The organism is Desulfonauticus autotrophicus, from assembly GCF_055381725.1.
This window is the reverse complement of sequence record NZ_AP042395.1, coordinates 1245381-2158539: the sequence shown is the minus strand read 5'-3', so window position 1 is coordinate 2158539 and position 913159 is coordinate 1245381. Positions and strand designations below refer to the sequence as shown.

929 protein-coding genes, 21 tRNA genes, 1 other RNA gene, 73 pseudogenes, 2 CRISPR repeat arrays and 2 riboswitches (2 of these 1028 only partly in view) are annotated in these 913159 nt (G+C 39.4%); of the genes and pseudogenes, 515 read left to right on the top strand and 509 right to left on the bottom strand.

Features of this window, described 5'->3' with window-relative positions; all coding sequences use genetic code 11:
* The 8 genes in view from cobM to flgB are tightly spaced (at most 14 nt apart) and all read right to left on the bottom strand, a layout consistent with a single transcriptional unit that may run on beyond the window.
* A protein-coding gene (gene cobM, locus ACZ42F_RS12245) for a precorrin-4 C(11)-methyltransferase (RefSeq protein ID WP_029968035.1) crosses the window boundary here: on the bottom strand, positions 1–545 show its 5' portion. It extends 202 nt beyond the left edge of the window; 545 of the gene's 747 nt are visible here — the first part of the coding sequence; it begins with the start codon at positions 543–545; its stop codon lies beyond the left edge, outside the window.
* Between the two features lie 3 nt (positions 546–548).
* Positions 549–1856, bottom strand: a complete 1308-nt coding sequence (locus tag ACZ42F_RS12240; protein WP_464279197.1) for a FliI/YscN family ATPase — start codon at positions 1854–1856, stop codon at positions 549–551.
* On the bottom strand, positions 1856–2551 hold the full coding sequence (locus tag ACZ42F_RS12235) for a FliH/SctL family protein (protein WP_464279196.1): 696 nt from the start codon (positions 2549–2551) through the stop codon (positions 1856–1858). Before ACZ42F_RS12235 ends, ACZ42F_RS12240 begins: the two co-directional genes overlap by 1 nt.
* The gene (fliG, locus tag ACZ42F_RS12230) at positions 2544–3545 is read right to left on the bottom strand and encodes a flagellar motor switch protein FliG (RefSeq protein WP_464279195.1); all 1002 of its coding nucleotides are present in this window, start codon (positions 3543–3545) and stop codon (positions 2544–2546) included. The genes ACZ42F_RS12235 and fliG overlap by 8 nt, the downstream gene beginning before the upstream one ends.
* Entirely contained in the window at positions 3535–5148 is a 1614-nt protein-coding gene (gene fliF, locus ACZ42F_RS12225) for a flagellar basal-body MS-ring/collar protein FliF (RefSeq protein ID WP_464279194.1), read from the bottom strand. The genes fliG and fliF overlap by 11 nt, the downstream gene beginning before the upstream one ends.
* Positions 5149–5162: 14 nt before the next feature.
* The gene (gene fliE / locus ACZ42F_RS12220) at positions 5163–5471 is read right to left on the bottom strand and encodes a flagellar hook-basal body complex protein FliE (protein WP_464279193.1); all 309 of its coding nucleotides are present in this window, start codon (positions 5469–5471) and stop codon (positions 5163–5165) included.
* A gap of 11 nt (positions 5472–5482) precedes the next feature.
* Entirely contained in the window at positions 5483–5920 is a 438-nt protein-coding gene (gene flgC / locus ACZ42F_RS12215) for a flagellar basal body rod protein FlgC (protein ID WP_464279192.1), read from the bottom strand.
* Positions 5920–6330 (bottom strand): flagellar basal body rod protein FlgB, encoded by a 411-nt coding sequence (gene flgB / locus ACZ42F_RS12210; protein WP_464279191.1) that lies wholly within the window; start codon positions 6328–6330, stop codon positions 5920–5922. Before flgB ends, flgC begins: the two co-directional genes overlap by 1 nt.
* 198 nt (positions 6331–6528) lie before the next feature.
* Between flgB and ACZ42F_RS12205 the strand changes: the two genes are divergently transcribed.
* The 3 genes and pseudogenes from ACZ42F_RS12205 (at position 6529) to hflX (ending at position 9425) form a co-directional block, all read left to right on the top strand.
* The gene (locus ACZ42F_RS12205; protein WP_464279190.1) at positions 6529–7086 is read left to right on the top strand and encodes a tetratricopeptide repeat protein; all 558 of its coding nucleotides are present in this window, start codon (positions 6529–6531) and stop codon (positions 7084–7086) included.
* 111 nt (positions 7087–7197) lie between these two features.
* A complete protein-coding gene (locus ACZ42F_RS12200; protein WP_464279189.1) occupies positions 7198–7791 on the top strand; it encodes an IMP cyclohydrolase in 594 nt (197 codons plus the stop codon).
* A 201-nt stretch (positions 7792–7992) separates the two neighbouring features.
* Positions 7993–9425, top strand: a pseudogene (gene hflX / locus ACZ42F_RS12195) (GTPase HflX).
* 2 nt (positions 9426–9427) lie between these two features.
* Here the strand turns inward: hflX and plsY are convergent.
* From plsY to ACZ42F_RS12115, 16 genes are all read right to left on the bottom strand, one after another.
* Positions 9428–10015, bottom strand: a complete 588-nt coding sequence (plsY, locus tag ACZ42F_RS12190; RefSeq protein WP_029965333.1) for a glycerol-3-phosphate 1-O-acyltransferase PlsY — start codon at positions 10013–10015, stop codon at positions 9428–9430.
* Positions 10016–10242: 227 nt separating this feature from the next.
* A complete protein-coding gene (gene glnA / locus ACZ42F_RS12185) occupies positions 10243–11589 on the bottom strand; it encodes a type I glutamate--ammonia ligase (protein WP_464279188.1) in 1347 nt (448 codons plus the stop codon).
* Between the two features lie 255 nt (positions 11590–11844).
* Entirely contained in the window at positions 11845–12606 is a 762-nt protein-coding gene (trpA, locus tag ACZ42F_RS12180) for a tryptophan synthase subunit alpha (protein ID WP_029965336.1), read from the bottom strand.
* Positions 12607–12617: 11 nt separating this feature from the next.
* On the bottom strand, positions 12618–13793 hold the full coding sequence (gene trpB, locus ACZ42F_RS12175) for a tryptophan synthase subunit beta (RefSeq protein WP_029965337.1): 1176 nt from the start codon (positions 13791–13793) through the stop codon (positions 12618–12620).
* On the bottom strand, positions 13787–14410 hold the full coding sequence (locus ACZ42F_RS12170; RefSeq protein WP_029965338.1) for a phosphoribosylanthranilate isomerase: 624 nt from the start codon (positions 14408–14410) through the stop codon (positions 13787–13789). The genes trpB and ACZ42F_RS12170 overlap by 7 nt, the downstream gene beginning before the upstream one ends.
* Entirely contained in the window at positions 14400–15182 is a 783-nt protein-coding gene (locus ACZ42F_RS12165; RefSeq protein ID WP_029965339.1) for an indole-3-glycerol-phosphate synthase, read from the bottom strand. The genes ACZ42F_RS12170 and ACZ42F_RS12165 overlap by 11 nt, the downstream gene beginning before the upstream one ends.
* On the bottom strand, positions 15176–16177 hold the full coding sequence (gene trpD, locus ACZ42F_RS12160) for an anthranilate phosphoribosyltransferase (protein ID WP_029965340.1): 1002 nt from the start codon (positions 16175–16177) through the stop codon (positions 15176–15178). The genes ACZ42F_RS12165 and trpD overlap by 7 nt, the downstream gene beginning before the upstream one ends.
* Before the next feature lie 22 nt (positions 16178–16199).
* Positions 16200–16760: an anthranilate synthase component II gene (locus ACZ42F_RS12155; protein WP_464279187.1), complete on the bottom strand. Its 561-nt coding sequence runs from the start codon at positions 16758–16760 to the stop codon at positions 16200–16202.
* Positions 16735–17592 (bottom strand): anthranilate synthase component I family protein, encoded by an 858-nt coding sequence (locus ACZ42F_RS12150; protein ID WP_464279186.1) that lies wholly within the window; start codon positions 17590–17592, stop codon positions 16735–16737. Before ACZ42F_RS12150 ends, ACZ42F_RS12155 begins: the two co-directional genes overlap by 26 nt.
* A 5-nt stretch (positions 17593–17597) precedes the next feature.
* Positions 17598–18143, bottom strand: coding sequence for a hypothetical protein (locus ACZ42F_RS12145; protein WP_464279185.1), 546 nt, complete (start codon positions 18141–18143; stop codon positions 17598–17600).
* A gap of 90 nt (positions 18144–18233) precedes the next feature.
* Positions 18234–19004 (bottom strand): prephenate dehydrogenase/arogenate dehydrogenase family protein, encoded by a 771-nt coding sequence (locus ACZ42F_RS12140; protein WP_029965344.1) that lies wholly within the window; start codon positions 19002–19004, stop codon positions 18234–18236.
* Positions 19005–19661, bottom strand: coding sequence for a 3-phosphoshikimate 1-carboxyvinyltransferase (locus ACZ42F_RS12135; RefSeq protein WP_464279184.1), 657 nt, complete (start codon positions 19659–19661; stop codon positions 19005–19007).
* The gene (locus tag ACZ42F_RS12130) at positions 19643–20323 is read right to left on the bottom strand and encodes a 3-phosphoshikimate 1-carboxyvinyltransferase (RefSeq protein WP_464279183.1); all 681 of its coding nucleotides are present in this window, start codon (positions 20321–20323) and stop codon (positions 19643–19645) included. The genes ACZ42F_RS12135 and ACZ42F_RS12130 overlap by 19 nt, the downstream gene beginning before the upstream one ends.
* Entirely contained in the window at positions 20313–21398 is a 1086-nt protein-coding gene (pheA, locus tag ACZ42F_RS12125) for a prephenate dehydratase (RefSeq protein WP_464279182.1), read from the bottom strand. The genes ACZ42F_RS12130 and pheA overlap by 11 nt, the downstream gene beginning before the upstream one ends.
* Positions 21399–21403: 5 nt before the next feature.
* The gene (locus ACZ42F_RS12120) at positions 21404–22378 is read right to left on the bottom strand and encodes a 3-dehydroquinate synthase II (RefSeq protein ID WP_464279181.1); all 975 of its coding nucleotides are present in this window, start codon (positions 22376–22378) and stop codon (positions 21404–21406) included.
* Positions 22371–23198: a 2-amino-3,7-dideoxy-D-threo-hept-6-ulosonate synthase gene (locus ACZ42F_RS12115; protein WP_464279180.1), complete on the bottom strand. Its 828-nt coding sequence runs from the start codon at positions 23196–23198 to the stop codon at positions 22371–22373. Before ACZ42F_RS12115 ends, ACZ42F_RS12120 begins: the two co-directional genes overlap by 8 nt.
* Positions 23199–23602: 404 nt before the next feature.
* Here ACZ42F_RS12115 and ACZ42F_RS12110 point away from each other — a divergent pair, with 404 nt between their 5' ends.
* The 5 genes from ACZ42F_RS12110 to ACZ42F_RS12090 all read left to right on the top strand — a co-directional run bounded on the left by ACZ42F_RS12110 (position 23603) and on the right by ACZ42F_RS12090 (position 28608).
* Positions 23603–24058, top strand: coding sequence for a hypothetical protein (locus ACZ42F_RS12110; protein WP_029965351.1), 456 nt, complete (start codon positions 23603–23605; stop codon positions 24056–24058).
* 69 nt (positions 24059–24127) lie between these two features.
* Entirely contained in the window at positions 24128–24580 is a 453-nt protein-coding gene (locus tag ACZ42F_RS12105) for a phosphate-starvation-inducible PsiE family protein (RefSeq protein ID WP_464279179.1), read from the top strand.
* Positions 24581–24762: 182 nt separating this feature from the next.
* Complete coding sequence (locus ACZ42F_RS12100) at positions 24763–25371, top strand: transporter substrate-binding domain-containing protein (RefSeq protein ID WP_464279178.1); 609 nt, start codon at positions 24763–24765, stop codon at positions 25369–25371.
* Positions 25372–25397: 26 nt separating this feature from the next.
* Positions 25398–27875, top strand: coding sequence for a hybrid sensor histidine kinase/response regulator (locus ACZ42F_RS12095; RefSeq protein WP_464279177.1), 2478 nt, complete (start codon positions 25398–25400; stop codon positions 27873–27875).
* 145 nt (positions 27876–28020) lie between these two features.
* Positions 28021–28608 (top strand): tetratricopeptide repeat protein, encoded by a 588-nt coding sequence (locus tag ACZ42F_RS12090; RefSeq protein ID WP_464279176.1) that lies wholly within the window; start codon positions 28021–28023, stop codon positions 28606–28608.
* Positions 28609–28663: 55 nt separating this feature from the next.
* Here the strand turns inward: ACZ42F_RS12090 and tsaA (ACZ42F_RS12085) are convergent, their stop codons facing one another.
* The 7 genes and pseudogenes from tsaA (ACZ42F_RS12085) to rfbC all read right to left on the bottom strand — a co-directional run bounded on the left by tsaA (ACZ42F_RS12085) (position 28664) and on the right by rfbC (position 36505).
* Positions 28664–29647, bottom strand: coding sequence for a tRNA (N6-threonylcarbamoyladenosine(37)-N6)-methyltransferase TrmO (gene tsaA, locus ACZ42F_RS12085; protein WP_029965357.1), 984 nt, complete (start codon positions 29645–29647; stop codon positions 28664–28666).
* Between the two features lie 133 nt (positions 29648–29780).
* Positions 29781–31007, bottom strand: a complete 1227-nt coding sequence (qrcD, locus tag ACZ42F_RS12080; protein ID WP_464279175.1) for a menaquinone reductase integral membrane subunit QrcD — start codon at positions 31005–31007, stop codon at positions 29781–29783.
* A 3-nt stretch (positions 31008–31010) separates the two neighbouring features.
* Complete coding sequence (gene qrcC, locus ACZ42F_RS12075) at positions 31011–31778, bottom strand: menaquinone reductase iron-sulfur cluster-binding subunit QrcC (RefSeq protein ID WP_029965359.1); 768 nt, start codon at positions 31776–31778, stop codon at positions 31011–31013.
* 21 nt (positions 31779–31799) lie between these two features.
* Positions 31800–33803 (bottom strand): menaquinone reductase molybdopterin-binding-like subunit QrcB, encoded by a 2004-nt coding sequence (gene qrcB / locus ACZ42F_RS12070; protein WP_464280267.1) that lies wholly within the window; start codon positions 33801–33803, stop codon positions 31800–31802.
* 39 nt (positions 33804–33842) lie between these two features.
* Positions 33843–34388, bottom strand: coding sequence for a menaquinone reductase multiheme cytochrome c subunit QrcA (gene qrcA / locus ACZ42F_RS12065; protein ID WP_464279174.1), 546 nt, complete (start codon positions 34386–34388; stop codon positions 33843–33845).
* A 150-nt stretch (positions 34389–34538) separates the two neighbouring features.
* Positions 34539–35944 (bottom strand): annotated as a pseudogene (locus ACZ42F_RS12060) (mannose-1-phosphate guanylyltransferase/mannose-6-phosphate isomerase).
* 3 nt (positions 35945–35947) lie between these two features.
* A complete protein-coding gene (rfbC, locus tag ACZ42F_RS12055; RefSeq protein ID WP_464279173.1) occupies positions 35948–36505 on the bottom strand; it encodes a dTDP-4-dehydrorhamnose 3,5-epimerase in 558 nt (185 codons plus the stop codon).
* A gap of 19 nt (positions 36506–36524) precedes the next feature.
* Here rfbC and bioF point away from each other — a divergent pair, with 19 nt between their 5' ends.
* Genes bioF through ACZ42F_RS12035 form a run of 4 tightly spaced genes read left to right on the top strand, consistent with a single transcriptional unit; the run spans position 36525 to position 39022 of the window.
* On the top strand, positions 36525–37697 hold the full coding sequence (gene bioF, locus ACZ42F_RS12050) for an 8-amino-7-oxononanoate synthase (RefSeq protein ID WP_464279172.1): 1173 nt from the start codon (positions 36525–36527) through the stop codon (positions 37695–37697).
* Complete coding sequence (locus ACZ42F_RS12045; protein WP_464279171.1) at positions 37691–38314, top strand: hypothetical protein; 624 nt, start codon at positions 37691–37693, stop codon at positions 38312–38314. Before bioF ends, ACZ42F_RS12045 begins: the two co-directional genes overlap by 7 nt.
* On the top strand, positions 38277–38705 hold the full coding sequence (locus ACZ42F_RS12040) for a methyltransferase domain-containing protein (RefSeq protein WP_464279170.1): 429 nt from the start codon (positions 38277–38279) through the stop codon (positions 38703–38705). The genes ACZ42F_RS12045 and ACZ42F_RS12040 overlap by 38 nt, the downstream gene beginning before the upstream one ends.
* On the top strand, positions 38690–39022 hold the full coding sequence (locus ACZ42F_RS12035) for a hypothetical protein (protein ID WP_464279169.1): 333 nt from the start codon (positions 38690–38692) through the stop codon (positions 39020–39022). Before ACZ42F_RS12040 ends, ACZ42F_RS12035 begins: the two co-directional genes overlap by 16 nt.
* Here the strand turns inward: ACZ42F_RS12035 and ACZ42F_RS12030 are convergent.
* The 9 genes and pseudogenes from ACZ42F_RS12030 to ACZ42F_RS11990 form a co-directional block, all read right to left on the bottom strand.
* Entirely contained in the window at positions 39019–39930 is a 912-nt protein-coding gene (locus tag ACZ42F_RS12030) for a dihydroorotate dehydrogenase (RefSeq protein ID WP_029968610.1), read from the bottom strand. The genes ACZ42F_RS12035 and ACZ42F_RS12030 overlap by 4 nt on opposite strands.
* Positions 39930–40694: an iron-sulfur cluster-binding protein gene (locus ACZ42F_RS12025; RefSeq protein ID WP_029968611.1), complete on the bottom strand. Its 765-nt coding sequence runs from the start codon at positions 40692–40694 to the stop codon at positions 39930–39932. The genes ACZ42F_RS12030 and ACZ42F_RS12025 overlap by 1 nt, the downstream gene beginning before the upstream one ends.
* Positions 40691–41593 (bottom strand): DNA repair protein RecN, encoded by a 903-nt coding sequence (locus tag ACZ42F_RS12020; protein WP_464279168.1) that lies wholly within the window; start codon positions 41591–41593, stop codon positions 40691–40693. The genes ACZ42F_RS12025 and ACZ42F_RS12020 overlap by 4 nt, the downstream gene beginning before the upstream one ends.
* Before the next feature lie 53 nt (positions 41594–41646).
* Positions 41647–42273 carry an AAA family ATPase gene (locus ACZ42F_RS12015; RefSeq protein WP_464279167.1) on the bottom strand — a complete coding sequence of 209 codons (627 nt, stop codon included), beginning with the start codon at positions 42271–42273 and terminating at the stop codon, positions 41647–41649.
* A gap of 48 nt (positions 42274–42321) precedes the next feature.
* Positions 42322–43881: a glycosyltransferase family protein gene (locus tag ACZ42F_RS12010; protein WP_464279166.1), complete on the bottom strand. Its 1560-nt coding sequence runs from the start codon at positions 43879–43881 to the stop codon at positions 42322–42324.
* A 4-nt stretch (positions 43882–43885) separates the two neighbouring features.
* Positions 43886–44694 (bottom strand): annotated as a pseudogene (locus tag ACZ42F_RS12005) (ABC transporter permease); the annotation flags it as partial.
* Between the two features lie 3 nt (positions 44695–44697).
* Positions 44698–45669, bottom strand: a complete 972-nt coding sequence (locus ACZ42F_RS12000) for an ABC transporter permease (protein WP_029968627.1) — start codon at positions 45667–45669, stop codon at positions 44698–44700.
* Complete coding sequence (gene lgt, locus ACZ42F_RS11995) at positions 45662–46498, bottom strand: prolipoprotein diacylglyceryl transferase (protein ID WP_464279165.1); 837 nt, start codon at positions 46496–46498, stop codon at positions 45662–45664. Before lgt (ACZ42F_RS11995) ends, ACZ42F_RS12000 begins: the two co-directional genes overlap by 8 nt.
* On the bottom strand, positions 46499–47494 hold the full coding sequence (locus ACZ42F_RS11990) for an NAD(P)H-dependent glycerol-3-phosphate dehydrogenase (RefSeq protein ID WP_029968631.1): 996 nt from the start codon (positions 47492–47494) through the stop codon (positions 46499–46501).
* Between the two features lie 286 nt (positions 47495–47780).
* Here ACZ42F_RS11990 and ACZ42F_RS11985 point away from each other — a divergent pair, with 286 nt between their 5' ends.
* From ACZ42F_RS11985 to ACZ42F_RS11965, 5 genes are all read left to right on the top strand, one after another.
* Positions 47781–48989 (top strand): flagellar assembly protein T N-terminal domain-containing protein, encoded by a 1209-nt coding sequence (locus tag ACZ42F_RS11985; protein WP_464279164.1) that lies wholly within the window; start codon positions 47781–47783, stop codon positions 48987–48989.
* 19 nt (positions 48990–49008) lie between these two features.
* The gene (locus ACZ42F_RS11980) at positions 49009–49452 is read left to right on the top strand and encodes a hypothetical protein (RefSeq protein WP_464279163.1); all 444 of its coding nucleotides are present in this window, start codon (positions 49009–49011) and stop codon (positions 49450–49452) included.
* An 11-nt stretch (positions 49453–49463) separates the two neighbouring features.
* The gene (locus tag ACZ42F_RS11975) at positions 49464–50111 is read left to right on the top strand and encodes a DUF6340 family protein (protein WP_464279162.1); all 648 of its coding nucleotides are present in this window, start codon (positions 49464–49466) and stop codon (positions 50109–50111) included.
* 131 nt (positions 50112–50242) lie between these two features.
* Positions 50243–50743, top strand: coding sequence for a hypothetical protein (locus ACZ42F_RS11970; RefSeq protein ID WP_464279161.1), 501 nt, complete (start codon positions 50243–50245; stop codon positions 50741–50743).
* A 40-nt stretch (positions 50744–50783) separates the two neighbouring features.
* Positions 50784–51278 (top strand): hypothetical protein, encoded by a 495-nt coding sequence (locus tag ACZ42F_RS11965; RefSeq protein WP_464279160.1) that lies wholly within the window; start codon positions 50784–50786, stop codon positions 51276–51278.
* A 16-nt stretch (positions 51279–51294) separates the two neighbouring features.
* Here ACZ42F_RS11965 and ACZ42F_RS11960 read toward each other — a convergent pair whose 3' ends face one another.
* From ACZ42F_RS11960 to ACZ42F_RS11895, 14 genes and pseudogenes are all read right to left on the bottom strand, one after another.
* A complete protein-coding gene (locus ACZ42F_RS11960) occupies positions 51295–52050 on the bottom strand; it encodes a hypothetical protein (RefSeq protein WP_464279159.1) in 756 nt (251 codons plus the stop codon).
* Between the two features lie 95 nt (positions 52051–52145).
* Positions 52146–52889, bottom strand: coding sequence for a hypothetical protein (locus ACZ42F_RS11955; RefSeq protein ID WP_464279158.1), 744 nt, complete (start codon positions 52887–52889; stop codon positions 52146–52148).
* A gap of 161 nt (positions 52890–53050) precedes the next feature.
* Complete coding sequence (locus ACZ42F_RS11950) at positions 53051–54901, bottom strand: DUF6055 domain-containing protein (RefSeq protein WP_464279157.1); 1851 nt, start codon at positions 54899–54901, stop codon at positions 53051–53053.
* Positions 54871–55278, bottom strand: coding sequence for a hypothetical protein (locus tag ACZ42F_RS11945; RefSeq protein WP_464279156.1), 408 nt, complete (start codon positions 55276–55278; stop codon positions 54871–54873). The genes ACZ42F_RS11950 and ACZ42F_RS11945 overlap by 31 nt, the downstream gene beginning before the upstream one ends.
* Before the next feature lie 185 nt (positions 55279–55463).
* Entirely contained in the window at positions 55464–55976 is a 513-nt protein-coding gene (locus tag ACZ42F_RS11940; RefSeq protein WP_464279155.1) for a hypothetical protein, read from the bottom strand.
* Between the two features lie 11 nt (positions 55977–55987).
* Positions 55988–56377, bottom strand: coding sequence for a ribonuclease H-like domain-containing protein (locus tag ACZ42F_RS11935; RefSeq protein WP_464280266.1), 390 nt, complete (start codon positions 56375–56377; stop codon positions 55988–55990).
* A gap of 17 nt (positions 56378–56394) precedes the next feature.
* The gene (locus tag ACZ42F_RS11930) at positions 56395–57225 is read right to left on the bottom strand and encodes a Zn-binding domain-containing protein (RefSeq protein ID WP_464279154.1); all 831 of its coding nucleotides are present in this window, start codon (positions 57223–57225) and stop codon (positions 56395–56397) included.
* The gene (locus ACZ42F_RS11925; RefSeq protein ID WP_464279153.1) at positions 57213–58172 is read right to left on the bottom strand and encodes a helicase-related protein; all 960 of its coding nucleotides are present in this window, start codon (positions 58170–58172) and stop codon (positions 57213–57215) included. The genes ACZ42F_RS11930 and ACZ42F_RS11925 overlap by 13 nt, the downstream gene beginning before the upstream one ends.
* Positions 58173–58189: 17 nt before the next feature.
* On the bottom strand, positions 58190–58645 hold the full coding sequence (locus ACZ42F_RS11920; protein WP_464279152.1) for a DEAD/DEAH box helicase: 456 nt from the start codon (positions 58643–58645) through the stop codon (positions 58190–58192).
* Positions 58627–58836: a hypothetical protein gene (locus ACZ42F_RS11915; RefSeq protein WP_464279151.1), complete on the bottom strand. Its 210-nt coding sequence runs from the start codon at positions 58834–58836 to the stop codon at positions 58627–58629. Before ACZ42F_RS11915 ends, ACZ42F_RS11920 begins: the two co-directional genes overlap by 19 nt.
* A 27-nt stretch (positions 58837–58863) precedes the next feature.
* Positions 58864–60233 (bottom strand): annotated as a pseudogene (locus ACZ42F_RS11910) (sigma-54-dependent transcriptional regulator).
* Positions 60234–60272: 39 nt separating this feature from the next.
* Positions 60273–61673, bottom strand: a complete 1401-nt coding sequence (locus ACZ42F_RS11905; RefSeq protein WP_464279150.1) for a sensor histidine kinase — start codon at positions 61671–61673, stop codon at positions 60273–60275.
* Between the two features lie 11 nt (positions 61674–61684).
* Positions 61685–62977 carry a glucose-6-phosphate isomerase gene (locus ACZ42F_RS11900; protein WP_464279149.1) on the bottom strand — a complete coding sequence of 431 codons (1293 nt, stop codon included), beginning with the start codon at positions 62975–62977 and terminating at the stop codon, positions 61685–61687.
* Between the two features lie 10 nt (positions 62978–62987).
* The gene (locus ACZ42F_RS11895) at positions 62988–64163 is read right to left on the bottom strand and encodes a pyridoxal phosphate-dependent aminotransferase (protein ID WP_464279148.1); all 1176 of its coding nucleotides are present in this window, start codon (positions 64161–64163) and stop codon (positions 62988–62990) included.
* Between the two features lie 116 nt (positions 64164–64279).
* On the opposite strand from ACZ42F_RS11895, the gene ACZ42F_RS11890 reads away from it, so the two are divergent.
* Positions 64280–64693, top strand: a complete 414-nt coding sequence (locus ACZ42F_RS11890) for a 4Fe-4S binding protein (protein ID WP_464279147.1) — start codon at positions 64280–64282, stop codon at positions 64691–64693.
* Positions 64683–66430: pseudogene (locus tag ACZ42F_RS11885) on the top strand (aldehyde ferredoxin oxidoreductase N-terminal domain-containing protein). Before ACZ42F_RS11890 ends, ACZ42F_RS11885 begins: the two are co-directional and overlap by 11 nt.
* Before the next feature lie 143 nt (positions 66431–66573).
* Here ACZ42F_RS11885 and ACZ42F_RS11880 read toward each other — a convergent pair.
* From ACZ42F_RS11880 to ACZ42F_RS11730, 31 genes and pseudogenes are all read right to left on the bottom strand, one after another.
* Entirely contained in the window at positions 66574–66945 is a 372-nt protein-coding gene (locus tag ACZ42F_RS11880) for a four helix bundle protein (RefSeq protein ID WP_464279146.1), read from the bottom strand.
* Positions 66946–67314: 369 nt separating this feature from the next.
* Positions 67315–68079 carry a glycosyltransferase family 2 protein gene (locus tag ACZ42F_RS11875; protein ID WP_464279145.1) on the bottom strand — a complete coding sequence of 255 codons (765 nt, stop codon included), beginning with the start codon at positions 68077–68079 and terminating at the stop codon, positions 67315–67317.
* A complete protein-coding gene (locus ACZ42F_RS11870; protein WP_464279144.1) occupies positions 68076–69209 on the bottom strand; it encodes a hypothetical protein in 1134 nt (377 codons plus the stop codon). The genes ACZ42F_RS11875 and ACZ42F_RS11870 overlap by 4 nt, the downstream gene beginning before the upstream one ends.
* 91 nt (positions 69210–69300) lie before the next feature.
* Positions 69301–70200 (bottom strand): glycosyltransferase family 2 protein, encoded by a 900-nt coding sequence (locus ACZ42F_RS11865; protein ID WP_464279143.1) that lies wholly within the window; start codon positions 70198–70200, stop codon positions 69301–69303.
* Between the two features lie 21 nt (positions 70201–70221).
* Entirely contained in the window at positions 70222–70470 is a 249-nt protein-coding gene (locus ACZ42F_RS11860) for an LbetaH domain-containing protein (protein ID WP_464280265.1), read from the bottom strand.
* 38 nt (positions 70471–70508) lie between these two features.
* Positions 70509–70874: an LbetaH domain-containing protein gene (locus ACZ42F_RS11855; protein ID WP_464279142.1), complete on the bottom strand. Its 366-nt coding sequence runs from the start codon at positions 70872–70874 to the stop codon at positions 70509–70511.
* A gap of 1 nt (position 70875) precedes the next feature.
* Positions 70876–71202, bottom strand: coding sequence for a hypothetical protein (locus ACZ42F_RS11850; protein ID WP_464279141.1), 327 nt, complete (start codon positions 71200–71202; stop codon positions 70876–70878).
* A gap of 5 nt (positions 71203–71207) precedes the next feature.
* The gene (locus ACZ42F_RS11845) at positions 71208–71705 is read right to left on the bottom strand and encodes a hypothetical protein (RefSeq protein WP_464279140.1); all 498 of its coding nucleotides are present in this window, start codon (positions 71703–71705) and stop codon (positions 71208–71210) included.
* A gap of 20 nt (positions 71706–71725) precedes the next feature.
* Complete coding sequence (locus ACZ42F_RS11840; RefSeq protein ID WP_464279139.1) at positions 71726–72076, bottom strand: hypothetical protein; 351 nt, start codon at positions 72074–72076, stop codon at positions 71726–71728.
* Between the two features lie 145 nt (positions 72077–72221).
* Positions 72222–73478, bottom strand: coding sequence for a lipopolysaccharide biosynthesis protein (locus ACZ42F_RS11835; protein WP_464279138.1), 1257 nt, complete (start codon positions 73476–73478; stop codon positions 72222–72224).
* Positions 73471–74142 (bottom strand): SGNH/GDSL hydrolase family protein, encoded by a 672-nt coding sequence (locus ACZ42F_RS11830; protein WP_464279137.1) that lies wholly within the window; start codon positions 74140–74142, stop codon positions 73471–73473. The genes ACZ42F_RS11835 and ACZ42F_RS11830 overlap by 8 nt, the downstream gene beginning before the upstream one ends.
* 265 nt (positions 74143–74407) lie before the next feature.
* Positions 74408–75439, bottom strand: coding sequence for a nucleotidyltransferase family protein (locus ACZ42F_RS11825; RefSeq protein ID WP_464279136.1), 1032 nt, complete (start codon positions 75437–75439; stop codon positions 74408–74410).
* The gene (locus tag ACZ42F_RS11820; protein ID WP_464279135.1) at positions 75436–76419 is read right to left on the bottom strand and encodes an N-acetylneuraminate synthase family protein; all 984 of its coding nucleotides are present in this window, start codon (positions 76417–76419) and stop codon (positions 75436–75438) included. Before ACZ42F_RS11820 ends, ACZ42F_RS11825 begins: the two co-directional genes overlap by 4 nt.
* Before the next feature lies 1 nt (position 76420).
* Complete coding sequence (locus tag ACZ42F_RS11815) at positions 76421–77233, bottom strand: cytidylyltransferase domain-containing protein (protein WP_464279134.1); 813 nt, start codon at positions 77231–77233, stop codon at positions 76421–76423.
* A 48-nt stretch (positions 77234–77281) separates the two neighbouring features.
* On the bottom strand, positions 77282–78340 hold the full coding sequence (locus ACZ42F_RS11810) for an N-acetylneuraminate synthase family protein (RefSeq protein ID WP_464279133.1): 1059 nt from the start codon (positions 78338–78340) through the stop codon (positions 77282–77284).
* A 15-nt stretch (positions 78341–78355) separates the two neighbouring features.
* Complete coding sequence (locus ACZ42F_RS11805; protein ID WP_464279132.1) at positions 78356–79021, bottom strand: glycosyltransferase family 2 protein; 666 nt, start codon at positions 79019–79021, stop codon at positions 78356–78358.
* Positions 79018–79167, bottom strand: coding sequence for a hypothetical protein (locus tag ACZ42F_RS11800; RefSeq protein ID WP_464279131.1), 150 nt, complete (start codon positions 79165–79167; stop codon positions 79018–79020). Before ACZ42F_RS11800 ends, ACZ42F_RS11805 begins: the two co-directional genes overlap by 4 nt.
* A 1-nt stretch (position 79168) precedes the next feature.
* On the bottom strand, positions 79169–79348 hold the full coding sequence (locus tag ACZ42F_RS11795; RefSeq protein WP_464279130.1) for a hypothetical protein: 180 nt from the start codon (positions 79346–79348) through the stop codon (positions 79169–79171).
* Positions 79341–80354, bottom strand: coding sequence for an N-acetylneuraminate synthase (gene neuB, locus ACZ42F_RS11790; protein ID WP_464279129.1), 1014 nt, complete (start codon positions 80352–80354; stop codon positions 79341–79343). Before neuB ends, ACZ42F_RS11795 begins: the two co-directional genes overlap by 8 nt.
* On the bottom strand, positions 80351–80935 hold the full coding sequence (locus tag ACZ42F_RS11785; protein ID WP_464279128.1) for an acetyltransferase: 585 nt from the start codon (positions 80933–80935) through the stop codon (positions 80351–80353). Before ACZ42F_RS11785 ends, neuB begins: the two co-directional genes overlap by 4 nt.
* On the bottom strand, positions 80932–82083 hold the full coding sequence (locus ACZ42F_RS11780; protein WP_464279127.1) for a LegC family aminotransferase: 1152 nt from the start codon (positions 82081–82083) through the stop codon (positions 80932–80934). The genes ACZ42F_RS11785 and ACZ42F_RS11780 overlap by 4 nt, the downstream gene beginning before the upstream one ends.
* Complete coding sequence (locus tag ACZ42F_RS11775; RefSeq protein ID WP_464279126.1) at positions 82080–83078, bottom strand: NAD-dependent 4,6-dehydratase LegB; 999 nt, start codon at positions 83076–83078, stop codon at positions 82080–82082. The genes ACZ42F_RS11780 and ACZ42F_RS11775 overlap by 4 nt, the downstream gene beginning before the upstream one ends.
* Before the next feature lie 146 nt (positions 83079–83224).
* On the bottom strand, positions 83225–83632 hold the full coding sequence (locus ACZ42F_RS11770; RefSeq protein ID WP_464279125.1) for a four helix bundle protein: 408 nt from the start codon (positions 83630–83632) through the stop codon (positions 83225–83227).
* A gap of 43 nt (positions 83633–83675) precedes the next feature.
* The gene (locus ACZ42F_RS11765) at positions 83676–84923 is read right to left on the bottom strand and encodes a GDP-L-fucose synthase family protein (RefSeq protein ID WP_464279124.1); all 1248 of its coding nucleotides are present in this window, start codon (positions 84921–84923) and stop codon (positions 83676–83678) included.
* Entirely contained in the window at positions 84910–85389 is a 480-nt protein-coding gene (locus ACZ42F_RS11760) for a four helix bundle protein (RefSeq protein WP_464279123.1), read from the bottom strand. Before ACZ42F_RS11760 ends, ACZ42F_RS11765 begins: the two co-directional genes overlap by 14 nt.
* A 92-nt stretch (positions 85390–85481) precedes the next feature.
* Complete coding sequence (gene gmd, locus ACZ42F_RS11755) at positions 85482–86666, bottom strand: GDP-mannose 4,6-dehydratase (protein WP_464279122.1); 1185 nt, start codon at positions 86664–86666, stop codon at positions 85482–85484.
* Between the two features lie 125 nt (positions 86667–86791).
* Complete coding sequence (locus ACZ42F_RS11750) at positions 86792–87244, bottom strand: four helix bundle protein (RefSeq protein WP_464279121.1); 453 nt, start codon at positions 87242–87244, stop codon at positions 86792–86794.
* Complete coding sequence (locus ACZ42F_RS11745; RefSeq protein WP_464279120.1) at positions 87237–87626, bottom strand: MarR family EPS-associated transcriptional regulator; 390 nt, start codon at positions 87624–87626, stop codon at positions 87237–87239. The genes ACZ42F_RS11750 and ACZ42F_RS11745 overlap by 8 nt, the downstream gene beginning before the upstream one ends.
* Before the next feature lie 182 nt (positions 87627–87808).
* On the bottom strand, positions 87809–88405 hold the full coding sequence (locus ACZ42F_RS11740) for a PD-(D/E)XK nuclease domain-containing protein (RefSeq protein WP_464280264.1): 597 nt from the start codon (positions 88403–88405) through the stop codon (positions 87809–87811).
* A gap of 408 nt (positions 88406–88813) precedes the next feature.
* Positions 88814–89355 (bottom strand): annotated as a pseudogene (locus ACZ42F_RS11735) (AAA family ATPase); the annotation flags it as partial.
* Positions 89356–89405: 50 nt separating this feature from the next.
* Positions 89406–89633 (bottom strand): ComEA family DNA-binding protein, encoded by a 228-nt coding sequence (locus ACZ42F_RS11730; protein ID WP_464279119.1) that lies wholly within the window; start codon positions 89631–89633, stop codon positions 89406–89408.
* 390 nt (positions 89634–90023) lie between these two features.
* Between ACZ42F_RS11730 and ACZ42F_RS11725 the strand changes: the two genes are divergently transcribed.
* The 4 genes from ACZ42F_RS11725 to ACZ42F_RS11710 all read left to right on the top strand — a co-directional run bounded on the left by ACZ42F_RS11725 (position 90024) and on the right by ACZ42F_RS11710 (position 91396).
* The gene (locus ACZ42F_RS11725) at positions 90024–90284 is read left to right on the top strand and encodes a type II toxin-antitoxin system Phd/YefM family antitoxin (protein ID WP_029968824.1); all 261 of its coding nucleotides are present in this window, start codon (positions 90024–90026) and stop codon (positions 90282–90284) included.
* The gene (locus ACZ42F_RS11720; protein ID WP_464279118.1) at positions 90281–90472 is read left to right on the top strand and encodes a PIN domain-containing protein; all 192 of its coding nucleotides are present in this window, start codon (positions 90281–90283) and stop codon (positions 90470–90472) included. The genes ACZ42F_RS11725 and ACZ42F_RS11720 overlap by 4 nt, the downstream gene beginning before the upstream one ends.
* On the top strand, positions 90457–90717 hold the full coding sequence (locus ACZ42F_RS11715) for a PIN domain-containing protein (RefSeq protein ID WP_464279117.1): 261 nt from the start codon (positions 90457–90459) through the stop codon (positions 90715–90717). The genes ACZ42F_RS11720 and ACZ42F_RS11715 overlap by 16 nt, the downstream gene beginning before the upstream one ends.
* Positions 90718–90970: 253 nt before the next feature.
* Entirely contained in the window at positions 90971–91396 is a 426-nt protein-coding gene (locus ACZ42F_RS11710; protein ID WP_464279116.1) for a cereblon family protein, read from the top strand.
* Between the two features lie 9 nt (positions 91397–91405).
* Here the strand turns inward: ACZ42F_RS11710 and ACZ42F_RS11705 are convergent, their stop codons facing one another.
* From ACZ42F_RS11705 to hysB, 11 genes are all read right to left on the bottom strand, one after another.
* The gene (locus tag ACZ42F_RS11705; RefSeq protein ID WP_029968818.1) at positions 91406–92737 is read right to left on the bottom strand and encodes a TRAP transporter large permease subunit; all 1332 of its coding nucleotides are present in this window, start codon (positions 92735–92737) and stop codon (positions 91406–91408) included.
* Positions 92731–93216 carry a TRAP transporter small permease subunit gene (locus tag ACZ42F_RS11700; protein WP_464279115.1) on the bottom strand — a complete coding sequence of 162 codons (486 nt, stop codon included), beginning with the start codon at positions 93214–93216 and terminating at the stop codon, positions 92731–92733. Before ACZ42F_RS11700 ends, ACZ42F_RS11705 begins: the two co-directional genes overlap by 7 nt.
* A 35-nt stretch (positions 93217–93251) precedes the next feature.
* Positions 93252–94229 carry a TRAP transporter substrate-binding protein gene (locus tag ACZ42F_RS11695; RefSeq protein WP_029968814.1) on the bottom strand — a complete coding sequence of 326 codons (978 nt, stop codon included), beginning with the start codon at positions 94227–94229 and terminating at the stop codon, positions 93252–93254.
* 27 nt (positions 94230–94256) lie between these two features.
* Positions 94257–95825, bottom strand: coding sequence for a hydantoinase B/oxoprolinase family protein (locus tag ACZ42F_RS11690; RefSeq protein ID WP_029968804.1), 1569 nt, complete (start codon positions 95823–95825; stop codon positions 94257–94259).
* A gap of 8 nt (positions 95826–95833) precedes the next feature.
* Positions 95834–97804, bottom strand: a complete 1971-nt coding sequence (locus ACZ42F_RS11685; RefSeq protein WP_464279114.1) for a hydantoinase/oxoprolinase family protein — start codon at positions 97802–97804, stop codon at positions 95834–95836.
* Between the two features lie 10 nt (positions 97805–97814).
* On the bottom strand, positions 97815–98705 hold the full coding sequence (locus ACZ42F_RS11680; RefSeq protein WP_029968800.1) for a GntR family transcriptional regulator: 891 nt from the start codon (positions 98703–98705) through the stop codon (positions 97815–97817).
* 354 nt (positions 98706–99059) lie between these two features.
* On the bottom strand, positions 99060–100430 hold the full coding sequence (locus ACZ42F_RS11675) for a DUF711 family protein (RefSeq protein WP_464279113.1): 1371 nt from the start codon (positions 100428–100430) through the stop codon (positions 99060–99062).
* Between the two features lie 10 nt (positions 100431–100440).
* Positions 100441–100989: a glycine cleavage system transcriptional repressor gene (locus ACZ42F_RS11670; RefSeq protein ID WP_029968796.1), complete on the bottom strand. Its 549-nt coding sequence runs from the start codon at positions 100987–100989 to the stop codon at positions 100441–100443.
* A 15-nt stretch (positions 100990–101004) separates the two neighbouring features.
* Positions 101005–101475: a NiFeSe hydrogenase maturation protease gene (hysD, locus tag ACZ42F_RS11665; protein ID WP_464279112.1), complete on the bottom strand. Its 471-nt coding sequence runs from the start codon at positions 101473–101475 to the stop codon at positions 101005–101007.
* 90 nt (positions 101476–101565) lie between these two features.
* Positions 101566–103044, bottom strand: coding sequence for a NiFeSe hydrogenase large subunit HysA (hysA, locus tag ACZ42F_RS11660; protein WP_464280263.1), 1479 nt, complete (start codon positions 103042–103044; stop codon positions 101566–101568).
* A 56-nt stretch (positions 103045–103100) separates the two neighbouring features.
* Positions 103101–104018, bottom strand: a complete 918-nt coding sequence (hysB, locus tag ACZ42F_RS11655) for a NiFeSe hydrogenase small subunit (RefSeq protein WP_029968790.1) — start codon at positions 104016–104018, stop codon at positions 103101–103103.
* 225 nt (positions 104019–104243) lie between these two features.
* On the opposite strand from hysB, the gene ACZ42F_RS11650 reads away from it, so the two are divergent.
* Positions 104244–105536, top strand: a complete 1293-nt coding sequence (locus ACZ42F_RS11650) for a M23 family metallopeptidase (protein ID WP_029968783.1) — start codon at positions 104244–104246, stop codon at positions 105534–105536.
* Between the two features lie 207 nt (positions 105537–105743).
* On the opposite strand, the gene ACZ42F_RS11645 is transcribed toward ACZ42F_RS11650, so the two are convergent.
* Positions 105744–108464 (bottom strand): insulinase family protein, encoded by a 2721-nt coding sequence (locus ACZ42F_RS11645; RefSeq protein WP_464279111.1) that lies wholly within the window; start codon positions 108462–108464, stop codon positions 105744–105746.
* Positions 108465–108578: 114 nt separating this feature from the next.
* Here ACZ42F_RS11645 and galE point away from each other — a divergent pair, with 114 nt between their 5' ends.
* Together galE and ACZ42F_RS11635 are read left to right on the top strand one after the other, a co-directional pair.
* On the top strand, positions 108579–109403 hold the full coding sequence (gene galE, locus ACZ42F_RS11640) for a UDP-glucose 4-epimerase GalE (protein WP_464279110.1): 825 nt from the start codon (positions 108579–108581) through the stop codon (positions 109401–109403).
* A gap of 216 nt (positions 109404–109619) precedes the next feature.
* A tRNA-Ala gene (locus ACZ42F_RS11635) sits at positions 109620–109695 on the top strand.
* 120 nt (positions 109696–109815) lie between these two features.
* Here the strand turns inward: ACZ42F_RS11635 and ACZ42F_RS11630 are convergent.
* Genes ACZ42F_RS11630 through ACZ42F_RS11620 form a run of 3 tightly spaced genes read right to left on the bottom strand, consistent with a single transcriptional unit; the run spans position 109816 to position 112324 of the window.
* On the bottom strand, positions 109816–111843 hold the full coding sequence (locus ACZ42F_RS11630; protein ID WP_464279109.1) for a methyl-accepting chemotaxis protein: 2028 nt from the start codon (positions 111841–111843) through the stop codon (positions 109816–109818).
* 32 nt (positions 111844–111875) lie between these two features.
* Positions 111876–112148, bottom strand: a complete 273-nt coding sequence (locus ACZ42F_RS11625; RefSeq protein ID WP_464280262.1) for a multiheme c-type cytochrome — start codon at positions 112146–112148, stop codon at positions 111876–111878.
* Positions 112073–112324: a multiheme c-type cytochrome gene (locus ACZ42F_RS11620; RefSeq protein WP_464279108.1), complete on the bottom strand. Its 252-nt coding sequence runs from the start codon at positions 112322–112324 to the stop codon at positions 112073–112075. The genes ACZ42F_RS11625 and ACZ42F_RS11620 overlap by 76 nt, the downstream gene beginning before the upstream one ends.
* A 224-nt stretch (positions 112325–112548) precedes the next feature.
* Between ACZ42F_RS11620 and ACZ42F_RS11615 the strand changes: the two genes are divergently transcribed.
* The 17 genes and pseudogenes from ACZ42F_RS11615 to ACZ42F_RS11535 all read left to right on the top strand — a co-directional run bounded on the left by ACZ42F_RS11615 (position 112549) and on the right by ACZ42F_RS11535 (position 128015).
* On the top strand, positions 112549–113655 hold the full coding sequence (locus tag ACZ42F_RS11615; protein WP_464279107.1) for an inositol-3-phosphate synthase: 1107 nt from the start codon (positions 112549–112551) through the stop codon (positions 113653–113655).
* A gap of 166 nt (positions 113656–113821) precedes the next feature.
* The gene (gene rpsB, locus ACZ42F_RS11610) at positions 113822–114577 is read left to right on the top strand and encodes a 30S ribosomal protein S2 (protein ID WP_464279106.1); all 756 of its coding nucleotides are present in this window, start codon (positions 113822–113824) and stop codon (positions 114575–114577) included.
* 1 nt (position 114578) lies between these two features.
* Positions 114579–115178: a translation elongation factor Ts gene (gene tsf, locus ACZ42F_RS11605; RefSeq protein WP_464279105.1), complete on the top strand. Its 600-nt coding sequence runs from the start codon at positions 114579–114581 to the stop codon at positions 115176–115178.
* A 61-nt stretch (positions 115179–115239) separates the two neighbouring features.
* Positions 115240–115950 carry a UMP kinase gene (pyrH, locus tag ACZ42F_RS11600; protein ID WP_464279104.1) on the top strand — a complete coding sequence of 237 codons (711 nt, stop codon included), beginning with the start codon at positions 115240–115242 and terminating at the stop codon, positions 115948–115950.
* Positions 115951–115952: 2 nt separating this feature from the next.
* The gene (gene frr, locus ACZ42F_RS11595; protein WP_464279103.1) at positions 115953–116507 is read left to right on the top strand and encodes a ribosome recycling factor; all 555 of its coding nucleotides are present in this window, start codon (positions 115953–115955) and stop codon (positions 116505–116507) included.
* A 12-nt stretch (positions 116508–116519) separates the two neighbouring features.
* The gene (locus ACZ42F_RS11590) at positions 116520–117224 is read left to right on the top strand and encodes an isoprenyl transferase (RefSeq protein WP_464279102.1); all 705 of its coding nucleotides are present in this window, start codon (positions 116520–116522) and stop codon (positions 117222–117224) included.
* A pseudogene (locus tag ACZ42F_RS11585) lies at positions 117218–118017 on the top strand (phosphatidate cytidylyltransferase). Before ACZ42F_RS11590 ends, ACZ42F_RS11585 begins: the two are co-directional and overlap by 7 nt.
* Positions 118018–118022: 5 nt before the next feature.
* A complete protein-coding gene (gene dxr, locus ACZ42F_RS11580; protein WP_464279101.1) occupies positions 118023–119225 on the top strand; it encodes a 1-deoxy-D-xylulose-5-phosphate reductoisomerase in 1203 nt (400 codons plus the stop codon).
* On the top strand, positions 119219–120286 hold the full coding sequence (gene rseP, locus ACZ42F_RS11575; protein ID WP_464279100.1) for an RIP metalloprotease RseP: 1068 nt from the start codon (positions 119219–119221) through the stop codon (positions 120284–120286). The genes dxr and rseP overlap by 7 nt, the downstream gene beginning before the upstream one ends.
* On the top strand, positions 120261–121013 hold the full coding sequence (gene tsaB / locus ACZ42F_RS11570; RefSeq protein ID WP_464279099.1) for a tRNA (adenosine(37)-N6)-threonylcarbamoyltransferase complex dimerization subunit type 1 TsaB: 753 nt from the start codon (positions 120261–120263) through the stop codon (positions 121011–121013). Before rseP ends, tsaB begins: the two co-directional genes overlap by 26 nt.
* Positions 121014–121017: 4 nt before the next feature.
* Positions 121018–121515, top strand: coding sequence for a metal-dependent transcriptional regulator (locus tag ACZ42F_RS11565; protein WP_029968749.1), 498 nt, complete (start codon positions 121018–121020; stop codon positions 121513–121515).
* 99 nt (positions 121516–121614) lie between these two features.
* The gene (locus ACZ42F_RS11560) at positions 121615–122541 is read left to right on the top strand and encodes a flagellin N-terminal helical domain-containing protein (protein ID WP_464279098.1); all 927 of its coding nucleotides are present in this window, start codon (positions 121615–121617) and stop codon (positions 122539–122541) included.
* A 112-nt stretch (positions 122542–122653) separates the two neighbouring features.
* Positions 122654–124348: a flagellar filament capping protein FliD gene (gene fliD / locus ACZ42F_RS11555; RefSeq protein ID WP_464279097.1), complete on the top strand. Its 1695-nt coding sequence runs from the start codon at positions 122654–122656 to the stop codon at positions 124346–124348.
* 15 nt (positions 124349–124363) lie between these two features.
* Positions 124364–124728 (top strand): annotated as a pseudogene (gene fliS, locus ACZ42F_RS11550) (flagellar export chaperone FliS).
* 85 nt (positions 124729–124813) lie between these two features.
* The gene (locus ACZ42F_RS11545; RefSeq protein ID WP_464279096.1) at positions 124814–125332 is read left to right on the top strand and encodes a hypothetical protein; all 519 of its coding nucleotides are present in this window, start codon (positions 124814–124816) and stop codon (positions 125330–125332) included.
* A 56-nt stretch (positions 125333–125388) separates the two neighbouring features.
* A complete protein-coding gene (locus ACZ42F_RS11540; protein WP_464279095.1) occupies positions 125389–126993 on the top strand; it encodes an FmdE family protein in 1605 nt (534 codons plus the stop codon).
* A 152-nt stretch (positions 126994–127145) separates the two neighbouring features.
* Positions 127146–128015: a universal stress protein gene (locus ACZ42F_RS11535; RefSeq protein WP_464279094.1), complete on the top strand. Its 870-nt coding sequence runs from the start codon at positions 127146–127148 to the stop codon at positions 128013–128015.
* A gap of 1 nt (position 128016) precedes the next feature.
* On the opposite strand, the gene ACZ42F_RS11530 is transcribed toward ACZ42F_RS11535, so the two are convergent.
* From ACZ42F_RS11530 to ACZ42F_RS11510, 5 genes and pseudogenes are all read right to left on the bottom strand, one after another.
* Positions 128017–128607 (bottom strand): ElyC/SanA/YdcF family protein, encoded by a 591-nt coding sequence (locus ACZ42F_RS11530; RefSeq protein WP_464279093.1) that lies wholly within the window; start codon positions 128605–128607, stop codon positions 128017–128019.
* A gap of 182 nt (positions 128608–128789) precedes the next feature.
* Positions 128790–129851: a chorismate synthase gene (gene aroC / locus ACZ42F_RS11525; protein ID WP_464279092.1), complete on the bottom strand. Its 1062-nt coding sequence runs from the start codon at positions 129849–129851 to the stop codon at positions 128790–128792.
* Positions 129848–130380: pseudogene (gene aroL / locus ACZ42F_RS11520) on the bottom strand (shikimate kinase AroL). Before aroL ends, aroC begins: the two are co-directional and overlap by 4 nt.
* Before the next feature lie 31 nt (positions 130381–130411).
* Positions 130412–130963: a TrmH family RNA methyltransferase gene (locus ACZ42F_RS11515; RefSeq protein ID WP_464279091.1), complete on the bottom strand. Its 552-nt coding sequence runs from the start codon at positions 130961–130963 to the stop codon at positions 130412–130414.
* Between the two features lie 19 nt (positions 130964–130982).
* Entirely contained in the window at positions 130983–131741 is a 759-nt protein-coding gene (locus tag ACZ42F_RS11510; protein WP_464279090.1) for a TlyA family RNA methyltransferase, read from the bottom strand.
* Positions 131742–131827: 86 nt separating this feature from the next.
* Between ACZ42F_RS11510 and dut the strand changes: the two genes are divergently transcribed.
* The 6 genes from dut to ACZ42F_RS11480 are packed head-to-tail and all read left to right on the top strand — an operon-like array spanning position 131828 to position 136789.
* Positions 131828–132286, top strand: a complete 459-nt coding sequence (dut, locus tag ACZ42F_RS11505) for a dUTP diphosphatase (RefSeq protein WP_464279089.1) — start codon at positions 131828–131830, stop codon at positions 132284–132286.
* Positions 132287–132304: 18 nt separating this feature from the next.
* Positions 132305–133234 carry an AEC family transporter gene (locus ACZ42F_RS11500; RefSeq protein WP_464279088.1) on the top strand — a complete coding sequence of 310 codons (930 nt, stop codon included), beginning with the start codon at positions 132305–132307 and terminating at the stop codon, positions 133232–133234.
* Positions 133235–133243: 9 nt separating this feature from the next.
* Entirely contained in the window at positions 133244–134437 is a 1194-nt protein-coding gene (locus tag ACZ42F_RS11495; protein ID WP_464279087.1) for an acetylornithine/succinylornithine family transaminase, read from the top strand.
* Positions 134437–134892, top strand: a complete 456-nt coding sequence (locus ACZ42F_RS11490) for an FAD-dependent oxidoreductase (RefSeq protein WP_464279086.1) — start codon at positions 134437–134439, stop codon at positions 134890–134892. Before ACZ42F_RS11495 ends, ACZ42F_RS11490 begins: the two co-directional genes overlap by 1 nt.
* A gap of 11 nt (positions 134893–134903) precedes the next feature.
* Positions 134904–136034: a glycerol-3-phosphate dehydrogenase/oxidase gene (locus ACZ42F_RS11485; protein WP_464280261.1), complete on the top strand. Its 1131-nt coding sequence runs from the start codon at positions 134904–134906 to the stop codon at positions 136032–136034.
* Positions 136035–136051: 17 nt separating this feature from the next.
* A complete protein-coding gene (locus ACZ42F_RS11480) occupies positions 136052–136789 on the top strand; it encodes a glycerophosphodiester phosphodiesterase (RefSeq protein WP_464279085.1) in 738 nt (245 codons plus the stop codon).
* Here ACZ42F_RS11480 and ACZ42F_RS11475 read toward each other — a convergent pair.
* The 4 genes and pseudogenes from ACZ42F_RS11475 to ACZ42F_RS11460 form a co-directional block, all read right to left on the bottom strand.
* A pseudogene (locus tag ACZ42F_RS11475) lies at positions 136790–137644 on the bottom strand (ABC transporter permease).
* A pseudogene (locus ACZ42F_RS11470) lies at positions 137641–138494 on the bottom strand (ABC transporter permease). The pseudogenes ACZ42F_RS11475 and ACZ42F_RS11470 overlap by 4 nt, the downstream one beginning before the upstream one ends.
* 12 nt (positions 138495–138506) lie before the next feature.
* Entirely contained in the window at positions 138507–139577 is a 1071-nt protein-coding gene (locus ACZ42F_RS11465; RefSeq protein ID WP_029967397.1) for an ABC transporter ATP-binding protein, read from the bottom strand.
* 50 nt (positions 139578–139627) lie between these two features.
* Positions 139628–140689 carry an extracellular solute-binding protein gene (locus ACZ42F_RS11460; protein WP_464279084.1) on the bottom strand — a complete coding sequence of 354 codons (1062 nt, stop codon included), beginning with the start codon at positions 140687–140689 and terminating at the stop codon, positions 139628–139630.
* A gap of 208 nt (positions 140690–140897) precedes the next feature.
* Here ACZ42F_RS11460 and ACZ42F_RS11455 point away from each other — a divergent pair, with 208 nt between their 5' ends.
* Genes ACZ42F_RS11455 through ACZ42F_RS11440 form a run of 4 tightly spaced genes read left to right on the top strand, consistent with a single transcriptional unit; the run spans position 140898 to position 143580 of the window.
* The gene (locus tag ACZ42F_RS11455) at positions 140898–141638 is read left to right on the top strand and encodes a DUF4198 domain-containing protein (protein WP_464279083.1); all 741 of its coding nucleotides are present in this window, start codon (positions 140898–140900) and stop codon (positions 141636–141638) included.
* 32 nt (positions 141639–141670) lie between these two features.
* Positions 141671–142087, top strand: coding sequence for a hypothetical protein (locus ACZ42F_RS11450; protein WP_464279082.1), 417 nt, complete (start codon positions 141671–141673; stop codon positions 142085–142087).
* Positions 142088–142138: 51 nt separating this feature from the next.
* Positions 142139–143128 (top strand): ATP-binding cassette domain-containing protein, encoded by a 990-nt coding sequence (locus ACZ42F_RS11445; RefSeq protein WP_464279081.1) that lies wholly within the window; start codon positions 142139–142141, stop codon positions 143126–143128.
* Entirely contained in the window at positions 143104–143580 is a 477-nt protein-coding gene (locus ACZ42F_RS11440; protein WP_464279080.1) for an ATP-binding cassette domain-containing protein, read from the top strand. Before ACZ42F_RS11445 ends, ACZ42F_RS11440 begins: the two co-directional genes overlap by 25 nt.
* Here ACZ42F_RS11440 and ACZ42F_RS11435 read toward each other — a convergent pair.
* The 8 genes and pseudogenes from ACZ42F_RS11435 to ACZ42F_RS11400 all read right to left on the bottom strand — a co-directional run bounded on the left by ACZ42F_RS11435 (position 143577) and on the right by ACZ42F_RS11400 (position 150609).
* Positions 143577–143873: a MerR family transcriptional regulator gene (locus tag ACZ42F_RS11435; protein WP_029967372.1), complete on the bottom strand. Its 297-nt coding sequence runs from the start codon at positions 143871–143873 to the stop codon at positions 143577–143579. The genes ACZ42F_RS11440 and ACZ42F_RS11435 overlap by 4 nt on opposite strands.
* Positions 143874–143939: 66 nt before the next feature.
* Positions 143940–146339, bottom strand: a complete 2400-nt coding sequence (gene pheT / locus ACZ42F_RS11430) for a phenylalanine--tRNA ligase subunit beta (protein ID WP_464279079.1) — start codon at positions 146337–146339, stop codon at positions 143940–143942.
* 27 nt (positions 146340–146366) lie between these two features.
* Positions 146367–147413, bottom strand: a complete 1047-nt coding sequence (pheS, locus tag ACZ42F_RS11425) for a phenylalanine--tRNA ligase subunit alpha (protein ID WP_029967368.1) — start codon at positions 147411–147413, stop codon at positions 146367–146369.
* A 3-nt stretch (positions 147414–147416) separates the two neighbouring features.
* Positions 147417–147767: a 50S ribosomal protein L20 gene (rplT, locus tag ACZ42F_RS11420; protein WP_029967354.1), complete on the bottom strand. Its 351-nt coding sequence runs from the start codon at positions 147765–147767 to the stop codon at positions 147417–147419.
* A 24-nt stretch (positions 147768–147791) separates the two neighbouring features.
* Complete coding sequence (gene rpmI, locus ACZ42F_RS11415; RefSeq protein WP_029967352.1) at positions 147792–147989, bottom strand: 50S ribosomal protein L35; 198 nt, start codon at positions 147987–147989, stop codon at positions 147792–147794.
* A 33-nt stretch (positions 147990–148022) separates the two neighbouring features.
* A complete protein-coding gene (gene infC, locus ACZ42F_RS11410) occupies positions 148023–148553 on the bottom strand; it encodes a translation initiation factor IF-3 (protein WP_029967345.1) in 531 nt (176 codons plus the stop codon).
* Positions 148537–150476: pseudogene (gene thrS, locus ACZ42F_RS11405) on the bottom strand (threonine--tRNA ligase). The gene infC and the pseudogene thrS overlap by 17 nt, the downstream one beginning before the upstream one ends.
* Positions 150477–150534: 58 nt before the next feature.
* Positions 150535–150609: transfer RNA gene (locus ACZ42F_RS11400), tRNA-Val, on the bottom strand.
* Between the two features lie 81 nt (positions 150610–150690).
* Here ACZ42F_RS11400 and ACZ42F_RS11395 point away from each other — a divergent pair.
* A complete protein-coding gene (locus ACZ42F_RS11395) occupies positions 150691–151416 on the top strand; it encodes a Rossmann-like domain-containing protein (protein ID WP_464279078.1) in 726 nt (241 codons plus the stop codon).
* Between the two features lie 16 nt (positions 151417–151432).
* The gene (locus tag ACZ42F_RS11390; RefSeq protein WP_464279077.1) at positions 151433–151825 is read left to right on the top strand and encodes a secondary thiamine-phosphate synthase enzyme YjbQ; all 393 of its coding nucleotides are present in this window, start codon (positions 151433–151435) and stop codon (positions 151823–151825) included.
* Between the two features lie 46 nt (positions 151826–151871).
* On the opposite strand, the gene ACZ42F_RS11385 is transcribed toward ACZ42F_RS11390, so the two are convergent.
* Together ACZ42F_RS11385 and ACZ42F_RS11380 are read right to left on the bottom strand one after the other, a co-directional pair.
* Positions 151872–152636, bottom strand: a complete 765-nt coding sequence (locus ACZ42F_RS11385; protein WP_029967337.1) for an ABC transporter ATP-binding protein — start codon at positions 152634–152636, stop codon at positions 151872–151874.
* On the bottom strand, positions 152629–153573 hold the full coding sequence (locus ACZ42F_RS11380; RefSeq protein WP_464279076.1) for an ABC transporter ATP-binding protein: 945 nt from the start codon (positions 153571–153573) through the stop codon (positions 152629–152631). Before ACZ42F_RS11380 ends, ACZ42F_RS11385 begins: the two co-directional genes overlap by 8 nt.
* Positions 153574–153630: 57 nt before the next feature.
* Between ACZ42F_RS11380 and trmFO the strand changes: the two genes are divergently transcribed.
* The 3 genes from trmFO (at position 153631) to ACZ42F_RS11365 (ending at position 157348) form a co-directional block, all read left to right on the top strand.
* A complete protein-coding gene (trmFO, locus tag ACZ42F_RS11375) occupies positions 153631–154863 on the top strand; it encodes a methylenetetrahydrofolate--tRNA-(uracil(54)-C(5))-methyltransferase (FADH(2)-oxidizing) TrmFO (RefSeq protein ID WP_464279075.1) in 1233 nt (410 codons plus the stop codon).
* A gap of 206 nt (positions 154864–155069) precedes the next feature.
* Positions 155070–155618 carry a LemA family protein gene (locus ACZ42F_RS11370; RefSeq protein WP_464279074.1) on the top strand — a complete coding sequence of 183 codons (549 nt, stop codon included), beginning with the start codon at positions 155070–155072 and terminating at the stop codon, positions 155616–155618.
* Between the two features lie 23 nt (positions 155619–155641).
* A complete protein-coding gene (locus ACZ42F_RS11365) occupies positions 155642–157348 on the top strand; it encodes a DUF2207 domain-containing protein (protein ID WP_464279073.1) in 1707 nt (568 codons plus the stop codon).
* A 2-nt stretch (positions 157349–157350) separates the two neighbouring features.
* Here ACZ42F_RS11365 and fliQ read toward each other — a convergent pair whose 3' ends face one another.
* The 16 genes and pseudogenes from fliQ to ACZ42F_RS11285 form a co-directional block, all read right to left on the bottom strand.
* Entirely contained in the window at positions 157351–157620 is a 270-nt protein-coding gene (fliQ, locus tag ACZ42F_RS11360) for a flagellar biosynthesis protein FliQ (RefSeq protein ID WP_029967322.1), read from the bottom strand.
* Positions 157621–157639: 19 nt separating this feature from the next.
* A complete protein-coding gene (fliP, locus tag ACZ42F_RS11355) occupies positions 157640–158380 on the bottom strand; it encodes a flagellar type III secretion system pore protein FliP (RefSeq protein ID WP_464280260.1) in 741 nt (246 codons plus the stop codon).
* Positions 158381–158443: 63 nt separating this feature from the next.
* A pseudogene (fliO, locus tag ACZ42F_RS11350) lies at positions 158444–158653 on the bottom strand (flagellar biosynthetic protein FliO); the annotation flags it as partial.
* Positions 158654–158702: 49 nt separating this feature from the next.
* Positions 158703–159272, bottom strand: coding sequence for a flagellar motor switch protein FliN (fliN, locus tag ACZ42F_RS11345; RefSeq protein WP_464279072.1), 570 nt, complete (start codon positions 159270–159272; stop codon positions 158703–158705).
* Positions 159273–159287: 15 nt separating this feature from the next.
* On the bottom strand, positions 159288–160265 hold the full coding sequence (fliM, locus tag ACZ42F_RS11340; protein ID WP_464279071.1) for a flagellar motor switch protein FliM: 978 nt from the start codon (positions 160263–160265) through the stop codon (positions 159288–159290).
* A gap of 1 nt (position 160266) precedes the next feature.
* Positions 160267–160518, bottom strand: a complete 252-nt coding sequence (locus ACZ42F_RS11335) for a flagellar basal body-associated FliL family protein (protein WP_464279070.1) — start codon at positions 160516–160518, stop codon at positions 160267–160269.
* Positions 160519–160526: 8 nt separating this feature from the next.
* Positions 160527–160802: a hypothetical protein gene (locus ACZ42F_RS11330; protein ID WP_464279069.1), complete on the bottom strand. Its 276-nt coding sequence runs from the start codon at positions 160800–160802 to the stop codon at positions 160527–160529.
* Between the two features lie 47 nt (positions 160803–160849).
* On the bottom strand, positions 160850–161197 hold the full coding sequence (locus tag ACZ42F_RS11325) for an OmpA/MotB family protein (protein WP_464279068.1): 348 nt from the start codon (positions 161195–161197) through the stop codon (positions 160850–160852).
* A gap of 8 nt (positions 161198–161205) precedes the next feature.
* Positions 161206–161535, bottom strand: a complete 330-nt coding sequence (locus ACZ42F_RS11320; protein WP_464279067.1) for a flagellar motor protein MotB — start codon at positions 161533–161535, stop codon at positions 161206–161208.
* A gap of 1 nt (position 161536) precedes the next feature.
* Positions 161537–162118, bottom strand: a complete 582-nt coding sequence (locus ACZ42F_RS11315) for an OmpA/MotB family protein (protein ID WP_464280259.1) — start codon at positions 162116–162118, stop codon at positions 161537–161539.
* 84 nt (positions 162119–162202) lie between these two features.
* A pseudogene (locus tag ACZ42F_RS11310) lies at positions 162203–162331 on the bottom strand (flagellar motor protein MotB); the annotation flags it as partial.
* Between the two features lie 28 nt (positions 162332–162359).
* A complete protein-coding gene (locus ACZ42F_RS11305) occupies positions 162360–163121 on the bottom strand; it encodes a motility protein A (RefSeq protein WP_464279066.1) in 762 nt (253 codons plus the stop codon).
* A 70-nt stretch (positions 163122–163191) separates the two neighbouring features.
* Positions 163192–163884: a YggS family pyridoxal phosphate-dependent enzyme gene (locus tag ACZ42F_RS11300; protein ID WP_464279065.1), complete on the bottom strand. Its 693-nt coding sequence runs from the start codon at positions 163882–163884 to the stop codon at positions 163192–163194.
* Positions 163877–164799, bottom strand: a pseudogene (era, locus tag ACZ42F_RS11295) (GTPase Era). The gene ACZ42F_RS11300 and the pseudogene era overlap by 8 nt, the downstream one beginning before the upstream one ends.
* 12 nt (positions 164800–164811) lie before the next feature.
* Positions 164812–167289: a TIGR03960 family B12-binding radical SAM protein gene (locus ACZ42F_RS11290; RefSeq protein ID WP_464279064.1), complete on the bottom strand. Its 2478-nt coding sequence runs from the start codon at positions 167287–167289 to the stop codon at positions 164812–164814.
* 77 nt (positions 167290–167366) lie between these two features.
* A complete protein-coding gene (locus ACZ42F_RS11285) occupies positions 167367–167717 on the bottom strand; it encodes a hypothetical protein (RefSeq protein WP_029967290.1) in 351 nt (116 codons plus the stop codon).
* A gap of 165 nt (positions 167718–167882) precedes the next feature.
* Between ACZ42F_RS11285 and ACZ42F_RS11280 the strand changes: the two are divergent.
* From ACZ42F_RS11280 to ACZ42F_RS11270, 3 genes and pseudogenes are all read left to right on the top strand, one after another.
* Positions 167883–168383, top strand: a pseudogene (locus tag ACZ42F_RS11280) (CvpA family protein); the annotation flags it as partial.
* A complete protein-coding gene (locus ACZ42F_RS11275; RefSeq protein WP_464279063.1) occupies positions 168376–168771 on the top strand; it encodes a MazG nucleotide pyrophosphohydrolase domain-containing protein in 396 nt (131 codons plus the stop codon). The pseudogene ACZ42F_RS11280 and the gene ACZ42F_RS11275, both read left to right, overlap by 8 nt.
* 65 nt (positions 168772–168836) lie before the next feature.
* Positions 168837–169169: a MazG nucleotide pyrophosphohydrolase domain-containing protein gene (locus ACZ42F_RS11270; protein WP_464279062.1), complete on the top strand. Its 333-nt coding sequence runs from the start codon at positions 168837–168839 to the stop codon at positions 169167–169169.
* Here the strand turns inward: ACZ42F_RS11270 and cmk are convergent.
* The 18 genes and pseudogenes from cmk to ACZ42F_RS11180 form a co-directional block, all read right to left on the bottom strand.
* Complete coding sequence (cmk, locus tag ACZ42F_RS11265) at positions 169152–169799, bottom strand: (d)CMP kinase (RefSeq protein WP_464279061.1); 648 nt, start codon at positions 169797–169799, stop codon at positions 169152–169154. The genes ACZ42F_RS11270 and cmk overlap by 18 nt on opposite strands.
* A 13-nt stretch (positions 169800–169812) precedes the next feature.
* Entirely contained in the window at positions 169813–170904 is a 1092-nt protein-coding gene (gene hisC, locus ACZ42F_RS11260; protein WP_464279060.1) for a histidinol-phosphate transaminase, read from the bottom strand.
* A 78-nt stretch (positions 170905–170982) separates the two neighbouring features.
* Positions 170983–173079 carry a type IV pilus secretin PilQ gene (locus tag ACZ42F_RS11255; protein ID WP_464279059.1) on the bottom strand — a complete coding sequence of 699 codons (2097 nt, stop codon included), beginning with the start codon at positions 173077–173079 and terminating at the stop codon, positions 170983–170985.
* Positions 173079–173339 (bottom strand): annotated as a pseudogene (locus ACZ42F_RS11250) (pilus assembly protein PilP); the annotation flags it as partial. The gene ACZ42F_RS11255 and the pseudogene ACZ42F_RS11250, both read right to left, overlap by 1 nt.
* Positions 173340–173350: 11 nt before the next feature.
* A complete protein-coding gene (locus tag ACZ42F_RS11245; RefSeq protein WP_464279058.1) occupies positions 173351–173599 on the bottom strand; it encodes a hypothetical protein in 249 nt (82 codons plus the stop codon).
* Positions 173600–173601: 2 nt separating this feature from the next.
* A complete protein-coding gene (locus tag ACZ42F_RS11240) occupies positions 173602–174246 on the bottom strand; it encodes a type IV pilus inner membrane component PilO (RefSeq protein ID WP_464279057.1) in 645 nt (214 codons plus the stop codon).
* Positions 174247–174253: 7 nt separating this feature from the next.
* Positions 174254–174721: a PilN domain-containing protein gene (locus ACZ42F_RS11235; RefSeq protein WP_464279056.1), complete on the bottom strand. Its 468-nt coding sequence runs from the start codon at positions 174719–174721 to the stop codon at positions 174254–174256.
* 77 nt (positions 174722–174798) lie between these two features.
* Positions 174799–175845, bottom strand: coding sequence for a type IV pilus assembly protein PilM (pilM, locus tag ACZ42F_RS11230; RefSeq protein ID WP_464279055.1), 1047 nt, complete (start codon positions 175843–175845; stop codon positions 174799–174801).
* A 19-nt stretch (positions 175846–175864) separates the two neighbouring features.
* Positions 175865–176302 (bottom strand): universal stress protein, encoded by a 438-nt coding sequence (locus ACZ42F_RS11225; RefSeq protein WP_029967269.1) that lies wholly within the window; start codon positions 176300–176302, stop codon positions 175865–175867.
* Positions 176303–176383: 81 nt separating this feature from the next.
* A complete protein-coding gene (gene fusA / locus ACZ42F_RS11220) occupies positions 176384–178432 on the bottom strand; it encodes an elongation factor G (protein WP_029967260.1) in 2049 nt (682 codons plus the stop codon).
* Positions 178433–179212, bottom strand: a complete 780-nt coding sequence (locus ACZ42F_RS11215) for a hypothetical protein (RefSeq protein ID WP_029967258.1) — start codon at positions 179210–179212, stop codon at positions 178433–178435. It lies immediately after the preceding gene.
* A 66-nt stretch (positions 179213–179278) separates the two neighbouring features.
* Entirely contained in the window at positions 179279–180004 is a 726-nt protein-coding gene (locus tag ACZ42F_RS11210) for an outer membrane protein assembly factor BamD (RefSeq protein ID WP_029967255.1), read from the bottom strand.
* The gene (trxB, locus tag ACZ42F_RS11205; RefSeq protein ID WP_464279054.1) at positions 179997–180923 is read right to left on the bottom strand and encodes a thioredoxin-disulfide reductase; all 927 of its coding nucleotides are present in this window, start codon (positions 180921–180923) and stop codon (positions 179997–179999) included. The genes ACZ42F_RS11210 and trxB overlap by 8 nt, the downstream gene beginning before the upstream one ends.
* Position 180924: 1 nt before the next feature.
* The gene (gene trxA, locus ACZ42F_RS11200) at positions 180925–181245 is read right to left on the bottom strand and encodes a thioredoxin (protein ID WP_464279053.1); all 321 of its coding nucleotides are present in this window, start codon (positions 181243–181245) and stop codon (positions 180925–180927) included.
* Positions 181246–181317: 72 nt separating this feature from the next.
* Positions 181318–182538 carry an HD-GYP domain-containing protein gene (locus ACZ42F_RS11195; protein WP_464279052.1) on the bottom strand — a complete coding sequence of 407 codons (1221 nt, stop codon included), beginning with the start codon at positions 182536–182538 and terminating at the stop codon, positions 181318–181320.
* A gap of 6 nt (positions 182539–182544) precedes the next feature.
* The gene (gene tsaD / locus ACZ42F_RS11190; RefSeq protein WP_464279051.1) at positions 182545–183600 is read right to left on the bottom strand and encodes a tRNA (adenosine(37)-N6)-threonylcarbamoyltransferase complex transferase subunit TsaD; all 1056 of its coding nucleotides are present in this window, start codon (positions 183598–183600) and stop codon (positions 182545–182547) included.
* A gap of 3 nt (positions 183601–183603) precedes the next feature.
* Positions 183604–184602 carry a class 1 fructose-bisphosphatase gene (gene fbp / locus ACZ42F_RS11185; protein WP_029965455.1) on the bottom strand — a complete coding sequence of 333 codons (999 nt, stop codon included), beginning with the start codon at positions 184600–184602 and terminating at the stop codon, positions 183604–183606.
* Positions 184603–185343: a hypothetical protein gene (locus ACZ42F_RS11180; protein WP_464279050.1), complete on the bottom strand. Its 741-nt coding sequence runs from the start codon at positions 185341–185343 to the stop codon at positions 184603–184605.
* 498 nt (positions 185344–185841) lie between these two features.
* On the opposite strand from ACZ42F_RS11180, the gene ACZ42F_RS11175 reads away from it, so the two are divergent.
* The gene (locus tag ACZ42F_RS11175; protein WP_029965450.1) at positions 185842–186072 is read left to right on the top strand and encodes a hypothetical protein; all 231 of its coding nucleotides are present in this window, start codon (positions 185842–185844) and stop codon (positions 186070–186072) included.
* Here the strand turns inward: ACZ42F_RS11175 and ACZ42F_RS11170 are convergent.
* Genes ACZ42F_RS11170 through ACZ42F_RS11110 form a run of 13 tightly spaced genes read right to left on the bottom strand, consistent with a single transcriptional unit; the run spans position 186069 to position 194307 of the window.
* On the bottom strand, positions 186069–186905 hold the full coding sequence (locus ACZ42F_RS11170; protein WP_464279049.1) for a tetratricopeptide repeat protein: 837 nt from the start codon (positions 186903–186905) through the stop codon (positions 186069–186071). The genes ACZ42F_RS11175 and ACZ42F_RS11170 overlap by 4 nt on opposite strands.
* Positions 186906–186917: 12 nt before the next feature.
* Complete coding sequence (locus ACZ42F_RS11165) at positions 186918–187190, bottom strand: FtsB family cell division protein (RefSeq protein ID WP_464279048.1); 273 nt, start codon at positions 187188–187190, stop codon at positions 186918–186920.
* Positions 187187–187447: a hypothetical protein gene (locus ACZ42F_RS11160; RefSeq protein WP_464279047.1), complete on the bottom strand. Its 261-nt coding sequence runs from the start codon at positions 187445–187447 to the stop codon at positions 187187–187189. Before ACZ42F_RS11160 ends, ACZ42F_RS11165 begins: the two co-directional genes overlap by 4 nt.
* Positions 187422–188036, bottom strand: coding sequence for a zinc-ribbon domain-containing protein (locus ACZ42F_RS11155; RefSeq protein ID WP_464279046.1), 615 nt, complete (start codon positions 188034–188036; stop codon positions 187422–187424). The genes ACZ42F_RS11160 and ACZ42F_RS11155 overlap by 26 nt, the downstream gene beginning before the upstream one ends.
* On the bottom strand, positions 188026–189213 hold the full coding sequence (locus tag ACZ42F_RS11150; protein ID WP_464279045.1) for a type IV pilus twitching motility protein PilT: 1188 nt from the start codon (positions 189211–189213) through the stop codon (positions 188026–188028). Before ACZ42F_RS11150 ends, ACZ42F_RS11155 begins: the two co-directional genes overlap by 11 nt.
* Before the next feature lie 4 nt (positions 189214–189217).
* Positions 189218–190300 (bottom strand): type IV pilus twitching motility protein PilT, encoded by a 1083-nt coding sequence (locus tag ACZ42F_RS11145; protein WP_464279044.1) that lies wholly within the window; start codon positions 190298–190300, stop codon positions 189218–189220.
* A 7-nt stretch (positions 190301–190307) separates the two neighbouring features.
* Complete coding sequence (pgsA, locus tag ACZ42F_RS11140; protein WP_464279043.1) at positions 190308–190847, bottom strand: CDP-diacylglycerol--glycerol-3-phosphate 3-phosphatidyltransferase; 540 nt, start codon at positions 190845–190847, stop codon at positions 190308–190310.
* 2 nt (positions 190848–190849) lie between these two features.
* Positions 190850–191404, bottom strand: coding sequence for a transglycosylase SLT domain-containing protein (locus ACZ42F_RS11135; RefSeq protein WP_029965441.1), 555 nt, complete (start codon positions 191402–191404; stop codon positions 190850–190852).
* On the bottom strand, positions 191394–191981 hold the full coding sequence (mobA, locus tag ACZ42F_RS11130) for a molybdenum cofactor guanylyltransferase (protein WP_464279042.1): 588 nt from the start codon (positions 191979–191981) through the stop codon (positions 191394–191396). The genes ACZ42F_RS11135 and mobA overlap by 11 nt, the downstream gene beginning before the upstream one ends.
* On the bottom strand, positions 191974–192663 hold the full coding sequence (locus tag ACZ42F_RS11125) for a formate dehydrogenase accessory sulfurtransferase FdhD (protein WP_464279041.1): 690 nt from the start codon (positions 192661–192663) through the stop codon (positions 191974–191976). The genes mobA and ACZ42F_RS11125 overlap by 8 nt, the downstream gene beginning before the upstream one ends.
* On the bottom strand, positions 192663–193502 hold the full coding sequence (locus ACZ42F_RS11120) for a formate dehydrogenase accessory protein FdhE (RefSeq protein ID WP_029965438.1): 840 nt from the start codon (positions 193500–193502) through the stop codon (positions 192663–192665). Before ACZ42F_RS11120 ends, ACZ42F_RS11125 begins: the two co-directional genes overlap by 1 nt.
* Positions 193503–193524: 22 nt before the next feature.
* Positions 193525–194037, bottom strand: a complete 513-nt coding sequence (locus tag ACZ42F_RS11115; protein WP_464279040.1) for a prepilin peptidase — start codon at positions 194035–194037, stop codon at positions 193525–193527.
* A gap of 51 nt (positions 194038–194088) precedes the next feature.
* Complete coding sequence (locus tag ACZ42F_RS11110; protein WP_464280258.1) at positions 194089–194307, bottom strand: prepilin peptidase; 219 nt, start codon at positions 194305–194307, stop codon at positions 194089–194091.
* 113 nt (positions 194308–194420) lie between these two features.
* On the opposite strand from ACZ42F_RS11110, the gene ACZ42F_RS11105 reads away from it, so the two are divergent.
* Positions 194421–195707, top strand: coding sequence for a phenylacetate--CoA ligase family protein (locus ACZ42F_RS11105; protein WP_464279039.1), 1287 nt, complete (start codon positions 194421–194423; stop codon positions 195705–195707).
* Here the strand turns inward: ACZ42F_RS11105 and ACZ42F_RS11100 are convergent.
* The 10 genes from ACZ42F_RS11100 to cas6 (ACZ42F_RS11055) all read right to left on the bottom strand — a co-directional run bounded on the left by ACZ42F_RS11100 (position 195704) and on the right by cas6 (ACZ42F_RS11055) (position 209036).
* Positions 195704–196768 (bottom strand): AI-2E family transporter, encoded by a 1065-nt coding sequence (locus ACZ42F_RS11100; protein WP_464279038.1) that lies wholly within the window; start codon positions 196766–196768, stop codon positions 195704–195706. The two genes, ACZ42F_RS11105 and ACZ42F_RS11100, sit on opposite strands and share 4 nt — an antisense overlap.
* A gap of 256 nt (positions 196769–197024) precedes the next feature.
* Positions 197025–200509: a CRISPR direct-repeat array (repeat unit 30 nt; unit sequence GTTTCAATTCCTCATAGGTAATGTAATAAC).
* Between the two features lie 130 nt (positions 200510–200639).
* Positions 200640–200906 carry a CRISPR-associated endonuclease Cas2 gene (cas2, locus tag ACZ42F_RS11095; protein ID WP_029687671.1) on the bottom strand — a complete coding sequence of 89 codons (267 nt, stop codon included), beginning with the start codon at positions 200904–200906 and terminating at the stop codon, positions 200640–200642.
* A gap of 1 nt (position 200907) precedes the next feature.
* Positions 200908–201903: a type I-B CRISPR-associated endonuclease Cas1b gene (cas1b, locus tag ACZ42F_RS11090; RefSeq protein ID WP_464279037.1), complete on the bottom strand. Its 996-nt coding sequence runs from the start codon at positions 201901–201903 to the stop codon at positions 200908–200910.
* Positions 201904–201907: 4 nt separating this feature from the next.
* Positions 201908–202414 (bottom strand): CRISPR-associated protein Cas4, encoded by a 507-nt coding sequence (gene cas4, locus ACZ42F_RS11085; protein WP_029687673.1) that lies wholly within the window; start codon positions 202412–202414, stop codon positions 201908–201910.
* Entirely contained in the window at positions 202411–202770 is a 360-nt protein-coding gene (locus ACZ42F_RS11080; RefSeq protein ID WP_464279036.1) for a hypothetical protein, read from the bottom strand. The genes cas4 and ACZ42F_RS11080 overlap by 4 nt, the downstream gene beginning before the upstream one ends.
* 167 nt (positions 202771–202937) lie before the next feature.
* Positions 202938–204206, bottom strand: coding sequence for a CRISPR-associated helicase Cas3' (cas3, locus tag ACZ42F_RS11075; protein ID WP_464279035.1), 1269 nt, complete (start codon positions 204204–204206; stop codon positions 202938–202940).
* Positions 204207–204703: 497 nt separating this feature from the next.
* A complete protein-coding gene (gene cas5b / locus ACZ42F_RS11070) occupies positions 204704–205423 on the bottom strand; it encodes a type I-B CRISPR-associated protein Cas5b (RefSeq protein ID WP_464279034.1) in 720 nt (239 codons plus the stop codon).
* A 16-nt stretch (positions 205424–205439) separates the two neighbouring features.
* Positions 205440–206339, bottom strand: a complete 900-nt coding sequence (cas7b, locus tag ACZ42F_RS11065; RefSeq protein WP_464279033.1) for a type I-B CRISPR-associated protein Cas7/Csh2 — start codon at positions 206337–206339, stop codon at positions 205440–205442.
* Between the two features lie 11 nt (positions 206340–206350).
* Positions 206351–208168, bottom strand: coding sequence for a TIGR02556 family CRISPR-associated protein (locus tag ACZ42F_RS11060; protein WP_464279032.1), 1818 nt, complete (start codon positions 208166–208168; stop codon positions 206351–206353).
* A gap of 139 nt (positions 208169–208307) precedes the next feature.
* Positions 208308–209036, bottom strand: coding sequence for a CRISPR-associated endoribonuclease Cas6 (cas6, locus tag ACZ42F_RS11055; protein ID WP_464279031.1), 729 nt, complete (start codon positions 209034–209036; stop codon positions 208308–208310).
* Positions 209037–209256: 220 nt separating this feature from the next.
* Here cas6 (ACZ42F_RS11055) and ACZ42F_RS11050 point away from each other — a divergent pair, with 220 nt between their 5' ends.
* Positions 209257–210300, top strand: coding sequence for a hypothetical protein (locus ACZ42F_RS11050; protein ID WP_464279030.1), 1044 nt, complete (start codon positions 209257–209259; stop codon positions 210298–210300).
* Here ACZ42F_RS11050 and ACZ42F_RS11045 read toward each other — a convergent pair.
* From ACZ42F_RS11045 to ACZ42F_RS11025, 5 genes are read right to left on the bottom strand one after another with little or no spacing between them, the layout of a single operon-like run.
* Entirely contained in the window at positions 210239–210535 is a 297-nt protein-coding gene (locus ACZ42F_RS11045) for a ferredoxin family protein (RefSeq protein ID WP_029967849.1), read from the bottom strand. The genes ACZ42F_RS11050 and ACZ42F_RS11045 overlap by 62 nt on opposite strands.
* A gap of 1 nt (position 210536) precedes the next feature.
* Entirely contained in the window at positions 210537–211382 is an 846-nt protein-coding gene (locus ACZ42F_RS11040) for a hypothetical protein (RefSeq protein WP_464279029.1), read from the bottom strand.
* Between the two features lie 30 nt (positions 211383–211412).
* Positions 211413–211850 (bottom strand): FAD-dependent oxidoreductase, encoded by a 438-nt coding sequence (locus tag ACZ42F_RS11035; RefSeq protein ID WP_464279028.1) that lies wholly within the window; start codon positions 211848–211850, stop codon positions 211413–211415.
* Entirely contained in the window at positions 211851–212837 is a 987-nt protein-coding gene (locus ACZ42F_RS11030) for an electron transfer flavoprotein subunit alpha/FixB family protein (protein WP_464279027.1), read from the bottom strand.
* Positions 212834–213652 carry an electron transfer flavoprotein subunit beta/FixA family protein gene (locus tag ACZ42F_RS11025; RefSeq protein WP_464279026.1) on the bottom strand — a complete coding sequence of 273 codons (819 nt, stop codon included), beginning with the start codon at positions 213650–213652 and terminating at the stop codon, positions 212834–212836. Before ACZ42F_RS11025 ends, ACZ42F_RS11030 begins: the two co-directional genes overlap by 4 nt.
* Positions 213653–213850: 198 nt before the next feature.
* Between ACZ42F_RS11025 and ilvD the strand changes: the two genes are divergently transcribed.
* Together ilvD and ACZ42F_RS11015 are read left to right on the top strand one after the other, a co-directional pair.
* Complete coding sequence (gene ilvD, locus ACZ42F_RS11020) at positions 213851–215512, top strand: dihydroxy-acid dehydratase (protein WP_464279025.1); 1662 nt, start codon at positions 213851–213853, stop codon at positions 215510–215512.
* A gap of 6 nt (positions 215513–215518) precedes the next feature.
* Complete coding sequence (locus tag ACZ42F_RS11015) at positions 215519–216202, top strand: class I SAM-dependent methyltransferase (RefSeq protein WP_464279024.1); 684 nt, start codon at positions 215519–215521, stop codon at positions 216200–216202.
* Positions 216203–216259: 57 nt separating this feature from the next.
* Here ACZ42F_RS11015 and ACZ42F_RS11010 read toward each other — a convergent pair whose 3' ends face one another.
* The 5 genes from ACZ42F_RS11010 to ACZ42F_RS10990 are packed head-to-tail and all read right to left on the bottom strand — an operon-like array spanning position 216260 to position 220434.
* Positions 216260–217240, bottom strand: coding sequence for a TIGR00341 family protein (locus ACZ42F_RS11010; RefSeq protein ID WP_464279023.1), 981 nt, complete (start codon positions 217238–217240; stop codon positions 216260–216262).
* Positions 217241–217251: 11 nt separating this feature from the next.
* Positions 217252–218481 (bottom strand): molybdopterin molybdotransferase MoeA, encoded by a 1230-nt coding sequence (locus ACZ42F_RS11005; protein ID WP_464279022.1) that lies wholly within the window; start codon positions 218479–218481, stop codon positions 217252–217254.
* Positions 218482–219234: a class I fructose-bisphosphate aldolase gene (locus tag ACZ42F_RS11000; RefSeq protein ID WP_464279021.1), complete on the bottom strand. Its 753-nt coding sequence runs from the start codon at positions 219232–219234 to the stop codon at positions 218482–218484.
* Between the two features lie 10 nt (positions 219235–219244).
* Positions 219245–219577, bottom strand: coding sequence for a hypothetical protein (locus tag ACZ42F_RS10995; RefSeq protein ID WP_464279020.1), 333 nt, complete (start codon positions 219575–219577; stop codon positions 219245–219247).
* Positions 219568–220434: an NOL1/NOP2/SUN domain family protein gene (locus tag ACZ42F_RS10990; protein ID WP_464279019.1), complete on the bottom strand. Its 867-nt coding sequence runs from the start codon at positions 220432–220434 to the stop codon at positions 219568–219570. Before ACZ42F_RS10990 ends, ACZ42F_RS10995 begins: the two co-directional genes overlap by 10 nt.
* 89 nt (positions 220435–220523) lie before the next feature.
* On the opposite strand from ACZ42F_RS10990, the gene ACZ42F_RS10985 reads away from it, so the two are divergent.
* Positions 220524–222125, top strand: a complete 1602-nt coding sequence (locus ACZ42F_RS10985; RefSeq protein ID WP_464279018.1) for an FG-GAP-like repeat-containing protein — start codon at positions 220524–220526, stop codon at positions 222123–222125.
* A gap of 30 nt (positions 222126–222155) precedes the next feature.
* Positions 222156–223022: an RluA family pseudouridine synthase gene (locus ACZ42F_RS10980; RefSeq protein ID WP_464279017.1), complete on the top strand. Its 867-nt coding sequence runs from the start codon at positions 222156–222158 to the stop codon at positions 223020–223022.
* Here ACZ42F_RS10980 and ACZ42F_RS10975 read toward each other — a convergent pair.
* The 13 genes from ACZ42F_RS10975 to ACZ42F_RS10915 all read right to left on the bottom strand — a co-directional run bounded on the left by ACZ42F_RS10975 (position 223014) and on the right by ACZ42F_RS10915 (position 232275).
* Positions 223014–223871, bottom strand: a complete 858-nt coding sequence (locus ACZ42F_RS10975) for a sugar phosphate isomerase/epimerase family protein (protein ID WP_464279016.1) — start codon at positions 223869–223871, stop codon at positions 223014–223016. The two genes, ACZ42F_RS10980 and ACZ42F_RS10975, sit on opposite strands and share 9 nt — an antisense overlap.
* Complete coding sequence (locus ACZ42F_RS10970) at positions 223858–225483, bottom strand: M99 family carboxypeptidase catalytic domain-containing protein (protein ID WP_464279015.1); 1626 nt, start codon at positions 225481–225483, stop codon at positions 223858–223860. Before ACZ42F_RS10970 ends, ACZ42F_RS10975 begins: the two co-directional genes overlap by 14 nt.
* Positions 225449–226150 carry a hypothetical protein gene (locus ACZ42F_RS10965; RefSeq protein ID WP_464279014.1) on the bottom strand — a complete coding sequence of 234 codons (702 nt, stop codon included), beginning with the start codon at positions 226148–226150 and terminating at the stop codon, positions 225449–225451. The genes ACZ42F_RS10970 and ACZ42F_RS10965 overlap by 35 nt, the downstream gene beginning before the upstream one ends.
* Positions 226147–226770, bottom strand: coding sequence for a L,D-transpeptidase Cds6 family protein (locus ACZ42F_RS10960; RefSeq protein WP_464280257.1), 624 nt, complete (start codon positions 226768–226770; stop codon positions 226147–226149). Before ACZ42F_RS10960 ends, ACZ42F_RS10965 begins: the two co-directional genes overlap by 4 nt.
* Positions 226698–227291: a L,D-transpeptidase family protein gene (locus tag ACZ42F_RS10955; RefSeq protein WP_464279013.1), complete on the bottom strand. Its 594-nt coding sequence runs from the start codon at positions 227289–227291 to the stop codon at positions 226698–226700. Before ACZ42F_RS10955 ends, ACZ42F_RS10960 begins: the two co-directional genes overlap by 73 nt.
* Before the next feature lie 71 nt (positions 227292–227362).
* Positions 227363–227764: a hypothetical protein gene (locus ACZ42F_RS10950; protein WP_464279012.1), complete on the bottom strand. Its 402-nt coding sequence runs from the start codon at positions 227762–227764 to the stop codon at positions 227363–227365.
* Positions 227765–227953: 189 nt separating this feature from the next.
* On the bottom strand, positions 227954–228520 hold the full coding sequence (pyrE, locus tag ACZ42F_RS10945; protein WP_464279011.1) for an orotate phosphoribosyltransferase: 567 nt from the start codon (positions 228518–228520) through the stop codon (positions 227954–227956).
* A 2-nt stretch (positions 228521–228522) separates the two neighbouring features.
* On the bottom strand, positions 228523–229818 hold the full coding sequence (gene purB / locus ACZ42F_RS10940; RefSeq protein ID WP_464279010.1) for an adenylosuccinate lyase: 1296 nt from the start codon (positions 229816–229818) through the stop codon (positions 228523–228525).
* Positions 229819–229900: 82 nt separating this feature from the next.
* Positions 229901–230179: an FmdB family zinc ribbon protein gene (locus ACZ42F_RS10935; protein ID WP_464279009.1), complete on the bottom strand. Its 279-nt coding sequence runs from the start codon at positions 230177–230179 to the stop codon at positions 229901–229903.
* Between the two features lie 65 nt (positions 230180–230244).
* Positions 230245–230367 (bottom strand): hypothetical protein, encoded by a 123-nt coding sequence (locus ACZ42F_RS10930; RefSeq protein ID WP_464279008.1) that lies wholly within the window; start codon positions 230365–230367, stop codon positions 230245–230247.
* Between the two features lie 158 nt (positions 230368–230525).
* On the bottom strand, positions 230526–230849 hold the full coding sequence (locus ACZ42F_RS10925) for a hypothetical protein (RefSeq protein ID WP_464279007.1): 324 nt from the start codon (positions 230847–230849) through the stop codon (positions 230526–230528).
* Between the two features lie 95 nt (positions 230850–230944).
* Positions 230945–232126 (bottom strand): sodium:solute symporter family protein, encoded by a 1182-nt coding sequence (locus tag ACZ42F_RS10920; RefSeq protein ID WP_464279006.1) that lies wholly within the window; start codon positions 232124–232126, stop codon positions 230945–230947.
* On the bottom strand, positions 232126–232275 hold the full coding sequence (locus tag ACZ42F_RS10915) for a symporter small accessory protein (protein WP_464279005.1): 150 nt from the start codon (positions 232273–232275) through the stop codon (positions 232126–232128). The genes ACZ42F_RS10920 and ACZ42F_RS10915 overlap by 1 nt, the downstream gene beginning before the upstream one ends.
* A 384-nt stretch (positions 232276–232659) precedes the next feature.
* Between ACZ42F_RS10915 and ACZ42F_RS10910 the strand changes: the two genes are divergently transcribed.
* The 6 genes from ACZ42F_RS10910 (at position 232660) to ACZ42F_RS10885 (ending at position 238886) form a co-directional block, all read left to right on the top strand.
* Positions 232660–232735: transfer RNA gene (locus ACZ42F_RS10910), tRNA-Phe, on the top strand.
* Positions 232736–233402: 667 nt separating this feature from the next.
* A complete protein-coding gene (locus tag ACZ42F_RS10905) occupies positions 233403–235130 on the top strand; it encodes a methyltransferase domain-containing protein (protein WP_464279004.1) in 1728 nt (575 codons plus the stop codon).
* 294 nt (positions 235131–235424) lie between these two features.
* Positions 235425–236078 (top strand): TVP38/TMEM64 family protein, encoded by a 654-nt coding sequence (locus ACZ42F_RS10900; RefSeq protein ID WP_464279003.1) that lies wholly within the window; start codon positions 235425–235427, stop codon positions 236076–236078.
* A gap of 2 nt (positions 236079–236080) precedes the next feature.
* Positions 236081–237610 (top strand): mercuric reductase, encoded by a 1530-nt coding sequence (locus tag ACZ42F_RS10895; RefSeq protein ID WP_464279002.1) that lies wholly within the window; start codon positions 236081–236083, stop codon positions 237608–237610.
* Positions 237607–238524 carry a TIGR04282 family arsenosugar biosynthesis glycosyltransferase gene (locus ACZ42F_RS10890; protein ID WP_464279001.1) on the top strand — a complete coding sequence of 306 codons (918 nt, stop codon included), beginning with the start codon at positions 237607–237609 and terminating at the stop codon, positions 238522–238524. Before ACZ42F_RS10895 ends, ACZ42F_RS10890 begins: the two co-directional genes overlap by 4 nt.
* A gap of 134 nt (positions 238525–238658) precedes the next feature.
* Positions 238659–238886, top strand: coding sequence for a hypothetical protein (locus ACZ42F_RS10885; RefSeq protein ID WP_464279000.1), 228 nt, complete (start codon positions 238659–238661; stop codon positions 238884–238886).
* Between the two features lie 97 nt (positions 238887–238983).
* On the opposite strand, the pseudogene ACZ42F_RS10880 reads toward ACZ42F_RS10885, so the two are convergent.
* The 5 genes and pseudogenes from ACZ42F_RS10880 to ACZ42F_RS10860 all read right to left on the bottom strand — a co-directional run bounded on the left by ACZ42F_RS10880 (position 238984) and on the right by ACZ42F_RS10860 (position 246857).
* Positions 238984–241031 (bottom strand): annotated as a pseudogene (locus tag ACZ42F_RS10880) (ribonucleoside triphosphate reductase).
* The gene (locus ACZ42F_RS10875) at positions 241016–241684 is read right to left on the bottom strand and encodes an anaerobic ribonucleoside-triphosphate reductase activating protein (protein ID WP_464278999.1); all 669 of its coding nucleotides are present in this window, start codon (positions 241682–241684) and stop codon (positions 241016–241018) included. Before ACZ42F_RS10875 ends, ACZ42F_RS10880 begins: the two are co-directional and overlap by 16 nt.
* Before the next feature lie 28 nt (positions 241685–241712).
* Positions 241713–241900, bottom strand: a riboswitch (cobalamin riboswitch).
* Between the two features lie 97 nt (positions 241901–241997).
* Positions 241998–242675, bottom strand: coding sequence for a phosphoribosylglycinamide formyltransferase (gene purN / locus ACZ42F_RS10870; RefSeq protein WP_464278998.1), 678 nt, complete (start codon positions 242673–242675; stop codon positions 241998–242000).
* Positions 242676–244197, bottom strand: a pseudogene (cobA, locus tag ACZ42F_RS10865) (uroporphyrinogen-III C-methyltransferase).
* Between the two features lie 44 nt (positions 244198–244241).
* Positions 244242–246857 (bottom strand): valine--tRNA ligase, encoded by a 2616-nt coding sequence (locus ACZ42F_RS10860; RefSeq protein WP_464278997.1) that lies wholly within the window; start codon positions 246855–246857, stop codon positions 244242–244244.
* Between the two features lie 150 nt (positions 246858–247007).
* Between ACZ42F_RS10860 and ACZ42F_RS10855 the strand changes: the two genes are divergently transcribed.
* Both ACZ42F_RS10855 and ACZ42F_RS10850 read left to right on the top strand, forming a co-directional pair.
* Positions 247008–247775, top strand: a complete 768-nt coding sequence (locus ACZ42F_RS10855) for a BPL-N domain-containing protein (protein WP_464278996.1) — start codon at positions 247008–247010, stop codon at positions 247773–247775.
* Positions 247776–247848: 73 nt separating this feature from the next.
* The gene (locus ACZ42F_RS10850; RefSeq protein ID WP_464278995.1) at positions 247849–248211 is read left to right on the top strand and encodes a hypothetical protein; all 363 of its coding nucleotides are present in this window, start codon (positions 247849–247851) and stop codon (positions 248209–248211) included.
* On the opposite strand, the gene ACZ42F_RS10845 is transcribed toward ACZ42F_RS10850, so the two are convergent.
* From ACZ42F_RS10845 to ACZ42F_RS10740, 22 genes and pseudogenes are all read right to left on the bottom strand, one after another.
* Positions 248182–248574, bottom strand: coding sequence for a DUF3568 family protein (locus tag ACZ42F_RS10845; protein ID WP_464278994.1), 393 nt, complete (start codon positions 248572–248574; stop codon positions 248182–248184). The two genes, ACZ42F_RS10850 and ACZ42F_RS10845, sit on opposite strands and share 30 nt — an antisense overlap.
* Complete coding sequence (locus tag ACZ42F_RS10840) at positions 248571–249356, bottom strand: HD domain-containing protein (protein ID WP_464278993.1); 786 nt, start codon at positions 249354–249356, stop codon at positions 248571–248573. The genes ACZ42F_RS10845 and ACZ42F_RS10840 overlap by 4 nt, the downstream gene beginning before the upstream one ends.
* Before the next feature lie 186 nt (positions 249357–249542).
* Positions 249543–249743, bottom strand: a complete 201-nt coding sequence (locus tag ACZ42F_RS10835; RefSeq protein ID WP_464278992.1) for a hypothetical protein — start codon at positions 249741–249743, stop codon at positions 249543–249545.
* A 15-nt stretch (positions 249744–249758) separates the two neighbouring features.
* Complete coding sequence (locus ACZ42F_RS10830; RefSeq protein WP_464278991.1) at positions 249759–250409, bottom strand: thermonuclease family protein; 651 nt, start codon at positions 250407–250409, stop codon at positions 249759–249761.
* Positions 250399–252150, bottom strand: a complete 1752-nt coding sequence (gene rpoD, locus ACZ42F_RS10825) for an RNA polymerase sigma factor RpoD (RefSeq protein WP_029966576.1) — start codon at positions 252148–252150, stop codon at positions 250399–250401. The genes ACZ42F_RS10830 and rpoD overlap by 11 nt, the downstream gene beginning before the upstream one ends.
* Before the next feature lie 26 nt (positions 252151–252176).
* On the bottom strand, positions 252177–253490 hold the full coding sequence (locus ACZ42F_RS10820; RefSeq protein ID WP_464280256.1) for a DNA primase: 1314 nt from the start codon (positions 253488–253490) through the stop codon (positions 252177–252179).
* Complete coding sequence (locus ACZ42F_RS10815; RefSeq protein WP_464278990.1) at positions 253451–253852, bottom strand: CHC2 zinc finger domain-containing protein; 402 nt, start codon at positions 253850–253852, stop codon at positions 253451–253453. Before ACZ42F_RS10815 ends, ACZ42F_RS10820 begins: the two co-directional genes overlap by 40 nt.
* Position 253853: 1 nt before the next feature.
* On the bottom strand, positions 253854–255353 hold the full coding sequence (locus ACZ42F_RS10810; protein ID WP_464278989.1) for an endonuclease MutS2: 1500 nt from the start codon (positions 255351–255353) through the stop codon (positions 253854–253856).
* Entirely contained in the window at positions 255299–255646 is a 348-nt protein-coding gene (locus tag ACZ42F_RS10805; protein ID WP_464278988.1) for a hypothetical protein, read from the bottom strand. The genes ACZ42F_RS10810 and ACZ42F_RS10805 overlap by 55 nt, the downstream gene beginning before the upstream one ends.
* 142 nt (positions 255647–255788) lie before the next feature.
* Positions 255789–256139 carry a hypothetical protein gene (locus tag ACZ42F_RS10800; RefSeq protein ID WP_464278987.1) on the bottom strand — a complete coding sequence of 117 codons (351 nt, stop codon included), beginning with the start codon at positions 256137–256139 and terminating at the stop codon, positions 255789–255791.
* A gap of 12 nt (positions 256140–256151) precedes the next feature.
* Positions 256152–256598, bottom strand: coding sequence for a GatB/YqeY domain-containing protein (locus ACZ42F_RS10795; RefSeq protein WP_464278986.1), 447 nt, complete (start codon positions 256596–256598; stop codon positions 256152–256154).
* A pseudogene (gene rpsU, locus ACZ42F_RS10790) lies at positions 256598–256795 on the bottom strand (30S ribosomal protein S21). The gene ACZ42F_RS10795 and the pseudogene rpsU overlap by 1 nt, the downstream one beginning before the upstream one ends.
* A gap of 107 nt (positions 256796–256902) precedes the next feature.
* Complete coding sequence (locus tag ACZ42F_RS10785; RefSeq protein WP_464278985.1) at positions 256903–257085, bottom strand: hypothetical protein; 183 nt, start codon at positions 257083–257085, stop codon at positions 256903–256905.
* A 21-nt stretch (positions 257086–257106) separates the two neighbouring features.
* Positions 257107–257379 carry an HU family DNA-binding protein gene (locus tag ACZ42F_RS10780; protein WP_029966564.1) on the bottom strand — a complete coding sequence of 91 codons (273 nt, stop codon included), beginning with the start codon at positions 257377–257379 and terminating at the stop codon, positions 257107–257109.
* A 151-nt stretch (positions 257380–257530) separates the two neighbouring features.
* Positions 257531–257692 carry a hypothetical protein gene (locus ACZ42F_RS10775; RefSeq protein WP_464278984.1) on the bottom strand — a complete coding sequence of 54 codons (162 nt, stop codon included), beginning with the start codon at positions 257690–257692 and terminating at the stop codon, positions 257531–257533.
* A gap of 2 nt (positions 257693–257694) precedes the next feature.
* On the bottom strand, positions 257695–258309 hold the full coding sequence (rsmA, locus tag ACZ42F_RS10770; protein ID WP_464278983.1) for a 16S rRNA (adenine(1518)-N(6)/adenine(1519)-N(6))-dimethyltransferase RsmA: 615 nt from the start codon (positions 258307–258309) through the stop codon (positions 257695–257697).
* Positions 258296–258778 carry a DUF2062 domain-containing protein gene (locus ACZ42F_RS10765; protein WP_464278982.1) on the bottom strand — a complete coding sequence of 161 codons (483 nt, stop codon included), beginning with the start codon at positions 258776–258778 and terminating at the stop codon, positions 258296–258298. The genes rsmA and ACZ42F_RS10765 overlap by 14 nt, the downstream gene beginning before the upstream one ends.
* Before the next feature lie 64 nt (positions 258779–258842).
* Positions 258843–259418 (bottom strand): peroxiredoxin, encoded by a 576-nt coding sequence (locus tag ACZ42F_RS10760; RefSeq protein WP_464278981.1) that lies wholly within the window; start codon positions 259416–259418, stop codon positions 258843–258845.
* Entirely contained in the window at positions 259390–259908 is a 519-nt protein-coding gene (locus ACZ42F_RS10755) for a TlpA family protein disulfide reductase (protein WP_464278980.1), read from the bottom strand. The genes ACZ42F_RS10760 and ACZ42F_RS10755 overlap by 29 nt, the downstream gene beginning before the upstream one ends.
* Entirely contained in the window at positions 259898–260416 is a 519-nt protein-coding gene (locus ACZ42F_RS10750) for a ferritin family protein (protein ID WP_464278979.1), read from the bottom strand. The genes ACZ42F_RS10755 and ACZ42F_RS10750 overlap by 11 nt, the downstream gene beginning before the upstream one ends.
* 20 nt (positions 260417–260436) lie before the next feature.
* Positions 260437–260940 (bottom strand): thiol peroxidase, encoded by a 504-nt coding sequence (gene tpx / locus ACZ42F_RS10745; protein WP_464278978.1) that lies wholly within the window; start codon positions 260938–260940, stop codon positions 260437–260439.
* Between the two features lie 126 nt (positions 260941–261066).
* Positions 261067–261153: transfer RNA gene (locus tag ACZ42F_RS10740), tRNA-Leu, on the bottom strand.
* Between the two features lie 175 nt (positions 261154–261328).
* Here ACZ42F_RS10740 and ACZ42F_RS10735 point away from each other — a divergent pair.
* From ACZ42F_RS10735 to ACZ42F_RS10700, 8 genes are all read left to right on the top strand, one after another.
* Positions 261329–261658, top strand: coding sequence for an Hpt domain-containing protein (locus ACZ42F_RS10735; protein WP_029966527.1), 330 nt, complete (start codon positions 261329–261331; stop codon positions 261656–261658).
* Between the two features lie 6 nt (positions 261659–261664).
* Positions 261665–263491, top strand: a complete 1827-nt coding sequence (locus ACZ42F_RS10730; RefSeq protein ID WP_464278977.1) for a PAS domain-containing protein — start codon at positions 261665–261667, stop codon at positions 263489–263491.
* Between the two features lie 50 nt (positions 263492–263541).
* Positions 263542–264549 (top strand): hybrid sensor histidine kinase/response regulator, encoded by a 1008-nt coding sequence (locus ACZ42F_RS10725; protein ID WP_464278976.1) that lies wholly within the window; start codon positions 263542–263544, stop codon positions 264547–264549.
* Positions 264550–264614: 65 nt separating this feature from the next.
* Entirely contained in the window at positions 264615–264833 is a 219-nt protein-coding gene (gene infA / locus ACZ42F_RS10720) for a translation initiation factor IF-1 (protein ID WP_029966523.1), read from the top strand.
* Positions 264834–265364 carry a PHP domain-containing protein gene (locus ACZ42F_RS10715; RefSeq protein ID WP_464278975.1) on the top strand — a complete coding sequence of 177 codons (531 nt, stop codon included), beginning with the start codon at positions 264834–264836 and terminating at the stop codon, positions 265362–265364.
* On the top strand, positions 265319–265687 hold the full coding sequence (locus ACZ42F_RS10710) for a PHP domain-containing protein (protein ID WP_464278974.1): 369 nt from the start codon (positions 265319–265321) through the stop codon (positions 265685–265687). The genes ACZ42F_RS10715 and ACZ42F_RS10710 overlap by 46 nt, the downstream gene beginning before the upstream one ends.
* Positions 265687–266427, top strand: a complete 741-nt coding sequence (locus ACZ42F_RS10705; RefSeq protein ID WP_464278973.1) for a peptidase U32 family protein — start codon at positions 265687–265689, stop codon at positions 266425–266427. Before ACZ42F_RS10710 ends, ACZ42F_RS10705 begins: the two co-directional genes overlap by 1 nt.
* On the top strand, positions 266415–266882 hold the full coding sequence (locus tag ACZ42F_RS10700) for a U32 family peptidase (RefSeq protein WP_464280255.1): 468 nt from the start codon (positions 266415–266417) through the stop codon (positions 266880–266882). Before ACZ42F_RS10705 ends, ACZ42F_RS10700 begins: the two co-directional genes overlap by 13 nt.
* On the opposite strand, the gene larC is transcribed toward ACZ42F_RS10700, so the two are convergent.
* The 3 genes from larC to ACZ42F_RS10685 are packed head-to-tail and all read right to left on the bottom strand — an operon-like array spanning position 266850 to position 269032.
* Positions 266850–268034, bottom strand: a complete 1185-nt coding sequence (larC, locus tag ACZ42F_RS10695) for a nickel pincer cofactor biosynthesis protein LarC (protein ID WP_464278972.1) — start codon at positions 268032–268034, stop codon at positions 266850–266852. The two genes, ACZ42F_RS10700 and larC, sit on opposite strands and share 33 nt — an antisense overlap.
* Positions 268035–268079: 45 nt before the next feature.
* Positions 268080–268397 carry a putative nucleotidyltransferase substrate binding domain-containing protein gene (locus ACZ42F_RS10690; protein WP_464278971.1) on the bottom strand — a complete coding sequence of 106 codons (318 nt, stop codon included), beginning with the start codon at positions 268395–268397 and terminating at the stop codon, positions 268080–268082.
* Positions 268295–269032 carry a DUF294 nucleotidyltransferase-like domain-containing protein gene (locus ACZ42F_RS10685; RefSeq protein ID WP_464278970.1) on the bottom strand — a complete coding sequence of 246 codons (738 nt, stop codon included), beginning with the start codon at positions 269030–269032 and terminating at the stop codon, positions 268295–268297. Before ACZ42F_RS10685 ends, ACZ42F_RS10690 begins: the two co-directional genes overlap by 103 nt.
* 184 nt (positions 269033–269216) lie before the next feature.
* Between ACZ42F_RS10685 and ACZ42F_RS10680 the strand changes: the two genes are divergently transcribed.
* The 18 genes and pseudogenes from ACZ42F_RS10680 to ACZ42F_RS10595 all read left to right on the top strand — a co-directional run bounded on the left by ACZ42F_RS10680 (position 269217) and on the right by ACZ42F_RS10595 (position 282465).
* The gene (locus ACZ42F_RS10680; RefSeq protein ID WP_029966507.1) at positions 269217–269483 is read left to right on the top strand and encodes a hypothetical protein; all 267 of its coding nucleotides are present in this window, start codon (positions 269217–269219) and stop codon (positions 269481–269483) included.
* Positions 269483–271056, top strand: a pseudogene (locus tag ACZ42F_RS10675) (sodium/solute symporter). Before ACZ42F_RS10680 ends, ACZ42F_RS10675 begins: the two are co-directional and overlap by 1 nt.
* A 77-nt stretch (positions 271057–271133) precedes the next feature.
* Complete coding sequence (locus ACZ42F_RS10670) at positions 271134–271799, top strand: CBS and ACT domain-containing protein (RefSeq protein ID WP_029966503.1); 666 nt, start codon at positions 271134–271136, stop codon at positions 271797–271799.
* 44 nt (positions 271800–271843) lie between these two features.
* A complete protein-coding gene (locus ACZ42F_RS10665) occupies positions 271844–272479 on the top strand; it encodes a sugar phosphate isomerase/epimerase family protein (protein ID WP_464278969.1) in 636 nt (211 codons plus the stop codon).
* A gap of 149 nt (positions 272480–272628) precedes the next feature.
* Positions 272629–272889 carry a glutaredoxin family protein gene (locus ACZ42F_RS10660; protein WP_464278968.1) on the top strand — a complete coding sequence of 87 codons (261 nt, stop codon included), beginning with the start codon at positions 272629–272631 and terminating at the stop codon, positions 272887–272889.
* A 1-nt stretch (position 272890) separates the two neighbouring features.
* Complete coding sequence (locus ACZ42F_RS10655) at positions 272891–273238, top strand: ferredoxin-thioredoxin reductase catalytic domain-containing protein (RefSeq protein ID WP_464278967.1); 348 nt, start codon at positions 272891–272893, stop codon at positions 273236–273238.
* Between the two features lie 14 nt (positions 273239–273252).
* The gene (locus ACZ42F_RS10650) at positions 273253–273477 is read left to right on the top strand and encodes a NifU family protein (RefSeq protein WP_029966495.1); all 225 of its coding nucleotides are present in this window, start codon (positions 273253–273255) and stop codon (positions 273475–273477) included.
* 81 nt (positions 273478–273558) lie between these two features.
* Positions 273559–274950 (top strand): glutamate--tRNA ligase, encoded by a 1392-nt coding sequence (gene gltX, locus ACZ42F_RS10645; RefSeq protein WP_464278966.1) that lies wholly within the window; start codon positions 273559–273561, stop codon positions 274948–274950.
* A gap of 216 nt (positions 274951–275166) precedes the next feature.
* Positions 275167–275574, top strand: coding sequence for a hypothetical protein (locus tag ACZ42F_RS10640; RefSeq protein ID WP_464278965.1), 408 nt, complete (start codon positions 275167–275169; stop codon positions 275572–275574).
* Positions 275565–276617, top strand: a complete 1053-nt coding sequence (locus ACZ42F_RS10635) for a two-component system sensor histidine kinase NtrB (RefSeq protein ID WP_464278964.1) — start codon at positions 275565–275567, stop codon at positions 276615–276617. Before ACZ42F_RS10640 ends, ACZ42F_RS10635 begins: the two co-directional genes overlap by 10 nt.
* Positions 276610–277961 (top strand): annotated as a pseudogene (locus ACZ42F_RS10630) (sigma-54-dependent transcriptional regulator). The gene ACZ42F_RS10635 and the pseudogene ACZ42F_RS10630 overlap by 8 nt, the downstream one beginning before the upstream one ends.
* A pseudogene (gene queA / locus ACZ42F_RS10625) lies at positions 277939–279053 on the top strand (tRNA preQ1(34) S-adenosylmethionine ribosyltransferase-isomerase QueA). The pseudogenes ACZ42F_RS10630 and queA overlap by 23 nt, the downstream one beginning before the upstream one ends.
* Positions 279054–279064: 11 nt before the next feature.
* Positions 279065–279304, top strand: a complete 240-nt coding sequence (locus tag ACZ42F_RS10620) for a 4Fe-4S dicluster domain-containing protein (RefSeq protein WP_464278963.1) — start codon at positions 279065–279067, stop codon at positions 279302–279304.
* A pseudogene (locus ACZ42F_RS10615) lies at positions 279297–280350 on the top strand (3-methyl-2-oxobutanoate dehydrogenase subunit VorB). The gene ACZ42F_RS10620 and the pseudogene ACZ42F_RS10615 overlap by 8 nt, the downstream one beginning before the upstream one ends.
* 1 nt (position 280351) lies before the next feature.
* Positions 280352–281101: a thiamine pyrophosphate-dependent enzyme gene (locus tag ACZ42F_RS10610; RefSeq protein ID WP_464278962.1), complete on the top strand. Its 750-nt coding sequence runs from the start codon at positions 280352–280354 to the stop codon at positions 281099–281101.
* Between the two features lie 3 nt (positions 281102–281104).
* Positions 281105–281665, top strand: a complete 561-nt coding sequence (locus ACZ42F_RS10605; RefSeq protein ID WP_029966175.1) for a 2-oxoacid:acceptor oxidoreductase family protein — start codon at positions 281105–281107, stop codon at positions 281663–281665.
* The gene (locus ACZ42F_RS10600) at positions 281666–282187 is read left to right on the top strand and encodes a shikimate dehydrogenase family protein (RefSeq protein ID WP_464278961.1); all 522 of its coding nucleotides are present in this window, start codon (positions 281666–281668) and stop codon (positions 282185–282187) included. It begins immediately after the preceding gene.
* On the top strand, positions 282166–282465 hold the full coding sequence (locus ACZ42F_RS10595; RefSeq protein ID WP_464278960.1) for a hypothetical protein: 300 nt from the start codon (positions 282166–282168) through the stop codon (positions 282463–282465). Before ACZ42F_RS10600 ends, ACZ42F_RS10595 begins: the two co-directional genes overlap by 22 nt.
* Here the strand turns inward: ACZ42F_RS10595 and ACZ42F_RS10590 are convergent.
* Positions 282462–282950 carry a LysM peptidoglycan-binding domain-containing protein gene (locus tag ACZ42F_RS10590; RefSeq protein ID WP_464278959.1) on the bottom strand — a complete coding sequence of 163 codons (489 nt, stop codon included), beginning with the start codon at positions 282948–282950 and terminating at the stop codon, positions 282462–282464. The genes ACZ42F_RS10595 and ACZ42F_RS10590 overlap by 4 nt on opposite strands.
* A 41-nt stretch (positions 282951–282991) precedes the next feature.
* Positions 282992–284083: a lytic transglycosylase domain-containing protein gene (locus ACZ42F_RS10585; RefSeq protein ID WP_464278958.1), complete on the bottom strand. Its 1092-nt coding sequence runs from the start codon at positions 284081–284083 to the stop codon at positions 282992–282994.
* 207 nt (positions 284084–284290) lie between these two features.
* On the opposite strand from ACZ42F_RS10585, the pseudogene ACZ42F_RS10580 reads away from it, so the two are divergent.
* Positions 284291–284338: pseudogene (locus ACZ42F_RS10580) on the top strand (hypothetical protein); the annotation flags it as partial.
* A gap of 45 nt (positions 284339–284383) precedes the next feature.
* On the top strand, positions 284384–284905 hold the full coding sequence (locus tag ACZ42F_RS10575) for a 23S rRNA (guanosine(2251)-2'-O)-methyltransferase RlmB (protein ID WP_464278957.1): 522 nt from the start codon (positions 284384–284386) through the stop codon (positions 284903–284905).
* On the opposite strand, the gene ACZ42F_RS10570 is transcribed toward ACZ42F_RS10575, so the two are convergent.
* Positions 284902–285303: an HD family phosphohydrolase gene (locus ACZ42F_RS10570; RefSeq protein WP_464278956.1), complete on the bottom strand. Its 402-nt coding sequence runs from the start codon at positions 285301–285303 to the stop codon at positions 284902–284904. The genes ACZ42F_RS10575 and ACZ42F_RS10570 overlap by 4 nt on opposite strands.
* Positions 285304–285514: 211 nt before the next feature.
* Here ACZ42F_RS10570 and ACZ42F_RS10565 point away from each other — a divergent pair, with 211 nt between their 5' ends.
* Positions 285515–285979, top strand: coding sequence for a hypothetical protein (locus tag ACZ42F_RS10565; protein ID WP_464278955.1), 465 nt, complete (start codon positions 285515–285517; stop codon positions 285977–285979).
* Positions 285937–286380 (top strand): hypothetical protein, encoded by a 444-nt coding sequence (locus ACZ42F_RS10560; protein WP_464278954.1) that lies wholly within the window; start codon positions 285937–285939, stop codon positions 286378–286380. Before ACZ42F_RS10565 ends, ACZ42F_RS10560 begins: the two co-directional genes overlap by 43 nt.
* A gap of 1 nt (position 286381) precedes the next feature.
* Here ACZ42F_RS10560 and ACZ42F_RS10555 read toward each other — a convergent pair whose 3' ends face one another.
* Together ACZ42F_RS10555 and ACZ42F_RS10550 are read right to left on the bottom strand one after the other, a co-directional pair.
* Positions 286382–286987: an MvaI/BcnI family restriction endonuclease gene (locus ACZ42F_RS10555; protein ID WP_464278953.1), complete on the bottom strand. Its 606-nt coding sequence runs from the start codon at positions 286985–286987 to the stop codon at positions 286382–286384.
* 13 nt (positions 286988–287000) lie between these two features.
* The gene (locus ACZ42F_RS10550; protein WP_464278952.1) at positions 287001–287858 is read right to left on the bottom strand and encodes a DNA-methyltransferase; all 858 of its coding nucleotides are present in this window, start codon (positions 287856–287858) and stop codon (positions 287001–287003) included.
* A gap of 221 nt (positions 287859–288079) precedes the next feature.
* Between ACZ42F_RS10550 and ACZ42F_RS10545 the strand changes: the two genes are divergently transcribed.
* The 10 genes from ACZ42F_RS10545 to ACZ42F_RS10500 all read left to right on the top strand — a co-directional run bounded on the left by ACZ42F_RS10545 (position 288080) and on the right by ACZ42F_RS10500 (position 300743).
* Positions 288080–289477 carry an MATE family efflux transporter gene (locus ACZ42F_RS10545; protein ID WP_464278951.1) on the top strand — a complete coding sequence of 466 codons (1398 nt, stop codon included), beginning with the start codon at positions 288080–288082 and terminating at the stop codon, positions 289475–289477.
* Between the two features lie 9 nt (positions 289478–289486).
* A complete protein-coding gene (locus ACZ42F_RS10540) occupies positions 289487–291325 on the top strand; it encodes a UbiD family decarboxylase (protein WP_464278950.1) in 1839 nt (612 codons plus the stop codon).
* A gap of 12 nt (positions 291326–291337) precedes the next feature.
* Complete coding sequence (gene cobT / locus ACZ42F_RS10535) at positions 291338–292405, top strand: nicotinate-nucleotide--dimethylbenzimidazole phosphoribosyltransferase (protein ID WP_464278949.1); 1068 nt, start codon at positions 291338–291340, stop codon at positions 292403–292405.
* Positions 292402–292647 carry a 2-thiouracil desulfurase family protein gene (locus ACZ42F_RS10530; RefSeq protein WP_464278948.1) on the top strand — a complete coding sequence of 82 codons (246 nt, stop codon included), beginning with the start codon at positions 292402–292404 and terminating at the stop codon, positions 292645–292647. The genes cobT and ACZ42F_RS10530 overlap by 4 nt, the downstream gene beginning before the upstream one ends.
* Entirely contained in the window at positions 292604–292909 is a 306-nt protein-coding gene (locus ACZ42F_RS10525; RefSeq protein WP_464278947.1) for a 2-thiouracil desulfurase family protein, read from the top strand. Before ACZ42F_RS10530 ends, ACZ42F_RS10525 begins: the two co-directional genes overlap by 44 nt.
* Positions 292910–293221: 312 nt before the next feature.
* The gene (locus ACZ42F_RS10520; RefSeq protein WP_464278946.1) at positions 293222–296740 is read left to right on the top strand and encodes a carboxypeptidase-like regulatory domain-containing protein; all 3519 of its coding nucleotides are present in this window, start codon (positions 293222–293224) and stop codon (positions 296738–296740) included.
* Complete coding sequence (locus tag ACZ42F_RS10515) at positions 296725–297582, top strand: hypothetical protein (protein WP_464278945.1); 858 nt, start codon at positions 296725–296727, stop codon at positions 297580–297582. Before ACZ42F_RS10520 ends, ACZ42F_RS10515 begins: the two co-directional genes overlap by 16 nt.
* A 20-nt stretch (positions 297583–297602) precedes the next feature.
* The gene (locus ACZ42F_RS10510) at positions 297603–298361 is read left to right on the top strand and encodes a GAS domain-containing protein (protein WP_464278944.1); all 759 of its coding nucleotides are present in this window, start codon (positions 297603–297605) and stop codon (positions 298359–298361) included.
* Between the two features lie 829 nt (positions 298362–299190).
* Positions 299191–299439, top strand: a complete 249-nt coding sequence (locus ACZ42F_RS10505; protein ID WP_464278943.1) for an AAA family ATPase — start codon at positions 299191–299193, stop codon at positions 299437–299439.
* Positions 299415–300743 carry an AAA family ATPase gene (locus tag ACZ42F_RS10500; RefSeq protein WP_464278942.1) on the top strand — a complete coding sequence of 443 codons (1329 nt, stop codon included), beginning with the start codon at positions 299415–299417 and terminating at the stop codon, positions 300741–300743. Before ACZ42F_RS10505 ends, ACZ42F_RS10500 begins: the two co-directional genes overlap by 25 nt.
* Before the next feature lie 131 nt (positions 300744–300874).
* Here ACZ42F_RS10500 and ACZ42F_RS10495 read toward each other — a convergent pair whose 3' ends face one another.
* From ACZ42F_RS10495 to ACZ42F_RS10430, 14 genes and pseudogenes are all read right to left on the bottom strand, one after another.
* Complete coding sequence (locus ACZ42F_RS10495; RefSeq protein WP_464278941.1) at positions 300875–301213, bottom strand: cupin domain-containing protein; 339 nt, start codon at positions 301211–301213, stop codon at positions 300875–300877.
* Between the two features lie 11 nt (positions 301214–301224).
* Positions 301225–303135, bottom strand: a complete 1911-nt coding sequence (gene metG / locus ACZ42F_RS10490; protein ID WP_464278940.1) for a methionine--tRNA ligase — start codon at positions 303133–303135, stop codon at positions 301225–301227.
* Positions 303136–303154: 19 nt separating this feature from the next.
* Positions 303155–303967: a PSP1 domain-containing protein gene (locus tag ACZ42F_RS10485; protein ID WP_464278939.1), complete on the bottom strand. Its 813-nt coding sequence runs from the start codon at positions 303965–303967 to the stop codon at positions 303155–303157.
* Positions 303967–305342 (bottom strand): annotated as a pseudogene (gltA, locus tag ACZ42F_RS10480) (NADPH-dependent glutamate synthase). Before gltA ends, ACZ42F_RS10485 begins: the two are co-directional and overlap by 1 nt.
* A 36-nt stretch (positions 305343–305378) precedes the next feature.
* Positions 305379–306211 (bottom strand): annotated as a pseudogene (locus ACZ42F_RS10475) (sulfide/dihydroorotate dehydrogenase-like FAD/NAD-binding protein); the annotation flags it as partial.
* Positions 306212–306230: 19 nt separating this feature from the next.
* Positions 306231–308870, bottom strand: coding sequence for an alanine--tRNA ligase (gene alaS / locus ACZ42F_RS10470; protein ID WP_464278938.1), 2640 nt, complete (start codon positions 308868–308870; stop codon positions 306231–306233).
* A gap of 18 nt (positions 308871–308888) precedes the next feature.
* The gene (gene recA, locus ACZ42F_RS10465) at positions 308889–309947 is read right to left on the bottom strand and encodes a recombinase RecA (RefSeq protein ID WP_464278937.1); all 1059 of its coding nucleotides are present in this window, start codon (positions 309945–309947) and stop codon (positions 308889–308891) included.
* Position 309948: 1 nt separating this feature from the next.
* Positions 309949–310728, bottom strand: coding sequence for a GTP cyclohydrolase FolE2 (gene folE2 / locus ACZ42F_RS10460; RefSeq protein ID WP_029967587.1), 780 nt, complete (start codon positions 310726–310728; stop codon positions 309949–309951).
* Positions 310728–311147 (bottom strand): nickel-responsive transcriptional regulator NikR, encoded by a 420-nt coding sequence (gene nikR, locus ACZ42F_RS10455; RefSeq protein ID WP_029967588.1) that lies wholly within the window; start codon positions 311145–311147, stop codon positions 310728–310730. Before nikR ends, folE2 begins: the two co-directional genes overlap by 1 nt.
* A gap of 2 nt (positions 311148–311149) precedes the next feature.
* Complete coding sequence (locus ACZ42F_RS10450) at positions 311150–311797, bottom strand: class I SAM-dependent methyltransferase (RefSeq protein ID WP_035260241.1); 648 nt, start codon at positions 311795–311797, stop codon at positions 311150–311152.
* 2 nt (positions 311798–311799) lie between these two features.
* Positions 311800–313278 carry an ABC transporter ATP-binding protein gene (locus ACZ42F_RS10445; RefSeq protein ID WP_464278936.1) on the bottom strand — a complete coding sequence of 493 codons (1479 nt, stop codon included), beginning with the start codon at positions 313276–313278 and terminating at the stop codon, positions 311800–311802.
* A gap of 2 nt (positions 313279–313280) precedes the next feature.
* A complete protein-coding gene (gene gpt / locus ACZ42F_RS10440; RefSeq protein ID WP_029967594.1) occupies positions 313281–313754 on the bottom strand; it encodes a xanthine phosphoribosyltransferase in 474 nt (157 codons plus the stop codon).
* 14 nt (positions 313755–313768) lie between these two features.
* Positions 313769–314692, bottom strand: coding sequence for an ABC transporter permease (locus tag ACZ42F_RS10435; protein WP_029967596.1), 924 nt, complete (start codon positions 314690–314692; stop codon positions 313769–313771).
* Between the two features lie 2 nt (positions 314693–314694).
* Positions 314695–315753 (bottom strand): ABC transporter permease, encoded by a 1059-nt coding sequence (locus ACZ42F_RS10430; protein WP_029967598.1) that lies wholly within the window; start codon positions 315751–315753, stop codon positions 314695–314697.
* 203 nt (positions 315754–315956) lie between these two features.
* Here ACZ42F_RS10430 and ACZ42F_RS10425 point away from each other — a divergent pair, with 203 nt between their 5' ends.
* Complete coding sequence (locus ACZ42F_RS10425) at positions 315957–316469, top strand: hypothetical protein (RefSeq protein ID WP_464278935.1); 513 nt, start codon at positions 315957–315959, stop codon at positions 316467–316469.
* A 5-nt stretch (positions 316470–316474) separates the two neighbouring features.
* On the opposite strand, the gene ACZ42F_RS10420 is transcribed toward ACZ42F_RS10425, so the two are convergent.
* The gene (locus tag ACZ42F_RS10420) at positions 316475–316966 is read right to left on the bottom strand and encodes a hypothetical protein (RefSeq protein WP_029967603.1); all 492 of its coding nucleotides are present in this window, start codon (positions 316964–316966) and stop codon (positions 316475–316477) included.
* A gap of 238 nt (positions 316967–317204) precedes the next feature.
* On the opposite strand from ACZ42F_RS10420, the pseudogene ACZ42F_RS10415 reads away from it, so the two are divergent.
* From ACZ42F_RS10415 to ACZ42F_RS10400, 4 genes and pseudogenes are all read left to right on the top strand, one after another.
* Positions 317205–317623: pseudogene (locus ACZ42F_RS10415) on the top strand (Ros/MucR family transcriptional regulator).
* Between the two features lie 74 nt (positions 317624–317697).
* Positions 317698–319936, top strand: a pseudogene (gene topA / locus ACZ42F_RS10410) (type I DNA topoisomerase).
* 23 nt (positions 319937–319959) lie between these two features.
* Positions 319960–320793: a DMT family transporter gene (locus ACZ42F_RS10405; protein WP_464278934.1), complete on the top strand. Its 834-nt coding sequence runs from the start codon at positions 319960–319962 to the stop codon at positions 320791–320793.
* Between the two features lie 3 nt (positions 320794–320796).
* On the top strand, positions 320797–321624 hold the full coding sequence (locus ACZ42F_RS10400; RefSeq protein WP_464278933.1) for a hypothetical protein: 828 nt from the start codon (positions 320797–320799) through the stop codon (positions 321622–321624).
* A gap of 49 nt (positions 321625–321673) precedes the next feature.
* On the opposite strand, the gene ACZ42F_RS10395 is transcribed toward ACZ42F_RS10400, so the two are convergent.
* Positions 321674–322549, bottom strand: a complete 876-nt coding sequence (locus ACZ42F_RS10395; protein WP_464278932.1) for a DUF2156 domain-containing protein — start codon at positions 322547–322549, stop codon at positions 321674–321676.
* 58 nt (positions 322550–322607) lie between these two features.
* Here ACZ42F_RS10395 and ACZ42F_RS10390 point away from each other — a divergent pair, with 58 nt between their 5' ends.
* Genes ACZ42F_RS10390 through ACZ42F_RS10380 form a run of 3 tightly spaced genes read left to right on the top strand, consistent with a single transcriptional unit; the run spans position 322608 to position 324950 of the window.
* Positions 322608–323474: a YitT family protein gene (locus tag ACZ42F_RS10390; protein ID WP_464278931.1), complete on the top strand. Its 867-nt coding sequence runs from the start codon at positions 322608–322610 to the stop codon at positions 323472–323474.
* 1 nt (position 323475) lies between these two features.
* Positions 323476–324243: an SAM hydrolase/SAM-dependent halogenase family protein gene (locus ACZ42F_RS10385; protein ID WP_464278930.1), complete on the top strand. Its 768-nt coding sequence runs from the start codon at positions 323476–323478 to the stop codon at positions 324241–324243.
* Positions 324231–324950: an adenosylcobinamide-GDP ribazoletransferase gene (locus ACZ42F_RS10380; RefSeq protein ID WP_464278929.1), complete on the top strand. Its 720-nt coding sequence runs from the start codon at positions 324231–324233 to the stop codon at positions 324948–324950. The genes ACZ42F_RS10385 and ACZ42F_RS10380 overlap by 13 nt, the downstream gene beginning before the upstream one ends.
* On the opposite strand, the pseudogene ACZ42F_RS10375 reads toward ACZ42F_RS10380, so the two are convergent.
* A pseudogene (locus ACZ42F_RS10375) lies at positions 324919–326843 on the bottom strand (molybdopterin biosynthesis protein). The gene ACZ42F_RS10380 and the pseudogene ACZ42F_RS10375 overlap by 32 nt on opposite strands.
* A gap of 51 nt (positions 326844–326894) precedes the next feature.
* On the opposite strand from ACZ42F_RS10375, the gene ACZ42F_RS10370 reads away from it, so the two are divergent.
* From ACZ42F_RS10370 to ACZ42F_RS10350, 5 genes are all read left to right on the top strand, one after another.
* Positions 326895–327224, top strand: a complete 330-nt coding sequence (locus tag ACZ42F_RS10370; protein WP_464278928.1) for a hypothetical protein — start codon at positions 326895–326897, stop codon at positions 327222–327224.
* Positions 327225–327260: 36 nt separating this feature from the next.
* Positions 327261–327536: a hypothetical protein gene (locus tag ACZ42F_RS10365; protein ID WP_464278927.1), complete on the top strand. Its 276-nt coding sequence runs from the start codon at positions 327261–327263 to the stop codon at positions 327534–327536.
* A gap of 29 nt (positions 327537–327565) precedes the next feature.
* The gene (locus ACZ42F_RS10360; RefSeq protein WP_464278926.1) at positions 327566–327898 is read left to right on the top strand and encodes a MotE family protein; all 333 of its coding nucleotides are present in this window, start codon (positions 327566–327568) and stop codon (positions 327896–327898) included.
* Between the two features lie 80 nt (positions 327899–327978).
* A complete protein-coding gene (truA, locus tag ACZ42F_RS10355; RefSeq protein WP_029967628.1) occupies positions 327979–328716 on the top strand; it encodes a tRNA pseudouridine(38-40) synthase TruA in 738 nt (245 codons plus the stop codon).
* On the top strand, positions 328662–330503 hold the full coding sequence (locus tag ACZ42F_RS10350; protein ID WP_464278925.1) for a hypothetical protein: 1842 nt from the start codon (positions 328662–328664) through the stop codon (positions 330501–330503). Before truA ends, ACZ42F_RS10350 begins: the two co-directional genes overlap by 55 nt.
* 251 nt (positions 330504–330754) lie before the next feature.
* A CRISPR array of direct repeats spans positions 330755–331488; the repeat unit is 36 nt; unit sequence GTCAGAATTGTTCCTTGATGAAAAAAGGATTGCGAC.
* A gap of 147 nt (positions 331489–331635) precedes the next feature.
* Here ACZ42F_RS10350 and ACZ42F_RS10345 read toward each other — a convergent pair.
* The 10 genes from ACZ42F_RS10345 to alaC form a co-directional block, all read right to left on the bottom strand.
* Positions 331636–331711, bottom strand: a tRNA-His gene (locus ACZ42F_RS10345).
* Positions 331712–331757: 46 nt separating this feature from the next.
* Complete coding sequence (gene rfaE2, locus ACZ42F_RS10340) at positions 331758–332237, bottom strand: D-glycero-beta-D-manno-heptose 1-phosphate adenylyltransferase (protein ID WP_029967635.1); 480 nt, start codon at positions 332235–332237, stop codon at positions 331758–331760.
* The gene (locus ACZ42F_RS10335; RefSeq protein WP_464278924.1) at positions 332204–332818 is read right to left on the bottom strand and encodes a phosphatase PAP2 family protein; all 615 of its coding nucleotides are present in this window, start codon (positions 332816–332818) and stop codon (positions 332204–332206) included. Before ACZ42F_RS10335 ends, rfaE2 begins: the two co-directional genes overlap by 34 nt.
* 38 nt (positions 332819–332856) lie before the next feature.
* Positions 332857–333399, bottom strand: coding sequence for a hypothetical protein (locus ACZ42F_RS10330; RefSeq protein WP_464278923.1), 543 nt, complete (start codon positions 333397–333399; stop codon positions 332857–332859).
* 38 nt (positions 333400–333437) lie between these two features.
* Positions 333438–334388 carry an ArnT family glycosyltransferase gene (locus ACZ42F_RS10325; protein WP_464278922.1) on the bottom strand — a complete coding sequence of 317 codons (951 nt, stop codon included), beginning with the start codon at positions 334386–334388 and terminating at the stop codon, positions 333438–333440.
* A complete protein-coding gene (locus tag ACZ42F_RS10320; protein ID WP_029967642.1) occupies positions 334361–335152 on the bottom strand; it encodes an amidohydrolase family protein in 792 nt (263 codons plus the stop codon). The genes ACZ42F_RS10325 and ACZ42F_RS10320 overlap by 28 nt, the downstream gene beginning before the upstream one ends.
* Positions 335146–335571 (bottom strand): acyl-CoA thioesterase, encoded by a 426-nt coding sequence (locus ACZ42F_RS10315; protein ID WP_464278921.1) that lies wholly within the window; start codon positions 335569–335571, stop codon positions 335146–335148. The genes ACZ42F_RS10320 and ACZ42F_RS10315 overlap by 7 nt, the downstream gene beginning before the upstream one ends.
* Positions 335564–336742: a cofactor-independent phosphoglycerate mutase gene (locus tag ACZ42F_RS10310; protein WP_464278920.1), complete on the bottom strand. Its 1179-nt coding sequence runs from the start codon at positions 336740–336742 to the stop codon at positions 335564–335566. Before ACZ42F_RS10310 ends, ACZ42F_RS10315 begins: the two co-directional genes overlap by 8 nt.
* 18 nt (positions 336743–336760) lie before the next feature.
* On the bottom strand, positions 336761–338047 hold the full coding sequence (locus ACZ42F_RS10305; RefSeq protein ID WP_464278919.1) for a homoserine dehydrogenase: 1287 nt from the start codon (positions 338045–338047) through the stop codon (positions 336761–336763).
* 3 nt (positions 338048–338050) lie between these two features.
* Positions 338051–339223 carry an alanine transaminase gene (gene alaC, locus ACZ42F_RS10300; protein ID WP_464278918.1) on the bottom strand — a complete coding sequence of 391 codons (1173 nt, stop codon included), beginning with the start codon at positions 339221–339223 and terminating at the stop codon, positions 338051–338053.
* Between the two features lie 189 nt (positions 339224–339412).
* Between alaC and ACZ42F_RS10295 the strand changes: the two genes are divergently transcribed.
* Genes ACZ42F_RS10295 through ACZ42F_RS10285 form a run of 3 tightly spaced genes read left to right on the top strand, consistent with a single transcriptional unit; the run spans position 339413 to position 341504 of the window.
* The gene (locus tag ACZ42F_RS10295; protein ID WP_464278917.1) at positions 339413–340420 is read left to right on the top strand and encodes an NAD-dependent epimerase; all 1008 of its coding nucleotides are present in this window, start codon (positions 339413–339415) and stop codon (positions 340418–340420) included.
* Positions 340421–340434: 14 nt separating this feature from the next.
* Complete coding sequence (locus ACZ42F_RS10290) at positions 340435–340722, top strand: GAK system XXXCH domain-containing protein (protein WP_464278916.1); 288 nt, start codon at positions 340435–340437, stop codon at positions 340720–340722.
* Between the two features lie 17 nt (positions 340723–340739).
* Positions 340740–341504, top strand: a complete 765-nt coding sequence (locus ACZ42F_RS10285) for a ParA family protein (protein WP_464278915.1) — start codon at positions 340740–340742, stop codon at positions 341502–341504.
* A gap of 1 nt (position 341505) precedes the next feature.
* On the opposite strand, the gene ACZ42F_RS10280 is transcribed toward ACZ42F_RS10285, so the two are convergent.
* Complete coding sequence (locus ACZ42F_RS10280; RefSeq protein WP_464278914.1) at positions 341506–341946, bottom strand: hypothetical protein; 441 nt, start codon at positions 341944–341946, stop codon at positions 341506–341508.
* Between the two features lie 46 nt (positions 341947–341992).
* Between ACZ42F_RS10280 and ACZ42F_RS10275 the strand changes: the two genes are divergently transcribed.
* Positions 341993–342844 carry a ParB/RepB/Spo0J family partition protein gene (locus tag ACZ42F_RS10275; RefSeq protein ID WP_464278913.1) on the top strand — a complete coding sequence of 284 codons (852 nt, stop codon included), beginning with the start codon at positions 341993–341995 and terminating at the stop codon, positions 342842–342844.
* A gap of 11 nt (positions 342845–342855) precedes the next feature.
* Positions 342856–343845 (top strand): D-glycero-beta-D-manno-heptose-7-phosphate kinase, encoded by a 990-nt coding sequence (gene rfaE1, locus ACZ42F_RS10270; protein WP_464278912.1) that lies wholly within the window; start codon positions 342856–342858, stop codon positions 343843–343845.
* 30 nt (positions 343846–343875) lie between these two features.
* On the opposite strand, the gene ACZ42F_RS10265 is transcribed toward rfaE1, so the two are convergent.
* Together ACZ42F_RS10265 and ACZ42F_RS10260 are read right to left on the bottom strand one after the other, a co-directional pair.
* On the bottom strand, positions 343876–344385 hold the full coding sequence (locus tag ACZ42F_RS10265) for a type I restriction enzyme HsdR N-terminal domain-containing protein (RefSeq protein ID WP_464278911.1): 510 nt from the start codon (positions 344383–344385) through the stop codon (positions 343876–343878).
* A gap of 3 nt (positions 344386–344388) precedes the next feature.
* Complete coding sequence (locus tag ACZ42F_RS10260) at positions 344389–344613, bottom strand: FeoA family protein (RefSeq protein ID WP_464278910.1); 225 nt, start codon at positions 344611–344613, stop codon at positions 344389–344391.
* A gap of 143 nt (positions 344614–344756) precedes the next feature.
* Between ACZ42F_RS10260 and carB the strand changes: the two are divergent.
* The 10 genes and pseudogenes from carB to ACZ42F_RS10210 all read left to right on the top strand — a co-directional run bounded on the left by carB (position 344757) and on the right by ACZ42F_RS10210 (position 355119).
* Positions 344757–347977: pseudogene (gene carB / locus ACZ42F_RS10255) on the top strand (carbamoyl-phosphate synthase large subunit).
* A gap of 1 nt (position 347978) precedes the next feature.
* Entirely contained in the window at positions 347979–349361 is a 1383-nt protein-coding gene (gene purF / locus ACZ42F_RS10250) for an amidophosphoribosyltransferase (RefSeq protein ID WP_464278909.1), read from the top strand.
* 1 nt (position 349362) lies between these two features.
* Positions 349363–349590, top strand: coding sequence for a hypothetical protein (locus ACZ42F_RS10245; protein ID WP_464278908.1), 228 nt, complete (start codon positions 349363–349365; stop codon positions 349588–349590).
* A 23-nt stretch (positions 349591–349613) separates the two neighbouring features.
* On the top strand, positions 349614–350336 hold the full coding sequence (locus ACZ42F_RS10240) for a KpsF/GutQ family sugar-phosphate isomerase (protein ID WP_464278907.1): 723 nt from the start codon (positions 349614–349616) through the stop codon (positions 350334–350336).
* Entirely contained in the window at positions 350337–350831 is a 495-nt protein-coding gene (locus ACZ42F_RS10235; RefSeq protein WP_029967677.1) for a YkgJ family cysteine cluster protein, read from the top strand.
* Between the two features lie 4 nt (positions 350832–350835).
* On the top strand, positions 350836–352152 hold the full coding sequence (locus ACZ42F_RS10230; RefSeq protein WP_464278906.1) for a transglycosylase domain-containing protein: 1317 nt from the start codon (positions 350836–350838) through the stop codon (positions 352150–352152).
* Between the two features lie 17 nt (positions 352153–352169).
* The gene (locus ACZ42F_RS10225; protein WP_464278905.1) at positions 352170–353168 is read left to right on the top strand and encodes a penicillin-binding transpeptidase domain-containing protein; all 999 of its coding nucleotides are present in this window, start codon (positions 352170–352172) and stop codon (positions 353166–353168) included.
* Between the two features lies 1 nt (position 353169).
* Positions 353170–353553, top strand: coding sequence for a nucleoside recognition domain-containing protein (locus ACZ42F_RS10220; RefSeq protein WP_464278904.1), 384 nt, complete (start codon positions 353170–353172; stop codon positions 353551–353553).
* A 224-nt stretch (positions 353554–353777) separates the two neighbouring features.
* Positions 353778–354113 carry a hypothetical protein gene (locus tag ACZ42F_RS10215; RefSeq protein ID WP_464278903.1) on the top strand — a complete coding sequence of 112 codons (336 nt, stop codon included), beginning with the start codon at positions 353778–353780 and terminating at the stop codon, positions 354111–354113.
* 16 nt (positions 354114–354129) lie between these two features.
* Entirely contained in the window at positions 354130–355119 is a 990-nt protein-coding gene (locus ACZ42F_RS10210) for a YchF/TatD family DNA exonuclease (RefSeq protein ID WP_464278902.1), read from the top strand.
* Here the strand turns inward: ACZ42F_RS10210 and ACZ42F_RS10205 are convergent.
* The 5 genes from ACZ42F_RS10205 to ACZ42F_RS10185 form a co-directional block, all read right to left on the bottom strand.
* Complete coding sequence (locus tag ACZ42F_RS10205; RefSeq protein WP_464278901.1) at positions 355109–355510, bottom strand: hypothetical protein; 402 nt, start codon at positions 355508–355510, stop codon at positions 355109–355111. The two genes, ACZ42F_RS10210 and ACZ42F_RS10205, sit on opposite strands and share 11 nt — an antisense overlap.
* A gap of 3 nt (positions 355511–355513) precedes the next feature.
* Entirely contained in the window at positions 355514–355741 is a 228-nt protein-coding gene (locus ACZ42F_RS10200; protein WP_029967696.1) for a DUF4911 domain-containing protein, read from the bottom strand.
* Positions 355738–356790 (bottom strand): M24 family metallopeptidase, encoded by a 1053-nt coding sequence (locus ACZ42F_RS10195; protein WP_464278900.1) that lies wholly within the window; start codon positions 356788–356790, stop codon positions 355738–355740. Before ACZ42F_RS10195 ends, ACZ42F_RS10200 begins: the two co-directional genes overlap by 4 nt.
* A gap of 337 nt (positions 356791–357127) precedes the next feature.
* Positions 357128–357634 carry an adenine nucleotide alpha-hydrolase family protein gene (locus ACZ42F_RS10190; protein WP_464278899.1) on the bottom strand — a complete coding sequence of 169 codons (507 nt, stop codon included), beginning with the start codon at positions 357632–357634 and terminating at the stop codon, positions 357128–357130.
* Complete coding sequence (locus ACZ42F_RS10185; RefSeq protein ID WP_464278898.1) at positions 357574–358737, bottom strand: homocysteine biosynthesis protein; 1164 nt, start codon at positions 358735–358737, stop codon at positions 357574–357576. Before ACZ42F_RS10185 ends, ACZ42F_RS10190 begins: the two co-directional genes overlap by 61 nt.
* 300 nt (positions 358738–359037) lie before the next feature.
* On the opposite strand from ACZ42F_RS10185, the gene dnaN reads away from it, so the two are divergent.
* From dnaN to gyrA, 3 genes are read left to right on the top strand one after another with little or no spacing between them, the layout of a single operon-like run.
* Positions 359038–360180, top strand: a complete 1143-nt coding sequence (gene dnaN, locus ACZ42F_RS10180) for a DNA polymerase III subunit beta (protein ID WP_029967704.1) — start codon at positions 359038–359040, stop codon at positions 360178–360180.
* 9 nt (positions 360181–360189) lie between these two features.
* Positions 360190–362562, top strand: a complete 2373-nt coding sequence (gene gyrB / locus ACZ42F_RS10175; protein WP_029967706.1) for a DNA topoisomerase (ATP-hydrolyzing) subunit B — start codon at positions 360190–360192, stop codon at positions 362560–362562.
* A gap of 9 nt (positions 362563–362571) precedes the next feature.
* Positions 362572–364992, top strand: coding sequence for a DNA gyrase subunit A (gene gyrA / locus ACZ42F_RS10170; protein ID WP_464278897.1), 2421 nt, complete (start codon positions 362572–362574; stop codon positions 364990–364992).
* A gap of 2 nt (positions 364993–364994) precedes the next feature.
* On the opposite strand, the gene ACZ42F_RS10165 is transcribed toward gyrA, so the two are convergent.
* Positions 364995–365771 carry a hypothetical protein gene (locus ACZ42F_RS10165; protein WP_029967708.1) on the bottom strand — a complete coding sequence of 259 codons (777 nt, stop codon included), beginning with the start codon at positions 365769–365771 and terminating at the stop codon, positions 364995–364997.
* Positions 365772–367055, bottom strand: a complete 1284-nt coding sequence (locus ACZ42F_RS10160) for an adenylosuccinate synthase (protein WP_464278896.1) — start codon at positions 367053–367055, stop codon at positions 365772–365774.
* 238 nt (positions 367056–367293) lie between these two features.
* On the opposite strand from ACZ42F_RS10160, the gene ffh reads away from it, so the two are divergent.
* From ffh to ACZ42F_RS10090, 14 genes and pseudogenes are all read left to right on the top strand, one after another.
* Positions 367294–368691, top strand: coding sequence for a signal recognition particle protein (gene ffh, locus ACZ42F_RS10155; protein ID WP_029967717.1), 1398 nt, complete (start codon positions 367294–367296; stop codon positions 368689–368691).
* Positions 368692–368779: 88 nt separating this feature from the next.
* On the top strand, positions 368780–369019 hold the full coding sequence (gene rpsP / locus ACZ42F_RS10150; RefSeq protein WP_029967720.1) for a 30S ribosomal protein S16: 240 nt from the start codon (positions 368780–368782) through the stop codon (positions 369017–369019).
* Between the two features lie 64 nt (positions 369020–369083).
* On the top strand, positions 369084–369317 hold the full coding sequence (locus ACZ42F_RS10145; RefSeq protein ID WP_029967722.1) for a KH domain-containing protein: 234 nt from the start codon (positions 369084–369086) through the stop codon (positions 369315–369317).
* Position 369318: 1 nt separating this feature from the next.
* Positions 369319–369852 (top strand): ribosome maturation factor RimM, encoded by a 534-nt coding sequence (rimM, locus tag ACZ42F_RS10140; protein ID WP_464278895.1) that lies wholly within the window; start codon positions 369319–369321, stop codon positions 369850–369852.
* On the top strand, positions 369845–371128 hold the full coding sequence (gene trmD / locus ACZ42F_RS10135; protein ID WP_464278894.1) for a tRNA (guanosine(37)-N1)-methyltransferase TrmD: 1284 nt from the start codon (positions 369845–369847) through the stop codon (positions 371126–371128). The genes rimM and trmD overlap by 8 nt, the downstream gene beginning before the upstream one ends.
* Before the next feature lie 11 nt (positions 371129–371139).
* The gene (gene rplS, locus ACZ42F_RS10130) at positions 371140–371490 is read left to right on the top strand and encodes a 50S ribosomal protein L19 (protein ID WP_464278893.1); all 351 of its coding nucleotides are present in this window, start codon (positions 371140–371142) and stop codon (positions 371488–371490) included.
* Positions 371481–372112: pseudogene (locus ACZ42F_RS10125) on the top strand (ribonuclease HII). Before rplS ends, ACZ42F_RS10125 begins: the two are co-directional and overlap by 10 nt.
* On the top strand, positions 372094–372492 hold the full coding sequence (locus ACZ42F_RS10120) for a YraN family protein (protein WP_464278892.1): 399 nt from the start codon (positions 372094–372096) through the stop codon (positions 372490–372492). The pseudogene ACZ42F_RS10125 and the gene ACZ42F_RS10120 overlap by 19 nt, the downstream one beginning before the upstream one ends.
* Positions 372422–373267, top strand: coding sequence for a 16S rRNA (cytidine(1402)-2'-O)-methyltransferase (rsmI, locus tag ACZ42F_RS10115; RefSeq protein ID WP_464278891.1), 846 nt, complete (start codon positions 372422–372424; stop codon positions 373265–373267). The genes ACZ42F_RS10120 and rsmI overlap by 71 nt, the downstream gene beginning before the upstream one ends.
* On the top strand, positions 373260–373994 hold the full coding sequence (locus ACZ42F_RS10110) for a PTS system mannose/fructose/sorbose family transporter subunit IID (RefSeq protein WP_464278890.1): 735 nt from the start codon (positions 373260–373262) through the stop codon (positions 373992–373994). Before rsmI ends, ACZ42F_RS10110 begins: the two co-directional genes overlap by 8 nt.
* A gap of 19 nt (positions 373995–374013) precedes the next feature.
* Positions 374014–374286, top strand: coding sequence for an HPr family phosphocarrier protein (locus ACZ42F_RS10105; RefSeq protein WP_464278889.1), 273 nt, complete (start codon positions 374014–374016; stop codon positions 374284–374286).
* Positions 374286–376060, top strand: a pseudogene (gene ptsP, locus ACZ42F_RS10100) (phosphoenolpyruvate--protein phosphotransferase). Before ACZ42F_RS10105 ends, ptsP begins: the two are co-directional and overlap by 1 nt.
* On the top strand, positions 376057–376521 hold the full coding sequence (smpB, locus tag ACZ42F_RS10095) for an SsrA-binding protein SmpB (RefSeq protein ID WP_464278888.1): 465 nt from the start codon (positions 376057–376059) through the stop codon (positions 376519–376521). Before ptsP ends, smpB begins: the two are co-directional and overlap by 4 nt.
* 76 nt (positions 376522–376597) lie before the next feature.
* Complete coding sequence (locus ACZ42F_RS10090; RefSeq protein ID WP_464278887.1) at positions 376598–377875, top strand: FAD-binding oxidoreductase; 1278 nt, start codon at positions 376598–376600, stop codon at positions 377873–377875.
* 63 nt (positions 377876–377938) lie between these two features.
* Here the strand turns inward: ACZ42F_RS10090 and ACZ42F_RS10085 are convergent, their stop codons facing one another.
* Complete coding sequence (locus tag ACZ42F_RS10085; protein WP_464278886.1) at positions 377939–378214, bottom strand: YciI family protein; 276 nt, start codon at positions 378212–378214, stop codon at positions 377939–377941.
* Positions 378215–378345: 131 nt separating this feature from the next.
* Between ACZ42F_RS10085 and ACZ42F_RS10080 the strand changes: the two genes are divergently transcribed.
* Positions 378346–379296 carry a 4Fe-4S dicluster domain-containing protein gene (locus ACZ42F_RS10080; RefSeq protein WP_029967755.1) on the top strand — a complete coding sequence of 317 codons (951 nt, stop codon included), beginning with the start codon at positions 378346–378348 and terminating at the stop codon, positions 379294–379296.
* Positions 379289–379726 carry an iron-sulfur cluster-binding protein gene (locus tag ACZ42F_RS10075; protein WP_464278885.1) on the top strand — a complete coding sequence of 146 codons (438 nt, stop codon included), beginning with the start codon at positions 379289–379291 and terminating at the stop codon, positions 379724–379726. Before ACZ42F_RS10080 ends, ACZ42F_RS10075 begins: the two co-directional genes overlap by 8 nt.
* On the opposite strand, the gene ACZ42F_RS10070 is transcribed toward ACZ42F_RS10075, so the two are convergent.
* Entirely contained in the window at positions 379715–381178 is a 1464-nt protein-coding gene (locus tag ACZ42F_RS10070; protein WP_464278884.1) for a glycosyltransferase family protein, read from the bottom strand. The two genes, ACZ42F_RS10075 and ACZ42F_RS10070, sit on opposite strands and share 12 nt — an antisense overlap.
* A 42-nt stretch (positions 381179–381220) precedes the next feature.
* Between ACZ42F_RS10070 and ACZ42F_RS10065 the strand changes: the two genes are divergently transcribed.
* The 8 genes and pseudogenes from ACZ42F_RS10065 to ACZ42F_RS10030 all read left to right on the top strand — a co-directional run bounded on the left by ACZ42F_RS10065 (position 381221) and on the right by ACZ42F_RS10030 (position 386687).
* On the top strand, positions 381221–381808 hold the full coding sequence (locus ACZ42F_RS10065; protein ID WP_464278883.1) for an RlmE family RNA methyltransferase: 588 nt from the start codon (positions 381221–381223) through the stop codon (positions 381806–381808).
* 16 nt (positions 381809–381824) lie between these two features.
* Positions 381825–382570 (top strand): annotated as a pseudogene (locus ACZ42F_RS10060) (YebC/PmpR family DNA-binding transcriptional regulator).
* Positions 382570–383061, top strand: coding sequence for a crossover junction endodeoxyribonuclease RuvC (gene ruvC / locus ACZ42F_RS10055; protein WP_029967766.1), 492 nt, complete (start codon positions 382570–382572; stop codon positions 383059–383061). Before ACZ42F_RS10060 ends, ruvC begins: the two are co-directional and overlap by 1 nt.
* Positions 383058–383657: a Holliday junction branch migration protein RuvA gene (ruvA, locus tag ACZ42F_RS10050; protein ID WP_029967768.1), complete on the top strand. Its 600-nt coding sequence runs from the start codon at positions 383058–383060 to the stop codon at positions 383655–383657. The genes ruvC and ruvA overlap by 4 nt, the downstream gene beginning before the upstream one ends.
* Positions 383654–384634, top strand: coding sequence for a Holliday junction branch migration DNA helicase RuvB (gene ruvB, locus ACZ42F_RS10045; protein ID WP_464278882.1), 981 nt, complete (start codon positions 383654–383656; stop codon positions 384632–384634). The genes ruvA and ruvB overlap by 4 nt, the downstream gene beginning before the upstream one ends.
* Before the next feature lie 2 nt (positions 384635–384636).
* Entirely contained in the window at positions 384637–385377 is a 741-nt protein-coding gene (gene thyX / locus ACZ42F_RS10040; protein ID WP_464278881.1) for an FAD-dependent thymidylate synthase, read from the top strand.
* An 84-nt stretch (positions 385378–385461) separates the two neighbouring features.
* Positions 385462–385863, top strand: a complete 402-nt coding sequence (locus ACZ42F_RS10035; RefSeq protein WP_464278880.1) for a hypothetical protein — start codon at positions 385462–385464, stop codon at positions 385861–385863.
* 56 nt (positions 385864–385919) lie between these two features.
* The gene (locus tag ACZ42F_RS10030) at positions 385920–386687 is read left to right on the top strand and encodes a hypothetical protein (RefSeq protein WP_464278879.1); all 768 of its coding nucleotides are present in this window, start codon (positions 385920–385922) and stop codon (positions 386685–386687) included.
* A 28-nt stretch (positions 386688–386715) separates the two neighbouring features.
* Here ACZ42F_RS10030 and hemC read toward each other — a convergent pair whose 3' ends face one another.
* From hemC to ACZ42F_RS10015, 3 genes and pseudogenes are all read right to left on the bottom strand, one after another.
* Positions 386716–387645, bottom strand: coding sequence for a hydroxymethylbilane synthase (gene hemC, locus ACZ42F_RS10025; protein ID WP_464278878.1), 930 nt, complete (start codon positions 387643–387645; stop codon positions 386716–386718).
* 11 nt (positions 387646–387656) lie between these two features.
* Complete coding sequence (locus ACZ42F_RS10020; RefSeq protein WP_464278877.1) at positions 387657–387908, bottom strand: FmdB family zinc ribbon protein; 252 nt, start codon at positions 387906–387908, stop codon at positions 387657–387659.
* A pseudogene (locus ACZ42F_RS10015) lies at positions 387909–388534 on the bottom strand (D-sedoheptulose 7-phosphate isomerase). It abuts the gene before it with no gap.
* A gap of 330 nt (positions 388535–388864) precedes the next feature.
* Between ACZ42F_RS10015 and ACZ42F_RS10010 the strand changes: the two are divergent.
* The 12 genes from ACZ42F_RS10010 to ACZ42F_RS09955 all read left to right on the top strand — a co-directional run bounded on the left by ACZ42F_RS10010 (position 388865) and on the right by ACZ42F_RS09955 (position 401106).
* On the top strand, positions 388865–389977 hold the full coding sequence (locus ACZ42F_RS10010) for an ABC transporter substrate-binding protein (RefSeq protein WP_464280254.1): 1113 nt from the start codon (positions 388865–388867) through the stop codon (positions 389975–389977).
* 84 nt (positions 389978–390061) lie between these two features.
* Positions 390062–390988: a branched-chain amino acid ABC transporter permease gene (locus ACZ42F_RS10005; RefSeq protein WP_464278876.1), complete on the top strand. Its 927-nt coding sequence runs from the start codon at positions 390062–390064 to the stop codon at positions 390986–390988.
* Between the two features lie 20 nt (positions 390989–391008).
* Positions 391009–392022: a branched-chain amino acid ABC transporter permease gene (locus ACZ42F_RS10000; protein WP_464278875.1), complete on the top strand. Its 1014-nt coding sequence runs from the start codon at positions 391009–391011 to the stop codon at positions 392020–392022.
* Between the two features lie 11 nt (positions 392023–392033).
* Positions 392034–392801, top strand: coding sequence for an ABC transporter ATP-binding protein (locus ACZ42F_RS09995; protein ID WP_029967795.1), 768 nt, complete (start codon positions 392034–392036; stop codon positions 392799–392801).
* A complete protein-coding gene (locus tag ACZ42F_RS09990; protein ID WP_029967797.1) occupies positions 392801–393529 on the top strand; it encodes an ABC transporter ATP-binding protein in 729 nt (242 codons plus the stop codon). Before ACZ42F_RS09995 ends, ACZ42F_RS09990 begins: the two co-directional genes overlap by 1 nt.
* Positions 393530–394054: a homoserine kinase gene (gene thrB, locus ACZ42F_RS09985; RefSeq protein WP_035260262.1), complete on the top strand. Its 525-nt coding sequence runs from the start codon at positions 393530–393532 to the stop codon at positions 394052–394054.
* Positions 394042–394641, top strand: coding sequence for a hypothetical protein (locus ACZ42F_RS09980; protein WP_029967803.1), 600 nt, complete (start codon positions 394042–394044; stop codon positions 394639–394641). Before thrB ends, ACZ42F_RS09980 begins: the two co-directional genes overlap by 13 nt.
* A gap of 89 nt (positions 394642–394730) precedes the next feature.
* On the top strand, positions 394731–395198 hold the full coding sequence (locus tag ACZ42F_RS09975; protein ID WP_464278874.1) for a hypothetical protein: 468 nt from the start codon (positions 394731–394733) through the stop codon (positions 395196–395198).
* The gene (locus ACZ42F_RS09970; protein WP_464278873.1) at positions 395183–395854 is read left to right on the top strand and encodes an efflux RND transporter periplasmic adaptor subunit; all 672 of its coding nucleotides are present in this window, start codon (positions 395183–395185) and stop codon (positions 395852–395854) included. The genes ACZ42F_RS09975 and ACZ42F_RS09970 overlap by 16 nt, the downstream gene beginning before the upstream one ends.
* Positions 395841–396635 (top strand): efflux RND transporter permease subunit, encoded by a 795-nt coding sequence (locus ACZ42F_RS09965; RefSeq protein ID WP_464278872.1) that lies wholly within the window; start codon positions 395841–395843, stop codon positions 396633–396635. Before ACZ42F_RS09970 ends, ACZ42F_RS09965 begins: the two co-directional genes overlap by 14 nt.
* On the top strand, positions 396617–399010 hold the full coding sequence (locus tag ACZ42F_RS09960) for an efflux RND transporter permease subunit (RefSeq protein ID WP_464280253.1): 2394 nt from the start codon (positions 396617–396619) through the stop codon (positions 399008–399010). The genes ACZ42F_RS09965 and ACZ42F_RS09960 overlap by 19 nt, the downstream gene beginning before the upstream one ends.
* A gap of 41 nt (positions 399011–399051) precedes the next feature.
* Positions 399052–401106: a putative bifunctional diguanylate cyclase/phosphodiesterase gene (locus ACZ42F_RS09955; RefSeq protein WP_464278871.1), complete on the top strand. Its 2055-nt coding sequence runs from the start codon at positions 399052–399054 to the stop codon at positions 401104–401106.
* A 4-nt stretch (positions 401107–401110) separates the two neighbouring features.
* On the opposite strand, the gene ACZ42F_RS09950 is transcribed toward ACZ42F_RS09955, so the two are convergent.
* Both ACZ42F_RS09950 and ACZ42F_RS09945 read right to left on the bottom strand, forming a co-directional pair.
* On the bottom strand, positions 401111–403057 hold the full coding sequence (locus ACZ42F_RS09950) for a methyl-accepting chemotaxis protein (protein ID WP_464278870.1): 1947 nt from the start codon (positions 403055–403057) through the stop codon (positions 401111–401113).
* Between the two features lie 277 nt (positions 403058–403334).
* Positions 403335–405413 (bottom strand): molybdopterin-dependent oxidoreductase, encoded by a 2079-nt coding sequence (locus tag ACZ42F_RS09945; RefSeq protein WP_029968636.1) that lies wholly within the window; start codon positions 405411–405413, stop codon positions 403335–403337.
* 288 nt (positions 405414–405701) lie between these two features.
* On the opposite strand from ACZ42F_RS09945, the gene ACZ42F_RS09940 reads away from it, so the two are divergent.
* The 18 genes and pseudogenes from ACZ42F_RS09940 (at position 405702) to ACZ42F_RS09855 (ending at position 421032) form a co-directional block, all read left to right on the top strand.
* On the top strand, positions 405702–406082 hold the full coding sequence (locus ACZ42F_RS09940; protein WP_464278869.1) for an NADH-quinone oxidoreductase subunit A: 381 nt from the start codon (positions 405702–405704) through the stop codon (positions 406080–406082).
* Positions 406083–406105: 23 nt separating this feature from the next.
* Positions 406106–406594: an NADH-quinone oxidoreductase subunit B gene (locus ACZ42F_RS09935; RefSeq protein ID WP_464280252.1), complete on the top strand. Its 489-nt coding sequence runs from the start codon at positions 406106–406108 to the stop codon at positions 406592–406594.
* Between the two features lie 87 nt (positions 406595–406681).
* Positions 406682–407107: an NADH-quinone oxidoreductase subunit C gene (locus ACZ42F_RS09930; RefSeq protein WP_464278868.1), complete on the top strand. Its 426-nt coding sequence runs from the start codon at positions 406682–406684 to the stop codon at positions 407105–407107.
* A gap of 3 nt (positions 407108–407110) precedes the next feature.
* Positions 407111–408274 carry an NADH-quinone oxidoreductase subunit D gene (locus ACZ42F_RS09925; protein ID WP_029969748.1) on the top strand — a complete coding sequence of 388 codons (1164 nt, stop codon included), beginning with the start codon at positions 407111–407113 and terminating at the stop codon, positions 408272–408274.
* Positions 408271–409248 (top strand): NADH-quinone oxidoreductase subunit NuoH, encoded by a 978-nt coding sequence (nuoH, locus tag ACZ42F_RS09920; protein WP_464278867.1) that lies wholly within the window; start codon positions 408271–408273, stop codon positions 409246–409248. The genes ACZ42F_RS09925 and nuoH overlap by 4 nt, the downstream gene beginning before the upstream one ends.
* On the top strand, positions 409248–409814 hold the full coding sequence (locus ACZ42F_RS09915) for a 4Fe-4S binding protein (RefSeq protein ID WP_464278866.1): 567 nt from the start codon (positions 409248–409250) through the stop codon (positions 409812–409814). The genes nuoH and ACZ42F_RS09915 overlap by 1 nt, the downstream gene beginning before the upstream one ends.
* A pseudogene (locus tag ACZ42F_RS09910) lies at positions 409802–410316 on the top strand (NADH-quinone oxidoreductase subunit J family protein). The gene ACZ42F_RS09915 and the pseudogene ACZ42F_RS09910 overlap by 13 nt, the downstream one beginning before the upstream one ends.
* Position 410317: 1 nt before the next feature.
* Entirely contained in the window at positions 410318–410626 is a 309-nt protein-coding gene (gene nuoK / locus ACZ42F_RS09905; protein ID WP_464278865.1) for an NADH-quinone oxidoreductase subunit NuoK, read from the top strand.
* 2 nt (positions 410627–410628) lie between these two features.
* A complete protein-coding gene (locus ACZ42F_RS09900; RefSeq protein WP_464278864.1) occupies positions 410629–412122 on the top strand; it encodes a monovalent cation/H+ antiporter subunit D family protein in 1494 nt (497 codons plus the stop codon).
* Positions 412110–412364, top strand: coding sequence for a hypothetical protein (locus ACZ42F_RS09895; RefSeq protein ID WP_029969755.1), 255 nt, complete (start codon positions 412110–412112; stop codon positions 412362–412364). The genes ACZ42F_RS09900 and ACZ42F_RS09895 overlap by 13 nt, the downstream gene beginning before the upstream one ends.
* A complete protein-coding gene (locus ACZ42F_RS09890) occupies positions 412354–414120 on the top strand; it encodes a Na(+)/H(+) antiporter subunit D (protein ID WP_464278863.1) in 1767 nt (588 codons plus the stop codon). The genes ACZ42F_RS09895 and ACZ42F_RS09890 overlap by 11 nt, the downstream gene beginning before the upstream one ends.
* Positions 414121–414131: 11 nt before the next feature.
* Positions 414132–415625 (top strand): complex I subunit 4 family protein, encoded by a 1494-nt coding sequence (locus tag ACZ42F_RS09885; RefSeq protein WP_464278862.1) that lies wholly within the window; start codon positions 414132–414134, stop codon positions 415623–415625.
* 17 nt (positions 415626–415642) lie between these two features.
* A complete protein-coding gene (locus tag ACZ42F_RS09880) occupies positions 415643–417046 on the top strand; it encodes an NADH-quinone oxidoreductase subunit N (RefSeq protein WP_464278861.1) in 1404 nt (467 codons plus the stop codon).
* Between the two features lie 14 nt (positions 417047–417060).
* A complete protein-coding gene (locus tag ACZ42F_RS09875) occupies positions 417061–417567 on the top strand; it encodes a 4Fe-4S dicluster domain-containing protein (RefSeq protein WP_464278860.1) in 507 nt (168 codons plus the stop codon).
* 25 nt (positions 417568–417592) lie between these two features.
* A pseudogene (locus ACZ42F_RS09870) lies at positions 417593–418749 on the top strand (sulfite exporter TauE/SafE family protein).
* Positions 418750–418883: 134 nt separating this feature from the next.
* Complete coding sequence (locus tag ACZ42F_RS09865; RefSeq protein ID WP_464278859.1) at positions 418884–419702, top strand: ABC transporter substrate-binding protein; 819 nt, start codon at positions 418884–418886, stop codon at positions 419700–419702.
* Positions 419703–419707: 5 nt separating this feature from the next.
* A complete protein-coding gene (locus ACZ42F_RS09860) occupies positions 419708–420637 on the top strand; it encodes an ABC transporter permease (RefSeq protein WP_464278858.1) in 930 nt (309 codons plus the stop codon).
* A complete protein-coding gene (locus ACZ42F_RS09855) occupies positions 420574–421032 on the top strand; it encodes an ATP-binding cassette domain-containing protein (protein WP_464280251.1) in 459 nt (152 codons plus the stop codon). The genes ACZ42F_RS09860 and ACZ42F_RS09855 overlap by 64 nt, the downstream gene beginning before the upstream one ends.
* Before the next feature lie 63 nt (positions 421033–421095).
* Here the strand turns inward: ACZ42F_RS09855 and ACZ42F_RS09850 are convergent, their stop codons facing one another.
* The 3 genes and pseudogenes from ACZ42F_RS09850 to ACZ42F_RS09840 form a co-directional block, all read right to left on the bottom strand.
* Entirely contained in the window at positions 421096–421230 is a 135-nt protein-coding gene (locus tag ACZ42F_RS09850) for a hypothetical protein (RefSeq protein ID WP_464278857.1), read from the bottom strand.
* A gap of 11 nt (positions 421231–421241) precedes the next feature.
* Positions 421242–422383 (bottom strand): annotated as a pseudogene (serS, locus tag ACZ42F_RS09845) (serine--tRNA ligase).
* 120 nt (positions 422384–422503) lie between these two features.
* Positions 422504–424660 (bottom strand): methyl-accepting chemotaxis protein, encoded by a 2157-nt coding sequence (locus tag ACZ42F_RS09840; protein WP_464278856.1) that lies wholly within the window; start codon positions 424658–424660, stop codon positions 422504–422506.
* Between the two features lie 210 nt (positions 424661–424870).
* Here ACZ42F_RS09840 and ahbB point away from each other — a divergent pair, with 210 nt between their 5' ends.
* From ahbB to ACZ42F_RS09810, 6 genes are all read left to right on the top strand, one after another.
* On the top strand, positions 424871–425350 hold the full coding sequence (ahbB, locus tag ACZ42F_RS09835) for a siroheme decarboxylase subunit beta (protein WP_035260466.1): 480 nt from the start codon (positions 424871–424873) through the stop codon (positions 425348–425350).
* A gap of 9 nt (positions 425351–425359) precedes the next feature.
* On the top strand, positions 425360–426601 hold the full coding sequence (hemL, locus tag ACZ42F_RS09830; protein ID WP_464278855.1) for a glutamate-1-semialdehyde 2,1-aminomutase: 1242 nt from the start codon (positions 425360–425362) through the stop codon (positions 426599–426601).
* A 123-nt stretch (positions 426602–426724) separates the two neighbouring features.
* Positions 426725–427126, top strand: coding sequence for a cytochrome c3 family protein (locus ACZ42F_RS09825; RefSeq protein WP_464278854.1), 402 nt, complete (start codon positions 426725–426727; stop codon positions 427124–427126).
* Between the two features lie 62 nt (positions 427127–427188).
* Positions 427189–428421: a hypothetical protein gene (locus ACZ42F_RS09820; RefSeq protein ID WP_464278853.1), complete on the top strand. Its 1233-nt coding sequence runs from the start codon at positions 427189–427191 to the stop codon at positions 428419–428421.
* 188 nt (positions 428422–428609) lie between these two features.
* Positions 428610–428792 carry a hypothetical protein gene (locus tag ACZ42F_RS09815; RefSeq protein WP_464278852.1) on the top strand — a complete coding sequence of 61 codons (183 nt, stop codon included), beginning with the start codon at positions 428610–428612 and terminating at the stop codon, positions 428790–428792.
* Positions 428755–429468: a ubiquinone/menaquinone biosynthesis methyltransferase gene (locus ACZ42F_RS09810; protein WP_464278851.1), complete on the top strand. Its 714-nt coding sequence runs from the start codon at positions 428755–428757 to the stop codon at positions 429466–429468. Before ACZ42F_RS09815 ends, ACZ42F_RS09810 begins: the two co-directional genes overlap by 38 nt.
* On the opposite strand, the gene ACZ42F_RS09805 is transcribed toward ACZ42F_RS09810, so the two are convergent.
* Entirely contained in the window at positions 429454–429651 is a 198-nt protein-coding gene (locus ACZ42F_RS09805; protein ID WP_464278850.1) for a DUF2065 domain-containing protein, read from the bottom strand. The genes ACZ42F_RS09810 and ACZ42F_RS09805 overlap by 15 nt on opposite strands.
* Before the next feature lie 50 nt (positions 429652–429701).
* Between ACZ42F_RS09805 and ACZ42F_RS09800 the strand changes: the two genes are divergently transcribed.
* From ACZ42F_RS09800 to ACZ42F_RS09770, 7 genes are read left to right on the top strand one after another with little or no spacing between them, the layout of a single operon-like run.
* The gene (locus tag ACZ42F_RS09800) at positions 429702–431015 is read left to right on the top strand and encodes a nucleotide sugar dehydrogenase (RefSeq protein ID WP_464278849.1); all 1314 of its coding nucleotides are present in this window, start codon (positions 429702–429704) and stop codon (positions 431013–431015) included.
* Positions 431016–431639 (top strand): futalosine hydrolase, encoded by a 624-nt coding sequence (mqnB, locus tag ACZ42F_RS09795; RefSeq protein ID WP_464278848.1) that lies wholly within the window; start codon positions 431016–431018, stop codon positions 431637–431639.
* Positions 431640–431688: 49 nt separating this feature from the next.
* Positions 431689–432468 carry a 1,4-dihydroxy-6-naphthoate synthase gene (locus ACZ42F_RS09790; RefSeq protein ID WP_029968557.1) on the top strand — a complete coding sequence of 260 codons (780 nt, stop codon included), beginning with the start codon at positions 431689–431691 and terminating at the stop codon, positions 432466–432468.
* Complete coding sequence (locus ACZ42F_RS09785; RefSeq protein ID WP_029968554.1) at positions 432461–433426, top strand: polyprenyl synthetase family protein; 966 nt, start codon at positions 432461–432463, stop codon at positions 433424–433426. The genes ACZ42F_RS09790 and ACZ42F_RS09785 overlap by 8 nt, the downstream gene beginning before the upstream one ends.
* 1 nt (position 433427) lies before the next feature.
* Positions 433428–435896 (top strand): sensor domain-containing diguanylate cyclase, encoded by a 2469-nt coding sequence (locus ACZ42F_RS09780; RefSeq protein ID WP_464278847.1) that lies wholly within the window; start codon positions 433428–433430, stop codon positions 435894–435896.
* Between the two features lie 25 nt (positions 435897–435921).
* A complete protein-coding gene (locus ACZ42F_RS09775) occupies positions 435922–438897 on the top strand; it encodes a phosphoribosylformylglycinamidine synthase subunit PurS (RefSeq protein WP_464278846.1) in 2976 nt (991 codons plus the stop codon).
* Positions 438898–440073: a putative DNA modification/repair radical SAM protein gene (locus ACZ42F_RS09770; protein ID WP_464278845.1), complete on the top strand. Its 1176-nt coding sequence runs from the start codon at positions 438898–438900 to the stop codon at positions 440071–440073.
* On the opposite strand, the gene bioB is transcribed toward ACZ42F_RS09770, so the two are convergent.
* From bioB to ACZ42F_RS09745, 5 genes are all read right to left on the bottom strand, one after another.
* Positions 440065–441045, bottom strand: coding sequence for a biotin synthase BioB (bioB, locus tag ACZ42F_RS09765; RefSeq protein ID WP_464278844.1), 981 nt, complete (start codon positions 441043–441045; stop codon positions 440065–440067). The two genes, ACZ42F_RS09770 and bioB, sit on opposite strands and share 9 nt — an antisense overlap.
* The gene (gene bioD, locus ACZ42F_RS09760) at positions 441032–441658 is read right to left on the bottom strand and encodes a dethiobiotin synthase (protein ID WP_464278843.1); all 627 of its coding nucleotides are present in this window, start codon (positions 441656–441658) and stop codon (positions 441032–441034) included. Before bioD ends, bioB begins: the two co-directional genes overlap by 14 nt.
* Positions 441648–442919, bottom strand: a complete 1272-nt coding sequence (bioA, locus tag ACZ42F_RS09755; protein WP_464278842.1) for an adenosylmethionine--8-amino-7-oxononanoate transaminase — start codon at positions 442917–442919, stop codon at positions 441648–441650. Before bioA ends, bioD begins: the two co-directional genes overlap by 11 nt.
* A gap of 24 nt (positions 442920–442943) precedes the next feature.
* Positions 442944–443033, bottom strand: a tRNA-Ser gene (locus tag ACZ42F_RS09750).
* A gap of 58 nt (positions 443034–443091) precedes the next feature.
* A tRNA-Ser gene (locus ACZ42F_RS09745) sits at positions 443092–443186 on the bottom strand.
* Positions 443187–443351: 165 nt separating this feature from the next.
* On the opposite strand from ACZ42F_RS09745, the gene lepB reads away from it, so the two are divergent.
* The 11 genes and pseudogenes from lepB (at position 443352) to folD (ending at position 453524) form a co-directional block, all read left to right on the top strand.
* Positions 443352–443951 carry a signal peptidase I gene (gene lepB, locus ACZ42F_RS09740; RefSeq protein WP_464278841.1) on the top strand — a complete coding sequence of 200 codons (600 nt, stop codon included), beginning with the start codon at positions 443352–443354 and terminating at the stop codon, positions 443949–443951.
* Between the two features lie 4 nt (positions 443952–443955).
* On the top strand, positions 443956–445488 hold the full coding sequence (locus ACZ42F_RS09735) for a YifB family Mg chelatase-like AAA ATPase (RefSeq protein ID WP_464278840.1): 1533 nt from the start codon (positions 443956–443958) through the stop codon (positions 445486–445488).
* 75 nt (positions 445489–445563) lie between these two features.
* Positions 445564–445779 carry a hypothetical protein gene (locus tag ACZ42F_RS09730; RefSeq protein WP_464278839.1) on the top strand — a complete coding sequence of 72 codons (216 nt, stop codon included), beginning with the start codon at positions 445564–445566 and terminating at the stop codon, positions 445777–445779.
* Between the two features lie 38 nt (positions 445780–445817).
* On the top strand, positions 445818–446486 hold the full coding sequence (locus ACZ42F_RS09725) for a transglycosylase SLT domain-containing protein (RefSeq protein WP_464278838.1): 669 nt from the start codon (positions 445818–445820) through the stop codon (positions 446484–446486).
* Positions 446455–446973, top strand: coding sequence for a transglycosylase SLT domain-containing protein (locus ACZ42F_RS09720; protein WP_464280250.1), 519 nt, complete (start codon positions 446455–446457; stop codon positions 446971–446973). The genes ACZ42F_RS09725 and ACZ42F_RS09720 overlap by 32 nt, the downstream gene beginning before the upstream one ends.
* 310 nt (positions 446974–447283) lie before the next feature.
* Positions 447284–448551: pseudogene (locus ACZ42F_RS09715) on the top strand (IMP cyclohydrolase).
* 59 nt (positions 448552–448610) lie between these two features.
* Positions 448611–449951, top strand: a complete 1341-nt coding sequence (locus ACZ42F_RS09710; RefSeq protein ID WP_464278837.1) for an RNB domain-containing ribonuclease — start codon at positions 448611–448613, stop codon at positions 449949–449951.
* Positions 449952–449962: 11 nt separating this feature from the next.
* Entirely contained in the window at positions 449963–450601 is a 639-nt protein-coding gene (locus tag ACZ42F_RS09705; protein ID WP_464278836.1) for an RNB domain-containing ribonuclease, read from the top strand.
* Entirely contained in the window at positions 450567–451367 is an 801-nt protein-coding gene (locus ACZ42F_RS09700; protein WP_464278835.1) for a type III pantothenate kinase, read from the top strand. Before ACZ42F_RS09705 ends, ACZ42F_RS09700 begins: the two co-directional genes overlap by 35 nt.
* Positions 451368–451371: 4 nt before the next feature.
* Positions 451372–452673 (top strand): phosphopyruvate hydratase, encoded by a 1302-nt coding sequence (eno, locus tag ACZ42F_RS09695; protein ID WP_464278834.1) that lies wholly within the window; start codon positions 451372–451374, stop codon positions 452671–452673.
* Positions 452673–453524: a bifunctional methylenetetrahydrofolate dehydrogenase/methenyltetrahydrofolate cyclohydrolase FolD gene (gene folD, locus ACZ42F_RS09690; RefSeq protein ID WP_464278833.1), complete on the top strand. Its 852-nt coding sequence runs from the start codon at positions 452673–452675 to the stop codon at positions 453522–453524. The genes eno and folD overlap by 1 nt, the downstream gene beginning before the upstream one ends.
* On the opposite strand, the gene ACZ42F_RS09685 is transcribed toward folD, so the two are convergent.
* From ACZ42F_RS09685 to ACZ42F_RS09655, 7 genes are all read right to left on the bottom strand, one after another.
* Positions 453510–454514 (bottom strand): L-serine ammonia-lyase, encoded by a 1005-nt coding sequence (locus ACZ42F_RS09685; RefSeq protein ID WP_464280249.1) that lies wholly within the window; start codon positions 454512–454514, stop codon positions 453510–453512. The two genes, folD and ACZ42F_RS09685, sit on opposite strands and share 15 nt — an antisense overlap.
* Positions 454515–454546: 32 nt before the next feature.
* Complete coding sequence (locus tag ACZ42F_RS09680; RefSeq protein ID WP_464278832.1) at positions 454547–454870, bottom strand: serine dehydratase beta chain; 324 nt, start codon at positions 454868–454870, stop codon at positions 454547–454549.
* Positions 454871–454872: 2 nt separating this feature from the next.
* Entirely contained in the window at positions 454873–455550 is a 678-nt protein-coding gene (amrB, locus tag ACZ42F_RS09675) for an AmmeMemoRadiSam system protein B (RefSeq protein ID WP_464278831.1), read from the bottom strand.
* 128 nt (positions 455551–455678) lie between these two features.
* Positions 455679–455960 carry a hypothetical protein gene (locus ACZ42F_RS09670; protein ID WP_464278830.1) on the bottom strand — a complete coding sequence of 94 codons (282 nt, stop codon included), beginning with the start codon at positions 455958–455960 and terminating at the stop codon, positions 455679–455681.
* A 14-nt stretch (positions 455961–455974) separates the two neighbouring features.
* Positions 455975–457831 carry a tetratricopeptide repeat protein gene (locus tag ACZ42F_RS09665; protein WP_464278829.1) on the bottom strand — a complete coding sequence of 619 codons (1857 nt, stop codon included), beginning with the start codon at positions 457829–457831 and terminating at the stop codon, positions 455975–455977.
* 230 nt (positions 457832–458061) lie between these two features.
* Positions 458062–458559, bottom strand: coding sequence for a hypothetical protein (locus ACZ42F_RS09660; RefSeq protein WP_464278828.1), 498 nt, complete (start codon positions 458557–458559; stop codon positions 458062–458064).
* Between the two features lie 53 nt (positions 458560–458612).
* Entirely contained in the window at positions 458613–459608 is a 996-nt protein-coding gene (locus tag ACZ42F_RS09655; protein WP_464278827.1) for a sigma-54 interaction domain-containing protein, read from the bottom strand.
* A 71-nt stretch (positions 459609–459679) separates the two neighbouring features.
* Here ACZ42F_RS09655 and sfsA point away from each other — a divergent pair, with 71 nt between their 5' ends.
* Positions 459680–460384 carry a DNA/RNA nuclease SfsA gene (gene sfsA, locus ACZ42F_RS09650; protein ID WP_029966478.1) on the top strand — a complete coding sequence of 235 codons (705 nt, stop codon included), beginning with the start codon at positions 459680–459682 and terminating at the stop codon, positions 460382–460384.
* Here the strand turns inward: sfsA and ACZ42F_RS09645 are convergent.
* From ACZ42F_RS09645 to lysS, 10 genes and pseudogenes are all read right to left on the bottom strand, one after another.
* The gene (locus ACZ42F_RS09645; RefSeq protein WP_464278826.1) at positions 460367–461191 is read right to left on the bottom strand and encodes an LpxI family protein; all 825 of its coding nucleotides are present in this window, start codon (positions 461189–461191) and stop codon (positions 460367–460369) included. The two genes, sfsA and ACZ42F_RS09645, sit on opposite strands and share 18 nt — an antisense overlap.
* On the bottom strand, positions 461188–461982 hold the full coding sequence (gene lpxA / locus ACZ42F_RS09640) for an acyl-ACP--UDP-N-acetylglucosamine O-acyltransferase (RefSeq protein WP_464278825.1): 795 nt from the start codon (positions 461980–461982) through the stop codon (positions 461188–461190). The genes ACZ42F_RS09645 and lpxA overlap by 4 nt, the downstream gene beginning before the upstream one ends.
* A pseudogene (gene fabZ, locus ACZ42F_RS09635) lies at positions 461982–462445 on the bottom strand (3-hydroxyacyl-ACP dehydratase FabZ). Before fabZ ends, lpxA begins: the two are co-directional and overlap by 1 nt.
* Before the next feature lie 33 nt (positions 462446–462478).
* Positions 462479–463471: a UDP-3-O-(3-hydroxymyristoyl)glucosamine N-acyltransferase gene (gene lpxD / locus ACZ42F_RS09630; RefSeq protein ID WP_464278824.1), complete on the bottom strand. Its 993-nt coding sequence runs from the start codon at positions 463469–463471 to the stop codon at positions 462479–462481.
* On the bottom strand, positions 463458–464006 hold the full coding sequence (locus ACZ42F_RS09625; protein ID WP_464278823.1) for an OmpH/Skp family outer membrane protein: 549 nt from the start codon (positions 464004–464006) through the stop codon (positions 463458–463460). The genes lpxD and ACZ42F_RS09625 overlap by 14 nt, the downstream gene beginning before the upstream one ends.
* 22 nt (positions 464007–464028) lie before the next feature.
* A complete protein-coding gene (gene bamA / locus ACZ42F_RS09620; RefSeq protein WP_464278822.1) occupies positions 464029–465531 on the bottom strand; it encodes an outer membrane protein assembly factor BamA in 1503 nt (500 codons plus the stop codon).
* Positions 465521–466696 (bottom strand): POTRA domain-containing protein, encoded by a 1176-nt coding sequence (locus ACZ42F_RS09615; RefSeq protein ID WP_464278821.1) that lies wholly within the window; start codon positions 466694–466696, stop codon positions 465521–465523. The genes bamA and ACZ42F_RS09615 overlap by 11 nt, the downstream gene beginning before the upstream one ends.
* The gene (locus tag ACZ42F_RS09610; protein ID WP_464278820.1) at positions 466680–467363 is read right to left on the bottom strand and encodes an ABC transporter ATP-binding protein; all 684 of its coding nucleotides are present in this window, start codon (positions 467361–467363) and stop codon (positions 466680–466682) included. The genes ACZ42F_RS09615 and ACZ42F_RS09610 overlap by 17 nt, the downstream gene beginning before the upstream one ends.
* Positions 467364–467366: 3 nt before the next feature.
* Positions 467367–468596: a lipoprotein-releasing ABC transporter permease subunit gene (locus tag ACZ42F_RS09605; protein WP_464278819.1), complete on the bottom strand. Its 1230-nt coding sequence runs from the start codon at positions 468594–468596 to the stop codon at positions 467367–467369.
* A complete protein-coding gene (lysS, locus tag ACZ42F_RS09600; RefSeq protein ID WP_029966451.1) occupies positions 468596–470110 on the bottom strand; it encodes a lysine--tRNA ligase in 1515 nt (504 codons plus the stop codon). Before lysS ends, ACZ42F_RS09605 begins: the two co-directional genes overlap by 1 nt.
* Positions 470111–470257: 147 nt before the next feature.
* Between lysS and ACZ42F_RS09595 the strand changes: the two genes are divergently transcribed.
* The 3 genes from ACZ42F_RS09595 to ACZ42F_RS09585 are packed head-to-tail and all read left to right on the top strand — an operon-like array spanning position 470258 to position 472842.
* Complete coding sequence (locus ACZ42F_RS09595; protein ID WP_464278818.1) at positions 470258–470689, top strand: response regulator; 432 nt, start codon at positions 470258–470260, stop codon at positions 470687–470689.
* A gap of 5 nt (positions 470690–470694) precedes the next feature.
* Entirely contained in the window at positions 470695–471636 is a 942-nt protein-coding gene (locus tag ACZ42F_RS09590; protein WP_464278817.1) for a sigma-54 interaction domain-containing protein, read from the top strand.
* A gap of 18 nt (positions 471637–471654) precedes the next feature.
* A complete protein-coding gene (locus ACZ42F_RS09585) occupies positions 471655–472842 on the top strand; it encodes a pyridoxal phosphate-dependent aminotransferase (protein WP_464278816.1) in 1188 nt (395 codons plus the stop codon).
* Between the two features lie 9 nt (positions 472843–472851).
* Here ACZ42F_RS09585 and ACZ42F_RS09580 read toward each other — a convergent pair whose 3' ends face one another.
* From ACZ42F_RS09580 to ACZ42F_RS09550, 7 genes and pseudogenes are all read right to left on the bottom strand, one after another.
* Positions 472852–473457, bottom strand: coding sequence for a LysE family translocator (locus ACZ42F_RS09580; protein ID WP_464278815.1), 606 nt, complete (start codon positions 473455–473457; stop codon positions 472852–472854).
* Position 473458: 1 nt separating this feature from the next.
* A pseudogene (locus ACZ42F_RS09575) lies at positions 473459–476511 on the bottom strand (efflux RND transporter permease subunit).
* A 54-nt stretch (positions 476512–476565) separates the two neighbouring features.
* A complete protein-coding gene (locus ACZ42F_RS09570) occupies positions 476566–477066 on the bottom strand; it encodes an efflux RND transporter periplasmic adaptor subunit (protein WP_464278814.1) in 501 nt (166 codons plus the stop codon).
* Positions 476994–477656, bottom strand: a complete 663-nt coding sequence (locus tag ACZ42F_RS09565) for an efflux RND transporter periplasmic adaptor subunit (protein ID WP_464278813.1) — start codon at positions 477654–477656, stop codon at positions 476994–476996. Before ACZ42F_RS09565 ends, ACZ42F_RS09570 begins: the two co-directional genes overlap by 73 nt.
* Positions 477657–477668: 12 nt before the next feature.
* Positions 477669–479045, bottom strand: a complete 1377-nt coding sequence (locus tag ACZ42F_RS09560) for an efflux transporter outer membrane subunit (RefSeq protein WP_464278812.1) — start codon at positions 479043–479045, stop codon at positions 477669–477671.
* Positions 479042–479176 carry a hypothetical protein gene (locus ACZ42F_RS09555; protein ID WP_464278811.1) on the bottom strand — a complete coding sequence of 45 codons (135 nt, stop codon included), beginning with the start codon at positions 479174–479176 and terminating at the stop codon, positions 479042–479044. The genes ACZ42F_RS09560 and ACZ42F_RS09555 overlap by 4 nt, the downstream gene beginning before the upstream one ends.
* A gap of 11 nt (positions 479177–479187) precedes the next feature.
* Positions 479188–479661, bottom strand: a complete 474-nt coding sequence (locus ACZ42F_RS09550) for a TetR/AcrR family transcriptional regulator (RefSeq protein ID WP_464278810.1) — start codon at positions 479659–479661, stop codon at positions 479188–479190.
* Positions 479662–479799: 138 nt separating this feature from the next.
* On the opposite strand from ACZ42F_RS09550, the gene ybgF (ACZ42F_RS09545) reads away from it, so the two are divergent.
* The 7 genes from ybgF (ACZ42F_RS09545) to ACZ42F_RS09515 all read left to right on the top strand — a co-directional run bounded on the left by ybgF (ACZ42F_RS09545) (position 479800) and on the right by ACZ42F_RS09515 (position 484718).
* Entirely contained in the window at positions 479800–480546 is a 747-nt protein-coding gene (ybgF, locus tag ACZ42F_RS09545; RefSeq protein ID WP_464278809.1) for a tol-pal system protein YbgF, read from the top strand.
* A 4-nt stretch (positions 480547–480550) separates the two neighbouring features.
* Positions 480551–481648, top strand: coding sequence for a DNA-processing protein DprA (gene dprA, locus ACZ42F_RS09540; protein ID WP_464278808.1), 1098 nt, complete (start codon positions 480551–480553; stop codon positions 481646–481648).
* Between the two features lie 69 nt (positions 481649–481717).
* Positions 481718–482062 (top strand): hypothetical protein, encoded by a 345-nt coding sequence (locus ACZ42F_RS09535; protein WP_464278807.1) that lies wholly within the window; start codon positions 481718–481720, stop codon positions 482060–482062.
* Positions 482062–482901 (top strand): HDOD domain-containing protein, encoded by an 840-nt coding sequence (locus ACZ42F_RS09530; protein WP_464278806.1) that lies wholly within the window; start codon positions 482062–482064, stop codon positions 482899–482901. The genes ACZ42F_RS09535 and ACZ42F_RS09530 overlap by 1 nt, the downstream gene beginning before the upstream one ends.
* Before the next feature lie 152 nt (positions 482902–483053).
* Positions 483054–483833 carry a diguanylate cyclase domain-containing protein gene (locus ACZ42F_RS09525; RefSeq protein ID WP_464278805.1) on the top strand — a complete coding sequence of 260 codons (780 nt, stop codon included), beginning with the start codon at positions 483054–483056 and terminating at the stop codon, positions 483831–483833.
* Entirely contained in the window at positions 483802–484083 is a 282-nt protein-coding gene (locus tag ACZ42F_RS09520) for a site-specific integrase (RefSeq protein WP_464278804.1), read from the top strand. The genes ACZ42F_RS09525 and ACZ42F_RS09520 overlap by 32 nt, the downstream gene beginning before the upstream one ends.
* Before the next feature lie 29 nt (positions 484084–484112).
* Entirely contained in the window at positions 484113–484718 is a 606-nt protein-coding gene (locus ACZ42F_RS09515) for a tyrosine-type recombinase/integrase (protein WP_464278803.1), read from the top strand.
* A 20-nt stretch (positions 484719–484738) separates the two neighbouring features.
* Here ACZ42F_RS09515 and ACZ42F_RS09510 read toward each other — a convergent pair whose 3' ends face one another.
* From ACZ42F_RS09510 to ACZ42F_RS09490, 5 genes are all read right to left on the bottom strand, one after another.
* Positions 484739–485056 carry a S1 RNA-binding domain-containing protein gene (locus ACZ42F_RS09510; protein WP_464278802.1) on the bottom strand — a complete coding sequence of 106 codons (318 nt, stop codon included), beginning with the start codon at positions 485054–485056 and terminating at the stop codon, positions 484739–484741.
* A gap of 50 nt (positions 485057–485106) precedes the next feature.
* On the bottom strand, positions 485107–486846 hold the full coding sequence (locus ACZ42F_RS09505) for a ribonuclease R family protein (protein ID WP_464278801.1): 1740 nt from the start codon (positions 486844–486846) through the stop codon (positions 485107–485109).
* A gap of 13 nt (positions 486847–486859) precedes the next feature.
* Positions 486860–487873: a tetraacyldisaccharide 4'-kinase gene (gene lpxK / locus ACZ42F_RS09500; protein ID WP_464278800.1), complete on the bottom strand. Its 1014-nt coding sequence runs from the start codon at positions 487871–487873 to the stop codon at positions 486860–486862.
* 32 nt (positions 487874–487905) lie between these two features.
* The gene (locus ACZ42F_RS09495) at positions 487906–488613 is read right to left on the bottom strand and encodes a Bax inhibitor-1/YccA family protein (RefSeq protein WP_464278799.1); all 708 of its coding nucleotides are present in this window, start codon (positions 488611–488613) and stop codon (positions 487906–487908) included.
* Between the two features lie 77 nt (positions 488614–488690).
* A complete protein-coding gene (locus tag ACZ42F_RS09490) occupies positions 488691–489860 on the bottom strand; it encodes an ABC transporter substrate-binding protein (protein ID WP_464278798.1) in 1170 nt (389 codons plus the stop codon).
* 180 nt (positions 489861–490040) lie between these two features.
* Here ACZ42F_RS09490 and ACZ42F_RS09485 point away from each other — a divergent pair, with 180 nt between their 5' ends.
* The 14 genes and pseudogenes from ACZ42F_RS09485 (at position 490041) to ACZ42F_RS09420 (ending at position 503478) form a co-directional block, all read left to right on the top strand.
* Complete coding sequence (locus ACZ42F_RS09485) at positions 490041–490337, top strand: hypothetical protein (RefSeq protein WP_464278797.1); 297 nt, start codon at positions 490041–490043, stop codon at positions 490335–490337.
* Positions 490271–491707 carry a bifunctional metallophosphatase/5'-nucleotidase gene (locus ACZ42F_RS09480; RefSeq protein WP_464280248.1) on the top strand — a complete coding sequence of 479 codons (1437 nt, stop codon included), beginning with the start codon at positions 490271–490273 and terminating at the stop codon, positions 491705–491707. Before ACZ42F_RS09485 ends, ACZ42F_RS09480 begins: the two co-directional genes overlap by 67 nt.
* 169 nt (positions 491708–491876) lie before the next feature.
* Positions 491877–491953 (top strand) — tRNA-Arg (locus ACZ42F_RS09475).
* 117 nt (positions 491954–492070) lie between these two features.
* Positions 492071–492800 (top strand): annotated as a pseudogene (locus ACZ42F_RS09470) (amino acid ABC transporter ATP-binding protein).
* Between the two features lie 47 nt (positions 492801–492847).
* Positions 492848–493675, top strand: coding sequence for an ABC transporter substrate-binding protein (locus ACZ42F_RS09465; RefSeq protein ID WP_464278796.1), 828 nt, complete (start codon positions 492848–492850; stop codon positions 493673–493675).
* A gap of 77 nt (positions 493676–493752) precedes the next feature.
* Positions 493753–495531, top strand: coding sequence for an amino acid ABC transporter permease (locus ACZ42F_RS09460; protein ID WP_464278795.1), 1779 nt, complete (start codon positions 493753–493755; stop codon positions 495529–495531).
* On the top strand, positions 495531–496301 hold the full coding sequence (gene larB, locus ACZ42F_RS09455; RefSeq protein WP_464278794.1) for a nickel pincer cofactor biosynthesis protein LarB: 771 nt from the start codon (positions 495531–495533) through the stop codon (positions 496299–496301). Before ACZ42F_RS09460 ends, larB begins: the two co-directional genes overlap by 1 nt.
* Complete coding sequence (locus ACZ42F_RS09450; protein WP_029966393.1) at positions 496288–497391, top strand: glycosyltransferase; 1104 nt, start codon at positions 496288–496290, stop codon at positions 497389–497391. Before larB ends, ACZ42F_RS09450 begins: the two co-directional genes overlap by 14 nt.
* Positions 497382–498428, top strand: coding sequence for a glycosyltransferase (locus ACZ42F_RS09445; RefSeq protein ID WP_464278793.1), 1047 nt, complete (start codon positions 497382–497384; stop codon positions 498426–498428). Before ACZ42F_RS09450 ends, ACZ42F_RS09445 begins: the two co-directional genes overlap by 10 nt.
* 14 nt (positions 498429–498442) lie before the next feature.
* Positions 498443–499663, top strand: coding sequence for an O-antigen ligase family protein (locus tag ACZ42F_RS09440; RefSeq protein ID WP_029970188.1), 1221 nt, complete (start codon positions 498443–498445; stop codon positions 499661–499663).
* A complete protein-coding gene (locus ACZ42F_RS09435) occupies positions 499653–500720 on the top strand; it encodes a glycosyltransferase family 4 protein (protein WP_464280247.1) in 1068 nt (355 codons plus the stop codon). Before ACZ42F_RS09440 ends, ACZ42F_RS09435 begins: the two co-directional genes overlap by 11 nt.
* Positions 500713–501105: a polysaccharide deacetylase family protein gene (locus ACZ42F_RS09430; protein ID WP_464278792.1), complete on the top strand. Its 393-nt coding sequence runs from the start codon at positions 500713–500715 to the stop codon at positions 501103–501105. The genes ACZ42F_RS09435 and ACZ42F_RS09430 overlap by 8 nt, the downstream gene beginning before the upstream one ends.
* Complete coding sequence (locus ACZ42F_RS09425; protein ID WP_464278791.1) at positions 501102–501725, top strand: polysaccharide deacetylase family protein; 624 nt, start codon at positions 501102–501104, stop codon at positions 501723–501725. The genes ACZ42F_RS09430 and ACZ42F_RS09425 overlap by 4 nt, the downstream gene beginning before the upstream one ends.
* A pseudogene (locus ACZ42F_RS09420) lies at positions 501722–503478 on the top strand (ABC transporter ATP-binding protein). The gene ACZ42F_RS09425 and the pseudogene ACZ42F_RS09420 overlap by 4 nt, the downstream one beginning before the upstream one ends.
* A gap of 4 nt (positions 503479–503482) precedes the next feature.
* On the opposite strand, the gene ACZ42F_RS09415 reads toward ACZ42F_RS09420, so the two are convergent.
* Together ACZ42F_RS09415 and ACZ42F_RS09410 are read right to left on the bottom strand one after the other, a co-directional pair.
* Positions 503483–505291 (bottom strand): chloride channel protein, encoded by a 1809-nt coding sequence (locus tag ACZ42F_RS09415; protein ID WP_464278790.1) that lies wholly within the window; start codon positions 505289–505291, stop codon positions 503483–503485.
* Positions 505285–506232, bottom strand: a complete 948-nt coding sequence (locus ACZ42F_RS09410) for a bifunctional riboflavin kinase/FAD synthetase (protein WP_029969781.1) — start codon at positions 506230–506232, stop codon at positions 505285–505287. Before ACZ42F_RS09410 ends, ACZ42F_RS09415 begins: the two co-directional genes overlap by 7 nt.
* 133 nt (positions 506233–506365) lie before the next feature.
* Between ACZ42F_RS09410 and ACZ42F_RS09405 the strand changes: the two genes are divergently transcribed.
* The 4 genes from ACZ42F_RS09405 to ACZ42F_RS09390 all read left to right on the top strand — a co-directional run bounded on the left by ACZ42F_RS09405 (position 506366) and on the right by ACZ42F_RS09390 (position 508393).
* A tRNA-Leu gene (locus ACZ42F_RS09405) sits at positions 506366–506452 on the top strand.
* A 59-nt stretch (positions 506453–506511) separates the two neighbouring features.
* Complete coding sequence (locus ACZ42F_RS09400) at positions 506512–507612, top strand: glycosyltransferase (protein WP_464278789.1); 1101 nt, start codon at positions 506512–506514, stop codon at positions 507610–507612.
* Complete coding sequence (locus tag ACZ42F_RS09395; protein ID WP_464278788.1) at positions 507600–508061, top strand: DciA family protein; 462 nt, start codon at positions 507600–507602, stop codon at positions 508059–508061. The genes ACZ42F_RS09400 and ACZ42F_RS09395 overlap by 13 nt, the downstream gene beginning before the upstream one ends.
* Positions 508058–508393: a hypothetical protein gene (locus ACZ42F_RS09390; RefSeq protein ID WP_029968223.1), complete on the top strand. Its 336-nt coding sequence runs from the start codon at positions 508058–508060 to the stop codon at positions 508391–508393. The genes ACZ42F_RS09395 and ACZ42F_RS09390 overlap by 4 nt, the downstream gene beginning before the upstream one ends.
* Before the next feature lie 36 nt (positions 508394–508429).
* Here ACZ42F_RS09390 and ACZ42F_RS09385 read toward each other — a convergent pair whose 3' ends face one another.
* The gene (locus tag ACZ42F_RS09385; protein WP_029968226.1) at positions 508430–509665 is read right to left on the bottom strand and encodes an HDOD domain-containing protein; all 1236 of its coding nucleotides are present in this window, start codon (positions 509663–509665) and stop codon (positions 508430–508432) included.
* A gap of 168 nt (positions 509666–509833) precedes the next feature.
* Between ACZ42F_RS09385 and ACZ42F_RS09380 the strand changes: the two genes are divergently transcribed.
* The 4 genes from ACZ42F_RS09380 to ACZ42F_RS09365 all read left to right on the top strand — a co-directional run bounded on the left by ACZ42F_RS09380 (position 509834) and on the right by ACZ42F_RS09365 (position 511939).
* Complete coding sequence (locus ACZ42F_RS09380; RefSeq protein WP_464278787.1) at positions 509834–510244, top strand: hypothetical protein; 411 nt, start codon at positions 509834–509836, stop codon at positions 510242–510244.
* A complete protein-coding gene (locus tag ACZ42F_RS09375) occupies positions 510237–510434 on the top strand; it encodes a hypothetical protein (protein ID WP_464278786.1) in 198 nt (65 codons plus the stop codon). The genes ACZ42F_RS09380 and ACZ42F_RS09375 overlap by 8 nt, the downstream gene beginning before the upstream one ends.
* A 6-nt stretch (positions 510435–510440) precedes the next feature.
* Positions 510441–511238 carry a hypothetical protein gene (locus ACZ42F_RS09370; RefSeq protein WP_464278785.1) on the top strand — a complete coding sequence of 266 codons (798 nt, stop codon included), beginning with the start codon at positions 510441–510443 and terminating at the stop codon, positions 511236–511238.
* Positions 511239–511411: 173 nt separating this feature from the next.
* On the top strand, positions 511412–511939 hold the full coding sequence (locus ACZ42F_RS09365) for a Spy/CpxP family protein refolding chaperone (protein WP_464278784.1): 528 nt from the start codon (positions 511412–511414) through the stop codon (positions 511937–511939).
* Positions 511940–512082: 143 nt separating this feature from the next.
* On the opposite strand, the gene ACZ42F_RS09360 is transcribed toward ACZ42F_RS09365, so the two are convergent.
* A complete protein-coding gene (locus tag ACZ42F_RS09360) occupies positions 512083–512835 on the bottom strand; it encodes an MBL fold metallo-hydrolase (RefSeq protein WP_029968234.1) in 753 nt (250 codons plus the stop codon).
* Between the two features lie 106 nt (positions 512836–512941).
* Between ACZ42F_RS09360 and argJ the strand changes: the two genes are divergently transcribed.
* The 13 genes from argJ (at position 512942) to ACZ42F_RS09295 (ending at position 527749) form a co-directional block, all read left to right on the top strand.
* Positions 512942–514120 carry a bifunctional glutamate N-acetyltransferase/amino-acid acetyltransferase ArgJ gene (argJ, locus tag ACZ42F_RS09355; protein ID WP_464278783.1) on the top strand — a complete coding sequence of 393 codons (1179 nt, stop codon included), beginning with the start codon at positions 512942–512944 and terminating at the stop codon, positions 514118–514120.
* A gap of 17 nt (positions 514121–514137) precedes the next feature.
* Entirely contained in the window at positions 514138–514728 is a 591-nt protein-coding gene (locus ACZ42F_RS09350) for an HD domain-containing protein (protein ID WP_464278782.1), read from the top strand.
* Between the two features lie 105 nt (positions 514729–514833).
* Complete coding sequence (locus ACZ42F_RS09345; RefSeq protein WP_464278781.1) at positions 514834–515289, top strand: hypothetical protein; 456 nt, start codon at positions 514834–514836, stop codon at positions 515287–515289.
* A 3-nt stretch (positions 515290–515292) separates the two neighbouring features.
* Positions 515293–517488 carry a CHASE2 domain-containing protein gene (locus tag ACZ42F_RS09340; protein WP_464278780.1) on the top strand — a complete coding sequence of 732 codons (2196 nt, stop codon included), beginning with the start codon at positions 515293–515295 and terminating at the stop codon, positions 517486–517488.
* 56 nt (positions 517489–517544) lie between these two features.
* On the top strand, positions 517545–518315 hold the full coding sequence (locus ACZ42F_RS09335; RefSeq protein ID WP_464278779.1) for an MlaE family ABC transporter permease: 771 nt from the start codon (positions 517545–517547) through the stop codon (positions 518313–518315).
* A 2-nt stretch (positions 518316–518317) separates the two neighbouring features.
* Positions 518318–519073 carry an ABC transporter ATP-binding protein gene (locus ACZ42F_RS09330; RefSeq protein ID WP_464278778.1) on the top strand — a complete coding sequence of 252 codons (756 nt, stop codon included), beginning with the start codon at positions 518318–518320 and terminating at the stop codon, positions 519071–519073.
* 12 nt (positions 519074–519085) lie between these two features.
* Positions 519086–520597 (top strand): MlaD family protein, encoded by a 1512-nt coding sequence (locus tag ACZ42F_RS09325; RefSeq protein WP_464278777.1) that lies wholly within the window; start codon positions 519086–519088, stop codon positions 520595–520597.
* 69 nt (positions 520598–520666) lie between these two features.
* The gene (locus tag ACZ42F_RS09320) at positions 520667–520990 is read left to right on the top strand and encodes an alkaline phosphatase family protein (protein WP_464278776.1); all 324 of its coding nucleotides are present in this window, start codon (positions 520667–520669) and stop codon (positions 520988–520990) included.
* Positions 520945–521934, top strand: coding sequence for an alkaline phosphatase family protein (locus ACZ42F_RS09315; protein WP_464280246.1), 990 nt, complete (start codon positions 520945–520947; stop codon positions 521932–521934). The genes ACZ42F_RS09320 and ACZ42F_RS09315 overlap by 46 nt, the downstream gene beginning before the upstream one ends.
* Positions 521931–523898: an ATP-dependent helicase gene (locus ACZ42F_RS09310; protein WP_464278775.1), complete on the top strand. Its 1968-nt coding sequence runs from the start codon at positions 521931–521933 to the stop codon at positions 523896–523898. The genes ACZ42F_RS09315 and ACZ42F_RS09310 overlap by 4 nt, the downstream gene beginning before the upstream one ends.
* A gap of 194 nt (positions 523899–524092) precedes the next feature.
* Positions 524093–524950, top strand: coding sequence for a thiamine-phosphate kinase (thiL, locus tag ACZ42F_RS09305; RefSeq protein ID WP_464280245.1), 858 nt, complete (start codon positions 524093–524095; stop codon positions 524948–524950).
* A gap of 87 nt (positions 524951–525037) precedes the next feature.
* On the top strand, positions 525038–526837 hold the full coding sequence (gene lepA / locus ACZ42F_RS09300) for a translation elongation factor 4 (protein WP_464278774.1): 1800 nt from the start codon (positions 525038–525040) through the stop codon (positions 526835–526837).
* A gap of 21 nt (positions 526838–526858) precedes the next feature.
* The gene (locus ACZ42F_RS09295; RefSeq protein WP_029969670.1) at positions 526859–527749 is read left to right on the top strand and encodes a hypothetical protein; all 891 of its coding nucleotides are present in this window, start codon (positions 526859–526861) and stop codon (positions 527747–527749) included.
* Here the strand turns inward: ACZ42F_RS09295 and ACZ42F_RS09290 are convergent.
* Both ACZ42F_RS09290 and ACZ42F_RS09285 read right to left on the bottom strand, forming a co-directional pair.
* Positions 527730–528418 (bottom strand): annotated as a pseudogene (locus ACZ42F_RS09290) (FecCD family ABC transporter permease). The gene ACZ42F_RS09295 and the pseudogene ACZ42F_RS09290 sit on opposite strands and share 20 nt — an antisense overlap.
* Complete coding sequence (locus ACZ42F_RS09285) at positions 528331–528711, bottom strand: iron chelate uptake ABC transporter family permease subunit (protein ID WP_464278773.1); 381 nt, start codon at positions 528709–528711, stop codon at positions 528331–528333. The pseudogene ACZ42F_RS09290 and the gene ACZ42F_RS09285 overlap by 88 nt, the downstream one beginning before the upstream one ends.
* On the opposite strand from ACZ42F_RS09285, the gene ACZ42F_RS09280 reads away from it, so the two are divergent.
* From ACZ42F_RS09280 to ACZ42F_RS09260, 5 genes and pseudogenes are all read left to right on the top strand, one after another.
* Positions 528710–529390 carry a nucleotide-binding protein gene (locus tag ACZ42F_RS09280; protein ID WP_464278772.1) on the top strand — a complete coding sequence of 227 codons (681 nt, stop codon included), beginning with the start codon at positions 528710–528712 and terminating at the stop codon, positions 529388–529390. The genes ACZ42F_RS09285 and ACZ42F_RS09280 overlap by 2 nt on opposite strands.
* A gap of 136 nt (positions 529391–529526) precedes the next feature.
* Positions 529527–530060 (top strand): annotated as a pseudogene (locus ACZ42F_RS09275) (hypothetical protein); the annotation flags it as partial.
* Positions 530061–530225 carry a hypothetical protein gene (locus tag ACZ42F_RS09270; protein WP_464278771.1) on the top strand — a complete coding sequence of 55 codons (165 nt, stop codon included), beginning with the start codon at positions 530061–530063 and terminating at the stop codon, positions 530223–530225.
* On the top strand, positions 530161–531015 hold the full coding sequence (locus ACZ42F_RS09265; RefSeq protein WP_464278770.1) for a precorrin-8X methylmutase: 855 nt from the start codon (positions 530161–530163) through the stop codon (positions 531013–531015). Before ACZ42F_RS09270 ends, ACZ42F_RS09265 begins: the two co-directional genes overlap by 65 nt.
* 10 nt (positions 531016–531025) lie before the next feature.
* Positions 531026–531532 (top strand): tetratricopeptide repeat protein, encoded by a 507-nt coding sequence (locus ACZ42F_RS09260; RefSeq protein ID WP_029969663.1) that lies wholly within the window; start codon positions 531026–531028, stop codon positions 531530–531532.
* Between the two features lie 101 nt (positions 531533–531633).
* Here ACZ42F_RS09260 and secA read toward each other — a convergent pair whose 3' ends face one another.
* Both secA and ACZ42F_RS09250 read right to left on the bottom strand, forming a co-directional pair.
* Positions 531634–534144: a preprotein translocase subunit SecA gene (gene secA, locus ACZ42F_RS09255; RefSeq protein ID WP_464278769.1), complete on the bottom strand. Its 2511-nt coding sequence runs from the start codon at positions 534142–534144 to the stop codon at positions 531634–531636.
* On the bottom strand, positions 534137–535165 hold the full coding sequence (locus ACZ42F_RS09250; protein WP_464278768.1) for a (Fe-S)-binding protein: 1029 nt from the start codon (positions 535163–535165) through the stop codon (positions 534137–534139). The genes secA and ACZ42F_RS09250 overlap by 8 nt, the downstream gene beginning before the upstream one ends.
* Before the next feature lie 53 nt (positions 535166–535218).
* Here ACZ42F_RS09250 and panC point away from each other — a divergent pair, with 53 nt between their 5' ends.
* Genes panC through metK form a run of 4 tightly spaced genes read left to right on the top strand, consistent with a single transcriptional unit; the run spans position 535219 to position 538262 of the window.
* On the top strand, positions 535219–536079 hold the full coding sequence (gene panC, locus ACZ42F_RS09245; protein WP_464278767.1) for a pantoate--beta-alanine ligase: 861 nt from the start codon (positions 535219–535221) through the stop codon (positions 536077–536079).
* Positions 536072–536422, top strand: coding sequence for an aspartate 1-decarboxylase (gene panD / locus ACZ42F_RS09240; protein ID WP_464278766.1), 351 nt, complete (start codon positions 536072–536074; stop codon positions 536420–536422). The genes panC and panD overlap by 8 nt, the downstream gene beginning before the upstream one ends.
* Positions 536423–537079: a DUF502 domain-containing protein gene (locus ACZ42F_RS09235; RefSeq protein WP_464278765.1), complete on the top strand. Its 657-nt coding sequence runs from the start codon at positions 536423–536425 to the stop codon at positions 537077–537079.
* Positions 537080–537089: 10 nt separating this feature from the next.
* A complete protein-coding gene (gene metK, locus ACZ42F_RS09230) occupies positions 537090–538262 on the top strand; it encodes a methionine adenosyltransferase (RefSeq protein ID WP_464278764.1) in 1173 nt (390 codons plus the stop codon).
* 61 nt (positions 538263–538323) lie between these two features.
* On the opposite strand, the gene ahcY is transcribed toward metK, so the two are convergent.
* Positions 538324–539745: an adenosylhomocysteinase gene (gene ahcY, locus ACZ42F_RS09225; protein WP_464278763.1), complete on the bottom strand. Its 1422-nt coding sequence runs from the start codon at positions 539743–539745 to the stop codon at positions 538324–538326.
* A gap of 180 nt (positions 539746–539925) precedes the next feature.
* Between ahcY and ACZ42F_RS09220 the strand changes: the two genes are divergently transcribed.
* From ACZ42F_RS09220 to cobJ, 10 genes and pseudogenes are all read left to right on the top strand, one after another.
* Positions 539926–540261 (top strand): zinc-ribbon domain-containing protein, encoded by a 336-nt coding sequence (locus tag ACZ42F_RS09220; RefSeq protein WP_464278762.1) that lies wholly within the window; start codon positions 539926–539928, stop codon positions 540259–540261.
* The gene (locus tag ACZ42F_RS09215; protein ID WP_464278761.1) at positions 540206–540898 is read left to right on the top strand and encodes a YIP1 family protein; all 693 of its coding nucleotides are present in this window, start codon (positions 540206–540208) and stop codon (positions 540896–540898) included. Before ACZ42F_RS09220 ends, ACZ42F_RS09215 begins: the two co-directional genes overlap by 56 nt.
* A 13-nt stretch (positions 540899–540911) precedes the next feature.
* Positions 540912–541247 carry a hypothetical protein gene (locus ACZ42F_RS09210; RefSeq protein ID WP_029970150.1) on the top strand — a complete coding sequence of 112 codons (336 nt, stop codon included), beginning with the start codon at positions 540912–540914 and terminating at the stop codon, positions 541245–541247.
* Positions 541248–541261: 14 nt separating this feature from the next.
* Complete coding sequence (gene ahbC / locus ACZ42F_RS09205) at positions 541262–542446, top strand: 12,18-didecarboxysiroheme deacetylase (RefSeq protein WP_029970152.1); 1185 nt, start codon at positions 541262–541264, stop codon at positions 542444–542446.
* Positions 542447–542631: riboswitch (cobalamin riboswitch) on the top strand.
* 167 nt (positions 542632–542798) lie between these two features.
* The gene (locus ACZ42F_RS09200) at positions 542799–543572 is read left to right on the top strand and encodes a sirohydrochlorin cobaltochelatase (protein ID WP_464278760.1); all 774 of its coding nucleotides are present in this window, start codon (positions 542799–542801) and stop codon (positions 543570–543572) included.
* Positions 543569–544234 carry a precorrin-2 C(20)-methyltransferase gene (gene cobI, locus ACZ42F_RS09195; protein ID WP_464278759.1) on the top strand — a complete coding sequence of 222 codons (666 nt, stop codon included), beginning with the start codon at positions 543569–543571 and terminating at the stop codon, positions 544232–544234. Before ACZ42F_RS09200 ends, cobI begins: the two co-directional genes overlap by 4 nt.
* A 60-nt stretch (positions 544235–544294) precedes the next feature.
* On the top strand, positions 544295–545302 hold the full coding sequence (gene cbiD, locus ACZ42F_RS09190; RefSeq protein ID WP_464278758.1) for a cobalt-precorrin-5B (C(1))-methyltransferase CbiD: 1008 nt from the start codon (positions 544295–544297) through the stop codon (positions 545300–545302).
* Positions 545295–545906 (top strand): SAM-dependent methyltransferase, encoded by a 612-nt coding sequence (locus ACZ42F_RS09185; protein WP_464278757.1) that lies wholly within the window; start codon positions 545295–545297, stop codon positions 545904–545906. Before cbiD ends, ACZ42F_RS09185 begins: the two co-directional genes overlap by 8 nt.
* Positions 545897–546672, top strand: a pseudogene (locus ACZ42F_RS09180) (cobalt-precorrin 5A hydrolase). The gene ACZ42F_RS09185 and the pseudogene ACZ42F_RS09180 overlap by 10 nt, the downstream one beginning before the upstream one ends.
* The gene (gene cobJ, locus ACZ42F_RS09175) at positions 546618–547385 is read left to right on the top strand and encodes a precorrin-3B C(17)-methyltransferase (RefSeq protein ID WP_464278756.1); all 768 of its coding nucleotides are present in this window, start codon (positions 546618–546620) and stop codon (positions 547383–547385) included. Before ACZ42F_RS09180 ends, cobJ begins: the two are co-directional and overlap by 55 nt.
* Here the strand turns inward: cobJ and ACZ42F_RS09170 are convergent.
* From ACZ42F_RS09170 to hemB, 7 genes and pseudogenes are all read right to left on the bottom strand, one after another.
* Positions 547382–548503 (bottom strand): class I SAM-dependent RNA methyltransferase, encoded by a 1122-nt coding sequence (locus ACZ42F_RS09170; protein WP_464278755.1) that lies wholly within the window; start codon positions 548501–548503, stop codon positions 547382–547384. The two genes, cobJ and ACZ42F_RS09170, sit on opposite strands and share 4 nt — an antisense overlap.
* Positions 548504–548507: 4 nt before the next feature.
* Positions 548508–549041, bottom strand: a complete 534-nt coding sequence (locus tag ACZ42F_RS09165) for a Smr/MutS family protein (protein WP_464278754.1) — start codon at positions 549039–549041, stop codon at positions 548508–548510.
* Between the two features lie 115 nt (positions 549042–549156).
* Positions 549157–549813 (bottom strand): LOG family protein, encoded by a 657-nt coding sequence (locus ACZ42F_RS09160; protein WP_464278753.1) that lies wholly within the window; start codon positions 549811–549813, stop codon positions 549157–549159.
* 72 nt (positions 549814–549885) lie between these two features.
* Positions 549886–550464: a GGDEF domain-containing protein gene (locus ACZ42F_RS09155; protein ID WP_464278752.1), complete on the bottom strand. Its 579-nt coding sequence runs from the start codon at positions 550462–550464 to the stop codon at positions 549886–549888.
* Positions 550465–550557: 93 nt separating this feature from the next.
* Positions 550558–550671 (bottom strand): annotated as a pseudogene (locus tag ACZ42F_RS09150) (c-type heme family protein); the annotation flags it as partial.
* Positions 550641–551102: a hypothetical protein gene (locus tag ACZ42F_RS09145; protein ID WP_464278751.1), complete on the bottom strand. Its 462-nt coding sequence runs from the start codon at positions 551100–551102 to the stop codon at positions 550641–550643. The pseudogene ACZ42F_RS09150 and the gene ACZ42F_RS09145, both read right to left, overlap by 31 nt.
* Positions 551093–552061 (bottom strand): porphobilinogen synthase, encoded by a 969-nt coding sequence (gene hemB / locus ACZ42F_RS09140; protein WP_464278750.1) that lies wholly within the window; start codon positions 552059–552061, stop codon positions 551093–551095. The genes ACZ42F_RS09145 and hemB overlap by 10 nt, the downstream gene beginning before the upstream one ends.
* A 179-nt stretch (positions 552062–552240) precedes the next feature.
* Here hemB and ACZ42F_RS09135 point away from each other — a divergent pair, with 179 nt between their 5' ends.
* The 9 genes and pseudogenes from ACZ42F_RS09135 (at position 552241) to ACZ42F_RS09095 (ending at position 560306) form a co-directional block, all read left to right on the top strand.
* The gene (locus ACZ42F_RS09135; RefSeq protein ID WP_464278749.1) at positions 552241–552411 is read left to right on the top strand and encodes a hypothetical protein; all 171 of its coding nucleotides are present in this window, start codon (positions 552241–552243) and stop codon (positions 552409–552411) included.
* Positions 552399–552542, top strand: coding sequence for an SHOCT domain-containing protein (locus tag ACZ42F_RS09130; protein WP_464280244.1), 144 nt, complete (start codon positions 552399–552401; stop codon positions 552540–552542). Before ACZ42F_RS09135 ends, ACZ42F_RS09130 begins: the two co-directional genes overlap by 13 nt.
* 115 nt (positions 552543–552657) lie before the next feature.
* Complete coding sequence (locus ACZ42F_RS09125; RefSeq protein WP_464278748.1) at positions 552658–553176, top strand: Spy/CpxP family protein refolding chaperone; 519 nt, start codon at positions 552658–552660, stop codon at positions 553174–553176.
* 274 nt (positions 553177–553450) lie between these two features.
* A tRNA-Leu gene (locus tag ACZ42F_RS09120) sits at positions 553451–553534 on the top strand.
* A 26-nt stretch (positions 553535–553560) separates the two neighbouring features.
* Entirely contained in the window at positions 553561–554898 is a 1338-nt protein-coding gene (gene tig / locus ACZ42F_RS09115) for a trigger factor (RefSeq protein ID WP_029968468.1), read from the top strand.
* A gap of 134 nt (positions 554899–555032) precedes the next feature.
* Positions 555033–555628 (top strand): annotated as a pseudogene (gene clpP, locus ACZ42F_RS09110) (ATP-dependent Clp endopeptidase proteolytic subunit ClpP).
* Between the two features lie 8 nt (positions 555629–555636).
* Positions 555637–556887, top strand: coding sequence for an ATP-dependent Clp protease ATP-binding subunit ClpX (gene clpX / locus ACZ42F_RS09105; protein WP_464278747.1), 1251 nt, complete (start codon positions 555637–555639; stop codon positions 556885–556887).
* A gap of 30 nt (positions 556888–556917) precedes the next feature.
* Positions 556918–559355 (top strand): annotated as a pseudogene (gene lon / locus ACZ42F_RS09100) (endopeptidase La).
* A 102-nt stretch (positions 559356–559457) separates the two neighbouring features.
* Entirely contained in the window at positions 559458–560306 is an 849-nt protein-coding gene (locus tag ACZ42F_RS09095; protein WP_464278746.1) for an AsmA family protein, read from the top strand.
* 34 nt (positions 560307–560340) lie between these two features.
* Here ACZ42F_RS09095 and ACZ42F_RS09090 read toward each other — a convergent pair whose 3' ends face one another.
* From ACZ42F_RS09090 to groES, 8 genes are all read right to left on the bottom strand, one after another.
* On the bottom strand, positions 560341–560817 hold the full coding sequence (locus ACZ42F_RS09090) for a MarR family winged helix-turn-helix transcriptional regulator (RefSeq protein ID WP_464278745.1): 477 nt from the start codon (positions 560815–560817) through the stop codon (positions 560341–560343).
* Positions 560818–561023: 206 nt separating this feature from the next.
* Positions 561024–561098, bottom strand: a tRNA-Thr gene (locus ACZ42F_RS09085).
* A 227-nt stretch (positions 561099–561325) separates the two neighbouring features.
* Positions 561326–562807 carry an amino acid permease gene (locus ACZ42F_RS09080; protein WP_464278744.1) on the bottom strand — a complete coding sequence of 494 codons (1482 nt, stop codon included), beginning with the start codon at positions 562805–562807 and terminating at the stop codon, positions 561326–561328.
* A 33-nt stretch (positions 562808–562840) separates the two neighbouring features.
* Entirely contained in the window at positions 562841–564256 is a 1416-nt protein-coding gene (locus tag ACZ42F_RS09075) for a glutamate decarboxylase (RefSeq protein WP_464278743.1), read from the bottom strand.
* Positions 564257–564406: 150 nt separating this feature from the next.
* Positions 564407–565825: an aspartate ammonia-lyase gene (locus tag ACZ42F_RS09070; RefSeq protein ID WP_464278742.1), complete on the bottom strand. Its 1419-nt coding sequence runs from the start codon at positions 565823–565825 to the stop codon at positions 564407–564409.
* A 12-nt stretch (positions 565826–565837) separates the two neighbouring features.
* Positions 565838–568378, bottom strand: coding sequence for a cobyric acid synthase (locus ACZ42F_RS09065; protein ID WP_464278741.1), 2541 nt, complete (start codon positions 568376–568378; stop codon positions 565838–565840).
* A gap of 116 nt (positions 568379–568494) precedes the next feature.
* A complete protein-coding gene (gene groL / locus ACZ42F_RS09060) occupies positions 568495–570126 on the bottom strand; it encodes a chaperonin GroEL (protein ID WP_464278740.1) in 1632 nt (543 codons plus the stop codon).
* 31 nt (positions 570127–570157) lie between these two features.
* Positions 570158–570445 carry a co-chaperone GroES gene (gene groES / locus ACZ42F_RS09055; protein WP_029969802.1) on the bottom strand — a complete coding sequence of 96 codons (288 nt, stop codon included), beginning with the start codon at positions 570443–570445 and terminating at the stop codon, positions 570158–570160.
* Between the two features lie 428 nt (positions 570446–570873).
* Between groES and ACZ42F_RS09050 the strand changes: the two genes are divergently transcribed.
* Both ACZ42F_RS09050 and ACZ42F_RS09045 read left to right on the top strand, forming a co-directional pair.
* A tRNA-Lys gene (locus tag ACZ42F_RS09050) sits at positions 570874–570949 on the top strand.
* Between the two features lie 7 nt (positions 570950–570956).
* Positions 570957–571032, top strand: a tRNA-Glu gene (locus ACZ42F_RS09045).
* 99 nt (positions 571033–571131) lie between these two features.
* Here the strand turns inward: ACZ42F_RS09045 and ACZ42F_RS09040 are convergent.
* From ACZ42F_RS09040 to ileS, 8 genes and pseudogenes are all read right to left on the bottom strand, one after another.
* Complete coding sequence (locus ACZ42F_RS09040; protein ID WP_464278739.1) at positions 571132–571848, bottom strand: protein phosphatase CheZ; 717 nt, start codon at positions 571846–571848, stop codon at positions 571132–571134.
* A gap of 10 nt (positions 571849–571858) precedes the next feature.
* The gene (locus ACZ42F_RS09035) at positions 571859–572572 is read right to left on the bottom strand and encodes a sensor histidine kinase (RefSeq protein ID WP_464278738.1); all 714 of its coding nucleotides are present in this window, start codon (positions 572570–572572) and stop codon (positions 571859–571861) included.
* Entirely contained in the window at positions 572556–573083 is a 528-nt protein-coding gene (locus ACZ42F_RS09030) for a PilZ domain-containing protein (RefSeq protein ID WP_464278737.1), read from the bottom strand. Before ACZ42F_RS09030 ends, ACZ42F_RS09035 begins: the two co-directional genes overlap by 17 nt.
* A 3-nt stretch (positions 573084–573086) precedes the next feature.
* Entirely contained in the window at positions 573087–573539 is a 453-nt protein-coding gene (locus ACZ42F_RS09025; protein ID WP_464278736.1) for an NIL domain-containing protein, read from the bottom strand.
* A 4-nt stretch (positions 573540–573543) separates the two neighbouring features.
* Complete coding sequence (ybgF, locus tag ACZ42F_RS09020) at positions 573544–574356, bottom strand: tol-pal system protein YbgF (RefSeq protein ID WP_464278735.1); 813 nt, start codon at positions 574354–574356, stop codon at positions 573544–573546.
* Positions 574357–574386: 30 nt separating this feature from the next.
* Positions 574387–574602, bottom strand: coding sequence for a PLD nuclease N-terminal domain-containing protein (locus tag ACZ42F_RS09015; protein WP_029969520.1), 216 nt, complete (start codon positions 574600–574602; stop codon positions 574387–574389).
* Between the two features lie 5 nt (positions 574603–574607).
* Positions 574608–575825, bottom strand: a complete 1218-nt coding sequence (lgt, locus tag ACZ42F_RS09010; protein WP_464278734.1) for a prolipoprotein diacylglyceryl transferase — start codon at positions 575823–575825, stop codon at positions 574608–574610.
* Between the two features lie 4 nt (positions 575826–575829).
* Positions 575830–578639, bottom strand: a pseudogene (gene ileS, locus ACZ42F_RS09005) (isoleucine--tRNA ligase).
* A 113-nt stretch (positions 578640–578752) separates the two neighbouring features.
* Between ileS and ACZ42F_RS09000 the strand changes: the two are divergent.
* The 11 genes from ACZ42F_RS09000 to ACZ42F_RS08950 all read left to right on the top strand — a co-directional run bounded on the left by ACZ42F_RS09000 (position 578753) and on the right by ACZ42F_RS08950 (position 592296).
* Positions 578753–578944, top strand: a complete 192-nt coding sequence (locus ACZ42F_RS09000) for a hypothetical protein (protein ID WP_464278733.1) — start codon at positions 578753–578755, stop codon at positions 578942–578944.
* Positions 578917–579756 carry a YihY/virulence factor BrkB family protein gene (locus ACZ42F_RS08995; RefSeq protein ID WP_464278732.1) on the top strand — a complete coding sequence of 280 codons (840 nt, stop codon included), beginning with the start codon at positions 578917–578919 and terminating at the stop codon, positions 579754–579756. The genes ACZ42F_RS09000 and ACZ42F_RS08995 overlap by 28 nt, the downstream gene beginning before the upstream one ends.
* The gene (locus tag ACZ42F_RS08990; protein ID WP_464280302.1) at positions 579693–580010 is read left to right on the top strand and encodes a hypothetical protein; all 318 of its coding nucleotides are present in this window, start codon (positions 579693–579695) and stop codon (positions 580008–580010) included. The genes ACZ42F_RS08995 and ACZ42F_RS08990 overlap by 64 nt, the downstream gene beginning before the upstream one ends.
* Positions 580011–580565: 555 nt before the next feature.
* Positions 580566–582986 carry a type I restriction-modification system subunit M gene (locus ACZ42F_RS08985; RefSeq protein ID WP_464278731.1) on the top strand — a complete coding sequence of 807 codons (2421 nt, stop codon included), beginning with the start codon at positions 580566–580568 and terminating at the stop codon, positions 582984–582986.
* 13 nt (positions 582987–582999) lie between these two features.
* The gene (locus tag ACZ42F_RS08980) at positions 583000–584739 is read left to right on the top strand and encodes a GmrSD restriction endonuclease domain-containing protein (RefSeq protein ID WP_464278730.1); all 1740 of its coding nucleotides are present in this window, start codon (positions 583000–583002) and stop codon (positions 584737–584739) included.
* A gap of 13 nt (positions 584740–584752) precedes the next feature.
* Complete coding sequence (locus tag ACZ42F_RS08975) at positions 584753–585973, top strand: restriction endonuclease subunit S (RefSeq protein ID WP_464278729.1); 1221 nt, start codon at positions 584753–584755, stop codon at positions 585971–585973.
* A 1-nt stretch (position 585974) separates the two neighbouring features.
* Entirely contained in the window at positions 585975–586391 is a 417-nt protein-coding gene (locus ACZ42F_RS08970) for an AAA family ATPase (RefSeq protein ID WP_464280243.1), read from the top strand.
* A gap of 32 nt (positions 586392–586423) precedes the next feature.
* Positions 586424–588352 (top strand): AAA family ATPase, encoded by a 1929-nt coding sequence (locus ACZ42F_RS08965; protein ID WP_464278728.1) that lies wholly within the window; start codon positions 586424–586426, stop codon positions 588350–588352.
* A 13-nt stretch (positions 588353–588365) separates the two neighbouring features.
* The gene (locus ACZ42F_RS08960) at positions 588366–590585 is read left to right on the top strand and encodes a type I restriction endonuclease subunit R (protein WP_464278727.1); all 2220 of its coding nucleotides are present in this window, start codon (positions 588366–588368) and stop codon (positions 590583–590585) included.
* Entirely contained in the window at positions 590566–591588 is a 1023-nt protein-coding gene (locus ACZ42F_RS08955; RefSeq protein WP_464278726.1) for a hypothetical protein, read from the top strand. The genes ACZ42F_RS08960 and ACZ42F_RS08955 overlap by 20 nt, the downstream gene beginning before the upstream one ends.
* A 6-nt stretch (positions 591589–591594) precedes the next feature.
* Complete coding sequence (locus tag ACZ42F_RS08950) at positions 591595–592296, top strand: M48 family metallopeptidase (protein WP_464278725.1); 702 nt, start codon at positions 591595–591597, stop codon at positions 592294–592296.
* 178 nt (positions 592297–592474) lie between these two features.
* Here ACZ42F_RS08950 and ACZ42F_RS08945 read toward each other — a convergent pair.
* Positions 592475–592550, bottom strand: a tRNA-Ala gene (locus ACZ42F_RS08945).
* Between the two features lie 261 nt (positions 592551–592811).
* Between ACZ42F_RS08945 and ACZ42F_RS08940 the strand changes: the two genes are divergently transcribed.
* Positions 592812–594152 carry a DUF4388 domain-containing protein gene (locus tag ACZ42F_RS08940; RefSeq protein ID WP_464278724.1) on the top strand — a complete coding sequence of 447 codons (1341 nt, stop codon included), beginning with the start codon at positions 592812–592814 and terminating at the stop codon, positions 594150–594152.
* An 8-nt stretch (positions 594153–594160) separates the two neighbouring features.
* On the top strand, positions 594161–594454 hold the full coding sequence (locus ACZ42F_RS08935) for a hypothetical protein (RefSeq protein ID WP_464278723.1): 294 nt from the start codon (positions 594161–594163) through the stop codon (positions 594452–594454).
* Here ACZ42F_RS08935 and ACZ42F_RS08930 read toward each other — a convergent pair.
* The 14 genes from ACZ42F_RS08930 to ACZ42F_RS08865 all read right to left on the bottom strand — a co-directional run bounded on the left by ACZ42F_RS08930 (position 594447) and on the right by ACZ42F_RS08865 (position 604151).
* A complete protein-coding gene (locus ACZ42F_RS08930; protein ID WP_464278722.1) occupies positions 594447–595043 on the bottom strand; it encodes a hypothetical protein in 597 nt (198 codons plus the stop codon). The genes ACZ42F_RS08935 and ACZ42F_RS08930 overlap by 8 nt on opposite strands.
* A gap of 31 nt (positions 595044–595074) precedes the next feature.
* A complete protein-coding gene (locus ACZ42F_RS08925; protein WP_464278721.1) occupies positions 595075–595815 on the bottom strand; it encodes a slipin family protein in 741 nt (246 codons plus the stop codon).
* Entirely contained in the window at positions 595812–597107 is a 1296-nt protein-coding gene (locus tag ACZ42F_RS08920) for an NfeD family protein (protein ID WP_464278720.1), read from the bottom strand. Before ACZ42F_RS08920 ends, ACZ42F_RS08925 begins: the two co-directional genes overlap by 4 nt.
* Positions 597088–597699: a hypothetical protein gene (locus ACZ42F_RS08915; protein ID WP_464278719.1), complete on the bottom strand. Its 612-nt coding sequence runs from the start codon at positions 597697–597699 to the stop codon at positions 597088–597090. Before ACZ42F_RS08915 ends, ACZ42F_RS08920 begins: the two co-directional genes overlap by 20 nt.
* Positions 597675–598265 carry a phosphopantothenoylcysteine decarboxylase domain-containing protein gene (locus tag ACZ42F_RS08910; RefSeq protein WP_464278718.1) on the bottom strand — a complete coding sequence of 197 codons (591 nt, stop codon included), beginning with the start codon at positions 598263–598265 and terminating at the stop codon, positions 597675–597677. The genes ACZ42F_RS08915 and ACZ42F_RS08910 overlap by 25 nt, the downstream gene beginning before the upstream one ends.
* On the bottom strand, positions 598220–598873 hold the full coding sequence (locus tag ACZ42F_RS08905) for a flavoprotein (protein ID WP_464278717.1): 654 nt from the start codon (positions 598871–598873) through the stop codon (positions 598220–598222). The genes ACZ42F_RS08910 and ACZ42F_RS08905 overlap by 46 nt, the downstream gene beginning before the upstream one ends.
* Positions 598874–598876: 3 nt before the next feature.
* A complete protein-coding gene (locus ACZ42F_RS08900; protein ID WP_464278716.1) occupies positions 598877–599362 on the bottom strand; it encodes a hypothetical protein in 486 nt (161 codons plus the stop codon).
* Between the two features lie 10 nt (positions 599363–599372).
* A complete protein-coding gene (locus ACZ42F_RS08895) occupies positions 599373–599888 on the bottom strand; it encodes a cyclic nucleotide-binding domain-containing protein (RefSeq protein WP_464278715.1) in 516 nt (171 codons plus the stop codon).
* Positions 599881–600153, bottom strand: coding sequence for a hypothetical protein (locus ACZ42F_RS08890; protein WP_464278714.1), 273 nt, complete (start codon positions 600151–600153; stop codon positions 599881–599883). Before ACZ42F_RS08890 ends, ACZ42F_RS08895 begins: the two co-directional genes overlap by 8 nt.
* A 5-nt stretch (positions 600154–600158) precedes the next feature.
* Positions 600159–600971: a potassium channel family protein gene (locus ACZ42F_RS08885; protein WP_464278713.1), complete on the bottom strand. Its 813-nt coding sequence runs from the start codon at positions 600969–600971 to the stop codon at positions 600159–600161.
* Positions 600961–602775, bottom strand: a complete 1815-nt coding sequence (locus ACZ42F_RS08880; RefSeq protein ID WP_464278712.1) for a triose-phosphate isomerase — start codon at positions 602773–602775, stop codon at positions 600961–600963. The genes ACZ42F_RS08885 and ACZ42F_RS08880 overlap by 11 nt, the downstream gene beginning before the upstream one ends.
* A 79-nt stretch (positions 602776–602854) precedes the next feature.
* Positions 602855–603346, bottom strand: a complete 492-nt coding sequence (locus ACZ42F_RS08875; RefSeq protein ID WP_029967483.1) for a LysM peptidoglycan-binding domain-containing protein — start codon at positions 603344–603346, stop codon at positions 602855–602857.
* A 32-nt stretch (positions 603347–603378) separates the two neighbouring features.
* Positions 603379–603870, bottom strand: coding sequence for a hypothetical protein (locus tag ACZ42F_RS08870; RefSeq protein WP_464278711.1), 492 nt, complete (start codon positions 603868–603870; stop codon positions 603379–603381).
* A gap of 44 nt (positions 603871–603914) precedes the next feature.
* On the bottom strand, positions 603915–604151 hold the full coding sequence (locus tag ACZ42F_RS08865) for a hypothetical protein (RefSeq protein ID WP_464278710.1): 237 nt from the start codon (positions 604149–604151) through the stop codon (positions 603915–603917).
* Positions 604152–604207: 56 nt separating this feature from the next.
* Between ACZ42F_RS08865 and ACZ42F_RS08860 the strand changes: the two genes are divergently transcribed.
* Positions 604208–605113, top strand: a complete 906-nt coding sequence (locus ACZ42F_RS08860; RefSeq protein ID WP_464278709.1) for a cation diffusion facilitator family transporter — start codon at positions 604208–604210, stop codon at positions 605111–605113.
* Positions 605114–605254: 141 nt separating this feature from the next.
* Complete coding sequence (gene rfbA, locus ACZ42F_RS08855) at positions 605255–606124, top strand: glucose-1-phosphate thymidylyltransferase RfbA (RefSeq protein ID WP_029967489.1); 870 nt, start codon at positions 605255–605257, stop codon at positions 606122–606124.
* Here rfbA and ACZ42F_RS08850 read toward each other — a convergent pair.
* Together ACZ42F_RS08850 and ACZ42F_RS08845 are read right to left on the bottom strand one after the other, a co-directional pair.
* The gene (locus tag ACZ42F_RS08850; RefSeq protein WP_029967491.1) at positions 606094–607884 is read right to left on the bottom strand and encodes a chloride channel protein; all 1791 of its coding nucleotides are present in this window, start codon (positions 607882–607884) and stop codon (positions 606094–606096) included. The genes rfbA and ACZ42F_RS08850 overlap by 31 nt on opposite strands.
* A gap of 9 nt (positions 607885–607893) precedes the next feature.
* Complete coding sequence (locus ACZ42F_RS08845; protein ID WP_464278708.1) at positions 607894–608616, bottom strand: molybdopterin-guanine dinucleotide biosynthesis protein MobB; 723 nt, start codon at positions 608614–608616, stop codon at positions 607894–607896.
* Between the two features lie 103 nt (positions 608617–608719).
* Here ACZ42F_RS08845 and hisS point away from each other — a divergent pair, with 103 nt between their 5' ends.
* From hisS to ACZ42F_RS08800, 9 genes and pseudogenes are all read left to right on the top strand, one after another.
* Complete coding sequence (hisS, locus tag ACZ42F_RS08840) at positions 608720–609976, top strand: histidine--tRNA ligase (protein ID WP_464278707.1); 1257 nt, start codon at positions 608720–608722, stop codon at positions 609974–609976.
* 15 nt (positions 609977–609991) lie between these two features.
* The gene (gene aspS / locus ACZ42F_RS08835; protein WP_464278706.1) at positions 609992–611791 is read left to right on the top strand and encodes an aspartate--tRNA ligase; all 1800 of its coding nucleotides are present in this window, start codon (positions 609992–609994) and stop codon (positions 611789–611791) included.
* Between the two features lie 3 nt (positions 611792–611794).
* Positions 611795–612303: pseudogene (gene def / locus ACZ42F_RS08830) on the top strand (peptide deformylase).
* On the top strand, positions 612279–613244 hold the full coding sequence (fmt, locus tag ACZ42F_RS08825; RefSeq protein WP_464278705.1) for a methionyl-tRNA formyltransferase: 966 nt from the start codon (positions 612279–612281) through the stop codon (positions 613242–613244). The pseudogene def and the gene fmt overlap by 25 nt, the downstream one beginning before the upstream one ends.
* Entirely contained in the window at positions 613231–614019 is a 789-nt protein-coding gene (locus tag ACZ42F_RS08820) for a DUF116 domain-containing protein (RefSeq protein WP_464278704.1), read from the top strand. Before fmt ends, ACZ42F_RS08820 begins: the two co-directional genes overlap by 14 nt.
* 135 nt (positions 614020–614154) lie before the next feature.
* Positions 614155–615660: an IS21 family transposase gene (gene istA / locus ACZ42F_RS08815; protein WP_464280195.1), complete on the top strand. Its 1506-nt coding sequence runs from the start codon at positions 614155–614157 to the stop codon at positions 615658–615660.
* Positions 615647–616387: an IS21-like element helper ATPase IstB gene (gene istB, locus ACZ42F_RS08810; protein ID WP_464278703.1), complete on the top strand. Its 741-nt coding sequence runs from the start codon at positions 615647–615649 to the stop codon at positions 616385–616387. The genes istA and istB overlap by 14 nt, the downstream gene beginning before the upstream one ends.
* A 71-nt stretch (positions 616388–616458) precedes the next feature.
* Positions 616459–617706, top strand: coding sequence for a transcription antitermination factor NusB (locus ACZ42F_RS08805; protein WP_464278702.1), 1248 nt, complete (start codon positions 616459–616461; stop codon positions 617704–617706).
* Between the two features lie 46 nt (positions 617707–617752).
* A complete protein-coding gene (locus ACZ42F_RS08800; RefSeq protein WP_464278701.1) occupies positions 617753–618616 on the top strand; it encodes a hypothetical protein in 864 nt (287 codons plus the stop codon).
* Between the two features lie 2 nt (positions 618617–618618).
* Here the strand turns inward: ACZ42F_RS08800 and ACZ42F_RS08795 are convergent, their stop codons facing one another.
* The 9 genes from ACZ42F_RS08795 to wrbA form a co-directional block, all read right to left on the bottom strand.
* Complete coding sequence (locus ACZ42F_RS08795) at positions 618619–619056, bottom strand: PD-(D/E)XK nuclease family protein (RefSeq protein ID WP_464280242.1); 438 nt, start codon at positions 619054–619056, stop codon at positions 618619–618621.
* Between the two features lie 20 nt (positions 619057–619076).
* Positions 619077–619502, bottom strand: a complete 426-nt coding sequence (locus ACZ42F_RS08790) for a PD-(D/E)XK nuclease family protein (RefSeq protein WP_464278700.1) — start codon at positions 619500–619502, stop codon at positions 619077–619079.
* Between the two features lie 128 nt (positions 619503–619630).
* Entirely contained in the window at positions 619631–620020 is a 390-nt protein-coding gene (locus ACZ42F_RS08785; RefSeq protein WP_464278699.1) for a hypothetical protein, read from the bottom strand.
* Positions 619957–621360, bottom strand: coding sequence for a hypothetical protein (locus tag ACZ42F_RS08780; RefSeq protein WP_464278698.1), 1404 nt, complete (start codon positions 621358–621360; stop codon positions 619957–619959). Before ACZ42F_RS08780 ends, ACZ42F_RS08785 begins: the two co-directional genes overlap by 64 nt.
* Complete coding sequence (locus tag ACZ42F_RS08775) at positions 621357–621887, bottom strand: PD-(D/E)XK nuclease family protein (protein ID WP_464278697.1); 531 nt, start codon at positions 621885–621887, stop codon at positions 621357–621359. The genes ACZ42F_RS08780 and ACZ42F_RS08775 overlap by 4 nt, the downstream gene beginning before the upstream one ends.
* The gene (locus ACZ42F_RS08770) at positions 621881–622210 is read right to left on the bottom strand and encodes a 3'-5' exonuclease (protein ID WP_464278696.1); all 330 of its coding nucleotides are present in this window, start codon (positions 622208–622210) and stop codon (positions 621881–621883) included. The genes ACZ42F_RS08775 and ACZ42F_RS08770 overlap by 7 nt, the downstream gene beginning before the upstream one ends.
* Positions 622195–623589 carry a UvrD-helicase domain-containing protein gene (locus tag ACZ42F_RS08765; RefSeq protein ID WP_464280241.1) on the bottom strand — a complete coding sequence of 465 codons (1395 nt, stop codon included), beginning with the start codon at positions 623587–623589 and terminating at the stop codon, positions 622195–622197. The genes ACZ42F_RS08770 and ACZ42F_RS08765 overlap by 16 nt, the downstream gene beginning before the upstream one ends.
* A gap of 56 nt (positions 623590–623645) precedes the next feature.
* Positions 623646–624263, bottom strand: coding sequence for a UvrD-helicase domain-containing protein (locus ACZ42F_RS08760; RefSeq protein WP_464278695.1), 618 nt, complete (start codon positions 624261–624263; stop codon positions 623646–623648).
* Entirely contained in the window at positions 624263–624874 is a 612-nt protein-coding gene (gene wrbA, locus ACZ42F_RS08755; RefSeq protein ID WP_464278694.1) for an NAD(P)H:quinone oxidoreductase, read from the bottom strand. Before wrbA ends, ACZ42F_RS08760 begins: the two co-directional genes overlap by 1 nt.
* A gap of 198 nt (positions 624875–625072) precedes the next feature.
* Between wrbA and ACZ42F_RS08750 the strand changes: the two genes are divergently transcribed.
* From ACZ42F_RS08750 to ACZ42F_RS08725, 6 genes and pseudogenes are all read left to right on the top strand, one after another.
* Positions 625073–625561 (top strand): Lrp/AsnC family transcriptional regulator, encoded by a 489-nt coding sequence (locus tag ACZ42F_RS08750; RefSeq protein WP_464278693.1) that lies wholly within the window; start codon positions 625073–625075, stop codon positions 625559–625561.
* Positions 625562–625577: 16 nt separating this feature from the next.
* Positions 625578–628595, top strand: coding sequence for an L-glutamate gamma-semialdehyde dehydrogenase (gene pruA / locus ACZ42F_RS08745; protein WP_464278692.1), 3018 nt, complete (start codon positions 625578–625580; stop codon positions 628593–628595).
* Positions 628596–628672: 77 nt separating this feature from the next.
* On the top strand, positions 628673–629341 hold the full coding sequence (locus tag ACZ42F_RS08740) for a TetR/AcrR family transcriptional regulator (protein ID WP_464278691.1): 669 nt from the start codon (positions 628673–628675) through the stop codon (positions 629339–629341).
* The gene (locus tag ACZ42F_RS08735) at positions 629334–629558 is read left to right on the top strand and encodes a hypothetical protein (RefSeq protein WP_464278690.1); all 225 of its coding nucleotides are present in this window, start codon (positions 629334–629336) and stop codon (positions 629556–629558) included. The genes ACZ42F_RS08740 and ACZ42F_RS08735 overlap by 8 nt, the downstream gene beginning before the upstream one ends.
* Positions 629559–629598: 40 nt before the next feature.
* Positions 629599–630432: an efflux RND transporter periplasmic adaptor subunit gene (locus ACZ42F_RS08730; RefSeq protein ID WP_464280240.1), complete on the top strand. Its 834-nt coding sequence runs from the start codon at positions 629599–629601 to the stop codon at positions 630430–630432.
* A 3-nt stretch (positions 630433–630435) separates the two neighbouring features.
* Positions 630436–633539: pseudogene (locus tag ACZ42F_RS08725) on the top strand (efflux RND transporter permease subunit).
* Here the strand turns inward: ACZ42F_RS08725 and ACZ42F_RS08720 are convergent.
* Positions 633520–634083: a tetratricopeptide repeat protein gene (locus tag ACZ42F_RS08720; RefSeq protein ID WP_464278689.1), complete on the bottom strand. Its 564-nt coding sequence runs from the start codon at positions 634081–634083 to the stop codon at positions 633520–633522. The pseudogene ACZ42F_RS08725 and the gene ACZ42F_RS08720 sit on opposite strands and share 20 nt — an antisense overlap.
* Positions 634084–634239: 156 nt before the next feature.
* Positions 634240–636246, bottom strand: a complete 2007-nt coding sequence (locus ACZ42F_RS08715; RefSeq protein ID WP_464278688.1) for a methyl-accepting chemotaxis protein — start codon at positions 636244–636246, stop codon at positions 634240–634242.
* Positions 636247–636412: 166 nt separating this feature from the next.
* Here ACZ42F_RS08715 and ACZ42F_RS08710 point away from each other — a divergent pair, with 166 nt between their 5' ends.
* Positions 636413–636655, top strand: a complete 243-nt coding sequence (locus ACZ42F_RS08710) for a hypothetical protein (protein WP_464278687.1) — start codon at positions 636413–636415, stop codon at positions 636653–636655.
* 194 nt (positions 636656–636849) lie between these two features.
* Complete coding sequence (locus tag ACZ42F_RS08705) at positions 636850–637407, top strand: thioredoxin domain-containing protein (RefSeq protein WP_464278686.1); 558 nt, start codon at positions 636850–636852, stop codon at positions 637405–637407.
* 89 nt (positions 637408–637496) lie between these two features.
* Here the strand turns inward: ACZ42F_RS08705 and ACZ42F_RS08700 are convergent, their stop codons facing one another.
* The 19 genes from ACZ42F_RS08700 to ACZ42F_RS08610 all read right to left on the bottom strand — a co-directional run bounded on the left by ACZ42F_RS08700 (position 637497) and on the right by ACZ42F_RS08610 (position 653337).
* On the bottom strand, positions 637497–638288 hold the full coding sequence (locus ACZ42F_RS08700; protein WP_464278685.1) for a hypothetical protein: 792 nt from the start codon (positions 638286–638288) through the stop codon (positions 637497–637499).
* A gap of 1 nt (position 638289) precedes the next feature.
* Positions 638290–638655, bottom strand: a complete 366-nt coding sequence (locus tag ACZ42F_RS08695) for a hypothetical protein (RefSeq protein WP_464278684.1) — start codon at positions 638653–638655, stop codon at positions 638290–638292.
* The gene (locus ACZ42F_RS08690) at positions 638639–639430 is read right to left on the bottom strand and encodes an RAMP superfamily CRISPR-associated protein (protein ID WP_464278683.1); all 792 of its coding nucleotides are present in this window, start codon (positions 639428–639430) and stop codon (positions 638639–638641) included. Before ACZ42F_RS08690 ends, ACZ42F_RS08695 begins: the two co-directional genes overlap by 17 nt.
* A 34-nt stretch (positions 639431–639464) precedes the next feature.
* Positions 639465–639716, bottom strand: a complete 252-nt coding sequence (locus tag ACZ42F_RS08685; protein ID WP_464278682.1) for an RAMP superfamily CRISPR-associated protein — start codon at positions 639714–639716, stop codon at positions 639465–639467.
* A gap of 2 nt (positions 639717–639718) precedes the next feature.
* Positions 639719–639916 (bottom strand): hypothetical protein, encoded by a 198-nt coding sequence (locus tag ACZ42F_RS08680; RefSeq protein ID WP_464278681.1) that lies wholly within the window; start codon positions 639914–639916, stop codon positions 639719–639721.
* Between the two features lie 65 nt (positions 639917–639981).
* Positions 639982–642651, bottom strand: a complete 2670-nt coding sequence (locus ACZ42F_RS08675; protein WP_464280239.1) for a CRISPR-associated protein Csx11 — start codon at positions 642649–642651, stop codon at positions 639982–639984.
* A complete protein-coding gene (locus tag ACZ42F_RS08670) occupies positions 642615–643016 on the bottom strand; it encodes a hypothetical protein (protein WP_464278680.1) in 402 nt (133 codons plus the stop codon). Before ACZ42F_RS08670 ends, ACZ42F_RS08675 begins: the two co-directional genes overlap by 37 nt.
* Positions 643009–644196 carry an RAMP superfamily CRISPR-associated protein gene (locus ACZ42F_RS08665; RefSeq protein ID WP_464278679.1) on the bottom strand — a complete coding sequence of 396 codons (1188 nt, stop codon included), beginning with the start codon at positions 644194–644196 and terminating at the stop codon, positions 643009–643011. The genes ACZ42F_RS08670 and ACZ42F_RS08665 overlap by 8 nt, the downstream gene beginning before the upstream one ends.
* 57 nt (positions 644197–644253) lie before the next feature.
* The gene (gene cmr1, locus ACZ42F_RS08660; RefSeq protein ID WP_464278678.1) at positions 644254–645384 is read right to left on the bottom strand and encodes a type III-B CRISPR module RAMP protein Cmr1; all 1131 of its coding nucleotides are present in this window, start codon (positions 645382–645384) and stop codon (positions 644254–644256) included.
* Positions 645385–645395: 11 nt separating this feature from the next.
* On the bottom strand, positions 645396–646148 hold the full coding sequence (gene cas6, locus ACZ42F_RS08655; protein WP_464278677.1) for a CRISPR-associated endoribonuclease Cas6: 753 nt from the start codon (positions 646146–646148) through the stop codon (positions 645396–645398).
* 285 nt (positions 646149–646433) lie between these two features.
* A complete protein-coding gene (locus tag ACZ42F_RS08650; RefSeq protein ID WP_464280238.1) occupies positions 646434–647324 on the bottom strand; it encodes a peptidylprolyl isomerase in 891 nt (296 codons plus the stop codon).
* A complete protein-coding gene (locus ACZ42F_RS08645; RefSeq protein WP_464278676.1) occupies positions 647318–647734 on the bottom strand; it encodes a hypothetical protein in 417 nt (138 codons plus the stop codon). The genes ACZ42F_RS08650 and ACZ42F_RS08645 overlap by 7 nt, the downstream gene beginning before the upstream one ends.
* Positions 647735–647790: 56 nt before the next feature.
* Positions 647791–648204 carry a SurA N-terminal domain-containing protein gene (locus ACZ42F_RS08640; RefSeq protein ID WP_464278675.1) on the bottom strand — a complete coding sequence of 138 codons (414 nt, stop codon included), beginning with the start codon at positions 648202–648204 and terminating at the stop codon, positions 647791–647793.
* 15 nt (positions 648205–648219) lie between these two features.
* Entirely contained in the window at positions 648220–650139 is a 1920-nt protein-coding gene (locus tag ACZ42F_RS08635; RefSeq protein ID WP_464278674.1) for an aconitate hydratase, read from the bottom strand.
* Entirely contained in the window at positions 650129–651520 is a 1392-nt protein-coding gene (locus tag ACZ42F_RS08630; RefSeq protein ID WP_464278673.1) for a PAS domain-containing protein, read from the bottom strand. The genes ACZ42F_RS08635 and ACZ42F_RS08630 overlap by 11 nt, the downstream gene beginning before the upstream one ends.
* 9 nt (positions 651521–651529) lie before the next feature.
* Complete coding sequence (locus ACZ42F_RS08625) at positions 651530–651784, bottom strand: hypothetical protein (protein ID WP_029966764.1); 255 nt, start codon at positions 651782–651784, stop codon at positions 651530–651532.
* The gene (locus ACZ42F_RS08620) at positions 651744–652067 is read right to left on the bottom strand and encodes a hypothetical protein (RefSeq protein WP_464278672.1); all 324 of its coding nucleotides are present in this window, start codon (positions 652065–652067) and stop codon (positions 651744–651746) included. Before ACZ42F_RS08620 ends, ACZ42F_RS08625 begins: the two co-directional genes overlap by 41 nt.
* Before the next feature lie 11 nt (positions 652068–652078).
* On the bottom strand, positions 652079–653026 hold the full coding sequence (locus ACZ42F_RS08615; protein WP_464280237.1) for a 3-phosphoshikimate 1-carboxyvinyltransferase: 948 nt from the start codon (positions 653024–653026) through the stop codon (positions 652079–652081).
* A gap of 77 nt (positions 653027–653103) precedes the next feature.
* Positions 653104–653337 (bottom strand): hypothetical protein, encoded by a 234-nt coding sequence (locus ACZ42F_RS08610; RefSeq protein ID WP_464278671.1) that lies wholly within the window; start codon positions 653335–653337, stop codon positions 653104–653106.
* A gap of 96 nt (positions 653338–653433) precedes the next feature.
* Here ACZ42F_RS08610 and ACZ42F_RS08605 point away from each other — a divergent pair, with 96 nt between their 5' ends.
* Positions 653434–653940 (top strand): hypothetical protein, encoded by a 507-nt coding sequence (locus ACZ42F_RS08605; protein WP_464278670.1) that lies wholly within the window; start codon positions 653434–653436, stop codon positions 653938–653940.
* 92 nt (positions 653941–654032) lie between these two features.
* On the opposite strand, the gene ACZ42F_RS08600 is transcribed toward ACZ42F_RS08605, so the two are convergent.
* Genes ACZ42F_RS08600 through ACZ42F_RS08590 form a run of 3 tightly spaced genes read right to left on the bottom strand, consistent with a single transcriptional unit; the run spans position 654033 to position 655934 of the window.
* Positions 654033–655004, bottom strand: coding sequence for an SPL family radical SAM protein (locus tag ACZ42F_RS08600; RefSeq protein ID WP_464278669.1), 972 nt, complete (start codon positions 655002–655004; stop codon positions 654033–654035).
* Positions 654997–655557, bottom strand: coding sequence for a hypothetical protein (locus ACZ42F_RS08595; protein WP_464278668.1), 561 nt, complete (start codon positions 655555–655557; stop codon positions 654997–654999). Before ACZ42F_RS08595 ends, ACZ42F_RS08600 begins: the two co-directional genes overlap by 8 nt.
* 2 nt (positions 655558–655559) lie before the next feature.
* Positions 655560–655934, bottom strand: coding sequence for a ParB N-terminal domain-containing protein (locus ACZ42F_RS08590; RefSeq protein ID WP_464278667.1), 375 nt, complete (start codon positions 655932–655934; stop codon positions 655560–655562).
* A gap of 158 nt (positions 655935–656092) precedes the next feature.
* Between ACZ42F_RS08590 and fusA (ACZ42F_RS08585) the strand changes: the two genes are divergently transcribed.
* Together fusA (ACZ42F_RS08585) and ACZ42F_RS08580 are read left to right on the top strand one after the other, a co-directional pair.
* On the top strand, positions 656093–658153 hold the full coding sequence (gene fusA / locus ACZ42F_RS08585) for an elongation factor G (protein ID WP_029966775.1): 2061 nt from the start codon (positions 656093–656095) through the stop codon (positions 658151–658153).
* 161 nt (positions 658154–658314) lie between these two features.
* On the top strand, positions 658315–659961 hold the full coding sequence (locus tag ACZ42F_RS08580; protein ID WP_464278666.1) for a ribonuclease J: 1647 nt from the start codon (positions 658315–658317) through the stop codon (positions 659959–659961).
* Here the strand turns inward: ACZ42F_RS08580 and ACZ42F_RS08575 are convergent, their stop codons facing one another.
* The 9 genes and pseudogenes from ACZ42F_RS08575 to ACZ42F_RS08535 all read right to left on the bottom strand — a co-directional run bounded on the left by ACZ42F_RS08575 (position 659962) and on the right by ACZ42F_RS08535 (position 667058).
* On the bottom strand, positions 659962–660411 hold the full coding sequence (locus ACZ42F_RS08575; protein ID WP_464278665.1) for a single-stranded DNA-binding protein: 450 nt from the start codon (positions 660409–660411) through the stop codon (positions 659962–659964).
* Positions 660412–660485: 74 nt separating this feature from the next.
* Complete coding sequence (locus tag ACZ42F_RS08570) at positions 660486–660830, bottom strand: hypothetical protein (RefSeq protein WP_029966783.1); 345 nt, start codon at positions 660828–660830, stop codon at positions 660486–660488.
* 1 nt (position 660831) lies between these two features.
* Entirely contained in the window at positions 660832–661482 is a 651-nt protein-coding gene (locus ACZ42F_RS08565; protein WP_464278664.1) for a biotin attachment protein, read from the bottom strand.
* A 15-nt stretch (positions 661483–661497) separates the two neighbouring features.
* A pseudogene (locus ACZ42F_RS08560) lies at positions 661498–663737 on the bottom strand (carboxyl transferase domain-containing protein).
* A 34-nt stretch (positions 663738–663771) separates the two neighbouring features.
* The gene (locus ACZ42F_RS08555; RefSeq protein ID WP_464278663.1) at positions 663772–665178 is read right to left on the bottom strand and encodes an ATP-binding protein; all 1407 of its coding nucleotides are present in this window, start codon (positions 665176–665178) and stop codon (positions 663772–663774) included.
* Positions 665165–665569: a PilZ domain-containing protein gene (locus tag ACZ42F_RS08550; RefSeq protein WP_029966793.1), complete on the bottom strand. Its 405-nt coding sequence runs from the start codon at positions 665567–665569 to the stop codon at positions 665165–665167. The genes ACZ42F_RS08555 and ACZ42F_RS08550 overlap by 14 nt, the downstream gene beginning before the upstream one ends.
* Before the next feature lie 13 nt (positions 665570–665582).
* The gene (locus ACZ42F_RS08545) at positions 665583–665981 is read right to left on the bottom strand and encodes an OmpA/MotB family protein (protein ID WP_464278662.1); all 399 of its coding nucleotides are present in this window, start codon (positions 665979–665981) and stop codon (positions 665583–665585) included.
* A 5-nt stretch (positions 665982–665986) separates the two neighbouring features.
* Positions 665987–666313 carry a flagellar motor protein MotB gene (locus tag ACZ42F_RS08540; protein WP_464278661.1) on the bottom strand — a complete coding sequence of 109 codons (327 nt, stop codon included), beginning with the start codon at positions 666311–666313 and terminating at the stop codon, positions 665987–665989.
* Positions 666300–667058, bottom strand: coding sequence for a motility protein A (locus ACZ42F_RS08535; RefSeq protein WP_029966800.1), 759 nt, complete (start codon positions 667056–667058; stop codon positions 666300–666302). The genes ACZ42F_RS08540 and ACZ42F_RS08535 overlap by 14 nt, the downstream gene beginning before the upstream one ends.
* 79 nt (positions 667059–667137) lie before the next feature.
* On the opposite strand from ACZ42F_RS08535, the gene ACZ42F_RS08530 reads away from it, so the two are divergent.
* From ACZ42F_RS08530 to ACZ42F_RS08460, 15 genes are all read left to right on the top strand, one after another.
* Positions 667138–667956, top strand: a complete 819-nt coding sequence (locus tag ACZ42F_RS08530; RefSeq protein WP_464278660.1) for a purine-nucleoside phosphorylase — start codon at positions 667138–667140, stop codon at positions 667954–667956.
* A gap of 13 nt (positions 667957–667969) precedes the next feature.
* Positions 667970–669580, top strand: coding sequence for a response regulator (locus tag ACZ42F_RS08525; RefSeq protein WP_029966809.1), 1611 nt, complete (start codon positions 667970–667972; stop codon positions 669578–669580).
* On the top strand, positions 669577–670071 hold the full coding sequence (locus tag ACZ42F_RS08520) for a nitrilase-related carbon-nitrogen hydrolase (protein WP_464278659.1): 495 nt from the start codon (positions 669577–669579) through the stop codon (positions 670069–670071). The genes ACZ42F_RS08525 and ACZ42F_RS08520 overlap by 4 nt, the downstream gene beginning before the upstream one ends.
* Before the next feature lie 5 nt (positions 670072–670076).
* Positions 670077–670901: an NAD(+) synthase gene (nadE, locus tag ACZ42F_RS08515; RefSeq protein WP_464278658.1), complete on the top strand. Its 825-nt coding sequence runs from the start codon at positions 670077–670079 to the stop codon at positions 670899–670901.
* Positions 670901–671194 (top strand): hypothetical protein, encoded by a 294-nt coding sequence (locus ACZ42F_RS08510; protein WP_464280236.1) that lies wholly within the window; start codon positions 670901–670903, stop codon positions 671192–671194. Before nadE ends, ACZ42F_RS08510 begins: the two co-directional genes overlap by 1 nt.
* A 54-nt stretch (positions 671195–671248) precedes the next feature.
* Positions 671249–671324: transfer RNA gene (locus ACZ42F_RS08505), tRNA-Asn, on the top strand.
* Positions 671325–671702: 378 nt separating this feature from the next.
* A complete protein-coding gene (brxF, locus tag ACZ42F_RS08500) occupies positions 671703–672188 on the top strand; it encodes a BREX-3 system P-loop-containing protein BrxF (RefSeq protein ID WP_464278657.1) in 486 nt (161 codons plus the stop codon).
* Positions 672189–672224: 36 nt separating this feature from the next.
* Positions 672225–673898, top strand: a complete 1674-nt coding sequence (locus tag ACZ42F_RS08495) for a DUF6079 family protein (RefSeq protein ID WP_464278656.1) — start codon at positions 672225–672227, stop codon at positions 673896–673898.
* On the top strand, positions 673895–676873 hold the full coding sequence (locus ACZ42F_RS08490) for a type I restriction endonuclease subunit R (protein WP_464278655.1): 2979 nt from the start codon (positions 673895–673897) through the stop codon (positions 676871–676873). Before ACZ42F_RS08495 ends, ACZ42F_RS08490 begins: the two co-directional genes overlap by 4 nt.
* The gene (locus ACZ42F_RS08485) at positions 676866–678146 is read left to right on the top strand and encodes a restriction endonuclease subunit S (protein WP_464278654.1); all 1281 of its coding nucleotides are present in this window, start codon (positions 676866–676868) and stop codon (positions 678144–678146) included. Before ACZ42F_RS08490 ends, ACZ42F_RS08485 begins: the two co-directional genes overlap by 8 nt.
* Positions 678147–678149: 3 nt before the next feature.
* A complete protein-coding gene (locus tag ACZ42F_RS08480) occupies positions 678150–679280 on the top strand; it encodes an AAA family ATPase (protein WP_464278653.1) in 1131 nt (376 codons plus the stop codon).
* Positions 679277–680908, top strand: coding sequence for a type I restriction-modification system subunit M (locus tag ACZ42F_RS08475; RefSeq protein ID WP_464278652.1), 1632 nt, complete (start codon positions 679277–679279; stop codon positions 680906–680908). The genes ACZ42F_RS08480 and ACZ42F_RS08475 overlap by 4 nt, the downstream gene beginning before the upstream one ends.
* Positions 680905–682710, top strand: a complete 1806-nt coding sequence (gene pglZ / locus ACZ42F_RS08470) for a BREX-3 system phosphatase PglZ (protein WP_464278651.1) — start codon at positions 680905–680907, stop codon at positions 682708–682710. The genes ACZ42F_RS08475 and pglZ overlap by 4 nt, the downstream gene beginning before the upstream one ends.
* A 162-nt stretch (positions 682711–682872) precedes the next feature.
* Entirely contained in the window at positions 682873–683589 is a 717-nt protein-coding gene (locus tag ACZ42F_RS08465) for a hypothetical protein (RefSeq protein ID WP_464278650.1), read from the top strand.
* A gap of 358 nt (positions 683590–683947) precedes the next feature.
* Entirely contained in the window at positions 683948–684502 is a 555-nt protein-coding gene (locus tag ACZ42F_RS08460) for a hypothetical protein (RefSeq protein WP_464278649.1), read from the top strand.
* A gap of 68 nt (positions 684503–684570) precedes the next feature.
* Here the strand turns inward: ACZ42F_RS08460 and ACZ42F_RS08455 are convergent.
* Positions 684571–684647, bottom strand: a tRNA-Pro gene (locus tag ACZ42F_RS08455).
* 148 nt (positions 684648–684795) lie between these two features.
* Between ACZ42F_RS08455 and ACZ42F_RS08450 the strand changes: the two genes are divergently transcribed.
* The 12 genes and pseudogenes from ACZ42F_RS08450 to cydB all read left to right on the top strand — a co-directional run bounded on the left by ACZ42F_RS08450 (position 684796) and on the right by cydB (position 691675).
* Complete coding sequence (locus tag ACZ42F_RS08450; RefSeq protein ID WP_029966835.1) at positions 684796–684966, top strand: HTH domain-containing protein; 171 nt, start codon at positions 684796–684798, stop codon at positions 684964–684966.
* A 13-nt stretch (positions 684967–684979) separates the two neighbouring features.
* Positions 684980–685324, top strand: coding sequence for a DVU0772 family protein (locus tag ACZ42F_RS08445; RefSeq protein ID WP_464278648.1), 345 nt, complete (start codon positions 684980–684982; stop codon positions 685322–685324).
* Positions 685325–685336: 12 nt separating this feature from the next.
* Positions 685337–685741 carry a Fur family transcriptional regulator gene (locus ACZ42F_RS08440; RefSeq protein WP_464278647.1) on the top strand — a complete coding sequence of 135 codons (405 nt, stop codon included), beginning with the start codon at positions 685337–685339 and terminating at the stop codon, positions 685739–685741.
* 31 nt (positions 685742–685772) lie between these two features.
* Positions 685773–686348, top strand: a complete 576-nt coding sequence (gene rbr / locus ACZ42F_RS08435) for a rubrerythrin (protein WP_029966843.1) — start codon at positions 685773–685775, stop codon at positions 686346–686348.
* Positions 686349–686385: 37 nt separating this feature from the next.
* Entirely contained in the window at positions 686386–686766 is a 381-nt protein-coding gene (locus tag ACZ42F_RS08430) for a desulfoferrodoxin (RefSeq protein WP_029966846.1), read from the top strand.
* 14 nt (positions 686767–686780) lie between these two features.
* On the top strand, positions 686781–686990 hold the full coding sequence (locus ACZ42F_RS08425; RefSeq protein ID WP_029966849.1) for a rubredoxin: 210 nt from the start codon (positions 686781–686783) through the stop codon (positions 686988–686990).
* Positions 686991–687030: 40 nt separating this feature from the next.
* Complete coding sequence (locus tag ACZ42F_RS08420) at positions 687031–687168, top strand: rubredoxin (protein ID WP_464278646.1); 138 nt, start codon at positions 687031–687033, stop codon at positions 687166–687168.
* Between the two features lie 17 nt (positions 687169–687185).
* Entirely contained in the window at positions 687186–687344 is a 159-nt protein-coding gene (gene rd, locus ACZ42F_RS08415; RefSeq protein WP_464278645.1) for a rubredoxin, read from the top strand.
* 74 nt (positions 687345–687418) lie between these two features.
* A complete protein-coding gene (locus ACZ42F_RS08410; RefSeq protein WP_464278644.1) occupies positions 687419–688615 on the top strand; it encodes an FprA family A-type flavoprotein in 1197 nt (398 codons plus the stop codon).
* Positions 688616–688639: 24 nt separating this feature from the next.
* The gene (locus tag ACZ42F_RS08405; protein WP_464278643.1) at positions 688640–689305 is read left to right on the top strand and encodes a DVU0298 family protein; all 666 of its coding nucleotides are present in this window, start codon (positions 688640–688642) and stop codon (positions 689303–689305) included.
* Between the two features lie 22 nt (positions 689306–689327).
* Positions 689328–690635 carry a cytochrome ubiquinol oxidase subunit I gene (locus tag ACZ42F_RS08400; protein ID WP_464278642.1) on the top strand — a complete coding sequence of 436 codons (1308 nt, stop codon included), beginning with the start codon at positions 689328–689330 and terminating at the stop codon, positions 690633–690635.
* 15 nt (positions 690636–690650) lie between these two features.
* Positions 690651–691675, top strand: a pseudogene (gene cydB, locus ACZ42F_RS08395) (cytochrome d ubiquinol oxidase subunit II).
* Between the two features lie 58 nt (positions 691676–691733).
* Here the strand turns inward: cydB and ACZ42F_RS08390 are convergent.
* Both ACZ42F_RS08390 and ACZ42F_RS08385 read right to left on the bottom strand, forming a co-directional pair.
* A complete protein-coding gene (locus ACZ42F_RS08390) occupies positions 691734–693083 on the bottom strand; it encodes a sodium-dependent transporter (RefSeq protein ID WP_464278641.1) in 1350 nt (449 codons plus the stop codon).
* A 109-nt stretch (positions 693084–693192) separates the two neighbouring features.
* The gene (locus tag ACZ42F_RS08385; protein ID WP_464278640.1) at positions 693193–693546 is read right to left on the bottom strand and encodes a hypothetical protein; all 354 of its coding nucleotides are present in this window, start codon (positions 693544–693546) and stop codon (positions 693193–693195) included.
* Positions 693547–694079: 533 nt separating this feature from the next.
* Between ACZ42F_RS08385 and yedE the strand changes: the two genes are divergently transcribed.
* From yedE to ACZ42F_RS08360, 5 genes are read left to right on the top strand one after another with little or no spacing between them, the layout of a single operon-like run.
* Complete coding sequence (yedE, locus tag ACZ42F_RS08380; RefSeq protein ID WP_464278639.1) at positions 694080–695171, top strand: YedE family putative selenium transporter; 1092 nt, start codon at positions 694080–694082, stop codon at positions 695169–695171.
* A gap of 12 nt (positions 695172–695183) precedes the next feature.
* On the top strand, positions 695184–695384 hold the full coding sequence (locus tag ACZ42F_RS08375; protein ID WP_464278638.1) for a sulfurtransferase TusA family protein: 201 nt from the start codon (positions 695184–695186) through the stop codon (positions 695382–695384).
* Entirely contained in the window at positions 695381–695935 is a 555-nt protein-coding gene (locus ACZ42F_RS08370) for a putative Se/S carrier protein (protein ID WP_464278637.1), read from the top strand. The genes ACZ42F_RS08375 and ACZ42F_RS08370 overlap by 4 nt, the downstream gene beginning before the upstream one ends.
* Entirely contained in the window at positions 695923–696780 is an 858-nt protein-coding gene (locus ACZ42F_RS08365; RefSeq protein ID WP_464278636.1) for an NAD(P)H-hydrate dehydratase, read from the top strand. Before ACZ42F_RS08370 ends, ACZ42F_RS08365 begins: the two co-directional genes overlap by 13 nt.
* The gene (locus ACZ42F_RS08360; protein ID WP_464278635.1) at positions 696773–696988 is read left to right on the top strand and encodes a hypothetical protein; all 216 of its coding nucleotides are present in this window, start codon (positions 696773–696775) and stop codon (positions 696986–696988) included. Before ACZ42F_RS08365 ends, ACZ42F_RS08360 begins: the two co-directional genes overlap by 8 nt.
* On the opposite strand, the gene ACZ42F_RS08355 is transcribed toward ACZ42F_RS08360, so the two are convergent.
* Genes ACZ42F_RS08355 through ACZ42F_RS08340 form a run of 4 tightly spaced genes read right to left on the bottom strand, consistent with a single transcriptional unit; the run spans position 696985 to position 700844 of the window.
* Positions 696985–698148 carry a pyridoxal phosphate-dependent aminotransferase gene (locus ACZ42F_RS08355; RefSeq protein ID WP_464278634.1) on the bottom strand — a complete coding sequence of 388 codons (1164 nt, stop codon included), beginning with the start codon at positions 698146–698148 and terminating at the stop codon, positions 696985–696987. The two genes, ACZ42F_RS08360 and ACZ42F_RS08355, sit on opposite strands and share 4 nt — an antisense overlap.
* Before the next feature lie 36 nt (positions 698149–698184).
* Positions 698185–699927: an aldehyde ferredoxin oxidoreductase family protein gene (locus ACZ42F_RS08350; protein WP_464278633.1), complete on the bottom strand. Its 1743-nt coding sequence runs from the start codon at positions 699925–699927 to the stop codon at positions 698185–698187.
* A gap of 24 nt (positions 699928–699951) precedes the next feature.
* A complete protein-coding gene (locus ACZ42F_RS08345; protein WP_464278632.1) occupies positions 699952–700596 on the bottom strand; it encodes an ADP-ribosylglycohydrolase family protein in 645 nt (214 codons plus the stop codon).
* Entirely contained in the window at positions 700491–700844 is a 354-nt protein-coding gene (locus ACZ42F_RS08340) for an ADP-ribosylglycohydrolase family protein (protein WP_464278631.1), read from the bottom strand. Before ACZ42F_RS08340 ends, ACZ42F_RS08345 begins: the two co-directional genes overlap by 106 nt.
* Before the next feature lie 68 nt (positions 700845–700912).
* On the opposite strand from ACZ42F_RS08340, the pseudogene lipB reads away from it, so the two are divergent.
* A pseudogene (lipB, locus tag ACZ42F_RS08335) lies at positions 700913–701529 on the top strand (lipoyl(octanoyl) transferase LipB).
* Positions 701504–702361, top strand: a complete 858-nt coding sequence (gene lipA / locus ACZ42F_RS08330; RefSeq protein WP_464278630.1) for a lipoyl synthase — start codon at positions 701504–701506, stop codon at positions 702359–702361. Before lipB ends, lipA begins: the two are co-directional and overlap by 26 nt.
* 29 nt (positions 702362–702390) lie before the next feature.
* On the opposite strand, the gene ACZ42F_RS08325 is transcribed toward lipA, so the two are convergent.
* Both ACZ42F_RS08325 and ACZ42F_RS08320 read right to left on the bottom strand, forming a co-directional pair.
* On the bottom strand, positions 702391–703782 hold the full coding sequence (locus ACZ42F_RS08325; RefSeq protein ID WP_464278629.1) for a multiheme c-type cytochrome: 1392 nt from the start codon (positions 703780–703782) through the stop codon (positions 702391–702393).
* Between the two features lie 29 nt (positions 703783–703811).
* Complete coding sequence (locus ACZ42F_RS08320) at positions 703812–704348, bottom strand: cytochrome c3 family protein (protein WP_464278628.1); 537 nt, start codon at positions 704346–704348, stop codon at positions 703812–703814.
* Between the two features lie 193 nt (positions 704349–704541).
* Here ACZ42F_RS08320 and ACZ42F_RS08315 point away from each other — a divergent pair, with 193 nt between their 5' ends.
* From ACZ42F_RS08315 to ACZ42F_RS08300, 4 genes are all read left to right on the top strand, one after another.
* A complete protein-coding gene (locus ACZ42F_RS08315) occupies positions 704542–705168 on the top strand; it encodes a 4Fe-4S binding protein (RefSeq protein ID WP_464278627.1) in 627 nt (208 codons plus the stop codon).
* 66 nt (positions 705169–705234) lie between these two features.
* Positions 705235–705768 (top strand): hypothetical protein, encoded by a 534-nt coding sequence (locus ACZ42F_RS08310; protein WP_464278626.1) that lies wholly within the window; start codon positions 705235–705237, stop codon positions 705766–705768.
* Positions 705714–706418, top strand: coding sequence for a 4Fe-4S binding protein (locus ACZ42F_RS08305; protein ID WP_464278625.1), 705 nt, complete (start codon positions 705714–705716; stop codon positions 706416–706418). The genes ACZ42F_RS08310 and ACZ42F_RS08305 overlap by 55 nt, the downstream gene beginning before the upstream one ends.
* 19 nt (positions 706419–706437) lie before the next feature.
* Positions 706438–706635 carry a ferredoxin gene (locus tag ACZ42F_RS08300; RefSeq protein WP_464278624.1) on the top strand — a complete coding sequence of 66 codons (198 nt, stop codon included), beginning with the start codon at positions 706438–706440 and terminating at the stop codon, positions 706633–706635.
* Between the two features lie 135 nt (positions 706636–706770).
* On the opposite strand, the gene ACZ42F_RS08295 is transcribed toward ACZ42F_RS08300, so the two are convergent.
* The 11 genes and pseudogenes from ACZ42F_RS08295 to ACZ42F_RS08245 form a co-directional block, all read right to left on the bottom strand.
* A complete protein-coding gene (locus ACZ42F_RS08295) occupies positions 706771–708216 on the bottom strand; it encodes an outer membrane homotrimeric porin (protein ID WP_464278623.1) in 1446 nt (481 codons plus the stop codon).
* A gap of 209 nt (positions 708217–708425) precedes the next feature.
* A complete protein-coding gene (locus ACZ42F_RS08290; protein ID WP_464280235.1) occupies positions 708426–709193 on the bottom strand; it encodes a glycosyltransferase family 9 protein in 768 nt (255 codons plus the stop codon).
* A 23-nt stretch (positions 709194–709216) separates the two neighbouring features.
* Positions 709217–709426 carry a glycosyltransferase family 9 protein gene (locus ACZ42F_RS08285; protein WP_464278622.1) on the bottom strand — a complete coding sequence of 70 codons (210 nt, stop codon included), beginning with the start codon at positions 709424–709426 and terminating at the stop codon, positions 709217–709219.
* A 96-nt stretch (positions 709427–709522) separates the two neighbouring features.
* A complete protein-coding gene (gene dapB / locus ACZ42F_RS08280; protein ID WP_464278621.1) occupies positions 709523–710305 on the bottom strand; it encodes a 4-hydroxy-tetrahydrodipicolinate reductase in 783 nt (260 codons plus the stop codon).
* A 20-nt stretch (positions 710306–710325) separates the two neighbouring features.
* Positions 710326–712334 (bottom strand): annotated as a pseudogene (gene ligA / locus ACZ42F_RS08275) (NAD-dependent DNA ligase LigA).
* The gene (locus tag ACZ42F_RS08270; RefSeq protein WP_464278620.1) at positions 712335–713366 is read right to left on the bottom strand and encodes a potassium channel family protein; all 1032 of its coding nucleotides are present in this window, start codon (positions 713364–713366) and stop codon (positions 712335–712337) included. It abuts the pseudogene before it with no gap.
* A gap of 15 nt (positions 713367–713381) precedes the next feature.
* The gene (locus ACZ42F_RS08265; RefSeq protein WP_464278619.1) at positions 713382–714638 is read right to left on the bottom strand and encodes a glutamate-5-semialdehyde dehydrogenase; all 1257 of its coding nucleotides are present in this window, start codon (positions 714636–714638) and stop codon (positions 713382–713384) included.
* 26 nt (positions 714639–714664) lie between these two features.
* Positions 714665–715009, bottom strand: a complete 345-nt coding sequence (locus ACZ42F_RS08260) for a DsrE family protein (RefSeq protein ID WP_464278618.1) — start codon at positions 715007–715009, stop codon at positions 714665–714667.
* 61 nt (positions 715010–715070) lie between these two features.
* On the bottom strand, positions 715071–715634 hold the full coding sequence (locus ACZ42F_RS08255; protein ID WP_464278617.1) for an MFS transporter: 564 nt from the start codon (positions 715632–715634) through the stop codon (positions 715071–715073).
* Between the two features lie 74 nt (positions 715635–715708).
* Complete coding sequence (locus ACZ42F_RS08250) at positions 715709–716215, bottom strand: MFS transporter (protein ID WP_464278616.1); 507 nt, start codon at positions 716213–716215, stop codon at positions 715709–715711.
* 16 nt (positions 716216–716231) lie between these two features.
* Entirely contained in the window at positions 716232–716681 is a 450-nt protein-coding gene (locus tag ACZ42F_RS08245) for a DMT family transporter (RefSeq protein WP_464278615.1), read from the bottom strand.
* Positions 716682–716759: 78 nt separating this feature from the next.
* Between ACZ42F_RS08245 and ACZ42F_RS08240 the strand changes: the two genes are divergently transcribed.
* Positions 716760–717746, top strand: coding sequence for a thioredoxin domain-containing protein (locus ACZ42F_RS08240; RefSeq protein WP_464278614.1), 987 nt, complete (start codon positions 716760–716762; stop codon positions 717744–717746).
* A gap of 427 nt (positions 717747–718173) precedes the next feature.
* Positions 718174–718542, top strand: a complete 369-nt coding sequence (locus tag ACZ42F_RS08235) for a hypothetical protein (RefSeq protein ID WP_464278613.1) — start codon at positions 718174–718176, stop codon at positions 718540–718542.
* Here ACZ42F_RS08235 and ACZ42F_RS08230 read toward each other — a convergent pair.
* Positions 718476–719396 (bottom strand): DMT family transporter, encoded by a 921-nt coding sequence (locus tag ACZ42F_RS08230; RefSeq protein WP_464278612.1) that lies wholly within the window; start codon positions 719394–719396, stop codon positions 718476–718478. The genes ACZ42F_RS08235 and ACZ42F_RS08230 overlap by 67 nt on opposite strands.
* Before the next feature lie 199 nt (positions 719397–719595).
* Here ACZ42F_RS08230 and ACZ42F_RS08225 point away from each other — a divergent pair.
* Positions 719596–719673 (top strand) — tRNA-Arg (locus ACZ42F_RS08225).
* Positions 719674–720100: 427 nt separating this feature from the next.
* Here ACZ42F_RS08225 and ACZ42F_RS08220 read toward each other — a convergent pair.
* The 3 genes from ACZ42F_RS08220 to ACZ42F_RS08210 all read right to left on the bottom strand — a co-directional run bounded on the left by ACZ42F_RS08220 (position 720101) and on the right by ACZ42F_RS08210 (position 721026).
* The gene (locus ACZ42F_RS08220; protein WP_464278611.1) at positions 720101–720313 is read right to left on the bottom strand and encodes a hypothetical protein; all 213 of its coding nucleotides are present in this window, start codon (positions 720311–720313) and stop codon (positions 720101–720103) included.
* 168 nt (positions 720314–720481) lie between these two features.
* On the bottom strand, positions 720482–720664 hold the full coding sequence (locus tag ACZ42F_RS08215; RefSeq protein ID WP_464278610.1) for a hypothetical protein: 183 nt from the start codon (positions 720662–720664) through the stop codon (positions 720482–720484).
* 8 nt (positions 720665–720672) lie between these two features.
* Entirely contained in the window at positions 720673–721026 is a 354-nt protein-coding gene (locus tag ACZ42F_RS08210; RefSeq protein WP_464278609.1) for a Panacea domain-containing protein, read from the bottom strand.
* Positions 721027–721411: 385 nt separating this feature from the next.
* Here ACZ42F_RS08210 and ACZ42F_RS08205 point away from each other — a divergent pair.
* The 14 genes and pseudogenes from ACZ42F_RS08205 (at position 721412) to ACZ42F_RS08140 (ending at position 734169) form a co-directional block, all read left to right on the top strand.
* Positions 721412–722687, top strand: a pseudogene (locus ACZ42F_RS08205) (double-cubane-cluster-containing anaerobic reductase).
* Positions 722688–722694: 7 nt separating this feature from the next.
* Positions 722695–723441 carry an acyl-CoA dehydratase activase gene (locus tag ACZ42F_RS08200; RefSeq protein ID WP_464280234.1) on the top strand — a complete coding sequence of 249 codons (747 nt, stop codon included), beginning with the start codon at positions 722695–722697 and terminating at the stop codon, positions 723439–723441.
* Positions 723442–723523: 82 nt separating this feature from the next.
* Entirely contained in the window at positions 723524–724156 is a 633-nt protein-coding gene (lolA, locus tag ACZ42F_RS08195) for an outer membrane lipoprotein periplasmic chaperone LolA (protein WP_464278608.1), read from the top strand.
* 11 nt (positions 724157–724167) lie between these two features.
* The gene (locus tag ACZ42F_RS08190; RefSeq protein ID WP_464278607.1) at positions 724168–724341 is read left to right on the top strand and encodes a hypothetical protein; all 174 of its coding nucleotides are present in this window, start codon (positions 724168–724170) and stop codon (positions 724339–724341) included.
* Between the two features lie 416 nt (positions 724342–724757).
* Positions 724758–726098 carry a hypothetical protein gene (locus ACZ42F_RS08185; protein ID WP_464278606.1) on the top strand — a complete coding sequence of 447 codons (1341 nt, stop codon included), beginning with the start codon at positions 724758–724760 and terminating at the stop codon, positions 726096–726098.
* A 16-nt stretch (positions 726099–726114) separates the two neighbouring features.
* A complete protein-coding gene (locus ACZ42F_RS08180; protein WP_464278605.1) occupies positions 726115–726720 on the top strand; it encodes a MotA/TolQ/ExbB proton channel family protein in 606 nt (201 codons plus the stop codon).
* Between the two features lies 1 nt (position 726721).
* Positions 726722–727123, top strand: a complete 402-nt coding sequence (locus ACZ42F_RS08175) for an ExbD/TolR family protein (RefSeq protein WP_464278604.1) — start codon at positions 726722–726724, stop codon at positions 727121–727123.
* Positions 727124–727128: 5 nt separating this feature from the next.
* Positions 727129–727833, top strand: a complete 705-nt coding sequence (locus tag ACZ42F_RS08170; RefSeq protein ID WP_464278603.1) for an energy transducer TonB — start codon at positions 727129–727131, stop codon at positions 727831–727833.
* A gap of 16 nt (positions 727834–727849) precedes the next feature.
* Positions 727850–730078, top strand: a complete 2229-nt coding sequence (locus tag ACZ42F_RS08165; protein ID WP_464278602.1) for a TonB-dependent receptor — start codon at positions 727850–727852, stop codon at positions 730076–730078.
* 25 nt (positions 730079–730103) lie between these two features.
* On the top strand, positions 730104–730883 hold the full coding sequence (locus tag ACZ42F_RS08160) for an ATP-binding protein (protein WP_464278601.1): 780 nt from the start codon (positions 730104–730106) through the stop codon (positions 730881–730883).
* Positions 730873–731265 (top strand): tRNA (N6-threonylcarbamoyladenosine(37)-N6)-methyltransferase TrmO, encoded by a 393-nt coding sequence (gene tsaA / locus ACZ42F_RS08155; RefSeq protein ID WP_464278600.1) that lies wholly within the window; start codon positions 730873–730875, stop codon positions 731263–731265. Before ACZ42F_RS08160 ends, tsaA (ACZ42F_RS08155) begins: the two co-directional genes overlap by 11 nt.
* Before the next feature lie 8 nt (positions 731266–731273).
* Positions 731274–732347 carry an iron ABC transporter substrate-binding protein gene (locus ACZ42F_RS08150; RefSeq protein ID WP_464278599.1) on the top strand — a complete coding sequence of 358 codons (1074 nt, stop codon included), beginning with the start codon at positions 731274–731276 and terminating at the stop codon, positions 732345–732347.
* Entirely contained in the window at positions 732331–733413 is a 1083-nt protein-coding gene (locus ACZ42F_RS08145; protein ID WP_464278598.1) for a FecCD family ABC transporter permease, read from the top strand. Before ACZ42F_RS08150 ends, ACZ42F_RS08145 begins: the two co-directional genes overlap by 17 nt.
* Positions 733414–734169, top strand: coding sequence for an ABC transporter ATP-binding protein (locus tag ACZ42F_RS08140; protein WP_464278597.1), 756 nt, complete (start codon positions 733414–733416; stop codon positions 734167–734169).
* 122 nt (positions 734170–734291) lie between these two features.
* On the opposite strand, the gene ACZ42F_RS08135 is transcribed toward ACZ42F_RS08140, so the two are convergent.
* The 4 genes from ACZ42F_RS08135 to ACZ42F_RS08120 are packed head-to-tail and all read right to left on the bottom strand — an operon-like array spanning position 734292 to position 736161.
* Positions 734292–734714: a pseudouridine synthase gene (locus ACZ42F_RS08135; protein ID WP_464278596.1), complete on the bottom strand. Its 423-nt coding sequence runs from the start codon at positions 734712–734714 to the stop codon at positions 734292–734294.
* Positions 734715–734755: 41 nt separating this feature from the next.
* Positions 734756–735013 (bottom strand): S4 domain-containing protein, encoded by a 258-nt coding sequence (locus ACZ42F_RS08130; protein ID WP_464278595.1) that lies wholly within the window; start codon positions 735011–735013, stop codon positions 734756–734758.
* Entirely contained in the window at positions 735000–735716 is a 717-nt protein-coding gene (locus tag ACZ42F_RS08125) for a DnaJ domain-containing protein (RefSeq protein WP_464278594.1), read from the bottom strand. The genes ACZ42F_RS08130 and ACZ42F_RS08125 overlap by 14 nt, the downstream gene beginning before the upstream one ends.
* Positions 735706–736161 carry a YkgJ family cysteine cluster protein gene (locus ACZ42F_RS08120; RefSeq protein ID WP_029965501.1) on the bottom strand — a complete coding sequence of 152 codons (456 nt, stop codon included), beginning with the start codon at positions 736159–736161 and terminating at the stop codon, positions 735706–735708. The genes ACZ42F_RS08125 and ACZ42F_RS08120 overlap by 11 nt, the downstream gene beginning before the upstream one ends.
* 91 nt (positions 736162–736252) lie before the next feature.
* Here ACZ42F_RS08120 and mqnC point away from each other — a divergent pair, with 91 nt between their 5' ends.
* The 3 genes from mqnC to ACZ42F_RS08105 are packed head-to-tail and all read left to right on the top strand — an operon-like array spanning position 736253 to position 739876.
* Complete coding sequence (gene mqnC / locus ACZ42F_RS08115; protein WP_464278593.1) at positions 736253–737278, top strand: cyclic dehypoxanthinyl futalosine synthase; 1026 nt, start codon at positions 736253–736255, stop codon at positions 737276–737278.
* 10 nt (positions 737279–737288) lie between these two features.
* Positions 737289–738491, top strand: a complete 1203-nt coding sequence (locus ACZ42F_RS08110) for a M24 family metallopeptidase (RefSeq protein WP_464278592.1) — start codon at positions 737289–737291, stop codon at positions 738489–738491.
* A gap of 29 nt (positions 738492–738520) precedes the next feature.
* Positions 738521–739876: a TrpB-like pyridoxal phosphate-dependent enzyme gene (locus tag ACZ42F_RS08105; protein WP_464278591.1), complete on the top strand. Its 1356-nt coding sequence runs from the start codon at positions 738521–738523 to the stop codon at positions 739874–739876.
* 67 nt (positions 739877–739943) lie between these two features.
* Here ACZ42F_RS08105 and ACZ42F_RS08100 read toward each other — a convergent pair whose 3' ends face one another.
* Together ACZ42F_RS08100 and ACZ42F_RS08095 are read right to left on the bottom strand one after the other, a co-directional pair.
* Positions 739944–740867, bottom strand: coding sequence for a manganese-dependent inorganic pyrophosphatase (locus ACZ42F_RS08100; RefSeq protein WP_464278590.1), 924 nt, complete (start codon positions 740865–740867; stop codon positions 739944–739946).
* A gap of 234 nt (positions 740868–741101) precedes the next feature.
* Positions 741102–742115: a tRNA dihydrouridine synthase gene (locus ACZ42F_RS08095; protein ID WP_464278589.1), complete on the bottom strand. Its 1014-nt coding sequence runs from the start codon at positions 742113–742115 to the stop codon at positions 741102–741104.
* A gap of 44 nt (positions 742116–742159) precedes the next feature.
* Between ACZ42F_RS08095 and ACZ42F_RS08090 the strand changes: the two genes are divergently transcribed.
* Genes ACZ42F_RS08090 through ACZ42F_RS08080 form a run of 3 tightly spaced genes read left to right on the top strand, consistent with a single transcriptional unit; the run spans position 742160 to position 746109 of the window.
* Positions 742160–743758 (top strand): flagellar hook-length control protein FliK, encoded by a 1599-nt coding sequence (locus tag ACZ42F_RS08090; RefSeq protein WP_464278588.1) that lies wholly within the window; start codon positions 742160–742162, stop codon positions 743756–743758.
* Positions 743759–743770: 12 nt separating this feature from the next.
* Complete coding sequence (locus ACZ42F_RS08085; protein WP_464278587.1) at positions 743771–744454, top strand: flagellar hook assembly protein FlgD; 684 nt, start codon at positions 743771–743773, stop codon at positions 744452–744454.
* Between the two features lie 26 nt (positions 744455–744480).
* Entirely contained in the window at positions 744481–746109 is a 1629-nt protein-coding gene (locus ACZ42F_RS08080; RefSeq protein ID WP_464278586.1) for a flagellar hook protein FlgE, read from the top strand.
* Positions 746110–746167: 58 nt separating this feature from the next.
* Here the strand turns inward: ACZ42F_RS08080 and ACZ42F_RS08075 are convergent, their stop codons facing one another.
* Complete coding sequence (locus tag ACZ42F_RS08075) at positions 746168–746494, bottom strand: flagellar protein FlaG (RefSeq protein WP_029965515.1); 327 nt, start codon at positions 746492–746494, stop codon at positions 746168–746170.
* 115 nt (positions 746495–746609) lie between these two features.
* On the opposite strand from ACZ42F_RS08075, the gene ACZ42F_RS08070 reads away from it, so the two are divergent.
* The gene (locus ACZ42F_RS08070) at positions 746610–747536 is read left to right on the top strand and encodes a flagellin N-terminal helical domain-containing protein (protein ID WP_464278585.1); all 927 of its coding nucleotides are present in this window, start codon (positions 746610–746612) and stop codon (positions 747534–747536) included.
* 103 nt (positions 747537–747639) lie between these two features.
* Here ACZ42F_RS08070 and rnc read toward each other — a convergent pair whose 3' ends face one another.
* Positions 747640–748368 (bottom strand): ribonuclease III, encoded by a 729-nt coding sequence (gene rnc, locus ACZ42F_RS08065; protein ID WP_464278584.1) that lies wholly within the window; start codon positions 748366–748368, stop codon positions 747640–747642.
* A gap of 176 nt (positions 748369–748544) precedes the next feature.
* Between rnc and ACZ42F_RS08060 the strand changes: the two genes are divergently transcribed.
* Entirely contained in the window at positions 748545–749606 is a 1062-nt protein-coding gene (locus ACZ42F_RS08060; protein ID WP_464278583.1) for a phosphotransacetylase family protein, read from the top strand.
* A gap of 46 nt (positions 749607–749652) precedes the next feature.
* On the opposite strand, the gene rnhA is transcribed toward ACZ42F_RS08060, so the two are convergent.
* The 8 genes and pseudogenes from rnhA to ACZ42F_RS08020 all read right to left on the bottom strand — a co-directional run bounded on the left by rnhA (position 749653) and on the right by ACZ42F_RS08020 (position 755123).
* Positions 749653–750114 carry a ribonuclease HI gene (rnhA, locus tag ACZ42F_RS08055; protein ID WP_464278582.1) on the bottom strand — a complete coding sequence of 154 codons (462 nt, stop codon included), beginning with the start codon at positions 750112–750114 and terminating at the stop codon, positions 749653–749655.
* Entirely contained in the window at positions 750107–750265 is a 159-nt protein-coding gene (locus tag ACZ42F_RS08050) for a hypothetical protein (protein ID WP_464278581.1), read from the bottom strand. The genes rnhA and ACZ42F_RS08050 overlap by 8 nt, the downstream gene beginning before the upstream one ends.
* Before the next feature lie 97 nt (positions 750266–750362).
* Positions 750363–750578 carry a hypothetical protein gene (locus tag ACZ42F_RS08045; RefSeq protein ID WP_464278580.1) on the bottom strand — a complete coding sequence of 72 codons (216 nt, stop codon included), beginning with the start codon at positions 750576–750578 and terminating at the stop codon, positions 750363–750365.
* Positions 750579–750580: 2 nt separating this feature from the next.
* Positions 750581–750820: an FtsX-like permease family protein gene (locus ACZ42F_RS08040; RefSeq protein ID WP_464280233.1), complete on the bottom strand. Its 240-nt coding sequence runs from the start codon at positions 750818–750820 to the stop codon at positions 750581–750583.
* 35 nt (positions 750821–750855) lie between these two features.
* The gene (locus tag ACZ42F_RS08035; protein ID WP_464278579.1) at positions 750856–751812 is read right to left on the bottom strand and encodes an ABC transporter permease; all 957 of its coding nucleotides are present in this window, start codon (positions 751810–751812) and stop codon (positions 750856–750858) included.
* Positions 751813–751838: 26 nt separating this feature from the next.
* Positions 751839–752519: an ABC transporter ATP-binding protein gene (locus ACZ42F_RS08030; RefSeq protein ID WP_029969893.1), complete on the bottom strand. Its 681-nt coding sequence runs from the start codon at positions 752517–752519 to the stop codon at positions 751839–751841.
* A 9-nt stretch (positions 752520–752528) separates the two neighbouring features.
* Positions 752529–753749: an HlyD family secretion protein gene (locus tag ACZ42F_RS08025; protein WP_464278578.1), complete on the bottom strand. Its 1221-nt coding sequence runs from the start codon at positions 753747–753749 to the stop codon at positions 752529–752531.
* A 4-nt stretch (positions 753750–753753) separates the two neighbouring features.
* A pseudogene (locus tag ACZ42F_RS08020) lies at positions 753754–755123 on the bottom strand (phosphomannomutase/phosphoglucomutase).
* A 105-nt stretch (positions 755124–755228) separates the two neighbouring features.
* Here ACZ42F_RS08020 and ACZ42F_RS08015 point away from each other — a divergent pair.
* The 7 genes from ACZ42F_RS08015 to ACZ42F_RS07985 all read left to right on the top strand — a co-directional run bounded on the left by ACZ42F_RS08015 (position 755229) and on the right by ACZ42F_RS07985 (position 759500).
* Positions 755229–756323, top strand: coding sequence for a GAK system CofD-like protein (locus ACZ42F_RS08015; RefSeq protein WP_464278577.1), 1095 nt, complete (start codon positions 755229–755231; stop codon positions 756321–756323).
* 84 nt (positions 756324–756407) lie between these two features.
* Positions 756408–757460 (top strand): FtsH protease activity modulator HflK, encoded by a 1053-nt coding sequence (hflK, locus tag ACZ42F_RS08010; RefSeq protein ID WP_464278576.1) that lies wholly within the window; start codon positions 756408–756410, stop codon positions 757458–757460.
* 4 nt (positions 757461–757464) lie between these two features.
* Entirely contained in the window at positions 757465–758319 is an 855-nt protein-coding gene (gene hflC, locus ACZ42F_RS08005; protein ID WP_464278575.1) for a protease modulator HflC, read from the top strand.
* An 82-nt stretch (positions 758320–758401) separates the two neighbouring features.
* Positions 758402–758809, top strand: a complete 408-nt coding sequence (gene queF, locus ACZ42F_RS08000) for a preQ(1) synthase (protein WP_029969873.1) — start codon at positions 758402–758404, stop codon at positions 758807–758809.
* Positions 758810–758940: 131 nt separating this feature from the next.
* Positions 758941–759014: transfer RNA gene (locus tag ACZ42F_RS07995), tRNA-Gln, on the top strand.
* Positions 759015–759020: 6 nt separating this feature from the next.
* A tRNA-Glu gene (locus ACZ42F_RS07990) sits at positions 759021–759098 on the top strand.
* 267 nt (positions 759099–759365) lie between these two features.
* Positions 759366–759500: a hypothetical protein gene (locus tag ACZ42F_RS07985; protein WP_464278574.1), complete on the top strand. Its 135-nt coding sequence runs from the start codon at positions 759366–759368 to the stop codon at positions 759498–759500.
* 123 nt (positions 759501–759623) lie between these two features.
* On the opposite strand, the gene lpxC is transcribed toward ACZ42F_RS07985, so the two are convergent.
* The 11 genes and pseudogenes from lpxC to ACZ42F_RS07930 form a co-directional block, all read right to left on the bottom strand.
* On the bottom strand, positions 759624–760550 hold the full coding sequence (gene lpxC, locus ACZ42F_RS07980) for a UDP-3-O-acyl-N-acetylglucosamine deacetylase (protein WP_464278573.1): 927 nt from the start codon (positions 760548–760550) through the stop codon (positions 759624–759626).
* Between the two features lie 135 nt (positions 760551–760685).
* The gene (gene prmC, locus ACZ42F_RS07975) at positions 760686–761534 is read right to left on the bottom strand and encodes a peptide chain release factor N(5)-glutamine methyltransferase (RefSeq protein ID WP_464278572.1); all 849 of its coding nucleotides are present in this window, start codon (positions 761532–761534) and stop codon (positions 760686–760688) included.
* A 1-nt stretch (position 761535) separates the two neighbouring features.
* Positions 761536–762599, bottom strand: a pseudogene (gene prfA, locus ACZ42F_RS07970) (peptide chain release factor 1).
* A pseudogene (locus ACZ42F_RS07965) lies at positions 762589–763463 on the bottom strand (DUF1385 domain-containing protein). Before ACZ42F_RS07965 ends, prfA begins: the two co-directional pseudogenes overlap by 11 nt.
* A gap of 48 nt (positions 763464–763511) precedes the next feature.
* Entirely contained in the window at positions 763512–763736 is a 225-nt protein-coding gene (gene rpmE / locus ACZ42F_RS07960; RefSeq protein WP_029968360.1) for a 50S ribosomal protein L31, read from the bottom strand.
* Between the two features lie 160 nt (positions 763737–763896).
* Positions 763897–764553, bottom strand: a complete 657-nt coding sequence (locus tag ACZ42F_RS07955) for a redox-sensing transcriptional repressor Rex (RefSeq protein WP_464280232.1) — start codon at positions 764551–764553, stop codon at positions 763897–763899.
* Positions 764554–764645: 92 nt separating this feature from the next.
* Positions 764646–764969: an ATP synthase F0 subunit C gene (gene atpE, locus ACZ42F_RS07950; protein WP_029968356.1), complete on the bottom strand. Its 324-nt coding sequence runs from the start codon at positions 764967–764969 to the stop codon at positions 764646–764648.
* 56 nt (positions 764970–765025) lie between these two features.
* On the bottom strand, positions 765026–765730 hold the full coding sequence (atpB, locus tag ACZ42F_RS07945; RefSeq protein ID WP_029968354.1) for a F0F1 ATP synthase subunit A: 705 nt from the start codon (positions 765728–765730) through the stop codon (positions 765026–765028).
* Positions 765731–765733: 3 nt separating this feature from the next.
* Positions 765734–765985, bottom strand: coding sequence for an ATP synthase subunit I (locus ACZ42F_RS07940; protein ID WP_464278571.1), 252 nt, complete (start codon positions 765983–765985; stop codon positions 765734–765736).
* Positions 765946–766149 (bottom strand): hypothetical protein, encoded by a 204-nt coding sequence (locus ACZ42F_RS07935; protein ID WP_464278570.1) that lies wholly within the window; start codon positions 766147–766149, stop codon positions 765946–765948. The genes ACZ42F_RS07940 and ACZ42F_RS07935 overlap by 40 nt, the downstream gene beginning before the upstream one ends.
* Complete coding sequence (locus ACZ42F_RS07930; RefSeq protein ID WP_029968342.1) at positions 766133–766381, bottom strand: AtpZ/AtpI family protein; 249 nt, start codon at positions 766379–766381, stop codon at positions 766133–766135. Before ACZ42F_RS07930 ends, ACZ42F_RS07935 begins: the two co-directional genes overlap by 17 nt.
* Before the next feature lie 248 nt (positions 766382–766629).
* Here ACZ42F_RS07930 and ACZ42F_RS07925 point away from each other — a divergent pair, with 248 nt between their 5' ends.
* Together ACZ42F_RS07925 and ACZ42F_RS07920 are read left to right on the top strand one after the other, a co-directional pair.
* Complete coding sequence (locus ACZ42F_RS07925) at positions 766630–768249, top strand: AAA family ATPase (RefSeq protein ID WP_464278569.1); 1620 nt, start codon at positions 766630–766632, stop codon at positions 768247–768249.
* A 53-nt stretch (positions 768250–768302) separates the two neighbouring features.
* Positions 768303–769064, top strand: a complete 762-nt coding sequence (locus ACZ42F_RS07920; protein ID WP_464278568.1) for a S16 family serine protease — start codon at positions 768303–768305, stop codon at positions 769062–769064.
* Between the two features lies 1 nt (position 769065).
* Here ACZ42F_RS07920 and ACZ42F_RS07915 read toward each other — a convergent pair whose 3' ends face one another.
* The 5 genes and pseudogenes from ACZ42F_RS07915 to mnmL all read right to left on the bottom strand — a co-directional run bounded on the left by ACZ42F_RS07915 (position 769066) and on the right by mnmL (position 774716).
* Positions 769066–770358 carry a TolC family protein gene (locus ACZ42F_RS07915; RefSeq protein ID WP_464278567.1) on the bottom strand — a complete coding sequence of 431 codons (1293 nt, stop codon included), beginning with the start codon at positions 770356–770358 and terminating at the stop codon, positions 769066–769068.
* 14 nt (positions 770359–770372) lie between these two features.
* A pseudogene (locus ACZ42F_RS07910) lies at positions 770373–771850 on the bottom strand (DHA2 family efflux MFS transporter permease subunit).
* 69 nt (positions 771851–771919) lie between these two features.
* Positions 771920–773143 carry a hypothetical protein gene (locus tag ACZ42F_RS07905; RefSeq protein ID WP_464278566.1) on the bottom strand — a complete coding sequence of 408 codons (1224 nt, stop codon included), beginning with the start codon at positions 773141–773143 and terminating at the stop codon, positions 771920–771922.
* A complete protein-coding gene (locus ACZ42F_RS07900) occupies positions 773136–773732 on the bottom strand; it encodes a TetR/AcrR family transcriptional regulator (protein WP_464278565.1) in 597 nt (198 codons plus the stop codon). The genes ACZ42F_RS07905 and ACZ42F_RS07900 overlap by 8 nt, the downstream gene beginning before the upstream one ends.
* Positions 773733–773780: 48 nt before the next feature.
* Positions 773781–774716 (bottom strand): tRNA modification radical SAM protein MnmL/YtqA, encoded by a 936-nt coding sequence (gene mnmL, locus ACZ42F_RS07895; RefSeq protein ID WP_464280231.1) that lies wholly within the window; start codon positions 774714–774716, stop codon positions 773781–773783.
* Between the two features lie 68 nt (positions 774717–774784).
* Here mnmL and ACZ42F_RS07890 point away from each other — a divergent pair, with 68 nt between their 5' ends.
* The 24 genes and pseudogenes from ACZ42F_RS07890 (at position 774785) to ACZ42F_RS07775 (ending at position 794616) form a co-directional block, all read left to right on the top strand.
* Complete coding sequence (locus tag ACZ42F_RS07890; protein WP_464278564.1) at positions 774785–775825, top strand: rod shape-determining protein; 1041 nt, start codon at positions 774785–774787, stop codon at positions 775823–775825.
* A gap of 54 nt (positions 775826–775879) precedes the next feature.
* The gene (mreC, locus tag ACZ42F_RS07885; RefSeq protein WP_464278563.1) at positions 775880–776635 is read left to right on the top strand and encodes a rod shape-determining protein MreC; all 756 of its coding nucleotides are present in this window, start codon (positions 775880–775882) and stop codon (positions 776633–776635) included.
* A 423-nt stretch (positions 776636–777058) separates the two neighbouring features.
* Positions 777059–777721, top strand: coding sequence for a hypothetical protein (locus tag ACZ42F_RS07880; protein ID WP_464278562.1), 663 nt, complete (start codon positions 777059–777061; stop codon positions 777719–777721).
* A gap of 58 nt (positions 777722–777779) precedes the next feature.
* Positions 777780–778553: a penicillin-binding transpeptidase domain-containing protein gene (locus tag ACZ42F_RS07875; protein ID WP_464278561.1), complete on the top strand. Its 774-nt coding sequence runs from the start codon at positions 777780–777782 to the stop codon at positions 778551–778553.
* Complete coding sequence (locus ACZ42F_RS07870; protein WP_464278560.1) at positions 778550–778852, top strand: penicillin-binding transpeptidase domain-containing protein; 303 nt, start codon at positions 778550–778552, stop codon at positions 778850–778852. Before ACZ42F_RS07875 ends, ACZ42F_RS07870 begins: the two co-directional genes overlap by 4 nt.
* Positions 778842–779950: pseudogene (gene rodA, locus ACZ42F_RS07865) on the top strand (rod shape-determining protein RodA). Before ACZ42F_RS07870 ends, rodA begins: the two are co-directional and overlap by 11 nt.
* A gap of 10 nt (positions 779951–779960) precedes the next feature.
* Positions 779961–780317, top strand: coding sequence for a bactofilin family protein (locus ACZ42F_RS07860; RefSeq protein WP_464278559.1), 357 nt, complete (start codon positions 779961–779963; stop codon positions 780315–780317).
* A gap of 141 nt (positions 780318–780458) precedes the next feature.
* Positions 780459–780881 carry an ATP synthase F0 subunit B gene (locus ACZ42F_RS07855; protein WP_464278558.1) on the top strand — a complete coding sequence of 141 codons (423 nt, stop codon included), beginning with the start codon at positions 780459–780461 and terminating at the stop codon, positions 780879–780881.
* A 65-nt stretch (positions 780882–780946) separates the two neighbouring features.
* Positions 780947–781480, top strand: a complete 534-nt coding sequence (gene atpF / locus ACZ42F_RS07850) for a F0F1 ATP synthase subunit B (protein ID WP_464280230.1) — start codon at positions 780947–780949, stop codon at positions 781478–781480.
* On the top strand, positions 781477–782028 hold the full coding sequence (atpH, locus tag ACZ42F_RS07845; RefSeq protein WP_464278557.1) for an ATP synthase F1 subunit delta: 552 nt from the start codon (positions 781477–781479) through the stop codon (positions 782026–782028). The genes atpF and atpH overlap by 4 nt, the downstream gene beginning before the upstream one ends.
* 5 nt (positions 782029–782033) lie before the next feature.
* Positions 782034–783542 (top strand): F0F1 ATP synthase subunit alpha, encoded by a 1509-nt coding sequence (gene atpA, locus ACZ42F_RS07840; protein ID WP_464280229.1) that lies wholly within the window; start codon positions 782034–782036, stop codon positions 783540–783542.
* Between the two features lie 14 nt (positions 783543–783556).
* A complete protein-coding gene (locus ACZ42F_RS07835; protein WP_464278556.1) occupies positions 783557–784426 on the top strand; it encodes a F0F1 ATP synthase subunit gamma in 870 nt (289 codons plus the stop codon).
* A gap of 20 nt (positions 784427–784446) precedes the next feature.
* A complete protein-coding gene (atpD, locus tag ACZ42F_RS07830) occupies positions 784447–785853 on the top strand; it encodes a F0F1 ATP synthase subunit beta (RefSeq protein WP_464278555.1) in 1407 nt (468 codons plus the stop codon).
* Positions 785854–785867: 14 nt separating this feature from the next.
* Complete coding sequence (locus ACZ42F_RS07825; protein ID WP_464278554.1) at positions 785868–786296, top strand: F0F1 ATP synthase subunit epsilon; 429 nt, start codon at positions 785868–785870, stop codon at positions 786294–786296.
* An 85-nt stretch (positions 786297–786381) separates the two neighbouring features.
* Positions 786382–787467 carry an NTP transferase domain-containing protein gene (locus tag ACZ42F_RS07820; protein WP_464278553.1) on the top strand — a complete coding sequence of 362 codons (1086 nt, stop codon included), beginning with the start codon at positions 786382–786384 and terminating at the stop codon, positions 787465–787467.
* 32 nt (positions 787468–787499) lie between these two features.
* The gene (locus ACZ42F_RS07815) at positions 787500–787733 is read left to right on the top strand and encodes a DapH/DapD/GlmU-related protein (protein ID WP_464278552.1); all 234 of its coding nucleotides are present in this window, start codon (positions 787500–787502) and stop codon (positions 787731–787733) included.
* Between the two features lie 185 nt (positions 787734–787918).
* Positions 787919–788182, top strand: a complete 264-nt coding sequence (locus tag ACZ42F_RS07810) for a cell division protein ZapA (protein WP_464278551.1) — start codon at positions 787919–787921, stop codon at positions 788180–788182.
* Positions 788182–788367: non-coding RNA, 6S RNA (ssrS, locus tag ACZ42F_RS07805), on the top strand. Before ACZ42F_RS07810 ends, ssrS begins: the two co-directional genes overlap by 1 nt.
* Positions 788368–788465: 98 nt before the next feature.
* Positions 788466–790023 (top strand): annotated as a pseudogene (rny, locus tag ACZ42F_RS07800) (ribonuclease Y).
* 28 nt (positions 790024–790051) lie between these two features.
* A pseudogene (locus tag ACZ42F_RS07795) lies at positions 790052–790806 on the top strand (TIGR00282 family metallophosphoesterase).
* Complete coding sequence (gene tyrS / locus ACZ42F_RS07790) at positions 790793–791974, top strand: tyrosine--tRNA ligase (protein WP_464278550.1); 1182 nt, start codon at positions 790793–790795, stop codon at positions 791972–791974. Before ACZ42F_RS07795 ends, tyrS begins: the two are co-directional and overlap by 14 nt.
* Before the next feature lie 36 nt (positions 791975–792010).
* The gene (locus ACZ42F_RS07785) at positions 792011–792898 is read left to right on the top strand and encodes a UbiA-like polyprenyltransferase (RefSeq protein ID WP_464278549.1); all 888 of its coding nucleotides are present in this window, start codon (positions 792011–792013) and stop codon (positions 792896–792898) included.
* 2 nt (positions 792899–792900) lie between these two features.
* The gene (gene thrC / locus ACZ42F_RS07780) at positions 792901–794340 is read left to right on the top strand and encodes a threonine synthase (RefSeq protein WP_464278548.1); all 1440 of its coding nucleotides are present in this window, start codon (positions 792901–792903) and stop codon (positions 794338–794340) included.
* A gap of 3 nt (positions 794341–794343) precedes the next feature.
* A complete protein-coding gene (locus tag ACZ42F_RS07775; protein ID WP_464278547.1) occupies positions 794344–794616 on the top strand; it encodes a hypothetical protein in 273 nt (90 codons plus the stop codon).
* Between the two features lie 5 nt (positions 794617–794621).
* Here ACZ42F_RS07775 and ACZ42F_RS07770 read toward each other — a convergent pair whose 3' ends face one another.
* The 7 genes from ACZ42F_RS07770 to ACZ42F_RS07740 all read right to left on the bottom strand — a co-directional run bounded on the left by ACZ42F_RS07770 (position 794622) and on the right by ACZ42F_RS07740 (position 799618).
* Positions 794622–795380, bottom strand: coding sequence for a GGDEF domain-containing protein (locus ACZ42F_RS07770; protein ID WP_464278546.1), 759 nt, complete (start codon positions 795378–795380; stop codon positions 794622–794624).
* 11 nt (positions 795381–795391) lie between these two features.
* A complete protein-coding gene (locus ACZ42F_RS07765) occupies positions 795392–795706 on the bottom strand; it encodes a hypothetical protein (protein ID WP_464278545.1) in 315 nt (104 codons plus the stop codon).
* Positions 795699–796517, bottom strand: a complete 819-nt coding sequence (gene mutM, locus ACZ42F_RS07760) for a bifunctional DNA-formamidopyrimidine glycosylase/DNA-(apurinic or apyrimidinic site) lyase (RefSeq protein ID WP_464278544.1) — start codon at positions 796515–796517, stop codon at positions 795699–795701. Before mutM ends, ACZ42F_RS07765 begins: the two co-directional genes overlap by 8 nt.
* Entirely contained in the window at positions 796517–797593 is a 1077-nt protein-coding gene (locus ACZ42F_RS07755) for a ChaN family lipoprotein (protein WP_464278543.1), read from the bottom strand. Before ACZ42F_RS07755 ends, mutM begins: the two co-directional genes overlap by 1 nt.
* A complete protein-coding gene (locus ACZ42F_RS07750) occupies positions 797584–798849 on the bottom strand; it encodes a phenylacetate--CoA ligase family protein (protein ID WP_464278542.1) in 1266 nt (421 codons plus the stop codon). The genes ACZ42F_RS07755 and ACZ42F_RS07750 overlap by 10 nt, the downstream gene beginning before the upstream one ends.
* A 111-nt stretch (positions 798850–798960) precedes the next feature.
* Entirely contained in the window at positions 798961–799359 is a 399-nt protein-coding gene (locus tag ACZ42F_RS07745) for a hypothetical protein (RefSeq protein WP_464280228.1), read from the bottom strand.
* Positions 799283–799618, bottom strand: coding sequence for a hypothetical protein (locus tag ACZ42F_RS07740; RefSeq protein ID WP_464280227.1), 336 nt, complete (start codon positions 799616–799618; stop codon positions 799283–799285). The genes ACZ42F_RS07745 and ACZ42F_RS07740 overlap by 77 nt, the downstream gene beginning before the upstream one ends.
* A 190-nt stretch (positions 799619–799808) precedes the next feature.
* On the opposite strand from ACZ42F_RS07740, the gene ACZ42F_RS07735 reads away from it, so the two are divergent.
* The 8 genes from ACZ42F_RS07735 to ACZ42F_RS07700 all read left to right on the top strand — a co-directional run bounded on the left by ACZ42F_RS07735 (position 799809) and on the right by ACZ42F_RS07700 (position 804377).
* Entirely contained in the window at positions 799809–800567 is a 759-nt protein-coding gene (locus tag ACZ42F_RS07735) for a radical SAM protein (RefSeq protein ID WP_464278541.1), read from the top strand.
* A gap of 53 nt (positions 800568–800620) precedes the next feature.
* On the top strand, positions 800621–800770 hold the full coding sequence (locus ACZ42F_RS07730) for a hypothetical protein (RefSeq protein ID WP_464278540.1): 150 nt from the start codon (positions 800621–800623) through the stop codon (positions 800768–800770).
* On the top strand, positions 800748–802193 hold the full coding sequence (locus ACZ42F_RS07725; protein WP_464278539.1) for an Rne/Rng family ribonuclease: 1446 nt from the start codon (positions 800748–800750) through the stop codon (positions 802191–802193). The genes ACZ42F_RS07730 and ACZ42F_RS07725 overlap by 23 nt, the downstream gene beginning before the upstream one ends.
* Positions 802194–802736 (top strand): epoxyqueuosine reductase QueH, encoded by a 543-nt coding sequence (locus ACZ42F_RS07720; RefSeq protein ID WP_464278538.1) that lies wholly within the window; start codon positions 802194–802196, stop codon positions 802734–802736.
* 91 nt (positions 802737–802827) lie between these two features.
* On the top strand, positions 802828–803250 hold the full coding sequence (locus ACZ42F_RS07715) for a radical SAM protein (protein WP_464278537.1): 423 nt from the start codon (positions 802828–802830) through the stop codon (positions 803248–803250).
* Positions 803219–803899, top strand: coding sequence for a coproporphyrinogen-III oxidase family protein (locus tag ACZ42F_RS07710; RefSeq protein WP_464278536.1), 681 nt, complete (start codon positions 803219–803221; stop codon positions 803897–803899). The genes ACZ42F_RS07715 and ACZ42F_RS07710 overlap by 32 nt, the downstream gene beginning before the upstream one ends.
* Positions 803875–804102 (top strand): DUF2905 domain-containing protein, encoded by a 228-nt coding sequence (locus ACZ42F_RS07705; RefSeq protein ID WP_464278535.1) that lies wholly within the window; start codon positions 803875–803877, stop codon positions 804100–804102. The genes ACZ42F_RS07710 and ACZ42F_RS07705 overlap by 25 nt, the downstream gene beginning before the upstream one ends.
* A gap of 101 nt (positions 804103–804203) precedes the next feature.
* Positions 804204–804377, top strand: coding sequence for a hypothetical protein (locus tag ACZ42F_RS07700; protein ID WP_464278534.1), 174 nt, complete (start codon positions 804204–804206; stop codon positions 804375–804377).
* Here ACZ42F_RS07700 and ACZ42F_RS07695 read toward each other — a convergent pair.
* Entirely contained in the window at positions 804374–805273 is a 900-nt protein-coding gene (locus ACZ42F_RS07695) for an ABC transporter substrate-binding protein (protein WP_464278533.1), read from the bottom strand. The genes ACZ42F_RS07700 and ACZ42F_RS07695 overlap by 4 nt on opposite strands.
* Complete coding sequence (locus ACZ42F_RS07690) at positions 805206–805988, bottom strand: ABC transporter ATP-binding protein (RefSeq protein WP_464278532.1); 783 nt, start codon at positions 805986–805988, stop codon at positions 805206–805208. Before ACZ42F_RS07690 ends, ACZ42F_RS07695 begins: the two co-directional genes overlap by 68 nt.
* Before the next feature lie 495 nt (positions 805989–806483).
* Here ACZ42F_RS07690 and ACZ42F_RS07685 point away from each other — a divergent pair, with 495 nt between their 5' ends.
* From ACZ42F_RS07685 to ACZ42F_RS07635, 11 genes and pseudogenes are all read left to right on the top strand, one after another.
* The gene (locus tag ACZ42F_RS07685; protein WP_464278531.1) at positions 806484–807161 is read left to right on the top strand and encodes an ATP-binding protein; all 678 of its coding nucleotides are present in this window, start codon (positions 806484–806486) and stop codon (positions 807159–807161) included.
* Positions 807162–807259: 98 nt separating this feature from the next.
* Entirely contained in the window at positions 807260–807463 is a 204-nt protein-coding gene (locus tag ACZ42F_RS07680) for a transposase (protein ID WP_464278530.1), read from the top strand.
* Between the two features lie 52 nt (positions 807464–807515).
* Positions 807516–807821: a hypothetical protein gene (locus ACZ42F_RS07675; RefSeq protein WP_464278529.1), complete on the top strand. Its 306-nt coding sequence runs from the start codon at positions 807516–807518 to the stop codon at positions 807819–807821.
* Positions 807818–808756, top strand: a complete 939-nt coding sequence (locus ACZ42F_RS07670; protein WP_464280226.1) for an IS3 family transposase — start codon at positions 807818–807820, stop codon at positions 808754–808756. The genes ACZ42F_RS07675 and ACZ42F_RS07670 overlap by 4 nt, the downstream gene beginning before the upstream one ends.
* Before the next feature lie 40 nt (positions 808757–808796).
* Positions 808797–808961 (top strand): YpsA SLOG family protein, encoded by a 165-nt coding sequence (locus tag ACZ42F_RS07665; protein WP_464280225.1) that lies wholly within the window; start codon positions 808797–808799, stop codon positions 808959–808961.
* A 53-nt stretch (positions 808962–809014) separates the two neighbouring features.
* Positions 809015–809788 (top strand): hypothetical protein, encoded by a 774-nt coding sequence (locus ACZ42F_RS07660; RefSeq protein WP_464278528.1) that lies wholly within the window; start codon positions 809015–809017, stop codon positions 809786–809788.
* Positions 809789–810634: 846 nt separating this feature from the next.
* On the top strand, positions 810635–812692 hold the full coding sequence (locus ACZ42F_RS07655) for a DNA methyltransferase (protein ID WP_464278527.1): 2058 nt from the start codon (positions 810635–810637) through the stop codon (positions 812690–812692).
* Positions 812685–815315, top strand: a complete 2631-nt coding sequence (locus ACZ42F_RS07650; protein WP_464278526.1) for a DEAD/DEAH box helicase family protein — start codon at positions 812685–812687, stop codon at positions 815313–815315. Before ACZ42F_RS07655 ends, ACZ42F_RS07650 begins: the two co-directional genes overlap by 8 nt.
* Before the next feature lie 211 nt (positions 815316–815526).
* A pseudogene (locus ACZ42F_RS07645) lies at positions 815527–815814 on the top strand (ATP-binding protein); the annotation flags it as partial.
* Positions 815800–816162 (top strand): magnesium chelatase subunit ChlI family protein, encoded by a 363-nt coding sequence (locus ACZ42F_RS07640; protein ID WP_464280224.1) that lies wholly within the window; start codon positions 815800–815802, stop codon positions 816160–816162. The pseudogene ACZ42F_RS07645 and the gene ACZ42F_RS07640, both read left to right, overlap by 15 nt.
* Positions 816163–816383: 221 nt before the next feature.
* A complete protein-coding gene (locus tag ACZ42F_RS07635; protein WP_464278525.1) occupies positions 816384–816977 on the top strand; it encodes an IS256 family transposase in 594 nt (197 codons plus the stop codon).
* Between the two features lie 50 nt (positions 816978–817027).
* Here the strand turns inward: ACZ42F_RS07635 and ACZ42F_RS07630 are convergent.
* From ACZ42F_RS07630 to ACZ42F_RS07620, 3 genes and pseudogenes are all read right to left on the bottom strand, one after another.
* Positions 817028–817432 (bottom strand): annotated as a pseudogene (locus ACZ42F_RS07630) (ATP-binding protein); the annotation flags it as partial.
* Positions 817401–817712, bottom strand: a pseudogene (locus tag ACZ42F_RS07625) (ATP-binding protein). The pseudogenes ACZ42F_RS07630 and ACZ42F_RS07625, both read right to left, overlap by 32 nt.
* A gap of 78 nt (positions 817713–817790) precedes the next feature.
* The gene (locus ACZ42F_RS07620; RefSeq protein ID WP_464278524.1) at positions 817791–818003 is read right to left on the bottom strand and encodes a hypothetical protein; all 213 of its coding nucleotides are present in this window, start codon (positions 818001–818003) and stop codon (positions 817791–817793) included.
* 669 nt (positions 818004–818672) lie between these two features.
* On the opposite strand from ACZ42F_RS07620, the pseudogene ACZ42F_RS07615 reads away from it, so the two are divergent.
* Together ACZ42F_RS07615 and ACZ42F_RS07610 are read left to right on the top strand one after the other, a co-directional pair.
* Positions 818673–819896, top strand: a pseudogene (locus tag ACZ42F_RS07615) (OmpP1/FadL family transporter).
* Between the two features lie 79 nt (positions 819897–819975).
* Positions 819976–821042, top strand: a pseudogene (locus ACZ42F_RS07610) (DUF362 domain-containing protein).
* A gap of 60 nt (positions 821043–821102) precedes the next feature.
* Here the strand turns inward: ACZ42F_RS07610 and ACZ42F_RS07605 are convergent.
* The 4 genes from ACZ42F_RS07605 to potA form a co-directional block, all read right to left on the bottom strand.
* The gene (locus ACZ42F_RS07605) at positions 821103–822128 is read right to left on the bottom strand and encodes an extracellular solute-binding protein (protein ID WP_464278523.1); all 1026 of its coding nucleotides are present in this window, start codon (positions 822126–822128) and stop codon (positions 821103–821105) included.
* Positions 822125–822748 carry an ABC transporter permease subunit gene (locus tag ACZ42F_RS07600; RefSeq protein WP_464278522.1) on the bottom strand — a complete coding sequence of 208 codons (624 nt, stop codon included), beginning with the start codon at positions 822746–822748 and terminating at the stop codon, positions 822125–822127. The genes ACZ42F_RS07605 and ACZ42F_RS07600 overlap by 4 nt, the downstream gene beginning before the upstream one ends.
* A 160-nt stretch (positions 822749–822908) precedes the next feature.
* A complete protein-coding gene (locus ACZ42F_RS07595) occupies positions 822909–823706 on the bottom strand; it encodes an ABC transporter permease subunit (protein ID WP_464278521.1) in 798 nt (265 codons plus the stop codon).
* Positions 823707–823736: 30 nt separating this feature from the next.
* On the bottom strand, positions 823737–824831 hold the full coding sequence (potA, locus tag ACZ42F_RS07590; RefSeq protein ID WP_464278520.1) for a spermidine/putrescine ABC transporter ATP-binding protein PotA: 1095 nt from the start codon (positions 824829–824831) through the stop codon (positions 823737–823739).
* A 358-nt stretch (positions 824832–825189) separates the two neighbouring features.
* Here potA and ACZ42F_RS07585 point away from each other — a divergent pair, with 358 nt between their 5' ends.
* From ACZ42F_RS07585 to ACZ42F_RS07575, 3 genes are read left to right on the top strand one after another with little or no spacing between them, the layout of a single operon-like run.
* Positions 825190–826194 carry a TRAP transporter substrate-binding protein gene (locus ACZ42F_RS07585; RefSeq protein ID WP_464278519.1) on the top strand — a complete coding sequence of 335 codons (1005 nt, stop codon included), beginning with the start codon at positions 825190–825192 and terminating at the stop codon, positions 826192–826194.
* Positions 826195–826671, top strand: a complete 477-nt coding sequence (locus ACZ42F_RS07580; RefSeq protein WP_464278518.1) for a TRAP transporter small permease — start codon at positions 826195–826197, stop codon at positions 826669–826671.
* Positions 826668–827978 carry a TRAP transporter large permease gene (locus tag ACZ42F_RS07575; protein WP_464278517.1) on the top strand — a complete coding sequence of 437 codons (1311 nt, stop codon included), beginning with the start codon at positions 826668–826670 and terminating at the stop codon, positions 827976–827978. The genes ACZ42F_RS07580 and ACZ42F_RS07575 overlap by 4 nt, the downstream gene beginning before the upstream one ends.
* Here the strand turns inward: ACZ42F_RS07575 and ACZ42F_RS07570 are convergent.
* Positions 827961–828188: a hypothetical protein gene (locus tag ACZ42F_RS07570; protein ID WP_464278516.1), complete on the bottom strand. Its 228-nt coding sequence runs from the start codon at positions 828186–828188 to the stop codon at positions 827961–827963. The two genes, ACZ42F_RS07575 and ACZ42F_RS07570, sit on opposite strands and share 18 nt — an antisense overlap.
* Positions 828189–828276: 88 nt before the next feature.
* Between ACZ42F_RS07570 and purM the strand changes: the two genes are divergently transcribed.
* A complete protein-coding gene (purM, locus tag ACZ42F_RS07565; RefSeq protein WP_464278515.1) occupies positions 828277–829326 on the top strand; it encodes a phosphoribosylformylglycinamidine cyclo-ligase in 1050 nt (349 codons plus the stop codon).
* On the opposite strand, the pseudogene ACZ42F_RS07560 reads toward purM, so the two are convergent.
* The 3 genes and pseudogenes from ACZ42F_RS07560 to rplM all read right to left on the bottom strand — a co-directional run bounded on the left by ACZ42F_RS07560 (position 829323) and on the right by rplM (position 831571).
* Positions 829323–830575: pseudogene (locus ACZ42F_RS07560) on the bottom strand (radical SAM family protein). The gene purM and the pseudogene ACZ42F_RS07560 overlap by 4 nt on opposite strands.
* Before the next feature lie 159 nt (positions 830576–830734).
* Positions 830735–831127: a 30S ribosomal protein S9 gene (gene rpsI / locus ACZ42F_RS07555; RefSeq protein WP_464278514.1), complete on the bottom strand. Its 393-nt coding sequence runs from the start codon at positions 831125–831127 to the stop codon at positions 830735–830737.
* A 15-nt stretch (positions 831128–831142) separates the two neighbouring features.
* Entirely contained in the window at positions 831143–831571 is a 429-nt protein-coding gene (gene rplM, locus ACZ42F_RS07550) for a 50S ribosomal protein L13 (protein WP_029969074.1), read from the bottom strand.
* Between the two features lie 172 nt (positions 831572–831743).
* Here rplM and ACZ42F_RS07545 point away from each other — a divergent pair, with 172 nt between their 5' ends.
* The 14 genes from ACZ42F_RS07545 (at position 831744) to ACZ42F_RS07480 (ending at position 848079) form a co-directional block, all read left to right on the top strand.
* Complete coding sequence (locus tag ACZ42F_RS07545; RefSeq protein WP_464278513.1) at positions 831744–832436, top strand: Lon-like protease helical domain-containing protein; 693 nt, start codon at positions 831744–831746, stop codon at positions 832434–832436.
* Between the two features lie 128 nt (positions 832437–832564).
* Positions 832565–832687, top strand: coding sequence for a hypothetical protein (locus ACZ42F_RS07540; protein WP_464278512.1), 123 nt, complete (start codon positions 832565–832567; stop codon positions 832685–832687).
* 5 nt (positions 832688–832692) lie between these two features.
* Positions 832693–834192 carry a Lon protease family protein gene (locus tag ACZ42F_RS07535; protein ID WP_464278511.1) on the top strand — a complete coding sequence of 500 codons (1500 nt, stop codon included), beginning with the start codon at positions 832693–832695 and terminating at the stop codon, positions 834190–834192.
* Positions 834176–834961 (top strand): universal stress protein, encoded by a 786-nt coding sequence (locus ACZ42F_RS07530; RefSeq protein ID WP_464278510.1) that lies wholly within the window; start codon positions 834176–834178, stop codon positions 834959–834961. Before ACZ42F_RS07535 ends, ACZ42F_RS07530 begins: the two co-directional genes overlap by 17 nt.
* 2 nt (positions 834962–834963) lie before the next feature.
* On the top strand, positions 834964–836202 hold the full coding sequence (locus tag ACZ42F_RS07525; RefSeq protein ID WP_464278509.1) for an HD domain-containing protein: 1239 nt from the start codon (positions 834964–834966) through the stop codon (positions 836200–836202).
* Between the two features lie 23 nt (positions 836203–836225).
* The gene (locus tag ACZ42F_RS07520) at positions 836226–836723 is read left to right on the top strand and encodes a hypothetical protein (protein ID WP_464278508.1); all 498 of its coding nucleotides are present in this window, start codon (positions 836226–836228) and stop codon (positions 836721–836723) included.
* Positions 836724–836725: 2 nt separating this feature from the next.
* Positions 836726–837946 (top strand): hypothetical protein, encoded by a 1221-nt coding sequence (locus ACZ42F_RS07515; RefSeq protein ID WP_464278507.1) that lies wholly within the window; start codon positions 836726–836728, stop codon positions 837944–837946.
* 263 nt (positions 837947–838209) lie between these two features.
* On the top strand, positions 838210–838851 hold the full coding sequence (locus ACZ42F_RS07510; protein WP_464278506.1) for a hypothetical protein: 642 nt from the start codon (positions 838210–838212) through the stop codon (positions 838849–838851).
* On the top strand, positions 838848–839693 hold the full coding sequence (gene pelF, locus ACZ42F_RS07505) for a GT4 family glycosyltransferase PelF (RefSeq protein ID WP_464278505.1): 846 nt from the start codon (positions 838848–838850) through the stop codon (positions 839691–839693). The genes ACZ42F_RS07510 and pelF (ACZ42F_RS07505) overlap by 4 nt, the downstream gene beginning before the upstream one ends.
* Before the next feature lie 20 nt (positions 839694–839713).
* Complete coding sequence (gene pelF, locus ACZ42F_RS07500) at positions 839714–840352, top strand: GT4 family glycosyltransferase PelF (RefSeq protein WP_464278504.1); 639 nt, start codon at positions 839714–839716, stop codon at positions 840350–840352.
* Positions 840340–841713, top strand: coding sequence for an exopolysaccharide Pel transporter PelG (pelG, locus tag ACZ42F_RS07495; RefSeq protein ID WP_464278503.1), 1374 nt, complete (start codon positions 840340–840342; stop codon positions 841711–841713). The genes pelF (ACZ42F_RS07500) and pelG overlap by 13 nt, the downstream gene beginning before the upstream one ends.
* Positions 841714–841771: 58 nt before the next feature.
* On the top strand, positions 841772–844426 hold the full coding sequence (locus ACZ42F_RS07490; RefSeq protein WP_464278502.1) for an endo alpha-1,4 polygalactosaminidase: 2655 nt from the start codon (positions 841772–841774) through the stop codon (positions 844424–844426).
* Positions 844371–845321 (top strand): tetratricopeptide repeat protein, encoded by a 951-nt coding sequence (locus ACZ42F_RS07485; protein WP_464278501.1) that lies wholly within the window; start codon positions 844371–844373, stop codon positions 845319–845321. Before ACZ42F_RS07490 ends, ACZ42F_RS07485 begins: the two co-directional genes overlap by 56 nt.
* Positions 845322–845328: 7 nt before the next feature.
* On the top strand, positions 845329–848079 hold the full coding sequence (locus ACZ42F_RS07480; protein ID WP_464278500.1) for a tetratricopeptide repeat protein: 2751 nt from the start codon (positions 845329–845331) through the stop codon (positions 848077–848079).
* A gap of 59 nt (positions 848080–848138) precedes the next feature.
* On the opposite strand, the gene ACZ42F_RS07475 is transcribed toward ACZ42F_RS07480, so the two are convergent.
* Together ACZ42F_RS07475 and lpxB are read right to left on the bottom strand one after the other, a co-directional pair.
* Positions 848139–848215 (bottom strand) — tRNA-Met (locus ACZ42F_RS07475).
* Positions 848216–848399: 184 nt separating this feature from the next.
* Positions 848400–849515, bottom strand: a complete 1116-nt coding sequence (gene lpxB / locus ACZ42F_RS07470; RefSeq protein WP_464278499.1) for a lipid-A-disaccharide synthase — start codon at positions 849513–849515, stop codon at positions 848400–848402.
* Positions 849516–849595: 80 nt separating this feature from the next.
* Here lpxB and ACZ42F_RS07465 point away from each other — a divergent pair, with 80 nt between their 5' ends.
* Positions 849596–850564, top strand: a complete 969-nt coding sequence (locus tag ACZ42F_RS07465; protein WP_464278498.1) for a DctP family TRAP transporter solute-binding subunit — start codon at positions 849596–849598, stop codon at positions 850562–850564.
* A gap of 11 nt (positions 850565–850575) precedes the next feature.
* On the opposite strand, the gene mnmE is transcribed toward ACZ42F_RS07465, so the two are convergent.
* The 11 genes from mnmE to ACZ42F_RS07410 form a co-directional block, all read right to left on the bottom strand.
* Positions 850576–851943 (bottom strand): tRNA uridine-5-carboxymethylaminomethyl(34) synthesis GTPase MnmE, encoded by a 1368-nt coding sequence (mnmE, locus tag ACZ42F_RS07460; protein ID WP_464278497.1) that lies wholly within the window; start codon positions 851941–851943, stop codon positions 850576–850578.
* 105 nt (positions 851944–852048) lie between these two features.
* Positions 852049–852732 carry an RNA-binding cell elongation regulator Jag/EloR gene (jag, locus tag ACZ42F_RS07455; RefSeq protein WP_464278496.1) on the bottom strand — a complete coding sequence of 228 codons (684 nt, stop codon included), beginning with the start codon at positions 852730–852732 and terminating at the stop codon, positions 852049–852051.
* A gap of 35 nt (positions 852733–852767) precedes the next feature.
* A complete protein-coding gene (yidC, locus tag ACZ42F_RS07450; RefSeq protein WP_464278495.1) occupies positions 852768–854447 on the bottom strand; it encodes a membrane protein insertase YidC in 1680 nt (559 codons plus the stop codon).
* On the bottom strand, positions 854440–854688 hold the full coding sequence (yidD, locus tag ACZ42F_RS07445) for a membrane protein insertion efficiency factor YidD (protein WP_029968169.1): 249 nt from the start codon (positions 854686–854688) through the stop codon (positions 854440–854442). The genes yidC and yidD overlap by 8 nt, the downstream gene beginning before the upstream one ends.
* On the bottom strand, positions 854685–855050 hold the full coding sequence (gene rnpA / locus ACZ42F_RS07440; RefSeq protein WP_035260363.1) for a ribonuclease P protein component: 366 nt from the start codon (positions 855048–855050) through the stop codon (positions 854685–854687). The genes yidD and rnpA overlap by 4 nt, the downstream gene beginning before the upstream one ends.
* Complete coding sequence (rpmH, locus tag ACZ42F_RS07435) at positions 855038–855172, bottom strand: 50S ribosomal protein L34 (protein ID WP_029968164.1); 135 nt, start codon at positions 855170–855172, stop codon at positions 855038–855040. The genes rnpA and rpmH overlap by 13 nt, the downstream gene beginning before the upstream one ends.
* Positions 855173–855246: 74 nt before the next feature.
* The gene (locus tag ACZ42F_RS07430) at positions 855247–855582 is read right to left on the bottom strand and encodes a hypothetical protein (protein ID WP_464278494.1); all 336 of its coding nucleotides are present in this window, start codon (positions 855580–855582) and stop codon (positions 855247–855249) included.
* Positions 855583–855584: 2 nt separating this feature from the next.
* Entirely contained in the window at positions 855585–856898 is a 1314-nt protein-coding gene (hemA, locus tag ACZ42F_RS07425) for a glutamyl-tRNA reductase (protein ID WP_464278493.1), read from the bottom strand.
* Positions 856899–856900: 2 nt separating this feature from the next.
* The gene (ccsA, locus tag ACZ42F_RS07420) at positions 856901–857350 is read right to left on the bottom strand and encodes a cytochrome c biogenesis protein CcsA (protein ID WP_464280223.1); all 450 of its coding nucleotides are present in this window, start codon (positions 857348–857350) and stop codon (positions 856901–856903) included.
* Entirely contained in the window at positions 857251–857724 is a 474-nt protein-coding gene (locus tag ACZ42F_RS07415; RefSeq protein ID WP_464278492.1) for a hypothetical protein, read from the bottom strand. The genes ccsA and ACZ42F_RS07415 overlap by 100 nt, the downstream gene beginning before the upstream one ends.
* A complete protein-coding gene (locus ACZ42F_RS07410) occupies positions 857708–858370 on the bottom strand; it encodes an NAD(P)-dependent oxidoreductase (RefSeq protein WP_029968156.1) in 663 nt (220 codons plus the stop codon). The genes ACZ42F_RS07415 and ACZ42F_RS07410 overlap by 17 nt, the downstream gene beginning before the upstream one ends.
* Before the next feature lie 66 nt (positions 858371–858436).
* Between ACZ42F_RS07410 and ACZ42F_RS07405 the strand changes: the two genes are divergently transcribed.
* The 4 genes from ACZ42F_RS07405 to ACZ42F_RS07390 are packed head-to-tail and all read left to right on the top strand — an operon-like array spanning position 858437 to position 861331.
* Positions 858437–859630, top strand: a complete 1194-nt coding sequence (locus tag ACZ42F_RS07405; protein ID WP_464278491.1) for a glycosyltransferase family 9 protein — start codon at positions 858437–858439, stop codon at positions 859628–859630.
* An 11-nt stretch (positions 859631–859641) separates the two neighbouring features.
* Complete coding sequence (locus tag ACZ42F_RS07400) at positions 859642–860271, top strand: radical SAM protein (protein WP_464278490.1); 630 nt, start codon at positions 859642–859644, stop codon at positions 860269–860271.
* A complete protein-coding gene (locus ACZ42F_RS07395; protein WP_464278489.1) occupies positions 860232–860633 on the top strand; it encodes a GTP 3',8-cyclase MoaA family protein in 402 nt (133 codons plus the stop codon). The genes ACZ42F_RS07400 and ACZ42F_RS07395 overlap by 40 nt, the downstream gene beginning before the upstream one ends.
* 5 nt (positions 860634–860638) lie before the next feature.
* The gene (locus tag ACZ42F_RS07390; protein ID WP_464278488.1) at positions 860639–861331 is read left to right on the top strand and encodes a septal ring lytic transglycosylase RlpA family protein; all 693 of its coding nucleotides are present in this window, start codon (positions 860639–860641) and stop codon (positions 861329–861331) included.
* Here ACZ42F_RS07390 and ACZ42F_RS07385 read toward each other — a convergent pair.
* Positions 861321–861608 (bottom strand): HU family DNA-binding protein, encoded by a 288-nt coding sequence (locus ACZ42F_RS07385; protein ID WP_029968147.1) that lies wholly within the window; start codon positions 861606–861608, stop codon positions 861321–861323. The genes ACZ42F_RS07390 and ACZ42F_RS07385 overlap by 11 nt on opposite strands.
* A 13-nt stretch (positions 861609–861621) precedes the next feature.
* Positions 861622–862032, bottom strand: a complete 411-nt coding sequence (locus ACZ42F_RS07380; protein WP_464278487.1) for an HIT family protein — start codon at positions 862030–862032, stop codon at positions 861622–861624.
* Between the two features lie 152 nt (positions 862033–862184).
* Between ACZ42F_RS07380 and ACZ42F_RS07375 the strand changes: the two genes are divergently transcribed.
* On the top strand, positions 862185–863162 hold the full coding sequence (locus ACZ42F_RS07375; protein ID WP_464280222.1) for a radical SAM protein: 978 nt from the start codon (positions 862185–862187) through the stop codon (positions 863160–863162).
* Here ACZ42F_RS07375 and ACZ42F_RS07370 read toward each other — a convergent pair.
* Positions 863159–863308: a hypothetical protein gene (locus ACZ42F_RS07370; RefSeq protein WP_464278486.1), complete on the bottom strand. Its 150-nt coding sequence runs from the start codon at positions 863306–863308 to the stop codon at positions 863159–863161. The genes ACZ42F_RS07375 and ACZ42F_RS07370 overlap by 4 nt on opposite strands.
* 262 nt (positions 863309–863570) lie before the next feature.
* Between ACZ42F_RS07370 and ACZ42F_RS07365 the strand changes: the two genes are divergently transcribed.
* Positions 863571–863726 carry a hypothetical protein gene (locus ACZ42F_RS07365; protein WP_464278485.1) on the top strand — a complete coding sequence of 52 codons (156 nt, stop codon included), beginning with the start codon at positions 863571–863573 and terminating at the stop codon, positions 863724–863726.
* On the opposite strand, the gene mqnE is transcribed toward ACZ42F_RS07365, so the two are convergent.
* The 4 genes and pseudogenes from mqnE to rimO form a co-directional block, all read right to left on the bottom strand.
* Complete coding sequence (gene mqnE / locus ACZ42F_RS07360) at positions 863723–864766, bottom strand: aminofutalosine synthase MqnE (RefSeq protein WP_464278484.1); 1044 nt, start codon at positions 864764–864766, stop codon at positions 863723–863725. The two genes, ACZ42F_RS07365 and mqnE, sit on opposite strands and share 4 nt — an antisense overlap.
* The gene (gene sppA, locus ACZ42F_RS07355) at positions 864759–865652 is read right to left on the bottom strand and encodes a signal peptide peptidase SppA (RefSeq protein WP_464278483.1); all 894 of its coding nucleotides are present in this window, start codon (positions 865650–865652) and stop codon (positions 864759–864761) included. The genes mqnE and sppA overlap by 8 nt, the downstream gene beginning before the upstream one ends.
* A pseudogene (locus tag ACZ42F_RS07350) lies at positions 865636–867363 on the bottom strand (30S ribosomal protein S1). Before ACZ42F_RS07350 ends, sppA begins: the two are co-directional and overlap by 17 nt.
* A 116-nt stretch (positions 867364–867479) precedes the next feature.
* Positions 867480–868784, bottom strand: a complete 1305-nt coding sequence (gene rimO / locus ACZ42F_RS07345) for a 30S ribosomal protein S12 methylthiotransferase RimO (protein ID WP_464278482.1) — start codon at positions 868782–868784, stop codon at positions 867480–867482.
* A gap of 80 nt (positions 868785–868864) precedes the next feature.
* On the opposite strand from rimO, the gene ACZ42F_RS07340 reads away from it, so the two are divergent.
* The 6 genes from ACZ42F_RS07340 to ACZ42F_RS07315 are packed head-to-tail and all read left to right on the top strand — an operon-like array spanning position 868865 to position 873454.
* Positions 868865–869785, top strand: a complete 921-nt coding sequence (locus ACZ42F_RS07340) for an aspartate carbamoyltransferase catalytic subunit (RefSeq protein WP_464278481.1) — start codon at positions 868865–868867, stop codon at positions 869783–869785.
* A gap of 13 nt (positions 869786–869798) precedes the next feature.
* Positions 869799–871070 (top strand): dihydroorotase, encoded by a 1272-nt coding sequence (locus ACZ42F_RS07335; RefSeq protein WP_464278480.1) that lies wholly within the window; start codon positions 869799–869801, stop codon positions 871068–871070.
* Entirely contained in the window at positions 871071–872426 is a 1356-nt protein-coding gene (locus ACZ42F_RS07330) for a sigma-54-dependent transcriptional regulator (RefSeq protein WP_464278479.1), read from the top strand.
* Positions 872423–872632 (top strand): metallophosphoesterase family protein, encoded by a 210-nt coding sequence (locus tag ACZ42F_RS07325; protein WP_464278478.1) that lies wholly within the window; start codon positions 872423–872425, stop codon positions 872630–872632. Before ACZ42F_RS07330 ends, ACZ42F_RS07325 begins: the two co-directional genes overlap by 4 nt.
* A 44-nt stretch (positions 872633–872676) precedes the next feature.
* Positions 872677–872886: a metallophosphoesterase family protein gene (locus ACZ42F_RS07320; RefSeq protein ID WP_464278477.1), complete on the top strand. Its 210-nt coding sequence runs from the start codon at positions 872677–872679 to the stop codon at positions 872884–872886.
* Between the two features lie 22 nt (positions 872887–872908).
* Positions 872909–873454 carry a hypothetical protein gene (locus ACZ42F_RS07315; RefSeq protein ID WP_464278476.1) on the top strand — a complete coding sequence of 182 codons (546 nt, stop codon included), beginning with the start codon at positions 872909–872911 and terminating at the stop codon, positions 873452–873454.
* A 17-nt stretch (positions 873455–873471) separates the two neighbouring features.
* Here the strand turns inward: ACZ42F_RS07315 and ACZ42F_RS07310 are convergent.
* From ACZ42F_RS07310 to ACZ42F_RS07300, 3 genes are all read right to left on the bottom strand, one after another.
* Positions 873472–873548 (bottom strand) — tRNA-Pro (locus ACZ42F_RS07310).
* Between the two features lie 51 nt (positions 873549–873599).
* Positions 873600–874367 carry an inositol monophosphatase family protein gene (locus ACZ42F_RS07305; RefSeq protein WP_464278475.1) on the bottom strand — a complete coding sequence of 256 codons (768 nt, stop codon included), beginning with the start codon at positions 874365–874367 and terminating at the stop codon, positions 873600–873602.
* A 12-nt stretch (positions 874368–874379) separates the two neighbouring features.
* Complete coding sequence (locus tag ACZ42F_RS07300; RefSeq protein WP_464278474.1) at positions 874380–875561, bottom strand: class I SAM-dependent rRNA methyltransferase; 1182 nt, start codon at positions 875559–875561, stop codon at positions 874380–874382.
* 64 nt (positions 875562–875625) lie between these two features.
* On the opposite strand from ACZ42F_RS07300, the gene ACZ42F_RS07295 reads away from it, so the two are divergent.
* Together ACZ42F_RS07295 and ACZ42F_RS07290 are read left to right on the top strand one after the other, a co-directional pair.
* Positions 875626–876090: a hypothetical protein gene (locus tag ACZ42F_RS07295; protein WP_464278473.1), complete on the top strand. Its 465-nt coding sequence runs from the start codon at positions 875626–875628 to the stop codon at positions 876088–876090.
* Between the two features lie 224 nt (positions 876091–876314).
* Positions 876315–877514, top strand: coding sequence for a diguanylate cyclase domain-containing protein (locus ACZ42F_RS07290; protein WP_464278472.1), 1200 nt, complete (start codon positions 876315–876317; stop codon positions 877512–877514).
* Between the two features lie 49 nt (positions 877515–877563).
* Here ACZ42F_RS07290 and ACZ42F_RS07285 read toward each other — a convergent pair whose 3' ends face one another.
* Together ACZ42F_RS07285 and sat (ACZ42F_RS07280) are read right to left on the bottom strand one after the other, a co-directional pair.
* Positions 877564–877914, bottom strand: a complete 351-nt coding sequence (locus ACZ42F_RS07285) for a DUF6955 family protein (RefSeq protein ID WP_029968110.1) — start codon at positions 877912–877914, stop codon at positions 877564–877566.
* Positions 877915–877937: 23 nt separating this feature from the next.
* Entirely contained in the window at positions 877938–879296 is a 1359-nt protein-coding gene (gene sat / locus ACZ42F_RS07280; RefSeq protein WP_029968108.1) for a sulfate adenylyltransferase, read from the bottom strand.
* A 631-nt stretch (positions 879297–879927) separates the two neighbouring features.
* Between sat (ACZ42F_RS07280) and sat (ACZ42F_RS07275) the strand changes: the two genes are divergently transcribed.
* The 28 genes and pseudogenes from sat (ACZ42F_RS07275) (at position 879928) to ACZ42F_RS07140 (ending at position 908462) form a co-directional block, all read left to right on the top strand.
* Entirely contained in the window at positions 879928–881217 is a 1290-nt protein-coding gene (sat, locus tag ACZ42F_RS07275) for a sulfate adenylyltransferase (protein WP_464278471.1), read from the top strand.
* Between the two features lie 210 nt (positions 881218–881427).
* The gene (gene aprB, locus ACZ42F_RS07270) at positions 881428–881922 is read left to right on the top strand and encodes an adenylyl-sulfate reductase subunit beta (RefSeq protein ID WP_464278470.1); all 495 of its coding nucleotides are present in this window, start codon (positions 881428–881430) and stop codon (positions 881920–881922) included.
* A gap of 50 nt (positions 881923–881972) precedes the next feature.
* Complete coding sequence (gene aprA / locus ACZ42F_RS07265) at positions 881973–883997, top strand: adenylyl-sulfate reductase subunit alpha (protein WP_464278469.1); 2025 nt, start codon at positions 881973–881975, stop codon at positions 883995–883997.
* Positions 883998–884164: 167 nt separating this feature from the next.
* Positions 884165–885405, top strand: a pseudogene (locus tag ACZ42F_RS07260) (NAD(P)-binding protein).
* Positions 885406–885408: 3 nt separating this feature from the next.
* Positions 885409–887697, top strand: coding sequence for an FAD-dependent oxidoreductase (locus tag ACZ42F_RS07255; RefSeq protein WP_029968098.1), 2289 nt, complete (start codon positions 885409–885411; stop codon positions 887695–887697).
* Positions 887698–887706: 9 nt separating this feature from the next.
* Positions 887707–888852 carry a quinone-interacting membrane-bound oxidoreductase complex subunit QmoC gene (gene qmoC / locus ACZ42F_RS07250; protein WP_464278468.1) on the top strand — a complete coding sequence of 382 codons (1146 nt, stop codon included), beginning with the start codon at positions 887707–887709 and terminating at the stop codon, positions 888850–888852.
* A 200-nt stretch (positions 888853–889052) separates the two neighbouring features.
* Positions 889053–890174 (top strand): branched-chain amino acid ABC transporter substrate-binding protein, encoded by a 1122-nt coding sequence (locus tag ACZ42F_RS07245; RefSeq protein WP_029968092.1) that lies wholly within the window; start codon positions 889053–889055, stop codon positions 890172–890174.
* Between the two features lie 74 nt (positions 890175–890248).
* Entirely contained in the window at positions 890249–891154 is a 906-nt protein-coding gene (locus tag ACZ42F_RS07240) for a branched-chain amino acid ABC transporter permease (protein WP_029968089.1), read from the top strand.
* A gap of 10 nt (positions 891155–891164) precedes the next feature.
* Entirely contained in the window at positions 891165–892121 is a 957-nt protein-coding gene (locus ACZ42F_RS07235) for a branched-chain amino acid ABC transporter permease (protein ID WP_464278467.1), read from the top strand.
* Positions 892118–892882 carry an ABC transporter ATP-binding protein gene (locus tag ACZ42F_RS07230; protein WP_029968084.1) on the top strand — a complete coding sequence of 255 codons (765 nt, stop codon included), beginning with the start codon at positions 892118–892120 and terminating at the stop codon, positions 892880–892882. The genes ACZ42F_RS07235 and ACZ42F_RS07230 overlap by 4 nt, the downstream gene beginning before the upstream one ends.
* Before the next feature lie 3 nt (positions 892883–892885).
* Entirely contained in the window at positions 892886–893590 is a 705-nt protein-coding gene (locus ACZ42F_RS07225) for an ABC transporter ATP-binding protein (protein ID WP_029968071.1), read from the top strand.
* 103 nt (positions 893591–893693) lie between these two features.
* Positions 893694–894389, top strand: a complete 696-nt coding sequence (locus tag ACZ42F_RS07220) for a DUF1614 domain-containing protein (RefSeq protein WP_035260354.1) — start codon at positions 893694–893696, stop codon at positions 894387–894389.
* A 12-nt stretch (positions 894390–894401) separates the two neighbouring features.
* Positions 894402–894674, top strand: coding sequence for a hypothetical protein (locus tag ACZ42F_RS07215; protein ID WP_464278466.1), 273 nt, complete (start codon positions 894402–894404; stop codon positions 894672–894674).
* Entirely contained in the window at positions 894667–895140 is a 474-nt protein-coding gene (locus tag ACZ42F_RS07210) for a MogA/MoaB family molybdenum cofactor biosynthesis protein (RefSeq protein WP_464278465.1), read from the top strand. The genes ACZ42F_RS07215 and ACZ42F_RS07210 overlap by 8 nt, the downstream gene beginning before the upstream one ends.
* A gap of 18 nt (positions 895141–895158) precedes the next feature.
* On the top strand, positions 895159–896538 hold the full coding sequence (locus tag ACZ42F_RS07205; RefSeq protein WP_464280221.1) for a histidine kinase dimerization/phospho-acceptor domain-containing protein: 1380 nt from the start codon (positions 895159–895161) through the stop codon (positions 896536–896538).
* Positions 896522–896734, top strand: a complete 213-nt coding sequence (locus ACZ42F_RS07200) for an ATP-binding protein (RefSeq protein ID WP_464278464.1) — start codon at positions 896522–896524, stop codon at positions 896732–896734. Before ACZ42F_RS07205 ends, ACZ42F_RS07200 begins: the two co-directional genes overlap by 17 nt.
* The gene (locus ACZ42F_RS07195) at positions 896727–897455 is read left to right on the top strand and encodes an endonuclease Q family protein (RefSeq protein WP_464278463.1); all 729 of its coding nucleotides are present in this window, start codon (positions 896727–896729) and stop codon (positions 897453–897455) included. Before ACZ42F_RS07200 ends, ACZ42F_RS07195 begins: the two co-directional genes overlap by 8 nt.
* Positions 897456–897580: 125 nt before the next feature.
* On the top strand, positions 897581–898717 hold the full coding sequence (locus ACZ42F_RS07190; protein ID WP_464278462.1) for a UvrD-helicase domain-containing protein: 1137 nt from the start codon (positions 897581–897583) through the stop codon (positions 898715–898717).
* A gap of 47 nt (positions 898718–898764) precedes the next feature.
* A complete protein-coding gene (locus ACZ42F_RS07185) occupies positions 898765–899769 on the top strand; it encodes a 3'-5' exonuclease (RefSeq protein WP_464278461.1) in 1005 nt (334 codons plus the stop codon).
* 3 nt (positions 899770–899772) lie between these two features.
* Entirely contained in the window at positions 899773–900498 is a 726-nt protein-coding gene (gene cbiR, locus ACZ42F_RS07180; RefSeq protein WP_464278460.1) for a cobamide remodeling phosphodiesterase CbiR, read from the top strand.
* Positions 900491–901003 carry a bifunctional adenosylcobinamide kinase/adenosylcobinamide-phosphate guanylyltransferase gene (locus tag ACZ42F_RS07175; RefSeq protein ID WP_029965831.1) on the top strand — a complete coding sequence of 171 codons (513 nt, stop codon included), beginning with the start codon at positions 900491–900493 and terminating at the stop codon, positions 901001–901003. Before cbiR ends, ACZ42F_RS07175 begins: the two co-directional genes overlap by 8 nt.
* A complete protein-coding gene (locus tag ACZ42F_RS07170) occupies positions 900990–902012 on the top strand; it encodes a DHH family phosphoesterase (protein ID WP_029965833.1) in 1023 nt (340 codons plus the stop codon). Before ACZ42F_RS07175 ends, ACZ42F_RS07170 begins: the two co-directional genes overlap by 14 nt.
* Positions 902005–902862: a 5'-3' exonuclease gene (locus ACZ42F_RS07165; RefSeq protein WP_464278459.1), complete on the top strand. Its 858-nt coding sequence runs from the start codon at positions 902005–902007 to the stop codon at positions 902860–902862. The genes ACZ42F_RS07170 and ACZ42F_RS07165 overlap by 8 nt, the downstream gene beginning before the upstream one ends.
* A gap of 236 nt (positions 902863–903098) precedes the next feature.
* A complete protein-coding gene (locus ACZ42F_RS07160; RefSeq protein WP_464278458.1) occupies positions 903099–904583 on the top strand; it encodes a DNA polymerase in 1485 nt (494 codons plus the stop codon).
* 21 nt (positions 904584–904604) lie between these two features.
* Positions 904605–905762, top strand: a complete 1158-nt coding sequence (locus ACZ42F_RS07155; RefSeq protein ID WP_464278457.1) for a pyridoxal-phosphate-dependent aminotransferase family protein — start codon at positions 904605–904607, stop codon at positions 905760–905762.
* Complete coding sequence (locus ACZ42F_RS07150) at positions 905756–906169, top strand: DUF1844 domain-containing protein (protein ID WP_464278456.1); 414 nt, start codon at positions 905756–905758, stop codon at positions 906167–906169. Before ACZ42F_RS07155 ends, ACZ42F_RS07150 begins: the two co-directional genes overlap by 7 nt.
* A gap of 19 nt (positions 906170–906188) precedes the next feature.
* Complete coding sequence (gene argC / locus ACZ42F_RS07145; protein ID WP_464278455.1) at positions 906189–907223, top strand: N-acetyl-gamma-glutamyl-phosphate reductase; 1035 nt, start codon at positions 906189–906191, stop codon at positions 907221–907223.
* 15 nt (positions 907224–907238) lie between these two features.
* Complete coding sequence (locus ACZ42F_RS07140; RefSeq protein ID WP_464278454.1) at positions 907239–908462, top strand: EAL and HDOD domain-containing protein; 1224 nt, start codon at positions 907239–907241, stop codon at positions 908460–908462.
* 142 nt (positions 908463–908604) lie between these two features.
* Here the strand turns inward: ACZ42F_RS07140 and ACZ42F_RS07135 are convergent.
* Positions 908605–911810 (bottom strand): annotated as a pseudogene (locus ACZ42F_RS07135) (DEAD/DEAH box helicase).
* A gap of 130 nt (positions 911811–911940) precedes the next feature.
* On the opposite strand from ACZ42F_RS07135, the gene ACZ42F_RS07130 reads away from it, so the two are divergent.
* Positions 911941–913159 carry the 5' portion of a peptide-binding protein gene (locus ACZ42F_RS07130; RefSeq protein WP_464278453.1) on the top strand. It continues 371 nt past the right edge of the window, so the window shows 1219 of its 1590 coding nt (coding positions 1–1219); it begins with the start codon at positions 911941–911943; its stop codon lies off the right edge, out of view.

Genomic DNA, 913159 nt, shown 5'->3' with positions numbered 1-913159 from the left:
TAGCCTGCTTGTAAAAGTTTTTTCTGTATTTCTGTTGCCTTAGTTGCAGATAGATAAATAGCCAGAGAGCTTTTACTTTGAGCCAGGCGCTCCAGATCTTGCTCCTCAGGGACCTTAGTTTTGCCAGAAACTCTGGTCAAAATGAGGGTTTGATTGGCTTCTGGAGAGGTAAAGGACACCTTTGCTCTGGCTGCCAGGGCAAAGGCTGCACTTATGCCAGGCACAATCTCATAGGGAATATTTTTTTCCGCCAAAATCCGGGTTTGTTCCCGGATGGTCCCATAAAGGCTGGGGTCTCCTGTGTGCACTCGCACCACCCTTTTGCCTTCTTTATAACCTCTTTCCAGCAAAGCAATTATTTGCTCCAGGGTTAAAGGGGCACTATTGACTATCTCTTTGGCCTTACTCTCTTCAAACAAGCTAGCTGGCACCAAAGAGCCCGCATAGACTATAAGCTCAGCTTCATCTATAAGTTTTTTAGCCTTAAGGGTAATAAGTTCGGGGTCTCCAGGCCCAGCGCCCACAAAATAAATAGGATAAGACATATGTTAAGCAACCATCATCTGCTGTAGTTGCAGAAAGCTTGCCTCAAGAGGGGAGTGCTCGTCAACATTCTGACGCAAATAATTGTTCATGGGGTCAATCAACTTTAGGGCCAAATCAATTTCAGCATTACTGCCTTTGGCATAGGCGCCTATATTTATCATATCTTCCACTCGTTTATAAGTGGCCAGCAAGGACAAAAACCTCTGCCCTGCCTTTAAGACTTCTTTGGGCGTGACATCGCTTCTAAGCCTGCTAATACTCTTTAAAACATCAATGGCTGGATAATGTCCCTGGTCTGCCAGCTCTCTGGTAAGCACAATATGCCCATCCAAAATGGAGCGTACAGCATCAGCCACAGGCTCATTAAAATCATCTCCTTCTACTAAAACTGTATAAATACCTGTAATAGTTCCTTTATTGGAAGTACCTGCCCTTTCCAACAGTCTGGGCAAATGGGCAAAAACCGTAGGAGTATAACCTCTGGTAGTAGGTGGCTCACCTGCTGCCAAACCCACTTCTCTGGCTGCCATGGCAAAACGAGTCACTGAATCCATCATCAAAAGCACATCCAGCCCCTGGTCTCGAAAATATTCAGCCACACTGGTAGCAGCATAAGCAGCCCGCATTCTAAGAAGAGGACTCTGGTCAGAAGTGGCCACAATCAAAACCGAGCGTTTCAGTCCTTCTTCTCCCAGGTCCTTTTCAATGAACTCCCTTACTTCTCTTCCCCGTTCACCCACCAGGGCAATAACATTTACATCTGCCTTGGTATATCTGGCCATCATGCCCATAAGAGTGCTTTTGCCCACTCCAGAACCAGCCATAATACCAACTCTCTGGCCTTTTCCTAAAGTCAGCAACCCATTAATAGCCCTAATACCCACATCTAGCGGTTCAGAGATACGTGGCCTTTCCAGGGGAGAAGGGGGATTGTTGTAAAGAGGATAAAAGGAAGAAAGGCTTATTTCCGGCCCTTCGTCCAAAAAATTGCCAAAGCTATCAATAACCCGGCCCAAAAGCTTTTTTCCCACAGGGATAAGCGGTGGATGGGCAGAGTTTTTAATCAAACTTCCAGGGGCAATGCCCCGCATATCTCCATAGGGCATAAATAAAACCCTGTTATCCTTAAAGCCAATTACTTCTGCTGGCAAAGAAGTACTCTTGTCTTCCGAAAGAATCTGACAGGTAGAGCCCAGAGCAGCCTTAATACCCTGGCCTTCTACCACCAGACCAATAACTTTACTCACCCGACCATACACTGTGGCCAGATCCATTTTATCAATAAATTCCAAACAGGAAGAGATGCGCATTATTTCAACTCAATTTTGGCTAAAATTTCTTCAACTTGTTTTAATCTGGAAGAAAGCCTGTTTTCCACCAGGCCATTACCATTTTCCACAATTACAGCACAGTCTTCTAAAGAAGCGTCTTCTTTGACCTGACAGACATTTAAGCTAGGATATTCTTTTTTTATACTCTCAAGTATTTCCAGGACCAACTCTTTGTTCTGGGGATTTATTTTAACCACCACTTCCTTTTTATTTTGAATGTAATCCACAGCTTCCTTTAAAAAATTTTCCAAAATTTTATTCTTTTCTTCACTTAAAACCACATAGGTTATCTTTTGAACGGCTTTGCGCAAAAGTAAAAGCAAATCTTCCTTATATTCCGCATAAATCTTTTGTTTTTCCTGCTCTAGAGAATCAAAAAAGGTTATCCACTTTTGAGCCAAGTCCTGTTTTAATTTGTCCAGCTCAGCCCGGGCCTGTTTTTGCCCTTCAAGATATCCTTCTTGAAAGGCCTTTTCCTTTATAGCCTTAGCTTCTCTTAAGGCCTGGTTTAAAATCTCCTTGGCCTTTTCCTTGGCCTTTTTTTTTGCTCCAGCTAAAACTCTCCTTTCTACTTCTTCAGGTGGAATATAGGTGGGTTTATACTCTACTTCTTCCACACTTTTGGTTTCCAACCCCACAATTACTTTGCCAAAACCAAGTTCTTTTCTAGACAAGGACATCTCCACCACCCTTACCGCCAATTACGATTCTGCCTTCAGCTTCCAGCCTTCTAACCACCTTTACAATATTTTGCTGAGCTGCCTCTACTTCTGAAAGCTTAACTGGCCCCATAATTTCCAAATCTTCTCTAATCATATTGGCTGCACGTTCAGATAAGTTAGAGAAAAACTTTTCCTTAAGCTCTTCAGACGCAGTCTTAAGGGCCAAGGTAAGGTCTTCATTACTAATTTCTTTAAGTACTTCTCTAACTGCCCTATCATCGAGTTGTAAAATATCTTCAAAAACAAACATAAGTTGTCTGATTTCTTCAGCCAATTGAGCAGATTCCTCTTCAATTTCACTCATTACTTCTTCTTCAATGCTTCTTTCTACAGCATTTAAGATCTCAGCCACAGCCTGGACGCCACCCACTTTCTTACCTTCCTTAGCTCCAATAGCTATAAGCTGACTCTGTAAAACCTTATCCACTTCTAAAAGCATATCCTCTGGTACAGACTCCAACTTAGCCAACCGCATTAATACCTCTGGCCTAACTCCAGGGGGAAGCTGAGCAATAAGGTCTGCTCCGTGTTCTGGAGGTAAATGACCAATAATCAAAGCCAGGGTTTGAGGATGCTCATTCCTTAAAATCTGAGCCAGAATCTTGGGGCTTACATTGGTAAGCTCTCTAAAGGGAATCTGGTCGGAATCCAGTTCTAAAGAATCGATTACATACTTGGCTGTTTCTTCATCCACTTTGCTCATCAGTTTCTTTACCACATCTACTCCGCCCAAAAGCATTTCCTTGCTTACAGTAAGGGCCTCATTAAACTCTTTTAATACCTCTTCAGCTGTTTCCTTGGGCACACTTTCCATTTCCACCATGGCTTTGGAAATCTTGGCTATTTCTCGCCTATCCAGGCGCTTGAATACCTCAGTAGTAAATTCTTCCCCTAGAGCTAAAAGCAATATAGCTGTTTTTTGGACTCCGCTAAGCTTATCGGCCAACCTGACTACCCTCCTCTTTTAACCACTTTCTAACCACTTTAAAGGCCCTGTCAAAGTCATCAGCAACCAGTTGTTTGGCCAAAGCAGCCTGGTCTTCTATGCGTTTTTGAACTTCCAGAGCCTCTCTTTCTTCAGGAGAAAGGTCTTCCAAGGCCAGAGCAGGTTTCTCTTCTGGAAGCTCTCCCACTTCTTCTATCTCTTCTTCTGTCACCTTGGGCTTTAAGATGGCCATAACTATTGGTCTAACCACCAGGAGAATAAAGAGCAAGACAATTAAAGTATTTAACAAGGGCTTACCAATAATGCGGAAATAGTTCAGGAATTTCTCCAGAAAAGAAGGACCCTTAGCTATTTCTGGAGCACCAAAGGAAAGATTACTGACTTCAATTTGATCTCCTCTAGCCCGATCATACCCAATGGCATTTTCCACTAAAGCCCGAATGCGATCCAGGGTAGCTGCAGGTAAAGGCTGGTAAACAAAATTACCCTGATCATCTTTTATATATTGACCATCTACCACCACAGCCACACTCAGTTTCTTTACCTCGCCCACAGGAGCAATGATCTGTTGTTCTTCTTTGTTGATTTCAAAATTGGTCAAAGAACTGGTTCTAGAAGTTTCCTGGGTAGTTCCTGTACCTGCTGTACCTGCTGCATTATAGGCAGGCTCAGGAGATCCAGCTTGAAAATTGGTAGTGCCTCGACTATTTTCTTCAGTTTTTTGCTCACTTCTGACCACGGCACTGTCAGGGTCGTAAATTTCCTTGTGAATGGTTTTGCGGCTAAAGTCTAATTCAGCACTTACCTTGGCAATAACCTTGTTTCTTCCTCCCACGATAGGAGCTAAGAGTTCTTCTATCCGCTTTTCCAGATTGCGTTGAAAATTTAACTGATATTCCAGTTGAGTGGAAGTAAGGCCTTCTATAATTTCTTCCTTGGGCTCATACAAAATCTTACCTCTGGTATCAGCAATAGTTACTCTTTCTGCTTCCATCCCGGGTACGCCAGTAACAATCAAATTGACAATACTTCTTATTTGTTCCTGAGAAAGGCTTGCACCTGGTTTTAATTTCAAGACCACAGACGCAGAAGGTGGCTCACTTTCTTCAATAAACAGACTCTTCTGCGGCATAACCAGGTGAACTCTGGCGCTATCTACCTCTGAAAATTCAGCAATGGTCCTGGCCAATTCACCTTGTAAGGCCCTTTGATAGTTTATTTTCTGGACAAAATCAGTTTGGCCCAATTTGTTACTGTCAAACAGTTCAAAACCCAATCCCTGACCATGTAAAACTCCCTGTCCGGCAATAGCCAGTCTTAAATTATAGACCTTATCCTCTGGAACCAAAATAGTGGTTCCATTGTCTTTTAGCTTATAACTTACCTTTTGTTTCTCTAAAATACTTACAACTCTTGCAGCATCTTCAGGATAAAGATTGGAGTACAAAACCTTATAGGTAGTACTTTGCACCAGCCAGATTAAAACAACTCCAACTACTATTAAGGAAAAAATCATCCCCCCGTACAGTATTTTCTGGGCTGTGGTGCTTTTATCCCACAAATTGCGGATCTGCTCTATACTCTTTTCAATAAAAGAAGGCATTCTTTTCTCCTAAATTAGAAAGTAAGGTGCATAATTTCTTTATAAGCTTCCAGCACTTTATTGCGTACAGCAGTAGTCATCTGCATCGCAATACCTGCTTTTTGTAAAGTTATCATAAGTTCGTGCACATTTTGTTTTTCTCCAGCAGCAAAGGCTTTTATCATGGATTCCTTCTCTTCCTGCAAATCATTAACCTTTTTTAGAGAATCTTTTAAAGTAGCTGTAAAGGAATCTCCCTCTGAAGAGGTTTTTTTAGATTTTTCTTCAAATAATTCCTGTGTTTGCAAGTAGGCTTTTAGCCCTAAAGGATTTATTTTGGACATAGCTTACCCCTCTAACGGCCTATCTCCAGGGCCTTGTTATACATGCTTTTCACTGTAGTAATCACAGAAACATTGGCCTCATAGGTTCTAAGAGTCGTCATTAAATTGGCCATTTCCTCTACCACATTAATATCTGGATAATAGACATAGCCATTTTCATCAGCATCTGGATGTCCGGGCTCATAGACCCGTTTTAAAGGGCGGTTGTCATTGACTACAGCTCTAACTTGAACTCCTTCTACTTCTCTATCTAAAGCAGAAGCCATTACTTGGGCAAAGGGAGTATCCACGGGCTTAGTCTCAAAAAGTACTGTCTTGCGCCTATAAGGGCCACCTTCTGGAGTTCTGGTAGTCTTCACATTGGCCAGATTCATGGAAATGACATTTAAATGAGTGCGCTCAGCACTGAGGCCAGAGGCACCTATTTCTAAAGCAGTCAGTAAATCCATTACTTAGATCCCTCCGTAATTACACTTTTCATTCCTTCAAAGCCCTTTTTCATTACCTGGGCCAGGGTATCATAAATCATGGCATTTTTAGCCATTAAAGCCATTTCCTTATCTAAATCTACGCTATCTTCTCCCTGAACCACTCTTGGCTCCAGACTCTTTAGTAAGGTAGGGCTAACCTTGTTGGGGTCAAAGGCAACGGGCAAGTGCTTGGGATTGGTCCGGGTTATACTCTTGTTCTCTTCAGCCTTGAGCATGGCTTGCAATTCCTCTTCAAACTCCACCTTTTTGGCTTTATAACCAGGCGTATTTATATTGGCCAAATTGGAAGCGACAATATTCTGACGAACCAGGTGTAAATCCATGGCCTTTTCCACCCAGTTAAAATGACTTGAAAAAAGGCTTTTCATAACCCACCTCACACTTTTTTGCACTATTTATTGCAACTTGCGTTCCAGCTATTCCCAGGCACCAAGTTACTTAGCTTCTCTTCTTTCAATCCCAAAAAACTTCTTCCCAGATAGACTGCAAAAACCAACCCTTTCATTAGATTCCTGGCATAAATGATGCATTTTATTAATCCGAGAAACCTTTTTCGGAGGAGAACCATGAGTAATTTAGATTATGAAATCAACAAAGAACTGGGAGAATGTTATTTGTTTATGGGCGAGTTGGATAAGGCCGAAGAATACTATGAAAAGGCCTGTTCTTCCAATGGAACACATGCTGATCCCTATTTGGGTCTGGCTACTATTTATGTCCAGAAGGGAGAGCTAGACAAAGCTAAAGAATTTTATCAAAAGGCCTTGGAAGCTGAAAAGGACAATGACAAACCCTATGCTGGTTTGGGGCTGTTAGAAGTAGAAGCCAACAACCAGGAAAAGGCCTTTGAACTTTTTCAACAGGCCCTCAAGTTAAACCCAGAAAACCTCATTGCCCTTTATGGCTTGGTACAGGCGGCCTATACTTTAAATAGGGTTAAAGAAAGTATTGCCTATCTGGAAAATTACTTAAAGTTGGACCCAAATAAGATTGAAATTAGGTATACTCTGGCGGGTTGTTTTTACTCCCTGGGAGAAAAAGAAAAGGCCCAAAAAGAACTGGAGACCATTTTAAGTCAGGACCCAGGAAATAAAAACGCTCAGGAACTGCTGGCCAAACTATAAGGTAAAACTTTTTTGTTTCTCCTCCCCTTAGGAATTTTCTGCCCTTTTGGGGCAGAAAATTCTTGCTTGGGCGGCCTTTTTTTGGCAGTTTTCAAGAAAAAAGGGGGAGAAATGGAAGTTTTACCTATTAAAAGAGCTATCCTAAGTGTTACGGATAAAAGCAATCTAGCTGAATTGGCCCGTTTTTTACAGGCTCAAGGCGTAGAAATTGTCTCCACAGGAGGCACCAAAAGAGTTCTAGAAGAAGCAGGGATAAAGGTAACTTCTGTCAGTGAAATTACCAGATTCCCTGAAATCTTAAACGGCAGAGTAAAAACTCTCCATCCCCATATTCATGCTGGGGTACTGGGAGACAAGGATAATCCTGAGCATGTAAAGACCCTACAGGAGCTTGCTCTGGATTTTTTTGACCTCATTTGCGTAAATCTTTATAATTTTGCCCAGGCCGTGGAAAACTCCCTTGATTTAAAGGCAGCCATAGAGCAAATAGACATTGGCGGTCCTACTTTACTTCGAGCAGGAGTCAAAAACTTTCATTCTGTCTGTGTACTTCCCCATCCTAAGTTCTATCCAGAATTTCAAAAAGAATGGGAAACCCACCAGGGTATCAGCCTTGAATTCAGGCTCAAAATGGCCGCCTATACCTTTGAAATGACCTCTAAGTACGACGCCATGATAGCCTCTTACTTACAAAAACATCTTTAAGGAGAACCGGTCATAGCCAGAGTTAGAGGAAATTTAAGCGGACTTAAAAGCAGCGAGGTCAAAGAACTCTCCCGTCTATATTCCAGGCGCTTTCCAGAAGATAAACCCTTTCGCAAAGAACAGGCCAGGGAACTGGCCTATTTAAGTCAAAAAATCAACAGACAGATTGGCCTGATTATCAACCGCAAAGGCAGCGTAGAAATGGTTATTGTAGGGGATAACAGGGGTATCCTTATCCCCTTTTTAGAAAAAGTAAGACATAATCAAAGCCGTTTAAGTGGTCTTAGGCTTCTGCATACCCACCTAAAAGAACAGGAACTGGACCAGGAAGATCTCATGGACATGATCTTTTTGCGTCTAGATAGTATAGAGGTCCTCACAGTAAGCGAAGAAGGTTATCCTAAATCCTATGCCTATGCCCACATATTACCTGCCAATAAGCAGGAACAAATGTATAGCATAAGTTCTCTTCTTCCCTGGGATCAGGCAGACTTCAATCCCAAAGAAGTAATAAAAAGCCTGGAAGAAGAGTTGGAACGAACCAGTGCCAAAACTTCAGAAGTACTAGAGGAAAACCGAGCTCTCCTTATTAGCGTAGACTCTGCGCCCAAAAAAGAACAGGAGGCTACCTTAGAAGAATTAAAGGCCCTGGCCCAAACTGCAGGGCTAGAAGTAAGAGGCTTTTTTATCCAGCAAGTAAAAAAGGTTAATCCTGCTCATATCTTAAGTAAAAATAAATTAGCAGAGCTGGAAGTACTTGCCCTGCAAAAGGAGCAAGTATCCTGGTCTTTGCCTCAGAACTTTCGCCATCTCAACTCCGCAACCTAACCAACATTACAGAGCGCAAAGTCATTGATAGAACCCAACTCATTCTAGACATCTTTGCTCAACACGCCCAAAGTAGAGCCGGGAAATTACAGGTGGAAATGGCGCAACTAAAATACACTTTACCCAGGCTAATTAAACAAAATAGAGCCTTAAGCAGGCTCACTGGCGGCATAGGTGGAAGAGGTCCTGGTGAGACCAAACTGGAACTGGATCGCCGTAAAATCAGAACTCGTCTCAATAAAATAGAAGAAGAATTAAATCAGATAAAAAAACAACGCAAAACTGCCCGCTCTTTAAGAGAAAAAAGCGAAATCCCCATTGTAGCCCTTATTGGTTATACCAATGTGGGCAAATCTACCCTTTTAAACACCTTAACCAAAAGCCAGGTATTGGCTCAAAATAAGCTCTTTGCCACTTTAGACCCTACCAGCAAGAAGATGCGCTATCCTCAGGACAGAGAAATCGTCTTCACCGATACAGTGGGATTTATCAAAAACCTGCCCCAAGAACTAAAAGAAGCCTTTTCTGCCACCTTAGAAGAACTCTATCCTGCCCATTTGCTCTTGCATGTGGCAGATGCCAGTCATCCCCATCTGGCCAAGCAAATTCAAGCAGTGGAAAATATTTTAAAAGATCTAGAGCTCCAGGATAAACCGAAAATCCTAATTCTCAATAAGTGGGATAAACTAGAAGAAGAAAGCAAAAACTTCCTGGCCAACCAATATCCTCAAGCAGTAAAAATCTCTGCTTTGCACAAGGAAGGACTGGAAGAACTGATGCAAATAATCTTTAGAAAACTTTTCTAAGCTTAAACCTTCTTACGCCAACTCTTTTCTGTGCCCGCAATAAGCCTTTCTATGTTTTCCCTGTGCTTAAAAATAACCAGCATGGCCACGACAATGGTCAAAGGAACATAGGCTATCTTAGGACTAAACACCAATAAAAGAGGCACAGTGGTTACAAAAATAATAGACCCAACTGAAACATAACCACTAATCCAAATAACCAGGGCAAAAAGAAGTAAAGCAAAGCAGGTAAAAAGAGGAAATAAAGCCAGGTACACCCCTAAAGTAGTGGCAACTCCCTTACCACCCTTGCCATAAAGATAGACAGAGTACATATGCCCCACAATACTAGCCAATCCAGTTAAGGATAAAAACCAGGGTGAATTGGAAAGATAATAGCCTGCAAAAACAGGCAAAAAACCCTTTAATAAATCCAGAGCCAAAACCAAAAGCCCATACTTTAGCCCACACAAACGAGCAATATTGGTAGCTCCAGTATTTTTACTCCCAGCCTTTCTGGGGTCTAAACGACAAAAAACTTGAGCCACCAGCAGTCCAAAGGGAAAAGCTCCCACCAAATAGGCCAATATCCACCACACCACATATAACATAACTCGCCTCAAACTTAACTTATTGATTTAATTAATTTTAAAATTATTGCTCTTTTAATTTATTTTTTTCTAACTAGATAAGACATTTCGAGTCAATACTTTTTTAGATTAAAAAGAAAAAAAGGCTTTGGCAACTAAAAAGATTAGAAAGAAAATCAAGATGTTAAACAAAAAAAGGGCTAACTTAAAAAAGTTAGCCCTGTAAGAATGTTTGTTTTTTTAGTTGTTTAAAGCAAGGGCAAGTACTTTTTCAATTCATACTCAGTAATCTGAATGCGATAATTATCCCATTCAGCCTTTTTATTGGCAATGAATTGGTTAAAGATATGCTCACCCAGGGCATCCTTGACCACTTCACTCTTTTCCATGGCTTCAATGGCTTCATTTAAACTACCAGGCAAACTGGTAATTCCGTGTTTTTCGCGCTCAGCCACATTCATTTCAAAGATATCTTCTTCTACTGGAGCAGGTAGTTCATATTTTTCTTCAATACCCTTAAGACCAGCAGCCAGCATGACGGCAAAAGCCAGGTAAGGATTACAGGCTGGGTCTGGAGAACGAAGTTCTATGCGGGTAGCAGCTTCTTTTCCAGGCTTATACATGGGTACTCTGACCAAAGCAGACCTATTCCTTCTAGCCCAGGCCACATACACAGGAGCTTCATACCCGGGAACCAAACGCTTATAAGAATTTACCCACTGATTACAAATAGCGGTAATCTCTGGAGCATGTTTCAATATGCCAGCGATATAAGATTTACATTCTTCACTTAAGTGATATTGGTCTTTGGGATCATAAAAAGCGTTTTTACCATTTTTAAACAAAGACTGATGGACATGCATTCCACTACCATTTTGCCCAAAAAGGGGTTTAGGCATGAAAGTGGCATAACAACCATGTCTCCTAGCCACTTCTTTCACTATAACTCTATAAGTGACAGAAACATCTGCCATCTTTAAAGCTTCTTGATAACGCAAATCAATCTCATGCTGACTGGGAGCAACTTCATGATGGCTATACTCCACCTGAATGCCCATTTTATTCAAAGCAAAAATAATTTCCCTACGAATATCATTGCCTAAATCCAAAGGAGGAGCATCAAAGTAGCCACCTCTATCTAAAAGAGTAGGCTCTTCAGAACTACCAAACAAAAAGAACTCCAACTCAGGGCCCACATAAAAGGTATATCCCTTTTCTGCTGCCCTTTCCAACATTCTTCTCAGCACATAGCGGCTATCTCCAGCATAGGGAGTCCCATCTGGATTTTTGATATCGCAAAACATTCTGGCTACAGGCCTTTCTGTGGGCCTCCAGGCTACAAACTGAAAAGTGGTAGGGTCAGGAAAGGCTACCATGTCGCTTTCATGAATGCGACAAAACCCTTGAATAGAAGAGCCATCAAACCCCATACCCTCTTCAAAGGCAGCTTCCAGTTCACTGGGAGTAATTTGAAAACTCTTTAAAGTACCCAAAACATCTACAAACCAAAATTGCACAAAACTAACATCATAATCTTTAACTGCTTTTAAGACATCATCTGCATTTTTGCAGTTAAATCTGGGAAGTTCAGCCATACCTTTCTCCTCTTATTTTCAAAATTTATCTTTATCTAAGCAGAGAGCATGCCAAAAAATAAAAACCATAATATTTCAATATGTTAAAACAACAAGCACGTTTTCTAACTTTTATTTAGTTTGTTTTTTTACATTTTTGCAAAATTCTATCCAAACCTCTAAAAATATTTTTTACATTTTTGCAAAACAATTTCACCTATTCTTACTCAAAAAGGTCCTTTTCTCCCTCAGCCCTCTCTTAGAGCGCCCTTTTTCTTAAAGGGCAATTTTCCATTTTTGTAAAAAACCTTCTACTGTTCCCTGATTCTGCAAATAACGAATAAGGGAACTACCAAAGACCACTCCGTCTAAATATTGTTTTATGGGGTCTAGTTGTTCTGGAGAAGAAAGGCCAAACCCCAAGACCAGAGGGCAGTTAAAAACCTCTCGGGCCAGTTTTAGTTGTTGGCTTAAGACCTCTTCCACCTTTAATTCACTGCCAGTAAGCCCCAAAATTGAAACCATGTAAACAAAGGGTGGGTTCAGTTGGCTATAGGCTTGCATTCTTTCCCTGGAAGTATTGAGACCAATTAACGGAATATAGCTCACTTTAGAGTCTTGAGGAAAATAGTTTAAGTATTCTTCCAGGGGCAAGTCTGGAATAATTAGGCCAGAGATATCACATTGAAGGCATTTTTGCAGCAACTTTTCCAGTCCATATTGATAAAAGGGGTTAAAATATCCCATTAAAACCTTTTGCGACTCTAAAGGAGTAGCAGCTAAAACTTCAAAGATGTAATCCAGGTTTACGCCCTGGTCCAGGGCCTTTAAGGAAGCTTCTTCCACCACTGGTCCATCTGCCACAGGGTCAGAAAAGGGAACGCCAATTTCAATGATATCTGCCCCTTCCTGGGCCAGAAGTTGTAATTGCTTTCCAAAACTCTCACGAGACGGAATACCTGCAGTTAAAAAGGGAATTAAGGCCAAACGCCTCTCTGCTTTAGCCAGGCTAAATACTTGCTGTAATTTTTCCTTCATCTTGCATCTCCTTATCTTTGAACAAAATCAGAGCCAAATACAATGTCCAAATCCTTATCTCCTCTGCCTGAAAGGTTTACTACCACCTGAGTTTCTGCAGGCAGCTTCCCTTTTAGTTTTAAAGCATAGGCAAGGGCATGAGAGCTTTCCAGAGCAGGGATAATACCCTCTTTAGCGCTTAAAAGATAAAAGGCCTCTAAGGCTTCTTTATCGTACACCACCTCATATTTGGCTCTACCAATACTTTGAAAATAGGTGTGTTCAGGGCCAACACCCGGGTAATCCAGCCCAGGGGCAATGGAATGCGAAGGTAAAATCTGTCCTTCCCCGGTTTGCAAAAGATAGGTTCTGGTGCCATGTAAAACTCCAGGATTGCCTTTATTTAAGGTGGCAGAATGATAGTCTCCTTCCTTTCCACTTCCGCCAGCTTCCACTCCAATTAACTCCACCTCTTTATCTTCAAAAAAGGGGAAAAAGATACCCATGGCATTGGAGCCTCCTCCCACGCAGGCAACAATTTTATCCGGCAATTTGCCTGTCTGTTCCAGCATCTGAGTCTTTGTCTCCTGGCCAATAATGGATTGAAACTCCCTGACCAGATAGGGAAAGGGATGCGGGCCTACCACAGAGCCAATACAATAATGGGTATCCCTTTGATGGCTTATCCAGTAGCGCAAAGCAGCATTAATGGCGTCCTTTAAGGTCTGGGTGCCACTTTCTACTGCCACCACTTTAGCTCCCAGAAGTTCCATGCGTTTTACATTGAGAGCCTGCCTTTTTACATCCAGAGCGCCCATAAAGACCAGACACTCCAGCCCCAGCATGGCTGCTGCTGTAGCTGTGGCCACTCCATGCTGGCCAGCTCCAGTCTCAGCTATGATTTTGCTTTTCCCCATATACTTGGTCAAAAGGGCCTGGCCTAAAGTATTGTTGATTTTGTGAGCGCCTGTATGGGTCAAATCTTCTCTTTTTAACCACAGTTTAAATCCCAGGTCCTTAGAAAGGTTGGGACAATAATAAAGAGGAGTTGGCCTGCCCACATAATTGGCAAACAAATGGTTTAACTCCCTTTTAAAATCAGTATCAGATAAAAACCTTTCCATAGCTGCTTCCAGTTCTTGCAGAGGAGGAATCAAAAGCTCGGGCACAAATTGCCCGCCAAAATCTCCAAAATAACCCTTTAACATGCTAACTCCTTTATGGTTTGTAAAACTAGTTTTACCTTTGTTAAATCCTTTCTTCCAGGTGCTATTTCTACTCCTGAGTTTAAATCCACACCCATAGGTTTATACTTAAGGACCTGCTCTATGTTGTGCGGCCCAATCCCGCCAGCCAAGATTATGGGATAATCAGCCAGAAATTGCTCCCAAACACCCTGTTTAATCACTCTTCCATGTCCACCTCCAAATCCACCAGCATCAAAGAGAAAATACTCCACCCAAGGGGCAAAAAGTTTTAAATCCCTTTCCAGGTCCTTTGCCCGGGTATACTTTTCTGGCCACATAACCTTAATCAACTTCAAAAAATGTAGCTCCTTGCAAAACTTAAGGTCCTGGGCTCCATGTAGCTGCACATAATCCAACCTGGCGATTTCACTAATGTTTACAATTTCTTCTACCCTATTATTCACAAACACGCCCACTCTTTTGCCTTGGGAACAAAAAGGCATCACTTGAGCTGCTTCCTGGGGAGCAAGGTATCTGGGACTCTGGGGATAAAAGATAAATCCCAGCAAATCCACCCCCATCTCTGCCAGGGCCTCTACTTCTTCTGCTTGGCGCAAGCCACAGACCTTAACCAGCATTCTGCCCTCCCAAAAGGGTTTCCAGGGCTTTTTGGGGACTGGCTTCAGCCATCAGGTGTGTCCCCACCAAAAAGGCATCATAGCCAAGAGAGCTAAACTCTTCCAGTTGCTCAAAAGCCTGTAAGCCACTGGCAGCAATCCAGACTTCACCCTTTTCCTTTTGCGGAATAAACCTTTTAAAGGTAGTTAAGTCTATCTTTAAGGAATCCAAATCCCTGCTATTTACCTGCAGGATGAAGGGATTTAGCTTTTTGGCCAACTCCAGGTCCTCAAAGGAAAAGACTTCCACTACTGGTTCCAGGCCAACTTCCAGCGCCAGTTCGTACATATCTTTTAATCGGGCAAAGTCTTCAAAAAATCTAACAATAAGCAACACTGCCCTGGCAGGCGTACTTAAGGTCTCCTTTATCTGGAGAGGGTGATAGAGAAAGTCCTTGCGCAAAACAGGTAAGCCCACTGGATAAACCCGTGAAATAAAATCCAGTTCCCCTGCAAAAAATTCCCTTTCCGTTAAAATGGATAGTGCTGTAGCGCCTGCTTGCTTGTATTGCCAAGCTACTTCCTCTGGGCTCAGGTGCTTATTGATAACTCCTTTAGAAGGAGAAGAGCGCTTATATTCAGCAATAACCTTATACCTGGGACTCTTTTCCCTCAGGGCCTTAAGCAAAGATGGTTTTGGGCCTTGAAACGGAGCAGGAAAAGTTCCTGTTTTTTCCTTTAAGGCCAGAAGCTCCACTTCTTTTTCTTTTACTTTTTTAAAACGCTCTAACATAACTGTTCCTCAGGAATAAGTCTTTGTAGCCCCTTATCCACCACTTCTCTGGCATAGGCAAAGGCCTTTTTTAAATCCTTTCCTTCCACTTCCAGCAGATAAAACATCACGCCCAGGTTTAAGGCCACCATACTCTTTAGAGCCTTACTCCCTTCCCCTCTAAGCACCTGTTTTTGCTTGCTTAAGGCTTCTTCTTTGCTGGCACAGACCAGTTCTTGCGCAGGTAGGGGCTCAAAACCGTATTCAGCCGGGTCTAAAACTTGCTTACTTACCTTGCCCTCTTCTACCCAGTAAACTTGATTGGGCCCACAGGGAGTAAGTTCATCAAAGCCCATTGCTCCATGGACCACACATCCCCTGACCAAATTTTTTCTGGCCAGGACCTTGGCCACCAATTCCATAAACCCCTCTTGAGGCACGCCTACAATCTGATGGGTAGGATTGGCAGGATTTAAAAGTGGCCCCATGATATTAAACAGAGTCCTTATCCCCAGTTGCTGACGAACAGGGGCAATATGGGCAAAGGCTGGATGAAAATAGGGAGCAAATAAAAAGACAAAGTTTCTGGCTTCCAGTTCTTTGACCACTTCGTTTTCATCTTTAACCAGAGGGAAACCCAATGCCTCCACCACATCTGCGCTGCCGCAGGAACTGGAAATGGCTTTATTGCCGTGTTTCACCACTTTAATTCCCTGGTCAGCCAGGAAAAAGGCCACTGCAGTGGAGCAATTAAAACTATTTTTTCCATCTCCACCTGTACCGCAGGTATCCACTAAAACCCCTGTTAATCCCTGTATTTGCCTGGCCTTGCTTAAGGCTACTTCCACTGCCCCCTGGACTTCTTCCTCTTTTTCCCCTTTACTTCTAAGCCCCATTAAAAGCGCTCCAGCCTGTACTGGAGTCAGCTCTCCTGCAAACAACTTGCTGAAAACTTCTTTGCTTTCTTCATAAGTTAAGTCCTGTCTTTGAGCGATTTTTTCCAAATATGCTTTCATGCTTACACCTCCCCTTTTATCCTTAAAATTTTAAAAAATTGGCTATAAGCTTAGGTCCTTCCGGGCTTAAAATGGACTCTGGATGAAACTGGACTCCCACCCAGGGCCTATCTGTATAGCGCAAGCCCATGACTTCTTTGTTTTCAGTCCAGGCAGTTACTTCCAGAAGCTCGCTCTCTTCTGGATAAACCAGAAGAGAATGATATCTACATACCTGGGTGGGATTGTTTAAACCCTCAAAAAGAGGTTCCTGTTCTTTAAAATAAACCCAGGAAGTTTTGCCGTGCATTACCTGGTCGGCCACATCCACTCTGGCTCCAGCCAGAAAACCTAAAATCTGATGGCCCAAACACACGCCCAGAACAGGGGTGGTTTTGGGTACGAGTTTTAGCACTTCCAGACAAAATCCCGCTCTTTGCGGATTACTTGGTCCAGGAGAAATAATGATCTTTTTGGCCTGTTTGACCAGGGCAAAGAGCTCAGGCCAATCATTGCGTACAACCAGAGGGTCCAAACCCAGTTTTTGTACAACCTGAACCAGGTTGAAAGTAAAGGAGTCATAATTGTCTATGAGCAAAATCATCTGTATCCCCCTTTTGTTCCAGGGCTTTTAAAATTGCCCTGGCCTTATTTTGACACTCCTGCCATTCCTTTTCTGGCACAGAATCAAAGACAATCCCTGCACCAGCCTGGCCATAGACCTTTCCCTGTTCAAACCAGAGAGTACGAATGGTAATACCCGTATCCAGGTTGACACTGTCCTTGTCCAAACCAAGCCAACCCACTGCTCCGGCGTAAATGCCCCTGGGAAAGGGTTCAAACTGACTTATTATTTCCATAGCCCTGATTTTGGGAGCACCTGAAACCGTGCCTGCAGGGAAAGTGGCTCCCAACACATCCAGAGCATCCAGGCCTGATTTTAACTGGGACCTAAGATAGGAAGTAAGATGCATAACATGGGAAAAATACTCTACCTGCATAAACTTACGCACTTCCACACTTCCTGGCGTAGCAATGCGCCCCAGGTCATTACGGCCCAGGTCCACCAACATCACATGTTCAGCCCGCTCTTTCTCATCTGCCAACAAATCTTCTGCTAGGGCCTTATCCTCTTCTTCGCTTTTCCCTCTAGGCCTTGTGCCAGCAATGGGCCTGAGTTCCAGTTCTCCCTGCTCACACTTTACCATCAATTCAGGGGAAGAACCCACCAGAGTTTCCTCTTCAAAGTGCATGTAAAAGGTATAGGGAGAAGGATTTATAAGTCGTAAATGTCTGTACACAGTAAAAGGGTCTCCCCGAAAACTGGCTTGAAAACGCGTGGAAAGCACAACCTGAATAGCTTCACCCTGTCGAATCATTTCCTTAATGGAGCGCACACTTTGTTCAAACTCCTCCCTGGGAAAGAGAAACTCCACCTCTCCTACCTGTATCTCTTTTTCTCTTCCAGGCGTTTGGGTCTGGGCAAAGATTCATGCCCTTCCAGAGTCAAAAATACACAGCGATGATAAAGGTGTTCAAACAAGAGCACCTTGGCTGGCAAGACCAGACGGGTTTTGGCTTCTTCTGGAGACAGGACTTTAGCCAGCTTGGGCTCCAGAAGACCAGCCAATCCATAACCAAAATACCCCACTAAAGACCTGGTCAAAGCTGGGTACCTGGTTTTGGTCAAAGGCTCTATTTCCAGGGAATTTAAGACCTTTCTCAGGCCTTCTATAAACTCAAGTCCATCAAATTCCTTTAAAGCATCCAGCCTGGCATCTCTGCTCTCCACCTTTAACTTGCCCTGCACACAACTAAGCTCCAGGATAAAGTCCCAGGCCAGAATGCTGTATTTACCCAGCCTGCCGTCCACTTCAGCACTTTCCAGAAGAATTCCTGGTTTGCGGCCAATGATATCCAGATAAAGAGAGACAGGCGTCTGGGTATCAGCAGATAGAATCTCGGCCTTTTGTTTTAGTTTAATCATACCTCCTCCGTGTTTTTTATTTACCAAATTAAAAAGCCGTGCCCTTGAGGGAAGGACACGGCTTTTTAATGCACCTTTACCTCTGCCTTTTTACGGCCCTTCCCCCTTATTTTTCTCTTGCCACCACCACCAGCTTCTCTGGGCTAAGACTTCCAATTCTCCAGCTGCTGCCAGGTTCAAGTAGTTTTTAAAAGTTCTGACCACAGTAGAAGAATAGGGATTTTGCTCAAAAAGGGTCGTAAAAAGCTCAAAATCTTCCTGTAACATTTTGGCTGCTGCTTCTTGCCTTCTTTTAAAAGAAGGGGTCATAAATTTATCCAGGGACAGGTTTTGCTCCAAACTGGCAAAATAGGTCAGGGTGGAAATAAAATTTAGCCCCTGAATATAGGCCATGGCTAAATCATGCTCCCTGGGTGTGGTAAAAAAGGTCTCAAAACCCAATTGCTGAAAAAATTTAGCTACCCTGGACACACTTTCCTGCTCCCTTGCTTCTGCACAAAGGGCAATTTTACTAAAACCTGCCTTTAGGTCTGGCCCAAAAAGGGGATGGGTCCCCACAACAGGACCAGCATAAGCCTTGTGCATCTTTTGTAAGGGAATGACTTTTACCGAGCAAATATCAGCTAAGATAGTAGGTGGTTGCAAACAGGGAGCCAGCGCCTCTAACACCTCGTCTAGGGCCTTTATGGGTACGCAAAGCAAGACCAAAAAGGCCTCCTTTACCTCTCTGGCCAGAAGCTTTTTCTCCAAAGGCAAGTCAAATTCCTTTACAGGATAAAACCTTTGAGCCCGCTGGGTAAAAAGCTTACCCATCTTGCCCCTGGCTCCTAAAATAACTACTTTTTTCCTTTCCTTTTCCATCTATAACACCTGGGCCAATACCTGAAAAAAATCCGGAAAGCTCTTGGCCACACATTTAGGGTTATCAAACCTGGCCTTTAACCCCCTTAAACTATACAAACTAAGGCTCATGGCCACCCTGTGGTCATTATAAGTACAAAACTCCACTTCCTTTCCTGCAAGCTCTAACTCCTGCGGAAAAATCTCCAGACCATCTTCTTTTAAATCCACCCTACAGCCTACTTTGGCGATTTCTGTAGCCATGGCCAAAAGCCTATCACTTTCCTTAAGGCGCAGATGAGCCACATTGCTAATTTTAGAAGGAGTGGTGGCCAAGGAAGCCAGAACCGCCACTGTGGGAACCAGGTCCGGACAAAGCCCCAAATCTACCTCTATCCCTTTAAGTCTGGAAGGAAAAACCAGAAAACCATCTTCTTTCGCTTCCACCTTTGCTCCCATTCTTTTTAAAACCTCTAAAATAAACTTATCCCCCTGCAAACTGTCAGCCTTTAAATTTCTGACCCAGACAGGTTTTTGACCCACAGCTCCAAAGGAAAGCAAATAGGAAGCATTGCTAAAATCACCTTCTACCGTAAAGAAAGCAGGTTGTAAGTCTTGAGGGAAAATGGTGACTCTAATTTCTCCAGGACGAATTTCTTTTACTTCTCGAAAATCCACCTCTGTAAATGTTCCCTCTTTTTCAACTCCACTTTAAATTTGCCGCCAAAATGTTTTAATACCTCCAGAGTAAGCCCCACATAAGGCCAGGAAAGGGCCTTTTTACCGCTCACTTCAAGGGTCAGGGGAAAGTCAGCCAGAAGAGCGCCCAAAATAAGCCCTGAAAAGTATTGGCTGCTTTGCTCCAAAGAAACTTCCAGCCTGGGAGATTTAAACCCCTTGCTTTTTAAAATAAAAGGAGGGCATTTGGGCTTTTCCAGATAGACAAACTCTATTCCCTGGGACTGCACAGCCTCTTCCAGGCCATCCATAGGCCTATCCTGCATCCTTCCCTGAGGAAGAAAAAGGAACTCTCCCCTGGCTCCACAAAGAAGGCCAGCTAGCAATCTAAAAGTAGTGCCAGACTCTCCACCCATAAGTTTTACCAAAGAGGAAAAGTGAAAATCCCTACCCTTGCCCTTTACCCTTAAAACACCAGAATTTTCTTCAATCTCCACGCCCAGGGCCTGCAAGCACTCCCTGGTCCTGAGGATATCTTCGCTTACCAGGACCTTATCCAGCTGGGAAATCCCCTTAGCCAAAGAAGCCAGGAGTAAGGCCCGATGGGAAAGGGATTTGGAAGAAGGGGCCTGCAAAACTATGGGTTCTTGCTTAGCTGCCAAGATACTCTCCTTTGGGATAACTTCCCAATACTTTTAACAGATGACAATTATTTTTTAAGTTAGTGAGCAATTCCTTGTATTCTTCCCGGGTAAGGTCACATTCCACATCAGCAAAAAATACATATTGCCACTTTTCCCCGCGCAAGGGACGCGATTCCAATTTCTTCAGGTTAATTTTGGCTCTGGCAAAAATCTCCAGCACGGTAAACAAACTACCTGGCTTATCTGGCAGGGTAAAAACAATGGAAGTCTTTTCCTTGCCTTTTATTTCAGCTGGTTGATTGGCTATAATCAAAAATCTGGTCCAGTTGTCGCTCAAATCCTCAATATGACTGGCTAAAATATTTAAATGTAATAACTCAGCCAGTTTTTTATGCCCAATAGCCGCACTTTCCTCTTCCTGGGTTACCCTTTTGGCTGCCTGGGCAGTGCTTCTTTCAGGAATAATCTCAGCCAGCGGCAAATGGCTATTTAACCAGCCATCACACTGCTCCAGGGCCTGGGGATGAGAGTAAACCCTTTTTATCTGTTTTAGACTTTGAGACTTGCTCAATAAAAAGTGGCTAATGCGAAAGTAAATCTCAGCCTGAATATATACCTCATAGCGCATGAAGTAATCCAGACTCTGCCCCACACTGCCCTGCAAAGAATTTTCCAGAGGGATAATCCCCAGATCTGCCTCTTTGAACACCACGCCCTTAAATACAGCTTCAATATTCTTTTGGGGCCTGAAATCAGCACTCTGTCCCAGATATTCCATCCCAGCTAAATGGGAAAAAGTACCCTCTGGCCCTAAAAAATAGACCTTTTGAGGGCTTTGTAACCTTCTGGAAGAAGAAAGAATCTCCCTATAAATCGCCCTTAAGTGCTCGGTGGGCAAAGGACCGGTATTTTTTTCTTCCAGATTTTTTAAGACTTCTCTTTCCCTAAAGGGCTTAAAGACCAAGTCCTTGTCCTGGGCTTTTATTTTACCCACTTCCAGGCTAAGTTCAGCCCTCTGGTTTAAGAGCTTTAAAAGCTCTAAATCCAGCTTGTTTATTTCTGTTCTAATTTCTTTTAATCTATCTAAGTTCATAATTATTATTTTTCTATAATCTCTTCTTTAATTCTCATGCCAAAGTGCCTGCCTGCCTCATCCACATGACAAAGGACCTTATCTCCTTCTTTTAGCTGCACTACACTCACAGGCTTGCCCTTTGCATCCACCAAACGAATGGTTTCTGCATTTTGGATAATCACACTTCCCTGTAGCCCATCCACTTCTGCTTCTAAAAGCAAGAGAGGTCTAATTTCTGTTTTTACCCTGCCCACAACAGCAATTTCGGTTTCACCCTGATTGTTGACAATCAAGACCTCTTTTCCAGGCTCCAGTTCTTCCAGATAACAGGTTTTATCCTGGGGCAAAAAGGTATAGGAATGCACTCCCCCTGCATTTACCCTAAAGGGCCTGGGAGCCACATAAGGATTGGCTTCTGTTTCTGCATGGATTAAAAAGGTAAACTTGGAAGAATTTCCCACCAGCATTCCCTGTCCAGTGGAAAGCAAAAATACAGTGTCCACACACACCCTGTGTCCTAACCCAATGTTTTTGATGTTTTTTATGGTAGCTGGCTGCAATTCCACCTTTCCCTGTTTTAGTTTGCTCACCTTTACTATTTCCTTTAAGTCTTTGGCTCCCCTGGAAGTAACCACCAAAAAACCAACTCCCACTTCTAAAATGCCCAGAGCTGTTTTGGCCTTTTCCAAGGAAGATACTTCCATGCCCACTTCTTGGGTCCGGGCCAGGATGTTTTCCACAGGAATAATTTCTGTGTCTTCAGGTAAAACCACTAGTTTACCCAGGGAACACTTTTTAATTACTTCATCTTCATCCTGCTTGCTTTTAATGGGAATAAGTAAAAGGTCTTCCTCTTTTAGTACTTGAATGCGCCCCAGAGCCAGGACCTGACTTTCTTCGCCTCCCCTGACGATAATTCCATCCACTCCTGACTCCAGGGCAAGAGTTACTAGCTCCTTATTAAATGGTATGGCTTTAAAATATATTTTTTTAGACATTTTCTTCCTCTTGTTCCTTTAAACCCTGTTCCAGCATTTCCATGGCTTCTTCTAAACTACCCTCTTCGTGAACAATATAAGACAGTGCCTTGACCAGCAGGGTTGGATTCTGGTGCTGAAACACATTTCTGCCCACACTAAGCCCTGCTCCACCTGCGGCTATGGAGTCATAAACCATCTTTAAGATGTCAAAATCATTATCCATTTTTTCGCCACCAGCAATTACTACTGGAATACAACAAGCTTCCACCACCCGTTCAAAGGTTTCAGGACTACCAGTATAGGGCACCTTGACCACATCTGCCCCCAACTCTTCTCCCAGCCGCGCACAATGGGTTACCACCTGAGGGTCATAACCATTTTGAATTTTGGGACCGCGAGCGTAAACCATGGCTAAAACAGGCATACCCCATTCATTGGCTCTGGAAGTTACTTCTCCCAGGTCTTTTAACATTCTAGCCTCGGTTTCATCTCCCACATTGACATGTACAAACACTCCATCAGCACCCAGGCGAATGGCATCTTCCACTGTACCAACCAATGTTTTGGCATTGGGAAAAGGAGAAAGTGCAGTACTAGCAGATAGGTGGACAATAAGACCTACATCTTTTCCATGGCCACGGTGGGAACAACGAGGTAGACCCTTATGCATCAACACTGCATTGGCTCCACCCTCAGCTACCTTGTTTACTGTATCTCTTAAATCTACCAATCCAAAAATGGGACCAACAGTTACTCCATGGTCCAGAGGAACAATAATGGTCCTGCCCGTGTTGCGATTAAAAATTCTTTCCAATCTTACAGCCTTGCCCAAATGCATCTTCGCCTCCTCTTTTTACAGGGCCCAAGGCTTTTTTTGGCGGCCTTTTAGGATAAAAAAAAGGGCCGCCGGCTTTTGCCTGCGGCCCTTTGGGTTTTTACTTTTTACTTTGGCCTAAACCACACCCTCCAGACCACAGGCCTCCCTAAAATAAAAATACCAAAAAAAGTAAAAATTAAAGTAGGAATTGCTGTGGTTGGAGAATGTTCTATTCATGGGAATAGGTCTTTAAGCAAACTCAAAAAAAGTGTCAAGCTTTTTTTGAGTTAAACTAAAAATTTACTTTTCTCCTGCTTTACCTTTTTCTTGCAAAAAAAAGTAAAACTTATACTCTTGCCAAGTACAAAACTTTTACTTAACTTTAACCAGATTAATTCAATTTCATTTTTCAGGAGGCAACAATTATGAGTGCAGCTAAAATAAGTAAAATTCCTTCTGCTGAAAAAAATACTCAGGAAGAACATCAACAATTTGCCCAGGAAATCCTGGCCAAAACCCAAAAAGACATGGGTAAGGTAGGACTTGTCATTTCCATTCTGGCTGTAATCCTCTCTGCTGTTTTATTTTTTGGGCTTAACCAGAATGTCAAAGGTCTAAGCGAGGAAGTAAGCAAGTTAGGCCAACTCAGCACAGAACTAAAAGTTCTTAGCTCTCAGGTGGGTTCTTTGGAAAGTAAGGTTGCAGCCCTGGAAAACCTTCCTCAGAAAACCAAAAACCTGATTATTGCCAATACCCTGCAAGACATGGCCCAAAAAACCAAATACCTGAGCTCCCAGGTACAAACTGAAGAACAGGCAACCAAGCTCTTGCAAGCTCAGGAACTTTTAAAACAGGTCCAGGTAGAAATAGGCTCCAACTAATATCCTTGACTAACCAACCCCCTCCTTTAATTAAAAGATAGAATCTTTTTAGTTAAAGGAGGGGTAGAAATGTCCTTTAGACTCAACCTTTCCAAAAAATTTTTCCAAGCAGGCTCTGACTTTTTACACTTAATAATAGGAATTCTCCTCATTATCTTAGGTGGTTTTTTTGTTTTACATCTTTTTTACAACCTAAAATCTTTGCTGCTAGAAAAAGATTTTGCTGTTACTGTAGGAATTATCTTAAACAAGGTCTTCTTTGCCCTGATGATTTTAGAAGTAGCTCATACTGTGGTGGTTTCCTACCAGGAACACATTATCAGGCCAGAACCTTTTTTAATCATAGGACTTATCGCTAGTGTAAGAAGAGTATTAGTGCTGACTTTAAACCTGGTAGAAAAGATTCCTTCTCAAGAAGAATTTTATAGAGCCATGCTAGAAACAGGCGTTTTAGCTTTGCTTATCTTAATTCTCATCATAGGGCTTGTACTTTTACAAAAAAATCAAAAGCCGCAAGGATAAAACCTATTTCACCTCCTGATAATTCTTAATGTACAATTGATTAACCTTCTAAATAAAAATTTTATGTTTACATCAAAAATTTTAATTAAGATTTAATCCCATTTATGTTTTTTTTAATCTTGACTTAGAAGATAATATCACATTAAACTTATAAAATAAAGAATAACACCAATCAACCTAAAATGTCCAAAAAATCATCTTTACCTATTCTGGGCTATCTCCTGATTATACTTTTGGCCCTTCCTTCCCTGGTAAAAGCCAAAGTAGAAAAGGTAGTTGTGCTGGGTGGAACTTCCTATGCGCCCTTTATTTTTCTTGATGCCAAGCAACAACCTCAAGGTATTTTCGTGGACTTCTGGAAACTCTGGTCTCAAAAAACAAAGGTCAAGGTTGAATTTAAGCTTACAACTTTCAAGCAGGCCCTTGAGCTGGTTCAAAAAGAAGAGAACCATGTCTTAAGCGGTTTTTTCTATAGCCAGGAAAGAGAAAAGTATTTTGATTTCTCTGTACCTTACCTTAAAATAGATACCACCATTTTTTTTCACAAAAACATCCTGGGCTTAAAAGACCTATCTTCTTTAGCTGGCTTTGATATAGGGGTAATCAAAGGAGATTTTGCTGAAGAATATTTAAAAAACCATTTTCCCTCTTATAATTTAGAACCCTTTCCCACTGTAAAAGAACTGTTTAGAGCTGTTTTTGAACATAAAATTAAAGTTTTTATTTTAGACAAACCAACAGGCTTATTCTTCTTGTCCCAGAAAAAGAAGGAGAAGAGTTTCGCTATTTAACCAAGCCCATCTACACTCAAAAGGTAGTGGCTGGAGTAAAAAAGGGAAACCCAGAGTTATTAAACCTAATTAATTCTGGTTTTAGCCAGATAACAGACAAAGAAAGCAAGGAAATCTTAAAACAGTGGAGCGGAGAATATGTGCTAAATAAAAAAAAGATATACCAGTTTATCCTGGCTTTAACTGTTATTATTGTTTTATTTTTACTCTGGAACTTCCTTTTACGCTTCCAGGTCAAAAAAAGGACCAGAGAATTGGCCAGGTTAAGCAGTCAGTTTGAAACCACCTTGCTCTCTTTAGGGGACGCAATGATTGCCACTGACCTTAAGGGCAACATTACCCTAATGAACCCTGTAGCAGAAAGCCTAACTGGCTGGAGCTTAGAAGAAGCTAAGGGCCAAAAACTTACTGAGGTCTTTAAGATTGTAAATGCACTTACCCGCAAGCCTGCCTTAAATCCCGTAGAAAAGGTTTTAAGCACTGGGAAAGTCTGCGGACTAGCCAATCACACCAAGCTAATCTCTAAAACTGGTCAAGAGTACCATATAGAAGATTCAGCAGCTCCCATTATAGACCAGCAGGGAAACCCATTGGGAGTAGTACTTATCTTTAGGGACATAAGTAAGGAATATGAACTAAAAGAAGAACTTCTTTCCCAACAAATATTATTAGAAAAGGCAGCCAGTCTGGCTAAACTAATTGTTCTGGAAATAGACTTAAAAACTGAAAAGGTTAGGGCCAATCAAAATGCTTACTCTTTGTTAGAGCTAGACAGAAAAGAAGAGCTTACTCTAGAGTATCTTTTAACTCTCCTTACAGAACAGGATAAAAAATTATTCAGAGAAAAAATTAATAAGCTTGCTCCAGAAGACTCCTCAACCTTTGAGTTAAAATTAAATATAAACAAACTAAATAAAGTAGTTCTAAGTTTTATAGAGTACCAAAAAGAAAAGAAAAAACTTATGGTCGTAGCTCAGGATATCACCGAAATAACAGAGTTAAAAGAAAAGATATTGCAAAGTGAAGAAAAATATAAGGCAGTTTTTGAACAAGCTCCCATAGGAATAATGGTTTACGATAAGGATAGCACAATAAAAGAATGTAATGATTTTTTAGCTAACATCATAGGCACAACCAAAGAAAACTTGCTTGGCTTTAACCTAATAGGAAGAGTTATTAACATTAAACTGAAAAAAGCCATAAAAGACTCCCTGGAAAAGGGGATTGGCTTTTTTGAAGGAAGTTATACTTCCATTTTAGGGAATAAAACAGCTATTGTTCGAGCCACTTTTAAGGCTTTAAAAAGGGATGGAGAGATAATAGGTGGTATTGGGCTGGTAGAAGACATTACAGAAATAGAACGACACAAAGAGGCTCTATTTAAAAAGGAAAAGCTGGAGAGCATCGGCACTCTGGCTGGAGGGATTGCCCATGATTTTAATAATCTTTTAACTGCAATTTTTGGCCAGATTACCCTGGCTCAAAAAAAACTGGCCCCCTCCCATCCCAGTTTTAAAAACTTAGAAAAAACTCAAGCTACCATTGAAAGGGCCCAAAAAATCGCCGGTCAATTACTCTCTCTAACCAAAGGCTGGGAGCCCATAAAAGAAACTGTAGACCTAAAAACTATCCTTCCTTTAATTGCTGAATTAGACTTAAGTGGTAGCAAGGTAAAAGCCATTTATTACTTCCCAGAAGAAAATTACCTGGTAGAAGGAGATAAAGTTCAACTGGAACAGGCCTTTTCCAATATTATTTTAAACGCAAAAGAAGCAATGCCTGGGGGAGGGACCTTAACCATCAGCTTAAACCACAAATCAATAAAAGAAAGCTCTGAGACACTCCCTTCGCTTCCACAAGGTGATTACATCTACCTGGAGATAAAAGATACAGGAATAGGGATAGACAGGGAAGTTTTAAATAAAATATTTGATCCTTACTTTTCCACTAAAAAGACAGGAAGTGGTTTAGGCCTGGCCATAGTCCATTCTATTATAGAAAAACACAAGGGTTTTATTTTTGTGGAATCAGAAAAGGGAAAAGGAACTACCTTTAAAATCTATTTACCCGCCTCTTCTGAGAAAAAATTAGCCTCTCAAAGAGCAAAAAAAACTCAAGAACACACCCTTAAAAAGGCCAGAATCCTCTTTTTAGATGATGAAGAGGTATTGCAAGAGACCTTTAAGGAACTGCTGGAATCCTATGGTTATGAAGTAGAAACAGCCAGTACAGGGGAAGAGGCTTTAGAAAAGTATAAAAAGTCCCTGGAAGAAAATAAACCTTTTCATGTAACCATCATGGACCTTACCATTCCTGGAGGAATGGGCGGAAAAGAAGTTATTCCCCACATTTTAGCCCTAAACCCTGAAGCCCTTTGCATTATTTCCAGTGGCTATAGTCATGACCCTGTACTTGCCAACTACCAGGACTATGGCTTTAAAGCAGCCTTGCAAAAGCCCTTTGAGATTGAAAAGTTATTGGAACTGCTGGACAAACTACTCTAAAAAATAAAAAACTCTATCTCCATCTCCAAAAGACCTTGAAAAAATTTAACCTACTACTTCCAACCATTTAATAAAAAAATAATATCTATTGACAAAGCTCTATCTTGTCTTTAGCGTGACTAAAAATAGTTAAAGGAGAAAAGCGATGGAACACTTGGTAAGTATTTTTTTCTTTAGTATTTTTTGTTTATTTGGTTGTGTGTCTATATCTACAGCCCAGGAAAACCCTTCTAATCCTAGAGCAGAATGGGATAGTTTAATGCAAGAAAGCCTAAAAGCTGCGAAAGGGGGAGATTATTTTGCAGCCATTGCCTTAACTGAGCTTGCCTTACAAAAAGCAGAGCAGGCTTTTGGCCCAGAAGATGCTACAGTAGCCAGTAGCTTGAATAATTTGGCCTATTTTCACAAAACCTTAAAAGAATATGTCCAAGCTGAAGAGTATTATAAACGCTGTCTGGATATTAGAAAAAAGTTATATGGCCTGGAACATCCAGCAGTAGCTACGAGCATCAATAATTTAGCTTCTCTTTATTATGTAAAAGGAGATTATGCTGCTGCTGAACCTCTCTTTAAAGAAGCCTTGGAAGTTTGGAAACAAACTCTAGGCCCCAATCATCCAAATGTAGCTATCTGTCTGGAAAATCTGGCTATGCTTTATCAGGCAACCAATAGACAGGAAGAAGCCCAAAAATTAGAAGCACAAGCTCAAGCAATTCGAGCTCAAAACCAGTAAACATCTTAAAAAAAGGATATCCCTTATTTTGAGTTTAAGGGATATCCTTTTATTTCTATCTTTTATATTCCCAGAAAAGTTTAGCTAAAGATTCTATTTCTTCGCTTACAGCCAGAGCTTCCTGGAGGTTTTCAGCCCAAACCACCAACCCATGCTTTTGTAAGCAAATTATAGAATATTTCTCTCCTGCCCTAGCTACTACCCTGGCTAAGTCCAGGCTCCCGGGCTTGAAGGGAGGAAGATAGGCAATTTTGTTTTTAAACAAGTCCATCTCAAAAAAAGGCAGTTCCAACAAATCATATCCCTTTAACAGGAGCAAGTTTAAATAAGGGGGGTGCGTATGCAAAATAGCCCTGGCCTTAGGTTGCTTTTTATATAAAAATAAATGCATTTTGCTCTCAGAAGAAGGATTTCCCTGATTTAAAAGTCTATTCTCCCTTAAATCAAACACGGAAAAATCCTTGAAAGTCAAATTACCTTTAAAGGTTTTGGAGTTGGTGATTAAGACCTTAGAAGTATCTAATACACTTATATTTCCATTATACCCACTAAAAAGTCCTTTTTCCCAGCCTAATTGGCCAATTTTTATTACTTCTTTTACCTTTTTAAAGTCAAAAAATATGGAAAAGCCTTTTTCATCTACCTCAGGTAAATAAGGTTTTATATCAATAATTGGAGTTTTATCTATGGCTTCTAAGGGATGAACCACTAAACCATCCTGAAGTACTTCTTTTATATCCACTAAATGCAGACCTATGGGATTGGGTCTGGCTGGAGACCTGGTGGCAAAAACACCATGCAGGGCCAGTTGCCTGTCTCCTCCTGGATGTACCTCCAGCACCTCCCTGGAAGCCAGATGCAGCCAGGTAAAGATATAAACCTTTTGCCCTCTGCTTAATCTGGAAAGTCCCTGTAAATACCTGGAGTATATTTTTATTTTAACCGGGGGTAAGGATTTATCTCCTTGTTTGGGCACTTCTTCTCTTTTCTTAAAAGGGGAAAGTACTTCTCCAATGGGAACTAAAGAATAATCCTTCATTTTTCCTAATCCTTTTCCTTAAGGTTAAGCCATACTTTCAAAAAAACTTTAAAGTAGCAAGTGGTTAATAAAAAATAAAAGGGCTACCCTGCGGGATAGCCCTTTTATTTTAAACTATTTTTTCTTTAAAAGCTTAATTCAATTCTTTTTCCTGTGGAAATACGGGCAAGTAACGATAGGATAGGCTAAGGACCAAAGCTCCGTAAGCTAAAATCTCAATGGTAGTAGCCCATTCTGCCCAGTTGGGTGTATAGGAATACCACTTATCAAAGGGCATTACAGGAAAAGCAAGGGTTTGAACTGTAAAGACGAAACGATTAATCACAATACCAATACAATCCAGAATAGCAGCAGTGTAGAGTAAGAAAGGAATGTTTCTAAACTTAGGCACTACCAGTAAAATAGCTGGAATTACTCCACAAAGGCCAAGTTCTGCCCACAACAGCCATTTCCCATAGACATCATTAAACATCTGGTCAAAGGTAAGACCCATTTTGGGTAGAGTATCAGTAGCCCAATACCAGGTGTCTAAGAACTTAAAGAAAAGATAGAAGCAAAGTAAGGAACCAGCAATTTTACCCATTAAGGCCTTGGTTTCATAGGAAACCAGCTTACGGCCAGTAATCTTTTCCATCAAGGTAGCAATAAGCATGGTAAAGGCAGGACCAGAAGCAATAGCAGAAGCTACAAATAAGAAGAAGGTCCAGGGCCAGATAAAGAAACCTTCTCTATAGGCAAAGGGGCGACCAAAAAGCACACCATACATACCACCCAAGGAACCCTGGTGGAAAGTGGACAAAAAAGTACCAATACCAGCAAAAAGAGGCATGTACACATGAAAGTTATGAGCCAAATTGTGGATGAAACGATTTTGATTGAGCTTTCTGTTTTCCAGAATAATAGGAATATATTCAATAATTAAAACCATACAATAGCAAGTAATACAAAAGATAACTTCAGTGAGCATGGAATGGACATTGGGGTGCCAATAACCAAACCAGGCTCTAAGAGGTTGGCCAATATCCAGGGTCAAAATGAGCATGGCTCCAGAGTAGCAAATAAAGCCCACAATTACAGCCAGGTTGATGATATTTTTTAACTCTTCAATGCCCACAATGTATTTGAGGAAACCAGAAAAGAAAGCTCCAGCTCCCAAAGCAATAACAGCCAAATCAAAGGTAATCCACAACCCAAATCCAAAATAGTTGTCTAAATTGGTCTCCACCAATCCATTGGCAAAAATCCTATAGGTAGCGTAAAGTCCCCAGGCAAAAACCACACCAATAATGGCCAGCCAAACGGCAAATTTGCCAAAGGAGCAACGCTCCACTCCTTCAGGTAACCATTCTCTATCTATCATGGCTTACTCTCCCTTTGTCTTTTCATGTGGCAAATAGTTGTCACCCTGTCTACGGACCCACTCCCGTTCACTATAATAGTAAACCTGTGGGTCAGTACCCAAACGCTCTAACAATCTAAAAGCATATTTGCTCTTAGCCAGTTTTGCCACCTGGTGTTCTGGATTGTTCAAATTCCCAAAAACAATTGCACCTGTGGGACAAATTTCTGCACAGGCTGGGATATAGGCATCTTCTGGCAGATCCAGAGGATCTTCTCCATCATAACGAGCCTTTTCCTTTGCAGCCATAAAACGATGATGGCAAAAAGTACACTTTTCCACCACACCTCTGGGTCTCACTGAAGTGGAAATGTTTAAGGTCTTTTCCATACCTGCAGGCCATTTGGGGTCATACCAGTTGAAATACCTGGAATGATAAGGACAAGCAGCCATACAGTACCTACAACCTATACACCTAGGATAAATCTGGCTAACAATTCCACCTTCTTCATCCTTAGTGGTAGCAATTACAGGACACACTGTAGAGCAAGAAGGTTTACCACACTGCATACAGGGCCTGGGAAGATAAGCAATATCATGCTCTGGAAAAGGTTTACCATTGCTAAGTTCATAAACCAACATCCAGGTCAAGGTCATGCGTTTATCTGACCCATCTACCATTGGCGCAATGTTGTTTTCTGCCTGACAGGCTACCATACAGGCCCCGCATCCAGTGCACTTGTCTATATTGATAACCATTCCCCATTTTACTTTAAATTCTATGGCTTCCATAATTCACCCCTCTCTCCAAATTTACGCCCTAACAACTTTTACCTGGGACCTGTTCCACACCTTAAGACCACTGCCTTTTTCTTCCTTCACACTTAACACTTTAAACAGGTTATCGCCCTTGCCCTTGACAAACTCGTCCCAGGCCTGGTGCCCAAAACCAAGAGGTGCAGCTATAACATCATTCATCACTGTTTCCGTAATATTTACTCTGGCTACACACTCTCCACCAGCACCTTGTAATTTTACCTTGCCATTTTGTTTTAATTTCAACTTCTTGGCAGTATTTTTATTTACCTGGATATAAAAATCCTTCTTTTGTAATTCAAATTCTTTCACTACCACCACTTCAAAAGGAGTAAGGGCTTGTTTGGTATTACCCAGGTAATTTCTAGCTACAGGAGCTAAAAAGACACCTTCTCCTTCTGTTTCTAGGCCTGTGGCTAAAATTTCTACAGGTAAGCTCAAGCTGTTTTGAGCCAGCCACTTATCAGAAGTATAAGCTCCAGCACTTACACTTTCTAAATCAGTGCCCAAACTTTCTGCTTTGGCCTGCAAAACTTCTTCAAAAGAAGCAAAGCCCAGATCAACTCCCAGCTTATTGGCCACTTCCAGAATAAAATCAGGAGTAGATTTGGTGGAGAATATGGGCTCAATCACAGGAGCAGCAACACTGTAAATCTCCTGACCTACTCCAAAGGGTGTGTACGCATCATCAAAACGCTCCAGGAAATGAGGAGCAGGCAAGATAAGGTCACAGGCCATAGCTGTTTCATCCAGGAAAGTACTAAAACTTACCTTAAAAGGAATCTTTTCCAAAACAGTCTTCACCTGCTCTGGCTGAGGCAAAGCATAAAGAGGATTGGCTTCATAAACCAACAAGCCATCCACAGCCTTACCCTGTTCCACTTCATCCAAGAACTTGAGAAAACTCTTTTGATTTAGCTCACTACGCCAGGGTGCACTTGTAATGACCTTGTTTTCAGGGAGAGCAACCAGGCCACCTTTTTGATTAAGAGTACCTAAAAGCAAGTTCACCAAGATACCACTGGCCCATTCAAAAGCACCACTTCCCTGGCCAAAATCAGAACCAACCAGCACACAAGGAGCACTGGCCTTAACCAAATCCTGAGCCAGTTTTTGAATCTGAGCAGCACTAACTCCAGTCTTGGCTTCCACCACACTGGGTGTATATTTACTCAAGATATAGTCTCTAACCAGACCAAAGTTCTTAAGGGAAGCACTCTTACCCATCTTTAAAAGATAATAACAAATACCCAGAGCCAGGACACCTTCCTGACCAGGATATACTGGCATCCATTTATCCACAGTAGCTGCAGTACCTGTCTGTACTGGACCAGCATAGACAAATTTACCCTTTCTAGAGGCAAAAGCCTTCTGATTGCGAACTACAGGACCCCAACTGGAAAGGATATCTGCCCCTAAAATCAAGACATAATCAGAATTTTCCAGGTCAAATCCCAATTGCCCTTTACCTTCCATAAGTGACCAGGCCCGCTGACTTACCTGGGCATCGCTGGGCATAAAGTAAAAATCATCACTGCCTAAAAGTTTTAAAAATCCAGCTAAAACCTCACTGGCAGAGCCATTTTCATCTCCACTAAGAGCAGCAATCTTTTTACCTTTAAGGTTATCAGCAACTATCTGGGCAGCTTCTTCCCAGGAAATAGCTTCAAAACGACCATTGTTTTTCTTTAAAGGTCCTTTTACTCTGGCAGGTCTATATAAAAGCTGTACTGCAGAAGAACCTAAAGGACAAACACCACCCTGACTTAAAGGATGATTTTTATTACCCTGGGCAGTTACCGGGCGTTTACCCACCTTGTGTACAGAAAGCCCACATCCCCCAGGACATAATTTACATAAAGAAGGAGCCTCACTTCTAGCTCCATATTGGAGTTTGGGTATCCATGGCCAGTTTTGAGACCAAATGGATACATCGTCTGCCAGTTTCCAGGGCACTGGTGTAAATAAAGTGCCCACAGCACCACCGACTAAAAAGGTAATGAATCCTCTTCAATCAAGTCCCATTTTTCCACCCCTCATTTATTTATGACAAACATAGCAGGCATTACTGGCCCCATTTTGGGCATGACACCTCTCACACTGCCACATCTTCATGGTTTGTTTACTGTAACCAGAAATTTTGTTCTCATAATAGACAGGAGGAGTATCACTATTACCTACATCAGGATGACAGGTAGTACAGTCAAAGTCCTGATGCGCAATGTGGGAGAAAAACACATTGTCTGGCTGTTTCTGATAGATAAGCCAAGGCACTTCACGATCCTCGTTCACATACTCTTCCACAAACTTTGCTTCCGCAGGATCCTCTCCCATCACCTCAGCGTGACACTCAGCACACTCCTCTGTAGTGGGAATACCAGCAAAGGAACCATCTTCCCGAAAAGTATGACACTCATCACAGGCCATTCCCTGATCTTCCACATGCACCTTGTGACTAAAGCGAATAGGCTGAGCCTTTTCACTATAGAGCAGTTTCGGGAAAAGCCCCCATCCTACGATTAGTGCTCCCACAAAACCAATGAGAAAAGGAAGCACCACACAACTTTTACCTTTTGCCACTTTCATACCCTCCCTAGCACTATTTTTGAAAAACCTAAACCACCTAACTGCCAAAATCTAACCTAAATTTGGCTCACCTTATTGAAGAGAGCCAAAGAGTGTCAAGAGAGTTAAAGAAAAAATTCACATGGTTTTTTATTGAATTTTCTAAGAAATTCAAGCTAAATTTGGGCTATTTTTCTTTTTCCGTCCATACATGTCCTCAAAACGCACAATGTCATCTTCTTCCAGGTAAGGCCCGGACTGAATTTCTATAATTTCTACAGGCACTTTCCCAGGGTTGGCCAATCTATGTTTTACAGCCTTGGGGATATCCACAGACTGATTTTCTGTTAAAAGCAGGGTCTTTTCTCCAACGACCACTTCAGCCGTACCTTTAATCACCACCCAGTGCTCACTTCGATGGTGGTGCATCTGCAAACTGAGTTTGGCTCCTGGATTTACCACAATCCTTTTAATTTTATAAAATTCCCCTTCCTCCAAAATTGTATAACTTCCCCAGGGCCTCTTGACCGTAAGATGGGCTTCCACCAGATGTTTATCTTTGCTTTTCAAAGCATTTACCACATCTTTTACTCTTTGCACCTGACTTAAGGGCACAATCAAAGTGGCGTCTCTGGTTTGCACCACCACCATGTCTTTCACTCCCACTGCTGCCAGCTTACTGCCATAGGAAAAAAGCAAACTGTTGGCACAATCTAAAGCCAGCACATCGCCTTTAACCACACAACCGTCCTGGTTCTTTTCTCCCAATCTGAACAAGGCTTCCCAGCTTCCCAGGTCATCCCAGGAAAACTGGCTGGCACCACAGCCACCTCCTGAGCCTTTTCCATAATTCCATAATCTAGGGATAAGTCCGGCAATTTGGGATAAAGACTCAGCAAGCTCTCCTTTTGTTCCCAGAACTTCCACAGTTCTGGCTGCTGTCTTTTCACCTCAGCCAGGACCTTTTGCTGGGGCAGGACAAAAATCCCGCTATTCCAGTAAAAATCATCTCTATTTACAAATTCCCTGGCTCGTTCCAGATTTGGCTTTTCCACAAACCTCTTTACTCTAAATCCCCCTTCCAAATTCTCTCCCACCTGAATATAGCCATAGCCAGTTTCTGGTTTGTAGGGTTTTATCCCAAAGGTAACTAAAAAACCTTCTCTGGCCAGATTATAGGCCTGCAACAAATCTGCCTGCCAGGCAGTTTCGTCTTCAATTTGATGGTCAGAAGGGAAAACTGCTGCAATCATCTGCTTTTGCTGAAAATACTCAAACCCGGCCAGAACAGCAGGTAAAGTGTTTCTACCTACTGGTTCAGCCAAAACCTGAATACTTTCTTTACTAATCTTTTTTATCTGGCTTTTTACCTCAAAAACATGCTCTTCATTGGTAATGACCAGGACATTCTGGGGAAGGAAAAAATTTAATACCCTCTTTACTGTTTGCTGAAGTAAACTCTCCTCTCCATTTAAGGAAAGCAGTTGCTTGGGCATAAGAGACCTGGAAAGGGGCCAGAGTCTGCTACCTGAACCTCCTGCTAAAATAAAGGCATAAAAGTCTTTTTTCTTTTGCATAGTCTACTCCTCAAAAACAAAAGGACTCTCAAAGTCTTTAAACAAAGGTAAATTTTTATCCTTATCTGAAACAATTACCTCTTCTCTAGGCCAGTCTATCTTCAAGTCTGGGTCTAGGTAGTAAAGACCTCGTTCATGCTCTGGTGAATAAAACTCATCTACCTTATACATAAAGTCTGTATGGTCTTCTAGCACCAGGTAACCATGGGCAAATCCCCTGGGAATAAGCAGCTGCTCGCCTGAACCTGCCTTTAATTCAAAAGAAAAGTACTTACCAAAAGTAGGAGAGCCTTTACGCAAGTCCACAGCCACATCCAAAACCCTGCCCCTGCTCACCCAGACCAGCTTGGCCTGGGCTCTGGGAGGAACCTGAAAGTGAAGCCCGCGTAAAACACCCCTTTGCCTGGAATAGGCATGATTGTCCTGGACAAAATTATAGTCTAACTTTAAGCTAGCAAAACGATTCTGGTTGTAGGTTTCCATAAAAAAACCGCGCTTATCCTCAAATACTTTTAATTTAAGAATAAACAAGCCCGGAAAAGGGGTTTCAATTAACTGCATGTATCACTCCTAAAAAATTATGACTAAAAATTGGTTAAACTATTTCCAAGACATACTAGAAAAGCAAAAAAAAGCCAACCTCTTTAGAGAGCTAAAGGACTTTAAGCAGGGACAGGACTTATACCTGCACATACAAAATAAAAAACTTCTCAATCTGGCTTCCAACAATTACCTGGGCCTGCACAAACACCCCCTTTTAAAGCAAAAAAGCCAGGAATTACTGGACACTTACGGCACCACTGCTGGAGCTTCTCCTCTGGTAAGTGGAAGATTTCAGGAAGTTTTAGAACTGGAAAACACTCTGGCCAGATTCAAAAAAACAGAAAAAAGCCTTATCTTTACCTCTGGTTATACTGCCAATCTAGGCATTTTAAGCAGTTTAGCCGATTCCAGGACCATTGTTTTTAGCGACAAACTAAATCACGCCAGCATTGTTGATGGCATACTCCTTTCTAGAGCTAAATTGGTGCGCTATAGACATCTGGATATGGAGCATCTTGCCTGGTCCCTGGAAAAATACAAAGACCACCCGCGTAAAATCATTGTAAGCGATAGTATTTTTAGTATGGATGGAGACATAGCTCCTTTAAACACTCTGGTTCAGTTAAAAAAAGAGTATGCTGCCCTGCTTATGTTAGACGAAGCCCATGCTACAGGCATTTTTGGCAGGGGAAGGGGGCTGGCTCACCACCTAAAATTAGAGCAAGAAGTGGATATTCACATGGGTACCTTTAGCAAGGCTCTGGCTTCTCTGGGAGGGTATGTTTGTGCCTCTAAGCCCATTATCTCCTTTTTAATCAACAAAGCCAGGTCCTTTATCTACTCTACTTTTTTGCCTCCAGCAGTAATTGGCGCCAATCTGGCAGTACTAAACCTTTTGGAACAAAATCCCGGGCTGGGAGAAAGGTTACTTAGTCTAGCCCATAACTTAAGAAGATTTTTGCAAGAACTTGGTTTTGATACAGGTAATTCTTCCACCCAGATTATTCCTGTTATCCTCAAAGACCCGGAAAAAACCCTGAGGGCCCAAAAATTCTTGGAAGAAAAAAATATTTTTGTCCCGGCCATAAGGCCTCCCACTGTGCCAGAAAACACCTCCCGGTTGAGGATTAGTTTGCGTTTAGACTTGCAGGACAGGGAAATGGAGCAAATCCAGGAAGCCTTTAAGGAATTAAAAAAAGTACTATGTTAACTTTTATCTCTGGTTGGGCTGGTTGGCCCAATCTCTATCCTTTAATCAGCCAGAAGGGAAACTTTGTAGTGCCTTTTGAAGACCTCTGGCCCCGGGATTTTCCTCAATTCTTCCAACAGAACCAGTTCCACCTCCTGGTTGCCTGGTCCACAGGGGCACATCTATGTTTAAAATACTTAAAAGCAATCAAGAGTGAGTACCTTTTTTTAATTGCACCCTTTAAAGACTTTAGCCAACATATCTCTCCTCTCTGGCTCCAAAAAACAAAGCAAAACCTTCTCCAAAACCCCTCTTTTACCCTGCACAAGTTTTATAAGCGCATTGGAGTGGATTTAAACTTTTCACCCACCCCCACCCAGGTAGAGAACTTAGCAGAAGGGCTTAATTTTTTATTAACCTCCAGACTAACAGAGCTTTCTAAACCCCAGAACATAAAGCACCTATATTTACTCTATGGTCAAAGGGACAAACTCATTTCAGCAGAGGAAATAACCAGGCTAGCTGCTGAACTTGAACTAGGCCAGGGAAAGGTGATTTTGCTTGACCAGGGACACTTTTTACCGCAAGAACAACTCCTCCATGTACTTGAAGAAAAAACAAATTGCTGCTGCTTTTAACCGCCAGGCCCATAAGTACCCCCAGGAGGTTAAAATTCAGGCCCAGGTGGCCCAAAAGTGCCTTGAGGTTGTACCTCCAGGAAACTATCCCCTGGTCTTAGAAATAGGGGCAGGGGGAGGGATTTTAACCTGCCTTATACCTCAAAAAATTAAGTATTCTCAGCTTGTTGTTTTAGACTTAGCAAAAGAGATGCTAAAACTCTGCCCTCTGGGTATAAAACTCCTGGCAGATGGAGAGCATTTGCCCTTTAAAAGGGCTTCCTTTGACCTGGTACTTAGTGCTTCTACTTTTCAGTGGTATGAAGAGGGACCAAGGGCCTTGCTCAACACCCTGGGGTTGTTGAAAAAGGAGGATTTTTTTCCTTTGCCTTTTTTGTGCAAGGGACTTTAAAAGAAATAGCCAAAGCCAGCCAGGAAAGCGGTTTTGGCTCTGTTTATCCCTTGCCCGCAAGCAAACCTTTTTTAGACCTTCTTACTCAGGCAAAGATAAAATTTTCTGCCCAGGAAGAAGAAAGCAAAATCTATTTTCCAGGTGTAAAGGATATTCTCTATCACTTAAAAAACACAGGCACTTCTTACACCCCAGACAAAAAGGCGGTCTCTCCTTCTCGTTTAAAAAAGTTTTTTCACTTTTATGCTAAGCACTTTCAGGCAGAAAAGGGATTTTTTCTAACCTACAAGACCCTTTATCTGTGGGGCAAAATCTAAACTTCCAGCTTACCTATCCATTCCTGAAAAGATTTAATCCCCAATTTCTTCATTTTTAAGGGCAATTCTTCCACCAATCTAAACAGAGTATCTGGCCGCATAAAATTGGCCGTACCCACCTGCACAGCACTTGCTCCTACCAGCATAAACTCCAGGACATCCTCTACCTTGCTTATACCTCCAATCCCCACTACAGGAACGGAAACCACCCGGCAAACTTCATAGACCATCTTTAAGGCCACAGGTTTAATCGCCGGGCCCGAAAGCCCGCCAAAGACATTTTTTAAACAGGGTTTACGGCGATAGATATCCACCGCCATACCTCCCAGGGTGTTGATTAGAGAAATCACATCTGCTCCAGCTTCTTCCACAGCCAAAGCAATTTCTTTAATGTCAGTAACATTGGGGCTTAATTTTACCATTACTGGCTTGCTAACGACCTTTTTTACTGCCCGGGTAAGCTCTGCTGCCAGTAAAGGATTCTGGCCAAACAAAACCCCACCTTTTTTTACATTGGGGCAAGAAATGTTTAACTCTAAAGCAGCCACCTTTTCTGCTTTATCTAAAATCCTGGCCAATTCCACAAACTCTTCCCCACTCTGGGCATACATATTGACAATTACTGGGGTTTCTTCAGGGAGCAAAGGTAGCTTTTCTTCCAGAAACTTTTCCACGCCTATATTCTGCAAACCTATGGCATTGAGCATGCCACAGGGAGTCTCCACAATCCTAGGTGGGGGATTGCCTTCCCTGGGTTTAAGGGAAATGCCTTTTACTATAATCCCTCCCAAGGTTTTCAAGTCTCCATAAGGAGCAAACTCCAGGCCATAACCAAAGGTTCCTGAGGCAGAAATAAGGGGATTTTTCAGGTTTAAACTACTTAAGTTTACTCTTAAATCAACGCTCATTACAACTCCAACTCCTCTGCTTTAAATACCGGACCCTTTGTACAGGTCTGAACCAACCCCTGCCTGGTCTTAGCCACACAGCCAAGACAGGCTCCCACACCACAAGCCATTCTATTTTCTAAAGAAAGATATCCTTGGGCTTTACTCTCCATTAAATATTTATGCACTACCTTTAAAAAGGGATGTGGCCCACAGGCAAAAATTTTACCCTTGCCAGCATACTGCCAGATACTCTCCCTTAGCTCTTCTTCAAATAAAAGCAGTTCTTCTTCACTTTCCTGCCTCGAGGCCCTTTTTTCTACCTTATCTGAAATATCCTGCCAGGGATAAACCTCCAGGGGAAGCCTATGGCCAAAGAGAAGTTTCAACCTTTCTGGGTGAGGATGCTGTTTACAAAGGGCAATAAAAGGAGCAATGCCCATTCCTCCACAAAGAAGTAAGGCCCTATCAGCCACAGGAAATCCCTGTCCCAGGGGACCCCAGCAGGTGACCTTGTCTCCTGGTCGCAAGGCCAGAAGCAAATTGGTCCCTTTTCCCACTACCTGAAAAAATATCTGCAAATACTCAGAGTTAAGGTCGCAAATGGAAAAAGGCCTGGGCCATAAGGGGTCATATCCCCACAACTTGGGCCTGAGCATTACAAACTGCCCTGGCGTAAAGGGCAAATTTAAGGGCTCTAAAAATAAATGGGCTACTGGAGAGCCCGGGATTGGTCTAACTTCCAACACCTCTAATTCTTTACACAACAAACCTTCTTGAATCATCTTTTCCTCTTTTGCCATAAATTTAAGGCCAGCAACTCGCCTTCTTTACCACCTCCAGCCATTCGAGCTAATTCCTTTTTTATCTCCTCTTCCTGTTTAAGTAGCTGACAACCAATCCTGGTTGTATTTTCCTCTATCTTTTTCTCCACTTTAAAGTGCCTATCTGCCAGAACAGCCAACTGAGGCCAGTGTGTAATTAAGATAATTTGCTGGGTGCTGGCTAATAATTTTATCTTTTCTCCTACTTTAACTAAAGTAAGGCCACCAATTCCCGTATCCACTTCATCAAAAATAAGTGTACCCTTCTCGCCTCCCTGTAAAATCATTATCACCAGTAAAAGTCTGGAAAGTTCTCCACCAGAGGCAATTTGATTTAAAGGTCTGGGTTCTTGCCCGGGGTTGGGTTGCCAGAGCAATTTCAACCTTACCTCTTCCAGCTCGCCAAACCAAAAATAAGAGTCCCGGGCAAAATACAAACTAAGTTCAGCAGAAAACCCTAATTCCTTGAGTTCTTTTTCTAAAATGGCTTTTATTTCCCGGGATTTGTTCAACCTGAGTTCATTAATCTGAGTAAGTACTCTGGCAAGTTCTTGCTTGACCTCTTCCTCTCTAAGCTCCAGTTCTTTTAAAAGCAACTTACTCTCATCTAAAAAAGACAGGTTTTTCTCTATCTCGCTTTTTAAAGCTAAAATATCCTGTAAAGAGCCTTTAAACTTACGCTTTAAAGAAGCCAGCTCATACAGTCTGGCCTCTATCTTATCTATCTCACTTAAGGGCACCAATTCCAGTTTTCTTAATTTTAATTCCAGTTCTTCCAGAAAATAAAAAAAATCCTGGGCCTTTTCCAGGTCAGGAGCAAATTCATCCAGATTAGATAGCTCCCCTAAAGCCTCAAGCACTGCCTTAAATTCTTTATATAAATTGCCTTCTCCCAGTAAAGAGAGTAAAAATTCTACCTTTTCCTGGATGTTTTTTCTTTTTTAATTTGTTCTATTCTGGCCAAAAGTTCCTCTTCTTCTCCAGGCAAAGGATTTACCTTTTCTATTTCCTCTTTTTGATACTCTAAGTAGTCTTTTTTTTGCTCCAGTTCTTTTATTTTATTTAAAATAGTTTCCTTTTCCTCTTTTATTGCTTCTAATTTTTTGAGCAACCTTTCCTTTTTAGCCAGAATCTCTTCACCTAAAAAGGAATCTACCAGAGTTGTGGCAAAGCCAGGTTTTAAAAGTTTTTGTTGGGCATGTTGCGTAGCTGAAAGTAAAAATTTTTTACTAAGTTCTTCTATTTTAACACTGGAAACCAGTTGGTCATTTATATAAAAACGGCTTCTTTTGGGTAAGTATTCCCGGCGTAAAATATATTCCTCTTCTTCCAGGACAAACACACCTTCTAACCAGGCCTTTTCAGCCCCCAAACGCACCTCTTTGTGCTGCCAATTGCCTCCCAAAAGACCGCTTATGGCATTTACCACCAGGGACTTGCCCGCCCCTGTCTCACCCGTAAAAACATTTAAGCCAGAATGAAACTCCAACTCCAGGTCTTCAATGAGAGCAAAGTTTTTTATCCTCAACAACTCAAGCATATCTTCCTCCTGGGACCAATCTGGCAATACCCCTTTTACCTTTTACTCTCAACCAAAACTCTTGCTCCTTTTCTGTTCCCTGGCCTTTTGCCAGGCCAAAAGAAACTCTTCCCTGGCCTCCTGGATTCTAAAATTTTTCAAGTTGGTCTCAGCCAAATCCAATCCCAGGCGCCAGTCCTCTGGATGCAGCAAACTTAACTGGCTTTCCAGCTGCAGCAACTTATCTTCTACTCCCTTTTGTTCTCTTAAAAGAGTTTTTAATAATTTTAAAGCCTCTTCATCTGCAGGATTGTTTAAAAGCAAAAGATACAAACACTCTGCTGCAGAACGAGGAAGGTGTTTATTGGGGTCAAATAAAAAACCAATTCTAAATTTTTGTTTTCTTCTAATGAGCTCTTTAGCCCAAAATAAAATCATGTCTCTAATCTTTTTAGGAATATCCTTATACAAAGAATTGCTTTTTACATATCTAACTATAAACTTTCTAGCCAGTTCACGATTTTTCCAGAACAAGGCAGCAAAAGAGGCACAAAGATTTAGTTCCCAATTCTCCTCATATAAGCCTTTTTTAAGTAAATAATACAATATTTCTTCCAGCTTGTTTCTATACTGCAAATTTAGTTCTAAAAGGCAGCAATATATTTGCGCATTTTTATAACCTGCCAGCAAGATATTTTCTAAATCTTTGTCTTCTTCAGGAAAGTTATTGTTCTCTTTTAAAAGGAAAAAACTAGCTATCACCCTTGACTTTTCTTCTACTGCTAAAGTTTTCTTCACTTCCAAATTTTGAGTAAGAGCAAGTAGTTTTTGCACCCTGGCTGGAGCCAGGTGGTTTGCCCTTAACTTTTCCCACCCTCTTCTAGCAATTAGGCTGGCTTCCTGCGGGTGATTTAAAAAATAATGTAATTTTTCTTTTAATTCTAACCCATCTCTATATTCTACATATTCTTTTTCAGGTTCAAAAAACTCTCTTAAATCTTCCTTTAAACCTGGTGAAAACAACAAGCATCCACAGGAAAGGGCTTCAAAGGTTCTAAAATTTATCTCTCCAGCTATGGCTTCATTAACCACTATTTTAGTCTGCTGGTAAAAATTTAGCATTTGTGTAAAGGGAAGTTCCTGATGCACAAAATGAGAACTAAATTCTTTTTTTAAAAAATCCACCAAGACCTTACGCAGGGTACGATACTCATTTACTCTTCCTGCAAAACCAATACTATGTTTTCTACTTTCCCAGGCATTCCAGTTAAGAGGTAAGCCATACCACATCAAACAATCACTGCTAATATTTTCTTTCTTAAAAAGGGATACAAAGGAAGGCTGGGTAGTTAATAAGAGGTCAAAATTTTTGCCGTAAATTTTATGCCAAAAAAAGTTTAAATGGGTATCAATGGACCAAAAAACTTTTTTACAATAAAATTCACTAAGTCCAAACAATAGGGTTCTGGGGCCTAAATTTTCCTGTTGAAAAATTAAATCAGGATTAAACTCTTTAACGTCTCTTATTTTGCTCAAATCCACAATGCCACCAGACAAATCTAAGTTCTTTACCTGGCAAGTATCCGGGAAATAGGGCGCAAGAGTGGAATTGATAGTTAGAATTCTCATTTATTTTCTTTTTTCTAGGGTCTAAAATATCTCTCAGGGCCTCACCCAAAAGATTATACCCAAGGACAGTAAGTAAAATCATAAGTCCGGGGAAAATAGAAAGCCAGGGCGCAATTTCCAAAACTCCCTTTCCTTCCATAAGCATATTGCCCCAGCTGGGTATAGGGGGTTGAACTCCAATTCCCAAAAAACTCAGACCTGCTTCCACTAAAATAGCTGAGGCCACGCCCAGGGTAGCAGATACTAAAATAGGGGCAATGCCGTTGGGGAAAATATGGACGAATAAAATTCGGAGCAAGGAAGCTCCATTTAAATAAGCAGCCAGGACAAACTCCCTTTTCCTTAAACTAAGGGTTTCTGCCCGCATGAGTCTGGCCACTCCCATCCAGGAAGTAAGGCCTATGACCACCATAATATTGAACAGACTGGGTTCTAAAAAGGCAATCACCGCTAAAATAAGAAAAAAGAAGGAAAACAAAGCATTATATCCACAAAGCGCATAATTATTTCATCTACCCATCCGCCCAAATAACCAGCTAAAAGTCCCAAAACAACGCCAATACCCACAGAAATACCCACAGCCACAAAACCCACCCACAAGGACACCCTGGCCCCATAAACCAGGCGAGAAAACACATCCCTGCCCAGAGCATCTGTACCCAGAAGGTGCTCCCAGGACGGCGGTTGCAATAACTGGTCTACATTGATTTGAAAAGGGTCATAGGGGGCTAAGTAAGGCGCAAACAGGGCCAGAGCCGTGGAAAACAAAACCAGAATAAGCCCCAGAAAAAGAAAAATTTTGGTCCTTTTCATCTCTTACCTTCTAGTCCGCGGGTCTACCAACATATAACCGATATCAGCCAGCAAATTTCCCAGTAAGGTAAGCAAAGCACCCAAAACCAGGTTTCCCAAAATAAGAGGATAGTCCCTGGCCATTACTGCCTGATAAAAAAGCTGTCCCAAACCAGGCAGGGCAAAAATGGATTCAATAATTACACTTCCTCCAATAAGCCCAGGGATAGAAAGGCCCAAAAGGGTTACCACGGGTAAAAGGGCATTTTTTAAACCGTGTTTAAAAACCACCTGCCAGTAGGAAAGCCCCTTAGCCCTGGCCAGTAAAATAAAATCCTGCCCCAAAATCTCCAGCAAACTGGCTCGCATATACCTGGATAGACCAGCCAGACCAGTAAAAACAAAGATAAACACCGGCAAGGCCAGGTGCCTGGCCAGATCTAAAAGTTTAGCACTAAAGCTCATCTGTTCAAAGTTAAGAGAGGTAAGGCCAGAAATGGGGAAAATGGGCCAATAAATTCCCAACCACAACATCAAAAGCAACGCCAGCCAAAAGCCAGGAATGGAAAATCCCAGGAAGACAAATACCGTCATACTCTTATCAAACCAGCTATCAGGATAAACAGCTGAAAAAATCCCTATGGGTAGAGCCAAAAGAAAAATCAAAAAAAGGGAAATGGAGTTTAGAGCCAGGGTTACAGGCAACCTTTCCTTTATCTTTTCCCAGACTGGACGATGATCTCCACTTAAAGAATTGCCAAAATCCAGGCGTACAATCCTTTTAAGCCAGTTAAGATACTGTACTCCTAAAGGCTTATCCAGGCCATAAAGCTTGGTTAGTCTTTCTTTGGCCAGAGAATCTGCCTTAGGGTTTAAAGTGGTCTGTAAATCTGTAGGTGAGCCAGGAGTCAGGTGTATTACCCAAAAACTTATCACTGTAATACCCAAAAAAGTCAAAATTAGGGAAAGTAATTTGCCAACAATTCTCTTAAACATTTTTCCTGCGTAAAAGATAAATACTTAAACCCAGCCCCATTCCCACCATACCCAGACAAAAAACCTGACCTAAAGAAAAAGGTCCCCAGACCAAACCCAGTTGAGGATCTGGCTCTCTAAAAAACTCAATAACAAACCTTACCCCTCCATACCCCAAAAGATAAAAACCAAGCAGTGTACCTGCAGGAAAAGGTTTCTTTCTAAGCCACCAGAGAAGAAGAAACAAAAAAACACCTTCTCCCAGGGCTTCGTACAGTTGCGAAGGGTGGCGCAACACCAGGGGATCTGCAGGAAAATACATGCCCCACTTTACACTTGTAGGACGACCATAAAGCTCGCCATTGAAAAAATTGCCCAGGCGCCCAAAAGTATATCCCAGGGGCACAGCCGGGACAAAAAGATCACTTAGTTTTAAAAAAGAAACCCTTTTCTTTTTACAAAAAAATAAAGTAACCAGGATAAGACCTAGTAATCCACCATGATAAGACATCCCGGAAATGCCGGTATAAATAAAGTGTCCCTTTTCCCAAACAAAGGGTAAAAAAATCTGGGCTGGATGCTTGCTAAAGTAAGGAAAATCATAAAAAAGCACATAGCCCAGTCGACCACCCAGAATAGCGCCCAAAATGGCCCAGGTAAAAAAATCATCCACCAGATTAAGAGGCAAATCCACTTCCTTTTTTTGCAAACGCCAGCGCACCAAAAAATAAATCAGGGAAAAGGCAACTACATACATCAAGCTATAATAACGCAGGGGAAAGTTGCCAATCCGAAATATTTCAGGCCTGACCAAAGAAGGCAGATGTTGCCAGAAGTTCCAGAAACCCATCTATTCTTCCTTTAATTCCCGTTGCATCAACTTAGATACTGCTTCCCTGGGATCCTTTCCTTCATATAAGATGGCATACACCTGAGAGGTAATGGGCAAATCCACGCCAATTTTCTGGGCCAGCTTATACACTGCTTCTGTGGTTTTTACCCCTTCTGCCACCATGCGCATGGAATCAATAATCTCCTTTAACTTTTCTCCCTTTCCCAAACGCAAGCCCACCTGACGATTGCGGCTTAAATCCCCAGTACAGGTTAAGACCAGATCCCCCATACCAGAAAGCCCCATAAAAGTCCTTTCCCTGGCTCCCAGCGCTACTCCCAACCTGCTCATCTCAGCTAATCCTCTGGTAATCAGGGCAGCTCTAGCATCATGACCAAAACCAAGGCCATCAGCAATCCCCGCAGCCAAGGCCATCACATTTTTTAAAGCTCCTCCCAATTCCACTCCCAAGTAATCAGAATTATAATAGACCCTAAAATAGTTATTGGAAAAAATGCGTTGAATTCTTTTGCCTATCTGCTCATTAGCGCAACCCAAGCTAACTGCAGTGGGTAGTTTTAAACTTACTTCTTTGGCAAAAGAAGGACCTGACAAAATGGCATATACAGGCTTTTTTTCAGCCAGGCTTTCTTCAATCACTTTAGATAAAGGGCTTAAACTGGCAATTTCTATTCCCTTACTGGCGCAAATAATTGTGGGAGACATGGGAAAAAGGTCTTTTACCTGGGTTAAAGTCTGCCTGATAAACTGTGTAGGTACCACTACCAGGTAATAATCTTTATATCTGACCACTTCTTTTAAATCACTACTCACCTTTAAATTATCATTAAGCCTTATTCCTGGTAAATACCAGCTATTTTCCCTTTTCTCTTTTATCTCGTCTACCAGATCTGGCTCCCGTACCCAGAGTTCAACTTCCAGATCTTGTTTTTCAGCTAACATATTGGCTAAAGTAGTACCCCAACTACCTCCACCCAATACACCTATCTTGATTTTCACCCTAAAGACCTCCTTTTAGGCTCTTAAACTATAAGAGAAAAATTTACCCAAAATATCTGAAAGTGCCAAGCTTTTCTTGCTGTCTTTTAGAATTTACTACTTTTTGCAAAAACCAACTCAGCTTCTAAAATTTAAAGTAAGGACTTTAAAAACCTGATTTAATACTCTACTACCTAAAAGAAAAAAGAAGAGGGTAAAATTTAAAAATAAAATCAATTGCCAAAAAGGTATTTTTTAGCTAAAAAAAATAAACTAAAAATTATAAAAAGGAGAAAGGGTTATGAGGAGAAGATTTTTTATCTTTTTATCACTTATTAGTCTAGGATTATTACTTTTTATCCCCAACTCAAGTAGTGCAGCCAAAGAAGTAATTACCACTGGCATGGCCCCGCTATTAGGCAATCAAGCTCAAGCCAGGAATCAAGCCTTAAGTCAGGCCCTGCGCAATGCTGTAGAGCAAGGAGTGGGTACGCTTATTGATTCCAATACCATGGTGCAAAACTATCAATTAATCTCCGATAAAATCTATTCCCAGGCCTCTGGTTATGTAACCAACTATCAAATCCTTTCTGAAGGCTTAAGCCCTGATGGGCAAATGTATAATGTAACCATTAAAGCCAGCGTTTCTACCGAAAGTATAAAAAACGACCTCAGGGCTATTGGAATCTTAAAACAACAAGTGGGTAATCCTAGATTCATGGCTATTTATCTACCTCAAACCAAATCCAGTGCCTATAGACATTCCAGGGCAGTAGTAGCAGCTGAGCAGGCTATCAACGGAGTCTTTGCCCGCAAAGGATTTGTGGTCTTAGACCGCATGTTTGTAGATAATGTTTATAATGAAATAGAACAAGCTGGACGCATTGATATAGACATGGACGACCTTTCTGCTCTGGCCCTCAAGTATAGAGCAGACTTGCTCTTGGTCTATGATGTACATGTGGGAGTAAAGCAAGGTGGACAGAGTAAGTATTTTGGTGGCGTAATGGTAGAAATAGATTTAAGAGCAGTAGCTCCAGCAACTGCTGATCTTATTGCCCAAAAACATGGAGATGTTTATGTACGAACAGCAAAAATGGCTGGCAACTATTATGAAGACATGATGGCAGCCCAAGCAGCAGATAAGGTAGGAAAGGCTGTTGCTGAAGCCCTGGTGGGCGATGTTTTAGCCTATTTTGAACGCCAGGTACACGGTGGAGCTCGTTTTGATATCTGGTTTAGAAACTTTAGTGAAGGAGAGACCTATACCATTTATGACATTTTACAAAATATCCCAGGGGTTAAAGATATCAATGTACGTCAACAATCCCCGGGTAATTTCCAGGTAGATGTCAATTATCAAGGCAAAAAATTCGATTTCCAGCGCCAACTCTACCAAACTATGCAACAAAGAGGCATTGCCTTTGAAACTCAACAGGCCAAAGGTAATCGTTTCCTCTTCTTTAAAGCAGGGACCAACAATCCTTTTGGAGAAGTAAACTTACAATAACCTAAAAAGGGGTTTTAAAATGCAAAAAGGATTAACCATACTTTTGGGCTTACTTTTAAGTACTCTTGTCTTTTCCTGTGCACCTAAGATGAAACTCACGGCCATAAAACCAGCTGAAGTCAGTATGCCCGGAGTAAGGACACTGGCCATATTGCCTTTTAGAGGGCAATATGGAGATCTGGTAAGGGATGAATTTTATTCCAAATTAGATGATGTTAAACACTTTACCCTGCAAGACCTTCGTTACAATGAAGCTCTGGATAAAATTCAGTGGGAACAAATGGACGACCCCAGATTTATGCCTGAATTTGCAGGAATTAAGGCAGATGCAGCCATTGCCGGGCAGGTGATTCATCAAATTAAAGATATAAGAGGAGCAGACCAGGTCAAAATGCAGGAAGGAACAGGCCAGTATCGCAAGGTAAAAAGAAAAATATCTTTACGGGTAAAAATGAATGGGTAGAAGAAGAGATTATGCGTACAGTCTTAAAACCTGTCCCTTACATTGTACGCACTGCCTCTCTTACTGCTTCCATTAAGGTGTTTGACTTAAAAACCAGAAAAATCCTGGCCACCAAACAGGTTACCGAAAGCTTCAAACAAAAATACGGGGGCAAAGAAGGAAATGACTCCTTAAGCTGCCTCTTTGGAGCCAAAACCATCGAAGACCTACCCACGCCAGAGGAAACTCTAAGCAGCCTAGCTGAAAAGGTTGCTACACGCCTGGTAGCCAAAATTGCTCCCACCAAATACACCATGGAAATAGCCCTGGATACAGGCGGCTCCAGTTATGTAAGTAAGGGAGTTAAACTGGCCAAAAAAGGAGACTGGGAAGGAGCCATGGAAATGTGGCAAATGGCCCTAGAAAAAGATCCTTACTCCGGGCCTGCCCTCTATAATATGGGAGTAGCTTATGAAGCCAGAGGGGATCTAAACAGCCTTATTCAAGCCAGGAACTATTATTTAAAGGCCATTAAGGCCAATTCCAAGGACATGTATATAGAAGCCAAGGTAAGGATAAACAAAAAGATAAGAGACATGCAAAAACTAGAACAACAACAAAGACTTCTAAACCAAACTCCGGAAAGAAAGTCTACTTCTGGAGAAGTTCAGGTCTATTAAAATTACCTGCTTATACTTACAAGGGCGCTTTTAAAAAAGCGCCCTTACTCAATCTGAGCTAAAAGGATATCTAAAGTTTATTTAGCTATCTAAAAATTAAAAAATTCTTGATTAGAGGAAGGACTATAAGCATGGGAAGAGCGGTTTATTTTTATGCAATAGATAAAGAACTTAACGCCTTGTTACAATTTACACAGGATACAGGGTTGTTAGCTCTTCCCCCCTTTGTCCCCACTGATGAATATGACCTGGGAGACCTGAAAGCTGTACCTCCTGTACAGTTTAAAGATGCAGAGGGAGGTACTATATATTTAGTTCCAAAAGATATTCCTGTAGTAGAGGTGTTTTATAAACCTACGATTGACCCTTCTGAATCATATATATTGCCTCATGTATCACCCGTTATAGAGTTTGGACTATCCACTCACGAAGAAAATACAGTATATCAAAATCGTATATATATCTGTGCTCCCTTACATGAATTATACTCAAAACCTGTTTATAATGCATATAATAGAATTGCTAGATACATAAAAAAGTGGCCTAAAGCAGGGAAGGCATACATTGCACCTGAAACTTACAAACTTGCCCGCAATAAAGAGATCGAAATATCTGGCATCTCTCTGGAATAAATTTTTCTATTATTTCTTTTATTAAAAGAGGTATCTACATATGCAATGGTTGAATTATTTTGCAATAGGTCAAGACTACGAAGATTTACTACAATTTGTACAGGATATTGACTTGTTGGCGATACCAAAAGTTCTTACTACTGAAGACTATAACCGAGGCAAACAGGAAGCTGTACCACCTGTAAAATTTCAACTAAAACCAGGAGAAGAAGTGTTTTATTTGATTCCCAAAAGTGTTCCTCTAACTGAAGTTCTTTACACTCCTATGAAATACAAGCCTGCTTTATCCTATTTATTACCTCATCAATCACCGGTTATAGAACTTGGCAAATGTCAATGTAATGGTAAAAAAGTATACAGCAGTGAAATATCTATTCTTTTACCTGAAAATGAACACTATTCAAACGCTATTTATAAGGCATTTAATAAAATTCATGAATATGTACAAAAATGGCCGAAAGCAGAATATACATACATTGGACCAGAAACCTATAAACTTGTTCAGAATAAAGAAATTGAAATAATTAGGATTTAAAAATGATTATCAATCGTTAGCCTCTTTTCATTAAATAAATTCCATAAACAATAAAAAAAATTGTCAAAGCTATTAAAATATATGGATTTACATATATTAGACTCTCCAGTTGCTTTTTAGGAACAGCAATCCTGGGGTTATCTTCTAAATACAATATTTCCATTTCATCTCCTTTATTAAAAGAATCATATACAGACTCAACAACTGATATTGTTGTCATCTCCAAAAAACCCATACTAGGAATAGAACTTAGCATCACCATTACAGAAACCATCCCGTTATCTTTATCTATACTCTTGACAGTAGCATCAACTGTTTTACCATCTTTATTATAAAGAGACTTCAAAGCATCAATCATGATATAAAAATTGTCTTCAAAATCTTTTGAAGAAATAATCGTTTCATAAGGATCAGCTGGCAAGTAAATAATTTTAATTAAATCTCCTTTTTTTATTCCTGAAATTGTCTTCTGGCTTGCTTTAAAAGATGCTTCTACAAATTTAAAATTAGTCTTTTTCTCCTTTTTACCTTTAAAAAATCCAATATCAAAATAATAATCAGTTTTCCTTATAAAGGAATATCTTGGACTCTTTGCAATAGTCCAAATACCCCATGGCTTTGATTGATGGCTTATATATTTTCTAAGTATTCGGGCCTTACTGGCAATCCCCTTTTTCTTAAACTCATCTATCCTATAGGACTGCCAGGCCAGTCCACCAGACAAAATAGCAAAAATTATTAAAATAACTCCTGCTAGTTCTCCCCCTTTCATTTTGCACAATCTCAACTTACATATTGTTAAAGTTATAAAAGACCAAAGTACCTAATCCCCTTACTCTTACCAACCGCACTTAAACACTTAAGGATTTAAAAGCCCATAATACCACAATCCACATTTATATAAACTTGATTTTCTTTAATTTCTGGGCTTTTACTAACTGTAACCAGGCAAGAAGTTTCTCCCTTAAAATAACCATAAGTATTTTTAAAGACATTCCTCTCATCAGCCTTAAAACCATTTTCCAGCATATAGGTTTTCACTTTATCTACAAACCTATCTTCTACAATGGCAAACGTGTTATACCCTGTTATCCTGGTTTCACTTTCTTTTGTATTCCAGGCAAAACTAGTTATTTTAAGATTTTCAAAGGAAAGGCCAGTTTTTTGAGGCAAAGCAAGCATAAACTGCCGCAGTTCTTTAAATTTGAGTCCATAATACCCTCTTACAAACTTAGCTTCTTTTCCCTGATAATAAAAACAAAGTTTTTCACCCAAAACTTCTCCTTTTACAAAGGCAAGCTTTTCTTTTCTTAAGGTAATATTTTTATATATCTCCTTTTTACCTCCTAAAGGAGAAAGTATTAAATCTTTACCTTCAAGCCTGCATTCTGCTATCTGATAAAAATCCCCATCTAAATAAGACCTAAAGACACATCCTCCATCTTCTCCAAGATCAAAAGATATGGCATCTGCCTCATAACCAGATTCCTTTATCCAGTCACCCAATACTTCATCCAGGTGGATACTATTTTGCTGAGAAGCAGCCTGAACATCTAAAATTAAGCCTCCAAGCAAGAACCATAAAAAAAATACCCTGAGAAAAAGCTTCATAAATATATACCTCATTATTCTATTTTTTATATCTATGCCTTTTAGTTTTTTCTCATTTTTTTAGCAAAATAAGCTTTATATTTATCTTATCTTATTTATTTTTATTTTTCAATATTTTTAACCTCCTTTTTTATCAAAACTTAGAAGATAAAATTGAAAAATCAATCATCTTTCTTTAACTTAAGCACCCCATTGATTTTCAAAGAAGCACCTCTCCATCTGCCCTGCTTATTAATAACAATAACCTTTTTATCTTTTTTTACAACATCTTCTATTTCAACAGGGCCAACACTTTTCGTCATCTTTTCTGTTTCCTTATTATCTCCTAAAATAGTAGTTAAAGTATAGGGCATTTCATTTAAATAAAGATTTATTTTGTACTTTAGTTCATCCTTGCCTGGCACTTTCATGCCTAAAGATTTAGCCTGGTTAAAACCCTGCGTAGTTAATTGTTGTAAACTTTCCAGCTGATTTTGTAGTTTTTTAAACTCCTCTTCCATTCCTGCAGGTACATTTTCAGGCATTTTATCCATATCCTGAGCCTGTTCTTCTTGCCCTGCCTCTACCCTTAAAGTAATAGTTGATTTTGTTTCTTTGCTCTCCAGACTATCTCCTTCCCATCTATCCACAACATACCCACTTAGCTGAGTACTACCTTTTAAAGCTACGCCTACCACACTTTGTCCACCTTCAGATTCACCCTGCAAACTATAGGAAAATCCGCCTGTAGGAACTAGTTTGTTTAAAGATTTTGTTTTTTCCTTCTTCTTTGGATCCGTAAACAACACGCTTAAATTAATCTTTTCCTTTTGCTGAGCATTTAACCACATACTGGCCACAGGATGTTTCCACTGCCCATCCCCTTCCTTGGTCAAGGTTATATCCAAATCCAATTTAGCCTCACAGCCATAGGGATAGAGTCCATATAAAACATCTACAGCTACAAATGACCTATCAAAAGAGGGATTAGCAAAAATAAAAACAATTTCCTCTAAGTCTTCCTCTTTTAAGTCAAAACAATAACTCTTTTCAGACACTCCCTGCAAATCTTCCACCACTTCTTCTTTATCTTTTATCTTGACAATAGACCATAATAACATATTATAATATTCAATATGTATTGGAAATCTAAAATATATAGATCTTCCTTTATCTTTATCTAAAATCAAAAATCTTACTATAGTTATACCTAAGGGATTTATATGTTTGAGGTCAACTATATCTATGCCTAGTGCAGTATAGGTATCCATTATCTCTGGTACAACAGAGAGATATTTACCAGGTTTATTTCCATCACGAAATTCTTGTACTGGTAATTGATTGTATAACCAAAGGGAGTATTTTTTAAAGGCCTTTTCAAATCCAACCTGTCCCCCTAAATTTGCCAGCCAAGTTTCTTCTAAGGATTTGTGTTCACAGTCCTGCCAAATTTTACCAATAATCTGAGCTCCATAATTTTGTTGTAAAAATAAAGGCCAAACATAGGCGCCATATTCCAAATGACCATTTTTAAATTTCAACCCTTTTTCCAGGTGATTAAAGTACCAAGGCAAGTAATGATGCTCAATGTCATAATCAGGATAAATATAATCTTCACACCAGGTAGCAGTGGATTCTTTCCACCAACTACCAATATTTATATTGATATTATATTGTAAGGCATGAAACAATTCATGAACTACTGAATTTTGAGTCTCTTTTTTATTTTGCCCTTTGTTAATAATGAGTTTGGCATAAGTCTTTTTATTGCTAACCGGTCCAGGCACAGCCATTCCCATGCAGTTTAAAGGTTCCAGGTAGATATCCAGCTTACCGTCATTGCCAACAGCCCCATTATCACTTTTAACTTCTCTACCCATTAAAGCCACTTCTTTTTCCCAGGCCCTATCTTCATTAAAAGTATCCAGGATCCAGCTGACCTGCTGCCTCTCTCCTTCGTCATTTCTATCATACCAGATACGCACCTTACCATTAGCTGTATCTAAAAAGGACAGGTTCTGCGCATAAGCCAACCTTGGTCCCAACCAGCTACCTTTTTTCTGCTGCTGGCGAAAATACCTGGGGTCCTGGGAATCCACGAAAAAGGCTCTAATTTTTCCTTTGTTTCTTTAGAAAGGGAATCCCAGTTTCTTCTGACCTCTACCATAATGGAAGAGCCTGAAGGTATAATCACCTCAGAACGATATTCAGCAGGAAGCCTTTCCTGGTCAAACAGCGCATAGACCTGATAAACGAGCCCTGTTTCTTTATCCAGCTTGCCCTTAGCCACATCCTCTTGAATAAGGCTAACCGAAGAAACCCTGGCTTTTTTAGGCCCAGCACTTTCCTCTGCACATCCACCAATAAAAATTAAAAAACATATGCCCAGGATATAATAGAATTTTTTCATCTTCGCCTCCCAAGATAAAAAATAATAAAAACTTTAAAGCTTATTAAAGTGCTACTAAAAACCACTAAAAAGTCAAATGGAAGAAAAAGATTTCCACTCGGAAATGAAAGAAAGGTAATTAGGAAGAGAAATGTAAGACCAAAAGAAAAGGGTATGTAGCAAAAACCACATACCCTTTTTAAACTCTACTCTTTTGCTATCCAGTTACTTATTTTATTTTTTTCCTCTTTCCACCTCTCACTAAAACGCAGCTCCAAAAATTCTTTATAAAGTTCCCAAAAAAAGCCCAAACACTTTTCTATTAAATACATCTTTTCCAAAAACCTTCCCTCATCTCCTTCCCCTTCTTCCAGGCGCATCTCTATCTTGGGGGTTTTTAGTTGAGAGAAGGAAAAGTCCTCTCCCTTCACCTGCATCTGCCAGGTAAAGCTATCCTGTTCAAACCTGAGTTTGGCCTGGGTTACCTTTTTACCCCTTTTAAGCCCCTGTTTGGCTTCAGCCAGTTCAGACATTTCTCCTGAACAAATGGTTTTCTCCAGACTTTCTCCTTCTCCTCCTTCCACCACCACCTTGCCACTAAAATAAAGGGCAAAGCTTTCTCCTTCCAGGGTAAACAGTCCGGATTGTTCTTCGCTTTTAAACCACAGCCAGGTCAAAAATTCTTCACCCAAAGATTTTGCTATATTTGCTTTGTCCATGCAAACTCCTTTTATTCCCAGTAAACAGAAAATCTTACTACTTGTTTGGCCTTATTCTGAAAATATAAATACCCCTTTTCGCGCCCAAAAAGATAAAGCTCCCTGGTCAAATAGACATCCTGCTCACAGTATTTTTTAATTTTGTCCACTTCTCCCTGTTTCCACCACTCCAGGGCCAAAAGACCATGGGCACTTTTCTTGGCACCCAGGGTATGCCTGGCCAGATTATCCAAACTAATTCTATAACCTAAAACCTTTTTCACTTCCTGTAAAATATCCAAGGTAGGCAACTTAGACCAGGGCTTGTCCAGAACACCTCTTAAGACCTGATAGTCAAAGGCAAACACATTAAAACCTATTACCAGTTCCACCTGAGTGAGCAAACGCCAGAAATCACCTATCTCTTCCTGTTCAAAACTTATAAATTCATCCCGGGCTGAAAATAAGCCACCAGCACACTTACTCCCATTTTACTTGCCCTGGACCAACCTCCCACTTCCTGGGCTGAGCGTCTGGTCTCTACATCAAAGACCACAAAATTTTGCACTCTCTTGACTTTTTTTAAATGGTTCCGGGGTTTCTTTGCTTTTTGTTGTACTATATTGAACTCGCCTTTAAGGTCAGCTAAATGTTCCAAAATCTTAAGCGTAGCTTGCTTATCTAGAGGCCTATTGCCTGAACCACACTTGGGAGATTGGATACACAAGGGGCATCCCCGAGAGCAATCACAACTGGCAAGAAGGTGTAAAGCCTTTTTAGTCAGAAAAGAAAACTCAGCAAAGGCCTGCTCTGTAAGTCCAGCCCCTCCTGGATGGGCATCATAAACAAATACTGCAGGACTCTGCAAACCAGGCTCATAGACCAGAGAAATCCCCCCAAAGTCATTGCGATCACTTAAGACCAAAAGGGGCAAAAGGCCTATTAATAAATGCTCTAAGCCGTGAATGCCTCCCATAAAGTGTAGTTTTTGGGCTTCAATCTGTTCTTTTAGGGTAGAAGGAATGGTCAACCAAAAACCTTCTGTAGAAAAGATTAAGGGCGGCAGGTCCAGTTCTACCCTTCCCATAAGTGCAGAATTATAATTTAAACGCTTTTCATACCCTATTACTTCTTCCCTTATTCTTAACTTGCCCCAGAAAAGAGAAAACTCCCCTAGTTTTTTTTGTTTTTCTACTTCCAAAATGGAAATTTCTTTGTGGGTTAAGGCCCGAGTATAGTAAGAAACTTCCTGGGCTTTTAAAAAAACCATCTTTTTTCTTCATCTATCTTCAATACCAGATAGGATTTACCCAGATGCACATACACTGCTCCAGGATGAGCTTCTTTGTAAACTCTATAACCATCTATATCACCAAGCCAATTATTGTTTTGGTCAAAAAGATTATAGTTGGAACTGGTACCACGCAAACTAACTTTTCTGGCCACCCTTTTTTCACTGCTAATAAAACTATCTTCCCTGGTCTTAAGCACTCTGCCTTCTTGCCAGAGTTCATTTAAAACAGACTGAATAAACTCAGGCTGAGAAGCATATTCTTTGGAAGTCAATTCCCTTTCTTCCACCAGGCAGGGTAATTGCTGTTTTAAGACATAAGGATTAAAAGGATTTATTCTAATCTTTTCAGAAGTGCCATAGATAAGCTCTGTGGGATTTAAAAGAAAGTATTCATCCAGGGCATCTTCCAGACCAATAAAAAGCACCAGGCTGGGCTGTCCCTTTCTGCCAATTCTACCTATACGCTGCCAGGTAGACATAATGGAGCCAGGATATCCTAAAATTACGCACACATCCAGGTGCCCAATATCCACTCCCAGTTCCAGGGCACTGGTGGCCACCACTGTACTTATTTCTCCCTGAAAAAGCTTTTGTTCAATTTTCCTGCGTTGCTCTGGTCTATAGCCAGCGCGATAGGGCAAAATCTTTCTATTTCCCTTGCCCCATTTAAAAAGCAACTCGGTCATTCTCCTGGATTTGGTAAAGACAATAGTTCGCAAGTTTAATGCTTCTAACTGCTGGAGCAGGTAAAGCACCAATTTGGAAGCAGACCAAAAAGGTTTTAAAAAAACAAACCTTATCTCTCCTCTTTTTGCTCCACTCTGGTCAATTACTCTAGGTTTGATTTCAGCCAGGCTAAAAACCAGTTCTTCTGGATTGGCTATAGTGGCAGAGGAAAACACAAACTGAAGCCTGGTATCCAAAAAGGAACAAATCCGTTTTAACCTCCGAAAACCCAGGCTAAATGCGAGCCAAAAATTCCTCTATAGGTATGAACCTCGTCCACAACCACAAATTTCAACTTTTTTAAAAAATCCACCCAGAGCTCAAAGTGAGGCAAGATTCCCAGGTGCAACATATCTGGATTGGTAACCAGAATATGCGGCGGATTACTTCTAATCCTGCTCCGTTTCCAGGCAGAGGTATCTCCGTCATAAAGTTCTACCTGCAACTGTAAACCCAATTCTTTCTTCCAGCTTTGCCAGACTCTCACCTGATCCTGAGCCAGGGCTTTTAAGGGAAAAATATAAAGTGCTCTTTGCTCTGGATTTTGCAGCCACTTTTGGAGCACAGGCAAGTTATATACCAGGGACTTGCCACTGGCAGTGGGAGTGGCCAAACAGATGTGCTCGCCCTTTAAAAGACCTTCTATCCCTTTTACCTGATGAGAATACAACTTAAGCTTTTGTTTTCTAAAAAGGACTTAAGTACAGGCAGCAGTTCCTCTGGATAAGGGAGATAATCAGGTGCTTGTCCAGGCAAAGTGTGCTCATAAACCACCTGCCAGCCCAATTCCTCTTTTTTTAATTTATCTACCAAAAGGTCTAAGGAATTTGGAGTAAAAAGGGATAATTGTTTAAAAGACAAGATTAAAGGACCCTAAAAACAAATTGATTAAAAGCTAATTTTATACTTTTTAATTTTATATTGGAGCAAGCTTTTGGAAATACCCAAAAGCTCTGCTGCCTTTACCTGGACAAAATTGGCCTTGACCAAGGCTCGCTTCACCAGAGCAGCTTCTATCTTTTCCAGGGTTTCAGCCAAATTGCCCTGCAAGGGCAGTAAATCCACTGCACTTTTTAATTGGCTGTCCTCATCTCTTACTTCTGCAGGCAAATCTTCCACACCTATGACTTCACTGGAAGAAAGCACCAGGCATCTTTCCACCACATTTTCCAATTGCCTTACATTGCCTGGCCAATCATAAAGGGTAAGGTATTCCAGGGCCTGGGAAGAAAACTTACGCTCTGGCAAATTGTTTTCCCGACATATTTTAGAAGCAAAATAAGCAACCAATAAAGGAATGTCCTCTTTTCTCTCTCGCAAAGGAGGCAGGTGAATCTGCACTACATTTAGGCGATAGTACAAGTCCTCTCTAAAACGGCCTTCCTCTACTTCTTTTTTTAAATCCTTATTGGTAGCAGCCACCAGACGAATATCCACTGGAATGGTTTTACTACCACCTACTCTTTCGATACTTTTTTCCTGCAATACCCGTAATAGTTTTACCTGTGTCTCTAGAGAAAGCTCACCTATTTCATCCAGAAACAAAGTGCCTTTGTGGGCCAGTTCAAACTTACCCTTTTTGGTAGCAATAGCGCCAGTAAAAGAACCCTTTTCATGGCCAAAAAGTTCACTCTCCAATACCCCTGGATTTAAGGCTGTACAATTTACAGCAATAAAAGGTTCCTTTTTCTGGGAGAAGCATAGTGCAGGGCTCTGGCAATGAGTTCTTTTCCTGTTCCAGATTCTCCAGTAATAAGCACCGTGGATTTACTGGGAGCAACTTTATCTAAAATGCTTAAAATATCCTGGATTTTCTTGCTCTTGCCTACAATATGCTCTCGGGCGTACTGTTTGACCAAACTTTCCTTGAGTAAAACATTTTCCCGTTCCATGCGGGCAAAGTTCAAAGCTCGTTTTACTGCCAGAAGTAATTCTTCGTTGGAAAAGGGCTTGGTCAAATAGTCAAAGGCTCCACAACGAATAGCAGCAACAGCGCCGTCAATAGAGCCAAAAGCGGTCATAATAATCACTGGCACATGGGGTAAATCCCGTCTGATCTTTTCTAAAATCTCCTGCCCACTTATTTTGGGCATCTTCATATCAGTAATAACCACATCCACCTCAGACTCTTCCAGAAAAGAAAGGGCCAGCTCTGGGTCACTTAAGGTAGTAACCTCAAAACTTTCCTCCCTTAAAAGGGTTTCCAGCAACAAAAGATAGTTTTTTTCATCATCTATAACCAAAATATGCCCAGACATATTTATCTGTCCTCCCACTTAGCTTCCCATCTATCAAACTTAAAACTTAAGAATAATCCTTCCTCCCTGGGAATGATTGTCCAAAAGCATACTGGCCCGATGCCCTTCTAAAATATTTTTGACAATAGCCAGACCTAAACCCGTACCACTATCTTTGGTAGTAAAAAAGGGTTCCAAATACTTTTCCAGCAAAGCAGGCTCAAACCCCGGGCCAGAGTCCAAAATCTCTATGGTTTTTTCTGAGGCTAAAAACTTTACCTTTATCCACCCTTTTTCTTCTACAGCCTGAAAGGAATTTAAAATCAGGTTATAAAAGGCACGATAGAGCAGGTGTTTATCCCCTTCTATATATATGGACTCTCCTTCCAGTTCCAGAGTTACTTTTTTCTTTTCCAGCTCTCCCTGTAAAAACCCTTTTATCTCTTCAAAAATTTGCTTTAAATCCACAAGTTCTTGCCTGGGCTCTACAGGCCTGGCATAATCCAGAAAATCATTGACTGTTTTACCCAGTCTTTTGGCTTCCTCATAAACTGCTTTAATCAGCTTGGACTCAGCCTTGTCTTCTTTGCTAAAACGCTGATACAAAAACTCACTGGTACTTTGAATAATCCCCAAAGGATTCCTTATTTCATGGGCAATGCCTGAAACCATTCTCCCCATACTCACCAGCTTTTCAGTCCTATGCAACTCGGTTTCCAATTTTTCCTTTTCCTTAAGCCTTTCCAAAAGCAAACTTTCGGCCCGTTTGATAATCAAACGCAACAAAACATAAAGTACTAAAAAAGAAGAAAAGAACACCGCAATAATCAACCACTGAAAGTAAACTATGGTTTCAAAGTCTTTACTTATGTCCTGTTTAAATTCCAGTATCCCCATAATGGGTTCTTTTTTCAGACCAAAGGTGCGCTCAGCCTTCAAAGGATAAATAGTCCTAAGCACCACTGTCCTGGGCTCAAAGTCCAGTTTAAACATGGCCCTGAGGTTAGAAATTTTTTTCTCCAGAATAAAAAAGTGCTCCCTTTTTTCTACTGCCCTTTCTACTTCCAGGTTGGAAAGCAATTTTTCTCCTAAAAATTTTTTATTGCTGGCATAGGAAACTTCACCTGAATTGTTAAAAATTTTCACTTCCAGGACATGAAAACTATGGATGGTGCTTTTAACCACCTGGTCCAGGCGTTCGTACTGGTCTTTGTTTTTCAATTCCACCCGGCCAAAACCAATAATAGTGGGCAAAGTAAAACGCTGAAAAATTTGATGGTTTAAATTTTCAGCCAGAAGTAAGGCAAAGTCACTATTTTTCTTTAACAACACTTCTCTAGCATAATTGGACATAAATACGGAAAGTAAAAGCGCAGTGCTTAAAATGAGTAAAAAGGAACTCAGGGAGACAAATTTGGCAAATTGAAAAGGGTGAGCAGGGTCAGGTCTAAAAATACGCACTTAAAATTCCTCTAACTTATTATCTTTTTGCAAAAAAATAGCCAGTTCCTTTTTTCTTCTTCCAGGCCAGGTGCCCCCAGTTTGGCTTTGGCCAGGCGTTTTCCCAGCTCCACAGCAGGTTGGTCCAGAGGATTAAGGTCTAAAAGCCAGCCAGTAAATAAGGTAGTTAATTCCAAAAGTAAGATGAGTTTTCCAGCTTCAAGCTCAGTCCTGCAATCTAACTCTATTTCTACCAGAGGCATTTTCCTGGCCAGGGCCATCTCTGTGCCCAGGGCTTCAGCCTGAAAAATGTCTCCAAAGCTCTTTTGCTCTAAAAAAGAGAATTCTTGAGGCAAAGCAAAGGAAAAATAGGGGTCTGGAGGCAATTCTCTGGTTTTCAAAAAAATACAGCCTTTATTTTTGGGACCATCTAAAAACATCTGCAGCAAAGAATGCTGGTCTGTCACCCCAACACTGGGAATGGGCATACTGCCTTTGCCAGCTTTACCCAAACTTTCTGCCCACAGTTGGGCAAACCAATCTCCCCAGCAGTCCCAAAAGGGAATGTAATTAAAGTAAATAAGTTCAGTTAACCCTTGAGTCCAGAGTTCATGAGCCCAGAAGGCCAGTTTAAAGGCTGGATGGTCTTTTAAATTTTCCCCAGGCACCAGGCTCTTTGCTCCCAGAAGTAAAGACTTCCAATCTATACCTAAAAAATAGGCAGGCAAAAGCCCCACTGCTGAGAGCACTGAATATCTGCCTCCCATCCTGGGAGGCACTTCCAGGCTTAAAAAGCCCTCTTTTTCTACCTCTGCCCGCAAAAAGCCCTGCCTGGGGTCAGTAATAATAACCAGATGCTCTTTATAGTTCTTCACCTGCTGGGCCAACCACTTCTTTACCCAGAAATATTGAGACAGGGTTTCTATAGTGGTCCCGGACTTGCTTATGACCACAACTACAGTTTCCTCAGGAGAAAGTCTGTCTAAATACCCTTTAATGAGCTCTGGATGAATATTATCCAGAATATAAAGGGATTTTCCCTGGTGCAGAGGAAAATCCTGCTCTGGGTAAAAGGCCCTTTGCAAGGCCTTTGCCCCTAGGGCAGAGCCACCAATCCCCAGGACCAGCATGTTTTTATACTTTTCTATTCTGGGCCCAACCCTGGCCAAGTCTTTTTCCAGCTTTTCCACATGTTCAAAGTTGAGAAACCCCAGATTACTAAACTCTTCTTTTAGCCTGTGCGCTAAAAAGGAAGCCTTGTCTTCCCTTTTGGCGCTCCCTTCCACCTGCTTTTTATAAGCCAGGTCCCAGCGAATAAAGGCCATATCCTCTCCTTTAGGTTAGTTTGGTTAAGGCCTGTTTGATTCTATTTAAAGCTTCCCTTAGTACTTCTTGTTGCACAGCATAAGAGATGCGCAAACAGGAGTCATCCCCAAAGGCTATGCCTGGCACCAGGGCCACTTCAGCTTCTTCCAAAAGATAGGCACACAAGTCTGTAGAATTTTTTATCTCTCCTTTAAAAAAATCCTTTACCTGAGGGAAAAGATAAAAGGCCCCTTCAGGTCTGGGGCACTTTAGTCCCAGTTCAGTCAAAAAATTCCAGGCCAGATCTCGCCGTTCTTGTAAAGACTGCCTTTCCCTTTCCAGAAAGGAAAAATCACCCTGCAAGGCAGCCAAAGCCCCAGCCTGGGCAATAGAGCAGATATTGGAACAACTCTGACCCTGCAATTTGGTCATGGCCTGGATAAGCTTTTCTGCCCCCAGCACAAAACCTATGCGCAGGCCAGGAATGGCAAAGCTCTTGGACAAGGCATTTACTATGGCCACAGATTCTTTATGCTCTTGCCAGAAGGAAGCTAAAGAAGCTGGCTTAAAGGGAGCATAGACCAGCTGGTCATAAACCTCGTCAGAAATCACTATCAGCCCCTTACTTATAGCCCAGGAAGCCAGTTCTTCCAATTCTTCCTGGGTATAGGTAATGCCCGTGGGATTGGAAGGTGAATTGAGAATGAGCATCTTACTCCTGGGGCTAACCTGCTTTTCCAGCTCTTCTATTTTTAACTTAAAATTATCTTCTACCCTGGTGGGAACTACTCTGGCTATTCCACCACTTAGCTGAATCATGGGCGGATAACTCACCCAGTAAGGCGCGGGCAACAAAACTTCATCACCAGGGTTTAAAAGCACCTGAAAAAGATTGTACAAACACTGCTTGCCACCATTACTAAACATTATTTCTGTGGCCTTAGCTTCCACTCCGTAAAAGTGCTGAAAGTACCTGGCTCCAGCTTGCCTGAGTTCTAAAGTGCCTGGCACAGGCAAATAGCGAAAATAACCCTGCTCTACAGCCTGAAGCATGGCTTCTTTTACTTCTTTAGGCGGAGTAAAGTCAGGTTCACCCACAGCCAGGCTAATAATCTTTTTCCCTTTACTTCTTAGTTCTTGAGCCTTGGCATTAATGGCCAAAGTGGCTGAAGGGGGGATATTTACAATTCTCTCAGCTAAGTTCATCTTTACACCTCTTTTACTGGACTGTTTGAGCTTTTCTCATTAATAGAAGTTTAACGCAAGGTAAACTCCCTGGAAACCCAAATATTATTTTTAATTTCTACCCAAAGGAATAGTCGATGAAAAAACTTAAAGCCATAGATATGAAAAAGTGCATAGGTTGTTATTCCTGTTCCCTGGCCTGTGCTAGGGAAGTGCATAAAAGTTTGTCCTGGAAAAGAAGTGGCATCCAAATTCGCTCTTCCGGAGGCATTTCCACAGGTTTTGAAGCTATTTATTGCCTGGCTTGCGATCCTCCACCCTGTGCAGAAGTTTGTCCCACTCAAGCCCTTACTCCCAGAAAAGGAGGAGGGATATTATTTAAGGAAAAGCAGTGTATTGCCTGTGCAGAGTGTGCCAAAGCCTGTCCAGTGGATGCAATATATTTTGACCTGGAGCTTAGAAAGCCCATTTTTTGTCTACACTGTGGCCGATGTGTAAGTTTTTGTCCGCATAACTGTATTGATCTGGTAGAGGTGGAAAATGTTCGCTAAAATCTTAATTATAGATCTCACTTCCCAAAAGGCTAGTATCGAGCAGATAGATTTAAAAGAAGGCTTATTGGGCGGCTCAGGTTTGGCTGCCTATCTATATTTAAAATACGGTCTTTTCGAAGAACCAGCCTTTCATCCAGACCAGCCCCTTATTTTTACCATTGGCCCTTTAACTGGCGCCTTTCCCATGATGAGCAAGGTGGTATTGGGCTTTAAATCCCCCTATCATGAACAATATGCAGAAAGCCACGCTGGGGGCAGACTGGCTTTGGCCTTAAGGTTTGCTGGCTACCTGGGATTGGTGGTAAAGGGCAAGGCTAAAGGATTGACCACCCTGGAAATAAGCGATCAGGAAGTAAACTTTCATTCTACCCCCTTTCTCAAGGAAGAAGATGTCTTTAGCACTGGGAAACTCTTAAGAAGAGTTTCCACCATCCCCAGTGGCAAACGCTCCATCTTGCGCATTGGTCCTGCTGGAGAAAACCTGGTGCCCACTGCCTGTATCAATGTGGATACCTATCGCCACTTTGGGCGACTGGGTGCAGGCGCTGTTATGGGTAGCAAAAACCTAAAGGGTATTATTGTTGGAGGAAATAGTGCCTTTGATTTAAAGAAAATGGCTTCCTCTCAATATCCCAAACTCTACCAACAAATCCACGAAATAGTTACCACCACCAAGGCAGTAAACAAGTATCATGACCTGGGCACTCCTCAAAACCTAATTCCTTTAAACGAACTTAAGTGTTTACCCTGGAACAACCTGCAAAAAACTTCTGATCCAGATATAACCAACATCTCTGGGGAACATTTTGCCAAACACCTGCTATTAAGGCAGGTGGCTTGCGCAGGCTGTCCTGTGGGTTGCATTCACATTGGTCTGCTTAGAGAGCAGTTTGGAGAAGAGCACGAATTTCTCTACCATCAGGTGGCCTATGATTATGAACCCATCTTTGCCCTGGGCAGCATGCTGGGCATCAAAAGCGCTTCTGCTGTGCTCAAGCTTTTGGAAGAAGTGGAAAAAATGGGCCTGGACGCCATTTCCTCAGGGGTAATTTTAGCTTACATAACTGAAGGATTAGAGAAAAAGTCTTTACTCAGGAACAAGTCCTTCTGGAATTGAAATTTTCTGAGCCTGCAAACTACCTTCAGGCAATCAGATATCTGGCCATGCCACCCAATAAATTCTGGCAGGATGCAGGCAAGGGTTTAAACTGGATGATAAAACACCATGGTGGAGAAGGTTTTGCCTGCGTTTTAGGCCAGGAAATGGCTGGCTATGCTACAGGAGAAAACTATTTTGTGGCTCAAGCCCTGGGCTTTAGACATTCTCATCTGGATTTGGGCGCCTATAGTTTTGACCAGGAAAAAGAGGCCAAAAATCTGGATAAGGCCTTAGATTTCTTTGCCAGAGAGGAAAACTACCGAGTAATTCTAACCTCTTGTGTGGGCTGCCTCTTTGCCCGCAAGGCCTATACCCTGGAAACCCTGGTTGCTTGCCTGGAAAGTGTAAGCTTTACTACTTCTTTAGAGGCGCTAAAAACTTTAGGAAAAAAAATTCAGAGCCTGCGCTGGCAATTACGCTTTAAAACCGGCTTTGACCCTGAAAAAATCAACATTCCCAAACGCTACTTACAGGTGGTTACCTACAAAGGCCCCATTGACCCCAATTATTTGGAGCAGCTAAAAAAAGCCTATGCCCGGCAAATTAAAGAACTGGCTCAAGGTTTTTCCTTTTAGTAGAATTGGTTGAGTGGAGGAGTAGTTGAGTTGTTGAGTGGAATAGTAGAATAGTGGTTAATGTTTAATAATTAATTCTTAGTATTTCTTCTGCCCACTTATCTACTCAACTACTCATCTACTCAACCACTTTCTCAACTCATCTATTCTCCATTTCTCCTCTTAGTTAAATACTTGATGTAGCCATTTAATTTTTTGATTAAAAATATTAGTTCCGCCTCAAAGCTTTGAAATGTGTCTTCAGTGATATACTTACAATCTAAACACACAGTTAAATGATCTAATAATTCAAATAACGAACCTCTTGCCTGCCTGCAAAACTGAATATTTTCTTGAAAGTGATACCTACCATGCCCTTCTGCTATATTTGCTGTCACAGACCTCGATGCCCTTATCATTTGATCTACCAACTTATATTTTTCATCTGGAGGCAACTCCGTACACAACTCTTTAATTTTATTTCTTAAATCCCTGGCTAATTGCCATACCTCTAAGTTCCTAAAATCAGACTTCATTCATCACTCCAGTGTTAGATGAGTGGATGAGTGGCATATTGATTGAGTGGAATATTAGAAGAATGGTTAATTTCTAAAATTAATCCTTTGTATTCCTTCTGTCCACTTATCTACTCAACTACTCATCTACTCAACCAATAAACCATTCATCCATTTCTCTACTCAACCAAAAAGAATATTATTCTCGTGTCCCATTTTTTTCAATAAAACAAGCAACCAATGAAATAAAAAACTTGCAGATAAAAATTTATTCTCTTAGGAGTATTTATTATAATAGTTTCTAAAATTTAGAGCTATTCTAATCATACTTCTGCATAATACTAAAGAAAAAAATTTTGAAACGGAATTTTTTAGTGTTTTTATATAAAATTATAAATAATTTCTATTTCTTCTAAAAAATTGTAACACTTTCGATAACGGTTTTAATGAAAACATAAGTGGATTAATGTATAACCCATTTATTTTCCAAGCTTTATAGCTTTCAATATTTGCTTTTAAAATACTTGTTATACTTCTATTGCTTACCCCACCTACCCTCATTCTCACAAATGTTTTAGGGATATAAACAGATTTTAGCTTATGTCGCTCCAAAAAACGAAGCATCAGCTCATAGTCAGCTGCTATTTTAAAATCAAGATTAAAAACTCCGTATTTATCATAACATTCTCTTTTGACAAAAAATGTAGGATGAGGTGGATGCCAACCTTTTTGAAATAAACCTTCTTTATAAGGTCTTGATTTCCAGTATCTCATTACTTTATTAACATCATCTGCATCTACATATTCAAGATCCCCATAAAGACAATCTATATCTTTAGTAGCAAATTCATTAGCTACAATTTCTAAAATATCATTTGAAGCATAAAAATCATCACTGTTAAGTATTCCTACTACATCTCCAGCTGCTAAACTTATACCTTTATTCATCGCATCATAAAGCCCGTTGTCTTTTTCACTAATAAACTTATTTATTTCATCTCCATAACTTTTAATTATCTCAACAGTACCATCAGTACTTCCACCATCTATTACGATATATTCAACATTTTGATAAGTTTGATTTAAGACTGATTCAATTGCACCTTTTATAGTCTGAGCATTATTATAAACTACCGTAATAATAGAAACCTTCATTTTTTTGTTTTTCCACATATAATTTTTTTATTTAATATATTAATGTATAATATAGATAACATAACTAAAATAGGAAATGCATTTCTTGACACAAAAATATACTCAGATACTATATTGGAAACAAGATACAAAATTACGAATAATAAAAAAAATAAAGCATCTTTTTGGTTTATAGAGTTTAGAATTACTTTTACAACTATAAGATAATAAAAAATAAAAATGGAAACAATAAAAAGAAGCCCTCCATATGCCATTAAAATTGAAAAGATACCATCATACCAAACTAACGAGCTACAAAAACCGCTACCCAATAGTAACCCAGAGTATTCTGCATCATTTATTGCTATCATTAATTTTCTAATTCTTCCTAAAGAGCTTTGATCTTCTGCTAATTTAAAATTAAAAGCTCTTATTATTAAGTTCTCATAATTATTTAAGAATAAATTGATGTATGGTTTCAGTAATATTAATAAGAATAAAAAAACAAGTAAAGAAAGCATAACGTAGATAGCTTTGTTTTTTCGAATTGATAACTTATTTTTTATAAAAAACAATTCTACAATACTGTATATCACATAAAACAAACTAGCCAATCCAACTAAAACCAGTCCAGTCCTACTTCCAGTTAATATTAATCCGATAAAACCATTTATTATAATTAAACAAGACAAAACAATATTGTGCCTAAAATATTTCCTGAAATAAAATACATACACTACAAAAAAGTAACCAAGATAAGAAGAATATAAATGTGCATCAGAATATGTATAATTATTAGACAAAGGGAAAGAAGGCCTTAAACTGCCACTGATAAACCCCGAACTCAAAAGTGATAGATAAATATATGGCCAGCTACTTAAAAATATATACGCAACCAGCAGTAATAAGTTAATAATATAAATTTGCTTGTTAGTTTTAACAATAGATACGACTATCCAAGGAACAATAAATATAAATAAATACTTATAAACAAATCCTAAACGTATTAATTCTAATGATTTATTTTCAAGTACTTTAATTATATTGGAAATAGAGAAAAGAACTATCGCCAATAAAAATACAGTTAATAAATTCTTATCAATCTTTGGATTTGTAACAATAAAGGAAAAAAATAATATAATAAAAAACAAATCTAAAACCCTAAAAAATAGTACAAGCGTATAATTTATGGGAAACACAACCAAACATAAACATAGCATTATAAACAATAATCTATTTATACTAATTTTTATTAAGTGCATCTATCTTCCACTTTAAGATTGTAAGATATTTTGCTGTTCTAGGAAACTTCTTTATTAAAATTATTTTTATCATTGCAAATATTGTGATATTTGATTTAAAAATTTCAAAAATAGATAGTTTATCTTTACTCATCAGCTCATTATAAGTTTTTACCATAGTAAAAATATCTTTATCAAAGCCTTCAATTATTCTAAATTCACTTTTCAAAACATCTATTAACTTTAAGAGCCTTTTTGCTCTGAAAATTACTCTGTCTGAATTGTAATTAATTATTCCCCCAAAAGTTTGATTTTCATGCTGTCTATAAAGATATACTGGTTTATCAATAGCATATATTTTCCGAGCATATTTTTTGATAATTAAAGAAATCCAAACATCTTCAAATGGCAAGTTTTCTGGCATTGGAAATATCTTATCAGCAATTTCACGACGAAATGACCAAGAAGCTTTTGGTAAACTTAAAAGATTAGATAATACAAACTCAAAATTTTTAGAAATAAATAAAGGATTAACATTGTAAACTGCTCTAACCTTCAATTTATTATCTGTAATATAAGCAGGGTGGCAGTGAGCATCATACTTTTTTAATTTATCATAATAGCTAAAAAAATCTCTTAATAAAACATCATCAGAGTCAATACATTTAATAATATCACCAGAACATAAACTATAAGCATAGTTGGTTCCAGTCACTTTACCTTTAGAAATATTTTTAACAACTTTAATCCTCTTATCCTGTTTTGCATACTTATTCGCTATTTCAAAAGTATTATCTGTAGAAAAATCATCTACAATAATAAGTTCCCATTGAACTCTATTCTCTTCTTGAAGTTCCTTTATTGCATCTTCAATATAATTTTCTACATTGTATGCCATCATTATAAAGCTTATCATTTTTATTTATCCCCGATATTTTTCCAGAAGTTGTTCTTCTTTCAAATTAAATAAATCTTTATTTACAATAATTTTGTCAATATTCCAATTCCACCAACCAAGATTTTCTAGTATATTTATAGTTTCTTCTTTAAATCTTTTTTTTATAATTTTTGCTGGATTTCCTCCTACAACAGAATATCTAGGAATATTTTGTGTAACAACACTTCCAGCTCCAATAATAGAACCACGTCCTATAGTCACGCCAGATAAAATAACACTGTTAGAACCTATCCAAACATCATCTTCTATTATTATATCTCCTTTTGAAAAATATCTTTTTCAACTGATTCCTTAAAAATATTTTGGTTAATATAGTAAGAAGTTATTCTATCATATCTATGATAATATTCTTGAATTATTACATTTGAAGCTATAGAACAAAAATTTCCTATTTTTATTTTGTTGATATGTGCTGAAATTCTCGTTCCTGGACCATTTATTGAAGTAAATTTACCAATTTCAACGTTTTTTGAAATAAGAACATCTCCTAAAAATTTACATCCATATCCACAATTTTTAATAGTTCGAAACGAAATTAAATATTTATTAGATATTGTCAAACTTTTATTAATTGAATAAAATGTGACCAATGCATAATTTAATATTTTTTTAATCATTTTACTCTCCAAAAAAATATTTACTATCAATCGAGTTCAAGACCGGCATATTTTTTAAATCAATTTTTTTATTATAATCTACTTTATAAACATATTTATTTTCAATTAAAAAATCCATATATTCTATTCCATATAAATCCAATAATATTACTTTACATTTAAAAAATAAAGCCTCATATATCGCTGTAGAGTATACACCCACTACAAATTCTGAAACAGCTAGTTCTTCTGCAAGCAAATTAATGTTACTTATTTTCAAGTTTGTTAGCCCAGAAGCCTTAATTTTTTCTAAATAAATATTCTTATTTGATATTTCAGCTGGATGCAATCTAACTACAACTTCATATTCTGAATATTCTTTTGCAACCTCAATAGCTTTTGAGAATATTTTTCGCTCAATGTCCACTGAGAAATGAAAGTAATTTTTTTCTTTTTAGGAAGATTAAAAAACTGTTTTGATTTAATATTAAAATCTTTATATCCAATATAACCAACTTTAGTACTATCAAGCGGAATTGGAGTGCTGTCATACCAAAATTTTCCAAATAACAACATTTTATTTGGAAAATAGGGCACTTTGTAATTACCAGGAAAGCTATATCCCATATGGTACTTACTCATTGTTCCATGCTGAAATTCTATAACTTCAATGTTTAAATCATTAGCAACTTTTATTAAACTTTCCTTTCCATAGGAACAAACTAAATAAATTTTTTTTACATTTTTATCTTTTAAAAGATTAAAATATTTCAAATATTCAAGGTTAAATTTTTTTAAATATTCTTTTGTTAATTCAAATAAATTAATTTCAATGCCCATTTCTTTAAGCAACTTATTCTTTATTTTCGATATTAACTCTCTTTCTTTTTCTTAATTAGTTTGCCTTTATATAGAATTCTTTTAAATACATCATAGTAAAAATGATCACCATATTTTCTTATAGAATCAGACTTTTCATAATGAAATCCATTAAAACCTAAATCTATTACCTCAAAATTCATATTATCATTCTTTAGGCTATCTACAAAATATTTTGTATAAGGATCATAATATTTTCCATCAATATTTTTTATCTTTCTAGGATTTTCAAATACTATAATATCAACTTTTTTATTTTTATCTGGAAAGTAAAGTGTATTTTTTATTATTCGAAGCACTCTACCAATTTTATTAAATAATACCGCTTTTTTATTATTATTCAATGGTGAAGTCAAATTTAGTTTATTTAATATTAACGAATATAATTCAAATCGAACTAATTTCCAAAAATAAATCCCTTGTATCTTTTTTCAAAAAGATTTAGTTCATTTTCAATTTGAAAGAATTTTTCGGCGATTTCTGATACTTTCAAGTTTCCCAAATCCTCCAAGGCATTTTATAAACCTTGCTTGCTAAAATCCATGTGGCTAAAAATGTAACTATAAAAGAAATTAAAGTAGCTTGCGCAGCTCCTACTGCACCATTAATATTTACAAAAGTATATAGTAAAATAACATGCAAAATCGATGTAGCAAATGTAATATATGCTAATATATGTGTTTTTTTAGTATAAAGAATATAACCTCCTACTATTAGATACATTCCTTGAAAAGCAAAAGCTATACAAAAATAAAATACATATTCTATAGAATGTAAAAAATTTTTTCCCAAAATATATGGGACTATTAAATTTAAAATATAAGCAAATACAACTGAAACAAGAAAAATTCCCACAAAATATGCATATGAAAACATCACTATTTTCTTTTTATCTTCACTACTTGGGCTACTAGATAAAATCTTAAAAATATAAGGACTCCAAGCTTTGTTAAAAGCTGTAACTATTACACTTATTATCATCCCCATTTGATAACCTGTAGCATATACTCCTGTAGCTGCAGCACCTAACAATGAAATAAGAATAATTCTATCCACACCTGTTTTTAACCATCCCGCTAGTTGATGTGGTATTAAAGGAATACCAAAATTAAGAGCCTCTTTTATATATTTTTTATTCGGATGAAATATCAAATAACCTCTTTTGATAATAAATATAAAACTAATCACCGCAAAAAATATAATTCCTATTCCCCTAGCTATTACTTGACCTTCCCAATTCATACCTAAATATACTATTAAAATTATTGATAAAATTGTTATTAGAAAAGTCTGAGATATTTGATATATAGTATATTGCTTTGGTTTTTGTTCTGCCATCCACAACAAAAGATTAACAGTAGTTAAAAATTGAGCAAAAGCTAAAACAATTGCTAAAAAAATCCACTTAATTTCTATAGATAGTTTTTCTAAAATTATAGATTTAAATAAATATACACAAATAAATACAATTAATGTAGATATACTTAATATAATAAGACAATTCCCAATAAAAATTTTTAAATCCTTTTTAGACATTTTAAAAAAGTTTACATTTATAGCTCCATGTATGCTCAAACCTGTAAATACTGCAAAGATACTTATTAAAACATTAAAAACAGATACTTTTCCATAATCTTCTGGAGTCAAATATCTAGTAAGAATTGGTAACATAAAAAAAGGTATTGATTTATTTAATATATCTCCTATAACATAAATAAAAGTGCTTTTAAATATTCTATTAACCATATTTTTTTATAATTTTAAGTAAATTCTCAGCTAAAATTTTTGAACCTTCCTTATTTAAATGAATACCATCTTTTAATAATATTTTTTCAGGATCATAGTTATACATATCAATATAACTGACATTATTAAATTTTTCACATACTTTTTTTAAAACCTCATTATAGCAATTAATGTTTTTCTCAAATCCATATGATATTTTTTTGTTTCTTTTATTTGTATTAGCTATACCAATAACTATTGCTTTTTTTCCTAATTTATGAATTTCTTCTAACATATAATGATAATTTTTCTCAAAATCTCTGATACTCACATAGACTTTAGGAAATATTTTAGTAAAAAAATATCTATAACGGCTCATTAAAGCAACTATAGGGAAAAGTTTATTAACTTTACTAAAAAACGCTCTCTCTTTTCTATAAAATAATCTTGGCGCACAATCCACAATTCCCAAATGAATGATTATTATGTCTGGGTCAAATAATATAACATCATTATAAAAATTTTCTACTTGCAATCTTGTATCATTCGCTCTAATACTTCTATTAAATAAAACATATCTATCTTTTAAAAATTCATTTATTAAATACGGATATGTATCTTCAACCAATATTTCTTCTCTAGGAAGACTTAAACTATCACCTAAAATAACTATTTTTTTCAGCATATTACTCTACCTGCTTATTTCATAACTTATATATTTTTGAAACAAACAATTGCGAGGATATTTCAAGTATTTTAAAGATTGAATCGATTTCATAATATTCCTTTGATATAGATTTGTTTTATACTAAAGCCTATAAATACTGTAAAAACACTTGTTAAATAATTTTTTGAGTTCAAACTTCTTATAAAAATTAATAACATAAAAAATGGTATCAACTTATTTAATATGGCTCCAAAAATATAAAAAAAAATTTTTAAAGAAAGACCTATTCAATAACATTCTCCATTTTTTCTACAATCTCTTTATAATCTAAAGGAGTCCCCATATCTATCCAATAATCTGTTATCTCAAAACTCTTTGTAAGTTTATTCTTACTTTTTAAAACATCAAATAAGCTTGGTAAATCAAAGAATTCATTTTTAGGTATATAGTATAAAACTTCAGGATTGAATACATATATCCCGGTATTTATAAAAAATTCTTTTATTGGCTTTTCTTTAATAGATTTTATATTGTTTTCATCATCTATTTCTATAACACCATATGGAATTTGATATTTATACTTTCTTATACACATGGTAGCTATTGCCTTTTGTTCTTCATGATAGGACAATAACTTTTCATAATCTAACGACGCTAAAACATCACCATAAATAACAAAAAAAGGTTCATCCAATTCTATATCAATCAAACTTAAAGCCCCACCAGTTCCAAGTCGTTTTTTTTCTTCAATATATTTTATTTTTACTCCAAACTTACTTCCATCACCAAAATAATTTTTAACAACTTCAGCTTTATAATTCACACTTATCATAAACTTTGTAAATCCATAAGAAGTAAACATATCTATAATATGCTCTAACATAGGTTTAGAACCAACTTTTAACATAGGCTTTGGGGTATTTTTTGTAAGTTCTCCCAATCTTGTTCCTAATCCTCCAGCCATTATCACTACCCAGTTAGGTTTAATATTAAATTCTTCATCATCTAAAACAATCACATCCTTTAAAACCATATTATCATCAACAATAGGCATATGCTTTCTTCTAAGCTCTCTGAGTTTTAAAATGACTTTTTTTCGGCTTTCTCCTTCTTTCATAACTATAGGATTAGTATTTATAATTTCAGATAATTCTGTTTTATTATTTAAAATAGCTCTTCTAACATCTCCGTCAGTAAGAATCCCTACAAGTTGACCATTTTCATTAACAACAGCCAAAAAACCATTGCCATTACTATCAAGTAGTTTAATAGCTTCTCTAAAAGTAGAATTTTCAGATAACACTAAGTGTTTCATAAAAAATCTCCTTTAACAAAGCCCTTATCTTTTTCTATATTTTTACTAACTTTTCTACCTATAATTTCATCCACTGATTTAAAAACATCATTATGATTTATCATTTTAAATGCTATCATATCGAGTGTTACAATTTCTCCAGCTTTTATATTTCTCTTAGCAACTGGCACTTTCTGCCGATTCCTATATGTTAATTCTTTATAGTTCATACTAAATATCTCTTTCTGGTCTATGTTCATAATTGTTTCTAAATAATCGAGTCTTTTTTTTATAATTTTTATTTTATCACAAGAAACAGCTGATTCAAAATCTACCCTTTTTATCCCTTCATTTAATGTTATATGTTTTTCAAAAAATCTTGCCCCTAAAATATAGGCATATTCATTACTCAAAATACACATTTCACTTTTATAAGAAGAATGATCAGCATATCCTATTAAACAATCAGGATACATTTTTTTTAGTTCTCTAATTCTTTCTAATTTTATATCTTTTAAGTCTGATGGATATGACTGAAAACCAACCATTAGAACAATTTCTCTATCACTGTATCTTTTTACGATATCATCTATTTCTCCAAGAGTTCTACCACCAATACCAAAAATTAAAGGTGATTTTATTTTTTCTAATTTATTTAATAATTTTATGTCGTTAAATAAAACAGAATGAAGCTCAACATATTTAACATCAAATTCTTTGATTAAATCAAAAGCCTTAATATCTAATGGCATAAAAATAATATCTAATCCATTTTTTAAGGTATAAGAAAAAATTTCTTTCCAATCATTAAAAGAAAAAATCCATTTTTTCACTTCATTATAAGCGCTATGATAAGGAGACATAAACTCATCTAAATCTATCAATACTTGAAATTTCACTCCCATTACACCAGACTTTTTTGCTTCATCTATTAGCTTAAAAAGATATTTTTTATCTCCTTCATGATGAAAAGCAGTTTCAACAAAAAAATAATACGACATACTATTTTCCTATAGTAAAATGTATAGAATTATTTATTCTATTTTGCATATCATTCTGAAATTCTTCAAATGTTATCTTTTTACCATAAGGCATTTTTATATTTTGCGAGAATTCTATTTTTGAGTTTTTCAAATTATATTTATCTACTATATTTATAACATCTTTCAATTTTATCTTTAAAGGATCTTCTTTATAATATTCAAAAATGCTTCTAGTTCTTTCTAAATCTTCTTTTGTATCAACTGTCAAAGTATAGTTTGAAGATTTTTTTATTTCCCCTACATTAATCACTCCACATTTATAATATTCTGGATTAAACATATAAAGAAGTAAATATTCACTAACTGATGGATCAATTGAATTATAGCATTTTTTAAGGGCATTTAATGTCATGATTTCAGCGGTTGCCCCAACAGGTACATCTATTATTCTAGTATAGTCTAATTCATTAATATTATGAATTTCTATTTGCTCATCAAGATATTCATATGCTGTTAGAACGTTATCACCTGTAATTCTAATTACATTTTCTGCTTTTTCAAGTTCGCCAACTGCTATTAGCCTCTCTATAACAGCATCAGGAGCCCCCCTATAGATTTTAACTCTATTTTTAAATGCTACATCTTCTAAAATATCATCTATCATTTCATACGATGTGCAAATATATATATCATCTATATTTTTTACTTGTTTCACTCTTTGAATTATAAAATCAAGCATAGAATATTTGTCAACAATATTTCTTAAAACCTTCAATGGTAATCTCGTAGATACACATCTCGCTATTATACATGCAATTGTCTTTTTATTCATAACTCAATTTCTCCTTTTAACAAAAACCAATTTAGATTTTATCTTTATTTAAATAATATCATCTTTAGTTAAAATATGGTCATATTTTAAATCCTTATTAACTTTTCTACCTATTACAAATTTTGCCATTTCGGGGGGTAATCCCCTTGCTGGTCTTTTAAAATCAATATCTTCTTCTTTAATAATTTCACCTTTTTTCATATCTCTTGTAACTACAATACTTCTTCTAAATTCAATCCTTCTTTCTAAATCTTCTTCTGCAGTAACCCTATAACTTCCTAAAGCTTTTTGGATTCTTTTACTACCTTTTACAATTATTTCCATGTCATACGGTGTAGCCGATACTTTATGATCCCAACCTGGTAAATTTTTATCTAATGTAAAATGTTTCTCTATTACACAAGATCCAAAAGCTACACTCGCAAGAGGAATTTCATATCCTAATGTATGATCAGAAAAACCTACAGGATAAGGATAAATAGTTTGAAGAGTTTTTATACTACTTAAATTTACTTCTTCACCTTTTGGAGGATATTTAGAAATACAGTGTAATATAACTATCTGTTTATTTCCTTCTTCTTCTATTGTTCTGATTGCTTTATCTATTTCATATAATTCACTAAGCCCAGTTGATAAAACAATAGGTTTATTTTTTTTAGCAATATATTCTAAAAATGGATAATTATTTAAATCCATTGAAGCTACTTTAATAAAAGAAACATTTAATTCATCAACTAAAAAATCTACTTCTCTTTTGCTAAAAGGTGTACAAGCAAAATCAACACCAACTTCTTCGCAAAATTTTTTAATTTGCAATAATTCTTCTTCTGAAATGGAATATTTTTCCACTATTTCTTCTAACGTAGTATCATTTCTGTTTCTATAATCATCTGCTAAAAAATAATTTTCTTTATATTTCTCTCTTGAAAAAATAGTATCCTTACTCCAACTTTGAAATTTTACACAATCAGCACCCGCTTTTTTTGCTTCAATTATTAATTTTTTAGCAAGTTCCATATCTCCATTATGATTTGAACCAAGCTCAGCTATTATATAGGGCTCACAAAAGTTATATACTTCTTTCTTATATGTTAATTTTACTTTCATATTTTCCTCCTTTAATTATTTTTCCCACCAAAATAAAAACTTTCCGTCGTTTTTTAAACCTAAAGTGTTATTTTCATACTGTCTATAATAAGTAATTATTTCATTTGTAAATAAAGCACTATATTTTTTTAGCAGTTTTTTAAAAAAATACCAATCTACTGCTACTATATTTTTAGGAAATTTAACTTTATTATCTAAAATATGAAGATTAATAGCAGTGTTAGAAAGACCAAAAATATTTTTATCCTCTATAAATTTATAATCAATTAATGTTTTATTTTTTATTCTTTGTGAAAAATATTTATCCACAACTATACCATCTTTATTAAATAGTGTTAAATCATTTACAATAATATTATATTTTTTAAGCACTTCAATAGATTTTTCAACTCTATTTTTTGAAAAATAGTCATCACTATCACCAAAGATAAGTATATCATAATTATTTTTCTTGCACCAATTTATTCCAAATTCTCTATTTTTTGCAAAAGTATTAGAATATTTAATTTCAATTATATTTAAAGCTTTATATTTTTTTTTGATTGTTTTAAAATCATCATAATTATCATTTACAACAACTAAATCAAAATTTTTATATGTCTGATTTTCTAGTGAATTAAAAAAATCTTCTAAAAATTCTTCTTTCATTGGAAAAACAGTAGTTAAAAAAGCTATTTTCATTTAACAATACTCTCTACTTTAATAAAACTATTTTCTTTTATTTTTATATATTCTTTACTTACTGCATTTGAACCATAAAAAATATAATTTCCTATTTCAACTCCCCCATTTACAATAGCCCCTGTTGAAATATGACAAAAATCCACTCTATTTCAATCCATCTTTTTCTATTTCTCTGTATGTTAAACCAAATTCTGGAGATAAATGCATACCCGATGCTATTATTTGAAGTTCAAACTCTTTATCTTCTCTTATTTTTTCCATTAATGGTTTTAAAAGCCCATATTCGGCTCTTGTCCCAGTAAAAACACATATTTTTTTATTCACAGTAAACCTCTATCATTTCATCTTTTTTGAATTCTTTAGGAGCTCTTAAGCCTAATATCTCTTTCCATCTCATAGGGGATATACCTTTTCTTCCTGTCCTTTTAACTGCTAAATTTTCCTCTGAAAGGATCTCTCCCTTTTTTATATCTCTTTTTGCAACGATATATTTCCTTGCTATATCTCTGTTTTTTAACTCACTTTTTGATGGTTTTTTTATTCCGTCTCCTAATGCTTTTTCAACGTTTCTAATTGCTTGAATCATAGCTTTTAACTCGTGGGGTTCTAAACTGGCTTTATGGTCAGGTCCGGGCATATTTCTATCAAGAGTAAAATGTTTTTCTATAACAGAAGCTCCAAGGGCTACTGCTGCAATTGGAACCTCTATCCCCGATGTGTGGTCAGAATAGCCTATTTTTACTTTAAATGCTTCTTTTATGGTAATCATAGCCAGCAGGTTTACATCTTCGTAAGGGGTGGGGTACTCTGTGTTGCAATGTAGTACAGTGATATTTTCTCTTGAAGTCCCAGATTGAATCAATATATCCAATGCATCTTCTATCTCTCCAAGGTCTGCCATTCCGGTAGATAGAATAACTTTTTTCTTTAGTTTCCCTATTTTTTCTAAATAAGGAAGATTTGTTATCTCTCCACTTGGTATTTTAAATATTTCCATACAAATACTTTCTAAAAACTCAATACTTTCAAAATCAAAAGGAGTTGACAGGAAAGTGATCCCGACTTTATCGCAGTAATCTTTTAATACCTTAAAATCATGAAAAGAAATCTCCAATTTTTTTACCATGTCAAGCTGAGATTCATCTGCAGATGTTGTTTGTTTTTGATATTCAGCTTTTTGAGCAAATTTACTTATTACATTTTCAGCCTTAAAAGTTTGAAACTTAACAGCATCCGCTCCACATTCCTTTGCCACTTCTACCATCTTTTTTGCAATTTCTAAACTTCCGTTATGATTAACTCCTGCCTCTGCTATGATAAATGTTTTCATTTTACTAAAGACCCCGCTTTTATAAAAGAATTGGATGGTATCTCTATATATTGTTTTGTCACCGCATTGCTACCTACAAATGTGAAATCGCCAACCTTTACGCCTCCATTAACTATTGCACCGGTCGAGATATGGCAAAAGTCTCCAACAACTGCATCATGTTCAATTAAAGCCATAGAGTTTACAATACAATTTCTACCTATCACAGCTCCTGCGTTTAATATCGCACCGTGCATTATTATTGTTCCTTCTCCAATTTTTGCATGTTTTGATACATAAGATTTCGGCGAGATAATAGTAGGAATAGTAAAGCCATTTACCTTCAATAAGTTATATATGTTTTTTCTTTTCTCAGCACTATATATGTGTCCTATAGTAATAAAGGCATAGTCAACTTCCTTTTTTAAATCTTTTATATCTTCATCTGTTCCAATCACTTTATAACCTAACACTTCACTTCCCACTTTCTCTTTAACATCTATAATTCCTATTATTTCATAATCCCCTGACAACTCTATCACATCTATTACGGCTTCACAGTGTCCTCCACCACCTACCAATATGATTTTTTTGTTTTTCATATATATATAACTCCACTGGGTATGTTTACTAATCTATCTTCTAAATACTCCGCTACTTTTGATTCAAATGTATAACAATCCTTATACATTGGCAGTTTATTCATCAAAACCCAGCACGGTCTCGTCATAACTCCGTTATTGTTTGTATACTCTAAAAATTCATCTCTCTCTAATCTGTTATCTAATAATATAGCATTTAACCAATAGTTTGAAAAAGCCTTTTCAGGTTCTAAAACAAACTTTACTCCTACACTTTCAAAAAATCCATTATAGTTAATGGCTAAATCTCTTTTTGTTTTAATAAATTTTTCCAAATTTTCAAGCTGACCTAAAAGCAAAGCTGCATTAATATTTGGCATCCTGTAGTTGTATCCTATGCTATCGTGGTAGTATTCCCATCTGTGAGGAATTTTTGCAGTGGTGGTGATGTGCTTTGCTTTTTTTACCAGTTCTTCGTCATTTGTAAGTATAGCTCCTCCTCCGCCGGAAGTTATAATCTTATTTCCGTTAAAGCTTAATATTCCTAAAAGTCCAAAAGTCCCTGTATGTTTTCCTTTATAACAACTTCCAATTGATTCTGCAGCGTCTTCTACTACAGGTAAGTTGTACTCTTTAGCCAATTTTACAATTTCATCTATCCTACATGGATGACCAAAAGTATGCATAGGCACTATTGCAGAAATTTGTCTTCCGGTAATTTTGTTAATCAACTTCCCGTTTTCAAGCTTACAATTGTTCTCAACAAATCTTTTTAAGCTCTCCAAACTCATTCCAAGAGTATCTTCATTGACATTTACAAAAACAGGTTTTGCACTGCAGTAAGATATGGCATTACAAGTTGCCACAAAGGTTAAAGGTTGTGTGATAACCTCTGTTTCAGACTTAACACCTGCCAGTAGTAAAGCTACATGTAATGCAGATGTTCCGTTTACCGTCATCACACAGTATTTGGCACCTGTAAAATCTGCCAGCTTCTCTTCAACTACATCAACAAACCTTCCTACACTGGATACAAAAGTAGAGTCTATACAATCTAAAACATACTTCTTTTCATTGCCTATAAACACAGGCTCGTGTAAAGGAACAGTATCCCTTTTATAGAGGTTTTTAACAAAATCAATAAAATCTTTGTACCAAGCTTTTATCATATATTATACACCCAATGTTTGTAATGTCTTAAATTTTCAGGATTTTTAAACCACTCTATAGTTATATCCAAACCTTCCTCTAAAGAAGTTTGAGGAACCCACCCTGTTAAACTTTTCAGTTTCTCGTTAGAACCTAATAACCTTTCTACTTCACTGTTTTCCGGTCTAATTCTCTTCTCATCTGTTATTATTTTTGCATCAGGATTAATCTTGTTTATAATTAGTTTTGCCAAATCACCAATGGATATATCTTTACCCGTTGCTATATTTATTTCCTGTCCTACAGTATCTTCAGACTTAGCTATTCTTACAAACCCTTCAACGGTATCTTTTACAAAAACTAAATCTCTTGTGGGGTGTAAAGACCCTAATTTAATTTCTTTTTCTCCTGATAGAAGCTGAGTTATGATTGTCGGAATTACTGCCCTTGCGGACTGTCTTGGTCCGTATGTGTTAAAAGGTCTAACTATAACAACAGGCAGGTCAAAGCTTCTGTAAAAACTCTCCGCTATATAATCAGCTCCTATTTTTGAAGCTGAGTAAGGAGACTGTCCTTGTTTTGGATGGTTTTCTTCTATAGGTACATACTTGGCAGTGCCGTAAACTTCGGAAGTTGAAGTTACCAAAACCCTTTCGACTTGAAAATCTCTTGCAGCCTGTAATATGTTTAATGTTCCTTTTATGTTCGTATCTACATAGCTGTCCGGAGAGTGATAACTAAAGGGTATGCTTATCAACGCTGCAAGGTGGAAAATAACATCTACACCTTTAACAGCAGTTCTAACTCCGTTTGGATCTCTTACGTCTCCTGTAAAAATCTCTATTTTATTTAATTTTTCTTTTGGTAATGTTTCAAGCCAACCCCAATGATTAAAAGAGTTATAAAACACAAAAGCTCTAACTTCACAACCTTCCTCTAAAAGCCTTTCAACTAAATGACTACCTATAAATCCACAAGAACCGGTAACAAGTACTTTCTTATTCTTTAGATTCATATACTATCACTCCAAGTATTTTATTAACTCTACAAACTCTAAGTATTTATGTGACATAGTACCTTTGGCAAAGTAGCGGCGAAAACCTTCATGATTCAATAAATTTTGGATTTTAGATTTTGGATTTTGAATTATTGATGTGAATATCATTTTATTGAACTACTCACTGTTTTTACAATTTTTGTTAGAATGTTTATTATAGAATTAATTTCCTCAAAAAGTTTATCTGCTTTTTGATAGTCATCTAAATAATTCGATGCTTTCAATAAGTTAAGCCAATATAGGGTTTCTCTTGATTCCTTGCTTGCAATTGATAGTTTAGATAAAAAATCTTTGCGAGATTGAGACGCTTGTGCTTCTTCAATATTTGCACCAATACTCGTACCACTTCTTAATAGTTGTTTAGATAATACATATTCATTTTTACTACTTAAATATTTATAACAATCAATGATAAGTAATGCAAAAGCGAAAGATTTTTCTTTAACTAAATTTTCATTTTTAGTATTTTGCATCTTATAACCTACACCCAAAATCCAACATCCAACATTCAAAATTCAATTTTATTCACCATCAACTTTATTCAACATCCAGCATTCAAAATTCAACATTTCCAAAGTACCACTCATACACCATTCTTAACCCATCTTTTAGTTCGATAGTATGTTGCCACCCTAAACTATTTAACTTACTTACATCAGTAAGTTTTTTCATCGTTCCATCCGGTTTTTCTGTATTGAAATAAAATTCTCCTTTAAAACCAACAATATCTTTGATTAAATAGGCAAGTTCTTTGATAGAAATATCTTTGCCGGTACCGATGTTAATATGGGTGTTGCGGATTTCAGGGGTCGTGAGGATTGGAGAGGTTATAGGGGTTGTAGAGGTTTTAGAGGTCGTAGATGTTATATGGTGGAAGTCAATGTTTTCCATGATAAAAACGCAGGCATCGGCCATGTCGTCAACATGGAGGAATTCGCGCATCGGTTTGCCGGTGCCCCAGATTTCAATAGAAGTTGGGGTGTTAGATGTTTTAGAGGTAATAGAAGTTTTAGAGGTCGTAAAGGTTATAGAGGATTTAAGGGTTGTAGAAGTTGTTTTAATGCCGTACTTATCTATAATTTTTAATATTTCTTCCTTTGTTGCGCTTCCATCAATACCTTCAATAGGATTTTTGTTTAAGTCTTTTCTTATAGCTTCCCAGTTATCTTCTTCCAGACATTTTCCCAGATGCATTTTTCTTATTAATGCCGGTAAAACATGTGATTTTTCTAAATCAAAATTATCATTGGGACCATATAAATTGGTTGGCATTACTGAGATAAAATTTGTACCATACTGCAGATTAAAACTCTCACACATCTTTATACCGGCTATTTTGGCAATGGCATAAGGCTCATTGGTATATTCCAAAGGACCAGTTAATAGATATTCCTCTTTTATAGGTTGTGGACAATTTTTAGGATAAATACAAGTGCTCCCCAAGAACAGTAGTTTTTTAACACCATATTTATAGGCGTTATAAATTACATTATTTTGTATCTGAAGGTTTTCATAAATAAAATCTGCTCGATATATATTATTTGCGAGTATTCCACCCACCTTTGCTGCGGCTAGGAAGATGTATTCTGGGTTATGTGTTTCGAAAAATTGAGATACTGCATTACTGTCCAGGAGGTTGAGGGGGAGAAAGGTTGTAGAGGGTGTAGGGGTTGTAGATGTGGGTTTTCTAGAGTTGTAGGTGCCTATTATGTTATTGTACCCTTTTTCAATGAGTTTTCTTACGATCGCTGAACCTACAAGGCCTGAAGCACCAAAAACTACTATTTTGCTATTTTGATTCATTGGGAAATTCCTTTATTTTAGGGTTAGTAGAGGTTGTAGAGGGTGTATGGGTTTTAGAGGTTGTAGAAGTATTAAGAGTAGTAGAGGTTTTAAGGGTTGTAGGGGTTGTAGAGGTTTTGTTTAGTGATTTCATAAAATTATTTAAAAGATAGCCAATTCTAGCTAATTTTTCTTCTAATGATTTATAGTCTTGTAGATTGATAAAGCCTAAATCCTTAGACAAATAGAGCAAATATTTTAATTCTTCCAGTGAACCCCTAGAAATATACAAGAATCTCACAAAATCTTTGTTTGAACTTTTTGAATGGCCCTCTACGATATTCGCTGGAATTGATACCGCTGCTCTTTTTATTTGCGAACACAATCCAAATGTCTCATCCTTTGGAAACCTTTTCATCAGATTATAGATTTCAATTACCAGTTTATGGCATTCTTGCCACACAACCAACTCTTTCCAATTTCTCATTCTTATCTTCCTACCCCACCTTCACTAACCCTTACTAACCTCTACTAACCTTTACTACCTCTACTCACCTCTACTAACCTTTACTCACCCCTCTAAACCCCACAACTCCTCACCACTTCAAACCCACACTCTTTCAACACCAACTCCCTGTAACTTTTCTCCAAATCATACTTGAGCATATCATCTATCAAATCATCAAGAGTCTTTTCTGGTTTCCAGCCAAGCTTTTCCCTAGCTTTTGTTGCATCTCCAAGGAGTATGTCAACCTCCGCAGGCCTGAAATATCTTGGGTCAACTTCAACAATTGGCTTGCCAATTAAATTTTTAATTTTTAATGTTAAATGTTGAATTATTTCTTCAGTAGCTCCTATTTCTTTCAATTCATCATTCAATATTTCTAATTCAACATTTGCTAAAATTCCCTTTTCATCAACCCCTGTACCTTTAAACTCTATCTTACAACCCAATTTTTCGCAACATTTCCTTACAAATTCCCTTATTTCAGTGGTCTTACCAGTTGCAAGGACAAAATCATCTGGTTCAGGTTGTTGAAGTATGAGATACATCCCTTTTATAAAATCTTTCGCATGCCCCCAGTCCCTTTTGGCATTCAAGTTACCAAGATAGATCTTTTTATCAAGACCAAGAAATATTCTGGATAAGCCACGGGTTATTTTTCTGGTAACAAAGGTCTCGCCCCTTACAGGTGATTCGTGATTAAACAAGATGCCATTACAGGCAAACATATTGTAAGATTCTCTATAATTTATTGTTATCCAGTAAGCATACATCTTGGCGACCCCATAAGGGCTACGGGGATAAAAAGGAGTCTTTTCTGTCTGAGGCATCTCCTGCACCTTTCCAAAAAGCTCTGAAGTAGAAGCCTGATATATTTTCACTTTTTCTGTAAAACCAAGCAGTCTAACAGCTTCAAGCACCCTCAAGGTACCCAGGGCATTTACCTGAGCAGTATACTCAGGTTGCTCAAAACTAACGTACACATGGGATTGAGCTGCTAAATTGTAAATCTCATCAGGCTTAACCTTCTGGATGATTGCTGTAATGTTTAAACTGTCTGTAAGATCACCATAATGGAGGTAAAAGTTGGTTTTTTCTTCATGAGGGTCTTGGTATAAATGATTTATCCTTTCTGTATTAAAAAGAGAACTTCTCCTTTTAATCCCATGTACTTCATAACCTTTTTCTAAAAGATACTCGGCAAGATACGAACCATCCTGCCCTGTGATTCCAGTAATTAAAGCTATTTTTTTAGACACTATATGACTCCTTGGCATGTAAATAGTGAAGAGTGATTAGTGAAAAGTGAACAGGGAAAAATCATTTTTTTGACCTCATATATTTCCTCAAACTCCCTTTTAAGCATCTCAGTTAGCATGGTTACTTAGGTTTTAGAGGTTGTAGAAGTTCTAGAGGTTTTAGACGTTGTAAAGGTTGTAGAGGTTTTAGACGTTGTAGAGGTGGTAGAGGTTGTAGAGGAGCTAGAGGTTATGGATTTTATTAGTTGGTTGAGGAGGTAGCTTATTTCAGTGAGTTTGTCTTCAAGTTCACTGTACTTTTCTTTGCTTATATAGCCTAAATCTCTCGCAAGCAAAAGGAAGTATCTTAATTCCTCCAGAAAGCCTCTGGAACTGTATAAATACCTGGAGAATTCTTTTTTACTTTTCTTAGAATGCCCTTCTACAATATTGGCAGGCACAGAACAGGCTACTCTTTTAAGTTGATCAACTAAAGAATATACCTCTGTCCTTGGAAAATCCTTTATCAATTTGTAAATATCTAATACCTTATCATGACTTTTTTGCCAAACCACCAAATCTTTCCAACTATTACCCATTTACAACCTCTACAACCTTTACAACCTCAAAACCCTCTCCCCCTTCCCCCATTTCCCTCTCCAATTCCTCAATCTCCCTTTTTAGCCTCTCATACTCATCAAGCTTTATTTGCAAAAATCTTTTAGTAATTTTGTATTTTTCCCTTATTCCTTTAGGTGTTAAGAGATAACGATATGCCCATTTGTTTGGACTTTTTTTAAAGCGCTCAAATTTTATTATCCCCTTTTCTGCAAGCGCCTTTAGAAGATAGTTTATCTTGCCCAGACTATATCCCAGCCTCCTGGCTAAGTCTCGCTGAGAGACATTACTATCCTTCTCTATTTCCTTGATAATTTTATAAATTTCTTCAAGATTTGCTAAAAAGGCCATAACCTTTTCCAATCATATTTTTTTGTTCAACAGATGAACTTACTTTCTAAACTTCTTAAAAAATGTCAAGTAGATTTTGAAGAAGGGAAGGTGAGTATAATTGGTTTTAAAACAAGTTTCTAGCTAACTTTCATACTCCCAAATTCATACAACCAACTTCCACCCTGCCACATTTATAGGGTTGAAACGCTCGCTTAAGCCTTTAAACACTCTAACATCTCCCATTCAAAATTTACAATATTCTTTTCCTCAGAGCTAAATTCTATACCCACCAGGTAAATTTCTTTAGATTTATTTAAATACTTCTGCGCATAATCTCTTTCTTTTATCTGTTTTAAGGCTTCTCCTTTCTTACCATCAACCTTAAATTCCACTATATAAATCTTATCTCCTGCAAATAAGGTCAAATCTATACGGCCTTTATTGGTCACATCTTCACCAATAACCCTAAAACCCAGCGAGGAAACATAGGTAAATATTATACTCGCATAAAAACCTTTATACAAATTTAAATCGTTTTTGGTATAATTTGTATATGGTATTGAGGAAAATAGAGAGACAAGAGATTTTTTAAAATCTTCAAGTTTTCCATAATAAAGAGATTTTACCAATGATTCTTTAATCTTAGTATCACTATTGTAAAGATAACGAATTATGTAGTCGCTTAAAGATATCTGAACTTCCAGATTGGGTATCCGAAGTTTGTATTCTATAGATTGCAAAAGCTCATTATGTATAACTTCATCTATGGTCAAATAACCTGATTGATAGAGTAAAACTTCTAAATCCATATACTCTATGTCAAAGCTTGATAGTATTTTGTCATCCACTTGCAAATTACTCAAACTGGGTAAAAAATATTTTTTCTCTTTGATAAGTTTGATCAAAAAGGATGGAGTTCCTGTCTCAAACCAGTAGTTTCTAAACAAAAAATTATTACTGATAAACTGCAATATATCAAAGGGATTATAAACATTATCCTTTAAAAAATTATAACCATTATACCACCGTTTCACCTTTTCCATGTCCACATTTTCTAAGTAGGGCTTAAAAATTGTCTCTAAATCATGCTGGGTATAGCCACAGATATTTCCAAATCTTGGATTTAGGGATATGTCAGTTAGCATATTTAAGCCACTAAAAATTGATGCCCTGGAAAACTTGCTAACCCCTGTTAAAAAGGCAAATCTGATATATGCATCGTTATCTTTGATAATAGAGTAAAGCCCACTTAAAAATTCTCTATTTATCCTGGCCTGCTCCATATCTTCTATAACATCCAGTATGGGTTTATCATACTCATCGATTAAGATTACAACCTTTTGATTGTATTTCTTATAAGCCCTGTGAATCAAATCTCTAAAACAACTACCTGGATCTTTTAGGTTATCACAGCTTACTTCCAGTTGTTCCTGGTTGGTTTTAAATATATCCAGAGCTACTTGTTTTAAACTATCCAGGCTTTGAAAATTACCTGCCCAGCTTATTTTAATTACAGGGTATTTTTCTTCCCACATCCATTTGTCATAGATATATAACCCCTCAAAAAGCCTTTTATTCCCTTCAAAAAGCTCCTTTAAGGTATCCAGAAAAGAGATTTTCCAAACCTGCGGGGACGGGAAAGAAAAACGTAAGTATAATTATTAACTAACTCATAAGCCTCTTTTGTTTTATCCACATAAACATAATCTTCTTCCCGAATTTTTCTAAAGGTTTGTATTCCTATGGGTAGTTTTTTCATGTTAATCCTCTACATTTATTTTTATTTCTCAGGCAGGAGGGAAATAGCTTCTATTTACAATCCTTACCCACACAAATATCTGCCCTAATCTTTTCCAAAATCTTAGGTCCTATCCCCTTTACCTTTAATAAGTCTTCTACTGAGCTAAATTTACCCTGACTTTCCCTATAACTGACAATATTTTTTGCCTTAACTGTTCCTATATGTGGTAAAGATGCTAACTCTTCTTGCCTAGCTGTATTTATATTTACCTTAGCCAAAACCAAAGAAGTAAACATGAAGAAAAATATTACTATACCTAAATAATATCCTCTTCATAATTTGATCCCCTTTAACCCATCCCTCCTGCCTGAGAAAATTAGGCAAAAAATAGAAAATTTTAATCTCTTTGACAAGTTTTTAAAAAAATGGCTTAAATCTAAATTTTACCCATTTTAACTCATTATTAATAAATTACATAGTCCATCAGTATCCGCTTATCACCTTTTCTATCTCATAAAAAACAGAAAGTCTTAATAAAATTCTTCACCTGGTCCCTATTCCTTCTATTCAGGTTGACTCCATAACGATAGATAAACTTTGAAGCTAGCCTGAATAAAAACAAATCTAATTGACTTTTTTTTTATTCGCCTTACAATCTAGACAGACTAGATGAAAAGGGGGTTTTTATGGGTAATCAAACTTGGCAACTACAAGAAGCAAAAAATAAGTTTAGCCAACTAGTAGAAAAAGCAAGAAAATTTGGTCCTCAAGTCGTTACTAAACATGGGAAAGAGGCTGTTGTTATTTTGTCCTTTGAAGATTACAAAAAAATGGTTCACCCTGAGAATAATTTAATTGATTTTTTACAAAATTCACCTTTGTCTAAAGCTAAAATAGATTTTTCCTCTTTACGTCAAAAAGATAAACCACGAGATATAACCCTATGAAATATCTTATTGATACTTGTGTACTTGGAGAGGTTATCAAGCCTAAACCAAATGTTAAGGTTTTAAACTGGTTAAAAAAGCAAAAAGAAAGTCAACTTTACATTAGTGTTCTTACTTTAGGAGAAATAGCTAAAGGAATTGAAAAGTTAAAAAATGAAAAAGAAAAAAGGAATTGCATCTCTGGTTAGTAGACGATCTTAGAGAACGCTTTAATGGTAGAATTTTACCCATAAATGAACAGGTTGCTATGGCCTGGGGGCAAATTCAGGGCAGGGCTGAACTTCGGGGCAAATCAATGCCAGCGATTGATGAGCTTATTGCAGCTACAGCACTGGTTTTTAATATGGTTGTAGTTACACGAAACATCTCTGATATGGAAGAAAGTGGTGTGGTTTTACTAAACCCATGGGACATTAAAACAAAGAAAGGTTAACAAACAGGGCAACTACCCCCTATCCCGCTTCACTCCCTAGAACAGGTCCTGGGTCTTTAGGCAACAATCAGTAAATAGCCAAAAAATAAATAAATTTACTTCGCCTTACTCCTCTATCCTTTCTAAAAATGGACACATAAGATAATATATCTTTACCCTTTGTCCTTATAGAATCCAGTCAAGCATATAAAAACCACCCAAACTTATAAAAAACCTATTGACCCCAATTATTTGTCCCAACTAAAAAAGGCTTATGTTAAAAAGCTCAAAAAACTGGTTCAAACCTTTTCCTCCTAAATGGTGGTGTAAGACTCAAAGAGAAACCAAGTGGCTGGTTGAGCAAGAAGAGAGTTTAGAAGAAAAGCCCCAACCTCAAAAGGGAATCTTTTGTGCCAGGTGCCTGGCTTATATTTGCTCTGCTCAGGATAAAATAGAAGTACAGGGCAAGCACTTGCACCACTTTTTCAATCCCCAGGGCCTGGTCTTTGAAATCGGTTGCTTTGCCAAGGCCCCTGGTTGCCAGGGAGTTGGGCCTTTTACCCAGGAGTTTTCCTGGTTTTACCCCTATTTCTGGCAAGTTTGCCTATGCAAACACTGCACCTCTCACCTGGGCTGGATTTATTCCTATCAGGAAGACATCTTTTACGGCCTTATTCTCGGTAGACTCCTGGAAAAATAGTTTTATACTCTACATCTTTGAGGGCAAATAAAAAACAATCTCTGGAAACAAGACCAAAACTACTACCATTAAAAGCATAATACAAAAGAAAGGAAAAGTAGCTCGCAAAATTCTGCTTATGTCTTCTTTGGCTATTCCCTGAATCACAAAAAGGCTAAAGCCAACTGGAGGAGTAATTTGAGACAACTCCACCATAATCACCAAAAAGATACCAAACCACAGGGGTTTAAAACCAGCAGCTACAATAATGGGCAAAACAATGGGCAAGGTCATCACCACAATGGATATACCATCCAAAAGCATCCCCAAAAACAGATACATAAGCCCCACAACCAGAATCAAAACATAAGGCGAAAGCTTAAGTCCCACAATATACTCACTAAGGGCCCTGGCTATGCCCGTAAAACCCACTACCTGGGATAAAAAGGCAGCCCCACAAATAATAAAAGCAATCATGCAGGTAGTCATTACTGAATTGGTCAGGGTTTCCCAGAAAATTTTTAAACTCATATTTTTAAAGGCAAAGGCCAGGACATAAGCACCCACCACGCCAATGGCAGCAGCCTCTGTTGGGGTAGTAAAGCCTAGATAAATCCCCCCAAGCACGACCAAAATTAAAGCCAGCACAGGAAACAATTCCTTGATACTCTTTATCTTTTGAGCCCAGGAATAACTTTCACTATCCTGAGCAGGCACAATGTCTGGATTTAATAAGGCCCTAAAAATAATATAAAAGGAGTAAAGACCAGCCAGAATAAGCCCAGGAATTACTCCAGCCATAAAAAGTTTGCCAATGGAAGTATCAGAAAGCACTCCATAAATAATCATAATCAAACTGGGAGGAATTAAAAAGCCCAGAGTCCCAGCTCCAGCCAGAGACCCTAAGGCCAGGTCCCGGTCATACCCTCTTTTAGAAAGCTCATCCAAGGTAATCTGTCCCACAGTGGCTGTAGTTGCTGCGCTAGAGCCTGAAACTGCTGCAAACAAAGAACAGGCCACCACATTTATATGTAATAATTTACCTGGAATTTTAGAAAACCAGGGTAAAAGCCCGTTTAACAACTTGGTAGAAATGGCCGTCCGATACAAAATCTCTCCCATAAGGATAAAAAGGGGCAAAGCTGTAAGTGACCAGGAATTCATGCTATTCCATACGGAGTTGGCTAAAAGATTTCCTATTTTACTCCAGATAGAAATAGTGGGAGGAAGATTTAATTTATAAAGCAAAAGGCCACAAATACCTGTAGTAAGTAAGGAAAAACCTATCCACAACCCGGATAAAAGGAATAAAAACATTATTCCAAACATTACCAGGGAAAGAATTAAGGGATCGCTTATAATTTTCTAATCCTCCTTATTATCAAGGTTAACATCTGAAGACTTAACAATAAAAATCCTATAGGCACACTAAGCTCTGGAATCCAGAGACTGGTTTCAGCAATAGAATCAGCTCGCATATCTAAAAGATAGGTTTCTTTAACCATAAGATAAGAATAATAAAGAGAAAAAACACTGACTAAAAAAGCAATAAGTAAGGAAAACAAATCCAGGCACAATTTATAAAATTTATTTTTTATTCTCGAAGTGATAAGAGTAATTTTTATGTGTTTTTCCTGTCCCAACGTATAGGCAAGACCTAAAAATACACAGGCCACCATAAAGTAAGCACTATATTCATCAGCTATTAAGGTGGATTTTTTAAAAAAGGTTCTAAGAAAAATTTCTAAAGAAATTAAACCTACAATCAAAAGCATAAACAAACAAGCCAAATAACTACCTGCTTTACTTATCTTTTCTATAATATTTAAAATTTTCTTCATAATTTAAAAAAGAGGGGGAAATCCTCCCCCTGGTTTTATTTAGCGTATTTTGTTATAATTTCTTTTACCTTACCTGGCATTTCCTTTAGAAAATCTTCTACAATCTTGCTGGCAGCCTTTTGCATGGCTGCTTCCACTTCTGGACTGGCAGTATATACTTGCATTCCTTTAGCTTGAATTATTTTTAAAGCTTCTTCTGTTCTTTGTTGAGAATTTTGCCATTGCTTTTCTTCCATTTCTTTAGCTGCCTTTAAAATAGCCTCCTGTTGTTTAGGGGTTAAGGCCTTCCAGTAGTCCAGGTTCATGGTCAGCATATTTAAAGGAAAGGCATAGTTAATATCCATAAAGTAATTTAACACTTCCCAGAAACTACCATTTTTGCTGGACTCAGCACTGGTAAGCACAGAATCAATTACCCCGGTCCTGAGAGAAGAATAGACCTCTCCCCAGGGCATGGACACAGGGCTAGCTCCCAATTCTCTTAAAAATTGAGCGCCATTTTTATCATAGGTCCTGGTTTTAAGGCCTTTAAAGTCTTCCACTGAATTAATCCTGTTTTTGGTTACCAATCCACTGGGTGGCCAGGGGGCTGCATATAAAAACTTTTGATTCCACTTTAAAGCTGCCTTTTCATAATAGGGTTTCAGTTCTTCATAGAGACTTCTAGCTTCCACATAATTTTTTACCAGACGAGGCAAAGAGCTAACTCCAAAAACACTCTCACTGCCTGCAACCACTCCCATTAAAATATCACTTAAAGGCACCTGACCGTCTTTTACTGCCTTAAGTAATTCTGGCCCCTTAAAGCCCAGGCTGCCCCCTGGATGTACCGTGATAAGCACGCTGCCTTCAGAATACTTTTCTACTAACCTGGCAAATTCCATAGCCCCTTGAGTGTGAAAACTGGTTGGCCCATAAATGGCATTACAATCCAGCTTCATCACTTCAGCCCAGGCACTCAAGCTAAAGACCATAACCAAAGCCAAAATACCCACAATTCTGTGCATCTTCATCCTCTCCTCCTCTTTTTTAATTATTAATTATAATTTTCCATATCCTCCACCACCCGGAGTCTCAATGCGAAGGATACAGCCTTTTTCTAAAATACAATTAAACTTAGCTGGCATTTTTTCTGCTTTTCCCTCTCTTATAACCATATTCTGGCCAGGTTTACCTGGCTCTCCGCCGGCAAGTCCATAAGGACCTCTTTTCCTCCTTTCAGAAAGCACACTCACTTCTGCCCTAGAAAGCAACTTTATCTCCCGCACAATTCCATCTCCGCCCTTAAACTTACCCTCTCCCCCAGAATTTTTACGAATAGAATACTCTGTCACCAAAAAGGGATAGCTAAATTCCAGGGCTTCTATGGGCGTATTTAAGGTATTGGTCATGTGAGAATGAACTGCACTTTCTCCATATTGTCTGCTGGAAGCTCCCATACCGCCACCTATGGTTTCATAATAGGCAAAGGGCAGGCCTGTACGCTCATCTATGCCTCCAATGGACACATTGTTCATGGTGCCCTGGCTGGCTGCAGGAATCTTTTCAGGCAAGACCTTAGCTAAGGCGCCCAGAAGCACATCTACTATCCTCTGGGAGGTTTCCACATTTCCTCCTGCCACTGCAGATGGAAAAATGGCATCTACCACACTTCCCTTTTGCGTAAGGACCTTTAAAGGCCTAAGCAATCCAGCATTGGTAGGGATGTCATCTTCAATAAGAGACCTAAAAACATATAAAACCGCAGACAAGGTTATGGAATAAACAGCATTTACACTTCCCTTTACCTGTTTATCACTTTCACTAAAATCAACTATGGCTTCATCACCCTTTATTTTTAATTTTACCTTTATTTTTATATCTTCTCTATCTATACCATCATCATCCAGATAATCTTCAAAAACATATTCACCATCATCAATGTTTTTAATTATATCTCGTAAAATCTTCTCTGAATAATCTAAAAGTCCATTACAATATTTTTTAACCACTTCTATTCCATATTTAGCTACAACTTCTTTGATTCTCTTCACTCCAATCAAATTGGCCATAATTTGAGCTGAAAAATCTCCTTCCCTCTCTATAGGAGTCCTGACATTATTTAAAATAAACTTAAGCAGTTTTTGATCTACCTTTCCTCCTTCCACAATCTTTAGAGGTGGAATAATAACTCCTTCCTGATAAATAGAGGTGGAAAGGGGCATGGAGCCAGAGGACATCCCCCCCACATCAGCATGGTGAGCCCTGTTGGCCACATAAAAGTCAGGAACTTTGCTTTCTGGGGTTAAAAAAACAGGAGCCAGAATGGTAATATCAGGTAAGTGCGTACCACCCTTAAAGGGATCATTTAAAATAACCATGTCTCCTTCAGCAAATTGCTCACTCTCCATAGCACTTTTTACACTAAGAGGCATGGAGCCCAAATGCACCGGAATATGAGCAGCTTGGGCTATCATTTCGCCCTGGGCATTGAAGATAGCACAGGAAAAGTCTCTACGCTCCTTTATATTGGGGCTAAAGGCGGTTCTATTTAAAGTAACCCCCATTTCTTCTGCAATAGAAACAAATCTATTTTTAAAAACCTCTAACAATATGGGATTTAGCTGCATCTTACACCTCATTTAACCAAAATTAGCAAATTTTCATATTCATCCACTTCTACTTCACAATCTGGAGGGACGACAATAGTAGAAGAGTATTCTACAATAATTGCTGGTCCCAACAACTTATTGCCAGGTAACAATTTATCTCGCTCATAGACATAAGTAGATACAGGCAGGCCGTTAAAAATTACTTCCTGTTTAGCATAAATGGCCCTGGCATCCACAGAGGTTCCTACCTTTTCCTTTTGCTTAAACTCTGGTTTGGGCAACTTTCCCCTGCCCCTTAACCTTACATTCACCACTTCTATAAGTTTATCTGGGCTGGCATAACCATAGTTTTTTTCATGTAATCTATGAAATTCCTCTACAAATCCTTCTTTAAAAGGTACCATTATTTCATAGGATTGTCCCTTATAGCGCATGTCCACATAACGCTCCAAAAAGATGTCTTCTCTAGCTATTCCCTCTTCTAAAAGATCAATAACAGCCCTTTCTTCCAGTTCCTGAAAATAGGGTTCAAAATCCTTTAAGGCAAAACTTTCCTGGCAAAACATAATGGTTTGAGAATAGTCCTTAAGCACATCAGCTAACAGCATGCCTACAGCAGATAAAATGCCTGGATGCTTGGGAACCAGCACCCTGGGAATATTCAAGAGTTTAGCCAGAAAAACTGCGTGCATTCCTCCGCCACCACCAAAGGAAAAGAGAGTAAACTCTGAAGGATTGTAACCCCTTTCCACAGAAATAACCCGAATAGCTCTTTCCATATTGGCATTGGCCACGCTTAAAATACCTTCTGCCAGTTCTACAGGAGTTAAGCCACACTCTTTGGCCATAGCTTCAAAAAAAGGTGTCAGGCGCTTCCTGGCCAGAGTCATATTGCCGCCTAAAAACTTCTCTGGAATGAGCCTGCCCAAAAACAAATTGGCATCTGTCACGGTAATCCTTTCTCCCTTGCCATAACAAATGGGGCCAGGGTCTGCTCCAGCACTCTCTGGTCCAACGCGCAAAGAACCACCCACATCTAAGTGGGCAATAGAGCCACCACCTGCTCCTACCGTATGAATATCAATCATGGGTGTCTTTAAAGGAAGGCCTGTTATTTCAGCTTCCATGGTCAAGGGCAATTTACCATCAATCAAACAGACATCAGTGGAAGTCCCTCCCATGTCAAAGGTAATCAACCTCTCAAAACCAGCCAGCCTTCCCAGTTCATAGGCCCCTACAGCCCCACCTGCAGGTCCAGACAATATGGTACGCACTGATTCTCTTCGCGCAGTTCCAGCAGAGATACTTCCGCCATTGGATTGCATAATCCTGAGCTTGGACTCGCCCAGATTTTCTTCAATAAAACTAAGATACCTGGACATCTTGGGAGACACATAGGCATTGATTACAGTGGTAGATAAGCGCTCGTATTCTCTAAATTCAGACAATACCTCTGAAGAAAGGGAGTAAAAAAAGCCTGATTTTTCTAATTTCTCGCCTAAAATCCTTTCATGCAAATTATTTTTAAAAGAAAATAAAAGACAAACTGCCACAGACTCCACATCTGTTTGCTGTAAAGTCTCAATTACTTCCTCCACTTCTGCTTCATCCAGTTCTTCCAAAATACTTCCAGTAAAATCAATCCTGCCTTTTATACCCAGTCTATTGTCTCTTACTACCAAAGGAGGTTCTTTTTTATATTGCAAGTTATATAAGGACTTTCTATTTTGCCTGCCAATTTCAATAATATCTTCAAATCCACGATTGGTAATAAGAGCAGTGGTAGCTCCCTTTCTTTCTAAAAGGGCATTGGTAGCCACTGTAGAGCCATGGGTAATATTTACCCTCTTTTTACCGGCAATAACTTCAATTCCATCTAAAACAGCTTGAGCAGGGTTAGCAGGAGTAGAAAGGGTTTTATACACTTTCCATTCCTTTCCCTCTCTATAAATAAAATCAGTAAAGGTACCACCTGTATCCACACCAATAATAATCATCTATCCTCCTCTAAACCATCTTTTTCAAAAGGCTTAACCCTTCTTGATCATAAAACCTGGAATAAAGATATAGGTTTTGCATATGAATAAAAACATGCTTAAACTTATTAAAAATCACTTTAGGGCAACAAATTAAGTCTGCCTTTAAACAATTTTTACTTTCTAAAATTTCTTCTAGGGAAATAAAGGTTAAATTCTTATAACTTTGTGCCAATTCTTTATATCTGGATTTAAGCCTTAATTTTCTTTGCTCAGAAAAACAAATAATAACTATCCTTGCATCTCTGGAAAACAAACTAAAATCCAGTATTTCTTCTATTCTGGGAGTAACTTTTAAGGGAAAAGAGTCAATATTTTGCTTTTGCAATTGAGGAAGGCAATAATAAGTGGTAATTATTAAGCTCTTATCTTTATCCTGGTGCTTCAAAAAATTTAAAGCGTCTTTTAATAAAAGGGCCTTTACCTTTTTACCCAGATGTTCCTCTAATTCCATCTTGCCCAACCAGAGTTCATCACTATTTCTATCCACAAACAAAATAGCCTTTTCCTGCGCACTCCTCTTGTCTCTAAGCAAACTCACAACAGAGGCTAAAATTTCTTCATCTAAAAACCCTTGCAAATTGTATTTATTCCACAAAGCTTCCACTTCTTCTTTTAACTGCTGAAACCCGGCAAACTTCCTTTCATAAATCTCTGGCAAAACCTTACTGCCCACTCTTTTCTTGGTTTTAATATAACCCTCTTCTTTTAGCTCCTGTAAGACCTTTTTGGCCGTGTTTAAATTTACCTGAAAATTGGCAGCCACTTCCTCTGCCAGCAGCAAATACTCTTCCCCACTTAAAATGCGGTCCAGGAGTAAAAATTTGAGCAAATAGGTTTTATAAAAAACTTTTTCCAACATTTTAATTAGACTAAACCAAATTTTGCTAAAAAGTCAATCAAATATTCTTTTTTACAAAAATGCTAACAAAATTATTTAAAAAATACATTTTTTATTTAAAAAGAATAATCCAATATTCTTTTAACACAAAAAAACACACAATATAGTTCTAACCAGTTGAAATAATATATTATTTAGATAGAGAAAAATAGAGGATTATGGTAGCAGATAAAAACTTAAAAAGGTTTTCAACTTACAGGAAGTTTCCAAGTTTATTAAACCAGGTTCTAAAAAAAATTACTCCCAGCTCAAGTAAAGATTTCAGCCTCTATTTTAGGATAGTTCTCAAAAATAGCTTAAAAGCAGTCAGGTTAACTAGTTGGTCAAGCTCTGAATAGGAGCAGGGATTAAACCGCCTTTTAGGATAAAGTCCTTACTGCCCTGATCCAGCACTTCAATAATAGTGGCTTCCCCTAGCAAACCTCCAAAATAGGCCTTTTCTCCAGCCTTTTTACCTGGCACAGGGATTATTCTGGTGGCAGTGGTTTTACGATTGATAACCCCAATGGCAAGTTCGTCAGCTATGATGGCGGCCAGGGTTTCCACTGAGGTATCTCCAGGAATGGCCACCATATCCAGCCCCACAGAGCATACTGCAGTCATGGCCTCCAGCTTGGCTAAAGAAAGATAACCTCTGGTTACTGCCTGATTGATGTTTAAGTCTTCACTCACAGGAATAAAGGCCCCACTTAATCCCCCAACATAAGAGCTGGCAAAGGAACCGCCTTTTTTTACTGCGTCATTTAACATGGCCAGAAGGGCTGTACTTCCGGGCATGCCTATGGATTTTAAACCCAGGGATTGAAAAATTTCCCCTACACTATCTCCCACATTGGGAGTGGGAGCCAAAGACAAATCCAAGATACCAAACTTTACGCCCAACTCTTTGGCCACTTCCCTGCCTATAAGTTCACCCACCCGGGTAACCTTAAAGGCAGTCTTTTTAATAACCTCAGCTAAAAAGCCCAAGTCAGCTTGGGGATTGGCTTCTAAAGCCCTGTCTATGGCCTTTTTCACCACTCCAGGACCGCTTACGCCTACATTGATTACTGCTTCAGGCTCTCCTATTCCCAGGTAAGCTCCAGCCATAAAAGGAACATCCTGGGGAATATTGGCAAAAACACACATCTTGGCACAGGCAAGCCCATCTTTATCTTTACTTTTCTCAGCAGCTTCTTTGATAATCCGGGCCAAAAGATATACCCCGTCCATGTTAATGCCAGCCTTAGAAGAAGCAGCATTCACTGAAGCACACACTCTTTCTGTACTGCTCAAGGCCTCAGGAATAGCCTCAATTAAGGCCTTGTCTCCTTGAGTCATACCCTTTTCAATTAAGGCCGAAAATCCACCAATAAAATCTATATCCACTTCCCTGGCAATTTTATCCAGGGTCTTGGCAATCTTTACCATCTCTTGGGTCTTAAAACCTGCTCCAGCTACAGCCACAGGACTTATGGCTATACGCTTATTCACCACTGGTACTCCATATTTATCTCCAATTTTATCACATACCTGTACCAGTCTGGCAGCATAACCCACAATTTTTCTGGTTAGTTTCTCCTGAAAAGAAAGCAAGCTATCGCTGCTGCAATCAAAAATGGATATACCCAAAGTAATGGTACGCACATCTAAGTGTTCATTTTTGACCATTTCAAAGGTGGAAAGGACTTCTTTTTCAGAAAACATAAAAACCCCTTTATATCCTGTGGATATTTTCAAAAATATTTTTATGTTGCATGGTGATTTCTAAATTTAACTCTTCGCCAATAATCTGCAAAGATTTCTTTAAAACAGATAAATCCACATTCTCAGGCACCTCTACTTCATAAAACATTACTATTTTATCTGGATAAAGAGGACTTTTATAACTGGCTTTTATATTAAAAATGTTGCAATTATAATCGGCTATAATTTTGCTAATGGCTGCAATTTGTCCTACCTTATCTTCTCCAATAGCAGTAATTACAAAAGGCTCTGTTTTTTCTTCAGTCCAGGAAAAATCAGAAGCTAAAATTTTTAATTTTACGGTTAAATCCTTAGCCTCTAGTTCCTTTTTTATTGTTTCACACAACTCTTCCCACTTATCTGTAAAAGAAAAAATAAAAATAGCTGCAAATTCACTTTGCAGTATGGTTTGAGTTAGTTCTTCGATATTACAATTTAATTTAGCTAAAAGGCCACTTACTGTAGCCACAATACCTGGCTTGTCCTGGCCCAATACAGATAGTACTGCCTTTTGTTTCACCTAAGCTCTCCTTCTTTATCCCTTTAACGCACTTAAAATCTTCTCTATTTCCTTTCGCACCACTTCTAAAAACTTGGGGAAAACAGCTTGTATTTCTTCACTTAACCCCAGGTGCCATTCCAGCTTATAGGGCTCCACGCCCAAGATGGTCAACTCTGGATTTTTACCCAGCATTTCCACCATTTTTAAGGAATCCAAAAGGTCGATATCGTGTAAAGATATGGCCTGGTCTTTATTTTCAAGCAAATCTTCCTTGCACAGGCGATAAATGGTGCCTGGTTCTTGTCCACCTTTGACACAATCCAGAACCAGGATATGGGCATAGTTTTCAAAAAGATAGAATAAATCCTGGGTAAAGGTGCCTCCATCTAAAAAGTCCACCTCTGAAGGCCACTTTTCCTTTTGCAACTCCTGCACAGCAAAAACGCCAATTCCCTCATCTTTAAGTAAAATATTGCCAATTCCCAAAACCAAAAGTTTTTTCATTGTAACACCTATCTTCTCAGGCTTAAAAATAAAGAAGGGCCGAGTATATCGGCCCTTCTGCTAATGGTCAAATTAAAAGACACCAACTGGCTAGTCTACTTTTACCACATGCTTTTCGCCAGTCTCTGCGTGCACAACGTGCACGGCGCAACCCAGTCACGGGTCAAAGGCGCGAATCAAGCGCCCAACATTTACTGGATTTTTGGGATCAGGCACAGGTACGCCAATTAAAGCCTGCTCAATGGGGCCTCTTTGTCCCATGTCATCACGAGGAGAAGCATTCCAGATGGTCGCAGCCACTACTTGATAATTGTCAATAACAGAATCTTTAATCTTGATGTAGTGGAGCAAGCTACCACGAGGAGCTTCGGTAAGGCCCATGCCTTCGCCTTCTTCTGGTACATCTACCTTTACATAGGTTTCAGCCCCAGGCTTTACTTCCATCAGCCACTTTTCCACAGCCATAGCCACTCGATAAGCCTCTTCAGCCCTGGCAATGTGGCGGCCTAAAATGGAGAAGGCCTTATCGCCCAGGTCTCTCATTCTCTTAAAGCCAGCCTTTTGAGCTACTGGGCTAAGTTCTGGGTTGGTAATCCACATTCTGGCCAGAGGACCAGCTTCATGGGGCTTATCATTATAGCGAGGAGCTTTAACAAAGGAATAAGCACCTTCTTTGCCAGGTTTGGGATTGGTTCTACCCTCACTTGGATGCAAGCCAGTATCAGCATCATGGAACCAGGAATAGCGAACATATTCTTTAATCTTTGCAGGATCTAAAGGATAGTCCTTACCATCAGTAAAGACGCCTGGCTTGAGCAAGAATTCAGTTTCTTCGTCGTTTAAGGGGAATACACCATAGGAAATACAGTTCTTCCAGCCAGAGCCAGTTTCCAAAAGATCTGGATATACACTACCAAGGGCATAAACCAAAGGTAGATATTCATTTTCAATAAATTCTTTAACTTTCTTAAATCTCCATAAAAAGCCCACAATCTTATCAGCACTGGGTATTTCTGTAGTACCACCTACTACCATACCCTGAACGTGAGGCATCTTTCCGCCAAAAAGAGCTACCATTTCATGGCAGATGCGTCTAATTTCCAAAGCTTTTAAATACTGATCTACTCCCACAGCATTGGTCTTAGCATCTACTCTAATATCTGGATTCTGATAACGAGGAATAAAGGGAGCTACATCTGGACCCTTTACATAATCCAAAGCAGCTAAATGATAAAAGTGTAAAATATGAGATTGAAGATAGTTAGCTCCAAAAATTAAGTTTCTAACAATACGTCCATTGGTAGTCAGTTTTACATTAAAAGCATCATCTAAAGCTCTAACAGAGGCAGTAGCATGGGCAGTAGGACACACACCACAAATTCTCTGTACTAATTGAGAAGCATCTCTAGGATCTCTTCCCTTTAAAATATTTTCAAAACCACGAAACATGCCGCCAGAACAATGGGCATCTACTACCTTTCCGTCCTTAACCTCTACCTCTACCTTTAAGTGCCCTTCAATCCTGGTTACAGGATCGACAGCTACTTTTATCTTTTTCCCAGGGGCCATAGCTGCTGCTGGCCCTTGTTTTGGTTTACATCCTGCCATAATTTACCTCCCTGTCCTTACATGGCTTCATAAAATGGAGACATATCATCTGGAAAACCAGGCTCTACACAGCCAATACATACTGCATTTTCTACACACCAGTTCACGCCATTATTCCATTTTCTCTTCCAACAATCTGCATTGGCTACAGGACCTTTACAGCCCAACTCATACCTACAGCCCTGTTTTTGAGTAAATACAGGAGACATGGTACCGCTTTCATAATAACCACGATAAGGACAATTTTCATGAATATTAAGGCCATAAAAGAGTTTGGGACGACCATTGTCGTCTAACTCTGGAACTCCATAAAGAAGCACATGCGCAATTGTACCTACCATCCAATCTGGATGGGGAGGACAACCAGGCACATTGACCACAGGAGTGGCAATGCCTTCTTCCTCAAAAATAGCCTTTACCGAGCTGGCCTCAGTAAGGTTGCCTTCTGCACCAGGAATACCTGCATTATAGCAAGCACAGGCTCCCAGGGCCACAGTTGCTGCAGCTTTTTTACCCAACTGGGTAACAAGCTCTAGCATGGTCAATTCCTTACCTTCCATCTCACCCACAATACAGTACATGCCATTGGCAGCCTTGGGGATAGCACCTTCTACAGCCAGGAAAAATTTACCCTTGTACTGCTCAGCAATCTCAAACATGTGCTCCAAAGCAAGCTCGCCCTCAGAAGCCATGACTGTTGGATGATATTCCAGGCTGATAATCTTTAACAACACTTCCTTGATACTGGGATGAACAGTGTTGAGCAAAGAAACAGAACATCCTGTACAACCCTGACCCTGGATCCAAATTACTGGAGTATTTTTAGCTGCTCCTTCCATGGCCTTTAACAGACCAGGATGAAACAACTGAGAAATTCCAAGGCCAGCCATTGTACCAGCACAGAGCTTGACAAAATCACGTCTTTTTAAACTCATACCCTCCTCCTCTGGTTTTTGGCTGACAACTACCCAACCATTTAAAATTTACATTATTTTCTTTTACTTTAATCAAAAATTTGAATAAGTAGCAACAAAAATTTTTTAGACGAATAAAACTATTTTAATCGTTTTACTTTTTATTACTTTTAAGAAAAAAGATGTTCACCTTAAAGGTTGTCAAAAAATTATCTCTTGCTTACTATTTTAAAAAAAGGAGTTCCTATGAAAAAACTTAAAAAACCTCTGCTTATTCTAATTACTATTCTGTCCCTGGGAGTGATAGGATTTTGCTACCTTACTTTTTTTGAAGGCGAAGTACCCCAGATAACCCTTTCTCCCAAGACCACTATGGTGAAAGCTGGGGAAGGGTTTAAGGTAGAAATAAAAGACCAAAAACAGGGTTTAAAAGAAGTGGAAATTTTTCTTTTCCAGCAAAACAACAAGCTGCCCTTACTAAAAAAGCAATTAAACCGGGAAAAAGAATTTTCCTGGCACTTTAATCTACCTCCCAAGTTAAAGGCAGGAGAGTTTACCTTGCACATTCTGGTTAGAGACTATTCCCTGCGCAACCTGGGTAAAGGCAATCTGGCTTCCTTTAAACAAACTTTCACCTATGACCCCAATCCACCGCTTATCTCTTTACTTTCCAGGACTCACTATCTCAATCAAGGGGGAAGTGGATTAATTGTCTTTAAACTAAATGAACCCGTACAAAAAACAGGGGTTCAAATAGGAAACTACTTTTTCCCTGCCTATCAATTTAAAGATAACTATTATTGCCTTTTTGCCTGGCCCTATGACCTAAATACAGACACAGTTCCCGAGCTAATTGCCCAGGACCTTGCCGGTAATATAGCCCAAACAGGCTTTTACTACCATGTAAATGCCAGGAGATTTCCTAAAGATAAAATAAACTTGCCTCTATCTTTTTTAAAAAGAAAAATGCCCTATTTTCAAAAATACTTTCCTCAAGAAACCGACCCCTTACAACTTTTTCTTAAGGTCAACCAAAGCTTACGCCAAGAAAACAGAGTAGAACTAAGAAAAATTGGACAACAGACTTTAACTACTCCAATGCTTGAGGGTTCTTTTCTCCGTCTTCCCAATGCAGCCAGAAGGGCCTCTTTTGCGGAAGAAAGGACCTACTATTTTGAAGGAAAACAAGTAGATAAACAGACCCATCTGGGTTTAGACCTGGCTTCTATTGCCAGGGCCAAGGTACCAGCTGCCAATAAGGGAGTGGTAGTTTTTGCCCAGGAACTGGGTATTTACGGCCAGGTGGTGATTTTGGACCATGGACTGGGCCTACAAACTCTCTATGCCCACTTAAGTGAAATCAAGGTCAAGCCAGGAGAAAAGGTGCAAAAAGGTCAAATAATAGGACGTACTGGCGATACAGGACTAGCTGGCGGAGATCACCTGCACTTTGCAGTACTTATCTCTGGAGTGCCTGTAAATCCTGTGGAGTGGTTTGATGCCAACTGGTTAAAAAACAACATCTATGACCGGCTTTAAGCCTAACAGCCCTCCTGAGAAAGGATAAACTCCAGGAGGGCTATTTTTTTTACAACAACTGGCTTAAATCCTGTATAAGAGCCTGCTCTTTAAGTGCCTTTAGACTTTCTTCCTTACCCAATCCCACTACTTCTTTTTGTTTTATATTTTTTAATTGCCGGGCCCACTTCTGAAGAGTTTCAAGGTTGGTTGCTAATACTTCTTTTTTTAGAAGTTGCCTTTTTCTTCATTTAGTCCTTTCAAGTTATACAACATGGATTCAAAACCCTTGGCATCAGGAAGTTTGTGTTTCTCCAGCTCTCCAATGGCAGCCACGACCAGCTTTTCCAGCTCTTCTGCAGGCAAAAGAAACTGCTTGTCCTGTAAAAGGCTTTCATAAACTTGCAGGGTCCTTAGGTCGTTGGGATCCCTATAGGACACGAAATAAAGGGTTCCGGAAAACACATCTGCCAGGGCAAAGGCTCCATAAGCTCCACCTTCCACTCTAATCTTGTTCCAGAGGTAATTGGCTCGCAAAAACTTGCTAAAAACCAGAAAATCCCCGCCCAGGTAGTCCTCTTCCAGTTTTACGCCCAAACCCAAATAATTTACCTCTGCCGGGACTATAAAGCCTTCGCTTCTGGTTTCTCCCAAAAGCTCTTTAAAATCTCCTCTACCTTTCCCTTCTAAAACTGGAAAAGAAGAGACAAAGTCTTCCACCCTGGAAACTAGGTTTTCCCTATTTCTGGGTAAAGTAATATTTACGACCAATCTAGAGCCAGTTAGGATTTTTTTAGCTAACGACTCATATCTCGCCAATAAGGCGTCTTTATTCTTTTTCAACTGTCCAGTAATATCTTTTAAAGCTTTAAAGTACTCTATCCCTTCCAGCAAATCTTCTAATTTTCCTTTTAAAGAAAACTTACTTTTAAGCCTTTTTAAGACAAATAAATGGCCAGCAGGAATAATCCTTCTTTCCAAAGAAGATTTTTCTTCCAGTAAAATTTCCTCCAGTCTTTTCGGGCTCACAAAATTAAACTGGGTAAAAATCTCTTCTAGCAAATCAAGTAAGTGCTCCAGTTTAGAAGTAAGGACCTTGGAACGGAAAAATAAATAAGCCAGTGGATTTTTAGTGGACAATTCTTCTTCCACCACAATCTCAGGGTGAATTCCTCCTGTATGCGTGTAAAGTTCATTATTTAAGTCCACATAATCCCTTTTCCTGGTACCCATTTCCAGCAAGAGGCGACCCAAAGTAGGAACAAGTAAGAGCTCTTCTTGACTGAGCCCCTGCAGGTTAAACCCCAAATCTAAATAGACAATCTCCTCTCTACCCAAGGGGTGGACAAAAAAGGGAATACCCTGCCTATCTCTTCTCTTTACCTCTATGGATTCGATTTCCTCGGATAAGTCCTCTTTTTTTAACCTGGGAATTTTAGCCAAATCTTCCGGGCTGTCTGCCCGCTGCTGAAAAGCTAAAAGTTCCTGAGTAGTTTTAACTATTTCCGTTAACTTATCCTTAGAAAAACTTTCCTTTAATTGCCTTAGGTTAGCCCTGGTTTCCTGTTCCTTTTGCTCTAGTAAACCCTTTTGAGGCTTTAAAACCACTTTGGTGCGATGTTCATTTTGTAAGAAGTATCTGGCAATTAAACTTTCCCAAAAATTGCCCTCCAATTTCTTCCTCAAGCTAGAAAACACTGGGTCCAGATCCAGTATTTTCTCAAAATCCTCACTGTAAAGCCAGATGCTTAAAGTCCTCAACATCAAGGAAAGCCCCTGGGGATAGCTTCCTGTGTTGTTTTCCCTTAAACTAAATTCTACACTATTAAAGGCAGCTTCCTTAAGTTTTTTATCAATACCTGTAGCCAGCTCTTCTAGGGTACTGGAGATAATTGCTTCTGCTTTGGGAATATCTTGCAATTTGATTCCCTTTAAGCCCAGGGAAAAATACATTTGCCTGAGCTCTGTTTCCAGACCTATACCAGCCAGTCCCTCTCCCAAACCGGATTCAATAAGTTTTTTACGAAGGGGAGAACTGGGAAGGCCAATTAGCATCTCTTCCAGGATTCTAAAGGCCAGATTGGTTTCCACATCTTTGGTTTCTGCAAGCAACCAGTTTAAAGTAAAAGAACCCTTTTCTTCCTCAGAGCTAACTCCATAGGGCACAACTATTTCTTGCAACATTTTTTTAGGCTTTTGTCCGGGAACAGAAGCCAGGACCTGTTGCCAGGAAAATTGCTCCAGGTAGTTTTCCAGAAGCCTGAGCCTTTCTGCTTCCGGGTCATCACCATAAAAATAAATCCAGGCATTGGAAGGATGATAGTATTGTTTATGAAAGGCCAGGAAATCCTCATAGGTGAGCTTTACAATTTCCTCTGGCTTTCCCCCTGCATCAAAACAATAAGGGGTATCAGGAAATAAACTTTGCTGGGAATATTCAGCTAAAAGATTGTCAGGTGAGGAATAAGCTCCTTTCATTTCATTATAAACCACCCCTTTAATTTTTAACTCCTCTTCTAAAGAGCTTAATTCATAATGCCAGCCCTCTTGAGCAAAGGTAAAAGGGTGTAACAAGGGGAAAAATACTGCATCCAGGTAAACATCTACCAGGTTGTAAAAGTCCCTTAAATTGGTACTGGCCACAGGATAACAGGTTTTATCTGGATAGGTCATGGCATTCAAAAAGGTCTGCAAAGAGCTTTTAAGTAGCTCCACAAAAGGCTCTTTTACTGGATACTTTTTAGAACCACAAAGCACAGAATGTTCTAAAATATGGGGAAGTCCTGTATTATTATTAGGAGGGGTTTTAAAACTAATTCCAAAGACTTTATTGGGATCATCAATTTGAATAGATAAAACCCTGGCCTTGGTCTTTTGGTGTAAAAAGTAGTTAATTCTACAATCTTTTTCTTTTAACTCAAAACTCTTTATTAAAGTAAATTTATCCATTTGCTCTCCTCTTCTTTCTTTTTATTTAAACCAGGCAATTAACTACTCAAGAAAATTTGGACTTTCAAATATTTTTCCCTTATAAAAAATCAACTTAAAGCTCTGGGAGTAAAGATGAAAGGAAAAATCCTGGTCACAGGAGGAGCTGGTTATATTGGCTCCCATACTGTACTCACTCTTTTGGAATCAGGCTATGAAGTGGTGGTATACGACAATCTTTCCACTGGCAAGAAAGAGGCAGTCCTGCCACCAGCCAAACTGGTAGCGGGAGACTTAGAGGACCAACTAAAACTGGAAGCCCTTTTTAAAAAAGAAAAATTTACAGGCATTATTCACTTTGCAGCCAGCATTGTGGTGCCTGAATCTGTAGAAAACCCTTTAAAATACTATTTGAACAACACCGTAAACACCACCAGGCTCATCCACACAGCCTTAAAATTTGAAGTAAGCAACTTTATCTTTTCATCCACTGCTGCAGTATACGGCTTACCTGAGCAAATACCTGTACCAGAAACAACTCCTGTAAATCCCATCAATCCCTATGGTCGCAGCAAGGTCATGAGTGAGTGGGTAATTGAAGACACGGCCTTTGCCCATAAGCAGTTTAAATACATTATCCTGCGCTACTTTAATGTTGCTGGAGCAGACCCTCAGGGTAAACTGGGGCAATGTACACCCAGGGCCACTCACTTAATCAAAGTGGCCTGTCAAACTGCCCTGGGCCTAAGAGATAAACTGGAAATTTACGGTACAGACTATCCCACGCCTGATGGCACTGGAGTTAGGGATTATATCCATGTAATGGACCTGGCCAAAGTACATGTCCTGGCCTTAGAACACCTGCAAACCACCAGGCAAGCTGGCATTTATAATTGTGGCTATGGTCATGGCTATAGCGTAAGGGAAATAGTCAGATACGGTAAAAAAAGTAAGCGGTAAAAATTTTAAAGTAGTAGAAAGTGCCAGAAGGCCAGGAGACCCTGCCATCTTAGTAGCTGACCCCACTAAAATCAAAACCAACATGCACTGGCAACCTGAGTGGGATGATATTGAAGAGATAGTTAGAACTGCCTATCTCTGGGAGAAAAAATTAAACAATCTTTAAATTGAGACTTGACTAGGAGCAGCACTTTCTATAAATAGAGATTTCCTCGTGGGGCTGTAGCTCAGTTGGGAGAGCACTTGAATGGCATTCAAGGGGTCAGGGGTTCAAGTCCCCTCAGCTCCACCAAAAAAGAAAAAAGGGATTATGAAATTCATAATCCCTTTTTTATTTTTTTCTCCAAACACTCAAAACAAAAAAAGCCCTGTAAAAACAGGGCTTTTTTTGTTAGTTTTCCCTTTTAACCATTTAGTTTTTTAACCTGTCCATAATTTGCTTTAACTCCATGGCCAGTTTAGCCAGCTCTGTAATGGCTTGATTACTTTGAGCCATGGTGTCAGCAATCTCTCTGGAGAATTTATTAATTTCTTCCATGGAATGAGAAATCTGCTCAGAAGCTGCTGATTGCTCTTCTGAGGCTGTGGCAATATTGCGTACCTGATCTGAAGTAGTTTCTACAATCTCAACAATACTTTCCAGGGCCTGTCCAGATTCCTGGGCCTTCTTGGTACTATCTTCCACTGCTTGAACTGTGCCCAGGGTTTCTTCCAGGTTAACCTTAGCACTCTTTTGAATCTCCTCTACAAACTGGGCCACTTCCTTGGTAGCAGACATGGTTTTTTCTGCCAGTTTTCTCACCTCATCTGCAACCACGGCAAAGCCTCTTCCTGCATCTCCAGCCCTGGCTGCTTCAATGGCAGCATTTAAAGCCAGCAAATTGGTCTGATCTGCAATGTCTTCAATAGTGGTGATAATTTTGCCAATGCCTTCAGCTTGTTTACCCATCTTTTGCATGGAATCCATCAAGACCTTGGCCTTCTCCTTTACTCCTTCAATTAAGGCAATAACCTCTTTTACTACCTCCTGCCCCAAAACAGCCTTATTCTTGGCTTCATCAGCCAGATTGGCAGCATTGGAAGCATTTTTAGCCACTTCCAGGACTGAGGCATTCATCTGCTCCATGGCCGTAGCTGCTTCTGAAACCATGCGCTGCTGCTTACCAGTACCCTCAGTTACTTCTTCTATTTGAGCAGCAAGTTCATCTGAGGCTGAAGAAAGCTGCTGTGCTACTTCCAGAGCATCCTTGGCTGCCTTAGCAATATTCTGGTTTTGTTTTTCTATTTCTTGTTGTTGTAATTTCAGGGCAGTTAAATCCGTAACCATAACAAAAGCACCTATTACTTTTCCATCCAAATCCTTAAGAGGTGCTGCATCCAGCCGCAGGAAATAGTGCCTGCCCTCCCTGTTGGTAAGTTCCCTTTCCAGGTTGGTAATGGCTTGACCTGTTCTAAGCACTTCGCCAGTTAGAGTTTTTTGGTTTTTATTGTTATAGAAAAATTCAGCCACATCCTGGCCTAAAAAATCCTCTGGTTTCCCTTTTAGCCCCAATAAATCCAGCATTTCCTGATTAACAAAGACCACTTTTTGCTCAGTGTCACTTACCAGTAAAGGAGAGGTAATACCAGTTAAAATTCCCCTGGAAAACCCAAGTTCCCTTTTTAAAACCCCAACCATTTGTCCCAGGTTATTGGCCAGATCTCCCAATTCATCCTTTCGGGCAAGGTTAAAGGACAGGCTATAATCACCCTTAGCAATTTTCTTACTATCCGCAGCTATCTCTTCTATGGGTTTTAAGACATTGGAGCGTAAAAAGAGGTTGATGCCTGCCACCAAAACCACCAGCGCTCCCAGGCAAATCAAGGCAATTACTCCTGTCTGTTGTTTTATATTCTTTAAGACAGGAGTAACATCTTGAAAAATTACCAAACTACCTAAAACTTTTTGACTTCTTCCATGGCAGTGATAGCAATTAGGCCCATTAAAAATGGGCTTTAAACTTACAAAGTAAAAATTTTTCTCCAGGTTTAATAAACTTTTTTCGGTTATCTTCTCCCCCACAAAAGTGGCTTTTAAGTCTTTTGCAATCTTTTTTCCCCACTTGCTTTCCAGAAGGGACTGGCCTTCCTCTTCTGCTAAAGTGGAGTAAGTAGCTATGCCCCTAAAATCAGTCAAAAATACCACCAGATCTTTATGTGTTTCTGCTATACTGGCAAATTCAGCCCTGGTTCCTTCATCATCACCAATTTGCATAAGGCGATAAATTGCTGTTTCTAAAGTCTGGGATAGTTTGGAGACATCTCCCTGTAAAAGGTTTAAAACAACCTTACGCTCCAAAAAGTTCATTATACCTAAAAGCAAACTAAAAACTACTACAGCAATGAGAGTTACCAACAGTCCAGTCTTCAAGCGAAGACTGGAGCTAATCCTTTCCCACATAATAGGTAAACTCCTTTTTGGTGTTTATTGGGTTAGTGCACTCCACCATAAAGCAAGGGCTTAAAGTTAAAGGCTTGTACTCTTTCATTGGTATGACAGGAGGTACAATTTTCTATAGACAAACTACCCTTGCCCTTAATCAATTCTGGGTCACCTCCAGCCTCTATATGCTCCTGCCCCGGGCCATGACAGGTTTCACAACCCACATCACTAAACTGAGGCGTTTTTTCTATGGAAACAAAACCACCCTTACCATAGCCTGTGGTATGGCAGGAAAAACACTCTTTTTTTCTTCTTCCTTTAATTTGGGAAACATCTTGGCTATATGCTCATAGCTTTTGGCTTTTTTCGAAAATTTGACAAAATTATTATATTCTGTCTCATGACACTCCTGACAGGCTTTAGACCCCACAAACCCCTGGGCAAAAACCAACAAAGGAAAACCCAGGACCAACACCCCTAACAAAATAATTTTTTTCATATATGCCCTCCTCAAAATCAACTTGCTTTTTTATTTTCTCTTAAAAGCATTAAAAATACAAACAAGTCAACCAGTTATTTTTGTTCCTTACTTGTAGAAACCCTTTCGGTTAAATTTAAGTTTTCTTTAATCTCTATATTCCCCTGTTATCCCTTGAAAAAAATTTTTCAAGCACTATGGATAAAAATAAATAGTTTTATCCAAAACAAAAGGAGGTTAGACTTATGGAGAAGATAAGGATTGCCATTGTGGGTTTAGGAAACTGTGCTAGCTCTCTTATCCAGGGTATTTATTATTATAGGGATAAAACTCCAGAATCAGCCATTGGGCTTATGCACTGGGAAATAGGAGGGTACAAACCTTCAGACATAGAAGTGGTTGCAGCCTTTGACATAGATAAACGTAAAGTGGGCAAAGACGTCAATGAGGCTATCTTTGCTCTGCCCAACTGCACCACTGTGTTTTGCCCCAACCTTCCCCCAAGTGGAGTAAAGGTAAGCATGGGCAAAGTGCTGGATGGCTTTTCCGAGCATATGCGAGAGTATGAAGAAAAATACACCTTTGTTTTAAGTGAAGAACCAGAACCAGGTGAAGAAGAGGTAATAGCCATACTTAAAAAGAGTAAGGCCGAAATGCTGTTAAATTACTTGCCAGTAGGCTCAGAAGAAGCCACTCGTTTTTACGCCAGGTGTGCCTTAAAAGCAGGTATAGGCTTTATCAATAACATGCCTGTTTTCATTGCTAGCGACCCCACCTGGGCCAACCAATTTGCCCAAGCAGGCCTACCTATCATTGGTGATGACATCAAAGCCCAGCTGGGTGCCACCATTACCCATCGTACTTTAACTGATCTTTTTCGCAAAAGAGGGGTGAAACTGGAAAGGACCTATCAACTAAATACTGGCGGCAATACTGACTTTTTAAACATGCTCAACAGACACCGCCTTAAATCCAAGAAAATATCCAAAACCGAGGCTGTTCAAGCTGTGGCTGGCATCAGGTTAGACCCAGAAAACATTCACATTGGTCCCAGTGATTACGTGCCCTGGCAAAAGGACAATAAAGTTTGTTTCCTGCGCATGGAAGGTAAACTTTTTGGCGATGTGCCCATGAACCTGGAGTTAAGGCTTTCCGTAGAAGACTCCCCCAATTCTGCAGGCTGTGCCATTGATGCCATAAGGCTCTTAAAACTGGCTCTACAAAGGGGCATAAAGGGGCCACTTTATGGACCCAGTGCCTATCTGATGAAACATCCTCCCAAGCAGTTTACAGATGAAGAGGCCTTTAATTTAGTAGAAAAGTTTATAGCTTCAGGTTTTAACGAAGTATAAGTCTTAAATAAGGATTTTTTAGCTCAGATAAAAACTTGCAAGTTTTTTAGTTTTTGCTTAGGGAAAATCGTTTCTAACACACACGTTTCCCAAAAACTCTTGGGTGCTCCCTCTTTAAGGAGAGAGTTTTTGGAAACGGAGGAATTAACCCAAGGAGGTATTTTTTATGGCTTATGTTACTATGAAACAACTTTTAGAAACCGGTGTACACTTTGGACACCAGACAAAACGCTGGAACCCCAAAATGAAACCCTACATTTTTAGGGCTAGAAAGGGAATCCACATCATTGATCTACAACAAACAGTAAAAATGTTTCAAATTGCCCACGACTTCATTGTAGATCAAGTAGCTCAAGGCAAGAAGGTCCTTTTTGTTGGCACCAAAAGACAGGCCAAGGAAATCATTAAAGAAGAAGCTGAGCGCTGCCAGATGCCTTATGTAATCCATCGCTGGCTGGGTGGTACTTTGACCAACTTTCAAACCATCAAAAAGAGTATTGCCAGGTTAAAAGAACTGGAACAAATGTTTGAAGATGGAAGTATCAATCGCTTTCCTAAAAAGGAGATCATCAAAAAACAAAAGGACCTGGAAAAACTAGAAAAAAACCTGGGCGGAATTAAAAACATGGAAGATATCCCAGGAGTAGCCTTTATTATTGACCCCAAAAATGAAGAAATCGCTGTAAAGGAATGCATTAAATTGGGCATTCCCACTGTAGCAATTGTGGACACCAATTGTGATCCTGATGTGGTGGACTATGTTATCCCAGGCAATGATGATGCCATTCGAGCCATAAAGCTTTTTGTTGCCAGCATTGCTGATGCCTGCTTACAAGGCTTGGCTAAAAGTGAAGAAAGAGAATCCTTAGAAGAGCAAGAAGAACAAACTAGCCCAGAAGAAACTGAGAAGGAGGAAGAATAAAATGGCAATCAGTGCACAACAGGTAAAAGAACTTAGAGAAAAGACTGGCGCAGGCATGATGGATTGTAAAAAGGCTTTGGAAGCCAGTGGTGGAGATACAGAAAAGGCCATGGCCTGGTTAAGAGAAAAAGGTTTAGCCAAAGCTCAAAAAAGAGCTGGAAAAACTACTGCTGAAGGCTGGATTGGCTCTTATATCCACTCCAATGGTAAAATCGGGGTTATGGTAGAGATTAAGTGCGAAACAGATTTTGTAGCCAAAAGTGAACGCTTTCAAGAACTGGCTAAAGATATCGCCATGCAGATTGCAGCTACCAATCCCTTGTGTCTCACACCCGAAGAGATTCCACAGGATATCCTGGCCAAAGAAAAAGAAATCTACCTCAATCAAGCCAAAGAAGAAGGAAAACCAGAGCATATTGCTGAAAAGATAGTGGAAGGACGTCTAAAAAAATACTATAAAGAAGTATGTCTTTTAGAGCAGCCTTTTATCAAGGATGATTCCAAAACCATTGCTGACCTTATCAATGAAACAGTAGCTGTATTGGGTGAAAATATTCAAATAGGACGCTTTGTGCGTTTGGCTTTGGGAGAAGAAAAATAAAAAAAGTTAAAAGGGCCTTGAACAGGCCCTTTTTTTTAACTTAAATTTTTGAGGACCAGAAATGAAGTTTAAACGTATTCTGCTCAAATTAAGCGGAGAAGCTCTGGCTGGCCCAGAAAACTTTGGAATAGATCCCCTTACTATTACTGAAATCTGTAAGGAAATAGCAGAAGTAGCTAAAACTGGCGTAGAAATAGCCCTGGTAATAGGCGGAGGTAATATTTTTAGGGGAGTTTCTGCCTCTTCTAAAGGTATGGACAGGGCGTCTGCCGATTATATGGGCATGCTAGCCACAGTCATGAATGCCCTGGCAGTACAAGATGCCCTGGAAAAACAGGGGGTACAGACCCGAGTTATGACCGCCATTACCATGCGAGAAGTGGCCGAGCCCTATATTCGACGCAGGGCAATTCGCCACCTGGAAAAAGGTAGAATAGTTATCTGTGCGGCTGGAACAGGCAACCCTTACTTTACCACAGATACTGCTGCGGCCCTAAGGGCTATGGAGCTTAAAGCTGAAGCTATTTTAAAAGCTACCAAGGTAGATGGGGTATATGACAAAGACCCTGTGCAATACCCTGATGCTACAAAATTCTCCTCTTTAAGCTATATAGAGGTCTTACAACGCAGATTAAAAGTAATGGATTCCACAGCCATTTCCATGTGCATGGACAACAATTTGCCCATTGTGGTTTTTAATTTATTTGAAAAGGGCAACATTTTTAAAGTTTGTTCAGGAGAGATAGTAGGCACTATTGTGCAAGGAGGTTAAAAATGGAAAAGGTGTTTAAAGACGGCAAAGCAAAAATGCAAAAGGCTATCAAGGCCTTGGAACAAGAACTAGCCAAATTAAGAACAGGTAGAGCTTCCACCGGATTAGTAGAAGACCTGAAGGTAGATTATTATGGTACGCCCACTCCTTTAAATCAACTGGCCTCTATCTCCATTCCAGACAGCCGAACCATTGCCATTCAACCCTGGGATAGAAGTGCTTTTTCTGAGATAGAAAAGGCTATTTTAAAATCTGATTTGGGTCTTACTCCTGTAAATGACGGCAAGATTATTCGCATCAATCTACCTCCCCTTACTGAAGAAAGGCGTAAGGACCTGGTTAAATTAGCCAAAAAATACGGAGAAGAAAGCAAAATTGCTATTCGTAATATCAGACGTGAGCTTAATGAGACTCTCAAAAAAATGAAAAATAATAAAGAAATTACAGAAGACGATCTGCACAAGGGGCAAGAAGAAGTTCAAAAGCTCACCGATCAGTATATAGAAAAAATAGATAAAATAGTTTCTGCCAAAGAAACTGAAATTATGGAGATTTAAATACTAGCCAATATGCCATCCCTGAAGATTCCCACTCACCTGGCCATTATCATGGATGGTAATGGCAGGTGGGCTCAAAAAAAAGGCCTAAGTAGAACAGAAGGACATAAAGAGGGGGTAAAAAGGGTTAGAGAAATTATCTCTTCTACCTGTAAAAGGGGCATTCCTTATCTAACTCTCTATACCTTTTCCAAAGAGAACTGGAAAAGGCCCAAAAAAGAAGTCAAAACTCTTTTTACTCTTCTTACTGAACACTTACAAAAAGAAGAACCATCCTTACTAGAACAGGGAATACGGCTCAATGTGCTGGGAGAAATAGAGGGGCTTCCTCTGGTTACCAGAACTATAATTAAAAAAGTGATGAAAGCTACCCGCAATTGTCAAAAAATGATCCTCAACCTGGCGCTCAATTATTCAGGTAGGGATGAAATCATTCAGGCTGTAAAAAAAATCCTGGCCCAAAATATCTCTCCTGAAGAACTGACTCCTGAACTATTTTCTACCTATCTCTACACTCAGGGACAGCCTGATCCTGACCTCATTATTAGAACCAGTGGAGAAAAACGCCTTTCCAACTTTCTAATTTTTCAAAGTGCCTATGCTGAATTTTACTTTACTCCTGTACTCTGGCCAGATTTTGATACTGTAGAGTTGGACAAGGCTTTAGCTGACTTTAGCCAAAGAAAAAGGCGTTTTGGAGGACTTAATTCGTGCTAGCTTCTCATAAACAGCGTATCTTAACCGCTCTAGTTATCTTGCCCTTTTTGGCTCTGGTTTTATGGCAAAAGGGTATTTTTATCTCCTTAAGCATTTTACTGGTTTCTTTTTTGGCTCTCAATGAATTTTACTCTTTTTTCTGGCCTGGGAAAAAAAACTTTTCTTTAAGAATAACAGGAAATATCCTGGGCGCAGCCCTGATTTTAACCCCACTTTCTGTACTGGGAAATAATTTTGCCCTTCTTACTCTTTTATGTTTCTGGCTTTTGGCCCTTATTTTCCTCTTTGATTTTGGCTTTAAAGAAAGTTTGCAATTTCAAGACATAGCCTTAGTTTTCCTTTCTCTAATCTACATCCCTTTGGCTTTAAAACTTTTTGAAAACTTTTCCCGAACCGAAATACTCCTGGTACTTTTCTCTGCCTTTGCTTCTGACACAGGAGCCTATTATACTGGTTTACTCTGGGGAAAAAGAAAATCTGGCCCAAAGTAAGCCCTAAAAAAACCTGGATAGGAAGTATGGGCGGGCTAATATCCTGTATTTTGGTAAACCTCAGCTTTGGCCTTTTCCTGGAAAAACAAAACTTACCCTTTTATCTAGCTCTTGGTATTGCCCTAAACCTGGCTGCTCAATTGGGAGACTTTTTTGAATCCGCCCTTAAAAGAAAGTTAAACATAAAGGATTCTGGGACCTTACTGCCTGGACATGGAGGCATTCTGGACCGTATAGATTCACTTCTTTTTATCTTGCCCCTTTACTATCTTTTTAAGTATCTTAAACCATTTTTGGGTTAAAAAAAATGGAATATATCTCTTCCCTAGCCTTAAAAAATCCTGATTTTCCACGAAAACTGGTCATCCTGGGCTCCACTGGCTCCATTGGCCAAAGCACCCTTAAGGTGATTGCCAAGCATCAGGAAAAATTTTCTCTCCTGGCCCTGGCTGGAGCAAGAAATATTGAGCTTTTACTGGAACAGGCCCTTTGTTATCGCCCTAAATATCTGGGAGTACTGACTAAAGAGCTAGCTCAAAAGCTAAAAAAACTACTACCCAGTGATTATCATCCCCAAATCCTCTGGGGAGAGCAGGGTTATTTAGATCTGGCCCAATTAGAAGAAGCTGATTTTGTGCTTTCTGCTCTAGTGGGTGCAGCAGGTCTGGGGCCAACCTTAAAGGCTGTGGAAAAGGGAAAATCTGTCCTTATTGCCAATAAAGAATCTCTGGTCTTGGCAGGAGAACTTATTAGAAAACTGGCTAAAAAACAAAAAAGCGTAATCCTGCCCCTAGACTCAGAACATAACGCTATTTTTCAAGCAACCCAACCCCACTTTGAACAGGTCAAAAAAATTATTCTCACTGCTTCTGGAGGACCTTTCTGGAATTCCAGGTTAGATTTTAAACAAATTACTCCTAAACAGGCCCTCAAGCATCCCAACTGGTCCATGGGAGCAAAAATTTCCATAGACTCAGCTACCTTAATGAATAAAGGCTTAGAGGTTATCGAAGCCCATCACCTTTTTGGCTTGGAGTTATCTTCCATTGAAGTGGTCATTCATCCTCAAAGTCTCATTCACTCCTTAGTACTTTTTCAAGATGGCTCCCACCTGGCCCAACTGGGATTTCCTGACATGCAAATTCCCATTTCTTATGCTCTGGGCTATCCAAGGCGTCTGGAACTAACAGAGCAATGCAATCTGGATCTTACAAAATTTTCTCCCCTTACCTTTTACCCACCTGACTTAGAAAAATTTCCCTGCTTAAGATTAGCCCAGGAAGCCCTGCAAGCCGGTCAAAGCCACTGTGTGGTCTTGAATGCAGCCAATGAAATAGCTGTAGAACTTTTCCTAAAAGAAAAGATAAACTTTCAACACATTCCTCTTTTAATCGAAGAACTCTTGGCAAAACATCAATCTATGCCTATATCTTCTTTTGAAACCATCCTGAACCTGGATCAAGAAACCAGAATAAAAACTCTGGAAAGGGCAAAGGAACTAAAATGTTAAATAGCACACTGGCAGTAATTTTAGTCCTGGGACTGCTTATTTTTTTCCATGAGCTGGGACATTTTTTAATAGCTAGGCTCTTTAAAATAGGCGTAAGTATCTTTTCCCTTGGTTTTGGTCCTAAACTCTTAAGTTTTCAAAAGGGAAAAACCCAGTACAGGCTCTCAGCCATTCCTCTGGGCGGATATGTAAAACTGGTAGGAGAAAGTAAGGACCAGGCCATAGAGCCTCCTTTTGCTGCAGAGGAAAGTTTTGCCCTCCGACCTGCCTATCAAAAAATGCTGGTAGTTGTTGCTGGCCCACTTTTTAATCTCCTTCTGGCCTGGTTTATTTTCTGGGGTTTGTTTTTTGCTCAAGGAAAGGTCTACTTACTTCCCCAAATAGGCGAAGTGGTTCCCAATACTCCAGCTCAAGCAGCCGGCCTGCAAGCAGGAGACCTTATTTTAGAGGTAAATGGTCAAAAAATAGAGACCTGGAGCGAGTTGGTAGAAGCAGTGCAGGAAAGTGATACTGCTCAACTCACCTTAAAAGTTCAAAGAAACCAACAAATTCTAACCCTGCAGGCTAAAACCAAAGCCAAAACCCTAAAAAATATCTTTGGTGAAACCGTTGTTAAACCACAACTGGGCATTATTGCTGCTGATAACTTTTTTACGCAAAAACTATCCTTTTTTGCAGCAGCCCAGGAAGGACTCGTGCATACGGGAAGAATTATCAAACTAACCTGGTTGGGCATTGTAAAATTAATAGAGCGCATCTTACCTTTAGAAACCATAGGCGGTCCTCTGACCATTGCCAAATTGGTAAGTGATCAGGCGAAGCAGGGATGGGTAAATTTGCTCAATTTAACTGCCCTGCTTAGTATCAACCTGGGGCTCTTAAATCTTTTGCCCATACCCATTCTGGATGGAGGACACATCCTTTTTTACTCGCTAGAAATGATTATGCGCAGACCCTTAAGTGAGCGGATTCAACAAATAAGTCTCAAAATAGGGTTGGCCCTTTTACTCTTACTCATGGGAATAGCTATTTACAATGACCTCATGCGCATCTTCAAATAAGGTACTTATTTTAAACGGAGTAGAAGACTATCTTCAGATAATCCTGGGGGCAGGAGAAGAGGTTCTCTGGCACTGGCAGATAAAGCCAGTAAAGGGAAGTATGCCTGTACTTGCTCCTCACCTGGACTATCTCCTCAAAACCTTCCACCTTTCCTTATCTGACCTAAAGGCCATCTATGTTTTTACTGGTCCAGGTTCTTTTACTGGCCTAAGGCTTGTCTTTGCCCATGCCTATGGGCTTGCTCTAGCTGGCAATGTGCCCTTGCTAGGACTAAACTATTTTTTAAGTCTGGCTAGAAGCGTTCCTTTAAAACAAGTAAAGTGGGTTATCACTCACTCCAGACACCAAGAAGTTTATGCCCAACCCTTTGATAGCAATAATAATCCCCTTCTTGAACCTTCCACCTATACTCTGGAAGAGTTGAAGAATGCCCTCAAAAACTACCCTCAAGCCTTGCTTCTGGGTAGTGGTGTACGCAGAAATCCAGAAATAGCCACCTGGAAGGTACAAATCTTACCCCCTCAATATGACCTTCCCTGTGCTCAGGAAGTAGTAAAGTTAACTCAAGAACAAGATACCAGCCCTTTTAAAAAATTCCCCTTACCTCTTTACCTGCGCAAGTCCAATGCAGAAGAAAACTTAAACTCCATAGCGCAAAAACGGGGAATAGATTTTGAAGAAGCAAAAAAAATACTTGGCAAACCCTTAAAAGTTAGTCTAGACTAAACACATGTCTAAAAAACTAACTCCCAGTTTAGAAGATTATCTGGAGACCATTTTTCATCTGGAAAGCGCCAACCAACAGGCCAAAGCCAAAGATATTGCCAGTAGTTTAGGAGTAAAACGGGCTTCTGTAACCGGAGCCTTAAAAATTCTAGCTGAAAAAGGTCTTATCAATTACCAGCCTTACAGCAAAATCACCTTAACCCCAGAAGGCTTTAGACAGGCCAGCCGCATTGTCCATAGACACAAGGTAATTGCTGATTTTCTGGAAAACTTTCTGGGGCTGGATAAGGAAAAGGCTGAAGAAAATGCCTGTCGCCTGGAACACCACATAGACGACCTTACCTTAGAAAAGCTCATCCACTTTATAGAATTTATCCAGAACTGTCCTCGCACAGGTGAAACCTGGCTCAAAGCCCTAAAAAAACACTGCTCCAAGGTGGGAAATTGTCCTGCCTGTACTCCCTGTGTGGAAAAGGCCCTGGAGCAACTGCAAAAAAAATAGGGTTATTTTCTTTTTTAACTAAAGTTTTCTTCTTCCCGGTCGATAAGATAGACAAAGAAAAAGGGCAGGGAAGCCCAAAAAACTTCAAGGAGGAAGACTATGTCTTTGGTCGTTAATCACAACTTAATGGCAATGAATGCTGCCAGAAACCTCTCTACTGCTTACGGTAAGTTAGGGGTTTCTACCAGAAGGCTTTCTTCTGGGCTTAGAGTAAGTACTGCTGCGGATGACGCTGCTGGTCTGGCGATTCGTGAGCTTATGCGAGCAGATATTGCTGCCTTGAACCAGGGTATTCGTAATGCCAATGATGCCATCTCCCTTATCCAGACTGCTGATGGTGCCCTGCAGGTAATAGATGAAAAGCTCATTCGTATGAAAGAGCTGGCAGAGCAGGCAGCCACCGGTACCTATACTTCTGACCAGCGCTTGATTATTGACTCTGAGTATCAGGCCATGGCTTCAGAAATTACCCGAATTGCCAATGCCACAGACTTTAATGGCATTTATCTCTTAAATGGAAACCTCTCTGCAGGAACTTCCCATCTTGACCAATCTGCTTGGTACAATGACCACAATGGTGCTGGCTTAACTCCCACAGGTCCTTTAAAGGTACACTTTGGTACAGGTAATGATTCTGCAGAAGACTATTACTACATTGCCATTCAAACCGCCACAGCCTCTGCCTTTGGCCTGGGTAATAGTGCTGCTAGTACTGCTGCTGGTTATACCATCTCCACTCAAAGTGCTGCCCAAAATGCCCTTACTGCTATTCAAGACGCCATTGTTTCCAAGGATAGAATCAGGGCCTCTTTAGGTGCTTTACAAAACAGATTGCAAAACACCATTACCAACTTACAGATTCAGGCGGAGAACCTCCAGGCTGCAGAATCTCGTATCTCTGACGTGGACGTGGCCACAGAAATGACCGAATTCGTAAGACAACAGATTCTCACTCAATCTGCAGTAGCCATGCTGGCTCAGGCCAACAGCTTACCCAGAATGGCCTTGCAATTGATTTCTGGTTAATGTTTAAGTGCTTTCTTAGACTAAAAAAGGGTAGGCTCAGCCTACCCTTTTTTTAACTCAGGCATTCTTTTTGCATATTTTCCAGGCAAAAGGACTTTTTTGCCGGGGAAAAATGGTTGCAGAAACTGATTATCTCACTTCAGGACAAATCCACTTTACAGGTCTTGGCTCAGGCACAGATTTTGACACCATGATTAACAAGCTGGTGGAATTAGAAAGCCAGCACATTACTCGTTTACAAACCTGGAAACAATCCTGGCAGGATAAAATAACTGCCTTTCAAGAACTAAATATTGCCATGCTCAACCTGGAAAGCACCTTAAAGGGCATGGATTCCTTGCAAGAATTTTTTATCAAAACCACTGATACCACAGATAGTACTGTTTTAACTGCCAGTGCTTCCAGTTCAGCGCAGGTGGGCACTCACTCCATTGAAATCAACCAGCTGGCCCAAAATCATGTCCTGGTCAGTAAAAACTCCTTTGCCTCTGAAGATACTATCATCAATAATACCGGCGGAGACGAAACCTTAACTTATACTTACAATGGAGAAAATGTAACCCTTACCATTCCTGATGGGACAAGTCTTTCTACCCTGGTTAACCTGATTAACAACGACCCCAATAATCCGGGTATCAGGGCTTCTATTCTCAAAAAATCAGATAATACCTACCATCTACAGCTAAAAGGCCTGGATCTGGGCAGTAATTATAGCATCACTATTAGTAGTGGTCCCAGTAGTTTTGATTCAGATGCCTCTTCTAGCATAGACAACAGTGATTTTTTTGAAACTCAAAGTGCCCAAAACTCCCAGATTAAGGTAGATGGTTTTCCCAGTGATGGCACCTGGATTGAACGCAGTTCCAATACCCTGGATGATGTGATCACAGGGCTTACTCTGAACTTAAAAGATACAGGAACTGTTCAACTTACTGTAAGTAATGATACTTCGGCCATAAAAGAACAAATCGTTACCTTTGTGGACCAGGTAAATAGTATCTTAAGCATTATTCGGGAGCAAACCAAGGTAGATAATTCCACCGGAGAAGGCTCCCTACTTACTGGAAACTATGGCCTGCAAATCATTCAGCAAAAAATAAAAGATATCCTCTCCTCTAAAGGTATAGGTTTTGACCGCAATAGTGATACCTACACAGTACTTGCCAGCATAGGCATAACCACAGATGCCAATGAATCCTCTCCCACTCTGGGACAACTACTTCTAGATGAAAGCAAGTTGGATGAAGCCTTAAGCAATGACCCGCAAGCAGTAGCTGAAATTTTTAGTGCTGATTATGTACCTACTAGCTCCAGTTCTGATTTTCGCTATTATTCCCATATCTCTGGCATAACCCAGGGAGGAGTTTATACTGTCTCCTATACGGTGAGTGGAGGAGTGATTACTTCTGCTACCATAGACGGCAAAACAGCTAGTATTTCCAATAATATTCTCACCGCTACCGAAGGAGATGCCAAGGGTCTAGCCATTCAGGTGGACAATCTTACAGATGGCACCTATAGCGGAACCCTGCGCTTAAAATACGGTAAAATTTTGGAATTAAGGGACAGCCTAGATGAACTAACAGACTCTGATACAGGCCCCCTGAATGTGCTGGAAGACAATTATAATGAAATCATTGAAGATATAGACGAAAAAATTGCCTGGGAACAAAAACGAATTGAGCGCTATGAAAGCGACCTGCGAGATAGATTTGCCCGTTTAGAAGAATTACTGGGCTACTACAATCAACTGGATACTCAACTATCTTCCCAAATCAAATCCTTAGGTAGTGGAAGTAGTTCTTAAGGAGGAACACCCAAAATGCAACTAGCTCAAAACTATCTTAAAGTTCAGGTAAATACCACTTCCCAAGAAGAACTGGTGGTGCTAATCTTTGAAGCTGCAATCAAATACCTGGAACAAGCCAAGGAAAAAATAAAAGAAAAGGATTATGCCCAGAAGGGAATTTTAATCTCCAAGGCCTTGGATTGTATAGCTGAGCTAGATTCCAGTTTAAATATGGAAAAGGGGGAGAAATAGCCAAAAACCTTCACGCCCTTTATTTTTACTGTCAAAGTAAACTCCTTATGGCCAACCTAAAGCTAGACTGCCAGGTCATTGATGAGGTCATTGGTATTTTGCGCAAAATAGGCTCTGCCTTTGCAGAAATTACCCAATCTAGCTAATTCTTTTCTTGTGTTTTTTTTCTCTTACTTGCCTTTTTAAAGCCAACAGCCTATCTAGGTTTTATATCTTTTTAGCTGGTAACTTATGTCCTACTTATTACAATTTTATCTCTTAATTGACCCCTTGCTTATTTTCTTCTTTAGAATTCCTAAAATCCCCATTCTGGGCTTTTACCTGGGCAATGGGGTGCTAAGCCTTATCTGTGTACTTCTAGGCGAAATAACCATGGTCTTAATTTATCGCTACAATAAATCCTATTTTGACCAATTAAACCAGGAAATGCTCCAAAACCACACCCTATCCATCAAGGCAATTCTATTTAAAAGTAAAGAGCACTACAAAGCTGCCAACACCCTGGCCAACGAAGCCTTTGGAAAAACCTTTTTTGCCAGCTTAGCCCTTTTTGCTTCTTCTCTCTGGCCTATTCCCTTTGCTTTGGGCTGGCTTAGTTTTCGTTTTAATGAAGTAACCTTTCCCCTTTGGCCCACTTCTTTTGAATTGGGATATGTGGGAGTATTTATTCCCATCTATATTTTAATCCGAATGCTCTTGGGAAAAGTGAAAAAAAGATTTCCTGGTTGCAAATTGGAGACAGCAGCCTAGAGGAAGAGGAAATTCTCTCCTGGCAAGACTTACATAAAAAAAGTGAGGAAAAATAAATGCGTTTGGGCGAATACTCTTTTCAAGAATTTATTGAAGTCGTCAGAAAGTTTCATGGTAGTCCTGCTCCAGGCATACTTTTAGGTGGAGTTATGTTGGAAGTGGGTAAGAAACTTCTTCCTCCCAAAACCATTTTTGACGTTATCTGTGAAACCCCCAAGTGTCTCCCTGATGCTGTGCAACTCCTTACTTTATGTACCATTGGTAATGGCTGGTTAAAGATTTTTAACTTAGGCCGCTATGCCCTTACCCTCTATGACAAATATGAAGGTACAGGAGTCAGAGTATATGTAGATAGCGAGAAATTAGACCAGGCACCTGCCTTAAGGGATTGGTTTTTAAAACTGGTTCCCAAAAAAGAACAATCCTTGAGCCAGATTCTGGAAGAAATAAGGGAAAAAGGAGAAAACATTCTATCCACTACCGAGGTAAAGGTTAATTTAAATCTGGTCAGCAAAAGTAAGCGCTCTCAAATAGGTATTTGTCCCTTATGTAAAGAAGCCTATCCTCTAAAGGACGGCTCCATTTGCCGTGCCTGTCAGGGAGAAAGTCCTTATCTGGATACAGAAATTAGTACTCCTCAGTTAAAAACCATTCCAGCCCATAAGGCCCTGGGCAAACCCTTAACTCACGACCTTACCCAAATAATCCCGGGCCAAAGCAAAGGAGCAGTCTTTAAAAAAGGAGATATTCTCAGTGCTGGCAATCTCTGTCGACTCCAGCAAATGGGCAAGGAACATCTCTACGAACCCTTAGATGATAATCAAAATTTTATCCATGAAAACGAAGTAGCAGAAGCCTTTGCCCAAAAAATGGCTGGACCTGGAGTAAGTTATGACCTTCCTCCCAAAGAGGGAAAAATAAACTTTAAAGCCAGTAGGGATGGACTCTTTGTAGTAGATAGGGAGAGACTTGTTTCCTTTAACCTGGTGCCAGAAGTAATGTGTTCCTGCAGGCAAAACTACTCCCTGGTCAAAAAAGATGGGCTCCTGGCTGGCACCAGAGCTATTCCTCTTTATCTGGCAAAAAAGTATTTTCTCCAGGCCTTAAGTTTTTTGGATACTCCTCTTTTTAAGGTACTGCCTCTACCAGAAAAAAAAGTAGGGCTTCTCATTACTGGCAATGAGGTCTTTTATGGACACATAGAAGATAAATTTGAACCCATTATTACCAATAAGGTTGAAACCCTGGGAAGCAAGGTCATAGCCACTGTAAAAAGCCCGGACAATACTAAAGAAATAAAAGACGCTGTTCACTTGCTCCTGGAGAAAGGGGCAGACCTTGTCATTACCACAGCGGGGCTTTCTGTAGACCCGGATGATGTCACCCGCAAAGGGCTAATAGAAGCTGGGTTAAAAAATTACCTCTATGGAGCACCCATTTTGCCAGGAGCCATGACCCTTATAGGGGAAATAGGCCAGGCAAAAGTGCTGGGCGTGCCAGCTTGTGCCCTTTATTTCCAGAGGACCAGCTTAGACCTTATTTTACCCAGACTTATTGCTGGAGTTAACATTCAACGCAAAGACCTGGCTGAAATGGCTGAAGGCGGACTTTGCCTTAATTGCAAGCAATGCACTTTTCCCAAGTGTTATTTTGGTAAATAGCCCTCCTAATCCTTCTCCAATAACCCAAATCTCCTAACCCACCTGGTTTCTTAAGAAGAGGTGGGTTTCCTTTTATTTTTTTCTTTAACTTGACTTAAAAACTACTCTTTTTTAGTTTTAAAACCAGAATAACCAATAAAGGGAGATCCTACATGGAACTGAGTAAAAAATTCCTGGTTACGGTAAGTGAAGATTATTCCAAACTTTATGGAGTAAAATTTTTAGCCAGTTTTTTAACCAACCTCAAAAACATCTTCATTGACCTTATCTACATCGCTCCCAACCCCAAAAAAAATCACCCCCAAAACGGTAGTGAAGCTCTCATTACACATAATTTAAAAGAAAGTTATCAGAAAAAAGGCCAAGAGGCTTTAAATACAGCTCTAGACTACCTCGTTAACCACAATTTTAAAAAAGAACATATAAAAACTATCTTTAAGTATCAAAGTTATTCTACAGCAGAAGATTTAATTTATGAAGCCCATAAGGGGTTATATGATGCGTTAGTCTTAGGCAATAGAGGCCTTTCCTTTTTAGAAGAAAAAATATTTGGAAGTGTAACCAAAAACATTTTAAAGGCTAAAATAGATTTTCCAGTCTGGGTCTGTAGAGAGCCTCAAATCAAAAATAGAGATGTAGTTATTTGTGTAGATGGAAGTAGAGAAAGTTATTGTGTAGCTGACCATGTGGGATTTGTTCTAAATGACCAGCCAGAGCACAAGATATACCTTCTCCATATCTTAGATAAAGATAGTAAAGATCCCTATCAACTATTTAAAAAAGCAGAAGAAGAGATTACTGGCAATGGCTTTCCTCGTACCCACATTGAAAGCAAAATACTCCAAGGAAAAGATGTGTGTTCCCTTATTTTAAATTTTGCAAAAGAGAAAAAAGCTGGGGTGGTAGCTTTAGGTAAAAGCGATTCGGAAGAAAAAATTTTTAGTTTATTCTTCAAAAGTAATTCAGTCTCTTCCGAAATATTCAAACGCTTTGAACATATGGCCTTGTGGATGTGTAAATAAACTAAATATATCCCTTCAAGTCAGACCAAAGGAGGCCCAAAAGCTCGTAAAAAAGCCTCTCGCTTTTTTGCACTCCCTTATAAGAGGGAAAATACTCCCAGAGGGTATAATTGGAAGTTTTTCTCGTTAGGTAAGGACTGGGCGAGGGAATGGGATTAAGGCCTTCTTTTTGAAAAAGTAAAAGAGCTCTTTGCATATGGGTAGCTGAAGTAACCAGGACAAAATTTTTACCCTTTAATAAGCGCTTCAAATTTAAAACTTCTTCTCTCGTATCTAAAGAAGTTTCTTCCACTAAAATATCTGTAGCAGGCACTCCTAACAACACAGCCACTTCTTTCATTACCTGGGCATTGCTCTTTTGGTCCTTTATTTTACCCCCAGAATAAATCAATTTAGCCCCTGGGAACATCTTTTTCAATCTAATGCTTTCAATAACCCTAGGTAAAGTCAAGGGCTGGAGCTCAGAATTGGGAGGCAAAAATTCATTACTATCATGCCCTCCGCCTAAAACCACAATATAGCTAATGGGTTCTTTAGGGATTTCATTTAAAGGTAAATAGCGATGTTCAAAGGGATAAAGTACCTGATCCATAAAAGGTTCAGAAGAAACTAAAAATAAAAAAACTGCACCAAAAACTACAAACCCAATCCCATAGTTTCTTTTTTCTTATTTTTATAGCAGATATAGACACCTAAAAGTATAAATTCCAGGGCCAAAGGCAAAGGGAAAAGCAGACGCGAAATTATTTTTTTTAAATAAAAGGCAACCAAAATTTACTCCCTTTTTATTTTGCTTTGTTGTAAAAGGACAAAATCCGCCAGCACCAACAAAACCATTGCCTCCAATACTGGAACTATCCTGGGAATAGCTGAAATATCATGCCTTCCACCAATACGAATCTCTACCTCTTCTCCCTGCTGATTGATGGTTTTCTGGGGTTTGGCAATAGACGGAATGGGTTTTACCGCTGCTCTTAAAACCAAAGGTTGGCCAGAAGAGATTCCTCCCAAAATACCTCCGGCCTGGTTGCTTAAAAAGCCTTCTTTACTCAAAGGGTCATTATTTTCACTGCCCAAAAGCCTGGCTGCTTCAAATCCACTTCCTATTTCCACTCCTTTTACAGCTCCAACTCCCATGAGGGCATAGGCCAATCTGGCATCCAGCTTGTCAAAAACAGGCTCTCCCAAACCTGCAGGCACATTTTCCACCACTATTTCCACTATTCCACCCAGCGTATCTCCGGCCTTACGCACCTCTTTTATCCTTTGCTCCCACAGGGAAATAACTTCCGTTTCAGGGGCAAAAAAAGGCCTGCTTTTAGATCCCCTTATATCTTCTCTTTGAGCTCTAATTCCTCCTAACTCCAGAGTATAGCTAAAAATTTCTATCCCTAAAGTTTTTAAAAAGGTCCTGGCAATAGCTCCTCCTACTACCCTGGAAACAGTTTCTCTACCTGAAGCCCTGCCACCACCTCGATAGTCTCGAATCCCGTATTTCCGGGCATAGGTAAAATCAGCATGCCCTGGTCTATAGATATCCTTTAGGAAACCATAATCTTTTGAACGCATATCTTCATTGGCAATATAAAAACCAATGGCAGTACCAGTGGTTTTACCCTCAAAAACCCCGGAAAGCAGTTTAACCTTATCCCCTTCTTTCCTCTTGGTAGCCGCTATACCCTGCCCAGGACGACGCAAGTCCAAATCCCTTTGAATTATTTCTTCACTAAGTTCTATTCCTGGAGGGCAACCTTCTACTACACCGCCCAGGCCCGGGCCATGAGATTCTCCAAAAGTAGTTAACCTAAAAATTCTGCCAAAGGTATCTCCACTCATTTTCTGACCTTATTTAAAATCTCATTTACAATTAGTTCTAAATTTTTATTTCCATCTATAATTTCAGTAGCACAGTCAAGATAAAATTTTTCCCTTTCCTGCAAAACTGTTTCTATTTCCTTTTCTAAAGACAGGTTGGTTAAAGGAGGCCTGTTGGTTAAGGCCTTTTTATGGCCAAGCCTCTTTAATACTTCTTTAACACTTACCTCTAAATAAAATACCCATTTTTTCTGTTTTAAAAAAGCTCTATTTTCCTTTTTTAAAATAATTCCACCACCAGTAGCTATTACAGTATTAGTCAAATTACCAGTTAAGTAAAGCACTTCTGTTTCCAGAAGACGAAAATAGTCCCAGCCCTTTTCTTCTACCAGTTGAGTAATATTTTTCCCCTCTTTTCAACGATGAGCTCATCAGTATCCAGAAAAGCAAACTCTAAATTTTGAGCCAACAATTTACCCACCGTGGTTTTTCCACTTCCCCTGGGGCCTATTAGATAAATGTTTTCCTCTGCTTTTATTTTTGCGCCCATTTTAGCTCCCACTCAGCAAGTTCTTCAGGAGTTAAAGAAGGGCTTGCATACAAGCCTTTTTTTCTCTTTGCCTGAAGGCTTCATACAAGATAATGGCTGCAGCTACAGAAACATTAAAACTTTGCACCATGCCCACCATGGGGATATAAAGCTCATGGGGCACAAGTTTAATTAAGGCTTCTTCCACGCCCCTGTGTTCATTACCCAAAATAACTGCCGTAGGTTTACTAAAATCCCAATCCTGCACCCTAAGAGCTGTAGAAGAAAAACCAGTTCTAACCAAGGTAAATCCCTGACTTTGTAAAGATTCAACCATGTCTCTGGCCTCTTTGTGCCGAATACACTCCACCCATTTTTTGGCTGAAGCAGAAGACTTTTTACCCAGTACAGGAAAGGCTTCTTTTGAATAGTAAAGATGTACCCAGCCCACGCCAAAGGCATCACAACTTCTCAAAATAGCCGAAACATTGTGAGGGTCATGAATATTGTTCAGGATTAAAGTAAGTTCCTTTTGTCTTTTGCTTAAAACCTGCCTGATTTTCTCCCTTCTTTTCTCTGTAAGAGTCTCCACTGGTCTAAACAAGGCTAACTCTCCTCCTTAATTATTCTCCATTTTTTAAAGCATAGAGAAGATATTCCTGGTTCCCTTTAGGGCCTTTGATTTTAGAAGGGACCGTACCTCTAACTTCCAGTCCCAGTTCTTCTACCTTAAGACATATCTCTGTAAGCACTTGCTGTTGCTTGTCCCAGGAAGTCACCACTCCCTTTTTAGTTTCGCCTTTGCCTACTTCAAACTGGGGCTTAATCAGAGCAACTACTTCTCCTTTGGCCTTTAAAAACTTCAATGCTGCAGGAAGGACCAGCTTTAAACTGATAAAGGAACAATCTATGGTCAAAAAATCTACCTTTTCAGGCAAAAGTTCTGGCTCGGCATAACGAATGTTTATCTTTTCCAGATTAATCACCCTGGGATCCTGGCGCAATTTATAATCCAGTTGTCCTTCCCCCACATCCAGGGCATAGACCTTTTGGGCTCCGTGTTGTAAAAGACAATCTGTAAATCCTCCAGTAGAAGCTCCCACATCCAGGCACACCTTATCCTTTAACTGTAACTTAAAGTGCTCAATGGCAGTTAAAAGTTTATAGCCCCCTCGACTCACAAAGCGCTCTTTTTCTTTGAGTTTAAATTCTGTTTCTTCTAAATAGGCACTGCCAGGCTTTTCCACCAAATACCAGTGTCCCTCTCTTTGAAAGAAAACCTGGCCAGCCATAATAAGCCTTTTGGCCTTTTCTCTAGAATCCACCAGTTTTTTTCGCACCAAAAGAATATCTGCCCGCTCTTTTCTTTTTTTGCTAGCCAACCCCTTCCTCCAATTTACATCTTGCTTTCCCCAGGCGTTAGTTCTATTATTCTTTTTACCTCAAACCAAAGGAGTAGTAAGTAAAAGTGAATGAGCTTCCTGTAAAAGTCAAATTTTTATCCCCTCTTTGTACCCCTCAAAACTTAACCTATGCTACAGAACACTCCGCCGGGCTAGACCTTAGGGCCTGTATCTCAGAAAAAGAACTGTGGATAGCTCCTGGGAAAAAGAAAAAAATTCCCACTGGCATTGCCATAGAAATAACTCAAAAGAATATAGCTGGCTTTATCTTCTCCCGTAGTGGTCTAGGGACCAAAGAAGGACTGGTGGTAACCCAGGGAGTGGGCGTGGTGGACCCAGATTATAGAGGGGAAATCTTTGTCTCTCTTTACAACTTAAGCTCTACTCCCCAAAAAATAGAACAAGGTCAGCGCATAGCCCAGCTTATTTTCCTGCCTTTTTTTAGAGCCAAGCTTATTCCTGCTGATACCCTGGCTGAAACTAAAAGAGGGGCAGGAGGTTTTGGACATACTGGCAAACAATAACTACCCCCCACTAACACTATGGATTCCTTTTTAGCCATTTTAAATACAGTTTTACCTGTGTTTTTACTGATTTTTCTGGGTTATGGATTAAAAAAAGTGGGTTTAATCTCTGAAACTTTTTTGCAAGAAGGCAACAAAGTTATCTACTATGTTTTCTTACCCCTGCTTATCTTTTATAAAATAGCTCTAGCTGACTTTAAAACCAGCTTTAATCCCTATCTGGTTTTAGCCTCTTATCTGGCCTTAATCCTTTGTTTTCTAGCTTTTATGCATATACCTAACAAATCCCCGGCCCTAAAGGGTACTTTTGTTATGTCTTCTCTACGGGGGAATTTGGCGTACATTGGACTTTCTGTAATCTATCAAGCCTACGGAGATAAAGGGCTCCTGATTGGCAGTGTTTTAATGGGATTTCTGGCTCCTCTGCTCAATTTAATCTCTGTGCTAGCCTTTGCCTTTCGCAAAGACATTCAGGTCTCTATTAAACATATTATAGTCAAAGAAATCTTACTCAATCCTCTTATTTTAGCTTCTTTTTTGGGTATTGCCTTTAGTTTGTGGGAAATAAAACTTCCTATTCTTATTGACAGGACCATAGCTCTTTCCTCTGGACTTACTTTACCTCTGGCTTTAATCTCCATAGGTGGCACTTTTACCTTTGAAAAGATAAAGGGAAATTTAAAAATACTTGTGCTCTCTACTGGCTGTAAGCTTTTCTTCTTACCTTTGTTAACCTATCTTTGCCTTTTACTTTTTCCTATAGAACCTCTAGAAAAGGCTGTGGCCCTAATTTTAGCTGCCACTCCCACTGCCATTGCCACCTATGTAATGGCTCAGGAGTTAAAAGGAGATTTACACCTGGCCAGAAGTCTGGTTATGCTAACGACACTTCTCTCTATTTTTAGTTTCACTTTATATCTTTTTTTACTGCAAAAATATCTTTTCTAGGAGAGAAATATGAAGAGTTTACAAGAATTTCAACAAAAGGAAAAAGAGTTGTTAATGCCCACCTATGCCAGATATCCCCTGGCCATTGAGCGGGGAGATGGATATTTTCTCTATGATTTTGAAGGAAAAAGGTACTATGACTTTTTGGCAGGAATTGCTGTTTGTATTCTGGGACACAATCATCCAGCCATAAATCAAACCCTAGCCAGACAGAGCCAAAAACTTATCCATGTAAGCAATCTCTTTTTTCAGGAAGAGCAGCTAAAATTAGCTGAAAAATTACAAAAATACTCAGGCCAAAGAAAAATCTTCTTTTGTAATTCAGGTGCAGAAGCCAACGAAGGTGCCATAAAACTGGTTCGGCGTTATTTTCAAAGAATAAAAAAAGAAGAACGCTACGAAATTATCACCTTTAGCAACTCCTTTCATGGCAGGACTCTGGCCACCCTTACGGCTACAGGGCAAGATAAAGTAAAAGATGGTTTTGCCCCTTTACCTGCAGGCTTTAAAACCATTCCCTTCAACGAAGTACAGGCCCTAGAAGAGCACTGCACTTCTAAGACTGCTGCTATCATGCTGGAGGTGATTCAAGGAGAAGGAGGAGTTAATCCCTTAAGTCCTGAATTTGCCTTGCAAATTAAAGAAATTTGTAAACAAAAAGACTTATTACTGATTATAGACGAAGTACAAACAGGCATAGGCAGGACAGGCAAGTTCTGGGCTCATGAACATTTTGCTCTGGAGCCAGACATTATTACCACGGCCAAGGGCTTAGGAGGAGGGCTGCCCATAGGCGCAGTTCTGGCCAAAGAGGAAGTAGCTCAGGCCTTTACTCCTGGCTCCCATGGAACCACCTTTGGTGGAAATGCCCTGGCTTGTGCTGTAAGTACTACGGTTTTAGAAGTATTAGAAAGGGAAAACTTAGTGGAAAATACCCAAAAATTGGGAGATTATTTTTACATCAAAGGGGAAAGCTTACTTCAAAAATATCCTCAAAAAATAAAAAATATCAAGGGAAAGGGCCTGATGCTTGGCATTGAATTGCAAGAAGAAGGAAAAAAAATCTGGCAGTCCCTTTTAAACAAAGGCTTTATAACCAACCTTACTCAAGATAAAATTCTACGCCTTTTGCCTCCCTTAACCATAGACCAAAAGGCAGTGGATGCATTTTTCTTGGCTTTGGAAGAAAGTTTTAAGGAATAATGGAAACTCGTTTAAAAGAAAATACTTTTGACCTGGTGGTCATTGGAGGAGGAGCCACTGGTTGTGGCCTGGCCCTGGATGCTGCCACTCGTGGTCTTAAAACCCTGTTGCTGGAAAAAGAAGACTTTGCTTCAGGCACCAGCAGTAAAAGCAGCAAACTCTTACACGGTGGGGTCAGATATTTAGAGCAGGCCATAAGACATCGGGACAAAGGCCAGTATCAGTTAGTAAAGGAAGCCTTAAAAGAGCGCTTTTTACTCTTACAAAATGCCCCTCATCTCTGTCACTCTTTAACCTTTATTGTCCCCCTTTATAGATGGAAAGACCTACCTTACCTCTTTACCGGGCTTTGCCTCTATGATTTTATTGCCAAGGATAAATCCCTGGGTAGAACCAAACTTATTTCAGCCCACACCACCTACCAAATTTTTCCTTTCTTAAAAGAAAAAAACTAAAAGCAGGTCTAATCTACTATGACGGCCAGTTTAATGACTTTAGGCTGGCTATCTCTCTGGTAAAAAGTGCCAATAAATATGGGGCTACTCTCTTAAATTACGCTGAAGTGCAAGATTTCATCCTGCACCAGGGGAAAATTAAAGGAGTAGTATTTGTAGATAAGTTAACTGGAAAAACCCTGGAAGTAAAAGCCAAGGTAGTTATCAACGCTACAGGACCCTGGCTGGATAAAATAAGGAAACTGGCTAATCCCGGGGCTGAAGACCTCTTAATTCACTCCAAAGGCTCTCACCTAGTTTTTAAACTACCGGTAAAAGACCCCTATGCCCTTTTAATTCCCAGAACAAAAGATAATCGGGTCATTTTTCTTTTACCCTGGTTTAATCAACATTACCTTCTGGGCACCACAGATATTCAATCTTCTTTAGAAGACCCCTTAAAACCAAGTAAGAAAGAAATAGATTATCTCTTACAATATTTTCACCTCTACTTTGACTACCCCCTGGAAGTGAAACACCTTACCTCTTCCTGGGCAGGCCTAAGACCCCTTTTAAAAAACAATTCCAGTAAGGACACTGCTTCTTTGAGTAGAGAGCACTACATTGAAATCATGGAGAATAATTTAGTAAGTATTGCAGGTGGTAAGTGGACGACCTTTCGCAAAATGGCCCAGGAAACCTTAGACCTGGCCTTAAGCAAATTTAATCTAACTGCTAAAAAATGCCTTACTTCTCAAATCAAACTCTTTGGCAGTGAGACCTTTGACCAAGCCTTTAAACAAAACTTTCTGGCTCAAAAAGAACTAGCCCCTGACATCTTAAACCACTTACTAAATACCTATGGAGATAGAGCCTATAAAGTCCTGGAGTTAGCTAAAAACCTAAACCTTACAGAAAGAATCCTAGAGGGTTTTCCCTATATCCTGGCTGAAGTGGTTTATTGTTTAGAAGAAGAATATGTATTTAATTTTCTGGATTTTTTGGCCAGAAGAATTGATTTGGCAGAAATAAATGTGGAAAAAAGTATTCTGGCTATAGAAAAAATCCAGGATATATTTTGTACAAAACTCAATTGGGATAGAAAAACCCTGGAAGAAAATAAAAAACAGGCCATAACCCAATTAAAAAATTTTACTTTTTAAAGAAAGGAAACACGCAAATGAAAATAATCGCCCACAGAGGAGCTTCCTTTTATGCCCCGGAAAACACCTGGGCTGCTTTTAACCTGGCGATAACTCAACAGGTAGACGGAATAGAAATGGATGTACACCTAACTAAAGATAAAAAAATAGTAGTCATACATGACCTTAACACTGATAGAACTGGTAGTGAAAGCCACATTATAGAAGATAGCTCTTATGAAGTGTTAAAAGACATAGATGTTGGTAGCTGGTATGGAACAGAATTTAATACGGAAAAAATACCTCTTTTAGAAGAGGTTTTAAACAAAATACCTCAAAACCTAGAGCTTTACATAGAAATAAAAAGTGATTTAAAGATAATTGACCCTCTTTTAGAGCTAATCCACAAATACCCAGAACAAAAAAATAGATTGGTTTTATTTAGCTTTAACTTAGAAGTGGTTAGTACCCTAAAAAAATATCTTCCAGACCATACCCTCTTGTGGATAGTTGAATATGGCTATAACCATGCCTTAAGTAAAAATATGTACCAAGAGACCATTACCAAGGTGGAAAAGGCGCATTTAGATGGTCTTTCTACTCTGGCAGACTTACGACACTGTCAAAACTTGGCTCCAGAAATAATAAAAAGGCAGTGGATTTTTAATGTCTGGACAGTGGACAATCCTGCCCTGGCCCGAAAATTAAAGGAACTGGGAGTGACTTCTCTTTCCACCAACAGGCCAGATTGGATTATAAAGGCCTTAAAAAGTTAACTACTCCTTTTTATGACTAAAATAAAGATTTATTAAGGCCAGGGTAGAGGTAAAGACAATCATCAAAAAGGAAATGGCGTTAATAACTGGCGTACTTCCATCTCTTACCTGCAAGTAAAGATTTATGGGCAAGGTAGGTTCAGAGCCTACCAGAAAAAGGGTAGTATTGAAGTTTTCAAAACTCATTAAAAAGGCCACTGCTCCAGAACCAATAAGAGAAGGTTTTAAATATCTTAAGGTAATGTGCCATATTACCTGCCAGCGGTTAGCTCCCAAATTTAAAGCAGCCTCTTCCAGAGTTCAATCAAATTTTTTCAACCTGGCTGACACCACCAGCACCACAAAGGTGGTAATAAAAGAAAACTGACCCAGCACCACCAGCCAGAAACCAGGGGCCAAAAGGGACACATCCCAACCCAAATGATTCTCCAAAAACACACCCAGGCCATTGCTGGCCAATAAAATGGAAATACCCAAAATAACCCCGGGAATTACCAGAGGAGCAAGGGTCAACATATACAGGGCTTGCTTGAATCTAAAATTCTCCTGTTCAAAAAGAAAAGCTCCCATGGTGCCTACGACTAAGGAGAAAAAACTTACGACCAGAGCAGTCTTGATACTTACCCAAATACTTCTAAGGTTATTGCTGTCATAAAAAATACCCACTCTATCTGGGCCCTTGGCCAAAAACCAATCCAGAGAAAACCCCTTCCAGGGCAAACTGGGAAAGTCAGAATTATTAAAGGCGAGTACACAGGTAATTAGAAGTGGAGCAAAGAGAAAAATATAAAAAAGCACAATGTATAGTTTAAACAAAAAGGAATAGCTTTTACTGTGGGGAAGAGTTCTAATCATTGCACTACCTTGGTCAAATTTTGTCTAGTTAATTTCAGGCCTATCCAGATAATCAAGCTGGATAAAGCTAAAAGCAAAAAGCCAAAAGCTGCACCCTGATTCCAGTTAAAACTGGCAATAAACTGGGTATAAATCTGTTCAGTAAACCAAAGAGAGCTTTTACCCCCAATCAGATTGGGAGTAAGATAATTGCCCAAAGTAAGCATAAAAACCACTATAGCGCCAGAAGTAAGGCCTGGCTTGGAATGAGGTAAAATAATTTTGGTCAGAATGGTCCAGGAAGAAGCCCCTAAATCATAGGCAGCTTCAATTAAACTATCATCTAAACTCTCCAGAACTGAAAGCAAAGGCACCACCAGAAAGAGCATGGAGGTGTAAACCAGGACCATGACCATGGAAATGTCGTTATACAACATTTCCACAGGCTTAGAAATTAGTCCCAGTTGTAACAAAAAGTGGTTTATAACCCCACTTTCCCGCAGTAAAATCATCCAGCCATAGACCCGAACCAACTCACTTACCCAAAAGGGCATGAGTAATAATACAGCTAAAAAGCCACTAAAGCGAGGATTGGCCACCTTGGTAATAAAAAAAGCCACAGGAAAGGCAATAATAGCGGTTATACAGGTAACCAGGATAGAATAAATGGCTGTGCGCACAAAAGTCAGCCAATAAATGGGCTCAGAAAAAAATTCTTATAATTGGCAAGACTCCAGGAAGTATTACCCACCCAATCCTCAGTGCGCAAGGACATTAAAAACAGCTCAATATGAGGAACCACAATGAGCAAAAATAACCACAAAAACACTGGAATAAAAAATACATAAAAGCCAAGTTTTTTCCCTGCCACCTGGGATTCTCCTTAAGAAAAGGCTAGGCTGTCCTCATAAAACCAGCCAATGTTTAAGTCATCTCCGGGCTTAAGATGAGCAAACTTTTTATTTTGGGGCAAGGCAACCATTATTTCTGGTCCTGCAGGTAAAAGGCAGAGCAATTTAGAATTGGCTCCATCAAAAAGGATATCCTTTATCTTTACCTTTAACCTGTTAACCTTGCTCAAATTTTCCTCAGGCTCCAACAAAAAGCTTTCTGGTCGAATAAATACACTTATTTTTTTACCCAAGCGATAGGAGCCAGCCCTTACCCAGAACTCATGACCATAGGCAGAAACCAGAACCATTTCCCCTTCTTTTTTAAGCATCTCTCCTTCTAAGGCGTTGTTGTCTCCTACAAACTTAGCTACAAAGGCAGTCTTGGGGCTGCGGTACAAATTTTGAGGAGTATCTATTTGTTCAAATCTGCCCTTATTCATTACGGCCACAAAATCAGACATAACCAGAGCTTCTGACTGGTCATGGGTAATGTAGACAAAAGTAGTGCCCACTTCTGCCTGAAGCTTCTTTAATTCTACTTTCATCTGCTCTCTTAGCTTCAAATCCAAAGCGCCCAGGGGCTCATCTAAAAGTAATACCGAAGGTTCTAAAACCAGAGCTCTGGCAATGGCTACCCTTTGTTTTTGTCCTCCGGAAAGTTCATTGATTTTTTTCTTCTCAAAACCAGACAATCCCACCCTGGCTAAAATATCTTTTACTTTGGCTTCAATAACCTTTTTCTCTACCTTTCTTCTCTTCAGTCCAAAGGCTATATTTTCAAACACATTCATCATGGGAAAAAGAGCTAAATTCTGAAAAACCAGATTCACGGGCCTTTGATTGGGCGGAATGCCATTAACCAGCTTCTGCCTGATGTAAATCTGGCCCTCTGTAGGTTCTAAAAATCCAGCAATCATTCTCAGCAAAGTTGTTTTACCACATCCAGAAGGGCCTAAAATGGAAAAAAAATTCCCAGAAACCACCTCAAAGGAAACTTCATCTACAGCCTTAAATGTCCCAAAAACCTTGCTTACCTTTTCTACTTTAAGATCAACTACCATAAGAACCTCAATAAAGGCCCTGCCCTAAAAACAGGGCCTTTAAATTATTTTTAACGAGCAGCTTTTACTTTATCTAGGATTTTGGCCTCAATGGCCTCAATCTGAGCTGGCACAGGGGGATACCATTTAATGTTGTCAATGTCAGCAGAAGAAAAGGAGCGTGTCAAATTGTTTTTAATTTCAGGCAGTAAGAACTTTTCTGCCCCTTTGGAAGCAGTAAAATACCCTTCCTTGTTGGTAAAATAAGCAGCATTTTCTGGCTCTAACATAAAGTTAATCCACTTATAGGCAGCGTCTACATTCTTGGCCTTGGCAGGCAGGGCAAAGGTATCTATCCAGCCCAGGGCCCCACTTTTGGGAGCGACAAAATCAATATCAGGATTTTCCTTATGCAACTTCCAGCCACCACCATCCCAGCCCATGGCCACAAAAACTTCCTTGGAACGCAAGAGCTCCAGCAAGGCATCTCCATTGGTCCAGTAGTTCTTCACCAGGGATTTGCTGGCAATAAGCTTTTCTCCAATTTTTTCCATCATCTTAGCATATTCTTGAGGATTGGAGTAAAGTTCAAAGGGATTATAACCCAAAGCAAAGGCCAAACCAATAAGGGTAGGTCTTTTCAAACGATAACTAATTCTACCTTTGTATTTGGGATTTAACAGGTCTGTATAGTCACTGGCTTCTGGAGCGAACTTCTTATTGACAATAAGTCCAGAAGTCCCCCAGCAAAAGGGCACTGCATAGGATTTTCCCTGGACCAAAGTATTCTTTTTTACTGCTTCTAACATGGAAGGAATGATGTTTTCTGTCTTTATTTTGGAGTAGTCCAAGGGTTGATAAATGTGATATTTGGCCTGAACAGAGGCAATCCTATCCTGGCTGGGCTGAATTAAATCAAACCCACCTCCTCTGGTTGCCCTTAATTTGGCAATCATCTCCTCATTGTTGGAATAGGTGACTTCCACCTTAATTCCTGTCTGTTTTTCAAACTTTTCCACCAGTTCCTTGGGAGCATACCCCTTCCAGGTTAATAACTTTAAAGTGGACTGGGCCCATCCCAAAGACACACTTAAAAGCAATATGCTTATTACACCCACCAACACCTTTTTCATAGCTAACCTCCTAAAATATTTAGACCTACCTGAAAAAGACTAAAAAATATTTAGCATCAGGTCAAGCTAAGGTTCAAAAAATTTACCCTTCATTACCACCAGGTAACATTTTCTTTACCTTTTAGTAATACTATTTTTTAAATTTTATGTTGACATAAAAAAATAAAAACAATAACACAAAACGCAAATATTTTCTCAGGAGGTAAAAATGAAAAGATTCTTTTTAACCATTTTTTTTCTTTTGTGGGGCATAAGTAATGCCCTGGCCCATGAATTTATCCTCAAGCCCTATTATTTTTCCCTGTCCCTGGGACAGGTTAATCCTTTTCAGGTGATTTCTGCCCATACTTTTATGCTCAGTGAAGAAACAGAGCCTGTGGATAAGGTAAAAATCACCCTCTTAACCCCTTCTCAGCAAAAACAAAATTTAAGCTTAAAGCCTAATGAGCAACTCCTTACCCTAGACGGCAGTTTTGAGCCTCAGGCAGAAGGGACTTACATCCTTTTAGGCCATCGCGAGGGAATGATCTGGACCAAAACCACTTCTGGCTGGAAGCAACAAAGTAAAAAGGGCTTAACTGGAGTTCTTAGCAGTGGAAAATATGAAAAGCTGGCCAAAGCCATTATAAATGTGGGCCAGGTTTCTCCCCAAGACAGCTTCTTTAAGCACAAAACCGGACAAATTCTGGAAATAACACCCCTAATAAATCCCTATTTTTTAAAAGCAGGAGACCTTTTACCTGTGCAAATAACTTATAAAGGGAAGCCCTTTTCCCTGGAAGTGCGAGCCACTTATGACCGTTTTTCTCTCCAGGAAGGCACCTATGCCTATCTCACCCAAAGCAATGAACAAGGTATAGCCTACATCAAGATTACTGCCCCTGGCATCTGGATGGTAAGGGTGGAAAAGAAGAGCAGGTTTCTTCCCCTGATTATGACAAGCATGTAATAAGGTCTGTATTGACCTTTGAGGTGCGCTAGATGGTTTTCTGGATTTTTTGGTTTTTGCTTGGCCTGCCTTCTTCCTCTCTGGCTCACGGGCTTGATTGCAATCTCTATACCCAGGAACTACCTTACTTTGAGGTCTATTTTTTACCTCAAGAAAGCGCCTCTTTTGCTGAAGTAAAGGTTATTGACCCTACAACCAGAGACATACTTCTTAGGGGGCAAACCGATTTTCAGGGTCGGTTTGCCCTTCCTCCCTTTACTCAAAGGGTAAAGGTGGAAATAAAGGCAGGCATGGGGCATAAAAAAATCTTTTACCTGGAACCTCATTCTTTAAAAAAGCCAAAAACTTTAAACAACACCCCTTCTCTTTTCCTGAAAATAATCCTGGGCCTATCTTTGCTCTTAAATGGCTACCTCCTAGCCCGCATAAACACCTCCCGCAAGGCTTAAAGGCCAGCTTTAAGCCTTGCCTTTTAATCCCTTCTCCTTTACCTTTTGAATATGAAAATTGAGATCAAAAAAGCTAATATCTACCGCCAGGATAAGCTATTACTTAAAGACATCTCTCTTACCATCTCTTCAGGAAAACACTTCTTTATCCTGGGTCCCAATGGAAGTGGAAAAAGCTCTCTTTTAGACTTCTTACTGGGCTATCTATCTCCAAAACCTGAAGAGATTAAAACCAGAATTTATTACCTAAACAATACTTATTCCCACTCACCCTTAACCCTAAGGCCTTATGTCAGCTATCTCAAACCTGAAGATGTGGATTTTTACTGGGAGCAGGAATTAAACTTTAAAGTACAGGAAATTTTAGCTTCTGGACTCAAGGGAGAAATTTTTCCCACCCTATCCTTTGCCAGCTTGCCTGAAGAATTAAAACAACTAACCAGCTTCCTTGGCTTAACCCCTTTCCTGGAAAGAGATTTTTTTAGTTTATCCACAGGAGAAGCTAGAAAGGTACTTTTGGCCCGCACCTTTTTTAGCAAACCCCAATTTCTCTTTTTAGATGAACTATTTTTAAATCTGGACCCAAAAGCCAGCCAGGACCTTATCCAGTTATTAAGCAAGTATCTGCAAACCCATAAAGCCGCTCTGGTTTTAACCTCTCATCAAAAAATAGATTTTCCCTTCCCTGTTAATTACTTATGCATAAAAGACCAAACCCTGGTTCCCTGTACCAACCCTAAAACTACCCTGCCTAAAAACAAATTTTCTTCTCAACTTCCTTCCAGTCCCACTCTGCTCTCGCTAAAAAAATGTCTGGTAAAAAGAGAGCATAAAACCCTTTTGGAAGTAGAAGAACTAAACATAAAAGAAGGTGCTAAGCTTGCTATCTTAGGCCCTAATGGAAGTGGAAAAACCACCTTTTTTAAACTGGTTAAAGGAGAAATCTATCCCTTAAAAGGTGGAGAGCTTATTTTTAAAGGACAAAACTTACCTCCCAGAAATATTCGGGAAAAAACTTGGGCTTTTTCTCTCCAGAAATAAAAAACTATTTTGACCAGGATTTAAAAGCCTGGCAAATCATTGCCACAGGTCTTTACGCCAGCTACCATCCCTTTAAACCTTTGCAAGCACAGGACAAGCAAAAGACCTTAGACCTGATGAAAAAATTTTCCTGCTTGGATTTGGCTAAAATAAAGTTTAAGCACCTGTCTTTTGGCCAAAAGAATAAAATTCTGCTTTTAAGAAGCATTATTTTAAATCCCCCAATATTGCTTTTAGATGAGCCTTTTATTGGCCTAGATGAAGTTCAAAGAGAACTTTTTATCTCCTATTTAAAACTCAAGCCAGAACTTACTTTACTTATTAGTGCGCACGAAACTAATTTGCTGGAAGAATTATGCCTGGAAGGAATAGTTTTAGAGAAAAACCAATTGGTTTTTCAGGGGACTTTTCAAGAAGCAAAAAGGTTTTATCTTCAGAGGATAAAAATTTAGTCCAGCAATTTTAAAATATCTTTTAACTCCTTTCTAATATCTTCTACTTTTTCTAACCAGCGGTTATGCTCCTGTAAGCGAAGCTTTGCTCCTTCAATGGTCAACTTTTCTTCATAAAGGAGATACTTGATGCGTTTTAAAAGTTTTAAGTGTTCTTCAGTATAAAGACGCTGGCCCTTACTGGAACGCTCAGGAGTAAGCTGGGGAAACTCCTTTTCCCAGAAACGCAGGACATAAGGCTCTAATTCCAACTCTCTGGCCACTTCACCTATTTTATAATATCTACTTTTCATTGCTTTGAAAAAACAAAGGCGAACCCCAAAAAGGTTCGCCCTCAAAAAACAGAAATTTATTTTTGTCTAGGGAAAACGTACATCTAACTTATCCAGTAAGGTTTTACCAATCTTATCGTGAATTTTATTTACTTCTTTATCTTTGAGACTCTTGTCCTTGGAACGATAAAATAACCTTAAGGTAACATTCTTTTCTGCTTTACCTTGAGGATAAAAAATATCTATTACCCGCACTTCTTCCAGCAAAGCCACTTTAAGCTCAGAAATTACCTCTAAAACTTCAACTAACTTTAAACTCAAAGGACAAACTAGAGTAATGTCCCTGGTAGTACCAGGAAACTTGGGTAATTCTTGAAAGCTGTATCTTTTTTGTTGATAACAAGCAAAAATCTTTTCCAAATTTAAATCTGCATACCATAGTTCTTGATTGGCCTCAAACCTATCAGCTATTTCCTCTTCTACCAATCCCAGAAAACCAATCTCTTCTCCTTGCTGGAAGACTTTTACCCAGGGTTTAAGATAAAAATCCTTATTTTCCACAAGACGAAATTCTAAATCCTGACAACCAAAGACCTGGGCCAAATGCTCTACCAACCCCTTTAAATCCAGATAATCAACCTTCTTGTCTGCGGAATAAGGCCAAAAATTTCCCTCTCTACTGCCTGTAAGTAAAAGGGCCAGCCTGTGCTCTTCTCGACACAGGGTCTCTTGCTCTTTATCCAAAAAAAAGGTTTTGGCCACTTCAAAAAGGCGTAAGTCCCTATTTTCTCGTCCAAAGTTCACTCGAACAGTATTTAAAATTCCAGCCAGCAGGTTAGTGCGCAGGACATTTTGTTCTTCGCTTAAGGGATTTAAAATATAAACCCTTTGCTCTTTGTCTTCTTTCTGCAACAAATCCAGGGTCTCTTCTGCCACAAAACTATAGTTAATGGCTTCGTTTAAGCCCACGCCTTTAGCCCAGTGCTTTATTTTACTCAAAAACTGAAACCAATCTTCTTTTTCTACCTTTAAACTCTTACTTACCTTGGGCAAGGTAGCAGGAATTCTATCCAGACCATAAATGCGTCCCACCTCTTCTATAAGGTCCACTTCCCTTTCCAGATCCTGGCGATAACTGGGAGGAGTTACCAGCCACTTTTCAGCTCCAGGTTGCAATCCACAGCCCAAACTCTCTAAAGTCTTAGAGCAAAATTCCTCAGAAATTTCTATGCCCAGCAGTTCACTTACCTTTCCAGGCCTAAAGGTAATTAATCTCTCTTTATAGGGTTTAGTCTCTTTTCTGGCTACGCCTCTTAATACCCTGGCCTGAGTAAGTTGTTGCAACAGATGAGTGGCCCTTTCCAGGGCAAAGGGAGATAAAAGCTGGTCAATACCGCGTTCAAAACGATAGGAGGATTCACTACTTAACCCCAGTCTGCGTGCGGTTTTTCTAATGGTAACAGGGTTAAAAACAGCGCATTCCAATAAAACCTCTGTAGAGTTTTCATTGATTTCACTGTTTTCTCCTCCCATGACTCCAGCCAGGGCCACAGGTTTTTCTGCATCCCAGATAAGCAAATCCGAACGCAAAAGTTTTCTCTTTTTGCCATCTAAGGTAGTAAAATCCTGGCCTTCTCTGGCCAGGTCCACCTGGATTTTCTTCCCGGCTAAAAGTTTGCGGTCAAAGGAGTGTAAAGGTTGACCCAATTCCAACATCACATAGTTGGTTACATCTACGATATTATTAATGGGTCTGATACCTGAAGCAAGTAAACGAAATCTAAGCCAGGCAGGGCTTTCCTTTAAAGTACAATCTGTTAACAATCTGGCCTGATAAAGATAACAATCCTCTGGGGCCTTGATTTCTATTTCATAGTCTATCTCTTCTGTACTTTCTTTCACCTCCACGCAAGGAAGTTGCAAGGGCAAAGAATAAAGCACTGCCACTTCTCTGGCCAATCCCAGCACGCTCAAACAATCTGCCCTATTGGGAGTAATTCCAATGTCCAGAACATACCTATCCAGCCCCAAGGCATCTATCAGATTATCTCCCACTTTGAGATTAGAAAATTCTTGATTTAAAACCCAAATCCCAGAGCTATCCTCACCCAGTTCCAATTCCTGGGCCGAACAAATCATGCCCACAGAAAGCTCACCTCTTAGCTTGGCCTTTTTGATAGTCAGCCCAGAAGGTAAGGTAGTTCCAATCAATGCTACAGGAACCAGCTGGTCTTGGGCCACATTGGGAGCACCACAAACTATAGGCAAGACTTCTGTACCCACATCCACCTTACACAAAGACAGGTGGTCACTTTTGGGATGAGGCTTACACTCCACTACCTTACCCACCACTACTGTTTCCAGGTAAGCAAAAGGAGAGGCTATTTCTTCCACTTCCAGACCAACCATGGTTAAACGATGGGCCAGGTCTTCTACATCTCCAGCAAAGGGAACAAAATCTTTTAACCAATTTAGACTAAGCAACATAAGAAAAACCTCAAAAAAAGCGGGAGTTTATACAAACTGCTTTAAAAAGCGAAGGTTATTGTCAAAGAAAATGCGTAAATCACCAATAGAATACTTGAGCATAGCAATCCTTTCTACGCCCAGACCAAAGGCAAAACCAGAGTATTCTTCTGGGTCATAATTGACCATCTTAAACACAGCCGGGTCTATCATGCCACAACCCAAAATCTCCACCCAGCCTGTTTCCTTACACACGCGGCAGGTCTTACCAGCTACCTTTCCTTTTCCTCCACACATTACACAACTAATATCCACCTCTGCACTGGGTTCTGTAAAGGGGAAAAAACTGGGACGAAAACGTACTCTGGTCTCACTACCAAATACTCTATGTAAAAACAGGGTTAAAGTCCCCCTTAGGTCAGCCATGGTAACCTTTTTATCTACCAAAAAACCTTCTATTTGATGGAACATGGGACTATGGGTCAAATCAGAGTCCCGCCTGTAAACCTTGCCTGGAGCAATGGCTGCCACAGGAGGCTTTTTGGCCAACATGGTCCTTACTTGTAAAGGAGAAGTATGGGTACGCAAAAGGGTTTTATCCGTGATATATAAACTGTCTTGCATATCCCTGGCAGGGTGCTCAGGGGGGATGTTTAAGGCCTCAAAATTGTAAAAATCTGTCTCCACCTCAGGCCCTAAAACCACTTCAAAGCCCAAAGAAGTAAAAATAGCAGAAACTTCTTCAATCACCAAGGTAATGGGATGTAAAGTGCCTACAGGTGGAATACGGCCTGGCAAGGTGGGGTCAAAGTCGCGTAACCGCTCTTCTTTTTCCTTTTGTTCAAAAAACCTTTTTTTTGCTTCCCACAGACTACTTAACTTTTCTTTTATTTCATTGGCTTTGCGTCCAGCTTCAGGCCTTTCTTCTGGAGCAAGTTTAGGCAGTCCCTTCATTACCTCAGCCAGTCTTCCTTTACGGCTAAGATAACGAATCCGGACCTCTTCTAACTGAGAAATAGACGAGGCCTTATCCAGGTCTTTTTCCAGTTCCTGAATAAGGCCATCTAGTTCAGCCAAAAAAGTTGTGAGAGACATGGCTTACAAACTGGCTTTAGCAAGTTCAGCTAAACGGGCAAAGGCTGCCTTCTCATACACAGCCATATCTGCCAGAGACTTGCGATTGATAACCACCCCAGCCTTATTTAGCCCACTCATAAAACGGCTATAGGAAAGGCCATACTCTCTGGCAGCAGCATTAATTCGAATAATCCAAAGTTTACGAAATTCTCTTTTGCGCTGTTTTCTGTCTCTATAAGCATAGCAAAGAGACCTTTCTACCTGCTCTCTAGCAATACGATAGAGTTTTCCCCTAGAGCCAGTATAGCCCTTGGCCATCTTCAAATATTTTTTATGCCTGCGATGGCGAGTTTTTCCAGATTTTACACGCATCTTATATCTCCTCCCTAAAATAAATTAAGCATAAGGTAATAATTTCTTTACCTGACGAATATTGGCAGAATCTACCAAAGCAGCTTGACCCAATCTTCTTTTTCTCTTGGCATTCTTTTTGGTCAAGATATGTCTTAAATTTTGTCTTCTTCTTTTAAATTTTCCACTGCCAGTTTTAGTAAATCTTTTAGCGGCGGCTCTGTTGGTCTTCATTTTGGGCATACAATCATCCTCCTTCAAAACTAAACACAAAGTTTATTTCTTTTTACCCTTAGCAAGTGGAGCTAAAAGCATAGTCATGGTGCGACCTTCAAACTTAGGTGTTTGCTCTATTTTAGCTACTTCCTCCACTTCTTTGGCAATTCGCTCTAAAACTTCTAAACCTTTCTCCTTATGAGCCAGTTCTCTACCTCTAAAAAAGACGGTCACCTTACACCTATCACCACCATCCAAAAACCGCTTTATGTGGCGAAGCTTGGTTTGCAAGTCATTTTCATCGGTTTTGGGACGAACTTTTATCTCCTTTATCTGAACCTTAACTTGCTTTTTTTTGGCCTCTTGCTGTTTCTTCTGCTGTTCATAGAGATACTTGCCATAATCCATCACCTTACAAACCGGTGGATTGGCATTGGGGGCTACTTCCACTAAATCCAACCCCACTTCTCTAGCATAACTCAAGGCTTCGTCTAAAGAAACAATCCCTGCTTGCTCACCATTTTCCTTAATTAAGCGTACTTCCCGGGCCCTAATCTGATTATTCTTGCGGGCATTAGTAGAGGTACCTATAGCTCATTCCTCCCTGTTTAAATGGTTCATCCATATCTTGATAAATAATATCCACTATCTCTTCTAGGCTCTTTAAGCCCATGTTTTTACCACCTCTTAAACGCACATTTAAGCCGCCAGCTTCTACTTCCTTTTCTCCAGCAACCAGCACATAGGGTATCTTTTCCAGTTGGGCTTCTCTTACTTTATAACCCAATTTTTCATTACGCAAATCTTTTTCTACCCTTAAACCTGCCTGGCGCAAAACCTTATAACAATTTTCCACATATTCATTCTGAGCATCAGTAATGGTTAAAATCCTGGCCTGTACAGGAGCCAGCCAGGTAGGAAAAGCGCCCGCATAATGTTCAATCAACACTCCCAAAAAGCGCTCTATAGCGCCTAAAATAACTCTATGTAACATTACAGGTCGATGTTTTTCGCCATCTTCCCCAATGTAAGTCAGGTCAAAACGCTCTGGCAAAGTAAAATCGCATTGAATAGTAGAGCACTGCCACTTTCTGCCCAAAGCATCTTTGAGTTTTACATCTATCTTTGGCCCGTAAAAAGCCCCTTCTCCAGGGCAAATATCATATTTCAGCCCCAAACTTTCCAGAGCTTGAGTCAAAGCTGTTGTAGCCCTGTCCCAATCTTCATCTGAACCAATGGATTTTTCTGGTCTGGTGCTTATCTCCAATTCGTACTCAAAACCAAAAAGTTTCATTACATCCCGGACAAAGTTAAGCACCCCCACAATTTCTTCCTGCAATTGATCTGGACGGCACAAGATATGGGCATCATCCTGGGTAAACTGCCTTACCCGTAAAAGCCCATGCAATACACCAGACTTTTCATGCCGATTCACAGTACCCAGTTCAAAAAAGCGTAAAGGTAAATCCCTATAACTACGGAGCTTGGACTTGTATATAAGCATATGCGAAAGGCAGTTCATGGGCTTTAAACCATAAACCTGCCCATCTATTTCTGTAAAATACATGTTTTCTCGATAGTTATCATAATGGCCAGAACGCTTCCAAAGCTCCTGCCTTAAGAGTCTGGGCCCCCTAACCACCTCATAACCACGCCGCAAATGTTCTTTTATTTCAAAGTCTTCTAAAATAGCTCGAAGTAAAGCCCCTTTGGGATGAAAAATGGGCATTCCAGGACCAGCTTCTTCAGAAAAGCTAAACAAATCCAGTTGTGCCCCTAGTTTGCGGTGGTCTCTTTTTTTGGCTTCCTCTAACTGAGCCAGATATTTTTTCAGATCCTTTTCACTGGCAAAGGCAGTGCCATAAATCCTCTGGAGCATGGGCTTGTTTTCATCGCCCCGCCAATAAGCTCCAGCCACTGAAGTAAGCTTAAAGGCCTTTAAGTAACCAGTAGAAGGAAGATGAGGACCACGACACAAATCCACAAAATCCCCATGTCTATAAATGGAGACTGTTTCCTCCCCAAGCTCGTCTATAATTTCCAGTTTATAGGTTTCATTTAATTTTAAAAAAAGTTTTTTAGCTTCTTCCTTGGACAACTCTTCACGCACAAAGGGATGATTAGCAGCCACACTTCTGGCCATTTCCTGCTCAATCTTTTCCAGGTCTTCAGGCGTAAAAGGACGCTCATAGTCAAAATCATAGTAAAAACCGTTTTCAATGTCAGGACCAATTGTAACCTTAGCTGAAGGAAAAAGCTTTTTCACTGCTTCAGCCATAATATGAGCAGCACTGTGGCGCAAAACCTTTAAACCCAAAGCATCATCTATAAAAACAGGAGTAAGTTTTTTACACTCTTCAGGAATCTCCCTGGAAAGGTCAAAAAGCTTATCTTCACATTTAAATGCCACTATTTTTTTAGCTTTTTCTTGGAAAAATAAGCCAGCAAAGAGCCCAAAAGGGCTCCCTCTTCTACTTCTATTTTATCTTGTAACCCTTCTATTTCTAATAACATTTCTCTACCTAAAGAAACAGTTTAGGGAGGCTCAAAAGGCCTCCCTTTTTAACTAAAATGGTAGGCGCGAGGAGATTTGAACTCCTGACCCCTTGCGCGTCAAGCAAGTGCTCTCCCCCTGAGCTACGCGCCTAAAAAGTAAAAGGGATACCTACAAACCTTGCCAAAACTTGTCAAGTAGACTATTTGCCAGGAAAAAGCAAAGGTTTTTTCCATGATTACTCAGGAAAACATCCTTCAATCCTTAATTAAAGCAGGTCAAGAAAAAGCCCAAAACATCTATATCCAGGAAGTAGTAGTGGGCAAGAGTCTGGTGGCCATAAAGAACTCTTTAGGCCAGGCAGGACTGGCTGCTTCCTTTCCGGGCTCTACCCCTCCTAACCTTGTTTCTACTCCTCTTATAGATATTTTACCCTGGCTAGAAAAGCAAAACACTCTAAAGGCCAGCCTGGCCCTGGCAGCCTTAAACAGTCTTCTTTTTCCTGAAAATTATCTAACTCAAAAAGCTCAAGAAATTTTACTCCAACAGGGGCAAAATAAGAACCTGGCAGTTATTGGACATTTTCCCTTTGTGGAAAAATTCCGCCCCTATTTTAAAAACCTTTGGGTATTAGAACTACATCCCAGACCTGGAGACTTGCCTGCTAATAAGGCCAAAGAAATATTACCCCGGGCAGAGATTGTGGCTCTTACAGCAACTACTCTCTTAAATGGAACTTTAGCCTCTCTTTTAAACCTTATTCCAGCTAACAGCCTTAAACTTATGCTGGGGCCAAGTACGCCCTTAAGCAACTACTTATTTACTCTTAATTTTCACTACCTGGGAGGAGCCAGGGTCCTGGATTTTGAACTGGTTCGACAGGGGATTTTAAAGGGAGCTTGTTTTAAGCAATTAACAGGAGTAACTTCTATTTTAATTTCTAAAGAAAATAGTCATTAACCCAGGAGGTTAAACAATGTGGACTCTGGAAGTAAAAACATCTACCAGAGAAGAGTTAAAAGACATCACTTCTCAGGTGCAAAGCCTGGTAAGACAAGAACAACTACAAGAAGGAGTACTTCTCCTCTATAGTCCTCATACCACCTGTGGAATTACCATTAATGAAGGAGCTGACCCAGCTGTAGCCAGGGATATTATTCAATCTTTAAAAAAACTAATTCCCCTTCATTGGGATTATGCCCACCTGGAAGGCAATTCAGATGCCCACCTCAAAACCAGCCTCATAGGGCCTTCACAACTGATTATTCTGGAGCAGGGACAGATTAAATTAGGAACCTGGCAGCGTATTTTTTTAGCTGAATTTGATGGACCCAGAAATAGAAAGGTGTGGATAAAATTGTTAAAATAAAAACCAGAAGGCTCTGCTCTGGGCAAGGCAATGCTTATTTAGGGGCTTATCCCAGGCTGGCTTCCAGTAAACTCTGGGTATAAGCATGAGTTGGATTAGCCAGAATTTCTTTGGTTTTACCCTGCTCTACTATTTCCCCCTTCCACATAACCAGCATTTCTGAACACAAATAACGCACCACAGCCAAGTCATGAGAAATAAAAATATAATTTCTTTTCTGTTCCAGGTGTATTTTTTTCAGCAAGGTCAAAATCTGAGCCTGTACTGAAACATCCAAAGCAGAAACAGGCTCATCTAAAATCACAAGTTTGGGCTCCAGTAAAAAGGCCCTGGCCAGAGCAATGCGCTGCCTTTGTCCACCACTGAATTGATGGGGATAACGATTTAAAATTTCAGGCGAAAGATTAAAGGCCTGCAACCAAAAAACTATCTTTTCCAGGCGCTGTGAAGCAGACAGAGAAGTGTTAAGCTTTAAAGGCTCTTCTAGAATGCTTTTTATTTTTTGTTTAGGGTTTAAAGAGGCATAGGGGTCCTGAAATACCATCTGAATATGTTTAGGGTTGGGCTTACGAGGATAGGAAAGAGGTTGACCTTCCCAAAATAGTTGACCTTGAGTTGGAGCTTCCAGGCCAGCAATTATCTTGACCAGAGTACTTTTCCCACTGCCAGACTCACCTACAATACCCAAACTTACTCCTGGCTTTAAATTAAAACTTAAGCCCTTTAAAACTTCTATTTCTTTACCCTTAAGCCCCACTCTGACCTTATAGGTTTTATGTATATTTTTGACCTCTAATACATACTCATTCATACAACCAGCACCTTACTTCCTGGTCAGCAAGTTTAAAAACAGGAGGTTCCTTTTGGATACAAATGTCTTTTTTCTCAGGACACCTGGGATGAAAGGCACAACCAGAGGGAATAGCTTTTAAGTCTGGCACCTGTCCCAAAATAGGCTTTAATTCTTTATCTGAGGTTAAAGAAGGAATGGAGTCAAGCAACCCCCGAGTATAAGGATGTCTGGGGCTAGAAAGCAGGCCAGGTGTACTCCCCACTTCTACCAGTTGCCCCAGATACATCACGCCTATACGCTCACAGCAACGCGCCACCAATTTAAGGTCATGCGAAATAAGCAATAGAGAACTTTTTTCCTTTTGTCTTAGCCGTTCTAAAAGGTCCAGAATTTGAATTTTAAGGCTGGCATCCAGGGCAGTAGTGGGTTCATCAGCAATGACCAACTGAGGGCTACAAAGCAAAGCCTGTAAAATTAATACCCTCTGTCTCTGACCACCACTTAGCTGGTGGGGATAACTGTGAAAAACAGTTTCTGGTTCAGAAAACCCCACCTCCTGTAAGCCCAGTAAACACTTTTCTGTGGCCTCTTTTTTACTTAATTTATAGTGATAAAGTAGACCTTCCCTAACTTGATAACCTACCTTTAAAACAGGATTTAAAGCAGAAAGGGGGTCCTGCAAAATGATGGAAATTTCCCTGCCTCTAATCTTGCTCCAAACTTTTTCCCTCAGGCCAAGCAAACTTTTACCTTTAAAATAAACTTCTCCTTTAATGACCTTAGAAAAAGGTGGATTTAAGCCCAAAAGGGAAAGGGCAAATAAACTCTTGCCACAACCAGACTCTCCTACTAAGCCAAAACTTTCTTCTTGAGCTAAAGAAAGGCTAATACCTCTTAACACAGGTAAATAAGGGGAGAAAAGCAACTCTAAATCTTTGACTTTCAATAAAGACATTCTTAGAACCTAAACTTAAAGAGAAAATTTCCCTTAGGTTAAAGAAAAGGAGGAAAATTGCAAGCTAAGAAAAAAATCCTGGTGGTAGGCGGAGGCCTGGCTGGTTGTGAAGCAAGTTATCAACTTTTGCGCTTAGGCCTGGAAGTGTTACTAATAGACATGAAACCGCAAAAATTTTCTCCTGCCCACAAAGAACCTTCCCTAGCTGAACTGGTTTGCTCCAACTCTCTACGCTCAGAAGAGCTAACTACTGGAGTGGGTTTATTGAAAGCTGAGATGAGGGCTCTAGGCAGCCTTATTCTAGAAGCTGCAGATGCAAACAGAGTCCCTGCAGGCAAAGCCCTGGCCGTGGATAGAAAGCAATTTTCCCGGTATATAACCAACAAATTACATAGCTTTCCTGGCTTTAAACAGGAGTGCTACGAATTAACTTCTTTACAGGAAAGTTTTTTAAGTAACTTTGACAAAATTATTTTAGCACCTGGCCCCTTAGTAAGTGAACCCTTAGCCAGGTCTTTACAGGAAATTTGCACTCAAAACCTTTATTTCTACGATGCCATTGCTCCCATTATAAGTGCAGATTCCATTGATTTTTCCAAAGTATTCTGGGGGTCTCGCTATAAACCAGAAGATAAGGATTACCTCAATATTCCCCTTACTGAAGAAAAATACTTTGCCTTTATAAAAGAATTGCGGGCAGCAGAAAAAGTCAAGCTCCACCCTTTTGAGAAAGAAATTCATTTTGAAGGCTGTTTGCCCATAGAAGAAATGGCCCAAAGAGGGGATATGACCTTGGCCTTTGGACCACTAAAACCAGTGGGGCTCATTGACCCTCGCACCGGCAAACAACCCTTTGCAGTAATTCAGCTGCGCGCAGAAAATAAAGAAAAAACCGCCTTTAACCTGGTAGGTTTTCAAACCAAACTCACCTATCCAGAACAAAAAAGGATTTTTCGCCTCCTTCCTGGACTGGAAAAGGCAGAATTCCTGCGTTTGGGAAGCATTCACCGCAACACCTTTGTCAACAGCCCTGAAGTCTTAAATCCAGACCTATCTCTGAAAAAACTTGCGCACATCTTTTTAGCCGGCCAGATTACTGGAGTAGAAGGATATGTGGAATCTGCTGCCTGTGGTTTGCTGGTAGGACTTATTGTAGGCAGCCAAGTATTGGAGCAAGACTTTATCTATCCTCCTCAAGAAACTGCTCTGGGTGCTTTATGGAGACACACCCAAAAAAAAGAAAAAACTTCCAGCCTTCCAATATCCACTTTGGACTCTTTCCGGCTTTAAAACAAAAGATAAGAAAAAAGAGCGCAAACAAGCCTATGCCAAAAGAGCCCAAGAACACTTTGAATCCTGGTTAAAAATAATACACAATATCCTTTCTATCTAACCTTACATTCCTCTTCCAAGCTTTAGAAAATAAAAAATTATCTTGCCCTCTTCCCTTTTTAGAGCTACTAAAAACTGTAAAAAAGTGAAAGGGGAGGGAAAATATGGTGCTTTACATTATATTAGCCATAATTGTTCTCATCATTATTGGTTTTATTTTCTATTACAACAAGTTTATCCGCTTGAAAAATCAAGCAGAAGAAAGTTTTAGCGGAATAGATGTGCAACTGAAAAGAAGGCATGACCTTATCCCCAATTTAGTAGAAATTGTAAAAGGCTATGCCAAACACGAAAAAGAGACCCTGGAAAAGGTGATTCAGGCCAGGAATATGGCCATCAACGCTCAAAGTGTAGAAGATAAAGCTCAGGCAGAAAACATGCTTACTGGAGCCTTAAAAACCATCTTTGCCTTAAGCGAAAGTTATCCCAACCTAAAGGCCAATACCAACTTCTTAGACCTCCAACAAACTCTAAGTGAAATTGAAGACAATATTCAACTGGCCAGGCGCTATTATAATGCTGTAACCAGAGATTACAATGTCCTTTGTGAATCCTTTCCTTCTGTACTTATTGCCAATATTTTTGGGTTTCAAAAGAGAGCTTTCTTTGAAATAGAAGAAGCAGAAAAAGAAAATGTAAAAATAAGTTTTTAAACCATAAAAACCTGGAGATAAAAATGAAGAAGATAATTTTCTTTTTATTTCTAATCATCTATTCCAACAATTTACTTGCTGCTAATTTTTACATAAAAAATTATGATGTTGACATAAAAGTCAACCCAAATTCTGTGTTAGAGATAAAAGAAAACTTACTTGTTCATTTTTACCAACCAAGGCACGGAATAAAGAGATTCATACCCTATAAGTACCGGGTAGAAACAAAAACAGAAAATATGAAAAACCTCTTTATTTATGGCAATAAATACAAAGCATACATATTCGATATAGAGACTCCAGGGGTAAAAAATAAAATCTATAAAAAAGGAGCTTACCTAAATATCAGAATGGGAGACCCAGATAAATATGTAAATGGAGATGTAAATTACACCATAAAATATAAGGTTTATGGAACCATTGCTTTTTTTCAAGACTATGCTGAATTTTATTATAATGTAATCGGCACTAAATGGGACACTAAAATAGATAAAGCTACTTTTAGCATACATCTTCCCCAGAACTATCTACCTGCTCAGGACAAATACTATGTGGTCAGAGGAAAGTTTGGCAGTACAGAAAAAGTTCCTCTGGTAAGGGCTGATGCTGGAATTTTATATGGAGAAACCAGCAGGCCTCTTAATCCCTTTGAAGGCATAACTGTAGCTATCTGGTTTCCCAAAGACTTTTTAAGCCAGGGTTCTCTGGGACTAAACTTAAAATTATTTTTCTTAAACAACTACTCCTACTTTATTCCCTTTCTGGTCTTTGCTTTCTGGTATCTTCTGTGGCTAAAGTTCGGCAAGGACAAAAAAATAGTTAAAATGGTTCACTTTAAACCACCTGCTGGACTTACTCCTGCTGAAGTGGGATATCTCATTGATGATAAAGGAGATAACAGGGATTTAATTTCTCTAATCTTTTACTGGGCAAGCCAGGGACTTATTGACATAGAAGAAGTGGAAGGAAAAACCTTACTGGACCCCAAAAGAGACTATATATTGTATAAAAATAAAGATTTACCAGAAACTGCTAAGGACTTTGAAAAAACTATTTTTTACGACCTTTTTCCAGGTTCCAGCAATGTGGTTAAAACAAGCTCTCTCAAAAATAATTTCTATAAAACCATACTCAAAGCTTCCAAGGAATTGACGTCAAAACTTATCCAAAATGATGCCTATGAAAGGAAATCTATCTTACTTTCTTCTTTGGCTAAAATCAGTGCCTTTATTCTCTTATTTGCAGGAATAATTCTAGCCTTTACTCAGGAAGACATAGTCATTTTCATCTCCCTTTTCTTTTCTGCAATTATAACTTTCTTTTTTGGTAAATATCTGCCTAAAAAAACTGCTTCAGGGACCAAACAATACGAACAGATTGTGGGCTTTAAAGAATTTATAGAAAGGGCAGAAAAACCCAAGCTGGAATTGCTGTTAAAGGAAGACCCCAATTACTTTGACAAAATTCTTCCCTATGCTTTAGCTCTGGGCATAACTAAAAAGGTGGCTGAAAAGTTTAAAGACCTAGTTACCAGGCCGCCTGAATGGTTTAGGGGTCATTATACTGGATACTATACCCCCATACTTTTAGCCGAAAAAATGGATGATTCTTTTAAAACCATCTCCCGAGACCTTACTTCAGCTCCCCAGACCTCCAGTGGAAGCAGCTTTAGCGGTGGTGGCTCCAGTGTAGGCGGTGGCTTTGGAGGAGGTGGGGGTAGCGACTGGTAACCCTAGCGAATATAATTGGGTAAATTTAACAGAAGTTCACGGGTAAAAGTTATCATTTTGTCCATTATCCAGGGAAAGCTGATTAACAGCACTAAAAAAATAGAAATTATCTTGGGAATAATGGAAAGAGTCATTTCCTGAAGCTGGGTAGCTGCCTGGATAATGGAAATAAATACGCCCACTACAAGACCTACTCCCAGCATGGGTAAGGAAATGAGCAAAGTAAGCTCTATAGCCTGTCTGGCAAAGCCAATTACAAATTCTGGAGTCATTGTTCTTATCCTTATTTAGCTAATAAAAACTATTAACCAAAGAACCCACCAATAAGTTCCACCCATCCACCATCACAAAAAGCAAAATCTTAAAGGGTAAAGAAATCATAATGGGAGGAAGCATCATCATACCCATGGAAAGCAAAATACTGGCCACAACCATATCCAGGATTAAAAAGGGAATATAAATCAAAAAGCCTATCTGAAAACCAGTTTTTAACTCACTTATCAAGTAAGCAGGTAATAAAAGCAAAGTGGGTACATCTTCTTTGCTTTTAGGTCTTTCCAGGCCACTTATGGCAAAAAATACAGATAAATCCTTTTCTCTAGTGTGTTTGAATAAAAACTTGCGCAAAGGCTGTTCAGCCCTGCTCAAGGCTTCTTTATAACCAATTTCCTCACGCAGGTAAGGTTGTAAGGCTTGATCGTTTATTTGCTTGCCCACTGGAGCCATAATGGCTGCTGTCATAAAAATAGCCAGGGCAATTAGGACCTGGTTGGGAGGCATCTGTTGAGTGCCCAGGGCGTGACGTAAAAAGGAAAAGACTACAATAATTCGGGTAAAAGAAGTTACTGTCAAAACAATGGCAGGGGCCAAAGAAAGAACCGTTAATAAAAATAATATCTCCAGGAGAACTGAGACCTTCTCTGGGCTGGCTTCTCCTCCAGAGAGTTGTAAAGAAAGGGAAGGTAAAATAGGGTCTTGGGCAAAAGCTATGGAACTACTGGTTAAAATTAGACTAACTAGTAGAAGAATGATGCTTTTTTCTTCTTCCAGAAGTTGTTGAAAATTTTGTTCACGGTCCGCTTCTACCTCACTTAATAGATTTACTTGAGTCTCGGTCACTCCTAGTAAAAGCTTCTTATTCAAAAAGCGGACCACCAAAAGGGATTTTTTCGGACCCAATCCCATTTGAGAAAGTATTTCCAATTCTTTCGTATTGCGGCGAGATAATCCCTTATAGCCAAACTTCTTAAGTAAATAAAATCCTAAAAAAATAAGTGCTAAAAGAAAAAATAAAGCCCCTGCCATTTTAAGGCCTATTAAACCCAGACTCATGGAAGGGGCAGCTAAGGTTGCATTAGCCAAGTTGTTTTATCCTTTCAATGGGGCTGATAATATCAGTCAAACGTACCCCAAATTTTTCATTAATGACCACAGCTTCACCTCTAGCCACCAACTTGCCATTGACCAGTATTTCTAAAGGCTCTCCTGCCAGTTTATTGAGTTCAATGACCGACCCCTGACCCAACTGAAGCAATTCATTAATCAAAAGCTGCGTACTTCCCAGCTGAGCAGTCACCGTAAGCGGAATGTCTAAAATAAATTCCAAATCCCTTTTATGCCCACTAGGAGCCTGCTTGGCCTCTTCTGTCAAATCTTTGAATTCTGCTTTTTTGCTTTGAGCTGCTAAGGTCTTTTGTTCCTTTTCCTTCTCCACCTTTTCGCCTTCTTCATTGGCCAGAGCCTGAGCCCACTCCTCAGCCAGGGCTTCTTCGTCAGGAGCTGGAGCACTTTCCGTTGCTTTACTTTCGGTAGCAGTTTCACCAGCAGCTGCAGTTTCTTCTGCAGATTCATCTAAGATATCATCTGCCCCTTCTTCTAGCGCTTTAGCCCACTCTTCTGCTAATTTTTCTTGATCATCAGTCATATTTTCACCTCTTTGTTAAAAGTGGGGTTCTTCCTCTTTTATAACTTTAAAGGCCTTACTACCTTTAACAAAACCAGGTAATCCATGAAATTTAAGCACACCCTGTACAAAAGCAGGTAATAAATCCTCTTCATCTGTATTTAAAAGCAAAATATCTCCCACTTCTAAATCCAAAAGTTGTCTTCCTGTAATGGTTGTTTTGCCCAGTTCTACCTTAAATTCCACAGGTACTTCCAGCAACCTTTCTTTAAACCTGGAAATCCAGGCATGATCCACTTCCAAACGCTCAGACTGATAGGCTGCATAGAGCTTGGAACGAATTGGCTCAATGGTGGCATAAGGCAAACAAACGATTAAAGAGCCAATGGCGTTATCCAGTTCTACTTCAAAACTTATCACCACCACCACATCACTGGGGGGAACAATAGCAGCAAACTGAGGGTTTATCTCTGAACGTACATATTCAATTTTTACTTCGTGTACAGGCTGCCAGGAGGCTTCCATATTTTGTAGTAAAATTTTAACCACTTTTTTTATAATACTCTGCTCAATGGGCGTAAAATCTCGTCCTTCTACTTTGGGCTGCGAACCGGTCCCGCCAAAAAAAGTCTCCACCAGGGCAAAGACCAACCTTGTATCCACAACTAAAATGGCATTTCCTCTTAAGGGATCTATTTTAAAAATATTTATACTGGTAGGCACTGGCAAAGAGCGCATAAAATCTCCAAACTTGCTCATGTCTATGGAGACCGGGTTTACATCCACCCTCTTGCGCATAGCATTGGCCAGGGAATTGCTCACCAGACGGGCAAAACGATCGTTAATAATCTCCAAAACAGGCATTCGTCCCCTAATAATCCTATCTTGATTAGACAGGTCAAAGGGAACTACTCCAGAATCGTCATCAGCAATATCTGTCTCTGCCTCTATTTCCCCGCCTGTAAGCCCACGCAATAAGGCATCAACTTCATCCTGGCTTAAGACTTTATTCATCTTATTGAACCACCATTTCTGTAAAATAAACCCTTATTACCTTGTCCTGACCCAAAATCTGGGTAAGCCTGGACATTATTTCATTTTTTAAAGCCAATTTTTCTTCTATACTATCAATATCATTAAAACTTTTGCTGGATAAAAGCAAGATAATAGCGTCTTTTATTTGCGGAAGTTTTTTATCCACCTCTTCTACCACCTTTTGATTTTTCACTTCCACATCCAAACTCAGCTTTAAATACCTTCTTCCCAAAGGATCTGCTAAATTGACAATAAACGCAGGTAAAGAATAGATTTCCGTTGGACCACCTTCCTCTTGCACTTCCTCTTTTGTATCCTTTTTTCTCCTTCTTTACCTGCTTCTGGTTTTGCTTCTTCTGTAGCTGGCTTAGGCGCTAAAAAATATTTGTAGGCAAAAAAACCACCACCTCCCAATAAACCTAAGGCTAAGACAATAATTATAATTAACTTTAACTTTCCACCTTTTTTAGATTCTTCCTGAGATTGCTCTTCTTTCTTATCTTTCTTTTTAGCCATTTCTAACCTCTACAAGTAGGTATAATTATTGAGTTTAAAAAGTATTTCTACCCTTCTATTCCTGGCCCTTCCCTCTCTTGTCTTGTTGTCGGCCAGAGGGAAATTGGGGCCATAAGCAGATACAGATAATCTATCTTCCCTGATTTTTTCTCTCTAAAAAAGGCCAGCACACTCAGGGCCCTTTCTGCAGAAAGTTCATAATTGTCCACCCTTATGCCACCGCTGGAATCTGTGTATCCAGCTATGTTTACAGGTGCAGGCCAAATCATGGCTAACTCTACAATTTGCTCCAAAATCCTTTTAGCCTCTGGTTTTAAAATAGCACTACCTGGAGCGAACAAAATACCATCATGCAAAACCAGGGCCACTCCTTCTGGCCTTTGTAAAATTTCCAAATTTTTTTCTAAAGTACTTCTATTAATTTCTTTAGGAAGCACCATATCGGGAAAGAGTAAATCCAAAATCCTTTTCTCTTTTCTAAAATCTCCCATGGCTTTTGCAAAATCTTTTCCAGGACTTTAAACCTATCTTCAATCTTCCCTGTAGAGCGAACATCTAAAAAACCAACATCTTCAGTAAAAACAGAAACCACCTGCCTTACAATACTTTTATCCATGCTGGACATGGATAAAAGTAAAACAAAAAAAGTAAGTAATAAGGTGACCAAATCAGAAAAGGTTACCAGCCAATTAGCCTGGACCTCTCCACCACCTCTTTTTTTGCGTCTGGCCATATTATCTCGTATTATTTAAGTCAAAAATAAAATCTTTATAAATGAATTTATCTTTTTCTACTGGCTTTCTTACTTTAAACTGAGCTATTTCTTCTACTGCCCAGGAAGAAACCCGTTTATCTAACACAATTTCAACCCTTCTATTTTTTTCCCTCCCCTGAGCCCTGGTCTCAGGATAACGAGGACGAAAACGCCCAAAGGCCTCTACCCTGATATTTTCTGGATTTAGCCCCTGCTCTAGCAAATAACGATATACGCTAAGTAATCTTCCCAAAGATAGTTTCCAGGAAAGGTCCAATCCACTATTTTCCTGCAATTTCAAAAATTCCGGACCAAACTCATCCCGCAAGGTAGAGGTATGGCTACGCAAGGCCAAAGGATAGTCCACCTTTTTTAAAATAGGTATTAATTTACTTAATAACTCCTTTCCTTGAGCGGTCAACTGGGTCTTGCCTGGTTCAAAAAGCACTGCTGAATTTATCTCCACAATCTGAATAAAACGATTGGCTATAAAGTTTAAATCCTTATCCTTTTCATCCCAGAGCAAAGGTTTAAGAGCTGCCAAATCTACCACATCTTCCATGGGTCCAGGCTCACCTACCTTCCCCCCTTTGTCTCCAGACAAAACATCCACCCCTTTAGTTCCTATGCCAAAAGAACCAATAATAGAGCCTAAAACTACTTTTATTTTCCTTTCATCTGTCAAAGAAGCCATGGAGAGCAAGAGCACAAAAAAGGTCAGCAACAAAGTCATCATGTCTGAAAAGGTTACCAACCACGCAGGCACTCCTTCTCCTGAACTTTGTTTTTTTCCTTTTTAGCCATTATTCTGACTGCTTACGCAACTTAGGCGGTAAGAAACTATTTAGTTTATCTTCTATTATTCTGGGGTTTTCTCCCTTAGAAATGGAAAGTATCCCCTCTAAAATCATTTCCTTAATTAAGCGCTCTTCCTTACTTCTGGTTTTTAACTTTCCAGCCATGGGATTAAACACCAGGTTGGAAAGAACAGCTCCATAAAAGGTGGTAATCAAAGCTACAGCCATGGAAGGACCAATGGTACTAGGATCATTCATGGTTTGAAGCATCTGAACCAAGCCAATAACAGTACCAATCATACCCATGGCCGGAGCAAAGGCGCCCATAATGCCCAGAATCTCTGCTCCTACTTCATGTCGCTCTTCCATATAGGAAATCTCTGTTTCCAAAATTTCCTGAATGGTTTGAGGTTCCAAACCATCTACAGTTAACTGTAATCCCTTTTGTAAAAAAGGGTCTTTTATTTCTTTTACCAGTGGCTCTAAAGCTAGAATTCCTTCTCTTCTGGCTCTATTGGCATAGTCTATAAAACGCTCTATCACCTGGGTAGGATTTTCTCCTTTGGCAAAAAAGGTATTTTTAATTACTCCAATAACACCCAGCACATGCCCCAAAGGATAGTTTACTAAAGTAGCCCCCAGAGTTCCGCCAAAGACGATAAGCATGGAAGGGACATTGACAAAGACCATGGGGCTTCCACCAGTCACAATTGCCCCAGCCACCAGGCCAAAGGAAAGGACTATTCCAACTATCGTTGCCAGATCCATAAACTACCTCTTAACTACTACTATTGCTTAAATCTTTTCGTCTTTCTCATCCATTATCTTTAGTTAACCTCTAAATTCTAGGGCCAAAAATACGGGTTCCAATTCTCACCAGGGTAGCACCTTCACTAATGGCCTCCTTAAAATCCTGGGTCATTCCCATAGATAAATGCGGTAAACTCAAAGCAAAACGCTTTTCTATTGCTTCTTTTAACTCCCTTAACCTGGCAAAAAGCGGTCTTACCTTTTCTCCACACCAACAAGGAGGCAAAGTCATAAGACCTTGTAATTTAAGTTGTTTGAGCTTTAAAACCTCTTCCACCAAACTAAAAAGCCCTTCTTCTTCCACCCCTGCCTTTTGCTCTTCCTTTCCCAAGTTAACCTGAATCAAAATCTCCTGGACAACCCCTTTCTTCTTGGCTTGTTTATCCAGTTCTCTAGCCAATTTCACTCTATCCACACTGTGAATTAAAGAAAATTTTCCTGCCACATATTTGGCCTTGTTGGTCTGTAAAGCCCCAATAAAATGCCAGTTTAAAGACAGGTTTTTTAATTCTTCTTGCTTGGCCAAGACCTCCTGGACATAATTCTCTCCAAAGTCTTTCTGTCCCAATTGAGCTAAAAACTCTATATCCTTGCTACTGTGCTTCTTAGAAACAGCAACCAGCTTTACTTCTTCTGGATTCCTCCTGGCCTGCACGCAAGCCTCTTTTAACTCTTCTAAAACCTGCTCATAATTTTCTTTTAACTGCTCTGCTCTAGACAACTTGGCCTCCCAATCCCAAGGAAAGTAAAAAACCCGTATTTTCTGTCCATTTGGGTTTAACTTTAACCCACAAATCCAAAAACACTTTTTCCCCAATAATTCTTCCAGTTCCAACCGAGCCTTAGTGCCTACTTCCTTTAACCTACTTCCCCTTTTTCCAATCACAATAGGCTTATGGGATTCTCTGGCCACATAAATAACTGCCCTGATGGTAACCAGATTTTCCTCTTCCAGCCAATCTTCCACCTGTACAGCCAGATAATAAGGTAATTCTTTATCCAGAAGATAAAAAAGCTTCTCCCGGACCAATTCAGCAGCCAGAAAACGTAAAGGTACAGTAGAGACCTGGTCCTCTGGATAAAGTGGTGGTCCATAGGGAAGTTCTCTGGCCACTTTATCCAAAACTTGGGCAACTCCATCTCCATTTAAGGCAGAGATATAAAAAATATCTTTTTCTGGAAAAAACTTTAAGATTTCTTCAGTTAAAGGCAACAAGGTATTCTTATTTTTTATTTTATCCACTTTATTGATTAAGATAAAAACAGGCTTTTCCACCTTACTTAGACGCTCTACTATTAAGCTTACCTCTTTGGCAATTAAATGAGGTTTACGAACATATAAATCTCCATCCAGTACCAAACAAACAACATCTGAAGATTCCAGGCCTGCAAAAGCAGATTTAATTAAAAAATCATTCATTTTACCCTTTTGCTTATGTATTCCTGGAGTATCTAAAAATACAATTTGCAAATTATCTCTGGTTAAAATACCTGTAATTTGGTTTCTAGTGGTTTGGGGTTTAGGGCTAACTATAGCAATTTTTTCTCCTAATATTTGATTTAAAAGCGTGGACTTACCCGCATTGGGTGGACCTATCAGTGCTACTACTCCTGAACGAAAGTCTTCTAACTGCATCTATTTCTCCTTTTAGTTCATATACTGTTTTATTTTTATAACTCTTATCTCTTCTAAATTGGGACGAAATATTTCCTTAATAGCTACAAGGGGATTTATATAGTTAATATCCCAGTTAAAACTTATCAAAATATCTCCTTTTTCTAAGTGTTTCATTTGCATTATGGCCTTTAAATCTAAATTGTGCACTTTTCTTTTGCCTTGCTTGGCAAAAAACCAGTTTTTTTGCTTGTTAAAAAAATCCATTTTAGCCACATAACAGTGTGCTTTAGCCAGAGGATAAGACAATTTAAAATCTTCTCTCCTACTTAGCACTATTTTATCCTTTAAATCAATACGCTCCCAATGAAAAATTCTCAGGCCCTGAGGTAAAAAGGAATTTATCAAGGCAAAACTCTTTTCTTTAACTTCCTGAGCCATAAAAATCTGAAAAATTTCCTCTTCACTCTCCAGCCCCACAGGTAAAGCCCGTCCAAAAGAAATTAAAGGTACAGGGTGAAACCCCTGGGAAAAGGCCAGAGGCAGTTTGGCCCTTCGCAAAGCCCTTTCCATTATCTTTTGTAATTCCAATTGACTTAAATAAGCTGAAAATCCTTTTTTCTTAAACCAGATTCTCCATTGTTCTTTTTTGACTAAAGCCTGCTCCCAATTGGGTTCAATAAAAGAAAACTCCCTGCCCTTCTTTTTATTTAGTTTAGGCACTATTTCCTTACTCTTAAAATCACATACCCCACAGTTGCTACATTTGCCAGAACGACAGTCTTCTGTGGTTTTGGCTTGCAGAGATTTTTTAAGTTCTTTTAGTAAAAACTCCTTTGTCACTCCACAACTTAAATGCTCCCAGGGCAAAGTCTCTGTTAGCTCTCTTTCCCTTAAATATTCTTCCCACTCAATTCCCTCCTGGGCAAAAACCTGCAACCAGGTATCAAAATGCAAAAAATCATCCCAGTTGGAAAGTATTTCTCCCTTTTGATAGGCCTTTACCAGAATAGGAGCCAATTCTCTGCCTGCACGAGAAAAGACACCTTCCAACAAGCTCATCTCTGGATTATGCCACTTAAGGGTAAGTCTTTTATTCTGCTTAAAAAGCTTGCGCAAAAGAGCAATACGCTCCTGCAATTCGCCAAGATTAAGCTGTCTGGACCACTGAAAGGGAGTATGGGCCTTGGGCACAAAAAGAGAAACAGAGGCAGTCAATCTGACCTTTTTATCTGCCTGGGCCAAAATTTTAGTACACAGATGATAAATACCCTCCACATCTTCTTTAGTCTCTGTGGGTAAACCCAACATAAAATAGAGTTTTATCTGTTTCCAGCCCAGGGCAAAAATCTTCTGGGTATATTCCAGAATCTCCTCTTCTTTAATATTTTTATTGATTACATCTCGCAACCGCTGAGTACCAGCCTCTGGAGCCAAAGTAATACCTGTTTTTCTAAGTTTACTTAAAAATAAGATTAACTCTTCAGAAACAGAGCCTACCCTTAAGGAAGGAAGAGATATGGCTACCCTTTCTTGAAAAAGCTTATTTATCACCTGGCAAAAAAGTTCTTCCAGAAGAGTAAAATCCCCAGTACTTAAAGAAAGAAAAGATAATTCCTCATAACCCGTATGAGCCAGGGCTTCTTTAAGATAAGAATTTATTTTTTCTAAACTCCTTTCTCGTACTGGCCTATAAATAAACCCTGCATGACAAAAACGACAACCTCGACTACATCCTCTTGCCACCTCTACTGTCAGGCGATCGTGAACAACCTTGCCATAGGGTAATAAATCTTCAGGTTGAAGGGATACCTGGTTGAAATCAGGATAGGTAAACTTTTTAACTTCTTTATAGTCTGAATAAAGAGGCTGGATAAAATATCCCTTCTTACTTTTATTTATCTCAAAAAAACCGGGAATATATATCCCTGGTTTACTTTTTAAAGACAATAATAATTCTCTTTTGGACCAGCCTTTTTCCTTGGCCTGCAAAAAATCATCTAAAAAATCCAGAAAAAGCCCTTCTCCATCTCCTAAAAACATGAGGTCAAAAAAAGGGGCCACAGGCTCAGCATTAAAGGTTACTCCACCTCCAGCCACTACCAAAGGAAAGTCTTCTCCTCTTTGCTCAGACCAAAAGGGTATTTTACCTAAGTCTAAAATATAAAGACAGGTGGTATAGGCCAGTTCATTGGTAAGGCTAAATCCCAATATGTCTAACCTGGATAAAGGAGTATCACTTTCCAGAGTGGCTAAGGGCTCCTTTTTCTCCCTTAAAATTTGCGCTACTTCCCAAGAAGGTGCATAAACCCTTTCTGCATAATAATCTTTTTGCTGATTAACTAAATTATAAAGTATGCGCTGCCCATAGTAGGACATGCCCACTTCATACAAATCCGGAAAAGCCAGGCCTAAATGGACTTTTACTTTAGTCAAATCCTTATGGATTGAATTAACTTCATTACCCAAATAATGGCTGGGTTTATTAAAAAGAGGTAGATATTGTTTCATTTAGCTCCTCATAAAATAGAAAAGGCAGACCTAGGCCTGCCTTAAATTTAAACCCCAAGAATTTAGCTCCACAATAATTATTTCTTCAAAAGGTCAGAAAAGTCAGTAACTTTCCCTCCAGGCCCAGCTAGCCCTGCCAGATTTTTAAGATCTGCAGGTGAAGACAGGGTCAAATTACTTGAAGCCTCTAAGTATTTTGTCTTTAACTCCTCAGGGACATTTTTGTATTCATATAAAATATGCTTGGCATCTATTTCGCCTTCCAATTCAGTATCAAAGGGATAACCAAAAGGGAGCAATACCATCTGCACCCCACCTTGAGTGGGAACCATCTGTAAGGTGGCTGGATCTGCTAACTTTCCATCTTTCCACTTGGCAAGTACCATATCTCCATTGATTAACTTTACCAGTTTTACCTCATAAGCCATATTATTCTCCTTCTCTCGCAATCTTTTAAAATAATTTATTGAAGTTAATTAGAGATTGGGGTAGTGTCAAGCTGTTCCCAGAACAGAAAAAAATTAGACTCCTAACAGGGAGGAAAAAATGAACTTTTTAGATATCTTTTTTTTAGTTGTAATTTCCTTTTTTTCCTCAGAGGAATTTATAGAGGGCTAGTTCAGGAAGTTTCTTCCTTGGTAGCTCTATTTTTGGGTTTTTTTCTGGCCAATAGATACTGGCAAAAGGTTTTACCTCTAATGGAAGAAATCATTCCCAGTGAAACCTGGGCCAAAATATGTAGTTATTTAGCTGTGCTCATTGGGGTAATGTTTATTATCTTTATCATTTCCACCATTTTAAAGCACCTTTTAAAAATGGCCTTTCTGGGCTGGCTGGATCGCATTGGAGGAGCAGCCATAGGCTTACTTAAGGCGCTCGTGCTTTGTTCTATCTTTTTAATGATTTTAACCTCTTTTTTACCTGCCAGATCAGAGGCATTACAGACCTCAAAACTTGCCCCTTATGTCCATAGAAGCAGTTTATTCCTGGCCAAACTTTTACCCAAAGAATTAAAAGATAGATTTGAGGAAAACAAAAAGACTTTAGAAAGAAAATGGAAGCAAAAATTATTACCAGGAATAGAAAATGAGTAAAAACAGTCTCAACAAGCTCCAGGAAGTAATTGCCACCCTTTTAGGTCCCAATGGCTGTCCCTGGGACAAAAAACAAACCCCTCAAAGTTTGTGCGATTACTTGATAGAAGAATGCTTTGAATTAGTGGAGGCCATAACATCTAAGGACATAGAAAATATTAAAGAAGAACTGGGAGATGTATTTTTTCTTTTATTTTTTCTTATCCATCTTTTTCAAGACCAATTTACTTTAGAGGAAGTTTTTGATTATACTGCAGCCAAGATGATTGGACGACATCCCCATGTTTTTGGAAATAAAAGTATCCAAAATATAGATGAACTTCTTTCTATGTGGGAAAAAATAAAAAAAGAGGAACAAAGAAAAAACAAAAAAAATCCTCTTCTCTAGATTCTATTCCCTCTGCACTTCCACCACTTTTAAGGGCTTATCGAATAAATTCTAAGGCTGCGAGATTGGGATTTACCTGGCCCAATGAAGAAGAGTTGGAGAAAAAACTACAGGAAGAATGGGCGGAGTGGTTAGAAGCTAAAAAAACAGGTAAATTAGAAAAAATGGAAGAAGAACTAGGAGACTATCTCTTTTGCCTTACTGAATATGCCAGGCGTAACCAGATAAAACCCAATACAGCCTTGAATCTGGCCAACCAAAAATTTTTAACCCGCTTTAAACTAATGGAAGAGCTAGCAGAAAAAGGAATTTATCCCTGGAGGACCTATCCCTGCAACAACTGGAAGCTTTGTGGCAAGAAGCCAAAGAACTACAACAAGCTACTTGATATAACTTAATATTTTAAAAAAAACCTCTTCCAAATTTAATTTCGTAGTATCAATAATAATAGCATCTGCAGCTGGATTTAAAGGAGCAATGGGTCTATTGCGGTCCTGTTCGTCTCTTTGCTTAATTTGTTCTAAAATAAGAGTTAAGTCTGCTTCTTTGCCCAACATTTTCAACTGTTTATATCTTCTCTTGGCCCTCTCCTCACAATCGGCATCCAGAAAAAACTTATAATCAGCCTGAGGAAAAACCACTGTACCCATATCCCTGCCTTCTGCTACTAGAGAAGTATTTTCAGCCAGCCGTTGCTGTTCAGCCTTTAAGAAATCCCGTACTACTTTTAACTTACCCAGAGAAGAAGCTAAAAAACCTACCTCTTCTGTTCTAATCTCCTCTCCCAGTTTTTTTTGATTTAAATAAAGAAAGTAGTCCTTTCCTTCTAAAACCAGTTGAAACTGAAAGTTATTTAAAATCGGCTTTAGTTCTTCCTCAGATAAATTAAGCTTGTCCTGGCCCAGGTAATAGGCAAGGCCTCTAAACATAGCGCCGCTGTCCAAGTAGGCTATCTGTAATTTTTCAGCCAGTTTTTTGGCCAAAGTGGTTTTACCCACGCCAGCAGGACCGTCTAAAGTAATTAACACTCTTCCCCACTCCTTACAAAATCTGCTCTAGCGCTTCAATAAACAGTTTATTCTCCTCTTCTGTGCCCACACTTACCCGCAAATACTTATCAAGACCATAGCTTTTTAAAGGCCTAATAATTATACCCTGTTTAAGTAAAGCCTGAAATACTTCCAGGGCATCCTTGGGAGGTCTAAAGAGGATAAAATTGGCCTGAGAAGGGAACACCTGGCATCCCAATGCCTGTAATTTTGTACTTAAAAATTCTCTTCCCTCTATTACTACCCTTCTTGTTTCTCTGTAAAAAAAACTATCCTTTAAAACAGCTAGACCTGCTTTTTCAGCCAAAATATTTACGCTAAAGGGAAGCCTTATACGCCAATAATAATCTGCCAGGTCTTTATGTAAAACAGCATATCCCAGCCTCAGTCCAGCAAGGCCAAAAAGTTTGGAAAAGGTGCGCAAAAAAATCACCTGTGGATATTTAGACCATTCAGTTAAAAAATTATAGTCTTCCTGGGGAGAGGCAAAATCAATATAAGCCTCATCCAAAACCACAAATACCCCTTCTGGTAAACGAGCCAAAAATTCCTGTAACTGCGCTTTAGCAAGGGCATAACCAGAAGGATTATCTGGATTGGTGATAAAGATAAGCCTGGTCTGTTTATCTATTTTTTTTAGCAACCCTTCCAGGTCAAAAGAAAAATCATCCTTAAGAGGAACCTGTTCTAAATTTGCTCCCAAAAGTTTGGCCTGAGTCTTATAAATGCTAAAACAGGGTTTAAAGGCCAGGACCTTATGCTTGGCAGGATCTATTAAGAGACGAAAAAGTAAATCAATAATTTCATCAGAACCGTTCCCCAGGATAATATTTTCTGCTGGTACTTTTAAAAAATCAGCCAGGGCCTGACGTAAAGACTCATTTCCGCCCCTAGGATAGCGAAAAACATAATTTCTATATTTATGCAAAACCTCTGCTACTACAGGAGAAACTCCCAGAGGATTTTCATTACTAGCCAGTTTTATTACTCTACCCAAGTTATACTTTTTTTTGATTTCTTCAATACTAAGACCAGGTTCATAGGCCTTAAACTCCAGTAAGTGTGGTAAGATAAATTGCTTCAACTTTTCTCCCCCTTAAAAAACTAAAGCTCCCTTCTTAAAAAGGGAGCTTTAGTTTAGCTTCTTGTTAAAGGCAAGTTTCTACTTATTCAAGATCTTGGGACGAATAAAAATCAAAAGCTCTTGTTTAGAAACATTTTTATAATCATTTTTAAACAACCACCCCAAAAGAGGTATCCTGTGTAAGCCAGGAACCCTGGTCTGGGATTTATTATCTGTAAGTTTTCTCACTCCTCCAATTACAATGGTCTCGCCATCTTCTACAATCAATTTGGTCTTGGCAGTCTTGGTTTCTATATCGTCTCCTTTGGGAGAGTCATCAGAAATATCCAGGTCTAAAATAACCTTATTGTCTGGAGTAATTTGAGGAGTAACCGTAAGTTTTAATAAAGCATCTTTATACTCTATAGTTGTCCCCCCACTTTCTGATTCTGCAGGAACAGCTATTTTGGTTCCCTGAGTTATTTCAGCCTGCTGGTTATTTAAAGTTACAATCCTGGGAGAAGAAATGGTCTTGGCCAGGTTCTGAGATTCTGCCAGTTTAAGCTCTGCATCCAGGGTAAAGAGATCCTTTCCAGCCACCTTGGCCACCTGACCGGCAAGGGAAAAGTCCAGTGGTCCACTGGAGGGAAAGTTTATGCCACTGGCTCCATATTCTTTATAATATTGGTCTCCTTTTCCATAATATTCTCCTGGATTTTGGAAGCTCCACTTTAAGCCAAAAGCTCGCTGGAAATCGTCTGTAGCATAAACAATTCTGGCTTCAATCAATACCTGTTTTTCTGGCCTATCTAACTTTTCAATTACTGATTTTATTTCTTCAATCCTGCTTCTAATATCTTCTACAATAAGCTGATTGGTCCTGCTATCAGCAGTAAGTTTACCTCTATCCGAAAGGAAAGATTTTACCTTTGGCTCCAGCTCTGCAGCTGTAGTATAGTTTATTTGAATATATTCTCTTTCCAAAGGTTCGAGTTTTTTCATGCTCTCTTTGGCTCTCTGGGCTTCTTCTCTTGCCTTTTGAATGGCTTCTCTTTCAGCTCTTAACTTTTCCTGGGTGGCTACCCGCATAATATTGCCCCTGATCACCACCCCTAAATTCTTCTGGAGTAAAACCAGATCCAGGGCCTGATCCCAGGGTATGTTGTAAAGCCTTAAAGAAATTTTTCCTGTTACTCCATCGTCAATAATCAGGTTATAATTTTCCACTGAAGCTAACAAACGTAAAACATTTTCCACATCTGCATCTTGCAAATCAATGGAAATAAGCTTGCCCGTATATGTTTTCTTCATTCCAGGCAGTAAGGTATTTAATTCTGGTAAATCTGCCTGTTGCTGCTGCTTAAAATCCTGTTCCAATTTGGCCTGTTCTTCTGCACTTGGCTTTTGTTTGAAATCATCAGAGGTCAAAAAGACCAAGGCTGTCTTCCCTTCAATCATATCCAAGTTAAAGGGAACTTTTTCCTCTGTTAATAAGACCATTTCCACCTGGTTTTGTTTATTCTGAAAAAATGCACTGCGAATAGGCGTATTAAACTTTTCTAAACGAAAAATCTTTTCATAATTTTTAACCAGCTTGGCCTTATTGATGGTTAAATAGATTTTATTCTCTTTACTTTTTTTAGGAACAATATCCAAAATACCTTTAGAATCAAAAAGAACTATTAAATTTCCTTTTTTATTTTTTAAAAAAGATACCTGCTTAATTTTTTGAATAGTCTTATCTTTTTCAACCAGTTTTTGTATTTCTTTGGAAGGGATAAAAGCAACTTCTAAAGTATTATCTTTACCTCTACTAAGTAAAAATTGACAGGGCTTATTTAGTTTAACTTCTAACTTATTTGCGGTAGGCCCCAAAGCTGGAAAATATTTTAAAGAAGAAACTACTCCTTTAGGTAAGGGTAAAGTTTCCTTGGAATAGGCAGGAAAAAATTCCAGGCTAAAACTTAAATCCTCCATAAAGGGGTTTACTGTAATCCCTTCTGGCAATACTAGCCTTAAAAGAGTCCTATCCCCCTGCTTTACTAAACTAATCGCTTTAAGCTCTTCCTTGGGCTGTAAATTTTCTTTCTGCTCAAGAAGGGTTGTCTCCTGAGTGGGAGTTACCACTTCTTTTTGCTTAGGTGCACAGGAAAACAAAAAAATCAAACTACTAATAAAAATAAATACTCTACTCATTATTCTTCTCCCTTTTTGGGGTGAAGTTTTAAAGCTACTTTTTTCTTTTCCACTTCTCCAAAAATGTTTGCCACTTCTTCCTCCACTATAATTGTATCTGGAGTAATTTTTACTACCTTACCTTCATTTCTACCCACTACCATACCTTTTTCTAAAAGAAAGCCCTTGCCATCTGGAAGCTCTACCATGGCCCTAGCCTGATTGGGATTTTCAGGCTCCCACAATATACCTATAACCTTTAGCTGAGTTACATCCACTCTTTCTAAAGGGCTTAAGGTGCCTTTTTTCTTTTTTTAGCAGTTAAGCGCTCATTTACCTTATTAATAAAAGGGACAAAAGGGTCCACCTTTCCCCGTGCTTCATAACGGTAAGCCGGAGGCTTTATCCATTCTGGAATATTACTCAGTGCTTCTATAAATTTTTCGCTCTCTTCTTTAACCGAGGAAGCATTCTCTGCCTGAGCGAAGCTAGGCAAAAACATTATACAGATTCCGATCAAAAGCAACTTTATCTCTTTCACTTTTATTTCCTTCTTTTCTTCTTAGCCTCGTTCTTTGCTTGCTCTGCTTGTGCTTTTATTTCAGCTTCAGTCAAAGCCCTATAGACCTCTAAAGTACAATCTACAGAAAGCCTACTCACCTGACCTTGAGGTCCTTGAGGAGAAAATTTTACAGAGCGCAAGCTCACCAACCTATTTAAACGACTAAGTTCATCTAGGTAGCTTACAATATTATGAAAACTACCTAACACCCTGATATTAACCAACCTAGCAGCATAAAAATCATACTTGGTTTCACTTAAAGGTCTAAAATAAGCAAATTCTATTCCCTTTTCCAGTCCCATCTTCTCAAAAGAAGCCAGAACCTTCTCTAAAGCCTTGGCATCTTCTGGCAGTAAGTTTTTAGCTATAAAAAATTGTTTTTCATAAAAACTAAGATCTTTCTTTACCTTATTTAAATTAGCCGCTATCACTCTAAATCTGGTAATATCTCTATCCAATTGTACCAAATTAGCCTCTATCCTGTCTTTTGTATCCAGAAGAGGAACAAGAAAAAAATAAGCCCACCCCCCTAGCATCAAAAGCAAAATTCCACTATAAACCAACCAGCGCTTCCACAAGGGAAACTTAAAAAACATTTTAACCTGTTCTTCTAATTTATTAGCCATAATACTTCTAAGCTTCTCCTGCTCTAAGGTTACAGGTAAATTCTACCAGTTCATAGTTACCTATTTTAGTCTTACTTGTGACCACTATATCTACCATCTTAATATAAGGAGATTTTTTCAATTGTTCAATATAAAAAGACAAAACCTGGTTATCTAAAGCCACACCTATTATAGTAATAGAACCAGACGCGTCCAAATTTAAATCTTTATACCAAATTTTATCTTCTGGCAGAGAAGATATTAAAGCATCTATAAATAAAACTGGTAAAATTTGTCGTTGTCTTATCTTCTTTATAACCTCTAGTTTCTTTTGAATGTCTTCTACATCTTTTTTCAAATTATTAACCTTGGCAATCAAACTTTGCAGGGATCTTTTCTCTTTTGTTTTTTGTTCTTCTACTGTTTTTAAATAATCTATCTTCACTCCCACCCACCAATTAACAGCAACACATCCTCCCAGTAAAACAATTAACAAAAAAATAAAAATCCAAAAATCACCTTTTATAGGTAATTTTTTCTTTTTTCTAAGACATTTAAATTTATTCTTAACACTTAAAACACCCCTCTTAAGGCTAAACCTGTTGCCACTACCATCTGTCTTTTTATTTCATCTAAATATTTTAAATCAAAGTTTTTAACACTCTTTTCCATTTTTCTCCAGGGATCTAAATAATCTACAGTTAAAGAAAATTCTTTAGCTAAACTCTCCTCCAGGGCCAGGATATAAGAACTTCCTCCTGATAAAAACACTTTTTTCACTTCTTGAGCCTTAGGGTAAGTAGTGGCGTAAAAATTAATAACCTTACGCACTTCTCCTATCCACATGCCTATTTCCTCATAGATCAATTTAGTTACTAAAGTTTTTTGACTAGGCTCAAGATTAGTAGCCCCCTGTAGTTTTACCTGTTCAGCATCCTCTAAACTCAAACCAAGCCCTTCTGCAATACGCAAAGTAAGGTTAGCTCCACCAAAAGGCATCTCTCTAAAAATACTTAGCTCTCCTTCAGAAAAAACAGCAAAAATACTTTGTTTTTCTCCAATATCAAAGAGGAAAGAACTTTTATCCATCTCTTCTGGATAATTAAATTCAAAAACATTAGCCAGAGCAAAGGCATCTAAGTCAATTACATCTATTTTTATTTGAGCCCTTTTAAATAACTCATTTAAGTTTTCTACCAGCTGTTTTTTACAAGCTACCAAATAAACTTCAAAGCCCTTTTCCTGCTTTTTGCTTTTCATTATTTGATAGTCCAGCACCACATCGTTAATATCAAAGGGAATATACTGCTTGGCTTCTTTAAAAACTACCTTTTCCAGTTCATCCTCATCTTTGGCCTTAAAGACTACCCTTTTAACAATTACAGACTGTCCACTAAAAGAAGTATTTACCACCTCTTTCTTTTTTATACCCAAGCTCTTAAAAAAGGCTTCCAAATGCTTGACAAATTCATCTGGACCTCTTTGCTCTTCAGAAAAGAGACCTCTACCCACTCTATCTAAAACAACCTTTTTCCCTTTCTTCTTTAAGCCAACCAGCTTAACCCATCTAGCTCCCAGGTCCAGACCAAAAGAAGTATTTTTCTTACTACTAATAAACACCTCTAAAAAGCTCCTTTGCTTAAGGACGAACAGTAAGCACTGGCATTTTTGCTCCTTTTACCACCTTTTCAGCCACAGAGCCAAACAAAATCCTATCTATCCCCTTACGCCCATGTGTACCCATTACTATCAAATCTACCTCTTCTTTTTCAGCTACTTCTAAAATCTCTTCTGCTGCATAACCAGTTTTTACTATGCCTTGAGCGGAAACAGATTCAAAATTTTCCTGAATAAAAACTTCCATGGTTTTTTCCGCACCTGAAACTATTTCTCCCACAAAAGTTTCAATAGAGGCAGGAGGGACATGAAACCCTACATATTGGGAAAGAGAAGGAGCTACATACAAAACAACAACTTCTCCTTCCAGGGCCCTGGCTAAGGTAGCTGCATAATCTGCTACCTTTTTACTCATATCTGAAAAATCCACTGCACATAAAATCTTTTTTATACTGGCCATAACATTTCCTCCTTTTATTAAGAGCTTCAATAAATTATAAAAAAAAAATGACAACTAATTTTTTAAATAATTTATTAAAAATTAAAACTCCAGCACATCAAAAGAATGAAATTTCATAAGCATATTAGCCCGTCCTTGGGTAGCAGAACGCAAATCTGTAGAAAAACCAAACATTTTCTTTAAAGGAGCCAAGGCCTGTACTATCTTTTGTCCTCCTCTTTCCAAAATATTTTCCACTTTTCCGCCTTTACTGCCAATAAGTCCCACACATTCTCCTACAAAATCCTCTGGCGTATATACTTCCAGAGACATAATAGGCTCTAAAAGCTGAGGATTAGCATTTTTCAAAGCTTCCTTTAAGGCTTTTACTGCAGCCATTCTATAACCTATATCAGTAGCTCCTTCTTTTTGTTTAAGTTCAATCACTCGCACCAAAATATCCTGAACAGGATAGCCCTTTAAAATGCCCGATTGCAGACCATCTTCTAAACCCTGGTACACACTTTCCACTATATTTTGAGACCAGGCTTGAGTATCCACTTCCAGACGAATTTCTTTGCCACTACCTCTGGGCTTTGGTTCTACTTCCAAAACTACTCCACCGTAATGGAAATCATCTCCCAGTTCTTTAGCAAATTCTCCTTCTCCTCTGGCTTTATTTTTAATGGTTTCTTGGTAAACCACCTGAGGATTGCCAGATCTAAATTCCACCTTATACTCTCTTTTAAGTCTATCCATTACCACTTCTAAATGGAGCTCTCCCATGCCAGAAAGAATAATTTGCTGAGTATCTTCATCTCTTTCCAAAAGTAAGGTAGGGTCTTCCTGTAAAATTTTATCCAGAGCTTCCAATAACTTTTCTTCTTCTGCATTATTCTTAGGCTCCAAGGCCACTGCAATAACCGGCTTATATTCGCTAATTTTTTCCAAAATAAGAGGGGCTTCCCTATTGGCGAGGGTATCTCCTGTTTTAGAAAGCTTCAGTCCTGCTAAAGCAACAATTTCTCCAGCCCGTGCTTCCTCCACCTTTTCCTTATGATTGGCGTGCAAGCGAAAAATCCTGGCTACCCGTTCTTCTTTTTCCTGGGTAACATTAAAAACTATCTCTCCTGCTTTAATCTTCCCGGAATAAATCCTGGCTAAAACCAACTTTCTTCCGGTTTCCATGGATACTTTAAAGACCAAAGCAGACAGTGGGGCCTTAGAAGAAATGGGAAAGGAAACTTTTTTCTTAGTTTGAGGCTCTATACCTTCTATTTGAGGCACATCCAAAGGAGAAGGAAAATAATCAATTACCCCATCCAATAAAGGTTGGACACCTATATTCTTTAAAGCAGAACCCGCATATACCGGAACTATTTTCCCCTGTAAAACCAGTTCTCTTAGTTTTTGTTTGATAAGTTCTGGTTGCAATTCCTGTGCTTCCAGATACCTTTCCATTACCTCATCATCTAAATCAGCTATCCTTTCTATTAGCTCAGTCTTATAGTTATCTACTTCTGCCTGTTCTTCTGGTGTCAGGTCTAAATATTCATAGCTCCTTCCCTGGTCTTCTGCACTGAAAACAATCTTTTTTTCTCTTAAAATATCAAAAACTCCCTTAAAATCATCTCCTTCTCCCCAGGGCGCCTGTAAAACAACTGGATTGGCCTTTAATTTTTTTCTAATCTCCCAAAGTACACTTTTAAAATCTGCTCCCAATCTATCCATTTTATTGATAAAGGCTATTTTAGGAATCTTGTATTTTTCTGACTGGTGCCAAACAGTTTCACTTTGAGGTTCTACCCCTCCCACTGCACAAAAAACAGCAATTGCTCCATCTAAGACCCTTAAAGCCCTTTCTACTTCAATAGTAAAATCCACATGCCCTGGAGTATCAATCAGGTTTACCTGTTTATCTCTCCAATTAAAGGTAGTACAAGCAGAAACAATTGTAATACCTCTTTCCTGTTCCTGAGGAAGATAGTCCATCGTAGCAGTGCCTTCGTGCACTTCTCCCATGCGATGAATTTTTTGAGAATAAAAAAGGATTCGTTCACTTAAAGTAGTTTTTCCCGCATCAATATGAGCTATAATACCAATATTTCTAATCTGCTCCAGATATTTATCTGCGCCTTTAGCTACTCCCATCTAAGACCTCCTGCTTATAAAGACATACTTTTCAAACGCCCAGGTCCAATTAAAATCCGGCCAAATCCAGCTAGTTTCTTCTCCAGGAGCAAGAGTAAGCTTGGCAAAGGATGTTTTTTGAGATCCTATTTCCAGAAAAAAGTCCCTTTCTCTTTCTTCTAAAGGCTTTACAGGTGCATCTTCTTTACCCCAGGAAGCATAAAAGGTGGTATGAGGATTAGCCCAGAGCAAATTCTCTAAATTTATTTTTTCCTGTTCCTCCCAAATAACACCCCTGGTAAGAGGAGTTTGCCAAAACACAGATTTCAGCCACCTGGAATTAAATCCAAAATAAAAAACTGGTCTTTGTTGACAATTTAAAAACTCAATCACTCTCTTTTTTTTGCCCCAGGCCAGATAATATCCCCCAGCCAGCTCCAGCCCCACAAATATCTCTGCTTTTATTTTGGTTTTGGAACCCAACAAAACCACTCCTATTTTTTCCACTCCAGCTAAAAGCAAAGGAATAAATAAGGCCAAGATTTGATTAACAGCAAAAAAACCTTCCTCCACCAAAAAAATCACTTCTTTTTTGGGAGAAAAACCTTCTTCCAGTTCAAAAAGGGAGTAGTTTTTTTTACAAACGCTTAGCTTAAGCTCTTTTAAATATTGATAGTACTCGGTAAGTTCATAGATTTGTTTTTTAAAAAAAGCCCTTTTTTTATCTCCAACCCTTTCATAAGCCTGAGATAGATATTTTTCTTCAACTGCATAAGTATCAAAAAAAGCATTCCAGTCCATTTCCTAGCCTCGCCCCAAAGATACAAAAAAAGCGGCTAAAAGCCGCTTTTTGTTTACCTATTTTTTTTACAACCAGTCAAAAAACCTTTTCCAGGACCCTTCTTCCTTTTCTTTGGCCTCCTTAGCCTTTGCTTCTTGCCAGCGCAAATAGGCCAAGTCCCTTCGTTGACTTGCATAAGCCACAACTTCTGGCAAATCAGCATATTCCTTTTCCACATATTTATATCTAAGCCAGGCCGCTTTAAACTGCTCTGTACGCCAGTAAAAATCCGCTACATATAACTCATGCTCAGCCATTAAAAACCTACATTTGCGCAAATACTTCTTGGCTTCTTGAGCATATTTGTTTTCTGGATAGGTCTCTATAAGCCGCTGAAAAAAGGAGTAAGCTTCAGCAATATTCGTATAGGGTTTATCCGCAGATTCAAATTGCTTGAGATTGGACAGGCCAATTTTTAAAAGCACATAAGGAACTGCCTCATGTCTGGGGTGAAGGGCTTCAAATTCCTTATAAACCTCACTGGCTGCTTTATATTCCCCCACCAGGAAATAGGCATCTCCCAAACTCACTTCTGCCTCAGGCGTATAGGGAGAGAAAGGATATCTATCTTTTAATTTGGTAAAATACTCAATGGCCCGGTCATAATCCTTTTCTTGCAAGGCATCATATCCAGCTTGTGCCAATTCCTGGGCAGTATCCTCTGGAGGAGTTAAAAAAAAGTAATCCACTACTCCACAACCACTTATTAAAAAAAAGAGGAGAGTTACGATTAATAGCTTTACCCTAGTCATCTAACTGCTCCAGATAATTGGCCACATTAAATCCAGCACAAGCTCCATCTCCTACAGCAGTGGACACCTGCCGACAATTTTTCGCTCTAATATCACCTGCAGCATATATGCCTTTTATATTGGTCTGCATCTCACTATCTGTAAGCACAAAGCCTCTCTCATCTTTTTTAACTTCTGGAGGTAAAAACTCGCTATTGGGCTCCACTCCAATAAAAATAAAGGCTCCACTCACTTCCAGCTCACTGGTGTTTCCATTTTTTACATTCTTTAAAACAACCTTTTCCAGACTCTCCTGTCCTTTGAACTCTTCCACCACGCTATCCCAGATTACTTCTATCTTTGGATTAGCCAGCACCTTTTCCTGATAGATTTTAGTGCCTCTAAATTTATCTCGCCTGTGAATGAGATAAATCTTTTTTACTATCTTAGAAAGATACAAAGATTCTTCTAAAGCAGTATCTCCACCTCCAATACAGGCTACCACTTGATCGCGAAAAAAATTACCATCACAAATGGCACAGTAGGAAATACCCTTGCCAGCCAATTCCTGCTCTCCTGGGACCCCCAGTTTCCTCCATCTGGCCCCACTGGCCACTACCAGAGCCTTTACCTGCACTGTGGATTCTTCTAAATGTAGAGTATGGTATTTATCTCCCACTTCTATCTTTTTTACCTCCCCAAAGTGCTTATGTAATCCTTCATATTTTTCCACTTGCGCAGCAAAGGCGTCTGCCAGTTCAAAGCCTGTGATGCCTTCGGGAAAACCAGGATAATTCTCTATCTTTTCTGTTAGTAAAACCTGCCCTCCAGGGCTTAGCTTTTCTACCAAAAGCACCTTGCGTCTAGCTCTCAAAAGATAAAGGGCGGCCGTCAGCCCTGCTGGACCGCCCCCAATCACTGCTACCTCAAACTTATCCATGTTATAAAGCCTTTTCTGCTAACATTTGTTTTAAGCTGGATTTGGATACTGCACCAGTAATTTGCTCTATAACCTGACCACCCTTAAACAAAATCAAGGTAGGAATGGCTCTAATACTATACTTACTGGGAGTGGTGGGATTTTCATCCACATTCATTTTAACAATCTTCACCTGTCCAGCATACTCCTGAGCCAATTCTTCAATAATTGGAGAAATAGCTCTACAAGGCCCACACCAGGGAGCCCAAAAATCCACCAATACAGGCTGGTCACAATTTAAAACTTCAGCCTCAAAATTACTGTCAGTAACTTGGTTTGCCATATTTCTCTCCTTTTGTTTATTCTTCTAAGTTTCTAGTTTAAAGTAAAAAGATAGTGGTCTTAGTTCTTAGTGTCAAGAACCTATCTCATTTATCTCTTCCCACAACTTATCCACCAAGGTTTCTTGCAAATTAAATACATACTTTTCATCTTGATATAAGTCTTTTATTTTCCAGCACTCAACCCACTTATCTTCTAAAATTTCTACTAAAAAGGGATCAAAGTGTTTGCCCTTTTCCTCACGCAAAATCAAGCGCACCTTTTCTTCAGAATAGGGAGGTTTGTATACCCTGGCTGAAGAAAGGGCGTCAAAGACATCCACCAGGCCAGCTATGCGTCCTAATAGGGGGATTTCTTCGCCTTTAAGCCCTTTGGGATAGCCTGTGCCATCATAACGCTCATGATGGGTCAAAGCCACTACCTTGGCATTGCGCAAAAGAGAGGACTTGGCCTTGTGCAAGATACACCCGCCAATGATGGTGTGTTTTTCCATTATTTTTCTTTCTTGAGGAGTTAAGGGGCCTGGCTTGAGTAAAATGGCATCAGGTACGCCCAGCTTTCCCACATCGTGCATGGCCACTGCCCAAAAAACCATTTCCAGTTCTTCCTGCCCAAACCCCAGCTCTCTGGCTAAAAGTTTGGCCAATTCTCCCACCCTTCTAATATGGGCAGAAGTCTCTTTGTCTCTATATTCAGCAGCCACTCCCAATCTAAACAGGGAATCCAGATGAGCTTCCTTTAATTCAGCATACAGTCTGGCATTTTCAATAGCCACAGCAGCCTGGGAGGCAAAATAGTTTAAAGGCAGTAAAAATTCTGACTTAAAAGGAACAACCTTTTCTCCTTCCCTGGCATTAATCAACTGTAAAACACCCACCACTTCTTCCTGAGGATTTAATAAGGGCAGGGTTAAAACAGATTGAGAGTGATAGTTATTCACCCGGTCCCACTTGGAAAATAAAGAAAGGTCATACTTATGGGCTTCTTTATAAACATCAGCTAAAATTAAAGGTTGTTTACTTAAAGCAACAAACCCTGCAATACTCTTTTGGTCCAAAGGAAAACTAAAACTCTGAAATAGTTCCTGAACTTTCTTCTTGCCCAACCTTTTACTCAAGGTATCATTTTGACTGCAGACAAAAACAAGCTCTTTATTTTTAACTAAATAAATGGACCCTGCATCAGCTGAAGTTAAAGACCTGGCCTTGGTTAAAATAAGGTCCAAAAGCTTTTCCCATTCAACAGTACGGCTTAAAGCTATGCCTATGTCTAAAACTTCTTCTAATAAACTCATATCCTTTTAATTGATTTTATAATCCCTGGGAACTGTCCTTCCTCTGGGAATGGCATCTACTTCCAGGCCATGCGTATACCCAGCTTGAAGCAGTTTTTCTCCCAAATAGGCAACCATAATACCGTTATCCGTGCATAACTCCTTGTTAGGCACCCAAAATTTAAGATTCTTTTGTTCTAAAAAAAGACCAAATTCTTTTCTCAAAATACTATTGGCAGCTACTCCTCCAGCCAGAATAAGCCCCTTTACAGGATGACTCTTTAAAGCTCTACTTACTTTAATCTTCAGGGCTTCCACTAAAGAATAGGTCAGGGAGGCACACATATCTTTTAACTCTTGCGAAACTACATCCAATTTTAAATCTTCTTTTAAACCAGGGAAAACTAAGTGTTTATTTTTTTGTAAGTAATTGGCAACTGCAGTTTTAATCCCACTAAAGCTAAAATCTAGATTGGTGTTATCAATATAGGGTCTGGGAAATAACTCCTTATCTACTTTCCCTTCTCTGGCCAGCTTATCTAAAAAAACCCCACCTGGATAGGGAAGGTTAAGCATTTTAGCCACCTTATCAAAAGCTTCTCCCAGAGCATCATCTAAGGTCCTACCCAGCAAAATAAACTCCTGCCAGGATTTAATTAAATAAAGATGGGTATGTCCTCCAGAAACCAATAACCCCAAACAGGGATACTCTACTTCCTGTTGCATTTCTGCAGCCAACAAATGGGCCTGTAAGTGATCCACGCCCACCAAAGGCACATGTAAACCTAAACTTAATCCCTTGGCAAACCCCAGTCCAATTAAAAGGCTAGCCAAAAGCCCCGGACCTCTGGTAACAGCAATGCCTTCCAAATCTTGCAAAGTACAACCTGCTCTTTGCAAAAGTGTTTCCAGCAAAGAAGGTAGTACTTCCAGATGGGCTCTAGAGGCAATCTCTGGCACCACTCCACCAAAAAGAGAATGCCAATCCACCTGCGAGACCATAACATGAGCCACGAGCTCACCCTTATTGACCAGGGCCAGGCCTGTCTCATCACAAGAGGTTTCAATTCCAAGAGTAAGCACTACTTAAGCTCCATAAATTTCCAAAACCTTTTGTACTTCTGTTTTCGAACCAATAAACAGGGGAACTCTTTGGTGTAAATCCTCAGGTTGAATCTCCAGAATAGGCCTTTCTCCATCTACAGCCATGCCCCCTGCCTGCTCCACTAAAAAGGCCATGGGATTGGCTTCATAAAGCAGCCGCAACTTGCCTGTAGGTTTTTTGGGATCCCTTAAATCTTTGGGATACATAAAAATACCACCATAAAGCAAGGTCCGATGAAAATCAGCAACCAGAGAGCCAATATAACGCAAACTATAAGTGGGTTTGCCAGGCTCAGGGGTTTTAAAGTAGGAAATTATCTCTTTGGTCTTATCATCCCAGTAAGACCAATAACCTTCGTTTACAGAATAAATCTTACCCTTTTCTGGAATCTTAATATCTGGATGGGAAAGCAAAAATTCTCCCACACTGGGATCAAAGGTAAAGCCATGTACTCCCTGCCCTGTACTATATACCAGCATGGTGGAAGAACCATACAAGAAATAGCCTGCTGCAACCTGTTCTGAGCCTTTTTGCAACACTTCGCTCAAGATCACAGGGTCACTACCATTTTTACGGCGATAAATGGAAAAAATAGTGCCAATACTCACATTGGCTGCAATATTGGAAGAACCATCCAGGGGATCAAAAACCAGAAAATAATTTCCTCGTCCAAATTGTTCTGGAATTTCTATAAGGTCTGCATTCTCCTCTGAAGCCATGGCATAGAGTAAACCAGAGCGTTGCAAGCGATGGATAAGAACCCTATTGGCAAAATCATCTAGCTTTTGGACCTGTTCTCCCTGAACATTTATTTCGCCAGTTTCTCCCAATACATCCATAAGCCCGGCCTTATTCACAGCCCTGGCAATAATCTTAGCAGCCAAAATCAACTCATTTAAAAGATGGGTAAAGTTACCTGTAGCTAAAGGATTTTCCTTTTGATGCAAAAGTAAATGCTCTATTACTGTGAGCTGCCTCATTTACTCACCTCCTTTACACAAAAAAGCATAGGTAAACCAAGTTTGTCCCAGTTTTCTACTCAATCCTAACACCTTTTTCCCATCTAAAGCAAGCTCTCCAAAAGGAGTAAAAACTTTTTTGGGTGCGGGAATCTCTTGAGCTATCCCTCTATAAACTAGTTTAAAATCAAAATATAAATTTACTCTTTCTTTAAATTCCTGCGGGATCAAACTTCTGGGGTCAAAGTGAACCAATAAAAGCAATTTAACCTTTTTGTCTGTATAAATAGGTTTAAATAAAGCTATTTCTGGGCCTAAAATAGTATCCTGTAAAGTAGCAGAAAGACCTTTTAGTTTTTTTAAATCTTTTGCCAGATAAGAAAAGTTTACCTGTTTTAAATTTTCCTTGGGATAAGTAAAAAATACTTCGCCCTTTTCATCCCTTACCTCTATTTTATTTAACCAGTTGAAACGCAAAAAAATCTGTTTAGCCCAGGCTTCTGTAGGAAAAGTGTCTTGCACAGAAAATTCTTGTAAAAATTCCTGCAACCTGGCATCAGAGCGTTCCAAAAAAGCAGCAAATTCCAGTTCACTGGTTTCACCTTCTACAGGCTTGTTAATATCTACCCTAGTGGTAGGAAGTACATACTCCTTATACAAGCTGGTTGTAGTTCTCCAACCTTTTTTAGCCCAGGAACATCCTAACAAAATAACCAGGCCTAAACTAATGAGAAAAAACCTACTCTTTTTAATTTTTAACAATCTCTCCTCCTTAAAATCTAGTTGCACTCAATATAAAAAAGGTTTATGTATTTTTTATGGAACTATTTCTTTTCCTCATTCTTCTTCTCTTTATAGCCATTGTAGATAGTCTGTTAATCGCTTATATCAACAGTAAATTCAACAAAAATTTTGCCCTCCTCCACAAGGAAAAGAGGAAATAGAAAATAACTACAAGCTCTTAAGACAAGAAATCCTGAACCTTCAACAACAATTAAAAGAACAAGAAACACTCCTTCAAGAAAAAAAACTAGCCCACGAAAAACAACTTCAACAACAAGAAGAAATAGAAAAAAATATCACTGATCCTGTCACCTATATTCGGCAAAAAAAACTGGTTCCTGAAACCGAAATTAAAAGAGCAGAAGAATATGTGCGCAAAACAGCAACCAATCTCTCCATCCTGGATGCCCTCTTACTCCTGGGTATCCTGGATGAAGAAAAACTTGCTTTTATCAAAAAACATATAGGAAGGGAAGAGTGAACTCTCTGGTCTATCTACTGATTTTACTTGGAGCTATTTCCTTCTGGTTGGTAGGCTATATATATGTAAAAAAACAAAACCAACTTTTAGCCTATGAAAATGAAATAGCTATTTTACGGGCAAAAACCAAACACAAACTGGAAGCTTTAGAAAAACAAAAACAAGAAATTTTAAAACAAATAGAGAATATCCAGCAAGAAATAGCTAAACTGGAAAAGCCAGACTAAGCTTTACTGCCCCTTTCTTCTAAAGAGGTGGCTAACTCTTCCAATAAGTTCACAATATCTTCTTCTCCACCTTCTTCTTCAGGTGCTTCTTCTGCTTCTAGCTCTTCTGTCTTTTCCAGGGAGGGTGTAGAAGGTGGTTCTATCTCTTTTTCTTCCTCTACTTCTCTGGTTTCCTCAGATAAAACAGGCTCTTCTTCAGGGCTAAAGACTTCTTCTATAGAAGTTGAGGTTTGCTCTTGTAAGGATTTAATCTTTTCTATCTTCTCTCTAAAAGCACTCTTTTCTTCTTCACTCTTAGCTTCATTCAATAATTTAGTATAAACATCCAGGGCCTTATCATATTCGCCCTGGGACAAAAGTACTTCTCCCAGAGAAGAAGTTAAAATCTCTTGATCAAAATCTAAATTACTTACTTCTTCTTCATAACAGGCTTTGCCCTCTTCTAGCAAAAATTCTAGACCCTTTTCCAGAATCTCACCTAAAGTTAAATCCTTTTTCTGTAATCCCAGAAAAATTAAACTGCTCCCCACTTTGATTAAACTGCTATCCTTACTCTTAAGAAAATCCCAGAAGAATCCACACTTCTCTAAATGCTCCCAAATACGACCAACCACTTCCCTTGCCCTATCTTCCTGCCCTAAATTTTTATAGGTAGAGCTAAGTAAACTCAAAGTTTCCAGAGAATCTGGAAAATATTGCAATCCCTTTTCCAAAACATCTCTGGCCTGTTCAAAGCTTCCCTCTTGTAAGTAAAGCTTAGCCAGGGTCAAATAAATCCTAGAACCTGGATCCAGACGCAAAGCTTCTTCCAAAATTTTCTTTTCTTCTCCCATATCTAACCCCTTTTAGTCCTTTAATAAATAAAGGACTTCCCCTGGTTTCACATAATTTAAGCCCTTTCTTATCACCAGTTCCAAATATTCTTTATCTTCTCTTAACCTCTTTATGTCTCTAGAAAGTAAAATGTTTTCTTGCTCTAACTTTTTTTCTTTAACCTCAAGTTGGTTGAATTCTTTTTTTAAGTTAGTATATAAAAATAAATTTTTCTCCGAAAATAAAATTTGATATATAAGCACAAGATTAATAAGTAGGGCAAAAAAAAGCAGACTTTTTTTCATTGCTGGCCCTTATTTATCTTAAAATCTACCAGATCCTTTATCTCAGTAAGAAACCTCGAGGTTATCTTTTCTATTTTATTCAAATCCTCTACAGAAAACTCAAGGCGATCTAAGTTTTCTAATACATTACTAATATATTTAAATTCTTTATTCATTTTCATATCATATTCATCATTTATATAATGCAAAGAGTTCTCAAACTCTAAGATTGTCTCCAGACAATTTTTTAATTTATACTTGAGTTCTGGTTTCATCATTTTGTTTCCAACAAGAAAGGTATATTGCAAAATCATTCAAACATTTTTCCAGTTTTAAAAAAAACTCTCCACTCTCTTTATTTAAATAAAAATTAACACTCTTTTCAAAGGATATTTTTTGGTCAAAATCTCGCCCTCTTTGCCCAATTAAAATAATATTAGTATTTCTTCTTCTCAGTTGTGGCCAGGTATTGATTTCTGCTAAAAGCTTATCTGCGTCTTCTCCCTCTTCTAGAAAAATAAGATCGTAGTTATTGATTAAAAGTCTTCCTCTACATTCTGGATAATCCTTTACTTCTCTTAAAAAATATTCCTTTTCCTGTAAAAAATCCCCTAACTCTGTAATCAGTTTCACGTCCTTAATAAAAAGCAAGGCTGAAGCTTTGCCCACAGGGATATTTTCTGGTTCAAACTCCAGGCAAGTCTTACTTTCCAGCAAACTATCCTCTTCTGGCCTTTCTTCCTCTTTTCTATTGACAATAATCTTTTCTCCACACCTGGGACATTTAACCGCAAATTTAGTAAGTCCTTTAACCTTTTCTTCAGGCAGTTGAAAATCTTGCTTGCAAGCAGAGCACTTAATTTTCATCCTTCACCTCAAAAGTCTGCTCTTTTTCATAATCCAGATCCAGTTCCAGGCCATCTATATCTGAAAGTTTCTCCCCTCGCTTGGCCTTAATCTTATCCAGCATCATTTTTAACCTGGACCTATCCGAACAAAACTGCATGGCCACTTCTTCAGTAATTAAATTTTGTTCATAATAAGAAGCCAAGCACTGGTCAAAGGTAAACATGCCGTAAGCTTCACTTTCAGCAATAATGTCGTAAAAGGTTCTATCCTCTCTTTCTCCATGCAAGATAAGCTCTCTTATCCGCAAATTCTTACGCATAACTTCAAAGGCAACAATTCTTCCTCTACCCACTTTGGGCATTATTCTCTGAGAAATAACATACTTAAGGCTTTCTGCCAGTCTTCCCCGGATTAAATTTTCTTCCTCTAAACTAAAAAGTCCTGTGATACGGTGAATGGTCTGGCCAGCATCACTGGTATGTAAAGTGCCCAGAACCAGATGTCCTGTTTCTGCAGCTTCCAAAGCTGTAGTTACAGTTTCTTTGTCCCTAATTTCACCCACTAAAATGATATGAGGAGCCTGACGCAAAGCAGACCTCAGTCCTTCTGCAAAACTTTTAAAGTCCTGCCCCAGCTCTCGCTGGTTAATAACACTCTTTAAATGGGGATGAAAAAACTCTATGGGATCTTCCAGAGTAATAATATGCCTGGCATAATTTCTATTAATTTCATTGATTACAGCTGCTAAAGAAGTGGACTTACCTGTGCCTGTGCCACCAGTAACCAGAATAAGTCCAAAACGCTCTCGAGCCAGGTCATAAAATACCTTAGGTAGTTTAAGCTCTTCAATGGTGGGAATACCCGGCGCAAGCTTACGCATAACCACTGCCAAAGAGCCCTTTTGATAAAACACATTGACCCTGAAGCGAATCCTATTGGGAAGTACGTAGGAAAAGTCACAAGCACCAGTTGTTTGCAGCACTGGGTAATGATGATAACTGGAACCTATCATGGCCATGGCCATGGCCTCTATTTGAAAGGGAGTAAGTTTATCCACCTCGGCAATGTTTACATCTTTGACTTCTCCAAAGACAGCAGCCTTTATGGGCACAAAGGGAGTAAGAATGATATCGGATAAATCTGGCTCCTGCTCCACCACTTTTAATAAAAGATAATCTAAATAAGCTTTAAGCATTTATTTAAACCTCAGTAAAATCCACTTCATCTTCACTTAAATATTCCCTGAACTTACTTTTATGCACAGCCTTATTAAAAGCATCTTGAGGCGAAATAATTCCCTGTTTTAAAAGCTCTAGAATTGCCTCATCCAAACTCATCATGCCATACTTTTTACCAGTTTCAATTACAGAATTGATTTGATAAATCTTATTTTCCCTAATCAAGTTTCTCACTGCAGGAGTGGCAATCAAAATTTCCAAAGCAGCCACTCGTCCTGGCCTATCCAAACGCTTAAACAAGGTCTGAGAAATAATTGCCCGCAAACTTTCAGACAAGCTGGAACGGATCTGGGCCTGGGTATCTCCTGGAAATACTTCAATAATACGGTCAATGGTTTTGGGAGCAGAAATGGTGTGTAAAGTAGCCAACACCAGATGACCTGTTTCTGCTGCTTCCAGGGCCAAAGCAATGGTTTCCAGGTCTCGCATTTCACCCACCAGAATAATATCTGGGTCTTCTCTCAACGCTCCCCTTAGAGCTGCACTAAAGGACTGAGTGTCTCTACCTACTTCACGCTGGTTTATAAGGCAATTCACAGGCTTGTGCACAAATTCAATGGGATCTTCAATGGTCAAGATGTGATCCTTACGCATTCTATTGGCATAATCCACCATGGCCGCCAGGGTAGTAGACTTACCACTTCCTGTAGGACCTGTAACCAGGATAATGCCCTTGGGCAGCATAACCAGACGCTTTAAAATTTGAGGTAATCCCAAATCATCAATGGTTTTAATCTTACTGGGAATTTCTCTAAAAACTGCTCCAATACCTTTTAAGTGCATAAAATAGTTGGCCCTGTACCTGGCTAAACCAGGCACCTCATAGGCAAAATCCACATCACCACTTTCTTCGAACTTTTTGATCTTATGTTCAGGAGTTATTTCGTAAAGGAGTTTCTTAAGTTCAGCAGTTTCTAAGACTTTATACTTAATTCTCTGCAACTCTCCATGTAAACGTACAATAGGCTGGGATCCAGAAGTTAAATGCAAGTCAGATGCACCTAAATCATGCATCATTTTAAAAAAGGCATCTATTTGAGCCATACTGTCCTCACTTTAAAACACTTTTATAAAACTTATAAACATAATTAGCCCCAGAAAACAAGGTCAAAAACAAGGCTATGTAAATAAGCACCTTTCCCAGCCAATTGGGGTCAAACCCAAACCAGGGATAATGCAAAATCAAAAGACAAAGAGCTATAATCTGCACAATGGTTTTTAACTTCCCATACTTATCCGCAGCAATAACAATACCTTTATCCACAGCTATCGCCCTTAAACCAGTAACCATAACTTCCCTTTCTATAATGAGAATGGAAATCCAGGCCTCTAACCAATGTAAATAACTAAGCATAATTAAAGCTGCCAAAACCAATAATTTATCAGCTAAAGGGTCTAAAAACTTACCCATATTGGTTACCAGATTATAACGCCTGGCAATAAAGCCATCTAAAAGGTCTGATAGAGCGGCTAAAATAAAAATTAACATAGCCACAAAACAAGAAACCCTATTGGGAAAATAAAGCAACACTACCACCAAGGGAACACAGGCGATGCGAAAAAAGGTTATTTTATTGGCCCAGTTAAACATTTTTACTTTTTAAACTCCTCATAATAAGCTAAGACTTTCCGCACATAGTTAATGGTCTCTTTAAAGGGTGGAATACCCCCATATCTTTTGACATTTCCAGGACCAGCATTATAGGCAGCCAGAGCCAGACGAACATCTTGAAATTGGTCCAGAAGAGAACGTAAATAGCGAATGCCAGCTTCTAAATTAGAAGCCGGGTCAAAAGGAACATCCAAGTTTAACTCCTTTTGAGTAATAGGAGTAATCTGCATCAATCCCTGTGCACCTTTGGCTGAAACAGCTTCTGGTTCATAATTTGACTCCACCTTAACCACAGCTCGTATCAAATCTGCATCTACCCCATAGTTTTTGCTATACACTTCAATCAACTTATCTACCTTTTTTACATCATAGTTTCTGGTTCTAAAAATCAAAAAGGGCTTATATTGATTGGTGGTGGGAAGGTCTGTAAAGTGATACACTCCCTTTTCATCTACAAAATAGTAGATGGTATCGGCCCTTACCTCTAGGCTAACCAGGAGCAAAATACCCAACAAAAAACAACAGCTACTTTTCATTTTTTTGAAGTTTTTTTAAATCTTCTGGATAGTTTAAGTTAAAAAAATAATCCCTCCACTCCTCTTTTACTTCTATATGTTCCCTTACTCTTTGAGGAATGGCCAAACTCAACTTGAATATCTTCTCTTTAATTGCCCTTTGGATATACTCTAAAGCTTCATATTCGTAAATAGAAATTAAGGCTTCTATATATCCTGTATCTGGATAATAAAAAGTGGTCATTACCTTATCTGGATCTATTTTTTTTCTTCTTTGTAAAAGAACTTGTAAACAGGATAAATGTAAAAAAGGTAAATCACAGGAAACCACCAGCAAGCTCTTTTGCAAATTTTTCAAACCTGTATAAATCCCTCCCATTGGGCCAATATCCTTTATTTCATCTGCCAGCCACCTATCTTCTAAGCCATACTCCACAGGGTTTCTACCCAGAATATACACTGGTAATCCCAGTTGTTGCAATAAATTATAGGTCCTGACCAAAAGAGGCTCGCCTTCATATTCAACCCAGGTCTTGTCCCTTCCCAGTCTGGAACTTTTTCCGCCTGCTAAAATAGCTCCGACCACTTCCCTAGGCATAAACTATCCTCTGCAACTCATCACTAAAGACCGTAAACCTTTCTTCCCGGGCAAAACCTACCAGAGTAATGCGCTTTTCCCGGGCTAATTTTACGCTCGCTGTGGTCACTGCAGATTTAGAAACCAGGACTTTAAATCCTGCTTTAACTAGTTTTTGTAATAAAGAAAAGGTAATCCTGGCAGACCCAAAAAACACTCCCTGTCCAAGGTCAATTCCTTGTGTTAAAGCCAGTCCCACCAATCTGTCCACGCAATTGTGCCTTCCAATGTCCTCTACTTCTAATATAAAGCCCTGTTTCTCAGGACTCCAAAAGGCCATGCGGTGAAAACATCCTGTCAGATTCCATTTGCTTTCCTTTTCCCTAAACTCTTTACTTAGATTTAACAACAATTCTGGCTCTAACTTAAAAGCAAATTCTTTGGATACCAATGTCTTTTTCTTTTCCACTTCTATAAAATAATCAAATCCTTCTTTCTTTACAATAAAAGGAAACTCTTCAGAATCTAAAAACTCCAATTTTACATGCCCCAGAACCAAACTTTCCAAATCAAAAGGCGAGGCCAGCAGTTTTTTTGTCTTGCCCTTTAAATGAATTACCAATTCTATTTCTTGAGCCAGAATATCTTCAAAGTCCAGCCACTTTCCCTGGGTATATTTTCTTCCTTTAACCTGAGCTAACACTAAAACCCCCAGAAGCTCAAACTAGGCCTTAAATATCCCTCTTTCTGAGCCAAAAAATCCAGAGGTAAAGAAGCCAAGTCATCTAAAGCAGGCAAAACCACTTCATCTCTTTCCCGAAAATCTATGGTCTTAATATATTTTTTACACTCAGGACAAATATCCACTCTATACCCAGGCAGTTCTTCTACTGAAAAATATTTATGCTCTTCTTTTTGCTCCTGCCCGCAAAAAGCACAGGTAAGACGAGCAACTGGATACTTAAAGAGACAAAAGGAGCAAAAATTATAACGCTTCCCACCCTTTTCCAGTACACTCAAAAAAGGCACGCTCCCACAAATGGGACAATGACCAAAGCCATATTCTTCCTGGGGTAAAGCAAGTCCCACACTTTGCCCAATGACTACAGCAAAAGGCGTAAGGCTACTCTGGACTAAAAAATTAAGCAGTCTTGGAGAATCTTTTAATTTTTCACCATACAAACGAAAGTAACTATCATCTCCTTCTAAAAACTTGTGTACGCTTTTTTGCCAAAAACTATCTTCAGCCAAGTCCTGCAAAAGTATCTGACTGTTTTCAGCTAAGACTTCTTCTCTGGCAGCCAGTTCCAGAAGCTCATCCCTTAATTGACTTACCTTTTCCCAGGGAAAAGGAAAATCCTGACGCAAAAGTAAGGGCTTGCCTTTTTGGTAGTTCTCTAGCTCCAAAGGCAAAGACAATTCTATCTTTTCCTGCTCGTATTTCTTCTGGGTTAAAAAGACCTTTTCAATAAATTCTAAAAGCTCTTTTGGAAAAAAACCAGACTGGGCAATCTTTTTAATCTTGGCCTTAACCTTTTCCATTAATTCACTCCTTAAAGTTTAACTAATAAGATAATCCCATAAGCCATCTATAAATATCCCACCACTTATCTCCAGTAAAAACATAAAGCACTGTGGCTAAACTCAAAAAAGGGCCATAGGGAATAGCACTTTCTCCTTTGCTCACCTTGCCCTTTAACCAGAAAAAAACACTTCCCATAAGGGCCAAAAGAGCAGAGACAAAAATCATAGGCAACAACCCCTTAATCCCTGTAAGGGCTCCTAACATTAGCATGAGCTTTACATCTCCTCCTCCCAGTCCATCTATACCCTTAGCCCATTTATAACCCTTTTGTATAACTAAAAAAAGTAAAAATCCAGCCCCAGCGCCTAAAAAGGCAGATTTTACTCCTGGCTGAGGCAACCAGAAGGAAAACAACAAGGCCAAGAACGCACCTGGTAAGGTTAAAATATCTGGCAAAAGAAAGCTTAATAAATCAATAAAACTGGCCACAATAAGTAGGCCAAATAAAATCAAATAAAGAAAAAGGCCAGGCTCCAGCCATACTTCCACCATAAGCCCAGGGCAATAATCCCGGAAATCAACTCCACCAGGGGGTAAAGCAGACTAATTTTTTTTTTGACAATGAGAACACTTACCCCTAAGCAAAATAAAGCTCAAAAGAGGTATATTTTCCCACCACTTTAGCTTATGCCCACAACTAGGGCAATGCGAGGGGGGCCACAAAATAGACTCTTCTTTGAGATATCTCAAGATACAGACATTATAAAAACTACCTAAACAAAGACCTAACAAAAATACAAACCCATGGAACCAGTATGCCATCATTTTTACCTTCCCATATTTTTAAACTTGCCAACTTGACTGGGATAAAATAAACAAGCCAGTGATTACATAAAAAAACATCCCTTTGACAACTAAAAATTGGAGCCAAGGAAATGAAATACCGTTTTTTTCCTACTCTTTCAGAAGAAGAGTTAAGAGAAGTCCAGTTACAAGGTTTAAAATGGACAGTAAACCACGCCTATAGTGGAAGCAAACAATACAAACAAAAACTAAAGGCTGCAGGCATAGAACCCCAGGCCATCTCTTCCCTGGAAGACTTACAGCACCTTCCCTTTACCACAGTGGAAGATTTAAGGGAAGGCTATCCCTTACCTCTTTTATCTGTCCCAGAAGAAGAAGTGGTAAGGATTCATGCCTCTTCTGGTACCACAGGCAAACGCAAAGTCCTGGCTTATACCCAAAAGGATATTGATATTTTTAAACTAATGCTTGCCCGTTGTTTTGAACTGGCCGGGCTTACCCCTTTAGACAGAGTGCAGATTGCTGTAGGCTATGGGCTCTGGACTGCAGGTGCTGGCTTTCAACTGGGCTGTGAATATTTTGGAGCCATGGCCATCCCCATAGGGCCTGGCAATTTAGATATGCAATTACAATTACTCACTGATTTTCAATCCACCTGTCTTTGCTCCACTGCCTCTATGGCCTTGCTCATGGCTGAGCAAGTAAAGAAAAATAACCTGCTGGACAAAATCAATCTCAAAAAAGCCATCTTTGGGGCTGAACCCCATACGCCTAAAATGCGCAAATATATTGAAGAAACCCTAAATTTAGAAGATACCTTTGATATCCCAGGCATGACTGAAATGTACGGTCCAGGCACAGGCCTGGAATGTAAAGCCCATGAAGGTATCCATTATTGGGCAGACCTGTTTATCATAGAAATCTTAGACCCCAGCACCTTAAAACCTGTAGCTCCAGGTGAAGTGGGAGAAATGGTAGTAACTAGCTTGTGTAAAGAAGCGGTTCCTCTTATCCGCTATCGCACAAGAGACCTGACTCGCTTTATTCCTGGTAAGTGTAGCTGTGGGCTCAACTTTCCCCGTCATGACCGCATCCTGGGCCGTTCTGATGATATGTTTATCTTTAGAGGGGTAAATATTTATCCTGGCCAGATTGCCAATATACTGGAAGAATTTCCAGAATTAAGCTCTGAATATCAAATCAAACTCTATCGCCAACAGGGGTTAGACTTTATGGAAATAAGTGTGGAGCAAAAAGAAAACACCTCTATAAGTGAAAATTTACCCCCGCGTATTGAACAAAAAATTAAGGAAAAAATTCTGGTCAGTGCCAAGGTAAAAATAGTTCCTCCTCTGGCCCTTCCTCGTTCCTTTGGCAAAACCAAACGTTTACTAGACGAGAGAAATGGAGAAAGCTAAGACCTGCACCGCAAATACTCCTGAAATTCCTCTTCATAGAGATGAAACATAACCAAAGCAAAACTGAAAATTAAAGGACCATAAATGAGTCCTAAAAAACCAAAACTACTTACTCCTCCCAACAAGGCCAAAAAAAGGAAAAAGGGAGATAAACTATCCCCTCTACCAATAAGATAGGGGCGTAAAAAATTATCAATACTTCCCACTAAAATAATAGACCACAGGGCCAAAAAAAGAGCTGCTCCACTTTTACCTATTAGCAAGAGATACCCTACTGCTGGCAACCAGACCAGAGCTGTACCCACTACAGGAATGAGCGAAGTTAAACCCAATAAACTTCCCCAAAATACTCCTGGGATGCCCACCAGGGCCAAACCTATTCCTCCTACCACTCCTTGAGCAAAGGCAGTAAGCAAGTTTCCCAAAATGATTTTTTTGGCCACCACACTCAAATAACCTTTAATTTTCTCTTCCTGGGCCTCAGGCAAAGGAGAAATTCTTTTTAACTTCTCCCACAATACATCCAGGTCTCGCACAAAATAAAAAAGAATAAAAAAGAACAAAAAACTATTGGTTATAAAAGAAAAAAAATTGCTAAGCAAACCACCACCTTCCTGTACTACAAAAAGACTTATTTTCTTAATAGCAGTCTCAATATATTCTTTTAAATCAATAGATTTTAAAATTCCTATATCCAGGTTATATTTATGTAACAACTGCTGAAGATAGACAGAAAAACTGCTAAAAGACAAAATATCCTTTTGATTCAAAAAATGGCTTACTTTATCCACCACTTGAATTCCCTGACTTATCAATACAGACAAAAAGTAAAGGCCTGGTAAAAAGATAACCAGGAAAAATAAAAGTAAAACTAAAAAGGAAGCTAAATTTTTTCTCCCCTTAAAATAGTCAAAAAACTTTAAATATAAGGGATGTAAAATTAAAGAAAAGGTAATAGCCAGGATAATAACTGCCCAAAAAGGCCGCAAAAGCCAAAGTACCAATACCAAAGATACAACCAATAAAAACAACTGAAAAGGCCGATAAAAATTTTCAGCCATAACAATTCCTCTTTTTTAGTTAGGAGGTAAATAAAGATTAAAAGCAGTCAACCCCTCTCCAACAAAACCCTTTTTAAGATTATTAAAGCCTTTTTAGCAAGCCTATTTTCTCTAATCTCTTATGATTTTAAAAAGTCAAAATACTAAAGAAGTTTTGGTTAAATACTATCTGAATTTTCTAATCACCCAAAAAAAGTTGCTTAGCTCTAAAAAATAAAAGTCTTACTGTTTATTCAGAAACAATCTTTTCAACTACATTTCAATTCCTCATAGGTAATGTAATAACATTTTAGTTCCAAAAGTAAATGTAAATATTGTAGAGTTTCAATTCCTCATAGGTAATGTAATAACTTGAATGGGTTTATGGTAGTGGCTTTCCTAAGTCGTGTTTCAATTCCTCATAGGTAATGTAATAACTATCTAAGTTATGATTTCTATAGTATAGTAGAAAAAGTTTCAATTCCTCATAGGTAATGTAATAACTATGTTTGGGAAAGAGAAAGCAACAGGGACTTACCAGTTTCAATTCCTCATAGGTAATGTAATAACTGGCATTGAATATGTAGCTGCTTCTGATTCTCAATCTTGTTTCAATTCCTCATAGGTAATGTAATAACCTGGCAACTAATGCCCCAGATAACCAAGAAGACTGGAAGTTTCAATTCCTCATAGGTAATGTAATAACCTAGATATCCCTGGTATATATACTATTATAATTTATAGGTTTCAATTCCTCATAGGTAATGTAATAACCGCCAGGACAAGAAACCTATCAGACCCTAAAAGCTGTGTTTCAATTCCTCATAGGTAATGTAATAACCCGTCCACCTTCTCTATTGCCCTCTTCACTGCTAACATCGTTTCAATTCCTCATAGGTAATGTAATAACAAGGGGATATTAAAAAATGAGAACTCCAACACTATAGTTTCAATTCCTCATAGGTAATGTAATAACAATATAATCATTAACATTTTGGAAAAAACCAGAACTAGTTTCAATTCCTCATAGGTAATGTAATAACTAGTATATTAAATCACTTTTTTCCACATAAAGCTGAGTTTCAATTCCTCATAGGTAATGTAATAACCTATAATGGTATTTAACAGTTATAAGTCGTCTTATAAGTTTCAATTCCTCATAGGTAATGTAATAACAAGAATATAGTATTAGATATAAAGTCAAAAGCTGTGTTTCAATTCCTCATAGGTAATGTAATAACTGTCTGGTTGGGCTAATAATAAAGAAGATAAAACATAGTTTCAATTCCTCATAGGTAATGTAATAACCATTTTAACCCCTCGTTGAAGTAGAGGGGGTTAGAGAGTTTCAATTCCTCATAGGTAATGTAATAACCTCTATCTGCAAATTGTTGTTAAGGCTCCATTCTATGTTTCAATTCCTCATAGGTAATGTAATAACTCTTGCGTCTGCGCCTAAAAACACCTTAATATTTTTCGTTTCAATTCCTCATAGGTAATGTAATAACCAAATTTGATGTTAAGTTTCTTAGCAAGTTAGGTATGTTTCAATTCCTCATAGGTAATGTAATAACCTAAATTGGATGAGATGGTTTTAGAAGATGTAGCTACGTTTCAATTCCTCATAGGTAATGTAATAACTGTACTAATAGAAACAAACGGAGCGGGTGAATATCGGTTTCAATTCCTCATAGGTAATGTAATAACTTGTTTGAAAGTATTAATACAAAACAATTCTCAAATGTTTCAATTCCTCATAGGTAATGTAATAACGGCTGCTTCAGTAAATGAAAGTAGCCCTTTTGTTTATGTTTCAATTCCTCATAGGTAATGTAATAACAGAAACTGGGGAGCTTGTTATTAACGAGCCAGCGGGGTTTCAATTCCTCATAGGTAATGTAATAACGAATTAGGGGAAGCTCTGGAAAAAGCAAGGGAAAGAAGTTTCAATTCCTCATAGGTAATGTAATAACTGTACTAACAGAAACTAACGGAGCGGGTGAATATCGGTTTCAATTCCTCATAGGTAATGTAATAACACAGGCTGGTGCAAAGGTTTTACACATCAACAATGAGTTTCAATTCCTCATAGGTAATGTAATAACTTTATTCCAAATATTCTAATTTGAAGAAGTGGCATAAGTTTCAATTCCTCATAGGTAATGTAATAACTTTAAAGTCAGATGGTTTATATGCTACGGGTTATAAGTTTCAATTCCTCATAGGTAATGTAATAACAATATGCAAACAATAAATATATAAAGGAGGTTATTAGTTTCAATTCCTCATAGGTAATGTAATAACATAGATACTATTAGTTTTATCAATATCTGGTATTGAGTTTCAATTCCTCATAGGTAATGTAATAACTGCTACAGAAAGTGATACTGGGTTTGTAGAGGTTGAGTTTCAATTCCTCATAGGTAATGTAATAACTTGTCAGTTGAATAAATTCTTGCTCATCTTCTTCTGGTTTCAATTCCTCATAGGTAATGTAATAACTTTCTATCCAAAGACAATCATCTATCAAGGCGGCTATGTTTCAATTCCTCATAGGTAATGTAATAACGTTTACTATCATATATCATTACCTCCTTTTTTATTCAGGTTTCAATTCCTCATAGGTAATGTAATAACCAAACCCAGTTTGAGCGAAATTCGGGCGATTACCTGTTTCAATTCCTCATAGGTAATGTAATAACCTGCTTTTAGAGATGGCAGAACCCAGACTCTCAACTGTTTCAATTCCTCATAGGTAATGTAATAACCAAGGTTGAGGTTGCAGAGTGGGCAAGGGCAGAGATGTTTCAATTCCTCATAGGTAATGTAATAACGTAGTATGTTTAATGGTTTTGTCGGCAGCGTAATCGGGTTTCAATTCCTCATAGGTAATGTAATAACCCAGGAAAAAACTACATCCTCTCCCACAACCTTACTGGTTTCAATTCCTCATAGGTAATGTAATAACATTGATCCAATGGTTGGTGCAAATTGATCCAATGGTGTTTCAATTCCTCATAGGTAATGTAATAACTTTTGTAGTATTCTCTGTAGTATTCTCTGGTATTGGTGTTTCAATTCCTCATAGGTAATGTAATAACTCAGTCAAATAGACACAAAGAGCATTATTACTTTAGTTTCAATTCCTCATAGGTAATGTAATAACCTGGGCCTTTCGGCCTACTACAGCCTCTCCTTCTTTGTTTCAATTCCTCATAGGTAATGTAATAACCGGACTTACCCATTCTCTGCAAATCTCTCTCAGAGAGGTTTCAATTCCTCATAGGTAATGTAATAACGAATTGGTATAGCTAAAGATTTTATTCATGTTGATTGGTTTCAATTCCTCATAGGTAATGTAATAACGAAATTAACTTTTCCGCCACCACCCTAATAATAGGGTTTCAATTCCTCATAGGTAATGTAATAACGTTATCAGGCGACTTGTGGATGGGTTGGGGTATAATGTTTCAATTCCTCATAGGTAATGTAATAACGGCACCTTTTAGAAAACCAACAGGCGCACATTTTCTGGTTTCAATTCCTCATAGGTAATGTAATAACTTGGAGATACAATCCTTTCTATCCAGGAAAACACTCGTTTCAATTCCTCATAGGTAATGTAATAACAAAGAGGTAGGGGTAGGAAAACAAAGAAATAAAAAAGTTTCAATTCCTCATAGGTAATGTAATAACTAAATGGTGCAAGGAAAATAATTACGAAATTGTCATGTTTCAATTCCTCATAGGTAATGTAATAACCAACGAAATATTTAAAAAAAATTTTTTTATTTTTCAAGAAAATCTTTTTTTTGCCTCCTTTAAGAACTAAATATTACATTTTTTCTGTCATACCAAGCACTTTTTCTCACCATCTCAACCCGACAGAATTTCACAAAAACTGCGTATCTTCCTTTTTATCATTCCCTAGCACTTCCCGATGACTATAAAGTAAACTTCTAAAAGAATAAATTATCACTGAGTCACCCTCTTCTTCTACCAAGACCTCTTTAATCTCACTTTTCAACTTTTCCAACCTAGCCCTCGTAATCTCTCCTTCAAAAACAGAATTTTGGACCCATTCCAGGTACCTTCTGCATAATTTTAGCATCCTTCCACATCTTTTTTGGTTAACATCATAATATAAAATGACAAACATTTTACCATTCCATCACAAAAGGTTTATAATCTTCATCACCAATAAGATATTTTTCCAATTTATACAGCTCAAGCCTTATAAGTCTTCTATAGCTAACTTTTTTATTTATTTTTCTATAAGTTATAGTTCTGGACAAAAATTCTTCCATTTTTTCTAAAATTTTCTTCTTTCCTTTATCTGACAATATCAATCTCCCAACACTTTTATCAAAATCCTTTTTGGATATCACTCCATGTTTTATAAGAGAAATCAAAAGCCTATCCCCAATAACTACTTTAAATATTTCAGCAATATCTAAGTTAAGAGTGAATCTTCTAAAATTAGTCGCATGTAAAAAACCAATTCTGGGATCAAGATGGGTTTGATATATCTCACTTAAGACATAAGTATACATTAAACTATTTATAAAGCTAATAAGAGCATTTAAATGATCTTTTGGTGGTCTACGAGTTCTTTTTTCAAAATAAAAATCTTTATTATTAAGTATTTTATTAAAACTATTATAATAAACACCTTTTGCTTTACCTTCAAAACTCATAAGTTCATCAATATTTACGCACTTTTCTATATTTAATAAAACATCTTCCAACATTTCGATTTCGCTGTCCAGATCGTATTCTCTCCTTCTATAATACTTAAGTATTTTTAAGCTATTTTTAATTGCACCTTCTACAAACCTTTTTGCCAAATACAAACGCATATCAAAATTATCATACGCTCTAGCTTGGTTTAAAATCATAAAGCCAGAATTATAATGCTCCCGAGGATAAAAACTTCCAGAATAGTATCCATAATAGTTAAAATAATGAAGAATTATTTCTTTTTGAGTCAAAAAATTTAAAAGCTTTGTATTAAAAGAAACTTCTCCAAATACAAAAATCTCCTTTGTATTTTCTACAGGTATAAACCTCTTTTTTCCTTCTTCTGTCTCAAAAAAGAGAGTATTGTCCTTTCTTTTAAGATGTCCACTTGTAAATATATAAAGAGTTTCTAGCATGCTATTAACTCCAACAAAATTCAAAATGGGCACAATTTTTACATCTCTTAACCTCTATATCTACTTTAGGAGGTACTTCTTGCGATAAAACTCTTTCCATTTCCATTAAAACATCTATAATTTTGTCCTCATCTTCTTCTGTCACTAGAACTTCCTTACTAATTTTTTCCTTAGGAATTTTTATTAAGCCTATAGCCTTAATGCCCTTTTTAATCTTTATTAAAAAAAGATAATATTTTAGCTGGAAAATACCACTTTTTAAGGTTTTTGAAGACTTTTTTATTTCTGCAATATAAAATAAATCTTTTCCTTTAACTACCATATCAAGAATTGCTTCTAAATCAGCTAAATAAATACGCTTCCTTTGCCTTTTAAAAGTTGCTTCGTCAATTAACCTTCCTATCTCCAAAAATTCATTATATTGATCTGCACTTAACTGCCTACTCATAAGCCATGACTGCCTTTTACATATATTAAAGGCATTAAAAAGAGATGGAGAATAATATCTCATATAAAATTACTTAGCTCTTTCTTAAGCCCAGTTTCATAATCATATATATCTTGAACAAAATCTCTTTCTACTATTTTAAAATTTCCAATTTCTTCAAACGAAGTATAGTTTATTGTATTAATCGAATATCTTACAGACAATACATATTGATAAAATTTAGATTTTATTTTTAGAAATTCTGCCTTTCTATCAAACTTGTCACTTATTGAAAAAATACTTTTAAAATATTTTAACAAATTGGAGGCTTCATTATTAATTTCAAAAAACATCAAGAAGGAAGGGATCTCATCAATTAATTTAAACTTATTTTGAATTTCTTTATAATCCAAATTTTTTATACTTTCTAATATCTTCAAGCTATCATCTTGAGAACTATTTTGCTTAATTTTCTCGTAATATTCATTTATTATTATAAGCAGTTCGGATTCCTTAAAATAACTTCTGCTTAAAAAAAGATTTTCTGTTTCTGTGAGACTTAAACCTTCATAAATATAGTTATGGTCGAATTTGCCTTTTTCATTTTTTATTTTAAATAAGACAACCCTACCTTTTTTTTATTGTTACTCCTATTACATCTACCAGCTGATTGAACAATAGAATCTAATGGAGCAAAATCCCTATAAACAATATCTAAATCTATATCTACCCCTGCCTCAACTAACTGTGTTGAAACTACTATTTTATTACTTGGGTTGTTTTTTATTTCTTTAATGCGTTCTTTTCTTTTAATAGGCAAAATATTTGTAGATAAATAAACCAAGTCTTTACCACAAAATTCTTTTTTGAGTTTATCATAAAAAATAAGGCTTGAATTTATTGTGTTAAAAACAAAAAGAAAACTCTTATCAGCATTTTGTTTAATATCCTTTTTGGCAATTTCATATAAACAATCTAAACTAAATCTGGCAATTGCGTTATTTTCTTTTAACACATTCAGTTTATACCTTGAAAATAGTGAGAAGTATTCATTCCTTCTATCTTTTGATATAAGAGGTAATGTCTCTTCCTCTTGAAAGATTAGTGGCATTGTAGCTGTTAAAAATATTACTCTACAGTTGAACATATCGATTAAGTTTTTAAAGATCTCTTTTGTTAGATTCCAATACTTATAAGGGATAGTTTGAACCTCATCTAAAATAATCACTGAATTTGCGATATTATGAAATTTTCGTAGTTGAGAATTTTTATTAGAGATTAGGGTATAAAATAGTTGCCAAAAGGTAGTTAAAATTAATGGTTTATCCCAATTTTCCACTAAAACTTGAGCCTTATCCTTTTCTATATAATCCTCATTATATTTTATTTTAATTTCTGCTAAATGATGGTGAACAATAAGAAAATCCTCAACATTGGTATTGTTTATTTTAAATATATCTTTAATTACATCCTCAGTTTGATCCACTATGGAAGTAAAAGGTAAAGCATAAATTACTCTTTTTAAAGATTTTTCTTTTTCCAATAATTTAAAAGCTAAATTCAATGCTGCTAAAGTTTTACCTGAACCAGTTGGTACATTTAGAGAATAGATTTTACCACTTCTATAAACTTTATTTATTGAGCGAATACTCTCTTCATATATAGTATTTCTGATTCTATTTAATGAGGACAAGCAATTATCATTATTAAATTTATTTTTTTTATAGTTATCAACATAACCAGCTATATCCTTAGGTAATTGTGAATATTTTAATTTTCCAAAAATAACTTCTGTTTTATCTGAATAAGTCAATATAGAAAAAATAAAATTAAGCAAAAAATAATTTTCAATTTTACTATCAATTTCAATCCACAAAATTTCTTCAAATTCATCCCAAAGGTCTTTAAAACTTAAACTTTTAAGCTCTGGGAATTCATTTAATTTAAGAGTTAAAAACTGCTTTTGAAGAATGTCTTTTTTCTTGTTGTAAGCATTTCATTAAAGTTTTCTAAATCACCGTGATGTTTTCTCACTACTACAAAGGCTAAAGCACTCAAAAATTCATTACCTGTTTTGACCTTTACAATATGGGAAGTAATAAGTGCTGATATTAAAGAATGGTTAATTAAGTCTTGCTTATGTTCACATTGCCTTTTTTCAATGGATGCCTTTAAATAATCCTGAAAAAAATTGTTGCCTTGCCAATATCATGATAAAAAAGAACTGTCTCAAGTGTGTTGCGGATTTCATCATGAGGACAAAAAAATTTTAACCCTTTTTTATTATCAAAAACATCAAGTCCTATATTTTTAACATTTGTAAGATGATCAACGAGTCTCGTTTCAGGATGAGACAGTAGCATAAATTAAGCCCTATATCATAATAATATTTTCATTTAACTCTAAGATATGTATATATTTTTTAACCTTTGCAGTTATAGTTCTAGCTGTAGCTTCTATTATAAAATCTTTAGACTCCATTAGTTCTCTGTTTTTATTTAGCTCTGTTGGCATATGAATTTTTAAAAATTTAGTTCCAGGCTGAATAAAATCAATTTCAATTGCATCCTCAAGAGGTAAAATTGAGTTAATTTCAATGAATTCATTTCCAACTTCCTCCTTTATATCAAACGAACCAATAAATTTAAAATTTGCAATACATTCTGATATACCTAATACAGGAGTATAAGCTGTCTTATGCTCTTTAACTAAAGTCTTAAACCTTTTTAATTCAATAATATTATCAGACAATACATAAATTCTAAAATAGGGATCCTTCAAAAATTCCATATTAATTTGTGTTCTACAGGATTTACCCTTAGGCATTCTTGCAAACATTTTAACTTCTTTTGTATTGATAAAATTTTGTGGAATATGAAATTTTGTTACGGGACTTCTTAAAGAAACAGCAAAAAACCACTTATTTTTCTTAAATTTTTCTAAATACGACTCCTTGTCATATCCTAAAATGGCCCCAATAATACCATATAGTGAAGTTTTAGGAGGAACAGGAAAAGTAATAGGAGAACTTGTTGTATAGGGCACTCGAAAGTGCCCAAAATCACCCCATAAATCAAAAACAATTAGTTCCATTTTCTGAACCTCGTTATTAGAAGTTTAATTTTTGCCAATCTCCTGGAATAGTTTGATTTAAATTTAAATTTTCATCTATTTTATACTCTATTTTTTTTATTCTATTTTTATTATTTTCAAAAATATTTATTAGCTCTTCTATGTCAAGTTTAAAATCTTTTACGCTTCTTATCTTAAATTCATTCTCATAGCATGTAAGTTTAATTTTTTTATCCAAATCACCTATAAAGAAACCAACATCGTTATAAGTTACTTTTAATAAAAATCTCGGCATCTGACCAAATTTTGAGCGGCTAATGAGATTCTTTGTACCATTCCACATGGCATCTAATAGTTCATTTACATCGTTTTCAGTTAATTTTGTATGCTTTGCAGCTGTTTCATTAATAATACCATGAAATACGATAAAAGAGTAAGGCAATATATACTCTTCTCTAAACGTTGATTGTTTAGCACCAGCCTTTGAAGCAAAAGCACCAGTTCCTTTAATATGTTTTAATTCTACTTTATTCAACGAACGTCCCATCTTAAACTGGACAGGTCCAGTATAGGTAATAGAGTCTTTATCGAGCGGAATGACTCCTCCAAATAATCTAATATCTATACATTCTTTTAAAACCATATCTGCATTATTGTTATAATCTTTTGCCCTTGTTTTACCATCTTGTATACCTTTTTGGGGATCTCCATATATAAAAATTTCTCTTACAAAAATATCCTTACCATTTTGTCCATTATATCCTTTATATTCATAAAGATAATCTCTAATAGTTCTTTTCAATCTCACATCTGTAACAATATTGATTTTTGTTTCTTCGTCAATTCTTGGTTTGTTTTCATCCATGGGATCACCATTGGGATTAGCATCTGTAACATCATAACAAAATAAAAGTTCACTTCTTTTTTCAATATACATAATACCCCCCTTTAATTTTTATTCTCATTTTCTACTTTAAAATAATCAGCTAAAATTAAACCCAATGTAAAATAATAACTCAATTCATCAACTGAGTAGTTGCTAAAGTCTGATTTTAGCAAATATTCTCCTATTGCTTTTTCCAACTCTACATAATAATTCTTTTCATATTCCTCAAGTTTATTAACCATTTCCGGCAACAATCTCTTAGCCACTTTTTCATCAATTTTAAGCCCATTTAACCTACTTTTAAAAGGAGTTGCCTTTCTTTCTTGATACTGAATATTTAGTAATTTCTTGGCGAGCACACCTTCTAAAAAAAGCGCCCTTTTAGTTTCATCATCCAATAAAGGATGTTCTTGAAAAAAATCCTCAAAATCATTACCATAATTTTTCATATTGCCTCTTCTCCTTTCTAAAATTTTTATTTGCTCTAAATAAAGCAAGATTTTATACGACTGTAACACCAATGGATCAATCCAATTATCATTTAAAAATTCTATACTTATTTTATCCATAAATCTTTCTAAAAGAAATTGAATATAAATTTTTTTATTTATAAAAATATTATTTAAAATAGACAAAAAGTATTTATCAAATTTACCATCTGTTTTATTATTAGGGAAAAATTTTCTAATAAAATTAAAAGAAAAATCAAATGTTATTATATCTTTTCCAGTTTTTAATTCCTTGAATATTTCGTATTTTCTCTCTTTTTTATCAACTTTATCCTTTGCTTCAATGAGAAATTTAAGTCTTGAGGGAGCAATTTCTTGTAAAAATAACAATATCTTAAATGCCTTATTTGACTTTTCAAAAAAAATAAAATTAAAATTTACATTATTATTTTCCTTTGCAAGGTCTCTGATTATTGCTTCTTCAACACGTTCGATTAAACTGGCTTTACCCTCTTCTAATGAAAAACTTTTATATTTTTCAAGCTTAGTTAAAATCTTTTTACTTAAATCCTCATCACTTAAAACTAATTGTGGAATAATGTAATAATTAAATCCACAAAATTTAAAAACCAAATTTTTATCTGCATATGTTTTGGCTCTTTCTAAAATTTTTGCACAATCTGGACAAACAGGATAATTCCTCCATGCCAAACCTTGATTAAAACCACCAGCTACATAGCTCTCTTTATCTACAGTATAAAAATTATATGTGTTTACGAAGCCCCACACCTCATCTGCTATTCTTCTACAAACATAACAATATTTGTCATTTGATTTACTTTCTATATTATATTTTTTATAAAAACTACTGTATGCAGAATTTTCATTATTTTGAAATGGTTTTCTAAAAACTTCCATATCTCCTACATAATAATCTTTATCATCTTTTTTGAAAATAAAAGTAACAATTGATGGTTCTTTCAATTGATTATTTGATTTTAATAAATCCCTATTTCTAGCAAACTCTATTAATTCATTTTCTATATCTTCTATATTATCATCTATCATTTTCTGCATCTTATTTAAAAAGTCTTTATCTTCATCAGATAAATCCCTTTTATTTTTTTCTAAAAATTTAGAGAAAACAGGCTTAACCTTAATATTAAGAGTCTTATGTATATCTGTTATCTTTGATGTTGGAGTTTTATCTACTCCTCTTGAAGAGCCTGTTTTGTAAAAATACTTCATTTTTTTGGATGAATCTAATTCTTCATATCCTATTCCACAATATCTAATATCATCCAAATTTGTAATATCAATTATAATCTTAAATACCTGTTTATACTTACTTCCTACATTTTCTATAAACTCTTCCAAAAAATCTACTTTGGGTAAAATTTTACCTATCTCATATAAAGCTTCTATCATCATTCAAGCTCCTATTTTGGACATCAATTTTATAGATTTATTTTTTATCCCTCATTTTCTTTTTTTATAATTATATCCAATTATATATCATCTCTTTCATGCATAAGCTTTAAATCCCGTAGTTTAATTGTCTATCAAAACTTTAACATTCCCACTCACTCCAAATCCCAAACCCCATGGAATTACGCTCTCCAAGTCCCACATCATAGGCAAATTTCAAAAATTCTGGTTCACCTGAAATTTCAAATATTCCCTGCCAGCCTTCGATTACTGCCCCCTTTTCTCTGGTTCCGTACCAGGTGGCAGTCCTTTTGATTTGAATTGGCTCAATTTTTAATTCATAGGGACAATCTTCCTCTTTATAGGCAACCCATTTTTTTTGCAGATTCCTGTTAATTGCCTGAGAAAATTTCTCTCCTGGATCGCAAAGTTTATACTTTCCATCATCTCCAGTAGAGCGCATGGCTATGGGGTTCATGGATTTGATTTTAATGAGGGAGGAAAATTTTTTGGCAGGTAAAATAGCAATAGAATTCAAAAAGACCCTATTGTTACCCAAAAAAAGCTCTTCTCCGGTCACAAAATTCCTGGCTACCTGCTCTAAAATCCAATCTACAGGAGAAGAAAGATAAAAACTCACCTTTGCAGGAAAAGAAAAAACATTGAGTTTCTTATCCAGTCTCCCCTTTTCCAGGATAGAAGAAAAGGTAAAAAGCTTAAATTTCCTTTTCTCATACTGAAATCCTTTATTATGTAACCAAGAAGCATAAGGAGCGTCTAAAAGATTATAGATAAGCCCCTGCAAAGTTCTTAAAAATCCTTTTTTAAGCTTAATAGAGCTATTAGAAACCAGTTCTACCTTAAGTCGCATATTATAAATCCTCTTTATACTTTATAAATTTAAAAAACAGTCTTTTTTATAACATAAAAAAATAAAAAATGTCAATATATAAAAAAATCACAGAAATATACATTCTTCTTCTTAAAACTTATAAATAGTAAAAAATATTACTTTTTACTTTCAGAATATTACCCCTTGTCAAGGAAAAACAAGAATCATAAAATATAGATACACCAAAAGGAAAACTCCTATGAGCAATTGCTTACTAAAGCCTTCTCTAGCTATTTTACTTAACTCTCTGGATCATCTACTGGCAGCCTCTTTGGCTGGGAGCAAGGCGGTAATCATTGACACCAACAATATCTCCTTACAGGAAACAAATGGTCTGATTTTAAGTGCTAAAAAACTAGGGCTGGAATATTTTATATTTGGAGAAAAGGTAGAATGTTCTTCTGAAAAAGAAAAAATAATATTTGAAGAAAAGAGGATAAAAGACAACTCTTTTCTACCTCAAAATATTTTTTTATCTTCTCTAGATAACTTAAGTCTTTTAAACGAAGACTATATACAAAAAATATTTTTACCTGCTTATTTAAATTTAGACCGGTTAAAAGAAATCTGTACAAGATTTCCCCAAAAAGAATTTGCTTACCTGGTACATGGAAGGCTATGTGCTTTTTTCTCTACCTCAAACTCTAAATTTCCTTGTGGACAAGACAATCCTAAGTGCGCAGATTTTGGCCTAAGATTTTTAATCAAAAAATTAGCTAAAATCCCCAATTTAACTTGGGGCCTAATCAATAGCTTAGGCCAATCTTTTACTTCCACTTACTACTTATATAAAGCCTATGAAAGTTTTTTAACTACCAAAGAAAAGATGGGATTAAAAATATTAGATAAGGCCAGGATAAGGCCAAGCACTTCTTTTTTCTTTTTACCTCAGGCCAGTAAAAAGCTTTTTTTACCCTTAGAAGAACGCTTGTATTTTTTAGGAGTGTTACGCGGAAAAAAATATAAATTTTTACGACCCAGAAAAGAACTTTACCCTGGAGAAAAAGTGCTAATTATAACTCCTGAGCAAAAAGAACTCTTTTTTACTGTGCCCAAGTCCATTCCAGTCAAGGGACAATTAAACCTGTCTCTTCAAGGAATTCCTTCCCACAGCAAGGTCTATCTTTGGGAAGAAGAGGACGCTGAACTCAAAAAGGCCCTTTTAAAACTCAAACAAAAACTTAACCAAACTTATAAGCCAGGCCAAAGCCACCCCGAGGATATTTCCAGGCAATGTTTTTAAAGGGGCAAGCTACCCGGCACGAGCCACACTCCAGACAAGACTGATAACTTATCTGAATCTGCCCCTGTTTATCCAAAGAATAAACTCCTGCAGGACAAAAATCCAGACAGGGATGGTTATGACACTCCTGGCAAAGTTCAGGCTCTTTTATCTTTAGATGAGAGTTTTCCTCGTCCACATAAAACTTCACACTAAAAATCTTTTCTTCTATATCTACCCAAGGTAATTTTTTCATTTTACCCCCTTAAAGCCCAAAAGAGCTTGCTTAAATCCTTTACTACGCCCAGAACTCCTCTATTTTTCTTAATTACATCTTTTATTTCCCTAAAAACCTCTTCCTTTTCTTTGTGGTCAGCATGGAAGTAAATACTTGCCATCTGGTTTAAAAGATAGGGATAGTGAAAAAGGTGCTCTTGAGTTAAAAGCAGTTTTTTTAGTTTTCTTATCTTGCGTAAATCCTTTAAAATAAAACTTTCTTCCAATTTTTCCCTATAAAGTGCCAGAAACTCCTCTGAATAATTGTCTTTTTCCCTGGCCAAAGCGCCCACTTCCCCAGCCAGTAAGCCAGAGTAAATGGCCAGGTTGGTGCCTTCTCTAGAAAAGGGGTTAACCAGGCCAGCACTATCTCCCACCAAAAGTACTCCAGGCCCATAGACCTGGGGCATGTTATCCACACTCCATTCAGGGATTAAGTGTGCTCCATACTCTAGGGTTGTTTCTCCTTGTAAGTATTTTTTTAATCTGGGATGATTCTTTAAATTGGCCAGTAATTCATAGGGTTTTAAATTTTGGGTTTGCAATACCTTTAAAAACACTCCCACCCCCAGAGAAAGGGTGTTGGAGTTGGTATATAAAAAACCATTTCCAGGTAAACCACAGGTGGCTTCACCCAAAATCTCCACAGCCAGACCATCTTCTGCAGAAAGCAAGCCAAAACGGCTTTCCAGACTTCCCTTGGGCAAAGAAAGGACTTCCTTTACAGCCAAAACCACATCTTCTGGCTCAAAATCCCTGGCCAACCCCAGTTTCTGGGCCAGAAGGTTGTTTACACCTTCAGCAATAATCACCAGAGGTGCAAACACCTTTTCTGGTTGGGAGGAGTTTTCCTCTGGTCAATCCGTAACTACGCCCTGAACCTGTCCCTTTTTGTTGTGCAAGAAGTCCACAACAGTAGTCTTGGCAATAACCAGAACGCCCTCTTCTTCTGCCTTTGCAGCCAGCCAGGGGTCAAATTTGGCTCTAAAGGCAGTAAAGCCTCTGGGAGCCTGGGCACTGCCATAGGTAATCTTGATAATATCTTCTTCAGCTAACAGCCAGAATCCTTCTTCTGTTACCCACCTTTCCTTAGGAATATCTTTTAGTTCCAGGTCTGGAAAAAGATTGAGCAGGCTTTTGGTATAAGCGACTCCGCCAAAAAGATTCTTGGCCCCACAAAACCTGCCTCGCTCCAGCAAAATCACCCTCATCTTTTTTCTGGCCAGAGTAATAGCTGCAGCAATTCCTCCAGGCCCTCCGCCTATGACAATGGCATCATATTTAAGAGTACTCATTTAAGACTCCTTGAGTTCTTTTATCCTTTTCAAAAGGGAAGGTAATATCTGGTACAGGTCCCCAACCAAGCCCAAATCCGCAATACTAAAAATTTGTGCCAAGGGGTCTTGGTTGACGGCAATGATGTAATCTGACTCCTGCATTCCCACTCGATGCTGGACTGCTCCAGAAATCCCAAATCCTAAATAAACCTTGGGCCTTACTGTTTTTCCGGTCTGGCCTATTTGATGCTCATAACCGATAAATCCTGCATCCACTGCTGCCCTAGAAGCTCCAACTTCTCCGCCCAAAAGTTTGGCCAGTTCAAAAAGTAATTCAAAATCCTTTTTCTCAGCTATACCCTTTCCACCAGCTACAATTACTTCTGCGTATTCCAGATTCACCCCTTTTTCTTTGGGTATAAATTCCAGTCGCTTTACGGGTATATCTTCTTCTTTTAACTCAATGTTTTCTTGAATCACTTCTCCCTGCGGGGTAGCTACCTTTTGAGGCAAGGGAAACACTCTGGGCCGTACTGTAGACATCTGGGGTTTGTGTTCAGGCCAGGAAATAGTGGCCATAATATTGCCCCCAAAAGCTGGCCTGGTGGCCAGAAGGTGTCCCTTTTCATCCATGGCCAGCTCTGTAGCATCAGCAGTAAGACCTGTTTCCAAAGAGGTAGCTACAGCACTGCCCAAATCCCTACCCAGGGTAGTAGCGCCCAGTAAAATAATATCAGGAGTATATTTTTTAGCCAGTTGCACAATGGCTTCTCTAAAGGGTAAATTGCGGTAATAGGCAAAAACAGGGGCATCGAGCACATACACTCTGGTTGCTCCGTATTCTAAAGCCTCCTGAGCCACAGAATCTATTTTATATCCCACTACTACTGCTCCCAATTCGTCTTCTGGGCCAGCCAGTTCCCTGGCTTTACCCAAAAGCTCCCAGGAAACAGGATGGGCTTTACCTTCCTTACTCTCTACAATTACCCAGATTTTCTTGCTCATAATATTCCCAACTCCCTTAGCTTTTCCACAATTAAATCCACGGCCTTTTCTACTCCAATTTCTTCCACCTTGTATTTTTCTCCACTTTGCCTGAGCTCTGGAGTAAAGACCTTGTGCACTCTGGTGGGAGAACCCTTTAGTCCCAGTTTACCGGGTTCATAGGCTACAGGCTCACTGGCACTAAACACCAAAGGTTCATGGGTTTTGGCCCGAATCAAATTTACCAGAGGGGCAAAGTTTTCTCTGGCTATTTCCTTTTCACAGGTGAGAACCAGGGGAAACCTGGCTTCCACCACTTCTATGCCTTCTTCCAGCTTTCTCTCCAAAACACAGGTCTTACTCTCCAGGGAAACAGAGCGAATCTGCTGAACATAGGTAACCAGGGGCAAATGCAAACGCGTAGCCACACCTGGCCCTACTTGCGCAGTATCTCCATCAATGGCCTGTTTGCCAAAAAACAAAAAGTCAAAGGGTGTTTCCCTGGCTAAATATTCAATGGCCCTGGCCAGAGTATAGCTGGTAGCCAGGGTATCTGCGCCAGCAAACTTGCGGTCAGAAAGGAGGACTGTTCTATCAGCACCCTGCTCCACAGCTTCCTGCAATAAAGTTTTAGCTCCCGGAGGACCCATACTCACAACTGTAACTCTTCCTCCATATTCCTTTTTTAAGGCAATGGCCGCTTCTAAAGCGTGCAGGTCATAAGGATTGATAATAGAAGGAACCCCTTCCCGAATAAGCGTACCTGTTTCTGGATTGATGCGAATATTGGTGGTATCTGGTACCATTTTTATACAAACTAGACATTCTAATCCCATTTTTCCCTCCAAAACAAAGAAAACCCTTTCCTAGAGAAAATCTTTTTCCAGGTAAACCCCTTTTGTCTTACCCTTCTCTCACCATTCTACTAGGAATTCCTTGAGTTAAGTCAAATTTCCCCTATCCTTTTAAAGGTTGTAAGTTTGTCTAAAAATCATTACCTTAGAGGAGAAAAAATAAAAAAGGGGATGCGTACAATGAGAAGTAAAAAAATCACTCAAGGCCTGGAAAAGGCGCCTCATCGTTCTTTGTTGCACGCTCTTGGTCTGACCAAAGAAGAGCTAAAAAAACCACTAATTGGCGTAGTCAATGCAGCCAATGAAATAATTCCTGGCCATATTCACCTGGACAAAATTGCCCAGGCAATAAAAACCGGGATTCAAATGGCTGGAGGAGTAGCCATAGAGTTTCCAGTAATTGGCGTATGTGATGGCATTGCCATGAACCACGAAGGTATGCATTATAGCTTGCCCAGCAGAGAACTCATTGCTGATTCCATAGAAATAATGGCCACTGCCCATCCCTTTGACGGCCTGGTATTTATTCCCAATTGCGACAAAATCATCCCGGGAATGCTTATGGCCATGCTTCGTCTAAACCTGCCCAGCCTGATTATTAGCGGTGGCCCCATGCTTGCTGGCAAGTTTAAAGGGAAAACCGTGGATTTAATTTCTGTATTTGAGGGCGTGGGTAAGGTAAAAGCAGGAGAAATGAGCGAAGAAGAGCTAAGCTTGCTCGAAGAAAAGGCCTGTCCTGGCTGCGGTTCTTGCTCTGGCATGTTTACTGCCAATTCCATGAATTGCCTGAGTGAAGCCATTGGCCTGGCCCTGCCTGGTAATGGTACTATTCCAGCTGTAAGTAGTGAACGTATTCACCTGGCCAAAAGGGCAGGATTTACTGTTCTAGAACTGGTAAAAAAAGATTTAAGGCCCAAAGATATTTTACAAAAAGAAAACATTTACAACGGTATTGCAGTGGATATGGCCCTTGGTTGCTCCACCAATACGGTACTTCACCTGCCAGCTATTTTTAAGGAAGCAGGACTGGACATTGATTTAAGCATTTTTGATGAAGTAAGCAAAAAAACTCCCAATCTCTGCCGCTTATCCCCTGCAGGCAAACACCACCTAGAAGACTTACACCTGGCAGGTGGGGTTTATGCGGTATTAAAAGAACTGGCCCAAAAAGACCTGGTCCATCTAGAAGCCAATACTGTCCTGGATATTCCCTTAAAAGAACTCTTAAAGCATGTTCAAAACTCCAATCCAGAGGTAATCAGGCCCATAGACAACCCTTACTCACCAGAAGGAGGCATTGCCATTCTCTACGGCAACCTGGCTCCAGAGGGCGCAGTGGTCAAACAATCTGCTGTGGCCAAGGAAATGATGCAGCGCAAGGGCAAAGCCAGAGTGTTTAATAGCGAAGAAGAAGCCACTCAGGCTATTTTAAATAGAAGTATCCACAAAGGGGATGTGGTGGTCATCAGGTACGAAGGCCCTAAAGGCGGACCTGGCATGCGGGAAATGTTAACTCCCACTTCAGCCATTGCTGGACTGGGCCTGGATAAAGACGTGGCCTTACTTACAGATGGTAGATTTAGTGGAGGAACCAGGGGAGCAGCCATTGGGCATATCTCGCCAGAAGCCTATGAAGGTGGTCCCATTGGTTTGGTAGAAGAAGGGGATGAAATCTTAATTGACATTCCCAAGCGCAAATTAGAACTCCTGGTTTCTGCAGAAGAATTGCAAAGAAGAAAACAAAACTTTAAACCTCTGGACAAACCCATAACTTCTCCTTTCTTGCGAAGATACAGAAAACTGGCCAGTTCAGCCAGCCAGGGGGCTGTATTTAGAGATTAGATAGGTATGTGGAGTAAAAAAAGAGTAAACAACTATCTTGCCTGGATAGAAAGCCCAGAAGGGCGTTTTGCCTTAAGGCAGGAAAAAAAACTCTTAAATTACCTCATTTCTCCCTGGCCCAGACGCAAACAAACCCTGGTGGATTTGGGCTGCGGGCCAGGGACCTTTTTAAACTTTTTCTGGAAAGCAGGTTTTGAAGTCCATGGAGTGGATAAATCCCAGAACATGTTAAAGCAGGCCAGAGAACGTACCAGAAACAAAATACCTTTAACCCTGGCTGATTTAGAGCACCTGCCCTTTGAAGATAATGAATTTGACTTTGGGGCCCTAATTTTGGTTTTAGAATTTACTCAAAATCCAGAAAAGGTATTGCAGGAGGCCTGTCGAATAGTAAAAAAGGGGCTTATCTTAGCCTCTTTAAACAAGTATTCCCTTTATTACTTACAAAAAGGTTTTCCCTGGCCCAGAAGCCCTAAAAATGCCTTGCGCCAGGCCAGATGGTATAGTTGGCTGGAAATAAAAAAAATGTGTAAACACAATTTGCCAGTAGCTGAACTTACTGCTAAATCCACTTTACCCGGGACTACCTGTCTCTGGAAAAATCGGAAATACCTAAGGCCGCTGCACTATACTTTTTTACCACCCTGGCTGGGAAGTTTTATTGGCCTGCGTATAGATTTTTCAAGATGAGTGCTGGTTGCCATCCCCTTCTGGTGACAGAAAAAAGCCCCTGCCCACCCTGTTAAATTACCACTTTCCCAGCCACCAAATTAAAATCAACAGGGATACCAGCCAGATAGAAAAAGCCAGATAGGTAGATTTTTTGGCCTTATTTTCCTCCCACCAGGTTCTGGGTTTTAACCCCTGTAAAAAGAAGGTACTTATGGCTGCTAGATTTATACAGTCCATATTGATTAAAAAAAGCAAAAGAGCCTTGCCAGCTTCCCTAAAAAGCCCCTGCCCCAGCAAAAGACCAGCTACTACCAGAGGAGGAAGTAAGGCCACTGCCACCATGACCCCTACCACTACGCTGGGGATCTCTGAACTAAAGGCCAAAGTGCCTGCAATACCAGCACTAAGCCCCAGTAAAACATCCACAGAACTTACCTGTAATCTGGAAACCAGGGCAGGAGTAAAGGGCACCTCCAGAAAATAGCCCAAAACCAGGGACAATCCTAAAGTCAAAAACAAACCCAGAAGCAAGGTAATTCCTGACTTTTTTATCAACTTCAGGTCGCCAAGCACAGAGCCCAAAGCCAGTCCCATATTGGGGCCTAAAAAAGGGGCAATGACCATGGCTCCAATAATCACTGCAACTTCATTTCTAAAAATACCCACTACAGCCACTAAAGTAGCCAAAATTACCATCAATACATAAACCAGATTTAACCTGCTGGCCTTAAACACATCTATATAAAGCTCATCTCGACTCAAGCGCCCCAGTACCCTCTGCCAAAAGCCCTTTTCCTTCTTATCTTCTCCTAAAGCAGGCAACCTGGCTTCTACTGGCAAGACCCAAACTCGAAACTGTTCGTACATGGCAAAGTGAGAGGATAAAAGGTCCAAAACCTCTTCTACCTTTTCTCCCTTTACCACTATGCTTATGAGCCCAAAACTCTCATTGGTCTTGAGGGTATAAAGGTAAAAGATATCCTCAGGCCAAAGCACTTCTTTGGCTTTGCTCAGGGCTTCTAAAGGCAAGGAGACTTGCACCAGCCGTAAAGCCACTTACAACACCCTTAAAAAAGCCATACTTCTACTTCCTGGCCGCTTAACAATCCTTCCAGGTTGTCTGCTATTGGCACCAGACCTTGAGCCAAAAGCAGGGTTTTTATCAATCCAGACTTGCCCAAAACAGGAGTTACTGTATTGGTCTCTGGATCAAACTTCACTCGAACAAAATCAAACCTGCCCTGTTTAGAGGCAATATTGCGGGTAAGTCTGGCTCTGGTTTTATAAGGCCAGGGATTGGCAAAAGCCCCTTCTTCTCCTGCCACAAAGCGCAAAAAGGGAAGGCCTAAAACCATTAAAACCACCTGGGCAGAAGTAACCTGACCGGGTAATCCCAGTACAAACTTGTCCTGCCACCTAACCATTAAGGTGGGTTTACCTGGGCTTAAGGCCAGACCATGAAAAAGGATTTCACTACCAGGAAAGTCTTTTAAGACCTCCAAAGTCAAATCCCTGGTACCTACAGAACTACCACCAGAAAGTAAGAGCACATCTACCTCTGCCAGGGCCTGTTTAATCGCCTCTTTTAACTTTTCTTTATCGTCTGGCACAAAGTTATAGGTCCTGGCGAAAAATCCATACTTGGTTAAAAGGGCCTTAAGGGTATAGGTGTTTACATCCCTTACCTGTCCAGGTTCAGGTTTTTTACTCACTTCCACCAGTTCATCTCCAGTAGAAAGGATGCCTATTGAAGGCATAGAAAAGACCTTGACCCTGGCATAGCCCAGGGTAGCCAGGGCCCCTATCTGTCTAAAGTCCAGAGGAGTCCCACTTTTAAAAACAACTTCTCCCTGTTTAAAATCCTCTCCAGCTAAAAGGACATTTTCACCAGGAAAAACCGCCTTTCTCACTTCTACCAGTTCTGCGCTTAGCCTTTCACTGTGCTCTACCATGAGCACACTATCTGCACCTGAAGGTAAAATCCCTCCAGTCACAATACTGGCACACTCGCCACTGCTAAGGGAAAAGTCCGCTGGTTTGTCGATTAAAATCTCTCCCTTAAAATGCAAATAAGCAGGATTGGTTTCACTGGCGCCAAAGGTATCTTCTGCCCTTAAAGCATACCCATCCATGCTAGAACGAGCAGCCAAGGGCCAATCTTCCCGGGCTATTATTTCCTGCGCCAGGATTCTATTGGAAGCCTTGGCAAGCTCAACTTCCTCTACCTTTCTTTTTATCTTTTGTTTTTGTAAAAGCTCATAACTTTCCTTTAAACTTAAGACCTTAAAAAACTCCATTTATTTTACTCCCAGAAGTTTGGCCAGTTTATTTAGCGCTTCCAGGGGATTTTTGTGCTGAAAAACATTTCTGCCCACACTGAGCCCAGCTATACCTGTATCTAAAGCCTCTTTGACCATGTTCAAAAATTCAGCAAAGGACCTTTTCTTGAGTCCACCAGCTATAAGTACTGGCACTGGAGAAGCTTCTACAGCCTTTTTAAAGCTTTCCTTATGCCCGGAATAGGGTACTTTAATCAAATCTGCCCCCAATTCTGCTCCCAAACGAATACAATGGGCAACCAAAGAAGGGTCATATTCATTGATTATCTGCCCACCTCTGGCATAAACCATGGCCAGTACCGGAATACCCAGTTGATGGGCTTCATCTACCACCATGCCTAAGTCCTGTAGCATTTTATCTTCTAAATCATTGCCAATGTTTACATGCACAGAAACAGCATCTGCACCCAGACGCAGGGCCTCAGCCACAGAGCAAACCAGGGTCTTATTATAAGGGGGAAGGCCGTGCTTACTGCCAGCAGAAAGGTGGACTATCAACTTTAAATCCAAAGGCAAATATTCTCCCCACTCTTTGGCAATCCCCTTATGCACAATCACGCCGCTAAGGCCGCTTTGCTCCAGTTGGGGGAAAAATAAATCCAAGCGCTCCAGCCCAGGCAAAGGACCTTCACTTACCCCGTGGTCCAGGGGTAAAAACATCACCTTGCCTTTACTCAACAACTGTTTTCTTTTGCGAAAAACTCCCAGCATAGTTTCTCCTCTAACCTTGCCAAATAAGTCTATTGTTGTGTATTTTTAACCAGCCCAAAGGAAGGTCTTTATAAAAAAAGGGCAAATAACCCTTTCCCTTATATTTAAATTCTTCTCCCTGCAACAGACGCTTAAGCTTATCCACTTCTGTAAACACTATCCTCTCCCCCTGCCAGGCACTAAAGGCTCGAAAACGCGGGAAAGGAATAAAATTATTCTTTTTTACCTTTCCCACTTTAAATCCCTTAAACTGCAAATGCTTCAACCAGGGCAAAGCCAGGTGAGGTACAAAGTAAAGGTTTTCTCCAAACAAAAAACACTTACCCCTAGCTTCTATTTCCACTTCAGACAGGGCAAAAGCAGAGTAGTTCTGTTTTTCTGAACCTGGAAAAATTTCTTCTTTTCACCTTTTTTCTGAAGAAGGGCAAGGAAAAAACCCTGTTGTTCTCCTGGCAACATTTCAATAGCCAGAGTCCCGGGATAACCCCCTTCTTTTAAACCTGCAAAAGTAAAATCCAGTTCAGGAGTTTTTACTTCCAAATCCAGGTTTTCCACGGCAAAGGCCACCTGTTCTTCATTTTCCTGCACATTGGTAGTACAGGTAGAATAAAGCAAATAACCACCAGGTAAAAGAAGCTCTGCTGCCCTGGCTAAAAGTTTTTTTTGCAAGTTTATTAAGGAAGTAACTCTATCTTCTTTCCAAATCTTTTTTACTTTAGGATTCTTTTCTTCTGTGCCCCAACCACTACAGGGCACATCTAAAAGAAGGTACTGAAACTGTAGTTTTATAGGAAACTTTTCTCCAGCATAGGCAGAAGTTATTACATTTAAATGATTACAACGCCCCAAGTTTTGGCTAAGGGTAAACAACCTACTCTTATTGGGTTCATTGGCCACGACCAGACCTTCTGAACCCACTAAAAGTGCCAGCAAGCCTGTTTTACTTCCTGGGCTGGCGCAAAGGTCCAAAACCCTTGCTCCCCGGGGAGGATTTAAAACCAAAGGAGGCAAAAAAGAAGCCTTGTCCTGCAAATAGATAAGGCCAAAAAAATTGGCCAAAGAACTACCCAGGGCAAAGGGTTCTTTTACTGCTCCAAAAACAGGAAAAGTAAACCCTTCCTGGATTTTAAAGCCTTCTGCTTCTAACAACTCCAGAGTGTAAGTGGCATACTTAGAAGAAGTTAAACGAAAATAGCGCAAAAGTTAGACCTCTTTTCTAAAAAATAAAAAGTTTACTTATGAACTTAAAAAGCTTATGTCAAAAGGCAACTACGCTCAAAGGGGGCTTTATGTTGAAAAAAATTTTCCTTTTGCTTTTACTTTTCTTTTCTCTTACTTCTGGAGCTTACGCTCAAGAAGAAAAGAGTTTCTTGGTCTTACCCTTTGAAATTGCAGGCCCTAAAGAATATCAATATCTAGCTAAAGGCGCTAAAACCATGCTCACCACCAGGCTTACCTGGCCTGGTCATTTTGTGGCTAAAGAAACAGATAACTCCTATCCCTTTCCCCAAAACCAGGCTGAAGCTTTAAAAATTTTAGCCCAAGAAGAGGTAAACTATCTCATTTTAGGCAGCATCACCATTCTGGGAGATAAGTGTAGCCTGGATGTAAAAGCCATAAGTAAGGATAAATCCTTTCCTCAAAGTGTGCAGACTTCTCTGGACAACCTTATTCCCAGTCTGGAAAAGGTGGCCCAAAAAATCAACCAGGAAGTCTTTGCCCGCAAAGAGCAGGTAAAAACTGAAGAACAGACTAAAGTCCCTGTAAACAGCGACTTCATCTATAATGAAACCAGTTCAGAAACCTCCTTTTACCTCAACCCCAATTTTAAACACCTGGGAGGGCTTAAGCAACTCCATCGCTGGCGCAGTCAAAGTCTTAACTTTGTAGCCAGGGGCATGGTAGCCGGGGATGTGGATAATGATGGCCAGGTGGAAATTGTCTTAATGGAAAAAAACAAAGTGCATATTTTCCATAAAAAAGACACCTATCTAGTACCTCTTGCTACCTATGAAGCTCCCCTTAGTTTTGAACTGCTAAACATCAACCTGGCTGACCTCAATCGGGATGGCTATGCTGAAATCATCATTTCAGCCACCCAGGACAAATTTGTCCGCTCCTTTATGCTCAACTTTAAAGATAAAAAATTGCAAATAGTAAAAGAACGCATTCCCTACTTACTCAATATTGTCCGCATGCCTCCTGCTTACCAGCCTACTCTGGTTGGACAAAAATTTGGTCTGGTCCGTTTATTTGAACCAGACAGTGTGTACGAACTGGTACAAATGCAGGGAGAATTTCAAGCAGCCAGAAAGGTCAAACTGCCGCCCTTTGCTGACGTCTTTAACTTTACCTATCTACCTCAGGGAAGTGACTACAAACTTATTGTCAACCATGACGACCATCTTTATACCTATTCTTCCACCAATGCCCTTCAGGCCAAAACAGAGGAAATCTACGCTGCCACCAGTATTGGCTTTTCCTACTATGAGACCAGTCCAGGCCTGGGTAAACCCAAGGCTTCTGATGTAGAGCCCTACAGGTATTTTATTTCAGGAAGATTGGTTCCTACCAATCTGGATGGAGATGACAAGTTTGAGCTTATTGTCAGCCGTCCCATTTCTGTTTCAGCCCAATTTTTCTCCAATTATCGCACCTTTCCTCAAGGAGAAATTCACTGTTTATTCTGGGATGGCATTGGCTTAAATCTACTTTGGAAAACTCGAGTAATTAAGGGCACCATTGTGGATTATGGCCTTTATGACTTAGATAACAATGGACAACCCGAGCTAGTGGTCTGTATCAACACCTATCCCGGAGCAACAGGTCTGAGTCAAATTAAGACCATTATCTTAAGTTATCCTTTGCAAACTAGCTCTACCCAAAAATAAAAGGGGGAAATCTTCCCCCTTTTGAGTCTTATGACCGTCAAAAAAGAGGTACAAACTCTCATTGTTCCTCCTGCCTGTGCCCAGCAAAAACTAATCTCTTTTCTCAAACAAAAAACCAAAGGTGAAATTCCCTATTCAGCTTTGATGCGCCTTATCCGCCGTGGAGAAGTACGTGTAAATAAGAGGAGAAGTAAACCCTTTTATCGCTTACAAGCAGGCGATGAAGTACGCATACCTCCCTATTATGCCAGTCAAAAGGAAACTGCTCCTCCCTTTTCTTTGCATATAGTTTTTGAGGATAAAAACTTATTAGTTCTGGAAAAACCAGCAGGATTGGCCCTACACAAAGGAAGTAAAACGCCCTGCTCCCTCCAGGAGATGCTCTTAAACCACTTTGCAGATAAAGACTTTGTCCCTACTCCTGTTCACCGACTGGATAAAGAGACTTCTGGCCTTCTCTTATTGGCCAAAAACTTTGCTACCCTTACTTCTCTGCAGAAAAACTGGTCCCAGGTAGAAAAGAGATATCTGGCCTGGGTAAAAGGAGAAATAAAAAAAGAAACAATCCTTGAAGATTATCTATTAAAAACTCCCCATAAAATAGTTTTCTCCCCGCAGGGGAAAAAAGCCATCTCCAGGGTAAAACCCCTTTTGTTCTTGAAATCAAAGCAGATTACTTTGCTGGAGATAAAAATTTTAACTGGCAGGACCAGACAAATAAGAGCTCAACTGGGATTAAGAAATCACCCCCTCTTAGGGGACAAAAAATTTAAGGAGTTTACTACCCCTTTTCTGGCTCTCCACGCCTACTACTTAAAACTACCTTCCAAGGCCTTATACTCTTATCCTTCCTGGCCCAAACCCTACTGGCAAGAAAGGTTTAAAAAGTTAATCTAAACTGGTTTCAGCCATATAACGCTTAAAGTTAGTCTCCTTAACCCCCAAATAGCTAAACCAGCGTCTATGCTGATCAATAAAATGCAAGGAAGCAAAAAAGTCTTCCTGAGTGTGCGGCTCTAAGGTAAAACTAGGCTTTAACTCCAGAAGCTCCAGACCAGCAAAAAGTTCACTAAAGGGAATTTCTCCTTCCCCCAAGCCTAAGTGTTTATCCTCTAGACCATCATTGTCATGAAGATGTAAATGCCTGAGGTAGGGGGCAAGATTTTGTAACCACTGGCTAAGGTTTTCCTTTTCCTTGCCCTTTCCAAAGGAAAACCAGTGCCCTACATCCAGACAAAAACCCAGGTTATCTACGGAAATATATTCCCAAAAATCCCGTAAAGGCTCTATTTCTTCTTCCCAGACATTTTCCAGAAACAGGGGAAACTCTCCCCCAATATGCCTGCTTATCTCCTCCCAGGTCTCTACAGAATTTTCCAGCCACTCTTTATAAAAATCATCATAATTTACAGAAAAATAACCCACATGGGCTATGGCATGTACAGGCTGATAATAAAAAGCCACTTCCACAGCTTTTTTTAACCTTTCCCTGCTGGCCTTTAAAATCATGGGGTCCATACTTCCAGGCCGTAAATCCAAAAAGGGAAAGTGCACAGCTACTTTTAAATCTTCAGCCTGAAAGCATTGAGCCACTTCCTTGTGCCAGTTAATGGGAAATTCATCTAAACTCAAAAAATCTAAACCCAGCTCAGGCTGAACTCGCTTTTTTAAAAAATAAGAAAGGTAGTTTTTCTGGTCATAAATATAACGGACAGGGAGATTAACAAAAAAATTAAGGAGAGACATAAATATCCTCTTCTCTTACTATTTGGAAGGTATAGTTATCCCGAAAACACAAATGATGTTTTCCAGCATCTAAAGACAAAACATCTCCACTATAGTAAGGAAGAGGATATTTATCAAGAATTAAAATAACATCTTTTTCTGGATTAGTTTTCAATATATACTTTCCTGAAGGAATTTTTTTATCTAACTTATAAATAGTATTGTTATCTGTATTTAACAAAAAAACTTCTTTTAACTTTCTCTTCTCTACCTTCACTGTCCACTCTACACTATTTTGTGTTTTATTCTCTCGTACAATTTGAAATTTCCAACCATCACGATTTTCTTCTAAATATCTTGGGATAAAAGCTCCTTTTGTTAAATAAACATTTTCATCCACATCCTGTCCTTCATTTTTGCGCACATTTAAACCAACATATCCTTTAATGTTAATAATTTCTTCTTTATTAGGCCATAAACCATACACAATAAAACTTTGTCCTTCTTTAGCTAAAATGTTTTCTCCAGGTAGAGCAAAATGAATTTTTCCATCTAGAGCGTAAACTAAAATGTTGGATTGAATAGAATCTATCTTAGGTGCAGAAAGAAAAAATTCTTTTACCCTATTACCGTCAAGGACTAAGGATACTTTTCTACTTTCTCCTGGGAAAACAATAATTTCCTGACCTCTAAAATCATATTCCACTCCTTCTACAATTAACCCGCTCTTAGCTAGCCCATGATAATCCCAATCTATCTGGAAAGAATAAATACTTTTTTTATCTACTTTTTGTATATCTACCCCCAAATCATACCAATTTTCCACCAACGAAGAGACATTTATGCCACTTAGATCTATCTCCACATCCATTTCTTTAGCCAACTTTTTTACCACTAATAACATGTGTTCTATTTTCCAAGTAAGATCTCTAATATTTTTACTTACCTCTACAGCAAAAGCCGGTTTTTGATATTTTTTTAAGACATTATAAGTTAAAGACTTCTTTTGTTCTGGATAAAGAGTATTGCTGGAAAAGGTGTTCATATTAAAAAGAGAAAAGGCATAGTCTGGGGGATGTAATTGATTGTTTACTGTGCTTAAAACATTTTCAGCCAGACTAGCCAGGTATAAACGCTGATAGGTAGAAGTATCTATAATAATCGATTGCCCATATCTTCTGGGATTTCTTTCTATATTGATATAAGTAGGAGAATAAAAACCGCTTCCTTCGTGTAAGTGAATAAGACCATCACTTATGCTGGATAGATAGGAAATAGCTTTAGCCAGGGTATCTTCATAATACTGATGATAATCCTTATCAAATCTTCTATTCAAATCTACATTAATCTGCCTTTTGTACAAGAGTAAAGAGGGCCAATTGGCTCTGGGAACAATAATTAAATTACCTTTTTTTACCTTAGCCAGAGTAAGAATTTGTGCACAAACTACCCCACTGGGCTCATCTCCCTGGATACCACCCTGAACCATCACTGTTGGACCAGGCAGTTCTCCTTGTAAATAATAAACATCTAAAGGGAAAAAAGTAGGACTAAAGTAAGTTTTTGTTAAAGCCCAAAGACAATCAGAAGTCCAAAGACTAAATAAGAATACTATCCAAAAGATATGTCTCACAGAATACTACTTTTTGATTATTGTCTTTTACTGTTAACCTGAAAGCAAAGAGTTCCTCTTCCTTTAAGTAGTTAGGTAAAGGAAAACTGACTTCAACTCTTTTAAAACGAATAATCACGAATTTTAAGTCTTCGTCTCGAATGGAAAGAGGATAAACTTCTCCACTTCTGGTAATGGCATCAATAAACACTTCTCCCCTAGACTCTTTCTCTGCTTCTAGATTGTTTAATTCAAAAATAAGAACATATCTGTCTTTTCTTTTTAAACATTGAACATTATCTATTTTTACTATATTTAAGTCAACAATTTTAAATACACTCTTTAAGTCTATAGACTTCTTTTCTTTATTTTCAGATATTCCAGCTATTATTTCTTGTAAATAGTTTTCATCATATTTATCTAATATTTTTTTTACGTTATTCAATCTTTTTAGTTCAAATTGAGATTGGCTTAAACTAAAAGTACATTCTTCCAAGGCTTTTAAATTCTTTTTATTTTTTTCTGATATATTTAACAAAAAATAAGGAGAAATAAAAAAATATAGAAACACAATAACTAAAACAGTAACTACACTATTTATATGCCACTTTTTTACTCTAAATGTGGTAATAGACTTGTCATCTCTAAGGACTATAATATTGTAAGATATATTTTTCTTTAATTTCATTTAATCTTTTTCCAATCTTCTTGCCAAATCTTAAACTCTAATCCAGAAGGAACTAAAATTATTTTTTTTACTCCTCTATCTTTATAACCTTTAAGACTCTCATATTCTTGAATTCCAGAAACCTTAAACCCCCTGGGATGCAAAGTTACTTCTAGATTCCCCAGATAAACTCTTTTCGGAGCATCACTTTGCCAAAGTGTTTGCTTATGCTCATATATTTTTTTACGTCCTATTAAGTTTCCTTGTTTAGCTTGAGGATTGTAAAAAGCAATATAACTCTCAAGATCTCCCTTCTGCCAACTTTGCACCCATCGAACAAGCCAGTTCAATATTTCTCCTCGCCTGGTTTGCAAATATTCTTCTTCAAGTTCTTTAGAAGGCAGACTTCTCCATTCTTCCCCTGAAATTTTCCACTCCTGTCCTTGTTTTTGCCAATAAAGTCTTTTTATACCTGTTGAAGTCAGATTGGGAGAACGGAAATATTGCTTAAAATAGGTAACCTTGTAATCAGGCCCAGAAACCACTTTGATATCTCGTAAATATACATCTATCCAGGGATAGGCCTCAAATAGTCTCTCTTTTTGGCGCTGAAAAGATTTAAAAGACTTTTTGCCTTCAATATAAGCAACTGAAGAATAAAAGGAAAAAAGTCTTTACTTTTCAATCTCCAATTTTTAGCCCAGGCTTCTATTTTTTTTACCAAAGTTTGAGCTTCCTGGTCTTTTTCTGGGCCAGGAGCCCAGGAAAAGTTTTTAGTAATAATTACTGGGGTCTGAGCAAAAACTATATGTTTTTCTACTAAAGGAATATCCTTTAAATTAACCGCTACACAACCCTGGGTATTGAAAGCCTGAATTTCCTGTCCCCTACCATGAATCCAGATTCCATGCCCTGTTTTCCCCTTTAAACAATCAATAGGGTTAGGATAATTTAAAGTAAAGGCTACCCCTCCATAAAGAAAATAATCCAAATTTTGAGTCAGTTTACTTTCTAAAAAATATACGCCTTCTGGAGTCTTTTTATCCCCTTCTCTAAGTTTATCGCCTCTAACTTGTCCTGTAGTACAAGGTAAATGCCAGACCTCTTGAAGAGGACTTTGATTGGAAAAGAGAAAAAGGTTCTGAGTATCCTTATTGACCACAAAAAAAAGAGAGGGAAGGAACTTATTGCCTTTTAGAGAGGGAGACCAGCTAGCCTCAGCCATAAGAGGTGCTAAGGCCAGAAAAAAAAGATTAGGCTACCAAGTAAATAGAGCTTGTCCTTGTGGGCCTGCCAGGACCAATTGTTCAAAATGCTCTTCCTTTTCTCAAATTTAACTTCATAAAGATTTTGCCAGGGCTCACTTAAAGGATAAAAAATCTCTATTTTTGCTCTTGGCCATTCTAGGGGCCTAATCTCCAGAGGATAAGTTTTTACTCCCTTTTGTACTAAAAACAAACTCCACAAAGAAGAAGGTAATTTCAACCTGTCCACATCCTCAAGAGAAGAGGAAAGACCCACAACAAAAGAAAAAAAATCTCTATTTTCTGCCAGCAAGCGCTCGGTAAAAGCTTCTTTTCGGCTGAAGACAGCAAATAAGTCTTGCCCCAAAATTCTGAGAAACCTTCCAGCCATTCTGCACTCTTATAAAGGACCATTACCTGGGTACTACCATCTAACCCCAGATAAAATACCTTTTCTTTGGTCCACTTTTTACTCAACTGATAATAATTACTCTCTTCCTTGGGCCACAGAACCTGAGGGATTTTCTCCTTACTACACCCGCCCAAGAACAAAAGAAAAACCAGACAAAAACTAATTTTTCTAAGCATTGACCAATTCCAAAAGTTTACTTCGGGTAAAAATAGCTGTTAAGCTATAACCTGCCTGGGACAAGGCTTCCTGTCCACCTTCTTCCCTATCCAAAACACAAAAGATGTGTTTTACTTTAAGACCTGCCTCCTGGACCCGCTTGCAGGCAGTAAGCACAGAGCCACCTGTAGTTACCACATCTTCCAGAAGGGCCACTTCATCCCCGACTTGAAAGTTAGCCAGCCCTTCTAAGTATTGATTGGTGCCATGCCCTTTGGCTTTTTTGCGCACAATAAACGCTGGCAGGGGCCAGTTTTCCACATAAGACAGTACACTGACTCCACTTACCAAGGGATCTGCTCCCAGGGTCATGCCACCTACACCTTTTATTTGAGGACAATGCTCTTTTAACAGGTGTAAAAAAATCTTGCTAATCAAGTAGCCACCTTCAGGGTGCAGGGCAGTCTGTTTACAATCAAAATAATAATCGCTTTCTTTGCCAGATGTCAAAACAAACTTGCCTTCTTTATAGGATTTTTCATAAAGTAATTTGGCCAAAGCTATCTTTAATTCTTCCACCTTTATCCCTCAAATACTCGCTTAAAAATTAAATCCACGTGCCTGGCATAATACTGAGGATCAAAGAGTTTATCCAGTTCTTTTTCCCCTAAAATCTCTACTATCTTCTTGCTGCTGCGCACCTTATCCTCAAAAGGCACCTTTTCTTCCCAGCAAGCAAGCGCCTCTTTTTGTACCAGTTCATAGGCTTCCTGCCTTTTTAACCCCTTATCTATCAAAGCCAAAAGCACTCGCTGGGAATAAAAAAGGCCAAAGGAGGCCATTAAATTCCTGGCAATATTTTCCTCGTTTATCCTTAAATTGCTAAGTACACCTTTTAACCTGCCCAGCATATAGTGAATAAGAATGGTGGAATCAGGCATAATCACCCGCTCCACAGAAGAATGACTGATATCCCGCTCATGCCAGAGAGCCATGTTTTCCATGGAAGCCAGGGAATTGGTCCGAACCAATCTGGCCAGGCCACTTAAATTTTCTGCTGAAATGGGATTTTTCTTGTGAGGCATGGCTGAAGAGCCCTTCTGGCCTTTACTAAAACCTTCTTCTACCTCCAGCACTTCAGTCCTCTGCAGATGCCTAAGCTCCACACATAGCCGCTCAATACCTCCAGCCATAAGCGCCAAGGTGGTGAAATAATGAGCATAGCGGTCTCGCTGAATTATCTGGGTGGAAATGGGGTCCACCTTTAATCCCAAAAGCTCACAGGTAATGGCCTCTACCTCCGGGGTCAGGTGGGCATAGGTACCTACAGCTCCAGAAATCTTGCCCACGCGAATATTTTCTAAAGCATCCAGCCATCTTTTTTGATGCCTTTTAAACTCTGCATAAAATCCAGCAAATTTTAACCCAAAGGTGGTGGGCTCGGCATGCACCCCATGGGTTCTACCCATGGCCAAAAGATTTTTATACTTAAAAGATAGTTCCTTTAAAACCTCTAAAAGCTCTTCTAAGGCCTGGGCAATAAGTTTTCCAGCGCGGTAAAGGAGCAAGCTATTGGCTGTATCCACAATATCCGAAGAGGTACAACCCAGATGAATAAACCTAGAAGCAGGTCCTACCTTTTCTTCTACAGCAGTTAAAAAGGCTATCACATCATGCTTGGTCTTTTCTTCAATTTCCAAAATTCTCTCTAAATCAAAGTCTGCCTTTTTTCTTATCTCCTCCATCTCCTGCGCAGGAATCACTCCCAGTCTGTGCCAGGCCTCGCAAACAGCTATTTCCACTTCCAGCCAGGTTCTAAATTTATTTTCTAACGTCCAGATTTTTCCCATTTCTGGACGAGTATACCGATCTATCATTGCTGCTTTTCTCCCCTTTCTCCAGATTTAACCAATTGAAAAAATAAAAAAGGCAGCTAAAACTAGCTGCCTATTAAACGCCTCATCCCTTGTTGCTGCCACCAGATGAAGTACTACATCCACTACTCGTGCTAGAGGCACTACTGGTGGAAGAAGTAGAAGAGCTATTGCCATTGGAAGATCCCCTGCTATAGTCAGTTACATACCAGCCAGACCCCTTTAAAATAAAAGAAGTATTGGAGATAAGCCGCTTACTTACTCCATTACACACAGGACAGCTAAGTTCTTTTTCTTCATAATTACTCTGCCACTCTTCAAAAACTTGCCCGCACTGTTGACATTGATACTCATAAATAGGCATGTTCGCACCTCCAGCAATAATCTTGCAGCAACAAATAAAACTGGAATCAGAACTGTCAAGTTAGATTATTTTTTACCTTTTTTGGCAGCCTCAATGGCTTCTTTAATTCTCTGCTTTAATCTCTTTTCCCTTCTTTTTCTTCTCCTATCCAGTTCCTTTCTACGCTCAATTTTTTTATGTCTAGCCATAAATTCCTCCTTTCGATTTCCCTCAAAGTTCAAACTATTATTTATAACTCAAAACAGCACTCTTGTCCAGCGGTGAACCTAAAGGAATTCTGGCTAGATACAACTCCATCCTGACCTGATTCATCTAGAAAATATGATAAGTATTTAAAACTCAGTTTTTAAAAATACTTAAAGGCCAATTGCGTCCTCTCTAAGTCACTTTTAGAAAACAAACTAAAAACTATGGCTAAAATAAGGGATACAGGCAGAGCCACCACATTGGGATCTACCCATTGCAAAAGCCAGAGCCAGGAGCCCTTAGGAGCAAGGGAAACCAAAGTGTCTTGGCCAGTTAAAAATTTGCATAGCCCAATGGCTTGAGCTTCCTTTAGGTGAATAAACAAAAGCCAGAACATGGAACTACAAAAACCTCCCACCAAAGATACTTTGGCTGCCACAGGAGTCATTTTTTTCCAGTAAAGACCAAGAAAGTAAATGGGCAAAAAAGAAGCTGCACAAAGCCCAAAAAAGAAGGCGGTTGCCCTGGCAATGATTGAGCCCGGGAGTATCCAGGCCCAAACAAGGGCCGCAAATACAGTTATAAAAACCCCCAGTTGACTACTTTTAAAGGTAAAAGTGCCTTTTTTCTCCAGCTATCTATACAGTCCCGCCCCAGGGAAGTTCCCCCCACATGATATTGGGAAGAAAGAGTGGACATGGCCGCAGCAAACATGGCAATCAGGAAAAGCCCAGAAAACCAGGAAGGCATAACCTTTTCAACATAAAGAGGAATTATTTTATCCATATTGCCTTTAGCCATCACAATGGAGATTTTGCCAAACTCTTTAAAAAATACTGCATTGGAAAGGGCTCCTACGGTAAAAGCTACTCCAGTCATAAGCAGGATAAAAATACCTCCCACCAGAACAGCTCGATTGAGTTCCCGATCAGAGGGGACAGTCATATAGCGTAAAGCCAGCTGGGGTTGAGCCAGAACTCCAATACCTACTCCATAGATAATGGTGGTATAAATAACCAGCCAGAGAGGGCTTCCCACCTTTGCCCCTTGGGTCCAGCCCAGCAAGCCTCCGGCCTTTAATTTTGCAGGAACCAAATGGGCCATATCTGTTAGGGTTTGATGAGCAGTTATAATCCCACCCAGTTTAGAGTAGGTAAAGACAATTAAAAAGAGCATCATTGCCGCCATAATACATCCCTGAAAGGCATCCGTATACATAACGGCCTTTAAGCCACCAGTGACTACATATCCTGCCACCAAAAGGGTAACTATGAGTAACCACGCTTCATAACTTATTCCCAATGCAGCAAAAGAAACCTCTAACATCCTACAAATACCAATTAAAACCGCAGCAGCATAAAGAGGAATAAAAAGAAAAATAATCAATCCTGAAAAGTTTTGAATAAACCTGGAGCCATACCTTTTTCCTAGAAATTCCGGAAAGGTATGGGCATCCAAGGCCAGCCCCATCAATCGGGTTCTTTTACCAAAAAAGACCATGGCCACAAAAATACCCACAAAAATATTTAAAAAAGTAAGCCAGAGCAAAGGAAAGCCAAAAAGAGCAGCTGCTCCGCCAAAACCAATAATAGCAGAAGTAGAAATAAAAGTAGCTCCGTAAGAAAGGGCCATGATAAAGGCATTCATTTCTCTGCCAGCCAAGAGATAGTCCTGGCTACTTTTGGTCTGCTTATAACCTCTATACCCTAAAAACAGTACTACGCCCAGATAGCCCAAAATTGCTAAGATTTTGTAAGTCATTACTTCTCCTCCTTGGAAACCAGAATGGTCTGCTCAACAGTTTTTCCCTTATCATTCCAGTGCAAGATTCCATATCCCACACAAAAGGCGGACGCAGCCAAACAAAGTAAATAAGCTAGAGCCATCTCTACACTTCCCATACCCAACATAAAAAACACCTCCCCTTTTATTTAAAAAGTCAAAAAAAAAGGCCGCTAGGTTTTTCCTGCGGCCTTTTTTACCCTCACGCTTCTTTTGGGGTAAACCTATCCCCCTTTTCTGGCCGCAGGCTTTAAGCGACCAAAAAAGAAAAATATAAAACTAAAAAAGAAGAAAAATAGGTTTTTAAACATAATGCACTATTACCCCAAAATTTAAGCTCAACTAAAAACCCAAAACTCCAGAACCTTCCAGCTTAATTCGTTAAAAGGACAAAAAACAAAGATTAGAGGCTTGAAACTTTCTTTGAAAAAATAAAAAAATAAAAAAACCAAAACCCTTAAAAAAAACTTGCCAAAAGAAAAAAAGTTCTATAGGAAGTATTCCTCGCTGGTGCCGAGGTAGCTCAGTCGGTAGAGCAGGGGACTGAAAATCCCCGTGTCGGCAGTTCGATTCTGTCCCTCGGCACCATTTTTTTTAACCTCAAAGGATTGCAAACTCTAGTTGCAATCCTTTTTTTATTTAAAACTTTCTCCTAAATAACACCCATAAAAAATAGGCTATAACCCCAAAAGATCTCTTAAGTTATCGCTAAAATTACAAACAAGTCTCACCTGGTAACTACTTAAGATTATTAGTATATTCACATCAATCACAGAACCGTTAACTGTTTTTGCTAAAAACAAACCCCATTCTGACAATCAGACATCATTCTAACTATATAATTATAAAAAATATCTTTAAAAACCTTAGCTCTTCCAGAAAACAAAAAAATATCCATAAATAAGATATGGAATGTTTCTATTTTTTTGTCAAAACCTGTTGACAACTACATAATATTTTTACATTTATTTCGCAAACAAAGGAAAATTCAAATCAAAAGAAACCCTTGAATTTAGCCAAGGTTAAGCATTCTATGATAACATCTATAGCTAAATTTTATAGCTAGAATTAAAATTTAACTTTTTTACCTTATAAATATGTTTCTATTTTTCTTTATCTTAGCTCCAACTATTGCTGTAAAAATATATTTTTTCTTTACTTATTTTGTTCTGGCAAAAGGATACTTTCTATAAGTAAATTGTAAAATTTAAATAAAAAACTAAATAACTCCATAACCTCATGTCAGGGAGAAAACATGAAAAAACTTTCAAAATCTGTTAATTCTGTAAAAGAGTATAACTGGAACTTTACTAAAAGTGGTGAAATTAAAGCATATATAAAGCCAGCTAAATTAAAAGAGCTCTGGTTTCATACCGGTACAATTTGTAATCTTAAGTGTCCTTTTTGTTTTGAAGGCTCATCTCCCAGAAACAATCGAATAGAACAATTAGCCCTTGCTGATATTAAACCCTTTGTGCAGGAAGCAATAGAGCTTAATGTAGAAAAGTTTGCTTTCACTGGTGGAGAGCCCTTTGTTAATCAAGAGTTTGGGGCAATACTTGATTATGCGCTGGAGTTCAGGGATTGCTTGGTTTTAACCAATGCTACAGAGCCTCTACTTAACAATTTAGACCAGATAAAATCCCTTGCCCGTAAGCCCAACCAGCTTAGTTTTAGAGTAAGTCTTGATTCCTATGAAGAATCCCTTCATGATAAGAATAGAGGTAAAGGTAAATTTAAGCTTTCAACCTGGTTAATAAAAAAACTACATGAAATGGGCTTTAAAGTATCTGTTGCCTGTCAGGCCCACTTAAACAAAACTTCCAAGTCAATAAGTGAAAATTTCCGTGAACTTTTTAAGCAAATAGGCCTGCCTGAGCAAACAGAAGTTGTAACTTTTGTGGATTTAAAGCGTCCCCATGCGAACCTTAAGGTACCGGAAATAACCAAAAATCAATTTTACTCTACTAAAACCAGAGAAGAAATAGAAAACTTAATGTGTAGCTACAGTAAAATGATTTTAAAAAAGAAGGGAAAAGTAAGTGTATATGCTTGCACTCTGGTGGATGATGACGAGGAGTATGCTTTGGGAAGTTCACTTCAGGAAGCAATGCAGGCAAAAGTAGCTCTTAAGCACCATAGATGTTTTATCTGTTATTCTGATGGTATTTCTTGTAGCGAAATTATCAATAAGTCAGGCAAAATAAAAAATAAAAAAAGTATCCTTATTCAAAAAGAATCTGTTGATAGAGATGATATAAAAAAATATTATGGTAAAGTTTTAAAAACCAAAAGGGATTTAAAAACATCTGCCTGCTGCTCTACTGAAGATGTTCCAGATTATGTAAAAAGTATACTTCTGGAGATTGAAGAAGAGATTCTAGATAAATTTTATGGTTGCGGCTCTCCTATTCCTCTAGCTGTGGAAGGATGTACAGCGATAGACCTTGGTTGTGGAACAGGAAGAGATGCCTATATTTTATCAAAGCTTGTAGGTGAGTCAGGTAAAGTACTTGGCATTGATATGACAGAAGAACAACTTGAGATAGCTCAAAAATACATAGGCATAATGACCAAAAAATTTGGTTTTAGAAAACCTAATATTGAATTTAAAAAAGGTTATATTGAAGAACTTGATAAGCTGGGGATAAAAGACAACTCTGTAGATGTAATAATATCCAATTGCGTGGTAAACCTCTCTTTTGACAAATTAAGGCTCTTAAAGGAAATTTTTAGAGTGTTAAAGCCAGGTGGAGAGCTTTATTTTTCTGATGTATTTGCCTCCAGAAGAATCCCTGTAGAATTAAAAAACAATTCTGTACTTATAAGTGAATGTATTGCAGGAGCTTTTTATATTGAAGATTTTAGAAGAGAAGTTACAAAACTTGGATATCCTGATCTCAGGATTGTCTCTTCCAGAGAGATAGAAATAACCAATCCAGAAATAAAGCAAAAAATTGGAAGGATAAAACTCTACTCCTAAACTCTAAGGGTATTTAAACTCAATGACCTGGAAGATAGATGTGAAGATTACGGACAAATCGCCATTTATCTTGGCACCATACCCCAGGAGCCCCACTTCTTTAAACTAGATGCCAATCATCTCTTTGAAAAAGGCAAACCAGTGCCTGTTTGTGGCAATACAGCATCAATATTATCTCAGACAAGATATGTAAAACATTTTAAAGTGATTGGAGACCGTTCGCATCATTATGGATTATTTGACTGTGCTAAAAAACAAGATAGTGACAACTTTAAAAGTACTTGTGGATGTTAAATGAAAAGATATATTAAACCCCTTTTAGCTATTTTAATTATCTTATCCCTTGTATTTGCTGGTAAAGCACTTGGACTTGGGAACAGACTGGGAGAGTTTAGAGAATGGGTTGCCTCCAAAGGAGCCCTGGGCCCCATTATTTTTATGGGAGTTTATGCTATAGCAACTGTAATGGCAATACCAGGTTCAGCATTAACAATAATGGCTGGAGCTATTTTTGGCTCAGTTGTAGGTGTAATAACAGTTATATTTGGAGCAACCATTGGAGCTTCCTTATGTTTTTTAATTTCAAGATATCTTGCCAGAGACTTTATTGCATCGCTTTTGGAAAAGAACGGAAAGTTTAAAAAGCTAGACGATATGACCGAGAAGAATGGTGCCATAATAGTTGCCATTACAAGACTTGTACCCCTCTTCCCTTTTAACCTGCTCAATTATGGTTTTGGACTCACCAAAGTTCCTTTTATGACTTATGTATTATGGTCTTTTATCTGCATGTTGCCAGGAACAATACTTTATGTGGTTGGAACTGATGCTGTTACTACCTCTATCCAGGAAGGCAAGGTACCCTGGGTGCTCATACTTATTGTTTTGTTAATATTTATAATTCTATTTTTTGTAGTTAAAAGAGCAAGAAAAAAGATTAAGGAATAATTATGTCTAGATTAAGTTTATCTCCAAAGGATATTTATAACCAAAAACTTCTAAGCAATGTGCATCCAGAAGATTGGCTTAACCCTGAACCTGAGCCAATTTACAACCTTGTTGTCATTGGTGCAGGTACAGCTGGTCTAATAAGTGCCATTATCACTGCTTCCCTTGGAGGAAAGGTTGCTCTTATTGAAAAGGACCTGATGGGTGGAGACTGTCTTAATGTGGGCTGCGTACCCTCCAAGAGCATTATTAAGTCTTCCAGAATAGCCCACACATTAAAAAATGCCTGGCTGTATGGTTTTGAAAGCCAGCAGGTGACCAAGTCCGCTTTTCCTAAAGTGATGGAAAGGATGAGAAGGATAAGAGCTAATCTCAGCCATAATGATTCTGTAAAAAGGTATTCTCAACTGGGGGTGGATGTGTTTTTAGGAGAAGGGCGCTTTGTTGGGGATAATGCAGTCCAAGTGGATGAAAAAGTCTTAAAATTCAAAAAAGCTGTCCTTGCCACTGGAGCAAGGGCTGTTGTACCTGATATCCCTGGATTAAAAGAAAGTGGTTATTTAACAAACGAAACTATCTTTAACCTAGAAAAGCTTCCTGAACATATTCTTGTCATTGGTAGCGGTCCTATTGGATGTGAGCTTTCCCAAGCTCTTAGCAGGTTGGGCGCCAGAGTAACAATGGTAAAAAAATACTCAAGGGTTTTACCAAGAGAAGATATCGAAGCAGCAGAACTAGTAGAAGGTGTCTTAAAAAATGATGGTATTGAAATGTTAAGTGAGTCAAAAGTGGTTGAAGTAAAAAAATTAAAAAATGGTAAAAAAATGGTCTCTGTCCAAAAGATTAAAAACAAGGAGAGAATAAACATAGAAACTGATGAAATCTTGGTAGCTACCGGAAGAGCCCCCAATGTAGAAGGGCTGAATCTAGATGTAGTAGGGGTAGAATATGATTTAAGAAAGGGAATAAAGGTTAATGACTTTCTTCAAACCACCAATAAAAACATCTATGCTGCAGGTGATTGTTGTTTGAAGTGGAAGTTTACCCATGCAGCAGAAGCAACAGCTCAGATTGTGGTTCAAAATGCCCTTTTTAAGGGAAGAAAACGCTTGAGTTCTCTTGTCATACCCTGGTGTACTTATACTGACCCTGAAGTGGCACATGTGGGAATGTATGAAGAAGAGGCCAAAAGCAAAGGTTTGGCTGTGGAATATTTTAAATTTGACCTGCATGAAAATGATCGTGCACAAACTGAAAGTGAAACCCTTGGCTTTGTAAAAGTAATGGTTAAAAAAGGAACAGACAAAATCCTGGGAGCAACTATCGTAGCAGCACACGCAGGTGAAATGATAAATGAACTTACTATCGCTATGACCTATAACCTGGGGCTTAGGAAACTTGCAAAGGTAATACATCCCTACCCAACTCAAAGTGAAGCCATAAAGCGGGTGGCAAGTCTTTACCAGAAAAGCAGACTCACCCCGCTGGTAGCAAAGATTTTAAAGTGGTGGCTTAAGTTTCAAAGAAGATGAGCTTCTCTGCTAAAAACCACAAAAACCTTATTATAATTTTTACTCGCTATCCTGTTCCTGGAAAAACAAAAACACGCCTAATTACCCAGCTAGGCCCTGCAGGTGCAGCCAATCTACAAAGAGTGATGACTTCCTTTGTAGTTTCTCAGGTAAAAAAAACAAACCTACCTTTTAAAATCAAGTACACTGGCGGGACAAAAAGGGAAATGCAGGAGTGGCTGGGAGAAGATATTGTATATTCTAAACAGGGTAAGGGAGACCTGGGTGAAAAAATAAAACAGGCCTTTGCCGAAGGTTTTAAAGAAGGATTTACAAACATTGTCTTAATAGGAAGTGATTGTCCCAACTTGCGAGCCAAATTGCTTAAAAAAGCCTTTAAACTGCTTGCTAAATACAACTGTGTAATTGGGCCTGCTAAAGACGGTGGTTATTATTTGCTTGGATTAAACCAACTTATTCCGGAACTATTTGAAAACATAGACTGGGGAACCGGAAAAGTACTAAAACAAACCCTAGCTAAAGTTAAAAACTACAAACTTCTGCAAACTTTAAGCGATGTAGATAAATTTGAAGATATACCTAAAAAAATCTCTGTAATTATCCCCACCTTAAATGAAGAAAAAAATATTGCCTGCCTTTTAAATCAGCTAAAAGATGGATTTAATGTGGAACCTGTTATTGTAGATGGAGGGAGCAAAGACAATACTCTAAGCATTGTAAGGCAAATGGAGTGTAAAGTTGTTGTTAGCCCCTCTGGCAGAGCCAAGCAGATGAATAAAGGAGCAGCAATAGCAAGTGGCGATATACTCTTTTTTGCCCATGCTGATTCTATCTTACCTGACAACTGGGATATCTGCATTCGGGAAACTATAGAAAAAAACAACCCCTGCTTGGTTTTTTTAAGTTTAAAATAGCCGAAAACATTAAAGGAAAAGCACTTATTGAATTTGGCACAAATATCAGAGCCAACCTGCTAAAAAAGCCATATGGCGATCAGGGTTTTTTCCTTAAAAGAGATGATTTTTTTAAACTGGGATGCTTTCCTGAGGTGCCAATCCTGGAAGACTTACTTTTTGTAAAAAAAGCTAAAAGCAGAGGTAAAATAGCCTGTGCAGATGAATATCTCTTAACATCAGGCAGAAGGTGGAAAAAATATGGAGTATGGAAAACCACCTACTTAAATCAATGCGTACTTTTAGCAGCTTTCTTAGGCTATGACCTTAAACAAATAAGAAAGGCTTACCTATCAGGCAAAAATCCTCTTTTTAACCTGTAGGATAAGCTAATAAATTTTTTATAAGCACAACACAAAAAATTTATACTCCAGCCCAGCCTCTCTTAATCAAATAATCAAAAGTTATCAGCTTTTATCTCTAGCTTACAAGTTCAAATTGTTTACGCAAAGTATATTCTGCCTGTTTTCCCTTATTCCACAGTTGAACAGGCCTATAATATCCCACCACTCTGGTATAAACTTCTGCCTCCTGTCCACATTTTGGACAGGTAAAATGCTCCCCTTCCAGATATCCATCCTGCTTGCATACAGAAAAGGTAGGAGTAATGGATAGATAAGGCAATTTAGTGTTGGAAAGGGATTTAACAATAAACTTTCTTAAACTTTCTTTATCGTAAACAGCCTCGCCCAAATAAACATGAAAAACAGTGCCACCTGTATAAAGAGGTTGTAATTTATCCTGATGCTCTAAAGCTCTAAAAATATCAGTAGTATAGTCAACTGGCAAATTGGTAGAGTTGGTATAATAAGGAACACCATTACCAGAAGTATAAATATTGGCATAAAGAGACTTATCTATTTTAGCCAATCTAAAACTAGTGCCTTCAGCAGGAGTAGCCTCCAGGTTATATAGATTTCCAGTTTCTTCTTGGAATTTTCTGGTAAGTTCTTGCAGATGTTTTAATACTCTTTGCATCAGATTTACGCCTTCTTCGGTTTCAATACCTTTGCCTAAAAGATTCATGCAGGCCTCGTGACCTCCCACCAGCCCAATGGTACTAAAGTGATTTTTATATCCCACCTTTAGATAACGCTTGGTAAAGGGAAACATGCCCTTTTCTAAGTTGTCTGCAATAAGTTTGCGTTTAAATTCCAAAGAATCCTTGGCCAATTCAGCATACTCGCTAATCAAATGCAAAAAGTCTTCTTCATTCTGGGCAAGATAAGCCAGTTTAGGCAAGTTCAGGGTCACAACCCCAATGGAGCCAGTCAAATCTCCTGCCCCAAAAAGCCCACCTGTTCTTTTGCGGAGTTCTCTTAAGTCCATCTGTAAGCGACAACACATGGAGCGCACATCCTCTGGTTTTAGGTCTGAGTTAATAAAATTCTGAAAATAAGGCGCCCCATATTTTCCAGTAAGTTTTAAAATCAATTCCCCCACTTCACTTTCCCAGGGAAAATCTCTGGTCACATTATAAGTGGGAATGGGAAAACTAAAAATTCTGCCGTGATAGTCTCCCTCCAGCATCACCTCTAAAAAGGCCCTGTTTATCCATTCCATTTCCTTTTCAAACTCAGCATAGGTCTTGTCCTGCAACTTGCCACCTATAATTACTGGTTCGCTGGCAATATGAGCAGGTGGAACCAGGTCAAAGGTCAAATTGGTAAAAGGAGATTGTCCTCCCCATCTGGAAGTGGTGTTTAAATTAAACACAAATTTTTGAATGGCCTGCTTTACTTCCTCATAGCTAAGTCCATCATAGGCAACAAAGGGAGCCAGATAGGTATCCACATTGTTAAAGGCCTGAGCCCCTGCCCACTCATTTTGCAAGGTACCCAAAAAATTAACCATTTGTCCCAGAGCAGAATCAAAGTGTCTGGCAGGGCCTGCTGAACACCTGCCTTCCAGGTTAAATCCTTCCAGGAGCAAGTCCCTTAAACTCCAACCAGCACAATAACCTGCCAAGCCAAAGGAAAGGTCATGAATATGAAAATAACCCAGGTTATGGGCTTCTCGAATTTCTTCAGGATATTTTTCCAGAGCGTATCTGGCCTGTACAGAGCCAGAAAGGTGCAGCATCAATCCCTGAAAAGAGTGAGACAGGTTGGCGTTTTCATTCACTCTCCAGTCTTTTTTTCCAGATATTCATCTATGACCTGACACACATCCAGAAAACTCTTTTTTTGTTCCCTTATTTCTCTTCGTTTCTCTCGATATAAAATATATTTTTTAGCTACTTCATAGAGCCTGTTTTCCATTAAAACCAATTCCACCATATCCTGAACCTGTTCCTGGTCCACCACGGAAAATTCCTTGAGCTTGGCTTCTACCTTTAAGGCCAATCTTTTGGCCAAAAGAGGGTCTTTAATCTGATTGGCCTTTAAAGCTTTTAAAATGGCCTGGGCAATTCTATCTACAGACCAGGTTTCCAGTCTTCCGTCTCTTTTTTTTATCTGCTCTGGCATAATTTATTCCTCCCTTTGGGGTTTATGTACTCTTGTAAATGCAGGGTAAAATTTGGGGGTAAATATTCTCTGGTTAGTTCAATATCTTTCTCTGTTAACAAAGGCACCTTGGTTAAACGAAAATAAAATTTATGTGAATATTTTTGAGCTAACGCAAAGATAGAAGTAAAATTAGCTTCTACTTCTTCTACGCTTACCTTTTTACCTGTCAGGGCTGAATACTTTTCAAAAGGACCTTTTACATCTATGGCCAGTAAATCCACCAAGTCTAAAGCCAAAAGCTTCTCCAAAACCTGAGGTTTAAAACCATTGCTATCCACCTTTACCAGATACCCCAGGTTTTTTAACTCCCTACAAAGCTCTTCCAAATAAGGCAACAAAGTCACTTCCCCACCGGTTAAAACCACTCCCTCCAGCCACTTTTGGTCTTTTTTAAGTTTACTTACGACCTCTTCCCAGGCTAAAGCAGGTAAAAGGTGGCCTTCCTGGGCCAGTTGCCAGTTATGACAGGTAGGACAAGCAAAATTACAGCCAGAAAAAAATAAAACTGCACTGATTTTTCCAGGCCAATCAATTAAGCTAAAAGGCAAAAACCCCTTTAGCTCTGCCAGGTCACTCATGTTCAACCTTATAGTTTCAATATGTTTAACCAAGCTTTTCTCTAAATCCTCGTTTAGAGAAAAGTAAGACCATCTCCAGGCAGGTCTTCCGGCTCACCCCACAAGCTTGGCCTTCCCATCTCTACCTGTAGAGACAGTGGCTGGTAAACAAGCTTGCCTTTAGAGGGGCTCACGGCGGCGGGACCGCTCCTGATTTGCACAGGATTCCCTATTAAGCCTAAATTAGGCACCTGGAGCACCCGAGATTGGCTTTTCATAACTCAAATAAAAAAAATTACGCAAATAAAAAGTTGTCAACAAACCAGAGGGTTAAAGAAAAAATTTTTTTCTAAATTATATCAAAAGATTAAAAAAAATCTTTTTCTAGCCCCGGAGATACCAGGCCTGGTTCCTCTATCGGTCCCAGAAAGGGTTTCATTTCCTTTTCTAACAAGACCTTGCGGCCTTGAATTTTCAATTTGCCCTCAGCCAGCCAGCTAAGGGCCTGGGGATAAATGCGATGCTCCCAGCGCAAGATTCTAGCTCCCAGGCTATCTCCATCGTCTTCAGGCAAGGCAGGAACCACAGCCTGAATAATAATGGGTCCATTATCCATCTTTTCATCTACAAAATGCACCGTACAGCCCGAAAGTTTTACGCCATAATCTGCAGCCTGTGCCTGGGCATGAAGCCCTGGAAAACTGGGAAGTAAGGCAGGATGAATATTTAAAATCCTGTGCGGAAAAGTAGAAACAAAAAGGGGAGAAAGGATGCGCATAAATCCAGCCAAAACCACCACCTCTGCACCCACTCCCCTAATAATCTTTATTAGTTCCTGTTCAAACCTTTCTCTACTTGGGTATTGCTGGTGCTCTACCACTTCGGTTTTTAAGTTATGTTTTTTAGCTCTTTCCAGACCATAGGCCTCAGGATTATTGGAAATAACCACCTTTATCCTGGCCTTTAACTTTTCTTCTTCTATTTTATCAATAATGGACTGAAGGTTGGAGCCACTGCCAGAAATAAGTACAGCCAGGGAAAGCATTTACTTTTCTCCTCTAAAAAAGGTCAAAATTGCTTCTAACAAACCATCAATGGTATACTCTTTAGCTTCTACCTGGGGAGTAAAACCAAACTTTTTTAAGGTATTGGAAGTAATGGGACCAATGGAAGCGAAATTTAGCTTTGCTAATTCTTCTCTGGATACCTCATCTCCTATTAAATGAAAAAAGTTTTCCACTGTAGAAGAACTGGTAAAAGTAACCAGGTCCATTTCTCCCTCTTTTATCCAGCTTAAAAGCTCTTCTTTTTTCCCTGTCCCAGCCTGGTTTCATATACAGGCAAAATATCCACCCGGGCTCCAGCCTTATTTAACTCTTCAGGCAACACTTCTCTGGCCTTTTTAGCTCTGGGGATTAAAACCCTTTTGCCCTTAATTCCCAGCTTTAAAAGACCAGCAACCACCTCTTCAGCCACATATTTGGGAGGTACAAAATCAGGATAAATACCTACTTTTTGGAGTTCCTGGGCAGTGGCTGGACCAATAGCTGCCACCAAAAGTCCACCCAGGCTGCGGGCATCCATATTGGCTTTTCTAAGTTCTTGCCAGAAATACTTCACTCCATTTACAGAAGTAAAAATAAGCCAGTCATAAAACTCTAAATTGGCCAAAGCTTGGTGCAACAGACTATAATCAGAGAGGGGAACCACCTCAATGGTTGGGCATTCCAGCACACACGCCCCTAAAGCAGCTAGCTTTTGCTTAAATCCACTAGCCTGCTGCCTGGCTCGCGTAACCACAACCTTTTTACCCAACAGAGGTCTTTTCTCAAACCAATCCAGAGTATTTTTTAAAGTCACCACCTCTCCAACCACAATCAAAGAAGGAGCTTTAAACCCCTTTTCCTTGGCCTCTTGAGCCACTTTTTCCAGAGTGGAAACCAAACTACGCTGTTTGCAGGTAGTACCCCAGTGGACCAGGGCGACAGGCATATCTTTAGACATCCCGGCCTGTTGTAGATTGCTGGCTATCGAAGGTAGATTTTTTACGCCCATAAAAAAGACCAGGGTACTTTTACTTTCCACCAGGGCCTTCCAGTTGATTGCACTTTCGGGCTTTTTGGGATCTTCATGCCCGGTAATAAAAGAAACCGAAGAGGCAAAGCGCCTGTGAGTAAGAGGAATTCCAGCATAGGCAGGTGCAGCCACGGCTGAAGTTACGCCAGGCACCACTTCAAATTCAATGCCTGCTTCCACCAGTTCTTCTGCTTCTTCTCCACCCCGGCCAAATACATAAGGGTCTCCTCCCTTTAACCTGGCTACAACCTTACCTTCTCTGGCTTTTTCTACCAAAAGCTCATTTATCTTTTCCTGGGGTAAAGTGTAATCTCCCCCTTTTTACCCACATAAATAATTTCTGCCTGAGGACAAAAATTTAAAAACTCCTCATTGGCCAGATAGTCATAAACCACCACCTGAGCCTGCTCTAAAATCTCCTTGCCCCTTAAGGTGAGCAAACCAGGGTCCCCGGGACCTGCACCAATTAAATATACCTTTCCTTTACTCATACCCCATCCTTAGACAATACTTTTAAGCCTGTTATAAAGCTTTTCTATCTTTTCCCTTTTTCCTTATACTCAGCTTGTTTTGTTTTTTCCTTTTCCACCACTTGTTGTGGGGCTTTATTTAAAAAACCAGGATTGTTTAATTTCTTCTCTATTATGGTCAGTTCCTTATCAATCTTGGCAAACTCTTTTTCCAGGCGAGAAAGCTCAGCTTCAATATCCACCAACCCCTTTACTGGGACAAAAAATTCATACCCTTTAGCCACAAATCCTGCACACCCCTCAGGCTCTTTTAAGTCGCTCTCCACCTGCATATCTTCCAGTCTGGCCAAAAAGGTAATGAGCTCTCTATGAACTTCTAAAAATTCTCTGTCTTTGGGTTCAGCAACTCTGCCCAGCAATTTTACCTTTGTACCCAGGGAAATACCCAGTTCTGCCTTAATATTTCTCACTCCAGAAATAACTTCCTGCAAAAACTGCATTTCTTCTACTACCTTAGGCTTTATACATTCAGGCCTAAAGGGAGGATAGGGCAATTTTGAAAGGTTCTCTTCTTTTACTCCAGGCAAATAGGTCCAGACCTCTTGGGTTACAAAGGGAATAATGGGATGCAGTAAAACAAGAGTTTCTCCCAGGACCTGGCGCAAACAGGTTTTGGCCATTAGTTTAGCTTCCTTATCCTCTCCATACAGTACTGGTTTTATAAGTTCCAAATACCAGTCACAAAATTCATGCCAGACAAATTGATACAATACCTGGGCTGCTTCGTTAAAATTATAGCTTTCAATGGCAGATTTTACTTTTTCCTTAACCTCTTCTAAACGATGTAAAATCCATTCATGCACTAATCCCTTTACATTTTCCAACTCACATTCAAAACAATTTTCATCTAAATTCATTAGAGCAAATCTAGAAGCATTCCAGATTTTATTGATAAAGTGTTTATAGCCTTCAATACGCTCTTCGCTGAGTTTTATATCTCTGCCCATGGCAGCAAAGGCAGTGAGAGTAAACCTCAAGGCATCTGTTCCATACTTATCAATCATAATCAGAGGATCAATTACATTGCCCTTGGACTTGCTCATCTTTTGTCCCTGGGCATCTCGAACCAAAGCATGAATATAAACATCCTTAAAGGGCACATCCTGCATAAAATGCAGGCCCATCATCATCATACGCGCTACCCAGAAAAACAAAATATCAAACCCGGTAACCAGCACAGAAGTGGGATAAAACACTTCCAGTTCTTTGGTCTTATCTGGCCAGCCCAGGGTAGAAAAGGGCCAGAGGGCAGAAGAAAACCAGGTGTCCAAAACATCTTCTTCTTGCTTTAAGTTAGCACTTCCACACCCAGGGCACTGAGTTAAATCCTCACGGGAAACACTTAATTCCCCACACTCCTCACAGGTCCAGGCAGGAATGCGATGTCCCCACCAGATTTGTCTGGAAATACACCAGTCCCGAATATTGTCTAACCATTCAAAATAGGTTTTGGTCCAGTGTTCAGGGAAAATTTTGGTCTCACCTTGAGCCACAGCCTCTCTTGCTCTTTTGGCCAGGTCCTTTACCTTCACAAACCACTGCTTGGAAACATAAGGTTCAATCACAGTATGGCAACGATAACAGTGTCCCACACTGTGCCTATGTTTTTCTTGCTCTAGCAAATACCCCTGCTCAGCCAAACGCTCCAGGATTTTTTTCCTGCACTCAAACCTATCTAAACCAGCAAACTCTCCAGCTTCTGAAGTCATCTTGCCCCAGTCATCAATCACCTTTACCAAAGGCAAATTGTGTTTACGTCCCAGTTCAAAGTCATTCACATCATGGGCAGGAGTTACCTTTAAGCAGCCAGTACCAAACTCCCTGTCCACATATTCGTCTGCAATAATTGGAATTTTTCTACCCACCAAAGGCAAAATCACCTTTTTGCCTATCAGGTGTTTATAGCGCTCGTCTTCTGGATGTACAGCCACAGCTGTATCTCCCAGCATTGTTTCAGGTCTGGTAGTAGCAACCACTACTTCTCCAGAACCATCCTCCAGAGGGTAGCGTAAATGATAAAGACCGCCATCAATATCTTCATGCTCCACTTCCAGATCAGCTAGAGCTGTATGGCATCTGGGACACCAGTTAATAATGTAATCCCCTTGATAAATAAGCCCTTCTTCATAAAGGCGGACAAAAACTTCTCGCACTGCTCTGGACAGACCTTCATCCATGGTAAAGCGAAGCCTGGTCCAATCTACAGAAGCACCTAATTTTTTTACCTGGTTTAAAATTTTATTGCCATATTCTTCTTTCCACTGCCAAACTCTTTCTACAAACTTTTCTCTGCCCAGGTCATCTCTGGTTTTGCCCTCTTGAGCCAGTTGCCTTTCTACCACATTCTGGGTGGCAATACCTGCATGGTCAGTACCAGGTACCCACAAAACATCGTAGCCCAATTGGCGATGAAAACGGCATAAAATGTCCTGCAAGGTGATATTAAGGGCATGCCCCATATGTAAGGTCCCTGTAACATTAGGGGGAGGAATCACTATAGAATAAGGTCTTTTGACCTTTTCCACTTCTGGAGTGAAGGTTTTATTTTCTTCCCAATAACTAATCCACTTGTCCTCTATGTCCTTGGGTTCATAACCTTTTGCCAATTCTTTTACTGCCATCTACCCTCTCCTAAGTGAAGTTTCTGCTTTGCCAAATTGCTTCTTTGGTTATTGTGCCTTGCCTAAAAAATCAAGTTATTAACCAATAAAAAACTTATCAGTCCAGGCTTAATGCTTGCTTTTTTAACAGTCCTCTTTAAAGTAAGTCCTATGCAACCTTATATTGGGCTCTTCTGGGATGAATCTCACCTCTGGGGAATCTTAGTCTATCACTTTTTAAAACATTCCCGGGCAAAGTTTGTCCCTATTACAGCTAAAGAAATTGCTGCGGGCAAGCTAAACGACCTAAAACCTCAATGGCTCATTGTGCCTGGAGGCTGGGCCAGTTTAAAATTTAAAAAATTGGGAAGTGAGGGACAACAGGAAATAAAAAGCTTTTTGACCAAGGGTGGGAACTATCTTGGTTTTTGTGGCGGAGCAGGCCTGGCTTCAAGCTCTCCCAACTCCCTGGGCCTTTGCCCGCTTAAACGCAAAGAATTTAAACAAAGGCTGCCCAACTTTAGTGGAGATATCTGGTGCAAGGTCTTCAGTCTGGACAGGGAATTGCTTTTTCCAGTTTGGTGGCCTTCCCAGTTTGAGTGGGAATCCCATCATCCCCATCTGGAAGTGTTAGCTACCTATCAAAGGCCAGGTACAGACTTCTGGGTAAGTGATTTAAAGTTAGAAGATTTAAATCCAGGGGAGCTAAAAAAATGGGAAAACCTCTATGCCATAAACCTGGACCCTCTTCTTTTAACTCAGGAACCCTGTATCATTAGAGGCGATTTTGGAAAGGGAAAATATATTTTGAGCTACCCCCATTTAGAAACTCCCAACTCACCTCAGGCCAATACCTATCTTCAACAGCTTTTAGCCCTATCTCCTGCTTTTATACCGGATTTGAACTTTTCTCTTCTACCCCTAAAAACACCTTCTTAGGTCATTGGAAAAAACAACTTTTAGACCTGATTGCCCTGGGAGAAGCCCATTTTCTACTTTTTAAGAGACGAAAATGGTTACTGGCCTGGAGAAGAGGAATTCCAGGTTCTTTTTCAACTTCTTACTGGCCCTAATGTCCTTTTTAGAAGATGTGCCTGAAAACTTTTTGACCGATGAACAAAAGCAAAAAATAGAAGCTTTAAGCCAAAAGTTCCTACACTTAAGTACCAGGTTTATTCTTAAAGAACGCTACCTTTTGAGCAAAACGCCCTCCACCCCCATAGCCAGTTCCAACTCTGAACAACAAAAACTCAAAAAATATCTTTTTGGCTCCTTTCCTGGCTACGGAGGTATTTATGGAGAACTAATCAACCTGCTGGATGAACTGGCTTTAGCCAAAGCCCGTCTAGAGACGAGCCAAAATCTTCTTCAATAGTTCTCTGGACCTGGCCTCATCACCTAAAAGGCCAACCCTTATATAAATCTTAGAAGTATGTCTGCTAATTCCTTCTATTTCTATCCAGATTTTTGTATCATCCAGAAAACTAGATTCTATATTAGCTTTATTAAGCTCAAGTTGGTCTTTATAAATAGGCAGCCCCATTCCCTTTAAGGCACTTAAACTTGCCTTATGTACTTTAGTATAATAAGCATTTACAGTATGAACAATCCTTCCTTTGTAATAAATAGCACCACCAGCACCACCAGCGCCTCCTACAAGCAACCAGAAACACCCACTAAGACCAAAAGTTAAAACCAGGAGAAACAATAGCTTTACTTTTAAAAAATTATTTTTCATCTTCCCACCCTCTCTAGAATAAATTGTTTAACCCTGCTGGTTACCTCTTTTACCTCAGGCAAGGGAGGTAAAAGGGTATTTAGCCGATTGAAATAGTCCCTTTCCTCAAATAAACTAAAGGTAGTGGGGAAATTGAAATCATAAACCCAGGAAAGCAAAAGCAACTTAAAGTCATTAACATACTGCATAGAGTTATAATTAACCAATTCCTGTCGGTACAGAGGAGCCAGGACCTGAGCACTTATCTTATCTGGTTCATCCAAAAGATTTAAAGTGACCACTTCATTTTTTTTACCATTACTTAAGTAGGAAAGAAGTACTTCAAAAATATCCAGTTTATCAGCGTCTCTTAAAGCAAAAACAATCTTTTTTACTTCTGCTGGAACTCTAGCAGGTACACTTAATTTATTATGCAAAATTACACTTACCAGTATCTTAGATTTTATATTTTTATCCAAACCAGAAAGCACACCCTCTTTTTTTAAAACCTTTACTCCCAACCTGCCATGATCCTCAGAGATATTGTCCTTAAAAGTTTTATATACCTTATATTGTTCAAATCTTCCAAGGTCATGGAAAAGTCCTGCCAGACTTAAAGCAAAACCATCTTCTCGAGAAAATTTTTCCTTTAAAGCAATCTTACAGGCATACTCATAGACCCGTAAGGAATGTTTTTGTTTTAAAAGAATGTTTTCCTGTTCTTTCTGATTTAAAGAATAAAATCTCTTAGTGTACTTTTTAAACCACTTTAAAAAAGGCTTTATTTCCTGTTCCAAAACCATTTTCGCTTCCCAGGCTTAGAATACCTGCTCGCATCCTCTTTAAAAATACCTTTCGGGCCAAAGAGAAAACGCAGATAAAGAACAATAACCCCCAAGATAAGTCCTACAAAGGCAAATTTGCTTACGCTAAACCAAAAACCTGCCTCATAACCAGGACCAAAGGGCCAATATCGCCAGAAGGGCAATTTAGCGCTGAAAATAGGAAAAAAACTCTGGATGGACCAGAAGCTCAAAGCCATCTTCAACCTCATTTACAGCAATAACCATCTCTGGATTTAAACCCACATCCAAAGCCACTTCCTGGATTCTATACACTTCTTGCTCTAAATCCTGATTGTTTTCCTGAAACTTACTTACTAAAATCCAATCTGTTAAATTTTCACTCATAAATATCTCCTTCTTTTAATCAACTAAAGGCCAGGGAGTACACCCTCTAGCAGGGGCATAGCCCTTATAAAAGGCCTCGTAAAGAGAAAAAAATAAGCGTTTGTGCCTGGAAGAAATCAACTGGCCATTGGGACAGCTAAGCTGATGAAATCTCCTACTATAACTATTTCCCAGATAAGAACGCCTGGCTAAAGGCAACTCCAGTAATTTGGCCCAAAAGCCTTTTCTTAACCTCATCGCCTCTTGCTGCGCTTTTAACAACCGGGGATAAAACACTCCCTTGTGCTCAAAATAAAAGGCAAAGCCCTGAGCCAGCATTTCCCTGTTTATCCAATTTCCATCAGCAGTGTAAACCTGTGCAATTATGCGTCCAAACCTATCTTTTTCCACTTCTTCTAACTTTAATTTTTTACCCTTAACCAGTTTAAACAAAAAATATTTCGCTTCTCTGGCAAAGTACTGGTCTTTGCCTTTTCCATGTCCCAGTTCAGGGGCATCAATACTTTTTAAACGCAACTTCAAACCATTGCTTAAAAAAAGCGTATCCCCATCAATAGCAAACCTGGGGAACACCCAAATTGTCTGGGCAAAACTAAAACAAGGAAAAAATAAAATAAGGGCTAGGCCCAAAAAAAGACCTGCCCCTTTTTGCCTGTTAACTTTCATAATAGGATTTCAAACAACTGCTACGCATGGGATGCCTTAACTTACGCAAGGCTTTCGCCTCTATCTGTCTAATTCTCTCCCTGGTTACATTAAAAAGTTTACCCACTTCTTCTAAAGTGTGATCAGACTTTTCACCTATACCAAAGCGCTTGCGTAAGACCTGCTCCTCTCTGGGAGTAAGGTCAGATAGCAACTTATCAATAAGTTCAGACAATTTGGTGTGTACCACCTCTTCTGCTGGAGCTACAGCCTTTTTATCTTCTATAAAATCGCCCAAACTGCTATCTTCCTCATCTCCAATGGGGGTTTCCAAAGAAATGGGTTCCTTGGCAATACGCAGAACCTTTTTCACCTTCTCCACTGGATAATCCATTCTTTCTGCAATTTCCTCTGGAGTAGGTTCACGCCCCAATTCCTGCACAAGGTAACGAGAAGTCCTGACCAATTTGTTAATGGTCTCTATCATATGCACAGGAATACGAATGGTCCTTGCCTGGTCAGCAATAGCCCTGGTTATAGCCTGCCTAATCCACCAGGTGGCATAAGTGGAAAACTTATACCCCCTCTGATATTCAAACTTATCCACAGCCTTCATCAAACCAATATTACCTTCTTGAATTAAATCCAGAAACTGCAGTCCTCTATTGGTATATTTCTTGGCAATACTTACTACCAAACGCAGATTTGCCCTAATCAACTCCTGTTTAGCCCTTAAAGCATCTTTATAACCCTTTTCTATTCTCCACAAAACTTCTTCTAAATCGTATACATCGTGTTTACATTTTTCTTCCAATCTTTCTAAAATTTCTTTTTTAGCATAAATCATTTCTTTAAAAGAAAACAATTCCTCTACTGTCATATTAAGTTCATCTGCAGCTACTACTGGATTTATTTCTCTCTTTTCCAACTTTTCAAATAGGCTAAAAACCTCTTCCTGTGTTTTACCTAAAGAGATTATATAAGCACTTATATCTCGCATACAGTTATGCATCTGCCTTACATAATCTCTAACCATTTCTATCAATCTATCTACCAATGTTTTTTCCAGTTTTATACTACATAGCCTATCCACAACTTCTTTCTTATAATCTATAATTCTTTGCTGAATGGCAAAAACTCTCTTTTCTAAAGTAGCAGTGTCATCCAACCTATCGTAAATAGTTTTTTTCTTTTTATAAATTTGCTTAATTTCATCTAAATACTTAATTACCCTTTGCCTTTGATTCATTTCTTCTTCTGCAGGGTCGTCCTCTTCAATTGTCTTAACCACATCTTTTAATTTTACCTTTTCTTTCTTTAAATCTTCACCTACTTTTATAAGTTCTTCTACTACTACGGGAATTTCTACTAAAGCATATAAAACTTCCAGTTCGCCAGCTTCTATCTGTTTGGCTATAGCTACTTCCCCTTCTCTATCCAAAAGGGCAGCAGCTCCCATTTCTTTTAAATACATACGAACAGGGTCTTTTCCACCTCCAACATCTTCTTCTAAATCTTCTTCTGTAACGCTTTCTACTATATCAGAGGTGTCCTCTGGAACTACACAAATGGGTCTTCCAGCCTTTTCATCCACAATAGTAATGTCCAGCTGGTCAAAAATAGAAATAATTTCTTCTACTTGCTCGGGACTATTGACATCTTTGGGAAGAGCTTTATTTAACTCTTCAAAAGTTAAAAAGCCTTTTTTCTTGCCTTCAGCAATAAGAGCTTTAATTTGTTGGACGTCCTTTAAAGATTTCATACTCCCCCCTTCCGCTATTTAAATTTTCAAACCTCTTGCTCAGCAAATTCTTTTTGTAAAAGGCCCAAAATTCTTTTGGTTTCAGCTAAATCTCCCCTTCTTTGAGCTCTAGCTAAAGCCAAAAACAAATTTTGCTTGCGCAATTTTTTATCCTTATTCAGCATTTTCTGGCGTAACTCTTTTAATAGTTCTTTTTTTTTATCCTGGAAAAAATCTTCTCTTAACTTACTCTGAAAGTAAAAGTTACTCTCCTCAGGGGTAAATTCCCTTACATCTGAATCCTGTATTAACTTTTGCCAAAACACCCTGGCTTCTTTACTCTGAAAAAAATGCTCCACCCCCTCTTCAGCCAATTCCCTGGCTTCCTTGGGGAAAATAACTCCTATCAACAGGACTTCTTTGTCCCAGGGGGTAAAGTGTTCTTTTTCCTTTTTCTCGGCAATTTCTAACTTATTGTCTATAATATCTAAACTTGCTCGTAATTCTTTTTCGCTTATCTTAAGACCTGTAGCTATGGCTGAAAGATAAAACCCCTTTAATTTGAAATCTCTTACTTTTTTTAGAAAATCTTTAATCCAGCTAGCTTGCTCTCTGGGAGATTTATTTTCTCTAACCATTTTTAAACAATAGGCAAGACCTTCCTGACCTTGAGAGAGAACTTCTTGCAGATGCTCTGGACCATATTTTTTTAAAAAGCTATCCGGATCTTCTCCTTCTGGCAGCAGAGCCACTGCACAATTTATTCCTTCAGCCAGCAACATTTCAGCACTGCGCCAAGCAGCTTTTTTCCCTGCAGCATCTCCATCCAGAAGCAAAATCACCTTTGAAGCCAATTGGGCAAGCTTTAAGACCTGCTCCCTGGTCAAGCTGGTCCCTAAAATAGCACAACTGTTTTTAAATCCAGCCTGCACCAAAGCCAAAACATCCAGATAACCTTCACTCAAAATAGCTTCTTTTTCTTTAAGAATATGGGACCTGGCTTCATAAAGGCCGTATAAATGCTCACCTTTTTTGTAGATAAGACTTTCATTGCTATTTAAATACTTGGGGTCTCCCTCCCCTAAAACCCTTCCTCCAAAGGCAATGGTTCTCCCCTGTAAATCCCTTATGGGGAACATCAACCTATCTCGAAAACGGTCATAAACCTGGCCTTTATCATTTTTGACCAAAAGTCCACTCTGGACAGCCAGGTTAATATCTATGCCCTTGCTTTGAAAATATTTTTCCAAACCATGCCAGTCAGCAGGACTATATCCCAAAAGAAAAGTTTTCTGCACCAGCTCTGATACCTGTCTAGAAGCTAAATATTTTCTGGCCTTAACTCCATTTGAAGATTGCAGTTGCTTTTTAAAAAAATCTGTAGCCAGCTCATAAAGTTCGAAAAAGTTTTTCTGGAACTACTTTTTCCCTTACCAAGATAAAATTTAATCCCTGCTTCTTCAGCCAGGTCTTTTAAAGCTTCTTTAAACTCCAAACCATTTATTCTCTGATAAAAGGAAATAACATCACCAGCAGCCTGACAGCCAAAACAATAAAAAAAACCCTTCTCTGGATTTACATTAAAGGAAGGTTTGGTTTCCTGATGAAAGGGGCAAGGAGCTACATATCGCCCCCCTACCTGACGCAATTCTACATAACGACCTACAATTTGAACAATATCCAGACGTTCTTTAATTTCTGTTACTAATTCTTCTAAATCCATATTAGTTTTTGAGTTTGACAATGGTTGCTCCTTCTCCGCCTGCTTCTAAAGGAGCAAAAGAAAACTCTTTGACCACAGAATGATTACGCAAATGTTGATGAACAGCTTGTTTAAGAACTCCGGTTCCCTTGCCATGGACTATTTCTAATTCTTGAACTCCTTTTAAAAGAGCACCATCTATGTATCTATCTACTTCCATTAAGGCTTCTTCCACTGTAAGGCCGCGTACATCCAGTTTTAAAGGCAACCTGCTGGAGGCAGACACTTTGACTTTAATGGATTGGTCTTTTTGCTCTTTTTTTGTTAATGGCGCCAAATTAGAAAAATCACTCCACAAACTAATTCCGCCCAAATCCACCTTACACTGCTGTTTTTTTTCATCTATTTCCAAAATTTTAGCTTCCTTATTCCAGGGTAAATACAAACATTGAGTATCTTTTTTCGGTACAAAAGCTTCTCTGCTCTTCTGTATTTTATTCGGCTCTTTTACCTTATCTCTTAACTTGCTCAATTTTTCTAAGGCCAACTTGCGAGACAGTTTTTCTTTTTTCCACTGGGTTAAAATAGTAGTTTTGGCCTCTTGAATTTCTTTTTCCAGGGAATGTTTTTCTTCTTTTAATCGCTTTAAGGCCTTTTTCAGTTTGCTAACAATCTTTTCTCTTTTTTGCTTAAACTTTTCCAGCTCCTGCTCTTTCATCCATACCAGCTTATTAAGCCTCTCCAGCAAGGCTTCCTGTTGCTTACCCTCTCCTCCTAAAAGTTTACTGGCCTTGTTCAGTACTTCTGGCAACAGTCCAATGTTTTTAGCCACCTCCAGAGCATAACTGGCTCCCACCTGGTCATAGGTAAGCTGGTAAAGGGGCTTTTTGGTCTGAGGGTCAAAAAGGACAGAAGCCACCCTCAACTCAGGTGAACTTACAGCATACAACTTCACTCCAGGGAAATGGGTAGCACAAAGCAACCAGCTACCTTTTTCCAGAGCATATTCCATAACGGCCTGAGCCAAGGCAGCCCCCTGGGCCGGGTCAGTGCCAGCACCAAATTCATCTAAAATGAGCAAGGAAGAAGAGTCCAAGACCGGCAAACATTCTTTTAAAAAACTAACCTGGGCAGTAAAAGTACTAAGGCTTTCCTCCAGGCTTTGTTCATCTCCAATTATAGTCCAGATATGGGCAAAATAGGGGAGCTTACTTTCTTTAGCACAAGGGACAGGTAAGCCACAGCTAACCATAAGGGCAATGAGCCCCAGGGTTTTTAAACAAACGGTTTTCCCTCCTGCATTGCCCCCGGTTATTATCAAACCCTTTTGTCCTGGCTCCAGAACTATATCTACAGGTACAACCTTTTGCTTTAAAAGCACCAGAAGTGGATGCCTGGCCTCTTTTAACTCTAATTTTTCCTCACTTGTTAAGTTAAGAGGATTTGCCTGTAGTTTTATCCCCACTTTTATCTTGGCCAAAAATACATCCACCAGCACCAGAAAGTTATAACAGGCATGCAAGGCTTCTTTTCCTGTCTTGCCAGCTGGCTCAAATACTCTAAGACCTTTCTCTGCTCTTCTTTTTCTGTAATTTTTAACTGCTGCAGATGATTATTTAGCTCCACCAAAAAGTAAGGTTCAAAATAACAGGTTTCTCCACTTTGAGAATAGTCATGGACAATACCCTGCAACTTACCTTTAAAGTTAGTTTTTAAGGCCAAAACATATCTATCAGCAGCCAGAGTCAAATACTCATCCTGCAGGTAGTGACTGATTTTTTCATCCTGGAGAAACCTTTCTACCTTTTCCTGCACCTGGCGTGAATGCTTCTAATTTCCTGGCGCACCGCATAAAGACCAGGAGAACTCTCATCCCGCAGTTCACCTTCCTTAGATAGACAACGAAAAATAGCCTGTTTTAGTTTAAGAGGTTCTTCTATGCTCTCCCAATACTGGGTTAAAAGAGAAAGGGAGAGGGATTTCCCTTTTCTAACCAGCTAAAAACCTTGTCTTGCTCTACAAAAAAACTTTGCAACCCCCAGAGGTCTTCCAGACTAAAAATAAAAATTTCTTTCTCTAAAGAAGAGAAAAGAGGAGATAAATCTGGAAAAAAATTCAAATTAAGGGGCTGATGAACAAAAAGCTCCCAAAATTCCCGAAGCAAATTCTGACTTTCATTGATATCTTGCAGGGAAGAATAGGGTTTTAAATTACTAAAAAAAGACTTCCCTCCCTCTGAAGAGGTTCCTTGCTGAAAAAACTGGAGCACCTTTTCTAGCTCCAGGGCTTTTAAGGTTTTGGGGTGCATAGTATATGGATTTTAAGAAGAAAGTTTTTCTCGAACCAATTGACTTAGTTGCTTACCATCCACCTGGCCAGGATACTTTTGCATTAGATAAGACATTACCTTGCCCATATCCTTAAGACCAGCAGGCTTTAACTCCTTAAGGGCATTTTCTATCGCCTCTTCCATTTCTTGGGCAGACATCTTTTGAGGCAAATAAGACTTTAAAATCTCCAGTTCTTGTTCTTCTTTTAAGGCTAAATCTTCTCGACCACCCTGCCTAAATTGAGTGGCAGCATCTTCTCTTTGCTTGGCCTCTTTACTTAAAACCTTTAGAATTTCTTCCTCAGTCAGAGGACGCTTTAATTCTACTTGTTTGTTTTTTAAGGCTGTCTTGACCATACGCAAGACAGCCACTTTTAATTCTTCTTTAGCCTTTAAGGCCTGCAAAAAGTCTTTTTCCAGTTGAGTAACTAAAGACATTACATGGACCTTAATTTGCGCAATTTTTTCATCAAGCGCTTCTTTGCTGCAGCTTCTTTTTCTGCGCTGCACGCCAGGCTTTTCGTAGTGTTGCCTTTTTTCAACTCAGAAAGAATCCCAGCTTTTTCCACCTGTTTCTTAAACTTACGCAAGGCAAACTCAAAATTCTCTTCTCCGCTTAAAAAAACTCCTGGCAAAAAAATCACCCCCTTTATCTAAAAAAATCGTTCTCTTTTAATGCTGAAAAAGAAAAAGGCAAGGAAAAAGACTCCCCTTTTCCCTTGCCTAAAAATAACCAATTCTTTTAATGAGCCTTACTTCTTTTCTCTTTCAAAGTATCGGCAATGGATTTAAAAACTACAACTGCTACCCCTGTGCCAATAACAGCTAAAACTCCATAAAGCACGCCAAAGAAAATGGCATGGTCTGGAGACCACCAGGGAAGGTCTTGGGGCAACATGCTTTGAATGGTCTCACCATGTAACATCGTTTTCTGACCTCCTAAAAACTACTTAACAGCATCTTTAAGCATCTTGCCAGCGCGGAACTTTACCACCTTACAGGCAGGAATTTGAATTTCTTCTCCTGTACGAGGGTTGCGACCTGTTCTAGCTGCTCTTTCGCCTACCTCAAAAGTACCAAAACCGGTCAAGGTCAATTTCCCCTCTTTGACCAAAGCCTCTTCCACAGAAGCCAAAAAAGCATTTAAAGCCTTTTCAGCAGCAGCCTTTGTTAAACCTGATTTCTCTGCAATCATGGCAATAAGATCGCCTTTAGTCATTATCAGTTCCTCCTTTTAAAACTTTTAGACCAAAAAATATCCCTACCCCTTTGATTATGCCTTTTTAAACAACTACAAAGCTAGCCAAAACAAAATTTTTAAGGTTTAGTCAAGATAAATTTAGGTTTTTGGCTAAAAAGTTATCTTTTTTCTAAAAAAATTTTAGTGCCAACCTAAAAAAATCCTCTTTACTTAAGTCTTCTGGTCTAACTCTGGGGTCCAGGTTTAATTCTTCTAGTTCTTTTTCCACTTTATATCCCAGATAATTACGCAGGATTCTTTGTAATTGCTTTCTTCTCTGCTGAAAAACCACTTTTAAACACTTTTGTAAAGATTTTTTTCCCTTGTATCTATTTCAACTTTTCGAGGATAAAAAATTAAAACCGAAGAGTAGACCTTGGGAGGAGGGAAAAAAACTCCAGGAGGTACAGAAAAAAGAATTTTAGGTTTACTAAAAAACTGTAACCAAACACTTAACAAACCATATTGCTTGTTGCCTGGCTTAGCTACAATCCTTTCTGCCACTTCCTTTTGCACCATAAATACAGCTAGTTCATAACTAAAAAGTTCACTAAAAATATTCCACAGCAGCGGAGAAGCCACATTGTAGGGAAGGTTCCCTACTAGTTTTAATTTTTCAAATCTATTTAAACGTTTCCAGTCAAAAACCAGGCCATCTGCACAGATTAAGCTTAAAAGTGGTAATTTCTGCCTGAGTGCTAAGCAAAGCTCCCAGTCCTTTTCCAGAGCAAAAAAATATCTATAGGGACTTTCTTCTAAAAGAAAAGTAAGTGCCCCCCTGCCCGGGCCTATTTCTAAAACAGTATCTTCTGGCTCTAGATTGAGGGCCTTTACGATTTTTGCACAAATATTTTTATCTTTTAAAAAGTGTTGTCCTAAACTCTTTTTAGGAAAATTAGGGGTTAACAAGATTATATTTCTTCTCCAATCTCTTTTGGTTATACTTTTTTAAAACCTTTACAAAGATAAAATAAGTTAAAATAGCCGCAGGTAGTCCCAAAATAGCACCACCTAAACACATCATTCCAAAGACATCCCAGCCAGCCTTTAATATCTCTTTCATCTCAAAGGAAGTTAAACTATAGGCGACTTCTCCTGGCCAGAAAAACTTCCCTACCAGATAAAAAAGATAATACAAAAAAGGGATATTTAAAGGATTGGAGACCCAAGTACCCAAAGCTGCACCCAGTTTATTGCCTTTAACCAAAAAGGCCAGACTTACTGCAGTCACTATTTGAAAAGGCACTATGGGTAAAAATCCCACAAAAACACCCACAGCTAAACCCAGGGCCACTTTATGGGGATGCGCTCTAATTCTTAAAATCCTCAAATACCAATAGCGGACATACCTCTTCAACCTATAAAAAAGCGTACTCACCTCTTCCTCTGTTATTTGGAATAGAGAGGAATTAAGAAGATTTTCCAGGCAGGTCAAACAAAAATTAGGGTAAAGAATCCAGGGCCTGTTCAATAACTTCCAGGGACGGGCGTCTGTTGATATCTTCTACATAAATCCAGCGAATAATCCCCTGTTTATCAATTAAAAACAAAGCCCTTTCTGCCACTCCATCGCCTCTAAGCACTCCATAAGTAGAAGCCACTTGACCGTGGGGCCAAAAGTCAGAAAGCACAGGGAACCATACTCCACCCATCTCCTTTACCCAGGCATAAAGGGTAGGTACATTATCCACACTAATACCCAGAATAACAGTATTGTGCTGGTCAAAAATAAACTTAGTCAGATTATACCCTGGCCACTGATCCGAACACACTGGCGTCCAGGCAGCAGGCACAAAGGAAAGCAATACATTCTTCTTACCCCGAAAATAAGAAAGGCGCACCTTTTTCCCTGAGATAGAAGGAAGTTCAAAATCAGGAGCCAGCTCTCCCACTTTGACCTTAAGCACACTATCACGCGGTTTTAGTTTACCCACCTGATAGATATTTAAGGCCTGGCTTAAGGAAAAGGCAGAGAAAAAAATCACCACACTAAGAAAAATTGTTTTTAATTTGAACATACAATTTCTTCCAATCCTGTAATTCTCCTGCATGCATATAAACAACCCGGAACCCCTTATCTGTTTTCTTTAACACAAAAAAATAGGGAGTACCTAAATTGCCAAAAAGCTCTAAAAAACGGTTTTGCTCATCCCAAAAAAGGGGAAATTCAATTTTAAAGGAGTTTCTAAAGACCTCTACTTCTCTTTTGGTATTCCCAATACCCAGGCCCAGCAAGGTCACTTTAGAAGCAGGAAAATCTGCTCTTAGTTTGGCATAGAGTTTATTGACCACAGGAGCATCTTTCTGGCAGTGGGGACAATACATATTAAAAATCTGCACTACCACCACTTTGCTTTCAATCTCATCCAGGCTTTTAAACTGGTAAGCAGGGTCAAGCCCGTTTTCTAAAGAAAGGTTAGGGAAAATCTCCCCCCTTTCCCAGGCATAACTATTGACTGGAAGCAACCCCAAAAGTAGCAAAACTAAAGCAAAAAACTTACGCGCCATCAAGACTAAAACCTCCTTTACCCATAGCCCATCCTTCTGGGTCTTCATAGTAATAACTTAAATCAGAAAGCAAAATATAATGCATTTTTTCTTCCTGGACCATTTTAGTTAAAAACTCTTTTACCACTGCACTTTGGGCTTCCTGTAATTTCTGGGAATAAAAATCCACCAAATTCAATTCAAATTCTATCCCCATATCCAGAGCTTCTAACTTCTGGGTACATACGCTTTTTTTATCTTTATACTTTTTTACCAGGTTCTGAAAAACCTCATTGGGAGTTGGCTCAAAGGGACATTCCCTGCAAACCACTTCCACCTCTATCCCTTTCTCCAGTTTGGCCACTATTTCCTTAATCCTCTTTATATGCTTTAGCTCTTCATCCCTAAGTAAGGTAAAAACTTCTCTGGTATAGGGGTCATTACATTTTTCTAACATGCTGGCATAAAAATTATATCCCCTTTCTTCCATTTCCAGGGCTTTACAAAACCACTTTTGTAACTCTTGCATCTTTTACTCCTGCAAAACTTTTAAGTTAACTTAGAGATAACTTCCAAAACTTCCTCATAATCTGGCTCCTGGGCTACTTCTGGAACCAGCTGGCTATAAACCAGATTCCTCTGGCCATCCAAAACAAAGATAGCCCTGGCCAACAAACGCAAATCCGCAATTAACACCCCTAAGGCCTTACCAAAGGAAGCATAGCGATAATCTGAATAGGTATGCACCTTTTGTCCTTCTAATTGACCACACCAGCGCTTTTGAGCAAAGGGTAAGTCCATGCTAACAATGGCAATCTCTACCTTGGAACTGAGCTTGCTGGCCTCAGCATTAAAGCGCCTTGCTTCTAAATCACAAACAGGTGTATCCAGAGAAGGAACACTGACCAAAACCAGAATTTCAAACCCAAAATCCTCCAGCTTAACTTCCTTAAGGTCATTGTCCACCACTACAAAGGAAGAAACCTTTGTACCCACAGAAGGAAAAGTGCCTTCCAGTTCAAAGGGAGCTCCCTGTAAAGTTACTTTAGTCATTATATCCTCTCCTTTTGCTATTTTTAAAACTATATAAGCCAAAACCATCCTCTCAGTAAAGAGGAGAAACAAAAAAAAGAAAAAACAAAAAAGCCCTTAAGGTGAAATCCTTAAGGGCTTTTTTCCTGGTGCCGGGGGCGAGACTCGAACTCGCACGGACCGAAGTCCACTGGATTTTGAGTCCAGCGCGTCTACCAATTTCACCACCCCGGCGAAGAGTTTCTTTTCTATCCAAAGCCTAAAAAAAGTCAAGTTCATTTTTTGCCCCTACTAAAATAGGTACCCCCTTTTCTCTAAACCTTTTCCCTTTTACAGAGCAAACCATTTGACAAAAAAACTATTTTTTTTAGAATGGATTTAAACTGGAAAAATTCTCAGGGAGAAACAAATGGATTTAAAAGAAATCAAAGCAAAACTGGAAAAAGAATTAAAATTAAAAAAAGAAATCATAGAAGATCTCCTGGAAAAATATAAAGAAAACACAGAAAAAGAGCTAAAGGAAATCAAGCAAAAAATAAAAGAAGCAGACCTTTCCCAGGCTAAAAAATTATTACATAAACTAAAAGGCACTTCCTTTAACCTGCGCTTAAATGACCTGGGTGAAATGGCAGCTAATTTGTACAAAAAAATAGAAAGTTTAGACCCTGAAGAGATAGATAAAAAACTTTTGGAACTGGAAGAAAAATTTAAAAAACTTTTTCAAAAGGCAAAAGATTAAATCTTAATGACTGAGAGTAAAGTTTTAATTGAAAATTTGCTGCAAAAATTATCTGAAGTAAAGACTTTTGCAGATTTAACGCAATTAACCACTTCTTTTTTCCTGGAGTTACTGCAGGCCAAAGCCGGAGCTTTTTTCCTTTACCAGCCCCACATCAAGTCACTCCAGGCCATTTACCATATGGGATTTGATTCCCCTCCTCCTCAACACCTCCATTTTTTACCCTTCAGGGGGTCTTTAAGTGGAAAAGCTCTGGCCCAAAAGCAAATAGCCTTGCACAAGATAAAAGAAACTACAGATAGTTTATTTGCTCCAGCCCTGGATTTTTTGCGTCAGGAACGCATTACCTTTGCTCTCTACCTCCCTCTTTATTTTTATGACAAACCCTTAGCTACCATTAACCTCTATTTTTTAAAAAAACCCCAAACAATAAATTTTAAGCTCTTAAATAACATAAGTCAGATTACGAGCCTGGCCCTAGGCAGCCTGAAAGAACTGGAACGCAAACAAAGAGAATTAAAAGCTCAAAATCTTAGTTTAAAAAAATTAAGGCAGAAAAACTTTTTACTTAACTTTGTCCTGGCTAAAAATAGTCTTTTTACCTGCATATACTTTACCAAACAAAAAACATTTTTCCCCGAGCAAAACTGGATTGAACATTTTAGCTCTCTTGCCAGTTTTTCTCTGGAGCAATTTTTTAATTCCATCCACAAAGCAGAGCAAGAAGAAGTAAAAAAACAAGTACTTTCCTTTTTAGCTTCAGAAAAAACAGAATTAACCATTGAATATAGGGTTAAGGTAAAAAAGTACTGGTATTGGGTCCAGGAATCCTGGTTAAAAGAAAGCAGGGAAAAGATTATCCTGTTAAGAAAGGATACAACCAAAGAAAAACACTATACAATTACCGCCCAGCTCCTTTCCAGTATTATTACCCAGTTTAAACCAGAAGTATCCCTAGAAGACTATTTATACAGGATATACGAAGAAATAAATAGGCACTTGAAGAGCAAAAACTTCTTTGTAGCTCTAGTTGATGAAAACAAAGATAGACTCATATTTCCTGTTTTTATTGATGAAAAAGATAAAATCTATGAAATAAAAGACATCAGCAATCCTCAAACCCAAAGTATGACTCTAGCTGTTATTAGGCGTCAAAAACCCCTTTTTTTAAAAGAAGAGCATAAAAAAATCCTCCAGGAAAAAGGTATCCTGGGTTGGGTGGGAACTTCTTCCAAAATATGGATAGGAGTCCCTCTGATAGTACAAAATAAAGCCATTGGTGCTCTGGTAATCCAGGACTATGAAGACCCTGAGTATTTTACAGTCAAAGAGTTAAAAATTTTAAAGTCTATTTCTCACTATGTAGCCCTGATTATAGAGCATAAAAAGAATTTAGAACATATTCACCACACGCAAAAAAAATTAGATGCAGCCATTAGTGGGGGCAAAGTAGGGCTCTGGGAAAGGAACCTTAGCACCGGCAAACTCACCATAAACCAAGAGTATGCCCAGATGTTGGGCTACACCAAAGAAGAATTGGAGCAATTAAAAGACCCCTTTTGGGACCTGCTCCACCCAGAAGAAACTTCTAAAATAATAGCAAATGATAGCAAACTCCTTAAAGGAGAAACTTCCTTTTCAGAGACAGAAGTGCGTTTAAAGGCCAAGGATGGGACCTGGCGCTGGATTTTATCCCGGGCTGTTTTAGGGGAGGTAAGTGAAGATAATAGACCTCTAACCCTTGTAGGTACACACATAGATATTCATAAACTAAAAGAAGCGGAAAAAAAGAACAAGAATTACAACAAAAGCTTTTTCAAAAACAAAAGCTAGAGTCCCTGGCTACTCTGAGTACAGGCATTGCCCATGATTTTAACAACCTTTTGCAGATACTTAGCAACAACCTCAAAAAACTAAGCAAGGAACTACCCAAGTACCATAAAAACCTTGATTATCTCTTACAAACCTGTTTGCGAGGTCAAAACCTCGTTAAACAAATCTTTAACTTTCTGGCAGAAGAAAAGGAAAAATTTATTCTTTTCAACTTAAGCCAGCAAATTGAAAAGTCTTTAGATATGTTTCAGGAGCTTATTCCCAGAGAGATTACCCTGCAAAGAGAGATTGAACCAGACCTTTACCTGCTAGGAGACCCTTCCCTTATAGAGCACGCCCTGTTTAACCTTCTTAAAAACAGCAAAGAAGTATTAAGTTCTAATGGACTTATTAAAGTAAAATTATCTGCCCAGGAGGATAAAGTTTTACTCCAGGTAGAGGACAATGGGCCAGGGATACCTCCAGAAATTCAAAATAAAATCTTTGACCCCTTTTTTACCACCAAAGCCATTGGCCAGGGCTCAGGCCTGGGGCTTGCCTCGGTCTACGGCATTGTTAAAAAACATGGGGGAAACATCTCCCTTCACTCTAGGCCAGGAGAGGGCACTACCTTTATTTTGAGCTTTCAACTAGCCTCTGGCCTACAGGAACCAGCTAATTTTAAACAAAGCTGGAACCAGCCTGCCTTTACCCGCCAACCACTTATTTTAGTAGTAGAAGATGAATCCATGATTTTGGAAGTGACCAGAGATTTCTTAGAAGAACATAATTTTAAAGTGCTCACCGCCCAAAATGGCAAGGAAGCTGTGGAAATGGTTTCTAAACACCCTCATCTGGATTTAGTACTTCTGGATATGGGCTTGCCTGGACTCAGGGGAGAGGAAGTAGTAGAGAAAATTAAAAATTTAAATTTTCAAGGCAAGATATTGCCCACCTCTGGCTATCTAAACCACCCCTTTGCCCAGAATCCTCAGCAATATGGCCTGGCTGGATTTATGGGCAAACCTTATGACTTAGACCAGCTTTTGCAAAACATCTATCAGGTTTTACAAACCTAGCCCAGCTTGACACCTTTTCTAACCTTACCTAACATCAATAAAATTAACCAGAAGGAGGAAGTTATATGGCCAAAGAAGAAGCAATTGAAATGGAAGGAGTAGTAGAAGAAGCCCTACCCAACGCCATGTTTCGCGTAAAGCTGGACAATGGACACGTGGTCTTAAGCCACATCTCAGGGAAAATGCGTAAATACTATATTCGTATTTTACCTGGAGACAGGGTAAAGGTAGAACTATCTCCCTATGATTTAACCAGGGGTAGAATCACCTATAGGTTTAAATAAATGTCTGAAATTGACCTACACACTCACTCCACAGCCTCTGATGGCACTTACCAGCCCAGAGAGCTTGTACACTTAGCCCAGACCACAGGACTTAGAGCCATAGCCCTAACTGACCACGATACAGTAAGTGGCCTGGCTGAGGCTTTAGAGGCAGGAAAAGAGCATCACCTGGAAGTTATTCCCGGATGCGAGTTAAGCGTCCAGTTTAAGGGAGTAACCCATATCCTGGGCTTATATCTAAATCCCCAGGCAGAAATTTTACAAAGGGAACTGCATTATCTGCGCCAAAAAAGACACCAACGAAATAAACTCATTGTGGAAAAGCTAAACTCCCTGGGCCTGGACATTACTTATGCTGAAGTACAAGCCAAGGCCAAGGGAAGTGTGGGCAGGCCTCATTTAGCCCAGGTATTGATAGAAAAAAAGTGGTTAACTCTGTGCAGGAAGCCTTTGATTCCTACCTGGGACCCAAGGGCAAGGCCTTTGTGCCCAAAGAAAAATTCACTCCTCAAAAAGCCATTGAAATCTTAAAAAAGGAAGGGGCTAGCGTCATTCTAGCTCATCCCTTTTCCCTAAATTTAGACCTGGAGGAATTAGCCAGGGAATTAAAAAAATTAAAAGAATGGGGTTTAGACGGTTTAGAAGTTTTTTATACAGAACATTCTCCCAGCTTAACCCAGGAATATCTCAGTCTGGCTAAAAAGCTAGACCTGATACCCACTGGTGGGTCAGACTTTCATGGACAGGTAAAACCAGATATTTTCCTGGGTGTAGGCAAGAACAACTTGCACCTACCCTATTCCCTTTTAGCCAATCTCAAAGAACAACGCTCAAAACAAGGACTCCCCTGCTAATGTTTAGACCAGAGCTTCTCTGCCCTGCTGGAGATGAAGAAAAGTTTTTCACAGCCCTAACCTATGGAGCTGATGCCCTTTACCTGGGAGGAGAAGAATTAAGTCTAAGGGCCAAAACCAAAGGCTTTTCTCTTCAGAACCTTTCCTCTTTTATCCAGATTGCCCATAACCAGCAGGTAAAGGTCTATTTTTGCCTGAACATCCTGGCCCAAGAAAAGCACCTGCCGCAAGTACAAGCTTACCTGGAACAATTAAAAGCCACAGAAGTAGATGGCCTAATCATTGCTGACCCGGGCGTAATTAGTTTGGCCCAGAAAATAGCTCCACACATTCCCATCCATTTAAGCACCCAGGCCAATACTTCCAACAGTGCAAGCATCCTCTTCTGGCAATCCCAAGGGGTAAAAAGGGTCAACCTGGCTCGAGAATTAGACCATAGACAAATAGCCCAAATCAAAGCCCAAGTGGGAGAAAGGGTAGAATTAGAAGTTTTTGTCCACGGAGCCATGTGCATGGCTATTTCTGGACGCTGTTTTTTAAGCAGTTATCTCAATCAGCGCTCTGCCAATCTGGGACTGTGCACCCATCCCTGTCGTTTTGAATATAAGCTAATAGAAAAGACCCGGGGACAAGAACTTTTTGAAGTACAGGAAGAAGAATTTAGCAAAATTTTGGCCAGTGAAGATTTGGGACTAATAAAATATCTGAACTGGTTTAGAAAAAGAAAATCCATTCCTTAAAAATAGAAGGCCGCAATAAAACCACTTCTTATCTGGCAAGAACTGTAGATGCCTACAAAACAGCCCTCTTGGATTTAGAGAAAAAGCAATTTTCTTTGCCCCGTTATTATAGCTACCTGGAGCCAAGTTTAACCAGGCCCTTAAGTACGGGTTTTTTTCTCTCTCAAAGAAAAATCTTACTTCACCCTTTGGCCCAAAAAAAAGCCATCCTGGGCCAGGTGGCTGAATCTATAGATTCCAATACTTACACCCTAAAGGTAAAATCCCGCTGGGATACCACTAAAAAGGTAAACTTACTCTTGCCCCGCCTAAAAAAAATCACCCTTGAACCTAAGGATTATGCCCTGGAAAAAGAAAATGGCGAAAGGGTTAGCCTGGCTCATCCTGGCTTAACCTATGTATTTAAAACCGACTCTCCCTACCTAGCTCCCCATCTTTTGCTGGAAGAAGTATAAGCCCACTTCTTCTTCTAAGAGTTTTTTGGCTTCTAAAAAGGAACACCCCTCTTGCCTTGCCACTGCTTTAATGTCTTCTGCCTCTATTCTCCATTGCTTTTTATCTGGCAGTTGAAAACACTTTAGCCTTACTTCTCCATAAGAGGTGCTTACCTTCTCTATCCATCTTTTTACCACCACTCTCCTTTCTAAGCGAATTCTAACCCCCAGGGTAAAGGTGGTTTTAAAAAAAAGGGATTGGATAGGAGCCAGTTTGTCTGGAGGGCAAAGCACCTGCAACAAGCCTCCTGGCCTGTTTTTTTTCATTAGACCTGGCAAAAAGAGTACATCCAAAGCACCTGCTTGAAGAAAAGTATTAAAAACCTCCCCCAGTTCCTCGCCTGAAAGGTGGTCCACATTGCTTTCCAGAAGGTAAACCTCCTCCTCTTCTAAAGCCATTTCTTCTTCCAACAAAAAACACCTCAGGCCATTAAAACCCTTATCCCAGGTGCCAAAGCCAACTCCCTGGGACAGCAAAGTCCCTTGCGGGGCTTTAGAAAATCCATCTACCACCCAATCCAGTAAAAGAGCGCCTGTAGGGGTTATGGCTTCAAACTCCAAGAACCTTCCAGAAAAAGGCTTCCCCTGCAAAAGCGCAAGGGTGGCAGGAGCAGGCAAAGGTACTTTACCATGGCTTATCTCCACTTCTCCCTGCAACCAGGGTAAAGGACTGGCCATAACCTTATCTACTCCCAGCTTTTCTATTCCGCCCAAAGCCAGCACCAAATCCACCAGGATGTCTTCTCCGCCAAGCTCGTGGAAATGCACCTCTTCTGGTTTTTGGGAGTGAATTTTAGCTTCTATTCTGGCCAGTTTAAAAAGAGCCTCTTTTACTGTGGTAAAGAGCTCAGGAGAAAGCTCTAAGGAAGAAAGTAAGTCCAGCAAGTCCCTTAGTTTTCTATTTTTGTGGGTTTTCGCCAATCTAATTTCTAACTTTTTACCCAGAACTCCTTCTCGACTAAAATTTTTAAACTCTATTTTTACCTTTAATTTCTGCTCTAAAGAGCTTACAAGGTCAGAAAAATCCACCTGCATATCTGCTAAAGCAGATACCAGCATATCTCCGCTAATGCCCCAGCTAAGGTCCAGAAAAAGTACTCTTTTACAGGCCATAATTTGCACTCAGACTAACCAGATCCACAAACTTCTGCAGATAGTTTAACCTTTTTTCAACAACTTCTTTTCTTCTTTGGGCAGTAAGTGAGGGTTTAAAAAATTGATTTCTCCCTTTTGTTCTAGTGCCTGTCTTAAACGCTTGGCCTGGGCCCATTCCCAGAGGTTTTGCAACTCCTTTCCCATCTTTTCTTCCACATGCCCTTTTTGAATTAAAAAGGAAAGCCTCTCTAAAGTATGGGCCTTTACAAAGCCATATTTCAGGCTAAGTAATCTCGTAGCATTGATGAGGTGGGCCAAAATACTTTTTTTAAGGTTAATTCCCCGTTCTTCACCTTTTTTTCCAGAATAAAATTTCCCCAAAAACTCAAAGGGACACGGAATTGTAAAATTTCTTCTACCAATAACCTCCAGATAACCGGGTGTTTCCGAATAGTTTCTAAAACTTCTGTACGCAACTGAAAAATCTTTTCTTTTTCTCCATATAAAGGTTTAAAATCCAAAATAAGTCCTGACTGCCAGGGTCCCCTTTCCTTAGGGTTTTCTAACCAAAATAAAATTTTCCTTTTCCACTCCTCAAGGGTGCCTCTCCACTTTTCTTCAGAAATCATCACCTTGCCAGGACAAAGAGGTAAACCTGCACCATCTAAAGTCAGAACTATCCTCTGACAAACCTCCTCTAACTGGGCCTCATCCAGTTTTTCTTTTGGTAAAACCAGGCCATTATCCTGATCTGAACCCAGGACTTGCTCTCCTCGTCCTCCTGAACCAAATTCTAAAAACACACATTTCTTCAACCAGGGAAACCTTCTGGCAAAATAATTACAGACCTCTATAGCCAGGGCCTCGTTAAACCTGGAAATAGCCAGACTTACCTCTCTAGCACTTTTGCCCTCTTCTAATAACTTTATCACCATGGACTGACGCCAGGCTCTAATTTTTTTGAGTCGTCCACTTTCTAAAAGAAGGGCTAAATCTTTACGCTCGGTTAAAACCATCGCTTCTTTCCCTGGCTAAACGGATTTTTTTTTACCTTAAAAGGAGCATATTCACTCCTAACGGTCAAGGAGTATTTCCCATTCCATTCACCGAAAGAATATAGACTTTTTTATTGATTATTATAATTTAAATGCATCTTTAATGTTTTAAGTCTTGTTTCACTCAAGACAAAGGAGGTTTACCATGTCTAATGTCCAAAAAATAAGAAAAAAACAGCTCAACTTTGCTCTTAAATTTGGCATTCCTTACTTTCTCTTTATAATTGTAATGTATCTAGCTGTATATATTGGCAAAGAAACTATTATCAAGATAAAAATATTTTCTTTGCCCCTACATTACTTCCTGGTAGCTATTTTTATTTACCCTCTTACCTGGTTAGTTTTTGGCTTTTATGTAAAAAAAGCCAATGAAATGGAAGATAATCTGGAAAAAATAGAAGGAGAAGAATAATGGAATTAGGGTATCAGGTTCCCATTACAGCCTTAGTTTTAATTGGCCTTATGCTGGCCTTTACTGTGATTACCACCTGGATGTTTCGCATCCAAAAAACTTCTGCTGATTATTATCTGGCAGGCAGAAAGGTAAATAGTTTTATCAATGCTTCAGCCATTTCCAGTGATTATTTAAGCGCTGCCTCCTTTTTGGGAGTAGCAGGCATAGCTTTTTTAAAAGGCTTTGATGGCATCATTTATGCCTTTGGTTTTTTTGTGGGTTATATTGCTCTGCTCTTATTTTTAGCCTCTCCTTTAAGAAAATTTGGAAAATATACTGTGCCTGATTTTGTTTCTGAGCGCTTTCACTCCAAAACAGCCAGAGTTTTAGGCGTAATTGGAGTACTTTTTGTCTCCCTCTTTTATATGGCTCCTCAGATGCTTGGCGCTGGCAAGGTAATGGGCTTGCTCTTAAATATGGAATATAAAACAGCTATTGTGGTGATTGCCATCATCATTACCTTATACGTCTCCATCGGCGGAATGAAAGGTACCACCATAAATCAGTTGGTTCAGTTCTGGATTCTTTTTGGTGCTATGTTTTTACTTGCCTTTATTCCCTTTGTACTCAAAGGCTATACCTATACGGATATTATCAACTTTTTACACTCCTTAAACCAGCCAGAGCCCTTAAAAGACACCACCTTTGTAGGCGCCAGTTATACTGCACCTGGCTTTTGGCTCACCAATCTCAAGGATACCTTTTCCCTGCTCCTGGCCCTTATGTTTGGTACAGCAGGTCTTCCCCATATCCTGGTACGCTTTTATACAGCCCCAGATGGCAAGGCTGCCAGGCGTACAGTTATTTATGTACTTATGTTAATAGGCCTTTTTTACATCTTATCTCCTTATGTAGGGCATGTGGTCCGCTATGTGTACATGCAGGCAGAGTCCTTAAACTTACCCAAGTACCTTACCTACTGGCTGGCTCAAAACGGTAAAAACTTAGCTGTACCAGTAGCTGGTTCTTACTTTGGCGGGCAAATACTTTTAGGTATTGTGGTGGCAGGCGCTTTTGCAGCTATTTTATCCACAGTAGCTGGTCTGATTATTGCCTGTGCAGGTGCCATTGGCCACGATTTGGTGGTAAACATATTTAACCCCAATATGCCCGAAAAAACAGAGTGCGCATTGCCAGGCTTTCTTCCTTAATCATAGGTCTTCTGGGAATTCCTTTGGGATTTATTGCTGAAAACCTGCAAATTGCTGTTCTGGTGGGTCTGGCCTTTGCCATTGCAGCTTCTACCTTTTTCCCTGTTCTGGTTATGGGGGTATGGTGGCCCAAAATGACCAAAAATGGAGCTATTGCTGGCCTTTTGACCGGTATTATTGGTTCTTTTATCATGATTTTGGGCAAATCTTACCTGCCTTCTATCTTACAATTTAAAAACCCAGGTGGCTTTGTTATGCTTTTGACCTTTTTAAACATCATTCTCTTTTCCAAGCTGGAATTGGCCCAAAAAGGTGAAAAGGCCCTGCCTCCTGATGTGGAAGAAATAATGGGAGTATTACACGGCCCAGAGAAAAATTAAAAAGGGTTGCCTTAAGCATGGATAATGGTTAGACTTTTCTGTATAAAAAATTAAGTTAAACCAGAAGGAGGAAACTAATGTTAATCAAAGACTGGATGACCAAAGAAGTAATCACTGTTACTCCAGATACTTCCATGCTTAAGGCTTCTAAAATATTAAAAGAGCACAATATTCGCAGGCTCCCGGTTATTGACGAACAGGGAAAATTAATAGGCATCGTTACTGATAGAGACATTAAAGACGCCTCTCCATCCAAGGCCACAACTCTGGATGTTCACGAACTTTATTATCTGCTTTCAGAAATAAAAGTAAAAGATATTATGACCCCCAATCCCATTACCATCAATGTAAATGATACCGTAGAAAAGGCAGCCATAACCATGCTCAAGAAAAAAATTGAAGGCATGCCTGTAGTAGATGAGGACGAAAAGGTAGTGGGTATCATTACAGACACAGATGTTTTCAAAGTCCTTATTGACATTACTGGTGTATATCTGGGTGGCATCCAAATGGGATTTACCCTGGAAAATAAACCCGGCACCCTCAAAGCCATTTTAGAAGTTTTAAAACAACACAATGCTAGAATTACAAGTATTTTAAGTTCTTATGAAAAACCAGTTCCTGGGAAAAGACAGGTATTTATTCGCATTCAAGATATGGAAAAATCTGAAGAAAACAAACTTAAAGAAGAACTGGAAAAGAATTTTGAACTCCTTTACTGGATAAGAGATCACGTAGCTTAAACCAACCAAGGGAAAGCCCAGGGCTTTCCCTTGAAAAAGTTAATATGGATTTTCTTCCCCTTCTTTCCACAGGCTCTCTTTTTCACTTACCCTTAGAACAGATAGCTTCTATAGGACAAAAAGCTGGATTTAGGGGCCTGGAACTTATCTTAAATACTCCAGAACTAACCCAGGACCTGGAAAGGTTAAAAAAAGTAAATTCCCTTCTTCCCATTCGAAGTATCCATGCTCCCTTTCGCAATTGGAGTCTTTGGGGTGGTTATTTAAAGGCCCTGGAAAAGACCATAACTCTGGGACAAAAGCTAGAAAGTGTCCAAAACATTACCCTTCATCCTCCCTTACTACGCCTGGGACACCTGGGACATTTCTGGTGGTTTACTAAAAGCAAAAATTTACCTCAGGATTTAAACTCCTCTCTTCCCCTTTCCCTGGAAAACCTGCCCACCATGGAAAAAGACCCCTTAAATCATAAAGGCTTTTCTACCTATTTAAAGTTATGCGCAGAAAAAAAACTTTTTCTCACCCTGGATGTCTGTCATTTGGGAGTAAGTAAGGAAAATATTTTAAAGGCCTTAAAAGTAGTCTTTGCAGAATGTTTTACTGCTCTAAAAAATATCCACTTTTCTGATGCCAGGGGACTAAAGGAACACCTTTTCCTGGCCAGGGAGACTTGCCTCTAAGCCAATTTATAACTAAACTAAAGCAATACAATTATAAAGGTTTACTTACTCTGGAAGTAGGCCCTGCCTGTTTGCCAAAACAGGAAGAAGAGATTATAGCAAAATTAAAATCTTTTTTAAACCAACTTTAAACCTCAAAAGGAGTTCTTATGCCGAACAAAGATATTGTTCTTTTTGCTTTAAGCACCTGTATACACTGCAAAAACACTAAAAAATTCCTGGACCAAAAAAAAGTTGATTATGATTGCATCTATGTGGACCTGCTGGAAGGAGAGGAAAGGGGAAAGGCCATTGAGGAAATCAAAAAATACAATCCAGACCTATCTTTTCCCACTTTGGTAGTTTTATCCAATGGCAAAGTAGTGGTGGGGTTTCAAGAAGATAAAATTAAAGAAGTTTTGGGATGCTAAAATGCAGGTTAAAGACCTATATGCTTTTTTAAAGCAAACTCAAGAAAAGCAAGGTTACTATTTTAATCCTGACCAGGAGATGGTAGAACAACTTCTGGAAAGTCTTTTAACCAACAAAAAACGCTATGGTTACATGGCCTGTCCCTGCCGTCTGGCTTCTGGCAACTACGAGCTGGATAAGGACATTCTCTGTCCCTGTGTTTACCGGGAGGCAGATGTCAGGGAATATGGAAGTTGCTTTTGTGGACTTTATGTTTCTAAAGAAGTAGTTGAAGGCAAAAAACAACTGGAAGTGGTGCCAGAAAGAAGACCTGCTTCCAAGGTATTAGCAGCATTAAATAAAAATTAACCCAAGGAGGCTTTATGTTAAAAAACAAGGTCCAAGAAGTATTGGATAAAATTCGTCCCAATCTCCAGGCTGATGGAGGGGACGTGGAACTGGTAGAGGTTACAGATGACGGTATTGTCAAGGTGCGTTTAACTGGCGCCTGTCATGGCTGTCCCATGTCTCAACTAACCCTTAAAAATGGTATTGAAAGGCTTTTACTCAAAGAAATCCCTGCCCTTAAAGGTGTAGAGGCTGTTTAGTTTACTTTTTGTACAAAGTCTTTTAAGCGGGCTTTACAGCCCGCTTTTTTGTTTTTCAAATGCCAACACAGGAGGAAGTAAATGACAGTGGTTACTCGTTTTGCTCCCAGCCCAACCGGGTATTTACATATTGGAGGCGCAAGGACAGCGCTTTTTAGTTATCTTTGGGCCCGCAAAAACCAGGGAAAATTTATCCTGCGCATAGAAGATACAGACCAGGAACGCTCCACCCCAGAAATGACCCAGGCTATTCTGGAGGCCATGGAATGGTTGGGGTTAGAATATGAGGAACTCTATTTTCAAAGTAAACGCCAGGAAATCCATCAGGAATACATAGATAAACTGGTGGCTGAAGGTAAGGCCTACTGGTGTGAATGTTCACCCGAAGAAGTGGAACAGATGCGCCAGGAAGCCATGGCCAAGGGATTAAAGCCCAAATACAACGGCAGATGCAGAGAAAAAAACTTAGGCCCTGGTCCTGGTAGAGTGGTACGCCTGAAAGCTCCTCTGGAAGGAGAAACTTCTTTTGTGGACCTGGTTAAAGGTAAAATCAGCGTTCAAAACCAGGAACTGGACGATTTAATCTTACGCCGCTCTGATGGTACACCCACTTATAACCTGGCAGTAGTAGTGGATGACCTTACCATGGGTATCACCCATGTCATTAGAGGTGATGACCACGTAAACAATACCCATCGCCAGATTTTAATCTACAAGGCCTTAAATGCACCTATTCCCCAGTTTGCCCATGTGCCTATGATTCTGGGACCAGACAAGAAAAAATTATCCAAACGCCACGGCGCTCTTTCTGTCATGGTGTACAAGGAAATGGGGTTCTTACCCGAAGCCCTGCTAAATTACCTGGCCAGATTGGGTTGGTCTTATAAAGACCAGGAAATCTTTTCCAAAGCAGAACTTATAGAAAAGTTTAGCTTAGAAAACTTGAGCAAATCTCCCAGTGTCTTTGACACTGAAAAGCTTCTCTGGTTAAACAGCCACTATATCAAAGAAAGCTCCAGGCAAAGACTGGCTCAACTTCTACTGGAGTTTTTGCAACCAGAAGGCTTTAATCCTTCTCTTGCGTATCTGGAAAAGATAGTGCCCCTGTATCAACCACGAGCCAAAACCCTAAAAGAAATGGCTGAACAAATGCACTTCTTTTTAAAAGAGGCTAAAGAGCTTGACTATGACGCAAAGGCAGTGGAAAAGTTCCTAACCCCTGAAGTTATCCCTCACTTGCAAAAGATAAGGGAAAAAATTGCAACTCTCACAAATTTTGAGCAAAAAGCCTTGGAAAATATCTTTGCAGCTTATCTGGAGGAAAACCAGTTAAAATTCAAAGTCATAGCCCAGCCTTTAAGGGTGGCCCTTACTGGCCAAACTGTAAGTCCAGGTTTATTTGAAACCATGGAAGTTCTGGGCAAGGAAGAAGTCTTAAATCGTTTACAAAGGGCCTTGGAACTGGCTACCTAAAGACATGGATATTCTCTTACAGCAAAAACGCAAAAACCAGCTTATTTTAATGGTTTTGCTCTTTATTCTTTTGGGATTTCTCCTACTTCTCCTTACCTGGAGAAATCTCACTTTGCAGAAAAAAGCTATCTATCAGCATTTAAAGCTGGCCTCCAGTTCCATCAGCAGGGGTATTGAAGCCTCTCTTTTCGAGGCATGATGTTTATGGGGGGAAGGATGATGGGAGAGCAAATGATGAGACATCATCCACCCCTTCCCTTTTTACGACCCAGGGCCAAAGAAATTCTGGAAGACTTGGTAAAAGAAGGTGATGTATTGGCCATTATTCTGGCGGACAATCAGGGACACATCCTGCCTATTTTCAGGGACAACAAGCTACAAACTCCTTTAAAACAAATCCTTCAGGGGCCTTTTCAGGAAGCAGAGTTTAAAATCCTTTCCTTTAACCAGCACTATCTGGCAGTTTTTAGTCAACAGACCCGTATTCCAGTAAGCTCTTTTTTCCAGAACAAACCCATGACTTTTCTGCTCCTCCACCTAAAAATTACCTTCTTTTGGTTCTGGATGCTACTCATCATCTGGTCCTCTATCAAAAATTCCAGAAAACCCTCTTTATGCAAATAGGTTTTTTGATTTTACTGGCCATTTTTCTTATCACCATTACCACAGCTTATCTTAGAAGGCAGGAAAAGAGTGAGCGCCTGGCCAGTCTGGAAACCTTTCACTCCAAATTACTGGACAATCTGCCAGATGGTTTACTTACCATTGACCAGAAGGGAATCATTAACGCTGCTAACCCTGCCCTAAGTAAAATCCTGGATTCTCCTCTAAAGGAAATTATTGGCCAGCCTTTAGCCCGCTTTTTTGACCCTGAGTTTCCCAGCCAACAGTGGAAAGAACTGGAACTAGGCACAAAAAAATTAGAAATCCTCAAGGTGCCTTTAAGTGGAGAAGAGCTTTTTCTCTTAAGGGACCGAACTGAAATAAAAAAAATGGAAGAAGAGCTTATTCAAAACCAGAACCTGGCCACCATTGGCCGTTTTGCCACAGGCATGGCCCATGAAATCAGAAACCCTTTAAACGCCCTCAAAGGTTTTGCCCAATTTTTTGCCCAAAAATTTGCCCAGGAAGAGCCTGCCAAAACCTATGCTAAGACCATGGTTCAAGAAGCAGACCGTTTGAATCGAGTCATAACCGACCTCCTTACCTTTGCCAAACCGCAAAAAATAGAAAAAAGAGTATTTTCGCTAAAACCCTTTCTGGAAGAAATCTTGCGCTTGCTTCAGTTTGACTTGCAAAACAAAAACTTAAACTTTAAACTAGACTTAAAAGTAGAAACTATTAAGGCAGACCAGGACTCCTTAAAACAGGCCTTAATCAACCTGCTTTTAAATAGCATCCAGGCCTCTAAACCAGAAGGAATCATTGAAATAGCAGCAGAAAGGGTAAGGGAACAGATTTGTTTAAAAATAAAAGACTATGGCCAGGGAATGACTAAAGAAGAATTAAAAGAGGCCTTTACGCCCTTTTTTACCACTAAGGAGCAAGGTACGGGCCTGGGTCTAGCCATTGTGCAACAAATAATCACCAGACATGAAGGCCAAATTAAAATTAATTCTTTGCCTGGAAAAGGAACAGAAGTAATTATTTATCTGCCCTATGAATAAAGAAGCTTTTATAGAAACAACTCCCTGCCTTTTAGTGGTGGATGACGAAGCTTCCCAGCGCCTTCTCATTAAGGCTGTTATGGAAGAAGAAGGCTGGCTGGTCAAAGAAGCCAGTAATGGACTAGAAGCACTAAATATCCTGGACCAGGAAAATGTGCAGGTAATTTTAGCTGACCTCAAAATGCCCAAGATGGATGGCTTGGAACTCCTGCACAAAGTACAAAGCATAGACTCTCACCTGCCTGTAATTTTGCTTACAGCCTTTGGCACAGTGGATTTGGCTGTAGAAGCCATGAAAAAGGTGCCTTTGACTTTCTCACCAAGCCCACAGACATTGAGGAATTAAAGAGTACTTTAAATAAAGCTTATACCTATTTTCTGGCCAGTTCTGAAAAATACGCCTCTGGCTTTCACCAGCAACTGGAAATCATTGGCCAAAGCAAAATCATGCAACAACTTATCCAGCTGGTAAGGCAGGTAGCGCCGTCAGAGGCCAATATCTTGATTACAGGAGAGTCTGGCACAGGTAAGGAACTGGTAGCCAATGCCCTGCACAAATTGAGTTTGCGAGCCAAAGAACCGCTCATCAAAGTAAACTGCGCCAGCTTGCCAGACAACCTTCTGGAATCTGAACTCTTTGGCTATGTAAAAGGAGCCTTTACTGGCGCCTACAAGGATAAACCCGGACGCTTTTTACTTGCCCACAAGGGAACCCTCTTTTTAGATGAAATTGGAGAAATGCCCCTCAATCTCCAGTCCAAGCTGTTAAGGGCCTTACAGGAAAAGACCATTGAGCCCCTGGGTGCTATTCACTCTGTACCTGTAGATGTGCGTTTTATTTGCGCCACCAACAAAGACCTCAAGCAAGAGGTGGAAAAGGGAAACTTTAGAGAAGACCTTTATTTTCGCATCAATGTTATTGAAATTCACTTGCCTCCCTTGCGGGAAAGAAAAGAGGACATTCCCCTGCTGGTCAATCACTTTTTAAAAAAGCTGGGGGACAAAAATCGCAAAAAAATCCACAAGGTCTCGCCAGAGTTTCTGGAGCAGCTCACCTATTATGACTGGCCAGGCAATGTGCGGGAACTGGAAAACATCCTGGAGCGCGCCATTATCCTCTGCCCTTCAGATACCCTGGAGGTCAACCAGTTGCCACCTCACCTTTTACCTCAAAAAAACTCCAGAGCCATCCAGGAAAACCTGGAAGAAGCAGAAAAAAAGGCCATTATTGAAGCCCTTAAAGCCAACAATGGCCATCGAGAAAAAACTGCCCAAGCCCTGGGCATTAGTCGTAGAACCCTGCAATACAAGCTTAAAAAATATGGACTTACCAAAAAAAGATAACCTGCCTGACCTCTTCAACCTGGATACCTATGATTTTTCCCTGCCCTCAGAACTCATTGCCTCCCTTCCGCCCAAAAACAGGGGCACTTCCAGGCTGCTGGTACTGGATAAAAAAAGCGGAGACATCACTCTGGCCAGTTTTAAGGAATTAGCCCGTTTTTTACCACCCAAGAGTTTGCTGGTAGCCAACAACACCAAGGTCTTACCTGCAAGGATTTGGGGAAGGAAAAACAGCAAAACCATCTGGGAGGCAAAGTAGAATTTTTACTCCTAACACCCTTTCCTCTCCTGAAAATCCAGGATACCCGTGAGAATTTTAAAGAGTGTATAGCAGAAGGACTGCTAAGGGCCTCCAAAAGACCCAAGCCTGGCCAGGAAGTGGTCTTTACTCCTGACTTCTCCCTGGAGGTCCTGGAAACAGGAGATTTTGGGCAGGCAAAGGTAAAATTGATTTTTCAGGGAGATTTAAAGGAAAAGTTTTTACAACTAGGCCATATTCCCCTTCCACCTTACATCAAAAGAGCAGACACGGATTTAGACCGGGAAAGATACCAGACCATTTATGCAGCAGAAGAAAAGATAGGCGCAGTAGCTGCACCTACTGCTGGCTTACATTTTAGCCCTGAACTGCAAGCAAAATTAACCCAACTGGGCTTTGATTTTGCTTATATCACCTTATATGTGGGCTATGGGACCTTTTCGCCCATTCGCACCCAGGACATTCGCCAGCACCAGATGCATGGGGAATATTTTGAAATTCCAGAACAAACTGCCAGGAAAATTCAGGAAGCCAAAAAAAACCAGCGTCCTGTAATAGCCATTGGCACCACTACAGTAAGGACTCTGGAAGGGGCCTACCAAAAACATCAAAAGATTAGGGCCTTAAAAGATGTAACTGACATCTACATCTTTCCCGGGTATGAATTTAAAGTGGTAGATCATCTTATTACCAACTTTCACCTGCCAAAATCTTCTTTAATTATAATGGTTTCTGCTTTTGCTGGACTTGAAAACATAAAAAGGGCATATAAGCTAGCTATAGAGGAAAAGTTTAGATTTTTCTCTTATGGAGATGCCATGCTTATCATTTAAGAGGAGGCGACATGTCAAAAGTGGTTTTTTTGGAAGAATTATGCAAAGGTTGTCTGTTATGCACTCAGGTGTGCTCTAAAAAAATCATCACCCAATCCTCACGCTTTAACAAGCAGGGATACAAGGTGGTGGAAATAAAACCAGAAGACCTGGAAAAGTGCATAGCCTGTGGCTTCTGCAGTCTGGTTTGCCCGGATTCAGCCATTGTGGTTTATAAAAGTGTAGAGGAAAAGGAGCCAGAAAATGTCTAAAAAAAGACTCTTTGTAAAAGGCAATGAAGCCATAGCCCTGGGGGCCTTGGCTGCAGGATGTAAGTGTTATTTTGGCTATCCCATAACCCCTCAAAATGACATTCCTGAATTTATGTCCAGAGAATTACCCAAAAAGGGGGAGCCTTTGTCCAGGCTGAAAGTGAAGTTGCTGCTGCCAATATGCTCCTGGGAGCAGTTAGTGCTGGAATTAGAGCCATGACTTCCTCTTCCAGCCCTGGAATTTCCCTCAAACAAGAAGCCATTTCTTATATGGCAGGAAGTGAACTTCCTGGTGTTATTGTCAATATGAATAGAGGTGGTCCTGGCCTGGGAGATATTGGCCCTTCTCAAGGAGATTACTTTCAAGCTACCAAAGGCGGAGGCCATGGAGATTATAGACTGCTTGTCTTAGGTCCTGGCACTGTGCAAGAAGCCTATGATTTGACCATAAAAGCCTTTGACCTGGCCTTTAAGTATAAAAACCCCGTAATGATTTTAGGCGATGCCATTTTAGGGCAGATGAAAGAGCCCATTACTCCCTGGGAACCAGAAGTTCCTGAAAAAGAAGCAAAGGAATGGTGCCTGGAAGGAGCAAAGGGAAGACCGCCCAGGGTCATCAAATCCCTGTATCTTGAAGATGGAGCTTTGGCCAAGCACAACCTGAAGCTGGCCCAAAAATATGCTGAGATGAAAAAGAAATCCTCTTTGAAGAATTTCTAACCCAAGATGCCAGCCTCATTGTGGTGGCTTACGGCTCTATTGGTAGAATCGTCAAAAGCACCATCAGGACTTTGAGAAAACAAGGGCATAAAGTAGGACTATTTAGGCCCATAACCCTCTATCCTTTCCCCAGTGAAGCCCTACAGGTTCTGGCCAAAGAGGGCAAAAAGTTCCTGACCATTGAGCACAATCTGGGACAAATGGTAGAGGATGTACAATTGGCTGTTTGCCCTTATGCCCAGACAGATTTTCACGGGCATTTGCCTGGCAATTTGCCCACTCCCAATGATTTTGAAGAACCCATAATCAAGGCCCTGGAGAAGTAAAATGACTGAAAAAATAATGTTTCCCAAACCCCAAGTACTGGCTAATAGGCCCACCCATTACTGTCCAGGCTGTCATCATGGCCTGGCCCACAAACTGGTGGCTCAGGTATTAGAAGAACTTAAGCTTCCAGAAAAAACCATTTGTGTTGGCTCTATTGGCTGCTCTGTTTTTATTTACAACTATTTACTTTTAGACACCATAGAAGCTCCGCATGGACGGGCTCCTGCTGTAGCCACAGGAGTAAAACGAGCTAGACCAGATAAGTTTGTATTCACCTACCAGGGAGACGGAGACCTGGCTGCCATTGGTCTGGCTGAAATAATGCACTGTGCCAATAGGGGAGAAAGGGTTAGTGTAGTTTTTGTCAACAACACCATCTACGGCATGACAGGTGGACAAATGGCTCCTACCACTCTGGTAGGCCAGAAAACCACCACCTGCCCTGGTGGAAGATGCAAAGATAGGGAAGGCGAACCTTTTAAAATGGCTGAAATTATTGGTTCTTTGGGAGGCACTGCCTATGCTGCCAGAACCGCTCTAAATGACATCAAAAACATTCAAAAAACTAAAAAAGCCATTAAGCTGGCCTTTAGAGCCCAGTTAGAAGACAAGGGCTTTGGTTTTGTGGAAATCCTTTCCAGTTGCCCTACCAACTGGAAAATGACTCCCTTACAGGCCAACGAACGCATTGCCAAGGAAATGATTCCCTACTTTCCTTTGGGCGAATTTAAAAACACCCTGGGAGAATAAACAATGAGCAAATATCAAGATGTAATTATAGCTGGCTTTGGTGGACAAGGAGTAATGCTTATTGGAAACTTGCTGGCCTATGCAGGTATGGAAGCAGGATTAAATGTGACCTATATCCCTGTCTATGGTCCTGAAATGCGCGGAGGTACTGCCAACTGCACTGTAGTTATTTCAGAAGAAGAGATTGGCTCTCCCATCATCTTTAACCCCAAAAGTCTAATTATCATGAACCGTCCTTCTCTGGACAAGTTTCAACCCAGATTAGAGGACAAGGGCACCCTTATTTTGAACTCTTCCCTGGTAGATGTGGATTTGGTAGATAAAAAAAGAATAAAGGCCTTTGCTGTTCCAGCCAATGAAATAGCTGACTCCTTGGGCAATACCCGCATGGCCAACATGGTAGCCCTGGGGGCTTACATTGAAGCCACCCAAATTATTCCCTTAAAGGTAGTGCAGGAGGCCTTGCCTCAAGTAATTTCCAGCCACTACCAGCACCTTATACCTGCCAACAGCCAGGCTCTGGAAGCAGGTGCCAATTATGTTCAGGAAAAAGGTAGTTTGTAAATGGAACTCTATGGCGTCATAGGTTCCCCCATCAAGCATTCTCTAAGCCCAGTTTTGCACAACTGGGCTTTTCACTATCTTGGCTATAGAGAAAAGACCTATTGTTCTTGGGAAGTAAAAAAAGAAGAGTTAAAGACCTTTCTAAGCCACCTGGATTTATACCAGATTAAAGGTCTTAGTGTGACCATACCTTTAAAGGAAGCTGTGCTCAACCATGTGCAGGCACAAAGCGAGAGGGTAAAAGAAATAAAGGCAGCCAATACCCTCTTTAAAACTTCCAGGGGCTGGAAAGCTGAAAACACAGATGTTTACGGCTTTTTAAAACCTCTAAAAGACCTAAATTTAGATCTTTCTTCTGCCCTGATCTTAGGCGCAGGCGGGGCTAGCAGGGCAGTGGTTTATGGATTAAAACTGTTAGGGCTAAAAGAAATTTACCTTAGCAACCGCACCTATAGTAAAGCTAAAAAACTAGCCCAGGAGTTTGACCTCATTAGTCTTAGGTGGGAAGAGAGAAAAAGGTAGAGGCTGAACTTATTGTCAACACTACCAGCCTGGGCTTAAAGGGAGATAAGGAAGGTTTAACGCCCTGGGATTATCCCTTTAAAAACACAAAGATAGCCTATGACCTTATCTACACTCCTTTACAAACCAGATTTTTGACCCAGGCCAAAAAAGCAGGTCTAATCACCCTTTCTGGCTTAAACATGTTTGTCTATCAAGGCCTGGAGCAATTTAGGCTTTTTACCGGGCAGGAGTTTCCCGTAGCCAAAGCCATGCTCTTGCTGCGCCAATACCTTTAGGGCACATAAATTTTCAAGGTATCTCCAGGACGCAAGATACTGTCCGAACTCAAATTGTTCCAGAGGGCAATTTGCTTCCAGCTCACTCCAAAGCGTTTGGCAATGGTCCAGAGGTTGTCTCCTCTGCGTACCTGATAGCGCACCAGTTGCCCTTGATGAAACTTTTTCACTTCTTCCCTAGCCAGCCTGGTCTGTTGGCCGCCCAAATCCGGTATATACAGTTTTTGGCCTATAGAAAGCCTGGAAGAAGTAAGGCCATTGGCTATTTTCAAGGTTTTTACACTTACTTTAAATTGTCTAGAGATACTCCACAGTGTATCTCCTGCTTTTACCTCGTAATTAGCACGCTTTTGGGCACTTGTTCGCACTGAAGCAAGCACATTTTCTTCTGACTCTCTATCCCCACGAGGTATGATGAGAAGGGTATTGGGATGCAGTAAATTATTTTTTAAATCATTTATCTTTTTTAAAACAGCAATAGGCACTCCATACCTTCTGGAAATAGTCCATAAAGAATCCCCAGACCTTACCTTATAGCGAATAAATCCAGCATAACTCTTCTTTTCTTTTCCAAAAATTGCCTTGCCAGTTCTACTTTTTCCTGGGGCAAATAAACAGTAATCTCCCCATCTGGAGGACTAACCATTCTGCGCACAAAGGGATTGTGCTCCCTAAATCTGTTCCAGTTCCAGCCCAGAGCTTGAGCAAAAGCCAATAAATCAGTGCTGGGCGGAATGCTTAATTTGGCTTGGGTTGGGGTTTCTTCCCAGTTTAAAGGCTCAAAGCCCAATTCTTCCAGATGGCGAACAATTTTTAAAATAGCTAAAAACTTGGGGACATAATGTCTGGTCTCCAGACGCAAATACCTTCTATTTTTTCTGCTCTTACAAATATCAAAAAAATTATCTTCTTTGCTCTTTTTAAGGGCTTGCCTGATCTTTCCTGGGCCAGCATTATAGGCAGCCAGAGCTAAATACCAGTCTCCAAATTCAGCATAAAGCTCTTTTAACATCTCAGCTGCTGCATAGGTAGATTTATAGGGATCCCTTCGCTCATCTATCCACCAATCCACCCTTAGGCCATATTTTTTGGCCGTATAGGGCATAAACTGCCACAAACCTGCAGCTCCAGCCCGGGAATAAGCCCAGGGATTAAAACCACTTTCTGCAAAGGGCAAAAAAATCAAATCTTCAGGTAGCCCCTGCTCCTTAAATACCTTGCGAATAAAAGGCAGATAGGCCTGAGCCCTTTCTAGCCAGCGTACAAAAATTTTTCTTTTAGAATGAGTATAGTACTTAAAGTAAAGTTTTAATTCCTTGGTTTCATAAAGGTCCAGTTCAAAATTAAGGGTATCTTCTTTGGCCAGGACATCCTCTTCTTGAGGAAGCAAGTTGGCATCCTTGTCCTCAGGATTGGCAACAACTTCTTCCTCTAAATTTTCCTGAGGTTGCTCCTTTTGCTCTGCAAGTAAAGAATCTGTTTCCGGGGGACAAATTTCTTCTTTAGTGGTGGCATTCTCCAGTGCCTTATTTTCTAAGTACTTAACTTCTTTTGGCTTATTGAATTGAGCACAGGCAGAAAAAGAAAAAATCAAAAACAATAAAAAAAGATATCGCATTACAACTCCTTGTTTTCCCTTCAAGCTCTCTATCTGCTAGTAAAAACAAAAACACTTGGCAAGCAAGTCTTTAATAGCTAGATGCTAGTTTACAGGAGGCCATATGAAAATAATTGCTGGCAAAAAACCCCTTTTAGAACTTTTGGAAACCAATCCCGAACAAATAGAGCGTATCTTTTTAAGTAAGAGCCGGAAAAATTTAGAAAAATCTTAACTCTTTGTCGTCAACACAAAGTAAAATATAAATTTTTACCGGAAAAAGAATTAAATCAACTCTTTGCCGGCAATCATCAGGGGTGTGTGGCCAGATTGCTTATAACCAATACCCTTGGCCTGGAAGAGCTACTGGCTACATCAGCTAAACTTCCGCTCATTTTAGCCCTGGATTGTGTCCAGGACCCTCAAAATATCGGCAGTCTCATTCGCACCCTGGTGAGTTTAGGTGGACAGGGACTTATTTTGCCCCAGGACAGAACAGCCTATCTGGGAGAAGGCGTAGTCAAAAGCTCAGCTGGAGCAATTTATAAACTGCGTGTAAGTAGAGTGGTCAATTTAGGGCGAGCCTTACTGGAAGCCCAAAAACAAGGTTATTTTCTTTACGCCAGCTTACCCAGGGAAGGAGACAATCCCTTTACTACCAGACTCCAGTTTCCCGCCATACTGGTGCTGGGGAATGAAGATAAGGGAATTCGCCCTGGAATCTTAAAAAAATGCCCTTATCACCTTACTTTGCCCATGCCTGGTGAATTTGAGTCCCTAAATGTAGCCCAGGCAGGTGGCATTTTAATGGCTGAATTTTTACGCCAATATATGTTTGGCTAAAATCCCAAATCCCTGGCAATTTTTTGCATGCCCGCAATAGCCAGAGACAAAAATTCACTTAACTCCAGGTTGAGTTTGCTACATTCTCCAATCGTCTCCCTATTTACAGAAGCAGCAAAAGACTTGTCCTTCATTTTTTTGCGCAAGCTTTTGGGCTTCATGCCTTCCAGTTTGTTGGGACGAACATAGGCTGCAGCCATAATCAAGCCAGTAACCGTCTCCCCACAGCGCAAGGCAAAATCCAGCTTGCTTGTGGGTTCAACCCCGGTCATTTCTCCATTATGGGCTTTTATGGCCTGAATACTTTCGGCTGGCAACTTGTCTTTTAAAATCTCTGCACTCTTAAGGCCATGCTTTTGAGGGTTGTCCTTGGTGCTTTCATAGTCCAGGTCGTGCAAAAGCCCGGTAATCCCCCAGAGTTCTTCATCTTCCTGAAAAACCTGGCCAACTCCCTTAAGACTCCTTCTGTAGCCAGACTGTGTTTTAGCAAACTTTCTTCCTGAATATATTGCTGAAGTAAGGCAAGGGCTTCGTCTCTACTTAGCATCCGGTTTTCTCCTTTACAATTTTTTTGACTCTTTTAGCCCTAAAAGCTTACAAAGGGCAAGTATGGACAGGGAAGATAACTGGCAGGAACTTTTTCCTTGGCAAGATACCCGCAAGGACCAGGAAAAACTGTTGGTTCTGGAAGCCTTAGGGTTTAACTGGCAGATAAAAACCACTACCCAGGGTTTAAGTGTATTTATAGCAAAAGAGCAATTTCCCCTGGCCCAAAGGGAACTACTGGAGTATGAGCAAGAATGTCAAAGAAAAGCTTCTTTAGCCCAACACTCTTACTTTCTTTCTTCTCCTTCAACTTCACTTATCTGGAGCAATATAGCCCTGCTTGGCCTGCTTTTAATCTCCTTTACCCTTCAACAACATCTCCCCTCTTTTACTGCTCTGGGCATGTTAGATGGCGAAAAGGTCTTTAAAGGTGAAGGATATAGGCTCTTTTCCTCCCTTTTCTGCACAAAGACCCTGCCCATCTTTTGGGCAATATCTTTTTTAGTTTTTACCCCCTCTATCTGTTAAGCCAGTATTATGGAACAGGGTTTACCTGGCTAATAATTTTAGGCTTAGGCACACTTGCCAATGGCCTTAATCTTTTCTTTTTGGGTTCTCCCCATAAAAGCTTGGGCTTTTCCACAGCCAGTTTTGTAAGTTTGGGCTTACTTTTTGCCACCTTAAGGGGAAATAAACAGGCTATCCCTGGCCTGGCCCTGGGCCTTGGCCTGGGCTTTTGGGCCCTTTTTTCTGGAGGGAAAAATACCGACCTGGGCGCCCACTTTTGGGGACTGATGGTAGGACTTCTGGCAGGCCAGTTTTCTGGCCTATTGCAGAAAATTGGAAAAGGAAAACAGGTCCAGCTACTTTCCTGGCTGGGGATACTTTTGTTGTTTTGTGGTTGTTATTTGGTATATTTAAAAAAATAAATTAAAGCTTAATAAATAAACTTAAAAAACTTTTGCGAGCATAAAATGCCCTGGTTTTAGAACCATGGCCTCTCCCTTTGGTTCGAGGCTGAATATATTTTCCCATCTTACCCGTCAAAGCCTCAACACCTTTTTCTCTAATAGTATTTCTAACCAAATCATAATCTTCTTTTACTTCCTGATATAATTTTCCCTGGAGAGTAAACTCCACTACTGAATGAATATAGCTGGGTTCATCTACGCTCTTGCCTACGGTTCTAGCCACAACCACAATCTTTTTTAACTTGTTTAACAAATGACTATCCTCAAATTCTTTTTGTAATACATTTACTGGATCAATCATAGTTATAGCCATTGTTTCTTTAAAGATAAGATTTCCATCTTTTTTGTATTTAAGAGGGATAGATTTTAGTTCCCAAGAGCCAAAATTAGGAGACCTGGAAGAGTTAAGAGGCAACTCTAAGTATCGTTCCAGCACATGCCCGGCCCAACCTTTATTTACCTTTCCTTGCTCACTATACACTCGAACTCCCAATTCCTCAGCTAAGGAATGTAATTCCTTACCAATTAATTTTTTTAATTTTTCAATTGCTTCTTGTCGTTCCATCTTTTATCCAAATTTAAGGAAGTAAGGCATATCCTGGCTCTTCTTCTTTTACTTGAAAACTCCCTAAAAGGTTTTTCTGTCTTCTTAAAAAAAGAATGTCTTTTAGTCTGGGTATAGCTAAGCCTTCTAAATACTCTTTTTCAGAATCAATACCTACGAACTTGCGTTTATATTTTAAAGCAACAACCCCTGTAGTTCCACTGCCACAAAAAGGATCTAAAACAATATCTCCTTCTTTACTGGCAGCTAAAATTATTCTTTTCAGTAAGCTTTCTGGTTTTTGTGTGGGATGTTTGCCATATTTTTTTTCTCCATTCTTAACTGTACCTATAGCCCAGACACTGCGCATTTGCTTACCAGGCTTTTTAATAAAGTCTTCATCCCAGTTTCCATGCTTCATCAGTTCATAATTAAAGGTATGCTTTGCTTGCTTGTTTTTTTTAGCCCAGATCAAAGTTTCATGACTGGCAGTAAACATTCTGCATGATAAATTGGGAGAAGCATTGGGTTTAAACCAGCAAATATCATTAATCACATGCCATCCTTGCCGTTGTAAAGCAAAACCACAAGCATAGATAGAATGATAAGTACCAGAAATCCAAAGACTTCCATTGGGTTTTAAAATTCTTTTACAAGCTTCTATCCATTTAAAGTGAAATAAAAAATCCTTTCCTACTCCATTGCTTTTATCCCACTTGCCTTTATTTACAGAAACTCGTTTTCCAGCATGGCAGGTAAACCCATCATTGGATAAATTGTAAGGAGGATCTGCAAAAATCAAATCAATACTTTCTGCAGGAAGCTGCTTCAAAATTTCAAGAGCATCTCCCAGGTACAGACGAACTCCCATTTCACTAAAATAAGCCTTCATCGGTTCACTTGTCCTTAAAATTAGCTTTTTAATTCTTTAAAGCATAACTTAGCCTCTATCCCTTTTCAAGGTTAAAAAAATCTCAAAAATTTAAGTTAAATTATTTTTTTTACCTAACCTAATTTGCTATATTTTCTTACAATTTCGCTTCCTTTTATTCCCTTGCTAAAATCCACAAAAGAAGGCAAATTCTCTCTTTTAGACAGCTTAGGAGAAATCTTGTGTTTTTCAAAATAAAACCCAATAATTGGCCTCTTTCCCTCAAGGAAATCTGGACCATTACCTGGCCTCAGATCCTTACCATGTTTTTTCACTTTCTCATTGGTTTTACTGATGTGTTTGTAGCAGGCCGCCTGGGTAAGAATGTCCAGGCCTGTATGGGAGTAATCTCTCAAGCCATGTTCTTTTTTCTGGTAGTGGCCATGGCTGTGGGCAATGGTTCAGTAGCTGCCATCAGTCAATCCCTGGGCTCCAAATTGCCCTTGCGGGCTCAGCGCTATATGGGGCTATCCCTTCAACTTGGCTTTATTTTTGGCTTAATTATCCTGGTTGGCGGATTATTGGGCCTGGATATCTTTTTAAAACTACTCCAGATACCAGAAGAAATTTATCCCATTGCCAGGTACTTACTGAAAATCTCCTTATATCTCCTTCCTGCCTATTACCTTTTAGTCATCACCAATGCCTTTTTTCGTGCTCAGAAAAAAGTCCTCTACCCTCTCTACTCTACCGCTTTAGTAGCTGGAATAAACATTCTTGGTGATTTTGGATTAGGGCTTGGTTTATGGGGACTGCCCAAACTAGATTATAAAGGATTGGCCTGGGCTACTTTTGGCTCTATCTTTCTGGGGTTTGTGGTCAACTTAATTTTTCTGCTCTCTCAAAACATCTTCTCTCTCAAAAACCTTCCTCCCTGGCGCTGGATCAAAAAAGGACTTCCCTATCTTTTTAAAGTGGCCTGGCCAGCAGGCACCTTGCAAATAGTCTGGCATTCTGCTTACATGGTGCTCTATGCCATTGTAGCTTCTCTGCCTGTAAACAGTGTGGAGGCCTTGGCTGGAATGAGTGCAGGAATCCGCATAGAATCCTTTCTCTTTTTGCCAGGTTTTGCCTTTAATTTTACAGCCTCCATTTTGGTCGGGCACTTGCTGGGAGCAGGAGATTTACCTGGAGCTAAAAAAGCTGGTTATCAAATCATGGGACTGGGTTTGCTCATAGTAGGCTTGTTAGCTGGCCTGGTCCTTTTCTTTATCGAACCTGTAGCTGGATTTATCGCGCCCGAACCCCTGGTGAGACAAGAAGCTATCAACTATCTCTACTTTAATGTGGCAGCTATTCCCTTTTTGTTGCCAGCCATGATTTTAGGTGGAGCGCTTACAGGCGCAGGAGCTACCCTTTACCAGATGATAGTTATGGGCAGTTCAGCCTGGCTGGTAAGAATCCCTCTAGCTTATATCCTCGGCCATGTGGTATTTAAAGAAGCTACAGGAATATGGCTGGCCATGTTTATTTCCATGGTTTTCCAGGCCCTTTTGATGTTATTTTTCTATCACTTTAAAAACTGGTCTAAATTTGCCTTGCGCAATAAAAAAATAGCCCCAAGCCCAAATTATAGTTAAGAGGTAAAAATGGGAATCAAAAACACCCGGGAACTGGTACACTTACTGGAAAGTAAAGGAGAGCTGGTCAGAGTAAAAGAAGAAGTGGATGCCCAGCTGGAAATAGCTGCCATACAAAGAAGAGTATTTCAAAGGCAGGGGCCAGCCCTTCTCTTTGAAAGGGTAAAAAATTGTGCCTATCCCTTATTAGGAAACATTTTTGGAAGTAAAAAAAGGTTAAAGCTTATCTTTGCTGATACTCTGGCCCAGGTGGAAAGTCTGTTTAAACTCAAAATTGACCCTCTGGAAATCTTTAAAAAACCTCATTACTGGTGGACCTTGCCTCGAGCCCTGAAAAACACCTGGCCCAAAATGGTAAAAAAAGGGCCTATTCTAAAACACAAAATAAGAATAAGTGCTTTACCCAGGTTAAAATCCTGGCCCAGGGATGGTGGAGCTTACATTACCTTACCCCAGGTCTATACTGAAAGCCCCTTTAAACCTGGTCTTAAAAACTCCAACTTGGGTATGTACAGGGTTCAGTTAGATGGCAATGAATACCTTCTGGACCAGGAAGTGGGCCTGCACTATCAAATTCACCGGGGTATTGGCGTCCATCACCAGCAAGCCCTGCATCTGGGACAAAAACTACCAGTAAACATCTTTGTGGGCGGACCACCAGCCATGACCCTGGCCGCTATTATGCCCTTGCCTGAGGGCATTGCTGAAATCTTTTTTGCTGGAGTGCTGGGAGGCCAGAGGATTAAATTGGTCAAGACCCCGGAACACCCCTTGCCCCTTTTAGCAGAAGCAGATTTTTGTATTTGTGGTTATATAGACGGAGTAAAACCAGAAGGCCCCTTTGGCGATCACTTAGGCTATTATAGCCTCAAACACCCGTTCCCGGTGTTAAAAGTAACCGGGGTCTATGCCCGTCCCCAGCCCATCTGGCCCTTTACCACAGTAGGCAGACCACCCCAGGAAGACACCCTTTTTGGAGAGTTTATCCACGAACTCACCAAGGACCTGGTGCCCACAGTCTTTACTGGCGTAAAACAAATTCATGCAGTGGATGCTGCTGGCGTACATCCCCTTCTTCTGGCAGTTGGTAGAGAAAGCTATGTGCCCTTTAGTACAGAGCGCATCCCACAGGAAATCCTCACTCAAGCCTTCTCCCTTCTGGGACAAACCCAGACCTCACTAAGCAAGTATCTCTTTATCCAGGCTGAAGAAAAGGGAGAAGCCCTGGATGTCTATAATATCCCCAATTACTTTCAAACCTTTTTAGAACGCCTAGACTTAAGGCGTGACCTACACTTTATCACCAGAACCACCATGGATACTTTAGATTATACTGGCATTAGCTTAAATCAGGGTTCCAAACTGATTTTAGCAGCCTGTGCGCCTAAAAAGAGAGAACTGGGCCAAGCAGAAGAAGCGCAATTTAAACTGCCAGAGCCCTTTGGCAAGCTTACCTTTTTTGCTCCTGGCATTCTCATTCTCCAGGGACCTGGCCACACCCTGCCCAGGGATGAACAAGACCCTGTGCTTAGAGAACTGGCTAATTACTTATTTACTCAAAAAAACATAGAAAAGTTTCCCCTGCTGGTGGTGGTGAATGATGCCTTATTTACAGCTAAAAACTGGGAAAACTTTCTCTGGGTTACCTTTACCCGCTCTGATCCAGCCACAGACATCTATGGCGTGGGAGAATTTACCCACTGCAAGCACTTTGGGGCTCAAAAAGCCATTATTATTGATAGCCGCTTAAAGGGCTATCATGCCCCACCTCTGGAAGAAGACCCGGCAGTCCTGAAACGCATTCAAAAATTGGGAGAAAAAGGCAAATCCCTATATAAAATTTTATAAAAAGGAGTAGGCATGGAAAAGGAGTTTTTACAACTTATACAACAAATCAAGCCAGTGGATTTGTCTCTGGAAGAAAAGGCCTATGCTCATCTGGATAATCTTACCAAGCCTCCCCGCAGCCTGGGAAGATTGGAAGAAATAGCAGCCAGGCTCTTTGCCCTTTCTAAAGGCAAGGTAGAGCCCTATCCTGCCCGTATTTACACCTGTGCAGCAGATCACGGCGTGGTGGAAGAAGGAGTTAGCCCTTACCCGCAAGAAGTGACCAGACAAATGGTGCTCAATTTTTTAAATAATGGTGCAGGAATAAATGTGCTGTGCGCCACTTCAGGAGTAGAACTAAAGGTGGTAGATGTAGGGGTCAAAGGAGATACCTTTCCTGAGCATCCTGACCTCATTCAAAAAAAGATAAAACCTGGCACCAACAACCTGGTAAAAACCAGGGCCATGACTAAAGAAGAATGCTTGCAGGCCCTTTTCCTGGGACTGGAACTGGCCCGCAAGGCCAAAGAGGAAGGCATTAAAAGCCTGGGTACCGGAGAAATGGGCATAGGCAATACTACACCTTCTACTGCTCTTTATTGCGCCTTTTTGAATTTAGATCCCTACGAGTGCACAGGTAAAGGAGCAGGTCTTGATGAACAAAAAGTTAAACAAAAAGCCAGGCTTATTGCCCAGGCCTTAGAAAGACATAAAAGGGAGGTAAATTCTCAAGACCCCCTGGAAATTTTATCCAGCCTGGGCGGACTGGAAATTGCCTGCCTGACAGGACTGATTTTGGGTGGAGCGCTGGAAGAAATGGCTGTAGTCATTGATGGCTTTATCTCCACTGCAGCCTTTGTAGCTGCCTATAATCTCAATCCTCTGGTAAAAGACTATTGCTTTTTCTCCCACTGTTCAGCAGAAAATTATCACCAGGCCTTATTAAAAAACCTAAAGGCCCGTCCCCTGCTTGATTTAGGCCTTCGCCTGGGAGAAGGAACAGGCGCAGCCCTGGCCTTTTTCCTGCTCAAAGCTGCAGCCAATATTTTCAATAACATGGCAACCTTTGAACAGGCAGGAGTTTCCAAAGAAATAAAATGAACCAGTTCACTTTAGGGGTAAGTGCCTGTCTTTTGGGCCACAATGTACGCTATGACGGCAAAAACAAGTTAAACTGGTGGCTTTATACAGAGGGAAGAAAAATGTTCAACCTGCTTCCCATCTGTCCGGAAAAAGAATGTGGGCTTCCTGTTCCCAGGGAGCCCATGCACCTGGAAGAAAAAGGGGGAAATATATCTTTTGGGCAATCAGACCCAAAAAGACTTTACCCCTTTAATACATAAGTGGGCAGTGAAAAAAATTGAAGAATTAAAAACAATCCAGCTTTGTGGTTATGTCTTTAAAAGCAAATCCCCCAGTTGTGGCTTAAATTTAAGCCTGGACTCTCAAGGCAAAATACAAGGCCTCTGGGCCTATATTTTTAGCCAAAACTTTCCCTTTATCCCCATTTTGGAAGAAAAGGACTTATCCAATCCCAAGCTAAGGGAAAATTTTTTACATCAGGTCTTTAGGTTGCAAGAAAAGCTGAAAAAAAGTAGTTATTAAATTTGAAATTGGGTTCCTATTTTAGTTCATTTTAATTACCCTTAAAGGTATAGTAAAATATTTAATAGTTCACTTGCGATAGAATTAAACTTAACCCCACTAGCTAATTTATAATATACTTTCCTATCCTCCCATAGTTTTTATAAATAAACCCCACAAACACCCAAAAACCTTCTTTGTCTCTGAATAAACATTCCTGACTATCCTTTGCTCATACTCTACCAAAAATTCATAAAATTCAATCAATTCACTTTCCTTGAAAGAATTTTACTTATATTGACAAAAAGTCCATTACTGGGTTAACCTAATCCTATGAAACTGAAACAAGCTTTAACACTCCTTTTTATCTTTGTTTTGTTTACCCCTGCTTTTGCTGGCAACCAAGATAACACCTTTCTTTTACTTCCTTCCCTTTCAGAGATATCAAAGCTATACGGTGTGGAATTTCAGGATAAAAAAAATCAATTCTTTCCAAACTATAAAAACCAATTAATGGGGGATGGAAGCGTCGAATCTGCAAGATATTACAAGTCAGTAGATAGTGACAGCTTTATTTATATACAAATTGGCTATTACACTAATGTAGGCAATATTTGGGAAAATAATAAGCAAAATACATTAGAAATTGCCAAAAAAAACAAACAAAAAACCTATCCACTAAATATTGGAGAGGATAGCATCTATAGAGAAGGAGGGTTGGCGTCCTATTCTTTTAAATATAAAAACTATATTGCTAGAATAATTTCTACCAACAATTTTGATGGAAAACTAGTACTAAACTATCTATTTAAAAACATAGAAAAAAACGAAAAAGGATTGTTGAATAAAAAAGAGTTAACCTTAACTAAACTTTATATTCTAACGTGCTTTGATAAAAATTATTTTTCTAAAGATTCAAAACAATATAATACAGATATAAAAATTCAACTTTTTGACAAAACAAGTGAAATATATAACAAAAATTTAAATATACCATTAAAGATACTTGATACTGAGTTAAACCATGTAAATACCCAATTGTCCATCCCTTTAGATAAAAAATTAACATCTCTTTTACAAAATATTTCTCCCAAAAGTCTTCTTGTCATATCCATCAAAGGACATAAACCTTTGTTTAAAGTTATTAACAAAGACTCATTTGATATAAATTTTGAAGACATTCAATTAAAAGATAATCTTAAATGTGCAAGCATCTTTAAAGAACCTGAATACTGTCCAAAAAATGGAAATGTGCCAGATAATATTCTTTATAACATAACAAACAATGAATACTACTATTTATCAGGCGAAATTAGATATAATGACAACATCATACTAGTGAGCTATAACAAGCAAAACCAGCTTGCAAGTGTTAAATTGATTCAGAAAAAAAGCCCTTCAGATAGCTACAAAATCTTTTTAGACGATAAAGGGAATTTAGTTTTCATGAAGATGACAAATGTAAACCCTGAAAATGCACTTTATAAAATAGAAAACAACCAATTAGTATCTATTCCAGTTTTAGATTTTATAAAAAACAATAAAAACTACTCTATTTTTGACATTTATATATTTAACAATGAAATAATAAAAGATGGCATATGGCAGGTACCATACTATAGAGATTATAAGCCAATACATGTAAACAATAGAATTTTTAGATACAATCGAGTTTTTTCAGCAAACATAAAACAAAAAATTGCATGTATAAATAAACAAAAATTTTTCAAATTGAAAAAAGCAGGGAAAATTAATACTGCTAGCAACTTTCTTTATTACAGCGACTATAAAAGAGAAAGATCCAAATCCTTAAAATATCAAGAGAAATACGAAATAAAAATCTTAGACTTTTTGGGTAGAACTGAAAAAAAATTAACCACAAAAAAATTTTCAAAATATCTAGATGAAATACTCGAAAATATCCCTGAAAACTGTAAAGCATATGAAACTATAATCGATTTTAATTTTAATGATTATTTAAACGATGTCCCTATTGCCAGCAAAGAAGATGTTGTAAAGGCCTTTGCAGAACAATGGGTAGGGAATTTTAGCAATTTACCATCTTACAAAGCATCAATTGATGATGTAGATGGTGCTTTACTATTTGGAACTGGCTTTGGAATTCCATTATACCCTACAGGTAGAAACGAGGCACTTTTAAATAAAGCTATAGGTCCTTATTCGGAACTACGATTTTGTGATAAGGGAAAAATTATTAAAAAAGAGGTTATTAATACAGGATGGACTCAATTTAAAAAAACTAAAGAAAAAGATTTTAATATCTCAATTACAAAAGAAGGCTATAAATCAATCAATAGGATATTAACCGTACCTATAGACAATAAAAACATTCTAAATTTTTCAGGGACTATCTCTGATGAGCAAGGCAACCCCTTAAAAGGAGCAACTGTTCTAATTGAAGACAAAAGCACAAAGACTGATGAAAAAGGATTATATAAATTAACTTTTAACTTAAATAATAATGGTGTTGAAGATAATATTGAACTTGATTTCAGTTTAAAAGAAGCAATTGGCAAATTGCAAGTAGAATTAATTAATCAAGAAAATATTTATCCTGATGGTAAAAGTTACCAGATAAAAATAAAAGCATCTGATAGGGGAGAGCCTTTTAAAAACAAAAAGATTGAGATAGCTAAGATTGATAAATTTTACTTGAAAAGCGGAAAACTATTTAAACCTAAAGGGCTTGAGGATGGATTTTATATCAATAAAACTTATTCGACTGATGACAAAGGTATACTATCAGCAAGCATCAATATACCTAAGTTAAAAGATAAGTTTTTAAGAGATGAAGCAGACATAGTTTTCCCTTTACATGCAAATTTAATTGTCTGTGAAAAAAGAGAAAGTATTTGTAAGGATGTAAAAATAACCATTGATAATCCTGCTCCAAAAATTAAAGCCCGTATTCCTTCGGGCCTTGAGGCTGGAGTCTGGCAAACAAAACCGTCTGTTGTATCTATAAAGGATCCCAATGATACAAAATTAAAAATTACTATAGCAGCTAAAGGAAGATTAAAGGAAGCAGGAAATTCTACATTCTACAGTAATAGATTAATAAAGACAATAGAAACGGGTGAATTTAAATTCTTTTATGAACCCAGTACGATAGAAGGACTCGACTTAACGCAGGAACTTCCCAATGAACTTCAAGCTTATCTTGATACTAATATAAAAGTATTATCAGGTTTTATTGGAGTTTTTGGTGATTTTGCTGCTAGTGGTGGGCTGGGGACTATTGCTGCTAAAAAAGTATTACCCTTGGAAAATAAGGTATTTTTTAAAAACTATAAAAACTTAGAAAAATTATACAAAGCAGGAAGCAAGGGCTTAGGCTTACCAGACATTCAACTTTCCACTGAAGGTACCGCAAGTTCGCTAAAAGAGGCAAACTACGATACGGCTGTAAATATTATGGATTGGAGCATTGGTACAGTTGATTTTATAGGAGGCACTCTCAATGAGACTAAAGTAGGTGAGTTAATCTCTGGTAAAAATTTTACTGTTAATAAGTTAGAAGCTTTAAGCAAACCTCTAACTGACAAGTTAAAAAATTCAAGCGCACAACTAATAAAAAAATTCAAGCTAGACAAAATATCAAAATTTATAAGTGGAAATGATACTCTAAAAGGCGGTCTAAGCCTGGAGGTGTTAAAGGCTGTGTATGCCAATGCCAAAACCACCTATGATATTTTCAACCAATACAAAAGTATTGCTTATGCATACCAAGATATAGACTTTTTACCTATTATCATAAAAGTAGAAGACGAACTGGGATATTATGACCTTCAAATCATTGAAATTGGTGTAAAGTTGTGGAAGAAAAATTGATGAAGTTAAAATTATTATATACTTTTTTAGCAATATTATTATTTTTAATTAATAACACTACTATTTGTTTTTCTGAAGATTATACAAAACCAAAAGAGATTATTAAAAGATATTTTACTGCGTGTGAAGAAAAAAATATAAATATAATAAAAGAGATTTTGAGTAAGTCAAACCAAGAAAAATACAACAAGCTACTTAGACTTCATCAACTCATTTTTGAGAGTATAGATGTACATTACAAGGACATAGAAATAAAAGAAATTAAAAACAATAAAAGTTACATTTTTGCAACTGTAAGTGTACATTCCGAGATAAAAAGTAAAGACAACCAGGAACAATTTGAAAAGAAAGGGGATTATGTATTTATTTTAACCAATATGGAATCTCCAAAAATTGTCCAGATCACAAATTATGTAAATTACAATTTAATGTTAAAAAACTTGCTCTATTTAAAAGTTTTAAACGATCTAGTCTCAAAAGATATAATCCCAGAAGAGGATAAAAATGAGTCTAAAGATAATGAAAATTTATCCTTAACAAATAATTTAGAGCTATACATTTTAAAAAATGAGAAGATAGTAAATGAAGTTAACCATCTAGATATAAATATTAATTTTTTAATTAAAAATAAAAATAAAGATAATTTTATTGGCTATTTAATAGTTACAAACATATCTAACCATGACGAGCTAAGAAAAATTCCACTATTCTTAGAAGGATTAAAGGAAAAGAAAGTCAAGATAAGATCTGAGATAAATCCATTTCAACCTGGTAAATACACAGCTAAAATTATAGACCACAAAAATAATCAAATCAAAGAAATTAACTTTAATATAAAATAAATATATTAAAGGAGCTTTTTATGAGAAATCTATTTGTAATACTTATTATCTTTTGTTTGGGTTGCTCCCAAAACATGCAAATCCTAAAAAAAGAAAATAAAAGATTACAAAATGAGCTTACTCAAGCGACTCATAAAAACCAAGAGCTGCACAAAAAACTGGACCAATGCCAAAAATTAAATGAAATATTATCAAAAGAGAAGGAGTTTGGTTCTCAAGAACTCTCAAGCCTTAGGGTAAAGTTTAGAATCTTTTTAAGAGAACTATTAGTAAAGATAGATACTCTTTCAAATGAAAAAGCCCTTATGGATTATGCAGGAGGAGAATTAATTAAAAGGAGTAAGGTCTACTCTAAAAGTTCCACTGTAATTTATTTGGGAAAAAATTTTAAAAATGGTGATGAAATCAGAGGAATTGCTGGATACTTTGCTGGACCAACAGTATTTAAGATAAAAATATTTAGAAAAATGGAAGATGATTCTTACCTTTGCGTAGGAGAGTCAAAAGAACTAACTGCAAAAGAAGGGCCAAACTATTTAATGCTTGAAAATAAAATAGTTTTAGATGACAATGACATAATTGGTATTACATTTTTAGAAAAAGCTAATTTTTATTATGACCAAAAAGATGGTGGTTTTTATACCAAAGACAATATAATTAACATAGGAGAAAAAATTAAATTAGAAAAATCAACCTATTCCATTTCTTTGAGATTTCTGGGATACTTTGATGAGTTGCCAAATAACAACGAACCAAAAGATAAAAAGCCAGTCTCTTAGGATAATCAGAAACTAGGATAATACAAAGGTAAGAATCCACTAAGTCAAAAAAGATGTCGCCTAGGCTAGTTTAAGATAAGGGTGTGTTAATCTTCTTATCTTGTTCCCATTCCTCTCTAGGGAAAAGGGTAAAATTCAACCTAGGCGAGAGGAGAATTTTTAGAGTTTTTATGATTTATCCTGATAATGTAAAAAAGTGTACTCAAACAGATTTTTTGCACCATCAAATATTATTGCTGATATTTAATCCCATATATTATAGTTATAACATGGAAAGATCAAAACTCAGAAAAGATACCATATGCACAAAAAATTTACAGCAAAAAAAACTTAACCTTCTTTTTCAAAGTACCTCAACGAATAAAATAGAGTTAGCTTAATTTTGTAAAAAACTGAAAAAAGATCCTTAAAAGCTAGTAAAAAGCAGCTTTAGATAAAGATATATTAAAAGAAGAGCGTAAAAAGGTTTTTAAATTAACAAATGTGGATTTGTTTAGATATAGATGTAGATATTTCACAGATGCTAGGGTATTGGGAAGTAGATCTTTTGTTAAAAGTATATTTAAGAAGTAAAACCTTATAAAAGCTAAAAAAGATAGAATTTATCCCTGTAATCAAAGCTTGTGGAGTCTATTCCAGGAAGAGATTGACGGGATGAGCTGTTGAGGATTAGTTGAGTAGTTAAGTAGATGAGTAGTTGAGTGGTTGATTAGATAAGTGGATTGAATGCAAGGAGTAACCAGGAAGAATTAAGCACTATTCTACTATTCCACTCAACAACTTATCCACTCATCCAATATGCTACTCAACCAAATTCAGGAGCAAGAAGATGAAAAAACTACCCATAGGAATACAGACCTTTAGTGAGATTATAGAGGGCAATTATGTATATGTAGATAAGACCTTTGAAGCCTATGAGCTTGCAATAAACTATAAGTATGTTTTTCTTTCCCGTCCCCGCAGGTTTGGAAAATCTCTTTTTCTGGATACCTTAAAGGAGCTTTTTGAAGGGAATAAAAGGCTTTTTGAGGGTTATATATCTATGACAAATGGATGTGGGAAGAAAAATACCCTGTAATTAAAATAAGCTGGACAGGGGATTTAAGTACCCTGCAAAAAGTTGAAGAAAGAGCAATAGATATTTTTAAAAAAAATCAGAAAAGACTTGGTATTGAATGTGAAAATATAGGTAATCCATCTTCATGCTTTAATGATCTTATACAAAAAACCTATGAAAAATACAATCAAAAGGTTGTAATCTTAATCGATGAGTATGATAAACCCATACTGGATGTTATAGAAGATATGGAGCAGGCCAGGATAAATAGAGAATTTTTAAGTGGGCTTTACTCTATTATCAAAGATAACGATGCATATATCAGATTTGCCTTTTTAACAGGGGTTAGCAAGTTTTCCAGGGCATCAATTTTTAGTGGCTTAAATATGCTAACTGACATATCCCTAAATCCAAGATTTGGAAATATCTGCGGCTATACCCAGCATGATTTAGAGACAATTTTTAAGCCCTACTTAGAAAAGGTGGATATGGAAAAGGTGAAACGGTGGTATAATGGCTATAATTTTTTAAAGGATAATGTTTATAATCCCTTTGATATATTGCAGTTTATAGCCAATGATTATATATTTGATAATTATTGGTTTGAGACAGGTACTCCGTCCTTTTTGATTAAATTAATAAAAGAAAAAAACTACTTTTTACCGAATCTTACTAACCTCACAGTGGATAAGAAAATACTATCAAGTTTTGACATAGAGTATATGGATTTAGAGGTGTTACTCTATCAATCAGGTTATTTGACCATAGATAAAGTTATACACAATGACCTTTTGCAATCTATAGAATACAAACTTCGAATACCCAATCTGGAAGTTCAGATATCTTTAAGTGACTACATAATTCGTTATCTTTATAATAGCGATACTAAAATTAAAGAATCACTGATAAAATCTCTTTATTATGGAAAGCTTGAAGATTTTAAAAAAACTCTTGTCTCTCTATTTTCCTCAATACCATATACAAATTATACCAAAAATGATTTAAATTTGTATGAGTGTTTTTATGCAAGCGTAGTATATACTTACCTTTCATCGCTGGGGATAGACCTTATTGGTGAAGATATAACAAATAAAGGCAGAATAGATTTGACCTTATTTGTAGGGGATAAAATTTACATTCTGGAATTTAAGGTTGATGGTAAGAAAGGAGAAGCCTTAAAACAGATAAAAGAAAGAGATTATGCACAGAAGTATTTAAATAAATCTAAAGAAATTTACCTGGTGGGTATAGAATTTAGCTCTGAGGAAAAGAATGTTGTAAATTTTGAATGGGAGATGTTAGGGATGAAAGGAGCAATTCTATAAAAAAGTTGCTTGATGGAAAGCTTTTGGCGGCATCTTTACTGGCAAGTTTCAAAAGATAAAACTTAATTTACACCTGGGAATACTATATCGCCTTAAAGCGTTACTCCTTCCCAGGTGTATTGCTCTTAAAGCTACTTGCTTTTTAACATGGTAAGCAACATTTTAAAGGCACTTACGGCCTTTACAGCATGGGGAATGTTAGCTGGCATTAAAATGATTTCTCCAGCTTTTACCAGGTGTTTTTCTCCAGCAATGGTAATCTCAGCTTCGCCATCTAAAACCTGCACCAGAGCATCAAAAGGCGCAGAGTGCTCACTTAAAGCCTGTTCTTTATCAAAGGCAAAAATGGTTACTGTGCCTGCCTGGTTTTGAATCAGGGTTCTACTCACAATAGCCTGAGGGTTATAATTAACCAAAGAGGCCAGAGCACTTACCTTACCTGGTTCTAAAAAGGGTTTGGGACCTTGCATAACTATACTCCCTAACTTATTTTTGTGCCTTCTTTAACTTCCTTAGACACTGTTAAGAGGGCAAAACTTTGCCCATCATTGGCAGCCAAAACCATACCTTCAGAAAGTTGACCAAAAATCTTCCTGGGCTTCAGGTTGCTGACCACAATCACTTCTTTTCCCATTAGCTCTGCAGGAGAAAAATAAGGAGCAATACCCGCAATAATCTGCCTGGGTTTATCTTCACCCAAGTCCACTTCCAGCTTTAAAAGTTTATCTGACTTTTCCACCCTGGTGGCGCTTAAAATTTTGCCCACTCTTAAATCCAGTTTTTTAAAGTCTTCAAAAGAAACATACTCCTTTTTCTCCTTAAGTGAAGCAGAAGAAGCAGCTTCTTTATTTTGCTCCAGCTTAATTTCCTGCCTGGGGAAAAGATTGGATTTTTTGGCTACCTTTAACCCTGCTTCCAGTTTACCCCATTCTTTACTTTCAGCCAGCAAATCCACCTTTTGCACCTCAAAGTCCACCCCCAGCTGCTTTAGCATCTCCACGCTAACCGAAGGCATAACTGGCCACAAATGCAGGGCAATTTTTCTAAGACCCTCCAAAAGCAGGTAAATTACTGTGGCCAAACGCTCTTCTTGTTTTTCTTTGGCCAATTGCCAGGGAGCAGTCTGGTCAATATACTTGTTTAAATAACGCACAAACTCCCACAAACTCTCCAGGGCCCTGGCAAATTGAAAACGGGCAAAAAGATTTTGAAAATTGGCTATGCTTTCCAGTCCAATCCCAATCACAGCCTCATCTTCTGCCTCCAGTTTACCTGCTGAAGGTACCTTACCGGCAAAATACTTGTTGGTCATGGTCAAAACACGACTAAAAAGATTGCCCAGGTCATTGGCCAGGTCAGAATTTAAGCGATTGACAAAGGCCTCTTCTGAAAAATTGGCATCCAGGCCAAAATGCATCTCTCGCAACAAAAAGTACCTGAAGGGAGCCAATCCGTACTTGTCCTTTAATTCCAGGGGTTTTATCACATTGCCCAAACTTTTGGACATCTTGGTTTCATCGACCGTCCAGTAGCCATGGACTCTAAGCCCTTTGTACAAAGGAAGCCCGGCAGCCATAAGCATGGTAGGCCAGAAAATAGCATGGGGTTTTAAAATATCTTTGGCCACAATGTGATAACTATTGGGCCAGAATTTTTTAAAATTTTCCCCCTCAGGCCAGCCCAGGGCAGAGATATAATTGATAAGGGCATCAAACCAGACATAAGTGACAAAGTTAGAATCAAAGGGAAGCTCTATTCCCCAGGTAAGCCGGCTTTTGGGCCTGGAAATGCAAAGGTCTCCCAGGTCCTCTTTTAAAAGGCCCAGCACTTCGTTGCGATAACGCTCTGGCCAGATAAAGTCAGGATGCTCTTCAATGTATTGCCTTAAGGGCTCTAAGTATTTGCTCATTCTAAAAAAGTAATTCTTCTCGTGCAAATAGGTAGGTTCAGTTTTATGATCAGGGCAAAGACCATCTACCAGTTCTTTTTCTGTATAAAAACGCTCACAACCAAAACAGTAAAAACCACCATATTCTCCAAAATAAATATCTCCTGCATCATAAACCTTTTGCAAAAAAGCCTGTACTACTTTTTTATGCTCTGCACTGGTTGTGCGAATAAAATAGGAATTTTCAACTTCCAGGCCAGGCCAGGTATTTTTAAAGATATTACTGATTGTATCTACATATTCTTGAGGGGTTTTACCATGCTTTTCTGCAGCCTGAACAATTTTATCCCCATGTTCATCAGTACCGGTAAGGAAAAAGGTTTCATAGCCATTTAAGCGATAAAAACGATTAATGGCATCAGCAATAATGGTCGTATAGGCATGACCTAAATGAGGCTCAGCATTGACATAATAAATGGGAGTAGTGACAAAAAAAGTATTCACTATTTCTCTCCTTCAGCTTTTAATTTTCTTCTTCCATAACTATGGATTTCCATTCACTTAAAGGAATCTCCTCTTCCTGCCCTTCTTCATTGAGTACAGTAATGGTCTGTCTAAAAATATTGGCCCGCACCACCCGTAACAAACCCTTTTGGGTCTGATAGCGCTTGCCTATTTTGGGCAATTGTTCCTGAAATTCCAGATAGTGATTCTCTTCATAGGCCAGGCAGCAAAGCAGTCTTCCACACACTCCAGAAATTTTGGCAGGATTGAGAAAAAGGTTCTGATCCTTGGCCATTTTAATGGTCACAGGCTCAAACTTGCGCAAAAATCTGCGGCAACAACAAATCTGGCCACAATTACCAATCCCCCCAATCATCTGGGTCTCATGCCGCACACCTATCTGTCTGAGCTCAATCCTGGTGCGATAGACTTTGACCAAGTCCTTGACCAGTTCTCTAAAGTCTACCCTGGTAGGGGCGGTAAAGTAAAAAATTATCTTGGAGCGATCAAAATAGACTTCCACATCCACCAGTTTCATGGGAAGCTCACGCGCTTCTATCCTCTCTTTGCAAAACTTATAGGCTTCCTGGGCTAATTTTTTATTACTTAATTCTTGCTCCAGGTCTTCCTGGGTAGCCAGTCTAAGTACTGGCTTTAAATCTTCTGCACTAAAATCTTGAGGAAGCTTATCTTTTAAAAGCACCACTGTGCCCAGCCCAGGCCCTTCCTGGGTCTCAACCACTACTCTATCTCCAGGTTGAACCTCTACTTCTGCACAGGAAAAGTAATATACAGGCCCATAATCTTTAAACTTAATCCCAGCAATCTTCATTAACCCAAAAGCCTCCTTGCCACTTCCTTAGCAGCTTTTTACCCGCTCCCATAGCCAGAACCACAGTAGCTGCACCTGTTACAATATCACCTCCAGCAAACACATTGGGAATAGAAGTTTCGCCAGTCTCAGGGTCAGCTTCTATGTAACCCCATTTATTGAGTTTCAAAGAAGGAGTAGCTTCCAGGAGCAAAGGATTGGACCTGGTTCCTACGGCTATAATAGCCAAATCAGTCTTTATCTCAGCAATAGCTCCTTCAATGGGTACTGGCCGTCTGCGTCCACTTTCATCTGGCTCTCCCAGTTCCATCTTTTGTACTTTAAGGGTTTTTAAGCGTCCTTCGGCATCTCCCACAAATTCTAAGGGAGAAGAAAGGATTTCCAGGTTTACGCCTTCTTCCACTGCATGCTCCAGTTCTTCTCTGCGCGCAGGCATCTCTGCCTTGGTCCTTCTGTACACAATGGAGACCTTTCTGGCTCCCAATCTTAAAGCAGTTCTGGCTGCATCCATGGCCACATTGCCCCCGCCAATGACCACTACTTCCTTTCCTTGAGGCAGGGGAGTGTCATACTTGGGGAAAAGATAAGCGCGCATTAAGTTGACCCTGGTCAAATATTCATTGGCAGAATAAACACCGATTAAATTTTCGCCTGGAATACCCAAAAATCTGGGAAGACCAGCTCCAACCCCAATAAAAATAGCCTTATACCCCTGCTCAAATAACTCCTCCAGAGAAAGGGTACTGCCAATTACATAATTACACTTTATCTCTACTCCCTGGGCCTTCAGGGCTTCTAGTTCTGTATGCACAATTTTTTTAGGCAACCTGAATTCAGGAATACCATAGACCAGAACTCCTCCTGGTTCGTGCAGGGCTTCAAAAATAGTTACCTTTATCCCCCTGGCAGCCAAAAAACCTGCAAAGGTCAAACTGCTGGGGCCAGAGCCAATAGCTGCTACCTTTAAGTCCTCCCTAACCATAGGGCAGGTACTTTCCCCGCTTAAAGCATCACAGGGATGTTTGGCATAATAGGAGTCTGCCACAAAGCGCTCTAACCTGCCAATGGCTATGGGCTCACCTGTGGGATTGAGTTTACACTTGCCTTCACACTGGTGCTCCTGCGGGCAAACTCGCCCACACACCGCAGGTAAACTGTTGGTTTCCTGAATCTTTTTATAGGCCTTTTCAATGTCTCCTTCAGCCACAAACTTAATAAAGCCCTTACAATCCACTTCCACAGGGCAACCCTGCTGACAGGTAGGCTTTTTACACTGCAAACATCTTTTAGCCTCTTGAACTGCCTCTTCCCAAGAATATCCCAGAGCCACTTCAGAAAAGTTTTGAATCCTCTCTTTAGGATCCTGCTCGGGCATGGGAGTCCTGGGTTTTATTTTACTTTTTTCCTTTTTTCCATGGCACTCACAAAATTGTTTATAAGAAAGTTGTTCTTGCTCTATATAAGACCTCAGCCTGCGCATAAGTTCAGCAAAATCTACTTCATGGGCATCAAACTCTGGTCCTTCCACACAGGCAAAACGCACCTTACCGCCCACACTTACTCTACAGGCTCCACACATGCCAATGCCATCCACCATAATGGAATTCAAACTCACCGTGGTTTTAACCTGATATTTTCTGGTTAATTCAGCTACAGCCCGCATCATCGGCACAGGTCCAACAGCAACTACTTCCTTTACCTCTGGTTCGGCCTGGAGATAGTTTTCCAGTACTTCTGTGACCAGTCCCTTGTGCCCATAAGAACCATCATCCGTAGCCACTAAAACCCTGGTGCTAAACCTGGAAAGTTCTTCTTCAAACAAAAGCAAATCCTTACTTCTAGCTCCAATTACTGAAATCACTTCGTTGCCTGCTTCAGCATGGCCCTTGGCAATATGGTGCATGGCTGCAATGCCTGTACCTCCACCTACGCAAACCACTTTACCTTTTTCTCAATGCAGGTGGGTTTACCTAAAGGTCCACACACATCCAAAATTTCATCCCCCACCTCAAAGGTCTCCAGAAGGGCAGTGGTTTTGCCCACCACCAGATAAACAATTACAATCTCTCCCTTCTGCGGATACTTATCCGCAATGGTCAAAGGAATTCTTTCTCCCTCTGGAGTTAAACGGAGGATGACAAAGTTTCCAGGCCTGGCTTTTCTGGCAATATCTGGAGCCTTAATAGTCAACTCACTTACCCTGCCTGGAATAAGTTTTCGCTTGGCTACAATCTTAAAACCCATTCGCCTCTCCCTATTGTTCTTAGCCTTGAGCCACAATTTCCTTTAACCTGGCAAAGGCCTTGTCTATATTTTCCCCTTGAGAACCGCCAGCCTGGGCTAAATCAGGTCTTCCGCCTCCACCTCCGCCAACTTCTCTGGCTACCTCTTTAATCAATTTCGGGGCAGTAAACTTTTCATGCAGGTCCTTGGAAACAGACAATAGCAAAAGTGCCTTACCCTGATTGTTGCTGGCCAGCAAAATAATGCCTGATTCCAGTTTGGACCTTAAGTTGTCCATTACCTTGCGGATAGCCTCTATATCTTCCACCTCCAGCCTGGCTGTAAGCACCTTAATTCCTGCAATTTCCTCTATGTTTTCTAACAGGTTTGCTCCCTGCCTGGCAGCAAGTTTTTCGGTGAGTCGTTTATTTTCCCTGACCAGTTGTTTATTTTCTTGAACCAGGCTCTTCACCTTATCCACGACCTGCCTGGCTCCCACTTCTAAGCTACTTTGCACTTCCTTAAGAGTATCCCTTACTTCCTGAACATATTTGTAAGCTTCAAACCCAGTTAAAGCTTCTATCCTTCTTACGCCAGCTGCCACACCCTCTTCACTGGCAATGACAAACAACCCTGCCTGGCTGGTATTTTTGAGATGAGTACCTCCGCAAAGCTCCGCAGAAAATCCAGGCACCTTGACCACTCTCACCTTATCTTCATACTTCTCACCAAAAAGGGCCATTGCTCCCTGTTGCACTGCCTCTTCATAATCCATAACTTCTGTTTCCACTTCCACTCCAGAAAGAATAACCCTGTTTACCTCTGCTTCAATCTTTTTTAATTCTTCCTCGCTTACAGGCTTTATGTGAGTAAAGTCAAAGCGTAGCCTTTTGGGCTCTACCAGAGAGCCAGCCTGTTTTACATGCTCACCCAATACCTTACGCAAAGCTGCGTGTAAAAGATGGGTGGCCGTATGGTTTCTGGCAGTAGCAATGCGATCGCCTTCATCTACCTGCAGTAAAACCGTTTCCTTTTCTTGCAGATTTCCTTCCTGGACTTTCACCTGGTGCAGAATCAGGCTTTTACTCACCTTTAAGGTGTTTACCACCTCTGCTTTACCCTTTGGCCCCACAATCCGGCCTCTATCTCCTACCTGGCCACCGCTCTCACCATAAAAGGGAGTCTTATCCGTGACTATATAACCTGCTTCACCCCTATTTAAAGCAGAAACTATCTCGCCTTTTTCATTTAAGAGATAGGTAATAACTCCTTCTCCCTTTAAAAATTCATAGCCAATAAACTCACTCTTGGCCTCTTGCTTTACCAAAGAGGCAAACTGGGAAGTTAAGTCCTTTTCTCCGCTGCCTTTCCAGGCTTCCTTGGCCCGTTGCTTTTGCTCCTGCATGTACTTTTCAAAACCTGCTTCATCTAAGTCCAAACCTTCCTTTTCAGTGATATCTCTAATGATATCCAGAGGAAAACCATAGGTATCATATAATTTAAAAGCCAAGTCTCCAGGAAATACCTTTTTTTGAGCCTTTTTTAAATTTTCCATTTCTTCTGCTAAAATACCAAGTCCCTTATCCAGAGTCTGAGAAAACCTTTCCTCTTCTTTTAAAACCACATCCCGGGCAAAAGATTCGCTTTTTAAAAGCTCAGGATAGGCCTCTTGCATCTCTTCTGTCACCTTGGCCAGGGATTCAAAAAGAAAAGGCTCCTTAAACCCTAAAAGGCGTCCAAAACGATAGGCCCTGCGAATTAAACGGCGCAATACATAGCCCCGTCCTTCATTGGCAGGCAAAATTCCATCAGCAATCATAAAGGAAATGGCTCGCAAATGGTCGGCAATAACTCTAAGGGCTGTATCTATATCTTCATCTTCTTTGTATTTTACTTTGGCTTTGTCACACAGATAGCCAATAATACCCTGGAATAAATCTGAATCAAAATTGGAATGAACTCCCTGGCAAACTGCAGAAATTCTCTCCAGACCCATGCCCGTATCAATGCTGGGCTTGGGCAAGGGCGTTAGCTTGCCTGCTTCATCGCGGTTAAATTGCATGAAAACCAGATTCCAGATTTCCAGATAGCGGTCACAATCACAAACCCCAATACCACAATTGGGGCCACAGGCCATTTCTTCTCCCTGGTCAAACAAAATCTCTGAGCAAGGACCACAAGGACCGGTATCACCCATAGCCCAGAAATTATCTTTTTCTCCCAGGCGAAAGATCCTTTCCCTGGGCACGCCAGCTACCTCTTGCCACAAACTAGCAGCTTCATCATCGTCCTTATACACAGTGATATACAATCTATTGGGGTCTAGCTTAAGCTCCTGGGTCAAAAACTCCCAGGCAAACTGGATAGCCTCTTTTTTAAAATAGTCGCCAAAGGAAAAATTGCCTAACATTTCAAAGAAAGTATGGTGCCTGGCTGTCCTGCCCACATTTTCCAGGTCATTGTGCTTACCACCTACCCGCAGGCACTTCTGCGCAGTGGTAGCTCTGATATAAGCACGCTTTTCCTGCCCTAAAAAGACCTGCTTGAATTGCACCATGCCAGCATTGGTAAAAAGCAAGCTCGGATCGTCTTTGGGTACTAAAGGAGAACTGGGAACAATGGTGTGACCCTGTTTTTGAAAGTATTCCAAAAATCTCTTGCGAATTTCTTTGGCCTTCATGGTCGATTTTCACTCCCTTTACTTGTTTTCCTGGTTAACTTCTGAAGAACTCTCTTCTTCCTTTTTCTTTCCCAAACCCAACTTCTCCAGAACTTCTTCTTCTATACGCCTGGCCAGTTCAGGATTTTCCAAAAGAAGCTGGCGTACATTTTCCTTGCCCTGTCCCAAACGTTCAGTTCCAAAGGCATACCAGGCTCCACTCTTGTCAATAACTCCCAGATTTACGCCCAAATCCAAAAGTTCACCTTCTCTGGAAATTCCTCGACCATAGAGGATATCAAACTCAGCTTCCTTAAAAGGCGGGGCTACCTTATTTTTAACGACTTTTACCCTTACTCTATTGCCATAAACTTCATCTTTATCCTTTAAGGTCTGAATTTTGCGAATATCCAGACGAATGGAGGAATAAAACTTAAGGGCATTACCTCCTGTAGTGGTTTCAGGGTTGCCATAGCCCATAACCCCTATCTTCATTCTAATCTGGTTGATAAAAATAATAGCAGTACGGGATTTATGAATGGTACCTGTGAGTTTACGCATGGCATGGGACATAAGCCTGGCCTGGCTTCCCACCTGGGTTTCTCCCATTTTTCCTTCCAACTCAGCCTGGGGAATAAGGGCTGCTACCGAATCCACAACTACTACATCCACTCCTCCAGAACGCACCAAGAGGTCGGCAATTTCCAAAGCCTGCTCACCATAATCAGGTTGAGAAATAAGAAGTTCATCGGTTTTAACGCCCAATTTTTTTGCATAATCCACATCCAGGGCATGCTCGGCATCAATAAAGGCTGCTACTCCACCCTGTTTTTGAGCCTCAGCAATTACATGTAAAGCCAGTGTAGTTTTTCCAGAAGATTCCGGGCCAAAAATCTCCGTCACTCTACCCTTGGGAATCCCCCCTACTCCTAAAGCTAAATCCAGGGAAATAGAGCCTGAAGGGATAGCTGGAACCTTTAAATGGGCATGGTCAGAAAGTTTCATCACTGCCCCTTGCCCAAATTTGCGTTCAATAGTGGTTAAAGCTGTTTCCAAAGCTTCTTTTTTGGCTTCTTCTGGAGATAGTTTCTTACTCATTTTAAAACTCCTTATTCTTAGGACCTATAATGGCATAGGCACTATGATTGTGTATGGATTCAAAACTTTCTACTTCTACTTTATACCAAAGAATTTTATCCAGTTTGTCCAATTCCCTGGCTACCTTACGCACCACATCTTCCACAAACATGGGATTGTCAAAGGCCTTTTCCGTGACTTCCTTTTCATCTTCCCTTTTTAACAAGGGATAAACAGGAGAAGAACCTGCTTTCTGGGCAATAAAAATCAAGTCTTCCAGCCATAAAAATTCTTTAATCCCGGCAGAGATTTTAATCACTGCCCTTTGACTGTGGGCACCTTTTTCCGAAATAGCCAAAGAACAGGGACATACAGTAAAAACAGGGACTTCCACTCCTAAGGTGAAAGTAAGCCTATCGTCAATAAGGCTTCCTTCCACTTGGGCCAAAAAGTCCAAAAGAAAATCCTGACCACTTTGCGGTGCCTTCTGGCTGAGAAAATAGGGAAAGGTAAAAAGCACATGAGCGTCTTTAGCTAGTAATTTTCCCTTTAAATCCCAAAGCAACTGCTTTAAACTATCATAATGCAGTGTTCCCTGCCACTGAGAAAGCACCTCTAAAAACCTGCTCATGTGCGTGCCCTTAAATTCTTTGGGCAAGTCCACACTGATATCTACCTGGGCAGTGGTATGCTGAATTCCCTTGTTCTTATCCTGCACAGTAAGAGGCAACCTTAAATTTTTCACCCCTACTTTATCTATCCGCAAGGGAATCTTAGCTGGTGTATTCTGCACATCCAACATTAAAGTAAGTCCTCTCCTGTAGTGGTCATGGACAAGTTACCATGCTTTACGCCCTTGGTGGAAATGAGCTTTTCAGCTGTTTCCTTTATCTTGAGTCCATTTCCACGCAAAATCAAGACTTCCAGGCAATTGTGATGATCTAAATGAATATGCAGGGAAGTAACAATAACATCCAGGGCACCGTGTTGAATCTCTGTAAGCCGTTGAGATAGGTCGCTTTGATGATGGTCATAAACCAGGCTTAAAATGCCAATAATCTCCCTTTCTGGATCTTCCCACTCCTTTTGCACCAAAGCATTGCGAATCAGGTCTCTAATGGCTTCAGACCTGGTCTGATAACTCTTTTCGTCGCAAAGATCGTCAAATTTTTTTAATAAGTCTGAATCCAAAGATACGCCAAAACGAATAGTTTTTCCCATAATTAGCCTCCTTGCTTACGCAATTCCCAAATACTTATTAAAGGAGATTGGAGAGAAAGTTTTACTTTTTTCTCTACTAAAGGCAAAACCTGCCAGCCTTTTTCCTTCAAAAATTCTACCCCTTCTTTGGACACTTCTCTATTGGGATTACTGAGCCATATAAAACCTGCATCTTTTAAATAGGTCTGGAAAAAATTGTGCAACACTTCAAAAAAAATCTTTTCGTAAAGCACATCACTGGCCAATAAAAAGTCAAAACTCTTTTCCTTTAAAGCTGGCTTCCGCCAGTCCATCTGCAACCATAAGGGGCTTTCCACCCCATTTATCCGGGCATTTTTTCGGGCAAAACTTAAAGCTTCATAAGTATAGTCAAAAGCAAACATTTTAGCACCCACAGACTTAGCAATCAAACTTACCAGGCCCAGGCCACAGCCAACCTCCAACCCTCTTTTTGCCTTTATTTTATCAGCATGACTGAAAATATATTCACCCAGCAACTTGGCTGCAGGCCATACTTCCACCCAATAGGGAATCTTATCTTCTTCTAGGACATCCATCTCTGCCCACAGGGTTTCTAAGTCCCCTGGCCTTTGAATTTGCCACTTTTGCCCACCTATTTCTAAAGAAAGGGTCTCCATCTGGGCTGCCATTACTACTTACCGCCAGCCATAAAAAAGCCTATTTGAGCTACCTTTTCCCCATCTCTGCTGGAAAAGGTCGTCACAATTTCTCCAGCAAAAATAACTGCAATTCTATCAGCTAAACTCAAAGCTTCCCCCAGGTCTCCACTTATAAGCAAAATTCCCGCCTTCTCTCTGGCTTTTAGCAACAACTTCCACACTTCCTGCATAGCCCCAATATCCAGACCCTGAGTGGGTTGCTCTGCAATAATCAATTTGGGTTCTCGCCTGAATTCTCTGGCCAGCACCAGTTTTTGCAAATTTCCACCACTAAGTTGCCTGGCCTTTAAGTGGGTACCAGGAGTTTTGATTTTAAATTCTTCTATTTTGCTCCACAAATCTCTTTCTGCACCTTTGTAGTCCACCAAAGGGCCTTTTTGAAAGTGATGCCTCAAGGTTAAAAGAAAATTCTCGGTCAACACCAACTCCGGGCAGGTAGCCATGCCCAGTCTATCTTCAGGAATGTAAGCCAGGTAATCTCTGGACTTGGGAGAATCAAAAAAAAGCCTGGCTTCTTCTCCAAAAAGCCATACCTTTCCTTGATATCTTCTCTTTAAACCAGTGATAATTTCCACCAGTTCCTGCTGACCATTGCCAGCTACGCCTACTAAGGCTAAAATTTCTCCTCGCCTTAAACTCAAATTTATATTTTTTAGTTTTTCTCCCCAAACATTCTCTAACTTTAAAACTTCCTCTTTAGGCTCTATTTCTCTAGGCTTCAAATCCAAAAGCACTTCTCTGCCCACCATTTTCAAGGCCAACTCTTTCGGCGAGGCAATGTCCCTGGTGGCCACTCTATCCACAATCTGTCCTTTGCGTAAAATAGCCACTTCATCTGATATTTCCAGGACTTCTTCTAATTTATGGCTGATAAAAATAACCGCCCGACCTTCCCTGGCCATTTTTCTAAGGCCAGCAAAAAGCTTTTCTGTTTCCTGGGGAGTAAGTACAGAAGTGGGTTCATCTAAAATGAGGATTTTACTATCCTGGTAGAGTAATTTTAAAATCTCCACCCGTTGTTTTTCTCCCATGGAAAGGTCTTTTACCCTGGCGTCCACATCCAGGGTAAAATCATACTGGGCAATCAGGTCCTTAATCTTTTCCTTTATTTTATTTTTTCGAACCCAAAAACCTTCCTCCTGACCCAGGGCGATATTTTCCCAGACCTGCATTTCTTCAATGAGCATAAAGTGCTGATACACCATACCAATGCCCAGGGCCAAAGAATCCTTTTCTGAAGTCAAAAAAACGCGTTGGCCTTGATAGTAAATTTCTCCTTCATCAGGCAAACTCTTGCCGGCTAAAATGGACATTAAAGTACTTTTGCCTGCACCATTTTCACCTAAAAGGGCTAAAATCTGGCCCGGGTAAATATCCAGATTGATTTTATCATTGGCCCTAACCGAGCCATAGCTTTTACTTATGTTGCGCAAACTAACCAGAGGATTCATTTTCATCTCTGATGCACAAGAGGTTGGACGAACTGATACTCTGCATCCCAGGGAAACAAAATCCAGGTATCCTGGCTTACTTCTGTAATGTAGGTATCTACCACTGGCCGACCTGAAGGCTTGGCATACACAGTGGCAAAATGGGCCCTGGGTAACATGTCTCTTACTATCTGGGCAGTTTTGCCCGTATCTACCAAATCATCTATAATTAGCCAGTTTTCGCCTTGAGCCTGCACTTCTTTTAAAATTTTGGTTTCCCCCTGAGTTTGCCAGTCATAACTGGCCACACATACGGTATCCACAATTCTAATCTCCAATTCTCTGGCAATGATTGCTGCTGGCACCAGGCCACCTCTGGCAATGGCAATAATGCGCTCAAAAGGGCCTATTTCCAGCAAGCGCCAGGCCAGGGCTTTGGAATCTCGATGTAATTGTTCCCAGGAAATGGGATAGGTTTTTGTATACCGACTCTTCATTGAGTAAACTCCTCTTAATCCTTGGGTTCAATATTCAAGCCCAGATGAGCAGGTGCATCCAGGCCCTTTTTCTTAAAACAGGCCAGAAGAAGCACACCTATGGTCAAAAGATAGGGTAGCATGAGTAATAAAGAGGAAGAAATATTGCTTCCCAGGGCTTGAATGCGCAATTGCAGGGCCATTACTCCTCCAAAAAGATAAGCCCCCCAGATAGCTCTAAAGGGACGCCAAAAGGCAAAAATAACCAGGGCTACAGCTATCCATCCCCTGCCGGCAGTAAGCCCATTGGTCCAAACATGGGTATAGGCCAGAGAAAGGTAACTCCCAGCAACTCCCACCAAAAAAGCTCCACTTAGCAGGGCTACCCATTGATAAAAAAAGACCTTTATTCCCCTTGCCCTGGCAGCATAAGGATTTTCACCCACTGCCTTTAAGCGCAAACCAAACCTTGTTTTTTCAAATAAAAGATAGAGTACTGGAGCTAAAAGCAAAGAAAAATAAACCAATACATCCTGTTTAAAAAACACTTCTCCTAAAAAGGGTATGTCCTTAAGTAACGGCAGGTCCAGTTTATCAAAACCCACTGTTTTTATTCCCACATAAGGAGTCCCCAAAAAATTGGCTAATCCCAATCCCAGTACTGTTATGGCCAAACCAGAAACCACCTGGTTGCCTCTAAAAATCAGACACACAACCCCATGCAAAAAGGCCAAGAAACAGGCTCCCAGGCCACCTAACACAAAGCCTGCCCAGGGATTATGGGTAAGATAAGTGCCCAAAAAGGCCATAAAGGCCCCCATGGCCATCATGCCTTCTACACCCAAGTTTAAAATCCCCCCCTTCTCTGTAATAATCTCCCCTAAGGTGGCCAAAAGAATGGGAGTGCCAGCTTGAATAGTTGCACTTAAAAGTAAACCTAAAACTTCTATAGAAAACACTGCTATTCCTTAAACTTTAGTTTATAGGTTTTAAAAAAGGAAAAGATTAAAACAGCAATAAGTAATAAGCCCTGTATAACCAAACTAAAAGCAGCAGGCACTTGCATCTCCAGTTGTAAATTTTCCACTCCCACCCTAAATCCAGCTAAGAGCAAAGAAAAAAGGCCTATTTGCCAGGGAGATAGCTCTGCCAACCAGGCAATAATAATAGCTGTATAACCATAACCTACCACTATGCTGGTTTGTAAACGATTCACATTGGATACTTCTACAAAACCTGCCAATCCAGCCAGAAAGCCACTCAAAAACATACTCAAAAGTACTAATCTGGCAGGACTTATTCGGGAATAAAGAGCAGTCCTGGGGCTTTCTCCACACACCTTTAACTCAAAGCCCAAACGGGTAAAGTTTAAAAACACATAAAAAACAATACCTATTATAACCGCTAAAATTAAAGCCAGACTAACTCTAGTGCCTGGAATAGCGCCTAAAAGGGCTTGCTCCGGGAAAAGAGGGCTCATGGGAAAACCAAAACTAAGAGGGTCTTTTAAAGGTCCATACACCAGGTATTCCAGGAAATAGATGGCTACATAATTTAACATCAGAGTAATAATAATCTCATTGGCCTTGTACCTGACCTTAAAATAGGCAGGCAAAAGGGCATATAAACCTCCCAACCCACCTGCAGCCAAAATCATAAGAGTTATTAAGACCCAGGAATTCTCACTAATTCCACTTAAAGCCACCAAAGTAGCCCCAATGGCTCCCCACACATATTGACCTTCTGCCCCAATATTCCACACCTTTAACTTAAAGGCCAAGGCCACACCCAAAGAACAAAAATACAGGGGAATAGCCTTAATAAGCATATCCTCCAGGGCAAAGGAAGAACCAAACCCACCCTCTAGAAAAACCAGCAATCCTTTTCCAGGCGACTTGCCCTGCCCCCAAAGCAAAAACATGCTCAAACCTACAGCCAGCAAACAGGCTAAAAAAATGCCCAGTAGCTGCATTCCTGCAGAAAGGTCTTTTTCTCGCTTAACTATTCGTAATTTTGGCATACTTTTAAGAATAATGTGTATCTAAAAAGATGTATAAAAAAGTAAAAGTTTATATCTACTCCCAATCGCCAGGATTAGCAACCTTTTTATCCCTTAATCCCCAGGAACTTAAGCATACTTCTTCTACTTGCCAAAAGCTATGGCTTTACTTTTTCTTGGCTTTAGATAAACTAACTTTAAATTCTAACTTGAGGATAAGAAAAATGTCTTTTCTAAAAAAAGTTATTTATTTTTTAATTATTTTTCTTATAGGTTGCAGCCATTTAAGTGTACGCCACCTAGAAAAAAGCCCCTTATTAACCCAGCAAAAAACCTCCCTGGAGATGCGCTATCTAAAATTTAGCTACACTCCTCTTTGTACTATTCAAGGGTATAGAGTAAAGGGAAGAGCTTTTTTTAAACAAGAAAGCATCCCTGGTTGGGCTAAGTACATTCAAGAGTTGTGGTTGGCCATTTACTTAAGTGATGCCAAGGGAAAAGTACTGGCCAAGCAGCTAAAGGTCTATCTCCCTCAAAAATTAGAAGATAGTGGAGTTCCCTTTGAGTTTAGCCTTACTCCAGAAGAAATCCCCAGCAAGCGCCCCCTTTTTATCACCTTTGGCTACAGCTTCAAGCTAACTCCTGCTGCCAATTACAAACCTGGCTTTAAATCCAGCCCCCTAACTGAAGATAAAGATTTAATCTTTTACGCCAGTCAGGGAGCCCTTAATTATTAGTAAGATTAATTTATCTCTTTAGAGGAAGGGGTTTTTAACTTTTTCATCTGCAAAGAATAAAGTATCTTTTGGGCTTGTTCGCTTTCCTGCCATTTATGAAAGTTGGCAACCCACACTTCAAAAGGCAAGACCTCTTCTTCCAACTTTTCTTCAAAAAGATTTAACCAAACATTAAAAAGCTGTATTTTCTTTAAAAAGGAAGAGCTATCCAAAATAGGGGCAACAATATCCCTTTTACTTTCTGGCTTTTCAAAATGTTCCTGCAAAAACTCCACAATAACCCGGCGAGAAAGTTCTGGACTTAGGTATTGGCCATTTAAACGCAAGGCCAATTCTGCCAGCTCTCCATAACTTTCCTTAAGGTCATCCAGGAATTTTTCTTCAAAATTAAAGGTCAACTTTTTGCCTTCCTCTTCCACAAAGTAAAAACGCAACCAGTATTCAAATTGAAAAACCCTAAAAACCATCTCCTCGGTAAGCTGTTTTTTTTCTTGCATCTTTTTCTCCTTTTTGAAATTTTAAGAACATTTTAGGAACATAAATTGTAACTTATTTTTCTATAACCTATAAAAATTATTTAATTTTACCTAAAAAATATCTAACACATCTTTTGCTAAATTTTAGTCTCATTAAATAAGAGAACATTTTTTCAATCTAGTATTGACAAACTTATATAAATTAATAATACTTCAACATATTCGACCGTTAAACTTATATCATAAAAGGAGGTAGCAAATGGAAGAATATTTAAAACAAGCATTGGAAATTGTTAAAGCCCAAGCTTCTGTCAGAACCATGACTGAGGAAGAAATCACCTCTATGGTTCAGTCCATTGCTGAAGGGATCAAAAAAGCCAGCGAAGGTGTAAGCTGTGAAACAGAACAAGAACCAGCCGTTGATCCCAAAAAGGCTATTAGAGAAAAGAGCATCATTTGTCTAGAGTGCGGAAAAACCTTTAAGGTTTTGACCAAAAAGCACCTGGCTTCCCATGGCTTGACCCCTCAAGAATACAAGGCCAAATGGGGCTACAAGAAAAATACTTCTCTGGTTTGCAAGTCCTTAGCTAGAGAAAGAAGAAAAAAATGGAATCCATGAAGCTCTGGGAAAAGAGAAAAAGAACTAAAAAAGCTTACTTTTCCATTGCAAAAGTTTAAAGGGGAGTCTTTAAAGACTTCCCTTTATTTTTTCTTGCCAAGTTAAATTCTAGTAGCTATAGCCCCAAGACATTATGGCCAAAAACTTAATTATTGTAGAATCTCCTGCTAAAATAAAAACCATTCAAAAATTTTTGGGCAAAGATTACAAGCTAGAAGCCTCTCTAGGGCATGTCCGAGACCTTCCCAGCAAGGAACTGGGAGTAAAGGAAGAGCAGGGCTTTGAGCCTACCTATATTATCATCCCTGGAAAGGAAAAGGTTGTAAATAAACTCAAAAAAGCAGCTAAAAAATCAGAAAAGGTTTACCTTGCTCCTGACCCAGATAGAGAAGGTGAGGCCATTGCCTGGCACATTGCAGAACTCATTAAAGACAGCAAGGCTGAAATTCATCGTATCCAGTTTAACGAGATAACCAGGCGGGCTGTACTGGAAGCTCTGGAGCATCCAAGGGATTTAGATGAAAACCTTTTTCATTCTCAACAGGCCAGAAGAATTTTAGACCGCATTGTGGGTTATAAAATCTCTCCCTTACTCTGGAAAAAGGTGCAACGAGGCCTGTCTGCAGGTAGAGTCCAATCTGTAGCTCTAAGGCTTTTAGTGGAAAAGGAAAAAGAGCGTTTTGATTTTACTCCAGAAGAATACTGGGTCTTTAAGGCCTTATTAAAGGCAGAGCAAGATAGTTTGCTGGCTGAACTAAGTAAAATCAACAACAAAAAGGCCAAAATAAGAAATGAACAGGAAGCTAAAGAGTTAGAGCAGTATCTAAAAGAGCAATCCTTTATTTTAGATAAAATAGAACAAAAAGAACAAAAAAGAAATCCCAGACCACCTTTTATTACTTCCACCCTGCAACAAGAAGCCAATATTCGTTTCAACTTTTCTGCCTCAAGGACCATGAGCCTTGCCCAGAGACTTTATGAAGGTATGGAATTGGGAGACAGGGGCAGTACAGCTCTCATTACTTATATGCGTACCGATTCTGTACGCATTGCTCCAGAAGCCCAAAAAGCTGCCCGGGCCTGGATAAAAGAAAACTTGGGTCCAGAATATTGCCCCCAAAGGGCCAGAAGCTATAAAACCAAAAGTTCTGCTCAGGATGCCCATGAAGCTATTCGGCCTGTAGACCCAACTCTCACTCCAGAAATGGTTAAAGCTTATTTACCTGCAGACCACTTCAAACTTTACAAGCTCATCTGGGAAAGGTTTATCGCCTCTCAAATGACTGCAGCAACTATCCTGGCTACCATCTTTTATATCAAAGCAGGCAAAACTCTCTGGCAAGTAAAAGGCGAACAAATCGCTTTTCCTGGTTTTTTAAAAATTTATTCTCCTCAAAAGGTAAAAGAAACCTTTTTGCCAGCACTTAAAGAAAAGACCACCTTAGCTTTAGAAGATTTGAAGATTGAACAAAAATTTACTCAACCTCCAGCCAGGTACACAGAAGCCACCCTGGTAAAAAAAATGGAAGAATTGGGTATTGGCCGTCCTTCTACCTATGCTACCATTATTTCCACTTTACTTCAGCGAAAATACGCCCTTTTACAGGAAAAACAGCTCGTTCCTACTGAACTGGGGCTCTCTGTATGTGAACTTTTAATCAAACACTTCCCCAAACTTCTGGAAGTAACCTTTACGGCTAAAATGGAAGAAGAGCTGGATAAAATAGCCCTGGGAGAAAAAAGTGGCAAGAAGTTTTACAGGAGTTTGCCCGGGAATTTTATCCCACTTTGGAAACCGCTTCCAGGGAAATGAAATCTCTTAAAAAAGGAGAAACCACGGATTTAACCTGTCCTGAATGTGGAGCTAAGTTGCTTATCAGGTTTGGCCGTAATGGTTCTTTCTTAGCCTGTTCCAATTATCCTGCGTGTAAATATACCACCAACTTTACCCGCAATGCCGATGGAGAAATAGTAATTGAGGAGCCAGAACCTGCTGAAGTAAAGGTCCTGGGGAAATGCCCTCAGTGCGGAAGCGATATAGTGGAAAAAGAAGTCGGGCAGGAGCAAGATTCATAGCCTGCTCCAATTATCCCAAGTGTAAATATACGGCCAGTTTTTCTACTAAAGTTCCCTGCCCTCAAAAAGGCTGCTCAGGTGAACTAGTAGAAAGAAGCTCACACAGAGGCAAAATTTTCTATTCTTGTTCCAATTATCCTGAGTGTAAATATGCAGTCTGGAATTATCCTGTGGCCAAAGAATGCCCCAAATGTAGCTCTAAAATTTTAGTGCAAAAGGAAAGCAAAGCCAGGGGAAAATACCTGGCCTGCCCGGAAAAAGGCTGTCGTTATTGGGAACAAGTAGAAGAGGAATAAAACCTCTTTTTCCGCTTTAAATTATGCCTGCCTGGTTTATCTACGCCCTTGTTTCTCTCTTTTTTACTGGTAGCCAGCGTTTTATCTATAAAGTCATAGCGCACAAGGGCCTTTCTTCTTCTAAAGCCACCTTCTTTTTTATGGCTACAGTAACCTCTCTCAGCTTTTTTTACTTCCTCTGGCAAGGTACATTACTCAATCTACCATGGATAATCCTTTTTTCTTTATTCAATAGTGCTACTTTTGTAACTGCCACCATTGCCCATATAAAAGCCTTAAAATACTATTCTGCCAACTTTACCTATCCTTTAATTCGTTTAAATATTTTGCTGGTAGTGCTTTTTTCTGTTATTTTTCTGCAAGAAAGTCTAACGCCTTTTCAAACAGCTGGCATTATTTTGGCCATCCTGGCCTTTTTTACCCTTACCTTTTCCAGGGATAATAAAAACCTATCTCATTTTTATCTCATTTTGATCGCCCTCATTTGTGGAGCATTATCTTCCATATCCTGCAAGCTGGCAGCCCAAAAGGTAAATATCCCTGCTTTTATGTTTTTTTCTTATACCCTTTCCACTTTAAGCAGCTATCTTTTCAGCCAGAAAAAAAGTGAAGCCAGTAAGAACCTAAAACAGGAGTTCTTTTGGGGAGTGGTCATGGGGCTTATCAATTTTGTCTCCTTTAACCTCTACCTCTTAGCCTTAAAAAAGGGGCCCCTTTCCATTGTAGCCACTTTAAATGGCCTGCACTTTGTGGTTCCCATCTTCCTCTCCATACTCTTTTTTAAAGAACAATTGAACAAAAGAAAAATCTGGGGTATTGGACTGACCATTATTTCCATAATTTTACTCCGTATATAAAAAATGCTGTTAAAAGAATATGAAAAGTTAGTAAGCTCTCCCCAAAAAGCTGAAAAATTCTTACTCAAGCACTGCTGGCCCAATTACCAGCGCTTTTGTCCCCAATGCCACTTTAGAAAAGTGCAAAAACTAAATTCAAAACGCAAGTGTAAGCGCTGTGGTTTTGTCTTTACTGACTTTAGCCAGCGCTATCTTGACTGTGTACGCCTATCTCCTGACAATTGGTTAAGGCTAGTCAAACTCTTTGAAATAGAGGCAAGCCCAGATAATATCGCCTTACAACTGGACATAAGCTACAATACAGCAAGAAAGGCTCTCACTATAATTCGCTTAGCTATTTTAGCCAATTCTTTAGATGGCCCGTTGCTATTATCCCTTTTTCAATTAAACGACCTTATCTCCTCTCAAAAAACTCCTCAATTAAATCAAGTACCTATCTTGGGAATAATAGAAGAAGCAGGGCATATTTTTGTTGATTTTCTGCCAGAATTTGGAGTGGATAGTTTTATTCACCTCAAGCAAAATTTTTGTCTGCCTTCTAAAAAAATAGGGCAAATAATCTATACCTCTCCAGTAAAGCAATATTTAAGCCTTCTTATTTATGATCAGGGAATAAGTAAAAGATTTAACCTTTCACACCAAGGAGAAAATTTAACTCTGGATGGGAATAAAAGCTTCTGGCCTTTTGTCAAAAAAAGACTGCAAAATTTTAAAACTACCAGTAGTCTAAACTTTTTACTTTATTTTAAAGAATTGGAATTTCGATATAATTATCGTCAGAAAGATTTTTTTATTACTCTGGTAAAATATTTAACTACCTTTAAAAAATAAAAAAGCTTCATTTTCTAAATTCAGACTTATTCGTGGGAAGAAAAAAACTTTACTCTATAAAAATTCTATATTTTTTAAGATAGTCACAGGGGTTATAAGATTCCTTGGCCTTACGCAGGCCTAAATCTCCCAGGTCCTGCTCTCTATTCACATATTTAAAATGAAAGGCTGAGTTTTTTAAAAAAAGATGATTAATTGCCTGATAAACTCCCTTAAAATTGGGGCATCCTTTTTCAAAATGAATAACCAGGGTTTCTTCATCCAGAGGCTCAGCCACAGTATAGGCAATCATTTTACCTTCCACCCAGAGCGCCCCCCCAAAAATATTTTTTAACCTTGCCCAATTACTAAGGACTCTAAAAATAGCCTTGTTTTCTGCTTCTAGGGGCATAGAATCTGCACACTCCTTCCACAAACACCATTCGGCCTGAAGGGTAAGGGCAGCCTCTATATCTCCTGTTTCCAATTCTCTATATACAAAATCGTATTTTTTTAAAAATTGATTGAGCAAATTCTTTTTTTTGTGAAAACGATTTCCCTTAAGCTCAATAAGCTCTTCTACCAGGTAAAGATAATCCCAGTGTTCACGTGCAGGCTTTATTGTTAAATTAGGAATTGTTTTCTGCCACTTATGAACCAGTACCTCAGGCATCCTTACCCATTCTGTGCCTGGTTTTAACAGGTCTAGCTTTTTTAAAAGGCTTGCCCAATCCTGCTCATAATCTCCCACTGGCGGCCAGAAAACTTCCCTGGGCCTGGTCTGTTTAATCCAGTACAGGCCTTCTGCAAAGGCCATTTTTAGCCCGTATTCTTCAGCCCAACCATAAAGGTTGATAAAGCTTAAATCAGAAATTTTTTGGGGAATTTTTTTTAAATTAGCCAAATATTCTTCTTGACCAAAAAGGTCTATGGTTTCAAAATCCACTTTTGCTTACTCCTTAAAAAGCAATCTAATCTTAAAACTTTAGTGAGAACAAAATAAAATGACAAGAAAACTTTTTGCCTTTACCTATACACCCTGGTGGAACCTGCTTTTACTCACCCTTTCGGCCTTTTTGGTAGCTCTTAGTTTAAAGGCCATTGCCATTCCTCACAACCTGGTATCTGGTGGCATTTCGGGACTATCCCTTATCCTTCATTATCTTTCTGGTAACAAACTAAAAATGTCCTATCTCTTCTTTGTATTAAACATCCCCATATTTGTTCTCGGCTATATTTATGTAAGTAAACGCTTTTTTGCCTATAGTTTGTATGGAATGATTATGACTACCATTTTTCTCTACTTTATTAACTTAACCCTTCCCATCAAAGATCCTCTCTTGTCTACTATTGCCTATGGTTCTATTTTAGGTGCAGGTCTGGGCTTTTCTTACCGTAGTCTTGGCTCCATTGGAGGCACGGATATAATTGCCATAATCCTTTATAACAAGTTTAACCTGCGTATTGGACAGACCAATTTTTTCCTCAATTTATTCATTTTTTTGCTGGCTTTAAAATTTCTTTCTCTAGACCTTACTCTTTATTCTTTAGTAGGAGTAGGTATAGCTTCTTATGTCAGCGAATACTTCTTGGGGCTTTTTAACCAAAGAAGATTGGTCCTCATTATTACGGAAAAACCTGATGAGATAGTGGAAAACATCAGCAAAGTACTCCATAGAGGAGCAACTTTTCTTTTTGGGCAAGGTAGTTATACCAAAAAAGATAAAAAAATAGTTCTTACTGTGGTAGATAGTATGCAATTAAAAAGACTGGAGGAAATAATTTTTAATATTGACTCTTCAGCTTTTGTTATTGAAGAAAAAACTTTAAATGTTTTAGGTAAAGGATTTTCTTCTAGAAAAGTTTACTAAAATGTTTATTGCCTTGCTTACAGATTTTGGCTTAAAAGACCCTTATGTAGCTCAGGTCAAAGCCACCCTTTTAAAACAGGCACCTCAAATCCCTATTCTAGATTTAACCCATCAAATCTCTTCCTTTAATGTCTTGGAAGGAAGTTTTGTCCTTTTTACCAGTTATAAACACTTTCCCCCTTCCACCCTTTTTGTAGGCATTGTAGACCCAGGGGTAGGTAGCAAGCGAGAAATTGTCCTGGCCAAAAACCAGGATTACTCTTTTCTCGTACCCAACAACGGGTTGCTTAGCTTTTTTGTCCAGCATAAGCTTTTACAACAAGCTTATTTTTTAGAAAAAAAATTCCCGGCTTCCTCTACCTTTCACGGCAGGGATATCTTTGCCAGGGTAGCTGCCCATCTGGCCCAGCAACCAATAGACCCAACCTGGTGGAAAGAAGTACCTCTTAAAGAACTCAAAACCTTTGCCCTGCCCAGGCCAGTGCTTACCCCTTCTCAAGTCAAAGCTACTATTTACTATCAAGACCAATTTGGAAATCTCCTTTTAAACCTGGAAAATAAGCACTATGCTTTCCCTTTGGGGCAAAAGGGGGTGTTAGAAAATTTTCCCTTACGGGTAGTTAAAACCTATGCAGAGCTAAAAGCAGGAGAAGTGGGTCTGCTCCAGGGAAGTCAAGGCTTTTGGGAGCTTTGTTTAAACCAAGACAATCTAGCTCAAAAATTAAATACCTATCCAGGTAAGGAAATAAGCTGGCAATGGAACACCTAAAGCGCTTTCGCCTTACTCTTTCCTTCTTAACCCTTTTGGACAAAGGTGTAGTGGCCACAGAAAAAGACATTGCAGCCAGCTGGGCTTATTTTTTCCCTGTAGCCCTTATTCTGGGAACTTTGGCCAGCGTTCCCTATTTTTTGCCTTTGCCTAAAAATTTACAGGCCCTTTTTAGCCTGGTTTTGCTGGTTTTTTTAACCAGGGCACTGCACTGGGACGGTTTTGGGGACATCCTGGATGGAGTGGGCAGTAATGCCCAGAAGGAAAAGTTTTTTTTGGTGTTAAAGGACAGCAGGGTAGGTATTTTTGCCTGTCTGGGGCTCATTTTAGGTCTTTTAAGTGAATATGTACTCTTGCAAGAGGTATCCTCTCCCGGGGAAATAATAGCCCTGGTGCTTTTTAGCCGTTTAAACCTAACGCCCTTTGCCTACTTTAGTAAAAAGTTGGCTCGCTCTGTTGGCATGGGTAGAATCTTTTTGCAAGGTGCCAATTTTCAAAATCTACTCCTTAACCTAAGTCTATCTTTCTTAAGCGTCTTATTTTTGACCAGCCTTAAAACCTATTTTTGGGCCATATTTATCCACCTCTTACCCAGTCTATACCTGTACAAGCTGGGTCAAAAACACCAGGGGTTAAATGGAGACTTTTTAGGTGCCCACATCATTTGGGGAGAGCTTAGTTTTTTGCTTGCATTACTTGACCGCTAGACCTCAGGTCATATCCTCCCAGTTCTTGAGCCCGGGTTTTAAACTCTTCTCTCTGTAATAAAGCAAGTAATTTTTGAACCCGCTTATCCTTCAATAAGTCCTTTTTTAACAACAGGTCATAGCGTTCTTCCACCAGAGGAATAAAGTCCAGATTCAAAGCCCTGGCTGCAGCCAAAATCCCTAAACCACAATCAGCAGTACCAGTTAGGACATTTACCGCCACTGCCATATGCGTATATTCTTCGCGGTTATACCCCTGAATTTCAGCAGGGGAGATGCCTAACTTTTGCAGGTGATAGTCCAGTAAAATCCTGGTGCCTGCTCCCTTTTGCCGATTGATAAAGACAATATCCTTGCGTCTTAAATCTTCCAGCCCTTGAATCTTTTTGGGGTTTCCCTTGGGAAGGATAAGTCCTTGCTGCCGATAGGCCAAGTTGACCAAAACAACCTCTTCTTCTCCCAAAAGTTTCTGCACAAAAGGGAAGTTGTAATCCCCGCTTTCCGGGTCAAAAAGATGGGTTCCAGCAAGATGGGCATAGCCCTTAGCAATGGCCTTTAACCCGCCAAGGCTTCCCACATGTCCTGAAAATAAATATACTGGTTCCCTTTCTTTTCTAAGTAAATCCTTTAATACATCCAGCAAGTTATCATGACTGCCAATAACCAGCAGAGAATTTTCCACTTCTCTTCTGGGCCTTAAAAGAGAGACCTTGACCCTTTCCCCTTCTTGCCGGCCCTCACTATTTTCCGCAATGGTCAACAAGCCTGTGGCCCTGGAAAGAGAAGTAATCATGCCTGCTCCTCGGGGCAGGGGAATGGCTACATACTTATCCTGGACCTTACCCACACCCACTCGCACAAACTCTCGAATACCCAGCTTAGAAGGTAAAGAGCGGCTCAAAATAGCTTCTACTTCCTCTTCCCTGGGCAAAGGTTCTTCTTTTAACCAGTAAACCAGAGGTTTTAACAGATATTCAAAACAAATTACCGCACTTACAGGATAACCTGGTGCTCCGACCAAAAGCTTTCCCTGCTTACTGATTCCCAGAAGAGAAGGTTTGCCAGGCATGGCCTTTATGCCGTGCACCAGCACCTCACCCACGCTTTCCATTACCTGCCTGGTAAAGTCCTTACTCCCAGCTGAAGAACCTGCACCCATGACCACAATATGGGCCCAGTTTAGGGCCTCTTCTACAGCCTGAGTTAAAAGCGCAAAGTCATCCTTCACAGGCGCAAAACGCCTTACTTCCACTCCCCAGGACCTGGCCAGGCCAGCTAAGACCTGAGAATTACTTTCCACCACTTCTCCAGGTTTGGGCTCTGGCCTTAAGGTAAAATCCAAAACTTCATCACCTGTGGGAATAATGGCCAAGCGCAATCTTTCCTCCACTTCCACCTCAAAGATGCCAGCACTTAAAAGCACTCCCACATCATAGGCGCTTAAAAGGTGCCTGGCAGGAAAAGGAGCTCCTTGGCCACAATATCTTCTCCAATCCTTCGCACATGCTGCCAGGGAAAGGCTGGCTTTTCAATGCTCACCTGGCCATCTTCCAGCTCCACCACTTCCTCAATCATGATTACTGCGTCAAAACCCTGGGGCAAAGGATTTCCTGTGTTTACATAAACAAAATCTTTCTCTGGTGTTAACAATAAGGGCTGGCCCTCTCTGGCCAGAAAAGTATCCCTGGCTCGCACAGCAATGCCATCCATGGCAGCAGCATGGAAAGTAGGGGAGGAGTATCTGGCATACAGGGGAGCAACCAGGCGCATACCTATGGCCTGCTCGCTGGGAACTATTTTTGAGCCCAAAAAAGACTTTTTATCTATCTTTTGTTGAACCTTTGCGATTGCTTCTTCAATACTTACTGTTTTTAAGTAAATATTTCTGGCCATAAATTCTCCTTTGCTAAAAATAGGCACATTTTTTGGATAGGTTATCTGCAAATGCCCAAGTTTAAATTTTCCCTAGAAAAAATTCTAGAGCTAAAAAAACAAAAACTGGAACAAGCCCAGATAGAGCTTAGCAAGGCTCAAAAAGCCTATCAAGAAGAAGTAGCCAGAGAACAAAAAATAAGAGAAGCTATTTTGCTAAGCAAAAAACAACTTTTTGCCTCTGGTCAAATCCAGGGTAAGGAAATTTTCCTTACCCAGCAACACCTAAAAGGACTTGAAGCAGAGTTAAAAATCTGTTTACAAAGACAGCACATTTTAAGCCAGGAAATCACTCTCTGGCGGCAAGAGGTATTAAAACGCAACAAGGAAAAAAGGTTTTAGAAAACTTAAAACAAAAACAATGGGAAAAGTTTATCCATGAACAAAAACAAAAAGAACAAAAAGAACTGGACGAAGTGGCAACTCTGTCTTTCCAGCATAAAGTGGAAAACTCTTTTTAACCTGCTTATTTTATTTAGTTTTCTCAAGATAGCCTTGACCTTGAGTTATCTACTCTATCCAGAATGGGAAAAAAGTGTTACTTCTTCTACTTTAAATCAACTTCCCTTAAATCCAGCCATAGCCACTGCCCAGGAAAAAAAGCTCAACCAACCCCTGAAAAGACTTCACCTCAAAACTTTTCTGAAGAATTAAGCAAGCTCAAAGCCAAAGAACAAGAACTAATGCAAAAGGAAGCCTCGCTAAAGGAATTAGAAAAAAGAATAGATAGCAAACTGGCAGAGTTAAAAAAGATGGAAGCCAATATAAACCAGATGTTAGAAGAAGCCAATGTCTTAAAAAATAAGAAAATAAAACACCTGGTAGATGTCTATGCCAACATGAAACCTCAACAGGCAGCCCAGGTTTTGGAAACTTTAGATGAGGACCTGGCTGTCAAAATTCTGGCAGGAATGAATGGCCGCAAGGCTGGGGAAATCCTTTCTTACATTAAAACCAAAAAGGCCGCTACCTTATCAGAAAAGCTAACCAAACTCCAAACTCCCTTTGGCCAATAAAAAGCAGGGTGGACAAGTCAAGGGGAAAATACTATCTGGCTAGCCGTCTTTTTTAAAAATCTTACTTTCAAACACCTAAAATGCGTCTAAAACTAACGCTTGCTTACCTGGGTAGTCGTTATGGCGGCTGGCAGCTTCAGAAAAATGTCTCCACTATTCAAGGAGAAGTGGAAAAAGCTGTTAGCACTATTTGCCAGCAACCCATAAGGGTGCACGGTGCTTCGCGCACAGATGCAGGGGTGCACGCCCTGGGACAGGTGGCTCACTTTGACCCGCCTCAAGACAAAATAGCCATACCCTGGCAAAGAGCCTTAAATGGCCTTTTACCCAAAGACATTTCCGTAGTAAAAGTGGAAGAGGTGAGTTCTGATTTTCATTCCCGCTTTTCAGCTAAAAACAAAACCTATTCCTATAGTTTCTGGTTAGAGCCAGAATATGTCTTGCCGCAGCGTTATCCCTTTGTCTGGGAGTGTGGTCCTCTGGATTTGCCAAGGGTAGAAGAGGGGATATCCCTTTTGCAAGGAGAGCACGACTTTGCCAGCTTTATGAATACAGGTACCCCAGTAAAAAGTACCATTCGCAACCTTTACTGGCTAAAACTAGAGCCAGGGCCTTATCCTCAGGAGATAATTCTAAGGGTAAAGGGAGATGGCTTTCTCAAACAAATGGTGCGCAATATTGCAGGCCTGGTCTGGCTTTTGGGTAAAGCTAAAGTGGATAAGGACTTTGTCCGAAAACTTCTTAAAACCCCTAAAAGGGAAATGTGGCCACCTACAGCCCCAGCCAAAGGACTTACTCTGGAAAAGATAGAATACTAAAAATGACCTTTTCTTTCTGGCAGAAAATTTTCTCCACGCCTTTAAATGAAAGGCTAACCACTTTTTTTAACCTGAAAAAGTGGAGTACAGCCAAAACTCAGAAAGAATCCCAGTTTAGTCTAAAATTAAAAACCTATCTTGTTGCTCTTAAAAAGGACCTGGACGACTTTGACTTGCCCCATTCCTTTATTACTTCGCAAAAAATTGTCCTCAACCCCAATCCCCACTACCTGAAAGCCCAGCTGGAAGCAGAGGATAAGCCCTACTTTCGTCTCTTAAGCAGGGCTTATGCCCCTGACGAAGTATTAAACATAGAGCCTAAAACCTATAAGTTTACTCTTGAGCTAGGAGACCAGAGCCAGGACCTGGAAGTAGAAGTTAAAAAGGGCGATACAGCAAGCTCTTTATTTAGCAGGCTAAAGGAAGTTATTAACAATTCCAAACTAAACCTCCAGGCTGAAATCATAAACCAAAAAACAAGCCGGGAAAAAGCACCCACTCCCAATACAGGCACTTTTCTAGCCCTTTCCACTCCTTATGAATTTAGTACCACTCCTATTAGGGTAAAAGAAACTTCGGGATTTCTTTTTAAGCAATTGAACTTTCAAGAGCCTATCTTCAGGCAAACTCCTCTTACCCAGAGTTATTCCCTTACCACTCCCCAGGTTTTTGCTCCAGCTAGTTTCAACACCACTGCTTTTGACCCCAGGGCCAATTTAAACTGGGACCTGGGACATTATGACTTTACCTTTACTCTAGGAGAGGATTCTTATCCAGTATATCTGGCAGTTGTAGACCAGGATGCTCTGGATAAACTTAACCTTTTAAGCAGTGATTCCTCTTCTTTGGTTCAGGAAACCAGCAACTGGCAAGATATAGTCCAAAACTTGGGCTTTTCTCCAGGTGATATAGATAGTAACACTAGCTGGAAAACTTTAAAAAGTGCGCTCAAGGACTATCTAATTTTCACCCCCCAAACAACTTACGCTCAACTTTTTAATAAACTGGGAGCAAAACTGGAGGTTTTAAGTCAGCAAAAACTAAAGTTTCAAGTAAAAAAGCAAAAAGGCTTTTACCTCCTGGATAAAATCTATCCCTTTGACTACCAATACCTGCACCTAAAAATAAACAACCCTAAATTCCAGGAGCGTTTTTATTTTACCGATGGCACCAGTTCGCCTCTAGAAAAGCTTGGACTAAAAGGCACGGCCACTCCAGGAGTGGATAGTGAATTCAAAATAAGTGGCACTTCCTTTTGCTTACCTTCTAACCTGGCTTCCTTTAAAGAGGGTAAAATTGGCCTGGAGTTGTTACAAGAACAAAGTGGTAATGTATTTTTTGAAGTAGTTGCTGATTATAATCCTCTTCTCAACAACCTGCAAAAGGTAGTACAAAGCTACAATCAACTCCTAGATTTTTTGGAGCAAAATAGCCTGGTTATCAACCCCGGTTTAAAGGAAAAGCTAACTTCTCCCTTGAAAGAAGCAAAGGATTTAAAAGTAAAAACAGGCCTGGATGTAAATTTGGAAGGAAGGTTAGAGCTACAGGAGGAAACCTTTCAACAACAACTCCTGTTTAATGCAGAAGACTTAAAAACCTATCTTTTTCAACAACCAGGAATTTTTAGCCAGCTCCAAAAAAACAGTGAAGAAATTTTAACAAACCTGGATAGCTTTTTAGCCCTCAGAACTTCCCCCAACTTTTTTATCTCAGGCTCTTTGCTGGAAAAAAAGAACTTATTGTTTCTCTTTTTAAAAACAAAGTTTAAAAAGTTGCCAAAAGCTTAATCTTTGGCTAAAAAATAACAAATTTTGCTTTTTGGACAAAAGAGAAGGGGTTAAAAAAGTTTGCGCCAACCCTTTTCAAGACTAAAAAAGGGCTTAATACCCTTGAGGTCGGCGCAAGAGATAAGGACTTGAAATAATTTAATTAATTTTAAAAAGTTTCCTGAAAACAACTCCAATAAGTATTTTTTACCAGGAGGTTGGCGCAACCTGGGGCATAATATATTGAAATACTTAAAAATAAAAGAGACAGAGTCAGAATTGTTCCTTGATGAAAAAAGGATTGCGACCCCCTACATATACCACCTAAGTTGGGACTTAGGGCTTCAGGGTCAGAATTGTTCCTTGATGAAAAAAGGATTGCGACTTGATGTCATATTTTGGATAAATTCAGGAAGGATTTCACACAAGTCAGAATTGTTCCTTGATGAAAAAAGGATTGCGACAATGTTGTAATCCCTTTCTGAGTAGTTACCGTTCACTATATCGTCAGAATTGTTCCTTGATGAAAAAAGGATTGCGACACTCTTCCCATTTCTTTTAAATTCTTTTTCATTTTTTACCTGTCAGAATTGTTCCTTGATGAAAAAAGGATTGCGACCTAAAATTAAACCCATACCATACTCTTCATAAGCCAAAGTCAGAATTGTTCCTTGATGAAAAAAGGATTGCGACACATCAAACACTCCGTTTAAATTTGATAATTCCTTTTTATTTGTCAGAATTGTTCCTTGATGAAAAAAGGATTGCGACAGTTTAAAAATCTCCAATTGATTTTTACAGTCATCTTTACTCCTGTCAGAATTGTTCCTTGATGAAAAAAGGATTGCGACCTCCTTTTTTTAATTACCTAGTTACCTAGCCAAGTTAGGAGCAGTCAGAATTGTTCCTTGATGAAAAAAGGATTGCGACATCTCCCCTTCCGGGTACAAGTTTTTTTTTTTTGACTTCTGTCAGAATTGTTCCTTGATGAAAAAAGGATTGTAAGAAGTTAAGCAGTAAAGTCTAAATCATACACAAAAGAAGCGAGAATAGAGCCAAATTGAATTTGGTCAAAAGGTGAGAACTGCAAGGCTGGTAAATTTTAAAGAGAAAAAACAAAAAAGCGGATCCAAGGGATCCGCTTTTTTCATTTTGGGGTGAGTGACAGGACTTGAACCTGCGACCACCTGGGCCACAACCAGGGGCTCTACCACCTGAGCTACACTCACCACCAGGAAAGAAATTTATTATTCAACTTGCTTCCCAAGGTCAAGTTTATTTTTTCTCCTTTTCCAGAGTCAAAATTTTTTCAATAAGAAAAGTAGTGGAATAACCGGGTAAAAATTCCAGGCTAAGTACCTGGCCACCTTTTTTTAAAACAATATCTGCGCCCACAATCTTTTCCACAGGCCAATCACCACCTTTAACCAGGAAATCAGGTTCTATAGCCTGAATAAGTTCATAGGGCGTATCTTCTTCAAAAATAATCACATAATCCACTGCCTTTAAGTTGCTCAAAACAAAGGCCCTGTCTTGCTCCCCATTGACTGGCCGCTTGGCTCCCTTTAACCTTCTCACAGAAGCATCTGAATTCAGCCCCACCACCAGAATATCTCCCAGTTCTTTGGCCCTATTTAAGTAGTCCACATGACCTGGATGTAAGATATCAAAACAACCATTGGTAAAAACAATACGCTTGCCCTGAAACTTTTCTTTTAACTTTAAAAACTCTTCTTTTGAAACCACTTTTCCCATTTAAGCACCTCAAGATAAGGGAGTAAAACCAGAAATAACAGATAAAACATACTTCCCCAAAGATATCCAGCCAATACATCCAGGGGATAGTGCTTGGCCAAATACACCCTGGAAAATCCAACAGCTAAGGGTAAAAGATAAAATAAAAATCTCAAAAATCTTTTTTTAAAAATAACTCCCAAAGCCAAGCCCAGAAGCAAGGAATTGGCTGCATGAGCAGAAGGGTAGGAGTGTCCTTTTTTTTTGTCAGGAATAAAATTAAGAGGCCTTTTTTGCCACTTACCATCTTCAAAAAAATTAGCTCCAGCCAGAGCATTTAAAGGCCTAACCCGACCAATGGCTTTTTTGGGGAAATTAAGAGAGTAATCACAAAGTCCAAGTAAAATAACCAGCAAACCCAGGCCAACCAGCCTGGACCAATTTTTTTTGTATATCACCACCCCAAAAAGTATTCCCACTAAAAAAGCCCCTAAAAGCTTACTGGAAAATAAGGGCATTAAAAAATCTAACACTTCATTGCGCAGGCCCTGGTTGACCCACCAAAAAAACTTTAAGTCCCACCAAGGTGTTTTAAAAAACATAGTTATATTACTTCCAGTAAAAACTTCTTACCTCTAAACTAAAAGGTATGCTTTTCTGGCTTAGGCCAGTAACCATTATAATTATAGGCAAAAAACAAGGTAAAAGTTATGCCCCGTTTATCTTTATTCCTGGTCTCCAGCCAAAAAGGGCCTTCCACTCTGGAAAACATCCTCAACAACTTCTCTGGTATGCGCTTTTCCTTGTCCTTGCTCACAAAAATAGCATCCCATCCTTTTTTATCCTCAGGAGGTCCAAAAATATCATACTGGTTTAACTTGCGGCCCAAATTAACACAATAGGCGCGTTTTTGTGCTGGACCATAAAAGGAAAGCTCTGCTGTAACTCCATAGGTATCACTGAGCAAAAAGACCTTTTCAGGCTCTGAAAACCGCTCCTGTTGCCAGACTTTTAATTTATCTCCCAACTCCTGATACCCTCGCATGCGCTGCAACAGGTCCAGCTTGGGTGGAAGGTGTAAAAAAGGCAGGCTATGAAAAATTACAAAAATAAACCCACTAAGTACCAATAAAATTACTTTTGACCTCTTGGAAATACTTTTAAAAACTAAGGCAATAAACACTATACCTGCAATATAACTTAAGGCAGGCCAGTTGGGCTCTATTTTGGTGTGAAAACTAAGTAGAAAAAAAGCAAAAAGATTGGATAGGTAAAAACAAACAAAAAATTCTTTTCCCAGGCAGTTAAAAAAGCATATTTTTTTTGTCCCAACTTTAGCCCTCCCCAAAAAAAGAAAATAAACCACCAGGGGGTAAGAACTCCCAGCTGACTTCCCAGAAACTCAGGGACCTTGCTTAATCTAAAAAAATCCTTGGCCTTGTTGCCAGCAAGACTTCCACGGTATAAAACATGCTTTAGACCTACCCAGTTGTGGTCTAAATTCCACTTTAAAATAGGCAAAATCCCTATACAGGCAAATAAAAGTAATACCAGAATAATTTCTTTGAATAATTTTTTCTTCTCTTTAAAAGTTAAAAACAAAGTCAAGGGTAAAAAAATAAGCATGGTATACTTAGCTAAAATGCCCAAAGCAAAAAAAATACCCATTAAGAAAAGATATTTTTTTTCTTCTGTAGAAAAATAAAAATATAAGGAAAAGAGGCAAATTAAATAACACAATACCAAAAGATTGTCTGTGGTCATTAAAATCCCACTTACTAAAAAAAGAGGAGAACTATTTACAATAATTAAAGTCCAGAGAGGTATTAAACTATTTTTGTATCCCTTTAAAATACAGATTTTTCTTAGTCCCCAAAAAAATAAAAGTTGAAAAATACAAACATTAAAAAGCGCACCAAAGCGAACTCCCAGCTCTGTAGGGCCAAAAAACCTGGTCCAGAACCAAATCCAGTAGGCAATCAATGGGCCCTTGGAATAGTAGGAAAAGTCTAAAGAACGGCTCCAATCCCAATACTGAGCTTCATCGGTATAGAGGTTTAATTCCCCACTTAAAACAATAAAAAGCCTAAGCAAGGTACCCAAAAGAATAAGGCCCAGGGCCCAATAATCTTGCCTGGTTAAGTTCAAACCAGCAGGTTTTCTAACATCCACTTACTGTTTTCCTCCAGTTTTTGCCAAAACTTCTCTCCCAAAAGAGGATGCTCTAAAATCCTCTGCCTTTCCTGTCCAGGTAAAAAAAGGGGATAGTCAGAGCCAAAAAGTATTTTTTCCTGCGGGTGTTTTTGAAGAATTTCTCTTAAAAGCTCTGGAGCAATAAAAGGCAAGGTGCTGGAAATATCCAGAAAAACTTCTTTGCCTACCAAATGCTCCAATACCTCTGGCCAGTGTAAATAGCCTCCCAGGTGGGCAGCAATAACTTTTAACCCGGGAAAGTCTTTTAAAACCTTAGCCAGCTTATAAGGAGAAGAGGGATTTTTTTCTGGGGGCAAATTATCTCCCACATGTACCAACAACCAGAAATCTTCACCTATTTCTTCTAATAGGGGATAAAGTTTTGGAGAAGATAAATCAAAACCCTGAAAATCTGGATGAAGTTTTATACCCCTGATTTTGTGTTTTTTGAGTCTTCTAAGTTCTCTGGGCCAGTTAGGATAATCTGGATGCAAGGAACCAAAGGGAATAAACTCTGGCTCTTCTTTTAAAGAAATAGCCCAGTTATTGGCAGGTATAACCTGATGCTCTCCTGTAGCAGCACAGAGCACCACTGCTTTGCTAAAACCAGCCTCCTTTAAGTGTTTTTTTAAATCCTCTTTCAAGCCAGTGCCCTGAGCAGGGATACCATAGTGCTCTTCTAAAAAAACAATTACCTTTTCTGCAATTTTGGGATGGAAAGCATGGCAATGAACATCTAACATTGGTTAAAGATTTTCTCCTTTAACCAGGAGGGTAGGCCAGTGGGTTTAGCCTCCTTATTCACACAAGCATGCTCAGTAAAACCTGTAGCCAGCAAGTTTTCCCGTTTTCCATCCCATACTTCATACACAAAAACTAAAGATGCCCGTTTAAATCGGCTAATCCCGGCTCGAATCAAAAGCAAATCATCAAACCTGGCAGGTCGCAAATATTTGCAACCAGCTTCCCTTACTGGCAAAAAAAATCCCTGCTCTTCTATCTCCACATAACTTAAGCCCAATTTATGCAAAAAGGCATTTCTGGCCCGCTCAAAAAAGTGAAGGTAATTGGCATAGTAAACCACGCCCATGCCATCGGTTTCTCCATAACTGACTCTATGCTCCAGCCAGACCTCTGGTTTGGGAAACTCTTGCTTATGCATTTACCTGCTCCAGAAAAAAAGATAAAAGTTCTGGCCCGGCAATCAGCCTACTCCTGTCTGCACTATGCTCTGAAAAATAGCTCACTCCTGCCCACTCCTTTTTAGAAGAATAAATCAAAAAAGGCACAGGGTCATCTACATGAGTCCTTTTAACCAGGGGAGTTAGATGGTCGCACAAAATTAATAAAGCAAAATCTTCCTTTAAACTCGCAAGCAACTTGCCTAAAACCAACTCATCAAAACGCTCTATGGCTAAAATTTTATCTTTTAAACTGCCACTGTGCGCAGCTTCATCAGGGCCTTCTAAGTGTAAAAAAATAAAATCACCCTGGTCTAAAAAGTTAAGAGCTGCCTCCACCTTACCCTGATAGTTGGTATCCACCAGGCCAGTAGCCCCTTCTACTTCCAGTACTTCCAGCCCAGCAGCTCTGCCCAAGCCTTTAATTAAATCTACAGCAGAAATAACTGCCCCTTTTAAGCCAGATTTTTCAAAAAAATTGGGCAAACTAAGAGCAGGCCCCTGTCCCCAGGGCCAAAGTCCATTGGCTTTGGGCCAATAGGGATTGTTTTTTAAAAGCTTATGGGCTTCTTCTAAAAATTCAAAAAGCAGGGGATAAGCAGCAAAACTCTCATAATCTGCTTCAATCTCCTGGTCCAAAATATCATGAGGGGGCCTAATGTTTAGCTGGGCAGAAGACTTTTCTACTCCTTCCTGCTCTACCAAAAGATGCCGATATTGTACGCCAGGATAAATCAACAAGCTGGTCTTTAGGTTTTGTTTAATAAAATCTATAAGTTTTAACGCTATTTCTTGGGGTGGGTGGCCAGCTGCATAATCCAGCATTCTGCCTTGAGGGGAAAACTCACTAAGGCTAACTAAATTAAGCCGCCAGATAAGGTCCTTGTCTGCAGTCTCAAGACCAGAGGCTCTGGCTTCTATTGGGCCTCTGCCCGTATGGTATCTAGTCGGGTCATAGCCCAAAATAGCCATATTAGCCACATCAGACCCGGGTGGAAATCCCGGGGGAATGGTCCTGGCTAAACCGGTTAAGCTTTTGGAAGCCAGCTTGTCCAAATAAGGCGTGTTGGCTGCTTCTAAAGGAGTTTTTCCTTGCAATTCCTGAAGCGGCCAATCTCCCATGCCATCAGCAACCAATACCAGATATTTCATTGTCTATCCTTTTTTCTTTTAAGGTAAAATAGGGTAGTGCACAGTGGGATTGACGATAAAGTCAAATTTATCAATTTCTTTTATGGCCTTTTTTACATCTTTAAGCCTTGCTCTGTGGGTCAAAAAGACCACAGGCACAGCTCTCTCTGAAGGGGAAGCCTTTTGAATGGCCTGGGCAATACTGATGTTGTATTCACCCAAAACTCCAGCCAGAGCAGCTAAAACTCCGGGTTTATCCAATACAGAAAAACGAAAATAATGCTCACTGACCACAGATAAGGGTTCTAAAATTTTTGCAGGCTCAAAAGGCGATTCAATAAAACCAGTATTATTGACCTGCTTATTGTTCTTCACCAGAGAAATAATATCTGCCAACACTGCACTACCTGTGGGTAAATCTCCTGCACCCTGTCCATAAAGCATAATAGGGCCTACGGCATTCCCATTTAAAAGAATGGCATTATAAGGCCCATCCACTTTGGCCAGAATGTGGTTTTTAGGCAAAAGGGCCGGAAACACACCTGCCTGTAAATAACCTGACTTTTCTTTTACTTGGGCAATGAGTTTAAAGACATACCCCAGTTCCTGGGCAAAGGAAATGTCTTTTAAACTAAGGTCTGTTATGCCTTCTACCCGTAATTTTTCAAAGGGATATACAACCCCGTGGGCCAAAAAAATTAAAATTGCCAGTTTATGCGCAGCATCTATTCCTTCTATATCCAGGGTAGGATCAGCTTCAGCATAGCCACGCTTTTGCGCTTCAGCCAGGGCAGTGGAAAAGTCCCATTCCTTTTGACTCATCTGGGTCAAGATGTAATTGGCTGTGCCATTTAAAATCCCAGTAATAGAAGTAATTCTATTGCCAGCCAAACTCTCCTTTAAAGTTTCCACAATGGGAATTCCGCCACCCACACTGGCCTCAAAATAAAGCCCAACTCCCTTTTCCTCAGCCAAAGACAAAAGCTCTTTTCCCCTGGTAGCCAAAAGGGCTTTATTGGCTGTGACCACAGAAATTCCCTTTTCTAAGGCCTTTTTAATCAATTCATAGGCTAAACTGGTTCCTCCAATAAGCTCTACCAAAATATCAGGATTACCTTCCAGCAATTCAGCAGGGTTGGTGGTAAAAGTAGTGGTGGGGTGGGGCACAAAGGGCCTTGGTTTGCTTATATCCCTGACCAAAACCTTTTCTATAATTAAAACTGCACCTGTGCGTTTTTTAATCCATTCCTCGTTTTCCCTTATAATTTTGGCCAACCCTGTACCTACAGTGCCAAAACCAGCTAAAGCGATTCTAACTTTTTTCACCCCTTATCCTCCCAGGACCTTTTTAATCCCTCTTATAGCCTGATTAATACGGTGCCTGTTTTCCACCAGAGCAAAACGCACGTGATCATCACCATAAGAACCAAATCCCAGTCCAGGAGCTACAGCCACTTTAGCCTCTTTTAACAAGAGCTTGGAAAACTCCACTGACCCCATGGAACGAAACTCTTCAGGAATCTTGGCCCAAACAAACATAGTGGCCTTAGGCTTGGGTACTTCCCAGCCAATACGGTTTAATCCGTCCACCAGGGCATCTCGCCTTTCTTTATAGATATTATTGATTTCACATACACACTTTTGGGGACCATTTAAGGCGATAATGGAAGCAATCTGAATGGGTTGAAAAATACCATAATCCAGATAACTCTTAATCCTGGTCAGTGCATGTACCATCTGGGGATTGCCCACACAAAACCCCACTCGCCAACCAGCCATGGAATAACTTTTGGACATGGAAAAGAATTCCACGCCCACGTCCTTGGCCCCTTTGGCCTGTAAAAAGCTGGGTGCCTTGTACTCATCAAAACAAAGATCCGCATAGGCCAGGTCGTGAATCACATACATTTTATGCTCTTTGGCAAAATCTACAATTTTTTGAAAAAAATCCACATCTACAACAGCAGTAGTGGGATTATGAGGATAACAAATAATTAAGAGTTTGGGTTGAGGCCAGGTTTGCCTAGTAGCAGTAAGTAAATCAGCAAAAAAATCCCTATCCAGATCAATAGGGATTCTTCTTACATCAGCTCCGGCAATAATGGCAGAATAGGGATGGATAGGGTAGGTGGGATCTGGAGCAAAAACCACTTCTCCTGGGCTAAGCATGGCCAGGGCCAGATGAGCAAGCCCTTCCTTTGCACCCATGGTAACCACTGCCTCACTTTCTGGATCCAGCTCCACCTCATAACGCCTTTTATACCAGTCACAAATGGCCTTACGTAAATTGGGAATTCCCCGTGAAGCAGAATAGCGGTGATTTATGCCTTTTTGAGCTGCTTCAACCAGTTTATCTACTATATGCTTAGGAGTGGGGATATCAGGATTGCCCATCCCCAAATCCACAATATCCTCTCCTTGTCTGCGCATCTGCATTTTCAGTTCATTCACCACAGCAAAAACATAAGGGGGTAACCTATGCATTCTTGGAAATTGTTCCATCTTGTCCTCCAAAATTAAAAAAATGTTCTATAGAATTTACAGAAGTTACCTAAACAATGTCAAATTATTTGAATAAATTATTTTAGACAAAAGGCTTATTTTTTTCTTTAAACTACTTTATTGCTAAAAAGAAAAATTTTCCTTAACTAAATAAAGCCTTGAGCAAAAGATATATAAAAAGGAGAAAGCATGAAGGTTTTGATTACAGGGGTAGCTGGCTTTATCGGTTATCATCTAGCGCAACGCTTTTTAAAAGAAGGATTTTCAGTAATTGGATTGGACAACTTAAACGACTATTACTCTGTGCAACTAAAAAAAGACCGCCTGGCTCAAATTAAGTCAGACAACTTTAAATTCTACCAGGTAGACCTGGCAGATGATCAGGCTTTAACTGAACTTTTTAAAGCTGAAAAACCAGATTACGTCATCAACATGGCTGCCCAGGCAGGAGTCCGCTATAGCTTAATCAATCCCAAAGCTTATGTGGACAGCAATATTGTGGGCTTTGTAAATCTACTGGAGTGCTGCCGCCATTTTCAGGTCAAACATCTTATTTTTGCTTCTTCCAGTTCAGTCTATGGACTCAACACCAAAATGCCCTTTTCCATTCACCATAATGTGGACCACCCCATAAGCCTTTACGCAGCATCTAAAAAAGCCAATGAACTCATGGCTCACACTTATGCCTACCTTTACAATCTTCCCTGCACAGGGCTGCGCTTTTTTACTGTATATGGTCCCTGGGGAAGACCAGATATGGCCCTTTTTCTCTTTACCGAAGCCATCTTAAAAGATGAGCCCATCAAAGTATTTAACCACGGTCAAATGGAAAGGGATTTCACCTACATAGACGACATTGTAGAAGGAGTATTTAGGCTTACCAATCACCTGCCCAAACCCAATCCCCACTGGAATGGCGACAATCCAGACCCAGGCACAAGCCCAGCTCCTTATAAAGTGTATAACATTGGCAACAACAACCCGGTAAAACTTTTGGACTTTATTAAAGCCATAGAAAAGGCCCTGGGCAAAGAAGCAAAAAAAGAATTCCTCCCCCTTCAACCAGGAGACGTGCCCAAGACCTATGCGGACATTGACGACCTGGTTCAAGATGTGGGATTTTCTCCTTCCACCCCCATTGAAACTGGAATTACCCACTTTATTGACTGGTACAAAAAATACTACAAACTAAACTAAAAGGAGTCTTTTCGATGGATTTAAAAGAATATAAGAAAAAATTGTCTCAAGCTTTTTTTGAACTAAAAAAGAGCACTAGACAAGGAGAACTACCCCCCTTGCCAAAGGTGGAAAATTTCTATAACCTTGCTCAAAAACTTACCCACTTTGCCAGTGAAGACTGGTTAGAAGAAGCAGAGGATTTTGTCATCTTGGCCAAACAATTAAAACAAGCAGTACAAAAGGGAAATCCTAGAGAAACCTTAATGTTGATTAATTCCCTGTCTGAAGCTAGGAGTTACTGTCATAAAACTTTTAAATAAATGTTCCACGTGAAACAATGAGTAAAAAAATCGCCATTGCCAATCAAAAGGGTGGAGTAGGAAAAACAACAACTGCAATCAACCTGGCAGCATCCTTGGCTGTAATGGAAAGAAAGGTTCTGGTAGTGGATTGCGATCCTCAAGCCAATGCTAGCAGTGGTTTGGGGATCGAACCCAATGAAAACCCAAATAACCTTTATACCCTTTGTAGCGAACAAATAAGCCTGGAAGAGGCCGTTTTACCTACAGATTTTCCTTTTCTTTCTCTCTTAGCAGGACATCCTAACCTGGTAGGGTTAGAAATAGAACTGTTGGATTTTGAGAAAAGAGAGTATTACTTAAGCAATCTATTAAAACCCTTAGAAGAAGAGTTTGAATACATCTTCTTTGATTGCCCTCCTTCTCTGGGATTGCTTACCTTAAACGCCCTGGCTGGAAGTGAGTATCTTATTATCCCCATTCAATGTGAATATTTTGCCCTGGAGGGCATTGCCCACCTTTTACGCACCTATGAGAAAGTAAAAAAAGGTATCAATCCACGCTTAGAAATTCTAGGGGTTTTGAGAACCATGTATGACAAAAGGATTAATCTTTCTCAGCAAGTTAGCGAGGAATTGGAAAAATTTTTTGGCCCCAAAGTTTTTCAAACTATAATTCCCAGAAATGTGCGCCTCTCAGAGGCTCCCAGTCATGGGAAACCAGCCTTAGCTTATGATATTCGTTCACTAGGAAGTATTGCTTATTTAAATTTGGCAAAAGAGGTAGAAAAGAGGCTAGTTTAAACTAACCTCTTTTAACAAATGGTTTTACTTCATAAGTAATGTGATCTTTAAAGTGTCTTTTAAGTACTCTAGCTTTGCAGTGCAGACATTGAAAGGCCACCAAGCCGCCTAAATTAGCTGCTTTTAAAATAAACTTGCGCGGCGAATCCACCGTCCAATCTTCTGTTTCCTGCCCACAGTGCTTACACAAAACTTTTTTTTCTACTGGATAACGAAAATCCCAAAAAGCCAAAAATTTTTCCCAATCCTCCATGGGCTCTAAAACTTCTTCCACTTCAAAAGTATTTTCCTGTAAACTTTTTTCACCCTTTAACTGAAGAAGAGCTTCTTCTAATATAGGGTTGATCTTGGAGCCAATTTCCTGCCAAAGCCTGGCCGAGAGAAAAACTCCCACTAAATTACCTGTTTCATCGTAAAAACCTTGAATATCTTTTTTAATCATATTATCAGCCTCCAAAGATAGATTTTATTTAATAAAGGATAAACCAATGAACAAAAAAAGAGGTCTTGGTAAAGGATTGGATGCCCTTTTAGGAGATTGGCAAGAACAAAGCAAGGGAATAGATATAACCTTCCTGGACATCAGTTTAATCACAGCCAATCCCAATCAACCCAGAGAAAATTTTGATCCTGAATCCCTTAAAAACCTGGCTCAATCTATCAAGAGCGAAGGGGTTCTGCAACCTATTCTCGTTCGCCCCAAAGATAATCACTATCAAATAGTAGCTGGAGAAAGACGCTGGCGAGCGGCTAAATTGGCTGGTTTAGAAAAAATACCTGCCATTATCAGGGAGATATCAGACCAGGAAACCCTTTTTCTGGCTCTTATAGAAAACATCCACCGAGAAGATTTAAATGCTTTAGAACAAGCCAAGGCTCTAAAGGCCTTAAAGGAAGAGTTTAATTTATCTCAGGAGGAACTGGCTCAAAAGGTAAATTTAAGCAGAAGCCAGGTGGCCAATTTACTAAGACTTTTAAATTTACCTCCAGAGGTCCAACAACTCATTGAAGATGGCAGCTTAAGTGGCGGCCATGGAAAAGCCCTGGCCAGTCTTAAAGACCCTCAAGAGATAATAAAGTTAGCCAGGGAAATAATCGAAAATAATTTAAGTGTGCGCGAAGTAGAACAAAAAACGCAAAAAGCCAAAAAAGCAAAATCAACATCTTTAACAGTAGATAAACATTTAAGTAAAATAATGGAAGAATGTTTACGCAACAAACTACACTTAAAGAGTAAAGTAAAAGGCAATAAGGAAAAAGGGAAAATCATTTTAGAATACAACAACCAAGAAGAATTTTCCTCTCTTTTAAAATTCTTAAATATCTCTTTGGACATTTAAAAGGAAATATTATGGTTAAAATTAAAACTCTGTTAGGCTATTTAAATAAATTACAAAATTGTTCCTTGCCTATCATAGGCGATATAATGTTAGATCAATATAGCTTTGGAGAAGTAGAAAGGATTTCTCCAGAAGCACCTGTTCCTGTAGTGCACATAAAAGAGGATAAATATCTTTTAGGAGGGGCAGGGAATGTTGCACGCAACTTAAAACACCTGGGAGCCAATCCCATTCTTTTTAGTGTGATAGGTAAAGATAAAGCTGGAGAGAAAATTAAAGAAATTTTAGCTGCAGAAAAAATAGAGGCTTATTTGGTAGAAAGTGATAAGCGTCCCACAACTATAAAAACCAGAATTATGGCTCAAAACCAGCAAATGTTGCGTATTGATAGAGAGGAAAGCCACCACTTAGATACAACAGAGAGAAAAAAATTACTGGATTTTTTAGATAAAAAAATAAATTCCAACTACTTACTGCTCTCAGACTATGGAAAAGGATGTATTTGTCCTTCTCTTTTAAAAAAACTTACAAATTTTTCCTTAATTGTAGACCCAAAAGAAAAAAACTATCCTTTTTATCGAGATTTTTACCTTTTAACTCCCAATAAAAAAGAAGCTGAGCAAGCAACAGGTCTACGCATAGAAGACGAAAAAAGTCTTATTCAAACCGGGCTAAAGCTTAAGGAAAAATTTCGCTTAAAAAACCTGGTAATTACTTTAGGTCCTAAAGGTATGGCTGTTTTTCCTGAAAGTGGAGAAATTTTTCTTCTTCCCACTTTTGCTCAAAAGGTCTTTGATGTGACTGGAGCTGGAGATACAGTAATTGCCACTATTACCCTGGGGCTTGCCAGTGGTTTAGACCTTTTGACAGCAGCCCTGATTGCCAATTTTGCTGCCGGCATAGTAGTAGCAGAAATAGGCACAGCCACAGCCAGCAAGGAAAAGCTGGCTCAACACATAGAAAAATTAGGAGAGATTAATTTTACTCAGATTTATCCTTAAGCTGACAAGCCCTGGAACAACAGCTATCACTTAAGGCAAAATAGGCATGAGCCACACAGCTTTCTTTTCTCTTTGTACTGCTTCCAGGTTGGGAAGAGGAGCTTTTTGAACCAGAACCTTTAATTCTTCATAAGTGGGAATGGCAAAATATCCCTTCTCCAAAACCTTTTTATCTTTGGCCTGCACCAGATAGGCTTCTTTGGTGTCTGTAACCAAAACCAGGGGAATAGGCGGAGTAAACAGCCTGGCTGCAGCTACATATTGCCTGACAAAAGAGGCAACTTCTCCTGCACAAAAGGCAAGTAAAAGCATGGGCTGATTTTCTTCATTAAAAACTACAAAATCCAGAACTATATCATAGGAGCAGTCTTTTAACTGGATTTTTAATTTGACTTTGGGTTTAATCTGTTTTTTCGGATAACCTTTTTCCTCTACTAAAATTTTGGCCAAAGACTGTCGCAAATCTTCGTAGGTGGTTAATTCTATTTCTTTACCTGTTAAATAATCAGTAATTACTTGATTTAAGCTTATTTCATGCATTTTTTAATCCGTGGGTATACCTAAAATTTTATCTGCCACTCCCTGGCCCAAGACCAAAACTGAGTCTTTGACTTTTACTTGCAGAGGGCAGTTTTGATTAATTTCCAATTTAACTCCAGGAAAAATACCTAGGGCACACATTCTTCCCCGTAGTTTACAGCCACCACAAAAGGAAACAACTTTTACTTTGCTGCCAATGGGAAATTGAGATAGGGGTTTGGGACTCATTGTACCTTCTTTTAAAAAATTTGGACTAACTAATTTTCATTTAAAGTTAGAGATTGACCCTGTCAAGTTATCTCACTATGAAAACCAAGGTTATGGAACTCTTTTATCCTGTAAAAACTTAAAAAGTCAAATTAGGGGAGACGATGCCAAAAAGGACAGACTTAAAAAAAATCCTGGTCATTGGTTCAGGGCCTATTGTTATTGGGCAGGCCTGTGAATTTGATTATTCTGGGACTCAAGCCATCAAAGCCTTAAAAGAAGAAGGCTATGAAGTGGTTTTAATAAACTCCAATCCCGCTACCATTATGACTGACCCAGCATTAGCAGATGCCACTTACATAGAGCCCATTGTTCCAGAAATAATAGCCAAGATAATTGCCCAAGAAAAACCTGATGCCCTATTACCCACCTTAGGAGGGCAAACAGCTTTAAATGTATCTGTGGCTTTAGCTGAAGAAGGTATTTTAGAAAAATACAATGTAGAGCTAATCGGTGCTTCACTTGAGGCCATTAAAAAAGCAGAAAGTAGAGAAGAATTTAAGGCGGCTATGGCCAAAATTGGTCTAAAAGTTCCCAAAAGTGGTATTGCCCGCTCTTTAGAAGATGTCATCAGACTGGCCGAAGAAATTCCCTTTCCCATTATTGTTAGACCTGCTTTTACTCTAGGTGGTACAGGAGGAGGCATTGCCTACAATCTAGAAGAATTAAAACACATAGCATCGCAGGGCCTTAAGGCCAGCCTTAAACAAGAGGTAATGCTGGAAGAATCTGTATTGCACTGGAAAGAATTTGAATTGGAAGTAATGCGAGATAAAAAGGACAACTGTGTAATCATTTGTTCCATAGAAAACCTTGATCCCATGGGAGTACACACAGGAGATTCCATTACCGTAGCTCCGGCGCAAACCTTAAGCGATAAAGAATACCAAAAAATGCGTGATGCTGCCTTTGCCATCATGCGGGAAATAGGAGTGGAAACAGGGGGCTCCAATGTTCAATTTGCCATCAACCCTCAAAATGGGGAGATGGTAGTTATTGAAATGAACCCCAGAGTTTCCAGGTCTTCTGCTCTTGCTTCCAAAGCCACAGGCTTTCCCATAGCCAAAATAGCAGCCAAATTAGCCGTAGGCTATACTCTGGATGAAATTCCCAATGACATTACCAAGGAAACTGTGGCCTCCTTTGAACCTACCATTGACTACTGTGTAGTCAAAATCCCTCGTTTTACCTTTGAAAAATTCCCTGGTTCCAAAGACGAACTCAATACAGCTATGAAAAGTGTGGGTGAGACCATGGCCATTGGCCGTACTTTTAAAGAGGCCTTGCAAAAAGGTTTTCGCTCCCTGGAAATAGGATTGGCTGGATTTGAAGACATAGAAACACCTCCAGACATAGAAGAATTAAAAAGCCTCATTCGTAATCCCAACTCCAAACGCCTGCTCTATTTAAAGCAGGCTCTAAAAGTCATTTCTCAAGAGGAAATCTATCAACTTACAGGCATTGATCCCTGGTTTTTAGATCAAATTCAAGAACTTATTGACCTGGAAGAAAAATTAAAAACTCTTTCCTGGGAAGAGTTTAAAGCCAACAAAGAGCTTTTTCAGCAAGCCAAGGCTTTTGGATTTTCGGATAAGCAACTGGGAAAAATTTTCAACTTGCCAGAAAAAGAAGTACGCCTTGCCCGTCAAAAACAAGAACTCAAACCAACCTATTATCTAGTAGACACCTGTGCAGCAGAGTTTGAAGCCTATACCCCCTATTTTTATTCCACTTATGAGCCAGGAAAAGAGGTTGCACCTCTAAAGGAAAAAAAGTGGTCATTTTAGGTGGTGGGCCCAATCGCATTGGACAGGGTATAGAATTTGACTATTGTTGCGTACATGCTGCCTTTGCCCTGCAGGAAATGGGTGTTAAAGCCATTATGGTTAATTCCAATCCAGAAACAGTAAGTACAGACTACGATACTTCTGATAGGCTCTACTTTGAACCTTTAACCTTTGAAGATGTTTTAAATATTATTGAGTTTGAACAACCAGATGGGGTGATTGTCCAGTTTGGTGGCCAGACTCCCTTAAATCTAGCTCTTTCTCTTTTAGAAGCAGGCGTACCTATCTTGGGAACTTCTCCTTTAAGTATAGACCAGGCAGAAGACAGAGAATTATTTAAACAACTCTTAAACAAACTCAAGCTAAAACAACCAGCCAATGCCACAGCCTTTTCCAAGGAAGAAGCTTTAAAAATAGCTGAAAAAATAGGTTATCCAGTGGTGGTGCGGCCATCCTATGTTTTAGGCGGAAGGGCTATGGAAATCGTTTATGACAGTGAAGATCTGGAAAATTATTTTCAGCAGGCCATCTGGGCCTCGCCTGATCATCCCATTTTAATAGATAAATTTTTGGAAAATGCCATTGAAATAGACGTGGACGCCTTAAGTGATGGAGAGGATACCTACATAGGTGGCATAATGGAACACATTGAAGAAGCAGGCGTACATTCTGGAGATTCTGCTTGTGTTTTACCTCCTCACACCCTATCTCCTGAGCTCATTGCTGAAATAGAAAGGCAAACCAAACTTCTAAGCCAGGAATTAAAAGTAGTGGGATTGATGAATATCCAGTTTGCTGTAAAGGATAAGGAAGTCTTTATTCTGGAGGTAAACCCCAGAGCTTCCAGAACTGTACCTTTTGTAAGTAAGGCAACAGGTATCCCCCTAGCCAAGTTAGCCACAAAAGTTATGTGGGGGAAAAAATTAAAAGACCTGCTTCCCCAAAGACCGGGTAAACCCAACTATTTTGCAGTCAAAGAAGCAGTATTGCCTTTTAACCGCTTTCCAGGAGTGGATGTGATTTTAGGTCCTGAAATGCGCTCTACAGGGGAAGTAATGGGCATAGATGCCAATGTAGGTCTGGCTTATCTCAAAAGTCAGTTGGCAGCTGGTCAAAATCTACCTTTAAAGGGCAATGTCTTTATTTCTGTCAATGATAGAGATAAACCTTTGGCCATATTACCTGCCAGAATTTTTCAGGAACTGGGCTTTAAAATAATTGCCACCAGAGGAACAGGAAGATTTTTGCAAGAAGCAGGAATACCTGTAGAAATTGTCAACAAAGTTTATGAAGGTAGGCCCAATGCCATTGATTACATAAAAAATGGTCAAATAGACCTACTTATAAACACCTCTTCTGGCAAAAAAACCGTACAGGATTCTTCTTCCCTGAGACAAACAGCTCTGCTTTATGGCATACCTTATACTACTACTATTTCTGCAGCCAAGGCTATGGCCCTGGCCATAAAAGAAAGGTTAAATGCTGATTTGCAAATTAAAAGCTTACAAGAATATTACAAACAAAGAGGAATAAACTAAAATGAAAAAAGAAGCTTGTGGACTTTTTGCCATTTATGGTCATCCAGAAGCCGCCAGAATGACCTATTTTGGCCTTTATGCCTTGCAACATCGAGGGCAGGAAAGCGCAGGTATAGTCAGCTTTGATGGACAAAAAATGTTTGAACACAAAGGTATGGGCCTGGTTCCAGACGTTTTTAAAGAAGAAAATTTGCGACAATTACCTGGGGATATTGCTCTGGGACATGTACGTTATTCCACCACTGGCTCTTCGCAAATTTGTAATGCCCAGCCTTTTATGGTTCATTTTAAAGACTTAAATATTGCCATTGGCCACAATGGTAATCTCATCAATACCTGGGAGCTGAGACAAGAACTGGAAAATGAAGGAGTCATTTTCCAGACTACCATGGACAGTGAAGTTATTGTCCATCTTTTAGCCAAGTACTTAAATGGGAGCACCATAGAAGAAGCCCTGATCAAGACCCTGGCCAAAATTCAAGGGGCTTATAGTTTAATTATCCTCATAAATAATAAACTAATTGGTTTAAGGGATCCTTTAGGCTTTCGTCCCCTTTCCATTGGTAAAGTGGGCTCTTCCTATGTTTTGGCCTCAGAAACCTGCGCCTTTGACCTCCTGGAAGCAGAATACCTGCGCTGTGTAAAACCAGGGGAAATGGTTATTATTGAAGAAGACCGCTTAAATAGTATCTTTTTTGCTGAACCTCAAAAACAATCTTCCTGTATTTTTGAACTCATTTATTTTGCCCGACCAGATTCCATTGTCTTTGAAGAAGAAGTCTATCTGGCCAGAAAAAAAATGGGAACTATTCTGGCCCAGGAAGCTCCCATTGAAGCAGACTTTGTAATGCCCTTTCCAGATTCTGGAGTTTATGCAGCCATTGGTTATGCCCAGGCCTCAGGCTTACCCTTTGAAATGGCCATGATTCGTAATCACTATGTGGGCAGGACCTTTATCCAGCCCTCTCAAGATATGCGTGACTTTGGAGTGCGAGTAAAGCTAAATCCTGTGGCTAAAATGATAAAAAACAAGCGCATCATAATCATTGAAGACTCCATCGTTAGGGGCACTACTATTAGAACCAGGGTAAAAAAACTACGAGAACTGGGAGCTAGAGAAATTCACATGCGGGTAAGCTGTCCACCCATCCGCTATCCTTGTTTCTTTGGTATTGACTTTTCTTCCAAAGGAGAACTAATTGCCAGCAAGCAAAGCGTAAATGATATAGCTAGATTTATTGGCCTGGATAGCTTGCACTATTTAAGCCTGGAAGGCCTAAAGAAATCTGTTTCCTGGAAAAATAACTTCTGTCTGGCCTGTTTTAATGAAGAATATCCCTTAAAACCCAGTGAAAAGTGCGGAAAATTTTGTGTAGAGTGGTAAAATGAATAAATGGCTGCAATTAGCACAAGAAGTCTTTGAGATTGAAATACAAGGTTTGGAGCAGGTCAAAAAGGACCTGGATCACAACTTTGACCTGGCCATAGAAATCTTAGCCAAGTGCAAAGGGAGAGTAGTTATTACAGGTATTGGTAAATCAGGTTTGGTGGGTAGAAAAATAGCTGCTACTTTAAGCAGTACTGGTACTCCTGCCTTTTTCTTCATCCAGTAGAAGGAGCCCATGGCGATCTGGGAATGCTCCAAAAAGAAGATGTTGTTTTGGCCATTTCCAACAGTGGAGAAACAGACGAACTCAATGCCATCATTCCCTCTCTTCGCCAATTGGGCCTAAGAATTATTAGCCTCACCTCCAATCCTAATTCCACCTTGGGCAAATTAAGCGACCTGGTGCTTAAAGTAAAAGTGCCAAGGGAGGCCTGCCCCTTAAACCTCGCTCCCACTGCAAGTACCACTGCAACTTTGGTCCTGGGTGATGCTTTAGCCGTTTGTTTAATCAAAAAAAAGGAATTCAAAGAAGAAGATTTTAAACTCTATCACCCTGGAGGCTTTCTGGGGAAAAGACTTTCAGAACCCATCCGTTCCCTTATGCACAGCAACATACCTCTAGTTTTTAACACAGAAAGCCTAAAAAAAGCCTTAGAAGTAATGAATAAAACCAACTTAGGAATAGTAATTATAAGGGATGAGAAAAATATTCTACAGGGTGTATTTACTGATGGAGATTTAAGAAGACTAGCTTGTAAAGAAAATATAGATTATAATAAATCTATTTCAGAAGTAATGACCAAAAATCCAAAATATATTCAAGAAAGCGAAAAATCTGCAAAAGCTCTGGACTTAATGGAAGAAAAACAAATAACAGTTTTACCAGTAGTAAATAATGATAAGGAAAAAAAATTAGTAGGTATAATTCACCTTCACGACCTTTTAGGTAAAGGTAAATTAAAATTTAGTTAAATGGAAGAATATATTTGTAAAAAATGTTCACAACTATATCCAACCTGCTGCACTTTGAACGATGAACAAAATATTATTTTTCCTTTAAGTAATTTAGAAATAGAACAAATTAAAAAGGAAACTAAAGAGGAGTTCTTTTTTTTAGAAAAAGTAACTACTGAATTTTTAAATAATTTAAAAAAAATTTTTCCTGAGGATAAAAAAATTTTTTCTTTTTTTAAAGAAAAAAAATCATATTTTAGATTAAATATAGTAAATAAAAAATGTATTTTTTTAACTTCAAAAGGATGCTCTTTAAAAGTAAAAAATCGCCCTTTCTTTTGCAGGATATACCCCTTTTGGGTTATAAACAGAAAAATTGTATTTTTTAAGGATAATAATTGTTTCGCTCAGAAGAAAAGCAACCAAGTTAAAGAACTATTAAAAATATTTGATTATGAACCAGAATATATTTTTCAGCTATATGGAAACTATAAAAATAATTTAATTGGATAAAAAAATGAAAAAAATAAAAATATTAATTATAATTCTAGTCATACTCATTTTGATGGGATTGGGAGGTTTAGTAGGAATTTACTTTTGGGCTCAAAGAGATTTACCCAATTTTAAAAAAATAACAGACTATAATCCACCCCTGGTTACAACTGTATATACTAAAAATGGAAATATTCTTGGTTATTTTTATAAAGAAAAAAGATTTTTAGTATCTTTAAAAGAAATATCTCCCTGGGTTATAAAATCCTTTCTAGCAGCTGAAGATTCTAATTTTTATGAACATGAAGGAATAGATTTGCTGGGAATTATTAGAGCAGCAATAAAAAACCTACAGGCAGGAACCATAGTCCAGGGAGGAAGTACTATAACTCAACAAATAATAAAATCCCTGCTTCTAACTCCAGAAAGGAGTTATAAAAGAAAATTAAAAGAAATAATTTTAGCTTATAGATTGGAAAAATATTTAAATAAAAATGAGATTCTTACTATTTACTTAAACCAAATCTATTTAGGGCATGGAGCTTATGGCATTGAAGCAGCTGCCAGAACCTATTTTGGTAAACACGCCAAAGAGCTCAACCTGGCAGAAGCAGCCCTTATTGCAGGTTTACCCAAGGCACCCTCTAAATATAATCCTTATAATAACTTTGAAGCAGCTAAAAAAAGGCAACACTATGTTCTGGGAAGACTTCTGGAATTAAAGTGGATTTCACCTCAAGAATATAAGGAAGCCTTAAATTATCCTCTTATTCTCAAGTCTTCTGGAAATCCTTCCTGGCAACAGGGGGCCTATTACCTAGAAGAAGTTAGAAGGTGGCTCATAAATAAGTTTGGAGAAGATAAAGTTTATAAGGGTGGATTGGTAGTTCAAACCTGTGCAGATTTAGAACATTTAAATGCAGCAGAAAATTCCCTGAAAAAAGGTCTAATTGCCTCTACCAAAAGAAGAGGATTTAGAGGTCCTCTTAAAACTCTAACTCCTCTGGAATACGAAAATTTTCTTCAAACTCAAGTCTTACAGCCAGAATTGTTCCTTCCCAATAGTTCAGAATGGATTGAGGTTTTAGTAACCAAAGTGGAGCCTCAAGGAGCCTGGGTTAGATTTGGAAAGTATAAAGGTTTTATCCCTGTAAAATACATGTCCTGGGCCAGGACTCCAGATCCCAAAAAGGCACCTGAAGATGTACCCAAAGTCAAAGACGCCACTCAGGTATTAAAACCTGGAGACGTGGTTTTAGCCAGTTTTAAAGGTAAAGAAAAAGATTACTGGCTACTTGCTTTAGAACAAGAACCAGAAGTAGAAGGGGCCCTTTTTCTGTAGATCCCAGAAGCGGGGAAGTGCTGGCTTTGGTAGGAGGATATAGTTTTAATCGTTCTCAATTTAATCGAGCCACTCAAGCCAAAAGACAACCTGGTTCAGCCTTTAAGCCTATTGTTTACTCTGTTGCTATGGACAATGGCTTTACTCCTGCTTCCATTGTCTTAGATGCACCAATCGTTTATGAAGATACTAACACCAACTCTACCTGGAAACCAGAAAACTTTGAAGGAATCTTTTATGGACCCACTTTACTTAGAACTGCCCTGGTTAAGTCCAGAAATCTAGTCACTATTAGAATAGCCCAAAAATTAGGAGTCAAAAAGATTATTGAAAGAGCCAAGGCCCTGGGAATAGAAGAAAACTTTCCTCAAGACCTATCCATTAGTTTGGGTTCTGTTCCTGTTACTCTAAGAGAACTTTGTAGAGCTTATACTGCCTTTGCCAGACTTGGAACCTATATAGACCCCTATTTGGTAAAAGAAGTTAAAACTTCTTGGGGAGAAGTTTTATATGAACATCAACCCCTTATAAAAGAAGCTTTAAGTCCAGATACCGCTTATATTATCACCTACTTACTGCAAGAGGTGGTAAAAAGCGGCACAGGTTTTCGGGCAAAGGTCTTGAAAAGACCTGTTGCTGGTAAAACAGGAACCACCAATAATGAACAAGATGCCTGGTTTATAGGTTTTTCTCCCTATTTACTTACAGGGGTTTATGTTGGATTTGACCAATTAAGGCCCATGGGAAAATACGAGACTGGTTCTAGAGCTGCTTCTCCCATTTGGGTAAATTATCGTTTAGCTGTTGAAAATAACTATCCAGTTCAAGATTTTCCCAAACCAAGCAATATTGTAATGTTAAAAATAGATGGAAAAACAGGGAAGTTGGCTGGACCCAAAAGTGATCCTGTTTATATCCTTCCTTTTAAAAAGGGAACCGAACCAAAAGAAATCAGCTCTACTAATACACCCAGTGAAAGCACTTCAAAGGAAAACATCTTAAAAAATATATTTTAATATGTTAAAATTTATAAAAAAAATACTTAAAGACAGTATACTTACCTGGTACGAATTGATAAAAATAATGATTCCTGTAATTATTGTAGTAAAGATAGTAGTTTCGCTGGATTTAATAAAGTATATAGCTCAAGCATTAAAACCTATAATGAGTTTGGTAGGTTTACCAGGAAGTATGGGTATAGTTTGGGCAACCTGTATAATAAACAATATATATGCTGGTTTAGTCATCCTGCCTTCCCTTACTGAAACTCAAAGCTTGACTGTAGCCCAAATAACAATCCTGGCCACAATGATTTTAATAGCTCATTCTTTTCCTGTGGAATTAAAAATAGTTCAAAAATCAGGACCTAAACTTTTTTTCAATTTTTGTGTCGTTTTTTAGGAGCCTTAGTTTTGGGGATAATTTTAAATCAAATATACACAAAATTTAATCTTTTGAATTATAAGGGAGAATTCTTATTAAATCTCTCTCATGAACCAGCTGATTTATCAAACTGGTTAATTTATCAAATTAAAAATTTAATTTACATTTATTTTATAATTCTCTTTCTAATTTTAACTATTAAGATTCTGGAAAAAACAAAAATAATTTCCTTATTAAATAAATTGTTAGAACCAATTATAAAAATTTTAGACTTAGGAACCAAGGCAATACCTTTAACTATTATTGGTTTAACTATGGGTATATCTTATGGAGGAGCTTTGCTCATTCAGGAAAGTAAAAAGGGTATTATTCCCAAAGAAGATATTTTTAAATCCTTAACTCTTATGGGACTATCCCATAGTATAATAGAAGATACTTTACTTATGCTTTTAATTGGAGCTCATGTTTCTGGAATTCTTGTAGCAAGATTTTTATTTTCCTTTTTAGTTGTAGCTATTCTGGCTAAAAGTTTAAAGTATCTTTCTTTTAATTTTAAACAAAAATATTTATATATATAAAAAATAGGAGGCTTAAATGTCTTTAGATAAAGAACTTCTGGAAATTTTAGCCTGCCCAAAATGTAAAGGTGATTTAACTTTAACTCAAGAAGAAGATGGACTTATTTGTGCTAAATGTAAAAAAGTCTATCCAATCAAAGAAGAAATACCTGTTTTACTTATAGAAGAAGCATTGGATTTAGAGAGCTATTTAAATGGGAAAAAGAAGAAGAAAACTAAAATTTATCCAGAAATTTTAAGTTTACCCAGAGTAGGAATAGATACTCATGCTCACTTAAGTATGAGCAAACTTGAAGAATTGCCTTCTATAATTGAGCGGGCCTTATTTTGTGGAATAAGCAAAATAGGAAATGTATTTTTATCCTCTACAGAATATTATCAATATAGAGATTTTTTTTCTAACTATCCTATTTTTTTTATTTTAGGTATTCATCCCCATGATGCCTCTAAAGTAAATAATCAAGAGATAGAAAATATTAAAAAAATTATTTTAGAAGATAGAAATGTAAAAGCCTTAGGTGAAGTAGGTCTGGATTATTACTATAATTTTTCTTCACCACAAGAACAAAAAAAAATTCTAGAAGTACAATTAAGTATAGCCAAAGATTTAGATATACCTGTGGTTATTCACTCTAGAGATGCTAAAGAAGATACCTTTTCCATTTTAAAAAATTTTAACCTTTCCAGAGTGTTATTTCATTGTTTTAGTTATGGAAAAGAAGAAGCAAAAAAAGTTTTAGAACAAGGGTGGTTACTTTCTTATTCAGGTGCTTTAACTTTTACCAAAAATATAAGCTTACAGGAAGTAGCTAAATATGTTCCTTTAGAAAGTGTTGTTTTAGAAACAGATAGCCCTTATCTCACTCCCATGCCTTATAGAGGAAAAACCAACCAGCCAGCTTATATGCTCTTTACTGCCTATGCCTTAAGTAAAATAATTAAGAAAGATGTTCTAAGCGTATGGGAACAAACAGCTAAAAATTCTAGACTTTTTTTTAATTTATAAAAATTAATTGTTTAATATCTTTAGATTTTATTTTTAAATTTCCCCAACCAGTACGACCAAAAAAAACTATATCTTTTTTCATTGTAAAGTCAGAAACCTCACCATTAGTAAACTTTATTTTTATTTTTAGTTTTTTATCTTGATTAAAAAATAAAATTTTTTCTATTTTCTTAAAATCAATGCTAACTTCTGTTTTTCCAATTTCTGCTGGTAAATAAGTCAATCCATTTACAGAAAAATTATCTGCTATTATTTCATTTTCTTCAGTATCTATAATTTTAACTTTAAAAAATCTATCTGGAGAAGGTATTCTTGTAACTACATTATCAGTTGTTCCCATAGCGTATAAAAATAGAGATAATAAAAAAATTAATAAGTATTTATAACGCATAACTCACTCCTCTTTTAAGTATAAAATTTTAAGTTCAATTTCTTTTTGTATAGCTTCTAAAACTTTTAAAACTTTATTTTTATATTCTTTAGAAAAGTTAAGTTCAATAACTGCCTTATATTTATCTATAACTGTTAAATAAGCCAAATTATCCCAGGCTTCAATCAAAAATTTAAAATAAGCAATATCTCTCCTGGGTAAGAGCAGGTAAGCTCTAGAAGAAAAACTCATATTATTTCTACGCCTTCTTTTGTAACCAGGACCATATATTCCCAGCGAACTCCACCCCACTCAGGATAATATAAACCCGGCTCAACTGTAACCACCATATTTTCTTCAAACTTATTCTCATTTGCAGGACTCAAACTAGGTATTTCATGGGTATCCAGGCCTATTCCGTGCCCTAAGGCATGGGTAAAATATTCACCTACCCCTTTAGCTTGAAAATACTCTTTTACTAACCAATAAGCATCTTTTATTATTTTTCCTGCTTGAATAAAATTAATAGCTTTTTCCTGAGCTCTTTTCACCAGCTCTAAAGTGGTTAAAAAATATTCTGGAGGATTTTCTCCAAACCAAAAGGTCCTGGTTTGATCTGAACAATAATCTAAATACCTACAACCTATATCTATTAGGACCACAGTTTCTTTTTTTAATTTCTTTTCTGAAGGCCTGGCATGAGGTAAGGCAGAATTTTTACCAAAAGCCACAATAGGTTCAAAAGAAGTTCCTTGAGCTCCTTTTTCCCTAAAAAACTTTTCAATAAACCAGGCTAACTCTATTTCTGTGATTCCTTCTTTTAGATAAGAAGGAATTATTTCAAAAACTTCATAAACCAATTTATTTGCTTTTCTTATTTTTTCTATTTCTTCTTTATTTTTAATTTTTCTGATATTTTCAATTATTCCTTTAAAAGAAAAAAGATTTAAATCTTTTAAATTCTCCCAAAAAATATAAGGAAAAAAATCATATTCAAAACCAATATTGTTTAAATTTAATTCTTTAATTTTTTGCTTAATAAAATAAAATTTATTTTCTTTATAAATAAAAATATCATCAGCATAATGTTTTTTAGCTTCTTCTAAATATCTAGAATCTGTAAATAAAAATACCTTATCTCTAGTAATCAACAAAAAACCGGCACTTTCATTATATTGAACATCTTTTAATTCAAATCCAGATAAATAATATCTATTACTAGGATTTAAAACTAAAAAAGCATCGATATTATTTTTAGAAATAAACTCTTTAACTTTTAAACACCTTTCTTTAAAAATCATAATTTTATACCTCTTAATTTATCCCAATATCCACTTATCTGAGAAGAAAATATAAAATTTACATTTTTAAATTTAAAAAATTCTTCCATCTTTACTTTTAAAAAAAAATAAAATTTAATAACTTTGTTATATTCAGTAAAAGATATTTGTACTACAATTTTATCTACTAAAAACCTTATCCTAAAATCAAATATTTTTAAAATTAAAAATATATTTTCTATTTTTCTAATTTTATCAATTAAATAAAAATAAATAAAATAATTATAATCAAACCTAGTAAAAAGACAAGATCTAGACTTTAAATTTAAAAAAGATAACCCATACTTACGACAAATATCTATAATATCTTTTTTTCAATACCGCAATCAAGATAAGGACTTATAACTTCTAATTCTTTTATAGCTTTTATACCAGGCCTATATCCTTTCAAATCTGTACAATTTGTACCTTCAATCAATAAAGAAAACTCTTTTTTTATTTTATTAAAAATATTTTTTTTACAAAAATAACATCTATCTTTCTTATTAAGTCTTATACTATCTTCACTCAAAGAATTTATATATATAAGTTTATTCTTAATATTATTATTTTTACACCATTTTTTAATAAAAAAATATTCTTCTTCTGTAAATCCAAAATTAAAAAAAGTAATTGTTTCAAAATTAAGATTTAGACTTAAACATAAATAAACTAAAAGACCACTATCAACTCCTCCTGAAAAACATACAGTAATTTTACCTTTTTTATTTAAATCTTTTAAATAATTTTTCAGTCTATTTTCTTTTAATAAGATGGAATCTGTTCTTGAGATTCGGTTAATAAAAACTCTCCTTTTTCTATCCACTCTTTCAATTTATTAGCTATTTCTAAGGACAAAGAATAACTAGTAAGAGGAACAGTAGGAATTTTTTTACCCTCTAACTCTATTTCTCCAGCAAGGAGTTCAGCATAGTTAACATACTTTAAAGCCTTGGCCTTTCCTTGACCATAATCTTCACCGTAATCTATTACTGGCATTAAAATATCTTCTGCCCTTACTCCAGTAAACCAGGCCATTTCTTCATCTAAAATGGGAATGGGAATTCCTACTCCCACACTTAAGGAACAACCATAACCAATCAAGCTCACTCCCCTGAGATAACGAGCCTGCATTTGCTTTAAGTCTCCTTTTAACATCAAGGTGGCAGCTGGCACTAAAGGAAGACCCCTTTCATTTCGAGGAGGAGAAGGATTATGCTGAGTTCCATAGCCAATAACATAGCCTATACCTCCTCCCAGGAAAATTTTCGTACCTGTTCCTATTGTGCGTAAATAAGGATCATTGAAAAGAGGGCTCAAAGGACCAGAAGTGGCAAAATTGGCATTTCCCAAGTTAGGCCTTAATGGCCCCATGTAGGTATATTTAATTTTGGAACTTAGATTAACTGCACAGTTATAATTCTGGTAACAATTCCTTGGATTTAACAGAATGGCATTTCTAAGTTCTCCTAAGGTTATATCCTTTTCTAAAAATTTACGAGGATAGCAGTCTGTACCATAAGCCAGGGCTCGAAGATGAACAGATTTTCCTCGAACCAAGTCTTCAATAACATGTCCTCCTCCATACTTAAATTGTCCAGGAAAAACTTTATTTAAAGGATCGTCCTCAGCTGGTTCTGTAGCTCCTAAATAAGCATCTACAGCTGCCAATCCAGCGTAAGCTGGAACTCCATTTAACCAAACCTTTGAGGCTTTAATTAAAGGAGGATATTGACCAAAATTAAAAAGAAGACCAGAGGAACACATGGGAGAAAAGGTACCTGTAGTTACTACATCCACTTCTCTGGCCGCCTTTTCTTTCCCCACTTTTTGGACTAACTCAGCCATTTCTAAGGCATTTAAAACAACTGCCTTTCCCTTTTTAATTTTTTCATTTATCTCATTTAAGCTCTTTTTAAATGTTCCCATTTTAACCCTCTTTTTTATTAAAAAAATCAACGAGTTATACCCTGAGAAAGATTTGCCTTAAACTAAAAATTGAGTTATTATAGCTTATCTTAGTCCAGGGTCTAAGCTTAGTCAACAAAGGACTAAGGAACAAGATATCCCGTTTAAAGGATACTTAAGAACAAAAAAAAACGTCCAAATTAAATGTTCTTAAAAAAGAACATTTAGGAAAAATGATTTTTTATAACTTTTTCAGTAATATTAAACAGTTATAAGATTTAATAACATATGTACACTTTTAATAACTAAAAGGAGAAAAAAATGAATATTATTTTTAAGAAAGAAGAAGTTTTAAGTGGTGTACAAAAAATAGCTTCTATTTTACCTCAAAAAACCGGAGCTGCTTTTCTTAGAACTATCTGGATTAAAAGTAAGGAAAACCAGGTTCAGTTTTTAGCTACAGATTCCAATATAGAAATAACCTGTACTTATCCCTGCGAAACCAGAGAAGAAGGATTAATTGGAGTACAAGGAAAAATCTTTTCTGATTTATTAAAAAAATTAAATCCAGGAAATATTACTTTAAGTTTGCAAGGACAAAAGGTACTTATAACTCAAGGACAAAATAAATATTCTATTCCTGTTGTAGAATCATCCTGGTTTCAAGAATTTTATAAATTTCCAGAGGAAAATAAAAAAATATGGTCAGGAGATATTATAAAAGAAGCTATAGATAAAGTTTATTTCTGTATATCTGACGATGAATCTTTAGAAAGTATGACATGTATGAGTATAAAAAAAGGAAAAGAAGTTGGAGACATAGAATTTTGTGGGTTAAATGGACCTAAAATGGCTCTTTTTAAACTAATAAACGAAGATATATATAATATATTACCCGATGAAGGTATTTTAATTAATAAAAAAATTGTCAATGAATTGAAAAAGATACTTAATGAAGAAGATATAGAGATTAATATAAATGAAGGAAGGCTATTTATTAGAACTATAGATAAACAAGAAATGTATACTTTTCCTTTGAGTTCTTATAATTTTCCAAATTATCACGACTTTTTAGATAAATATAAAAACTCAATGAATTCATCTTTAACTATAAATAAACAAGATTTAATTTATTCTTTAGATAGATTAATACTTTTTAATACTAATACAAAATCGACAATATTTAAATTATCTCCCAGTAATATAACTTTAAGTGCTTATGGTTCTGATATTGGTGAAGCCCAGGAAATTTTAAGTTGTGAATTTAGTGGAGATTTAGATTCCATAGTTTTAATGACTAAAGATATAATAGAAATTTTAGATCATTTTATTTCCGAAAATATAACTTTTAGATTTTCAGGAAAATTAGAGCCTTTCAAAATAGAAGGAGAAGAAGATCCAAATTATGTCATTTTTGCTATGCCAGTAGAAATAGAAGAAGAAACATATTATACAGAGGAGTAATTTTATAATATGAGTAATAACTATACAGCTGAAAGTATAAAAGTTTTAGAAGGTCTAAGTGCTGTACGGAAAAGACCTGCCATGTATATTGGCAGTACTGACTATAGAGGTTTGCATCACTTAGTTTATGAAGTAGTAGATAATAGTATAGATGAATCTATGGCAGGTTTTTGTGATACTATTAAAGTAAAAATTAATTTAGATAACAGTATAACAGTTATAGATAATGGTAGAGGTATTCCTACTGATATTCATCCCAAGGAAAAAAGACCTGCCGTTGAAGTTGTTATGACTGTATTACATGCTGGTGGAAAATTTGATAATTCTGTCTATAAAGTATCTGGAGGTCTTCATGGAGTTGGAGTTTCTGTTGTAAATGCCTTATCTGAATTTTTAGAAGTTACTATTAGAAGAAATGGTAAAAAGTATTTTCAAAGATATGAAAAAGGGATTCCTGTAACTTCTTTACAGGAAATTGGAACTACGGAAAAAACAGGAACTACTATTAAATTCAGACCTGATGAAGAAATATTTGAAAATATTACTTTTGATTACTCCATTTTAGCCAAAAGATTTGAAGAATTAGCTTATTTAAATAGTGGTATTTTAATAGAACTAAGTGATGAAAGAACTGGTAATAGTGATAAGTTTAAATTCGAAGGTGGTATAAAATCTTTTGTCGAAAAATTAAATAGTGGAAGTAATGGATTACATCCTATTTTTTATTTAAATAAAGATATTGATAAAATTCAAATAGAGTTTGCTTTTCAATATACAAATAATTATTCTGAAAAAATAATTTCTTTTGCTAATAATATAAGAACAATAGAAGGTGGTACTCATTTAGTAGGTTTTAGAACAGCTTTAACCAGAGCTATAAATAATTATATAAATAATAACGAATTACCTAAAAAATTAAAAGTTAAGATTTCTGGAGATGATGTTAAAGAAGGTTTAACAGCTATTATTAGTGTTAAACTTCCAAATCCTCAGTTTGAAGGACAAACTAAAACAAAATTAGGTAATAGCGAAGTTCAAGGTGTAGTTGCTAGTGTTGTGTATGAAGCAATTAGTACTTTTTTAGTAGAAAATCCTAAAGAAGCTAAAAATATAATAGAAAAAATCGTAGATTCAGCCAGAGCTAGAGAAGCAGCCAAAAAGGCCAGAGAACTGGTGAGAAGAAAAAGTGCTCTTTCTGATAATTCTCTTCCAGGTAAATTGGCAGATTGTCAGAGTAAATCACCAGAAGAAAGTGAAATTTTTATTGTTGAGGGTGATTCTGCTGGTGGTTCAGCTAAACAAGGGAGAAATCCTAAATTTCAGGCCATTTTACCTTTGAGAGGAAAAATTTTAAATGTAGAAAAAACTAGATTGGATAAGATGTTGGAAAATAAAGAAATTCGTGCCTTAATTACAGCTTTAGGTTTGAATGTGGAAGAAGGAAGTGTAGATAAAATTCGCTATCATAAAATAATTATCATGACTGATGCTGATGTTGATGGGGCTCATATTAGAACTCTTTTACTTACTTTTTTTTATAGAAAATTTAAAGAAGTTATAGATAAAGGGTATTTATATATAGCCCAACCTCCTTTATATAGAATTTCTGAAAGAAAAGAAGAATATTATTTTGTTGATGATAATGAATTAAATAGATTTTTAATTAATAGAATTTTAGATAAAATTAGTATCATTTCACTAAATAATAGTAAAGAAAATGTTGTTGAGGATAAAAAGAATTTTATAGATAATTTGAATAGGCTTAAGTTTAATTTAGATGAAATTAAAAGAATAGGTTTTGATTATAATCTTATTTTTGGTCTGTTAAAATATAAAGAGAAGATAACTATAGAAAATTTTGATTCCATTTATGAAAGTTTAAAAGAATATTTATATGATTTAGGATATAATTTAAACCAAGAATTAATAGAATATGAGGATGAAGATTTGAAAAGATATATATATATAGATAGTAATGATGTTAATATAAAATTTGGTGTAGAGTTTTTTAATTCTAGATTATATAAAAAATCTTATGAAATATTAGATTACTTTAAAAGTATATCTCCAGAATTAGAGTTTAAGGTTATTTTTAATGATCAAGAAATAGAATCTGGAGACCTGATTTTTATTTTTGATAAAATACATGAATTTTCTAGAAAAGGTATTAATATTCAGCGCTATAAAGGTTTGGGTGAAATGAATCCAGAACAACTTTGGGATACAACTATGAATCCTGAAAAAAGAAATTTATATCAGGTAAGAGTAGAAGATGCTGAAGAAGCAGATGAGTTGTTTTTTAATTTAATGGGTGAAAAGGTAGAACCAAGAAAAGAATTTATTCAGAAAAATGCTTTATTAGTTAAAGAATTAGATATTTAGGAGAATTTTATGTTGAACTATATTAATATAGAAGATGAATTAAAGAAATCTTATTTAGAATATTCTTTAAGTGTTATTGTAGGTAGAGCTCTTCCTGATGTTAGAGATGGTTTGAAACCAGTGCATAGACGTATTTTATACGCTATGCACGAACTTGGTAATACCTATAATAAACCTTTTAAAAAATCAGCTAGAATAGTTGGTGATGTAATAGGTAAATATCATCCTCATGGTGATTCTGCTGTATATGATGCCTTGGTGAGAATGGCTCAAGATTTTAATATGAGAGAGCCTTTAATAGAAGGTCAAGGTAACTTTGGCTCCATTGATGGTGATTCTGCTGCTGCAATGCGTTATACGGAAGTCAGGCTTTCTAAAATAGCTTCAGAATTTTTAGCAGACATAGAAAAAAATACAGTTAATTTTCGCCCAAACTATGACAATTCTTTAGTTGAACCAGAAGTACTTCCAACTAAAGTTCCCAATTTAATTATAAATGGATCTTCTGGTATTGCAGTTGGAATGGCTACTAATATTCCTCCACATAATTTAAAAGAAGTAATAGATTCTTTATTGTTTTTAATAGATAATCCAGGATGTTCTATATCTGATTTAATGAAATATATTAAAGGTCCTGACTTTCCAACTGGCGCTATTATTTATGGAAAAGAAGGTCTTAAATCTGCTTATGAAACAGGAAGAGGAAGTATAAAAATACGCTCTAAAATAGAAGTAGAAGAAAATAAAAATCATAAAAGTATTGTAATTAAAGAAATTCCCTATGGAGTTAACAAGTCTAATCTGGTAGAAAAAATCGCCCAGTTAATAAATGAAAATAAAATTGAAGGTATCTCTGATTTAAGAGATGAATCTGATAGAAATGGTATTAGAATTGTTATAGAATTAAAAAAAGGAGTTTATGAAGATATAGTTATAAATAAATTATATAAGTTTTCTGGTTTAGAGCAGTCCTATGGAATTAATTTAATGGCTGTAGTTAATGGTAAACCTCAACTTCTTAATATAAAAGAAATTTTAGAGTATTTTTTAGAACATAGAAGAATAGTTATTATAAGAAGAACTAAGTTTGATTTAGAAAAAGCAGAAGCAAGGGCACATATTTTAGAAGGATTAAAAATTGCTTTAGATAATATTGATGAAATTATTGATATTATAAAGAAATCTAAAACTCCAGCTGAAGCTAAAGAAAAATTGATGATTAGATATAATTTTTCTGAAATTCAAGCTCAAGCTATTTTAGATATGAAATTACAACGTCTTACTAACCTAGAAAAACAAAAATTAATAGATGAATATAATGAGATAATTAAAAAAATAGAATATTTAAAAAGTATTTTAAATAATAAAGATGTGTTAAAAGGAGTTATAAAAGAAGAATTAGAGGAAATAAAAGAAAAATATTCTTCAGAAAGAAAGAGTGTTATTTTACCATATGATCCAGATAGTATAAATATAGAAGATATTATTCCGGATACAGAAGTTGTGGTTACTTTAACTAGAAATGGATATATCAAAAGAACACCTTTAAGTGTTTATAATCAACAAAGAAGAGGTGGTAAGGGAATAGTAGGGGCAAATGTATCAAATAATGATTTTGTTATTGATCTTGTTACTACTTCTAACCACCAAGATTTATATTTGTTTTCTAATAAAGGTAAATGTTATAAGTTAAAAGTTTACGATATACCTGAAGCCAGTAGAATAGCAAAAGGTATCCATATAAAAAATTTAATTCCTTTAGAAGAAGGAGAATTTATTAGCAAACTAGCCTTTAAGAGAAATTTGGATAATAATCATTATTTCTTTTTTGTTACTAAAAAAGGATTAGTTAAAAAGACTAATACTTCTTTATTTAAAAATATAAGACAAAATGGAATTATTGCTATTAACTTAAGAGATGATGATGAACTTATAGATGTAAAGATAATTCATAATGATTCTGAAGTTATGTTAGTTACTAAAAATGGATATTGTATTCGTTTTAATACCAATGAAGTTAGAGCCATAGGTAGAAATGCCATGGGAGTAAAGGGAATAGCTTTAAGACTTAATGATATTGTAGTCTCAGCAGTAGAAATTAATGGAGATAATAGATATGAGTTATTAACTATTTCTGATAATGGATATGGTAAAAGAACTTCTCTAGATATGTATAGAATTCAGTCCAGAGGCGGAAAAGGTATTAAGAATATGAAAGTAAATTCTAAAACTGGGAATGTATGTGGGTCTATTTTAGTTAATGAAGAAGATGAAATTATTTTATTGAATTCTAACAATAAAATTATAAGAATAGGAGTTAAAGATATAAGAGTAGCTGGAAGAGATACCATGGGAGTAAAACTGGCTAACCTGGAAGGAGAAGAAAAATTAATTTGCTTTGATAGAGTTATTAAAGAAGAAAATCTATAAAATTATAGTTTTTTAGATATTAAAAAAATTTTTACCAACATCCATTCTAATACTAATTGAGGATTACAATTATAAGCAAGACATTCTTGAGCTTTATTTAAAATATTGGTTAACTTAAAAAACTGATTTTCATCTAGGGAATGAAAAATACTCTCTTTATTTAAAAAAGCATTGATTAATTCTTGTTGGAAATAGTTAATTAAATTTCTGATATCTTTTTTGCTGTAATTAAACTTCTTTTTTAGGCTTAAAATAGTGTGTCCTTGATGAATACATTTTTTTATTTCTTCTAGAGGAATATTTAAATTTAATTCTCTTCTAAAAAAGGATATATTTAAAATAAAACTTCTGGAAACAATAGTTTGTAAAGTACTTTCTCTTTGGGGAAGTAAAAAGAAGAATATATTTTGAGGTGGAGTTTCTTCTAAAACTTTTAGAAGTGAATTTAAACAGTTTATATTTAAATCTTGAGCTTCTTCAAAACAAATTAAACGATAATTTAATTTTGGTTTATTAGCCAGTTTTGATTTTAGTTCTTTAATATTTTCTATACGGACTTCCTGGCTTGAAAAAATAAAAGTATCTATACCTTCTTTTTTATCAATATTTAAACAGAAATTACAATTATTACAACCACCTTGAGGGCAGTTTAATTTTTTAGCTATTAATTTAAAAAATTCTAATCTAGATTCTTCCAAACCTCCTTCTATTATAAAGCTAGAAGGAGGTTTGTTTTTTAATTTATCTAAATAAATCAGTAGTTCATTTTTTAATTGCATTTAGTCAAGCCAAATGGTTTGTTCTCTTGCAGGACCAACAGAAATAATTTTTATAGGTACTCCTAAAATATTTTCTATTGTTTTAAGGTAATTTTTAGTATTTTCAGGTAAGTCTTTATAGTTGGTTATATTGGAGATATCTTCTTTCCAGCCTGGCAAAGTTTGATAAATGGGAGTTACTTCAGCTAGACCATTTTCTTCTTGAGGAGGATAATAGATAGTTTCACCTTTGTACTTGTAGGAAGTACAGATTTTTATTTCTTCCAGCCCACCTAATACATCCAGTTTGGTGATAGCTAATTCTGTAGGTCCGTTTAACCTTAGGGATTCGCGCAAGATGACCATATCCAGCCAGCCACATCTTCTTTTTCTGCCAGTGGTTGCACCAAATTCAGCTCCTTTTTGTTGAAGAAAATCTCCACAAGGACCTTCATCTTCTGTTGGAAAAGGACCACTTCCAACTCTGGTGGTATAAGCTTTGACAATGGCCACAATCCTCTTCAAACTTCTAGCAGAAGTGCCACTTCCTGTAGCTGCATTTGCTGCAACTGTGTTGGAGGAAGTGACAAAGGGGTAGGTGCCATGATCAATGTCTAAATGAGTACCCTGGGCCCCTTCAAAGAGGACAACTTTTTTCTTTTTTTGAGCTTCTTCTATTTCAGAGCTTACATCTGCAAGATAGTTTACTAATCTTTGGGCAAAAGGCTTTATTTCTTGAAAAACTTCTTCTGCTGAAAGGCCTGGATGATTATAAAGATGTTTGAAAAGAATATTTTTTTCCACCAGGGCTTTTTTTATTTTTTCTTTTAAGAGGTTTAAATTTTGAAAATCTCCAGCTCTAATACCTACTCTAGCCATTTTATCTTCATAGCAAGGACCAATACCCCTACCAGTAGTTCCTATTTTATCTTTGCCAGATTTAAATTGCTCCCTTAATCCATCCAGAAGCTTATGGTAAGGCATTATAATATGGGTTTTTTTACTTATTTTAAGCCGCTTAGGAGTAATAAAAATATTTTCTTTGGCCAAAGCATCTATTTCAGTACAGAGCACTTGAGGGTCTAAAACAACTCCATTGCCAATGAGACACACTTTTTCTTGATGTAAAACTCCAGAAGGAATAAGATGAAAAATAAAAGTTTTATTATTCACTACCAAGGTGTGGCCTGCGTTATTACCACCTTGAAAGCGAACAATTAAATCAGCCTTTTCCGTGAGAATATCAACTATTTTTCCCTTTCCTTCATCTCCCCACTGGGAGCCAATAACCACGATGTTTTCCATTTTTTCCTCCGCAATCCAAAAGCTTACCCAATGGCTTTAAAACTAATAGTAAAGTTAAGTCAATCCTGGAAAATAAGAAGTTTTTCCTAGAGGTGAATTGGGGATTAATTTTTGCTTTTTAAAGAAAAAGAAAACCTAAAGATTAAAGGTTGTTAAAAAGAGGCAAAATTTTTCTTGACTCTTTTCTACCCTTGAAGATAACGAAGTCTATTTTACTCCTCTTTAGGATAGTAACACTATGTTTGATAATTTATCAGAACGCTTAGACGGTATTTTTAGAAAAATTAAGGGTAGAGGACGCCTGGATGAAAGTAGTATTGAAGAGGGCTTAAGAGAAGTTCGCTTAGCCCTTTTAGAAGCAGATGTTAACTATAAAGTAGTTAGAGATTTTACTGCAAAAGTAAAAGAAAAGGCTTTAGGAAAGGAAGTTTTAAAAAGCCTTACTCCTGGCCAGCAGGTAGTCAAAATAGTTCATGAAGAACTAATAGAGCTTTTAGGGGGGAGCAATGTTGGCTTAAATTTAACTGGACTTCCCCCTCACATTATCATGCTAGTTGGTTTACAGGGGTCAGGTAAAACCACTTCTGCAGCCAAGCTAGCTTTATTTTTACGTCGCCAGAAATTTTCTCCCTATCTGGTGCCAGCAGATGTTTATCGTCCAGCAGCTATTGAGCAGTTACATAAGTTAGCTCAAGAAATTAACATGCCTGTTTTTCCTTCCAGGGCAGAGATGTCACCTGTGGATATTTGTTTACAGGCTGTAGAAGATGCTAAGAGCAAGAATTGCGATGTCTTGATTTTGGATACAGCGGGGCGTTTGCACATAGATGAAGTTTTGATGAATGAGCTAGTAGAGATTAAAAAAGCTTGCTCTCCCAAGGAAATTTTGTTTGTTGCTGATGCAATGACTGGTCAGGATGCAGTGAATGTAGCCAGTCGTTTTAATGAATTGTTGGATATAACTGGCGTAATTTTGACTAAGATGGAAGGTGACGCCAGAGGTGGTGCAGCTCTTTCTATTAAATCTGTTACTGGTAAACCTATTAAATTTATTGGTGTAGGTGAAAAGTTAAAGGATCTGGAAATATTTCATCCAGATAGGGTTGCTTCTCGTATTTTGGGCATGGGCGATATCTTAACGCTCATTGAAAAGGCCCAATCTAGTATAGATGAAAAAGAAGCTACTAAATTAGAAGAAAAAATAAAAACTGCCAAGTTTGATCTGGAAGATTTTAGAACGCAGATGCGTCGTATAAGAAAGCTGGGTTCTATTGAAGGACTGCTCAAATTGATTCCAGGTATGGGCAAACTCAGGGATCAGTTAAAAAATGTAAAAATTCCAGAAAAAGAAATGGTGAAGATAGAAGCCATTATAAATTCCATGACCCAGGAAGAGAGGCGTAATCCCAAAATAATTAATGCCAGCAGAAAAGAGAGGATTGCTAAAGGTAGTGGTACTACAGTTCAGGATGTAAATGCCCTGTTGAAGAATTTTGAGCAGATGCGCAAAATGATGCAGCAAATGATGGGTCAGATGGGTGGTGGTAGACGTTTGGGTAATAAAACAGAGCGTAAAGTGGATAGAAAAAAGTTAAAGGCTAAGCGTAAAAAGTTAAAGAAAAAGAAGAAAAAATAAAAGTTGACTTTTTTCGCTAGACAAACTTATTTTTTAATTTTAAATTTTAATTAATTTTAGGCAAAAATCTTATGGGGGTTAAAAAGATATGGCATTGAGATTGCGATTGACCAGAATGGGATCTAAAAAGAGACCTTTTTATCGGGTAGTAGCTGTAAACAGTGAAAACAAAAGGGACGGCAGAGCTTTGGAGATTATTGGTTATTATAATCCCATGACTGAGCCACCTGAAATTAAAATTGATCCTGAAAAGTTAAAAAAGTGGATGGAAAGAGGGGCAAAACCCACAGATACTGTCCGTTCACTTTTAAAAAAAGCAGGCTTGTAGTGGATGGGCCTGAAGTTGGTTTAAGGCCGAAGATTAAGAACTGAAGTTTAAAGTGGAGGTGCTTATGTTGAAGGATTTGATTGAGTACATTGCCAAATCTTTGGTAGACAATCCAGATGCAGTAAAGGTTTCTGAGATTGAGGGTGAGCAAACCTCAGTAATTGAGTTAAAAGTAGCCAAAGAAGACTTGGGTAAAGTCATTGGTAAACAGGGTCGCACTGCTCGTGCTATGCGCACTATTTTAAGTGCTGCTTCCACTAAAGCCAAGAAAAGAGCAGTTTTAGAGATTATAGAGTAACATGGCAAAAGACCTGGTCCTTTGTGGTAAGGTCGCCAAACCACACGGACTAAAAGGGGAGTTGAGTATAGACTTATTTGCTCACTCCCCCTTTTTTTTGGACAATTTTGAGGTTGTTTATCTTAAACCTCCTTTAAAAGAAAAATATTATAGATTTAAAATAATTAGCTGGCGGCCTCATCAGAAAAGAGTATTGTTGCTGGTGGAAAATATAGAAGATCGGACTAGAGCAGAAGAGTTTAGAGGGTCAGAAGTTTATTTTGCAGCCAGAGATTTTCCACCCAAAGAAGAAGGAGAGTTTTATCTTTTTGAGTTAAGGGGCTGGCAGGTATATTTAAGTCCGGGTGAATTTTTAGGGACCATAAACGATATTCAGCTTATTGGTGAAAATGAGATTTGGGAGATTAAAACGCCTCAAGGCAAGGAAATACTGTTCCCAGCCCAAGAAGAATTTATTGTTCAGATGCTTGCTGAGGAGAAAAAAGCAGTTATTGACCCTCCAGAAGGACTTTTAGATATCTATTTAAATGAGTAGCATACATTTTTACTTAATCACTTTGTTCCCAGAATATTTTAGCTCAGCCTTAGCTTGTGGCCAGTTAAAGAAAGCCCAAGAAAAAGGTTTGTTACACTTTACTTTTATAAATCCTAGAGACTATGCCTTGGATAAGCATAAAAGCGTAGATGATAAGCCTTATGGTGGCGGAGCTGGCATGGTTATGCTGGTAGAGACCCTGGATAAAGCCTTACAAACTGTCCCAAGTGGAGCAAAAAAGATTTTACTTTCTCCTCAAGGCAAGCTTTTTAACCAAAAAAACGCTTTTAACTTGAGTAAACAAAGGGAAATAGTTTTGGTTTGTGGTCGTTATGAGGGGATAGATAATCGCTTAGTAAAGCTTCATTCTCTAGAAACTCTTTCTATAGGAGATTATGTTTTAAATGGAGGAGAGGTGGCAGCCCTGGCTGTAATTGAGGCTGTTTCCAGGTTACTTCCAGGGTTTATGAGTAAGGAAGCCTCTTTTCAGGAGGAAAGTTTTAATAATTTTCTTTTAGAATATCCGCATTACACCAGGCCAGAGGAATATAAGGGCCTAAAAGTCCCAGAAGTACTTTTATCTGGCCATCATCAAAAAATAGCTAAATGGAGAAGGGAAAAATCTCTGGAAATAACGCTAAAAAACAGGCCAGAACTTCTTTTCCAATCTTCCCTTAATTCAGAGGATAGAGCTTTTTTACAGGAAATAAATGAACCTTGTTTAGGAAAAAATCTTTATTTGACCTTGCTTCATCATCCGGTTTTAGATAAATTTAAAAAAGTAAGCACAACTTCTTTGACAAATTTAGACATTCACGATATTGGACGCATCTTACGGACTTACGGGTTGGGGGGATATTACCTGGTAACCCCCTTAAAAGACCAGCAGGAGCTGGCAAAAAGATTACTTGCTCATTGGACAACAGGGCCCAGTAGTAAACTCAATAAAGATAGAGCCAGGGCCCTTTCTGGAGTGAGGGTTGCTTCTTCTCTTCAAGAGGTAGTGAAAAAGATTCAAGCCAAAACAGGCAAGAGGCCAGTTTTGGTGGCTACCAGTGCTAGAGAAGGAGATACTCCTCTAGTGAAAATGAGAGAGTTATTGAGAGAAAGTCCGGTTTTACTCATTTTGGGTACAGGACACGGTCTGACCCCAGAGGTTTTGCAAGAGTCAGACTATATTTTGCAACCAATAGGTTTTGGTAGAAAATATAATCATCTTTCAGTTCGATCAGCTACCGCCATTATGGTAGATCGGATTTTAGGAGAATTTTTCTAAGGAGTAGAGTTATGAACATATTGGAAAAGATTGAAAGAGAACAAATGCGCATGGATCTGCCTAAGTTTAAGGCAGGAGACACTGTAAAGGTTCATGTAAGAATTATTGAAGGTGAAAAAGAAAGAATTCAGGTATTTGAGGGCACAGTAATTCGAGTGAAGAGAGGTACAACCAATAGTACTTTTGTAGTAAGAAAGGTTAGTGGTGGGGTTGGCGTAGAAAGAGTTTTTCCCATGCATTCTCCCTTTATTGAAAGAATTGAAGTAATTAGTGAAGGTAAGGTTCGTCAGGGTAGAATTTATTACTTGCGTAAGCTTAAAGGTAAAGCTGCTCGCATCAAGAATAAAGAGAATTGGAATTAGATGTTTTTTTAAGAACAGTTCAAAGCCAATATTCTGTTACCGAAATTGCAGGTGTAGATGAAGCTGGCAGAGGGTGTTTGGCAGGGCCAGTAGTTGCTGCGGCAGTTATTTTACCTGAAAGCTTTCATTGTCCTGATTTAACAGATTCTAAACAGTTGTCTCCTAAAAAGAGAGAAGTTATGGCTGAGAAAATAAAAGCCCAAGCTCTTGCTTGGGCTTTTGGTTTTCTTGGCCCAGGGAAATAGAAAAGATAAATATTTTGCAAGCTTCCCTTAAGGCCATGCGCAGGGCTGTGTTGGCTTTAAAGAAAACACCCAAGCTGGTGTTAATTGATGGCAATAAAACCATCCCCAATTTTCCCTTTTCCCAGCAAGCTATTGTTAAAGGAGATAGTCTAATCCCTCAAATTTCTGCAGCTTCCATTTTGGCCAAAACCATTAGAGATAAGGTGATGTGTGTGCTGGCCAGGCGTTATCCAGGTTATGGCTTGGAAAAACATAAAGGATATGCTACTAAAGAGCATTTAGAAAGTTTGACTAAATTGGGCCCTACTCCTTTACATAGGCTTACTTTTAGAGGAGTAAGTCAAAAGCAGGGTAGAAAATGGTTGCCAGGCATTTAGAACTGGGTAAGCAGGGAGAAAAATTAGCTGAAAAGTATCTTAAAAGCCAGGGGTATAAAATCTTAGAAAAAAACTTTTCCTTTGCCTACGGAGAGATTGACCTTATCTGCGAGTATAAAGACATCCTGGTGTTTGTAGAGGTAAGGGTTAGGCAAAATAAACAGGTTTCTCCTCAAGAAACTTTGACTAAAAAAAAGCTGGCAGCCCTATATAAAACTGCTGAAAAATATCTAACCTTGCACAATTTGTGGCATAGAGAGTGCCGTTTTGATTTTGTAGGTATTATTTATGAAGATAAGCAATGGAAACTTGAACACACCAAAGACTTTATATCCTGGACGCCTGTTTGTAATAGCCACTCCTCTTGGCAACCTTGGTGATATTTCTTTTAGGGCAGTAGAAACCCTGAAAAAAGTGGACTTGATCCTGGCTGAAGATACCCGTTCAGCTAAAAAACTTTTAAGCGCTTTAAATATTCCTTTTCCCCGCATTGTTAGTTTTTTTGAGCACAATGAAGAAGATAAATTAGGGCAAATAGAAAGCTATTTGCAGGAAGGAAAAGAAATAGCCTTACTTTCAGAAGCAGGTACTCCTCTTCTGGCTGACCCAGGTTTTCAACTGGTGAGAACCTTGCGACAAAAAGGGGCGACAATTATTCCCATACCTGGACCTAGCGCAATTACAGCTGCACTTATGGCCGCAGGTATTGCTCCTCTACCCTTTACTTTTTTAGGGTTTTTACCCAGAAAAACCGGAGAAATAGAGGCTGTTTTTAGAGAGTTTAAACAGCTAAAAAGTACCCTGGTTTTTTTTGAACGAAAAAATAGGGTAGCCAAAACCTTGAATTTGGCCCTAAAAGTTTTAGGTAAAAGAGAGGTCTGTCTGGCTAGAGAGATTAGTAAGATACATGAGGAATTTATCTATGGAATCCTGGGAGAGATAGATTTAGATAAAATAACCTTAAAAGGAGAGTTTACAATTTTAATAGGACCTCCTCTTGAAGATAAGGTAGATAAAAAAAACCTTAATTGGAAGGAAGTCTTAGAAAAATATAGAGAAAAAGATTTAAAACCAAAACAACTAGCTCAAAAAATAGCTAAAGAAACAGGATTAAGCCCTAAAGAAGTATATACTTTTTTAATAAAAAATGAATAACTCTGCTTTTACCTTTTTAAAATGCTTTTGGAGAAGCTTTTTTATTGGAGCCAGTTTTAACACCCGTGGCTTACAGAACATAGGTTTAATCTATGCTTTAGATCCTGGTTTAAAAGAAATTTATCCTAAAAAAGAGGATTTGCAAAAAGCTAGAAAAAGATATGTCAAATTACATAATTGCCATCCCTTTTGGACACCTCTTTTAGTAGGGATTTTTTTATTTTTAGAACAAAAATTAGCTCAAAATATTATTGAAAAATCTTTTTATAATAAAGTAAGACCTACAGTGGTTTATACTTTATCTGCTTTAGGAGATTCTTTTTTTGGTGGAAGCTTGTTGCCTTTTTGGTCTCTTTTAACTGTTCTTTTTTTGGTGCTACACTGGTATAAAGCAGCTTTTTTTTTGGGATTAATTTTATTTATAGGTTTACAAATTTTTAAATTTTATACATTTTTTTTAGGCTTAAAGTATGGTTTTAGTGCTCTTTCTATATTAAAGAAATGGGATTTAATAAATTTAGGACAGTACTTAAAAATAATAAATAGTGGTCTTATACTGGTTTTACTTGTTTTTATTTGGCCTTTTAACTTAAATTTTTGGACAACTTACTTTGTAATATTTTTGTTATTTATTTCTGTTCTTATTTTTAAAAAATACCTTTGGTTTAGAGAGATTGTTATATTTATGATTTATATGTGTTTATTAGCTTTTTATTATTTCAAATAAATTGAGGAGATGTTCAGGAATGGAGGAAACTAGAGAAGTAGTGATTTTAAATTCTTTAGGTTTACATGCAAGACCTGCAGCAAAGCTTTCTCAAGAAGCTTTAAAATTTAAGTCTGAGATTACAATTAATTATAAAGGAACAGAAATAAACGCTAAAAGTATTTTAGATATTTTGACTTTGGCCGTGTCAAAAGGAGAGGTTTTACTTTTAAAGGCCAGGGGTGAAGATGCCAGGGAAGCTTTGGACCATTTAGAAAATTTATTTAGAGATAGATTTGGAGAGGAAAAATAATGGCTAGGAAGGTTATTGGAGGTATTCCTGTTTCCAGTGGAATTGCTATAGGTAAGGCTTTTTTTCTGAACCGCAGGCGGGGGCTTGTGCGTCCCAGGCTGGTTCTTTCCTCTTCTGAATTAAAAGACGAGCTTAAGCGTTTGGAACTAGCAATTTCCAGTGTAGCTCAGGAAATGGAAGAGGTGAGGAAAAAGATTCCGGCTGATTTAAAAGAGCATGAAGCTATTTTAAATTCGCATTTGATGATTTTAAAAGATGAAAAGTTATTTGGTCAGGCCAAAAGGTTTATTCAAGAGCAACAGATAAATGCTGAATGGGCCATAGAAAAGGCTGTTTTTGAACTGGAGAAGATTTTTAATGCCCTGGACAACGAATATATTCGCCAGCGTTTGCAGGATATTAACCTGGTTGCAGATAAAGTGGTTTCTGTGCTTTTAGGTACGCAAAAGACTCTCCCCAAGATTTCCCAGAGGGTTATTTTGCTGGCGCACGATTTGGCGCCTACAGATACAGTTCTTTTAGAAGTGGACAAGATTATGGCCTTTGCCACTACCATGGGGGGCAAAACTTCCCATGCAGGCATTATGGCCAGGTCCTTACAGATTCCAGCCGTAGTGGGTGTGGAAGGATTGGAAGAAAGTATCCAAGATGGCGATTTGATTATTTTAGATGGCTTTGAAGGCAAAATTTTAATCGAGCCTTCAGAGGAAGAGCTGACGCGCTATACAGACTTGCGCTATCAGTTTGAGGCCTATCAATCCCTGATTATGCGTTACTGTCACCTGCCTGCAGAGACCATAGATGGTTATCAGGTAAAGGTTTTTGCTAACATAGAGTTGTTTGAAGAAGTGACTTCTGTAATTGATAAGGGGGGGAAGGAATAGGTCTTTATCGTACAGAATATAGCTTTTTAAATCGCAATCAACTTCCAGATGAAGACCAGCTTTTTGAAGAATATCGGGATTTGGCCTCTATTATGTATCCCTGCCAGGTGGTCATTCGCACTTTAGATATAGGGTCAGATAAAGTAGATCATCTTTTTGGCCAGATTGAAGAAGCCAATCCTGCTCTGGGACTTAGGGGAATTCGTTTTTGTCAAAAATATAAAAATATTTTTCGCACTCAGTTAAGGGCTATTTTGCGGGCAGGAATTGTGGGCAACATTTCCATCATGTTTCCCATGATTTCGGGTTTGCACGAGTTAAGGGAGGTAAAAAAATTTTACCTGCAGATTCAAGAAGAGTTAAAAAAGGAAGGTTTAGATTTTAATCCCAATATTCCAGTGGGTATTATGATAGAGGTGCCAGGAGCAGTATTAATTGCTGATTTATTGGCCAAAGAAGTGGATTTTTTTAGTATTGGTACCAATGACCTTATTCAATATTCTCTGGGTATCGATAGAACCAACAAACATGTATCCTATCTCTATCAACCCTTACATCCAGCCATTTTGCGCTGCATTAAGCATGTGGTGGATGCTGGACATAGGGCTGGAATAGAAGTGAGTTTGTGTGGGGAAATGGCAGCAGATCCCTTTTGTGTTCCCATTTTAATGGGAATGGAAGTGGACAGTATTAGCCTTACACCCCAGGCCATTCCAGGCATTAAAAGGATTATCAGGCAGGCGAGCATGCAGGAATGTAAAAAACTTTTAAGAGAAGTTTTAGCCTCAGACGATGTTTCTAAAAGCAATCATATTGTAAGGAAAATGATTTTTAGTCGATTTCCAGAGGAACTTACTTTTTTTACTTCTTTAGTGGATGAGGAAAAATGAGCAGAAAAACAGGTGTAAAAGTAATTGGAGTAAATAAAAAGGCACGCAGGGAATATGAAATTTTGGATACTTTTGAAGCTGGTCTGGTCTTGACTGGTTCAGAAGTGAAGTCTTTGCGGCAGGGAAGAGTCAGTTTTAAAGATGGTTATGTGCGTTTTCACAAGGAAGAGGTCTTTTTAGTAGGTGTACATATAGCACCTTATGAAAATGCAGGCTATGCCCAGCACGATCCAGAACGAGAGAGAAAGCTCTTACTCCATAAAAGAGAAATTAAATCCCTTATGGGAAAAGTGGAGCAAAAGGGATATACTGTAATACCCCTTAAAATTTACTTTAAACAGGGCAAGGCCAAGGTAGAAATAGGCTTGGCCAGGGGTAAAAAGCTTTATGACCTTAGAGAAGAGTTGAAGAAAAAAACCATTGCCAGAGAGATGGCTCGAGAAATGGCCAAGTATAAATAATGCTCAGTAAGAGACAAAAAAAATACTTAAAATCCCTTTTTCAAAAGGAGAAATTTTTTTTACTGCTCCTCAGATTTTGCCCTATGGAGAAGACAGTAGTGGGCTTAAGGCAGAGCCCTGGGCTGTAGCTTTGCCCAGATCTAAAGAAGAGATTGTGGCCTTATTGAGCTTTGCCCAGGAAGAGCGGATTCCCATTATCCCCAGAGGAAGAGGAACAGGTCGGGCCGGGGCTTGTGTGCCTGTAGGTGGGGGGATTGTTTTGTCCCTTTTGGGGCTAAACAGGATTATAGAGATTAGAGAAAAAGACTTTGTGGTGGTAGTGGAACCTGGAGTGATTACAGGGGAGTTGCAAAGGAAGTTAAGCCAAAGAAAGCTTTTTTATCCCCCATATTCAGCTTCTGCTGACTTTTCCACCATAGGTGGGAATGTGGCTACTAATGCAGGTGGAATGCAGGCCTTAAAATATGGAGTTACTGGAGATTATGTCTTGGGCCTGGAGGCTGTTTTACCTGGTGGCAAGGTGCTTTCTTTGCCCAGTTTTTGCCATAAAAATGTGGTGGGGCTAAACTTAAGCAAGCTTTTTGTGGGCTCAGAGGGTACCTTGGGTGTGGTGAATAAAATTTTTTTAAAGGTCTTGCCCTTGCCCAGGGCCTCACTTTCTTTTTTAGCTGGTTTTTCCTCTTTAAGTCAATTGACCCGTAGTTTTTCCCTGCTTTTTCAAGAAGGTATCTTGCCTGCAGCCCTGGAAATCATTGATAAAAGCTCTTTAGAGGCTGTAAGCAAGGTCTATACTCTTCCCTGGCAAAAAGAGGTAGAAGGCGTACTTTTGGGTAAGTTGCTAGGGGAAGAGGAAGCTCTTGGCAAGGAAGCCAGGTTGATAAAAGATATTTTTCAGGCAGATTATTTTGCTCTAGCCAGGGGGCAAGAGGAAGCAGAATTGTGGAAGATTAGAAAAAATATAAGCCCTGCTGCCTTTAGGTTGAGACCTAAAAAACTCAGCGAAGATTTTACTGTGCCCAGAGGGAAGATAGGAGAATTTTTAAGTTTACTAAGGGAGCAAGAGCAAAAATATTCTTTGCCCATTTTGGCCTTTGGCCATGTGGGAGATGGCAATATTCACACCAACATCATGTATGAACCTGGAAAAGAAGAAGGCAAAGCCCGAGAAGTTTACTATCTGCTCCTGGAAAAAACTCTGGAACTAGGAGGAACCCTTTCGGGTGAGCACGGTTTGGGAATAAGTAAGCGTAAGTTTATTAGCAAGCAAATAGACGCAGAAACGCTGACAATAATGCAGGAAGTAAAAAAGGTCTTTGACCCCTTTAATATTCTAAATCCAGGAAAGGCTTTTTAGTTTAAGGTAGTCAAAAAATTTTTTACAAATAGTAAAAGATAGTTAAATAGGTAGCTTACTTTTTTAAATAATTTTTTTTACCTTTAAAAACTCTGTGCTTGCAAAAAGTCCTGCCTGTACATAGGGGTCCTGAGTTACCAGGTCTTTGATTTTTTGGAGGTCCTCAGAAGCAAAGATAATAAGGCTTCCGCACATCTTACCTTCTTCATCTAGCAGGGGACCTGCAAAGTGGATAATACCGGTATTTTTGACCTTTTCAATGTGCTTTAGATGGTTTTCTCGGTTGGCAAGCCTTAATTCTAAACTGTTGGGTTTATCCTTGGCTAAAAAGACAATCATCTCCTTTCCCCACTTCTTTTTGCAACCTCATTAACCTTGATTTGCAAGCAGAACAAGATTTTTGTTGCTTGAAGTGTTGACCTCTGTTTATTTTGGTTTATATTATAAACTAAATTGAGAAGGAGGGGATTATGCTTTCCAGGAGAAAGTTTTTACAGGGTATGGTGGCTGGTAGTGCCTTGTCTCTGCTTCCCAAAGGAGCAAAGGCTGTCAGGGATGAGGAGGAACTGGCTACTTTATTGGACCTTAGCAAGTGTATTGGTTGTGGAGCCTGCGTGGAGGCCTGCAAAGAGACCAATGCCCACAAATTTCCCAAACCCCAAAAACCTTTTCCCAGGATGTATCCTTCCAGGGTGAAGGTGGCTGACTGGTCAGACAAGCAGGATGTGGATGATAGGCTAACTCCCTATAATTGGCTTTTTATTCAGACTGCTTATGTGACCTGGCAGGGTAAGGAGTATGAAATCAATATTCCCAGGCGGTGCTTGCACTGTCAAAATCCTCCTTGTGCCAATCTTTGTCCCTGGGGGGCCTGTTTAAAGCAAAAAAATGGCATTGTGCGCATCAATTCAGAAATTTGTCTGGGCGGCTCTAAGTGTAAAAGTGTTTGTCCCTGGCATATTCCAGAAAGGCAAACAGGCGTGGGCTTATATTTAAAACTCCTGCCCTCTTATGCTGGTAATGGGGTTATGTATAAGTGTGATCGCTGTTATGATCGCCTGGAAAAGGGTTTATTGCCTGCCTGTATAGAAGCCTGTCCGGAAGGGGTGCAGACCATTGGGCCTCGCAAGGAAATTATTGCCAAAGCGCATCAACTGGCAAAAGAAATGTCAGGCTATATTTATGGGGAAAAGGAAAACGGAGGCACCAATACTATTTATGTTTCTCCTGTTCCCTTTGAGGTTTTAAATAAAGCCATAGAAACTGCTCCAGGCAGGCCTCATTTAAAACCTGTCCCCAATTCCATGGCCCTGGAAGAAAATCTGGGTTGGGCAGTGCTTACTGCACCTCTAGCAGGCCTGGCTGCAGGGGCCTTAAAGGTAGTTAGCAAACTTAAAAAGGGGGAAGAAAAAAATGAGTAAAAAGGAAAAATGGTTTTTAGGACTACTTAGTTTTGCCCTTTTATTTACTGGTTTTGCTCAAATGCCCATTTTTAAACGCTACTATCTGGCAGATATCCCTGGTTTTGCCTGGACTGCTGATTATTACTTAAATCATCGTTTACACTACTTGCTAGCCTTTATTTTACTTTTTTATCTTTTTTATAAAGTGGTAACTTTTTTTAGCTCTTTTCAATTAAAAAATTTAACTTTTTTAGGCTGTTTAAAAGTTTTTCTCTGGGGTGGTATTGTGCTTACTGGCATGCTTAGAGTGCTTAAAAACTTCCCGCAAGTTGTTTTTGACTATAAAACAGTTATGTATGTGGATTGGATACACCTGGGTTTGCCCTTTTTGTTGTTTATCTTTTTTATTCTGGGAAAGGTGGCAGGAATATCCTATTTAAGAAAATAGCTCTACTAAATTTAAAATATGGGCAGCTCTATGTTTATAGGTATGTTTTTGTAATATCTCCTGTTTGCAAAAGTTTTTTATATCATTTTTAAGTCTGGAGTCCTTTTCCAGTATATTTATTTTTTTATCCAGTTCCGAAGGAGTGTTAAAGGAAAAGTGGTCAATGATTTCCTGGGGAAAAATTTTTAAACCAGGAGTGTAATCTGTAAGTAAAAAGGAGTCGCTTAACCAGACATCAAAGTGTCTTTGATTTAAAGAAAAGGGAAGCAAAAAGTTAGTCAAGTTTAGGACAAAAGAAGCGCTTTTGTAGACATTTTTTAACTGGGTATAGTAATCTACTGGTGGTAAAAGGGGAATATCTACATATTTTTTCCAGTTGGAATCGCCCACTATTTTTAACTCTTGTTTTTGCCCAATATGCTGGAGCATGGATTGGCGATAGAGAAGGTTTAGGTGATGAATTTGATAATTGAGATACCTGGCCTGACTTAAGGTAATCTCCCTTTTTTGACTTAACCAGCTTAAATCCGGACGCTTTTTTTTAGCTAGCTCCTCTTTCCCAGCTTTAATTATTTCCTGGTCCAGGCTCAGGCCTGCAAAGTATTGGTGATAGCCGGGAAAAGTACTTCTGGAGATAAAAAGGAGTTGAGATTGGTATTCCTTTAAAGGAGTGCTATGGGCAAATATCTGAGGACAAGAGGCTAGAGGTAAAAAAAAGAGGTTTTCAAGGCCTTTTTTTTGGAGCCAGGGCAGAAAAAAGGGGTCTGTGAGTAAGAAATAAAGGTTTTTAAAAAAATGCCCTCTAAATTTGCTAAGCACATTAAAGGGGTTATCCAGTAGCCAGCACAAAAGAGGGATTTTTCGCTCCTGCAGTAAAAATTGTATTTTCCCCCAACTATCAAGCCCCCAGGCGTTTAGCGAAAGGGCCAGTTTGGGTCGTTCTTGGGTTAATAAAGCGAGGAGGTTTGGTTCATTTTCCTCTTCTACAAGTCTTACCTTTAAACCCACTTCTTGAAAGGCCCAGGTTAACTCCAGGGTAAGCAGCCCCTTTTTAGAGGCCAATAGCCAGATACTATCTTGGCTCCTGGGAAGAGAGGGGAAGTGAAGGGTTTTTATTCTGGCTAAAATTGGGCCAAAAAAGGAAGGAAAGTACTTTATTTCTGGCAAATAAATAAAGATATTGGCTAATTCTAAAAAATCTGGAGTTAAGTGACCTGGGGTAATATACTGAATTTTATCCCCAGTACTTGGGAGTTGTAGGGAAGGATGTTCAAGGACGAAGATTTTGGCAAAGGAGAAGTGTTTTTGAATTTTTTCTGCATTGGGTCCCAGACCTAAAAAAAGGGGAATCTGGCCTTTTTTTATTTCCTTAAAGTATCTAACCCCCTGGGGCAGAGTCTTTTCTTGACCTAGCTCGCATTTTATCTTTACACTTTTGGGGCTTAAGGGCATAATTTATCTTTTAGACTTAAAGTAAAGGAATTGTAAAGACAGGTGAAAACTTATCAAGATTATTACTTTAAAAAGGCCAAAAAGGAAAAATATCCAGCCCGTTCTGTGTATAAACTACAAGAAATAGATAAAAAGTTTAGGCTTTTTAAAAAAGGGCAAAAGGTTCTGGATTTGGGTGCCTGCCCTGGTTCGTGGACTCTCTGGGCCAGTCAAAAGGTGGGAGAAAAGGGATTGGTGGTGGCTGTGGACTTGAATCCTCTAAGCATAGAACTTCCCGGGTGGGTTCAGGTCTTTACTTGTGATGCAACCTCTCCTAGTGAAGAATTACAGGAGACTCTGGAAAAGGAAGGGCCTTTTGATTTGGTAATTAGCGATATGGCTCCCAAGACCACAGGGATTAAATTTGCTGACCAGGCCAGGTCTTATGAACTGGCTTTAACTGCTCTGGAAGTGGCCTTAAATTGGCTTAAAAAAGGTGGTTGTTTTATTGTAAAGATTTTTGCTGGTCCAGATGTTCCTGAGTTTTTAAAGGAAACCAGAAAACACTTTAAAAGTGTAAAGCAGGTAAAGCCCAAAAGTTCTCGAGCAGAGAGCAAGGAGTTTTTTGTAGTGGGGTTAGAAAAAAAGTAAATTAGGAGGAAAATATATGGCAGGTCATAGTAAATGGCACAATATTCAACATCGTAAAAGCCGTCAGGATGCAAAAAAGAGCAAGGTTTTTACCAAGGTAACAAAGGAAATTGTTCTGGCAGCCAAGGCAGGAGGAGGGAATCCTGAGACCAATCCCAGGTTAAGAACTGCAATAGAGGCTGCAAGAGCAGTAAACTTGCCCAAGGATAAAATTGAAGCTGCTATTAAAAAGGGAACCGGTGAACTAGGTGGAGAGAACATAGAAGAAGTGATTTATGAAGGTTATGGTCCAGGTGGAGTGGCTATTTTGATTGAAGCAGCTACAGATAATCGTAATCGTACTGTAGCAGAGTTAAGACACATTCTCTCTAAAAATGGTGGCTCTATGGGAGAGTCTGGTTGTGTAGCCTGGATGTTTGAGAAAAAGGAATTTTTTCCTTTGATAAGTCCAAGTATTCAGAAGAGGAGCTTCTGGAAGTGGGGTTGGAAGCAGGAATAGAAGATGTGAGTGATGATGGAGAAGTGTGGCAGGTAAAATGTGACCCCAAGGACTTTGCCCAGGTAAAGAGCTATTTTGATGAAAATAAGGTGGTGTATGAGGAAGCTCAAATCACCATGCTCCCTCAAAATACAGTAAATGTGGATGTGGAAACCGGAGAAAAGCTCTTAAAACTTTATGATGCCCTTGATGACCATGACGATGTACAAAATGTGTACGCCAACTTTGAGCTTCCTGATGAATTGTTAGAAAAGCTGGGTTAATGTTGGTTTTGGGATTGGATCCAGGTTCAAGATGTACAGGTGTGGGGCTGGTGGCTGAAGAAAGCGGAGTATTGCGCTTGGTATTGGCCAGAGCCCTTTATTTGCCCCAGGGAAAAGAACTGGATGAAAAATTGGGATTTCTTTTTGAAGAGTTAATTAAGATTATAGATACCTATCAGCCTGGAGAAGCTGCCATAGAGGATGTGTTTTTTGCGGCCAATGCCAGGTCTGCCTTGCGTTTGGGCCAGGCCAGGGGAGCAGCCATTACTGCTTGTGCCTGGAAAAATTTAAAGGTGTTTTCCTATGAGCCAACCAGGGTAAAGAATTCCATTGTGGGCGTGGGTAGAGCCAGTAAAGAGCAGGTAGCCTTTATGGTTAAACAGATGTTAAATAGTAAAGCCTCTTGGCCTCTGGATGTGAGCGATGCTTTGGCTGTGGCTATTACGCATCTTAATGCCAGGCGGTTAAACACTTTTTTAGAAAAGACATGATAGCCTATCTTAAGGGAAAAATTTTTTTAACCACCCTGGAAAGTGTTATTATTGAGACTGCTGGTGGAGTAGGCTATGAAGTCTTTTGTCTAAAAAGAAGTCTGGCTTCTTTGGAAAAGGGACAGGAGGTAGAGATCTTTGTCTATACCCTGGTGCGAGAAGATGCTCTAGATCTTTACGGCTTTTTGTCCTGGGAAGAGAGAAAAACCTTTGCCCTTTTACTCTCTATTCCCAAAGTTGGACCCAAGTTAGCTCTGGCTATCCTGGATGTATTTACTCCCCAGGATCTGGCTGATGTGGTAGTAAAAGAGGATGTAAGTTTACTGGCCACAGTTCCAGGAATTGGCCCCAAAAGTGCCAAAAAAATATTTCTGGATTTAAAGGATAAGCTTAAATTGGGAGAAGAGGATATTTCCTTAAGTAGTTCAGAAGATGCTTCTACCTTGGTAAGCGATACTTTAGAAGCTTTAAAAGGGCTTGGTTATCGCAAGGAAGAGGTTTTACCTTTGATTAAGGAGTTGATTGCCCAGGAAAAAGAATGGGATGTTTCCTTGCTCATTCGAGAAGTTCTTAAACACAAGGCCAAACAACAATGAAACCCTTAGAAGACAATATTCGTCCGCAGTCCTTAGATGAGTTTATTGGCCAGGAAGATGTGCGCAATAATTTAAAGGTCTATATCCAGGCGGCTAAAGAAAGAGGGCAGCACTTAGACCATACCTTGCTTTATGGTAATCCTGGATTGGGTAAAACCACTTTGGCCTATATTATGGCCAAGGAATTGGGAGTAAACATTGTCTCCACTTCCGGGCCGGTTTTGGAGCGAAGTGGAGATTTGGCTGCTATTTTAACCAATTTAAGGCAAAACGATATTTTGTTTATCGATGAAATCCATCGCCTTCACCCTGCAGTGGAAGAGGTGCTTTATCCCAGCATGGAGGATTTTAAACTGGACTTGATTATTGGCCAGGGGCCTGGAGCCAGGACTGTGAAAATAGATCTGGAGCCTTTTACCCTGGTGGGGGCCACGACCAGGCTTGGGCTTTTAACCTCTCCTTTAAGAGACAGGTTTGGAGTTATTTGTCGCCTTAGTTTTTATTCTCCAGAGGAACTGGCTAAAATAGTTCTAAGGGCAGCCAGGATTTTGGGCGTGCAGATAAAAGAAGAAGCTGCTCTGGAGATAGGTCGGCGCTCTAGAGGTACTCCCAGGATTGCCAACAGGCTACTTAGAAGGGTTAGGGATTTTGCCCATGTATTGGGAGAAGAAGTAATTGGCCTGGAGTCAACCCAAAAGGCTCTAAATTCCATGGATGTGGATGAAATGGGCCTGGATATTATGGATTGCAAAATTTTAGAGTGTATTATTTTAAAGTATGGAGGTGGCCCGGTAGGCGTGAAAACCATTGCAGCTGCTGTCTCAGAAGAAGTGAAAACCATTGAAGAAATCTATGAACCTTTTTTAATTCAGTGTGGTTTTATCAAGCGTACTCCAAGAGGCAGGGTAGCCACTGCTCTGGCCTATAGACACCTGGGCCTGGGTGCCAAGTTAAACCTACCTTTAGATGAGGAATAATTATGCCAGCTAAAAAAATGCAGGTAAAACTTTTGGCCAGTACCCCCAATGCAATTACTTTGATTTATGCTGCCTTCAGGCAGTGTTATGCTCCGGGTTATGTGGGGGATGATTTTGAGAAATGGCTTCGGGGAGAAGTTCCTCTGGAAAAACAGGCCAGATTTATTGAAAATATCCTGGCTTCTGGGCATGAAAGTCCCATTGAACACGTTTCTTTTACCTTTGCTGTGGAAGGGGTTTCTAGAGCACTTACCCATCAACTGGTTCGCCATCGCATAGCTTCCTATTCCCAGCAGAGTCAGCGTTATGTGGATGCCAGGGATTTTGACTATATTTTACCCCCAGCTATTGCCAAAATAGAAAAGGCAAAAGCGCTTTTTGAGTCCTTTATGCACCAGGCAGCACAGACCTATGCCCAATTGCAGACCATCTTGGAAGAAGCTGGCCAGGGTAAAAAGGCCAATGAAGATGCGCGTTTTGTTTTGCCCAATGCCTGTGAATCCAAAGTGGTCTTTACTATGAATTGCAGAAGTTTACTTAATTTTTTTGAACTTAGATGTTGTGAGCGTGCTCAATGGGAAATTAGAAAAATGGCCTGGAAAATGCTCAAAATCTTAAGAAAAGAACTTCCTGTTATCTTTAATTTAGCTGGGCCCAAATGCGAAAGATTGGGATATTGCCCGGAGGGAGAAAAATTTACCTGTGGCAAATATCCTTTAGCTAAAGACGTTATCCATTCTTAGCTGTAACTTATCTGTAAACTCCAAGTAAAATCACCTTCACAAAAGAAGTTTACCCCTCTGACAAGTATAAATAAGGAGGGGTAAATGTTTAAATGGATTATAACAATCCTACTTGTTTTATCTTCTATTGCTTGTGAAACCAAGCAATACGTCTGGAATAAAGAAATAGGTATTCAAAATTTAGGTGCAATTAGTAGAGCTCTGGAAACAAAAAATGGACATTTTATATTGGTAGGGAAAGTCTTTTCTGGTGATAAAGATTCTGGTTTGGCTATACGTTTGGATAGGCAAGGCAATGAGGTATGGAAAAAGATTTTTACAGAAGATAATGACTTTATTTTTAAAGATGTAGTAGAATTAAAAGATGGTAGTCTGGTGCTTTTAGGGTTAGCACAAAATTCTAAAAAAGCAATAAAGTTGTTAAAAATAGATGCTTATGGAAACCTGGTCTGGAAAAAAACATTAAAGTTTCCTTTTCCGCAATAGGAGAGAGAATTGTTTCCTTAGAGGATGCTTTAGTCATAGCTGGAGCCAGAGAAGATGTGAATGGTCAGGAGCAAGGGCTGGTAATAGGGCTGGACTTTCAGGGAGAGAAAAAGTGGCTTAAAAGCTGGAAAGGAAAGGGAAATGGCCATTTTTATGCCCTGGGAGCAGGGGAAGACGGCCTGGTGGTCGCTGGGCGTTCTCAGGATGAGAGGCTTAAGAGCAGGGCCTGGGCTATGAAGCTTTCTTGGTCAGGAGAAAAGGAGTGGGAACACTTTTTGGTTTTAAGTGCTTTGCAAAATGTTTTTGACCTTACCCTAACTAGAGACGGCTCTATTGCTTTTGCTGGAGTAGTGAGCAGTGAAGATACAGGAAGTGAAGATTTATTGATTTATAAACTGGATAATAAGGGAAGACTACAGTGGAAAAGGCAGTTTGGTGGGGTAAAGAGTGAAAAGATCCTTTCTTTAGCCCAAAATAAAGAGGGGGTGTTTTATTTAGGTGGGTATACCTGGAATTACAGGCATGATGGGTATGACTTTTGGCTTTTAACTTTGAATGAAGAGGGCAATTTTATGTGGGACAAAACCTTTGGTAGCAAAGGTTTTGAAGGTATTAGTACCCTTTTATTACCCCAAAGAGGAGGCCTTTTACTGGCTGGTTTTAGGGAAGGAGGTGATTTGTTTACAACTTCTCTTTGGGTTGCCAGGTTAAACCAGAGAGGAGAAGCTTTAGTGGAAAAGAAACCTTCTTATTTTTCCTATGTAGGTAATTATTTTTATACTTCTTTATGGATGTTAAGCCAGCCTTTTCGGAAGTGGCTATAGGGATTGGACCCTCTTGTTAAAAAGAGGGTCAACTTTGTTGATAGATTTCTTCTAAGATTTCTTTTCCACCTTTGTTTAGAATAATTTCTGCTAACTCTGTTCCCAGTTGTTCAGCTGCCTGGTATTTTCCTCTTACTTCAGCCTTAATTAGTGTTTTGCCCTGTAAATCTCCCACCAGGCCTCTCACTACTAACTGGTTGTCTTCAAATTTGGCATATCCACCTATGGGTACCTGGCAACCGCCTTCCAGGCCTCTTAAAAAGGCCCTTTCTGCTAATACTTCATATCTAGTGGGCAGGTGGTCTAAAAAGCTTAAAAATTCTTCCAGGTCCTTTCTTTCTTCCAGGTACTCTATGCCCAAAGCGCCTTGAGCTACAGCAGGGTAAAATTCTGGAGGAGTTAGTTCAAAGTGGTATCTGGCTCCCATTTCTAATCTAGCTAAACCTGCACCTGCTACCACTATGGCTGCAAATTGGCCTTCTTTTAACTTTCTTATCCTGGTATCCAGGTTGCCCCTTAAGGACTCTATTTTTAAATCAGGACGCAGATAGAGAAGCTGGGCTTGCCTGCGCAAACTGGATGTCCCTACTTTAGCCCCCTTGGGCAGGGAAAGCAGGTCTGGGTAGGTTTCAGAAAGTAAAACATCTATATTTACTTCCCGTTTGGGAATAATACCTACTTTTAATCCTTCGGGTAAGAAGGTAGGGACATCTTTCATGGAATGGACTGCAAGGTCTGTTTCCCTCTGGAGTAAACTTTCTTCTATTTCTTTGACAAAAAGTCCTTTTCCTCCCACCTTAGCTAAAGGTACATCCAGGATTTTATCGCCCGTGGTTTTTATTTTTACCAGCTCTACTTCCAGCCCTGGATAGCGTTGCTGAAGGCAGGAGGCAATATAATTGGCTTGCCAGAGCGCTAACTTACTGCCTCTGGTAGCAATGCGTATTTTTTTGAACATAAGATTATCCTTTATCCGCAACTAGAACAGTTTCCACCACTACAACCAGCACAACCAGAGCTACTAAATCCGCTACTTCTGGAACTGGCAGAGCTATTGCTGGAATTGAGTACAATGGGGCCACCAGTCTTAAACCTACAAGCAGACATGAGTTTGCTTACTTCCTTTGCCCCACACTTGGGACACTTTACCTCTTCATCCTTTAAAACCAGTTCTTCAAACTCTTCTTTGCATTTGTCACATACAAACTCATAAATGGGCATTTAATAAACCTCCTTATAGTCCAGGTATTTTTCTAAAGATTCTCCATCTTCAAAGAGAAAATAGTCAATTAGGTCGCAAAGTACATGTCCTATGGTGATGTGTACTTCTTGAATAAGGGGAGTATTGGTGCTGGGTACGGCAAAAAGGTAATCACAGTGATCTGCCATTAAGTTCCCTTTTTCCCCGGTAAAACCTATGGTGAGAATATTTTTTCCCTGGCTACAGCCAGGGCAGTTAAGATGTTGGCACTTTTTCCAGAAGTGGAAAAGGCCAGTAAAATATCTCCTGGCGTGCCCAGGGCCTTTATTTGTTTTACAAAAATGTCAGAAAAACAATAATCATTGCCAATGGCAGTTAAAATAGATGTATCAGTGGTCAGGGCTATAGCTGGTAAGGGGGGGCGCTCCAGTTTATAGCGGTTAACAAATTCTGCCGCTAAATGCTGGGAATCAGCTGCACTTCCTCCATTGCCACAAAGGAGAATTTTTGATCCCTTGGTCAGGGCAGCCGCAATGACTTTGGCTACTTCCAGCAGGATATTTTTATTTTCTTGCCAGAATTTTTCTCTGACTTTGGCCCCTTCCAAAAAATGTTTTTCTCCTCTTTTTAGGGCCTCACTATCCATAAGCTAAATTTCTCCCTCGGTGTAAAAAAACGACCTTTTATCTATTTTTTAACTTTTTAACCTAAAAAAAATCTTTACTCTTTTCCTGCTTTTAGGTTAGTAATACTGGCACTAGATTAACAATTTTGTTCAATTAGGTTTGTTGATAAAAAAATAAAAGCCAAAAGTAAATAGCAATTTCTTTATCTTTAATGCTTTTATTGGGATTGGCAAGCATTTTGCCAGAATAGTTTTGGGGGAGGCTTTAAGTTAAACTTTATTAAATAAAGGAGGTCTAGGGTGAGGAAGTTTTTAGCAGGTTTGTTAACTTTTCTTTTTCTCTTTAGTACGATGGTGGCCTTTGCTGCAGACACCATTAAAATTGGGTTTAATATTCCTTTGACCGGAGATATTCCCAAGGTAGGGGAAGCTTCCAAGTTTGCAGCTGAAATGCTCAAAGAGGATATTAACTCTAAGGGTGGGCTGGAAGTAGGTGGTAAAAAGTACATGTTGGAATTTATTTACGAAGACAATGAGTCCAAGGCAGAGTCTGCGGTTAGTGCTGCTTTAAAGCTTATTGAAAGGGATCAGGTCCTGGCCATTATTGGACCTAACTCCAGTAAGCAGGCTGTTCCTGCTGGGCAGGTGTGTAATGACAACCGTACTCCCATGATTTCTCCCTGGTCCACCAACCCTGACACCACCAAGGATCGTCCCTGGGTTTTCAGGGCTGCCTTTTTAGATCCTTTCCAGGGCCCTGTAGCAGTGAACTTTGCTTCCAAGACCTTTAAAGCCAAAAAGGCTGCTGTTCTTTTTGCCTTGGATAATGACTATTCCAAAGGCTTGGCTGAAATTTTTAAGTCCGAGTGGGAAAAGAAGCACGGTCCTGGCACTGTAGTGGCCTTTGAAACCTATGCCAGCAAGGACCAGGATTTTAGCGCTCAGCTAACCAAGATTATTGCTGCTAAGCCAGACTTTATTTTCTTGCCAGACAACTACAATGAGGTAGCCTTGATTGTAAAACAGGCTCACGATCTTGGCTGGAATGGTCCTTTTATGGGCTCTGATGCCTGGGGTTCTGCTGAACTCATGAATCTTTGTGGAAATGACTGTGTTGGGCATTATTTCTCCACTCACTACGCTGCTGCTGGTGCCACTGGTGCTACCAAGGAATTTATTGACCGTTATACTGCCAAATACGGCTATGTGCCCGATGATGTAGCTGCCCTTACCTGGGATGCTACCCGTTTGGTCTTGCAAGCTATCCAGGATGCTGGTAAGATTACTGGAAATGTGCGCAAAGACAGAAAAGCTATTCGTGATGCCTTGGCCAACATTAAGGAATTTAAGGGTATTACTGGTACTATGAAGTTTGATGAACAGGGCGATCCCATTAAGTGTGCTGTAGTAGTTAGAATTAGTGAAAAAGGCGAATTTCTTTTTACTGAATCCGTTTGTCCTTAAAAAATAGTAGGTAGAAATAAAAAAGAAGCGCGCCTTTTGGGTGCGCTTCTTTTTTATCTAAAAATAAGAAAAGAGGTAAGTTAAGTGCTAGAAAGTGTAATTCAAAACATCTTAAATGCCCTGCAGTGGGGAAGTTATTATTCTCTCATTGCTCTTGGTTATTGTCTGGTTTACGGAGTTTTGCTGTTAATTAACTTTGCCCACGGCGATATTTTTATGGTGGGCGCTTATATTGCCTTTTTTGTCTCTACCTTGCTTTTAGGTCATTATGGTTTTTTGCCTTTTGCTTTGCCTAAAGGCTTGGTACTAGCTTTAACTATTCCTTTGACCATGTTTTTAACTTCTTGTGTGGGTGTTTTTATTGAGCGAGTTGCCTATAGGCCACTTAGACGAAAGGGAGCCAATCGTCTTTATGTGGTAATCACTGCTTTAATGGCAGGTTTGATTCTGGAAAATGGGAATTTGGCCCTTTTGGGTGCAAGTAGAAAAAAATTTCCAGAACTTTTAGATAAGACCATTTACACTTTTGGAAACATTGCCTTTACCAATGTAAAAATCATTGTTATTTTAGCTGCTTTTCTGGTTTTTTGGCTTTTACATTTTATTGTTACCAAGACCAAAATAGGCATGGCCATGCGCGCCATTTCTTATGATAGATTTGCGGTGCCCTTAATGGGTATTCCTGTAGATACTATTATTGTATTTACCTTTGTTCTTGGTTCTTCCATGGCTGCTATTGCGGGTATTTTGTTTGCCATGTCCTATCCTATTTTAGACCCCTATATGGGCGCAATGGTGGGCTGGAAGGCCTTTATTGCTGCGGTTGTAGGTGGAATTGGAGATATAAGAGGCGCTTTTGTAGGTGGATTTATTTTAGGTTTTGTAGAAATTTTAGTAGTTGCCTTTTTCCCCTCTACCTTTAGAGACCTTATAGCTTTTACCATTTTGCTTATTATTTTGAGTATTAAGCCAACAGGTATTTTTGGCGTGGCCAAGACTACAAAAATTTAAGAAGGGGTTGGATTTTAATTATGCGTAGATTTACTGTTCCTCTTTTGGTTTTGCTTTTGTTTGGTGTTTTAATTGGGCTGGCTTATTATGATAAGCTGGACCTTTATGTACAGTCAGTTTTAATGTTTATGGGGATTAATATTATTTTTGGCAGTAGTTTAAATATTGTTAACGGCTATATGGGGGAATTTTCCTGCGGGCATGCTGGATTTATGGCAGTAGGTGCCTATGTCTCTTCTGTTTTGAGTGTGCTTTTCTTTGCCCAGGATAAGGTTTTTGGCGCTCCTCTTTTACCTCCAGAATATGCTATTTATGGTTTTCCCATTATCGTTATAATTGCTTTTATTGCTGCAGCCCTAACTGGTTTGCTGGTGGCTTTACCTTCTTTTAAAACCAGGGGGGACTATTTGGCCATTATTACCATTGCAGCTAACTATATTATTATTACTACTATTATAAATCTTGATTTTATTGGTGGGCCCAGAGGATTTATGGGCATGAAGAGTGTTATTTTTGCCATGGAAGATGTGGCCTTCTTGCCCTGGATGTTAATCTGGGTTTATATTTTTACCATTTTAAGTATCTGGGCCATTTATAGGTTTGTAAGCTCCACCTATGGCAAAGGGATTATAGCCATTCATCAGGACGAAGTGGCTGCAGAAATTATGAGTGTAAATACCAATAAGATGAAGCTTATTGCCTTTATGTTTTCCTCTGGTTTGGCTGGAGTTGCAGGAGCCTTATTTGCCCATGTGCTTGGTTATGTTAATCCCAACTCTTTTAATATTTTAAAATCTACAGAAGGTTTAGTAATGGTTTATTTGGGAGGTATGGGTTCTTTAAGTGGATCGGTACTGGCAGCTATTTTGTTTACCTTTCTTTTAGAACTGCTTAGACCTCTCCAGATTATCAAATGGGTGGTTATTCCTTTATTATTGATTATTTTAATGCAGTTTAGGCCAGAAGGTATTATGGGTAATCGTGAACTTTCTGATATTTTCCCCAGACTTAGAAAATTTTATCAATTCAAATAGGTGGAAAAGATATGGCATTACTGGAAATAAAGAACCTTACTCAATATTTTGGTGGCCTTTGTGCCTTAACTGAATTCAATATGACCATAGAAGAAGGAGATTTGGTTGGACTTATTGGGCCCAATGGTGCAGGTAAAACCACAGTATTTAACCTGGTGAGTGGGTTTTATCAGCCTACCCGGGGAGAGATTATTTTCAATGGTAAAAATATTGCTGGATTAAAACCGCATCAGGTTACAGCCCTGGGTATAGCCAGGACCTTTCAGAATATAAGGCTTTGGCATGAGATGAGTGTTTTGGACAATATCATGATTGCCCAGCACTATAACCTTGGCTATAGCTTGAAAGATTTGTTTTTGCGTACCAGACGCTATCAGGAAAATGAAAAGCGTATTCGCGACGAAGCTTATAAGTTTTTGGAAATTATGAATTTAAAAGAATACGCTTTGGAAAAGCCCAAAAACTTACCCTATGGTATGCAAAGAAAGGTAGAAATTGCCAGAGCTCTTTCTGTAAAACCCAAGCTATTGCTTTTAGATGAGCCTGCTGCAGGCTTAAACTCGGCAGATGTAAAAGAACTTATTGAACTCATAAGCTGGATTCACAAAGAATTTAAACTGACTATCTGGATGATTGAACACCAGATGACTGTGGTGATGAGCCTTTGTTCCTGGTTAAAGGTTATAGACTTTGGAGCTACCATTGCTGAAGGTACTCCTGAGGAAATTCAAAATAATCCAGAAGTAATTAAAGCTTACTTGGGGGATGGGAAAATATAATGTTATTAGAAATTAAGAATTTAAGAGTAAAATATGGCAACATTGAAGCCCTGCATGGGATTTCTTTTGGAGTAAAAAAGGGAGAGATTGTCACGTTGATTGGAGCCAATGGTGCAGGTAAGACCACTACCTTGCATACCATTACCAGAGTGCCTCCGCCAGAAGGCCCCAGGGTGGTAGAAGGAGATATTTTATACAAAGGTCAAAGCATGTTAAAGGTAGAGCCCCACGATGTGGTGCAGAAGCTAAAAATAGCCCTGGCTCCAGAAGGAAGGCATATTTTTGGCAACCTTACAGTAGAGGAAAATCTCAAGTTAGCCACCTATGCCAGAAAGGATGTGGAGCGCATACCCAAGGATTATGAGCTGGTTTATCGCTTGTTTCCCAGGCTTTACGAAAGAAGAAAGCAAAGAAGTGAATCTTTAAGTGGTGGTGAACAACAGATGCTGGCTGTAGGGAGGGCATTGATGACAGGGGCTAATTTTTTACTCCTGGATGAACCTTCCATGGGATTGGCTCCTTTGCTTATGTATGAAATGTTCAGGGCCCTAAAGGAACTCAATCAAAAGGAAGGGATTACTATCTTGCTTATTGAACAAAACGCCAAATTGGCTCTGGAGTTTGCCCACCGGGGATATGTGCTGGATACAGGCGAGATTGTTCTGGCTGGAGACTCCAAAGAACTTATGAACAATCCTGAGGTGAAAAAGGCTTACCTGGGAGGCTAGTTGCCAATTAAAAGGACCTTTTTTTTACAACAGGGAAAGAGTATTATTTTGATTGGAATGCCAGGCTCAGGCAAGACCACCTTGGGCAGGGCGCTGGCCAAAAAACTTTCCTGGGCCCATGTGGATACAGACTTTATTTTACAGGCCTGGTGGGGAATAGACTTAGAAACTTTGCGCAATAAACTGGGATTAAAAAATTTTTTACAGGCAGAAGAAGAAACCATTTTGAGCTTAAAATTAAATCGGTGCGTGATTTCTACGGGCGGAAGTGTAATTTATTCTCCTAAGGCCATGGAATATTTAAAGCGTTTGGGGCATATTGTTTATTTACAGGCCAGCCTGAAGACCCTAAAGGAGCGCATTGCCCTGGCTCCCTTAAGAGGACTTGCCTTAAAACCAGGTCAAACCCTGGAGGATTTGTATAAAGAGCGCACTCCCCTCTATGAACAATATGCTCAGTTTAGGGTGCATACAGAAAAGAGCTTAACTACTTGTTTAGATGAGATTTTAGCATGGTTAAATTAAAAAGAACTCCCAAGACCAGGATATTTTTGCAGCTAGCCAATCTTTATAAGCGCATGGAAGAAAGTTATGAAGAGCACGCCCGGGCTCTGGGCTTGAGTTGTGCAGGTTGTGAAGATAATTGCTGTACAAGTTATTTTCATCACCATACCTATATTGAATGGGCCTACTTTTGGGAAGGATTTAAGCGTTTACCTTCAGAGCAGCAAGAAGCCATTGAGCAAAGGGGCAAGGAGTATGTAGAGCACCTAAAACAATCTTTGCTTGCAGGTCAAAAGCCCAGTTTGATGTGCCCGGTAAATGAGAAAGGGCTTTGTGTTTTGTATTCTCACCGCTTGATGATTTGCAGGCTGCACGGCGTTCCCAATTTTTTTCTGCAACCTGGAGGAGGGATTAAAGAATTTCCTGGCTGTTTTAAAAGTCAAAAACTTGTGCAAAGCCAAAAACAGGTAAAGCTTTTGGACCGTACTCCCTTTTACCAAGAACTGGCAGAGCTGGAGCTAGCCTTTTTAGGCAGCAAGCGCAATAAAGTCCCCAGGGTAAAACTAACTTTAGCTGAAATGATTGTCCTGGGCCCTCCCCAAGTGTGATTTCATTTACTTTCTCTTTTTATTCTCTTCTTGTTTTTAAAATCTTTTTTTCTTGCCAATAACAACTTTTTGGTTTTAAAATAAGGATTATGAAAAAAATAATTCTTATTTTGGGGCTGTTACTTTTTCTTTGGGGTTGTGGTGAAGAATCTTCCCTGCCTTTGAAGCCAAAGCTGGTTCAAGGCAAGGTTTTTACCCTTGAGCAAAGTAAGGTTCTCTGGGGCCAGAGTTATCCTGGCCAGATAGAAGCCAGGGAAAAGGTGTTTTTAAAGGCCCTTTCAGCCGGGAAGATAAGTGGATTTGCAAAAGAAGAAGGGGAATGGATTGAGAAAGGAGAGTTAATAGTAGAGATAGACACTACTTTTTTACAAAAGGAATTAAAATTACTGGCAGCAGAGATTAGGAGCTTAAAAGAAGAGTATAATATTGCTTTAAGCAAGTTTAAACAAGCTGAAAGGGATTATAATAGGTATGTAACTCTTTTCCAGAAAAAAGTTATTAGTAAACAGGAACTGGAAAAAGAGAGCTGGAAAAAGAGGTTTTGGAAAAGAGTTTAGATTCTATTCAGGCCAAGCTGGATGGTCTTTTAGCCAAAAGGGAATCTTTGGAGCATCAACTAACCTACAGTCAATTGAAGTCTCCTGTATCTGGTTATTTATTTAAAAAGCTGGTGGATAGAGGAAGCATTGTCAGTGTGGGGCAAGACCTGGCAGAGATTTATGAAAAGGAGAAACTTTGCTTTTTTACCCAGATAGAAAGTAAGTTTTTTGAGAAAATAAAAAAGAGTGATAGATTCCTGGTTTATTTTCCTGCTCTTACTAAAAGTCTTTTTTTACCGGTCTGGGAAAAGGTACCCTATTCTTCCTTTGCCAGCCAGACCTTTACTTTGCGCTTAAAGGTAAAGGAAAATCTCCTACCTGGCACTTATGGAGAGATGTTTTTACCTCTGGGAGAGAAGAAGGCACTTTTGCTTCCCTTAAAGGTGATAGGTAAGAGAGGCGGCCTAAATTATGTTTATGTGCTGGATGAGAAAAATATTTTACACTACCGCCTGCTTGCCCTTGGCGATACTTATGGGCAGCAAGGAGAGAATTTTTTAGCCAGTGCTGAAGGAGAGTGGGTAGAAGTGCTTTCCGGGCTTGAGGCTGGAGAAAGGGTCTTCTTAGAAACAGAGAAAGCAGAAGAAGGGGCTTTGGTAGATGTCCAAAGCTGAGCATGATTTTTTAAGCAAGATTACTTCCTTTTTTGTTGATTCCAAACTGGTCCCTTTAGTTATTATTTTTTGTCTTTTTTTAGGTCTTTTTGCCCTTTTTAACACTCCTAGTGAAGAAGAGCCTCAAATTGTGGTTCCCATGATAGATATCTTTGTCTCCATGCCCAAGGCCTCACCTGAAGAGATAGAGACCAGGGTTGTGTATCCTATGGAGCGACTGCTCTGGGAAATCCCTGGAGTGGAATATGTTTATTCCCAGGCAATGGAAGGAAGTGCCTTGACCACGGTTCGCTTTTATGTGGGAGAAGATGAGGAAAAGAGTCTTATTCGCACCTATGCCAAACTATATCATCACCTGGACTGGATTCCCCCTGGCTGTTCCATGCCCCTTTTAAAGCCCAAGTCTATCGATGATGTGCCCATTGTGAGCCTGACTCTCTGGAGTTCAAAATACACTCCAGCCGAGTTAAGACAGTTTGCCCTTTCTTTAGAAGAAGAGATAAGAAGTATTTTTGGGGTATCAGAAGTAGAGATAAAGGGCGGGAAAAAACTACAGGTTAAGATTTTACTCAATCCTCATAAGCTGGCGCTATTTGGCCTGGATTTGGAAGATGTAGCTCAAAGGCTGGCTGCCTTAAATCAAGGAGGCAAAGTAGGAGAGTTTACCCAGGATAATTATACCTTTACCGTAAAAGTAGATGGCCTTTTTAATAATATGCTGGAGTTAAAACAGCTTTTACTTTTTCTAAAAAGGATAAGCCTATTTATCTGGGGGATGTAGCCAGGGTAGTTTTAGAAGGCGAAGAAAATAAAAACTATCATTTTTTTGTACCTGGCTTAGCCAGTAAACACAAAGAACTACGCGGTCAGCTTTTTCCAGCTGTTACTATTGCTATAGCCAAAAGAAAGGGTTTTAATGCCACCTCTTTGGCCAAAGCAATTATACAAAGAGTAGAACTGGTAAAAGGTAAAGCCTATCCTCAGGATTTAAATATATCTGTTACGCGTAACTATGGCCAGACCGCCAAAGAAAAGTCAGATGAACTGCTGGAGCATCTTTTTATTGCAACCTTTGCCGTGGCCTTGCTAATAGTGTTCTTTTTGGGAGTAAGGGCTAGTTTTATTGTAATGATTGCCGTGCCTGTTACTCTGGCCATAACTTTATTTATCTACTATTTTATGGGCTATACCCTAAATAGGGTTACGCTTTTTGCCCTTATTTTTTGTATAGGTATTTTGGTAGATGACCCCATTGTGGATGTGGAAAATATTGTCAGACATATTCATTTACCAGAAAATAAAAATAAGCCTTTTCGAGATATTATTGTTGAAGCAGTCAATGAAGTCCGAAGCCCTTTGGTCTTGGCTACTTTTACCGTAATTGTAGCTCTTATGCCCATGGCCTTTGTGCGGGGGCTTATGGGCCCTTATATGCGGCCTATGCCCATTGGGGCTTCTTTGGCCATGTTTTTTTCCATGGTGGTGGCCTTTATAATTACCCCCTGGAGTGCCTATCATCTTTTAAAAGTTTCCAAAGCACAAAAACACGAGCACAAAGAGGATGTTTTTACCAGGATTTATCGGCAGATAATGGGGTACTTGTTGAGCCGTAAATTACACTTATATTCCTTTTTAGGGTTGGTGGTTCTTTTATTCCTGTTAAGTGTGTCTTTAATTTACTTTAAAAAAGTTTATATAAAAATGCTGCCCTTTGACAATAAAAGTGAGTTTCAGTTGATTTTTGACTATAAGGAAGGGACTTCTTTAGAAGAAAATTTTGCTTTGACTTCTAAAATAGCCAATCAATTGAAAACTATTCCAGAAATAGAAAACTATCAGCTTTATATTGGGACCAGTGCTCCCTATAACTTTAATGGTCTTATCAGGCATTATTACTTGCGAGCAGGGAGTAATGTGGCTGATGTTCAGGTGAATTTACTGGATAAACACAAACGAGACAGGCAAAGTCACCAAATAGCCAAGGAAGTGCGGAAGTTGATTGCTTCTCTGGTAGACAAAGACAAGGTAAGGACAAAAGTAGCGGAAATTCCACCAGGACCTCCAGTATTACAGACTCTGGTCCTGGAAGTATATGGTCCGAACTATAAAGGCCAGATAGACCTGGCCAGGCAGTTATTAACTATATTTGATTCTACTTCTGGTATTGTGGATAGTGATTGGTACATGACAGAGGAACAAAAAGAAGAAGTCTTTAAAGTGAATAAACTAAAAGCAAACTCTTTAGGCATAGGTGTAGATAGGATTTATGCCCTTTTAAGTACTAGCTTACAGGGAAAGGTGCTTGGGCTTTTTCATCAACCAGAGTTTAGAGAAGATGTCCCTTTGTTTTTACATCTGGATAGATTCAGGCGCTCTTCTTTAAGTGATTTATTGGCCTTAAAGGTAAGAGGTGCCAGGGAACTTGTAGAATTGGGAGAAGTGGTAAAGGTAGAGCAAAGGGAAGTACCTTATCCCATTTATCATAAAAATTTACTGCCCGTGGTTTATGTTACGGGAGATGTGACTGAGCCAGAAGAGAGTCCTGTGTATGGGATGCTTAAGATAAACCAAAAGCTAAAAGAGAACTTTCCCAGGTTAAAAGTGTTATACACCAGTTTGCCTTCTGACAAAGAAAAGAACACAGTAAAGTGGGATGGAGAGTGGCAAATTACCTATGAAGTTTTTAGGGACCTGGGCCTGGCTTTTGCCGTGGCTATACTTTTAATCTATCTTCTGGTGGTGGGCTGGTTTAAGTCCTATCTTACTCCTTTGACCATTATGGCTCCTATCCCTCTTTCTTTAATTGGAATTATTCCTGCCCATTACTTGTTTCAGGCCTTTTTTACAGCGACTTCTATGATTGGTTTTATTGCTGGAGCCGGGATTGTGGTCAGAAATTCCATTATTTTAGTGGATTTTATAGAATTGAGACTGGCTGAAGGCGATGATTTAAAAAGTGCAGTGATTGAAGCTGGTGCAGTTCGCTTTAGGCCCATGCTCTTAACAGCCCTTTCTGTGATTGTGGGCTCAGCAGTTATTCTCAAAGACCCTATCTTCCAGGGACTGGCCATTTCCCTTATGGCTGGAGAAGTGGCTGCCACCCTGTTTTCCCGCCTGGTAGTGCCAGTGCTTTACTTTCGGAGCAAGCTAAGATAAATACTGAATAGCTAGGAGTTATAAAAGGAGGATATTTGATTGTGCTAAGCAGTTTAAATATATTTAAAAATTTTATTTCTGGTGTAGAAGAAAGCTTGCAAGTGGGTATTTGGATGTTAGATACTTCTTCTAAGCAGGTTTTTCTTTCAGAAAAAATAAAAGCAATGTTTAATATTGAATCTTTAGATGATATTTTAAACATCAAATATTTTCTTGAAATTTTTCCAGAAGAAGAAAAAACTTTTCTTTGTAAAAAAATAGAAGATATATTAGAAGTAAAAAAAACTGATTTTGTCTATGATAGAATTTTTTATATAGGAGATAATTGCTTTAAGCATACTTTAGGTCATTTTAAAGATGAAAAAAAATCAATACTTGTTGGTATAGTTAAAGAATGTTCCTTTTTAGAAGGTATTGACTATAAAAATGTTTTGCTTGAGTTTATATTTAAACATAGTATTGAAGGTATAGTTATTACTGACGATAAAGCTAATATAATAAATGTAAATCCTGCATTTACTGAAATTACTGGTTATACTAGAGAAGAGGTTTTAGGGAAAAATCCCAATATACTTAAGTCAGATAAACATACTCAGGATTTTTATAGGCAAATGTGGGATGATTTATTGACTAAGGGTAGTTGGGAAGGAGAAATTTGGAATAGAAGGAAAAATGGAGAAGTTTATCCGGAGTTTTTGAGTATTAAAGCAGTAAAAGATGCTAAAAATAAAACTATAAACTATATCTCTATGTTTATAGATCTTAGTGAACAAAAAAAGATAGAAGATAAATTTAAATATTTTCGTTTTTTTGACCCATTAACAGGTCTTATGAATAGAGAATTGTTTTTAAATAAAATAAAAGAAAATTTGGTAAATTGGAAAGATAAGTTTTGTTTAATTATAATTGATTTAGATAATTTTAAAGACATAAACGAAGTATTTTCTTATAGCGCTGGAGATGTAATTTTAAAAGAAATTAGTGATAAGTTAGTTTCTTTAGTTGGTCAAAAAAATGCTGCTCGCATAGGAGAGGATAGTTTTGCTGTAATTTACAGTTTTAAAGATAGTTTTCAAATAGAAAGTATAATCTTTGAGATAAAAGATACTTTGAGTAAGATAAGTATTAAAAATACAATTTTGAATTTGAGTTGTTGTTTGGGAGTAAGTGTTTACCCAGAAGATTCTCAGGACCCAGAAGAATTGTTGCGCTTTGCTGAAACTGCTTTAAACAGGGCAAGAAGAGAAGGATATGGTAAATATCGTTATTTTAATAAAGAAATGTATGAAAGAGCGAAAATAAAGATAGATAAAATAGCTACTTTGAAAGAAGGTATCAGACAAAAGGAGTTTATTCCTTTTTATCAACCAAAAATTGATTTAAAGAGTAAAAGAATAGTTGGTTTTGAAGCCCTGGCTAGATGGCAAAAAACAGAGGGAAGGGTAATTACTCCTGCCGAATTTATTCCCTTGGCTGAGCAAGAGGGGTTTATCCTTCCTTTGACCTTTTTGCTTTTGGAACGCATTGCTCAGGATTTGAGAGTTATTTATCATAATTATCCAGAAAAAAAGATTTCTTGTGCGGTTAATCTGTCTTTGGCCTGCTTTGAAGAAGGAATGGATTGGATTCTTTATTTTAAGGAATTGGCTACAAAATATAGCCTTCCTTTAACTGCCTTTCAGGTGGAAATAACAGAAAGTATATTAATGCAAAAAGAAAGGCTTATGGTAGATATTTTAAATAATTTAGCTGAAAATAAAATATTAGTTTGCCTGGATGACTTTGGTAAAGGTTATTCTTCTTTATATTACTTAAAAAATTTACCAATTCATCTAGTTAAAATAGATAGGTCTTTTATTGTAGATTTGAAGTCAGGGACTAAAGAAGAACAGTTAGTAAAAGCTATTATTGAAATGAGTAAGGTATTAGGTATAAAAGTGTGTGCAGAGGGAGTTGAGCAGGGAGAGCAACTGTTTTTACTCCAAGCTTTAGGTTGCGATATTGTGCAGGGATACTATTTTAGTCCTCCTCTGGACTTTAAAAAAATTTTAAATCTATTGGCTAGCCTGGATTTTAATCTCCCAGCTAGCCAATAACCTTTTATTTACTGGAATTTTCTTCTTTTTCTAAGTTTTCAATAACTTTTTTCAAATCCAGAATGCTTTGTTCCAATTCTTTAAGGGCAGCAATGGATAACTGCATTAGTTGATTAGTCTCTTCTCCTACTGCATTTACATCTAGAGTTTTTCTGCTGATTTCCTCTGTAGTGGCAGATTGCTCCTCAGTGGCAGTAGCAATGGCCCTGATGCTGTCAGCAGTTTTTTCTGTTAGTTCAACTATGGTCTCTAAGGATTTGCCTGTACGCTCTACTATTTCCTGGCTTTGGGCAATAATGTGGGCTACAGAGTTTACCTTTTGAATATTTTCTTGAGTGCTGTTTTGGATGGTTTCAATGGCCTCGCCCACCTCTTTGGTTGCAGACATGGTCTTTTCAGCCAGTTTTCTTACTTCATCTGCAACTACGGCAAAACCTCTACCTGCATCACCTGCCCTGGCAGCTTCTATGGCTGCGTTTAAGGCCAGTAAATTGGTTTGATCTGCAATGTCTTCTATTACATTGATTACTTTGCCAATTTCCTGAGCTTGCGAGCCCAGGTGATTGATATCTTTTTGCATATTTTTGGCTTCTTGTTGTACTTCCTCCATAAAGGAAGTGGCTTTTTTAGCCAGGCTAAAGCTTTCAGAAGCCTGGTTTTGACTTTCTTCTGCCAGATTTGCAGCCTGAGAAGAGTTTTTAGCTATTTCCAGAACTGTTGCATTCATTTCTTCCATGGCAGTAGCTATTTCCTGGAGCATGTTTTTTTGCTGTTTTGTGTTCTGTAAGGTCTTTTCACTATTGGCTTTTAAAGCCTGGGCATTTTTTTCAATAACTCTATTTACTTCTTTTACCTTTTGGGCTGCCTCCATTCTACCTTCTTGAGCAGCCTTTTGGGCTTGCAAATTGGCTTTCTTAGCTTCTTCCAGGGCTTGTTGAGCTTTTAAGGTGGCTTGCTCTGCTTCTTTGGTCTTTTCCAGGGTTTCCTGGATTTTATTTTTTAGATTTTGAACCATTAAAGCAAAACTAGCAGCAAGCTCTCCTATTTCATCTTCACTTTGAAAGTCTATTTTTGTATCTAAATCTCCTGTACTTATTTTTTTAGAAGTTAAAGTTAACTTACTTAAAGGTTTAAGGACAGATTTATTTACTACAAAAATTCCTAAGAGCAAAAAGAGAATGAGAATTAAAAATACACCACCTAAAAGAATGTACTCTAAATGTTTGACTTGTGTAATCTGGTCTTTAGCATCAACAATGTAAGTCATAACGCCGATGGTTTTGCCACTAAAATCTTTTATGGGAAAAGTTGCTATGCTGTAGTTTTCTTTTAAGGTTAGAAATAGTTTTTCTGTACCTTGTTCCAGCCAGGAAGGAATAATCATCTGGTTTAATTCGCTGTTGGGCGCATAGACTTGAACAAAATTTCCTTTAAGAGGATATTTTTTTGGGTCCTGTAGTTTTGTGGCTATGGGCAGGTGCTCCTGGAGCATATAGACTGCTAAGTACTCTTTTTGATTTTTTATAGCTGCTTTTAGTACTGAGTTGAAATTAACCAGGGTTTCTACAGAGCCTAAGTAATGGTTTTCATCCAGGATAGGGACAACCCCGCGCAGGGAAAAGCCACCTCTTCCAATCTCTATGCCTAAAACCTTTTCCTGGGTTTTAGATGTAGTCATTACTGTTTGGCGAAAAGAGGAAATATCATCGGAAATATCTACCCACCTATCTCCTTTCCTGGCATTTTTTTGGCGCCACAAGCGAACCAGGCTTCTACCATTGGGAAGATGAAAGTGAAGTTGTAATTTTTCTCCCAGGATACTTTCATATCCAGCTAGAATGTCTTTTAGGGAATTTCTTAAAAGTTCCCGGGCTTCCTGGGCTTTGGGGTCAGACTCATTATCTATATTCCCACTTAAAGCCAGTTCATAGGCTTTTTTTACTTCTGGCAATTTAACAAAAAGGGAGGATATTTTAATTGCTTCCTGGGAGGCCAGGGTGAAGTAGCTTTCTACTTCTTTAGCTTTGTTGCTGGCAATTTGTCTTAAAAAGCTGGAGGTAAGGCTTGTTAGCTGAAAGTGGAAGAAAAAATAAATAAAAATAGCTAAGAGGATACTACCAAGAGTAAGGGGAAAAAATTTTTCCTTTTAATTTTAATTGGAAGTACATTTGGTTCCTCCCAGGATAGTAAAAAAAGAGAGGGGAAGCTTCCCCTCTCTTTTAAGTTTTTTAGAGTTTCTTTATCTGGACAAAGTGTTCTTGCAGAGCAATGGCTCCTCCTGCAGGATCCCAGATGTCTAATCCACCTGTCATCAATTTGTGGTCAGCTACGCCTCTGTTTCTGGCTTTGGTTTCAGGAGGAGTGGCAGAGTCAAACCCATGGACCATAAAGATGGCTTCAGGATGAATAAAAGGAGTTACAAAGGCCCTGGTTTTTCCTTTATAGCCATTGGCTCCAGACACTTCTATTAAATCACCATCCTGAATACCCATTTTGTCAGCCACTTCTTTATTTATCCAGACCACATTTTCTGGCATTTGCTCCACTAAAAGGGCATTGTTGATGGTATGTCCCTGGGTATGAACTGGGCTTCGGCCTATGGTAAGCCTAAACCAGCCTTCTTCTGGGCTGGGCTTGGATTCATAGGGCTTTAGGGAAGGAATGCCTGCTTCTTCCCATTTGGGATTGATGATTTCAATTTTTCCCGAAGGGGTTTTAAAGGTAAGGTTATCTCGGTCTATATAAAGGGGTTTATCTGTGAGCATGACCATGCCATTTTGATTAAAGTCCTCTATCTTAACTCCTGTACCTTCCAACTGGAAGTTCCAGATTTCTTCAATGGAATTAAAGCTCAGTTGTTCAATACCTAAGGCCTTGGCTAGTCCAGCAATAATTTCCCACTCGGCCTTGGTGTTGTAGCGAGGCTCTACAACCCTCTGGCGTCGAATAAAGTGGGGTTTAACTCCCTTTTTGGTGGCCAGGATGCTTTCCCTTTCCAGGTAAGGGGAAAGGGGAAGGACCACATCTGCAAACCAGGCTGTTTCTGACCAGGAAAAGGTAATGGAGACAATGAGTTCTAGTTTGTCTAAAATTTGCTTCAGGCGTTCTGGGTCAGGAAAAGCCATTAAGGGGTCGTGACGGAAACAAAGATAGGCTTTTAAGGGATAGGGGTCTTCCTCTTCAATGGCCTTAAAGGCAAGGTGTAAAAGTCCTGGACCTGCATCAAAGTGTTTGTACTTCCAGCCCACTCCATCAGCTCGCTTTTCTTCTGGTTTGGGGAAAAGGGCTGCCAGGGAGTTTAGTCCCTTACGGCCACAGTCTTTGGGAGTCATGGCCCAGGCCAGACCACCTTTTGCGCCAATGGAGCCTAAAAGGGCATTGATGATATAAATGGTTCTGGAAACATAAAAGGAATCCTTATAACGGGCATTGTTCCAGCCAGGATGCCAGATGACTGAAGGACTGGCTGCTGCTAGTTCTTGGACAAACTCCTTAATGGCCTGGGCAGAAATGCCTGTTTCCTGCTCTGCCCATTCAGGAGAGTACGGCTCTACAAAGGACCGTAATTCTTGAAGTCCATTAAAATATTTATTTACAAATTTTTTATCATAGTATTCTTTAGCCAGGATTTCGTGAATGACTGCCAGGTTAAAGGCATAGTCTGTACCTGGCCTGATTAAAAAGAAATTGTCTGCCTTGCCTGCAGTAATGGTTGCCCTCACATCTATAACTGTAAGCTTGCAGCCTTTTTCCAGGGCATCCATAAGGCCCACACATTCACTTACATTTATGGCTTCAAAGATGTTTCTGGTTTGCAAAATAACATGCTTGGCATTCTTAAAGTCATAAACCACGCCTTTTCGGCCAAAACCAAAGAGAGATAAGGCAGCATGCTGAACATTTCTGGCACAGGTGGCATCGTGATTACAATAATTAGGAGTCCCCAGGGCTTTAACAAAGGCTTTATTTAAGTCAGCAAAGGGTCCGCCTCGATCTGACCAGAGGATACTTCTGGCTCCATATTGGGCTGTGATGTCTTTTAGCTTTTCTGCCACATAACTAAAAGCCTCGTCCCAGGAGGCCTTGCGCCATTTTCCTTCGCCTCGCTTACCTTCTCTAATCAGAGGATATTGGGGCCTTTCAGCATCTTCAATCAAGGCCTTGCCTGCTGCTCCTCTGGCGCATAAACCTCCTCGCACCCCACTTTGGCGATTACCCTGGATAAACTTAATCTCTCCGTCCTCCACATCTACTTCTATGGGACAACGAGAAGTACACATCCCGCAAATAGAATATTTTTTTTCCATAAACCTGACCTCCTGGTTTTTTCACTTTTTAACTCTTTTTACTTAGCTTATTTAAAGGGTTGTGACAAGCCAAAATACATTTGTGAGAGAAATAACTTTTTATCTATTTATTTTATAAATGTTTTTATTATTAATCGAGAGATTTTGTCTTTGAAAAGCTATTTCTATTGTGAAAGAAAGCACTTACCGAAAATAATCTTGACAAGTTTTTGCGCTTTGTGTTTAGGCTGAAAAAACTAGAAAATGTTTTAATGGGCTTTTTAGGTAGTTAAAAAAGGAGTTAAAATAATGATTTTTTCCTGGCTACATGTGGCAATTATTCTGTTTTTAGGGGCTGGTGTTCTTTTTGCTGGAGTACCTCTTTTGGCTTCCTTGCTTTTGGCGCCCAAGTGTAAAGATGAAGAATTGTTATTACCTTATGAGTGCGGACTCAGGCCCTATGGCACATCCTGGGTTCGTTTTGGAATTAACTATTATTTTTATGCCCTTCTCTTTTTAGCCTTTGATGTAGATGTGCTCTACCTTTATCCTGTGGCTGTGTATTACCCTTTTAGTGAGGGATTTTTGCCTCTTATCGAAATTTTTCTCTTTGTCTTTATTTTGGGGTTAGCTGTTATTTATTTCTTTAAGAAAGGAGTATTTTCGTGGCCAAGACGCATCAAGGTTTAGAGTGGAAAAAGAAGCTGGGGGAAATGGAGCCTCCGCTTATAAACTTATCTCTTACCCAAAAATATCTGGACATTTGCCGCTCCATGTCGCTCTGGCCCATGACCTTTGGGCTGGCTTGTTGTGCCATTGAAATGATGGCTGTGGGCATGGCCAGATTTGATATAGCCAGGTTTGGGGCTGAAGTGTTCAGGCCTTCTCCCAGGCAATCAGATGTGATGATTGTGGCTGGTACAGTGAGTAAAAAAATGGCTCCCATGGTGGTGAGGCTTTATGAACAAATGCCTGCACCCAAGTGGGTCATTGCCATGGGAAATTGTGCCATTTCAGGCGGTCCTTTTTATTTTGAGGGGCAATATGGAATCGTAGAAGGAGTAAATAAGCTTATTCCTGTAGACATATATGTACCGGGTTGTCCTCCCAGGCCAGAGGGTTTGCTGGAAGGGCTTTTTAAGTTGCAGGAAAAGATAACTGGAAAGAGATGGTGGCCCAAGGTGGAGGAGATAAATGAGTAAGCAAGCAGATAGTTCCATATGCGCCTATGCCTATTGTTCGCACGAACAAACAGGTTATGAAAAACATTTTTCATTACTCCAGCCAGTTTGTTGCAACATGTGCAGAAATTAGATGAACTGGGTTATTTTTTGGAAGATATTACCTGTATGCAGGTTAAAGAAGGTTTTTTGCTCACCTATCACTTTAATAGATGGGAAAAGCCTGGTCGTCTGGCCTTACGGGTTTTAGTTGTAGAAGAAGATAAGACCATTGACTCCATTTCGTCCATTTATCCTGGAGCCTTGTGGCATGAAAGGGAGTGTTATGATTTTTTTGGGATTGTATTTAAAAATCATCCCAGTTTAATCCCCTTGCTTTTACCTCCAGAAATGGAAGAAAGGCCTCTTTTAAAGTCTTCTGAGAAGTTAAGGGATTTGTATGAGCTTTTGCCTGGGTGTGAACAGGTATTACACGCTCCCAGAGATGAGGAGTTTGGACAATTTATTAAAGAATGCAGCCAAAAGGGAAAATAGCTTATGTTTGATTTAGAATTAGGTCTGGATTTAAGTGGGGATTTTTATACCCGTCATTTTCAGCCCACTCCTTCTGAAGACACCCTGATTTTAAATATGGGGCCTCAACATCCCTCTACCCATGGAGTTTTGAGGGTGATTCTGGAAATAGATGGTGAATACATCCTGCGAGCAGAGCCAGTGCTGGGTTATATTCACCGCATGCAAGAAAAGATGGGCGAGGTTAAGCGTTATGAGCAATACCTTCCCAATATGGGAAGAGTGGATTACCTGCATGCGCTTGCCTGGAACTGGGCTTATGTGGGCGCAGTGGAAAGGCTTATGGGCCTGGAAGTGCCCAAGAGGGCTGAATATATCAGGGTTATTACCTGTGAGCTCAACCGAATCAATTCCCACTTGCTGTGGTGGGGGGCCTATCTTTTGGATTTGGGTGCTTTTACTCCCATTATGTATGCCTTTCAGGATAGAGAAATTGTTATGGATATTTTACAAAGGGTAAGTGGTTCCAGGCTTACCTATTGTTATTATCGCTTTGGAGGAGTCAGTCAGGATATAGACGATATTTTTATAGAAAAAACAAAGGAGTTTTGTGCCTACCTTAAACCCAGGTTAAAGATGTATAAGGACCTGGTTACAGACAACATTATTTTACGCAAGCGGGTGGAAGATATTGGTATTATAGAAGAAGAGACCCTGCGTAAATATGGCGCTACAGGCCCGGTTTTAAGAGGCTCGGGCATTAAGTATGATGTGCGTCGCAAAGAGCCCTATTCTGTTTATTCTGAACTGGACTTTGAAATACCCACTGCTTCTTCCAAAGATGCCTTGGGGCGCTATCTGGTGCGAATGCAAGAAATAGAAGAAAGTTTGAAAATCATTGAGCAGGCCCTGGAAAAGATACCTCCAGGTCCACATATCTCTCCCCAGGCTCCCAGAAGGCCCAAGCCTCCCAGGGGAGAAGTTTACTTTGCTGTGGAAGGAGCCAGAGGAGAGATAGGAGTAAATCTGGTAAGTGATGGCTCTGCCTATCCTTATCGGGTGAAGTTGCGCTCTCCCAGTTTCTCTAACCTCAGTATGTTTCCAGAAATAGCCAAAGGTACTTTGTTGGCAGATGCTGTTTCTATTTTGGGTAGTTTGGATTTAGTAATACCGGAGATAGATAGATGATAGATTTAAGCACAATTCCTAGCCCCCTGGTACAAATAGTTATAGGTTTAATAGGTGTATTGGCCTTTGTGGGTTTAAATGGCCTGGTATGCGTATACCTGGAAAGAAAGGTTGCTGGACACATTCAGAGAAGACCTGGTCCCTTTGAAGTTGGTCCCCATGGAATTTTGCAGCCTTTAGCTGATGCTGTAAAGCTGGTAGCCAAGCAGATGATTACTCCCAAGGGTGCAGACCCTATTTTATACTGGGCTGCCCCGCTTATTTCCTTTGCTCCGGCCATTGCCTGTTTTTTGCCCTTGCCCTTTGGGCCTAAACTCCAGAATGTTTCCATTAATGTGGGTCTTATTTTAATTCTGGCTTTTAGTAGTTTAAATGTGCTGGCTTTGTGTTTGGCTGGCTGGAGTTCGCAAAATAAGTGGTCTTTGCTGGGCGCAGCCAGAGACATTGCCCAGTCTGTGGCCTATGAAATCCCTCTGCTTTTATCCTTATTGCCTATTATATTACTTACAGGCTCTCTTAATTTAGCAGAAATTACGCAAACTCAGGGTCCCTGGCCCTGGCAATGGCTGGTGGTCAAGCAACCCCTGGCTTTTATTATCTTTTTTGTCTGTGTGTTTGCTGAAACCAACCGGGCTCCCTTTGACCTGCCAGAGGCAGAAAGCGAACTTACTGCTGGCTTTCATACGGAATATTCAGGTATGGGGTTTGGTTTGTTCTTTTTAGCTGAATATTCTTATATGGTCGTAGGGTGTGCCCTGGCTTCTATTCTTTTTTTGGGTGGTTATCAGGGACCAGTAGCTTCTGGCTGGTGGTGGTTTTTGCTCAAAGTTTATGCTTTGTTATTGGTTATGATGTGGGTTCGCTGGACCTATCCCAGGGTGCGTTTTGATCAGCTTTTAAATTTGGCCTGGAAGTGGTTTATCCCCCTTAGTTTGCTAAACATATTAATTACAGCTTTGGTGGTGAAATTATAATGATAGGAAGCAAATTAAAAGAGACTTTTGATGGGGTAGTAAGTCTTTTAATAGGGCTCAAAATAACCTTTAAAAATTTTCTAAAGCCCAATCTAACTGTTCACTATCCACGCAAGACAGTTAAACCAGAAGAATTAACAGGATATAGAGGGCATATAGAACTGGTGCCCAAACCAGAAAATCCCTTTGTGCCCAGGTGTATAGGTTGTGGGTTGTGTAGGGATATTTGTCCTTCTGGCTGTATTGAGGTGCGCAGTAAAAGAATAGCAGAAGAAAAAGAAATTCACACTCCTCACTTTGGTTTGCAGGATACCCCTTTGGATTTGACCCGTAAGGTAGCTCCACCTCAAAAGACAAAGATAGAAATTGTTTCCTTTGAGTTAAATTACAATTATTGCAGCTTGTGTGGACTTTGCGTGCAAAATTGTCCAGCAGGCTCGCTTAGATTTTCCAAAGACATTTATCTGGCCAGTTTTAGTTCCAGAGACTTTGAGTTTGATTTATTAAAAAGATTGGAAAAACAGGCTCAAGCCCGATTAAAAGAGGAAGAAGAATGGACAAAATAGGTTTAGGAGTGTTCTTGGCCCATGTTTTAATTATTGTGGCAGGAGGCCTTGTAACGGTTTTTGCCAGGAGTCTGGTCAGGGCCTTAACCGGACTTATTGCTACTTTATTTGGCGTGGCTGGCCTTTATTTTTTAATGGCAGCCCCTTTTATAGGGGTTATGCAGGTGCTTATTTATGTGGGCGCAGTAAGTATCCTCATCTTTTTTGCCATTGCTTTTACCAAAAGCTCTCATCTGGGCGAAGAAGCCAGGCCTAGAAAACAAAGCCAGTGGTTTTTTCTGCTCAGTGTCCCTGGCCTGGTAATTTTTAGCCTGGGCTATCTGTTAATAAAATTTATCCCCCAAGGTTTTCTCCAACCTCAGGAGACCCAGGTAAAGGATTTGGGCGGTTTTTCCTGGGACCTTATATGTTACCTTTTGAACTGATTTCTTTGGTCCTCCTGGTAGCAATGATGGGTGCGGTGATTTTGGGTTTTGAGAAAAAAATCAAGAGAGAGGATTAGGATGAACTATTTGCTTTACTATCACCTTGTGGCCCTTTTCCTCATGGTTGTGGGGCTGGCTGGCATTATCTGGCGAAGGACTTTAATTGGGCTTTTAATCTGCGTGGAATTACTTTTAAATGGGTCTGGGCTGGCTATTATGGCCTCAGCCAAGCTAACCCCAGCTTCGGACTTTTTAGGCCAGGCAGGTACCCTTCTGGTTATGGGCTTGGCTGCTGCTGAAGCCACTATTTTGTTAGCCTTGATTTTGGTGGTGTTTAAGCGTTTTGGTAAAGTAGAAGTGGATAAAATCAACATCTTGAGAGGATAGGCATGAATAGTATAGACTCTGCTGCTTTACTCTGGCCTTTGGGAATCACCTTTCTTGCCCCTTTTGTGCTCTGGTTGGCCAGAAAAAATATTAACCTGAGAGAAGGAGTTTCCTTTGCTGCTGCCGGGCTTACCTTCTTAAGTCTTTTGCCTCTGGGGGTGGGAGTTTTAAAGGGTAATATTTACACTTACACCCTTTTTGAACTCTTGCCTGGAATTAAGGTGAGTTTTTATGCTGATGGCCTGAGCATGATTTTTGCCCTTATCTCTTCTTTTCTCTGGTTTTTTGCTACCAGCTACAACATTGGCTACATGCGCTCTTTAGGCGAGCATGCCCAGACTAGATACTATTTTTGCTTTGCCTTAGCTATTTTTGGCGCTCAGGGCGTGGCTCTAAGTGGTAATGTTTTTACCCTATATCTTTTTTACGAAATTATAACCATTTTTACCTATCCTCTGGTTGCCCATCATCAGGATGAAGAGGCTTATAGTGGGGCCAGAAAGTATATCGTCTATTTAATGGGAACTTCCAAGCTGTTTTTACTGCCAGCCATGATTTTAACCTATGTGCTGGCAGGCACTCTGGACTTTCGTTTGGGCGATATTGGGCCGGGGATTTTCCCTGCAGATGTGGATTCCTTCTGGATAACAGTGACCTATTTTCTCTATATTTTTGGCCTGGCCAAGGCAGCTATTATGCCCCTACACAATTGGTTGCCTTCAGCCATGGTTGCTCCCACTCCAGTTTCGGCCCTTTTACACGCAGTGGCTGTAGTTAAGGCTGGAGTATTCTCCATAAGCAGAATTATCCTTTCTGTTTTTGGTTTGGAAACCATGCAACACTTTAATCTGGGTATTCCTACAGCCTATCTGGCTGCCTTTACCATTGTGGTGGCTTCTTTGATTGCTTTGACCAAAGACGACCTTAAAGCCAGGCTTGCCTATTCCACGGTGAGCCAGCTTTCTTATATTGTTTTGGGAGTAGCCATGCTTACTCCCATGGCTGTTACTGGTGGTATTGCTCATATTGCCCACCATGCCTTTAGTAAAATTACTCTCTTTTTTGGGGCTGGAGCCATTTATGTAGCTACCCATTTGAAAAAAATCAGCCTCATGAATGGTCTGGCCAGAAAAATGCCCATTACTTATACGGCTTTTGGCCTTGCTTCTTTGAGTATGATTGGAGTGCCACCGGTGTGTGGCTTTGTGAGTAAGTGGTATCTGGTAAATGGGGCTGTGGAAATCAACAGGGTGATTTTACTGGTAGCACTTTTGGCCAGTACTATTTTAAATGCAGCCTATTTTGGTCCCATTGTCTATCAGGGTTTTTTTGGCAAACCCCATCCAGAGGTAAATTTGGAGGAGTTTAAAGAAGCTCCTTTGACCATGGTAATTCCCTTGAGTTTAACAGCCATCATTTCAGTGCTTTTAGGTCTGTACCCTGAACCCTTTTTGAATTTTATCAAATCCCTGGGAGGTGTTAGGTGGCCCTTTTAAGTAAATGGCTAAGCAAAGCCAGAGAAAACTATCTGCAGTGGAAAAAAGCCTTTTTTCTCTTTTTAGCCCTGTTGGTCTTGGTAAATATTTTCTTAAGGCCCCATCATCCCCATTTTTCCTGGGAGAAATTACCTGGTTTCTGGGCTTGCTTTGGGTTGGTGGGAACTTTTCTTTTGGTAAAGTTGGCCAAGGGTTGTGCCCATACTTTTTTAGGAAAGGACGAGGACTTCTATGAGCGTTAATTTTATTCATCCAGCCTTTATTTTTATTGGTTTTGCAGGTGTGTTGCTTTTTTGGAAACATAAAAGTTTTAAGTATTTGCTAATTCTTCCCGGGCTTTTGGCCATCTTAAGCGTAATACTGCTTAAACCCGGGGTTTATGGGAAACTGAACTACCTGGGTTTTGAGCTTACCCTGGGTAGAGTGGATACTCTGGCCATAGTTTTTGCCCATGTTTTTGCCATTCAATCCCTTATTGGGTTTATCTATGCCTGGCATGTCCAGGAACGCTCCCAGCACATTGCTGCTGCTCTGTATGTGGCTGGAGCCTTTGGAGCTACCTTTGCTGGAGATTATTTTACCCTGTTTATTTTTTGGGAGCTTATGGCTGTGGCCTCTACCTTTCTCATCTGGCTAAACAGAAAAAATTCCAAAGCACCAGGTGCAGGTTTTCGTTACTTTATTTTTCATACCCTGGGAGGTCTTTTCCTGTTGGGAGGACTTTTGTTGCGCTATAAGATGGTGGGAAACTTTGATTTTGTGCCCATTTCTCCCAGTGAAGCCACTATTTATGATTATCTCATTTTGCTTGGTTTTGCCGTAAACGCAGCAGTGGTTCCTTTACATGCCTGGCTGCCTGATGCCTATCCAGAAGCCACTATTACTGGTGCTGTTTTTATGAGTGCCTTTACTACTAAAACCGCAGTTTATGTCCTGGCCAGGGGCTTTGCCGGGTTTGAAGTCCTGGCCATAGCTGGCACCATTATGGCTATTTATGGTGTTTTTTATGCAACCATTGAAAATAATGCCCGTAGAATTCTGGCCTACCACATTGTCTCCCAGGTGGGGTACATGGTGGCAGGTATTGGCATTGGCACGGCCATGACTCTAAATGGCGCAGCTGCGCACGCCTATGCCCATATTCTCTATAAGGGACTGCTTTTTATGGGGGCTGGGTCTTTGCTCTATGCTACAGGCACAGCCAAACTTACTGAATTAGGAGGTCTGGTCAGCAAACTTCCCTGGGTCTTTGTCTTTTATATGGTAGGAGCTGTTTCCATTTCAGGCTTTCCCCTGTTTTCAGGTTTTGTAAGTAAAACCATGGTAATTGCTGGAGCAGCTGAGGCCCATAGAACCTATTTGGCCCTGGGCTTAGAACTGGCTGCAGTGGGTACTTTCCTTTCCGTGGGTATAAAGCTTCCCTACTTTGCCTTTTATGGGCCTAAAAAATACACAGGCAAGATAACTCCTTTGCCCAAGAATATGTATGTGGCCATGTTTTTAGCCAGTTTTTTGTGCTTTTTTATTGGTGTATATCCCCATTTTCTCTATCATCTCTTGCCCTATGAAGTGGAATATGTCCCGTATACTCCCTGGCATTTAGAGCAAACTTTGCTCCTTCTGTCTTTTACTGGCCTAGGTTTTTATCTCTTGCGGAAAAAACTTGCTCCAGAAGCCAAACTTAACCTGGATTTTGATTATTTTTATCGTTTAATTGGCAGAGGTTTTTTGGCACTCTGTCGTACTCCCATTGAAAAGATAGATAATTGGTGGTCAGAGGTTTACCGCCGTTTGGGGTTAAGAGGCCTTATGGGCTTTGCCAAAGGCACAGCCCTTTTTGACTGGGAAGAAATAGACAGAGTGATTGATGGGTTTGCCTTTTCCTTTGTGCGTTTAGGAAATAATATTTCCAGAATACAAAAGGGTGATTTAAGGATTTATCTGGCTTTTAGTATAAGTGTAATGCTTATTATCTGGGCTTTAATTTATATCTTTTAGTGGAGTTGAATATGACAAATACGTGGCCTGTTTTGAGTCTGCTTATCTTTTTCCCTTTGATGGGTACGCTTATTCTTCTCTTTTGTAAGAAGGACAAACTGGTAAGAGTTTTAACTCTTATATTTAGTTTTATTGAGTTAATCATAGCTTTGCCCTTACTTAAATTTAAATTGGGCTCTGCTGCTTTTCAATTTGAAGAGTTTAGCCCCTGGATAGAAGCCTTTAAAATTAACTATCACCTGGGAGTTGATGGTTTAAGTTATTTAATGGTTCTTTTAACTGTATTACTTTTGCCTTTATGTGTGTTGTGTTCCTGGACCTATATTCAAAAAAGAGTAAAGGAATTTCACATTTGTCTTTTACTCATGACTTCAGCCTGTATTGGGGTTTTTGTGGCCTTGGACTTGGTGCTCTTTTATATTTTCTGGGAAGCCATGCTTATTCCCATGTTTTTACTCATTGCCATCTGGGGTGGTCCAAGGAAAAAATATGCTTCCATTAAGTTTTTTATTTATACCCTGGCTGGAAGTACTTTGCTCCTGGTTGCCCTTATTGCCCTGTATTTAAAGGGCGGAAGTTTTTCTTTACCCAGGTTGCTAGCTTTGGATTTTCCCTTTAAGTTTCAATACTGGGTCTTTTTGGCCATGGCTTTGGCTTTTGCCATTAAGGTTCCCATGTTTCCCTTCCATACCTGGCTTCCAGCAGCCCACGTAGAAGCTCCCACTGCAGGCTCTGTGCTGTTGGCCTCTGTGCTCTTAAAAATGGGCACCTATGGTTTTATTCGTTTTTGCCTGGGATTGACTCCTGCAGCCAGTGTTTATTTTGCTCCCTTGATGATAGGGCTTTCTTTGGCCTCCATTATTTATGGCGGACTGGTGGCTTTGGGACAAAAGGATATGAAGCGGCTTATTGCCTATTCTTCTGTAGCCCATATGGGATTTGTTACTTTGGGTATCTTTATGTTTAACCTGCGGGGCCTAGAAGGCGCTATTATGCAGATGTTAAATCACGGTATTACCACCGGGGCTTTGTTTATGTTGGTTGGAGCCATTTATGAGCGCAGCCATAGTAGAGAAATCGCAGATAACCTGGGATTGGGTAAGTACTTGCCAGCTTATATGTTCTTTTTTGGCCTGTTTTCTCTTTCTTCTCTGGCCTTTCCAGGGACCAACAGTTTTGTGGGTGAGGCTTTGGTCTTAATTGGCACGTTTTCTAAAAACAAAGTGATAGGTCTGATAGCCATACCTGGAGCGCTTTTGGCTGCAGCTTATATGCTTAGGTTGCTTCAAAAACTGGCCTGGGGAGAGCCAAGCAAGGGTAAGAACTTTAAAGATTTGAACCTAAGAGAATGGGCTTATTTGGTGCCTTTGGCTATTTTGGTGCTTTATCTGGGATTGGCTCCCAGGCTGGCTTTAAAGACCATGGATGCTTCTATAAACAAGACCTTGGTAAAGATAGAAAAGGTAGTGCAAAAAGAAAAAAATATAGATTTGGTTTTAAAATAAATTAAAGGAGAAGGGCCTTGTTGGAAAAAGTTATATTATTTGGTCCAGAAATCTATTTGCTTTTTATTATCTTTATTTTGTTTGTTCAGAGTTTAGCTAAAAGCACAAAAGTAAACTGGCTTCCCTATGCCACTTTTCTAGGGATATTTATTTCCATCTTTTCCTTTAAATTTAATGGGGTTCTTTTTTTAGGAACTTATAAAATAGATTTTTTAAGTCAGTTTTTTAAATTTCTGACTTATCTAGGATTGACCCTTTGCGTTTTAAATTCTTTAAAAAATAAAACCCTGTCTCAGGAAATAAGGGCGGAGTATTATCTTTTTATGGGATTGAGCTCTCTGGGATTGCTCTTTTTAAGCAGTGCAGTGGAAATTTTTACCATTTATATTGCCCTGGAGCTTACTTCTTATAGCCTTTATGTTCTGGTACCTTTACGCAATCAGGATCCAAGGGCAGTAGAAGGTGCGGTTAAGTATATGTTTTATGGTGCCCTGGCTACAGCCCTGGGGCTTTATGGGGTTTCCTACATTTTAGCGAGCAAACATACTACCTATTTGGCTATTTTGCTGCAGGAGTCCTGGAAGTGGTCTGAAGCTGGCCTGGCCATTTTAGGGTTAGGAATGTTTTTGCTCAGTTTTTTATACAAGCTTTCCCTTTTTCCCTTTCATTTCTGGAGTCCTGACCTTTATGAAGGCAGTAGTAATGAAACAGCTACCTTTGCTGCTACCATGCCTAAGCTTGGAGCCATGGTGGTTTTGATTAGATTGGCAGCTTTAAGTCCTGATTTTAACTTAAAATTGGCCTTGGGTATAATGGCAGCCTTGTCCATGACCTTTGGTAATCTTTTGGCCCTGGTGCAAAGAGATGTAAAAAGATTGCTGGGCTATTCTACTATTGCTCATGCAGGCTTTATTATTTTGGGTTTGGTAGCAGGCACCAAGCTGGGCCTGGGCGCAGCTGCCTTTTATAGTTTTGCCTATCTGGTAATGAACCTGGCTGCTTTCTGGGTGATTACTTTGCTCAGCCAGAAGGGAGAAAATATTACTCTGGAGGATTTAAAAGGGCTTGCTCAAAGGGAGCCCTTTTTGGCCTTTGTGCTGGCAGCAGCAAGTTTTGGTCTGGCTGGTATTCCTCCCACTGTTGGCTTTTCAGGCAAATTTTTCCTGTTGACTTCTGCCTGGGGGCATGGTTTTAATTGGTTGGTAATAATTGCTGCTTTAAACACTGCTCTGGCTATTTTTTACTATCTCAATCTGGTAAGACTTGCTTATACCAAGGAGCCAGAGGAAAATAGGCTTGACATTTCTTTAAATTCTAGGTTGGTAGCCTGTCTTTTGGGAATAGCTATAGTTTTTTTTGGGCTTATTCCGCAAAATCTATTGAGTTTTTTGATAAAAGCGGTTAACCAATTAACACCTTAAAAGGGGTATAGATTATGAGTAAGTATTTTATTCACTTAAATCAGAAGAGGTGCATTAGCTGTAAGGCCTGCGAGGTCCATTGCAAGGTCAAGAACAAGGTTCCACCAGGGGCAAAGCTGGGGCAACTGGTAAGCTTGGGTCCAGTGGAAAAACAGGGCAAACCCAGTTATGTTTCCATGTTTTTACCCTGCTTTCACTGTGAAAATCCCTGGTGTGTTTCTGCCTGTCCCACTGGTGCCATGACCAGAAGGGAAGATGGAATTGTTTATGTGGAGAGAAGTCTTTGTGTGGGTTGTAAGGCCTGTGTTTTGGCTTGTCCCTGGAAAGTGCCTCAATGGGATGAGCTAAATGGCCAGGTAATTAAGTGCAATCTTTGTAAAGATAGGATAGATCAGGGTCTGGATCCTGCTTGCGTGTCTGCCTGCACCACCAGGGCCCTTACTTTTGTAAGGCCTAATCTGGCCTCCAGGTTTACCAGGCAACAGTTTGCTCAAAAGGTACTTTTACAAGGGAAGTTGTAAATTTATTTATAAATAGGAGGTTGTTATGCTAAGGAAGAGAGTAGTTTTGTTGTCTTTGCTGGCTTTGGGCCTCTTGGTGTTAGCCAGTAATCCAGTATGGGCAGATAGGCTGGCTGATGCTATTGCTAAGGCCCCTCAGGGAAGTGGAGCTGGGATGATTGATCCCAATGCTCCCAAGGGATATCTGGGAATCCCAGGTGCACCTCAGATTAACTTGATTGTTGGTTTCTTCTGGGCCATTTGGGTAGGCTGGATTTTTTCCACAGTAGGAGCCTTTGGTGGAATTATGGCTGGTGTAGGCCATATCACTGTGTATGGATTAGGTAACTATGCTTCTACCTTTAAGAAAACTTCTCCTGCCTTAAATAAGGTGCTTACAGACTCTATTCGTGTGTCTAACCAGTGGTTGGTAGGTACCAGTGCTGCTATTTCTTCCTTTAACTACTGGAAGATGGGTAGATTGGTTTTACCTTTGGGCTTGGCTCTGGCTATTGGTTCCATTAGTGGTAGTTATTTGGTACCTGTAATCACTGCTGGTAAAATTTCTTTAAAGCAGTATATTGGTTATTTTGGTTTGTTTGTACTTTTCCTGGGTTGTTATCTTTTTTATGAAACCACTCCCACTGGGCAAGAGAAAAGAAGAAAGCTAAAGAAGCTGCCAAGGCTTTCCAGGAAACAGTAAAAAAACAAAAAGAAGGCGCCAAAGTTGACGAAAGTGAGCTGGGCGTAAAGGTAAAATCTTTCTCCTTAACCAGAGTAGTTTTTACCTTCTATGGCGTTGAGTTTTCCTTTAATCCCATTATTCCTGTAATTGGTGGTTTCTTTATCGCTGCCATTGCTTCTTTCTTGGGTGTTGGCGGTGGTTTCCTCCTGGTACCTTTCTTAACCAGTGTGGCTGGCCTTCCCATGTATCTGGTTGCAGGTACTTCTGCTCTGGCTGTATTAATTGGTATGGTTACCAGTATCTTTTCTTACATGGTAGTAAAAGGCACTCCCATCTTCTGGCCTTTGATTGGTGTGGAGCTTTTGGGTATTGTAGTAGGTTCTGTGATTGGACCCAGAACTTCCAAGTATATCCCTGATATCTGGTTAAAGAGACTTTTTGTAGTCTTGGCTTTTTACGTAGGTATCAGGTATACCACCAAGGGATTTTTGGGCTACAGTATTTTGCCTCCTTTTTAATCCAGAAGAAGAAAATACTTTTAAAAAAGAGCCTGGTTTTTCAGGCTCTTTTTTTTGAGATTTTATTATGTCAATATTGACACAAATAAGAGGTAAAGATAATATTTGTCCCCATTAATTTGGAGGTAGAAAAAATGGGTCAAGTATTTTTTTGGTTGTGGGGATTTTTCTTTTTATTTTTTTCTTCCAATCTTTTGGCGCAGGAATTACTTTTAGCCACTACCACTTCTACAGACAATACAGGTTTATTGGACTATCTGGCTTCAGATTTAAAAAAAGATACAGGTATTGAATTGAAGTGGATAGCTACAGGTACAGGTAAGGCCTTAAAGCTGGGAGAAAGTTGTGATGTAGATGTGTTGCTGGTACATGCTAAGGAGGCAGAGCTTAAGTTTATTCAAAAGGGCTATGGAGTGAAGCGTATTCCTGTAATGTACAATGATTTTGTGCTGGTAGGCCCTAAAAATGACCCTGCCCGGGTCAAGGGTAGTTCCATTGAACAGGCCCTTGCCAGGATAGAGAAGCAAAGGGCTTTATTTTTTAGTCGGGGAGATAATTCTGGCACCCATAAAAAGGAGCTTTTTTTATGGAAAAAGATAAGTTCTTTTAAGCCTGAAAGTAACTGGTATAGAGAGACTGGGCAGGGGATGCTGGCTACTTTGCGGATTGCAGGCGAGCTGGGCGGGTATACCCTTACTGACAGGGGAACCTATATAAAGTATAGTGACAATTATAAAAATCATCCTCCTTTAGAGATTTTAGTAGAAGGAGATAAGGAGCTTTTCAATCAGTACAGTGTAATTGCCGTAAATCCTCAAGTTTGTCCCCAGGCCAGGTTTAAATTGGCCCAAAAGTTTATTGCCTGGCTTACTTCTAAACCTGTACAAAAAAAGATTGCCAGTTTCAGGTTATTGGGTAAACAGCTTTTTATTCCCAATGCCAGGGCCAACTAAACTTTATGGATTATTTACTGGAAGGGCTAAAAAAAGCTTTTTATCTACTTTATTCATTGGATGCAGAGACCTATTCTGCCATCTGGACTTCTTTTAAGGTCTCTACTGGCTCTATTCTGGCCAGTTTGCTTTTAGGCTTGCCTTTGGGATTTGGACTGGGCTATTACTCCTTTCCTGGCCAAAGAGTATGTAAGGTGTTGGTAGAGACCTTACTCTCCTTTCCCACTGTGGTGATTGGACTTCTGGTCTATGCCTTTTTATCCAGACAAGGTCCTTTGGGGGAGTGGGGGCTTTTATTTTCTACTTCAGCTATAATTATCGGCCAAACCCTTTTAGGCCTGCCCATAGTGATAGCCTTTACAGCCACAGGCATTGAAAACCTGGACAAAAGGCTTAAGTCTACCTTGCTCACTTTGGGCGCCAATCCCAGACAGGTGCTTTTGACCACTTTGTGGGAGGCCAGATTTAGTCTGCTTACTGCAGCAGCCATGGCCTATGGCCGTATTATTTCTGAAGTAGGCATTTCCATGTTGGTGGGCGGCAATATCAAGTGGTATACTCGCACCATTACCACAGCCATTGCCCTGGAAACCAACAAGGGCAAATTTGAAATGGGGATTGCTCTGGGGTTGGTTTTGCTGGTTATTGCCTTGTTGGTTAACCTGGTGTTAGCCTTTTTCGAAGAAGGGCCCATGAATTATAGTTATTATCTAAAAAATATCCTTTTTGCCTATAATAAGAAGAAAGTCTTGCAGATAAGGGAGTTGTTTTTACCCAAAGAGACAAGCCTGGGCATTTTTGGTCCCAATGGAAGTGGCAAGAGTACTTTTTTAAAGCTACTTGCCTTTTTACTCTTCCCTAACAGGGAGAAATTTTCTTTTTTGGAGAACGGGCCAGGGATGTTTGTTCCCTGCGCAAAGAGGTTACTTTGCTAGAGCAAACTCCCTATCTTTTAAAACGGAGCGTGTTTGAAAACATTGCCTATCCTCTTCAGGTGCGAAAGGAAAAAAATATAGAAGCCAGGGTCCTGGAAGCAATGGAACTGGTTGCCTTGGAGCCCAAAAAGTTTGGGCAGCGCAAATGGTTTGAACTCTCAGGAGGAGAAGCTCAACGGGTTGCTTTGGCCAGCAGGATTGTCTGTAAGCCCAGAGTCTTACTTTTAGATGAACCCACCAGTAATCTGGATGGAGAAAATACTTTCCTTATTAGAAGGGCCTTAACTTCTTTGCAAGAAAAGGAAAAGATGACTATTGTGGTGGTCAGCCATGATTGGGATTGGTTGAGCGCTTTTAGTTCGCAAATTTATAAATTTCCCCTGGAAATAAAATAAAAAGAAAGGGGTTCCTGGACTTAGCAAAACCCAGGGACCCCTTTTAAGTTTTGAGTCAACTTTCTAGAAGAAATTTTTGGAAGGTGTGATTTTTTCCAGACCTCCCAGATAGGGCCTTAGTACCCTGGGTATAACTACACTGCCATCTGCCTGCTGGTAGTTTTCCAGGATGGCCACCAGAGTCCTGCCTACAGCCAAACCTGAGCCGTTTAAGATGTGAGGATATTTGAATTTTTCTCCCCTTTGTCCTTAAAACGGATATTGGCCCTTCTGGCTTGAAAGTCCTCACAATTGGAACAGGAAGATATTTCCCGATACTTGTTTTGACCGGGCAGCCAGACTTCCAGGTCATAGGTTTTGGCTGCAGAAAAGCCCAAATCTCCTGTACACAACACCACAATGCGATAGGGAAGTTCTAGAAGCTGGAGCACCTTTTCTGCCTGTTGTACCAATTGTTCCAGTTCAGCATAAGAGTTTTCTGGTCGCACAAAACGAATTAGCTCCACTTTGTCAAATTGGTGTTGTCTAATAATGCCTTTGGTGTCCTTACCATAGGAGCCTGCTTCTGAGCGAAAGCAAGGGGTATAGGCGGTGTAGTTTAAGGGAAGGTTTTCTCCAGGGATGACTTCTTCACGGTGTAGATTGATAACAGGCACTTCAGCTGTGGGAATCAGGTAATAGTTTAAATTTTCCAGTTTAAAGAGGTCTTCAGCAAACTTGGGTAATTGGCCTGTAGCCTGCATGGAGTGGTTGTTGACAATAAAAGGTGGCAGGACTTCTATGTAGCCGTGTTCTTGGGTGTGCAAGTCCAGCATAAAGTTGATAAGGGCCCTTTCCAGTTTGGCAGCCCAATCCCACATGACCACAAAGCGGCTACCAGTGAGCTTGGCTGCTCTGGGAAAGTCTAAACCATTTAAAAAGGCTCCTATTTCCCAGTGCTCTTTGGGCTCAAAGTCAAATTGAGGAATTTCTCCCCAGGTCTTAACTACTTTGTTGTCTGCTTCGTCCTTGCCTTCAGGCACGCTGGGATGGGGAATGTTGGGGATTTGCAGTAAGAGGCCGTGAACCTGCTCATCTATTTCTTTTAAGGAAGTGTCCAGTTCTTTGATGCGAGAGGAAAGTTGACCTAGCTCAGCAATAAGCTCGCTGGCATCTTCTTTTTTCGTTTTTTTTCTGCCACCTTACTGGAAGCTTGATTGCGTTTTTCCTTAAGGGCTTCTACTTCTTGAATGATTTCTCGTCTTTTGTTGTCTAAGTCTATAAATGCTTCTAAATGGAAATCTGTGTTTCTTTTGCGTAAACTCTCTTTTACCAATTCAAGATTTTGACGGATAAATTTTAAGTCTAACATGGGCGCCCCTTTTTTAACTTTTTAAGATACATAAATTAACAAAGAGAAGAAATTATCTTTTCACTTTTTAAGCTGGATTTCAAGGTTTTAGTAAGGGAAGGGAAAATTTCCCTTCCCTTTTTAATTTTTGGAATCTTCTTGCATTTTCTGGATTAAACCCTGGAGGTTCTGGGCCAACTTAGCCAGTTCCAGCAAGGCCCTGGAAGACTCCTGCATGGCCTTAGTGGCTTCAGTTGTGATTTGACTTACTTCAGCTATATTGCGGTTGATTTCTTCACTGGTAGCAGATTGTTCTTCTGTTGCTGTGGCAATGGTTTGGATTTGATGGGCAACATTTAAAGAAAGCTGAACTATTTCTTCCAGAACCTTTCCCGAAGTAGTTGCCAGTTTTGTGGCTTCACTTATGGAATGAGTAAGCACATCCACGCTTTGTACGGTTTCCCTGGCCTTTTCCTGGATACCTGTAATTACCTCGCCCACTTCTTTGGTGGCTAACATGGTCTTTTCCGCCAGTTTTCTTACTTCATCTGCAACTACGGCAAAACCTCTACCCGCATCTCCTGCCCTGGCTGCTTCAATGGCAGCGTTTAAGGCCAGTAAATTGGTCTGGTCAGCTATGTCTTCAATAACATTAATGATTTTATCAATTTCTTGTATTTTAGAGCTCAAAAGACCCAGGTTTTCTTTAGACTCTTTGGCCTGCTTGTTTTGGACTTCAGTAATGCTTTCCACTACCTGTTTTACGATTTGCGCTCCTTCCTTAGCCTTTTCTTGAGAGTCCTCTGCATCTTTAGCCACGCCAGAAGTATTTCTAGCCACTTCTAAAACAGAGGCGTTCATTTCTTCCATGGCAGTGGCGGTTTCTGCTACCAAGTTTTTGCTCATTTCTGCGCCCTTTAGAGTCTGCTCTATTTGGGAAGAAAGTTCTTCTGAAGCTGTGCTTAAGCTATTGACCACTTCTTTTATTTGGTTGGCAGCTTCTAACATGCCTTCTTTTTTGGCTTTTTCAGCTGCCTCCCTGGCTGCCTGGGCTTCTTTTAAGGCTGAAGCAGCCTTTTCTTTTTCTTGCTCTGCTTCTTTAGTTTTGTGCTCTGCTTCCTTTATTTTATCTTTTAAGGCCTCTAACATTTGAGTTAAAGATTGCACCAAAAGGCCAATCTCATCCTTTTGGTCTAAGCTAATGGTTGCCTGGAGATTGCCCTTAGCTACTTCCTGGGCAAACCCCACACTCTTTTTTAGAGGAGAAAGGATTAATTTACCCAAAAGTGCGCCTAATACTAGGGCTAAAATGATACCCAAAAGGATTCCACCTAAAATAAGCATAAATACTTTTTTAGTGGTTGTTTGAGCTTCTTTTACCTCTAAATTGGCTTCCTTTAGCACCAGTTTTACCAGGTTGTTTAGGTGGTAAAAGGTTTTTTCCATTTTGGGTTTTATTTCCTTTTCTCTGAAGACAAGCATTTGATTATAGGTATCTTTTATCTCTTTACTAAAGGCAATGAGTTGCTGGAGATGGAGAAAAAGCTGTTCACTTTGAGGGTAGAGTTGGTTGCGAAAGGTGGAGATGGCCTTTTTTAAGTCTCCCTGAATAAACGCTGCTTTTACTTTGGCTAAAGACTGGTGAAAGTGTCTATGAGCATTTTTTACGGCAAGTAAAATTTTCTTTAGGTCTGGGTTAGAAGTCTTAAGCTGAGTTTCTAGCCAGGAGGTAAAAGGACAGTCTTGCAGGGTTAGTCCTTCACTAAATTTACGGTAGGTTAAAAGCATTCTCTGGGTTTTATTGAGAAGTAGATAGTGATAGCCCTGATAGCTTTCTATTTTTGCCCAGTACTCTAGAGGGTTTTTGATTTTACTTGCTTCTACTTTTTGGGCGAGAGCAAAGAATCTGTCATCTACACTTTTCCACTCTTTTAAAGCAGCTAAAAATTTTTCCCATTCTTCTTTTTCTTGAGTATTTTGAATAAGTTTTGCATAAACTTCTTTGGAGGCAGAGTAGTTTGTTCTAATTGTTTTAAGCTGTTCAAAAAGTTGCTCCCTTTCTTTATCTTTCAGATTAGGGTTTAAAAAGGAGGCAACTATTTCTTTAAAATTGGTAAATTCCACTTTAATTTTCAGTAAGTGTTCGACCTTTTGTAATTCTAAGGTACCTAGGGTTTCAATTTGCCCGCTTAAATCCCTTGAACCTTTTATACCAACCAGACCTACTAACAAAACAACCAGACTTACTCCCAGAAAACTTAAAAGAAGTTTTAGCTTGAGTGGCAGGTTTTTAAGCATTCTCTCCTCCCCTTTTTTAAACTAGTTGTTAAAAATTAAAAAAAATATTTTTTAAAGGCAATTATTTTAATTTTTTTAAGATAAGATAACCAGGTTGTTATTTTGTTTGCAGTTAGGTTTAAATTTCTTTGTTTTTGCTTTAAGCATTCCAGCTTGCCTCTTGGGCAGGTCTTGTTTATGAGAGAGAGAAATTGAGAAGGGAGGTTTGTTTTGCGCTATTCCTTGGATTTTTCTAATGAAGAGTTAGCTATTTTAAAGGAAGTTCAGGGAGATATTCCTTTAAGTCCCACTCCTTTTCAGGAGATAGCTAGAAAAGTAGGGGTAAAAGAGGAAGTAGTTCTTAATTTGCTAAAAAAGTTAAAGGAAAAAGGATATATTCGCAGGTTTGGAGCAACCTTAAGGCACCAACAGGCAGGTTATGACCAGAATGCCATGGTGGCCTGGAAGGTACCTGGGGAGCGCGTGGAAGAAGTGGGGAAGATATTTGCCTCCAGAAAGGAGATTACCCATTGTTATGAGCGCATTACCTATCCTTCCTGGCCTTATAACCTCTATACCATGATTCACGCTACCTCAGAAGAAGAGTGTAAGCAGGTCATTGCAGAGCTTTCCAAACTAACTGGTATAAAGGATTTTGAGGTCTTAGAAAGCATAAAGGAGCTAAAAAAAATATCTATGGAGTATTTTTAGGGGGAACCAATGCAAAAGTCCAAAGAGCTATTTGAAAAGGCAAAAAAGTTTATTCCTGGAGGAGTAAACAGTCCTGTGCGGGCCTGTCTTAGCGTCCAGACAGACCCTTTGTTTATTGAGAGAGGAGAAGGACCTTATCTGTATTCTGCGGAAGGAGAAAGGTTTATTGACTATGTGCTTTCCTGGGGCCCCTTGATTTTGGGGCACTCTCATCCCAGAGTAAAAGAAGCCCTGCTTGCTACCCTGGAAAAGGGAACCAGCTTTGGAGCACCCTGTGAACTGGAAATAGAACTGGCTGAACTGGTAGTGGAAGCCTTGCCTGGGGTGGAAATGGTGAGAATGGTCAATTCAGGTACAGAGGCTACCATGAGTGCCCTGAGACTGGCTAGGGGTTATACCAAGCGCAATAAGGTGGTTAAATTTATTGGCTGTTATCATGGTCATGCAGATAGTTTTTTGGCCAGTGCTGGCTCTGGAGTGGCCACCCTTTCCATTCCAGGGACTCCTGGAGTGCCAGAGGAGACAGTAGCCCATACCCTTCTGGCCAACTACAACGACTTAGACCAGGTAGAGGATTTATTTAAAAAGCATGGCCAGGACATTGCTGCGGTAATTGTGGAGCCTGTTGCTGGCAATATGGGAGTGGTTTTGCCCAGAGCAGGCTTTTTAGAAGGACTGAGGGAAATTACTCTAAAATACGGCAGCTTGCTTATTTTTGACGAGGTGATAACTGGTTTTAGGGTAAGCTATAGTGGAGCGCAGGGTTATTTTAATATTGACCCGGATCTTACCTGTTTGGGTAAAATTATTGGTGGAGGCCTGCCTGTAGGGGCTTATGGTGGGAAGAAAGAGATTATGCAACACATTGCTCCAGAAGGACCTGTGTATCAGGCAGGTACTCTTTCTGGCAATCCCCTGGCTATGAGTGCGGGCATTGCCACTTTAAAGGAGCTTAAAAATAAAGATTATAATGAACTTGCCCAAAATACAGAAAAGCTGGCCTTGGGATTGCAAGAGATTTTGCAGAGAAAAGGCGTGCCAGTGCGTTTAAACCTTATTGGCTCCATGTTTACCCTCTTTTTTACAGACCAGGAGGTGGTGGATTTTGCTGGAGCAAAGCAAAGCAATCAGGAGCTTTTTGTCTCCTTTTATCAACAGATGCGCACTCAAGGTATATACCTGGCTCCTTCTGCCTTTGAAGCCAGCTTTAACTCCTTTAGTCATACGGAGAAAGAGTGGGAAAAACTTTAGAGGCAGCTAATAAACTAGAATTTTAAAAAGATTACTTGACATTGGATTTTCTCCTAACCTAAATAGAAAGGAGAATTTGTTCTTTTTGGGACAAACTACTTTTTAAAGAAGGAGGTGATTTTTATGAAGAGGTCTTGGTTAGTTGGGGTATTGGCTGCCTTGGTAGCTGGCTTGTTTCTCATCCCCAATCTTTGGGCAGTAGATGCTCCTAAAGGAGATATTATGTTGAAGGCTCCTGCTGGAGTAAAGGCCAAGAAAGCTCCTGTAAAGTTTTCTCACGCTGAACATGCTGCCTTTGATTGCACTAAGTGTCACCATGAATGGGATGGTAAGGCTGCTATCAAAAAATGTACTGATGCTGGTTGTCATGATATTTTTAAGGCTAAAGGAAAAGATAAGAAGAGTATCAAGTATTATTACAATGCTTACCATGATATGTGTATGAAAGGCTGCCATAAAGATTTAAAGAAGGCTGGTAAAGAGACTGGTCCTACTGCTTGTAATGGTTGCCATCCTAAGAAATAGTTAAACTGTGGGGAGGGGGAAGCAAAAAAAGCTTCCCCTTTTTAATTTTTGGGAGGCCCTAGATGGCTGAAAAAGAAAAAAGTTTAGAAGAAGAAATTATAGAACTTACAGACATTGTAGAAGAGCCCATTGCTGAGGAAATTTCTTTTCCCAAAGAAGAAGCGGTGAAAGAAGAAGATTTTGATTCTGACTTAGATGACCTTTTTACCTCTGCAGAAGAGAAAGAAGAGGTAGAAGAAGGTGGCAAAGAAAACGAGGATGAGCTGGATTTTGACGACCTTTTTGATTCAGAAATAGAAGTAGAAGCAAAAGAAGAACCCCAGCCAGAAAGCGAACAGGATTTGCCAGAAGAATCAGAAGAAGAGGAAATCAAGAGCTTTTTGCCAGAGGATGAACCTCTTTTGGAAGAGCCAGAAGAAACTTCAACAGAAGAAATAAGTCCAGAAGAAGTAGATGCCCAGTTGGATTTAGGTTCTATGGCCGAACAGGAAGAAGAGGAGAAAGAAGAAGAACTGGCTTTAGAAATCCCAGAGGAAGCAGAAGGGACTGAAGAAGCACCTTTAGAGCAAGAAGAGTTGGAGCCAGTTAGGGAAAGTGAGGCAGTAGAAGAAACTTTAGCTGAGGACTTAACTTCCCTCTCTTTAGAAGAAACAGAGGTGGATACAGAGGTAAGAGAGGAAGAAGAGATAGTACCAGAAATAGAACCAGAAGAAGAGCTTTCTTTAGAAGAAGGAGTGGCACCAGCAGAGTCTACTCCTGAAGTTAGCTGGAATGAAGAAGAGATTAAGGCTTTGGTAGAGCAAAAGGTTCAGGAAGCTGTAGGCAAGGAGGTTGCCGAGCTTACGCAAAAAGTAAGTGAACTGGTTGGGCTTCTGGATGCCAAGTTAGAGCCCATTAATAGCGAGCTTGCAGAAGTAAAAAATAAGCTGGATTTACTGGAAGAAAACAAATCCCTGGAAGAGGATAAAAAAATATCTGAGTTTGACCCAGAAGAATTGAAAGCTGAAATAGCAGCAAAAGTAGAGCAGACAGAAAAGAAGGTTTTGAGCTTAGAAGAAACCTTTAAGAATTTTAGTGCTGAACTGGTAGAAGCCCTGGAAAAGGACTTAAATACTGCTTTAAAACAAGCAGAATCACAGGATACCTCTGATTTTATTACCAGAGAAGACTTAAAGAATTTAGCCAAACAAATGCGCCTGGAACTGGAAGAATTTGTAAGCAAGCAGGTTCCTTTAGAAGCAGCCAGGGTCATTCGCGAAGAGATTGCCAATCTTTTAGCTAAAAGAAAAAAATAGCCCCTCTTTCTGGAGAAAGAAGGGGCTATTTTCCTCTCGACTATTTTCCTAAAAGCAGTTATTTTTAAGGCTTAAAAGAGGAGGGTTTCAAGGATTCTTCTCTTTTGCCGCCCGGCAAGATTAAGCTTTTAGCTTGGTCAAGGCCACTTCCCCCCTTCCGGGCGGATTTTAATTTTTGAGGTAACTATATGGAAAAATTGGAAAAACAAGCCTTGCAAGTAACCAAGGAAATAGTGGTCAAGTTTATTGAAGTGGGCAGAATTTCTCCTGCCAACTTTCCAGAGTATTTTTCCACCATTTACAAGCATGTATTAGAAACCATCACTACTTCCAGTGGACAAACATCTTCAGAACAAGACTCCAGTAGATAGGCTTTTTGCCAGTATTGCCACTAACTATGACTTTTTAAATCATTTTTTAAGTCTGGGTGTGGATTTTTATTGGCGAAGGCGTTTGGTGCAGAGCATTGATCCTTTTCCCGGGATGCGGGTTTTAGACCTTGCCTGCGGTACCTATGATGTGGGGTTGGCCCTTGTAAATAAAGAGGCCCGGATAAGAGTTATGGGGGTGGATTATACCTTTCAGATGCTTGTGGCAGGCAAAAAAAAGCTGTCTAAGGTGGGGAGAAAAATTTGTCCTTTGCAGGGAGATGGCAGGTTTTTACCCTTTAAGGACAATTCCTTTGATGTGGTGAGTATTGCCTTTGGTATTCGCAATATCAATCCCAGAGAAAGGGCTTATAAAGAAATTTTACGGGTTTTAAAGCCAGGAGGAAGATTTTTTATCCTGGAATTTGGCAGTGGGCGGCAAAGAATCTGGAAAGGACTTTACAATTTTTATTTAACTAAAATTTTACCGCTTATAGGTGGTTTTTTTTCTCAAGACAGGCCTGCTTATGAGTATTTGGCCAGGACAGTAAAGGAATTTCCCCTGGCCAGTGATTTGGCCAGGGAATTAAAATTGGCTGGTTTTGGAAAAATAGACTATTTTCCTCTAACTTCAGGGATAGTTTATATTCATAAGGGAGAAAAATTAGCCTCTGGTTAAATATACAATAAGAAGCCCAATTAAAATGGAAATAAGCCCCATTTTGCGTAAACTCTGGGGTGGCTGCTTGGCTAAAAAAGAGAGATAAGAGGGCATTTTTTCCGCCCACAAAAAATAGGGCAGGCCTTCAAAGACAAAGGCCAGTCCCAAAGCAGAAAAGAATAATTCCCAGTTGATTTGCATAGGAGTTATGCCTTTAATCAGAGTTGAAAAAAAAGTCCAGGAGTAAAGAAATGTTGGAGTTTAAAAATTTAATAGCCCAAAAAGAAGCAATAGCAGTCATTGGCCTAGGCTATGTGGGCTTGCCCCTGGCCATTGCTCTGGCCAGGCATTTTAAAGTCATTGGCTTTGATATCAATAAATTCAGAGTAGAAGAGCTAAGTCAGGGTAAAGATAGTACCCAGGAAGTGGAAGAGCAAGAGTTAAAAAAGAGTAGAGCTTTTTTTAGTGCTAACCCCAAAGACTTAGAAAAGGCCAGACTTTTTATTGTAGCTGTGCCCACTCCCATTGATAAAGAGCACATTCCAGACTTAAGGCCCATTTTAGGGGCAAGCAAGCTGGTGGGAGAACATCTTCCTCAAGGGAGTGTGGTGGTGTATGAGTCCACGGTTTATCCCGGGCTTACTGAAGAAAAGTGTGTGCCTGTGCTGGAAAAATATTCTGGGCTTAAGTGTGGACAGGATTTTTGGGTAGGCTATTCTCCAGAGCGTATCAATCCAGGGGATAAGGAACATACCCTGGAGACCATTGTCAAAGTGGTGGCCGGGCAGACTCCAGAGATAACAGAGCTTTTGGCTCAAGTATATGGTCAGGTAGTAAAAGCAGGCATTCATAAGGCCTCTTCCATTAAAGTGGCTGAGGCAGCCAAGGTAATTGAAAATACCCAGCGTGACCTGAACATTGCCTTGATGAACGAATTGGCACTTATTTTTGACCGCATGGAGATTGATACTCTGGAGGTATTAGAAGCAGCAGGCACCAAGTGGAACTTTTTGCCCTTTAGACCTGGCCTGGTAGGTGGGCACTGTATTGGCGTAGACCCTTATTATCTTACCTTTAAGGCAGAGTCTCTGGGCTATCATCCCCAGGTGATTTTAGCTGGAAGAAGGATAAATGACTTTATGGGCAAGTTTGTGGCTGAAAAGATGGTCAAACTTCTGGTGCGCAAACAGTGTCTTTTGGGTAGGGGTAAGATTGGCATTTTAGGACTTACCTTTAAGGAAAATGTGCCTGATTTGAGAAACACTAAGGTGGTGGATATTATAAGGGAGCTGGAGGACTTTGGCCTGGAAGTGGTGGTACACGACCCCCTGGCCTGTCCAGAGGAAGCAGAGCAGGAATATGGTTTAAAACTTTGTTCTTTAGATGGTTTAACCAATCTGGACGGCCTTATTTTAGCTGTAAATCATAGAGAATACCAAAAGCTAAAACCAGAAGATCTGGTGGCAAAATTTAAAGACCCTGCTAAAGGTGTGTTGATAGATGTGAAGGGCAGATTTGATTATTCTGCTTTTAAGAGCTATGGCCTTACTTACTGGAGATTGTAAGTGAATTTACTTTTAGTCTTTGCTACTTTAAAAGAAGCAGAAAGTTTTTTTGGGACTTCTTTAGCTGCCAAGCAGGGAGAAGTTTTTACCTTGCAACAAAAGCACTTGACAGTAGAGGTATTGGTTACTGGAATTACAATTCTAAACAGTGCTCTTTTTTTAAGTAAACTTTTGAGTAAAAAAACTTATGACCTGATTCTTAATCTGGGGATTGCTGGAGTTTTTGCCTCCAGTGGTTATAATCTGGGAGAAACAGTGCTTTGTAAACGCGAGGTTTGGCCGGAATTGGGCGTGGAAGTAAAAGGAAAGGTAAAGAGAAGTTTACTGAAATTTCCCCTGTGGGCAGAGGAAAATATAGAGCAGGAAATTTTCCTGGAAGTGGATAAGGGACTAAAGGTTTTGGGTAAAGATTTAGCTTATCCCAGGGTAAGTAGCCTTACTGTTTCCACAGTAACAGGTTCTAGAGAAAGGGCTGATTTTTTAGCTCAAGAGTATAGAGTAGAAATAGAAAACATGGAAGGCTTTGCCCTGGCTTATACTGCTCTTATTTATGGCATTCCTTTTTTGGAAGTGCGAACTTTATCTAACATAGTTGGCAGTAGAGAAAAAAAGACTGGGACTTAAAGGGTGCTTTTAGGTCTTTGCATCAGCTTTATAAGGAGATTTTTGAAGAGTGGAAAAATTAAATATAGCCATTTCTCCCTGCCCCAATGATACTTTTATCTTTGGACCCTGGATTTTGGGCCTGGTCCCAGATATCAAAAATAGAAGTTCCCGTTTTATCTTTGAAGATATTGAGGATTTGAATAACCTGGCTGGGCAAGGCGAAGTGGATGTGGTAAAGGTTTCAGCTGTGCAGGGCCTTAAACTTAAAGATAAGTATGAGATTTTAGAAACAGGAGGAGCCTTTGGGCTTACTCATGGCCCCAAACTGGTTTCCCTGCCCGGGATAAAAAGGGAAGAAATTAGAAAAATAGCCATACCTGGTCTTTTGACCACAGCCTATCACTTACTTAGAAGTGCCTGGCCCAGGGAGTTTATTCCAATGCCCATGCTTTTTAGCGATATTCCCCTGGCCCTGCAGTTAAAAATAGTTGACGCTGGCCTACTTATTCACGAAACTGCCCTCATTTATGCTCAAAAGGGCTTTGAGTTGGTTCTGGATTTGGGCAGGTGGTGGAAAGAGCAAAGCAAAGGACTGCCCTTGCCTTTGGGCGTGATTCTGGCCAAACCTGAGCTTGCCCGGGTGGTTGCTGAGAAGATTAAAGAAAGCCTTGACAGGGCCAAGGAGAGTAAAGAAGAAATTATACCTTTTATAAAGACCTTTGCCCAGGAAATGGAAGAAAAGACTCTGGAGGAGCATATCCAGGCCTATGTGAATGAATTGTCCTGGGATATGGGCAAAAAGGGGCAAGATGCCTTAAATTATTTGAGGAAACTGGTAGATGCTTGAGAAGTTAAAAGACTATCTGGCCCGGGAAATCCCCCTGATTAATGCTGTACTGGCAAAAGAGATTGCCTCACTTCCTCCTTCTATTTTAGAAGTGGCTCAACATGTCTTAAATGCTGGGGGGAAAAGGCTTAGGCCCTTTTTGGTGCTTTTGATGGCCAGGGCCTTGGGGTATGCTAAAGAAGATGTCTATCCCCTGGCCTGCGCTTTAGAGATTTTCCACTCGGCCACCTTGATTCACGATGATGTTTTGGATGAAGCAGAATTGAGACGAGGACAGACTGCCAGTCACATTCAATTTGGCAATAAAAGGGCAATTTTGGCTGGAGATGGGCTTTTGGCTTTGGGCAACTTGATTGTAGCCAGATACAATAATCCCTTGCTAACTCAGGTGGTTTCAGAGGCCATTTTAGCTACAGCCTATGGAGAAATAGAAGAAATTGCCTTTAGTAAAAACAAGATCGATAAAGAAACCTATTTTAGAATTATCAGCGGAAAAACTGCCTATTTAATTCAGGCTGCCTGTGAGTGTGGAGCTATTTTAAGTGGCTCTGAGGATTTGGTCCTGGCAGCTAAAAGCTATGGTTTTAATTTAGGGGTAGCTTTTCAACTCATAGACGATGTGCTGGACTATACCCAATCCCATGAGATTATGGGAAAGCCTCAGCTGGGAGATTTGAGAGAAGGCAAAATTACTTTGCCCTTGATTTACTATGTAGAGACCCTGTCGTTAGCAGAACAGGAGGAGTTTTGGGAAAAGTTTTTTAGTTTTAGTTTTGAAGAAGAGGAACTGGAAGAAATCCTTTTGACCATAAAAGAGAAAGAAATCTCTGAACGGGTAAAAACAGAGGCCAAAGCTTATTTGGATAAGGCCAGAAAAAGTTTGGAAGCTTTTCCAGAAAGTAAAGAAAAAGAAATTTTAAATTCCATCTTAACTTATATTGTGGAGAGAGAAAAATAAAATGCCCAGAATACCTGCTAAACTAAAAGTTTCTCTTAAAGAAGCCATGTCTGTTACCTTTCCTCCAGCCATGTCTTCTTTGTTACAGGAAGCAACTTCAGCCAATCCTGATTTTAATAACCTGGCAAAGATTATTGCTACAGATCCAGGGCTTACAGTTACTATTTTGAGTTTGATAAATTCTCCCTATTATAGCCTCCAGGAAAAGGTTACGGACTTAAAAAGAGCTGCTGTAATTTTAGGCACCAAAGAAATCTTAAAGATTGCCCTTTCTGTTACCTTTCACAAAAATTTAAGCCTTAAATTTCAGACCTGCGAGGTACTTAAGTTTCGCACCTGGAGACAAACAGTCTGGGGCGCTGTGGCTGGAGAGGTGTTGGCTCAAAAACTAAGCCCCAAAGAAGCAGATAAGGTCTATACCGCAGGGCTACTTAAGGATTTGAGTTTATTTCTTATTTGTTGCGTAGAAGATGAGGAAGTAGAAGACTTTACCCGTATTTGCTATGATGGAGACAATCTCATTTCTTTGAAAAAGGACCAGTTGCGTAGGGAAGTTGAGCTCTGGGGAATAGAGCATCCCCAGATTACTCAGGCCTTGCTTAAATCCTGGAATTTTCCTTTAAATGGAGTTTTTGGGGCTATAAAGTACCATCACGCAGTAGACAGAATAGAAGAGTTTGAAGCAGCTATCCAGTGCCTTATTTTGGGTACCCTGTGGGCAGAGGCAGAGTTTGAGGATAAAGATAGTTCTATTCTCTTTAAGTTAAAAGCTATTTTAAAAAACATTGCCCAGATTGAAGAGGAGGAATTTAATAACTTACGCTCTACAATTAAAAACAATGTCAACTCCATTTGTGAGACTTTAAGTATTAAAGAAGACAAGGAAAAGATTTGTTTTTATACCCTTCCTTTGGAAAAGATTCAAAACTTTAGCCATCTTTTACAAGAAGTAGATACTGCCAGTGATTTGCAAGAAATAGCCCAAATACTGGGCAGGCATTTTTACTGGCTGTGGAATATTCGGGATTTTAGAATTACCTTGCGCTCGCCAATTACAGGAGAGGAAACTTTTTTTGAGTTTAAAGCAGGAAAATTAACTAGAACTGATGAACCTGCTTCTCCTTCTAAAGAATGTTCCAAGTCCTGTTCTTTTACCCTTGAGGTAAAAGGAGAAAAATTTGGATGTATTTGTTTTGAAAAGCTGGAAGCCAGTTTACACCAGGAAGTTGCGCTGTATGTTTCTTTGTTTAGGCAGAGATTTGAAAACTTTTTTTATCGTCACCTGGAGACTTCAGGCAAGGCCCTGGTTCTGGACTTACTTCCTGTGGGTATTATTCGTTTAAACAAACTGGGCAAGGTGTTGCAGTTGAATGCCTTTGCCAAACAAGCTTTAAAGGTAAAAAGTGAATTACGAGGCCTTAGTTTTAAAAATATTTTGTCCAACATAATTGGCCTGGATTTGGGGACAGAGTGGGATAATTTTCTGACCAGAAAGGTGAACAGCTTTTCCAGGCTTTACTGTCCTTTAGGCCCAGAGGCAGAAGTGGCAAAGTCTCCCTGTTTTAACTTTTCTGCTTCCTGGATTACCCTGGAAGGTGTGGAGCAAATTTTGGTTATTGTGCAGGATATTCAGGAAATAGCCTCTTTAGAAAGTGAAATTGTTTATCAAAAAAACTTTTTAAGCGTGTTGGTTTCTTCCATGCAGGATGTGGTGCTTACTGTGGATAAGGAAGGCCAAATCCTCTTTACTTCTCCTTCCTTAGACCATCTTAAGGGGAAAAACTTTTTTGATGTATCCACTCCTTCCTCAGCCCTTAGCTTTATCTGGGGGCCAAGAATTCTGGAAGAAAGCGTTCCCTTTGAGATTAAACTGGCCTTAAACGGAGAGACTTTATCTTTAGAGATAGTGATTTCTCCCATTAGAGAGTCTGCCACTTATCTTCTGGTGGGGAGAAACCTTACTCTGATTAAAAGATTGGAACAAAAGATTCGGGAACAGGCTGTTTTTGATCATCTTTCCAGGGTCTATAATAGACATCAACTGGCTGTATTTTTAGAACGAGAGGTTCAAAGGGCAAAAAGACAGGGTAAAAAAGTAGGAGTTATCTTTTTTGATCTGGATAAGTTTAAAAATTATAATGACCTCTATGGGCACCAGCAAGGAGACGAGGCTATTCGCAGATTTGGAAGAATTTTGATTCGCAATTCCAGGCAAGGAGTAGATTTTCCCTGTCGTTATGGTGGAGATGAGTTTGTGCTTTTGGCCTCAGAAGTGGAAGAAAAGACTCTGGAGGTTATAGCCAGAAGAGTTAGAAGTGACTTTGACAAGGAATTTAAGGGAGAGCTTTCCTTAAGCATTGGCCTTGCCCTGTTAAAAGAGGGTGAAACAGGAGAACAAATGGTTTCCCGAGCAGATGAAGCCGCTTACAAGGCCAAAGCTCAGGGAGGCAACAAGATAGTTTGGGGATAGGAAAAGGAAAGAGGAGTTTTTAAGTATGCTAGCACGCTTGGAAGTGGCTTTAAGGCCAGAAGTAAGAGATGTAAGAGGAGAAAAGATTGCTCGTAAAATAAAAGAGCATTTAAATTTAGATGTGGAAGAAGTAAGGATAATTAAAGGCTATACCATTGATGGTTTGGAAGCCAAGGAACTGGATGTGGTTTTAAAGGAACATTTCCTTTCAGACCCGGTATTACATAAAGTTGCTTTTGAGCCTTTGGCTCAGGATTTTGATTGGATTATTGAAGTTGGTTTTAGGCCTGGAGTCACAGACAACGAAGGAAAAACTGCCAGTTATACCCTGGAGAGGATTTTTAAAAAGACCATTCAGGTCTATACCAGTGAACAATTTTTACTCAAAGGTAATCTGGATAAATCCCAGGTAGAGCACATTGCAAAAGACCTTTTAGCCAATGAACTTATTCAACGCTTTAGTTATAGAAGTTTTGCCCAGTGGAAGAATGCCCCGGGCTTTCCCCTGGTCGCTCCCAAAGTTACAGGCCAGGCTTCTACAGAAGTGGAAATTATTCCCTTAGCTCCTTTAAGTGCACAGGAATTGGTGCAGTTGAGTAAAGACAGAGTGCTGGCGCTTAGTTTGCAAGAAATGGAGGTTATTAGGGATTACTTTAACCTTCCAGCAGTAAAAGAAGCCAGAGCCAGACTGGGATTAGCTCCTCATCCCACAGATGCAGAGCTGGAATGTTTGGCCCAGACCTGGTCTGAGCACTGTAAACACAAAATTTTTAATGCCAGAATTACCTATGAAGATAGGGAAAAGCAAAAAACTGAGGTAATTGATAGCCTTTTTAAAACCTATATTGCAGGTAGCACGCAAAAAATCCGTGAGTTAAAGGGAGAAAAAGACTATTGCCTTTCTGTATTTAAAGATAATGCTGGAGTAATTAAATTTGACCGGGACCTGGATGTATGCATCAAAGTGGAGACCCACAATAGCCCTTCAGCCTTAGACCCCTATGGTGGGGCTTTGACCGGCATTGTGGGGGTAAACAGAGACCCCATGGGCACAGGCCTGGGAGCCAATTTGTTGTGTAATACAGATGTGTTTTGTTTTGCCTCTCCCTTTTTTAAGGGCGAACTTCCTCCCAGACTTCTCCATCCCAGGCGGGTGATGGAAGGAGTGCGGGAAGGAGTGGAGCACGGTGGCAATAAATCTGGTATTCCCACTGTAAATGGCGGCATTGTTTTTGAGGAAAGATACCTGGGCAAACCTCTGGTATTTTGTGGAACTGTAGGTACTATCCCGCATGAGATTAAGGGCAGGAAAGGATATAAAAAGAAGGCCCAGGTGGGAGATTATATTGTGATGACCGGAGGAAGAATTGGCAAAGATGGTATTCATGGCGCTACCTTTTCCTCTGAAGAACTACACGAAGGCTCTCCAGCCACAGCAGTCCAGATTGGAGACCCCATTACCCAGCGTAAAATGTATGATTTTATCATGCGAGCCAGGGATTTGGGCTTGTATAATGCCATTACAGACAATGGGGCAGGTGGTTTATCTTCTTCTGTGGGGGAAATGGCTGAAGATACTGGCGGCTGTGATTTGGACTTGAGCAAAGCCCCTCTAAAGTACGATGGCCTTAAGCCCTGGGAGATTTTGCTTTCTGAAGCCCAGGAAAGAATGACCCTGGCTGTGCCTGAAGAGCACCTGGAGGAGTTTTTACAACTGGCCCGGGAAATGGATGTAGAAGCCAGTGTGCTGGGCAGGTTTGTGGATAGTGGAAAGTTTTTGGTTCGCTATGGAGAAAAGATTGTTGCCTATCTGGACATGCACTTTTTACACCACGGCCTTCCTCAAATGGAGCTCAAGGCTGTGTGGGAAAAGCCCAAGTTCCCTGAGATTAGCCAGGATAAGATCAGGGTGGGCAGACAGGATGAGTTTTTAAAGCAGATGCTTGGGCGTTTAAACATTTGCTCCCGCGAATATGTTATCAGGCAGTATGATCATGAAGTGCAGGGGGGAAGTGTAATTAAGCCCCTGGTAGGAGTTTTGAGTGATGGTCCTGCAGATGCAGCTGTGCTTAGACCTGTTTTAGACAAAGATAGAGGCCTGGTGGTGAGCAATGGGATTTGTCCCAAGTTTAGTGATTATGACACTTACTGGATGATGGCCAATGCCATTGATGAAGCCATTCGCAATTGTGTGGCTGTGGGTGGAGACCCCAATTATCTGGCTGGAGTGGATAACTTTTGCTGGTGCGATCCTGTCCAGTCAGAAAAGACTCCAGACGGTCATTACAAACTGGCTCAACTGGTAAGGGCCAACAGGGCTCTGGCTCACTTTTGCCAGGCCTTTCAGGTCCCCTGTATTTCAGGCAAGGATTCCATGAAAAATGACTATACAGGTGGGGGACAAAAGATTTCCATTCCACCCACCGTGCTTTTTTCCTTGATTAGTGTAATAGAAGACATTTCCTGGTGTCAGACCTCTGATTTTAAGTTGCCAGAAGAAGAGATTTATCTTTTGGGACTTACGCGTAGAGAGCTGGCTGGTAGTGAATTTTTAGCTGAACTGGGTTTAAAAGGCGGAGATGTACCCCAGGTGGATGTGCTTTTAGCCCGAAAACGCTATCTTACTTTACATGAGGCCTTTAAACAAAGACTTATTACTGCCTGCCACGACCTTTCTGATGGAGGGCTGGGAGTAGCTTTGGCTGAAATGGCCATTGGAGGTAGATTGGGAGCCAGAGTGGACCTGGCCCAGGTTCCCTGTTGTCCTGGGGACTTGACCCTGGAAGAAGTGCTTTACAGTGAAAGTGCCAGTAGACTTCTGGTTACAGTGAGAAAGGAAAACAGGGATAGGTTCAGGGCCCTGTTTCAGGGGCAGGTAATAGCTTATCTGGGCGAAACCACTGCCCTTCCTGAACTTGTGTTTCACTATAAGGGAGAAAAGCTTTTTAGTTGCTCGGTAGAAGAGTTAACCAGGGCCTGGAAAGCCACTTTAGACTGGTAAATGGAGCTAGAAGAGAAACTCAAGCTTTTAAGCACTAGCGTTCATCTGGACCAGGTTTGTGGGCTTAGTTCTCTTCACCAGCGTTTACAAAATTTAACTCCGCAAAAGGGGCCAATTTACCACAGTCTAGCTGGTGGGCAAAGGGTTCCTTTGTTAAAGATTCTTTTATCCAACAGGTGTGAGTTTAATTGTAGCTATTGCGCCAATAAAAAGGACTTTGATTTTCCCAGGACCAGCCTGGAGCCAGATGAACTGGCTAAACTCACGGTAGAATTATTTCAGAAAAAAATTATTCAGGGCTTGTTTTTAAGCTCAGCAGTGGATAGGTCGCCCAACTATACCATGGAGCGTATGCTCTGGGTGGCCAGGAAGCTGCGTTTGTACTATAAATTTCCTGGTTATATCCATCTCAAAATTATTCCTGGAAGCGATAGGGATTTACTCAGAGAAGCTTTGAAATATGCCAGTAGAGTGAGCATAAATTTGGAGTTCCCCACCCAGAGAAGTTTAGAACTCTTTGCTCCCAATAAAAAACCAGAGTATTTGCTTAAACCCCTGCAAGGCCTGTCCAGATTGTTGCAAACCCAAAGGAAGGTTGCCACCAAAGGGCTTAGTACTCAATTTATAGTGGGAGCAAGTAAGGAAAGCGATAGTACCTTGCTAAAGGTTGCCAGCACCCTCTACCAGCAATATGGCTTAAAAAGGGTTTACTATTCTGCCTTTGTTCCAGTCTTGACTCCGCATAATTTTGAGCTGCCAGCCAGAAAAACTCTCCTGCGGGAACACAGGCTTTACCAGGCAGACTGGCTTATTCGCTGTTATGGCTTTAGCTGGGAAGAGCTTTTTAGTTCTTCTCCTAATCTGGATTTTCACTTGGACCCCAAAACCAGCTGGGCCCTTAATCACTTAGAACTTTTCCCGGTGGAGATAAACAGAGCTAGCTTTAAAGAACTTTTAAGAATTCCTGGCATCGGGCAAAAAGGAGCCAGGCAGATTATTAACCTTAGAAAGCAGGGAAACCTTGGCTGGGAAGAGGTGGAAAAAATAGCTATCAATCTGAGTAAGGCCAAGTATTTTATCACAGTAAAGGGAAGATACTTTTGCTCTCATTTTGAACCTGGTAGGATAAAGAGATTTTTGAGAAAAGAAAGGGTAAACTTTCTACCTTTAAACTGATTGCCTGCGCACAGATAAACCCAAGGTCTTTAAAAATTCCAGGTCTTCCTGGACACTAAAACCGCTTTGAGTAAGATAATTTCCGGTCATAATAGCACTGGCTCCAGCCAGGAAAATAAGGGGATGTAAAGAGCTCAGGTGTTGTTTTCGACCTCCACAGATAATAATTTCCTTATCAGGCAGGATAAAACGGAAAGTAGCAATGATTTTCAGGCAATACAGAGGAGTTAAATAGGAGTTCTTTTCCAGAGGGGTTCCTGGAATGGGAATGAGGAAGTTTAAAGGGACAGCATCCACATCCAGTTCTTTTAAGGTATAAGCTAGTTCTATAATGTCCTGGAAACTTTCGCCCAGGCCAAAAACTCCTCCACTGCATACACTTAAGCCAGCTTTTTTGGCTTCTTTTATGGTGTTGATGCGTTCGGCATAGCTATGGGTGGTGCAAATTCGGGGAAAGTAGGATTTACTGGTCTCCAGATTGTGATGATAACGGCTAAGGCCTGCCCTTTTTAGCTCTTCTAGTTCCCTGGCTGATAAGATGCCCAGAGAAGCACAAAGGCCTATTTGGGATTTGAGGCTGGCAAATACTTCTTTTACCTGCATTATTTCCCTGGAGGTTAAGGCCTTGCCAGAAGTCACCAGGGCGTAGCGATTTACTCCCTTTTGGGCCATGTCTTGTCCCAACTCATAGAGCTCTTCTTTGGGCTTTAGCGGATAGACCGGGATATGGGTTTGATAGTATTTGGATTGGGCACAAAAGGCACAGTTTTCTGAGCAGCGTCCGGATTTGGCATTGGCAATGGTGCAAAGGTGGATTTGCTGGGAATAGAGCTGGCGTAAAAAATTACTGCCTGTGAGCAAAGAAAGGATTTCTGGCCCTTTAAGGGAAGACAGGGTTTCCAAATCCTTGGAGCTTAACTTATTTTGTAAGGCCTTTTCAGCCAAGTGCAGGCTATCCTTAGGAGAAAACACCTTTTAAATCCTGAAAATAGGTTTGATAAAGGTTAAAATAGTCGATTTTTGTATCCTCTAGCCAGGGGATTTGAGCAATAACTTTTACCTTTCCATAATATTCAATGGCTTCTTTATTTTCTGGATGTAAGGGCCCGTTTAAAACCACTCCAGCTATTTTTAACTTTCTACTTCTTAATACCTCTAAACTTAAAAGGGTGTGATTGATGGTGCCCAGGGTGCTTCTGGCCACTAAAATTAAAGGAAGATTAAATTTTTGCATCAGGTCCAGCATGAACTGGTTTTGGTTTAAGGGAACCAGAATCCCCCCAGCTCCTTCCACCAGCAAAGGCCTTTGTTCAGGCAGGGGGATTTTTTCCAGGTCTATAAAGTCCTTTTCCAGTCTGGCTGCCAGATGGGGGGAAAGGGGTTCTTTAAAGAGATAGGTCTCAGGTAAAAAATGTTTTTCCTTTAAACCAGTTTGTTCTTTTATCCACTGAGAATCAATGAGGTCTTTGCTCCCAGTTTGAATGGGCTTAAAATAATAACCCCTTAGTCCAGCCACTAAAATGGCACTAATAAAGGTTTTGCCCACATTGGTGTCTGTCCCGGTTATGAAAAAACTAGTCTGCATAGTCTTGCTCCAGGAGCACTTCCTTAATGGCAGTAGTGAGCTGGTTTAACTCTGAAGAAGAGATAATATAAGGAGGCATGATGTAAATGAGGTTGAGAAAGGGACGAATCCATACACCCTTAGCTACAAATTTTTTCTGGATTTTGGCTATATTTACCCTTTTACTTACTTCTACCACTCCAATGGCGCCAAGAACCCGTACATCTTTGACTCCTTCTATTTGTCTACAGGGAAGGAGTTCTCTGAATAGTTGCTCTTCTATGTTTTTTACCTTTTCCTGCCAGTTAGAGGTAAGGAGTAATTCCAGGCTGGCCAGGGCCACTCTGCAGGCCAGAGGATTGCCCATATAGGTTGGGCCATGCATAAACACATAGGGAGGAGCAGAAGAAATTGTCCGGGCTATTTCAGAAGTACATAAGGTGGCAGCTAAAGTTAGGTAGCCTCCAGTTAAGGCCTTGCCTACACAGAGGATATCTGGTTTTACCCGGGCGTGCTCCAGAGCAAAGAGTTTACCTGTGCGTCCAAAACCTGTGGCTATTTCGTCTAAAATCAGCAAAACGCCTTCCTTTTGGCAGAGCTTGGCCACCTTTTGTAAAAATACAGGGGAATAGATGCGCATGCCCCCAGCACCCTGGACAATGGGCTCTAAAATTACTGCAGCCAGGTCTTTTAGGTGCTGGTAAAAAAGCTCTTTAAAACACTCAAAATCCTGAGGATTAAAGTCTTGAAAGCCATTTTGGGGAGGTGGGCAAAAGATATTTTGGGGCAGAAAAGAAGAAAATAAGGAATGCATTCCAGTATAAGGGTCGCAGACACTCATGGCCCCAAAGGTATCTCCATGATAACCCTTTAACAGGGTAAGAAATTTTGAACGCTGCTCTCCTTTGGCCTGCCAGTATTGTAAGGCCATTTTTAAAGCAACTTCCACACTTATTGAACCAGAATCTGCAAAAAAGACCCATTGCAGGTTGTCTGGAGTAATTTCCATAAGTTTTTGGGCTAACTTCACTGCTGGTTTGTGGGTAAGCCCTCCAAACATTACATGGGCCATGTCCTTTAGCTGTTCCTGGATGGCCTGGTTGAGCTGGGGATGGTTGTAGCCATGGATTGCTGCCCACCAGGAAGACATGCCATTTATGAGCTTTTCTCCACTTTCCAACTCTATAATAACTCCCTGGGCCCTTTTTACCGGGTAAACAGGCAAGGGATTAAGGGCTGAAGTGTAGGGATGCCAGATATGGGCTTGATCAAATTGAAGCAAGGACTGAATGTTCATGGTTTTTAGTGGCGGAGGGAGAGAGATTCGAACTCCCGGACCCCGTCAAGGGTCTGCGGTTTTCAAGACCGCCGCCTTCGACCACTCGGCCATCCCTCCTTAAAGATTAAAAGTATAAATAAACGGGGCAAAAAGCAAGAGTAAAGAAGGGAAAATATGGCGGAGAGGGAGGGATTTGAACCCTCGGTAGAGGTTTTAGCCCCTACACTCGCTTAGCAGGCGAGCGCCTTCAGCCAACTCGGCCACCTCTCCAGAAGAGGTTAAACTTTTAAATCAAACCTACAGCCTAGTCAATGAAAAAAGTTGCTAATTTCTCCAGATTGGTTTTGGCAATAGGAGTTTACTTGGGAATTAGCTTCTTGCTTATTTTGGGAAATTGGGGCAAAATTAAATTTTATTTAGTCAAAGGAGTTCTGAATGAACGAGAAATGGTTAAGTACTATAAGAGAATATGCAGAAGCTTTGCTTGTTGCTTTAATCCTTGCTTTTTTTATTCGTTCTTTTGTGGTTCAGGCTTTTAAAATACCTTCTGGCTCCATGTTGGACACCCTGCAGATAGGAGACCATTTGTTGGTAAATAAGTTTATTTATGGCATAAGAGTCCCTTTTACTGATTATTTTTTAGTAAAATTTTCTGACCCTAAATTTCAAGATGTGATTGTGTTTAAGTATCCTAAAGAACCTTCCAAGGATTTTATTAAAAGAGTTATTGGGCTTCCTGGAGATACCATAGAGATAATCAATAAGGAAGTTTATCGAAACGGTCAAAAGCTTGTGGAACCTTATGTAAAACATGTGGACCCTCAAATTATACCCAGGAGGGATAATGTTGGTCCCATAAAAGTACCAGAGGGAAAGTACTTTGTTATGGGAGATAATAGAGACGAATCCTATGATTCTAGATTTTGGGGATTTGTGGATAGAGACCAGATTTTAGGAAAGGCCTGGATTATTTACTGGTCCTGGCAGGGCTTTTCTAATATTCGCTGGAACAGGATAGGCCATTTGATACATTAACACAATGTTTGCTAAAGTCTTTAGTGGTGGTTTATTAGGTATAGATGGCTTTTTAGTAGAAGTAGAGATAGATTTAACCCGCTCTGGCCTGCCTGCCTTTAGTCTGGTAGGTCTGGCAGAAGGGGCGGTACGGGAAAGTAAAGAAAGAATCTTTTCTGCCTTAAAGAATAATGGTTTTAAACTCCCGCCTGCAAGAATTACTATCAACTTAGCTCCAGCCAATCAAAGAAAAGAGGGAAGCCTTTTTGATTTGCCTTTGAGTATTGGTTTATTGGTAGCTGCTGGATTGCTTCCCAAAAGTTCCTTTTTAGAACACACCCTTTTGGCTGGCGAGCTTTCTTTAAATGGAGAATTGCGTCCCATTGCCGGAGCTTTGCCTTTAGCACTTTTAGCTAAAAACAAAGGCTTAAAATATGTTGTTCTTCCCAGGGATAATGGGCCAGAAGCAGCTGTGGTTAAAGGGGTAGAGGTCTTTGCCCTGGAAAATCTGGCTCAAGTGGTGAGTTTGCTGGAAGGCAAAGAACTGACACCTTTTCAGGTGGATGTGGATAGCCTTTTTCAGGAGCAGACCAGTTTTTTAGAAGACTTTTCAGAAGTAAAGGGCCAAGAACATGTAAAAAGGGCCATTGAAATAGCTGCTGCCGGAGGCCACAACTTGCTTTTAGTAGGTCCTCCAGGCAGTGGTAAGACCATGCTGGCCAAAAGAATTCCAACCATTTTACCCCCTTTGACCTTTAGTGAAGCCCTGGAGGTGACTAAAATTTATAGTGTAAGTGGCCAGCTTCCTCCTCAGGTTTCTTTACTTATCCAGCGTCCCTTTCGGGCTCCTCACCATACCATTTCAGATGCAGGGCTTATTGGTGGCGGGCATTATCCTCGGCCTGGAGAGGTCTCTCTAGCCCATAGGGGCGTGCTGTTTTTAGACGAACTGCCAGAATTTAAAAAACATGTTCTAGAGGTGCTAAGACAGCCCTTGGAAGATGGCGAGGTTACCATTGCCAGGGCCAGCATGTCCCTGAGATATCCAGCCAGCTTTATGCTGGTAGCCGCCATGAATCCCTGTCCTTGTGGATACCTGGGGGATGAAAAACACCATTGTTCCTGTACTCCCTTGCAAATCCAGCGTTATCGTTCCAGACTCTCTGGTCCCTTGCTGGACCGTATTGACTTGCAGGTAGAGGTTCCAGCTGTGGAATATAAAAAACTCAGGCAGGAACAAAGTGAGTTTTCCTCTAAGAAAATGTTAAAACGGGTCCTTACAGCCAGGAAAATACAACAGAAGCGCTACCAGGAAGCTTCTTTACCCTTTTTGACCAACAGTGAACTAAATGGACGCTGGTTAAATAAGTTTTGTCCTTTAGGAGAAAGGGAACACGCCTTTTTAGAACAGGCAGTGAAAAATCTAGGACTTTCTGCCAGGGCCTTTACGAGAATTTTGCGCCTGGGTAGAACCATTGCTGACCTGGAAGGTAAAGAAAATTTAGATGTGCCCATCCTGGCCGAAGCCATTAGCTATCGTTTTTTAGACCGCACCTAGTTTTTTGTTTGACATTATCCTTATTCCCTTTTTACAACTTCAGTAATTTTAAAATATAGGCTTTTTTATTGTGATATGGAAAAGAAGTTTAAAATTGCAATATTCTTACTTCTAGTTTTAGAGCTAATTTTTCTTTTAGGCCATATTTATTATCAAAATTATTACTGGAAAGGTAGAAAACTAAGAGTAGCAGAAAGCAAGGAAAGCCCTTTATGTTTTTTTTCTCCTTATGGGCAGGGCATAGACTATTCCCTGGCTTCTCTTTTGGCTAAAGAAAAAAACTTTCTCTGATTTGGAAAAGGGTTAATACCTTTGAACAGGCTTTTAACTTGCTTGAGAAAAGAGAAGTAGATTTGGTAGTGGGAGTGCCTACCCTTTTAGTTGAAAATAAAAGTAATTTTAAAAAGGGAAAGGAATATGTAAAAAACAATTTTTTATTTGTACATAACAAAAAAAGATATCCTTTAAGGCGCTTTGATGAGCTTTGTAAGAGTAAAGTTATAGTTCCCAAAAATTCTATCTTTGTTTCTAAAATAACAGACTATGATAAGATAATTTTTTGTTCCATAAATTACGAAATCATAGATTCCCAGGAGTTAGATGCCTTTAGGGTTTTAGAGGCTAACAAGGCCAGGTTTATGCTCACAGATAAAATTAAGTTTAATGCCTTAAATCCTTATTTTCTGGATTTACGCCCTACTTATGAGTTTAAGCAAAAATTTGCTCACCTTTGGCTCTGGAGTACTCACTATGCCAGCTTAAGCCAGCTTATTGCTGAGTTTTGGGAAGGAGAAGAAGTAAAGCAGAAGATTAAGGACATACAGGAACTATACCTGGGATTTTTTCCAGAGGATATTGATTTTTATCAGTTAAATCATTTGCAAGAGTCGGTTTTAAGGTTTTTACCGCGCTATGAAAAAGATATTATAGCTGCCTGTAAAAAGTATGATCTAGACCCTCTTTTTTCTGGCCCAGATTTACCAGGAATCTCATTTTAATCCACGGGCTCGAAGCAGGACAGGAGTAAGAGGTTTACTTCAACTGAGTTTGGATACTGCTTCTCTGTTGGGTGTAGAAAATCGTTTAAATCCTACGCAAAGCATCTGGGGTGGAGCCAAGTACATGGCCTTTTTAGAGGAAAGGGTGGCTAAAAAAGGAGTGAAAGGCTGGGATAAGTGGTTCTTTGTGCTGGCTGCTTACAACCAGGGCTTAGGCCACCTTTACGATGCCATGGATTTAGCTGTGAAGCAAAACAAAAACCCTTATAAGTGGTCCTCTTTAAAGGAAGTCTATCCCCTTTTAAGTTATAAAAAGTTTTATAAAAACACCAAACATGGGTATTGCCGGGGTTATGAAGCTGTGGACTATGTGCAGAGCGTAAGGTATTATTATTATATTTTAAATTTATTTACCTTTCTGGGGAGCAGGGAAGGCGATTACCTTAGACGCTTTGTTTCCCTGCGTCCTCTTGTTTGGCCGAGATAGTTCTTCTTTTGAATTCCCCTTTTTTAGCTGGAGATTAAAGAACTGGTTTTTCCACTTTAAACTCTGGATAAAAGAAAAGACCAGAAAATCTCGCTCCCACTGGTTGGTAGGCTGAAAGTTTTGGACCAGGTTGAAGTATTTTTCCCATAGAGAAGTAAGAGATGCTTCGTCTATTTCCAGTAATTTTTCCGCCAGGTTTTGCAGTAGTTTTTCCATTTTTGTCTGCCTTTTTTGATTTGCCCCTTTTTAGAGCCTGTGCTAAAAGTGTAAAAGTTTGCTTGATTATGTCAAGAAAAGGAGAGGTTTGGAGATGAATATTAAGGAAATGTACAAAAAGATAGTAGAAGACCCCTTTCCTGAGGACTTAACCCTTACTTTAGGGGGACAAAAATTAATTTTTAGAAAAAGGGTCTGGGAGATTGAAGGAGAAAAAAAGGTCTGCGCTATGGAGAAAATCCAGACCAACCTGCTGCCCTCTATGAACTGGTAGAAGGCTCGCTTACTTTGGGTGGGATTAGCTTTAGAGGTCCAGGCAAAGGCCTGGTAGCCTCTCTTACTGAAGCCAATATGCTGCAGGCAGGTAAACATCCTGGAAAAATCAATCTCACAGATGTGGATAATGGCATCAATATCTTGCAATATTTGTATCAAAAACCAGCTGCTGTAATTTTAAAGCACAACAATCCTTCAGGAGCGGCCTGGGGGCAGGACCTGTTAGATGCCTTAAACAAGGCCTATTTTGCCGATAGGATTGCTGCCTTTGGCGGAGCAGTGGTGGTCAATAGGCCCATTGATAAGATGTGTGCTGAATTTTTAACCCAGTTTTACTTTGAAGTGGTAGCTGCCCCTGGTTATGAAACAGGAGCCCTGGAGATTTTAAAGCAAAAGAAAAACTTGCGTATCTTGGAGATACCTGGCCTGGCTAGATTGGAAGAACTAGTGGGAGAGCCCTTTTTGGACTTAAAGTCTTTAGTAGATGGAGGAATAGTTGCTCAGTTTTCCTTTAGGAATAGAATCCTTTCTGCTGAAGATTTTTTGCCTGCTCAGGCGGAGAAAGATGGCCAGGTGGTTTCTGCCAGAAAACCTACTCCCAAGGAAATGGAGGACTTGCTTTTTGCCTGGGCTGTAGAAGCAGGAGTAACTTCCAATTCTGTGCTTTTTGCCAGAGATGGACAGACTGTGGCCATTGGTACGGGTGAACAAGATAGAGTGGGTTGTGTAGAGCTTACCATACACAAAGCCTATACCAAGTATGCGGACAATCTGGTGTTTGCTGAGAAAAAAATGTCTTTATATGAGCTTAAATTAAAGGCCAAGGAAGACAGAGAATTAGCTGCTTACCTGGAAGAGGTCTGGCAAAGGACTCAGGAAGCCAAAGGTGGCTTAAAAGGCTCTGTTATGGTATCAGATGGTTTCTTTCCCTTTAGAGATGGAGTGGATGTGGCCATAGAGCAGGGAGTGACAGCTATTGCTCAACCTGGTGGTTCCATTCGGGACTTTGAGGTGATTCAGGCTGTAAACCAGGCCACTCCTCAGGTTGCTATGGTCTTTACTGCCCAGCGTTCTTTTAAACACTAGAATTATGGCAGATAAGCACGTGGAAATAGAACCAGGGAGTGTGGTGGAGTTTTTAGAAGGTGGGAAAACTCTACTCTCCCTGGTTTTGGAAAAAAAGAAAACGCCTTAAAGTCCTTTCCTGGACCGGAAAAGAATATAAACTTTCTGTAAATAGAGTTTTGCCCTGGGTAGGTCCTAAAATCTTACTTTCTGCCCAGCAGGATGAACTCCTCTCTTCTCTAAAAAAAATTGAAGAAAAACGCACCCAAATTGCCAATGATATTGTCCTGGAAAAGCTCTGGGAATTAATCCGGGAAGAAGTAAAGGAAGCAGAGGTCTTCTGGCTGGCTGAGCTTTGTTTTACTGAGCCAGAGATTGACCAGGTGGCTGCTCTGGGTAGACTTTTATTGGCAAACAAAATCCTTTTTAAGTATAAACCTCCTCTTTTTTTAGTTCATAGTGCAGAAGAAGTAAAACGCCTAAGGGAAGAGCAATACAAAAAGGCCCTTCTGGCCAAGGTCCTGGAAGAGGGGCAAAGGGTTTTAAAGGAAGCTGCCAAAGGCCCTGGACGGGTAAAATGGTCTGAATTGAACCCAGAGGTGGCAGACACTTTACGGGAAGTGTTTTTTTCTGTGTTGGGCAAAAAAGGTGAGGCAAAAAAGGAGAAGTTTTTTAAACAACTGACTCAAGGCCTGGGAGACGATGAGTTTTTGGCCTTTACTCTGGCCAGGAATTTGGGTCTTATTCCTCCTCATTTTAATTATTTGCTCCTACAGGCAGATTACGAGCCAGGTCGCTCCTGGGAAGAAACCTATAGCCAGGAGATTACTCGCTTAAAAAAACTACCTCTTTCCTGGCAAAAGCCTCTTTTAAAGCCTTTTGTCAGTATTGATTCTGCTTCCACCCAGGATATTGATGATGCCTTTTGGTTGCAAAGAGAAGGAGATAACTTTCGTTTAAGGGTAGCTATTGCCTGCCCTGCGCTTTTTTGGCCCTTTGGTTCAGAACTGGATTTAAAGGTTAGAGAGCGTTTTTCCAGTTTGTACCTGCCTGAGGAGACCTATTTTTTACTGCCCCATGAACTGGCTACTTCTACTTATAGTTTGCTAGCTGGCAAGCAGAGTCCTGCTCTGGTTTTTGATTTTTTACTGAATAAACAAGCAGAGGTAGAAGAGTTTTCCCTTTACCTTTCCCTGGTGGAAGTGGAGCAAAATTTAACTTACCTCCAGGCAGATGAGTTTATCCAGGAGAAAAAGGAATTTTGGCCTCAGCTTTATGCTCTGGCCAAGCAGTTAAGAGCCCAGCGCATAGAGGCTGGAGCCATTGTGGTGGAGCAGGCAGAGCCAGAGATTGTTTTAAGGCAAGAAAAGGAAGAGATTCAAGTTGAATTACTGGAAAAGTCACTTCCTTTTCTCAGGTAGTAGTGGCAGAGATGATGATTCTTTGTAATCACTACATTGCCAGGTGGGCTAAGGAGAAAGAGCTACCTCTTTTTTATCGTACTCAAAATATTAACTTTTCCAAAGACCTGGCCGGGATATGGACCAGGCCAGAAGATATTTATCAGGTGGTAAAGGGTATGGCCCCTTCTATTTTAGATATTGAGCCTGAACAGCATGCCTGTCTGGGTGTTTCCTGCTATGCTCCCATTACTTCTCCTTTAAGAAGGTATATAGACTTATTGAACCAGGGTCAGGTGGTGAAGGTTTTGCAAGGAGAAAAGCCCTTGTTTAGCAAAGATAATTTGCAGGGGATGTTGCCTTACCTTTCTGCCAGGCAGACCTTAGTGGGGCAGGTACAGCGGTTTAGACCCAGATATTGGAAGTTGCTTTATTTTCAACAAAGGCATAAACTGACTCAGTTTGAAGGGGTTTTAGTCGAAAAAGGTAGTCCTCTAGCTGTATTTAGCTTACCTAAAGAGCAAATTCTGGTGCGAGTCCCTACCAAACTTCTGGAAGAAAAGACCAGGGTGGGCGATACATGTTTGCTTACCTTTGGCAGGGTAGATCCTCTTAGAAATGAACTAAGGGTTGTACATGTCAGCAAAAAAGAAACAGGTTCTTTTGATTGATGTGGGTAATACCAACATCAAGTTTGGTTTGGGTGACCAAAAAAAGGTGGTCCAGGCCTTTGTATTGCCTACAAACCTGGAGGAAACAGCAGATTCTCTGGGCTTAAAGATTCAGGGACTCATTTCCAGCTTTGTTCAAAAAGCAGAAATAGAAGCCTGGGTGGTTTCTTCAGTGGTTCCTTTGTTGGACGGAATTTTAGAACAGGCCTGTTATACCTATGGCAGGTGCCCCCTTTATTTTGTGCCCCAGGATTTGGTTTTAGATATTGAAAATCGTTATGAACGGCCTCAGGAAGTGGGGGCGGATAGACTGGTAGGTGCGTTTGCAGCCAGGACCCTTTTCCCGGGCCCCAGGTCCTTGGTAGTGATTGATTTTGGGACTGCCACCACCTTTGATTGTATAGAAGAAAGGGCCTACTTGGGAGGGCTTATTTGCCCTGGCATTTATTCTTCTCTTAAGGCCTTGAGCTTGAATACAGCCAAGTTACCACAAATTTCTTTAGATACCAATGTGGAGCAGTTACGCATTGGCCAGAGTACCAGGCAGAGTTTAAAGCAGGGTATGCTTTTTGGTTTTGCGGCCATGGTAGATGGCTTACTGGCTAGACTGGAGACAATTTTAAAACCACCTTTAAAAGTGGTAGCTACGGGAGGATTGGCTTCCTGTTTAGCTACTTTGACTGAGAAAATAGATCTGGTTTATCCAGAGCTTATTTTAGAGGGATTAAGGCTTGCTTATTTAACCCATAAGCCAAAAAAGGAGTAAAGCGATGAGTATTATTACTGATGTTTGGGCCAGAGAAATTTTGGACTCTAGGGGAAATCCTACCTTAGAGGTGGAAATAGTCTTAGAATCAGGTGCCTTTGGTCGGGCTGCAGTGCCTTCAGGCGCTTCTACTGGTTCTAAAGAGGCCTTGGAACTTAGAGACAAGGATGAGAAGAGATTTTTGGGCAAGGGAGTAAGTAAGGCTGTAAATAATGTCTTAGAAAAAATTTCTGAACACATTATTGGCCTGGATGCCTTAAGGCAGGTGGAATTAGACGAACTTTTAATTGAACTGGATGGTACAGAAAATAAGTCCAACCTGGGAGCCAATGCTATTTTAGGGGTTTCTCTGGCTACAGCTAGGGCTGCTAGTAACTTCCTGGGACTTCCTCTGTATCAATACATTGGAGGCGTAAATGCCAAGATTTTGCCTGTGCCTTTAATGAATATCATCAATGGTGGCGTACATGCTCCCAACAACCTGGATATCCAGGAATTTATGATTTTGCCCATAGGGGCGTATAGTTTTAGAGATGCCTTACGGATGGGGGCAGAAGTATTTCATACTTTAAAAAAGATTTTGGCCAAGGATGGACATAGTACTGCTGTAGGTGATGAAGGTGGTTTTGCTCCCAACTTAAAGAGCAACCAGCAGGCCTTTGATTATATTCTCAAAGCTATTGAAGAAGCTGGCTATCAACCTGGTCCAGAAATCGCCCTGGCCATTGATGCTGCTGCCACTGAATTTTTTAAAGAAGGAAAATACCATTTAGCCGGGGAAAATAAGGTTTTTACTGCCCAGGAGCTTGTAGGCTACTATGAAGAACTGGTGAGCAAATACCCCATTGTTTCCATAGAAGATGGTCTGGCAGAAGATGATTGGGAAGGCTGGAAGATTTTAACGGATAGACTGCAGTTTTCCTGCCAGCTGGTGGGTGATGATATCTTTGTAACCAATCCCTATCTTTTGGCCCAGGGTTTAAGAGAAGGCATAGCCAACTCCATTTTAATTAAACTCAATCAGATTGGCACTCTTACCGAGACCTTAGATACCATTGAAATGGCCAAAGAAGCTGGCTTTAGCACTGTCATTTCCCATCGCTCTGGAGAGACTGAGGATAGTTTTATTGCTGATTTGGCTGTGGCTGTTAATGCCGGACAAATTAAGACTGGCTCTGTAAGTAGAAGTGATAGGCTGGCCAAGTACAACCAGCTTTTGCGCATTGAAGAAGAACTGGAAGATCAGGCTATTTACTATGGTCCAGCTTTGCGTATGCAATGGTTTGAAGAAGAGGGTGAGGAATAATGCTTTTACTGGATGGAAAAAAAACAGCTGCTGAAATAAGGGCTAAATTAAAGGCTGAAGTGGAGCAAAATATGGCCCAGGGGAAAAGAGCCCCTGGGCTGGCTGTTATTCTGGTGGGAGAAGACCCTGCTTCCAAGGTCTATGTTCGCAATAAAGAAAAGGCCTGCAGTGAAGCGGGTATTGTTTCCAAAAGCTTTCGCCTGCCTGCTGATACTTCGCAGACAGAGCTGAAAAATTTAATCCTGGATTTAAACCAGGACAGGGAAGTGGATGGTATTTTATTGCAATTGCCTTTGCCCAAACACTTAAACAGTCAGGAACTCCTGGAGCTTATTTCTCCGGCCAAGGATGTGGATGGCTTTCATCCAGAAAATGTGGGCAGGCTGACTCTGGGGTTGCCTGGCTTTCGTTCTTGTACTCCTGCAGGAATTATGACCTTGCTTAAACACTATGGGCTGGAGGTAAGTGGCAAAAAGGCAGTGGTCGTGGGCAGGAGCAATATTGTGGGTAAGCCCCTGGCCCTGCTTTTACTCCAGGAAAATGCCACAGTGACTATCTGTCATTCCAGAACCCAGGATTTAAGCGCAGAAGTAAGGGAAGCGGATTTTGTGTTTGCTGCTGTGGGCAGGCCCAAATTTATCACTGCTGAGATGGTCAAAGAAGGGGCAATAGTGGTAGATGTGGGCATTAACCGCACCGAAGAAGGTCTGGTGGGAGATTGTGATTTTGAAGGCCTAAAGGATAAGGTTGAGGCCATAACTCCTGTCCCTGGCGGAGTTGGACCCATGACCATTGCCCAGTTACTTTTAAATACCTTTGCAGCTTATAAAAAGAATTTAGCACTGGGCTAGGGTGGTAGCCAGCCCGCCCAGTGCGGTTTCTCTGTATTTTAAAGGCAAATCCCTGCCTGTCTCAGCCATTACTTTAATAATCTGGTCCAGGCTTACCTTTTGCGACTTGGGGTCTCCACTGGAAGCCAGGATATAAGCATTAAAGGCTTTTACTGCGCCCATGGCATTTCTCTCAATACAGGGTATTTGCACTAGACCGCCCACAGGGTCACAGGTCATTCCCAGATGGTGCTCCAGGGCTATTTCTGCTGCATTTTCTATTACCTGAATGGAATAGCCATTGACATGGGCAATCATGGCTGCTGCCATGGCTGAGGCACTGCCAATTTCCCCCATACAACCCACTTCTGCTCCAGAAATACTGGCATTTTGCTTGATGAGATAGCCAATTCCAGCTGCCACCAGGAGTCCTTCCAGCAAACTCTGGATATCAAAGTGAAAGTGATGCCTTAAGATATACAATACTCCAGGGATAACTCCAGCAGAACCAGAAGTGGGAGCTGTAACCACCAGGTGTCCGGCTGCGTTTTCCTCGGCAGCAGCCAGGGAGTAGGCGTTTAAAAACATTAAAAACCTGTCTGGAGTTTCAGCCAAAAAGGAAGCCCTTTCATATATCTTGGGGGCCTTTCTTTTAAGTTTAATGGAACCAGGCAGCTCTCCTTTGGTCTTTAAGCCCCTTTTTACAGCCATTTCCATGACATTAAGGACCTTGCGCAAATAAAAAAATACCTTTTCCCTGGTCTTACCCGTTAAACTCATCTCATTTTCCAGAATAATTTCAGCAAAGGAATGAGAAGTTTCTTGAATAATTTTTTTTAGCTCAGCCATAGAGGTAAAAGAATAGGGTAGAGTCTTTTCTTCCACTTTTTTACCTGGCCAGAGGATAAAACCTCCACCTATGGAATAGTAGGTTTGGCTGAATAATACTTTCTGCTCTGCATCCAGGAGATTAAAAACCAGGGTATTGGGATGGGGAAACTGATGCTCTATGGGACCAAACTTTATGTCTTCCAGCTTAAAGTTTATTTTTTTATCCTTGATGAATAATTCATATTCTTTTTTTCTTCAAAAAGGGGGTTAAATACTTCTGGTGTACATTTATCTGGAGTGTAATTTAAAAGTCCAGCCAATATGGCCTTTAAAGTACCATGTCCCTTTCCAGTAGCACTTAAGGAGCCATAGAGAATGACTTCTATCCTTTTAGTTTTATCCAGAAGAGTTGATTCTAAGTTGTTTATTTGTTCTAGAAAGTGTAAAGCTGCTCGCATGGGGCCAATGGTATGAGAACTCGAAGGCCCAGGCCCTATTTTGAAAAATTCTTCTAAACTGATTTGTATGTATTTCATATTTACTCCAGAATAATTCCTGCATAACCTACTACTTGTTCAAAATCACCACTCGTTTCTGCAGAAGTTGTGTATTTTATTAAACTGCCTGTCTTCACTCCCCACTCTTTAGCTAAAAAAAGACCTAAAACCATGGGCAAGATCCCACACATACTTATATCGTATTGTTGGACTACTTTTACCAGGCCTATGGGGTCAAATTCTAAAATTTTATCAATGGCTTTTTTATCTCTGGCCAAAGCCTCCTGGTGGGAAATGTAATGACTCATATCAGAGCTTACCACAATAGACACTTTTTCTTTAGGAAGGATTTGAGCCAGTTCTAGAGCGGTTTTTTGTAATTTGCTGATATCATATTCTGCTACGCAAAGGGGTAAGATTTTGTACTCTGGGTTAAGCACATAGAGGAAAGGCAAAATTACTTCCAGAGAATGTTCAAAGAGATGGGCAGCAAAATCTCCATAACATAAGTTACTTTCTATGATTGGCGCAGCAAGGTCTTCTGCTACCTGTAAAAAACCGCCAGGAAAAAGCCATTTTCCTTCTGGCCAGAGACTTAGTTTTGCCCCTCTGCCCGTATGATTGGGACCGAGAAGAAGCAAGATGGGGTTGAGGTTGGCAGAGCCCAAGGTCTCTCCAGCTACTTTTCCTGAAAAGATGTAACCAGCATGGGGGACCATGCTAAGCAGGGTAGGAGCAGTTCTTTTTTGACCCAGAGCTAGGTAATTTTTGACTTCTGAAAAAGTTTTTCTGGATTTTGGGGATAAAATTGTCCTGCTACAACAGGTTGGCGGTTCATGGCTAACTCCTATGGTTTGGGGGCAAAAAAGTTGGCCTTTTCTTTTAATTGGGCGATACTTAAGTCCCTTTTGGCTAGCTGAGCATAAAGGGAGTTTGCTTTTTTGGCAATAAGCTCTTTTAATGTGTCCTGCCAGGCCTTTTCATTGCCGTTTAATTTGTAGAGGTCAGCTAGTTGATATTGAAAGGAAGGCCATAAGGGGTCTTGTTCTGGGATGTATTTTTTTAACTCCAGGGCCCAACTTAAGGCTTCTAAGGTTCGGCCAGTGATACTGGTGGCCTTGATTAGCATTTTGAGGCAATCTATTATTTTTTCTTTATCTTGTTTTTTTTCTTGCAGAAAAGAGAAAGGGCCTCTTGGGCAAAAATATAGACATTTTCCCATTGTTTTTCTTCTACATAGTGAGAAGCCAGAAAATAAAGAGCATAAGCCCTTTTGTTTACAGGAAGCTTAATGTCTGCTGCTAGCTTACGCCACAAGGGAATACTTTTGCTAACTTGCTTTTTCTTTTGATAAGCCAAAGCCAGGGCATAATCCACATTTTGTTTTTGGGTGTTGCTTAAGGGCCATTTGTTTGCCTTTTCCCCTAGGTTTACCACCCTGTCCCAGTCTTCCAGTTTTAAATAAAGAGTAAGAGCTAAAGCCAAGGCGTTTTGTACTTCTTGTTTTTGGGGATCTTGAGTAAGCATGGGTTTTATAATGTCTAGGGCCTTGGGTATATTGTTGGTTTGAATGTAAGCTGAGGCCAACAAAAGTTGGGTAGCAGGAGAAAGGTGGGATATAACCTGGTTTAGGAATGGATATTTGTTTAGGCTTTCTAATATCTTAGCAGGGCTATCGCCTTCGGTATATTTGTTTAAAATGGCTTCCAGGGCTTCTTTACTTACTTCTAAGGCTTTATCCTGAAGTTCAGAGTTGGGTTTTTGAAAAAAGTCCTTAAGTACTTGCAGGCTTTTTTCCGGGCGCTTGTTAAAAAGCTCCCACATGGCCAGTTTGATTTGGGCTAGGCTGGCCAAGGGACTTTGGGGATATTTCTGGATTATGGAAGTATAGATTTGCTGTGGTCTAAGGTTAAAGGGGCGATTGAAAACAGTAAACATATCTTTTAGTTTTGGCTGGTCATAAATGCCTTCTTCTGCCAGGCGCATGGCAGCAATAAGTCCACCTTCTTTTTCCGGGAAAAGCCTTACTGCTTCTTCGTAGAGCTTTTTGGCAGCTTGTTTTTGGTTTTCCAGTAAAAATATATCACCAATTCTAGCCAGAGCTATATCTGCTCCTTCCCCTTGAGGAAGCAGGTTGTAATAGAGCAGATATCGTTTTTTGGCCTCTTCCAGCAGCTTGTTTTTATAGTAAAGGTAGGCTGCCTGTAGAAGCACATCTGGACGCTTTAGGTAATAGCGAGGCCAACGCTGCTCCAGGTATTTAATAATGTCTAAACTCTGTTTATAGTACTCCAGGTTGTTTAAACTTTTGGCTAAGAGAATGGCTGCATCTTCTGCTATTTTGTGGTCTGGAAATTTGGTGATTAAAAATTGCAGTTCATCAGCAGCTTTTTGATACTGTTTTTGTTTAAAATAAAATTCTCCCCAGTAGTAGTAGATGAGAGGAATATTGGGGTCATAGGGATATTTTTCTTTTAAGAGGTTAAAGTATCCTCTGGCTTCAGGGATATTTCCTAATTTTAGATGAATATAGCCAAGATTGAGTAAGGCAGAGGGTACGCGTAAAGACTTGGGATTATAATTTATGGCCCGTTCATAGGCTGCAATAAGGTCTGCAAAACCTTCAGGTAGCTTGGATTTATATTTGTCAAAAAGAACATCTGCATAGAGATAGTATATTTCTTCTTTTAGCTTTTCGGGTAGCTTGGGATTTTTAATCATATTACCTAAACTTTCCAGAGCCACATCCAGTTCGCCATTTACTATGGCTGCTTTAGTGGTAATCAAAAGCCCTTCAAAATCAGGTGCTTGTTCAGTAGCATTGACTGCAGAAGGCTCGGTTTGGGCGGTTTGAGGAGTGGCTGCTGGGGTTGGTGTTGGGGCTGAAGGTGTTTGAATAGTCTCTGAAGCGCTGGAAGCGGGTTGTTCTTTTTCACTGCTGGAAGCATTGTTATCTTCTGAAGTAGGCAGATTAGTAGTAGAGGAGACTTGTTTTTCCATTTCTGTTGAAGGTCGAATTATTACAGCTTGTTCTATGGGAACCTTTTTTATAGGGGCTTTGAGTTTATAAAGGGGTTGCTGGTTAGCAGGAGAGAGAGGTTTCTTAGCAGGAGCAGAGGGTTTAGTTTCCTGGACAGGTTCAGGCTTTTTTTCTGGAATAGAAATAGGTTGTTGCTCTTCCTTAGGGGCTGTTGGTTTGGTTGAAGGAGTCTGGTCAGAGGCCCCGGGAGTTATTTTTTTTCCACTGCCGGAGGTGTTTTTTTCTTTTCTGGTCTGGACTGGCTAGAAGTGCTGGAAGAGGTAGTTTTTTTAGGTTGAGGAGAAGTTTTTTTTGGGAGAGGTGTCCATTTTTTGCCCAGAGGGTCGTAGAAAATATCCAGGTAGAGTCTATTTTCATTTTTTTTCCAAAAAGAGATAAAGCCAAAGGCAGAAGTTTTGGTTTTTATTAAAATATTTTGTTTTTGAGGTAATAACTCCTTGACCAGGCGGGAAAAGGAAAGGTCCACAGGAGCAGGGGGAGGTTCTTTTTGTAAATAGGCTGCAGGCAGGATGATGCTTATTTCCTGGGTGCCTGTGCGGGTGACTTTTATTTTTGATAAGGGATTTTTAAATTGAAAAACTAAACGCTCGTTTTGAGGCTGTTTTTGCCAGAAAAATACCACTCCCCAGGAAGGAGTAGTAAGAAAAATAAGTAAAATACTTAGAAGAAAAATTATTTTTTTGTTCATATATCCTTAATATTCTTCCAGCTATCTGGAAAAATATGCAAAATTTGGGCTAATTATAATTCTTTCTTTTTAATTTTTTCAATTAAAGTGGTCCTTTTTATGCCTAAGATATTGGCAGCTTTATTTTTTACTCCCTTACTTTCTTCCAGAGCTTCTGTTATGAGTTTGTTTTCAATGGTTTCCAAAAAGGTTTTTAAATCCATTTTTAGCTGGAGCATATCCTGAAGGGAAGGAAAGGTGAAGGCCTCAGGTTTTTTGGGTTTAGGTTGATTTAGTCCCTGTTCTTTTAGAATTTTTTCAGGCAAATCTTCTATTTCTACGCGTTCATTTTCACAGAGAATAGAGATGCGCTCCATAAAGTTTTCCAGTTCCCGCACATTGCCTGGCCAGGAATAATTGAGGAGTAGTTCTTTTACTTCAGGAGAAAAGCTAAGAGGTGGACGATTTTTTAGGGTGCAAAACTTTTCTAAAAAGAAGTTGGCTAAAAGTAGAATATCTTCTCCTCTTTCCCTTAGGGGGGGAAGTTCTATGGGGATTACATTTAGGCGGTAAAATAAATCTTCTCGAAAGTTTCCCTTTTTTACTTCTTCTTCTAGATTGCGGTTGGTGGCTGCCACTATGCGCACATCTACTTTTTTGGTCTGGGTACCGCCTACCCTTTCAAATTCTTTTTCCTGAATTACGCGCAGGATTTTTACCTGCAGGCTCAGGTCTAACTCTCCAATTTCATCCAAAAAAATGGTGCCTCCATTGGCCAGTTCAAAGCGGCCAGGACGAGACCTGATGGCGTGGGTAAAGGCACCTTTTTCGTGGCCAAAGAGTTCTGATTCCAGGAGTTCTTTAGGGATAGCTCCACAATTGACAGGCACAAAGGGTCCTTTGTGGCGGGGGCTATTTTTGTGCAGCGCCCTAACCAGGAGTTCTTTACCTGTGCCTGATTCTCCAGTAACCAGGACAGTGGTGTCTGTAGGAGCTACTTTTTCCAGGATTTTAAAGAGTTGGGTTAGGGCTGGACTTTTTCCTAAAATGCCACAAGGGTCAAAGCTCATAGGTTCTCCTTAGATTAGCTTAGGGTGTAAAGTGTCAAATAGATGACTTAAAGTCAATATACAAGGAAAAAATGTTAGCTGTTTTTCCCCTTAAGTTTTCTTTACAAAAAGGAATTTTTTTGGCCCGCGAAAAGCGCTTTCGGGTAAAAGTGCGGGCTCAAGGTAAAGAGTTCTGGATTTATACCAATAATACAGGCTCCATGAGGGGCTTACTTGAGCCAGGTAGAACTATTTGGTTTAGTAAAAGTGCAAATAAAAAGAGAAAACTTCCCTATACCCTGGAGTTAATAGAGGTAAATGGGGTACTGGTGAGTGTTAATACTGCTTTACCCAATCAAATGTTGCAATTTCTCTGGGAGAAAAGTTTAATACCCTTCTGGAGAAACACGCATTTTCAAGCAGAAAAAAGTATTGGACAAAGTAGGCTGGATGGTTTTCTTCTGGGACAGGAAAAGAAGATATGGGTGGAAGCCAAAAATGTTACTCTAGTTGAAAATAACATCGCTTATTTTCCTGATGCCAAAACCAAAAGAGGAGTAAAGCATTTGCAGGATTTAATTGCTTTAGGCCAAAAGGGTGATTTGGCCTGTGCCCTTTATGTAGTGCCCAGGGAAGATGCCAGAGGTTTTTTGCCTGCTGATTTTATTGACCCTGACTATGCGTATTGGTTTTGGCAGGCAGTAAAAAAGGGCGTAAAGGTGTTTTGTCTGCGTCTTAAGGTGAGGCCTCAAGAGTTTATTTTGGATAGATTTATCCCTTTACTTAAGCGTGGTTAGATAGTCCTTACCCACTCCAACAATGGTAATATTGTGTTGATTGGCCAGGTCTATAGTTTCTTGCAGGTCAAAAAAAAGGCTGTTTTTAGACTCAAAAAAGAGGGCAGAAGCCCTGGCTTTGAGCATGGTTTTTAGGGTTTCCAGGCCTATGGCAGGCAAGTCGATTCTCCTGTCCTGTCCTGGCTTAAAGGCCTTTAAAACCACACAACCAGGACCTGTTAGCTCTCCAGCCCTTTTTATAGTGGCATTGGTTCCTTCAATGCCTTCTACAGCAATGACCATCTTTTCCTTTACCACCAGGCATTGGCCAATATCCAGCTCTCCCAATTTTTTTAAAATAGGCCAGCCAAAGTAAAAGTTCTCCACTTCTTCTGGACTTGGGCTGCGCAGGGTAAGGATTCCTTCTGGACCTAAAAGATGGGGGACAAACTTTTCTGCACTTACCACTGGTAAATTTTCACTTTCAAATTCAGCAATTAAGGCTTTGAATAAAGAGGCATCATTGCGGTTTTTCAGCTTGAAGAGAAGCTTGGCAGCCCTAAAGTCAGGTCTTATATCCAGGGCCTTGGGTTTGTTGATGGGGCCAGCAAAAACTATTTCCTGGGCCTTATGTTTTTTAAAAAAGTTTATAACCTTGTTCAGTTGCCCCAGTTTAACCCATAGAAAGCTATCTACTTCTTGTTCTAAAAGGGCATTGGTATGTTCTTTAAAACCTACCCCTACTACTTTGTAGTGTTTTTTTTTGGCCTCCTTAGCTATGAGAAAGGGAAATTTACCTCCCCCAGCAATAAGTCCTAAGATATTCATTTGTCTTGGGCAAAGGAGATAATACCGCGCTTACTGTTTTGGATAAACTTTAGAAAATTTTGCACTACAGCAAAGTTCCCCAGTTCTTCTTCTATTTTCTTCAGGGCTTCTTCTTGCCTAAGATTAGAAGTCCAGAGAATTAAAGAGGCTTTTTTTAGGGCCTGAATGTCTTCTTTGGCAAAACCTTTTCTGCGTAAACCCACGAGATTGGGACCATAGGCCTTGGCCCTTTCTCCTGCTACCAGCATATAGGGAGGAACGTCTTGAGCTACTCCAGTTTTCCCACCAATAAAGGCGTAGTCTCCAATGTGCACAAACTGGTGCACTGCAGAAAGGCCACCTATGGTAGCATGATTGCCCACTTTAACGTGGCCAGCCAGGGTAGCACAATTGGCCAGAATTACAGAATCTCCAATTTCGCAGTCATGGGCTACGTGGGTATAGGCCATAAGCAGACAGTTGTTGCCAATTTTGGTAACTCCACCACCTTCTTCTGTGCCACGGTGTAAGGTAGTAAATTCCCTAATCCTGTTATTATTTCCAATAATAAGCCAGCTCTCTTCCCCTTTAAATTTAAGGTCTTGAGGAATTTCTCCCACAAAGGCATAGGAGAATAGGTGATTGTTCTGACCTATTTTAGTGAAGTTTTTTATCTGGGCAAAACTGTCTATTTGGCAATTGTCCCCAATTTCCACCTTGTCTTCAACAATAGCATAAGGGCCTATGCAGACATTTTCTCCCAGTTCAGCCTTGGGGCTGACTATGGCTGTGGGATGGATTTGTCTAGACACTATCTATCCTCCCTGGGAACAATGGCTGCAGAAAGAATTCCCTGAGCTGCAACCTCTTGCTTTAAGAGGGCCTGGGCCCTCATTTTCCAGAGATTGAGCTTATGCTTTTCATAGTGTACTTCCAGGGTTAGAGTATCTCCTGGAAAGACAGACTTGCGAAAGCGCACCTTTTCCATGCCTGTAAACAGAAAAATTTTATCTTCTACTTCTTCCGGGATGCTTTTCATAACCAGGATTCCGCCAGCCTGGGCCAGGGATTCCAGAATTAATACTCCAGGCATTACAGGATAAGAAGGAAAGTGCCCCTGAAAAAAGGCTCGTTGATGGAGACGCATTTGATGGCCTTGATGTACTTAAAGGGTTCATATTCCAGCACTCTATCTACCAGCAAAAAGGGGTAGCGATGGGGTAAAAGCTCTAAGATATCTTTACTTACAATTTCGCCCGGGACTTTTTCTAGCATGGCCTTATTCTCCTAATTTTTCTTCCAGTTCTTTTAGCTTTTTTCCAGTTCTTTTATTTTTCTTTGCATTTGAGGTAGCCTGGGTAAAATAGTGGCTGTTTTTAAAAAAGTGAGATGAGGCATGGCTGGAATGCCTCCCACATCTGTGTTAGGAGGCAAAGATTTACCTACTCCAGATTTGGCAGCCACTCTACAGCCATCTCCAAGGGTCAAGTGGCCGGCAACTCCCACCTGCCCCGCTAAAATTACCTGCTTGCCCAGGGTGGTGCTGCCAGCAATTCCCACCTGAGCTACCAAGATGGAGTTTTCTCCTATTTTTACATTATGCCCAATCTGGACCAGATTGTCTATTTTAGTGCCTTTGCCTATTTTGGTTTCTCCTAAGGCTGCCCTGTCTATGCTGGTGTTGGCTCCTATTTCCACCTCGTCTTCGATAACCACTTTGCCCACTTGAGGAAATTTTTCCAATCCATAACTGGCCTGGGCAAAGCCAAAACCATCACTGCCAATTACTACCCCAGCGTGTAAGATAACCCTGTTGCCAATCTGGCTTTGAGCCAGGATGGAGACATTGGGGTAAAGCACACAGTCTTCACCAATGCTTACCTCTTCACCAATATAACAACCTGAAAATATGGTAGTGTTTTTACCTATTTTTGCCTTTTTACCTATGTACACAAAAGGATAAATGGTAGCTGTAGGGTCAACCTGGGCTTGGGGATGGATGTAGGCAAGTTCACTTTGTCCTTGAAAACTGCCCTGAGCTTTAGCAAAAAGCTGAACTGTCCTGGCAAAATCCAGATAGGGATTGTTACTAATCAGACACCTTGGAACCTTGTCTGCAAATTCTTTAGCTAAAATCACTGCTCCTGCCTTGGTTTGGCTAAGCAGAGGAGCATATTTGGGGTTGGCCAAAAAGGATATTTCATCCTCTTTGGCCTCTTCCAAGGTGTTTACTCCCTTAATTTCTAAATCTTCACCCTTGAGGGTGATTCCCAATTTTTGAGCTAGCTCAGAAAGAAGCATTATTTTTTACCCTTTTTGGCTTCTTTTTCCAGGCCTTGTTTAGTTCAGCCATGATTTCATTGGTAATATCTACCTTTTCAGTGGCAAATAAAAGTCCGCTGGCTCGCATATCCCAGATAGCAGTATAGCCGTGCTTTTTAGCATAATCTTTGATAACTTTGGCCAGTAATTGAATGATGGGTTTGCTTAATTTTTGCTCTTCCAGTTTGAGTTTTCTCTGATAGGCTTGAACTGTATCTTGATAGTCTCTGACTTTTTTACGAAATTCCAATTCCTTATCCTGTTTGGCTTCTTGACTTAAAACCAGGGATTGTTTTTGCAATTCTTCTCTTAGGGTTTGCAGTTCTTTTTTTTGTTTTTCTATGTCTTCCTGCATTCCCTTGGTACTTTCTTTTAACTGTTTTAGCGCTTGTTGGCCGGGTTCAGATTGACTTAAGACCTTTTGCATGTCCACTACGCCGATTTTGGTCTCAGCCAGAGCTAAGGAAGTGATAAATAAAGTGAGTAATACACTTAAACCTAAGATTTTTTTCATTGAAGACTCCTTTTTTTGATTTTTAATAAAACTGTCCAACACTAAATTCTAATTTCTTGGGGCGCTCTCCGTCAAGTTCGTCCAGGGCATAACCAAACTCCAGACGCAAGGGCCCCAAAGGAGAATACCAGCGGATACCTGTACCCACACTTTTATAGAGGTCTGTATCCATGCTTTCACTTTCATCCCAGGTATTGCCTGCATCAAAGAAAACAAGCCCCAGGATGCCCATTTCCTTGTAAAGGGGAAAGAGGTATTCCACATTGGTGAAGAACTCCTTATTACCACCTTTATAATCTCCATTGTCATACTTGGGAGCGATTTCCCGTCCAGGATATCCACGCACTGAATCAATTCCGCCTAAATAAAAGCGTTCAAAGGTAGGAATTTCTTCCTCGCCATTTTTGGTTACATAGCCTAAACGGAAATGCCAGTGAAAAATGTGTTCCCACCAGAGGGGTTTGTAGTAGCTAAAGTCATAAATGGTTTTGATAAAGTTATCATCTCCACCAATAACTCCTCCTGAGTACTCCAGAGAGAGGGTGTTTTTGGTGCCCCTGGTAGGATTTAAAAGCCTATCCGTAGTATCCCGGCTAATGGAAGCATAAAGAGTACTGGCCCAGTTATCTCCTTCCATGTCTTTGATGTCTTCATCTGCATCTTCGTCCACATTGGAGATGGTGTATTGTTCTAAACGATAGCTCCAGCTCAAGGCAGTGTATTCTCCTAAAGGATAGGCAAAGTTTAGTTTGCCACCAGTACTGGTTTTGTCAAAATCAAAATATTCTTCTGAGCTTCTATAGGCTGAAAAGCCTACCCCTAATTTGCTATCGTTATATCTTGGATTCCAGAAATAACCGGTATAACTGGTGCGTCGACCGCTAAAGGTGCCAGTAAGTCCAATAGCATAACCTTTTCCAAAGAGGTTACGCTTTTGGATTCTGGCAGTAAAAAAGACCTTATCCAAAGAAGAATAGCCTGCTCCAGCAGAAATCATGCCGGTTGGCTTTTCCTTTACCTTGACCACCAAATCCATTTCTGAAGGTGTGGAAGCAGGTACGGTTTGAATGTCTACGGTTTCAAAGTAATCTAGCTTGTTTAAGCGCACATTGGAGCGTTTTAATTTCTGGCCACTAAAGAGGTCTCCATCTACCAAACGCATTTCCCTACGAATTACATTGTCCCTGGTATAGGTGTTCCCTTCTATAAGTAGTCGCCTGATATAGACCTTTTCTCCCTTTTTAGGAATGTAGCTTACATCCACCACCTTTTCTTTAGGATTGGGATTTAGGTCTACATCACACTCAGCATAGGCATAGCCATAGTTGGTGTAAAAGTCTGCCAGCTTTTGGCTATCATCTCTAAGTACTGAACGGTCAAAGTATTCTTTGTCCCTGGCCAAGTCATCCATTTTTATCAGGCCATATAAGGTGTCCAGTGGGAAAAGTCCTTCTTCTTCAATGCTTACCTTCCCTACCCGGTAGCGTTCACCTTCATGTACTTTAAAAATAATGTCAGATGCCATCCTCTTTAAATTTTACTTCAGGTTTGCCCACTTTGACCTCAATAAATCCTCTATTGCCATAGTAAGCCTCAATAAAGGCAGCATCCCTTTCCAGATATTCTTCCTTTAAAATACCTGTTCCTGTGAGCCAGGAAAAGATTCCCCGCTCCTGCAAGGCCAGTTCGTCTTTGATGTCATCAGGGTCTAACTGTTTAGCGCCTTCAATGGTAATCTTTTTTATGTAGAGTTTTTTACCTTCATCAATGACAAAAACAAGTCTTGCTGCTTTTTGGCCATCACCTTCCAGTTTATAGCTTACTTTGGCCTGGTAAAATCCCTTTTTACGATAGAGTTCTCTAATTTTATCCAGATCTTCAGAAACGATTTTTAAGTTTAAAATGGAACCTTTTTTACTGGAGATAGCTTCCAGAATGTCATCTGCATCAATTTCCTTGGCTCCTTCCACACTAATGGCTTGAATAAGAGGCTTTTCCTTGACTTCGATAATGAGTTTTTTCCCTTCAGGCACATCTGCAAGCCCAAAACGAATATCCTGAAAATAACCCAGGTCGTAGAGGTTTTTTAAATCTTCGTTTATGGTTTTGGGATCAAAGATATCTCCCTTTTTGGTTTTTAAACGCAGTAAAATGGTTTCCTTATCTAAGATTTTGTTGCCTTTTACTTCTATTTCAGCGATTTGTTCCTTTTTTAAGACTTCTAGTTTTATTTTTGCCACCAATTCATCTACTGCAGGCAAAAGGTTAATTAAACCCTTTTTGACTACAAAAAGGGCTTTGGCTGGCTTTAGGCCATAGGCTTCCACCAATCTGGTATCCAGGCTTATACTCTCACCCACCTGGCTAAAACTTCCATAAAGCCCCAGGTTGGCATCCAAAAGCAAAGAGAGGTTTTTTACTGTGCTTAAGTCCAGATACTCCACCTGTTCTTCTTCCAGGATCTTTTGCACCTTGTCTAATTCCACGGTCTGAAATCCCTGGGCTTCAAGGCGCTCTTTGAGAAGTTTGGGCAGACTTTCCTTAAGGTAGCTCACATCTTCAGGCCCGTTAATTTCAAAGGGGAAGACAGCTATGGTAATTTTCCCCAGGTCTTGAGCTGGACTTAAGCCGGGAAGGAGAAAGAGAAAAAATAAAAGGTAGATGCCTATGGAACTAAATTTTAAGCGCATGTAATTCTCCTGCGTGTAATTCATAGTGTTTATTCATCAGCCTGGCCAATTCCAGGTTGTGGGTGACCACCACGAGAGTGGTCTTTAATTTCTGGTTTAACTCTACCAGTAAATTGCCCACTAATTGTCCATTTTTTTCATCTAAATTGCCGGTGGGTTCGTCTGCCAGAATTACCTCTGGGTTGAGGGAAATAGCCCTGGCAATGGCCACTCGCTGTCTTTCTCCGCCAGAAAGGGTGGTTACTGACTGACTAGAAAGATTTTCAACTCCTACAAGAGAAAGGGCCTCTTTTGCAAGAGAAAAACTTTCTCTTTTGCTCAACCCCTGAATTATGCCAGGTAAGGCCACATTTTCCAGCACAGAAAACTCAGGCAAAAGGTGATGAAATTGAAAAACAAAACCTAGCGAGCGGTTGCGAAAAAAAGCCTTTTCCTCAATGGAAAATTTGAACAATTCCTTGTCCTTAAAAAAAATCTCTCCCCAGGAAGGCTCATCCAGGGTGCCCAGGATATGCAATAAAGTGGATTTGCCTGAGCCAGAAGTTCCCAAGATGGCCAGAGAATCGCCTGGAAAAATTTCCAGACAGATATTTTTGAGAATGGTGATTTTTTCTTTTCCGGGGTAAACTTCTTTTCCTAAGTTTTTTAACTTATAAAGTGGTTGCATAAACTACTCGTAGCGTAGAGCATTAGCTGGGTTTAGTTTAGCTGCCTGTTTCGCCGGGTACAAGGTAGCTAGAAAACAGAGCAATATGGCCATAACACCTATTAAGACCAAATCCAGAGGTCGATGCAAAATGGGTAGATGATCCAAATAATAAACATCTGCTGGCAGTTTAATGAACTGATACTTTTTGAGAAGAAAACTAATCCCCAGCCCCAGGGTATAACCCAGAGCAGTACCAATACAGCCAATAATGGTTCCCTGGAGCATAAATATTTTACGAATCCTTTGAGGCGTAGCACCCATGGAAATCATGACTGCAATGTCCCTGGTCTTTTCCATTACCAGCATAATCAGGGTTGTGATAATACTAAAGGAACCCACTAACACGATCATGAGTAAAATTACGCCCATGGCAGTTTTTTCCAGTTTAAGCGCAGAAAAAAGGTTTTGATTCATTTCTATCCAGTTGCGAGTGTAATAGGGAAAGTTGCCAATGGCCTTTAGAATCTGTTGGGCAATTTCAGGGGCCCTGTACACTTCAAAGACGCGTATTTCTAGAGCAGTAACGCCTTGTTGTTTAAATCCCAGGAGTTTACCTGCTTGAGAAAGGGAAACATAGCCCAAAGAGGAGTCGTACTCATAGACTCCGGTTTTAAAGATGCCCACTACCTCAAAGGTCTTTATCTTGGGTGAAAAGCCTGCACTGCTTTTTTCTCCACTGGGAGCCAGGATATTTACCTTGCTACCCAGGGTGAGGTTTAGTCTATCAGCCAATTCCTTACCCAGGATTATAGCGGGAAAGGGATTTTCCTGTTTGAGATTACTGCTTTTTCCCAGGATAAGAATTTTGTTTAGCTCAAATACTGAATCAGCCCCCAGAGGGTCGATGCCTCGTAGGACCAATCCCTTTACTCCTCCAGGCCCACTGGCCATTACTTCACTGTAAATAAAGGGAGCAACTGCCTTTACTCCTTTTATCTGGCTGATTTTTTCTTCCAGCTGATGGTAGTCGGTAATCAGGCCATTGTAGCTGCCCACTAGGACGTGGGCGTTAATCCCCAGGATTTTTTCCTGCAGGTTTTGGCTAAAACCATTCATTACCCCCAGGACAATGATAAGAGCAGCTACGCCTAAGGCCACTCCTAAAATAGAGATAAAGGTAATAACCGAGATAAAAGTTTGCTTCTGTCTGGCTAAAAGATATTTTTGGGCAACAAAAAGTTCAAATTTCATTAGCTAGAAGGAGTTTCTGGCCTTAAGAGCGGAAATAGAATTACCTCTCTAATAGAAGGAGAATTGGTTAGGAGCATGACCAGACGGTCAATACCAATTCCTTCTCCTCCTGCTGGAGGCATTCCATATTCTAAAGCCCGAATGTAATCTTCATCCATAAAATGGGCTTCTTCATCTCCTGCTTCTTTTTCTTTGACCTGTTCTAAAAAGCGCTCTTTTTGATCAAAGGGATCATTTAGTTCAGAAAAGGCATTGGCCATTTCTCTACCAGCAATAAAAAGCTCAAACCTATCAGTAATTGTAGGATCTTGTTCATTGCGTCTGGAAAGGGGAGATATGTCTGTGGGATAGTGGTAAATAAAATGAGGCTGGATGAGTTTGGGCTCTACTAAAAGGTCAAAAAGCTTGGCCTGCACTTTGCCCAGCTTTTCCCCTTCGATTACCTTTTCTCCCAATTTTTTGACCAGCTCTTTGGCTGTTTCATAATTTTGATATTCTTCTGGCTTTAAATTGCCTATTTTTTCCAGAGATTCATAAAAAGAAAGTTTGTTCCAGGGTGGAGTAAGGTCTATTTCATGCTCTCCATAAGGTATTTTCATGGAGCCGCAGACTTCCAGGGCCAGTTTGGAAAAGAGTTCTTCAGTGAGTTCCATAAGCATTTTAAAATCTGCATAGGCCATGTAGAACTCCAGCATGGTAAATTCTGGATTGTGCTGGGTGGAAATACCTTCATTTCTAAAATTGCGGTTTATCTCATAAACCCGTTCAAAGCCACCTACCAAAAGTCTCTTCAGGTAGAGCTCTGGAGCAATACGCAAGTATAACTGCATGTCCAGGGCATTGTGGTGAGTGATAAAGGGCTTGGCTGTAGCTCCACCTGGAATGGGCTGCATCATGGGAGTTTCTACTTCTAAAAAACCCCTTTGGTCTAAGAAATTGCGAATAAAACGCACAATTTGAGAGCGTTTAATAAAAATTTCTCTGGACCTGGGATTGACAATAAGGTCCACATAGCGCTGACGATAGCGTAGCTCCACATCCTTTAGGCCGTGGTATTTTTCGGGCAAAGGGCGTAAGGACTTGGTGACCAATTCTATTTGGTCTGCTTTGATGGTAAGTTCGCCTGTTTTGGTTTTAAACAGAGTACCCTTAACCCCTACAATATCCCCAATGTCAAACTTTTTAAAAACTTGATTATAAAATTCTTTGCCTAAAAGGTCCCTTTGGGCATAGACTTGAATTTTGCCAGAGTGGTCCTGAATATGAAAAAAGGTAACTCGCCCAAAGGAGCGCAGGGCCATAATCCTACCAGCCACTACAAAGGATTTATCTAGATTTTCCAGCTCTTCAGCTGGAAGGTCTTTATATTTTTCTACAATGGGTTTTATGTCATCCTGTTTGCGAAAGGTATTGGGATAGATGGCAATGCCATCTTGTTGAAATTTTAAAGCTTTTTCCTTACGCTGGCGAATAAGGCGATTTTCATCCTGTTGAGTTTGACTTTCCTTGTTCAATGTTCTGACCTCGTGTGAAAAATTAAAACAATTTAGTTATTTTAAATCGCTGCGGGCGTCAAGGAAAAGGAAGAGTGGGGGGAGGGAGTTTAAAATTCTCTTTATTTTCGTATTGAAAAGAATTGGCTAAAAGTTTAGAAGCTAAGTATGGCTAAAAGAAAAGTACTTTTTATTTGCAAGCCAGAGCTTATCACTCCTTTCTATGCTTTTTTCCAGGAGCAGGAAATAGAAGTGCTTTTGGCAGAAAATTTTTCAGGTGCCATTAAAAGCTTGCAAAGTGCAGAAGTAGAATTGATCTTTGTGCAGACTGGTTTACCTGGCTTTAGAGTAGAAGGCTTTTTGGCCTGGCTGGAGGAGAAGGGACACCAGGTTCCGGTTTACATCTTAAGCAAGCAAGGCAATAGTCTGGAAGCCAAGAAATTTTTAGAAGCAGGGGCCAAAGACTACTGGCTTTTGCCCTTAACTGAAGAAAAATTGGGCCTTCTTTTGTCCTTTCCCCAGGAAAAAAGAGTGTACTTGCAGAACAGGAAAAGATTTCGTTTTCCAATAAAGAAATTCTGGGTAATCACCCAAAAATAAAAACCTTGCTGGAGTTGGCTAAAAGAGTGGCCAGGTCCAAGGCTTCGGTCTTGATTAGTGGAGAATCTGGCACAGGCAAGGAACTATTGGCCAGGTTTATTCATCAGCACAGCGGGCGCAAAGGCCCTTTTGTGGCCATTAACTGTGCAGCTTTACCAGAACATTTACTGGAGAGCGAACTTTTTGGCCATGAAAAAGGAGCTTTTACTGGGGCCATTGCCAGAAAATTGGGTAAGTTTGAACTGGCTAATGGAGGCACCATTCTTTTGGATGAAGTAACAGAGATGGACTTTAATTTACAGGCCAAGTTGTTGAGGGTACTGCAGGAGGAAGAATTTGATAGGGTTGGCGGTACAGAAAGCGTAAAAGTGGATGTAAGGGTGATAGCTACCACCAACCGGAACATTGAAGAGTGGATTAAGGAAAACAAGTTTAGAGAAGACTTATATTACCGTTTAAATGTAATTCCCTTAAAAATTCCTCCCTTAAGAGAAAGGGGAGAAGATATTTTGCTTTTAGCCAGTGCCTTTGTGCAAAAATTTTGCCTGGAGTATAAATTGGGCCCCAAGTTCTTTTCTGAAGAAGCCAAAAAGTGGCTTTTAAATTATAATTGGCCTGGCAATGTGCGAGAGCTTCAAAATTTGATGGAAAGGGCAGTTCTTATTGCCCAGGAAAATAAAATTACTTCCAAACACTTTCTTGTGGAAAATAGCCTGGAAGACTTTGTCCAGGAACAGGTAAAGGAAAAAACAGAAGAGCAAAGAGAAGACACTCTTTTAACTCAAGAGGTGTTGCCTTTGGCTGAAATGGAGCAAAAAATGATTTTGCGCAGCCTAAAACTTACAGGAGGTAACCGCTCTCAGGCCTCTCAGCTTTTAGGCATTTCTGTTAGAACTTTGCGGAACAAGTTAAATGAATATAAAAAACAGGGGATAAAAATTCCTTAAAGTGAAAGGAGAAAGTAAATGTACTTAAATAAACAGATAACAGGTTATCTGGAGAGAGCTTCCTGGATTCGCAAGATGTTTGAAAAGGGTAGAGAGCTCAAGCAAAAATATGGCCAGGACAGGGTCTATGATTTTAGCCTGGGTAATCCTGACCTACCTCCACCTCCAGGAGTTATAACTGCCCTGGAAGAAGTAAAAGAAAGGGCCAAGCAGCCCTTAGGGCTTGGTTATATGCCCAATGCTGGTTTCCCGGAGTTAAGGGAACGCTTGGCTGCTTTTTTAAGTAAAGAACAGGGAGTAAAATTTCAGGCTGAAGATGTGGTTATTACCTGCGGAGCTGCAGGGGGAATCAATGCCCTTTTGCGTGCCCTTTTAGAGCCAGGGGAAGAAGTGGTTACCTTTGCCCCTTATTTTGTGGAATATGGTTTTTATGCTGAAAACCATCAAGGTAAGCTAAGGGTAGTAAAAACCTTAGAGCCTGACTTTGCCCTGGATATGGAAGGCCTGGCCAGGGCTATTAGCAAGCAAACCAGGGTAGTGCTTATCAATTCTCCCAACAATCCCAGCGGGCAAATAATTAGTGAAGAAGAATTAGGCAAGATAAGTGATGTTTTGACTGCAAAGAGTAAAAAAATAGGTCATCCCATTTTCCTGGTAGCAGATGAACCCTACAGGTTCTTAACCTATGAAGGGGCTTTGGTCCCTTCTATTTTTAAATTTTATCCCTATTCAGTGGTAGTAAGTTCCTTTTCCAAAAGCTTGGGGTTAGCTGGCGAAAGAATCGGCTATGTGGCTGTAAACCCTCAACTGGAAAATAAAGAGGAACTGGTAAATGGCTTGATTTTGACCAACAGAATTTTGGGTTTTGTCAATGCACCAGTAATTGGACAATATTTACTTATGGCTGCTTTAGGAGAAGAAGTGGATAAAGAAATTTATTATAAGAGAAGAAGATTGATGGGTGAGATTTTAGAAGAAGCAGGCCTTAACTTTACCTGGCCCAGGGGTGGATTTTATTTTTTCCCTCAAGCTCCAGACAGAGAAGAGGGCAAGTTTATAGATAGTTTGCTGGCAGAAAGGGTGCTGGCTGTACCTGGCACTGGCTTTGGCTATCCTGGGTATGTGCGTTTTGCCTTTTGTGTACCAGAGGAAGTAATTAGTAGAGCCAGGGAGCCTATTTTAAGGGCAGTAGAAAAGCTTTCTTAAGTTTACAGGTTAAAAAAAGGCTTGGAGGTCTGCTACCTGCAGTGCGGTTAGAGCCAGTAAAAGAGCAAGGGTTAAATTAACCACTCTTTTTACTGGCTTTTTATTTAAGTGTTGATTTAAAATAGAGCCAGCTAAAGTCCAGGTGGAAATGGCCAAAAAACAGATGGTGGTGAGTAAAATATAGGTAGCCAGAAAGTAAACTGGTTCTTTAGGCATGTCTTTTAAAATAGTAGAATAGATGGCCAGACAATATAAGATGGCTTTAGGATTAAAAAATTGGAGATAAATACCCTTTTTAAAATCAAAGAGAATTTTATTTTCTGTTTTTAGTTCATAATTTGCCTTTAAGGTCTGAACACTTAAATATAAAATATAAATAGCCCCAAGTATTCCCAGGTAACTTTTGAAGCTTCCTAAAAAAGTTAAAAGCAGGGTAGAAAATAAAGAAGAAAGGATTAGGAGTAATAAAACCCCAAGAACGATGCCCAGAAGATAGGGTAAAGTCTTCTTATATCCGTAATTTATACCCATGATGCTACTGCTTATATTGTTAGGGCCCGGGGTAAAGGAAGTTATAAGGGCAAAGCTAAGCAAGGTGGAAAAGGTTTCAAGCATTTTATTTAGTAAATAAATTTTTTAAATCTTGAGCAATTAAAAACAAGCAGGGAATAAGGAGCAGGGTAATAAAAGTGGCAATTAGAATTCCAAAGCCCAGGCTTATGGCCATGGGGATTAAAAACTGGGCTTGTAAGCTTTTTTCTAAAATCATGGGCATAAGTCCAGCAAAGGTGGTAAGGGAGGTGAGAGTTACTGCTCGAAAGCGCTTTTGTCCAGCCAGATAAACTGCTTCAAAAGGCTTGTTTCCCTGTTGTTTTAGAAAGTTGGCTGCATCCACCAGTACCAGGGCATCATTTACAGCCACTCCTGCCAAGCCCACTATGCCAAACATACTTAAGATGCTTAAGTTAAAGCCTAAAAGCAAGTGCCCTAAAATAGCTCCTAGAATACTGAAGGGAATAGCAATCATGATGATTAGGGGCTGGCCGTAGGATTTTAAGGGAATGGCCAGAAGCACATAAATGAGCATAAGGGCCAGGATAAAACTTTTAAAAATATCCTGCATGGATTCCTTTTGTTCTTTTCCTTCGCCAGCCCAGGACCAGGATAGGTCTGGATATTGGGTTTTTAATTCTGGCAAAAGGGTCTTGGCCAGGGTGTTTCTTAATTCATTGGCATTGTTTTTGGTTTCATCCACATCAGCAAAAACTGTGACCACCCGTCGGTTATTTACCCTTTTAATCTGGGAATAACTTTCAGCTAGTTTAAAGTCAGCCACAAAGCTTAAGGGAACGAATTTGCCCTGAGGGCTTTTTATCCACATTTGAGTAAGGGTTTGGGCAGAGAGTCTTTTTTCTCCGGATAGATAACCCTTACTTTAACTTCATCTTTATCCCTTTGAAAGTTTAAGGCTTCTGCTCCATAAAAAGCTGCTCGTACTTCTCTGGCGATGTAATTGCTACTAAGTCCTAACTCCAGGCCTAGGGGCTTTAATTTTAGCTGGAGTTCTTTTTTGCCCGGAATAAAGGAGTCTCCCACATCAAATACACCAGGTATTTCTTTTAATTTGGCCTGAAACAGGTTGGATATTTTAACTAAGGTGTTGTAATCTGGATGGGATAAATCCAAGGACAAGGGATAACCAAAGGAAAAAAGGTCGCTGGAAAAGTTCAGAGTCTCTACTCCTGGTATTTCTCCCACCTGTTCTCGCCATTTGTTAGCTAAAAAGGCAGAGCTTATTTTGCGGTATTCATTGCCCAAAAGTTCTACAAAGATTTGGGCCACATTACCTCCTGATTGGCCGCTTAAAACATTGGGTCCATGTACTTCCAGCTGGGTACCTAGAAGGGTTAGACTGTATTTTAAAAGAGGAGGGCTATCTGCTGGGCGGTTTTGTTCTGCCTTAGCTATTACAGTTAAGAGGTCTTTTTCTATTTTTTTTACAATCTTTTCTGTATAGCTTAAAGGCGTGCCTGGAGGCAAAGTGAGATTACAGGTAAGAAAATCAGACTCCACTTTGGGGAAAAAGGTAAACTTGATGAGTCCGCCCTTGACCACTCCTACGGCTAAAAGGAGCAGTAAGATGCAAAAACTAAAAAAGATATAACGGTAGTTAAGACAAAATTTTAGGGTTTTGGCATAGGGACCGGTTATAATTTTATTTAATAGTCTGGGTATAAACTGGGGTTCAGTTAGTTTTTGTTTATCCAGACTTCCCTTTAAGTGACAGGGAAGTATAAAAAGTGCTTCCACTAAGGATACAAAAAGAACAGTATTGACCACTATGGGAATGTTGCGCATGAATTTGCCCATCTGTCCACTACCCAGAAGCAAAGGAGAAAAGGCAGCAAGGGTGGTTAAAATAGAAAAGATAACAGGCCGGCCAACTTCATAGGCACCTTCTACACTGGCCTTAAAGGGTGATAGCCCTTGCTGGTGTTTGGTGTAAATATTTTCTCCAATTACAATAGCATCGTCTACCACAATACCCAGGACCATAATAAAGGCAAAAAGAGAAATCATGTTGATGGAAATGTCTGTAAAGGGCAAAAACAAAAAGGCTCCTGCAAAGGAAATGGGTATGCCCAAACTTACCCACAGGGCCAGGCGAAAGTTTAAAAACAGGCTTAAAGTTATAACCACCAGGATAAGACCAAAGGCCATGTTTTTTAACAAAAGCTTGATTCTATCTTTTAGGAGTTTGGAAGTGTCATCATAAACAGCCAGGTGTAAGTTGGGAGGGAGATATTTTTGGGTTTGAGCCACATATTCTTTTACTTCTTTAGCCACAGTTAGGGCATTTTGTTCACCTATACGATAAACCTGAATAAGGACAGCAGGCAGCCCCTGAAAGCGTACCTTTAAGTCCTCATCTTCAAAGGTATCTTGTACCTGCCCCAAATCCTTAACCCTTAGAATACTTCCATCTGGCTGGGTAATAAGGGGGATTTGCTCAAAGTCCTCTTTGGTATAACGCTTGCCCTTAAAGCGTAGTAAAATTTCACCTGCAGGGTCTTTAATCCTGCCCAAAGGCAGGTCCTGGCTATAGGATTTAATCTTTTCAGCTACTTCAGTTAAACTCAAGTTGTATTTACGTAAGGTCTGTTCACTTATCTGGATGTGGATTTCATTGTCCCTTATTCCAGAAAGGCTCACTAAGCTTACGTCAGGTAAGCTGGTTAGGTCGTCCTTTATCTTTTGAGCCTGTTTTTTTAGATAGGTTTCAGGTAGTTGACCATAGAGGGCCAGGTTTAGAACCTGATTTTTACGGGTAATTTTTTCTACAATGGGGTCTTCAGCCTCTTCAGGCAAGGTGTCCAATCTATCTACTTCTGATTTTATATCGTCGTAAAGGGTGCTTAAGTCGTAGTCTTTCAGTGCTTCCACCACGATAGTGCCCAAACCTTCGCTGGCGGTAGAGTCTATTTCTTTTACTCCACTAAGGCCAGAGACAGCCTCTTCAATGGGTTTGATGATACTTTCTTCTATTTCCTCTGGGGTAGCACCACTATAGACTACACTTATGGTAACCTTATCTAAAGTGACTTCTGGAAATATTTCCACCTTAAATCCCAGGCCAATAATAATGCCTCCTAGAAGCAAAAAGGCCATAAGCAAATTGGTAGCCACATGATTTTGAGTAAACCAGGCAATTATACTGCGCATTTACTTCACCCTAACCTTTAGTCCTGAACTAACCTCACCTAAGGGAGTGGTCACAACTTCTGTCCCTGACTTGAGGCCTTCTACCAGGAGAAAGTCTTCTTCCTGTTCCCAGACTTTAACTGGACGCATTTCTATGGTCTGCTCTGGTGTTAATATCCAGACTGTATTTAAATCGTGCACACTGGAAACAGGGATTTTAGCCAGACCTTTCTTAAGTTTTCCTAAAAGGGTGACTTGAACAAACTCCCCTGGCTTTAATAGGGGAGAATTTACCTGCAGGTAAATGTCTATAAGACGGGTAGATTCTTCAATTTGTGGCCCGGGTCGCCACCTGGTAGAAGTAAAGGTTTTATCCAGACTGGGTACATAAATCTGGGCCCTGCTTTGAGCGCTGAGGTAGGAGATTTTTTGAGGCTCCAGGGGCACTTTTACTTCCAGAGAGTCCAGAGCATAGTAGGTTGCCAGGCTGGTTCCAGCATTGATGTAGGTTCCCAGGCCCACTTTTTTTCCAACACCACCAGGTCATAGGGAGCAAAAAGCTCAGTGCGTTTTAGGTTTAACTCTGCTTGCTTTAGCTTAGTCAAAGCAATTTCTTTGTTGGCCAGAGCCTGTTTTAATTCTGGCTCTTTGGCAATAAGGGGTGGTACCTGGGCTTCAGGGCCATGTTCTAATTTATAGGCTTCTATGGCTTGCCTGGCCTGGGCTTGAATCAAAATAAGATTGCTTTCTGCTTGAATTAAGTTGTTCTGGGCTTGGGCAAGGGCCAGTTGATAATCTTTGGGGTCTATTTTGAGGAGCAATTCCCCTTTTTTTACAGTGCTTCCTGGTTTTAGTTTGGGAGAAATATAGAGGACTTTGCCACTTACCTGAGGGGTTAAGCTACCTATTTCCCGGGCTTCAATCACGCCCTGGGCTCTAATTTTTAATTGAGAAGAAAAGGTAGTTATCTTTAGTGTTTCTACCAGGGGCACATTTAAATTCTTGGAAGTGGAAGATAGATTTGTTTTTTTACTGTTCAGAAGTTTAAAAATAAATATACCTATAGCCAGAATACAAAAAACAATAACTCCTCTAAGTAGTATTTTTTTCATAGGAACCTCTTTTTACCAGTCTCCACCTAAGGCTTTTACCAGGTTTATTTGATTAAGCAAAAGGTTTAGCTTGTTTTCCTCCATCTCTAACTTGGTTTGGAGATAGTTTTCTTCTCTTTCTTTTAACTCCAATAAAGATAGCTGGCCATATTCATACTTTATCTTAGCTAATTCTAGAGATTTTTTTTGATTTTTTAGGTATTGCTCAAGATTCTGGCGCTGCTCCAAAAGGATTTTTCTCCAGTTTAATACTTCTTCTACTTCTTTAAAGGCAGTGAGCAAGGTGTTGGCATATTCTATTTCTTCTTTTCTGAAGTTAAGAATGGCGATTTCTTCAGCCTTTTTTAATTTTCCTGCCTGAAAAATGGGCTGGACCAGTCCCAGAGCCAGATTCCAGAGAGAACTTTCTGGTGTGAAAAGGTTTTTTAACTCTGTACTGCTATAACCAAAAGTGGCTGTAAGGGTTATTTGAGGGAACCTGGCCTTTCTGGCTATTTGGGCTTTTGCCTCAAGCTCTGCCAATTTTTCTTCCTGGGCCAGGATATCTGGTCTTCTTTTTAAAAGAGAAGAGGGTAAACCAGGATTTACCTGGAGCACATCTAAAGAAAAGTGAGACCAGGGAGAAGTAAAAATATCTTCCCGGGGATATTGGGCCAGAAGCAAGGAAAGGGCATAGATTTTACTTTTAAGGGTGTTTTCTAAAGCAAGAAGTTCATTTTTCCTCTGCTCTACCAGATTTTCAAAGTTAAGCAGGGTAGAAAGTTCACTTATACCCTGAGAATAGTTTAATTGCGCAAGCTGGTATTTGGTTTGAGCTAGCTTTAAAAGTTTTGTTAAAAGTTCTTTTTTATACTTTAAAAAGGCAATATTTAAATATAAACTAGCTCCTTCAGTGAGCAAACTTTGTCTTAGGGCAATTTGTTCGTATTTACCCTGCAAAAAGGTATGCCAGGCAGACTGTCTTTGCTGGCTTAATTTTTGGAATAAATCCAGTTCATAGGAAGCGTAAAGACTTAGAGAATAGGTGTTGCCAAGGGAATATTTTTTATCTCCTGTAAGGGAAGAGATGTATTTTCCTTCTCGTATTACACTTCCCTTTAAATCTATTTGAGGATATAAAGTGGAAAGTTCCTGTTCGTATTGTTTTTTTAAAATTTGGAGGGCAAGGCTGCTTTTTTGTAAGTCCAGACTAGAAGTTTTAATTTGCTCCAGGATATTTTCCAGGTGTTTGTCTTTAAACCTGGTCCACCACCTTCCACTATCACTTTCTTCAGGATTAGCACTTTCTAAATAGGTGGAAGGTATTTTTATATAATTTTTGCGTTCCAACTTTAAATTGGGGCTACAGCCCAGAAGTAAACACAAAAACAAAGCAAAAAATTTTTTCATTTAGTTATTCCTTGAAGTCCCTGGGCTAAGAGAAAGCTTATCTTTTCGCCTATAAAGGGAATTGGCTCTGTTTTTATTTCGGGCAGAATGTGAGGCAAGCTCTTGCTGACCAGATTAAAATGAACTGCCACGCCTATTATGCTCAAGGCATAAACCTTTTTTCTTCCTCAGAGAACCGAGAAGGAAAAATTGTCTCTAAGTAGTTGCTTAAGAGATTTAGCATGGGGTGAATGGCTTCTTTTAACACCATGTCCAGAGCTTCACTGGACTCTCTGAATTCTCTTTGAATTAAAGCATGGTGATATTTTTTAATGTCTTCACAAATGGGACCGGTTAAAAAACTGGTCATCACTTCCTGGACAAAGGTCTGGATATCTAAAGGTTTTTTGGCTTCCAGATTTTTTTGCAGGTATTGTCGCTGAAGATAAGCCCTTTTTAGCCAGAGTTCTTTAAATACAGCCAGGTACAAGCCCTTTTTGCTTCCAAAATAATAGTTAACTGCACTTACATTGACCTGGGCCTTTTGGGTGATTTCCCTTACACTTACGGCCTTAAAGCCTTTTTCACCAAAAAGTTTTTCAGCTACTTCTAAAATTTTTTCTCTGTTGGACTGCATGAAATGCGGGTATAAAACAAACGTTTGTTTGTCAAGATGCTATTTTTCTACTTTTTTAGTATGCTTGAAAAAAATCTTTTTTTTCTTAAGGGAAAATGAATCTAGATTTAGTTAAACCCTTAAGCTGGAGAGAGTGCAATGAAGAAAGAATTTATTTGGTTGCTGGTACTTTTGGGAATGCTTGGAGGATGTAGTAGTTATAGACAAGACCCCAAGGTAATGTCTCAGTCCCTGGAATGGCGTCTGGAAAATCTGGAAAGCAGTTCTTTGGCTTATGGAGAAGAGCTAAGGAAAAATCAAAGGGAATTAACTGCAATTAAAGAGGAATTAAAAAATCTGCAAAGTTCTTTGCAGGCCTTAGAACAAAAAGTTACTGCTTTATCTCAAGCAGAGGCAAAAACAGAAGCAAAGGGTACAGAAGAAAAGATGCAAATTGAATTAATTCCTGGCCCTGGACCAGAAGAAGAACTGGAAGTTAAGCTTGGGGCGATGCAATCTCAAAAAGACTCTTGGACGGATAAAAAGTTGTATGAAAAGGGTTTAAAACTGGTATTAGAGGGCCAATATAAGTCTGGTCGTAAGTTTTTAAAGCAACTGCAGGAAGAATATCCCCAGAGTAAGTTACTGCCCAATGCCCTTTATTGGATTGGAGAAAGCTACTATGGAGAAGAGCTTTATGCTCAAGCCATTCTGGCCTTTAAGCAGGTAGTAAATTCCTTTCCTAAGAGTGAGAAGGCCAGTCATGCTTTACTTAAAATTGCCTATGCCTATCTGGAATTGGGAGATAAGGATAATGCCAGGTTTTATTTAAAGGTTTTACTGGAGGATTATCCCAAAAGTGATGTAGCTGCAAAAGCAAGAATGAAACTTAAGAGCTTGAGTTAAAAAATTGACCAGAGAAAAGGAACTATTTGCCTTTTTAGTTTTAAGAGAGATAAAAGGAGTTGGCCCTGCCAGGATAAAAAGAATAGTTTTAGACTATAAAAGCCCTTATCTTTTTTTAGAAGAAGCACGAAAAGATGTAAAACTGCTTTCAAAATTGGGAATCAACTCTTTAGAATTAGATGGTTGCTGGCAAAAGGCCACTTCTCTGGTTGAAGAAATTTTAAAAAAGAATGTCTCTTACCTGCTTTTTACTGATGATAATTACCCTTCCCTGTTAAGAGAAATAAGTACACCTCCTCCTCTTTTATTTTATAAGGGCAGGTTGTCTTTATTACAAAAAACCAAGGTAGCCCTGGTGGGAGCCAGGAGATGTACAGCCTATGGTTTAAAAATGGCTGAAGAACTGGCTAGCACTTTAAGTGCAGCAGGGATTTGCGTGGTTTCTGGCTTGGCTGTGGGGATTGATGCCAGGGCTCATTCTTTTGCCCTTAGAGGAGAAGGCAAAAGTATAGGGGTCCTGGGTTGTGGCCTAGATGTGGTTTATCCCAGGCAAAACAAAACTCTTTTTGAACAAATGCAAGAACAAGGTTTATTGTTGAGCGAATTTTTACCTTCTACAGAGCCTGAGCCGCAAAATTTTCCCCTTCGCAATAGGATTATTAGCGGGCTTTCCCTGGGAGTAGTGGTAGTGGAAGCAGCTAAAAAGAGTGGTTCTTTAATTACGGCTCAGTTTGCCCTGGAGCAAAATAGAGAGGTGTTTGCTGTGCCTGGTACCTGTAAAATGAATTCCTTTGCTGGGTGTAATGCTTTGATTCAACAAGGGGCTTATCTTATACAAGAGCCAGAAGATGTACTGGAAATGCTTGGTTTGGAGACAAAAGGTTCTTTTTCTGAACCCAAAACAACCTCTGGGGACTTTTCGGATTTAAGTGTAGAGGAAAAACAGATTCTAACTCTTTTACAGGAAAACCAGGAGATGCATTTAGAAGATATTCAACAGGCCCTGCCCTTTTCATCTGCACTGTTAAATAGTATGCTTTTGCAACTGGAAGTAAAAGGACTTATAACCAGAAAGCCAGGTCTCTTTTACTCTTTAATCTAAGAAAAGACTTGATTTTATTTGCAAGAAGAGGAAAGTAAAAATAGCAGTTATTGGTAAGAGGAGAAGTGCATGCAAAAAATTCCCATCAATCTGGCCAAGCCTGGCATGGTCCTGGAAAAACCAGCTACCAGCGAGACCGGGCAGGTGCTTTTGGCAGCAGGGGTTAGCCTTACGGAAAATCACATTCGCATCCTGGCTAACAAGGGGATAAAGTCCATTGTGGTAAAGGGAAATCCCCTGGACCTGGAGGGGCTGGCTTCTGCTCCTTCTTTTGAGAAGCGGATTAAAAGAATGGATTATCTTTTTCGTCATCAGGATGACCCTTTTATGTTAAAATTAAAGAATTTTTTGCAAGAATACTTTCAGCACAAAGCCCTGGCAGAGATGCAGACTCCAGAAGAAGGGAGTGAGTAATGGAAGATTTGCAATTGGAAACCAAGAAAAAGGTTTTAGCAGTCAAGGACTTGCCCACTTTACCCAAGGTATTGGAAGAAGTAAGCAAACTGGTAGAAGACCCCAATTCTTCAACAGAAAAAATTGCCAAAGCTATCTCCAGGGACCAGGTTTTATCAGCCAAGGTCTTAAAAATGGTCAATTCTCCCATTTACGGTTTTCCCAGAAGGATATCTACCATTCAACATGCCCTGGTACTTTTGGGTTTTAATGTGATTAAAGGGCTTATAATTAGCACTTCTGTATTTGATATTATGACCAAGTCCATGGTGGGACTTTGGGAACATAGTTTGGGCTGTGCTTTAGCTGCTTCGGTTATTGCCAAAAAGGTAGGTTTTAAGGACCCTGAGGAGTATGCAGTGGCCGGGCTTTTGCACGACCTGGGCAAGGTAATTGCCCTGGTTCAATTGCCAGAGCTAAAAGAAGAAGTGGATGCAGTGGTAAAAAAAGAAGACCTAAGCTATTATGAGGCAGAACGAAAAGTAATGGGCTTTGCTCACGACAGGATAAATGCCTGGCTGGCAGATTACTGGAATCTTCCTTTGCGTTTGCGAGAGGCCTTGGCCTGGCATCACAAAGTAAAGAGCGCTCAACACCATCCCGATATGGCCGCAGTGGTCCACCTGGCTGATTTTATTACCAGAGCCTTTGAAGTGGGTTTTGCTGGAGATGACCAGGTAAGTTTTGTCTATCCAGAGAGTTTAAAAATACTTAAACTTTCTTTAAATGACCTGGAAGATATTCTGGATAATTTGGGAGAACAGTTTTTAGAACTTTCCCATTTCACTCCTGACGAATAAAATATGAATAAACAACAGGATTTTTTTCTTATTTCCAACTCTGTTGAATTGTTTAAAACTTTGAAAAATCCTTTCCTGCAGCCAATTGGACTGTTTTTGAGCGTGGTAGCGGAGCTATAGAATTTTTATTTAACAATCCTCCTCAACTACTTTTGCTTGATAAGGATTTAAAAGATGTTGACCCCTTGCATTTGGTTTCTCTTTTTAAGAGTGAAAATGTTTATCGCCAGGTACCAGTGGTTTTAATTTTAGATAAAGAAGACCTGCCCAGTATAGACTTTACCCATCTAGAAATAGATGACTTTATTTTAAAGCCCATAAAAGAAGATATTGCCAGAGTGCGTTTAACTCTTATTTTAAGTAGGGCAGCCAGAAGCCTGGATGCCAATCCTTTGACCAAGCTGCCAGGTAATACCTCCATTATTCAAAAGATACAGAGTTTATTAGACCAGCAAAAAGAATTTGCCCTGGCTTATGTGGACCTGGATCACTTCAAGTCCTTTAATGACAAATATGGCTTTTCTAGAGGTGATGAAGTTTTGATGATGACAGCTAGAATTATTGTCAACACCATAAGGGCTATTGGTGGTCCTGAGAGTTTTGTGGGACATGTGGGCGGAGATGATTTTATTTTTATTGTGCCTACTGATAAGGCAGAAAAGGCCTGTGAATTGATTGTAGAAAGCTTTGACAGTATTGTTCCTAATTTTTACGACCCTGAAGATAGAGAGCAGGGTAAAATTGTTTCCACAGATAGGCAGGGAAAAGTAAGAGAATTTCCCTTAATGGCAATTTCCATTGCTGTGGTTTTTAACTATGGTCAGTTAAAACACTATGGTGAAGCTGCACAAATTGCCATGAACTTAAAGAAAGTTGCCAAGAAAAATCCCAAAAGTAATTATGTCCTGGATAGAAGAAAACCTTCCTCATAATTTACAAGTTTTTATTGCTTATTTAGAAGTAGAAAAAGGCTATTCTTTAGCTACTCTTAGAGCGTATGCCACTGATTTAAAAGAGTTTGAACTTTTTTTAAATAAGGTAAAAAAAAGTTTAGACTCTCCTGAAAAGATTGTAAAACCAGATGTCCTTAGCTTTATTCAGGAGCTTTATGCTAAAAACTTAAGTAAAAGTTCTTTAGCCAGAAAGCTTTCTTCTCTAAGGTCTTTTTTCGCTTTCTTTTAAAGCGTAAAAAAATAGAGATCAATCCTTTGTTGGGCATAAAAAATCCTAAGCAAGAAAAGAAGATTCCCAGAGTATTAAATGTGGACCAGGTAATAAACTTACTGGAAGTGGAACTGGAACCTTCCCCTAAAAACCTAAGGGATATTGCCCTGGCAGAACTCATTTATGGGTCAGGACTTAGAATAAGTGAAGCCCTGGGGTTAAACCTGGAGGATGTAGATTTGGGGCAAAGAGTGGTAATTGTTCTGGGAAAGGGGCAAAAGGAACGCATGGTACCTTTAAGTAAAAAGGCTGCGCAAAGGTTGTTAAATTATCTTCGGCAAAGAGAAGCCTTTAATCCCAGTTTGCGGGAGCAGGCCTTTTTTTTAGGAATACGGGGAAAACGCTTAAATCGTCGCCAAGCCAATCGTATTTTGTTGCGCCTGGCTAAAGAAGCCAGACTTAATTTTAATTTGAGCCCTCATACGCTAAGACATACCTTTGCCACCCATTTACTGCAAGCAGGTGCTGATTTGCGTACAGTACAGGAGCTTTTGGGCCATAGCAGGATTTCTACCACCCAACGCTATACCCACCTTAACTTAGAAACCATAATGCAAATCTACGACCAGGCTCATCCCAGAGCCAAAGAATAGGTTGGAAGTAGAAGAGTTTTTTAATCTTCTTCTTTTAAGGCAAAATCCACCTGTAATCTATCTAAATCAGCCCTTTCTAAGACAACTCTTACTTTTTGACCCAGCACAAAGCGTTTTCCTGTGCGCTCGCCTCTTATTTCCTGTCTATCTGGCAAAAAGGAGTAATAATCATCACTAAGGCTGGAGAAGCGCACTAGGCCTTCGGCCATAATTTCTTCCAATTCTACCCAAAAACCAAAGTCGCTTAAAGAGGAGACAATGCCAGTAAACTCCTGTCCTATCCTCTTTTCTAGAGCTAAAATAGAGGCCCTTTTGAGCATCTCTCTTTCTGCTTCCATGGCCTTGCGTTCTTGTAAACTTAGGTGCTCTCCCAGTTTCTGGAGTTTTTTTAGCTTCTTTTTCGGGGAAAATCTCCCACCAATACCTTTTTTAAGGCCCTGTGTACCACCAGGTCTGCGTAGCGTCTAATGGGAGAGGTAAAGTGACAATAGGAAAGAGAAGCCAGGCCAAAGTGGCCTTCATTTACAGGGCTGTATTTGGCCTGCATCATGGACCTTAAAAGTAAGCGATTGACCAAAAAGGCGAGTTCAGTGTGCTCTGCTTTTTTTAAGAGGTCCTGCAGGTCTTTAGGAGAGGTTTTTTCAGGAAGTTTTTCTGCTAAAGTGGTTGTTTTTAGAAGTTTAAATAAAGAGGCTAACTTTTCAGGGTCAGGGGCAGGATGGACACGATATAAAAAGGGCATTTCCTTTGTTTCTAAAAATTCAGCCACTGCTTCATTGGCAGCAATCATAAATTCTTCTATTACCTGATGGGAAAAATACCTAAGCCTTGGCCTTACTTCCAGAAGGCCTTCTTGCAGATTAAAATGAATTTCTGGTTCTGGTAAGTCAAAGTCAATACTGCCCCTTTGCTGGCGAAGTTTTTTTAACTGGGAGGCAAGTTCATAAGCTAATTCCAGCATGGGAAGAACAGGCTCCACTTCTTTTTTAGCCTGAGTATCTCCTTTTTCCAGGGCCTGGTGTACCTGGGTGTAAGTTAGCCTAAATTTGCTTTCAATTACTCCAGGATAGAATTTGGCCTTTTGTTTTTGTCCCTGCTTATTAAAGTCCATTTCTGCAACCATGACCAACCTGGGGACATGGGGGTTTAAGCTGCAAAGACCATTGGATAGGGCCGGGGGGAACATGGGCTCTACTGAGAGGGGGAAATAATAGGAGTTGCCTCTTTCCAGGGCTTCTTTGTCCAAAGCAAAGCCAAAGTCCACATAGTGGGAGACATCAGCAATAGCCACAAAAAGTTTATAGCCCTGGGCTGTCTTTTGCACACAGATGGCATCGTCAAAATCCCTGGCCTTGGCCCCATCAATGGTAACAAAAGGCAGGGAACGCAAATCCGTACGCTGGTCAAAGTCTTTTTCTTTGGGGTGGGCAGGCAATTCTGTTACTTCCTTGAGAACTTGAGCAGGAAAGTCTGTAGGTATGAGATGGTTTATTTTGACCATTTTTTCCTGCACACTCAGGTCTTTTTCTGGACCTAAAACATCTTCCAGGGTAGCAGACCAGAGAGAAGGCTCTAGAGGGGCTTCTGGTTTTAAAGTAAGTAGGGAGCCTGGTTGTAACTTTTCTGGACTTTCTATGACCAGGGAAAAGTGAAGCCTTAAATCCGTAGGTTGAGTTAAATACACCTGAGAGCCAATTTTTTGCTTTACCTTGGCTACGATTTTTTCCCTTTTCTTTTTTAGAACTCTGACGATACGCCCTTCTGGGCTTTTACCTGTTTTAAAGGGTAAGATAGCTACCAGGACTTCGTCTTCATGCCAGGCGTCTTCAAAGTTGTTGGGGTGTACAAAGATATCCTTGCGCCTTTTATCTTCTGGAATGACAAAACCTATGCCTGAACCCTGAATTTCTAATACTCCCTTTACCAGGGGCAATTTTTCCACCAGGCACAGGGCTTTTCCTGTTTTGAGGATTTTCCCCTGCTCTTCCAGTTCCTTAAGAATTCTTTTGACCGCTTTTTTGAGGTGTTTTTTCTTGCCTAAAAGAGTGTAGATTTCTTTAGGAGTTAAAGGTTTTTGTTTTTTACGAAAAATTCTAAGTATTTCCTGTTTATTTATTTTTTGTTTCATAATCTTCCTTATCTTATTTAATTTGTAAAATATTTTTTACTTTTTGCAGCAGTAAATCTTCCTCTTCTTTTGAAGAGAAGACAATGTGGCTTTTAATAACCCAAATGTCTTGCGTATTTAAAATGCCTACCAGTTTATCCTTTTCTTTTTCTGTACACACCAGATTTAACTTTTTTTCTCTTATAATCCTTAAAATCTTTTTTCTATCGTGAGGTTTAAAGAAGTAGTGGTCAGGGTAAGAGAGATGTAGGTCTGGGGGATTTAAGCCAAAGTTGAGAAGACTTTTAACTATTTTTTGAGGATTGGCAAGGGTGGTTATAAGCAAATAATTTTTTAGTTTTTTAGTTTGTTCTTTATTTTGAACATGTTCCAGATATGTTATCTTATAGTCAAAAAAAAGAAGAGGTTTAGAAAATTTTTTTAGTTTCTTAGTGGCCAGTTTTTGTAGAAGGGACAGATTGTTACCCTGCAGGTTTACCAGAAAAATATCTGCTCGGGTTAATCCCTTTTCCCCTTCCCGCCAATAGCCGCTGGGAAGAGGGCGATTCCAGTTGTAAAAGTCCCTAGGTGCCAGAAGAACCAGGTCCAAATCCTTAAAGATTTTGGTTTGCTGAAAACCGTCGTCCAATAAAAAAGAGGTGGGAGTGTAGTTTTGCAGGGCAAATTGCGCTGCTCGTACCCGGTTGGGGTCAATTATGACCTGTAATCCCTGTTTAGCTAGTAAGAGGGGTTCATCTCCAGCTGTATTAGGACTATCTGTGGGGCTGACGGCAAAAGGATAGGTGGGAGGGTTGGCTTTATAACCTCGAGTTAAAACAAAGGGTATTTGTCCCCAGGAGTGTATCTTTTGAGCTAGATAAAGAGTAAAAGGGGTTTTGCCGGTTCCACCTACAGATATGTTGCCTATGGAAATGGTGGGCAAGCCCAGAGATACTTTTTGGCGGCTGTAAAATTTATTGCGCAGATTAACCAAACCAGCATAGGTAAGACCCAGGGGGTAAAGAAGGGAAGAAATAATTGGATTCATTGTTGGGAAAAAGGGGGAAGGTCCCCCCTTTTTTATTCTCTGGATTGACCAAAAAATCTAAGTAACATCAAGAAGAGGTTAATAAAATCCAGGTATAGGGTAAGGGCACCCAGGATGGTCCCCCTTCTAATTGCTAGGGCATCATCATAGGGGGCGCTTTCTCCCATTAGCTTTAGTTTTTGGGAGTCATAAGCAGTAAGTCCCACAAAAACAATTACGCCAATCCCACTGATAACAAACTGAAAGGCGGAACTCTTCAAAAAGATATTTACTATGGAAGCAATGATAATACCAATGAGGCCCATGAAGAGAAAACTACCCAGGGAAGTAAGGTCTTTTTTGGTGGTAAGTCCATAGATGGACATGGCCGCAAACATTCCAGCACAGATTAAGAAGGTAGAAGCAATAGAAGAGGTAGTGTAGACGAGAAATATGGCCGAAAGAGTAAGGCCATTTAGTCCAGAATAGAGCAAAAAGAGAAATGTGGCTGTGGAGCCAGAGAGTTTGCTTATCCCTGCGCTAAGCCCTACAACTAAAAGTAGTTCACCAATTAAGAGCCCCCACATTACCAGGGGATTGCCGAAAATAATTTGCAGTAAGGTAGGACTAGTAGCCGTGAAATAAGCTATGATACCTGTAAGGCCTAAGCCTAGAGCCATCCACTGATAAACTCCCCGCATAAAGGCGTTGAGCACTTCTACGCGGGCTTTCGTGGGTGAATAAGATTGCCAATTGGACATGTTTTCCTCCTGAATACATTCTAATATTTATGGTTTAAGCGCATCTTGGCCAAATGGCAACCTTTTTTAAATTAAATTTATTCTTCCGGGCAAACAGATTCAGAGAAGACAAACTCTCCTTTTTCATTGATTTTTACTACTACCGCACATTTTATGGGGTCACCTTGATAGTTAAAGCTCATTTTTCCAGTAACACCGTTAAATTGTTGGATTTTAGATAAGGCAAAACGAAGGATAGCTCTTTTTTTGGTTATGGAGTCAGCCTGGTTAAATAAATCTCCGCTGTTTTTTAGGGCTTGGAAGATGAGGTTAATAGAATCATAAGTAAGGGCTGCTGGGTCGTCAGGCAAATAATTATATTTTCTCTGGAATTGTTGAACAAAGTTTTGGGTTAATCCTTTTGCTCCTAAAGCAGTATAGTGGGTAGAGAAAAAATGTCCTACACAATCTCGTCCACAGAGTTTAAATAGATCCGCAGAGCCCCAAGAATCTGTACCCATGATAGGTCCTTCCCAGCCCAGTGTGTGCAGGGTCTTCATGATATTGGCGGTTTGATAGTAATGGCAGGGAAGAAAAATCAAATCTGGTTTATCTTTAAGAATTTTTTTAACTAAAGGAGTAAAATCGTTATTGCCAGTGAGAAAACCTTCAAAACCCACTACTGTTCCTGTACCATATTTATGCTCCCATTTTAATTTAAAAAGCTCAGCCAGATCCTTAGAATAATCGTCATCTTTTACAAAAATTACAGCTACTTTTTGGGGTTTAAAAAGTTTTTCACTAAATTTTATGGCCACATCGCTTTGAAAGGGGTCTAAAAAAGCAGCTCTAAATACCCAGGGTCTATTGAGGGTGGTTTTGGGGTTAGTGGACCAGGGAGATATCATGGGGGTTTGTAGTTTGTTGGCAATTGCCCCTGCAGGTACGGCCTGCCTACTGGCCATGGGGCCAACTATGGCCAGAGCCTTGTCTGTTTCTACTAGTTTTTGGGTTACTGATTGGGCTTTTTTAGGATCAAAGTCATTGTCTTCGTAGATAAACTTTAGAATATAGCTCTTGCTTCCAATGGTAAGCCCACCCTGTAGGTTGATTCTTTCTTTAATCATTTCAGCAGCGTCTCTGGCTGAGATGCCTGTTTGTTTATTTTCTCCACTCATGGGAAGGTTGAAACCAATTGTTAACACATCCTGAGCTAATACTGGGCTATTTAAAGTAAGGATTAAGAGAAAAGAGATTACCATTTTCATAAGAATAGCTTGCATATATTTTACCCCTCCAGTACAGATTTCTTTAAAAAGAGTGGGCTTAGTGAATTATTTTTTTCTTGTCTATAAAATTTTTTCGATAACACTTGGCTAAATTAAGGCCAGATAGGCAAGGAGAGGATTTATGAGAAAAAAAGATGGCTGTTGGTAGTTTGTATTTTTTTGCTGAGTGCTATTGTTGTTTCTTGTGTAAAAAAGCAAGAGATTATAAACAGTAAAGATCTTTCAGAAAGTTTTGTTCTTAGAATTATACATGTAAACGACACTCATTCTCACTTAAACCCTTTGGCTTTAACCATAAATAAGCAGAAAAAAGGTAATAGCAAAATTTTGGTGGGTGGATATGCCTATATTGCTGATTATGTCCAAAAAGAAAAAAACAAGATAAAAATATTCTTTTTTTACATGCAGGAGATGCAGTTCAGGGTACTCTTTATTATACCTTTTTTCAAGGAATAGCAGATATTACCAGTCTAAATCTTTTAAGTTTAGATGCTATGGTTCTTGGAAATCATGAGTTTGATAAGGGGCCTGAAGTCCTTTGGCAGAAATTTGTTTCCAGGGCCAATTTTCCTATTCTCTGTGCTAATATTTATTTTAAAAAACCAAATAAGTTACAAAGTAAGATTAAAAAGTATATTATTATGCAAATAGGAAGGGAAAAGGTGGCTATCTTAGGATTAACTACTCCAGACACTCAAAACATATCTAGTCCTGGTAATAACATAGGCTTTAAAGATGTAAAAAAAGTTGCTTCTGATTTTGTTCAGCTTTTTAAAAAGATGGGTATAAATAAAGTAATAGTCTTAAGTCATCTTGGATATAAACAGGATATAAAACTAGCCCGGGAAGTAGAGGATATTGACATTATTGTAGGAGGACATTCTCATACACCTTTAGGAAAATTAGAGGAGTTAGGACTTCCTTCTGAAGGACCTTATCCTACTCTTGTATATAACCATAATAAACCTGTCCTAGTGGTTACTGCCTGGAAGTGGGGGTATGTACTAGGTGATCTTAAGGTGGCTTTTGATAGACAAGGTGTAATTTTAGAAAATAGCTGGCAAAAGGACTCTAGAATTATATTTTTGCTTGGTTCGAAAACAGGAATACAGGGCTTAACAGCAAGGCAAAAGGCTTTCTTTGTATCTTCTCAAAAGAATAAGAAAGTAGAACAAAACATACTGGATTACTCCAAAGAAGTAGAAAAACTCAAAAAGAAAGTAGTAGGAAAAGTCCTTAAAAGTTTGAGTAATATTCGTATACCTCGAAAAGATAAAAGAAATGACTTAGCTCCTTTGGTAGCTAAGTCTATGTATTTAAAAACTAAATATCTGGGGGTAGATCTTGCTTTGCAAAATGCTGGTGGAGTAAGGACTTCCCTAGCTAAAGGGTCCATTACCGTGGCTGATATTTACGAAGTCTTGCCCTTTGGTAACAGCCTGGTTTTGTTTGAACTATCTGGAAAGGAGTTGAAGACTGCTTTAGAAAAAGCAGTGGATAGAGCTTTGCAGGGTAGGACTGGCCCTTTTCCCTATCTGTATGGAGCTAAGTTCAAGTTTAGAAGGGCTAATCCCTTGGGAAGGCGAATAGTGGATTTGGTCATATATCGCAATAATAGATGGGAACCTCTAAAGTTAGAAGAAAAGTATCTATTGGTAACCAATAGCTTTGTTGCCAGGGGAGGTGATTTTTATTTAGATTTTAAGAAGATAAAAGCTAAGGAAGATCTTGGCTTTATTGATGCAGAGGTTTTTTTGGAATTTGTGCAAGAAAGAAAATTGCTTAGAGGAGTAGAGGAAGAATTTTATCCTCTGGAGGAACTCTAGAGAAAATCTTTTTATTGCTCTTGGATAAAAAAAAGGTTAGATAAAAAATTTTAAAAGAATATGGGAGGGTGCTATGGGTCCTGGATTTATTTTGTTGGTAGCTTTGATTGCTCTTGCCTTAATTATCACTGGTTTAAAGCTTGATTCTGGTAAATAACTTTTTTATTTCCCGCCCTTAGCTCAGCTGGATAGAGCGTCGGACTTCGAATCCGCAGGTCGGGGGTTCGAATCCCTCAGGGCGGGCCATTTTACCTTTAAAACAGTCTTTATAAATTATTTAAAGAGTTGTTTCCCTTCTTGCTAAGGGGAAAGCTCTTTGGTAAGGATTTTTGCGTCAATTCGTTTAAGGAGAGGGTGTTAGCGTTGATAAAGATAGAGCATGTAAACAAGTGGTTTGGCGAACATCATGTGCTTAAGGATATCAATTTAGAAATAAAAAAAGGGTGAGGTTGTAGTTATTTGCGGGCCTAGTGGGTCGGGCAAGAGTACCCTTATTCGCTGTATTAACAGGCTAGAGCCCATTCAAAAGGGTAAAATTTTAGTAGATGGAGTGGATGTAAATTCTCCCAAGACCAACCTTACAGCCTTGCGCGCAGAAATAGGTTTTGTTTTTCAGCAATTTAATCTTTATCCCCACATGACCGTTTTGGAAAATATTACCTTGGCCCCCATTTTGGTGCGTAAAATGGATGTGCGGGAAGCTGAAGATTTAGCTATGGAGCTTTTGGCCAAAGTAAATATTCCTGACAAGGCCAATGTCTATCCCCCTCAGCTTTCTGGAGGACAACAGCAAAGAGTAGCTATTGCCAGGGGCCTGGCCATGCGGCCTAAGATTATGCTTTTTGATGAGCCCACTTCAGCCCTGGACCCGGAAATGATTAATGAAGTTTTGGATGTTATGAAGGGGTTGGCCAGAGAGGGAATGACCATGGTGGTGGTTACTCATGAGATGGGGTTTGCCAAGGAAGTGGCAGATAGAGTCATTTTTATGGATGATGGCAGGCTGATAGAAGAAAATACTCCTGATGCCTTTTTTAATAATCCCAAGAGTGAACGGACCAAGTTGTTTTTGAGTAAAATCTTGAGTCATTAAGAGGTTTTTAGGGTATAACTTTAAAAATACAAAAGGGAGGGGTTTTTATGTTTAAACTAAGAACTGTGTTTTTGGGAATGATTGCGGTTTTGGTGCTGGTCAGTTTGGCCTATGCTGGCCCTACTTATGAAAGGGTAATGAAGACCAAAGTGATTCGGGCTGGAATCATGACCGATTCCATTCCAGGGGCCTTTTATAATGAAAAGGGCGAGTGGGTTGGCTTTGATGTGGATATTGCTGAAGAAATTGCCAGAAGACTTGGCTGCAAGCTGGAAAGAGTGGCTGTAAATAACAAAACCAGAATTGCTTTTGTCCAGCAAGGCAGAATTGACATGTCCGTAGCCAATATGACCCATAAAAGAGAAAGGGATAAGTCCATAGACTTTTCCATTACTTACTTTTTTGATGGGCAGAAAATTTTGGCCAAAAAAGGTCGCTATAAAAAATGGGAAGACTTTATTGGTAAAAAGATTGCTACCCAGCAGGGAACTACTTCTGAAATTAATGTAAAAAATCTGTTAAAGAAATTAGGTGACCCCAATTATGAAAAGAATGTTATCTCTTTTCAAAAAGAGTCAGAGTGTTTCCAAGCCTTAAAAATGGATAGAGTTGCTGGCTGGACTACTGACTCCACTATTTTGCTTGGTTATGCAGCTAAAGAACCTGGTAAGTATGAACTGGTAGGTGATTTTTTTAGCGATGAGCCTTATGGCATTGGCTTGCCTGAAAATGATTCTGACTGGAGAGATGCTGTTAATTTTGCTCTTCAAGATATGTGGAAAGATGGCACTTATATGAAGATTTACAACAAATGGTATGGCCCAGATACTCCTTACTACTTTCCTCTTACTCGTACTATTGAAATGTGGCCCTAAAAAAATAAGTAGTTAAAAAGGCCCGGGGTGTGCCCTGGGCCTTTTTTTATCAAAAAACTCTTTAATGGATGTAGAGAATGTGGCGCTATATTTTAGAAAGAAACTGGTTGCAAAATGTGCTCTTACTTAGCATTTTAGTGAGCCTGGTTTATTACTGGGGATTTGTTTTTGATTTTGGCTATAAGTTTGATTGGTCTGTGCTTTATACAGTTAATGAAACTTATGGCGAAAATTTAGGGTATTACTTAATCAGAGGTTTAAAGCTAACAGTTGAAATTTCTCTTATTAGTTCTGGTTTAGCTTTACTTCTGGGTATTATTTTTGGCTTGGGTAGGCTATCCTCTTTTAAACCTTACTATTATTTTTCCACTGTCTATGTAGAGTTTTTTCGCAATACTCCTTTGTTAGTTCAGCTTTTTTTCTGGTATTTTGCTTTGCCTCAAGCCTTGCCTGAAGCCTGGAGAGAATTTTTATTTTCCCAAAACTATGAATTTATTAGTGCAACCCTGGGGCTTTCCATCTATACAGGTTCTTTTATGGCTGAGGTTATTCGGGCTGGTATCCAATCTATTCCCAAGGGATTGTTAGAAGCAGCTTATTCTTCGGGCCTTTCTTATTTTCAGGTATTACGCAAAATTATTTTACCCCTTGCTTTTCGCTCTATTATTCCACCCCTGGGTAGTGAATTTTTAAATAACATGAAAAATTCATCTCTGGCCATGGTGGTGGGGGTCCCTGAACTTTGCTGGCAATCTCAACAAATAGAATCACTTACCTTTAGAGGCTTTGAAGCTACTACAGCTGCTACTTTTATTTATTTATCTTTATCCCTTTCTATTGCAGGAATTTTAAACTTGGTAAATGCCAAACTGCAATTGGTCCCAAAGGAAGATAAAAACTGGACACATATCTTGGCAGATATAGTCTTTTCTCCTTTTAGTTTTATTTTAGAGCTATTTTCCTGGGTGGGAAAATTATTCCAGAGAAAAGAAAATAAACTGGAACTAACTGGACTAAGCCTGTTTACACATAGATTGTTAGTAGCTTTAAATAAAATTATAGTTTTAGTTTTAAAGGTGTCTTTTGTCTCCGCTTTGATTTTTCTTATATATAAAGCTTTGTCAGGGATAATTAACTTAAACTGGAAAGTGGTGGTGGATAATTTTCGTTATCTTTTGATTTGGCGCTTTCCTTCCAAAGAGCCTGGAGATTTCTTTTGGGGTCTAGGGGGCCTGGCCTTTTCTGTTATTATGTCTGTTATTGCCATTAGTGTAAGTTTTTTTATCGGTCTTGTAGTTGGTTTGGGCAGGACCAGTAAATATAGATTGTTTAGAATACCTTCTCTTTTGTATATTGAATTGATTAGAGGCAATCCTTTAATTATGGTTATTTTTTGGGTTTACTTTTTTGTACCCATCTTTACTAAAACTTATATTAATGTTTTCTGGAGTGCTACTATTGCTCTTACTATTTTTACCGGCGCTTACCTGGCTGAGATAGTAAGAGGAGGCATTCAAAATATTCCCAAAGGACAATTTGAAGCTGCCTATAGTACTGGACTTACTTACTTCCAAACCATGCGTAAAATTATTTTGCCCCAGGCCTTAAAACAGATGATTCCTGCTATAGTAGGGCAATTCATTGCTATTTTTAAGGATACTTCTCTGGCTTATGTTATTGGTGTTTTAGAACTTACTTTTGTAGCTCAAAGCTTGAACAACAGGCTTATGATTTATCCTTTTGAGATTTATACAACAGTAGCCATGCTTTATTTTATCTGCTGTTATTCCATGAGTATTTTTGCCAATAAACTGGAGAAGAAACTGGAAACAGATACTTTTAGGCTTACTATGTAATGAGTGATATTTTAGATAAGTTAAATGTCTTTTTAGAAAAAGAAAACATATCCAAAGAAGATTTTTTTAGAGAGCTTAGCAAACTTAGCTTAAAGAGACTTAATGCTGATCTTTGCTTGGATGAATCCAGAAAGTTTAGAACCGGCATTGAAGAGGTAGTTTTTGCCAAAGGCAAGTCTGTAGAGCAGCTAAAAGTTATTGTAGAAAATTTTTATAAAGAGAACAGGTCTTTTTTAATTACCAAATTAGATAATTATAAATATGAAAATTTAAATTTATCTTCTCAGTTACATTTTTATTCCTCAGAAGCAGAGCTTTTAGTTGCTAATAAAAAATTGGACCCCACACTTTCTCCAGAAGGAGATATACTGGTTGTTTGTGCTGGCTCTTCTGATGTAAAGGTGGGATTGGAGGCCTATTATACCGGATTGTTTTTTGATTATAGGGTTGGTTTTATTGCTGATGTGGGGATAGCTGGCCTGCATAGATTGGAAGCGTATTTCTCTTTTTTAGAACAATCCAGGGTAATTATAGCCGTTGCTGGCATGGAGGGCGCCCTTCCTTCCGTTTTAGCTGGACTTTTATCTCAACCTATCATAGGAGTGCCTACTTCTGTGGGCTATGGTACCCATTTTCAGGGAGTTACGGCCTTACTGGCCATGTTAAACTCCTGTGCACCTGGCCTGGGCGTGGTGAATATTGATAATGGCTTTGGGGCCATGGTGCTGGCAGGCAAGATTTTAAATTTATTGCAAAATGTTAAAGAATAAACCTGTAGTTTTTAGAGTTACCAATAACTTGAACATAGGAGGGGTACAAAGAAGACTTCGTTCCTTGCTGCCTTTGCTTACTAAAGATTTTGAAGTTCATGTAGTAACTTATAAGGATAAAGGAATATTTTTTTCTGAGTTAGAAGAATTGGGCGTTAAAACCCATTTTCTTCCTTTAAAAGGAAAATGGGACCCTGTAGGTATATATAAGTTAAGCTCTTTATTTAAAAAATATGGGGCCGATATTGTCCATACTCATTCTCTGGGAGGAAATATTTCTGGGATTTTAGCTGCAAGTTTAGCTGGAGTAAAGGTAAAGATAGCTAATGTGCACTTGGCTAAATTGCACTGGTATGCTTCTTCATGGATACATAAAAAAAAACAGGCTCTAGAAGAAAACATTATACATCTTTTATTTACAGATAAAATTCTTTTTGTATCTAAAGAAGCACTTGATTTTTATCTAAAAAATAGCTTTGGTCTAAAAAATAAAATATTAATACTTCATAATGGACTTGAAGTGGATTTGAATAATGTTAATAGAGGATTAAGGGAGAAAATAGTAACCAATAATCAACAGAAAATTATTGGCTTTGTAGGTAGGATTGCTAAGGGCAAGGGGCTGGATTTTTTTATAGATTCAGCTTTAAAGGTATTGGAGCAAGATAAAAATTTTCTGTTTTTGATAGTTGGAGGGGGTAATATTGAATATTGGCAGTCAAAAATCCCTTCTTTTGCTAAAGAGCACTTTGTTTTTACTGGTGAAGTAAAGGATGTAAACAAATACTATTCTGTTTTTGATTTGTTATTTTTTACTTCTGAGCCAGGTATAGAAGGAATGCCAGGAGTGGTGCTGGAAGCTGGGTTTTGGGGGCTTCCTATTTTGGCCAGATATAGCAAGTGTATTGAAGAAATTAAAGAATATTATCCTAGAATTAGGTTTATAGATTCAAATTGTTCTATTTTAGAAAATATACAAAAAGCTCTGAGTTTACCAGCAGCTAATACAGAGAAACTAGAGCAGGAGTTTTCTTTAGAGGCAATGTATAAAAGAACTAAAGAGCTTTATTTAAGTTTGTTATGCGCATAGCTTTTGTCAATTCCACTCATAAATGGGGAGGAGTAAAAACCTGGACTCTAGAACTTGCTCAGGGCTTAAAGAAATATACAGATATGGAAAGTGTCATTTTGGCCAGAAAAGGTCCTTTTTTGGATAGGGCTAAAGAAATGGGACTAGAAGCTTATGCAGTTAATTTTGGACCAGACTATAATCCCTTAGCAATAAGCTGGTTTATTAATTTTTTTAAAAAAAGAAATATTTCCAGAGTAATAGTAAATGTGGGCAAAGATATGCGCACTGCAGGGATTGCTGCCAGGATTTTGAATATACCTGTTATTCATAGGGTTGGACTTCCTGGCGATATGAAAAATAAATTAGATGTTAGACTGATGCATAAGTGGATTAAACCCAGGATATTGGTTCCTTGTGAATATATAAAAAGAGGATTGCTACAAAATTTACCCTTTTTAAAGCCAGAAGAAATAACAGTTATCATGACTGGCAAGGAAGTCAGACCTTCTCCGCCTGATAAAGTAAACACTCCTTTGCAGTTTGTTTCAACCAGTCAGTTAAATCCAGATAAAGGGCATAAAGATGTTTTACAGGCCTTTGCAGAACTAAAAAGAGAAGGGTATAATTTCCATTATCATGTGGTGGGAACAGGCAGGTGCGAGCAAGAGCTAAAAGAATTGGCCAGGAAACTGGATTTAGAAGATAGAGTTACCTGGTATGGATTTCAAAAGGATGTAAGAAAAATTTTGCGTAAGGCAGATGTTTTTATTTTAGCTTCCTATAGTGAAGGTTTGCCCAATAGTTTGCTTGAAGCCATGGCTGAGGGACTTGTTTGTGTGGCTAGAGATGTGGGTGGAGTACGGGAGGTTTGGCCTAGAGAATGGGAAGGTTTATTGTTATCTCAGGCTTCTGAGTTTGACTTGAGTATGTTAATAAAAAAATGCTTAATGATAGATAAAAATAAACTTTGTAAGATAAAATTTTGTTTTTGGGAAAATGCTTATAAGATAAATCTAGGGAAAAAGGTTTTAGAGTATAAAAGTTTTATTCAATGATTAGGAGATTATAGATGGATATAGGTCTACTTAAAGAAAAGAAAGAAGAGTTTTTTTATCTTTTAATGAAATTCTTTTTTATTTTTTATATATTATTTTTTCCTTTAGGTATAGCATTTAGAGAAATAGGTTCTGTTGGTTCAGCCGTTTGTCTGATTTTTTACTACATTCTTGGAGGTTATTCTTTTAGTAATTTAAAAAAATTTAGTCTAAAGTGGGTTTATTTTCTGTTTTTAATTTATATTGTAGTTAATTCTACCTTTATAAGTATAGAAAGACATGAATCATGGGTAGCTATATCTCATAATGTATATAAGGGGTTTTTATTAATTTTGGTAGGGACTGAATTTGTTAGGTCTTTAAAGGACTTACAAATTCTTGTTTTAGTTTTTTCTATTATGGGTTTTTATGAAGGCTTGGATGGAGTTTATCAAGCAATATTTGGTTATGATATTGTCCACAATACCAAAATATGGGGGAATAGATTAACAGGCTCTCTATCTACCCCTAGAGTTGGTAATCTTATGTCTTTGATTATTCCTATTATGTTCGCCTTAATTTTATCTTTAAAAGAAAAAATTAAAAATTTTAAATTACGTATAGTAATTTCTATGATTATGCTTTCTCCTGCTATATTTTTATTATATGGTTCTAAAACCAGAAGTGGTTGGTTTGGTTTTTTAGTTGCTTGTATGTTCATACTTTTGTTTTTTTATGGGTTTAGCTGGAAAAAAATTTTAGTTTTAGGTTGTGTAATTGGTTCTTTATTAATGTGGGGACCTTCAAGAATTAATATTAAGACTTTGGCTGAAGATCCTCGTTTTGAACTTTGGAATACAGCTCTAACTATATTTAAACACTATCCTGTGTTTGGTTCTGGTTTTAATACTTATCCTAATGCCTATAATAAACTTGGAATTATCCATAAAAAAAATTCTAATCACATTCCTCATCCTCATAATATTTATTTTCAACTATTAGCTGAGGGTGGAATAGTCGGTTTTTTGCTGGGCAACTTTTTTTTATTTGGGACTTTTTGGTGGTGCTTAGGGAAAATAAAATATATTTATAAAAAGAGCATGTATTTTCTTCCAGTTTTCTTTTTAGCTTCATATGCTGGGTATTTAATGACGGCCTTTAGCGCACATAATTATTTTCGTAGTTGGTGGCTTGGTATGGCAATGAGCATTATGGGAATAACTATAGGTTCTTGTTGTAGTCTGTATAAAAAATGAAAATTATCTTTTTTCCTCATCTTCTACTAGTAGTGGTGGGACTAGACAAGCTCTATATACTTTAGAGTTTTTGTCTAAGTTAGGACATGAAGGAGTGTTTATTGTCCCTTCTGGTTCAACTATTATAAATAAGAGTACTAAAATCAGGTGGGTTCAATTACCTGAAAACAAGAAAAAGTGGAAAAAATTCTTTTTTAACTTTTTAAGAGATTTTAAACCAGATGTAATTCATGCCTATCATAATAAGGCTGTAAAAAAAATAGCGTGGTGGAGTCTGTTTTTTAAAAATAAGGTTAAACCTGTTGTGCTTACACATAGAGGAGTAGTTTTTAGACCTTCTAATCCTCTTCCTTACTGGTCTCCTGGTATAGATTGTATTACTGCCAACTCTTATGCTTGTGCACAAAAACTTCATCAATTAGGAGTACCAAAAAGAAAATTAAAAGTTATTTATAATTGTTTGCCTTTGAATCGTATTCAAGCGCAACATACCCCAGAAGAAATATTGAATGAATTAGGGATAAAACAAGACAAGATTGTTATAGGTTCTATTGCTGGGGATTCAGCAGTAAAAGGAGTTTCTATTTTATTGGAAGCAGTATTTATCTTAAGGGATTTGCCTATAGAAGTTTTAATTTTAGGTGCTACTCAAAAATGGAGAAAAAGGTGTAGAGAATTAAGAATAGATAACATTGTTCATTTATTAGGACATAAAGAAAATATCGCAGACTATCTTCAGATAATGGATATTTTTTGTATTCCATCTTTAAGTGAAAGTATGCCCAATACACTCTTGGAAGCTATTTTTGCAGGTTTGCCTATAGTTTCCTCAAAAGTAGGAGGAATTCCTGAAGTTTTAGAGGGAAGAGGTTTTTTGTTTAAGCCAGGAGATTTCAAGCAACTGGCCTTGTATTTAGAGCAGTTAATAACTTCGGAGAGCTTGAGAGAGGAGATTAAAAGTAAAATAATCCCTTTACAAAAATTATTTTTGCCAGAAGTGAAGACTCAAAAACTTTTAAATATATATAAAGAGTTATTACAAAAAAATAATGGTTAGTTTCTTTAAAACAATTCCCATTCTCTGTTATCATGATGTAGGTACCCCAGGTGGTCATCCTCTTGCTATCTTTGAAAGCCATCTAAGGTTTTTAAAAGAGAAAGGATATAAGACTATAAGCGTACGTAAGCTTTATAGAATAGTAAAAGGTAAAGAATATATAGATGATAAGTATGTTGTTCTTACCTTTGATGATTGTCATTTAAGTAATTGGAAGTTTGCAGTTCCTCTGTTGCAAAAGTATGGTTTTAGAGCAGTTTTTTTTGCAGTAAGTGATTTCATTGTTGAAGGAAGAGTTCGGCATCCTAAAGAAATTACGGACTTAAAAAAGCTCTCCACTTCCTTTCGTTTGGCCTTAGAAAAAAAGATTATTCTCAATTTATGACCCTTCAGGAATTAAGGGCCCTGATTGAAGATTTTGGTCATGAGGTTTATAGTCATTCTAAAAGACACCAGGGATGTTTTAAGAATTTGGAATTTAAAGGCGTGTTAAAGGATAAAAGTCATTGGTCAGTTTGGGGTATTTATGAAAAACCTCAAGACAATTATCCCTTTTTTGATATTGGGAGTGCTTATGCTTATGATGGATTTTGGCCGGTTAAAGAAGGTCGAGATAAAATAGAGTTTAGACGCAGGACCGAACAAGAGCGGTATGAATTTTGTTGTAAGGATTTTCAGGAATCCTTGGCCAGAATAAAGGAAATAAATAAGCAGGATGAGCAGTTTTTTTGTTGGCCCTGGGGACATTTTGACCAGATAAGTCTTAAGGCTTTAAAAACTGCTGGCTATAAGGGAGCCTTTACTTTAGAGAGATTTAGAAATGGTTATGGAACTAACCCCTATTATTTTCATCGCTTAGGAGTGGGGCGAAAAAAAGATTTAAATTGGTTTAAAACAAGGTTGACTATACAAAGTAATCTTTTGAGCTCCATGATATTTTTTAAGTTTTTTCGCAAGAAAAAGGAAGATAAAAAAACTACAACTTATACTTGGGAACTAAAATGAAATTAACCTCAGAAATAAAAGATGTTCATAGTTTAAAACTTTTTAAAAGATGCCTTAGTTACTTTTGGCCCTATAAGTTTAGGATTTTTATTTCCCTGATTTCCATGGCGATTGTAGCTGCTTGTTCTGCTGCTGCAGCTTTTTTGGTAAAACCAGCCTTAGACGATATCTTTATCAACAAAGATAAACAGGCCCTTATTTTTATTCCCATTGCCTTGGTTGTTGTTTTTATTATAAAGGGGATTTTTAGATTTTTGCAAAACTATGAGATGAATTACTGTGGACTGAAAGTTTTAGAAACCTTACGCAATGAACTACACTCTAAAATAGTTAGATTGCCAATATATTTTTTTGATGAGAACCAAACAGGAATGCTCATGTCCAGGATTTTAAGTGATGTTACTTTAATTAGAGCCAGCCTTCCCAGTTTGGTTATGCTTATACGTCAGGTTCTTACCATGTTGGGTCTTTTGTTTGTGGTTTTTTATAGAGACCCTTATCTGGCTACTTTTGCTGTTTTAGTTTTACCTGTAGCTGTGTACCCTTTTATTTATTTTGGCAAAAAGTTGCGAAAGCTGGGTAGAAAAAATCAAAGTAAAATATCAGATATATCTTCTTTTTTGCAAGAAATATTTAGTGGAATAAAGGTTGTAAAGGCCTTTTCTACAGAAGAAAAGGAAGATAAAAACTTTCAAAAGGAAAATTCTAGGTTAGTTAATATTGCTATTAAAGAAATTAAATATAATGAGCTTTCTTCTCCAGTAATGGAGTTTATTGGGGCTGTAGGCGCAGGCCTTGTGGTCTGGTATGGAGGAAGCCAGGTAGTTGCTGGTGAATCTACTCCAGGCACCTTTTTTCCTTTATGACTGCTCTGGTTATGCTTTACGACCCTTTAAAAAAGCTTACTAGTGCCAACCTGACTATTCAAAAGGCCTTAGCTGGTGCAGAAAGGGTTTTTCAAATTTTAGATTCTCCAGAACTGGCCATAGAAAGAGCAGGAGAAAAGGAATTAAAACCTCCTTTTAAGGAATTGGTATTTAAGGATGTAACCTTTACTTATCCAGGCTCAGAAAAACCAGCCTTACAGAATATTAATTTAACCATAAAAAATGGTGAAAAGGTAGCTATTGTAGGTCCCAGTGGAGCAGGAAAAAGTACTTTGGTAAATTTGATTCCCAGGTTTTACATTCAACAAAAAGGAACCATTTTTTTAAATGGTTTACCTTTAGAAGAATATTCTTTGACTAGCCTGAGATTATTTATGGGTATAGTTTCTCAGGATAATTTTTTGTTTAACACTACGATTAGGGAGAATATTCGTTACGGTTTAACTGAAGCCAGTGAAGAAGAAGTGATTGCTGCAGCCAAAGCTGCTTATGCTCATGACTTTATTATGAAACTACCTCAGCAATATGATACTGTGATTGGAGAAAGGGGAGTAAAACTTTCTGGAGGGCAGAAGCAGAGAATTACCATTGCCAGAGCGATTTTAAAGAATCCTCCTCTCTTAATTTTAGATGAAGCCACCAGTGCCTTAGATACAGAATCAGAGAGAATAGTCCAAAAAGCTCTGGATAATTTAATGGCCAAAAGGACCAGTATTGTTATTGCCCACAGGTTATCTACTGTCTTGAGTTCTGATAAAATTGTAGTTTTAAATCAGGGAGAAATTGTGGCGATAGGAAAGCATGAAGAGTTGTTAAATAATTGTGAACTTTATCGTAAAATATATGAAATGCAGTTTAGAGAATAATTTTTTAGTGCTCTTTTTTGTGCAGGGCCTTAAATACGTCTTCTCTGGCTAGAAGCCCTACAATATGGGTGGGATCCTGGGGAGACAATACAGGTAGTTGTCCAAAATCGCTTTCCAAAAATTTAATCAGGGCAGTGTATAAATTGTCTTCAGTGGTTACTGTATAGGGCTTTCTGGCTACATCTTTAGCTACCAACAGGTCTTTTAACACATCTTCAAACAATACCCTTCTCAAATCCTGGACAGAGACTATGCCAGTTATAACTTGATCTTTTCCCCTTACTGGAAAATAAAAATCATTACTGTGGGCTACAACATCCAGCATAGCAGGAAAAGAAGTAAATTCCTCAAAAGTACTGACCCTTTTAGGTTGATAGTAATCCTTTACCTGTAAGTTTTCCAGGACATTGATGGCAGCTTCGTCAAAATGGGCAGGGGATTCAAATTTATTGTGCACCTGGTTTTCATAAAGGGAAATGTTGCGGTTTAATACCAGGCAGATGGCAGAAGAAAGCATTAAAGGAGCTAGCAAGCCATATCCTTTAGAAAATTCACAAACCATGACAAGAGGGCCAATAGGGGCATTGGCAATCCCGGCAAAAAAAGAGGCCATACCAACCAAGACAAAAGCTCCAGGCTGGGTAATGATTTGAGGGAAAAATATTTGCCCCATATAGCCTATGATGCCTCCAGACATGCCACCTACAAAAAGGGCAGGAGCAAACATGCCTCCACTCATGCCAGAACCCAGGGTAATAGAAGTGGCAATGGTTTTGCCTATAAGAATAAAGAGCATGGTTAAAAGAGAAAGCTTGCCCCAGATGGCCATTTCCAGCCAGCCATAGCCTCCGCTTAAAAGTTGAGGGAAAAGCATGCCCAAGATTCCCATCAACAGTCCTCCAGCAGCTAGAGTAAAAGGCATGCCTATTTTTTCTTTTAAGGGCCAGAAAAATTTATATTTAATAAAGTAAAAAGTTTTTACATAAAACTGGCCAGTAAAGGCACAAAATAGGGCCAGCGCAATATAAAAAACTAGTTCCCTAGGGTCTGAAAATCTAAAATCTGGGATATTAAAAATGGGGTCTGAGCCAAAGACAAGGGTAAAGATAGTATAGGCTACCACTGAGGAGGTAACAGCCGGTAAGATGGCTTCGGCCTCAAAGTCTTCCCGGTAAATTACTTCCACAGCAGTTAGGGCGCCTCCTAAAGGAGCCCTGAAAATAGCGCCTAACCCCCCAGCTGCACCTGTAAGTAAAAGTAGTCTCCGTTCTTGGGGGGATAGCTTTAACTTTTGAGCCAGAAAGGAGCCTATTCCAGCACCAATGAGAGAAATAGGACCTTCTCGTCCAGCACTACCGCCAGCACCTATAGTGAGAATAGAAGTACCACCTCTGACCAGGGCAGCCAAAAGGCCGATTATCCCGTCTTGTTGGTGAAAGGCCTTGATCATGCTATCTGTGCCGTCTGTGCCTCCTTCCAGGCTTTTAGGGGCAAAGCGAAGCAACAATAAACCAGTAATTAAACCTGCCAGGGTGGTGAATAGAGGAATAAGCCAGGGTTTACTGGCAGTAAGAGAGGCGTGAGAGTGAAAAATTTCTTCTCCACTAGGGGCAGGCAGACTTAACCCCGCAAGGGTGTGTAATAGTAAAAATTTAGCCCCTTCCACTCCGAAAAAAAACAAGACAGCTGCTACTCCTGAGAGAATGCCTGTAAGTACCCCCAACATTAACCAGCGTGCATTGGTAATAATGTGGTAGATTTTTAAACTTTCTTGCCAGAGTTGTTTTAAGGATTTTAAAATTACTTTTAGCATATTATTGCAGCTTCAGGTAAATTTAGAATTTCCTTGGCCAGTAAAGCATCCTTCTGGATTTGAGCAGTTAATTCTTCTAGAGAATTGAATTTTTTTTCATCTCTGAGTCGTTGTACAAAATGCACTTTTATTTTTTTGCCGTAAATATTTTCTTTAAAGTCAAAGATGTGTACTTCCACAGAAAGGTAGTCATTGCCAAAGGTAGGGTTATAGCCAATATTGGCTACTCCAGCTTTGATTAAATCCAGCACTTCCACCCAGACTGCATAGACTCCTGTTTTGGGGAAAAGTTCGTCTTTTAACTGAATATTGGCGGTGGGAAATCCCAGCAGTTTCCCTCCCCTTTTTTTACCTTCGATTACTTTACCTCTAACTTGATAAAACCTGCCTAAAAGAGGACGAGCCTGCCAGACCAGCCCTGCTTTTACTAAATCTCTTATCCTTGTGGAGCTAACAATGGCTCCATCATACATCACTGGAGGCAATTGCTCCACGCGAAATCCCCATTTTTCCCCTAATTTTTTTAACAATTGAAAATTACCCTTACGGCCTTTACCAAAGGCATAGTCATAACCCACCAGGAGCTCTCTGGTTTTTAACCCCTGTACTAAATAGGTATACACAAATTCTTCAGGTTCTAACCTGGCTATCTCTTTATTAAAGGGAAGGCAAAACAAATAATCTATATCTAGCTTGGAGATTAGCTCTATTTTTTGTTCAGTAAGGGTAATAAAGGGAGGAGTTTTACTATCCACCAAAACCCTTAAGGGATGAGGGTCAAAGGTCACTACCACACTGGGTATGCCCAGAGTTTTAGCCTTTGTTTTGGTTTTTTTGATTAGTTGTTGATGCCCAATATGTACACCGTCAAAATTGCCTATGGTTACACAGGAGGCAGAGAGTTGTTGGCTGAGTTCTTCCAGGCTTCTGCTAATTTTCATTTAACTATCCTCACAAAAAGAAGAGTCTAATAAAAAAAAACAAGACAGGCAACTTTTGGCTGGCGAAGAAAAAATAAGCTTATTTTGCTTCTTGCCAAGAGTTGAGTTTATCTATATAATCAAAAATCCACGTGCCGAAGTGGTGGAATTGGTAGACACGCTAGGTTCAGGGTCTAGTGGGCATCCGCCCGTGGGGGTTCGAGTCCCCCCTTCGGCACCAAATCCAATCCAAGATGAACTATAGTTTTATTCCCACCTTAACTTCTTTTGAGACAACTAATGGAAAAAATTAAAGTAGCTTTTGTAATTGGTGGACTACCCTTTGGAGGGGTGGAAAACTGGCTTTTTGATTTAGTAAGTAAACTTCAAACAGATGCAGAAATAGAGCCTGTGGTAATTAATATCTCTGGCACAGGAGAAAAGGTAAAGGACTTTATTGCTGCTAACCTGCCTTTAATTAACCTAAATCAGGGGAAAAAAGGTTTAAATACTTATCGTTTAGATACCGTTTTAAAATTAAGAAAGGTATTGCGACAAATTAAACCAGATATTGTGCATACCTTGCATTTTTCTGGGGATTATTTTGGTAGATTGGCCAGTTTAAACTTAAGCACAAGAGTTATTACACATTTACACAACATAAAAAGAGAACAAAAAACACACAGAAGGCTGGCTAATAAGCTCTTATCTTTTGGTACAGACGCTTATATAGGAAATTCTAAGGCTGTAATGTCAATAATAAAAAAAGACCACAATTTTGCTCGCAGCGAGTGTTTTTTACTCTACAACTCCATTAAGTTTGAAAGGTTAGATGTAAAGCCTATTTTGAGAGGTAAATATAATTTAGAAGACAAAAAAATTGTCATGGGGATTGGCAGGTTTGTAGAGCAGAAAAATTTCAATTTGCTTATTAGCTCCATGCAAAAAGTGGTGCAAAATATTTCTGACGCTGTGTTAGTTCTGGTGGGTGATGGAGTGGAGAGAAACAATCTTTTTAGACTTACTAAAGAACTTGGTTTAGAAGATAAGGTTTTATTTGTTGGATATCAGCAAAATGTGGGTTCTTTTTTAAAAGACGCAGACTTGTTGGTTGTCCCCTCAGCTTATGAGGGATTTGGGAATGTAGTTTTGGAAGCGCTTTATTGCGGCGTTCCTGCTATTGTTTCTCCTTATGTGCCTTCGGTAGAAGTGGTACCTGGAGGAACTTTGGTTGTAGAAAATGATAGGGATAAACTCGCCAGAGCCATTGAAAAGATTTTGTCAGATAAAAGGCTGGCTTTAAATATGGTTAACAAGGGTAAAAAAGAAATAGAAAAGGTGAGCTTTGAAAACCATGTGCAAGAGTTAAAGCAGATATATGCCAAGTTATGTACAAATTAGCAGACCTGATTAAAGAAAACTTTGAGAAAATAGGGAAAGAACAGGTATTATTTGTATCTCTCTGGAAACAATGGGAACAAGTTCTGGGGGAGCCTTTAGCAGCATATATTTTTCCTTTAGGTCGAAAGGGAAAGGTTTTAATGGTTGGAGCTAAGGATAGTCTTTTTTTGCAGGAAGCGCATTTTTTAAGCCTGGAAATTTTAAATAAAGTAAATAATTTTTTAGGGCAGCAGGCCTTTGACAAAGTACAGGTGAAGTTGTTAAGGAATGAAACCCCACTGAATAGAATAACAGTCCCTGCGCCGAAAAGCTATCAAATAACTAAGCCAAGAGGTGAACTGGGAAAAGTCGGTGAAAAATTGAAAAAATATCCACCCCTTTATTCCTGTTATTTGGCTTATGTGAAGTATTTTCAGGAAATTGAGGCGCAAAAGGAGGAAGAAAAGTGAGTGAAGAGATTAAAATTGAATTAAAAAAACCCCTGGAGAAAATGACTGCTAAAGAGCTCAGGCAGCTGGTTATTGAGCAAATTCCCCAGATTACTGGGGCTTCTGGAATGACCAAGGAAGAGCTTTTGGCCAACATTAAAGAGGTGTTGGGAATTACAGAAGAGGAAGGCAAGTCCAATGCCATGTATAAGTCTAAGATTAGAGAATTAAAACAGAAAATTAGAGAATTAAAAGCTGCCAAATTAGAGGCCAAAAGCAATAAAGAAAGAGAGATTATCCGCAAGAAAATTCATCGCCTAAAAAGACAAACCAGAAGGCTTGCCTCTGCTTAAAAATAGAAAAGCCCTCTTCAAGAAGAGGGCTTTTTATTAGTGCAAAAATATCCTGGTTATCTCTTCTATTTCTGTGCTTGCTCTGTTGACCAGAGATTTTAATTCATCTTTACTGATATTGATAAAATTAAAGATAGATTGATTTAGCTGGGGTAAGACCACTGAACCTTTTTCAGCTACATGCAGGCCTATAGCCATAAAATCGGCCAGGTGGATAAGGCCTTCTTCCAGTTTTTTATAAGGCCCGGGATAATGATGTAGTTTTATGGCTTCTCCTAGGGTTTTGGGAAGCTTCCAGGCCTGAATTAAAGATGCTCCTACCAGGGCATGGTCAAAACCAATTACCTCTCTTTCTGCATCTACTAAAGGTACAAGATTGGAATAAGAGTAGATTAGCGCTTCAGTGGCTAATCTGGGTAGTTGTCTAAAGAGAACCAGTCTTCCAATATCGTGAAGTAAGCCTGCTACAAAGAACTTTTCAGGTTCCAGGTTACTGCGTTGGGCTAAAAGTTTGGCAATTACTCCCACACTAATGGAGTGCAACCAGAAGGAGCGCACATCAATGAGTTTTTCTGGAATGTCTTTAAAGACACTCATGGCAGAAATGCCTAAAGCCAGAGTGGAGAGTTCATCTGCGCCTACGATAGCTACTGCCCTGGAGATGGTTTCTACCTTCTGGCTTAAGCCGTAAAAAGGACTGTTTACCAGGCGTAAAAGCTTGGCTGACAAACTGGGGTCTTTGCTAACCACATTGGCAATGTAGTCTGCGGAGCTTTTGGGAGAGTTAATGGCTTCTACAATTTTAAAGTAAATATCAGGAAAGGAAATAAGCTCCACTTCCTTTTGAACCAGGGTTTTAAAATCCCCTTCACCTTTAAAAAAGAGGTCTTCGTAGGAACCGTCATCCACAGGGATAAAGGTATCTTCATCTGGGATTTTCCAGCCCTGATTTAGTTTTTTAGCCAGTCTGGTAAGGGCTAGGTAATACATGGCCTTAACAAAGGGCTTGGAAAAGTCGTTACAGGCATAAAAGGGGGAAAGGTAGTTTTCCAGTTTGGATAAATCTTCCTGGCTAATTTTTATTTTGGTGGAAGAATTACTACTGCTACTTCCACTTATGGCTACTCTGGAGATACCCCAGGATTTTAAGTATTCTATATGTTTTGCTTCTAAAGTTAAGCCCTTGGGCAGGATAAGTCTGCCGTTAACTGTCTTTATATCACTAGCCAGAATCATCCCTGGCTTTAATTCTTCAATTCCTACCACACCCATGCAAAGGCCTCCTTAGCGTCTAAGTACTCATCTTGGAAAGTAGTTTTACTTTAAGCCAATTTACCCGAGCAGGTCAATAAATAATCTCTTTTTAAAGATATTCTGTTTTACTTTTTAGGTGCCTTGGACTATACATTATTCTAGCTCTAAAGATAGAAGGAGTTTTCAATGGGGATTTTGAGCGCCAGCGTGAGTTTAAGTATTTATAAGGTTAAAGAAAAAGTGGAGGATAGTCTTTTTAAAAATGTCCTGGACCGTCTTCGTCAGTTTTCCTTTCAAGAGATTGAAAATTTATCTGTAGAAAGAGGGTTTGGCTGGGTTTCCAGTGAGGATTGGTTAGATAGCCATTTTGCCTCTTCTCCTTTTAAGGGCAATTACCTGGTTTTTAGTTTGCGTTTGGACACACGTAGAGTTTCTCCTGCAGTGTTGAAAAAACATTATACCCTGGCTCTGCAGGAGTTATTGAGTCAGAAGAAAAAGAAGGAAAAAATTTTATTAGCAAAGAAGAAAAAAAGAATTAAAGGAAAATATCAAACTAAAACTGCTTTCCAAAACCTTACCTGTTCCTGCTGTGTTTGATGTTTCTTGGGATATGTTGAAAAATCTGGTTTATTTTTCTTCTACCAGAGAAAAGGTAAAAGAACTATTTGTGGATTTATTTGTAAGAACTTTTGAGATACATTTAATACCCTGTGACCCTTTAAATATGGCTTTAGAAAAGCTGCCAGAAGAAGTTATGTCCAATTATTCTCCCAGTATTTTGGTTTAATTAATTATGGCTGAAATTAAAGATAAGGTTAAAAATCTGTTTTTAGTAAAGAAGGAAAACCTTTCTGGCAAAAAACCAAGCAAAGATTTTGATTTGGTGGAAATGCCTCTGGAAGGTGTTGTGGTTTATTGGCTTTCTTTAAGCAAGCTTTTTAAAAAAAGAGGTTTTTTAGAACAGGAGATAAAATCAACCACTGAACCCTACATAAATTATTTACTTAGACTTTTAAGTTCCAATTTATCTCCCAATACCTGTATTGAGCTGGCTAAAATCAAAGGCGAAACCATTTTAGAAGATTTGCAAAAAAAATTGGTCTTAATGTCCATTTCTGTTTTAGGAATGAGTATCAAAGAAAATCCTCAAAAAGTAATGATTCGCTTCATTTCTAAATTTCCCATTTCCTCTATTTATGAACAAAAGATTTTAAGTAGTGCAAGAGAAGTGGTAGATAACCTAGAAAAACCAGATTTTCCTAAAGAAAAATTTTTAAACATAGACCATAGATTTTTACCAGAAAAGCTTATGTTAAACCTTATGGTCTATAATTTTTTAGAAAGAAGAGTAGAGCATACTAAGTTAATGGATTATCTACAATATGTTCGCTCTTTTTATTTTGCTGAAGGAGTTTCTCTCATTGTAGATGGTTTTGACTATGACTTTGTAAAACACCGTTTAAACTTACAAAAACGCGAAATTATCTATCACACCAGAGCTAAAATGGAAGTATCTGGTCGTCTGGTTGCAGGACTTAAAACTGGTCTTAGCTACCAGGACCTTTCCTTGATTGCCCAGGCCTATTTATAAACCCTGCACTTGCTTTTTTCCTTTTTGCACCTATATTGTTTATTAAGTGCAAGTCCTTGCACAAAAAAAGAAAAAGTATTTTTTCTTTTCACTAATGGTTTGAAATTAAAGATTTTTTATTTTGGCATAGGCTTTGAAAAGACCTGGACAAAGTCAAAACAGGAGGAGTAAAAATGAAAAAGTTAGTATTTGCCAGTTTGTTGATTTTAGCCTTAGTGGGTGCAGCCTTTGCCTTTGGTGGACACGGTAGAGGTTATGGCATGGGATATGGAATGGGCCCGGGCATGGGTTATGGCTACGGTATGGGACCGGGTATGGGAGGCCCTGGCATGGGCTATGGTTATGGAATGGGGCCTGATATGGGATATGACTATAACATGGGACCAGGCATGGGTTACGGCTATGGCATGGGGCCAGGTATGGGCTATGGTTTTAAGCAAAAATTTGGACAGGGGAAATTTTGGTTTGGAGCTTTTGGCAACTTGACTCCAGAGCAACAAAAGGAGTTTTGGGAATTAAGAGATGCTCACTGGGCCAAGATTTATCCGTTAAAGCAAAAAGCCTGGAGTCTCAGGGCAGAATTAAATGCTGAGCTAAATAGAAGCAATCCTGATAGCAAAAGAGTAGAAGATTTAAATAACCAGCTAGCCCGGGTGCAAAATGAAATTTTAAAGGAGACTCTGGATTTTAGAAAAAGCTAAGGGAAAGCTTTGGTGATACCTTTCCCAATGGTTTTTACAATGGCTATCCAGCCATTGGTTACTAATAAAGCCACCCTTCTATATAAGACCTCTAAATAAACCCCTCCCCGTAAAAAGGAGTTCCTTAGCTGGAACTCCTTTTTTTATAACCAGCAAATAGTTCCTGGTGCAGGTAAAAGTACTTTTATTCCCTGGTTATTTTGGAGGATTTGAAACAAAGTCTGAGAATCTTTTCTGGTGTCTCTATTTAAGTGCACCAGAGCTAATTCTTTAGCCTGGCATGTTTTAGCTAAATGAAGAGCGCTTGTAATGGAACTATGGCCAGGTACTTCCTGGGTTGCCTTATAAGTTTCCAGAATAAGCAAATCTACTTCTTTTAAATGGTTTAAAAGATTTGAATCAGGTTGGCCATCGCCAGAATAATAAAGGGTTTTACCTTGAGAAGAAATTTTTACGCCCAGAGAAGGTATGGCATGGATGGAAGTTAAGGGAAGAAGAGTAAAGTTTTTAAAGTTTATTTCTTGCTCTGAACAAGTTTCTGTAAAAACTATAGAAAAGGGAAGTTTGTCCTTAATTTTAGGGTAAGCAAGTTCTAATGCCTGCAGGGTTTTTTCCTTTATTCCTGCTGGACCAAAGATGTGCAATTCTTTGGTGCGTTGTTCTTCGTAAAAGCGAAGTAAAAGCAGGCTGGTCCCCAAAAAATGGTCTCCATGCAAATGAGAAATATAAAGACCATCTAAGTCCAGAGGATGGGGGGCATATTTCCAGTAGTTAGTAGCAGCAGTAAAACCGCAATCTAAGAGTAAGGATTCTTGTTGCTTATTAAAAACCAGGATAGAGGTGTTGGTTAAGTTTTCATCAAAGGCCTCTCCCACTCCACAAAACAATACAAACATAAGTTTCCTCCTAGGTTTCTTTTCCAGGCTATAAAAAGTCATTTGCAATTAAGTTGCGCTTGGTTTACTTTTAGGTAAAGTTTGTAATTAATACAAGGGGTAAGGTATGAATTATCCAGAAGGTTTTTTATTTTCAGCAGTTGAAGCTAATCTTCGCTATAAAAATAGAAGAGATTTGGCTTTGCTTTATATCCCTAAGGGGGCAATAGTCAGGGGTGTCTTTACTACCAACAAATTTCAGGCTGCCCCGGTTTTGGTGTGCAAAGAAAATCTGGCTAAACAAAAATATATTAAAGCCATCATGATTAATGCCGGGCAGGCCAATGCCTGTACAGGAGAAAAAGGCCTTAACCAGTGCTGGCAGACTTTAAAGTTTCTGGCTCAAGAGTTAAAACTCTCTCCCCGGGAAATTTTACCAGTTTCCACAGGAGTAATTGGCGAGCTCTTTGACCTTAGCAAGTGGGAAGCCGGTGTGAAAATACTTACTGAACATTTAGGGAAAAGTGATTTATTGGATGTGGCAAAGGCCATTATGACCACCGATAAATATCCCAAAATTGTGCAGACCAGGTTGGATTTGTCTGCAGGTACTACCTATCTCTGGGGTATTGCCAAAGGAGCAGGCATGATTGCTCCCAATATGGCTACTATGCTGGGATTTGTACTCTGTGATCTGGATGTGGACCCCCTATGGTGGCAGGAAGTGATAAAAAAGGCTGTAGATAAAAGTTTTAACCGTATTTGCGTGGATGGTGATACCTCTACCAATGATACTGTCTTGGGAATTTGTTCCAGGCAGAAGAAGTGGGCTTTGCAAGAGGCAGATTTAAGAAAAATTAAGCAAGCTGTGGAAGAGATTTGTTATCGTTTGGCTTATCTTATTGTCCAAGATGGAGAAGGTGCTACCAAGGTGGTGCATTTAAAGGTAAAAGGGGCCAAAAGTTTAAAACAGGCAGAAAGGGTAGCAAGGACCATAGCTACTTCTCCTCTGGTAAAAACTGCCTTTTTTGGCCAGGACCCCAACTGGGGGCGCATTGTAGCAGCTATTGGTCGAAGTGGAGAGGAAATAGAGCCGCAAAAGGTAAAGGTAAGTTTTGCCGATATAGAGGTGTTTGCCCAAAATGAGACTCAATTAAAAGATGTGGATGCTTTACTTGGACCATATTTGCAAAAGCAGGAAATAGAAGTGAGTGTAGATTTAGGGCTGGGTACAAGGGAGTATTGGCTGTTATTTTCTGACCTCAGTATAGATTATGTTCGTTTAAATAGTAATTATCGAAGTTAGTTATAAAGGTGTTAAGGATGAAAGATAAATATAAAGCAATGGTGGATTTTTTGTTCGAGGTGGGGATGTTAAAAAAAACTCCCCGTACAGGGTATCAATTTTTAGGTACTGGTAAAGAAAATGTAGCAGAGCATTCCTTTCGTACAGCTATTATTGCCTTTGTTTTAGCCAAAAATAGTGGTAAAGATGCCTATAAGGCAGCTTTAATGGCTCTTTTTCATGATTTACACGAAGCCAGATGTGGAGATTTTAACTATGTATATAGGATTTATAACAAGAGCGATGAACGACAGGCTTTAAAAGACAGCTTGCAAGATACAGGCATTGAAGAAGAGGTGTTAGATTTTTATCAGGAACTGGAAGAAGTAAAAAGCGTAGAAGCAGCTTTAGTGCAAGATGCAGATCAACTGGATTTGATTTTGAATTTAAAGGAGCAACTGGATCTGGGAAATAAATACGCTGCTAAATGGCTAGATTGTGCCTTAAAAAGGCTTAGGACTGAAGAAGGGAAAAAATTAGCGCAAAAAATTCTTCAAACAGATCATACGGACTGGTGGTTTAAAACTCCTGATCCTAGCTGGTGGACAAAGAAAAATGGGCAGGACTAGTTTAACACTTTCTTTATTATCTTCTAAAATTTTTTTGTACAGTGGGGCCATTGTCTTTTCTCTGGGGGTACATTTGTTTCTTATTTACAGTACTTTTTTGTTGTTTTGGCGTCCGGTATTGTCCTTACCAGATTTTTTTCTTCTTCTAAAAAAACTCTGGAAGTAGAGTTATATAACTATCGCGTGCATGGAGAAATATTAAAAAAAATATCTTATTTAGAAGACTTAGCAGTAGTTGGTAAGCCTGAAGAAGGGGTGGAGGATAAACTCAGATTGTCTCTGGATAATCCAGAACAAAGAAAAGTTTTGAGAGCTATAAAAGATATTTTTTTAAGTTTTTGGCAAAGGGAAGAAATTGGTGAACTGGGTCGAAGTGTGGTGGTGTTTGAGGTAAGCAAGGGAAGAATTCAGGATTTTTTTATTCAAGAATGGGAAGGAACAGATTTGTTTCTGGAGAAACTTTTATTTTTTTTAAAAAAGCTACATTCTTTGCAAATCGCTTACACTGGAGAAAAGCCTCTCTGGTTTGAGTGTGAGTTTAGTGTGGAGCCAGCAGGTTAGTTTATGCGCTATCAAAATAGATATTTTTTCCTTTTAAGCTTAAGCACGCTTTTATTTTCCTTGTTTCTTTATTTTTATCTTCCCTCTTTTCTCCAGATTTTAGAACTAAAAAGTGTGGATTGGCGCTTTCACTGGCGAGGAAACACCCTTCCCTCTCAAAAAGTAGTAATTGTAGCCATTGATGAAGAAAGTTTGGAAAAGGTGGGACGCTGGCCCTGGTCTCGCACTAAAATGGCCCAGCTGGTAAAGAAAATAGATGCTGCTTCTCCTTTGGCTGTAGGCTATGACATTGGCTTTTTTGAGCCAGAAGTTAATGTAGCCCAAAAGGAAGTGCTTACTCTCTTTGAATTTTTAAAGCAAAAGCATAAGCTGGATAAAGAAAGTCAGCAATTTTTAGAGCAACGGCTTTTGGCCAACTATCCTGATTATTGGTTAGCCAGGGCCTTGTTAGAAACCAATTCCACCCAGGTGCTTGGTTATTACCTTAATTTTGAACCCAGTAAGCAAAAACAAAAATTACCTTTAAATACAGCCAAATACACAGGGGTCAAACTTCTACAACCTGAAAGTGTTTTTCAACCTTTACAGGCAAGTAAGGTGCGCTCCAATCTGGAATTGTTGCTCAAAGCTGCAGGTAAGCAAGGGTATTTTAATGTAGTTCCAGATGAGGATGGCTCTTATCGAAGATATCCTTTGGTTCTGGAGTTTAGGGAAAACTACCTGCAACCTCTGGCTTTAAGTTTGTTTAACCATGCTAATAAAAGTAGTTTTGTAGTTGTGGGCAAAGCTGGTATATTAGGGGTAGAAGTGGGTAAGGTGTTTGTGCCCACAGATGAGAGAGGTTTTTTATTTTTAAATTATAGAGGAAAGGCTCAAACCATCTTACACTTGCCTGCCTGGAAAATACTGGCAGGAGAAATAGACCCTTCTTTACTTCAGGGTAAGTATGTTTTGGTGGGGGTTACTGCTCCTGGGGTTTATGATTTGCGGGTGACTCCCTTTGGAGTGGCCTATCCTGGCTTAGAGATTCAAGCCACTGCTTTAGATAACTTGTTACAAAAAGACTATCTTCTGCGTCCAGGTTTTGCTCCTCTTTTTGACCTGGTTGCTATTATTTTGCTGTGGTTGGGTGTTTCCCTGGCTTTATTCTATTTAACACCTTTTTTTAGTTTAATGGTTTCTTTGATTTTAGGCCTAAGTTTTATTGGCTTAAATTTTTATTTTTTTACTCATAAGTTATACTTGCTTAATCTTGGTTCGCCTCTTTTGACTTTAGTGATAAGTTATGTTGTCCTTCTCTCCTATAGAATTTTATTTGCAGACAAACAGAAAAAGAATTTACGCAAGGCCTTTTCCAAATATCTTGATGCCAAATTAGTAGAAGAAATAGTTAAAGAACCGGACAAATTAAAGCTGGGAGGAGAAAAAAGGGAATTAACTGTGCTTTTTTCTGATATAAGAGGCTTTACCACCCTTTCGGAAAAACTCGCTCCAGAAGAACTGGTTTCTTTACTTAATAAGTATTTAACTGAGATGACTCAAATTATTTTACAGGAAAAAGGGCTTCTGGATAAATATATTGGGGATGCAATTATGGTTATTTTTGGCACTCCTATCTATTATCCAGAACATGCTCTATGTGCCTGTAAAAGTGCTTTGTCCATGCTCTTAAAATTAGAAGAGTTGAATACTAACTGGAAGAAAACTAAAGGCCTGGAACTAAACATTGGCATTGGTATAAATACTGGAGAAATGGTAGCAGGTAATATGGGGTCGATAGAAAGGTTTGATTATACTGTAATGGGAGATAATGTAAATTTGGCTTCTCGTTTAGAGGGCTTAAATAAATATTATGGGACCAATATTTTGGTTTCAGAATTTACCTATGAGCAGGTAAAAGAACATTTTTCTTTTAGACTTATAGACAAGGTAAGGGTAAAGGGTAAGGAAAAACCGGTAAAGTTATATGAACTTTTGCCAGAGAAAAAGGCCACTATTTTCCAAAGTTATAAAGAGGAATATGAAGAGTTTTTGAGTTATTATTTTGCTGGAGAGTTTGAAGCTGCTTCTGAAAAATTACTGCTTTTGGAAGGTAAAACCAGGGATAAACTCTGGGAATTGTATAAAGAAAGGTTAAAGGTTCTTAGACAGAGTCGGCCAGAAAACTGGGATGGCGTATATACCTTTGCTGTAAAATAATTGTCAAAGTAAGGTTTTTTTTTTAATCAAGGAAAAACACTTGTGGTTGGATAGAGATGTTTAAGCTTTTTGCCTGGTTGGGAAACATATGTTTAAGCTTACTCCAGGAAATGGGTAAGCTCTTGCTTTTATTTTTGGAAGCAATAATCTGGCTTTTCCGCCCTCCTTTTCGTTTTCGGCTTTTTGTAAAACAATTGGAGTTTGTGGGAGTCAATTCCTTATTTGTGGTGCTTTTGACTGGTCTTTTTACAGGAATGGTTCTGGCTTTACAAACCTACTATGCCTTTCGCTTGTTTTCTGCGGAAAGCTTGGTGGGAGCTACAGTTGCCCTTTCCATGACCAGAGAGCTAGGACCAGTTATTACAGCCCTTATGGTTACAGGTAGGGCTGGCTCAGCTATTGCTGCTGAGATTGGTACCATGAGAGTAACCGAGCAGATAGATGCTCTTACAGTTATGGCCATAAGCCCGGTTCAATATCTGGTAGTGCCCAGGATTCTGGCTGGAGTTATTATGTTGCCTTTGCTTACAATACTTAGTGATTTTGTGGGCATTGTGGGTGGGTATCTGGTAGGTGTGAAGATTTTGGGCATTAATAGTGGTTTGTTTATCAATAAAATTTATGAGTATGTGGATGTAGATGACCTCTATAATGGTTTAATTAAAGCGGCTTTTTTTGGTTTAATTTTGACCTTAGTGGGTTGTTATAAGGGATTTTACACCCGAGGTGGAGCTGAAGGAGTGGGCAAGTCCACCACTCAATCAGTGGTTCTGGCTTCGGTTTTAATTTTAATGTTTGATTATGTTTTAACTGCGTTGATGTTTTAGCCATGGAACATATTATTTCCTTAAGAGATGTTTATAAGAGCTTTGGCAGCCAGCAGGTTTTAAAGGGCCTTAATTTAGATTTACCTAAAGATAAGGTAAATGTAATCATAGGTAAAAGTGGCGGTGGTAAAAGTGTTTTATTAAAGCACATCATTGGACTTTTAAAGCCAGATAAAGGCCAGGTATTGGTTGCTGGAGAAGATATTGTCCCGCTTTCAGAAAGGGAACTGGCTAACATAAGAAGAAAATTTGGCATGCTTTTTCAGGAAGGAGCACTTTTTGACTCCCTTACCGTAGAAGAAAATGTAGCCTTTCCTTTAAGAGAGCACACTAAAAAGTCCTGGGCAGAAATTAAAGAGATTGTAGAACAAAAACTGGCCCAGGTGGGGTTAAAGGGAATGGGCTATAAAATGCCTGCAGAACTTTCCGGAGGTATGCGCAAAAGGGTGGGATTGGCCAGGGCTCTGGCCTTAGATCCAGAGATAGTGCTTTTTGATGAGCCCACTTCTGGCCTGGATCCTGTGATGTCTGCTGCTATTAATCACCTTATTGTCAGGACTAAAGAGGAATTTGGAGCTACCTGTATTGTTATTAGTCATGATATCAAGGCAACCATGGAGACTGCAGACCATATTTTTATGCTTTATGAAGGAAAAATTATTGCTTCAGGCACTCCAGAGGAAATACAAGCTTGTGAGGACCCGGTAGTTAGACAGTTTATTTTAGGACGGGCTGATGGCCCTATTAAGGTAATTTAGAGGGGATTAGCAATGGGAAGGTATTCTCTAGAGGTAAAAGTGGGGATTTTTGTTTTTATCTCTTTATTGGTCTTGGCTTACATGACCACGCAGGTAACCAGAGGAAAGTTTGTTTCTGGAGATATGTATCCTCTAGTGGTTTATTTTGATAATGTAACTGGATTGAAAAAAAATGCTCCAGTGGAAATTGCAGGAATTGAAGTGGGATTGGTAAAAGATATTGGCCTGGAAAATGGTCGGGCCAGGGTGGTATTGGCTTTACGCCCGGATGTTAAGGTGCATGCTGATGCTGTGGCCAAGATTCGCACCCGAGGGGTTCTGGGGGATAAATTTGTAGAAATCACCAGTGGTAGTGCTTCTTATCCTCTGTTAAAGGAAAAGGAGGTTATTGCCCGTTCTGACTCTGGCGCAGATTTGGGTGAGCTCATGCAAAAAGTGGGCAGTATTGCAGATGACATTGGTAGAATCACCAGAAGTGTTTCCAATGTCCTGGGTGGACCAGAAGGTGAGCAAGATTTAAGGCTATGGATTACCAATTTAAAGGAAATGTCCATTGAGCTGAATAAAATGGTTCAAAGTAATTTGCAAAGTGTAAATAAAATTGTGGCCAATTTAAGGGAATTTTCTGAGGATATAAAGGATATTAGCGGCGGCAATAAAAAAGAAATTAACCGCATAGTGCGTAACTTTGATGTGGCTATTTTAGAACTAAAGGAATCCATGCTGAAAATGAATGAACTGCTGGAAAAAGCCAATAATGGCCAGGGCCCTCTGGCCAAGCTGGTTTCAGACAAAGAAATGGGAGAAGGTTTAAAGCAAACAATTAGTTCCTTAAAAACAGTGGCTAAAAATATAGAAGAGGGTAAGGGTACCCTGGGGAAGTTGATAAATGAGGATACTACAGCCAAAAATCTGGATAAGACTTTAGAGGGCTTGAATAAATACCTGAGCAAGCAAGACAAATTTAAAACCAGTATAGACGTACATTCAGAATATCTTACAGACACTGGAGATACCAAATCTTATGTTACTTTGCAGATTAAGCCCAGTGTGGATAAATTTTATTCTCTATCCATTATAGACGACCCCAAAGGTGAGACCAAAGAAACTAGCACCTACCGTCGCTATCGTACGGATAAGGGAGCCTGGCATACTTATGAAGAAGAGGAAAAAGAGACCAAAGAAGATGGCCTTAAGTTTTCCTTACAAATAGGCAAGCGTTTTCATGACTTTGTGGTTAGAGGCGGTATTATTGAGTCTTCTGGTGGGGTCGGCCTGGATTATTATTTGTGGGACGATAGGGTAAAATTGTTTTTTGAGGCCTTTGACTTTGATGACGAAGACCCTGCTCATCTAAAGGCTGGGGGCAATATTTACTTGCTTCGCAATGTTTATCTTACTGCAGGTATGGATGACTTTGCCGATAGTGAGGACAGGTCCTTTTTTGTAGGTGGTGGGCTTTTCTTTACAGATGAGGATATTAAATATATCCTGGGCTCTACTCCCTTGCCTAAGGGGCAATAAAAATTAATTTTAATAGGAGTTAAGAAAAGGCAGGCTAAAACCTGCCTTTTCTTTTTTAAAGGGGATAGAATGGGGAAAAAACTGGTAGTAATTGGCCTGGATGGACTTTCTTTTTCTTTGGCCAGGTATCTGGTAGCAGAAGGTATCTGGAGTAATGTGGGCAAATATTTGGACTTAGAGCAGGGAACTTCCTTTTCTTCAGAAATACCCTATCTTTCACCTGTCAACTGGACTTCTTTTTTTACTGGTAAGGGGCCAGAAGAACACGGTGTCTTTGGTTTTACAGAATTTAATAAGGAGAAAGGAGAGCTCTTTTTTCTGATTTTACGCATGTTCAATCGCCAACTATCTTTGAGGTACTGGGGCAAAAGGGATATTTTCTTAAGGTATTAAACCTGCCGCATACCTATCCTGCCCGCCCCTTACGAGGACAACTGGTAGCTGGTTTTTTGGCTTTAGACTTACAAAAGGCTGTATTTCCACCCATGCTCTATCCTTTGCTGAAGCAAAGGGGCTATGTTTTAGAGGGTGAGACCATTAAGGCCCTTCAGGACCCAGCCCTAATTTTCCCAGAGATAGAAAAGAGTTTACTGGCCAGGCAAAGGGCCTTTGAACTACTCTGGGCTGATTTAAGCTGGGATTTGTTTATTGTGGTAATCACAGAATTGGACCGCTTGTTTCATTTTTGTTATCCTTATTTGTTCTCCTCCCATCCCTTGCAGGAAAGGATGTTGCTTTTTTTAAAAAAAGTGGATGCTTTCCTGGGGTTAATTCTGGAACGCTATTTTGCCCTTGCTGGTAAGGACAAAAGGCTTATGCTGGTAGCTGACCATGGTTTTACAGAGTTAAAAGTGGAGGTGGATTTAAATGCCTTTTTGGCCCAGCAGGGATTTTTGACCTGGGCCAGGCAAGCCAGAAATGAATGGGATGTGCAAAGCATAGCCAAGGACTCTAAGGCCCTGGCCCTGGATAGTGGACGGATTTATCTGTACCCTTTTTCTAAGGTTAAGGATTTTTCTTTGGGGTTAAAGTTAAAGGAAGTTTTGCTGCAACTGGAGTATAAAGGCGAGAAGGTTTTGCCAACCATTTTTTTAAAAGAAGAGCTTTATCCCCGGGCTAATTTTGAGCATACGCCGGATTTGGTTTGTATTCCTGCTTCTGGGTTTGAGCTAAAAGGAAAATTTGACCGTAGAGAAATTTTCGGTCATTTTGGCCGCAGAGGAGCGCACAGGGAAGAGGATGTATTTTTTTGGGACTCCTGGGGATTTAAACCCCGTAGAACCAGAGATGTGGGACAAGAAATTTTACATTATTTTGAGGGAAGTATTTTAGTATGAAAATAGATTATGCGAAAGAGTTAAATGAAGCCCAGCTAGAGGCTGTTTATAATCTAGAAGGGCCTTTGTTGGTCATTGCTGGAGCCGGGAGTGGTAAAACCAGAACCATTGTATACAGGCTGGCTTACCTGGTGGAGCAGGGTATCTGGCCAGAAAATATTTTACTGCTTACCTTTACCCGCAAAGCCGCGGCTGAAATGCTTAGAAGAGTGGAAGAGCTTTTAGGCAGAGATGTGGCTGGAGTGGGGGGCGGTACTTTTCATAGTTTTGCCTATGCAATGTTGCGCAAATTTGCTTCTGCTGTGGGTTTAAATCAGGGTTTTACGGTTATTGATACCAGTGATGCCAAGGATATTATTGGCCAGGCTAGAGCCAGCTTGCATCTGGATAAAGACAAGGGGTTTCCCAATAAAAATACCATTTATGACCTTATTTCCAGGTCTAGAAACAAGGAATTGGCCTTAGAGGATTTTTTATCTGCCAACAGTTATCATTTATTAAAGTTTTTACCAGAACTGGAGCGCATTTTTAACTATTATCAAAATTTTAAAAAAGAGCATTTTTTACTGGACTATGATGACCTCTTATTTACCTTTGAAAGTTTGTTGCAGGAAAAAGCAGAGATTAGAGAGTTTATGCAACAGATGTTTAAATATGTCATGGTAGATGAATACCAGGATACCAATTTGGTCCAGGGAAGGATTATTAAGCTTTTAGTGGGAGAACAGGGCAATGTGATGGCTGTAGGAGATGATGCCCAGTCCATTTATGGTTTTCGAGGGGCTACAGTGGAAAACATTTTAAATTTCCCCAAGCTTTTTCCAGGGACCAAAATCATCAAGCTGGAACAAAACTATCGCTCTACGCAACCCATTTTGGAATTGACCAATCATATTTTAAAGCAGGCCAGAGAAAAATATCCCAAGAAGTTATTTTCTCATAAAAAGAGCAGTGTAAAACCAGAAATTATCTATACCACCAGTGACTTGAGCCAGGCCCAGGTGGTGGTGCGCAAAATAGAAGAACTGGCCAGGACCTATCCTTATTCAGAAATAGCGGTGTTATTCAGGGCAGGTTATCAATCCTTTGCCCTGGAGATGGAATTGGTGAAGTTGGGGATAAGTTTTTACAAATATGGGGGTCAGAAGTTTTCTGAAGCTGCCCATATAAAGGATTTAGTTGCTTTTTTGCGTTTGGTAGCCAATCCTTGTGATATTTTGGCCTGGACCAGGGCCCTGGGAAACTTAAAAGGTGTTGGCCCTAAAACCTGTCAGCGTCTATATCAGGCTTTTATGGAAGGTAATCAGGAAATAAGTAAATCCCTGTGCGCCCAGAAGCCAGAATTAAAGGAAGTCCTGGAAAAGCTAGAAAACTTGCGTTTTAAGTCTCTTAGCCCGTTAAGTGTGTTAGAGGAGATAATGACCATTTATGGTCCCATTATGGAAGAGAAATTTGTGGATGATTTACCCAAGAGAATGGCCGGCGTGGAGCAGTTAATGCAAATTGCTTCTACCTATGACAACTTGGATGTCTTTTTGGCAGATTTGAGCCTGGAGCCTTCCTTAAGGGAAGAAAAAAGTAAGGATAGATTGGTCCTATCCACCATTCACTCGGCCAAGGGCCTGGAGTGGTCAGCCGTACTTATCCTGGACCTGGTGGAAGAGCGCTTTCCTTCGAAACTGGCCATGCAAGACCCCAAAGAAATCGAGGAAGAAAGGCGTCTTTTGTATGTGGGGTGTACCAGGGCCAGGGAATATTTGGGGTTGTTTGTGCCAGCTACGGTTTACAATCGTTATCAAAACAGTTTTGACCCAGCCAGCCCCAGTCCTTTTATTCGGGAGATAATACCTTCTCTGGTAAAAAGTTATAAAGAAACCTATTTTGGAGAGATTGTGCCTTTAGAAGAAGAAAAAAGAAGAGCCAAAGCCCAGGCCAGAAAAAAACAATTTTACTGCTACAGGTAATTATTGTGAGCATAAAATCTTTGGCACAGGCAAGGTTATTGCGCACATTCCTCCCAATAAGTACAAGGTTAATTTCCCCCAATTTGGTTTAAAACTGGTACTGGAAGATTATCTTACCTTTAAGTGATGTTTGGAGAAGATTTTTTTCTAACTTTGCTGGATAATTATTTTGTCCAGGAAAAAAAGGGCTTTTGGTGGCCAGAGGAGATGATTGCGCCCTAATTGAAGGTAAGTCCTTTGCCTTAAGTAGCGACCTCTTTTTAGAAAAGGTACATTTTGATTTAAGGTATTTTTCCCTGGAAGACGTAGGCTATAAGGCTTTGGCCGTAAATCTGAGTGATTTAGCTGCTGCTGGGAGCTGGCCAGAATATTTTTGCCTGCAACTAATCTGGCCCAGGAAGTTTAGTTTAGAGCAAAGTGAAGAATTATTTAAGGGCATGTCCCAATTGGCAAGTCAATTTAAACTGACTTTGATTGGGGGAGACTTGAGCCAGGGAGATACTCTGGGGCTGGCCATTACCATCTTAGGTAGTGTGCCCTATAGATTTTTGCCCCGTAAACAGGCTAAAGAAGGAGATCTGGTTTTTTTGGTGGGAGAAATTGGCCTTTCCAGGGTTGGTTTTTTAGCTTTGCAAGCAGGAATTTCCGGTTATCCCCGCAGTAAACAGGCCCATTTACGCCCCAGGCCCCTGGTTAAAGAAGGTCTGATTTTAGCCCAAAAAAATGTTAAGTCTCTCTTAGATGTATCTGATGGTGTGGCCAGGGATATTTTTAGATTGTTGCCAGAAGGTCTGGGCCTTAATCTCTTTTCAGACCTTCGTTTACCTGCGGAAGTTGTTTCCTTTGCTACAGCCAGGAATTTATCTCCCCTACACTTAGCCCTGGAGGGAGGGGAGGATTATGCCCTTTTAGGCGTGGTGGAAGCTAGCCAGGTAGAAGAGTTGCTTGCAGATTTGCCTTACGTGCAAATTTTAGGAGAGGTAAGCAAAGGTGCTGGTATTTATTATCAGGGTAAAAAACTGGAGCTTAAAGGCTTTGATCATTTTAGTTAGCCCCTTTTGGGAGGTAGTCTAGAATTAGACTTTAGAGTTTTTTTTGTTTAAAAGGCCTTCACTTCGCGTAAGGGAGAAATATTTTTTATGGATATAAAAAAAATAAGAAACTTTAGTATTATAGCCCATATAGACCATGGCAAGTCCACTTTAGCCGATAGGATTCTGGAGATTACAGGGCTTATTGGAGATAGAGAGAAAAAAGACCAGTATCTGGATAAAATGGACCTGGAAAGGGAGCGCGGGATTACCATTAAGGCCCAAACCGTGCGCATTCCTTATAGGGCCAAGGATGGGCAGGAGTATATTTTAAACCTCATTGACACCCCTGGACATGTGGACTTTTCCTATGAAGTTTCCAGAAGTCTTGCTGCTTGTGATGGCGCGCTTTTAGTGGTGGATGCCACTCAGGGAGTAGAGGCCCAGACTTTAGCCAATGTCTATCTGGCCTTAGACCATGACCTGGAAGTCTTACCTGTACTGAACAAAATCGATCTGCCCAGTGCAGAGCCAGAACGGGTTATTGCTGAGATAGAAGAAGGTATTGGCCTGGATGTGGAAAACATTTCTATGGTCAGTGCCAAGACAGGAGAGGGAGTCCCTGAACTTTTGGAAAAAATTGTGCAGTTTATTCCCCCACCCAAAGGAGACAGAGATGCTCCTCTTAAGGCTTTAATCTTTGACTCCTGGTATGACCCTTATGTGGGTGTGGTGGTTTTATTTCGCGTAATAGATGGAACCATTTCCCTGGGAGAAGAGATTTTAATGTACTCTACAGGGAAAACTTACGAGGTGATTCGCCTGGGTGTATTTTCCCCCGAAGCTGTATCTATAGACCAACTAGGCCCAGGTGAAGTGGGTTTTCTCTGTGCCAATATTAAAGAGTTAAAGGATGCAAGGGTTGGTGATACCATTACCCATCCCAAAAGGCCTACTCAGTCACCTTTTCCTGGGTTTAAAAAAATAAAACCCATGGTATTTTGTGGTCTTTATCCTGTAGACCCTGGAGATTACGAAGATTTGAAGTTTGCTCTGGAAAAGTTGCAGCTTAATGATTCTTCTCTGTTTTTTGAAGCAGAAACTTCCCAGGCCTTAGGCTTTGGTTTTCGTTGTGGTTTTCTAGGCCTTTTACACATGGAGATAGTGCAGGAAAGACTGGAAAGAGAATTTAAGGTTAACTTGATAGCTACTGCTCCTTCAGTGGTTTATAAGGTGGTGAAGGTGAGTGGAGAAATAGTTAATGTAGATAATCCAGCCAAATTGCCTCCTCCAGTAGAGATTGCGGCCATTAAAGAACCTTATGTGCGAATGGAAATATATGTGCCCAATGAGTTTGTGGGCAATGTTTTTAAGCTCTGCGAAGAAAAAAGGGGTATTCAAAAGGATTTGCGCTACTTAACGCCCTCGCGGGTGATTGTTACCTATGAACTTCCTTTTGCAGAGATAGTGTATGACTTTTTTGACCGCTTAAAGTCTGTTACCCGTGGTTTTGCTTCTTTGGATTATGAGGTAATAGATTTTAGGGAGTCTGATCTGGTGAAACTGGATATTTTGATTAATGGCTCGCCAGTGGATGCCATGGCTACTATCGTGCACAGGGATAAAGCCTATTACAAAGGTAGGGCCCTGGCTCTGAAATTAAAAAAGGTTATTCCCAGGCAGCTTTTTGAAGTGGTTATTCAGGCAGCTATTGGCAATAAAATTATTGCCCGGGAAAGGATTGCTCCTTTGCGTAAAAACGTTACAGCCAAGTGTTATGGCGGCGATATTACCAGAAAGCGTAAACTTCTGGAAAAACAAAAAGAAGGCAAAAAGAGAATGAAAAAAATGGGTAATGTGGAAGTGCCACAGGAAGCCTTTTTGTCCGTGCTTAAGGCGGATGAATAAGTTCAAAAAGAGGAGTGTGAGATGGACATAGAAAAAATAAAATTTTTAACTGCTCTTACTCTGGTAGTTTGTTTTCTTTTACTCCCTCTTGGTAGTTTGGGTTTAAGTTTTTTTTATGAATTGGGTTCTAAACTCAAAAAAAAGGTGCTTTTGGATAAACTGGCCCAACAAATTGCCAGGCAGGGTTTAATCTTTGGGTTGGGTGTAGGGATAAGTTTGGCCATCCTTTCTTTTTGGCCTGGATTTGGCGTAAAAGTAAATATGGATTTTCTAAGTTCTCCTCTGTGGACACAGGGACTTATTTTTTTAGGCGCTAGCTTACTTTTAACTATTTCTTACTTTGCTCTCTGGAAGTCCTTAAAAAACATTAAAGTATTACATTTATTGCTGGGGATAGGCGCTATAGTTTTCTACAAGCTCTTTTTATTTAACTTCTTTAGAGTTAGCTATAATTTGCTCTTGGTAAGTAATACCAATTATCCTCCTCTAAATTCCATATTTTATCCTGTTGTAGGACAGCTTTTCATCTTAAGTTTTCTGTTTTCCACTAGTATGGCTTTTATTTTTCTGATTCTGAGAAGAAAAATAGACGACTTTGGGCGGGATTATTACCGTTATGCCTTACATGTGTTAAGTAAAAGCGGTATTCTGGTCCTTGTTTTAAGTATAATCCCCTGCTTGGTAGTATTTTACCTTTTACAAGAAAGGTTTGTGTTTGCTCCGCTTATCCAGCCTGGAGCGGTAATTATTTTAGCCATGCTTTTTCATTTTTTTGTTTTCTACTGGTTGCTTAAACAAAATCAACCCTTGCGCTATAAGGGGCTGATTTCCCTTTTACCTTTGGGGAGCATGGTTTTACTCTTTTTTAGGCTTGTTTCCTATTTTGAGCTTTTTAAAATGGCTGGGCACTAGTTTTTTTCTTTTTTAACAAGAGCAAACAAAAAAAGGGGCCACCCAAAAGAGCGGTCAGGGCCCCTACAGGTATTTCTTCTCCTCCTGTTAAAAGAAGACGGGCTAAGATATCTGCTCCCAAACTTAAGCTCCCTCCTAAAAGGCCACTTAGAGGTAGCAGAGTGGAAGAAGTATAAAATCCCTGCAATCTTAGAAGGTGGGGGCCAACTAGGCCGATAAAGCCAATTACTCCAGCTACACTTACACTGGCTCCTGTTAAAATGCTGGCAGCTAGAAAAAGAAGAGGCGGTAAAAGTGAGGGTTGAGCCCCAGGGTGTGGGCTTCCAGGTCGCCCAGGGAAAGAAGGCTTAATTGTTTTAGATTAAAAAACAAAAAAAGGTGTCCTAAAAGGAAAAAAGGCAGAAAAATTTTTACTTCTAGCCAGGAACGATTGGCAAAGCTTCCTAAAATCCAAAACACAATGGAGCCCACTTTTTCTTCATCCAAAGATTTTAAAATGGAGATAAGGGCAGAGAAAAAGGTGGTGAGGATAATGCCTGCCAGGATTAGGGTTTCCTTTTGAAAAAAGTGTTTATGCCAGTTTAAATAAAGGACCAAAAGCAGGGTGATAAAAGCCCCTGCAAGGCTGAAAAGAGGAAGGGAATAAAGGCCAAAGGGGAAAAATCCCAAAAAAGGGCCAGGCTGGCCCAGAAGGCAGCCCCAGAAGAAATGCCCAGAGTAAAGGGTTCGGCCAGGGGATTGTTTAAAATATTTTGTAGAGTAGCCCCGCTGGTAGCTAAGGAAAAGCCAACCAGATAGGCTAAAAGGGTCCTGGGTACTCTTATTTGCCAGAAAATGGTTGACTCTACTCCTGCTTTTAAGTGGTAGATATCTAGATTTACAGGGCCTGCTAAAAGAGATAAGTAAGCCAGGATAAGGCTTATACTGAGAAGTAAAAGGGCAAAAACACAGGTTCTTAGCATGCAAAGAAACTCTCTTATTTTAGCTGCCTGGTCAAGTGGTTGTGGTAAGACCTCTTTGAGCCTGGCCTTTATAGCCAGCTTAAGGAAAAAAGGTATTCAAGTTTATCCCTTTAAGATTGGCCCGGATTTTTTGGACCCTTTATACCTGGGGAAAGTAGCTAATACTTCCTGTTATAATCTGGATTTGTTTTTTAGTCCCCTGGAACATGTGCAGGATTTGCTCAAAAAAGACGGTTTTAATTTGATTGAAAGTGTAATGGGGTTTTATGATGGAGACAAGCAGGGTCAAAATTCCACTGCTCATCTGGCCTTTTCCCTGGATATACCTGTTTTTTTAATAGTAGAGCCTTTAAAAGCAGCTAATAGCCTGGCTGCAGTTGTTTATGGCTTTTGCCAGCTTAGACAAGAAGGCAAATTAATAAAAGGAATTATTTTAAATAAATATACTTCCTTACGCCAGGTAGAGCTTTTAGAAGCCAGCTTAGAGCAATATAACTTGCCTCCTTTAGTAGGCGCTTTTCCCAAGGGCAGTTTGCCAGAACTAAAGTCAAGGTATTTAGGACTTTATAATCAGGTGGATTTAAGTGGTGCAGATAGACAAAGGCTAGAAGAGGCTGGAGAAAAGTATTTTTTTTGGGAAAGGATATCTAAGGTATGTGCTTTTAAAAGGAGAAAGTAGATTCTGCCAGGATTAAGCCAGGGAAAAGGCAGGTAAAAAAGGTAAAACTGGGCGTAATTTTAGATGAAGCCTTTAATTTTTACTATCAAGCCCAGTTAGAAGCCCTGAAACAAAGGGGGGTGGAACTGGTTTTTTTTCCAGCCTTACTACTAAAACCCTTCCTTCCAATTTAAAGGGCCTTTATATTGGGGGAGGCTATCCTGAACTTTACGCTTCCCTGTTAAGTGCCAATAAAAGCTTACTTGAAGATATCCGGAAATTTGGCCTGGAGGGTGGAAAAATCTATGCTGAATGTGGAGGTTTGATTTTTTTGACTCAAGGAATAGAAGGCCAGGATAAATTTTATCCTCTGGTAGGATTATTAAATACAAGGGTAAAGCTTTTACCTAAAAAGGCTTATTTAGGTTATGTAAAGGTAAAGATAAATAGGGATTGTGGCTGGTTTAGAAGGGACACTTTGCTTAAAGGACATGAATTTCACTATTCCACTTTATTAGATAAAAATGTTTTAGGCGTAGAAAATGTATATGAAGTGGTAGATAGTCTGGATAATCCTCTTGAAAGCAAGGGGTTTTATTTTAAAAATATCTTAGCCAGCTATATTCACTTATATTTTGCCCATCAAGAAGAGGTATTAGATAATTTTTATTCTTTTTTAAAGGAAAGTTAAATGAAAGGTATAATTGTTATTAATCATGGCAGTAGAAATGAAGATGCCAGACAGGATTTTTTAAATAAGGTAGAAAAGTTAAAACAAAGGGCCAGAGGTTATGTTTTGGCTGGAGCCTTTTTCTCTGGGCAAACCCAGTGTAGAAGAGGTAATGCAAGGTTTTAAAGAGCAGGGAATAACTAAAGTTGGCTGGTATCCCTATTTTTTAAATTCAGGCAATCATGTACGTCTGGACTTGCCTGCTTTAAAGGATAGGTTAACTCAAGACCTGGCAATGGAAATAGAGATTTTGCCCGGGCTTTATGCTGAACCTCTACTGGAAGAACTGGTTTTTGAAAGCATTGCTTCTTTTCTGGAGAGCAAATATCCCGGTTTGCCTGAGGAAATAGAAGCTAGTAGCCTGGATTTTATTGAGCAGAGCTTAAAGATTAATTTTTTCTCTAGGGAAGAAAGGGAAGTGGTTAAAAGGGTGATTCACGCTACTTGTGATTTTTCCTTTGCCCAAACTATGCGCTTTCATCCCCAGGCTATAAGCACAGGCATTTCTTTGCTCAAACAAGGGGCGAAAATTTTTTGTGATGTCAATATGGTTAGAGCTGGGCTTACTTCCTTTAACTCCTTTTGTTTGATTAAGGACAAAGAGACCTTAGAATTGTCCAAAAGGGAAAAGATAACCAGGGCAGCAGCAGCTTTTAGGTTGTTGCAAGAAGAGATTGCTGGTTCTATTGTAGTTATTGGCAATGCACCTACTGCCCTGGAAGAAGTACTTGCTTTAGCCAGGGTAAAACATATAAGGCCTGGATTGGTGGTGGGAGTGCCAGTGGGATTTGTAGGGGCAGCTTTGGCCAAAAGGCGTTTGAGTGAAAGTGATTTGGTGTACATTACCAATTGGGGACCAAGGGGTGGTAGCCCGGTAGCTGCTGCTATTTTAAATGCCTTAAAGAAACTGGTTTAAGGGTGAGAAAATGAGTAAAAAGGTTTCCAGAAGAGGTTTTTTAAGGGGGATGTTAAACCCTTTTAGGCGGGATGAAGAAGAAGGTTTTAGTGGACTTAGCCCTTTGTTAGTCAGAGGGGATAAGGCTCTGGAACAGGGTGATTTTAAGCTGGCTATAGAATGTTATGAGAAGTTTTTGGAAGAGGAGCCAGATAGTCTGGAAGTGTTGAAAAAATGTGGGTATGCCTATTTTAAGGCTGGAGAGTTTGAACAGAGCAGAAAATATTTTAATAAAGTTATGGAAGTAAGGCCCAAGGAAAATTTTTGTTTGCTTTATTTAGGGCTTGGCTGGGCCAAACAGGGAAATTTGGAACAGGCTGTTAGCTATTGGAAGTCCTATTTTAATATCCAAAAGCCCCTGGTGCAAAGAACCATTAACTCTGTGGTAGCCCTTTTTGAAGCCAAAGAGGACCAGGACCCTCTCAAGGTAGCTAAAGAAGTGGAAGAAGCTATTTTAGAGCAGAAAAAAACAAAGTAAGGTTTTTTAAAGAGTCCAGTTATTTTAGTTAATCTTCCAGAAAAAGCCAGCTTTTGCTGGCTTTTCTTTTTTTAACTTTTAAAAAGAATTTACTAATATTTTTACTTGTTTGCTCCACAGCATTTTTTGTATTTTTTGCCACTTCCACAGGGACACGGGGCATTGCGACCAATTTTAGGAGCTTTTCTTTTGACTGGGCTGGGCTTGGCTGTATCTGTTTCTCCTCCAATGAGGTTTAAATCCTGCTCTTCTTTGTGCTTAAATTCCTCTTCTTTTACCTGTTGGGGCTCTATGCGCAGGTGGCATAAGGCTTTGAGGGTGTTTTCCTTGATATTAAAGAGCATATCCTGAAAAAGTTCAAAGCCTTCTCGTTTGTATTCTTGCTTGGGGTCCTTTTGGCCATAACCACGCAGTCCAATTCCTTCTTTTAGGTGATCCATGTTGAGCAGGTGCTCTTTCCAGTTGCGGTCCAGACTTTCCAGAAGGAAAAAGCGTAAGATTTCCTGGTAATAGTCTCCTGCCTGTCCTTTTAACTCCTCTAAAATTTGCAATATACCTTTTTTAGCTTCTTCATAAGTAGGCAGGGTCTTTAGCTCCAGTACTCTTTTAAGGTTAAAGATTTCCTTTAACTTAGCCAGGACTAACTTTTCTGTTTCAGGATCTACTTTTTTGTTTTCTGAACAAGGGGCATAGACTTCTTCCAGGAGGTCATCTACAAATTCCTGGATAATAGGCTCCAGGTCCTCAGCCAGCATGAGTTCCTTTCTCTGGGCATAGATGACCAGGCGCTGCTGGTTCATGACATCGTCGTATTCCAGCAGGGTTTTTCTGATTTCAAAGTTGTGGGCTTCTACTCTTTTCTGGGCGTTTTCTATGGCTCTGCTTACCAGTTTGTTTTCTATGGGCTGGTCGTCTTCCATGCCCAGTTTGTCCATAAGACCAGAAATGCGGTCAGAACCAAAAAGGCGCATCAAGTCATCTTCTAAGGACAGGAAAAATCTGGAAGAACCAGGGTCGCCCTGGCGTCCACTTCTTCCCCTTAACTGATTATCGATTCTTCTACTTTCATGCCTTTCTGTGCCAATGATGTGCAGGCCGCCCAGTTCCTTTACTCCAGGTCCAAGCACAATGTCTGTTCCTCTTCCCGCCATATTGGTGGCAATAGTCACTCTGCCCTTTTCACCAGCCTTGGCTATGATTTCTGCTTCTTTTTCGTGGTATTTGGCGTTTAGTACCTCGTGGGGAATTTTCTCTTTTTTGAGCAGGCGCGAAAGTAGTTCGGACTTTTCAATGGAAGTGGTACCCACTAAAATGGGCCTGCCTATTTTGTGCAGTTCTTTTATTTCTTTAACTATGGCCCTATATTTAGCTTCCTGGGTACGATAAATTACATCTGGATAATCAATACGAATCATGGGCTTGTGCGTGGGAATAACTACTACATCCAGGTCGTAAATCTGTTTGAATTCCACGGCTTCTGTGTCAGCAGTACCGGTCATGCCTGCCAGCTTATTATAAAGGCGGAAATAATTTTGAAAGGTAATACTGGCTAAGGTCTGGTTTTCTGCTTCTACTTTTACTCCTTCTTTGGCTTCCAGGGCCTGGTGCAAGCCATCGCTATATCGTCTGCCCGGCATAAGTCTGCCTGTAAATTCATCTACAATAATAACCTGCCCATCTTTAACAATATAATCCACATCGCGTTTAAAGAGGTAGTGGGCCTTTAGGGCCTGTAAGACATGGTGCTGTAGGTTGATGTGCTTGGGGTCAAAGAGGTTGTCCACTTTTAAAATTTCTTCCAGGCGTTTTATTCCTTCTTCTGTAAGAGTAACGGTTTTTAACTTTTCATCCACTTCAAAGTGGGTGTCTTTTTTTAGTAAGGGTACAATTTTATCTATTTTGGAATAAAGATAGGTGGACTCATCAGAAGGTCCAGAAATAATAAGAGGAGTCCTGGCTTCATCTATTAAAATGGAGTCCACTTCGTCCACTATGGCGTAGTTTAATTCTCTTTGTACCAGCTGGTGAGGATAAAATTTCATGTTGTCTCGAAGATAATCAAAGCCAAATTCGTTATTGGTGCCATAGGTAATATCTGCCTTATAGGCAGCTTTGCGCTCTTCATCATCAAGGCCGTGGACAATCACCCCCACGGAAAGCCCCAGGAATTTATAGATGTTGCCCATCCATTCCGCGTCTCTTTTGGCCAGGTAGTCGTTTACAGTAACCACATGTACACCTTTGCCTGACAGGGCGTTTAAAACCACAGGCAGGGTGGCGACCAGGGTTTTACCTTCACCTGTTTTCATTTCTGCGATTTTGCCTTGATGAAGGGCAATACCACCGATTAATTGCACATCAAAGTGGCGCATATTTAAGGTACGTTTGCCTGCTTCCCTTACCAGGGCAAAAACCTCTGGAAGTAATTCGTCTAAGGGCTTGCCCTTGGCCACTTGTTCTTTATATTCAGCTATTTTGGCTCGCATTTGGTCATCTGTAAGTTTGCTTACAGAATTTTCCAGATTGTTTATTTGGTCTACCAGGGGAGAGATTTTCTTGAGATAACGGTCGTTTTTGGTACCAATTATTTTTTTTACTAAAAAATTAAGCATTGTTCTCCTCTATAAATTGTATTGCTTCTAGCCAGTGAGCTATTTTATTTCTTGGACTAGAAAGTCTTAACTGGATAAGACATCCAAGGCAATTAGTAAAGATGGGAAGTTTTTCCTGGATTTGACTCCAGAAATGTTGAGTTACCTTGGTGGTAAGCTCTTGTTTTTTTAATCTAAGACTTCCTCCCAGGCCACAACAAAAATCTATAGTCTCTTTGCTGGTAAGATGTTTAGCAAAAAAATCATGGGCAGTATGACAGGAGTGATGAGCTATAAAATCAAAGGAATTTTCTGCCTTAAAATAGGTTAAAAATTTATCTGCCAGGAACAAGTTTTTTTCAGGAATAAGATAATTGCTTAAACCGTGATAACAAGAAGTACAAAAGGTAATTACTAGAGGTTGTCCCTTTGCTTCCCAGAGGGATAGGTTGTGCTCTTTGGCCTTGCTGGCCTTTTGCGGAAAACCAGTTAAGAGGTAAGGTAGTCCACAACACTCCCACTTTAAGTCTTCTAAAACCCTTAATCCCAGTAGTCCTAGCATTTTTTCTAATTTTGACCTTAAATGGGGGAAATAGGGCCCTAAACAACCAGAAAATATCACCACCTCAGTGGACCAGTTTAACTTTTGGGTGCAGGAAAGGTATAATTGTTCAGGAAAAGGCGTAAATATATTTTTCTTGGAAGTAAGTGAGAGTAGAGAAGGGGTGATTCTTTTTAGAGGCTCCCTGGGCAACTGGTCTAAAATCCAGGCATATAAGTGCTCACTAACAAATTTATTTTTGGCTTTGAGTTTAGCCAGTTCTTGAGCAAAGTTTAAACCCTGCGTGCATACTTTAGCGCAGCGTTCACAACCCAGACAGTAGCTGGCTAGTTTTTCCAGGATTTTGGGCTTGATTTGAGGGGCCTTGGAGAGTAAAAACCATTTCCCTCGCGGCCCCAAGTCTTCCCTTAGGGTGCTTAAAAATAAAGGGCAAACACTTAGGCATTTACCACAGGATATACACCTATTTTCTGCAGTCATTTTTCTAGACAAGTAATAGTTTTTTTTTTAACCTTTTTAGTTTAGAGATAGCTATGGAACAGATTTCTGTAATTTCCCAAATTCAAGCAAGGGTACAAAAGGCCCGGCAGGAAGGAAAGGTCATTTCCCTGGTGCCTACCATGGGGTATTTCCACGAAGGGCACCTAAGCCTTATGCGCTATGCCCGCAAGCATTCTGATTTGGTCCTTGTTTCGCTTTTTGTCAACCCAACCCAGTTTGGCCCAGGAGAAGACTTTGAAGCCTATCCCAGGGATTTGGAAAGGGATAAAAAACTTGCCCAGGAGCAGGGCGTAGATATCCTTTTTACTCCCAGTAAGGATGAGATGTATCTTCCCAATCATTTGACTTATGTACGAGTGGACAAGCTGGATAAGTTTTTGTGCGGCAGGAGTAGACCTACCCATTTTCAGGGAGTATGTACAGTAGTTTTAAAGTTATTTAATATCTGCCAGCCAGATTTTGCAGTTTTTGGGCAAAAGGATTGGCAGCAGCTTATAATTATAAAGAAAATGGTTGAAGACTTAAATGTGGGCGTAAAAGTAGTAGGCCATCCCATTGTAAGAGAGCCAGATGGCCTGGCCATGAGTTCTAGAAATGTTTACCTTTCTAAAGAGGAGAGAAAACAAGCAGCCAAGATCTATCAGGGACTTCTTCTGGCCAAGAAGCTGGTAGAGCAGGGAGAAGTAGAAACTAGCAGGATAAAAGAAAGGGTGCAAAATTTTTATCAAGAGCAGATCCCTTTGGGAAAGTTAGATTACCTGGAGATTGTGCATCCCTTTGAACTTACATCCCTTGAGAGAATAGAAGACAAGGCCCTTATGGCTGTAGCCATGCAGGTGGGCAAGGCCAGATTGATAGATAATCTTTTGTTGCGAGGAAGTTTAGATGTTTAGAGAGTTTTTATTGGCAAAAATTCACAGGGCTACTGTTACTGAAGCCAGACTGGATTATGAGGGTAGTATTTCCATTTGTCCAGAGCTCTTAAAGGCCAGTGGTATTTTGCCTTTTGAAAAGGTTGAGGTCTATAATTTAAATAATGGAGAGAGGTTTGCCACCTATGCTATTCTGGGCAAAAAAGGTGAGATTGCTTTAAATGGCGCTGCTGCTCACAAGGGAAAGCCAGGAGATAAGGTGATAATTGCCGCTTATACCCATTTAACCCCTGCAGAGATAAATTCTCATAAACCTAAGATTGTGCTGGTGGGTAAAGAGAATAAGATTAAGAGAGTAAAATAAGTGTCAGCAGAAAGGCCTACTCTTTTTAAGCGCTTTAGGTCTTTTATCAAGGCCAACTTAATTGCCGGACTACTTTTTCTTACCCCTCTGGCAGCGACTTTTTATTTTTTAAAGTTTACTATTACCTGGATTGATAGAATTTTACTCCTTATTCCCCCAGCCTATAGGCCAGAGAACTTTTTACCTTTCCCAGTGCCTGGTTTAGGGATTTTTGTTTTATTTTTTATTTTACTCTTTACAGGCGTTCTGGTTAGAAATTATCTGGGAAGTAAACTGGTTGCGCTCTGGGAATATATTATTTCCAAAATTCCCTTGGTAAATAAGTTTTATATTTCTGTAAAACAACTTATTGAGACCATTTTAAATGGAGGAAGTAAGGACTTTAAAAGAGTGGTTTTGGTTGAATTTCCCAAGGATGGAGTGTATTCTTTAGGTTATGTAACGGGAGTTGCTGTTGGTGAAATCCAGCAGAAAACCAAAAAAAAGGTGTTAAACATTTATGTTCCCACCACTCCCAACCCCACTTCAGGCTATTACCTGGTGGTGCCAGAAGAAGAGGTCATTCCTCTGGAGATGAGTGTAGAAGATTCTTTTAAGTTGCTTATTTCAGGTGGGATCATAAATCCTGATGAAACCCCTAAAAAAAACAAGAAGTAAGGAGGAAACAATGCTTTTAACTTCAGAAAAATATTATTTTGCCTCAGAATCTGTTACTGAAGGGCATCCAGATAAAGTTGCAGACCAGATTTCTGATGCTATTTTAGATGCAATTATTGGCCAGGACCCCAATGCTAGAGTGGCCTGTGAAACTCTGGTTACCACTGGTTTGGCCTTTATTGCTGGTGAAATTTCCACCACTGCTTATGCGGACTTTCCAGAGATTGTCAGAGAAACTGTGAAGAACATTGGCTATACAGATGCTGCTATGGGCTTTGATTATGCTACCTGTGCAGTTATTTCTTCCATTGACAAGCAATCTCCAGACATTGCCATGGGTGTAAATCGGAAAAATCCAGAAGAGCAGGGAGCTGGAGATCAGGGAATGATGTTTGGCTTTGCTGTAGAAGAGACTCCCACGCTTATGCCTGCTCCCATTTATTGGGCTCATAAGTTGTCTAGAAGGCTTTCCTATGTGCGTAAAAATAATATTTTAGACTTTTTACGCCCAGATGGAAAAACAGAAGTGAGCATTGAGTACATAAAAGGGGTCCCCACCCGTATTGATAGTGTAGTGGTGGCTGCCCAGCACAATGAAAATGTGTCTTATGAAGATCTGGTAGAAGCCATTAAAGAGGAAGTTATTTTTAAGACCTTGCCTGAAGACATGGTGGATAGAAAGCAGATTAAAATCTATATCAATACCACCGGTCGTTTTGTCGTGGGTGGTCCTCAAGGAGACTGTGGGCTTACAGGTCGAAAAATTATTCAGGATACCTATGGTGGCATGGGCCATCACGGAGGAGGTGCCTTTTCTGGTAAAGATCCTTCCAAGGTGGACCGCTCTGCTGCTTATATGGCCAGGTATATTGCCAAAAATATTGTGGCTGCAGGATTGGCCAAGAAGTGTGAAGTGCAAATTGCCTACGCCATTGGCGTGGCTGAGCCTGTTTCTGTATTTGTCACCACTGGAGGCACAGGAGTGGTGCCAGATGAAACCTTGCAAAAGGCAGTAATGGAAGTCTTTGACCTCAGACCTTTTGCCATTATCAAAAGGCTTAACTTGCTTCGTCCCATTTATAAGAAAACCGCATGTTATGGCCACTTTGGAAGAGAAGATGTGGATTTTACCTGGGAAAAGACTGATGCAGTAGAAGATTTAAAGACTGCCTGTAAGATTTAAGCTTATTAAAAAGAATAAATAAAAAAAGAGCCACTCTTAAGAGTGGCTCTTTTTTTAGGTTTTAATATCTATAATGCTCTGGCTTATAAGGACCTTCAATGGGTACGCCTAAGTACTCAGCTTGTTTGGGAGTTAATTTTTCCAGTCTAACGCCTAGTCTGTCTAAATGTAATCTGGCTACTTCTTCATCCAGTTTTTTAGGTAAGACCATAACTTTGGGCTCATATTGGTTTTTGGCCAGTTCTATTTGAGCCAGTACCTGGTTGGTAAAACTGGCGCTCATTACAAAACTGGGATGGCCTGTAGCACAACCTAGATTGACCAATCTTCCTTCTGCCAGAACAATAATGGACTTACCAGATTCCAAAATCCACTTGTCCACCTGGGGCTTTATGTTGATTCTTTTACATTTGGGATTGTTTTCCAGATAGCTCATTTCTATTTCTGAATCAAAATGTCCAATATTACAGACTATGGCTTCATTTTTCATCCTTTCCATATGTTCGCCTCGAATGACATCACAGCAACCAGTAGCAGTGACAAAGATATCTCCCAGGGGAGCCACTTCTTCCATGGTTTTTACTTCATAACCCTCCATGGCAGCTTGCAGGGCACAGATGGGGTCAATTTCCGTGATAATCACTCTAGCTCCCATACCTCTCAGGGCCTGGGCACAGCCCTTGCCCACATCTCCATAGCCACAGACCACAGCTACTTTACCTGCAATCATTACATCTGTAGCTCTTTTGATTCCATCGATTAAAGATTCCCTGCAACCATACAGGTTATCAAACTTGGATTTGGTCACAGAGTCATTAACATTGATAGCTGGGAAAAGCAGCTCTCCAGTTTTTTCTAACTGATACAAGCGATGAACTCCTGTGGTGGTTTCTTCAGAAACTCCCCTGATGTTTTTAGCAATGCGTGTCCATTTTTCTGGGTCTTTTTTTAAGCTGTGTTTTAATCTTTCTACCAGAACCTGCATGTCCTTGTGCTCAAAGGTTTGTTCCAGAAAGGAAGGATCTTTTTCTGCTTTTACTCCCAGATGGATAAATAGAGTGGCATCCCCTCCGTCATCTACAATAAGGTCAGGACCAGAGCCATCAGGCCAGGTCAGGGCTTGTTCTGTACACCACCAGTATTCTTCAATGGTTTCCCCTTTCCAGGCAAAGACCTTGGCCAGGCCAGCTTTAACCACTGCAGCTGCAGCCTGGTCCTGGGTGGAAAAGATATTACAGGAAGCCCAGCGGATATCTGCGCCTAGTTTGTGAAGGGTCTGGATAAGCATGGCAGTTTGAATGGTCATGTGCAAACTGCCCATGATTTTTAAGCCCTTTAAGGGCTTTTCTTCCCCATACTTTTCTTGCAAAGCCATAAGACCTGGCATTTCATTTTCAGACAGGGCCATTTCCTTTAACCCCAAATCAGCCAGGGACATATCTTTAACTTTGTATTCAAGTTCTGGTTGTAATTCTAAAAACATATATTCCTCCTCTAACAATCTATAAAAAGAGGTTTAACCTCAAAGGATGGGTTTTAGCAAGTTTTTAAGCTTATAAAAAAATTGCCCTTTTCTCTTTTTTTAGTTTACTTGATAATTAATTACTAAATGATTAAGAAAATAGACTAGGAAAAACACAATATAAATAAGGGAGTAAAAACAATGAAAATAAGTTGCCCTAATTGTGGTTTTAGCCGGGATGTGCCTGAGGAAAAAATACCTCCCAAGGCAACCCGGGCTACCTGCCCTAAGTGTGCCCATAAATTTGAATTTAGAAAAGCAGAGCCTGCCCCATCTTTTATTCCTAGTTTTAGTCAGGAAGAAGAAGTAAAAAGGGAGCCAGAAATAACACCTACACCTGTAGAAAAAGAGACCACTCAGGAGGTTTTAGCAGAATCTTCTCTGGAGGAAAAGAGAAAAGGAAAAGCCCCAGGCAGAAGGTTTGTGGGAAAAGTTAGAAGGTCTAAAACCAGAAGAAGACCCTCAAGTCTTATCTGAAGAAAAGGTTGAAAAAGAGCAAAAAACCGACCCAAAAGAAGAGATCCCCTGGGAGCATCTGGAAAATTATGGTTTTTTCCCTGGGTTTTTTTTGACCTTAAAGAAAACTTTGTTTTCTCCTGGAAAGTTCTTTAGTCAAATGGAGTTTAATGGCTTTGGTAAGCCCTTAGTTTATTATCTTTTGCTAGCTGAAGTCCAGGCAATTTTTACTTTTTTGTGGGAAATGCTGGGCATATTCCCGCACTTACAACAGGAAAACGCTCAGCTAGGTGGGCTTGTGGGCCTTTCAGCCATGGGTTTTGGCTCTTTACTAATACTTATTTTTTATCCCTTGCTCTTGACAGGAGCTCTTTTTTTGGCAGCCGGGCTTAATCATCTTTTTTTGAGTATTTTTCGGGCCGGGAATAAAGGTTTTGAAGGTACTTTTAGAGCCATAAGTTATGCCAGTTCACCTTTGATTCTGGGCATTATTCCTGGGATTGGCCAGTTTGTAGGTGCCCTTTGGTCCATGGTGTTGAGTATAATAGCTTATAAAAAGGTACATGAGACCACTTATACCCGGGTAATTTTGGCTTTACTCCTGACTCCTTTTATTTTAGGGCTAAGTCTCTTTTTGGTGTTTAAGTTCTTGGTCTAGAGAGTGTTAAATTATGTTTAAAAAATTAAAGGCTTTTTGGCGACAGATTAAACTTCAGCAAAGGTTGAAAGCAGAATTAAAGCCAGCCTATTTTCATAAAACTACAGAAGAAATATTGTATCTGACCAGATTGGCAGAGCAAATTTTACCTCCTGATGAAAAGTTTAAATCCAGAATTGTAAAAATTCGCCTGGAGATGTTAAAGCTTAAAAAGTTAATTGCTGAAGATGAATTTGATAAATTGCCTTTAAAAACCAGACAAGAATTGAGAAAAAGCTTAGAGCTTTCTAAGCACCAATTGGAAGAAAGCCTTGGTTTTGTAAAACCACCTACAAAAATTATTCAATAGAAAAGGAGGTTGTTATGATAGGTATTTCCAAGCTTTATTGTGATAATATTGAGCCTTCAGATGCCTTGCGTTATGGCAGGCATTCTAAAAAATTACCTTCCCATTTGCTCCAATTTTCCAAAGACAAAAAACCGGTAGTAGTCTGGAATATGACCAAAAGGTGTAACTTGCGTTGCGTGCATTGTTATGCCCAGGCAGTAAGTGAAGAAGGAGTAGATGAAATTTCTACCACCAGGGCCAAAGAGATTATTGATGATCTGGCCAGTTATGGCGCTCCTGTACTGTTATTTAGTGGTGGAGAGCCCTTGGTGCGAAAGGATTTGGTAGAGCTTGCCCATTATGCTGTATCCAAGGGCATGCGTGCAGTTATTTCCACCAATGGCACTCTTATTACCAGGGAAAAGGCCAAGGAGTTAAAAGAGGTAGGGCTTTCTTATGTGGGGATTTCCCTGGATGGGGGAGAAGAGGTGCACGACCGCTTTCGCAAAGTACCTGGCTCCTTTCAAAAGGCCATGGAAGGCGTAGAAAACTGTCAAAAAGAAGGTTTAAAGGTAGGATTGCGTTTTACCATCAATAAGAGAAATGTAGAGGAAGTTCCCAAGATATTTAAGATTTTAGAGGAAAGGGAAATTCCCCGGGTATGTTTTTATCATTTAGTCTATTCTGGTCGAGGCTCAGAGTTGATTAAAGAGGATTTGGATCATGCTGAGACCAGGAAAGTGGTAGATTTGATTATGGACTTGACCCAGGAACTATTTGCCAGGGGCAAGAAAAAAGAAGTTTTGACTGTAGATAATCACGCTGATGGCCCTTATGTTTACTTAAGGTTGTTAAAAGAAAATCCCGCCAGGGCAGCAGAGGTGTACGAGCTTTTGCAGTTTAACGAAGGCAATAATTCTGGAAGAGGAATAGGTTGTATTTCCTGGGATGGAAGCGTTCACGCAGATCAGTTCTGGCGTAATCACACCTTTGGCAATGTCCTGGAAAGGCCTTTTTCTGAAATCTGGGAAGATCCCAGGATTGAACTGTTGCAAAAGTTAAAAAACAAAAAGGCTTATGTAAAAGGTAGATGTGCTAAGTGTAAGTATTTAAACATCTGTGCAGGTAATTTCAGGGCTAGAGCTGAAGCCTATTATGGCGATATCTGGGCTCCAGACCCTGCCTGCTATCTCACAGATGAGGAAATAGGCTTAAAATAAGGTTCTTTAACTTTTTCTGGTGCCTAACTCAGGCTTAATAGGGAATCCTGTGCAAATCAGGAGCGGTCCCGCCGCCGTGAGCCCTAAGAAAACCTAAACTTCCTGGTGTGCCACTGCCTAAAAAGGTGGGAAGGCCGAAGTTTAGGGGGGTGAGCCGGAAGACCTGCCAGAAAAGTCTGGACCGTTTGGGTAACGGGGGCTTTACCCAAACGCGTGTCTTTTTTTGGCTAGCCCCAAAAAATTGAAGGGGGTTTGTTATGTCCTATTCTTTCTCCTTTATTTTCAGCCTTTTTTTCTTTTTTTTAGTCTTTTTTCTGGCCAGACCCTGGCTCAAACCGCAAAGCAGGGGATTTTGTTGGTAACTTTTGGTTCTTCTTATCAGCAAGCGGAAAAGGCTTATGAGCTTATTGACCAGAAGGTTAAAAAAGCCTTTCCCAGAACGCCTGTTTACTGGGCTTATACTTCTAAAAAAATAAGAAACAAACTGGCTAAAGAAGGGAAGCAGATTGATTCTCCTCCCCTGGCTTTGGCCAAAATGTTGGAGCAGGGGTTTAGTGAAGTGGTAGTGCAGTCTTTGCATGTAATTCCTGGAGAAGAATTTGACTATCTTAAGCAGGTAGTAAATAGTTTTGCCCATTTACCCAAGGGGTTTAAAAAGATTAGCCTGGGTAAACCCCTTCTTTATTCCAGTAAGGATGTGAAAGAAGTGGTAAAAAAACTTTATCCTGTTTTACCAAAGTTAAATAAAGAAGAAGCCTTTTTATTTATGGGGCATGGTACTGAACATCCTGCAGATGTATATTATGCAGGCCTTAATTACTGGTTGCAAAATAAAGATAAGAGGTTGTTTTTAGCTACTGTAGAAGGTAGCATAGAGCTAGAAGATATTTTACCTGACTTGCGCAAGAACAAAATTAAAAGAATTTATTTAATGCCTTTTATGAGTGTGGCTGGAGACCATGCCCACAATGATTTAGCTGGAAAAGAAGAAGACTCCTGGGCAAGCACACTAACTAAACTTGGCTTTGAGTGTGTACCCTATTTAAAAGGCTTGGGAGAAATAGAAAGTGTAGTAGATATCTGGGTCAAGCATCTGCAACAAGCTTATAAGGAATTGGATAATTGAAATCTTTTCAGGTAAAAAAAGGACATTTTTATGCCCTGGGAGTAGGTCCAGGAAGTGCGGACTTACTTACCTTGCGAGCAGTAAAGGTTTTACAGGAGGCAGAGGTTATTTTTTGCCCTGCCTCTTTAAAAAAACAAGAAAGCTTGGCCCTAAAGATAATTTCTCCCTATGTGCAGGAGCAGCAAATCAGAGTGGTCTCTTATCCTATGCAGAAAAATTCCAGCCAGACCTGGGCCCACTGGCAAAAAATAGCCACAGAGATTGTGAAGTTGTGTGAGCAAGACAAAGTGGTAGCCCAGGTTACCCTGGGAGACCCTCTTTTTTATAGCACCAGTTGTTATTTGTTGAGCTTATTACAACCTCTTTTAAAGAAAAAGATTCATGTAGTTCCAGGCATTACAGCCTTTCAGGCAGCTTCAGCCAGGTTTAATCTGCCCCTTAGTTTGCAGGAAGACAGCTTTCTTTTACTGCCTGGAAGTGATGTAAAAAGGCTGGAAAAGGCCTTAACCTGCTGTGAGACGCTGGTTATTTACAAGGCTGGAAAAAACTTAAAGTCTATTTTAGACTTACTGGAAAAAAAGGATTGCTGGCTGACACCTATCTGGTTGCTTATGTGGAGCAGGAAGAAGAATATCTTGTTCACCAGCCAAGCCCGGATATAAAACTTCCCGGTTATCTGGTAACCATTATTGTCAAACTCGGGCATAAACCCTGGACTGAAAGTGAGAACAGGACTTAGTACAGGCACCTATGCTGCAGCCCTGGCCAAGGCCAGCGTGTGTTTGCTTTTGGGTAAGGCTAAAAGACTCAAAAGCATCTGGGTCTTGTTGCCAGATAAAAGATGGGTAAGAGTGGTGCTTACCAAAGCAAGACTTCTCTCTAGCCATAAGGCTGTGGCCTGGGCCAAAAAGGATGCTGGTGATGACCCTGATGTCACCCATAAAATGACTTTAGGTTGTTTGGCTTTGCTTCGAGAAGACAAGCAAATTGTGTTTAAAAGAGGCAAAGGGATTGGAGTGATAACCAGGCCAGGTTTACCTTTACCCATAGGAGAAGTGGCCATAAATCCCAGTGTAAGAAGGTTGATTGCAAAAAACCTGCACAACCTTTCTACTGCAGGAGTGGAGCTTACTTTTATGGCGCCTTTGGGAGAAAGGATAGCTTTAAAAACCTTTAATCCCCGCCTGGGTATTAAAGGAGGAATTTCCCTTTTAGGTACCACGGGCAGAGTAAGGCCCTTTTCTAAAGAAGCTATTAGAAAAACTATTGAACTTCATTTAAATTCCTTACTTGCCCAAAAAATAAATCCTCTGGTTTTGGTGGCTGGCAATTTGGGGAAAAAAGCAGCTTTAAAACTTGAATTTTCTGCAGAGCATATCGTAGAAGTAGGTAATGACTGGCAGACAGCCTTTTCCTTTTTAGAGGAAAAAGAGGTAAAAGACTTGGTTATTCTAAGCCATCCAGGAAAACTCTTGAAATTTTTAAGTAAAGAATTTTACACCCACAGCAAATACTCTTCTTCTGCCTTAAAAGCTCTTGCCAGTTATGGCTTTAATCCAGATAGTTTTAACACTGTAGAGGATTTTTTTCTGACTTTAGATAATCCGGATATTATTCATAAAATGTTAAAGGATGTAAAAAAGTCAATTCTGGATAATTTTAATCTCATGGTTAATAGCTTAAGGGTTTACTTTATAAATTACAAGAGTGAAATTATCGCTTATGCCTAAGCTTAGTATTATTGGCTGTGGTCCAGGAAATCCTTCTTATTTATTGCCTGTAGCCAGAGAAAAGGCCCTGGAGCAGGATTTGCTTGTTGGCAAAAAGATGTTTTTGGATTTTTTCCCTGAATTTAAAGGAATAAAAAGAGAACTTTCCTCATCTTTACAGAAAGAAATAGGCTTTTTAAAGCAGGAAATACACAAAGTAAAGGTGGGATTACTGGTAAGTGGCTCTCCCTTGCAGTTTAGTTTGGCCAGGCTGGTCTTAAAAGAAGTTGGCCGTAAAAATTGTGTAATTATTCCAGGTATAAGTGTGGTTGAAGTGGCTTTAGCCAGACTGGGGCTGGATAGAGAAAAATTGTTTGTAAGCAGTTTTCACGGCCGAAGGCCTTTGTTGAAGCCAGAGGACCTTTTATCCTTTGAGCACTGGGTATTTTTTCTGGATAGGGATTTGAGCTGGCTTAAAGAACAGGAATTTTTATTTTCCCTGGGTAAGTTTTTTTATCTAGAAAACTTAACCTTGCCTGAAGAAAGGGTGTTAGCCTTAAAGAGCAGTGAAAATTTACCTCAAGTTAAGGGCCCAGCCCTTGTGGTAGGAAGTAAATGGCTATAGCTTATATTACCTTTTCCAGGGAAGGATACTCTTTGGCCGAGAGGTTAAAGGAAGAACTGGGGGGAAGTATCTATTTTCATGAAAGTATAGGCGCTAAAGAAGGTATCTCTTTTCCTAAAGTAGGAGAAGTTATCCCAGAGATTTGGAGGGTTTATTCCAGGATAGTTTTTTTAGGGGCTAGTGGGATTGCAGTGCGAAGTATTGCCCCTTTACTCGTTCATAAAACTGTGGACCCTGCAGTGGTAGTGGCAGATATTGGAGGCAGGTTTGTTTTTAGTTTGCTTTCCGGACACGAAGGTGGAGCCAACCTGCTGGCTTATGCAGTGGCCAATGTTTTAGGTGCCCTTCCTGTTATCACCACTGCTTCAGAAGCTCGTAAGGATATTGTGGTCGGCCTGGGCTGTAGAAAAGGGGTGAGTCTAGAAGACTTAAAAGAGGCCTTACTTAGGGCTTTGGCCAAGGTAGAGGTGGATATTACTAGAGTAAGGCACATTGCTACCCTAGAAGTAAAAAAAGGAGAGCCAGGCTTATTAGCCCTTTCCCGGGAGCTAAAGATTCCCTTACTTTTTTTGAAAAGGAAAGGATACTGACCTCTCCCTATGTTTTGCCAGGTTCTTCCTTTGTCTTAAAGAAGGTGGGTGTACCTGCTGTGGCTGAACCAGCCTGCCTTTTAGCCAGTCATCAGCCCAAACTTATTTTAAGGAGAATGGTATGGAAAAATACCACCATTGCCCTGGCTCAGGAGCAATTTTTGTCCTGGGAATAGGGCCTGGGGATAAAAAATATAGAACGCTTTATGCTGAAGAAATTTTGAGTAAATGTCAGGCTCTGGTGGGTTATCACAAGTATCTGGAGCTGGTAAGAGACCATTTTGAGCACAAACAAATCTTTTCTTCAGGCATGGGCCAGGAGATTTTAAGGGTGGAAAAGGCCCTGGAATTGGCAGAAGAAGGCTTAATTGTGGGAGTTGTGTCCTCAGGTGACCCTGGCATTTATGGAATGGCTGGCCTGGTTTTAGAATTAATGCAGAAAAGAGAAAAGTTTTTGCCTGTGGAAATCATTCCCGGAGTAAGTGCCGGGCAATATCTGGCAGCTAAAGTGGGTGCTCCTCTTATGCTGGACTTTGCCTGTGTGAGTTTAAGTGATTTGCTTATTGCCTGGGAAAAGATAGAAGGCAGGCTTTTGGCCCTGGCCCAGTCTGACCTGGTTACGGTGCTTTATAATCCCAGGAGTAAAAAAAGGACCTGGCAGCTAAAAAGAGCTAAAGAAATTTTTTTACGCTTTCGTCCTCCCCATACCTGGGTGGCGATAGGAAAAAATCTTAGCCTGGATAGGGAAAAGTTTATTTTAACCACTTTAAAGGATTTGAATTTAGAAGTGGTGGACATGCGTACCACTTTGATTATTGGTAATGACACCACCCAAAAGCTAGGTGATTTTTTGGTCAGTTTACGGGGATATGCCCGGAAAATGACTTAAGTTTTTTCCAGAACTAAAATTACCTCTAAATGATAGGTTTGGGGAAACATGTCCAAAAATTCCAGATAAGTAAGGTTAAAACCCTGTTTCCAGAAAGGTTTTAAGTCCCTTAAAGTATTTACTATATCGCAAGAAATCCAGACTATTTTTTTTAATCCAGAGAGATGGGCAATATTGTGCAGGTTGGGAGCTCCACTTCGGGGCGGGTCAATGATAACTGCCTCTGGTTTAAACCTGCTTACTGGTTCCAGGTCTTTATTTAGATTGGCCCGGGCTAGCGTTAGTTTTAACTGGTTAAACTGAGCAGTATATTTGGCTAACTCCAGGCTTTTGGGGTTTTCCTCCACCAGGAGCACTTTTTTCCCCAGATAGGCCAAAGCCAAGGCAAAGTTGCCCATTCCTCCGTAAAGGTCAGCTATCCTTTCTTCCTCTTTTAAAAGCGTACACGCCCGTTCTATGAGCAGGTTGTTGAGCCTAAAATTGGCCTGAAAGAAGGTATTGGCAGAGAGAAAATAGGTTAGGGGCAAGTTTTTTAAGGGAAAGCTTAAAAGTTCCTCATCTCCTTCTATACTGGTTTTTCCCTGCGGTGAACTGGCCACTACATAGGAACCCTTAGATTTGTTTTGGACCAGATTTTTAAGGTTGTGGCCCAGGGTTTTATCCAAAAGCAGGCAATCCTGAATGGGAAAGGTTTTATGGGAATTTAACTGATAGTAGCAGGGCTTTCCTTTGTGGACAAAGACCTCTCCTCTGTAGCGATATCTCCAGTTTTTGGGAGAAGGAGTGATTAAAAAATCTATTTTTTGTTTTAAGCCTCTTTGTAAGGCGTCTTCTAAGATTTGCTTTTTAAAAATCAGTCCATCCTGGGCGCGTACATGCCCAAAAGTACAACCGCCACAAACTGGAGAATGGGGACAGGGATGTTTTCTACGCCAGGGGGAAAATAGGACTTTTTGGCAGGTGGCTAAACAAAAATCCTTTTTTTCTTTATAGATTTCAACGAGTACTTGTTCCTGGGGGAAGCAGGGCGGAGAAATAAGGATAATTTTTTCTTCTTTGGTTTTAGCTAAGGCTTTACCCCGCCAAACAAGCTTTTCTACAGTTACTTCCAAGGGCATTTACTTAAGAGGGGTAAAGATAACGATCCCAAATAATTTTACCTCTACTTTTTTTGTACTTTCTAAGCAAAACATAAATCGCTCCTGCTCCCCCATGACATGGTAGAGCTGAACAGAAGGCTAAAACTATCCGTTTAAGTGGCTCTCTGGTAAGCCAGGATTGTACTTCTCTTTTGAGCACCCCCAGGCCCAAAGGAGAGTTAATTCCTCTGCCGGTAATAATTAATAAACAGCGTTTGTTTTGTAAATAGTTGTCTCGCACAAATTCTAAAAAGGTTATCTTGGCATCATCTACTGTAAAGCCATGTAAATCCAGAGTGGCCTCTATACTAAACTCGCCTCTTTTTAACTTGTTTAGAACCTTTTGATTAACCCCTTTAACAGAACCTTGCAAATATTCATCAGTATATTCCACCAGAAATTCAAAATTACCTGTAAAAAACTGTTCCCATTCTTTGGGCTCTTGTACTTTGACCTTACTTTTTTTGGGTAAGGTTATTTCTGGTCCTTTTTGTTTTAAAGGCTCTACATCAGCCATGGCCTGCCAAAAAAGCTCTAAGTCCTCCTCCTTTTTGGGCGCAGGCTTTATTTTAGGTTTTTCCCTTTTTCAGGAAACTTTTCCTTGGGAAGTTTCTTAAAGGGGTTGTGCATGGCTAGATAATTACCAGTCTTTTGATGATGTTTAAGACTTCTTCTGCCTCATCTACCACAAAAAAGATATCAAAATCCTGCTCCTTAATAAATTTTTTGGGCAAGAGCTTGTTTTTAAACCAGTCCAGTAAGGGAGACCAAAAATCTTTGCCCACCAAAATGATGGGAAAGGGTTTTATTCTTCTGGTTTGAGTAAGGACCAGGGCTTCGCTCAGTTCATCCAGGGTGCCAAAGCCACCAGGCATGACTACATAAGCCATGGCATACTTGATAAACATTACCTTGCGGACAAAAAAGTAGCGAAAATCACAACGCAGGGTGGTGTATTCATTGGGCTTTTGTTCAAAGGGTAAATGGATGTGCAAACCTACAGACTTTCCCCCGCCTTCTAAAGCCCCTTTATTTCCGGCTTCCATTAGACCAGGCCCACCTCCAGTGATGACTCCATATCCAGCTTCAGCCAATTGTTTGGCTATCTGATAAGTAAGCTGGTATTCTTTTTCTTCTGGACTTACTCTGGCTGAGCCAAAAATGGAGACAGCAGGGCCTAAGTCATTCAGGTTTTCAAAACCATCCACAAATTCAGCCATTATTCTGAATAAACGCCAGGCATCTTTATGCGACAGGTCATCAATTAAATATTGTTTGGATAATCCCATTTTCCCTCCCTAAAATTTATATTGCCAGCAATTGTTTGGTATGAGCAGAATTTAGTCAAGAAAAAAGTGGGCTTAAAGATATTCTACTCTATTTCTACCTTTATTTTTGGCCTGGTAGAGGGCCTGGTCTGCCTGCTCGATGAACTTTTCTGGAGAAGTGCCTTTATAGGTGGTTACTCCCAGGCTAATAGTTATTCTTTCCCAGGGTGATTTTTCATGTTCAATGGTTAGACTTTCTATTCTTTGCCGAATTTTTTCAGCCAGATATTGAGCTCCTTCTAAGCTTACATGGGGTAGTAAAACAATAAATTCTTCTCCTCCAAAGCGACAGAGCAGGTCTTCTTTTCTTTTTAGTTCTTTTAAAATATGGCTGGCTACAGTCTTAAGTATTACATCTCCCTGCAGGTGACCATAGGTATCATTGTATTTTTTAAAAAAGTCAATGTCTATTAGAATTAAGCTAAGAGGATAATGATGCCTTTTACTTCGGTTTATTTCTTCTAAAATGCGCTGATTAAAATATCTTCTATTCCATATTCCAGTCAGAGCATCTGTATAGGCCTGGTTTTCTATTTTAGTATAAGAATCCTTTAACTCTTGCCCTAAAAAACAGATAAAAAAACAACCAGAAAGCAGGATAAGAATGTGCATTCCTAGGGTAGGATAAATGGAGAGGCGTTGGAAGGGAAAGTTAATAAGCAGAGCTCCCAGGGTTTCTCCCACCTGGTGCTGGTGTTCACTGTCCAGCTTATTATGACAGGTTAAACACTCTTTTTCAGCTTTTAAGGGGTAAAGATAGTAAAAAAAGTCCTGCTTTTCTTTTTTTTCTAGAAAAAGAGGGGATTCTTTGTTTTTAATAAAGAATTTACCCAGGCTTTTTCTTTGCCCTTGGGTAAATTATCTGGATTTAGAGGATGAGTTCCTAGCATTTTGAATTTAACTTTTTCTTGTTTATAACTTAACTCAGATAGTTGTTTGACCATGTAGGAAGGATTTACTTTAGTTAAGAATTTGTTTTGGGTCTGAATGTCTCTATCAGGGGTTTTAAGGTAAGGGTTAGGAGGAGTATTTGGGCTTGCTTCAACATATACTCCTCCCTTTTGGGCATTCCACTTGCGCATAAGCAGAACCAATTTGGCCGTGGTTTCGCCAATTTCTTTGGCTCTTTGTATATTTTGTTTAGGGATAGAGGTAATCTCCACATAGGAATAAGAGCCAAAGCCAACTATCCAGACTAAAAGAAAGAAGGGTATAAATACTTTGGGATTAAACTCTGGTTTTAAATCCATTTTAAAACTTGTTCTGTAAAATAGGATAAAATAAGTTCTGCTCCTGCCCGTTTTATAGCGATTAGGCTTTCCAGTACTACGCTTTTTTCATCTAACCAGCCCTTTTGAACAGCTGCTTTGATTTGAGCATATTCTCCACTTACCTGGTAGGCTGCCAGGGGATAGGCAAAGTTGTCTTTTAAGAGGCGAAGGATATCCAGGTATGGTAAAGCAGGCTTTACCATAAGGATATCTGCTCCTTCTTTGATATCTGCCTTAGCTTCCCGCAAGGCCTCTAAAGAATTCCTGGGGTCCATTTGATAGGATTTTCTGTCTCCAAACTGGGGAGCGCTTTCAGCTGCTTCTCGAAAAGGACCATAAAAGGAAGAGGCGTATTTGACCGCATAGGACATAATAGGCGTTTCTACAAATCCCTTTTTATCAAGGGCCTTTCTAATGGCCTTTACCCTGCCGTCCATCATATCCGAAGGGGCTACAATGTCTGCTCCAGCTTGAGCATGGGAAAGGGCTGTTTTGGCCAGAAGCTCTAAAGTGGAGTCGTTTTGCACATATTTGTCTTTAATAATCCCGCAATGCCCATGTGAAGTATACTCACAGAGACAAACATCTGTGATGATTATTAGTTCTGGATAGGCTTCTTTTAGGGTCTTGACGCTTTTTTGGATGATTCCATCTGGATTATAGGCCTCGCTGGCAACTTCATCCTTGTGAGCAGGAATCCCAAAGAGAATAAGACTCTTAAGTCCTGCTTCTACTGCTTGTCCCACTTTTTCCTTGAGTTTTGGTAAAGAGAGTTGATATTGTCCAGGCATGGAACTTATTTCCTGGCAAAAGGAACTGTCTTCTGTTTCCACCACAAAATAAGGTTGCACCAGGTCTTCAGGGTGTAGTCTGGTTTCAGCTATTATTTCCCTGAGAGCAGTAGTTCTTCTAAGTCTTCTTCCTCTAAAAAAGCCCATAATACACTCCTAGATTGAATTGTTTTTAAGTTAAGAAAAGCTATCTTTTTCCCTTTTCCATGGCAGAAAATTAAATAAAGGACAACTCCCTTTTCCTTTCTCTTTTTTATAACTTGTTTTTATTTTTATTGATTTTTTTTGAAGGAATTTTATATGAGAAAATAAAAAGGAGGCTTCAAATGGCTGGATTTGGTTATGGTTATCATCCCTATGGGATGGGGTTTGGCATGGGCTGGGGTATGCTAATTTTTCTCATCCTGGTGATTGGGCTTATATGGGTCTTAATTAGGCAGAGTGCTGGGAGGCCAGGGGAGTATCCTGGTAAAGAAAAACTCCTCTGGAAATTTTAAAAGAAAGATACGCTCGAGGTGAAATAGATAAGCAGGAATTTGAAGAAAAAAGAAAGATTTGTTGTCTTAAAAGTGGTTGCACTTTTTGCACCTTTAGAGAGAAAATAAGTGCGATAATTTGCACTTTTTAATTCTGGAAATAAAAGCATACTTCGTGTAACCATCTAAAATGAATAGTTTTTTATCTTTGGCATGTTAACTGTATAACTGAGAACGACATCTGAAATTTAAAAAAGGAGGCTTTTTATGAAAAGGTGGTTTAGTTTAGGAGCACTGGTTTTAACTTTGGCTTTAGTAGCTTCTGCTTTTGCCTTTAGGGGGCCAGGATATTATGGCTATGGCATGGGGCCTGGTATGATGTACGGCTATGAGCAAGATGGAGATGAAGTTGGACCAGGGTATTATGGTATGGGGCCGGGTATGATGTTTGGCGGTTATGGTAGAGGTCACTGCCCTGGACCTGGTATGATGTTTGGTGGTTACGGTATGGGGCCTGGCATGATGTACGGTGGATTTAATTATAGCCCAGAACAACAACAAAAGTTCTTTGAGTTGAGACAGAAGTTTCATAACCAGGTTTATCCCTTAAACCAGGAACTCTGGAGTGTTCAAACAGAGCTTAATGCAGAATTGTTTAAGAACAATCCTGATGTTAAGAAAATTGAAAAGCTGAATAAGAAAATTGCTGAACTTAGAGCTGAACTGTTGAAAAAGCAGATAGAGTTTAGAAAAGAGTTGCAAAAAGAGCTTACTACAAATAAGTGAAGTGAAAATTGAAAAAGCTCAGAGAGGTTTAAGCCCTCTGAGCTTTTATTTTCCTTTTGGAAAATAAATAGCAAGAGGAAGCAGGCAACTTCCCTGGCTATTTAAGTTTTTAATTCTCCTTTGAAGTCAAATAAATTTCTTTTTTGTCCCCAACTAGTTAATTTCTGTTAAAGTCTCTTATTTAACTCAAGCCAGAACAACTAAAAATCAAGAAAAAGCCCAATCTTTAGTTGACAACCAGCTTGGGTGCAGATTAAATGAAATTTTCTCTTTTGCGAGAGTGGCGGAATTGGTAGACGCACTGGACTTAGGATCCAGCGGCTTGTCCGTGGGGGTTCGAGTCCCCCCTCTCGCACCAGTCATTTTAAGGAGGTTTTTTAAGTTATGGAATATCAAGTGGAAGAAGTCTCTGCTGTTAAGAGAAAGGTAAAGGTTCAGGTACCTGCGGAAGAAGTAAATGCAGCCTTGGGGGCAACTATTGCCCTTTATCGCAGAGATGTGGATTTAAAAGGATTTAGAAAAGGTAAAGTGCCTGCTTCGGTTATAGAGAGCAGATTTAAAAAGCAGATTTATAATGAAGCTCAGACAGACCTTATTAATTTACATATAAATGAAATTTTAAATGAGTTAAAAATTGCTCCTCTTTCTCGCATTGATGTGGATGCTGGAGAGTTTAAAAAGGGAGAAGACTTTAGCTATTCTTTTAGCTTTGAAGTTGCTCCTCAGTTTGAACTGCCAGAATATAAGGGGCTTAAGGTAGAAGAAGAGGAAGTGGTTGTAGAGGAAGAAGAGGTTGAAGCTGTAATCAAGAGACTGCAGGAGAGAATGGCTGAATTTGTGGTTATTGATGAAGATAGAGAGCCCAAGCCTGGAGAGGCAGTGGTGGTTGATTTTAAGGCCTTTGATGGGGATAAGCCTTTAGAAGGGATTGCAGCTACCAATTTTCAATTGGTGTTAGGAGAAGGTCAGGCTTTAGAAGACTTTGAAAAGATTATCTATGGCCTTAAGTCCGGACAAACCGGCGAAGGTGAAGTTGCCTTGCCTGAAGATTTTATTAACAAAGATTTGGCCGGTAAGACTATTAAAATGCAGGTAACCTTACACGCTGTTAAGGAAAAGAAATTGCCTGCTTTAGATGATGGTTTTGCCCGAAAGGCTGGAAACTTCAAAAACTTAGAAGAATTAAAGGACTCCATTAGAAAGTCCTATACTGCCACCCGCAAGGAACTAAATAAGAGTGTGGCTCAGAAAAAACTTTTGGATGACCTTAAGGAAAAGGTGGAATTTGAATTGCCTCCTTCTTTGGTGGAGTTTCATTTAGAACAAAAAATTAGAAAATACATAGATAGGCTGGAAAGACAGGGTAAAAGCCTGGAATCCACAGGCAAGACCCTGGAGGATTTAAAAGAGGAATATAGGGCTGAAGCTGAGGATATTGCCAAGTCTGAGATTTTGTTGTTGGCTATTGCCCAGCAGGAGAACCTCACAGTAGATCAAAGCGAAATGGAAGCAGAAATTCAAAAAATAGCCACCTATTCTGGCCAGACCTTTGATGCAGTGTGGGAGTTTTATGAGAAAAATAACCTGATGATTGCGCTTAAGGATAAGATTTTAGCTGACAAGGCCATGGAGCTTATCTATTCAGAGGCAGAAGTGACCTTGGTACCTCCCAAGGCAAAAGAAGAAGACAGCCCTCAGGATAAACAAGAAGAAGAAAAATAAGCGTGGGAAAAGGGGGCTTTAAGCCCCCTTTTTGCTTTTTGTCCTTCCCTTTCTGCGTGAAAACAGGGTCTAGTCAAACCTGTAAAAAAAGATTATCTTTTTACCTAGAAATTTAAAAATAAAAGGAGTTTTCTATGTCTTATACCATTCCCATGGTTATTGAAACTACAGGCAGGGGTGAACGAGCCTATGATATTTTTCTCGACTTTTAAAGGACAGAATTATTTTACTGGGTACTCCTATTGACGATAGAGTGGCCAATCTCATCTGTGCCCAGCTTTTGTTTTTGGAATCAGAAAATCCAGAAAAAGAGATTAATTTTTATATTAATTCTCCTGGCGGTTCAGTGACTGCTGGTCTGGCCATTTATGATACCATGCAGTATATTTCTGCTCCTGTGGCTACGGTTTGCATTGGTCAGGCTGCCAGTATGGCCGCTATTTTGTTGGCTGCAGGAGAAAAGGGAATGCGTTATGCCCTTCCCCACAGCAGGATTCTTATTTATCAGCCCATGGGTGGATTTCAGGGACAGGCTACGGACATTGACATTCAAGCCAGAGAAATTATTCGTTTGAAGAGTATTTTAAATGAAATTTTGGCCAAACATACTGGAGCTGATATCAAGAAAGTGGAAAAAGATACCGATAGAGATTTTTATATGGGAGCAGAAGAAGCAGTGGAATATGGCCTTATTGATAAGGTCCTGGTTTCCAGAGAAGACATTAAATAGAGGTTTTTATGAACAAGACAAAGGATTATTTAAAAGGGATTAAGTGTTCATTTTGTGGGAAGAATCAGGAGGAAGTAGAAAGGCTTATTGCTGGCCCTGATGTATATATTTGTAATGAGTGTGTTGCCCTGTGTGGAGAGATTATCTCGCAGGAGGAAAGTAAGGTTGCTTTTGATGAGCATGAGCTCTTATCTCCAGAAGAGATTAAAAAAGCCCTGGATGGTTATGTTATTGGCCAGGAGCAAGCCAAGAAAATTCTCTCTGTAGCTGTTTATAATCACTATAAGCGAATTCGGTATGCAGATCAGAAACTGGAAGGAGAGGAAGTAGAGCTAGATAAGTCCAATATTTTGCTTATCGGTCCCACTGGTTCTGGAAAAACCCTTTTGGCCAAAACTCTGGCCAGAATTTTAAAGGTGCCCTTTGCCATTGCTGATGCGACCACTTTAACAGAAGCAGGATATGTGGGCGAGGATGTGGAAAATATTCTGGTCCAGCTGGTGCAAAATGCTGATTATGATGTTGCTGCTGCTTCTAAGGGAATAGTATACATCGATGAAATAGATAAGATTGGTCGGAAAGGTGACAACCCCTCTATTACCAGAGATGTTTCTGGAGAAGGAGTACAACAGGCTTTGCTCAAAATTATTGAAGGTACTGTGGCCAATATTCCACCTAAAGGTGGGCGCAAACACCCTCAACAGGAGTTTATTCGCATAGATACCTCCAATATTTTGTTTATTATGGGAGGTGCTTTTATTGGCCTGGAAAAGATTGTGCAGCAAAGAATTGCTGGTACGGCCCTGGGATTTGGAGCCAGGATTTCGAGAAGGGACTACACTACTGATGAACTCCTAACCCAGGTTTCTCCTGAGGACTTAATTCGTTTTGGGCTTATTCCTGAGTTTGTAGGCAGGATTCCAGTGATTACAGCCTTACAGGAGCTTACAGAAGAAGATCTGGTGCGTATCCTGGTAGAGCCCAAGAATGCCCTGGTAAAGCAATATCAAAAACTTTTTGAATTAGATGGAGTAAAATTGCGTTTTACCACCAATGCCTTAAAGGCTATAGCCCAGAAGGCCTATGCCAATAAAACCGGGGCCAGAGGGCTAAGAAGTGTTTTGGAGCGTTTGATGCTGGATGTAATGTACAAACTACCTTCTCTTAAAGATGTTAAAGAGTGTGTGGTCAATAAGGCCGTGGTAGAGAACGGTTTAGAGCCGATTATAATTTATGACGAAGAAACTAAAAGTGCTTAAAAGCTACTTTTAGTTACGAGGTGATTTTGTATGGAAGAAAAAAAATTGCTTTACTTTGCTCCAGAAGAGGAGATTTTACCTGTAATGACCTTGCGGGAAGTGGTAATGTTCCCCAAGGCCATAGTTCCTCTTTTTGTGGGCAGAGAAAAGTCCATGAAAGCTATAGATGCAGCTTTGGCTGATTTTGATAAAAGGATTTTTTTGGTCACGCAAAAAGACCCTGAAATAGAAGACCCTGACAAAGATGATTTGTATGAAGTGGGTTGTGTTAGCCGCATTTTACAGGTCTTTAAGTTGCCTGATGGTACCAACAAGGTGCTCTTTGAAGGTATTTATAGGGCACGCTTAGATAAGGCTACTTTGCTTCAGGGAGATTATTTTCGAGCAAGAGTGACCAGCTATCCAGATAGTGATTATGACAAAAGTGAAGCAGAAGCTCTGATTCGTTTGGTGCAGGAATCTTTAGAAGAGTTTGCTCAATTAAATCCCAAGATGGCCAAAGAGTCCTTGCTCAGTCTATCTTCTTTAAAGGACCCTGCCTTTTTAGCTGATGGGATTTTACCTCACCTGAATGTGAAGTTTCCTGAAAAACAAGAAGTCCTGGAATTGGCCAATCCCCTGCAGAGACTGGAAAAGGTCTATGGCTACCTTCAGGGTGAGATAGAGATTTATTCTTTAGAGCAGAGAATCAAAAATAGAGTCAAAAAGCAGATGGAAAAGAATCAGAGGGAATACTATCTCTCTGAACAACTTAAGGCCATTCACAAGGAAATGGGCAGGGATGTGGACCCCAAGGCAGAATTGGATAAGCTGGAAGAAAAAATTGAAGCCAAAAATATGCCTGAAGAAGCCAAGAAAAGGGCTCTGGAAGAGCTAAAGAAATTAAAAATTACTCCCACCAATTCTGCAGAATATACCGTAAGTTATAATTATATTGACTGGATTTTGGCTTTGCCCTGGAATGAGCTTAAAGATACAGATATTGACCTGGAAGACGCAGCCAGAATTCTGGATGAAGACCATTATGGCCTGGAAAAACCCAAAGAAAGGATTTTAGAATACCTGGCAGTGCAAAAGTTGGCAGGTAAAGTAAAGGGTCCCATATTGTGTCTGGTAGGACCTCCTGGGGTAGGTAAGACTTCCCTGGCCAAGTCTGTAGCCAGAGCTATGCAAAGAGAATTTGTACGCCTTTCCTTAGGTGGAGTTCGGGATGAAGCTGAAATAAGAGGGCATAGGCGTACTTATGTGGGAGCTTTGCCTGGAAAAATTATTCAGAGCTTAAAAAAGGTTCAATACAATAATCCAGTTTTTTGTTTGGATGAAGTGGACAAGATGAGTGCTGACTTTAGAGGCGACCCTGCTGCAGCCCTGTTGGAAGTTTTGGACCCTGAGCAAAATTATGCCTTTAATGACCACTACTTAGACCTGGATTATGATTTGTCTAATATCTTTTTTATCACTACTGCCAATAGTTTACATACCATTCCCTTGCCTTTGCAGGATAGAATGGAAATTATTAAACTACCCGGGTACCTGGAAACAGAGAAAAGAAGATTGCCCGTTATTTTCTTTTGCCCAAGCAATTAAAGGCTACTGGCCTGGAAGAGTCCAGGTTGCGCATCTCTGACGGAGCTATAGAAGAGATTATCCGTCATTATACCAGAGAGGCTGGAGTTAGAAATCTGGAGAGGGAGATTGCTTCTATTTGCCGCAAGGTAGCCAAAAAGCTGGTCAGTGAAAAAGAGACCAGGGAAATTACTATCTCTAAAAATAATCTTGGTAGCTACCTGGGAGTTCCCAAGGTAAAAAGAAGCGATAGGGAAGAACAACCTCTGGTAGGAGTTACGGTGGGACTGGCCTGGACTGAATTGGGTGGAGAAATCTTATTGGTAGAAGCTACCATTATGCCTGGAAGTGGAAAATTAGAGATTACAGGTAAGCTGGGTGAAGTGATGCAGGAAAGTGCCAGAGCAGCTTTAAGTTATGTGCGTTCTCGTTCGGAGGTCTTTGGTTTGAAGCCTGATTTTTACAAGGAAATAGATGTCCATATCCATGTCCCAGAAGCTGCAACCCCTAAAGATGGTCCTTCTGCTGGTATTACTTTGACTACCAGTTTGATTTCTGCACTCTTGAATCTGCCTGTGCGAAATGATCTGGCCATGACCGGAGAGATTACTTTAAGAGGTAGGGTTTTACCCATTGGAGGATTAAGGGAAAAGTTACTGGCAGCCAAGAGGTCAGAAATAAAAGAAGTGCTTATTCCCTGGGATAATCAGAAGGATTTGGAAGAAGTTCCTCAAGAGGTTTTAAAGGGGTTGGAGATTACTCCTGTAAAACATATGGATGAAGTTTTACCCCTGGCTTTAGTGGGAGCTGACAAAGAAAGTCTATTTTGTGGAACTAACAACTGTCTTTCTCTTACTCAAAAACTCCTAAAGGAAGAATTCCGTTCCTCCACTCAACAATAGTTTAAAAAAATAGATTTATTAAAGTAGCCAGGCTTTTTAAAAAAGTCTGGCTTTTTTTTGGTTTTTATTTTAAGTCTACAGAACAAAAAAGGAGGAAGGGGTATGAAAAAGATACTTATTTTATTGGGTTCTGTAGTTTTCTTGTTTATTATTATTTTATTGCTGGCCTATTTTAACTTAAACACTATAGTAGAGCAGGGCATAAAACAGGTAGGTCCTGAAGTAACCAAAACCAGTGTTGACCTGGATAAAGCCAAAATATCTTTGTTTTCAGGCCAGGGAAAACTTTATAATTTTGTCATTGGCAATCCTAAAGGCTTTAGCAGTCCCTATCTTTTTAAGGTAAAAGAATTTGAGTTGGACTTAGAGCCACTTTCTCTACTTAAGGATTTGATAGTTATAGAAAAGATTTATATTGATAGCCCCAGTTTTACTTATGAACTAAAAGGGAAGCAGGACAACTTAAAAACTTTTATTAACAATATGGAGAAAGGAAAGGAAAAGGAAGTAAAGGAAGAAGTAAAAGAAGAAACCAAAGAAAAAAGTGTAGAATCAAAGTCTGAAAAGAGTATTTTAATTAAGGAACTGGTGATTAAAAAGGCTAATGTGGATGTGGTGTTGGCTGATTTTGGACAACAAAAGAGTCAGGTGCTCATAGATGAGATTCGTTTAACTAACCTGGGTGGTAAAGGGAAAAGCGCTAAAGATGTAATGGCTAGAATTAGTGAAGAAATAATTAATAAGGTTATTCCTGGTATAGGCCCTGCAGTAAAGCAATTAACAGAGAAATTAAATAAAGTGGGGGAACAGGTAAAAGAAAATTTAGAAGCGTTAAAGAAGGGCAATTTAAATCAGGAAAAGGTAGAGCAACAGGTAAAAGATTTTAAGAAGGATTTTAAACCTGAAGAATTAGAAGGTCAGTTTAAAAACTTTTTGCCTGGTCAAAAATAATAGAATGGTTTTGAGGTAGAAGAGAAGGTCAAAGTTAAGCCTGGCCTTCTCTTAATTCTTTTCTTACCTTATCCATTATTTCCTGGAGATTCTGCAGAGAAACAAGAAGCTGTTGGCGTGCCTGGGGTGAGATTTGTAAGAGAATTTTTTTGTGGAGTTCGTGTCGAAAGTGTAAGATTTTCTCGATTTGTTCTTTTCCCCTCTTGGTTACAAAACATTTCTTTAACCTGGCATCCTTGGGGTCAGAGGTATAGGAGACCAGGTCTTTATTGATTAAGCCCTGCACCAGACGAGTAACTCTACCTTTGCTAATATCTAAAGTCTTGGTAAGTTTTTTTAAAGGAACAGGTTCTAAACTGGCAATGGCCAGCAAACACTGGGCCTCTGCATAAGGTAGCTCAAAACGTCCGGCCTCATAATCCTGGCGTTTTTGACAGCAGGTAGAAATCTTTTGCAACAAATCTTGAAATTTTTGGGTCTGAACTTCCAAATCTTCTTGTTCTTTGTTCATAAAAATCTTTTGGACTTTTTTTTAACTAAAGTCAAGATAAGTTTGTTCTATTTAAACTTTTAAACGAGCTTTTAGATGGAAAAGAGAAATTGATAAGGATTGAGTTCCTCAGGCTTCACTTTGAACCATAGGGATTTGCCTGATAATTTAGTGGCGTATGGGGGTAGGATTTAAAAATTATATAATTAGGTAAGCCTTATTTTTACTGGAGCCGGGAATGGGATTTGAACCCACGGCCTGCTGATTACGAATCAGCTGCTCTACCACTGAGCTATCCCGGCATTTGCTTAATTTTTAGGAAGTTAAGGAAAAATTGCAAGGAAAAAATATTCTTAAGAAATTAAAAATAAACACATTTTGCACCCAGAATACACTTCACCTTAACCTTTTTAGGGAGCAACCATTTTGGGGGAATAATAAAAAACTCATAGAAAAGATTTGTTTTGTTCTATCTGGCAGTTGTCCCAGGTGTCCTGGGATAATTGGGGGCGTCTTAAAAGGCCCCCTTTTAATAGTCTTTAGAGTGGTTGAGTTTACTTTTTTTCCATTCAGGTTTGCGTTTGGCATGGATAAGTAAGGGAATGCTGCTAAAGAAGATAGTGCTAAGGATGACCAAGAAAGTATAAAAGAGAGGAGAGCCTACAGGAAGTTGGCTGGGTGGGAAAAAAGCCACCACAAAGCTGAAAAGCATGGCTACAAAGCCTGTGCCCGCAATAAGCCACAGCCCCAGTTTTCCGCCAGGCAGTTTAAAGGGCCTGGGAAGGTGAGGTTGAGTGTAGCGCAGCTTAATTACACTGGCATACATGAGCATGTACATGATTAGATAGAGGGAAATGGTCATAGCAGAAATGAGGAAGAATCCTACTTCCACATGTTTCATAAAAAAGTACAGGCTAGAAATAATGGTAACAATGATGCCCTGAATGATAAGTATGGGGACAGGCATCTCTTTTTTATTGGTTTTTTGTAAGATAGGCGGCAGTTCTCCTGCTTCTGCTGTGGCTAGCAGGCCTCTGCTGGGGCTAGCTATCCAGGCAAACACACCTCCCATTACTCCAAAAGCCACAAAGAGAGATAAAAGTTTTAGCAGCCAATCCAGGTGCCAGATATCTTTGATTATTGCTTCAAAGGTGAGGAAAATAGCTTTGGTCAGGTCAATCTTTTCATAGGGTAAAATGGCAGCAATAGGTATGGAGCCCAGAATGTATAAGAATAGAGAAACAAGGGCTCCCAGGGCAATGGCTAAGGGGAATTGTTTGCCCGGGTTTTCCATATCCAGGACATGTACTCCCTGTACTTCTATACCTGCAAAGAGGAGTAAAATTCCTCCTAAAAAGGCAATGGTGCCAAAACCATGGATTTCTGGCCAGAATCTGGGATGTCCAGCGTGTTCTAAGGCCGGGTCGCTAATTTGTTCCCAGCCCAGAGGATGTCCTGTGCTTATCCAGTAGAGAAAAAGAACAAAGAGAATAATTCCTGGAATTACAGTGCCCAGGATAAACCCCCAGTTGGAGAGCTTGGCAAAGCTTTCTACTCCGCCAAAGGCTACCAGAGTGGCCAGCCAATAGACCAGGATACAGAAGAGTCCGATATAGTAGTGATTGCCAGCTAAATCAGGCCGTCCCAGAGCATAGGCTACAGCTACTGCACCAAAGGTAAGGGTTACTGGATACCAGACCACATTTTGTATCCATTGCAACCAGATGGCCAGAAATCCCCAGCGATTGCCAAAGGCTTCTCCAATCCAAACAAAAACTCCTCCCTGGCGTTTGGCAAAAAGTCCACCCAATTCAGCTGAAACCAGGGCTGCTGGAATAAGAAAAAACAGGGTTGCAAATCCCAAATAAATGAACATGGTCATTTCCTCTTTGGCAGTCATGGCCATGCCGCGAATACTGGTCACCACACCTGCTGCGGTCATCAGCCCAAGAGCAATCACTCCTAAGGATTTTTCTTTTTTCTGGTTTGGAGAAGGTTTAGAAGAACTCACTTTTATCCTCCTATGGGGTTAAACTTATTTTTTTCATTTACCAGGCCAGGCATGGTGGTTAAAACTTGCTCCTTCTTCTGCTTGTACGGGTGTGCTAACAGGATGTTTTTGCAGATAGTCTAAAGAGCGTCTAAAGTCTTCTAAAAGCATTTCTGCCAGGTCCAGAGAAAAGCCATGCCTTACCACTATGCGCATGATAGCTATATCTGTGGCCTTGGGAGGAAGGGTATAGGCAGGTACCTGCCAGCCTCTGGTGCGCAGGCGGTCAGAAAGTTCAAATAAAGTATAGCCAGGATTTTCCCCTTCTTTTATGCGCCAGGAGACAACTGGAATACCTCTGGAGCTATCTCCATCAAAGATTAGGTCAAAGGGACCAAGTTTGGCGATTTCTTTAGCCAGATACTGGGCTACCTGGTAACAATTTTGTTGAATGCATCTATAGCCTTCTCGGCCCAACCTTAGGAAGTTGTAGTATTGGGCGATTATCTGGCCTGCTGGCCTGGAGAAGTTTAAAGCAAAGGTGGGCATTTTCCCGCCCAGATAGTTTACCCAAAAAATTAGTTCTTCAGGTAAGTCACTGGCGTCATGCCAGATTATCCAGCCCACACCTAACGGGGCAAGCCCATACTTATGGCCAGAGGCATTGATGGAGCGAACGCGGGGAATGCGAAAATCCCAGAGTAAGTCTGGCTCTACAAAGGGAGCTAAAAATCCTCCTGAAGCAGCATCCACATGGATGGGGATGTTTAGACCTGTATCCTTTTCCAGTTTATCCAGGGCCCTGGCTATTTCCAGGACAGGTTCATATTGACCGGTAAAGGTCAGTCCAAAGGTGCAGACCACTCCAATGGTATTTTCATCCACCCTTTTTAACACCTCTTCTGGATTCATGCAGAATCTGTCCTTTTCCATGGGAATTTCTCTTAATTCCACGTCAAAATAGCGGGCAAACTTATGCCAGCAGACCTGAACTGGACCAGTGATTAGGTTGGGCTTATCTGCTGGCTTGTTGGCCTTTTCTCTGGCCTTGCGCCATTTCCATTTTAAGGCCAGACCTCCCAGCATAGCTGCTTCGCTGGAGCCGGTAGTAGAGCATCCCAGGGTTTTAGCGGCCTGGGGGGAATTCCAGAGGTCTGCCAGCATATGCACACATCTCTTTTCCCTTTCAGCAGTGGAAGGGTACTCATCTTTGTCAATCATGTTTTTATCTATAGCCAGGTCCATTAGCTGGTGAACTTCATCTTCTACCCAGGTTTGACAAAAGGTGGCTAAGTTTTGTCTGGCATTGCCGTCCAAAATTAATTCATCCCGCACCAGACTATAGGCTACATCTGGCCTTAGTTGCTTTTGAGGAAAACGATACTTGGGTACAGAAAGATTTACTTCTGTACAGCCATAGATATCTGCAGTTAATTCCTCTAGGATATCTTTTTTGAAATGAATAGGCATAGGCTCTGCTCCTTTAAAGAGTATCTTGTAGTTGTTAAAAATATTACTTTAAAGGCTACTCTTTTCCCCAAGGTTTGGCAAAGTTTTTTTGTTTTTTTGAGCAGGAGAGTTATAGGGAAGGTATAGGAAAGTTTTTATACTGTTATATTTTTAATACTTTTTACCTTTTAAATTTAAAGGCCTGGGACAGGTCATTTGTTGGGGGTCTAAAAGGTCTTCCAGTTCTTTTTCTGTAAGTAAGCCCTTTTCCAAAACCAGTTCATAAATGGGTTTGTTTTTTTGTTGAGCTTCTTTGGCAATCTGGGCTGCCAGTTCATAGCCCAGGCAGGGCACCAGGGCTGTAGCTAATCCGCTGGATTTTTTAACCATTTCCAGACAATGTTCTTTATTGGCAGTGATACCCTGGATACACTTTTCTCTAAAGATAATGCTACCTTTTTTGAGCATTTCCATGGATTGAAAAAGGTTAAAAGACATAATGGGCTCAAAGACATTTAGCTCCAGTTGTCCAGCTTCAGCTGCAATGGTAATGGTCAGGTCATTGCCAATGACCTGGTAGCAAATCTGGTTCATCATTTCAGGAATAACAGGATTTACTTTGCCCGGCATAATGGAAGAGCCAGGCTGGACTGGAGGAAGGTTGATTTCCCTAAAACCAGCAAAAGGACCAGAAGAAAGTAATCTTAAATCGTTGCATATTTTGGATATTTTTACAGCAATGCGTTTTAGAATCCCAGAAAGTTGGACCAGGGCGCCAGTATCACTGGTTGCTTCAATCAGGTTGGGAGAGAGTTTTAGGGGAAGTCCTGTAAGTTCCCTTAATTTTTCTACCACCTTGGGTGCGTATTCTGGAAGGGTGTTTATGCCTGTGCCAATGGCTGTTCCACCTAGGTTTATTTCCTGCAGTAAAGTTAGGGCCTCTTGTAAGCGCTCAATATCTTCTCCAATGGTAATGCCATAGGCAGTGAATTCCTGGCCCAAAGTAATGGGCACAGCATCCTGGAGCTGAGTTCTACCCATTTTTAAGATGTCTTTGAATTCTTCTCCCTTGGCTAAGAAACTTTCCTTTAGTTCCTCAAGGGACTGGGCCAGTTCTTGGCCATACCAGATGGCAGCAAGTCTTATGGCCGTGGGATAGACATCATTGGTGGATTGGGAGAGGTTTACATGGTTGTTGGGATGTAAGTACTTGTATTCTCCTTTGTTTTTCCCAAGTATTTCCAGGCCAATATTGGCAATTACTTCGTTCATATTCATATTGATGGAAGTGCCAGCTCCACCCTGAATTACATCCACCAGAAACTGGTCATTAAACTTGCCAGTTCTGATTTGCTGGCAGGCAACAACAATTGCGTGCATGAGTTCTTCAGAAAGCAATCCCAGTTCAAAGTTAACCAGAGCTGCAGCTTCCTTGATAAAAGCCAAGGCGTCTAGGAGGCGATAATAGTGGCTTATGGGAATGCCAGTGACCTGAAAATTTTCCAGAGCCCTTACTGTTTGTACTCCATAATAGGCACTGGCAGGTACTTTCCTTGAACCCAAGCTATCCTTTTCTTCTCTAAATTTCATGGCACTCTCCTTTTAGTAGCCAAGGTGTTTTAAGATATAGTCCAGGTTCATGTTTTTTTCTACTAAATCAGCTAGTTTATCCAGCTTCCAGTTCAAATCAAAAGAGGGCCTATTGTTTAAAGGACCAAGGCCCTTGGCCTTTCTTAACCTGTTTAACCAAAAATGTCTAAATCCATCATTGTCAAAAAGGCCATGGAGATAAGTCCCCCAGATGTTAAGAGAAAGGTGTTTATATCCCAGTATTTTTTGCTTGCTATCCTGGAAGAGCGGGATGAGTTTTTTTACTGGAGTGGTCTGACCATGATGGATTTCATACCCCTGGACGGTTAAAGGCTGGGGCAAATAGGTGGCCTTGCTTTGGGTTAGTTCCTTTTGAAGAGACAGAGAACTTTTTAAAGGCAAAAGGCCCAGTCCCTTAATACTTCCTTTTCCTTCTAAAAAATATCTATCTTCTATTTCCAGGCCCAGCATCTGATAGCCACCACAAATACCAACTATCTCCATTTGTGTTTGAAATTCTAGGATTTTGGTCGCAAAGCCTTTGGTTTTTAAGTAGTTAAGGTCTGTAAAGACATTTTTGCTACCAGGAAGGATAAGAGCGTCTAATTCCTTTATCTCTTCAGGAGTTCTAATGATGAGCAGTTGGACATCTGGTTCTTCTTTTAAGGGGGTAAAATCTGTAAAATTGGAAATATGAGGCAAATCCAGGATACCTATGCGCAGTTCTTTGGATCCAGAAGCATTGCTTTGGGCTTTAAAACTTACGGAATCCTCTTCTGGTAAGTTAAAGTCAAAGTAGGGAATTATGCCCAGAGTGGGTTTACGGGTGATTTGGTGGAGAGTGGCCAGTCCAGGTTGGAGCAAACTTTTATCTCCTCTAAACTTATTAATGACAAACCCTAAGATGGTTTTTTGCTCTTCAGGGGAAAGTAAACTATAGGTGCCCACAAAAGAGGCAAAAATACCGCCCAAGTTTATGTCTCCCACTAAAAGTACAGGTGCGCTGGCATAAAGGGCCATTTTCATGTTCACAATGTCGTGTTCTTTTAAATTGATTTCTACCGGGCTACCTGCTCCTTCTATGAGAACAAGGTCGTAGTCTTTTTGCAATTGCTGAAAACACTCTTTTACTACTTCAAAAGCCTTAGGCTTGTAGGCAATGTATTCTTCTACAGAAAAGTTGCCCAGGGGCTTTCCACGCACAATAACCTGCGCGCCTGTTTCAGAGGAAGGCTTTAATAAGATGGGGTTCATTATAGCCTTGGGCTCTAAAAAACAGGCCTGGGCTTGCAGTACCTGGGCCCTGCCCATTTCCAGACCCTCCTGGGTAACAAAGGAATTTAAGGCCATGTTTTGAGCTTTAAAGGGTGCAACCCTTATGCCTCTGCGGGCCAAAAGGCGTCCTAGAGCAGCTACCAGCAAAGACTTTCCTGCATTGGAGGCTGTGCCCTGGACCATTAAGGCTCTGGCCTTGTTTGTGCTTGGAGAAAAAGACCGGGATTTTTTAAAAAAATGCCTGGCCAGGTCTAAAAATCTCTGTTGTTCCTTTAAAGGTCTAATGGCTATTCTTAAAAAGTCAGGCCCAAGACCCGGAAAATTATCTCCTTTTCTTACCAATACCCTGTTTTGAAAAAGGTATTGTCTAAATTCCTGGGCCCTGGGAGTGGATAGAAGCAGGAAGTTGGCAGGAGTGCTATGGATTTGCCAGGAAAACTCCTGGAGTTGGGATAAAAAAGTAGTTTTTAATTCCTCAAGGGTTTTTCTGGTTTTTTCTATCCACAGTGGATGTTTAAAATAGGCTAGGGCTAATTCTTGGGCCAAGGTACTAACTGACCAGGTGGGAAGATTTTGCTGGAGCGCAGAAATGAATTCAGTGCTACTTAGGGCAAAACCAATTCTTATCCCTGGGGTACTTAAAATCTTGGTCAGGGAATAAAGAAAAAGAAGGTTGGGAGCAATAAAGGGTAGGTATTTATGTTTTGACTCCAGAAAATCCCAAAAGGCCATATCCACGATAAAAAAACTTTTGGGAAACTTGTGGACGAGTTCTTTTAGCTTGACCTGAGAAAGCAAGCTCCCCGTGGGATTGTTGGGGTGAGCCAGGAAGACCAGGTGGGGTTTTTGGGCCAAAACCTTTTCTATTTCTGCCCAGGGGTAGGTAAAGTTATTGGCAGGAGAAAGGAAAATTTCCTTTAGGTTTAACTTATGTCTGGTTGCCCAGAGTTTGTATTCCAGATAACTGGGTTGCAGGATAAGTGCATCTTTAAGGTCAATTAAAGGGCCTAGAAAGGGAAATAGTTCAGAAGAGCCATTTAAGGGAAAAATATTTTCTGGTTTTACCCCGTAATATTTAGCAGCTTGCTCTCTTAACAGAGTATAGTTGGGGTCAGGATAGGCCAGACTGGAAGACAAGGTCTGGAGCAAGACTTGGTTTAACCAGGGAGGAGGGCCTAAGGGGTTTAAACTGGCTGAGAAGTCCAGGATGTTTTCTGGAGAAGTGTTTAGCTTTTGGGCAGCTTCCCAGATATTGCCGCCATGTTCTAAATCTTGCATCAAGTCTCCCTTCTTAACTTTGATTTCTTTGTAAGGGTATTGGCTTTTTTTCGCAATAAAAAAGGGCCGCCCTGAAAGACGGCCCTTTGCTTTTTTTAGAAGGAAAGAAAAGTGGATTAGTACATTCCACCCATGCCACCACCAGGCATTGAAGGAGTATCTTTCTTTTCTTCTGGTTTTTCAGCAATAGCAGCTTCAGTGGTAAGTAGGAGAGAAGCTACAGAAGCTGCGTTTTGTAAGGCAATACGAGTAACTTTTTTGGGATCAATTACTCCAGCCTTGTACAGGTCTTCGTATTCACCAGTAGCAGCATTGAAGCCTTCGCCATCTTTCATGGATTTTACTTTTTCAATAACTACAGCGCCTTCATAACCAGCGTTTTTACAGATCTGGAACAAAGGAGCCTGGGCAGCTTTGCGTACTACTTCAATACCAGCAGCTTCATCATCATCAGCTGGTTTTACATTGTCCAGAGCCTTTAAGCAGCGGATAAGAGCAACGCCACCGCCAGGAACAATGCCTTCTTCTACAGCAGCCCTAGTAGCATTGAGAGCGTCTTCTACTCTGGCTTTCTTTTCTTTCATTTCAGTTTCAGTGGCAGCACCTACATGGATAACAGCCACGCCACCAACGATTTTAGCCAGACGTTCCTGTAATTTTTCTCTATCATAATCAGAGGTGCTTTCTTCAATTTCAGCTCTGATTTGTTTGATTCTGGCCTTGATATCTTCAGGCTTGCCAGCACCATCTACAATAGTGGTGTTTTCCTTATCTACAATGATTCTCTTAGCTCTACCCAAGTCATCCAGAGTAGCATTTTCTAATTTTACACCCAGTTCCTCAGAAATTACCTGGCCACCAGTTAAGATGGCAATATCTTGGAGCATGGCTTTACGGCGTTCACCAAAACCAGGAGCCTTAACAGCAGCTACTTGCAAGGTGCCTCTTAACTTGTTCACTACCAAAGTGGCCAAAGCTTCACCTTCAATGTCCTCAGCAATGATGAGTAAAGGTCTGCCTACCTTGGCCACCTGTTCTAAAACAGGCAAAAGGTCTTTCATGGAAGAGATTTTCTTGTCGTGAATGAGGATATAAGCGTCTTCCAATTCGCAAACCATCTTTTCAGGGTCAGTTACAAAGTAAGGGGAGAGATAACCACGGTCGAACTGCATACCTTCTACTACATCAAGGGTAGTTTCCAGGCCTTTGGCTTCTTCTACAGTGATAACGCCTTCCTTACCTACCTTGCTCATGGCTTCAGCAATAATGTTTCCAATGGTAGGATCGTTGTTAGCAGAAATGGTTCCTACCTGGGCAATTTCCTTTTGGTCTCTGGTAGGTTTGGCAATTTTTTCCAATTCCTTGACAATGGCTTCTACTGCCTTGTCAATGCCACGCTTGATGGCCATGGGGTTACGGCCAGCAGCAACCAATTTTAAACCTTCATTAAAAATAGCCTGGGCCAAAACAGTAGCAGTGGTAGTACCATCACCAGCAATATCAGAAGTCTTGCTGGCAACTTCCTTTACCATCTGAGCGCCCATGTTTTCAAACTTGTCTTCCAATTCAATTTCTTTGGCTACAGTAACACCGTCTTTGGTAATAGTTGGAGAACCAAAAGACTTTTCAATTACTACGTTTCTACCCTTGGGTCCAAGGGTTACCTTTACAGCCTCAGCCAGGATATCCACACCTTTTTTTAGCTTGCTTCTAGCATTAACATCAAATTTTATAACTTTAGCTCCCATATTGCTTCCTCCTTAATTGTTTGTTTTTTTATTACTCAATGATAGCCAAAATGTCGTCTTCTCTCATTACCAAGTGCTCTACGCCTTCAATTTTTACTTCTGTGCCGGCGTATTTGTTGAAAAGCACTTTGTCTCCAACTTTTACAGACATGGGAATGGTCTTCCCATCATCAGTGGTTTTACCTGGGCCTACAGCCACCACTTCACCCTTAATGGGCTTTTCTTTGGCAGTGTCAGGAATGATAATTCCACCTTTGGTAACCTCTTCTTCTTCCAAACGTTTCACCAGTACTCTGTCTTGCAATGGCTTTAAGTTCATGAATCTACCTCCTTAAGAGTTTTTATTATTGGCTTTTTATAGACAAAACCTGTAACGGTGGCTCATATAAGCACGCTATTAGCACTCGTCAAGAGTGAGTGCTAATATTTTTTGAAAAAAAATTTTATTTCAATAAATACTTGAATTAATTTGTATTTTTTAATTAAAGTTGATTGAGTTAAAAGTATAGGTCCAGAGTTTTTTTAGGATAATTAAAATACCTTTTATCTAAAGGAGTTGAATGAGGAGGTAATTGGATAGATTAAAATCTTGTTGGTGGAATTTATGTGAATATAACTTGTTTAACTATTTGTAAAAACAATAAAAAAAGTCCTTTGTTAAGCTTAACTCTTTTTATTTTTGTTAAGTTTTTTAGAAAAAAGTTGACAGTTGATGGGAGAATGAGTAGAGGTATCTTCTCTTCGGTTGGGCCGTTAACTCAGTAGGTAGAGTATCTGCCTTTTAAGCAGAGAGTCGCAGGTTCGAGTCCTGCACGGCCCACCATTTTTTTGTCCCCATCGTCTAGTGGCCTAGGACGCCGGCCTCTCACGCCGGTAACAGGGGTTCAAATCCCCTTGGGGACGCCAACCCTTAAGAAATAAAAATATAAGCCCCTACTTTCTGGTAGGGGCTTTTTGGTTTTTTCCAATTATTTTTTATGACCTTTTGTAGTTCTCTGGATGTTATTAGAGCCCCAATTCTTGGAGTAAGGCATCCACATCTTCCTGCTTTACCTTTTCTTGAGGTCCTTTTAGTTTAGACATTTTGACCTGGGCTTCTTGTTTAATGCTCTGAAAGTCTTTTTCCGGGTGTTCTTCTTTGGTTTTAATGCTTAAGCCAGAACTGAGATAGAGATTTACTACCTTTTCTTCAATGGTTCTTAGAGTATCTACGATTTTTTTGATGCGTTGGCCGGTTAAATCCTGAAAGCTTAAAGAGGTCATGATGGCTAGGAGGTCTTGATTTAAGCTTTTTTGCCAGGCCAGAAGGGTAAAGCCTTCTTCAGGAGTAAGAGAATTTTGTTTTTTTAGTTTTTTGCAAATTTCTTCAATTTGAGGCATTTGATCTAAATGTTTTTCAACCACAGTCATAATATCCAGGGTGGCCTTTTCTGTGGTGCGCAAAATGGCATCTAGTTGGTCCGAAGTTTCATTAAAAAGGTGTTCTGCTTCCTTTTGAGACAGGCCATTGGAAGATTTTTTGGTGGCTTCAATATTTTCGTAGATATTTTTTAAACCACTGCGTAGTTCTTCACTTAAATTTTTATAAAATTCACTTTCCAGAAGGGTTTTGGTCAAAGCCTGACTTATTTCCTTTTCCAGAGTTTGGGCAATGGTTTCTTTAATAGAACCTTCCAGTTTACTACTTAAATCCGCTAAAACTTTTTTATACAGTTCTTCCATGACTTCCACCTTAGACTTGAGGTATAAATAGGGTCAAAGTAGTTGTATTTTCTTGAGAAAGAATTTCTGCTTTACCTTGAAATAGAGACAACAGTTTTTGTACAAGGGTTAAACCCAGGCCCAGATGATTTTTCTTAGAAGTTATAAAGGGTTCAAAGGCGTTTTCTACCTCTAATAGGGTAGGAGTAGTTAAAATTATCTTTAAAAAAGGCGTTTCTTTTTCAATAGTTAAGAAAAATTGGACCTGCTTGGGCTCTTTTTCCAGTTCTTCCAGGGCGTTTAACAAGGCTTGTTCCAGGGAAAAGTTTAAAAGTAAAGGAATGGTGGTAAAATTAAGGACTTTGTTTTCAACCTTTAGTTCCACATTGTGTTTAAAGAGAAGGTTATTTTGCCAGTAAGCTTCCAACCAGTTGAGAAAAGAATTTAAGTCCAGGGGCTGTTTTTCTAAGCTATTAAAGTTTTCTCGATACTGAATGATTTGGACCAGTTCATTTATCTTTTTTTCTGGTAGTTGTAATTGCTGGAGGTGTTTTTTGAGATCTTTTGCAGAAGTAGTTGTATCTAGTTTTTGCAAGACCAGGGAGGTCTGCATTTTGAGCAAGTGCAGGGGAGTGTTTAAATTGTGCAAATATCCTGGAAACATCTGCCCTGCCAGGGCCTGTGCATATAAATTTAGCCAGGGAAGAAGTTCTTCTAGAGAAGATGGTTCAAAGTTTTTTGCCACGTAGAAGCTCTCTTTGTTCTTTAAAAACAAACTGAACAATTTGCTCTCGATCTGAATCGCGCAAAAAAAGATATTTCAGGGCATAGAGATATTTTTGATTTTGTTCACCTTCCAGACGCAAGATTTCTCCTACCAGGCCAATGAGAAGGGGCGGTAAGGTGGATAGAGAAAGGGCTACTTCAATGGGGGTGCCTGGTTCTAATTTTTCTTGGCTTAAAAATTTTAGGCCTGCTCCACTTATTTCTACAACCTCCCCTTTATAGGGAAAGTCCTGGGAAAGGCTATTTTGGTTGAGCAGAGAAAGGATTACATCCAGTTTGTTGTTGAGGTTGCTTAGAAATTCCAGGAGTTCTTTGGGTAAATAGGGAGAATTCAGATTTTCTAAAGAGATATCTTTAAAATCACATCCCAGACAACCCAAAAACAAAGGACGGGCGTCCTTTTCTGTGAACCTAAAAAACATTTTTAACCTGGTAGGTACTCTGGAAAAGGTTCTATTTTCTGAAGACATAACTCATCCTATAGATTTATTCTCCATTGGTGTCAATTTGCACCTGCATGGCATTGACTGGACATACCCTGGTACAGCGGCCACAGGCTGTACACTTATTGGAGTCAAACTTAATGAGCCTGGATTCTTTTCCAGGTACAGAGCCTGAGGTAAACACAGACTTAAACATATCCCACAGTGCATACAGGAATCTTCATCCCGGGTAATGTTTTGAGAAACTTCCTGGATGGTGATTCCCTGCTCCATTAAGTAGGAAAGGCCCTTTTGAAAGTCTTCCTCTGGACCGCTGAGCTCAATAATCATATGCCCTTCTTCTTTAGGGGTAATTCTGGCCTTTAGGATATTGAAAGTAAGGTCAAACTTTCTGGCCAGGGTGCACATCATGGGTTTTCTAGAAACATTTTTGCTAAAGTGTAAGCTAATTATTTTGCTGGGATACTTTTTGGAGCCAGGCATTTTTTTACTCCTTTTCCAGTTCAGCCAAAAAGGCCTTGGCCCTTTCAGCTTCTGTGGTTTTGGGGAATTTTTGAATAAGTTCTTTTAAAAGTAAAGTAGCTGCTTTTTCTCTTTTTATTTGAGCAAAGGAAATGGCTTCTTTTAAGTAGGCTGCTGCGGTTTTATTGGACTTGGGATATTTGTCTATTACCTCTTGATAAGCCAGAATGGCCCTTTTGTAGTCTTCTTTTTGATATAAACACTCTCCTTTCCAGAAAAGGGCATTGGAAACCAGCTTATGTTTGGGGTATTCCTGGACAAATTGTTCCCAAAGGGTTTGAGCCAGGTCGTATTTTCTCTGGTAAAAGGCATTAAGGGCCTGTTGATAGAGCTCTTCTGGAGAAGAGGTCTTGAGTAGGGCTGGAGTTTGGGCTTTTGAGGAGGAAGAGGTGGGTTTTTCTAGATTTAAGCCCAGATTGCTTTCCAAAGCAGCTACCAGGCCTTCTAGTTTGGCCACTTTGTTTTGCAGTTCTTGGGTTTGCTCCAGGAGGTTTTGAGAGGACTCCTTATCTTTGTCCAAAGAGTATTTTATCTCGTCTATTTCCCCACTTAAGGAAGCTAGACTTTTACGCAAGCTTTCAATTTCTGCCCACAGATTGGCCTGGGCACTGCGCACTGGTGTGGCGCTTTGCTCTATTTTTTGCTGCAAGGTGGCAGTGATTTCTTGTAGTTTAGTTTGCAGGTTTACAACTTCTTGCTTTAATTGCTGGTTTTCCTGCTGCTGGGTGTATAACGCCAGACGCAAACTATCCAGGTCTTTTTGACTGGCACAAGCCAAAAGAAAAAGAGATTTAGGACAAGTAAAAATTTACCAAACTTTTTTAGCTCTTTTCCTTCCCCAAAACACATACACAAGTCCTCCTAAGACTGGAATAAACACACTTCCTGCCAGCCAGGCCATCTTTTCCTGGGGTGTTTTAAAATCTGAGCGAAAAATATGCCAAATAGACCAGAGATTGGGTAAAATGGGAATGAGTAGAAGTGGAAGTACGTAAAAAAGCTTATCTGCAGGTATGCCAAACATTTAGTTTACTCCTTTTTTCTAAGTAATAGGAATAACCCAAGAAAGAAAACAAGCAAAGCAATTACCTGGGTTGCACTTAAAAAAAGAATTTCTCCTCTATAATCTCCACGCAAAAATTCAATTCCAAAACGAAAAATAGCATAAAGAATCAACAAAAGGGCAAAAATTTGACCGTCCTTTTTAAACCATTTTTTGCTCAGCAAAAGCAGGCCAAAGGTGATAAACCCGGCTAGAGAGTGATAGATTTGAGTGGGGTGAAGGGGGACAAAAAGGGGAGCCAGAGAGTCTGGGTTGGTAAAGGTGATGCTCCAGGGTACATGGGTTGGTTTGCCATAACAACATCCAGCAAAAAAACAGCCCCAGCGCCCAATGGCCTGGCCCAGAGCAATGCCTGGAGCCAAAGCATCTGCCCAGGGTAAAAGGGGTTGTTTATAGCGTTTAAAAAAGAAGTAGGAGCTAAGGGTTGCGCCCAGAGCTCCACCCAAAAAGACCAGACCACCCTTCCAGAACATCAGGATTTCCACAGGATGTTTTAAAAAATAGTTAAAGTTTAAAAGCACAAAAAAGAGCCTTGCTCCCAGTAAAGCGCCTATGAGGGCATAAAACCCCAGCTCAGAGGTAAGCTTGGGGTTTAACCCCCTTTTTTTAGCTTCCAGGCTGGTAAAGGCCAGAGCCATTAAAATAGCTGCAGCAATAAAAAAACCATAAGTATAGATAGTAAAAGGTCCAAGCTTAATTAAAACGGGATGCACTTTTTTCCTTTTGTAAAAAGAAATAATTAAACTCATGGTTCCGCAAAAAATAGCAATATCTGCCACATTAAAGGCTGGCCAATGATATTGTTTGATATAAAAATCCAGGAAATCTATTACCTTACCTATTCTGATGCGGTCTATCAGATTGCCCAGTGCTCCACCCAGAATAAGCCCTAAACCTGTAAAAAGATAATAGTCCTGTCTTTCCACAGTTTTTAGTAGGTGAAATATAAGCACTATAGCCAGCGCAGAAGCTCCAATAAAAAAATAGGTCTGCCAGGAAATATCTGCCCGATTGAGAAAACCAAAGGCAGCACCTTTATTCAGGATATGCACCAGGTTAAAGAATCCAGGGATAATCACCTTTTCTTCCCAGAGAGGAATGGTTTTACTAATCCAGACTTTGGTTATCTGGTCCAGAAGTAAAACTATTCCGGCTAGACTAAAGGCTAGTTTGTATTTGTTCATAAGTTTATGCTCCTTGCAGTTCTTTTAATACCCGGGCACAGCGAGGACAGACCTTTTCAAAGGAGTCATGGGTGCCTGTCTGGGGATGATATATCCAGCAACGTTCGCACTTTTCCCCTTCAGCCTGACTTACTTCAATTTTCAGATTTTCAATTTCTTCACTAATAAATACTTCTTTTGAGGGTTCTTCGGTTTTTAATTCCACCTGAGACACAATAAAAACTTCTCTTAACAATTCCTCTTTTCCCTTAAGTTCAGCCAGTTGTTCTGGAAGGTAAAGGGTTATCTTGCACTCCAGGGAGTGCCCTACAATGCCTTCTTTGCGCTTGGGCTCTATGGCTTTGGTAACTTCTTCTCGCAGGCTATAAACCAATTCCCAGAATTCTTTTTCTTCTGCCAAAAAGTCTAGTTCAGGTTCACTAAAATTGTAGCCAAATACAGTATCTACTTGAGGTTTCAGGGGTTCTGGAAGGTGCTGAAAAATCTCCTCTGCAGTAAAACTTAAAATGGGAGCAATGTTTTTCAGAAGTAAAAAGAGAATGGAATAAAGGACGCTTTGGGCAGAGCGTCTTTCTGGACTGGTTGGATGGCTTACATACAAGCGGTCTTTTAAAATGTCCAAATAAAAGGCAGAAAGCTCGGTTACGCAGAGTTTATGCAAGGTATGGAATACCTTGTGAAATTCAAAGTTTTCATAGGCCCTTTGCATTTTTTTATGCGCCTGTAAGGTGAGGTATAAACCATAACGATCCAGGGGCAAAAGCTTGTCTGCAGGCAAAAGGTCTTTTTGAGGGTCAAAGTCTTTTAGATTACCCAGGATAAAGCGACAGGTGTTGCGGATACGGCGATAGGCATCCACCAGACGGGTTAAAATTTCCTTGGAGATGCGTAAATCTTCTTGATAATTTACAGAGGAAACCCACAGGCGTAAAATTTCTGCTCCGTATTGGTCTATGATTTCCTGGGGAGCAACCACATTGCCAATGGACTTGGACATTTTTCTGCCTTCACCATCTACTACATAACCATGGGTGAGTACTGCCTTGTAAGGTGGCAGGTCTCTGGTGCCTATGCTGGCCAGAAGAGAAGAGTGAAACCAGCCTCTATGCTGGTCTGAACCTTCTAAATAGAGGTCAGCTGGAAAATCACACTCTGGCCTTTTTTCTACCACAGCAGCAAAACTGGTCCCAGAGTCAAACCACACATCCAGGATGTCGTCTTCTTTTCAAATTCACTACCACCACAGTGAGGACAGGTAAGACCTGCAGGCACAATTTCCTCTAGAGAAGCTTCAAACCAATAATCTGCTCCCCTGGGATGGGTTTCAAAGCGATTTACAATTTCTTTGGCCCACTTAGCATCATACCAGGCCTCCTGACATTTTTTACAGACCAGGGCAATAATGGGTACACCCCAGGCCCTTTGCCTGGAGATACACCAATCTGGTCTTTGCTCTACCATGTTGTAAATCCTATCCCTTCCCCAGGCAGGTATCCATTTTACCTGCTTGTCTATGGCTTCCAGGGCTTTTTGCCTGAGGTTGTTGGCTTCCATGGAAATAAACCACTGGGTAGTGGCTCTAAAAATCACTGGTTTTTTACAGCGCCAGCAATGAGGATAGGAGTGCGAAATTTTGCTTTCAGCCAGCAAGTGACCAACTTCTTTAAGTTTTTCAATAACTTTAGGGTTGGCTGCAAATACATTGAGGCCTGCAAAAAATTCTACGGATTCTAAAAATTCTCCTTTGTCGTTTAAGGGAGACAAAATTTCCAGATTATAACGCAAGCCTGTTTCATAGTCTTCCTGTCCGTGTCCAGGAGCAGTGTGCACGCAACCTGTACCTGTTTCTAAGGTGACATAATCAGCCAGGACCAGAGGAGAAGGACGGTGGTAAAAGGGGTGAGTGGCCTTAAGCCCTTCTAGTTCTTCTCCTTTTACTTGCAGGAGTATTTCCGGGTTTTCCCAGCCAAAGATTTCACTGCAAGTGGCCAGAAGATAGTGGGCCAGGAGATAGTTTTCTTCTTTGACGCGTACAAATACATAGTCAAATTCAGGGTGCACAGCTACAGCCATGTTGTCAGGCAAGGTCCAGGGAGTGGTGGTCCAGATGATGACGTAGGTGTTTCCTTGTAGTTGAGGAAATTTTTCTTTTACCTTGGGGTCAGTTAAGGGAAAACGGACATAAATAGAAGGAGAAGTATGGTCTTTGTACTCTACTTCTGCTTCTGCCAGGGCTGTTTTACAGGAAATACACCAGTGAATGGGTTTTTTAGCTCGTTTTACTGCCCCCCGCTCCATGAAGTTGGCCAGCTCTCTGGCTGTGGCAGCTTCATACTCTGGGCTCATGGTCAGATAAGGTTTGTCCCAAAGTCCAAGCACTCCCAGGCGTTTAAACTCTGAACGCTGAATGTCTAAAAATTTCAGCGCATACTGGCGGCACTGTTCTCTTATTTCAGTAAGGGGCAGGCTTTTTTTGTCCAGACCCAGGTTTTGTTCTACTTTTAGTTCTATGGGTAAACCATGACAGTCCCAACCAGGTACAAACTCTGCCTGGTAGCCACTTAGGTTTTTATATTTGACCACAATATCCTTAAGTATTTTGTTCATAGCTGTTCCCAGGTGGATGTGGCCATTGGCATAAGGTGGACCATCGTGTAAGGTATAGCGGGGACAATCTTTATTTTTGGCAATCATTTTTTGATAGGCATCTATTTTTTTCCAGAATTCCAGAATTTTGGGTTCATTTTTGGTGAGATTGGCACGCATGGGAAAGGAAGTTTTAGGGAGATTAAGGGTATCTTTATAGTCGCTCATTGTTTATCAGGCCTCCTTAAGTTTTTTGCTTGACGGAATTAAGGTTATGTAGTCTTAAATAGAGTAAAACACAAGTCAAGTAAAAGCCCTCTGGGCAGTAAAAAGAGGTAAGGATGGACTTACTCAAAACCATTGAAGTTTTTTTGTGGGAAAAGAAAGAAAAAGAAGGGTTAAAAGGCCGCTTTTTCCATTACTTACGGGTTTTGTTTTTGGCTGGAGAGGGTTTTCTCCAAGATAGAGGAAACCTTTTTGCTGCTGCCCTGACCTTTTTTCCCTTTTGTCCTTGGTTCCCATTTTGGCCTTAGCCTTTGCTGTGGCCAAAGGTTTTGGCCTGGATAAGTTTTTGGAAAAACAACTTTTGAGTAATCTGGCAGAACAAGGAGAAGCCCTTTCCAAAGCCATTGAATTTGCGCACAACTTACTCCAGAAAACCAGAGGAGAAGTGGTTGCTGGTATTGGGGTGATTTTTCTTTTCTGGACTGTAATTAAGGTCTTTTCCCAGATAGAGACTGCTTTTAATGAAATTTGGGGAGTAGAAAGGGGAAGAAGCTGGACCAGAAAGTTTACAGATTATTTGTCTCTTTTTATTTTAGTTCCTTTTTTATTTATAACCGCCAATAGTCTTGCCCTTTATTTGGCCAAAAAACTTTCTCTCTGGACTTTGGGATTACCTTTTTTTATTTCCTGGATTTCTATTCTTTTTTTAAAACTTGTTCCCCTTTTTTTATTTACCTGCCTTTTTGCTCTTCTTTATATTGTCATTCCCTCCACAGAAGTAAAATTAAAACCAGCCTTTGTTGCTGGCTTTATTATCGCTATATTGTATTTGATTTTGCAAAAGATGATTGTGGTAGCCCAGGTGAATTTGGCCAGATTTAATGCCATCTATGGTAGTTTTGCTGCCTTTCCCCTTTTTGTCTTCTGGTTAAATTGGAGTTGGAGCCTGGTATTGCTGGGAGCAGAAATGGCCTTTGTCCTACAAAATTTTTCCCTGTTAAAAAAGAGAGACCATACCCTTTCCCTAAAGGATTTAAAATACCTTTCCTTGTATTGTTGGGCCAAGTTGGGCAAGCACTTTCTGGAAAAGGAGGAGGAGTTAGCGTTCAGGAATTATTAGCAGACTTACCTGTTGGGGTGGAAACCTGTAGAAAAATAGAAAAGCACCTGGTTGGAGCTGGACTGGTTAAAATTCTTTGGGAAGAAGAGAAAATGCTTTTACCTGCTTTTTCTCCTCATAGCTTAACCGTGGAACAATTCTGGGAGCTCTGGGAGGAAGAAGGCAAAGAAGCCACTTCCTTAGAAGTAAAAAAATGGGAGGAAAAGGTAAAACAAAAGGGAAGTCAATGTCTGGTAGTGGATTTGTTGAAGTAGTCTTGGTGGAGGCGAGGGATAAGGAACTATATTTTTATCTTTAGCACTTTGCTTTTAAATAAGTTTTTTAGAATCATTTTTTAGCTCACCACCATATAAAATCACTTTTAATTCTTGATGTAAATTGTTTTAATAGGTTTATTCCTTGTAAAGTCGTATTCTATTGTATAGACCTTAGGGTAAAATATAGCTGTACACTTTTCAGTTAAACTTAGACAAAAACAAAACTAACAAGTTTTGTTAAATTAAATAACTTAGAATACTAGTTAAGTTAAAATTTTTGTTGTTGATTTGCCTGGAGCATTGTATTATTTTCCCTAGAAGACAAAGGATGAAGAGATATCTTGGTTTCTAAGCATGATTTTTTTGGATAGTGATAAAATATTATATGTAGCTTAAGGGTGAGTATTTAAGATTTGAAGTAGTTTTTTCAAATTCTTAACTTTGATTGCCTTTGTTTTGACTTTTCTTGAACTTTGTATATGCTGTAAACATAATATAAACAGCTAAAAAATATATGTTAAAATAAAGCTAACAGAATAAAGGAGAAAATTTATGGCAGTGAAGAAAACCCAGTTATATAGCCATCTGTGGGAAGCAGCTAATGCCCTTCGTGGTGGAATGGATGCAAGCCAATACAAGGATTATGTTTTGACCATATTGTTTATTAAGTATGTTACTGATAGATATAAGGGTGATCCCTATGCTGAATTCCTGGTACCAGAAGGTGGTAGTTTTGACGACCTTATTGAGGCAAAAGGAAAGTCCGATATTGGTGAAAGGATAAATAAAGTGCTGGCAAAACTTGCCGAAGAAAACGAACTCAAGGGTGTTATTGACCGAATAGATTTTGACGATAGTAGCAAGTTAGGCACAGGGAAAGAGAAAGTAGATCGACTTACCAGTCTTGTGGCAATCTTTGAAAATCCAGATCTTAATTTCAAGAGTAATAGAGCCGAAGGCGATGATATACTGGGTGATGTGTACGAGTATTTCATGAAGAAGTTTGCCACCGAAGCAGGAAAGAGCAAGGGACAGTTTTATACGCCTGCCGAGGTTTCGAGAATAATGGCAAAAATAATTGGTGTGGATAAAGTCAGCTCTCCAGATCAAACAGCATATGACCCAACTTGTGGCTCTGGATCTCTCCTTCTGAAAGTAGCCGACGAAGCAAAGAGCGAAACAGGTATAGATATATCCCTTTATGGCCAGGAAATAGACATAGATGTGGCAAACCTGGCAAGAATGAATATGATTATGCACGGGCGGCCCGATGCTGTTATTGAGCAGGGAAACACCCTGGTTGATCCTAAATTTAAAAATGATGATTCGCTTAAAACCTTTGATTTTGCAGTTGCTAATCCTCCTTTTTCACAAAAAAACTGGATGAATGGTGTAAAGGTTGAAAACGATCCATACCACCGTTTTGACGATGGCATACCTCCAGCCAAAAATGGTGATTATGCATTTCTGCTTCATTTAATTAAATCACTAAAACCCAAAGGCAAAGGTGCTATTATCCTGCCCCATGGAGTGCTATTTAGAGGCGGAGCCGAGGCTGTAATCAGGCGTAATTTAGTACAAAAAGGATATATAAAGGGAATTATCGGACTACCTCCGAACCTGTTTTATGGCACAGGCATACCTGCTATTATAATGGTTATTGACAAAGAAAACGCCTCTGCCAGAAAAGGCATTTTTATGATTGATGCCTCAAAAGGATTCAGAAAAGACGGAGCCAAAAACCGTCTGAGAGAAAGGGATATTCACAAAATAGTTACTACATTTCATAATTTTGATGAAATTCCTGGCTACTCCCGAATGGTTAGCATGGAAGAGATTAAAAATAATGACTACAACCTAAATATTCCAAGATACATTGATAGCACAGAAGAGGAAGATATTCAGGACATTTATGCTCATCTGCATGATGGCATACCACGCCGAGACATTGATAAGATGGAAGCATGGGCTGTGTTCCCACAGCTTAAAGAAGCACTCTTTGACCTAAACAGTAGTGGATATTATGAGATGAAAATCCGGCCTGATCAGCTGCAGGACTTTATTGAGAAAAGCCCCGAAGTCCAGCACTTTATAAACCAGGCGATGCACCTATTTGACCAGTGGAAGCATAGTAACCTCGAATTTATGAAGTCCATTGATGAAAACACCAATCCAAGGCATTTTATAAGAAAGATATCAGAGAGCTTGCTGGATACTTACAGAACAATGGAGATAGTAGACGAATACGCCATATATCAGATTCTTATGGACTACTGGGATGAGGAGATGAAAGACGATGTGTATATGCTCATAGAAGAAGGATGGGTGGCAAAAACGTATAGAATTATAGAGGAAAACAAAAAAGGTAAAGAAGTAGACAAAGGATGGGCATGCGACCTGCTGCCCAAGGAGATTGTTATTAAGGAATATTTTGACCAGGAAAAGGAAAAAATAGAACAGCTTGAGACACAACTGGAAGAGATACAGCAAAAAATGGAAGGGATGAAAGAAGAATATGGCAGTGAAGAGGGAATACTGGAAGAAGTGAAAAACCAAAGCGGCAATATTACCAAAAAGGAATTGCTGGCAAAAATCAAAGAACTAAAAACAAATGAGGATGAGTTCAAAGATGAGCTTACTGTCTTACTTGATTACCAAAAACTTATGGATCAAGAAGCAAAAATTAAAAAGCAAATAAAAACACTGGAGAAAGAACTGGATGAAAAGCTGCTGCAAAAATACTCTCAGCTGAACGAAGAAGATGTAAAACGTCTTGTAGTAGAGAAAAAATGGCTTGCCAGCCTGGAACAAGGCATACGCGACGAGCTGGATAACATAATTCTGGAGGTAACCAACAGAGTAAAAGAGCTTGCCGAAAGGTACGACGAGCCGCTTCCTGAGATAGAGCGGCAAGTGCAAGAATATGAACAAAAAGTTAAACAGCATCTAAAAATAATGGGGTTTGAAATTTAAAAGGGATAGAATTATGAAAAATACAAACTTAACATTTACTAATAAAACTTATCCATTACAAAATTTGATTAATGACATTGATACAGGCAATATTGCTTTGCCTGATTTGCAAAGACCATTTGTTTGGGATACTACCAAAGCGAGAGATCTGATCGATTCTCTTTATAAAGGATTGCCTGTTGGTGTTATTATCCTGTGGGAGATATTAGAAGCAAATAATTTTAAAAAAATAAATCAAGAGAATAAAAGAGACCCACGTTTTCTTGTGATTGACGGACAGCAACGTTTAACTTCTTTATATTCAATAATTAAAAACAAAGAAATTATTTCTAAAAATATTCATAAATTCAAAATTAAAATTGCATTTAATCCGATAGAAGAGAAATTTGAAGTATATAACGCTGCTATAGAAAAAAGCAAGGAGTGGATTCCTGATATTAGTGTACTTTTTGAAAATGGTTCAAGTTTTGAAATAATAAACGATTATCTAACCAAAATTGAAAACCTATCTATTGATATTGGTAAAAATATAATTGCTCAAAGAATTGAAAAAGTCAGGAATATATTAAATTTCCCTTTTCAGGTTATTGAACTTTCTACAGATTTGGATCCTGAAGAAGTTTCTGAGATATTTGTTCGTATAAATAGCAAAGGTCAAACTTTGAGTCAATCAGACTTTATACTCACACTTATGTCTGTGTATTGGCCAGAAGGTCGTGAACAGCTGGAAAATTTTTTCAAAGAATCTCACAAACCTCCGAAACATAATCAACCTTCTTCTTATAATATTATAGGGATTAAACCAACTCCTGAACAACTTATACGTGCAATTGTTGGATACTCTTTTGATCGTGGACGTTTGAAATATGCTTATTTAATATTAAAAGGTCGTGATTTAGAAAATCGTCAAATCTCTACAGAATTAAGAGACAAAAATTTTGAGCAATTTAAAAAAGGTCAAGATAAAGCTTTAAATTTAACTAATTGGCATGATTACATTAAAATTATTTACAGTGCTGGTTTTATTGAAGAATTTTTAATTAGTTCAAAGGTTGCATTTTTCATTACTTATGCTATCTATTTAAAATTATTAGATTCAAAACATAATCTTTCTACAAAAGAAATTGAATCTTTAATAAGAAAATGGTTTGTTTTTTCAACTATAACTCAAAGATATACAGGCTCTCCAGAGTCAACTATAGAAGAAGATTTCAATAAAATTAAAGATATAGGAGTTATAGAATTTATCCAGAATAATATAAAAACATATCTTTCAGAAGATTTTTGGAACACAATTCTGCCAGAACAATTAGAAAGTTCATCTACTCGCAACTTTGCTTATTTAGTGTATTTAGCTGCTTTGGTACGGAACGATTGCAATGTTTTATTTTCCGATGTTAAGCTAAGAGACTATTTGAAACCGCAATTCAAAAGTCCCAAAAAAGCCTTAGAATTACATCATATTTATCCCAAAAATTATTTAGCAAAAGTGCATGGTTTAAAAAGAAAAGAATATAATCAGGTAGCCAACTTTGTTTATATTGAATACAAAGATAATATAAAGATAAGTGATAAAAAACCAGAGGATTATTGGCCTGTTTTTGTAAAAGGTCTTAGTGAGACAGAAATAAATCAAATCTATAAAACTTATGACTTGCCAGATGAGTTTCCAAATATGGAGTACTTTGATTTTCTGCGAGAAAGGCGAAAACTAATGGCTCAGAAGATAAAAGAATATTTTTATAATCTCTAAAAGAGGAAACAAAATGCAGGAACAGAAAATTCCACAGGGCTACAAAAAAACAGAAATTGGCATAATCCCCCAGGATTGGGAAGTTTATGATTTAAAGCGAATTTCTACTTTAAAAGCCAGAATAGGGTGGCAGGGTTTAAAAAAGTCTGAATATCTAACCAAAGGGGATTATTATTTGATAACTGGTACTGATTTCGAAAATGGGCAAATAATATGGGACAATGTAGTTTTTGTGAGTAAAAAACGATATGAACAAGATAAAAATATACAAATAAAAAAAGAAGATATTTTGATTACTAAAGATGGTTCCATTGGTAAAATTGCTTATGTATGTGAGACCCCACCTAAACCATCAACACTGAATAGCGGAATCTTTGTTGTGAGACCTAAAAATTACGTTTATATACCGTTATTTGGTTTTTATTTATTTCACTCAAAATATTTTAAACGATTTCTTGAAAAACTTTCAGCAGGCTCTACAATTTCTCATTTATATCAAAAAGATTTTGTGAATTTTATTTTCCCTCTCCCACCCCTCTCAGAGCAGCGGGCCATTGCACGGGTTCTGTCGGATGTGGACAGGCTGATTGAGAGCCTGGACAAGCTTATAGAAAAGAAGAAAATGATGAAAAAAGGCGCTATGCAAGAGCTGCTTACCGGCAAGAGGCGACTGCCAGGGTTTACCGGAGAGTGGGTGAAGAAAAAGCTGGGGGAGATAGCAGAAATAAAGAAAGGTGATTTGATAACAGAAAAAACTGCTAAAAAAGGTAATATTCCTGTAATAGGGGGTGGAATTGAACCAACTTACTACCATAACAGATCAAACCGAGGCCCTAATACAATAACTATAAGTGCATCTGGAGCAAATGCTGGTTATGTAAACTTCTATCCTTATCCTATTTTTGCATCTGATTGTTCTACTATTGAAGAAAATAATAATTATGATGTAAAATTTCTTTATCATTTCCTTAAATTAAAACAAAATGATATTATTAAACTCCAAACTGGTGGTGCACAACCACATGTATATCCGGAACAATTAAAAAATTTAATGATATATTTTCCCCCTACCCTCGAAGAGCAACAAGCCATTGCGCAAATCCTCTCCGACATGGATGCAGAAATTGAAGCACTGGAAAAGAAAAAAGAAAAGTATGAAATGATTAAAAAGGGCCTTATGGAGCAGCTCCTAACCGGAAAAATCAGGCTTAAAAACAACATAAAAGGTTGGTAATATAGCAAGAATAAAGAAGATTAACATCCAAAATTTTGGTATATTTAAAAATTTTAGTTGGGATAACCATGTAACAGATAAAAATGGTAATGTTTTAACTTTACAAGATATAAATATTATATATGGTAGAAATTATTCAGGAAAGACTACTTTATCAAGGATTATTCAAATTTTAGAATACAAAGAGTTACCAGATAGTATTTATAATCCAGAATTTGAATTAATAACTTTAGAAGAAGATGAAATAACAAATTCAAATTTTAGTAGTTTTCAGACTCCTGTCAGGGTGTTTAATGAAGACTTTGTCAGGAAACACCTCGGCTTTATTGTTGATCCTGATAAAGACATAGAACCCTTTGCAGTTTTAGGAGAAAATGTGAAGTTACAGGAAGAGATAAATGATTTAGAAAAAAGCTAGGTGCCCGAGAACCTGAACCAACAGGGTTATATATGGAGTTAATTGAAAAAGAAAAAATCAAAAAAGATAAGGAAAGTGCTTATAATAAAGCTAAAGAAGAGCTGGAAGACCAATTAAAAAAAAAGGCTACCGATAGAACTATTGGAATTAAGTATCATGCCGATAAATTTGGTGATCTAAACTATAATATATCAAAATTAAAGAATGATATCGAATATGTGTTATCAAATAAAGATTCTATTATTTCAGAAGAGGAAAAACAAAAATTAGAGGATTTAATTTATCAAAAACCTAAAGAAAAACTTAATTCATTATCTGCCGTTGATATAGACTTTGAACATTTAAAGAATAAGACAAACGAGTTAGTAGAGATGCAAGTAGTTAAAACTGAAAAAATTGAACAGCTAGTAAAAGATGCAGTATTAAATAAGTGGGTCCAAGAGGGTAAAAAACTACACGAAGAAAAACGGTTGAAATTATGTGCATTTTGTGGAAATCCCATATCAGATGATCGTTGGAATGAATTAGAAAGACATTTTGATGAAGAATCTAAAAAGCTGGAAAAAGAAATTGATAATACAATAAATGAAATAGAGAAATCTATAGAAAAAGTTAAAAAAGGTTTTATTGTTGATAAAGACTTGTTTTACTCAAAATTTCATGAAGATGTAGAGAACTTAAATGATGAGTATAAAGCAGTTTCAGCTAATATTATAAAAGAACTGGAGAAATTAAAAGTCCAATTAAAAGAAAGGAAACTTGATATTATTAATGAAAAAAAATTTCAAGATGTTGCAGATTATACAGACAAATTAAAAGAAGTGTTTATCAAGTTCGAAGAATTGGTGAAAAGAGTAAATAATTTTACAGAAAATCTTGAAGAGAAACAGAGAGAAGCTAAAGAAAAATTGAGGCATAAAGAAGTTTTTGATTATATCAATACAATAAATTATGAAGAAAAAAAATCTAAAATTGAACAATTAGAAAATGAATCTGAAAAGGCTAAAATAGAATATGAAAAGGTAGAAAGACAAATAAATAATACACTTGCAGAAATTAAAAACAAAAAAAGGCAGTTAAAAAATGAAGGGTTAGCTGCTAAAAAAATAAATGAATATCTACATAATCATTTTGGACATCATTACTTATCTCTTCAACCAATAGAAACTTCAGACGAATTTACTGAGGACAAGCAGATTAAATTTAAAGTATTCAGGGGAGATTCAATTGCTTATAACCTTAGCGAAGGAGAGAAAACTCTTGTCGCCTTTTGCTATTTTATGGCAAAATTAGATGATATAGAAACATCTGATGCTAAACCAATAATATGGATTGACGATCCTATATCCAGCCTGGACCAAAATCATGTTTATTTTATTTTTTCTTTAATACAAGCTGGTATAGTTAATAAGCAAAGATTTGAACAATTATTTATTACTACACATAATTTGCAGTTTTTAAAATATTTGAAGAGATTGAATGGAAAAAATGAGAATAATAAAAATTATAATAAATTATATTTATTTATTGAAAGGATGAACAATCATTCAATAATTAGCCAAATGCCTAAATATCTACAAGAGTATTTTACTGAATTTAACTATTTGTTTCATCAAATATACATATGCGCAACTCAGAATATTGATGATTCTAATTATCATGCTTTTTATAATTTTGGTAATAATGCTAGAAAATTCTTAGAAATTTATTTGTTCTATAAATATCCAGATTATTCAGATGATGATGAAAAGAAGAAAAAATTTTTTGGTGAAGAAATCTATACTAGTTTAATCAATAGATTAAACAATGAATATTCTCATTTAAAAGGAGTTTTAGAAAGAGGAGAGCAGCCAGTTGAAGCAATTACAGAAATCCAAAAGGTGGCTCAATTAATTTTAGATACAATAAAAAGCAAAGATGTAGATCAATATGTAGCATTACTAAATTCCATTAATTCATAAAAGAGGTATTACAATGAGTATACCTATAAATCAACCCGAAAGAAATACCCAGAACCGTATTATAAAATTTTTTCAGGAGAAGCTCGGCTATGAGTATCTGGGCAACTGGGAGACCAGAGAGGGAAACTCAAACATAGAAGAGGAGTATCTCGCAGACTTTCTACTGGCACAGGGGTATAGCCACGAGGTTATAAAAAAAGCAATAGAAAAACTAAAAAAAGTAACTGAGAATCAACAAAAATCCCTTTACGATAAAAACAAAGAATTTTACGAATTGCTTAGATATGGACACGACGTTAAGCCCTCAGTTTCGGACAAATCGGTCCATGTAAACTTTGTGGACTGGAACACTCCAGAGAACAACCACTTTGCCATTGCCGAGGAAGTAACAGTCGCAGGCAAACACACCAAGCGTCCCGACATTGTCATCTACCTCAATGGCATAGCTGTTGGAGTTTTGGAGCTAAAACGATCCAGCGTGAGCATTAGCGAGGGCATACGTCAGAACCTTGATAATCAGAAGAAAGAATTTATACAGGACTTTTTTACTACAATTCAGATAATAATGGCAGGCAACGACTCACAGGGTTTAAAATATGGAACTATCGAAACTCCAGAGCGTTATTATTTGGAATGGAAAGAGGAAAATCCCGAGTATGATCATAATCAAAAAACCACGATTCCACGATCGTTGCCAAGAGACCGCTGCGAAGTTTCCAACAATATACTTGAATGCGACCTTTATCGTCTTTTGAACAAAGAGAGATTACTTGAAATTATTCACGACTTTGTAATCTTTGACTCTGGAATTAAAAAGCTACCACGCCACAACCAATACTTTGCTGTAAAAGCTGCACAAAAAAGCATAAAGAAAAGAGAAGGCGGTATCATATGGCACACTCAGGGAAGCGGCAAATCCCTAATCATGGTATGGCTGGCTAAATGGATAAAGGAAAATATTACTGATAGCCGCGTGCTGATTGTTACCGATAGAATAGAACTGGATGAACAAATTGAAAGAGTATTCAAAGGCGTGGGAGAAGAGATTTACAGAACAAAATCTGCAAGAAAACTGATAGAGGAACTGGGACGCAAAGATCAAAACCTGATGTGTTCGCTTGTACACAAATTCGGGCGAGCCGAACCTACTGACGATGATTACAACGAGTATATAAATGAACTGGAATCAGTACTTCCTCCGAGTTTTGAACCCAAGGGAAACATATTTGTTTTTGTTGACGAATGCCACCGCACTCAATCAGGCAAGCTTCACCGGGCGATGAAAAACATTCTTCCTGGGGCTGTATTTATCGGCTTTACAGGAACTCCTTTGCTAAAGAAGGACAAACCCACTACCCTTGAAGTGTTTGGCAAATACATACATACCTACAAATTTGACGAAGGCGTTGAAGACGGTATTATTCTGGATTTGAGGTACGAAGCTCGGGACGTTGACATAAAACTTGGATCTGAGGATAAAATAGGTAAATGGTTTGAGGTCAAAACCAAAGGTCTATCCGACATTGCAAAGGCACAGCTAAAAAAGCGCTGGGGCACGTTAAAGAAGCTATACAGCTCACAGAGCAGAATGGAAAAAATAGTAGCAGATATAATCTTTGACTTTGAAACCAAGCCAAGGCTGGCTACCGGCAGGGGCAATGCCATGCTTGTAGCAGGCAGTATTTACGAAGCATGCAAATATTACGAGCTTTTCCGCTCAAAGGGGTTTGATAAGGTCGCAATAATAACATCATACCGTCCCAACATAGCAAGTATTAAAGGAGAAGAAACAGGCGAAGAAGGAGAAAAAGAGAATATAACAAAATACAAAGTATACAGAAAGATGATTGCCGATTTCTTTAATATATCCGAAGACGAAGCAGTAAAAGATTACTGGATTGATAAGTTTGAGAAAGAAATTAAGAAAAAGTTTATAGAAGAACCAGGGCAAATGAAGCTACTTATTGTGGTTGATAGACTTCTGACAGGTTTTGATGCACCAAGTGCTACTTATCTGTATATTGACAAAAAAATGAGAGACCACGGTCTGTTTCAGGCTATTTGCCGTGTAAATCGTTTGGATGATAAAGACAAAGACGACGATCTTACCAAAGAATACGGTTATATTATTGATTATCAAGACCTATTCAATAGCCTGGAAAGTGCTATTAAGGATTACACATCTGGAGCATTCGCAGAATTTGACCAGGTAGATGTCAGATGGTTTGCTTAAAGATAGGATTATGGAGGCAAAGAAAAAACTTGATGAAGCACTCGAAAAAATTGAACTCTTAACAGAAGGTGTCCCTTTTCCAAAAAGCATAAATGAATATGGTGAATATTTCATTGGTGATAACTCTGAAGAAAAACAACAGTTACGAGTTGAATTTTACAAAAGTGTATCCTCATTAGTTAGAGCGTATACCAATATAGCCAATGAACTAGATGAGGCTGGCTATTCCGAAAAAGAGCAGGAAGAAATAAAGGAAAAAGTGAAAAAATACACCGCTATAAGAGATAGTTTGAAACTAATGAGTGGTGATTATGTAGATTTTAAATTGTTTGATCCTGCCATGAGATATCTTATAGATTCCTATATTCAGGCAGAAGAGAGCAGAGTTTTGGCTTCCTTTGAAGATAGGTCATTACTGGAACTTATTGCTTTAGATGGGATTAAAAATACTATAGAAAATCTACCAAAAGAAATAGGTAGAAATAAAGAAGCGATCGCTGAAACAATAGAAAATAACATAAGAAAATTACTCATAGATAAAAGAGAAGTAAACCCAGCCTATTATGATAACATGTCTAAGATTTTAAAGATACTCATAGAACAACGTAAAAAAGAGGTAATAAACTATGAAGAGTATTTAAGACAGATAGAGAAGCTTACCAAACAATTGATAAATATGGAAGATAACGCTGAGCAATATCCTTCTAGTATAAGATCTAGTATGGCAAAGAGAGCAATATATGATAACTTAAAAGGTATAATATTTAGTATAGAAGAAGTTACTAATAAAATTGATGAAGCTATCAGAATGGTTAAGAAAGATGACTGGAGAGGTAATAAGATTAAAGAAAGGCAAATAAAGTATACAATAGCAAAAGTGTTGAATGAACTATCTCCTTTGGGAGTTAAAGAAAAATCAGAAAAATATGGTTATGATGATAGAGAAAGTGAATCTCTTGTGGATAAGATTTTTAAGATTGTAAAAAAACAAGAAGAGTATTAGAAAGCTATGATTACTAATAAGGTTTTAAGAGTAAAAGACATTGATGTGATAGTTTATAAAAAAAACATTAAGAATTATCATTTAAATGTTCTGCCTCCAGATGGAAAAGTAAGAGTATCTGTACCTCAAAATGTCTCAGATGAAGCAGTTCGTTTATTAGTAATTAAAAAATATCAATGGATAAAAAAACATAGGGAATCATTCAAGAATCAAGAACGCCAAACACTAAGAAAATATGTGTCTGGTGAAAGTCATTATTTTAAGGGGAAGAGGTATATTTTGCGGTTAGAATCAGCAAATAGACCGAAAGTCGAGATAAAAAATAAAAAATACATTTATTTTTATGTTCCGAAGGATTACACACGCGAACAAAGAGAGAAATATTACGAAAAATGGTTAAGGCGGGAGCTCAAAAAAGAATTGAACCTATTGGTTCCAAAGTGGGAAAATATAATAGGTATGAAAGCAACTGAAGTCAAGATAAAAAAAATGAAAACCAAATGGGGTAGCTGCAATCCTTTAGCTAAAAGAATTTGGATAAATTTAGAACTTATAAAAAAGCCACAAAAACATCTGGAATATGTAATACTTCACGAACTGGTGCACTTTCTAGAAAGCAAACACAACAAAAGATTTAAAGAAATAATGACTAGGTATATGCCTAATTGGGAAATTTTTAGGCGACAGTTAAACGAGTTTATTTTATAGTGGTATAATCTGAATCTTATGTTGTTAGGGGGGCCTGAAGAATTAGCTATACTATGTCAGGAAGTATGGTCAAAATATCAATCAAATCAGTTTTAAACTCTTAGGGATAAGGGAAGAACACCACTCTAAACATCATCCACCAGTCCATAGAATGACTTCAGAGAAAAGGTTTTTTTTCTGGTGGAGGCGAGGGGACTTGAACCCCCGACTTCAGACTTGCGATGCCTGCGCTCTCCCAGCTGAGCTACGCCCCCATAAGAATTTTTTAAAGCAAAAAAATAGCTTTGGCAATGTGCAGGTTGTATCTGGATAAAGTTAAAATAGTTTTTCTTTTTCTAGTCTTTTCTCTTTATTAGGTTAAGTGTAAATTTGTTTATACTCTCACCTCTCCGAGAAGGAGAGGATTTATTGCTGTAACAACGCTCAAGGAATTTAACCTTTGTGCTAAAAACAATTTAAGAAGATATATTTTCTAATATCTTGCCTTTTATTTTTTTAGAGGGTAAAAGAAAGGTATGAAAGAGCAATTAGAAGTTTTAACTAAAGAAAAATTTCCTGAGAATGACTTTTTTAATCACTTAGAAAGGGGAATGGATTTTTATTGGGAGCAAAACTACGAGCGAGCCCTGGAAGAGTGGATAGCTGCTTCTAGAAAACACTATGATGAGCCAGTTCCTTTAAAAAATTCAAAGACCATATTTTTTGGCAGCAAAATAGATATTCTCCCTGTGGTTTATTTCTTTTATACCATTTCTTCCAACCTTCTTACTGGAATGGCAGTGATTAAGGACAAAGAACATTCCTGCAGGCTCTTTTTCAAAAAAGGATATGTGGTTTTTGCCAATAGTTCTAAAACAGAGAGTAGATTGGGTAATTTTTTACTTAAACAAAAGGATATTTCTCTTCAACAACTGGAAAACATCGTACTCAAAGCCAAAGAAGAAAATAAAAGGCTTGGAACTTTTTTGGTAGAGAAAAGAATAATTTCCAGGGAGACTTTAAAAGACATTCTCAGTTTACAGGTTCAAGAAATAGTAAGTGAGGTCTTGAACTGGCAAAAAGGGAGCTATTTTTTTACTGACTGGGAAATAGGGAAAAGTGAAATACGCCATGACCCCTTAGACCTTTTGGTCCTTGCTGCCAGGCGTAAGCTTACCTTTAGTAAATTTAAAGAGCTCATTCCAGATAACAAGGTTATTTTTAAATTTTCTCCTTATATTGAAGAAGAAAGGTTAAATATACTTGGCAAATTAAACGCCAATGAAAGATTTATCTTTTCTCTTATTGATGGAAAAAGAAATATTGAACAGATTATAAACTTTAGTGGTGGAGATGAAACTTCTGTTATCAATATTTTGTACTACTTTTTAGAACAGGGTTGGATTAGAAGGACAAAGGAAGTAGTAGAGTATCAGGATGAAGAGTTTGCAGGCTTGTCCAAGTCTTTGGAGTCTTTGATTTTTATTTTTGATATTATTTATCAGGGCTTATTTAAGCAAGTTGGTACCAAGATAACTGATTTACTGGAAAATAGTTTGAAAAAAATGCCAGTAGAATATCAAAAAATTATTCAAGCTTCTCTGGTTAAGGATAAAATAGAACTTCCTAGGTTTTTAAAAAGCTTTATTCAATATTTTCCTGATGAAGAAGACAGGTATGTTTTTGTAGATATTTTTCAGGAAGTTTATCTTTATTTTTTAGAAGAAGGAGAACGCTTTCTGGGTAATTGGCTGGTTAAAGGTATAGTTGAAGACATAGCTAAAACCAAAACAGATATAGAAAAATTTTATCTTCAAACAGAGACTAAGGAAAAGTTGTTAAGGGTTTTGGATGTAATAGTAAAAAGATTCTGCTAGGAGGTAATATGGTTCAAGTATCAGATATAACTCAAATTGTAATGTTAATTGCTCTGGCCCTGACGATTTACCTGGTAATGATAATAGTTTTTTTATATGCCAGAAAAAAGTATAAGGGCGGTATTATAGAAAGTGTTATTAATTTGATTATTGCTACTATTGGTTTTCTTTTTGTTTCTGATTTGGCTTTGTTTTTGGCTACCAGTTATAACTTTTTGCTCAGTTATACCATTCATGTAGTTTTTAAGATAATAGCCATGACCTGTTTGGCTGTAGGTGGGTTAAAGTTTTTTGTTAAGTAAGCTCATAGACATTGAAGAAAGCCTTTTTTTCCTGACTTTCCTTTACGATTTTTAAGTCATTGTTTACTATGTTGATGTGATTTGTAGATGGGTCAGGAAGCAAAGAAAAGATATGTTTTATTTGGCCCTGGTTTAAGATGACCAATTCTTGCCTTGCACTATCCTGGTAGTTTACTTCAATATATCCACTAAAATTTTTGTTTTTGAGTTTGGATAAAAGCATTCCCAGGTGGCTAAATTCTGAAGATAGATGCTGGTAGATGGTATTACAGGGGATAGAGAAGATAGTGCTTAAGATGCTAATTATTTTATAGGGAAAAGCGTCAACCCAGAGCAATCCTTCTTCTTTTTGGGCCAGTTCCAGAAGGGTTTGCACTGCTTTAGAGCCACTTAGTCTTTTCCCCTCATTTTCTAAAACTCCGCCAACAATGTCTCCTTCCAGAATAAAAAAATATCCTTCTTTTTGAGGAAAATTTAAATATATAGTTCCACTAAAATCTTCTCTTTTTAAGGAGAGGATTAACCTCTCCATGAAGATAAAAAAAGTTTTTAACTTTCTATAAACAGGTTTACCTTTTAATTTTAACATAGATTAAAACTATTAAAAATAGATTTTAGAGTCAATTTTTATCTTTTAATAAAGTCAAAAAATCTAAAGGTATGGGAAAGACAGTAGTTGTTCTACCTTCTGCAGCCATTTCACGCATGGTTTGTAAATAGCGCAATTGTAAGGCCTGGGGTTGAGAGCCTATTATCTTGGCTGCTTCAGCCAGTTTTTGGGCAGCTTGGAATTCTCCTTCAGCATTTATAATCTTGGCCCTTCTTTCCCTTTCTGCTTCAGCCTGCTTGGCCATGGCTCTTTGCATTTCTTGAGGTAGGTCGATATATTTCAGCTCCACACTGGTTACTTTTATGCCCCAGGCATCAGTATGTTCGTCTAAAATACCTTGAATTATAGAATTGATTTTATCTCTATGAGCCAGAAGTTCATCCAGCTCCACTGAACCACAAACACTGCGCAAAGTGGTCTGGGCTAGCTGAGAAGTGGCAAAGTTAAAGTTTTCCACCTCTAAGATTACCTTTTTAGGATCCACTACTCTATAATAAACTACGGCATTTACTTTAATGGAAACATTATCTTTTGTAATCACATCCTGGTGGGGTACGTCCAGAGTCACTATTCGCAAATCCACTTTTACCAGCTTATCGATAACAGGAATAACGATTATCAAGCCAGGCCCTTTAGGTTCGAGCACTCTACCCAGGCGGAAAATTACTCCGCGTTCATATTCATTTAACACTCTAAGGGACGCAAAAAGAAAAAAGATAATAAGTAACAGGGGAAAACTTAAGGAGATCATTTTTCGTCCTCCTTTAGGGGAGTTATGTTTAAGGTTAATCCTTTATGGCCTACAACTTTTACTTTTTGTCCTTTTTGCAGGGGCTCAGTACTCTGGGCCTGCCAGATTTCTCCTCTTACTTTAATTTGCCCTTGTCCCTTTTGCCAGGAGATAACCTCTCCTTCGCTATGTAAGGGAATGGGGTTATGTGGCTTTTTTAGTAAAGAACGGGTGAGCAAAAACACCAGTAAGACCAGAAAAAAGGATAAGGTTAAAAAGCCTGGCAGAAAACTTTTTATACTCCAGATAAAAAAGGAGTTGGTGGGCTCGTAAAAAAAGTAAGAACCTAAAAAGAGAGCAATAAGCCCGGCTACACTCAGTAAACCATAGCTAGTAATTTTAAGCTCCAGGATAAAAAAGACAATTCCTAGAAGGATAAGTAAAATGCCTGCTAAGTTGATGGGTAAAAGCGAAAGGGCATAAAGCCCTAAAACCAAAGCCAAACTACCCACTACTCCAGGAAAAATTGTCCCTGGGTGGGAAAGTTCAAAAAATAAGCCCAGAAGGCCTCCTAAAAAGAGAAGGTAGGCTATTTGCGGGTGAAGAATATAGCTTAAAAAACTTAAAAGAGGAGAAGGACGGTAGGGGATAAGGTTGTAGTTGTTGGAAATGTTTATTTCTTGTCCTTTTAAGCGTGGTTTTCTTTGTTTTATTTGTTCCAAAAGGTCTTCTACAGAAACGGCCAGAAAATCTACCACCTTATTTAAAACTGCTTCTCCAGCTTCAATACTTGTAGCCTCAGTGATAAAGCTTTTGTAAAACTCAAAATTGCGTTTATTCTTTAGACAAAGAGACTTTAAAAGGCTTAAGGCGTCTTCTTCGACCTTTTTTTGTAAGATGGAGTTTTGTTTTTCTGATTGAAGAAAAATAGGAGTAGCTGAGCCCAGGGTGGTGTTGGGAGCCATTGCTGCCATATCTGCACTGGCTACCAAAAACACTCCCGCAGAAGCAGCATGGGCACCTTGAGGGTAGACATAGACTACTAGAGGTAAGGGGTAATTGAGTATTTGCTGGACCAGGTTGCGGGTGGAAGAGAGAAGACCGCCTGGAGTATCTAAGGTAATTACAACCAGAGCTGCCTTTTCCTGAGAAGCCTTTTTAAGCCCTTGTTCTAAAATCTGTTCCAGGACAGGGGTAACAGGCCCCTTTAGAGGCAAAAGAAAAATATTTTGGGCCAGGCTCAAGGAGGTGAAAGTTAGATAAAAAAGAAGGGATAGAATAAAAAGGAAGATTTTAAATTTGACGCGGGACATAACGCTTGAGAGCCTCCCAGACGATTTTTTTTAGTTCTCTATTATCAGGTAGCAAATCATTAAAGTCTGGTAAAGCTATAAGGAGACTTTTTTTATATTCAAAAATCTGGTTATAGGCAAAGTCCTCTTGAGGTAATAAACACTTAAAACACTCTTGGCCAAAGCAAAAAATATAAGTAGGCTGGATTTTTTTTAGGCCAAATTCAAAGAGTTCCAGATTGCAGACATATTTTTCCTGAAGAGGATAAAAGAGGGGCCAAAAAGTTATTTGTTTAGACGGCCAGTTTAGTTGGTCGTGAGCAGCGTCAAATATTTTTTTCACCAGTATTTTGCGAGGATTATTGGTTTTTGTCTGTAGGTCTAGAAGGTAGTCTTTATAAATCCAGAGGCTATAACTGAGATATCTTTTAGCTAAAAGTTTTTGTTTTAATTCTGGAGGAAAAGAAGATAAAATTTGGAGGGGGGTGAGAGCAGTATTTTTTTTAACAGCAAGGGAGTTAGTTGTTTTAGGTTTTAAAAACCACTTTAAACCAAGGCAATTTAAAATCCTGGTTTTTAAAGAGTCTTCTAGGTGGAAAGGAGAATATCCCATAAGCGCCAAGCTATTTCGGTTTTGGGTAGAAGGGGCCAATGCTCTTCTCTGCCCTTTTTATCCAGGAGAATGATTTCATTTTTGTCTTCCCCAAAGGGAGAGTGTTTTCCCACTTTGTTGGCCAGAATAAGGTCTAAATTCTTGTTTATCAGCTTGGATTTTGCTTTCGCCAAGACATCCTGGCTTTCCAAAGCAAAGCCTGCCAGTTTTTGAGTGGAAGTTTTTTTCTGACCTACAGTAGCTAAGATGTCTGGATTGGTTTCAAACTCCAGGACAAGTTTTTTTTGTTGTTCCTTTTTTAGCTTGGTCTCTCCCAGATAAGGGGGGCGAAAATCGCACACAGCTGCACTAAAAATACCCATGTCCATCTGGGGCCAGAGGTCCAGGACTTTTTCAGCCATTTGTTTTGCTGTGGTGATAGGTAGAAGAGTAAACTCTGGCAGTAAATCCAGGTCTATATTTATGGGGCCGTGAACCAGATAGACTTCTGCTCCTCTTAGCCAGGCAGCTAAAGCAATGGCTAGGCCTGTTTTTCCAGAAGAAGGATTGGACCAGAAACGAACCAAATCAAAGTATTCTCTCGTAGGTCCTGCTGTGACCAGTACTTTTTTCCTTTAAGGTCCTGAGGAGTTAAACTTTTAAGAAGATGATAATAAATAGTTTCTTCCCTGGCCAGGCGTCCCTTTCCCCTGTCTTTACAGGCTACTTCCCCTTCTTCTGGTTCAATAAGGATAAAATTATGTTTCTTTAACTTGGTTAAGTTTGCCTGGGTTAAGGGATTGGACCACATTTGGGGATTCATGGCTGGTGCCAATAGAACCCTCTGGGAAAAGGCCAGCACCTGGGTGGTTAGCAAGTTGTCCGCTAAGCCCTGGGCTATTTTATTTAAGGTGTTGGCTGTACAGGGACAGATTAAAAAAGCATTACTGTGCTGGGGATAGAGATGGGGAAAATCCTGCCTGAAATGGTCCTGTTCAGTAAATACAGGCTCTGCTCCCAGGGCCTTGAAGTTTAGGGCAGGTATAAACTTTTCTCCAGCCCGGGTTAAGGTTACGCCTACTTGCAGGTTGGATTTTAGCAGTAGGCGTAGTAAATTTAAACTCTTATAGGCTGCAATACTGCCTGTAACGCCAAGATGTACCTTTTGTCCGTAGTAATGCTCAAATACAAACACCAATTACTCCGCTTTAGGTCCTAAAGTGTTGGGTGTGCTTTCAGAGATAATGCGAGGAGTTACCCAGACTTGCATTTCTGTGGTAAAGGAACCGTCTTGAATGTGAATGATGCAATCTTTGTTGGGTTTTTCAAATACTAAAATGTATTGGCCATACTTAAAATAGGAACGAAGGGTCCAGTTTTCTTGAGGCATGGTGTTTACATAAAAGTCAAAAAGAGAAACCGCATCCACTCTACCTTCAAAGCTAACTACTCCAGCTTTAATAGCCGCAGATTCAAAGAGAATGGACTTTTTAGGAACGAGTTTCATATCAGTGGGTACTGGAATGTCATCAAAGTCATAATAGGAATGTAAAGAATCCTGGGTGTTGGTGGTTACAGGTTGAGGTGCGCTGGGAGCAACTTCTGGCTCTTTTTGCTTGCTGGCACAGCCACTAAGAATAAAAAAAGCAAGCAAAATTCCCAAGAGTAGATTTTTTTTGTTCATAAGACCTCCCTTATTTAGTAGTTTTTTGTTGGAGTAATAACGCTAACGCTGTTGTCAACTTGGTAATATTTTTATTGGCCAGACGCAACTTTTGGCTGATACTTTGACTTATTTTAAGTAAAATTTTGAAAGCCAGAAGAGGGTCTTCTTGAGCAAGCTTTAAAAAATCTTGTTGAGTAATTTTTAGTAATGTACATTGGGTTAAGGCAATTACATTGGCAGAGCGTCTGTCTGCGTCTATTAAGGCCATTTCTCCTAGCAGGGGATAGTCTTTCCCTTCCAAAATAGCCAGAGTTTTTTTGTTTTCTGTAAGAAAGGTTAATTTAGAAGCCACTTCTTCTGCCAGCATTTGTTTTACTATTTTGACCTTTCCTTGCACTAAAATAAAAAAATCCTGTCCTACACTTCCTTCTTTGAGGATGAAAGTAAATTCTTCTACTTCCACAACTTCTACTATATTTTGCAACTTTTCCAGTTGTTTTTCTTGCAAGTCAGCAAAAAGGGGAATGTTTTTTAGGTTAAGCATTTTTTAAGTAAATTAAGGCATCAAAATTTTTTAAAACAGTATCCCTGGGTGGCAATAAACACACTTCTGGCTCCAGGGAGTCAAATCTGTCTTCCAGGCCCGAAGCATTAAATAATTCTTGAATAAATTTATCCAGAGAGGAGTTTTCATCTAAAATATCTTTCAGAGAAATAGAAGCTTTTTCTTTGCATAGAGCAACAGGTATGACCTGCGGATTGTGAGTACAAAGTTCTTCCCAGGTGAATTCCTTTTCTTCAGAGGTCAAGGGCCTTAATTGAAGCAGATTGGGAGAAGCAGAAAGCAGTTTTTGAAAAAGGAAAAGATAAAAGGCGAGAAACTGGCCTGTCCCAAAAGTAAACTGGTAGCTTCAGAGCGCACTATTACCTGATCAGCTCCAGCTTTGAGTAAGTGTGGCTTGTTTTTGCTCTCTTTTATTTCTACAAAAATGGGTACTTGAGGTGCCAATTCTCTGGCTGTAAGTAAGGTGTAAAGCACCTCCTGGTCAGGGTCTTTTTCTTCTTCTGGCAGTAAGATAATAATGGTTTTTGCTTCCTGAAGGTTGGCTTGTTTTAAAAAATTTTCTCTTTTAGCCAGGCCATTTAGATAGTAAATTTCTTTTTCGGTTTCTGTTTTTATTTGTTCAAAGTGTTCTTCTTCCAGAGGTGCTACAATTAAAGTAGGTAAGGAGCTTTTTTTGATGATATTTATTCCCTGTTCGTTCCAGTTTAAAATAGCTAGATGGTTAACTAATTTCACTTTGGCTAATCCCTTACGTTTTTGTATTCTTTTTTCTATTAAAAAGGAAGCCAGATTTCCTGTCAAGATAGAAACAAAACCAATGCCAGTAAGCATTACTACAATTCCCAGTATTTTACCAGCCAGAGTACTGGGGACAATATCGCCATAACCAACAGTAGTGACAGTAACTACACTCCACCAAAGGGCGAGAAAAAAGTCTTTTTTTGCTCGAAGGCCAGGTTCCAGCCAGTAAAATAGGCTGGAACTGGCCCCAAAAAGCAAGATAAAAATAATTCCCAGTTTAAACCAGGTCTTTTGGAGCAGTTTAACCCAGTTAGTCTTCATCCAATTCTTCTTGCATTTTTAAAAGTTCTTCAAATCTAATGTCGGCTCCTAAAATTGCCTTAATTTCATCTTTTTCGTCAAAGATGGGTATGGATACGGTTAAGCAAAGTTTCCCTGTAAACATGGAACGATAAAAATCAGTAATGTGTAACTTGCCACTTTGCATAGGCACAATAAACCACTCTCTATTGGATAGGTCAGTACCTATAGGCATTTGTTCGTAGTTTTTCAGGTACTTGGGGTCACTAACCTTAAAGGTAAGGAGTTTACCTTTGTTGTCTGTAAGATAAATGTACTGAATAAAAGGATATTCATCTAAAAAGTGGCTTAAAAGAGGTTCTACCAGTTGTACATCTAGAGAAGAGATATCCTTTTCTTGGGACAGGTTAGTAATGATTTTGGCAGAGATATTGTGAGCCAGAATTTTAAGATGGTCAAATTGGGAGGGAAAGAGTTCGGGCATAAAACGTTTAACCAATTTTTCCATTTCTTCATGGGAAAAATTGGTAGTCCTTCCCTTTTCATAGGCTTGCATAATCTTGTTGTATATTTTTTGCACTGCAGGGTGCCTTTTGTCCACCTGTTTGTCTGGAGGTAGGTCCAGGTTGTGGTTTATCCAGTAGGCGACCCCGGCCTTTCCAGCCTTGTCTGTGATGATAATGGGAATGGGTCTATCTAAAAGCAGGTTGGTGTCAAAAATATTGTAGATTTCTTCGTTTTTCATCAAACCATCAATGTGGATGCCAGCACTGGTGGCATTAAAATCCCGACCAGCAAAGGGATAATTGGGAGGAATGTTCATTCCCAGTTCCTTTTGGAAGTATCTGGCTATTTCTGTGATTGTGGGTAGCAAGGCTGCATCGTCATTACCAGTGAGTGAAATATATTCAATGGCTAGGGCTTCTATCGGAGTATTGCCTGTCCTTTCCCCAAATCCGAAAAGGGAACCATTTACAGCAGCACAACCATAAAGCCAGGCTGTAACTCCATTGATAAAGCCTTTGTGAAAGTCATTGTGGCCATGCCACTCCAGCCACTGGCTGGGAACGCCTGCTTCATCAGTAAAGGTTCTGATTAATTTGGGTACAGCTCTAGGTAAAGCTGCTCCCGGATAGGGTACTCCCATACCCAGAGTATCACAGAGCCTGATTTTTACCGGCAGGCCACTTTCTTCTGCCAGGCGCATAAGTTTCTGGGCAAAGGGAATGCAAAAGCCATAGATGTCTGCTCTGGTGATGTCCTCAAAGTGGCAGCGGGGGACGATATTTAGTTCCAGGGCCTTTTCCACTATTTTTAGATAGTCTTCCAGGGCTTGCTTGCGGTCTTTTTTTAACTTTAAATAAATGTGATAATCAGAAACAGAAGTGAGCATTCCTGTTTCTCTGATTTTCATCTGTTTTACCAGTTTCAGGTCTTCTTCCTTGGCCCTAATCCAGGCAGTTATTTCTGGATAGCGATATCCTCGTTCCCGGCAAAGCTCTACAGCCTTTCGGTCCTTTTCAGAATAAAGGAAAAATTCACATTGTCGAATTAGCCCTGAATAACCACCCAGTTTATGTAAGAGGTCGTAGATTTTAAGAATCTGATCGGGAGCATAGGGAGGTCTTGCCTGTTGTCCATCCCTAAAGGTAGTATCTGTGATAAAGAAATCCTCTGGTGGCCTGGGGATTACAAAAGAGTCATCAAAATAGGTCCTACTGACTTTGCGATAAGGAAATATTTCTCTAAAAAGATTGGGTTCCTTTTCGTTGTGCAACTGGTAATCGCGTTTCACAGGATTACTGTGTATAAGTTTGCTTTTCATCTTCCCTCCCTTTTATTCTAAAATAAAAAACCCCAACCAAAATGGCTGGGGTTTTAGCTCTGTTCCTTTTAGTCTAACTTTAGAAGCTCCACCCCAGCTCCTGTCTTAGCTTTGCTGGGATATTGGCTGTTTGAGGTGGCAAATAGGGTCTGGGAGCCCCAGCCATTTTTCTGCTTTCTTTTAGTTCATCTAAAGAAAAGTCTCTGGGGATAGCAAAAACCTGATTGGGGTAAATTAAATCAGGATTTTTGATTTGGTCTCTATTGGCTTTGTAAATCAAAGGCCACATAAAAGGATCGTTATAAATATCTTTGTACTCAGCAATCCACCACAGACATTCACCTTTTACCACTTTGTGAGAGGTAGGTAATTTGGCATAGTTTTGTTCATAGAGCTCCATGGGAGAAGGAGCAACTACTTCTTCTGTTACCTTTTCTTCTACTACCTCAGATTGAGTGGTCTGGGTTTGCTCTTGTTTAGGAGCAACTGGTTCACTCTTCACCTCTTTTTTGGCACATCCAAAGGCCAAAAGGCTTAGGCCCAAGGCAGCCAAAATCAATAATTTTTTCATTTCTTGCCTCCTTTTTTATACTAAAAAACTGGTTACGACTTTAATCTTCGAAGCTCTATAGCAACATTTTTTGCTTCTTGCAACCCAACTTTGTGCTGAGGAGAAATTTTTAATCCTTCTTCCACAGCCTTTTGGGCTTCTTCCAACCATCCACCCTTGCGTAAACTTTTGGCAGCCAGAAAATACATTTGAGCAATATCTGGCTGATAAATTGCTTCCAGGAGTTTATGGTGAGAGGGTTTAAAGACTTTTTTCACCAGTTCACTCTGGGCAAAGAAGAAACGGGCCAGGAGTTCATTGTCCCGATGATGAGGCAAATAAAGCAGAAAAAGGTTGCGTAAGTGAAATTGGAGAAATTTAATTCTTTTTATCTCTCTTTCTATGGATTCTGAAGTCTGTTTCAACACTTGATAAAGTTCTTTTACTGTGAGCTTAATTTGAGGGGGAAGTTCTTTTTGGGCCTGAATTTCTTCAAACCAGGGGCGGTAACGGTTTTGTTGATAGGCATCTTCTTTTAGCTTCATGGATTCGTGGAAAATATAGCCTAAACTCCAGTCAATAAGTTGCGCTAAAAGAGGCGCTTTTTTTCATTTTTGGAGAGGATGTGAACCATGTCTTTGAGTCTCCATAAAGGCCCTTTGCTCATTTCCTCTCCCACCAGTTCTTGAAAAAAGAGAAAATGGACCCGCTTTTCTTGTTCAAAAAAGTTAAACTCTTTTTCCAGTTCACAACTAATGAGACAAAAGTCCCTTAAGATATCCCGTACAAATTCTGGAATTTTTTTGTTTATCCACTTCTTTGACATGCAAAAAAAATAGCATTAGTTCCAAGAAAGTGTAAAGCTTTTTTAGGGGTTTAGTTTTGCCTAAAAAAATTATTTTAATTTCCATTTTAGCTTCCCTTATAACTATTGGTTTAAAACTAGGTGCTGCTTATGTAAGTAATTCTGTAGGCATATTCTCAGATGCTTTGGAGTCTTTTATTAACCTCATTGCCAGTTGTGTGGCCTATATGGCCTTGAGTTTGGCTGAAAGGCCAGCAGATAAGAAACACACCTATGGTTATAATAAGGTAGAATACTTTGCCAGTGGCTTGGAAGGCGGACTTATTTTAGTGGCCTCTGGGGGTATTTTTTATGCCGCCTTTAAGAGGTTTTTGCATCCCCAGGAACTCAACTCTCTGGATTGGGGAGTGTTTTTGGTCCTGCTTAGTGCTGTGGTAAATGCAATAGTGGCCTGGATTCTGTTAAGAGGGGCCAGGCGCTATAACTCTATTGTCTTAGAAGCAGATGCCAAGCACTTACTTACAGACGTGATTACTACCCTGGGAGTGTCTTTGGGAGTGGGCATTGTTTATTTTTGGCCTCAGTTAAAGGTCGTGGACCCTTTGCTAGCCCTTCTGGTAGCCCTGCAAATTTTGCGTACTGGTTATGAACTTACTCAAAAATCCTTTTGGGGACTTTTAGATAGGGCCTTACCTCAAGAAGAACAGGAGCAAATTGAAAAGATAGTGAAAAATCATTCTGTTGAACTTACCTTACACAACTTGAGAACCCGCAAATCAGGGAAAAAAAGGTTTATTGACTTTCACTTACTTCTGGATGGAAAAACCAGTGTGCAACAGGCCCATGATATCTGTTGTGAACTGGAAGAAGAGATTCGCAAGGCGTTTCCTGAAAGTGAAACTACCATTCATGTAGAGCCCATAGAGGATAAAAGGTCCTGGAAGGACGACTTCCTCAGGCAAGCAGAGAAAAATAAAAAATAAAAATAAGGCCGGGCAGAAGGCCAGGGGTAGTTGTCTTTGGTATATATTGTGCAAAGTTACATTTAGGTAGAAGATTGTTAGCTGGAAAGGCAGTTCTAATTAAATCCAGCTTAACTTACTAAGAAAAAGGGAGTGTTAATTATGAAAGGAATAGTTTTGGCTGGTGGCTCAGGGACCAGGCTTTATCCTTTGACTTTGAGTGTGAGCAAGCAGTTGTTGCCAGTATATGACAAGCCCATGATTTATTACCCGCTATCCATTCTTTTTCTGGCTGGCATTCGGGAAATTTTAATTATTTCCACTCCTCAAGATTTGCCCAGGTTTGAACAGCTTCTGGGCGATGGGCAGATGTTGGGCGTTAAATTTAGCTATGTGGTACAACCTAGGCCAGAAGGGCTGGCTCAGGCCTTTATTCTGGGCGAAGAATTTATTGGTGAAGATAGTGTTTGTCTGGTCCTGGGGGATAATATTCTCTATGGAGAAGGACTGTCCAAGGTCCTGGCTGAATGCGTAAACCTTTCTAAAGGGGGGATTATTTTTGGTTATCCAGTTAAAAATCCCAGTCGCTATGGAGTGGTGAACTTTGATAAAAAGGGGAGGGTGCTGGGAATAGAGGAAAAGCCCAAACAACCCAAATCCAAATACGCAGTCCCAGGAATTTATTTTTACGACAACCAGGTCGTAGAAATAGCCAAACAGATTAAGCCTTCCTGGCGGGGAGAGCTGGAAATCACTGATGTAAATAATGCCTATTTGTCCAAAGGCCAATTGGTGGTCAAACTTTTGGGCAGAGGTTATGCCTGGCTGGATGCAGGCACGCATGCTTCCCTGCACCAGGCCAGCAGCTTTATTCAGGCTATTCAGGAAAGACAGGGTTTTAAAATAGGTTGTTTAGAAGAAATTGCCTATCGCAAGGGTTTTATTGATAAAGAAAAATTACTTTTTTGGGCAGAAAAGTACGCCAAAAATGAATATGGAGATTATTTGCGTGCTGTGGCTGAAGAAGAATAGGAGGAGTTGTTTTTCAGGGCATTTATCTTTTGATTGTAGAAGAGGATTAAGCTTTTTCTGGAAAGCATTCCTACAAGATATAAGCCAGGTTCATCTTTTACAACAGGTATTTCTTCTATGTTTTTTTGTCCAAATTTTTTAAATACTGAGGCTAAATCTTCTTCAAGGTGAGTATAGATAAAATTTTTAAGCGCTAAATCGTCCATTACAATTAAATCATTTATATTTTGGTCATAGAGAAAGGGCCTAATATCTCTTAAGTCTATTATTCCTTTTAAGGTGTTGTTTTCTACCAGGCAGAAATAGTTTCTTTTAGTTTTACAGATAAGGGTTTTAAACTTTTGCAAGGTCATTCTGGGTGAAACTATGATTGGTTTTTTAAATTCATTTATGAGTTCCTTTACCTTGTATTCTTGCATTATATCCAGGAATAATTCTCCCTTATGAGCTGGAGAGCTAAATTTATTGGCTACTTGCCTGGAGTAGATGGTCCATTTGTGCATTAAGATATAAGTAAGAGAGCAGACTAAAAGACTGGGAATAAGTAGCTCATAAGAGCCAGTGAGTTCGCTGATAAAAATAATGGTGGCAATGGGAGTGTTGGATACTCCAGCAAAAAAGCCCGCCATACTCACAATAACAAAGGCAGAGGGGCTAAGGTTTAAAGTGGGAAAGGCAAAGTGTAAAAAATTGCCCACCAGCCCGCCTATGGCTCCGCCAATGACAATGGAAGGACCAAAGACTCCGCCACTTCCCCCAGAGCTGATGGTAAAAGAGGTGGTAAAAATTTTCCCCAGCCCAAGGGTTAGAAGGGTAAGCAGGGTTAATTCGTTGTTGATAGCTTGCTGTAAGTAACCATAGCCAAAACCTAGAGTGTGAGGCCAGAAAAAACCTATAATACCAGTTAAAAGTCCTCCCAGAGCGGGTTTAAAGTAGTTGGGGATATTTAGTTTTTTAAAGTAGTTATGTACAGCGTGAAAGGTGGAAACATAGAAAATGCCCACTCCTGCCAGAACAACAGCCAGGAACAAAAAAGGTAGCAACTGGGTTGCCCTGGTGATTTGGATAGAAGGAGCAGTAAAAAGGCCCTGAAAACCATATACGCTGGCAAAAATGGAAAAGGCCACTAAAGAAGCTATGCTGGCAGGTAAGATGGCCTCTGCTTCCAGGTCAGATTCCTTGTAGAGCACTTCAGCTGCAAAAAGGGCTCCTGCCAGAGGCGCTTTAAAGATACTGCCAATGCCTGCTCCCAGGCCAGCCAGGATAAGTACTCTTCTTTCATCTGGGCTCAGACCCAACTTTTCAGCCAAAAAGGCGCCAAAGCCCGCTCCAATCTGGGCAATGGGGCCTTCTCTTCCGCCTGAACCGCCAGTAGTCAGAGTTAAGAGAGAAGCCAGCATTTTTAAAGGAGGTACTCTTTTGCGCATATAACCATTTTGAAAGTGATAGCTTTCAATAACCGCATCTGTACCGTGTCCTTCAGCTTCTGGACAAAAGAAATAGAGCAGGAGTCCACACAACAGGCCGCCTAAGGTGGGCAAGATAAGAAATAAGTAGGGACGCAGGGGCGCAGAGGAAGTGGTAAGGCTTTGGCCTTCTCCTCCAGGTAGGGGTGGAAAATAACCGGCTAAAAAGTGAAAGAAAAATTCTACTCCCCGGGTGGATAGGAACTGGAAAAGAATGGACATACATCCGGCAGCAATGCCTACCAGGATGTAAAGCAGCATCCACCTGCTTATTTTTTTGAACCAGGAAGCCAAGTTTGCTCCTTACTTGATTTTTAGTTTTAAACTAACTTCTCCAGGCACAAAGCCTTTTAGTTCAGAGAGCATGGCCAGCAGTGTTTTTTCAATTAACTTGCAGACAAAGGGATTGGTGCTTAAGGGGTGCCCATTTACTTTTATTTCCAGGCGGTCTTGCTTTAGAGCCTTACACACACTTATATTGGCTTTACCCTGGACAATTAACTTACCTGCTTCCAGGCACCCTTTTAATCCACAGGCTTCACAATCAAGACCAGGCAAAATAAATCCCTTTTCTTCTATTAAAGTAACAATTTCTTCTGGTTTGGCAATATGTTTTAAGGGGGAATTAAAGGGTTTGGGACTATAGTAGGCAAGGCTTAAGCCATTATCCAACTTTTGTAGGTCTTCTTCTTTTTGGGGTAAGATAATTCTGGGTAGCCAGGTCAGGTGTTTACCCCCTTCTACTAAAAGGATATGGCTGCTGAGTAAGGGAAGTAAATCAGGCAGGTATTTTTTTTCTGGCCAACTGATAAAACTTTCTTTTTCATTTAGCCCTATACTGATACATTTTTGCTTTAAAAACTTTCCTGTATCTGTGTTGGCCAGATTAAAGGTGTGATGGGAAAACTTGGCCACTCCTACTTTTTTGCCTTTTTTTTGAAACAGTTCTATTACTTGAGAAATTAAAGTAGTTTTGCCTGATTTTTTATAACCTACAAAAGCTATGCCTTTTAAATTGCCCTCCATGAAAAAATCCTCCTTAAACTTTTGACAAGCTAGGCCTCTTTGCACTAACAGAACTAAATTCTGGCTTGGAAAAATATTTCTAAATTAGGGTAGTATAAAGAAAATGGCAAGAATAAATAAGATCAAAGGTTTTGCAGATTTATTTCCTCCAGAGAGTAATCTTTATGTATTTATGGAGGAGAGGGCAAGAAAGGTTTTTCCTCTTTATGGTTATGAGGAAATCAGGATTCCTGTTCTGGAAAAGACAGAGCTTTTTGCTCGTTCCATTGGTGGAGAAACCGATATTGTGCAAAAGGAGATGTATACCTTTGCTGATCGCAAGGGCAGAAGTTTGACCTTACGGCCTGAAGCTACGGCTGGTGTGGTCAGGGCCTTTATTGAAAGTGGAATGGCTTCTAGAGAAGGCGTGTATAAGTTTTTTACCTTTGGCCCTATGTTTCGCTATGAGCGGCCGCAAAAGGGAAGGATGCGCCAATTCCATCAGATTGATGTGGAGATGTTTGGGCCAGAACATCCCCAGGCTGATGGAGAGTTGATTTTAATGCTTTTTAATTATTTACAGGAACTGGGGCTTAATTCCCTGACCTTTTATGTAAATTCTTTGGGTTGCAAGGAATGCAGACCTCAATTCCAGGAAAAGTTAGTGGCTTTTTTAACTCAAGTGCCAGAGGAAAACCTGTGTGCAGATTGTCAGCGTAGGCGCACTACCAACCCCTTGCGAGTTCTGGATTGCAAGGTGGAAAAGTGTCGGGAAGTGGTTAGAGAGGCTCCCAAAATCACGGATTGCCTTTGTGAGGAATGTAAAAAACACTTTGAGCAAGTAATAACTATTCTCAACCAATCCCAAATTCCCTGGGAGCACAATCCCTTTTTGGTTAGAGGGCTGGACTATTATCAGCGTACCACCTTTGAGGTGGTTTCCTTTGATGCCAATATTGGTGCACAAAGTGCCATTGCTGGAGGTGGTCGCTATGATGGGTTGGTGCGCAATCTGGGTGGACCAGATGTGCCAGGCCTTGGTTTTGCCTGTGGTATGGAGAGGATTGCTTTACTCCTGGAAGGCCAAAAACAAAACTCTTTGGACTTTTTTGTAGCTATTATTGCGGAGCAGGCCCTTAATGCCGGAATAGAGTTGGCTCAGAGGTTGCGCCAAAAGGGATATAGAGGAGAAGTGAGTTTTGAAGCCAAGAGCCTTAAGGCCCACTTAAGACAGGCAAATAAAAAGAAGAGCAGGACTTGTTTGATTTTGGGAGAAGAAGAGTTGGTCCAAAAAGTAGTACAGGTAAAAAACCTACAAACAGGCCTTCAACAGAGCGTGGCCTGGGAAGACATAGAGCAAGCTTTAGGAATACTTTTTTAAAGGGGAGAAGAAGAAATGGAGCGCAAAAAACAAGTTGCTTTGGATAGCCTGGGAGGCTGGAAAAGAACTCATAGTTGTGGGCAGTTGTCCTTGCAAGAGGATGGTCAGGAAGTATGTTTGATGGGGTGGGTGCAATTTAGACGCGACCATGGCGGACTTATTTTTATAGATTTAAGGGATAGAGAAGGCTTAACTCAAGTGGTTTTTGCCCCTGAGGTGAACCAGGAAGCCCTGGAAAGAGCTCATGTGCTTAGAAGTGAAGATGTCATTGCCATTAAAGGCTTGGTGCGTCCCAGACCTAAAGATATGATTAATCCCAAGCTTAAGACAGGAGAGATAGAAGTTGTTGTAAAGGAGTTTAAGATTTTAAATGCAGCTAAAACTCCACCTTTTTTAATTGAGGATAGGGCTGAAGTATCTGAGAATTTGCGTCTGAAGTACAGGTATTTAGATTTACGGCGTCCCTTTATGACCCAGAATCTTGTCTTGCGCAGTAAAGCAGCCCAGAGTGTGCGCAATTACCTCTCTGGCTTGGGCTTTTTAGAGCTGGAAACACCTGTTTTAACCAAAAGTACTCCCGAGGGAGCCAGGGATTTTTTGGTTCCCAGTAGATTAAATCCAGGTAATTTTTATGCTTTGCCTCAATCTCCGCAGCTTTTTAAACAGCTTTTTATGGTTGCTGGGTTTGATCGTTACTATCAGATTGTAAAGTGTTTTCGGGATGAAGATTTAAGAGCAGATAGACAACCTGAGTTTACCCAGATTGATATAGAGATGTCCTTTGTGGAAGAAGAAGATGTAATGACTATGGCTGAAGGCTTAATTGCTGCTCTGTTTAAAGATGTGTTGGGCCTGGAAGTGAAAACTCCTTTTCCCAGAATGACTTTTGCTCAGGCTATTGCGGATTATGGCCTGGATAAACCGGATGTGCGTTTTGACTTGCTGTTAAAGGATGTCACCTCTATTGTGAAAAATTCAGAGTTTAAGCTCTTTAGCAGTGCAGAACTGGTCAAGGCCTTGAACTTACCTGGAGGATCTACCTTATCCAGAAAGGAGATAGACGATTTAACTGAGTTCGTAAAAATATACGGAGCCAAGGGCCTGGCCTGGATAAAAATCAAAGAAAAGGAATGGCAGTCTCCCATTGCCAAGTTTTTAAGTGCAGAGGAAAAGCAGGGCTTGACCCAGGCTTTGGGACTAAAGCCAGGAGATATTGTCTTCTTCCAGGCTGGTCCCAAAGAGGTTGTGAATACAGCTTTAGGTTATTTACGTTTAAAATTGGGCGAAATGTTTAAACTTATTCCTGAAAACACCTATGCCTTTACCTGGGTGGTGGATTTTCCCCTTTTGGAGTGGGATGAAGAAGAAAAACGCTGGGTGGCAAGGCACCATCCCTTTACCTCTCCCAAGGTGGAAGACCTGGCTTTACTGGAGACAAATCCAGAAAAGGCTTTGGCCAGGGCTTATGACCTGGTGTTAAATGGACATGAAATTGGAGGAGGCTCTATTCGTATCCACACCAGTGAGATGCAACAAAAGATGTTTCAGGTACTGGGTATCGAGCCAGAAGAGGCTCAGGAAAAGTTTGGTTTTCTCCTGGAAGCCTTAAAATACGGCACTCCGCCGCACGGTGGTATTGCCTTTGGTTTTGACCGTATTATTATGCTTATGACTGGAGCTAAATCCATTCGAGATGTAATAGCCTTTCCCAAGACTCAAAAGGCTACCTGTTTGCTTACTGATGCGCCCAGTGAGGTGAGCTCCAGGCAATTAAGAGAGCTACATTTAAGGCTTAGAGAGAGAAAAGAGGAGTAAATCTTGAGTTTGAAAATAATTACTTATCCCAATGAGATTTTGGCCCGTAAATCCGAGCCAGTGCAGGCAATAGACGAGGACCTCAAAAAACTGGCTCAGGATATGGTGGAAACCATGTATGAAAACAAGGGCATTGGCCTGGCTGCTCCCCAGGTGGGAAAAAATTTGCGTCTGATTACAGTGGATATCTCTGGACCAGAGAAACGAGAAGATTTGATGATTTTGGTCAATCCAGAGATTGTGGAAAAGAAGGGGAAGTGGAAGGTGAAGAGGGGTGCCTGAGTGTCATTGGCTATAGGGCCAGGGTAAAAAGGGCAGCCAGAGTAAAGGTAAAGGCCAAAAATCTGGAAGGAGAGGATATAGAACTGGAGGCTGAGGAACTCCTGGCCATTTGTCTCCAACATGAAATAGACCATCTGGATGGGATTTTGTTTATTGACCGCATTAGTCGCTTAAAACGCAATTTATACGATAAAAGGCTGCAGAAATGGCTGAAGCAAAGAAAAAAATAGTGTTTATGGGCACTCCTGAGTTTGCAGCCACCATTTTAGAAGCAGTTTCTTTGTGGAATGGTGGGCAAATAGTGGGAGTTTACACTCAGCCAGATAAACCTGCAGGCAGAGGAAGAAAGGTAAAATGCTCTCCTGTAAAGGAACTGGCTTTACAAAAGGGCTTGCCTTTATTCCAACCTCAAAATTTTAAGTCCGTAGAAGAAGTGGAAAAGCTTGCTAAGTTGCAGCCAGACTTTCTGGTGGTAGCTGCTTATGGGCTTATTCTACCCAGGGTTGTGTTAGATATCCCTAAAATTGCGCCTTTAAATGTGCATGCTTCCCTTTTGCCCAGATATCGAGGAGCAGCACCCATTCAACGCGCTATTTTACAGGGAGAAAAGGTAACAGGCATAACCATTATGCTCATGGAAGAGGGCTTGGATAGTGGCCCCATTGTATTACAGCGGGCCATGGCCATTGATATTAATGACACAGCCAAGACCCTGCACGATGATCTGGCTAAGCTGGGGGCAGAACTTATCGTGGAAGCCCTGGAAAAGATGAGTGCAGGTAAGATTACTCCTCTTCCCCAGCCAGAACACCTGGCTACCTATGCCCCTAAGCTGAGTAAAGAAGAGGGATTGGTGGACTTTAATCGTCCTGCTTGGGAGGTACACAATCAAATAAGGGGCCTTTTCCCCTGGCCTGGAGCTTATTTTTACTTTACCAAAGCTGATGGCCGCCAGATTAAAGTAAACCTTTTTCCTGGACAAATTGGGGAAAAGGTGGAGGATAGCCTGGTGCCAGGGAGCATACAGTTTAAAGAAAACAAAATTGCCTTTGCCTGTAAGGATAACTTTTATCTGGTGGAAAAGCTAAAGCCTGCCAATGGTAAATTAATGGAGGCCACGGCCTTTTACTGTGGTTTTTTAAGCAAGTGTCTGGAAAATGAGCAAAGATGACTATCAGAGTTTAAATAAAGAGATTCAAGATACCATTCCGGTCAAAAAACGGCTCTTTATCGGGCTTATTCTTCTGACTTCTTTTTTGTTGTGCCTGCTTTTAGTGGGATTGTGGGTGGTTCCCTATGTGGGATTGCGGCAAATCCATCCTTTAGCTCCTTATGTCCTAGCTGGTCTGCTGGGACTGATATTTATAGGAATAATTTGGTCCTCTTTGGGCTTGGTCCTGAGCATAATATTAAAGAAAAATGTTCTCCTTGCCCATAAAATTAGAGGTTTAACCATTAAATTCTTTTTACCTCTCATGGTGGGAGTGGGAAGAATTTTTAACATTTCCAAACAAAAGGTAAGGGCTTCTTTTATTAAAGTAAATAATGAACTGGTGTTAAGTTCCAGTAAAAAATATAAACCTCAAGAGATATTGCTTTTACTTCCTCACTGTTTGCAAAATAGCTTATGTGATAAAAGGTTAACTTATAATATTTATAATTGTGAAGAATGCGGTAAATGCCCTTTAGCTGGTCTTATTAAATTGCATAAAAAATATGGCATCAATATAGCAATTGCTACTGGAGGGACTATAGCCAGAAGAATTGTAGTTACCACCAGACCCAAGATGATAATAGCTGTTGCTTGTGAAAGAGATTTATCCAGTGGTATTCAGGATACATATCCTTTGCCTGTGTATGGTATTTTAAATAAACGGCCTAAAGGACCCTGTTTAGACACCTTGGTTCCTTTAAAGCAGGTAGAAAAGGCCCTGGAGTACTGTTAATGGCCAATTAAAATGAGCCCTAATCGGACAATAATTTTGAGCCACTTCTAGAGTGCAACAGATGGCAAAAGGCCATATCCTTCTAATTGTCTTATAAAGGACAATTAGGAGGATCAAAACTTGAAGGAATGGATCGTGATTCACAAAATCAAGGCATTATACGACGATGGCAACGGGCTTTCAATCCGAGCAATTGCCCGAGAACTAGGCATATCTCGGAACACAGTGAGAAAGTATCTGGGCATGGCGGAAGAGTCCATTCAAGCACAAAAGAGTCAACGAGAGCGCGCTAAGATACTTGATCAGCATCGGGACTACATCGTCCATCTGCTTCAAAGCTATCCAGGGCTTAGTGCGGTCAAGATTAGGGATAGACTTTTACGCAAGCATCCGGAACTTACAGTATCAAGTCGAACTGTCAGGCGATTTGTCAGGAGAGTGAAGGAGACTATCAGTTTCAAACAGAAGCGTTACTACGAGCCAGTTCTGGCCATGGAGCCTGGAGTACAGTGCCAGGTTGATGGTGGGGAGTTTCGCGGTTTGATGATCGGCGGAGAGGAAACGAGGGTGTACTTTGTGGTGTTTGTGCTTTCCTATTCGAGACTCATGTATGTGGCGGTGTGCAGGGAGCCTGTGGACACGGAGAAGTTTATACAGATGCATGATGCGGCCTTTCGTTACTTTGGAGGGTGTCCTGAGGAGTGTGTATATGACCAAACGAAGCTGGTGGTACTAGAGGAACGGTTTCGGGAGCTAAGGTTAAATGAGAGGTTTCACGCTTACGCCACAGCGGCAGGTTTTCGTGTGAGGGCCTGTGAGGGTTACGACCCCGAGAGCAAAGGCAAGGTAGAGGCCGGGGTCAAGTATGTGAAGCGCAACGCCCTTTACGGAGAGAGTTTTAGGAACTGGCAGGAGTTTGAGTCTTATCTATTGGAGTGGCTTAATGAAAAGGCCAACAAGCGTGTGCACGGCACCACGGGGAAGGTAGTGCGTAAGCACTACGAGGAGTGTGAGCGTTCTCATATGCGTGCCTACTTTACGCCCACGTATCTGAACCTACCTGAGGCATGTCAAGAGGTGCGGAAGGTGGACAAGACGGGGCTTATAGCCTGGAAGTCCAACCGCTATTCAGTGCCCATGGCCTATCAAAGGGCGCGAGTTGGGGTGAAGGAGAAAGGCCAGTGGCTGATAATCTCTAACCTTGAGACCGGAGAGGAGGTGGCGCGGCATGTTTTGAGCCGTGGACGAGGTGAGGTGATCAAGAACACCAACCATTACCGAGACAGAGAGAAACAGATTGCAGGTTACGAGACCGAGATCAGGGGGCATCTGGGAGAGGAAGGAGGTAGGAAGATATGTGGGCTTCTTAAAGAGACCTCTCCCAAGATTTACAAGGATCAGCTGGCAGGCCTGGTGAGGCTTCTTAGGCGTTATGAGATGCCAGAGGAGCTTTTAAGGTGTCTTTGCGAGCGACGGAGGCTTACTACCAGCCAGATCCAAGACTATCTTGAGGCCTGGGAGCATCGTCCGGAATATTTCTGCGAAGAATGGCTGGATAATCCCGCCGAAGTAGAGAAGAACTCAGCTCTTGGGCGGTATGCCAGGGTCACCTGTAAGGAGTTGAGCCATGAGATCCATTGAAGAGGTAGCCCATAAATACCGGAGCTTGAGGTTTAACAGCATTGGCGAGGCTTTGGCAGAACTTCTCCGTCAAGCCGAAGAAAACGAGGTATCTTATCTTGAGTTTGCGGACATGTTGGTAGAACACGAGCAGAAGGTGCGCAACCGGAAGCGAATAGAGCTCAACCAGCGTAAAGCAAGTTTCCCCACGGAGAAACATTTGGAGGGTTTTGACTTTAGGTTCCAGACGACCATTACGAAGCGTCAGGTGAACCGGCTTCTCACGTTTGAGTTTATCGAGAATCGGGAGAACGTGATCTTCATAGGACCACCTGGGGTTGGGAAAACTCATTTGGCCATAGGGATAGGAGTAAAGGCAGTGGGTGCTGGGTACAAGGTGCTTTTTCAGACGGCGCTAGAGCTGGTGGAGACTTTGGAACTGGCAGAACTCAAAGGGGAGTTGAAAAAGAAGATAGCAAGCCTTTTGAAATTTGATCTTTTGATCATAGACGAGCTTGGATATCTGCCGATGAGCAAGAGGAGCGTTTACAACCTGTTTCAGCTGATCAATAGCTTATACGAGTATCGTTCGGTGATGATCACGACAAACAAGGAGTTTACGGCATGGGGAGAATTTTTTCACGACGAGAACGTGGCAGTCCCAATAGTGGATCGCTTGATTCATCACTCACACATTTTCATGCTAGGAGGTGAGAGCTACCGCTTGAGAGAAAAATTGGAAAACTAGGGAGTGGGCAGGTGGGTCAATTTTGTTGTCCGAAAATGGATTAAATTTTTTGGCCATTGACAAGTACTTTGTTGAGCCTTAAAAAAGAAGTCAGATTTAAAGCCATCCAGGTTATAAAATCCACTTTAAAGGGAGAAGACCTTCAGGCTGCTCTGGATAATACCTTATCTCAACTATTAGATACAAGAGACAAGGCCTTACTTACAGAATTAAGTTATGGTTATTTTAGGTATAAAAATCAACTGGAATTTATCTGGCAGCGGTTTATAAAAAAAAGTGCCCATTTACCCCTGGAAATCAATATCCTTTTAAGTACTGCTGTTTATCAGCTGTTGTATTTAAGTAAAATTCCTGCTTATGCTGTTATTTCCTGGAGTGTTGAATTTAGTAAGCAAAACTATGGAGAGAAGTTAGCCGGTCTAGTTAATGCAGTCTTGAGAAAAATCTCTCAACTTAGCTTGGAAGAGGATTTTTTTAAACAGGATAAAGCAGATACCCTTACTTTTTTAAGCCGCAAATATGCTGCTCCCACCTGGCTGGTTCGCTATTTACTAAAAGATTTGGGAGAAGAAAAGGCCTTAAAATTTCTTGCCAGTTCCCTTTCCAGGCCCCTTAGTTCTGTTTTATTGGCAAAAAATTGTGATTTATCTGCCTTAAGAGAGGCTATTGAGGAAAATACAGAAGTAGGCTTTAGTATAAAGAAAGGCAGAGAAGAAGAAGTATTTAGGTTTTTAGAGGCTAAAAAATGTCTTTTTTATAATCAAAGTATTGAAAGTCAGAAGATTTTGTTAAGCCTTTTGGAGGAAAAGGACCATTTGGTTTGGGATGCTTGTGCTGGAAGTGGAGGCAAGTCTTTTATTTTATCCAGAGTGAATAAAAAGGTCATTGCGTCAGATATAAACTGGAAAAGGCTTTGTTTTTTAAAAAAGGAAAGCAAGCGTTTGGGATTTACTTTAATGGGAGTGCTTAGAGCAAGTGCTTATGCCTTGCCCTGTGCGCAGGTGGAAGGTATTTTGCTGGATGTTCCCTGTTCTGGTCTGGGTGTTATTGCGAGAAGGCCGGATATAAAGTGGAAAAGAAAGGAAGAAGATATTTTAAATCTGGCTAAGATTCAAAAAAAGATTTTAAGTAAAGTAGCATCCAGAGTAAAAAAAGGAGGAAAAATTTATTATCTTACCTGCACCTTAACCAGGAAAGAAAATGAACTCCAGATTGCAGAGTTTTTAACTGCTTATCCGCAATTTAGTTTAGAAAAGCAAATCTTGCCAGATTGTTCCAGGCAGGAGGTGTTTTTTGGAGCTTGCTTGCATAGAAAATGAGGATAGACTAAAGGTAAATTATAACCCTTAATTTTTATAGTTTTTTATGATTTACAAGCTAACAGAATTAGCCAATTATGTTTTTGACCCCTTGCATCGTCTATGGGAGGGAAAGGTTTTTCAACAAAAAATTGCAGGGGTTTTGGTTTTAACTTTTTTAATCAGTTTATCCTTAAGTGAATTAAAAAGACTGGGTTTACTTCCTGAATTTTTCTTCTCTCCCTGGATAAAGGCCAATCCCTTTTGGGCTGTGCATCTGGCCTTTTCCCTTTTGCTTGTTTTTGAAGTGATAAGCTTTATCTTTGTTTTACCCTGCTCTGTGTCCAAAGCAGTGGGTAAACAATTGGAGATTTTATCCCTTATTTTTTTAAGAAACTGCTTTAAATTACTCATTTCCTTAAATGAACCCATAAGTTTTCAAGGGCATCTGGACCTGGTTTTAAAAATAGGTGTGTATGGGCTGGGTGCTTTGTCTATTTATGTGATTATTTTGTGGTATTACAGGATAATTGGGCGGGAAAAGGAAAAATCTTCCTCCAAACAAATCAAGGGAGAAAAGATATTCCTTTTTGTAGGTGCTAAAAAATTCGTTTCTCTAATCCTTTTGGGCCTTTTCATTCTTTTAGGTGTTTATAATCTTTATGCCTTAATAATGCATAAAGGTCTTATTGCCTTTTTTAATGAGTTTTATACCATTTTAATCTTTAGTGATATTTTGATTGTTTTGATTTCCCATAGGTTTTTTCCAGCTTTTAGAGATATATTTAGAAATTCTAGTTATGCTGTGGCTACTTTGCTTATGCGCCTTTGCCTAACTGCACCTATTTATTATGATGTATTAATAGGAGTTATGGCTGCAGTTTTTGCTCTGTTAATTACCATCAGCCATACTAAAACCCAGGTATTATAATTTTATATTACAGGACTGGGGCAAATCTTGCGATAAGCACAAAAGGAACAGGGTTCCTGGCTTAAGCTGGGTTCAAAATAATCTTTTTCCAGCATATCAGTACATACCAGCTTTAAAAGTAGAGGGAGATTTTGGTTTAAGAGTTCTTGTTCTTCCTTGAGGTTTTTTTCTGTAAATAAAAGAGTTATTTTGGGCTCGTAGGGAGCCAGGTAAACCCAGCCACCATTGATATCCTTATCCTGGGTTTCTGTTAGAAGAAAAATATAAAAGGGAATCTGGAAGTCAAATTTCTTCTCTTTTAAAGAAGTCAAATCTGTATACTTAGTAATTACTTCCCTTATTTTGGCAGTGGAAGTAAGTTGCTGACCTGTTTTATAATCCAGGACTATGAGCTGATTGGCATTTTTTATTATTTTATCTATTTTACCTTTTAGATAGATATTATTAGTTAATTTATACTTTACCCTTTTTCAAGCTCTTCAACTTCATATCCAGAATAAGTATTGCTTATGGTTTGGATATATTTTTTTAGTTTATGATAGGTAATGTGTCTTAAAAATAGTTTTTTATCTTTATCCAGCTTTTCTAGCAATCCCATTTGTCTAAAGTTTTCATCTAAAATTTCCCTTAAGTTTTCTATGTATTTATCTTCTATGCATATTTTCTTGCCCTTAAAAGGCCTGAAAAATACTTCCAGGGTTTTGTGAACTACTGACCCCAGTAAGGCCGAGTCAAAAGTGCCCAGTTTCCTTTCTTCTTTTAATTGCAAGATATAGTTAAAATAAAAGAGTAGTTCGCATTTCAGGTAAGTGTTTAGATGAGAAGGAGAAATACCCTGGAGAAGAAGTGTTTTTATCTTTTCTTTATGCTCTTTTGTTTTGGGCAAGAAAGTCTTGGTGTTTAAGGCACTAGAGCTTAGAGGTGTAGATAGTTGTTTGAAAGCTGGTTCTTTTTTTTGTTTTTCCAGTTCCCAGATTATCTTTTCTACAAACCTGCTGGGAATGTTTTTCCCGCCTAAAAAATCTTTTTTTCACTGGTAGTAAGCAAAAAATACACTTCTTTACTGGCTTTAAGCAACCTGGTTAAATGATAGCCCTGGATTTGTTCCTGTTTTTCCTGTTGGGGAAGGTTTAAAAGAAGCCTGATTTCGCCAGATAAAAGAGGGTTGGGAGAGCTTGATTGGGGAAGATTGCCTTCTTCTGCGCCTAAGACCAGGACCTTGTTAAAGGCCAGGAGCCTGCTTTCCAAAAGTCCCAGGACTTGGATTCCGGCCAGGGGTTCTCCTTTAAGGGGAAGAAAAATTTTTTGAGTGAGGTTTAAGATTAAATGCAGCCCCTTTTTCAGGACAGGCTCTGCTCCTGTAAAGGAGATAATTTTAGCTGGCTTAAGACCTGTTCCTGCCAAACTAAAAGGGATTTTAAGCCCGTAGGCTCTTCTAATTCTAAACTGGTAGCCTGCTGGGTAAGGTGTAAAGCTTTAAACAGTTCCTGGAAAGTTTTTACCAGATTTTTTACTGTGGTTTTTTCTGCTGGTTGGTAATTTAAATAATTTTGAAAAAGAGATAGGATAAAATCTAGAGCTTCTTTTAGGTCGGGGTTATGAATTTTTACTTTTTTTATTTCTTCCAGGGTTAAGTAGGCTTTTCCCTGTTCCTTTAGTCTTAAATCAAGTTGAAAAATATCTTCTTCCAGCAGTCTTCCCTTTAGTTTGTTGTTTTTAATAAAGGGATATTTGATGAAATCCAGAAAAGAGGGAAGGTAAATATATTCTTCCTGCCTATGCTCCATTAAGTTTTTTATAATTTGTAAGAAGGAAAATATTACCGAATATTTTAAGGGATAGCCCAGAGCAAAGTTTACTTTTTTGTCTTTAAGTTCAAACATAAGAGGCTTTAGGGTGTCGTTTACTGTGGTTAAAAGGGCTATCTTATCAGGTTGGCTGGGATTTTCTGCCAGGTGGTGTTTTATTTCTTTTATCAGGGCATGATAAGTAGAGGCAAAGACAAAGGAAAATTTGGGCTCTGGATAGTCTTTTTTACTTAAAGTCTGAGGAGTTAACTTTAATTTTTTTAGCTCTCTTACTAAAATGGGATGTATTTCTTTGGGGTCATCTTCAAAAAAGAACCTGGCTCCCTGGTCTTTTAAATAACTAAAAATAACCCGTTCGCTCTGGGTAAGGGCAAAGAAGCCAACCAGCCAGGTTTGCAGGTCTGAGTCCAATACCTGTAAATTGTTAGCCAGGGTGCGAAAACAAAAGCCTGGAGTGGTTAGGCGGTGTTGGTGAAATTTTCTCTCCAAATCTTCTTTTATCTCTTTTAGGTGAGTTAAGATGTATTCTGTGCAGGTGTTTGCTTGAAGACTTAAGTGGATGTTGGGGATATCTATTAGTTCTTTATCTGTTTCTTCCAGTAGTTCGTAGAAAGAGTTGGACCATTCCAGGTAATTTTCCAGGGAAAGAAAGTTTTGAAAGTAAGGGTAGGTAAGGTGGATAAACTCCAGGTAATTGATCAGGGAATAGGGATGGATTTGAATAAATTTTAAAAAAACAAAATCCTCTAAACTGTAAATTTGAGGAGGAATAAAGGGTTTGGCTATTTCCTGCGCTAAATAATAGCGTAAAAAAAGCCCGGACCTTCTGGAAGGAAGAATGATTTGCAGGTGAGCCAAGTTTTCTTCTTGGGCAAGTAATTTGGCTATTGTTTGTAAGAAGTTTTCCTGGGGGTGGATAAGATAGCTTGCACTCATAAAACTGGCCTTAATTCTTCTTCTTCAAAGTAGATTAAATAAGCTTCTGTTTCCTTTTTAAATATATTTTGAAGCAACTGCTGATATACTTTCAACTGTTTTTTATGGTTTTCTTCACTATCCTCTTGCTTGGAAAGTTTTAAATCCAGAATTACTAGTTTTTCAGGAAATACTAACACTCTGTCTATACGATAGATATTCCCTCTAGCATCTATTACTTCCTGCTCTTTTAGCTCCTTAGTGCAGGCAGTAAAATTTTTTTCCTGAAGTAAAGTTAAAATAATATAAAACTTTTCCCTTATTTGTTTATGCTGGATTAAATCCTGGATGTTTTTTTCTTTATGGAGATAGAGTAAGCTTTGCTTTTGAGCAAAAAAGGCCCAGGCCTTTTCCAGGGCCTGGTCTAAGCTGGATTGGTCAGGTTTAAGCTGAGGTAAAAAATACAGGATAAGATGTAAAAAATCTCCCAGTAAAATGTATTTTTTAGGTGCTTTGGTATTTTCCTGAAGAAAATATTTTTTTAACATGCTTCTTTCTCCAGGAGGGTTTTAAGGATTTTACCCACGCCCCTGTCCTGATAAAAACAGTAAAGTTCCCTTTCTGCCCTGGTCAGGGCTACATAAAGCAGGTTGAGGCTTTCAATGGCTTTTTGGGCCTGCTCTTTCTCCAGATAGGGTTTGATTTCTTCAGCATAAGGTTTTTTTATGCGCACCAATCCTTCCTGCGGCAGGTAGAGCAGTTGAACCTTTTCTGGTTCCCAGTCTATTTTAGGAACAATAACTACGGGAAATTCCAGTCCCTTGGCGCTGTGAATGGTTAAAAGGCGAAGGGCATCTAAATTTTCTGGCACTTCCAGAAACTGCTCGGTTTTCGTTCTTCCCAAAAGGTAAGAAAGGAAGAAAGGGGAAGAAAATCCAGGTTGGTAGTAAAAATAAGCTCCAAAAAGTATTCAATAAAGGGCAGATGCTCTGGAAACCGTCCATAAATATCTTCTTCAGTTAAAAAGAGCTGCACTAAGTCATAGCAACTGAGATAAGAGGTCTGATTTAAGTAAAAGGCCAATTTATCAAATAACTCTGGATGGTTTTCTTTAAGGGCTAAAAGCAAAGGTTTATCTGACTCCTTCTGGCTGTAGAGGGAAACATCTGGGTTTTCTTTGAGCAAGAAAAAAGAGCCCAGTAAATAGAGGTCTTCCAGGGGAGAATCTAGAAAAGATAGCCAGCTAATTAGGCCTCTAATGACCCGGGAAGTCTCCAGGAGCAGGCTGTTTTCAGAAATAGCTGGAAGGTCTGCTTGCCATAACAGGGAGGTAAAGTGGCTTACCTCCTGGTTTCTTCGACACAGGATGGCAATGTCTTTCAGGGAATAATGTTTTTGTAGCTCCTTTAGGGTGGAAATTACTTTCCTTTCTATTTCTTCTTGTTCTTCCAGGGCCAGATAAACAGTTTTTCCCTGGATATTGGTAGGTTTGGGGGCTGGTTTTTGTTTTACTTCTGCAAAAAAGGTCTGTATTTTTTCTTTTAGTTCGTTGTTATCTTTTGCTAAATTTTCTAATATAAGGTCAAGTTTTTCTCTTACCTGGCTAAACAAATTGTTGTTAAACTCTATAACTTCTGGAGTTGAGCGCCAGTTGTATTCTAAAAGGCAATCTTTTACTTCCAGAGAAAAGTCCCTTTCTATCTGGTTAAAGATTTCTGGATTGGCGTTTCTCCAGATATAAATGGATTGTTTACTGTCTCCAACCAAAATTAAACTTCCACCTTCACTCAGGCTGTTTTCAATAAAAAACTTTAAGATTTGCCACTGTTCTAGGCTGGTGTCTTGAAACTCATCCAGGAGAAAGTGTTTCCACCTTTCTCCCAGCAAGCAAAAGATATGGGGAAGATTAAATTCTTCCAGGCAGGTTAAAAGAGGTGCGTACCATTTGGAAGGAAGAAGAAATCCTTCTTGAGATTGTAGTTTAGCTAATTCTTTTTCTAAATAGTTACATATCTGGGTATAACTTTTTACTTTTGCTTTAGCCAAAGCAAGCAGGTAGGCATTTCTGGTTTCTTTAATCTGGGCAAAAAGTGTTTCTTCCCTCTCTTCTACCAGGCCTTGATAGTCCTTTTTCAATAGTTCCTTTACACTCGACTTGGAGAAGCAGGAACTATTCAGGTTTGTTAGAGGGTCTTTTAGATTATTATTCCAGGAATATTTCCATTCTGCCTTAGAGTCTTTTTGGTAAATGCTTTCTACTAAATCCAGCCCCAGGGTGTTTAATTTTTGTTCTAAACTGGTCAGGTTTACCTCTGTTCCTTCTTTTTTTCTACCCTGTTTGCCAGGCGGGTGGTGATTAAGTCCATTATCCGGCTTTTTAATTTGGGCTGTAAATAAAAGCCAGAAGGTTTTTCTATGTTTAAATAGGAAGTGAAAAGCTCTTCGCTTTGAGGTGCTTTGTTTCTAAAAAAATTGTCTATTAGTTGCTCTAGGATAAGGGTTTCTTTTAGCTCTACAAAGAGGTTTTTGGGCCAGTTTTGGTCCAAGCCCAGCAGGCTTAAAAGGGAAAAGAGAAAGCTATCAATGGTTTTGACTTGAAAGCTTGCATAGTGTTCAAAGATGAGTTCCAGCCATCTTTGGGCCTTGGAAGAAGAAAAACCTATTTCTTGAGCTAGTTTTTTACCTGCAGGAGTGCCCAGGATTATTTCCTTTAGCCCTTTAATGATTCTGGATTTCATTTCCTTGGTGGCCTTGTTGGTAAAGGTTAAGGCGACCAGGGACTTTAAGTTTTCTAAGCTGGGCTCGAGTTGGGCTAGATGCCAGAGGAAAGCCTGCATCAAGGTATAGGTCTTGCCTGCTCCAGCTGAAGCCCGGATGCGTAAAATAAAGGGGTAAGAGAGGGAAGAGGTGAAAAGGGATTTCATCAGCTAAAAAGTTTTTTGGTAATCTTGGCTACATAGCTTCCTTGAAAAGTTGCTCCTGCTAATTCTTTGTCACTGGGCCACCTGGAGCCATCCCCGCCAGCAATTGTGGAAGCACCATAGGGCGAGCAGCCCATGATTTCTTCCAGGCCCATCTGTTCCTGAAAGGAATAGGGAAGACCTACTATAATCATGCCGTGATGTAAAAGGGTAGTATGGAAGTTCAAAATGGTGCTTTCCTGACCACCATGCTGGGTAGCTGTACTTACAAATACACTCCCCACCTTGCCTATTAAACTCCCCCTGGCCCAGAGTTTGCCTGTGGCATCTAAAAATTGACGCATTTGAGCACACATATTGCCAAAGCGGGTGGGAGTGCCAAAAATAATTCCCTGGTAGTCAGCCAGTTCCTCCACAGTGCAGATAGGGACATTCTCCTGTTTTTGTTTAAACTCCAGGGCGTTCATTTTGGTTAGCACTTCTTCACTTAAAGTTTCAGGTACTTTTTTGAGTACACCCTTTACTCCTTCTACCTGCTCTATTCCCTTAAGTACTGCCCTGGCCATTTGATAGACATGGCCATAAAGAGAGTAATAGAGTACCAGTATTTTCATAACTTTCTCCCTTTGTTTTTCCAATTATTGTTTATTTTCTACCCCACCCTTTGTAGCAAAAGGGAAGATTTTTTACAAGTTTTATCTTTGAGTAAAAAGTTGGTCTGGAATAAACAATTTCAAAGGAGAAAAATTATTTTTGTTCTTGACTTTTGCTTTAAAAAAGAATTATGTCCATAAAAAAAGAGGTTTTTTAGAATGATTGACGAAATAGATAAGAAGATCCTGAACTTGCTCCAGGAAAATGGGCGCATGAGCAATGCGGAGATAGCCAGGCGTTTAAAGATGGCTCCTTCAGGGATTTTGGAGCGAATTCGCAAGCTAGAAAGTAGTGGTATAATTGAAAATTATGAAGTGCGCTTGGACCATAAAAAGCTGGGGTTGGTTTTAACGGTTTTTATTTTAGTTAAGACCGCTGATCCTGTTGGCTCTACAGCCATCGGGCATGAGATTGCCAGAATAGAGGAAGTGCAGGAAGTCTTTTATATTGCTGGCGAGTTCAACTACCTGGTAAAGGCCAGGGTTTCTCACACAGATGCCCTAACCGAGTTATTAAAAAAATTCGGGAAAATAGAGGGAGTTATTGATACCAGGACCACTCTGGTCTTGCAGGAAATTTTGGAGACTTTGAGGCTGGATTTATCCGAAGTAAAGGAAAGGAAAAATAGGCGTAAGCGTAAAGAATAAGCAAGGAGGATATAAGATGCTGGATAAAAAGGTATTGAACGAAAAAATTAAAAGCAGAGGCAAGGAGTTTTTTGCAAGCATAAAGGGAGAAGCTCCTTCAGTTTTTAATAAAAGCTGGTGGACAGGTAAGGTAATGGACTGGGCCATGCAAAATGAAAACTTTAAGGTCCAGCTCTTTAGATTTGTAGATGTACTTCCCTACTTGGATAGCACAGAGTCTTTGACCAGGCATATTGAAGAGTACTTTACGGGTAAGGAAAATGACTTGCCAGCAGTATTAAAATGGGGGGCCAAAGGTGCTGCTGGTTTTGGCAAGGGCCTGGCTGGTAAGCTTTTGGCCAAGACCATTCGTTCCAACCTGGAGTCCATGGCCAAGCAGTTTATTATTGGTGAAAATACCAAACAGGCTATTAAAACTTTAAATAAACTTAGAAAAGACAATTTTGCTTTTACTGTGGATATCTTAGGAGAAGCTACAGTAAGTGAAGAAGAAGGTATTTTTTATCAAAATAGCTACCTGGAATTATTAGATGCCCTGGCCCAAGAAGCCAAAAAGTGGAAGGGGTTAATAAGTGGAGGAGATTTGGACTGGGGATATGCTCCCAAAGTAAATGCTTCCATTAAGCCTTCTGCCCTTTATTCCCAGGCTAAGCCTGTGGACTTTGAAAATACAGTCCAGGTTATTTACGAGAGATTAAAACCCATTGTGCGCAAAATAAAGGAGATTGGCGGACACCTCTGCATTGATATGGAGCAATATCTCTTTAAGGATATTACCTTGGAGGTGTATCGTCGTTTAAAAATGGATCCAGAGTTTAGGGATTTTGATGAATTAGCTGTGGTTTTACAGGCCTACTTAAAGGATACAGACAGGGATCTGGATGAACTTCTGGATTGGGCGAGAAGAGAAAAGGTCAAGATTTCCATTCGTCTGGTAAAAGGTGCCTATTGGGATTATGAGACTGTGATTGCCAAGCAAAGGGGCTGGGAGATTCCTGTTTACACTATTAAGGCTGAAAGTGATGCTGCCTTTGAAAGACAGGCGAAAAAGATTTTGGAAAATCACGATATTTGCTATTTTGCCTGTGGCTCTCATAATATTCGGACCATTTCTGCTGTTTTGGAAACAGCCCTGGCTTTGGGCGTTCCAGAAGAGCGCTATGAATTCCAGGTGCTCTACGGAATGGCTGAGCCTGTGCGCAAGGGGCTGCTAAATGTGGCCAAAAGGGTACGCCTTTATGCTCCCTATGGCGACCTTATTCCTGGTATGGCCTATCTGGTCAGAAGGTTGCTGGAAAACACTGCCAATGAATCCTTCCTGCGCCAGAGTTTTGTGGAAGGGGCTGCTCTGGACAGGTTAATGGAAGATCCGGAGATTATAGCAGAAGAAGAAAAGGCCAAGCGCAAGGAAAAACAACAAAAAACTCAGGCAGAAGGAGAGATTCCTCCTTTTACCAATTTCCCTGCTCCAGATTTTACCAAGGAATTTGAGCGCAATGCCTTTCCTAGAGCCATTGCTGAAGTGAGAAAGGAGTTGGGTAAGACCTATCCTTTACTTATCAACGGGGAAGAAGTCTTTACTGAAGACAAGCTTGCCTCTGTCAACCCGGCCAACCCGGATGAAGTAATTGGTTATGTTTGCCAGGCTTCTACCCAAGAAATTGACCAGGCCATTTATGCAGCTAAAAATGCTTTTCCCCTGTGGAGGGATTTGAGCCCTCAAGAAAGGGCCAACTATCTTTTTAAGGCGGCTGATTATGCCCGTAAAAATATCTTTAACCTGGCAGCCTGGCAGGTTTTAGAAGTGGGTAAGCAATGGGATCAGGCCCATGCTGATGTGGGTGAGGCCATTGACTTTCTGGAATACTATGGGCGTGAAATGTTAAGGCTGGGTAGTCCCAGAAAAATGGGAAGAGCACCTGGAGAATTAAATCACCTTTTCTATCAACCCAAGGGTATTGCTGCAGTTATTGCTCCCTGGAACTTTCCTCTGGCCATTTCCTGTGGCATGACTTCTGCTGCCCTGGTTGCAGGTAATTGCGTACTCTATAAGCCTGCAGGTCCTTCTTCTGTAGTGGGCTATACCCTGGCCCAGATTTATGCTGCTGCAGGCATTCCCAAGGGAGTATTTAATTTTGTGCCAGGTAGGGGAAGTGTGATTGGCGATTACTTGGTAGAGCATCCAGATATCAGCTTGATTGCCTTTACTGGTTCTATGGAAGTGGGGCTTAGAATTATTGAAAAGGCAGCCAAAGTTCAGCCTGGGCAAGAACAGGTGAAGAAAGTCATTGCTGAAATGGGTGGTAAAAATGCCATTATTGTAGATGATGACGCTGATTTGGATGAAGCCATTGTGCACATTATCTATTCTGCTTTTGGCTTCCAGGGACAAAAGTGTTCTGCCTGTTCCAGGGTTATTGTCCTGGAAGAAATTTATGATCGTTTTGTAAAGCGTCTGGTAGAAGCAGCCAATTCCATTGCCATTGGACCTGCTGAAGATCCTCACAACTACATGGGGCCAGTTATTGATGAAAAGGCTCAGAAAAAGATCCTGGAATATGTGGAGCTGGCCAAACAGGAAGGTAAGGTCCTGCTTATTAGGGATGATTTACCCAAGAAGGGATACTATGTGCCTTTAACCATTGTGGAAGGCATTACTCCTGAGCATCGCTTGGCCCAGGAAGAGATTTTTGGCCCAGTGTTGGCTGTAATGAAGGTCAAGGATATAGACCAGGCCATTGAATGGGCCAACTCCACCCGCTTTGCCTTGACTGGCGGCATTTTCTCCCGTAGCCCAAGGCACTTAGAAAAGGCCAAAAAAGAGTTTAGAGTGGGTAACCTTTACTTAAATAGAGGTATTACAGGCGCTTTAGTGGAGAGACAGCCCTTTGGTGGTTTTAAAATGTCTGGTGTGGGCTCCAAGGCAGGAGGACCTGATTACTTGTTGCAATTTATGGATCCTCGTTGTACCACTGAAAATACCATGCGTCGTGGTTTTGCTCCTATTGATGAAGGCGACGACTGGATAGAATAAAATTTATCTTCACCTCCCCTGACAGGGCCTTGAACCTGCTTGGTGCGGTTCAGGGTCCTGCATTTTTTTGGGAAGGTTTGACATACCTACCGTCAGTATGTATTTTAGCTACCATGGGACGAAGTAGCAAAGAAAAGGCTTTAAGAACCAGGGAAAAAATTTTGGCCAGGGCTCTGGATTTGTTTGCCAGCAGGGGCTTTGAGCATGTATCCTTTAGTGATATTGGCAAAAGTTTGCACTTGAGCAAGGGAGCAGTTTATTGGCACTTTAAGAATAAAGAGGTTTTGCTTGTAGAGTTGGTAAAGCAGGCTCTTTTGCGTTTAAAGGCCAGGCTTGCCCTTCAGCAAAAGGAGATAAACTCACTTGCTCAATTAGAAGAATACTATGTGCTTCTGGTCAAGGTGATTATTGAAGATGAGTTTTTATTAAAGTTTTTAAAGGTTGTTTATCGTATGGCCTGGTTGCCAGGAATTTTGGCCAGTGTAAAGCAAGAGGCCTGCCAGGTAATGCTTTGTCCAGAGGAGGTGAGTTTGTTAATTCTGGACAGGTTGAAAAGAGAGAATAAGATAAGGCTCTCTTTAGAGGTAGCTGATGTGGTGCATGTAGTAGAATGTTTTGTGGGAGGGCTTTTAAATTTTTATCTGACCCATCCAGAAGATAAAAAGAATGAAAGGATTTTAGATTATTTAAAAATAGGCTTAAGGAGTATTTTTAAAGGTTTTCAGCAAGAGAGCGCTTATGAATAAAAAAACTTTTTTACTGTTGGTGTTTTTGTTTTTTATGGTGGCCTGCAAGGGACAGGAACAAAAGGTAGTTGCACCTCCGCCTCCTCAGGTAAAGTTTCAATTTCCTGTGAAAAAGGAAGTTACTTACTATCTTTATTTTAGTGGGCGGACCAAACCCTTTGCTGCAGTGGAAGTAAAGGCCAGAGTGGAAGCTAAGGTGAAAAAGATGTTTTTTTAAGCCTGGGCAGAGGGTAAAGAGGGGAGAGCTTTTATTTTTACTGGAAGATGACCTATATCGTTCAAAGGTGGAGGAAGCACAGGCCCTGGTAGAAGTGAGAAGGGCAGAGTTGTTTAAGGCCAGTTCCACTTTTGAGCGTATGCAAAAGGTGTTTAAGCAGGGTGGAATCAGTGAACTGGAATTTATTCGGGCCAAAAGTGATTATGAGCAGGCCAAGGCCAATTTATCCCTAGCTTTAAGTAGCTTGAAACAGGCTCAAATAAATCTTTCCTATACCCAAATCAAAGCTCCCATTGATGGGAAAACAGATCTCAACAGAGTAGATGAAGGAGATTTGGTAGGTGTTTTAGGAGCCAAAACTCCTCTGGTTAGCATCATTCAAGACAATCCCTTGTATGTGATTTTTTATGCCAGTGAAACAGAGTGGCTGAAGTTAAAGGAAAAACTGGATGTTGCTAAAGGTTTTCAGGTGGACATTGGCACGAGCGAGGATGAGGGCTACCCTTATAGGGGAAGGTTGGAGTTTTTTGCTCCTCAGGTGGATGAATCTTCAGCCACAGTAAAACTTAGAGCAATAGTGGATAATAGTTCCTTTTCTCTGGAACCAGGTCTTTTTGTTAAGGTGAGAGTAAAGCTGGAGCAAAAGGAAGCCCTGGTAGTGCCTTTAAAGGCTGTATTTAACTTACAGGATGCCAATTTTGTTTACGTACTGGACAAAGACAATCTGGTAGCAGTGCGTAAAGTCAACTTGGGGCCTGAGCAAGGAGAGGAAGTGGTAGTGGAAAAGGGTTTAAGGCCTGAAGATAAGGTGTTGGTTTCTGGCCTGGCCAAGGTGAGACCTGGTATGCAAGTAATACCCAAGCAAGCAGAGTAAGAGATGTTTAGTAGTTTTTTTATCAAAAGACCTATCCTGTCTGCAGTTATTTCCATTGTCCTGGTTATCCTGGGAATGCTGGCCTTTTTTAAATTGCCCATTTCCCAGTATCCTGACATCTTGCCCCCCAGTGTGGTAATTTCTGCCAACTATCCTGGAGCCAATAGCCTGGATGTGGCCAGAGATGTGGCCAGGCCCATTGAAGAGGAAGTAAATGGCGTGGAAAACATGCTGTATCTTTCTTCTGTGTGCTCCAATAATGGAGAATACCGTCTAACCATTACCTTTAAGGTAGGCACTGATTTGGACCAGGCCATGGTCCAGGTCCAAAGCCGTCTTTCCAAAGCAGAGCCCTTTTTACCCCAGGAAGTGCGAAAGCTGGGCTTAGAGCTCAGGAAGCAGACTACCAATATTTTAATGTTTATTAGCCTTTTTTCTGAAGATAAGGGATTGGACGAGCTTTTTTTAAGCAACTATGCAGTATTACATCTAAAAAATGAACTTAAGCGTTTACCCGGGGTAGGAGATGTCCAGGTTTTTGGCGCTGGTGAATACTCCTTGCGGGTATGGCTTAATCCAGAAAAGATTCAGGAGTTGAACTTAACCATCCCTGAAGTAATTCAGGCTATAGAATCTCAAAATGTCCAGGTGGGAGCAGGTAGTATAGGCAATCCACCTGCACCGGCTGGTCAGCAATTTCAGTTGCCTTTGCAGGTAAAAGGGCGCTTGAGCGAACTGGAAGAGTTTAGCCAGATTGTTATCAAAAAGTGGCCAGATGGCCGTTTGATTCGTTTTAAGGATGTGGCCAACCTGGAATTGGGCGCAGTTACCTATTCCATTTCCAGCCAGTACAAAGGCATTCCTGCTGCAGCCATTGCCATATTTCAGTCTCCTTCTGCCAATGCCCTGCAGGTCGCTACTTTAGTAGAGCAAAAGATGAAAGAACTGGCCCAAAAATTTCCTCCAGGTTTAAAATATACCATTCCTTTTGACTCTACTCGCTTTGTTAATGCAGCTTTTGAAGAGGTTTTGTTTACTTTTATTTCTGCCTTTTTATTGGTCTTTTTGACCATGATTCTCTTTTTAGAAGACTGGCGGGCAGCTCTTATCCCTGGCATAGCCATTCCTGTTTCTCTGATTGCCTCTTTTTTGGTGCTGCACCTTTTAGGGTTTAGTTTGAACCTTATTTCCCTTTTTGGTCTGGTTTTGGCCATTGGGATTGTGGTAGATGATGCCATTGTAGTGGTAGAAAATGTGGTGCGCCACATAGAAGAAAATCAACTCACCCCTCAAGAAGCCAGTCTAAGGGCCATGCAGGAAGTAACAGGCCCTGTTATTGGCACCACCCTGGTTTTGCTCTCTGTTTTTGTGCCCACTGTGTTTTTAGAGGGTATTAGCGGGCAGCTTTTTACCCAGTTTGGGTTGACCATTTCTGTAGCCACCGTATTTAGCTCCATCAATGCCCTTACCCTGAGTCCTGCCCTGTGTGCTGTTTTTTTGCGGCCCAAAGGCAAAAAGAACTGGTTTTTTCGCCTCTTTGACCAGGGTTTTGTAAAGGTTCGCAATGGTTATTTGCGAGTACTGGTTTTATTTTTGAGAAAATCTGTTTTAGGAGGAATATTTTTCTCCTCTTGCTTTTTGGCGCTTACAAGGGATTTGTGTCTTTGCCCACGGGCTTTTTGCCTCAAGAAGACCAGGGCTATGTTATGCTGGCCATTCAGCTTCCCAATGGTGCTTCTAAGCAGAGAACCCAAGAGGTAGTAGACAAAATCAACAAGAGTTTGCAAAAGGAACCTGCCCTTTCTGGTTTTGTCAGTGTTACTGGCTATTCCCTTTTAGACGGTGCTCCTGCCAGCAATAGTGCGGCCATGTGGCTCATTTTAAAACCCTGGGAAGAGCGAAAGTCTCCAGAATTTGGCCTGCAAGCTGTTATCACCAGATTGTGGCAACTAGCCTATCAGGTTGATGAGGCCAATGTCTTTGCCTTTCCTCCTCCAGCCATTATTGGCATTGGCGGAGTGGGAGGCTTTCAACTGGAACTCCAACAGGAAGGAGAGCTAAAACCTTTAGAACTGGAAGATACTGTGTATAAAGTCCTGGCTGGGCTTAATCAAAAACCCAGCATTGCTTCCATCTTTACCTCTTATCAGGCCAAGGATCCACAGGTTTTTATTAACCTGGACCGTCTTAAAGCCAATAGTTTGGGTGTGAATATTGATGATGTTTTTACCACCCTGTCTGTGGTCTTTGGCTCTGCTTATGTAAATGATTTTAATAAGTTTGGTAAAAACTACCAGATTAGAGTGGCTGGGAATCCCACCAGTAGAGATAAACTGGAAGATATTTTAGGTTTAAAGGTTTTAAATCAAGAGGGAAAAAGGGTTCCCCTGGGAAGTTTAGTGCGTTTGCAAAAAACAGTGGGTCCCAAGCTGGTACACCGCTATAACTTGAAAACAGCAGCTACTCTTAGTGGGAATTTAAAACCAGGTTTTAGTACAGGAATAGTGCTCAAGGAGATTGGGTCCTTTTTGGAAGAAAATCTGCCCTTGGGCTATAGTTATGAGTGGACAGGCATGTCTTATCAAGAGCAGGCTACTCAAGGCCAGGCTGGCAAGATTTTCCTCTTGGCCACTTTCTTTGCCTACCTAATTTTGTGTGCTTTGTATGAAAGCTGGACCTTGCCCCTGGCAGTTATGCTCTCTGTGCCCTTTGCCTTTGTGGGTTTGATAGGTATTTACTTTCTTCTGGGGTTGGATGTAAACCTCTACACTCAATTGGGGTTAATTTTGTTAATTGGCCTTACTTCTAAAACAGCCATTTTGATTGCTGAATTTGCCAAAGTCCTGGTAGAAGAACAAAACTTATCACCTTTTGAGGCAGCCTGTGAGGCTGCCAAACTCCGCTTTCGTCCCATTTTAATGACTGCCTTTACTTTTATCCTGGGAGTGGTGCCTTTACTCCTGTCTTCTGGAGCTGGAGCTGCCAGCCGTTTTTATCTGGGGATAGCAGTCATTGCTGGCATGTTTAGTGGCATTTTCTTAATGCTCTTTTTTACTCCCCTCTTTTCATCTGGCTTTCTAAAAAGAGCTAATTGGCCTTTAAGTTAGCTATGATATCTTTAAGCAAATCGCCAGAAGGGGTCTTGTAGTTGGGGTTAATCTTTACCAGGTTTTGCCAGGATTTGAGGGCTTCTTCTTTTTGATTGAGGTCAAAGAAAAGCACTACTCCTTTATTAAAAAGGGTGGTTTGATGTTTTGGGTCTATGTTTAAGGCTTTATTAAAAGCTTCCAGGGCCTTTTGAAACTGTCCTGTCCTTCTGTACATAACGCCTAAGTCAGTCCAGACATTGGGATTTTGAGGGTTTAGTTCCAGAGAGCGGTTGTAAGCTTTTATGGCCTTTTGATATTGACCTGTATCAAAGTATAGGTTGCCCAGTTCCGTAAAAAGCAGCACATTGTTTACATCGGTTTGGGCTTGAGTTTCCAGTTCCTGAATTCTTTGTTGCATGGCTGCAGGAATAGCTGGCTCAGAACTGCCAGGTGCTTGAGCAGGTGGGTTTGAGGTTGGCATAATCAAGCTGAAAACCACAAAGCCAATATAGGCTCCAGCTACCAGGGCAATAAAAATGACCAAGAGATTTTTACTTTTCATGGAAAATTCTCCTTTTTTAGGTTTTGAGAATAGAATACAAGATTGGGGCCAGAAAAAGGACTATTAAACCCTTAACTTGGAAGAGAAAAGGAATTTTTTAGTGCAATTTTTTGCACTAAAAATGTGCACAGGAGAAAGGTACCAACCTGGATTTTCCTAGACTTTGAAGTTTTGGATAATCTTTTTTAACTCCTCTGCCAGTTGAATGAGTTGTTCTGCGCTTTGTTTGAGCTGGCTGGAACTGGTTGCCATTTCATTGATTTCATTGTTTACCGTAGCAATATCTTGAGCGATTTCCCCGGCTACCTGAGAACTCTGGTTGATATTTTCATTTACTTCCCCAATGTTTTGGGAAACACCTCCAATGTTTTGAGCTATATCTCTGGTGGTTACAGATTGCTCTTCTACTGCTGCAGCAATGGTAGAAATAATGGAATCAATTTCGCTAATGGCAGAAGAAATATCTTCAATATCCGTTACAGTAACTTCTGTGGCTTGTTGAATATTTTTCACCTTTTCCTTGATTTCTTCAGTGGCCTTGGCTGTTTGCTGGGCCAATTCTTTAATTTCATTGGCCACTACAGCAAACCCCTTGCCTGCTTCTCCTGCCCTGGCTGCCTCAATGGTAGCATTCAGGGCCAGGAGGTTGGTTTGCGAGGATATAGCTGTAATGGTTTCTGTTACCTGGGAGATTTCCTTGGCAGCCTCACCCAGAGCATTGACCTTTTCTGTGGTGTTTACAGCTTTATTTACAGCTTCATTGGTCATTACCTTGGCCTTTTCTGTGTTGGTGGCTATTTCTGAAATGGTAGCACTCATCTCTTCTGAAGCAGTGGCAATGGTAGAGGTAGCCTCAGCAGAACTTTCCATGACCTGAGCTACATTTTGCATGTTTACACTCATTTCCTCAGCTGCTGTAGCCACTGTGTTGGCCCTGGAAGCAATGTTTTCCGAGCGTTTAGAATACTCTTCAGACATGGAATCCATGGAGCCAGCAGAAGAGGTAAGTACTTCAGCCAGATGGCGAAGGTCGTCTATCCTGAACATTTCTTTTAGCTTGGTGCCTATGTTGTTTAGGGCCTGAGCTAAAGTGCCTAGCTCGTCTTTAGAATTTAATTCTATGCGGGCAGTTAAATTGCCTTGAGCAATTTCCTGGGCAAAACTCACGGTCTTGGCCAGGGGCGCCAGGATGTTTTTCTGGGCTACTAACAGGGTTAAAACAATCATAATCAAGAGCACCAGGCTGGAGTAAAGGAGGGCGGTTTTAATAGAGCTATAAACATGAGCAAGGATTTCTGCCTTTTCTATAAAGGCAAAAAATTTCCAGCCCAGGGCTTGGGAGGTAAATACTTTGGCATAATAAGGTTTGCCCTTAATGGTTACTTCTGTAAAGTCCTTAGATGTATTGAAAAGGTTGGCATAAACAGCATTTACTTCTTCCACTTTTTTAAAGTTGTGTTCTGGATTTTGCGAATCAGCTAAAATCACTCCATCGTCCTGGAGCATAATAATGTATCCTGTTTTGCCTATTTGGGCTTTAGCTACCATATTGGTTAAAACTTCCAGGGAAATATCTATGGCTGCTACGCCCAGAACTTCTCCATTATTGGCTGTAATGGTCTTGGCAATACTTAAGGTCGCTCCGCCTGTAGTGGAGAGATAGGCCTTGGAAATAATAGCCTGGCCAGGTTTGGCCACTGCTTCTTGATACCAGGGGTGCTTCCTGGGGTCATAATGGGCTGGAAGCTCATCCACCCTGGCCAATAAAAAACCGCCGTATTTAGTGCCTATATAGACATCCAGATAGTTGGGATGGCTCTTTTGCAAGGATTGCATAAAAAGAACAATTTCTTGTCCCAATTTGTCGTCCTCTCTGGGAATGGATTTGGTAGCTTGCTCTGTGTCCACCAGAGAAGTGATAGTATCATCTATTTTTTGCATTAAGTGAAATTTGGTAATGGCGTCTACATTGGCTTTGGACTCCTGAAAAAATAGATTTATATTTTGATCAAACTGAGTGAGGATATTGTTTACAGAACTTTTAAAGGAATTTAGGGAGAGCTCTTTGAGATGGTAACTAAAGATACTAAAGCTAATAACTACTGGAATTAAAATCCCTAAAATTACTAAGGCCAGGAGTTTGGTTTTTATGGATAGACGCATGGGATTCTCCTAAAAAGAGATTTTTACCTGATTTTAGAAAAGGAAAGTTTTTTTGTCAATGAGAAGATTTTTTTCCTTTCTTCTTTGGAAGCTGGTTTCAAGTTTTCCTGGTTGTAAATTTAGAAAAAGTTTATTATGGGAAGGCAAACATAGAAAAGGAGCTTGTATGAAGACTTGGGAAAGGATTTTAGGACAGATTTTCCCCTTTTTGGGTGCTCTTTTTTTGGGTGTGGAATTGTTCTGGCGTTTTAATAAGGGAAAAAGTCTTTGTAGCACTGAAAGCTGTTCTCTGGTGGGAAATTATATTCGCTTTGAAGATACATATTTAATTGCTTTGGGTTTTGTTTTTTTACTTGTTCTTTTCTCTTTCATTTTCTTTATTTTCGTTCTCCAGATAAAACTTACTTAAAAAAGATAATATATGGACTTTTTTGTGCAGGTTTTATCGTAGATGGAGTCCTTCTGGGATTTCAAATTTTTATTATCAAAACTTTCTGTCAAATTTGTTTTATTTTTGCCGGGATTTTACTTATTAGCTGGTTTAGCTTTACCTTTAGCCAGCAAAAGTACCTTTCCTTTCTTTTAGGCTGTAGTTTATATGGATTGGTTATAGGATCTTTTGCTTTATTATCTTTACCTGCTAATAAACAAGATGCTCTTAAGCCCTTAAAATTAGAAGAGTTAAATTTGATTTCCTGGGCTAAAGAAGATGCTCCGCTTTTCCCCAGGGCCTATTTGTTTATGAGTTTTCACTGTGAGCACTGCAGTAAAGTCCTGGCCAATCTGGCTGTAAACCCCAAAGTAGCTGAGATAAGCTGGCACATTTTTCCCCTGGATAGCAAAGAAGCTGATTTTAAGCGTTTAAGCTATATTTTAAACTCTGAAGGTACCAAAGGTAATCCTTTTCTGGAAATTTTAAAGGTAGAATCAGGGGAAGTGGATGTAAGTAAGGAAAAGGTTGCGCCCAATTTGGCCAGTGAAGTTAAAAAGGTCCAGCAATACTTTTTAGCTCAAGGTTTTACTGGAGTTCCCACCTTAATTTTAGAAGAAAATCCTGGCAAAAAGGTCATTCTTACCGGTTCCAGGACCATTATCGATTATCTTAAAGACGAAGGATACGTGCAAAGGGTATTGAACTTTTCTGCAGGAGAGCCCAGGTAAAAGTTTTTGGAAACAGGGAACAAAAAAAGGCCAGGATTTACCTGGCCTTTTGGGTTGGTCTCAGACGGGTTCTAGATAGAAATTTATTTTTAAATATATTTTCCTTTGTTTAATGAGTCTATATTAACTTCAATAGTTATTTTGCTACCTACTCTAGAATAATAACTTGCTTCATTTATAATTGGTTTACCTCTTGTAAAATCCATTTCAGCGATAAGTTCTATTTGACCTGCTTTTAAGTTTGTTGATCTAAATTGAACAAAATTTGCAATATTTTCTTTGCTGGACCAATTTTCTTCGTTTGTTAGCTCTTTTTTGTTTGTCAAGAGAAGTTGACCCAGTCCATATCTTATGTCTCCACCAACACTTATTTTTAACTTTCCAACTTCTAGAAAACTACTAATGTTTTCATCAATTTTAATAATTCCAATCCAGTAGAGTTGTTTTTTATTGTTTTCAGAAACAAAATCTGCCTTCAATTGAGGTAAAATTACATCTATTTCGTGTAGGGATTCATCCTTTGCCATTCTGCTGCCCGGAATTACTGCAGTAGAAACAAATGTATCCACAAACATTGCTCTAAATTTTTCTTCCGAATAATCTCCAAGATAAAATTCACCATTTTTATATTTCGGAAATAAAACATTTTCACCCTTCTCATCAAAGCAGGGCCAGAAACAGGATATGTTTTCAAATTTTTCCTGATTTTTTGACAAATCTTTCCCATTTTTTAAATTATATGCTTTAGTTAACGCACCCCACATTGTCCAGCCGGGAATGAAAATGCGTGTTTCATTTATTACGCCGTAACTGCCCATACCAATATGAATAGGCTGTATTTGTTTAAAAACAAGTTTATACCATTTTTTTTCACTACTCATTTTAATCTCCCATTGCCTTTGCATGATAACGGGCATAAATTAGGATTTTTTCAAGGATTTCACGGAAAAAGAGAATCTCAGAGAGGTTTTCTGATAATTTTTCAAAGAATTCTTGATTTAACTCTTTCTCAGTATTATCATTTCCTACAAATTTACTTATTGATTTAATCTCATTAAGAAATATATCATCAACTTTTTTAGACTTAACATAAACAAAATAAGCATAAACTCCGTCATTAGATAATACGCCAAGAGATTTGTCTATTTCGTTCTTATATTTCGTTTTATCCTTTTTACCTTTTGATTTTATCTTTTCAACAATTTGATAACCAATATTATTTATTACAGCATCAAGATTTTGTACCATTTTTTGCCTCCTCTGTAGATTCAGTATTTTGAGTAGTTCCACTATTTGGCTGAGCATCTTTATCTTTCAAAACAACCTTCATCCTTCCGAATCCCCTTGTTGTCATTCCACCAATACCAAGTGTTTCATAATACTTTTTTGAATCTTCAAGTGCTTCAAGAATACCATCTTTTGATGGTAAGTTATCATCTCCAAAACTTTTCTTATCAAAAACTCTAAGATTACCATAAAAAATGGTACCCCTCGGTATTGCTTCGCTTGTAAATAATGCTCCGTCTTTTGCCGCTCCTGTTATTGGATCGATTGAAACGGAAGTTCTCACTTCAAGATTAGAATTGATAATTTGAGAAATAAGAGAATCATGGACAATGATAATATTATTAATATCAACTTTATCTTTTATTTCTTGCGGTATTTTACTTTCATCAATAGTATAACCACCCTCAACTTCTAAATTTAACCATCCCAGGTTTAGTGTTTTTTCATTCCCTACTTTAGTCTTTATTTTATTATCTGATACGGTTACATCTATTGAAATTTCCTTTAACAATGACGGAGAACTTATCCACCTGACTCCCAATCTCGTATAAACAGGAAAAAACAAAATATTTAAATCGGAGAAGAATAACATCCCCTGCCAGGAATTATTGTTTTTTGAATACCCGAATGATTTACAAACAATGCAGTGTCCGCAATGGCCTGCATCGTTACTTTGAGGCTCATCATCCTTCCCGGCACATTTAATCCTGGCAAATCTGTTACCAGAATATTTCATCCAGTTCTTAGGGCTACTAAACAATTCTTCTATATTATCTTTTTTTCTTCCCTTTTTTCAAATCTTTTTTATACTCATCTTTAAATGCAGACTGCAATTCCAATGCTACATAATACCTCCATGTCCCAGCAAGAGAACTTCCCGGTATTTTAGGTATTTTTGTAATCGGATCCCTTACAATAGTATTATCAACTCTTCCTATGGTATAACCACCTGTTCCTATGTAAACAGGATCCGTTGCCATTGCATAAATACTTTTTTTTATTACAACATCGTTATCACTCATTCTTATTCCTCCTTAAAATTTTCAAATTTTAATGATGTATGCCAGAATTCAAACATATCTATAAGCATAAATAATTTATCTCTAAAATTATTTCCTTTTATATTCTTTAATTCTTCAAAGCTATTAACCTCAAGTATGGCGGCAAATTCATTTTTATCTTTATCTTTCAACTCAAGTATATTTACAAAAGCAGAAATCATAAACTGCTTTAATGCCTCAAGATTACCGTCTCCCCAATCTTCAAGTTTTGAATAGATTAATGAGATTAACTTTTGAAGTTTTGAAGAAGATTTTTCTCCGAGAAATATTTTTCAAATTCCTCAAAATATTGCCAACCATGTAAATCATAAGGCCTCATCTGTTTATATTTAATCAGTCTCTTAGACTTTTCATAATAGATATCATTTCTTCTTACATTTGTATCCAAAAATTCAAAATCAAATGTATTGGGGTAGAAATAGAATTTATCAGTATCAGTTGCATTTTGAGTGGTATCAATCCATACTTTCGTTCCATTATTAGGATACAGGTAAAATTCATACTTTTTATCTACATTATCCGCTCTCTCAAAAAGAGAATAGAAATTTTCACAATTAGCTACATGTTCAGGATTTTGCTGATAATAAAAAGCTGTTTTCTGCCTTGCTTTAAAATCCTTTGCCGGCAACTTAATCCTTAAATCTACCCAATTCTGTTTATCTCTTCTTATTTTTCTTAGTGCTTTAATTCCAACATAAAGTGGCCGTTTATAGTTTTGAATAATTACCCCAATGTGCAAAGGCAATTTTCCGTAAACCCATTTGAAATTTTTGTAATACTCCTCCTGAATATTTTTAATAAGGTTAGGTACATATTCTGCGGGGATAATAAATTGCCAGCTTACAGGTGTAGGAGAAAGGATAGAGAAATAAGGTCTGTAAGATTGCTCATTGGCTTTATCTTTTTTTAAAGTCTTTATTGCACTTCCATTATCACCATACTTTTTTAAATTAAACTCCTCTCTATTGTAAATCTTATCAACAGAAGATATCAAATAAACGTTATTATCTTTAGCCCAAAATAAAATATCACTGTCTTGATATTCTCCATCTTCAATATCAACATTCTTCCATACCAATCTTTTCTGTCTTTCTTCGGGAATTTCTGCAAGTTTAAGAATCCTTGAGCCCAAATCCAAATATTTAAAGAATTCTTGTGTTGTCTCCCATACTCTTCTTAATCTTGCAGGAGATGGATTTTTGCGAAGGAGAAATTGGAAAAGAAGTTGAGATAAAAATTCTATATCATTATTGTTTAATTTACCCCAATCTATTTCTCTATTATCAAAATTAATTGCCGAGCTATTTGATAAACTATTTTTAATAAACTCTTCCCATTTTGAACCAATTGAACGTTCAAGAATTAATTGATAAATTTGAAGAATTATAAAGCCAAAAACAAAAGATGATTTTATGAAATTTGAGAAACTAGAATTATTAAAAATTGCCTGATTTTTAAATCTATTTTCGTCAAAATTAAATTTTGGATCATTAGAAAATTTATCCTGAATATATTCTATCCAATTACTAACCTGTTTGCTTAAAACAATTAATCCTACATTTAAAGACCTAAAAAACAAATCTTTTAAACCAATTTCCCTATCTGCTAAATTGCTTTGAGGTTGACAAAGAATTTTTTTCAGAATTTTTTCTTTTAATAAACTTTCAAATGGTTTTTGTATTCCATTCTTATCAAAAAGGGAAATAAAAACTTCAATTTTATTATAAGATCTATCATAAAAAGTGTCTAAATCTTCCAAATTTTTCGTATTACTAATATTAGAAATTATTGCTATAAAAGATAATAAAAATACATCATACTCTTCACTTTTGACTACAAAACTATTAACCAAATCCCCATTAATCCACTTATCCAATTCAAATTTCAAAGTAACTAGTGCAACTCTTCCGTTTTTATCCTGAAGCTCATCAAGCCAGATTGTTTCTGCATTAGAATTATTGAGCCATTCTTTCACTCTGCCATCTGCTCTATTAGAGCAAACATCGCATATTAAATTGTCTGTACCACCATTATTGGCAAGTCGCATTTTACATATCTGACAGATACCACTTGGATTATCATCAAACTGTGATTTTAAATTTTCTTCAAATTTTGCAGGTAGTTCTGCTTTTAAAAAGTTCTCTTTTGCTCTTTCTATAAGATGCCCCAGATTCATTAATCCGCGTGAAGGTTCTGTTAAAAAGATTGTAGGATAAATTTCACCACCAAATTCATCTGTAAAAATCTTTTGGATTTCAGATTTAATGCTTGATAAGTCACTATGTAATTTATAAAAATCTCCTTCATTTTCTCCTATAATATTTTCCGCAACAACAAAATAAATACCTGTTTCATCCCTGTAAACTTCATTGCCAAGAGGATATTCTATTTCAATTAATTCTTTAATTTTTTTATCAACCTCTTTAGATTTTTCTCTATACCAATTTATTGATGCTGCCTTTAATCCTTTTTCCGCAAGGCCGAGTTTATCGTATTGGATACCGAGTATTGACCATTTGATTTTTTGAGGATTATTAATAAAATCCTGTTGTTTTGAATTATCAAGATACAAACCGGCAAGAGTTGCTTTAAACATAGAGGCAGTCATATATGCCTGATCCCATAGCGTAACATCATTTACAGGAAAACGGGAATCACTAAGTAACATTGAGTACCAACTCTTAATTTCCGGAAAAATAAAATTTCTAATTTCTATCCAATCAGGAGAATTATAATACTTTTTATCTTCCAGAAATCTGTGAAATTTTTGAAAAAAACATAATCTTGATTTGTCAAAATCATCTTCTTTTATCTCACCTCTTATTACACTTCCAAATGCATTTGATATCCATAATGTTTCTAACTGATTTGAATCTTGAGGAGAACCTTTATCAATCCCGGAATTGATATTTTCACAACCTCGAAAAAAATTTTTTTTATAAAGTCATCATTCGAAGAATCTCCGTAAAAAAATTCTTTCCAATCAACATTATCAGAATTGTCAGGGAGTTTTACTTTTTCATTAAAGATAAAATCTTTTAATCTAAAATCTACTCCAGCAAGTTCATTTTCAAAATGACCATTTTTATAATAGTCTTTATAACTGCTAAACAGCTGAGTAGTTGAAGGAAAATATTTTCTCCAATTACTAATCCCTATATGCGTTTTCCCCAAATTAAAAAGTAAAGCGCCAATCTCAGTCTTTAAAACATCATCTTTATGTAACTTTAAATTACCAAGATTTAAGTTATTACTACCCATTTTCAACCTCACATTTTCTCCAATTTTCAATATCAGCGATTTCACTGTTCGCACAATATTTTTTATTACTTAATGTAAACCTTCCCCAACCCAACTTTTCTTTAGCTCCTATTCCAATATTCTGTGCTTTTTCTATTGCTTGAGTTAAAAACTTAATATCCTGTTCTACATCTGCTCTCAACTCTTCATTTTTTCTCAATACCCCGTCAAAAGGTATATAAACCATTTGTAAAAACCCTGTCGTACCTTTAGGTACAACTTCATAATGAATGGGATTTGTTCCTGCCCTTGTTTTTCTGCTATGCGGATTAATTATTTCAAGAGAAAGTTTATCAAAATATGTGGGATAAAATATTGCCCTGCCTTTATGAGTAGTAAGGTAATGCGGTAATTCTTTATTTGAATTTTTCTCTATTTCCGACCAGAATTTTTCTTTTATAAATTCTACTCTTTCATTATCATTATTTAACTTTTCAATATCCTCTTTTGTCAGTTTAAAACCAAGTTCAAAGAGAAAATATTTTATCAAATCATCTTTAGATAAATTTTTCCCTTTTTCCACAAATCCTTTTATGGTTTCTTCCAACATCCTAAATTCATTAGATCCCGTACCAAAAATTCTTAAATAGGATTGAATTTTATCCTTTTTATCGTTCCCTTCATTTAGCAATTCTCTAAATGCCTTTGCAATTACACCTTTCCAACCGCTGCCTCTCACCATCGGTACTTTAAATACTTTTTCCTTTAAACACGGATTTTGGATAAGGTAGAATTCATCATCGTCTTTTGAGAAATATGGTGCAGTCAGTTTTATTTTGGCATGAATGATAAAGGAGTAAGGGATGAGGTTGTTAATATAGCTTTGTAAATTATCTTCAGATAATAATTCTGTTATTTTTTCTATTTGAGATTTATAACCTTCTTGAGGAGAATAATTTTTGTTTTTTTCTTTAAACCAGGCAAGTGCAAATTCTGTATTTTTAGAGTTTTTGAAATTGCTTTTATCCTCATCAGAAGTAAAAGGGAAAATACTCTTGAAATCATCATCGTTCATTTCTTTTATTTTACTTCCATCTAATACATTATATTTTGTAGCTTTTTTCAAGAAAAAAATTTCATTGGTAATTTTTAAATCAACATCTGTGAGATATACGTCATAACACATTTTATCATCAGACATTCTTAACTCCTTGCCAAGTTCTTGAAAACTTTTAAAAGTTTTATCTTTTTCCCCATTTCAATCTCCCAAATTCAAAATTCCTGCTATAGAAACAAATCCACCTTTTAATTGCCCTTTTTCTTTATAAATCCATGGAATTATTTTTGTACCTTGTGGTAAGTCTTTTTTATCAGGAGGGCTTTTCGTGGTTCCAAATAAAAGATGTCTTAGATTAACATCATTAATGTTATCTCTATAATATTTTCTTCTCTCTGTTTTCATTATTATCAGTTGTTTTATAATTTTCTTAACATCTGTAGTATTATTAACCTGATTTTTCAGATACATAATTTTATTTTTTTGTTGTATCTCATCAAAAGTTATTTTAGTCTCTAAGAATTCCTTATCAGCAAACTTTGTTGTTAAACTTTTATAAAAATGACTGAATTTAAATTTTTTATTTCCCCAGCCATTTATCTCTGTCCATTCTTCACCTTCTTTTTTCTTTACTATTTCTACTTTCAATCTTCCATATCCAATATTCCATTTCCCTCCCCAAAATCCAAATTTTTCCATAAAGGTTAAAAGAGGATAAAAAATAGATTCTATAATATTTTCTTCAATTTCAAAAACAACTTCAAATTTTCCCGAAAAGTAAGGCATTGCAACATACCAGACTGAGTAATCTTTTCTAAATTCCTTTTGCTTATCTTTCAAATTGCCATTTTCATATTGTGAGTCAATAAATTTATTCAAATTCTCTCTGGTTTTAAACTCTTCTATTTCATTGATATTTTTTTTATTGAGGATCAATGCATATGGTAAGTCTAAACTATTTCCCAAAGAATAATCTTTATCACTAGGTTTAATATTTTTTATCCTCACCCATCCTTTCCATCCCGTACACCCAAAAATTCTTGAAGGTAAACTTATTCCCATTTGGGCAAGTGTTTTATCAATACCTTCAAAATCACTACCATTAGTTACAATTTTTTCTTTAAATTTTTTTTCATTAACTTCATCCTTTAATTTTCCATCTTTATAATTACTCTTATCTGTAATCTCCGCAAAATAACAAATAACTTCAAACCAAAACCTCAAACTCCCCATTAAACTCGAAGGCCTAAGTTCTTTGTTATCTCCCCAGGCATCCCCAGTCCAAATAGGAGTAATAGTTTCAAAAGTTACTTTTATTTGTTTTTGTGACATAAAAGCTCCTTCTATTTTATTTCCCTCACAACCTCAATCATCCCACAACCCTGGCTATTTTTGGATCCTATTCCTGCACTATAGGCAAAAGTAAAGTAAGGTTCTGGGAGGTGGAGTTTGTAGATTCCAGTCCAGCCTTTGATTATGGTCCCTTTGAAGTTTAAAATGGACAAATTTTTATTATTGACCTTTTCTGGTTTTATGTATGCCCCATTTAATGGTGGAGCTATGTCTGTTGAAAAAAATGCCATCCATTTTCGTTGTAAGTTATCTATTATAAGTTTTGAGAACTCCTTTTCCCATGGAGTGTAGAAATATGTCTTTTTCTTTCCTTGAGGATCTAATAACGTGCTGTAAATAACTATTGGTGATAGGGCCTTTATTATTGCTGTATTGATTTGTTTTATTGGTGCCTCAATTTCTATTGCCTTAAGATAACATGATTGATTGGCAAGGTGAATATAGGGTGATTTTATTAGGTTCTCTGCAAGGGATTCCAAGATTTTTGTGTGAGGAGAGGCTATTTTTAGGGTAATTGGACCATTAAAAGATATAGTTTTTTCTTTAATCTCAAATTTGCCAATAAGCCTGGAAAAGGTAAAGGCCTTAAAATTTCTATTTTTGTATTTAAAGCCATCTTCATGTAGCCAGTTAGCTAAGGTTGGAGCTAGATGTGAATAGATAAATCCCTGCAGAATGTGATTATAGTGGAGGGGTAATTGTAGTGTGTTGTTTTCTGAAATGAGGCTTAGTTTTATCCGCATTAACTATTTCTTTAGTATTTGATGTTAAAACAAAAATACATTACAAAAAACTTAATTAGGAATAATTATGTCATATCTTTTTTAGATTTTCAAGAGAGAAATGAAAAATAAAAGAGGTTTATTAATTAAGGGAGAAAAAATAAAAAAGGCCAGGATTTACCTGGCCTTTTGGGTTGGTATTTTATTTTAAGTATTGAGGGTTTATAATTTCAATCTTGGCCTTTTGCCTTAATCTTTCAATAAAGGCAGAAAGCATCTCTTTGGCTTTAAAGTCTCTATAGATTTTTAACCATTTATCCTTTTCTTTTCAAAGTCTTCTTTTGTGGGCAGGATGTGTTTAACTGGCTTGGCCAAGACATAGGCCTGTCCTATTTCTAAGGGTTTATCTATCCACACACCATCTTTTAGTTCCAGGGCCAGTTTGGCCAGCTCTTCATTAAAGCCCAGTTCAGGAATAAAACCCTGTCTGCCAAAGGGCTTAGATAGGGTAGTTTCTGGAGTTGCTTTGTTTTCCAGGATTTCTTTTAAGGTGGCAGTGGCCTTAGCTAGAGCCTTTTCCCTGGCCTTTTGCAGGGAGAGTTTGGAAAGAATAATGTCCTGGGCCTGTTCAAAGGGTAGAGGCGCAGGAGAGATAGCTTCTATTTTTTGAGCCAAAAGATATCCTTCTCTTAAAGTCAGAGGAGTTTTGGTGGTTTCTTGTAAGGGCAGGTCAAAAAGAGCCTGGATATCCTTGGGATTAAGGCCTTGCAACCCTTCTGGAAGGTTTTGCCGGGAGAAAAGAGGGGTGGTCTCTACCTTTAAGCCAATACTTTCAGCTACCTTATCCAGGCTTTCGCCTGCATTTACCCTGGTAAGCGCAGTATCTAATAGGTCTTGAATCTTGGCATAGGCCTTTTCCTGGGCCAGAATTTTCTTAATGGCATCCTTACTTTCTTCCAGAGAAAGGTAGCCCGCGGCCTTTTTGTCTTCCACTTGAATTAAGTGTAAACCAAATTGAGTTTGCACAGGACCGCCAATTTCGCCTTTTTTCAGTTTAAAGGCTTCATCTTCAAAGGGCTTAATCATTTCGCCTTTGCCAAACCAACCAAGCTCTCCACCTCTAGAGGCACTGGGGCCTTCTGAGTATTTTTTAGCCAGTTTAGCAAAATCTTCCCCTTTTTTGAGCTTACTTAAAATATCGGCAATCTTTTTCTCAGCTTCTTTTTTTCCTGGTCTGAGGCCTCTGGAGAAAGTTTTACCAGAATGTGCCTGGCCTTTACCTTTTCTGGTTCAAAAAAGTTGTTTTTGTGGGTTTTATAGTAGTTTTCTATTTCCTGTTCACTTACTTCTTGTAAAGGCGCTAGTTTTTGCGGAGTAATGGCTAAGTAAGCCAGCTTAATCTTTTCTGGCTGCATAAATTCCTTTTGATTGTCTGTATAATATTTTTTAACCTCTTCTTCTGGCACTTTGACTTCCTTTAGAAAGTCCTGCCAGTTAAACTTGAGATAGGCTATCTGGACTTTTTCCAGGGCAAATTGATAGGCATCAAAAACTTCTTCTGCACTGACCCTGCTGGGCAGGGTAACCAGCTTTTCTACCTTTTCCATGAGTAGGTTGTGCTTAAAATCTTCCTCAAACTGAGCTGGAGTAAGATTGTTTTGCCTTAAGATTTGCTGGTAACGGTTGGGGTCAAATTGTTTTTGTTCGTTTTGAAAAAGGGAATGGAGCGAATAGCCTGACTTAACTCAGGCAGGGTAACTTCTATGCCCAGTTCCTGAGCCTTTTGCCTTAACAGTTCAGCATTGATAAGCTGATTTAGGACCTGTTCTTTGACCTTCAGTTGTTGAAGGCTTTCAGCACTTAAGTTGGGATTTTGTTGCCTTAATTTTTGCACAGTCCTTTCATAGGCAGAGGTAAACTCCTGCAAAGATAAGGGCTGGTTATTTACTTCTGCTACAATAGAAGCCTGTCTACTTTGGAAGCTACCCACTCCCCAAAAGACAAAGACAATGATAATGAGGCCAAAAAGAACTTTAATACCCCAGGACTGAGCATTACTTCTCATTTTATCTAGCATTTAACACTCCTTTATTTAAGCTCGTTTGTTCTTGACCAGGTTCAATAGTCCTCCAGCCCGAATAATTTCCAGTTCTTTGGCTGTAAGGTCGTTTTCCACTTCCAACAGGTGTTCTTTTCCTTTTATTTTTAAACTTCCGCCAGGATTTAGGTCTTTAAAGTCAAAGTGGAGAAGTTCTTCTTCCTTTAAGAGTTCGTAGTCTTGCTTGTTTTTAAAGATAAGAGGCAGTATGCCAAAGTTTATAAGATTGGCTCGGTGGATACGAGCAAAGGATTTGGCCAAAACCACCCGTACTCCCAGATACCTGGGTCCCAGGGCTGCGTGTTCCCGGCTGGAGCCTTGGCCATAATTTTCACCCCCTACGATTATGCCCTGGTTATGTTTTTTAGCCCTTTTTACGAACTCCTTGTCCACCCTGGAAAAGATGTATTCGCTAATAGCTGGGATGTTGGAGCGCAAGGCTGTGACCTCTGCCCCGCCGGGCAAGATGTGGTCAGTGGTAATGTTGTCTCCCACTTTTATGAGCACAGGCAAAGAGATTTCTTCAGGCAGAGGGTCAAATTGGGGTAGGGGCACGATATTGGGCCCCCGTAATATTTCCACCCTGGAATTATCTTCTGGAGGAAAAATAAACAGGTGTCTTATGGAAGGAAACTTTTCTGGCAGTTTGAGTGCTGGCAAAGGTGGTTCCCAGGTAGCAGGGTCAGTTAATTCTCCCTTTAAGGCTGCAAAGGCTGCAGTAATGGGACTGGCCAGATAGACCCTGGCATCCTGAGTGCCACTGCGACCCTCAAAATTGCGGTTAAAGGTGCGTACACTTATCCCCCCAGAAGTGGGAGAGCCGCCCATGCCAATACAGGGCCCACAGGTGCATTCCAGAAGCCTTACTCCAGCGTCCAAAAGGGGCCAGAGCAAATCTTCGTCCATGAGCATCTTTAAAACCTGTTTGGAACCAGGAGAAATGAGTACATCCACTTCTGGATGGATTTTTTTGCCCTTTAAAATAAGGGCCACGCTTTTTAAATCCAGATAGGAGGAATTGGTACAGGAACCAATGGCTACCTGGTTTACTTTGGTGCCAGCCAGTTCACTAACAGCTTTGACTTTATCTGGCATATGGGGAGTAGCAATTAAGGGTTCAATCTGGGCCAGGTCTATTTCCACTTCCTGGTCATAGCTGGCATCTGGGTCTGCTTCCAGAGGGATGAAATCCTTTTCCCTGCCCATGGCCTTTAAAAAGGCCAAAGTGTTTTCATCCGAAGGGAAAATAGAGGTGGTTAAGCCCAGTTCTGCGCCCATGTTGGTAATGGTAGCCCTTTCTGGCACAGAAAGAGTTTTTACTCCAGGCCCTGTGTATTCAAAGATTTTGCCCACTCCACCTTTGACACTAAATTTTTGTAAAAGATAAAGGATGATATCCTTGGCTGAGGCAAAACCCTGGAGTTGGTTTTTAAGGTAAATTTTGACAATTTTAGGCATGGTAAGGGTATAAGGTTCGCCAGCCATGGCCAGAGCTACAGAAAGACCGCCTGCTCCCATGGCCAAAGAGCCAATGCCTCCGGCTGTGGGAGTGTGACTATCCGAACCTATAAGGGTTTTGCCTGGGCAGGCAAAATTTTCCAAGTGGAGTTGGTGGCAGATGCCTGTACCAGGAGGAGAAAAGACAAGGCCATATTTGGCAGCCACAGTGCGCAGGTATTGATGGTCATCAGGGTTGCGGAAACCCATTTGCAGGGTATTGTGGTCCACATAACTTACTGAAAGTTCGGTTTGCACCTTTTTTAAACCAATGGCTTCAAATTGCAGATAGGCCATGGTACCTGTGGCATCCTGGGTAAGGGTCTGGTCGATTTTTATCTCAATTTCCTCTCCAGGTATTAGGTCGCCTTTAACTAAATGTTGTTTAATAATTTTTTGTGCTATACTAAGCCCCACTTTTATCTCCTTTATGGTCTAAAATTTGGTTTAAAAAATCTTCACTGCCTCCCTTTAGGTCTAAAATTTGTTCGTTCTGGATATAGGGTAACAGGTTTACTTTTTCTATGTTGCGCAATTTGGTATAAATCTGGAAAAGTTTTTCTCCTTCTTTGGAGATGATTTCCTGGTGTCTTTTGATACGGTCTAAATTTCTGGGATCACTCTTGGCCAAAAGCTGAGCAGCATTGACCACTGCGGTTAAAGGCTGGGAGAGTTCATGGCTTATGGCGCCGGCCACAGATAATACCAGTTTTAATTTATTTTTGCTTTCTTCTTCACTTAAGTTGCGAAAAAGCCAGAGCATGCCCTTTTCTTTTAAAGATATGTTAATAACTTCCCAGAGGTCTTCACTGATTTCTACTTCAAAAGAAGAATTGCCTGGCTCTAATGCCATTGGAGATAAGTCCAGGAAGTTGGCTATGTGTAAGGAGTCTGTGGAGGTAAGTTGAGACTTAAAAAGCTCTTTTGCTGCCTGGTTGATGTAAATAATTCTTCCATCTTTCAGGGAGTAGAGTAAGGGATAGGGTAAATTATTGAGTAAACTTTCTAAGACTTCTTGATATTCCCTTACCTGAGAGCGCAGTTCATAAATATTGCTGATGTTGTGAATTATTTCCAGAGAGCCTAAAATCTTTTTCCCCTGGGATAACTTAACTGCTATTACCTGATAAAAACCTTTTATTTTTCCCTTAAGATTCCAAAAACCAGAAATAGCTACTCCGTTGTTTAAGACATTAAAGGAAGCAGAAGGGTCCTGTTCCTGGTAAATTTGCTTTAAGGTCTCCAGGTTGTATTTTAAAACATTTTGTCCCAGGAGGAGTTTTTCCTGTTCATAAAAGGCAAAACCCACCTTACTTTTACCCAGGACTTTATTTCTGGTTACTCCTGTAAGCTCTTCACAGGCCTTGTTCCAATAGATTACTTCACCTTTACGGTTAAAAACAATGGTAGCAAAAGGGCTGTTTTCCAGGATTTGGCTTAAAAAAGATTCTTTTTGGCTAATTTTTTGTTGATAGAGATTTTTAGCCAGATAGAGAGAAAGGTAGGCAAAGGAAGGGGAATTTTCACTAAGTTGAATAGTAGGAGGAAGTTTTTTGCGTAACTGAAGGGAAAACTCAGGGTCAGTTTCCAGATTGAGCACACTGTTTAGATTGTGTTTGCTCAGCATTTCTTCCCAGGAAAAGTATTGGGGAAAATCCACGCTAAGCAGTTTACTATCGGTTATAGTTAAAGCTACCAGATTACCCATGGGTTTGGTGGCTTCCTGGTAGCGCAGGTAGGCTCTAATGAAGCTAAGTAATTTTTTGCTGGGACCAATTAGGGCAAAGTTTCCAAGCATGGCTAGGGATTAAAAATCAGTAAAGGTAAGACGGTTTATCTTTTTACGCCTGATTTCCACTTCGGTTTTTAGCATCAGTTTTTTTTGCTGGAGATTAAAGATTTCTTGGGGGAAAAATAGATTTTTACTGGGGTCTTCTTGGTCGCGTAATTGTCGAATCTTTTGTTCACATTCTTTAATTTCCTTTTCCAGGTTTAAAATTTCTTGAGTAAGTTTTTCTATCTCAGCGGATACGGATTCGTCTTTTGGTGGTCTGGTTGTCATTCTTTACCTCTTCTTTGGTTTCTATTTTCCCCAGGGGTAAACTTTGAAAAAGTTTCCAGAAACGAGGCCAGATTTGGGTAATAATCCCTGGGTTGGAAAGGCAGATGCCCTTGAACTTAAAGGAAATTAAGGCATAACTTAAGGTCCAGAAGGGCGAAGGGCTGGTCCAGACCTTGTCATTGTGTTTTTGAAATTTGAGTTGAGAATTTTCAATTTCCAGATATTCTGGATGGAGATGGTATTTTAAGCCCAGAAAGGAAAGCAACTCTTGAGCAGATTCCAATGGCTCTCCCTTTAGATTGTGATAGATAATGCCTCCTTTTCACAGGAAAGCACCAGAGCTGTGGCCAGAGGTAAGAAATCCTCTGCCTGGTCCACATCCAGGGAAAGTTCCTTTAAAAATTCCCTATTTTTTTGAGCCAGAAAGTTTTCTGAATCAAAGTCTAAATTTATTTCCTGAAAAATCTTTTGTGCCCTTTGAGCTTCTAGGGAATAGGCAGGCCAGAGGCCTGTAAGTTGAAGCTTACCCCCTAAAAAGTGGGGCAGGACCAAAACATAACTGGAAAGTACCGGGTCAGCCTCAATTTTAAAGTTTGCAGGGCTTTTAATCTCCTGGGGCTGAACTAGGATAGTATCTTCCTCTATGCTTAAGGAAAGATTCCAATCCCTGGCCAATTTTTCCAGCTCTTTTAGTTTGCTAAAGGGTTTGCTCCAGGTAAGCTTTAAGGGCCTTTGCCTGAGAAAACTGGCCAGGATAAGGCCAATACCTAGGTATTCGCTTATACTTTCTGGAAGAACTACTTCTGAAGGTAGATGCCCACTACACTCTAGCCTGGCAGGCAAGTTGTAGCTTTGCGGTTCAATGGAGGTCAATCTGGCTCCCAGGGTGGGTAAAAAGTCCTGCAATTCTTTTAGGTTTAGCATTTTTAGCTTGGAAGCACCATTTAACTTGCAGCTACCAGCTTGAGTCAGGCATAAAGAAAGCAAGAGGTAAAAGTTAAATTCGTCTTCTCCCAAAAAGATGGATTTACCTTCAAAATAAAGGTCTGCTGGACCTACGTGCAAAGAGTTTTCCTGCCAGGAAACCCTTCCACCCATTTGATTGAGAGCCTTGATTAGTTCTACTAGAGGGTCATTTATGGGAAAGGGGGAGATATGGGTTTCAGTAGTGGAAAGGGTAGCTAAAATAAGACTTAATCGGGCCTGAAAATTGGATAAAGGGGCCTCGGTGTGAAAATCTATCTCCTTACTGCTGGGTGGATAGAGGCAAAAGGGTTTGTCAAATTGTTTGGTCTCAGCTTTGAGATAACTGGTATTGTTTAAAATGGAAAAGATCTGGCGAAAAAAGCGTTGATTTTCTCCCTGTAAACTACTTTTCCAGATGTCCCAGAAGTTTTTTCCACCAGGGTATCTACTGGACTTTTGCCCTGTTCGAAACGATTTTTGGCTATTTTGCTAAGTAAACGCGTCCGTTTCTGGATAAGTTTGAGAAGATTTTTTTCCGTTTGATAGAGTTCTTCATTTAGGGATAGAGAGTATTTTTTTTCTGACATAAAAATATCCTAGACAAACAAATTTATTTTTTTCTACTATTAAAAGCTTTGCGGGGCAAGTAGAATTTAAAGAGGGTCAAGAGAGGAGGTTAGCTTTTGGAATTAAAGAAAAAAGGCGTGCTTTTAACCATTGATCTTTCCTTTTATTTACAAATTAGTGGCTATGACACCTTAGAACCAGGCGAAGTGGGTAAAATTACTACCTATTGGCAAAAGTGGTTTAAGTACTTTAAGGCCTATACCCTGGGAGAGCCCAGAGGTTTTTTAGCTGTTTTTTTAGACCAGGAAGTAGAAAGGGAAATAGAAGGTGTGTGGTTAAGTAGTCCCAGTGAAGCCCTGTATCTGGATACTCTGGCCAAGACCATGCTCATGGCAGGCGTAAAAGAGTTTGTGCCTCAGCTGGCCCAGCTGGGTTGCGCTCCTTTTCCCAAGGTAAATAAAGAAATTAGACGCAAAATTGCTTCTACAGGCCTGGAAATAAAGAAAAATGGCACCCTGAGTCATAAATATGCAGTGTTTACCTATTTTCCCTATAAGGGAGGTTGTGAGGTCTGCAGGCTGCAGGAAGATTGTCCCCGTTTAAGCAAAGGCCAGGTTTTCTAGGTGCTTGTCCAGGCCACCTAACCTGGCTGGAGTATAACCCAAAGTCTTTTCCCAGACCATATTGGATTCCATACAATAGTAAATCTGGCGGTCTAACCCACCTTTTTCAGGGCCTTAATTAGAAAAGAAAACAGCTTGAGCCTGAGGGGTAAAAAGAGACGCAGCTTACCATCCAGGCCTGGCACATATTCCTCGTAGATGTACTTACTTTGGGGATGGTTTTGGGCGATTTTTTGAAAAAGGTCTGGCATGCCCCGAAAGGAGCCCAGGCTTAAGTAGGCAATATCTTTGGCCTGTAAGTAGTCGAAAATCATCTCCACAATGCGTTGATAGCCTTTTTCCCAGCCAGGATAGTAAATAAGGGGGTCAAAGTGCAGGGCTACCTTGGTTCCCCATTGCACACAGGTTTGGGCTGCTTTGAGTCTTTCCTCTAAAGAAGCGCTTAACTTTTCTTCTGCGTCCACTATCTTAGGACTATTTAGAGACCAGGCAGGAAGCACGTGGTCTATTCTTTTTAAATTTTTGGCCCAGCTTAAGTCCACCACTTTGCTTTTTAGCTCAATCTTTATGTTGGGATAGTCTTGTAAAAAGGCAAGGAGCTTATGGGCATAGCCTGTTAGAGGCTCCAGGACCAGGGAGTCGGTAAATTCTCCTGTGCCTGTGCGATAGCGCATCTTAGGGTTGGCTTTTAAGGTCTTGTCCAGTTCTAAAAAAAGGTCTTCAATATTTCCCCAGATTTTGAGGATTTTGTCCTGAAAATAGGCCTGTAAGATGCAGTAAGAGCAATCTAAAGGACAGTTTTCTCCAAAGTGGATTATTTTATAGCCACAACAGTTGTAAAACCTGGTGCCCGGGCAAAAACGCAGGAACTTTCCCTTGAATTTTTTTAAAAGCAGTACTGGTTCAGAGGAAGAAAGGTTTTTGGGGTCCTGGCCCTTTAGCAAGGTGGCTGTGGGTAAGGTTTTTTTTACCCTTTGCACTATGGGGTTATCTGAAGGTAATTCTGGGTCAATAAAAAACTTTTTTATGGCTTGCAAATAGGCAGGAAGAGAAGGGTTAGGCATGTAAAAAGTCCTCCCATTTGCGCCAGGGGTTTTGTTTTTGAATGTCTTTGAGTTCCTGGATGGCCTGGTTTAACTCTTCAGCATTGTTTACCTGGGTTTGCAGGATTAAACCTGGTGTTTCCAGGTGGTAGGGATGCTGGATTTTCCAGCCACTTCCCTTACTTATTTCTGTAAGATACCTGGCTAACTTTTCCTGAGCCAGGGTCAGGGTAGGATAGCGTAGCTTTCGCAAGTGCTGAAGCAGGCTGGTTTGTAAGTCTTGAGGAGAAAGTTTTTTTTCTAAAAAAAGGGTTAGTTCTTGTTTAAGCTGGGCTCCCAAGAGGCCCTTGGCCTTTAGTTCCAGACTTAAGGTAAGCAAGGTGCGGAGATTGCTTTTGGTCCATTTTATCCTTTGCCAGAAGGGATAAAAGAATTCCAGCTCTTCTGTACTAAACTGGCTCAACCAGGGCACCTGGCTTATTTCCAGATGTCCCTGCAGAAGCAAATCATCCCAGTATTCAGGGAGAGTAAGCCAGAAGTGGAGATGGTCCCAAAAGGGAGATTTAGGGTTCAAGCCTAAAAGCGCCCATTCTTCCTTAGCCAGAGTAGAGTCAGCAGTAGAAAAAAGCGCAGGGCCTTTACCAGATGGTACTCACTGCGCTTTTCTGCATTGAGTAAAAAATAGATAAGCCCCAGGGTTTTGGGCGAAGTTTTTTCTATTTCCAGGGCCAGGACCTTTTTCCCTAATTTTTTGAGGGCCTGGACTCGCTTATAGCCATGCACTAAAAAGTAATTTTCTTTTTGCCAGATGACCAGGACAGGTTCTAGCTGCCCCATTTTTTTTAAGTTCTGCAGAAATTTTTTTTCTCCTTGTTCTTTCCAAAAAATCCAAGGATTATCTATAATTATCTCCTCAGGAGAAAGGATTTTTAGGCTTTTGGGCTCCTTCATAACTGCTTCCCTCATATCCCTTTACTTGACATCTTTTCTTTTATCTTCCTATAGACGAAAATCTCTTAAAAGATAATATGTGAAAAAAGTAATTTGTCTGCTTTTAGGAAGAAAGCCTGAACAAGGCAATAAAAAGATTTGCTAAAGGGGGCTAATTGATGCGGGAAAAATTAGAAAAACAACGGACTTATGCTTTGGTAGGCCATGGTGGTTGTGGAAAAACTTCTCTGGCCGAAATGCTTTTGTTTCAAGCAAAGGTGATTTCTCGTTTGGGTAAGATTGAAGAAGGTACCACCTGTCTGGATTATGAACCTGAAGAGATTAAGAGAAGAGGAAGTATTCAGCCTGGTTTTGCCCATTTTTCCTGGCAAAAAAGTGACCATTTTTTGGTAGATATCCCTGGTGATGGCAATTTTAACGGTGATATTCAGTATTTACTCAAAGGCGTGGATGGGGTTGTGTTTGTGCTGGACGCCATTGATGGAGTAAAGCCTTTAACCAAAAAGATGTGGATGGAAGTGGAAAAGGCCCACTTGCCAGCCCTTATTTTTATTAACAAAATGGATAGAGAGCGGGCCAATTTTGAACAGGCCTTAGAGGGTTTGAGCTCTATTTTGGGGATTAAGGCTGTGCCTTTGTTTTTGCCCATAGGGGCTGAAGCAGATTTTAAGGGCGTGGTGGATGTGCTGGAACAAAAGGCCCTGTTTTTTGAAGAAGATGGCAAGGTAAAAAAGGGCGATATTTCTGCTGAGCTTGCTGACCAGGTAGAAGAATTAAGAATGGGATTGATCGAAGATATTGCTGAAAGCGATGAAGCTCTTATGGAAAAGTATCTGGAAGAAGGAGAATTAAGCAAGGAAGAGCTTTTAACTGGTCTGAGAAAAGGTATTTTAAACCGAGAGCTTTTTCCAGTTACTGTGGGAGCTGCCCTGGTGAACAAAGGCGGCAATATTCTCCTGGATACCATAAATTGGCTTTTGCCTTCTCCTTTAGAGCACGCTCCTTTTGAAGGAGAAGATGGTAGTGAGCGCAAGTCTTCAGAAGAAGAGCCCTTAGCTGCCTTTGTCTTTAAAACCATAGTGGACCCTTTTACTGGACAGCTCAGTGTAATGCGCGTGCTCTCTGGTAAACTTAGCTCTGATTTGACTGTGCTCAATGTGAACAAGGATAGTAAAGAAAAGCTGGGCCAACTCTTGACCTTTGAAGGGAAAAAACAGGTGCCTGTAAAAGATGAAGTGGGGCCAGGAGCTATTGTAGCTGTAGCCAAGTTAAAAGATACTTCCACAGGGGACACCCTTTGTGATGAAAAAAGCCCCTTTAAATTGAAAAAACCAGAAGTTTCTCCCTGTATTATTTCTTATGCCCTGGCTGCAGAAAAACAAGGAGAAGAGGACAAGGTTTTTGCCTCTGTGCAAAAACTTTTGGATGAAGATATTACCCTGGAGCTTACCCGCAATGAAGAAACAGGAGATATGCTCTTAGCTGGTATGGGGCAACTACACATTGAAACCACTGTGGAAAAGGTAAAAAGAAGGTATAAAGTGGGCATTGTGCTTAAAACTCCTAAAATTCCCTATAGAGAGACCATTAAAGGTAAAGCTGAAGTCCAGGGTAAGTACAAAAAACAAACTGGTGGTCGTGGCCAGTATGGTGATTGTTGGATTCGTCTGGAGCCCCTACCCAGAGGTGGCGGATACGAATTTGTGGATGCCATTGTTGGCGGGGTTATTCCTAAGCAGTACATCCCTGCAGTAGACGCTGGTATTCAAGAGGCAGCTAAAAAGGGTGTGTTGGCTGGTTATCCAGTGGTGGACTTTAAGGTTACCTTATACGATGGCTCCTATCACAGTGTGGACTCTTCTGAAATGGCTTTTAAGATTGCAGGCTCCATGGCCTTTAAAAAGGCAGTGGAAAAGTGTAAACCTGTGCTGTTAGAGCCGATTATGAATGTTACTGTTTACATTCCAGATGAATATATGGGCGATGTAATTGGTGATATTTCCAGCCGTAGAGGAAAGGTGCTGGGCTCTGATTCTCAAAATGGCATCACAGAAGTAAAGGCCCAGGTACCCATGGCTGAAATGCTTACCTATGCCCAGAGCCTAACAGCCATGACCAGTGGCCAGGGAACCTATACAATGGAGTTTGACCACTATGAAGAAGTGCCCAGTCAGATAGCAGAAAAGGTTATTGCGGAGAGCAAAGGCGAAGAAGCTTAAAAACTGGTTTTATCTTTTGTCTGTAGTTAAAAAGGGTCTCTTTACAAAAAAAGAGACCCTTTTTTGTTTATTTAGCTTGTCCTTTGGGGTGTTTTAGGTTATGCTAACTTCACCTTGGTTTAAATTAACACCTTTGATTTTAAGAAGATTTTAGGGCTGAAATGAAAAAAGTAAAACTTATTCCCTTAGGTGGTCTGGGTGAAATAGGGCTTAACTGTTTGGCCCTGGAAACCGATGATTCTCTGGTTTTGATAGATTGTGGCTTGATGTTTCCAGACGATTATCTCTTTGGCATTGATGTGGTTATTCCCTGTCTTAATTATGTGCTGGACAAAAAAGACAAATTACAGGCCATTATCCTTACCCATGGACATGAAGATCACTTAGGAGCACTTCCCTGGCTTTTGCCTTATGTAGATGCTCCTGTTTATGGTTCTGGATTTACTTTAAAAATTCTGGAAAATAAACTTACTGAATTTAACTTGCTAAACTATGTCCGCCTAAAAGAAGTAAAGCGTTATGATAGACTGAAAATAAAAGACTTTTCTTTTACCTTTATTCCGGTTTGCCATTCTATTATTGAAGGATTTTCTTTGGGTATTGAGACTCCAGTGGGTAAAATTTTTCATACTGGGGATTTTAAAATTGATTTAAATCCTTTAGACAATCAATTTACAGACACCAGGGCCATTCAAGAGTTTGCCCGGGACGGGGTAAAACTCTTGCTTTCTGATTCCACCAATGTGGAACGAGAAGGTAGGGCCTTGACTGAAAAAGAAGTAAAAGCCAGTTTAAGAGAACTGATTGCCTGCTCCAGGGGAAGAGTTTTAATTACTTTGTTTTCGAGTCACATTCAGCGCATCCAGGAAGTTTTTGATTTAGCAGAAGAGTTTGGTCGTAAAGTGGCTGTGAGTGGACGAAGTTTGTTTGTAAACATAGACCTGGCCAGAGAGCAGGGGTTTTTGAATTTTGGCGAAGATACTTATATTCCATTAGAAGAAGCTGTTACCCTTCCTGAAAATAAGGTTTTATTTTTACTTACTGGTTCTCAAGGAGAGCCTTTATCTGCTTTAACTCGCCTGGCTAAAGAAGAGCATAAACAATTAAAGGTTCATCCAGGTGATCTGGTGATTATGTCTTCCCGCTTTATCCCTGGCAATACCAGGGCCATTACGAGAGTGATTAATGACCTTTATCGCCTGGGAGCAGAAGTGGTCTATGAAAAGGTAGGGGCCATTCATGCTTCTGGCCATGCCCATCAAGAAGAGTTGCGGGAGATGATTAGGCTGGTTAAGCCAGAATATTTCATTCCCATTCATGGTGAATATAGACATCTGGTTAAGCATGCGAGATTGGCCAGGGAGGAAGGAGTAGCTGCAGAAAAGGCCATAGTGCTAGAAGACGGGCAGAGTCTTATTTTAGATGAAAAGGGGATTAGTCCAGGGGACAAGCTGGATTTAGAGGCCATTTATGTGGATGGCAAGGGTGTTGGCGATGTGGGGCAAACAGTGCTTAAGGAAAGACAGATTTTAGCCGGGGAAGGTCTGGTGATTTGTCTGCTTATTTTGGAAAAGGCCACAGGAGAGCTTGTTTATGGTCCGGAAGTCATTTCTAAAGGATTTGTCTTTGAGCAACACTTTGCCCATATTTTAGAGGATGCCAAGTGCATTATCCTGGATATTTATGAAAATACCCCCCCGCATGAGCCCAAAAAGATGGAAGAGCGCATTCGCTCTGTTTTGCGCAAGTTTTTTAAAAAGGTGTTGGGCCGAGACCCCATCACCATTCCCATTGTGCTTTCCCTTTAATTAAAAAGGCGTATCATCCAGATTGGCTACTTCTGAAGGAAAAGTGGGGCCAAGATCTTCTTCTTCAGGTAAAACTTCTGCTTTGGGTTGGGAATCAGGTGTGCTTTCTGTTACTCCTTTGGGATCTAAGGCCTGGATACGAGAAGCGATTATTTCTGTAGTATAGCGATTTTGCCCCTGCTGATCCTGCCATTGTCTGGTTTGCAACCGTCCTTCTACCAAGATCAATCTTCCCTTGCTTAGATAATTGGCACAAAACTCGGCCTGTTTGTTGAAAACTACCACTCTGTGCCATTCAGTCTTTTCCACTTTATTGCCGCTTTTATCTGTGTAGCCTTCATCTGTGGCCACAGAGAAGTTAACCACAGGCATGCCTGAAGTGGTGTAGGCAAGTTTGGGGTCCTGTCCCAACCTGCCGATTAAAAACACTTTATTTAGACTTGCAGCCATTTTTAGGTTCCTCCTTGAAAAACAAAGTAATATTTTCTTAGCCAAGAAAATTAAAAAAAGCAAAGGCCAGTTTCTTAAAGAATTTCCTTTAGCTTTTGTTCTATCTGGTCTAACTTTTCTTCTAAAAGGTAAGAAATTTCATTGGCTTTTTGAGGTTCCCAGTTGGCTAGAGCTGTATCTAATTTTTTTTGCCAGGATTCCAGTTCCTTGACTTGAGGCTCTAAAAAGGCTGCTATTCGGGGATCCAAATCTTCAAAAAGCACTTTTTCTTTTAAACGCTTAAGAAGTTCTCTTACTCCAGGATTACTTACTTTTTGATCTTGAGCAAAAACTACTTCAAAGAGATGTGGCCAATTTTTTTCCACCTCTGAAGGGTCAAAGGTATAAGCGCTGACTCTTATTTGTAGTACTCTTCCCAAGCTATTTTTCCTCCCACTCGCTTTTTACCTTGAGCACCACTTCTTTAATACTTTCCAGGTCTTCTGGCGGACAGACACCAAAGAGAATGTCTTCAGCATTAAGACTCTGGCCTGGCTTAAAATAGAGGTGATAAATAATCCCTTCTGGTCCTTCATAGGGTAAAAAGGTTTCTCTTTTCATTCTGCTCAAGATGAGTACTTCCTCTCCAGGGTGTAGTTTTACCTTTTGACAACCCTTGGCTTTGATGCGTTTATCTATTTCCGGGACAAAATAATACTTTCCCTTTTCTGGGGCCCGGAAAAGATAAAGGGTTTCCTTAAGAATGAGTTCCTGGACCTCTTCTTTGGTTAAATAGTGTTTAATCTCCAGGATAGGAGTATTGGCTTCTACAAAATCTCCCTTTTGAAAGGGGTATATTTTGGAGATAATGCCCCTTTCCTGGGCATAGAGGGGTTTTTGGTTGTTTTCTCTGGTAAGGTAGGCCAGAAGGGTACCAGGTTGCTCCTTGTACTTGCCCCTGGGTCCCTTTACTTCTTCTCCTTCTCCCACGACAAACTCAATGGTGCCACAATGAGGGGTTTTTACCACAATGGTCTTGTAAGGATTTTCCTTTATTTTATCTAGCAACTCTTTAATATTGCTTGTCTTCATATTTGCTCCTTCAGGTTAACGATAATAGAGATATCTTCCTCCCATGGTAAGTAAGGCCTGGTAGAGATTGGCCCGCATCTGTCTTCTGTCCCAGATACCTTGAATATGGCCCCTGCTCAGGGCGTGATAAGCTTTGTGATAGTCTGGAGGAATTTCCAGGCCTGTGGTTTCTTTGATTACTCCAGGACCTGCAAAGCCAATATTAGAAGAGCGAATGGCAAACTGATAGGGCGAACAGCCCAAAAAGCTGGCCACAGGACCAGCATAGGAATTGGTGTCATAAACCACAATATAAAGGCCGCCTGCTTCTAAGTAATTGCGTATGGCCAGGGTGCAACGGGGCATCTGGATAACTCCATTGGTGCCTTCTTGGATTCTAATACCTGCGGTGCCGTGAACATAAGCGATAAAGGGGCGATGTTTGAGCCTGGCCTTTTCCACGGCACGGATAAACTTTTCGCCTTCTGCTGCACCCACGGTGCCTCCTCTAAACTTGGCCGTAAGCACAGCCACCACCACTTCTATGCCCTTAATTTTGCCTTCAAAGGTCAAGCAGGCGCTTTTTTGGCCAGTTTTCTTTTTAGCAGTTTCCAGTTTATGAGAAAAGTTGGCAAAATCCAGGGGATTGGTAGCTTCTATATCCTGGTTAAATTCTCGCAAGGAGTGAGCATCAAAGACATTGTAAAGATACCATTCGTGCTCCATGGGGAAGTGGTGGCCGCAATAACTACACACTCCAGCCATTTCGCCAAAGAGGTCTGGGGCCCAGAGGTCCAGGCAACCTTCTTTAGAAGCATTGGGACAGGTAATGGTTTTATCCACCTTGGCCTGGGGGCTTAGGTAGGGAGTGGTTTCTTGTTTGTGGCCATCCCAGTCAGAAAGAGACAGTAATTGGCAGACATTGGCCTTGCGTTTATGAAACCAGGAAAATCTGCACATAAACTTGTGATAGGAAGTTTTAGCTCTATTTAAAAGAACATGGATTTCTCCTTTGATATCTTCTGTTAGTTGCGAAACCACCTGTTTATGCCTGCGTAAAATATCGTAGTGGAGTAAACTATAGCCTGCCCAGAAAAGTTCTTCACTTTTGTCTTTGATTTTGGTCAGGTTGTTGCGACCATCAATATAGGCGTGTTGGCTCATTTTTCGGAATTTACGATAACGATTTTCCAGCAGCCTTTCCTTGGCCTTGGCTCCCAGGGCCCAGCGCACATAAATCTCTGGATTTTTTAGCTTTCTTAAGACCAGGTAACGAAAAAGGCTAATACCTCTGACCCGTAAGACCACTTCATCTGTGGCTTTAATGACTTCATTTCTAAGTTGTTTAAAGAAATCAAAGTGTTCTGGCCTTGCTCCCAAGGGTGGCTCTTTGATGATTCTGTCTATATAACCCATGACCAGGTTATCATCAGCAGTCATTTTGAGTTGGGAAGCACACTGTTCAATGAGTTCTGGACTGGCTTTTTCTTTACCCCTGATCCTACCTTCAATAGCTGCGGCCCCTTCCGGGGAAATGACTGAATAATAGCCATGGGAAAGCATAAGGCGCATATCTGCCAGGGCAATGGCTTCTGCCCCTCCAGAACCGCCTTCAGAAAAGACAGCAATGATAGGCACCTTTAGCCCGGCCATTTCATAGAGGTTGCGGGCAATTTGCTGGGCTGCCCCAGGATAGTCTTCAATGGGATAAGCTCCGGGAGTAAAGACATAGGTATGAATGGGGATGTTTTCCCTTTCTGCTACTTTCATGTATTGTAAGGCCTTGGCATTACCCCAGGGCTTTACTGAGCCACCGTTTCTAAATTCTTCTCCATGCCCTTTTTCCTGGCCTATAACCATAACTGGCTGGTTGTAGATTTTTTCCCTACCTTACGGGTAATATAGGCTCTGGCAATGAGCATGGAAGGGTCTATGCTATACTCGTCTTGACCACCGATTTCTGTGTAATTGTCATACACATTTTCCAGGATGTCTTTAAGGCAAATGCGTTGGGGGTGGCGCACAATGCGTACTTTGTCCATGGGGGTTAGTTGGCGATCCAGCTTGTTTTCCAGAAAAGTAAAGAGGTCTTTTAAAGAGTTTAGTTTGCGTTTGGCTTCTTCCAGGTTGATGTTTTTATAAGAATTTTTAAAATCTTTTAACTTGCTTTCCAGCAGAAGAATATTTTCATTTTGTTTATGGGCAAAAATGTCTTTAATGTAAGTAAGCTTTTCTTCTAAAAACTGTAGTTCTTTTTCTATATCTAATAACAACATATGCCTCTCTCTTTTTTATTTTTTTAGGAGTTTTTTAGAAGACTAAAATTTCGGAAGTTTTGGCTTTGAGGAAGTTTAAATTGGATTTTAACTTTTCTCCCTTTTTGTTTTCGCCTTCCAAAACCACCTCTTCTAAAAACTTTAAGCCATGCCTTTTGGCTTCTTCCAGGTCTTTGCCCCAGACAATGGCCAGGGCCAGGTTGGGGTCAAAGTCAGTGGGGATTTCATAGGGTTTATCCTGAGGCACATGGCTAAAGACCTGGAGCCAGGGATAATTGGGATAGCTAAAGCGAGTAATAGTGCCTACCCAGGGAGTAAAGTTCTCCTCTGGAGATTCGGCAATAATTCTATACTCAATGCCTACTCCCTGAAAAGAAATGTCTTTCTGGGAATAGTTTAGCTTTTCTCCCAGACCTAAACGGATTTGTTCTTCTATGAGGTTTACTTCCTGGCCTTTAACCCTGGAAATAATAGCTGAGACTCCATTTTCCACCTGAATTCTGGTATTTACTTCCATTAAAAAGGGTTGACCAGTGGGGCTGACAATCCATTCCCAGGTGCCCACGTTGTCGTATTTTACTTCTCTGGCAATGCGCAAAGAGTATTTTACGATATCCTGGAGTACCTTCTGGGCGTCAAAGGCATAATTGATGGTTTTGGGGTAAAAACCAGGGGCAACTTCTATGCGTTTTTGTCTGCCTGTACTTTGAATGGTGCAGTTTCTGGTGCCAAAATGGACCACCTGGCCGTGGCGGTCAGCTACAATCTGCACTTCCAGATGGTTAAAGTCAAACACTCTTTGTTCAATCAAAACCCCATCATTGCCAAACTGGCGTTGGGCATAGTTTCTAAGCCGCCTTAAGACGCTGCGGAAGCGGTCCATATCTCCCACTTCCTCAATGCCCATGCCTCCACCGCCTGCAGAGGCTTTAATCAGGATGACTGGATGCTCTATTCCCTGCTCTTTTTGGAAAATAAAGAGGTCTCGTGCCAGTTCTTCTGCTTCCAGTTCATCGTAAATGGGACGGTCTGAACCTGGCACAGTGGGGACATCCAGTTTTCTGGCCAGCCTTTTGGTCTGAATTTTGTCTCCCAGTTCTTTGATGATTTTCCAGTTGGGCCCAATAAAAATAAGTGGCTTGGACCTGGTAACCACCCTGCGAGCAAAACGATAGTCTTCAGCAAAAAAACCATAGCCAGGATGGATAGCTGTGGCCTGGCTATAATCAGCTACAGCCAAGATCTCATTGGCGTCCTGATAGGAACTAATTTTAAACAGGCTTTTTTCTCCTCCCTTTTCCTGGGCAAATCTACAGTGCAAGGACTCTTTGTCTTCTTCTGTGTACACAGCTACAAAATCATGTCCCAGGTTAAGACAGGCCTGCATGATTCTGAGGGCAATTTCTCCTCTATTGGCTACAAGAATTTTATGCTTTTTCATGGTCTTCTGAGGACTCCTTTTCAGCAAGTTTTTTTAATTCTATTTCTTCCTTTTGAGCTTCCAGGATGAGCTTATCCAATAAGCGCTCTTCTCTTAAAGAGATATCTTCAAAAGCGCAAGCAATGTATTCATCCCGTATGCGCACTACAGTAGCATTGAGTTTTAAGAGTTTTTTTTCATTATAAATTATTTCTATCTCCAGGATATCTCCCTTTTGAAAACTCTCTTCAGCCGGAGAATAATAAAAGGATATTCCTGCTGCACTAATATCTCTAGCCTTAAAAAGCTTTGTCCCCAACTGGACCTGCAGATTGTCTAAGGCCACTCTATAAGCTTTTCTGGGAGTTTTACTTTCATATTTGATTTCAAAATCATCTAAAAATTCATCCATAATTTACACTCTTTTAGGGGGTTATAATTTTTTCTAAAACAAACTCCACCCTTCTATTTCTGGCCCGATTATCCGGGCTATTGTTGGGATATAAGGGGTTTAAATCCGCAAAACCAGTAGCAGTAAGGCGTTCTGGCTCTATGCCCAAGCTTAGAAGATAACGCAAGACATTGATGGCCCTCAGGGCAGAAATTTCCCAGTTGTCTTTAAACCTTCCTCCAGGCCTGGGGGGAGTATCATCAGTATAGCCAATGATATTTATCTTTTGATCCGGGTGCATAATAAAAAAATCCTTTAACTCCTGCAGGGCCTTTTTCCCTGCAGGAGTTAATTCCACCTGGCCAGATTCAAAAAGTACTTCTGCAGGCAGGCGCAGGATAATTTTACCTGATTCCAGGTAAGCTCCTACCAATCCTTCTAGGCCTTTTTCTGTGTAAAAGTACTGCAGGTCTGAAAAGACCTTTTTTGGCCTTCAATCATTTCCCGATAGCGCTTGATTTCAGTTACAGACACTCCAGGGCCTTCCTGCCCCAGAGTGACACTCAAAATGCCCTTTTTAGCCTGCCCCAGGGCTTGCTTTACAGAAAATAAGGTCTCCTTAAAGGTCTCCTGGTTTAAGTTGGACATGGAGAAAAGGAGAATAAAAAACACCAGGAGCAGCATGGTCAGGTCAGCAAAAGTGACCAGCCAGGTTGCCTCTTCTTCTTTTTCTTCTTCTATTTGTAAAAAATCATCTTCGAGCATCTTTTCTTTCTCCTGGGGCTACAAAGGAGGAAAGCTTTTCATAAACAAAAGTGGGGTTGTTGTTTTCCAAAATACTTTTGGCTCCCTGGAAAATGATTTCCAGATGCAAAATTTCTTCTAAACTTCTGCTTTTGAGTTTGCCTGCAATGGGCAAAAAGAGTAAATTGGAAAGCAAAGCTCCATAAAAGGTGGTTAAAATAGCTACAGCCATGGCTGGCCCAATGCTGGCAGGGTCTTCCAGCTTGGTTAGCATCTGGACCAGACCAATTAAGGTCCCAATCATCCCAAAGGCAGGGGCATAAGCGCCCATTTTCTTAAATACATCTTGAATAATAGCGTGCCTGCTTTTTAAAGAGGAGATTTCAATGCGAAGGGTTTCTGTGATTAAAAAGGGGTCTGCATTGTCTGCTATAAGCTGACAGGCTTTTTTGAGCACCTTGTTTTCTGTTTCCACGTGTTCTAGGGCAAGCAGTCCTTCTTTTCTGCTTATCTCAGCTATGCGTACCATGGTGTTTACCACCTGGTTGGAAGTGATTTTGCGTCGGGTAAAGATGTAAAAGGCTGCTTTAATGGCTTTGAACACGTCAGAAAGGGGAAAGTTGACGCAAGTAGAAGCAAAGGTACCGCCCAGGACAATCATCAGTCCTGGAATGTTGATAAAGATATCAACTGCTCCCCCTAAAAAAATAGCTCCAATGACCAGGGAAAAACCTACGATAATGCCAAAAAAAGTTGCAATGTCCATAACTTCCCTTTAAAATCAAAAATTAAGGTTTACCTAGAGCCAAACAATAAAAAAATCTTTTAACATTTTAGGAAGTATTATGCAAAAAGAAAAAATATTCAAGTCTTATAAGTGGCTACTAAAAAATATTTCTTATCAGCCAGAAGTAGCTGTAGTCTTGGGAAGTGGCTTGGGGGATTTTCTGGATGGTCTTAAGGTGGATAGGAGCTTTGCCTATGCAGAAATAGAAGGCTTTCCTGTGTCCACAGCTCCTGGGCATGCAGGAAAATTGGTTCTGGCTAAAATGGGAGAAAAAAGGGTTTTGGTGTTAGCTGGCCGTTTTCATCTTTATGAAGGCTATTCTGCGCAAGAAGTGGTTTTTGGAGTAAGGGTGGCCAGTCTTTTGGGTTGTAAAACTTTTATTTTGACCAATGCTGCTGGAGCCTTAAATCCTCAATTTGAGGCTGGAGAGCTCATGCTTATTACGGATCATATCAATTTTACAGGCGAAAGTCCTCTGGTGGGAGAAAATATAAGTGAATGGGGACCAAGGTTTCCAGATATGAGTGCTGTTTATGCCAAAGAATTACAGCAACTGGCTTTAAAGGTTGCCCTGGAAGAAAAGATTACCCTGCATAAAGGGGTTTATATTCAGGTGAAAGGACCCAGCCTGGAAACACCTGCAGAAACCAGGGCCTTTCGTTTTCTGGGAGCTGATGCCATAGGTATGTCCACTTCTCTGGAAGCCATTGCGCTTAAACATATGGGAAGAAAAATTTTGGGTATTTCTTGCCTAACCAATAAAAATTTGCCAGATTGTATGCAGGAAACCAGTGAGGAAGAGATTTTGGCTCAGGCTAAAAAGAGTAATGTTCAATTGTCTAGGTTGTTGGTATCTTTTATTAAAGCCTTACCTTAAAAGAGGAGGAAAAATGCTGGATTTTGATCCTCAGGACCTGATTAAGGAAATAGCCTATAATGTAGAAAGAAAGGACAAGATTAAGGCAGGATTGGTTTTAAATTATTTTTTTGACTTGGAGCCTGAGCACAGGGCACAGGTGTTAAGGATTCTGGCCACAGGAGAGCCAGATTTTAGTTTACCCTATTTTTTGGATTTTTTGCAAAAGGATAAAAAATTAATTGAAGATACAGAATTTAAGACAGCTCTTTTAGAAGTGGTCTTTGCAGACCCTCATCTTCTGGGCGATTATTTGAAAAATGGGGTGGAGCCCAGAGAAATTTTACTTCAAGTAGCAGGAGAGACCAAACTTCCAGAGCTGGTTCCCTATCTAACAGAAATACTTACCAGCACAGAAGAGGAAAATATCTTAAAATGCACCATTGAAGCCCTGGGCAATATTGGTGATCCTCAAGCCACTACTCCGGTTAGTGAGTTTTTATACTCCAATAACAGGACCCTTATCCTGGCAGCCATTAATGCCCTGGGCAAGATAGGTTCGCCCACAGCCATTAAGCGTCTGGCGGAAAAGATGGGGCACGATACTCATCTGGATTTACTTATTCTGGATATTTTTAGTCAGATTCAAGATACCTTGAGTTTACAAAAGTTAAATGAAACCTTGAGTTCTCATTATGCCCACTTGCGTAACTATGCCAAGAATAAGCTGGTACGTATTGGCAGCAAGGCGGTTCCTTTTTTGGTGGAAAATTTAAATTTTGACGATCCAGACCTGGTGATTCATACCCTAAATGTGTTGGGTGAAATAGGTGATGAGGCTGCAGTTTTACCCATTAGAAAGCTCTTAAGTAATCAGCCCAAAGACTCCAATGTGCGTTTTGCTGCTTATGAGGCTTTGGGCTTTTTACCTGTAGATAAGGGAGCTTACACTTTAGCTGCTGGTTTAACAGATAAAGACGAACAGGTAAGAGTTGCTGCTGCTTCTGCTATTGAGCGCAATTTAAGTCCTGTTTTGATTGCAGGCATTAGGAATATGGTCAAAGGTGAGGATGAAGAGGTTAAAAATGTAGTCAAGGCCATTATAACTGCCCAAACTAAAGAATTGTTTTTAAACCTATTGCCTGAAGATAATTTTAAAAAACTGGCTTTAGACTTCTTACAAAAGAAGTGTCCACCAGATTTACGTAACTACTATTTTGAATTGCTTGAGAAGTATGGTTACAAGGATTTAGTACCCAGGGCAGAGGAAGAAAAAGAAGAAAAACCTGTGGCCCTGGCTGTGGACGATTCTAAGATGATTCTCTCCATTTACAAAGCCAGTCTTTTTGAATTGGGCTTTGAACCCAGGCTTTTTGCCAAGCCAGAAGAGGCGCTGGAGTGGTTAAAGGAAAATAAGCCCAATATAATGTTTACAGATTTAAATATGCCAGGGCTTACCGGCATAGAACTTACAGCCAAGACCAGGCAGATTTATAAGCCAGAAGAGTTAACCATTATCATGGTGACCACTCAAAACGAAGCTACAGACAATGAAGCTGCTAAAGAAGCAGGGGTGACAGATATTTTGTACAAGCCCTTTACCAAGGATATTCTGGAGGCCAAAATAAAGGAGTATCTGAAGTGAGACTTGGGATTATCCAGTTAAATCCTTGGATAAATGACCTCAAGGGAAATGCTAGCAAAATAGAAGCAGGAGTTAAGGAACTCAGCCAGAAAGGGGCAGACTTAGTAGTCAGCAGTGAACTAGCCCTTATAGGCTATCCTCCCAGGGATTTGCTCCTGAGACCAGGTATTATAGCTCGTTGTAAACAGGTGGCTCTAAAGCTGGCCCAGAGCCTAAGGGGTTACGCTCCTTTACTTTTGGGAACGCCCTGGAGTGAAGGCAATAAGCTTTTTAATGCAGCTCTTTTTTTGGAAAAGGGGCAAATTGTTTCCTGGGTAGGCAAAACCTTGCTTCCCAATTATGATGTTTTTGACGAACAGCGTTATTTTTGCCCTTTTACTGGCAGTAAAAAAATTAACTTTCAGGGCAAAAATATGGGGATTACTATTTGCGAAGACATCTGGAATGACAAGGAATTCTGGAAAAAGAACTCTATCCTACCAACCCTGTAGAGCAGTTGGCCCGGGAAAACCTGGATATCTTAATTAACCTTTCTGCTTCTCCCTATACCCTGGGCAAGCAAAAACTTCGGGAAAAGATGTTGGCTCACCTCAGCCAGAAGTATAAATTTGCTTTGGTTTACGTAAATCAGGTGGGAGCTAATGATGATTTGATTTTTGCTGGTAGGAGTATGGTTTGGAATGGGCAAGGAGAGATGATTTTTCGGGCCAAAAGCTTTGCTGAGCACAGAGTGGTGGTGGATTTACAGGAAAGGCAAAAGGTATATGCTGACAATTTAGGCTCAGAAGAGGAGATTTTTCAGGCCCTGGTTTTAGGGGTAAGGGACTATGTGCATAAGTGTGGCTTTGACAAAGTGGTGCTGGGCCTTTCTGGAGGCATAGATTCTTCTTTGACTGCAGTGATTGCCACCAGGGCCCTGGGCAGGGAAAAGGTCCTGGGAGTGCTTATGCCCTCTCCTTTTACCAGTAAGGAAAGCATAGAAGATGCTTTGGAGTTAGCTAAAAATTTAGGGATAAAAACCTATACCTTACCTATAGATTCTTTAATGCAGGCCTTTGATAAGGTTTTGGCAGAGGTGTTTTCTGGCCTTCCCAGGGATGTTACTGAGGAAAACATTCAGTCCAGAATCAGGGGCAACTTGTTGATGGCCATTAGCAACAAGCTAAGGGCACTTCTGCTTACCACTGGAAATAAGTCAGAATTGGCCGTAGGTTATTGCACCATTTACGGAGATATGTCTGGAGGGCTGGCCGTGATTTCTGATTTGCCCAAGACCATGGTCTATAAAGTATCTCACTGGATTAATAGGGAAAAGAGGTAATCCCTTCCAGAGTACTGAGCAAGCCACCTACAGCTGAGCTTGCTCCCAATCAAAGGGATGAAGATTCTTTGCCCCCGTATGAACTTTTGGATGAGATTTTAAAATTAATTATTGAAGAAAATAGAGAAGTAGAAGAGATTGTGAGTCTGGGCTATGCAGAAGAGGTGGTAAAAAAGGTTTATCGCATGGTTCGGCTGGCTGAGTTTAAACGCAAGCAAGCGCCTCCAGGCCTAAAAATAACCGATAGAGCCTTTGGTACGGGCTGGAGAATGCCCATTGCTGCAAAATTGTGAAAAAAACTTGACGAACAGTTGAGTTTTCCTTAAAAGGACTCCTCATCACATTGCTCCCCGGTAGCTCAATCGGCAGAGCGGGTGGCTGTTAACCACTAGGTTGGCGGTTCGAGTCCGTCCCGGGGAGCCAGAACAAGTCACTAGACCCCGCTGGAAACAGCGGGGTTTTTTGCTTTTTTCAGTCAAATATTTCTTCTTAGTGTCTAGTCTTAAGACTAAAATTTTTAATTTTGTCTGTAAACTCAATACCCCAAAATAAGTTAACCTGAATAAAAAAAGTACTTATAGTTATTGTAAGTATTTTTAGGTCTATTTTTAAGCCCTCTTATTATTGTCAAAAGCAGAAAAATAAAATATGGCTTGTAATTGGAGATAGTTAATTAAAAGTTGGTATAATATGTTAGGTATAATCTTGGCTATCCAAGATATCTGAATTCTATCAAGGTTTGGATTGTTTGTTTTTGGAAGGTTTTTAATTGAGTATAATTGATACTTTAAAATAGAAAAAATGTCTCAGGTTAAGAGTGAAATTCTGGCTCAACAGGTTTTGTTCAAGTTCGAGGAAGTATATTCCCTTTATTATCGCTTGATTTTGCTGGTAGGTTTGAGAAGAAGTGGGAAAACATCTGTATTAAATGAGGTCTCAGAAAAACTCTCTGCACCGTTGATTAATGTAAATCTAGAGTTATCTCGTGTAATGCTGGATTTGACCGAGCGCCAACGAGTGTTACAGGTTTCAAAGCTACTTAGTGAAATTGTGAATAAAGTAGCAGGTGAAGTAGTTTTACTGGACAACATTGAGATGCTTTTTCATGTTCAATTAAAGCAAAATCCCTTATACCTTTTGCAGAAACTATCTCGGAATAAGACCATTGTGGCTGCATGGAACGGATATGTGATGAAGAATTGTTTGATTTACGCAACTCCAGAACACTCCGAGTACCGTAGTTACTCGGTTGAAAATTTTTTAGTAGTCAATGCAAATGTGAAATAAATAGAACAACAAGGAAGCTACAAGGGAGTATGTGTGATGAAATATCAAAATTTGATTCAATTTAACCCCATTGAAACTATTGTTCAGTTAAGGGATGCCGATAAGGCCTCTGCTGCCCGTCAGCTGGTAAGCAGTTATGTCATTTCCCATGAGATGGCTGAGAAGCTCATTGGCATGGTGATTCCTCAAATGCAGTTTGAGCAACCTGCTGATAATAAGGGATTGCTTGTGGTGGGCAACTACGGCACCGGTAAGTCACACCTGATGTCGGTGATCTCCGCTATCTGCGAGCACGCGGATCTGCTTTCCGCCCTGGGCAACGCACAGGTGGCACAAGCAGCAAGAGCGATCGCCGGCAAGTTCAAAGTGGTCCGCACCGAGATCGGGGCCACCACCATGTCGCTGCGGGACATCCTCGTCGGCGAGCTGGAAGAGCACCTGGCCGCCATGGGCGTGACCTACACCTTCCCGGATGCCAGCCAGGTCGTGAGCAACAAGCGGGCCTTCGAGGAGATGATGGCCGCGTTCCACCAGGAGTATCCGGACCATGGCCTGCTCCTGGTCGTGGATGAGCTGCTGGACTATCTCCGCACCCGCAAGGACCAGGAGCTGATCCTCGACCTCAACTTCCTCCGTGAGGTGGGCGAGGTCTGCAAGGACCTGCGCTTCCGCTTCATGGCAGGTGTGCAGGAGGCCATCTTCGACAGCCCCCGTTTCGCCTTCGTGGCCGACAGCATCCGCCGGGTCAAGGACCGCTTCGAACAGATCCTCATCGCCCGCAAGGACGTGAAGTTCGTCGTCGCCGAGCGCCTACTCAAGAAGACCGGCGAGCAGCAGGCCAAGATTCGCGAATACCTCACACCGTTCGCCAAGTTCTACGGCCGCATGAACGAGCGGATGGACGAGTTCGTCCGCCTCTTCCCGGTCCATCCCGACTACATTGACACCTTCGAGCGCGTCACGGCGGTGGAGAAGCGCGAGGTGCTCAAGACCCTGTCGCTGGCCATGAAGAAGCTGCTCGACCAGGATGTGCCGGAGGACCGGCCCGGTCTCATCGCCTACGACAGCTACTGGACGAACCTGCGCGAGAATCCCTCCTTCCGCGCCGTCCCAGACATCAAGGCGGTGATCGATTGCAGTCAGGTGCTGGAGTCCCGGATCGAGCAGGCCTTCACCCGGCCGGCGTACAAGCCCATGGCGCTCCGCATCATCCACGCGCTCTCGGTCCACCGGCTGACGACCGGAGACATCTACGCACCCCTGGGCGCCACGGCCGAGGAGCTGCGCGACGCGCTCTGTCTCTACCAGCCCGGCATCGAGGACCTGGGCGGGGACCCGGCCGATGACCTCTTGTCCCAGGTGGAAACGGTCCTGCGCGAGATCCACAAGACCGTCAGCGGCCAGTTCATCTCCTCCAACCCGGACAACCGGCAGTTCTACCTGGATCTCAAGAAGACCGACGACTTCGACGCGCTTATCGAGAAGCGCGCCGAGAGCCTCGATGCCTCCCAGCTCGACCGCTATTACTACGAGGCCCTGAAACGGGTCATGGAGTGCACCGACCAGACCTACGTCACCGGCTACAAGATCTGGCAGCACGAGCTGGAATGGCTGGAGCACAAGGCGGCAAGACAAGGATATCTCTTCTTCGGCGCTCCCAACGAGCGCTCGACGGCCGTGCCGCCCCGTAAAGAAGGAAGCATTACATGAACGCGCACGCGACCAAAGAACAGGAAATCGAAACCCAGCTGATCCAGAAGCTCATGGCGCTCAAATACGCCTATCGACCGGACATTCGCGACCGCGAGGCGCTGGAGCGCAACTTCCGCGAGAAGTTCGAGGCGCTCAACAAGGTCCGCCTCACCGATGCCGAGTTCGCGCGGCTCCTCGACGAGATCGTCTCGCCCGATGTGTTCGCCTGCTCGGAGCGCCTGCGCCACCGCAACACCTTCGAGCGCGAGGACGGGACGCCGCTGCACTACCAGCTCGTAAACCTCAGGGACTGGTGCAAGAACGAGTTCGAGGTGGTCAACCAGTTGCGCATCAACACGAGGTCAAGCTTTCACCGTTATGACGTGATCCTGCTTGTCAATGGCCTGCCCCTCGTCCAGATTGAGTTGAAGGCCCTGCCCGTGAGCCCGCGCCGTGCGATGCAGCAGATCATCGAATACAAGCAGGATGCGGGCAACGGCTACACCAACACGCTGCTGTGCTTCATGCAGCTCTTCATCGTCAGCAACCGCAGCCTGACCTGGTATTTCGCCAACAACAATGCCGAGCACTTCCGCTTCGACGCGGATGAAAGGTTCCTGCCCATCTACCAGTGGGCCACACCGGACAACAAGAAGGTCGCACACCTCGATGACTTTGCCGAGGCATTTCTCGCCAAGTGCACCCTGGCGGAGATGATCAGCCGTTACATGGTACTGATCCAGACCGAGCGCAAGCTGATGATGATGCGCCCGTATCAGATCTACGCGGTCAAGGCCATTGTCGACTGCATCCACCAGAATCGCGGTAACGGCTACATCTGGCACACCACCGGCAGCGGCAAGACCCTTACCTCGTTCAAAGCCTCGACCCTGCTCAAGGACAACCCCGACATCGAAAAGGTGCTGTTCGTCGTCGACCGCAAGGACCTCGACCGCCAGACCCGACAGGAGTTCAACCGCTTCCAGCCGGGATGCGTCGAGGAGAACACCAACACCGAAACCCTGGTCCAGCGTCTGCTCTCCGACGACTACGCCGACAAGGTGATCGTCACCACCATCCAGAAGCTGGGCCTGGCGCTGGATGCCAACCACCGCAAGGAATACCGCAAGCGGCTGGAACCGCTACGCGACAAGCGCATCGTCTTTATCTTCGACGAGTGCCACCGCTCCCAGTTTGGCGAGAACCACAGGGCCATCCGCGAGTTCTTTCCGCAAGCCCAGCTCTTTGGCTTCACCGGCACGCCGATCTTCGAGCAGAACGCCACCTACCGCACCATCGAGGGGCAAGAGGCCCGCATGGTCACCACCGCCGACGTCTTCGGCAAACAGCTCCACGCCTACACCATCACCCATGCCATCGACGACGGCAACGTGCTGCGCTTCCACGTGGATTACTACAAGCCCGAGGGCGCGCCGGTCAAACCCGGCGAGACTCTGGCCAAGCAGAAAGTGGTGGAAGCGATCCTCGACAAACACGACAAGGCCACCAACCAGCGCCGCTTCAACGCGCTTTTTGCCACGGCCAGCATCGACGACGCCGTCGAGTACTACCACCTGTTCCAGAAGATTCAGGCCAAGCGCCAGGCGGAAGACGAAAACTTCCAGCCCCTCAACGTCGCCTGCGTCTTCTCCCCGCCCGCCGATGGCAATCGCGACATCGCCCAGCTGCAAGAAGACCTGCCCCAGGAGCTGGCCGACAACCGCAAGGAACCCAACAAGAAGAAGGAGGCCCTCAAAGCCATCATCGCCGACTACAACGCCCGCTACGGCACCAACTTCGACCTCTTCACCTTCGACGGCTATTACCAGGACGTCCAGCAACGCATCAAGGACCAGAAGTACCCCAACAAGGATTTGCCGCACGAGAAGAAAATCGATCTCACCATCGTCGTGGATATGCTGCTCACCGGTTTCGATTCGCAGTACCTGAACACCCTCTACGTGGACAAGAACCTCAAGCACCACGGTTTGATCCAGGCCTTCTCCCGCACCAACCGGGTGCTCAACGATTCCAAGCCCTACGGCAACATCCTCGACTTTCGCGCCCAGAAAGCCGCCGTGGACGAGGCCATCACCCTCTTTTCCGGCGAGGCAGGCGAGCGAGCGCGCGAGATCTGGCTGGTGGATCCGGCCCCCAAGGTGGCCGAGAAGTTCGCCGAGGCGGTGCAGCAGCTCCAGGACTTCATGCAGTCGCAGGGCCTGGAATGCAAACCGGAGGAGGTGGCGAATCTCAAGGGCGACGAGGCCCGCGCCGCCTTCATCGAGCGCTTCAAGGAGGTGCAGCGCCTGCGCACCCAGCTCGACCAGTACACCGATCTCGACCCCGAGACCCGCCAGACCATCGAGGCGGCTCTGCACGAGGACGACTTGCGCGCCTTCCGCGGCGTGTACCTCGATCTTGCCCAGGACCTCAAGGCCCGCCAGGGCAAGAGCGAGGACCCCAACGACCCGGTGGAACAGCTCGATTTCGAGTTCGTGCTCTTCGACTCGGCGCTCATCGACTACGACTACATCATGAAGCTCATCGCCCGCTTCAGCGAAAAGGGGCCAAAAAAACAGAAGATGACCCGCGAGCAGCTCGTGGGGATTCTGCGAAGCCAAGCCAAGTTCCTCGACGAGCGCGAGGAGATCATCGAATACGTGAACACCCTCAAGGAGGGCGAGGGCCTATCGGAGCAGGAAATCCGCGCCGGTTACGAGCGCTTCAAGGCGGAGAAGTACGCGCAGGCGCTTTCCCGCATCGCCGAAAAGCACGGCGTGGACCGCCAGGCGCTGCAAGCCTTCGTGGATGGCATCCTGCGCCGCATGATCTTCGACCCCGACGCCCTCACCGACCTGATGGCACCCTTGGGGCTCGGCTGGAAGGACCGGGCAAGGAAGGAGCTGGACTTGATGGAAGACCTGACGCCGCTTCTCAAGAAGCTCGCCCAGGGCAAAGAGATTTCAGGACTGGAGGTGTACGACCGTGTCTGAGAAGAAGAAAGGCGTCGTGCCCCGCCTGCGCTTTCCCGAGTTCCGCAACGCCGGGCCGTGGGAGGTGAAGCGGTTGGGGGCAGTTGCGCGATTAATCAATGAAAGAGTCGATGACAAAGACTATGTGCTGCTAAGCGTTACTTCAGGTGTTGGTCTTGTTCCACAAAAGGAAAAGTTTGGAAGGGAGATCGCTGGAAAACAGAAAAAGAACTATTGGGTTATTCGCCGCTTCGATTTCGCCTACAACAAGAGTGCAACGAAAGAGTATCCGCAAGGGTATGTAGCTCTCTACACAGGGAACAAGCCTGCGGGCGTTCCCAACAGCATATTTACCTGCTTTCGCCCTGATCTTGACCTTGTTGCACCTAATTACTTGAATCATCTCTTTAGCGCGAATTTCCACGGACGATGGCTTGCGAAAGTTATCACTGTCGGAGCAAGAGCACACGGCTCCCTCAATGTCGATAGCAGCGATGTGCTGAACATTCCGCTGCCCATTCCCAAAGTTGCCGAACAACAAAAAATCGCCGACTGCCTTTCCTCACTCGATGAGCTGATTCAACTCCAAGCGCAAAAGCTCGACACCCTCAAGGCCCACAAGAAGGGCCTGATGCAGCAGCTCTTCCCCCGCGAAGGCGAAACCACCCCCCGCCTGCGCTTCCCCGAGTTCCGCAACGCCGGGCCGTGGGAGGTGAAGCGGTTGGGGGAGGTTTGCGAGGTATTGCAGGGGTATGCGTTCCCAAATCGTTTTCAAGGAAAGCGCCAAGGTAAGTATCCTTTTTGCAAGGTTAGTGACATTACCAAGGCCGTTGCAGAAAATGGAGGACATATAAGAGGCGCAACCAACTACATTGATGACGAAGAATTGCCGATGCTTCGCGCCCGCCCAGTCCCAATAGGTACTACTATCTTCGCTAGAATAGGCGAAGCACTTCGTCTGAATAATAGAGCTATTACAGATGTAGCTTGCTTGATTGACAACAATGTCGGAGGAATAAAAGCGAAGGAGAATAAAGCAGTTGACGTTTTCGTGTTTTACATGGCTCAAGGGATTGACCTGAATGAACACTGCGGCGGAGCTGTCCCGTCCGTAAACAAGACAACGCTAGAATTCATCAAAGTGACCATACCGAAGCAACCCGAACAACAAAAAATAGCCGACTGCCTTTCCTCGCTGGATGAGCTGATTCAGCTCGAGGCGCAAAAGCTCGACGCCCTCAAGGCCCACAAGAAGGGACTGATGCAGCAACTTTTCCCGCAGGAGGTCGAGTAAGCGATGCCGCACCGGGAGAACGTACAGACCTTTGCGAACCTCGATGCCCTGGCACGGCACCTGCGCGATCGGTTGCAAGAGAAGAAGGCGATTCTGCTCTTTGCTTACAACGGCACCGGCAAAACGCGCTTGTCCATGGCGTTCAAAGAGCTGGGCAAGCAGCGCAACGAAGACGGCGAAACCGTCGCCCGCGATACTCTCTACTTCAACGCCTTCACCGAAGACCTGTTCACCTGGGATAACGACCTGGAGAACGATCGCGAGCGGGTGCTCAAGATGAACACCGCTTCAAGGTTTTTCAGCGGCTTGGAAGAGCTCGAGATGGAGAGCCGCATCCGCAAGTTTCTCCACCGCTACACGGATTTCCAATTCGATATCGACTATCAGAACGGCACGATTCGCTTTTGGCGCGAGATGCAGAAGAACCAAGACGGAGAAGGTGAGCCGGTTATGATCAAGGTGTCACGCGGCGAGGAAAACATGTTCATCTGGTGCTTCTTCCTGGCCGTCGCCCAGCTCGCCATCGACGGGCAGGAGGGCTACGAATGGGTCAAATATCTCTATATCGATGATCCCATTTCCTCGCTGGATGAGAACAACGCCATTGCCGTGGGCGCTCATCTGGCGAAGATGCTCAAAGAACAGGAGCGGCTCAAAGTCGTCATCTCCTCCCATCACACGTTATTTTTCAATGTGCTGTGCAACGAAATGAAAAACGCGCAGCGCTATTTTCTCAGCCATGACGAGGGCGGCTATCACCTTCGCGATACCAACGACACGCCCCGGTTCTACCATGTGGCCATGCTCAAAGAGCTGCACAAGGCCGCGGAGACGGGGAAGCTATACACATACCACTTCACCATCCTGCGCAGCATCATGGAGAAAACTGCGACCTTTCATGGTTTCAACCACTTTGGACAGATCGTCAAACGCGATCCTGACGACGAAGATGGGGAGCTGCATGCCCGCTATGTCAATCTGCTCAGCCATGGAAACTATTCGCTGTTTGAGCCTGTGGAGATGCTGGAAGAGAACAAACGGATCTTTCGCAAGATTTTGGGAAATTTCATGAACGACTACCGCTTCAATCCAGAGCTTTTCCCTGAAGCGGAAACCGAGGAGGCCACTGTATGACCCAACAAGACCAGATTCGCCTGGGCAAGGTCCTCTGGGCCATTGCCGACCAGCTGCGCGGCTCCATGAACGCCGACGACTTCCGCGACTACATGCTGTCGTTTCTGTTCCTGCGCTACCTCTCTGACAACTACGAGCAGGCGGCCATGCGGGAGCTAGGCGCGGACTGGCCCGAGTTGCCGGAGGATGATCGCAGTTCGCCGCTGGCCGTCTGGTATGAAGAGAATCCGGACGACATCAAGATGTTCGAGGACGTGATGCGCCGCAAGGTGCACTACGTGATCAAGCCCCAATATCTCTGGAGAAGCATCGCCGAGATGGCGCGCACTCAGGACCCAGAGCTGCTCCACACCCTACAAAAGGGGTTCAAGTTCATCGAGAACGAGTCCTTTTCCAGCAGCTTCCAGGGCCTCTTCTCCGAGATCAATCTGGATTCGGAAAAGCTCGGCAAGACCTACAAGCAGCGCAACGAGCGGCTGTGCACCATTCTCAAGACCGTCGACAAGGGGTTGGCGGAGTTTCCTCAAGAGCGCGACCTTCTGGGCGACGCCTACGAGTACCTCATCGGCCAATTCGCCGCCGGCAGTGGCAAGAAAGCTGGCGAGTTCTATACCCCGCAGCCCATCTCCAGCATCCTTTCCGGCATCGTCTCGCTGGATGCCCAGGACCCGGCCAACGGCAAGCGGGAAAAGCTCGGCAAGGTGTATGATTTCGCCTGCGGCTCTGGGTCGTTGCTTTTGAACGTCTGGCGCCGGATGGGCAGGAACGGCGTCGGCAAGCTCTACGGCCAGGAAAAGAACATCACCACCTACAACCTGGCGCGCATGAACATGCTGCTCCACGGCCTCAAAGACACCGAGTTCGAAATCTTCCACGGCGACTCGCTGCTCAACGAGTGGCCGCTCCTGCGTGAGGAGAACCCGGCGAAAAAGATCGAGTTCGACGCGGTGGTGGCCAATCCGCCGTTCAGCCTGCGCTGGGAGCCCAGCGAGGAGCTGGCCGAGGACTTCCGCTTCAAGGACTACGGCCTGGCCCCGAAATCCGCCGCCGATTTCGCCTTCCTGCTGCATGGCTTCCACTTCCTGCACAAGGAGGGCACCATGGCGATCATCCTGCCCCACGGGGTGCTGTTTCGCGGCAACGTGGAGGCGAAGATCCGCAAGAAGCTGCTGCTCGACGGCAACATCGACACGGTGATCGGGCTGGCGCCGAATCTCTTCTATTCCACCGGAATTCCGGTGTGCATCCTGGTGCTGAAAAAGTGCAAGAAGTTCGACGACGTGCTCTTCATCAACGCCGCCGAGCTCTACGAGAAGGGCAAGCGCCAGAACACCCTGCTTCCAGAGCACGTGGACAAGATCGTCGAAACGTACCAGTACCGCAAAGAGGTTAGAGAAGAACTGCCCAACGGGGGCTTGTTTGTCTCTCGCCGCGTCAGTATGGAGGAGATCGAAGAAAACGATTTCAATCTCAACATCACCCGCTATGCGAGCACGGCCAGGCCCGAGCCGGAGGTCGATCTGCAGCAGGTACATGCGGATCTCGTGGACTTGACTAACAAGGCCAGAGAAGCGCTAGATCGCCACAACGCATTCCTAAGAGAACTCGGATTGCCGGAGTTGCCGTGACCGGTGCTTGCGCGGCCCGGACGCTAAAACAAAAGCGCCCTGGACTCGAAGAGCGCAAGCGGGTCCGGGATGCATTCGGCAAGTACCGGTCTGCGTGCGACGCACAGGCAGGTGCGCCGGGGCAACTCGGCGACAACGCTACGAAGGAGTTCGTCCTTCGTCATGTGTTCGGGATCGCGCCGGAGCTCATCAAGCAGCCATCGGACCTGCTCCGGGTCTTGCTGCGCCGTCATTACCGCGGCGGGCGGATTCCGGCCATCCTCGATGAGCATTTCATCAAAATTCTTCGTCACAAATCGGCAGGACAGCCGATTTGGACGCCCGGAGGGCGCCCCGAAGGGGTGCGAGCCAGGGATGGCGAGCATCAAAACGGCCTGTTCGAGGATTGGCCTCTGGAGACCATCATTCCGGACGCGCAAGCATTCTTTGCGTTCCTGCAGGAGCGCTGGCCGGTGTTCCTGGATTCGCTCGCCAAGCCGAAGGACGATGCCGTCCACGAGGACGCGGCGGACTACGGCTTCGAGTTCCCAGGACCGACGCTCTTGCCTTTCGACCACCACGATGTCCGCATTTACATCGACAACCTTTTCCTCGAGGGCTTGCTCCAGCCGGTTCCTCACGAGCAATCGCAAGCGCTCGCCAAGACCTGGGTGGCTTACGGCATCAAAGTCTCCCCCGTGGAGAACCGTCGCCGCCGCATGGAGGGGCTGCTGGATTCCATCGAGAAGACGATCCCCACGGTGGAGGCGCGTCATGGGGAGTGGCTCCATTTCGCCTACCGTTGGGCGGAACTCGTCGCCTTGGAGCTGGAGCCAGAGACCACCCTGCCGGAAGGATACCGGGAGCGCCTAGATGCATTGAGATCCCGGATCGATTCTGCGCTCACCGGTTGGGTGGTGAAGCGCTACGCGAGCCTGATCAACCTTCCGCCCGCGCCGCCGGTGATGCTGCATCACATCCCGCGGTTCCTCGCCCGAAGCCTCGGAGACGACCGGCGCTCGAAGATCGCTTTTCTGCTGGTGGACGGCCTCGCCCTGGACCAATGGATCGCCTTGCGCGAGGTGCTCGGAGAGCTGGATTCGAAGCTGCGGTTCCGTGAGAATGCCGTTTTCGCCTGGATTCCCACCATCACCTCGGTTTCCCGGCAGGCCGCCTTTGCCGGCAAGCCGCCGATCTACTTCCCGGCGAGTATCCATACCACAGACAAGGAGCCGGCCCTTTGGAGGCAGTTCTGGGTCGATCAGGGGCTGACGCAGCATGAGGTGGCTTACGCCAAGGGGCTGGGCGAGGGGGACCTGGACAAGGTCTCCGAGCTACTGAGCCGGCCCAGGCTACGTGTCGTCGGATTGGTCATCGACAAGGTCGACCGGATCATGCACGGCATGGAGCTGGGTGCGGCGGGCATGCACAACCAGGTTCGGCAATGGGCCAGGCAGGGTTTCATGCGGGACCTTTTCGGCCTGCTTTATGACCGCGGTTTCCAGGTCTACCTTGCTTCGGACCACGGAAACATCGAGGCGAAAGGCGCAGGAAGGCCTGCCGAAGGGGCAATTGCAGATCTTCGGGGCCAGCGCGTGCGTATCTACCCAGATTTTAGATTGAGGGCTAAAATCAAGGCGCAATTCCCTGAGTCCATAGAGTGGCCTCCCATTGGTATTCCAGAAGATTACCTACCCCTTTTGGCACCTAACAGGAGTGCTTTTGTGCAGAAAGATGAAATTGTAGTGAGTCATGGAGGGATTAGTATTGAGGAAGTGATTGTGCCTTTCATTCAGATACATAACCCCAAATTTCAGAAATAAACTTGGATAATGATGGGTTTAATTATTACAAAGGCTAATTCCAGTTTGGACAAGCTTGGGTGAGGGAGATACATGAAGTTATACTTGGAAAAACGATATAATCAAATTGGAATTGATAGAATTATTCGTCTTGAGTGGCTTAGCTATACTGCATCTCTTGTCATGGCAGGCAACAATAAATCCGACATTAAATCCTTATTGCAAAAAGAGCTCCAGGAGGTATTTCGCTCAGCCAATACCAAGGTGCGAGGATCTCTGAGCAAAACTATAACTATCCTGATGAATATATGGGTTCATCCACCATTCTATCTACATTCTTTTCAACAAGATGGTCTTAGGTTTCTTTCATGCCTTCCACAGGAAGACCATATTGCAGTCCACTGGGGAATGACCATGGCAGCTTATCCTTTCTGGGGAAAGGTGGCTTCCCATGTTGGAAGACTACTTAAGCTTCAAGGCACTGCAAGTCATGCCCAAGTTCGCCGTCGTGTCATGGAACAATTTGGACAAAGACCAACAGTAAAGGATGCTGTGCGCCGCATATTACGCTCAATGTGGGCCTGGGGTGTTATTAATGAGGCTAAAAATAATGTTCCACTTCGTGAAAAAGGCATATATGTACCAGGTCTTTCGTTAACTATAGAAAATCCTGAACTTATTGCCTGGTTAATTGAGGCCTTTTTATACGCCTGTGGAGGTGATTCAGTGGATTTAAGAACAGTTTTAGATTCCCCCATTTTGTTTCCCTTTAGATTAAGTCCTATTTCTGCTGTTCATTTAGTGTCGGTTTCCAACCGATTGGATATGCTCTCTCATGGACTGGATCAGGAATTAATTATACTCCGTAGTGAAATTATGGTAGATGTAAAGAAGAGATGAGATGGATTTTTATGCAAAACTAGAAGAGTGTTTTTTGTTTAAAAGGTGTATTTTGTTAGCTTTTAATAGATGTAGATAGCGTAATATTTTTTTATGGTATGAAAAAATTAAAATACAATAGTTTACAATTGGTTTGTATTTTTATGAATCTGGTTTGTCAATATTTACGGTAGTAGAAAAAGTAATTAATATTTTTTACCTTTACAAATGCTTTACTGCAAAAGAAACATAAGAAAGTTTACATAGGAGTAGGGTTTGTGCTAGGCCTTAGTTTAAGAGTAAATTAAGGTTTTAACTAAACAGTTAAAAGTTTGGGGTTCACATTGTAACATAGTGTAAATAAAAGGATTTTGTGAAGATGGGTTTAAAGAAGAATAAGGCTTTTATGTTGTTTATGTTTTTATTGATTCCTATAGGGTCCTATGCCAGTGGTGATTTAAGTGCTAGGATAGGTGAGATTAGGAAGTTATATCAAAATACTGTCTTTAATTTAAAAAAATATAAACAATTTAAGATAGATTTAATTGAGGTTTCTACTGAAGGGGGAGAGGTATATTTTTGGGTAGATAGTAATAATGAAATTAAAAAAGTAAAGAGAATCATATATGGAGAAACGGGTAAAAAGGTTTCAGAATATTATTATGACAAAGATAAATTATACTTTGTTTTTGGAGTTAGTTTTTTTTACTCTATGGAAGTAGATCCAAAAACAGGTGAATATGTTATAAACTATGATAATCCTAAAAAAGAGGAAAACAGGTATTATTTTTTTCAAGATGAGATGATTCAATGGTTAGGACCAGATAAAAAAAAGGTAGAAGTCTATAGCAATAAGTTTGAGCAAAAAAGCGCAGATATCATTCAAGAATCTAAAGATATTTTGCTGTTCTGTAAGAAGAAATTGCTTAAGTAATAGTTTGTGAGTGTAATTAAAAATAAAAAAGCAGCTCTTTTGAGCTGCTTTTTTATTTTTTTCTTAAGTGGTCGGGATGAGAGGATTTGAACCTCCGACCCCTTGAACCCCATTCAAGTGCGCTCCCAGACTGCGCCACATCCCGACAAAGGTTTTAATTTAATCACCTTTAGATAAAAGTCAACTTTTTTCTTTTTTTAAAAAAGAGAGAAGAAAAACTTGACAATTTTTAATAAATGATAATAGTAATAGTTATCAATAAGAGGTTAAAAGTTTTTAGGAGGTAAGAAGTTATGGAAGAAAAAGTTTTAGAGGTAATGAAGAAATTAAATAAGCCAGTTAGGCCTGGAGATATTGCTAAAGAGTTAGGCGTGGATAGCAAGGAAGTCTCCAAGGCAATTAAGAAGTTAAAAGAAGAAGGAAAGGTAATATCTCCCAAGAGGTGTTATTACTCCTTAAGCTAAAAGGGAGGGAAATATGGGAAGCATTAAAGATTTAAGACAGTATCCTATTAATTGGGATATGACCCATGAAGATGCAATTACTCTGTATTTAGAATGGGGCAACAATCCCCATAGGGGATATTTTCCACCTGTAAAGTCAGGGAAAGATGTATCTTATTACTTTGTTTTAAATACCTGGGAAGAAGAACCCAAGGTTTGTTTGTATGCCACCAATTCTGATGGTGCTAGAGAGTTGGTGTGTTTGGATTTGCCTGCGGAGTTGAAAAGCAGTGTGCGTAGAGAATACGGTTCTTTAAAGGGTGTATTTGGACTTACTCCTGAAATTAAAAAGTGGTTGCAAAATGTTCTGGAAAAATAGTAGGGTAATATAATGAATATAGTAAATAAAGACCGGCGTATGACCAAGCAAAGACAGGTTATTTTAGAGCGTTTAAGGGAAGTAAAAACACATCCTACCACAGATGAGGTCTACGCCATGGTCAAAGAGGACTTGCCCAAAATAAGTTTGGGTACAGTGTACAGAAACCTGGATATTCTGGCTGAACTGGGTTTGATTCAAAAGTTGGAAATGGCAGGCCAGCCCAAAAGGTTTGACGGCAATCCCCATCCTCACCTGCATGGTAAGTGTATTGCCTGTGAGCGGGTGGTGGATTTGGGACCTGATTTTGATTTTGGTCTGGACAAAAAGATAAATGGTTTTAAAGTATTAGATTATAAGCTGGAAATCATAGGTTTGTGTAGCAGGTGTCAAGAAAAGGAAAACAAATTAAAATAAACTAAAATAAAAAATAAAGAGGAGGAAGGAAATGAAATCTTTAAAGGGAACAAGGACAGAAAAAAACTTGCTTACTGCTTTTGCTGGTGAGTCTCAGGCTAGAAACCGTTATACCTATTTTGCCAAACAGGCCAAAAAAGAAGGCTATGTCCAGATAGCCAAAATTTTTGAAGAAACAGCAGAGCAGGAAAAAGAGCATGCCAAGAGACTTTTTAAGTTTTTAGAAGGGGGAGAGGTGGAAATTACTGCTGCTTTCCCTGCTGGAGTGATTGGTACTACAGCAGAAAACTTAAAGGCTGCAGCAGAAGGTGAAAATTACGAATGGGACAAAATGTATCCTGAGTTTGCCAAGGTGGCAGAAGAAGAAGGTTTTGATGAAATTGCAGCTGTGTTTGAAGCCATTGCTGTGGCTGAAAAACAGCATGAAAAAAGATATAAGGGATTGCTAAAGAATTTAGAAGAAGGTAAGGTCTTTAAGAAAGACCAGGAAGTGGTGTGGCGTTGTATTAACTGTGGGTATTTGCATGTAGGTGCAGAAGCTCCTCAGCTTTGTCCTGCTTGTGCTCATCCCCAGGCCTATTTTGAGCTTTTGGCTGAGAACTGGTAATAGGTGTTTAACCTTAAAAAGATAAAGGAGGGTGGCTATGCCCCAATTGTTAGAAGTTTATAAGTGTGATCTTTGTGGCAATATCGTACAGGTAGTACATGCTGGTGAAGGTGAGTTGGTTTGCTGTGGTCAGCCCATGCGCCTTTTAAAAGAAGGCTCTGTGGACGCAGCTTTGGAAAAGCATGTGCCTGTAGTGGAAAAGACAGCCAATGGCTACAAAGTAACTGTGGGCAGTGTGCTTCATCCTATGGCTGAAGAGCACTATATTGAATGGATTGAACTTATTGCTGATGGTAAGTCTTATCGTCAGTTCTTAAAACCTGGTGATGAGCCTGTGGCAGAATTTTGTGTGCAGGCAGAAAAGGTCACAGCCAGAGAATATTGCAATTTGCATGGACTCTGGAAAAAAGATGTATAACAGGAGTAGCTTAAATGGCTAAACCGGAAGAAATGTGGCAATGCCAGACTACTAACTGTGGTTATATTTATAACCCAGATAAAGGGGATAGAAAGGGGAAAATACCTCCTGGCACCAGATTTGAGGATTTGCCAGAGGACTGGAAGTGCCCCATTTGTGGGGCCAGTAAAAAGGCCTTTCGTCCCCTGGCTGGACCTGGTTCTAATGTAGAAGAGGATAAATGATGGCAGAAAAGGAAGTAAAAGGCTATTATATGTGTGTGGTTTGTGGTTATTTGTACAAGCCAGAAAAGGGGATCCGGGCAGAAACATCCCACCCGGTACTCCCTTTGAAGAATTGCCAGATACCTGGTGTTGTCCAGTGTGTGGCACACCCAAGAAACGGTTTAAATTCGTAGAATAGTTTGGAGGTTTTTGATTATGGAAAAGTGGCAGTGTCAGATTTGTGGTTATATTTATGATCCAGCTCAAGGTGATCCTGATAATGGCGTAGCAGCAGGAACCAAGTTTGAAGACTTACCTGAAGACTGGGTTTGTCCTGTGTGTGGAGCGACTAAAGAAAACTTTGAGAAAATGTAAAATTAGTTAATCCAAGGCCCCAAGATTAATTCCTGGGGCCTTTTTTAATTTGAGAAGGAAAAGAGGGAGTAAAAATGGCTGTAGTGGAAATCAAAGAAAATGTTTTTTGGGTAGGTGCTATTGACTGGAATAAACGCGATTTTCACGGTTATTCTCAGACTAAAGAAGGTACTACTTATAATACCTACCTCGTAATAGATGAAAAGATAACTCTTTTTGACTGTGTAGACGAAAAGTTTAAATGGGATTTATATCATCAGATAGCTTCTCTAGTTCCTTTGGAGAAAATAGATTATATAGTGGTAAACCATGTGGAGATGGACCATTCTGGGGCATTGCCTTTTATAGTAGATAAGGCCAAGCCAGAAAAGATTTTTTGCTCTCCCATGGGTAAGGAGTTTATCCAGGCTCACTTTCATCCCCGCAACTGGCCCTTGGAGGTAGTAAAAACAGGGGATGAATTGATACTGGGTAAAAATAAGGTGCAATTTTTAGAAGCCAGAATGTTACACTGGCCAGATAGTATGTTTTCCTACCTCCCCGAGTTAAAACTTTTGATTTCCAATGATGCTTTTGGGCAAAATATTGCCTCTAATTTACTTTTTGACGACCAGCATCCTCTGGAAGATATTTTACAGGAAGCCAAACATTATTATGCCAATATTATTTTGCCCTTTTCTCCTTTGGTCAAAAAGACCTTAAACAAAGTAGAGGAGTTGGGCTTAGAAATTGAGATGATTGCTCCTGACCATGGGCTTATTTGGCGCTCCCATGTAAAGGATATTTTAGGCCTTTATAGGGAGATGAGTGAACAAAAACTTAAGCCCAAAGCAGTTATTGTCTATGACACCATGTGGAGCAGTACTGAAAAGATGGCCAAGGCCATAGGTGAAGGCTTGAATCTGGAAGGTATTGAAATAAAACTCATGCATTTAAAAAAGTTTCACCACAGTGATGTAATGGGTGAAGTAATGGATGCAGCTGCAGTTATTTGTGGCTCTCCCACCCACAACAACAATATGCTCCCTCTAATGGCAGACTTTCTTACCTATATGAAAGGCTTAAGGCCTAGCAATAGGCTGGGAGCTACCTTTGGCTCTTATGGCTGGAGTGGCGAAGCTCCTAAACTCATGCAAAAGGTTCTGGAAGAAGCTAATTTTGAACTTCCCTTTGAACCCTTGCGTATTCGCTTTGTCCCTGAGCATGATTCCCTGGCCAAGTGTAAGGAACTGGGCCTGAATTTGGGTAAGAAAATCAAAGAAAAGTTTTAAGAGGTCCCAAGGAGCCTCTTTTCTATGTCCAGAAAAGTCAAAAAAGATATTTTAAGATTGCTGGAGCAAAGTGACAGCCAGGAGGTGGAAAAGGTTATAAGGCCTTTTCCACCTGAAAAAGTCTTGCCTGGCCTGTTTGCTGGTCTTTTGAGTACAAAGGAAAAGGTGAAGTGGAATGCAGTGGTGGGGTTTGGAGCAGTAGTGGATAGGCTGGCTGCAGAGAGCTTAGAAAAGGCCAGGATAGTGATGCGTCGTTTTATGTGGATGCTCAATGACGAATCTGGTGGAATAGGCTGGGGAGTGCCTGAGTCCATGGGCGAGATAATGGCTGTAAATCCTCATTTAGCTACAGAATATCACCAGATTCTTATTTCTTACCTTAGAGAAGAAGAAAATGAAAAGGACAACTTCCTGGAGTATGCGCCTTTAAGGCGAGGGGCCTTCTGGGGAATAGCCAGGCTTGCCCAGGGTAATGAGCTTCTGGCCAAAAAGGCCTGGCCCAAGGTCAAAAAGACTTTTAGAGAAGAATTGGACCCTTATATTTTAGCTTATTCTTTACTCTATGCCAAAGAGATTGGCTTACATATTCCCCGCAAATTCCCTTTTCCTCTGGGCTTTAAGGTTCATATTTTCTGGAACCGGCAATTCTGGGATATAAGTTTTGGTGAATTGATAGATTTTAAACTTTAAACTCCTAAAAGGAGGGAGTAGCATGGATGCCCTGTTTTTATCCAGATTACAGTTTGCCATGGCTACCATGTTTCACTTTATTTTTGTCCCGTTGACCCTGGGGCTTTCTCTTTTGGTAGCCATTATGGAAACGCGCTATGTGCAAACTGGAGATGAAGATTACAAGCGCATGGCCAAATTCTGGGGTAAACTCTTCTTAATCAACTTTGCCCTGGGAGTGGTTACTGGCATTACTCTGGAATTTCAGTTTGGTACCAACTGGTCCAGGTATTCAGAATATGTGGGAGATATTTTTGGTTCTTTGCTGGCCATTGAAGCTACAGCTGCCTTTTTCCTGGAATCCACTTTTATTGGGGTTTGGGCCTTTGGCTGGAACAAGCTTTCTCCTAAAATGCATGCCCTTTCTATCTGGCTGGTGGCCCTTGCTTCTAATCTTTCTGCTCTGTGGATTTTGATTGCCAATGGGTTTATGCAAAATCCCTTGGGTTATGTAATGCGTGGTGGCCGGGCTGAGCTTGCTGACTTTATGGCTGTGGTGACCAATCCCTTTGCCTGGCAACAAATTGTCCACACCTTAAGTGGTGCCTATCTTTTGGCTGGTTTTTTTGTCCTGGGTATTTCCAGTTATCATATTTTAAGGAAGAATGAGGTGACACTTTTCTCCAAATCCTTTCGGATAGGTGTTATTTTTGCCCTTGTCTTTTCCCTTCTGGAAGTGGTTCAAGGACATATGCATGGAGCAGAAGTGGCCAAGATTCAACCTGCTAAACTGGCGGCTATGGAGTCTTTGTGGGAAACCAAAAAGTCTGCTCCCCAGTACTTATTCTTGATTCCTGACCCTGAAAATGAGCGCAATGCCCTGGAGATTTTGCCCATTCCAGGGGCTTTGAGTATGCTTGCCTATCATGACTTTCAGGCTGAAGTAAAAGGTTTAAAGGACTTTCCTAAAGAAGATAGGCCACCTGTTACCCTGACCTTTCTTTCCTTTAGAACCATGGTGGGCTTAGGCTTTCTTTTTCCACTTCTGGCTTTGTGGGCCTTTAAAATCAGAAACAAGTTAGAAGAAAATCCCAGGTTTTTGCGTTTGCTCATCTATGTTATTCCTCTGCCTTACATTGCCCTGGAAGCTGGTTGGGTGGTAGCTGAAGTGGGAAGACAACCCTGGATTGTTTACGGGCTTATGCGTACCAGTGAAGCTGTCTCTCCCATTGCTAGTTCCCAGGTAGGATTTTCTTTTGTGGCCTTGACTATACTTTATACTTTACTGGGAATTGCTGACATTTACTTGTTGGCAAAATTTGCCCGCAAAGGCCCAGAACCAGCTAATTAAAGGGAGGGAAGGACAATGTTAGAAAGTATTTGGTTTTTACTCTGGGGAGTTTTATGGGCTGTCTATTTTATGCTGGATGGCTTTGACCTTGGCCTGGGAACTCTGTTTCCCTTTTTGGCCAGGACAGAAGAGGAAAAGCGCTATGTCTTAAATGCCATGGGCCCCTTTTGGGATGGCAATGAAGTTTGGCTAATTGCTGCTGGTGGAGTGACCTTTGCTGCCTTTCCCAGGGCCTATGCTATAATGTTTTCAGGCCTTTATACAGCCTTATTCCTTTTGCTTATTGCCCTGATTTTAAGAGGGGTGTCTTTGGAATTCAGAAGCAAGATTGATAATCCTGGCTGGCAAAAGATTTGGGAAATATGTTTGTTTTTAGGCAGCTTTTTGCCTGCCCTTTTACTGGGGGTAGCTTTTGCCAATATTTTCAAAGGCCTGCCTTTAGATGAACAGGGTATTTTTGGGGCAATCTTTTTACCCTCTTAAATCCCTATGGACTTTTGGGCGGAGTGCTTTTTGTCCTGCTTTTTGCTGTGCATGGAGGTTTGTGGATGGCCCTTAGAGGTAGTGGAGACTTGGAAAGAAGAAGTGGCCAGATGGCCAGTAAGCTCTGGGCAGTGCTGACCGTGGTCTTGGTTTTATTTTTAGCCTACACGGCAGTGGCAACCAAACTTTTTACCAATTATCTCAAGTCTCCCTTGTGGTTTGCCTTGCTTATTTTGCCGGTAGGAGGCCTGGTTTTAAGTCGGGTGTATATGGGTACCCAAGAATGGCTTAAAGCCTGGCTGGCTTCAGCTCTCACTATTTTGGGGGTTACAGCCTTTGCTCTGGTTGGCCTTTATCCAGCCCTTTTGCCTTCTTCTTTAAATCCTGCTTATAGTGTGACCATTTATAATTCAGCTTCTTCTCCCCTGACTTTAAAGATTATGCTGGGTGTGGCTTTAATCTTTGTACCCATTGTTATTTTCTACCAATTTTGGGCATATAAGACCTTTAGCCATAAGCTGGAAGCCAAGGACCTGGAATACGAAGAAGCCTATTAGTTTTTTAAAAGTACATTGTAAAAATAAAAAAGGCAGGCACCTGGCCTGCCTTTTTTATTTAAAATAGTTTTAGACCTTTTAAGAGGATAATAAAGACCAGAATAGGTGTGATGTATTTGAGGACAAAGTAGTAAAGGGAAATAATTTTCTGGTTGTTTAGGGTATTATAGTTGCTAAGGGTAGTAAATATCTTTTCTTTTCCCCAGGTCCAACCAGCAAAAAGGGCAATGAGTAGTCCACCTACAGGAAGTAAGATGTTAGAACTTATAAAGTCGTAGAGGTCAAAGAAGTTGAGATTAAAGAATTTAACATCCTTAAGGACATTAAAAGAAAGAGTGGCTGTAGCACCCAGGGCCACCAGGATGGCTATGGAAAGCAAGGTGGCTTTGGTCCTGGACATCTTTTTGCTTTCACAAAAGTAGGCTACAGGTACTTCCAGCAAAGAAAGCATGGCTCCAGTGGCAGCAAAGGAAGCCAGCAAAAAGAAAAGCAGCATAAAAATTCTTCCCCCGGGTAAAGAGGCAAAAATGGCTGGAATGGTAATAAAAAGTAGAGATGGGCCAGCCTGGGGTTCATAACCATAGGTAAATACTGCCGGGAAAATGGCCAGGCCAGCGAGCAGGGAAACACTTAGGTCAGCCAGCATAACCTTGGTGGCTGTAGCTGGAATATTGGCATCATCTCTAAAATAACTTCCATAGGTGGTCATGGTTCCCATGCCAATGGAGAGCTTAAAAAAGGCCAGTCCCATGGCCAGCAGTACCACCTGAGCATTTATTTTGCTAAAATCTGGAGAAAAGAGGAAAAGAAGCCCTTCTTTGGCCTTGGGCAAGGTCAAGCTGCGCACCACAATGATAACTAAAAACAAAAAGAGTAAGGGCATGAGCTTTTTGGTGGTGCGTTCAATTCCCTTAGAGGCACCCATGGTGATAATGAGCCCCACTACTCCAAGCACCAGCCATTGCCAGAACAGGGATGTTAAGGGCGTACTGATAAGAGAGCCAAAGGTTTTGGAGGTCTCTTCTGGACTAGTGGAAAGGATGTTGGCAGTTATTGTTTTGTAAACATAGGCATAGACCCAGCCAGCCACATCAGTATAAAAAGCCAGAATCAAAAAGGCTGCAGCTACTCCTCCTATACCAATTAGAGACCAAAAGTTTTTGTTTTTTTTAGGTAATTGATAGTAAGTAGTAATGGCATTGGCCTTGGCTGTTCTACCCAAAACCAATTCAGAAATCATGATGGGCAGTCCTACTAAAAAAGTGCTGAGCAAATAGACCAGTAAAAAGCTGGCTCCACCATTCTCTCCAGTCATATAGGGAAACTTCCAGATGTTTCCAAGACCCACTGCAGAGCCCAGAGTGGCAGCCAGAATTCCAAAACGAGTTTTAAATCCATCTCTTTGCATGAGGCACACTCCTTTTTCTAAAGCCAATCTTAACAACCAGGAAAGCGCCTAAAAAAAGAATAGAAAAAAAGCAATGAAATTAGTGAAAAAAAATTTTTTAAAGAAAAAGTTAAGGAGTAGAAGTGGAAGGTGATGATTGGGGTTTAGAGGGAGAAGAGACTTTTCGAGGCAAAATAAGCTTTTCAAAGTCTTCTCCTTGAGTCCAGGCTTTGACAGGTCTGGCCAGGTCCAAAGCCAGCTGGGCGAGCAAATAACTAAGACCATCTTCTGGTAAGACAATCCTTCTTTTGATTAAGTACCAATCAATATCTGCAGAGCTATCCAGCCTGCCAGCGTGGTCCAAAGACCAGATAAGACTCTGGTCCTGGGCAGAATAGATTTCTAAATGTAAACTCAGGGCCGTATTGGTAAGAGAGCCTCCATCCAGTAAGTAGGTAATTTGACCAATGACTACCCAGTCCACTTTTTTAGTCTGGGCCAGGTTTAGAGCTTCTTTTTTAGAAGTTAGATTCTGAGGACAAAAAAATGACTCCTTAAAGACCCTTTCTCCAGCCCAGGTCTGATAAAAAACTCTACCTAAAGTTTGCTCTAAGCTTAGATTCCTTTTCCCTGGGTTGTAATAAAAGGGGAAAAAAGAGCAGAGTTTTGTGTTTTAGCTGGCTTTTTTCCAGGGTAAGCAAAAAGGGGGGCAGGACTTTTTTCCACCACTGGCGGAGAATAGATATAAGGATAGGCCAGGGTAAAAGGAGCTTCATTTACCACATGCTTGCCTGAATAGGTACAGGCCAGAGAAAAGAAAAAAGCAAAAGAGGAAAAATTTTTTTCATATTTTCTTCTTTAGCAAGAATAGGACCACTTTTAAAAATGAGAACAATAGAAAAGCTATATTGATTTTTTTTATTTTGATTATGGTTTTCAATTGATTTAAACTATTTGACTTTTTTTTGGCTTCTCCAAGATAAGCTGAAGTTAGTAAATTAGAAAAGGAGGTCTTATATGGGGAAATGGAAGAATTTTTTTGCTTCTTCCTGGGGGATTATTGCTGTAGGTGCTTTTATTGGCCTTTTTGCTCCTTTGCTCCAGAAGTGGGGTAATCCCCCCAATATGGGGATTTGTGTGGCCTGTATGGAAAGGGATATTGCTGGAGCCCTGGGATTACATCGGGCAGCAGTGGTGCAGTATTTAAGGCCAGAGATTTTGGGTTTTGTGCTGGGCTCTTTTTTAGCTGCCTTGGCCTTTAAGGAGTTTAAGCCCAGAGGAGGCTCAGCTCCAGTAATCAGGTTTTTTCTAGGCATTTTTGCCATGATTGGCGCTTTGGTTTTTTTGGGTTGCCCCTGGAGGGCCTTGCTTCGTCTGGCAGGTGGTGATGGTAATGCCATTGTGGGCTTGTTGGGCTTAATCTTTGGCATCTGGTTAGGGACCCTATTTTTTAAACGCGGCTATAGTTTGGGAAGGTCCACTTCCAGTTCTGCTCTAGCTGGATATATTTTTCCCTTGTTTATCCTGGGATTACTTGTTTTGCGTTTTATTTATCCACCCCTGGAAGGCGCTCCTAAAAATGACGTGCTTTTTTATTCTGTAAAAGGACCTGGGGCCATGTATGCGCCTTTGCTGGCTTCTTTGGGTGTGGCCCTGGTGATTGGTTTTTTGGCCCAGAGAAGTCGTTTTTGCACCATGGGGGCTTTTAGAGATTTACTTCTTTTTGGCCAGAAACATCTTTTCTGGGGAGTAGTAGCTTTAGTAGTGGTAGCCTTTGGCATGAACCTGCTTTTAGGGCAGTTTCATCCTGGTTTTGCTCACCAACCCATTGCTCACGACCAACACTTCTGGAACTTTGCAGGCATGGCTCTAGCTGGTTTGGCCTTTGCCCTGGCTGGAGGTTGTCCTGGCAGGCAGTTATTTTTGGCAGGAGAAGGTGATGGGGATGCTGGTATTTTTGTCTTGGGAATGATTATTGGCGCAGCCTTTGCCCATAACTTTGGGCTGGCCAGCTCTCCCAAAGGCATTGGGGTGCACGGTATGGCAGGTGTGATTGTTGGGTTTATTTTTTGTCTGTGGGTGGGTTTTGCCCAGAGCAAAAAGTCCTAAAGGAGGCATAGGATGGAAGTAGTTGATACCAGAGGACTTTCTTGTCCCCAGCCTGTTTTACTGGTTCTGGAAAAGATAAAAACCATGGACAGGGGGCAGATAAAAGTTTTAGTAGATACTGAAACTGCCAGGGAAAATGTGACCAGAGCTGCTACCAGTAAAGGCTGGCAGGTAAAAGAAGAAAATGAAGATAGTTTGGTTTTAGAAAAGTGAAGTGGTTAAAATTTTTTAATCTTTTTTCCAGCTCTAAAAAAACTCCAAAACAGGACAAAGGGCTTTTTCTTTTTGCCAATACCAGTGAGGTTATTGCAGCCGAAAAGGTCTTAAAAGAGGCGGGCTACAAGTTTAAGGTGGTAGGCCCGCCTCCTGCTGTACGCAAAGGGTGTGATTTGGCCTTAGAAGTATTGGTAGTGGAAAGTTTGGGGTGTAAAAATTTGCTTTTAAAAAAGCAAATAGAGCCTCTGGATTTTCTGGTTTTGGATGCAGAAGAGGAGCTTTTACAACCTGTGGATCTGTTTAAGGTCGTTGATTTTGGGGATTATTTTATGGTCCGCGCGGCCAACATGAAAATTAGCGTGGAAAAGAAAAGTGGGCGCATTGTCAATGTGTCAGGTGGAGGTTGCCCGGATGTGCCCTATTTAGCCAGTTTGTTAATTGGCAAAACCCTGAAAGAAGCTCCCAATCCCAGAGAGTGTGGTCATACTTTATGTGGCTATGCCCTGGGTCTGGCCTTTGAGGAGATACAAAAAAGATGCTTGTTTTAGTTGGCACTTATCCTTCTCTTAATTGTCCCCTATTAACCGGACTTTATGAGTTAAGAGGAACAAGTATTTTTTTAAAGGATTTTAAGCTGGAAATTAATAGAGGGACCACTGCGCTGGCTGCTACTGCTCTTCTGGTCTGTAAAGAACTGGGATTGGAGGCTCCTTACTTGTGCCTGGCTGGGGATATAGGTCGAGGTGAAGGTACCCACAGGGTTTATTCCTTTTTGCAAAAAGAACTGGCTAAGCTAGCTCCAAGAGTTATTACTTTTCATTACCTATTGCCGGATGTGGATTGGCAGTACAAGCTTTTCTGGGCCATAGAAGAATTACCTACCAAGCCTTTTTTAATTGCAGATGCCGGGCATATGTATGCAGCCAAAATGAGTGGCTTGGCTGGCAAGTATGACCTTTTTACGCCAGATTTGGGAGAGCTGGCCTTTTTAGCAGATGAAAAGGCTCCACATCCCTTTTATACCAGAGGGTTTATTTTGCATCAAGAAGAAGAAAGGGAGACCTTGCTTAAGAGGAGTTATGCTCATAACAATGCCAGTACTTTTATGCTGGTCAAGGGTAGAGAGGATTTAGTGGTAGAGAGAGGCGTTATCAGGTCCAAAATAGATGCTCCTTGTGTGGAAGCACTGGAAGCCATTGGAGGAACAGGTGATACCCTTACTGGTTTGGTCAGTGCTTTGATTTATGCAGGTTTTGATGTTCCTGGAGCTATGGAGTTAGCTGCTAAGGTAAATAGAGTAGCTGGAGCAAAGACTAATCCTTCTCCAGCCACCCAAATTGAAACCATAATTCAAAAAATTCCAGAAGCGTTAAAAGAGGTCAAGAATGCTTAATGTAGAGGAAAACCTTCTGGACTGGATAAGCAAGTATCCTCAAACTGAAAAGTATTTCCGTCAGTTAGGGGAAACCCTAGGGGTTTGTATCCTGTGCAAGGAACTTTTTACCCCGTTAAAAGAGGTTCTAAAGAAATATTCCCTTTCTGAACAAGAAATTTTGGCATCTTTAGAGCAACTAATAGGTTCAATAAATTCCTCTAATTAAAATTTCTGCAGGTATTTTTTCAGCCTTTCCAGTCCCAGAGTGATGTTTTCTAAAGAAGTGGCATAGGAAAACCGCAAAAAACCTTCTCCTCTAGCCCCAAAATCAATGCCCGGGGTAACTCCTACTCTGGCTTTAAGTAAAATGTCCTTAGCCAGGTTCAGGGAACTGTTTTCAAAGTGCTTGGTTAAATGTTTGGCCTTAACAAAGACATAAAAGGCCCCTTCAGGCGGACTTGGGATTTCAAAGCCAAGTTCTTGCAGCCCCTGTAAAAGATGGGTCCTTCTCTGGGCAAAGGTGGCAACCATTTGCTTAACCTCTGGCCAGGCTTCCTTTAAAGCAGCAATTCCAGCTAACTGGGCCAGGGAATTGGCACAAATAAAAAAGTTTTGAGCCATTTTGCGTAAGGGCAGGATAAAATCTTCAGGTACAATGAGATAGCCAAGCCTTAAGCCAGTCATGGCAAAAAGTTTGGAAAATCCGTTTAAGATAAAGGCCCTGGGAGTAAACTCCAGAAGAGAATGTTCTTTTCCAGTATAGACCAGTCCGTGATAGATTTCATCAGAAATGAGCAGCAAATTTCTCTCCTGGCTAAGCTCAGCTAGTTCTTTTAGGTTTTGAGCAGAAAGGAGTTTTCCGGTTGGGTTGGCTGGAGAATTGAGTAAAAGGGCCTTGGTTTTAGGGGTCAACATCTTTTTTAGGCGAGAGATATCTAGCTGATAGTCTTCTTCTTCAAAGATGGGCAGATAACGGGGAATGCCCTGCCTTAGGTGGATAAAATTGGGATAACAGGCATAGCAGGGGTCAGTTAAAATCACTTCTTCCTGGGGGTTTAGGATGAGGGCCAGGGCCAAAAGCAAGGCTGGAGAAGTGCCCTGGGTGACAAAGATTTGGTCCGGGTTTAGTTGGACTTGATATTTTTGTTGATAATAGGCACAAATGGCCTCTCTTAATTCCAGAATCCCCTGGCTGTGCGTGTAATGGGTGTGATTTTCCTTTAACCCTTTTTCAATGGCTTTTTTCACTGCACTGGGAAGGGGAAAATCTGGCTCTCCTATTTCTAAGTGGACGATGTGCTCTCCCTGTTGTTCCAATTTAGAAGCCATCTCCAGGATGTCCATAACGATAAAGGATTTTAGATTGTCAACACACTTGGCTAACATAGCATCTCCTAATAAAAAGTGGAATTAAAGATAGGTTTAAGCAAGAGGCCAACCGCGTAGCTGGTAGTATTCTTGTTTTAGATAGTCAAACTCTTCCTCACTTAAAGGACCTTGATTTTCCAGAGGAAGCTTAAAAAAGAGTTTGGGCAGGGAATCGTCTTGCGAAGTTAGACCCTGGGAAAGGTTAACTTTTCTCGCCAGATGGGCAACCTGGGCTCCTAAATTTTTCACCCTTTGCTCTTCCCAGGTATCTCCAGTGATAAAAGTAAGTATTTTCGCCAGTTCCGAGTAGGGATAAAAATCCCGGTAAAAACGGCACAGGATAAGGCTATCAAAGACATTTAAGCGGTCTTCATAGTCAATGACCAGTCTGGCCTTGTCTTTGACCGTGGCCGGGTCAATAACGCCTGCCAGTTCTGGCTTGTAAAAGGTAGTCCTTAAATGACAGGCTCCTCTATCAGAAATGGCATAGGATAGAGCCATGCCTTTAAAGTATCTGGGGTCATAGCCTGCGGGTTCCAGACCTTTTACATGTACGGCATAATCTTCCATATCCCATTTTTGGGCAGCCTTTTTTATGCCCTGGGCCAGAACTTCTCCTATATCCTGCTTAAAGGCAATGAGTTTAATAAGCTCAGCAATCTTTTCTGTCTGGCCGTAATCTAGGTCAAATTTTACCTTCTTTTGGCGTACAGCCTCAATGGTAAAGGCACAGAGGTTGCCTGCGGAAATGGTGTCCAGCCCCAGTTGGTCGCAAAGGTCGTTTAAATACATGATTTCAGGCAGGCTTTTGACCAGGCAAAGGCCACCAAAGGCAAAGATGGTCTCATATTCTGGTCCTTCTACTGTAAGTCCTTTATACCTGCCCTGGGGCACAGTGGAAATTTTGCCGCAGGCCAGAAAACACCTGGGGCAGGCATGAGGAGTTACCTGTAAAAGTTTTCTTAAGGCTTCTCCGTTTATCTGCTCCCAGTGGCTACAAGTCCCCTGTTGCCAATAACGAGCAGGAAAGGCACCTACCTGGTTTAAGATGGAGACCATCTGGGTGGTGCCATAATTTAGGTAATTTTTGCTTACAGGATGATTACGGTAGTTGTTGAGGAATTCAAAAGCAAAATTTTTTAGTTCTTGTTCCCTGGCTATAGTCCTTTTGCTTTGTCCTTGAAAAACAAGGGCTTTTACCTTTTTGGCCCCCAGGACCGCTCCCAGCCCACAGCGCCCTGCTGAGCGCCAATAGTTGTTTTCAATGAGAGCAAAACTGACCTGATTTTCCCCTGCTGGGCCAATGACTAGGGCACCGGGCCTTAGTTTGGGATTGCCATATCGCCTTAAGACTTCATCTTCTGTAGTATAGGTATCCTTGCCCCAGAGGTCCTGGGCTGGATAAAAGGTGCAGCTATTTTCTTCTATTTTTAAGACCACTGGCTCTGCACTTTGCCCTTCTAAAATAAGGGCATCTACTCCCACTCTGTCCATGGCTTCAGGGGCTTTTCCTCCTGCATAGGATTCAGCATAAAAGCCAGTTTGGGGAGAAATACCAAAAACAGCATATCTACTGCTGCCCCAAATAACACTCTGGCTACAGGGGCCAGTGGTAAAGATAAGGGGATTTTCTGGAGATAAGGGGTTTATTTTACTTTTGACCTGCTGGGCTAACAGGTAAGTGCCCAGGGCTTTACCCCCTGGATATTGACTTAAAATTTCTGGGTCTAAAGGTTCAAAGAAGTAAGTTTGTTCACTTAAGTTAATGCGAAGGATTTTTTTATATACTCCGTACATTTTTTGTCTCCTGAAGATTGCCCCTTAAAATTGGTCCAAAAGGGATTTGAGCGTAGCAGCCAGTTTAAACTCTGGCAGCCAAAGCGAAAGGAGTTCCTTACCCTTGGAGGTTAAACCAAAGAAAAAGCCAAGGATAAGGCCTCTGGCTGCAGAATCTCCTCCACCTAAGACATTGGCTATAAGTCCTTGCTTAGGAGTGGTAAAGAATTTCAGGAGTAAATAGAGAGTAGCAGGAAAGGCTTCATCAATGTGACAGGTTTGCCCCAGTTTTAAAAGGGCCTGGTCTGCTGGCAGATCTAAGTGTGCCCTGGCCTTTTCCAGCCACTTTTTTGCTGGCAGGTAAGTAAACTCTTTTTCCAGGCCAAATTCCAGGGCCTTTTCCAGGTCTGGATTTTGAAGCAGGGCAAAACCCACCCTGCTCAGAAAGGAGCTTGCTTCCACTACCTGTTCATGTTTGTGGGTCATGGCTGTCTGGGCTTGCGCAGTTTCTTCTAGCACTTCTAACTCCCTGGCATAAAGGAGAAAAAGAGGAAAAATTCTGGCTGCACCAGCTAAGTCGTTCATCATGGAGCCACTATCCTCTGGCCCCCAGCCCAGCTTGAAATTGTCCAGGCTAATTCTGGTTGCATGATCAATATAATCTGAGTAGTCGAGAAAAGATTTTGCCATTTCAGGGCAAAGTCCTGGAGGTCAAATTCTTTTTTCTCGGCCAAGCTTTGAAGCAGGACAAGGGTTTGGTCTCCGTAGTGGGTAAGCTCGCCTGCTTGTTTGTGCGGGTGAAAGTCTTTGATTAGAGGAGCTTGTAGATGCTCCCAGGAATGTTTTTTTAACACTTCCTGGTCATAAATCCAATGACCACCTAGGGCCAGGGAGTCAGCCAGAAAGGATAAGGTGATAGCTTCTTTGATTTGAGACATGGGGAAACTCCTTTTTGAAGTATTTTAAAGAAAAAATTTAAAGAAAGTCAAAATAAAAAGGGGTAAAAATGCGAGTACTGGATCTGGGACTTATTGATTATGAACAGGCCTTGAGTTTGCAACTGGATTACCATCAGGAGGTGCTGGCAGGCAAAGAAGAGGTGCTTTTACTTCTGGAGCATTTGCCCGTGATTACCCTGGGCCGTCATGGAGGAGAGGAAAATTTACTTTTGCCTCCAAACATCCTGGAGGAAAAGGGAATCAAGCTGGTTAAAAGCTCCAGAGGAGGTAATATTACCTGCCATTTTCCTGGCCAGGTGGTTGCCTATCCCATTTTTAGGTTGAGTAAAAGGCCAGGGGGAATAAAGAGGTTTTTCTGGGATTTGGAAGAAGTAATTTTGCAAACCCTGTTGACTTATGAAATTAAAGCCAGGCGTATTCAAGGCCTTAGTGGAGTTTTTGTGGGGGAAAAAAGATTGCCTCCATTGGTATTGGCGTAAAAAAATGGGTTTCCTATCATGGCCTGGCCTTAAATGTAACAGAGGATTTAAGCGTCTTTAGATACATTAACCCTTGCGGATTAGGCAGGCAAATGACTTCTATTTATCTGGAAAGCAAGTATAAACCTTCTCTAAAACAGGTAAAAGAGGATTTGTTAAATGGCTTTAAAAAAGTATTTGCCTAAGCCCCGGTGGCTGAGGATAAAACTACCTACTCAAAAGGATTTTGGCCAGACGAGAAAACTTTTAAGGGATTTAAACTTAAATACTGTTTGCCAGAGCGCCAGGTGCCCCAATATCTTTGAATGTTTTTGCAAGCACACAGCTACTTTTTTGATTTTGGGCAAGTATTGTACGCGCAGTTGTACCTTTTGTAATATAGAGCATAAAGATCCTGAGCCTGTAGATGCCAAAGAGCCAGAAAGAATTGCCGAGGCAGTTAAAAGGCTGGGTTTAAAGTATGTGGTTATTACTTCTGTGACCAGAGACGACCTTTTAGATGGAGGGGCTTTACACTTTGCCAGAGTGATTAACTTGCTCAAGGAAAATCCAGAATTAAAGGTGGAGGTTTTGATTCCGGATTTTCAGGGCAGTAAAGAAGCCCTTAGCCTGGTTCTGGCAGCTAAGCCCTATGTGCTCAACCACAATCTAGAAACAGTACCTTCCCTTTATCCTAAGGTGCGTCCCCAGGCTGATTATAAACGAAGCTTACAGGTTTTAAAGTGGAGCAAAGAACTGGCCCAGGGAGAAGTAATCACCAAAAGTGGGCTTATGCTTGGTCTGGGAGAAGAGGAAAGGGAAGTCCTGCAGGTCTTAGAAGACTTAAAGGCCGTAAACTGTGATTGGGTTACCTTGGGTCAATACTTACAGCCCAGCAAAAAACACTTTCCTGTGCAGGAATATGTCTCTTTAGAAAAGTTTAAATATTACCAGGAAAAGGGAGAAAGTTTGGGGCTAAAGGTCTTTGCTGGTCCATTGGTGCGCAGTAGTTATAACGCAGAGGTGTTAAATAAATAAGGGGTAGCTTAAGCTACCCCTTATTTAAGTTATTTTTTAGGTCCAAAGATTTGCACTGGCCTTACTGTGCTTCCACCAGTGCCCGGGAAGTTTTCGTATTTTTCTGCCTTTTGGCCAGTTTCAAGGAGATGTTTGGCTTCAGCCATAAACTGGTTAAAACGATGTTTGCATTCATAAAAACCATGCCACCAGGTGTAATCTGGAGCCATCATGGCTGCTCCCATTCTGGCCCTTCTACCTTCGTGGTGCCAGAGTTCATAAAATTCCACTTCTAATTTTTCATCAAAGAACCTGCTCTTGTCCAATAAGCCCTTGGCGTAAAGTTTATCCAACATTTCTTTGGCTGGCTTAAAGTAAATTTCGTTATATTCTTTGACCACTTCATCCAGTTTTACATAATGAGCATCTACCCAGCTTTGAGCATGGCATTGTTTACAGATTTCTTTCATTTTGTCGCGTTCTACTTTCCAGTTGGTCTGGGCCGGGAAGGGTTTAAAATTTTCTGGTCTTACAGTTAAAGGCGCTTGTGTCTCCCAGGACAAACGCTCAGTAACATCGTGGGTGGTAAGCACTGTGCCTGCTCCAGACATATGACAGGAAGCACAGGTGGGACCTCTAAAATCCACTCCAGGAGTCCAGGTGCCAGGAGCAGCTTCAAAATTGTATTCTTCTTTAAAGGCCTGGTAAATGTCGCCATGCTTGGATTCAGTATAAATTTCAATTTGGGGATGGTCAGGACCTAAATGGCACTGTCCACAGGCCTCTGGCTTTCTGGCATCCATCACAGAAAATCTGTGCCTGGTGTGACAACTGGTACAACTGCCCAAGCTGCCGTCTAAATTTACCCTTCCCACGCCCACATTGGGCCAGGTTTTAGGGTCTAATTTTCCTTCTTTGTCCAGCTTAAGCACTGTGCCATGGCAGTAAAAACAGCCTGCAGTCCTTTCCCAGTCAGTGTTCATTCCCTGATTGAGCCAGGGGTCCAGCTTCCACATAATTTCTACTGTATTGGCATGTTTACTTCTGGAGTATTGCTTTACTTCATCAGGATGACAGCGAGAGCAATCTTTGGGAGTAACTACCGTGGCAATGGGTACACGGTATTCAGAGGTTCCCCACTTGTTGTCGCTTCTTTCGTATTGCTTAAAGTGGGCCTTGTTTACATCCGGGTCTGTGGCATCGGCCTGGTGGCAATCAATACAGGAAATATTGGCATGGGCGTGTCTGGAATTGGCCCAATCCACAAAAATCCCAGGAGTTTCTACCTTGTGGCACTCAATACAGGCTTGTCCCTGTTTGGAGAGACTTCTTTCTAACCTGAATTCTTTGCTTTTACTAAAGTTTTTGGCCAGTATGTTGCCTGTAAACAGGCCTATACTGAGCAACAGTAGTAAAAGAACCCATTTAAATTTCCCCCTCATAAGACCTCCTTTGGTTTATAAAAAATTATTTACATTTGTCCCAATTGGTAAAAACCTTTGGCCTTGTGTACCAGGTTTTGATGGCAGTCAGTACATTTTTTTTCATAACCAGGTCTGGGATAAAGCACAGAGCGATGGGCAAGCATGGCTCCTCTTTTGTTGCTTAAATAGAGAATGTTGCGGTGGCATTTTTGACATTGGTCGTTTTTGATAGAAGCATAGGCTTTCTGGCGATTTTCTTCGTGGTCGTACTCTTGAAGCGGGTCATCATAAGAAAGGTGAACCAGGATGTCTTTGATACCGTGAGTGGTTTTGGCATAGAAAAAATTCCAGGTGTCCTGAGGCGCAGGTAGGTGGCAGTCCATACAATCAGCCACAATTCCTTTGGAATTAAAGGCATGGGAAGAACTTTTCCAGGTGTTGTAGGCAAACCTGATTTCATGACAGGAAGAGCAAAAACCAGGAGTTGAGGTTCTGACCATGGTGTAATAGGTCATACTAAAGAGTGGAAAGCCAATAAAAATAGCTATACCTAAGACCATAAAAATCTTTAACAGGACTTTCATAACTCCTCCTCTCCTATTTGGAGTCAAATATATACTTATACAAAGAAAAAAGTCAATTTTTTTTACTTTTAGGGAGAAAAAATTTGACTTAAGTCAAAGTGGTTTCAAATATTAGAAATTAAGTTGTAGAGAAAAATGAAATTAGAAGAAGGTTAAAACTGGTTTTTATTGTTTACTTTTGACGAGGTAATAGATGCAGGAAAGAATAGGTGGTTTTGAACTGGAATTTTGTAGAGGAGTAGAGGGAAAGTGCCCCCAGGCTTTAGTCTTAGATGGTCCTAACCTACTTGCAAGGATAAAAAATATAGCCAGAACTTCTTCCTGGGGACAGGAAAAGGACCTTAAAAAACATCATTTATTTAAAATAGGCTTTTCTGCCTGCCCCAATGCCTGTGCCCGTTCTCAAATCAAGGATGTGGGGTTTATTGGCAGGGCAGAAATAAAGGTGCAGGTAGATAGGTGTGTGAAGTGTGGTCTTTGTTTGCAGGCCTGCAAGGAGCAGGCTATTTTACTTGAGCCAGGCTTAGAACTTACTTCAAATTGCCTGGGGTGTGGAGAGTGTGCTTTGACCTGTGAACAAGAAGCTCTTAGCAGAGGAGAAACACAGGTAAGGGTGCTATTGGGAGGGCGATTGGGAAGACATGCCAGGCTGGCTAAGGAAGTGGATAGGCTTTCTTTAGAAAAGATGGTTTCTTTTTTGGCCTTTGTGCTTAAACTCTTGGAAAGGAGTGCGGTAAAGCAGGGCAAGGAACTTTTTACTATTTATTCTCCTCAGGAGATAAGAGATGGGTTTTCTAAACAAGGGAACAATTCTCTTTAGCTTGCTTTTGGGCATGGCCCATTTTTTTAGAATGGGAGAGCTCAATTTTGTTTTAATCTTTTTTTCTTGCTGATTTTAACTATCTTTAATCTAAGATTAAGTAAAATTATACTGCCCCTGGCACTTATTTTTTTATTTTTTACCTGGATAGAAGTGAGTTATACTCTGGTATCCTTTAGAATACAGGCCCATATGCCCTGGTTTAGACTGGTGTTTATTATGTTTCTGGTGGTTTTATTTACCTTTTTGGCTTTAGTTTTTAGCTGGAAAAATTTTGAAAAAGTAAAGGATAGATTTTTTTTACTTTTTATCTTTTTGGTTGTCTTTGGTTTACTTAATTTTTTAAGATTAAAATCTTCTTTTCCTTTACTTCTCTTTGACCGTTTTGTTTTTAAGCTGGGGATTTTTCAGGCTTTTTTACTGGCTTTATACGGAGTTTATGTGGGAGAAAGGTTTTTAAGGCCTAAAGAACAGTACAGGCTCAGGCCCAAAATCTGGGCTCTTTTTTCCCTGGTCTTTTTTTCCAATTGGGACTGGGGCTCTGGGTGGATGGTCGTTTTTTGCTTACAGGTAAGTTGCATTTTCCCATTCCTGCCCTGATTATTGGTGGCCCTCTTTACCGTGGGGGAGGATTTTTCATGCTGGGTTTGTTTTTGAGCACTCTTTTGCTGGTAGGTCCTGCCTGGTGTAGCCATCTCTGTTATGTGGGAGGGCTGGATAATTGGGGAGCCAATTTACAAAAGCGAAAATCTAAAGCCCCCCTTAGTAGGAAAGGAGCCTGGATTAATCTGGCTCTGGTGGTGCTTTTGGCCTTAATGGGACGCTATGGAGTTTTAGAAGGGCAGGTGTTGTTTTTTCTGGTAAGTATTTTTGGCCTGGTTAGTTTGTTTTTTATTGTTTTCTGGTCCTATCAAAAGGGGAAAATGACCCATTGTCTTGGCTTTTGCCCTCTGGGGCTGGTTAGTGTGTTTTTAGGTAAAGTTAATCCCTTAAGATTGAGGATAAACTTAGAAAAGTGTACAGGATGTGGTATTTGCCAGGCTAAATGCCTTTATCAGGCCATTGAGAAATGGGAAGATAAGTTTAAAATTAATCACTATTGTACCAATTGTTTGGCCTGTTTTGCCCTTTGCCCTCACAGGGCAGTGGAGCTTACTTTTGGTTCTAAACCCAAAAAGGGGTTGTACAAGGGATATATTTTCATTCTGGTCTCTTTACATACCCTATTTTTGGGATTAGCTAGAATTTAAACTAAAAAGGAGGTTTGTTATGGGTAGAGAAGTTATTTTAGACCAGGATGAATGCATTGGGTGTGAAACCTGTGTAGAGCTTTGTCCTGGAGTTTTTGCCTATAATGAAAGCGAAAACAAAGCCTATGTGATTAATCCTGATGGCGCCAGCAAAGAAGAAATAGAAGAGGCCATTGAATCCTGCCCTGCTCAGTGTATTAGCATGACCGAAGATTAGTTTTGAGTTTGTTTTTTTGTTTAAAAGGCCCTCTTGGCAAAGAGGGCTTTTTTATTTTAGAGTTGAAAAAAATAAAAAGGGCCAGGCTCAAAGCCTGGCCCTTTTGCTTACAGGCGTCAGGGTTATAGTCTGGGATTAGAAGTTATAGGTAACACCTACGCTAAGCTTCCAGGCAGCTTCGTCAGCAAAGTTGTCGCCTCTCTTGTCAGTGGCATCAACTTTTACATCTTCGTCATAATTAGCTTTGATATAACCAAGCTCTACGATAGCTGCCAGGTTTTCATACATTTGATACTTGGTGTTGAAGTCAATTTCCCAAAGAGAGTCTTTTTCAGTTAAAGTATCAGCAGGGAGAGAGAGTTCCTTAATACAATTTTCATCATTGGTACCTCTAGCGTACATAACGATGAATTCATGAGAAAGCTTGTCCACAAGCTTAATGTCTCTTAAAGCAAAACCTACAGCCCAGAGGCCAGAGGCACGAGATCCAATTTCACTGTCATACTGGAAGCTGGAACCAGCAAAACCAAATGTAGTAGGAGCAAAGTCATCAGCATAGTAAACTGGGAACCAGTTCATTTTCAATTTGTCACCACTATCCAAACTATCATCGTCTAAACCAGTGGAGTAAACAAAAAATACTTGAGGAGTCATCATATCCATCTTGTAGCTAGCAGCTAAATCAAAGAACCAACCAGAGATTTCCAAGTCTTCTTTATCTCCACCGCCTACATTAACTTCACCATCAACTCTACCATAGTTGATATCACCATCAATTACAATGGGATCAAACATGGTTACTTTGAAATTCAAGCCAGCCCACCAGGCAGTAGCATCATCGGTTAAACTTCCGTCTGCAGTTCCGTTTCTATCTAAATCCAATCCAATATTAGAACCTCCCCAACCTTCTTTATCTGCAGGCAAGTAGCTATCTTTACCGATCCAGGCATAAGCGAAGAAGGGATTTAAGGCTACGCCATCCAGTTTAACAGGAACAACCAGGAAGGCAACATCTGTTTCGTCGTTTCTGCTATTGTTATTGGTATCCTTACCATCTTCTTTATATCTATCATAAGGTCTGGCCCAACCAGCTACTACAGAAACCATTTCATTTACAGGAATGGTGGTAACCAGAGCAGCTACATCAGCACCAAAGATGTTGGAACCAAAAGCACCAGGAAGGGCTACATATTGTAAACCAGCTTTTACATTGATTTGAGTTTCAGGAAGGTTAAAGTCAAGGTAAGCGTGTCTTACTTCGATAATCTTTGTGTTGTCTGAAGTAAGATCAGCAGCCTCATCTTGCCCCCAACGAAAATCACCAATTTCCAGGCCCAAAACAGCCTTTACATTTTCATTGGCAATAAAGTCAAAATATACTCTAGCTCTTTCTTGAATATTAAAGTCATCTTCACTCTGACCGTCACCATCTGTGTTGTCGGCATCCTGGAAATTCAAATTATCAGTCCAGTTGGCATTGGCACGCCAAGACCCGCGAGCTTTGAGCTCAACAGCAGAAGCCATGGCTACAGTGCCCAGGATAAAGGCAGCCATGATTGCAAGAATAGCAAATCTTTTCATGTTAAGTTTTCCTCCTTTTGAAGTGTTGTTTTTGAGTGCAACTCAAAAACCCCTATGCAATTAACAAAGACCCCTGACGCCGAAAAAGAGATTCTCTCCCTTTTCCTTAAGCAAGGCATATTAGGGAAAAGGAAAAAATTGTCAAGCTAATTTTGACTTTTTTTTGACCCTGGTTCAAAATTTTTTACGGTTAAGTTTTTTGAACCAGTTTACAGGTTCTTTTCCCAAAAATTTTCCAGGCTGGCAATGACCTGGGAAACCTCTATTTGTTGCATGCAATGGTGGTGTTTTTGAGGGCAGGCTTTATGGCCATGCAGTCCGCAGGGCCTGCATTTTAAGGGCACTTCCAGGACTTTTCCCAGTTTATAAGGGTAAAATCCAAAAGCAGTAATGGTGGGACCAAAGACAACCACTGCAGGCGTGTTCAGGGCCTGGGCCATATGTACTGGTGCAGAATCATTGGAAAGAATAACCCTGGCTCCCTTAATCAGCCCAAAGCTTTCCCGTAAGGAAGTTTTGCCCACCAGGTTTAAGAGGAGAGGGGAGTTAAAGCCAGTTGTAATCTGGGTTGCAAAGGGTGCATCTTCCCTATCGCCAATTAAAACCACCTGTACTTTTTTCTTTAGCCAATAAGAGATTACCTCTTGAAAACCTTGCCTGGTCCAGCGTTTGGTGGGCCATTTGCTGCCAGGCGCAATGAGCAAGTAGTCTTTAGAAGTGAGACTATAAGTTTGGATTATACTTTCCTCTTTAGAGGTTAGGTAGAGTCTGGGTTCAAAAACAAGTTTGTTTTTGGCATAGGTACTTAGACCCTGCAATAGGCTTAAGTTCCTTTCTATTTCATGAGTGCCGTCAAAAGCATGGGGAAAGGTTTTGGTATATAAAAAGGAAAATCCAGCCCGGTCAAAACCAATTCTTTGGGGGATTTTACTTAAAAACAGGGCCAGGCTGGCTCGATGAGAGCGGTGAGGTGAGATAGCCAGGTCAAAGCGGGCTTTTTTTAGTTTCTGGATAAAGCTAAAAAAATTTTCCTTTTTTCGTATATTAGCAGGTTATCTAAGTGGGGGTTATTTTGAAATACAGCCCTGGCAAAACCTTTGGCTACCAGCGTGATTTTGCTCTGGGGGTAAAGGTTTTTTAAAGAGGCAATTAAAGGCGTGGTCAGGATAAGGTCACCTAAAAAAGCAGTTTGCCAGACAAGTATATTCAAAGTAAGTTTAACTCCTTTTACTTCTTTTTAAAGATAAGAAAGGTCAGGAGAGTTAAGTCCTGACCTTAAATTTAAGAGCCTGGTTTTTTAGTTTTTTTAACTTAAGACATCAGCCATGGAATAGAGTTTGCCTGCTGGCTTAGTATAAAGCCACTTGGCTGCCCGTAAGGCTCCCTGGGCAAAGGTTTCCCTGGAATGAGCCCTATGCGTTACTTCTATGCGCTCGCCCGGGCCAAAAAAGTACACAGTATGGTCGCCAACCACATCTCCACCCCTTAGGGTTTGCAGGCCTATTTCTCCTGCAGGCCTTTGGCCAATGATACCTTCACGGCAATACCTGGCCACCTCTTTTAGCTCCACCTTTCTGGCTGCAGCCAGGCATTCTGCTAGTTTTAGGGCAGTACCAGAGGGTGCATCCTTTTTAAACTTGTGGTGGATTTCACTGATTTCCAGGTCGTATTGCTCTCCCAGCAGGGTTACTAGCTGAGGAAGTATCTTTAAAAGCACGTTTATGCCCACACTCATATTGGGGGCCAGGAGTAAAGGAGTCTTTTGGGCCAGGTCTTTTAAGGTAGAGATTTCTTCAGGGCTAAAGCCAGTGGTGCCAATAACTGCCTTTCCCTGCAGGTTAGCACAAAGTCTAGCAGTGTCCAGGCTCACTTTAGGGGTGGTAAAGTCAATAACCACACTGCCAGGAAATTTTTGCAGGGCTTCTTCCAGGCTGGAGGTCTTAAAAGGCTGGTTAAGTTCAATTTCTTTTAACTTTTCCTCTCGTTCAATTAAGGCTTTTACTTCCAAAGCCGGGTCAGCCAGGGCCAGGGTGGTGATAGTTGAGCCCATTCTACCCTTTGCTCCCAGGATAATTAAAGGTGTATGCATAAAAACTCCTTTTGTTTTGTTTAAGAGATTAGTTTTAAAAACTCTGTTTCTGAGATGGTGGTTAAACCTAGCTTCCTGGCTTTGGCCAATTTACTGCCAGGGTCTTCGCCTACAACCACAAAATCCACCTGAGAGGAAATGGCACTTACCACCCTTCCTCCCAGGGTTTCTACCTTTTCTCTGGCTTGAGCACGGCTCAAACTCTTTAATTTTCCAGTAAAGATAAAAGTTTTTCCTGTCAAAGGCAGGTTTTGCTCGGCAGTTTCTTTTTTTGCCTGGGGCCAGAGTCCCAGGTTTTTTAAGTCCTGTAAAAGGTTTTGATTTTCTTTGAGGCTAAAAAATTCCACAATAGAACGGGCCACTTCTGGTCCAATGTCTTTTAATTGCATCAATTCTTCTTTGCTGGCCTGGCTCAGGGCGTCCAGGTCTTTAAAGTGGCTGCTTAAGATTTTAGCGGTTTGTTCACCCACATGCCTGATGCCTAGGGCATAGATCAGTTTGTCCAGGGTGAGCTTTTCTTTAGCCCTTTTTATGGCCTGAAGTAGATTGGAAGCAGATTTTTCTCCCATGCGGGGAAGTTTTATCAGTTCTTCCTTTTGTAAGCGAAAAATATCTGCTGGAGTCTGGAGCAGTCCTTTTTCCATAAGCAGGGGTATCCACTTTTTACCCAATCCCTCTATATCCAGGCCTTTTTTGGAAACAAAGTGAATCAAACTTGCTTCTAATCTGGCTGGACAGGAGATGTTTTCGCAGCGAATGGCCACCTCCTGAGCGGATTTTTGCAATGTACTTCCACACACAGGGCAGTTTTCAGGAAAAATGATTTCTTTTTCTTCCCCAGTTCGCTCTTCCTTTAAGGGCCGTACCACTTCCGGGATTACATCTCCAGCTCGCTGTACCAGCACCTTATCGCCTATTTTTAAATCCTTGGCTTTGATTTCGCTTTCATTGTGGAGAGTGGCTCTGGAAACCACCACACCACCTAAAGAAAGGGGCTCTAAAAGGGCTACTGGAGTGATTACTCCTGTCCTGCCCACCTGAAAAAGCACATCCTTGAGGGTAGTTATGCCTTGCTTGGCTGGAAATTTTAAGGCCAGGGCAAAACGAGGGGACTTGGCTGTAAAGCCCAGGAGCTTTTGGTGAGCCAGGGAATTTACCTTAATCACCACTCCGTCTATTTCAAAGGGAAGGGAATTCCTCTGCTTTTGCAACTCCAGATAAAAGGATTCTATTTCTTGCAAAGTTTTTACTTTTTTCCCAGAGGAACAGTGGGCAGGCCCAGGTTTTTTAACTTAGAGCTGAGTTCTTCCTGGGTTTTCCCCTCAAAAGAGGAAGGCTTTACCTTGCCTACTCCGTAGGCATAAAAGAAAAGAGGGCGCCTGGCTGTAATTTTGGGGTCCAGTTGCCTTAAGGAACCTGCAGCTGCATTTCTGGGATTGGCAAAGGGCTTTTCTCCTTTTTTTAGTTGCTCTGCGTTGAGGTGTTCAAAGTCTTTTTTGTTTAAAATCACTTCTCCGCGTACTTCCAAATAGGCTGGATAGGGCGGGAAAAGGTTTAAGGGCAGGTTTTTTATGGTTTTTAGGTTGCTGGAGACATCTTCTCCTACTAATCCATCTCCTCTGGTACCACCCTGTTTAAACTGTCCTTGTTCATAAACTATTTCCACTGCCAGACCGTCTAATTTGGGCTCCAGCCAGAATTCCAGTTCCTCTGCAGGTAAATGTTTTTTTACTCTGGCTATAAAGTCAGCCACATCCTTTAAAGAAAAGCCATTATCCAGGCTATACATGGGCAAAGAATGAGTAAAGGGAGAAAATTCCTTCAGAGGTGGACCACCTATTTTTTGGGTAGGAGAATTGGGGTCAAAAAATTGAGGGTATTTTTCTTCCAGTTCTTTAAGCTCTGCATACAAGGCGTCGTATTCTGCATCACTTATTTCAGGGTCATCTAAAACATAGTAGCGATAGTTGTGATAGCTTATTAGTTTGCGTAATTCTGTAATTCTTGCTTTTATGCTCTCTAGATTCACCTATAAAATCTCCTCAATACGCCGTAAATTTTCCTTGCTGCCCACAGCAATGAGGGTGTCTCCAGCTTCTATGATGGTTTTGGGGCCAGGATTAAAGACCATTTGACCATCTTTTTTCTTAATGGCAATGATAATAAGGTTGTAGTTAGGCCTTATTTGGGATTGAATGAGGTCTTTGCCAGCTAAAGTGGATTTTTCTGAAATAATCAGCTCTTCCATTTGCAAGTCCAGGGAGCTATCTTGCATAGCCAGGTCCACAAAGTCAGTTACATTGGGTTTTAATACTGTTTGGGCCATGCGAATCCCCCCAATAAGGTGCGGGGTCATTACCTTGGTAGCGCCAGCTAGTTTTAGTTTGGGAATGGTTGTTTCGTGGTCAGCCCTGGCAATAATGGGTAGGTCTGGGGCCAGTTGCCTGGCAGTTAAGACCACATATACATTTTTGGCTTCATCATTTAGGGCAGTGATTAAGGCTTTGGCTTTTTTGATATTGGCTAAGACAAGGTTTTTTTCAATAGTGGCATCCCCATGGATATGGTCAATGCCCTGTAGTTTTAAGCGCTCTACAATTTGTTCGTCCTGTTCAATCACTACTACAGCGTGTCCTTCCTTGAGTATTTCCAGGGCTACCACACTGCCAATACGGCCAAATCCACAGACAATAAAGTGATTTTCCTTTTTTGCTAACATACGCCTTAACCTTTTTTGTTTAATGATTTCCTGGAGGGTTCCATCCACCAAAATCTGGGAAAAGGCGCCCACCAGATAAGCAAAGTTGCCCACTCCCAGCAAGATTAAAAGAGAGGTTAAAATTTGTCCTCGCTCACTTAAAGGATGAACCTCATGAAAGCCCACTGTAGAAAGGGTGATAACCACCTGGTAAAAGCTTTCTAAAGGTGTCCAGCCCTCTCCCCAATAGAAAACCAAAAATCCATAGACAAAAATACAGGCCAAAGAGGCTCCCCCAAAAAATAGGGGGAAAAGGGGGCCAAGTTTTTGTCTAACTAGTCTAAAGTAGCTGACTTTAGCCATGGTATTTCCTTGGTTTTAAGCTGTCCTTACTTGTCCTTGTCCCAAAACTATAAATTTGGTGGAAGTAAGCTCCCTTAACCCCATGGGTCCATAGGCGTGGAGCTTGGAAGTGGAAATGCCTATTTCTGCTCCTAAGCCAAATTGCCCACCATCGTTAAAACGAGTGGAAGCATTGACCAGTACAGCAGAAGCATCCACTTCTTGCAAGAACCTTAGGGCTAAATTGTAGTCCTGGGTCAAAATGGCCTCAGAATGATTGGAACCATAAGTCTCAATATGCTCCAGGGCTTCTTCCACCGAGGAAACAGTTTTTACTGCCAGGTCTAAAGATAAATACTCCTTGCCCCAGTCTTCTGGAGTGGCAGGTACACTTTTGGGCAAATAGGGTTGGCTTAAGCTACAGGCATGAAAGGTTACTTTATCTCCCATTTTTTTCTCTAAAAGGGGAAGAAAAACAGGAGCAATTTCTGCATGAACCAGGAGACACTCCAGGGCATTACACACCCCAGGCCTTTGTACCTTGGCATTATAGACGATTTCCAGGGCTTGCTCCAGCTGGGCGTCTTTATGGACATAAATATGGCAAACCCCTTTATAGTGTTTTAGGACTGGCATTCTGGCCTTTTCCACCACTGCCCTGATTAAGCCTTCCCCACCTCTGGGGATAACCACATCAATGTATTCTTCCAGTTCTAAAAGGTATTCCACAGCCTTGCGCTCTGTGGTAGGCAGGGAAATTACTCCATCTCTGGGTAAGCCTGCTTCCTCCAGAGAGCTGGAGATAAGAGAGGACAAGATTTGATTGGAATAAAAGGCTTCTGAGCCACCTCGCAAGATAACACTATTGCCCGCTTTTAGGCAGAGAATGGCAGCATCTATGGTTACATTGGGCCTGGATTCGTAAATAATGGCGATTACCCCTAGGGGAATGCGCATTTTGCCTACCTTAAGGCCATTGGGGCGGACTTGCATTTCTTCAATTAAACCGACCGGGTCAGTAAAATTGGCTACTTCTAAGCAGGCCCTGGACATGGAGTCTAAGGTGTCTGCAGTTAGCCTCAGCCTATCTACCCTGGCAGCATCCAGGCCTTTTTCTTGAGCCAGTTGCAGGTCTTTTTGGTTGGCTGCAAAAATTTCCTCTTTTTGACTGAGTATTTTTTCAGCTAAAAGCCCCAGAGCCTTGTTTTTGGCCGCAGTATTTACTTTGGCCAGTAGCCTGGAGGCCTTTTTGGCCCTCTGAGCCAAGGTGGTTATTTCTTCCTTTAAGTCCATTTTCGCCCTCTCCCTTTTTAAGTTTATTAAAATACAATCACATCATATCCTTGATTAAAATATTTAAACATGGATGGATGGCCCTTTAATTCAGCTAATAGAGTTAGGCCAAGTGCTTTTACCTCTTCCAAAACCCCCATTTTTTGCGAACAGGCCTGACAGGCTCCATAAAAGAGATTTTGGCTTTGGGCTTGTTGGTAGAATTGAAAAATAGGACTTTGCTGATTGCCAAATTCCTTTACCAGAGTGGTTGCCTCTCCTTCCAGAATTATGCCCACTTCTATATCCTTTTCCTTTAATTCCAGGGCATTTAAAAGTACGTGTAAAAAACACATGGGTTCTTTTTTAAAGACAAACAATACTTTTTTCATGGCTTAAGCCTCCTTTGGCAAAGCTTATAACTTAGTTATTTCTATAAGACAACATTCTTGTTTAATTGGAAGGAGTCTTATCCGGTAGTTTGATTAGCTGAACAAAAAATAGAGAAGCACAGCTTAGGACTGCGCCTATTAAAAAGGGTAGTTTATAATCTTGCATCCAGAGGATTCCGCCAATTACAGGCATGATTACAGCTACAATATGATTGATGGTAAAGCCTACAGCCATAGAAGGGGCAATATCCTTGGGGTCAGCTATTTTTTGAAAATAGGAGCGGATGGCCAGGGCAAAGTTAAAGAAAATGTGGTCCAAAATATACATCAGGGCTACTAAATAGCGGTTTTGTAAGTAGGCGTAAGCCAGAAAAATGAAGATAAGGGAGAAGTATTCTAAAGACAGGACTTTCCTTTCCCCAAAATAGTTAATGGCCTTGCCCAAAAAAGGGGTTAACCAGTAGTTTATTAGATTGTTGAGGACAAAAAGAAAGGCTATTTCAGCCAGGCTAAAGTGAAATCGCTTGACCAGCAAAAATACAGCAAAGGCAATAAAGATTTGCCTTCTGGCACCAGCAAGTAAGGTGAGCACATAAAAGAGCCAGTATCTTTTTTTAAGAATCATTTTTTTGTGTTGAAGAGGAACTTCTTTATCTAGAGGGTTTTGCCTGAGGGCCCAGAGTGCTCCTGAGGCAATGATTATTCCCAGAAAAAGAAAAGGGAGGAATAGGAAAGGAAAAAAGAAAGTGCAAAAATAACAGCTCCAGCCAGGATGTTGGTTAAGTGGGAGAAACTTTTAAGTCTTGCCATAACTAAAGGAGCTTCTTGTTGGGAAAAGTATTGAAGGGTTAAGGACTGGTTTAAGGTTTCATAATAGTGAAAACCAAAGGACATAAGTAAGGTGGTAAAGATAAAGCCATAAAAGGTGGGTAAAAATCCAGTTAAACCAATTCCCAGAGCCAGAAGAAAAACAGAAAAGACCAGCAATCTGTGTTCCTTAAACCAGAGCAAAAGATAGATTACCAGAAGGGCTAAAAAACCTGGCACTTCGCGTAAAGATTGCAAAAGCCCCATTTGCTGGCCATTTATATTTACCACTTCTACAGCAAAGTTATTTAAAAGGGTGCGCCATCCCTGAAAACCAAAAGTAGTTACTACTGTTAAGACCAGAAGGAAAAAATACATTTTTCTTTGGGTGTAGGACATATAAATAAACTCCTTTTTAAAAGCGGTGGGTAAGATAGACGCCTATTCCCATTAAAATGAGCCCCAGGATGCGCCACCAGGAAATGGGATGGACAGGATAGCCTAAAATTCCAAAGTGGTCGTAAAGCAAAGAAGCCAGGATTTGGCCTGTGAGCAATAAGCCCATTAAGGTGACAGCACCTACTTTGGGGGCAAGGATTACGGACACGAGCACAAAAAAAGCACCTAAAAGCCCTCCCAGATAGGCCCACCAGGGAGCCTGGGCAAAGGCCTTTAAAGGTATGGGCAGGATTTTTAGGCTAAAACTCAAGATTAAGAGAAAAATAGTGCCTACCATAAAGGAAATGGTAGAGGCCAGAAGGGCACTACCTAATTTTTGGTCCAGGATACTGTTTATACCAGGTTGGGCTGCTCCCACAATCCCGGCTAAAATACCTAAAAGAAAATAAAAAATACTGATTTTCATTTTTTCCTTTTTTAGATAAAGTAAAGTGAAAATACCTTTTCTTGAACTAACTTACAAGCAAATTATAAAGGGGTGGTTATGAACCTGTTAGCCCAGAGTAAAAACCTGTACCTTCAACAACATAAAGATAACCCCATTTTCTGGCAACCATGGGGAGAAAAGGCCCTTTTAGAAGCCAGAGAAAAGGATAAACCCATTTTCTTATCCATTGGTTATTCCTCCTGTCATTGGTGTCATGTAATGGCCAGAGAAAGCTTTTCAGATAAAAAAATAGCAGAAATCCTCAATGAAAATTTTGTCTGTATTAAAGTGGATAGAGAAGAAAGAGTGGACCTGGATACTTTGTACATGCAGGCCTGTTATGTCTTAAATGGATATGGCGGCTGGCCTTTAAACCTTTTTCTTACTCCAGAAAAGAAACCTTTTTTAGCTTTTACCTATCTTCCCAAAGAAAACTTACTGGATAGAGTAGGTTTTAAAGAGTTGGTTAAAAGAATAAGTATCTTATGGAAAAGGGAAAGAAAAATGCTGGAGGAGACAGCTTTAGAGCTAGAGAATGTGTTAAAGCAACAATATCTACCTGTGAAAAATGAATTTACAGGCCAGGAATTGGAACTGGCTTTAACCCAATTAAAAGAAGATATTGACTGGGAGTTTGGTGGATTGGGGAAAGCTCCTAAGTTTTTTCTTGTACCTAGCTGGCTTTTTTTAAGCAGTATCAGGGATAGGGAAGAGTTTGGGTCAATAGTTAAGAAAACCCTGAGGCATGTGGCTAGGGGTGGGGTCTTTGACCAGATAGGAGGAGGATTTTTTCGCTATAGTGTGGATAGGGAATGGAAACTTCCTCATTTTGAGAAAATGCTTTATGACCAGGCCCTTAATTTACTCCTTTTTCTTCGCGGATATAAATTATTTGGGGAAGATATTTTCCTTAGAACCATAGAAAAAACATTAAATTTTTGTTTTCAGAAAATGCAGGCCCCAAATAACGGCTTTTTTCCTCTCTTAGTGCTGAAAGTGAAGGCAAAGAGGGCAGGTATTATCTCTGGAGGGCAGAAGAACTAGAAAAGACCCTCTCTAAATCAGAGTTTTCTTATTTAAAAGAAATAAGTAAAATAGAAGATAAAGGGAATTTTAAAGAAGAAGCAAGCGGAAGTTATACTGGAGAAAATATTATATTTTTATCGCCAGAAAAGGTTGGCAGTATAGACTTGAATAAATTAGACAAAATTTTTGCAAAGCTTTTGTTAAAAAGAGAGGAAAAGGTTTTACCAGAAATAGATAGAAAAATACTTTGTGATTATAACAGTTTATTTTTGTTTGCTCTTTGTGAATATTACCAACTTTTCCCACAAGAAAAGATAAAAACTGCAATAAAAAATCTTTTTTCTTTTTAAAAGATACTTTTTATATTCAAGATGAGCTTTATCACTCCTTTATAGAAGGTGAAATAGGCAGTAAAGGAACTGCTTATGATTATACCTATTTTTTGATGGCCCTATCCAGAGTATATTGGTTGTTTAAAGAAGAATTTGTTTTAGATTTAATTCTGAGGTTGTTGGATAAATTTTGGGAGCTTTTTGCGGATGAAGATATTTATTTAAGTTCAAAGGGAAGCCAGGACCTTTTTTTAAGGCCCAAGCAATATTTTGACAATACTTTAATTTCTCCTCTTTCTGCCCTGGTTTATACTTTACTTTTTCTTTACCGTTTAAAGGGAAAGGATGCTTATTTGCATAAGGTAAAGGATATTTTACAATTCTCTGCCAGGAATTTTACTCAATATCCTGCTAATTACAGTTTTGTCTTTTTTGCTTTAAGGGAGTGGGATTTTCTGGAGCCTTTTTGGAAGATTTCCTGACTTAGGGCAATGCCAATTCCCACCAGGATGGCTCCACCTATTTGAGGTAAGTTTAGGGTTTCTTTTAAGAGTAGCCAGCTAAAAAAGAGGGTAAAAACCGGAATAAGGTTGACAAAAGCCGCAGCTTTGCTGGCAGAAATGGTTCCAACACCTTGATTGTAGAGGGAATAGGCGAGAAAGCTTACCACAGAGCCCAAGTAAAGTATAGCTAGAAAGCCAGAGAGGTGAAAAGAAAAGCTTTTCCAGGGGTCAAAATAAAGGGCCAGGGGAAGGAAAAATAGGCTTCCTATAATGGCCTGGGCAGCAGAGAGGAAAAAGGGATGGTAATTGCGGCTTAAAAGGCGTACCAGCAAGGTATAACCTGTAGCCATGGCCATGGCCAGAAATTCCAGGAAGTTGCCTAAGTAGGGGTTGGGGCTTGTACTTTCTGGATGGCTAAAGATGGTAAGTACATATACTCCTAAAATAGCCAGGATAAAGCCTAAGATAATTTTTAAGTTTAGAGGTTCTTTAAGTAAAAGATTGGCTCCAATACCTACCATTAGGGGTAAGGTGGCTACAATCAAGGAAGCTTGAGAAGCAGAAGTGTATTTTAAGGCATATCCTTCAAAAATAAAATAAAGACAGGGCTCAAATAAAGCCATCAATAAGATGAGTTTCAGGTCGGAAAAATAGATTTTTTTAGGTTTTATTTTGGGCCAGATAAGGAAAAAAATAAAGGTTGCTACGAACATACGGCCAAAAACAACTGTAAAGGGAGGATAGTTGAGTAAGGCAATTTTTAGGGCTACAAAAGAAGTACCCCAGAGTAACATGGCCAAAAGTAAACCTAAATAGGCGGTTAGTTTGCTCATAGTGTCTCCTGTGAAAGGAAAGCTACTTAGTGGTAAAAGTTTTTAGAGGCAAGTAAATTTTAAGGACGAACTTGTGAATAAAACTTAACTTTTTTGCAGGAAAAAGGGCCAAATAAGTCAAAAAAAATAAGGGTAGAAGGGCAGGCGATTATTTGGTTGCCAAGAGAGAAGAAAAAGTGTAAGAGTACTTCTTCTTAACGCCCCCGTAGCTCAGGCGGATAGAGCACGGGATTCCTAATCCCGGTTAGCCCAGGTTCGAGTCCTGGCGGGGGCACCAAAAGACTCAATAATTCAAACTTGAATTATGAGTGTTTTTTCCAAAAGCCTTAATTTATTCCTGAACATATTCTCAACTTGTCAAAACTTGAAAGATATAGTTTTTCTTGCTGGATTCCAGCTGAACTACAAGCATCATATAGTGAAAAATATCCTAAAGAACTAACCTGTAACTCTGTTTATTTACAGCTGTAGAATTAGGTTTTGCACTTGATTTATATGAAGAAGAAATTCTTTTTAGTTTAAAATGAATTCAGTAAAGTCTTCTTTATTGAACTTTTCGCTTTTGTTATTGAGTTTTATCTCAATATATTGTTAGATAGTATTGTTTGGGTAAAGTGAATAAAGACTGTAGTTACATGTGTATTTACAAATTTATATATTATTACTTCCTTTTTTTAAAAAGGGAGTAATTTTAGAAGTAAATTTTACAAGGAGTTTAATATAATTTTTTTATGTTTTAGAGATAAATATCTGCTATTTTTAACTACTTCTTTTATTCTCTGACATACATTTGGGGAAGCTGACCATACTTTGCCAGCTTGAATAGCTGCATCTATTGCTTGTTTTGGTAGCTGTTGAATACTTGAGGTATCAATATAAGATGTATGGGTTAGGCAGGATATTTCTAGTTTGCTCATAACCTGAACTTGAGCATCAGGAGCCTTATTCCACGGTTTGGAGTTAATATAAAAAAAGAAAAATATTCAGGAGCAACACATATGGCAAATTTATCATGGTCAATCCCATTTAAATATTTTTTAAAAACCAGAATAATATCTCCAGGATTTAAAGGCATAATAAATAAACTAAAGAACAATGGTGTGAGCTGTTTCTTTCAGGTAGGATATTAACTCATCACGGTTGGGAATATCATCATCTATAAATAATTCATAATCCATTTCTGAATGCATATTAGACTGTTGCCAGGCTTTTTCTTCATGGGTTATTTGAGTAAGAGAATTAAAATCAGTTTTTTCACATTTATCCATTGCTTCATTCAAACATTCCAGGTCTGTCTCTGAAAAAAATCAAGATCAGGCTCACGTTTGGCAAAAACAGACGGAATATCATTTTCCTTTTTAACTTCCAGGGATTCATTAATCGCCTTTAAAATATCCTGAGGGATAAAATCACTTTTTTTAAGAATATCATAGGCAAAAGAACCAACAGGGCCATAGGGCATTTTTATATAAACATCTCCAAAGACCGGTCTTCCATATTTTTGAAGATGGAACTTGTCTGCATAAAATAAAATTTTGAGAAGATTATGAAACCCGTTTCCAGGTTTTTTTTGTGCTAGCAAAACCAATGCTTCTAAAATTTTTTGAGGATTTGCTTTATACCTCAACATATTCTCCTCCCATTATTACCAAATTAATAACTATTAACTTCGAAATTCCATGTCAAGACCAGGACAAACAAAAAGCCCCCTCAAAAGAGGAGGGTAATAACCAATTTTAAATTACTCCTTGCTTTTTTACATTTCATCTTTTCTTGGTCTCCTTTTTTATCCTCAGTCATCTATTTTCCTTACTTGTTTCTCTTTTGCCTGGCCTGGAGATACACAAGTCCTACTTAAGCTAGGTTCTTAAGATTTTAAAAATCTTATCAGGTTATCTTTTTGAATTTTCTATTCAAAAATAAAATATATTTTCTTGAAATCAATTGAGATTACCAATTTGCTGCCCTCTTTTATTCCCTTTATAAACAATAAACTTAATTTTTGGAGGTAGCAGATGAGTGCAGAATATCGGGAGATGTGGGAAAAACTGAATTTAGACCTTACTGCCCATGATGGATTGCTTACGGTTTTGGGCAAATTTTACGGAGACATTTACCTTTCTCAGGATAAGCGTTTAAAGGGAATGGAGTATCTGGATTTTGTAGTGTCAGAGGTGCACGGCCTGAGGATTAAAGAACTGCAGGACGCCAAGGCCAGAGGTCAAAAGGTAGTTGGTACCTTTTGTATTTTTGTACCAGAAGAGTTGACTTTAGCGGCCAGGGCCATTCAGGTAGGGCTTTGTGCTGGAGCAGAAGCAGGCAAGGAAGAGGCTGAAAAATAGTGCCCAGAAATACCTGTGCCCTTATCAAGTCCTTTATTGGTTTTAAGCTGGCCAGGTTATGTCCGTTTATTGAGTCCTGTGACCTTATTGTGGGCGAGACCACTTGTGATGGAAAGAAGAAAGCCTATGAAGTTTTTAAGGACTATGTAAATCTCTATGTAATGGAAGTGCCTCAGCAAAAGAAAAAGGCAGACAGAGAGCTTTTTAAAGCAGAAGTTCTGGCTTATAAGGAAAAGCTGGAAGAGCTTACAGGCAATAAAATAACAGCCGAGAGCCTGAAAGAAGCCATTAAACTGGTAAATCGCAAACGCAAAGTGTTGCAGAGATTGAATGCGCTTAGAGCCAAGGTGCCTACTCCCATTTCTGGTCGGGATGTGCTTCTTATAAACCAGATTAGCTTTTATGACGACCCACAGCGTTTTTGCGAGAAAATAGAGGAGCTCTGTCAGGAACTGGAGCAAAAGGTAAAGGAAAAGAGGGCGTGGTGCCAGAAAATACCCCCAGGTTGCTTTTGGCTGGTTGTCCTATGGCCGTACCCAACTGGAAGCTTCCCTATCTGGTTGAAAGCTCTGGTGCAGTTGTGGTGGGAGAAGAGTCCTGTATAGGTACCAGGAATACCAGAGACCTGATGGATGAATCTAAAGAGACTCTAGAAGAGATGATAGATGCCCTGGTAGATAGATATATGCGCATTGATTGTGCTTGTTTTACCCCCAATGAAGAGAGAATGGAAAATGTGCTTAACCTGGCCAAAGAGTTGAAAGTGGACGGCGTTATTCAATATAGTTTGCTTTTTTGTCAGCCCTATCAACAGGAAAGCTTAAAATTGGGCAAGTTTTTAGAAAAAAATAATATTCCAGTACTAAATATAGAGACAGATTATAGTATGGAAGATGTGGAGCAATTAAAAACCAGAGTAGAAGCCTTTGTGGAAATGCTGGAAAAATAAAGCTATGTTGATTTTAGGTATAGATATTGGTTCGAGAAGTATTGAAATAGTGGGGCTGGATAAAGGGGAGTTGCAGCTAAAAAAGCAACTCCCCACCACCTTTGACCCTCTGGCTCAGCTAAGAAAGGGGCTAAAGGACTTGGCGTTTGCGGGAGTGGTGGCCACAGGCTATGGTCGGGGGCTGGTGGATAGGCTGGATTTAAAGGTGCCTGTTAAGAAAATTACAGAAATAAAAGCCTATGCCAAGGGCGTAAGTGCGCTTTTTCCCCAGGCCAGAAGTATTCTGGATATAGGTGGGCAGGATACCAAGGCCTTATTGTTAAATGAGCAGGGAGGTTTGTTGAAGTTTGAAATGAATGACCGCTGTGCTGCTGGTACAGGTAAATTTTTGGAGCAAATGGCCAATATTTTTCAGATAGGTATTGAAGAATTTGGTCCCTATGCCCTTAAGGGAGATAGAGTGCCTGTTATTAACAGTATGTGTACTGTGTTTGCTGAGACAGAAGCTACTTCCCTTATGGCTCAGGGCGAGAAACCAGAAAATATTGCCCTGGCCCTGCATCACGCCATTGTAAAACGCTGTGTCAACATGTTAAAACGGGTAGGCGCAACTCCTCCTTTGATTTTTGCCGGAGGTGTGGCGCATAATCCCTGCGTAGCTCAATTGTTGAGCGAAAATTTGGGCTTTTCTCCTATCATTCCTCAAGACCCGGATTTTATAGGCGCTATAGGCGCAGCCCTTTCTTTTTCCTAAAAGCTTTCAGCTTGCTTAATTTGAGTTTAAGCGTTAAGTTTTTTAGAAGTTTTTCTGGAAAATTAAAAAATAGGATAAAAAAATGAAGAGATTAGTCTTCTTGTTTTTGCTGTGCTTATCCTGGCCTGTTTTACTTTGGGCCAGCGAGCCTCTGGATAAGATGCAAGCCAGTTATGAAAAGATTGTTTCCTTTAAGACCACCTTTTATCAGGTCCTGACCAATGCAGCGAGTAAAGAACAGGAACTGAGAAAGGGAAAAATTTACTTTAAAAAGCCAGAATTGATTTTATGGGAAGTAGAAGAGCCAGAGCCAGAAAAATTACTGGTCAACCCCCAGGGGGTATGGGATTATTTTCCAGAAGAAAATACAGCTTATAAATATCCCAAAGATAAGTTGTTTTCCTCTAAAACCATGCTCAAGTTTATTTCAGGTAAGGCCAATCTCAAAGAGGACTTTGTATCTGAGTTTATGGGTAAAGAGAAAGATGGCCTTAAGTTTAAGCTGGTGCCTAAAAATCCAGAACCCAATCTGGTGTTGGCCTTTATCTGGATAGATGAAAAGAAAAGTATTTTAAATCGGATTTTACTGGTGGATTTTTTTGGTAATGGCAATGAACTTTCTTTAACCAATACAGAGATAAATGTTCCGTTGGATAATAAACTCTTTTCTCTTGATTTACCCAAGGACGTAGAAGTTATTGAAAATAATTCCTAGGAGGTAGCAAGGTGGTTATTGTAGTTAAGTCTTGTGCTGAATGTCCCTTTTGTACTAAGCTGGAAAATGGAACCCAAAAGTGTAATGTAACCTTTCCTCCCTATAGAGTTATCAGTACAGAAGATAAAGTCCCTGTATGGTGTCCTTTGAAAAAAGAACAGATAATTGTGCGCAATTTTTCTTAGTTTTTATGTAAATTATTTTTCTTATTTGAAGACTAAGATTGAGTTGTTTTTGGCTTAAAAAATTTTTTAAACTTTTGTTTTTTTAATCTAGTCTTTTATGTAATTTTCCACTCGATTATTAATGTCTATACTTTCTTTTTATATTTTTTAAACAGTCAGTTATTTCCTGCAGTCCTTTCTTGATATCCTATTTGTTTTTACAAATCTAAAAACAAGCGTGATTTTTTATCTATTTGAAATTTAATAATTTTTTATTTTTCTCTTTGTTTTTCGCCATCTTGACAAGAAAATTCTCTTTTTGTAATACTTTATAAAAAATAATGTTAAAAAATACAAATTTAAAAAAAAAATAGTCTTTGAAAAAGAAGGTTGTTTTTTATTTGTTTAAAAAATAATAATATTTAAGGCAAAAAGTTGTGAACAATTTGGTCTGGAAGTTTGAGGCGGTGTTTTTAGGGGGGATAGTCTTTTTGATGGGAATTTTGGGAGGCAGTGGTTGGGCAATGAATTTAGAACAGGAAATAGCTCAAAAATTTTCTGGTTATGAAAGAGCTAAAAAAAGTATTCAAATAAGCAGGATGGTGAAAAAGGATGTTAATTCGAATGGTAAAGTGGATAAAATTTTGTTTTTAGATGAATCTGGTAAGGTAGTTAAAATAAAGTATGACCTGGATGAAGATGGTTTTTGGGAACAGACTGTTTTTAAAATAAAAGAAGGTATTTTAGTAAAAGAGTTATATGTAAAAGGTAAATATTTACCATATCATGTATTTATATTTGAAAAAAATAATTTAGTTTTAGAAAAAATGGACAAAAATAGAGATGGTTTATTTGATAAATATATATATTTGTGTAGAGATAAGTATATAAAAAAAGAAGATTTAAATTTTGATGGTAAAATAGATAAAATAACTTATTTTACAAATTCAGGAGATATACTGTATAGAAAAGAGTTTTTGGGTGATTCTAAAGATACAATAAAAACTATATATTTTAAATCTGGAAAAGTAAATAAAATAGAAGAAGTTAATAATGATAGAAATATAGTTATTGAAAAAAGTAATGGTTATTTAAGAAAAATTGTTTTTAATAAAATAAAAGGTAAATGGAAAAAGAAGATAATAAGTTATGATAAAAGTAATAATGTCCAGAAAATAATTTATGATATCAATGGAGATGGTCAAGAAGATGTTTACGAACATTATAAAGATGGAATTTTAGTAGGTATTGATAGAGATGAAAATTATAATGGTAAAATAGACTTTAAAATAGTCTATAAAAATAAAAATGAAGTTTTGTTAAAAAGAGATAGAGATGAAGATGGATTTTTTGAGGAGAATGTTTTTCTTAACAAGAATGAGAATAAAAAAATAATAGAAATTAGAAATGAAAAAACTCCTATTTTTAGGCGTATTGTTTATAAAAATAATATTCCAGTAAAAGAAGAAATTGTTGATGATAAATTTAAAAAAGTCATAGAGTTAAAAGTATATAATAAAGAGGGAAAGTTAGTTGAATATCAAAAAAAGGATAAGGATGGTTTTATAGATGTAATCTGGCTCTATTCTAAAGAAGGATTCCCTTGTTTGGCTAAAAAAGACAGAAATAAAGATGGAAAAATTGATACCTGGTATTTTTATGAAAATGGGAAGATTAGAAAAGTAGAAATAGATAAAGATGGTGATGGCAATCCAGATTCTTGGCAAGAATATAAAAATGGTAAATTGATTTCTAGTAGAAGGAGTTTGTTAAATTAGAAAAAAAGGGGTTTTTATGCTGGATTTATTGGAGAAGGGAGGTTTTTTAGTTATTCCTATTCTGGGTTGTTCTGTATTGAGTTTGACTATTTTTATGGAGCGTTGTTTTCGGTTTTTTCTTTGGAAAAGACAAAAAAAAGAAATTGGAGTTAATATTTGTACTTACTTACGGAAAAAGGATGTAAGTTCTGCTTTAAAGATTGCCCTGGAAAGTAAATCTCCTTTGGGAAGAGTGCTGGCAAAGGCCATTGAAGTAATAAAACAAGATAGAGAAACCATAGAAACAGTCTTGCTTCATGCCATTGAAGAAGAAGTAGATAGGTTCTCTAAGTATTTGCAAGTATTAGCTACTATAGGGAATGTTACTCCTTTGTTAGGACTTTTAGGGACAGTTATTGGTATGATTAAGGCTTTTATGGTTATTGAAGAAATGGGAGGCAAGGTAAATGCGTCTGTGTTGGCTGGAGGAATATGGGAAGCCATGTTGACCACAGCCCTGGGGTTAGCCGTGGCCTTACCTACTATGTTGGCACATAGTTATTTAGTTTCTCAGGTTAATAAATTAGAAGCTAAGCTGCGGGATGGTAGCGTAGAATTTATTAAAGTTTTGAACGTATTTTAGTATGTTAGTACACCCTAAGAAAAAATCAATATATTCTATTCAAGTACCTTTAACTTCTTTAATAGATATAGTGTTTTTGCTGTTAATTTATTTTTTATTAACCTCAAGTTTTATGGATCAAGAAGGAATTATTGTTAATCTACCTAAGGCAGACGCAAAAGATTTAAATGTAAAACGAGAAGTAATTGTTTATATAGAAAATAATGGTAAGATATTTTTTAATGGTAATTATATAAGTTTAAAAGAATTGTCGTTAAAGCTAAAAAAAGATAAAAGTTTTAAATTAGAAAGCGTAATTATAAAGGCTGACCGAGAGTTAGAACTAGAAAAGGTCGTAAGTGTAATGGATATTATTCAAAAATCTGGTTGTAAAAAAATTGTTTTAGCTACTGAAAGAAATTAATTGAAATGGTTGAATTTAAAGATAGTAAGTATTTTTTTATATTCTTTTTAATTTCTTTAAGTATGCATTTATTTTTGATTAATAAAAAAGAGTATATTGCTAAAAAAAATATGAAAAAAGATACTATATATATGGAGATAAGCGTTCAAGATTATATTGTGCCAAATGAAAATATAGAGGTTCCTTCTTTTCCAAGAGAGAATAAAAATATTGATAATAAATATTTTACTAAGGACTTATATCCTTTTCCTATAGATGATACTTTTAATAAATTAGATGATTGGAAAACTGTAGAAGCTTATGAACAAGAAAAATTAAATATGGAATCTATCCCCAGGATGGAAGATGTTTTTGATAATGATTTAGAAGAAAATAACTTTGAAAATAGAGAACATATTAAACAGGAAAAAAATAGTTTTGACAGGATAAATAATGAATACATAAGTTCTTTAGTTGGATTAATAGAAAAAAATAAAATTTATCCCTATAAAGCTAGATTAAAGAGAATAGAGGGAAGTAGTGTGGTTGGTTTTACTCTTTATAAAGATGGATCTATTTCCAATTTAAAAATTATTACTAGTTCAAAACAAGATGTTTTAGATCAAGCTGCTTTGCAAGCGGTAAAAAAGTCTTCGCCTTTTCCTGTTCCACCAAGTTCTTTAAATTTACCTCGAGCTTTTAAAATTAGAATAAAATTTAAATTAGAATAAAGGTAAGGGGGTAGTTATGAAATTTTATAGGTTGTGGTGGCTATTAGTCTGTTTATTTTTTTTAAATCCAATACCAGGGAGAGCAGAAGATATTGTATTGCCTGATATCGTTGTAGAAGGGCAAAAAATAATTGTTCCCACCAAACAATCTGATGAAACAGTTTATACTGGTACGGAAATAACCAGGGAAGGTATGGATATTGCGGGTGAAAAGGGAAAGGCTAGTGTTTACGAAGTTGTATCTGTAGTGCCAGGAGTGGTTTTTGAAGGGGTAGATCCCAATAATTTGGCTTCAGAGCAATCCAGTATTCGTGTGAGAGGGGTGAAGGGATATCTTGGGGCTATGACTGTAGAAGGGGTTCCCAATTATGGAGGAAATCCAATGGGACCGAGAAATTATATTTATGATCTGGATAATTTTGAGAGTATTTCCATTTATAAGGGAGCTATACCTAGCGATCTTGGTTCTGGAGTAGGTAACCGAGCTGGAGCTATAGAATTAAAACCTCTTTGGGCTACAAAAGACTTTGGGGTAAAATTTTCTCAATCTTTAGGTAGTTTTGATTATAAAAGAACCTTTTTTAGATTGGATTCAGGAGAAAAAGGACCTTTAACTACTAGAATTTCCTTAGCTTATTCTTTTAGTGAAGCAGATAAATGGAAAGGCCCTGGAGACATTGGCCCCAGGAATAATTTTAATTTTACTTTAGTGCAACCTTTAGGAGAAAAATTAGAGATTAAATTTTGGGCGAACTATAATTATATTGAAAACTATAAGTATAGATTGCTTACTTATGACCAAGCAGAAAACTTAGATAAATACTATCGTTTAGATTTTAACGAGTCTTTTACAGGAAATCCTAGCGAAGATTATTTGTATTATAAGTATAATTGGGAAAAACATGAAAATAAAGACTATCTAAGTGTTTTGACTTTGCAGGCCACTGATTATCTCAAGTTTATTTTTAAGCCTTATTTATCTCAAGAAGATGCTAGAATAAAAACTGGATATAGCAAGCTACAAGGAAAGCCAGGTGTTCAGCAGAGGAATAGAGATATTGAAAGAAAGGGAATTATTTCAGAGGCTGAGGTTAAGTTTAAAAATATTATTGCAAGTTTAGGTTATCACTATGAAGTAGCAGATATGGATATTACTGCTGAAAATTATTGGATAAATTCAGATGGTTCTTTGACTTATAGGGGGTATGGAATATTTTCCACTACAGGTGATACTTATGTACATAGCCCTTACTTAAAAGTGGCTGGCAATGGGGATAAACTTAATTGGCAAGCTGGAGTTAAATATTTTAGATTTGAAGATTCAGCAAGCAAGGGATATGTAACGCAATATTCTGGAGGAGTACCCACTTTAGTGCGAGCTCCAGATTTAGATAGAAAAGCTAGAACTTATGATATCTGGCTGCCTACTGCAGGGGTTTCTTATAAGTTTTCAGATAACTGGGAATCTTCTGTAAGTTATGGTAAAAATTTTATTCGGCCTTATGCCTATATGCCTCTTATAAGTCTTTACAATAGGTTGCGCACTCAGTTTCAAGCTGCAGGTATAACTTTAAATGATTTGTTTGATGGGTATGATATAGAAGAGTCTGATAATTTTGATTTTGGTATTAAATATCATAATTCCTATTTAGAAATAAATCCTACTTTGTTTTTTTCCAGGCATAAAAATTTGTTAACAAAGATTTCAGACTCTAGAGTATTAGATAGTGGAAAGCCTGTAACTTATTATCAAAATATAGGGAAAGCTAAAGGTTATGGTTTAGAATTACCAATGAATTTTTTCCTTTCTGATAAATTTACTTTTTATTTAAATCCAACTTATAATAGTTTAACTTATGACAGAGATATAGAGTACCAAGGTCAAACATATGATACAAAGGGTAAGCAAATTGTTGATGTCCCTAAGTGGACAGTTGTTTCTGGAATTATTTTTAAACATCAAGGATGGGAAATTTCTCCTCAGATGCGTTATATAGGTAAAAGATATGGAGATATAGAACATAAGGAGGATATACCTTCTTATGAAGTTTTTGATTTTAAGGCTTCTTATACAAAAAAAAATATTGGAGCTTTTAAAGAGTTTAAAGTTTTTTTAGAATTAAATAATTTATTTGATCGCCATTATGTATCTAGCATTAGTGCCTGGGATGATACGGTTTCTGGAGCATCCTACTATGTGGGAGCACCATTTTCACTAAAAGCAGGTTTATCTTTTAAATTTTAATTTTTTTAAAAATGGAGAGTTGCAGATGAATAAAATTGCTATTGTTGGTAAAGGTGGGGTGGGAAAAAGTTTTATTACTTATGCTCTGAGCAAGTTTTTTGCCCAAAAAGCCAATAAAGTATTGGTGGTAGATTGCGATGAAAGCAATAAGAGCCTTTTTAGGTTATTTGGTTTTGCACATTCTCCCAAAGATTTTATGGATTTTTTAGGAGGAAAAAAGGCAGTACAGCAAAAACTGATTAAAAAATTTAAAGACAAAGAAGCAAAAATAAATATTTTAGAAAAGGGTCTGGTCACTTTAGAGAGTATCCCAACAGAATTTATTCAACAGGATGGGAATATTTTTTTAATTAGTATAGGTAAAATTAGTCATCCTATGGAGGGTTGTGCTTGTCCAATGGGGGTGGTGAGTAGGGAGTTTTTAGAGAAAATTGAACTGAAAAAAGATGAACTGGTTATAGTGGATACAGAGGCAGGAGTGGAGCACTTTGGAAGAGGGATAGAGCAAGGTATTGATGTAGTGCTTGCTATAGCAGAACCTTATCTCGACTCTATTGAAGTAGCTAAAAGAGCTTATTTTTTAGCTAAAGATATGGGTAAAAGAGCCTACTTACTTTTTAATAAGGTTACGTCAAACTTAAAAGAAAGACTTGAGAAAACATTGGAGCAGCAAGATATAGAACTTTTAGGATTTATTGACTTTTATCCTGAAGTTTATGCATCAGCTTTGGATGGTAAAATTCCTGAGAATAAAAGTGTATTTTCTGAAATAGAAAAAATAGGGGAAAAGATTTATGGAATTTAAGTTTAATTCTATAGGATATATAAAAAATCGAACCAACAATGTCCCCAGACATTGGTCTGTATCAGATTTGGAAGGGGAGATTGTCTTGGATTCTGTTTATCAAAAAGGAATAAAAGATATAAACACAGGAGATAAAATTGTAGTTGTTTTTTGTTTTCATAAATCTTCAGATTTTACTTTTGATAAGTTAGTACAAAAACCTCCTCACTTAAAGGAAATGAAAGGAGTGTTTAGCACCTGTTCTTCTTATAGGCCAAACCCCATAGGTGTATCTGTTTTTGAAGTTTTAGAATGTCAGGATAATGTTATTCGAGTAAAAGGGATTGATGTTTATGATGGGACTCCTATTTTGGATATAAAACCTTATATTGCTTGTAAGTAGGGGGAAAAATGAGAAGGTATGTTTATGTACTTTGTTTAGTTTTAATGTTTTTCTTGCAGATAAATGGTTTTGCTGAACAGATTACTATTTTGGATATGGTGGGAAGAAAAATAACTATTCCTAGAGAAGTTAAGAAGGTTGTGCCTATTTCGGCTTCTTTGCGTTATATTGTTTATCTAGATGCTTTGGATTTAGTTGCAGGAGTAGAAGGGTTAGAAAAGAGGGAGGTAATGAAAGATAATCCGGCTGTGGGTAAGGTCTATTGGTTAGCAATGAAGGATAAAATAAAAGGATTACCAGTAGTTGGAGAAGGTGGTCCTGGTAAATTGCCTGATCTGGAAAAGCTATTGGAGATAAAGCCTGATTTAGTAATTACTTTTGAAAAAGAAAATGCAGAAATTATACAAAGTAAGACAGGAATTCCTGTAGCAGTTATTAAATATATAGGAACTAAAGGAGTTGATGTAAATAATTTAATAAATAGTTTAGAGTTTTTAGGTAAGATTTTAAATAGAGAAAAAAGGGCCAGAGAATTAAATCAATATATTTTAGAAACTATAGCAGACTTAAGTAATAGGACAAAAGGAGTAAAAAGGGCTTCTATTTATGTTGGAGGAATTAGTGCTAGAGGTATTCATGGACTTACTAGCTCTGAGGGCTATTATCCTCCTTTGCAATGGATAAATGCTCATAATGTAGTTGATGAAACAAAAATCAAAGGCCATGTTTTTCTGGATAAAGAAAAAATTTTGTTGTGGAATCCGGAATATTTGTTTTTGGATGCAGCAGGAATGCCGATTATTCAAAAGGATTATGTAAAAAATAGGCCTTTTTATCAAAAATTAAAAGCAGTTCAATATAAGAAAGTTTATTCTTTATTTCCATATAATTTTTATAGGACAAACTTTGAAACGCTTTTAGCAAATGCTTATTTTATAGGTAAGGTTATTTATCCAGAGAGATTTCTAGATGTAGAGCCAGAACAAAAAGCAAGAGAAATATTTTGTAAGTTTGTAGGTAGAGATGTTTTTTCTGATTTGAAAAAAACTTATAGGGGATTTGAACGTGTCCATTTTGAATAGTAAGCAGATTTTATACAATAGTTCTTTGATTAAAGAGTATACACAAAAAATAAATTTAAAAATAATATTGGGTTTTTTTTTGATTCTTTTATTAATAGCTATTTTTTTTATCTCTATAGCCTTTGGTTCTATAAAAATGAGTTTAGAAGAGGTTATTAATGCCCTTTTAAGAAATTCAGAATATTCATATGTTCTTTGGAATATAAGGATAACTAGAGCTATTGGAGGGATTTTAACCGGGGCAGCTCTAGGAGTCTCTGGAGTTGTAATGCAAAAGGTACTTAAAAATCCTTTAGCCTCTCCTTTTACTTTGGGAGTGTCTCATGGAGCAGCTTTTGGAGCAGCTTTTGCCATTATTGTGCTTGGGGCAGGTAAGTCGCACTCTTTTGGCTCTGAAGCTGTAACTATATTTAATAACTATCCAGTGGTTATTTTTGCCTTTTTAGGAGCTTTAACCAGCATTGCCATTATTTTATTTTTATCCTGTTTCAAGGGAGCTTCTCCCGAGTCAATTGTTTTAGCTGGGGTTGCTTTGAGTAGCCTTTTTGGTTCTGCTACCATGTTTTTGCAATATTTTGCTGATGATTTTCAGGTTGCAGCTACTGTTTTTTGGACTTTTGGAGATATAGGAAAGGCAGGGTGGTTGGAAAATAAAATTATTTTTATTACTTTTTTGGTAGGTATAACCTATTTTTATCTTAATAGGTGGAACTTTAATGTTTTGTTTTGGGGAGATGAAATTGCTAAAAGCTTGGGAGTTAATATAAAAATCTTACGACTTATAAGTATGTTTTTGAGTGCATTAGTTGTTTCAGTATGTATTTCTTTTTTAGGAATAATTGGGTTTGTAGGTTTAATATCTCCTCATATTATAAGATTTTTGATAGGTGATGACTGTAGGTTTTTAATCCCTTATTCAGCCCTTATGGGAGCATTTTTACTCTGTCTTTCCGATTTTATTGCCAGAACTATTTTATCTCCAGTAGTTTTACCCGTTGGAATAATAACTTCTTTTGCAGGCGCCCCAATGTTTTTTTACCTTTTAATAAAAAGGAGAAGGTTCTAAATGCTTGAAATAAGTAATATATGTGCTGGATATGGGAATAAGATATCTATTAAAAATATAAGTTTGCGTTTTAATAAAGGTAATGTGTATGCTATTTTAGGACCAAATGGTTCTGGAAAATCTACTTTGTTAAAAACTATAGATAAAATTATAAAACCTAAGGAGGGAGTAATTTATATCAAAAAAGAAGATGTTCAAAATCTATCAAGAAAAAAGTTAGCTAAAAATATTGCTTATTTACCTCAAAAAAACAGTACATCAGCTTCTAGTACTGTTTTTGAGACTATTTTGTTGGGTAGAAAGCCTTATATCATTTTTGAACCAAGACAAGAAGATTTAAAATTAGTAGAAAATATAATTTATATATTTGGTTTAAAATATTTTTCGTTTAGAAATGTAGGTGAATTAAGTGGTGGTGAATTGCAAAAGGTGCTTATTGCCAGGGCACTGGCTCAGCAACCAAAGATTTTGCTTCTTGATGAACCAATAAATCATCTTGACCCCAAAAATCAAATAGAAATATTAAAAGTCTTAAAAAAAATTACTTCAGAATTGGGTATTATAACTATCATAGTTTTGCATGATTTAAACTTAGCCTTTAAATTTGCAGACTACTTTATTTTTATGAAACAAGGTAAAATATATGCTAAAGGTGATTTAAGTTCTATTGAAGATAAGATTATAAAAGAGGTATATGATATTAGAGTTAAAATTTTAAATGTAGGAAGAAGTAAGCTTTTGGTTATAGATGAATAGTTTTTGGGTTTAATTAAATTATATTTTTAAATTTTATTGTGTTGTAAGTTATAAATGAGAAATTGGTTGTGAATAAATATAGATTTTATTTATTGTTATATTTGCTTTTTGAAAGGGCTAAATCAAGCCCACTGCTTGGAGGAGAAGTTTTTTTCTGGGGTGGTCAGGTGTTTAAATTTTCCCCTGGCCAGGTTGCCTAGGTGAAGTGGGCCCAATTGGATTCTAACCAGTTTTAGAACTGTTAAGTCCAGGTCTCTACACATTCTGCGAATCTGTCTATTTAACCCCTGGGTTATGGTCAGTTCTATTTCCCAGTGAGTGTTTGCTGTTTTTAGGACCTTTACTTGCGCGGGCAGGACCTTTTCTCCTTCTTTTAAGGTCATTCCCTTTTGCATTATTTTAATTTTTTCAGCAATATTTTCGCCTCTTACTTTTACCACATAGGTTTTAGGTATCTTGTATTTGGGGTGAGTTAGGCGATAGCAAAGCTCTCCATCTGTGGTCAAAAGTAACAAGCCTTCAGAAAAGTAGTCCAGCCGCCCCACAGGAAAGGGGCGTTGCTTTTTAAGATGCTCAGGTAAAAGGTTTAAGACGCATTTTGTCCCTTTTCATCTTTGGCTGAAGTGATGACTTCAATGGGTTTATTTAACATTAAATAAATATTTTCCTCAGAGTAGGAAAGGAGTTTTCCCTTTATGCTGACTTTGTCCCTTTTGGGGTCTACCTGTAAATAGGGTTCAGTAACTATTTGATTGTTTACTTTTACTTCTCCAGCAAAGATGAGTTCATCAGCTTTTCGCCTGGAGGTATAACCTGTATGGGCAATGAATTTATTTAAGCGCATTATTTTCCCTTGGATAGAGTTTTAGATAGAGGTCTCCTTGCCATTTTCCCAGCTTTCTTCCCAGGCCCTTAAGTCTTATTTTTTGACCTGGAACATAGTTGGGAGGGATGGTAATTTCAATGACCTTTTTCTCTTTTAGTTTGTTGTGAATGTTGATTTTTACCTTACTGCCTGGTTTTAGCTCACTTACGCTTAAGTTGAGCTCTTCTTCTGAATCCAGCTGTTTTTTTAGCCAAAAGGAACTTAATTCTTTTAGCTTTTGCCAGTTAAAAAGAGTGGCTAAAGAAAAGTGAGGCTGCTTTTGTGCTTTTACCTTGCGAAAAATGTCTTCAAATACCTTGCGAGCAAAGGGGTCGTTCAAGATATCCTTTAGAATTTCTTCCTGGGTGGTATAAAATTTTTCTCTATATTTTCCACTTTGGTAATTGGCTTGAGTGGATTGCTGGAAGTTTTGGGCCTTGGTTTTGTGCTGAGTTTGAGTTTGCTGAGTTTGGGTTTTAGTCTGCTGGGTATAGAGGTGGTAATTGTTTTTTAAGTACACATAGGCCTGATTTAGTTGCTGGAACTTAACTGTAGCCAAGGGGTCCTGAGGGTTTAGGTCTGGATGATAGCGAAAAGCAAGCTTACGATAGGCAAGTTTTATCTCTTTAAGACTTGCTCCAGGTTTTAGACCCAAAAGAGAAAAATAGTTTTCAGCCTTCATTGTTTAATAAGTCAGCTACCTTTAAAGCAGTAGGACCATCTTTTTCTTGGCAGATTAAATTGTTTTTTTGCAAATAGTAAAGGCCAATTTTTTTAAATTCTGCAAAGGATATCTGGGGATTTATGCCCGGGCAATATTCTTTGGCCAGGGAAAAGGCAGATTCATCTACTAGATTGCCCCGAAAATAGGGCCAGGCTGCACACACTTTGGGTTTTACAGGATGAATGAGACAGCCCTTTTTAGGAGCAAAGAAGAGGCAAAAGTTGTTTTTGACTTTAAGGTGGGCTTTATCTTGTACTTTGTGGATACAGGAATGTTGAAATTCTTCCAGGGAAAGTTCAAGAAAAGCAGCTATTTTCTCTTGCTCTTCTAAGGTTACAACAATGCCTCCCTTTCCTTCACAACATTGTCCACAGCGTTGACACTCAAAAGCTATTTCTTCCAACAGTCTGTTCTCCTTTTAGATTTTCTTAGCCTTTACTTGGCGGCTGGAATCCATTAACCACCTCTTCTAAAGCTAAAGCAAAGGAGAGAAGATGTTTAGACTGACCCCCAGGGAAGCTTTGGAATTATGGACAGAAGAGGACTTTTTTCTTTTGGGGCAAAGGGCGCACGCCTTTCGCTTTAAACTTCACCCAGAGCCCATAGTCACTTATATAGTGGACCGCAACATAAATTATACCAATGTTTGCGTTTCTGGCTGTAAGTTTTGCGCTTTTTATTGTGCTCCAGAAAAACAAGGTGGTTATGTCCTTAGTTTTGAAGAGCTAGGTAGAAAGGTAGAAGAGACCGTCTCTTTGGGAGGATATCAGATTCTCCTGCAAGGTGGAATGCATCCAGATTTGGATTTATCCTTTTATGAAAAGATGCTTAGATTTTTGAAACAAAACTTTCCCCAGGTAGCAGTGCATGGCTTTTCTCCTCCAGAGATTATTTTTTGGGCTGAAAAGGAAAATTTATCCCTGAAAGAAGTAATCAGCAGACTTATAGCTGCTGGCCTTGATTCCATTCCAGGTGGGGGGGCAGAAATTTTAGTGGATAGAGTAAGAGAGCGGATTTCTCCCCGAAAGTATTCTTCGGCTAAGTGGCTGGAAGTTATGGAAACCGCTCACAATCTGGGTTTAAAAACCACAGCAACCATGATGTTTGGACATGTTGAGAGTATTGAGGATAGGATTGAACATTTAAATAAGTTAAGAGAGTTACAGGATAAAACAGGAGGCTTTACTGCTTTTATCCCCTGGACCTTTCAACCCAGAAACACCCAGATTAAAGTGGAAGAAGTTTCTTCAGTGGAATATTTGCGTTTTTTGGCTTTAAGCAGGTTATTTCTGGATAATATCCCCAACCTTCAGGCTTCCTGGGTAACTCAAGGGCCAAAGGTGGGACAGGTTGCCTTGTTTTGGGGAGCCAATGACTTTGGCTCCACCATGATAGAAGAAAATGTGGTTAAAGCCACTGGCGTATCCTTTCGCTTGCCTGAAAAAGAGCTCAGGCGCTTAATTAAACAGGCAGGCTTTGAGCCCAAACGGCGTAAAATGGATTATTCCTTACTAGAATAAGAGGTTTAAAATGGAAAAATTACCTAGAGAAGAAGTTAATTTAAGATTGCAGAGATTAAGATTGCTCTGGCAAGAGTTGGATTTTGCCGGTGAAGGTATTTTTATTTTTTCTAGAACCCTTATTTACTACTTTACAGGTACCTGGGTAAATGGAGTGCTTTTTATTCCCCAGGCCGGAGAACCCATTTTAATGGTAAGAAAAGGGCTGGAAAGGGCCTTAAAGGAAAGCTCGGTTTTGAATATTCTGGCCTTTCGTTCTTATGGACAGGTGGAAGGGATTTTAAAAGATTTTGGCTATACTTTAAAGGTCGCAGGCGTAGAAAAGCGCTTTTTGACCTGGGAACTGGCAGAATTATTTCAAAGCAAGGTAAAAATAGAAACTTTGGTCGCTGCAGATTACTTACTGGCCAGAACCAGGGCAGTAAAAACTGGATATGAACTGGAAAGGTTGCAACGGGCAGGAAGCAGGCATCATAAGGGACTGTATGAACTTTTACCTGCCAGAATAAAGCCTGGTTTTTCAGAGTACGAGATTGCTAAGAAGGTCTGGGAAGTGTTTTTTGAACTGGGCCATGCCGGGCTTATGCGCATGCAGGGTTTTGGCGAGGAGATTTTTTTAGGGCATATTTCAGCAGGTGATAGTGGTAATTACAACTCTTCCTTTAATGGGCCCTTAGGTCTGCGAGGCGTCCACCCTGCTACTCCTCAAATGGGTTCTTTAGAAAAAATCTGGCAAAAAGATGAAGTTCTTAGTGTGGATGTGGGGTTTTGTTTTCAGGGCTATCACACGGATAAAACTCAAATCTATTATCCCAAAGAATGGGCCAGGCCCAAAGTAGTGGATATAGCTCAAGGTTTTTGTGAAGAAATACAGGAAATGGCCAGAGAAAAGTTAAAGCCTGGCGTACTGCCAGAGGAAATATATGTACAAGCCCTGGAGCTGGCTCAAAAAAGAGGCTTAGAAGAAGGATTTATGGGCTTAGGTGGTAATAAAGTTCCTTTTCTGGGGCATGGAATTGGACTTTTTATAGATGAGTATCCTCCTCTGGCCAGGAAAATAATTGATCCCTTAGAAGAAAATATGGTGATTGCCCTGGAACCCAAGTATGGCCTGCGAGGAATTGGCATGGTGGGAGTGGAAAATACCTTTGTGGTAACTAAAGATGGGGGAAAGTGCCTTACTGGTGATACTTATTCCCCTATTTTAATTTAAAAAATTAAATCTAGAAGGGAGGCATTGGAATGGAGGAAAACAAGATAATTTTGGGTAGTAAGGATTTGCCCAGAGCCTGGTACAACTTGCTGGCTGAAATTGGAGAGGAAATGGCTCCACCTCTACATCCAGTTACTAAAAAGCCAGTGGAAGAGAAGGACCTGGCCCCAATTTTTCCCAAGGCTTTAATTGAGCAGGAAATGAGTAAAGAGCCATGGATAGAGATTCCAGAGGAAGTATTAAATATTTATCAACTTTGGCGCCCAACTCCTTTAAAAAGGGCTAGAAATCTGGAAAAGTATTTAAAAACTCCAGCCAGAATTTACTACAAGGACGAAAGTGTAAGCCCAGCTGGAAGTCACAAGCCCAATACAGCCATAGCTCAGGCTTATTATAATAAGCAGGCAGGCATAACCAGATTGGCGACAGAAACAGGTGCAGGCCAGTGGGGTAGTGCCTTGTCTTTGGCCTGTAATTTTTTTGGCCTTAAATGTACTGTGTATATGGTGAAAATCAGTTTTGAACAAAAACCCTTTCGCAAGTCTTTAATGCAAATCTGGGGAGGAGAAGTTTTTGCGTCTCCTTCTTCCCGTACAGAAGCTGGGAAGCGTATTTTAGCAGAAAATCCTGAAACTAACGGTAGCCTGGGTATTGCCATTTCTGAAGCTGTCGAAGATGCTGCTACTAATGAGGACACTAATTATGCCCTGGGCAGTGTGCTTAATCATGTAATTTTGCACCAGAGTATTATTGGGCTGGAAACGGCTAAGCAACTGGAGTTGATTGAAGAAAAACCTGATATTTTAATTGGTTGTGTGGGTGGAGGCAGTAATTTTGGTGGTTTTGTAGCTCCCTTTGCAGGCGAAATGCTTCGAGGAGAAAAGGAATACAAGCTCATAGCAGTAGAGCCAGCTTCTTGTCCCACTTTAACCAAAGGAACTTATACCTATGATTTTGGAGATACAGTGGGACTTACTCCTCTGCTTTTAATGCATACTCTGGGACATAAGTATGAGCCACCAGGGATTCATGCTGGAGGTTTGCGTTATCATGGAGATGCTCCTATTGTTAGCCATTTGGTACATAAAAAGTTGGTTACACCAGTAGCTTATCCTCAGACCAAATGCTTTGAGGCTGCCCATCTTTTTGCCCAGACTGAAGGAGTTATTCCTGCTCCAGAGACCAGTCATGCCATTCGGGCTGCTATAGACGAAGCTTTAAAGTGTAAGGAAAGAGGCGAAGAAAAAAGCATAGTCTTTTGTTTTAGTGGACATGGGCATTTTGACCTAAAGGCTTATGATGACTTTTTAACCGGAAAACTGCAGGACTATTTGTATCCAGAAGAGAAGATTAAAGAAGCTTTACAATTTGTGCCTAAAGTCTAGACAATTAGACATAAAAAAAGCCCTCCTAATTAAAGGAGGGCTTTTTATTAGCAGCAATTATTTGCTTTTAGCCAGCAAAGGCCTTTTCAAAATTGGGAACAACCTGTTTCTTACGGCTCATAACTCCATCCAACCAAACAGAGCGACCTTCAGGAGCCTTGCCAAAAGCCTTTTCTACTACAGAAGGATCATCAGAAACGATGAGAAGCTCAGTACCTTCTTTCATGATGTCTGTTAACATCAAAAAGATGGAGTGGCTGCCTTTTTCTTCTTTAACCTTTTTCATTTCTTCATAAAGAGCGTCTTTTACAGGATCTAAAATGGAAAGGTCTACTACTTCTAGCTGACCAATACCCACTTTGTTGCCACTCATGTCAAAATCTTTATAGTCACGGAAAAGAAGGTCTCTAATGGGAGTGCCTTCTACAGCAGATTTGACCTTAAACATTTCCATGCCTAAGGCTTTCAGGTCATCTACACCTGCAATTTTAGCCAGAGCTTCAGCAGCTTCTTTGTCTTTTTCAGTGCAGGTAGCAGATTTAAAGATAACAGTATCACTTAAAATGGCGCAGAGCATGATTCCAGCAATATTTTTGGGAATTTCTACGCCAAAAAAGTCGTACATATACTTAATCACAGTACAGGTACAACCAACAGGCCAGATCCAGCATTCTAAAGGATTGGGAGTAGTTACATCACCTAATTTGTGGTGATCTACAATACCCAAGATTTCACCTTCAGCCAAATCGTCCAAACTCTGAGCCAGGTCAGAGTGGTCAACCAAGATAAGTTGCTTATCTTTGGCAGAAGAAATGATTTCAGGAGCGTCTACACCAAATTTTTCCAAAACAAACTTACTTTCAGGATTGAGCTCGCCTTGCATTGCAGGCTTAGCCTCTACACCCAACTTGCTCTTAAGATCAGCAACAGCAATAGCTGCACAGACAGAGTCTGTATCAGGATTCTTGTGCCCGTAAACATAAACAGCCATGGAACAACCTCCTCATTTTTTTTGCTTTTTAAAAACGCTTGTTAAAAATAGCACAAACTCTAACCTTTGCCAAGAAAAAAATGAAGTGTTTTAAAGGTAAAAAAGTGAGTCATTGAGCTTAAAAGAGAATGTTCAGGCTTGTGAAGTTTTAGACTTTTTGGGTTTAAAAAAATTTTGCACAAAGATTAACTTCTGGGTCGCTCTGGGTACAAAAAGTGAAAAAAGTTTTTCTAATTAATTTCCCAGCAGCAGAAGATTGGGAGAAGTCAGGGGATTTAGAGTAAGGATGTGGGGTAGTATTTTTTCTATTTCCTCTAAAGAGTTAGCTTTTTTTAGCTGGGAATAAAGGGATAAGCCAAAGTCAAAGTTGGCGCAAAAGTAAGTTGTCCATTTGTAAAAGAGCCTTAAAGCCCGTACTGGTTCAAAAAAATTTTGCAAATAGGTGAGCATCTTTTGCGCTACTTCCAGGTAGGTCTTTTTAGTGGGAGTAAAGTTGTGGCAAAGTTCAGCAAAAATAAAGGGCCTGGCAGCAGCAATTCTACCTAAGGCTACACCTGCACAACCAGTTTTCAGGATGTTTTTTAAGTCTTTTGGGTTAAACACATTGCCATTGCCAAAAACAGGTATGCTTACACTGGCTTGCACCACTTCTATGTATTCCCAGCGAGGGGGTCTATTGCGACGATCTGGAAACTTTCTGGGATGGAAGATTAAAAAATCTGCTCCACTTTGTTCAAAGGATTGGGCAAGTTCTTTAACTTTGGCCGTGCTTGCCTCCTGGGGCAAGCGAAACTTTACACTTAGGGGAATGGTTAAGTGTTTTTTGAGAAGGGAAATGATTTTACTGGCCAAAAGGGGCTCTTCCAGTAAGTAGGCCCCGCTTTGTTTTTTATAGATATTAGCAACACTACAGCCAAAATTTAAATCCACCCCAAAAAAACCAAGTTCTTCAATGCGTTTGGCAGCTGCTAGCATTTCCTGAGGGTTATTGCCTACAATCTGGCAGGTTAAAAAGGGAAGTTCTTCTGGGAGAAATTTAAAATAGGGAGAATTACGAGGGTTTTCACTGGGTATGGCCCTAGCACTGCACATTTCTGTAAAAAGTAACCCACAACCACCGTATTCCTGAATGAGTTTGCGCAAAGCCAGATGAGTTAAGCCCACCATGGGAGCCAGGATTAATCTGGTGGGTAAAACTTTGTCTCCAATTTTTAAGGGTGTAGTTAAAAGTTTTTGTACTGTATCCATTTTGGAATGGGTCTTGATTAATTAGGGGTTAAAGGAGATTGGCCATGCAAATTTTTCCTACTTTGTTTTTTGCCTTACCTGCAGAAGAAGTTAAAAATAATCTGGTTAGGGGTGATTTTGCGTCTCTCTTAAAGCAAGAGGAGACAAAGGTAAATCCTTTAGTTTCCACTGGCCAAACTGGAAAAACTGTCCAGCCAGAGACTTCTTTTGCTCGCAAACTGGAACAGGTCCAGGATAAGCTGGAAGATAAGATAAGTGAGGAAGAATTTTCCCAGGTAGAAAGTTTGCTTCAACAAAAGGGAGTAAGCAAAGAAAAAATTTCTCTTTTAAAGAAAAAAGTGGAGAAGCAAGAACTTACCTGGAAGGAGCTTTTACTGGGACTAAACTTGTGGGTGCCTTCTAAGATTTTGCCCCAGTTAAAGTTGTCCACCTCTGAAAAACAAGAGCTTTTAACTTTTTTACAAAAAATTAAATTTACTCCTAAAGAAGCAGAAAATCTGCTCACTTCTTTGAGCCAGGAACAGACAAAGCTGGAGCACTTTTTCCAGAAGGTATTGAAGCAAATAGATAGTTTGCCTGAAGATAGCAAGGTAGAGCTCAACCTGAAAGAACTTAAAGCCTTGAGCAAGCTTGCTGGAGGACACTTTGAAGTTAAAAAGGTAGCCAATTTTGTAGGAGAAAACTCTGTTTCTGCACTTAAAAACTTACTTTTAAGCTTAAGTGAGGAAGCAGGTAAGCTTTTAAAGGCAAATCCAGATTGGGAAGGGTTAAGCGCAGAACAGAAAAGTATGTTAAAAAATATTTTAGCTTTGCTAGAAGCCAAAGATAAGCCTGTTAGCCAAAAAAGTGAAAGTTTTATTAAAGCTAAAACAGAAGAGGGCAAAGTAAAAGGCATGGAAGAAAATGATACTAAAACTAAAAATTTGAACCTGGAAAAACAAGATGTAAAAGCTAAAACTAAAGGTGCAGCTGAAGTAAGTGAAAGTAAAAAGGATAATGAATTTAATTCTAAAGGTGAGGAAAATCAAAAAGATTTAACTGAAACTAAAAAAAATAAAAAAATTCTGGAATATAAAGGTGAAGATAAAGATAAGGGAAAGCTGGAATTTTCTAAAGTGGAATTGGTAAACTCCAATGTTAACCTAAAAGACAGTTTGGTAGATAAATTAAGTGTTAATAATAAAATTTCCAGACAGGTCTGGAATCAGGTGGAGCAAGCAGTCTGGCAAAATATAAGTAAGAACAATACGAGAATGGTTTTGCGTTTGAATCCTCCTGACCTGGGAAAGGTGGGAATGGTTTTGCAGATGAATAAAGGGGAAGTGAGTTTGCTACTTAAAAGCAATAATGAGGAAGTGGGACAGGTTTTACAGCATAATTTGCATAGTTTGAAAGCTCATCTGGAGCAAGAAGGTTTTAGGGTGCAAAAGATGGAGGTAAAGACCCAACTGGAGCAGGAAAATTTTGCCAGTTTTGAACACGGTCAGCAGTTTACAAATCATAACTTTGAACAACAAAAAAACTTTGAGACCAGTATAGGCCTGGCCAGGCTGAGATATTTCTTCTCTTCTGGCCAGGAAATTCAGGCTAAGAACCTGGAAGAACCTTCTGGTTTAAACAACAAGCTTAGTCTTTTTGCCTAAAGGAGCAGGGATATGAGTCAGGTAAGTAGTTTATTGGGGCAATACGAAAGGGAATTAGAAGCTGCCAACTACAAAGCCACTGGCAACAATAGTGCCCTGGATAAGGACGCTTTTTTAAGACTTTTAGTTACGCAGTTAGAAAATCAAGACCCTTTAAACCCCATGGATGATAAAGAGTTTATTGCCCAGTTAGCGCAATTTTCCAGTTTGGAGCAAATGAATAACATTGCTGAAGGCATAAATAATCTGGTCTCCTTAAATCAACAGGATAGAATGCTTGGGGCTGTAGGCTTTATTGGTAAAGAAGTAGTAGCTGCAGGAGATACCTTAAGTAAAGAAGAAGAAAGTATTTCCAAGATTTACTATAGTCTGGAAGATACAGCTAAAGAGGTTTATGTAAATATTTTTGATAGCTTTGGAAATATTATCTATTCTACGAGCCTTGGTTCCAGGCAGCCTGGAGAATATCAATTTACCTGGGATGGCAAGGACTTTACAGGTAAGGAAGCTGCCAATGGAGTTTATAGTGTAACTTTTGCAGCTGAAGGAGTGAATGGAAATCCTGTTTTAGTGGATACAGAAGTAAGTGGTAAAGTTTCAGGGATACAAAATACAGGTAGTGGAACTTTACTAAGGCTTGAAGATGGTAGGGTTATTGATTTTAACAATGTAAAGGAAATAGTTTCAGAAAATTAACCCTGGTTTTTTATAGGAGGTAATATATGGGACTTTCAGCATCTTTATATTCAGGTACCAGTGGACTTAAGGTCCATGGTGAAGGCATGAGTGTTGTGGGCAATAATATTGCCAATGTAAGTACGGTGGGCTTTAAAGCTTCTCGTATTTACTTTGAGGATGCCCTAAGCCAGGAAATTACTGTAGCCAATGGCGTGGGACAGGTGGGTAGAGGCGCTGCTGTAGGCGCCATTTACGGAGACTTTTCTCAAGGCTCCTTAGAAACCACCTCAGAATCCACTGATCTGGCTATTGGGGGCAATGGTTTTTTTATTGTTTCCCCCAAGGGAGAAGAGGTTGAATACTATACCAGGGCAGGAAACTTTCGCTTTGATGAAGATGGATATCTGGTAGACCCGCATGGTTATGTAGTGCAGGGTTGGGTAGTTCAACAAGAAGATGAGACTCAAGTAGCCACTTCAACTACTACCGCTCAAGAATCCACAGGAGTTAGAACTGTAGGAACGCCTACTGATATTCGTCTGGAAAACTTTCAATCTCCTCCTCAGGAAACAACAACTGTTTCCATGGTGGTGAACCTGGACTCCAGGAGTGAAGATAATTCTACTAGTACTACGGATCCTTTTTTTGCCATGTTTGATCAGTGGGATGCAACTCAGGATACTCCTTTAGGAGATACAGCCTATGCCTATCAAAGTACTATCAGGGTATATGATGAAAACGGAACTTCCCATGACCTTACTGTTTATTTTGACCCAGTGGAAGACAATATAACCAATACAGGCGGAGAGAGATATTGGGAATACATGGTGGCAGTAAATCCCAATGAAGATAACAGGAGCTTCTGGAGTTCAGGAGATACTAAAAGAGGGGTGTTAATGATTGGTACCCTTACCTTTAATTCAGCTGGAGAATTAGCTGATATGACTGCTTTTACTATTAATGGGACTCCTCCAGCAGGATATGATTATAATGATTTAGAAACATGGGAACCAGCAGCCTTTTCTCAAAATGGTTATCCCATTTTTACTCCTAATTTTTTAGGTAATACCAATGCTGACTATACTTCAGACACTAACGCCTTAAATATAGAGCTTAATTTTGGATTAAGAAATAGAGACTTTACTGATAATGGAATTGGTCCTGGATGGACAGGTTCTTCAGATCAAGCTTCTGATATTGGCACTACCATAACTAATTTAGATTCTTTTAATGATGCTGAGCGCAGTGCCCTGTCTGTAACCAACTACAGTACTGGCTCTACTACCATTTACCAGTCTCAGGATGGTTATACTGCTGGTTTTTTACAAAACATTACTGTGGACAGGGATGGAGTTATTACAGGTAGATATTCCAATGGACAGATTTTAGAATTATATGCGTTGACTTTGGCTGACTTTAACAATCGCTATGGCCTTAGAAGAGAGGGTGGCAATCTTTTTGCTGAGACCAGGCAGTCTGGACCACCTTTAACTGGCCTGGCTGGAACTGGAGGCAAAGGTACCATTGCTTCCAACTCTTTAGAGCAGTCCAATGTGGATTTGGCCACTGAGTTTGTTAAGATGATAACTGTGGAAAAGGGTTTTCAGGCCAATAGTAAAACTATTACTACTACGGATAATATGTTAAGTGTGTTAATCCAAATTAAGCGGTAGTCCCTAAATTACCTTCTGTTTATATGCTTTTTAGGGAAGTCAGTAATTGCTGGCTTCCCTAAAAACTTTTTCTCACAAATACTCCAATAGTATCTTCAATGTGCCTGGCAATGTTGAGCACTTCATCCGGGGGAATTTTTTGAATAACCTTGTTTTCTTTGGTATCAATCAGGTTTACCTGCACTACCTTTTGTTCGTTTTGCACTCTAAACTTGAGAGGGATTTCCTGCGCTTCCAGGTATTGGTTGAGGGATTGAGTTAAATCTTTGAGTTTGCTCAAGTCTTTTAGTTCTAGTTTTTGAGTTTGCTCTCTGTTTTTTACTTTATGCTCCTCTAAGTTAGAGATGTTCATTTTTGTTTGAGAACTAATTCCTTCTATGCGCATGGCTCTACTCCTTTTTAGGTTCATTCTTTTTATCGTCTTTTTGGCTAAAAACTTAAGGGATATTTTTGGTATTATTTTTGAATAAGTTTAACCAAAGTCATTTAAGGAGGAAAAAATGTCTTTGGTCGTTAATCACAACTTAATGGCAATGAATGCTGCCAGAAACCTCTCTACTGCTTACGGCAGGCTGGGGGTTTCTACCAGAAGGCTTTCTTCTGGTCTTAGGGTAGGTACAGCTGCGGATGACGCTGCTGGGCTGGCGATTCGTGAGCTTATGCGAGCAGATATTGCTTCTTTGAACCAGGGTATTCGTAATGCCAATGATGCCATCTCCCTTATCCAGACTGCTGATGGTGCCCTGCAGGTAATAGATGAAAAGCTCATTCGTATGAAAGAACTGGCAGAGCAGGCAGCCACCGGTACCTATACTTCTGACCAGCGCTTGATTATTGACTCTGAGTATCAGGCCATGGCTTCAGAAATTACCCGAATTGCCAATGCCACAGACTTTAATGGCATTTATCTCTTAAATGGAAACCTCTCAACAAGTGCGGTTAACCCTGCTGACTGGGGAAGTAGCCACAATGGTTCTGGCTTAACTCCCACAGGTCCCTTAAAGATTCACTTTGGTACAGGTAATGATTCTGCAGAAGACTATTACTACATTGCCATTCAAACCGCCACAGCCTCTGCCTTTGGCCTGGGTAATGCTGCTGCTAGTGGTGCTGCTGGTTATACCATTTCCACCCAAAGTGCTGCTCAAGCTGCGTTAAATCAGATTAATGAAGCCATTGTTTCCAAGGATAAGATTAGGGCTGCTCTGGGAGCACTGCAAAATCGTCTGGAGAACACCATTACCAACTTACAGATTCAGGCGGAGAACCTGCAGGCTGCAGAATCTCGTATCTCTGATGTAGATGTAGCTACAGAAATGACTGAGTTTGTCCGCAATCAGATTCTCACCCAATCTGCAGTAGCCATGCTGGCTCAAGCCAATAGTTTGCCCAGAATGGCCATGCAACTTATAGGTGGTGGAGCTTAGTTTTAAAAATTAGTCAAAAAAATGACCAAAGGCTTGTAGCAAAGGGAGCTTAAATGAATTTTAAGCTCCCTGAAAAACTTTGGTCAGGAATCACCTGTAAGTATTAAGATTTATTTTTGAGATTTAGTTCTTTTTGCAAGAAAAAAAGGGCTTTCTTGGCTGCTTGTTGTTCTGCCTTTTTTATGCTGGGAGCCTGGGCAAAGAATTCTGGAAATTTTTTGGAGGGAAGGGTGAGTTTTACTTTAAAGGTTTTGGCATGATCAGGCCCGAAACTATCCACTAAAGTATAGATAGGTCTATCTCCAAATCTATCTTGAGTTAATTCCTGTAAAAGGGTTTTGTAGTCCTTTTTTTCTTCTAGCTCTTCAACTTTTTTAGGCCAGAAAGGTTTTAGCAAGTAGGCAACTATTTTTTGGGTCAGAAAAAAGTCCTGGCTATCTAAATAGATTGCACCAAGAATGGCTTCTAAAGTGTCTGCCAGGATGCTTTCCCGTTTTCTTCCGCCTTGTTGTTCTTCTCCTTTACCCAACCTTATAAATTGTCCCAGTTTAATTTTATGAGCAACTCTGGCTAGACTTTTTTCATTAACCAAAAAAGCTCTAGCTTTAGTAAGCTTACCTTCTTCTGCTTGAGGAAAAGAAAGGTAGAGCAGATGAGATACAGCCAATTCCAATACTGCATCTCCTAAAAATTCCAGGCGTTCATTATCTTCAGTTTTGCTTTCATTGGCATAAGAAGTGTGGGTTAAGGCCTGCTCTAATAACTGAGAATTACGAAAAGGATAGTTTAGGTATTCTTCCAGTTCGCTTAAATTGGATTTGTGTTTTTTCATTTTTTAGTTTAAGCACTCCTTATTAGATAGAGATAGATTTTTCATATTGTTATTTGAAGTAAAATTCAATATTCCTTTTACCTTTAAATTTTATCCTCTCACCAGGTTGGTGCTTGGAGGATGGATAAGTTCTTTTTATTAGGAAACTAAAGTAAACACGTGAAGGAGGCACAAACATGGTAAGTCTCTATATTGGCTCTACTTCTGGGTATTCTGGTAAAAACTTAATTACCATGAGTTTAGCTCTTTATTTTCAGAAAGAAGGCTATAAAGTGGGATATATGAAACCAGTGGGAGCTATGCCCAAGAAAGTTGGCGACAAGCTGGGAGACGAAGACGCTCTATTTATGCAAGAAATTCTGGGGCTTTCAGAAGATCCAGAGAAACTTACTCCAGTGGTGGTAGACCATGACTTCAAAATCCAGGCTTTTAGCGGTAAATGTGAAAATCTGTTGCAAAAAATAAAGGAAGCTTATGCTTTGCTTAGCAAAGACAAGGATATTATGCTGGTATCTGGCTCTGGAAGTATGTATTCTGGAAGGTATTGTAATGTAGATGGCGTAAACCTGGTGAAAGAGCTGGATTGCAAATCCATTGTAATTGATCGCTATGACAAAGAACTCAATTACGACTATCTGGCAGTATTAAAAGATGAATTAAAGGACAGGCTTATTGGGTGTGTGTTAAATGATATTCCACCTTCTTTTAATGAAGAGCTAAATAAAATGATAGTTCCCTTTCTGGAGAGTAAAGGGGTAAAGGTTTTGGGTATTATTCCCAGGGATCCCTTGATGGGAGCTATTAAGATAAGTGACCTGGCCAAGAGACTGGGTGGTCGGATTATTGTTGCCAATGAAAAGGCAGACAAGGTCGTAGAAAACTTTTTAATTGGCACCATGCAGGTGGAAAACTTTATGACCCACTTTAAGAAAAATCCCAAGGCAGCAGTAATCGTGGGTGGTGACCGTTCAGATGTACAGTTGGTAGCTCTGGAAGGAAATTGTCAGTGTTTGGTTCTTACTGGAAATCTATATCCCAACGACATTATTATGACCAGGGCAGAAGTTCTGGGAGTGCCTATTATTTTGGTTCGAGACGATACTTATGCAGTGGCTCAAAAAATGGATGCTATTTTGTCCAGGGTAAAGCTAAGAGATGTTATTAAGGTACAACATGGGACCAAATTGGTAAGCTCTTTACTGGATTTTGATTACATTAAAAAGCAACTTGGTCTATAAAAGAAAAGAAGTAAAAGTTTTGGGCAAAGTAAAGGAGAAGAAGAACCTAGTTCTTTTTCTCCTTTTTTATTTTTTCTGCTGCTTGTTTGGCTAGAAAATCGCAGCGTTCATTTTCTGGGTGTTGGTTGTGTCCCTTAATCCAGTGGAAGGTAATTTGGTGCTTTTCTAATAAAGGCAAAAGTCTCTGCCACAGGTCCTGGTTTTTTACAGGTTTTTTGGCGGAATTTTTCCAGTTGTTTTTTTGCCACTTTTCCAGCCAGCCCTCATTTAAAGCTTTGGCCACATATTGAGAATCTGTGAACACTTCCACTTCACAGGTGGTTTTCAGGGCCTCCAGGCCTGTGATTACTGCCTCTAGTTCCATCCTATTGTTGGTCGTGTGAGGATGACCCCGGGAAATTTCCTTTTCTTTATCCTTATAACGCAAAATAACCCCTATGCCGCCAGGGCCAGGGTTGCCCAGAGAGCAGCCATCTGTGTACAGATAGACTTTGGGAAGTTTAGCCAAGGTGCTCTACCTTTTTTTGAATTAAAACCAGGGCAGAGATAAGTCCTTCAGGCCAGTTGTTGTTTTCAAAATAGGGCTGAAAGTGTTTTTCTTGTAGATAACGGATAAAGTCCAGTCCCACTGCTTTTTCCAGAAGAGGAGGAAAACGCACGATAACTTCTTTTTTGCTGGGGGCAAGGCCAATAAATAAGGTTCGTTTATCCAGTTTGGGAATGTAGATGTGTTCGTAGGTAATTTTTAGCCGTAATTTAAGTCCATAGTTTTTTCCAGGTAATGGGCAAAGTTATAAATAACTTTTTTTCTTCAGTACTGAGAGTTTTGGTCTGGTCCCAGAGGGATTGTTTGTTTTTTATTTTGGACAGAGAATATTCATAGTTTTTCCAGAATAAAAAAGCTGCTCCTCCAAAAATAAAGGCCAGCAATACTCCTTTGACTATGGGCCTAAAGGTGTTTTTATGAGACATAATTAACTCTTTAATACTTCCAAGGGGCTTATGTTTACAGCTGTCTTGGCTGGCTTAAAGGAAAAGCCAATCCCAATTGCCAGGGCACTAACCAAAGATAAGCTAAAAGTTTTTAAAGAAAATTGCAATGGTATGAGATTGAGTTTGTTTAAAAGCAAACCCAACCCATAGCCCAATCCCAGGCCTAACAGCCCACCCCAGAGGCAAAGCAAAAGGGCTTCTAAGAGCACCTGGGCTAGAATAAGCTCTTTGGGATAACCTAGAGCTAGTTTGAGGCCTATTTCCTTTTCCTTTCTTCTATGTTGAGGTAAAAAAGATTGGCCAGGACAAAGCCGCCTATAATGCTGGTAATACAGGCTGTAAGGCCTAAAAAAAGGACCAGTCCACCTTTGAGCATGGAGAGAAATTTTAAAATATCCTGGGCTGTTAAGATGGTAAAATCATTGGGCTCCTCAGGACGAAGCTTGTGGGTATAACGCAGTAAGCTTTCCAGGTTTTGCGCATAAAATTGCATGTTTTCAGGAAAAAGGAATTTAAGTCTTAGAGCGCGGTAATAGGTTCTGTTTAAGTTAAACCGCTTGGTAAGGGTGGTAAGGGGCATGATGAGGCGTTTGTTTATGTCTCCACTGCCTCCAGAAAAATCTCTTTCACTTAAAACTCCAACTACTTGCAGGGGAAGATTTTGCACAAAAAGGGTTTTGCCTAAGGGGTTGGAATCTGGAAAGAAAAAACGAGCTAAATTGGCCCCGATTAGGGCAACTCTCTTGGCCCTTTTATAGTCGTCTTCGTTGAGGTCTCGTCCCTCACTTAAAGGCCAGTTCCAGGAATCAGCATAATGGGCGGTGGAGCCTATTACTGCGTTTACTTGCATGTTTTTATCCTTGTAACGCACCTGGATGTTATGAATAGCCCGCATGGGCACTGCCAGATAGACTCCTGGCAAATGTTCTTTTATGGCCTTTAGGTCCTGTAAACTTAAAGTATAGCGGCGTTGTCCCAGGGCCCTGGAGTAAATATCACCTCCCAAGACAAATACTGCATCTGGCCCAAACCAGTTTACAATCTGTACGGCCTTTTTCTGGGCTCCATCAATGGAAGAGATAACTATGCTGATGGAAGAGATACCAAAGGCAATGGCCATAAGCACAAAAAAAGTACGCAACTTATAGGCTAAAAGGGATTTTTGACCCAGCCAGAAGAGAAAGGAAATTTTTTTTAGCCACAGGTTAAGCATATTAAAAGGATAGATTTTCTTGTTATCTATTTGGTTAACTTTTGACTGACAATTTGCCCGTCTTCTAAAATAATACTTTGCCTGGCAAAGCCAGCTACTTTGGGATCATGGGTCACTAAAATTATGGTTTTACCCTGGTCGTTTATCTTTTGAAAAATGTTTAAAATCTCTTCGCCAGTGCGAGAGTCTAATTGTCCAGTGGGTTCGTCAGCCAGAATTATCTCTGGTTCGTTAATCAGGGCCCGGGCAATGGCTACGCGTTGTTGTTGTCCGCCAGATAATTGAGCAGGTTTAAAGTGTAATCTATCCTGAAGGTTTAAAAGGGCCAGTAAGTCCCTGGCTTTTTTTTGGCTTTGTTTGCTGTTTTTGTTGTACAGGGTGGGGATAAGTACATTTTCCAGGGCAGTTAGATAGGGAATGAGAAAAAAGTGTTGAAAAACAAAGCCCAGTTGCTGGTTGCGAATTTGGCTAATCCTTTCTTCACTGAGTTTAGTCACCTCTTCTCCTTTAAAGAAATAACTGCCAGAAGTGGGGCTATCTAAAAGTCCCAGGATGGAAAGAAGGGTGGATTTGCCAGAACCAGAAGTTCCTTGCAGAGAAATAAAATCCCCTTTTTGTACGGTTAAATCAATTCCCTTTAGAACTTCTATTTCCACTTCTCCTTGTTTAAAGACCTTTCTTAGGTTTTGGGTTTCTATTAAGTTCATAGGGAAAACTTACTGAGCAGACTTACTCTGGCCCAGGACCACCTCAGTGGCCACCAGGTCACCTTTTTCTAAGCCTGTAATTACTTCACTATAATTAAAGCCTCTTAAGCCCAGGGTGGGAGAAAGGGGTTTAAACTCTTTGCCAATTTTTTTAAAGACCACTTCTTTTCCTTTAACCCACTTGAGAGCCTGGTTGGGAATCCTGAGGACATCTTGTTTTTCAGCGATTTCTATTTGGCAGTGAGTGGTCATTTCTGGTCTTAGATATTTAGTCTGGGCTAAGGTGAGGGGCACGAGAGCAAGATAGTAAACAATGTTGTCCCTGATTTCAGGTTCTGGATAAATGGTTTTAATCTTGCCCTCAAAGGTTTGTTGGGGAAAGGCATCCACCCAAAAGCTTACCTTCTGACCTGGTTTTACCTGCCCCACATCTGTTTCATCTATGTAGATGCGCATTTCCAGTTTGCTAGGGTCTAAAATGGTAATAAGATTGGCTACCTGTAATCCTGCGACTATGGTTTCTCCCTTTTGAGCAGTGACCTGGCTTACATAACCCGTAAGAGGGCTTTTAATTTCCCGAAAACTCTTTTCCACTAAGAGTTCTTTTAAATTGGCCTGCTCTGCTTTTAGGTTTTCTTTTAATTTTTTCTGGGTGTAAAAAAATTCTTTTTCCAGTTCTTCCTTGGCCAAACGGTTGGCTTCCAATTCCTCTTTTTTGCTTTTAAGGTTTTTTACATATTCTTCTAGCTCAACCTGGGCTACCAGGTGTTGCTTAAAAAGACTCTGGTACCTTTGAACTTGTTTTGCCCAAAAATCCACTTCTGCCTGGAGCCTGGCAATATCTTTTTCCTTTTGGGCTATTTTTAAGGGATAGGTGTGCTTGAGATTGGCCAACTCTAACTCCAGGGCTTTGATTTTGGCCTTACTATTTTGAATTTGGGCCTTGATTTTTCTTTGGTCTATAAGGGCAATGATGTCTCCCTTTTTGACCAGATCTCCTACCTGGACCTTCATTTCAGTAATAAGGCCTGTGGCCTGGGCGCCTATTTTGACGATTCCACCTACCTGCGATTTAATTATGCCAGTTACTTGCAGGATTTGTTTTACGCTGCCCCTTTCCACCTGAGCGGTGGATAAGACCTGGATTTTGTTGGAAGATTGGGGCCAGAAAATATAACTGGCCCCTAAAATCAGAACAACAGAGATAAAAAGTAAAATTATTTTTTTCATTTAGTTAGGCTTCTTCTATCCATTGTTTTAAAGGATTTTCAATGAGGCTACGAATTTCTTCCAGGCGTTTTTCTGATTCTGCTTCAAAGCGCAAGACCAATACAGGCTGGGTATTGGAAGCTCTCAGCAATCCCCAGCCGTCTGGAAAAACAATTCGCACTCCATCTACATCAATAACTTCATACTGGTCTTTAAAATAGGTAAGGGCCTTTTGTACGACCTTAAACTTTTTTTCTTCTGGGCAATCCAGGCGAATTTCAGGAGTGGTAATGGTTTTAGGCCAATCTCCCAGATAGGAGCTTAGTTTTTTTCTGGATTCTGGCTAACTATTTTGACCAGCCTGTAGGCTGCATAAATGGCATCATCAAAACCAAAATAACGATCAGCAAAAAACATATGCCCGCTCATTTCTCCAGCTAAAAGGGCGCGCTCTTCTTTCATTTTGGCCTTAATTAAGGAATGCCCTGTTTTCCACATAATGGGCCTGCCCCCGTGTTTTTCAATGTCCTGATATAAAAGGTGAGAGCACTTTACTTCCCCAATAATGGTTGCACCTGGCTTTTCCTTAAGTAGTTCGCGGGCAAATATGGCTAGTAATTTATCTCCGTAAATGATGTCTCCCTTTTCATCCACTACTCCAATGCGATCAGCATCTCCGTCCAAACCTATGCCCAGGTGACAATGTTCTTCTCTAACTTTTTGCCTCAGGTCTTTGATATTTTCCAGCACGGTGGGGTCAGGATGGTGGTTGGGAAAATTGCCATCTGGCTCACAATAAAGATCTATCACTTCAGCTCCAGCCTTTCTTAAAATTTCTGCGCACACTTTTCCGCCAGTTCCATTGCCGCCATCAACCACCACTTTGACTGGATGGGCAAACTTTCCCTGGTTGACGATGTGGCTAATATAAGAGGGCACAATGTCTAGCTCAGTAGCCATTCCTTTGTAGTTGGGAAGAATAAATTCTCCACTTTTCATGATTTGATAAATTTTTTGAATTTCCTCCGTGTGGATAGTGGAATCACCAGCCCAGACTTTAAAGCCATTGAATTCTGGTGGATTGTGGCTGGCTGTAATCATTATGCCAGCCTGGAAATTGAGCGTTCTGGCTGCAAAGTAAAAAAGTGGAGTGGAGACCATATTTAAAAAGATTACATCCATTCCTGTCTCTGTAAGCCCTTCGATGATACATTGCTGGTAAAGAGGAGAAGTATGGCGACAGTCATGGCCTACTACGGCCCGTTTTATACCCTGTTGGCGAAAATAAGTACCACAGGCAAGCCCAAGGGTCTTTACCCATTCTGGGTCAAAGTCCACATCCACAATGCCTCTAATGTCATAAGCCCTAAAAACTTCTGCCTTTATTTCTTTCATCTCTTAAACTCCTTTTTTTAGGTCAAGCATACCTTTAACCTTTTTTAAAGACAAGAGAAAAACAAAGTTGTCTTAAGGATAAAGTTATTTTATTTAGATTTAGTTATGGAAAAGGGAATGCTTTTTTTTAGTGGGGGCACAGCCTTAAAAAAACTCAGTATTTTTTTAAAAGAAAAAGTGTTTTCTGTGCACCTGCTTACTGCTTTTGATTCAGGTGGAAGCTCTGCTGAGATAAGAAAACACTTTCAGGTTTTTGCCCTGGGTGATTTACGCAATAGGCTTTTAAGCCTTATGGATATCTCTTCTGAGGCGCAAAGGAATAAACACAAATTCCTTTCCTATAGGCTGCCCCAAACCAGATCCCCTGAAGCTCTCCGGGAAGAGTTTAAAACCATTGTCCAGGGAGAGCATCCTCTGGTCTTAACTTTATCCAGGGAAGATAGAGAAGTGATTCTTTTCTATTTACAATATCTTTATCCAAGATTGCCCCAAAACTTTTCCTTAGCTAAAGCCAGTATTGGTAATTTGTTTTTACTTGGACTTTATTTACATAAGCAAAAGGACTTAAATTCTTTTTTGGAGTTTAGTCATACTTTTTTACAGATAAAGGGACTGGTTAGACCTATAGTGGATGCCAGCCTGGACCTTTTGGTGTATTTGGAAAGTGGAGAAAAGATACTTGGCCAACATAAAATCACAGGTAAAGAATGCCCGCCTTTAAAGAAAAAGATAAAAAATATTTATCTTTACGACAAACAAAAAAAAGAAATAGTAAGACCAGCAATTGCCAGAGAAGTGCGTCAATACATACTAAAAAGCAAACTTATTCTTTATCCCATGGGCAGTTTTTTTTCCAGTATCCTTTGTTCCTTGCTGGTGGAAGGCGTGGGCAGAACCATTGGGCAAAGTAAGGCCAGAAAAATATTTATCCCCAACCTGGGAGAAGACCCCGAACTCTATGGCTATTCTTTATTGGAGCAGGTGGAAAAGTTGGTTGAGGTTTTAGAGGTGGAAAATTGGTGGCAGGGAGTAGAGATTGTACTTTTGGATAAAAAACATCACTTTTTAACTGCACAGGAAAAGAAATTTTTAGAATCCAGAGGAATAGAGATAGTCTTTAGAAATCTGGTTTCTCCAGAGTCCTTTCCCTATTATGATGCTTCACTTTTGGGAAATACCTTACTTGGTTTTTTAAGTTGATTTTTCATTTTAGGGTTTATTGACTACTTATTTAGGGTATGTAAAGAACATTAAAAGTTTAAAGTTCATGGAAGGAGATAGTTTATGAATTGGGATTGGGAAAAATTACAACAACAAAGAGAAAGGCAGGGTTTTACGCCCAAAGGGCCAGATTTGGGTGATTTTAAAAGTAAGTGGTCAGAATGGAGAAAAAAACTTCCAGGTGGTTCAATCCTTTTGCTTATTGTCTTAGTTTTATGGGGACTTAGTGGAATATATATTGTAGAGCCTGATGAAGTGGGGGTTGTGCAGCGTTTTGGTAAATTTCATAGAATTACTACTCCTGGACCTCATTATCATTTTCCTTTCCCCATTGAGAAAGTGCAAACTCCTAAAGTTACTCGTATTCAGAGAATAGAAATTGGTTTTCGAACACTATCAAAATCTCTTATAAGTAAGAATATACAATATAGACTTGTACCTGAAGAGTCTTTGATGCTTACTGGTGATGAAAACATTATAGATGTTCAATTTATTGTTCAATATCAAATAAAAGATCCTAAAAATTATCTTTTTAATATAGCTGACCCAGAAAAGACAGTTAAGGATGCAGCTGAAGCTGCTATGCGAGAAGTAATCGGTTATAATAAAATAGACTCTGCTCTTACTTCAGGCAAACTTGCTATTCAAAATGATGCAAGAGAACTTTTGCAAACCATTTTGGATAAATATAAAAGTGGGATCAGGGTAGTAGCAGTACAATTACAAGATGTACACCCCCCAAGGCAGGTAGTGGACGCCTTTAAAGATGTGGCCAGTGCCAAAGAAGATAAAATTAGATATATAAATGAGGCAGAAGCCTATCGCAATGATCTTATCCCCAAGACTAGAGGTGAAGTGGCTGCTATTATTAACGAAGCCATGGCTTATAAGGAAAGTGTGGTGCGTAAGGCCAGAGGTGAAACTTCCAGGTTTTTATCTGTGCTTAAGGAATATAAAAAGGCCAAAGATATTACCAGAAAAAGGCTTTATTTGGAAACCCTGGAAGAAATTTTGGCCAGTCCCAATGTGCGTAAGATTATTTTTACCGATAAATCTCTGGAGAGGGTAGTGCCTTATTTACCTTTAAATAAGCTGGAAAAGAGAAAAGGAGAATAGATTTATGAAACTTAAAGTTTTTTTTATTATATTAAGTTTTATTCTGGCTCTTGGGCTGTGGCAGTCAGTGTTTATTGTAGACCAGAGAGAAAAGGCCTTGGTTTTGGAATTGGGTAAGCCTGTAAGCGAAGCTTTGGGACCTGGTTTGCATTTTAAATTGCCCTTTATTCAAAATGTCATTTATTTTGATGCCAGGGTCCTGGAATACGATGCTCCACCAGCTGAGATTTTAACCCAGGACAAGAAAAATTTGGTAGTGGATAATTATTCTCGCTGGAGAATCAAAGATCCTTTAAAGTTTTATCAAAGTGTTAGAACTGTTAGCCAGGGTATTTCACGCATAGATGATATTGTTTATGCAGAGTTACGAGTGGCTTTGGGGCAGTATTTGTTAACAGAAGTGGTTTCTTCCAAGCGCGCAGAGATAATGGAAAGAGTGACCAAAAAATGTGATGAACTTTTGGCTAACTATGGAATTGAGGTCCTGGATGTAAGAATTAAGCGTGCAGACTTGCCACCAGAAAATGAAAAGGCTGTTTACAATAGAATGCGAGCAGAAAGGGAAAGGCAGGCCAAAAGATATCGTTCTGAAGGACGAGAAGAAGCTACTAAGATCAGGGCTCAGGCAGATAAGGAAAGGACTATTATGCTGGCAGAGGCTAAGCAAAAGGCTGAGCAATTAAAGGGTGAAGGAGAGGCTGAAGCTACGCTGATTTATGCCAAGGCCCTGGAGCAAGACTCTGAATTTTATCAATTTACCCGCTCTTTGGAAGCCTATAAACAGAGTTTAAGTAAGGATACAGAGCTGGTTTTAACTCCCAATAGTGAATTTTTTAAATACTTAAAAAGTAGTAAGTAAGGTGGTAAAAAGCTTATTTGGAGCCAAAGAGAACAGGAAAAAAGAGATGTTAGAGAAGAATAAAAAATAAGGAGGAAGAAGCGTGTTTGATGATGTTTCAGGGTTAAAACTACTTGGGAAGAGTAAAACAGAATATCCTTCCAAGGTTTCTCCAGATATTCTGGAAACTTTTCCCAATAGATTTCCAGATAGGGACTACTGGGTGACCATGATAAGCGATGAATTTACTTCCCTTTGTCCCATGACTGGACAGCCTGATTATGGCACTATTCTTATTCGTTATATTCCTGATAAAAAATGTATAGAATCTAAATCCTTAAAGTTTTACCTCTTCAGTTATCGCCAGGAACCTACTTTTATGGAAACAGTGGTAAATCGTATTTTGGATGATCTGGTTAAAGTGTGTTCACCTAAGGAGATGCAGGTTATAGGTAAGTTTAAACCCAGAGGTGGAGTAATTATTGAGGTGGAAGCCAATTATAAAAAGTAGAAAAAAAGATTGACAAGCATAGCCTTTTTTGGCTAGAAGCACCTTTCCTTTGGACGAGGACAGTTCTTTAAAAAAAGAAAAAAAGATTGACAAAAAAAGCACCTGCCAGTAAGAAGGTTTCCTCGCTTACTTGGGGGATCGTCTAATGGCAGGACGACGGGTTCTGGCCCCGTTAGTCAAGGTTCGAGTCCTTGTCCCCCAGCCAGAATGCGTCCCCATCGTCTAGCCCGGTCCAGGACATCGGCCTTTCACGCCGGTAACAGGGGTTCAAATCCCCTTGGGGACGCCAAAAAAGAAGAAAAGCCTCATCTCTTAGGTGAGGCTTTTTTGTTTTTTCAGAAGATAGGTTTGAGTGATACTTTTCCAGCCTTAAAAAACTATTTTTTCAATAAAATAACTTACCAGTTAAGTTGTTTTCATCTCTCAAAAAATAATTGTTTTTTTGGGTCTCTATCTAAATTTATCTATTTTTTATAAGAATTTTTGGGTTTAATTTTCAAAATCTTGTCAAAAAGAGTAAAATGTTTTTTTTTACTTAATTTTTTAGGTAAAAGAGATGGTTCAAAGAAGATCAAATTATGAAGAGGATATTTCCAGATATAGTAATATCTTCCTGTTTGCCTCCCTGGTTTTGGCTAAGGTAAATATAAATATAGCTAGTGAAGAAAAGTTATCCTTTTCCCACATATAGGAACAGTTAAGGCAAAAAATATCAAATTATAGAGAGAGTCAGAAGAAAACACTTCTAGAGAATTTATTAAAGGTAAACTTACTTTTTATAATACCAAATCTTGCTGGAGTAGAGAATTTTACTCTACATATTTAAAACCACTTCTGGCTCGGCCTCAAAAACAGGCTTTTTCTTGGGAGCCAGGTGTTTTTCTTCGCTTAAGGTTATTTCTGTTAAGTAGTGGTCTTTATTTTCTAAAAGAAAGCGTACAAAGTGGTTATTAAAGGCATGGCCAGAGCAGGAGACCTTAAATTCTCCCCATAAAGGCATACCAATTAACAGAATGTCTCCTAGAAAATCCAGAATTTTGTGCCTAACAAATTCATCTTTAAAACGAAGACCATCGGTGTTGATAAGGCCATATTCATCCAGAACTAAGGCATTCTCTAAAGAACCACCTTTGGCCTTGCCAGCCTGTTGGAGCATTTCTACGTCTTTTAAAAAACCAAAGGTTCTGGCCTTGGCTATTTCTGTAACAAAACGCTCTGGAGAGTTTATATAGGTGTAGGTTTGCCTGCCAATTAGAGGATGGGGAAAATCTATTTCATAGTGAATTTTTAAGCCCTTATAGGGTCTGGCTTCGATTTTTTTATTTCCGTTCTCTATTTTTAAGGGTTTAGTTATCCCCAAAACTTTCTTGGGAGCGTTTTGTTTTTTTAGTCCTACAGAGCGCATTAAAAAAACAAAAGAAGTAGCACTACCGTCCATTATGGGTAGCTCTTCTCCCTCTACTTCAATGTAAAGATTATCTATTTCCAGACCTTGAATGGCACCTAAGAGGTGCTCTACGGTGGCTACCTGTTTGTTGTCTTTGCTCAGAGTTGTAGCCAGAAGAGTGTCTGAGACATAATAGGGATTTAGATCCAAACTTACCCTTTCTCTACCTTTTTTTAACCAGAAAACAATTCCTGTATTTTCTGGAGCTGGTTTCAGGGTAAGATTTACCTTTTTCCCTTCATGTAGACCTATGCCTGAACAGCTAATATCTTTTTTTATAGTCTTTTGACGCATTATTTTTTCCTTTTAGAATTTTAATTTTTTATTCCTAAAAGCAAGAAATGTGCCTATTCTAACTTGTTAAAATAATTGTATTTTTTTGACTGAAGAAAGGGGACTGATTGTTGTTAAAAAGATAACTGTTGTTTTTTAGCAATGGTTTTGGACAAAAACAAATCTATTTCGTCCTGCAAGGTCTTTAATTATCTTTAGGTTAGGAAAGGAAGAGAAGATGGTTTTCAAATCTTCTTTTTGCAAGGGAGAACATTCAGCTATAAATATTCCTCTGGGTTTTAAAGCTTGTTGAATTAAACGCCTTAGGAAGGGATAAAATTTTAGCCCCTTTTTCCCGCCTAAAAGGGCTAGATGAGGTTCGTATCCTTTGACTTCCAAAGAACTCTTTTCCACTTCCTCATAGCTAAGATAAGGGGGATTACTTACTATCAGGTCTAATTGTTTTTGGAAGAAAAAGTGGGTTAAGTTTCCTTGAACCAGAAGTAACTGTTTTTTTAGGTTGTATTTGTTTTTATTCTTGGAGGCTACTTGTAGGGCTTTAGCCGAGAGGTCCAGGCAAATTCCTTTGGCTAGAGGAAATTTTTTAGCTATGGTGATGCCCAGGCAACCACTCCCAGTACACAAATCAGCAAAAATAAATTTTTGACTGGGTGAAAAGTACTCCTGTATAATGTCTATAATTAATTCTGTTTCTGGTCTGGGAATGAGTACGCCTGGAGCTACTTCCAGTTCCAGGTCATAAAATTCTTTTTTACCCAGGATATAAGCTAGAGGCTCACCTTTTTCTCTTCTCTCTATAAGTTCCCAAAAGTGTTTTGCTAGATTAGGTGGTACGGTTTTTTCTGGGTAAGCGTATAGATGTTCTTTGGTGACCTTTAAGAGATGGGCTAAAATTAAATCTGGCGCTAGATAAGCGCCTTCAATGTTTTTTTGGTGTAATCTTTGTTTGGCTGCGATTAAAAGCTCTTTAATACTAGAAGACACACTAGCCTATAGCCTCTGCTTTTAGGGCTTCTGCTTGAAAGAATTGGATTAGAGGATCGATAACTTGATCCAGTTCTCCTTCCAGGACAGCTTCTAGGTTGTATATGGTCAGGTTAATTCTATGGTCAGTAACTCTTCCCTGGGGAAAATTATAGGTTCTGATTCGTTCTGATCTATCTCCACTACCCACTTGAGAGCGCCTGTTTTCATCCAATTCTTTTTTTTGTTCTTCTTGTTTTATTTGCAAGAGGCGAGCACGTAGCACCTTAAGGGCTTTGGCTTTATTTTTGTGTTGAGACTTTTCATCCTGACAGGTAACCACCAACCCTGTGGGGATGTGAGTGATACGCACAGCAGAGTCTGTGGTATTTACGCTTTGTCCGCCAGGACCTGAAGAACGATAGACGTCTATTCTCAAATCATTTGGATTGATTTCAATATCTACTTCTTCTGCTTCAGGTAAAATGGCCACAGTTACAGCTGAGGTATGGATTCTTCCCTGGGATTCAGTAGCTGGTACTCGTTGGACTCTGTGCACTCCTGATTCGTATTTTAAACGGCTATACACCTGTTTTCCCGAAATATTGGCAATTATTTCCTTAAAACCTCCAGTACCAGTTTCATGGGAATCCATGATTTCCACTTTCCAGCCTTTTTTTCTGCATACCTGGAATACATGCGGAAGAGGTCTGCGGCAAAAAGAGCAGCCTCTTCTCCGCCTGTACCAGCTCTTATTTCCAGGATGATATTTTTTTCATCCAAAGGATCTTTGGGTACCAGGAGGATTTTTAAACGTTCTTCCAAGGCTGTTAGTTCTTTTTTGAGGGTCTTTATCTCTTCTTCTGCCAGGTCTTTTAATTCTGGGTCCTTGAGTAGTTCCTGACTTTCTTCTAATTGTTGAGTTAATTTTTTATATTCCCTATAGGTAGTTACAATTTCTTCTAATTCTGCATGTGCTTTGGAGACTTTTTTATATTTTTCCTGGTCTTGAAAAATATCTGGAGCACTTAGTTCTTTTTCCAGTTCAATAAATTTTTGTTCCAAACTATCCAGTTTAGCCAGCATAATTTCCTCTCTCTAAAAGGTTCTCCAGGGCTGCTACTGCAACCTCTATTTGTTTTTCATCTGGTTCTTTGGTGGTGAGAAGTTGAAAAAAAGTCCTGGCAAACAAAGTAATTTGCACCACCAGGTGTTTTCTTTTTGGCTAGCCAGTTTAATAGTTTCATAAGCTAGTCCACTTATGGGAACCATGAGAATAATTTTTAAGCCCACTGCGATTAAATGGCGCAACCAAAAATTCTCTACTGGAAAAATCTTGAAAAATAAAGGTACAACAATGGTAAACAAAATAATGGATAAAGCCAGGACAAAAAGCAAAAAGGATGTGCCACAACGAGGATGTAGCCTGGAAAATTTTTTTATATTTTGAGGAGTAAGCTTTTCCTGATTTTCAAAGGCGTGAATGGTTTTGTGTTCTGCTCCGTGATATTCAAAAACTCTTTTGATTTCAGGCAAAAGAGAAATGCCCAGAATATAAAGGATAAAAATAATAAACTTGCTTACACCATCCCAAAAATGAAAAGAAAAGGAGTTTAAATCTCCACTAATCCCCAGTTTATTTAAGAGCAGGGAAATTCCATGGGGAAGAAAAACAAATAACAATAAACCAAAACCTAAAGCCAAAACCAGGCTTAAAATAAGTGTCCAGGAAGGAAGTTCTTCTCCTTCCTCCTCAACAATGGTTTTAGTGGAAAAGTTTAGGGCCTTAATGCCATTTACCAGGGTTTCTAAGAGGATAAAGAACCCTCGAATCAAGGGCTTTTTTTGCCACTTTTTTTTACTTAGACTCCACCACTTTCTGGTTTCAACAATTATTTCCCCTTTAGGAGTACGCACAGCAATAGACAACCAGTCACGGAAACGGAGCATCACTCCTTCCATGACTGCTTGCCCACCTATGGAAACATTGGCCATAGATTATTTTTCTTCAGAATTTTCTTGGAATTTTGCGTATTTGCGACGAAAACGATCTATTCTTCCAGCGGTATCTACAAATTTTTGCTGACCAGTGAAAAAGGGATGACAGTTGGAGCAAATTTCCACCATAATCTTTTCACCAGCTGTAGACTTGGTTTCAAAACTATGACCACAGGAGCAAACCACAGTAGTATCATACATCTTGGGATGAATGTCCTTTTTCATAACTAAACCTCCTCAAAGAAAAAAACTAAAACTAAAGAGGATATTAGTTAGCCAAGAAAAATACTCTTGGCAAGTTTTTTCTTTGGTCCCTTTTTTAGTTCAAAGTAGTTGAATATTATTGAGCAGGTGGTGCTTTTAGAAAAATGAAAAAATAAAGGCACTAAATATATAGGCCTTTACTCTGGTTTAACGAAATTTGAAAGGCAGTGGAAAAGAGATGGTTGATAAAATCTACATATTCTACCACTACATTTTCTGGAGCAGAAATGCGAGTGGGAGCAAAATTGACAATACCTTTTATTCCACCTTTGATTAAGTAGTTGGCAGCTCTTTGAGCCCGTTCTGGAGGAGTGGTGATAATACCTATTTCAGCATTTAATTCCTGAATTTTATCTGGTAGGGTACTGGAGCAAAAGACCTCTAATCCTGCTACTTCTTCCCCAATTTTAAAGGGGTCACAGTCAAAGGCTCCTACGATAACAAAGCCCCTTTTTCTGAGTACATTATGTCTGAGAAGGGCTCTTCCCAGATTACCTACACCCACTAAAACCACATTCCAGACGCGATCCAAGCCCAGACTTTTCTTGATGGCTTCTTTTAACTCGTAAATGTAATAACCAACCCCTCGAACTCCAAATTCCCCAAAATACGCCAGGTCCTTACGAATCTGAGAAGGGTTTACCCCGCATTCTTGAGCTAATTTTTCCGAGGAGATAACCTTTTCTCCCTTTTGTTCTAGAGCTTCTAATTGCTGAACATAAAGGGCCAGCCTGGTAATTGTGGCCCGGGGAATTTTTTCATTCTTCAGGTTAAACATTACCTTGTTCATGATAGTGTGAAATTTTTAACAAATACTTTCTCAAAAAAAAGAGGAAAGCCTTTTGTAGGCTTTCCTCTGATTGTTTTTTATTAACCCAAGAAAGGATTAGCAAAAAGAAGAATCAAGTTAACAACCAAGGCGTAAATAGCCAAGGACTCGATCATGGCCAAACCGATGAGCATGGTAACAGTGATTTTACCACTGGCTTCAGGGTTTCTAGCAGTACCTTCACAAGCAGCCTTAAGGCCAAGGCCCTGACCAATACCACAACCAGCAGCAGCAAGAGCCATACCCAAAGCAGTAGCAATAGAAGTTAAGGAAATAACTTCAGGAGCAGCTTCAGCAGCAAAAGCTACGCTAGCCATAACGATGAAAGCCAAAGTGTTTAAAGCAACCATTAAAACTTTACGCATCACAAAACCTCCTAAGAATTTATAATTTTTGGTCAAACGACCATTCCCCCCGTAAATTAGTGAGCCTCTTCAAAAGCTCCCTTTAAGTAAAGCATAGAGAGCATAAAGAATACAAAGGCTTGAATAAAGTCAGCCAGCAAGAACAAGAAGTACATGGGTAAAGTGGAAACAATGGGAGCCAGGATAAAGAGCAGAGCCAAAACTATATCTTCACCCATGATGTTTCCAAAAAGACGGAGAGTAAGAGATAGAGGTCTGGCCAAATGACTGACCAACTCAATGGGCAACATAATAGGAGCCAGCCACCAGTAGGGTCCCATAAAGTGTTTAATGTATTTTACACCGTGTAGTTTAATCCCCCAGTAATTGTAGTAAAGAAAAACAAAAATAGCCATAGAGGCATTGGTATTGATGTTAGCAGTGGGTGCATCTCCACCAGGAATAAGGCCACCTATATTGGAACAAAAGATATAGATAAAGAGAGTGGCCAAAACAGGAAATACTTTTCTTCCTTCTTCTCCCATATTGGCAACCACAAAGTCTTCTAAGGAGCCAATAATAAATTCAAAAAAGTTTTGCGCTCCTTTGGGCACCAAGGAGATGTTTCTGGTAGCCCTCCAGCCAAAGAAAACCAGAATTGCAATTACTGCCCAGGAGTAAAGCACATTGTTAGGTATTAAACTGTGCCCATGGGCATCCACTAGACCGACCAACTTTGCTGCTTCTTCTAAGAGAAACACTGGATGTAAACTGCCTGCCATTGATTATGCCTCCTTAAATTTTTCCCCAACTAGTATTAAGCCAAAAAGAATAACATTTAATAAAACTATACTTAACCCTCCTAAGAGGGCTATTATGTCCGCCTTGAGATAGACAATTGTTATAAAAAGAACGATTCCTGTAATAAAAAGCCTTAAATAAAACTGAAAAAGTAGAGCTGCTACAGCTCCTCTTTTGATATAAACCAATTCTTGAATCAATTTGGCCAAAAAATAAAAGTTAAAAAGCCCAAGCAAACTGCCGATGCTAAACTCCAGCCACCAGCTTGAAAAAAAGGTAAAGTTAAAACCATTCCACCTAGAGAAAGGTAGATTTGATTGCGTACCAGTTTGCGTACACCTTCTACCTTAAAGTTTCTTTGATATAAAAATTTTTCAACCTTTTTATTTACTTTGTTCACGCTTTTTTTCTTCCTGCTGGATTTTTTTAGTCTCCAGGTACATATTTTTAAAACCAGCAGCAATGCCAAAAATTAAAAAAAGGATTAAGAACCAGGGTTTGGTATTTAGCCACTTGTCCAAATAATAACCAATCAACAGACCAACAAAGGTACAAGTGACCAGATGAATCCCAATAAGACTGGCTTTGCTTAAAGTTTGCCACAGGGCACTATCTCGTTTTTTAAAGAACATAAAGAGCTCTTTTCTCCTTGGGTTAACATACTTTTAGTTCGTTCAAACATTCACAATGGCAGGCTTCTAGCACAAGGTCTAGGTGTTAGTCAATTGGTGATTTGTTTTTTTCTTCACAAAAAGTTTTGTGTTTTTTTGTTAATTTTTTCAGTCTGTTAAAAAAAGAGCCTGTGCCAACTATTGCTTGCCTTTGGTCCCAGGAGTGTTTAGATTTTAAGTTTATCTTTATTCTTTAGGAGGGAAGTTCTTTGGAGGGATTAAAAAAGCAAAATGGCACTAAAAGGAGATGCGAGCTTAAGGTAAATGAGCTTAGAGTTAAGTTGCCAGCAAGTGAGATTCCTTTTTTAGATAGCAGTAAAGCCTTTAAACCCAGGTTGGATGTGTTTCAAAAGAGGGCTTATCAGGCTTTAAAGCTAGCTCTGGAAATAAAGCAAAAGGGCTATAACTTATATGTTTCTGGAGAGCAAGGAGTAGGCAGGACCTATTTGGTTAGAGAATTTTTGAGTACCTATTTGCCCAAGGGTACTCCTCCACCGGACTGGATTTATGTATACAACTTTGAAAATCCAGATGTGCCCAGGGCCATTAGTCTTCCAGCCGGACAAGGTAAAGCTTTTAAACAGAAATTAAAAAAGGCTATTGAAGAGCTTAAAAAGACTATTCCCAGGGCCTTTGAACAGGATGCTTTTATAAAGAAACACGATGATTTGATTCAGAGTTATCAGGATAGTAGAGATGATTTGCTTAATAAAATGGAAGAAAAGGCTCAAAAAGATGGTTTTAGTCTGAATATGGATGAGGAGAGTATTACTTTATATCCTGTCTTTGAAGGGAAAGTAATGACTCCTGAAGAATTTGAGCAACTTGAGCCTGGAATTAAGAAAGAATTGCGGGTTAAAAGCAACAAGGTCATGGAGGTGCTTTTAGATTATACCCGCAAGATGGGAAAGGAAGAAGAAGATTTTCGGCAAAGTGAACGCAAATTGGAACAAGAAGTTGCCTCCAAAAAAATCAAGCAGGCCCTCGACCCTGTGGAAAAGGAATTTGGCCAGTTTCCCAAACTAAAGCAATTTTTAGGAGAATTAAAAAAGGACATTTTAGAAAATTTAGAAGAATTTCGCAAAAAAGACAGCCGTGCTTCTTTATCCCAGGATCTCTTTGGCGGGGGAGAAGATTTTTTTCAGCGCTATGAAGTAAATCTTTTTGTGGATAATTCCTGTTTAAATGCTCCGCCCATAATTGTGGAGGATAATCCCAATTATTTCAATTTACTAGGGTGTATTGAACGCGAAACTGAGCTGGGAACTTACTATACGGATTTTACCCTGCTTAAAAGTGGGAGCATCCATCGGGCCAATGGGGGATTTTTAATCCTCAAGGTGGAAGACATCTTAAGCCATCCTTCTTCCTGGGAAGGTTTGCTCAGGGCCTTAAACAAAGAGGTAGCAGTACTGGAAGATCCAGGAGACCAATACGATCTCATTCGTACCAAAACCATTGCTCCTGAACCAATTCCTTTGAATTTAAAAGTGGTTTTGATTGGTACAGATGAGCTTTATGAATTGCTCTATGAACAGGATGAACGCTTTAGAAAATTATTTAAGCTAAAGGCTCACTTGCAAAGTACAGTTTATAGGACCAAAGAAAATATTGTAAACTATGCCTGTGTGCTTGCAAAGATTGCCCAGGAAGAGTCTTTAAAACCTCTTACCAAAGATGGATTAGTTGAGTTGGTAGATTTTTCTAGCCGGTTATGTGGAGATAAGGAAAAGCTTTCTTTACATTTTTCCACCTTAAAGGAGATAATGTTAGAAGCCCACACCCTGGCTTGTAGTAAAAAGAAAAAAAGATTGACGCAGCTTGCCTGAAAAGGAGTTTACGCAATAGAGAGTTTCGCCTTAACCTGTACGAGCAGGAATTTATGGAAGATTACGATCGGGAATTGATTAAAGTAAAGACTTCGGGCTTTGCTGTGGGGCGGGCTAATGGTTTATCTGTGGTAGAAGTGGGGGATTATGTTATGGCTTTCCCTCACCAGATTTCCTGTACTGTTGGAGTAGGACATGGGGGAATTATTGACCTGGAAAGAGAGGCTGAGCTGGGAGGTCCTATTCATACCAAGGGCATGATGATTTTGAAGAGCTATCTACAAAACCTCTTTGCCCAGGATAAACCTTTGGTGCTTTCAGGAAGCCTTTGTTTTGAACAAAGTTATGCTCACATTGATGGAGATTCTGCCTCTGGAGCAGAGCTGGCTGCCTTATTATCTGCCCTGGCCAGGGTTCCTCTTAATCTTTCTTTGGCTTTTACTGGAGCAGTGAATCAGGCTGGGGAGATTATGGCTGTGGGTGAGGTCTCCAAAAAAATAGAAGGTTTTTTTGCTGTTTGTGTGCGCAGAGGCCTAAGTGGCGAGCAAGGAGTTATTATCCCCAGGGATAATGTGGTGCATTTGATGTTAAAGGATGAGGTGGTGGAGGCAGTAAAGGCCGGGAAGTTTCACATTTATGCTGTTTCCACCATTGAAGAGGCCCTGGAAATTTTAACAGGCAAAAAAGCTGGTAAACCTTTGGCCAGAGGGGGATTTAGTCCTAATTCCATCTATGATCTGGTAGATAGAAGGCTAAAAGAGCTCGCCTATCTGGCAGAAAGAAAAGTGGGCTTTAGAAAACGGAAATCCACTTAACTTAAAAAGAAAACTCCTCTTTTCCCATGGCCTTATTGAGATTGGCCAGGGCAATAAGATAATCGGCCATGGCCTGGATGTAATTGGCTTCAGCCTTGCTTAATCTGGCCTGGGCGTCTAAGACATCGGTGTTGGTGCCTACTTTGGCTTCATAACGGGCCTGGGCCAGACGGAAACCCTCTTCAGCTTCAGCCAGACCCTTTTTAGCCACTATGATGCTTTGTTTTTGGCTTTGCACTTTGAGGTAGGCAGCTTTTACTTCAAAGGAGAGAGTGTTTTTTAGATTTTGATATTCTGATTCCAATCTAAAGATATTGCTTTGGGCCTGTTTTACCTTATAAAAGCTCTGACCAGATTCAAAAAGATTCCACTTCAACCCTACACTTACCTGCCACTGACTGGGATCTTTAAACTTGGTGCCATCTACCCGGGGATCTTCTCCATATCGATAGTAATCAAAATCAGCCTCTACCTGAGGGTAAAAGCTACTTAAGGCCAGTTTTTTCTCTTTATGGGCAATTTCCACGCTTTTTTGGGCTAAAATAAGATCTGGCCTATTTTTCCAGGCTTCTTGCAAACATTCTTCCAGGCTCAGGTTTAAAGGTAAAAACTTTAACTCTCCGATGTAATTTTGCTCTTGAGTGATGGGAATATTTAAAAGGGAATTTAAAAGTGCTGCCTGAGTTTTTTGTTGGTTTTGAGCTGCAATAAGGTATTGCTCAGCTTGAGAAAGCTCCACTTGTGCCTGTAATACTTCTATTTTGGGTTTTAGGCCTACATTATAGAAGTTGGTAACTACCTGGAGATGGCTTTTTAATCTTTCTGTGCTTTTGAGGGCACTTTTGACTTCAGCTTGGGCTTTTAAAAAGTTGAAAAAACTCTCTTCTATTTTGTAAGCCAATTCTATCCTGGCTTGCTTGAGGCGTAGTCTAGCCTGTTCTTTTTCCAGCTTGGCCTTTTGATAGTCATTTAAAAGATAAAAACCTGTGAAAAGAGGCTGACTAAGATTTAAATTCAAAGTCCAGAGGTCTTGGTCTCCTGCTTTTTGCCCTTGACTCCTGGGTTCTTCATCTAAGTGAAGGTAAGAATAGTTAGTGGTTAAGGATGGTCCAAAACTTCCTCTTTTGGCTTTGAGGTTGTACTCACTGGCTTCTAAGGCCTGTTTATAGGCTTGAAGAGAGGGATTGTCCTTAAGGCCCTTTTCTAAAGTCTGCTGAAGATTGAGCGCTTCTTGTCCATAGGCAGGGGTTAGAAGAAAAAAACAGAAGAAAAAGAATATTAATTTTTTATACATAAAATCCTCCCTATTTACTCTAAGACCACAGGTTTAAATTCTTTTCCACTGGATTGCATAAAAAAGATCAAAGGGATTAAGATTGCTGTTAAACAAGAGAAGACCAAAAAGCAATCATTAAAGGCCAACATCTGGGCTTGAGCCAGTACCTGTTTATATAATAGGGCCAGAGCCTTTCCCTGAGGTAAGAGGGCTTCTTTTCCCTCCAGGAGCTTATTTAAGAGATAGGCTTTGGCTTTTAATAAAGGATTAAAGGGGGTGATGTGCTCTACTAAAAAGTTCTGATGTACTTGAGAGCGCTGCGAGAGCAAAGTGGTGCCTATGGCTGTACCAAAACTTCCGCCCAGGTTTCTCAAAAGATTAAATATACCTGTGGCATTACCCATTTGCTCTTTGGGGATATTGAGATAGGTGGCTGCACTTAAAGGCACAAAGAAAAGTCCAAGTCCAAATCCTTGAATGATTCTAGGATAAGCTATACTGAGAAAATTGGCACTTAAATTAAAATCAGACATTAAGTACAGGGCATAACTGGCAATGATGAGCCCCAAAAAGAGGAGGTATTTGGGCTGTACCCCCCTTTTCATCAGTGCTCCGGCTATGGGCATAATCAAAAGGGTGGAGATACCTCCTGGGCCCAATACCAGACCAGCCCAGAGAGCAGTATACCCCATGAGCTGTTGTAAATATAGAGGTAGCAGGACTATCCCTCCAAAAAAGGAGAGAAATCCTAAAAACATAATAATATTTCCCAGGGTAAAGGTACGGTCTTTAAAGACTTTTAGGTTTACTACTGGGTTTTTACTTTTTAACTCCCAGAGTACAAATAGGGTGAGGCTAATGGCTGAAATAATACTCAAGGTAAGTATAAAGTCAGAATTAAACCAATCTTCTCTTTCTCCCTTATCCAAGACCACTTGCAGGGCTCCCAGCCCCACAACAATTAAGCTCAATCCAATATAATCAATATAGTTTTTGGCCTTATTTTTGAGATAGCTGGGATCATAAATAAAAAAGATAGTTAAGAGGATGGCCAAAATACCTGCTGGTAAATTGATATAAAAGACCCAGCGCCAGGAAAAGTTATCCGTAATCCATCCCCCTAAAACCGGACCTATGGTAGGTGCAAGCACCACTCCCATACCAAAAATGGCCATGGCCACTCCGTGTTCTTTGGGCGGAAAGGTCTCTAATAAAATAGCCTGAGAGAGAGGTTGTAATCCTCCCCCCCAATGCCCTGGAGAATTCTGGCCAGAATAAGGATTTCCAGGCTGGGTGCTGCTCCACACAATATGGAAGCAAAGGTGAAGAGAAAAATGGAAAAAAGCAAATAGCGTTTACGTCCAAAAACACTGGCTAGCCAGCCGGTAATAGGAATAATAATGGCATTGGAAACCAGATAGCTGGTAAGCACCCAGGTGGACTCATCTACTCCTGCGTTCAAACTTCCCTGAATGTGGGGAAGAGATACATTGACCACACTGGTATCCATTACTTCAATAAAGGTAGGCAGGATAACCGTACCTGCTATTATCCACTTATTTACCCTGGGTACAGACACTTACTTGGCACTCCTGAGTCTTGGACCAGTTTTTTCAGAGGTAAACACAGTTACTTCCAGAGAGAGCCCCACTCTTAGAGGATATTCTGCAGGAATGGGCTCGGTAAAAAGAATTTTTACCGGCACCCTTTGTACTACTTTAATCCAGTTCCCTACAGCATTTTCTGGAGGTAAGAGGGAAAAGGTGGTGCCTGTGCCCGCTCTAATTCCTACAACTTTTCCTTCCAGTTTTAAGCCCGGATAGATATCTGGCTCAATAATTGCTTTCTGCCCCAAATACATGTGTGTTAACTGAGTTTCTTTAAAATTGGCCTCTACATAAATTTTATCCAAAGGAACAATGGCTAAAAGGGGTTCTCCAGGTTGTACTTTTTCACCTATCTGTATGCTTTTTTGAGCAATATAGCCAGAAATAGGAGCAGTAATTCGAGTATAGCTTAAATACAGTTCTGTCTTTTTTATTTTAGTTTCTACTTCTTCTAGTTTGGCTTTTAAATTCTTTATATTGAGCTTTGTTCTTTGGACATTTAACTGAAGAGCCTTACTTTTTTCTAAAATAGCTCTGGAGCTTCTAATTTGACTCTGGGTTTGCTTATAAACTTCTTCAAAGGATTCTATTTTTTTGTCAATGGAATCTACTTTTGCTTGTAAGATATTTAAGTTATTTTCCTTTTCTTCAAATTCTCTGGGAGATATCAGTTTATTGGTGATTAAATCTTTGTAACGCTTATAGTCTTTTTGGGCCTGGTTTAATAAAATTATGGTTTCTTCTCGTTGTTTTTTTAAGCTTTCTAGTTCTTTTTCTGTTTGTGTTTTTATGTGTATAGCCTTTTTAAGATTGGCCTGGGCATTTTCTAAATCAGCTAAAGTGGTTTTATCTATCATTTCCAGGTTTATCTTTTCTGCTTCCAGAGCACTTAAAATTTGTTCTTTAACGGCTAAAAGGGATTCTTTTTCTAACTTTAATTCCCTGTCATCTAAAGTTAAGAGTAAATCACCCTTTTTTACGTAATCGTCGTTTTCTACTAATATACTATTTATGGTACCAAAAATACGAGAAGAAATTTTAGCCATATCAGCATGAATATAAGCGTCATCAGTGAACTCCCGTCCTCTAACCAGGAAAAACCAGTAAAGAAAAGAAAGTATGATTAAAAGTATTACGATAGTCATAAATATCTTTATTCTTTTTTGATGTCGATGGTTATTAAAATTATTATTCACTTTCCACTCCTTTGAAAAATATTTCAATAATCAAATCAACTATTTCTTCAATTTTATAAGCATCAAAACTTTCATCTTTGAATAAAGTTTTTAAGAGTAATGTATAGTAAATCATAGAAAAGAATAATTTAGCTAAAATATCTTCATCAAAATTTTTTATTTTTTTATTTTCTATCCCTTTTTTTATAGATTTTTTTATAGGTGTAAAAAATTTTTTTCTTACTTCCTTTAAAAAGGAAAATAAAAAATCATTTTCTTCCAAAGCACTATAGAGAATAATTTTTAAGAAAGTAGTATCTTGAATATTTCTCTGTAAAAATCTAATAGCACATTCTCTAAGTTCTATTTTTAGATTGTTTTTAGGTTGTTGTCCACTGGGAAAGTAAAAATCTATATCTTGAATTTTTTGATTTAAAATTTCTTCGTAAATCTCTTGTTTATTTTTAAAGTACTTGTAAAGTCCGGCTTCACTTAAGCCAGCTTCTTGAGCTAGCTTCTGGGTTGTGGTGCCTTTAAATCCCTTGCTGGCAAAAAGTTTTTTGGCAGCCTGCAATATCTTTTGTCTTCTTTCTCTTCCAGTAAGACGCATAGGGTAAGTAAATGTTTACTTACCTTTCTGGAGTCAATTATTTTTTTACTATAAAAGGAAGTGATTTAATTCTACTAAAGAGGTTCCTCTGGCTTTGCCTTGCCAGGAGTCATGTTGTTCCAATTCTAATAAGATGTTTTTTATTACCTCTTGCTTATTGCCAGCCCAGGTAGGTGCGATGAGTTCCTGGGGTTGGGGGTCGCCATTTAGGCGGTGGACTACTATGTCTGGCCGTAAACTTTCCAAGCCTTTTCTCAGCCAGGTTACATACTCTTTTAAGCTTAGAGGCATATATTTGCCCTCTTTGTAGAGGTCAGCCAGCCTGGTATTAGCGCAAATATAAAGATTATGAAACTTTATTCCTTGGACAGGTAGACTGTTGATAAACTCGATGGTTTGCAAAAAGTCTTTTTCTTTTTCTTGAGGAAGTCCAGCGATTACATGCACGCAGGTTTTAAAGCCAAAGGAGTGCACCCTTTTTACTGCTTGACTAAAGTCTTCTTTAAGATGACCTCTGTTGATGAGGGCAAGGGTGCGGTTGTGAGCAGATTGAAGGCCAATTTCCAACCACACTTCTTTAAAGTGGTATTTAGCAATTAAAGAGAGCTTTTCCTCATCTAAACAATCTGGTCTCGTGCCCAGGCATAGGCCAGCTAGCTGAGGGAAGGAACTTATTTCTTCCAGGACCTTTTTAATTTTTTCCAACGGTCCGTAAGTATTGCTGTAAGATTGAAGGTAAGCCAGGAATAATTGAGCTTTGTATTTTTTTTGAAATTTTGCTTGAAAGTAGCTAAATTGTTCTTTAAGAGATAAACCCTTGGTTTTTAAAGAGGTTCCTGAACCCTGAGGGTTGCAAAAAATACATCCTTGAGTGGAAAGGGTGCCGTCTCGGTTGGGACAGGAAAACCCTGCATCCAGAGGTATTTTTTGCACTCTTTGACCAAATTTTTTCTTTAAATATAAATTTAGAGGAAAATATCTCATCATAGCTATTGAGTTTTTTCTTCTCTCAAGTTAGGAGTCTAAACCTAAAGTTAGTTTGGAGTTAGAATATGTTTAAAGTATTTAATAAAGTTTTAGGAGCCTTTTCTTCTGATTTAGCCATTGACCTGGGAACTGCCAATACCTGTGTTTATGTGAAAGGTAAAGGGATAGTTCTCAATGAACCTTCTGTGGTGGCAGTGCGTAAAGATTTGCGCTCGGGCAATAAGGTCCTGGCTGTAGGTTCTGATGCCAAAAGAATGCTGGGCCGGACTCCGGGAAATATTGTAGCTGTAAGGCCTATGAAAGACGGGGTAATTGCTGACTTTGAAGTGGCTGAGGCCATGCTCAGGCATTTTATCTGCAGAGTGCATAATAGTAGAAGGCTGGTTCGCCCCAGAATTATAGTGGCCGTACCTACAGGCATTACTCAGGTGGAAAAAAGGGCGGTTAGAGAGTCTGCCCAGAGTGCTGGAGCCAGGGAAGTTTATCTCATAGAAGAGCCCATGGCTGCTGCTATTGGCGCTAATTTACCCATTACTGAGCCTACTTCCAATATGGTTGTAGATATTGGAGGTGGAACTACTGAGGTGGCAGTAATTTCCCTTTCTGGAGTGGTCTATAGTCGGTCTGTGCGGGTTGGTGGAGATAAAATGGATGAAGCAATTATTCACCATGTAAAGAGAAAATATAACATGCTTATTGGCGAGAGCACAGCAGAAATGATTAAAATTAATATAGGTTCGGCCTATCCTTTATCAGAAGAAATGGAAATGGAAATTAAGGGCCGGGACCTGGTCTCTGGTATTCCCCAGCATATTACCATTACTTCTGAAGAGGTGAGAAAAGCCATTTCTGAACAGGTGGAAAACATTGTACAAGCAGTGCGCATTGCCTTAGAGCAAACTCCGCCAGAATTGGCTGCAGATATAGTGGATAAAGGTATTGTTTTAACAGGAGGCGGAGCCCTGTTAAAAGGATTAGATGCTCTAATTAGAGAGGCTACAGATTTACCTATTACTGTAGTGGACGATCCCCTTTCCACTGTGGTTTTAGGAGCAGGTAAGGTCCTGGAAAACCTGGATGTTTTAAAGGAGGTAACCATAGATTAAGCGTACTTCTACTAATCTCCTGAGGCTTTTTTTCTTTTTCTAGCCCTGTATCTTTTGCTTTATACTCTTAATAGTAAAACTGCTATCCTGGATAAAACCTTGGGCAAGACCGGGCTGGAAGTGGTAGGCTGGATTTTAAAGCCTGTAGATTACTTAAAGGAAAAGGGAGAGTATTTCTGGAATTCGTATATTTATCTGGTAAATTTAAAGCAGGAAAATGACCTTTTAAAAGAACAGGTAAACAAGCTACTTCTAGAAAAGCATAACCTGGAATTTAAACTAAATACTTTGGAGCGTTTTGCCAGTATTTTTCACCTTAACCCTTTTCCTGAGTATAAATATATAGGAAGTAGAATCCTAGCCAAGCGTTTAGGTCCAGGAGGGCTGTTGGAGACAATTGTCCTGGATAAGGGAGAGGTTCAGGGACTAAAGCCAGATGATGTGGTTTTAAATCCTTATGGAGTAATTGGACGTTTACAAAAAGTTTCTCTTACTTCTTCTTTAGTACTTCTGGCCTGTGACTCCAACAGTAAAATTGCTGTTGTTTCAGCCAAACACAGGGTTCCTGGCGTCTTAAAGGGAGAAGGGCCTGGTTCCTTGCTTAATTTGCTTTATGTCCCTAAAAATGTCAGTCTAGATAAGGGAGAGATTCTTTTAACTTCGGGTACGGATGAACTTTTTCCACCAGGTTTGCCTATAGCCAAGATTGATTCTTTTAAATCTCAAGATATCTCTCTTTTTTTGGAAGTAAAAGCTTCTTTATTAGTTGATCCTTATCTTTTGGAAGAAGTTTTGATTTTAAGGCCATGAAAAGTTTATTTGTTTATTTGCTTTACTTTTTCTTTTCTGTATTTTTCATGTCTTATTTTCCTATAGTTGAAACTTTTTCTCCTATTTTGTTTTATAATTTAAAGAGAGGAAATTATACTAATTTTTGGGTTTTAGGTATTATTGCTTTAGCTTTTTTAGAAGGTGTATCTATTTTAAGGTTTTCTATTTTTTTACCGTTTTTATTTGTACAATATTTTTTGTTTCACTTGATAAGTGAGTTTATTGATTTTGAAACTGTAGTTTTTGATGCTATATATTTTTTTATGGTTTCTTTGTCCTTGTTTTTATTAATTAAGGAATCACAAATCCTCCTGGATATATATATTAAAAATATTAACACCTTGTTATATTTTTTATTTTCCTTTTTTATGTATAATATTTTTTGTTTTGTAATAAAAAAATATGAACTTACTTAAACCGAAAATAAATTGGGAAGCAGACTATTCTTCCAAGATTTTAGTTTTATTGGTATTTTTTGTGGTATTTGTATTTGGTGTGAGGTTATGGTTTTTACAGATTTTAAAAGGTGAGTATTTTGCTAAGAAATCTTTGGATAATAGGACGCGGATTGTAAAGGTGTATGCCCCTAGGGGGCTGATTTTAGATAGAGAAAAAAAACTTTTAGCCTTTAATGAACCTGCTTATGACTTAGCTATTATTCGAGAAGACTGTAAAGATAAAGACTGTAAAGAAGAATTAGATTCTATAAGTATTCTTTTAAAAAAAGATCTTACAGAATTGAAAGAAAAATTTTTTACAGGTAAAAAAAGAGTAAAAGTTTTTGAACCTCTTATTTTGTCAACTAACTTAAGTTTTCCTGAATTAGCTAAAATAGAGTCTAGACTTTATAAGTGGCCGGCTTTGAAGATAGTTGTAAGACCAAGAAGAAAATATAATTATGCTTATGCCTTAAGTCATGTTTTAGGTTATGTAAGTTTGGCTAGTGAAGAAGATTTAAGTAATGATTTAAATTTAGATCCTGGAGATTATATAGGTAAAAGTGGAATAGAAAAGAGTTATGAAGACATCTTAAGAGGAAAAAAGGGAAAAAAAATTAGAAATTGATGCTGTTGGTAGAGTTTTTAAAGAGTCTTTAATCGAGCTACCGCAACCTGGAAAGGATTTGTTTCTAAGTATAGATCTGGAGTTGCAAAATTATATTTACCATCTCCTGGAAGGAAAAGCTGGAGCGGTGGTAGTGTTGGAGCCGGAGACAGGACAAATTTTGGCTTTGGTAAGTTCTCCGGGGTATGATTTAAATAGGTTTGTTTTTGGAGTAAAGGAAAAAGAATGGAAAAGCTGGTTAAAACATCCTTTTCATCCTTTGCAAAATAAAGTCATTCAGGGGACTTATCCTCCAGGTTCTGTATTTAAGTTAGTTATGGCAGGTTTTTTCTTGAATCGACTATCTCTTGATCCTTTGGAGTCAGTATTTTGTTCCGGAGATTACAAATTGGGGCTAAGGGTCTTTAGATGCTGGCGTAAGGAGGGACATGGCTGGGTAAATTTAAAAAGGGCATTAGTGGAGTCCTGTGATGTTTATTTCTACAAACAAGGAGAAGGCTTAGATATTGATGAACTAAAGTCTTTTGTCGTAGCCAGTGGTTTTTCGAGGCTTACTTTGATTGATTTACCCTATGAAAAGGCAGGATTTTTCCCCAGTAAAGAGTGGAAGAGGAAACGATTCAGAGAAGGCTGGCAAAAGGGGGAAAATTTGAATATATCCATTGGGCAAGGCTATGTCCTGGTAACTCCGTTGCAAGTAGCTAAATTTGTAGCAGGTATTGTCAACAATGGAATTACTTATAAACCTTCTTTGCTTTTAAAAGAAAAAAAATGTTTCCAGAAACATTGCCTTTTTCTCAAAAAAGTTTGGAGTTTATTCGGAGAGCCATGATTGAAACAGTGGAAAACGATCGAGGAACAGCCAGAAGTTTAAAAGAGCGAGGCATAGTGATAGGCGCTAAAACAGGTACTGCGCAAGTAGTAAAATTAAAAGAGGAAGACTTGGAAAAGGAAGTGGAAGAAATTCCTTATAAGTATAGAGATCATGCCTGGATGGCCAGTTTTGGGGTAATTAACCAGAAAAAGTATGTGGTAGTTTGTTTAATGGAACATGGTGGGCATGGGGCTTCTGGAAGTGGTCCTATTGTAAAAAAAATATATACATATCTAAAACAGAAAAATGATAGATAGAAGACTAATTGAAAATATAGATTTTAAATTTTTTTCTTTAGTAATTATTCTTTTTATAATTGGAGTTATAAATCTATTCTCTGCTAGTGTCTATAGATTAGAGGACGGTTTAAATTTTACTCCTTTTTTTATAAAACAATCTATTTGGGGTTTAATTGGTTTTTTTGCCTTGTTAAGTTCTCTCTTTATAGATTATAGACATTTAAAATATATATCTATCTATTTTTATGGTGTTTCTATTGGTTGTTTGTTAGCAGTATTTAAATTTGGAAAAATAGTTTATGGAGCTAGGAGATGGATAGATTTAAGGTTTTTTAGTTTTCAACCCAGCGAAATGGCTAAGATTGCCACTCTCATTTTAGTTGCCTATTTACTCAGTAAAACAGAAGGTGTTTTAAGTAAAAAGGATTTTTTTAAGATTAGTTGTATTGGTTTAATTCCATCTTTTTTAATTATGAAACAGCCAGATTTAGGTACAGCATTGTTATTGCTTTTAATTATTGGAGGGATGATTTTTTATAAGGGATTTCAGAAAGGACTGGTAAAGCTTATTGCCTTTTTATTTCCTTTAGTGCTACCTACTTCCTGGTTTTTTTTACATGATTATCAAAAAGAAAGGATTTTAAATTTTTTAGACCCCTCCAGAGACCCTTTAGGGGCTGGCTATCATGTTATTCAGTCTCAAATAGCCATAGGTTCAGGGAGACTTTGGGGTAAGGGTTTTTTAGCAGGCAGTCAGAGTCAATTACGTTTTTTACCAGAAAAACACACAGACTTTGCCTTTGCCGTGTTTGCTGAAGAATGGGGGTTTATGGGAGCTATTTTTTTGCTTTTTTTATTTTGTTTTTTCTCTATTCTATTTTGCAGATAGCTTTTCAGGCCAAAGATGCCTTTGGTCGTTATTTGGGAGTGGGAATCTTTTTTTACTTTTTTTGGCAAATTGTCATTAATATGGGAATGGTCCTGGGTTTAATGCCTGTGGTGGGAGTTCCTCTTCCCTTTATTAGTTATGGAGGAACTTCTTTAATTATTAACTTTATTTTAGTGGGGTTGGTGATAAATGTTGGTATGCGGCGCTTTATTTTCAAAAAAATCTAGGAGTGAAGAAATGGGCAAAGACGATTTTAATGCTTTTTTGGGTAAAGGTACCCATTATGAAGGGAAACTGGTATTTCAGGGTACGGTGCGTCTGGATGGTAGTTTTAATGGCGAGATTGACTCTCAGGGAACCCTGGTTGTGGGACAAGAAGCTGAGGTAAAGGGTAATATCAGTGTGGAGCAACTTATGGTCAGTGGAAAAATTGAGGGAGAAGTTAAGGTTGCCAATCGAGCTGTATTTTATAAGGGGGCTCAGTTCTTGGGTAATTTGGAAACCAGTGTTTTAGTGGTAGAGGAAGGTGCCCAAATTCATGGTCAAGTAAGCATGAAAAATGGGGTAAAAACAGAGTCGTTAGAAAATATGTGAAATCTTTAACAATAAATAGATTAAGGGTTTGTAGCCTGTTTTTAGTTAGTTTTTTGTGAAAAACTCTTTGACACAGGCCTTAAAATTAGCTAAAGCCCGACTGACTTTGAACAAAAATTCACATACTTTGAAGGGGGCACTATGATTGAATTAAATTTTACCTTTTTTGTCCAACTGGTTAACTTTTTGATTGCTCTCTTGGTTTTAAACCTCATTTTATTTCGTCCTATTCGAGAAAATCTGCGTAAAAGAGCAGAGCTTATGGCTTCTCGTTTGGAGGAAATAGAAAAGTTTTCCAATGCAGCAGAAGAGAAGCTTTCTTCTTATGAAGTTTCTCTGGATGAAGCCAGAAAGCAGGCTCAGGAAATCAGGAGTAAATTAAAAGAAGAAGGGTATGCAGAAGAAAAGTTGTTAGTGGAAGCAGCTATGGGTGAAGCTGCTGGAGTGATTAAGAGTGCTAGAGAAAAATTTGAGCAAGAGCGTAATGCTGCTTTAAAGAGCTTAGAAGCAAAAGTAAGTGATTATGCAGCAAAAGTGGCCTCCAAGATTTTGGGAGAGGCCTAAAAAATAGGGCAAGAGGAGGGCGTAAATTGAGTAGCAGGTGGAAAAAAGTCTTGTGGTTTAGCCTGATGTTCCTGCTAACGGCAGGGATAGCCTGGGCCTCAGAAGGTGGTGGAGGTCATGGCGATAAGTGGATGAACTTCCTTTATCGAGTGATTAACTTTGTCTTGGTGGTGGGAATTATTTATAAGCTGGTGGGAAAACGTATTCGCGATTTCTTTTCTGGGCGTTCCTATCAAATTGAAAGTGAATTGACAGATTTAGAGAACAGGAGAAAGGAAGCTGAGGCAAAGCTAAAGGAAGTTGAAGGTAAAATTGCTAATTTAGAGCAGGAGCGTGAGGCTATTTTGCAGGCAGCTAGAGAGCAAGGTGAGGCTGTGAAAGCTCAGATTATTGAGAAGGCCAAAAAGTCTGCAGAGCAGATTAAAGAACAGGCCAAGATTACTGCTGAGCAGGAAGCCAAGGCTGCCTTTGATCAGGTAAAGGCAGAGTTGGCAGACAAAATTGTAGAGGCTGCCGAAAAGATTATTCAAGAGAGGCTAAGTGGGGATATTCATAAGAAACTTATTAATGAATATCTAACAAAGGTGGTGGTAAATTGAGAGGGAACATAGTAGCTAGAAGGTATGCAAGAGCCCTTTTTGCCCTGGGTCAAAAGGAAGGGCAAGAGGCTTTAGAGAGGTATGGCAAGGGCCTAGATGCTGTAGTTGAAGTTTTGAATGTAGCCCCTGAGCTTCTTAGAATATTTGCTAATCCCATTTTTACTGTAGAAGAAAAGAAGGCAGTTTTAGCTAAGGTTCTGGAGAAGATCGAGCCAGAACCCATGATTAAAAATTTCTGTTTTCTTTTAGCTGATAAAAACCGTTTGGCCTTTTTGCCAGAGATTCAGGCTTATTATAGCCATCTTTTGGACTTGGCCAGTGGTGTTATCAGGGGCGAGTTGTTTACAGCTATCGAACTGGAAGAAGAGCTAAAATCAGAGATTGCTACCAAGTTGGCAGAGCAGTCCAAAGCCAAGGTGGTCTTGGATTATAAAGTAGATCCAGGCATCTTGGGTGGACTTATTTTAAAGGTAGGGGATAAGGTTTTAGACGCCAGTATTAAGGCTCAGTTACAAATTTTGAAAGAAAACATAAAAAGGGGTGAGTAGTGGCCATGCAAATCAGAGCAGAAGAAATTAGTCAAATCATTGAGAATCAGATTAAGAACTACGAACAACGTGTAGAGATGAGTGAGACAGGAGTGGTCCTGTCTGTGGGTGACGGTATTGCCAGGGTTTATGGCGTAGAAAATGCCATGGCAATGGAGCTTTTGGAGTTCCCTGGCGGTGTTATGGGAATGGTTCTTAACCTGGAAGAAGACAGTGTTGGTGTTGCCCTTTTGGGTGAAGATACCCACATTAAAGAGGGTGACCTGGTCAAAAGGACGGGCAAAATTGTTCAGGTACCTGTAGGTGATGCAGTTATTGGTAGAGTTATCGATCCTTTGGGTAATCCTTTAGATGGTAAAGGTCCTATCCAAGCCAAAGAATATCGTTTTGTAGAAATTAAGGCTCCAGGTCTTATGGCTAGAAAGCCAGTACATGAACCCATGTATACTGGCTTAAAGGCTATTGATGCCATGACTCCTATCGGACGTGGTCAACGTGAGCTTATCATTGGTGACCGTCAGGTAGGTAAGACTGCTGTTTGTATTGACGCCATATTAGCTCAGAAGAATTCTGATATTTACTGTTTTTATGTTGCCATTGGACAAAAGAAATCTACAGTGGCTCAGGTGGTAGACACCCTGGAAAAGCATGGAGCCATGGAATACACTACAGTTATTGCAGCTACAGCTTCTGAACCTGCTTCTTTGCAGTTTATTGCTGCTTATTCTGGTTGTACTATGGGTGAATATTATAGAGATAATGGCAAGCATGCCCTTATTATTTACGATGACCTTTCCAAGCAGGCTGTGGCTTATCGTGAAATGTCCTTGCTCTTAAGACGTCCTCCAGGACGTGAGGCTTTCCCTGGTGACGTTTTCTACCTGCACTCCCGTTTGTTAGAGCGTGCAGCTAAGATGCATGACAGCTTGGGTGCTGGTTCCTTAACTGCTTTGCCTATCATTGAGACCCAGGCTGGTGACGTATCTGCTTACATTCCTACCAACGTTATTTCCATTACTGACGGTCAGGTTTACCTGGAACCCAACCTATTTTACGCAGGTATTCGTCCTGCTATTAATGTTGGTTTGTCTGTATCCAGGGTTGGTGGTGCTGCTCAGATTAAGGCTATGAAAAAGGTTGCTGGTACCTTGCGTCTGGATTTGGCTCAATATCGTGAGTTGGCTGCCTTTGCTCAGTTTGGTTCTGATTTGGATAAAGCTACCAAGCAAAAGCTTATTCGTGGTGAAAGATTGGTAGAGCTCTTAAAACAACCTCAGTATCAACCCATGCCTGTAGAAGAGCAGGTAGTATCCCTTTATGCTGGTACTCGTGGTTTTATGGATGATTTACCTGTAGAAGCTGTAAGAAAGTTTGAAGATGGACTTTTGGATTACATGAGAAATCAAAGAAGTGATATCTTAAATGAAATTAAAGAAACTCAAGACCTAAGTCCTGAGTTGGATAAGAAACTTGCTGCGGCTATTGAGGAATTTAAAAAGACCTTTAAGGCTTAAAGGGAGATAATATAATGGGTGCATCATTAAGGGATATTAAGCGCAAAATAGATGCGGTCAAAAAGACCAAACAGATAACCAAGGCCATGAATATGGTGGCCTCGGCAAAGTTACGCAACGCCCAGTTGCGAATTGAGCGCTTTCGTCCCTATGCTGATAAATACTATGAAATCATAGCTGACCTTTCTGGCAGGGCAGATGCCTCTATCCATCCTCTTCTGGAAAAGAGAGAAGAGGTAAAGACAGTAGGCATCCTCCTGGTTACCTCTGATAAAGGGCTTTGTGGTGCTTTTAATACCAATTTGTGCAATGCTGCTAACAAATTAGCCCTGGAAAAGAAGGCCGAAGGAAAGGAAGTAAAGTTTATCTGTGTAGGGAAGAAAGGCCGGGATTTTTTCAAGAAAACAGAGTTTGAAGTTATAGAAGCAAAAGCAGATGTCTTAAATAACTTTGACTTTCAGCTAGCCAACGAGACAGGTGAATTCCTTATCAGTAAATTCTTAAACCAGGAACTGGATGAGGTATATGCTATCTTTGGTAAGTTTGTTTCTGTGGTCAAACAGGACCCGGTAGTAAGCAAGATTCTTCCTGTAGAGTCAGAGGCTGAAGCTGGAGCAAGTAGTGAATATATTTTTGAACCCTCTGTGGAAGGTCTTTTGGCAGAACTTTTACCTCGCTATGTAAAAGTCCAAGTGTACAGAGCTTTACTGGATACTTCTGCTAGTGAACATGCTGCCAGAATGACTGCCATGGATAATGCTACTAAAAACTGTGATGAGTTGGTTAACTCTTTAACTCTAGTCTTTAACAAAGTAAGACAGGCAAGCATCACTGCAGAACTTATGGATATTGTGGGTGGTGCTGAAGCCTTAAAAAATGCTTAAACTAAGAGGGGGCTTTTAAAATGAGTGAAAATATAGGCAAAATTGTGCAAGTTATTGGTAACGTTATTGACGTGGAATTCCCAGAGGGGAAACTTCCTAATATTTTGAATGCCTTGGTTTTGAACAACCCAACTATTAGTGATGAACCTGATAACCTGGTTGTAGAAGTTGCTCAGCATCTTGGAAACAATGTTGTTCGTTGTGTAGCTATGGATACCACTGATGGTCTGGTTAGGGGTATGCCTGTAAAGGATACTGGTGCTCCTATCCAGGTGCCTGTAGGAAAGTCTGCTTTGGGTCGTGTATTGAATGTAGTAGGACGTCCTGTGGATGATATGGGGCCTGTTAAGGGCGAAAAGATGTATCCCATCCACAGAGAAGCTCCTGCTTTTGTAGAGCAAAGCACCAAGATTGAGCTGTTGGAAACAGGTGTTAAGGTTATTGACCTGCTCATTCCCTTTCCCAAGGGTGGTAAGCTGGGAATGTTTGGTGGTGCTGGTGTAGGTAAGACCGTTATCTTAATGGAGCTTATTAATAACATCGCTAAGCAGCACGGTGGTATTTCTGTGTTTGCTGGTGTTGGTGAAAGGACTAGAGAAGGTACTGACCTTTACCTGGAAATGAAGGAAGCTGGCGTATTGGAAAAAGCTGGTTTGGTTTATGGTCAGATGAACGAGCCTCCAGGAGCTAGAGCTAGAGTAGCTTTGACTGCTTTGGCCATGGCTGAATACTTCCGTGATGAAGAGAATCAGGACGTACTTCTGTTTATTGACAATATTTTCCGTTTTACTCAGGCCAACTCTGAGGTATCTGCGTTGCTTGGACGTATGCCCTCTGCAGTAGGTTATCAGCCCACCCTGGCCACTGACCTTGGTGCCTTGCAGGAAAGAATTACCTCTACCAAGAAGGGTTCTATTACTTCTGTTCAGGCTGTTTACGTACCTGCGGACGACTTAACTGACCCTGCTCCTGCTACTACCTTTGCTCACTTGGATGGTACCATCGTTCTTTCCCGTCAGATTGCTGAGCTTGGTATTTATCCTGCGGTGGATCCCTTGGATTCTACTTCTCGTATCCTGGATCCCAATGTTCTGGGTAATGAACACTACATGGTTGCTCGTCAGGTACAGCAGATCTTGCAGAAATATAAAGACTTGCAGGATATTATTGCTATCCTGGGTATGGATGAGCTTTCTGATGAAGATAAGCTTATCGTATCCAGAGCTAGAAAAATTCAAAGATTCCTGTCTCAGCCCTTCCATGTTGCTGAACAGTTCACAGGTAAGCCTGGTCGTTATGTAAAGCTGGAAGATACCATTAGAGGATTTAAGGAAATCATCGAAGGTAAGCACGATGATGTGCCTGAGCAGGCCTTCTATATGGTTGGTACAATTGAGGAGGCTTTAGAAAAAGCTAAAGAAGCATAAAAAAAGGTGACATCATGGCACGTACATTAAAGTTAGAAATAGTGACTCCAGATAGAAAGGTTCTTTCTGAGGAAGTGGAATATGTAGCTGCTCCTGGAGTAGAGGGTGAGTTTGGGGTCTTGCCCAACCACATCCCTTTTCTCTCTGCTTTGGGAGTGGGCAGTCTTTATTATAAAAAAGATGGTAGACGTTTTTATGTCTTTGTTGCTGGGGGATTTGCAGAAGTAGGTCAAAATAAAGTCTCTGTGTTAGCTGAACTGGCGGAAAAGGCTGAAGAAATCGATGTGGAAAGGGCCAGAAAGGCTTTGGAAAGAGCCCAGCAAAGACTTCAAGAACAAGCAGATAGAGAGGCTTATGCCAGGGCAAAGGCTTCTCTTGCCAAGGCCTTACATAGAATGCGCTGTAGAGAAAGTGCTGTACAGGCTGGCACTTGCAAAATGTAATTAAAAGTTAGCTTGCTTTTTAAATGCCCCACTCTTAAAATAGTCAAAGAGTGGGGCATTTCTTTTTTAAAGGAGTAATGAATTTATGCAGGTTTTGGGGATAATTTTAGCTGCAGGAAAAGGGACGAGAATGGGGCTTACAGGTCCCAAGGTGATGCAGGAAATACTGGGAAAGCCTTTACTCTGGTATGTGCTAAAGAGTTTAGAGAAAGTGGCTGATACAGAAGTTTATCCTTTGATAGGGTATCAAAGGGCAGTTATAGAAAATTATTTCCCAGAATATAAAGATAGATTTATCGTGCAAGAAAGTCAGCTGGGTACCGGACATGCCCTGCAAATGGCCTGGCCTTTAATTGAGCAAAAAAAGCCAGAGTATATCTTGGTTACCAATGGAGATACTCCTTTAGTGGAACCTGAGCATTTTAAATTGTTATTGGATAGAGGGAAGGATTTTGACTTGAGTTTTCTTTCCTTAACTCTGGAAAATCCCAAAGACTATGGACGGGTGTTGAGAAATGCTAATTTTGAAGTAGAAAGGATTGTGGAAGCCAAAGACCTATCAGTACAGGAAAAAGTAATTAAGGAAGTAAATGCTGGAATTTATTGTTTTAAATTCAAATTTTTACAGGAATGCCTATTTGAATTAAAGGCAGAAAATGCTCAAAAAGAGTATTATATTACCGATTTGATTGGTATAGCTAAAAAAAGAGGTTTTAAGGTTGAAGGAGTCAATTTAGGTAATGTTTCTGAGTTGTTGGGCATAAATACTGTTTACGAACTTAGCTCACAAGAGGAGTTTTTACGCCAAAAGATTGTAAATTACTGGCAAGAGCAGGGTGTACTTATCAGACAACCCTGGGGTGTGGTCATTGGACCTGAAGTTGAACTGGAAAAGGGAAGTATCCTGAGTGGCCCACTTCACCTTCTGGGGAAAACCCGAATTTATGCTTCCGCCAGGATTGGTGCTTATACCTTTATTAAAGATTCTGAGATTGAAGGTACCATCCATGAATTTTGTCATGTAGAAGGGGCTGAGGTAAAAAGAGGAGTCAATGTAGGACCTTATGCCAGACTTAGGCCTGGAGCTTATTTAGAAGAAGAATCCAGAGTTGGTAATTTCGTAGAAGTGAAAAAAGCAGACTGGGACGAGGCAGCAAGGCCAATCACTTAACTTATCTTGGAGATAGTGACATTGGACCTGGAGTGAATATTGGAGCTGGTACCATTACTTGTAATTATGACGGTAAAAACAAACACCAAACCATTATAGAAGAAGGTGCTTTTATTGGCAGTAATACTGCCCTGGTTGCTCCCATTAAGATTGGCAAAAGAAGTTTAGTGGGTGCGGGTTCCACCTTGACTAAAGAGGTGCCAGAGAATACCCTGGCTATTGCTAGAGCTAAACAAGTGCTTCTACCCAGAAAGAAAAAAGACTGAGATGGAACAAATTAGCTTGCTGGAAAAAAAATTGAAGAACTCTTACTTAAACAGCGCAAAATTTTAAAGGAAAACTGGCAGTTAAAAAGAGAGCTTGAAAAAGAAAATCATAAAAAACAACAGGTTAGGAAAAAGATAGAGAAGTTGTTGCAAAAAATAGAAGAACTAAATATAGAATAAGAAGGATGACTGGCTATAATTTAAAAATTTTAGGAATGGAGGTATCTTTTAAAACTGATGTGCCTCCAGAAAGGGTGAATAAAGCCAGGTCCTTGTTAGAAGAACGTTTTAAGGTGTTGGAAGAGAGGGGAAAAAAGCTAAGCAAAGAGAAGTTGCTTATATATTTAAGTCTAAGCTTGGCAGATGACTACCTGGAGTTGGAGAAAAAGTTTCAGCAGGTAGAAAGTCGTATCTCCAGGCTTTTAGATAGATTAAACCGAGAAGAATAATCTTCCTGAAGGGTTCGTGATAGTGGGAATAATTTTTGAGCCAATGCTTACCTCTTGGGAGCCGTTGTGTAGCTCTGGTGTGCAGGCCTCTTGTCTGACAAGAGGAAGCCTAAAAGAGTTACTTTGGCGCCCACCTATACATAAGAGGTTCAAAATTACCCGCTACACGGCCTTTTGGGGTTTTATCTAAAAAGGCACTTCCTGTTTTCTTTTCCCCTCTTAATAGATATTTTGTTTTTGCGCCTGAAAGAGGCGTTACTATATATATTTTAAGGAGTTAGCGATGTTAAGTAGTATCATTATTACCGCCTTTATTACTTTTGGAGTTGGAGCTGTTGCTGGGATTTTCTTTTATAAATACTTTTTAGGTAAAGAATTAGCTGAAAGTAAGAAGCTAGCTGACAAGATTTTAGAAGAAGCTAGAAAGGAAGCCAGTGCTCAGAAAAAAGAAGCTCTATTACAGGCCAAGGATGAAATATTTCGTCAAAAAAGGGAATGGGAGCAGGAATATCGGGAAAAGGAGAAAGAGCTTAAAAAGCAAGAGCAGCGCCTGCAGGAAAAGGAAGAGCGTTTAGAAAAAAACTAGAAGATGTTTCTCAAAAGGAGCGAGAACTTCTTTCCTGGGAAAGTAAACTCAGTAAAGAGGAGAGAAGGCTAGAAGAAAAAGAGCAGAGCTGGATGCTTTGATTTTGGAAGAGACCAAGAAATTAGAAGAAGTTTCTGGCCTTACCAGAGAAGAAGCCAAAAAGATTTTACTGGCTGAAATGGAAAATCAGGTTAGGCATGAAGCAGCCAAAAGAATGCGTCAGATTGAAATGGAAGCTCAAGAACAGGCTGCCAAAAAAGCCAAAGAAATTTTGGCCACAGCTGTACAGCGTTATTCTGGAGAATATGTAATTGATAATACAGTTACAGTGGTAGAACTTCCCAGTGAAGAGATGAAGGGTAGGATTATTGGACGAGAAGGTAGAAATATTAGGGCCTTAGAGGCTGTTACTGGAGTTGACCTTATTATTGACGATACACCAGAGACAGTAGTCCTTTCTGCCTTTAATCCTTTACGCAGGGAAATTGCCAGACAGGCTTTAGAGCGCCTTATTAGTGATGGTCGCATTCATCCTGCCCGTATTGAAGAGGTGGTGCAGAAAGTAGAAAAGGAAATGGAAGACAAGTTAAAAGAAATAGGAGAACAGGCCACCTTTGATGTGGGTGTGCATGGTATTCATCCAGAGTTGGTGAAACTTTTGGGTAGGCTTTATTATCGAACCAGTTTTTCTCAAAATGTCCTGCAACATTCCTTAGAAGTAGCCTTTTTGTGCGGAATTATGGCTGCTGAATTGGGATTGGATGAGAAAATAGCCAAGCGAGCAGGCTTGCTTCATGACCTAGGCAAAGCTGTGGATCACGAAGTAGAGGGCCCCCATGCCTTAATCGGAGCTGATTTGGCTAAAAAATATGGAGAGAGTGAAGAAGTGGTGCATGCTATTGCTGCTCACCATGAAGATGTAACTCCTTCCAGTGTGTTGGCTGTTTTGGTCCAGGCTGCAGATAGTCTTTCTGGAGCCAGGCCTGGTGCTAGAAAAGAACTTTTAGAGAATTATGTAAAGCGCTTAGAGGAATTGGAAAACATAGCTACCAGCTTTGATGGCGTGGAAAAGGCCTATGCTATTCAGGCAGGAAGAGAGCTTAGAGTGATGGTGGATTGTGAAAAGGTAGGTGATGAAAATACTTATCTCTTGTGTAAGGATATTGCCAAAAAAATAGAAGAAGAAATGACCTATCCTGGACAGATAAAGGTCACTGTAATTAGAGAAAGAAGGGCTGTGGACTTTGCCAAGTAAGTTCAGGGTATTGTTCTTAGGAGATATTGTGGGCCGCAGAGGACGAAAGGTAGTAAAGTCCTTTGTAGCCAAGGTAAGAAAAGAATATGAACTTATTATTGCCAATGCAGAAAATGCCTCTGGCGGTTTGGGACTGAATGCCAAAAATGCCTGGGAGTTAAAGAAAGCAGGCATAGACATTCTAACCTCTGGTAATCATATCTGGAAGTTTAAAGATATAATTAAGGTTTTAGAAACAGAAGAGTGGATACTTAGGCCTCTAAATTATCCTTTAGCCCCTGGACGGGGCTTTACTTTTTTTCTCTTCCACAGGGAGGAGAGATTCTGGTGATTAATCTGCAGGGCAGGACTTTTATGGAGGCTATAGATTGCCCTTTTTTAGGTGTAGATAGGTTGCTGGAAGAGCTCAATTTTAAGGGACCTGTTATAGTAGATTTTCATGCTGAGGCTACTTCTGAAAAGGTGGCTATGGGCTATTTTTTGGCCGGGAGAGTCAGTGGAGTCTTGGGAACCCATACCCATGTGCAAACCAATGATTGTAGAATACTGGATGGTTTTACCGCTTATATTAGTGATGTGGGCATGTGTGGCCCTGTGGATTCTGTTTTAGGAATGGAAAAAAGTATTATTATAGAGAGATTTTTAAGCAAGCGTCCACAAAAGTTTGATTTGGCTAAGGGAAAGGTCAAGGTTTGTGGACTGAGCTTGACTATAGATAGGCTTACTGGCAGATGTGAGGACATTGCTTTTTGTAATTGGGAGGAAGAAAATGATTCCTGTTGAAGAACAGTTAGCCCTTATTAAAAGAGGGGCTGTGGAAGTTATTGAAGAAAAAGAATTGGTGGAAAAAATTAAAACCAGGAAAGTATTACGCGTCAAAGCTGGGTTTGACCCCACTGCTCCAGATTTGCACCTGGGACATACTGTTTTGATTCACAAACTCAGACACTTTCAGGAGTTGGGCCATCAAGTTATTTTTCTAATTGGTGACTTTACTGGAATGATTGGCAATCCCACAGGTAAGTCTGAGACACGGAAAAAACTTACCCGGGAAGAAGTGCTAAAAAATGCAGAGACTTACAAAGAGCAAATTTTTAAAATCCTGGACCCAGAGAAAACTGAAATCGCCTTTAATTCTTCCTGGATGGATAAGTTTTCTGCTGCAGATTTTGTGGAGTTGTGCTCCAAATACACAGTAGCCAGGATGATGGAAAGAGATGATTTTAGCAAGCGCTGGAAAGAAAATAGACCCATTTCCATTCACGAATTTCTATATCCTTTGGTGCAGGGCTATGATTCAGTGGCCTTGCAGGCAGATGTGGAACTGGGGGGGACAGATCAAAAGTTTAATTTGTTAGTGGGAAGGACCCTGCAAAGAGAATATGGCCAGGAGCCCCAGGTAATCTTGACCATGCCTATTTTAGAAGGCCTGGATGGGGTGCAAAAAATGAGCAAATCCCTGGGGAATTATATTGGAATTACTGAGCCTGCCAAGGATATGTTTGGTAAACTCATGTCCATTTCAGACGAGCTTATGTGGCGTTATTATGAGTTGTTGTCCAGTAAGTCCATGGCTGAAATTGAAAAGATGAAGGAGCAGGTGAGCAAAGGAGAGCTTCATCCCAAAAAATGTAAAGAAGAACTGGCCCTGGAGATTACTGCCCGTTATCATGGAGTGGAAGCAGCCAGAAAAGAATTAGAAGCCTTTAACCTGGTCTTTGCCAAAGGCAATATTCCAGAAGATATTCCTGTATTTGAAGTTAAAGAGAAAAAAACAATTGTGGATATCTTATTTGAAAGTGGATTATGTAAATCCAGGGGTGAAGCCAAACGATTGTGTAAGCAAAAGGCCATTCATCTGCCGGAAAAAGACAATCAGAGTATAACTGCTATTGATTTTGTGTTTGAGCCCGGGGAATATGTCCTTAAGGTGGGAAAAAAAGGTTTTTAAAGGTAATAGTAGATAAATAAGTTGTTTTTAGAAACAATGGATAAAAAGATGCTGGAAAAGAATTTGCTTTTAAAAAAAATAAAAGCCTTTTGCCTATTAGTAAAAATAGAGCATTCTGTTTTTGCCCTCCCTTTTGCCTATATTGGCCTTTTTTGGTCAGCTAAAGGTTGGCCTGGCTGGAAGAGTTTTTTATTTCTCACTTTGGCCATGGTGAGTGTGCGTTCTTTTGCCATGGTGGCCAATAGATTGGCTGACTTAAAATTTGATGCCAAAAACCCCAGAACCCAGGACCGTCCTTTAGTAAGTGGAAAGATAAGTGTAAAGGAAGGCTATCTCTATTTAGGTGGGGCTGCTTTAATCTTTATCCTGGCCTGTTTGGGGTTAAATAAGCTTTGTTTTTACCTTTCTTTTCCAGCACTTATCTGGTCTGCAGGTTATAGCTTTAGTAAGAGGTTTACCTGGTTTTGTCATTTTATCTTGGGCTCTGTATTGGGACTTGCTCCCATAGCTGGGTGGATTGCTTATAAACCTGAGTTTGCCTTGCCTCCTGTACTCCTGGGATTGGGCGTTATGTTTTGGGTAGCTGGCTTTGATATCCTTTATAGTTTGCAGGACATCCAATTTGACCAGCAGGAAAAGTTGTTTTCTGTTCCAGCTTGTTTTGGCCTAGAAGCTGGTTTTGGTTTTGCCATGCTTTCTCACTTTATTGCCTTTTTATTTTTTCTTTTAGCTGGCTATGCCTTTAGCAGTGGTTATATTTATTTTTTAGGGCTTTTACTGGTAGGTATTGTTTTAAGCATAGAGCATAAAATTATTTCTCCTAAGGATTTGAGTAAGATTAACCTGGCTTTTTTTACCTTAAATGGTTTTATTGCCATTTTTTTGTTTTTAATTGTGTTATTTGATTTATATGTAGGAGTTTAGCTATGTTATCTTTTCCTCAATATAGGGGCAACTTATCTTACCGATGTCTTTCTTGTGGGCAAGAATATCCCAGTTCTAATCTTTATTATACCTGTCCCGAGTGTAAGGGTGTTTTCTTACTAGTGGACCATAATTTTTCTAGTTTAAAGCAGAAAAGTGGCTCAGAGTGGCAGGAAATTTTTGATAATAGAGCCAGAAGTAAACGTAAGGCCTTTAGAGGAATTTTTCGCTATTATGAACTTATGGCTCCTATTTTAGAGGAAGAGGATATTGTTTATCTGGGAGAAGGACATACTCCCATCGTAGAAGCCAGTGAAAAACTTAGCAGGTATGTTGGTCAGCCTTTAGCTTATAAAAATGATGGGCAAAATCCCAGTGCATCTTTTAAAGATAGGGGCATGGCCTGTGCCTTTAGTTATTTAAATTATTTGGTGCGTAAACATGGTTATAAAAAGATTTTAACCATTTGTGCTTCTACCGGGGATACCTCTGCTGCAGCTGCCATGTATGCTGCCTATGTGAGTGAGTCCATTGGTTCAGTGGTACTGTTGCCTAAGGGTAAGGTTACTCCCCAGCAACTGGCTCAGCCCCTGGGCAGTGGTGCTCTGGTTTTAGAGCTTCCAGGAGTCTTTGATGATTGCATGAAGGTAGTGGAATATCTGGCAGACAACTATCAGGTTGCTTTACTCAATTCTAAAAATGCCTGGAGAATTTTAGGCCAGGAAAGTTATGGCTTTGAGATTGCCCAGTGGTATGATTGGGATTTAGCCAACAAGGCTGTTTTTGTGCCCATTGGCAATGCAGGAAACATTACAGCAGTTATTAATAGTTTTTTAAAGTTATATAAATTACAAATAATTTCCACTTTACCCAAAATTATTGGAGTCCAATCTGAGCACGCTGACCCTGTGTTTAAATACTATAGCCAACCCAAGGACAAGAGAAGGTATAGTCCGGTAAAAGTAAAGCCCAGTGTGGCTCAGGCCGCCATGATTGGCAATCCGGTTTCCTTTCCCAGGGTAAAAGGGCTGGTAGAAGAGTATGAAAATCTGGGAGGAACTTTTTATGTGGTGCAGGTTAAGGAACAGGAAATTATTGAAGGCATGCTTTTAGCCAACAGGCATGGCCATATTTCCTGTACCCAGGGGGGAGAATGTTTGGCTGGACTTATCAGAGCCAAGGAAAAAGGGTTACTGGATAAAAGGGAACTGGCAATTTTAGATGCTACTGCTCACATGCTCAAATTTGTAGGTTTTCAGCAGATGTATTTTGAGAATTCCTTTCCTCCTGAATATGGCATTACACCTAAGAAAGAATTAATTAACTGGCCTAAAGAGGTTTTATCTGAAGAAGAGAAAAGTCAGCTTGATTTTCAGGATTTTGTGCAGAAGGCAGGCGAAGCCATTGTCCAGACTTTGGGAATAGAAAAAAACGAGGAGTAGTAGATGACCAAGATTCCAGACGGACCTTTTTATTATCCCAATCCCTTGGATAAAAAAGAACGCATGTACGTGCGTAAAAATGAACAGGGAGAGATAGAATTTCGATTATGGCACCAGGACCACCCTAGAGTCTGGGAAGAGCATGGCTGGCTGGATTTAGGTATCGTAAAAAGGGCACTTAGCCTGTATCAGGGCAAAGACAACCCCTTAAAGTTATATGACCTGGTTATAGCTAGAGCAATTTTAAAAGAGTGGGAAGAAAAAAATAAAAAATAAGAGCCTTATTTTTTTAAATCACAGGCTATTTCAGAATAACACTTTACCTGATTACGCCCACCACTTTTGGCTGCATAAAGGGCTTTATCTGCTTTACCAATAAGGTCTTCAGGCAAATCAGAAGGAGCTACCTCGGCTACTCCTATACTCACACTAAAGTGAATAGGGGAAGTAGTTTTTCCATCTTCTTGTCTGGGCACAAACTGGTAGCGGTTGATATCTAGCCTCAGAGCTTCTGCTCGTAAGTAGGCTTCTTTTTCATTTAAGTCTTCTAAAATTACAGCTATTTCCTCACCCCCATAACGACAGGCCAGGCCACTAGAAACATCAGCGTGGGACTTAATAATTTTAGCAGCAGCTCTAAGCACATCGTCTCCAATCAAGTGTCCCCATTTGTCATTTATGGACTTAAAGTGGTCTATATCTATCATAAGTAAAGAAAGTTTGCGGCCACTTTTTATCAGAGCTGGAGCAGTTTCTTTGATATAACGGTCAAAAACACTGCGATTAAAAAGATTGTCCAGGAGGTGGTCATATCTGGCCTTTTCTTCTAACATTTTGGCCTTTTTTTCCCACTTTAGGGCTTCTTTTTGGTTGTTTTCAATGATAGTGGTCACTTCTTTTTTGATAAAAGTAATTAAGTCTCTGGGGTTGGGATTTTTTTCAATGGTGGCAATGGTTTTATCTTGAAAGGTTTTTAATTGTTGATTTTGAGATATAAAGTTGTTTTTTAAGGAATTCAGGATATCTTCTATTTCAGCCACAATTTGACTATTTATCTTTTTTCTTCTTCCAGGCGCCTTTGGGTTTGGATTAATTTTTCCCGGCAATTTTCCAATAAGCCGTTTTCCAGAACCAGAAGAGCAGTAAAAAACTTGCCCAGGGAAAAGTCTTTTTCAGCAAAAAAAGCGAGTAATTTTTTCTGTAAGTTGGCTTTTTGTTCTTCTTTTAAAGAGGAAAAATAATAGATTAAATTGCGGATAAAAAGAAGAAGACCTGTCCAGTTGGGATTGTCGGCTATGCCTAAGTTTTTAAGCGTTTCTAAAAGTTCAGCTTGTTTTAAGGGTTTTAATGGATTGTTTTTATTCATATTTTTTTTGGCACTTGATGCAAAAAGTGCTAGTCCTTCCTGCTACTTTTAAAGTAGTTAATGTGTTTTTACACTTAGGGCAAGGTTTTTCTTTTTGTCCATAGACTTGAAATTCCTTTTGAAAATTTCCCTTTTGTCCTAAACCATTTACATAATCTCTAAAAGAACTACCTCCAGCTTGAATGGCCTTTTTTAATACCTGCAATAAGGATTGGTGTAGTTTTTTTAGTATATCAGGAGGAATGGCCCTGGCTATACTTTGAGGATGAATCTTGGCAGCAAACAGGGCTTCATCAGCATAAATATTACCTATGCCTGCAATAACTTTTTGATTTAATAGTAAAGATTTTACCCTGGCAGAAGATTGAAAAAGGGTTATAAACTTTTCTTCAGTTATTTCAAATGGTTCTGGACCAAGGTTTTTAATAAAAGACCAATTAAAAAATTCTTCTTGGGTAAAGAGATAGATACGACCAAATTTGCGTACATCTTCAAAAAATACTTTTTTATTTTCACAGGTTAAGATAAAATGCACATGTTTGTCTGGTGCTTCTTTAGAGTGAGCTACAAAAATTTTTCCTGTCATTTTTAGGTGAAAGGCCAAAATTTTTTTCTTGCTTAAAAGAAAGTAAAGCAATTTACCTCTTCTTTTTATATCCAGGATAGGCTCTCCTAAAAGGTCCTGGGGGAATTTAAGATTGTTTTGCACCAGGCAATGAGAGTTTATCAATTGGGCCCTGGTTATAATCTTTTCTTGAAGTAAAGGAAGAAGAGAATTTTTTATGGTTTCTACTTCAGGAAGTTCTGGCATTATAACTCCAAATTAAGGGTTAAAATTTCTTTTTCCCGCCTTATTTTAAATTCAAGACGACTCTTATTCTGGATAGCTTTTAGAGCCAATTTATGAAGTTGCCAGAGGTCATGGATTTTTTGTTTATTTACTTCCAAAATAATATCTCCCTTTTTTAGGCCAGCCAGGTCTGCTTTGCTTTTGGGTTTTACTGCTTTTATTTGAATGGATTTATCCTTTTTTATTAGCCAGAGCCCCAGGCGAAAGGTTCTTTTGTGCGGAGTTTCTGGGCAGGTATAATAATATAGACTTGGGTTAAAGGTCTTAGAGTCTGAGGGGGTAGTTTTAGGTAAAAAGGCAAAGATGGTGGCCAGGGGGTCAAGTAAATGCAGACGTTTTTGCAGTCCAAAACCACCTTCTAAGTGGCCTGAGCCAATGTAAATCACTACTGGCGAGTTATATTTTTTCCTGGCCCAAAAAGCCTGTTCTGCCATTTTGCTTTCCCAAAGTGCCTGGCCTTTTAAGAAAGAATTTATTTTTACTGAAAAGTTGGGCAAAAAATTTTGATGTTCGTGAAATTGTTTTGCTAAAAATTCTTTTTGCTTGGAAGTGGGAGGCTGGTAAAAATAGGGCATGAGGTTTTGTTCATAAGGGGTTAGTTTTTTATCTTGAGTCCATTTTTTTAAAATGGCTTTGGGGATGTTTAAGGCGATTATTTTTAGCTGATATTCCTTGGCTCTTTTAAAAAGAGGCGCATAAAAGGCAAAATCATATCCCCAGGTCTTGTCCCAGTTAAGTTTTTGTGGAAGTTCTTGGATACTAATTTTTTGGGCTAAAAAATCATCCAGGACCTTTTGATAAGTTACATCCACCATTTCTAAGCCCAGAACAGGGCGGATGCCTTTTTGTAAAAGAAGGTCCAGAACTTTTGCTTCTATTAAGTGGTCGCAGGGATTTAAGTGGCGCTCTCCCACTAGGATATAATCACTTTTACTCCAGGAAGAATAAGCCCCCTCCAGTTTTAAAGGGGGTCTGGAAGCACAAGCAAAAAGAAAAAAACAGAGTAAAAAAGAGAAAAATATTTGTTTTAATCCCATTTCCTCTTGTCTTCAATGGGTTTGATTTGAGGTGGAAGAGTCCCGGGAGGAACTATTTTTAAAATAGGTCTGATTTTTATTTTTTCTCTAAAGGCGTGCAGTAAATCTGCCTCTCTGGTAAATTGACTGGCTTCAATGTAGAGGGTCATTTCATCGATTCCACCAGGATTGGTTACTTCTATTTGCCATCTTTTTACTTCTTCAAAGGAGGCCATCACCTGTTCTACCTGGTGTGGATAGACAAACATGCCCTTAATTCTGGCAGTGGTGTCCACTCTACCTACAATATTTCCTAGTCTGGGAGAGGTCCTTCCACAGGCACAGGGCGAATAGTCGATATAGGCCAGATCTCCTGTAGCCAGGCGAATTAAAGGATAGGTCTTGTTAAATACAGTTACTACTACTTCGCCTACCTCTCCTTCTTTAAGAGGGATGCCTGTATCAGGATGACATATTTCTACATAAGCTTTAGTGGAGATATGCAATCCTGTTTTGTGATAGCACTCATAACCAATACAACCCACATCTGCTGTTCCATAACCCTGGCGCATAATCAAATCAAATTTCTTTTCTATGGTAGAGCGCATCTTTTCAGAAAATTTTTCTCCAGTAACAAAAGCTACCTCTAAAAATAAGTCCTTTCTTAAGTTAAGCCCTTTTTCTTCACCCTTTTGCGCTAAGTGCAAAAGATAACTGGGAGTACCTACATAACCTGTTACCCTTAATTTTTGCATAATTTCTAACTGGAGGTTGGTATTTCCAGGGCCTGCAGGCACCACAGCACAGTTTAAGTTATTTAGGGGTTCTTCAAACATAAGCCCTGCTGGAGTTAAGTGATAATTTAAGGTTATTTGAGCAATATCACCTCTTCTAAAGCCAGCAGCATAAAAGGCTTCGGTCCAGCCCCAGTAGTCAGGCTCTCTACTTTCAGGGTCAAAAATGGGACCAGGAGACATAAATATTCTTCTTAACTCTCCCAAGTCCTGGGTGAGCAACCCCCCCAGCCTTGGACCCATGGATTGCAAAAAGATAAGTTCTTTTTTCTTTAAAATGGGAATATGTTTTAAGTCGTTTAAGGTTTTAAATTTTTCTACAGAAAACTGTGCCCGGTCAAAACGCTTTTTTACATCCTCAGAATACCTGTAAGCATAATTTAAAAGTTCTTTTAATTTTAATAGGTAATACTTTTCTCTTTCCTGGGGAGTTAAAACCTCCTTTCTACTCAATATGCCTTCAGTTCTGTCTTTACGAGTCATTTATCTTTTACCCCCTTCATGCAGGTTTTCTATCTTTAAAAAAATATTTTAATAGTAAAAAAAAAGAAAAATCAAGTTTTTCTTTTTTCTGGCGTAATAAATTGTAATTATTTACTTTTTTTCTATGTATCTAGAAAAGACCAAAAAGCCTGTGTGGGCTACCATTTGGTCTTGAGGTCTAAACCTTTCTGGAACCGGTTTATAGCGTCTAAGTAGTATCTCTACTACTTCTGGAGGGTAAAAGGGACCATTTTCCAGATGAGTAAGAAGGGTTATTACTTGGTTGGTGGTAGGGAGTAAAAAACCAAGAGGGGCTCCTGGTTTTACTGCTTTAAAGATGTGTTCCAGATAGTCCCAGGGAGTGCGTACATCTAAAAATAGGGCATCCACATCTTGTTGTAAGAAGCCTTCTGCTATATCCTGGTTAAAAAATTCAACCCGGTGCTGGAGATTGGCTCTTTTTAAGTTTTCCTGAGCTAATTGAGAAAAATTTTCTCTTTTCGTAGGAATAAACTTTACCTTCTTCTCCTACCATAAAGGCCAGAGCTGTAGTTAGAGCACCAGAGCCAGTACCTGCTTCAATTACCTTTTTACCTGGCCCAATATCCAGCTTGAGTAAAATATAGCCTATTTCTTTAGGATAAATGATTTGGGTTTTCTTTTTACTGATTTGACCAGGTCGTAAAGAGTGGGCTTTAAGAGATAAAAGGTTTTCCCTAAATGCGTACTTATTTGCTGGCCAAAATTGCTCTCTAGAATCTGCCTGTATTCTATCATGCCTTCGTTGGTGTTTAAAGAGCCTTCTTCTTTTACCACCCTAAAGTAGGTCTTGTCCTTTTCACTAACTAGCATTACCAAAGTATTGGGTTTTATCATTTTGACAATCTCCCTGCTTAAGTCTAAGCAGAGCGCTAGACAGTTGTCTTCTCTGTGTCAAGTTTTTAAAGAGGAAGAGGTTGATGAGTTTTAATTATGTGTTTGGTCCTGTTTATTCCAGCCGTTTGGGGCGTTCTCTGGGTATAGACCTGTTGGGAGAAAAGATTTGTAGTTTTGATTGCCTTTATTGTGAAGTGGGTAAAACTAAAGAAAAGACTTTAGAACGCAAGCCCTATGTTCTGGCTGAACAGGTGCTTAGAGAAGTGGAAGTTTGGTTTGCCCAAAACACTTTTTTGCCAGATGTAATCACCCTGGGTGGTAGTGGGGAGCCTTGCCTTAATGTACAGTTAGGAGAGATAGCAAAAAGCTTAAAACAAAAATATGATTTGCCCCTGGCCTTGCTTACCAATAGTAGTCTTTTGTTTTTGCCTGAGGTCTTAAAAGAAATAGAAGTATTTGATTTAATTTTACCTTCTCTGGATAGTTGTGTAGAAAAAGAGTTTCAAAAAATTAATCGTCCAGTAAAAGACATTACCTTAAAGGAAATAAAAGCCGGATTATTGGCTTTAAGTAAGCATTTTAAGGGACAAATTTTTTTAGAAGTGCTTTTGTTACCTAAAATCAATAATTCTAGGGAGAACTTAAAAGCTTTGCAGGATTTTATTTCCCAGCTGAATCTAGCCAGGGTGGATGTCACGACCATGACCAGGCCTGGAGCTTACCTTTTTCAAAGGGTGTCTTCAGAGGAAATAAAATACTGGCAGAAAAATCTTAGGGTGAATTTTAATAAAGAGGATACCAAGCCTAAGGCTGACTTTCATATTTTTCAAAAAGGGAAATAGATGAATCTAGTGTGCTTGCTTCTCTAAAAAGAAGACCCCAGAGGGTAGAAGATATGGCAGAGGCTTTGGGGGTGGAAAAAGCAAGGTTAGAAGATATGTTATATAAGTTGCTGCAAGAAAAAAAAGTTATGCAGATAAGAGATGAAAAAGAAATTTATTATCAAATAAATGAGGGAAAGAATGAAAAAAAGAATGTTTATTAGTTATCTTCCAGAAGAAGAAGTGGAAGTAGCCATTACTGAAAATGGATTGTTACAGGAATATTATGTTGAAGTCATTTCCCAGGATAAGACCAAGGGAAATATTTATAAGGGAAAAATTCACAATATAGATGCTTCTTTACAAGCTGCTTTTGTCAATTATGGAGCAGAAAAAAATGGTTTTTTACAGGTAGATGAGGTGCACCCTGAATACTATCAAAAGGAAATTCAGCCCTTACCTGGACAAAAGTATCCTCCCTTACATCGAGTACTAAAGGCTGGCCAGGAGATTTTGGTGCAGGTGGTAAAAGAGCCTACAGGCTCCAAAGGGGCCTATTTGACCACTTATTTGTCTTTACCTGGTAGGTACCTGGTACTTACGCCTGGAAGAGAAGAAATAGGAGTTTCCAGAAAAATAGAAAAGGCCAAGGAAAGGGAGAGGCTTAAAAAAATAGTGGAGAGCTTTGGCCTGGAAGAAGGTTTGGGGATTATTGTCCGTACGGTAAGTGAAGGTCAGACCAAGGCCAGTTTGCAACATGATTTTAATTTTTTAAAGAGATTGTGGAAAGATATTAAAGAAAAGGCCAGAAGTAAAAGCGCTCCAGCCCTACTTTATGAAGAAAAGGACTTGGTTTTTCGAGCCATTAGAGATTATTTGACCCAGGATGTGGAAGAAGTTTGGGTAGACCACGAACTGGTGGCTGTGCAGGTGGAAGAATATATTGGGCTTATGTTTCCCCGCAAAAAGAACTTGGTGCGTTTACATGTGCCTACCAGCGGGCTTAGCTTGTTTGAACGCTTTAACCTGGATGAGGAAATAGCCAATATCTACTCACGGGAAATAGATTTACCCTGCGGAGCCAGGCTGGTTTTTGACTACACAGAAGCGCTTACTTCTATTGATATTAATTCTGGCAAAATCTCTGGAGAGAAAAATTTTAAGGAAATGGCTTATAGAGCGAACCTGGAAGCTGCCCAGGTAATACCTTTACAGTTAAGACTTAGGGATATTGGAGGGCAGATAGTTGTAGATTTTATTGAAATGAAAGACAGACGCTATATTCGAGAAGTGGAAAAGGTATTACGCCAGGGTTTAAAAAAGGATAAGGCCAGGACAGATTTTATCCCCATCTCTCGTTTTGGGTTGGCCCAGATAGTAAGACAAAGACTGGGCACTTCTGCCTTTTCTTCTTCTTTGGAAAAGTGCACCTGTTGTCAGGGCCGAGGAGTTTTTCCCAGCCTGGAATGGCAGGCTCAATTGAGTTTGAAGAAAATCTATACCACCTTGAGAAAAGAGCACCCTAAAGAAGAGATAAATTTTAAGTTTCCAGCCCAACTGGCTTTATATCTTTTAAATAACAAGAAAAAAAATATTTTACGTTTGGAAGATAAATTTAAAGTCAAAATTATAATAGAGGCTGTATAGGTGAGGATTGTAGTTCATTGCTGTTGCGGTCCCTGCTCTATTTATCCTTTTCAGGTCTTAAAGGAGAAAGGTTGGGAGATTTTTGCCCTTTTTTATAATCCAAATATTCATCCTTTAACAGAATACCTACAAAGAAGAAATGCTTTCATAGAAGTTTGCAAGTATTTTGATATAAAATATCTGTGCCTGGACAAGGATTATAATCCTCGAGAATATTTTAGGCTGGTTAATTTTAGAGAAAACAATAGATGTTTTTATTGTTATCAATTAAGATTGGAAAAGTCTTTTTATATTGCTAGAAGAGGAAAGTTTGACTATTTTACTACTACTTTACTTTATAGTAAATTTCAAAAACATAACTTGATAAAAGATTTGGCTCTAGATATGCGTACTGGGAGCAAGGTAAATTTTTACTATTATGACTTTCGTGAAGGCTGGAGTATAGGACAAGAGCAAAGTAAAAAAATGGGTATTTATCGTCAGCAGTATTGTGGTTGTTTGTATAGTGAAGTAGAAAGATACGCCAAAGAACTTAATTCTTAATTTTTATTTGCATGCTTCTTTATATTCATTTCCCCTTTTGTGTCCAAAAGTGTAAGTATTGTGCTTTTATTCTCAGGTTTTGGTGCCTGAGATGGTTGAAATCTATGAGCAGGCTCTTTTGCAGGAGATTGATTTTTGGGCCAGAAATTTGGGAAGCAGGCAAATTGAGAGCATTTACTTAGGAGGTGGCACTCCTTCTTTATGTTCCCTTTCCTTTCTTAAGCAGGTCCTGGAAAAAATTCATCATTATTTTAAAGTCCCTTCTCCTATTGAGTTTACTTTAGAAGCCAATCCAGAATCTTGTAAAAAAGAGCAAGTTAAAGGCTGGTATCAATTGGGAGTAAATAGGGTAAGTCTGGGAATTCAAAGTTTTACAGAAGAAAACTTAAAACTTCTGGGCAGGATTCACTCGCTTAAAGAAAGTAGAAAGGCTTATTACTTATTGCGTCAGGCTGGATTTAAAAATATAAACTTTGATTCTTATGTTTGGCTTGCCCGGCCAGAGTGTAGGTAAGTGGCTGGAAGAAGTAAAAATGGGAGTTAGTTTGAGGCCAGAGCATTTTTCCTGTTATGGTTTTACTCTGGAGCCAGGGACCTATTTTGCAGAAAAAGAAAAGGACTATCTCTGGCCTCTAGAGGAAGAAGTGGCTAAAATGTATCTTTATGGTGCAGAGTATCTGGAGAGTGCTGGCTATCTGCAGTATGAGATTTCCAACTATGCTCGCATGGGATACAATGCCCAGCACAATGTGGGCTATTGGGAGGGAGCAGATTTTCTGGGGCTGGGACCCTCAGCAGTTTCTACTATAGGTCAAAAAAGGTGGCAAAATCCTCCCAACATCAAGCAATATGCCCTGGAGGTCGAGCAAGGTTTTAAAGGTTTAAAGGTAGAACGCATAGAAGGAATAAAAGAAGTAAATGAAATGGTTATGCTTTCTCTTAGAACCTGTAAGGGCCTAAGCCTGAAAAAGTTTAGACAAAAAACTGGCTTAAATTTTACCCAAATTTTTCAAAAGAGTCTGGAAGTACTGTATAATAAGGGACTGATTAGCTTTAGAAAGGGATATGTTCGCTTGACAAGGCCGGGATTGCTTTTAAGTGATAGTATAATTCCACAATTTTTTCTGGAGGAAGGTTTATGTCCGGATGGGGACAAGAGCTAGCCAGGGTTTTAATTTGGGGCGGAGTGCTTTTAATTTTGCTGGGATTACTTCTGTGGGGACTAGATAAAATTTCCTTTCCTTTAGGTAAACTGCCTGGAGATATTGTGGTGAGAAGGGGTAATTTTACCTTTTATTTTCCCTGGGTTACCTGTTTACTTTTAAGTGTGGTATTGAGCTTGCTTTTATTTATTTTTCGCAAATAAAATGCTTTTTTAAAGAAGTAGGTTTGAGAAGAAAAGCTGATAGTTGCCTTCTTGTAGTAAATAAGTTAAACGCTTCTAGTATTTTTTAGAAGGAGGAAAGTATGTGTAAAGATTGTGGATGTGGTCAAGGTAAAGAATCAAAAGGTAAAACCTTTATTCATGAACACGAACATTCCCATGGAGATATAGTGCATTCTCATCCCCATGAGCATGATCACGAACATGATCCAGAAACTGGAGAAGTTATTTATCACGACCATAAGCACGAAGACTAGTTTTGGGGAATAAGTCTCTTTTCTTTTAAAAAATTATGTAATTTTATAGCGGCCTGGATGGTATTAGGTCCAGGCCGAGAAAATTCTTCTTCTTTTACCAAGAAGATATTTTTCTTTTTTACTGCTTTTAAGTCCTGATAAAAGGTCCTGTTGGCCAGAGGATGATAAACAGGATTCATGGGCCCTACCTGCACAATATAAACATCTGGATTTAATTTTAAAAGTACCTCTGGGTTTAGGTGTACCAATTTTTTGGGGTGATTTAAAACATTTTGACCTCCAGCCATAAAGATTATTTCTGAGACAAAGGATTTTTTCCCTGCACCCAGTAAATTGGGATAGCGCACTTCAAAAAATACAGTGGGACGCTTTTGGGATGGCACTGGTTGTAGGTTTTCTAACTGGGCTTTAAGTTTTTGAATGAGCTTTTTGGCCTTGGGTTCTGTGTGAGTAAGAATACCTATTTTATGAATGCATTGAAAAAGCTCTGTAAAATTTTGGGGGTCAAAAATAGCCACAGTTAATCCAAAGTGTTCTAGTTTTTGGGCAATAAGTAAACTATGGGGCCTTTTGCCCATTTGTAATATGAGGTCTGGTTTTAAGCTTAGAATGGTTTCTAAAGAAGGCCTTAAATGAGTACCTACCTGGGTAAAGGTGAGCTTGGGATGAAGAGCCTGGTCCTGTTTGGTCCAGGCAATTAGTTTATTTTCCAGGTTTAAGCTAAGTAAGATATCTGTTATTCCACCGTAAAGACTTACTATTCTCGAAGCAGGTTTGGTTAAGGTAATGGTTTTACCCCGATCATCTGTAATGGTGAGAGCCTGGGCTTTAAAAGCCAAGCAAAGCTTGAGGAATGTTATTATCAGGATGATGGTAAATTTTAAATTGGGTTTCATAAACTTCCTCTAGGATTTCTGTTTTAAAAACTTCTTTAGTTTTTCCCTGGGCAATAATTTTTCCCTTTTTTATAAAAATCAGTTCTGAACACAGTTGAGCTGCTAAGTTTAAGTCGTGTGAAGTCAAAAGAATGGCTTTATTTTTTTCTTTTGCCTTTTGTTTTAAAAGTTTTAAAATTTGCAAGCATATTTTGGGGTCTAAGTTGGAGGTTATTTCGTCTAAGAGGATAAAAGGGGTATCCTGGGTTAAAATTTTAGCTAAAAGCACTTGTTTTTGTTCGCCACCTGAAAGGTGGGCAAGATTTTTAGCCTGAAAATTTATTAACTGCATCTCCTTTAGCCTTTCTTCTAAAAAAAGAAAATCCTCCCTTCTATATTGTCCTAAAAAGGAAAGATAGGGAAATCTGGCAAGTAAAAGATAATCTTTAACTCTTATTTCTGGAAAGGCAGGGTTTTGCGTAGCCAGGGATAGAAGCAAGGCCCTTTTTTCGAGGGGAGTTTTTGTACTTCCTGCCCCTGAATAAGAACCTGTCCTTTGTACTTTAAAAAGCCACTTAAGCAGAAAAAGAGTGGTTTTACCACTGCCATTGGGCCCCAAAATTCCCTTTATTTGCCCAGGCACAAGGGAAAAGGAGATGTTTTGCAAAAGCTTTTTATCTTCATAGCCAAAGCTTAATTTTTTTACCTCTAGCTGATGTTTTTGGGGGGTGGTCATAGGTTTTATCTTATCCTGAGATAAAGGGATTGTTAATATTTTTTTAGAAGGTTTTTGTTTTTAGGGTTAACTGGTTGATGTTTTTTGAAGTTTTTAGCTTTTTTAATATGTCAGGAAAGATGTAAGCTGGGTGATAAGAGATTTTTTAAGGGAAAATAGAATCCCATGCTACTATAATATGGAGAATCAAAGCTCAGAAAAGGAGCAATAGTCCATTTAAGATAAGGGCAAGCCCATGAAGGGAACTAGACAGTAGACCTTAATTCAATTAATGAACAGTACTATAAAAAGGTTGCTTGATAGAATGGTAGGGCTTTTGGCGATATCTTTCTTGACAACTCCTGAATATAAAAGAGGCATTAGGTGGAAGTCTTGCAACAAGATTTATAGATTACACAAGAATAAAGGAAATGACAGAACAGGCTAGAGCATATCGTTTGGTCCCTGAATATGTAGAAGAATTCTTTAAAAAGACTAGAAAAAAGCAGAAAGGAAATGAAGGGAGGATTTATAGCTATTGATGTTAAAGCTATTAAAAAGCATATGAAGGTGAGGTTTGAAATAAAGGGAATAGAAAGAAAGGATATCTGGGACTATCCAATTCCTGCAATAAGGGAGGCATGCATTAACGCATTGATTCACAGAGATTATATGGATACAGCAGAGATTCAAATTAAGATTTACGATGACCGTATCTGGTTCTGGAATCCTGGGAAATTGCGAGAAGGTCTCACTGTGGAAATGTTAAAAGGAGATCATTACTCGAAGCCCAGAAACAAATTAATTGCAATGGTATTTTATTATGCAGGATTAATTGAAAAATGGGGTACCGGAACAAAGAGAATTGTTGAACTTTGCAAAAAACAGAGACTTCCTGAACCAGAGTTTAAGGAATTTGGAGATGGTTTTTCGGTTACATTCCACAAGGACATTCACAATGAAGAATATCTAAGAAAAGTGGGATTGAACGATAGGCAGATAAAAGCAGTTTTGTATGTGAAAGAGAAAGGGAAGATAACCAATAAGGAGTATCAGGAAATTAATAAGGTTTCTAAGCCAACAGCAACCAGAGACCTCAAAGAAATTGAAGAAAAAGGGGTTTTTGAAAAAATAGGTATTACAGGCAAAGGAACATTCTATTGTTCCCAATATGTCAGGGAAGATGTCGCCTAGGCTAGTTTAAGATGAGGGTATATTAGTTCTCTTATCTTGTTATCCTTCCCCCTAGGGGGAAGGGGGAATTTCAACCTGGGCGGTAGGAGATTTTTTTTATGGTATATCCTGATAATGTTAAAGAAAGTGTACTTAAACAAATTTTTGCCTCATCAAAGACAATTGCTGATATTGCAAGGGAGAATGGAATTCCATATACTACAGTGATGACGTGGAAAATCAAAGCTCAAAAAGGATACTCTATGAATAAAAAATTTACAGCAGAGGAAAAATTTAACCTTCTTTTCAAAGAGCCTCAATGAATGAAATAAAATTAGCTGAATTTTGCAGGAAAAGGGGATTTATCCATCTACCTTGGAGAAATGGAAACAGTCTTGTCTGGAAAATATTGACGGACAACCTGGTAAGAAATTTAAGAAGAAAGAAAAGCAATTAAAACAAAAGATAGTTAAGTTAGAAAGAGAGATAAGGAAGAAAGACAAAACCATAGCAGAGACTACGGCTCTATTGGTACTTAAAAAAATTGGAGGATATCTTGGGGGACCAAGAGGACGAAAGATAGAGTTTAAACAGAAAAAAGTTGTGTATAAAGCTATAGATGAAGCCAAAAAAGAGGGGGCTAGATTGAAAAAGGCTGTGAACTTATTGGGATATAAATAAGGACCTATCAGAAATGGAAAAAGAGGGATACCTTAAAGGACAGAAGGGAGGATGTTTTAAGAAATCCGGCTAATAAGCTAGTTAAACAAGAGAAACAGAAGATATTAGATACTTGTCATTCAAAGGATTTCAGAGAGTTACCCCCTTGTAAGATAGTTCTAATGTTGGCTGATAGAGGAATATACATAGGATCAGAGAGCACCTTTTACCGAGTTCTTAGGGAAGCAGGGGAATTGACCCATAGAGGTAGGTCTAAGCCCAGGACATATTCTAGGCCCAAACACTATAGAGCCACAGGCCCCAATCAGGTCTGGAGTTGGGATATTACCTACTTGCCTAGTTGTATACAGGGGATGTTTTTCTATCTTTATATGTATATTGATATTTATAGCCGTAAGATTGTAGGCTGGGAAGTATATACTGAACAAAGGAGTAATTTAGCTACAAAAGTGCTTAAACGTGCTCTTCTTAAAGAAAAGATAACAGGAGAGGGATTGGTAATCCATTCAGATAATGGCAAACCTATGAAGGGATCTACCATGTTAGCCACCATGCAACATTTAGGGATTATTCGTTCTTTTAGTCGTCCTCATGTTAGTGATGATAATCCCTATATAGAATCTCTCTTTAAGACAGTTAAATATTGTCCTAAGTATCCTGGTAGATTTTCAAATATAGAAGAGGCCGGAAAATGGTGCTTGGAGTTTGTTACATGGTATAATAGTAAGCATTATCATAGTAAAATTAAGTTTGTTACTCCTGAGCAAAGACATTCATGTCTAGACAATAAGATTTTGGCAAAGCGAAAAAAGGTTTACAAAAGGGCTCGCTCCAAACATCCAGAGCGCTGGTCTGGAAATATTCGCAATTGGAACCCAGTCCTTACAGTAGACCTTAATCCAGTTAATAAACAACCCTATAAAAAGGTTGCTTGATGGAAAAAATGGTATTTTTTGGTGACATCTTTATTGACAAATTCCGAACAATATAAATAGTGTTAAAAGATGGTTAAACGATAATAAAATAAGTATATTGAATGTAGCTGGTAATAGGGAGTCGAAATGTAAAGAAAGCATTTATGCTTATACTTTTCGTTTATTAAGTGTTCTATTTGAAGGAAAAACAGAGTTTGTAAAATAAATATTAGGAAAGAATTTTAAATTTTTAAGGATGGTATTATAAAGGAGTAGTGTATGGGATATGTACATAATTTTTATCCCAGCAAAAGATGGTTCTGTGGAAGAGAGTTTTTGATTAAGTCTAAGTTAGTTTTAGAAAAGTTAAAAGTATTGGATGTACAGTTTATCGATTTAGACATATTATCTGAATTAATATTAGCAAGAATAAACGTTCTTAGGGGCATTAGATCTGCGTTGTTACTTCCACCAGATGATGACTCAAAAAACTATGTAGAGTTATTGGATGAGTTAAAGGTAAAAATGAAAAATTTAGAATTATTCCTTAAACTTAAATCATTGTTTAATAAAGATTTTAATGTAAAATTTTACGGTTATGTTAGTTATGGAGTTTTAAATTATGAATTTATAAGTAAAGAAGGACAAAAAGTTTCATTATGTATGGATGTAAATGATAAAATCCCTAATAATGCAAAAGAATTGGTAGAAAAAGCATTCTTAGAAAGAATTAGAAACTTAGAAGATTTATTAAATATTGCATATGAAATATTTTTTGAAGAAGTTTATTTAATAGACAGAAGAGAGAGTTTTTATGAATATTCTTTTGATGATTTGTATGAACTTTCAGACCTTGCTTCCATACTTGTAAATTATGGTCTATATAAAACAGAAGAGGAAGTTATTAAAAAATTTGAAGGTAAAGAAGAAACTTTATGCGATATGTATAGTAATATCTTAGAAAAAGATTATTTAGAACAAATGAAATATTACCATGAAGATGTGTTTTGGGAATGGAGTGAAATAGAGGCAGTGTTAAAATCAAATAATTAATAATGCCTTGTTATAAGTTTGTTAAGATATTTTTTGTAAAGACTTATTGGTGATAAGTGCTGAAAAAATGAAATAAATAAAAGTAATTAGAATATGGGAATAAACAGATTATAATTATTTTAACTGTTTTTCAATCTAATAAAGTTCCTTAATGAAGAATTAAATGCTTTAGATAAAGAATTTCAAGCTTTTTATAATAATTCACCAGGACAAATATCAGTATGAAAATATTGGCTGACTTTTATATTTTTAGATTTACTGGCGTAAGAGTTAGAGGGATTCTAAGCATAGAAGGTAGTGAAAATATTGATTACGTGAATTAAAAATTAGTCCGATAACGCTAAAAAAGAAAGTTTTTAGAACAGTACCAGTATCTGTAGAATTCATAAATGAGTTGTTGAAATACCTTGACGAATACTCAGCCATGAAGGCAACGCGTTTGAATTGAAATATCAAAATTTCTACGCTAAAAGAGATTGGCAAAAAAACTGGTATAAGTGAGGATAGATTGCATTTAATTAGGTACATAAAAGTAATTGAATTGATTAATGCTGGAATACTGTTGAATCATATTCAATATTTTTTAAGCCATGCATGTATTTTGAATAATTCTATATATTTTCCAGTTACAGGGAAAGAGTTGGAACTGGTTATGAAGGAAAAGGTGGGAATATGAACAAAAAATTTGAAAAAATGAATTTATAAACAGAGGTAATAAATGAGATATATATGCAATAGTATGTATTTTCTTAAGATTGGCAACGTATACGAACATTTTAGATATTAACCAGTTAGTCGCAATTCGGAAACCTGCCCCTTTAAAGAAAAAACATGGAGGAGAATAAAATGACCCTGATGGAAGAATTGAAAGAATTCTTAAAGGAAGATTCACGGTTTGTAGATAATGAGGGAAAACTGTTGAAAAACAAAATAGTAGAACATGCTTTAAAACTTGATGAAGAATTGGTTAAACTTTTGTTGAAAAACGAGCGAATAAAAGAACATTTCTTTAAGAATGTAGATGGTGTTTTGGTTTTTGATAAAGAGAAATTCATGAAATTCATAGACAACAAGGAGTTTCTCCCTGATTCTTATACAGCATTTAAAAATAAGATTGGACTTGCCAATGAAGAAGGTAAATACTTGGCAAAGAGTAAAGAGGTTGTTTTAGTGTGGCCATATAAGGATTGTGTGCTTGAAGGGGGGCAGGAAAAAGCTGATGAAAAAAGAAAAGAAATTTTTCATAATGTAATCCTTGCTCCGGATGAAATTGATAGACTATTAGAACCGAAGGTATTTACGAACTTTAAAAGAATAGACAAAGACGGAGAACATCCGCTTGATGATTTTAGAAGAGATCCTGAGATAAACAGGAAAAGAGACTTACCTGAAGATACAATAACAGATAATCTTATTATAAAAGGGAATAATCTTTTGGTGTTGCATTCGCTTTTGAAGGAATTTAGAAGAAAAGTTAAATTAATTTATATTGACCCGCCGTATAATACTGGAAACGATGAGTTTAAGTATAACGATAATTTCAATCATTCTACTTGGTTGACTTTTATGAAGAATAGATTGGAAGTAGCAAGGGAATTGTTAAGTGAGGATGGAGCTATATTTGTGCAGTGTGATGATAATGAGCAGGCATATTTGAAAGTTTTAATGGATGAGATTTTTAGCAGAGATAATTTTGTTAACACAATTGCTGTTCAAATGAGTGAAGCATCTGGAGTCAAAATGACACATGCTAAATTAAGATTTCCTAAAATAAAAGAGTATTTATTATTCTACAAGAAGCCAGACTTTAAAGGTTTTTATGAAATTGATAAATATAGGCACTCAATATGGGATGAAGAAAATAACATATTTTTAGAAAATTTTACGAAAGAACAAAGAGAAGAATTGTTAAAATTAGAAGAAAAAGAAGTCAATGATGAAAGTGATGTGGAAAAAGCGAACTATTTACTCAAAAAAGTTAGTCTTAAACCTCTAAGCCAAAAGATAAAAGAATTAGGAATCTCTGATTGTGATGATATTGAAAACTGGAAGTTTGAAAATTCATATAGAATTATTAAAACCGCAGGATCTGAAAGTGTCGCTAATACTGTTAAAAAATTTTTAAATATTCCCTCTCAGGATATTGCGGCGGGGTTATCATCAAAAAATATCCTTTTTTACTATATTACTAAGTTTAATAGAGAAGCTAAAACTCCAAGAATTCAAGTGATATTTGCAGATTCTAATATTTTTAGAAATCCTTGTGATTTTTGGCAAGACATAAAAACAACCGGAGCTGTTGCTGAAGAAGGAGGTGTTAAACTCAAAAAAGGCAAAAAACCAGAAAAGTTATTATACAGAATTATAAAAATGTTAACTAAGCACAATGATATAGTCTTAGACTTCTTTATAGGTACAGGAACAACATGTGCAGTAGCTCACAAAATGGGAAGACAATATATTGGAGTTGAGCAACTTGATTATGGCGAAAATAGTGCTTGGGTAAGACTTAAAAACGTTATTAATGTAGATCAAACAGGAATTTCCAAAGATGTTGGCTGGCAAGGTGGCGGCGATTTTGTCTATATGGAACTTATGAAGCTCAATGAGGCTTTTGTTGAAAAAATACAGGATGCTGAAACTACAGAAGAGCTTTTAAACATCTGGGAAGATATGAAACACAGTGGATTTTTGAGTTATAGAGTTGATCCAAGGTTATTTGATGAAAACATTGAAGAGTTTAAAGCACTAAACTTAGATGAGCAAAAGAAACTTCTTCTTGAAATGCTTGAATACAACGACCTTTATGTTAACTACAGCGAAATTGATGATGCTATCTATAGTGTGAGTGAAGAAGATAAGAAATTAAATAAAGAGTTCTACGAAGGGAGACAAGATGCCTAAGAATCAAAGATTAAGTCAGGAATATGATGTTCTTTCAAAAATGGGGTATCTTAAAAAGGATATCCATAAGTTTATTGAAGATAATCTCAATCCAAGGTTTAAATTAAGACCGTATCAGATTGAGGCCATAGCAAGATTTATCCACTACCTTGAAGAAAATCCAAATAGAAAAAGACCGACTCAACTTCTCTTCAATATGGCAACAGGTTCTGGTAAAACCCTTTTGATGGCTGTAAATATTCTTTATCTTTACAATAAGGGATATAGGAACTTCCTGTTTTTTGTGAATAGCACAAATATAATAGAAAAAACGAGAGATAACTTCTTGAATCCTTTATCTCCAAAATATCTATTCAACGAAAGAATAAAATTTGAGGATAAAGAAGTTGCAATAAGAGAAGTTTCCAATTTTGATGAAGCTAATGAAGAAGATGTAAATATAATCTTTACAACGATTCAGGGGCTGCACAGCCAGTTAAATCTTTTCAGGGAAAATTCAATCACATTTGAGGATTTTAAGGATAAGAAGATTGTTTTAATATCCGATGAAGCACATCACATAAACGCATGGACAAGAAACAGGTTAAACAAAACCGAAGAAAAGATGAAAAAGACATGGGAATATACAGTTATGCAAATTCTCAACTCTAACACCGAAAATATAATGCTTGAATATACAGCAACTATTGATTTAGATAATACAGCAATTTATGAGAAGTATAAGGACAAAATAATTTTTGAGTATGACTTAAAGCAGTTTAGAATTGATGGATATTCAAAAGAGGTTAAGGTTTTGCAGGCAGATTTAGAAAACTGGGAAAGGATGTTGCAGGCAGTTATTTTAAGTCAGTATAGAAGAAAAATTGCCGAAAAATGCTGGATAAGGTTAAAGCCCGTAATACTTTTCAAATCTAAGAGCATAAAAGAATCAAAAGAAAATTATGAGTTATTTAGAGAAAGAATGGACAATTTAAGTGAATCGGATATAGAAAGTATAAAAGCAAATGCTAATGGGAGTGTATTGGAGAGAGTCTTTAATTATTCGGAAAACGAGGGAATAACCATAGAAAATCTTGTAACTGAGTTGAAAGAAGATTTTTCAGAAGAAAAATGTATTTTGCTTGATTCTGAAAATATAGATAAGGAGAAACAGATTAGACTTAATACTCTTGAAGATGAAAATAACGAGATTAGAGCTATATTTGCAGTAAAGATGCTTGATGAAGGTTGGGATGTTCTTAACTTATTTGACATAGTTAGATTGTATGACACAAGAGATGGAAAATGGACAAGAGATGGTAAGTATATACCCGGAAATACCACCATTGCAGAAAGGCAACTGATCGGAAGGGGTGCAAGGTATTATCCTTTTAAGCTTAATGAAGAAGATGATCCATTCACAAGAAAATTTGATAACCAACCTGAAAATGAATTGAAAATCATTGAAGAACTCTATTATCACAGCAAACACAATCCGAGATACATACAGGAACTCACAACGGCACTTAAAGAATATGGAATTATGCCTTATGAAGAAAAAGAGATCATATTGAAAGTGAAACCCACAATTAAAGAAACTGATTTCTGGAATAGAGGATTTCTTTTTGTAAATAAGAGGGTTGAAGCCGATAGAAGTGGAATAAAAACAATAGATGATATTGGGATAGACAAGACTTATAAATACAACCTACCAACAGGATTTGTTAAAGAAGATGTGATTTTAAAAGAAGGGGGAACTAATAGCAAACCTCTTGAAACAACAACCAAAACATTTAGATTGGGTGATTTTGGAGATACAATCTTAAGAAAGGCAATGGCAAAACTTGATTTCTATAAATTCAATAACCTTAAAAAATACTTCCCATCACTCACTTCTTCCAACGAATTTGTTAACTCTTTGAAAGATATAACCGTTGACATCACGAGTTCAAGAGAAAAATTAGATAATTTGACACCAGAAGATAAACTGAAAGTGTGTTTAAATGTATTAATGCAATTAGAAAAGGAAATTTTGAACGAATATGTTGAGTATAAGGGGACAGAAATTTTTATACCAATAGAAATTAAGAATATCGTAAGAGATAAGAAATTAAAAATAAATGTTGGAGACTATGGAGATCAAGAATACGGTGTTCCTATGAGCAATCCTAAACATCCAGAATATTCATTGAATTTAAAGGAAAGAGAATGGTATGTGTATGATGAGAATTATGGGACATCTGAAGAAAAATCTTTTGTTAAATTCATAGATGGGATTATAGAAGAGTTGAAGAAAGAATATAGCGAAGTGTATCTATTAAGAAATGCAAACTTGTTTAAGATTAACAGGTTTTCGGATGGAAAAGCTATGGAACCGGATTTTGTATTATTCTTGAAGAAGGAAGATTCGGATAAGTTTGAACAATACCAACTTTTTATAGAACCGAAAGGGGAACATCTAATTAAAACTGATCAATGGAAAGAAGATTTCTTAAAAGAAATTGAGAATAAATATAAGATTAATATTGAGCAGAGATTATTTGGAAAAAACAAAAAATACAAACTGATTGGTTTTCCTTTCTACAATGAGGGGAGAAAAAGTCTGTTTATTAAGGTATTTAAAGAAAAGTTGGGATTAGAATGATAAGTGAAGATAAAAAGCATAGGGCAGGCTTTTGAACTCTCCGCTTCCTTTGGGTGCTTCGAACCCTGTAGGGTGCGACTGCCCAAATTCTTGCTTATCGGCTCGGATTTTAGATACCTGCCAGATGTTATTTAACTAACTTATAGATAGTAAAAGAATATTAATTTAGATTTGTAATTATTAATCAAAATATTAAACAGTTACCTCCAGCCACAATGGGATACTTTTTTGCGATGAGGTTTTGGAGTTTAAAAAGAGTGTGCTTGAGGTTTTGAGACAGCCTTTAGAAGATAGGGTGGTGACAGTTAGCAGAGCAAATAGGACGGTAGTTTATCCAGCAAATTTTATGTTTGTAGCTGCTTGCAATCCATGCTCTTGTGGGTATTTAGGTGATAGTAAAAGGGAGTGTGTCTGCACTCAAGCTCAAATTCAAAGATATAGAGCAAAGCTATCAGGTCCTCTTATGGATAGGATAGATATACAGGTGCAGGTATCATCAATTGATATAAAGGATTTATCAAAATTGCAGCCTGGTGAATCATCAGCAAGTATAAGGGAGCGTGTAGAGGCAGCAAGAAAGATTCAGCAGGAAAGGTTTAAAGAAGAGGGGATATTGTATAATTCACAAATGAGTGAGAAATTGATAAGAAAATATTGTAAGCTTGATAGTGAAAGTATAAAACTGATGGAGCAAGCAGTAACAAAGATGGGGTTATCAGCAAGAGCCTATTCAAAGATATTGAAAGTGGCAAGAACGATTGCTGACTTAGAAAATAGCGAAAATATCAGCTCAAAACACCTTTTAGAAGCCATCCAATATCGCATCCTCGACAAAGAGTATTCTTAATAACTAATAAACTTGGCTTTTGAGTATATATATTTATTGGTATTCGATAATCTAATTATGTTTGATAATGTGCTGTGGTTAAATGTTTGTGCTCTATAAGAAGAATACGTATCAAAGTGAGTTGGGTAGTGTATAAGAATTTTGTGTAAGAATTGAAAAAGAGGTATACCTCCTGTAATCTACTAATGCACACAAAAAACTGAAGAAGGAGGTATACCCCAATGAATAATTATAATTTAGCTGAATTATTTGAAAAAAGAAAGGATATTCGAGAAGTTTTTATGGAATTTATGTCGCAACAATTGGTTAATTTTTTAGAAAAGCTTGGAGAAATAGAAAGAGAGATTCATTGTTCGGTCAATGAAGACAGTAAAAATGGTCATTATACAAGAAATTTTGATACATTTTTTGGTAAGATAGAAGGAGTAAAAATACCAAGGACAAGGCAAACTAAGTTTGATCCATCATTTTTAGAGCCATACAAACGCACAACATTTGAATTAGATGAAATAGTATTATCTATGTATCAAGGTGGTTGCTCTACAAGAGATATAGTCCGCACATTGGAAAATTTGCTTGGTCAGAAGTCTTCTCCTAGCTGGGTAAGCAAAATAACAGATGATATATTGGAAGAAATAGAAAAGTATCATAATAGAAGATTTGACCGTTGGTATCCAGTTTTGTTTATAGATGGGACATACTTAAAATTGAGAAGAGATACAGTATCAAGTGAAGTAGTTTATACAGTTATGAGTATAGATGAGGAAGGGCATAAAGAAATACTTTCCTTTTATGTCAATTGTCACGAAAATTAACCCGTTTTTTTCACGAAAATTGACCCACCCATAGGTTTTAGACAAAAAAATTATTTTTGTTTTTTATCAAACAACTCTTTCATCCTATAACTTTTTCCTTGAATGAGAAAGGGGTAGGAGTGGTGTAGCAGCCTATCAAGGATGGCGGCAGCTACCACTTCATCCCCAAAGATATCTCCCCACTCATCAAATGGTTTATTAGTAGTTACTATGGTTGAAGTCCTTTCATATCTTTTTGAAATGAGCTTAAAGAATAAGGAGGCTGCGTGTTTGCCTATTTCAAGGTATCCCAATTCGTCTATGATTAAGAGGTCTATTCTGGATAAAGACTCAATATAGTCAGGCAATTGCTTGGATAGCTCTGCTGATATTAACTGGTTAATAAGTTCTTCTGCACTAAAAAACAGAACTCTTTTTCTAGTCTTAGCTACTTTTATACCTAGAGCCACAACAAGATGGGGTTTTCCCTACACCAGGAGGTCCTACAAAGATAATGTTTTTTGCGTGATTGAGAAAAGTAAGATTAGCCAGTTCCTAAATAAGTTTTTCGTCTATACTGGGCTGAAATGAAAAATCAAATTCTTCAATGGTCTTAATAAAAGGGAATTTGTCCTTTTTTATCTTTGCATTTATAGAATTATCTATCCTTACAATTATTTGATTTTGCAGAACCTTATACAGATATTCTTGATAGGAAATTTTTGCTTTGACAGCATTTTTCTGCTTCTGTTTCATAACACTGAGCAACAACAGGCAAAGATAGAAGTTTACAATATTCTTTTATACTTTGAGAGATATTGTTTTCTGATAAGCTCATAAGCTATACTCCGATAATGGTCTTTTTATATTTATTTTTGGAAAGGAGAGATTATTAATGGAATAACTGGACACATCTACTTTAATCTTAGCCTTATCAGCAAGATAACCTTTTACAAAATGGAAGTTGAAGACATTATATTTCAGAGGAGTTTCCTCTTCCAACTTTAGATACAAGGCGTCTACTTCATCATCATAGTAAACTTTCATTTTTTTCTCCTTCTCTTAAAAGGATAATTTTTTATTACGGTTATTATATCATCTTCGACAGAAACAACTACCTTTAAGGGATACTTGAATCCTGCGACATCTTTCCTGACATATTGGGACTGGTAGGTAAGACAAGCAGACACGGCACTGCGTTTCTACACCTTTTTCTCTTCAAAGAGGTACCATATGGAAAATCACCAACTTTCGCACAAAAGAAAAAGTGTGCAAGTTTTCATGAAAAAATGTGCCAGGACTTTAGAATTTGTCTTCACTAACTTAGCACTGAACAGACATATTTCATGTGGCTTAGGAGATTTTAACCTTTTTGGCAAGGAAACTCCATCCTTTTTATACTCTGAAACCAGAGTCTCAATGTTCTGGTTTTCTTTTTGGGCTAGGTGCTGGAGGAGTATGTAGCCAATCAATTTAGCGTCGTTTGTGACAGAGAGCGAAGAAGGACTACCTCTAGCTGATGTTTTTTGGGGTTGGTCATAGGTTTTATCTTATCCTGAGATAAAGGGATTGTTAATGTTTTTAAGGGGGTCTATTTTTAGTGTTAATAAAACTTTTTAGTTTCTATTTAAAAAAATAAAAATTTCTTGCCCCAGAGTTTTTTTTGTGGCTAATCTAAGGTGCTTATTCTGTCAAAAATTGTTTAAAGGAGTTGGTATGCGCAAAGTTAGTTTGTTTTTGTTGATTTTTTGGTTGGCTTTGGTCGGAGTAAGTTATGGTGCAGGATTTGCCCTTTATGAATGGAGTGCCAGGGGTAATGCCCTGGGAGGCACTTTGGTGGGTAGGGCTGATGATGCTTCTGCTGTTGCCTTTAATCCTGCGGGCATGACCCAACTGGAAGGAACCCATTTTATGGCTGGTGTTACTGCTATTGCTCCAGATATGAAGGTAGAGGCCAAAGGTTATGGTACTACTAATGAAAACAACAACATTTTCTTTCCCCCTCATTTTTACCTGACTCATCAGATAAATGACCGTTACTGGATTGGGGTGGGTGAATATACCCGCTTTGGTCTGGCTACAGACTTTCCTTCAGACTGGGCTGGTCGTTATAATTCCTATTATGCTTCTATTGTTTCCTACTCTATTGTTCCCAGTGTGGCTGTAAAATTAACCGATAAACTTTCCTTTGCTGTGGGCCTGGAAGCCATGTATTTTGAGTTCCAGCAAAAAAAATATACCTATCCTCAAGGACCTATTGGTAGTACAGATGCACATCTTAAGGGAGATAGTGTAAATTATGGTTTTAATCTGGGTTTACACTATAAGCCTGTTGAGTGGTTAAGGCTTGGTTTTACCTATAAAAGTCAGGTGGAGCAACAGTTAAGGGGTAGAATAGATTTTACAGACAATACTTATTATAATGATAAGGATGCTACTGGAAGTATCACATTACCTGACTCCTTTACTTTAGGTATCGCTGTTTATCCTACCGAAAAGTTAAGTGTGGAAGCAGATGTGGTTTATACCAGGTGAAGTACCTATGATGCTTTGACCATAAAGTATGATGGTTCGATTAGCAAACTTACCCCCTTGGCTACACAATCTTCATCTAAAAAGGACTGGAAGGATGTGTGGCGTTTTCAGTTTGGGGTGGAGTATAGTTTAAATGAAATGGTGGATTTAAGGGCCAGTTATATTTATGACCAGTCGCCTATTCCTGATGAACATGTGGATTATATCTTACCAGCTAATAACAGACACATTTTTGGACTTGGAACTGGCTTTAAGCTAGATAAGTGGACCATTGACCTTTCCTATAACTACCTTATGTATGAAGATAGAGATGTGGATGGTAGAACTAGTGATCATGTCTATGATGGCAAGTTTAAAGATGGAAATGCCCATTTGGTGGGAGTTAGTGTAGGCTATTCCTTTTAAATTCCCTGCAGGCATTTACTTTTTTCAGGGATGAAAGTAACTTACTTTCATCCCTTTTTATTTTTAGAGGAGTGTGATTATGGCCAGTTCAGTATATTTTTGGGATTTTAGGACTTCTAGAAAGTATACCTATGAGCAAAAAATAAAAAAGCTTTTAAAGAACTGTGAAGTGGCTAAATTTTTAGGTAGCAAAAAATTGGTGGCTTTGAAAATTCACTTTGGAGAAAAGGGCGTTACAGGCTTTATTGCTCCCTTGTGGGTAAAGCCCCTTGTGGAATTTGTACAAAAAACTGGCGCTCTTCCTTTTTTGACTGATACCAATACCTTATATGTGGGGGAACGGGGAGAAGCTGTATCCCACTTGATGCAAGCAGCCAGGCATGGATTTGACCCCTTGCTTCTGGGTGCACCTATTATTATTGCTGATGGTTTAAAAAGCCAGAATGAAAAAAAGTATCCCTGGCAGGAAAACACTTTCAAGAGGTTTTTTTGGCCGGGGATATAGTAGAAGCAGACTATTTAATTAATCTGGCTCACTTTAAAGGGCATGAGCTTGCCGGGTTTGGTGGGGCCCTAAAAAATCTGGCCATGGGCTGTGCTACCAGAAAGGGTAAAATGCAACAACATTGTGGTTTTGGTCCCAAGGTGGAGGTAAAAAAATGTGTTGGCTGTGGAGAATGTGTTCAGGTGTGCCAGAGCCAGGCCCTAACTTTAGAGGATAAGAAGGTTGCTTTAAAGAAGGAAAAGTGCACAGGTTGTGCAGCTTGCTTTCTGGCCTGTAAAACTGGTGCTCTGGAGGTCAATTGGAAGGTCAATGTAAAAGTTTTTCTGGAGCGTATGGCTGAATATGTTTTGGGGGTGGTTTCCCAGTTTTCAGCACCCCTTTTGCACTTAAATTTTGTAAAGGATGTAACTCCTGATTGTGACTGCGTGGGGTTTAGTGATGCCAATTTGTGCCCTGATATTGGAATTTTGGCTTCTTATGACCCAGTAGCTCTGGATCAGGCTGCCTGGGATTTGGTCAATAAGGCCAGTTATAATCCCTTTAGCCAGTATGCAGAAAAATTAGTGAAAAAGAGGATGTTTTTCAAGCCATTCATCCCAAGACCCAGGGTAAATATCTTCTGGAATATGCTGAACAAATAGGCTTAGGCACAAGAAGCTATAAGTTGATAAAAATTTAAAGGGGGCTTAAAGCCCCCTTTTTTAGTTGTTTTTTAATTCATTCCAGTATTTTTCGTAAACCAAGAGGGCATCTTGCACATCTGTTTGAAATTCTCCCCTTTTTAATTCTTCCTGGGAGGGATAAATAATAGGATTGTTCTGGATTTCAGGAGGTAGCAATTTTATAGCTGCCTGGTTGGGAGTAGCATACCCCATTTCCTGGGAAATCTTAGCAGAAATGTCTGGCCTTAAAATAAAGTTCATAAACTTATGAGCATTTTCCACATTTTTAGCGCCCCTGGGAATGGCAAAACTATCCATCCAGAGAGAATAGCCTTCTTTAGGATAAGCATAGAGGAAGTTTTGGTCTTCAGAGTTGGCAATAAAGGCTTCTCCACTCCAGGTAACTGCCACTAAAACTTCTTCGTTTAATAAGGCGTGTTTAGGAGAATCAGAATCAAAGACCTTGACCAGGGGAAGTAGTTTTTTAAGTTCTAAATAGGCTTCTTCAATGTGTTTGGGGTTGGTTTCATTAATAGAGTATCCCAATTTTTTTAGAGCCAAGCCAAACACTTCTCTTACGTCATTGGGAAGTAAAAGCTTTCCCTTTAGTTCTGGATTCCAGAGGTCATTGAGGCTTTTGATATAACCTTTTCCCAGCCTGGCACTGTTGTAGCAAACAGCAGTACTTCCCCACATATAAGGTACTGAATATTTATTTTCAGGATCAAAGGACTGGTTTAGGAATTTAGGAGAGATGTTTTTTAAATTGGGGATTAGTTTATGATTTATGGGCTCTAAAAGGCCTTCTCTGGCCATCTTTTCTACAAAATAGGTAGAAGGCACAATTAAATCATATTCTCCCTTTACCAGTTTTATTTTAGTATACATGGCTTCATTACTATCATAAGTGCTCAAGTATACCTTTATTCCTGTTTCTTTTGTAAATTGTTCTAGAACTTCATCTGGTATGTATTCTGACCAGTTAAACAAATAAAGTTCTTTTGCTTGGGCTATGTTAATAAGTAAGCAAAAGGTAAAGAGCAAAGTTAAAATGATTTTTTTCATGTTCTTTTTCCTCCTTTAATATTCCTTTCTAGTAAAAAGTGAGCTAAGCCTACAAAAATAAAGGTTAAAATAATCAATAAAGTACATAAGGCATTTACCTCTGGTTTAATACCCACCCTTACCATAGAATAAATGCGTAAAGGTAGTATTTCAAATTGGGGCCCAGTGGTAAAAAAGCTTATAACCACATCATCTAAAGAGAGAGTAAAACTCAAAATCCAGGCAGATAAAATTGCTGGCCAAAGTAAAGGCAAAAATATGTAGCGAAGCACATTGATTTCTGAGGCTCCCAGATCCTGAGCTACTTCTAAGAGATTAAAGTCAAAGTGCTCTAGAGTACTTAAAAAGGTAATCACCCCAAAGGGCAAACAGAGAGTTAAATGAGAAAGTAAAATAGTAAAGAAACCTAACTTTAATTGAAGTAAAGTAAAGATAATAAGTAAGGAAACACCAATAATAATATCTGGAGAAACCAAAGCTAGATTGATTATAGCCAACCAGAAATTTTTATTGGCCTTAGGTGAATATTTTAAACCCAGCGAGCCTATAAGGGATAGAAGGGTGGTTAGAGTAGCTGAGGTAGTTGCTAAAATAAGAGAATTTAGAGCTGACTTTAGCAAAAAACTGTTATGAAAAAGAGAAAGGTACCATTTGAGCGAAAAGCCTTTCCAAAAAAGGGAAAATTTACTTTGGTTAAAAGAGTAGATGGTGAGTAAAATTAAAGGGATGTATAAGAAAGCGTAGATTAAAAATAAGTAAAGGGTTGAAAATAGTTTCTTTTTATTCATGGACAAACTTTATTTTTTTCTCTTTGAAAAATAGAGTGCTTAGCACAATCATAATTAAGCTTAAAACTAGACTGGCAGCAGCTCCCAGGGGCCAATTGCGGGTAAAAAGAAATTGGTCCTTAATAAAGTTTCCTAATAAAATATCTCTGGAACCTCCCAGGATGTCTGGAATATAGAACATTCCCAGGGCTGGTAAAAAAACCAGTAAGCAGCCGCTATATATACCTGACTTGGTCAAAGGCAGAATAATCCTAAAAAATACATTCCAGGAACTGGCTCCCAAGTCTCTGGCAGCTTCCAAAAGTTTTTTATTCATTTTTTCAAAAGAGGAATAAATAGGCAGAATCATAAAGGGTAGCAGGGTATAAACCAGGCCAATAAAGACAGCTATTTTGGTGTAGAGTAGTTCTAAAGGAGTATTAACAATTCCCAAAGCGAGGAGAAAATTGTTAAAAAATCCTTTTTTGCCCAGAAGTAATACTAAAGAATAGGTACGAATTAACGAGTTGGTCCAGAATGGAAGAATAATAAAAAATAGGGCCAGTTTTTTCTTTTTAGGAGTAAGCCAAGATAAGATAAAGGCAAAGGGATAACCTAAAAGCAAGCTTATAATAGTAGCTCCTCCAGCTAGAAAAAGGGAGTTTAAAAATATTTGTACAAAGTGTAATTCAAATAATTTTTTAAAATTAGATAAGGTCAAGGGAAGGGAAAAAAAGTTTGTAGGATGAAAAGAAAAAAAACTACGGCAAAAATGGCACTTGAAGGTATAAGGACAAAGGTTATGAGCCAAAATATTAAAGGATATTTGAAGAAATAAAATTTATGTTTCATCTTTTAAGATAACTTCCCATCCTTTTATCCAGCTTACTAGCACTTTTTCTCCTTTTTTATAAATCATACTTTCATCGTCTTCATTAAAGAATTGAGTTGCTTTAACAATTTTATTTTCAAGCTCGATTATAAGGTCATAAGTACTTCCTTTATAAACAGTGTTTATTATTTTTCCAGGGAAGTATAATTCATGATTGTTGTTTTCTGTGATTTCCTCAGGATAGTATATACTCATGTCTTCTGGCCTTAAGACTAAGACTATTTTTTCTCCAGTCTGAAAGTTTTTTGTATTTTTTAATTCTATTTCATGCCCTTCTATGTTGCAGAGTACATTTTCTCCGCTAGTCTGCAAAATTTTTCCTTTGAAAATGTTAGTTTCCCCTACAAATTTAGCTACTTTTAAACTACTGGGATTTTCATAGATATCTGTGGGAGTTCCCAGTTGTTTTACTTCTCCATTTTCCAGGACCAGTACTCTATCTGAAAGGGATAGGGCCTCTTCCTGGTCGTGGGTAACAAAGATAAAGGTAATTCCCAGGTTTTCCTGGATTAACTTGAGCTCTAAGCGCATTTCCTTGCGCAGGGCATAGTCTAGAGCAGAAAAGGGTTCATCCAAAAGCAAGACTTTGGGTTCATTGACTAGAGCTCTGGCCAGGGCAATTCTTTGTTGTTGTCCGCCAGAAAGCTGGTGGGGATAACGGTTTTCATAACCTTTCAGTTTTACCAAATGGAGAGCTTGTTTTACTTTTGTTTTTATTTGAGATGGAGAAAATTTTTTCATTTTTAGGCCAAAGCCAATGTTTTCTTCCACAGTCATGTGGGGAAATAAGGTATAACTTTGAAAAACAGTATTTACATTGCGTTTATGAGCTGGAATGGAGTTTATGACCTGGTTTTCTAGGATAATCTCTCCACTGTCAGGAGTTTCAAAACCAGCAATCAGGCGCAAAATAGTAGTTTTTCCACATCCTGAAGGCCCAAGCAAGGTAAAAAACTCTCCCTTAAAGACCTCAAAGGAGATATTTTTTAAAACCCTTTGGCCAGAAAAAGATTTATTTATATTGTGTAGAGAGAGTATAGGCATAGAGCAACCTTAAGAATAATAAAAACGAAGAGAAACTATGCCCAACTAGCTTTATTTTAGCAAGCTTTTTTCTTTTATAACTTATTGGGATAAAAAGCTTTTTTTAATATGTTGCAAATATTTTTTAAAGTTGACTTTTAGATAGAAAAAAGGCTAAAAAATTCTTATGAAAAAACTAAACTTTCAGACCGCAGCTCTGGATTTTTCTTGGACAGGTTTTTGGTGGTGGCGTAGCAGGATATGTTGCGGTCTGAAAGGGGCCTTGTAGAATAATAATTTAAACGGGTTGCTTTTCAGGCCGCAAGGTAAAAACCTTGCGGCTTTTTTTTTAAACTAATTTTTTAGAGGAGGCGATTTTATGTTTAGAGTGTTGTTGAGTTTCTTTTTGGTTTTGGCCTGGATTTTGCCCGGGCAAGCTGGTCCTATAAAGCTCAGTTATGCCAATTTCCCTCCAGCTTCTACTTTTCCCTGTGTACAGATGGAGCGTTATAAGCAGGAAGTGGAAAAGCGGACTAAAGGCAAAGTTATTATTGAAACCTATCCCGGGAGTACGCTTCTGGGGGCCAAAAATATGTTTAGAGGGGTTATTGCCGGACAGGCAGATATAGGGTGTTTGGTTATGTCTTATCAACCTGGAGTGTTTCCTTTGACTACAGTAGCAGAGCTTCCTGTGGGCTTTAAGTCGGCAAAGGTTGCCAGTTTGGTTTTGTGGGATATTTTCCAAAAATATCAACCTCAAGAATTTGCCAAGGTAAAAGTCCTGACCATGTTTACTTCTGCTCCTTCCAATTTAATGACCAAATCTCCGGTTAAAGGTTTAAGTGACCTTAAGGGGATGACGGTGCGGGCCTCTGGTGCAGCGGGTAAAATTGTAGAAATTTTAGGAGGCTCTCCAGTGGCTTTGCCCATGTCTGAAACTCCTGAGGCTATTCAAAAAGGTGTGGCCAAGGGATTGCTAACCTCTTTTGAAGTTTTAAAAGACCTCAATTTTGCGGCTTACTTACCCTATGGTACGCAGACTGATTTTCAGGTCTATCCCTTTGCAGTGGTGATGAACAAAGATAAGTGGGAGAGTTTACCTGCAGATGTAAAAAAAGTTTTGGAGGATTTGGGACGGGAACAGGCCCTCTGGACAGGAAAATATATGGATGAGCATATTAAAGAGGCTCTGGATTATGCCAGGTCCAAATATAATTTCCAGATTTTTACTTTGCCAGCAGAAGAGCAAAAGATGGTGCAGGACAAATTGCAGGTTTTGATTGAATCCTGGAAACAAAGGGCAAAAGACAAGGGGTTGCCTGCAGAGCAGATTTTAGAAGATGTGTACAAATTAAAAGCCAAATATGAAGCCATGGGGTATTAAATGCATAGATTAAAATGGCTTAATTCTTTAAATAAAGTAAGCCTTTTTTTAGCAGGCAGTGTGCTTTTGTTTATGCTTTTTTTAACTGTTTTTAATACCTTGTCTACTTTTTTGGGCTATCCTGTAAAGGGTGCTTTTGAATTATTGGGGTTTTGTGGGGCCATCCTGAGTGGTTTGGCCCTGGGCCCAACTCAGGCCCAGGATGGGCACATTCGGGTCACCCTTTTGGATGGCTTTTGGGGAAAAGGCACTGGTAAGTTTTTACAGGCCCTTTCCTTGCTTTTAGCCCTGGTTTTTTTTGCTGTCCTGGGAATTAAACTGCTGGAACTTGCCAGGTCTCTTTATGAATTTGAAGAATTGTCTCAAACTTTAAATATTATTTTTTATCCCTTTGTCCTTATTGTGGGGGTAGGGGTGTTTCTCTTGGTCTTAAATCTGGGAGCACAGTTTTTAATTTGCTTGAGGGGGAAAGAGTGAGTCTTTTTAGCATTGGTCTTTGGGGAATAGTTTTACTTTTGCTAGTTATTTTTGTTCTTAGATTGCCTGTAGGTTTTGCCATGGCCATAATTGGATATTTGGGGTTTGGCCTGGTGGTAAATTTTAAGGCAGCTTCCAGCATGCTGGCGGATGAATGCTGGAAAGTCTTTTCATCCTATGGGCTTACAGTGATTCCCCTTTTTATTCTTATGGGACAGATTTGTTTTTATGCAGGGGTAAACAGGCGCCTTTATGATACAGCTTATAAGTGGCTGGGCCAGGTAAAGGGTGGTTTGGTACACGCCACTATTTTGGCCTGTGCAGGGTTTTCAGCTATTTGTGGCTCTAATACTGCTACTGCAGCTACTATGAGTACTGTGGCTTTGCCTGAAATGAAAAAATTTAACTATGACCCCTTACTTTCCACTGCTAGTGTGGCTGTAGGTGCTACTCTGGGGGTGGTTATTCCTCCCAGTGTGGTTTTAATTATTATTGGTTTACAAACCGGCCAGTCCATAGCTGTACTTTTTTGGGCCAGTTTTTTCCCGGGAATTTTGCTTACTTTGGTTTTTATGCTGGCGACCTTTATCTTTTGTTGGCTAAAACCAGAATTGGCACCTTGTGGGCCTAAGGTAAGCTGGAAAGAAAAGTTTAAATCTTTACGCGGCTCTGTGGAAATGGTGGTTTTATTTGCTCTGGTTATGACAGGTCTTTTAGCTGGCTTTTTTACTCCTTCTCAAGCAGGCGGAGTAGGGGCCTTTATTGCTTTGCTTATAGCTCTCCTTAGAAAAAGGCTTTCCTGGGAAGGGTTTAAAAGGTCTTTAGAAGATACTCTAAAAGTCAGCTCCATGATTATGGTAATACTTTTGGGAGCTATTATTTTTGGCCGTTTCTTGGCTATAACCAGGCTTCCCTATGAACTGGCTCAGTTTGTAGCTGGTTTAAAACTTTCTGGTGGGATGATAATGTTTTTTATTGCCCTTATTTATATCCTGGGTGGAGCAGTTATGGATGCCCTGGCCCTTTTAATTATTACCATTCCCATCTTTTTCCCTTTGGCCACTTCTCTGGGATATAGCCCGGTATGGTTTGCCGTATTTATCACTGTGGTCACTACCTTAGGGGCTGTTACCCCTCCAGTGGGAATCAATACCTTTATTGTAGCTTCTATGGCCAAGGAAGTCCCCATGACCAGAATTTTTAAAGGCATATTTTTGTTTATTCCCTGTTACCTTTTACTTATTTTGCTTCTTATCTGGTTTCCAGAATTGGCCCTTTTTGGAGAGAAGTTAGTCCTGGTCAGGTAAGTTTATCTCTGGTTGAATTATAAAATATTTATTGGTGCTGTTTTTTTCCAGTTCTGGAGAAATCACCCTAAGAAAGCTTTCAGAGGGAGTTTCTTGAAAAATTATTCCCTGTTGAGGGGGATTGGTTTCCTGGGGCTTATCTTGAGCCAGGGCTAGAGATAAAACTAAAACAAAACCTATGAGTGTCATAACCCAGCTAACAACCTTCATATTTTCCTCCTTGTCAAAAAGGTGCTTGTTTTGTAAACTTATTTTTTTACCAATAAAAAAGCAAAAAGTGAACCAGGAGAAAATTTAAATGAGTGAGCGAACCAAGGCTTATACCCAGGCTGGCGTGGATATAGAAAAGGGAAATTTATTTGTGCAAAGAATAAAAGAAAAGGTTGCTTCTACCTTTTCCAAAGGAGTACTCACGGATTTGGGAGGATTTGGGGGGCTGTTTAAGTTAAATACAGAAGAATATTCAGAGCCCATTTTGGTAAGTGCCACAGATGGAGTGGGTACAAAGTTAAAATTGGCTTTCTTGTTTGACCTTCATCATACCGTGGGTATTGATCTGGTGGCCATGAGTGTCAATGATGTCCTGGTTCAAGGAGCTAAACCTTTATTTTTCCTGGATTATTTTGCTACAGGCCACCTGGAAGTGGAGAAGGCAGAAGCTGTTATTTCCGGGATAGTGGAAGGTTGTAAAGAAAGTGGTTGTGCCCTCCTGGGTGGGGAAACAGCTGAAATGCCTGATTTTTATGGACCCGGAGAATATGACCTGTCTGGTTTTTGTGTGGGAGTGGTGGATTATGATAAAATTATAGATGGCTCTAAGATTCGCCAGGGAGATGTCTTAATTGGCATTGAATCTTCAGGCCTGCACTCCAATGGCTTTTCCCTGGTAAGAAAGCTGTTGTCTCAATCCAGGCTGAAAAAGGAGGACACTTTTCCAGGCACAGAGAAAAAGGTTTGGGAAGTTTTACTTACGCCTACCAAGATTTATGTAAAGCCAGTGTTAAATATCTTAAGAGATATGGAAATAAAAGGCATGGTCCATGTTACTGGCGGTGGATTTTACGACAATATTCCACGGGTTTTGCCTAAAGGGGTTAAGGTGCGTATTGATTTTAATTCTTTTCCTAAGTTACCTGTTTTTGAGTGGATAAAAGAGGAAGGAAAGTTGAGCTGGGAAGAAATGGCCAGTATTTTTAATTGTGGTATAGGATATATTTTGATTGTTAATCCCGAACTAAAGGAAGATATTCTTTTGCGTTTAAAGGCCTTTGACTTAAATAGCTATGAGATAGGGCAAGTTATTTCTTTAGATAAAAAAGAGGAAGAAAAGGTAGAAATTGTTTTTTAATTTCCCAGGTAAGGATTAAAATAACCAAATTTTATCCAGGGACATTCTTTTTTTATTCTCTTTAAGAAGTTGTGAAGTCCCAGGCTGGGGCTATTAAATTGGGGAAAAAGGCTTAAATAAAGATTGGGGTCGAGATTTAAGTTTCTAAGCTGAATGAAATCTACCTGATAAGTTTTTAACAAATCCAAGAGAGCTTCTGTTTCCTGCTCTGTATCATTAAATCCAGGGAAAAATAAATAGTTTAAGGAAACAAAAAGATTATGTTTTTTGGCTTCTTTTATGGTTTCTAATACCTGAGCAAAAGAGTAATTGGGTCTATAGTAGGATAGATAGTATTGTTCTTGAGCAGAGTTTAGGCTGATGCGAAAAGAAGTTAAACCTGCTCTGGCTAAAGGCTCTACTGCTTCTGGAATAGAGCCATTGGTATTTATATTGATAGTGCCGTGCCCTTTTTCTTTCTGTAAAGGGTTATGGCCTTGGTAATGATTTTCCATTCAGTCAAGGGGTCACCTTCACAACCCTGACCAAAGGAGAAAATAGGGTTTTTAGCCCTTTTGGCGTGTATTTCCATTACTTCAGCAATTTCTTGAGGTTTAGGCCTGAAACTAATGCGTTTTTGCGTGGCTGGAAAGCCAGAATCTTCTGGTTGTAAGGAAATGCAACCTATACACCGGGCATTACACCTTTGGGCTGTGGGCAAAGGGGCTTCAAAGCGCCCCAAGGCCAGGTTTTTGGCTGCAGGACAGGAATAGGTAAGGGCACAGCGCGTTAGATGCTGGATAAGTCTATTTTGGGGTAAAAGTTGTAAAAGTTTTCTTGCTCCCTGAGCAATCTTTTCCTTGGGGATATTTAAAAACACCTGGCGCTGTTCCTTATCTACCTTTTTTGCTGCTACGTAAAACTTGTCCTGATAAAAGCCTACTGCTCCATAAGCAAATAAGGGCAGAGGTTTTTGGGGATTTTCTTCTAAAAAGGCACATACTCCCGAGAGGGTATAACCTGGAGAAACAAAGGCAGCTACTGCGTTTTCTTCTAAGACCTCCACCTGACCACTATCAGGGTCTAATCCCAGAGCCCTTCTTTTGGGAAGTAAGTATAAAGAGCTTTCTGGAGGAAGCTCTATAAGTTCATCTGGACGGGGCAGTCCCCATTCTTTTCCCCTTCTAACCAGCATGAGTAGGTGGGGGTGGTCATAGATATTGCCTTCATCATCAGCAAAAACTAAATGGGGTCTTATTTTTTCACTCATCTTATTTGAATTTGGTTATGGGGTTTCCATTGGTCTTAAGGCCAAATCTAAATTTTTAAATGGAAATTGGTCTTCTGTAAAGACACTTTTTAAAGAAAAAGAAGGACAGAGCCCTTAAAACAGAGCTCTGTCCTTGTAAAAAGGGGAGGCGAAGATGAATTAACGCTTTGAATATTGGAACCTGGCTCGGGCACCTTTTTGTCCGTATTTTTTTCTTTCCTTGGCCCGAGGATCGCGGGTTAAAAATCCTGCTTTTTTAAGAATAGGTCTTAATTCTGGATCGTAGTCCAATAAAGCTCTGCTTATGCCGTGCCTAACAGCCTCAGCCTGACCAGTCATACCCCCGCCATCTACATTTACTTTGATATCAAACTTGTCTTCCAGCTTTACCAGCTTTAAAGGCTGTCTAACAATCATACGCAAAGTGGGGCGAGGAAAATAATCTTCTAAAGGACGGCCATTGACAATAATCTGACCACTACCTTTATAGAGCCTGGTTCTTGCCACAGATGTTTTTCTTCTGCCTGTTCCATAGAAGAAATCTACACTCATAACCTTCTCCGTGTATTAAATTTCTAATGCTTGAGGTTGCTGGGCTGTATGGGGATGCTCTGCACCTCTATAAACTTTTAGTTTTTTTAACAATTTTCTTCCCAAGCGATTTTTGGGAAGCATACCCTTCACTGCTTTTAAGATGACATCTTCTGGCTTGTTAGCCAGCATTTCTTCCAGGGTTCTGCTTTTAATACCACCTGGATAACCTGTATGCCAATAATATTTTTTCTGCTCTAGTTTGCGACCAGTAACGCTTACCTTTTCAGCATTTACCACCACAATAAAATCCCCACAATCTAAATGAGGGGCAAATTCTGGTTTATGTTTACCTCTGAGCCTTGTTGCTATCTCTGTGGCCAAACGACCTAAGGTCTTGCCTTCGGCATTCACTACATACCAATTGCGAGAAATCTCTTGTGGCTTTGGACTATAGGTTTTCATTTTCCTTACCTCTCCTTGAACTGAAGAAAGACTGTTTATGTGTTTTTAAAAAATCTGTCAACCTTTTCTCTAAAGGAAAAAAGAAAATAGTATCTTAAAAAAAAGAAACATTTACTTTTTATTTTTCTTAGCTTAAAAAAATGATAAAAATAAAAATCTTAGGAGAAGAAGAATGTCTTTATTAGTCTTACCCCCAGAAAAATTGAGAAGGACCATTGACCCTGCTTCTCTGAAGATAAAGAGCAGTCAAGAGCTGGAAGCAGAAGATGTGATTTTGTTACCCGGACAACCCAGGGCGTGTAAGTCCCTGGAGTTTGGGCTAAGAATAGAGCTTCCTGGATATAATATAGTAGTTACAGGAGTGCCAGGTACAGGAAGGCATACCTTAGTTAAGTCTGTAGCTAAAAAGTGGGCAGCAGAGAAAAAAAATCCTGGGGATTGGTGTTATGTCTATAACTTTGAAAAGCCCTTTAATCCCCTGTACTTAAAATTAAAGCCTGGGGAAGGGAAGGTTCTGGCCCAATCCATGGAAACTTTTATTGAAAATGCTAAAAGTAATCTGCGTAGTGCCTTTGAAAGTGAAGAATACCAAGCCCAAAAAGATGCCCTGGAACAGGAGTTAAGGGAAAAACAACAAAGAGAAATAGAGCGCTTGCAACAAATGGCTGCAGAAAGAAGCCTCTCTTTAATGAGAACTCCCCAGGGTCTGGTTTTTGTCCCCTTAAAAGAAGGCAAAGCCCTTACTCCAGAAGAGTTTGAAAGCCTTCCTGCAGAGGAAAGAGAAGTATTTGAACAACACCTGGAGGAAATGCAAAAGGAGGCCCAGCGTTTTTTCAGAAGATTCCCAGGTGGCAACAGGAAGTAAGAGAGAAAATAAAACAACTAAATCAAGAGGTTGCCAAGTTTACACTAAAACATCTTTTAGATGAATTAAAAGAAAAGTTTGCCCAGAATAAACAGGTCCTTGCTTATCTGGAAAAAGTAGAAGCAGATATGGTCAAAAATATAGCCCTGTTTTTTTTAGAAGAGCAAAAAAAAGCTGCCCTGCAAGAAGAAATGCCTGTGCCTTTAAAAAGTGAAGAGAGTAAGAACTCTTCTTTTTCAGGCGCTATTTAGTCAATGTGTTAGTGGATAATTCCCATTTAAGCCACGCTCCTGTAATTTATGAAGATAATCCCAGTCTGGGAAATTTGGTGGGGAAAATAGAGCATATCCAACAAATGGGCTTTCTGGTTACAGACTTTCACCTTTTAAAACCAGGAGCACTACATAAGGCCAATGGAGGCGTATTAATCCTGGATTTGGAGCAGCTTTTGTTAAATCCAGGCAGTTTTGAAGCCTTGAAGAGGTGTTTAAAATCTGCCCAAATTCGTATTGAAAATTTAGCTGAAAAGTTTTCTTTAATAAGTACAGTTTCTTTAGAGCCAGAACCCATTCCTTTAGAGGTAAAAATAATTCTTATTGCTCCTCCTTATCTGTTTTATCTTTTAAAAATGTATGACCCTGACTTTATCAAGCTGTTTAAGATAATAGCTGATTTTGATGAATCTTTACCCTTTGATGCAGAAAATATTAATTATTATCTTAAACTTATAGCTTCTATAATTAAGAAGAATAACTTACTTCCCTTTAAGGCCGAAGCCATAGCTAAGATTATGGAATATGCCTTAAGAGTTGTTGAAGATAAGGAAAAAATAAGTGCAGAGATAAGAAAGGTAAGTGATTTAGTAAGTGAATCTTCTTTTCTGGCCAAAAGTAAAAACAAAGAAGAAGTGGAAAAAGCAGATGTCCTGGAGGCCATAGAATTTAGAGAGTTTAGAGTAAATCGCTATCAGGAAAAGGTGCTGGAAGCCATTTTAAGGGATATTATTTTTATAGAAACAGAAGGTGAGGCCATTGGGCAGATTAATGGTCTCTCTGTTATCTCTTTAGGTGATTTTTCCTTTGGAAGGCCAAGTAAAATCACTGCTAATGTGCGTTTGGGAGAGGGAGAAGTGGTTGATATTGAAAGAGAAGTGAAATTGGGAGGGCCTATTCACTCCAAAGGAGTAATGATTTTGAGTTCTTTTTTGGGAGCGCGTTATGCTAAAACCAACCCTCTATCCTTAAAGGCTACCTTGGTTTTTGAACAATCCTATTCAGGCGTAGAAGGGGATAGTGCGTCAGCTGCAGAGCTTTTGGCCCTGCTTTCAGCTATAGCTGAAGTGCCCTTAAAGCAAGGTTTGGCCATTACTGGTTCTGTGGACCAAAAGGGCAGGATTCAACCTATTGGGGGAGTAAATGAAAAGATTGAGGGCTTTTTTACCCTTTGTAAGAAAAGAGGTTTTACTGGAGACCAGGGTGTGGTTATTCCCAGGGCCAATGTTAAACATTTGATGTTAAAAGAAGAAGTGGTGGAAGCAGTAAAAGAAGGTAAGTTTAAGGTCTATGCTATAGAATCTATTGATGAAGCCATAGAACTTTTTACTGGCCTACCAGCAGGAGAAAGTATAGAGGGAGAAGGGTTTGCCAGAGGAAGTTTTAATGCCTTGGTTCAGGAAAAATTGGAGTTTTTTGCTCAAAGAAGAAAGGAGCTGGCCAGGCAGCTTCAGGGAAAGGAAGGGGATGGAAAAGAGGATTAAACGCCTTTTGCTTTTATTGGATGGTTCCAAGCTAAGCTGGCAGATTCTAAGGTTTGGGCAGTGGCTGGCAAGGATTTTTTCAGCTGAAGTAAAGCCTGTCTATATCGAAGAACCTTCCTTATTGCCTCAGAAAATATATGCTAGAGAGGTGCGTTTTTTCTCCTTTCAAGTCCAAAGAGAAGATTTTTTTTGGCAAAAGGAAGTGAGATTTAAAGAGGAGAGGGTGCGTAAGTTTTTGGGGCAAGGAGAAGTTTCAGATTTGCACCTGGCAAAAGTGCAAGGTAATGGGGAAGAGGTTTTGTTAAACCAGATTACATCTGGGGATCTGGTAATTTTGGGTAAAAGAGGCTGGAGTAAGAGGGGTTTTTTTTGTGTGGGCTCCACTGCTACCCAGCTCTTAAAAAAAGGGTGTGGAAGCGTGCTCCTTCTGGAAGAAGGAGAGAAACCAATTAATCATTACTTAGTTATCCTTGAAGGGTGTGAACACGATAGGCAGGTTTTAGATTTTAGTTTTAAGGTCTATAATTCTTATCCCAAGGATATCTTCTTTTTTATTCCTGCAGAAAAAAAGAATTTTTTAAGCTCATTAAGTATAGAATATCCTTTTTTAAAGGATAAAGATATTTTTGAATTTAAAAATAAGTCTGAATTATTTTTTGCATTGAGTAAAGTTAGAGGGAATAATTTTTTGTTTTTGAATTTTTTGGCTGAAGAAGAGTTGTTTAATTTTATTTGCAACTTTAAAGGAAGTGTTTTTGCTTTGAGGTGATTATGCTTACAGTTAGAAAAAGTTTGCTGCAGTTTGTATTTTCTGGTTCTTTTATGAAAAGATGGAATGATAAGCTAAGACCTGTTGAATTGGTAGAAGTAGAAAAGCAAGCCCATAAGATGATGCTGGCTTTTGTATTATACCTCTTAAATAGTAAGGATTTACAGGAAGAAGAGCAAATTGAACTTGGAGAGGAAGTTATTTTAAAAGGAATTTTTGATTATTTTTATCGTTTAATTATCACAGATATAAAACCCCCTATTTATTATAAAATAAAAGGAAATCCAGCCCATTTTTCTGAACTTACTTCCTGGGTATTAGAACAGCTTCATCCTAAGATAGAGTGTCTGGGTGAAAGTTTTTGGCAAAAACTTGTCAATTATTTTAAAGAGCAAAAAGAAGAGGGACTTAGCAATCAAATCCTGGAGGCAGCCCACTTATTGGCCAGCTGGTGGGAGTTTTCTTTGATTAGGGACTTAAATGCTTTTGATCCAGAGATGGCAGAAATTGATGCTTCTTTTAAGCAACAGATTCAACAATACACCTTTTTGCAGGGAGTTGCTGAATTACTTGCTGAAGAAGACAATGCCTTGAAAAAGGTAATTAACTTATGGGGGCAGCTTAGATTCCAAAAACGCTGGTCTCAAACTCCCAGGATTCCAGAAACTTCTGTTTTAGGACATCTTTTTATCGTTGCCTGCTATGCCTATTTCTTCAGTTTGGTCATAGGGGCTTGCCCCAAAAGAAGACAAAATAACTTTTTTGCAGGCTTGTTTCATGACTTACCCGAGCTTTTAACCAGGGATATTATTTCACCGGTAAAAAAGTCTGTACCTAAAATTAGCAATCTCATTCGAGAATATGAAGAAAGTGAATTGGAAAAACGGATATTTTCGCTTTTAAAGGATTATCCTCTGGTGGTGGAAAGGCTAAAATATTTTTTAGGTCTTGATGTGGGGTCAGAATTTACTTCTACAGTTATTTTACAGGAAGAAGTAAGGGAAGTTACTTTAGAACAACTGGAAGTAAATTATAATAAAGATGAATTTGACCCAAAAGATGGAGAATTATTAAAAGTATGTGATAATTTAGCTGCTTTTATTGAAGCTTATACTGCCTATAGAAATGGAATTATGAACGAGCAGTTGCAAGTAGCTATTTTTAGGATTAAAAGTCAATATCAAAATTATATGTTAGCTAATAAGCTACATATTGGTGGATTGCTTTCTGACTTTGATTAAAAAATAGTAAAAGGAGATAGACAATGAAAAGAATATTTATTTTTATGGTATTTTCCTTGTTTTTGTTGGGGTGTTCTAGTGTTAAAACTCAAGGGGACTTTTCTTATCCTCTGGAAAAAAAGTTGGGTTTGGTGGTTTTGAAGAATAATACAGAGACTCCTTTAGCTGGATTTAGAGCTAGTAGTATCTTAGAAGGTATTCTGGAAGCCAGGGAAGTTAAGGTAAAGTTTTATTTACAGGAAAAGTTGCAGGACGAGTATTTACCTCAGGAAGTGAATAAATTTTTACTTCAGGCCAAAGAAGATGGTCTGGAATATCTTTTGAGTGGAGAAGTTAATGAGTGGAGGTATAAAACAGGTATAGATGGAGAGCCTGCAGTAAGTGTTCGCCTGGCTTTGTGGGATGTACAAAAGGAAAGCATTGTCTGGAGTGGAGTTGGGGCTAAGAGCGGCTGGGGACACGAGTCTTTAGGTACAGTAGCTCAGGAAGTATTGTTGGAACTTGTAGAGGAAGTTTTTTAAGTATGCGTAGCTCTCTTTGGGGAATAATCTTAGAGACTATTATTTTTGCCTTCCTATTTTTTGTGTTGGGTTTATTTTTCAATTCAAAAGACCCTCTCTTTTTACATAGCCACTTAAACTATACTTTGCTGGTTTCAGTTGTCTTGACTTTATTTTACGGGTTGAGTGCTGGTTTAATCTTGCTTATTCTGTTTATTATTGAGGGATATTTTTTTTATTCTGAATTTCCCTATCTTTTTTATATTCAGAATTTTTTATTTATTTTGGTATGCGGAGAGTTTAACTATTATTGGAATAGTAAGATAAGAGGTAATGAAGAAAAATTAAGATACTTTAAGAATAGATTAAGAGAGCTGGGTAGAAGTTTTTATGTTTTGAAAATATCACATAATCAGCTAGAAGAAAAATATTTAACTAAACCTTATAGTTTGAGAAATATTTTGTACGAAATAGAAACTGCTTTCCAAAAATCAAAACAAGAGGCACTTATAAAACTGGAGGCAGTAATAAAAAATTATTTTAAGGTAAAAGATTTTGATTTACTTTTGGTAGATAGAAAAAATTTAGAGTTTTATACCCCAAATCTAAAAAAGAAAAAACTTGCCACCAGGGAAGTGGAGTTAATTCAAAATTCTTTTGAACAAGAAGAAGCTATCTTTATTTCTTCAGAAGAAAAAGACCTGGATAACAATTTATTAGCCGTTATTCCTGGTTTTAACTGGGACAATAAACCTCTACTGGTTTTATTGGTAAGAGAAATGGAGTTTTTAGACTTTAATCAAGAAAATTTTATGGCTATGTTTATTACCCTTTCCTACTTGGCCATGCGGATAGGTTTTGTAAAAGATACTTTTAAAGATGAGCTTTGTAAATATTGTGACCCTCGTTTTGTAAAGGATGTGTATACCTTATCTTACCTGGGAGAGAAATATAAGCTTAATAGCTCCCTGGTGGCTATTTTATTAAATCCCAAGTTGGAAAACTATTTAAAGAGTTATAAGTTAAGGCTTAGACTTCTGGATAGAATAGAGTTTTTAACCTGGCAAGATAAAAAAATAGCCCTTATTCTTTTCCCCTTTGAAGGTAAAAATGGCGCTTTGGGATTTGTAGAAAGGATTAAAAAGGAAGGCTTTGAGCTTAGAGATTATCAAATAATACCCTTTGCCAACTCTTCTCTGACCAAAATCAAACAAGAAGTAAGAGCTTTTCTAGCTTTATTATGATTACTTTTGATAACTATATACTATTTTATATTGTATTTTGCTTTATTTTAGCTTTAACTTTTTTTATTTTTTTGATTAAAGATTTGTATAAAAAAAGTTATATTTTTATCTTTTTACTTGTGTTTCTTTTGACTGTTTTAAATCCTGTTTTTTCTTCTATATTTTTTATTTTTATTCTTAAACAAAAAAATAAAACAATTAGTAAGGAAAAAGTACTATTTGAAGAAGAAGATAATATTTGGGCTAAACCTTTTAATTTTGGTATGAGAAGATTGGGAGAAGCAAGTGTATCCCTTTTGCCTGAAAAGGGAAATGTTCCCTTAGAAATAAGACTGGAATTAATCAACCTTTTAAATCAATATAAAAGTCCCTGGAGTATAAGAATTGTAGAAAACTTATTAAAGGATAAAGAAGATGAAGTAAGGCTTTTGGGATATAGTGTTCTGGATAAATTGGAAACCAGGATAAGTAAAAAGGTAGAATATTTTTTAGATAAATATCATGGAGCAAAAGAAAAGAAAGAAAAGGCTATTCTGGCTCGTAATATAGCCTATGCCTTTTGGGACTTTCTCTATTATAATTTGGTAGATACAGAAATGGAAAAGGTAATTTTAAAGAAGATAGAATTCTTCTTGGAAGAAGCCAAAAAGGTTTTACCCAAAGACCCTTATGTGCTGGTTTTGTTGGGAAGAATGGCTTTGCGGCAAGGTAAGCAACAAGAGGCTATTTTCTGGCTGTCCAGGGCTAAAGAATACGGAGCTAGCAACTATAGTACGATTCCCTATTTGGCTGAAGCCTTTTTTGCTTTAAGAGATTTTACCAGCCTTAAAAAAATAGCCAATGAATTTAAAGAGTTTGTAGAGCATCCTAAACTTGGGCTTATCTGGAGGATGTTAGTTAAGTGAAAGAATATACCCTATTGGAAAAAGAGAAGTCTTTTGATATTTTAATTTTAGCTGAGGGAACATATCCCTATGTACGCGGTGGAGTTTCTTCCTGGATTCATCATTTAATTTCCATTTTTCCTGAATACAAATTTGGAATTGTTTTTTTAGGGAGTAAAAAAGAAGACTATGGTGAGGTACAATATACTTTCCCAGAAAATTTAGTATACCTAAAAGCTGTCTTTATTTTTGATTTTGCGTATTTTAAAATAAAAAAAGGTTTAAAGATAAAAAAAAGCACGATTGAAGATGTTTTCAAGCTACATAAGTGGTATAAGGGCTTAGAGCCCAATTTTCCTCCAGTATTTCACTCCCCCAGGACCTTTTATGAAGATTTGGAGGCAGATAAATTTTTATACTCTAGAGATAGTTTTGACTTTATTGTTCAAAATTACTTACAAAGTGCCAAGGAATTGCCTTTTATTGACTATTTTTGGCAAATAAGAAATTTGCACTTACCTGTACTTGAATCTAGTAAAATTTGTAAACTGGATTTTAAATGTAAAGTTATTCATAGCCCTTCAACTGGCTATGCTGGATTTTTGGGTTCTTTATTGTCTTATGATAGAAACATACCTTTTATTTTAACTGAGCATGGTATTTATGTGCGGGAGAGAAAAATTGATATTTTTTCTCAGGAAGATAATATTTATGGTTATAATTTATTTTCATCTGATAAAAGTAAGTTAGATATAAAGAAAATCTGGATTTCCTTATTTGAAGGATTGGCTAAAATAACTTATAATAGAGCATTTAAAATAGTTTCCCTTTTCCTAAAGCTAGAGATATACAGGTTAAAATAGGTGCTCCTAAAGAAAAATGCTTGGTTATACCCAATGGCATAAATCTAGGTATATTTAAAAAAGAGAAGCAGCAAAGAAAAAATGTAATTGTAAATATCGGAAGAGTGGTAAAGATAAAGGATATAAAGACTTTTATAAAAGCCATGGGGGTTCTTTTGACTAAAAAGAAGGATGTGGAAGGTTGGATTGTTGGACCCACAGAAGAAGATGAGGAATATGCTAGAGAATGTCTGGACTTGGTTGCTGCTTTGGGTTTGGAAGATAAAATAAAGTTTTTAGGCTTTAGAAAACCAGAAGAAATTTTGCCCGGAGTAAAATTGTTGACCTTAACTTCCATAAGCGAAGGAATGCCTCTGGTCATTTTAGAAGCCTTTGCCTGTGGAGTGCCAGTGGTGGCCACAGATGTGGGGGCATGTAAGGACTTGATCTATGGGCAGGAAGGAGAAGATAAAGCCCTAGGCAAAGCTGGAGAGATTGTGCCCCTGGCCAGTCCTAAGGAAATTGCCCGGGTGTATCTGGATTTTTTGGTAGATAGAGAAAAATGGCAAAAGGCAAGTCTGGTAGCTCAAAAAAGAGTCCATACTTTTTATTCTCAGAAGGTTTTTTATAATAATTATAAGATGTTGTATCAAGAGGCATTAAGTAAATGGCCGGTATAGCCTTTGAACTAAAAAAACTTTTAAAAAAACAAAAACTATTTTCCCTGCTTGTAGCCTATGGTTATAGTGCTGTGCTGATTTCTGGTCCTTGGGTAATTTCTATTATCAGCATTTTGTTGGTGGGTTATTTTGCATACTCCCAGCAGGATAATCTTTTTATTCTCCAGTTTCAAAGTCTAGTGACCTATTTGCTGGCCCTTAGCCTTATTCTTACTGGTTCTTTTCAGCTTTCTTTTGTTCGGAGTATAGCAGATTTTATTTTTCAAAAAAGGGAAGAACAGGTATTCCCCAATTTAATGGGAGCCCTTTTATTATCTTTTGGGCTAGGTATAATTGGGGCGTTTATTGGTATAGGTTTATTTTTAAACTCTCTGGATTTGACTATTAAAATTCTAATACTTTTTTCTTTTATTGCTCTTTGTGGAATCTGGATTGTCAATGTTTTGTTCTCTGGCTTAAAAGAGTATAAAAAACTTTTATTATTATACTTTGTTTCCTTTGCAAGTATATTTGTTTTTTCTTTTTATTTTAAAAAATATGGATTATCTGGTTTGCTTTTTTCTTTTCTTTTAGGCCTAAGTATTCTTCTTTATCTTTCCTTAATTTTGATAGGTAATAATTTTGTTTTAAACAATTTTATTTCTTTTGATTTTTTGCAAAAAGATAATTTTTACCTTACATATGCTTTAATAGGTCTTTTTTATAATCTTGGTATTTGGATAGATAAATTTATGTTTTGGTTTTCCCGGGATACAGGAAGAGTAGTTATTGGCGGTTTAAAAAATTCCATTCTTTATGACTTACCTATCTTTTTGGCCTATCTTTCTATTGTTCCTGGAATGTCTGTGCTTTTTTATCGCCTGGAAGTAGATTTTGCAGAGAAATATGAAAAATTTTACGATGCTGTTAGAGAGAAGGGAACCTTAGAGGAAATTTTTTACTATAAAAAAAAGATGATTAGAAGTATTAGAATGGCCATTCGGGAGATAATGATAGTGCAGGGTATATTTACCTTGATTTTGTTCTTAACTTCAGAGGATATTTTTTCTTTGCTCAATATTCCCAAATTGTATCTACCACTTTTTTATGTGGACCTGGTTGGAGCTCAGTTGCAGCTTGGATTTACCTTTTGTTTAAGTTTTTTATTTTATTTGGATAAAAGAATTATTTGTCTTATTATGTCTATTTTATTTTTTGTCTTAAACTTTATTTTTACTTACCTAAGTATAAAATTAGGTCCATATTTTTATGGTTATGGATTTTCTTGTTCTTTGCTCGTTTGTTTTGTTTTAATCTTATTTTTATTAAGTAAAGTAATGGAAGATTTAGAATATGAGACATTTGCCTTTCAAGAGTATTAGTTTAATAATCTTTATTTTTTTAGCAGGTAATATTTGGGCCCAAAAAATTGAGGATGGAATGTGTTTTTATTATGGAAATAGGCTTCCTGAAGAAATGCTGGCCTATTGTAAGTATATTGTTGTGGATGATAAAAACCTGGAAGAAAAGCCTGTAGTTACTTATGATTTAGATACTAAATATATAGCCTATTTGAGTGTGGGAGAAAGTCTGGATAAGGCAATAGCTAAAGATTGGGTCCTGGGAGTAAATAAAAGATGGGACTCTAAGGTAATGGATTTAACTAATAGGAAGTATTTTGATTATCTTTTAGCCAGGGCCAAAAGACTTTTAACTAAAGATTATGGAGGTATTTTTCTGGATACCTTAGACTCAGCTACTCTTTTTTTAAAGGGAGAGAAATTAGAGGCTTATTTTGAACAAGAGGTTAAGCTGATTAAGACTCTAAGAAAGTTATTTCCTCAGAAGCTGATTATTCTCAATAGGGGTTTTGAAATAATACCTAAGGTCTTTCAAGATATAGACGCTTTAGCTGTAGAGTCTCTTTTTTGGGGATATGATGCTGTAAATCAAAGTTATGTTCCAGTGAAATCTGAAGAAAGAGAGAAACTTCTTGTTTTACTTAAGGGTATTAAGAGTAAATATAAGTTGCCCATAATAGTTATTGACTATTTAAAACCTGGCGAAATGGAGAAAGGTCTGGAGTTATCTCAAAAGATACAACAGCTTGGATTTATTCCTTATATCAGTAATGGAGAACTTAATGCTCTGGGAATAAATGAAAAGTGTATTTATCCTCGCAAAGTTTTAATTTTAACAGATGGGAGCGTTTATAATGATATTTATAAAAATTCTCCTTCAAGGCTTATTTCCCTTCCTTTAGAATACTTAGGTTTTGTTCCAGAGATAAAAAATGTGTCCAGAAGTTTACCTGAGTTTCCTTTAAAAGATAGATATGCTGGAATTATCGTCTGGTTGAATAAAGGTGTTTTAGAAGATTATTCCCGATTTTATGTGTGGGTTAAAAGAGCTATTGCTGAAGGAAATAAGGTTTTATTTTTGGAAAGTTTTGGTTTCCCAGAAGAAAAGGAGTTTTTAAATCCTCTGGGCCTGGATTTAGTAGAAGTGCAGGATAAAAACTTTAATTTATGGTTTAATAAAAAGTATTTGGGCTTTGAGATTGAACCTAGAATAAGAGCAGAAGATACAGGCCTGGTGCTCCAAAGAGGAGAGCCCTGGTTAATGTTAAAGAATAAAAAGGAGCAAATTACGCTTATGGCCAAAACTCCCTGGGGTGGGTATGCTTGGGGAGAGAGTTTTTTGCTCAACAGCCCAGAAGAAATCTGGGTTGTTGACCCTTTTCAACTGGTTCAGGAGATGCTGGAACTACCTCTTCTTCCCATACCTGATGTAAGCACAGAAATGGGGAAAAGGATTTTCATAGCTCATATTGATGGAGATGGAGCAGTAAGTAGGGCTGAGTTTGAACCAGATAAGCTGGCTGCAGAAATCATTTATTCAAAAATTTTAAAAAAATATACCTTGCCCCATGGAGTTTCTTTTATTGAGGCAGAAATTGCTCCTCATGGACTTTATCCCCAACTTTCAGCTAAGATGTTAACGTTAGTTAAAAAGATTTGGCAACTTCCCTATGTGGAGCCAGCCAGCCATAGCTATTCGCATCCTTATCAGTGGAAAAAGGTGTTGCTTAAGAAAGAGGAGTTAGAAGATACAACAGGAGAATTTTATAACTTACCCCTTAAAAACTATACCCTTAATCTGGAAAGGGAAATTATAGGTTCAGTTGATTTTCTGAGTCAACTTACCTCTAAACCCTTACGCTTGTTTTTTTGGACAGGAGATTGTTTGCCCACTGAAAATGCTCTTAAAATTGCTTACAAACAGGGTTTATACAACATTAATGGGGGTGATACGACAATAACCAATCAAGAGCCCTGGTTTTCCAGGATAGCTCCTTTGGGCTTTAAAAGGGGAAAGTTTATTCAAATTTTTGCCCCTGAACAAAATGAAAACCTTTACACCAACTTATGGAGAGGTCCCTTTTATGGCTATAAGCAGGTAATCCAGACCTTTTTAAAAACCGAAAGTCCCAAAAGGTTAAAACCCATAGACATATATTATCATTTTTATTCTGGTTCTAAACTTGCATCTTTAAAGGTTTTGGAAGAGGTATACAATTTTTGCTTGCAGCAAGACATTCATCCCCTTTATGTTTCTGAGTTTTTACAAAGGGCGTTGGCCTTTTATAATAGTGTCATACTTAAAACTAGTGAAGGCTTAGAAGTAGTTAAAAAGGGAAAATACTTTGGACTAGACTTTAACCTTGGCACCTTAAGGTTGAGCCAGGAAAGCATTGTTTCAAATAGCTGGGGAAGAAAGCAAGATAAAAATCTTTATTACTATCACTTAGAGCCTGATAGTTACAGAATAAAGGTAAGCACAAAATCTAATTTAAAAAATAAAAAAGAACCATATTTAATTTCTTTAAATGGAAAGGTTTTGAGATTTAAAAAATATAAACAAGGCTTTGATTTTAAATTTACCTCTTTTAGACCTGTAAAGGGAGAGCTGTTTTTGCCAGATGGTTGTCGTCTTGATTTTAAAAATAAAGTGAAAGTAAAGAAAAAAGTAGATACATATGTTTTTCAAAGTAAAGAGAAAACAGTTGCAGGAAGAATTACCTGTAGACAGTGAAGAAAAAGTTGTCACAGGAAGTGAGCTTTTGTTTATTTTAGGAGCCTTTTTATTGGCTTTATTTTTAGTTTTTCCCAGAAAGTCTTTGGACTTTTATGTCTTAAGCGAACAGAAAAATTTGGATTTAGCCATTTCCTATCTGGAAGTTTTGGTAAAAAAATATTCACGGGTGGATTATGCCAGAGTACTTTTTCAAGGCTATGTACATAAGGGAGAGTGGGAAAACGCTGAAAAATTGGGAGAAAAGATTAAATTAAGCCCTTTTTTGCGCTATGATTTAAGTAAAAGTCGGTTTTTTGCTTTGCAAAATAAAGAACCCAAAAAAGCCATAGCTTACTTACAAAAGTGTTTAAGCTTACTTAAGGAAATAGAAATAAAAGAAGAAGTAAAACCGTCCTGGCTTTATGAGGAGTACTGGAGGCTGGGGCAATCTGCAGAAGCGCTTAGAATAATTGAAAATTATGGCCTTTATAAGGAAGATGTGAAGTGGGCTAAAAAGGGGCTTGAACTTACTCTGGCTAAGTCTGATTTTAAAAAGGCAATGTTTTTTTTAGAAGAACTCATAGTCAAAGATAGCCCCAATTCTTTGTTCTGGAAACAAAAAAAGGCTGTTTTGCTCGAACAAGAGGGTAAATACCTGGCCAGTGCTGAGATTTATTTTCAATTGTTTAAAGAAAGTAAGGACAAAAAGCAAAAGAAAAAATTTTTAATATCAGCTTTTAAAGTTTTAGAAAGTGGGAATAAGGTAAAAGAAATTAAAAAATATTTACATAGTTATTTGAAAGAGATTCCTGGAGATTATGCCAGTTATAATTATTTTCTATCTCTGGCTAGAAAAGTTGGAGCCAGGAAAGAAGCCCAGTTCCTATCCAGGAAAATTTTGAGAGAAAATTAAATTGAAGATGAAAAAAGTAATTTTTACTTTGATTTTTTGTTTGCTTGCTTTAAATTTAAATCTTGCTCTAGCTGAAGATAACTTAAAGCAACAAACAGAGCTTTTAAAACTGGCTCTTAATGTGTTTGTAGAAAATAATGATTTAGATAATGCCTATAAAACAGCTTTAAAAGGTTATAAACTTAATAAAAGGGATATCTTCTGGCTTCAATGGTTAGCTCAAATTTCTATCTGGCAGGGAAAAACAAACCTGGCCTTTTCCTATTATAAGCAAATATATAAACTAAAACCCAGTTTAAACTTGAGTAATAAAATTATTAAGCTGGGTCTAGAGTTAAATCAATTAGATAAGATTGTAGATTTACTAGAGGAAAAAGTAAGGAAAAAAGAATATCTTTATGTAGATAGCCTCATTAAAGCCTATATCTATATTGGTTCTCCAGAAAAGGTATTTGCTTTACTTAAAAAAATACCCAAGAAGATAGCTTTTAATTATTATTTTATAGCCTCAGAGCTAGCTTTTTCCTTGGGAGAGCTTGATTTATCCCTGTTTTATTTAAAAGAAATAGAAAAGGTTAGAAAATTAAATTCTAAAGAAGTTAATCTTTATGCTAAAATTTTACTTATAAAAAGAAGATATGATCATGCGTTGCAAAAACTATATTCGATTAAAGACAAAATGGATTTTACTGAGCCAGATTATTGGTATAATTTAAGTGATTTATCTTGGCTTATGCAAAAAGATGAAATTGGTCTGGAGGTTAATTACTTTTTGTTTCAGCACGATATAGCTAGAAAGGTTGATTTTGAGCGTTTAGGAATACTTAGCCTTAAAAAGAAAGATTTTGATTTAGCTAAAAGGGTTTATTTAGAGGCCTGGAAGAAATATAAAGAGCCTATTTATTTCTTAAATTATGCCTATGTCTTAGATAGATTAAAGGACTATAAACTGCTTTATACAGAAATAGAAAAGTTTTCCCAAGAGGATAAACACTTTTTGGAAAATAATATAAATATTTTATTACTAAAGGCCAAATCTTTAACTTGGCTGGGTAAGAAAAGGGAAGCATTGGATATTTATTTAGAGCTTTATCTAAAATATAGGCAAAATAGTTTAGCTAGAGAGTATATTTATGCTGCTATTGAGTTGGGAGAGACAAAGGACTTACTTACTTTTTTAAGGTATCTAGAAGAAAATAAGTTAGTAGATGAGTCCCTATATTTAGTAGTTGGCTCTGCTTATACCTATTTACAGTATAATCAAAAAGCTATTTTTTACTATGATAAGTACTTGGATAAAAACAAACAAGATATTAGTTTTTTGGTTGATTATGCAGATGTTTTAGGCTCACTCGAGGAATATAAAAACAGAGAGATAAAACTTAGAAAAAGAGCTTATGCTTTAATAAAAGAAAGGATTAAACAAGATGATAAATTTTTAACTAATAAGGACAATCTTTATCTCTATCTGCGATTGTCTTTTTATTTTGATTCTCCTGGAAAAATAAAAAAATTATTAGCAAAAGCTAAAGAGATACTTCCAGAAGAAGAATATTTAAACCTTTATTATAGCTATCTTCTTGCACGGGGAAGTTATGAAAAAGCAATTTTTTTACAAAAAAGATATGGATTTGCTCCCCCCTGGGCTAAGATGAGTATGAACCTGGAGCAGGACAATAGAGAGGAGTTAGCCCGGTTAACCCAAAATTTTTTATTCAGGTTACCTATAAGAGATGAAGTTGAAAGCTTACGCAGGATTGGTAGAATAGATAGGAGTAAAGAAGTTGCTTTTAGTAACCTAGATAAGAATAAAAAGGACTTTTTACTCTATAAACAATTTAAAGATTTAATAGAAGAAAGTGAGGATAAAATACACCTGGCTACAGAGGCTAGCTTACATAAAGACTATGATATCTGGACTAATAGAGTATTGGTTTTGTCTGATTGGAATAAGTATTTAAGTTATAGTGTTTTATTAGAAGATAAATTAATCAAGGAGAGGGATAACAATTTATTTAACCTTCCAGATAACATAAGTAAATATACTTTAAGTTTTAGCTATAAAAGAGAAAGAAAAGAAGTAAAATTTTCTCTATGGAAAATAGTAAGTAAACAAGAGGTTTGGGGCGGGAAGTTAGAGTTTTCTTCTTATTTGAATAATAGACTGAATTTAAGGTTTAGAGTTTATGGTAATGACTTTGCTTCTGAAAATTTACTTGTGGAGACTTTAGGGCTTAGGGAAGGAATTGGGTTTGATTTAGTTTATGATTTAACCGATAGCTGGCAGACAGAGTTTAGCCAGGATTTTAGTAGATATAGAGATTTAAAGTATAATCTCTTTGGTCAGAGTAGAAGTAGTTTTTGGCAAATAAGTAAAAAGCTTAGAGTGGGCTATCCTTCTTTGACTTTACGCAATTACTGGCTTTATAATTCTTATGCAGAAAATCAGAGTAGCTATTTAAATCGGTTTTCAGTTCAGCCACCAGATTTGCTACCAGCGGATTTCTGGGAAACAGGCCTGGTTTTGGATTTTGGTCTGGAAAATAGAGACAACTATAATCGAGTATGGCGGCCTTTTGGAGAATTTGGAGTGGTTTATAACAATCAAAATGGTTGGGGGCCTTTTTTAGAACTGGGAGTTGGAGGTTCCTTATTAGGACAGGATAATCTGGCCCTGGGATTTGGTTATTCCAAAGAACTCATACAAGAAGGAGAAGGGGTGTATAGGTTTTACGGGGAATATAATTATTGGTTTTAAGCTTAGATAAAAATAAAAAAGGTGGTAAGCTTTAAAACTTACCACCTTTTTTCTTTTTTTGGTAGCGGGGGGAGGATTTGAACCTCCGGCCTTCGGGTTATGAGCCCGACGAGCTACCAAGCTGCTCCACCCCGCGTCAATCGAGAAAAGCTACTTTATATATTTTTTTATATTTGTCAACATTTTTGTCAGTGTTTTTTTATTTTTAGCCTTTTAGCTTGCCTGGTGATTATCCTTTCCTTATCGTTTATTTGCCTGGAGTGAGTGTGCAAAAAAGATAGATGCTGGGAATTTAGAATATCCTTGTTTTTGTGGACTTACTAGTTTAACTGTTCTAAAAAAGAGAGCAGTTCCTCTCCCACACTTTGTGAAGCTTTTTTATTTCCCAAAATAGTTTTGATTTCTTTTAATTTTAGGATAGTGTTGTTGTAGGTTTTTTCCTGTTCCCATAAGTTTATGCTTTGTAAGATGTTTTCTACATTAGCTTCTTTTTGAATATATTCTGGGAAAATTTTTTCTTTTAATATTAGATTGGGCATACCTATTGCTGGAACATCTATTAATAATTTACCCACCAGATAGGTTAGAGAAGATACCTTATAGGTGATAATGGTGGGTAATTGCATTAGTGCGCACTCCAGAGTTACCGTGCCAGAAGCAGCCAGGGCCAGGTAACTGCTGGCCATTTCTTGATATCTATATTTTCTTTCTACAATCTTACAATTTAATTGGGGGTTAAGGTATTGGGTTATTGTTTTCAGGTCTATGTTATCTGCCTTAATAAGAGTAAATTGATAATTTTTCTTTTGTTGTAAGTTTAAGCATACTTCATTAAAAAGTGGTAGCAAAGAATGCACTTCCTTATATCTACTTCCTGGTAATAATAAAATTTTATTTTTTTCTCTGGTTATATTTTTAAAGGAATTAAAGTCTATGATATCTAATAGTGGGTTTCCCACATAGGATGTATTTACTTTATATTGTTTAAAAAAATCTTCTTCAAAAGGAAAAATGCAAAATATTTTTTTGATATATTTTTTTAGAAAATGAACCCTATTTTTCCTCCAGGCCCAAACCTGAGGAGCAATGTAGTAAAAAACAGGTATGTTTAGGTGCCAGGCATATTTGGCCAGCCTAAAGTTAAAGTCAGGGGCATCTAAAAGAAGGATAAGGTCAGGCCTTGTTTTTTTAAGAGATTGCTTTATGTTCCTTAGCAATTTGAGGATGCGGGGCAAGGCGGAAAAGACTTCGGTAAATCCCATTACAGAAAGTTCTTCAGCCCTAAATAGGGCTTTTAGGCCGGCTTTACGGCTTAGCTCTCCTCCCATCCCAATGATGTTTATTTGGGGATGATGAGTTTTTAGCCAGGTTATAAGCTGGCTGGCATATACGTCTGCCGAAGGTTCACAGCAGTTTATCCAAATAGTTTTGCCCATGGTCTATCCTATGCTTAAAATTGAGTTTAAAGGTAATATGAAGTTGGGATAAATACAAGTTTTAGAGTAAGGGAGAAAAAATGAAACACCTTATTTTGTTTTTAGGGTTATTTTTATGGTTGGGAGTACCCACAGGAGAAGCCAGGGAGTTAAAACTGGCTCATGCTGTCAATACGCAAAGTCCCTATCATCTGGGGAGTTTGGAATTTAAAAAACTAGTGGAACAGGAAAGTAAAGGTGATTTGCAAATAAGGATATTTCCCAACAGGCAACTGGGAGATGAAAGGGCACTTATTGAAGCTTTACAAATGGGCTTGGTGGACTTGGCAGTTATTTCTACAGGCCCTGTGGGCAACTTTGTCCCTGAGTTTCTGGCCCTGGATGTGCCTTATGTTTTTACCTCCTATGCACAAGTAGATAGCGTGCTGGAGGGAAAGCTGGGTACAAAGTTTTTAAGTACCTTAAATAAAGCTAAGCTGGTGGGTCTGGCTTTTTGGGAAAACGGGTTCAGGCATCTTACCAATAACAAACATCCAGTATTGGTACCTCAGGATTTGGTGGGATTAAAACTAAGAACCATGGAAAACAGGGTTCACATTGAAGCCTTTGAATACCTGGGGGCCATTGTTCAACCTTTACCTTATGGAGAGGCTTTAGCTGCCCTCAAACAAGGTGTTTTAGATGGTCAGGAAAATCCCATAAACATTATTTATGCCTTTAAGCTCTACACCTTACAAAAGTACCTTTCCCTTACTGGGCATGTTTATTCTCCTGCCTTGCTTTTAGTTTCTCAGAAAACCTGGCAAAGTTTATCTGCTCAAGAAAAAAGTATTTTAAAGAGTAAAGGGTTAATCGCAGCGAAATATGAGAAAAGGTTGATTCGAGAGCAGGAACAAAATCAACTGGAAGAACTAAAAAAAGCAGGTATGAAGGTTTTTCAGGTGGATAGGGAAAAATTTAAAGCCTATTTAACTCCCTTAAGAGAAAAGTGGGCAGAAAGCTTTCCCTGGCTGAAGGAAATAGAAGCCTTTTTGCAGGAAAATAAGTAAAATATTTGTAATTACTTTCCTATACAAAAACGGGAGAAAATAGCCTCAAGGGTTTCTTCTGTGGTTATTTCTCCTGTTATTTCCGCTAGTTTTCTTATAGCTACATCCAGGTGCAGGGATAAAAGGTCATAGGGAAACTGGGAAAGGTTTTGCAGTAGCTTTTCCAGTTCTTCCTGGGCTTGCTGTAAGCAAATTTTTTGACGCAGGTTGGGTACCAGTAGGGATTGCTGTTCTTTTTGCTGGCCTACTAGTTTTTTTAAGATTTGTTCGGTTAGGAGGTTCAGATTTTTACCGGTTTTGGCAGAAAGGAAAATGGGCTCTAACTTACATTGATTTAGCCACAGGGGCTTTGTTTCTGTTTTATCTATTTTATTGATAACCAGAATAATTTTTTCCTGCTCTATACTTTCCAGTACTTTGTCTTCAAATTCACTCCACTCTTCTTCAATATCTATTAGCAATAAGCAAAGATCACATTGTTTTAAAAGCTCCCAGCCTCTTTTTAAGCCCAGATTTTCTACTTCATCCTGAGTTTCACGCAGACCAGCAGTATCTACCAGGCGTACAGGAAGTCCTTTAAGATTGATGCTTTCCTCTAAATAGTCTCTGGTAGTTCCTGGAATGGGGGTGACCAGGGCCCTTTCTTTACCAATAAGAGCATTTAACAAACTGGATTTTCCAGCATTTACCCTTCCTGTTAGAACCACCAGAGCTCCATCCTGGTAGATGTGTTTTTGTTCGTAGTTGGTAATTAATTCTTGTATTTCTCTGAGGATGGTTTTGATTTGGGGGCTTAATTGAGTGGGAGGCAGGATTTCCAGTTCTTCTTCTGGAAAATCCACTGCCAAGCAAAAGTGTTGTTTTATTTCCTCTAGATTGGCCCTCAGGGAAGAAATCTTTTCTTTTAACAGTCCAGATAGTTTTTGTTGAGCCAGGGGAATGGCTTTTTTCGTAGGAGCACTGATTAGTTCAGCTACAGCTTCAGCTTGGGTGAGGTCTAGCTTGCCATTGAGGAAAGCCCGATAGGTAAACTCTCCTGGTTTGGCCAATCTGGCCCCTAGCTTTAAGGTTTCCTCTAAAAGGGCTTGCAAAATAGCAGGTCCACCGTGGCAATTTATTTCTACCACATCTTCTCCAGTATAGGAGCCAGGCTCTGGCATATAAGCTAACAACACTTCATCCAGCAATTCGCCTTGAGTGGAATAGACATGACCGTGGTGTAAACGGTAGGGCTTTGGGCTGGTAAAGTGTTTTTGACTGGATTTAAACAAGCGAAGGGCAATATTTAAACTTTCTTTGCCACTTAATCTTATGATTCCCACTCCTCCCTGTCCCAGAGGAGTAACTATAGCACTTATGGTATCCTTCTGGTGCTCCATGTTTGGGTCCTTGTTATTTAATTTTTATACTTTTTAGGCTCTTTGGGGTTAAGAAGTGTTGGAAAGAAAAAGGCGAAGCGTTTAAGCTTCGCCTTTTTTTAGTGCTTACTGGGTAAGCCTTGTTTGTAATTGTTCTGGTTTGCGTCGCATTGTTTTTTTCTTAGGCATAATGAGTACTCTTTTCAGCGGGCCTTCTCCAAGGCTTTTGGTTTGAATACCTCTATCCTTTTGCAAGGTGAGGTGAATGATTCTGCGGTGATAGGAAGTTAAGGGCTGGGTTTTCATTGTTTTTCCAGTACGTTTTGCCCGTTGAGCCAAGGCCAGAGCTGTTTGTTTAATTTTTTCATTTTGTCTTTGGCGATAGTTAGCAGCGTCCAGCTGGATTCTAGAGATACCTGGACATTGTTTGGCTATAATCCTGTTAGCCAGGTACTGGATAGCTGAGATAGTTTGTCCGTCTTTGCCAATGAGTACCCCAGCATTTTCCTCTTCTTCAATACTTACATAGATTGGCTCTTTGCTCAAATCCACACTTATTTGCGAATTGGGGGCAATGGGGCGGGTCAGGTTGTGTACAATATCCCGCACTTTGTTTTCCACTTCCAAAGGATTTTCCCGTTTTTTGGCTTTAATTTTTGCCTTTTTTAGCCCAACCAAACCAAAAATACCAGAAGAGCCGCCGCTTAGAATTTCAATTTCCAGAGAGTCGCGTTCTGTCTGAAAGTACTCACAGGCCTTGGAGATAGCCTCATCCACATCCTTACCGACGAATTCTACAAATTCCTCCATGCTCACTCCTTACCTCTTTTCCCGGTTTTTAATTTTCAAAGAACAGTTCCCCTTTTTCGTCCATTACCCTTTTTAAGGGGAAAGATAAAGGTCATCACCGGGTCTTTAAGCCTGTTTTTCAACATCCACCACTGTTGGGCAATGGACAGTATATTGTTGACCAGCCAGTATATTACCAACCCAGATGGAAAGTTTAAAAAGAGAAAGGTAAAAAGTATAGGCATAAACAACATTACCTTTGCTTGGGTTGGGTCCCCTGGCGCTGGAGTCATCTTTTGTTGTATAAACATTGTTGCCCCCATAATCAAGGGGGTAATATAAAAAGGATCTTTAGCAGAAAGATCCGCTAACCACAAGAGATTGGTAAAGGGCAAGTGAGTTATAAAAGGAGCATGTCTAAGCTCAATAGCTCCTAAAAGCCCCTGGTATAATCCAAAAAAGACAGGGATTTGAATCAGCATGGGCATACAACCACCAGCTGGATTTACTTTGTAAGTTCGATACAGCCGCATCATCTCTTCATTCATTTTCTGGCGATCGTCTTTGTACTTTTCCCGTATTTCAGCCATGAGAGGTTGTAACTTTTTCATCTGGTTCATGGATTTATAGCTTTTTTGGGATAAAGGCCAGAAAAGAAGTTTAATTAAAATGGTTAGTAAAATAATGGCAATTCCATAATTATGAGTATAGGTATAAAAGAAGTTTAAAACTTTTATAAGTGGTTTGGCAATAAAATCAAACCACCCATAGTGTATAGCCTGGGATAGATTGTTGGGTACTAAAGCTAGTTGTTTTTCTTCCTTGGGTCCTAAATAATAAATACAATTTAAAGTGGTTTCATTGTTATTTACGATTTGAGACAAAGCTAAGCGATAGATATTTTTTTCCAGCTTTGCTTTAAAGACAAAATTGTTGCTTGTAGGCACTAAAGCCAGTAAAAAATAATTATTACTTATTGCTCCCCATTTTACTTTGTTATCTGTTAGAATTCCTTTTTCCAGGTCATCTTTATCTGTTTCTGCACTTAATCCATCTGTCCCCAAGTATACTATCTGGGTGGGATTATAACTGTTTTCTTCTCTGGTAAGAGGAAGGGTAGAAATTACAAAACTTACTTCATTGTCCTTGTTCCCAGGAGCTAAGATTTTGAGTTCTTCCTTGACTTGATAGGTGTCAGCAAAAAAGGTGAGGGTCCTTAAGAGGGTAATACCTTCAAATTCACCTTTAAAGGTCAAAGAGGTGCTTTCCCCTGGATTTAACTTTTTGTTTTCCCCTTGATAGCTCCAGCTGAATTTGTACCAGGTAGGTATGCGATTCCAGATAATGCCCAGAGGTCCTTTGGCCAGAGCTTCAGGACTGATTAAATCTATATGAGGAGAGTTTTTCTCTACACTTACTCGGTATTTTTTTAAGACAAAATGTTCCAGCACTCCACCTTGAGTATTAAGTATGGCTTGATATAGAGGAGTTTCTATGGTTATTTTTTTTCCCTTCTGGGGGTCAAATAAGTTGTTGATTTGTCCCAAATTGGAAGGAGTATAACTGGGAGCAGGTGTAGAAGTGGGTTGTTTAGTAGCCACAGTGTTGGAGGAGTTAGTAGTAATGTGTTGTTGTGGCTGTTGTTTAGGTTGAGGTGGAGGAAAAATTATATTCCAGAGTAATAATACCACTAAAGATAGCCCCACAGCCAAGAGTACTCGAATATTGTTATCCATGGATTTTTTTTCTCCTTAAAATATAGAATTGTTGAGGTACAGGGTCGATTCCGCCCTCAAAAAAAGGATTACAGCGTAAAAAGCGTCTAAGAAAAAGATAAGAGCCCTTTAAACAACCAAAGCGCAGGATGGCTTCTTTTGCATATTCAGAACAGGAAGGATAAAAACGGCACTTGGCAGGCCAGAGAGGAGAAAGGGCATATTGATAAATTTTGATTAAAAACAAGAGCACTTTTTTCATACACAGATACTTTTTTCCCTCAGGCTCTTAAAAAAGGAACTTAAGTCTTCTTCCACATCTTTAAACTTTAATGTGGACCATACAGGGTGTTTTTTAGGCACAATTACTATATCCTGTCCACCAGGAAGTAGGTCTTGATATAGCCTTACAAATTCACGAACTAACCTTTTTACCCGGTTGCGCACCACTGCTTTCCCGATCTTTTTACTTACAGTAATACCCACTCTTGCATATTCATAAGAGTTGGGACAGATGAAGACTATAAACAGAGAGGTAAAAAAACGGCGACCTCTTTCATAACATCTTTGAAATTGAGGTCGCTTTAATAAACGTCTTGTTTTGGGAAAGGTTAAACAGCTAATCTTTTTCTGCCCTTGGCCCTACGTCTTTTGATAACCAGTTTTCCGCCTCTAGTGCGCATTCTAACCAAAAAACCGTGAGTTCTTTTACGTTTGATTTTACTGGGCTGATATGTTCTCTTCATTGCTCTCTCCTTCTTGCTAACTTAAGACAAACTCTTTAGATAACTTCTTGAAAGATAATGGTCAAGAAAAAAACTCAGATAAAAATTTGATTTTCAGATAAAAGCTGATTTATCCATTGCACAAGATATTCTCGTTGTTCAGGCGTAGCATAAGTGATACACTGGCATCTGATTTTATTGCTGGCCCTGATTAAAAGTTCGGCCTTTAGCCAGTTTTTACCCAATTCCAAAGGAAAATAATAAGGTCCACAGTTGGATAGGTGTTCTTTCTGTTCAGAAGTATAGAACTTTTGGGGTAGAGGAAGCCAGTAGAGATTATCAAGAGGGTTATCCAGTTTTTTTTCTTTAAAACTCTTTTTTATTTTTTCCATGTCCTGCTGGTTTAATTCTTCGATATAATAGGATCTCATAATTACCTCTTTTTGTGTTCATGTATCTTTTTATTTTCTTCTAAATTTATTTCATCCAGATTAAACATCTTGCGTAAGGCATCAAGATATTTTTCTACCGTACCTTCTTCCTGCTGTCTTCTCTTTAAAAATAAAATTGGAGATTGATATAATTTACTTACTATGGACTTTAGCATAAGTTCTATATGTTCTTTGTCTTTATCTCCAAGGTTTACCTTTTTTAGAGTTTTATGTAATTCTTTTTGAGCTATTTCTTCTCCCTTGGCCATTAATTCTTTTATGGTTGGAGTTATTTCCAGGTTATCTAACCAGTGTTTAAATTTATAAACTTCTTCTTCAATGATATATTTAGCTTTTTCAGCTTCCTTTTGTCTATAAACCAAGTTTTCTTCAACTACTTCTTTTAAATCATCTATGTCATAGAGAAATACATTATCAAATAAATTGATATCCGGGTCTATGTCTCTAGGTACAGCAATATCAATAAAAAACATGGGGCTGTATTTACGTTTTTTTAATATGGGCTTTAAATCTCTGGCCTGGAGGATAGTATGGGGGGCTCCAGTGGAGCTTATCACTATATCAGTCTGGGAAAGGTAGTCTAAAAGCTGAGCAAAGGGGATGGCTTTTCCCTTAAATTTTTGAGCCAGTTCTTCTCCCTTGCTTAGGGTTCTATTGGCTACTAAAATATTTTTTACTCCCTGATTTAATAAGTGTAGAGCAGCCAGTTCAGCCATTTCTCCTGCGCCAATGAGCATGACTGTGGAATTACTTAAGTCTCCAAAAATTTTTTTAGCCAGTTTTACTGCCGCATAGCTGATGGATACAGCACTAGAAGATACTTCTGTTTCTGTACGCACCCTTTTGGCTACAGAAAAGGCCTTGTGTAATAAGCGGTTTAAAATAACTTTGGTAGTGTTTTCCTGAACAGCTTCTCGATAGGCGTCTTTGAGCTGGCCTAAAATTTGAGGCTCTCCCACTACCAGGGAGTCCAGGCTAGAAGCCACAGTGAAAAGATGTTTGATGGCTTCCAGGTCCTGGTAAATATAAAGGTGTTTGTATAGCTCTTCTTTATTGCCAGAACAATAATTAGTCCAAAAGGTTAGTATTTCCTGAACTACTTTTTCTTTGGGATTACCTATAGCTAATATTTCTACCCGATTGCAGGTAGAGAGAATCAAATATTCTTTGAGACAACCGCTTCCCTTGAGCAGATTGTTTTCCCTGTAATTGTACTGACTAAGGGCATATTTTTCCCTTACTTCTACAGGGGCGGTTTTATGATTTAGTCCTAGAAGAATTATACTACTTTTCATAGTTAGGGCCTAAAACTATGGTGTGTTGGCATAAGAAGGTTTATTCCCATAAGGGAGATTAAGGATAAAATAAAGAGAAAAATGGCCATTTTGGCGGGTTTTTTCCCCTTCCACCCCAGGGCCAGACGTTGATGGAAAAGATAGGCATATAAAATCCAGATGAAAAGGGCCACAATTTCCTTGGGATCCCAGGTAAAAAAACTTTTCCAGCTAAAAATTGCCCAGATAAATCCAGTAAATACCCCCAGGCTAAAGAGCGGAAAACCGCAGACCACAGCCAGATGATTTAAACGGTCAAAGGTGGTAAGTGAAGGTAAGTCATTGGAAAAGGAAGGCAATTTGCTTTTGGTCTTTATTTTTTTTCCAGATAAAGATAGATAAGCCCACTTCCAAAGGCCAGGGCCAAAAAGGCAAAGCTTAAAAACAAAGAAACAATATGTAAGCCAAACCAGAGGGCTACGCCTTTTGCTGGGAGTACTCCTTTAAGTTTAAAGCTCAACAGCAAATGAGACATATAAAAAAGAAGGGACAAAGGGCTAGCTAAAAAAAGAAGAAAATTTATCTTTAACCTTAGAAAAATAAGTAAAAGCAAAAATATAATGATCCAGGCCAGTAAACTAAAGTAAAAGGGAACAATATTAAGACTTTGCGGGAAATGAAGTAAATATCTCCAGCTAAGCTCTGCAGTATGCAAGAAAAATCCAAGCCCTAAGAATATTTTACTTACTTTTTGTAAGGATGTATTATTTTTGAGATAACTGGCAAATCCCAGTAAAGTGGATAATAAATAAATAAGAATGATAAATATGCTAAAGTTTAAGTTCATCAATAATATCTCCCACTACATCTTCTATTTGCGGTAGCTCTTTAAGGATAGTTCTTTTTACCTGTTCCCAGTTTTGCTCTTTTAAAGGGAGAAGCAAAGTTTTAGCCAGCTTTCTAAAACAATTGGCCCTTTTGTTTTCTGGTATATGGTTTAAAATCAAAGGCCTAAGTTTCCCCATGAGGCCAGCTAAAAGAGCATATTCTCTCCCCAGGCACTTGTCCAGTTCCTCTTTGATGAGCCTGGCTAAAGCTGGACTCTGTCCCTGGGTAGAAATGGCTAATAGCAGGCAATCCTGTTGCCAGAGAGCTGGCAGGGAAAAATCTCCATCCTGAGGATTGGTGGCTGAATTGACCAAGATGTTTTTAGACTTAGCCAGGGAAGCGATTTTTTGATTTAACTCTTTGTTGTCAGTACAGGCAAATACCAGGTGTATGCCCTCTAAATCTTCTGGGCTAAAGGGCCGGGCATAAAACTGGATGTTGTCCAGGTGGCTAAACTTTTTGGGTAAAGGACGCATGGGGTCTATGATTTTTACCTGTAGAGGTTTAAATTTTAGAAGAGTAGAAAGCTTTCTTTGCCCTACTTCTCCTATTCCCACCAGAAGGCACTTTTTTTGGCTTAAATCCAGGCAAAGGGGAAATAGCATAGAGAAAATTCCTTGCTGTAAATTTACTTGCTAAACTTATAGGGGTGTGTTTAAATCATTTTCCAAATGGCTGCAAATTTTTTGGTTATCCAGTTTGCTAGGCTTGGAGATTTACTGCAAAGTAAGCGCCTTATTTTGTCCTTGGCCAGAGAAGGGCAGGTCTACTTACTGGTGGATACCAGTCTGCAAGCTTTTGCCAGGCAAATTTATCCCTTTGCTTATGTGCTGGCAGCAAAAGCCCATGGACAGAGTAATTTGGCTGAACTTTTTGCTCTTAATCTAAGAGTTTTTCAAGAATTAAAAGAAATAGATTTTGCTGCAGTCTACAATTTAAACTTTTCTCCTTTAAATTATGTCTGTGCCCAGCTTTTTCCGGGAGAAATAGTTAAAGGTTATACCCACTTTAACCGGCAAGAACTTAAATCTTCCTGGACCAGGAAGGCCTTTGAATGGATAAAAAAACGCAAATTAGCTCCCCTTAACCTCATAGACTTTTGGGCCTATTTAAAGGAAAAGGGAGAGATTTGTCCTCCAGAAGAGGTAAATCCCCTCATTGCGCAAAATAAAGGGGAAGGAGTGGGAATTGTCCTGGCAGGAAGAAATCAGCGCAGGTCCTTAAGTCCTTATTCTTTAGCTCAGTTAATTGAAGTTTTATTAAAGCAAAAAAAACAAAAATTTTATCTTTTGGGCACCCGGGCAGAGCAACCTCTGGCCAGAGAGTTAAAAAAGCATTTAAGTCCCAGGGAAAAGGAGTTTTTAATAGATCTTACCGGTAAGACTTCTTTATTGGACTTACTGGATTTGTTACCCGGTCTAGAGTTGGTCATAAGCCCAGATACAGGGCTTTTACACCTTTGTTGCCATTTAGGAGTACAAACCTGGTCTTTTTTCCTTTCTTCAGCCTGGGTTTTTGAAACAGGTCCTTATGGCAAGGGGCATAAGGTGGTTCAGGGTTTTCATTCCTGTGCTCCTTGTATAGAAAATAAAAAATGTCTTTTTCAACAAAAGTGTCATAGTGATTTTACTCCCAAACTCTTTTACCTGCTAAGTCAGGAGAAAGTAGAACCAATGCCCCACTTAGGCCTTGGAAATAGCTATTTTGATGAGTTGGGTGTAAATTATAGATTTAGTTATGGTCCTTTGTGGTTACAAGAGCGAGAACAGGCAAGGTTTAGTTTGCTTGCCTACTTACAGGGAAAAGATATAAACTGGCCTTATCCTGATTTTCTCTTTGCAGAAAGGGAGTGGATCTTAGCCTAGAGGTGTTGAATATGCTGATGGATAAACACGGTAGAAGTGTTAGTTATCTTCGTTTGAGCATTACGGATAAGTGTAATCTTCGTTGTTTTTATTGTCAGGGAGTAAGAGACCCTCTGGTAAAGCATAAAGAAATTTTAAGATATGAAGATATGGAAAAGTTTTTGCTGGTTGCTGAGTCCATAGGGATAAAAAAGGTACGCCTTACTGGAGGAGAACCTTTTTTAAGACGTAACTTTTGGGATTTTTTAGAAAAGCTAGGGAAGGAATTTAACAATTTTGATTTTCGTTTAACCACTAATGGTACTTTAATTAAAAGTAAAAAAGAGCTCTTAAAATTAAAAGAATTAGGATTTAAGGGATTAAATGTTTCTCTAGACACCTTTGATAAAGATAAATTTTTACAAATTACAGGTGCTAGCTATTTAAACCAGGTTTTACAAACTATTTTCTGGGGACTTGAAGCTGGCTTAAAAATCAAAATAAATGCTGTAGCTTTAAAAGGTTTAAATGATAAAGAGCTTGTGGATTTTGCTAATTTTGCTTATAAGTATCCAGTAGATGTTAGGTTTATAGAATTTATGCCCATTGGACAGAAGACCAGATGGAAAAAGAGTATTTCTGGTCTGCTCAAGACATTTTAAGACAATTAACCCAGGAGGTAGAGGTTTTACCTCTGGATAGTCAGGAGCAAACTGCAGGTCCAGCAAGAGTTTTTCAAATAAGTGGAGGGAAGGGAAGAATTGGGGTGATTTCTCCTCTAAGTGATCATTTTTGTGAGCGATGCAATCGCTTGCGTATTACTTCTCAAGGCAGGTTAAGGCCTTGTTTATTTTCAGATCGGGAATATAAATTGCTGGCTCTGGTCAGAAATTCCAAACTTAGCTTAAAACACCTGGAAAAGGTGATATCTCTGGCCATCAAACACAAACCTGTAGGTGCCCATTTGCTGGAAAAAAATAAAAATAAGGTTTGTGATTCAGCAATGGTAGGTATTGGAGGATAAGTAGAGTGCGTTATTATTTTTTAGGTCTTGGTTTGTTACTATGCGTGGGAATTTTTAGTTGTACCACAAAAAAGGTCTATGCACCTTTACCCAAGAGTCCTTCTAAACCCTATCAAGTCTACGGAAAAACCTATACTCCTTTGCCCAGTGCCAACAATTATGTAGAAGAGGGCATTGCTTCCTGGTATGGACCTAAATTTCACGGTCGCAGGACAGCTAGTGGGGAAATTTATAATATGTATGCTTATACTGCAGCACACAAGGTTTTACCTTTTCACACCAAAGTGCGTGTTACTAATTTAGACAATGGAAAACAGGTAATTGTTAAAATTAATGACAGAGGGCCTTTTGTGGCCGGGCGCATTATTGATTTATCCTATCAGGCGGCTAGAGCCTTGGGAATGGTGGGCCCTGGTACTGCCAGGGTTAGAGTTGAGAGCTTGCATAGTTTACCTAAAAGTAAGATAAAAGGTACTTTTTATATTCAGGTGGGCTCTTTTTCCATAAAACAAAACGCCTTAAAACTTCAACACAGACTTTCTCTTCTGGGATATACTTCCAGGCTGGTGCAAGCTAGAAAAAATGGCCTTATTCTTTGGAGGGTACAAGTTGGCCCTTATTATAATTTGTTGCAGGCAGAAACCAATAAAACCAAGTTAAGTGATATTTTTAAAGGCAGTTTTATTTTTATGAATTAAGCTCAGATCTAAATTTTTTGGAAATTCTAAAAACAACTACCTTGCGCCCTGGTAAAATAATGGTTTCGTTGGTTTGAGGGTTTCTCCCTTTACGGGGATTTTTCTGATAGGCTTCAAACTTGCCAAATCCGCTGACAAGTACACTTCCTTCTTCTTTTAAACCTTTTTTAATCAAGAAGAGGAGATGCTCCAGGATTTCCTTTAGTTCAGTACGGTTCTTTTTGCTGTACTGGTAAATTTTTTCTACAATATCTGCTTTGGTAAGGGTGTTGGCCATGGTGTAACTCCTTTTAAAGCTTATTTATTATTTGTTGAGCTATTTCTTGCATTTTGGTTTCGCTTTCATATTTTTGCTGAGGCCAGAGAGTTAGACCGTCCTTTTCATAACGAGGGATAAGATGGAAGTGGGCATGAAACACCAATTGACCTGCTGCCCGGTAATTGTTCATTCCCAGGTTGATTCCATCTGCCTGTAGCCCTTCTTTTATAGCTTTAGCTACCTTTTGCAGAGCTTCTAAAAGTTCTTGTCCCAAAGCTGGAGGCAAATCCAAGAGGGTTGGATAGTGCTGTTTGGGTATGACCAGAGTATGCCCAGGATTTACTGGAGCTATGTCTAAAAAAGCCAAGATGTTTTCACTTTCATAAATTTTGGTGCAAGGGATATTTCCAGCTACTATTTCACAGAAGATACATTTTTCCATTTGCCTATCTCCTTAAATCTTCTTACTATAAAGAAATCACTTTAACTTATAGAGGTAATTAAATTTTATTTTTTTGGCAAGTTAAAAATGAAAAAACCTTCTCTTCTTTTACCCTGCCCAGAATTAAACAAGAAAAAAAATCCTTGTGGCCAGTGTTTATTCCCTTTGCTGGCTGCAAGGTGAGGTGTGTGTTTTGTAACCAAAAACTTAGCACAGGCAGAGAAAAAGTTAATGATATAAAATTGTTAGTGAATAAAGAGTTAAGGCAACTAAAAAAGCAGGCGCAACAAAAAAAGAAGGTTTTTGGTTTGGGTTTTTTTGGAGGGACTTTTACCGGACTTAGTTTAGAACTCCAAACCTATATTTTGAGTGAGGCAAGAAAACTCAAGAAAGAGGGATGGGTGGATTTTGTTTCTCTTTCCACCAGGCCAGATTTTGTTAACTATGAGGTGGCAGAGTTACTGGCAAGTGCAGAAGTGGATTTGGTGGAGCTGGGGATTCAAAGTTTTAACTCTGAGGTGTTACAGGCCAATAAAAGGTCTTATAGTTTAAAAGACATTTTAAGCGCTTTGAGGTTGTTGCAAGAAAAGAATTTAGATTATGGTTTTCAGCTTTTGCCAGGTATGTTTAAACAGAGTTTAGCAATTTTTTGGGAAGATTTGGATTGGACTCTAAAACTAAGACCTAAAACCATTAGGCTATATCCCTGTTTGGTCTTAAAAGATACTTTACTAGCCAGGTACTATTGGCAGGGAAAATTTGTGCCTTGGAAACTTGAGAAAACCCTTTTGGCTTTGGCTGTGGCTGTAAAAAAACTTTGGGAACAGGAAATTACCATTCTTAGAGTGGGTCTTACTCCAGAAAAGGACTTGTTAGAAAATATTCTTGCAGGTCCCTGGCACCCCAGTTTGGGATTGCTGGTAAAATCCCTGGCCTTTAGAATGTATGTGCAGGAGTATTTATTCTGGAGTTCCAGGACGGTCCAGGCCATCTATTTACCTTCCAGGCTGGAGAGTTTTTTTTGGGGGTACAAAGGAGAAGCAAAAACAGAGTGGGAAAAAATAGGAATAGGCCCTGAGCTGGTAAAAACAGGGCCTTATAGAGAGATAAAAATTGATTTTGTCAATTAGTGATGCTCGTGCTTTAGATTTTCTTTTATCCTATAGCAAGCTACAGCCACGATAATGATGAAATAAATAAAGATTGCTGCTACTCCAAATTTGCCTTCAGTGGTGCTGTGGGTCATATTGGTCAAGAGTTCTATAATGGTTTGCATTTTTAGGCCTCCTCACTAAAAGATATTAAAACCTTTTACTCAAAATAGGGTTAGAAGTCAACAAGATATGGACAGGTTTTAGGAAGAAGAGAGGATAAAAACAAGATAGTTTTTGGATTGATTACTTAAGAAATTGAGGTTAAAGGAAGGTAAGAATTAAAAAAATAACTGATATAGGTAGTTAAATAACTTTAAAATTTTTACAGTAGTTATGGGTCAATATATTTTTTTATGAAAAAAGTTTTTATCCAGGAGAGTGAAGATGAGTGTTATTTTTCAAGCAGTAATAAATGTATTTAAAAAATTAACAAAAGTAACTAAATGTCCCTTTTGTGGATATGAACAAAAGATAAAAAATAAAGACCAGGAAGTGATATGTGTTAATTGTAAACAAAAGTTTAAAGTAAAAAAAGGTTAATTTTTAACTTCTTCAAAAAAAGAATTTCTATTTACAGGTTCAAATCCAGCCTGTCTGATATAAGTTTTTAATCCTTCTACAGTAAGACCTTTAGGAGTGTCTGCGCCTGCAGCATGGCCAATCTTTTCTTCTACAATGGTTCCATCAAAATCATCTGCTCCAAAATAAAGGGCAACTTGAGAGAGTTTTAGGCCAGCAAAGGCCCAGTATGTTTTTATATGGGGAATATTATCCAAAAAGAGGCGAGATAGGGCAATCATTTTTAAAAAATCTATACCATCTGGACCTGAGGCCTTGAGTTCATTGTGAGCTGGTTGATAGGCTAGAGGGATAAAGCAAAGAAACCCTCGGGTCTGGTCTTGCAAGTCGCGTAAGGCTTCTAAGTGTTTAATCCTATCTTCCCAGCTTTCTATGTGTCCAAAAAGCAGGGTGCAATTGGTATAAATTCCCAGTTTATGAGCTTTGGCGTGTATCTCCAGCCATTTTTGGCCAGAGATTTTTTCTGGGCACAACTTTTTTCTTAATTTTTCGGCAAAAACTTCTGCTCCGCCACCAGGCAAGATAGATAGACCCGCCTTTTTTAGTCTCAATAGAACTTCTTCTTCACTTAGCTGATGTTTTTCAGCTAAAAAATGTATTTCCACAGCAGTAAAAGCCTTTATTACAGCTTCTGGACGAAGTTCTTTTATGGTAGAAAGCATTTCTTCATAATAACTAAGAGGTAAGTCAGGATTTAAGCCCCCTACGATATGAATTTCTCTAATTGGTTCCCTTATTCTTTTATTTATTTCTTTTTTTATATCTTCTATACTAAAAGTATAAGAGTCTTTATCTGTTTTATCTTTGTAATAAGCACAAAATTTACACTTGTTTTTGCAGATATTGGTGTAATTTAGGTGTTGATTGTAAATGTAGTAAGCCCTGTTTTGGTGTAGGGCTTTTCTTTTAGCATAGGCCAGTTGGCCTAGGTAGTGGATATCTTTTTGTACAAGTTCTAAGGCTTCTGTTGAGGATAATCTCTGGGAAAATTCTTTATTCATAGCTTAAAATCCAGGTAGGAGCAAAGATGGCTGAGTCTAATTTCAGATTTAAAGAGCCCAAAACAGAAGAGAGAAAGTTCTTTTCTTTAGGTGGTCCTTCTACTAAAATTACTTCTTTTTTTATCCCGGCCATTTCCTTTAAAATTTCCAGAGCTTGATTAAAATTTCCCAGTTCGTCGATTAAGCCCAGAGCCAGGGCCTGTTTGCCAGTAAGGGCTCTACCATCAGCAATTTTTAGCACTTCTTCTTTACTCAATTTTCTACTCTCTACTACTGCACCGATAAATTGCTCGTAAAGGTCATTTACCAGTTCTTGAAAGTATATTTTTTCTTCAGGACTTAGTTTCCTGAAGGGAGTACCTGCATTTTTTAATTTTCCACTGGTAATGGTTTCTTCTTCTATGCCTATTTTTTCCATTAATTTTTGAAAATTGGTAAGCTGGGCCTTTACTCCAATGCTGCCAGTAAGGGTCCCAGGGTTGGCCACTATCTTGTGTGCTCCTAAAGATACATAATAACCACCAGAGGCAGCTACTGCTCCCATAGAAGCTACAATAATCTTGCTTTTGGATACTTCCTTTAAGGCTTCATAGATTTCTTGAGAAGGTCCTACTACACCACCAGGTGAATTTATTCTCACTAAAATCCCCTTTATTTCTGAGTCCTTGCTTAATTTTTTTATCCAATCCAGGATGGGTAAGGGATTGGCAATAATGCCTTCTATGTAAACAACGCCTATTTTTTCTTTGTTAAAGGCTAATTTGTTTTTATTAAAGGAAAAGGTAAAAAAGGCCATGGCTCCAATTATTAGAACCATGGCCATAAAAATCAGGAAAATACCAAAGAGAAAGGGATGTTTTTGACTGAATTTAAGACTTTTGTTCATTCTCTTCTAGTTTTTGTCTTAAAATCTCCCCTAAGTTGCTTCCACCAGCGTTCTGGTTTTTCTTTTTCAGTTCTTCAGCTCTTTTTTCTCTTCTTCTTCCATCCATTGTTTGATGGACAGTCCCAATCTGCGCTCTTCAGCACTGGCATTTAAGACCTTGGCTGTAACCTGTTGTCCTTCTTTGTAGATTTCTCTGGGATCTTTGACTTTTTTGGTACTTAGTTCAGAAACATGTACCAATCCTTCAATGCCTTCTTCCACTTCTACAAAAAGTCCAAACTCTGTTACATTGGTTACTGTGCCAGTAATAGTGGTGCCAGAGGGATATTTTTCAGGCACTTTTAACCAGGGGTCTTCTGTAAGTTGTTTAATTCCCAGGGTGAACTTTTGATTTTCCTTATCTACAGTAAGCACTTTGGCCCTAACCACATCGCCAACCTTGTAGAGATCACCAGGATGACGGATTTTCTTGGTCCAGGAAAGGTCAGAAACGTGAATTAAACCATCAATTCCTTCTTCTATACCAATAAAAAGGCCAAATTCAGTGATGTTTTTAATGGGAGCTTCCAGGATAGTGCCTTCTGGATACTTTTCAGCCACAATATCCCAGGGGTTGGGATAGACCTGTTTCATACCCAGAGAAAGGCGTTTTTCTCTTTGTCCAGGTCCAAAACCACCACTTCCACTTCATCGCCTTCTTTGACCATCTGGGAAGGATGTTTGAGCTTTCTGGTCCAGGACATTTCAGTGACATGGACCAAGCCTTCCACACCATCTTCCAGTTCCACAAAGGCTCCATACTCGGTAAGACTGGTTACCACACCCTTTAGTTTGGTGCCCAGAGGATATTTTTCTTCAATATTTTCCCAGGGGTTGGGAGTAAGCTGTTTTAAACCCAGAGAAACCTTTTGTTCTTCCTTATCAAAACTTAAAATCTTTAATTCCAGTTCATCTCCCAAGGAGACCATTTCCTTAGGATGTTTCAATCTTTTCCAGGACATGTCTGTGATGTGCAAGAGCCCATCCAGACCACCTAAGTCAATAAATACGCCATAGTCGGTTATATTTTTCACCTTACCCTTGACGAGATCGCCTTCAGACAAGGTGTTTAAAAGCTTTTCTTTTGCTTGGTTTCTTTCTTCTTCTAAAAGAATCCGTCTGGAAACAATGACATTGCTTCTGCGACGGTTGATTTTTACGATTTTGAAATCAAAGCTTTGGCCAACCAGAGCATTCATATCAGGAACAGGTCTTAAATCCACATGAGAGCCGGGTAAGAAAGCAATTAAACCACCCAAATCAACTTGATATCCGCCCTTGATGCGTTTGATGATTTTGCCCCGAACACTTTCTCCTTTTCAAAGGCTTGTTCCAGGCTGTCTAATACATGGGCTTTGCGTGCCCTTTCGTAAGAAAGATAAATGCTTCCTTCCACATCATTTTTGCGGATTAATAAGACCTCAACCTCATCTCCTTCCTTTACGGTTAAGTTGCCGTCTACATCCATAAATTCGGCAACAGGAATTTGTCCTTCTGACTTGTAATTGACATCCACCAGGACAAATTCAGGAGTGATTTTGACCACTTTGCCACTGATGATACTTCCTTCCTGGAATTCATCAAAGTCAAAGTTGAGATACTTTTCTAGCTCTGCTTCAAAATTCACCTCCATGTCTTGATTTTTGTTGACCATGTCATTGGAACTCATCATAAAAAAACCCCCTACACAAACGATATATTCCAGGCCTTCTAGCAAAGACAGACCTAAAAGACAACTACTAATTTAAATAAATAAATATTTTTAATTTGCTTAGACAATTAAAAGAATTAAACCAATCCCACCAAATCATAGACTTTAGTTTCCTCTATTTGAGCCTGGTAAAATTCTCCCACTTTTATATTTTCTCCACTTACGTAAGTAAGACCATCTATTTCTGGAGCCTGAAACCAGGCTCTACCTTCAAAAAGGGTAGGCCATTCCGGATTTTTCCTATCAATAATAACCTCTAAACTTTTACCTTCCCATTGTTTTAGGATTTGAGCACTGATTTTACTTTGTAATTGCATTATAATTTGCTTTCTTTTTATTTTTTCCTGAGCACTTACTTGCCTTTCTAATTTAGCTGCCCGTGTGCCCTCTTCTTTAAAAAAGGTAAATACACCCAGGTGATTAAACCTATTTTTTTCTACAAAATGGACCAGATGTTCAAAGTGTTTGCTGGTTTCTCCTGGGAATCCCACGATAAAAGTAGTTCTAAGACTGGCTTGAGGCAAAATCTCTCTAATTTGGTCAATAATTAGCTGAGGGTCTTTTTTAAAAGGTCTTCCCATTTGCTGGAGAATATCCGGATGAGAATGCTGTAAGGGTAAGTCAAAATAGGGTAAGATTTTGGGATTGTTTTTTATGATTTGCAGTAAATTTTTATCTATTCCTGAAGGATATAGGTAGAGCAAGCGTATCCATTGAAAATCAAACTCACTTAATTTGTGTAAAAGAGTAATAAGTCCATCTTTATAGCCCAGATCCTTTCCATAGGACGTACTATCCTGGGCAACAATCACCACTTCTTTTATTTTTGCTTTTTCTAATTCTTTTGCTTCTTGAAGTACTAATTCTTGAGGAACAGATTTAAGTTTTCCTCTAATCCTGGGTATAGTGCAAAAAGAACATCTATTATTACAGCCTTCACTTATTTTGAGATAGGCATAAGCAGGAGTTGTGATTAATCTTTGCTGACTGGTTCTAAGCTCGGGGAAAAAAGTTTTTAAATGATGATAAATATTTTTTTGTTCTGCAATGGGAAGGATTAAATCTACTTCAGGAAATTCCTGTTTTATTTCCTGAAAATAGCGATTAACCAGACAACCAGTAAGCACTATTTTGGGTTTTGGAGACAGATGTCTAGTGCTGGCAATTACCTCGCAAATATTTTCCAGAGACTCTTCAATGGCTGGCTGGATAAAAGAGCAGGTATTGATAAGGACCAGTTGAGCCTGGTTTAAATCTTCCACCAGGATAAAATGTGTGACCAGGATACCCAGGATTTTTTCAGTGTCCACCAGGTTTTTAGGGCAGCCCAGACTAATGACCTTCAGGCCTGGTTTGGCTGGATGGGAATTTGTTCTTTTCATTTGAGATAAATTAAGTTATTTCCTAAAAGATTTAAGCAAAGCTCGACTTTTAACTTTTAACCCAAAGGAGTCAAGTTTTTATGCACTGGAGACATAAGCATTTGCTGGATGTGGATCAACTGGAAAAAGAAGAGATTGAGCATATATTTGAACTGGCCAGGAATTTTAAAGAAATAAATAACAGGCCGGTAAAAAAGGTTCCCACCTTAAAGGGTAAATCTGTGGTGTTGTTTTTTGCTGAGCCTTCCACCAGGACCAGGGTTTCTTTTGATATAGCTGGAAAAAGGTTATCTGCAGATACCTTTTCTTTAAGTAAGAGTGGAAGTAGCCTGTTAAAAGGAGAAAGCTTAAAGGACACGGTTTTGACTTTGCAGGCCATGCGGCCAGATTGTATAGTGATTAGGCACCAGTTTAGTGGCGCAGCTGCATTTATTGCCAGCAAGCTTAATTGTTCTGTGATTAATGCTGGAGATGGTTGGCACGCCCATCCCACTCAGGCTCTTTTGGACGGTTTTACCCTAAAAGAAGAATGGGGGGAGTTGGCAGGAAGAGAGATTTTGATTGTGGGAGATATTGCCCATAGTAGGGTAGCCAGATCGGATGTAAAACTTTTTACCAAGCTGGGTGCCAGGGTTAGGCTTTGTGCTCCCAGGACCCTTTTGCCTCCCAGGGTGGATACCTGGCCGGTAAAGGTGTACTCTTCTTTAGAGGAGGCTGTAAAAGGAGTAGATCTTATTATTTGTTTGCGTTTACAACTGGAGCGTCAGGAAAAGGGGCTGTTGCCAGATTTAAGGGAATATAGCTGGCGTTATGGTTTAGGCCTGAAGCATTTAAAACTAGCCAGACCTGGAGCAAAGGTCATGCATCCTGGTCCTATGAACAGAGGGGTGGAAATAAATTCTGAGCTTGCCGATAGCCAGAAAAGCCTCATTTTAGAGCAAGTGCACTCTGGGGTGGCAGTAAGAATGGCCTTGTTGTATCTTTATTTAGTGGGCGCCTAAGGAGAGAAAGGTTATGAATTTTGATTTAGTAATTAACAATATTAAATTTTTGGGCCAAAGGGTATTTTTAGGTATAAAAGAGGGTAAGATTGCAGAGCTTTCCTTTAAGGATTTAAGCATAGAAGGAGTACCGGTTTTTGATGGGCAGGGATGTACCCTTTTTCCCAGTTTTATTGATGCCCATGTGCATTTAAGAGAGCCTGGTTTTGAATATAAGGAAGATATTGAAAGCGGGTTAAAGGCAGCTTTAGCTGGTGGCTTTGGCCAGGTTTTGGCTATGGCCAATACCAATCCCGTAAATGATAAGGCCAGTGTGACCGAGTTTATGCTCACTCGGGCCAGAGAACTTTATCCCTCAGGGCCGTCTTTGCATCCGGTGGGTGCGCTTACCAGGGGCTTACAGGGAGAGGAAATGGCTCCCTTAGGGGAACTGGCTCAAGCAGGGTGTAAAGCCTTTTCCAATGATGGTTTGCCTGTAAAAAACAATGAACTTTTTAGGCGCTGTGTGGAATATGCCCATGACCTTGGGCTTCTGGTAATTGATCACTGTGAGGACCCTGATTTAAGTGAAGCTGGCGTTATAAATGAAGGAAAAATGTCTTCTTACCTGGGACTAAAGGGTATTCCTACGGTAGCTGAGAGTTTGCAGGTGGCCAGGGACATTCTTTTGGCTGCTTATCTGGATATTCCTCTGCACTTAGCGCACATCAGTTGTAAGGAATCTGTCGAGTTAATTGCCTGGGCCAAGGAAAAAGGTATTCCCGTAAGTGCTGAGACCTGTCCACACTATTTGCTCCTTACTGAAGAGATTTTGGCAGATTACAATACCCTGGCCAAGGTCAATCCTCCTTTACGCACAGAAGAAGATAGGCAGGCCTTATTGGCTGCGTTAAGAACAGGAGTTATTGATATTCTGGTTACTGATCATGCGCCTCATGCTGACTTTGAAAAGGAAGTGCCTCTGGCTCAGGCTCCCAATGGTATTTCTGGTCTGGACACAGCCCTGGCTTTGAGTCTGGAACTAAAAAGACAGGGGCAACTTCAAGAGCAAGACCTTATAAGGCTTTGGGCAGAAACACCTGCAACTTTGTTTAATTTGAATTTTAATTCCTTTAAACCGGGTGATAGGGCTGATTTTATCCTGGTAGATGAAAGTAAAAAATGGGTAGTAAGTGAAAAGACCATGTATTCTAAAGGAAAAAATACTCCTTTTTGGGGGCAGACTTTAAGGGGCAAGGTAAAGTATCATTTTTTAGAAGGCAAACTTGTCTATGAGGATAAATAAATGGCCAGAATTCTGGTGGTAGATGACGACCCCAGTTTAAGGGAAGTGCTGGAAATAGCCTGTAAAAAAAAGAAATGGCTGGTTTACCTGGCTGCTGATAGTAAAGAAGCCTGGGAACACTTAAACGAGTATCCCATAGATATTGTCTTATTAGACCTGAAGCTTGGGCAGGAAAGTGGCCTGGAGGTCTTAAAAGAGATTAAAAAGGTTTATCCAGAACTACCTGTGTTGATGATAACGGCCTTTGCTGAAACTCAGAGTGCAGTAGAAGCCATAAAACTGGGGGCAGTGGACTATTTACCCAAACCCTTTGACCTGACCGAGCTTTTCTTTTCCATAGAGCGAATTTTAGAGGAAAAAAGATTACGCAGAGAAAATATCTTACTTAAAAACAAAGTCAAAGGTTACTTTGGCCGCATTATTGGCCAATGTGCCAAGATGCAGGAGGTTTTTAAGCTTATAGAAAGGGTTAGCCCCACCAACATCAATATTTTAATTACTGGAGAGTCAGGTACAGGCAAAGAAATTGTGGCCAGGGCCATTCATGAAGCCAGTCCCCGTCAAAAGGCACCCTTTGTGCCTATAAATTGCGGCGGGCTTCCAGATACCCTTATTGAAAGTGAGCTTTTTGGCTATAAAAAGGGGGCGTTTACTGGAGCAGATAGGGCCCGAAAGGGACTTTTAGAAGAAGCCCAGGGTGGGACTGTTTTTTTAGATGAAGTGGGAGAGTTAGCTCCTGGGGTACAGGTAAAGCTCCTTAGATGTTTACAGGAAAAGACCTTTCGTCCCCTGGGAAGTAGCGAAGAGCGAAAACTGGATGTTCGTTTTATTGCTGCCACCAATCAAAATATCCTGGAAATGGTAGCCCAGGGAGATTTTCGAGAAGACCTATTTTATAGGTTAAGTGGAGTTATTATCAACTTACCTCCTTTAAGAGAACGGGAAGAGGATGTGGTTTTGCTGGCTGAGTATTTCCTGCAACGAGCAGTAAAGGAGCAGAAGAAGAATATTCAAGGTTTTACTCCTGAGGCCTTAGAAAAGATAAAAAGCTATAATTATCCTGGTAATGTTAGAGAACTGGAAAACATAGTGGAAAGAGCAGTGGCCCTTGAAAGCACAGAATTTATTCAAGCCAGTTCTTTAATTGTTTATGAATACGAGAATCAAAGGAAAATGGAAGTGGAAGAGGTGCTGGCAGGTAAGATTAGCCTGGATGACTATTTGCTCCAGAAGGAAAAAGAAATCTTGTTGGTTGCCTTACAGCGCACTGCAAGTAAAAGTGAAGCAGCTAGCTTGCTGGGGTTAAATCTTAGACAATTGCGCTATAGACTGGAAAAAACAGGAATAGAAAAATGAAAATAGGGGTTATTTCAGATACTCATCTCTATCAGGTTTCTGCGGATTTTGTGCAAATAGTGGAAAAGTTTCTGCAGGATTGTGATTTGCTTATTCACTGCGGGGATTATACAGGAGAAGAAATTTATCACTACTTAAATAGTTTTCCCAATTTTGTGGGGATAAAGGGAAATTGTGATTTTTTTAGCTTAGAAGAAAAAAGGTAGTTTGCCACCAGAATAAAAAAATAGGGATTATCCATGGTTATGGAGTGTCCAACCTGGGTAGAAACCCAGAAGATCTACTCCCACTTTTTCCTCCAGATACCAATCTAATCTGTTTTGGTCACACCCATACTCCTTTGTGGAAGAAGGTTAAGCAGACCTATTTGCTAAATCCAGGTAGTCTTGCCTTTAATGGTACCCTGGCTTTAGTTTCCTGGGAACAAGAAGTACCAGAAATGGAGTTTATCTCCCTTTAAAAATCCTACTTGTTTTTTGTTGGTGTTTTTGCTTATTGCCCAGGGAAAAAGCAAAGGGACATTAAAATATATGCCAGAAAAGGATAAGTTTTCAGCTAAACAGCGTGGAATATTTAAGCTTAAATTTTTAGCCAAAGAGATTCTTTTATTTATTCTCACCGGGATAATTACTTTTCTGGTTTCTTCTAAGTATGATATTTTGGAGCGATTTCTACGGTTTTCTCAAAAACATGAGTCCTGGGAATTGGATGAATGGCTAATAGTAGCCATGGTTTGGGTGGTTCTTCTTTTGGTATTTTTAGTTAGAATGAATCAGAAACTAAAAAAACAAAAGGAACAATTACAAAAAGCCTGGGAAGAAGTAGCTGAATTAAGAGAGGTTATTCCCATTTGTGCCTATTGTAAAAAAATAAGAACAGATAAGGGTTATTGGGAACGGGTAGAAGAATATTTTAGCAAACATACCCATACCAAATTTACCCATGGAGTATGCCCCACTTGTAAAGAAAAGCTTCTTGAGGAAATCAAGGAAATAAAAAAGGAGATAAAAAAAGAAAAGGCCCTTTAAAAAAGGGCCTTACTGTCTGGTCGGGAAGACTGGATTTGAACCAGCGACCCCCTGCTCCCAAGGCAGGTGCGCTACCAGGCTGCGCCACTTCCCGTAAAGAGGTATGCCTTTTATATTTTCTTGTGCTTTTTGTCAATTAAAAAAATCAAGAAGTAAGCAACTTACTTAAGTCTGAGTGAATGAGGCCATTAGTGGCTAAAATTTCTCTATGCCCCAGTTCATAGGGTTTATTGGCAAAGGTAGAAACTTTGCCTCCTGCTTCTTCTACCAAAAGCCAGCCTGCAGCAGTATCCCAGGGTTTTAAGCCCACTTCATAAAAACCTTCAAACCTGCCACAAGCTACATAAGCTAAATCAATAGCAGCAGCTCCTGCCCTCCTTAGCCCCTGGGTGTGGAGAAGTATTTTTTTCATCCAGCTTAGGACTTCATCTACTTCTTGCCTGATGGAATAGGGAAAGCCTGTGGCAATAAGGCTTTTGTTTAAATCCCTTTCTTTAGAGACAGATATAGGCTTTTCATTTAAAAAAGCCCCTTCACCTTTTTGAGCCAAAAAGAGTTCGTTTAAAATAGGCAGATACAAAAAGGAAGCCACAATCTCTTTTTGATAGGCATAAGCCAGGGAAATGGCCACAAAGGGAAAACCATGGGCAAAATTGGTAGTGCCGTCTAAAGGGTCCAGGATAAAAGTTTCTTCTCCCAGGGTAAGGTGAAGAGCGCTTTCTTCTGCCAAAAAAGAGGCCTGAGGAAAAAGTTGTTTTAAATTCCAGGTCAAAAATTTTTCCACTTCCAGGTCTGTATTGGTTACTAAGTCAATCTCTCCCTTAAAGTTGATTTCGCGAGGCTTAAGCCAGTTTCTTTTAACAATCTCACCAGCTTCCAAAACCAATTCCTTTACCTTTTCCCAGTTTTTCATTTTAAACTCCTTTTATTCCACATAGCAAAATAGTCCCTTTAAATACAAGGTCTCAGGCATAAAGGGGTGAAGGGGATGATCTGGCCCTTGAAAACAATACTTAAGGATTTTTACTTTTTTGTGAACTTTATATGCCGCTTCTTTAACTATTTTCTGAAGTTCTTCAAGGCTTAGATGATAGGAACAAGAAGCAGTATAAAAAAAGCCCTTTTTAGCGAGCAGGCTTAAAGCCAGTTGATTATAACGCAGGTAAGCCTTTACGCCCTGTTTGTAGGCAGGTTTACTGGGAATAAGGGCTGGAGGGTCTAAAATAATCAAATCAAATTTTTCCCCTTCACTTGCTAACCTTTGTAAACTATTGAAGGCCTCTCCTTTTATGGCTTTTACCTGAAAACCATATCTTTGGGCATTTAATTTTAGATAGGCTAGTGCTTCGCTGGACCTATCCAGGGCAACAACTTCTCTGGCCCCACCTGCAAGTGCATTTAAACTAAAAGAACCTACATAGGAAAATATATCCAGGACTTTTTTGCCTCTGGAAATTGTTTTTATTAGCAACCTATTTTCCCTCTGGTCAAAAAACCAACCGGTTTTTTGTCCTTTAAGTAAAGGAAAGGAAAATTCTAAATCGTTTTCCAGGACAGTTTGGGTTTCTTGTTTTGCACCGATAACCTTTACTTCTAAAGGCAAATTTTCCATTTTTCTAGCTTTGGAATCATTTTTTAAAATGATAGAAGCAGTAGGAAAAATTTCCAGAATGTTATCTAAAATAAGCGAGGTTATTTTTTCCATTCCAAAGGAATTTATTTGTAAGACAAAGGTTTGCTCAAATCTATCTATAATAAGTCCTGGCAAATAATCACTTTCTCCAAAGACCAATCTGTAATAAGGTTTAGAAAATAAATTTTCTCTAAGTTCTAAGGCTAAATAAATTTTACTTTTTATTATTTCTTTTAATTCTTCTAAATTTTTTATTTTTTTTCTACTAAGTATTCTTATACAAATTAAACTGTTGGGATTTATAAACCCTGTGCCTACAAAATCATTTTTAGAAGAAAAGATGTGGACAATTTCTCCTGGAGAAAAGCTTTTTAGAGAATGTCTTTGAGTATCTATTTCATTGCTGAAGACCCACAAGTGGCCTTTGAGGATTCTTTTTTCTTCTTTGGGCTTTAAAAAAACTTTTTGAAACATCTTGTCTTTCCTTTAAGAATTATTTAAGTTACTTGCAAAAAAAGAACAACGAGAGGATAACTCTTTGCTATCTTTAAATAAAAAGATAGGACTGAATTTTTTACTTGCTTTTTTTATTTTTAATTTGTTGTTTTACTTTATTTTTTCCTTTTTTTTAGAGCAAAAGTTAAAAAAAGAAGAAGAAAAAAATGTACTGGCAAAACAGGCCAGAGTCAATGCCAGCTTGGCTCAAGACCTGGAGCAGGTAGCCTGCTTTGCCCAATTTTTAATTAACTCCAAGCAGGCCCATTTTCTTCTAACTTTACCCGGACAAAAGTTTTCTACCCAGGCAACCAATATCTTAAAAAGTGTACACATGCACGGCTTGGCTTTTTTAAATGAACAGGGCGAGGTTGTAAAAAGTGTTGTCTTAAGTTCAAAAAATAGGTTGCTTTCCTACTTACAAAAGCATGGAAGAGTTTTGCTAGCCAGGAAAAGGAAGTATCCAAAGGTTTTTGTGCCAGGGAATGTGGAGGAGGAGAAGTTGTAGTAGTTCCTTTAGTTGGAGAAACGAATAAATACCATCTTATTTTATTTCGCAGTTTTAGTGAAGAAAAGATAAAACAACTTATAAATATTACAGGAGTTGAATTTAGCTATCTGGCAAAAGAAGAGGTAAAGAATAAATCCTTTTTTTCTAAGCTAACGGATAAAGGTAAATATCTTGAATTAAATGATAAATATTTTTACTTTTATTGGTTAAAAGAAGATATCTTGGGTAATAAGTCTCTGGTTTTTAGTTTAAAAGATTTAAATGAAGACATTATTCAGGCCAAAGAAATATTATATAAGCTATTTGTTGTTATTTTAAGTATAAATTGTGTGCTTTTATTTTTCCTTAGTTCAAAAATTAAAAATATAGTTTTTAATTTTCTTAATAAGATAAATAGCGAACTTTCCACTATAAATTCTCTTCAGGATTTAAAAAGAAGATTAAATGTCTCTCGCTATGAACAAGAACTTATTCCTTTGATAAATAATATTAATAAAATGATTGGCAGGTTAGAAGACAATTCCTTAGGGTTTATGGAGAATCTAAAGCTTTATTCTGCAATAGTAAATCAAAGCACAGATATCATATTTCTTTACGATTTGGAGACCAAGAAAATAATTAAGTATAATAATGCCTTTAAAAACTATTTTGGTTATACTGATGAAGAGATACAGAGGTTAACTGTATATGATTTGGTGGATAATACCAGGGAAGAAGTGGATGCGATTTTAGCCACTTTCAAGAAAGAAAAGAGCTTATTAGGAGAAAGGCCTTACAAGAATAAAGAGGGTAAGGTCTTTTATGTGGATGTAAGTGCCTATGTTATTGAGCTGGCAGGGAAAAAGATTGTTAGCATCTTGGCCAAAGATATTACTGCCAAGAAACTAAGGCAGGAAAAATTAACTTACCTGGCCTTTCATGATGCTTTGACTGGTCTTCCCAATAGGCTTTATTTTTTACGCCAGGGGAAAAATATTTTACAGCAGGCAGAAGACAGGGAAGAAGTGGTGGCTTTAATTTATTTAGATTTAGATGACTTTAAATTAATAAATGATGTCTATGGCCACCAGGCCGGAGATTTTGTTCTGGAAAACTTAGCTAAAAGATTAAAGAAAACCCTCCGCAGGGGTGATTTGGTGGCCAGGTTGGGTGGGGATGAATTTGTCCTTATGGCTCCAGGGTTAAAAAAAGATGAAGATGTAAAAGTGGTGATAAACAAGATAGCCATGGAACTAGAAGAACCAATTTACTGGCAACAGGATGAGATAAAGCTTTCTGTAAGCATGGGGATAAGCCTTTTCCCGGAGCAAGGAAAAGACTTAGCCACTCTTTTGGAAAAGGCAGACCAGGCCATGTATGCTGCCAAGAAGAATTCTGAGCGTATCTATTATCTTTTTGAGGAAGATAAAAAGAGTGGTTAAAGGGAAAATAAAAGGAGAGGCTTTAAAAGCCCTCTCCTTTTTAAGTTTTTTATATTTCTGGAGCAGGCAGGTATTCAGATTCCTTGGCTGCCAATTCTTTTATCTCGCTGGATTTAGCTAAAACAGCTTCAATTACCTCTGAGCCTAAGCTTTTCTTCTCAGCTACTTGATTGAATAATTCCCTTAAAAAGGCAACAGGTACATCTGTAATTGCTCCCCTGGAGTCAATGCGGGCAGTATCAAATTCCTGAAGAATTTTGTCTTTCATTTCTTCAGATACTTCTACATTTAAACAACGCAGTTCTCCACCAAACATATATTGTACCTTTTCTTCCAATTCTGTACCTTTTATTTTGGCAAAGCGATTATCATCTAAAAGTACTACCATAAAATAGGCCATTTTAAACCTCCTCCTAGCTTGGTTTAAAGGTCCTCCAAATCTACTTCTAATTCTTTTTCCTTGTTAATTACATATTTTTCATTACAGAAGGGATAGTTGAAGTGTTTCCACCATTTTACAATAGCTTTGTATACTTCTGGCCTCATAATAATAGCAGGAGGTTGTACGCCTTCAGCCACCATGCCTCTTAAGAAACTTCCACTCAACTTTTCACGCTTGTGCCCACAAGTTTCACTGTAAGCCATTTCTTTACAGGTGGGGCAGTAGGAGAACTCCCTCATATTTTGAGGTCTAATGCTTAAACCATAAGGAACATCAGTGGGAGGTTTGGGGAAACCAAAACTGGGGATTCCCTTGGTCCATAAAATTTGGGTGGACCACTTATCATAATATTCACCTACAGCAGCGTGGTCACGACCAAACATATGATGAGTACAACCCATGTTCTGGCGAATAATTCCGTGCAAGAGAGATTCTAAGGGGTTACCATAACGCATATCCCAGAGACAAATGGTGGGTAAATGCCTTTCTGGTTTAATGTAACCGCCCAGGTTGACTGCTTCGTGACCTTCTACAATGGCTTCGTCAGGATAATCTCCTCTTCTCTTTACTCCGATAATGGCATTGACCAAGATGCCATGACAGGGTTCCACATCGCCAGTATAGGCAGCGTTTTTCATTAAGAACTCGTGCCCTACATGGGGGACATTTCTGGTCTGATGGTTGATAACTGTACGCCAGCCCCTTTTGTCAAACTCTTCTCTACATTTTCTGGGTGGAAACCAGAAACGGTCAAAAGGAGGACGCATTTTAGGTTCATTGATAATGGTATATTTTCCAGCCAGGACAATGGGATTTAAGCTGCGGTAAATGACCCAGCCTGGATGTTTTTTATTGAAGCGCTCTCTTACTACTTCGGGGTTATCTTCAGGAGTACCAAAGGTTTTGTGTGCTAGCTCTTCTGGATTGTCTATTTCCCAGACCTCTTCAATATCCAAAATGGCAAAGGGTTTGCCTTTGAGATTTAAAACCAAGCGGTCTCCAGACCCCACTCCCAATTTTTTGTAGTCTTCTTTGCTAATATCAAAGACCAGGGGATAGGGGAAAATCCATTCGTTTAAGAGCCTGCGTTCTTTTAAAATACGCTCCACTTCAGCCTGTTTCATGGAACCTTCTACAGGACTGAAAAATCCATAACAAATGGACATGATTTCGCGGTAAACATTGCGCACTGGCACGCCAGTTTCATAATGAAGAGTGGGCTTAATGTCATAAGTGGGACAACCTTTGATCATTTTTTTGGCAGCTTCCTTGTCTCTAACTACCCTTTCCACAAGTCTGCCGCCATGAGGTAAGGGCCTTTCAATGATCAAACTAGACATTTGCTGCACCTCCTCATTATTTATTTTAATTTCATTAAAACAGGTAGTTAGGTGTTTGGAATAGAATTAGTAGCTTTGTATTTTTTGTCAAGAAAAATGTGAAAAATTTCACTTTGGGGGGGGTTTTTGCTTTCACTTTCATAAGCAAAAAAGATAGTGCAACCTTATTAAAGTGAAAGAGCGTTTTTTAGTGAGAAGATTTTGTTTATGTTTATCTGTTTGGGTTAACTTTTGAGGATAGGTGATAATTGATTGTAAAATTGAGGAAAAAAGAATTTTCTTTGGCTTGGGAAACTAATCTTAGTTTTAGCCTTAAGGTGAACTTAGGGTTAGGAGTGATTTGAATTGTGGTCCTAGTTAAAAAAATCACAATATTTTTTGAGACAAAGAAGTAGAAAAAGGTATTTTGTTGTTTAACTATTTAATTTATTTAATCTTTATATTGTGAAAAAAAGAACTTTTATTCTTGACAACAGAATTTAGGGGGTGTAGATAGGTTTTGCTCTTTTTTAAAGATGTAGTGATTGTGAAAAAAAGACTTGCAACTTTTTTTAGAAGTGAGTAAGTGTTGTGTGCACAAATTCACAATCTGGCGGAAGCTGGGAAAAAACAAGGAAGGAGGAAACAGCTAATGTCTAATCTTGTTCCACCCCATGGCGGTAAGGGGTTAGTAATCCGCTTGTTGGAAGGAGAGGCTAGGGCTGAAGAGTTAAAAAGAGCCGAGTCCATGAAGAAGGTTCCTGTTACCAGTCGTGAGAAGGGCGATCTTATCATGATTGGTACTGGTGGTTTCAGTCCTTTGGAAGGTTTTATGACTCGTGCTGATTGGAAGGGTGTTTGTGAAAACTTCTTGCTTGCTGATGGTACTTTTTGGCCTGTGCCTGTAACTTTTTCTGTAACTAAGGAAGATGCTGCTGAGATTAATGAAGGGGATGAAGTTGCTTTGGTAGATCCTGAAAACAACAATGAAATTGTAGCTACTTTAAAGGTTACAGAAAAGTGGGAGAAAACCGAGGCTGATAAAAAGTGGGAATGTGAGATGGTCTATAAGGGCCAAGGCGAAGACAGTGCTGATGACAAGTTCTGGAAAGTAGCCTTGGAAGATCATCCTGGTGTTCAGATGGTAATGGCTGAAAAGGATGTCTGTCTTGCTGGTCCTGTAAAGGTTCTCAGTGAAGGCGAGTTCCCCACTAAGTTTAAAGGCGTTTATATGCGTCCTGCTGAAATGAGGGCTGAGTTGGAAAAGAGAGGGTGGAAAGAGGTTGCTGCTTTACAGCTTAGAAACCCCATGCACCGTTCTCACGAGTTTTTGGCCAAGATTGCCATTGAAGTTTGTGATGGTGTAGTTATTCACTCCCTTATTGGTAAGTTAAAACCTGGAGATATTCCTGCTGAAGTTCGTATTAAATGTATTGATACTCTTATTGAGCACTATTTTGTAAAGGAAAATGTAGTACAGGCTGGCTATCCCTTGGATATGCGCTATGCCGGTCCCAGAGAGGCATTGCTTCATGCTACTTTTCGTCAAAACTATGGCATCTCTCGCATGATTATTGGTCGTGACCACGCTGGTGTTGGTGACTTTTATGGTCTTTTTGAGGCTCAAGAGATTTTTGATCGCATTCCTTATCCTGAAGAGCCAGGTAAGGCTTTGATCTGTAAGCCTCTTAAGATTGACTGGACCTTCTACTGCTACAAGTGTGATGGTATGGCTTCTCTTAGAACCTGTCCTCATTCTAAGGAAGACAGGGTAATCTTAAGTGGTACCAAGTTACGTAAGGCCCTTTCTGAAGGTCAGCCCGTTCCTGATCACTTTGGAAGAGATGAAGTCTTGGCAATCTTACGTGAATACTATGAAGGTCTTACAGAAAAGGTTGAAATTAAGATGCAAAAAGCCGCTAGCGGCGATCCTATGAAATAAGTAAAGAAGTGTTCTTTGATATAAAAGGGAAAGAGTATTCTTTCCCTTTTAAAAAGTTTTTAAAAAATAGTTTGGGATAAATTTCACTTTCTCCTTGACAAGGAGAAAGATGCGCTGGTAATAATCAGCGTGCAGAATCAAGGTAAAAGGCCTTGGTTCTTTTTGGCTAGGGGTATTAATTATTAAAACCATATTAGAGGAGGATGAGTTATGCCAACCTTTGTTAATCCAGCCAAGTGTGACGGCTGCAAGGGTGGAGAAAAAACTGCTTGCATGTACATCTGCCCCAATGATCTCATGATCTTAGATCCTGAGGAAATGAAGGCTTACAACCAAGAACCTGATGCTTGCTGGGAATGTTATTCCTGCGTAAAGATTTGCCCTCAGGGTGCTATTGAAGCCCGTCCTTATGCTGACTTCGCTCCTATGGGCGGAACCAGTATTCCTATGCGCAGTGCTTCTGACATTATGTGGACCATTCAGTTCAGAAATGGTAACATCAAACGTTTTAAGTTCCCCATCAGAACTACTGATGAAGGCTCCATTAAACCTTATGAAGGTAAGCCAGAAGCTGGTGATTTAGATAATGAGCTTCTTTTTACTGAAACTGAACTCAAACAACCTAAGGAAGTATTAGGTAAGAAGTTTGAAGTTGCTAATGCTGATTATGTAGAGACTTGGGTTGATCCAAAGTATAGAAAGTAGTTGTAGGTTAACTTTTAAATTAAGAAATTAAAATTTAAGGAGGGATAAATATGCCTCAGATTCCTGCTAAGGCCAAACCATTGGGTTTACCCTTGGCTGAGCCTGAAATCGTAGAGATCAAAACCGATGTATTACTCGTCGGTGGTGGTATGGGTGCTTGTGGTGCTGCTTTTGAAGCCAAGAGATGGGCTGACAAATATGGCGTAAAAGTTCTCTTGGTAGATAAAGCTGCTTTGGAAAGATCTGGTGCTGTTGCTCAGGGTCTTTCTGCTATTAATACTTATCTTGGTGAAAATGATCCTGATGACTATGTACGCATGGTTCGTACTGACCTTATGGGAATCGTTCGTGAAGACTTAATTTTTGACCTTGGTCGTCACGTTGATGATTCTGTTCATCTTTTTGAAGAATGGGGTCTTCCTGTTTGGGTTACCTTAGAAGATGGTAAGCGCGTTGATGGTGCTACTGCCAAAAAGAAAGGATTGGCTATTCGCAATGGTGCCAAGCCTGTTCGTTCTGGTCGTTGGCAGATTATGATCAACGGTGAATCCTATAAGTGTATTGTGGCTGAAGCTGCTAAGAACGCTCTTGGCGAGTACAGAGAAGAAGATGGCAAGGGTACTGGTTACTTAGAAAGAATTTTTGTGGTAAAACTTCTTTTGGATGCCAATCAGCCCAACCGCATTGCTGGTGCTGTTGGTTTCTCTGTTCGTGAAAATAAGGTATACATTTTTAAAACTAACGCCATGTTGGTAGCTTGCGGTGGTGCTGTTAATGTTTACCGTCCTCGCTCCACTGGTGAAGGTATGGGTCGTGCCTGGTATCCTGTATGGAATGCTGGTTCTACCTATACTCTTTGTTCTCAGGTTGGCGCTGAAATGACCATGATGGAAAACAGGTTCGTACCTGCTCGTTTTAAAGATGGTTACGGTCCTGTTGGTGCCTGGTTCTTGCTCTTCAAGGCCAAAGCTACTAACGCTTTTGGTGAAGACTACTGTCAGACCAACCGTGAAATGCTCAAGCAGTACGAAGAAAAGGGCTATGCTCATGGTCCTATCATTCCTACCTGCTTGCGTAACCACATGATGCTCAAGGAAATGCAAGAAGGTCGCGGTCCTATCTTCATGGACACTGCTACTGCCTTGCAGGAAACCTTTAAGACCTTGGATAAGAAAGAGCAGAAGCACTTAGAAGCTGAAGCTTGGGAAGACTTCTTAGACATGTGTGTTGGTCAGGCCAACTTGTGGGCTTGTTTGAACATCGAGCCTGAAAAGGTTGGTTCTGAGATTATGCCCACTGAGCCTTATCTCTTGGGTTCTCACTCTGGTTGTTGTGGTATCTGGGTATCTGGTCCAGACGAAGATTGGGTACCTGAAGAGTACAAGATTAAGGCTGACAACGGCAAGGTTTACAACCGTATGACCACTGTTAACGGCTTGTTCACCTGTGCTGATGGTGTTGGTGCTTCTGGTCATAAGTTCTCTTCTGGTTCTCACGCTGAAGGCCGTATTGCTGGTAAGCAGTTGGTACGCTGGGTTGTAGATCACAAAGATTTCGAACCCAGCATTAAGGAAAGTGCTGAAGAGTTGGCCAAGCTCGTTTACAAGCCTTACTACAACTTCTTAGAGCACAAAGATATTACCACTGCTCCTGATATTAACCCCAAATACATCACTCCTCGTAACTTCATGTTCCGTTTGATTAAGGCTACTGACGAATATGGTGGTGGTGTTGCTACTTACTATGTAACTTCTGAAAAGTTGTTAGAACGCTGTGAAGAGCTCCTGGATATGTTGGAAGAAGACTCTGAAAAACTCTGTGCTCGTGACTTACACGAACTCTTAAGAGCTTGGGAAAACTACCATCGTCTCTGGACTGTACGTTTGCACGTATTACACATTAAGTTCCGTAAGGAAACTCGTTATCCTGGTTTCTACTATCGTGCTGACTTTATGGATCTTAATGACGAAGAATGGAAGTGCTTCACCAACTCTCAGTTTAATCCTGAGACCGGTGAGCTTAAGTTCTTCAAGAGACCTTACATTCAGATCATTCCTGATCCTATGCATCCATAAGGATGTTTTAAAGCTGGCTGTGGTTAATTCCACGGCCAGCTTTTTTTATATTTTTTATATTTTTATCTTTTCTTTTTAGACCAAGTGGTCTAAGTCGAAGCTTAAACAAGTTTTGACTTAGGCCATTTGATTGATAAGACCTTTGGAAAATTTGAGGGAGGATTGGCATGAGTAACAGTATATTAGTATTAGGTGGCGGCTTTAGCGGGCTTACCGCTGCTTTAGAAGCAGCCGAAGTAGGGTATGAAGTTTTTATAGTAGAAAAACAGCCTTATTTGGGCGGACGGGTGGCACAATTAAACAAGTATTTTCCCAAACTGTGTCCTCCCACTTGTGGTCTGGAGATAAACTTCCAGAGAGTAAAGAAAAATCCCAATGTGAAGTACTTTACTCTTGCTGAGGTGACCAAGATTAGTGGTGGACCTGGTAATTACGAGGTAACAGTGAAGATTAAACCTCGTTTTGTAAATAATAATTGTACTGCCTGTAATAAGTGTGTGGAAGTTTGTCCTGTAGAAAGAGAATGTGAATTTGATTTTGGCTTGGGCAAGACCAAGGCTATCTATAAGCCTCATACCATGGCCATGCCCATGCAATATGTTATTGATGCTGAAGTTTGTACAGGCACCTCCTGTGCCAAGTGTGTGAGTGCCTGTGAATATAAGGCCATTGACCTGGAAGATAAAGAAAAAGAAGTAGTTTTAAATGTGGGCTCCATTGTGGTAGCTACTGGTTGGAAGCCTTATGATATTAAGAACCTTACTAATTTGGGCGCAGGTCAAATTAAAAATGCCATTTCCAATATGCAAATGGAAAGGTTGGCTGCTCCCAATGGTCCTACTGGGGGCAAGATTGTAAGGCCTTCTGATGGCAAGGAACCTCAAAGAATTGCCTTTGTTCAGTGTGCTGGTTCCAGAGACCAGAACCATTTAAATTACTGCTCTTATATCTGTTGTATGGCTTCTCTTAAACAATGTACCTATATTAGAGAGCAATATCCTGATGCTGAGATTGTGATTTACTACATAGACTTAAGAGCTCCTGGCCGTTATGAAAAGTTTTTAAATAAAGTCCAGGCTGATGAAAAGATTAAAATGGTGAAGGGTAAAGTTGCCAAGTTAGAAGAAGACAGTGAAGGTAATGTAATTGTAACTGCTGAAGACATTATCGCTGGAGTGAAAAAGAGGAAACCTACGACCTGGTGGTCTTGGCCACTGGTATGCAACCTTCTTTAGATGGAGTAGAATTCCCTGCAGATGTGGAGGTAAAGGAAGGTTTTGTCGTAGGTGGAGAAGATAAGGGAATTTTTGCCGCAGGTTGCGCCAAAATGCCATTAGATGTTATGACTTCTGCAGAAACAGCAACAGGTGCGGCTTTAAAAGCTATTCAAACTTTGGTCAGGAGGTAAGACATGGCAAAAAAAATAGGAGTATATATCTGCACAAGTTGCGATATAGGTAACAGGGTAGATATAGAGAAAGTAAAGGAATTTATTGATGATGAATGCGCTCCTGCTCTAATCAAAGAGCTTCCCTTTCTTTGTGGGCAGGAAGGTGTAGAAGCAATCAAAAAAGATATTGCAGAAGAAGAAATAAATGCAGTGTGTATAGCTGGTTGCTCTCCTAGAGTAAACTGGGATGTCTTTGATTTTGGCCCTGAGGTTCTGGTAGAAAGGGCTAATATTCGTGAGCTTGGAGTATGGAGCTTTAAAGAGCCTGAAGATTTGCCACCTATTGAAGAGACTGACTTGGAAGCAGACCATATCACCATGATGGTTCAGGACTACATCAAAATGGCTGTAATGAAACTGGAAAAAGCAGAAAAACCTGAACCTGAAATTCCAGAAATCAATAAAACTATCCTGGTTGTAGGTGGTGGTTTTACTGGTCTTTCTGCTGCTTTGGATGCTGCCAAGGCTGGTTATGATGTGGTGATTGTAGAAAAGGAAGATCGTTTGGGTGGCTTTGCTGCCAAAATGTATAAGAAGACTCCTTCTAAATATCCTTTTACCAGCACAGAAGAAAACGACATTGAAAAATTAATTGCCGAAGTAGAGCAAAATGATAAGATTAAGGTTTTGACTTCTGCTGCTATTCAAAAGATTGCTGGTGCTCCTGGAATTTATGAAGCCACAGTCAAAGTGGGTGAAGAAGAGCAAACCTTAAACATTGGTGCTGTGGTTTTGGCTACTGGTTGGAAGCCTTATGATGCTTCTAAACTTTCCCATTTGGGTTATGGTCAAATTAAAAATGTTGTGACCAATGTGGAGTTTGAGACCTTGGCCAAAGAAGGCTTAAAAAGACCTTCTGATGGTGCTCCTGTAAAAAGTGTTGCCTTTATCCAGTGTGCTGGGCAAAGAGACCCTGAGCACTTGCCTTATTGTTCTTCCATTTGTTGTATGGTTTCCCTAAAACAGGCCCAGTATGTGCGTGAACTGGATGAAAATGCAAAGGCCTTTATCTTTTATAAAGATATGCGCACCACTGGTATTATGGAAAATTATTATAAAGCCGCTCAAGACGATCCTGGTATCTTTTTGACCAAGGCAGAAGTTGAAGAAATATCCCAGGATGGCGATCAAGTAGTGGTAAAGGTAAAAGATACCCTCTTGGGCGAAGACCTGGAAGTAAAGGTAGATATGTTGGTCCTGGCTACAGGTATTGTGCCTACTACTGCTGAAGAAGCCAAGCTGGAATTGGAGTGCAAGAGCCAGGCTAGTGAAGGAGAAGAGGAAAAGAAAGAAGAAAGTGAAACCTGCGAGAATCCTTTACTTGCCAAATTACAAGAAGCTTCCTGTCTTAAACTGCAATATAGACAGGGGCCAACCTTCCCTGATTTGATGCTTTTTGATGGTTTTGCTGATTCTAACTATATTTGCTTTCCTTATGAAACCAGAAGAACCGGTATTTATGCTGCTGGTTGCGTAAGGCAGCCCATGGGTATGGTTGCTGCCAAGGAAGATGCTACTGGTGCAGCTTTAAAGGCCATTCAGTGTATTGAGTCTGCCAATAGAGGTGTAGCTGTACATCCTCGTTCTGGGGATATGTCCTATCCCAAGTTTAACTTTGTACGTTGTACTCAGTGTAAGAGATGTACAGAGGAATGTCCTTTTGGTGCCTTGGATGACGATGAAAAGGGAACACCAAAACCCAATCCCACCAGATGCCGTCGTTGTGGTACCTGTATGGGTGCCTGTCCTGAAAGGGTTATCTCCTTTGATAACTATTCCATTACCATGGTTAATGATATGATTACTTCTATTCAGGTACCTGAGTATCCTGAAGATGGTGGATATAGAATTCTGGTTCTTTGCTGTGAAAACGATGCCTATCCAGCTTTGGATATGGCTGCCATGAGAGGCAAAAAATGGTCTTCTTATGTGCGTTTTATCCCTGTACGTTGTCTTGGTTCTGTAAATACCCAGTGGATTGCAGAGGCCATGTCCAAGGGCATTGATGGTGTGCTTCTCTTGGGTTGTAAGTACGGTGAAGATTATCAATGCCACTTTGTAAAGGGTAGTGAACTCTGTAATCGTAGAATGGAAAACGTGGCTGAGACTTTAGCCAGATTACAGGTTGAAGCTGAAAGAGTTAAACAGGTCCAGGTATCTATTGATGAATACGATAAGGTACCTGAAATTATAGACCAGTTTGTGGAAGAAATAGAAGGTTTTGGTGCTAACCCATACAAGGGATTCTAGGGAGGGCTTATGGCTAGATTAGTAGTAGATCCGGATGTACAATTTATTAGAGACCTGCAAGCTGCAGGTGGTGAGTCCATTAAAAAATGTTATCAGTGCGCTACTTGTAGCGTAATCTGTCCACTTTCTCCTGAGGAAAACCCTTTTCCTCGTAAAGAAATGATTTGGGGACAGTGGGGATTAAAGGATAAATTGGTTAATGATATTGACATTTGGCTTTGCCATAACTGCGGTGAGTGTTCTGACCTTTGTCCTAGAGGAGCCAGTCCTGGAGATGTTTTAGCTGCTCTTAGGAATATGGCTTATCGTTCTTTGGCTAAGCCTGCCATTCTGGGTAAGTGGCTTAGCTCTGCTAAGTATTTACCCATTTTATTTGCTATTCCTGCTTTAATTTACCTAATTATTTGGGGATTTACCACCGGGCTTACCATTCCTGAGGGAGAGATTGTTTTTGGCAAGGTATTCCCTGGTGATTATACCATTGACCCTGTATTTGGCCTGGTAGCTGTTTTTGTGCTCTTTACCTTTGCCTCAGCCATTGGCAATCTTTTTAAGTCCTTTAAAGAGAGCGGTTACACTCCCAAGGAAGATGCTCCTGGCTTCTGGCAGGCCCTTTTGGATGTGGTTAAAGAAGAGATTATTACCCACTCCAAATTTCAAAAGTGTTCTTCCAATGCTGAAAGGTATAAAGGCCACTTGTTCCTGTTTTATGGTTTTGTGGCCCTTTTCATTGTTACCTCTATCGTAGCAGTTGGACACTGGGGTGGAAGGTTAATTGGCCATGAAATGCACACTCCCCTGGCCCTCTGGAATCCAGTAAAAATTTTGGCCAATGTGGGAGCTATCTTGCTTATTGCTGGTTTGGTCTTGATTACCAGAATGCGTTTAAATGCTGATCCTTCCAAGAGTGTAAGTTCTTACTATGACTGGTATCTTTTGGGTGTAATCTGGGCCATTGCCCTTACTGGACTTTTAAGTGAGATTTTACGTGTGGCCAATGTGGCTGCTCTGGCCTATCCCATGTACTACTTACACCTGATTTCTGTATTTATGCTCATTGCTTATCTTCCCTGGACCAAGCTTGCTCACTTGGTCTATCGTACCGTGGCTTTGGCCTATGCCCGTCAGGTCGGTCGCAAAGGCCTTGGCGAATAAGCTTCGTAAAAATTAAACTGTGTTTTTAAAAGCCCTACCATTTGGTAGGGCTTTTTTTGTTTTTTCTGAATAAAATTCTGATAATTTTGTTTTTAGGTGAAAAAACAAAAAATAATAAGAAGAAAATAAATAAAAAGTTGATTTGGACTTGAATTTTGAGTATGGCTGTCTGGAAAATAGAAATAGAAGGAGGGGTGTAGATGAGAAAAGTTTTGCTTAGTTTACTGGTTGGCTTGGGCCTGCTTTTTAGTTTTGGTCCTGCTTTTGGAAAAACTATTAAAATTGGTCTTCTTTGTCCTTTAACTGGCTCCTGGGCTAGTGAAGGGCAGGATATGGAAAAGATTGTTAAACTCCTGGCTGAAGAACTCAATGCCCAGGGTGGACTTTTGGGAAGTGAAGTGGAAGTGGTGGTAGAAGATGATGGTGGAGATCCCAGAACTGCTGCTTTGGCTGCTCAGAGGCTTTCTGCTCAGGATATTGTAGGAGTTATTGGTACCTATGGCTCCTCTGTAACTGAGGCTACCCAGGCTATTTTTGATGAGGCCAAGATTATTCAGATTGCCAATGGTTCCACTGCCATTCGTTTAACTGAAAAGGGGTTAAAATACTTTTTTAGAACATCTCCTAGAGATGATGAACAGGGAAGAGTAGCTGCCAACTATCTTACTGGCAAAGGATTTAAGAGGATAGCTATTTTGCATGATAACACTACCTATGCCAAGGGTCTGGCTGATGAGACCAAGTCCTTGCTGGAAAAGAAGGGTGCCAACATTGTTTTTTATGATGCCTTAACTCCAGGAGAAAGGGATTATTCTGCTATTTTGACCAATCTTAAGGCTGCTAATCCTGATGTGGTCTTTTTTACTGGTTATTATCCCGAAGCTGGCTTGTTGCTCAGGCAGAAAAAGGAAATGGGCTGGAATGTTCCCTTTATAGGTGGTGATGCTACTAATAATCCTGATTTGGTAAAAATTGCTGGCAAGGATGCTGCTGAAGGCTTTATGTTTTTGAGTCCTCCTGTACCTCAAGACCTGGATAGTAAAGAAGCCAAAGACTTCTTGGCTGCTTATAAGAAAAAATATGGCGATCTTCCTGGCTCTGTCTGGGCAGTGCTTTCTGGAGATGGTTTCTTGGCTTTGACCACTGCTATCAAGGCCACCAAGTCTACTGATTCTGATGTGCTTGCTGATTATCTTCACAACAAACTAAAAGATATGCCAGGACTTACTGGTAAGATTTCTTTTGATAGCAAGGGAGATAGAGTGGGTGACCTCTATCGTATTTATAAAGTGGATGCCAATGGCAACTTTGTTCTGCAATAGATAAGTTAAGTATCAAAAGGGCTGTTCTACCAGGACAGCCCTTTTTCTTGTAAATTTTATTCTGGAGAAAAAGTATGGAGTTATTCATTCAGCAACTTACCAATGGACTTGCTATCGGTGGAATATATGCCCTTATTGCTCTTGGTTATACCATGGTCTATGGCGTGATGAAGCTTATTAACTTTGCCCATGGAGATTTATTTTCTATTGGGGCTTATCTGGGCCTTACCTTACTTCTTTCCTTAGGGTTAGTGGACAAAATAGGTGTATTGGGCGGAATTTTACTACTTATGCTTATGGTCATGGGGCTGGTAGGTATTATTGGCATTATTTTAGAAAGAGTGGCCTATCGCCCCTTAAGAAAGGCCGACCGATTGGCTGCAGTAGTTTCAGCCCTGGGGGCATCTATCTTTTTTGCCAACAGTTTAATGCTTATTTATGGGGCAAAGTTTAGAGTCTATCCTCACAATATCCTGCCCAAAATGGCAGTGGATATTTTGGGAATGAAAATACCTTTAATCCGTATTTTGCTTTTACTGGCTTCCTTTATCCTGATGACTGCTTTATACCTCTTTGTGCAAAAGACCAAAACAGGTACAGCTATTAGAGCTGCAGCCATTGACCAGGGTGCAGCCAAGCTTATGGGTATAAATGTAAATAAAATTATTTCCATTGTATTTTTTATTGGTCCGGCTTTAGGCGGGGCTGCAGGGATTATGGTTGGACTTTATTATGGACAAATAAACTTTCTTATGGGATGGCTTTATGGATTAAAAGCCTTTATTGCTGCTGTTATTGGAGGAATTGGTAATATTCCTGGAGCTATGCTTGGTGGAATTATTTTAGGAGTAGTGGAGTCTTTAGGGGCTGCGTATGTTTCTTTTGCCTGGAAAGATGCTATAGCCTTTTTGGTTTTAATTATTATTTTAATTGTTCGTCCAACTGGAATATTGGGAGAAAGAGTTGCTGAAAAGGTGTAAGGATGTAGGTATGAACAGAAAAAGAATTATAAACATAATTATTATTTTAGTTTTAGCTTGTGCTCCCTTATTTTTAAATACCTATTGGGTAGATGTATTAAATAATATTGGTATTTATGCCATTTTAGCTTTGAGTTTAAATTTTATTTTAGGGCATACAGGCCTGTTTCATATGGGGCATGCAGCTTTCTATGCCATTGGAGCCTATACCACAGCTATTTTAAATACCATGTATCATATTCCCATTATTTGGCTTATGCCTTTAAGCGGGCTTTTGGCAGGTATTTTTGGCTATCTGGTGGCCAGGCCCATTATTCACTTGCGCGGTGATTATTTGCTTATTGTTACCATTGGTATTGTGGAAATTGTGCGCATTGCTCTGGTGAACAATATCTTTGGAATTACAGGTGGGTCCAATGGAATTTTTGGCATTTCCAGACCCAAGCTTTGGGGATTTGTCATCAGGCGTCCTCAGGACTTTTTTTATTACATCTGGATTTTTTTGGGGATTAGTGTGTATCTTTTTTATCGTTTAGAAAATTCCCGTTTTGGTCGAGCTTTAAATTATATTAAAGAAGATGATTTAGCTGCTGAAGGTAGTGGGGTTGATTCTTCTGGATATAAGTTAAAGGCCTTTATTATTGGCGCTATCTGGGCCGGATTTGTGGGTAATATTTATGCTTCTAAAATGACTATTATTTCTCCAGAATCCTTTTCCTTTTGGGAATCTGTGATTTTGTTTGTAATTGTTATTTTAGGAGGCTCTGGCAGTATGCGGGGAATTATCCTGGGTAGCTTTCTCATTATTGGCTTGCCAGAGCTTTTTAGGCAGTTTGCCAGTGCCAGGATGCTTATCTTTGGTGCAGCTATGGTAGTAATGATGATTTTTAGACCTCAAGGGATTATACCTCCTAAACCTAGAACCTATAATTTGGATTTTCTTAAGCTGGGAGAAGCAGGAAAATGAGTTTACTTGAGTTAAGAAACTTAACCAAAACCTTTGGTGGCTTAATGGCAGTAAATGAGGTAAGTTTTTCTGTAGATAAGGGTGCAGTGGTAGGGTTAATCGGTCCCAATGGAGCTGGAAAAACCACTGTATTTAACTTAATTACAGGCAATTATAAACCTGATAGTGGCGAAATTATTTTTGAAGGTGAAAATATTGTAGGTTTACCCACTCATAAAATTGTAAATTTAGGCATAGCCAGGACCTTTCAGACCATTCGTCTTTTTCAAAACCTTTCGGTATTGGAAAATGTCTTGGCTGGTTGCCATTGTAGAATGAAAGCTGGTATGCTGGCTTGCATGTTCAGGCCTAAATGGCAAAAAGAGGAAGAAAGGGAAGCTTTAAAAAAGGCCTGGGCTGAGCTTGAATTTGTAGGTTTAAGCAAGGAGCTAACAAATAAAGCCAAAAACCTTTCCTATGGAAATCAAAGACTTCTGGAAATAGCCAGAGCCCTGGCCACTTCGCCTAAGCTCATTATTTTAGATGAGCCAGCTGGGGGCATGAATGAGCAGGAGACCCAAGAACTGGTTGAATTAATAGGAGAAATAAAAAAGAGAGGAATAACTGTTTTGCTCATTGAACACGATATGAGTTTGGTTATGCGCATATGTGAGCATATTGTGGTCCTGGAACATGGAGCCAAAATTGCAGAAGGCACTCCAGAAGAAGTGAAGAATAATCCTTTGGTTATAGAAGCTTATTTAGGTGTGGATGAGGATTAGAAGATGCTTAGAATAGAAAATTTACACGTTAGTTATGGTAATGTGGAAGCTTTACATGGCATAAATCTAGAGGTAAAAGAAGGTGAAATTGTAACTCTTTTGGGAGCCAATGGAGCAGGAAAATCTACTACCTTAAACACTATTAGTGGACTGTTAAAGCCCACCAAGGGCACCATTTATTTTAAAGATGTTGAGATTAGCAAGTTAGAGGCTCATGAAATTGTGAGCTTGGGTATTGCTCAGGTTCCCGAAGGGCGGAGAGTATTTTCCACCCTGACTGTACAGGAAAATCTAAATTTGGGTGCCTTTACGGTACTGGATGAAAAGACCATTCAGAAGAATTTGGAGTGGATTTTTTCCCTTTTCCCCCGTTTAAAAGAAAGAAGAAAACAGTTGGCAGGCACTTTAAGTGGAGGAGAGCAGCAGATGTTAGCCATTGCCAGAGGGCTTATGGCTAATCCGAAAATTTTGCTGTTAGATGAACCCAGTTTGGGCCTGGCTCCTATTTTGGTTAAATCCATTTTTGCTACCATCAAAGAAATCAATGAAAGCGGGGTAACAGTTCTGTTGGTAGAGCAAAATGCACGAGCTGCCTTAAAATTGGCCCATAGAGGTTATGTTATTGAAGTGGGCAATATTGTTCTGGCAGATAGTTCAGAAAATCTTTTAAGTAACCCTGAAGTACGCAAAGCCTATTTGGGTGGATAATTTTTTTTAGAGGTCAAATTCTTTTTTAACTTTAAAATTCCTGGAGAAGATTTTGACCTCTCTTTTTAAAGATGGTAGCCTTTCCTCTTAGCAGGAGGAGACAATGGGTCCTATTTTTTATTTTCCCTATTTTATTTTTATTCTTATTTTATTTTTTCTTTTAGTTTTACTGCTTTTTGGCCTGATTAAGATTGGTTTATTTGTTATTGCCTTTCATAAATTGGGGCTAACAGGACTGCAAACCTTTTTATTGCTTATAACCACCTTAATTGGAAGTGGTATCAATTTGCCCCTGTTCAGCAGGGAGATTTCTTTTGCTCCTTATGAGATGGAAGAAGATTTTTATTCTAAGTTTTTTAGACACGTCAGATATTATCGAGCTGATTTTTCTAAGCAAATAATCGCCTTAAATGTTGGTGGTGGACTTATTCCCATTTTTTTGTCCTTTTATTTTATTTCCCAGATTGGAGTTTCTTTAGAACTGGGGCTTTGCTTTTTGATTGTCTCCCTGGCCTGCTATAAACTGGCCCGTCCCATTCCAGGAGTTGGCATAGGTATTCCTTTTTTGGCTCCTCCTTTAATTACTGTCCTGGCTACCTGGATTTTGGCACCTGCAGATATTGCCCCTCAAGTTGCCTATATTTCCGGTACCCTGGGCACATTGGTGGGAGCAGATATTTTGCATCTTTTAAATCCTTCTGAGCAGAATAAACTGGTAAGTCCAATACTTTCCATTGGTGGAGCAGGCACTTTTGATGGCATATTTTTGTGTGGAATTATTGCCGTACTTTTAGCTTAAAAAAGGTGAATTATGGAGATAAAATACTCAAGTTTGGAGCAAGTTATTCCTCAGGGAAAAGCTTTTTTAGTGCCTTTAAAAAATTTTTTTCTTGCAGATGGAAGTGTTTTGGAGCCTGATTTTTTGAAAGCTGGGGGGTATTTGCAAGCTGAAAAAAATAAATTTTTCTTACAGGATAAACTCTTAGTGGGCAGTAATTTTTATCTTTTGTTTACAGAATTTGTAGAAAAGGAGTTTTTTCTGGAGAAAAGAGGCCTATTCTCTGGCTGTAATCACCTTGAGTGACAAGGGATATTCAGGCAAAAGAGAAGATGAAAGTGGGCCTTTAGTGCTTAGTTTGCTGCAAAATAAAATGGATTTTTCCTGGACCAGAAGATATGTTCTTCCTGATTCTAGGGAAAGTCTTAGCTATTTACTTGCTCATCTTATTTATTTTTTAAAGGTAGATGTAATTGTTACTTCCGGAGGAACAGGGGTATATCCTAGAGATATTACTCCGGAGATTTGTCTTAAATTTGTGGACAAAAGACTTTCTGGATTTGAACAGGCGATGTTAATTAGTTCTCTTCAAAAAACACCCCATGCTATGATTTCTAGAGCTGTATGTGGACTGGCTGGGGAAAGTTTACTTATAAATTTGCCTGGAAGCATAAAGGCCGTAAAAGAAAATTTGGAAGCCATTTTACCGGCATTACCTCATACTCTTAAAAAATTTCATGGTGATCCAGAAGAGTGTGGAAAAAGACCTTGAGTATGTTCTCTCAGAAAAATTTTTGAGAGATTTTACCGTTCGTTTTTCCCTTTTCGTCTAGCCCTTATCTTAATTATCTTTGTGCTTTTAGAGGCTGTCTGGTTGGGTATAATCCCTCAGATAAATTATTTTATTGAAAATCAATATTTATACATTATCTTTTTTGTCTGCGGATTTGGGTTGAATTTAATCTATTTACTTACCTGGAATAAATTTAAATCTGCTTACTACTTTGTTTACCTGCAATTTATATCTGATATTTTTCTGGCCTTTTATATCATATTTCTAACAGGTGGCTTAAAAAGCAGTTTATTTTTCTTAATCCTGGTAACCATTTTTTTATATGGGAAAATTTTAGGCTTAAGGACAAGTATTTATTTTAGTGCCCTTTGTGTTTTGATTTATCTTATTGTGGGTATTATTCAATTTAAGTATCCATTTATCTGGCAAGAAAATAGCTTTAGCCTATCTAACTTCTTTTTTTATTTTATTTTAAATTTTCTTAGTCTTTTTTTGATAAATTTACTTGTTTATTTTTCTGAAAGCAGAGAAAAAAGCCTTTTTAATGAGTTAATTAGTCAAGAAATAGCTTTAAGTAGGGCTGAAGCTCTAAAAAAGAGCATTTTTGATTTAATGGAGTCTATGGTTTTTGTGTTAGAGCCAGAAAAAAATACTATCATATCTTTAAATCAGAAAGCTCTTTCTTTTTTAGGTTTAAAACATCTATCTTTGGCTTTAGGCAGAAGTATTTCGTACTATAATAAAGAACTAAGTAATATTATAGAGACAAATAAAAAAGACAAAAAAAGTTTTAATTTTAAATTGGGAGAAAGGTCTTTTTTAGGTAAAATATCATATCTAGAAGTTGAAAATAGCTATCTAGTTATCTTACATGAAACCACAGAGTTAGAAAAGTTACAAGAAAAGATTTTTCAAATGGAAAAATTGGCCAGTTTAGGTGAACTTGCTGCTGGAGTAGCTCATGAGATTAAAAATCCTCTGGCTGGAATAAAGGCCAGTTTGCAGCTTTTGCAAGAAGAGGAAGACAAGGAATTACAAACCAAACTATTTACCATTGTGTTAAGAGAAGTAGATAGGCTGGATAGACTGGTGAAGAACTTTTTATCTTTTGCCAAACCCAGGGAAGGAGATAAAGAGTGGGTAAATATAGCCTCTCTTGTCAAAGAACTTATTATCCTGGCCCCTCTGGAACCAGGTAAAATTAAGTTACAATTAGATCTGGATAGTTCCTTGGAAGTGTTTTGGAATAGGGAGCATTTAAAACAGGTGTTACTTAATCTTTTGCTTAATGCCAAGGAAGCTGCTTTAGAAGGAAAAAAGAAATTTTTATTGGTTTGGAAAAAAAGAGGAGACATGGTCTTTGGTCATTGCAGATAAAGGAAAGGGAATTAAAAAAGAAGAAATAAAAAAAGTTTTTGATCCCTTTTTTAGCACTAAAAAACAGGGAACTGGCCTGGGACTATCCATTGCCCTTAGGCTTTGTCATTTAAATGAAAGTAGTTTAGAGATTGAATCTGAGGAAGGAAAGGGGACAAAAGTGAGTTTAATTTTAGGGAAGGTAAAACATGGATAGATTTATTGCAGATTTACATATTCATTCACCTTTTTCTAGAGCTACAAGTAAAAAACTTTTGCCAAGAAATTTGGCTGCCTGGGCAGAAATAAAGGGTTTGGATGTAGTTGCTACTGGAGATTTTACTCATCCTAAGTGGCTTGAAATATTAGAAGAAGAACTGGTGGAAGTAGAAGAAGGACTGTTTGAGCTGAAAAATAAACAGGGCCTGACCAAAGAAATTCCTGGATTTTCTGGAGAATTAAAAGGCAAGGTAAGATTTATTTTAAGTGCAGAGATTAGTTCTATTTACAAAAAAAGGGGAAAAGTTAGGAAGATTCATAACCTGGTTTATGTGCCTTCCCTGGACAAAGCTAAGGAATTGAATCGCAAACTGGCAGAAATTGGCAATTTGCACTCTGATGGCAGGCCCATTTTAGGCCTGGATGCCAAAGATTTATTGGATATGGTCTTGGAGCTGGATAGCAAGGCCTTTTTGGTTCCTGCCCATATCTGGACGCCCTGGTTTTCTCTTTTTGGTTCCAAATCAGGTTTTGACTCCATAGAGGAGTGTTTTGAAGATTTGAGTAAATATATTTTTGCCCTGGAGACAGGGCTTTCTTCTGATCCAGAGATGAACTGGCTTTTAAGTAAGCTGGATAGATTTTTTTTGGTTTCCAATTCAGATGCCCATTCTGGAGAGAACCTAGCCAGAGAAGCCAATATTTTTAGGGAGAAGTAAGTTATACAGGGGTTTATTATGCCCTAAGAGGTGAAGGGCTTAGTCATAAATTTTTAGGCACCCTGGAGTTTTATCCAGAAGAAGGCAAGTATCATTTAGATGGTCATAGAAAGTGCAAGGTAGTTTTGACTCCTCAGGAGACTCTTAGCCGGGGAGGTATTTGTCCGGTTTGTGGTCAGAAACTTACTGTTGGCGTACTGCATAGGGTCCTGGCTTTAGCTGATTGCAAAACCCCTCAAAAACCCAAGCATCATCCAGATTATACCTCACTTATTCCCTTAAAAGAAATCTTGAGTGAGTTTTTGGGTGTAGGGCCTAAAAGTAAGAAAGTTAATACCTTATATGTGGAGTTAATAGAAAAATTTGGTTCAGAACTGGATATCCTTTTAAATGTTCCCTTAGAAGACTTAAAACAAAAACATAGTTTACTGGGAGAAGCTGTTGCCAGGATGAGGAGAAGGGAAGTTTTGCGTCAACCTGGATTTGATGGCGAATATGGGAAAATATCCCTTTTTACTCCTAAAGAATTACAGGAAATCTTGCAGGGGAAAAGTCTGTTTGTCCTGGGGCAGGAAAGCAAGAAGACAGACGCAGTAAAGGAACTAGAGCTTATTGCAGAAGAAAAGCAAGAAAGTTTTCACTATAATGAAGAACAGGAAAGGGCCATTGGAGCTAAAGGGCCTTTGTTGGTCATAGCTGGGCCTGGCACTGGTAAAACTCAGACCTTATTGGGCAGGGTAAAAAAACTTCTGGAAGAAGGAATAAATCCCAGACACATTTTGATTTTAACCTTTACCAGAAAGGCCGCACAGGAGATAAGAGAGAGATTACTGGAGAATTTGCAGGAAAAGGTTTTGCCAGTGGCAGACACCTTGCACGCCCTGGCTTATGAGTACTGGCAAAAGGTACACAAGGAAAAGCCTCTTATTTTGGAAGAGGAAGAAGCCAAAAAGGTTTTTGCCCGGGCCAATCCCAAGCTTAGCTCCCAGGAGCTTAAGGAAAAGTGGGCAGAGTTTTGTTTAAAACGAGAAAGGCGAGAAGAGTGTAGCCTGGAAGGAGAAAATTACTTTAATTTAAAAAAAGACTTAAATTTAGTAGATTATGCAGATCTTTTGGAGTTTTGGCTGCATGAATTGGAAGTGGGTAATTTTTTAAGGCCCTATACGCACCTTTTGGTGGATGAAGTACAGGACCTTTCGCCTTTACAATTGGACTTAATTGTAAAACTTGCTCCAGAAAAGGAGAGGGTTTTTTTGCCATAGGTGATCCCAGGCAGGCGATTTATGGTTTTAGAGGGGCAGTTACAGAGGTGGAAAGTTATTTAAAGCAATACTGGCCTGAACTGGAAGTCATTTTCCTACATTCCAATTACCGTTCTGGCCAAAAGATTCTGGATTTAGCTGGAGGCCTTTTTTCTGGAACTAACTTAAAGGCCAGAAAAAGAATTGAGGCAGAGGTTTGTTTATTAAAAGCACCTTCTGATAATTATGAGGCCTTTTGGATTGCCAATAAAGTTAAAGACCTTCTGGGAGGAAGTGCCCATTTTGAAGCAGATAATAAGCCTACCCAATATTCTCCTGGAGATATTGCTATTTTAGTACGTTTCAGGGCTTTGGTAAAACCCTTTGTCCAGGCTTTGAAAAATAAAGGCATTCCAGTAGCCTCACCAGAAGAGGAAGCTTTTTTTAAGGAGCCCAGAATAGAGCTTATTTTAAAAGAAGTGGAAAAGGTCCTGGGGTTTAATGTGGAAAAGCCTTCTTTATTTCCGGAAAGTGTACTGGCAGCAGGCCCCAGAGGAATTAAAAACTTTTTAAAGGACATACCTCCTTTTGACCCTTTATTCTGGGAAAGTAATTATTTTAAACAGTTAGAAAAACTCTATGCGCAGGAAAATGGCTGGTTAAGTTTGATTAATTTTATTCGTCTGGAAAGTGAGCTTGACCTGGTAAGGGAAAAGAGCCAGAGGGTACGGGTGATGACCTTGCATGCCAGCAAAGGACTGGAGTTTGAGGTGGTATTTTTGCCTTGTCTGGAAGATGGACTGTTACCTTTTATTGGAGTGGATAAGTTGGTAGGGGCAGAAAAGGAAGGTAGCTTTGATTTGGAAGAAGAAAAAAGACTGTTTTATGTGGGACTCACCAGGGCCAAAAGTCATCTTTTTTTAAGCTTTGCTCAAAGTAGAAAACTTTATGGCAAGCGCTTAAACCTGCCACCTTCCAGGTTTTTAGATTTCTTAGACTCTAGCCTGTTTGAGCTCAAAGAGCCCAGGAAAAAAACTTCTTTAAAAGAAAAACAACATCTTCTTTTCTCCTAAAAAATGAAAAAATTTATTTTAAGTGCTCCTTCCTATGTTTTATTTGCTTCTATCAAGGAAAACTGCCTATTTTTAAAAAACTTTGTCTCTGATGTTTATCTGGCTCTTTTTGAGTTGCACTCCTGCTTAAATTATACAGAAGAAGATTTACCTCCAGATTTAGCTGAGATAGGTTTAACCTATCATGTTCACCTGCCTTTGGACTTAAATTGGGAGCAGGCAGATACTACCAGTAAGGAACTTTTAAAGCTGGTGCAAAAAGTGAATTTTTTGCAACCCAGGTGTTTTGTCCTGCATCCGCCTCCTTTGGCCAGGGATTTAAAACTTTTTGTTTTAAGCTGGTTAGAAGCAGGGTACCTGGCTTCGAGTTTGTGCCTAGAAAATATTCAGGGAAGAAATCTTGAAGATTATTGGCAGGTTATAGAAGAGTTTGACTTATCCATCTGTCTGGATATAGGCCACTTACTTGCTTACAAGCAGCACAATATTTTGGCTTTGCCTGGATTTTGGCCTAGGGTCAAGGTGGTGCATCTTTATGGTCAAGAAAAGGCAGGAAAACACACTTCCTTAGAAGACTTGCCTGCATCTGGTTGGCAAATCCTGCAAGAGGTATTTTTTCGTCTGGAAAATAAAATTCTGGTTCTGGAGCTGTTTAACAGGCAAGATTTTTTGTCTTCTTATCAGTTGCTTCTGGACAAAAAAGAGGATTTAGGAGTTTGTTTTGTTTAGTTTGGTTTTGGGAGGAGCAAAGTCTGGCAAAAGTAATTTTGCTTTAAAGCTTTTTAATAATCTTCAGGGTGAAGGTGCTTTGGTGGTTACAGGTAAAGGTCTGGATTTTGCTTTTAAAAAACAGATTTTGGACCATCGTTTAGAGCGTAATCCTGAAATAAAGGTCTTTGAAGTGGAGAAAAATTTGGCCGGGACTTTAAAATCTTTACCTGCTTCTTTGGATAAGATTTTAATCGAGGGACTTGATTTTTGGTTTTTTTCTTTGTCTAAAGAAGAAAGAGAAGAATATCTAGAAGCTTTTTGGGAAAGTTTGGCTTCCTTAAAGCAGGAAGTTATTTTAGTCAGCAGTGAAGTAGGACTTGGGCTTTTACCAGGCAAATTAACCTGGGAGGTAAGAGGATTGGGAGAATTCAATCAGAAACTTGCCAGACTGTGTGCAAAAGTATATCTGGTAGTAGCTGGTTGTGCTCTCAAAATTAAGGATCAAGAAGATGGCTTATTTTAAGAATCTGACGGATAAAATCCCCTCGCTTTTGTCGCTTCTGGATAAAAGTGAACGCTGGCTTATTTTGGTCAATGCAGACCCAGATGCCCTGGCTTCAGCCATGGCCTTAAAAAGGATTTTGGCCCACAGGGTATTAGAGGTAGCTATTGGACATGTCAATGAAATTAGCAGGCCAGATAATCTGGCTATGGTTAAGCTTTTGCGTATTCCTACCCAAAAGGCTACTTCCAACTTAATAGTTCAATTTGATAAATTTGCCCTGGTGGACTCCCAGCCCCACCATCATCCAGACTTTGCCAAACTCAACTTTTCCATTGTAATTGACCATCATCCTTTACTTAAAGAGCATCCAGTAGAAGCTGAGTTTGTGGATGTTCGTCCTGAATATGGAGCCAATTCTACTATTTTGACTGAATATTTGTACAATTTAAAAATAAGGCCTGGCAAGTTGCTGGCTACAGCCCTGGCCTATGGAATAAAAACAGATACCCAGAGTTTTGAAAGGCCCTTTGTGGATACGGATATCAAGGCCTTTAAGTACCTTACCAAGTTTTACAACCCCTTGCTTTTACAAAAGATTATTCGTTCTGAATTTCATAAAAGCTGGCTAAAATATTTTTCCCAGGCCTTAAAAAAAGTGAAAATTTTGGGAAATGGTCTGGCAGTTTTTTTAGGTAGTGTGGAATCTCCTGATGTCCTGGTTATTCTGGCAGACTTTTTTTTGCAGGTGCATAATATTTCCTGGGATATGGTGGGTGGACTTTATGATGATAAACTAGTGGTTATTTTTAGAGGTGATGGCCTGAGAAGAGATATGGGCAAGTTTGCGCGCAAGCTTTTTGCTGATTTTGGTCCTGCTGGTGGGCATAGAACCATGGCCAGAGCAGAGATTCCAGTAGAGAAACTGGGGGGAATACATCCTCAACAATTTATGTGGCAGCGTTTTTATCATGTGCGCAAACGCTCTACCTGTGCTCCTAAGCAGGAGAAAAAAATAGAAAATGCTTAAAAAAAAATTTGCCTGGGAAGGAAATCCACTTTTTTTAGTGGATGGAAGTTCTTATATTTACCGGGCTTTTTATGCCTATCGTAATCTTACTCGCTCAGATGGTTTTCCTACCAATGTAATTTACATTGTCCTGCGTTTAATTCTAAAAATTTTAAAGGAAGAAAAGCCGCGCTATCTAGGCTTTTTTGTTGATGGGCCTAAGCCGACCTTCAGAAAAGAGATCTGGGCAGAATACAAAGCCAACAGGCTGAAAATGCCTGAAGATCTGGCCAAACAGATTCCTTCGCTTTTACAGGGGCTTAAACTGTTAGGAGTTTACTCCCTAATCACAGAGGGTATAGAGGCTGATGACTGTATTGCCAGTTTAGCTGCGAGGTTTAAGGATGAATTTCCTATAGTTATTGTAGGCAGTGATAAGGATTTAAATCAACTTTTAAGTCCAGGAGTGTTTATTTGGGACCCAGGAGGAAAAGAAGAAAAATTCCTTTCAGTGGAAGATTTTGTTCAAAAGTGGCACTTTGCCCCCCGGAGCTGGCCTGATTTTCAGGCCCTGGTAGGAGATAGTAGTGATAATATTCCAGGGGTGCCTGGCATTGGACCTAAAACAGCTCAAAACATATTAAAGCAATTTGCAACCCTGGAAGAGCTGGAGCAAAACTTAGATAAGCTAAAGGGTAAGGCCAGGAAGGTTATTGAAGAGTGCTTTCCCAAGGTGTATCAGTACCGGGAACTTACTCGCCTGCGTCAAGATTGTTGCCAGGAAATAGACCTGAAGACCTTAACCCTGGGAGAGCCAGATTGGCCTGCATTTAAAAATTTTTGTAAGGAGTATGAGTTTTTTCCCTGTTAAGGGAAATCGAGGAACTGGATAGTAGCAAAAAGAGGGTAGAAAAAGGTAAAGCTCCTAATTTACCTTTTTTTGAACTAGAAAAAAAGGCCTCCACTAAAGTATCAAGGCCTCAAGTTCAAGAAAAACAGCTTAAAAATTTAGAACAGATTTGTGCCATCTGGAAAGAAGGAGAAAAGTTTTTTATTGGCGATGGTAAATTAGAACTGGAAATAAATGAAAAACTTTCTGGAGAATTTTTGGACACCAGAAAGGAAATTTACCTTTCTTCTTTAAAGGACTTTTATTCTCAGTACTCTTTTCCCTGGATCCGGGAAAACTGTTTTGACCTCAGTCTGGCAGCCTATCTTTTGGACCCAGAGCAAAGGGATTATTCTTTATCTACTTTACTTCAGGGAATAGCTAGGGAAGTTGAGCATCTAGTAAGCCCTGGAGAACCTTTGTCCAGAAGTATTTTATCCCTGGGAAAACATCTCAGGGCTAAATTACAGGCGGCTAATCTGGAAGAACTTTTATTAAAACTGGAGCAACCTCTTAGTGTGGTGCTGGTGAATATGGAAAAAAGGGGTATTTTACTGGATTTAGAGAAATTTAAACTTTTTTTAAAAGAAGTAAAAAAGGAGTTAAAGGACTTAACTCAGGAAATTTATAAATTGGCAGGCAAAGAGTTTAATATTCGCTCCAGTCAGCAACTGGCGCAGGTCCTTTTTGAAGAATTAAAATTAAAGAGTCGCAAAAAAACTCCTACTGGGCAGTTTTCCACTGCAGAAAGTGCCTTAGAAAGTTTACGCCATCAGCACCCCATTGTGGAGCTTATTTTGCGTTATAGAAGCCTAGAAAAGTTGCGCTCTACCTATTTGGAGCCTTTACCCAAAAAAGTGGATTCTAAAAATAGATTGCACACCACCTTTAATCAACTGGCTACTGCCACAGGAAGGCTTTCCAGTAGTAATCCCAATTTGCAAAATATTCCCATTAAAGGTGAGTATGGGCCTAGAATGAGAGCCTGTTTTGTGGCTCCAGAAAATAAGTTTTTATTATCTGCTGATTATTCGCAAATAGAACTTAGAATTTTAGCTCACTTTTCCCAGGACCCCTACCTGGTTCAGGCCTTTAAAGAAGGACAGGACATTCACACAGCCACGGCCTGCTTGATTTTGGAGAAAAAACCTCAAGAAATAAGTGCTGATGATAGAAGAAAGGCCAAAACCATTAACTTTGGCTTACTTTATGGCATGGGGCCCTTAAAATTGAGTAGGGAGTTAAATATCTCTTTAAAAGAAGCCAAAAGTTTTATTGAACTTTATTTTAAAAAATTTGCAGGCGTAAAAAGATTTTACGAGCAGGTAGAAACCCAGGCCATGGAAAAGGGGTTTGTCACTACTATTTTGGGTAGGCGCCGTTTTTTGCCCCATATCTTTTCCAGGAACGAACAGATGGTAGCTCAGGCCAAAAGAATGGCTATAAATACAGTGGTTCAGGGTTCTGCTGCAGATGTGATTAAAAAGGCCATGCTTTTGGTTGAAGAAGATGAGGTGTTAAAAGAAATTGAAGCCAGGCAGATTTTGCAGGTTCATGACGAACTGGTGTTGGAAGTGCCCAGACCCAAGATTGAACTGGCTGTGCAGAGAATAAAGGAAATCATGGAAGGCGTGTATGCGTTTGCTGTGCCTTTGGTGGTAGATGTGGGCTTTGGCCATAATTGGGGAGAAGCTCATAGTTAAATAGAAAAGGGGAGAAAATAGATGCACAAAGCAAGAATGTTGACTCCAGGACCTACACCATTACCTGAAGAAGTCAGGCTTACAGCTGCCAGAGAACTTATTCATCATCGTAAAGAGGAATTCAAGCATATTTTTGCCCGCGTCAGAGCAGGCTTAAAGTATCTCTTTGGCACTAAAGAGGAAGTGCTTATTCTCACTTCCTCAGGTACAGGAGCCATGGTAGCTGCAGTAGAAAATATCTTTTCTCCTGGAGAAAAGGTGCTGGTGGTTGAAGGCGGCAAGTTTGGCCAAAGGTTCAGGGAAATTGCCTTAAATTGGGGCTTAGAAGTGGTTTCCCTGCCTGTAAAATGGGGTAGGGCTGTAGAGATAAGTCAGATTGAGGAAAAGTTTAAAGAACATCCAGAGATTAAAGGCATTTTAGTTCAGGCTTCAGAAACTTCTACAGGCGTTATGCATCCAGTACAAGAGATTGCCTCTTTTTGCCAGAAAAAAGGCATTTTGTGCGTGGTGGATGGCATTTCTGCCGTGGGTATTTCCCCCTGTCCCATGGATGAGTGGGGAATAGATTGCTTGCTAACTGGTTCGCAAAAGGGGTTAATGTTGCCACCTGGCCTTGCTTTTGTAGCCTTAAGTGGCAGAGCCTGGGAAAAGGTAAAAAGTAATTGTAAAAGGCCTTTTTACTTTGATTTAATAAAGGAAAAAAAGAAGGTGGTACAAAACCAGACTGCTTATACTCCAGCTATAAGCCTTATTCTAAGTCTGGAAGCGAGCCTAAAATATTTTACAGAAAAGGGATTAAAGGAAATTTATTTAAAACAAAGAGCCCTTACGGAAATGGTCAGGGCTGGGGTAGAGCTTATAGGACTTGAACTTCTGGTTAAGGAACATTACACTTGGGGACTTACCTCTGTGCTTTTGCCTAAATCCGTATCTGCAAGCAAGGTTCTAAAATATATGAAGGATAATTTTGGTTATACCTTAGCTGGTGGACAGGACCAGTTAAAAGATAGAATAATTCGTATAGGACATATGGGTTATGTGGATTATGTAGATTTGCTTGGCGTTTTATTTGCGCTTAAGGAAAGTTATGTTGCTTGTGGTGGCTTTAGTGGAGCTAGAAATTATCTGGAAGAGTCTTTAAAGGTCTACTTTAAGACTTTATCTGCAGGAGGGTGTTAAGATGTCCGAAAAAAGAAGAAAAGATTATTGTTAACGATCGTCGTGTAAAACTGGACGAGGAAGAATTAAAAGAAGAAAAGTCTTCTGAAAGTGAAGCCCGCAAGCTTGCTCAGAAAAAGATAGCGCATGATTATGCCAAAGTAAGTGCCAAAGAAGAGGTAAATCTGCCCAAGCTGGATTTTGCCACCTTTGTAATTTCCCTTAGCTCTTCAGCCCTGGTGCATTTAGGGGAGATAGCTAATCCAGAAACCAACACCACTGAAGTAAACTTAGCCCTGGCCAAACAGACTATAGATTTATTGGGACTTTTAGAAGAAAAGACCAGAGGCAATTTAAGTGCGCAAGAGGAAAAACTTTTAAAAGATGTTTTATTTGACCTTAGAATGAAGTATATTCAAAAGGCATAAACTGGTTGAGGTTTATACTATGCAAAAAACCAAGGTGGGTATCATTGGCGTAAGCGGTTATACAGGAATAGAGCTATTGCGCTTACTGGAAAATCATGCGGGTTTTGAACTGGTGGAAGTTACTTCCAGAAAACTTGCAGGAAAAGCCGTGCAAGAGGTTTTTCCTTTTGTGAGTAAGTATGCAGAATTGATGATTACAGATTTAGAGCAGAGCAATTTAGAGGCAGAGCTTTATTTCCTGGCTCTACCTCACGGTACAGCCATGCAGGTGGCCAAAAAATTGTTGGAGCAAGGCAAAAAAGTAGTGGACCTTAGTGCAGACTTTAGATTGCAGGATGTAAAGGTTTATGAACAGTGGTACCAGGTAAAACACTTAGCTCAGGAATATCTGGATAAAGCTGTTTATGGCTTGCCAGAAATTTATGCTGAGGAGATAAAAAAGGCTTCCTTAATAGCCAATCCTGGTTGTTATCCCACTTCAGTTATCTTGGGCTTGTATCCAGCCTTAAAATATGATTTAATTGAGCCTGAAAACCCTATTATAGACTCCAAGTCAGGCACCACTGGAGCAGGGCGCTCGCCCAAAGAAGCTACTTTGTTTTGTGAGGTTTATGACAATTTTTATGCTTACAATCTGGCCAGGCATCGCCATACTCCAGAAATTGAGCAAGAATTAAGCAAGGCTTGCGCAAAAGAGGTTAAAGTTTGTTTTTCTACTCATCTTTTGCCCTTAAATAGAGGTATTTTAAGCACCATTTATGCGGACTTAAAGGTAGACTTACAAAGGGTTTTTGAGGTTTATAAAGATTTTTACGGGTCTAAAAAGTGGGTCAAAGTGCTTCCTTTAGGAACATTGCCCCAGGTTAGGTGGGTAAGGGGCACTTTTAGTTGTTTTATTGGTTTAGTGGAAGATAAAAGAACGGGAAAGCTAATTGTGGTTTCAGCCATAGATAACTTATGTAGAGGAGCCTCAGGTCAGGCTCTGGCCAATGCCAATTTGTTGTGTGGTTATCCTCTGGAAATGGGATTAATAAGTACAGCTTTGGTCCCTTAAACTGAGGCAAGATAGATGAGTTTAGAAGAAATATTTATTGCCAGGCAACCTATTTTTAACCGCAAGGAAAAGCTTTGGGGTTATGAACTGTTATTTCGTTCAGGTAAAAAATTAAATCAGGCTGGTGCAATAGATGATGAAGTTGCTACAGGCCAGGTGCTTGTAGATGGTTTTAAGCTGGCCTTTAAAGAGGGCATGAATTTAAAATATTTAATTAATTTTTCAGAAAAATCTCTTTTAGAAGAGCACTATAATTTGCTTCCTTCTCAGCATGTGGTTTTAGAGATTTTGGAACGAGTAAATCCCACTCCCAAGCTGGTAGATTGTTGTAAAAAGATAAAAAAGCAGGGCTATGTGCTGGCTGTGGATGATTATGTGGGGCAGGAAGAATTTAAGAATTTAATTGCTATTGCAGATATAGTAAAGGTAGATATTTTAGAGCTTTATGAGTGGGAACTGGAAGAAATAGTTACCAACCTTAAAAAGTATAAAGTAAAACTTTTGGCAGAAAAGGTTGAAACCAGAGAAAAGTTTCTAACCTGTTTGGAGTTGGGATTTGACTATTTTCAGGGCTTTTTCTTTAGCAAGCCAGAAATCCTGGAAGGCAAAAAATTAAGCTCTAGTGAAGTCAGCAAGTTAAAAATTTTAAAGGAAATTAGTAAGCCTGAAATAAGTTTTAAGGGGCTTAGTGAAATTATCAAACAGGATATTAATTTAACTTACCGCTTAATTAAATATATTAATTCACCTTATTTTGGTTTTAAAGAAAAGATATCTTCTCTGCAAAGGGCTTTGACCTGTTTGGGAGAGAAGAAAATAAAACAATGGCTAAGAGTTGTTTTGCTGGCTGACTTAAGTACAGAAGATAGGGGAAAGGAAGTAGTTTTTTTATCTGCCTTTAGGGGCAGGTTTTTGCAGCTTTTGGCTGAAAAGGTTTTTGGAGAAGAGTCAGGGGAGAAGTTTTTTCTTTTAGGACTCCTTTCTTATCTGGATGTATTGTTGCAAAAAAGTCTATCTGAAATAGTGGAAGAATTGTTCCTGGATGAAGACATTAAAAAAGGTTTGTTGGACCCAGAACATCCCTATCATCAATGGCTGGTTTTAGCCTCTTACCTGGAAAAGGGAGAGTGGAGAAAAGTAGGTAAACAACTTGCTTTTCTGAAAATAGATCCAACCTATGCCAGTGAATGTTTAAATGCAGCTTATCTTTGGGTAAATAACTTACTAAAATCTGAGTAGTAGTTTTTAAGAAAGTAAGTAAATCCACAAGCAGTTAGTCCCTGCTACTTCTGGTTATATTTTCTTTTGGAAGTTAGATTATTAGAAGGTAAAACAAGAGTCTTTGAAATAAGGTTTCAGGGGAGATTTCCCCTGAAACCTTTTAAACTTCAAAGAGCATTTCCAGATCTTCTCTAGTTAAGCTTTGAATGGCGCTTTGACCAGGAATAATGGCTTCAGCTACTCCTTTCTTTTGCTGTTGCAGGGTTAAGATTTTTTCTTCTACAGTGTTTTGACAGATCATTTTATAGGCAAAAACCTGTTTGGTCTGGCCAATACGGTGGGTACGGTCAGTGGCCTGATTTTCCACAGCCGGGTTCCACCAGGGGTCATAGTGGATGACATAATCAGCAGCAGTCAAGTTTAGCCCTGTACCTCCAGCTTTAAGAGATATTAAAAAGATGGGGATATTGGGATCATTGTTAAATCTGTCCACCTGTTCAAATCTATCTTTGCTGGAGCCATCCAGATAAGCAAAGGGGATTTTGTTCATGGAAAGCCAGGAGCGAATAATGTGCAGCATCTGCACAAATTGAGAAAAGACCAGTACTTTGTGGCCATCTTCAATGATGGTGGTGACCAGTTCTTTAAAGGCCTCAAATTTGCCAGAAGGCAGGTTGGTTTGCACTCCAGGCATATCCAGCTTTAACAGTCGAGGGTGGCAGCAGATTTGTCTTAGTTTTAGCAGGGCATCCAAAATGGACATTTGAGAGCCAGCAATACCTTTTTCTTCCACTCTTTGTAGGACCTGTTCTTTGAGTTTTTTGGCCAAAGAAGCGTAGAGTTCCATTTGTTCGTCCAGCAGGGCAGTGTAGTAAACATTTTCCACCTTGGGTGGCAGGTCTTTGGCCACCTGGTCTTTGGTTCTGCGCAAGATAAAGGGTTTTACTCTGTTTTTTAAATAGTTAAGGGCCTCTTCATCCCCGTCTTTAATGGGTTTGATAAATCCCTTGTGAAAGGCGTGTTGGGAGCCCAGAAAGCCTGGCATGAGAAACTCAAAGAGAGACCAGAGTTCCAGCAAGTTGTTTTCAATGGGAGTTCCAGAAAGACACAATCTAAAACGGGAGTTTAACTTGCGTACGGCTTTGGCAGTAATGGTATTGGGGTTTTTAATGTTTTGGGCTTCATCTAAGATAACGCTTGCGTATTCATAGGGCAATAAAAATTCCAAATCTCTTCTAAGTAAGGCATAGGTAGTTAGGACCAGCTCTGCTTCTTTGATTTGAGGGAAAATATGTTCTCTTTTGGCCCCGTAAATTACCAATCTTTTCATGGTGGGGACAAATTTTTCTGCTTCTCTTTCCCAGTTGGGCAAAACAGAGGTGGGTACCACAATAAGATGCGGACCAGTTATACCCTTTTCCTTTAGGTGCTGAAGAAAGGAAAGGGTCTGAATGGTTTTTCCCAGTCCCATTTCATCGGCTAAAATGCCACCAAATTTGTATTCATAGAGGAAGTTGAGATAGCTTAAACCCTGTAGCTGGTAAGGTCTTAAGGTGGCATTGAGCTCTTTAGGTTGCTCTACTGCGGTAATCTCCTTAAAAGTATGAATTTTCTCTCTTAATTCATCCCAGAAAGAATCTGCCTGGAGTTCATCCACATCTTCTACCAGTTTATCAATGATTGAGGCTTCGTGATGAGCATATTTTTTCTTGGGACCCTTTTCTGGATCCAGACCCATGGTTTGCAGTTTGTGTCCCAGTTTTTCCAGCCAGGATTCTGGTAAGCTGGTGTAAGAGCCATCTTTTAACTGAACATAACGCTTGCCTTGAGACCAGGCCTTCCAGATTTTTTCTATGGGCACGGAAATATCATCATATTCCACCACAATATCCACATTGAACCAGGTGTTTTCCTCTTTGCTTTCCACCTGGGCAACCACCCTGGGTGGAGAGAGCCTTACTTTGTACCTGGATAGGTTCTTTTCTCCATAAACTCTATATTCTTTTACCAGTTTGGGATATTCATCCAGGAGGAAATTGATGGCTTCTTCAGGCTCTAAGAACCAAAGGGCATTGTTTCTGGCCTGAAAGCCGAGATTCATAAGCCTGTTTATTAGTTCTCCTTCTTTTCCTGGTCTCTTCGAATAAGAAAGGATTTTCCTTCAAATTGATAGCTTCCTGTTTGTAAGTCCGGGTCTGGACCAGGCAAGGTAAATTCACCATGTTCAGTTTCATAAACATTTTGAATTTGAAGGGTTAGCAGGCTACCTTCTTCTTCCAAAAAGAGTTTGGGATTGTATTTGGCTTCCACAAAAATGGGAGCCATTCTTTCCAGAAACTTTTCTTGTTCAAAGAGGTCTGAGGCTGGAATCTGGGTCCAGACTCAATCCAGAAATTCAGAAATTTCCTTATGAGGTACAATAGGGGGCTTTACTACCAGTTCACGAATGAGAAAGGGAGGGATACCAGTATGTACTGGATAAAAAGTATACTTCCAAAATACCCATAAGGGCATGTCTCCAAAGAAAAAGGTCTCTTCTCCTTTGATGGGAAAGGGGATTTTACCTTCTCTGCCCAGCATGACTTCAAAGGTTAGTCCATCTTCAGTAAGGGTTGGTTTTAACTGTAAGCGCATGGGAGTGGAGACAATGCGTACAGGCTTTTCTGTTTCCTCAAAAAATAAGTAATACTCATTTTTAATAGCAGTAAAAAACCAGCTCATAAGTCCATAGGGTATTTCTACCTTATGGCCATAATAGTCTAAGTATTGGCCAATTTGTTCTGCCACTTGCGGAAGGTCTGGCGATACTTCACACCATTCTGGATTGCGCAGGATTTGTTCTAAGGTGATGGGATTTAAAACAGAGGAAAGTCCGGATTTATTTTGTCTGGCTCTAAAAAATTCTACCTGCAGACGACCTACTTCTGGGAAAAAACGGTAAACTATGTAGTGTTGGCCTGGTTCTGGTTCTAGTTGAGTAGCAAAATAGCTTTTAAAAGTAGTTTTCCAGTCTGTACTGACCAAAATAGCTTCTTCTTCACTGTTTTCCTGCTCCAGGGAATGAAGGTATTTGATAAGAGTAGCACCTACATGCTTACATATGCCAGCAAAGGATTCTGGACAGTTACAATAATAAGTTACAGATTCCAGTTCTAGGTTTAGAGAAATCTCGGTTTGATATATTTGGAAATCCTCGGCCTGAACCTGACCGCTTAACTCTAAGTAATCAGAGTGTTGTTTGAGGTTTAGCTTAAGGTCTTCTTTAGAGGCCAGTTCCTGGGCGTTTTCGTAAATATATTCTGGAATGTTATCTTTCACAAATGCAGCTAAAATGTCTTTGACTTTTTTCTCTTCATTCATCACCATTAATTCATTAACTCCTTACATTAACAAAAGTGGTAAAAAAGAACATTTCTATTTAAGCAAATTGAGGACTTTTGGCAAGATTTGAAAAAGTTTTTTCACTAAACTGAAAAAATAGGTTTAACTGGCTAAAATGAAAAAGGTTTTTATTTTGTTATACCTTGTTTTTTGGGGGCTTAATCCTTGGCTTAGAGCTCAGGATTTAGGTGGAAGGATTATTTTAAGCACCTTAAGTGACCCTACCAATCTTATTCCGCCTTTGGCTACAGATGCCTTTTCCCACGAATTAGCTGACTTGTTATATGTTTCCCTTTTAAAGTATGATAAAAATTTGCAACTGGTGCCCTGGGCTGCCTCTGGTTATGAAGTTTTAGATGGGGGTAAAAGGCTTAGGTTTAAGCTTAAAAAAAATATTTTTTGGTTTGACGGAAAACCCTTAACTGCCGAAGATGTCTATTTTACTTATAAATTAATGATAGATCCTAAAACTCCCACTGCTTATGGCGAAGATTTTAAACTGGTTAAAGAATGTCGGGTCCTTTCTCCTTATGAACTGGAAGTAACTTATCCCAAAGTCTATGCAGGCTCTCTTGCCTCCTGGAGCATGTCTATCTTGCCCAGGCATATTTTGGAAAAAGAAGACCTCTTGCAAACCAAATATAGTCGCAACCCTTTGGGAGCAGGGCCTTATAAATTAGTAAAATGGGAAAGTGGCAGGAACTTAATTTTAAAAGCCAATGCTAATTATTTTGAGGGCAGGCCTTATATTGATGAGGTTGTGTATAGGGTTATTCCTGATATGAATACCATGTTTTTGGAGTTAAAGGCTGGTAATTTAGACAATATGAACTTGTCTCCTTTGCAATATATTTTTCAGACTAAGGGAAGATTTTGGCAGAAAAATTTTAATAAATATAAGTATCTTGCTTCTTCCTATACCTACCTGGGTTATAACTTAAGACATCCTTTATTTAAGAATATAAAATTAAGGCAGGCGATAGCCCTGGCTTTAGATAAAGAGGAGATTGTTAAAGGAGTTTTATTTGGCCTGGGAGAGCCCACAATAGGCCCTTATAAACCAGGCACCTGGGTGTATAATACCAGGATAAAAGATTATCCCTATAATCCTGTAAAGGCTAAAAAGATTTTAGAAGACCTGGGATATAAGGACCTGGATGGAGATGGTTTTTTAGAAAGGGATGGTAAAAAACTGGAGTTTACCATTCTGACCAATCAGGGAAATGACTTGCGTCTAAAAACTGCCATAATTATTCAATATCGTCTGGCTCAAGTGGGAATTAAAGTGCATATCCGGACCCTGGAGTGGGCTACTTTTATCAACGAATTTATTG

Bases quoted from the DNA above. Each gene is read 5' to 3' on its own strand.
- ACZ42F_RS12240 (WP_464279197.1), bottom strand. From the start codon at position 1,856: ATGCGCATCTCTTCCTGTTTGGAATTTATTGATAAAATGGATCTGGCC.
- fliF (WP_464279194.1), bottom strand. From the start codon at position 5,148: ATGCCTTCTTTTATTGAAAAGAGTATAGAGCAGATCCGCAATTTGTGG.
- fliE (WP_464279193.1), bottom strand. From the start codon at position 5,471: ATGTCCAAAATAAATCCTTTAGGGCTAAAAGCCTACTTGCAAACACAG.
- flgC (WP_464279192.1), bottom strand. From the start codon at position 5,920: ATGGATTTACTGACTGCTTTAGAAATAGGTGCCTCTGGCCTCAGTGCT.
- flgB (WP_464279191.1), bottom strand. From the start codon at position 6,330: ATGAAAAGCCTTTTTTCAAGTCATTTTAACTGGGTGGAAAAGGCCATG.
- ACZ42F_RS12205 (WP_464279190.1), top strand. From the start codon at position 6,529: ATGAGTAATTTAGATTATGAAATCAACAAAGAACTGGGAGAATGTTAT.
- ACZ42F_RS12200 (WP_464279189.1), top strand. From the start codon at position 7,198: ATGGAAGTTTTACCTATTAAAAGAGCTATCCTAAGTGTTACGGATAAA.
- plsY (WP_029965333.1), bottom strand. From the start codon at position 10,015: ATGTTATATGTGGTGTGGTGGATATTGGCCTATTTGGTGGGAGCTTTT.
- glnA (WP_464279188.1), bottom strand. From the start codon at position 11,589: ATGGCTGAACTTCCCAGATTTAACTGCAAAAATGCAGATGATGTCTTA.
- trpA (WP_029965336.1), bottom strand. From the start codon at position 12,606: ATGAAGGAAAAATTACAGCAAGTATTTAGCCTGGCTAAAGCAGAGAGG.
- trpB (WP_029965337.1), bottom strand. From the start codon at position 13,793: ATGTTAAAGGGTTATTTTGGAGATTTTGGCGGGCAATTTGTGCCCGAG.
- ACZ42F_RS12170 (WP_029965338.1), bottom strand. From the start codon at position 14,410: ATGCTGGTTAAGGTCTGTGGCTTGCGCCAAGCAGAAGAAGTAGAGGCC.
- ACZ42F_RS12165 (WP_029965339.1), bottom strand. From the start codon at position 15,182: ATGTTAGAGCGTTTTAAAAAAGTAAAAGAAAAAGAAGTGGAGCTTCTG.
- trpD (WP_029965340.1), bottom strand. From the start codon at position 16,177: ATGAAAGCATATTTGGAAAAAATCGCTCAAAGACAGGACTTAACTTAT.
- ACZ42F_RS12155 (WP_464279187.1), bottom strand. From the start codon at position 16,760: ATGATTTTGCTCATAGACAATTATGACTCCTTTACTTTCAACCTGGTT.
- ACZ42F_RS12145 (WP_464279185.1), bottom strand. From the start codon at position 18,143: ATGATTAAACTAAAACAAAAGGCCGAGATTCTATCTGCTGATACCCAG.
- ACZ42F_RS12140 (WP_029965344.1), bottom strand. From the start codon at position 19,004: ATGGAAAAGGAAAGGAAAAAAGTAGTTATTTTAGGAGCCAGGGGCAAG.
- pheA (WP_464279182.1), bottom strand. From the start codon at position 21,398: ATGAACTTAGATAGATTAAAAGAAATTAGAACAGAAATAAACAAGCTG.
- ACZ42F_RS12120 (WP_464279181.1), bottom strand. From the start codon at position 22,378: ATGTCTAAAAAAATATATTTTAAAGCCATACCATTTAATAAGGAGCTA.
- ACZ42F_RS12115 (WP_464279180.1), bottom strand. From the start codon at position 23,198: ATGCATTTGGGCAAGGCTGTAAGATTGGAAAGAATTTTTAATCGCAAC.
- ACZ42F_RS12110 (WP_029965351.1), top strand. From the start codon at position 23,603: ATGAGTGCAGCTAAAATAAGTAAAATTCCTTCTGCTGAAAAAAATACT.
- ACZ42F_RS12105 (WP_464279179.1), top strand. From the start codon at position 24,128: ATGTCCTTTAGACTCAACCTTTCCAAAAAATTTTTCCAAGCAGGCTCT.
- ACZ42F_RS12100 (WP_464279178.1), top strand. From the start codon at position 24,763: ATGTCCAAAAAATCATCTTTACCTATTCTGGGCTATCTCCTGATTATA.
- ACZ42F_RS12090 (WP_464279176.1), top strand. From the start codon at position 28,021: ATGGAACACTTGGTAAGTATTTTTTTCTTTAGTATTTTTTGTTTATTT.
- tsaA (WP_029965357.1), bottom strand. From the start codon at position 29,647: ATGAAGGATTATTCTTTAGTTCCCATTGGAGAAGTACTTTCCCCTTTT.
- qrcD (WP_464279175.1), bottom strand. From the start codon at position 31,007: ATGATAGATAGAGAATGGTTACCTGAAGGAGTGGAGCGTTGCTCCTTT.
- qrcC (WP_029965359.1), bottom strand. From the start codon at position 31,778: ATGGAAGCCATAGAATTTAAAGTAAAATGGGGAATGGTTATCAATATA.
- qrcA (WP_464279174.1), bottom strand. From the start codon at position 34,388: ATGAAAGTGGCAAAAGGTAAAAGTTGTGTGGTGCTTCCTTTTCTCATT.
- rfbC (WP_464279173.1), bottom strand. From the start codon at position 36,505: ATGCAGTTAATTGAAACCCCTTTTCCGGGCTTGTTTATTCTTAAATTA.
- bioF (WP_464279172.1), top strand. From the start codon at position 36,525: ATGACTAAAAATTGGTTAAACTATTTCCAAGACATACTAGAAAAGCAA.
- ACZ42F_RS12045 (WP_464279171.1), top strand. From the start codon at position 37,691: ATGTTAACTTTTATCTCTGGTTGGGCTGGTTGGCCCAATCTCTATCCT.
- ACZ42F_RS12040 (WP_464279170.1), top strand. From the start codon at position 38,277: ATGTACTTGAAGAAAAAACAAATTGCTGCTGCTTTTAACCGCCAGGCC.
- ACZ42F_RS12030 (WP_029968610.1), bottom strand. From the start codon at position 39,930: ATGAGCGTTGATTTAAGAGTAAACTTAAGTAGTTTAAACCTGAAAAAT.
- ACZ42F_RS12025 (WP_029968611.1), bottom strand. From the start codon at position 40,694: ATGATTCAAGAAGGTTTGTTGTGTAAAGAATTAGAGGTGTTGGAAGTT.
- ACZ42F_RS12015 (WP_464279167.1), bottom strand. From the start codon at position 42,273: ATGCTTGAGTTGTTGAGGATAAAAAACTTTGCTCTCATTGAAGACCTG.
- ACZ42F_RS12010 (WP_464279166.1), bottom strand. From the start codon at position 43,881: ATGAGAATTCTAACTATCAATTCCACTCTTGCGCCCTATTTCCCGGAT.
- ACZ42F_RS12000 (WP_029968627.1), bottom strand. From the start codon at position 45,669: ATGTTTAAGAGAATTGTTGGCAAATTACTTTCCCTAATTTTGACTTTT.
- lgt (WP_464279165.1), bottom strand. From the start codon at position 46,498: ATGGGTTTCTGGAACTTCTGGCAACATCTGCCTTCTTTGGTCAGGCCT.
- ACZ42F_RS11985 (WP_464279164.1), top strand. From the start codon at position 47,781: ATGAGGAGAAGATTTTTTATCTTTTTATCACTTATTAGTCTAGGATTA.
- ACZ42F_RS11980 (WP_464279163.1), top strand. From the start codon at position 49,009: ATGCAAAAAGGATTAACCATACTTTTGGGCTTACTTTTAAGTACTCTT.
- ACZ42F_RS11975 (WP_464279162.1), top strand. From the start codon at position 49,464: ATGCGTACAGTCTTAAAACCTGTCCCTTACATTGTACGCACTGCCTCT.
- ACZ42F_RS11970 (WP_464279161.1), top strand. From the start codon at position 50,243: ATGGGAAGAGCGGTTTATTTTTATGCAATAGATAAAGAACTTAACGCC.
- ACZ42F_RS11965 (WP_464279160.1), top strand. From the start codon at position 50,784: ATGCAATGGTTGAATTATTTTGCAATAGGTCAAGACTACGAAGATTTA.
- ACZ42F_RS11960 (WP_464279159.1), bottom strand. From the start codon at position 52,050: ATGAAAGGGGGAGAACTAGCAGGAGTTATTTTAATAATTTTTGCTATT.
- ACZ42F_RS11955 (WP_464279158.1), bottom strand. From the start codon at position 52,889: ATGAAGCTTTTTCTCAGGGTATTTTTTTTATGGTTCTTGCTTGGAGGC.
- ACZ42F_RS11945 (WP_464279156.1), bottom strand. From the start codon at position 55,278: ATGAAAAAATTCTATTATATCCTGGGCATATGTTTTTTAATTTTTATT.
- ACZ42F_RS11940 (WP_464279155.1), bottom strand. From the start codon at position 55,976: ATGGACAAAGCAAATATAGCAAAATCTTTGGGTGAAGAATTTTTGACC.
- ACZ42F_RS11930 (WP_464279154.1), bottom strand. From the start codon at position 57,225: ATGGTTTTTTTAAAAGCCCAGGAAGTTTCTTACTATACTCGGGCCTTA.
- ACZ42F_RS11900 (WP_464279149.1), bottom strand. From the start codon at position 62,977: ATGGCCTTTATTCGCTGGGACCTGGCTTATAAAAAGCAGGTGGAAGGG.
- ACZ42F_RS11895 (WP_464279148.1), bottom strand. From the start codon at position 64,163: ATGAACTTAGCTGAGAGAATTGTAAATATCCCCCCTTCAGCCACTTTG.
- ACZ42F_RS11890 (WP_464279147.1), top strand. From the start codon at position 64,280: ATGAAAAAACTTAAAGCCATAGATATGAAAAAGTGCATAGGTTGTTAT.
- ACZ42F_RS11880 (WP_464279146.1), bottom strand. From the start codon at position 66,945: ATGAAGTCTGATTTTAGGAACTTAGAGGTATGGCAATTAGCCAGGGAT.
- ACZ42F_RS11875 (WP_464279145.1), bottom strand. From the start codon at position 68,079: ATGAAGGTTTCTATTATTACGGTAGTTTATAATAATGCTCAGACTATA.
- ACZ42F_RS11865 (WP_464279143.1), bottom strand. From the start codon at position 70,200: ATGATGGCATACAATGTAGAAAATTATATTGAAGATGCAATAAAGGAA.
- ACZ42F_RS11855 (WP_464279142.1), bottom strand. From the start codon at position 70,874: ATGATTAAAAAAATATTAAATTATGCATTGGTCACATTTTATTCAATT.
- ACZ42F_RS11835 (WP_464279138.1), bottom strand. From the start codon at position 73,478: ATGGTTAATAGAATATTTAAAAGCACTTTTATTTATGTTATAGGAGAT.
- ACZ42F_RS11830 (WP_464279137.1), bottom strand. From the start codon at position 74,142: ATGCTGAAAAAAATAGTTATTTTAGGTGATAGTTTAAGTCTTCCTAGA.
- ACZ42F_RS11825 (WP_464279136.1), bottom strand. From the start codon at position 75,439: ATGAAACACTTAGTGTTATCTGAAAATTCTACTTTTAGAGAAGCTATT.
- ACZ42F_RS11820 (WP_464279135.1), bottom strand. From the start codon at position 76,419: ATGTCGTATTATTTTTTTGTTGAAACTGCTTTTCATCATGAAGGAGAT.
- ACZ42F_RS11815 (WP_464279134.1), bottom strand. From the start codon at position 77,233: ATGAATAAAAAGACAATTGCATGTATAATAGCGAGATGTGTATCTACG.
- ACZ42F_RS11810 (WP_464279133.1), bottom strand. From the start codon at position 78,340: ATGAAAGTAAAATTAACATATAAGAAAGAAGTATATAACTTTTGTGAG.
- ACZ42F_RS11805 (WP_464279132.1), bottom strand. From the start codon at position 79,021: ATGAAAATAGCTTTTTTAACTACTGTTTTTCCAATGAAAGAAGAATTT.
- neuB (WP_464279129.1), bottom strand. From the start codon at position 80,354: ATGAAAACATTTATCATAGCAGAGGCAGGAGTTAATCATAACGGAAGT.
- ACZ42F_RS11785 (WP_464279128.1), bottom strand. From the start codon at position 80,935: ATGAAAAACAAAAAAATCATATTGGTAGGTGGTGGAGGACACTGTGAA.
- ACZ42F_RS11780 (WP_464279127.1), bottom strand. From the start codon at position 82,083: ATGATAAAAGCTTGGTACAAAGATTTTATTGATTTTGTTAAAAACCTC.
- ACZ42F_RS11775 (WP_464279126.1), bottom strand. From the start codon at position 83,078: ATGAATCTAAAGAATAAGAAAGTACTTGTTACCGGTTCTTGTGGATTT.
- ACZ42F_RS11765 (WP_464279124.1), bottom strand. From the start codon at position 84,923: ATGAATCAAAATAGCAAAATAGTAGTTTTTGGTGCTTCAGGCCTTGTA.
- ACZ42F_RS11760 (WP_464279123.1), bottom strand. From the start codon at position 85,389: ATGAGAAATTGGAAAGAGTTGGTTGTGTGGCAAGAATGCCATAAACTG.
- ACZ42F_RS11750 (WP_464279121.1), bottom strand. From the start codon at position 87,244: ATGGGTAATAGTTGGAAAGATTTGGTGGTTTGGCAAAAAAGTCATGAT.
- ACZ42F_RS11740 (WP_464280264.1), bottom strand. From the start codon at position 88,405: ATGGATTTAGAAGTTTTACTCTATCAATCAGGTTATTTGACCATAGAT.
- ACZ42F_RS11730 (WP_464279119.1), bottom strand. From the start codon at position 89,633: ATGTTTACTTCTTTGGTTTTGGCTAAGGTAAATATAAATACAGCTAGG.
- ACZ42F_RS11725 (WP_029968824.1), top strand. From the start codon at position 90,024: ATGGGTAATCAAACTTGGCAACTACAAGAAGCAAAAAATAAGTTTAGC.
- ACZ42F_RS11720 (WP_464279118.1), top strand. From the start codon at position 90,281: ATGAAATATCTTATTGATACTTGTGTACTTGGAGAGGTTATCAAGCCT.
- ACZ42F_RS11710 (WP_464279116.1), top strand. From the start codon at position 90,971: ATGTTAAAAAGCTCAAAAAACTGGTTCAAACCTTTTCCTCCTAAATGG.
- ACZ42F_RS11700 (WP_464279115.1), bottom strand. From the start codon at position 93,216: ATGAAGAAAATTTTAAATATTATAGAAAAGATAAGTAAAGCAGGTAGT.
- ACZ42F_RS11695 (WP_029968814.1), bottom strand. From the start codon at position 94,229: ATGAAGATGCACAGAATTGTGGGTATTTTGGCTTTGGTTATGGTCTTT.
- ACZ42F_RS11690 (WP_029968804.1), bottom strand. From the start codon at position 95,825: ATGCAGCTAAATCCCATATTGTTAGAGGTTTTTAAAAATAGATTTGTT.
- ACZ42F_RS11685 (WP_464279114.1), bottom strand. From the start codon at position 97,804: ATGATTATTATTGGTGTGGATACAGGTGGTACCTTTACTGATTTTATT.
- ACZ42F_RS11680 (WP_029968800.1), bottom strand. From the start codon at position 98,705: ATGTTGGAAAAAGTTTTTTATAAAACCTATTTGCTCAAATTTTTACTC.
- ACZ42F_RS11675 (WP_464279113.1), bottom strand. From the start codon at position 100,430: ATGTTTTCTGAAAAAGAAGTCCTTTCCACCTTTGAAATGGTCAAAAAT.
- hysD (WP_464279112.1), bottom strand. From the start codon at position 101,475: ATGAAAAAACTTTTGGTTTTGGGAATTGGCAATATTTTACTTAAAGAT.
- hysB (WP_029968790.1), bottom strand. From the start codon at position 104,018: ATGAGTTTAAAAAGACGTGATTTTGTCAAGCTCTGTGCTGGTACAATG.
- ACZ42F_RS11650 (WP_029968783.1), top strand. From the start codon at position 104,244: ATGAAAAAACTTAAAAAACCTCTGCTTATTCTAATTACTATTCTGTCC.
- ACZ42F_RS11645 (WP_464279111.1), bottom strand. From the start codon at position 108,464: ATGGATAAATTTACTTTAATAAAGAGTTTTGAGTTAAAAGAAAAAGAT.
- galE (WP_464279110.1), top strand. From the start codon at position 108,579: ATGAAAGGAAAAATCCTGGTCACAGGAGGAGCTGGTTATATTGGCTCC.
- ACZ42F_RS11630 (WP_464279109.1), bottom strand. From the start codon at position 111,843: ATGTGGGAAAGGATTAGCTCCAGTCTTCGCTTGAAGACTGGACTGTTG.
- ACZ42F_RS11620 (WP_464279108.1), bottom strand. From the start codon at position 112,324: ATGAAAAAAATTATTTTGTTAGGGGTGTTGGTCCTGGGTTTTCCTTTG.
- ACZ42F_RS11615 (WP_464279107.1), top strand. From the start codon at position 112,549: ATGGAGAAGATAAGGATTGCCATTGTGGGTTTAGGAAACTGTGCTAGC.
- rpsB (WP_464279106.1), top strand. From the start codon at position 113,822: ATGGCTTATGTTACTATGAAACAACTTTTAGAAACCGGTGTACACTTT.
- tsf (WP_464279105.1), top strand. From the start codon at position 114,579: ATGGCAATCAGTGCACAACAGGTAAAAGAACTTAGAGAAAAGACTGGC.
- pyrH (WP_464279104.1), top strand. From the start codon at position 115,240: ATGAAGTTTAAACGTATTCTGCTCAAATTAAGCGGAGAAGCTCTGGCT.
- frr (WP_464279103.1), top strand. From the start codon at position 115,953: ATGGAAAAGGTGTTTAAAGACGGCAAAGCAAAAATGCAAAAGGCTATC.
- ACZ42F_RS11590 (WP_464279102.1), top strand. From the start codon at position 116,520: ATGCCATCCCTGAAGATTCCCACTCACCTGGCCATTATCATGGATGGT.
- dxr (WP_464279101.1), top strand. From the start codon at position 118,023: ATGGAATATATCTCTTCCCTAGCCTTAAAAAATCCTGATTTTCCACGA.
- rseP (WP_464279100.1), top strand. From the start codon at position 119,219: ATGTTAAATAGCACACTGGCAGTAATTTTAGTCCTGGGACTGCTTATT.
- tsaB (WP_464279099.1), top strand. From the start codon at position 120,261: ATGACCTCATGCGCATCTTCAAATAAGGTACTTATTTTAAACGGAGTA.
- ACZ42F_RS11565 (WP_029968749.1), top strand. From the start codon at position 121,018: ATGTCTAAAAAACTAACTCCCAGTTTAGAAGATTATCTGGAGACCATT.
- ACZ42F_RS11560 (WP_464279098.1), top strand. From the start codon at position 121,615: ATGTCTTTGGTCGTTAATCACAACTTAATGGCAATGAATGCTGCCAGA.
- fliD (WP_464279097.1), top strand. From the start codon at position 122,654: ATGGTTGCAGAAACTGATTATCTCACTTCAGGACAAATCCACTTTACA.
- ACZ42F_RS11545 (WP_464279096.1), top strand. From the start codon at position 124,814: ATGTCCTACTTATTACAATTTTATCTCTTAATTGACCCCTTGCTTATT.
- ACZ42F_RS11540 (WP_464279095.1), top strand. From the start codon at position 125,389: ATGCGTTTGGGCGAATACTCTTTTCAAGAATTTATTGAAGTCGTCAGA.
- ACZ42F_RS11535 (WP_464279094.1), top strand. From the start codon at position 127,146: ATGGAACTGAGTAAAAAATTCCTGGTTACGGTAAGTGAAGATTATTCC.
- ACZ42F_RS11530 (WP_464279093.1), bottom strand. From the start codon at position 128,607: ATGGATCAGGTACTTTATCCCTTTGAACATCGCTATTTACCTTTAAAT.
- aroC (WP_464279092.1), bottom strand. From the start codon at position 129,851: ATGAGTGGAGATACCTTTGGCAGAATTTTTAGGTTAACTACTTTTGGA.
- ACZ42F_RS11500 (WP_464279088.1), top strand. From the start codon at position 132,305: ATGGATTCCTTTTTAGCCATTTTAAATACAGTTTTACCTGTGTTTTTA.
- ACZ42F_RS11495 (WP_464279087.1), top strand. From the start codon at position 133,244: ATGAAGAGTTTACAAGAATTTCAACAAAAGGAAAAAGAGTTGTTAATG.
- ACZ42F_RS11490 (WP_464279086.1), top strand. From the start codon at position 134,437: ATGGAAACTCGTTTAAAAGAAAATACTTTTGACCTGGTGGTCATTGGA.
- ACZ42F_RS11480 (WP_464279085.1), top strand. From the start codon at position 136,052: ATGAAAATAATCGCCCACAGAGGAGCTTCCTTTTATGCCCCGGAAAAC.
- ACZ42F_RS11465 (WP_029967397.1), bottom strand. From the start codon at position 139,577: ATGGTAGTTGATCTTAAAGTAGAAAAGGTAAGCAAGGTTTTTGGGACA.
- ACZ42F_RS11460 (WP_464279084.1), bottom strand. From the start codon at position 140,689: ATGAAAAAGGTGTTGGTGGGTGTAATAAGCATATTGCTTTTAAGTGTG.
- ACZ42F_RS11455 (WP_464279083.1), top strand. From the start codon at position 140,898: ATGAAAAGATTCTTTTTAACCATTTTTTTTCTTTTGTGGGGCATAAGT.
- ACZ42F_RS11450 (WP_464279082.1), top strand. From the start codon at position 141,671: ATGGTTTTCTGGATTTTTTGGTTTTTGCTTGGCCTGCCTTCTTCCTCT.
- ACZ42F_RS11445 (WP_464279081.1), top strand. From the start codon at position 142,139: ATGAAAATTGAGATCAAAAAAGCTAATATCTACCGCCAGGATAAGCTA.
- ACZ42F_RS11435 (WP_029967372.1), bottom strand. From the start codon at position 143,873: ATGAAAAGTAGATATTATAAAATAGGTGAAGTGGCCAGAGAGTTGGAA.
- pheT (WP_464279079.1), bottom strand. From the start codon at position 146,339: ATGTTGCTTAGTCTAAATTGGTTAAAAGATTTTGTTCCCTTTGCTGGA.
- pheS (WP_029967368.1), bottom strand. From the start codon at position 147,413: ATGTCTCTCACAACTTTTTTGGCTGAACTAGATGGCCTTATTCAGGAA.
- rplT (WP_029967354.1), bottom strand. From the start codon at position 147,767: ATGCGTGTAAAATCTGGAAAAACTCGCCATCGCAGGCATAAAAAATAT.
- rpmI (WP_029967352.1), bottom strand. From the start codon at position 147,989: ATGCCCAAAATGAAGACCAACAGAGCCGCCGCTAAAAGATTTACTAAA.
- ACZ42F_RS11395 (WP_464279078.1), top strand. From the start codon at position 150,691: ATGATTACTCAGGAAAACATCCTTCAATCCTTAATTAAAGCAGGTCAA.
- ACZ42F_RS11390 (WP_464279077.1), top strand. From the start codon at position 151,433: ATGTGGACTCTGGAAGTAAAAACATCTACCAGAGAAGAGTTAAAAGAC.
- ACZ42F_RS11385 (WP_029967337.1), bottom strand. From the start codon at position 152,636: ATGAATGAGTATGTATTAGAGGTCAAAAATATACATAAAACCTATAAG.
- ACZ42F_RS11380 (WP_464279076.1), bottom strand. From the start codon at position 153,573: ATGTCTTTATTGAAAGTCAAAGATTTAGAGTTGCTTTTCTCCCCTTAT.
- ACZ42F_RS11370 (WP_464279074.1), top strand. From the start codon at position 155,070: ATGGTGCTTTACATTATATTAGCCATAATTGTTCTCATCATTATTGGT.
- ACZ42F_RS11365 (WP_464279073.1), top strand. From the start codon at position 155,642: ATGAAGAAGATAATTTTCTTTTTATTTCTAATCATCTATTCCAACAAT.
- fliQ (WP_029967322.1), bottom strand. From the start codon at position 157,620: ATGACTCCAGAATTTGTAATTGGCTTTGCCAGACAGGCTATAGAGCTT.
- fliN (WP_464279072.1), bottom strand. From the start codon at position 159,272: ATGACTGATGATCAAGAAAAATTAGCAGAAGAGTGGGCTAAAGCGCTA.
- fliM (WP_464279071.1), bottom strand. From the start codon at position 160,265: ATGAATAAAGTCTTAAGCCAGGATGAAGTTGATGCCTTATTGCGTGGG.
- ACZ42F_RS11330 (WP_464279069.1), bottom strand. From the start codon at position 160,802: ATGGCTAAAAAGAAAGATAAGAAAGAAGAGCAATCTCAGGAAGAATCT.
- ACZ42F_RS11320 (WP_464279067.1), bottom strand. From the start codon at position 161,535: ATGGCCAGACGCAAAAAAAGAGGTGGTGGAGAGGTCCAGGCTAATTGG.
- ACZ42F_RS11315 (WP_464280259.1), bottom strand. From the start codon at position 162,118: ATGGAAGATGTGGTAGATTTGGCAGCTCTTAAACCTTTGCTCTGGGAT.
- ACZ42F_RS11305 (WP_464279066.1), bottom strand. From the start codon at position 163,121: ATGGATCTGGCAACGATAGTTGGAATAGTCCTTTCCTTTGGCCTGGTG.
- ACZ42F_RS11290 (WP_464279064.1), bottom strand. From the start codon at position 167,289: ATGAAACAATATCTACCTCTTTTTAATAAACCCAGCCATTATTTGGGT.
- ACZ42F_RS11285 (WP_029967290.1), bottom strand. From the start codon at position 167,717: ATGGCTTATGAGGTAAAACTGGTAAAGTTAATCAATGGAGATATGGTA.
- ACZ42F_RS11275 (WP_464279063.1), top strand. From the start codon at position 168,376: ATGAGTAAAAACAGTCTCAACAAGCTCCAGGAAGTAATTGCCACCCTT.
- ACZ42F_RS11255 (WP_464279059.1), bottom strand. From the start codon at position 173,079: ATGAGTAGAGTATTTATTTTTATTAGTAGTTTGATTTTTTTGTTTTCC.
- ACZ42F_RS11240 (WP_464279057.1), bottom strand. From the start codon at position 174,246: ATGGCTAATAAATTAGAAGAACAGGTTAAAATGTTTTTTAAGTTTCCC.
- ACZ42F_RS11225 (WP_029967269.1), bottom strand. From the start codon at position 176,302: ATGGCCAGTATAAAAAAGATTTTATGTGCAGTGGATTTTTCAGATATG.
- fusA (WP_029967260.1), bottom strand. From the start codon at position 178,432: ATGGGAGTAGCTAAAGGCGCAGATAAATATCTGGAGCAGATTAGAAAT.
- ACZ42F_RS11215 (WP_029967258.1), bottom strand. From the start codon at position 179,212: ATGGACTGGAATGCTTTTTTTGATACTTATGCAGTTGAAGAAAAATAT.
- ACZ42F_RS11210 (WP_029967255.1), bottom strand. From the start codon at position 180,004: ATGACTAGGGTAAAGCTATTAATCGTAACTCTCCTCTTTTTTTTAATA.
- trxB (WP_464279054.1), bottom strand. From the start codon at position 180,923: ATGGATAAGTTTGAGGTAGCAGTGATTGGGGGCGGTCCAGCAGGGCTG.
- trxA (WP_464279053.1), bottom strand. From the start codon at position 181,245: ATGGCAAACCAAGTTACTGACAGTAATTTTGAGGCTGAAGTTTTAAAT.
- ACZ42F_RS11195 (WP_464279052.1), bottom strand. From the start codon at position 182,538: ATGAGTTTATTAGAAGAAGTTTTAGACATAGGCATAGCTTTAAGCCGT.
- fbp (WP_029965455.1), bottom strand. From the start codon at position 184,602: ATGAGGCAGCTCACAGTAATAGAGCATTTACTTTTGCATCAAAAGGAA.
- ACZ42F_RS11170 (WP_464279049.1), bottom strand. From the start codon at position 186,905: ATGGGAGAAGAAAAGAAAATTTTGGAAGAAGCTTTGCGTCTGGATCCA.
- ACZ42F_RS11165 (WP_464279048.1), bottom strand. From the start codon at position 187,190: ATGAAAAAAAGTCTGCTTTTTTTTGCCCTACTTATTAATCTTGTGCTT.
- ACZ42F_RS11160 (WP_464279047.1), bottom strand. From the start codon at position 187,447: ATGATGAAACCAGAACTCAAGTATAAATTAAAAAATTGTCTGGAGACA.
- ACZ42F_RS11155 (WP_464279046.1), bottom strand. From the start codon at position 188,036: ATGAAAATTAAGTGCTCTGCTTGCAAGCAAGATTTTCAACTGCCTGAA.
- ACZ42F_RS11150 (WP_464279045.1), bottom strand. From the start codon at position 189,213: ATGCTTAAAGCTTATTTAGATTATCTTTTATTAAAAGTGGTGGAGCAG.
- ACZ42F_RS11145 (WP_464279044.1), bottom strand. From the start codon at position 190,300: ATGGCTCAAATAGATGCCTTTTTTAAAATGATGCATGATTTAGGTGCA.
- pgsA (WP_464279043.1), bottom strand. From the start codon at position 190,847: ATGTTTAACTGGGCCAATAAAATAACCTTTTTTCGCATCGCCTGTGTT.
- ACZ42F_RS11135 (WP_029965441.1), bottom strand. From the start codon at position 191,404: ATGAAAAGTAGCTGTTGTTTTTTGTTGGGTATTTTGCTCCTGGTTAGC.
- mobA (WP_464279042.1), bottom strand. From the start codon at position 191,981: ATGCCTAGGGAAGTGGTCGGAGCTATTTTAGCAGGCGGAAAAAGTTCC.
- ACZ42F_RS11120 (WP_029965438.1), bottom strand. From the start codon at position 193,502: ATGGAAAAGGTTAAGGCCAAGATTAAAAAGATTGCCCAGTCTGGTTTT.
- ACZ42F_RS11115 (WP_464279040.1), bottom strand. From the start codon at position 194,037: ATGGTGGAAGTATGGCTGGAGCCTGGCCTTTTTCTTTATTTGATTTTA.
- ACZ42F_RS11110 (WP_464280258.1), bottom strand. From the start codon at position 194,307: ATGGCATACTGGTTCCATGGGTTTGTATTTTTGTTAGGTCTTTGTTTA.
- ACZ42F_RS11105 (WP_464279039.1), top strand. From the start codon at position 194,421: ATGAAATACCGTTTTTTTCCTACTCTTTCAGAAGAAGAGTTAAGAGAA.
- ACZ42F_RS11100 (WP_464279038.1), bottom strand. From the start codon at position 196,768: ATGGCTGAAAATTTTTATCGGCCTTTTCAGTTGTTTTTATTGGTTGTA.
- cas2 (WP_029687671.1), bottom strand. From the start codon at position 200,906: ATGTTTGTCATTTTATATTATGATGTTAACCAAAAAAGATGTGGAAGG.
- cas1b (WP_464279037.1), bottom strand. From the start codon at position 201,903: ATGCTAGAAACTCTTTATATATTTACAAGTGGACATCTTAAAAGAAAG.
- cas4 (WP_029687673.1), bottom strand. From the start codon at position 202,414: ATGAGATATTATTCTCCATCTCTTTTTAATGCCTTTAATATATGTAAA.
- cas5b (WP_464279034.1), bottom strand. From the start codon at position 205,423: ATGGAACTAATTGTTTTTGATTTATGGGGTGATTTTGGGCACTTTCGA.
- cas7b (WP_464279033.1), bottom strand. From the start codon at position 206,339: ATGTATATTGAAAAAAGAAGTGAACTTTTATTTTGTTATGATGTTACA.
- ACZ42F_RS11060 (WP_464279032.1), bottom strand. From the start codon at position 208,168: ATGATGATAGAAGCTTTATATGAGATAGGTAAAATTTTACCCAAAGTA.
- cas6 (WP_464279031.1), bottom strand. From the start codon at position 209,036: ATGCGACTTAAGGTAGAACTGGTTTCTAATAGCTCTATTAAGCTTAAA.
- ACZ42F_RS11050 (WP_464279030.1), top strand. From the start codon at position 209,257: ATGAGCAATTGCTTACTAAAGCCTTCTCTAGCTATTTTACTTAACTCT.
- ACZ42F_RS11045 (WP_029967849.1), bottom strand. From the start codon at position 210,535: ATGAAAAAATTACCTTGGGTAGATATAGAAGAAAAGATTTTTAGTGTG.
- ACZ42F_RS11035 (WP_464279028.1), bottom strand. From the start codon at position 211,850: ATGAGTACTCTTAAATATGATGCCATTGTCATAGGCGGAGGGCCTGGA.
- ACZ42F_RS11030 (WP_464279027.1), bottom strand. From the start codon at position 212,837: ATGAGCAAGAAAATCTGGGTAATTGTAGAGAGTAAGGAAGGTAAAGCC.
- ACZ42F_RS11025 (WP_464279026.1), bottom strand. From the start codon at position 213,652: ATGGGATTAGAATGTCTAGTTTGTATAAAAATGGTACCAGATACCACC.
- ilvD (WP_464279025.1), top strand. From the start codon at position 213,851: ATGAGAAGTAAAAAAATCACTCAAGGCCTGGAAAAGGCGCCTCATCGT.
- ACZ42F_RS11015 (WP_464279024.1), top strand. From the start codon at position 215,519: ATGTGGAGTAAAAAAAGAGTAAACAACTATCTTGCCTGGATAGAAAGC.
- ACZ42F_RS11005 (WP_464279022.1), bottom strand. From the start codon at position 218,481: ATGGAGTTTTTTAAGGTCTTAAGTTTAAAGGAAAGTTATGAGCTTTTA.
- ACZ42F_RS11000 (WP_464279021.1), bottom strand. From the start codon at position 219,234: ATGCTGGGAGTTTTTCGCAAAAGAAAACAGTTGTTGAGTAAAGGCAAG.
- ACZ42F_RS10985 (WP_464279018.1), top strand. From the start codon at position 220,524: ATGTTGAAAAAAATTTTCCTTTTGCTTTTACTTTTCTTTTCTCTTACT.
- ACZ42F_RS10980 (WP_464279017.1), top strand. From the start codon at position 222,156: ATGACCGTCAAAAAAGAGGTACAAACTCTCATTGTTCCTCCTGCCTGT.
- ACZ42F_RS10975 (WP_464279016.1), bottom strand. From the start codon at position 223,871: ATGTCTCTCCTTAATTTTTTTGTTAATCTCCCTGTCCGTTATATTTAT.
- ACZ42F_RS10965 (WP_464279014.1), bottom strand. From the start codon at position 226,150: ATGAAATTAAAGAAAAATATATCTTACAATATTATAGTCCTTAGAGAT.
- ACZ42F_RS10950 (WP_464279012.1), bottom strand. From the start codon at position 227,764: ATGGCTGGAAGGTTTCTCAGAATTTTGGGGCAAGACTTATTTGCTGTC.
- purB (WP_464279010.1), bottom strand. From the start codon at position 229,818: ATGATAGATCGGTATACTCGTCCAGAAATGGGAAAAATCTGGACGTTA.
- ACZ42F_RS10935 (WP_464279009.1), bottom strand. From the start codon at position 230,179: ATGCCTATTTATGAGTATCAATGTCAACAGTGCGGGCAAGTTTTTGAA.
- ACZ42F_RS10930 (WP_464279008.1), bottom strand. From the start codon at position 230,367: ATGGCTAGACATAAAAAAATTGAGCGTAGAAAGGAACTGGATAGGAGA.
- ACZ42F_RS10920 (WP_464279006.1), bottom strand. From the start codon at position 232,126: ATGACTTACAAAATCTTAGCAATTTTGGGCTATCTGGGCGTAGTACTG.
- ACZ42F_RS10915 (WP_464279005.1), bottom strand. From the start codon at position 232,275: ATGTTGGGTATGGGAAGTGTAGAGATGGCTCTAGCTTATTTACTTTGT.
- ACZ42F_RS10905 (WP_464279004.1), top strand. From the start codon at position 233,403: ATGAAAAAACTTTCAAAATCTGTTAATTCTGTAAAAGAGTATAACTGG.
- ACZ42F_RS10900 (WP_464279003.1), top strand. From the start codon at position 235,425: ATGAAAAGATATATTAAACCCCTTTTAGCTATTTTAATTATCTTATCC.
- ACZ42F_RS10895 (WP_464279002.1), top strand. From the start codon at position 236,081: ATGTCTAGATTAAGTTTATCTCCAAAGGATATTTATAACCAAAAACTT.
- ACZ42F_RS10890 (WP_464279001.1), top strand. From the start codon at position 237,607: ATGAGCTTCTCTGCTAAAAACCACAAAAACCTTATTATAATTTTTACT.
- purN (WP_464278998.1), bottom strand. From the start codon at position 242,675: ATGCTTTCCCTGGCTGTACTTATTTCTGGCAGTGGCTCCAACCTTCAG.
- ACZ42F_RS10860 (WP_464278997.1), bottom strand. From the start codon at position 246,857: ATGGCAGTAAAAGAATTGGCAAAAGGTTATGAACCCAAGGACATAGAG.
- ACZ42F_RS10855 (WP_464278996.1), top strand. From the start codon at position 247,008: ATGCAACCTTATATTGGGCTCTTCTGGGATGAATCTCACCTCTGGGGA.
- ACZ42F_RS10850 (WP_464278995.1), top strand. From the start codon at position 247,849: ATGGTTACTGGCCTGGAGAAGAGGAATTCCAGGTTCTTTTTCAACTTC.
- ACZ42F_RS10845 (WP_464278994.1), bottom strand. From the start codon at position 248,574: ATGAAAAATAATTTTTTAAAAGTAAAGCTATTGTTTCTCCTGGTTTTA.
- ACZ42F_RS10840 (WP_464278993.1), bottom strand. From the start codon at position 249,356: ATGGTTTTGGAACAGGAAATAAAGCCTTTTTTAAAGTGGTTTAAAAAG.
- ACZ42F_RS10835 (WP_464278992.1), bottom strand. From the start codon at position 249,743: ATGAGTGAAAATTTAACAGATTGGATTTTAGTAAGTAAGTTTCAGGAA.
- ACZ42F_RS10830 (WP_464278991.1), bottom strand. From the start codon at position 250,409: ATGAAAGTTAACAGGCAAAAAGGGGCAGGTCTTTTTTTGGGCCTAGCC.
- rpoD (WP_029966576.1), bottom strand. From the start codon at position 252,150: ATGAAATCTTTAAAGGACGTCCAACAAATTAAAGCTCTTATTGCTGAA.
- ACZ42F_RS10815 (WP_464278990.1), bottom strand. From the start codon at position 253,852: ATGGATTTAGAAGAATTAGTAACAGAAATTAAAGAACGTCTGGATATT.
- ACZ42F_RS10800 (WP_464278987.1), bottom strand. From the start codon at position 256,139: ATGCACCCCAAAACCTTAAAAGCCCTGGAGCTAGAAAAGGTGCTCCAG.
- ACZ42F_RS10795 (WP_464278986.1), bottom strand. From the start codon at position 256,598: ATGTCTTTAGTTACTCAACTGGAAAAAGACTTTTTGCAGGCCTTAAAG.
- ACZ42F_RS10785 (WP_464278985.1), bottom strand. From the start codon at position 257,085: ATGTTACATGGTGAGACCATTCAAAGCATGTTGCCCCAAGACCTTCCC.
- ACZ42F_RS10780 (WP_029966564.1), bottom strand. From the start codon at position 257,379: ATGACTAAAGGCGATCTTATTGCCATGATTGCAGAGAAATCAGGTTTA.
- ACZ42F_RS10760 (WP_464278981.1), bottom strand. From the start codon at position 259,418: ATGTTCAAATTAAAAACAATTTTTCTTAGTGTGGTGATTTTTTTCTCT.
- ACZ42F_RS10755 (WP_464278980.1), bottom strand. From the start codon at position 259,908: ATGGCGCGTAAGTTTTTTGCTTTAGTTTTGCTACTTTTGGGGTTGCTT.
- ACZ42F_RS10750 (WP_464278979.1), bottom strand. From the start codon at position 260,416: ATGCAAGAGTTACAAAAGTGGTTTTGTAAAGCCCTGGAAATGGAAGAA.
- tpx (WP_464278978.1), bottom strand. From the start codon at position 260,940: ATGACTAAAGTAACTTTACAGGGAGCTCCCTTTGAACTGGAAGGCACT.
- ACZ42F_RS10735 (WP_029966527.1), top strand. From the start codon at position 261,329: ATGGATTTAAAAGAAATCAAAGCAAAACTGGAAAAAGAATTAAAATTA.
- ACZ42F_RS10730 (WP_464278977.1), top strand. From the start codon at position 261,665: ATGACTGAGAGTAAAGTTTTAATTGAAAATTTGCTGCAAAAATTATCT.
- infA (WP_029966523.1), top strand. From the start codon at position 264,615: ATGGCCAAAGAAGAAGCAATTGAAATGGAAGGAGTAGTAGAAGAAGCC.
- ACZ42F_RS10715 (WP_464278975.1), top strand. From the start codon at position 264,834: ATGTCTGAAATTGACCTACACACTCACTCCACAGCCTCTGATGGCACT.
- ACZ42F_RS10705 (WP_464278973.1), top strand. From the start codon at position 265,687: ATGTTTAGACCAGAGCTTCTCTGCCCTGCTGGAGATGAAGAAAAGTTT.
- larC (WP_464278972.1), bottom strand. From the start codon at position 268,034: ATGGCCTGTAAAAGAGTACTTTTTCTGGACCTTAGCTGGGGCATTAGC.
- ACZ42F_RS10685 (WP_464278970.1), bottom strand. From the start codon at position 269,032: ATGGTTTTAACCGAGCGTAAAGATTTAGCCCTTCTTTTAGAAAGTGGA.
- ACZ42F_RS10680 (WP_029966507.1), top strand. From the start codon at position 269,217: ATGTCTAATGTCCAAAAAATAAGAAAAAAACAGCTCAACTTTGCTCTT.
- ACZ42F_RS10670 (WP_029966503.1), top strand. From the start codon at position 271,134: ATGTTAATCAAAGACTGGATGACCAAAGAAGTAATCACTGTTACTCCA.
- ACZ42F_RS10665 (WP_464278969.1), top strand. From the start codon at position 271,844: ATGGATTTTCTTCCCCTTCTTTCCACAGGCTCTCTTTTTCACTTACCC.
- ACZ42F_RS10660 (WP_464278968.1), top strand. From the start codon at position 272,629: ATGCCGAACAAAGATATTGTTCTTTTTGCTTTAAGCACCTGTATACAC.
- ACZ42F_RS10655 (WP_464278967.1), top strand. From the start codon at position 272,891: ATGCAGGTTAAAGACCTATATGCTTTTTTAAAGCAAACTCAAGAAAAG.
- ACZ42F_RS10650 (WP_029966495.1), top strand. From the start codon at position 273,253: ATGTTAAAAAACAAGGTCCAAGAAGTATTGGATAAAATTCGTCCCAAT.
- gltX (WP_464278966.1), top strand. From the start codon at position 273,559: ATGACAGTGGTTACTCGTTTTGCTCCCAGCCCAACCGGGTATTTACAT.
- ACZ42F_RS10640 (WP_464278965.1), top strand. From the start codon at position 275,167: ATGATGGGAGAGCAAATGATGAGACATCATCCACCCCTTCCCTTTTTA.
- ACZ42F_RS10635 (WP_464278964.1), top strand. From the start codon at position 275,565: ATGCAAATAGGTTTTTTGATTTTACTGGCCATTTTTCTTATCACCATT.
- ACZ42F_RS10620 (WP_464278963.1), top strand. From the start codon at position 279,065: ATGTCAAAAGTGGTTTTTTTGGAAGAATTATGCAAAGGTTGTCTGTTA.
- ACZ42F_RS10610 (WP_464278962.1), top strand. From the start codon at position 280,352: ATGACTGAAAAAATAATGTTTCCCAAACCCCAAGTACTGGCTAATAGG.
- ACZ42F_RS10605 (WP_029966175.1), top strand. From the start codon at position 281,105: ATGAGCAAATATCAAGATGTAATTATAGCTGGCTTTGGTGGACAAGGA.
- ACZ42F_RS10600 (WP_464278961.1), top strand. From the start codon at position 281,666: ATGGAACTCTATGGCGTCATAGGTTCCCCCATCAAGCATTCTCTAAGC.
- ACZ42F_RS10585 (WP_464278958.1), bottom strand. From the start codon at position 284,083: ATGCGATATCTTTTTTTATTGTTTTTGATTTTTTCTTTTTCTGCCTGT.
- ACZ42F_RS10565 (WP_464278955.1), top strand. From the start codon at position 285,515: ATGGACAGGGAAGATAACTGGCAGGAACTTTTTCCTTGGCAAGATACC.
- ACZ42F_RS10555 (WP_464278953.1), bottom strand. From the start codon at position 286,987: ATGGAACGACAAGAAGCAATTGAAAAATTAAAAAAATTAATTGGTAAG.
- ACZ42F_RS10550 (WP_464278952.1), bottom strand. From the start codon at position 287,858: ATGAAGGCTTATTTTAGTGAAATGGGAGTTCGTCTGTACCTGGGAGAT.
- ACZ42F_RS10540 (WP_464278950.1), top strand. From the start codon at position 289,487: ATGGGAATCAAAAACACCCGGGAACTGGTACACTTACTGGAAAGTAAA.
- cobT (WP_464278949.1), top strand. From the start codon at position 291,338: ATGGAAAAGGAGTTTTTACAACTTATACAACAAATCAAGCCAGTGGAT.
- ACZ42F_RS10530 (WP_464278948.1), top strand. From the start codon at position 292,402: ATGAACCAGTTCACTTTAGGGGTAAGTGCCTGTCTTTTGGGCCACAAT.
- ACZ42F_RS10520 (WP_464278946.1), top strand. From the start codon at position 293,222: ATGAAACTGAAACAAGCTTTAACACTCCTTTTTATCTTTGTTTTGTTT.
- ACZ42F_RS10510 (WP_464278944.1), top strand. From the start codon at position 297,603: ATGAGAAATCTATTTGTAATACTTATTATCTTTTGTTTGGGTTGCTCC.
- ACZ42F_RS10505 (WP_464278943.1), top strand. From the start codon at position 299,191: ATGAAAAAACTACCCATAGGAATACAGACCTTTAGTGAGATTATAGAG.
- ACZ42F_RS10500 (WP_464278942.1), top strand. From the start codon at position 299,415: ATGTGGGAAGAAAAATACCCTGTAATTAAAATAAGCTGGACAGGGGAT.
- ACZ42F_RS10495 (WP_464278941.1), bottom strand. From the start codon at position 301,213: ATGCAAGGTCCCAAACCCTTTTTAGAACCAGGTAAGGTAAGTGCTCTG.
- ACZ42F_RS10485 (WP_464278939.1), bottom strand. From the start codon at position 303,967: ATGAAGATTGCTGGGATTAAGTTTAAAGATTATGGGCCTGTATATTAC.
- alaS (WP_464278938.1), bottom strand. From the start codon at position 308,870: ATGAAGGCCAAAGAAATTCGCAAGAGATTTTTGGAATACTTTCAAAAA.
- recA (WP_464278937.1), bottom strand. From the start codon at position 309,947: ATGAGTAAGAAACTATCTCCAGAAGAAGCCAAAAAAGAAGCTTTGGAA.
- folE2 (WP_029967587.1), bottom strand. From the start codon at position 310,728: ATGTTGGATGTGCAGAATACACCAGCTAAGATTCCCTTGCGGATAGAT.
- nikR (WP_029967588.1), bottom strand. From the start codon at position 311,147: ATGGGAAAAACTATTCGTTTTGGCGTATCTTTGGATTCAGACTTATTA.
- ACZ42F_RS10450 (WP_035260241.1), bottom strand. From the start codon at position 311,797: ATGGCAGCCCAGATGGAGACCCTTTCTTTAGAAATAGGTGGGCAAAAG.
- ACZ42F_RS10445 (WP_464278936.1), bottom strand. From the start codon at position 313,278: ATGAATCCTCTGGTTAGTTTGCGCAACATAAGTAAAAGCTATGGCTCG.
- gpt (WP_029967594.1), bottom strand. From the start codon at position 313,754: ATGAAGAGTCGGTATACAAAAACCTATCCCATTTCCTGGGAACAATTA.
- ACZ42F_RS10430 (WP_029967598.1), bottom strand. From the start codon at position 315,753: ATGCCAAAATTACGAATAGTTAAGCGAGAAAAAGACCTTTCTGCAGGA.
- ACZ42F_RS10425 (WP_464278935.1), top strand. From the start codon at position 315,957: ATGTCTTTTCTAAAAAAAGTTATTTATTTTTTAATTATTTTTCTTATA.
- ACZ42F_RS10420 (WP_029967603.1), bottom strand. From the start codon at position 316,966: ATGCAAGAAAAAAAACAGCTTACCGAGGAGATGGTTTTTAGGGTTTTT.
- ACZ42F_RS10405 (WP_464278934.1), top strand. From the start codon at position 319,960: ATGCCTGCCTGGTTTATCTACGCCCTTGTTTCTCTCTTTTTTACTGGT.
- ACZ42F_RS10400 (WP_464278933.1), top strand. From the start codon at position 320,797: ATGCTGTTAAAAGAATATGAAAAGTTAGTAAGCTCTCCCCAAAAAGCT.
- ACZ42F_RS10390 (WP_464278931.1), top strand. From the start codon at position 322,608: ATGACAAGAAAACTTTTTGCCTTTACCTATACACCCTGGTGGAACCTG.
- ACZ42F_RS10385 (WP_464278930.1), top strand. From the start codon at position 323,476: ATGTTTATTGCCTTGCTTACAGATTTTGGCTTAAAAGACCCTTATGTA.
- ACZ42F_RS10380 (WP_464278929.1), top strand. From the start codon at position 324,231: ATGGAACACCTAAAGCGCTTTCGCCTTACTCTTTCCTTCTTAACCCTT.
- ACZ42F_RS10370 (WP_464278928.1), top strand. From the start codon at position 326,895: ATGCCCAAGTTTAAATTTTCCCTAGAAAAAATTCTAGAGCTAAAAAAA.
- ACZ42F_RS10365 (WP_464278927.1), top strand. From the start codon at position 327,261: ATGAACAAAAACAAAAAGAACAAAAAGAACTGGACGAAGTGGCAACTC.
- ACZ42F_RS10360 (WP_464278926.1), top strand. From the start codon at position 327,566: ATGCAAAAGGAAGCCTCGCTAAAGGAATTAGAAAAAAGAATAGATAGC.
- truA (WP_029967628.1), top strand. From the start codon at position 327,979: ATGCGTCTAAAACTAACGCTTGCTTACCTGGGTAGTCGTTATGGCGGC.
- rfaE2 (WP_029967635.1), bottom strand. From the start codon at position 332,237: ATGGGAAAAGTGGTTTCAAAAGAAGAGTTTTTAAAGTTAAAAGAAAAG.
- ACZ42F_RS10335 (WP_464278924.1), bottom strand. From the start codon at position 332,818: ATGTTTTTTAAAACACCTTGGTGGGACTTAAAGTTTTTTTGGTGGGTC.
- ACZ42F_RS10320 (WP_029967642.1), bottom strand. From the start codon at position 335,152: ATGTTAGATGTTCATTGCCATGCTTTCCATCCCAAAATTGCAGAAAAG.
- ACZ42F_RS10315 (WP_464278921.1), bottom strand. From the start codon at position 335,571: ATGCATAAGCAAGAGTTTCCCAAACCAGAGGTCTGGCTGGAGCATAGA.
- ACZ42F_RS10310 (WP_464278920.1), bottom strand. From the start codon at position 336,742: ATGAAATATCTGGTATTGGTTGCTGATGGCATGGGAGATTGGCCGCTT.
- alaC (WP_464278918.1), bottom strand. From the start codon at position 339,223: ATGGAACAATTTCCAAGAATGCATAGGTTACCCCCTTATGTTTTTGCT.
- ACZ42F_RS10295 (WP_464278917.1), top strand. From the start codon at position 339,413: ATGAAGGTTTTGATTACAGGGGTAGCTGGCTTTATCGGTTATCATCTA.
- ACZ42F_RS10290 (WP_464278916.1), top strand. From the start codon at position 340,435: ATGGATTTAAAAGAATATAAGAAAAAATTGTCTCAAGCTTTTTTTGAA.
- ACZ42F_RS10285 (WP_464278915.1), top strand. From the start codon at position 340,740: ATGAGTAAAAAAATCGCCATTGCCAATCAAAAGGGTGGAGTAGGAAAA.
- ACZ42F_RS10280 (WP_464278914.1), bottom strand. From the start codon at position 341,946: ATGATTAAAAAAGATATTCAAGGTTTTTACGATGAAACAGGTAATTTA.
- ACZ42F_RS10275 (WP_464278913.1), top strand. From the start codon at position 341,993: ATGAACAAAAAAAGAGGTCTTGGTAAAGGATTGGATGCCCTTTTAGGA.
- rfaE1 (WP_464278912.1), top strand. From the start codon at position 342,856: ATGGTTAAAATTAAAACTCTGTTAGGCTATTTAAATAAATTACAAAAT.
- ACZ42F_RS10265 (WP_464278911.1), bottom strand. From the start codon at position 344,385: ATGCATGAAATAAGCTTAAATCAAGTAATTACTGATTATTTAACAGGT.
- ACZ42F_RS10260 (WP_464278910.1), bottom strand. From the start codon at position 344,613: ATGAGTCCCAAACCCCTATCTCAATTTCCCATTGGCAGCAAAGTAAAA.
- purF (WP_464278909.1), top strand. From the start codon at position 347,979: ATGAAAAAAGAAGCTTGTGGACTTTTTGCCATTTATGGTCATCCAGAA.
- ACZ42F_RS10245 (WP_464278908.1), top strand. From the start codon at position 349,363: ATGAATAAATGGCTGCAATTAGCACAAGAAGTCTTTGAGATTGAAATA.
- ACZ42F_RS10240 (WP_464278907.1), top strand. From the start codon at position 349,614: ATGCTCCAAAAAGAAGATGTTGTTTTGGCCATTTCCAACAGTGGAGAA.
- ACZ42F_RS10235 (WP_029967677.1), top strand. From the start codon at position 350,337: ATGGAAGAATATATTTGTAAAAAATGTTCACAACTATATCCAACCTGC.
- ACZ42F_RS10230 (WP_464278906.1), top strand. From the start codon at position 350,836: ATGAAAAAAATAAAAATATTAATTATAATTCTAGTCATACTCATTTTG.
- ACZ42F_RS10220 (WP_464278904.1), top strand. From the start codon at position 353,170: ATGTTAAAATTTATAAAAAAAATACTTAAAGACAGTATACTTACCTGG.
- ACZ42F_RS10210 (WP_464278902.1), top strand. From the start codon at position 354,130: ATGTCTTTAGATAAAGAACTTCTGGAAATTTTAGCCTGCCCAAAATGT.
- ACZ42F_RS10205 (WP_464278901.1), bottom strand. From the start codon at position 355,510: ATGCGTTATAAATACTTATTAATTTTTTTATTATCTCTATTTTTATAC.
- ACZ42F_RS10200 (WP_029967696.1), bottom strand. From the start codon at position 355,741: ATGAGTTTTTCTTCTAGAGCTTACCTGCTCTTACCCAGGAGAGATATT.
- ACZ42F_RS10195 (WP_464278900.1), bottom strand. From the start codon at position 356,790: ATGATTTTTAAAGAAAGGTGTTTAAAAGTTAAAGAGTTTATTTCTAAA.
- ACZ42F_RS10185 (WP_464278898.1), bottom strand. From the start codon at position 358,737: ATGGGAACATTTAAAAAGAGCTTAAATGAGATAAATGAAAAAATTAAA.
- dnaN (WP_029967704.1), top strand. From the start codon at position 359,038: ATGAATATTATTTTTAAGAAAGAAGAAGTTTTAAGTGGTGTACAAAAA.
- gyrB (WP_029967706.1), top strand. From the start codon at position 360,190: ATGAGTAATAACTATACAGCTGAAAGTATAAAAGTTTTAGAAGGTCTA.
- gyrA (WP_464278897.1), top strand. From the start codon at position 362,572: ATGTTGAACTATATTAATATAGAAGATGAATTAAAGAAATCTTATTTA.
- ACZ42F_RS10165 (WP_029967708.1), bottom strand. From the start codon at position 365,771: ATGCAATTAAAAAATGAACTACTGATTTATTTAGATAAATTAAAAAAC.
- ACZ42F_RS10160 (WP_464278896.1), bottom strand. From the start codon at position 367,055: ATGGAAAACATCGTGGTTATTGGCTCCCAGTGGGGAGATGAAGGAAAG.
- ffh (WP_029967717.1), top strand. From the start codon at position 367,294: ATGTTTGATAATTTATCAGAACGCTTAGACGGTATTTTTAGAAAAATT.
- rpsP (WP_029967720.1), top strand. From the start codon at position 368,780: ATGGCATTGAGATTGCGATTGACCAGAATGGGATCTAAAAAGAGACCT.
- ACZ42F_RS10145 (WP_029967722.1), top strand. From the start codon at position 369,084: ATGTTGAAGGATTTGATTGAGTACATTGCCAAATCTTTGGTAGACAAT.
- rimM (WP_464278895.1), top strand. From the start codon at position 369,319: ATGGCAAAAGACCTGGTCCTTTGTGGTAAGGTCGCCAAACCACACGGA.
- trmD (WP_464278894.1), top strand. From the start codon at position 369,845: ATGAGTAGCATACATTTTTACTTAATCACTTTGTTCCCAGAATATTTT.
- rplS (WP_464278893.1), top strand. From the start codon at position 371,140: ATGAACATATTGGAAAAGATTGAAAGAGAACAAATGCGCATGGATCTG.
- ACZ42F_RS10120 (WP_464278892.1), top strand. From the start codon at position 372,094: ATGGTTGCCAGGCATTTAGAACTGGGTAAGCAGGGAGAAAAATTAGCT.
- ACZ42F_RS10110 (WP_464278890.1), top strand. From the start codon at position 373,260: ATGAATAACTCTGCTTTTACCTTTTTAAAATGCTTTTGGAGAAGCTTT.
- ACZ42F_RS10105 (WP_464278889.1), top strand. From the start codon at position 374,014: ATGGAGGAAACTAGAGAAGTAGTGATTTTAAATTCTTTAGGTTTACAT.
- smpB (WP_464278888.1), top strand. From the start codon at position 376,057: ATGAGCAGAAAAACAGGTGTAAAAGTAATTGGAGTAAATAAAAAGGCA.
- ACZ42F_RS10085 (WP_464278886.1), bottom strand. From the start codon at position 378,214: ATGATTGTCTTTTTAGCCAAGGATAAACCCAACAGTTTAGAATTAAGG.
- ACZ42F_RS10080 (WP_029967755.1), top strand. From the start codon at position 378,346: ATGCTTTCCAGGAGAAAGTTTTTACAGGGTATGGTGGCTGGTAGTGCC.
- ACZ42F_RS10075 (WP_464278885.1), top strand. From the start codon at position 379,289: ATGAGTAAAAAGGAAAAATGGTTTTTAGGACTACTTAGTTTTGCCCTT.
- ACZ42F_RS10070 (WP_464278884.1), bottom strand. From the start codon at position 381,178: ATGCCCTTAAGCCCCAAAAGTGTAAAGATAAAATGCGAGCTAGGTCAA.
- ruvC (WP_029967766.1), top strand. From the start codon at position 382,570: ATGTTGGTTTTGGGATTGGATCCAGGTTCAAGATGTACAGGTGTGGGG.
- ruvA (WP_029967768.1), top strand. From the start codon at position 383,058: ATGATAGCCTATCTTAAGGGAAAAATTTTTTTAACCACCCTGGAAAGT.
- ruvB (WP_464278882.1), top strand. From the start codon at position 383,654: ATGAAACCCTTAGAAGACAATATTCGTCCGCAGTCCTTAGATGAGTTT.
- thyX (WP_464278881.1), top strand. From the start codon at position 384,637: ATGCCAGCTAAAAAAATGCAGGTAAAACTTTTGGCCAGTACCCCCAAT.
- ACZ42F_RS10035 (WP_464278880.1), top strand. From the start codon at position 385,462: ATGTTTAAATGGATTATAACAATCCTACTTGTTTTATCTTCTATTGCT.
- hemC (WP_464278878.1), bottom strand. From the start codon at position 387,645: ATGTTCAAAAAAATACGCATTGCTACCAGAGGCAGTAAGTTAGCGCTC.
- ACZ42F_RS10020 (WP_464278877.1), bottom strand. From the start codon at position 387,908: ATGCCCATTTATGAGTTTGTATGTGACAAATGCAAAGAAGAGTTTGAA.
- ACZ42F_RS10010 (WP_464280254.1), top strand. From the start codon at position 388,865: ATGGTGGCCTTTGCTGCAGACACCATTAAAATTGGGTTTAATATTCCT.
- ACZ42F_RS10000 (WP_464278875.1), top strand. From the start codon at position 391,009: ATGCGTAGATTTACTGTTCCTCTTTTGGTTTTGCTTTTGTTTGGTGTT.
- ACZ42F_RS09995 (WP_029967795.1), top strand. From the start codon at position 392,034: ATGGCATTACTGGAAATAAAGAACCTTACTCAATATTTTGGTGGCCTT.
- ACZ42F_RS09990 (WP_029967797.1), top strand. From the start codon at position 392,801: ATGTTATTAGAAATTAAGAATTTAAGAGTAAAATATGGCAACATTGAA.
- ACZ42F_RS09980 (WP_029967803.1), top strand. From the start codon at position 394,042: ATGGTTAAATTAAAAAGAACTCCCAAGACCAGGATATTTTTGCAGCTA.
- ACZ42F_RS09975 (WP_464278874.1), top strand. From the start codon at position 394,731: ATGAAAAAAATAATTCTTATTTTGGGGCTGTTACTTTTTCTTTGGGGT.
- ACZ42F_RS09965 (WP_464278872.1), top strand. From the start codon at position 395,841: ATGTCCAAAGCTGAGCATGATTTTTTAAGCAAGATTACTTCCTTTTTT.
- ACZ42F_RS09945 (WP_029968636.1), bottom strand. From the start codon at position 405,413: ATGGAAAAAAAATATTCTATTTGCGGGATGTGTACTTCTCGTTGTCCC.
- ACZ42F_RS09940 (WP_464278869.1), top strand. From the start codon at position 405,702: ATGATTTTTTCCTGGCTACATGTGGCAATTATTCTGTTTTTAGGGGCT.
- ACZ42F_RS09935 (WP_464280252.1), top strand. From the start codon at position 406,106: ATGGAGCCTCCGCTTATAAACTTATCTCTTACCCAAAAATATCTGGAC.
- ACZ42F_RS09925 (WP_029969748.1), top strand. From the start codon at position 407,111: ATGTTTGATTTAGAATTAGGTCTGGATTTAAGTGGGGATTTTTATACC.
- nuoH (WP_464278867.1), top strand. From the start codon at position 408,271: ATGATAGATTTAAGCACAATTCCTAGCCCCCTGGTACAAATAGTTATA.
- ACZ42F_RS09915 (WP_464278866.1), top strand. From the start codon at position 409,248: ATGATAGGAAGCAAATTAAAAGAGACTTTTGATGGGGTAGTAAGTCTT.
- nuoK (WP_464278865.1), top strand. From the start codon at position 410,318: ATGAACTATTTGCTTTACTATCACCTTGTGGCCCTTTTCCTCATGGTT.
- ACZ42F_RS09900 (WP_464278864.1), top strand. From the start codon at position 410,629: ATGAATAGTATAGACTCTGCTGCTTTACTCTGGCCTTTGGGAATCACC.
- ACZ42F_RS09890 (WP_464278863.1), top strand. From the start codon at position 412,354: ATGAGCGTTAATTTTATTCATCCAGCCTTTATTTTTATTGGTTTTGCA.
- ACZ42F_RS09885 (WP_464278862.1), top strand. From the start codon at position 414,132: ATGACAAATACGTGGCCTGTTTTGAGTCTGCTTATCTTTTTCCCTTTG.
- ACZ42F_RS09875 (WP_464278860.1), top strand. From the start codon at position 417,061: ATGAGTAAGTATTTTATTCACTTAAATCAGAAGAGGTGCATTAGCTGT.
- ACZ42F_RS09865 (WP_464278859.1), top strand. From the start codon at position 418,884: ATGGGTCAAGTATTTTTTTGGTTGTGGGGATTTTTCTTTTTATTTTTT.
- ACZ42F_RS09860 (WP_464278858.1), top strand. From the start codon at position 419,708: ATGGATTATTTACTGGAAGGGCTAAAAAAAGCTTTTTATCTACTTTAT.
- ACZ42F_RS09840 (WP_464278856.1), bottom strand. From the start codon at position 424,660: ATGCTTAAAAACCTGCCACTCAAGCTAAAACTTCTTTTAAGTTTTCTG.
- hemL (WP_464278855.1), top strand. From the start codon at position 425,360: ATGCAAAAGTCCAAAGAGCTATTTGAAAAGGCAAAAAAGTTTATTCCT.
- ACZ42F_RS09825 (WP_464278854.1), top strand. From the start codon at position 426,725: ATGAAGAGGTCTTGGTTAGTTGGGGTATTGGCTGCCTTGGTAGCTGGC.
- ACZ42F_RS09820 (WP_464278853.1), top strand. From the start codon at position 427,189: ATGGCTGAAAAAGAAAAAAGTTTAGAAGAAGAAATTATAGAACTTACA.
- ACZ42F_RS09815 (WP_464278852.1), top strand. From the start codon at position 428,610: ATGGAAAAATTGGAAAAACAAGCCTTGCAAGTAACCAAGGAAATAGTG.
- ACZ42F_RS09805 (WP_464278850.1), bottom strand. From the start codon at position 429,651: ATGCAAATCAACTGGGAATTATTCTTTTCTGCTTTGGGACTGGCCTTT.
- ACZ42F_RS09800 (WP_464278849.1), top strand. From the start codon at position 429,702: ATGTTGGAGTTTAAAAATTTAATAGCCCAAAAAGAAGCAATAGCAGTC.
- ACZ42F_RS09785 (WP_029968554.1), top strand. From the start codon at position 432,461: ATGCTTGAGAAGTTAAAAGACTATCTGGCCCGGGAAATCCCCCTGATT.
- ACZ42F_RS09780 (WP_464278847.1), top strand. From the start codon at position 433,428: ATGCCCAGAATACCTGCTAAACTAAAAGTTTCTCTTAAAGAAGCCATG.
- ACZ42F_RS09775 (WP_464278846.1), top strand. From the start codon at position 435,922: ATGCTAGCACGCTTGGAAGTGGCTTTAAGGCCAGAAGTAAGAGATGTA.
- ACZ42F_RS09770 (WP_464278845.1), top strand. From the start codon at position 438,898: ATGGAGCTAGAAGAGAAACTCAAGCTTTTAAGCACTAGCGTTCATCTG.
- bioD (WP_464278843.1), bottom strand. From the start codon at position 441,658: ATGCAGACTAGTTTTTTCATAACCGGGACAGACACCAATGTGGGCAAA.
- lepB (WP_464278841.1), top strand. From the start codon at position 443,352: ATGAACGAGAAATGGTTAAGTACTATAAGAGAATATGCAGAAGCTTTG.
- ACZ42F_RS09735 (WP_464278840.1), top strand. From the start codon at position 443,956: ATGTTTGCTAAAGTCTTTAGTGGTGGTTTATTAGGTATAGATGGCTTT.
- ACZ42F_RS09730 (WP_464278839.1), top strand. From the start codon at position 445,564: ATGGAAAAGAAGTTTAAAATTGCAATATTCTTACTTCTAGTTTTAGAG.
- ACZ42F_RS09705 (WP_464278836.1), top strand. From the start codon at position 449,963: ATGATGATTCTTTGTAATCACTACATTGCCAGGTGGGCTAAGGAGAAA.
- ACZ42F_RS09700 (WP_464278835.1), top strand. From the start codon at position 450,567: ATGTCAGCAAAAAAGAAACAGGTTCTTTTGATTGATGTGGGTAATACC.
- eno (WP_464278834.1), top strand. From the start codon at position 451,372: ATGAGTATTATTACTGATGTTTGGGCCAGAGAAATTTTGGACTCTAGG.
- folD (WP_464278833.1), top strand. From the start codon at position 452,673: ATGCTTTTACTGGATGGAAAAAAAACAGCTGCTGAAATAAGGGCTAAA.
- ACZ42F_RS09680 (WP_464278832.1), bottom strand. From the start codon at position 454,870: ATGAAATACATACAAATCAGTTTAGAAGAATTTTTCAAAATAGGGCCT.
- amrB (WP_464278831.1), bottom strand. From the start codon at position 455,550: ATGGTCCCCCATGCTGGTTACATCTTTTCAGGAAAAGTAGCTGGAGAG.
- ACZ42F_RS09670 (WP_464278830.1), bottom strand. From the start codon at position 455,960: ATGCTAATCAAGGCCACCAGTATCACTGGCCGAACCTTAGAAGCCTTA.
- ACZ42F_RS09665 (WP_464278829.1), bottom strand. From the start codon at position 457,831: ATGGAAAAACAAGTCTCCTCTACTACTAATCTGCCTACTTCAGAAGAT.
- ACZ42F_RS09660 (WP_464278828.1), bottom strand. From the start codon at position 458,559: ATGAACAAAAAAATAATTTTTCTTCTAAGTATTTTACTTATTTTTCTT.
- ACZ42F_RS09655 (WP_464278827.1), bottom strand. From the start codon at position 459,608: ATGAGCTTTGACCCTTGTGGCATTTTAGGAAAAAGTCCAGCCCTAACC.
- sfsA (WP_029966478.1), top strand. From the start codon at position 459,680: ATGTTAGCTGTTTTTCCCCTTAAGTTTTCTTTACAAAAAGGAATTTTT.
- ACZ42F_RS09645 (WP_464278826.1), bottom strand. From the start codon at position 461,191: ATGAATATCTTAGGACTTATTGCTGGGGGAGGTAAATTTCCCTTTCTC.
- lpxD (WP_464278824.1), bottom strand. From the start codon at position 463,471: ATGCTTCTTTCTGAGCTAGCTCAAAAATTGGGAATCACCCTCAAGGGT.
- ACZ42F_RS09625 (WP_464278823.1), bottom strand. From the start codon at position 464,006: ATGAAAAAAATCTTAGGTTTAAGTGTATTACTCACTTTATTTATCACT.
- bamA (WP_464278822.1), bottom strand. From the start codon at position 465,531: ATGGCATCTGACATTATTTTTAAAGTACATGAAGGTGAACGCTACCGG.
- ACZ42F_RS09615 (WP_464278821.1), bottom strand. From the start codon at position 466,696: ATGCGCTTAAAATTTAGTTCCATAGGCATCTACCTTTTATTTTTTCTC.
- ACZ42F_RS09610 (WP_464278820.1), bottom strand. From the start codon at position 467,363: ATGCAACCACTTTATAAGTTAAAAAACTTAGGAAAAGAAGTTTACCCC.
- ACZ42F_RS09605 (WP_464278819.1), bottom strand. From the start codon at position 468,596: ATGAAATTTGAACTTTTTGTTGCCCAAAAATATCTTTTAGCCAGACAG.
- ACZ42F_RS09595 (WP_464278818.1), top strand. From the start codon at position 470,258: ATGGCTAAAAGAAAAGTACTTTTTATTTGCAAGCCAGAGCTTATCACT.
- ACZ42F_RS09585 (WP_464278816.1), top strand. From the start codon at position 471,655: ATGTACTTAAATAAACAGATAACAGGTTATCTGGAGAGAGCTTCCTGG.
- ACZ42F_RS09580 (WP_464278815.1), bottom strand. From the start codon at position 473,457: ATGCTTGAAACCTTTTCCACCTTGCTTAGCTTTGCCCTTATAACTTCC.
- ACZ42F_RS09565 (WP_464278813.1), bottom strand. From the start codon at position 477,656: ATGAAAAAAATACTACTTAGAGGAGTTATTGTTTTTTGTATTCTGGCT.
- ACZ42F_RS09560 (WP_464278812.1), bottom strand. From the start codon at position 479,045: ATGAAAAAATTTTTTGCTTTGTTTTTGTGTTTACTTCTGGGCTGTAGC.
- ACZ42F_RS09550 (WP_464278810.1), bottom strand. From the start codon at position 479,661: ATGCAGTCCAACAGAGAAAAAATTTTAGAAGTAGCTGAAAAACTTTTT.
- ybgF (WP_464278809.1), top strand. From the start codon at position 479,800: ATGAAGAAAGAATTTATTTGGTTGCTGGTACTTTTGGGAATGCTTGGA.
- ACZ42F_RS09535 (WP_464278807.1), top strand. From the start codon at position 481,718: ATGCAAAAAATTCCCATCAATCTGGCCAAGCCTGGCATGGTCCTGGAA.
- ACZ42F_RS09530 (WP_464278806.1), top strand. From the start codon at position 482,062: ATGGAAGATTTGCAATTGGAAACCAAGAAAAAGGTTTTAGCAGTCAAG.
- ACZ42F_RS09520 (WP_464278804.1), top strand. From the start codon at position 483,802: ATGTCCTGGATAGAAGAAAACCTTCCTCATAATTTACAAGTTTTTATT.
- ACZ42F_RS09510 (WP_464278802.1), bottom strand. From the start codon at position 485,056: ATGGAAGCAGAAAGAGAGATGCTCAAAAGGGCCTCTATTTTAGCTCTA.
- ACZ42F_RS09505 (WP_464278801.1), bottom strand. From the start codon at position 486,846: ATGAAACAAAAAATAAATAAACAGGAAATACTTAGAATTTTTCGTAAA.
- lpxK (WP_464278800.1), bottom strand. From the start codon at position 487,873: ATGAATCCAATTATTTCTTCCCTTCTTTACCCCCTGGGTCTTACCTAT.
- ACZ42F_RS09495 (WP_464278799.1), bottom strand. From the start codon at position 488,613: ATGTCCAATTGGCAATCTTATTCACCCACGAAAGCCCGCGTAGAAGTG.
- ACZ42F_RS09490 (WP_464278798.1), bottom strand. From the start codon at position 489,860: ATGAAAATGGTAATCTCTTTTCTCTTAATCCTTACTTTAAATAGCCCA.
- ACZ42F_RS09465 (WP_464278796.1), top strand. From the start codon at position 492,848: ATGTTTAAACTAAGAACTGTGTTTTTGGGAATGATTGCGGTTTTGGTG.
- ACZ42F_RS09460 (WP_464278795.1), top strand. From the start codon at position 493,753: ATGTGGCGCTATATTTTAGAAAGAAACTGGTTGCAAAATGTGCTCTTA.
- larB (WP_464278794.1), top strand. From the start codon at position 495,531: ATGAGTGATATTTTAGATAAGTTAAATGTCTTTTTAGAAAAAGAAAAC.
- ACZ42F_RS09450 (WP_029966393.1), top strand. From the start codon at position 496,288: ATGTTAAAGAATAAACCTGTAGTTTTTAGAGTTACCAATAACTTGAAC.
- ACZ42F_RS09445 (WP_464278793.1), top strand. From the start codon at position 497,382: ATGCGCATAGCTTTTGTCAATTCCACTCATAAATGGGGAGGAGTAAAA.
- ACZ42F_RS09440 (WP_029970188.1), top strand. From the start codon at position 498,443: ATGGATATAGGTCTACTTAAAGAAAAGAAAGAAGAGTTTTTTTATCTT.
- ACZ42F_RS09430 (WP_464278792.1), top strand. From the start codon at position 500,713: ATGGTTAGTTTCTTTAAAACAATTCCCATTCTCTGTTATCATGATGTA.
- ACZ42F_RS09425 (WP_464278791.1), top strand. From the start codon at position 501,102: ATGACCCTTCAGGAATTAAGGGCCCTGATTGAAGATTTTGGTCATGAG.
- ACZ42F_RS09415 (WP_464278790.1), bottom strand. From the start codon at position 505,291: ATGCTAAAAGTAATTTTAAAATCCTTAAAACAACTCTGGCAAGAAAGT.
- ACZ42F_RS09410 (WP_029969781.1), bottom strand. From the start codon at position 506,232: ATGAAAATTAGCAGAAGCCTGGAAGAACTCAGCCAACAACTCTCTGCC.
- ACZ42F_RS09400 (WP_464278789.1), top strand. From the start codon at position 506,512: ATGGAAAAAATTAAAGTAGCTTTTGTAATTGGTGGACTACCCTTTGGA.
- ACZ42F_RS09395 (WP_464278788.1), top strand. From the start codon at position 507,600: ATGTACAAATTAGCAGACCTGATTAAAGAAAACTTTGAGAAAATAGGG.
- ACZ42F_RS09385 (WP_029968226.1), bottom strand. From the start codon at position 509,665: ATGGGTGTGGTAGGAATTGAAGAATTAAAGCCAGGGATGATTCTGGCT.
- ACZ42F_RS09380 (WP_464278787.1), top strand. From the start codon at position 509,834: ATGGGGATTTTGAGCGCCAGCGTGAGTTTAAGTATTTATAAGGTTAAA.
- ACZ42F_RS09370 (WP_464278785.1), top strand. From the start codon at position 510,441: ATGGCTGAAATTAAAGATAAGGTTAAAAATCTGTTTTTAGTAAAGAAG.
- ACZ42F_RS09365 (WP_464278784.1), top strand. From the start codon at position 511,412: ATGAAAAAGTTAGTATTTGCCAGTTTGTTGATTTTAGCCTTAGTGGGT.
- ACZ42F_RS09360 (WP_029968234.1), bottom strand. From the start codon at position 512,835: ATGTTTGTATTGTTTTGTGGAGTGGGAGAGGCCTTTGATGAAAACTTA.
- argJ (WP_464278783.1), top strand. From the start codon at position 512,942: ATGAATTATCCAGAAGGTTTTTTATTTTCAGCAGTTGAAGCTAATCTT.
- ACZ42F_RS09350 (WP_464278782.1), top strand. From the start codon at position 514,138: ATGAAAGATAAATATAAAGCAATGGTGGATTTTTTGTTCGAGGTGGGG.
- ACZ42F_RS09340 (WP_464278780.1), top strand. From the start codon at position 515,293: ATGCGCTATCAAAATAGATATTTTTTCCTTTTAAGCTTAAGCACGCTT.
- ACZ42F_RS09335 (WP_464278779.1), top strand. From the start codon at position 517,545: ATGTTTAAGCTTTTTGCCTGGTTGGGAAACATATGTTTAAGCTTACTC.
- ACZ42F_RS09330 (WP_464278778.1), top strand. From the start codon at position 518,318: ATGGAACATATTATTTCCTTAAGAGATGTTTATAAGAGCTTTGGCAGC.
- ACZ42F_RS09325 (WP_464278777.1), top strand. From the start codon at position 519,086: ATGGGAAGGTATTCTCTAGAGGTAAAAGTGGGGATTTTTGTTTTTATC.
- ACZ42F_RS09320 (WP_464278776.1), top strand. From the start codon at position 520,667: ATGGGGAAAAAACTGGTAGTAATTGGCCTGGATGGACTTTCTTTTTCT.
- ACZ42F_RS09310 (WP_464278775.1), top strand. From the start codon at position 521,931: ATGAAAATAGATTATGCGAAAGAGTTAAATGAAGCCCAGCTAGAGGCT.
- lepA (WP_464278774.1), top strand. From the start codon at position 525,038: ATGGATATAAAAAAAATAAGAAACTTTAGTATTATAGCCCATATAGAC.
- ACZ42F_RS09295 (WP_029969670.1), top strand. From the start codon at position 526,859: ATGGACATAGAAAAAATAAAATTTTTAACTGCTCTTACTCTGGTAGTT.
- ACZ42F_RS09280 (WP_464278772.1), top strand. From the start codon at position 528,710: ATGCAAAGAAACTCTCTTATTTTAGCTGCCTGGTCAAGTGGTTGTGGT.
- ACZ42F_RS09285 (WP_464278773.1), bottom strand. From the start codon at position 528,711: ATGCTAAGAACCTGTGTTTTTGCCCTTTTACTTCTCAGTATAAGCCTT.
- ACZ42F_RS09270 (WP_464278771.1), top strand. From the start codon at position 530,061: ATGAAAGGTATAATTGTTATTAATCATGGCAGTAGAAATGAAGATGCC.
- ACZ42F_RS09265 (WP_464278770.1), top strand. From the start codon at position 530,161: ATGTTTTGGCTGGAGCCTTTTTCTCTGGGCAAACCCAGTGTAGAAGAG.
- ACZ42F_RS09260 (WP_029969663.1), top strand. From the start codon at position 531,026: ATGAGTAAAAAGGTTTCCAGAAGAGGTTTTTTAAGGGGGATGTTAAAC.
- secA (WP_464278769.1), bottom strand. From the start codon at position 534,144: ATGCTTAATTTTTTAGTAAAAAAAATAATTGGTACCAAAAACGACCGT.
- ACZ42F_RS09250 (WP_464278768.1), bottom strand. From the start codon at position 535,165: ATGACTGCAGAAAATAGGTGTATATCCTGTGGTAAATGCCTAAGTGTT.
- panC (WP_464278767.1), top strand. From the start codon at position 535,219: ATGGAACAGATTTCTGTAATTTCCCAAATTCAAGCAAGGGTACAAAAG.
- panD (WP_464278766.1), top strand. From the start codon at position 536,072: ATGTTTAGAGAGTTTTTATTGGCAAAAATTCACAGGGCTACTGTTACT.
- metK (WP_464278764.1), top strand. From the start codon at position 537,090: ATGCTTTTAACTTCAGAAAAATATTATTTTGCCTCAGAATCTGTTACT.
- ahcY (WP_464278763.1), bottom strand. From the start codon at position 539,745: ATGTTTTTAGAATTACAACCAGAACTTGAATACAAAGTTAAAGATATG.
- ACZ42F_RS09220 (WP_464278762.1), top strand. From the start codon at position 539,926: ATGAAAATAAGTTGCCCTAATTGTGGTTTTAGCCGGGATGTGCCTGAG.
- ACZ42F_RS09210 (WP_029970150.1), top strand. From the start codon at position 540,912: ATGTTTAAAAAATTAAAGGCTTTTTGGCGACAGATTAAACTTCAGCAA.
- ahbC (WP_029970152.1), top strand. From the start codon at position 541,262: ATGATAGGTATTTCCAAGCTTTATTGTGATAATATTGAGCCTTCAGAT.
- ACZ42F_RS09185 (WP_464278757.1), top strand. From the start codon at position 545,295: ATGCCTAAGCTTAGTATTATTGGCTGTGGTCCAGGAAATCCTTCTTAT.
- cobJ (WP_464278756.1), top strand. From the start codon at position 546,618: ATGGAAAAATACCACCATTGCCCTGGCTCAGGAGCAATTTTTGTCCTG.
- ACZ42F_RS09170 (WP_464278755.1), bottom strand. From the start codon at position 548,503: ATGCCCTTGGAAGTAACTGTAGAAAAGCTTGTTTGGCGGGGTAAAGCC.
- ACZ42F_RS09165 (WP_464278754.1), bottom strand. From the start codon at position 549,041: ATGGCTGATGTAGAGCCTTTAAAACAAAAAGGACCAGAAATAACCTTA.
- ACZ42F_RS09160 (WP_464278753.1), bottom strand. From the start codon at position 549,813: ATGGGATTATCCAAACAATATTTAATTGATGACCTGTCGCATAAAGAT.
- ACZ42F_RS09155 (WP_464278752.1), bottom strand. From the start codon at position 550,464: ATGCACATTCTTATCCTGCTTTCTGGTTGTTTTTTTATCTGTTTTTTA.
- ACZ42F_RS09145 (WP_464278751.1), bottom strand. From the start codon at position 551,102: ATGGATTTAAAACCAGAGTTTAATCCCAAAGTATTTATACCCTTCTTT.
- hemB (WP_464278750.1), bottom strand. From the start codon at position 552,061: ATGGGCTTTTTTAGAGGAAGAAGACTTAGAAGAACTACTGCTCTCAGG.
- ACZ42F_RS09135 (WP_464278749.1), top strand. From the start codon at position 552,241: ATGGCTGGATTTGGTTATGGTTATCATCCCTATGGGATGGGGTTTGGC.
- ACZ42F_RS09125 (WP_464278748.1), top strand. From the start codon at position 552,658: ATGAAAAGGTGGTTTAGTTTAGGAGCACTGGTTTTAACTTTGGCTTTA.
- tig (WP_029968468.1), top strand. From the start codon at position 553,561: ATGGAATATCAAGTGGAAGAAGTCTCTGCTGTTAAGAGAAAGGTAAAG.
- clpX (WP_464278747.1), top strand. From the start codon at position 555,637: ATGAACAAGACAAAGGATTATTTAAAAGGGATTAAGTGTTCATTTTGT.
- ACZ42F_RS09095 (WP_464278746.1), top strand. From the start codon at position 559,458: ATGAAAAAGATACTTATTTTATTGGGTTCTGTAGTTTTCTTGTTTATT.
- ACZ42F_RS09090 (WP_464278745.1), bottom strand. From the start codon at position 560,817: ATGAACAAAGAACAAGAAGATTTGGAAGTTCAGACCCAAAAATTTCAA.
- ACZ42F_RS09075 (WP_464278743.1), bottom strand. From the start codon at position 564,256: ATGCCTATTCATTTCAAAAAAGATATCCTAGAGGAATTAACTGCAGAT.
- ACZ42F_RS09070 (WP_464278742.1), bottom strand. From the start codon at position 565,825: ATGAAATTTAGAGAAGAAAAGGATAGCTTGGGTTCAAGGAAAGTACCT.
- ACZ42F_RS09065 (WP_464278741.1), bottom strand. From the start codon at position 568,378: ATGCAAGATTTAGAACATGGCGGCAATATCTGGGAAGCTGCCCAAAAG.
- groL (WP_464278740.1), bottom strand. From the start codon at position 570,126: ATGGGAGCTAAAGTTATAAAATTTGATGTTAATGCTAGAAGCAAGCTA.
- groES (WP_029969802.1), bottom strand. From the start codon at position 570,445: ATGAACTTAAAGCCATTGCAAGACAGAGTACTGGTGAAACGTTTGGAA.
- ACZ42F_RS09040 (WP_464278739.1), bottom strand. From the start codon at position 571,848: ATGGAAGAACTGTATAAAAAAGTTTTAGCGGATTTAAGTAGTAAACTG.
- ACZ42F_RS09030 (WP_464278737.1), bottom strand. From the start codon at position 573,083: ATGTCTTCAGAAAATAGAACCTTTTCCAGAGTACCTACCAGGTTAAAA.
- ACZ42F_RS09025 (WP_464278736.1), bottom strand. From the start codon at position 573,539: ATGCCTGGCTCCAAAAAGTATCCCAGCAAAATAATTAGCTTACACTTT.
- ACZ42F_RS09015 (WP_029969520.1), bottom strand. From the start codon at position 574,602: ATGTTTGGCATACCTGCAGATAAGCTTTTTTACGTACTTCCACTTCTA.
- lgt (WP_464278734.1), bottom strand. From the start codon at position 575,825: ATGAACAAATACAAACTAGCCTTTAGTCTAGCCGGAATAGTTTTACTT.
- ACZ42F_RS09000 (WP_464278733.1), top strand. From the start codon at position 578,753: ATGGACTTACTCAAAACCATTGAAGTTTTTTTGTGGGAAAAGAAAGAA.
- ACZ42F_RS08985 (WP_464278731.1), top strand. From the start codon at position 580,566: ATGGCAGTGAAGAAAACCCAGTTATATAGCCATCTGTGGGAAGCAGCT.
- ACZ42F_RS08980 (WP_464278730.1), top strand. From the start codon at position 583,000: ATGAAAAATACAAACTTAACATTTACTAATAAAACTTATCCATTACAA.
- ACZ42F_RS08975 (WP_464278729.1), top strand. From the start codon at position 584,753: ATGCAGGAACAGAAAATTCCACAGGGCTACAAAAAAACAGAAATTGGC.
- ACZ42F_RS08965 (WP_464278728.1), top strand. From the start codon at position 586,424: ATGGAGTTAATTGAAAAAGAAAAAATCAAAAAAGATAAGGAAAGTGCT.
- ACZ42F_RS08960 (WP_464278727.1), top strand. From the start codon at position 588,366: ATGAGTATACCTATAAATCAACCCGAAAGAAATACCCAGAACCGTATT.
- ACZ42F_RS08955 (WP_464278726.1), top strand. From the start codon at position 590,566: ATGTCAGATGGTTTGCTTAAAGATAGGATTATGGAGGCAAAGAAAAAA.
- ACZ42F_RS08950 (WP_464278725.1), top strand. From the start codon at position 591,595: ATGATTACTAATAAGGTTTTAAGAGTAAAAGACATTGATGTGATAGTT.
- ACZ42F_RS08940 (WP_464278724.1), top strand. From the start codon at position 592,812: ATGAAAGAGCAATTAGAAGTTTTAACTAAAGAAAAATTTCCTGAGAAT.
- ACZ42F_RS08935 (WP_464278723.1), top strand. From the start codon at position 594,161: ATGGTTCAAGTATCAGATATAACTCAAATTGTAATGTTAATTGCTCTG.
- ACZ42F_RS08930 (WP_464278722.1), bottom strand. From the start codon at position 595,043: ATGTTAAAATTAAAAGGTAAACCTGTTTATAGAAAGTTAAAAACTTTT.
- ACZ42F_RS08925 (WP_464278721.1), bottom strand. From the start codon at position 595,815: ATGATCTCCTTAAGTTTTCCCCTGTTACTTATTATCTTTTTTCTTTTT.
- ACZ42F_RS08920 (WP_464278720.1), bottom strand. From the start codon at position 597,107: ATGTCCCGCGTCAAATTTAAAATCTTCCTTTTTATTCTATCCCTTCTT.
- ACZ42F_RS08915 (WP_464278719.1), bottom strand. From the start codon at position 597,699: ATGGGATATTCTCCTTTCCACCTAGAAGACTCTTTAAAAACCAGGATT.
- ACZ42F_RS08900 (WP_464278716.1), bottom strand. From the start codon at position 599,362: ATGAACAAAAAAAATCTACTCTTGGGAATTTTGCTTGCTTTTTTTATT.
- ACZ42F_RS08895 (WP_464278715.1), bottom strand. From the start codon at position 599,888: ATGCTTAACCTAAAAAACATTCCCCTTTTTGCTGACTTGCAAGAAAAA.
- ACZ42F_RS08885 (WP_464278713.1), bottom strand. From the start codon at position 600,971: ATGAAGACTAACTGGGTTAAACTGCTCCAAAAGACCTGGTTTAAACTG.
- ACZ42F_RS08880 (WP_464278712.1), bottom strand. From the start codon at position 602,775: ATGAAAAGCAAACTTATACACAGTAATCCTGTGAAACGCGATTACCAG.
- ACZ42F_RS08875 (WP_029967483.1), bottom strand. From the start codon at position 603,346: ATGAAAAAATTATTGATTTTGGCTGCCTTGGGCCTAAGCCTTTTGGCC.
- ACZ42F_RS08870 (WP_464278711.1), bottom strand. From the start codon at position 603,870: ATGAAGCTAAAAGAAGATGCCTATCAACAAAACCGTTACCGCCCCTGG.
- ACZ42F_RS08865 (WP_464278710.1), bottom strand. From the start codon at position 604,151: ATGTCAAAGAAGTGGATAAACAAAAAAATTCCAGAATTTGTACGGGAT.
- rfbA (WP_029967489.1), top strand. From the start codon at position 605,255: ATGAAAGGAATAGTTTTGGCTGGTGGCTCAGGGACCAGGCTTTATCCT.
- ACZ42F_RS08845 (WP_464278708.1), bottom strand. From the start codon at position 608,616: ATGGAGGGCAATTTAAAAGGCATAGCTTTTGTAGGTTATAAAAAATCA.
- hisS (WP_464278707.1), top strand. From the start codon at position 608,720: ATGGCAAGAATAAATAAGATCAAAGGTTTTGCAGATTTATTTCCTCCA.
- aspS (WP_464278706.1), top strand. From the start codon at position 609,992: ATGGAGCGCAAAAAACAAGTTGCTTTGGATAGCCTGGGAGGCTGGAAA.
- fmt (WP_464278705.1), top strand. From the start codon at position 612,279: ATGGCTGAAGCAAAGAAAAAAATAGTGTTTATGGGCACTCCTGAGTTT.
- ACZ42F_RS08820 (WP_464278704.1), top strand. From the start codon at position 613,231: ATGAGCAAAGATGACTATCAGAGTTTAAATAAAGAGATTCAAGATACC.
- istB (WP_464278703.1), top strand. From the start codon at position 615,647: ATGAGATCCATTGAAGAGGTAGCCCATAAATACCGGAGCTTGAGGTTT.
- ACZ42F_RS08800 (WP_464278701.1), top strand. From the start codon at position 617,753: ATGATTTACAAGCTAACAGAATTAGCCAATTATGTTTTTGACCCCTTG.
- ACZ42F_RS08780 (WP_464278698.1), bottom strand. From the start codon at position 621,360: ATGAGTGCAAGCTATCTTATCCACCCCCAGGAAAACTTCTTACAAACA.
- ACZ42F_RS08775 (WP_464278697.1), bottom strand. From the start codon at position 621,887: ATGTTAAAAAAATATTTTCTTCAGGAAAATACCAAAGCACCTAAAAAA.
- ACZ42F_RS08760 (WP_464278695.1), bottom strand. From the start codon at position 624,263: ATGAAATCCCTTTTCACCTCTTCCCTCTCTTACCCCTTTATTTTACGC.
- wrbA (WP_464278694.1), bottom strand. From the start codon at position 624,874: ATGAAAATACTGGTACTCTATTACTCTCTTTATGGCCATGTCTATCAA.
- ACZ42F_RS08750 (WP_464278693.1), top strand. From the start codon at position 625,073: ATGATTGACGAAATAGATAAGAAGATCCTGAACTTGCTCCAGGAAAAT.
- pruA (WP_464278692.1), top strand. From the start codon at position 625,578: ATGCTGGATAAAAAGGTATTGAACGAAAAAATTAAAAGCAGAGGCAAG.
- ACZ42F_RS08735 (WP_464278690.1), top strand. From the start codon at position 629,334: ATGAATAAAAAAACTTTTTTACTGTTGGTGTTTTTGTTTTTTATGGTG.
- ACZ42F_RS08720 (WP_464278689.1), bottom strand. From the start codon at position 634,083: ATGAAAAGTAAAAATCTCTTGGTCATTTTTATTGCCCTGGTAGCTGGA.
- ACZ42F_RS08715 (WP_464278688.1), bottom strand. From the start codon at position 636,246: ATGCGTCTATCCATAAAAACCAAACTCCTGGCCTTAGTAATTTTAGGG.
- ACZ42F_RS08710 (WP_464278687.1), top strand. From the start codon at position 636,413: ATGAAGACTTGGGAAAGGATTTTAGGACAGATTTTCCCCTTTTTGGGT.
- ACZ42F_RS08700 (WP_464278685.1), bottom strand. From the start codon at position 638,288: ATGAGTAGTGAAAAAAAATGGTATAAACTTGTTTTTAAACAAATACAG.
- ACZ42F_RS08695 (WP_464278684.1), bottom strand. From the start codon at position 638,655: ATGGTACAAAATCTTGATGCTGTAATAAATAATATTGGTTATCAAATT.
- ACZ42F_RS08690 (WP_464278683.1), bottom strand. From the start codon at position 639,430: ATGAAATATTCTGGTAACAGATTTGCCAGGATTAAATGTGCCGGGAAG.
- ACZ42F_RS08685 (WP_464278682.1), bottom strand. From the start codon at position 639,716: ATGAGTGATAACGATGTTGTAATAAAAAAAAGTATTTATGCAATGGCA.
- ACZ42F_RS08680 (WP_464278681.1), bottom strand. From the start codon at position 639,916: ATGATTTCTGCTTTTGTAAATATACTTGAGTTGAAAGATAAAGATAAA.
- ACZ42F_RS08670 (WP_464278680.1), bottom strand. From the start codon at position 643,016: ATGGGTAGTAATAACTTAAATCTTGGTAATTTAAAGTTACATAAAGAT.
- ACZ42F_RS08665 (WP_464278679.1), bottom strand. From the start codon at position 644,196: ATGTCTGATGATAAAATGTGTTATGACGTATATCTCACAGATGTTGAT.
- cmr1 (WP_464278678.1), bottom strand. From the start codon at position 645,384: ATGTCACAAAAACAAATAAAAGTAACTTTTGAAACTATTACTCCTATT.
- cas6 (WP_464278677.1), bottom strand. From the start codon at position 646,148: ATGCGGATAAAACTAAGCCTCATTTCAGAAAACAACACACTACAATTA.
- ACZ42F_RS08645 (WP_464278676.1), bottom strand. From the start codon at position 647,734: ATGGAAAAGGTAGAAAAGCTGGTTACCCTGCCCAGCAGGGTCAGTGCA.
- ACZ42F_RS08640 (WP_464278675.1), bottom strand. From the start codon at position 648,204: ATGCTAGATAAAATGAGAAGTAATGCTCAGTCCTGGGGTATTAAAGTT.
- ACZ42F_RS08630 (WP_464278673.1), bottom strand. From the start codon at position 651,520: ATGCTTGGAAACTTTGCCCTAATTGGTCCCAGCAAAAAATTACTTAGC.
- ACZ42F_RS08625 (WP_029966764.1), bottom strand. From the start codon at position 651,784: ATGACAACCAGACCACCAAAAGACGAATCCGTATCCGCTGAGATAGAA.
- ACZ42F_RS08610 (WP_464278671.1), bottom strand. From the start codon at position 653,337: ATGTCAGAAAAAAAATACTCTCTATCCCTAAATGAAGAACTCTATCAA.
- ACZ42F_RS08600 (WP_464278669.1), bottom strand. From the start codon at position 655,004: ATGCCTAACCCTTCTCTTCCTGCCTATTTGCAAGCCATAAAAAAGTTT.
- ACZ42F_RS08590 (WP_464278667.1), bottom strand. From the start codon at position 655,934: ATGAAGGAGCCCAAAAGCCTAAAAATCCTTTCTCCTGAGGAGATAATT.
- fusA (WP_029966775.1), top strand. From the start codon at position 656,093: ATGCGGGAAAAATTAGAAAAACAACGGACTTATGCTTTGGTAGGCCAT.
- ACZ42F_RS08580 (WP_464278666.1), top strand. From the start codon at position 658,315: ATGAAAAAAGTAAAACTTATTCCCTTAGGTGGTCTGGGTGAAATAGGG.
- ACZ42F_RS08575 (WP_464278665.1), bottom strand. From the start codon at position 660,411: ATGGCTGCAAGTCTAAATAAAGTGTTTTTAATCGGCAGGTTGGGACAG.
- ACZ42F_RS08565 (WP_464278664.1), bottom strand. From the start codon at position 661,482: ATGAAGACAAGCAATATTAAAGAGTTGCTAGATAAAATAAAGGAAAAT.
- ACZ42F_RS08555 (WP_464278663.1), bottom strand. From the start codon at position 665,178: ATGAAAAAGCATAAAATTCTTGTAGCCAATAGAGGAGAAATTGCCCTC.
- ACZ42F_RS08550 (WP_029966793.1), bottom strand. From the start codon at position 665,569: ATGGATGAATTTTTAGATGATTTTGAAATCAAATATGAAAGTAAAACT.
- ACZ42F_RS08540 (WP_464278661.1), bottom strand. From the start codon at position 666,313: ATGCTCGAAGATGATTTTTTACAAATAGAAGAAGAAAAAGAAGAAGAG.
- ACZ42F_RS08535 (WP_029966800.1), bottom strand. From the start codon at position 667,058: ATGGACATTGCAACTTTTTTTGGCATTATCGTAGGTTTTTCCCTGGTC.
- ACZ42F_RS08530 (WP_464278660.1), top strand. From the start codon at position 667,138: ATGCAAAAAGAAAAAATATTCAAGTCTTATAAGTGGCTACTAAAAAAT.
- ACZ42F_RS08525 (WP_029966809.1), top strand. From the start codon at position 667,970: ATGCTGGATTTTGATCCTCAGGACCTGATTAAGGAAATAGCCTATAAT.
- brxF (WP_464278657.1), top strand. From the start codon at position 671,703: ATGTCTCAGGTTAAGAGTGAAATTCTGGCTCAACAGGTTTTGTTCAAG.
- ACZ42F_RS08495 (WP_464278656.1), top strand. From the start codon at position 672,225: ATGAAATATCAAAATTTGATTCAATTTAACCCCATTGAAACTATTGTT.
- ACZ42F_RS08490 (WP_464278655.1), top strand. From the start codon at position 673,895: ATGAACGCGCACGCGACCAAAGAACAGGAAATCGAAACCCAGCTGATC.
- ACZ42F_RS08480 (WP_464278653.1), top strand. From the start codon at position 678,150: ATGCCGCACCGGGAGAACGTACAGACCTTTGCGAACCTCGATGCCCTG.
- ACZ42F_RS08475 (WP_464278652.1), top strand. From the start codon at position 679,277: ATGACCCAACAAGACCAGATTCGCCTGGGCAAGGTCCTCTGGGCCATT.
- ACZ42F_RS08465 (WP_464278650.1), top strand. From the start codon at position 682,873: ATGGCAGGCAACAATAAATCCGACATTAAATCCTTATTGCAAAAAGAG.
- ACZ42F_RS08460 (WP_464278649.1), top strand. From the start codon at position 683,948: ATGGGTTTAAAGAAGAATAAGGCTTTTATGTTGTTTATGTTTTTATTG.
- ACZ42F_RS08450 (WP_029966835.1), top strand. From the start codon at position 684,796: ATGGAAGAAAAAGTTTTAGAGGTAATGAAGAAATTAAATAAGCCAGTT.
- ACZ42F_RS08445 (WP_464278648.1), top strand. From the start codon at position 684,980: ATGGGAAGCATTAAAGATTTAAGACAGTATCCTATTAATTGGGATATG.
- ACZ42F_RS08440 (WP_464278647.1), top strand. From the start codon at position 685,337: ATGAATATAGTAAATAAAGACCGGCGTATGACCAAGCAAAGACAGGTT.
- rbr (WP_029966843.1), top strand. From the start codon at position 685,773: ATGAAATCTTTAAAGGGAACAAGGACAGAAAAAAACTTGCTTACTGCT.
- ACZ42F_RS08430 (WP_029966846.1), top strand. From the start codon at position 686,386: ATGCCCCAATTGTTAGAAGTTTATAAGTGTGATCTTTGTGGCAATATC.
- ACZ42F_RS08425 (WP_029966849.1), top strand. From the start codon at position 686,781: ATGGCTAAACCGGAAGAAATGTGGCAATGCCAGACTACTAACTGTGGT.
- rd (WP_464278645.1), top strand. From the start codon at position 687,186: ATGGAAAAGTGGCAGTGTCAGATTTGTGGTTATATTTATGATCCAGCT.
- ACZ42F_RS08410 (WP_464278644.1), top strand. From the start codon at position 687,419: ATGGCTGTAGTGGAAATCAAAGAAAATGTTTTTTGGGTAGGTGCTATT.
- ACZ42F_RS08405 (WP_464278643.1), top strand. From the start codon at position 688,640: ATGTCCAGAAAAGTCAAAAAAGATATTTTAAGATTGCTGGAGCAAAGT.
- ACZ42F_RS08400 (WP_464278642.1), top strand. From the start codon at position 689,328: ATGGATGCCCTGTTTTTATCCAGATTACAGTTTGCCATGGCTACCATG.
- ACZ42F_RS08390 (WP_464278641.1), bottom strand. From the start codon at position 693,083: ATGCAAAGAGATGGATTTAAAACTCGTTTTGGAATTCTGGCTGCCACT.
- yedE (WP_464278639.1), top strand. From the start codon at position 694,080: ATGGGGAAATGGAAGAATTTTTTTGCTTCTTCCTGGGGGATTATTGCT.
- ACZ42F_RS08375 (WP_464278638.1), top strand. From the start codon at position 695,184: ATGGAAGTAGTTGATACCAGAGGACTTTCTTGTCCCCAGCCTGTTTTA.
- ACZ42F_RS08365 (WP_464278636.1), top strand. From the start codon at position 695,923: ATGCTTGTTTTAGTTGGCACTTATCCTTCTCTTAATTGTCCCCTATTA.
- ACZ42F_RS08360 (WP_464278635.1), top strand. From the start codon at position 696,773: ATGCTTAATGTAGAGGAAAACCTTCTGGACTGGATAAGCAAGTATCCT.
- ACZ42F_RS08355 (WP_464278634.1), bottom strand. From the start codon at position 698,148: ATGTTAGCCAAGTGTGTTGACAATCTAAAATCCTTTATCGTTATGGAC.
- ACZ42F_RS08350 (WP_464278633.1), bottom strand. From the start codon at position 699,927: ATGTACGGAGTATATAAAAAAATCCTTCGCATTAACTTAAGTGAACAA.
- ACZ42F_RS08345 (WP_464278632.1), bottom strand. From the start codon at position 700,596: ATGGCAAAATCTTTTCTCGACTACTCAGATTATATTGATCATGCAACC.
- ACZ42F_RS08340 (WP_464278631.1), bottom strand. From the start codon at position 700,844: ATGTCTCAAATCAAAGAAGCTATCACCTTATCCTTTCTGGCTGACTCC.
- lipA (WP_464278630.1), top strand. From the start codon at position 701,504: ATGGCTTTAAAAAAGTATTTGCCTAAGCCCCGGTGGCTGAGGATAAAA.
- ACZ42F_RS08325 (WP_464278629.1), bottom strand. From the start codon at position 703,782: ATGAGGGGGAAATTTAAATGGGTTCTTTTACTACTGTTGCTCAGTATA.
- ACZ42F_RS08320 (WP_464278628.1), bottom strand. From the start codon at position 704,348: ATGAAAGTCCTGTTAAAGATTTTTATGGTCTTAGGTATAGCTATTTTT.
- ACZ42F_RS08315 (WP_464278627.1), top strand. From the start codon at position 704,542: ATGCAGGAAAGAATAGGTGGTTTTGAACTGGAATTTTGTAGAGGAGTA.
- ACZ42F_RS08300 (WP_464278624.1), top strand. From the start codon at position 706,438: ATGGGTAGAGAAGTTATTTTAGACCAGGATGAATGCATTGGGTGTGAA.
- ACZ42F_RS08295 (WP_464278623.1), bottom strand. From the start codon at position 708,216: ATGAAAAGATTTGCTATTCTTGCAATCATGGCTGCCTTTATCCTGGGC.
- dapB (WP_464278621.1), bottom strand. From the start codon at position 710,305: ATGCATACACCTTTAATTATCCTGGGAGCAAAGGGTAGAATGGGCTCA.
- ACZ42F_RS08270 (WP_464278620.1), bottom strand. From the start codon at position 713,366: ATGGCTAAAGTCAGCTACTTTAGACTAGTTAGACAAAAACTTGGCCCC.
- ACZ42F_RS08265 (WP_464278619.1), bottom strand. From the start codon at position 714,638: ATGGACTTAAAGGAAGAAATAACCACCTTGGCTCAGAGGGCCAAAAAG.
- ACZ42F_RS08260 (WP_464278618.1), bottom strand. From the start codon at position 715,009: ATGAAAAAAGTATTGTTTGTCTTTAAAAAAGAACCCATGTGTTTTTTA.
- ACZ42F_RS08255 (WP_464278617.1), bottom strand. From the start codon at position 715,634: ATGATTCTTAAAAAAAGATACTGGCTCTTTTATGTGCTCACCTTACTT.
- ACZ42F_RS08250 (WP_464278616.1), bottom strand. From the start codon at position 716,215: ATGTCCTACACCCAAAGAAAAATGTATTTTTTCCTTCTGGTCTTAACA.
- ACZ42F_RS08245 (WP_464278615.1), bottom strand. From the start codon at position 716,681: ATGAAAATCAGTATTTTTTATTTTCTTTTAGGTATTTTAGCCGGGATT.
- ACZ42F_RS08240 (WP_464278614.1), top strand. From the start codon at position 716,760: ATGAACCTGTTAGCCCAGAGTAAAAACCTGTACCTTCAACAACATAAA.
- ACZ42F_RS08235 (WP_464278613.1), top strand. From the start codon at position 718,174: ATGGCCCTATCCAGAGTATATTGGTTGTTTAAAGAAGAATTTGTTTTA.
- ACZ42F_RS08230 (WP_464278612.1), bottom strand. From the start codon at position 719,396: ATGAGCAAACTAACCGCCTATTTAGGTTTACTTTTGGCCATGTTACTC.
- ACZ42F_RS08220 (WP_464278611.1), bottom strand. From the start codon at position 720,313: ATGAGCAAACTAGAAATATCCTGCCTAACCCATACATCTTATATTGAT.
- ACZ42F_RS08215 (WP_464278610.1), bottom strand. From the start codon at position 720,664: ATGGATAAATGTGAAAAAACTGATTTTAATTCTCTTACTCAAATAACC.
- ACZ42F_RS08210 (WP_464278609.1), bottom strand. From the start codon at position 721,026: ATGTTGAGGTATAAAGCAAATCCTCAAAAAATTTTAGAAGCATTGGTT.
- lolA (WP_464278608.1), top strand. From the start codon at position 723,524: ATGAAGAGATTAGTCTTCTTGTTTTTGCTGTGCTTATCCTGGCCTGTT.
- ACZ42F_RS08180 (WP_464278605.1), top strand. From the start codon at position 726,115: ATGCTGGATTTATTGGAGAAGGGAGGTTTTTTAGTTATTCCTATTCTG.
- ACZ42F_RS08175 (WP_464278604.1), top strand. From the start codon at position 726,722: ATGTTAGTACACCCTAAGAAAAAATCAATATATTCTATTCAAGTACCT.
- ACZ42F_RS08170 (WP_464278603.1), top strand. From the start codon at position 727,129: ATGGTTGAATTTAAAGATAGTAAGTATTTTTTTATATTCTTTTTAATT.
- ACZ42F_RS08165 (WP_464278602.1), top strand. From the start codon at position 727,850: ATGAAATTTTATAGGTTGTGGTGGCTATTAGTCTGTTTATTTTTTTTA.
- ACZ42F_RS08160 (WP_464278601.1), top strand. From the start codon at position 730,104: ATGAATAAAATTGCTATTGTTGGTAAAGGTGGGGTGGGAAAAAGTTTT.
- tsaA (WP_464278600.1), top strand. From the start codon at position 730,873: ATGGAATTTAAGTTTAATTCTATAGGATATATAAAAAATCGAACCAAC.
- ACZ42F_RS08150 (WP_464278599.1), top strand. From the start codon at position 731,274: ATGAGAAGGTATGTTTATGTACTTTGTTTAGTTTTAATGTTTTTCTTG.
- ACZ42F_RS08140 (WP_464278597.1), top strand. From the start codon at position 733,414: ATGCTTGAAATAAGTAATATATGTGCTGGATATGGGAATAAGATATCT.
- ACZ42F_RS08130 (WP_464278595.1), bottom strand. From the start codon at position 735,013: ATGCGCTTAAATAAATTCATTGCCCATACAGGTTATACCTCCAGGCGA.
- ACZ42F_RS08125 (WP_464278594.1), bottom strand. From the start codon at position 735,716: ATGAAGGCTGAAAACTATTTTTCTCTTTTGGGTCTAAAACCTGGAGCA.
- mqnC (WP_464278593.1), top strand. From the start codon at position 736,253: ATGTTTAGACTGACCCCCAGGGAAGCTTTGGAATTATGGACAGAAGAG.
- ACZ42F_RS08110 (WP_464278592.1), top strand. From the start codon at position 737,289: ATGGAAAAATTACCTAGAGAAGAAGTTAATTTAAGATTGCAGAGATTA.
- ACZ42F_RS08105 (WP_464278591.1), top strand. From the start codon at position 738,521: ATGGAGGAAAACAAGATAATTTTGGGTAGTAAGGATTTGCCCAGAGCC.
- ACZ42F_RS08100 (WP_464278590.1), bottom strand. From the start codon at position 740,867: ATGGCTGTTTATGTTTACGGGCACAAGAATCCTGATACAGACTCTGTC.
- ACZ42F_RS08095 (WP_464278589.1), bottom strand. From the start codon at position 742,115: ATGGATACAGTACAAAAACTTTTAACTACACCCTTAAAAATTGGAGAC.
- ACZ42F_RS08090 (WP_464278588.1), top strand. From the start codon at position 742,160: ATGCAAATTTTTCCTACTTTGTTTTTTGCCTTACCTGCAGAAGAAGTT.
- ACZ42F_RS08085 (WP_464278587.1), top strand. From the start codon at position 743,771: ATGAGTCAGGTAAGTAGTTTATTGGGGCAATACGAAAGGGAATTAGAA.
- ACZ42F_RS08080 (WP_464278586.1), top strand. From the start codon at position 744,481: ATGGGACTTTCAGCATCTTTATATTCAGGTACCAGTGGACTTAAGGTC.
- ACZ42F_RS08075 (WP_029965515.1), bottom strand. From the start codon at position 746,494: ATGCGCATAGAAGGAATTAGTTCTCAAACAAAAATGAACATCTCTAAC.
- ACZ42F_RS08070 (WP_464278585.1), top strand. From the start codon at position 746,610: ATGTCTTTGGTCGTTAATCACAACTTAATGGCAATGAATGCTGCCAGA.
- rnc (WP_464278584.1), bottom strand. From the start codon at position 748,368: ATGAAAAAACACAAATCCAATTTAAGCGAACTGGAAGAATACCTAAAC.
- ACZ42F_RS08060 (WP_464278583.1), top strand. From the start codon at position 748,545: ATGGTAAGTCTCTATATTGGCTCTACTTCTGGGTATTCTGGTAAAAAC.
- ACZ42F_RS08045 (WP_464278580.1), bottom strand. From the start codon at position 750,578: ATGTCTCATAAAAACACCTTTAGGCCCATAGTCAAAGGAGTATTGCTG.
- ACZ42F_RS08035 (WP_464278579.1), bottom strand. From the start codon at position 751,812: ATGCTTAACCTGTGGCTAAAAAAAATTTCCTTTCTCTTCTGGCTGGGT.
- ACZ42F_RS08030 (WP_029969893.1), bottom strand. From the start codon at position 752,519: ATGAACTTAATAGAAACCCAAAACCTAAGAAAGGTCTTTAAACAAGGA.
- ACZ42F_RS08025 (WP_464278578.1), bottom strand. From the start codon at position 753,749: ATGAAAAAAATAATTTTACTTTTTATCTCTGTTGTTCTGATTTTAGGG.
- ACZ42F_RS08015 (WP_464278577.1), top strand. From the start codon at position 755,229: ATGGAAAAGGGAATGCTTTTTTTTAGTGGGGGCACAGCCTTAAAAAAA.
- hflK (WP_464278576.1), top strand. From the start codon at position 756,408: ATGAATTGGGATTGGGAAAAATTACAACAACAAAGAGAAAGGCAGGGT.
- hflC (WP_464278575.1), top strand. From the start codon at position 757,465: ATGAAACTTAAAGTTTTTTTTATTATATTAAGTTTTATTCTGGCTCTT.
- ACZ42F_RS07985 (WP_464278574.1), top strand. From the start codon at position 759,366: ATGGTTCAAAGAAGATCAAATTATGAAGAGGATATTTCCAGATATAGT.
- lpxC (WP_464278573.1), bottom strand. From the start codon at position 760,550: ATGCGTCAAAAGACTATAAAAAAAGATATTAGCTGTTCAGGCATAGGT.
- rpmE (WP_029968360.1), bottom strand. From the start codon at position 763,736: ATGAAAAAGGACATTCATCCCAAGATGTATGATACTACTGTGGTTTGC.
- ACZ42F_RS07955 (WP_464280232.1), bottom strand. From the start codon at position 764,553: ATGTTTAACCTGAAGAATGAAAAAATTCCCCGGGCCACAATTACCAGG.
- atpE (WP_029968356.1), bottom strand. From the start codon at position 764,969: ATGCGTAAAGTTTTAATGGTTGCTTTAAACACTTTGGCTTTCATCGTT.
- atpB (WP_029968354.1), bottom strand. From the start codon at position 765,730: ATGGCAGGCAGTTTACATCCAGTGTTTCTCTTAGAAGAAGCAGCAAAG.
- ACZ42F_RS07930 (WP_029968342.1), bottom strand. From the start codon at position 766,381: ATGTTCTTTAAAAAACGAGATAGTGCCCTGTGGCAAACTTTAAGCAAA.
- ACZ42F_RS07920 (WP_464278568.1), top strand. From the start codon at position 768,303: ATGGAAGATTACGATCGGGAATTGATTAAAGTAAAGACTTCGGGCTTT.
- ACZ42F_RS07915 (WP_464278567.1), bottom strand. From the start codon at position 770,358: ATGTATAAAAAATTAATATTCTTTTTCTTCTGTTTTTTTCTTCTAACC.
- ACZ42F_RS07900 (WP_464278565.1), bottom strand. From the start codon at position 773,732: ATGCGTCTTACTGGAAGAGAAAGAAGACAAAAGATATTGCAGGCTGCC.
- mnmL (WP_464280231.1), bottom strand. From the start codon at position 774,716: ATGAGATATTTTCCTCTAAATTTATATTTAAAGAAAAAATTTGGTCAA.
- ACZ42F_RS07890 (WP_464278564.1), top strand. From the start codon at position 774,785: ATGTTTAAAGTATTTAATAAAGTTTTAGGAGCCTTTTCTTCTGATTTA.
- ACZ42F_RS07880 (WP_464278562.1), top strand. From the start codon at position 777,059: ATGAACTTACTTAAACCGAAAATAAATTGGGAAGCAGACTATTCTTCC.
- ACZ42F_RS07870 (WP_464278560.1), top strand. From the start codon at position 778,550: ATGATTGAAACAGTGGAAAACGATCGAGGAACAGCCAGAAGTTTAAAA.
- ACZ42F_RS07860 (WP_464278559.1), top strand. From the start codon at position 779,961: ATGGGCAAAGACGATTTTAATGCTTTTTTGGGTAAAGGTACCCATTAT.
- ACZ42F_RS07855 (WP_464278558.1), top strand. From the start codon at position 780,459: ATGATTGAATTAAATTTTACCTTTTTTGTCCAACTGGTTAACTTTTTG.
- atpF (WP_464280230.1), top strand. From the start codon at position 780,947: ATGTTCCTGCTAACGGCAGGGATAGCCTGGGCCTCAGAAGGTGGTGGA.
- atpA (WP_464280229.1), top strand. From the start codon at position 782,034: ATGCAAATCAGAGCAGAAGAAATTAGTCAAATCATTGAGAATCAGATT.
- ACZ42F_RS07835 (WP_464278556.1), top strand. From the start codon at position 783,557: ATGGGTGCATCATTAAGGGATATTAAGCGCAAAATAGATGCGGTCAAA.
- atpD (WP_464278555.1), top strand. From the start codon at position 784,447: ATGAGTGAAAATATAGGCAAAATTGTGCAAGTTATTGGTAACGTTATT.
- ACZ42F_RS07825 (WP_464278554.1), top strand. From the start codon at position 785,868: ATGGCACGTACATTAAAGTTAGAAATAGTGACTCCAGATAGAAAGGTT.
- ACZ42F_RS07820 (WP_464278553.1), top strand. From the start codon at position 786,382: ATGCAGGTTTTGGGGATAATTTTAGCTGCAGGAAAAGGGACGAGAATG.
- ACZ42F_RS07810 (WP_464278551.1), top strand. From the start codon at position 787,919: ATGACTGGCTATAATTTAAAAATTTTAGGAATGGAGGTATCTTTTAAA.
- tyrS (WP_464278550.1), top strand. From the start codon at position 790,793: ATGATTCCTGTTGAAGAACAGTTAGCCCTTATTAAAAGAGGGGCTGTG.
- ACZ42F_RS07785 (WP_464278549.1), top strand. From the start codon at position 792,011: ATGGATAAAAAGATGCTGGAAAAGAATTTGCTTTTAAAAAAAATAAAA.
- thrC (WP_464278548.1), top strand. From the start codon at position 792,901: ATGTTATCTTTTCCTCAATATAGGGGCAACTTATCTTACCGATGTCTT.
- ACZ42F_RS07775 (WP_464278547.1), top strand. From the start codon at position 794,344: ATGACCAAGATTCCAGACGGACCTTTTTATTATCCCAATCCCTTGGAT.
- ACZ42F_RS07765 (WP_464278545.1), bottom strand. From the start codon at position 795,706: ATGAATAAAAACAATCCATTAAAACCCTTAAAACAAGCTGAACTTTTA.
- mutM (WP_464278544.1), bottom strand. From the start codon at position 796,517: ATGCCAGAACTTCCTGAAGTAGAAACCATAAAAAATTCTCTTCTTCCT.
- ACZ42F_RS07755 (WP_464278543.1), bottom strand. From the start codon at position 797,593: ATGGGATTAAAACAAATATTTTTCTCTTTTTTACTCTGTTTTTTTCTT.
- ACZ42F_RS07750 (WP_464278542.1), bottom strand. From the start codon at position 798,849: ATGACTCGTAAAGACAGAACTGAAGGCATATTGAGTAGAAAGGAGGTT.
- ACZ42F_RS07735 (WP_464278541.1), top strand. From the start codon at position 799,809: ATGAGTTTTAATTATGTGTTTGGTCCTGTTTATTCCAGCCGTTTGGGG.
- ACZ42F_RS07730 (WP_464278540.1), top strand. From the start codon at position 800,621: ATGGCAGAGGCTTTGGGGGTGGAAAAAGCAAGGTTAGAAGATATGTTA.
- ACZ42F_RS07725 (WP_464278539.1), top strand. From the start codon at position 800,748: ATGAAAAAAAGAATGTTTATTAGTTATCTTCCAGAAGAAGAAGTGGAA.
- ACZ42F_RS07715 (WP_464278537.1), top strand. From the start codon at position 802,828: ATGGTTGAAATCTATGAGCAGGCTCTTTTGCAGGAGATTGATTTTTGG.
- ACZ42F_RS07710 (WP_464278536.1), top strand. From the start codon at position 803,219: ATGTTTGGCTTGCCCGGCCAGAGTGTAGGTAAGTGGCTGGAAGAAGTA.
- ACZ42F_RS07705 (WP_464278535.1), top strand. From the start codon at position 803,875: ATGTCCGGATGGGGACAAGAGCTAGCCAGGGTTTTAATTTGGGGCGGA.
- ACZ42F_RS07700 (WP_464278534.1), top strand. From the start codon at position 804,204: ATGTGTAAAGATTGTGGATGTGGTCAAGGTAAAGAATCAAAAGGTAAA.
- ACZ42F_RS07695 (WP_464278533.1), bottom strand. From the start codon at position 805,273: ATGAAACCCAATTTAAAATTTACCATCATCCTGATAATAACATTCCTC.
- ACZ42F_RS07690 (WP_464278532.1), bottom strand. From the start codon at position 805,988: ATGACCACCCCCCAAAAACATCAGCTAGAGGTAAAAAAATTAAGCTTT.
- ACZ42F_RS07685 (WP_464278531.1), top strand. From the start codon at position 806,484: ATGAAGGGAGGATTTATAGCTATTGATGTTAAAGCTATTAAAAAGCAT.
- ACZ42F_RS07680 (WP_464278530.1), top strand. From the start codon at position 807,260: ATGGTATATCCTGATAATGTTAAAGAAAGTGTACTTAAACAAATTTTT.
- ACZ42F_RS07660 (WP_464278528.1), top strand. From the start codon at position 809,015: ATGGGATATGTACATAATTTTTATCCCAGCAAAAGATGGTTCTGTGGA.
- ACZ42F_RS07655 (WP_464278527.1), top strand. From the start codon at position 810,635: ATGACCCTGATGGAAGAATTGAAAGAATTCTTAAAGGAAGATTCACGG.
- ACZ42F_RS07650 (WP_464278526.1), top strand. From the start codon at position 812,685: ATGCCTAAGAATCAAAGATTAAGTCAGGAATATGATGTTCTTTCAAAA.
- ACZ42F_RS07635 (WP_464278525.1), top strand. From the start codon at position 816,384: ATGAATAATTATAATTTAGCTGAATTATTTGAAAAAAGAAAGGATATT.
- ACZ42F_RS07620 (WP_464278524.1), bottom strand. From the start codon at position 818,003: ATGAAAGTTTACTATGATGATGAAGTAGACGCCTTGTATCTAAAGTTG.
- ACZ42F_RS07605 (WP_464278523.1), bottom strand. From the start codon at position 822,128: ATGAAAAAAATCATTTTAACTTTGCTCTTTACCTTTTGCTTACTTATT.
- potA (WP_464278520.1), bottom strand. From the start codon at position 824,831: ATGCCTATACTCTCTCTACACAATATAAATAAATCTTTTTCTGGCCAA.
- ACZ42F_RS07585 (WP_464278519.1), top strand. From the start codon at position 825,190: ATGTTTAGAGTGTTGTTGAGTTTCTTTTTGGTTTTGGCCTGGATTTTG.
- ACZ42F_RS07580 (WP_464278518.1), top strand. From the start codon at position 826,195: ATGCATAGATTAAAATGGCTTAATTCTTTAAATAAAGTAAGCCTTTTT.
- ACZ42F_RS07570 (WP_464278516.1), bottom strand. From the start codon at position 828,188: ATGAAGGTTGTTAGCTGGGTTATGACACTCATAGGTTTTGTTTTAGTT.
- purM (WP_464278515.1), top strand. From the start codon at position 828,277: ATGAGTGAGCGAACCAAGGCTTATACCCAGGCTGGCGTGGATATAGAA.
- rpsI (WP_464278514.1), bottom strand. From the start codon at position 831,127: ATGAGTGTAGATTTCTTCTATGGAACAGGCAGAAGAAAAACATCTGTG.
- rplM (WP_029969074.1), bottom strand. From the start codon at position 831,571: ATGAAAACCTATAGTCCAAAGCCACAAGAGATTTCTCGCAATTGGTAT.
- ACZ42F_RS07545 (WP_464278513.1), top strand. From the start codon at position 831,744: ATGTCTTTATTAGTCTTACCCCCAGAAAAATTGAGAAGGACCATTGAC.
- ACZ42F_RS07540 (WP_464278512.1), top strand. From the start codon at position 832,565: ATGGTCAAAAATATAGCCCTGTTTTTTTTAGAAGAGCAAAAAAAAGCT.
- ACZ42F_RS07530 (WP_464278510.1), top strand. From the start codon at position 834,176: ATGGAAAAGAGGATTAAACGCCTTTTGCTTTTATTGGATGGTTCCAAG.
- ACZ42F_RS07525 (WP_464278509.1), top strand. From the start codon at position 834,964: ATGCTTACAGTTAGAAAAAGTTTGCTGCAGTTTGTATTTTCTGGTTCT.
- ACZ42F_RS07520 (WP_464278508.1), top strand. From the start codon at position 836,226: ATGAAAAGAATATTTATTTTTATGGTATTTTCCTTGTTTTTGTTGGGG.
- ACZ42F_RS07515 (WP_464278507.1), top strand. From the start codon at position 836,726: ATGCGTAGCTCTCTTTGGGGAATAATCTTAGAGACTATTATTTTTGCC.
- ACZ42F_RS07510 (WP_464278506.1), top strand. From the start codon at position 838,210: ATGAGAAGATTGGGAGAAGCAAGTGTATCCCTTTTGCCTGAAAAGGGA.
- pelG (WP_464278503.1), top strand. From the start codon at position 840,340: ATGGCCGGTATAGCCTTTGAACTAAAAAAACTTTTAAAAAAACAAAAA.
- ACZ42F_RS07490 (WP_464278502.1), top strand. From the start codon at position 841,772: ATGTGTTTTTATTATGGAAATAGGCTTCCTGAAGAAATGCTGGCCTAT.
- ACZ42F_RS07485 (WP_464278501.1), top strand. From the start codon at position 844,371: ATGTTTTTCAAAGTAAAGAGAAAACAGTTGCAGGAAGAATTACCTGTA.
- ACZ42F_RS07480 (WP_464278500.1), top strand. From the start codon at position 845,329: ATGAAAAAAGTAATTTTTACTTTGATTTTTTGTTTGCTTGCTTTAAAT.
- lpxB (WP_464278499.1), bottom strand. From the start codon at position 849,515: ATGGGCAAAACTATTTGGATAAACTGCTGTGAACCTTCGGCAGACGTA.
- ACZ42F_RS07465 (WP_464278498.1), top strand. From the start codon at position 849,596: ATGAAACACCTTATTTTGTTTTTAGGGTTATTTTTATGGTTGGGAGTA.
- mnmE (WP_464278497.1), bottom strand. From the start codon at position 851,943: ATGGAGCACCAGAAGGATACCATAAGTGCTATAGTTACTCCTCTGGGA.
- jag (WP_464278496.1), bottom strand. From the start codon at position 852,732: ATGGAGGAATTTGTAGAATTCGTCGGTAAGGATGTGGATGAGGCTATC.
- yidC (WP_464278495.1), bottom strand. From the start codon at position 854,447: ATGGATAACAATATTCGAGTACTCTTGGCTGTGGGGCTATCTTTAGTG.
- yidD (WP_029968169.1), bottom strand. From the start codon at position 854,688: ATGAAAAAAGTGCTCTTGTTTTTAATCAAAATTTATCAATATGCCCTT.
- rpmH (WP_029968164.1), bottom strand. From the start codon at position 855,172: ATGAAGAGAACATATCAGCCCAGTAAAATCAAACGTAAAAGAACTCAC.
- ACZ42F_RS07430 (WP_464278494.1), bottom strand. From the start codon at position 855,582: ATGAGATCCTATTATATCGAAGAATTAAACCAGCAGGACATGGAAAAA.
- hemA (WP_464278493.1), bottom strand. From the start codon at position 856,898: ATGAAAAGTAGTATAATTCTTCTAGGACTAAATCATAAAACCGCCCCT.
- ACZ42F_RS07415 (WP_464278492.1), bottom strand. From the start codon at position 857,724: ATGAACTTAAACTTTAGCATATTTATCATTCTTATTTATTTATTATCC.
- ACZ42F_RS07410 (WP_029968156.1), bottom strand. From the start codon at position 858,370: ATGCTATTTCCCCTTTGCCTGGATTTAAGCCAAAAAAAGTGCCTTCTG.
- ACZ42F_RS07405 (WP_464278491.1), top strand. From the start codon at position 858,437: ATGGCTGCAAATTTTTTGGTTATCCAGTTTGCTAGGCTTGGAGATTTA.
- ACZ42F_RS07400 (WP_464278490.1), top strand. From the start codon at position 859,642: ATGCTGATGGATAAACACGGTAGAAGTGTTAGTTATCTTCGTTTGAGC.
- ACZ42F_RS07395 (WP_464278489.1), top strand. From the start codon at position 860,232: ATGGAAAAAGAGTATTTCTGGTCTGCTCAAGACATTTTAAGACAATTA.
- ACZ42F_RS07385 (WP_029968147.1), bottom strand. From the start codon at position 861,608: ATGGCCAACACCCTTACCAAAGCAGATATTGTAGAAAAAATTTACCAG.
- ACZ42F_RS07380 (WP_464278487.1), bottom strand. From the start codon at position 862,032: ATGGAAAAATGTATCTTCTGTGAAATAGTAGCTGGAAATATCCCTTGC.
- ACZ42F_RS07370 (WP_464278486.1), bottom strand. From the start codon at position 863,308: ATGCAAACCATTATAGAACTCTTGACCAATATGACCCACAGCACCACT.
- ACZ42F_RS07365 (WP_464278485.1), top strand. From the start codon at position 863,571: ATGAGTGTTATTTTTCAAGCAGTAATAAATGTATTTAAAAAATTAACA.
- mqnE (WP_464278484.1), bottom strand. From the start codon at position 864,766: ATGAATAAAGAATTTTCCCAGAGATTATCCTCAACAGAAGCCTTAGAA.
- sppA (WP_464278483.1), bottom strand. From the start codon at position 865,652: ATGAACAAAAGTCTTAAATTCAGTCAAAAACATCCCTTTCTCTTTGGT.
- rimO (WP_464278482.1), bottom strand. From the start codon at position 868,784: ATGAAAAGAACAAATTCCCATCCAGCCAAACCAGGCCTGAAGGTCATT.
- ACZ42F_RS07340 (WP_464278481.1), top strand. From the start codon at position 868,865: ATGCACTGGAGACATAAGCATTTGCTGGATGTGGATCAACTGGAAAAA.
- ACZ42F_RS07335 (WP_464278480.1), top strand. From the start codon at position 869,799: ATGAATTTTGATTTAGTAATTAACAATATTAAATTTTTGGGCCAAAGG.
- ACZ42F_RS07330 (WP_464278479.1), top strand. From the start codon at position 871,071: ATGGCCAGAATTCTGGTGGTAGATGACGACCCCAGTTTAAGGGAAGTG.
- ACZ42F_RS07325 (WP_464278478.1), top strand. From the start codon at position 872,423: ATGAAAATAGGGGTTATTTCAGATACTCATCTCTATCAGGTTTCTGCG.
- ACZ42F_RS07305 (WP_464278475.1), bottom strand. From the start codon at position 874,367: ATGAAAAACTGGGAAAAGGTAAAGGAATTGGTTTTGGAAGCTGGTGAG.
- ACZ42F_RS07300 (WP_464278474.1), bottom strand. From the start codon at position 875,561: ATGTTTCAAAAAGTTTTTTTAAAGCCCAAAGAAGAAAAAAGAATCCTC.
- ACZ42F_RS07285 (WP_029968110.1), bottom strand. From the start codon at position 877,914: ATGGCCTATTTTATGGTAGTACTTTTAGATGATAATCGCTTTGCCAAA.
- sat (WP_029968108.1), bottom strand. From the start codon at position 879,296: ATGTCTAGTTTGATCATTGAAAGGCCCTTACCTCATGGCGGCAGACTT.
- sat (WP_464278471.1), top strand. From the start codon at position 879,928: ATGTCTAATCTTGTTCCACCCCATGGCGGTAAGGGGTTAGTAATCCGC.
- aprB (WP_464278470.1), top strand. From the start codon at position 881,428: ATGCCAACCTTTGTTAATCCAGCCAAGTGTGACGGCTGCAAGGGTGGA.
- aprA (WP_464278469.1), top strand. From the start codon at position 881,973: ATGCCTCAGATTCCTGCTAAGGCCAAACCATTGGGTTTACCCTTGGCT.
- ACZ42F_RS07255 (WP_029968098.1), top strand. From the start codon at position 885,409: ATGGCAAAAAAAATAGGAGTATATATCTGCACAAGTTGCGATATAGGT.
- qmoC (WP_464278468.1), top strand. From the start codon at position 887,707: ATGGCTAGATTAGTAGTAGATCCGGATGTACAATTTATTAGAGACCTG.
- ACZ42F_RS07245 (WP_029968092.1), top strand. From the start codon at position 889,053: ATGAGAAAAGTTTTGCTTAGTTTACTGGTTGGCTTGGGCCTGCTTTTT.
- ACZ42F_RS07240 (WP_029968089.1), top strand. From the start codon at position 890,249: ATGGAGTTATTCATTCAGCAACTTACCAATGGACTTGCTATCGGTGGA.
- ACZ42F_RS07235 (WP_464278467.1), top strand. From the start codon at position 891,165: ATGAACAGAAAAAGAATTATAAACATAATTATTATTTTAGTTTTAGCT.
- ACZ42F_RS07230 (WP_029968084.1), top strand. From the start codon at position 892,118: ATGAGTTTACTTGAGTTAAGAAACTTAACCAAAACCTTTGGTGGCTTA.
- ACZ42F_RS07225 (WP_029968071.1), top strand. From the start codon at position 892,886: ATGCTTAGAATAGAAAATTTACACGTTAGTTATGGTAATGTGGAAGCT.
- ACZ42F_RS07220 (WP_035260354.1), top strand. From the start codon at position 893,694: ATGGGTCCTATTTTTTATTTTCCCTATTTTATTTTTATTCTTATTTTA.
- ACZ42F_RS07215 (WP_464278466.1), top strand. From the start codon at position 894,402: ATGGAGATAAAATACTCAAGTTTGGAGCAAGTTATTCCTCAGGGAAAA.
- ACZ42F_RS07195 (WP_464278463.1), top strand. From the start codon at position 896,727: ATGGATAGATTTATTGCAGATTTACATATTCATTCACCTTTTTCTAGA.
- cbiR (WP_464278460.1), top strand. From the start codon at position 899,773: ATGAAAAAATTTATTTTAAGTGCTCCTTCCTATGTTTTATTTGCTTCT.
- ACZ42F_RS07170 (WP_029965833.1), top strand. From the start codon at position 900,990: ATGGCTTATTTTAAGAATCTGACGGATAAAATCCCCTCGCTTTTGTCG.
- ACZ42F_RS07165 (WP_464278459.1), top strand. From the start codon at position 902,005: ATGCTTAAAAAAAAATTTGCCTGGGAAGGAAATCCACTTTTTTTAGTG.
- ACZ42F_RS07155 (WP_464278457.1), top strand. From the start codon at position 904,605: ATGCACAAAGCAAGAATGTTGACTCCAGGACCTACACCATTACCTGAA.
- argC (WP_464278455.1), top strand. From the start codon at position 906,189: ATGCAAAAAACCAAGGTGGGTATCATTGGCGTAAGCGGTTATACAGGA.
- ACZ42F_RS07140 (WP_464278454.1), top strand. From the start codon at position 907,239: ATGAGTTTAGAAGAAATATTTATTGCCAGGCAACCTATTTTTAACCGC.